Origin of the sequence: Dactylosporangium sp. CS-033363, assembly GCF_050942475.1 — a bacterium.
Taxonomy (GTDB): Bacteria; Actinomycetota; Actinomycetes; order Mycobacteriales; family Micromonosporaceae; genus Dactylosporangium.
On sequence record NZ_CP192032.1, the window covers coordinates 6,879,567 to 7,784,116 of the forward strand.

At 72.6% G+C, this 904,550-nt stretch carries 831 protein-coding genes, 11 tRNA genes, 9 pseudogenes and 1 riboswitch (2 of these 852 cut by a window edge); of the genes and pseudogenes, 374 read left to right on the forward strand and 477 right to left on the reverse strand.

The genetic code is table 11. The features are described 5' to 3' along the window. The 4 genes from ACQPZ4_RS31835 to ACQPZ4_RS31850 form a co-directional block, all read right to left on the reverse strand. On the reverse strand, positions 1-52 hold the 5' portion of the coding sequence (locus tag ACQPZ4_RS31835) for an RICIN domain-containing protein (protein ID WP_433043626.1). 2,276 nt of this gene lie to the left of the window's left edge; only the first 52 of its 2,328 coding nucleotides appear in the window; it begins with the start codon at positions 50-52; its stop codon lies off the left edge, out of view. Position 53: 1 nt separating this feature from the next. After that, entirely contained in the window at positions 54-1,523 is a 1,470-nt protein-coding gene (locus ACQPZ4_RS31840) for an RICIN domain-containing protein (protein ID WP_433043629.1), read from the reverse strand. Continuing rightward, complete coding sequence (locus ACQPZ4_RS31845; protein WP_433043632.1) at positions 1,520-3,013, reverse strand: pectinesterase family protein; 1,494 nt, start codon at positions 3,011-3,013, stop codon at positions 1,520-1,522. Before ACQPZ4_RS31845 ends, ACQPZ4_RS31840 begins: the two co-directional genes overlap by 4 nt. 117 nt (positions 3,014-3,130) lie before the next feature. Continuing rightward, positions 3,131-5,224 (reverse strand): sigma-70 family RNA polymerase sigma factor, encoded by a 2,094-nt coding sequence (locus ACQPZ4_RS31850; RefSeq protein WP_433043635.1) that lies wholly within the window; start codon positions 5,222-5,224, stop codon positions 3,131-3,133. A gap of 182 nt (positions 5,225-5,406) precedes the next feature. Between ACQPZ4_RS31850 and ACQPZ4_RS31855 the strand changes: the two genes are divergently transcribed. Further along, positions 5,407-6,333: a GH25 family lysozyme gene (locus ACQPZ4_RS31855; protein WP_433043638.1), complete on the forward strand. Its 927-nt coding sequence runs from the start codon at positions 5,407-5,409 to the stop codon at positions 6,331-6,333. Here the strand turns inward: ACQPZ4_RS31855 and ACQPZ4_RS31860 are convergent. Continuing rightward, complete coding sequence (locus ACQPZ4_RS31860; protein WP_433043641.1) at positions 6,314-6,706, reverse strand: VOC family protein; 393 nt, start codon at positions 6,704-6,706, stop codon at positions 6,314-6,316. The genes ACQPZ4_RS31855 and ACQPZ4_RS31860 overlap by 20 nt on opposite strands. Next, positions 6,703-7,476 carry an SAM-dependent methyltransferase gene (locus tag ACQPZ4_RS31865; protein ID WP_433043644.1) on the reverse strand — a complete coding sequence of 258 codons (774 nt, stop codon included), beginning with the start codon at positions 7,474-7,476 and terminating at the stop codon, positions 6,703-6,705. Before ACQPZ4_RS31865 ends, ACQPZ4_RS31860 begins: the two co-directional genes overlap by 4 nt. A 133-nt stretch (positions 7,477-7,609) precedes the next feature. Between ACQPZ4_RS31865 and ACQPZ4_RS31870 the strand changes: the two genes are divergently transcribed. Both ACQPZ4_RS31870 and ACQPZ4_RS31875 read left to right on the forward strand, forming a co-directional pair. Beyond that, positions 7,610-8,365, forward strand: a complete 756-nt coding sequence (locus ACQPZ4_RS31870; protein WP_433043647.1) for an ABC transporter ATP-binding protein — start codon at positions 7,610-7,612, stop codon at positions 8,363-8,365. 3 nt (positions 8,366-8,368) lie between these two features. Then, positions 8,369-10,801 (forward strand): ABC transporter permease, encoded by a 2,433-nt coding sequence (locus ACQPZ4_RS31875; RefSeq protein ID WP_433043650.1) that lies wholly within the window; start codon positions 8,369-8,371, stop codon positions 10,799-10,801. On the opposite strand, the gene ACQPZ4_RS31880 is transcribed toward ACQPZ4_RS31875, so the two are convergent. Then, on the reverse strand, positions 10,789-11,298 hold the full coding sequence (locus ACQPZ4_RS31880) for a methyltransferase family protein (protein ID WP_433043653.1): 510 nt from the start codon (positions 11,296-11,298) through the stop codon (positions 10,789-10,791). The genes ACQPZ4_RS31875 and ACQPZ4_RS31880 overlap by 13 nt on opposite strands. 11 nt (positions 11,299-11,309) lie before the next feature. Then, positions 11,310-12,326 carry a LacI family DNA-binding transcriptional regulator gene (locus tag ACQPZ4_RS31885; protein ID WP_433043656.1) on the reverse strand — a complete coding sequence of 339 codons (1,017 nt, stop codon included), beginning with the start codon at positions 12,324-12,326 and terminating at the stop codon, positions 11,310-11,312. Positions 12,327-12,735: 409 nt separating this feature from the next. On the opposite strand from ACQPZ4_RS31885, the gene ACQPZ4_RS31890 reads away from it, so the two are divergent. The 4 genes from ACQPZ4_RS31890 to ACQPZ4_RS31905 all read left to right on the forward strand — a co-directional run bounded on the left by ACQPZ4_RS31890 (position 12,736) and on the right by ACQPZ4_RS31905 (position 16,667). Further along, positions 12,736-13,569, forward strand: a complete 834-nt coding sequence (locus tag ACQPZ4_RS31890) for a polysaccharide deacetylase family protein (protein WP_433066737.1) — start codon at positions 12,736-12,738, stop codon at positions 13,567-13,569. A gap of 67 nt (positions 13,570-13,636) precedes the next feature. Next, positions 13,637-14,515: a hypothetical protein gene (locus ACQPZ4_RS31895; protein ID WP_433043659.1), complete on the forward strand. Its 879-nt coding sequence runs from the start codon at positions 13,637-13,639 to the stop codon at positions 14,513-14,515. Positions 14,516-14,641: 126 nt separating this feature from the next. After that, positions 14,642-15,934, forward strand: coding sequence for a hypothetical protein (locus tag ACQPZ4_RS31900; protein ID WP_433043662.1), 1,293 nt, complete (start codon positions 14,642-14,644; stop codon positions 15,932-15,934). 55 nt (positions 15,935-15,989) lie between these two features. Next, positions 15,990-16,667 carry a hypothetical protein gene (locus tag ACQPZ4_RS31905; protein WP_433043664.1) on the forward strand — a complete coding sequence of 226 codons (678 nt, stop codon included), beginning with the start codon at positions 15,990-15,992 and terminating at the stop codon, positions 16,665-16,667. Here ACQPZ4_RS31905 and ACQPZ4_RS31910 read toward each other — a convergent pair. From ACQPZ4_RS31910 to ACQPZ4_RS31920, 3 genes are read right to left on the reverse strand one after another with little or no spacing between them, the layout of a single operon-like run. Next, complete coding sequence (locus tag ACQPZ4_RS31910) at positions 16,664-18,121, reverse strand: MFS transporter (RefSeq protein ID WP_433043667.1); 1,458 nt, start codon at positions 18,119-18,121, stop codon at positions 16,664-16,666. The two genes, ACQPZ4_RS31905 and ACQPZ4_RS31910, sit on opposite strands and share 4 nt — an antisense overlap. Positions 18,122-18,173: 52 nt before the next feature. After that, positions 18,174-19,211, reverse strand: a complete 1,038-nt coding sequence (locus tag ACQPZ4_RS31915) for a hypothetical protein (protein ID WP_433043670.1) — start codon at positions 19,209-19,211, stop codon at positions 18,174-18,176. Positions 19,212-19,224: 13 nt separating this feature from the next. Beyond that, a complete protein-coding gene (locus tag ACQPZ4_RS31920; protein ID WP_433043672.1) occupies positions 19,225-19,731 on the reverse strand; it encodes a sigma-70 family RNA polymerase sigma factor in 507 nt (168 codons plus the stop codon). A 159-nt stretch (positions 19,732-19,890) separates the two neighbouring features. Between ACQPZ4_RS31920 and ACQPZ4_RS31925 the strand changes: the two genes are divergently transcribed. Beyond that, a complete protein-coding gene (locus ACQPZ4_RS31925; protein WP_433043675.1) occupies positions 19,891-21,153 on the forward strand; it encodes a PKD domain containing protein in 1,263 nt (420 codons plus the stop codon). Here the strand turns inward: ACQPZ4_RS31925 and ACQPZ4_RS31930 are convergent. The 5 genes from ACQPZ4_RS31930 to ACQPZ4_RS31950 all read right to left on the reverse strand — a co-directional run bounded on the left by ACQPZ4_RS31930 (position 21,117) and on the right by ACQPZ4_RS31950 (position 25,020). Then, positions 21,117-22,058, reverse strand: coding sequence for a cation diffusion facilitator family transporter (locus ACQPZ4_RS31930; RefSeq protein ID WP_433043677.1), 942 nt, complete (start codon positions 22,056-22,058; stop codon positions 21,117-21,119). The two genes, ACQPZ4_RS31925 and ACQPZ4_RS31930, sit on opposite strands and share 37 nt — an antisense overlap. Then, entirely contained in the window at positions 22,048-22,815 is a 768-nt protein-coding gene (locus tag ACQPZ4_RS31935; protein ID WP_433043679.1) for a dienelactone hydrolase family protein, read from the reverse strand. The genes ACQPZ4_RS31930 and ACQPZ4_RS31935 overlap by 11 nt, the downstream gene beginning before the upstream one ends. A gap of 97 nt (positions 22,816-22,912) precedes the next feature. After that, complete coding sequence (locus tag ACQPZ4_RS31940; protein ID WP_433043681.1) at positions 22,913-23,341, reverse strand: TIGR03668 family PPOX class F420-dependent oxidoreductase; 429 nt, start codon at positions 23,339-23,341, stop codon at positions 22,913-22,915. Continuing rightward, positions 23,338-24,168 carry an LLM class F420-dependent oxidoreductase gene (locus tag ACQPZ4_RS31945; protein WP_433043684.1) on the reverse strand — a complete coding sequence of 277 codons (831 nt, stop codon included), beginning with the start codon at positions 24,166-24,168 and terminating at the stop codon, positions 23,338-23,340. Before ACQPZ4_RS31945 ends, ACQPZ4_RS31940 begins: the two co-directional genes overlap by 4 nt. A 9-nt stretch (positions 24,169-24,177) precedes the next feature. Beyond that, complete coding sequence (locus tag ACQPZ4_RS31950; RefSeq protein ID WP_433043687.1) at positions 24,178-25,020, reverse strand: phosphotransferase; 843 nt, start codon at positions 25,018-25,020, stop codon at positions 24,178-24,180. Between the two features lie 35 nt (positions 25,021-25,055). Here ACQPZ4_RS31950 and ACQPZ4_RS31955 point away from each other — a divergent pair, with 35 nt between their 5' ends. Further along, positions 25,056-26,357 carry a hypothetical protein gene (locus tag ACQPZ4_RS31955; RefSeq protein ID WP_433043690.1) on the forward strand — a complete coding sequence of 434 codons (1,302 nt, stop codon included), beginning with the start codon at positions 25,056-25,058 and terminating at the stop codon, positions 26,355-26,357. Here the strand turns inward: ACQPZ4_RS31955 and ACQPZ4_RS31960 are convergent. Both ACQPZ4_RS31960 and ACQPZ4_RS31965 read right to left on the reverse strand, forming a co-directional pair. Next, positions 26,354-28,321 carry a putative bifunctional diguanylate cyclase/phosphodiesterase gene (locus tag ACQPZ4_RS31960; protein WP_433043693.1) on the reverse strand — a complete coding sequence of 656 codons (1,968 nt, stop codon included), beginning with the start codon at positions 28,319-28,321 and terminating at the stop codon, positions 26,354-26,356. The genes ACQPZ4_RS31955 and ACQPZ4_RS31960 overlap by 4 nt on opposite strands. A gap of 75 nt (positions 28,322-28,396) precedes the next feature. Continuing rightward, positions 28,397-29,641: a GAF domain-containing sensor histidine kinase gene (locus tag ACQPZ4_RS31965; protein ID WP_433066739.1), complete on the reverse strand. Its 1,245-nt coding sequence runs from the start codon at positions 29,639-29,641 to the stop codon at positions 28,397-28,399. A gap of 105 nt (positions 29,642-29,746) precedes the next feature. Here ACQPZ4_RS31965 and ACQPZ4_RS31970 point away from each other — a divergent pair, with 105 nt between their 5' ends. Beyond that, positions 29,747-30,676, forward strand: a complete 930-nt coding sequence (locus ACQPZ4_RS31970; RefSeq protein ID WP_433043696.1) for a hypothetical protein — start codon at positions 29,747-29,749, stop codon at positions 30,674-30,676. Between the two features lies 1 nt (position 30,677). Here the strand turns inward: ACQPZ4_RS31970 and ACQPZ4_RS31975 are convergent, their stop codons facing one another. From ACQPZ4_RS31975 to ACQPZ4_RS31985, 3 genes are all read right to left on the reverse strand, one after another. Beyond that, positions 30,678-32,099, reverse strand: a complete 1,422-nt coding sequence (locus ACQPZ4_RS31975; RefSeq protein ID WP_433043699.1) for a glycosyl hydrolase — start codon at positions 32,097-32,099, stop codon at positions 30,678-30,680. 215 nt (positions 32,100-32,314) lie between these two features. Continuing rightward, positions 32,315-33,223, reverse strand: coding sequence for an ROK family protein (locus tag ACQPZ4_RS31980; protein WP_433043702.1), 909 nt, complete (start codon positions 33,221-33,223; stop codon positions 32,315-32,317). Next, on the reverse strand, positions 33,220-35,643 hold the full coding sequence (locus tag ACQPZ4_RS31985) for a glycosyl hydrolase 2 galactose-binding domain-containing protein (RefSeq protein WP_433043705.1): 2,424 nt from the start codon (positions 35,641-35,643) through the stop codon (positions 33,220-33,222). Before ACQPZ4_RS31985 ends, ACQPZ4_RS31980 begins: the two co-directional genes overlap by 4 nt. A gap of 188 nt (positions 35,644-35,831) precedes the next feature. Here ACQPZ4_RS31985 and ACQPZ4_RS31990 point away from each other — a divergent pair, with 188 nt between their 5' ends. From ACQPZ4_RS31990 to ACQPZ4_RS32015, 6 genes are all read left to right on the forward strand, one after another. Then, a complete protein-coding gene (locus ACQPZ4_RS31990; RefSeq protein ID WP_433043708.1) occupies positions 35,832-36,854 on the forward strand; it encodes a LacI family DNA-binding transcriptional regulator in 1,023 nt (340 codons plus the stop codon). A 200-nt stretch (positions 36,855-37,054) separates the two neighbouring features. Continuing rightward, positions 37,055-38,353, forward strand: coding sequence for an ABC transporter substrate-binding protein (locus tag ACQPZ4_RS31995; RefSeq protein ID WP_433043711.1), 1,299 nt, complete (start codon positions 37,055-37,057; stop codon positions 38,351-38,353). Between the two features lie 53 nt (positions 38,354-38,406). Continuing rightward, on the forward strand, positions 38,407-39,264 hold the full coding sequence (locus tag ACQPZ4_RS32000) for a carbohydrate ABC transporter permease (RefSeq protein WP_433043714.1): 858 nt from the start codon (positions 38,407-38,409) through the stop codon (positions 39,262-39,264). After that, positions 39,261-40,079 carry a carbohydrate ABC transporter permease gene (locus ACQPZ4_RS32005; RefSeq protein ID WP_433043717.1) on the forward strand — a complete coding sequence of 273 codons (819 nt, stop codon included), beginning with the start codon at positions 39,261-39,263 and terminating at the stop codon, positions 40,077-40,079. Before ACQPZ4_RS32000 ends, ACQPZ4_RS32005 begins: the two co-directional genes overlap by 4 nt. A 36-nt stretch (positions 40,080-40,115) precedes the next feature. After that, a complete protein-coding gene (locus tag ACQPZ4_RS32010) occupies positions 40,116-41,132 on the forward strand; it encodes a LacI family DNA-binding transcriptional regulator (protein WP_433043720.1) in 1,017 nt (338 codons plus the stop codon). 19 nt (positions 41,133-41,151) lie between these two features. Next, positions 41,152-42,165: a LacI family DNA-binding transcriptional regulator gene (locus ACQPZ4_RS32015; protein ID WP_433043723.1), complete on the forward strand. Its 1,014-nt coding sequence runs from the start codon at positions 41,152-41,154 to the stop codon at positions 42,163-42,165. Position 42,166: 1 nt separating this feature from the next. On the opposite strand, the gene ACQPZ4_RS32020 is transcribed toward ACQPZ4_RS32015, so the two are convergent. Continuing rightward, the gene (locus ACQPZ4_RS32020; protein ID WP_433043726.1) at positions 42,167-42,937 is read right to left on the reverse strand and encodes an SDR family NAD(P)-dependent oxidoreductase; all 771 of its coding nucleotides are present in this window, start codon (positions 42,935-42,937) and stop codon (positions 42,167-42,169) included. A gap of 109 nt (positions 42,938-43,046) precedes the next feature. On the opposite strand from ACQPZ4_RS32020, the gene ACQPZ4_RS32025 reads away from it, so the two are divergent. Then, on the forward strand, positions 43,047-44,438 hold the full coding sequence (locus tag ACQPZ4_RS32025; RefSeq protein ID WP_433043728.1) for a lectin: 1,392 nt from the start codon (positions 43,047-43,049) through the stop codon (positions 44,436-44,438). 4 nt (positions 44,439-44,442) lie between these two features. On the opposite strand, the gene ACQPZ4_RS32030 is transcribed toward ACQPZ4_RS32025, so the two are convergent. Beyond that, positions 44,443-46,722, reverse strand: a complete 2,280-nt coding sequence (locus tag ACQPZ4_RS32030) for a putative bifunctional diguanylate cyclase/phosphodiesterase (RefSeq protein WP_433043731.1) — start codon at positions 46,720-46,722, stop codon at positions 44,443-44,445. 65 nt (positions 46,723-46,787) lie between these two features. On the opposite strand from ACQPZ4_RS32030, the gene ACQPZ4_RS32035 reads away from it, so the two are divergent. Further along, positions 46,788-47,561, forward strand: a complete 774-nt coding sequence (locus ACQPZ4_RS32035; protein ID WP_433043734.1) for a hypothetical protein — start codon at positions 46,788-46,790, stop codon at positions 47,559-47,561. A 14-nt stretch (positions 47,562-47,575) separates the two neighbouring features. Beyond that, complete coding sequence (locus ACQPZ4_RS32040; RefSeq protein ID WP_433043737.1) at positions 47,576-48,529, forward strand: sporulation protein; 954 nt, start codon at positions 47,576-47,578, stop codon at positions 48,527-48,529. Here ACQPZ4_RS32040 and ACQPZ4_RS32045 read toward each other — a convergent pair. Both ACQPZ4_RS32045 and ACQPZ4_RS32050 read right to left on the reverse strand, forming a co-directional pair. After that, the gene (locus ACQPZ4_RS32045; protein WP_433043740.1) at positions 48,480-49,466 is read right to left on the reverse strand and encodes an NAD(P)H-dependent flavin oxidoreductase; all 987 of its coding nucleotides are present in this window, start codon (positions 49,464-49,466) and stop codon (positions 48,480-48,482) included. The genes ACQPZ4_RS32040 and ACQPZ4_RS32045 overlap by 50 nt on opposite strands. 1 nt (position 49,467) lies before the next feature. Beyond that, a complete protein-coding gene (locus ACQPZ4_RS32050) occupies positions 49,468-50,256 on the reverse strand; it encodes a methyltransferase domain-containing protein (protein ID WP_433043743.1) in 789 nt (262 codons plus the stop codon). A 120-nt stretch (positions 50,257-50,376) separates the two neighbouring features. Here ACQPZ4_RS32050 and ACQPZ4_RS32055 point away from each other — a divergent pair. Then, a pseudogene (locus ACQPZ4_RS32055) lies at positions 50,377-50,628 on the forward strand (hypothetical protein); the annotation flags it as partial. Between the two features lie 249 nt (positions 50,629-50,877). Here the strand turns inward: ACQPZ4_RS32055 and ACQPZ4_RS32060 are convergent. Both ACQPZ4_RS32060 and ACQPZ4_RS32065 read right to left on the reverse strand, forming a co-directional pair. Continuing rightward, positions 50,878-51,909 (reverse strand): WD40/YVTN/BNR-like repeat-containing protein, encoded by a 1,032-nt coding sequence (locus ACQPZ4_RS32060; protein ID WP_433043746.1) that lies wholly within the window; start codon positions 51,907-51,909, stop codon positions 50,878-50,880. Positions 51,910-51,919: 10 nt separating this feature from the next. After that, positions 51,920-53,452, reverse strand: a complete 1,533-nt coding sequence (locus ACQPZ4_RS32065; protein ID WP_433043749.1) for an alpha-L-arabinofuranosidase B — start codon at positions 53,450-53,452, stop codon at positions 51,920-51,922. Between the two features lie 114 nt (positions 53,453-53,566). Here ACQPZ4_RS32065 and ACQPZ4_RS32070 point away from each other — a divergent pair, with 114 nt between their 5' ends. Both ACQPZ4_RS32070 and ACQPZ4_RS32075 read left to right on the forward strand, forming a co-directional pair. Then, positions 53,567-54,595 (forward strand): NAD(P)H-binding protein, encoded by a 1,029-nt coding sequence (locus ACQPZ4_RS32070; protein ID WP_433043752.1) that lies wholly within the window; start codon positions 53,567-53,569, stop codon positions 54,593-54,595. Beyond that, on the forward strand, positions 54,592-55,299 hold the full coding sequence (locus ACQPZ4_RS32075) for a lysostaphin resistance A-like protein (protein WP_433043755.1): 708 nt from the start codon (positions 54,592-54,594) through the stop codon (positions 55,297-55,299). The genes ACQPZ4_RS32070 and ACQPZ4_RS32075 overlap by 4 nt, the downstream gene beginning before the upstream one ends. Here ACQPZ4_RS32075 and ACQPZ4_RS32080 read toward each other — a convergent pair. From ACQPZ4_RS32080 to ACQPZ4_RS32090, 3 genes are read right to left on the reverse strand one after another with little or no spacing between them, the layout of a single operon-like run. Continuing rightward, positions 55,296-55,784, reverse strand: coding sequence for an SRPBCC family protein (locus tag ACQPZ4_RS32080; protein WP_433043758.1), 489 nt, complete (start codon positions 55,782-55,784; stop codon positions 55,296-55,298). The genes ACQPZ4_RS32075 and ACQPZ4_RS32080 overlap by 4 nt on opposite strands. Beyond that, positions 55,768-56,133 (reverse strand): ArsR/SmtB family transcription factor, encoded by a 366-nt coding sequence (locus tag ACQPZ4_RS32085; protein ID WP_433043761.1) that lies wholly within the window; start codon positions 56,131-56,133, stop codon positions 55,768-55,770. The genes ACQPZ4_RS32080 and ACQPZ4_RS32085 overlap by 17 nt, the downstream gene beginning before the upstream one ends. 31 nt (positions 56,134-56,164) lie before the next feature. Continuing rightward, positions 56,165-56,869, reverse strand: a complete 705-nt coding sequence (locus ACQPZ4_RS32090) for an alpha/beta fold hydrolase (RefSeq protein WP_433043764.1) — start codon at positions 56,867-56,869, stop codon at positions 56,165-56,167. Between the two features lie 54 nt (positions 56,870-56,923). Here ACQPZ4_RS32090 and ACQPZ4_RS32095 point away from each other — a divergent pair, with 54 nt between their 5' ends. The 3 genes from ACQPZ4_RS32095 to ACQPZ4_RS32105 are packed head-to-tail and all read left to right on the forward strand — an operon-like array spanning position 56,924 to position 60,500. Further along, on the forward strand, positions 56,924-58,516 hold the full coding sequence (locus ACQPZ4_RS32095) for an FAD-dependent oxidoreductase (protein ID WP_433066741.1): 1,593 nt from the start codon (positions 56,924-56,926) through the stop codon (positions 58,514-58,516). Beyond that, positions 58,513-59,091: a TetR/AcrR family transcriptional regulator gene (locus ACQPZ4_RS32100; protein WP_433043767.1), complete on the forward strand. Its 579-nt coding sequence runs from the start codon at positions 58,513-58,515 to the stop codon at positions 59,089-59,091. The genes ACQPZ4_RS32095 and ACQPZ4_RS32100 overlap by 4 nt, the downstream gene beginning before the upstream one ends. Continuing rightward, positions 59,088-60,500 (forward strand): flavin-containing monooxygenase, encoded by a 1,413-nt coding sequence (locus tag ACQPZ4_RS32105; RefSeq protein ID WP_433043770.1) that lies wholly within the window; start codon positions 59,088-59,090, stop codon positions 60,498-60,500. Before ACQPZ4_RS32100 ends, ACQPZ4_RS32105 begins: the two co-directional genes overlap by 4 nt. Before the next feature lie 10 nt (positions 60,501-60,510). On the opposite strand, the gene ACQPZ4_RS32110 is transcribed toward ACQPZ4_RS32105, so the two are convergent. Next, entirely contained in the window at positions 60,511-61,125 is a 615-nt protein-coding gene (locus ACQPZ4_RS32110) for an acetoacetate decarboxylase family protein (RefSeq protein ID WP_433043773.1), read from the reverse strand. 19 nt (positions 61,126-61,144) lie between these two features. Then, positions 61,145-61,549 carry a RidA family protein gene (locus tag ACQPZ4_RS32115; protein ID WP_433043776.1) on the reverse strand — a complete coding sequence of 135 codons (405 nt, stop codon included), beginning with the start codon at positions 61,547-61,549 and terminating at the stop codon, positions 61,145-61,147. A 52-nt stretch (positions 61,550-61,601) separates the two neighbouring features. Here ACQPZ4_RS32115 and ACQPZ4_RS32120 point away from each other — a divergent pair, with 52 nt between their 5' ends. Next, positions 61,602-62,615: a helix-turn-helix transcriptional regulator gene (locus tag ACQPZ4_RS32120; RefSeq protein ID WP_433043779.1), complete on the forward strand. Its 1,014-nt coding sequence runs from the start codon at positions 61,602-61,604 to the stop codon at positions 62,613-62,615. Here the strand turns inward: ACQPZ4_RS32120 and ACQPZ4_RS32125 are convergent. Continuing rightward, positions 62,508-62,987, reverse strand: a complete 480-nt coding sequence (locus tag ACQPZ4_RS32125) for a hypothetical protein (RefSeq protein WP_433043782.1) — start codon at positions 62,985-62,987, stop codon at positions 62,508-62,510. The two genes, ACQPZ4_RS32120 and ACQPZ4_RS32125, sit on opposite strands and share 108 nt — an antisense overlap. Positions 62,988-63,048: 61 nt before the next feature. Here ACQPZ4_RS32125 and ACQPZ4_RS32130 point away from each other — a divergent pair, with 61 nt between their 5' ends. After that, complete coding sequence (locus tag ACQPZ4_RS32130; RefSeq protein WP_433043785.1) at positions 63,049-63,750, forward strand: hypothetical protein; 702 nt, start codon at positions 63,049-63,051, stop codon at positions 63,748-63,750. Here the strand turns inward: ACQPZ4_RS32130 and ACQPZ4_RS32135 are convergent. Then, positions 63,734-64,957 carry a D-alanyl-D-alanine carboxypeptidase family protein gene (locus ACQPZ4_RS32135; protein ID WP_433043788.1) on the reverse strand — a complete coding sequence of 408 codons (1,224 nt, stop codon included), beginning with the start codon at positions 64,955-64,957 and terminating at the stop codon, positions 63,734-63,736. The genes ACQPZ4_RS32130 and ACQPZ4_RS32135 overlap by 17 nt on opposite strands. Positions 64,958-65,061: 104 nt before the next feature. Here ACQPZ4_RS32135 and ACQPZ4_RS32140 point away from each other — a divergent pair, with 104 nt between their 5' ends. Together ACQPZ4_RS32140 and ACQPZ4_RS32145 are read left to right on the forward strand one after the other, a co-directional pair. Beyond that, positions 65,062-67,305, forward strand: coding sequence for a putative bifunctional diguanylate cyclase/phosphodiesterase (locus tag ACQPZ4_RS32140; RefSeq protein WP_433043791.1), 2,244 nt, complete (start codon positions 65,062-65,064; stop codon positions 67,303-67,305). A gap of 262 nt (positions 67,306-67,567) precedes the next feature. Then, a complete protein-coding gene (locus ACQPZ4_RS32145; RefSeq protein ID WP_433043794.1) occupies positions 67,568-67,870 on the forward strand; it encodes a hypothetical protein in 303 nt (100 codons plus the stop codon). Between the two features lie 230 nt (positions 67,871-68,100). On the opposite strand, the gene ACQPZ4_RS32150 is transcribed toward ACQPZ4_RS32145, so the two are convergent. Next, positions 68,101-69,450 (reverse strand): chitosanase, encoded by a 1,350-nt coding sequence (locus ACQPZ4_RS32150; protein WP_433043797.1) that lies wholly within the window; start codon positions 69,448-69,450, stop codon positions 68,101-68,103. 231 nt (positions 69,451-69,681) lie between these two features. On the opposite strand from ACQPZ4_RS32150, the gene lysS reads away from it, so the two are divergent. After that, positions 69,682-71,337, forward strand: a complete 1,656-nt coding sequence (lysS, locus tag ACQPZ4_RS32155) for a lysine--tRNA ligase (protein WP_433043800.1) — start codon at positions 69,682-69,684, stop codon at positions 71,335-71,337. Here lysS and ACQPZ4_RS32160 read toward each other — a convergent pair. Together ACQPZ4_RS32160 and ACQPZ4_RS32165 are read right to left on the reverse strand one after the other, a co-directional pair. Further along, a complete protein-coding gene (locus ACQPZ4_RS32160) occupies positions 71,299-72,141 on the reverse strand; it encodes an ornithine cyclodeaminase family protein (protein WP_433043803.1) in 843 nt (280 codons plus the stop codon). The genes lysS and ACQPZ4_RS32160 overlap by 39 nt on opposite strands. Next, positions 72,138-72,311 carry a proline racemase family protein gene (locus ACQPZ4_RS32165; protein ID WP_433043806.1) on the reverse strand — a complete coding sequence of 58 codons (174 nt, stop codon included), beginning with the start codon at positions 72,309-72,311 and terminating at the stop codon, positions 72,138-72,140. The genes ACQPZ4_RS32160 and ACQPZ4_RS32165 overlap by 4 nt, the downstream gene beginning before the upstream one ends. Positions 72,312-72,348: 37 nt before the next feature. On the opposite strand from ACQPZ4_RS32165, the gene ACQPZ4_RS32170 reads away from it, so the two are divergent. Next, positions 72,349-73,233: a UbiA prenyltransferase family protein gene (locus ACQPZ4_RS32170; RefSeq protein WP_433043809.1), complete on the forward strand. Its 885-nt coding sequence runs from the start codon at positions 72,349-72,351 to the stop codon at positions 73,231-73,233. A gap of 11 nt (positions 73,234-73,244) precedes the next feature. Here the strand turns inward: ACQPZ4_RS32170 and ACQPZ4_RS32175 are convergent, their stop codons facing one another. After that, positions 73,245-73,793: a hypothetical protein gene (locus ACQPZ4_RS32175; protein ID WP_433043812.1), complete on the reverse strand. Its 549-nt coding sequence runs from the start codon at positions 73,791-73,793 to the stop codon at positions 73,245-73,247. Between the two features lie 58 nt (positions 73,794-73,851). After that, the gene (locus ACQPZ4_RS32180; RefSeq protein ID WP_433043815.1) at positions 73,852-74,760 is read right to left on the reverse strand and encodes a GNAT family N-acetyltransferase; all 909 of its coding nucleotides are present in this window, start codon (positions 74,758-74,760) and stop codon (positions 73,852-73,854) included. Between the two features lie 192 nt (positions 74,761-74,952). On the opposite strand from ACQPZ4_RS32180, the gene ACQPZ4_RS32185 reads away from it, so the two are divergent. Then, on the forward strand, positions 74,953-75,687 hold the full coding sequence (locus ACQPZ4_RS32185; RefSeq protein WP_433043818.1) for a phosphotransferase enzyme family protein: 735 nt from the start codon (positions 74,953-74,955) through the stop codon (positions 75,685-75,687). Between the two features lie 60 nt (positions 75,688-75,747). On the opposite strand, the gene ACQPZ4_RS32190 is transcribed toward ACQPZ4_RS32185, so the two are convergent. Further along, a complete protein-coding gene (locus tag ACQPZ4_RS32190) occupies positions 75,748-76,527 on the reverse strand; it encodes a winged helix-turn-helix transcriptional regulator (protein ID WP_433066743.1) in 780 nt (259 codons plus the stop codon). 118 nt (positions 76,528-76,645) lie between these two features. On the opposite strand from ACQPZ4_RS32190, the pseudogene ACQPZ4_RS32195 reads away from it, so the two are divergent. Continuing rightward, positions 76,646-77,794 (forward strand): annotated as a pseudogene (locus ACQPZ4_RS32195) (MFS transporter); the annotation flags it as partial. A gap of 384 nt (positions 77,795-78,178) precedes the next feature. Here the strand turns inward: ACQPZ4_RS32195 and ACQPZ4_RS32200 are convergent. Beyond that, complete coding sequence (locus ACQPZ4_RS32200) at positions 78,179-78,388, reverse strand: hypothetical protein (RefSeq protein ID WP_433043821.1); 210 nt, start codon at positions 78,386-78,388, stop codon at positions 78,179-78,181. Between the two features lie 282 nt (positions 78,389-78,670). Between ACQPZ4_RS32200 and ACQPZ4_RS32205 the strand changes: the two genes are divergently transcribed. Next, the gene (locus ACQPZ4_RS32205; RefSeq protein WP_433043824.1) at positions 78,671-79,156 is read left to right on the forward strand and encodes a hypothetical protein; all 486 of its coding nucleotides are present in this window, start codon (positions 78,671-78,673) and stop codon (positions 79,154-79,156) included. Positions 79,157-79,304: 148 nt separating this feature from the next. Here ACQPZ4_RS32205 and ACQPZ4_RS32210 read toward each other — a convergent pair whose 3' ends face one another. Next, complete coding sequence (locus ACQPZ4_RS32210) at positions 79,305-79,553, reverse strand: hypothetical protein (RefSeq protein WP_433043827.1); 249 nt, start codon at positions 79,551-79,553, stop codon at positions 79,305-79,307. A gap of 43 nt (positions 79,554-79,596) precedes the next feature. On the opposite strand from ACQPZ4_RS32210, the gene ACQPZ4_RS32215 reads away from it, so the two are divergent. Next, entirely contained in the window at positions 79,597-79,848 is a 252-nt protein-coding gene (locus tag ACQPZ4_RS32215; protein WP_433043829.1) for a winged helix-turn-helix transcriptional regulator, read from the forward strand. On the opposite strand, the gene ACQPZ4_RS32220 is transcribed toward ACQPZ4_RS32215, so the two are convergent. Continuing rightward, a complete protein-coding gene (locus tag ACQPZ4_RS32220; protein WP_433043832.1) occupies positions 79,845-80,459 on the reverse strand; it encodes an HAD family hydrolase in 615 nt (204 codons plus the stop codon). The two genes, ACQPZ4_RS32215 and ACQPZ4_RS32220, sit on opposite strands and share 4 nt — an antisense overlap. A 46-nt stretch (positions 80,460-80,505) precedes the next feature. Here ACQPZ4_RS32220 and ACQPZ4_RS32225 point away from each other — a divergent pair, with 46 nt between their 5' ends. Then, positions 80,506-81,597, forward strand: coding sequence for an ROK family transcriptional regulator (locus tag ACQPZ4_RS32225; protein WP_433043835.1), 1,092 nt, complete (start codon positions 80,506-80,508; stop codon positions 81,595-81,597). 4 nt (positions 81,598-81,601) lie between these two features. On the opposite strand, the gene ACQPZ4_RS32230 is transcribed toward ACQPZ4_RS32225, so the two are convergent. After that, positions 81,602-82,216 carry an NlpC/P60 family protein gene (locus ACQPZ4_RS32230; RefSeq protein WP_433043838.1) on the reverse strand — a complete coding sequence of 205 codons (615 nt, stop codon included), beginning with the start codon at positions 82,214-82,216 and terminating at the stop codon, positions 81,602-81,604. A gap of 71 nt (positions 82,217-82,287) precedes the next feature. Between ACQPZ4_RS32230 and ACQPZ4_RS32235 the strand changes: the two genes are divergently transcribed. Beyond that, entirely contained in the window at positions 82,288-83,427 is a 1,140-nt protein-coding gene (locus tag ACQPZ4_RS32235; RefSeq protein ID WP_433043841.1) for a trans-sulfuration enzyme family protein, read from the forward strand. Between the two features lie 42 nt (positions 83,428-83,469). Here ACQPZ4_RS32235 and ACQPZ4_RS32240 read toward each other — a convergent pair whose 3' ends face one another. Together ACQPZ4_RS32240 and ACQPZ4_RS32245 are read right to left on the reverse strand one after the other, a co-directional pair. Further along, positions 83,470-84,588, reverse strand: coding sequence for an ankyrin repeat domain-containing protein (locus ACQPZ4_RS32240; protein WP_433043844.1), 1,119 nt, complete (start codon positions 84,586-84,588; stop codon positions 83,470-83,472). A 9-nt stretch (positions 84,589-84,597) separates the two neighbouring features. Then, positions 84,598-85,266 carry a MerR family transcriptional regulator gene (locus ACQPZ4_RS32245; RefSeq protein WP_433043847.1) on the reverse strand — a complete coding sequence of 223 codons (669 nt, stop codon included), beginning with the start codon at positions 85,264-85,266 and terminating at the stop codon, positions 84,598-84,600. 209 nt (positions 85,267-85,475) lie between these two features. Here ACQPZ4_RS32245 and ACQPZ4_RS32250 point away from each other — a divergent pair, with 209 nt between their 5' ends. After that, complete coding sequence (locus tag ACQPZ4_RS32250) at positions 85,476-85,769, forward strand: hypothetical protein (RefSeq protein WP_433043850.1); 294 nt, start codon at positions 85,476-85,478, stop codon at positions 85,767-85,769. Here the strand turns inward: ACQPZ4_RS32250 and ACQPZ4_RS32255 are convergent. Then, positions 85,753-86,100 carry a hypothetical protein gene (locus ACQPZ4_RS32255; protein WP_433043853.1) on the reverse strand — a complete coding sequence of 116 codons (348 nt, stop codon included), beginning with the start codon at positions 86,098-86,100 and terminating at the stop codon, positions 85,753-85,755. The two genes, ACQPZ4_RS32250 and ACQPZ4_RS32255, sit on opposite strands and share 17 nt — an antisense overlap. Beyond that, positions 86,097-86,627 carry a DUF664 domain-containing protein gene (locus ACQPZ4_RS32260; RefSeq protein WP_433043856.1) on the reverse strand — a complete coding sequence of 177 codons (531 nt, stop codon included), beginning with the start codon at positions 86,625-86,627 and terminating at the stop codon, positions 86,097-86,099. Before ACQPZ4_RS32260 ends, ACQPZ4_RS32255 begins: the two co-directional genes overlap by 4 nt. A gap of 53 nt (positions 86,628-86,680) precedes the next feature. On the opposite strand from ACQPZ4_RS32260, the gene ACQPZ4_RS32265 reads away from it, so the two are divergent. Next, entirely contained in the window at positions 86,681-87,607 is a 927-nt protein-coding gene (locus tag ACQPZ4_RS32265) for a helix-turn-helix transcriptional regulator (RefSeq protein ID WP_433043859.1), read from the forward strand. Positions 87,608-87,619: 12 nt separating this feature from the next. Here the strand turns inward: ACQPZ4_RS32265 and ACQPZ4_RS32270 are convergent, their stop codons facing one another. Genes ACQPZ4_RS32270 through ACQPZ4_RS32280 form a run of 3 tightly spaced genes read right to left on the reverse strand, consistent with a single transcriptional unit; the run spans position 87,620 to position 89,048 of the window. Further along, complete coding sequence (locus ACQPZ4_RS32270) at positions 87,620-87,997, reverse strand: nuclear transport factor 2 family protein (protein WP_433043862.1); 378 nt, start codon at positions 87,995-87,997, stop codon at positions 87,620-87,622. Beyond that, positions 87,994-88,548: a hypothetical protein gene (locus ACQPZ4_RS32275; RefSeq protein ID WP_433043865.1), complete on the reverse strand. Its 555-nt coding sequence runs from the start codon at positions 88,546-88,548 to the stop codon at positions 87,994-87,996. Before ACQPZ4_RS32275 ends, ACQPZ4_RS32270 begins: the two co-directional genes overlap by 4 nt. Before the next feature lie 23 nt (positions 88,549-88,571). Continuing rightward, on the reverse strand, positions 88,572-89,048 hold the full coding sequence (locus ACQPZ4_RS32280; protein WP_433043868.1) for a hypothetical protein: 477 nt from the start codon (positions 89,046-89,048) through the stop codon (positions 88,572-88,574). A gap of 176 nt (positions 89,049-89,224) precedes the next feature. On the opposite strand from ACQPZ4_RS32280, the gene ACQPZ4_RS32285 reads away from it, so the two are divergent. Next, positions 89,225-89,968 (forward strand): hypothetical protein, encoded by a 744-nt coding sequence (locus tag ACQPZ4_RS32285; RefSeq protein ID WP_433043871.1) that lies wholly within the window; start codon positions 89,225-89,227, stop codon positions 89,966-89,968. Between the two features lie 32 nt (positions 89,969-90,000). Here ACQPZ4_RS32285 and ACQPZ4_RS32290 read toward each other — a convergent pair whose 3' ends face one another. The 4 genes from ACQPZ4_RS32290 to ACQPZ4_RS32305 form a co-directional block, all read right to left on the reverse strand. Beyond that, positions 90,001-91,944 (reverse strand): Hsp70 family protein, encoded by a 1,944-nt coding sequence (locus ACQPZ4_RS32290; RefSeq protein ID WP_433043874.1) that lies wholly within the window; start codon positions 91,942-91,944, stop codon positions 90,001-90,003. Between the two features lie 127 nt (positions 91,945-92,071). Further along, the gene (locus tag ACQPZ4_RS32295) at positions 92,072-92,362 is read right to left on the reverse strand and encodes a peptidoglycan-binding protein (protein WP_433043877.1); all 291 of its coding nucleotides are present in this window, start codon (positions 92,360-92,362) and stop codon (positions 92,072-92,074) included. Positions 92,363-92,495: 133 nt separating this feature from the next. Beyond that, the gene (locus ACQPZ4_RS32300; protein WP_433043880.1) at positions 92,496-95,144 is read right to left on the reverse strand and encodes a DEAD/DEAH box helicase; all 2,649 of its coding nucleotides are present in this window, start codon (positions 95,142-95,144) and stop codon (positions 92,496-92,498) included. 15 nt (positions 95,145-95,159) lie between these two features. Continuing rightward, complete coding sequence (locus ACQPZ4_RS32305) at positions 95,160-95,969, reverse strand: class I SAM-dependent methyltransferase (protein ID WP_433043883.1); 810 nt, start codon at positions 95,967-95,969, stop codon at positions 95,160-95,162. 130 nt (positions 95,970-96,099) lie between these two features. Here ACQPZ4_RS32305 and ACQPZ4_RS32310 point away from each other — a divergent pair, with 130 nt between their 5' ends. Continuing rightward, positions 96,100-97,275 (forward strand): ROK family protein, encoded by a 1,176-nt coding sequence (locus tag ACQPZ4_RS32310; RefSeq protein ID WP_433043885.1) that lies wholly within the window; start codon positions 96,100-96,102, stop codon positions 97,273-97,275. Positions 97,276-97,279: 4 nt separating this feature from the next. Here ACQPZ4_RS32310 and ACQPZ4_RS32315 read toward each other — a convergent pair whose 3' ends face one another. Beyond that, on the reverse strand, positions 97,280-97,636 hold the full coding sequence (locus ACQPZ4_RS32315; RefSeq protein WP_433043887.1) for a hypothetical protein: 357 nt from the start codon (positions 97,634-97,636) through the stop codon (positions 97,280-97,282). A gap of 170 nt (positions 97,637-97,806) precedes the next feature. On the opposite strand from ACQPZ4_RS32315, the gene ACQPZ4_RS32320 reads away from it, so the two are divergent. Then, positions 97,807-98,589 (forward strand): universal stress protein, encoded by a 783-nt coding sequence (locus ACQPZ4_RS32320; RefSeq protein ID WP_433043890.1) that lies wholly within the window; start codon positions 97,807-97,809, stop codon positions 98,587-98,589. 6 nt (positions 98,590-98,595) lie between these two features. On the opposite strand, the gene ACQPZ4_RS32325 is transcribed toward ACQPZ4_RS32320, so the two are convergent. The 5 genes from ACQPZ4_RS32325 to sthA all read right to left on the reverse strand — a co-directional run bounded on the left by ACQPZ4_RS32325 (position 98,596) and on the right by sthA (position 107,346). Beyond that, positions 98,596-99,855, reverse strand: a complete 1,260-nt coding sequence (locus tag ACQPZ4_RS32325; RefSeq protein ID WP_433043893.1) for an aminotransferase class I/II-fold pyridoxal phosphate-dependent enzyme — start codon at positions 99,853-99,855, stop codon at positions 98,596-98,598. A 20-nt stretch (positions 99,856-99,875) separates the two neighbouring features. Then, positions 99,876-102,935, reverse strand: a complete 3,060-nt coding sequence (locus ACQPZ4_RS32330) for an EAL domain-containing protein (protein WP_433043896.1) — start codon at positions 102,933-102,935, stop codon at positions 99,876-99,878. Between the two features lie 278 nt (positions 102,936-103,213). After that, the gene (locus ACQPZ4_RS32335) at positions 103,214-104,314 is read right to left on the reverse strand and encodes an MFS transporter (protein ID WP_433043899.1); all 1,101 of its coding nucleotides are present in this window, start codon (positions 104,312-104,314) and stop codon (positions 103,214-103,216) included. A gap of 106 nt (positions 104,315-104,420) precedes the next feature. After that, on the reverse strand, positions 104,421-105,923 hold the full coding sequence (locus tag ACQPZ4_RS32340) for an NTF2-like N-terminal transpeptidase domain-containing protein (RefSeq protein WP_433043902.1): 1,503 nt from the start codon (positions 105,921-105,923) through the stop codon (positions 104,421-104,423). A gap of 19 nt (positions 105,924-105,942) precedes the next feature. Then, positions 105,943-107,346: a Si-specific NAD(P)(+) transhydrogenase gene (gene sthA / locus ACQPZ4_RS32345; protein WP_433043905.1), complete on the reverse strand. Its 1,404-nt coding sequence runs from the start codon at positions 107,344-107,346 to the stop codon at positions 105,943-105,945. A 124-nt stretch (positions 107,347-107,470) separates the two neighbouring features. Between sthA and ACQPZ4_RS32350 the strand changes: the two genes are divergently transcribed. Next, the gene (locus ACQPZ4_RS32350; protein ID WP_433066746.1) at positions 107,471-107,881 is read left to right on the forward strand and encodes a type II toxin-antitoxin system PemK/MazF family toxin; all 411 of its coding nucleotides are present in this window, start codon (positions 107,471-107,473) and stop codon (positions 107,879-107,881) included. 5 nt (positions 107,882-107,886) lie between these two features. On the opposite strand, the gene ACQPZ4_RS32355 is transcribed toward ACQPZ4_RS32350, so the two are convergent. Further along, positions 107,887-108,546 carry a hypothetical protein gene (locus ACQPZ4_RS32355; RefSeq protein WP_433043908.1) on the reverse strand — a complete coding sequence of 220 codons (660 nt, stop codon included), beginning with the start codon at positions 108,544-108,546 and terminating at the stop codon, positions 107,887-107,889. A gap of 216 nt (positions 108,547-108,762) precedes the next feature. Here ACQPZ4_RS32355 and ACQPZ4_RS32360 point away from each other — a divergent pair, with 216 nt between their 5' ends. Continuing rightward, positions 108,763-109,113: an STAS domain-containing protein gene (locus ACQPZ4_RS32360; protein WP_433043911.1), complete on the forward strand. Its 351-nt coding sequence runs from the start codon at positions 108,763-108,765 to the stop codon at positions 109,111-109,113. Here the strand turns inward: ACQPZ4_RS32360 and ACQPZ4_RS32365 are convergent. From ACQPZ4_RS32365 to ACQPZ4_RS32375, 3 genes are all read right to left on the reverse strand, one after another. Next, a complete protein-coding gene (locus ACQPZ4_RS32365) occupies positions 109,110-109,796 on the reverse strand; it encodes a DUF3159 domain-containing protein (protein ID WP_433043913.1) in 687 nt (228 codons plus the stop codon). The genes ACQPZ4_RS32360 and ACQPZ4_RS32365 overlap by 4 nt on opposite strands. Before the next feature lie 81 nt (positions 109,797-109,877). Beyond that, positions 109,878-111,077, reverse strand: a complete 1,200-nt coding sequence (locus ACQPZ4_RS32370) for a polysaccharide lyase family 7 protein (protein WP_433043916.1) — start codon at positions 111,075-111,077, stop codon at positions 109,878-109,880. Between the two features lie 200 nt (positions 111,078-111,277). Beyond that, complete coding sequence (locus ACQPZ4_RS32375; protein ID WP_433043919.1) at positions 111,278-112,420, reverse strand: aromatic acid exporter family protein; 1,143 nt, start codon at positions 112,418-112,420, stop codon at positions 111,278-111,280. A 63-nt stretch (positions 112,421-112,483) separates the two neighbouring features. On the opposite strand from ACQPZ4_RS32375, the gene ACQPZ4_RS32380 reads away from it, so the two are divergent. The 5 genes from ACQPZ4_RS32380 (at position 112,484) to ACQPZ4_RS32400 (ending at position 120,209) form a co-directional block, all read left to right on the forward strand. After that, complete coding sequence (locus tag ACQPZ4_RS32380; protein ID WP_433043921.1) at positions 112,484-113,206, forward strand: tyrosine-protein phosphatase; 723 nt, start codon at positions 112,484-112,486, stop codon at positions 113,204-113,206. Between the two features lie 89 nt (positions 113,207-113,295). Further along, positions 113,296-114,189 (forward strand): septum formation family protein, encoded by an 894-nt coding sequence (locus ACQPZ4_RS32385; protein WP_433043924.1) that lies wholly within the window; start codon positions 113,296-113,298, stop codon positions 114,187-114,189. 107 nt (positions 114,190-114,296) lie between these two features. Beyond that, the gene (locus ACQPZ4_RS32390; protein WP_433043927.1) at positions 114,297-115,865 is read left to right on the forward strand and encodes an ABC-F family ATP-binding cassette domain-containing protein; all 1,569 of its coding nucleotides are present in this window, start codon (positions 114,297-114,299) and stop codon (positions 115,863-115,865) included. A 193-nt stretch (positions 115,866-116,058) separates the two neighbouring features. Further along, positions 116,059-118,986, forward strand: coding sequence for a DUF6493 family protein (locus ACQPZ4_RS32395; RefSeq protein ID WP_433043930.1), 2,928 nt, complete (start codon positions 116,059-116,061; stop codon positions 118,984-118,986). After that, entirely contained in the window at positions 118,983-120,209 is a 1,227-nt protein-coding gene (locus ACQPZ4_RS32400) for an SWIM zinc finger family protein (RefSeq protein WP_433043933.1), read from the forward strand. The genes ACQPZ4_RS32395 and ACQPZ4_RS32400 overlap by 4 nt, the downstream gene beginning before the upstream one ends. On the opposite strand, the gene ACQPZ4_RS32405 is transcribed toward ACQPZ4_RS32400, so the two are convergent. The 3 genes from ACQPZ4_RS32405 to ACQPZ4_RS32415 form a co-directional block, all read right to left on the reverse strand. Further along, positions 120,206-120,766 carry a hypothetical protein gene (locus tag ACQPZ4_RS32405; protein WP_433043936.1) on the reverse strand — a complete coding sequence of 187 codons (561 nt, stop codon included), beginning with the start codon at positions 120,764-120,766 and terminating at the stop codon, positions 120,206-120,208. The two genes, ACQPZ4_RS32400 and ACQPZ4_RS32405, sit on opposite strands and share 4 nt — an antisense overlap. A gap of 61 nt (positions 120,767-120,827) precedes the next feature. Then, positions 120,828-121,886 carry an FAD-dependent oxidoreductase gene (locus ACQPZ4_RS32410; protein WP_433043939.1) on the reverse strand — a complete coding sequence of 353 codons (1,059 nt, stop codon included), beginning with the start codon at positions 121,884-121,886 and terminating at the stop codon, positions 120,828-120,830. 18 nt (positions 121,887-121,904) lie between these two features. Further along, positions 121,905-123,848 (reverse strand): hypothetical protein, encoded by a 1,944-nt coding sequence (locus ACQPZ4_RS32415; RefSeq protein ID WP_433043942.1) that lies wholly within the window; start codon positions 123,846-123,848, stop codon positions 121,905-121,907. A 179-nt stretch (positions 123,849-124,027) separates the two neighbouring features. On the opposite strand from ACQPZ4_RS32415, the gene ACQPZ4_RS32420 reads away from it, so the two are divergent. From ACQPZ4_RS32420 to ACQPZ4_RS32430, 3 genes are read left to right on the forward strand one after another with little or no spacing between them, the layout of a single operon-like run. Continuing rightward, positions 124,028-124,996 carry a phosphotransferase gene (locus ACQPZ4_RS32420; RefSeq protein WP_433043945.1) on the forward strand — a complete coding sequence of 323 codons (969 nt, stop codon included), beginning with the start codon at positions 124,028-124,030 and terminating at the stop codon, positions 124,994-124,996. A gap of 47 nt (positions 124,997-125,043) precedes the next feature. After that, positions 125,044-126,807 carry a PAS domain-containing protein gene (locus ACQPZ4_RS32425; protein ID WP_433043948.1) on the forward strand — a complete coding sequence of 588 codons (1,764 nt, stop codon included), beginning with the start codon at positions 125,044-125,046 and terminating at the stop codon, positions 126,805-126,807. After that, positions 126,779-127,378: an O-methyltransferase gene (locus ACQPZ4_RS32430; protein WP_433043951.1), complete on the forward strand. Its 600-nt coding sequence runs from the start codon at positions 126,779-126,781 to the stop codon at positions 127,376-127,378. The genes ACQPZ4_RS32425 and ACQPZ4_RS32430 overlap by 29 nt, the downstream gene beginning before the upstream one ends. Here the strand turns inward: ACQPZ4_RS32430 and ACQPZ4_RS32435 are convergent. The 9 genes from ACQPZ4_RS32435 to ACQPZ4_RS32475 all read right to left on the reverse strand — a co-directional run bounded on the left by ACQPZ4_RS32435 (position 127,362) and on the right by ACQPZ4_RS32475 (position 140,389). Continuing rightward, entirely contained in the window at positions 127,362-127,802 is a 441-nt protein-coding gene (locus tag ACQPZ4_RS32435) for a universal stress protein (RefSeq protein WP_433043954.1), read from the reverse strand. The genes ACQPZ4_RS32430 and ACQPZ4_RS32435 overlap by 17 nt on opposite strands. A 56-nt stretch (positions 127,803-127,858) precedes the next feature. Continuing rightward, a complete protein-coding gene (locus ACQPZ4_RS32440) occupies positions 127,859-129,193 on the reverse strand; it encodes an MFS transporter (RefSeq protein WP_433043957.1) in 1,335 nt (444 codons plus the stop codon). Positions 129,194-129,196: 3 nt separating this feature from the next. After that, complete coding sequence (locus ACQPZ4_RS32445) at positions 129,197-130,459, reverse strand: cytochrome P450 (RefSeq protein WP_433043960.1); 1,263 nt, start codon at positions 130,457-130,459, stop codon at positions 129,197-129,199. 56 nt (positions 130,460-130,515) lie between these two features. Then, on the reverse strand, positions 130,516-131,880 hold the full coding sequence (locus ACQPZ4_RS32450) for a flotillin family protein (protein ID WP_433043963.1): 1,365 nt from the start codon (positions 131,878-131,880) through the stop codon (positions 130,516-130,518). Continuing rightward, on the reverse strand, positions 131,877-132,449 hold the full coding sequence (locus tag ACQPZ4_RS32455) for a hypothetical protein (protein ID WP_433043966.1): 573 nt from the start codon (positions 132,447-132,449) through the stop codon (positions 131,877-131,879). Before ACQPZ4_RS32455 ends, ACQPZ4_RS32450 begins: the two co-directional genes overlap by 4 nt. Positions 132,450-132,555: 106 nt before the next feature. Beyond that, on the reverse strand, positions 132,556-133,746 hold the full coding sequence (locus ACQPZ4_RS32460; protein WP_433043969.1) for a metallophosphoesterase: 1,191 nt from the start codon (positions 133,744-133,746) through the stop codon (positions 132,556-132,558). Positions 133,747-133,808: 62 nt separating this feature from the next. Continuing rightward, complete coding sequence (locus ACQPZ4_RS32465) at positions 133,809-137,948, reverse strand: tetratricopeptide repeat protein (protein WP_433043972.1); 4,140 nt, start codon at positions 137,946-137,948, stop codon at positions 133,809-133,811. Further along, positions 137,945-139,315: a CHAT domain-containing protein gene (locus tag ACQPZ4_RS32470; protein ID WP_433043975.1), complete on the reverse strand. Its 1,371-nt coding sequence runs from the start codon at positions 139,313-139,315 to the stop codon at positions 137,945-137,947. Before ACQPZ4_RS32470 ends, ACQPZ4_RS32465 begins: the two co-directional genes overlap by 4 nt. Before the next feature lie 168 nt (positions 139,316-139,483). Next, entirely contained in the window at positions 139,484-140,389 is a 906-nt protein-coding gene (locus ACQPZ4_RS32475) for a hypothetical protein (protein ID WP_433043978.1), read from the reverse strand. Positions 140,390-140,590: 201 nt separating this feature from the next. On the opposite strand from ACQPZ4_RS32475, the gene ACQPZ4_RS32480 reads away from it, so the two are divergent. After that, on the forward strand, positions 140,591-141,196 hold the full coding sequence (locus tag ACQPZ4_RS32480) for a DUF6518 family protein (protein WP_433043981.1): 606 nt from the start codon (positions 140,591-140,593) through the stop codon (positions 141,194-141,196). A 187-nt stretch (positions 141,197-141,383) separates the two neighbouring features. On the opposite strand, the gene ACQPZ4_RS32485 is transcribed toward ACQPZ4_RS32480, so the two are convergent. Further along, entirely contained in the window at positions 141,384-142,838 is a 1,455-nt protein-coding gene (locus tag ACQPZ4_RS32485) for an MFS transporter (RefSeq protein WP_433043984.1), read from the reverse strand. Between the two features lie 289 nt (positions 142,839-143,127). Here ACQPZ4_RS32485 and ACQPZ4_RS32490 point away from each other — a divergent pair, with 289 nt between their 5' ends. The 3 genes from ACQPZ4_RS32490 to ACQPZ4_RS32500 are packed head-to-tail and all read left to right on the forward strand — an operon-like array spanning position 143,128 to position 147,080. Beyond that, positions 143,128-144,936 (forward strand): discoidin domain-containing protein, encoded by a 1,809-nt coding sequence (locus ACQPZ4_RS32490; protein WP_433043987.1) that lies wholly within the window; start codon positions 143,128-143,130, stop codon positions 144,934-144,936. Positions 144,937-144,981: 45 nt separating this feature from the next. Further along, positions 144,982-145,404, forward strand: a complete 423-nt coding sequence (locus ACQPZ4_RS32495; protein WP_433043990.1) for a MarR family winged helix-turn-helix transcriptional regulator — start codon at positions 144,982-144,984, stop codon at positions 145,402-145,404. Then, entirely contained in the window at positions 145,401-147,080 is a 1,680-nt protein-coding gene (locus tag ACQPZ4_RS32500) for an MFS transporter (protein ID WP_433043993.1), read from the forward strand. The genes ACQPZ4_RS32495 and ACQPZ4_RS32500 overlap by 4 nt, the downstream gene beginning before the upstream one ends. 13 nt (positions 147,081-147,093) lie before the next feature. On the opposite strand, the gene ACQPZ4_RS32505 is transcribed toward ACQPZ4_RS32500, so the two are convergent. The 8 genes from ACQPZ4_RS32505 to ACQPZ4_RS32540 all read right to left on the reverse strand — a co-directional run bounded on the left by ACQPZ4_RS32505 (position 147,094) and on the right by ACQPZ4_RS32540 (position 156,877). After that, the gene (locus ACQPZ4_RS32505; RefSeq protein ID WP_433043996.1) at positions 147,094-148,317 is read right to left on the reverse strand and encodes a DUF4407 domain-containing protein; all 1,224 of its coding nucleotides are present in this window, start codon (positions 148,315-148,317) and stop codon (positions 147,094-147,096) included. Then, a complete protein-coding gene (locus tag ACQPZ4_RS32510; RefSeq protein ID WP_433043999.1) occupies positions 148,307-149,401 on the reverse strand; it encodes a hypothetical protein in 1,095 nt (364 codons plus the stop codon). The genes ACQPZ4_RS32505 and ACQPZ4_RS32510 overlap by 11 nt, the downstream gene beginning before the upstream one ends. 40 nt (positions 149,402-149,441) lie before the next feature. Continuing rightward, a complete protein-coding gene (locus tag ACQPZ4_RS32515) occupies positions 149,442-151,328 on the reverse strand; it encodes a hypothetical protein (protein ID WP_433044001.1) in 1,887 nt (628 codons plus the stop codon). Positions 151,329-151,362: 34 nt separating this feature from the next. Further along, positions 151,363-151,713, reverse strand: coding sequence for a death domain-containing protein (locus ACQPZ4_RS32520; protein WP_433044004.1), 351 nt, complete (start codon positions 151,711-151,713; stop codon positions 151,363-151,365). Between the two features lie 118 nt (positions 151,714-151,831). Then, on the reverse strand, positions 151,832-152,029 hold the full coding sequence (locus ACQPZ4_RS32525) for a ferredoxin (protein WP_433044007.1): 198 nt from the start codon (positions 152,027-152,029) through the stop codon (positions 151,832-151,834). After that, positions 152,026-153,243, reverse strand: a complete 1,218-nt coding sequence (locus ACQPZ4_RS32530) for a cytochrome P450 (protein ID WP_433044010.1) — start codon at positions 153,241-153,243, stop codon at positions 152,026-152,028. The genes ACQPZ4_RS32525 and ACQPZ4_RS32530 overlap by 4 nt, the downstream gene beginning before the upstream one ends. A gap of 54 nt (positions 153,244-153,297) precedes the next feature. Beyond that, positions 153,298-154,584, reverse strand: a complete 1,287-nt coding sequence (locus tag ACQPZ4_RS32535; RefSeq protein WP_433044013.1) for a hypothetical protein — start codon at positions 154,582-154,584, stop codon at positions 153,298-153,300. 76 nt (positions 154,585-154,660) lie between these two features. Further along, on the reverse strand, positions 154,661-156,877 hold the full coding sequence (locus tag ACQPZ4_RS32540; RefSeq protein ID WP_433044016.1) for a choice-of-anchor J domain-containing protein: 2,217 nt from the start codon (positions 156,875-156,877) through the stop codon (positions 154,661-154,663). Positions 156,878-157,347: 470 nt separating this feature from the next. On the opposite strand from ACQPZ4_RS32540, the gene ACQPZ4_RS32545 reads away from it, so the two are divergent. The 4 genes from ACQPZ4_RS32545 to ACQPZ4_RS32560 are packed head-to-tail and all read left to right on the forward strand — an operon-like array spanning position 157,348 to position 159,337. Further along, positions 157,348-157,770 carry an STAS domain-containing protein gene (locus ACQPZ4_RS32545; RefSeq protein ID WP_433044019.1) on the forward strand — a complete coding sequence of 141 codons (423 nt, stop codon included), beginning with the start codon at positions 157,348-157,350 and terminating at the stop codon, positions 157,768-157,770. A gap of 20 nt (positions 157,771-157,790) precedes the next feature. Beyond that, complete coding sequence (locus ACQPZ4_RS32550) at positions 157,791-158,636, forward strand: helix-turn-helix domain-containing protein (RefSeq protein WP_433044022.1); 846 nt, start codon at positions 157,791-157,793, stop codon at positions 158,634-158,636. Further along, on the forward strand, positions 158,633-159,043 hold the full coding sequence (locus ACQPZ4_RS32555) for a VOC family protein (RefSeq protein ID WP_433044025.1): 411 nt from the start codon (positions 158,633-158,635) through the stop codon (positions 159,041-159,043). The genes ACQPZ4_RS32550 and ACQPZ4_RS32555 overlap by 4 nt, the downstream gene beginning before the upstream one ends. Positions 159,044-159,082: 39 nt before the next feature. Continuing rightward, the gene (locus tag ACQPZ4_RS32560) at positions 159,083-159,337 is read left to right on the forward strand and encodes a hypothetical protein (protein ID WP_433044028.1); all 255 of its coding nucleotides are present in this window, start codon (positions 159,083-159,085) and stop codon (positions 159,335-159,337) included. Here the strand turns inward: ACQPZ4_RS32560 and ACQPZ4_RS32565 are convergent. Both ACQPZ4_RS32565 and ACQPZ4_RS32570 read right to left on the reverse strand, forming a co-directional pair. Then, the gene (locus tag ACQPZ4_RS32565) at positions 159,332-160,303 is read right to left on the reverse strand and encodes a glycosyltransferase (protein WP_433044031.1); all 972 of its coding nucleotides are present in this window, start codon (positions 160,301-160,303) and stop codon (positions 159,332-159,334) included. The two genes, ACQPZ4_RS32560 and ACQPZ4_RS32565, sit on opposite strands and share 6 nt — an antisense overlap. 52 nt (positions 160,304-160,355) lie before the next feature. Further along, positions 160,356-160,709 (reverse strand): histone-like nucleoid-structuring protein Lsr2, encoded by a 354-nt coding sequence (locus ACQPZ4_RS32570; RefSeq protein ID WP_433044034.1) that lies wholly within the window; start codon positions 160,707-160,709, stop codon positions 160,356-160,358. A gap of 49 nt (positions 160,710-160,758) precedes the next feature. Between ACQPZ4_RS32570 and ACQPZ4_RS32575 the strand changes: the two genes are divergently transcribed. Continuing rightward, positions 160,759-161,451 carry a DinB family protein gene (locus ACQPZ4_RS32575; protein ID WP_433044037.1) on the forward strand — a complete coding sequence of 231 codons (693 nt, stop codon included), beginning with the start codon at positions 160,759-160,761 and terminating at the stop codon, positions 161,449-161,451. On the opposite strand, the gene ACQPZ4_RS32580 is transcribed toward ACQPZ4_RS32575, so the two are convergent. Then, positions 161,448-162,539 (reverse strand): serine hydrolase domain-containing protein, encoded by a 1,092-nt coding sequence (locus ACQPZ4_RS32580; protein ID WP_433044040.1) that lies wholly within the window; start codon positions 162,537-162,539, stop codon positions 161,448-161,450. The two genes, ACQPZ4_RS32575 and ACQPZ4_RS32580, sit on opposite strands and share 4 nt — an antisense overlap. Before the next feature lie 189 nt (positions 162,540-162,728). Between ACQPZ4_RS32580 and ACQPZ4_RS32585 the strand changes: the two genes are divergently transcribed. Then, positions 162,729-163,304 carry a hypothetical protein gene (locus ACQPZ4_RS32585; protein WP_433044043.1) on the forward strand — a complete coding sequence of 192 codons (576 nt, stop codon included), beginning with the start codon at positions 162,729-162,731 and terminating at the stop codon, positions 163,302-163,304. A gap of 42 nt (positions 163,305-163,346) precedes the next feature. On the opposite strand, the gene ACQPZ4_RS32590 is transcribed toward ACQPZ4_RS32585, so the two are convergent. From ACQPZ4_RS32590 to ACQPZ4_RS32600, 3 genes are read right to left on the reverse strand one after another with little or no spacing between them, the layout of a single operon-like run. Beyond that, positions 163,347-164,177, reverse strand: coding sequence for an ATP-binding cassette domain-containing protein (locus tag ACQPZ4_RS32590; protein WP_433044046.1), 831 nt, complete (start codon positions 164,175-164,177; stop codon positions 163,347-163,349). Continuing rightward, on the reverse strand, positions 164,174-165,205 hold the full coding sequence (locus tag ACQPZ4_RS32595; protein ID WP_433044049.1) for an ABC transporter permease: 1,032 nt from the start codon (positions 165,203-165,205) through the stop codon (positions 164,174-164,176). Before ACQPZ4_RS32595 ends, ACQPZ4_RS32590 begins: the two co-directional genes overlap by 4 nt. Next, positions 165,187-166,251: a substrate-binding domain-containing protein gene (locus ACQPZ4_RS32600; RefSeq protein WP_433044052.1), complete on the reverse strand. Its 1,065-nt coding sequence runs from the start codon at positions 166,249-166,251 to the stop codon at positions 165,187-165,189. Before ACQPZ4_RS32600 ends, ACQPZ4_RS32595 begins: the two co-directional genes overlap by 19 nt. 152 nt (positions 166,252-166,403) lie before the next feature. Here ACQPZ4_RS32600 and ACQPZ4_RS32605 point away from each other — a divergent pair, with 152 nt between their 5' ends. Then, complete coding sequence (locus tag ACQPZ4_RS32605; RefSeq protein ID WP_433044055.1) at positions 166,404-167,441, forward strand: LacI family DNA-binding transcriptional regulator; 1,038 nt, start codon at positions 166,404-166,406, stop codon at positions 167,439-167,441. Here the strand turns inward: ACQPZ4_RS32605 and ACQPZ4_RS32610 are convergent. After that, a complete protein-coding gene (locus tag ACQPZ4_RS32610) occupies positions 167,420-168,265 on the reverse strand; it encodes an aminoglycoside phosphotransferase family protein (protein ID WP_433044058.1) in 846 nt (281 codons plus the stop codon). The two genes, ACQPZ4_RS32605 and ACQPZ4_RS32610, sit on opposite strands and share 22 nt — an antisense overlap. An 85-nt stretch (positions 168,266-168,350) precedes the next feature. On the opposite strand from ACQPZ4_RS32610, the gene ACQPZ4_RS32615 reads away from it, so the two are divergent. The 4 genes from ACQPZ4_RS32615 (at position 168,351) to ACQPZ4_RS32630 (ending at position 175,489) form a co-directional block, all read left to right on the forward strand. Beyond that, a complete protein-coding gene (locus tag ACQPZ4_RS32615) occupies positions 168,351-169,352 on the forward strand; it encodes a WD40 repeat domain-containing protein (RefSeq protein WP_433044061.1) in 1,002 nt (333 codons plus the stop codon). A gap of 198 nt (positions 169,353-169,550) precedes the next feature. Next, positions 169,551-170,747 (forward strand): ThuA domain-containing protein, encoded by a 1,197-nt coding sequence (locus ACQPZ4_RS32620; protein WP_433044064.1) that lies wholly within the window; start codon positions 169,551-169,553, stop codon positions 170,745-170,747. Positions 170,748-170,874: 127 nt separating this feature from the next. Then, positions 170,875-173,055: a cellulose binding domain-containing protein gene (locus tag ACQPZ4_RS32625; RefSeq protein WP_433044067.1), complete on the forward strand. Its 2,181-nt coding sequence runs from the start codon at positions 170,875-170,877 to the stop codon at positions 173,053-173,055. A 187-nt stretch (positions 173,056-173,242) separates the two neighbouring features. Then, positions 173,243-175,489 carry a discoidin domain-containing protein gene (locus ACQPZ4_RS32630; protein ID WP_433044070.1) on the forward strand — a complete coding sequence of 749 codons (2,247 nt, stop codon included), beginning with the start codon at positions 173,243-173,245 and terminating at the stop codon, positions 175,487-175,489. Positions 175,490-175,540: 51 nt separating this feature from the next. Here ACQPZ4_RS32630 and ACQPZ4_RS32635 read toward each other — a convergent pair whose 3' ends face one another. Together ACQPZ4_RS32635 and ACQPZ4_RS32640 are read right to left on the reverse strand one after the other, a co-directional pair. Further along, positions 175,541-177,151 carry a cellulase family glycosylhydrolase gene (locus ACQPZ4_RS32635; RefSeq protein ID WP_433044072.1) on the reverse strand — a complete coding sequence of 537 codons (1,611 nt, stop codon included), beginning with the start codon at positions 177,149-177,151 and terminating at the stop codon, positions 175,541-175,543. 95 nt (positions 177,152-177,246) lie between these two features. Next, positions 177,247-177,909: a hypothetical protein gene (locus ACQPZ4_RS32640; protein ID WP_433044075.1), complete on the reverse strand. Its 663-nt coding sequence runs from the start codon at positions 177,907-177,909 to the stop codon at positions 177,247-177,249. Positions 177,910-178,067: 158 nt separating this feature from the next. On the opposite strand from ACQPZ4_RS32640, the gene ACQPZ4_RS32645 reads away from it, so the two are divergent. After that, positions 178,068-178,484 carry a hypothetical protein gene (locus tag ACQPZ4_RS32645; protein WP_433044077.1) on the forward strand — a complete coding sequence of 139 codons (417 nt, stop codon included), beginning with the start codon at positions 178,068-178,070 and terminating at the stop codon, positions 178,482-178,484. Here ACQPZ4_RS32645 and ACQPZ4_RS32650 read toward each other — a convergent pair. Next, positions 178,481-179,086: a DNA mismatch repair protein MutL gene (locus tag ACQPZ4_RS32650; protein ID WP_433044080.1), complete on the reverse strand. Its 606-nt coding sequence runs from the start codon at positions 179,084-179,086 to the stop codon at positions 178,481-178,483. The two genes, ACQPZ4_RS32645 and ACQPZ4_RS32650, sit on opposite strands and share 4 nt — an antisense overlap. 91 nt (positions 179,087-179,177) lie before the next feature. On the opposite strand from ACQPZ4_RS32650, the gene ACQPZ4_RS32655 reads away from it, so the two are divergent. Together ACQPZ4_RS32655 and ACQPZ4_RS32660 are read left to right on the forward strand one after the other, a co-directional pair. Beyond that, positions 179,178-179,885 (forward strand): response regulator transcription factor, encoded by a 708-nt coding sequence (locus ACQPZ4_RS32655; RefSeq protein ID WP_433044083.1) that lies wholly within the window; start codon positions 179,178-179,180, stop codon positions 179,883-179,885. Next, positions 179,882-181,204, forward strand: coding sequence for a HAMP domain-containing protein (locus tag ACQPZ4_RS32660; protein ID WP_433044086.1), 1,323 nt, complete (start codon positions 179,882-179,884; stop codon positions 181,202-181,204). The genes ACQPZ4_RS32655 and ACQPZ4_RS32660 overlap by 4 nt, the downstream gene beginning before the upstream one ends. Before the next feature lie 7 nt (positions 181,205-181,211). On the opposite strand, the gene ACQPZ4_RS32665 is transcribed toward ACQPZ4_RS32660, so the two are convergent. Beyond that, positions 181,212-184,751, reverse strand: a complete 3,540-nt coding sequence (locus tag ACQPZ4_RS32665) for an AAA family ATPase (protein ID WP_433044089.1) — start codon at positions 184,749-184,751, stop codon at positions 181,212-181,214. A 30-nt stretch (positions 184,752-184,781) separates the two neighbouring features. Next, complete coding sequence (locus ACQPZ4_RS32670) at positions 184,782-185,189, reverse strand: MarR family winged helix-turn-helix transcriptional regulator (RefSeq protein ID WP_433044092.1); 408 nt, start codon at positions 185,187-185,189, stop codon at positions 184,782-184,784. 57 nt (positions 185,190-185,246) lie between these two features. Here ACQPZ4_RS32670 and ACQPZ4_RS32675 point away from each other — a divergent pair, with 57 nt between their 5' ends. Continuing rightward, the gene (locus ACQPZ4_RS32675) at positions 185,247-185,987 is read left to right on the forward strand and encodes an alpha/beta fold hydrolase (protein ID WP_433044095.1); all 741 of its coding nucleotides are present in this window, start codon (positions 185,247-185,249) and stop codon (positions 185,985-185,987) included. Between the two features lie 70 nt (positions 185,988-186,057). Here the strand turns inward: ACQPZ4_RS32675 and mmsB are convergent, their stop codons facing one another. The 3 genes from mmsB to chvE are packed head-to-tail and all read right to left on the reverse strand — an operon-like array spanning position 186,058 to position 190,012. Further along, a complete protein-coding gene (mmsB, locus tag ACQPZ4_RS32680; RefSeq protein WP_433044098.1) occupies positions 186,058-187,281 on the reverse strand; it encodes a multiple monosaccharide ABC transporter permease in 1,224 nt (407 codons plus the stop codon). 7 nt (positions 187,282-187,288) lie between these two features. Further along, positions 187,289-188,821 carry a multiple monosaccharide ABC transporter ATP-binding protein gene (gene mmsA / locus ACQPZ4_RS32685; RefSeq protein WP_433044101.1) on the reverse strand — a complete coding sequence of 511 codons (1,533 nt, stop codon included), beginning with the start codon at positions 188,819-188,821 and terminating at the stop codon, positions 187,289-187,291. A 60-nt stretch (positions 188,822-188,881) separates the two neighbouring features. Then, a complete protein-coding gene (gene chvE, locus ACQPZ4_RS32690) occupies positions 188,882-190,012 on the reverse strand; it encodes a multiple monosaccharide ABC transporter substrate-binding protein (RefSeq protein WP_433044104.1) in 1,131 nt (376 codons plus the stop codon). Between the two features lie 197 nt (positions 190,013-190,209). Here chvE and ACQPZ4_RS32695 point away from each other — a divergent pair, with 197 nt between their 5' ends. The 4 genes from ACQPZ4_RS32695 to ACQPZ4_RS32710 all read left to right on the forward strand — a co-directional run bounded on the left by ACQPZ4_RS32695 (position 190,210) and on the right by ACQPZ4_RS32710 (position 193,885). Next, the gene (locus ACQPZ4_RS32695; RefSeq protein WP_433044107.1) at positions 190,210-191,604 is read left to right on the forward strand and encodes an AMP-binding protein; all 1,395 of its coding nucleotides are present in this window, start codon (positions 190,210-190,212) and stop codon (positions 191,602-191,604) included. Positions 191,605-191,638: 34 nt separating this feature from the next. Beyond that, positions 191,639-192,094 carry a cold-shock protein gene (locus tag ACQPZ4_RS32700; RefSeq protein WP_433044110.1) on the forward strand — a complete coding sequence of 152 codons (456 nt, stop codon included), beginning with the start codon at positions 191,639-191,641 and terminating at the stop codon, positions 192,092-192,094. Between the two features lie 10 nt (positions 192,095-192,104). Beyond that, positions 192,105-193,088 carry an SDR family oxidoreductase gene (locus ACQPZ4_RS32705; protein WP_433044113.1) on the forward strand — a complete coding sequence of 328 codons (984 nt, stop codon included), beginning with the start codon at positions 192,105-192,107 and terminating at the stop codon, positions 193,086-193,088. A gap of 224 nt (positions 193,089-193,312) precedes the next feature. Further along, positions 193,313-193,885: a DinB family protein gene (locus tag ACQPZ4_RS32710; protein ID WP_433044116.1), complete on the forward strand. Its 573-nt coding sequence runs from the start codon at positions 193,313-193,315 to the stop codon at positions 193,883-193,885. On the opposite strand, the gene ACQPZ4_RS32715 is transcribed toward ACQPZ4_RS32710, so the two are convergent. The 3 genes from ACQPZ4_RS32715 to ACQPZ4_RS32725 are packed head-to-tail and all read right to left on the reverse strand — an operon-like array spanning position 193,882 to position 197,184. Beyond that, positions 193,882-194,478 carry a TetR/AcrR family transcriptional regulator gene (locus ACQPZ4_RS32715; RefSeq protein WP_433044119.1) on the reverse strand — a complete coding sequence of 199 codons (597 nt, stop codon included), beginning with the start codon at positions 194,476-194,478 and terminating at the stop codon, positions 193,882-193,884. The two genes, ACQPZ4_RS32710 and ACQPZ4_RS32715, sit on opposite strands and share 4 nt — an antisense overlap. A gap of 13 nt (positions 194,479-194,491) precedes the next feature. Continuing rightward, a complete protein-coding gene (locus ACQPZ4_RS32720) occupies positions 194,492-196,633 on the reverse strand; it encodes a YhgE/Pip family protein (RefSeq protein ID WP_433044122.1) in 2,142 nt (713 codons plus the stop codon). Continuing rightward, positions 196,630-197,184 (reverse strand): ATP-binding cassette domain-containing protein, encoded by a 555-nt coding sequence (locus ACQPZ4_RS32725; protein WP_433044125.1) that lies wholly within the window; start codon positions 197,182-197,184, stop codon positions 196,630-196,632. The genes ACQPZ4_RS32720 and ACQPZ4_RS32725 overlap by 4 nt, the downstream gene beginning before the upstream one ends. Before the next feature lie 100 nt (positions 197,185-197,284). Between ACQPZ4_RS32725 and ACQPZ4_RS32730 the strand changes: the two genes are divergently transcribed. Further along, positions 197,285-197,875, forward strand: a complete 591-nt coding sequence (locus ACQPZ4_RS32730; protein ID WP_433044128.1) for a CopG family transcriptional regulator — start codon at positions 197,285-197,287, stop codon at positions 197,873-197,875. Between the two features lie 347 nt (positions 197,876-198,222). On the opposite strand, the gene ACQPZ4_RS32735 is transcribed toward ACQPZ4_RS32730, so the two are convergent. Together ACQPZ4_RS32735 and ACQPZ4_RS32740 are read right to left on the reverse strand one after the other, a co-directional pair. Next, the gene (locus tag ACQPZ4_RS32735; RefSeq protein ID WP_433044131.1) at positions 198,223-198,507 is read right to left on the reverse strand and encodes a hypothetical protein; all 285 of its coding nucleotides are present in this window, start codon (positions 198,505-198,507) and stop codon (positions 198,223-198,225) included. 372 nt (positions 198,508-198,879) lie between these two features. After that, positions 198,880-199,761, reverse strand: coding sequence for a LysR family transcriptional regulator (locus tag ACQPZ4_RS32740; protein WP_433044134.1), 882 nt, complete (start codon positions 199,759-199,761; stop codon positions 198,880-198,882). An 89-nt stretch (positions 199,762-199,850) separates the two neighbouring features. Here ACQPZ4_RS32740 and ACQPZ4_RS32745 point away from each other — a divergent pair, with 89 nt between their 5' ends. Next, complete coding sequence (locus tag ACQPZ4_RS32745; RefSeq protein WP_433066749.1) at positions 199,851-201,068, forward strand: MFS transporter; 1,218 nt, start codon at positions 199,851-199,853, stop codon at positions 201,066-201,068. Between the two features lie 4 nt (positions 201,069-201,072). Here ACQPZ4_RS32745 and ACQPZ4_RS32750 read toward each other — a convergent pair whose 3' ends face one another. After that, entirely contained in the window at positions 201,073-201,621 is a 549-nt protein-coding gene (locus ACQPZ4_RS32750; RefSeq protein WP_433044137.1) for a DUF305 domain-containing protein, read from the reverse strand. Positions 201,622-202,790: 1,169 nt separating this feature from the next. After that, complete coding sequence (locus tag ACQPZ4_RS32755) at positions 202,791-203,642, reverse strand: aminoglycoside phosphotransferase family protein (RefSeq protein WP_433044140.1); 852 nt, start codon at positions 203,640-203,642, stop codon at positions 202,791-202,793. 19 nt (positions 203,643-203,661) lie between these two features. Between ACQPZ4_RS32755 and ACQPZ4_RS32760 the strand changes: the two genes are divergently transcribed. Beyond that, positions 203,662-204,447 carry a phosphotransferase gene (locus ACQPZ4_RS32760; protein WP_433044143.1) on the forward strand — a complete coding sequence of 262 codons (786 nt, stop codon included), beginning with the start codon at positions 203,662-203,664 and terminating at the stop codon, positions 204,445-204,447. On the opposite strand, the gene ACQPZ4_RS32765 is transcribed toward ACQPZ4_RS32760, so the two are convergent. Both ACQPZ4_RS32765 and ACQPZ4_RS32770 read right to left on the reverse strand, forming a co-directional pair. After that, the gene (locus ACQPZ4_RS32765; protein WP_433044146.1) at positions 204,428-205,429 is read right to left on the reverse strand and encodes a LacI family DNA-binding transcriptional regulator; all 1,002 of its coding nucleotides are present in this window, start codon (positions 205,427-205,429) and stop codon (positions 204,428-204,430) included. The genes ACQPZ4_RS32760 and ACQPZ4_RS32765 overlap by 20 nt on opposite strands. A gap of 114 nt (positions 205,430-205,543) precedes the next feature. Further along, positions 205,544-208,948, reverse strand: a complete 3,405-nt coding sequence (locus ACQPZ4_RS32770) for a galactose-binding domain-containing protein (RefSeq protein ID WP_433044149.1) — start codon at positions 208,946-208,948, stop codon at positions 205,544-205,546. Positions 208,949-209,234: 286 nt separating this feature from the next. Here ACQPZ4_RS32770 and ACQPZ4_RS32775 point away from each other — a divergent pair, with 286 nt between their 5' ends. Beyond that, positions 209,235-210,629 carry a GH1 family beta-glucosidase gene (locus ACQPZ4_RS32775; RefSeq protein WP_433044152.1) on the forward strand — a complete coding sequence of 465 codons (1,395 nt, stop codon included), beginning with the start codon at positions 209,235-209,237 and terminating at the stop codon, positions 210,627-210,629. Between the two features lie 13 nt (positions 210,630-210,642). Here the strand turns inward: ACQPZ4_RS32775 and paaK are convergent, their stop codons facing one another. Further along, positions 210,643-211,941: a phenylacetate--CoA ligase PaaK gene (paaK, locus tag ACQPZ4_RS32780; protein ID WP_433044155.1), complete on the reverse strand. Its 1,299-nt coding sequence runs from the start codon at positions 211,939-211,941 to the stop codon at positions 210,643-210,645. A 94-nt stretch (positions 211,942-212,035) separates the two neighbouring features. Here paaK and ACQPZ4_RS32785 point away from each other — a divergent pair, with 94 nt between their 5' ends. Continuing rightward, positions 212,036-212,227 carry a hypothetical protein gene (locus ACQPZ4_RS32785; RefSeq protein ID WP_433044158.1) on the forward strand — a complete coding sequence of 64 codons (192 nt, stop codon included), beginning with the start codon at positions 212,036-212,038 and terminating at the stop codon, positions 212,225-212,227. On the opposite strand, the gene ACQPZ4_RS32790 is transcribed toward ACQPZ4_RS32785, so the two are convergent. Then, the gene (locus tag ACQPZ4_RS32790) at positions 212,224-212,550 is read right to left on the reverse strand and encodes an STAS domain-containing protein (RefSeq protein ID WP_433044161.1); all 327 of its coding nucleotides are present in this window, start codon (positions 212,548-212,550) and stop codon (positions 212,224-212,226) included. The two genes, ACQPZ4_RS32785 and ACQPZ4_RS32790, sit on opposite strands and share 4 nt — an antisense overlap. A 262-nt stretch (positions 212,551-212,812) precedes the next feature. Then, positions 212,813-212,941 (reverse strand): annotated as a pseudogene (locus ACQPZ4_RS32795) (IS630 family transposase); the annotation flags it as partial. Positions 212,942-213,251: 310 nt separating this feature from the next. Between ACQPZ4_RS32795 and ACQPZ4_RS32800 the strand changes: the two are divergent. Together ACQPZ4_RS32800 and ACQPZ4_RS32805 are read left to right on the forward strand one after the other, a co-directional pair. After that, positions 213,252-213,671 (forward strand): hypothetical protein, encoded by a 420-nt coding sequence (locus ACQPZ4_RS32800; protein WP_433044164.1) that lies wholly within the window; start codon positions 213,252-213,254, stop codon positions 213,669-213,671. 3 nt (positions 213,672-213,674) lie between these two features. Further along, complete coding sequence (locus ACQPZ4_RS32805; RefSeq protein ID WP_433044167.1) at positions 213,675-213,896, forward strand: helix-turn-helix transcriptional regulator; 222 nt, start codon at positions 213,675-213,677, stop codon at positions 213,894-213,896. On the opposite strand, the gene ACQPZ4_RS32810 is transcribed toward ACQPZ4_RS32805, so the two are convergent. Then, positions 213,891-214,331, reverse strand: coding sequence for a DUF309 domain-containing protein (locus ACQPZ4_RS32810; protein WP_433044170.1), 441 nt, complete (start codon positions 214,329-214,331; stop codon positions 213,891-213,893). The genes ACQPZ4_RS32805 and ACQPZ4_RS32810 overlap by 6 nt on opposite strands. 14 nt (positions 214,332-214,345) lie before the next feature. Next, on the reverse strand, positions 214,346-214,915 hold the full coding sequence (locus ACQPZ4_RS32815) for a DUF4352 domain-containing protein (protein ID WP_433044173.1): 570 nt from the start codon (positions 214,913-214,915) through the stop codon (positions 214,346-214,348). Between the two features lie 201 nt (positions 214,916-215,116). Between ACQPZ4_RS32815 and ACQPZ4_RS32820 the strand changes: the two genes are divergently transcribed. From ACQPZ4_RS32820 to ACQPZ4_RS32835, 4 genes are all read left to right on the forward strand, one after another. After that, positions 215,117-215,380, forward strand: a complete 264-nt coding sequence (locus ACQPZ4_RS32820; protein ID WP_395907090.1) for a hypothetical protein — start codon at positions 215,117-215,119, stop codon at positions 215,378-215,380. A gap of 100 nt (positions 215,381-215,480) precedes the next feature. Continuing rightward, a complete protein-coding gene (locus ACQPZ4_RS32825; protein ID WP_433044177.1) occupies positions 215,481-215,741 on the forward strand; it encodes a hypothetical protein in 261 nt (86 codons plus the stop codon). Further along, positions 215,738-216,625 carry an FAD:protein FMN transferase gene (locus ACQPZ4_RS32830; protein WP_433044180.1) on the forward strand — a complete coding sequence of 296 codons (888 nt, stop codon included), beginning with the start codon at positions 215,738-215,740 and terminating at the stop codon, positions 216,623-216,625. Before ACQPZ4_RS32825 ends, ACQPZ4_RS32830 begins: the two co-directional genes overlap by 4 nt. Positions 216,626-216,723: 98 nt before the next feature. Beyond that, positions 216,724-217,152: an LppU/SCO3897 family protein gene (locus ACQPZ4_RS32835; protein ID WP_433044183.1), complete on the forward strand. Its 429-nt coding sequence runs from the start codon at positions 216,724-216,726 to the stop codon at positions 217,150-217,152. Positions 217,153-217,227: 75 nt separating this feature from the next. On the opposite strand, the gene ACQPZ4_RS32840 is transcribed toward ACQPZ4_RS32835, so the two are convergent. Then, complete coding sequence (locus ACQPZ4_RS32840) at positions 217,228-218,019, reverse strand: maleylpyruvate isomerase family mycothiol-dependent enzyme (RefSeq protein WP_433044186.1); 792 nt, start codon at positions 218,017-218,019, stop codon at positions 217,228-217,230. Positions 218,020-218,199: 180 nt separating this feature from the next. On the opposite strand from ACQPZ4_RS32840, the gene ACQPZ4_RS32845 reads away from it, so the two are divergent. Both ACQPZ4_RS32845 and ACQPZ4_RS32850 read left to right on the forward strand, forming a co-directional pair. Further along, positions 218,200-218,919 carry a phosphatase PAP2 family protein gene (locus tag ACQPZ4_RS32845; protein WP_433044189.1) on the forward strand — a complete coding sequence of 240 codons (720 nt, stop codon included), beginning with the start codon at positions 218,200-218,202 and terminating at the stop codon, positions 218,917-218,919. Positions 218,920-218,950: 31 nt separating this feature from the next. Continuing rightward, positions 218,951-219,754, forward strand: coding sequence for a DUF2127 domain-containing protein (locus ACQPZ4_RS32850; RefSeq protein WP_433044192.1), 804 nt, complete (start codon positions 218,951-218,953; stop codon positions 219,752-219,754). A gap of 95 nt (positions 219,755-219,849) precedes the next feature. Here ACQPZ4_RS32850 and ACQPZ4_RS32855 read toward each other — a convergent pair whose 3' ends face one another. Beyond that, the gene (locus tag ACQPZ4_RS32855) at positions 219,850-220,503 is read right to left on the reverse strand and encodes a GntR family transcriptional regulator (protein ID WP_433044195.1); all 654 of its coding nucleotides are present in this window, start codon (positions 220,501-220,503) and stop codon (positions 219,850-219,852) included. Positions 220,504-220,614: 111 nt separating this feature from the next. Further along, positions 220,615-222,234, reverse strand: a complete 1,620-nt coding sequence (locus tag ACQPZ4_RS32860; protein ID WP_433044198.1) for an AMP-binding protein — start codon at positions 222,232-222,234, stop codon at positions 220,615-220,617. Between the two features lie 59 nt (positions 222,235-222,293). Here ACQPZ4_RS32860 and ACQPZ4_RS32865 point away from each other — a divergent pair, with 59 nt between their 5' ends. Continuing rightward, positions 222,294-225,914, forward strand: a complete 3,621-nt coding sequence (locus ACQPZ4_RS32865) for a SpoIIE family protein phosphatase (RefSeq protein ID WP_433044201.1) — start codon at positions 222,294-222,296, stop codon at positions 225,912-225,914. 16 nt (positions 225,915-225,930) lie between these two features. Further along, a complete protein-coding gene (locus ACQPZ4_RS32870) occupies positions 225,931-226,245 on the forward strand; it encodes an antibiotic biosynthesis monooxygenase family protein (RefSeq protein WP_433044204.1) in 315 nt (104 codons plus the stop codon). On the opposite strand, the gene ACQPZ4_RS32875 is transcribed toward ACQPZ4_RS32870, so the two are convergent. From ACQPZ4_RS32875 to ACQPZ4_RS32895, 5 genes are all read right to left on the reverse strand, one after another. Further along, positions 226,242-227,129 (reverse strand): NAD(P)H-binding protein, encoded by an 888-nt coding sequence (locus tag ACQPZ4_RS32875; protein ID WP_433044207.1) that lies wholly within the window; start codon positions 227,127-227,129, stop codon positions 226,242-226,244. The genes ACQPZ4_RS32870 and ACQPZ4_RS32875 overlap by 4 nt on opposite strands. Before the next feature lie 9 nt (positions 227,130-227,138). After that, the gene (locus ACQPZ4_RS32880; RefSeq protein WP_433044210.1) at positions 227,139-227,585 is read right to left on the reverse strand and encodes a GNAT family N-acetyltransferase; all 447 of its coding nucleotides are present in this window, start codon (positions 227,583-227,585) and stop codon (positions 227,139-227,141) included. A 17-nt stretch (positions 227,586-227,602) separates the two neighbouring features. After that, positions 227,603-228,646, reverse strand: coding sequence for a pectinesterase family protein (locus ACQPZ4_RS32885; protein ID WP_433044213.1), 1,044 nt, complete (start codon positions 228,644-228,646; stop codon positions 227,603-227,605). Positions 228,647-228,742: 96 nt separating this feature from the next. Next, positions 228,743-230,794, reverse strand: coding sequence for a methyl-accepting chemotaxis protein (locus ACQPZ4_RS32890; protein WP_433044216.1), 2,052 nt, complete (start codon positions 230,792-230,794; stop codon positions 228,743-228,745). Positions 230,795-230,847: 53 nt separating this feature from the next. After that, positions 230,848-232,092, reverse strand: a complete 1,245-nt coding sequence (locus tag ACQPZ4_RS32895) for a DUF2314 domain-containing protein (protein ID WP_433044219.1) — start codon at positions 232,090-232,092, stop codon at positions 230,848-230,850. A 65-nt stretch (positions 232,093-232,157) separates the two neighbouring features. On the opposite strand from ACQPZ4_RS32895, the gene ACQPZ4_RS32900 reads away from it, so the two are divergent. The 7 genes from ACQPZ4_RS32900 (at position 232,158) to ACQPZ4_RS32930 (ending at position 243,006) form a co-directional block, all read left to right on the forward strand. Continuing rightward, entirely contained in the window at positions 232,158-233,156 is a 999-nt protein-coding gene (locus ACQPZ4_RS32900) for a threonine aldolase family protein (RefSeq protein ID WP_433044222.1), read from the forward strand. Between the two features lie 60 nt (positions 233,157-233,216). Then, on the forward strand, positions 233,217-235,070 hold the full coding sequence (locus ACQPZ4_RS32905; RefSeq protein ID WP_433044225.1) for an Hsp70 family protein: 1,854 nt from the start codon (positions 233,217-233,219) through the stop codon (positions 235,068-235,070). A 219-nt stretch (positions 235,071-235,289) separates the two neighbouring features. Then, positions 235,290-236,141, forward strand: a complete 852-nt coding sequence (locus ACQPZ4_RS32910; protein ID WP_433044228.1) for an alkaline phosphatase family protein — start codon at positions 235,290-235,292, stop codon at positions 236,139-236,141. A 56-nt stretch (positions 236,142-236,197) separates the two neighbouring features. After that, on the forward strand, positions 236,198-238,429 hold the full coding sequence (locus tag ACQPZ4_RS32915) for an MFS transporter (protein WP_433044231.1): 2,232 nt from the start codon (positions 236,198-236,200) through the stop codon (positions 238,427-238,429). Beyond that, entirely contained in the window at positions 238,422-239,408 is a 987-nt protein-coding gene (locus ACQPZ4_RS32920; protein ID WP_433044234.1) for a hypothetical protein, read from the forward strand. Before ACQPZ4_RS32915 ends, ACQPZ4_RS32920 begins: the two co-directional genes overlap by 8 nt. Positions 239,409-239,440: 32 nt before the next feature. Beyond that, complete coding sequence (locus ACQPZ4_RS32925) at positions 239,441-239,830, forward strand: hypothetical protein (RefSeq protein WP_433044237.1); 390 nt, start codon at positions 239,441-239,443, stop codon at positions 239,828-239,830. Between the two features lie 29 nt (positions 239,831-239,859). After that, positions 239,860-243,006, forward strand: coding sequence for an AfsR/SARP family transcriptional regulator (locus tag ACQPZ4_RS32930; RefSeq protein WP_433044240.1), 3,147 nt, complete (start codon positions 239,860-239,862; stop codon positions 243,004-243,006). Here ACQPZ4_RS32930 and ACQPZ4_RS32935 read toward each other — a convergent pair. Then, complete coding sequence (locus ACQPZ4_RS32935) at positions 242,988-243,797, reverse strand: ABC transporter permease (RefSeq protein ID WP_433044243.1); 810 nt, start codon at positions 243,795-243,797, stop codon at positions 242,988-242,990. The two genes, ACQPZ4_RS32930 and ACQPZ4_RS32935, sit on opposite strands and share 19 nt — an antisense overlap. Further along, on the reverse strand, positions 243,794-244,747 hold the full coding sequence (locus ACQPZ4_RS32940) for an ATP-binding cassette domain-containing protein (RefSeq protein WP_433044246.1): 954 nt from the start codon (positions 244,745-244,747) through the stop codon (positions 243,794-243,796). The genes ACQPZ4_RS32935 and ACQPZ4_RS32940 overlap by 4 nt, the downstream gene beginning before the upstream one ends. Before the next feature lie 99 nt (positions 244,748-244,846). Here ACQPZ4_RS32940 and ACQPZ4_RS32945 point away from each other — a divergent pair, with 99 nt between their 5' ends. The 10 genes from ACQPZ4_RS32945 to ACQPZ4_RS32990 all read left to right on the forward strand — a co-directional run bounded on the left by ACQPZ4_RS32945 (position 244,847) and on the right by ACQPZ4_RS32990 (position 259,894). After that, positions 244,847-245,968 (forward strand): magnesium and cobalt transport protein CorA, encoded by a 1,122-nt coding sequence (locus tag ACQPZ4_RS32945; RefSeq protein ID WP_433044249.1) that lies wholly within the window; start codon positions 244,847-244,849, stop codon positions 245,966-245,968. An 18-nt stretch (positions 245,969-245,986) separates the two neighbouring features. Next, on the forward strand, positions 245,987-247,969 hold the full coding sequence (locus ACQPZ4_RS32950; protein WP_433044252.1) for an amino acid transporter: 1,983 nt from the start codon (positions 245,987-245,989) through the stop codon (positions 247,967-247,969). 6 nt (positions 247,970-247,975) lie between these two features. Next, positions 247,976-249,115: a barstar family protein gene (locus ACQPZ4_RS32955; protein ID WP_433044255.1), complete on the forward strand. Its 1,140-nt coding sequence runs from the start codon at positions 247,976-247,978 to the stop codon at positions 249,113-249,115. A gap of 39 nt (positions 249,116-249,154) precedes the next feature. Next, entirely contained in the window at positions 249,155-249,781 is a 627-nt protein-coding gene (locus ACQPZ4_RS32960) for a hypothetical protein (RefSeq protein WP_433044258.1), read from the forward strand. Positions 249,782-249,979: 198 nt separating this feature from the next. Beyond that, complete coding sequence (locus ACQPZ4_RS32965) at positions 249,980-250,576, forward strand: hypothetical protein (protein WP_433044261.1); 597 nt, start codon at positions 249,980-249,982, stop codon at positions 250,574-250,576. A gap of 234 nt (positions 250,577-250,810) precedes the next feature. Continuing rightward, positions 250,811-252,868: a DNA gyrase/topoisomerase IV subunit B gene (locus ACQPZ4_RS32970; protein WP_433044264.1), complete on the forward strand. Its 2,058-nt coding sequence runs from the start codon at positions 250,811-250,813 to the stop codon at positions 252,866-252,868. Positions 252,869-252,892: 24 nt separating this feature from the next. Next, complete coding sequence (locus ACQPZ4_RS32975; protein ID WP_433044267.1) at positions 252,893-255,382, forward strand: DNA gyrase/topoisomerase IV subunit A; 2,490 nt, start codon at positions 252,893-252,895, stop codon at positions 255,380-255,382. 824 nt (positions 255,383-256,206) lie between these two features. Then, on the forward strand, positions 256,207-257,124 hold the full coding sequence (locus ACQPZ4_RS32980; protein ID WP_433044270.1) for a sulfite exporter TauE/SafE family protein: 918 nt from the start codon (positions 256,207-256,209) through the stop codon (positions 257,122-257,124). Positions 257,125-257,142: 18 nt separating this feature from the next. Continuing rightward, positions 257,143-258,777 carry a glucose-6-phosphate isomerase gene (gene pgi, locus ACQPZ4_RS32985; RefSeq protein WP_433044273.1) on the forward strand — a complete coding sequence of 545 codons (1,635 nt, stop codon included), beginning with the start codon at positions 257,143-257,145 and terminating at the stop codon, positions 258,775-258,777. A gap of 538 nt (positions 258,778-259,315) precedes the next feature. Beyond that, positions 259,316-259,894: a hypothetical protein gene (locus tag ACQPZ4_RS32990; protein WP_433044276.1), complete on the forward strand. Its 579-nt coding sequence runs from the start codon at positions 259,316-259,318 to the stop codon at positions 259,892-259,894. Here ACQPZ4_RS32990 and ACQPZ4_RS32995 read toward each other — a convergent pair. The 6 genes from ACQPZ4_RS32995 to ACQPZ4_RS33020 all read right to left on the reverse strand — a co-directional run bounded on the left by ACQPZ4_RS32995 (position 259,891) and on the right by ACQPZ4_RS33020 (position 268,043). Beyond that, on the reverse strand, positions 259,891-260,637 hold the full coding sequence (locus ACQPZ4_RS32995) for a hypothetical protein (protein ID WP_433044279.1): 747 nt from the start codon (positions 260,635-260,637) through the stop codon (positions 259,891-259,893). The two genes, ACQPZ4_RS32990 and ACQPZ4_RS32995, sit on opposite strands and share 4 nt — an antisense overlap. A gap of 61 nt (positions 260,638-260,698) precedes the next feature. Then, complete coding sequence (locus ACQPZ4_RS33000; protein WP_433044282.1) at positions 260,699-261,859, reverse strand: lytic polysaccharide monooxygenase; 1,161 nt, start codon at positions 261,857-261,859, stop codon at positions 260,699-260,701. Positions 261,860-261,995: 136 nt separating this feature from the next. Next, positions 261,996-263,630 (reverse strand): hypothetical protein, encoded by a 1,635-nt coding sequence (locus ACQPZ4_RS33005; protein ID WP_433044285.1) that lies wholly within the window; start codon positions 263,628-263,630, stop codon positions 261,996-261,998. Between the two features lie 80 nt (positions 263,631-263,710). Beyond that, positions 263,711-265,636 carry an ABC transporter ATP-binding protein gene (locus ACQPZ4_RS33010; RefSeq protein WP_433044288.1) on the reverse strand — a complete coding sequence of 642 codons (1,926 nt, stop codon included), beginning with the start codon at positions 265,634-265,636 and terminating at the stop codon, positions 263,711-263,713. 53 nt (positions 265,637-265,689) lie between these two features. Then, positions 265,690-267,426 (reverse strand): ABC transporter ATP-binding protein, encoded by a 1,737-nt coding sequence (locus ACQPZ4_RS33015; protein WP_433044291.1) that lies wholly within the window; start codon positions 267,424-267,426, stop codon positions 265,690-265,692. A 5-nt stretch (positions 267,427-267,431) separates the two neighbouring features. After that, the gene (locus tag ACQPZ4_RS33020) at positions 267,432-268,043 is read right to left on the reverse strand and encodes a TetR/AcrR family transcriptional regulator (protein ID WP_433044294.1); all 612 of its coding nucleotides are present in this window, start codon (positions 268,041-268,043) and stop codon (positions 267,432-267,434) included. A gap of 151 nt (positions 268,044-268,194) precedes the next feature. Between ACQPZ4_RS33020 and ACQPZ4_RS33025 the strand changes: the two genes are divergently transcribed. Both ACQPZ4_RS33025 and ACQPZ4_RS33030 read left to right on the forward strand, forming a co-directional pair. Next, positions 268,195-269,379: a GAF domain-containing sensor histidine kinase gene (locus ACQPZ4_RS33025; RefSeq protein ID WP_433044297.1), complete on the forward strand. Its 1,185-nt coding sequence runs from the start codon at positions 268,195-268,197 to the stop codon at positions 269,377-269,379. Between the two features lie 75 nt (positions 269,380-269,454). After that, positions 269,455-270,261 (forward strand): annotated as a pseudogene (locus tag ACQPZ4_RS33030) (dolichyl-phosphate beta-glucosyltransferase); the annotation flags it as partial. 20 nt (positions 270,262-270,281) lie between these two features. Here the strand turns inward: ACQPZ4_RS33030 and erm are convergent. Further along, positions 270,282-271,061 carry a 23S ribosomal RNA methyltransferase Erm gene (gene erm / locus ACQPZ4_RS33035; protein WP_433044300.1) on the reverse strand — a complete coding sequence of 260 codons (780 nt, stop codon included), beginning with the start codon at positions 271,059-271,061 and terminating at the stop codon, positions 270,282-270,284. A gap of 393 nt (positions 271,062-271,454) precedes the next feature. Next, positions 271,455-272,363: a LysR family transcriptional regulator gene (locus tag ACQPZ4_RS33040; RefSeq protein ID WP_433044303.1), complete on the reverse strand. Its 909-nt coding sequence runs from the start codon at positions 272,361-272,363 to the stop codon at positions 271,455-271,457. A gap of 898 nt (positions 272,364-273,261) precedes the next feature. On the opposite strand from ACQPZ4_RS33040, the gene ACQPZ4_RS33045 reads away from it, so the two are divergent. From ACQPZ4_RS33045 to ACQPZ4_RS33055, 3 genes are read left to right on the forward strand one after another with little or no spacing between them, the layout of a single operon-like run. Then, positions 273,262-273,981 carry an aldo/keto reductase gene (locus ACQPZ4_RS33045; RefSeq protein ID WP_433044306.1) on the forward strand — a complete coding sequence of 240 codons (720 nt, stop codon included), beginning with the start codon at positions 273,262-273,264 and terminating at the stop codon, positions 273,979-273,981. Between the two features lie 54 nt (positions 273,982-274,035). Beyond that, on the forward strand, positions 274,036-275,553 hold the full coding sequence (locus ACQPZ4_RS33050; protein WP_433044309.1) for an MDR family MFS transporter: 1,518 nt from the start codon (positions 274,036-274,038) through the stop codon (positions 275,551-275,553). A gap of 44 nt (positions 275,554-275,597) precedes the next feature. After that, entirely contained in the window at positions 275,598-279,548 is a 3,951-nt protein-coding gene (locus ACQPZ4_RS33055; RefSeq protein ID WP_433044312.1) for a DUF4132 domain-containing protein, read from the forward strand. 373 nt (positions 279,549-279,921) lie between these two features. Here the strand turns inward: ACQPZ4_RS33055 and ACQPZ4_RS33060 are convergent, their stop codons facing one another. Together ACQPZ4_RS33060 and ACQPZ4_RS33065 are read right to left on the reverse strand one after the other, a co-directional pair. Next, positions 279,922-281,859: an ArnT family glycosyltransferase gene (locus ACQPZ4_RS33060; RefSeq protein WP_433044315.1), complete on the reverse strand. Its 1,938-nt coding sequence runs from the start codon at positions 281,857-281,859 to the stop codon at positions 279,922-279,924. A gap of 65 nt (positions 281,860-281,924) precedes the next feature. Beyond that, on the reverse strand, positions 281,925-282,485 hold the full coding sequence (locus tag ACQPZ4_RS33065; protein WP_433044318.1) for a helix-turn-helix domain-containing protein: 561 nt from the start codon (positions 282,483-282,485) through the stop codon (positions 281,925-281,927). A 66-nt stretch (positions 282,486-282,551) separates the two neighbouring features. Between ACQPZ4_RS33065 and ACQPZ4_RS33070 the strand changes: the two genes are divergently transcribed. The 3 genes from ACQPZ4_RS33070 to ACQPZ4_RS33080 are packed head-to-tail and all read left to right on the forward strand — an operon-like array spanning position 282,552 to position 285,640. Continuing rightward, positions 282,552-283,433, forward strand: a complete 882-nt coding sequence (locus ACQPZ4_RS33070; RefSeq protein WP_433044321.1) for an NAD(P)/FAD-dependent oxidoreductase — start codon at positions 282,552-282,554, stop codon at positions 283,431-283,433. Between the two features lie 17 nt (positions 283,434-283,450). Then, complete coding sequence (locus tag ACQPZ4_RS33075) at positions 283,451-284,425, forward strand: DNA polymerase domain-containing protein (RefSeq protein ID WP_433044324.1); 975 nt, start codon at positions 283,451-283,453, stop codon at positions 284,423-284,425. A gap of 9 nt (positions 284,426-284,434) precedes the next feature. Beyond that, complete coding sequence (locus ACQPZ4_RS33080) at positions 284,435-285,640, forward strand: sugar efflux transporter (RefSeq protein WP_433044327.1); 1,206 nt, start codon at positions 284,435-284,437, stop codon at positions 285,638-285,640. Between the two features lies 1 nt (position 285,641). Here the strand turns inward: ACQPZ4_RS33080 and ACQPZ4_RS33085 are convergent, their stop codons facing one another. After that, the gene (locus ACQPZ4_RS33085; protein WP_433044330.1) at positions 285,642-286,205 is read right to left on the reverse strand and encodes a CGNR zinc finger domain-containing protein; all 564 of its coding nucleotides are present in this window, start codon (positions 286,203-286,205) and stop codon (positions 285,642-285,644) included. A gap of 26 nt (positions 286,206-286,231) precedes the next feature. Beyond that, positions 286,232-287,128 (reverse strand): alpha/beta fold hydrolase, encoded by an 897-nt coding sequence (locus tag ACQPZ4_RS33090; protein WP_433044333.1) that lies wholly within the window; start codon positions 287,126-287,128, stop codon positions 286,232-286,234. Positions 287,129-287,164: 36 nt separating this feature from the next. On the opposite strand from ACQPZ4_RS33090, the gene ACQPZ4_RS33095 reads away from it, so the two are divergent. Next, positions 287,165-287,692, forward strand: a complete 528-nt coding sequence (locus tag ACQPZ4_RS33095) for a helix-turn-helix domain-containing protein (RefSeq protein WP_433044336.1) — start codon at positions 287,165-287,167, stop codon at positions 287,690-287,692. On the opposite strand, the gene ACQPZ4_RS33100 is transcribed toward ACQPZ4_RS33095, so the two are convergent. The 6 genes from ACQPZ4_RS33100 to ACQPZ4_RS33125 form a co-directional block, all read right to left on the reverse strand. Further along, entirely contained in the window at positions 287,648-288,442 is a 795-nt protein-coding gene (locus ACQPZ4_RS33100) for an ABC transporter ATP-binding protein (RefSeq protein ID WP_433044343.1), read from the reverse strand. The genes ACQPZ4_RS33095 and ACQPZ4_RS33100 overlap by 45 nt on opposite strands. Further along, a complete protein-coding gene (locus ACQPZ4_RS33105; RefSeq protein WP_433044346.1) occupies positions 288,429-289,190 on the reverse strand; it encodes an ABC transporter permease in 762 nt (253 codons plus the stop codon). The genes ACQPZ4_RS33100 and ACQPZ4_RS33105 overlap by 14 nt, the downstream gene beginning before the upstream one ends. Further along, positions 289,187-289,954 carry an ABC transporter permease gene (locus tag ACQPZ4_RS33110; protein WP_433044349.1) on the reverse strand — a complete coding sequence of 256 codons (768 nt, stop codon included), beginning with the start codon at positions 289,952-289,954 and terminating at the stop codon, positions 289,187-289,189. Before ACQPZ4_RS33110 ends, ACQPZ4_RS33105 begins: the two co-directional genes overlap by 4 nt. After that, positions 289,951-290,901, reverse strand: a complete 951-nt coding sequence (locus ACQPZ4_RS33115) for an ABC transporter substrate-binding protein (RefSeq protein ID WP_433044352.1) — start codon at positions 290,899-290,901, stop codon at positions 289,951-289,953. The genes ACQPZ4_RS33110 and ACQPZ4_RS33115 overlap by 4 nt, the downstream gene beginning before the upstream one ends. A gap of 102 nt (positions 290,902-291,003) precedes the next feature. Further along, positions 291,004-291,762, reverse strand: coding sequence for a DUF1932 domain-containing protein (locus ACQPZ4_RS33120; protein ID WP_433044355.1), 759 nt, complete (start codon positions 291,760-291,762; stop codon positions 291,004-291,006). Next, entirely contained in the window at positions 291,759-292,415 is a 657-nt protein-coding gene (locus tag ACQPZ4_RS33125) for a GntR family transcriptional regulator (RefSeq protein ID WP_433044358.1), read from the reverse strand. The genes ACQPZ4_RS33120 and ACQPZ4_RS33125 overlap by 4 nt, the downstream gene beginning before the upstream one ends. A gap of 116 nt (positions 292,416-292,531) precedes the next feature. Here ACQPZ4_RS33125 and selD point away from each other — a divergent pair, with 116 nt between their 5' ends. Next, complete coding sequence (selD, locus tag ACQPZ4_RS33130) at positions 292,532-293,542, forward strand: selenide, water dikinase SelD (RefSeq protein WP_433044361.1); 1,011 nt, start codon at positions 292,532-292,534, stop codon at positions 293,540-293,542. On the opposite strand, the gene nrfD is transcribed toward selD, so the two are convergent. Genes nrfD through fdh form a run of 3 tightly spaced genes read right to left on the reverse strand, consistent with a single transcriptional unit; the run spans position 293,485 to position 298,465 of the window. After that, positions 293,485-294,468 (reverse strand): NrfD/PsrC family molybdoenzyme membrane anchor subunit, encoded by a 984-nt coding sequence (gene nrfD, locus ACQPZ4_RS33135; RefSeq protein WP_433044364.1) that lies wholly within the window; start codon positions 294,466-294,468, stop codon positions 293,485-293,487. The two genes, selD and nrfD, sit on opposite strands and share 58 nt — an antisense overlap. Further along, positions 294,465-295,214: a 4Fe-4S dicluster domain-containing protein gene (locus ACQPZ4_RS33140; RefSeq protein ID WP_433066752.1), complete on the reverse strand. Its 750-nt coding sequence runs from the start codon at positions 295,212-295,214 to the stop codon at positions 294,465-294,467. The genes nrfD and ACQPZ4_RS33140 overlap by 4 nt, the downstream gene beginning before the upstream one ends. 11 nt (positions 295,215-295,225) lie before the next feature. Then, on the reverse strand, positions 295,226-298,465 hold the full coding sequence (gene fdh, locus ACQPZ4_RS33145) for a formate dehydrogenase (RefSeq protein WP_433044367.1): 3,240 nt from the start codon (positions 298,463-298,465) through the stop codon (positions 295,226-295,228). A 46-nt stretch (positions 298,466-298,511) separates the two neighbouring features. Here fdh and ACQPZ4_RS33150 point away from each other — a divergent pair, with 46 nt between their 5' ends. The 4 genes from ACQPZ4_RS33150 to ACQPZ4_RS33165 are packed head-to-tail and all read left to right on the forward strand — an operon-like array spanning position 298,512 to position 300,387. Continuing rightward, complete coding sequence (locus ACQPZ4_RS33150) at positions 298,512-298,940, forward strand: hypothetical protein (protein ID WP_433044369.1); 429 nt, start codon at positions 298,512-298,514, stop codon at positions 298,938-298,940. Positions 298,941-298,949: 9 nt separating this feature from the next. Next, positions 298,950-299,504 carry a TetR/AcrR family transcriptional regulator gene (locus tag ACQPZ4_RS33155; RefSeq protein ID WP_433044372.1) on the forward strand — a complete coding sequence of 185 codons (555 nt, stop codon included), beginning with the start codon at positions 298,950-298,952 and terminating at the stop codon, positions 299,502-299,504. A gap of 9 nt (positions 299,505-299,513) precedes the next feature. Continuing rightward, the gene (locus tag ACQPZ4_RS33160) at positions 299,514-300,011 is read left to right on the forward strand and encodes a metallophosphoesterase family protein (protein WP_433044375.1); all 498 of its coding nucleotides are present in this window, start codon (positions 299,514-299,516) and stop codon (positions 300,009-300,011) included. Between the two features lie 10 nt (positions 300,012-300,021). Beyond that, on the forward strand, positions 300,022-300,387 hold the full coding sequence (locus ACQPZ4_RS33165; protein ID WP_433044378.1) for a DUF4180 domain-containing protein: 366 nt from the start codon (positions 300,022-300,024) through the stop codon (positions 300,385-300,387). A gap of 21 nt (positions 300,388-300,408) precedes the next feature. Here ACQPZ4_RS33165 and ACQPZ4_RS33170 read toward each other — a convergent pair whose 3' ends face one another. After that, positions 300,409-301,557, reverse strand: coding sequence for an MFS transporter (locus tag ACQPZ4_RS33170; RefSeq protein ID WP_433044381.1), 1,149 nt, complete (start codon positions 301,555-301,557; stop codon positions 300,409-300,411). Between the two features lie 24 nt (positions 301,558-301,581). Here ACQPZ4_RS33170 and ACQPZ4_RS33175 point away from each other — a divergent pair, with 24 nt between their 5' ends. Continuing rightward, on the forward strand, positions 301,582-302,130 hold the full coding sequence (locus ACQPZ4_RS33175) for an ArsR/SmtB family transcription factor (protein ID WP_433044384.1): 549 nt from the start codon (positions 301,582-301,584) through the stop codon (positions 302,128-302,130). Here the strand turns inward: ACQPZ4_RS33175 and ACQPZ4_RS33180 are convergent. From ACQPZ4_RS33180 to ACQPZ4_RS33200, 5 genes are all read right to left on the reverse strand, one after another. Beyond that, the gene (locus ACQPZ4_RS33180; protein WP_433044387.1) at positions 302,075-302,719 is read right to left on the reverse strand and encodes a DUF998 domain-containing protein; all 645 of its coding nucleotides are present in this window, start codon (positions 302,717-302,719) and stop codon (positions 302,075-302,077) included. The genes ACQPZ4_RS33175 and ACQPZ4_RS33180 overlap by 56 nt on opposite strands. A gap of 40 nt (positions 302,720-302,759) precedes the next feature. Beyond that, a complete protein-coding gene (locus ACQPZ4_RS33185) occupies positions 302,760-303,281 on the reverse strand; it encodes a GNAT family N-acetyltransferase (protein ID WP_433044390.1) in 522 nt (173 codons plus the stop codon). Between the two features lie 127 nt (positions 303,282-303,408). Beyond that, a complete protein-coding gene (locus ACQPZ4_RS33190; protein WP_433044393.1) occupies positions 303,409-304,074 on the reverse strand; it encodes a hypothetical protein in 666 nt (221 codons plus the stop codon). 9 nt (positions 304,075-304,083) lie between these two features. Next, positions 304,084-304,494, reverse strand: coding sequence for a VOC family protein (locus ACQPZ4_RS33195; RefSeq protein ID WP_433044396.1), 411 nt, complete (start codon positions 304,492-304,494; stop codon positions 304,084-304,086). A 66-nt stretch (positions 304,495-304,560) separates the two neighbouring features. After that, positions 304,561-304,992 carry a helix-turn-helix transcriptional regulator gene (locus ACQPZ4_RS33200; protein WP_433044399.1) on the reverse strand — a complete coding sequence of 144 codons (432 nt, stop codon included), beginning with the start codon at positions 304,990-304,992 and terminating at the stop codon, positions 304,561-304,563. Between the two features lie 121 nt (positions 304,993-305,113). Here ACQPZ4_RS33200 and ACQPZ4_RS33205 point away from each other — a divergent pair, with 121 nt between their 5' ends. Further along, positions 305,114-306,025 carry a polysaccharide deacetylase family protein gene (locus ACQPZ4_RS33205; RefSeq protein ID WP_433044402.1) on the forward strand — a complete coding sequence of 304 codons (912 nt, stop codon included), beginning with the start codon at positions 305,114-305,116 and terminating at the stop codon, positions 306,023-306,025. Here ACQPZ4_RS33205 and ACQPZ4_RS33210 read toward each other — a convergent pair. The 5 genes from ACQPZ4_RS33210 to ACQPZ4_RS33230 all read right to left on the reverse strand — a co-directional run bounded on the left by ACQPZ4_RS33210 (position 306,022) and on the right by ACQPZ4_RS33230 (position 310,257). Next, on the reverse strand, positions 306,022-306,696 hold the full coding sequence (locus tag ACQPZ4_RS33210; RefSeq protein ID WP_433044405.1) for a GntR family transcriptional regulator: 675 nt from the start codon (positions 306,694-306,696) through the stop codon (positions 306,022-306,024). The genes ACQPZ4_RS33205 and ACQPZ4_RS33210 overlap by 4 nt on opposite strands. Before the next feature lie 23 nt (positions 306,697-306,719). Continuing rightward, positions 306,720-307,856 (reverse strand): sensor histidine kinase, encoded by a 1,137-nt coding sequence (locus tag ACQPZ4_RS33215; RefSeq protein ID WP_433044408.1) that lies wholly within the window; start codon positions 307,854-307,856, stop codon positions 306,720-306,722. Between the two features lie 20 nt (positions 307,857-307,876). Then, positions 307,877-308,599, reverse strand: coding sequence for an ABC transporter permease (locus ACQPZ4_RS33220; protein WP_433044411.1), 723 nt, complete (start codon positions 308,597-308,599; stop codon positions 307,877-307,879). Continuing rightward, positions 308,596-309,489: an ABC transporter ATP-binding protein gene (locus tag ACQPZ4_RS33225; protein WP_433044414.1), complete on the reverse strand. Its 894-nt coding sequence runs from the start codon at positions 309,487-309,489 to the stop codon at positions 308,596-308,598. The genes ACQPZ4_RS33220 and ACQPZ4_RS33225 overlap by 4 nt, the downstream gene beginning before the upstream one ends. Positions 309,490-309,558: 69 nt before the next feature. After that, entirely contained in the window at positions 309,559-310,257 is a 699-nt protein-coding gene (locus ACQPZ4_RS33230; RefSeq protein WP_433044417.1) for a DUF1775 domain-containing protein, read from the reverse strand. Between the two features lie 77 nt (positions 310,258-310,334). Between ACQPZ4_RS33230 and ACQPZ4_RS33235 the strand changes: the two genes are divergently transcribed. Both ACQPZ4_RS33235 and ACQPZ4_RS33240 read left to right on the forward strand, forming a co-directional pair. Continuing rightward, positions 310,335-311,234, forward strand: a complete 900-nt coding sequence (locus ACQPZ4_RS33235; RefSeq protein ID WP_433044420.1) for an aminoglycoside phosphotransferase family protein — start codon at positions 310,335-310,337, stop codon at positions 311,232-311,234. Between the two features lie 112 nt (positions 311,235-311,346). After that, complete coding sequence (locus ACQPZ4_RS33240; protein ID WP_433044423.1) at positions 311,347-313,170, forward strand: hypothetical protein; 1,824 nt, start codon at positions 311,347-311,349, stop codon at positions 313,168-313,170. Between the two features lie 7 nt (positions 313,171-313,177). Here the strand turns inward: ACQPZ4_RS33240 and ACQPZ4_RS33245 are convergent, their stop codons facing one another. Beyond that, positions 313,178-314,278 carry an FAD-dependent oxidoreductase gene (locus tag ACQPZ4_RS33245; RefSeq protein WP_433044426.1) on the reverse strand — a complete coding sequence of 367 codons (1,101 nt, stop codon included), beginning with the start codon at positions 314,276-314,278 and terminating at the stop codon, positions 313,178-313,180. A gap of 75 nt (positions 314,279-314,353) precedes the next feature. Between ACQPZ4_RS33245 and ACQPZ4_RS33250 the strand changes: the two genes are divergently transcribed. The 3 genes from ACQPZ4_RS33250 to ACQPZ4_RS33260 are packed head-to-tail and all read left to right on the forward strand — an operon-like array spanning position 314,354 to position 315,802. Then, on the forward strand, positions 314,354-314,977 hold the full coding sequence (locus ACQPZ4_RS33250; RefSeq protein WP_433044429.1) for a TetR/AcrR family transcriptional regulator: 624 nt from the start codon (positions 314,354-314,356) through the stop codon (positions 314,975-314,977). A 10-nt stretch (positions 314,978-314,987) separates the two neighbouring features. Continuing rightward, positions 314,988-315,617, forward strand: coding sequence for a pyridoxamine 5'-phosphate oxidase family protein (locus ACQPZ4_RS33255; RefSeq protein WP_433044432.1), 630 nt, complete (start codon positions 314,988-314,990; stop codon positions 315,615-315,617). After that, on the forward strand, positions 315,614-315,802 hold the full coding sequence (locus ACQPZ4_RS33260; protein ID WP_433044435.1) for an antitoxin: 189 nt from the start codon (positions 315,614-315,616) through the stop codon (positions 315,800-315,802). The genes ACQPZ4_RS33255 and ACQPZ4_RS33260 overlap by 4 nt, the downstream gene beginning before the upstream one ends. Before the next feature lie 51 nt (positions 315,803-315,853). Here the strand turns inward: ACQPZ4_RS33260 and ACQPZ4_RS33265 are convergent, their stop codons facing one another. Beyond that, positions 315,854-317,218, reverse strand: a complete 1,365-nt coding sequence (locus tag ACQPZ4_RS33265; protein WP_433044438.1) for an MFS transporter — start codon at positions 317,216-317,218, stop codon at positions 315,854-315,856. Between the two features lie 79 nt (positions 317,219-317,297). Between ACQPZ4_RS33265 and ACQPZ4_RS33270 the strand changes: the two genes are divergently transcribed. Beyond that, on the forward strand, positions 317,298-319,826 hold the full coding sequence (locus tag ACQPZ4_RS33270) for an AAA family ATPase (RefSeq protein ID WP_433044441.1): 2,529 nt from the start codon (positions 317,298-317,300) through the stop codon (positions 319,824-319,826). Between the two features lie 542 nt (positions 319,827-320,368). Here the strand turns inward: ACQPZ4_RS33270 and ACQPZ4_RS33275 are convergent. The 8 genes from ACQPZ4_RS33275 to ACQPZ4_RS33310 all read right to left on the reverse strand — a co-directional run bounded on the left by ACQPZ4_RS33275 (position 320,369) and on the right by ACQPZ4_RS33310 (position 330,956). Continuing rightward, on the reverse strand, positions 320,369-322,285 hold the full coding sequence (locus ACQPZ4_RS33275) for a response regulator (RefSeq protein ID WP_433044444.1): 1,917 nt from the start codon (positions 322,283-322,285) through the stop codon (positions 320,369-320,371). Further along, entirely contained in the window at positions 322,267-323,349 is a 1,083-nt protein-coding gene (locus ACQPZ4_RS33280; RefSeq protein ID WP_433044447.1) for a chemotaxis protein CheB, read from the reverse strand. Before ACQPZ4_RS33280 ends, ACQPZ4_RS33275 begins: the two co-directional genes overlap by 19 nt. Next, a complete protein-coding gene (locus ACQPZ4_RS33285) occupies positions 323,346-325,352 on the reverse strand; it encodes a hybrid sensor histidine kinase/response regulator (RefSeq protein ID WP_433044450.1) in 2,007 nt (668 codons plus the stop codon). Before ACQPZ4_RS33285 ends, ACQPZ4_RS33280 begins: the two co-directional genes overlap by 4 nt. Beyond that, positions 325,349-326,824, reverse strand: coding sequence for a methyl-accepting chemotaxis protein (locus tag ACQPZ4_RS33290; RefSeq protein WP_433044453.1), 1,476 nt, complete (start codon positions 326,822-326,824; stop codon positions 325,349-325,351). Before ACQPZ4_RS33290 ends, ACQPZ4_RS33285 begins: the two co-directional genes overlap by 4 nt. An 8-nt stretch (positions 326,825-326,832) precedes the next feature. After that, positions 326,833-327,558, reverse strand: coding sequence for a chemotaxis protein CheW (locus ACQPZ4_RS33295; protein ID WP_433044456.1), 726 nt, complete (start codon positions 327,556-327,558; stop codon positions 326,833-326,835). 38 nt (positions 327,559-327,596) lie between these two features. Continuing rightward, positions 327,597-329,162 (reverse strand): CheR family methyltransferase, encoded by a 1,566-nt coding sequence (locus ACQPZ4_RS33300; protein WP_433044459.1) that lies wholly within the window; start codon positions 329,160-329,162, stop codon positions 327,597-327,599. Further along, positions 329,149-329,568 carry a chemotaxis protein CheW gene (locus tag ACQPZ4_RS33305; RefSeq protein ID WP_433044462.1) on the reverse strand — a complete coding sequence of 140 codons (420 nt, stop codon included), beginning with the start codon at positions 329,566-329,568 and terminating at the stop codon, positions 329,149-329,151. Before ACQPZ4_RS33305 ends, ACQPZ4_RS33300 begins: the two co-directional genes overlap by 14 nt. 182 nt (positions 329,569-329,750) lie before the next feature. Then, positions 329,751-330,956, reverse strand: coding sequence for a hypothetical protein (locus ACQPZ4_RS33310; protein WP_433044465.1), 1,206 nt, complete (start codon positions 330,954-330,956; stop codon positions 329,751-329,753). A 40-nt stretch (positions 330,957-330,996) separates the two neighbouring features. On the opposite strand from ACQPZ4_RS33310, the gene ACQPZ4_RS33315 reads away from it, so the two are divergent. Then, positions 330,997-331,509: an NUDIX hydrolase gene (locus ACQPZ4_RS33315; RefSeq protein WP_433044468.1), complete on the forward strand. Its 513-nt coding sequence runs from the start codon at positions 330,997-330,999 to the stop codon at positions 331,507-331,509. A gap of 1 nt (position 331,510) precedes the next feature. Here ACQPZ4_RS33315 and ACQPZ4_RS33320 read toward each other — a convergent pair whose 3' ends face one another. Beyond that, positions 331,511-332,026: a helix-turn-helix domain-containing protein gene (locus tag ACQPZ4_RS33320; RefSeq protein ID WP_433044471.1), complete on the reverse strand. Its 516-nt coding sequence runs from the start codon at positions 332,024-332,026 to the stop codon at positions 331,511-331,513. A 663-nt stretch (positions 332,027-332,689) separates the two neighbouring features. On the opposite strand from ACQPZ4_RS33320, the gene ACQPZ4_RS33325 reads away from it, so the two are divergent. Next, positions 332,690-333,973 carry a benzoate/H(+) symporter BenE family transporter gene (locus ACQPZ4_RS33325; RefSeq protein WP_433044473.1) on the forward strand — a complete coding sequence of 428 codons (1,284 nt, stop codon included), beginning with the start codon at positions 332,690-332,692 and terminating at the stop codon, positions 333,971-333,973. Between the two features lie 80 nt (positions 333,974-334,053). Then, positions 334,054-334,395, forward strand: a complete 342-nt coding sequence (locus ACQPZ4_RS33330) for a S24 family peptidase (RefSeq protein WP_433044475.1) — start codon at positions 334,054-334,056, stop codon at positions 334,393-334,395. A 10-nt stretch (positions 334,396-334,405) separates the two neighbouring features. On the opposite strand, the gene ACQPZ4_RS33335 is transcribed toward ACQPZ4_RS33330, so the two are convergent. Continuing rightward, entirely contained in the window at positions 334,406-334,918 is a 513-nt protein-coding gene (locus tag ACQPZ4_RS33335) for a MarR family winged helix-turn-helix transcriptional regulator (protein ID WP_433044478.1), read from the reverse strand. A gap of 127 nt (positions 334,919-335,045) precedes the next feature. On the opposite strand from ACQPZ4_RS33335, the gene ACQPZ4_RS33340 reads away from it, so the two are divergent. Continuing rightward, a complete protein-coding gene (locus tag ACQPZ4_RS33340) occupies positions 335,046-335,477 on the forward strand; it encodes a response regulator (protein ID WP_433044481.1) in 432 nt (143 codons plus the stop codon). Here the strand turns inward: ACQPZ4_RS33340 and ACQPZ4_RS33345 are convergent. Genes ACQPZ4_RS33345 through ACQPZ4_RS33355 form a run of 3 tightly spaced genes read right to left on the reverse strand, consistent with a single transcriptional unit; the run spans position 335,464 to position 338,041 of the window. After that, positions 335,464-336,000, reverse strand: a complete 537-nt coding sequence (locus ACQPZ4_RS33345) for a GerMN domain-containing protein (protein ID WP_433044484.1) — start codon at positions 335,998-336,000, stop codon at positions 335,464-335,466. The two genes, ACQPZ4_RS33340 and ACQPZ4_RS33345, sit on opposite strands and share 14 nt — an antisense overlap. A gap of 11 nt (positions 336,001-336,011) precedes the next feature. Beyond that, a complete protein-coding gene (locus ACQPZ4_RS33350) occupies positions 336,012-337,373 on the reverse strand; it encodes an ATP-binding protein (protein ID WP_433044487.1) in 1,362 nt (453 codons plus the stop codon). Further along, on the reverse strand, positions 337,370-338,041 hold the full coding sequence (locus tag ACQPZ4_RS33355; protein ID WP_433044490.1) for a response regulator transcription factor: 672 nt from the start codon (positions 338,039-338,041) through the stop codon (positions 337,370-337,372). The genes ACQPZ4_RS33350 and ACQPZ4_RS33355 overlap by 4 nt, the downstream gene beginning before the upstream one ends. Before the next feature lie 159 nt (positions 338,042-338,200). Between ACQPZ4_RS33355 and ACQPZ4_RS33360 the strand changes: the two genes are divergently transcribed. The 3 genes from ACQPZ4_RS33360 (at position 338,201) to ACQPZ4_RS33370 (ending at position 344,191) form a co-directional block, all read left to right on the forward strand. After that, positions 338,201-338,506 (forward strand): STAS domain-containing protein, encoded by a 306-nt coding sequence (locus ACQPZ4_RS33360; protein ID WP_433044493.1) that lies wholly within the window; start codon positions 338,201-338,203, stop codon positions 338,504-338,506. A gap of 48 nt (positions 338,507-338,554) precedes the next feature. Further along, positions 338,555-342,220 carry a LuxR C-terminal-related transcriptional regulator gene (locus tag ACQPZ4_RS33365; protein ID WP_433044496.1) on the forward strand — a complete coding sequence of 1,222 codons (3,666 nt, stop codon included), beginning with the start codon at positions 338,555-338,557 and terminating at the stop codon, positions 342,218-342,220. A 63-nt stretch (positions 342,221-342,283) separates the two neighbouring features. Beyond that, positions 342,284-344,191, forward strand: a complete 1,908-nt coding sequence (locus ACQPZ4_RS33370) for a potassium transporter Kup (protein ID WP_433044499.1) — start codon at positions 342,284-342,286, stop codon at positions 344,189-344,191. Here ACQPZ4_RS33370 and ACQPZ4_RS33375 read toward each other — a convergent pair. Beyond that, complete coding sequence (locus tag ACQPZ4_RS33375; RefSeq protein WP_433044502.1) at positions 344,174-345,811, reverse strand: sensor histidine kinase; 1,638 nt, start codon at positions 345,809-345,811, stop codon at positions 344,174-344,176. The two genes, ACQPZ4_RS33370 and ACQPZ4_RS33375, sit on opposite strands and share 18 nt — an antisense overlap. Beyond that, the gene (locus ACQPZ4_RS33380) at positions 345,808-346,506 is read right to left on the reverse strand and encodes a response regulator transcription factor (protein WP_433044505.1); all 699 of its coding nucleotides are present in this window, start codon (positions 346,504-346,506) and stop codon (positions 345,808-345,810) included. The genes ACQPZ4_RS33375 and ACQPZ4_RS33380 overlap by 4 nt, the downstream gene beginning before the upstream one ends. A gap of 105 nt (positions 346,507-346,611) precedes the next feature. Here ACQPZ4_RS33380 and asnB point away from each other — a divergent pair, with 105 nt between their 5' ends. Both asnB and ACQPZ4_RS33390 read left to right on the forward strand, forming a co-directional pair. After that, positions 346,612-348,477 (forward strand): asparagine synthase (glutamine-hydrolyzing), encoded by a 1,866-nt coding sequence (asnB, locus tag ACQPZ4_RS33385; RefSeq protein ID WP_433044508.1) that lies wholly within the window; start codon positions 346,612-346,614, stop codon positions 348,475-348,477. 26 nt (positions 348,478-348,503) lie between these two features. After that, entirely contained in the window at positions 348,504-349,487 is a 984-nt protein-coding gene (locus ACQPZ4_RS33390; RefSeq protein WP_433044511.1) for a magnesium transporter CorA family protein, read from the forward strand. Between the two features lie 369 nt (positions 349,488-349,856). Here the strand turns inward: ACQPZ4_RS33390 and ACQPZ4_RS33395 are convergent. Then, positions 349,857-351,110: pseudogene (locus ACQPZ4_RS33395) on the reverse strand (MFS transporter); the annotation flags it as partial. Positions 351,111-351,172: 62 nt separating this feature from the next. Between ACQPZ4_RS33395 and ACQPZ4_RS33400 the strand changes: the two are divergent. Further along, on the forward strand, positions 351,173-351,760 hold the full coding sequence (locus tag ACQPZ4_RS33400; protein WP_433044514.1) for a TetR family transcriptional regulator: 588 nt from the start codon (positions 351,173-351,175) through the stop codon (positions 351,758-351,760). Here ACQPZ4_RS33400 and ACQPZ4_RS33405 read toward each other — a convergent pair. Beyond that, a complete protein-coding gene (locus ACQPZ4_RS33405) occupies positions 351,737-352,723 on the reverse strand; it encodes an ArsR/SmtB family transcription factor (protein WP_433044517.1) in 987 nt (328 codons plus the stop codon). The genes ACQPZ4_RS33400 and ACQPZ4_RS33405 overlap by 24 nt on opposite strands. Positions 352,724-352,821: 98 nt before the next feature. Between ACQPZ4_RS33405 and ACQPZ4_RS33410 the strand changes: the two genes are divergently transcribed. Both ACQPZ4_RS33410 and ACQPZ4_RS33415 read left to right on the forward strand, forming a co-directional pair. Next, positions 352,822-354,063, forward strand: a complete 1,242-nt coding sequence (locus ACQPZ4_RS33410) for an MFS transporter (protein WP_433044520.1) — start codon at positions 352,822-352,824, stop codon at positions 354,061-354,063. Positions 354,064-354,242: 179 nt separating this feature from the next. After that, the gene (locus ACQPZ4_RS33415; protein ID WP_433044523.1) at positions 354,243-355,883 is read left to right on the forward strand and encodes a hypothetical protein; all 1,641 of its coding nucleotides are present in this window, start codon (positions 354,243-354,245) and stop codon (positions 355,881-355,883) included. A gap of 65 nt (positions 355,884-355,948) precedes the next feature. On the opposite strand, the gene ACQPZ4_RS33420 is transcribed toward ACQPZ4_RS33415, so the two are convergent. Beyond that, on the reverse strand, positions 355,949-356,809 hold the full coding sequence (locus tag ACQPZ4_RS33420; RefSeq protein WP_433044525.1) for a ketopantoate reductase family protein: 861 nt from the start codon (positions 356,807-356,809) through the stop codon (positions 355,949-355,951). A 32-nt stretch (positions 356,810-356,841) separates the two neighbouring features. Here ACQPZ4_RS33420 and ACQPZ4_RS33425 point away from each other — a divergent pair, with 32 nt between their 5' ends. Together ACQPZ4_RS33425 and ACQPZ4_RS33430 are read left to right on the forward strand one after the other, a co-directional pair. After that, the gene (locus ACQPZ4_RS33425) at positions 356,842-357,348 is read left to right on the forward strand and encodes an AAA family ATPase (RefSeq protein WP_433044528.1); all 507 of its coding nucleotides are present in this window, start codon (positions 356,842-356,844) and stop codon (positions 357,346-357,348) included. A gap of 43 nt (positions 357,349-357,391) precedes the next feature. After that, a complete protein-coding gene (locus ACQPZ4_RS33430; RefSeq protein ID WP_433044531.1) occupies positions 357,392-357,967 on the forward strand; it encodes a GNAT family N-acetyltransferase in 576 nt (191 codons plus the stop codon). 5 nt (positions 357,968-357,972) lie between these two features. On the opposite strand, the gene ACQPZ4_RS33435 is transcribed toward ACQPZ4_RS33430, so the two are convergent. Further along, entirely contained in the window at positions 357,973-358,749 is a 777-nt protein-coding gene (locus ACQPZ4_RS33435) for an SAM-dependent methyltransferase (protein WP_433044534.1), read from the reverse strand. Beyond that, entirely contained in the window at positions 358,746-359,198 is a 453-nt protein-coding gene (locus tag ACQPZ4_RS33440; protein ID WP_433044537.1) for an Lrp/AsnC family transcriptional regulator, read from the reverse strand. Before ACQPZ4_RS33440 ends, ACQPZ4_RS33435 begins: the two co-directional genes overlap by 4 nt. Before the next feature lie 81 nt (positions 359,199-359,279). On the opposite strand from ACQPZ4_RS33440, the gene ACQPZ4_RS33445 reads away from it, so the two are divergent. Then, entirely contained in the window at positions 359,280-359,858 is a 579-nt protein-coding gene (locus ACQPZ4_RS33445; protein ID WP_433044540.1) for a LysE family translocator, read from the forward strand. Here the strand turns inward: ACQPZ4_RS33445 and ACQPZ4_RS33450 are convergent. The 4 genes from ACQPZ4_RS33450 to ACQPZ4_RS33465 all read right to left on the reverse strand — a co-directional run bounded on the left by ACQPZ4_RS33450 (position 359,848) and on the right by ACQPZ4_RS33465 (position 362,670). Then, entirely contained in the window at positions 359,848-360,321 is a 474-nt protein-coding gene (locus ACQPZ4_RS33450; RefSeq protein ID WP_433044543.1) for a hypothetical protein, read from the reverse strand. The two genes, ACQPZ4_RS33445 and ACQPZ4_RS33450, sit on opposite strands and share 11 nt — an antisense overlap. Next, positions 360,314-361,981 (reverse strand): AMP-binding protein, encoded by a 1,668-nt coding sequence (locus ACQPZ4_RS33455; RefSeq protein ID WP_433044546.1) that lies wholly within the window; start codon positions 361,979-361,981, stop codon positions 360,314-360,316. Before ACQPZ4_RS33455 ends, ACQPZ4_RS33450 begins: the two co-directional genes overlap by 8 nt. A gap of 66 nt (positions 361,982-362,047) precedes the next feature. Further along, a complete protein-coding gene (locus ACQPZ4_RS33460) occupies positions 362,048-362,374 on the reverse strand; it encodes a hypothetical protein (RefSeq protein ID WP_433044549.1) in 327 nt (108 codons plus the stop codon). Positions 362,375-362,376: 2 nt separating this feature from the next. After that, a complete protein-coding gene (locus ACQPZ4_RS33465) occupies positions 362,377-362,670 on the reverse strand; it encodes a hypothetical protein (RefSeq protein ID WP_433044552.1) in 294 nt (97 codons plus the stop codon). 136 nt (positions 362,671-362,806) lie between these two features. Between ACQPZ4_RS33465 and ACQPZ4_RS33470 the strand changes: the two genes are divergently transcribed. After that, a complete protein-coding gene (locus tag ACQPZ4_RS33470; protein WP_433044555.1) occupies positions 362,807-363,982 on the forward strand; it encodes an EAL domain-containing protein in 1,176 nt (391 codons plus the stop codon). On the opposite strand, the gene ACQPZ4_RS33475 is transcribed toward ACQPZ4_RS33470, so the two are convergent. Next, on the reverse strand, positions 363,976-364,701 hold the full coding sequence (locus tag ACQPZ4_RS33475; protein WP_433044558.1) for a dienelactone hydrolase family protein: 726 nt from the start codon (positions 364,699-364,701) through the stop codon (positions 363,976-363,978). The two genes, ACQPZ4_RS33470 and ACQPZ4_RS33475, sit on opposite strands and share 7 nt — an antisense overlap. 56 nt (positions 364,702-364,757) lie before the next feature. On the opposite strand from ACQPZ4_RS33475, the gene ACQPZ4_RS33480 reads away from it, so the two are divergent. Next, positions 364,758-365,318: a helix-turn-helix domain-containing protein gene (locus ACQPZ4_RS33480; RefSeq protein WP_433044561.1), complete on the forward strand. Its 561-nt coding sequence runs from the start codon at positions 364,758-364,760 to the stop codon at positions 365,316-365,318. After that, on the forward strand, positions 365,315-365,830 hold the full coding sequence (locus ACQPZ4_RS33485) for an N-acetyltransferase family protein (protein ID WP_433044564.1): 516 nt from the start codon (positions 365,315-365,317) through the stop codon (positions 365,828-365,830). The genes ACQPZ4_RS33480 and ACQPZ4_RS33485 overlap by 4 nt, the downstream gene beginning before the upstream one ends. On the opposite strand, the gene ACQPZ4_RS33490 is transcribed toward ACQPZ4_RS33485, so the two are convergent. From ACQPZ4_RS33490 to ACQPZ4_RS33510, 5 genes are all read right to left on the reverse strand, one after another. Further along, positions 365,820-366,377: a hypothetical protein gene (locus ACQPZ4_RS33490; RefSeq protein ID WP_433044566.1), complete on the reverse strand. Its 558-nt coding sequence runs from the start codon at positions 366,375-366,377 to the stop codon at positions 365,820-365,822. The two genes, ACQPZ4_RS33485 and ACQPZ4_RS33490, sit on opposite strands and share 11 nt — an antisense overlap. Further along, positions 366,374-367,054: a DUF998 domain-containing protein gene (locus ACQPZ4_RS33495; protein WP_433044569.1), complete on the reverse strand. Its 681-nt coding sequence runs from the start codon at positions 367,052-367,054 to the stop codon at positions 366,374-366,376. The genes ACQPZ4_RS33490 and ACQPZ4_RS33495 overlap by 4 nt, the downstream gene beginning before the upstream one ends. Positions 367,055-367,107: 53 nt before the next feature. Then, positions 367,108-368,028 carry a serine hydrolase domain-containing protein gene (locus ACQPZ4_RS33500; protein ID WP_433044572.1) on the reverse strand — a complete coding sequence of 307 codons (921 nt, stop codon included), beginning with the start codon at positions 368,026-368,028 and terminating at the stop codon, positions 367,108-367,110. A gap of 180 nt (positions 368,029-368,208) precedes the next feature. Continuing rightward, positions 368,209-368,979, reverse strand: a complete 771-nt coding sequence (locus ACQPZ4_RS33505; RefSeq protein ID WP_433044575.1) for a hypothetical protein — start codon at positions 368,977-368,979, stop codon at positions 368,209-368,211. Between the two features lie 83 nt (positions 368,980-369,062). Beyond that, positions 369,063-370,241, reverse strand: coding sequence for an FAD-dependent monooxygenase (locus ACQPZ4_RS33510; RefSeq protein ID WP_433044577.1), 1,179 nt, complete (start codon positions 370,239-370,241; stop codon positions 369,063-369,065). 227 nt (positions 370,242-370,468) lie between these two features. Between ACQPZ4_RS33510 and ACQPZ4_RS33515 the strand changes: the two are divergent. The 4 genes and pseudogenes from ACQPZ4_RS33515 to ACQPZ4_RS33530 form a co-directional block, all read left to right on the forward strand. After that, positions 370,469-371,575: pseudogene (locus tag ACQPZ4_RS33515) on the forward strand (lytic polysaccharide monooxygenase auxiliary activity family 9 protein); the annotation flags it as partial. 138 nt (positions 371,576-371,713) lie between these two features. Then, positions 371,714-372,355 (forward strand): annotated as a pseudogene (locus ACQPZ4_RS33520) (cellulose-binding protein); the annotation flags it as partial. 159 nt (positions 372,356-372,514) lie between these two features. Beyond that, complete coding sequence (locus ACQPZ4_RS33525; protein WP_433044580.1) at positions 372,515-373,018, forward strand: FBP domain-containing protein; 504 nt, start codon at positions 372,515-372,517, stop codon at positions 373,016-373,018. A gap of 51 nt (positions 373,019-373,069) precedes the next feature. Next, a complete protein-coding gene (locus tag ACQPZ4_RS33530) occupies positions 373,070-373,504 on the forward strand; it encodes a hypothetical protein (RefSeq protein ID WP_433044583.1) in 435 nt (144 codons plus the stop codon). Here the strand turns inward: ACQPZ4_RS33530 and ACQPZ4_RS33535 are convergent. The 3 genes from ACQPZ4_RS33535 to ACQPZ4_RS33545 are packed head-to-tail and all read right to left on the reverse strand — an operon-like array spanning position 373,393 to position 375,816. Then, positions 373,393-374,361 carry a helix-turn-helix transcriptional regulator gene (locus ACQPZ4_RS33535; RefSeq protein WP_433044586.1) on the reverse strand — a complete coding sequence of 323 codons (969 nt, stop codon included), beginning with the start codon at positions 374,359-374,361 and terminating at the stop codon, positions 373,393-373,395. The genes ACQPZ4_RS33530 and ACQPZ4_RS33535 overlap by 112 nt on opposite strands. A gap of 3 nt (positions 374,362-374,364) precedes the next feature. Continuing rightward, a complete protein-coding gene (locus tag ACQPZ4_RS33540) occupies positions 374,365-375,258 on the reverse strand; it encodes an SDR family oxidoreductase (protein WP_433044589.1) in 894 nt (297 codons plus the stop codon). 45 nt (positions 375,259-375,303) lie between these two features. Beyond that, positions 375,304-375,816 (reverse strand): YciI family protein, encoded by a 513-nt coding sequence (locus ACQPZ4_RS33545; RefSeq protein ID WP_433044592.1) that lies wholly within the window; start codon positions 375,814-375,816, stop codon positions 375,304-375,306. Between the two features lie 26 nt (positions 375,817-375,842). On the opposite strand from ACQPZ4_RS33545, the gene ACQPZ4_RS33550 reads away from it, so the two are divergent. Next, positions 375,843-376,310, forward strand: a complete 468-nt coding sequence (locus tag ACQPZ4_RS33550) for a hypothetical protein (protein WP_433044595.1) — start codon at positions 375,843-375,845, stop codon at positions 376,308-376,310. A gap of 1,323 nt (positions 376,311-377,633) precedes the next feature. Here the strand turns inward: ACQPZ4_RS33550 and ACQPZ4_RS33555 are convergent. Then, positions 377,634-378,206, reverse strand: coding sequence for a DUF6939 family protein (locus ACQPZ4_RS33555; RefSeq protein WP_433066754.1), 573 nt, complete (start codon positions 378,204-378,206; stop codon positions 377,634-377,636). A 342-nt stretch (positions 378,207-378,548) separates the two neighbouring features. On the opposite strand from ACQPZ4_RS33555, the gene ACQPZ4_RS33560 reads away from it, so the two are divergent. Together ACQPZ4_RS33560 and ACQPZ4_RS33565 are read left to right on the forward strand one after the other, a co-directional pair. After that, positions 378,549-379,004 carry an ATP-binding protein gene (locus ACQPZ4_RS33560; RefSeq protein ID WP_433044598.1) on the forward strand — a complete coding sequence of 152 codons (456 nt, stop codon included), beginning with the start codon at positions 378,549-378,551 and terminating at the stop codon, positions 379,002-379,004. Positions 379,005-379,099: 95 nt separating this feature from the next. Next, entirely contained in the window at positions 379,100-379,423 is a 324-nt protein-coding gene (locus ACQPZ4_RS33565) for an STAS domain-containing protein (RefSeq protein ID WP_433044600.1), read from the forward strand. A gap of 16 nt (positions 379,424-379,439) precedes the next feature. On the opposite strand, the gene ACQPZ4_RS33570 is transcribed toward ACQPZ4_RS33565, so the two are convergent. Continuing rightward, positions 379,440-380,528 carry an ROK family protein gene (locus tag ACQPZ4_RS33570; RefSeq protein ID WP_433044603.1) on the reverse strand — a complete coding sequence of 363 codons (1,089 nt, stop codon included), beginning with the start codon at positions 380,526-380,528 and terminating at the stop codon, positions 379,440-379,442. A 44-nt stretch (positions 380,529-380,572) separates the two neighbouring features. On the opposite strand from ACQPZ4_RS33570, the gene ACQPZ4_RS33575 reads away from it, so the two are divergent. Continuing rightward, entirely contained in the window at positions 380,573-381,811 is a 1,239-nt protein-coding gene (locus tag ACQPZ4_RS33575) for an MFS transporter (RefSeq protein ID WP_433044606.1), read from the forward strand. Here the strand turns inward: ACQPZ4_RS33575 and ACQPZ4_RS33580 are convergent. The 6 genes from ACQPZ4_RS33580 to ACQPZ4_RS33605 form a co-directional block, all read right to left on the reverse strand. Then, the gene (locus ACQPZ4_RS33580; RefSeq protein ID WP_433044609.1) at positions 381,796-382,899 is read right to left on the reverse strand and encodes a hypothetical protein; all 1,104 of its coding nucleotides are present in this window, start codon (positions 382,897-382,899) and stop codon (positions 381,796-381,798) included. The genes ACQPZ4_RS33575 and ACQPZ4_RS33580 overlap by 16 nt on opposite strands. Before the next feature lie 28 nt (positions 382,900-382,927). Beyond that, on the reverse strand, positions 382,928-383,140 hold the full coding sequence (locus ACQPZ4_RS33585) for a hypothetical protein (RefSeq protein ID WP_433044611.1): 213 nt from the start codon (positions 383,138-383,140) through the stop codon (positions 382,928-382,930). Positions 383,141-383,204: 64 nt separating this feature from the next. After that, a complete protein-coding gene (locus tag ACQPZ4_RS33590) occupies positions 383,205-385,340 on the reverse strand; it encodes a heavy metal translocating P-type ATPase (protein WP_433044614.1) in 2,136 nt (711 codons plus the stop codon). Then, positions 385,327-385,464, reverse strand: a complete 138-nt coding sequence (locus tag ACQPZ4_RS33595) for a hypothetical protein (protein ID WP_433044616.1) — start codon at positions 385,462-385,464, stop codon at positions 385,327-385,329. The genes ACQPZ4_RS33590 and ACQPZ4_RS33595 overlap by 14 nt, the downstream gene beginning before the upstream one ends. A 3-nt stretch (positions 385,465-385,467) precedes the next feature. After that, on the reverse strand, positions 385,468-385,671 hold the full coding sequence (locus ACQPZ4_RS33600) for a heavy-metal-associated domain-containing protein (protein WP_433044619.1): 204 nt from the start codon (positions 385,669-385,671) through the stop codon (positions 385,468-385,470). Positions 385,672-385,718: 47 nt separating this feature from the next. Beyond that, positions 385,719-386,576 (reverse strand): AraC family transcriptional regulator, encoded by an 858-nt coding sequence (locus ACQPZ4_RS33605; protein ID WP_433044622.1) that lies wholly within the window; start codon positions 386,574-386,576, stop codon positions 385,719-385,721. A gap of 81 nt (positions 386,577-386,657) precedes the next feature. Between ACQPZ4_RS33605 and ACQPZ4_RS33610 the strand changes: the two genes are divergently transcribed. Continuing rightward, positions 386,658-387,503, forward strand: a complete 846-nt coding sequence (locus tag ACQPZ4_RS33610; RefSeq protein ID WP_433066756.1) for an NADP-dependent oxidoreductase — start codon at positions 386,658-386,660, stop codon at positions 387,501-387,503. Here the strand turns inward: ACQPZ4_RS33610 and ACQPZ4_RS33615 are convergent. Further along, positions 387,493-388,401: an aminoglycoside phosphotransferase family protein gene (locus ACQPZ4_RS33615; RefSeq protein WP_433044625.1), complete on the reverse strand. Its 909-nt coding sequence runs from the start codon at positions 388,399-388,401 to the stop codon at positions 387,493-387,495. The genes ACQPZ4_RS33610 and ACQPZ4_RS33615 overlap by 11 nt on opposite strands. Beyond that, entirely contained in the window at positions 388,398-390,278 is a 1,881-nt protein-coding gene (locus ACQPZ4_RS33620; RefSeq protein WP_433044628.1) for a SpoIIE family protein phosphatase, read from the reverse strand. Before ACQPZ4_RS33620 ends, ACQPZ4_RS33615 begins: the two co-directional genes overlap by 4 nt. A 152-nt stretch (positions 390,279-390,430) precedes the next feature. Between ACQPZ4_RS33620 and ACQPZ4_RS33625 the strand changes: the two genes are divergently transcribed. Together ACQPZ4_RS33625 and ACQPZ4_RS33630 are read left to right on the forward strand one after the other, a co-directional pair. Next, positions 390,431-390,733: a hypothetical protein gene (locus tag ACQPZ4_RS33625; protein WP_433044630.1), complete on the forward strand. Its 303-nt coding sequence runs from the start codon at positions 390,431-390,433 to the stop codon at positions 390,731-390,733. 161 nt (positions 390,734-390,894) lie between these two features. Beyond that, on the forward strand, positions 390,895-391,725 hold the full coding sequence (locus ACQPZ4_RS33630) for a YunG family protein (protein ID WP_433066759.1): 831 nt from the start codon (positions 390,895-390,897) through the stop codon (positions 391,723-391,725). A 125-nt stretch (positions 391,726-391,850) separates the two neighbouring features. On the opposite strand, the gene ACQPZ4_RS33635 is transcribed toward ACQPZ4_RS33630, so the two are convergent. After that, complete coding sequence (locus tag ACQPZ4_RS33635; RefSeq protein ID WP_433044633.1) at positions 391,851-393,050, reverse strand: PQQ-binding-like beta-propeller repeat protein; 1,200 nt, start codon at positions 393,048-393,050, stop codon at positions 391,851-391,853. Between the two features lie 58 nt (positions 393,051-393,108). Here ACQPZ4_RS33635 and ACQPZ4_RS33640 point away from each other — a divergent pair, with 58 nt between their 5' ends. Continuing rightward, complete coding sequence (locus ACQPZ4_RS33640) at positions 393,109-394,554, forward strand: DNA polymerase ligase N-terminal domain-containing protein (RefSeq protein WP_433044636.1); 1,446 nt, start codon at positions 393,109-393,111, stop codon at positions 394,552-394,554. Here ACQPZ4_RS33640 and ACQPZ4_RS33645 read toward each other — a convergent pair. From ACQPZ4_RS33645 to ACQPZ4_RS33660, 4 genes are all read right to left on the reverse strand, one after another. Next, positions 394,549-395,085, reverse strand: a complete 537-nt coding sequence (locus ACQPZ4_RS33645; RefSeq protein WP_433044639.1) for a GNAT family N-acetyltransferase — start codon at positions 395,083-395,085, stop codon at positions 394,549-394,551. The genes ACQPZ4_RS33640 and ACQPZ4_RS33645 overlap by 6 nt on opposite strands. Positions 395,086-395,169: 84 nt before the next feature. Further along, complete coding sequence (locus ACQPZ4_RS33650; RefSeq protein WP_345127949.1) at positions 395,170-395,448, reverse strand: GlsB/YeaQ/YmgE family stress response membrane protein; 279 nt, start codon at positions 395,446-395,448, stop codon at positions 395,170-395,172. A gap of 488 nt (positions 395,449-395,936) precedes the next feature. After that, a complete protein-coding gene (locus tag ACQPZ4_RS33655; protein ID WP_433044642.1) occupies positions 395,937-397,841 on the reverse strand; it encodes an RICIN domain-containing protein in 1,905 nt (634 codons plus the stop codon). Between the two features lie 44 nt (positions 397,842-397,885). Beyond that, a complete protein-coding gene (locus tag ACQPZ4_RS33660) occupies positions 397,886-399,802 on the reverse strand; it encodes a discoidin domain-containing protein (RefSeq protein ID WP_433044645.1) in 1,917 nt (638 codons plus the stop codon). 117 nt (positions 399,803-399,919) lie between these two features. On the opposite strand from ACQPZ4_RS33660, the gene ACQPZ4_RS33665 reads away from it, so the two are divergent. The 5 genes from ACQPZ4_RS33665 to ACQPZ4_RS33685 all read left to right on the forward strand — a co-directional run bounded on the left by ACQPZ4_RS33665 (position 399,920) and on the right by ACQPZ4_RS33685 (position 404,632). Next, positions 399,920-400,171 carry an SCO4848 family membrane protein gene (locus tag ACQPZ4_RS33665; protein WP_433044648.1) on the forward strand — a complete coding sequence of 84 codons (252 nt, stop codon included), beginning with the start codon at positions 399,920-399,922 and terminating at the stop codon, positions 400,169-400,171. A gap of 7 nt (positions 400,172-400,178) precedes the next feature. Further along, entirely contained in the window at positions 400,179-400,730 is a 552-nt protein-coding gene (locus tag ACQPZ4_RS33670; protein ID WP_433044651.1) for a SigE family RNA polymerase sigma factor, read from the forward strand. Continuing rightward, positions 400,727-401,953, forward strand: a complete 1,227-nt coding sequence (locus tag ACQPZ4_RS33675) for a hypothetical protein (protein WP_433044654.1) — start codon at positions 400,727-400,729, stop codon at positions 401,951-401,953. Before ACQPZ4_RS33670 ends, ACQPZ4_RS33675 begins: the two co-directional genes overlap by 4 nt. Before the next feature lie 169 nt (positions 401,954-402,122). Further along, the gene (locus tag ACQPZ4_RS33680) at positions 402,123-403,529 is read left to right on the forward strand and encodes a hypothetical protein (RefSeq protein WP_433044657.1); all 1,407 of its coding nucleotides are present in this window, start codon (positions 402,123-402,125) and stop codon (positions 403,527-403,529) included. Next, positions 403,526-404,632 carry an ARPP-2 domain-containing protein gene (locus tag ACQPZ4_RS33685; RefSeq protein ID WP_433044660.1) on the forward strand — a complete coding sequence of 369 codons (1,107 nt, stop codon included), beginning with the start codon at positions 403,526-403,528 and terminating at the stop codon, positions 404,630-404,632. The genes ACQPZ4_RS33680 and ACQPZ4_RS33685 overlap by 4 nt, the downstream gene beginning before the upstream one ends. A 90-nt stretch (positions 404,633-404,722) precedes the next feature. Here ACQPZ4_RS33685 and ACQPZ4_RS33690 read toward each other — a convergent pair whose 3' ends face one another. From ACQPZ4_RS33690 to ACQPZ4_RS33700, 3 genes are read right to left on the reverse strand one after another with little or no spacing between them, the layout of a single operon-like run. Next, positions 404,723-405,058 carry a hypothetical protein gene (locus ACQPZ4_RS33690; RefSeq protein WP_433044663.1) on the reverse strand — a complete coding sequence of 112 codons (336 nt, stop codon included), beginning with the start codon at positions 405,056-405,058 and terminating at the stop codon, positions 404,723-404,725. A gap of 17 nt (positions 405,059-405,075) precedes the next feature. Continuing rightward, complete coding sequence (locus ACQPZ4_RS33695) at positions 405,076-405,615, reverse strand: DUF4232 domain-containing protein (protein WP_433044666.1); 540 nt, start codon at positions 405,613-405,615, stop codon at positions 405,076-405,078. Then, entirely contained in the window at positions 405,612-406,868 is a 1,257-nt protein-coding gene (locus ACQPZ4_RS33700) for an alpha-hydroxy-acid oxidizing protein (protein WP_433044669.1), read from the reverse strand. The genes ACQPZ4_RS33695 and ACQPZ4_RS33700 overlap by 4 nt, the downstream gene beginning before the upstream one ends. Before the next feature lie 24 nt (positions 406,869-406,892). Between ACQPZ4_RS33700 and ACQPZ4_RS33705 the strand changes: the two genes are divergently transcribed. Beyond that, complete coding sequence (locus ACQPZ4_RS33705) at positions 406,893-407,342, forward strand: hypothetical protein (protein ID WP_433044672.1); 450 nt, start codon at positions 406,893-406,895, stop codon at positions 407,340-407,342. Here ACQPZ4_RS33705 and ACQPZ4_RS33710 read toward each other — a convergent pair. After that, complete coding sequence (locus ACQPZ4_RS33710) at positions 407,335-409,290, reverse strand: GPP34 family phosphoprotein (RefSeq protein ID WP_433044675.1); 1,956 nt, start codon at positions 409,288-409,290, stop codon at positions 407,335-407,337. The two genes, ACQPZ4_RS33705 and ACQPZ4_RS33710, sit on opposite strands and share 8 nt — an antisense overlap. Positions 409,291-409,335: 45 nt before the next feature. Here ACQPZ4_RS33710 and ACQPZ4_RS33715 point away from each other — a divergent pair, with 45 nt between their 5' ends. The 3 genes from ACQPZ4_RS33715 to ACQPZ4_RS33725 are packed head-to-tail and all read left to right on the forward strand — an operon-like array spanning position 409,336 to position 410,735. Next, the gene (locus ACQPZ4_RS33715; RefSeq protein ID WP_433044678.1) at positions 409,336-409,737 is read left to right on the forward strand and encodes an HIT family protein; all 402 of its coding nucleotides are present in this window, start codon (positions 409,336-409,338) and stop codon (positions 409,735-409,737) included. 6 nt (positions 409,738-409,743) lie between these two features. Then, positions 409,744-410,349 carry a hypothetical protein gene (locus ACQPZ4_RS33720; RefSeq protein ID WP_433044681.1) on the forward strand — a complete coding sequence of 202 codons (606 nt, stop codon included), beginning with the start codon at positions 409,744-409,746 and terminating at the stop codon, positions 410,347-410,349. Between the two features lie 11 nt (positions 410,350-410,360). Further along, on the forward strand, positions 410,361-410,735 hold the full coding sequence (locus ACQPZ4_RS33725; RefSeq protein ID WP_433044684.1) for a DUF4240 domain-containing protein: 375 nt from the start codon (positions 410,361-410,363) through the stop codon (positions 410,733-410,735). Between the two features lie 19 nt (positions 410,736-410,754). Here ACQPZ4_RS33725 and ACQPZ4_RS33730 read toward each other — a convergent pair whose 3' ends face one another. The 5 genes from ACQPZ4_RS33730 to ACQPZ4_RS33750 all read right to left on the reverse strand — a co-directional run bounded on the left by ACQPZ4_RS33730 (position 410,755) and on the right by ACQPZ4_RS33750 (position 414,998). Further along, a complete protein-coding gene (locus ACQPZ4_RS33730; protein ID WP_433044686.1) occupies positions 410,755-411,609 on the reverse strand; it encodes an alpha/beta hydrolase family protein in 855 nt (284 codons plus the stop codon). Between the two features lie 105 nt (positions 411,610-411,714). Then, entirely contained in the window at positions 411,715-413,112 is a 1,398-nt protein-coding gene (locus tag ACQPZ4_RS33735; protein ID WP_433044689.1) for a hypothetical protein, read from the reverse strand. Position 413,113: 1 nt separating this feature from the next. Next, positions 413,114-413,776, reverse strand: a complete 663-nt coding sequence (locus ACQPZ4_RS33740) for a zinc ribbon domain-containing protein (RefSeq protein WP_433044692.1) — start codon at positions 413,774-413,776, stop codon at positions 413,114-413,116. Between the two features lie 290 nt (positions 413,777-414,066). Beyond that, the gene (locus ACQPZ4_RS33745; protein ID WP_433044695.1) at positions 414,067-414,825 is read right to left on the reverse strand and encodes an MBL fold metallo-hydrolase; all 759 of its coding nucleotides are present in this window, start codon (positions 414,823-414,825) and stop codon (positions 414,067-414,069) included. 26 nt (positions 414,826-414,851) lie between these two features. Beyond that, complete coding sequence (locus ACQPZ4_RS33750) at positions 414,852-414,998, reverse strand: hypothetical protein (protein WP_433044698.1); 147 nt, start codon at positions 414,996-414,998, stop codon at positions 414,852-414,854. Positions 414,999-415,078: 80 nt separating this feature from the next. Between ACQPZ4_RS33750 and ACQPZ4_RS33755 the strand changes: the two genes are divergently transcribed. Continuing rightward, a complete protein-coding gene (locus tag ACQPZ4_RS33755; protein WP_433044701.1) occupies positions 415,079-416,113 on the forward strand; it encodes an LLM class flavin-dependent oxidoreductase in 1,035 nt (344 codons plus the stop codon). A gap of 106 nt (positions 416,114-416,219) precedes the next feature. Here ACQPZ4_RS33755 and ACQPZ4_RS33760 read toward each other — a convergent pair whose 3' ends face one another. The 3 genes from ACQPZ4_RS33760 to ACQPZ4_RS33770 form a co-directional block, all read right to left on the reverse strand. Beyond that, positions 416,220-416,993 carry a hypothetical protein gene (locus ACQPZ4_RS33760; protein ID WP_433044703.1) on the reverse strand — a complete coding sequence of 258 codons (774 nt, stop codon included), beginning with the start codon at positions 416,991-416,993 and terminating at the stop codon, positions 416,220-416,222. Then, entirely contained in the window at positions 416,990-417,556 is a 567-nt protein-coding gene (locus tag ACQPZ4_RS33765) for an RNA polymerase sigma factor (protein WP_433044706.1), read from the reverse strand. Before ACQPZ4_RS33765 ends, ACQPZ4_RS33760 begins: the two co-directional genes overlap by 4 nt. Before the next feature lie 216 nt (positions 417,557-417,772). Beyond that, the gene (locus ACQPZ4_RS33770; protein WP_433044709.1) at positions 417,773-418,432 is read right to left on the reverse strand and encodes a methyltransferase domain-containing protein; all 660 of its coding nucleotides are present in this window, start codon (positions 418,430-418,432) and stop codon (positions 417,773-417,775) included. Positions 418,433-418,616: 184 nt separating this feature from the next. Between ACQPZ4_RS33770 and ACQPZ4_RS33775 the strand changes: the two genes are divergently transcribed. Continuing rightward, positions 418,617-420,590, forward strand: a complete 1,974-nt coding sequence (locus ACQPZ4_RS33775) for a DUF6541 family protein (RefSeq protein WP_433044711.1) — start codon at positions 418,617-418,619, stop codon at positions 420,588-420,590. A gap of 38 nt (positions 420,591-420,628) precedes the next feature. On the opposite strand, the gene ACQPZ4_RS33780 is transcribed toward ACQPZ4_RS33775, so the two are convergent. Together ACQPZ4_RS33780 and ligA are read right to left on the reverse strand one after the other, a co-directional pair. Further along, the gene (locus tag ACQPZ4_RS33780) at positions 420,629-421,006 is read right to left on the reverse strand and encodes a VOC family protein (RefSeq protein WP_433044713.1); all 378 of its coding nucleotides are present in this window, start codon (positions 421,004-421,006) and stop codon (positions 420,629-420,631) included. A gap of 158 nt (positions 421,007-421,164) precedes the next feature. Continuing rightward, entirely contained in the window at positions 421,165-423,213 is a 2,049-nt protein-coding gene (gene ligA, locus ACQPZ4_RS33785; protein ID WP_433044716.1) for an NAD-dependent DNA ligase LigA, read from the reverse strand. A 73-nt stretch (positions 423,214-423,286) separates the two neighbouring features. Between ligA and ACQPZ4_RS33790 the strand changes: the two genes are divergently transcribed. Both ACQPZ4_RS33790 and ACQPZ4_RS33795 read left to right on the forward strand, forming a co-directional pair. Then, positions 423,287-424,138, forward strand: coding sequence for a tetratricopeptide repeat protein (locus ACQPZ4_RS33790; protein ID WP_433044719.1), 852 nt, complete (start codon positions 423,287-423,289; stop codon positions 424,136-424,138). Between the two features lie 73 nt (positions 424,139-424,211). Further along, a complete protein-coding gene (locus ACQPZ4_RS33795; protein ID WP_433044722.1) occupies positions 424,212-425,312 on the forward strand; it encodes a glycoside hydrolase family 53 protein in 1,101 nt (366 codons plus the stop codon). Here the strand turns inward: ACQPZ4_RS33795 and ACQPZ4_RS33800 are convergent. After that, positions 425,284-425,853 carry a hypothetical protein gene (locus ACQPZ4_RS33800; protein WP_433044725.1) on the reverse strand — a complete coding sequence of 190 codons (570 nt, stop codon included), beginning with the start codon at positions 425,851-425,853 and terminating at the stop codon, positions 425,284-425,286. The two genes, ACQPZ4_RS33795 and ACQPZ4_RS33800, sit on opposite strands and share 29 nt — an antisense overlap. Positions 425,854-425,915: 62 nt before the next feature. Here ACQPZ4_RS33800 and ACQPZ4_RS33805 point away from each other — a divergent pair, with 62 nt between their 5' ends. The 3 genes from ACQPZ4_RS33805 to ACQPZ4_RS33815 all read left to right on the forward strand — a co-directional run bounded on the left by ACQPZ4_RS33805 (position 425,916) and on the right by ACQPZ4_RS33815 (position 428,905). Next, on the forward strand, positions 425,916-427,031 hold the full coding sequence (locus ACQPZ4_RS33805; protein ID WP_433044727.1) for a serpin family protein: 1,116 nt from the start codon (positions 425,916-425,918) through the stop codon (positions 427,029-427,031). Positions 427,032-427,148: 117 nt separating this feature from the next. Continuing rightward, positions 427,149-428,462 carry an O-antigen ligase family protein gene (locus ACQPZ4_RS33810; RefSeq protein ID WP_433044730.1) on the forward strand — a complete coding sequence of 438 codons (1,314 nt, stop codon included), beginning with the start codon at positions 427,149-427,151 and terminating at the stop codon, positions 428,460-428,462. Continuing rightward, positions 428,459-428,905 carry a hypothetical protein gene (locus ACQPZ4_RS33815; protein WP_433044733.1) on the forward strand — a complete coding sequence of 149 codons (447 nt, stop codon included), beginning with the start codon at positions 428,459-428,461 and terminating at the stop codon, positions 428,903-428,905. The genes ACQPZ4_RS33810 and ACQPZ4_RS33815 overlap by 4 nt, the downstream gene beginning before the upstream one ends. Before the next feature lie 53 nt (positions 428,906-428,958). On the opposite strand, the gene ACQPZ4_RS33820 is transcribed toward ACQPZ4_RS33815, so the two are convergent. Next, positions 428,959-429,906 (reverse strand): helix-turn-helix transcriptional regulator, encoded by a 948-nt coding sequence (locus ACQPZ4_RS33820; RefSeq protein WP_433044736.1) that lies wholly within the window; start codon positions 429,904-429,906, stop codon positions 428,959-428,961. A 64-nt stretch (positions 429,907-429,970) separates the two neighbouring features. Here ACQPZ4_RS33820 and ACQPZ4_RS33825 point away from each other — a divergent pair, with 64 nt between their 5' ends. Beyond that, positions 429,971-430,933, forward strand: a complete 963-nt coding sequence (locus ACQPZ4_RS33825; RefSeq protein WP_433044739.1) for an alpha/beta fold hydrolase — start codon at positions 429,971-429,973, stop codon at positions 430,931-430,933. Here the strand turns inward: ACQPZ4_RS33825 and ACQPZ4_RS33830 are convergent. The 7 genes from ACQPZ4_RS33830 to ACQPZ4_RS33860 are packed head-to-tail and all read right to left on the reverse strand — an operon-like array spanning position 430,850 to position 437,986. After that, positions 430,850-431,425 carry a hypothetical protein gene (locus ACQPZ4_RS33830; protein WP_433044741.1) on the reverse strand — a complete coding sequence of 192 codons (576 nt, stop codon included), beginning with the start codon at positions 431,423-431,425 and terminating at the stop codon, positions 430,850-430,852. The genes ACQPZ4_RS33825 and ACQPZ4_RS33830 overlap by 84 nt on opposite strands. 23 nt (positions 431,426-431,448) lie before the next feature. Then, positions 431,449-432,408 (reverse strand): acetylxylan esterase, encoded by a 960-nt coding sequence (locus ACQPZ4_RS33835; protein WP_433044743.1) that lies wholly within the window; start codon positions 432,406-432,408, stop codon positions 431,449-431,451. A 7-nt stretch (positions 432,409-432,415) separates the two neighbouring features. Next, a complete protein-coding gene (locus ACQPZ4_RS33840) occupies positions 432,416-433,246 on the reverse strand; it encodes a carbohydrate ABC transporter permease (RefSeq protein ID WP_433044746.1) in 831 nt (276 codons plus the stop codon). Next, positions 433,236-434,114, reverse strand: coding sequence for a carbohydrate ABC transporter permease (locus ACQPZ4_RS33845; RefSeq protein ID WP_433044749.1), 879 nt, complete (start codon positions 434,112-434,114; stop codon positions 433,236-433,238). Before ACQPZ4_RS33845 ends, ACQPZ4_RS33840 begins: the two co-directional genes overlap by 11 nt. After that, on the reverse strand, positions 434,111-435,370 hold the full coding sequence (locus ACQPZ4_RS33850) for an ABC transporter substrate-binding protein (RefSeq protein ID WP_433044752.1): 1,260 nt from the start codon (positions 435,368-435,370) through the stop codon (positions 434,111-434,113). Before ACQPZ4_RS33850 ends, ACQPZ4_RS33845 begins: the two co-directional genes overlap by 4 nt. Before the next feature lie 13 nt (positions 435,371-435,383). Beyond that, entirely contained in the window at positions 435,384-436,979 is a 1,596-nt protein-coding gene (locus tag ACQPZ4_RS33855) for an FAD-dependent oxidoreductase (RefSeq protein WP_433044754.1), read from the reverse strand. Further along, complete coding sequence (locus ACQPZ4_RS33860) at positions 436,976-437,986, reverse strand: LacI family DNA-binding transcriptional regulator (RefSeq protein ID WP_433044757.1); 1,011 nt, start codon at positions 437,984-437,986, stop codon at positions 436,976-436,978. The genes ACQPZ4_RS33855 and ACQPZ4_RS33860 overlap by 4 nt, the downstream gene beginning before the upstream one ends. Positions 437,987-438,134: 148 nt before the next feature. Between ACQPZ4_RS33860 and ACQPZ4_RS33865 the strand changes: the two genes are divergently transcribed. Continuing rightward, positions 438,135-439,109: a twin-arginine translocation signal domain-containing protein gene (locus ACQPZ4_RS33865; RefSeq protein WP_433044760.1), complete on the forward strand. Its 975-nt coding sequence runs from the start codon at positions 438,135-438,137 to the stop codon at positions 439,107-439,109. On the opposite strand, the gene ACQPZ4_RS33870 is transcribed toward ACQPZ4_RS33865, so the two are convergent. The 5 genes from ACQPZ4_RS33870 to ACQPZ4_RS33890 form a co-directional block, all read right to left on the reverse strand. Then, positions 439,106-440,080: an AraC family transcriptional regulator ligand-binding domain-containing protein gene (locus tag ACQPZ4_RS33870; RefSeq protein WP_433044763.1), complete on the reverse strand. Its 975-nt coding sequence runs from the start codon at positions 440,078-440,080 to the stop codon at positions 439,106-439,108. The two genes, ACQPZ4_RS33865 and ACQPZ4_RS33870, sit on opposite strands and share 4 nt — an antisense overlap. 15 nt (positions 440,081-440,095) lie before the next feature. Next, entirely contained in the window at positions 440,096-440,920 is an 825-nt protein-coding gene (locus ACQPZ4_RS33875; RefSeq protein WP_433044766.1) for an oxidoreductase, read from the reverse strand. A 53-nt stretch (positions 440,921-440,973) separates the two neighbouring features. Next, complete coding sequence (locus tag ACQPZ4_RS33880) at positions 440,974-441,855, reverse strand: class II glutamine amidotransferase (RefSeq protein WP_433044769.1); 882 nt, start codon at positions 441,853-441,855, stop codon at positions 440,974-440,976. Between the two features lie 99 nt (positions 441,856-441,954). After that, positions 441,955-444,264, reverse strand: a complete 2,310-nt coding sequence (locus ACQPZ4_RS33885; RefSeq protein ID WP_433044771.1) for a beta-glucosidase family protein — start codon at positions 444,262-444,264, stop codon at positions 441,955-441,957. Between the two features lie 2 nt (positions 444,265-444,266). Beyond that, the gene (locus ACQPZ4_RS33890; RefSeq protein WP_433044773.1) at positions 444,267-445,283 is read right to left on the reverse strand and encodes a LacI family DNA-binding transcriptional regulator; all 1,017 of its coding nucleotides are present in this window, start codon (positions 445,281-445,283) and stop codon (positions 444,267-444,269) included. A 121-nt stretch (positions 445,284-445,404) separates the two neighbouring features. Between ACQPZ4_RS33890 and ACQPZ4_RS33895 the strand changes: the two genes are divergently transcribed. The 6 genes from ACQPZ4_RS33895 to ACQPZ4_RS33920 all read left to right on the forward strand — a co-directional run bounded on the left by ACQPZ4_RS33895 (position 445,405) and on the right by ACQPZ4_RS33920 (position 452,951). After that, positions 445,405-446,721 (forward strand): ABC transporter substrate-binding protein, encoded by a 1,317-nt coding sequence (locus ACQPZ4_RS33895; protein ID WP_433044775.1) that lies wholly within the window; start codon positions 445,405-445,407, stop codon positions 446,719-446,721. Positions 446,722-446,732: 11 nt separating this feature from the next. Continuing rightward, a complete protein-coding gene (locus tag ACQPZ4_RS33900) occupies positions 446,733-447,710 on the forward strand; it encodes a carbohydrate ABC transporter permease (protein WP_433044778.1) in 978 nt (325 codons plus the stop codon). A gap of 5 nt (positions 447,711-447,715) precedes the next feature. Beyond that, positions 447,716-448,567: a carbohydrate ABC transporter permease gene (locus tag ACQPZ4_RS33905; protein WP_433044781.1), complete on the forward strand. Its 852-nt coding sequence runs from the start codon at positions 447,716-447,718 to the stop codon at positions 448,565-448,567. Between the two features lie 142 nt (positions 448,568-448,709). After that, on the forward strand, positions 448,710-450,080 hold the full coding sequence (locus ACQPZ4_RS33910; RefSeq protein WP_433044784.1) for an endo-1,4-beta-xylanase: 1,371 nt from the start codon (positions 448,710-448,712) through the stop codon (positions 450,078-450,080). 1 nt (position 450,081) lies between these two features. Then, entirely contained in the window at positions 450,082-451,362 is a 1,281-nt protein-coding gene (locus tag ACQPZ4_RS33915) for an extracellular catalytic domain type 1 short-chain-length polyhydroxyalkanoate depolymerase (RefSeq protein ID WP_433044787.1), read from the forward strand. Between the two features lie 47 nt (positions 451,363-451,409). Next, positions 451,410-452,951, forward strand: coding sequence for a PP2C family protein-serine/threonine phosphatase (locus ACQPZ4_RS33920; RefSeq protein WP_433044790.1), 1,542 nt, complete (start codon positions 451,410-451,412; stop codon positions 452,949-452,951). On the opposite strand, the gene ACQPZ4_RS33925 is transcribed toward ACQPZ4_RS33920, so the two are convergent. From ACQPZ4_RS33925 to ACQPZ4_RS33935, 3 genes are all read right to left on the reverse strand, one after another. Next, on the reverse strand, positions 452,919-453,311 hold the full coding sequence (locus ACQPZ4_RS33925; RefSeq protein ID WP_433044793.1) for an ATP-binding protein: 393 nt from the start codon (positions 453,309-453,311) through the stop codon (positions 452,919-452,921). The genes ACQPZ4_RS33920 and ACQPZ4_RS33925 overlap by 33 nt on opposite strands. Then, positions 453,304-453,630, reverse strand: coding sequence for an STAS domain-containing protein (locus ACQPZ4_RS33930; RefSeq protein WP_433044796.1), 327 nt, complete (start codon positions 453,628-453,630; stop codon positions 453,304-453,306). Before ACQPZ4_RS33930 ends, ACQPZ4_RS33925 begins: the two co-directional genes overlap by 8 nt. A gap of 289 nt (positions 453,631-453,919) precedes the next feature. Further along, the gene (locus ACQPZ4_RS33935) at positions 453,920-455,071 is read right to left on the reverse strand and encodes a tetratricopeptide repeat protein (RefSeq protein WP_433044799.1); all 1,152 of its coding nucleotides are present in this window, start codon (positions 455,069-455,071) and stop codon (positions 453,920-453,922) included. A 91-nt stretch (positions 455,072-455,162) separates the two neighbouring features. Between ACQPZ4_RS33935 and ACQPZ4_RS33940 the strand changes: the two genes are divergently transcribed. Next, positions 455,163-455,537 (forward strand): DUF2203 domain-containing protein, encoded by a 375-nt coding sequence (locus ACQPZ4_RS33940; RefSeq protein ID WP_433044802.1) that lies wholly within the window; start codon positions 455,163-455,165, stop codon positions 455,535-455,537. Between the two features lie 30 nt (positions 455,538-455,567). On the opposite strand, the gene ACQPZ4_RS33945 is transcribed toward ACQPZ4_RS33940, so the two are convergent. Beyond that, positions 455,568-456,203 carry a TetR/AcrR family transcriptional regulator gene (locus tag ACQPZ4_RS33945; RefSeq protein ID WP_433044805.1) on the reverse strand — a complete coding sequence of 212 codons (636 nt, stop codon included), beginning with the start codon at positions 456,201-456,203 and terminating at the stop codon, positions 455,568-455,570. Positions 456,204-456,296: 93 nt separating this feature from the next. Here ACQPZ4_RS33945 and ACQPZ4_RS33950 point away from each other — a divergent pair, with 93 nt between their 5' ends. Both ACQPZ4_RS33950 and ACQPZ4_RS33955 read left to right on the forward strand, forming a co-directional pair. Beyond that, positions 456,297-458,456, forward strand: coding sequence for an MMPL family transporter (locus tag ACQPZ4_RS33950; RefSeq protein WP_433044808.1), 2,160 nt, complete (start codon positions 456,297-456,299; stop codon positions 458,454-458,456). A 3-nt stretch (positions 458,457-458,459) separates the two neighbouring features. Next, on the forward strand, positions 458,460-459,638 hold the full coding sequence (locus tag ACQPZ4_RS33955; protein ID WP_433044811.1) for an aromatic ring-hydroxylating oxygenase subunit alpha: 1,179 nt from the start codon (positions 458,460-458,462) through the stop codon (positions 459,636-459,638). Here ACQPZ4_RS33955 and ACQPZ4_RS33960 read toward each other — a convergent pair. The 9 genes from ACQPZ4_RS33960 to ACQPZ4_RS34000 are packed head-to-tail and all read right to left on the reverse strand — an operon-like array spanning position 459,606 to position 468,870. After that, positions 459,606-460,919, reverse strand: a complete 1,314-nt coding sequence (locus tag ACQPZ4_RS33960; protein WP_433044814.1) for a hypothetical protein — start codon at positions 460,917-460,919, stop codon at positions 459,606-459,608. The two genes, ACQPZ4_RS33955 and ACQPZ4_RS33960, sit on opposite strands and share 33 nt — an antisense overlap. Next, a complete protein-coding gene (locus ACQPZ4_RS33965; RefSeq protein WP_433044817.1) occupies positions 460,916-462,169 on the reverse strand; it encodes an ATP-grasp domain-containing protein in 1,254 nt (417 codons plus the stop codon). Before ACQPZ4_RS33965 ends, ACQPZ4_RS33960 begins: the two co-directional genes overlap by 4 nt. Positions 462,170-462,182: 13 nt before the next feature. Further along, positions 462,183-463,397: an MFS transporter gene (locus ACQPZ4_RS33970; RefSeq protein WP_433044820.1), complete on the reverse strand. Its 1,215-nt coding sequence runs from the start codon at positions 463,395-463,397 to the stop codon at positions 462,183-462,185. After that, positions 463,394-464,605, reverse strand: coding sequence for an ATP-grasp domain-containing protein (locus tag ACQPZ4_RS33975; RefSeq protein ID WP_433044823.1), 1,212 nt, complete (start codon positions 464,603-464,605; stop codon positions 463,394-463,396). Before ACQPZ4_RS33975 ends, ACQPZ4_RS33970 begins: the two co-directional genes overlap by 4 nt. Then, entirely contained in the window at positions 464,602-464,916 is a 315-nt protein-coding gene (locus tag ACQPZ4_RS33980) for a hypothetical protein (RefSeq protein ID WP_433044826.1), read from the reverse strand. Before ACQPZ4_RS33980 ends, ACQPZ4_RS33975 begins: the two co-directional genes overlap by 4 nt. After that, positions 464,913-466,187 carry a SidA/IucD/PvdA family monooxygenase gene (locus ACQPZ4_RS33985; RefSeq protein ID WP_433044829.1) on the reverse strand — a complete coding sequence of 425 codons (1,275 nt, stop codon included), beginning with the start codon at positions 466,185-466,187 and terminating at the stop codon, positions 464,913-464,915. Before ACQPZ4_RS33985 ends, ACQPZ4_RS33980 begins: the two co-directional genes overlap by 4 nt. Continuing rightward, complete coding sequence (locus ACQPZ4_RS33990; RefSeq protein ID WP_433044832.1) at positions 466,174-467,163, reverse strand: FAD-dependent oxidoreductase; 990 nt, start codon at positions 467,161-467,163, stop codon at positions 466,174-466,176. The genes ACQPZ4_RS33985 and ACQPZ4_RS33990 overlap by 14 nt, the downstream gene beginning before the upstream one ends. Then, entirely contained in the window at positions 467,163-468,527 is a 1,365-nt protein-coding gene (locus ACQPZ4_RS33995) for a class I tRNA ligase family protein (protein ID WP_433044835.1), read from the reverse strand. Before ACQPZ4_RS33995 ends, ACQPZ4_RS33990 begins: the two co-directional genes overlap by 1 nt. Then, positions 468,520-468,870: a cupin domain-containing protein gene (locus ACQPZ4_RS34000; protein WP_433044838.1), complete on the reverse strand. Its 351-nt coding sequence runs from the start codon at positions 468,868-468,870 to the stop codon at positions 468,520-468,522. The genes ACQPZ4_RS33995 and ACQPZ4_RS34000 overlap by 8 nt, the downstream gene beginning before the upstream one ends. Positions 468,871-469,015: 145 nt before the next feature. Between ACQPZ4_RS34000 and ACQPZ4_RS34005 the strand changes: the two genes are divergently transcribed. Further along, entirely contained in the window at positions 469,016-472,186 is a 3,171-nt protein-coding gene (locus ACQPZ4_RS34005) for a BTAD domain-containing putative transcriptional regulator (RefSeq protein WP_433044841.1), read from the forward strand. Here ACQPZ4_RS34005 and ACQPZ4_RS34010 read toward each other — a convergent pair. Continuing rightward, complete coding sequence (locus tag ACQPZ4_RS34010) at positions 472,161-472,349, reverse strand: hypothetical protein (RefSeq protein ID WP_433044844.1); 189 nt, start codon at positions 472,347-472,349, stop codon at positions 472,161-472,163. The genes ACQPZ4_RS34005 and ACQPZ4_RS34010 overlap by 26 nt on opposite strands. Continuing rightward, positions 472,346-473,203, reverse strand: a complete 858-nt coding sequence (gene sigJ / locus ACQPZ4_RS34015; RefSeq protein WP_433044847.1) for an RNA polymerase sigma factor SigJ — start codon at positions 473,201-473,203, stop codon at positions 472,346-472,348. Before sigJ ends, ACQPZ4_RS34010 begins: the two co-directional genes overlap by 4 nt. 81 nt (positions 473,204-473,284) lie before the next feature. Here sigJ and ACQPZ4_RS34020 point away from each other — a divergent pair, with 81 nt between their 5' ends. Next, a complete protein-coding gene (locus tag ACQPZ4_RS34020; protein WP_433044850.1) occupies positions 473,285-473,728 on the forward strand; it encodes a nuclear transport factor 2 family protein in 444 nt (147 codons plus the stop codon). On the opposite strand, the gene ACQPZ4_RS34025 is transcribed toward ACQPZ4_RS34020, so the two are convergent. Then, entirely contained in the window at positions 473,704-474,258 is a 555-nt protein-coding gene (locus ACQPZ4_RS34025; RefSeq protein ID WP_433044853.1) for a histidine phosphatase family protein, read from the reverse strand. The two genes, ACQPZ4_RS34020 and ACQPZ4_RS34025, sit on opposite strands and share 25 nt — an antisense overlap. A 180-nt stretch (positions 474,259-474,438) precedes the next feature. On the opposite strand from ACQPZ4_RS34025, the gene ACQPZ4_RS34030 reads away from it, so the two are divergent. After that, positions 474,439-474,792, forward strand: a complete 354-nt coding sequence (locus ACQPZ4_RS34030) for a hypothetical protein (RefSeq protein WP_433044856.1) — start codon at positions 474,439-474,441, stop codon at positions 474,790-474,792. On the opposite strand, the gene ACQPZ4_RS34035 is transcribed toward ACQPZ4_RS34030, so the two are convergent. Both ACQPZ4_RS34035 and ACQPZ4_RS34040 read right to left on the reverse strand, forming a co-directional pair. After that, entirely contained in the window at positions 474,781-475,347 is a 567-nt protein-coding gene (locus ACQPZ4_RS34035; RefSeq protein ID WP_433044859.1) for a hypothetical protein, read from the reverse strand. The two genes, ACQPZ4_RS34030 and ACQPZ4_RS34035, sit on opposite strands and share 12 nt — an antisense overlap. A gap of 106 nt (positions 475,348-475,453) precedes the next feature. After that, the gene (locus tag ACQPZ4_RS34040) at positions 475,454-476,881 is read right to left on the reverse strand and encodes a WGR domain-containing protein (protein WP_433044862.1); all 1,428 of its coding nucleotides are present in this window, start codon (positions 476,879-476,881) and stop codon (positions 475,454-475,456) included. Between the two features lie 169 nt (positions 476,882-477,050). Here ACQPZ4_RS34040 and ACQPZ4_RS34045 point away from each other — a divergent pair, with 169 nt between their 5' ends. The 3 genes from ACQPZ4_RS34045 to ACQPZ4_RS34055 are packed head-to-tail and all read left to right on the forward strand — an operon-like array spanning position 477,051 to position 480,631. Further along, positions 477,051-478,781: a GTP-binding protein gene (locus ACQPZ4_RS34045; RefSeq protein WP_433044864.1), complete on the forward strand. Its 1,731-nt coding sequence runs from the start codon at positions 477,051-477,053 to the stop codon at positions 478,779-478,781. Between the two features lie 7 nt (positions 478,782-478,788). Continuing rightward, complete coding sequence (locus ACQPZ4_RS34050) at positions 478,789-479,712, forward strand: DUF389 domain-containing protein (RefSeq protein WP_433044867.1); 924 nt, start codon at positions 478,789-478,791, stop codon at positions 479,710-479,712. Next, the gene (locus ACQPZ4_RS34055; protein WP_433044870.1) at positions 479,705-480,631 is read left to right on the forward strand and encodes a small ribosomal subunit Rsm22 family protein; all 927 of its coding nucleotides are present in this window, start codon (positions 479,705-479,707) and stop codon (positions 480,629-480,631) included. The genes ACQPZ4_RS34050 and ACQPZ4_RS34055 overlap by 8 nt, the downstream gene beginning before the upstream one ends. A gap of 3 nt (positions 480,632-480,634) precedes the next feature. Here the strand turns inward: ACQPZ4_RS34055 and ACQPZ4_RS34060 are convergent, their stop codons facing one another. Then, positions 480,635-482,482: a glycoside hydrolase family 9 protein gene (locus ACQPZ4_RS34060; RefSeq protein WP_433044873.1), complete on the reverse strand. Its 1,848-nt coding sequence runs from the start codon at positions 482,480-482,482 to the stop codon at positions 480,635-480,637. Positions 482,483-482,711: 229 nt separating this feature from the next. Here ACQPZ4_RS34060 and ACQPZ4_RS34065 point away from each other — a divergent pair, with 229 nt between their 5' ends. The 3 genes from ACQPZ4_RS34065 to ACQPZ4_RS34075 are packed head-to-tail and all read left to right on the forward strand — an operon-like array spanning position 482,712 to position 486,261. Beyond that, a complete protein-coding gene (locus ACQPZ4_RS34065) occupies positions 482,712-483,236 on the forward strand; it encodes a PadR family transcriptional regulator (protein WP_433044876.1) in 525 nt (174 codons plus the stop codon). Continuing rightward, the gene (locus tag ACQPZ4_RS34070) at positions 483,233-483,910 is read left to right on the forward strand and encodes an ABC transporter ATP-binding protein (protein ID WP_433044879.1); all 678 of its coding nucleotides are present in this window, start codon (positions 483,233-483,235) and stop codon (positions 483,908-483,910) included. The genes ACQPZ4_RS34065 and ACQPZ4_RS34070 overlap by 4 nt, the downstream gene beginning before the upstream one ends. 17 nt (positions 483,911-483,927) lie before the next feature. Further along, entirely contained in the window at positions 483,928-486,261 is a 2,334-nt protein-coding gene (locus tag ACQPZ4_RS34075) for an FtsX-like permease family protein (protein WP_433044882.1), read from the forward strand. A gap of 14 nt (positions 486,262-486,275) precedes the next feature. On the opposite strand, the gene ACQPZ4_RS34080 is transcribed toward ACQPZ4_RS34075, so the two are convergent. Together ACQPZ4_RS34080 and ACQPZ4_RS34085 are read right to left on the reverse strand one after the other, a co-directional pair. Continuing rightward, a complete protein-coding gene (locus tag ACQPZ4_RS34080) occupies positions 486,276-486,923 on the reverse strand; it encodes a response regulator (protein WP_433044885.1) in 648 nt (215 codons plus the stop codon). Beyond that, positions 486,920-488,872 (reverse strand): histidine kinase, encoded by a 1,953-nt coding sequence (locus ACQPZ4_RS34085; protein ID WP_433044888.1) that lies wholly within the window; start codon positions 488,870-488,872, stop codon positions 486,920-486,922. The genes ACQPZ4_RS34080 and ACQPZ4_RS34085 overlap by 4 nt, the downstream gene beginning before the upstream one ends. Before the next feature lie 109 nt (positions 488,873-488,981). Between ACQPZ4_RS34085 and ACQPZ4_RS34090 the strand changes: the two genes are divergently transcribed. Further along, a complete protein-coding gene (locus ACQPZ4_RS34090; protein ID WP_433044891.1) occupies positions 488,982-489,233 on the forward strand; it encodes a hypothetical protein in 252 nt (83 codons plus the stop codon). Here ACQPZ4_RS34090 and ACQPZ4_RS34095 read toward each other — a convergent pair. Then, a complete protein-coding gene (locus ACQPZ4_RS34095; protein ID WP_433044894.1) occupies positions 489,214-489,804 on the reverse strand; it encodes a hypothetical protein in 591 nt (196 codons plus the stop codon). The two genes, ACQPZ4_RS34090 and ACQPZ4_RS34095, sit on opposite strands and share 20 nt — an antisense overlap. A gap of 81 nt (positions 489,805-489,885) precedes the next feature. Here ACQPZ4_RS34095 and ACQPZ4_RS34100 point away from each other — a divergent pair, with 81 nt between their 5' ends. The 5 genes from ACQPZ4_RS34100 (at position 489,886) to ACQPZ4_RS34120 (ending at position 497,140) form a co-directional block, all read left to right on the forward strand. Then, the gene (locus tag ACQPZ4_RS34100) at positions 489,886-490,731 is read left to right on the forward strand and encodes a hypothetical protein (RefSeq protein ID WP_433044897.1); all 846 of its coding nucleotides are present in this window, start codon (positions 489,886-489,888) and stop codon (positions 490,729-490,731) included. A 5-nt stretch (positions 490,732-490,736) separates the two neighbouring features. Continuing rightward, positions 490,737-493,712, forward strand: coding sequence for a hypothetical protein (locus ACQPZ4_RS34105; RefSeq protein WP_433044900.1), 2,976 nt, complete (start codon positions 490,737-490,739; stop codon positions 493,710-493,712). Further along, the gene (locus tag ACQPZ4_RS34110) at positions 493,709-495,466 is read left to right on the forward strand and encodes a hypothetical protein (protein WP_433044903.1); all 1,758 of its coding nucleotides are present in this window, start codon (positions 493,709-493,711) and stop codon (positions 495,464-495,466) included. Before ACQPZ4_RS34105 ends, ACQPZ4_RS34110 begins: the two co-directional genes overlap by 4 nt. Next, positions 495,447-496,451 carry a hypothetical protein gene (locus ACQPZ4_RS34115; RefSeq protein ID WP_433044906.1) on the forward strand — a complete coding sequence of 335 codons (1,005 nt, stop codon included), beginning with the start codon at positions 495,447-495,449 and terminating at the stop codon, positions 496,449-496,451. Before ACQPZ4_RS34110 ends, ACQPZ4_RS34115 begins: the two co-directional genes overlap by 20 nt. 428 nt (positions 496,452-496,879) lie before the next feature. Continuing rightward, a complete protein-coding gene (locus ACQPZ4_RS34120; RefSeq protein WP_433044909.1) occupies positions 496,880-497,140 on the forward strand; it encodes a DUF4190 domain-containing protein in 261 nt (86 codons plus the stop codon). A gap of 11 nt (positions 497,141-497,151) precedes the next feature. Here ACQPZ4_RS34120 and ACQPZ4_RS34125 read toward each other — a convergent pair whose 3' ends face one another. After that, entirely contained in the window at positions 497,152-497,922 is a 771-nt protein-coding gene (locus tag ACQPZ4_RS34125; RefSeq protein WP_433044912.1) for an SDR family NAD(P)-dependent oxidoreductase, read from the reverse strand. 62 nt (positions 497,923-497,984) lie between these two features. On the opposite strand from ACQPZ4_RS34125, the gene ACQPZ4_RS34130 reads away from it, so the two are divergent. Then, complete coding sequence (locus ACQPZ4_RS34130) at positions 497,985-498,617, forward strand: winged helix-turn-helix transcriptional regulator (RefSeq protein ID WP_433044915.1); 633 nt, start codon at positions 497,985-497,987, stop codon at positions 498,615-498,617. Positions 498,618-498,712: 95 nt separating this feature from the next. Here ACQPZ4_RS34130 and ACQPZ4_RS34135 read toward each other — a convergent pair whose 3' ends face one another. Further along, entirely contained in the window at positions 498,713-498,874 is a 162-nt protein-coding gene (locus ACQPZ4_RS34135) for a hypothetical protein (protein ID WP_433044918.1), read from the reverse strand. Between the two features lie 58 nt (positions 498,875-498,932). Further along, positions 498,933-499,514, reverse strand: coding sequence for a DUF402 domain-containing protein (locus ACQPZ4_RS34140; protein WP_433044921.1), 582 nt, complete (start codon positions 499,512-499,514; stop codon positions 498,933-498,935). An 18-nt stretch (positions 499,515-499,532) separates the two neighbouring features. Between ACQPZ4_RS34140 and ACQPZ4_RS34145 the strand changes: the two genes are divergently transcribed. After that, a complete protein-coding gene (locus tag ACQPZ4_RS34145) occupies positions 499,533-500,420 on the forward strand; it encodes a GIY-YIG nuclease family protein (RefSeq protein ID WP_433044924.1) in 888 nt (295 codons plus the stop codon). Here the strand turns inward: ACQPZ4_RS34145 and ACQPZ4_RS34150 are convergent. From ACQPZ4_RS34150 to ACQPZ4_RS34165, 4 genes are all read right to left on the reverse strand, one after another. Continuing rightward, entirely contained in the window at positions 500,400-501,095 is a 696-nt protein-coding gene (locus ACQPZ4_RS34150; RefSeq protein WP_433044927.1) for an HAD family hydrolase, read from the reverse strand. The two genes, ACQPZ4_RS34145 and ACQPZ4_RS34150, sit on opposite strands and share 21 nt — an antisense overlap. Then, the gene (locus ACQPZ4_RS34155) at positions 501,095-501,727 is read right to left on the reverse strand and encodes a tyrosine-protein phosphatase (protein ID WP_433044930.1); all 633 of its coding nucleotides are present in this window, start codon (positions 501,725-501,727) and stop codon (positions 501,095-501,097) included. The genes ACQPZ4_RS34150 and ACQPZ4_RS34155 overlap by 1 nt, the downstream gene beginning before the upstream one ends. An 18-nt stretch (positions 501,728-501,745) precedes the next feature. Next, a complete protein-coding gene (locus ACQPZ4_RS34160) occupies positions 501,746-502,438 on the reverse strand; it encodes a peptidylprolyl isomerase (protein ID WP_433044933.1) in 693 nt (230 codons plus the stop codon). A gap of 65 nt (positions 502,439-502,503) precedes the next feature. Further along, positions 502,504-505,272 (reverse strand): cellulose binding domain-containing protein, encoded by a 2,769-nt coding sequence (locus tag ACQPZ4_RS34165; protein WP_433044936.1) that lies wholly within the window; start codon positions 505,270-505,272, stop codon positions 502,504-502,506. 109 nt (positions 505,273-505,381) lie between these two features. Between ACQPZ4_RS34165 and ACQPZ4_RS34170 the strand changes: the two genes are divergently transcribed. Further along, entirely contained in the window at positions 505,382-506,428 is a 1,047-nt protein-coding gene (locus ACQPZ4_RS34170; protein WP_433044939.1) for a hypothetical protein, read from the forward strand. Here the strand turns inward: ACQPZ4_RS34170 and ACQPZ4_RS34175 are convergent. Then, positions 506,417-506,767 (reverse strand): DUF1304 domain-containing protein, encoded by a 351-nt coding sequence (locus ACQPZ4_RS34175; protein ID WP_433044942.1) that lies wholly within the window; start codon positions 506,765-506,767, stop codon positions 506,417-506,419. The two genes, ACQPZ4_RS34170 and ACQPZ4_RS34175, sit on opposite strands and share 12 nt — an antisense overlap. A gap of 24 nt (positions 506,768-506,791) precedes the next feature. On the opposite strand from ACQPZ4_RS34175, the gene ACQPZ4_RS34180 reads away from it, so the two are divergent. Continuing rightward, positions 506,792-507,649 carry a phosphotransferase gene (locus ACQPZ4_RS34180; RefSeq protein ID WP_433044945.1) on the forward strand — a complete coding sequence of 286 codons (858 nt, stop codon included), beginning with the start codon at positions 506,792-506,794 and terminating at the stop codon, positions 507,647-507,649. 4 nt (positions 507,650-507,653) lie between these two features. Here ACQPZ4_RS34180 and ACQPZ4_RS34185 read toward each other — a convergent pair whose 3' ends face one another. The 3 genes from ACQPZ4_RS34185 to ACQPZ4_RS34195 all read right to left on the reverse strand — a co-directional run bounded on the left by ACQPZ4_RS34185 (position 507,654) and on the right by ACQPZ4_RS34195 (position 510,474). Next, positions 507,654-507,857, reverse strand: a complete 204-nt coding sequence (locus ACQPZ4_RS34185; protein ID WP_433044948.1) for a hypothetical protein — start codon at positions 507,855-507,857, stop codon at positions 507,654-507,656. Between the two features lie 38 nt (positions 507,858-507,895). Next, positions 507,896-509,587 carry an ABC transporter substrate-binding protein gene (locus ACQPZ4_RS34190; protein WP_433044951.1) on the reverse strand — a complete coding sequence of 564 codons (1,692 nt, stop codon included), beginning with the start codon at positions 509,585-509,587 and terminating at the stop codon, positions 507,896-507,898. A gap of 377 nt (positions 509,588-509,964) precedes the next feature. Further along, positions 509,965-510,474: a TetR/AcrR family transcriptional regulator gene (locus ACQPZ4_RS34195; RefSeq protein ID WP_433066762.1), complete on the reverse strand. Its 510-nt coding sequence runs from the start codon at positions 510,472-510,474 to the stop codon at positions 509,965-509,967. A gap of 656 nt (positions 510,475-511,130) precedes the next feature. Here ACQPZ4_RS34195 and ACQPZ4_RS34200 point away from each other — a divergent pair. Next, on the forward strand, positions 511,131-511,979 hold the full coding sequence (locus tag ACQPZ4_RS34200; RefSeq protein ID WP_433044954.1) for a Vgb family protein: 849 nt from the start codon (positions 511,131-511,133) through the stop codon (positions 511,977-511,979). 250 nt (positions 511,980-512,229) lie between these two features. Here ACQPZ4_RS34200 and ACQPZ4_RS34205 read toward each other — a convergent pair. Further along, positions 512,230-513,096: pseudogene (locus ACQPZ4_RS34205) on the reverse strand (phosphatase PAP2 family protein); the annotation flags it as partial. Between the two features lie 617 nt (positions 513,097-513,713). Between ACQPZ4_RS34205 and ACQPZ4_RS34210 the strand changes: the two are divergent. Then, positions 513,714-514,364 (forward strand): MFS transporter, encoded by a 651-nt coding sequence (locus ACQPZ4_RS34210; RefSeq protein ID WP_433044957.1) that lies wholly within the window; start codon positions 513,714-513,716, stop codon positions 514,362-514,364. Here the strand turns inward: ACQPZ4_RS34210 and ACQPZ4_RS34215 are convergent. The 5 genes from ACQPZ4_RS34215 to ACQPZ4_RS34235 all read right to left on the reverse strand — a co-directional run bounded on the left by ACQPZ4_RS34215 (position 514,338) and on the right by ACQPZ4_RS34235 (position 518,777). After that, on the reverse strand, positions 514,338-515,528 hold the full coding sequence (locus ACQPZ4_RS34215; protein ID WP_433044960.1) for an EAL and HDOD domain-containing protein: 1,191 nt from the start codon (positions 515,526-515,528) through the stop codon (positions 514,338-514,340). The two genes, ACQPZ4_RS34210 and ACQPZ4_RS34215, sit on opposite strands and share 27 nt — an antisense overlap. A gap of 29 nt (positions 515,529-515,557) precedes the next feature. Then, positions 515,558-516,757, reverse strand: a complete 1,200-nt coding sequence (locus ACQPZ4_RS34220) for an EAL and HDOD domain-containing protein (protein WP_433044963.1) — start codon at positions 516,755-516,757, stop codon at positions 515,558-515,560. Between the two features lie 80 nt (positions 516,758-516,837). Further along, on the reverse strand, positions 516,838-517,518 hold the full coding sequence (locus ACQPZ4_RS34225) for a GNAT family N-acetyltransferase (RefSeq protein WP_433044966.1): 681 nt from the start codon (positions 517,516-517,518) through the stop codon (positions 516,838-516,840). A gap of 9 nt (positions 517,519-517,527) precedes the next feature. Continuing rightward, positions 517,528-518,106, reverse strand: coding sequence for a hypothetical protein (locus ACQPZ4_RS34230; RefSeq protein WP_433044969.1), 579 nt, complete (start codon positions 518,104-518,106; stop codon positions 517,528-517,530). Between the two features lie 59 nt (positions 518,107-518,165). After that, the gene (locus tag ACQPZ4_RS34235; protein ID WP_433044972.1) at positions 518,166-518,777 is read right to left on the reverse strand and encodes a hypothetical protein; all 612 of its coding nucleotides are present in this window, start codon (positions 518,775-518,777) and stop codon (positions 518,166-518,168) included. Between the two features lie 56 nt (positions 518,778-518,833). On the opposite strand from ACQPZ4_RS34235, the gene ACQPZ4_RS34240 reads away from it, so the two are divergent. The 5 genes from ACQPZ4_RS34240 to ACQPZ4_RS34260 all read left to right on the forward strand — a co-directional run bounded on the left by ACQPZ4_RS34240 (position 518,834) and on the right by ACQPZ4_RS34260 (position 522,492). Next, positions 518,834-519,019 carry a hypothetical protein gene (locus tag ACQPZ4_RS34240; RefSeq protein WP_433066765.1) on the forward strand — a complete coding sequence of 62 codons (186 nt, stop codon included), beginning with the start codon at positions 518,834-518,836 and terminating at the stop codon, positions 519,017-519,019. Between the two features lie 20 nt (positions 519,020-519,039). After that, entirely contained in the window at positions 519,040-520,266 is a 1,227-nt protein-coding gene (serA, locus tag ACQPZ4_RS34245; RefSeq protein ID WP_433044975.1) for a phosphoglycerate dehydrogenase, read from the forward strand. A gap of 58 nt (positions 520,267-520,324) precedes the next feature. Further along, positions 520,325-520,957, forward strand: coding sequence for an HNH endonuclease family protein (locus tag ACQPZ4_RS34250; protein ID WP_433044978.1), 633 nt, complete (start codon positions 520,325-520,327; stop codon positions 520,955-520,957). Positions 520,958-521,231: 274 nt separating this feature from the next. Then, the gene (locus ACQPZ4_RS34255) at positions 521,232-521,609 is read left to right on the forward strand and encodes a hypothetical protein (protein WP_433067150.1); all 378 of its coding nucleotides are present in this window, start codon (positions 521,232-521,234) and stop codon (positions 521,607-521,609) included. After that, a complete protein-coding gene (locus tag ACQPZ4_RS34260; RefSeq protein WP_433044981.1) occupies positions 521,596-522,492 on the forward strand; it encodes a ribonuclease Z in 897 nt (298 codons plus the stop codon). The genes ACQPZ4_RS34255 and ACQPZ4_RS34260 overlap by 14 nt, the downstream gene beginning before the upstream one ends. A gap of 4 nt (positions 522,493-522,496) precedes the next feature. Here ACQPZ4_RS34260 and ACQPZ4_RS34265 read toward each other — a convergent pair whose 3' ends face one another. Then, entirely contained in the window at positions 522,497-522,790 is a 294-nt protein-coding gene (locus ACQPZ4_RS34265; protein WP_433066767.1) for a DUF4193 domain-containing protein, read from the reverse strand. A gap of 316 nt (positions 522,791-523,106) precedes the next feature. Between ACQPZ4_RS34265 and ACQPZ4_RS34270 the strand changes: the two genes are divergently transcribed. The 3 genes from ACQPZ4_RS34270 to ACQPZ4_RS34280 all read left to right on the forward strand — a co-directional run bounded on the left by ACQPZ4_RS34270 (position 523,107) and on the right by ACQPZ4_RS34280 (position 527,540). Continuing rightward, on the forward strand, positions 523,107-525,530 hold the full coding sequence (locus ACQPZ4_RS34270; RefSeq protein ID WP_433044984.1) for a GcvT family protein: 2,424 nt from the start codon (positions 523,107-523,109) through the stop codon (positions 525,528-525,530). A gap of 107 nt (positions 525,531-525,637) precedes the next feature. Next, a complete protein-coding gene (locus tag ACQPZ4_RS34275; protein WP_433044987.1) occupies positions 525,638-526,519 on the forward strand; it encodes an FG-GAP repeat domain-containing protein in 882 nt (293 codons plus the stop codon). Between the two features lie 169 nt (positions 526,520-526,688). Further along, complete coding sequence (locus ACQPZ4_RS34280; protein WP_433044990.1) at positions 526,689-527,540, forward strand: FG-GAP repeat domain-containing protein; 852 nt, start codon at positions 526,689-526,691, stop codon at positions 527,538-527,540. A gap of 27 nt (positions 527,541-527,567) precedes the next feature. Here ACQPZ4_RS34280 and ACQPZ4_RS34285 read toward each other — a convergent pair whose 3' ends face one another. Next, a complete protein-coding gene (locus tag ACQPZ4_RS34285; RefSeq protein ID WP_433044992.1) occupies positions 527,568-529,265 on the reverse strand; it encodes a VanW family protein in 1,698 nt (565 codons plus the stop codon). Between the two features lie 161 nt (positions 529,266-529,426). Here ACQPZ4_RS34285 and ACQPZ4_RS34290 point away from each other — a divergent pair, with 161 nt between their 5' ends. Then, the gene (locus ACQPZ4_RS34290) at positions 529,427-530,254 is read left to right on the forward strand and encodes an ATP-grasp domain-containing protein (protein WP_433044995.1); all 828 of its coding nucleotides are present in this window, start codon (positions 529,427-529,429) and stop codon (positions 530,252-530,254) included. Next, positions 530,247-530,786 (forward strand): phosphoribosyltransferase family protein, encoded by a 540-nt coding sequence (locus ACQPZ4_RS34295; RefSeq protein ID WP_433044998.1) that lies wholly within the window; start codon positions 530,247-530,249, stop codon positions 530,784-530,786. The genes ACQPZ4_RS34290 and ACQPZ4_RS34295 overlap by 8 nt, the downstream gene beginning before the upstream one ends. Here ACQPZ4_RS34295 and ACQPZ4_RS34300 read toward each other — a convergent pair. Beyond that, complete coding sequence (locus tag ACQPZ4_RS34300; RefSeq protein ID WP_433045001.1) at positions 530,783-531,805, reverse strand: hypothetical protein; 1,023 nt, start codon at positions 531,803-531,805, stop codon at positions 530,783-530,785. The genes ACQPZ4_RS34295 and ACQPZ4_RS34300 overlap by 4 nt on opposite strands. 72 nt (positions 531,806-531,877) lie before the next feature. Here ACQPZ4_RS34300 and ACQPZ4_RS34305 point away from each other — a divergent pair, with 72 nt between their 5' ends. The 3 genes from ACQPZ4_RS34305 (at position 531,878) to ACQPZ4_RS34315 (ending at position 533,919) form a co-directional block, all read left to right on the forward strand. Beyond that, positions 531,878-532,177, forward strand: a complete 300-nt coding sequence (locus ACQPZ4_RS34305; protein ID WP_433045004.1) for a DUF2695 domain-containing protein — start codon at positions 531,878-531,880, stop codon at positions 532,175-532,177. Between the two features lie 72 nt (positions 532,178-532,249). Further along, a complete protein-coding gene (locus ACQPZ4_RS34310) occupies positions 532,250-533,110 on the forward strand; it encodes a heavy metal-binding domain-containing protein (RefSeq protein ID WP_433045007.1) in 861 nt (286 codons plus the stop codon). Then, positions 533,107-533,919, forward strand: coding sequence for a heavy metal-binding domain-containing protein (locus ACQPZ4_RS34315; RefSeq protein ID WP_433045010.1), 813 nt, complete (start codon positions 533,107-533,109; stop codon positions 533,917-533,919). Before ACQPZ4_RS34310 ends, ACQPZ4_RS34315 begins: the two co-directional genes overlap by 4 nt. Positions 533,920-533,930: 11 nt before the next feature. On the opposite strand, the gene ACQPZ4_RS34320 is transcribed toward ACQPZ4_RS34315, so the two are convergent. The 10 genes from ACQPZ4_RS34320 to ACQPZ4_RS34365 all read right to left on the reverse strand — a co-directional run bounded on the left by ACQPZ4_RS34320 (position 533,931) and on the right by ACQPZ4_RS34365 (position 546,330). Continuing rightward, positions 533,931-536,366: a glycoside hydrolase family 2 protein gene (locus tag ACQPZ4_RS34320; RefSeq protein WP_433045013.1), complete on the reverse strand. Its 2,436-nt coding sequence runs from the start codon at positions 536,364-536,366 to the stop codon at positions 533,931-533,933. A gap of 57 nt (positions 536,367-536,423) precedes the next feature. Next, positions 536,424-537,482 carry a LacI family DNA-binding transcriptional regulator gene (locus ACQPZ4_RS34325; protein ID WP_433045016.1) on the reverse strand — a complete coding sequence of 353 codons (1,059 nt, stop codon included), beginning with the start codon at positions 537,480-537,482 and terminating at the stop codon, positions 536,424-536,426. A 20-nt stretch (positions 537,483-537,502) separates the two neighbouring features. Beyond that, positions 537,503-538,312: a carbohydrate ABC transporter permease gene (locus ACQPZ4_RS34330; RefSeq protein WP_433045019.1), complete on the reverse strand. Its 810-nt coding sequence runs from the start codon at positions 538,310-538,312 to the stop codon at positions 537,503-537,505. Beyond that, positions 538,309-539,169: a carbohydrate ABC transporter permease gene (locus ACQPZ4_RS34335; RefSeq protein ID WP_433045022.1), complete on the reverse strand. Its 861-nt coding sequence runs from the start codon at positions 539,167-539,169 to the stop codon at positions 538,309-538,311. The genes ACQPZ4_RS34330 and ACQPZ4_RS34335 overlap by 4 nt, the downstream gene beginning before the upstream one ends. Then, on the reverse strand, positions 539,166-540,449 hold the full coding sequence (locus ACQPZ4_RS34340; protein WP_433045025.1) for an ABC transporter substrate-binding protein: 1,284 nt from the start codon (positions 540,447-540,449) through the stop codon (positions 539,166-539,168). Before ACQPZ4_RS34340 ends, ACQPZ4_RS34335 begins: the two co-directional genes overlap by 4 nt. A gap of 7 nt (positions 540,450-540,456) precedes the next feature. After that, positions 540,457-542,292 carry a cellulase family glycosylhydrolase gene (locus ACQPZ4_RS34345; protein ID WP_433045028.1) on the reverse strand — a complete coding sequence of 612 codons (1,836 nt, stop codon included), beginning with the start codon at positions 542,290-542,292 and terminating at the stop codon, positions 540,457-540,459. Positions 542,293-542,541: 249 nt separating this feature from the next. Then, entirely contained in the window at positions 542,542-542,910 is a 369-nt protein-coding gene (locus ACQPZ4_RS34350; RefSeq protein ID WP_433045031.1) for a hypothetical protein, read from the reverse strand. After that, a complete protein-coding gene (locus ACQPZ4_RS34355) occupies positions 542,895-543,332 on the reverse strand; it encodes a hypothetical protein (protein WP_433045034.1) in 438 nt (145 codons plus the stop codon). Before ACQPZ4_RS34355 ends, ACQPZ4_RS34350 begins: the two co-directional genes overlap by 16 nt. 95 nt (positions 543,333-543,427) lie before the next feature. After that, positions 543,428-545,542 (reverse strand): terpene synthase family protein, encoded by a 2,115-nt coding sequence (locus ACQPZ4_RS34360; RefSeq protein WP_433045037.1) that lies wholly within the window; start codon positions 545,540-545,542, stop codon positions 543,428-543,430. 14 nt (positions 545,543-545,556) lie between these two features. Beyond that, positions 545,557-546,330 carry a hypothetical protein gene (locus ACQPZ4_RS34365; protein WP_433045040.1) on the reverse strand — a complete coding sequence of 258 codons (774 nt, stop codon included), beginning with the start codon at positions 546,328-546,330 and terminating at the stop codon, positions 545,557-545,559. 60 nt (positions 546,331-546,390) lie between these two features. Here ACQPZ4_RS34365 and ACQPZ4_RS34370 point away from each other — a divergent pair, with 60 nt between their 5' ends. Next, positions 546,391-547,446: a hypothetical protein gene (locus tag ACQPZ4_RS34370; RefSeq protein ID WP_433045043.1), complete on the forward strand. Its 1,056-nt coding sequence runs from the start codon at positions 546,391-546,393 to the stop codon at positions 547,444-547,446. Between the two features lie 7 nt (positions 547,447-547,453). On the opposite strand, the gene ispH is transcribed toward ACQPZ4_RS34370, so the two are convergent. The 5 genes from ispH to ACQPZ4_RS34395 form a co-directional block, all read right to left on the reverse strand. Continuing rightward, positions 547,454-548,395 carry a 4-hydroxy-3-methylbut-2-enyl diphosphate reductase gene (ispH, locus tag ACQPZ4_RS34375; protein ID WP_433045046.1) on the reverse strand — a complete coding sequence of 314 codons (942 nt, stop codon included), beginning with the start codon at positions 548,393-548,395 and terminating at the stop codon, positions 547,454-547,456. Then, positions 548,392-549,417, reverse strand: a complete 1,026-nt coding sequence (locus tag ACQPZ4_RS34380) for a family 2 encapsulin nanocompartment cargo protein polyprenyl transferase (protein ID WP_433045049.1) — start codon at positions 549,415-549,417, stop codon at positions 548,392-548,394. The genes ispH and ACQPZ4_RS34380 overlap by 4 nt, the downstream gene beginning before the upstream one ends. A gap of 3 nt (positions 549,418-549,420) precedes the next feature. Next, on the reverse strand, positions 549,421-550,797 hold the full coding sequence (locus ACQPZ4_RS34385) for a family 2B encapsulin nanocompartment shell protein (RefSeq protein ID WP_433045052.1): 1,377 nt from the start codon (positions 550,795-550,797) through the stop codon (positions 549,421-549,423). After that, complete coding sequence (locus tag ACQPZ4_RS34390) at positions 550,787-552,214, reverse strand: family 2B encapsulin nanocompartment shell protein (RefSeq protein ID WP_433045055.1); 1,428 nt, start codon at positions 552,212-552,214, stop codon at positions 550,787-550,789. The genes ACQPZ4_RS34385 and ACQPZ4_RS34390 overlap by 11 nt, the downstream gene beginning before the upstream one ends. Before the next feature lie 227 nt (positions 552,215-552,441). After that, a complete protein-coding gene (locus ACQPZ4_RS34395) occupies positions 552,442-553,059 on the reverse strand; it encodes an L-threonylcarbamoyladenylate synthase (protein WP_433045058.1) in 618 nt (205 codons plus the stop codon). Positions 553,060-553,087: 28 nt separating this feature from the next. On the opposite strand from ACQPZ4_RS34395, the gene ACQPZ4_RS34400 reads away from it, so the two are divergent. Then, positions 553,088-553,444: a nuclear transport factor 2 family protein gene (locus ACQPZ4_RS34400; RefSeq protein WP_433045061.1), complete on the forward strand. Its 357-nt coding sequence runs from the start codon at positions 553,088-553,090 to the stop codon at positions 553,442-553,444. A gap of 11 nt (positions 553,445-553,455) precedes the next feature. Here the strand turns inward: ACQPZ4_RS34400 and ACQPZ4_RS34405 are convergent, their stop codons facing one another. Together ACQPZ4_RS34405 and ACQPZ4_RS34410 are read right to left on the reverse strand one after the other, a co-directional pair. After that, positions 553,456-554,154: a hypothetical protein gene (locus ACQPZ4_RS34405; protein WP_433045064.1), complete on the reverse strand. Its 699-nt coding sequence runs from the start codon at positions 554,152-554,154 to the stop codon at positions 553,456-553,458. Between the two features lie 314 nt (positions 554,155-554,468). Beyond that, the gene (locus ACQPZ4_RS34410) at positions 554,469-555,305 is read right to left on the reverse strand and encodes an NAD(P)H-binding protein (protein WP_433045067.1); all 837 of its coding nucleotides are present in this window, start codon (positions 555,303-555,305) and stop codon (positions 554,469-554,471) included. Between the two features lie 90 nt (positions 555,306-555,395). Between ACQPZ4_RS34410 and ACQPZ4_RS34415 the strand changes: the two genes are divergently transcribed. The 4 genes from ACQPZ4_RS34415 (at position 555,396) to ACQPZ4_RS34430 (ending at position 558,882) form a co-directional block, all read left to right on the forward strand. Beyond that, entirely contained in the window at positions 555,396-555,944 is a 549-nt protein-coding gene (locus tag ACQPZ4_RS34415; protein ID WP_433045070.1) for a TetR/AcrR family transcriptional regulator, read from the forward strand. An 18-nt stretch (positions 555,945-555,962) separates the two neighbouring features. Continuing rightward, positions 555,963-557,249 carry a DUF2252 domain-containing protein gene (locus ACQPZ4_RS34420; RefSeq protein ID WP_433045073.1) on the forward strand — a complete coding sequence of 429 codons (1,287 nt, stop codon included), beginning with the start codon at positions 555,963-555,965 and terminating at the stop codon, positions 557,247-557,249. A 65-nt stretch (positions 557,250-557,314) separates the two neighbouring features. Next, entirely contained in the window at positions 557,315-557,650 is a 336-nt protein-coding gene (locus tag ACQPZ4_RS34425) for a YciI family protein (protein WP_433045076.1), read from the forward strand. An 8-nt stretch (positions 557,651-557,658) separates the two neighbouring features. Next, entirely contained in the window at positions 557,659-558,882 is a 1,224-nt protein-coding gene (locus ACQPZ4_RS34430) for an RNA polymerase sigma factor (protein WP_433066769.1), read from the forward strand. Here the strand turns inward: ACQPZ4_RS34430 and ACQPZ4_RS34435 are convergent. Both ACQPZ4_RS34435 and ACQPZ4_RS34440 read right to left on the reverse strand, forming a co-directional pair. Next, complete coding sequence (locus tag ACQPZ4_RS34435) at positions 558,879-559,286, reverse strand: PLD nuclease N-terminal domain-containing protein (protein WP_433045079.1); 408 nt, start codon at positions 559,284-559,286, stop codon at positions 558,879-558,881. The two genes, ACQPZ4_RS34430 and ACQPZ4_RS34435, sit on opposite strands and share 4 nt — an antisense overlap. Before the next feature lie 45 nt (positions 559,287-559,331). After that, the gene (locus tag ACQPZ4_RS34440) at positions 559,332-559,691 is read right to left on the reverse strand and encodes a hypothetical protein (protein WP_433045082.1); all 360 of its coding nucleotides are present in this window, start codon (positions 559,689-559,691) and stop codon (positions 559,332-559,334) included. Between the two features lie 75 nt (positions 559,692-559,766). Here ACQPZ4_RS34440 and ACQPZ4_RS34445 point away from each other — a divergent pair, with 75 nt between their 5' ends. Then, positions 559,767-560,372: an MBL fold metallo-hydrolase gene (locus ACQPZ4_RS34445; RefSeq protein WP_433045085.1), complete on the forward strand. Its 606-nt coding sequence runs from the start codon at positions 559,767-559,769 to the stop codon at positions 560,370-560,372. A gap of 3 nt (positions 560,373-560,375) precedes the next feature. On the opposite strand, the gene ACQPZ4_RS34450 is transcribed toward ACQPZ4_RS34445, so the two are convergent. Further along, positions 560,376-560,801, reverse strand: coding sequence for a MarR family winged helix-turn-helix transcriptional regulator (locus tag ACQPZ4_RS34450; RefSeq protein ID WP_433045088.1), 426 nt, complete (start codon positions 560,799-560,801; stop codon positions 560,376-560,378). Between the two features lie 38 nt (positions 560,802-560,839). On the opposite strand from ACQPZ4_RS34450, the gene ACQPZ4_RS34455 reads away from it, so the two are divergent. After that, entirely contained in the window at positions 560,840-562,117 is a 1,278-nt protein-coding gene (locus ACQPZ4_RS34455) for an FUSC family protein (RefSeq protein WP_433045091.1), read from the forward strand. Here ACQPZ4_RS34455 and ACQPZ4_RS34460 read toward each other — a convergent pair. Continuing rightward, positions 562,005-562,889: a dihydrodipicolinate synthase family protein gene (locus ACQPZ4_RS34460; protein ID WP_433045094.1), complete on the reverse strand. Its 885-nt coding sequence runs from the start codon at positions 562,887-562,889 to the stop codon at positions 562,005-562,007. The two genes, ACQPZ4_RS34455 and ACQPZ4_RS34460, sit on opposite strands and share 113 nt — an antisense overlap. Before the next feature lie 71 nt (positions 562,890-562,960). Here ACQPZ4_RS34460 and ACQPZ4_RS34465 point away from each other — a divergent pair, with 71 nt between their 5' ends. Further along, the gene (locus tag ACQPZ4_RS34465; protein WP_433045097.1) at positions 562,961-563,824 is read left to right on the forward strand and encodes a LysR family transcriptional regulator; all 864 of its coding nucleotides are present in this window, start codon (positions 562,961-562,963) and stop codon (positions 563,822-563,824) included. Positions 563,825-563,884: 60 nt separating this feature from the next. On the opposite strand, the gene ACQPZ4_RS34470 is transcribed toward ACQPZ4_RS34465, so the two are convergent. The 7 genes from ACQPZ4_RS34470 to ACQPZ4_RS34500 all read right to left on the reverse strand — a co-directional run bounded on the left by ACQPZ4_RS34470 (position 563,885) and on the right by ACQPZ4_RS34500 (position 570,007). After that, a complete protein-coding gene (locus ACQPZ4_RS34470) occupies positions 563,885-564,184 on the reverse strand; it encodes a hypothetical protein (protein ID WP_433045099.1) in 300 nt (99 codons plus the stop codon). Positions 564,185-564,269: 85 nt separating this feature from the next. Next, on the reverse strand, positions 564,270-564,713 hold the full coding sequence (locus ACQPZ4_RS34475) for a hypothetical protein (protein ID WP_433045102.1): 444 nt from the start codon (positions 564,711-564,713) through the stop codon (positions 564,270-564,272). Between the two features lie 101 nt (positions 564,714-564,814). Then, positions 564,815-565,621, reverse strand: a complete 807-nt coding sequence (locus ACQPZ4_RS34480; RefSeq protein ID WP_433045105.1) for a serine hydrolase domain-containing protein — start codon at positions 565,619-565,621, stop codon at positions 564,815-564,817. Positions 565,622-565,631: 10 nt separating this feature from the next. Continuing rightward, on the reverse strand, positions 565,632-567,251 hold the full coding sequence (locus tag ACQPZ4_RS34485) for a chitinase (protein WP_433045108.1): 1,620 nt from the start codon (positions 567,249-567,251) through the stop codon (positions 565,632-565,634). 91 nt (positions 567,252-567,342) lie between these two features. Beyond that, the gene (locus tag ACQPZ4_RS34490) at positions 567,343-568,323 is read right to left on the reverse strand and encodes an N-acetylglucosamine kinase (protein ID WP_433045110.1); all 981 of its coding nucleotides are present in this window, start codon (positions 568,321-568,323) and stop codon (positions 567,343-567,345) included. After that, positions 568,320-569,564, reverse strand: coding sequence for a 6-phospho-beta-glucosidase (locus tag ACQPZ4_RS34495; protein ID WP_433045113.1), 1,245 nt, complete (start codon positions 569,562-569,564; stop codon positions 568,320-568,322). Before ACQPZ4_RS34495 ends, ACQPZ4_RS34490 begins: the two co-directional genes overlap by 4 nt. A gap of 62 nt (positions 569,565-569,626) precedes the next feature. After that, on the reverse strand, positions 569,627-570,007 hold the full coding sequence (locus ACQPZ4_RS34500) for a DUF1992 domain-containing protein (RefSeq protein ID WP_433045116.1): 381 nt from the start codon (positions 570,005-570,007) through the stop codon (positions 569,627-569,629). A gap of 35 nt (positions 570,008-570,042) precedes the next feature. Between ACQPZ4_RS34500 and ACQPZ4_RS34505 the strand changes: the two genes are divergently transcribed. Further along, positions 570,043-570,621 carry a DedA family protein gene (locus ACQPZ4_RS34505; RefSeq protein WP_433045119.1) on the forward strand — a complete coding sequence of 193 codons (579 nt, stop codon included), beginning with the start codon at positions 570,043-570,045 and terminating at the stop codon, positions 570,619-570,621. A gap of 164 nt (positions 570,622-570,785) precedes the next feature. Beyond that, positions 570,786-571,349, forward strand: coding sequence for a chaplin family protein (locus tag ACQPZ4_RS34510; protein ID WP_433045122.1), 564 nt, complete (start codon positions 570,786-570,788; stop codon positions 571,347-571,349). Between the two features lie 129 nt (positions 571,350-571,478). Here the strand turns inward: ACQPZ4_RS34510 and ACQPZ4_RS34515 are convergent, their stop codons facing one another. From ACQPZ4_RS34515 to ACQPZ4_RS34525, 3 genes are all read right to left on the reverse strand, one after another. After that, complete coding sequence (locus ACQPZ4_RS34515) at positions 571,479-572,303, reverse strand: PhzF family phenazine biosynthesis protein (RefSeq protein WP_433045125.1); 825 nt, start codon at positions 572,301-572,303, stop codon at positions 571,479-571,481. A 109-nt stretch (positions 572,304-572,412) separates the two neighbouring features. Beyond that, positions 572,413-572,847 (reverse strand): hypothetical protein, encoded by a 435-nt coding sequence (locus ACQPZ4_RS34520; RefSeq protein ID WP_433045128.1) that lies wholly within the window; start codon positions 572,845-572,847, stop codon positions 572,413-572,415. Positions 572,848-572,974: 127 nt separating this feature from the next. Next, entirely contained in the window at positions 572,975-573,775 is an 801-nt protein-coding gene (locus ACQPZ4_RS34525; protein ID WP_433045131.1) for a hypothetical protein, read from the reverse strand. 53 nt (positions 573,776-573,828) lie between these two features. Here ACQPZ4_RS34525 and ACQPZ4_RS34530 point away from each other — a divergent pair, with 53 nt between their 5' ends. Next, positions 573,829-574,731: a phosphotransferase gene (locus ACQPZ4_RS34530; RefSeq protein WP_433045134.1), complete on the forward strand. Its 903-nt coding sequence runs from the start codon at positions 573,829-573,831 to the stop codon at positions 574,729-574,731. Here ACQPZ4_RS34530 and ACQPZ4_RS34535 read toward each other — a convergent pair. The 4 genes from ACQPZ4_RS34535 to ACQPZ4_RS34550 form a co-directional block, all read right to left on the reverse strand. After that, positions 574,728-575,951, reverse strand: coding sequence for a DUF1501 domain-containing protein (locus ACQPZ4_RS34535; RefSeq protein ID WP_433045137.1), 1,224 nt, complete (start codon positions 575,949-575,951; stop codon positions 574,728-574,730). The two genes, ACQPZ4_RS34530 and ACQPZ4_RS34535, sit on opposite strands and share 4 nt — an antisense overlap. 13 nt (positions 575,952-575,964) lie before the next feature. Further along, a complete protein-coding gene (locus ACQPZ4_RS34540; RefSeq protein ID WP_433045140.1) occupies positions 575,965-577,392 on the reverse strand; it encodes a DUF1800 domain-containing protein in 1,428 nt (475 codons plus the stop codon). Between the two features lie 472 nt (positions 577,393-577,864). Continuing rightward, complete coding sequence (locus ACQPZ4_RS34545; protein ID WP_433045142.1) at positions 577,865-579,769, reverse strand: S8 family serine peptidase; 1,905 nt, start codon at positions 579,767-579,769, stop codon at positions 577,865-577,867. A 165-nt stretch (positions 579,770-579,934) separates the two neighbouring features. Beyond that, positions 579,935-580,915, reverse strand: a complete 981-nt coding sequence (locus tag ACQPZ4_RS34550; RefSeq protein ID WP_433045145.1) for an aldo/keto reductase — start codon at positions 580,913-580,915, stop codon at positions 579,935-579,937. Positions 580,916-580,978: 63 nt separating this feature from the next. Between ACQPZ4_RS34550 and ACQPZ4_RS34555 the strand changes: the two genes are divergently transcribed. Beyond that, positions 580,979-581,920 (forward strand): ArsR/SmtB family transcription factor, encoded by a 942-nt coding sequence (locus tag ACQPZ4_RS34555; RefSeq protein WP_433045148.1) that lies wholly within the window; start codon positions 580,979-580,981, stop codon positions 581,918-581,920. Between the two features lie 44 nt (positions 581,921-581,964). Here ACQPZ4_RS34555 and ACQPZ4_RS34560 read toward each other — a convergent pair whose 3' ends face one another. Next, complete coding sequence (locus tag ACQPZ4_RS34560) at positions 581,965-582,711, reverse strand: alpha/beta fold hydrolase (RefSeq protein ID WP_433045151.1); 747 nt, start codon at positions 582,709-582,711, stop codon at positions 581,965-581,967. A 122-nt stretch (positions 582,712-582,833) separates the two neighbouring features. Beyond that, entirely contained in the window at positions 582,834-583,424 is a 591-nt protein-coding gene (locus ACQPZ4_RS34565; RefSeq protein ID WP_433045154.1) for a TetR family transcriptional regulator, read from the reverse strand. A gap of 97 nt (positions 583,425-583,521) precedes the next feature. Between ACQPZ4_RS34565 and ACQPZ4_RS34570 the strand changes: the two genes are divergently transcribed. Continuing rightward, positions 583,522-585,792, forward strand: a complete 2,271-nt coding sequence (locus ACQPZ4_RS34570; protein ID WP_433045157.1) for a putative bifunctional diguanylate cyclase/phosphodiesterase — start codon at positions 583,522-583,524, stop codon at positions 585,790-585,792. 4 nt (positions 585,793-585,796) lie between these two features. After that, on the forward strand, positions 585,797-587,809 hold the full coding sequence (locus ACQPZ4_RS34575) for a prolyl oligopeptidase family serine peptidase (RefSeq protein ID WP_433045160.1): 2,013 nt from the start codon (positions 585,797-585,799) through the stop codon (positions 587,807-587,809). A gap of 780 nt (positions 587,810-588,589) precedes the next feature. Here ACQPZ4_RS34575 and ACQPZ4_RS34580 read toward each other — a convergent pair. Then, positions 588,590-589,261 carry a hypothetical protein gene (locus tag ACQPZ4_RS34580; protein WP_433045163.1) on the reverse strand — a complete coding sequence of 224 codons (672 nt, stop codon included), beginning with the start codon at positions 589,259-589,261 and terminating at the stop codon, positions 588,590-588,592. Positions 589,262-589,403: 142 nt separating this feature from the next. Here ACQPZ4_RS34580 and ACQPZ4_RS34585 point away from each other — a divergent pair, with 142 nt between their 5' ends. Next, positions 589,404-590,654 (forward strand): MFS transporter, encoded by a 1,251-nt coding sequence (locus ACQPZ4_RS34585; protein WP_433045166.1) that lies wholly within the window; start codon positions 589,404-589,406, stop codon positions 590,652-590,654. A gap of 59 nt (positions 590,655-590,713) precedes the next feature. Here ACQPZ4_RS34585 and ACQPZ4_RS34590 read toward each other — a convergent pair whose 3' ends face one another. Both ACQPZ4_RS34590 and ACQPZ4_RS34595 read right to left on the reverse strand, forming a co-directional pair. Then, positions 590,714-591,064, reverse strand: a complete 351-nt coding sequence (locus tag ACQPZ4_RS34590) for a hypothetical protein (protein ID WP_433045169.1) — start codon at positions 591,062-591,064, stop codon at positions 590,714-590,716. 19 nt (positions 591,065-591,083) lie between these two features. Continuing rightward, on the reverse strand, positions 591,084-592,352 hold the full coding sequence (locus ACQPZ4_RS34595; protein ID WP_433045172.1) for a chorismate-binding protein: 1,269 nt from the start codon (positions 592,350-592,352) through the stop codon (positions 591,084-591,086). Between the two features lie 133 nt (positions 592,353-592,485). On the opposite strand from ACQPZ4_RS34595, the gene ACQPZ4_RS34600 reads away from it, so the two are divergent. Continuing rightward, a complete protein-coding gene (locus ACQPZ4_RS34600; protein ID WP_433045175.1) occupies positions 592,486-592,701 on the forward strand; it encodes a DUF5999 family protein in 216 nt (71 codons plus the stop codon). Between the two features lie 21 nt (positions 592,702-592,722). Here ACQPZ4_RS34600 and gcvP read toward each other — a convergent pair whose 3' ends face one another. After that, the gene (gene gcvP / locus ACQPZ4_RS34605; protein ID WP_433045178.1) at positions 592,723-595,548 is read right to left on the reverse strand and encodes an aminomethyl-transferring glycine dehydrogenase; all 2,826 of its coding nucleotides are present in this window, start codon (positions 595,546-595,548) and stop codon (positions 592,723-592,725) included. Between the two features lie 75 nt (positions 595,549-595,623). Beyond that, positions 595,624-595,724, reverse strand: a riboswitch (glycine riboswitch). Positions 595,725-595,757: 33 nt separating this feature from the next. On the opposite strand from gcvP, the pseudogene ACQPZ4_RS34610 reads away from it, so the two are divergent. The 3 genes and pseudogenes from ACQPZ4_RS34610 to ACQPZ4_RS34620 form a co-directional block, all read left to right on the forward strand. Beyond that, positions 595,758-596,417, forward strand: a pseudogene (locus tag ACQPZ4_RS34610) (nucleotidyltransferase domain-containing protein); the annotation flags it as partial. A 63-nt stretch (positions 596,418-596,480) separates the two neighbouring features. Continuing rightward, on the forward strand, positions 596,481-597,257 hold the full coding sequence (locus ACQPZ4_RS34615; RefSeq protein ID WP_433066772.1) for a nucleotidyltransferase domain-containing protein: 777 nt from the start codon (positions 596,481-596,483) through the stop codon (positions 597,255-597,257). Further along, positions 597,250-597,942 carry a class I SAM-dependent methyltransferase gene (locus ACQPZ4_RS34620; RefSeq protein ID WP_433045181.1) on the forward strand — a complete coding sequence of 231 codons (693 nt, stop codon included), beginning with the start codon at positions 597,250-597,252 and terminating at the stop codon, positions 597,940-597,942. Before ACQPZ4_RS34615 ends, ACQPZ4_RS34620 begins: the two co-directional genes overlap by 8 nt. Here ACQPZ4_RS34620 and ACQPZ4_RS34625 read toward each other — a convergent pair. After that, complete coding sequence (locus tag ACQPZ4_RS34625; protein ID WP_433045184.1) at positions 597,920-601,645, reverse strand: NACHT domain-containing protein; 3,726 nt, start codon at positions 601,643-601,645, stop codon at positions 597,920-597,922. The genes ACQPZ4_RS34620 and ACQPZ4_RS34625 overlap by 23 nt on opposite strands. 17 nt (positions 601,646-601,662) lie before the next feature. Continuing rightward, positions 601,663-602,670 (reverse strand): hypothetical protein, encoded by a 1,008-nt coding sequence (locus tag ACQPZ4_RS34630; RefSeq protein WP_433045187.1) that lies wholly within the window; start codon positions 602,668-602,670, stop codon positions 601,663-601,665. 73 nt (positions 602,671-602,743) lie between these two features. Between ACQPZ4_RS34630 and ACQPZ4_RS34635 the strand changes: the two genes are divergently transcribed. The 12 genes from ACQPZ4_RS34635 to ACQPZ4_RS34690 all read left to right on the forward strand — a co-directional run bounded on the left by ACQPZ4_RS34635 (position 602,744) and on the right by ACQPZ4_RS34690 (position 611,324). After that, positions 602,744-603,340 (forward strand): CDP-alcohol phosphatidyltransferase family protein, encoded by a 597-nt coding sequence (locus ACQPZ4_RS34635; protein ID WP_433045190.1) that lies wholly within the window; start codon positions 602,744-602,746, stop codon positions 603,338-603,340. Next, on the forward strand, positions 603,337-604,182 hold the full coding sequence (locus ACQPZ4_RS34640; RefSeq protein WP_433045193.1) for a DUF881 domain-containing protein: 846 nt from the start codon (positions 603,337-603,339) through the stop codon (positions 604,180-604,182). Before ACQPZ4_RS34635 ends, ACQPZ4_RS34640 begins: the two co-directional genes overlap by 4 nt. Beyond that, positions 604,179-604,511 (forward strand): small basic family protein, encoded by a 333-nt coding sequence (locus tag ACQPZ4_RS34645; protein ID WP_433045196.1) that lies wholly within the window; start codon positions 604,179-604,181, stop codon positions 604,509-604,511. Before ACQPZ4_RS34640 ends, ACQPZ4_RS34645 begins: the two co-directional genes overlap by 4 nt. 33 nt (positions 604,512-604,544) lie before the next feature. Then, entirely contained in the window at positions 604,545-605,207 is a 663-nt protein-coding gene (locus ACQPZ4_RS34650) for a DUF881 domain-containing protein (protein ID WP_433045199.1), read from the forward strand. A gap of 34 nt (positions 605,208-605,241) precedes the next feature. After that, on the forward strand, positions 605,242-605,622 hold the full coding sequence (gcvH, locus tag ACQPZ4_RS34655; protein WP_433045202.1) for a glycine cleavage system protein GcvH: 381 nt from the start codon (positions 605,242-605,244) through the stop codon (positions 605,620-605,622). Positions 605,623-605,766: 144 nt separating this feature from the next. Beyond that, complete coding sequence (odhI, locus tag ACQPZ4_RS34660) at positions 605,767-606,207, forward strand: oxoglutarate dehydrogenase inhibitor Odhl (RefSeq protein WP_350613525.1); 441 nt, start codon at positions 605,767-605,769, stop codon at positions 606,205-606,207. A 73-nt stretch (positions 606,208-606,280) separates the two neighbouring features. Then, positions 606,281-606,928 (forward strand): transcriptional regulator FtsR, encoded by a 648-nt coding sequence (gene ftsR, locus ACQPZ4_RS34665; protein WP_433066775.1) that lies wholly within the window; start codon positions 606,281-606,283, stop codon positions 606,926-606,928. A gap of 161 nt (positions 606,929-607,089) precedes the next feature. Continuing rightward, positions 607,090-607,554 carry a bifunctional nuclease family protein gene (locus ACQPZ4_RS34670; RefSeq protein ID WP_223093836.1) on the forward strand — a complete coding sequence of 155 codons (465 nt, stop codon included), beginning with the start codon at positions 607,090-607,092 and terminating at the stop codon, positions 607,552-607,554. Between the two features lie 669 nt (positions 607,555-608,223). Continuing rightward, complete coding sequence (locus ACQPZ4_RS34675) at positions 608,224-608,856, forward strand: MerR family transcriptional regulator (RefSeq protein ID WP_433066778.1); 633 nt, start codon at positions 608,224-608,226, stop codon at positions 608,854-608,856. 255 nt (positions 608,857-609,111) lie between these two features. Further along, positions 609,112-610,056, forward strand: a complete 945-nt coding sequence (locus tag ACQPZ4_RS34680) for a GlxA family transcriptional regulator (RefSeq protein WP_433045205.1) — start codon at positions 609,112-609,114, stop codon at positions 610,054-610,056. Position 610,057: 1 nt separating this feature from the next. Beyond that, entirely contained in the window at positions 610,058-610,696 is a 639-nt protein-coding gene (locus ACQPZ4_RS34685) for a DJ-1/PfpI family protein (protein WP_433045208.1), read from the forward strand. Positions 610,697-610,706: 10 nt separating this feature from the next. Further along, positions 610,707-611,324 (forward strand): DUF2461 domain-containing protein, encoded by a 618-nt coding sequence (locus ACQPZ4_RS34690; protein ID WP_433045211.1) that lies wholly within the window; start codon positions 610,707-610,709, stop codon positions 611,322-611,324. A gap of 24 nt (positions 611,325-611,348) precedes the next feature. On the opposite strand, the gene ACQPZ4_RS34695 is transcribed toward ACQPZ4_RS34690, so the two are convergent. Beyond that, positions 611,349-612,806: a glycosyltransferase family 4 protein gene (locus ACQPZ4_RS34695; protein WP_433045214.1), complete on the reverse strand. Its 1,458-nt coding sequence runs from the start codon at positions 612,804-612,806 to the stop codon at positions 611,349-611,351. A gap of 25 nt (positions 612,807-612,831) precedes the next feature. Then, on the reverse strand, positions 612,832-614,829 hold the full coding sequence (locus ACQPZ4_RS34700; RefSeq protein ID WP_433045217.1) for an amylo-alpha-1,6-glucosidase: 1,998 nt from the start codon (positions 614,827-614,829) through the stop codon (positions 612,832-612,834). A 242-nt stretch (positions 614,830-615,071) separates the two neighbouring features. On the opposite strand from ACQPZ4_RS34700, the gene glgX reads away from it, so the two are divergent. The 3 genes from glgX to treZ are packed head-to-tail and all read left to right on the forward strand — an operon-like array spanning position 615,072 to position 621,085. Further along, a complete protein-coding gene (gene glgX, locus ACQPZ4_RS34705) occupies positions 615,072-617,177 on the forward strand; it encodes a glycogen debranching protein GlgX (RefSeq protein WP_433045220.1) in 2,106 nt (701 codons plus the stop codon). Continuing rightward, the gene (treY, locus tag ACQPZ4_RS34710) at positions 617,174-619,375 is read left to right on the forward strand and encodes a malto-oligosyltrehalose synthase (protein WP_433045223.1); all 2,202 of its coding nucleotides are present in this window, start codon (positions 617,174-617,176) and stop codon (positions 619,373-619,375) included. Before glgX ends, treY begins: the two co-directional genes overlap by 4 nt. Positions 619,376-619,384: 9 nt before the next feature. Continuing rightward, a complete protein-coding gene (gene treZ, locus ACQPZ4_RS34715; RefSeq protein WP_433045226.1) occupies positions 619,385-621,085 on the forward strand; it encodes a malto-oligosyltrehalose trehalohydrolase in 1,701 nt (566 codons plus the stop codon). A gap of 788 nt (positions 621,086-621,873) precedes the next feature. On the opposite strand, the gene ACQPZ4_RS34720 is transcribed toward treZ, so the two are convergent. Genes ACQPZ4_RS34720 through ACQPZ4_RS34730 form a run of 3 tightly spaced genes read right to left on the reverse strand, consistent with a single transcriptional unit; the run spans position 621,874 to position 623,757 of the window. Beyond that, positions 621,874-622,107: a hypothetical protein gene (locus ACQPZ4_RS34720; protein ID WP_433045229.1), complete on the reverse strand. Its 234-nt coding sequence runs from the start codon at positions 622,105-622,107 to the stop codon at positions 621,874-621,876. Positions 622,108-622,109: 2 nt separating this feature from the next. Continuing rightward, the gene (locus ACQPZ4_RS34725; protein ID WP_433045232.1) at positions 622,110-622,505 is read right to left on the reverse strand and encodes a hypothetical protein; all 396 of its coding nucleotides are present in this window, start codon (positions 622,503-622,505) and stop codon (positions 622,110-622,112) included. A gap of 55 nt (positions 622,506-622,560) precedes the next feature. Beyond that, a complete protein-coding gene (locus ACQPZ4_RS34730) occupies positions 622,561-623,757 on the reverse strand; it encodes an NAD(P)/FAD-dependent oxidoreductase (protein ID WP_433045234.1) in 1,197 nt (398 codons plus the stop codon). Positions 623,758-623,822: 65 nt separating this feature from the next. Between ACQPZ4_RS34730 and ACQPZ4_RS34735 the strand changes: the two genes are divergently transcribed. Next, positions 623,823-624,503, forward strand: coding sequence for a TetR/AcrR family transcriptional regulator (locus ACQPZ4_RS34735; RefSeq protein ID WP_433045237.1), 681 nt, complete (start codon positions 623,823-623,825; stop codon positions 624,501-624,503). A gap of 343 nt (positions 624,504-624,846) precedes the next feature. Here the strand turns inward: ACQPZ4_RS34735 and ACQPZ4_RS34740 are convergent, their stop codons facing one another. Then, entirely contained in the window at positions 624,847-625,707 is an 861-nt protein-coding gene (locus tag ACQPZ4_RS34740) for a WD40 repeat domain-containing protein (protein WP_433045240.1), read from the reverse strand. Positions 625,708-625,807: 100 nt separating this feature from the next. Here ACQPZ4_RS34740 and ACQPZ4_RS34745 point away from each other — a divergent pair, with 100 nt between their 5' ends. Continuing rightward, positions 625,808-626,128 (forward strand): ArsR/SmtB family transcription factor, encoded by a 321-nt coding sequence (locus tag ACQPZ4_RS34745; RefSeq protein ID WP_433045243.1) that lies wholly within the window; start codon positions 625,808-625,810, stop codon positions 626,126-626,128. Positions 626,129-626,135: 7 nt separating this feature from the next. Further along, on the forward strand, positions 626,136-627,008 hold the full coding sequence (locus ACQPZ4_RS34750) for an SRPBCC domain-containing protein (RefSeq protein ID WP_433045246.1): 873 nt from the start codon (positions 626,136-626,138) through the stop codon (positions 627,006-627,008). On the opposite strand, the gene ACQPZ4_RS34755 is transcribed toward ACQPZ4_RS34750, so the two are convergent. Beyond that, complete coding sequence (locus tag ACQPZ4_RS34755; RefSeq protein ID WP_433045249.1) at positions 626,906-629,353, reverse strand: GH116 family glycosyl hydrolase; 2,448 nt, start codon at positions 629,351-629,353, stop codon at positions 626,906-626,908. The genes ACQPZ4_RS34750 and ACQPZ4_RS34755 overlap by 103 nt on opposite strands. An 84-nt stretch (positions 629,354-629,437) precedes the next feature. Here ACQPZ4_RS34755 and ACQPZ4_RS34760 point away from each other — a divergent pair, with 84 nt between their 5' ends. The 10 genes from ACQPZ4_RS34760 to ACQPZ4_RS34805 all read left to right on the forward strand — a co-directional run bounded on the left by ACQPZ4_RS34760 (position 629,438) and on the right by ACQPZ4_RS34805 (position 639,625). Continuing rightward, the gene (locus tag ACQPZ4_RS34760; RefSeq protein WP_433045252.1) at positions 629,438-630,403 is read left to right on the forward strand and encodes a LacI family DNA-binding transcriptional regulator; all 966 of its coding nucleotides are present in this window, start codon (positions 629,438-629,440) and stop codon (positions 630,401-630,403) included. Positions 630,404-630,553: 150 nt separating this feature from the next. Next, entirely contained in the window at positions 630,554-631,876 is a 1,323-nt protein-coding gene (locus tag ACQPZ4_RS34765; RefSeq protein WP_433045255.1) for an ABC transporter substrate-binding protein, read from the forward strand. A gap of 1 nt (position 631,877) precedes the next feature. Then, the gene (locus ACQPZ4_RS34770) at positions 631,878-632,828 is read left to right on the forward strand and encodes a carbohydrate ABC transporter permease (RefSeq protein WP_433045258.1); all 951 of its coding nucleotides are present in this window, start codon (positions 631,878-631,880) and stop codon (positions 632,826-632,828) included. Next, the gene (locus tag ACQPZ4_RS34775) at positions 632,825-633,652 is read left to right on the forward strand and encodes a carbohydrate ABC transporter permease (RefSeq protein ID WP_433045261.1); all 828 of its coding nucleotides are present in this window, start codon (positions 632,825-632,827) and stop codon (positions 633,650-633,652) included. The genes ACQPZ4_RS34770 and ACQPZ4_RS34775 overlap by 4 nt, the downstream gene beginning before the upstream one ends. A gap of 1 nt (position 633,653) precedes the next feature. Then, positions 633,654-634,319: a hypothetical protein gene (locus tag ACQPZ4_RS34780; RefSeq protein ID WP_433045264.1), complete on the forward strand. Its 666-nt coding sequence runs from the start codon at positions 633,654-633,656 to the stop codon at positions 634,317-634,319. Further along, positions 634,316-635,182 (forward strand): alpha/beta hydrolase, encoded by an 867-nt coding sequence (locus ACQPZ4_RS34785; RefSeq protein WP_433045267.1) that lies wholly within the window; start codon positions 634,316-634,318, stop codon positions 635,180-635,182. The genes ACQPZ4_RS34780 and ACQPZ4_RS34785 overlap by 4 nt, the downstream gene beginning before the upstream one ends. Beyond that, positions 635,179-636,147 carry a LacI family DNA-binding transcriptional regulator gene (locus ACQPZ4_RS34790; protein WP_433045270.1) on the forward strand — a complete coding sequence of 323 codons (969 nt, stop codon included), beginning with the start codon at positions 635,179-635,181 and terminating at the stop codon, positions 636,145-636,147. The genes ACQPZ4_RS34785 and ACQPZ4_RS34790 overlap by 4 nt, the downstream gene beginning before the upstream one ends. Next, positions 636,144-637,607, forward strand: a complete 1,464-nt coding sequence (locus ACQPZ4_RS34795) for an FGGY-family carbohydrate kinase (protein ID WP_433045273.1) — start codon at positions 636,144-636,146, stop codon at positions 637,605-637,607. The genes ACQPZ4_RS34790 and ACQPZ4_RS34795 overlap by 4 nt, the downstream gene beginning before the upstream one ends. A 19-nt stretch (positions 637,608-637,626) precedes the next feature. Next, positions 637,627-639,243, forward strand: coding sequence for a fucose isomerase (locus ACQPZ4_RS34800; protein WP_433045276.1), 1,617 nt, complete (start codon positions 637,627-637,629; stop codon positions 639,241-639,243). Positions 639,244-639,250: 7 nt separating this feature from the next. Then, on the forward strand, positions 639,251-639,625 hold the full coding sequence (locus ACQPZ4_RS34805) for a VOC family protein (RefSeq protein ID WP_433045279.1): 375 nt from the start codon (positions 639,251-639,253) through the stop codon (positions 639,623-639,625). 9 nt (positions 639,626-639,634) lie between these two features. On the opposite strand, the gene ACQPZ4_RS34810 is transcribed toward ACQPZ4_RS34805, so the two are convergent. From ACQPZ4_RS34810 to ACQPZ4_RS34845, 8 genes are all read right to left on the reverse strand, one after another. Next, a complete protein-coding gene (locus ACQPZ4_RS34810; protein ID WP_433045282.1) occupies positions 639,635-639,958 on the reverse strand; it encodes a VOC family protein in 324 nt (107 codons plus the stop codon). Continuing rightward, positions 639,955-641,508, reverse strand: a complete 1,554-nt coding sequence (locus tag ACQPZ4_RS34815; protein ID WP_433045285.1) for a class I SAM-dependent methyltransferase — start codon at positions 641,506-641,508, stop codon at positions 639,955-639,957. Before ACQPZ4_RS34815 ends, ACQPZ4_RS34810 begins: the two co-directional genes overlap by 4 nt. After that, positions 641,505-642,416, reverse strand: coding sequence for an aminoglycoside phosphotransferase family protein (locus tag ACQPZ4_RS34820; RefSeq protein ID WP_433045288.1), 912 nt, complete (start codon positions 642,414-642,416; stop codon positions 641,505-641,507). The genes ACQPZ4_RS34815 and ACQPZ4_RS34820 overlap by 4 nt, the downstream gene beginning before the upstream one ends. A 15-nt stretch (positions 642,417-642,431) precedes the next feature. Then, positions 642,432-644,138 carry a 4-alpha-glucanotransferase gene (malQ, locus tag ACQPZ4_RS34825; RefSeq protein ID WP_433045291.1) on the reverse strand — a complete coding sequence of 569 codons (1,707 nt, stop codon included), beginning with the start codon at positions 644,136-644,138 and terminating at the stop codon, positions 642,432-642,434. Between the two features lie 9 nt (positions 644,139-644,147). Next, positions 644,148-644,996: an MEDS domain-containing protein gene (locus ACQPZ4_RS34830; RefSeq protein ID WP_433045294.1), complete on the reverse strand. Its 849-nt coding sequence runs from the start codon at positions 644,994-644,996 to the stop codon at positions 644,148-644,150. A gap of 107 nt (positions 644,997-645,103) precedes the next feature. Continuing rightward, a complete protein-coding gene (ppk2, locus tag ACQPZ4_RS34835; protein ID WP_433045297.1) occupies positions 645,104-645,991 on the reverse strand; it encodes a polyphosphate kinase 2 in 888 nt (295 codons plus the stop codon). A gap of 71 nt (positions 645,992-646,062) precedes the next feature. Next, a complete protein-coding gene (locus ACQPZ4_RS34840) occupies positions 646,063-647,700 on the reverse strand; it encodes a VWA domain-containing protein (protein WP_433045300.1) in 1,638 nt (545 codons plus the stop codon). Beyond that, positions 647,697-648,752, reverse strand: a complete 1,056-nt coding sequence (locus ACQPZ4_RS34845; protein ID WP_433045303.1) for a hypothetical protein — start codon at positions 648,750-648,752, stop codon at positions 647,697-647,699. Before ACQPZ4_RS34845 ends, ACQPZ4_RS34840 begins: the two co-directional genes overlap by 4 nt. A 280-nt stretch (positions 648,753-649,032) precedes the next feature. Between ACQPZ4_RS34845 and ACQPZ4_RS34850 the strand changes: the two genes are divergently transcribed. Beyond that, complete coding sequence (locus tag ACQPZ4_RS34850; RefSeq protein WP_433045306.1) at positions 649,033-650,712, forward strand: substrate-binding domain-containing protein; 1,680 nt, start codon at positions 649,033-649,035, stop codon at positions 650,710-650,712. A 9-nt stretch (positions 650,713-650,721) separates the two neighbouring features. On the opposite strand, the gene ACQPZ4_RS34855 is transcribed toward ACQPZ4_RS34850, so the two are convergent. Next, complete coding sequence (locus tag ACQPZ4_RS34855) at positions 650,722-651,252, reverse strand: hypothetical protein (protein WP_433045309.1); 531 nt, start codon at positions 651,250-651,252, stop codon at positions 650,722-650,724. Between the two features lie 62 nt (positions 651,253-651,314). Here ACQPZ4_RS34855 and ACQPZ4_RS34860 point away from each other — a divergent pair, with 62 nt between their 5' ends. Then, positions 651,315-653,300 (forward strand): TIR-like protein FxsC, encoded by a 1,986-nt coding sequence (locus tag ACQPZ4_RS34860; RefSeq protein WP_433045312.1) that lies wholly within the window; start codon positions 651,315-651,317, stop codon positions 653,298-653,300. Continuing rightward, positions 653,297-654,610 carry an AAA family ATPase gene (locus ACQPZ4_RS34865; RefSeq protein WP_433045315.1) on the forward strand — a complete coding sequence of 438 codons (1,314 nt, stop codon included), beginning with the start codon at positions 653,297-653,299 and terminating at the stop codon, positions 654,608-654,610. Before ACQPZ4_RS34860 ends, ACQPZ4_RS34865 begins: the two co-directional genes overlap by 4 nt. Here the strand turns inward: ACQPZ4_RS34865 and ACQPZ4_RS34870 are convergent. The 6 genes from ACQPZ4_RS34870 to ACQPZ4_RS34895 form a co-directional block, all read right to left on the reverse strand. After that, entirely contained in the window at positions 654,604-655,239 is a 636-nt protein-coding gene (locus ACQPZ4_RS34870; RefSeq protein WP_433045318.1) for a hypothetical protein, read from the reverse strand. The genes ACQPZ4_RS34865 and ACQPZ4_RS34870 overlap by 7 nt on opposite strands. Before the next feature lie 10 nt (positions 655,240-655,249). Further along, positions 655,250-656,977, reverse strand: a complete 1,728-nt coding sequence (locus ACQPZ4_RS34875; RefSeq protein ID WP_433045321.1) for an ABC transporter ATP-binding protein — start codon at positions 656,975-656,977, stop codon at positions 655,250-655,252. Further along, the gene (locus ACQPZ4_RS34880) at positions 656,974-658,563 is read right to left on the reverse strand and encodes an ABC transporter transmembrane domain-containing protein (RefSeq protein WP_433066780.1); all 1,590 of its coding nucleotides are present in this window, start codon (positions 658,561-658,563) and stop codon (positions 656,974-656,976) included. The genes ACQPZ4_RS34875 and ACQPZ4_RS34880 overlap by 4 nt, the downstream gene beginning before the upstream one ends. Before the next feature lie 92 nt (positions 658,564-658,655). After that, positions 658,656-659,234: a hypothetical protein gene (locus tag ACQPZ4_RS34885; protein WP_433045324.1), complete on the reverse strand. Its 579-nt coding sequence runs from the start codon at positions 659,232-659,234 to the stop codon at positions 658,656-658,658. Positions 659,235-659,332: 98 nt separating this feature from the next. After that, complete coding sequence (locus tag ACQPZ4_RS34890) at positions 659,333-660,739, reverse strand: M1 family metallopeptidase (protein ID WP_433045327.1); 1,407 nt, start codon at positions 660,737-660,739, stop codon at positions 659,333-659,335. A 10-nt stretch (positions 660,740-660,749) separates the two neighbouring features. After that, positions 660,750-661,616, reverse strand: coding sequence for a metal ABC transporter substrate-binding protein (locus ACQPZ4_RS34895; protein ID WP_433045330.1), 867 nt, complete (start codon positions 661,614-661,616; stop codon positions 660,750-660,752). Between the two features lie 58 nt (positions 661,617-661,674). Between ACQPZ4_RS34895 and ACQPZ4_RS34900 the strand changes: the two genes are divergently transcribed. Beyond that, positions 661,675-662,049: a VOC family protein gene (locus ACQPZ4_RS34900; protein ID WP_433045333.1), complete on the forward strand. Its 375-nt coding sequence runs from the start codon at positions 661,675-661,677 to the stop codon at positions 662,047-662,049. On the opposite strand, the gene ACQPZ4_RS34905 is transcribed toward ACQPZ4_RS34900, so the two are convergent. From ACQPZ4_RS34905 to ACQPZ4_RS34915, 3 genes are all read right to left on the reverse strand, one after another. Further along, complete coding sequence (locus ACQPZ4_RS34905) at positions 662,050-662,637, reverse strand: TMEM165/GDT1 family protein (protein WP_433045336.1); 588 nt, start codon at positions 662,635-662,637, stop codon at positions 662,050-662,052. It lies immediately after the preceding gene. Positions 662,638-662,910: 273 nt separating this feature from the next. Beyond that, a complete protein-coding gene (serS, locus tag ACQPZ4_RS34910; RefSeq protein WP_433045339.1) occupies positions 662,911-664,197 on the reverse strand; it encodes a serine--tRNA ligase in 1,287 nt (428 codons plus the stop codon). 38 nt (positions 664,198-664,235) lie between these two features. Next, positions 664,236-664,910, reverse strand: a complete 675-nt coding sequence (locus tag ACQPZ4_RS34915) for a TetR/AcrR family transcriptional regulator (protein ID WP_433045342.1) — start codon at positions 664,908-664,910, stop codon at positions 664,236-664,238. Positions 664,911-664,993: 83 nt separating this feature from the next. On the opposite strand from ACQPZ4_RS34915, the gene ACQPZ4_RS34920 reads away from it, so the two are divergent. Next, entirely contained in the window at positions 664,994-666,412 is a 1,419-nt protein-coding gene (locus tag ACQPZ4_RS34920; protein WP_433045345.1) for a DHA2 family efflux MFS transporter permease subunit, read from the forward strand. Here the strand turns inward: ACQPZ4_RS34920 and ACQPZ4_RS34925 are convergent. Together ACQPZ4_RS34925 and ACQPZ4_RS34930 are read right to left on the reverse strand one after the other, a co-directional pair. Further along, the gene (locus tag ACQPZ4_RS34925) at positions 666,357-667,859 is read right to left on the reverse strand and encodes a DHA2 family efflux MFS transporter permease subunit (protein ID WP_433045348.1); all 1,503 of its coding nucleotides are present in this window, start codon (positions 667,857-667,859) and stop codon (positions 666,357-666,359) included. The two genes, ACQPZ4_RS34920 and ACQPZ4_RS34925, sit on opposite strands and share 56 nt — an antisense overlap. An 11-nt stretch (positions 667,860-667,870) precedes the next feature. Then, positions 667,871-669,235, reverse strand: a complete 1,365-nt coding sequence (locus ACQPZ4_RS34930; protein ID WP_433045351.1) for a cytochrome P450 — start codon at positions 669,233-669,235, stop codon at positions 667,871-667,873. A 149-nt stretch (positions 669,236-669,384) separates the two neighbouring features. On the opposite strand from ACQPZ4_RS34930, the gene ACQPZ4_RS34935 reads away from it, so the two are divergent. Beyond that, a complete protein-coding gene (locus ACQPZ4_RS34935; RefSeq protein ID WP_433045354.1) occupies positions 669,385-670,410 on the forward strand; it encodes an adenosine deaminase in 1,026 nt (341 codons plus the stop codon). Here ACQPZ4_RS34935 and ACQPZ4_RS34940 read toward each other — a convergent pair. The 3 genes from ACQPZ4_RS34940 to ACQPZ4_RS34950 all read right to left on the reverse strand — a co-directional run bounded on the left by ACQPZ4_RS34940 (position 670,386) and on the right by ACQPZ4_RS34950 (position 672,487). Beyond that, a complete protein-coding gene (locus tag ACQPZ4_RS34940; RefSeq protein ID WP_433045357.1) occupies positions 670,386-671,078 on the reverse strand; it encodes a class I SAM-dependent methyltransferase in 693 nt (230 codons plus the stop codon). The genes ACQPZ4_RS34935 and ACQPZ4_RS34940 overlap by 25 nt on opposite strands. Next, entirely contained in the window at positions 671,071-672,036 is a 966-nt protein-coding gene (locus ACQPZ4_RS34945) for a hypothetical protein (protein WP_433045360.1), read from the reverse strand. Before ACQPZ4_RS34945 ends, ACQPZ4_RS34940 begins: the two co-directional genes overlap by 8 nt. Before the next feature lie 103 nt (positions 672,037-672,139). Continuing rightward, positions 672,140-672,487 carry a Fur family transcriptional regulator gene (locus ACQPZ4_RS34950; protein WP_433066783.1) on the reverse strand — a complete coding sequence of 116 codons (348 nt, stop codon included), beginning with the start codon at positions 672,485-672,487 and terminating at the stop codon, positions 672,140-672,142. A 240-nt stretch (positions 672,488-672,727) separates the two neighbouring features. Between ACQPZ4_RS34950 and ACQPZ4_RS34955 the strand changes: the two genes are divergently transcribed. Continuing rightward, a complete protein-coding gene (locus ACQPZ4_RS34955) occupies positions 672,728-674,326 on the forward strand; it encodes a DHA2 family efflux MFS transporter permease subunit (RefSeq protein ID WP_433045363.1) in 1,599 nt (532 codons plus the stop codon). Positions 674,327-674,375: 49 nt separating this feature from the next. On the opposite strand, the gene ACQPZ4_RS34960 is transcribed toward ACQPZ4_RS34955, so the two are convergent. The 3 genes from ACQPZ4_RS34960 to ACQPZ4_RS34970 are packed head-to-tail and all read right to left on the reverse strand — an operon-like array spanning position 674,376 to position 676,572. Continuing rightward, positions 674,376-674,729 carry a DUF4406 domain-containing protein gene (locus tag ACQPZ4_RS34960; RefSeq protein ID WP_433045366.1) on the reverse strand — a complete coding sequence of 118 codons (354 nt, stop codon included), beginning with the start codon at positions 674,727-674,729 and terminating at the stop codon, positions 674,376-674,378. Beyond that, on the reverse strand, positions 674,726-675,502 hold the full coding sequence (locus ACQPZ4_RS34965) for a DeoR/GlpR family DNA-binding transcription regulator (protein ID WP_433045369.1): 777 nt from the start codon (positions 675,500-675,502) through the stop codon (positions 674,726-674,728). Before ACQPZ4_RS34965 ends, ACQPZ4_RS34960 begins: the two co-directional genes overlap by 4 nt. A 41-nt stretch (positions 675,503-675,543) precedes the next feature. Further along, positions 675,544-676,572, reverse strand: a complete 1,029-nt coding sequence (locus ACQPZ4_RS34970) for a lysylphosphatidylglycerol synthase transmembrane domain-containing protein (protein ID WP_433045372.1) — start codon at positions 676,570-676,572, stop codon at positions 675,544-675,546. 75 nt (positions 676,573-676,647) lie between these two features. Between ACQPZ4_RS34970 and ACQPZ4_RS34975 the strand changes: the two genes are divergently transcribed. The 9 genes from ACQPZ4_RS34975 to ACQPZ4_RS35015 all read left to right on the forward strand — a co-directional run bounded on the left by ACQPZ4_RS34975 (position 676,648) and on the right by ACQPZ4_RS35015 (position 686,828). Then, a complete protein-coding gene (locus ACQPZ4_RS34975; protein ID WP_433045375.1) occupies positions 676,648-677,388 on the forward strand; it encodes a polyphosphate kinase 2 family protein in 741 nt (246 codons plus the stop codon). 15 nt (positions 677,389-677,403) lie between these two features. Then, positions 677,404-677,904 carry a hemerythrin domain-containing protein gene (locus tag ACQPZ4_RS34980; protein ID WP_433045378.1) on the forward strand — a complete coding sequence of 167 codons (501 nt, stop codon included), beginning with the start codon at positions 677,404-677,406 and terminating at the stop codon, positions 677,902-677,904. Between the two features lie 22 nt (positions 677,905-677,926). Further along, the gene (gene lysX / locus ACQPZ4_RS34985) at positions 677,927-681,199 is read left to right on the forward strand and encodes a bifunctional lysylphosphatidylglycerol synthetase/lysine--tRNA ligase LysX (RefSeq protein ID WP_433045381.1); all 3,273 of its coding nucleotides are present in this window, start codon (positions 677,927-677,929) and stop codon (positions 681,197-681,199) included. 55 nt (positions 681,200-681,254) lie between these two features. Then, positions 681,255-681,992, forward strand: coding sequence for an IclR family transcriptional regulator (locus ACQPZ4_RS34990; protein WP_433045384.1), 738 nt, complete (start codon positions 681,255-681,257; stop codon positions 681,990-681,992). A gap of 41 nt (positions 681,993-682,033) precedes the next feature. After that, entirely contained in the window at positions 682,034-682,516 is a 483-nt protein-coding gene (locus tag ACQPZ4_RS34995; RefSeq protein ID WP_433045387.1) for a cation:proton antiporter regulatory subunit, read from the forward strand. Between the two features lie 4 nt (positions 682,517-682,520). Beyond that, the gene (locus tag ACQPZ4_RS35000; RefSeq protein ID WP_433045390.1) at positions 682,521-683,690 is read left to right on the forward strand and encodes a cation:proton antiporter; all 1,170 of its coding nucleotides are present in this window, start codon (positions 682,521-682,523) and stop codon (positions 683,688-683,690) included. A gap of 115 nt (positions 683,691-683,805) precedes the next feature. Beyond that, the gene (locus ACQPZ4_RS35005) at positions 683,806-684,549 is read left to right on the forward strand and encodes a hypothetical protein (protein ID WP_433045393.1); all 744 of its coding nucleotides are present in this window, start codon (positions 683,806-683,808) and stop codon (positions 684,547-684,549) included. Between the two features lie 123 nt (positions 684,550-684,672). Beyond that, entirely contained in the window at positions 684,673-685,098 is a 426-nt protein-coding gene (locus ACQPZ4_RS35010) for a MarR family winged helix-turn-helix transcriptional regulator (RefSeq protein ID WP_433045405.1), read from the forward strand. Next, positions 685,095-686,828, forward strand: coding sequence for an MFS transporter (locus tag ACQPZ4_RS35015; protein WP_433045408.1), 1,734 nt, complete (start codon positions 685,095-685,097; stop codon positions 686,826-686,828). The genes ACQPZ4_RS35010 and ACQPZ4_RS35015 overlap by 4 nt, the downstream gene beginning before the upstream one ends. Positions 686,829-686,909: 81 nt before the next feature. On the opposite strand, the gene ACQPZ4_RS35020 is transcribed toward ACQPZ4_RS35015, so the two are convergent. The 3 genes from ACQPZ4_RS35020 to ACQPZ4_RS35030 form a co-directional block, all read right to left on the reverse strand. Further along, on the reverse strand, positions 686,910-688,100 hold the full coding sequence (locus tag ACQPZ4_RS35020; protein WP_433066785.1) for an RNA polymerase sigma factor: 1,191 nt from the start codon (positions 688,098-688,100) through the stop codon (positions 686,910-686,912). 73 nt (positions 688,101-688,173) lie between these two features. Beyond that, on the reverse strand, positions 688,174-688,515 hold the full coding sequence (locus ACQPZ4_RS35025; protein ID WP_433045411.1) for a YciI family protein: 342 nt from the start codon (positions 688,513-688,515) through the stop codon (positions 688,174-688,176). A 36-nt stretch (positions 688,516-688,551) separates the two neighbouring features. After that, positions 688,552-689,817: an amino acid permease gene (locus tag ACQPZ4_RS35030; protein ID WP_433045414.1), complete on the reverse strand. Its 1,266-nt coding sequence runs from the start codon at positions 689,815-689,817 to the stop codon at positions 688,552-688,554. A gap of 74 nt (positions 689,818-689,891) precedes the next feature. Between ACQPZ4_RS35030 and ACQPZ4_RS35035 the strand changes: the two genes are divergently transcribed. After that, positions 689,892-690,842, forward strand: coding sequence for a GlxA family transcriptional regulator (locus tag ACQPZ4_RS35035; protein ID WP_433045417.1), 951 nt, complete (start codon positions 689,892-689,894; stop codon positions 690,840-690,842). Here the strand turns inward: ACQPZ4_RS35035 and ACQPZ4_RS35040 are convergent. The 3 genes from ACQPZ4_RS35040 to ACQPZ4_RS35050 all read right to left on the reverse strand — a co-directional run bounded on the left by ACQPZ4_RS35040 (position 690,839) and on the right by ACQPZ4_RS35050 (position 692,692). Beyond that, on the reverse strand, positions 690,839-691,600 hold the full coding sequence (locus ACQPZ4_RS35040) for a methylenetetrahydrofolate reductase (RefSeq protein ID WP_433045420.1): 762 nt from the start codon (positions 691,598-691,600) through the stop codon (positions 690,839-690,841). The two genes, ACQPZ4_RS35035 and ACQPZ4_RS35040, sit on opposite strands and share 4 nt — an antisense overlap. Before the next feature lie 21 nt (positions 691,601-691,621). Further along, complete coding sequence (locus ACQPZ4_RS35045; protein ID WP_433045423.1) at positions 691,622-691,807, reverse strand: hypothetical protein; 186 nt, start codon at positions 691,805-691,807, stop codon at positions 691,622-691,624. A gap of 72 nt (positions 691,808-691,879) precedes the next feature. Beyond that, a complete protein-coding gene (locus ACQPZ4_RS35050) occupies positions 691,880-692,692 on the reverse strand; it encodes a SigB/SigF/SigG family RNA polymerase sigma factor (protein ID WP_433066788.1) in 813 nt (270 codons plus the stop codon). A gap of 382 nt (positions 692,693-693,074) precedes the next feature. Here ACQPZ4_RS35050 and ACQPZ4_RS35055 point away from each other — a divergent pair, with 382 nt between their 5' ends. The 5 genes from ACQPZ4_RS35055 to ACQPZ4_RS35075 all read left to right on the forward strand — a co-directional run bounded on the left by ACQPZ4_RS35055 (position 693,075) and on the right by ACQPZ4_RS35075 (position 699,438). Continuing rightward, positions 693,075-693,836, forward strand: a complete 762-nt coding sequence (locus tag ACQPZ4_RS35055) for an SAM-dependent methyltransferase (RefSeq protein WP_433045426.1) — start codon at positions 693,075-693,077, stop codon at positions 693,834-693,836. A 130-nt stretch (positions 693,837-693,966) separates the two neighbouring features. Then, positions 693,967-695,541 (forward strand): DUF4331 domain-containing protein, encoded by a 1,575-nt coding sequence (locus ACQPZ4_RS35060; RefSeq protein WP_433045429.1) that lies wholly within the window; start codon positions 693,967-693,969, stop codon positions 695,539-695,541. Between the two features lie 33 nt (positions 695,542-695,574). Then, entirely contained in the window at positions 695,575-696,843 is a 1,269-nt protein-coding gene (locus ACQPZ4_RS35065) for a hypothetical protein (RefSeq protein ID WP_433045432.1), read from the forward strand. Continuing rightward, entirely contained in the window at positions 696,840-698,231 is a 1,392-nt protein-coding gene (locus ACQPZ4_RS35070) for a hypothetical protein (protein ID WP_433045435.1), read from the forward strand. Before ACQPZ4_RS35065 ends, ACQPZ4_RS35070 begins: the two co-directional genes overlap by 4 nt. Positions 698,232-698,445: 214 nt before the next feature. Further along, a complete protein-coding gene (locus tag ACQPZ4_RS35075; RefSeq protein ID WP_433045438.1) occupies positions 698,446-699,438 on the forward strand; it encodes a hypothetical protein in 993 nt (330 codons plus the stop codon). Positions 699,439-699,487: 49 nt separating this feature from the next. Here ACQPZ4_RS35075 and ACQPZ4_RS35080 read toward each other — a convergent pair whose 3' ends face one another. Next, complete coding sequence (locus ACQPZ4_RS35080) at positions 699,488-701,722, reverse strand: ATP-dependent Clp protease ATP-binding subunit (protein ID WP_433045441.1); 2,235 nt, start codon at positions 701,720-701,722, stop codon at positions 699,488-699,490. A gap of 192 nt (positions 701,723-701,914) precedes the next feature. Between ACQPZ4_RS35080 and pcaD the strand changes: the two genes are divergently transcribed. Beyond that, positions 701,915-702,682, forward strand: coding sequence for a 3-oxoadipate enol-lactonase (gene pcaD / locus ACQPZ4_RS35085; protein ID WP_433045444.1), 768 nt, complete (start codon positions 701,915-701,917; stop codon positions 702,680-702,682). On the opposite strand, the gene glgA is transcribed toward pcaD, so the two are convergent. Further along, positions 702,667-703,851, reverse strand: coding sequence for a glycogen synthase (gene glgA / locus ACQPZ4_RS35090; protein ID WP_433045447.1), 1,185 nt, complete (start codon positions 703,849-703,851; stop codon positions 702,667-702,669). The genes pcaD and glgA overlap by 16 nt on opposite strands. Before the next feature lie 61 nt (positions 703,852-703,912). Between glgA and glgC the strand changes: the two genes are divergently transcribed. From glgC to glgB, 5 genes are read left to right on the forward strand one after another with little or no spacing between them, the layout of a single operon-like run. Next, positions 703,913-705,148: a glucose-1-phosphate adenylyltransferase gene (gene glgC, locus ACQPZ4_RS35095; protein WP_433045449.1), complete on the forward strand. Its 1,236-nt coding sequence runs from the start codon at positions 703,913-703,915 to the stop codon at positions 705,146-705,148. 42 nt (positions 705,149-705,190) lie between these two features. Then, positions 705,191-707,302 (forward strand): maltotransferase domain-containing protein, encoded by a 2,112-nt coding sequence (locus ACQPZ4_RS35100; RefSeq protein WP_433045453.1) that lies wholly within the window; start codon positions 705,191-705,193, stop codon positions 707,300-707,302. A 41-nt stretch (positions 707,303-707,343) separates the two neighbouring features. After that, positions 707,344-709,044: a maltose alpha-D-glucosyltransferase gene (treS, locus tag ACQPZ4_RS35105; RefSeq protein ID WP_433045456.1), complete on the forward strand. Its 1,701-nt coding sequence runs from the start codon at positions 707,344-707,346 to the stop codon at positions 709,042-709,044. A gap of 7 nt (positions 709,045-709,051) precedes the next feature. Then, the gene (locus ACQPZ4_RS35110) at positions 709,052-710,374 is read left to right on the forward strand and encodes a maltokinase N-terminal cap-like domain-containing protein (RefSeq protein ID WP_433045459.1); all 1,323 of its coding nucleotides are present in this window, start codon (positions 709,052-709,054) and stop codon (positions 710,372-710,374) included. An 8-nt stretch (positions 710,375-710,382) separates the two neighbouring features. Then, entirely contained in the window at positions 710,383-712,491 is a 2,109-nt protein-coding gene (gene glgB / locus ACQPZ4_RS35115) for a 1,4-alpha-glucan branching protein GlgB (RefSeq protein ID WP_433045462.1), read from the forward strand. A 59-nt stretch (positions 712,492-712,550) separates the two neighbouring features. Here glgB and ACQPZ4_RS35120 read toward each other — a convergent pair whose 3' ends face one another. Next, complete coding sequence (locus ACQPZ4_RS35120) at positions 712,551-714,188, reverse strand: hypothetical protein (protein ID WP_433045465.1); 1,638 nt, start codon at positions 714,186-714,188, stop codon at positions 712,551-712,553. Between the two features lie 130 nt (positions 714,189-714,318). On the opposite strand from ACQPZ4_RS35120, the gene ACQPZ4_RS35125 reads away from it, so the two are divergent. Next, on the forward strand, positions 714,319-714,939 hold the full coding sequence (locus ACQPZ4_RS35125; RefSeq protein ID WP_433045468.1) for a hypothetical protein: 621 nt from the start codon (positions 714,319-714,321) through the stop codon (positions 714,937-714,939). On the opposite strand, the gene ACQPZ4_RS35130 is transcribed toward ACQPZ4_RS35125, so the two are convergent. Beyond that, positions 714,903-715,403 (reverse strand): hypothetical protein, encoded by a 501-nt coding sequence (locus tag ACQPZ4_RS35130; RefSeq protein WP_433045471.1) that lies wholly within the window; start codon positions 715,401-715,403, stop codon positions 714,903-714,905. The genes ACQPZ4_RS35125 and ACQPZ4_RS35130 overlap by 37 nt on opposite strands. 25 nt (positions 715,404-715,428) lie before the next feature. On the opposite strand from ACQPZ4_RS35130, the gene ACQPZ4_RS35135 reads away from it, so the two are divergent. Together ACQPZ4_RS35135 and ACQPZ4_RS35140 are read left to right on the forward strand one after the other, a co-directional pair. Then, on the forward strand, positions 715,429-716,250 hold the full coding sequence (locus ACQPZ4_RS35135; RefSeq protein WP_433045474.1) for a serine hydrolase: 822 nt from the start codon (positions 715,429-715,431) through the stop codon (positions 716,248-716,250). Positions 716,251-716,260: 10 nt separating this feature from the next. Next, on the forward strand, positions 716,261-717,088 hold the full coding sequence (locus ACQPZ4_RS35140) for a transglutaminase domain-containing protein (protein ID WP_433045477.1): 828 nt from the start codon (positions 716,261-716,263) through the stop codon (positions 717,086-717,088). A gap of 4 nt (positions 717,089-717,092) precedes the next feature. On the opposite strand, the gene ACQPZ4_RS35145 is transcribed toward ACQPZ4_RS35140, so the two are convergent. Both ACQPZ4_RS35145 and ACQPZ4_RS35150 read right to left on the reverse strand, forming a co-directional pair. Then, positions 717,093-718,406, reverse strand: a complete 1,314-nt coding sequence (locus ACQPZ4_RS35145) for a diguanylate cyclase domain-containing protein (protein ID WP_433045480.1) — start codon at positions 718,404-718,406, stop codon at positions 717,093-717,095. Between the two features lie 24 nt (positions 718,407-718,430). Beyond that, positions 718,431-719,750: an ABC transporter substrate-binding protein gene (locus ACQPZ4_RS35150; protein ID WP_433045483.1), complete on the reverse strand. Its 1,320-nt coding sequence runs from the start codon at positions 719,748-719,750 to the stop codon at positions 718,431-718,433. A 275-nt stretch (positions 719,751-720,025) separates the two neighbouring features. On the opposite strand from ACQPZ4_RS35150, the gene ACQPZ4_RS35155 reads away from it, so the two are divergent. The 5 genes from ACQPZ4_RS35155 to ACQPZ4_RS35175 all read left to right on the forward strand — a co-directional run bounded on the left by ACQPZ4_RS35155 (position 720,026) and on the right by ACQPZ4_RS35175 (position 724,717). Then, on the forward strand, positions 720,026-720,769 hold the full coding sequence (locus ACQPZ4_RS35155) for a C40 family peptidase (protein ID WP_433045486.1): 744 nt from the start codon (positions 720,026-720,028) through the stop codon (positions 720,767-720,769). Between the two features lie 72 nt (positions 720,770-720,841). After that, positions 720,842-722,197, forward strand: coding sequence for a methyl-accepting chemotaxis protein (locus ACQPZ4_RS35160; protein ID WP_433045489.1), 1,356 nt, complete (start codon positions 720,842-720,844; stop codon positions 722,195-722,197). A 33-nt stretch (positions 722,198-722,230) separates the two neighbouring features. Continuing rightward, positions 722,231-723,175 carry a superoxide dismutase gene (locus ACQPZ4_RS35165; RefSeq protein WP_433045492.1) on the forward strand — a complete coding sequence of 315 codons (945 nt, stop codon included), beginning with the start codon at positions 722,231-722,233 and terminating at the stop codon, positions 723,173-723,175. 256 nt (positions 723,176-723,431) lie between these two features. Continuing rightward, a complete protein-coding gene (locus ACQPZ4_RS35170) occupies positions 723,432-724,166 on the forward strand; it encodes a class I SAM-dependent methyltransferase (protein WP_433045495.1) in 735 nt (244 codons plus the stop codon). A gap of 53 nt (positions 724,167-724,219) precedes the next feature. Continuing rightward, on the forward strand, positions 724,220-724,717 hold the full coding sequence (locus ACQPZ4_RS35175) for an LURP-one-related/scramblase family protein (RefSeq protein ID WP_433045498.1): 498 nt from the start codon (positions 724,220-724,222) through the stop codon (positions 724,715-724,717). On the opposite strand, the gene ACQPZ4_RS35180 is transcribed toward ACQPZ4_RS35175, so the two are convergent. The 11 genes from ACQPZ4_RS35180 to ACQPZ4_RS35230 all read right to left on the reverse strand — a co-directional run bounded on the left by ACQPZ4_RS35180 (position 724,714) and on the right by ACQPZ4_RS35230 (position 726,130). Beyond that, positions 724,714-725,091, reverse strand: a complete 378-nt coding sequence (locus ACQPZ4_RS35180; RefSeq protein WP_433045501.1) for a hypothetical protein — start codon at positions 725,089-725,091, stop codon at positions 724,714-724,716. The genes ACQPZ4_RS35175 and ACQPZ4_RS35180 overlap by 4 nt on opposite strands. Before the next feature lie 134 nt (positions 725,092-725,225). Beyond that, positions 725,226-725,299 (reverse strand) — tRNA-Cys (locus ACQPZ4_RS35185). 5 nt (positions 725,300-725,304) lie between these two features. Then, positions 725,305-725,378 (reverse strand) — tRNA-Arg (locus ACQPZ4_RS35190). A 16-nt stretch (positions 725,379-725,394) separates the two neighbouring features. After that, positions 725,395-725,477: transfer RNA gene (locus ACQPZ4_RS35195), tRNA-Tyr, on the reverse strand. Between the two features lie 52 nt (positions 725,478-725,529). Next, a tRNA-Asn gene (locus tag ACQPZ4_RS35200) sits at positions 725,530-725,605 on the reverse strand. Between the two features lie 11 nt (positions 725,606-725,616). After that, a tRNA-Met gene (locus ACQPZ4_RS35205) sits at positions 725,617-725,695 on the reverse strand. Positions 725,696-725,697: 2 nt separating this feature from the next. After that, positions 725,698-725,770 (reverse strand) — tRNA-Lys (locus ACQPZ4_RS35210). 4 nt (positions 725,771-725,774) lie between these two features. Then, positions 725,775-725,848: transfer RNA gene (locus tag ACQPZ4_RS35215), tRNA-Glu, on the reverse strand. 11 nt (positions 725,849-725,859) lie between these two features. Then, positions 725,860-725,932 (reverse strand) — tRNA-Leu (locus ACQPZ4_RS35220). A 14-nt stretch (positions 725,933-725,946) separates the two neighbouring features. Further along, positions 725,947-726,021 (reverse strand) — tRNA-Gly (locus tag ACQPZ4_RS35225). 37 nt (positions 726,022-726,058) lie between these two features. Next, a tRNA-Ala gene (locus tag ACQPZ4_RS35230) sits at positions 726,059-726,130 on the reverse strand. 362 nt (positions 726,131-726,492) lie between these two features. Between ACQPZ4_RS35230 and ACQPZ4_RS35235 the strand changes: the two genes are divergently transcribed. After that, positions 726,493-726,975 (forward strand): HAD domain-containing protein, encoded by a 483-nt coding sequence (locus ACQPZ4_RS35235; protein WP_433045503.1) that lies wholly within the window; start codon positions 726,493-726,495, stop codon positions 726,973-726,975. Between the two features lie 46 nt (positions 726,976-727,021). Next, entirely contained in the window at positions 727,022-728,578 is a 1,557-nt protein-coding gene (locus ACQPZ4_RS35240) for an LLM class flavin-dependent oxidoreductase (RefSeq protein ID WP_433045505.1), read from the forward strand. Here the strand turns inward: ACQPZ4_RS35240 and ACQPZ4_RS35245 are convergent. Continuing rightward, a complete protein-coding gene (locus ACQPZ4_RS35245) occupies positions 728,563-729,474 on the reverse strand; it encodes an SDR family NAD(P)-dependent oxidoreductase (protein ID WP_433045508.1) in 912 nt (303 codons plus the stop codon). The two genes, ACQPZ4_RS35240 and ACQPZ4_RS35245, sit on opposite strands and share 16 nt — an antisense overlap. Continuing rightward, positions 729,471-730,382: an SDR family NAD(P)-dependent oxidoreductase gene (locus ACQPZ4_RS35250; RefSeq protein WP_433045511.1), complete on the reverse strand. Its 912-nt coding sequence runs from the start codon at positions 730,380-730,382 to the stop codon at positions 729,471-729,473. The genes ACQPZ4_RS35245 and ACQPZ4_RS35250 overlap by 4 nt, the downstream gene beginning before the upstream one ends. Positions 730,383-730,482: 100 nt before the next feature. On the opposite strand from ACQPZ4_RS35250, the gene ACQPZ4_RS35255 reads away from it, so the two are divergent. After that, positions 730,483-731,052: a TetR/AcrR family transcriptional regulator gene (locus tag ACQPZ4_RS35255; RefSeq protein ID WP_433045514.1), complete on the forward strand. Its 570-nt coding sequence runs from the start codon at positions 730,483-730,485 to the stop codon at positions 731,050-731,052. Here the strand turns inward: ACQPZ4_RS35255 and ACQPZ4_RS35260 are convergent. Further along, the gene (locus ACQPZ4_RS35260) at positions 731,042-731,617 is read right to left on the reverse strand and encodes a nuclear transport factor 2 family protein (RefSeq protein ID WP_433045517.1); all 576 of its coding nucleotides are present in this window, start codon (positions 731,615-731,617) and stop codon (positions 731,042-731,044) included. The genes ACQPZ4_RS35255 and ACQPZ4_RS35260 overlap by 11 nt on opposite strands. Before the next feature lie 212 nt (positions 731,618-731,829). Here ACQPZ4_RS35260 and ACQPZ4_RS35265 point away from each other — a divergent pair, with 212 nt between their 5' ends. Both ACQPZ4_RS35265 and ACQPZ4_RS35270 read left to right on the forward strand, forming a co-directional pair. Beyond that, the gene (locus ACQPZ4_RS35265; protein WP_433045520.1) at positions 731,830-732,933 is read left to right on the forward strand and encodes a sensor histidine kinase; all 1,104 of its coding nucleotides are present in this window, start codon (positions 731,830-731,832) and stop codon (positions 732,931-732,933) included. Further along, positions 732,930-733,610 carry a response regulator transcription factor gene (locus ACQPZ4_RS35270; RefSeq protein WP_433045523.1) on the forward strand — a complete coding sequence of 227 codons (681 nt, stop codon included), beginning with the start codon at positions 732,930-732,932 and terminating at the stop codon, positions 733,608-733,610. Before ACQPZ4_RS35265 ends, ACQPZ4_RS35270 begins: the two co-directional genes overlap by 4 nt. 97 nt (positions 733,611-733,707) lie before the next feature. On the opposite strand, the gene ACQPZ4_RS35275 is transcribed toward ACQPZ4_RS35270, so the two are convergent. Continuing rightward, complete coding sequence (locus ACQPZ4_RS35275; RefSeq protein WP_433045526.1) at positions 733,708-734,484, reverse strand: ABC transporter permease subunit; 777 nt, start codon at positions 734,482-734,484, stop codon at positions 733,708-733,710. Then, positions 734,481-735,185 carry an ABC transporter ATP-binding protein gene (locus ACQPZ4_RS35280; RefSeq protein WP_433045529.1) on the reverse strand — a complete coding sequence of 235 codons (705 nt, stop codon included), beginning with the start codon at positions 735,183-735,185 and terminating at the stop codon, positions 734,481-734,483. Before ACQPZ4_RS35280 ends, ACQPZ4_RS35275 begins: the two co-directional genes overlap by 4 nt. 111 nt (positions 735,186-735,296) lie before the next feature. On the opposite strand from ACQPZ4_RS35280, the gene ACQPZ4_RS35285 reads away from it, so the two are divergent. Both ACQPZ4_RS35285 and ACQPZ4_RS35290 read left to right on the forward strand, forming a co-directional pair. Next, positions 735,297-735,992 carry a hypothetical protein gene (locus tag ACQPZ4_RS35285; protein WP_433045532.1) on the forward strand — a complete coding sequence of 232 codons (696 nt, stop codon included), beginning with the start codon at positions 735,297-735,299 and terminating at the stop codon, positions 735,990-735,992. A gap of 361 nt (positions 735,993-736,353) precedes the next feature. Continuing rightward, positions 736,354-736,479 carry a hypothetical protein gene (locus ACQPZ4_RS35290; RefSeq protein WP_433045535.1) on the forward strand — a complete coding sequence of 42 codons (126 nt, stop codon included), beginning with the start codon at positions 736,354-736,356 and terminating at the stop codon, positions 736,477-736,479. A gap of 197 nt (positions 736,480-736,676) precedes the next feature. Here the strand turns inward: ACQPZ4_RS35290 and ACQPZ4_RS35295 are convergent, their stop codons facing one another. Then, positions 736,677-737,249 carry a histidine phosphatase family protein gene (locus tag ACQPZ4_RS35295; protein WP_433045538.1) on the reverse strand — a complete coding sequence of 191 codons (573 nt, stop codon included), beginning with the start codon at positions 737,247-737,249 and terminating at the stop codon, positions 736,677-736,679. Between the two features lie 36 nt (positions 737,250-737,285). Here ACQPZ4_RS35295 and ACQPZ4_RS35300 point away from each other — a divergent pair, with 36 nt between their 5' ends. Further along, on the forward strand, positions 737,286-737,966 hold the full coding sequence (locus ACQPZ4_RS35300; RefSeq protein ID WP_433045541.1) for an HAD family hydrolase: 681 nt from the start codon (positions 737,286-737,288) through the stop codon (positions 737,964-737,966). Here the strand turns inward: ACQPZ4_RS35300 and ACQPZ4_RS35305 are convergent. The 3 genes from ACQPZ4_RS35305 to ACQPZ4_RS35315 are packed head-to-tail and all read right to left on the reverse strand — an operon-like array spanning position 737,950 to position 740,659. Further along, on the reverse strand, positions 737,950-738,393 hold the full coding sequence (locus ACQPZ4_RS35305; RefSeq protein ID WP_433045544.1) for an Lrp/AsnC family transcriptional regulator: 444 nt from the start codon (positions 738,391-738,393) through the stop codon (positions 737,950-737,952). The two genes, ACQPZ4_RS35300 and ACQPZ4_RS35305, sit on opposite strands and share 17 nt — an antisense overlap. 29 nt (positions 738,394-738,422) lie before the next feature. Next, positions 738,423-739,559 (reverse strand): acyl-CoA dehydrogenase family protein, encoded by a 1,137-nt coding sequence (locus tag ACQPZ4_RS35310; protein ID WP_433045547.1) that lies wholly within the window; start codon positions 739,557-739,559, stop codon positions 738,423-738,425. Then, positions 739,556-740,659 carry a M24 family metallopeptidase gene (locus ACQPZ4_RS35315; RefSeq protein ID WP_433045550.1) on the reverse strand — a complete coding sequence of 368 codons (1,104 nt, stop codon included), beginning with the start codon at positions 740,657-740,659 and terminating at the stop codon, positions 739,556-739,558. The genes ACQPZ4_RS35310 and ACQPZ4_RS35315 overlap by 4 nt, the downstream gene beginning before the upstream one ends. 173 nt (positions 740,660-740,832) lie before the next feature. Between ACQPZ4_RS35315 and ACQPZ4_RS35320 the strand changes: the two genes are divergently transcribed. After that, positions 740,833-741,780 (forward strand): anti-sigma factor RsbA family regulatory protein, encoded by a 948-nt coding sequence (locus ACQPZ4_RS35320; RefSeq protein ID WP_433045553.1) that lies wholly within the window; start codon positions 740,833-740,835, stop codon positions 741,778-741,780. A 9-nt stretch (positions 741,781-741,789) separates the two neighbouring features. Continuing rightward, positions 741,790-742,698: a 5'-3' exonuclease gene (locus ACQPZ4_RS35325; RefSeq protein WP_433045556.1), complete on the forward strand. Its 909-nt coding sequence runs from the start codon at positions 741,790-741,792 to the stop codon at positions 742,696-742,698. Here the strand turns inward: ACQPZ4_RS35325 and ACQPZ4_RS35330 are convergent. From ACQPZ4_RS35330 to ACQPZ4_RS35340, 3 genes are all read right to left on the reverse strand, one after another. Next, positions 742,690-745,167, reverse strand: a complete 2,478-nt coding sequence (locus ACQPZ4_RS35330) for a glycogen/starch/alpha-glucan phosphorylase (protein WP_433045559.1) — start codon at positions 745,165-745,167, stop codon at positions 742,690-742,692. The genes ACQPZ4_RS35325 and ACQPZ4_RS35330 overlap by 9 nt on opposite strands. A gap of 180 nt (positions 745,168-745,347) precedes the next feature. Further along, complete coding sequence (locus ACQPZ4_RS35335) at positions 745,348-746,211, reverse strand: MHYT domain-containing protein (RefSeq protein ID WP_433045562.1); 864 nt, start codon at positions 746,209-746,211, stop codon at positions 745,348-745,350. A 170-nt stretch (positions 746,212-746,381) separates the two neighbouring features. Next, positions 746,382-749,141 carry a DEAD/DEAH box helicase gene (locus ACQPZ4_RS35340; protein ID WP_433045565.1) on the reverse strand — a complete coding sequence of 920 codons (2,760 nt, stop codon included), beginning with the start codon at positions 749,139-749,141 and terminating at the stop codon, positions 746,382-746,384. 54 nt (positions 749,142-749,195) lie between these two features. Here ACQPZ4_RS35340 and ACQPZ4_RS35345 point away from each other — a divergent pair, with 54 nt between their 5' ends. Beyond that, entirely contained in the window at positions 749,196-749,903 is a 708-nt protein-coding gene (locus ACQPZ4_RS35345; protein ID WP_433045568.1) for an HAD family hydrolase, read from the forward strand. A 125-nt stretch (positions 749,904-750,028) separates the two neighbouring features. Next, a complete protein-coding gene (locus ACQPZ4_RS35350) occupies positions 750,029-750,403 on the forward strand; it encodes an Hsp20 family protein (protein ID WP_433045571.1) in 375 nt (124 codons plus the stop codon). Positions 750,404-750,409: 6 nt separating this feature from the next. On the opposite strand, the gene ACQPZ4_RS35355 is transcribed toward ACQPZ4_RS35350, so the two are convergent. From ACQPZ4_RS35355 to ACQPZ4_RS35380, 6 genes are all read right to left on the reverse strand, one after another. After that, on the reverse strand, positions 750,410-751,285 hold the full coding sequence (locus ACQPZ4_RS35355; RefSeq protein ID WP_433045574.1) for a diacylglycerol kinase: 876 nt from the start codon (positions 751,283-751,285) through the stop codon (positions 750,410-750,412). Between the two features lie 523 nt (positions 751,286-751,808). Then, positions 751,809-752,747: a twin-arginine translocase subunit TatC gene (gene tatC, locus ACQPZ4_RS35360; protein ID WP_433045577.1), complete on the reverse strand. Its 939-nt coding sequence runs from the start codon at positions 752,745-752,747 to the stop codon at positions 751,809-751,811. Between the two features lie 80 nt (positions 752,748-752,827). Further along, the gene (gene tatA / locus ACQPZ4_RS35365) at positions 752,828-753,094 is read right to left on the reverse strand and encodes a Sec-independent protein translocase subunit TatA (protein WP_433045580.1); all 267 of its coding nucleotides are present in this window, start codon (positions 753,092-753,094) and stop codon (positions 752,828-752,830) included. 191 nt (positions 753,095-753,285) lie between these two features. Further along, on the reverse strand, positions 753,286-753,537 hold the full coding sequence (locus ACQPZ4_RS35370) for a hypothetical protein (protein ID WP_433045583.1): 252 nt from the start codon (positions 753,535-753,537) through the stop codon (positions 753,286-753,288). Positions 753,538-753,547: 10 nt separating this feature from the next. Then, positions 753,548-754,465 (reverse strand): helix-turn-helix transcriptional regulator, encoded by a 918-nt coding sequence (locus ACQPZ4_RS35375; RefSeq protein ID WP_433066791.1) that lies wholly within the window; start codon positions 754,463-754,465, stop codon positions 753,548-753,550. A gap of 26 nt (positions 754,466-754,491) precedes the next feature. Then, complete coding sequence (locus ACQPZ4_RS35380) at positions 754,492-755,490, reverse strand: helix-turn-helix transcriptional regulator (RefSeq protein WP_433045586.1); 999 nt, start codon at positions 755,488-755,490, stop codon at positions 754,492-754,494. Between the two features lie 106 nt (positions 755,491-755,596). Here ACQPZ4_RS35380 and ACQPZ4_RS35385 point away from each other — a divergent pair, with 106 nt between their 5' ends. Continuing rightward, the gene (locus ACQPZ4_RS35385; protein WP_433045589.1) at positions 755,597-756,679 is read left to right on the forward strand and encodes a DUF3866 family protein; all 1,083 of its coding nucleotides are present in this window, start codon (positions 755,597-755,599) and stop codon (positions 756,677-756,679) included. 107 nt (positions 756,680-756,786) lie between these two features. Here the strand turns inward: ACQPZ4_RS35385 and ACQPZ4_RS35390 are convergent, their stop codons facing one another. From ACQPZ4_RS35390 to rfbA, 5 genes are read right to left on the reverse strand one after another with little or no spacing between them, the layout of a single operon-like run. Further along, positions 756,787-757,389: a hypothetical protein gene (locus ACQPZ4_RS35390; RefSeq protein ID WP_433045592.1), complete on the reverse strand. Its 603-nt coding sequence runs from the start codon at positions 757,387-757,389 to the stop codon at positions 756,787-756,789. Beyond that, positions 757,386-757,607, reverse strand: a complete 222-nt coding sequence (locus ACQPZ4_RS35395) for a hypothetical protein (protein ID WP_433045595.1) — start codon at positions 757,605-757,607, stop codon at positions 757,386-757,388. The genes ACQPZ4_RS35390 and ACQPZ4_RS35395 overlap by 4 nt, the downstream gene beginning before the upstream one ends. A gap of 37 nt (positions 757,608-757,644) precedes the next feature. Continuing rightward, entirely contained in the window at positions 757,645-759,003 is a 1,359-nt protein-coding gene (gene pafA / locus ACQPZ4_RS35400) for a Pup--protein ligase (RefSeq protein WP_433045598.1), read from the reverse strand. A 35-nt stretch (positions 759,004-759,038) separates the two neighbouring features. Next, positions 759,039-759,638, reverse strand: a complete 600-nt coding sequence (locus ACQPZ4_RS35405) for a dTDP-4-dehydrorhamnose 3,5-epimerase family protein (protein WP_433045601.1) — start codon at positions 759,636-759,638, stop codon at positions 759,039-759,041. Between the two features lie 50 nt (positions 759,639-759,688). Continuing rightward, positions 759,689-760,558: a glucose-1-phosphate thymidylyltransferase RfbA gene (gene rfbA, locus ACQPZ4_RS35410; RefSeq protein ID WP_433045604.1), complete on the reverse strand. Its 870-nt coding sequence runs from the start codon at positions 760,556-760,558 to the stop codon at positions 759,689-759,691. Between the two features lie 74 nt (positions 760,559-760,632). On the opposite strand from rfbA, the gene rfbB reads away from it, so the two are divergent. The 4 genes from rfbB to ACQPZ4_RS35430 all read left to right on the forward strand — a co-directional run bounded on the left by rfbB (position 760,633) and on the right by ACQPZ4_RS35430 (position 763,637). Further along, positions 760,633-761,625, forward strand: coding sequence for a dTDP-glucose 4,6-dehydratase (gene rfbB / locus ACQPZ4_RS35415; RefSeq protein ID WP_433045607.1), 993 nt, complete (start codon positions 760,633-760,635; stop codon positions 761,623-761,625). Positions 761,626-761,738: 113 nt separating this feature from the next. Beyond that, the gene (gene rfbD, locus ACQPZ4_RS35420; protein ID WP_433066794.1) at positions 761,739-762,551 is read left to right on the forward strand and encodes a dTDP-4-dehydrorhamnose reductase; all 813 of its coding nucleotides are present in this window, start codon (positions 761,739-761,741) and stop codon (positions 762,549-762,551) included. Then, positions 762,548-762,949 carry a DUF2304 domain-containing protein gene (locus ACQPZ4_RS35425; RefSeq protein ID WP_433045610.1) on the forward strand — a complete coding sequence of 134 codons (402 nt, stop codon included), beginning with the start codon at positions 762,548-762,550 and terminating at the stop codon, positions 762,947-762,949. Before rfbD ends, ACQPZ4_RS35425 begins: the two co-directional genes overlap by 4 nt. Further along, entirely contained in the window at positions 762,936-763,637 is a 702-nt protein-coding gene (locus ACQPZ4_RS35430) for a glycosyltransferase family 2 protein (protein ID WP_433045613.1), read from the forward strand. The genes ACQPZ4_RS35425 and ACQPZ4_RS35430 overlap by 14 nt, the downstream gene beginning before the upstream one ends. Before the next feature lie 39 nt (positions 763,638-763,676). On the opposite strand, the gene prcA is transcribed toward ACQPZ4_RS35430, so the two are convergent. The 5 genes from prcA to arc all read right to left on the reverse strand — a co-directional run bounded on the left by prcA (position 763,677) and on the right by arc (position 769,220). Beyond that, positions 763,677-764,522, reverse strand: a complete 846-nt coding sequence (gene prcA / locus ACQPZ4_RS35435; protein WP_433045616.1) for a proteasome subunit alpha — start codon at positions 764,520-764,522, stop codon at positions 763,677-763,679. Between the two features lie 46 nt (positions 764,523-764,568). After that, entirely contained in the window at positions 764,569-765,408 is an 840-nt protein-coding gene (prcB, locus tag ACQPZ4_RS35440; protein ID WP_433045619.1) for a proteasome subunit beta, read from the reverse strand. Positions 765,409-765,556: 148 nt separating this feature from the next. Continuing rightward, entirely contained in the window at positions 765,557-765,772 is a 216-nt protein-coding gene (locus tag ACQPZ4_RS35445; RefSeq protein ID WP_033362892.1) for a ubiquitin-like protein Pup, read from the reverse strand. Between the two features lie 47 nt (positions 765,773-765,819). Next, positions 765,820-767,337: a depupylase/deamidase Dop gene (gene dop, locus ACQPZ4_RS35450; RefSeq protein ID WP_433045623.1), complete on the reverse strand. Its 1,518-nt coding sequence runs from the start codon at positions 767,335-767,337 to the stop codon at positions 765,820-765,822. Positions 767,338-767,453: 116 nt separating this feature from the next. Further along, positions 767,454-769,220, reverse strand: a complete 1,767-nt coding sequence (gene arc, locus ACQPZ4_RS35455; RefSeq protein ID WP_433045626.1) for a proteasome ATPase — start codon at positions 769,218-769,220, stop codon at positions 767,454-767,456. Between the two features lie 197 nt (positions 769,221-769,417). Here arc and ACQPZ4_RS35460 point away from each other — a divergent pair, with 197 nt between their 5' ends. Next, complete coding sequence (locus tag ACQPZ4_RS35460; RefSeq protein WP_433045629.1) at positions 769,418-769,720, forward strand: ferredoxin; 303 nt, start codon at positions 769,418-769,420, stop codon at positions 769,718-769,720. 142 nt (positions 769,721-769,862) lie between these two features. On the opposite strand, the gene ACQPZ4_RS35465 is transcribed toward ACQPZ4_RS35460, so the two are convergent. The 3 genes from ACQPZ4_RS35465 to ACQPZ4_RS35475 are packed head-to-tail and all read right to left on the reverse strand — an operon-like array spanning position 769,863 to position 772,610. Next, positions 769,863-770,432, reverse strand: coding sequence for a hypothetical protein (locus ACQPZ4_RS35465; RefSeq protein ID WP_433045632.1), 570 nt, complete (start codon positions 770,430-770,432; stop codon positions 769,863-769,865). Further along, positions 770,410-771,393, reverse strand: coding sequence for a tRNA (adenine-N1)-methyltransferase (locus tag ACQPZ4_RS35470; RefSeq protein ID WP_433066797.1), 984 nt, complete (start codon positions 771,391-771,393; stop codon positions 770,410-770,412). Before ACQPZ4_RS35470 ends, ACQPZ4_RS35465 begins: the two co-directional genes overlap by 23 nt. 2 nt (positions 771,394-771,395) lie before the next feature. Continuing rightward, positions 771,396-772,610 carry a site-2 protease family protein gene (locus tag ACQPZ4_RS35475; RefSeq protein WP_433045635.1) on the reverse strand — a complete coding sequence of 405 codons (1,215 nt, stop codon included), beginning with the start codon at positions 772,608-772,610 and terminating at the stop codon, positions 771,396-771,398. A 71-nt stretch (positions 772,611-772,681) separates the two neighbouring features. Between ACQPZ4_RS35475 and ACQPZ4_RS35480 the strand changes: the two genes are divergently transcribed. The 7 genes from ACQPZ4_RS35480 to ACQPZ4_RS35510 all read left to right on the forward strand — a co-directional run bounded on the left by ACQPZ4_RS35480 (position 772,682) and on the right by ACQPZ4_RS35510 (position 782,839). Further along, complete coding sequence (locus tag ACQPZ4_RS35480; RefSeq protein WP_433045638.1) at positions 772,682-773,530, forward strand: RecB family exonuclease; 849 nt, start codon at positions 772,682-772,684, stop codon at positions 773,528-773,530. Between the two features lie 112 nt (positions 773,531-773,642). Then, positions 773,643-775,085 carry a sensor histidine kinase gene (locus ACQPZ4_RS35485; protein ID WP_433045641.1) on the forward strand — a complete coding sequence of 481 codons (1,443 nt, stop codon included), beginning with the start codon at positions 773,643-773,645 and terminating at the stop codon, positions 775,083-775,085. Beyond that, positions 775,082-775,756, forward strand: coding sequence for a response regulator (locus tag ACQPZ4_RS35490; protein ID WP_433045644.1), 675 nt, complete (start codon positions 775,082-775,084; stop codon positions 775,754-775,756). The genes ACQPZ4_RS35485 and ACQPZ4_RS35490 overlap by 4 nt, the downstream gene beginning before the upstream one ends. Before the next feature lie 90 nt (positions 775,757-775,846). Next, entirely contained in the window at positions 775,847-776,626 is a 780-nt protein-coding gene (locus ACQPZ4_RS35495; protein ID WP_433045647.1) for an ABC transporter ATP-binding protein, read from the forward strand. Positions 776,627-776,631: 5 nt separating this feature from the next. After that, positions 776,632-779,187: an ABC transporter permease gene (locus ACQPZ4_RS35500; RefSeq protein WP_433045650.1), complete on the forward strand. Its 2,556-nt coding sequence runs from the start codon at positions 776,632-776,634 to the stop codon at positions 779,185-779,187. A 338-nt stretch (positions 779,188-779,525) separates the two neighbouring features. Next, entirely contained in the window at positions 779,526-780,281 is a 756-nt protein-coding gene (locus ACQPZ4_RS35505) for an ABC transporter ATP-binding protein (RefSeq protein WP_433045654.1), read from the forward strand. 5 nt (positions 780,282-780,286) lie between these two features. Beyond that, a complete protein-coding gene (locus ACQPZ4_RS35510) occupies positions 780,287-782,839 on the forward strand; it encodes an ABC transporter permease (protein WP_433045657.1) in 2,553 nt (850 codons plus the stop codon). Positions 782,840-782,901: 62 nt separating this feature from the next. Here ACQPZ4_RS35510 and ACQPZ4_RS35515 read toward each other — a convergent pair whose 3' ends face one another. Both ACQPZ4_RS35515 and ACQPZ4_RS35520 read right to left on the reverse strand, forming a co-directional pair. Beyond that, positions 782,902-783,549, reverse strand: coding sequence for an HAD family hydrolase (locus ACQPZ4_RS35515; protein WP_433066800.1), 648 nt, complete (start codon positions 783,547-783,549; stop codon positions 782,902-782,904). A gap of 180 nt (positions 783,550-783,729) precedes the next feature. Next, positions 783,730-784,695 (reverse strand): ketopantoate reductase family protein, encoded by a 966-nt coding sequence (locus tag ACQPZ4_RS35520; RefSeq protein WP_433045660.1) that lies wholly within the window; start codon positions 784,693-784,695, stop codon positions 783,730-783,732. Between the two features lie 475 nt (positions 784,696-785,170). On the opposite strand from ACQPZ4_RS35520, the gene ACQPZ4_RS35525 reads away from it, so the two are divergent. Further along, the gene (locus ACQPZ4_RS35525; RefSeq protein WP_433045663.1) at positions 785,171-785,560 is read left to right on the forward strand and encodes a hypothetical protein; all 390 of its coding nucleotides are present in this window, start codon (positions 785,171-785,173) and stop codon (positions 785,558-785,560) included. On the opposite strand, the gene ACQPZ4_RS35530 is transcribed toward ACQPZ4_RS35525, so the two are convergent. Together ACQPZ4_RS35530 and ACQPZ4_RS35535 are read right to left on the reverse strand one after the other, a co-directional pair. Beyond that, positions 785,557-786,492 (reverse strand): M48 family metalloprotease, encoded by a 936-nt coding sequence (locus tag ACQPZ4_RS35530; RefSeq protein WP_433045666.1) that lies wholly within the window; start codon positions 786,490-786,492, stop codon positions 785,557-785,559. The two genes, ACQPZ4_RS35525 and ACQPZ4_RS35530, sit on opposite strands and share 4 nt — an antisense overlap. Then, a complete protein-coding gene (locus ACQPZ4_RS35535) occupies positions 786,489-786,827 on the reverse strand; it encodes a BlaI/MecI/CopY family transcriptional regulator (protein WP_433045669.1) in 339 nt (112 codons plus the stop codon). The genes ACQPZ4_RS35530 and ACQPZ4_RS35535 overlap by 4 nt, the downstream gene beginning before the upstream one ends. 166 nt (positions 786,828-786,993) lie before the next feature. Here ACQPZ4_RS35535 and ACQPZ4_RS35540 point away from each other — a divergent pair, with 166 nt between their 5' ends. Next, positions 786,994-788,208: a pyridoxal phosphate-dependent aminotransferase gene (locus tag ACQPZ4_RS35540; protein WP_433045672.1), complete on the forward strand. Its 1,215-nt coding sequence runs from the start codon at positions 786,994-786,996 to the stop codon at positions 788,206-788,208. Here the strand turns inward: ACQPZ4_RS35540 and ACQPZ4_RS35545 are convergent, their stop codons facing one another. Beyond that, complete coding sequence (locus tag ACQPZ4_RS35545; RefSeq protein WP_433045675.1) at positions 788,209-789,090, reverse strand: PAC2 family protein; 882 nt, start codon at positions 789,088-789,090, stop codon at positions 788,209-788,211. It abuts the gene before it with no gap. A gap of 147 nt (positions 789,091-789,237) precedes the next feature. Here ACQPZ4_RS35545 and ACQPZ4_RS35550 point away from each other — a divergent pair, with 147 nt between their 5' ends. The 3 genes from ACQPZ4_RS35550 to ACQPZ4_RS35560 all read left to right on the forward strand — a co-directional run bounded on the left by ACQPZ4_RS35550 (position 789,238) and on the right by ACQPZ4_RS35560 (position 795,054). Continuing rightward, positions 789,238-790,869, forward strand: a complete 1,632-nt coding sequence (locus tag ACQPZ4_RS35550) for a hypothetical protein (RefSeq protein WP_433045678.1) — start codon at positions 789,238-789,240, stop codon at positions 790,867-790,869. 10 nt (positions 790,870-790,879) lie between these two features. Continuing rightward, positions 790,880-794,395, forward strand: coding sequence for a methionine synthase (gene metH / locus ACQPZ4_RS35555; protein ID WP_433045681.1), 3,516 nt, complete (start codon positions 790,880-790,882; stop codon positions 794,393-794,395). Between the two features lie 83 nt (positions 794,396-794,478). Continuing rightward, positions 794,479-795,054 (forward strand): hypothetical protein, encoded by a 576-nt coding sequence (locus ACQPZ4_RS35560; protein WP_433045684.1) that lies wholly within the window; start codon positions 794,479-794,481, stop codon positions 795,052-795,054. A 14-nt stretch (positions 795,055-795,068) separates the two neighbouring features. Here ACQPZ4_RS35560 and ACQPZ4_RS35565 read toward each other — a convergent pair whose 3' ends face one another. Then, positions 795,069-796,532 carry a glycoside hydrolase family 76 protein gene (locus tag ACQPZ4_RS35565; RefSeq protein WP_433045687.1) on the reverse strand — a complete coding sequence of 488 codons (1,464 nt, stop codon included), beginning with the start codon at positions 796,530-796,532 and terminating at the stop codon, positions 795,069-795,071. A 140-nt stretch (positions 796,533-796,672) separates the two neighbouring features. Here ACQPZ4_RS35565 and ACQPZ4_RS35570 point away from each other — a divergent pair, with 140 nt between their 5' ends. Further along, a complete protein-coding gene (locus ACQPZ4_RS35570) occupies positions 796,673-797,467 on the forward strand; it encodes a GntR family transcriptional regulator (protein ID WP_433045690.1) in 795 nt (264 codons plus the stop codon). Positions 797,468-797,484: 17 nt separating this feature from the next. Here the strand turns inward: ACQPZ4_RS35570 and mctP are convergent, their stop codons facing one another. The 3 genes from mctP to ACQPZ4_RS35585 form a co-directional block, all read right to left on the reverse strand. After that, entirely contained in the window at positions 797,485-799,143 is a 1,659-nt protein-coding gene (mctP, locus tag ACQPZ4_RS35575) for a monocarboxylate uptake permease MctP (protein ID WP_433045693.1), read from the reverse strand. A 6-nt stretch (positions 799,144-799,149) separates the two neighbouring features. Continuing rightward, positions 799,150-799,368, reverse strand: a complete 219-nt coding sequence (locus tag ACQPZ4_RS35580) for a DUF3311 domain-containing protein (protein WP_433045695.1) — start codon at positions 799,366-799,368, stop codon at positions 799,150-799,152. Positions 799,369-799,478: 110 nt separating this feature from the next. Next, positions 799,479-800,396 (reverse strand): threonine ammonia-lyase, encoded by a 918-nt coding sequence (locus ACQPZ4_RS35585; protein ID WP_433045697.1) that lies wholly within the window; start codon positions 800,394-800,396, stop codon positions 799,479-799,481. A gap of 74 nt (positions 800,397-800,470) precedes the next feature. Here ACQPZ4_RS35585 and ACQPZ4_RS35590 point away from each other — a divergent pair, with 74 nt between their 5' ends. The 3 genes from ACQPZ4_RS35590 (at position 800,471) to ACQPZ4_RS35600 (ending at position 804,014) form a co-directional block, all read left to right on the forward strand. After that, a complete protein-coding gene (locus tag ACQPZ4_RS35590; protein WP_433045700.1) occupies positions 800,471-801,331 on the forward strand; it encodes a LysR family transcriptional regulator in 861 nt (286 codons plus the stop codon). Between the two features lie 164 nt (positions 801,332-801,495). Further along, a complete protein-coding gene (locus ACQPZ4_RS35595; protein ID WP_433045703.1) occupies positions 801,496-803,184 on the forward strand; it encodes a 3-oxoacyl-[acyl-carrier-protein] synthase III C-terminal domain-containing protein in 1,689 nt (562 codons plus the stop codon). Continuing rightward, positions 803,181-804,014, forward strand: a complete 834-nt coding sequence (locus tag ACQPZ4_RS35600; protein ID WP_433045706.1) for a DUF6999 family protein — start codon at positions 803,181-803,183, stop codon at positions 804,012-804,014. Before ACQPZ4_RS35595 ends, ACQPZ4_RS35600 begins: the two co-directional genes overlap by 4 nt. Here the strand turns inward: ACQPZ4_RS35600 and mshC are convergent. Further along, positions 804,011-805,261, reverse strand: a complete 1,251-nt coding sequence (gene mshC / locus ACQPZ4_RS35605; RefSeq protein WP_433045709.1) for a cysteine--1-D-myo-inosityl 2-amino-2-deoxy-alpha-D-glucopyranoside ligase — start codon at positions 805,259-805,261, stop codon at positions 804,011-804,013. The two genes, ACQPZ4_RS35600 and mshC, sit on opposite strands and share 4 nt — an antisense overlap. Before the next feature lie 98 nt (positions 805,262-805,359). On the opposite strand from mshC, the gene ACQPZ4_RS35610 reads away from it, so the two are divergent. Next, a complete protein-coding gene (locus tag ACQPZ4_RS35610) occupies positions 805,360-806,166 on the forward strand; it encodes a MerR family transcriptional regulator (RefSeq protein ID WP_433045712.1) in 807 nt (268 codons plus the stop codon). Between the two features lie 458 nt (positions 806,167-806,624). After that, complete coding sequence (locus ACQPZ4_RS35615; RefSeq protein ID WP_433045715.1) at positions 806,625-806,981, forward strand: VOC family protein; 357 nt, start codon at positions 806,625-806,627, stop codon at positions 806,979-806,981. Between the two features lie 8 nt (positions 806,982-806,989). Here ACQPZ4_RS35615 and ACQPZ4_RS35620 read toward each other — a convergent pair whose 3' ends face one another. The 4 genes from ACQPZ4_RS35620 to ACQPZ4_RS35635 all read right to left on the reverse strand — a co-directional run bounded on the left by ACQPZ4_RS35620 (position 806,990) and on the right by ACQPZ4_RS35635 (position 810,163). Beyond that, positions 806,990-807,721, reverse strand: coding sequence for an SCO1664 family protein (locus ACQPZ4_RS35620; RefSeq protein WP_433066803.1), 732 nt, complete (start codon positions 807,719-807,721; stop codon positions 806,990-806,992). Between the two features lie 76 nt (positions 807,722-807,797). Next, on the reverse strand, positions 807,798-808,361 hold the full coding sequence (locus tag ACQPZ4_RS35625; RefSeq protein ID WP_433045717.1) for a DUF3090 domain-containing protein: 564 nt from the start codon (positions 808,359-808,361) through the stop codon (positions 807,798-807,800). A 51-nt stretch (positions 808,362-808,412) separates the two neighbouring features. Next, positions 808,413-809,117, reverse strand: coding sequence for a histidine phosphatase family protein (locus ACQPZ4_RS35630; protein WP_433045720.1), 705 nt, complete (start codon positions 809,115-809,117; stop codon positions 808,413-808,415). 2 nt (positions 809,118-809,119) lie between these two features. Continuing rightward, on the reverse strand, positions 809,120-810,163 hold the full coding sequence (locus ACQPZ4_RS35635) for an LLM class F420-dependent oxidoreductase (RefSeq protein ID WP_433045723.1): 1,044 nt from the start codon (positions 810,161-810,163) through the stop codon (positions 809,120-809,122). A 115-nt stretch (positions 810,164-810,278) separates the two neighbouring features. Between ACQPZ4_RS35635 and ACQPZ4_RS35640 the strand changes: the two genes are divergently transcribed. From ACQPZ4_RS35640 to ACQPZ4_RS35655, 4 genes are all read left to right on the forward strand, one after another. After that, positions 810,279-811,250: an aldo/keto reductase gene (locus ACQPZ4_RS35640; RefSeq protein ID WP_433045726.1), complete on the forward strand. Its 972-nt coding sequence runs from the start codon at positions 810,279-810,281 to the stop codon at positions 811,248-811,250. Between the two features lie 12 nt (positions 811,251-811,262). Beyond that, on the forward strand, positions 811,263-812,213 hold the full coding sequence (locus tag ACQPZ4_RS35645; RefSeq protein ID WP_433045729.1) for a YncE family protein: 951 nt from the start codon (positions 811,263-811,265) through the stop codon (positions 812,211-812,213). A gap of 12 nt (positions 812,214-812,225) precedes the next feature. Continuing rightward, positions 812,226-812,417, forward strand: a complete 192-nt coding sequence (locus tag ACQPZ4_RS35650) for a DUF5703 family protein (protein WP_433045732.1) — start codon at positions 812,226-812,228, stop codon at positions 812,415-812,417. 94 nt (positions 812,418-812,511) lie between these two features. After that, on the forward strand, positions 812,512-815,022 hold the full coding sequence (locus tag ACQPZ4_RS35655) for an EAL domain-containing protein (RefSeq protein ID WP_433045735.1): 2,511 nt from the start codon (positions 812,512-812,514) through the stop codon (positions 815,020-815,022). Between the two features lie 36 nt (positions 815,023-815,058). Here the strand turns inward: ACQPZ4_RS35655 and ACQPZ4_RS35660 are convergent, their stop codons facing one another. Next, positions 815,059-816,846 carry an Hsp70 family protein gene (locus ACQPZ4_RS35660; RefSeq protein ID WP_433045738.1) on the reverse strand — a complete coding sequence of 596 codons (1,788 nt, stop codon included), beginning with the start codon at positions 816,844-816,846 and terminating at the stop codon, positions 815,059-815,061. Between the two features lie 152 nt (positions 816,847-816,998). Between ACQPZ4_RS35660 and ACQPZ4_RS35665 the strand changes: the two genes are divergently transcribed. The 5 genes from ACQPZ4_RS35665 (at position 816,999) to ACQPZ4_RS35685 (ending at position 821,424) form a co-directional block, all read left to right on the forward strand. Continuing rightward, positions 816,999-818,126, forward strand: coding sequence for a cellulose binding domain-containing protein (locus ACQPZ4_RS35665; protein WP_433045741.1), 1,128 nt, complete (start codon positions 816,999-817,001; stop codon positions 818,124-818,126). Positions 818,127-818,188: 62 nt separating this feature from the next. Further along, complete coding sequence (locus tag ACQPZ4_RS35670; protein WP_433045744.1) at positions 818,189-818,416, forward strand: DivIVA domain-containing protein; 228 nt, start codon at positions 818,189-818,191, stop codon at positions 818,414-818,416. Between the two features lie 39 nt (positions 818,417-818,455). Next, the gene (locus ACQPZ4_RS35675; RefSeq protein WP_433045746.1) at positions 818,456-820,000 is read left to right on the forward strand and encodes a phytoene desaturase family protein; all 1,545 of its coding nucleotides are present in this window, start codon (positions 818,456-818,458) and stop codon (positions 819,998-820,000) included. An 11-nt stretch (positions 820,001-820,011) separates the two neighbouring features. After that, on the forward strand, positions 820,012-820,806 hold the full coding sequence (locus ACQPZ4_RS35680) for a fatty acid desaturase (RefSeq protein ID WP_433045749.1): 795 nt from the start codon (positions 820,012-820,014) through the stop codon (positions 820,804-820,806). An 18-nt stretch (positions 820,807-820,824) separates the two neighbouring features. After that, on the forward strand, positions 820,825-821,424 hold the full coding sequence (locus ACQPZ4_RS35685; protein ID WP_433045752.1) for a TetR/AcrR family transcriptional regulator: 600 nt from the start codon (positions 820,825-820,827) through the stop codon (positions 821,422-821,424). Positions 821,425-821,567: 143 nt separating this feature from the next. On the opposite strand, the gene ACQPZ4_RS35690 is transcribed toward ACQPZ4_RS35685, so the two are convergent. From ACQPZ4_RS35690 to ACQPZ4_RS35740, 11 genes are read right to left on the reverse strand one after another with little or no spacing between them, the layout of a single operon-like run. After that, positions 821,568-823,055: a CoA-acylating methylmalonate-semialdehyde dehydrogenase gene (locus ACQPZ4_RS35690; RefSeq protein WP_433045754.1), complete on the reverse strand. Its 1,488-nt coding sequence runs from the start codon at positions 823,053-823,055 to the stop codon at positions 821,568-821,570. Then, positions 823,052-823,891: an HpcH/HpaI aldolase/citrate lyase family protein gene (locus ACQPZ4_RS35695; RefSeq protein ID WP_433045756.1), complete on the reverse strand. Its 840-nt coding sequence runs from the start codon at positions 823,889-823,891 to the stop codon at positions 823,052-823,054. Before ACQPZ4_RS35695 ends, ACQPZ4_RS35690 begins: the two co-directional genes overlap by 4 nt. Beyond that, positions 823,888-825,357, reverse strand: a complete 1,470-nt coding sequence (locus tag ACQPZ4_RS35700; RefSeq protein ID WP_433045759.1) for a dihydroorotase — start codon at positions 825,355-825,357, stop codon at positions 823,888-823,890. The genes ACQPZ4_RS35695 and ACQPZ4_RS35700 overlap by 4 nt, the downstream gene beginning before the upstream one ends. A gap of 19 nt (positions 825,358-825,376) precedes the next feature. Further along, the gene (locus ACQPZ4_RS35705; protein WP_433045762.1) at positions 825,377-826,756 is read right to left on the reverse strand and encodes an MmgE/PrpD family protein; all 1,380 of its coding nucleotides are present in this window, start codon (positions 826,754-826,756) and stop codon (positions 825,377-825,379) included. Continuing rightward, positions 826,749-827,570: a cyclase family protein gene (locus tag ACQPZ4_RS35710; RefSeq protein ID WP_433045765.1), complete on the reverse strand. Its 822-nt coding sequence runs from the start codon at positions 827,568-827,570 to the stop codon at positions 826,749-826,751. Before ACQPZ4_RS35710 ends, ACQPZ4_RS35705 begins: the two co-directional genes overlap by 8 nt. A 26-nt stretch (positions 827,571-827,596) precedes the next feature. Beyond that, positions 827,597-828,799 carry a CaiB/BaiF CoA transferase family protein gene (locus ACQPZ4_RS35715; protein ID WP_433045767.1) on the reverse strand — a complete coding sequence of 401 codons (1,203 nt, stop codon included), beginning with the start codon at positions 828,797-828,799 and terminating at the stop codon, positions 827,597-827,599. Continuing rightward, positions 828,796-830,220, reverse strand: a complete 1,425-nt coding sequence (locus ACQPZ4_RS35720) for an FAD-dependent oxidoreductase (protein WP_433045770.1) — start codon at positions 830,218-830,220, stop codon at positions 828,796-828,798. Before ACQPZ4_RS35720 ends, ACQPZ4_RS35715 begins: the two co-directional genes overlap by 4 nt. Positions 830,221-830,269: 49 nt before the next feature. Then, positions 830,270-831,391: an ABC transporter substrate-binding protein gene (locus ACQPZ4_RS35725; RefSeq protein ID WP_433045772.1), complete on the reverse strand. Its 1,122-nt coding sequence runs from the start codon at positions 831,389-831,391 to the stop codon at positions 830,270-830,272. A 29-nt stretch (positions 831,392-831,420) separates the two neighbouring features. Beyond that, positions 831,421-832,563: a class I SAM-dependent methyltransferase gene (locus ACQPZ4_RS35730; protein WP_433045775.1), complete on the reverse strand. Its 1,143-nt coding sequence runs from the start codon at positions 832,561-832,563 to the stop codon at positions 831,421-831,423. Continuing rightward, a complete protein-coding gene (locus tag ACQPZ4_RS35735; RefSeq protein WP_433045778.1) occupies positions 832,560-832,757 on the reverse strand; it encodes a hypothetical protein in 198 nt (65 codons plus the stop codon). Before ACQPZ4_RS35735 ends, ACQPZ4_RS35730 begins: the two co-directional genes overlap by 4 nt. Then, a complete protein-coding gene (locus ACQPZ4_RS35740; RefSeq protein WP_433045781.1) occupies positions 832,754-833,563 on the reverse strand; it encodes an acetoacetate decarboxylase family protein in 810 nt (269 codons plus the stop codon). The genes ACQPZ4_RS35735 and ACQPZ4_RS35740 overlap by 4 nt, the downstream gene beginning before the upstream one ends. A 232-nt stretch (positions 833,564-833,795) precedes the next feature. On the opposite strand from ACQPZ4_RS35740, the gene ACQPZ4_RS35745 reads away from it, so the two are divergent. The 6 genes from ACQPZ4_RS35745 (at position 833,796) to ACQPZ4_RS35770 (ending at position 839,232) form a co-directional block, all read left to right on the forward strand. Next, complete coding sequence (locus ACQPZ4_RS35745) at positions 833,796-834,614, forward strand: ABC transporter ATP-binding protein (RefSeq protein WP_433045784.1); 819 nt, start codon at positions 833,796-833,798, stop codon at positions 834,612-834,614. Between the two features lie 11 nt (positions 834,615-834,625). Then, the gene (locus ACQPZ4_RS35750; RefSeq protein ID WP_433045787.1) at positions 834,626-835,483 is read left to right on the forward strand and encodes an ABC transporter permease; all 858 of its coding nucleotides are present in this window, start codon (positions 834,626-834,628) and stop codon (positions 835,481-835,483) included. Further along, positions 835,483-836,271, forward strand: a complete 789-nt coding sequence (locus tag ACQPZ4_RS35755; protein ID WP_433066805.1) for an IclR family transcriptional regulator — start codon at positions 835,483-835,485, stop codon at positions 836,269-836,271. Before ACQPZ4_RS35750 ends, ACQPZ4_RS35755 begins: the two co-directional genes overlap by 1 nt. A gap of 33 nt (positions 836,272-836,304) precedes the next feature. After that, the gene (locus tag ACQPZ4_RS35760) at positions 836,305-837,087 is read left to right on the forward strand and encodes an alpha/beta fold hydrolase (RefSeq protein WP_433045790.1); all 783 of its coding nucleotides are present in this window, start codon (positions 836,305-836,307) and stop codon (positions 837,085-837,087) included. Positions 837,088-837,229: 142 nt separating this feature from the next. Then, positions 837,230-838,372, forward strand: a complete 1,143-nt coding sequence (locus tag ACQPZ4_RS35765; RefSeq protein ID WP_433045793.1) for a phenylacetate--CoA ligase family protein — start codon at positions 837,230-837,232, stop codon at positions 838,370-838,372. After that, positions 838,372-839,232, forward strand: a complete 861-nt coding sequence (locus ACQPZ4_RS35770) for an amidohydrolase family protein (RefSeq protein WP_433045796.1) — start codon at positions 838,372-838,374, stop codon at positions 839,230-839,232. The genes ACQPZ4_RS35765 and ACQPZ4_RS35770 overlap by 1 nt, the downstream gene beginning before the upstream one ends. 24 nt (positions 839,233-839,256) lie before the next feature. Here the strand turns inward: ACQPZ4_RS35770 and ACQPZ4_RS35775 are convergent, their stop codons facing one another. The 6 genes from ACQPZ4_RS35775 to ACQPZ4_RS35800 all read right to left on the reverse strand — a co-directional run bounded on the left by ACQPZ4_RS35775 (position 839,257) and on the right by ACQPZ4_RS35800 (position 847,157). Then, entirely contained in the window at positions 839,257-842,472 is a 3,216-nt protein-coding gene (locus ACQPZ4_RS35775) for a BTAD domain-containing putative transcriptional regulator (RefSeq protein ID WP_433045799.1), read from the reverse strand. Between the two features lie 120 nt (positions 842,473-842,592). Continuing rightward, the gene (locus ACQPZ4_RS35780) at positions 842,593-843,288 is read right to left on the reverse strand and encodes a 2-phosphosulfolactate phosphatase (protein ID WP_433045802.1); all 696 of its coding nucleotides are present in this window, start codon (positions 843,286-843,288) and stop codon (positions 842,593-842,595) included. Positions 843,289-843,338: 50 nt separating this feature from the next. Next, positions 843,339-844,229: an ROK family protein gene (locus tag ACQPZ4_RS35785; protein ID WP_433045805.1), complete on the reverse strand. Its 891-nt coding sequence runs from the start codon at positions 844,227-844,229 to the stop codon at positions 843,339-843,341. Next, positions 844,226-845,365, reverse strand: a complete 1,140-nt coding sequence (locus ACQPZ4_RS35790; RefSeq protein WP_433045808.1) for a sugar ABC transporter permease — start codon at positions 845,363-845,365, stop codon at positions 844,226-844,228. The genes ACQPZ4_RS35785 and ACQPZ4_RS35790 overlap by 4 nt, the downstream gene beginning before the upstream one ends. Then, complete coding sequence (locus tag ACQPZ4_RS35795; protein WP_433045810.1) at positions 845,362-846,081, reverse strand: ATP-binding cassette domain-containing protein; 720 nt, start codon at positions 846,079-846,081, stop codon at positions 845,362-845,364. The genes ACQPZ4_RS35790 and ACQPZ4_RS35795 overlap by 4 nt, the downstream gene beginning before the upstream one ends. After that, positions 846,081-847,157, reverse strand: a complete 1,077-nt coding sequence (locus ACQPZ4_RS35800) for a sugar ABC transporter substrate-binding protein (protein ID WP_433045813.1) — start codon at positions 847,155-847,157, stop codon at positions 846,081-846,083. Before ACQPZ4_RS35800 ends, ACQPZ4_RS35795 begins: the two co-directional genes overlap by 1 nt. Positions 847,158-847,277: 120 nt before the next feature. Here ACQPZ4_RS35800 and ACQPZ4_RS35805 point away from each other — a divergent pair, with 120 nt between their 5' ends. After that, positions 847,278-848,477 carry an ROK family protein gene (locus ACQPZ4_RS35805; RefSeq protein WP_433045816.1) on the forward strand — a complete coding sequence of 400 codons (1,200 nt, stop codon included), beginning with the start codon at positions 847,278-847,280 and terminating at the stop codon, positions 848,475-848,477. Between the two features lie 85 nt (positions 848,478-848,562). Beyond that, positions 848,563-849,024 carry a DUF421 domain-containing protein gene (locus ACQPZ4_RS35810; protein WP_433045819.1) on the forward strand — a complete coding sequence of 154 codons (462 nt, stop codon included), beginning with the start codon at positions 848,563-848,565 and terminating at the stop codon, positions 849,022-849,024. A gap of 3 nt (positions 849,025-849,027) precedes the next feature. Here the strand turns inward: ACQPZ4_RS35810 and ACQPZ4_RS35815 are convergent, their stop codons facing one another. Together ACQPZ4_RS35815 and ACQPZ4_RS35820 are read right to left on the reverse strand one after the other, a co-directional pair. Continuing rightward, a complete protein-coding gene (locus tag ACQPZ4_RS35815; protein ID WP_433045822.1) occupies positions 849,028-850,881 on the reverse strand; it encodes an Hsp70 family protein in 1,854 nt (617 codons plus the stop codon). Positions 850,882-851,149: 268 nt separating this feature from the next. Continuing rightward, complete coding sequence (locus tag ACQPZ4_RS35820) at positions 851,150-851,806, reverse strand: TetR family transcriptional regulator (protein ID WP_433045825.1); 657 nt, start codon at positions 851,804-851,806, stop codon at positions 851,150-851,152. A 23-nt stretch (positions 851,807-851,829) separates the two neighbouring features. On the opposite strand from ACQPZ4_RS35820, the gene ACQPZ4_RS35825 reads away from it, so the two are divergent. Then, positions 851,830-852,255, forward strand: coding sequence for an SRPBCC family protein (locus tag ACQPZ4_RS35825; protein ID WP_433045828.1), 426 nt, complete (start codon positions 851,830-851,832; stop codon positions 852,253-852,255). Positions 852,256-852,496: 241 nt separating this feature from the next. Here the strand turns inward: ACQPZ4_RS35825 and ACQPZ4_RS35830 are convergent, their stop codons facing one another. The 4 genes from ACQPZ4_RS35830 to ACQPZ4_RS35845 form a co-directional block, all read right to left on the reverse strand. Beyond that, positions 852,497-853,573 (reverse strand): serine hydrolase domain-containing protein, encoded by a 1,077-nt coding sequence (locus ACQPZ4_RS35830; RefSeq protein ID WP_433045831.1) that lies wholly within the window; start codon positions 853,571-853,573, stop codon positions 852,497-852,499. 341 nt (positions 853,574-853,914) lie between these two features. Beyond that, positions 853,915-854,634 (reverse strand): hypothetical protein, encoded by a 720-nt coding sequence (locus ACQPZ4_RS35835; RefSeq protein ID WP_433045834.1) that lies wholly within the window; start codon positions 854,632-854,634, stop codon positions 853,915-853,917. Positions 854,635-854,660: 26 nt separating this feature from the next. Continuing rightward, complete coding sequence (locus ACQPZ4_RS35840) at positions 854,661-855,962, reverse strand: M20/M25/M40 family metallo-hydrolase (RefSeq protein WP_433045837.1); 1,302 nt, start codon at positions 855,960-855,962, stop codon at positions 854,661-854,663. An 85-nt stretch (positions 855,963-856,047) separates the two neighbouring features. Continuing rightward, a complete protein-coding gene (locus ACQPZ4_RS35845; protein WP_433045840.1) occupies positions 856,048-856,893 on the reverse strand; it encodes an SGNH/GDSL hydrolase family protein in 846 nt (281 codons plus the stop codon). 91 nt (positions 856,894-856,984) lie between these two features. Here ACQPZ4_RS35845 and ACQPZ4_RS35850 point away from each other — a divergent pair, with 91 nt between their 5' ends. The 7 genes from ACQPZ4_RS35850 (at position 856,985) to ACQPZ4_RS35880 (ending at position 867,177) form a co-directional block, all read left to right on the forward strand. Next, complete coding sequence (locus ACQPZ4_RS35850) at positions 856,985-857,557, forward strand: hemerythrin domain-containing protein (RefSeq protein WP_433045843.1); 573 nt, start codon at positions 856,985-856,987, stop codon at positions 857,555-857,557. A gap of 185 nt (positions 857,558-857,742) precedes the next feature. Continuing rightward, positions 857,743-857,827 (forward strand) — tRNA-Leu (locus tag ACQPZ4_RS35855). Positions 857,828-858,613: 786 nt separating this feature from the next. Beyond that, a complete protein-coding gene (locus tag ACQPZ4_RS35860) occupies positions 858,614-860,611 on the forward strand; it encodes a DUF4153 domain-containing protein (RefSeq protein WP_433045846.1) in 1,998 nt (665 codons plus the stop codon). A gap of 331 nt (positions 860,612-860,942) precedes the next feature. Further along, positions 860,943-862,625 carry a helix-turn-helix domain-containing protein gene (locus tag ACQPZ4_RS35865; protein ID WP_433045849.1) on the forward strand — a complete coding sequence of 561 codons (1,683 nt, stop codon included), beginning with the start codon at positions 860,943-860,945 and terminating at the stop codon, positions 862,623-862,625. A 224-nt stretch (positions 862,626-862,849) separates the two neighbouring features. Continuing rightward, the gene (locus tag ACQPZ4_RS35870; RefSeq protein WP_433045852.1) at positions 862,850-865,159 is read left to right on the forward strand and encodes a baseplate J/gp47 family protein; all 2,310 of its coding nucleotides are present in this window, start codon (positions 862,850-862,852) and stop codon (positions 865,157-865,159) included. A 199-nt stretch (positions 865,160-865,358) separates the two neighbouring features. Next, positions 865,359-865,562: a cold-shock protein gene (locus tag ACQPZ4_RS35875; protein WP_433066808.1), complete on the forward strand. Its 204-nt coding sequence runs from the start codon at positions 865,359-865,361 to the stop codon at positions 865,560-865,562. Positions 865,563-865,866: 304 nt separating this feature from the next. Beyond that, complete coding sequence (locus ACQPZ4_RS35880; RefSeq protein ID WP_433045855.1) at positions 865,867-867,177, forward strand: ricin-type beta-trefoil lectin domain protein; 1,311 nt, start codon at positions 865,867-865,869, stop codon at positions 867,175-867,177. 39 nt (positions 867,178-867,216) lie between these two features. Here ACQPZ4_RS35880 and ACQPZ4_RS35885 read toward each other — a convergent pair whose 3' ends face one another. Continuing rightward, a complete protein-coding gene (locus tag ACQPZ4_RS35885; protein ID WP_433045858.1) occupies positions 867,217-869,985 on the reverse strand; it encodes an FtsX-like permease family protein in 2,769 nt (922 codons plus the stop codon). Between the two features lie 104 nt (positions 869,986-870,089). On the opposite strand from ACQPZ4_RS35885, the gene ACQPZ4_RS35890 reads away from it, so the two are divergent. After that, positions 870,090-870,266, forward strand: coding sequence for a hypothetical protein (locus ACQPZ4_RS35890; RefSeq protein ID WP_433045861.1), 177 nt, complete (start codon positions 870,090-870,092; stop codon positions 870,264-870,266). 47 nt (positions 870,267-870,313) lie between these two features. Here the strand turns inward: ACQPZ4_RS35890 and ACQPZ4_RS35895 are convergent, their stop codons facing one another. From ACQPZ4_RS35895 to ACQPZ4_RS35915, 5 genes are read right to left on the reverse strand one after another with little or no spacing between them, the layout of a single operon-like run. Continuing rightward, entirely contained in the window at positions 870,314-870,739 is a 426-nt protein-coding gene (locus ACQPZ4_RS35895; protein ID WP_433045864.1) for a S26 family signal peptidase, read from the reverse strand. Next, positions 870,736-871,428, reverse strand: a complete 693-nt coding sequence (locus ACQPZ4_RS35900; RefSeq protein ID WP_433045867.1) for an ABC transporter ATP-binding protein — start codon at positions 871,426-871,428, stop codon at positions 870,736-870,738. The genes ACQPZ4_RS35895 and ACQPZ4_RS35900 overlap by 4 nt, the downstream gene beginning before the upstream one ends. After that, positions 871,425-872,177, reverse strand: a complete 753-nt coding sequence (locus ACQPZ4_RS35905) for an AfsR/SARP family transcriptional regulator (protein WP_433045870.1) — start codon at positions 872,175-872,177, stop codon at positions 871,425-871,427. The genes ACQPZ4_RS35900 and ACQPZ4_RS35905 overlap by 4 nt, the downstream gene beginning before the upstream one ends. Then, entirely contained in the window at positions 872,174-874,030 is a 1,857-nt protein-coding gene (locus ACQPZ4_RS35910; protein ID WP_433045873.1) for an ABC transporter ATP-binding protein, read from the reverse strand. Before ACQPZ4_RS35910 ends, ACQPZ4_RS35905 begins: the two co-directional genes overlap by 4 nt. Beyond that, the gene (locus ACQPZ4_RS35915) at positions 874,027-874,527 is read right to left on the reverse strand and encodes a peroxiredoxin family protein (protein WP_433045876.1); all 501 of its coding nucleotides are present in this window, start codon (positions 874,525-874,527) and stop codon (positions 874,027-874,029) included. The genes ACQPZ4_RS35910 and ACQPZ4_RS35915 overlap by 4 nt, the downstream gene beginning before the upstream one ends. 185 nt (positions 874,528-874,712) lie before the next feature. On the opposite strand from ACQPZ4_RS35915, the gene ACQPZ4_RS35920 reads away from it, so the two are divergent. Further along, the gene (locus ACQPZ4_RS35920) at positions 874,713-875,384 is read left to right on the forward strand and encodes an HAD family hydrolase (protein WP_433045879.1); all 672 of its coding nucleotides are present in this window, start codon (positions 874,713-874,715) and stop codon (positions 875,382-875,384) included. An 85-nt stretch (positions 875,385-875,469) separates the two neighbouring features. Here ACQPZ4_RS35920 and ACQPZ4_RS35925 read toward each other — a convergent pair whose 3' ends face one another. Beyond that, the gene (locus tag ACQPZ4_RS35925; RefSeq protein WP_433045882.1) at positions 875,470-875,772 is read right to left on the reverse strand and encodes a hypothetical protein; all 303 of its coding nucleotides are present in this window, start codon (positions 875,770-875,772) and stop codon (positions 875,470-875,472) included. Positions 875,773-875,964: 192 nt separating this feature from the next. On the opposite strand from ACQPZ4_RS35925, the gene ACQPZ4_RS35930 reads away from it, so the two are divergent. The 4 genes from ACQPZ4_RS35930 to ACQPZ4_RS35945 all read left to right on the forward strand — a co-directional run bounded on the left by ACQPZ4_RS35930 (position 875,965) and on the right by ACQPZ4_RS35945 (position 878,487). Beyond that, on the forward strand, positions 875,965-876,297 hold the full coding sequence (locus ACQPZ4_RS35930; RefSeq protein ID WP_433045885.1) for a TfoX/Sxy family protein: 333 nt from the start codon (positions 875,965-875,967) through the stop codon (positions 876,295-876,297). A 112-nt stretch (positions 876,298-876,409) separates the two neighbouring features. After that, on the forward strand, positions 876,410-876,910 hold the full coding sequence (locus tag ACQPZ4_RS35935; protein ID WP_433045888.1) for a SigE family RNA polymerase sigma factor: 501 nt from the start codon (positions 876,410-876,412) through the stop codon (positions 876,908-876,910). Continuing rightward, positions 876,907-877,770 (forward strand): hypothetical protein, encoded by an 864-nt coding sequence (locus ACQPZ4_RS35940; RefSeq protein ID WP_433045891.1) that lies wholly within the window; start codon positions 876,907-876,909, stop codon positions 877,768-877,770. The genes ACQPZ4_RS35935 and ACQPZ4_RS35940 overlap by 4 nt, the downstream gene beginning before the upstream one ends. 75 nt (positions 877,771-877,845) lie before the next feature. After that, positions 877,846-878,487, forward strand: coding sequence for a TetR/AcrR family transcriptional regulator (locus ACQPZ4_RS35945; RefSeq protein WP_433045894.1), 642 nt, complete (start codon positions 877,846-877,848; stop codon positions 878,485-878,487). Here ACQPZ4_RS35945 and ACQPZ4_RS35950 read toward each other — a convergent pair. The 12 genes from ACQPZ4_RS35950 to ACQPZ4_RS36005 form a co-directional block, all read right to left on the reverse strand. Then, entirely contained in the window at positions 878,431-878,919 is a 489-nt protein-coding gene (locus ACQPZ4_RS35950) for a nuclear transport factor 2 family protein (protein ID WP_433045897.1), read from the reverse strand. The two genes, ACQPZ4_RS35945 and ACQPZ4_RS35950, sit on opposite strands and share 57 nt — an antisense overlap. 11 nt (positions 878,920-878,930) lie before the next feature. Beyond that, positions 878,931-879,812 carry an SDR family NAD(P)-dependent oxidoreductase gene (locus ACQPZ4_RS35955; RefSeq protein WP_433045900.1) on the reverse strand — a complete coding sequence of 294 codons (882 nt, stop codon included), beginning with the start codon at positions 879,810-879,812 and terminating at the stop codon, positions 878,931-878,933. Positions 879,813-879,852: 40 nt separating this feature from the next. Then, the gene (locus ACQPZ4_RS35960) at positions 879,853-880,626 is read right to left on the reverse strand and encodes a FadR/GntR family transcriptional regulator (RefSeq protein WP_433045903.1); all 774 of its coding nucleotides are present in this window, start codon (positions 880,624-880,626) and stop codon (positions 879,853-879,855) included. A 59-nt stretch (positions 880,627-880,685) separates the two neighbouring features. Next, a complete protein-coding gene (locus tag ACQPZ4_RS35965) occupies positions 880,686-882,287 on the reverse strand; it encodes a class I adenylate-forming enzyme family protein (protein ID WP_433045906.1) in 1,602 nt (533 codons plus the stop codon). Next, the gene (locus ACQPZ4_RS35970; RefSeq protein ID WP_433045909.1) at positions 882,284-883,078 is read right to left on the reverse strand and encodes a hypothetical protein; all 795 of its coding nucleotides are present in this window, start codon (positions 883,076-883,078) and stop codon (positions 882,284-882,286) included. The genes ACQPZ4_RS35965 and ACQPZ4_RS35970 overlap by 4 nt, the downstream gene beginning before the upstream one ends. 4 nt (positions 883,079-883,082) lie before the next feature. After that, the gene (locus tag ACQPZ4_RS35975; RefSeq protein ID WP_433066810.1) at positions 883,083-884,048 is read right to left on the reverse strand and encodes an LLM class flavin-dependent oxidoreductase; all 966 of its coding nucleotides are present in this window, start codon (positions 884,046-884,048) and stop codon (positions 883,083-883,085) included. Between the two features lie 7 nt (positions 884,049-884,055). Continuing rightward, complete coding sequence (locus ACQPZ4_RS35980) at positions 884,056-885,129, reverse strand: NAD(P)H-binding protein (RefSeq protein WP_433045912.1); 1,074 nt, start codon at positions 885,127-885,129, stop codon at positions 884,056-884,058. Beyond that, complete coding sequence (locus ACQPZ4_RS35985) at positions 885,126-886,148, reverse strand: branched-chain amino acid ABC transporter permease (protein WP_433045915.1); 1,023 nt, start codon at positions 886,146-886,148, stop codon at positions 885,126-885,128. Before ACQPZ4_RS35985 ends, ACQPZ4_RS35980 begins: the two co-directional genes overlap by 4 nt. After that, a complete protein-coding gene (locus tag ACQPZ4_RS35990) occupies positions 886,145-887,020 on the reverse strand; it encodes a branched-chain amino acid ABC transporter permease (protein ID WP_433045918.1) in 876 nt (291 codons plus the stop codon). Before ACQPZ4_RS35990 ends, ACQPZ4_RS35985 begins: the two co-directional genes overlap by 4 nt. Then, the gene (locus tag ACQPZ4_RS35995) at positions 887,017-887,838 is read right to left on the reverse strand and encodes an ABC transporter ATP-binding protein (RefSeq protein WP_433045921.1); all 822 of its coding nucleotides are present in this window, start codon (positions 887,836-887,838) and stop codon (positions 887,017-887,019) included. Before ACQPZ4_RS35995 ends, ACQPZ4_RS35990 begins: the two co-directional genes overlap by 4 nt. Further along, entirely contained in the window at positions 887,825-888,553 is a 729-nt protein-coding gene (locus ACQPZ4_RS36000; protein WP_433045924.1) for an ABC transporter ATP-binding protein, read from the reverse strand. The genes ACQPZ4_RS35995 and ACQPZ4_RS36000 overlap by 14 nt, the downstream gene beginning before the upstream one ends. A gap of 74 nt (positions 888,554-888,627) precedes the next feature. Beyond that, entirely contained in the window at positions 888,628-889,797 is a 1,170-nt protein-coding gene (locus ACQPZ4_RS36005) for an ABC transporter substrate-binding protein (protein ID WP_433045927.1), read from the reverse strand. Between the two features lie 330 nt (positions 889,798-890,127). On the opposite strand from ACQPZ4_RS36005, the gene ACQPZ4_RS36010 reads away from it, so the two are divergent. Beyond that, complete coding sequence (locus tag ACQPZ4_RS36010; protein ID WP_433045930.1) at positions 890,128-890,901, forward strand: alpha/beta fold hydrolase; 774 nt, start codon at positions 890,128-890,130, stop codon at positions 890,899-890,901. After that, positions 890,901-892,100, forward strand: coding sequence for an LLM class flavin-dependent oxidoreductase (locus ACQPZ4_RS36015; protein ID WP_433045932.1), 1,200 nt, complete (start codon positions 890,901-890,903; stop codon positions 892,098-892,100). The genes ACQPZ4_RS36010 and ACQPZ4_RS36015 overlap by 1 nt, the downstream gene beginning before the upstream one ends. A 61-nt stretch (positions 892,101-892,161) precedes the next feature. Here the strand turns inward: ACQPZ4_RS36015 and ACQPZ4_RS36020 are convergent, their stop codons facing one another. Continuing rightward, positions 892,162-892,968, reverse strand: a complete 807-nt coding sequence (locus ACQPZ4_RS36020; protein WP_433045935.1) for a FadR/GntR family transcriptional regulator — start codon at positions 892,966-892,968, stop codon at positions 892,162-892,164. A 152-nt stretch (positions 892,969-893,120) separates the two neighbouring features. Here ACQPZ4_RS36020 and ACQPZ4_RS36025 point away from each other — a divergent pair, with 152 nt between their 5' ends. Further along, on the forward strand, positions 893,121-893,645 hold the full coding sequence (locus ACQPZ4_RS36025; protein ID WP_433045938.1) for a flavin reductase family protein: 525 nt from the start codon (positions 893,121-893,123) through the stop codon (positions 893,643-893,645). Between the two features lie 4 nt (positions 893,646-893,649). On the opposite strand, the gene ACQPZ4_RS36030 is transcribed toward ACQPZ4_RS36025, so the two are convergent. The 12 genes in view from ACQPZ4_RS36030 to ACQPZ4_RS36085 are tightly spaced (at most 51 nt apart) and all read right to left on the reverse strand, a layout consistent with a single transcriptional unit that may run on beyond the window. After that, on the reverse strand, positions 893,650-894,858 hold the full coding sequence (locus ACQPZ4_RS36030; RefSeq protein WP_433045941.1) for a bifunctional 3,4-dihydroxy-2-butanone-4-phosphate synthase/GTP cyclohydrolase II: 1,209 nt from the start codon (positions 894,856-894,858) through the stop codon (positions 893,650-893,652). Next, entirely contained in the window at positions 894,855-895,631 is a 777-nt protein-coding gene (locus ACQPZ4_RS36035; protein ID WP_433045944.1) for an NAD(P)-binding domain-containing protein, read from the reverse strand. Before ACQPZ4_RS36035 ends, ACQPZ4_RS36030 begins: the two co-directional genes overlap by 4 nt. Further along, positions 895,628-896,560, reverse strand: coding sequence for a 3,4-dihydroxy-2-butanone-4-phosphate synthase (locus ACQPZ4_RS36040; RefSeq protein WP_433045947.1), 933 nt, complete (start codon positions 896,558-896,560; stop codon positions 895,628-895,630). The genes ACQPZ4_RS36035 and ACQPZ4_RS36040 overlap by 4 nt, the downstream gene beginning before the upstream one ends. Further along, a complete protein-coding gene (locus tag ACQPZ4_RS36045; RefSeq protein WP_433045950.1) occupies positions 896,557-898,065 on the reverse strand; it encodes a CocE/NonD family hydrolase in 1,509 nt (502 codons plus the stop codon). Before ACQPZ4_RS36045 ends, ACQPZ4_RS36040 begins: the two co-directional genes overlap by 4 nt. A 1-nt stretch (position 898,066) precedes the next feature. After that, positions 898,067-899,047 carry a phosphotriesterase family protein gene (locus tag ACQPZ4_RS36050; RefSeq protein ID WP_433066813.1) on the reverse strand — a complete coding sequence of 327 codons (981 nt, stop codon included), beginning with the start codon at positions 899,045-899,047 and terminating at the stop codon, positions 898,067-898,069. Between the two features lie 21 nt (positions 899,048-899,068). Beyond that, positions 899,069-900,016 (reverse strand): hypothetical protein, encoded by a 948-nt coding sequence (locus ACQPZ4_RS36055; RefSeq protein WP_433045953.1) that lies wholly within the window; start codon positions 900,014-900,016, stop codon positions 899,069-899,071. Continuing rightward, positions 900,016-901,245: a cytochrome P450 gene (locus ACQPZ4_RS36060; RefSeq protein ID WP_433045956.1), complete on the reverse strand. Its 1,230-nt coding sequence runs from the start codon at positions 901,243-901,245 to the stop codon at positions 900,016-900,018. Before ACQPZ4_RS36060 ends, ACQPZ4_RS36055 begins: the two co-directional genes overlap by 1 nt. Before the next feature lie 9 nt (positions 901,246-901,254). After that, a complete protein-coding gene (locus tag ACQPZ4_RS36065) occupies positions 901,255-902,451 on the reverse strand; it encodes an NAD(P)/FAD-dependent oxidoreductase (RefSeq protein ID WP_433045959.1) in 1,197 nt (398 codons plus the stop codon). Beyond that, positions 902,451-902,642: a ferredoxin gene (locus tag ACQPZ4_RS36070; RefSeq protein WP_433045962.1), complete on the reverse strand. Its 192-nt coding sequence runs from the start codon at positions 902,640-902,642 to the stop codon at positions 902,451-902,453. Before ACQPZ4_RS36070 ends, ACQPZ4_RS36065 begins: the two co-directional genes overlap by 1 nt. A 31-nt stretch (positions 902,643-902,673) precedes the next feature. Further along, complete coding sequence (locus ACQPZ4_RS36075) at positions 902,674-903,642, reverse strand: zinc-dependent alcohol dehydrogenase (protein ID WP_433045965.1); 969 nt, start codon at positions 903,640-903,642, stop codon at positions 902,674-902,676. 51 nt (positions 903,643-903,693) lie between these two features. Continuing rightward, positions 903,694-904,125, reverse strand: coding sequence for a Zn-ribbon domain-containing OB-fold protein (locus ACQPZ4_RS36080; RefSeq protein ID WP_433045968.1), 432 nt, complete (start codon positions 904,123-904,125; stop codon positions 903,694-903,696). Next, positions 904,122-904,550: the end of a thiolase C-terminal domain-containing protein gene (locus tag ACQPZ4_RS36085; RefSeq protein WP_433045971.1), read on the reverse strand. Its footprint extends 735 nt past the window's final position; 429 of the gene's 1,164 nt are visible here — the last part of the coding sequence; its start codon lies beyond the right edge, outside the window — the gene reads right to left on this strand; it ends in the stop codon at positions 904,122-904,124. The genes ACQPZ4_RS36080 and ACQPZ4_RS36085 overlap by 4 nt, the downstream gene beginning before the upstream one ends.

The following is a 904,550-nucleotide window of genomic DNA, read 5'->3' on the forward strand; positions in this document are numbered from 1 at the left end:
CTCCGGGGATCGCCACCGCGGCGGCGATCCCGGCCACTCTCCACCGAAACACGTCAGGCCCCGATGTTCGACTGGGGGCCGGAGTACGTCCGGACCAGGTTGGGCACGTCCGCCGCCGAGTCGAGCGTGTACGAGTAGAACGCGTGCGGGTCGAACGCCGAGCCGGACGTCTGCTGCTTGCCGCTGCTGTTCACCACGATCGAACCGGACTGCTTCAGCTGCGCGGTGCTGTCCGGGTAGTACGGGTTGTTCACGTGGTCGAAGTAGCTGTTCTCGAGCACCATCTTGGTCGAGCCGCGCGCGTAGTTGCCGTAGCTGCTCACGTTCTGCAGGTAGTTGTTGTACAGGTGCGCGTACGCGAGGTTGTCGGCGCTCGGGTTGCGCTGGTTCGTGTCGTGGAACCAGTTGTGGTGGATGGTCATCCGCGCGGTGACGTTCTCGGTCCAGCCGATGCCGAACGTCTTGTTGTGGTTGCCGAGCACGTTCCACGACACCGTGACGTTGCTCGTGTCCTTGCGCGAGTCGATGTATCCGTCGTTGATGTTCGTGAACGTGTTGTGGTCGATCCACACGTGGTCGGCGGTGTCCATCTGGATGCCGTCGTAGTCGAAGTCCTTGTCGTCCGGGTCGTCGGAGGCCACCGCGGTGTCGCCGATGGTCAGGTTCCGGATGATGACGTTGCGCACGCCGGCGCCGAGGAAGAACCCGCCGCCCTTGATCCGCCCGTTCTTGCCGACGCCGATGATGGTCTTGTTCGACGTCACCGGGATCTCGTACCCGTACGTCGGCACCGTGATCGTCGCGTTCACCCGCACCACGTAGGCCGAGCTGCTGGTCGCGTACTTGAGCAGGTCCGCGTACGTCGTGACGGTCACGGTCGTCCCGCCGGCGCCGCCGGTCGTGCCCTGCGCGAACCCGTCAGCGGTGTTCGACCAGGTCCTCCCCCCACCGCCACCGGTGGTCGGCCCGGAGGTCGCACCGCTCACGGAGTTGAACGACCACTGCATCCGCGCGACATCCGAGCACGTCTCCTCGACGATCGGATTGTTCCCCGCCGTCGACCCGTCCTTGTCCGAAACGCACAACCCGGTCGCGACCGACTTCACCAGGTACTTCCCCGACGCGGCGGTGGACGCCGTGAACGTCCACAACTGGTTCGCCTTCGTCCCGTCACCGCAGCCGTACTGCTGCAGCTGCGTGCCCGAGGTGGTCGAGGACGACGGCACGTCGATGCACCGCCCACTGTTCACATTGGCCAGGTTGAACTGAGCACCGCGCGCGACCGCCGTCCACTGCTGGTCCTTCGCCGCCGCGTTGCACGCGACCTGGACGAGCAGCGCGCTGTTGTCCAGCGAGGCGCCCACGACGTCGATGCACTTGCCCGAGGCGCCGGACGCCAGGGTATACACCCCGCCGCCGACCGGGGCGGTAGCCGCCTCCGACGGCCAGACGGCGACCGTCAGCACGGTCACGGGAACCACGGCGGCGGCCGCGGCGAGGGCGAACTTCCGTCGAATGTTCACAGCGGGTTCCATCCGTCCGTGCCGGCCAGGTACTTCTGCGGGGTGTAGTTCGCCGCCTGCGCGTCGCTGAGCTGCGGCCGGTTGCTGTTCGTGCCGGCCCCGGCGCCGGTGTTGCGGTACTCCAGGAACCGCGCGTTCTTCCACGAGTTGGTGCTCATGTCCGTCCACGGCTGGCTGGTCCTGATCGTGGCGCTCAGGTTCGACTCCCGGTACAGCACCTGCGCGTCGGCCCGCCACGGCCGGCCGAGCTGGGTCACGTTGTTCGCCGCGCCGGTGATCGTCGACTGGTAGAACAGCAGGCCGTACATCTTCGTGTTCGGCGTGCTGGCCGCGGTGATCGGGCCGCCGGTGGAGCGCTTCTCGTAGATCGAGCAGCCCTGGAACACCGCCGTGCCGCCGCCGAAGATGAAGTCGACGGTCCCCTCGACGTACGAGTTCTTGATCAGCGTGCGCGCGGAGTCGGCCAGGTAGAACGTGTCCTGGTCGCCGAGCAGCCGCACGTTGAGCAGCTGCGAGCGGTCCGCGCTCAGGTTCAGCGCGAGCGCCTGGTCACCGGTGTCCGACGAGTTCTCGTCGAAGTCGTTGGACATCGTCAGGTTGGTCGCGACGAAGTCGTGGCCGTTGACGAACAGCGTGGCGCTGCCCGACGTGCCGTACGTGCCGGCGTTGTGGTTGTTCACGATGACCGTGTTCGACGGGCCGGACCCGAGCCCCTGCAGCGTGATGAAGGGCTTGTTGGCCGGGATGGTGACGATCTCGCGGTACGTGCCGGCCTTGATGGTGATGGTCCGCCGGCTGGTGTTGTTCGCGGGAACGGCGTCGATCGCGGCCTGCACGGTCCGGTACGTGCCCGACCCGTCGGCGGCCACCGTCGGCTTGGTCCCGGTGCCGGTGGTCGGCCCGGAGGTCGCACCGCTCACGGAGTTGAACGACCACTGCATCCGCGCGATGTCCGAACAGGTCTCCTCGACGATCGGATTGTTCCCCGCCGTCGACCCGTCCTTGTCGCTGACGCACAGCCCGGTCGCCACCGACTTCACGAGGTACTTCCCGGAGGCGGCCGAGGAAGCCGTGAACGTCCACAACTGGTTCGTTTTCGTCCCGTCGCCGCAGCCGTACTGCTGCAGCTGGGTGCCCGAGGTGGTCGAAGCGGACGGCACGTCGATGCACCGCCCACTGTTCACATTCGCCAGGTTGAACTGACCACTGCGCGCAACGGCCGTCCACTGCTGATCCCGCGCGGCGGCGTTGCACGCCACCTGGACGAGCAACGCACTGTTGTCGAGGGATGCACCCACGACGTCGATGCACTTGCCCGAGGCGCCGGAGGCCAGGGTGTACACCCCGCCGCCGACCGGGGCGGTAGCCGCCTCCGACGGCCAGACGGTCACGGCGAGGACGGTGGCGGGCACCACGGCCGTGACGGCGGCCGCGGCGATGAAGCGGGGTCGGACGCGCCGGCGGACACCGGCGCCAGGGGGTGGGGGCATGTCGTCCTCATCTCGAGGCGGGGGCAAAGACTGACAGCCCCGTAGATGACGCACCCACCCGGCCGATAACGAGAACCGACGACATTTATCGGCGTCGCTGCAGTACCGGCGAAACTTTCACGACTCCGACATCGAGGCGCCCATGCCGTTGCCGGTGGTCAGGAAGTCGGTGACCGGCAGGGTGCCGTCCGCGCGCCGGGCGCCCTCGGCCACGGCCGGGTCGGTGGAGCGGAACATCGACGCGCTCCAGCTGCCCTCGTCCCACGTGTTGCGGCTGGTGTGCACGCCCGCGCCCATGCTGACCGAGTCGTCGTTGCCGATGGCCACGTTCGCGCGCAGCGTCGCCGGGGTCGCCGCCATGCCGAAGCCGGTGGCGCCGTTGCGGTAGGCGGTGTTGTTGGACAGCCGCAGCTCCGCCGGGTTGCCGCCGTCGGCGAACCCGTCGTGCCCGTTCTCCCAGGCCGCGTTGTGCCGCACGCTGTGGCTCGCGCCGACGACCGGGCTGCCGCCGCCGAACGTGAAGCCGTTGCCGTTGCCGCGCCAGCCGGACACGTTCCAGCGGTTCACGCCGTTGCCGAAGGCCCAGTTGTGCTGGATGTCGATCGGGCCGGCGAACTCGCCGAAGTCGAAGCCGTCGTCGGCGTTGTCGAACGCCCGGCAGCCGCGCACCACGTTGCCGTCCCCGGAGCCGAACTTGATGCCCAGCCCGATCCCGGACTGGCCCTGGTCGGCCGGGTTGTGGTTGGCCCAGAAGTCGCTGTCGAGGACCTGGTTGCCGGTGGTGCCCGCGCCGCGCAGGGTCAGCCCGGACTCGACGTTGTCGTGCAGCGACAGGCGCTGGAACACGTTCTGCTCGCACGACAGGCACACGTACGCGTGGCTGGCCGAGTTCTTGATTTCGAGCCCCTGCACGGTCCAGTAGCTGCCGTGCTGCGTGATCGCCCACTTGTCCGCCGGGATGCGAGCGGCGTCGATGACCGGGCGCTCGTCGCGGTAGGAGCTGAGGGTGATGCGGTGCCCGGCGTCCCCGTCGGTGTCCAGGACGATCGGCGCGGTCGGCCGGTAGGTGCCGCCGCGCAGCGCGATCGTCTGGCCGGGCCGCACCACCGCGGCCGCCTTGTTCAGCGTGGCGAACGGGTGCTCGAGGCTGCCGTCGCCGGCGTCGTCGCCGCCGGGTGCGACGAAGTACCCCGCGAGCACCGGAGCCGGCCCGGCCGCGGCCGCCGAGCCGGAGACCGCGGGCGGCTCGGGTGCGACCGCTCCCCCGGGCCGCGCGGACGCGGCGATGTCCGCCGGGCGGTGCTCGCCCGGCAGCGGCGTCTCGTACACCGCGAAGGCCAGCCCCCCGCCCGCCACCACCACGACCGCGGCAACGGCGGCCGCCTTGGTCTGCACGAAATGCTGTACGAAATGCGGCAGCGTCCCGATCTTGAAGGGGGCGAACACCGGCAGCGCCGCGATCCCCGGCAGCAGCTTCTCCGGGGCGAGCAGGTCGCCCGACAGCGCCGAGCAGCGCCGGCAGTCCCGCACGTGCCGGGTGATCCGCTTGCGCCACAGCGCGTCGGCGGTGCCGTCCCACGCCTTGACCACCTCCCCCAGCTCGGGGCAGCGCGGCGAGGCGTGCAGGGCCCGGACGAGTCCGCGGGCGGAGTCGAGCTGGGCCCGCATGCGCTGGACCCGTACCGCGGCGTGGGTGGGTTTGAGCTTGACCGCCGCCGCCAGTTCGGCCCTGGTCAGCTCGCCCGTCGCCTCCTGCCACCACAGCGCGAGCAGGTGCCGGTCGGCGTCGTCCAGCCACCGGGTCGCCTCGGCCAGCTCCCGCCGCTGCCCGGTCAGCATCAGCCCGGTGAGGCTGCGCTCCTCGAACTCGCCGCCCGGATCGGGCAGCTCCTCCGGTATCTCCCGGGCCGGCGGATGCCGCCGGGTCGCGCCGCGGCGGTGCATCTGGATCTGCCGGTAAGCGATCGCCACCACCCAGGACCGGAACCGGGCCGGCTCCCGCAGCCCCGGCAGCCCCCGCACGACCTGGATCATCGTCTCCTGGACGAGGTCGTCGGCGTCGGCGTGGCGGTGCAGGGCGCGGCCGATGACGTTGGCGACGAGCGGCAGGTGCGCGGCCACGAGCTCCTCGAGCGCGCGCTCGTCCCCGCGCTGTGCGGCCAGGACGAGCGAGGTCGTGTCCCGCACCGGCACGGTCTCACCCTGCGTCACCGCTGTTCCCTCCGACCCGCGGCACCGGCGCCGGCGGTCGGAAAGCCGCCCGGCACCCCTGGCCGAGCCGTATGTTGGCACACCACAACAGGCCTGTAAAGGCGCCGTAACATCGGGTTCAGCGAATGCCCGAAAAGATGTTATCGCTCTCATCCCGGCGGCATCTACAGAGTGCGGGCTCCATGCACACTACGGAGCGTGACAATGCCGCGCTGGACGTCCCGTGGCACGCTGGATGGGTGCCGGAGCGCTGGAGGGTGGTGTGGGACGTCGTGCGGCGGCGGCTCACACGCATGGCCCGCACCCCGCACGAACGGCGTTCGGTCGCGTTTGTGCTGCTCGTGCTCACCGGCGCGATCTGGGGCGTGGCCTCCGCGCCGCCGCTGCTGCGGGTGCCCGGGCCACCGCCGGAGCCGCCGTCCCCCGAGGCCGTGCTGGCGATCGAGCAGGGCCGGCCGGTGGGGTACGAGATCGGCGGTATCGACATCTCCAGCCATGACCACCGCAAGTTCACCGTGCACTGGCCGACCGAGGTGGCCGCCGGGAGCGAGTTCGTCTACATCAAGGCGACCGAGGGGCTGTCCTACGTCAACCCGCACTTCGCGGCCGACTACACGGCGGCCCGCGCGGCCGGGCGGTACGTGGGGGCCTACGTCTACGCGCGGCCGGACAAGGGCGACCCGGTCGGGCAGGCCGAGCACTTCCTGCGCCACGCCCGCTACACCCGCGACGCGCGGACCCTCGTGCCGTTCGTCGACCTGGAGTGGCCCTACGCCGGGGTGAAGTCCGGGCCCTGCTACAACCTGACCCCGGCCCAGATGCGGGCCTGGATCGGCGCGTTCATCGGCCGCATCGAGCGCGAGATCGGCCGCAAGCCGATGATCTACACGAACACCTACTGGTGGAACCCGTGCACCGGCAACGACACCTCCTACGGCGACTACCCGCTCGACATCGCCAACTACACGAAGGGCCCGCCGAAGCTGCCCGCCGGATGGTCGACGTTCGCCCTGTGGCAGTACGTGCCGGGCAACCCCGACGAGGCCCACAGCCACGACCGCGACGTGGTCAACGGCGGCTCCGAGGGCCTCAGATCGCTCGCGTCCTGAAGAGCTTCCAGGTGTACCCGTACGGATCCGTCAACTCGCTGTAGCGCTCGCCCCACGCGGCCTCGACCGGCCCGTGGGTGAGCGTGCAGCCGGCCGCCCGGGCTCGCCCGGTGGCCGCGTCCACGTCGTCGACCTCCAGCCCGACGACCACGCCCAGCCCGCGCGGCCCCCGCTTGACCAGCGCCTCCTGGGCCGCGTCGGCGTACGGCAGCTCGTCGAGCGAGTCGGCCAGCAGCTGCAGCGGCCCGCGGCGCAGCACCACCATGGCGTCGAGGCGGGCGAACACCGCGAACCCGAGCGCCTCGTACAGCCGGGCGGCCGCGTCCACGTCGGGCACCCGCAGGCCGATCCGGACCGGCGGTTCGGCGCTCACGGCTTGCGGGCGACGCCGCCGTACAGGGCCGCCTGCGCGTCGGTGAGCGGGTGGGTCGCGTCCGGCCGCCACTGCAGGATCGGGACCACGCCCGGGTCGACCAGGTCGAGGCCGTCGAAGAAGCGGGTGACCTCGGCCCGGTCGCGCAGCCGGGAGGTGATCCCCTGGGCGCGCATGATCGCGGCGAACCGGCCCCACTCCTCGGGCTCGAAGTCCGCGGTGATGTGCGAGAGCACCAGGTAGCTGCCGCTGGGCAGGGCGGCCATGAGCCGGCGGACGAGCTCGTACGGCTCGTCGTCGTCATCCACGAAGTGCAGGATCGCGAACAGCAGCAGCGCCACCGGCCGGTCGCGGTCGAGGTGCTCCCAGAACTCGCCCTTGATCTCCTGCAGGGTCGCGTCCACGTAGGCGGTGTACCCCTCCGGCGCGCTGGTCAGCAGGGCCCGGGCGTGGGTGAGCACGATCGGGTCGTGGTCGACGTACACGATCCGCGACTCCGGCGCGATGCCCTGCGCGATCTCGTGGACGTTGGGCGAGGTCGGCAGGCCGGTGCCGATGTCGAGGAACTGCCGCACGCCCGCGTCGGCCAGGTACTTCACGGTGCGGGCCAGGAACGCGCGGTTCTGCAGCGGCGCGGTGGCCGCGTTCGGGTTGACCTTCAGCCCGGCCTGGGCCGCGGCCCGGTCGACGGCGAAGTTGTCCTTGCCGCCGAGCAGGTAGTCGTACACCCGCGCGGGGTGGGGTCGGCCGGTGTCGAACGGCGCCGCCATCGTCGAAGCTCCTCCGGTTTTGGTACAGCCTGCTGTACCCGCGTCGGCCAGTGTGCTGCATCGCCCGTCGTCGAAGCGAACCCTAGCGTTTTTCCCAGGGTTCCGGGGGCTCGTACAAACGGAGGGATCGAACATGTCCGTCATGGCTGCGGCGGTGCGCGTGGAGGCGCTGACCCGCACGTACGGCACGGGGACGCAGGCGGTGCACGCCCTCGCCGGCGTCGACGCCGCGTTCGCGCGGGGCACATTCACGGCGGTCATGGGCCCGTCGGGCTCCGGCAAGAGCACGCTGCTGCAGACCGCGGCCGGCCTGGACCGCCCGACGTCGGGCCGGGTCTTCGTCGGCGACACGGAGCTGTCCCGGCTGTCCGAGCGGCGCCTGACGGAGCTGCGCCGGGGCCGGATCGGCTTCGTCTTCCAGGCGTTCAACCTGATCGCCGCGCTGAGCGTGGCCGAGAACATAGAGCTGCCGCTGCGCCTGGCCGGGGTGCGGCCCGACCCGGCGTGGCTGGCCCACGTGGTCGCGCGGGTCGGCCTCGGCGAGCGGCTGCGGCACCGCCCGGCCGAGCTGTCGGGCGGCCAGCAGCAGCGGGTGGCGATCGCCCGGGCCCTGGCCGCCCGCCCCGACGTGGTCTTCTGCGACGAGCCGACGGGCGCGCTGGACACGAACACCGCGGCCGACGTGCTGGCGCTGCTGCGCGGGATCGTCGACGAGCACGGCCAGACGGTGGTGATGGTGACCCACGACCCGGTGGCCGCCTCCTACGCCGACCGCGTCGTCGTCCTCGCCGACGGCCGGATCGTGCGCGACCTGCCCCAGCCGGGCACCGCGCGGATCGCCGCGCTGCTCGCCTCCCTGGACCGGCGCACGCCGGTGCTGGAGGGCTGAGCGATGCGGCGGCTGGCGTTGCAGATGCTGCGCAACCGGCCCGGTTCGGCGATCGCGACGCTGCTCGCGCTCACCGCCGGGGCCGTGATCCTCACCGCGATGGGGGCGCTGGTCGAGTCGGGCCTGCGCTATGCGCCCCCGCCCGGCCGCTATGCCGGCGCGGACCTCGTCGTCGCCCGGCCCGACGTCACCATCACCAGCCGCGACTTCGACGGCGAGGAACAGCGCAGCACGATCGCGCTTCCCGAAGGCGGCACGGTACCGGTGGAGCTGGCTTCGAAGATTCGCGAGCTCCCCGGCGTGGCGTCGGCGGCGGTCGACGACACCGTCCCGGTCCTGGTCGGCGGCTCGATGGTCGAGGGCCACGGATCGCCGGATGTGCGCGCCGACGATGCGCTGGTCGCGGACGCGCGGCTCGGCCTCGCGCCCGGCTCCACCGTGGACGTGGTGGTGGGCGGCGAGCCGCGGCGGTTCCGCGTCGACGGCGTCGTGTCAGGAGCGGCCCCCGCGGTGTACTTCACTGAGGCGCGCATGGCCGCGCTCTCCCCGCACCCCGGCCGCGCGTACGCCATCACCGTCAAGGTCGCGCCCGGCACCTCGGCCGGCAGCCTGATCGATCCGATCGCCAAGCTGGCCGGCCCCGACGCGTCGGTGTACGCCGGCTCCGACGTCGGCCGGGCCCTGCGCTCCGACCACCGCGCCGCCGCCGAGCTGCTGGTCCTCGCCGGTGGGAGCTTCGGCGGGTACGTCGTCATCCTCGTCGTCTTCGTCGTCGCCGGCACCGTCGGCCTGTCCGTCCGCCACCGCCGCCGCGAGCTGGCGTTGCTGCGGGCGATCGCGGCCACCCCCGGCCAGGCCCGCCGCCTGATCATGGCCGAGGCGGGCCTGGCCGGGCTCCTCGCGGTTGCGCTGGGCGTCCCGCTCGGCCTGCTCGCGGCCCGCTGGGTGCGCGGCGAGCTGGTCGGCCGCGGCTTCATCCCGGCGTCGTTCCCGATGGTGCCGGGCGCGATCGGCGCCGCGGCGGTGGCGCTGCTGACGGTCGCGTCGGCGGTCCTCGCGGCGCTGATCGCCGCCCGCCGGATCACCCGCGTCCGCCCCGCCGAGGCGCTGGGCGAGGCCGCGGTCGAACCGGCGCGCGGCGGCCGGGTCCGGCTGATCTCCGGCCTCGTGGTGCTGGCCGGCGCGGCCACCTCGAGCTCCTTCACCGTGGCCGCGACCGGCCAGGCCGCCCTCGCCGGCGCCATCGGCATGCTGTACCTCTTCGTCACCGCCGTCGCCCTGCTCGCCCCCTGGATCAACGGGTACGCCGCCCGGGTCCTGGCCCGGCCGCTGCGCGCGATCTGGGGCACCAGCGGCTACCTGGCCGCCGCCAACCTGCGCGCGAACGCCCGCGGCGCCGCCGCCGTCCTGACCGCGCTGGTGCTGTCCGTCGGCTTCGGCGGCTCGGTGTGGTTCGTGCAGAACAACCTGGAGCGCGGCACGGTGGACCAGAGCCGCGCGGGCCTCGTCGCCGACCGGGCCCTGATCGCCCCGGCGGGCCTGCCCCCGACGGTGGCCGACGAGGTGCGCCGCCTGCCGGGCGTGCGGGCCGCGACCGGCCTGTCCCACACCGCGGTCGTGGTCACCGCGATGGGCGAGCCGGAGGCGGCGCCGGCGCAGGTGGTGGACCCGGCCGGCCTCGCGGAGCTCATGGACCTGCGGGTGACCGAGGGGAGCCTCGACAAGCTGGCGGCGGGCACGGTCGCGGTGTCGTCGCTGCGCGCGGCCACGCAGGGCTGGCACGTCGGCTCACGCGCCGACGTGCGCCTCGGCGACGGTACCCCGCTGACCCTGACCGTCGCCGCGATCTACGACCGCGGCCTGGGCTTCGGCGACCTCACCCTGGCCCGCGCCACGGTCGCCGGCCACACCGCGGCGACCACCGACGAGGCGGTGCTCGTCAAGGGCGACGCGGATCTGACCGCGCTCGCGGCCCGCTACCCGGGCGCCCGGGTCGCCGCCGCCGGCGAGCTCACCGCGAAGGTCGGGCACGACCTCGCCGTCAGCGCCTGGCTCAACCGGCTGCTGATCGGCGTCATGGTCGGCTACGCGGCCCTGGCGGCGGCGAACGTCATGGTCATGGCGGCGCTGTCCCGGCGGCGGGAGCTGGCGCTGCTGCGGCTCGCGGGCGTGACCCGCGGGCAGGCGGCGCGGATGGTGCGCGCCGAGCAGGCCGGGCTCCTGGGTACCGCGCTGCTGCTCGGCGTCGCGATCGCCGCGGTCACGCTGACGGCCGTCGTGCGGGCGCTGACCGGGAGCGCGGTGCCGTACGTGCCGCCGCTGGGCTGGGTCCTCGTCCTCGGCGGGGCGACCGCGCTCGCGCTGGTGACCACGATCCTGCCGATCGGCCGGCTGCTGCGGGCGCCGCTGATGGAGAACATCGGTCAGCGGGAATGAGCGCGCCAGGGCCGCAGCCGGGGCCACCAGCCCGGCACGGCCCGGCAGTACTCCTCGTACTCGGCCCCGAACTGTTCCCGCAGCGCCGGCTGCTCGTACCCGAGCACGAACGCGACCATCGCCGCCCCCATCACCGCGGCGTAGCCGAGCAGGACCGGCTGCCACAGGATCGCCGCCTGGCCGAGGATGGCGGCGACGACCGCGAGGTACATCGGATTGCGCACGAACCGGTAGATGCCGGTCACGACCAGGCGCTCGGGCGCCGCGATCGGGGCCGGCGTCCCCAGCCCGTCGACGACGAACCGGACGAACGCCTGCACCAGGAACACCGTCCCGGCCACCAGCACCAGCACGCCGAGCAGCCGCACCGGCAGCCAGGACCCGAACGGCAGCCGCAGCCGCCACCCGGTCAGCAGCCACGGGCCCAGGCCGGCGACGGTGCCGGGGGCGAGCGCGAAGAACACGGCGGACCCGGTGGCGGCGGCACTCCTGCGCATGGCGGCTCTCCCTACGACACGGCGGCGGTGCTGTGGCGGACGATCAGCTCGGTCGCCAGCTCGACCCGCGGCGTCTCGATGGTCTCGCCGTGGGCCATGCGCAGGACGGTACGCGCGGCCAGCAACCCCATCTCCGCCAGCGGCTGGCGCACCGTGGTCAGCGGCGGCGACGCCCAGCGGCTCTCCGGCAGGTCGTCGAAGCCGATCACCGACACGTCGTCGGGCACCCGCAGGCCGCGCAGGCGGACCGCCTCGTACGCCCCGAACGCCATCTGGTCGCTGGACGCGAAGATCGCCGTCGGCGGCTCCGGCAGCGACAGCAGCGCGGCCGCGCCCGAGCAGCCGGACTCGTGGTAGAAGTCGCCCTGCTGGATCAGGCCGGGGTCCATCTCCAGGCCCGCCGCCGCCAGGGCCGCGCCGTAGCCGTCGAGCCGGGCGCGGCTGCACAGCAGGCGCTTCGGGCCGGCGATGAAGCCGATCCGCCGGTGGCCCAGCGACAGCAGGTGCTCGGTCGCGCGCAGGCCGCCGGCCCAGTTCGTCGCGCCGACCGTCGGTACGTCGATCGTCGGCACGCCGGCCGGGTCGATCACCGCCAGGGGGATGTCGAGGCGGCGCAGCTCGGCGTGCAGCGGCGGGGTGACGTCGGAGGTCACGAAGATGACGCCGTCGGTGGCGCGGGCGCGCAGGTTCTGCAGCCACTGCCGGGCCGAGGCCGGCTTGTCGTGGATCGCGGAGACGACGGTGCCGATCCCGGTGGCGTGCGCGACCTCCTCGACGCCGCGGATGATCTCCACCGCCCACGGGCTGTCGAGGTCGTTGAAGACCAGGTCGATGAGGTTCGCGGCGGGCTTGTTGCGGGCCGTGCGGCGGCGGTACCCGTGCTCGCGCAGGATCGCCTCCACCCGCTCGCGGGTCTGCGGCGAGACGTCGGAGCGCCCGTTGAGCACCCGGGACACCGTTGGCACGGAGACGCCGGCCTCCCGCGCGATCGCGGTGATGGTCACCCTGCCTGCGTCCTCGACGGTCACGAGCTCCCCCTCATCGTTTTCGATATTTTCGCACGCCGGTGTTTTCCGAAACCAACCCCGGAAGTTTCACGACCCGATCAAGCACCCTCGCACGTCGTGGCTGCTGAAGCGGTACAGGCCGGAACGGAAATCTTTGACAGCGCGCGAACGGCCGCCCAATACTGGCGCCATCGATATCCGTCTACTCGGTCCGCCCCAGCCGGGTCACGGCACGCTGCTGCCCTGTTGAGGAGGAAACGCGCGCACATGAGCAACCGCAACCGCATCCTGATCGCCGCCCTCGCGCTCGCCGCGGGGGCCACGTTCGCCGTCGGCGTGGTCGGGGCCACGCCGGCCCGGGCCGCCACCCTGCAACGGGTACGTCGGGCTCACCTTCGACGACGGCCCGTCCAACGACAAGACCCCGGCCATCCTCAACGCCCTGCGCCAGAACGGCCTGCGGGCGACCATGTTCAACGAGGGCCAGTTCGCCGCCTCCGCCCCGGCCCAGGTCCGGGCGCAGGTCAGCGCGGGCATGTGGGTCGGCAACCACAGCTACACCCACCCGCACCTGATCCAGCAGAGCCAGGCCCAGATCGACTCGGAGATCTCCCGGACCCAGCAGGCGATCGCCAACGCCGGCGGCGGCACCCCGCGGCTGTTCCGCCCGCCGTACGGCGAGACGAACGGCACCCTGCAGTCCGTCGAGCAGAAGTACGGCCTGCGCGAGATCATCTGGGACGTCGACTCCCAGGACTGGAACGGCGCGAGCGTGGACGCGATCGTCGCGGCCAACGCCCGGCTCACCAACGGCCAGATCATCCTCATGCACGAGTGGCCGGCCAACACCCTGGCCGCGATCCCGCGCATCGCCCAGGGCCTGGCGAGCCGCAACCTCTGCGCCGGCATGATCTCCCCGTCCACCGGCCGGGCGGTCGCACCCGACGGCGGCGGCACCCCTCCCGGCGGCGGTGGAGGAACCACACCACCACCCCAGGGCGGCTCGTGTACCGCGACGCTCTCGGCCGGCCAGCGCTGGTCCGACCGGTACAACCTCAACGTCACCGTCTCCGGCTCGAACGCGTGGACCGTGACGATGAACGTGCCGAGCCCGGCGAAGATCAGCGCGACGTGGAACGTGAACGCGACCTGGACCAGCTCGCAGGTCATGGTCGGCAAACCGAACGGCAGCGGCAACACGTTCGGCGTCACCATCATGGCCAACGGCAACTGGAACTGGCCGTCCGTCTCCTGCAGCGCGTGACACCATCGACCGGCGGCTTGCAGCGCGGTGCAATCGCGCTGCAAGCCGGCGGTCCTAGCGTGCGCGCATGCGGTCGAAGCTGGTTGCGTGGTACGGCATCGCGCTCGCGATCGCCATCGGGATCTACGGCGGCGGGCTGATCGGCTCGGCGCGGGCCGACGGCTGGGCGGCCGCGTTCGGCGCGATCGGCGCGGTGGGCTGGTTCCGCTCCGCCCGGGGCCGCGCCCGGCCGGCGCTCGCGGGATTCGTCGTCGCCGCCGCGATCCAGGCCGGACTCGGCTCGGGCATCCTGATCCGGTACCTCTGGCAGCACCCCGGCAGCGTTCCGGCCTGGCTGGCGCTCGTGGCGCCGCTGGCGGTCCTGACGATCCCGTTGCGGGCGGGCGGGGTTGAGGGCGGGCACCTGCGGTACCGACGCAGCCTTGGTCTTTGGGTCTTTGCTCTTGCCATCGGCTGGGGACTGCTCGCGCCCGGGCCGCTCGGCGTCGGCATTGCGTTTGTGCTCGGGTTCGCCGCGGCGTTCGCCGTGTGCAGCGTCGCCTTCGAGTCGAATCTGGCCGGGTGGCTGGCCTTTCCCGCCGCACTGGTGCTCGCGTTCACCGGGCCGCTCGGCGCGCAGCCGCTGTGGCTGAGCGTTTTCGGCGAAAGCGAGCAGTGCCGGGTGCTCGACTACGACACGAACCTGCGCAGTTCGCGCGGGAGGTCGTCGACGAACTACGAGTACACGCTCACGTGCGGCCGTTTGGCGACCGGCCGGCACCATGCGGTCGGCTCGATGGTGACGGTCGTGTTCGATCGCACCGGCGTCGTGCGCCCGTCGTTCGCCGCGGACCGCCCGACCGGCGGCGCGGCGCTCTGGCTGTGGATCGGCGTGCTGGTGCCGGTCGCGGCCCTGGGAGCGTTCGCGCTGGGCCGCGCCAAAGTGCACCCGGATCGCCACATATAGCGACGACACGACATACATCAAGTAACGAACTAAGCCGAACGGCCGATCCTGCAACGGTTCCCGGCGATGTCAACATTCATGGCGACAGATGTTCGTTCACGGGGGCTCTGCAGACAGGAGCGCACCGTGCTGGTGGATCGCGTCGTCGTGCCGTTCGAGGGCCGCGGGGCCGGAACCGGGCCGCTGGCCTGGGGACAGCAGCAGGTCTGGGAGGCGATGCTCGACATCGGGTCCTCGCTGCCGATGGGCGGCGTGGTCGCGGTCGAGGACGGGCGCACGGTGGACGATTTCGTGCGCGAGTTGCGGTTCCACATGTCGCGGTACCCGTCGATGCGCACCCTGCTGCGCTTCGGCGACGACGGCGCGGTCACCCAGGAGGTGTTCGGATCCGGCGAGGCGGTGCTCGAGATCCACGAGGCCGCGGACGGTGCGGATCCGGGCGCGGTGGCCGAGGCGCTCGCGGCGCAGTGGCGGGAGCGCAAGTTCGAGTACGACACCGAGTGGCCGCTGCGCATGGGCGTGGTCCGGCGCGGCGGAACGGTCACGCACGTCGTCGCGCTCATGTGCCACATCGCGGCCGACCTCGGCGGCGTCGAGGTGATGATGCGCGACCTGGCTGCGGCCGACCCCGCGCCCTACACGGCGCTCTCGCCGGTGGAACTCGCGCAGGCGCAGCGGGAACCGGCGATGCTGCGGCACACGGCGGCGGCGATGCGGTACTGGGAGAACCAGCTGCGCAGCGTCCCCGTCAGCCTGCTCGGCGACGCCGTCGACCGGGGCGATCCCACGTTCTGCCGCATCTACTGGGAGTCCCGCGCCCTGTACCTCGCGTCGGCCCGGGTCTGCGCGCGCGTCGGGGCCGACCCGGCGTGGGTGCTGCTCGCGGCGATCGCGACCGGGCTGGACAAGGCGGTGCCGGGGCGCGGCCCGTTCGTGGCGCTGGGGATCATCGGCAACCGGTTCCGCCCCGCGCTGCGCGAGGTGGTCAGCCCGCTCACCCAGGACGGCCTGTGCGTGCTCGACGTCGCCGGCACCACGCCCGACGAGGCGATCGCGCGGGCGCGGACGGCGTCGATGAGCGCGTCGAAGTACGCCTACTACGACCCGGCGGCGCGCGAGGAGCTGTTCGAGCGGCTGGCCCGGGACCGGGGGGCGCGGCCGGATCTGCGGGTGCTGTACAACGACCGCCGCTTCGGCCCACCGCCCGCCCCTTCTGACGAGGATCCGCGGGAGGCCCTGCCCCTGACCACCCGGACGGTGGAGCCGGCGACGTTCCTCGGCCCCAAGCTCATGTTCCACGTCGAGGAGGTGCCGGACGTGGTGCGGATGATCGTCGAGGTGGACACGCGGTACCTGTCCCTGCCCGCCGCGCAGCGCCTGCTGGACGAGGCGGAGGCCTTCGGCGTGGCCGCTGCGTAGCTTCTTGGTGGCGTGGCCCTCGTACGCTCGGTGACACGTCGCGGGGGAGGCGGCCATGCAGATCACCGAGGTGAGCGTGCTGGGCGTGCGGTCGGCGGTGGTGGTGCTGCGCCACCGCCGCACGCCGCTGCGGTTCGTGCTCGTGCCCACCATCCACATGGGACGGCCGGAGTACTACCGGCGCATCGCCGCCAGGATCGGCGCCTCGCAGGTCATCGTGGCCGAGACGTACGACGGGCCCAGCTCGACCGGGCTCGCGTACGTCACGGCCATGCGCCTGACCCGCCAGCGCTGCGCGGCCGGCCTGGTGCACCAGAACATCGACTACGCGGCCCTGGGCGTGCCGACCGTGTGGCCGGACGGCAACCTCGTCCGCGGCGGCCGACGCGACCGGCTGCCCATCGTCGGCTGGCTCGACGTGCTGCTGCTCACCCCGGCCCTGACGGTGAGCATGGCCGTCGGCGGCCGGGACACCGTGCTGGGATGGCGCTACGAGGTCAACGACGACGACGAGCCGCGGCTGCGCTTCCTCAACCGGACGCTGCTGATCGAGCGGGACAAGTCGCTCGCGGCGGCGCTGACCAAGCTGCACACCGAGCGCGCGTCCGAGGACATCGAGGTCGCGGTCGTGTACGGCGCCGCGCACATGCCGGCCGTCGTGCGCACCCTCGCCGGGCGGCTGGGCTACCGCCCGTTGCGCGGCGGCGACTGGCTGACCGCGATCCCGTTCTAATGCTCCGGCAGCGCCGCGTCCGCCGTCGAGGCGTGCCGCGGGATGAACACCGCGAGCACTGCCGCCCCGACCGCGGCGCCGGCGCAGATGGCGAACAGGATGCGGTACCCGCCGAGCGACGGCAGTTCATGCCCGGCGAGGGAAATCGTCTGCGCGGCCAGGATCGCCCCGCCGATCGCGCTGGCCAGAGAGCTGCCGACGCTGCGGAACAGCGCGTTGAGCCCGTTCGCGGCGGCCAGCTCGGAGCGCGGCGCGGCGTGGATGATGAGGCCGGGCATGGCCGCGTACGCGATGCCGGTCCCCGCCCCGGAGATGGTGGCCCCGAGCACGACCTGCCACAGCGAGTCGACGAGCACCATCCGGGTGGCGAACCCGGCCGCGATGATGAGCGACCCGACGATGAGCGCCGTGCGCGGCCGCAACCGGGCGGACAGCGGCGAGAGCAGCAGCATCGCGATACCGCCGGGCAGCATGCAGAGTCCCCCGGCGAGCACGGACTGCCCGAACCCGTACCCGGTGGCGGCCGGCGCCTGCACGTACGACGCGGTCCCGATGAGCGTGGCGAACAACGCGAACCCGACGCACAGCGACGCGATGTTCGTGAGCAGCAGCGAGGGCCGCGCGGTCGTGCGCACATCGACCAGAGGCGAGCGCAACCGCAGCTCGACGAGCACGAAAACGAGCAGCAGTACGGCCGCCGCCCCGAGCAGTCCGAGCGTCCACGGGCTGGTCCACCCCCACGAGGCGCCCTGGGCGAGCGGCAGCAGCAGCGCCAGCATGGCCGCCCCGAGCAGCGCGGTCCCGATCAGGTCCATGCGCCCCTTGGCCACGCGCGCCGGTTCCCGCACGAGCAGCACGATCCCGGGCACCGTGAGCAGCCCGCCGCCGACGCAGACCCAGAACAGCACGTGATAGTCGGCGTACTGCGCGATCAGCCCGGCCAGCGGCAACCCGAGCGCCCCGCCGACGCCGAGCATGGCACTGATGAGCGCGATCCCGGCCGGGGCATGCCCCCGGGGCAGCGACACCCCGATGAGACTGATGCTGAGCGGCACGGCGGCCACGGCCAGCCCGACCACGGACCGTCCCACGATCATGGTCGTCAGGTCGTTCGCCAGCGCGCAGATGAGCGATCCGACCACCAGCGCCCCGATGGTCACGAGCAGCATGCGGCGCGTCCCGAACAGGTCCCCGAGCCGCCCGAACGCGGGGACCGCGACCGCCCCGACGAGCAGCGTCGAGGTGAGCAGCCAGGCGACCCCGTCCTGCCCGGCGTTCAGGTCCACGGCCAGCTCGGACAGCACCGGCACCAGCAGCGACTGGGTGAGCGACACCATGAGCGCGGCGGTACCGATGACCAGCACGACGACCAGCTGCCGCCCACTCCAGCCGGCGCGCTCCGGCTCCGTTCCCGGTGCGGCGGACGTCTGCGCGGCGGGCTTGGTGTGGGTCACCGCCAGAGCCTGCCACGAGACGCCCGCCGCGCGGATCGCCGTGCGGCACACCTCACACGCGCGGGCGGTACTCCTCGTAGCCGACGCCGTCGCTGGTGACGCGCATGGAGTCGCCGGCGGTGACGGTGTAGCGGCCGTCGGGCCCGGCCACGGCCTGCGGCGGCAGGTCGACCGGGGCGATCGAGTCCGCGCGCTCGGCCGACCAGAGCACCCCGCCGTCGGTGGTGAACTGCCGCGAGGTCATCCGCGATCCGGCGTACTCCCAGTTCACGGTCAGCACCGCGCGGCGGCCGTCCACGGACTCCCGGGTCACGCTCATCGGCGCCCCGCCCGGCTCCGCTCCGAACGGCCGGGTGACCACCCAGTGCGCACCCCGGTCCTGGCTGACGGCAACTGCCGCCGCCCCGTCGCGGGACCCGAGCAGCCACCACCCGGCCGCGGCCGGCATCCGCACCAGCGCCCGCGCGGCGAACCGCTCGGGCGGCGACGCGAGCGGCCGGGCCGTGCGGGCCGCCGGATCGATCACCGTCGGCATGCACGTCTCCCCGCTCGGCGCGACCGGCCCCTCCAGCGCGAGGAAGTCCGCGCACTGCAGCCACCCGCCGTCCGGTACGGCCGCCACGGGAGCCGGGTCGGCGGTCACCTTCTGCCAGGTCCGCCCGCCGTCGACGCTGATCATGGTGATGTTGACCCCGATCGTCACGGACAGCGTCTCCGGCCCGCGCACCACCAGCGCCGTCCCGACCGACGACGCGCGCACGGTCCAGCTGTCCCCGCCGTCGTCGGACCCGAGCAGCTCGGCGGGGCAGTTCGCGCAGGACTGCACCATCGCGTACAGGTGGTCGGCATCCCCGGTGCTCGCCCAGTGCACGGTGCCGTCCGCCGGCGGCGCGGCGGGCTCAGGCGCGGGCGCCGGGCCGGGCCGTAGCACGGCCACCCCGCCCACCACGGCGAGGACCGCGGCGGCGGAGGCCAGCCCCGCGCGGACCGCCCGCCGCCGGCGCCGCCGCCGCATCCGCCGCTCGATCTCGGCCAGGCCGGGCTGCTCGACCGAGTCCATGAGCTCGTTCGTGAGATCGGTGAAAGACATGTTCGAGGCCTCCTCAGCTGTGGGCGGGATCGGGTTGCAGAACACCGGCGAGCCGGGCGCGGCCGCGGGTCAGACGGGCCTTGATCGTGCCGACCGGGGTGCCCAGCTCCTCGGCGACCTGCTCGACGGTCAGGTCGAACAGGTGGTGCAGCACGATCGCCTCCCGGGTCGGGCGGGGCAGGCTCTGCAGGGCGCGCATGAGGTCGACGCGATCGCCGGTCAGCGCCGGGGCCGGTCCGGGCTCCTTGGGCACGCGGCCCAGCCGCACGAGCCGGTCGAACACCTGCCGCCGCCGCCACCGCTGCCGGGCCGCGTTCAGCGCGACCACCCGCAGCCAGGCCTGCGGATCCTCCAGCGCCGCGAAGCGGGCGGGCCGGTCCATGGCCGCCGCGTACGCCTCCTGCACGGCGTCCTGGGCCCCCGCGAAGTCACCGGTCGCGGCGTACACGGCGGCCACCAGGCGCCGGTAGTGCGCCCGGTACGCCTCGGCCACCGCGGCCCGGGCCTCCTCCTGCGACACTCGCTCCCCTCCCCCGCTCGTCGTCGGTTGTCGACTGACTGAGATGCGCAACCCGCCCCGCACGGTTGCACACCCCGACGCCGAAATATCCGGACCCGCGTGCGCAGGTGTGGCCGAGCGGCGCGTGACTCAGGTCCGGGAAGCGTCGTTGAAGATCGCGTGTCCACGAAGCGCCGCCGCCTGATCGCCATCGTCGTGCTCCTGCTTGCCGTGGCCGGGGCGGGGCCCGCGGCGGCCGGGGTCGGGCAGCGCGGGGTGGTGAGCGAGAAGCCCGCCGCGTGGACGCCCAACGTGCTCGACGGGACGGTCAACGCGATGGCCGTCGTCGGGTCCACCGTTGTCGTCGGCGGGGACTTCACGAAGGTGGCGGACTCGTCGGGCAGCATCAAGTACAAGCGGCGGTATGTCTTCGCCTTTGAGCTCGGAACCGGGCGGGTGCTCGACGCCGCGCCCGACCTGGACGGGCCCGTGGAGGCCCTCGCCGCGGCGCCCGACGGGCATGGGGTCTTCGTCGCCGGCCGGTTTGCGCGGGTGAACGGGCAGGCGCGCACCGGGTTGGTCGAGGTCGACGCCGCCAGCGGCACGACCGTGGCCGGGTTCGGCGCCACGGCCGGAAAGGGACAGATACGTTCGCTCGCGGCGAACGGGGCGTGGCTGTACCTCGGCGGGACCTTCACCAAGATCGGCGGGCTCAACCGGGTCGGGCTCGCGCGGGTCGACGCGTTCACCGGAGCGGCCGACGCCGCGCTCGATCTGAAGCTGGCGCGCCGGGACCGGGGGCTCGTCAAGGTCGAGCGGGTCGCGGTCAGCGGGGACGGGACCAAGCTCGCCGCGGTCGGGGCGTTCGACTCGGCGCAGGGGCAGCGCCGCACCCAGGTCGTCGTGGCCGACCTCGCGCCGGCGCCGCGGCTGGCCGGGTGGTCGAGCGACGCGTACGCGGGGCGGTGCAACACGCTGTACGACAGCTATCTGCGCGGCGTCGACCTCGCGCCCGACGGGACCTGGCTCGCCGTGACCGCGACCGGTGGGATGTCCGGGCCGACCCGGATGTGCGACAGCGTGGCGCGGTTCGAGACCGCGGGGAGCGGCGACCACAAGCCGGTTTGGGTGAACCGTACCGGCGGGAACACGCTCTGGACGGTGGCCATCACCGGGGCGGCGGTCTACGTCGGCGGGCACATGCAGTGGATGGACAACCCGAAGGGGCACAAGAGCAAGGGGCCGGGCGCCGTGGAGCGGCCGGGGATCGCCGCGCTGGACCCGGCCACCGGCGCCGCGCTGGCGTGGAATCCCACGCACAGCCGCGGCGTCGGGGTCGGCGTCCTGGTGCCGTGTGCGGCCGGGCTACTGGTCGGCTCGGACACGGACCGCCTCGGCGGGGAGTATCACGGCAGGATCGGGCTGCTCCCGCCGGCCGGCTGATAGATGTCGGGCTCGACGAAGATGAGCGTGGCGATCGGCACGGCCGCCCGGATGCGGGCCTCGGCGCTGTTGGTCGCCTCCGAGATGGCCTCGGCCACGGTGCCCTCGGCGACCGTCACCTTCACCGCCACCAGCAACTCGTCGGGGCCGAGGTGCATGGTGCGCAGGTGCACGACCCGGTCGAACAGCGGCTCGGCGAGCAGCGACTCGCGGATGCGCGCGATGTTCGCCTTCGACGCCGACTCGCCGACGAGCAGGCTCTTGGTCTCCAGGGCGAGGATCCAGGCGATCGCCACCAGCAGCAGGCCGATGATGAGCGTGCCGATGCCGTCGAAGATCGCGTTGTCGGTGAGCACCGACAGGCCGACGCCGAGCAGGGCCACGACGAGGCCGGTGACCGCGCCGGCGTCCTCGAGCAGGATGGTCGGCAGCTCCGGGGCCTTGGCGTGGCGGATGAACTGCCACCAGGTGCGGTTGCCGCGGGTCTCGTTGGCCGAGCGCGCCGCGGTGAGCAGCGCGTAGCCCTCCAGGCCGATCGCGATGACCAGGATGACCACGGCGACGATCGGGTTCTCGAGGTCCTCCGGGTGCAGGATCTTGTGGTACCCCTCGTACAGCGCGAACAGGCCGCCCAGGCTGAACAGCACGATCGAGACGATGAACGCGTAGATGTACCGCTCACGGGCATAGCCGAACGGGTGCTGCTCGTCCGCGGCCCGCCTGGCCCGGCGCCCGCCGACGAGGAGCAGGGCCTGGTTCGTGGTGTCCGCGAGGGAGTGCACGGCCTCGGCGAGCATCGACGACGAGCCGGTGATGGCCGCGCCGACGCCCTTGCTGACCGCGATGCCCAGGTTGGCCGCGAGCGCCGTCACGACCGCGCGGGTACTGCCGCCCTCAGCCGCCATGGAAGACCTCCTCGAGGAAGGCCTCGAACGCGCGCCAGCTGCGCCGGTCCGCGGCCGCGTGGTACGGGCCCTCGGGGAGGGTGTAGCCGTGCTCGGCCCCCGCGTAAGTGTTGACCTGCCAGTCGAGGTCGGGGCGGGTGCGCAGCTCGGCCTGGAACGCGGCGATCGACTCGTCGGGCACGACCGGGTCGGCGCCGCCGGTGAGGACCAGGACCGGGCCGTTGATCAGGCCGACCTCGGCCGGGTCGTGGGTGACCAGGCGGCCGTGGAAGGACACGGTGCCCGCGAGCGGGGCGCCGGTGCGGGCGAACTCGAGGGAGGCCGAGCCGCCGAAGCAGTACCCGGTGACGACGATCCGGCTCGCGTCGACCTCGGGGTTGGCCGCGAGCACGTCGTAGGCGGCGCGGACCCGGGCGCGCATGAGGGCCAGGTCGCCGTAGTACTTGCCGGCCTCGGCGGCCGCGCCCTCGTGGTCGTCGAAGCGCCGTCCGGTGCCGTAGATGTCGGCGCAGAACGCGAAGTAGCCGAGCTTGGCGAGCATCTGGGCGCGCGCCTTCGGGTACTCCCGCAGGCCCGTCCAGTCGTGCACGATCAGCACGGCGGGCTTGGGTCCGGCCACCGCGGCGTCGTGCACCGAGTAGCCCTCCATCGGGGCGCCGTCGTGCTCGTAGGTCACCACGGTCTCGTCGAGCCGGGCACCGTCGGGGCCGGCGACGGAGTCGACCAGCTGCCGGTGTGCCGCGGAGAAGTCGGTCATGATCCGCACTTTACGGCCCGGCGGTTCACCCGCCGCCAGGTGGCTCGTGCCGTGTGGTGTATTTCGTAGGCCCTATGGCGACAAGGCAACGACATGGCTACAAGAGCGACGGCGAGGCCGCCGCCCACCCGGTCCACCTGGTCACGTCGATCGCCACCAGGCCGCCGCGCAGTGAGAAGGCCGGGTACCGCTGCCGCAGCCGATCCACCGCCATCAGCCCCTCCGGCGCGTCCGGCCGCACGTCCCGCGCGCTGCCGTCGGCGCGGACCCACCACAGCTGCGACCAGTCGTCGTCGTAGTGGTCGACCAGCACCGCCGCCCGCGGGTTGGCGGCCAGGTTGGCCAGCCGCCGCAGCGCCGTGTGCCGCTTGGGCTTGGCGTCCACCCCGTGGTAGATCGTGTCCGCGTCCAGCGCGAACACGATCGGCACCACGTGCGGCCGCCCGTCCGGCGTGGCCGTGGCCAGATGGGCGACCCGGGCCTCGGCGAACCGCCGCCGCGACTCCGTTTCGTCCAGACTCGTCACGAGGCCTCACCGGCGAAGACGGCGATCGCGTGCTCCCACTCGTCCAGCCCCCGCTCCACGGTCGCCCGCGGCCCGGACGGCATCCACCGGTTGGCCCGCACGACGCCGGCGTTGTGCAGCCGCTCCAGCACGGCCGGATCGGCCGGCGCGGACAGCACGTGCACGTCGACCTTCCGCTCGGCCTTCGCCCGCAGCTCCTCGATCCGGTCGAACACGCTCTCGTCGTAGTTGGGGAACCAGGCGTCGCCGAACGCGAGCACCCGGTCGAGCACGGTCGGCCCGGTGCCCCCGACCAGGATCGGCGGGTGCGGGCGCTGCGCCGGCTTGGGCCACGACCAGATGCGGTCGAAGTTCACGTACTTCCCGTGGTACGAAGCCTCCTCCTCGGCCCAGATCGCCTTCATCGCCTCGACCCGCTCGCGCAGGACGCTCATGCGCACCCGCGGGTCGGTGCCGTGGTTGCGCATCTCCTCCCGGTTCCACCCGGCGCCGACCCCGAACTCGAACCGCCCGCCGGAGAGCTGGTCGAGCGAGGCCACCTCCTTCGCGGTGATGATCGGGTCGCGCTGGATGAGCAGGCAGATCCCGCTGCCGACGCGCAGCCGGCCGGTCGCCGCCGCGGCCGCCGTGAGCGCGACGAAGAGGTCGTACGTGTGCCAGTACCGCTGCGGCAGCTCACCCCCCTCGTAGGGGGTCTCCCGCGCGGCCGGGATGTGGGTGTGCTCGGCGAAGAACAGCGCGCTGTGCCCGCGCTCCTCGACCAGGCGGGCGACCGGCCCGGGGGCCATGGCGTTGTGCGTCGGGAAATAGCCGACTCCGAAGTCCATACCCCATTGCTACCCCAGCGCGCGGATGCGTGTGATCGCCCGGGCGAAGTAGGGGTGCGCGACGGGGCGGGTGAGGAAGTCGGCCAGGGAGTACAGGTCCAGGGCCCGGCTCAGCTCGCGCCAGTTCGGCGGCAGCTCACCGCCGCCCGCGGCGAACCCGGCCACGAACGCCTCCGCGAAGCCGTCCGGGCGCGGATCGCGCAGCATGTTGCCGACGTCGAAGAGCGGGCTGCTGCTGTACGCGAACTCCCAGTCGAGCACCGCCGCCACCGTCCCGCCGGGGCCGGCGATCAGGTTCTTCGGGTTGTAGTCGGCGTGCACGAGCTGCCGGGCGCCGGCCAGCACGCGCAGGTCGCCGGTGGCGTCCGCGGCATAGCGCAGCAGGCGGGCCCGCTCGGCCGCGCTCAGGTGACCGTCGGCGTTGCCCTCGCGCAGGCAGCGGTCGACCCACGCGTCGAGACCGGCGGTTGGCTCGGACTCATCCGGTACAAGCGCGGCCTGGAAAAAACCGGGCCCGGGGAACGTGACGGAGCCGATCCGGGCGAGCGTCTCCCCGACGGCGAACGGTTCCAGCGCGATCGGGACGCCCGGGACGAACCGGGACAGCAGCACGCCCGCATCCGGGTCGGCCGCGACCACCTCCGGCACGGGGACGATCCCGGCCAGGCGGGCGGCGAGGGCGGCCTCCTTGGCGCAGGCGTTGGTGCCCCGATAGCGGCGCAGGACGTACCGGTGGCCGCGCTCGGTCCGCAGCAGCTCGTTGAGGTTGCTGTAGCCGCCGGTCAGCTCCCGCCGCTCGACGATCCGTTCGCGGGGCAGCACGCTTCGCAGCCAGGCATCGAGATCACCCACGCGTCCACGCTACGGCCTGTGGCAGGATGACGCCCGTGGCAGAGGCCGTCGACCGGCACGAGCGGCGCCGCCGCCTGGAGCTCGCGGGCGTGTGGGCGGCGCTGCGCGAGGCCGGGATCGAGCCCGCGTTCGGGTCGCTGACCCCGACGTACGACTTCTACGGCAAGGTGCCCAGCGAGCTCACCGGCCTGGTCGTCGACGAGCCGCACGGCACCGGCCGGATGCAGGTCACCGTGGTCGCCGCGCGCCGCCTGGTGCCGCCGGGCGAGGGCGGGCTGTCCGCCGACGGGCACACCTGGACCCGCGACGTCGACATCGAGCACGACCTGACCGCCGCCGACGGCGAACTGCTGTTCGAGGTGACGCTGCTGGAGGGGGCCACCGACTCGTCGGGCGCGGTGTGGGCGCCGCGCCGGCTCGCGCGGGACGAGCAGGCCGTCGTCGACGCGGTGCGGTTGTGGCACGGGTACCGCGACATGCTCCGCGTCACCCCGCCGAAGCCGGCCCCGCAGCGCCGACGCTCCCTGCGCATCCGGGTCGCCGCCGCGCGCCGGGCGGCCGCTTCCTCGCCGCGCGTGCGCCGGCTCAGCATCGGGGCCGACCTGCCGCCGGAGCAGCGTTCCGCGATCGCGCGCGACCTCGGCGCGCTCGACGACGCCCGGCTCGCGTTCAACTTCCCCCGGGACCGCAACGGCCGCTACCTCAAGAGCGCCGTCGTCGCGCTGGCCGGCTACGGGCCCGGGCTGAGCCGGCGCGGCCCCTGGCTGGCGGTGCGGTCGCTCGACGACGAGCTGGTGGTCGGCCTGGAGGGGCTCATCGGCGCCAACCAGGACCACCGCTGGGACCGCCTGCCCTGGCTCTGGACAAGCCAAGAGCCTTCGCTTGTACCGTGGAATCTCCCCGACGCCGCCAGTGCCCGCCCGGTGCTGGACCTGCTCGACCGGTTCGCGATCGGCGAGGCCCTCGCGCGGTGCGGGGTCGAGCTGGACGAGGAGCTGACCGCGCTGCTGGCCGGCTACCCCATCTCCTACGGCCTGGCCCAGCACGCCGAGACGTGGGTGAAGCGGCTGTACGACCAGCTGCAGCTCTGTGCGCCGTGGCGGCTCGCGGCGGCGTACGACGTGCACCAGGACGAGCGCCGCGCGGCGAAGCGGCCCGGCGGGGAGCCGGTCGCGCTGTTCGGGCTGAAGGGCATGAACCAGCAGTCCAAGCCGATGGTGGGCCTCGACACGCACGACGGCGCCCCGCGGCTGAGCATGATCTGGACCGCGAGCAACGTCCGGCTCACCCACGAGCTGTGGCAGTGCCCCGCGGACCTGGAGGCCGAGCTCTTCTAGGCCTCGGCCAGGTCCCGCATGGCGCTCGTGGCGGTGTGGGTGCGCAGCCACTGCTCGATGTCCCCGCCCGGCATGGGGCGGGCGTAGTGGTAGCCCTGCGCGATGTCGCAGCCCAGGCGCAGCAGGGCCGCGGCGTGGGCGGTGCCCTCGACGCCCTCGGCGACGACGGTCATGCCCAGGTTGTGGCCCAGCTCGATCGCGCCGCGGACCAGGATGGCGTCGTCCTGGTCGATGTGCATGTGCTGGACGAAGGTGCGGTCGACCTTGAGCTCGTCGACCGGGAGCTGCTTGAGGTACGCCATCGAGGAGTAGCCGGTGCCGTAGTCGTCGATCGACAGGTGGATGCCGAGGTCGTGCAGCTCCGTGAGGGTCGCGGTGGCCTGGGCCGGGTTGGCCATCACGGCCGACTCGGTGACCTCCAGGCGCAGCAGGCGCGCCGGGACCGCCAGCTCGTCCAGCAGGCCCGTCACGTGCCGGACCAGCTCGGCGTCGAGCAGACAGCGGGGCGAGAGGTTGACCGCGACGGGAATGGCCAGGCCGGCCGCCTGCCAGTCGCGGACCTGCGTGAGGGCGAGCCTCAGGACGTACAACGTGAGGCGGTTGATGAGGCCCGTCGTCTCGGCGACCGGGATGAACTCCGCCGGTGGGATCGCGCCGCGGGTCGGGTGCTTCCAGCGCACCAGGGCCTCGACGCCGCTGAGGCCGTTGTCGTCGAGCCGGACCTTCGGCTGGTAGTGCAGGGTCAGCTGGTCCGTCGCCTCGAGGGCGCGGCGCAGGTCGCCCAGCAACAGCAGGCGGCTGCTGTCGTCGGTGTGCATGCTCGGGCGGTACACCGCGACGCCGTTCTTGGCCTCCTTGGCCACGTACATGGCGATGTCGGCGCAGCGCAGCAGGGCGTCGGCCGAGTGCCCGTCCCCGGGCGCGCCGGCCACCCCGATGCTCGCCTCGACGTCGACCGTCACGTCGCCGAGGATGAAGCTGCGGTGCAGGTCCTGCTGCAGGCGCGCGGCCAGGTCGGCCGCCTCGTCGGTGCGGGTTCCCGGCAGCAGCACCGCGAACTCGTCGCCGGACAGCCGCGCGACGAGATCGCCGGGGCTGCCTTCGCCGCCGGGGCGCAGCGCGCCGGTGCAGCGGGCGGCGACCTGGCGCAGCAGCTCGTCGCCGTACTGGTGGCCGAGGGTGTCGTTGACCTCCTTGAAGCGGTCGAGGTCGAGCATGAGCACGGACACCGCCGCGTCGGGGTCGGCCAGCGCCGCCTCCGCGCGCTTGGCGAACAGGATGCGGTTGGGCAGGCCGGTGAGCGCGTCGTGCAGCGCCTGCCGCTCGTTCTCGGCCGCCTGGCGCAGCAGCCGGCGCTGGTAGCCGGCGGCGACGAGCGCGAAGCCGGTGATGAGCACCAGGCCGACCGCGAAGCCGAGGGTCGTGGTGGTGAACACGATCGACTCGGTGTGGCGCAGTTCGGCCACGGCGTCGGCGGCCTCGGTCGCGTGGGCGGTGTTCGCGGTGCGCACGATGGTGGTGAGCTGATCGAACACCGGGTCGGTGAAGTCGGCGTCGATGCGCGCGACGAGCGCCGCGTCCGCCCCGTCGACCGCGGCGAACAGGCTGTTCATGGCGGCCAGGTACTCGTCGTGCAGCGCCCGGACCCGCTGCGCGAGCGCGCGGTCGCCGGCGTCGCCGCGCGCGGACACGTCGTCGAGCGCCGTGCGCAGGGTCCCGGCGGCCTCGGCGTGGTCGGCGCGCACATCGGGGCCCGGGTCGAGGCGGTAGTGCTGCTCGGCCAGCTGCTCGGCGGCGACGGCGTCGTGCGCGTGCTCGTACGCGGCGGCCAGCGCGGTGGCCCGGGTCACGGTGTCGGCGGCGCGGCGGGTGCGCATGACGCCGACGGTGCTGAGCGCGGCGAGCGCGAGGACGACGACGGTGAGGCCGGCCGCGGTTGCCCGCCGTACCCGGTGCGCGCCCATGCGCGGTCCTCCCCGTCTCGCAGTTGTTCGAGCCGGTACGGATATCGGCAGCTCCGACGCCGACCTGACGTTCGGTCAGGCGCAGTCTTCGGCGGCCGCCTTCAGGGTTACGTTCACCACAGTGCCCGAGTCGGGGCCGGTGCTGCTGGCCACCGCGATGGTGCCGCCGTGCGCGTCGACGATCGCCTTGACGATGGTCAGGCCCACGCCGGAGCCCTGGGTGGACAGTTCGTCCGCGGTGCTGGAGCGGTGGAAGCGGTCGAACACGAACGGCAGGTCCGCCGCCGGGATGCCGACGCCGGTGTCGGTCACGGTCAGCGTCGGCAGCGGCTCCGCGGTCACGCCGACCGTGACCGTGCCGCCCGCCGGGGTGAACTTGAGCGCGTTGAACAGCAGCCGGCTGAGCGCCTGCCCGAGCCGGTGCGCATCCGCGCAGACCGGAGCGGCCGTCTCCAGCCGTTCGACGATCGCGATCTGCTGGAACGCGGCCAGCGGGCGGCTCTCCGCGCTCGTGGCCCGGGCCACCTCGGCCAGGTCGACGGTGCGCAGGTCGAGGGCGAGCCCGTCGCGCTGCTGCAGGCTGCTCACCAGCAACAGGTCCTCCACCAGCCGCAGCAGCCGGTCGGCGTTGCGCTGCATGACGCACAGGAACTGCCGCGCCGTGTCCGGGGACATGTCGTCGCCGTCGAGCAGGAGTTCGAGGTAGCCGCGAATGGACGACAGCGGCGTGCGCAGTTCGTGCCCGACGCTGGCCAGGAACGAGTCCTTCATCCGCTCGAGCTCGCGCAACCGGTCGGCCGCGGTGGTCACGTCGCGCGCGTATCTGCGCAGTTCGAGGTGCGCGGCCGCGTGCCGGGCCAGCGACAGCAGCGCCCGCCGCTGCTGCTCGGACAGGTGGCGCGGCTCGCGGTCGAGCACGCACACGGTCCCGATCGGCAGCCCGGGCCCGTCGGCGGCGCCGTCCCGGTCCTGCAGCACGAGCGGCGCACCCGCGTAGAACCGCACACCCTCGCCGGTAACGAGCGGATTGTCCGCGTACTGCGGATCGGCCACCGTGTCGCCGATCTCGAAGATGCCGGCGTGCTCGATCGCGCGCGCACAGAACGAGAGCTCGCGCGGGGTCTGCGGGGAGCCGTCCCAGCCGGCGCCGGCCTTCGCCCACTGCCGGTCGCCGTCGACCAGGCTGACCATGCCGACGGGGGTGCCGCAGATGTCGGACGCGAGCAGCGCGATGTCGTCGAAGTCCGCCTCGGGCGGCGTGTCGAGCACCGCGGTCGCGTACAGCGCGGCGAGTCGTGCGGCCTCCCGCTCGGCTTCCATCACCTACCCTCCATCACTGCTGATCTTCCCACGGACATTTCTGACATGTCCGAAATATCGCTCGATCGTTGATCCTCAGGAACTGGCTTTGAGGGAGGCGGCGGGATGTACAGACTGCGGGCGGCACTGATCGGCGCCGGGCTCGGCGTGCTCGCGGCCCTGCCGGTCCCCGCCCCGGCCGGCGCCGCCGAGGTGGTGACGTCGGTCGGCACGGTGCCCGGCGCCCACGACATCGCCGTGAACAGCCACGGGACCGTGTTCGTGACCGACCCGCAGCGCCGCCGCATCATGACGATCGGCGCGGACGGCCGGCCGGCGCTGTTCGCCGACCAGATCGCCGGGCCGTCCGGGCTGGCCGTCGACGCGCAGGACAACCTCTACGTGGGCACGAGCGCGGGCCGGGTGCTCCGGTTCGCCCCGGACGGCACCCGGGCCGTGGCCGCCGTCGGCAAGGCCGCGGTCCTGGCCGTGACCGTCGACGACGAGGGCACCGTCTCCTGGGCCGACGCCGCCGCCGTGTGGCGGGTCGCGAACGGCAAGCCCGTCCGGTACGCCCAGGTCGCGCACCCCACCGCGCTCGTCGCCGACCACAACGGCAACCTGTTCGTCGCCACCGGCGCGCAGATCCTCGAACTGACGCCGATCGGCACCCGGCTGACGGTGGCTTCCAGCGGGGCGCGGGCGCTGGCGGTGGACGCCTCGGACACGCTGTACGCGGGCGACGGCTGCACGGTGCGCCGCTTCCCCGCGGGCGACGCTCCCGAGCCGGCGCCGACGCCGGGGCCGTGCACCGGGTCGCTGGTGGCGGCGGCGCCGGGCGTGCTGTACGCCGCCGATGCGCGGACCGGGGCGATCACGCGGATCGCCCCGGCCGTACCGGCGCTCGTGTCGCCCGCGCCGAGCGCCCCGGCCGTTGCGGCGGTAGCGCCCGCCAAGGGGGACGATCCGCGGCCGGCGCTCGTCATCTTCGCCGCGGTTGCCCTGGCCGCGGCGGTGGGCGGATCGCTCGCCCACCGCCGGCGGCTGTCCCGCTAGGCTAGGGCAGCACCCAGTTCTGGTTGGTCTGCCCGTTGCACGCCCAGATCTGGATCTGGGCGCCGTCGGCGCTGCTCTGCCCGGTCACGTCCAGACACCTGCCGGTCTCCGGGTTGACGAGCGTCTGCCCGGCCCGCGACCACTGCTGATGGCCGTTGCCGACGCAGTCCCACAGCTGGACCTTGGTGCCGTTGGCGTTGGTGCCGCCGGCCACGTCCAGGCACTTGCCGAGCGCGCGCAGCGTGCCGTCCGAACCGACCGTCCAGTTCTGCGCGTTCGTGCCGTTGCAGGTGTACAGCTGGATCTTCGTCCCGTTCGCCGTGCCCGACGCGGCGACGTCGAGGCACTTGCCGGCCAGCCCCTTGACCGGCCCGGTTCCGCCCGGGGTGGTGGTGCCGCCGCCGAAGTGGATGTCGCCCCGGTGCAGTACGCGCGGGTCGTAGTACGTCCGCTTGATCGCGTCGTTGGTGTTCCACGCCGGATCGGTCAGCCAGCTGATCCAGACGCTGAAGAACGTCCACCGCGGCTGCGCGGAGATGGTCTCCGGCGTCGGCACGGTGCCCACCTCGGACAGCCCGATCGGCTTGCCGGCGGCGATCCCGAGCATCGCGTTGTACCAGGCCTGCGTCGGCTGCTTGTTCACCCACGCGTCGAGGGTGGCCACGTCCACATAGGACGCTCCCGGCCAGTAGTCGGCCACGTGGCTCTCCCCGCCGGCGACGTCCTTGAGGTTCCAGACCCACACCAGGTTCGACAGCCCTTTGACGCCGGCGAGATAGTCGTGGGTGATCTGGTACAGCTTGCGGCTCCCGTTCGCCCCGGGCCGCCCGCCCCACCAGGACCAGCCCTCGTTCATCTCGTGCTGCGGCCGGAACAGCACCGGGATCCCGTTGTTCTTCAGGTCCTGCAGGTACGGCACCGCCTCGTCGAGCCGCCGCTTGAACGCCGTGTTGAGCGAGCTGCCGTCGGTCACGAGCTCGCTCCACTGCGCGTCGGTGAGCTTCGACTCGATGGCCCCGGTCCCGTAGTCCCAGTGACAGGACTGCCCCACGGTCGGCGGGCACATGTGCCAGACGAGCGCCGGGATGCTCCCGGCCGCCCAGACGGACTTGGCCTGCGCGATGACGGTCGGCCGGGCGTTGATGTCGTTCTGCTCGAACGCGAAGTCCCCGGCCCACTCCCCCGGATACACGCCGGTGATGTCGTGCACCTTCTGCTGCCACGTGTTGGGCGCGGAGCTGGGCCCGTCCTGCTGCCCCGAGATGATCGACCGGCCGGTGATGCTCTGCAGATAGTTCACGACGTCGGCGGCGGTGGCGGTCCCGCCGGCGGTCGGCGGCGCGGCGCTGGCGGGCGCGGCGGCCGTGATGGCGCCGGTAAGCGCGGCGAGCAGGATCGCCGACGCGGCAAAAGCCTTGCGCACGGATACTCCTTCCTCAGTTCGCCGACGCTCTTACTGAACGTCAGCTGAACCGAGTAAGGCAGCTAAAGACAGTTAAGTCAACCGATGTCTGCGGCGGCCGCCGGGGGGCCGCGCTGCGGACTCAGCCCGGCTGCCGCGGCCGCCGGGGGCTTGGCCCGCGCTGCGGACTCAGCCCGGCTGCCGCGGCCGCCGGGGGCTTGGCCCGCGCTGCGGACTCAGCCCGGCGAGAGGGCCAGCGCGGCTGCACCGAACAGCCCGGCATCCCGGCCGAGGACGGCCGGTTCAACGCACAGCCGCTTCAGAAACGCCATGCCACGGCGGCCCTCGAGCGCGCCGCGCAGCGGCGCGAACAGCACGTCCCCGGCCGCCGCCACACCCCCGCCGATGACCACCCGGTCCACGTCGCACAGCGCGGCCGTGGTGAGCAGCCCGGTCGCGAGCGCCTCGGCACCTCGCTCGAAGGCGCACACGGCGACGGCGTCCCCGGCCCGGGCGTCATCGGCGAGTCTCCGGGCATCGGCTCCGGACCAGCCCTGCCCGCGCGCCCAGCGCACCATGGCCGGCCCGCTGGAGAACGTCTCCACGCAGCCGACCGCGCCGCACGGACACGGCTCCCCGCGCGGGTCGACGGTGATGTGCCCGATGTGGCCGGCGTTCCCGGTCGACCCGAGGTGCGGCCGCCCGTCGAGCACGAGCCCGCCGCCGATCCCGGTCGACACGACGACGCCGAGCAACGCCCCCGGCCGGTCTCCCCGCCACCACTCGCCGAGCGCCATGCACTGCGCGTCCCCGGCGAGCAGCACGGGCACCGCCGGCAACCACCCGGCCACGGTGTCCACGATCGGAAAGTCGCGCCAGGCCGGGATGTTCACCGGACTGACGGTGCCGCGCGCCCGGTCGAGCGGCCCGGCCGACCCGATCGCCACGGCGGCGACCTCCGCGGGTTCGGCCATGGTCACAACCCGCCGCAGCACCTCGACCGGTTCGGCCCCGGCGATCGGTTCCTCGGTGCGCGCATGGACAGTCCCGTCCGCGTCGATGACCGCCGCCGCGAACTTCGTGCCCCCGACGTCCACGGCGAGCACCCGCGTCGCGGCCGGTGCGCGTTCGCGCGGGGTCGTCATGGCCGTTGCTCGTTCACGCAGCGCAGCACCGGAAACGCCACGAGCGCGTCCGGATCGAGCGCGGTGTCCGAGTGCACGGTGAACACGGCCGACTCGCCCGGCAGCAGGGTGACGAGCTGGTCGTCCACGGTGGCCGACGGGTGCAGGCGGTCGGGGAACAGGGCCAGGTCGCGCAGGACCGTGCGCGCGGTGATGCGCACCTCGTGGCCGCCGGCGACATCGCTCACCTGTGCGTCGAACGCAGCCGGCGGGAAGGGCACCTGCGGGTCCTCGGCGAAGAAGCGCACCTCCCGCACGTCGTCGAAGGTCGCTTCGAGCACCTGCGCGGGCGAACCGTCCATCCCCGACGGAACCTGCACAACCGATCGCGGTTCCACCGTCACGGCCGTCGACGTCGTGGACACCACGTCGCCGGACAGGTCGCGCAGGGTCAGCGTCAGGGTCGAGGTCCACGGCGCGGCGGTGTCGTTGACGAGCGCCACGCCGTGCTCGTGGAAGGTGAGCAGGCGGGGGGCGTAGGCGCGGCGCAGGGCGTACCAGAGCGGCTTGCGCCGGCGGCCCCCGTCCACCGCCGCCCAGGAGGTCACCGGCCAGCAGTCGTTGAGCTGCCAGACGATCGTGCCCATGCAGTAGGGCATGAGCGCGCGGAACCGCCGGATGCCGAACGCCATCGCGCGGGCCTGGTTGAGCTGGGTCCAGTAGTGCCAGTCGTCGAACGTGGACGGTTGCGGCAGGTGCGCGCCGAGTCCGCTGAGGAGCTTCGCGTTGCCGTCGGTGGCCTTCTGGTGGTGGCGCACGCCGGGCGAGTCCGGGGTGAGCGGCTCGTCGCTGACCGCCGCGCGCAAGGTCGCATACGTTGGCGGGCCCTGGAACCCGAACTCGGCCACGAACCGCGGCGTGTAATCGGCGTAGTGGGTCCAGTCCTTCGAGCCCCAGACCGTCCAGATGTGCACCGTCCCGGTGGACGGATCGTGCACGTCGCGGTCGGGGGCGCCCGAGTACGGGGAGCCGGGCCAGTACGCGCGGGCCGGGTCGAGCTCCGCCACCAGCCGCGGCAGCAGGTCGAAGTAGAAGCCGGCGCCCCAGCTGCGCCCGTCGAGCTCGCCGGGCCAGCCCCAGTGCTGGTGGCCCTCGATGTTCTCGTTGTTGCCGCACCACAGCGCGAGGCTCGGGTGCCCCATGAGCCGGGCGATGTTGTCCCGCGCCTCGGCCTCGACCTCGGCGGTGAACGGCTCCTCCTCCGGGTACGCCGCGCACGCGAACGGGAAGTCCTGCCACACGAGCAGTCCGAGTTCGTCGGCGAGGTCGTAGAACGCGTCGGACTCGTACACCCCGCCGCCCCAGACGCGCAGCAGGTTCGCGCCCGTATCGACCGCCTGCCCGAACCGCTCGGCCAGCTCGGCCGCTCCGGTGCGCGCCGGGAACGTGTCGTCCGGGATCCAGTTGAACCCGCGCACGAACACCGGTTCGCCGTTCACCACCAGCCGGAACGCGTCAGGTTCGAGCTCGACGGTGCGCAGCCCGACCCGGCTCGTGTGCACATCCTCGGCCGCGGTGACCGTCAGCGGGTACAGGTGCTGCTCGCCATGCCCGCGCGGCCACCACAGCCGCGCATCGGGCACGTCCACCCGCAGCGTCGTCTCGGACTGCCCGGCCGCGATCTTGCCCTCGGCGCGCACATCGCCGATCGCCACGCTCACCATGACGGCCGCGGCCGGTTCGCCGTCCTCGCCGGCCCCGGCCGAACCGCTCACCGGCGGCAGTTCGCTCGACCGCGTGCGCGAATGGACAGTTCCGGCGTGCTCGACGACGACCGTGACGTCGGCGCCGTCGCGGCGGACGCTCGGGCGCACCTCGGCGATCCGCGTGCCCGACCAGGAGTGCAGCCCGATCGGCCGCCAGATGCCGGCGGTGACCAGCGTCGGGCCCCAGTCCCAGCCGAAGTTGCACGCCATCTTGCGGATGAACGCGTACGGCTCGTCGTACGGGCCCGGCCGCGCGCCGAGCAGGGCCGCCTGGGTCTCCGCGTACTCGTAGGGCGCGGTGAAGTCGATGACCAGCTCGTTCGCGCCCTCGCGCAGGTGCGGCGTCACGTCGAAGCGATGGCGACGGTGCATGTTGCGCGTCTCGCCCACCCGGTGGCCGTTCAGCGTGATCGCGGCGATCGTGTCGAGGCCGTCGCAGACCAGGTCGATGCGGTCGAAGCCCTCGGGCCGCCACTCGAAGCCGGTCTGGTACCGCCAGTGCGTCCGGCCGATCCACGCGAGCCCGTGCTCGTTGTCGTCGAAGTACGGGTCGTCGATCAACCCGGCGGCGAGCAGGTCGGTGTGCACGCAGCCCGGGACGGTGGCCGCGACGTCCTGCAGGTTGACGTCCCCGGTGGTCGAGACGGTCCAGCCTTCGTGCAGCGAGCGGTACATCGGCGACCCCTGTTATCGTCCTAGTGAACCGAGTAAGCGCGCTCAACGTAGCCAGGCCCCTTCCGGCTGTCAATGCCAACCCGAACCGTGCCAGCAGGCGCGGCGGGCTGGGGTAGCGACAAGACCAGCCGTTGGGGCTAGCATCGCCTGAACCGAGAAAGAGCCCGGGAAGCGCCGAGGGAGCAGAGGTGAAGCGACCGACCATCGCCGACATCGCCCGCGAGGCCGGCGTGTCGAAGGGCGCGGTGTCGTACGCGCTGAACGGCCGCCCGGGCGTCTCCCCCGCCACCAGGGAACGCATCCTCGAGGTGGCCGGCCGGCTGAACTTCCACGCCGACAGCAACGCCCGCGCGCTCGCCGGGGCGCAGGCGCGGGTGGTCGGGCTGACGCTGCAACGCCCGCCGAGCACGCTCGGGGTCGAGCCGTTCTTCATGGAGCTGATCAGCGGCCTCGAACTGGAGCTCTCCCGCCAGTCGTACGCGCTGCTGCTGCAGATGGCCGCCGGCCGCGACGAGGAGCTGGCCTTCTACCGCCGCTGGCACAGCGAGGCCCGCGTCGACGGCGTCCTGGTCTGCGACGTGCGCACCGGCGACCCCCGCGTCGCCGCGCTCGAGGAGCTCGGGCTGCCCGCGATCGTCATCGGGCCGCCGGACGCCAGCGGCTCGCTGCCCAGCGTCTGGTCCGACGACGCGCAGTCGATGGTCGAGGCGGTGGAGTACCTGGCCGCGCTCGGCCACCGCCGCATCGCCCGGGTCGGCGGCATCGCGGAGTTCGCGCACACCGCGATCCGCACCGCCGCGTTCACCGAGGTCTGCACCCGCCTGGGCCTGCGCGAGACGGTCACGGTCGCGGCCGACTACACCGGCGAGTCGGGCGCGCGGGCCACGCGGCGGCTGCTCATCGGCCCCGACCGCCCGACGGCGATCATCTACGACAACGACATCATGGCCGTCGCCGGCCTGACGGTCGCCCACGAGCTCGGCATACCGGTCCCGTCCCAGCTGTCGATCATCGCCTGGGACGACTCGCCCGTCTGCCGGCTGCTCCACCCGCCCCTGACCGCCCTGACCAGGGACATCGGCGCCTACGGCGTGCGCGCCGCCCACCTGCTGCTCGCCGCCATCGCCGGTACGCCGGTCGCCAGCACCCACGGAGAACCCGCCCACCTCAGCCCCCGAGGCAGCACCGCCCGCCTGAACCCGCCCGCCTGAATTCCATACCCGAACGCCCGTTGGCCAAGCGAGGCCGGCGGGCCCACAGGCATGTCCAAATAAGGGTATTTGTCCGAATATAACGGTTCGGTCAAGGGTCTTTACCAGCACATCGAAGCGGTGCCATTCTGCGTCCGCTTCACTAAAACGCTTTAGGCCCGAATGGAGCACACCCCATGTACAGACGAGCGTTCACCCCCATGCTCGCTGCCATACTCGCCGCCACCGCCCTCACGGCGGCCGCGTGCGGCGGCTCGAGCAAGTCCGGAACGTCGGACGAGGCGCTGTCCCCCGCCGACGCCGCCTCGGTCTCCGGCGACATCACCGTGCTGACCAACCGCACCGACCTGGTCACCGACGGCACGATGCAGAAGTACGCCGACCAGTTCAAGCAGCTCTATCCGAAGGTGAACGTCAAGTTCGAGGGCGTCACCGACTACGAGGGCGAAGTCAAGATCCGGATGAACACCGAGAACTACGGTGACGTCCTGCTGATCCCGAACACGGTGTCGACCGAGGACTACCCGAAGTACTTCGCGAGCCTGGGCAGCGCGACCGACGTCGCCGCCAAGTACAGCTTCACGGACAAGGCGAAGGTGGCCGACAAGGTCTACGGCGTGGCCGGGTTCGCCTACGTCAACGGGTTCGTCTACAACAAGGACGTCTGGAACCAGGCCGGCGTCACCAAGTGGCCGACCACGCCCGAGGAGTTCGTGGCCGACCTGCAGCAGATCAAGAGCAAGACCAGCGCGACGCCGTACTACACCAACTACCACGACGGCTGGCCGCTGAGCTCATGGTCCAGCGTGATCGGCTCGGTCAGCTGCGACCCGAAGGCCAACGACAAGCTGCCCACCACCGACCCCTGGGCCGCCGGCAGCGACTTCAACACCGGCGACACGCTGCTCTACGACATCGTGAAGAACAAGCTCTCCGAGGCCGACCCGACCACCACGAACTGGGAGGACTCGAAGGGCGCGATCGCCACCGGCAAGATCGCGACGATGTGGCTCGGCTCGTGGGCGATCGTGCAGATGCAGGACGCGGCCAAGAAGGCGGGCAAGGACCCCAACTCCATCGGGTACATGCCGTTCCCCAAGCAGGTCGGCGGCAAGTTCTGCTCGGTCGTGGCGCCGGACTACCAGTACGCGATCAACAGCCACTCGAAGAACAAGGCGGCCGCCCGCGCCTGGTTCGACTGGTTCATCGACAAGTCCGACGCGGCCGCGGTCAACCAGGCCGTCTCCGCCGTGAAGGGCGCCCCGCTGCCGCCCGCGCTCAAGCCGTTCACCGAGGCCGGCGTGCAGTTCATCGAGCTCTCCCAGGCCGAGTCGGCCAAGCTCACGAAGATCGACAACGCCTCCGAGGTCGGGATCAGCAAGCCCGACTACCGGCAGAAGATCGTCGACACCGCCCGCGGCGCCGCCCCCGGCGACCTCAAGGGCATCTTCGCCGACCTGACCAAGCGCTGGATGGAAGCGGCCAAGACCGTCGGCTGATCCGGAGGCGGGCCGGTGGCACGCCGGCCCGCCCCTCCAGCGAAAGGAAACCCGTGCGAAGGTTCATCCCCTGGATCTACCTGCTCCCAGCTCTGGCGCTGCTGGTCGCGTTCACCTACATCCCCGTCGGCAGCATGGTCGGCTACAGCTTCACGGACTGGGACGGCCTGAGCGACGACCCGGCGTTCGTCGGCGCCGAGAACTACGTGGAGCTGTTCACCCGCCCCGAACTGTTCCAGGTGTTCTTCGTCAGCCTGTACTACCTCGCGGCCGCGGCCGTGCAGATCGCGCTCGCCCTGTACTTCGCGTTCATCCTGAGCTTCAAGCTGCGGCTGCGGAACCTGTTCAAGGGCATCCTGTTCTTCCCGTACCTGATCAACGGGGTCGCGGTGTCGTTCGTGTTCCTGTACTTCTTCCGCCCGCACGGCACCCTCGACTCGGTCCTGGCCATGTTCGGCGCGCACCCGGAGAAGCTCTGGCTGGGCGACCCGGACCTGGTCAACTGGTCGCTGTCCGGGGTCTCGGTGTGGCGGTTCACCGGCCTGACGTTCGTGCTGTTCCTGGGCGCGATCCAGTCGATCCCGGGCGAGCTGTACGAGGCGGCCGAACTCGACGGCGCGAGCCGCTGGCAGATCTTCCGGCACATCGTGGCGCCCGGCATCCGCCCGATCATCAGCCTCAGCGTGATCCTGGCCGTGTCCGGGTCGCTGTCGGTGTTCGAGATCCCGTTCGTGATGACCGGCGGCGCGGGCGAGAGCAAGACCTTCGTGATCCAGACCATCAAGCTCGCCTTCCAGTTCAACAAGACCGGGCTCGCCTCGGCCGCCGCGGTCGTGCTGCTCGTCATCGTGCTGCTGGTCACGTGGTTGCAGCGGCGGCTCGTACCGGATGAAAGGACCGACCTGACGTGAAGCTCGGCGCGTTTCTGCGGTACACCAGCCTCGTCATCGCGTCCGTCGTGGTGCTGCTGCCGCTGGTGACCGTGTTCCTGACCTCGCTCAAGACGCCGCAGGAGATGGCGACGGGCGACACCCTGGCCCTGCCGCACGACTGGCTCAACTTCGACAACTACGCCACGGCGTTCACCAACGGCCGGATGCTCACCGGCTTCGCCAACACCGCGCTCATCCTGCTGGTCTCGGTGGTCGGCACGGTGCTGGCCGGCACCCTCGCCGCGTACGCGCTGGACCGCTTCCACTTCCGGTTCAAGCGCCTGGTCGTCGGGGCGTTCCTGGTCGCCACCCTGGTCCCCGGGGTCACCACCCAGGTGGCGACGTTCCGGGTGATCGACACGCTGGGGCTGTTCGACTCGCGGTGGGCGCCGATCCTGCTGTACATGGGGACGGACATCGTGGCGATCTACATCTTCATGCAGTTCATGCGCGGCATCCCGATCTCGCTCGACGAGGCCGCCCGCCTCGACGGCGCCTCCACGTTCAAGATCTACCGGTCGGTCATCCTGCCGCTGCTCAAGCCCGCGATCGCCACGGTCGTCATCATCAAGGGCATCTTCGTGTACAACGACTTCTACATCCCGTTCCTGTACATGCCCTCGGAGGGGCTGGGGACGATCTCCACGTCGCTGTTCCGCTTCAAGGGCCCGTTCGGCGCGCACTGGGAGACCATCTCGGCGGGCGCGGTCCTGGTCATCCTGCCCACCCTTATCCTGTTCCTGCTGCTCCAGCGCTTCATCTACAACGGCTTCACCAGCGGAGCGACGAAGTGACCAGGCGGAGCACCACGTGACGGGGCAAGGACAACCGTGAAACGCCCGACCATCAGCGACATCGCCGAGGCCGCCGGGGTCTCCATCGGCGCGGTCTCGTTCGCCCTGAACGACCGGCCCGGCGTGTCGGCCCAGACCCGCGAGCGCATCCGGGCCATCGCCGACGAGATGGGCTGGCAGCCCAGCGCCGCCGCGCGCAACCTCTCGGCGGCCCGGGCCGAGGCGATCGGCCTGGTCATCGCCCGGGACGCGGCCACGCTGGGAGTCGAGCCGTTCTACATGAAGTTCATCGCCGGGCTGGAGACCGAGCTGTCCGGGACCGGCACGGCGCTGGTGCTGCAGGTCGTCGGCGACCACGAGCGGGCCATCGAGGCCCTGCGCGGGCTGTGGGCGGCCCGGCGGATCGACGCCACCATCCTCACCGACCTGTGGGTCGACGACAGCCGGGTCGCGGCACTGGAGAAGCTGGGCCTGCCGGGGGTTCTGGTGGGGCATCCGTCGGTACGCCCGGCCGGCTCCACCATCCCCGCCGTGTGGAGCGACGACGCGGCCGCGCTGACCGAGGCCGTCGGCTACCTGGCCGGCATCGGGCACCGGCGCATCGCCCGCGTCGGCGGTCTCGTGTCGCTTTCACACACGCACATCCGCACGGCCGCGTTCCGGGCCGCGGCCCACCAGCACCGCCTGGCCGCGGCCGAGGTGGTCGACACCGACTACACCTGGGAGGCCGGCGCCTGGGCGACCGAGCGCCTGCTGACCGCGGCCGAACCCCCGACGGCCATCATGTTCGACAACGACATCATGGCCACGGCCGGCCTGCACGTGGCCCGCAAGCTGGGCGTCGACGTCCCGGGCCGGCTCTCGATCGTGGCCGGCGACGACTCCCAGCTGTGCGAGATGGCGTACCCCGCGTTGAGTGCACTGGCCCGCGACATCCACGCCTACGGCGCGAACACGGCCCGCATCCTGCTCGGCGGCCTGCCCGGCGACTATCAGGACGCGACCCCTCGCCTGCTGCTGCGCGACAGCATCGCGTCACCGCCACGAAACTGAACCGGTTAGGCTTCGTCCCATGGCGGTGGGGCGGCGGCCGACGATGAGCGACATCGCGCGGCGCGTCGGCGTGTCCCGGGTCGCCGTGTCGTACGCGCTCAACGGGCGTCCCGGCGTCTCCGACGACCTGCGCGAGCGGGTCCGCGAGGTGGCCGAGGAGCTCGGGTTCACCGCGCACCGGGCCGCCGTCGCCCTGCACGGGAGCGCCGCCGCCGACGTCGTCGGGCTCGCGCTGCGCCGGACCTCGGCCGCCCTGCGCAGCGAGGTGTTCCGGCGCCAGTTCATCGCCGGGTTGCAGATGGAGTTGTACGCCCGCAGCTTCGGCCTCGCGCTGCAGTTCGTCGAGCACGTCGACGAGGAGGTCGCCATCTACCGCCGCTGGCACGCCGAGCGCCGGGTCGACGGCGTGGTGCTGTGCGACCTGCGGGTGGACGATCCGCGGCTGCCGGCGGTACGAGAGCTGGATCTTCCGGCGGTGGTGGCCGGCGGCTCCGGCGAGCTGCCCGGCGTGGCCAACCTGTCCACGGACGAGCACGCGGGCGCGGCCAAGGTCGCGGGGCTGCTCGCCGCGCTCGGGCACCGCCGGGTCGCCCGGGTGAGCGGCCCGGCCGGGCTGGCCCACACGGCGGCCCGCACGGCGGCGCTGGCGGCGGTCCTGCCCGGCGTGCAGACCGTGGCCGCCGACTACACCGGCGAGGCGGCCGCGCAGGCGACCCGGCGCATCCTCGCGGGGCGCGACCGGCCGACGGCGATCGTGTACGACAACGACCTCATGGCCCTCGCCGGCCTCGGCGTCGCGGCGGAGATGCACGTCCCCGTCCCGGGCCAGGTGTCGATCCTGGCCTGGGAGGACTCCCCGCTGTGCCAGCTGGTGCACCCGGCCCTGACCGTGCTGCAGCGCAACATCACCGACTACGGCATGCGCACCGCCCGGCTGCTGTTCGAGCTGCTCGACGGCCGCCCCGCGCGCAGCGTCCGCTACGGCAACGCCGCGCTCGTCGTCCGCGACAGCACCGGGCCCGCGCCGGCGTAGGTCAGCGGGACGTCCACCCGCCGTCGATGAGCATCACCTCGCCGGTGACGAGCGAGGCGGCCGGGGAGACCAGGAACAGCACGGCGCCGGCGACCTCCATCGGCTCCCCGAGGCGGTGCAGGGCGGCGATCCGCTCCAGGACCTCGGCGCGGTTGGCCGGCTCGGCCAGGTAGTCGGCGTTGCCCGGAGTCTCCACGAACGTCGGCGCGACCGCGTTGACCGTGATGCCGTGCGGGCCCCACTCGATGGCCAGGCAGCGGGTGAGGTGCGCGATCGCGGCCTTCGTCATGCAGTACACCGCCTCGCCCGGCAACGCGACCGCGCCCGCCTGCGAGCCGAGGTTGACGATCCGGCCGTACCCCTGCCGGATCATGACGCGGCCGGCCGCCTGGCTGGCGAAGAACGTGCCCTTGAGGTTCACCGCCAGGGTGTGGTCGAAGTCGGCCTCGGTGACGTGCTCGGCCGGGTTGCCGGGCGCGATGCCGGCGTTGTTGACCAGGATGTCGAGCCGGCCGAAGCGCTCCACGACGGCGTCGACGGCGGCGCGGATCTGCTCCGGGCTCGCCATGTCCATCTGCAGCGGCAGCACCCGGCGGCCCAGGGCCTCGATCTCGGCGGTCAGGCCGGCGTCGGCGGACGCGTCGCGCAGGCCGATGGCCACGTCGGCGCCCGCGTTGGCCAGGGTCAGGGCGATGGCCCGGCCGATGCCGCGCGCCGCGCCGGTGACGAGGGCGGTCCGGCCCGGGATCTCGAAACTGGGAAAGTCGGTCATCCGGCCAGCGTAGAGCCCTTGCTCGCTTCAGCATGTATTGACATCGATGCGGAAGGAGTCCTAGTGTCGTCCGCACTTACTCGGTTCAGCAGAACTGAAAGGAGTACCAGTGCGCAAGGCCATCGCCGCCGCGGCGATCCTGCTCGCCGCGATCGTCGGCACCCCCGCCCCCGCCCAGGCCTTCCCCGCATCCACCCGTTCGGCGCTCGTGTCGTACCTGTCCGGCATCTCCGGGCAGTACACGATCACCGGGCAGCACAACCGCGAGCCCAACTCCGACCCGACCAAGTGGACCCGGGTCGCCCAGGGCATCACCGGCCAGACGCCGGGGCTCTGGGGCGGTGACTTCCTGTTCGCGAGCTCGGACGTCGGCGCCCGCCAGACGATGGTGTCCGAGGCCATCCGCCAGTGGCAGGGCGGCTCGCTCGTCGCGCTGACCTGGCACATGTGCCCGCCCACGGTCGGCTCGACCTGCGGCTGGGACAGCAACGGGGTGCTCAGCCACCTCTCCGACAGCCAGTGGAGCCAGCTCGTCACCGACGGCTCGGCGCTCAACACGGCGTTCAAGAACCGGCTCAACGAGGCCGTCCCGTACCTGCGGCAGCTGCAGAACGCCGGCGTGCCGGTGCTGTTCCGGCCGGTGCACGAGATGAACGAGGGCTGGTCGTGGTGGGGCGGGCGCCCCGGCGCGAACGGCAGCCGCAAGCTGTTCCAGATCGTCCACGACTACTACGTGGGCCAGGGCCTGTCCAACCTGGTCTGGGTGTGGAACGTCAAGGACGTCAACATGGGCTCGCTGGCCGACTACTGGCCGGGTGCGTCCTATGTGGACGTCGCCACGCTCGACATGTGGGTGAAGCTCGCCCCGAGCGCGAGCGACTACCAGGCCATGCTGAACGTGGCCGGGGGCAAGCCGATCGCCCTGGCCGAGGTCGGGCAGGTGCCGAGCGTGGCGCTGCTCAACGCCCAGCCGCGCTGGACGTACTTCATGGTGTGGGCGGAGTACCTGCAGGACCCGGGGTACAACACGAACGCCAATGTGCAGAACACGTACTTCAACAGCCGCGTGCTCGTGCGCGGCGAGTTCACCGTGCCCGGCGGCAGCACCCCGCCCGCCGGCGGGACGGGCCCGATCAAGGGGCTCGCGGGCAAGTGCCTCGACGTCGCCGCGTCGGGCACGGCGAACGGGACGAAGATCCAGCTGTACACCTGCAACGGCACCGGCGCCCAGAACTGGACGGTGGGCTCCGACGGCACGGTCCGCGCGCTCGGCAAGTGCCTGGACGTGGCCGGCGGCACCAACGCCGACGGCACCAAGGTCCAGCTGTGGGACTGCGCCGGCAACGGCCACCAGCAGTGGACACGCGCCGGGCAGACCCTGGTGAACCCCGAGACCGGCAAGTGCCTCGACGTCACCGGGCAGAACAGCGCCGACGGCACCCAGATCCAGATCTGGACCTGCAACGGCCAGACCAACCAGAACTGGACCCTGCCGGCCTAGCTTCTCAGGCGAACGACGGGGCGCCCGGGGCCACCAGCTCCAGTCCGGCCGCGGGGGCCGGGCGCCCCAGCAGGAACCCCTGGACCCGGTCGCAGCCGAGGTCGCGCAGCAGCGCCGCGTGCTCCTCGGTCTCCACGCCCTCGGCCACGGTGACCAGGCCGAGGCTGCGGGCCAGGTCCACGATCGCGCGGACGAGCGCGGTCTGCCCGGCCACGTCGTCGCGGCTGTGCGGCAGGAACGAGCGGTCGATCTTCAGCACGTCGATGGGCAGGTCGCGCAGGTAGGCCAGCGACGAGTACCCGGTGCCGAAGTCGTCGATGGCGACCCGCACCCCGATCGCGCGCAGCGCCGTGAGGTGCGCGATCGTCTGCTCGGCCTGCGGCCCGGCGCCGACCAGCACGCCCTCGGTGATCTCGATGGTGAGCGCGTCGCCCGGCAGCCCCGAGGCGGCCAGCGCGGCGTGCACCCGGGCCACGAAGTCCGGCTCGGCCAGCTGCCGCGGGGAGACGTTCACGCTCACGCCGACGCCGGTGTCGAGGTACCAGCCGGCGGCGTCCACGCAGGCCCGGTTGAGCACCCAGTCGCCGAGCGCGACGATCAGCCCGCTCGCCTCGGCCGCCGGGATGAACCGGTCGGGGCCGATCGGCGCGGAACCGGGCGGGCACCAGCGCACGAGGGCCTCCACGCCGACGGTACGGTCCCCGTCGAGCGCGACGATCGGCTGGTACCACACCGCCAGCTCGTCCGCGGCCAGGGCGGCCCGCAGCCGCTCGGCGGTCCGGCTGCGCTGCAGCTGCTGGTCGCGCAGCTCCTCGTCGAAGCCGACGACCCGGTCCTTGCCCGCCGCCTTGGCCGCGTACAGGGCCACGTCGGCGTCGGCGAGCACGGTGGTGGCGCTGTACTTCGCGGTGAAGGCGCGGGCACCGGCGGTACCGGAGACGAACAGCTCGGCGCCGCCGACCTCGACCGGGCGGCGCAACTCCGCGAGGAGCCGCTCCCCGCGGGCCAGCAGGTCCGGCTCGGCCACCTGCGGGCACAGCAGCGCGAACTCGTCGCCGCCCAGCCGGGCCAGGGTGTCGCCCGGGCTCAGCAGGCTCTCCAGCCGGCGGGCGACCTCGACCAGCAGCGCGTCGCCGGTCGGGTGGCCGAAGCGGTCGTTGACGTCCTTGAAGCCGTCGAGGTCGAACAGGATCAGGCCGCCGCCGTCGCCGCCGGCCAGCAGCTCGGTGAGCCGGTCGTCGAGCAGCCGCCGGTTGGGCAGGCCGGTGAGGGCGTCGTGCAGGGCGTGGTGGCGCAGCAGGGCCTGCATCTGCGACTGCTGGTGCAGCGCCGCCCGCAGGTCGTGGGCCCGGCGCTGCTCGACCCGCCCGGCGTGGCCGAGCCGGATGACGAGCAGCACGGCGGACAGGGCGGTCGGCACCAGCGGTACCGCCACGTCGACCACCTCCAGCCCCCGCCCGCCGAGCTCGCGCAGCAGCGACCAGCCGGTGGCGACGGGGCCGATGAGCACGACGATGCCGTAGATCACGGTGCCCCACCGCGACGAGGACGGCCGGGCGTCGGCCGGGGGTTGCGCGGCCGAGGGGTGCAGCACCGATGCGCACATGAACACGTAGGTCGCGGACCAGCCGGCCGAGGTGATGCCGGAGCCGGCCCAGGCGCCGCCGAGCGAGGCCGAGACGAAGTACAGCACGTCGGAGGTGAGCAGGCAGGCCGCCCCGCCGAGCAGCAGCAGGTGGGTCGCGCGCAGCGTCCCGGCGGCGACCACCATGCGCACCGCGGTGGCCAGGATCAGCAGGTCCAGGGCGGGGAAGATGGCGATGCTGAAGTCGACCGAGTGCGCGGGCCGGTCGCGGACGAACGGGTCGTACAACAGGACCCAGGTGACGACGACGGCGGTGCACAGCGCCACGCCCGCCTCGGTGAACCCGGCCAGCGCGGAGCCGTAGCGGCGCACGATGGGCTGGCCGAGCATGCCCGCGGCGATCAGCGGGTACATCGCGAAGTACGTGGCGTCGATCCAGCGGATCCCGGCCCCGGTGCCGCCGAGCCCGATCGCGACCGCCCAGGAGAAGTTCGCGGTCGCGGCGCAGGTCATCGCGGCGACCATGCACCACCAGGCCCGCCGCCGGGCGATCCGGTCCGCGCGCAGCTGGCGCACGATGACGACGATGGCCACGATCCCGCCGATCGCGTAGACCAGCTGCCGGGCGAACGAGGGCAGGTACGGAGCCAGAACGGCGGCCGGAAGCCCGCCGGCGATGTACCAGATCCACGCCCGCATGCCATTACTGTCCCGGCCGCCGGGTGCAGCCGCGTTGCCCGGCCGGTGCCTTCTATTGTTCGGCCATGGGGGAATTGTTGTGGTCGTCCGTTCCGGCACCCGTCCGCACCGCGACGCAGACGCGGCTGGGCAGCGCGATCGTCGCCGTCTCCGACGTCGCCGGCGGGTTCTCGGAGGGCGCGGCGGCGCGGCTGAGCCTGGCCGACGGCCGCGACGTGTTCGTCAAGGCCACCGCGCACGAGGCGGTGCGCGACTTCCATCGGCGGGAAGGGGCGATCGCGGCCGGGCTTCCTTCGACGGTACCGTCGCCGCCTCTGCTGTTTTCCTTTGAACACGATGCGTGGGTGGTGCTGGCCTTCGCCTTCGTCACCGCGAGGGCCGCGCGGCCGGCGGACCTGCCGCGGGTCCTGGACGCCGCCACCAAGATGGCGCTCGTGCTGACGCCGGCGCCGCTGCGACCGCCGACCCGGCCCCGGCTGGCCGGCTCCTCGCCGTGGCCGGGCGACACGCTGCTGCACGGCGACCTGTACCTGTTCAACGCGCTCATCGGGCCGTCGCAGGTGTACATCGTGGACTGGGCGCACGCGTGGGTCGGGCCGATCTACGGCGACGTGCTGATGCTCATGGCCGGTTCGCCCGAGGCGGAGTCGCTGTGCGCCGCGAACCCGCTCACCCGGGACCTGCCGCCGTCCGTCATCGACGAGTTTCTCGCTGCCCACGGCGGCTTCCTGATGAACCTGGCCGCGGCCGCCTCGGCCCCCGGTCTGGCCGCGATGGCCGAGTCACTCGGACGGGCGTCGCTGGGCTGGCTTTCACGGAGACCGTACAGTGCTACGTGATAGTGTTGGGTGCCATGGTGTTCAAGAAGATGCTCGCCGCCTTCGGGGTCGGCGGACCGAGTGTCGACACGGTGCTCGACACCCCTGCCGTCCAGCCGGGCGGCTTCATCGACGGCCACGTCCACATCCAAGGCGGGGATCGTGACGCCCGCATCGAACACGTCGTGCTCGCCCTCGCCACGCGCCTGGACAACCGCGCCGGCGCCGAGCTGACCCGCACCTCGGTGGCCGACAACTTCACGGTCGCCGCGGGCGCCACCGAGCGCATCCCGTTCCGCCTGTCGGTGCCGTGGGAGGCCCCGATCACCACGGTCTACGGCCAGCAGCTGCGCGGCATGGTCATGGGCGTCGTCACCTCCCTCGAGGTGTCGGGCGGCCGCGACCAGGGCGACCTCGACCCGGTGTCGATCACCCCGCTCCCCGCGCAGCAGGCGATCCTGGACGCCTTCGCGGAACTGGGCTTCCGCTTCAAGAGCGCCGACGTCGAGCACGGCGTCATCCACGGCGTGCCGCAGCAGCTCCCGATCTACCAGGAGATCGAGTTCTGGCCGCCGCAGCAGTTCGCTGGCCGCATCAACGAGGTCGAGCTCACCTTCGTCACCAACCCGCACGGCGTCGAGGTCATCCTGGAGTTCGACAAGCGCGCCGGCGCCTTCGGCCACGGCGGCCACGACACGTTCAGCCGCTTCAGCATCGGCCACGACCAGGTCGCGGGCACCAACTGGACGCAGGCGGTGGAGGGCTGGATCCGCCAGGCCTCGGACCGCCACTTCTCCTCGATGCAGTCCATGCACGGCGGCTACGGCCACGGCGGCCACGGGTACGGCCACGGCGGCCACCGCGGCGGCGGCATGGGCCTGGGCACCGTGGTGGCCGCGGGCGCCGCGGGCGTGGTCGGCGGCATGGTCGCCGGCGAGATCATCGACGAGGTCTTCTTCGACGACGAGGGCGGCGGGGACTTCGAGTAGCGCTCGCCCGGGCCAGGGCCTCCTCGGCCTCGGCCACGATCCGGGCGACGAGATCGGTGGCCGGGAGGACGTCGGTGATCAGGTCGACGCCCTCCCCCGCCCAGACCGGCAGCGGCGGCACCACACCTCGCTCGACATCCGCCGCGTACGCATCCCGCGCCTCGGCCGCCGCCGCCGGATCGTCGCGGTAGCGGTCCAGATAGGGACTGCCCAGGGTCCGCGCCGCGTACTGCGCCGGCCACTGCGACCCGCGCACGATGTCGAGCACCCGGCTGCGCTCGGTCTCGTCGCCGCGCCCGTCGAGCAGGGCCTTGGTGATCGCCGGGTCGACGAGGGCCTCCGGCGTGGCCTGGAAGCGGGTCCCGATCAGCGCGCCCGCCGCCCCCAGGCACAGCGCCGCCGCCAGCCCGCGCCCGTCGGCGATGCCGCCCGCGGCCAGGACCGGGACCGGCGCGACGAGGTCCACGACCAGCGGTACGAACGGCAGCGTCGACCGCCCCCGCACCGACCCGTGCCCGCCGGCCTCGGTGCCCTGCGCCACGATCGCGTCCGCGCCCAGCTCCAGCGCGCGCCGGGCCTCCTCCAGCGTCGTGACCTGCAGGATCAGCGTGGCACCGGCCGCGCGGACCGGCGGGATGAACGCGCTCGGGTCGCCGAACGAGAACATGATCGCCCGCGCGCCGTGTTCCAGCACCCGCTCCACCGCGCCCGCCCCGACCGCCCAGGTCAGGAAGCCCGCGCCCCACGGCCCGCCCGACGCCGCGACGAGCGGCAGTTCCCGGGCGAGCCAGTCCGGGTCCCCGCCGCCGGCGCCGAGCAGTCCCAGCCCGCCGGCCCTGGTCACGGCACCCGCGAGCGCCCCGCCGGCCGATCCGCCCATGGGAGCAAGCGCGAGCGGATGTGGTACCCCGAGCAGCTCCGTGAACGCCGTTCGCACGTCAGCCCCGCACGGCCGTCGCGAGCATGTGCGAACTGGCGGCGACCAGCGAGCGTTCGGTTGAGTACAAGCGCGCAAGTTCCAGCGCCGCAGTGAACACGGACGCGGCGTGCGGGCCGTCCAGCGCCGCCTCGGCCGCCGTCCACAGTGGACCCTCCACGCCGTGCAGGACCGCGCCGGGCAGCCCGGCGTCCGTGCACTCGGACAGGAGCTCCTCGGGGCGGTGGAAGTACGCATGGGTGAAGCCGAGCTCCGGATCGTTGCGCCCGTCGTGCACAAGCGAGCGGGCCTCGTCGAGCGCTCGCGCATCGAAGCGGCCCGTCGCGGCGAAGTCGAGCGGGCCCGCGAACCGGGCGATGACGGCCGCCGCGAGCACGCCGCCGGGGCGGGTCACCCGGGCCGCCTCGCGCAGGACGGCGACCCGGTCGGCGCGCTCGTGCAGGTGGTACAGCGGCCCGAGCACCAGCACCGCGTCGAACGAACCGTCCGCGAAGGGCAACTCGCGCGCGTCGCCGACCGAGGCCTCGATCGGCGGGTCGCCGGCCCGCGCCTGCTCGACGTGGGCCGGCACCAGGTCGACGAGCCGCACCCGGTGCCCGGCCCGGGTCAGCTCGCGCGCGTACGCCCCGGTGCCGCCGCCCACGTCAAGGACGAAGGCGCCCGGCGGGAGCAGCTCGTGCAGCACTTCGAGGGTTCGCGTCCACTCCAGGCGGGCCTGCGGGCGCCGGTCGAGACGCTCGTCCTCGCGGTACTGCGACGTGTAGTACTGGACGATGTCCTCGGTCGTCATGCCGCCGACCCTAGATCAGCGCAGCCGGGAGGTGCGCGCCATTTCCCCGCCCGATCTGGCGAGGCGTTCGGCGGGGTCGTCGACACGTCCATCGACCTCGCCGTGGGGCGGCTGCAGACCATGCGCGAGCGCCGGGCGTTCCTGCGCAGCACCGAGCAGATCGCCGAGGCGGTGTCCGACCAGTTCGCGCCGCTGATCGCGAAGGAGTGCGGGGACCTGGACGACGGCGAGCGGATCGCCGCGGCGCTGGCCGTGCGGGACCGGCTGACCCTGGCCCGGCTCACCGACGCGGACCTGTTCGCGGCCGACCTCGACGCCGGCTTCCTGCGCCACCACGTCGAGGCGGCGACGGCGCGGGTGCTCGACGCCGCGGGGCTGTCCGACGGGGCGGCCCGGCTGCACCAGGAGCTGCTGCGCGAGGCGTGCCGGACGCTGGACTGGCTCACGCTCGACGGGGCGGGTGCCGCCGCTGGGGCCGCTCGGGGCGGTCCGGCAGCTGCGCTCGGTGCGCGTCGACGGCGACACCGGCGAGGACGCAGGTGCGATCCTCGCCGGTATGCCGTGGTTGCAGGAGCGCTAGCGGAGGCGGGTGAAGCGGTCCTGTTCGTGGTTGCAGGAGCGTTAGCGGAGGCGGGCGATGCGGCCCTGTTCGCCCGAGGCCCAACACACGCCGGCGGCGCAGGCGACCGAGTCGAAGCTGCCGGTGTCGAAGCGGGTCCAGGTGCGGCCGCCGTCGCGGGTCCAGTCGCTGCCGGTCGGGCCGACCGCGTAGGCGGTGTCGTCGTGGCCGTTGCGCCAGGCCGCGCCTGAGCGATATTCGCCGGGTACGGTGCGCGCGACCGTCCAGGTGCGCCCGCCGTCGCGGGTGGTGGCGGCGCCGTCCGGGGCCGTGGTCGGGGCCGCGTAGTCGCCGCCGACCGCGAGGCCGTGGGTGCGGTCGCGGAAGGCCAGGGAGTAGATGCCGGCCGAGGGGCCGGACGGCAGCGGGGTGGTCGCGACGGTCCAGCGGCGGCCGCCGTCGGTACTGTGGAAGACGCGCGAGGACGCGCCGCCGCCCGTGGCGAACCAGGCGTCGCGGCCCGCGGCGACCAGGCAGGTGCCGCTGGCGGCGAAGGCGAACTCGCCGTCCAGGGCGGGCGGCAGGTCGGCGGCGAGCGGGGACCAGTGCCGGCCGCCGTCGTTCGTGGCGAGCAGCTGGAAGTGGCCGTTCACGGGGTCGCCGAGCGCCAGGCCGTGGCGGCGGTCGGAGAACGCGAGGCAGTCGTAGAACGCCGCCGGGTCGGTGTTGCGGTACGTCTCGGTCCAGCTGCGGCCGCCGTCGTCAGTGAGGTACACCCGGGAATCCTCACCATTGCCGATGGACAGGATCGCGGCGTGGTGGGCGTCGAAGGCCTCGATGTCGCGGAACTGCAGCGCTTCGGTGCCGGGCGGGCCGACGGAGCGCCAGGTGCGGCCGCCGTCCGCGGTGCGCACGACGGTGCCCTCCGTGCCCGAGGCCCAGGCGACCCGGTCGCTGACCGCGGACAGGCCGCGCAGCCGGGCGGTGGAGCCGGTGTCGAGCAGCTTCCAGGACGGTGCCTCGGGCCGGCCGAAGCCGCCGGTCGTGGCGACGACGGCCAGCCCGAGGACGATCGCGACGATGCGATTGGTCATATCGATGAACTTAGGGAGTCCAGGCTCCCGAGACAACCCAGCTCACGTCGTCGGACCACAGTGCGGTGGCGTCCCACGTGTGCGAGCCGCCGTTGGTCGCGATGTACAGCAGGTTGTTGTAGTGCCGCACGTACGCGGTCGAGAAGTTGAGCGATCGCAACGACGTACCCTGTCCGTTCTTGCCCGTCTCCGTGCAGAACGTGGCGTCCTGCGCGAACAGTGCGCTGCCGTCGTTCGCCTGCAGCGAGATCTGGTAGTTCTGGTGCCGCAGGTACTGCCCGGACGTGTTCCTCGACTCGAACGAGTAGCACGAGCCGTTGCCCAGCCCCGCGCGCACGATCCACGACGCGTTCGCCTTGTCCGTGGCGGAACTGGACGAACTGACCACCGCGGTGTTCACGGCGGCGCCGGAGTGGCTGATGTACCGCGTCGTGCAGCACGCCGTGGTGGCCCGCAGCGAGATGCTCGAACCGACCGTCAGGCCGCCCGTGCCCGTCCCGGACGTGCTGTAGTTCGCGGCCACGATGTTCGCCTGGACCGAGTTCTCGGTTGCGTCGGACGGATAGCCGGAGGTCATGACGCCCTCGTAGAAGGTGCCAGCGGCGCCGACGCTGTTGTCGCCGCCGATGCCGAGGATGATCGCGCCCTCCTTCTTCATCGGGTTGTACCCGGCCACGTTGGGCCGCGCGCCGTTGTAGAAGGTGCCGAGGCTGCCGGACTGGGCGTTGCCGCCGCGGATCGACCAGTGGTTCGGCTCGCCCTTGACGATCGCGGTCAGGAACCGGTGGCTGATCGTCGGGTCGCCGGAGTTGTTCTTCTGGTTGAAGCCGGAGAACAGGCCGTTCTCCAGGTCGGCCATGATCCACGGGCCGTTGCCGGCGCCGGTGCCCCAGACGTTGTTGCTGCCGAAGTAGATGGCCTCCATGGTGCCGTTGCCGTTGTCGCGGCTGTTGCGCTCGGCGTTGCCGTAGTCGAAGCAGCATCCGCCGTTGTAGTGGGTGCCGTCGAAGATGGCGTACATGCCCTCTGGCTGGTCGCCGGTCGCGACGCCGTTCGTGTTGTTGTTGCGGTAGCCGGTGCCCGGGGCGACGAACACGCCGTACACCTTGTGCCCGCCGATCGTCGCCGGCGCGGCGGTGGCGTTGGCGAGGTTGTCGTAGCCGCCGGCCGCCGGGCCCTGGAAGCCGCCGGGCGGGGCCTGGGTGAGCCGGTTGTTGCGGCCGGACTGATCGTAGATGATCGTGATCAGGCAGGACGTGTTCGCGCAGAAGGCGTCCTGGGTGGCGGCGTTGGCGTAGCTGCCCGCGCTGACCGGCGCGATGTCCTGGGTGGCGTTGTCCGAGGCGCGGCGGACCTGGTACAGCGGGCCGGTGTAGCTGCCGTAGAGGGCGCGGGTGGTGCTGTGGGCGGCGACGCAGGGCGTGCCGCCGGCGGCGTAGATGTCGCACGGCTGCGACGTGGCCGCCTCCGAGGTGCCGGCGTGCACGAGTGCGCCGGTGATGAGCGCGCTCACAAACACGGCCGCACCGATGGCCTTACGCATGGATGAGAACCTCTTCCGTTGGCGGAACGGATACAGGCATCTATGTGAGCGCTCACATGGCCAGATTGTCAAGCACCAGGCATGAACGGTTCACGCGGGTGGTAAGAGAAAGACATGACCTTGACCGTCCTGGTGACCGGCGCCTCCGGGTTCGTCGGGTCGAGACTCGTGCCCCACCTGCTCGCCCGCGGCCACGAGGTGCGGGCGATGACGCGCCGGCCGCAGCAGTACTCCGGGCGGGGCGAACCCGTCGCCGGCGACGTCACCGACCCCGGGAGCCTGCGCGCGGCGCTCGACGGCGTGGACGTCGCGTACTACCTCGTCCACTCGCTCGGCCTGGACGACTTCGTCGAGCGCGACGCGCAGGCCGCGCGCAACTTCGCCGCCGCGGCCGCCGACGCCAAGCTCGAGCGGATCGTCTACCTGGGCGGCCTCGGCGCCGACGGCGACGAGCTCTCCGACCACCTGCGCTCCCGCCGCGAGGTCGAGCAGATCCTGGCGGCCGGCCCGGTCCCGGTGACCACGCTGCGCGCCGCGGTCATCATCGGGCACGGCGGCATCTCGTGGGAGATCACCCGCCAGCTCGTCGACCACCTGCCCGCGCTCATCACGCCGCAGTGGGTGGCCACGCGCACGCAACCGGTCGCCCTGCCGGACATGCTCCGCTACCTGCTCGCCGCCGGCGAGTCGGAGGAGGCGCGCGGCCGCGTGTACGAGGTGGGCGGTCCGGATGTGCTCACGTTCGCGGACATGTTGCAGCGGGTGGCCAAGGCGCGCGGCAAGTACCTGCCGAACGTGACCGTCCCGCTGCTCACCCCCCGCCTGTCGTCCATGTGGCTGTCGCTCGTGACCGACGTGGACATCCCGACCGCGCGCAATCTCGTCGATTCGCTCAGTGCGGAGACGGTCGTGCGTGAGCGTCCGATCAGCGAGCTCGTCCCCGGCCCGGCGGTCGGGTACGACGACGCCGTCCGCCTCGCCCTGGCCGAACGCGCGGCGGAGCTCGCCGAGCGGGAGGCGGAGCGCACGGCGGACGAGGCGACCAGGGCCGCCGAGACCGCCGAGACCGCCCGCCAGGCCGCCCAAGAGGCGGCGCGGCACGCCCAGGACGTGCGCCGTGAGCTGGGCGTGAGCGTCCCGTGAGGGCCCTGCGCGACCTCGCGCGGGCCGCGTTCGTCGATCGGGTGCCGCGCGAGCACGAGGAGACGGCCGCCCTGTTCCGGCGCCGCCGCATCGTGGTGGCGGTGACGCTCGCCGCCGGCGCGATCCTGCTCGGGTGGTCGCTCACGATCGCCCCCGGCGACCCGCTGTTCTACGCCATGACCCTGGCGGTGGCGGCGACCTGGGTGGCCGGCAGCCTGCTCTCGGGCCGATTGCATTTAGGGCGCATCTTGTACCGTGACAAGCTCCGGCGCCCGATCCTGACGCCCATCGCCACCGGGCTGATCGTCGGTGGCGTGTTCGTGCTCGGAGCGCTCATCGTGCAGCACATCCCGCCGTTGCGAGCGTACGCGGGCGAGGTGCTGGACCACGCCCGGTACGGCTCGATCGTGCCCATCACGGTCGTCACGCTGCTCAACGGGCTGGCCGAGGAGGTCTTCTTCCGGGGCGCCCTGTTCGCCGCGATCGGCCGCAGCCATCCCGTGCTCATCTCGACCGTCGTGTACGCGCTCGCGACGATCGCCACGGCCAACCCGATGCTCGTGTTCGCGGCGGCGGTGCTGGGTGCGGTGCTCGGTCTGCAGCGGCGCGCGTCGGGCGGGATCCTGGCGCCGATGCTGACCCACGTCACGTGGTCGATGGTGATGCTGTTCGCGCTGCCCCCGTTGATCGGCACCGCGGCCTAGATCGACGTCGCGACCGTCTCCAGGTGGTCGAGGGAGTCCTGCAGGCCGCTCTCCATGCCGGAGGCGATCACCGCGTCGCGGGTCTCCCGATCGTCATACTCGCACAGCATGGACATGTGCGTTCGCCCGTCGGCCTCGGTCAACGTCACCGTGATCAGGCCGGTGTGCGCGTCCGGGTCGGGCAGGCCTTCGAACACCTCGGTGTTGACCAGGCGGTCGGGGGCGGCGATCTCGCGGTACACGCCGCGGAAGGCGACCTCGAAGCCGCCGGCGTCCATCACGTACCGCCACCCGCCGCCGACCTTCAGGTCGATCTCGGCGCTGACCATCGCGCCCTTCTCGCCCGCCCACCAGCGCTTGACCAACTCCGGGGTGGTGTAGGCGCGCCAGACGAGCTCCTTCGGCGCGTTGAACTCGCGGGTGATGAGGATCTGCAGGTCGGTCGGGAGGGTGACCTTCGCCGTGCCCTTAGTCGTCGTCGGCATCGCTCGTCTCCTTCGTGTCGAGTTCGTCGGTGAGGTCGGTCAGGACGTCGTCCATGAGGTCGAAACGCTCGTTCCAGCGCTGCTCGTACGTGGCGAGCCACTCGTAGATCGGCTTCAGCGGCGCGGGGTTCAGGCGGTAGACGCGCTGCCGCCCCTCCTCGCGGACCCGCACGAGGTCGACCTCGCGCAGCACGCGCAGGTGCTTGGACACCTGGGGCTGCGCGAGCCCGAGCAGGTGCACGAAGTCGTTGACCGGCCGCTCACCCTGGGCGAGCAGGTCGAGAATCTCCCGCCGCCGCGGTTCGGCGACGGCGTTGAACGCATCGGTCGTGGTAGCCGCTCGTGCCATGCGACCAATCATATGCCGATAAGGGAATGCGTCAACCCCGAACGGTCGAACTGATCAGATTCGCGCAGGCGGCCGGGTCGTCGGCGAACGGCAGGTGACCACATCCGCGCAGCCGCACGTGCCGCGCGCTGGGCAGCAACCGCTCGGCCCGGCGCGCCTGGAACGCCGGCAGGATGAGGTCGCGCGGACCCCAGGCGATCGTCACCGGAATGTCCACAAGGGACCCAGCGGCCGCGAAACGGTGGCCGGCGAACGCGTCCCGCGCCGTCTCGAAGCCCGGCCACACCGCCAGGGCCCGCGCGTCGGCGACCCCCGCGACCGGATCGACGCGGGTGGGATGGCCGAAGAACAACCCGAACAGCGCGACCCGCCCCGCGGCCGTGGCGGCCAGCCGCGGCAGGGCGCGATCGGACACCCTCGCGCACGAGCGCGCGGCCGAAACGGACAGCTGGCACCAGCGGCGCGAGACCGGTCCCCAGAAGCCGATCGGCGCGAACGCCGTCACCGACAGCGCGTGCCCGCGGCGGCCGAGTTCGAGGGCCACTCCCCCGCCCATCGAGCTGCCCGCGACGTGGAACGGCGGCGGGACGCGGGCCAGGACGTCGTCGGCCAGGGCCGGTACCGGCGCGCCCGCTTGATCGAGCGCGACGACGTCGAGCCCGGCGAGGCCCGCCAGCAGCGGATCCCAGACCTGGCGGCGGCTCCCCAGGCCGTGCAGCAGCACAAGCGGCGCCATACCCGAGCATCGTACTTGTTGACAGCCTGACAACAAGGGGGCACCGTGACCGCCATGCACTACGACGTCATCGTGGTCGGGTCCGGGTTCGGCGGCAGCGTCAGCGCGCTCCGGCTCACGGAGAAGGGCTACCGCGTCGCCGTGCTGGAGGCCGGGCGCCGGTTCGCCGACGAGGACTTCGCGAAGACGAGCTGGCGGTTGCGCGACTACCTGTTCGCACCGAGCATCGGGTGCCACGGCATTCTGCGCATGACGCTGCTGCCGGACGTGCTCGTGCTGTCCGGCGCGGGCGTGGGGGGCGGATCGCTGGGGTACGCGAACACGCTGTACAAGCCGCCGGACGTGTTCTTCCAGGACCCGCAGTGGGCCGGCATCACCGACTGGAAGGCCGAGCTCGAGCCGCACTACGCGGAGGCGTCGCGCATGCTCGGGGTGGCCGAGAACCCGCGCACGACCGCCGCCGACGAGGTGCTCCGCTCGGTCGCCGCGGACATGGGCGTCGCGCACACGTACCGCCGCACGCCCGTCGGTGTCCTGTTCGGCGAGCGCCCGGGCGAGACGGTGCCCGACCCGTACTTCGGCGGCGCCGGCCCGGCCCGCACCACCTGCACGTTCTGCGGCTCGTGCATGACCGGCTGCCGCGTCGGGGCGAAGAACACGACGGTCAAGAACTACCTGTACCTGGCCGAACGCGCAGGTGCGGAAGTGCACGAACGCACAACCGTCACGCGCATCGTCCCGCGTACCGGCGGCGGCTACACGGTGCACACCAGGGGCAGACGCACCATGGTCGCGCAGGAGGTGATTCTGGCCGCCGGCGCGGTGGGCACCCAGCGCCTCCTGCACCACCTCAAGCGCTCCGGCGACCTGCCGAACCTCTCCCCGCGGCTGGGCGAGCTGAGCCGGACCAACTCCGAGTCGATCCTCGGCCCGCGCTCCCGCCGCCGCGACGCCGACTTCACCGACGGCGTCGCGATCACGTCCTCGATCCACCCGGACGCCGACACGCACATCGAGCCCGTCCGGTACGGCCCCGGCAGCAACCTCCTCGGCCTCATGGCCGCCGTGCTCGTCGGCGACACCGGCCGCACCCCGCGCTGGCTCGCCGGCCTCGGCAAGACGCTCGCGAGCTGGCGCGACTGGCCCCGGCTGTTCTGGGCCCGCCGCTGGTCGCAGCAGACCATCGTCCTGCTCGCCATGCAGCCGAAGGACAACTCGATCACCGTCGGCCCCCGCCGCGGCCCGTTCGGCGGCCGGCGCCTGACCAGCCGCCGCGGGGTCGGAGAGCCGAATCCGGTGTACCTCCCGATCGCCCACGAGGTCGCCCGCCGGGTCGCCGGCAAGATCGACGGTGTCCCTCTCGGCTCGGTGACGGAGCTCGCCGGCCGCCCGGTGACCGGCCACTTCATCGGCGGCGCGGCGATCGGGGCGGACGCGGAGCACGGGGTCATCGACCCGTATCACCGCGTCTTCGGCCACCCCGGCCTGCACGTCGTCGACGGCGCCGCGGTCACCGCCAACCTGGGCGTCAACCCGTCCCTGACCATCACCGCGATGGCCGAACGCGCACTGTCGATGTGGCCACGGTACGGCGAGCAGGACGAAAGGCCACCGCTCGGCGAGCCGTACCGCCGGATCGCGCCATGACCACCATCGCCGAGCGCGGTCGCCGGCTCGAACCCGACAAGCGGCGCGCGCAGATTCTGTCGTGCGCGGTGCGGCTGTTCGGTTCGGGCCCGTACGCGGCGGTGTCCACATCGGACATCGCCGCGGCGGCCGGCGTGGCCCGCGGGCTCATCAACCACTACTTCGGCACCAAGCGCGACCTGTACATCGAGGCGGTCCGCGTGCTCGTCACCATCCCGGCCGTCGCGGTCGAGCAGCTGCCGGACGGCGACCTGCGCACCCGCGTCGACGCGAGCGTCACCTGGTTCCTCGACGTCGTCTCCCGGCACAGCAGCTCATGGCTGGCCGCGGTCGACGCCGGCGACCCGGACGTGCGCCGGGTCCTGGCCGAGGCCGACGAGGTGGCCGCGGCGAGCATCCTGACCGCGCTCGGGCTGGCCGACACCGGCGCCCACCGCGCGATCATGCGCGCGTACTGCGGCCTGGCCAAGGCGACCGCCCGCGAGTGGCTGGAGCGCGACGCCCTCGACCGCGACCGGGCGCACGCCGTGCTCGCGACCACGCTGACGTCGCTCGTGCGCGAGGTGTTCGCATGACCCGGATCGCGGTGATCGGCGCCGGGTTCGGGGGCATCGCCGTGGCGCATCTGCTGCGCGAGGCGGGCTTCGGCGACGTGACCATCTACGAGCGGGCGGACGACGTGGGCGGGGTGTGGCGCGACAACACGTACCCCGGTTGCGCGTGTGACATCCCGGCGCCGCTCTACTCGTTCTCGTTCGCGCTCAACCCCGACTGGTCGCAGCGGTTTCCGCCGCAGGACGAGATTCTCGGGTACCTGCGGCGGTGCGTGGACGCGTTCGGCTTGCGGCCGTCGTTGCGCGTTCGCGCAGCGGTGGACGCCGCGGCGTGGACCGGTACGGCGTGGCGGCTCACGCTCGCCGATGGGAGCACGGCGGAGTACGACATCCTGATCCCGGCGACCGGCCAGCTCTCCCGTCCCGTGGTGCCACCGATCCCCGGCGATTTCGCCGGTCGTACGACGCACACGGCCGCGTGGGACGTCGACGTCACCGGCAAGCGCGTGGGCGTCATCGGGACCGGCGCGAGCGCCATCCAGCTCGTGCCCGCGATCGCCGATGTCGCCGCACACGTCACCGTCTTCCAGCGCAGCGCGCCCTGGACCCTGCCGAAGCCCAATCGCCGGTACGGCCGCGTGCGCCGCGCCCTCAACCGCTCGTTCCCGCCGCTCATGCGCGCCGCCCGCGCCGGAACCTGGCTGCTCACGGTGGTGACCGGGCGCGCGGTCACCGGCCGCCCGATCGCGCGCCGTTTCGTGCGAACGATCGCGAACGGACAGCGCTTCGTGCAGGCGCGCCGGCTGCGGCCGCGGGTGACGCCGGACTCCGCGATGGGCTGCAAGCGGGTGCTGTTCACCAGCGACTGGTACCGCACGCTGCGCAAGTCCACTGTGGACCTCGTCACCGCGGACATCGACCGCCTCACGCCGTCCGGGGTGCACACGACGGACGGCGCTTCGTTCGCATGCGACGTCCTGGTGTACGCGACCGGCTTCGCCGCGACCGAGTTCCTGGTGCCCATGGCCGTGACCGGCAGCGGCGGCCGCCGCCTGGACGACGAGTGGCGCGACGGCGCGTATGCGCATTTGGGCATCGCGGTGCCGGGCTTTCCGAACATGTTCCTCATGTACGGCCCGAACACGAACACCGGCAACACGTCCGTCGTGTACTTCCTCGAGGCGCAGGCGCGCTACATCGTGCAGGCCGTGCGGGCGATCGCCGCCGCCGGCCCGATGCGCGTGCGCGCGGAGGTCGCGGGCGCTTTCGACGCGGAGATGCAGCGACGGCTGGCGACGAGCGTGTGGACAGGCTGCCACAACTGGTACCGCACCGACGCCGGCCGCGTGGTGACGAACTGGCCGGGCATGGCCTCCGAGTACGCCGCCCGCACCGCCCGCCTGTCGCCGGCCGACTACGAACCCGCCTGACGCCGGCCGACTACGAACCCGCCTGACGCCCCGCCCCGAACCGCATCCGGAAGTCGTCGGCGACCAGCGACAGGAACGGCCGCCGGCCCCGCAGGAAGCCGAGCGGCCCGTCCCCGTCGATGTCCCACCGCACACTGGCCGGCCCGCACCGCGCGGTTGCGCGCACCGCCGTCGTCTTGGCCCGTCCGTGCAACTCCTGCGTGCACTTGAACCCGATCGGCACCCGCACCAACGGCCGCGCCCGGGTGATGTCCGCCTGCGCAATCGACTGCGCGGATGCGCGCGAATCGCTCAGCTCGAACGCCGCCAGATCCTTGGGAATCCCCCACAGCTCACGACCCCCGTCCCGCGACTCCGGGCTGTCCACCCAGATGTGCGTGATCGTGACCCGCGACCGCAGCCCCGCCCGCATGAGCACGGCGGCCAGCAGCTCCCGATAGCTGAGGTCCCCGCCCGGCCGATAGTCCACCCACGCGGTCCCGATCAGCGCGCGCGACCCCAGCCGCAGCACCCGTACCGCGCCACGCAGCTCCGGTGGCAGCGCGGGCACGAGCGCCAGCGGCAGCATCCACACGGAGACCACCATCCGGCCGCGCAACGTCCACGGCTCCGGCGGATAGCCCATGGCGGCACTCTACGCCGCGTCAGGAGGCGACGGCGGTACCCTCGAGCTCGACCAGCAGCACCGGAAGCGCCAACCGGCCCACCCCGAGCAGCGTCGACGGCGGAGCGACGCCGGCCGCGGCCAGCCGCGAGCCCAGCGCGCCGTAGTGCTGGAGGAGCAGGTCGACGTCAGTGGTGTACACGTTGAGGCGCACGAGATTCGCAAGCGCCATCCCCGCCGAGTCCAGCACCGCCTCCAGGTTGTCCACGCTCAGCGCGATCTGGGCCGCCATGTCGCCGGGGTGCTGCGGCTCGCCGTCGGCGCTCATCGCCGTCTGCCCGGCGCAGTACAGCGTCCGCGCCGCGCCGGACACGAGTTCGCCCTGGTGGTAGCCAAACGCCGCCGACCACGCCCACGGGTTGACCGGTGTTCGTTGCATCGTCATGGCAGCAAGCCTCGCAGCGAATCACGACACCTCCTGTCGTATATTCCAGACCATGCGCGCCGACCGGCTGGTCTCGCTCGTCCTGCTGCTGCGCCGGCACGGCCGCCTCTCCGCGACCGCCCTGGCCCGCCAGCTGGAGGTGTCGACGCGCACCGTGCTGCGCGACATCGAGGCCCTGTCCGCGGCCGGCGTCCCGGTGTACGCCGAGCGCGGCCGGCACGGCGGATTCGCCCTGCTCCCGGGGTTCCACACCGAGCTCACCGGCCTGAACCACGACGAGGCCCTGGCGCTGCTGGTGGCCGGTTCCCGCCGCGGCGCCCAGGCGTTCGGCCTCGGCGCGCCGCTCGCCTCCGCCATGCGCAAGGTCATCGACGCGCTGCCCGAGGGCCACCGCTCCGACGCCGCCGTCCAGCGCCTGCTCATCGACCCGGAGACCGACCTGCTCGCCCGGCGCCTGGTCCCCGAGGAGATCGCCGACACGGTGGCGTCCGAGGTGCGCCGCGCGGTGCTCGCGGGAAAGAAACTGCGCATCCGGTACGAGGCGGCCGGCCAGACCCCACGCTGGCGCACCGTCGACCCGATCGGCCTGGTCACGGTCCGCGAGCAGGGCTACCTCCTGGCCACCCGGGACGGCGCCGACCGCACGTACCGGCTCGCCCGCATCCTGGCCGCCGAGGTCCTGGACGAGCCCGCCGACCGCCCCGCCGACGTCGACCTCGACCAGGCCTGGCGCGAGCGCAGCACCAGCTTCCGCACCGGCGGCGACCAGGTGGCCGTCACGCTGCTGCTGCACCCGGCGCGCCGCCCCATGCTGACGGGCACCGCCCTGGCCGTCAGGTCCGAGTCGTCGGAGGCCGACGGCCGCGCGCGCCTGGAGGTCACCTTCCAGGACGCCCGCCACGCCGAGTGGGCCCTGTGGCAGCTGGCCGCGAGCGCCGAGGTCCTGTCCCCGCCCTGGCTACGCGCCGTCCTGCACGACCGCGCCGCCGCCATCGCCGCCCGCTACGCGAATCCGCGGGTCCAGCAGAGCCCGGGCGACGACGGCGAGCATCCCACTCCGGCATAGCCCGGCCGCCCCGACCCGAAACTCCTCCCGGTCGTACCACTCGACGAGCTCCACCCCCGCCTGCTCGGCGAGCGCACGGTCAACGGGAAGCTCGGCGTCGTCGTCATAGCACCCGTAGATCTCGTCCGCGGCCCACATCACCCAGTGGAACGGCCCCAGCGAAGGCCCGTCGAGCACCGTCATGAACCGATCCCCGGCCTCCAGCGGCGACACCCCGAGCGACCCGGTCTCCAGCAACGCGGCGAACGTCGGGTCCTCATCCCAGTCCGCGTTGGGAATGACAAGCCCGAGCACGTCCTCCTCATGCTCCCGGCAGGCACAGTCCGGGCGCAGCGGCGGCTTCCAGTCGTCACGCTTGCCGAAGAGACTCACCCGACGATGGTAGGGCGCGAGGAACGCTCAGGTCTGCCCCGCACCGGTCGAGCTAGGGCCCATGACGTCCGCTCCCACCGGCCGCTCCTCGAACCCGTACGCCACCTACGTCGACCTCGACGCGGCGGAGCAGCCCCAGAACGAGTACCCGCCGCCACCGCCGCCGCCACCGCCGGCGTACCTCCCGCCGCCGCCACCCCCGCCGGTGGCCTACTTTCTCCCACCGGAAAAGCCGGAGAAGCCGCCACGGCGCGTCCTGCGCAAGGTCGGCAAGTACGTGGCCCTCGTGGCAACCGCGTTCGCGATCCTGCTCGGCTACGGCGTCGTCCGGGCCTGGTTCGACGAGGGCAAGCAGAAGGAGCAGGCCTGCAGCCAGATCGGCCTCGCCGCCCAGGACCTCGGCGGCACCCACACCCTGCCCAACGGGACGACCCGCAAGCAGGCCGCCACCGTCGAGGAGTGGACCGCCGTGCTCACCAGTGGCGCGCCGATCGACCCCACGGCCGCGGACGAGCAGCTCAAGCAGGACTCGCACAACCGCCGGTTCGCGGGGAGCCTGGCCTTCAACCCGTCGCTCAAGGCGGCCCTCATCGGGATCGCCGATGATGTCGACGGGCTGATCGCCGTGCGGCAGGACACCACCACCCCCGTCGCCGAGCGGGCGCAGCACGCCGTCACGCTCACCGCCAGCCTCGACGGGCACATGCGTGACGCGCAGTCGGCGTGCGGTCAGGCGGTCACCGGGATCATTGATCGACCCTGATCCGGCGGGCGCGGCGGAGCATCACCACGGTACCGCCCGTGCACAGCACCACCAGCCCGCCCAGCAGCACGATCGTCAGCGACAGGGTCCGGGCGGGCGCGGCCGGCCCCTGCGCCCCGGCGGGGCCGGCGGCGGCCGCGAGCGCGCTGGGCGGGGCCGACGGCGGCGGGGCGTGCAGCTTCGCCGCCTCCTCGGGCGTGACGAGGTGGCCGGCGGCGGCGCCCTTCGGCTGTGCGAAGCCCCAGTCCAGCAGCGTCGTTCCCTGTTTCCACGCGCGCACCGGGGCGATCTCGGCGCCCATGATGGTCACCACGAGCCGGCGGTCGCCGCGCTTGGCCGCGCCGACGTACGTGTGGCGGGCCTCGTCGGTGAAGCCCGTCTTGCCGCCGATCGCGCCCTGGTACTCCGTCAGCAGCTTGTTCTCGTTCTGGATCTGGAAGCCCTTCGGGTCCTTCGGCGGCTGGGCGGGCCACTGGAAGGTGAGCATCGTGTCGTACTGCAGGAAAGCCGGCCGATCCATGTTCTCCCGCGCGATGAGGGCCAGGTCGTAGGCGCTGGTGAACTGGTCCGGGGCGTCCAGACCCGACGGGGTGACCGCGTGGGTGTCGTCGGCGCCGAGCCGGTGCGCCTCGGCGTTCATGGCCGCGATCGTGGCCGGCACCCCGCCGTCGCCGCCGCCGACCCGGGCCAGTGCGTTGGCGGTGTCGTTGCCGGACTGCAGCAGCAGCCCGTACCACAGCGTGGAGACCGGGTACTTCCCGCCGACGATCATGCCGACCAGCGACGAGTCGCCGGGCAGGTCGAGGTCGGCCGGGGTCGCCTCGACGATCTGGTTCGGATCGAGCTTGGGCAGTACCGTCGCGGCCAGCAAAAGCTTCTGCACGCTGGCCGGGCGGCGGCGCAGGTGCGGGTTGCAGGCGCCGAGCACCTCGCCGGTGTCGAGGTCGGCGACGACCCACGAGATGGCCGCGGTGGTCGGCGGAGCGGGCGCCCCCGCCGGGGCCGCCAGGCCCGTGGTGGCCATGCCGGGGCCGCCGACGACGGGCGCGGCCGGGTCCCGCTCCGGCGACGGCGGCGTGGGCGGGATGCTCGGGATCGAGGCGTACGGACACGGAACGACAGCGGCCGCCGACGCTTCGAGCAGCGGCATCGGCCCAGCCGTCAGGGACAGGGCCACAGCGGCGACGCCAAGGCGCCAGACTCCCATCGCCAGAGCTTATAAAACCCGAACGGGACTCGTTGTACAGACCGATCACGAGACTGCACCGGAACCGCACTCAGGAACCGGCGTGGCGCACCGAAGTCAAGACCATGCCGGAAAGCGCGATCGAGCAGCACGAGATCGACTATCGGGCCCGCCAGATCAGGCTGGGCACCTGGGTCGCCGTGGGGGTCATCCTCATCGGCGCCGTCCGGGTGCAGCTGGACTGGCACGGCGGTCCGCTGGTCGTCGCGGGCATGCTGCTGGCCGGCGTCTCGCAGGCCGGGCTGGCCCTGCTCCCCTGGCGGCGGTACGTCAATGCCGCCTGGCTGCCCCGCACGCTGTTCTGGTGGTGGATGGCCAACCTCCTGCTGCTGCTCGCGTTCTGCGCCTACGACGCCGAGGCCCTGACCGTCTATCCGGCCGGCGTCATGATCATCCTGGCCTCGACGGCGGCGCTGGCCGAACTGCGCTCGGTGATCACGTTCGGGGCGCTGAGCGTCATCGGGTACACCTGCCTGGTCGTGAGCCGCGACCACCCGGTCAGCGGCACCCTGGCCGCGCTGACCGTCGCGCTCATGGTCGGCGTCACCTGGTTCTGCGCGCAGACGGCGAGCAACCGCCGGCGCCTGGACCGGGCCCGCCGCCGCGCCGAGGGCAAGGTCGAGGCGCTGCTGGAAGCCTCCTCGGATGCGGTACTGGCGATCCGCGACAACGGCGGCGTGACGTACGCGAGCCCGTCCGTGCGCACCGTGACCGGCTACGACCCCGCGTTCATGACCAGCGAGCTGCTCATGGACATCACCCACCCCGACTACCTGGCCACCTCCACCAAGTGGTGGCAGGCGGTCATCGACGGCGGCACCGGCTACACCGCGCGGGCCGAGTCGCGGCTGCGCCGGGCCGACGGCGCCTGGATCTGGGTCGAGGTCATCGGCACCAACCGCACCAGCGAGGCGCCCCTCTACGCGGCGGTCATCAGCATCCGCGACATCACCCACCGCAAGGAGCTCGAGGAGGAGCTGACCCGGCAGGCGTTCGCCGACGCGCTGACCGGCATGCCGAACCGGGCCCTGTTCCGCGACCGCATCGAGCACGCCATCGCCCGCAACCGCCGCTGCGGCGGGCGGATCACCCTGCTGCTGGTCGACCTCGACGACTTCAAGCTGGTCAACGACAGCCTCGGGCACACCGCCGGCGACCAGCTCATCGCCACCACCGCGCTGCGCCTGCACCAGCAGCTGCGGGCCGCCGACACCCTGGCCCGCCTGGGCGGCGACGAGTTCGCGGTCCTGGTCGAGGACGTCTCCGAGGTCGAGGCCATGGACCTCGCCGAGCGCCTGCTGGCCGCGATCCGCCGGCCGCTGCGGCTGGGCAACCGCGACGTGGTCTGCTCGGCCTCGATCGGCGTGGCCACGGCCAAGGCCGGCGACGGCGAGGACGGGCCCGACCCGGGCGAGCTGCTGCGCAACGCCGACCTGGCGATGTACGCGGCCAAGGCGGCGGGCCGCGACCGGTACGCGCTGTTCGACCCGGCCATGTACGCGGGCATCCTGCGCGAGGCCGAGGACCGCGCCGAGCTCGAGCACGCCCTGGCCCGCGACGAGTTCGTGGTGCACTACCAGCCGATCGTGGACCTGCCGACCTCCCGGCTCATCGGCGTCGAGGCGCTGGTGCGCTGGCAGCACCCGGAGCGCGGGCTGCTCGGCCCGATGACGTTCATCCCCCTGGCCGAGTCGACCGGGCTCATCGTGCCGCTGGGCCGCTGGGTGCTGCGCCAGGCCTGCGAGCAGCTGGCCGCCTGGCGCGACGAGTTCCCGGCAGCGGCCGCGATCCGGGTCAACGTGAACCTCTCGGCGCGGCAGTTCCAGCACGAGGGGCTGGTCGAGGAGGTCGCCGGCATCCTCGCCGAGACCGGCGTCGACCCGCACCAGATCGTCCTGGAGATCACCGAGTCGCTGCTCATGCAGGACACCGACACCACGATCGAGACCCTGGACCGGCTCAAGGCCCTGGGCGTCCGGCTGGCGATCGACGACTTCGGCACCGGGTACTCCTCGCTGTCCTACCTCAAGCGCTTCCCGGTCGACATCCTCAAGATCGACCGCTCGTTCGTCGACGGCATCAACGCCGAGCAGGGCGGCGACGCCACGCTGGCCGAGGCGGTCGTGCAGCTGGGCCGGGCGCTGCAACTGCAGACGGTCGCCGAGGGCATCGAGACCGCCGAGCAGTGGTCGACCCTGCAGGACCTCGGCTGCGAGTTCGGGCAGGGCTACCTGTTCGCCCGCCCGGGCGCCGCCGAGTCGATCTCGGAGATCCTCAGCGACGCCCGCGAGCACGAAACCGCCAGCTAGCCCAGTACTACCTCGACCCGCCGGACGCTGGCCTGGGCGAGCGGATCGCCGCCGGGCTGAGGACGCTGACCGCACGGCCCCGCCGGCCGCCCGCGCGATCATCGAGGTCGCCATCGACGCCCGCCGCCTCGGGTACCCCTCGAGATACCGCATGCTCTGCTGGAGCACGCGACGCCCGGCTATCTCGACGACCACGACTGGGACTCACTCGGCGAGGACTGGCTCAAGGACGCTCTGACGTACGCCGCCGCCCCGTGTCGGGGTGCTCGTGGCCCGCTCACAGCTGTGGGCCACGTTCGCTACCGTTGCTGACCCAGATCTGCTGCACACACTGGGGAGGCACCTTGCCGACGCACGCGAACGCGCCGACGATTTCGTCGGTGCCAAGCCTCTCGCGTTCCAGGCGGTCGACCGCGGTGAGCCAGGAGCGCTGAACACCCTGGCTCGCCTGTGGCAACGGGCGAACGAAACGGTTCGCCTTGATCGTTTCCAGCGCTTCGGCCTCGCCGGTGACGGCGAACCCGCGACCGGATTGGACTTCGGTGCCTACGGTGGCGCCGTGTAGCCCACGCGCCGGACCTCAGTAATCGCCCGGGAGGCGAGCTGTTCCACCACGATGCCGCCCGCCCAGTGGGCTGGATCCGAAAGCCGATGAGAGCCGCCAGTCATGCTGGACAAGCGTGTCGAGTCCCGATGAGAGCCGACGAGAACCGGCTCGACCGGCACCGCTTTCCGGTGCCGGTCGAGCCCTGGCGCAGATTTTGAGGGGGTGTGGGTGGAGCGGAGCTCCCCGGCCTAACTGGAAATCGAGAAGCTGTCGCCGTACACCTTCCAGGACAGCGGCGGGTTCAGGTCGAAGTTGCGGTTGTTGAGGAACACCCGCTGGGCCGTGTCGACCCGGCTGGTGTCGCTGTGCGCCTCCTCGGTCCGCATCGCCGCGACCCGGGCGTCGAGGAAGGCGTTGAGGTAGGTCGCCTCGTCGCCGCCCTGGGCCGGGGTCTTGGCCTTGGCCATGGCCGCCTTGCGGATGCCGCCGAAGCTGACCGAGCTGTTGCCGGGGCCGTGCATGACGATCGCGTCGTAGTAGATGAACTGGCCCAGCGCCCGCAGCCCGTCGGCCTTGGCCTGGTTGACGGACGGGTTGAAGTACACCCGATCCCGCTCGTCGTTCTGGGCCTGCTGGAAGGCGGGGTCCGCGGCGGCCGTCTTCCAGTCGCGGGTGAAGTTCGGGTCCAGTCCGGCGTGCGAATCGCTGTTGTTCACGCTGCGCAGCGCCGGCAGGTACTTGGCCAGCACGTTGCCGGGGACCCGCTGGGTGTAGAGCTGGACGAGCTCGAGCATGTCGCCGGTGCCGGAGCAGAAGCCGATGATCCCGGCGGTGTAGCCGCGCCCGTCGCCGATGTCCTCGATGTACTTGTACTGCCCCTTCCAGTCCAGCGACGAGTTCTCCGCCGAGGACACCAGCTGCATCGCGATGTCCTTCTTGCGCGGGTCGGTCAGGTCCTTGCCCGGCGCCGAGGTGGGACTCTTCGTCGGGGTGGCACTGCGCGAGGGCGACGCCGAGGGCGGGGCAGAAGCAGAGACAGAAGCAGAAGGAGCCGATGTTGTACCGCCGGTGCTCGACGGAGTCCCGCTGGGCGTGCTCTCGGTGCCGCTGCCGTACACCTTGAACTCGAACAGCGAATAGCCCCACTGTGTTCCGCGCGCGGTGCCGTAGAGCCGCACGTAGCGCCCGGAACCGGACAGGCCGGTGAGGTCGTCGGTGCCGCCGTTGCCGCTGGTCGTGCTGTAGATGGTGGTCCACGCGTCGCCGTCGGCCGACGTCTCGATCCGGTACGCCTTGCCGTAGGCCGCCTCCCACAGCAGGTTCACGTGGGTGATCCGGCGCGTGGCGCCGAGGTCGACGCGGACCCACTGCGGGTCGGACCCTTCCGCGCTGGCCCACCGCGTGCCGGTGTTGCCGTCGAAGGCGAGGGCGGCGCCGAGCGACGAGGACTCCACCGACGACGAGGCGGCCGGCCGGCCCTGCGAGAGCAGGGTCTCGGTGGCCGCGTCGGCGCCCTGCATGACGACCACGGTCGTCACGGTGCCGGCGGCGAGCAGTGCCGCGGCGCCCAGGCCAGCCAGCCTGAGGGGGTGCTTCACGAGATGCCTCCGTACGAAGTCTGATAGGCAACCTGCCTGCCAGATCGTTCGATCGGGGCGCCTCGATGTCAATCGACCTAAACTTGATTTCATTTCATGTTATGGCTCGCCGCTGGATTCCACCTCTTCACCATATTTGACCGGATTTGTCCATATGCCGCTCTCGGCAAGATCGAGGCGCTGGCGGGGGCCGACTGAAAACGGCTTGGCGCGGTCCGGCAGAATATCGGGGTGACGCACGGTATCGCTGACGACTGGGTAGCCCGCTTCGCCGACGAGGTCATCGCGGCCGCACAGGACCGCGCCCCCGGCAAGCCCATCGTCTGCGCGTCGGGCCTGAGCCCGTCCGGCCCGATCCACCTCGGCAACCTGCGCGAGGTGATGACCCCGCACCTGGTCGTCGACGAGATCCGCCGCCGCGGGCACGACGTCGAGCACATCCTGTCCTGGGACGACTACGACCGCTTCCGCAAGGTCCCGGCCGGTGTCGAGGGCGTCGACGAGTCCTGGGCCGAGCACATCGGCCGGCCGCTGACCGCCGTGCCCGCCCCCGCCGGCAGCCCCTACGGCAGCTGGGCCGAGCACTTCAAGGCGGCCATGGCGGCGTCGCTGGAAGAGCTCGGCGTGCAGTACCGCGGCATCAGCCAGACCGAGATGTACCGCTCCGGCGCCTACACGGAGCAGATCCTGCTCGCGATGCGCGAACGGGCGCACATCGACGGGGTGCTCGGGAAGTACCGGACGAAGATCGCCGCCGAGGAGAACGACGAGGACGGCGAGGGCGCCACCGGCTACTACCCGTACCGGCCGTACTGCTCGGTCTGCAACCGCGACACGACCACCGTGACCGCGTACGACGACGAGACGACCGAGCTGACCTACACCTGCTCCTACGGCCACGGCGCCACCGTGCTGCTCACCGAGCACCGCAACGGCAAGCTGGTGTGGAAGGTCGACTGGCCGATGCGCTGGGCCTACGAGGGCGTGCAGTTCGAGCCGTCCGGCGTCGACCACACCTCCCCCGGCTCGTCCTACGTCGTCGGCTCGCAGCTCGTCGCCGAGATCTTCCACGCCAAGCCGCCGATCGGCCCGATGTACGCGTTCGTCGCCATCGCCGGCCAGGCCAAGATGAGCAGCTCCCGGGGCGGGGTGCCGACCCCGGCCGACGCCCTGCAGATCATGGAGGCGCCGCTGCTGCGCTGGCTGTACAGCCGCCGCCGGCCCAACCAGGCGTTCAAGGTCGCGTTCGACGACGAGATCCAGCGCATCTACGACGAGTGGGACACGCTGGGCCGCAAGGTCGGCGAGGGCACCGCGCCGCCGGCCGACGCCGCCGCCTACCACCGCGCGATCGGCACGGCCGCCGGGCCACTGCCGGTGACGCCGCGGCCGCTGCCGTACCGGATGCTCGCCTCCGTCGCCGACATCACCGTCGGCGACCCGGACCAGATGCTGCGCATCCTCACCGACATCGACCCGGACAACCCGATCGTCCTGCTCGACGACGCCCGGCCGCGGCTGGACTGCGCGGTGCGCTGGGTGACCACCTACGTCCCCGACGAGTCGCGCACCCACGTCCGCAGCGAACCCGACGCGGAGCTGCTGGCCTCCCTCGACGACGAGCAGCGGGCGGCGCTCGCCCTGCTGGCCTCCCGCCTCGGCGCGCAGTGGTCCCTGGAGGGCCTCACCAGCCTCGTGTACGGCGTGCCGAAGATCCGCCTCGGCCTGCCCATGGACACCAAGCCGACGCCGGAGCTGAAGGTGGCGCAGCGGGAGTTCTTCTCGCTGCTGTACCGGCTGCTGGTCTCCCGCGAGTCCGGTCCCCGCCTGCCGACGCTGCTGCTCTCGCTAGGCGCCGACCGGGTGCGCACCCTCGTCGGCGCGTAGCACCGCCTGGGCCACGACGAGGTCCTGCCACGCCATCCCCGACCCCTTGAACAGCACCGGGCCGTCCTTGTTCTTCCGGGGACGGCTCATGGTGACCAGCTCGTCGGCTCTCAGGCCGGCCATGATCACGTCGCCGCACTCGCGCAGGGCGGTCGCGACGTCCTCGACGATCACGGTCGCGCGGTGACAGAGCGCGCCGTCGACCTCGCGCGCGTCCGGCTCGTGGGAGCCGATCGCGATCACCACCGCGTCGTCCTTGACGCGCGCCGAGTCGAACAGCGGCTCCCGGGCCGTCGTCGCGCACACGATCACGTCGGCGGTCGCGATCGACGCCGGCACGCCGGTCCCGCGCCGGGCGATGTCGACGGTGCCGAGCTCGGCGACCGCCTCGAGCGCGGCGCGGTGGCCGAGGCCCTGCGGACCGGCCCCGAAGACGACGGCGTCGAGGCGGGGCTTGAGAAACGGCCGTACCGCCGCGATCGACACCGCCGGGGTACGCAGCGTGGTGAGCGCGGCCCCGTCGAACAGCGCGGCCGGGCGCAGGGTGCCGCCGTCGAACAGGACGTAGACGGCGTTGACCCGCGGGCTGCCGCGGTCGGCGACGGTCACGACCTTCACGCCGGCGTGGGTCGCCGAGGCGGCGGGCATGAGCAGCAGCTCCCCCGCCGGCAGCGCCATCGACGTGCGCGACACGCCGGCCGCCGGGTCGAGGCCCGCGCGCAGGGCGTCCTCGATGGCCTCGATCGCCCGGCGCGGCGGGAGCAGGCGCTCGATGGCGGCCGCGTCGTAGTACGGGATCGTCACCGCAGCACGAATCCCGGCGTGAGCGGATCGTCGGGGTCGACGATGAACGTGTGCTCGCCGGTCGGGTACGCCATGCCGCTGATGACCGGGACGATCGTCGCGCCCGGCCCGCCGGTGGCCACCGCGGTAAACCGCGAGCCGACGCCCGTGTGGAAATCGACCGTCCTCACAGCATCACCACAGCTCACCTGGTGAATTCTAGTGCCCATGACGGGGGTGTTGGATCGTCCGGCCGTTTCGCTCATCGCCGTGTCGAGGCCGTGGTTCTGGCCGGTCTCCTGGGTTCCGGCCTACCTCGGCACCGTGCTCGCCTCGCACACCTGGCTTCCGGATGAGCGCTTTCGCGCACTGCTCGCCCTGCTGGTGCTCGGCCCGCTCATCTGGAGCGCCGTGCTGGCCCAGAACGACCTGCACGACCTGCCGAGCGACCGCCTGAACCCGCGCAAGGCCGATGCGCCGCTCGTCACGGGCAGGGTCTCCGTCTCGCGCCTGCTGCTCTGGTACCGCCTGTCGGCCGTCCTCAGTCTCGCGACCGCCTGGTTCGTCGGCCCCCTGTTCGTCCTCGGGGTGGCGGGAGTGCTCGCGCTCGGGTGGGCGTACAGCGTGCCGCCCCTGCGTTTGAAGACCCGCCCCGGCTGGGACGTGGCGGTGAACGCCCTGGTCGTCGGCGTCGTGTCCCCGGCCGCGGGCTGGGCGGTGTCGCGCGCGCCGTGGGGCTTCCCGTGGCAGTTCGCGCTGATCGGTTTCCTGTTCGCGGCGGCCCTCTACATCCCGACCACGGTGACCGACCTCGCGGCCGACGCGGACGCGGGCTACACGACGTTCGCGGTCCGGTACGGCCGCCGCTTCGCCTTCTGGTGCGGCGTGCTCATCTGGACATGCGCGCTTGCGTTCTCGCTCGGCTGCGCGTTTCTGGACGTTCTGGTGCCGCGCTCGACCCTGGTGCCGCAGCTGTTCATGGCGCCGGTCCTCGTCGCCGCGTACGCCGCCTTGACGTGGCGCCCGTCGATCGTCCGGCTGGCCCTGCTGTCGGTGCTGTTCGGGGTGCCGACAGCAGGATTCGCCCTGGCCTACATCGGCGCCGCCGGTTGAACCGCTCCCCGTCAGAGCGCGTTGAGCAGCGCGATCCACCCGATCAGCGCGGCCGTCACCGCGAGCACGATGAGCAGCGGGAACCACAGCCCGAACCGCAGCGTCCACGGCAGCCGCGCGCCCGGGTAGCGGGCCGCGAACTGCCCCGGCGTCTCGGGATCCGCGTACTCCACCGGCACCCGGATCGCCGTCGTCAGCCGGTCCAGGTCCGGCTTCGGCCACCACTGCGGCACCAGGACGATCGGCGTCGGCTCGCCGCGCGCGGCGATCACCAGCAGGTTGCTCATGACGTGCGGTTCGCCGTTGCGCGTTTTGCCGAGCAGTGCGTGGACGCGCACCGAGTCCGGGCGGTGCACGATCGTGCGCCGGCCCGTCCAGGCCACCGACTCGACCGTGCCGTCGGCTGCTCGGTTCAGCGCGACATTGCGCACATTGAGCAGCGTCAGGACCGCGACCACCGCGACCGGCAGCGCAGCGAGCACGAGCGCGGCGACCAGCGCGCCGGTCCGGACCGGAGTCCCGACCGACGCGCCGGTGCACAACAGTAGGACCGCGCTCACGATCGCGGCGATCGTCAGTGGCTGACGGTGCCGTGGCCGTGAGGGTCGGATCCGCACGCTACTCCCAGGTCATGTCGATCTGGTTCTGGTAGTTGACGTACCCGCCACGCGCGAACGCCCTGGCCATCGGCACGTTGCCGACGTCGGTGCTCGCCCGGATGCGCGGAATGTCGTGGGCCGCCAGGATACGCGTCCCCTCCGCGAGAATGGGATCGATCCAGCCGTGCCCGCGATGCTCGGGCAGCACCCCGATGTACGCGAGGATCGGCCCGTAGTCGTTGCGCGCCGGGAACACGAACCCGACCGGCTCACCACCGGGCAGCGTCGCGACCCGCCACCACTCCTGCGGGCTCGAATAGCGCTCGAGCTCCCCGTGCAGGTGCTCCTCGGCCACCGCGCGCTCGCTCATGCGCGCAAGGTCCGCGCGATGGTGCGCGTCCAAGGTGCCCGCGACGGTCCGGGTCATAAGATCCAAGGCCTCGTCGGTACCGGCAAAGCTCCGGAACACGAGCCGCCCGTCATCCGGCGCGATCGCCGTGCCCGGCCGCCATTCGAGCCGCCGCCGCTCGACGAGCAGGCGGGCGCCGAGCCGCTCAAGCACGGCCATCCGGTGCGGCACCGCATCGTCGTCCCGCCAGTCCGGCGGCACGAACCGCAGGTACTCCGGCGGCGTTTTCCCTTGCGGCACAAGCACATCGAGCGCCGCGCGGACGAGCGCCTCCGCGGCGTCGTCCTGCCCGGGCGCGAAGTCGAGAAAGTCCATCAGGTACGGCTCGGCCGCCCCGGGCCGGGACCACCACCCGGCGCGGGCGACCACCGCGCCGTCACGCTCGGCGATCCAGAGCCACCCGGGCCGCCGGTTGCCGCGCACGAGATCGTCGCCGACCTCGTCGTTCAGTTCGTACGGAAACTGCAGAAAAAGCGGAAGTTCCTCAGCCCCGGCAAGCGGGCGGAAGGTGACGTGCATGTGTGGCTACTCCAATGCGAAGAGCACGGACTGCGGACATGGCCGGCGCCTCCTTCCTGGCGATCACTCGTCGCCGCTGACGTTCATATCGGTTCACTCCGCCGCCCGCAACGCCATTTTCGGCCACGGACCCACGGCGCACGCGCGCAAACGCGCACGCGCGCGGGTTCGATACGCCGTAAGATCCCGTCAATGGGCTGGGACGCACTCGCGCAGTGGGGCGAGGACGCTGCGCGCGTCGAACGGCTCTCCGGGGGCGTGGCCAACGACGTGTGGAGCGTGCGCGTCGACGGCCGGCTGTGCGTCGCTCGCCTGGGGACCAGGAGCGACGCGGACCTCGCCTGGGAGACCGAGCTCCTCGTGTACCTCGATCGCGAGGGCCTGACCGTACCGGCGCCGATCCCCACCAAGGACGGCCGGCGGTTCGTCGACGGCCTGGTCGTGATGACCTACGTGGAGGGCGGCCCGCCGGAGACGAAGGACGACTGGCGCCGCGCGGCCGCCGCGCTGCGCGAGGTGCATCGCCTCACGCGGGACTGGCCGCAGCGCCCCGGCTGGCGATCGTCGGCCGACCTCCTGCACGCCGAGACCGGAACCAGGGTCGACCTGCGAAGGATGCCGCAGGAGGGCGTCGCACGGTGCCGGGCGGCGTGGGCACGCCTCGCCGGGCGGCCGGCCTGTGTCGTGCACGGCGACGCGAACAACCTCGGCAACGTCCGCGTCACCGCCGACCGGGTCGGGCTGATCGACTGGGACGAGTCACACGTCGACGTTCCCGAGCTCGACCTGGTGCTGCCCGGCAACGCCGCCGGACTCGACGACGACGCCTACGACGTTGCCGCCCAGGCGTCGGCGGCGTGGGAGGCCGCCGTCTGCTGGGACGACGACTTCTCCAGGAAACGGCTCGCCGAGGTCCGGCCGATCTGACCACCGACACGCATCACCGAGCGCGTCGATGCGCGCATCACCGAGCGCCGCGTTCGCGCATCACCGAGCGGCCGAATTCCGCAGCAGGTCGAGCATCGCGTCGACCGAGCCCGCCGGATCCGTGATGGGGAACTGCACCGCCCGCACCACCCCGCCCGGATCGAGCAGCAGCGTCAGGCGCTTGAACCGATCCGTACCGGCGACCCGGAACGTGGGCAGCCGCAGCGTCCCCGCCAGCCGGGTGTCCTGATCGGACAGGAGCGGAAACGGCAACCGCGCATGCTCCGCGAACGCCCGCAGCTGGTCCGGCCGCTGCGTGCTCACCCCGCGAACGCGCGCGCCGAGGGCGCGGAACGCCGGCTCGCGCTGCGCGTATGTGAGCGATTCGAGCGTGCAGCCGGTGGCGCCCGGAATGTCGCCCCAGCCCTCCGGGTAGCCTCCGGCACCCGGTGCGAAGGCGCCGGGGAAACAGTACAAAACCGTCCAGTCCTGGTTCGTCATCCCGGGCACGGTCCGGCCCTCGAGCGCGTGGACCCGCCTGGCCTCGGCCTCCGTGCCGATGGCGTCCAGTGAGCCGTCGCCCATCACGTGCCGCGAGCCCCAGTCCTGCAGCGCGACGAGCACGGGCAGCAGGCCCTCGCCCTTGGCCGTGAGGACGTAGTCGTGCCGCGGGGGATGTTGCGAGTACGGCCGCCGCTCCAGAACGCCGTGCTCGACCAGCGTGCCGAGCCGCTCGGTCAGGGCGCGCCGGCTGACGCCGAGGGCGCGGGTGAGCGCGTCGAAGCGCGTGGTGCCACCGGCGATGTCGCGAACGATCAGAAACGTCCACCAGTCGCCCATGACGCCGAGGGCCTGCGCGATCCCGCAGTCCGCATCGGCCAGTTCTTCGTGGCGCACCCATGCATTATAGTGAGTTCCAATCTGGAACGGACTCGCCATCGGCGAACGGGGGTGCGAGATGTTCTGGCGCTGGTGGTCGGCGTTCGCGGCCAGCTCGGCCGGCTCCGCGATCAGTGCGGTCGCGCTGCCGCTGACGGCCCTGACCGTGCTCGATGCGAGCCCGGTCGAGATGGGCCTGGTCGCGGCCGCCGGCTACGCGGCGTGGCTGCTGATCGGCATGCCCGCGGGCGTGCTCGTGCAGCGGCTGCCGTTGCGCGAGACGCAGATCGTCATGGACGTCGTGCGCGCGGTGGCGATCGTGTCCATTCCGGTCGCGTGGTACCTCGATGTGCTCACGATCGCGCAACTCATCGTCGTCGCGCTGCTCGTGAGCCTGGCCACGGTCGTGTTCGGGGTGGCCACCGCGACCTTCCTGCCCGCGATCGTCCCCCGCGAACAGCTGCAGGCGCGCAACTCGCTCAACTCGGCCACCGACGCCGTCGTCCAGCTGGGCGGGCCGTCGGCGGGCGGCCTGCTCGTACAGTCGATCGGCCCGGTGTTCACCCTGTTCGCCGACGCCGTGAGCTATCTCGTCTCGGCGGTGCTCACGCGCACCCTGCCGCCGCGGCGCACCCCCGCGCCGGAGTCCTGGCCGCCGACGCGCCGCATGATCGCCGAGGGCTGGCGCTTCGTGGCCCGCCACCCGGTCATGGGCCCCGGCATGTGGACCGCGACGGCCGTCAACTTCGTGTGCGGCGCGCAGCTGGCCCTGTTCCCGCTCTACCTCGTCCGCGACCTGCACACCCCGCCGGGCCTCGTCGGGTTCCTGCTCGCGGCCGAGGGCGCCGGCTCGCTGGTCGGCGCCGCGCTCGCCGCCCGGTTCAACAACGGCCGCGCCCTCATCGCCGCGTCCCTGGTGGCCGTTCTAGGAGCGGCAACCATCCCCATCGGTACCGGTTATGCCTCCTACGCCACCTTCACGCTCGGCAACGTCGTCTTCGCGGCCGGCGTGTGCGTTCTGAGCGTCACCACGCGCACCTATCGACAGCTGGCGACCCCGCCGTCACTGCTGCCAAGGGTCGCCGCGACCGTTCGTTTCGTGTCGTGGGGCGCCATCCCGGTCGGCGGCGTCCTGGCCGGCTTCCTCGCGGACTTCGCCGGTGCGCGCACAGCCCTGGCGGTGTTCGCCGCGGCCACGGTACTGGCCCCGCTCGCCCTGTTGAGCAGTGCGCGCATCCGCTCAGCTGGTCTGAATGCGCACGACGACCTCGGCGTCGGTGACCTTCTGCACGGAGATGTCGAACCCCTGCGCCTGCGTGCTCCCGTCGACGGGCACACTGACGACGGTCCCGGCGACGTCGAGCTTGACCTGCCCGTTCTCGACCCCGACCAGCTTGACGTCGACCCCGAGCACCGAGGACTCGGCCTCGACCCCGCGGTCGAACGTGACGGTACAGGCGTCGGTGGTGCAGTCGACGTTGTCCGAACTGCAGGCGGAGAGCCCGCCGATCCCGATCACAATGGCGGCAGTGGCCACGGCAAACCTACGAGCCAGCGTCGTAGTCAGAGTCGTCATGCGAACCGAGTCTAGCGACGCCCGGCAAACGGACCCCTAATCCCGGCCCCTCACGCGGCTCCGCATTGCCTTGACGACGAGCCACGCCAGGCCGAGCAGCAGCATCGCACCGCCGACGCGCACCACCACGTGCTCCACCTCACCCCGGAGGAGCGAGGTGCTCACGAACGCCCCACCGAGCACGAGCACCACCACGGTCACGGCGACATAGACCACCGCGGTGAGCACCGGACGCCGACGGGCCATGGCAGGACGGTACCAGCGCCGACGCGTGCCGCTCCACGACGGTGTCCGGGAACAGCCGGAATCCCTCGCCCGAACGGCTGCATTGTCTCCGGGTCGGGCCCGCCCGTGCCCTGCTCACGATCCGGGCCGGGCATGGCGTGCAGGTTCAGGTGCGGGGCCCGGACGCCGTGACGTACCTCCGGCAGATCGTCGAGGAAGTGCGCTACTGCGTCGAGCGGTTCTGGCCGGGCCCTCGTCCCGCTCGACCGCTCATTCCGGCGTCCACAGTGGACCACGACCAGGATGCGCCTCACGTTGTACTGCGAGCACGCCCTCCAACCCGTCCACGTCCTGCGGGCGCGCGCCGACGCCGGTGTCTACGACGTCGAGGTGCCGGGGGAATGGTGGACCCGCGCCGTCCCGCTGCTCAAGCTGACGTCGGTCCTGCTCAAGCCGCTCGTCGGGGTCGGCCTGGCGGACCTCAAGCTCAACCTCGACGACACCCAGTGGAAAGCGGTCGAGGAGCAGGTGGCCCTGGCCAACGAAACCCTGAAGCTCGCCGCCGACGCCGCGGGTCAGTTCACCGCCGACGAGCACACCGGCGGCGAGGAAGGGCAGCAGCCGGTCTTCGCCGAGGGTGCCACGCTGAGAACCCTCCACGCGATGCTGCGCGAGCAGGACATCACCCTCGCCGATCTGCGCAAGGTGGTCCGACCCGACGGCCGCATCCTGTGGGTGCACCAGCAGTTCGTCCAGATCTACGACCGGGGTCTACCCACGATCCCCTGACGCCGCTGAACCGGTGGGCGGCGGCGTGCGTGGGACCGGGGTAGGGCGACACCATCGGTTCAGACGGGGGCCGATGACGCCGCGCCGATGTAGGCCAGGGCGAATCCTGCTGTCGGCACCCCGAACAGCACCGGCAGCAGGGCCTCTCTCATGACGGCCGGTACGGCGGGGCGACGCCCCAGCCCCAGTGCGGGACCGGCGCCGCGTGTGGCGGTTGGGCGCCCGGCTGCGAGTTGCTCACGGCCAGCCGGGTGCCCCACTCCAGGTAGCCCACGAACGCGGCCCGGAACTCGGGGTCCGTGGGCAGGCCGGCCTCGTCGGCGGCGTCCATCATGAGCTCCAGCCAGCGCCGCCGCTGGGGCTCGGTGATCGCGCGGCCCAGGTGTTTGCCCAGCATGTGCGGGTAGCCGCCGCGCTGGTCGGAACCGCGGGTGTTCCTCGTGCATGTGGGCGAAGACTGGGCGCAGGACCTCGTCGGCCTGGACCGTGCGGTAGAAGACGTCGGTGAGGTGCTCGAACGCCGCCTGGTCGGAATACCGTTGTCGCTGGACGTCATCGACCTGGGCACCGACCCGCCGCACGTGGAGTTCGCGCTCACCGAGGAGGGCCGCAGCCTCGCCCCGGTCCTGCAGGCACTCTACGACTGGGGCACCGCGCGCGCCGAGCGAACGGGCGCGGCCATCACGGCCTAAGCCTCGGCGCGCAGCAGACGCGCAAGGTCGGCGAGCGAGTCGAGGCGGATGTCCGCGTCCAGGCCGCGCAGGGCGGCGACCGTGCACCCGGCGGCGCGGCCGGCGTCGATGCCCGGCTGGGAGTCCTCGACCACCAGGCAGTCGCCCGGCTTGACGCCGAGGCGGGCGGCGGCCACGAGGTACGGGTCCGGGTGCGGCTTGCCCCGCGGCGTCTCCTCGACCGTGACCAGCAGCGGCGGCGTGATGCCGGCCGCGCCCAGGCGGGCCGCCGCGAGCTGCTTGTCGGCGCTGGTGACCACGGCCCAGGGCAGGCCGAGCTCGCGCATGGCCGCGAGCAGCTCGTCGGTGCCGGGGGTGGGGACGACGTCGTGCAGGTCGGCGTACTGCAGCTCCATCTGCCGCAGCGCCGCCCGCTCCGCCGCCGGGGGGTCGAGGTCGGGGCGCACGGCGCGGATCGTGGTCAGCGCCGGGTTGCCGTGCATGCGGGGCAGGATGTCCTCGACGCCGACGCCCGCCTCGCCGGCCCACGTGATCCAGGCGCGCTCGACGGCGGCGTCGGAGTCGACGAGGGTGCCGTCCATGTCGAGCAGTACCGCCGCGAAACGTCCCATTGCCGCCCCTCCATGATTTAACTCGCTGTTCGAGTATATTCGACGCATGCGCAATGCCCTAGGGATGCTGCGGTTCGCACATGCGCATCCGGGCGTGACCCGGGCGGAAGCGGCTGCGCGTCTGGGCATGTCGAGCGGTTCCGCGACCGAGATCATGGGGCGGTTGCGCGCGGCCGGACTGCTCGCCGAGGTCGCGGCGCCGAGCGGCGGGCGGGGGCGGCCGACGACGGTGCTCGTACCGCATCCTTCGGGGCCGCTCGTGGCCGTCGTCGAGCTGACGCATGCCGCCTGGCGGGTCACGACCGCGGCGATCGGCGGCGAGCTGGCGCCTGCGCCGCCGCACCGCCACTCGGGTGCGCCGGAAACCGTCCTGCGCGACATCGCCGCGGCGTTGCGCGCTCTGCCGCGCGATCGGCTCGCCGCGGTGGCCGTCTCCGTTCCGGCGACGGTGCGCGGCACGACCGTCGTGCAGGCGGCGACGCTCAAGTGGCGCGACGTCGACCTGTCGGTGCTCGGTCTCGGGCTGCCGCTGACCGTCGGCAACGACGCGGCCCTGGCCGGCGTGGCCGAGGCCCTGCGCGGAGCCGCGCGCGGGCACGCGGTCGCGCTGCACCTCACGGTCGAGGTCGGCGTCGGCGGGGTGGTGCTCATCGACGGCGCGCCGGCCCCGGGAGCGGCCGAATTCGGGCATGTGCCGTTCGGCGATCCGGCGCTGGCGTGTCCATGTGGCGCGTACGGCTGCTGGGACGTGACCGTGGACGGGCGGGCGATGGCGCGTTCACTCGATCGGCCACCGCCCGCCGACCCCCGGCTGTTCGCCGACGAGGTGCTCGCCGCCGCCCGATCCGGGGCTCCGGCCGCTCACGCCGCCGCCGCGTCCGCCGCCGCCGCGCTCGGGCGGGGCGTCGGGGCGCTGCTGAACGCCCTCGACCCGGCGGTGGTGACGCTCGGCGGGCTGGGCGCGGACCTGCTCAAATACCCAAGCTTCTCGGAAGCCGTGCGGCGAGCGGCCATGTCGTGGCGCCGCGCCGAACTCCCGCCGATCCTGCCCGCGGCGCTGGGCTCGGACGGTCCGGCCGTCGGCGCCGCCGAGTCCGCGTTCGCCGGGATTCTGGAGGACCTCGTCGCGCGCCGGTAAACAGTTACGCGACGGCGAGTTGCGCGTCGGTCAGGTGCACGTACGCGACGATCTGCGCATCGCGCGGCAGGTCCTGCAGATGCACGGACACGCCCGTGTGACCGGCGTTCACGACTTGGTCGCCGCCGATGTACAACTCGACATGTCCGCCGTTGTTCGTGAAGACCAGGTCGCCGGGGACCAGGCGGTCGCGGGTGACGCGCTCGCCCACCTTGATCTGGTCGTAGGTGACGCGGGGCAGGCGCACGCCGGCCGCCGACCAGGCCATCATGACCAGACCGGAGCAGTCGAACGTGTCCGGGCCCTCGGTGGCGAACTTGTACGGCTTGCCGACCTGCGCCCTGGCGTACCCGATGGCGGTGGCCGTCTTGCGCGCCCGAATCGCCGCCGCGTCGTCGTGCAGCACGAGCGTCTGGCCGATCCGGATGAGCGTGGACGTGCCGAGATTGTTCAGCCGCTGCAGGTCCTCGACCGTCGTGCCGTTGCGGTGCGCGAGCCCCCAGAGCGTGTCGCCGGGCCGCACCACGATCGTCTGCGGTGCGTCGGCTGCGAACGCCTGCTGCGGTACCGCCGCCAAGGCCAGAGCCAGGAGCACCGCGCTGATCCGTCTATGTCGCATGCAGGCAACATAACGAAGAAACCTCTCGTACGTGGCAAATCGGGCATCCCGGCCGGCCGGATACTGGGGCCATGGAGATCCGCCCGAGCATGACCCGCCTGTTGCATCCGGACATTCCCGCGCGCCCAGGCGGCACGCCGGTGACCACGCCGGTCTATCAAACGAGCACATATGAACTCCCGCGAACGTCCGAGGCTGCTCAGATCGCCGAGGCGGTGGCGCCGGTCGGGTACTACACGCGGTACGGCTCCCCGAACGCCGCCGAGGCCGAGGCCATGCTCGCCGACCTCGACGGCGCCGAGCGCGCGCTGCTCGTCGGCAGCGGGATGGCCGCGGTGAGCGCCGCACTGCTGTCGAACGTGCGCGCCGGCACCCGGATCGTCGCCCAGACCAACCACTACACGGCGGCCCTGACGCTGCTCCGGGACGTGCTGCCGACCTACGGCGTGGAGGTTTCGCTGGTACCGCAGGAGGCCCTGCAGGACGCCGTCGACGACACGACCGACATCGTGTACGCCGAGACGCCGAGCAATCCGGCCATGGTGCTCACGGACCTGGCGGCCGTGCGCGATGCGGCACCGCGCGCCCTGTTCGTCGTGGACAACACCTTCGCCTCGCCGTTCAACACCCGCCCGCTCGACCTCGGCGTGGACCTGGTCGTGCAGTCGGCGACGAAGTACCTCAACGGCCACAGCGACGTCACCGCCGGCGTGCTCACCGGCCGCGGCGAGCTCATCGACCGCGCCTGGGACACCGCGCGCGTGCTCGGACCGACGTGCCATCCGTTCGAGGCCTGGCTGCTGGCGCGCGGACTGCGCACGTTCCCGCTGCGCATGGCCCGCCACAACGCCAACGGCCAGGCGGTCGCCGAGGCCCTGGCCGCGCATCCGGCGGTGACGGCGGTGCACTATCCGGGCCTGCCGAGCCACCCGCAGCACGCGCTCGCGCAACGGCAGATGGCCGGTTTCGGCGGCATGCTGTCGTTCACGGTCGCCTCGGCCGACGCCGCCATGTCGGTCCTGCGCGACACGACACTCGCGCGCAACGCCGTGAGCCTGGGCGGCACGGAAACGCTCATCACGCACCCGGTGAGCCTGCTGTTCACCCACGGCAACACGGCCGGCGGCATCGACCCGGCGATGCTCCGGCTGTCGGTGGGCCTCGAGGAGCCGGAGGACATCATCGCCGACCTGGTGGCCGCGCTCCCCTGAGGTCGGGTGGAACCGCGGCACCGCGAGCGCGACGGCGCGCCGCTACGCCCCCAGCCGCCGGGCCAGGTCGCGCAACGCGGCGGCGCGGGTGTTGTCCACCTTGGACCACTGGGCCAGGTCCCGCAGTCGTCTGGCGACGGCCGCGCGGTCCGGGGTGTGCTCGGCGAGCAGTTCGAGCACCGCCAGGTCGGGGTTGCGCACCGCCCCGGCCGCCGCCTCCAGGCTCGGCCGGGCGCCGCGGGCGAGCAGTTCGCGCGCCAATTCCAGGGTGACCGCATGCGCACCGACGCGCAGGGCGTTCGTGACCGGTACGCCGCGCGCGAGCAGCCATTGCGCGGCCCGCGCACCGCCGCGCTGGACCGCCACGTCGATCGGGGTCAGGCTCGAACCGACCTCCTCGGCGGGGTCGACGCCCAGCGCGGCGAGCCGGTCGAGCAAACGGACGTCGTCGTGCGCGGCGGCGTTGTGCAGGGCCAGGCGGCGCAGGCGCCGATCGGTGCGCACGGCGCCGGACTCGACCGCCGCGCGCCAGTCGAGCACCGCGCTCCGGACGAGCGTGCGCAGTTTGTGCGCGAGGTCGGGATGTCCGTTCGCGTCCAGGTCGTCCACGGCGTCGCGCAGGCTCTCGCCGGTGTCGGGGTCCTCGTCCGACCACGGGTCGCGTTCCAGGGCGAGCTGCGCGAACAGGTCGTCGACGCTGTCCGCGATCCGGCCGGCGCGGTCGCCAGGGCGGATCTCCCAGGCCGGGGGCAGGCCCTGCTGCCAGGCGACGATGCCGTCGCGGCCCGCGTAGACGCGGTCGAGGTACTCGAAGCCGGCGAACGGCAGCCACTCGAGCCGCTCGACGTCGCCGATCTCGCGCTCGTGGTCGATCCAGCCCCACAGGTCGCGATAGCCGTCGCTGTCCGGATGGAACAGCTCGGTGCACGACAGCGGCACGTCGACGCCGCCGAGGTCGGCGCGCAGGTCGTAGTCGAGCCGGCCGCCGAAGGAGGTGCGCCACAAGGAGACGAGCTCATGCGGTACCGGATGCGCGGTTTTGGCTTGAACCTGCGCGAGAACGGCGTCGGTGATGGGCGTTCGCGCATCGAGAATGAGCCGGCCCGCGTAGACGGCGATGCCCGCGTCGCGCGCGATGCGCAGGTCCGCGTCGGTCAACACGTTCGGAGCCTAACCGTTGTCGACCGTGGCCACCGGGGACGCGGCGAGGTTCTCCAGAACCGTGCGGAACGCCTCGGCGAGAAGGTGGATCATGCCGGTGGCCAGGGCGTCCGCGGTGCCTTCGAGGTTGTCCCAGGTGGCGGTGGCCTCCGCGCGCAGGGTGGGTGAGCCGTCGACGAGGCGCTGGCCGGTGGTGCGGACCAGGTCCTCGGCGACGATCCGTAATCGGTCGAGGACCTCGGCCAGAACCTGCAGCGACGGTACGGTGTGCACGCCCGCCCTGTTCAGTTCGACCACGGTGCGCATGAGCCGTGCGCGGACCATCTGCACGCTGCCGTCCTCCGCGTGCGCGAGTACGCCGTGCCGGGCGAGCGCCTGGACCAGGACGGGCTGTTCGCGGCCGATGCGTTGCAGCAACGTGTGCAGCCCGTCGCCGGCCGGTTCCGGGGTGCGCACGCCCAGGATGGCCTCGATGGCCACGAGGTTGTACCCCTGGCGCTGCAACGATTTGATGGCCTCGAGCCGCCGGACGTGGCTGTCGTCGTAGTACGCGGTGCGGCCGCGGCGGACCGGAGCGCCGAGCAGGTTGCGCGTCTGGTGCGCGCGAATGTTCCTCGGCGACATGCCGACCTTGGCGGCCAGCTCCTCCACCGTGTAGCGCGGACTCTCGGCCGTCATGTGCGAAGCGTAGTGTTCCACGTGCGCACCGCGACCCGGCGGTTCGTCCAGGAAAACTCTGCCATCATCGTCTATGGCCAACAGATATCGCCGTGGCTAGAGTTATGCCCTTCAATTCCAACGGTACTGCCGGAATGGTGGTGAACGCGGTGCATCCGATCTGACGACGGCCCCGGCCCGGGGCGTCGCGGAGCCGGAAGGTGCCCGCCGTGAGCAGGACCGACAAGACCCGACCCTGGTGGGTCCAGATGGCCGACGCCCCGATGCGGGCGTGCCGGCCCGTGCACGATCACCGATTTGGGCCGTGCACGCTGCCGGCCGAGATCAGCCCTGTGACCGCAGCGCTCGGCGAGAAGCGCGCGGGTTGTCATTGGGGTGGCACCGCCTCGTACTGGTTCCGCCGCTGTGAGCGTCGCGGCGCCCGCGAATGGAGCGCGTTCTGCCGTGCGGAACGCCGGCGCGAACGGCACGAGGCGCGGCGCGCACTCAGACAGTTCGGTTGAGCAGGCTGCGCCACGAGCCCATGCCGTAGTGGTCGACGTCGCCGGCCATGGACGCCGATTCGCGCAGGTGCGGGGCCGGGTCGATGCCCAGTTCGCGCGCGCGGTCGCACAGCGCCTTGAGCGCCAGCAGCTCGTCGCGGGTGTCGTCGGCCTGGTCGCGCAGGCACAGCAGGATCAGGCGCGCACGGAACTCCTCCGGGGTGCGCCAATCGCGCGGCAGCAGCACCGCCGCGCGGGCGGACGGGTCGCGGGCGAACTGCGCACGAAGCGCCGCTCGCTCGCGGTCGTCGGCCGCCGCGTAGCGCTCGATCCAGGCGAGCGGCGTGCTCATTCGGGCGGGTCCTGGCCGATCAGGCCGTCGATCGCCTCGCGCATGAGGTCGGCGTGGCCGTTGTGGCGCGCGTACTCGTCGTGCAGGTCGATCAGGATCCGGCGCAGGTTGGGGTGTTCGCCGGAGTCGTACGCCGTGTACTCCGCCGGGCGGTTCAGGGCGTCGTTCGAGGACAGGACCGCGCGCATCGCGGTGCGTGAGCGGGCGACGGACGATTGCCACAGGGAGTACAACTGCTGCGGCTGGTCGTTCCTGGCGCTCCGCCAGACCCAGTTGTGGTCCGTGAGCGCCTCCTCGGAGTCGAGGGGCGGGCCGGGCGGGCGGCCGGTGAAGTCGATCGTGTAGCGCTCCTCGACGGCCGCCAGGTGCTTGATCAGGCCGCCCAGGGTCATCGACGAGGGTGGGAACGCGCGGGTCAGGGCCTCGGCGTCCAGGCCGCCGGTCTTCCAGGCGAACGCGGCTCGGGAACGTTCGAGGGCGAACAACAGCAGCTCGGCCTCGCCGGCGTCGGGCTTGGGCTCATCCATGCGCAACACCGTAGGCGGTGTTCCGGACGATCGGCTTCCGGAACAATGAGCGCGTGGATTCGCCGGTCTCGCGTGCGCTGTTGACGCTCGAAATGGTGCAGAACGCGCCCGGAATCACCGCGGCGCGCATCAGCGAACGGCTGGGCGTGAGCGAACGCGCGGCGCGGCGGTACGTGGCCATGTTGCGCGAGGCGGGCATTCCGGTTGAGTCGGAGCGCGGACCGTACGGCGGGTACCGGGTCGGGCGCGGGCTGCGGCCGGCGCCGCTGCTGTTCACGGCGAACGAGGCGCTCGGGCTGGTCATGGCCGTGCTCGGCGGGCAGCGCGACGCCGCCGCCGACGGGGCGCTGGGCAAGCTGTTGCGCGCACTGCCGGAGCCGGTCGCCGCGCCCGCCGCGTCGGTGCTGCAGTCCGCGGCGACGCACCCGGGGCCGCCGGACCGCGCGGATCCGCACATCACCGCCGCGCTCGTGCAGGCCTGCTCGAACCGCCGGCGCATTCGCGTCGCATACCGCTCAGCGTCCGGCTCGGCGTTCGAGACGGACGTCGACCCGTGGTCGGTCGTGGTGCGCCATTCGCGCTGGTACCTCCTGTGCCGCACCCACCCCGCCCGCGCCCGCCGCGCGTACCGCGTCGACCGCATCGGCGCGGTCACCGTCCTCGACACCGTGTTCACCCCGCCGGGCGACCTCGATCCGGTGACGGCGCTCGAGGAGCAGCTCGCCACCGGGTGGGAGTTCGCGGTCGAAGTGCTCGTGGAGGCGCCGCTCGCGGAGGTCGAAGCGCGCATGCCGCGCTCACTCGGCCGGCTGGAGGCGGCGGGCCCGCGACGGTGCCGGCTGCTCGCCTCGACCGGCGATCCCCTCTGGTACGTCCAGCAGCTCGCCGCCTTCCCCGTGCCCATCCGCATCGTGGGCGGGGCCGAGCTCCGGGAGGCCGCGGCGACCGTCGGCAAGCGGCTGTCCGCAGCGGCTTCCTAGCGCGGCCGGCGCTCAGCTGCGCGGGCCCGCGTGGCCGGCGAGGCAGCGCCAGCCGTGGCCCGGTTCGCGCAGCCAGGTCTGGGTCAGCCGGAGCCGGAACGTCTCGGCCGGCCCGCTCCCCCGGCGTACGACGTCGACCGCGACCGCCGTCAGAACCGCCACCGCGTCCGTGGCCACCGCGACGTCCACGTCCTCGAGGGTCTGGCTCAGCCAGGTCAGCTCGCCCGCCGTGTTGCCGGCCAGGTAGGCGGCGCGATCCAGGACCCGGCCGTCGTAGGTGGTCCAGCGCAGGCGCGGGTGCAGCAGCGCCTCCAGCGCGCCGCGGTCCCGGGCGGCCAGGGCGGCGGCGCGCGCGGTCGCGGCCGCCACGACCTCGTCGTGGGTGCTCACATTTCCAGGTCGATGCCCTGGCGCACGTGCGGGCTGTGCGCGGCCGCGGCGGCGAAGGCCTGGACCTCGGCGTTGTCGTCGTGGGTCATCGGGAGCCGGGCGCCGCGCCAGCCGCACTCGCAGCGGGCCTGGTAGAAGTCCTGCTCGCCGGCCGAGGTGAGGCAGACCGACGCGCGGTGGCGCAGTTCGACCGTGTACCGGCCGGCCAGCCACAGCGCCGCGACCCCCGTCGCGGCGAGGGTCAGGCCGGCGAGGGTCCCGCACACCGCCATCGCCACGGCCGGCGGGAACGGCTCGTTGTCGCCGAACTGCAGCCCGAACGCGGCGGCGCAGAACGCGACGAGCCCCACGGGGAGGCGCCGGACGAGCATCGGGCGGGTGCGCAGGTACGGGGCGAGCAGCGCGCCGGCGGCGACTCCTCCGGCCACATAACCGTACAAAAGCGAAGAGCCGTCGGAAAGCCACAGTCCGCGCAGGAAGGCGGCCGCGGCGGCGGGCGGCAGGAGTGCGAGGAGCACGACCGAGTACTCCGAGGGGCGGATCTCGTCCACGCATCGATGATGGCAAAGGGGTGCTACACGGGGTGGGCCTGCGCCCGCAGGACCGATCCGAGGTGGTCGGCCGCGCCGCACAGGGCCTGGATGGCGTCGTCCGCGACGGGGCCCGCCGCGGGCGGGGCGGCGAGCAGTTCGGCGAGGACGCCGAGCGTGGTGGCCACGGCGTCGGCGACCGGGTCGGGGCGGCGGCCGCGCTGCCGGGCCACGGTGTGCTGGACCCAGGCCAGGCGGGCCGTCTGCAGCCGCTCCACCCCGGCGTCGCCGGCCGCGGCGCGGTCCGCCGCCCAGTGCAGGTCGGCGCGGTCCTCCACGTCGAGGGCGGCGAGCGTCTCCAGCGCCTCCTGCCGGTCGACCAGGGCCGCGGTGATGTGCGCGAGGAGATGTGCGCGGCGCCGATCGGGGTCGAGGTCCTGCATGATGTACAGCGGATCCCCGGGAATGCCGAGCACGCCCATGGCGCGCAGCAGGTCGTCGGTGCCGGGCAGATCGTCCATGTGCGCACCCTAGACCGGGACGTGCGGCGCAGGCTGTGACGAATCCGGCAGGCGTAAAAGGTAGGGCCGGTAGGGCGCGGCGGCGGTACCGATTGGTTGCCCTTAGGCTTTGTCGAATTCGCGGCGGCGGATCATCCGGCGACCCGATACATTCCCGTGCATAGGAGGTGGGCACGGTGTCACAGAGTGCGGACGGGGAAGACAACTTAGGCCGGCGCAACGCCTGGCTGTACTACCTGCTGGTCGGGGGTATCGCCATCGTTCTCGTGCCGGTCAACGTGGCCTTGCACGACCAGCTCTGGCCGCAACTGCTGGCTCTCGTCCTGCTTCTGGTCTCGATCGGCGGACTCGTGTACAGCGGCCGCCGGCACAAACCCCGCACGTTCTGGATCCGCCCGGGCGAGTTCGTGGCGCCGCCGTCGTACTTCCGGCTCGCCGTCAACGCCGCCGGCATGCCGCCGATCGTGGGCCTGCTGTGCGGGACGATCTACGACGACGATGACTGGGGCGTGTTCACCTGGATGGTGTTCGCGGTGACGCTGGGCTTCGTCTACCTCGCCGGCTACTACCTCACCGAGCTCATCCGGGGCACCGGGCGCCTGATCCTGCGCCCCGACGGTCTGACGGTCGTCGATGCCACCACCACCCATGACGTACCGTGGGCAGCCATCATGTCCGGCCCCCTCCCCACCGTCTTCGGCGTGGGCCGGCTGGGCATCCTCTGGCCGGAACTCGTCACCAGCCGCGGCGTCGGGCGCAAGAAGAACCTGCAGCGGGTGCAGTTGCAGCTCCAGGCGAGCGCGGTGCACCGCGAGTTCCTGCACGACGCGGTCAACCACTACCTCAACCACCCCGAGGACCGCCTGACCATCGGCACGGCCGCGGGCCTGGAGCACCTGATCGAGGTCTCGCCGGCGTAGGCCCTTCCCGCCTCGGCGTTGCCGGGCGGCGGTCAGCGCTGCTGGCCGCCGCTCGGGACGGCGGTGAACTGCGCGGCGGCGGCCAGAACGGCGGCTTTGCGGGCGTTGAGCGAGGCGAGGTCGGCGACCCGCAGGCGCCCGTCGGCGAGGCGGCGGCCCTGCCAGAACGGCTCGTCCGCGACCGTGACGCCCGCGCGAAGCTTGACGAGCAGCGTCGGGCGGAAGTCGACCCCGCGGCGGCGCACCTCGGCCAGGGCCACCTTCTCCCACAGCAGCACGTGCTGCCGGCCCGCGATGTGGACCGCGAGTCCGGCGTCGCTGAGCAGCATCGCGTTGACCTGCGTGCCCATGGTGCCCAGGCGGACGACGGTCGTCAGGACGTACACGGCGCCGTACGCCCAGATCGGCCCGGCGAGGAACCAGGGCGCGACCTCGCTGTCGGTGATCCCGAAGAGCAGCCCGCCCCCGAGCGTGCCGGCGACGAAGAACACCGCGCCGAGGAGCAACCGCAGCGCGGTGCGGGCGGTCATCGACCCGCGCGTGGTGACGAACTCGGCCGGCCGCCGCATCGACACGTCGTGCCACTGCGGCCACACCGGCGTGACCGGCGCCTGCACCGTGGGCGGGTCCGGCAGCGGCATGGGCGTACCCGGCCCCATCGCCGGCGCGGGCACCGGACTCACGGGCACCGCACTCATCGGCGCACCCGTCGGCGGCTGAGCGAACGGCGCGGGGCTGATCGGAACGGACGGTTGCGGCTGCGCGATCGGCACGCCCGGCGCCGGCGAGACCGGGATGCCCGAAGGTGGCGTGAACTGTCCACCGGGCGTGACCGGAATGCCTGATGGCGGCGTGAACTGCACGCCCGGCGTGGCCTGGAAGCCCGAAGGCGAAGTCGGGTCGGCGGCGGGAGCGTCGACGAGCAGGGCGCCTTCCGCGACGACCATTTCGGGCTGATCCAGTACCGTCGGCGCGATCGTCGTCGCCCGGTGCAGTTCGGTCGCGATGAGGGGCATCCGGGTCGAGCCGCCGACCAGGAACAGGCCGGCGATGGCGGCGCGGGGGACGCGCGCCGCTTTCATCGTCGCGGTGGTGACGTTGACCGTCTGCGCGACCAGGTTGAGCGCCTTGCCCTCCAGCTCGCCGCGCGTCACGTGCAGGTCGCGGTCGACGATCGGCACGATGATGGCGGCCGACGACTCGCGGGACAGCCGCTCCTTGAGCATTCGCGCATCGTCGCGCAACTGGCGGGCGGCGCGGCGGTCGGCGAGGGACTGCGGTGCGACCAGGCGCGACCACTGGTCCGGCGCGCCCGGCCCGACGACGGCGCCGATCAGCTGGACCACCAGGTCGTCGACGTCCACGCCGCCGACGTCGTCGAGGCCGCGGTACGCCAGGGTCTCGAACCCGCCGCCCGCGCGCCGGATGACGGAGGCGTCGAAGGTGCCGGCGCCGAGGTCGTACACGACGACGCAGCCGCCCTCGGCCACCCCGTGCCCGAGCACCCGGGTGAAGTAGGTGCCGGCGGCGACCGGCTCGGGCACCAGGCGCGGCAGCGGCAGGCCCGCGACCCGGGCCGCGTCGAGGAGGACCTGGCGCCGGGCGGAGCCCCACTCGGCCGGGTGGGTCATGACGAGTTCGGCGACGCCGCCCCCGGCCACGTTGTGCGACTCCTGCGCGACCCGCGCGAGGGTCGCCGCGACAACGTGCACGAGCGGAACCGATGCGCCGCCGAGCAGCAGGTCGATCTCGTCGACGTGCCGCTTGGGATTGGGTTCGAACCGGGTGGGATCGAGCCGCGCGCTGTGCACCGCGTCGCGGCCGGTGGACAGCCGGCCCTCGGGCGTCGCGTACACGGCGGACGGCAGCAGCGGCGACCCGTCGAACAGCAGCGGCCGCGTCCTCCCGTCGGGCCACCGCAGGACGGCGACGGTGTTGGAGGTGCCGTAGTCGACCGACAGCGCGTACGAGGTCACGCCTCGGAAACGTAGATTGCGATCAGCCGGAGCGCATCCCGCATTCGGCCGCACTTGAGCAGCCGTCGCACACCGGACACAAGCGTGGCCGCACTTGCGCGGCCGCGCACACCGGACAGCTGCGCGACTAAGCGGCCATGCCCAGCGAGCGCAGGTGGCGGGCCTCCCGGGCGGAGCGGGCCAGGGCCTGCGTCGTGCGCGGGCCGGCCACACCGTCGGGTTCCAGGCCGGCGCGGGTCTGGAAGCGGCGCAGCGCGTGCGGCACCTCGGCCTCGAAGGCGCCCGGACGGACCAGGCCCAGCTCGGCGAGCAGCGCGCGGACCTCGCGCGGGTCGGCGGGCGGCACGGCCTCGTCGGTGGCGTTGACGGTGCCGGCCAGCGCGGCCCCCACGACGGTGAAGATGCGGCGAACGGTCATGCTTCGAGTGTGCGCCGGTCAGGCCTGCGTGACCTCCGGGACAACCCTGTCAACCGACCCTGAAATCGGGTGCCGGAGGTACCGGCCGCACGGCACCGAAGTACCGGTCGCGCGGTACCAGGGTGCCGAAGCCTCAGAGGTCGAGGGCCGCGCGGACCGGGTCGTGGTTCCAGCGGGCCGGGAAGGCCTCGCGCAGGGTCCAGCCGGCCCGCAGCAGGGCCCGCTGCCGTTCCAGGTGCGCCGCGTTGCCGGAAGGGTGCGGTTCGCAGACGTAGCCGATGCCGTCCACCACGAGGTCGACGGTCCAGGTGCCGACGCGGTACCCGGTGTGCACCTCGCGGCCGGTCGGCACGAGCTCGGCGGCCAGGCGGGCGGCCCACGGTACCGGAGCGGGGTCTTCGGCTTTGAGGGACTTCGGCGCCTCGGCGTGGGCCAGGAAGTCGGCGATCAGGCCGGTGCCGGACGTGAGCGAGGTGACCACGATCAGGCGGCGGCGGGCCCGGGTGGTCATGACGTTGAAGAGGTTCGGCTCGGCGGCGAAGCGCTGGCGGGCCGGAGTGTCCCCGTCGACCAGGCCGAGCGAGACGATCACGGTGTCGGCCTCGCCGCCCTGGAAGGCGTGGACGGTGCCGGAGCGCAGGCCGAGGCGCTCGATGTCCTCGGCGGTGAACTCGGCCAGCAGCGCCGATTCGATGGCGTCCGCCTGGGCGCGGAACGGGGTGACGATGCCGATGCTCGAGGTGCCCGATGAGCGTACGAGCTGCACGACCGTGTCCACTTCGGCCTTGTTGACGCCGTCGTGGACGGTGGCGCCGGGGACGCGGACGACGTCGATGGCGTCCATGCGCTCGGCCTCGGGTGTCCGGGTCATGAGCGTCAGCCGGCCGTCGTAGAAGCGGCGGGCGGCGAAGGCGATCAGGTGGGGCGCGCAGCGGTAGTGCTCGCCGAGCCAGGTGACCGGGGCGGCGCCGACCGCCACGTCGTACGCGCTCGAGCGGCGCACGTCGATCCGGTCCGGCAGGCCGTGGCGGGCCAGGGTCGCGGCCACGTCGACATCGGCCACGAACGACACGAAGCGCAGCTGGCTGGGGTCGCCGGCGACGAGCGCGCGGCGGGCCCGGGCGAGCACCGGCGCGGCGCGGATCTGGTCGATGTGCGCCGCCTCGTCCAGGATGACCAGGTCGAACAGGCCGGGCACGGGCGGCAGCAGGTCCTCGACGTCGGCGACGGTGCCGACCCACAGCGGCAGCGCCCGCACCAGGGCCGGGCCGTCCAGCGCGGCCAGGGCCTCCCGGCGGCGGTTGCGCCCGGCGCGCAGGGCGGTGCCGAGCTCGGCCGCGCTCCCCCGGGCCGACTTGCTCCACCGCTCGGCGGCGGCCGCGGCATCGCGCATCGCCGCGCCGATCGTCTCGCGCAGCCGCGCATCGGCGGTGAGCAGCGCCGGCCAGACCGCGGACAGGTCGGTGCCGCCGTTCACCGCGAGCGTCGCCGCGGCCCGGTCGGCCTCGACCGCGTCGAGCAGGGCGGGCAGCCGATCGGAGCCGACGCCCGCGAGCCGCCGGATGCGCCACTCGCGCAGGAAACGCGCATCGAGGAGGTTCCGCGCCTTCGGTACCGGGAAATCGCTCGCGAACACGCGTGGCGCCTCGGCCCGCAGCCCGGCCAGCAGCGGCTCCCACACGGTCATCGAGGCCGCCTTGCGCTCCAGGTCGAGTGCGGCCCCGATGGAGCGTTCCAGCTGCGCGACCGCGTCCGCGGCGGCGCGTATCTCGCCCCGGCGCGCATCGAGCTGCTTCGCGGCGACGCCCTCGGGCCGCCCGGACGAGAGCGACAGCGCGAACCGGTCGCGGCGCTCGGCGTCGCCGAACAGCACCGGTTCGGCGCCCGGGAACCGGCCGAGGAGCCCGGCGAGCACCTCGGCGGCGTGGCTGGCCTGGGTCGCGACGAGCACCGACCCGCCCCGGTACACGGTGTCGAGAGCGGCCGCCACCACCGCGTGGCTCTTGCCGTTCCCGGGCGGTCCGGACACGACGACGATCCGCTCCCGCCGCACCCGCCGCACGACCTCCGACTGCGCGGCGTTGAGCGGCAGCGGCGATCGCACAACCTCGTCAGCGTCCAGAGGAGCAGCGACCGGAGCCCCGTACACCTCCGCCAGCGCGGTCGCTTCGAGTCCCGCCCGCGCCGACCAGGCCCGCAACGTGTCCCGCAGGCCCGGCGTGGCCACATCTCGGGCGACATAGAGCCCCGCGCGCGCCCATCCGAGCAGTTCGCGCGATCCCGGCGCACCCGAGGACACGATCCGATCGGGCTTGAAGCCGGCGGCGCTCGCGGCGGTCTCAACCCATGCGTTGGTACCGACCGTGCCCAGCCAAGCCGCCGCCCCGATCCCGGGCGCCGACTCGAGGACCGCCGCCAGCTCGCGATCCTGCACCAGCGGCGTGACCTCCAGGTCCCCGGCGGGCGCGACCCGGTAGCCGCGCAGCCGCCCGCCGGACCCCTCCAGCCGGACCGGCTCGTACAGCAACGGCAGCCTGATCGCCCGCGCGGCCCCGTCGACCTCGGTGGTGCCGAGCAGCCAGGCCCAGCCCCGCCGCAGGATGCGCTCCTCGCGGTGCAGCTGATCCAGCGCGGCCAGCCGCTGCGCCTGCTTCCCCGCCGGCACCCGGTCCGGGTCGTCGAGCCAGAGCGGCGGCGGCGCCCCCTTGCCGACGTCGAGCACGCGGTCCCTGCCTGCCGGCGCGAGGTCGGCGAGCGCGGCAAGGACGCGGCTGGGCTCCATAGGTGCCCGATTCTTTCACGGTGTGGAGTAGAGGTTCACGCGCGTGTTGACCATCTTCGCCGGTACGAACGCGTTGATCGCCGACAGCGCCGCCCGGGTCCGCACCGGCAGCCCCCGCCGGACCGACCAGTCCGGCCGGGTCAGCGTGTACGTTTCGCGCAGCGTCAGGCCCACGTCCCACCGCTCCGGCTCGCGCGGATCGTCGCACGCCCAGACCAGGTCGGCTGCCATGCGCTGCAACGGCCCGCGCGGCCGCGACACGATCCACGAGCCGTAGGTGTCCAGGGCCAGACGGCAGCCCTGGAAGCCGCGCGCGATCCGGGTCAGCGCCCCGCGCACCTCAGCGGGTTGCAGGTACACCAGCACACCCTCGGCGAGCAGGAAGTACGGCCCGGGCCCGGCCTCCGTCACCGCCGGGATCCACGCCGTGTCGAGCAGCGAGCCCGTGACGGTCGTGCGCCGCTCGGTGTCCGGCAGCAGCGAACGCCGAAACCCGGCGGCGTCCGGCAGGTCCACGAACACCCAGTGCGCGGTGCCGTTGTCCAGCCGATCGGCCCGCGTGCTCAGGCCGGCGCCGAGTTCGACCACCGTCCCGTTCGGACATTCGGCCAGAAACTGCCGGGTCCACTCGTCGTACGAGGACGATCGCAGCACGTGGAACAGCGCCGTCAGGCCCGCGTGCCGCTCGAAGATCCCGAAGTCGTACTCGATCGCATCGACGAGGCGCCGCGCCGTTTCGTCGCCCAGCGTCGCGCGCGCGTGCAGGGTGATGAGCATCGTCTGCTGTACCGCACCGAGATCCGCAACCCGCTTCTGCACAGCCATGGCGTGCAGCCTAGAGGCGGCCGATAACAGAAAGCGTTGGTGGCGTACGTCGCTTTTTGTCGGTTGAGTTGGGTTTATGTCAGCTGTCGGATTGACACCGGCCGGGGCCGACCATACGGTTCGAGCCACCATGACGCACCTCGGCGGATCATCGAAGCTGCTCAGGGCCATGAACGACGCGGCCGCCCTGAGTCACGTGCTGGAACGCGGGCCGTTGACCCGCGGGGAGCTGCGCGACCTCACCGGGCTGTCCAAGCCGACGATCTCCGAGGCGCTGCGGCGGCTGACGGAGGCGCGGCTGGTGAGCGTCGTCGGCTACGTCAGCGCCGGGCCGGGGCCGAACGCCGAGGTCTACGCCGTGAACCCGGACGCCGCCTACGCGGTGGCGCTGTCGGTGCGCGACCAGAAGGACCGCGGCACGCCGACCGTGACGGCGGCGGTGACCGATCTGGCCGGCACGGTGCGCGGGCGGCTGGAGTCGACCGTCGACTTCGCCAGCACCGACACCGTGGCCGCCGTGGCCGACACCGTGGACGAGGTGTGCAAGGAGGCCGGGATCGCGCGCGAACCGGTCGCGCACGTGCAGATCGCGGTCGCCGGGTCGTACGACCAGCGCGGGGACGTCCTGCACCACGTCGAGGTGCCGGGGTGGGGGCGGCCGGGACTGGTCGAGGACCTGCGGCGGCGGCTCGGGGTGCCGGTGGGCGTGGACAACGACGTGAACCTGGCCGCGGTCGCCGAGCGGGCGCACGGGGCGGGCCGCGACGCGGAGAGCTTCGCGCTGCTGTGGCTGGGCGAGGCCGGGCTGGGGCTCGCGATCGACCTCGGCGGGACGCTGCTGCGGGGGGCGCGGGGCGGGGCGGGCGAGATCGGGTACATGCCGATCGGCTCCGGCACCAACTTCCAGAGGCTCGTCGGCGGGCTCGCGGTGCTCGACCTGGCCGCGGAGCAGGGGTTCGCCGCGCCGACGGCGGCGGGGAGCATCGCCGCGGTGATGGCCCGGGCGGCGGAGGACGACGCGGCCGCCCTGAAGGTCGTCAGCACCCTCGCCGGCCGGATCGCGATCGGCCTGTCGGCCGTCGTCGCGGTGCTCGATCCGCCACTGGTCGTGATCGGCGGCGAGGTCGGCCAGGCGGGCGGCGAACTGCTCGGCACCGCCGTGGCCGCCGCGCTGGCCGAGGCCGCGCCGCTGGACACCACGATCGCCACCACCCAGGTCCAGGACGACGCCGCCCTGCTGGGAGCGCAGGAGGCCGGCCGGGCGTCCGTACGCGAGACGCTCCTGGCCGACCTCAGCCGTCCCTGAAGGACTAGTCGTCTTCGGTCTTCTTGGTGCGCCGCTTACGGGTGGCGCGCTTGCGGGGCTTCGGCGCGCCGGACGCCAGCTTGGTGTAGGTCAGCATGTTGGCCAGCCCGATGCCGACCGCGGCGAACAGCACCTGGATCGCGAGCTCCCACCAGCTCCACTGGATCTTCCACACCTTCACGACGGCCTTGTCGTCCAGGTTGACCAGCTCGGCCACCAGCGTGCCCAGCAGCGCGGCGCCGACGCCGATCAGGAACGTGATGAACACGCCGATCGACTGGCGGCCGGGAAGCACGAGCCGCCCGAGGACGCCGATGACCAGGCCGATCGGAATCGCCACCCAGAAGTCGTTGATATGCATGTGGTTCCGAGCTCCCCTCGCGTCCGTCGACACGGGACCGTACACGATCGCTTCGATACCCCTCGCTGCGGTCCGCGCAAACACCTCGGCAAGGGCCCCCATCACCTGAAAAGCACGGTTGCCCCCGGGACAACCGCGAGGGACGGTGGAATCACCAAAGGGGGTGCGTCATGCTGCTGGAACACAGTCCGATCGTGGTCGGCGTGGACGGTTCGGCCGCCTCGCTGGGCGCCGTGCGCTGGGCCGCCGACGAGGCCGCCCGCCAGCAACGGGCTCTGCGGATCGTGCACGCGCTGTCGTGGGAGGGCCCGGCCGACGGGCAGGGGCTCGTCCTGGACGCCGCGGCCGAGGCGAAATCGTGGCAGCCGGGGATCGCCGTGGAGACCATGACCCGGGGCGGCGCGCCGGCGTACGTGCTGCGGGAGCAGTCGCGCACGGCCGCCCTCGTGGTCATCGGCGGCAGCGTCCACGACGGCGGGGTCCTGGACGCGTCCATCGGGGCGCATCTGTCGGGTTTCGCCCACTGCCCGGTCCTGGTCATCAACAACGGCTGGCGCTGGGCCGATCCGCTCGCCGCGCTGCCGGCCAGCGCCCCGGTCGTCGTCGGGGTGGACGGCTCGCCGTCGAGTCAGCGGGCGCTCGCCTTCGGGTACGGCGAGGCCGCCTCCCGCCGGGTGCCGCTCGTCGCCGTGCACGCGGGCCGCGACCGGCGGCACGAGGCGGTCGCGGCCGAGATGGAGCCGTGGCTGCGAAGGCACCCGGAGGTCGAGACGCGCTTCGACAGCCGGGACTCCGGGGTGCTGGAGACCCTGACCGACGCCGCCCGCAACGCGCTGATGCTGGTGGTGGGGGCGCACCGGGTCGGCTGGTACGAGCAGCCCCGCCCGAATCCCGTCACGCAACTGGTGGTGCATCACGCCGCGTCGCCGGTACTGATAACCAGAAGCGTGTGATCGGGATCAGCTGGCGCTGGATTCCCGCGCCTCCTGGAACACATCGGCCGCGGCCAATTCGGAAATGACGGCGTTCAACGCGTCGACCTCGTCGTCGGTATTGGCCGCGGTGACCTGCACCCGGAAGCCGACCTGGTCGCGGGGCACGCCCGGATAGGGCGCGAGGGTCACGAACAGGCCCCGCTGCCACAGCAGCTCGGACACCTCGACGAGGTCGCGGTCCAGCGCGATCGGCAGCTCGATGATGGGCGTGTCGTCGACGTTCGGGGTGAACACGCCGAGCGAGCGCACGTGGTGCAGCACGCGCATCGACATGCGGTACAACTCGGCCCGCAGCTTGTCCCCGCGCTCGGCGTTGACGTCGAATCCGGCGAGGACGGTGGCCAGGGAGGCGGTCGGCGACGGGCCGGAGTAGAGGTAGGGGGCGGCGGAGGCCTTGAGCCGGTTCTTCAGCACGGTGGGCAGCGCCAGGAAGGCCATCAGCGACGAGTACGCCTTGGAGAAGCCGCCGACGAGCACGACGTTGTCGTAGGCCTCGGCGTAGTACCGGATGATGCTGTTCCCGGTGGTGCCGTAGGGGCTGGTCTCGTCCTCGGCGCGGGTGCCGATGACGCCGAAGCCGTGGGCGTCGTCGATGTAGAGCACGGCGCCGTGCGCGCGGCACAGGTCGAGGATGGCCGGCACGTCGGGAATGTTGCCGGTCATGCTGTTGACGCCGTCCATGCAGACCAGGACCGGCCCGCCGGCCGCGGCCGCCTGGGGCAGCAGCGACGCCAGCTCGTCGAGGGAGCGGAACCGGGAGAGGGTGGCGCCCTGGGCGCGGGCGAAGACGCAGCCGTCCCAGATGGTCTTGTGGGCGCGGGCGTCGATGAGCACCGTGCCCTGCCCGGCGAGCACCGGGATCACCGACAGGTGGATCTGCGTGATGGTCGGCAGGACGAGCGCGTCCTCGGCGCCGAGCAGCGCGGCCAGCCGCTCCTCGATCTGGGGGTACAGCGCCGGGTTGCCCAGCATCCGCGACCACGACGGGTGCGTGCCCCAGCGGCGTAACTGCTCCTCGACGGCCCCGATGATCTGCGGCTCGAGGTCGAAGCCGAGGTAGTTGCAGGAGGCCCAGTCGGTCAGCCAGTGGTCGCCGACGCGGATCCGGCGGCCGTCGATCTCGTCGATGACGGCGTCGTAGAAGCGGGTCTCGGAGCGGAGCCGGGCGATGCCGCTGTACCGCGGGTCATGATCGACATCCGTGGCGAGTTGCGAGGCGTGCACTGGTGGTCCTCCGGGGTGTTTCAGGCCGCGGTGCGACCTCCCCGTTGAGGCCCCGACGCATCGTCCGACAACCATTGACTAGCGTCACCGTAGCTCAACGGCTTGCTGAACAAGTACCCCTGACCGTGGTCGCAACCCATGGTCACGAGCAGGTCGCGCTCCGCCGCGGTCTCGATGCCCTCGGCGACGACCTGCAGCTTGAGAATCCGGGCCAGCTGCACGATCATGTCGACCACCGCGTGCTGCTCGGTCGAGGACACCACGGTGTCGATGAAGCTCTTGTCCAGCTTGAGCACGTCGACCGGCAGTCGCCGCAGGTAGGACAGCGACGAGAACCCGGTGCCGAAGTCGTCGATCGCGATGCGCACCCCGGCCTGGCGCAGGGCCGCGAGCTCGGCCGCCACCTCGCCGTCGTCGTGCAGCAGCAGGCTCTCGGTCATCTCCAGCAGCAGGCCGCCGGGCGGCAGGCCGACCCGGTCGATCTCGGCGAGTACCCATGGCGCGAAATCGGGCGAGCGCAGCTGCCGCGCGGAGACGTTCACCGAGACATAGATCTCATCCTCGGGGTACGCGATCCGCCACTGCGCCGCCGCCGTGATCGCGTTGCTCAGGACCCACGCGCCGAGCGGCACGATCAGCCCGCTCTCCTCGGCCACCGAGATGAACTCGTCCGGCGGCACCATGCCCCGCGTCGGATGGTCCCAGCGCACGAGCGCCTCGAAGCCGCGGGTGCGGTCGTCGGCGAGCGTGACGATCGGCTGGAAGTGCAGCAGGAACGCCTTGTCGGCGATGGCCCGGTCCAGGTCGGCGCGCAGCTTGTGGCGCTCGACGACGGCGCTGTGCAGCGAGGACTCGAAGCGCCGCCAGCGGTCCCGGCCCGCGTCCTTGGCCACGTACACCGCGAGGTCGGCGTGGCGCAGCAGCTCCTGGGCGGTGGCGGCCTCGGCGGTGGTGGACACGCCGATGCTGGCGGTCGCGGTCACCGTGCCGTGGGCGAGCTCGAACGGCGCCTTGAAGCTCTGCAGCACCCGCTCGGCCACCCGTTCCACGTCGGCCGAGGTGCCGGCCCGGCGGACCAGGGCCGCGAACTCGTCGCCGCCGAGGCGGGCCACGGTGCCGGCCGCGCCGTAGGAGCCGTCGACGGCCCGCAGCGCCTCGGTGAGCCGCTGCCCGACCGCGACCAGCAGCGCGTCGCCGGCGCCGTGGCCGAAGGTGTCGTTGACGACCTTGAAGTCGTCCAGCTCGACGATGAGCACGCCGACCGTGGCGCCCGTCTCGGCCCCGGACGCGACCGCCTCCTGGACCCGGGTCAGGAACACCTCGCGGTTGGGCAGGCCGGTCAGCGCGTCGAAGGTCGCCCGTTGGTACAGCTCCGCCTGCAACCGGCTCCGCTCGGTCACGTCCCGCAGGGTCACCACGACCCCGCGCACCGTCGGCTCGGCGCGCAGGTCGCGGAAGGCCGCCTCGACCAGCGCCGGCCGCCCGTCGGGCCCGGTCACCTGCAGGTCGGGGCCGGGGCGGTCGCTGTCCGGGCGGCCGTCGACGGGGCGGCGGGGCAGGTCCGGCGGCAGCGTACGGCGCTCGGGGGTCTGCACCGTGCGCGCGTCGGCCAGGCGCCGGCTGACCTCGGCCGCGCTGTCCTCGGCGAACGCGACCGGCAGCGGGGTGCCGACCAGGTCCCACCCGAACAGCGCCCGCGCGGACGGGCTGGCGTAGGTGACCAGGTCGTCCTCGCCCACGATGAGGATGACGTCGGCGGTGTTGAGCACCAGGGTGCGGAAGTACGCCTCGTTGTTGCGCCGGCCGACCTCCTCGCCCAGCGCGATGCGCTCCAGGGCCATCGCGGCCTGGGTGGCGAGGATCTGCGCGACCTCCTGCAGCCCGACGAGCACCACCTCGTCGGCGGCGATGTACAGCGCCCGCTCCGCCGCCCGCCCGTCGGCCAGCGCGAGGGGGCAGCACAGCGTGAACTCGAAGTCGCCCAGCTCGGCGGCGACGGCCGGGTCCAATGTGGACGTGTACGGCATGGCGACCTTCGGCCCGACCGCCGGGCCGATGTCCACGGCGTGGGCGCGCCCGGGCGGCAGCAGCTCGGCGACGGCGTCGCGGACCGTGGCGGTGACCGCCGCGGCGTCGGTGGCCATGAGCAGCGCGGCACCGGCGCTGCGCAGGCGCCGCTCCCGCTGCACGGTGAGCCGTTGCGCGCGCACGGCCCGGCCCAGCCGCAGCAGGACCAGCCCGGACAGCAGCGCGGACACGGCGGCAATGGCGGCGGCGTCGCGCACCCGGCCTCCCCGCATCTCGACGAACAGCACGATCGGAGCGATGAACAGCGACAGCCCGAGCAGCAGCAGCCGGCCCAGGCGCTCGTCGCCGGCGCGCTGGACGCGGGGCTCGGTCAGCTGCCGCATCGAGGGGTGCAGCGCGGCCACGCCCCACAGCACGTAGAACGCGGCCCAGCCGATGTCGGTCGGCCCGCCGGTGGCCCAGCCCTCGCCGGAGAGCTGGTGCAGGCCGTAGCCGACGTCGGAGCTGAGCAGGCCGGCGCCGCCGAGGGCGAGCAGCGCGACGGCGGCGTCGAAGCGCACGGACGCGATGAGCCGCGCCCCCACGAGCAGCACGACGATGTCGGCGAGCGGGTACGCGATGGAGATGGCGCGATCCAGCATGGACAGGTCGGGATTGTCCACATAGGGCCGGATGAGGAAGATGTAGGAGAGCAGGCCGAGGCCGGCCGTCAGGGTGATCGCGTCGAACAGCCCGCTCGGGTCGCGGCGCACCACCCCGAGCCGGTAGAGCCAGACCATGGCGGCGGCGATCAGGACGTACACGGTGAGGTAGAACGCGTCGGCCAGCGAGGGGAACGCCTTGGCGTGCACGCGGGTCAGCACGTCAGCGATGAGGTCCCCGGTGATGAAGCAGGCGACGGCGCCGGCCAGCAGCAGCCACGGCGCCCGGCGGCGGGGCTTGTGCAGGTGTACCCCGAGCAGCATCGCGCCCGCGCTGCCGTAGCCGATCGCGGACCACAGCACGGGGTGGAGTCCGGGCAGCGCGAAGTTGGCGATCACCAGGACCGCCATCGCACCGGCGTAACCCGCCAGCACCCCGCGTGCCGACCCGTTCACCCTCAGCTGTCCCTTGTCTGCGACCACCAGCCCCGACCCGCGCGCTCGCGGCGAGGCAGACGCTACCCAGTTCGCTGCCCGATGAGGAGTACCTGACAGGATCGTTCCGGGTGGCCCGCACGACGCTTTTGACGCCATTTGCGCATTTGGCGAATTAGATGGTACCGATCAATGCTCGTCATATCTACACCGCGCGATGACCCGTTTTACGCTGGGCGACCGATACCGGGGATTCATTCACGCAGTCTTTCGCCGTCATTCGTCCTTCCGGCCAGCGTCACCGACAGCGCGGCGGTCAGCAGGGCCACGCACCAGGGCCCGCCGAGGGCCCAGGCGGCGTACAGCACCATGGCCGACAGCTCGGTCGCGAGGGCCGCGACGGACGTGACGGTGGCCCGCGCGGCCCCGTCGATGACGGCCTGCAGGCGGGCGTCGGCGATGACGAGCACCAGGCGGTACAGCGCGTAGAACCCGGCGACGAGCACGATCCCGGCGGGCCGGTGCAGCGCGGCCGACCCGGCGAGGGCGAGCCCGGCGGCGAGCATCAGCCCGGCCAGCCCCCACCCCGGCAGGCGGCCGGCCCGAGCGGCGAGGGCGGCTCCGGCGGCCCCGCCGAGCGTGATGACGAGCGTGGCCGCGGGGTTCAGCGCCGTCGGTACTCCCCACGCGGCGGTCAGCAGCGGGAAGTACTCCTCGAACGCGTCCAGGCCGGCCAGCGCGGCGAGCACCAGTGCGGCGGTGCGCACGGCCGGGCGCCGGGCCGCCTCGCGCACGCCGTCGCGCAGGGTGGCGAAGTAGCCGAGCTCGTCCTCGTCCTCGTCGTTGCCAGAACCGTTGCGCACCTCGGGCAGGCGCGTGGCGAGCAGGGCGGCGGTCAGGCAGATGGCGACGCTGACCCAGCCGACGAGGGGGTACCCGCCGAGCGGGAACAGCACCGCGGCCGCCACGGCGGCGGGGATCTGCGCGATCAGCCCGGCCGCGGTGATCTGGCCGGAGACGCGCACGTAGCGGCTCTCGTGCCCGGCCGCGAGCAGCCCGTCGTAGAGCAGCGCCTCGAGCGCGCCGCTGGCCAGCGCCCCGCCGAGGCCCCACAGCACGAACCCGGCCGCGAACACCCAGAACGAGGGCAGCGCCGTCCACAGCGCGAAGCCGGCCGCCTGCAGCAGCCCGGCCGCGACCAGGTTGGCCCGGCGGGAGAAGCGGTCGGCGAGCGCCCCGGTGGGCACCTCGGCGACGATCCCGACCGTCGACCAGATCGCGAACAGCAGCGAGATCTCGCCGCCGGACAGGCCCGTGTCGGTGAACAGCAGGGCGTACAGCGGGTACAGCGGCACCGCGTCGGACAGCAGCGCCCAGCCGACCCCGCGGCGGCTCAGGCGGCGGACATCGGCGGGCAGCGGTTCAGGGGCGCGACGTCAACCAAACGGCATGGCCGGGACCCTACTGGATCGCGGCGAGGAACGCGTCCGATATCGGGCCCGCCGCCTCGCTGCCGGCGTCGGTGACGTAGGCGCAGTACGCGATCCCGTTGCGCACGCCCACGCTCAGGTTCGGCGCGCTCAGCGTGCCCGACACCGCCGCGCCCGGCTCGGCCTTGGTGCCGCGGATCAGCACCGGCGGCTGCCACGTGCCCCGCGCGAGGGCAGCGGCGGCCGCGGCATAGCCGAGCGGCGAGGCGACGACGCCGTTCGGGGCGGCGCGGCCGGTGAACGCGTCCGCGCCGAGCTTCCAGTCCGCGCCGGCGCCGAGCCTGGCCGGATCGACGGGCCAGGCCGGACCGGGGATCTCGCCGAGGAAGGCCAGGTTGTACCCCGTGGCGCTCGGCCCGTTCGCGACCGCGAGGACGGCGCCGTCGCTGACCCGCACGGCCACGAGCGCCGAGGGCCTGGCGGTTGCGGCGACGGCGGCGTCGGCGGCCTGCTGCGTCTTGACGTCGATGGTGGTGGCGATCGCGGCGCCGTCCTGCGCGGGGAGGGTGAACAGCGCGTCGCCGGGCTCGTCTCCCATCGGGACGATGGACAGGCCGGGGAGGCCGCGCAGCTGCTGGTCGTACCGGCGCAACAGCCCGGTGAGGCCGGCGACGTCGCCGGCCTTGAGGGCCCCGTGGCTCGCGTCGATGAGCTCCTTCGTGGCGGGGCCGGAGGTGCCGAGCAGGGCCCGGGCGAACGTGCGGGTCATCGGCAGCATGAGCGTGCCCGTGCGGGTGCGCACCCCGGCGGCGCCGTCGAGGTCCGTGGCGATCTGGTCGAAGTCGGTGCGGCGCAGCGTCACCAGGTCGACGAACGCGTCCGGCTTGGCCGCCTGCAGCTTCGCGGGCAGGGCCTGCACGTCGACGTCGACCTTCACCGAGCGGAACACGGCGTCGAGGTGCTGCACGAGGGCGTTGACGTCGGGCACGCGCTGCGGCTCGACCCCGACGTAGACGACGGGCGTCTCGGCGGCGATCGGGCTGTCGTCGGCGGCCACGATCCTGCCCCGCTTGGCGGCGGTGGAGCGGATCGCGAGGTGCTGGCCGTCCTCCAGCTTCGGGTGGACGGTTTCCGGCCCGAAGTACACCTGCCAGCGCTTGCCGAGCATGCGGGCGTGCACGGCGGTGTCGTAGGTCCAGCTCCGGCCGTCCGGCAGGGTCCAGGCCACGCCGACCGGGAGGGTGGCGTCGGCCGCCTCGACCTTGGGCTTGCCGTGCGGGGTCAGGGTGGGCCGGCGCGCGGACAGGTCGCCCTCGGTGCCGGCCAGCAGCTCCTTGGCCGCGGCCGGGTCGAGGGTGCGGCCCTGCGGCGTGAGCAGGGTGCCGACGCCGGCGAAGTCGGCCTTGCGCCAGCCGTCCAGGAACGCCGTGAACCGCTCGTTGACCGCCTTGTCGGCGTCGTCCTCACACCCGGCCAGCGGCGCGACCAGGGTCAGCGCGCCGAGTACCAGGAGAATCCCCCGTAGCCCTCTCACGCGCCGACCCTATCGCCAGCTATGCAGTGAGCCGCGACACGGACCGCATCTTGTTCATCGCGTCAAGCGCGGCAACCTTGTAGGACTCCGCGAGCGTCGGGTAGTTGAAGACCGCGTCGACCAGGTAGTCCACCGTCCCGCCGCAGCCCATCACGGTCTGTCCGATGTGGACGAGCTCGGTGGCGCCGGTGCCGAAGACGTGCACCCCGAGGATCTTGCGGTCCTCCGGCGACACGATGAGCTTCAGCATCCCGTACGAGTCGCCGATGATCTGGCCGCGCGCCAGCTCGCGGTAGCGGGAGATGCCCACCTCGAACGGGATGCTCGCGTCGGTGAGGTCGTCCTCGGTGCGCCCGACGAAGCTGATCTCCGGGATGGTGTAGATGCCGATCGGCTGCACCTGGTCCATGCCGCGCACCGGCTCGTCGCAGGCGTGGTGGGCGGCCAGCCGGCCCTGCTCCATCGACGTCGAGGCGAGCGCCGGGAAGCCGATGATGTCGCCGACCGCGTAGATGTGCGGCACCTCGGTCTGGAAGTGCTGGTCGACCGCGATCCGGCCGCGGTTGTCGTACGTCAGCCCGGCCTTGTCCAGCCCGAGCAGGTCCGCGGCGCCCTGGCGGCCGGCCGAGTACATCACCGTGTCGGCCGCGATCCGCTTGCCGCTGGCCAGGACCGCGACCGCGGTGCGCCCGTGCCGCTCGACGGCGGCGACGGTCTCGCGGAAGCGGAAGGAGACCGACAGGTCCCGCAGGTGGTACTTGAGCGCCTCGATGACCTCCAGGTCGCAGAAGTCGAGCATCCGCTCGCGCCGCTCGACCACGGTGACCTTGGTGCCCAGGGCCGCGAACATCGACGCGTACTCGATGCCGATCACCCCGGCGCCCACCACCACCATCGAGCCGGGCACCTTGTCCAGGTTCAGGATGCCGTCCGAGTCGATGATCGTCACGTCGTCGAAGTCGACGCTGTCCGGCCGGGCCGGCCGGGTCCCCGCCGCAATGATGATCTTCTCGGCGGTGACGTGCGACTCGCGGCCCTGCTCGTCCTCGAGCGCGATCGTGTGCGGGTCGGTGAAGCGGCCCGTGCCCTGCAGCAGCCGCACCCGGTTGCGGGCCAGCTGGCTGCGGATGACCTCGATCTCGCGCCCGATCACGTGCTGCGTCCGGGCCCCGAGGTCGCCGACCGTGATGTCGTCCTTGACCCGGTAGCTCTGCCCGTACATCTCGCGCTGGTTCAGGCCGGTCAGGTACAGGACCGCCTCGCGCAGCGTCTTGCTCGGAATGGTGCCGGTGTTGATGCAGACCCCGCCGATCATGTTCCGGCGTTCCACCACGGCGACCCGGCGGTCGAGCTTGGCCGCGGCGATGGCGGCCTTCTGCCCGCCCGGCCCGGAGCCGAGCACGAGGACATCGAAGTCGTACATGGTCGACAGTGTCCCCGGCGTGCCGGGCAGCGTAAAGGCATGTGCGGTTATGGTCGTCCGCGTGAAACGAATCCTTCAGGCCGTGGCCACTCGACTGGGCCTGCGCCAGCGTCGCTCCCCTTCAATTTCGCACCCGGTTCCGGGGCCGCCCCCGAAGCGCCAGGAGAGCCAGAAGCTGCTCGAGTACTCCCCCAACCTCGACGGGGACGCCGACCCGGGCGAGATCGTGTGGACGTGGGTGCAGTACGAGGAGGACCCCAACCAGGGCAAGGACCGCCCGGTGCTGGTGGTCGGGCGCAAGGGCGCCGACGTGCTCGGCCTGATGCTCTCCAGCCAGCACGACCGGGACGGGCAGCGGAACTGGTTCGCGCTGGGTCCCGGATCGTGGGACCGGGACAAGCGGCCCAGCTGGGTGCGCCTGGACCGCGTGCTGACCGTGCCCGCGCACGGCATCCGGCGCGAGGGCGCGGTCCTGGACAAGGAGCGCTTCGACCGGATCGCGGCCGAGCTGCGCTCCGGCTACGGCTGGTCCTGACTGCTCTATGAACCCTGCGCCACGGGGGTCGGCATCATCCTGCCCAGCTCGTCGCGCATCAGCGTGGCGGCGGCGTCGAAGTCGTCGGCCTTGGTCTCGGCGCCGTCGCGGGTGACCACCAGCCAGGTGCCGTCGGCCTTGGCCGACAGGGTGGCCTTGGGCTGCTGGATGCCCCGCTCGAAGTCGGTGGCCGACGCGGCGGTGAACGTGGCCACGGCCGGCCGGTGGCGGTGCAGGAACCGGTCGGCCACGGAGAGCAACGACTCGCGCGCGTCCGTGTCGGCCGGGATGGGGGTGAGGTCGTACGTGCGGTACGCCCGGGCCGCGATCATCACCCGGATCCGCTCGGCGTGCAGCAGCAGCACCCCGTCGGCGTGGTCCTCGGCGGACAGCCCGACCTGCACGAACCCGCGCACCTCGCGCAGGCCGGCGGCGACGGCGGCGATGGCGGGGGCGAGCTCGAGACGGCTGCCGCTGCCCTCGACCGGGGCCGCCAGGTGGCGCAGCAGCAGCGACCCGACCCCGGCGCTGAGCACGGCGTCGGCCCGATCGGCCTCGGTCAGCCCGAGCAGCCGCGGCGTCTGCCCCTGCTTGTCCCCGCTGGCCAGCAGAAACGACAGTTCGGCGGCGGTCATGCTGAGCTGTTCGGTCGCGGTCCCGTCCATGGCGTGTCATCCCGTCGCGCGTCGCTTGTCGTGGGGTCGGAAGGTTCAACGGCGACGGCGCCCGGGGGTCACGCCCCGGCTCGGGTGCAATCCGACACGCGCTGGTTTCAAAAGTGGCGTGGGATCGCGAGCCCCGGCGACGGGGGCGGTAACATGCCGACGTCCGACCGGAGAGGGACCTCGATTGACGCAGCGTAGCAGGGCATGGGGGCGAACATGACCGACGGCATCGCGACCGGCACCGTCGGTGGTTGCGTGGTGGTCACCCCGTCCGGAGCCCTCGATGTGGCCACTTCACCGGAGCTGCACACGCTGCTGCACCAGACCCTGGACGACGGCGAGACGCGGCTCGTGCTCGACCTGTCGCAGGTCGACTTCATCGACTCCACCGCGCTGCGGGTGCTGGTGTCGATCCACAAGCGGCTGCGCGAGGGCGGCGGGTTCGCGGTGGTCTGCCCGCACGCCCGGATCCGGCGGATCTTCGACCTGACCGCGCTGGACCGGGTGCTGACCCTGACCGACACGGTGGACGAGGCCCTCGCGGCGCTGGCCAAGGCCCCCTCCTAGGCCCGCGGGTGGCGGATGCCGGGATGTCCTTCCGGCAGCGCCCGGCGCAGCACCCACCAGCTCACGGCCAGACAGGCGGCCACGAGCGGCCAGGTGAGGATCGTCTGCGCCGCGGCGAGCGTCAGCGTCCAGCCGGCCGCCCAGAGCGGGATGAACACGACGAGCCTGATGACGTACTGCAGCACCCACACCCAGCTCGCCCGCTGATAGGCCCGCAGCAGGTCCGGGTCGCGCCGCCAGCGGGTCTTCTGCCCCAGCACCGTGCCGACGATCAGCCCGAGGAACGGCCAGCGGACCAGGATGCTGCCGGCCCAGGCGAGCGCGGAGACGGCGTTGGTGAGCACGCGGACGCCGAAGAAGTCCGCGGCGCGCCCGGTGCGCAGCGCCACCAGGGCCCCGGCGCAGACGACCAGCAGACTGAGCACCGTGCCGACGGGCCGCCGCCGCTGCGCGATCCGCCACCCGGCCACCGCGACCCCGGCGGCGATCGCGATGCCCGCGCCCCAGGCGACGGAGCGGCCGCCGGCCAGCCATCCGCCGGCGAAGGCCAGGACCGGCACCGCGGTCTCGACCGCCGACCGCCGGCCGCCGAGCAGGTCGCTCAGCGTCTCCCCGTCCGCCGCGCCGCTCGCACCGGTCTCGCGCACGCCGCCGCCGTCGTCCGCGACCCGCTCGCTCGTCATGCTCCCCCGCCACCCTGTCTCACCCGCGACCGATCGGACGAAGGTTAGCCTGTCCTACGATCGCGGGCGAGACAAGGATGCCTAGCTGTGGCTGACGGTCAGCGCATAGAACTTGACCTTCGCGCCGTTGGTCGTGCTCTCGGACGAGGACTGGTTGTAGGAGCCGGCCTTGAAGTACATCCCGTACTGGTTGAACGACGACGGGATCGGGTAGCTCGTGGTGCTGCCGTTCACGGTGAGCTTGATGGTGTTCCCGCCGCTCACCGCGATCACGTAGCTCCACTTCACCCCGAGCGGCACGTTGCCGACGGTGTGCAGCGTCTGGCCGCCGTCGGGCGAGTTCTCGGTGCCGAGCACGATGTCGCCGTTGGGCCGGTAGTACAGCTCCAGCAGCGGCTTCGTCGACGGCCCGCCGGTGCCGAGGTGGATCTGCCCGACGCACACGTTCTTGGTCACCGACGGGATGCGCAGGGTGGCCGAGAGCTTGTGCGACCCGGCCAGCTTCCAGTCGGCCGCGCTGCCGTTGCTGTTCATCTCGCGCAGCTCGGAGCGCGCGTAGTTGGAGTTCGGCGTGGTGACGCCCTTCTCCGGCGCCCAGAACGTCATCGAGCCGTCGGTCTTGTCGGTGAAGAAGTACGCCGGGTTGACGTACCCGTTCGCCCCCTTGAGCTGCGAGGGCGGGATCTGCGTCGGCGAGCCCGGGCTGCCCGTCGGCAGCTGGAGCTGCCAGATCGACAGGTCGAAGTTCCCGCCGGGCGCGACGTTCGGGTCGAGCCCGGCCGCCGGCGTGGTGGGCGTCGCGGTGCCGCCCGGCAGCGTCCACGCCTGGTTCGCGGCGCCGGTGCAGGTCCAGATCTGCAGCCGCGTGCCGTTGGCGGAACTCTGCCCGGTGGCGTCGAGGCACTTGCCGGAACCGGTGTTGACCAGCGCGCCCCCGTTGACGGTCCACTGCTGCGCGCCGGTCCCGTTGCAGTCGTACAGCTGGATCTTGGCCCCGTTGGCGGTCGAGGCGGCGGTCACGTCGAGGCACTTCCCGAGCGCGCGGACGGTGTTGTCGCTGTTGCCGACCGTCCAGCTCTGCGCGCTCGTACCGTTGCAGTCGTACAGCTGGACGGCAGCCCCGTTGGCGCTCGACGCGGCGGCGATGTCGACACACTTCCCGCCCAGCCCGGTGATGGGCCCTGCGGTGGCGGCGGTGGCGGCGGTGACCCCGAGCACCGTGAGCGCGCCGGCGACGGCGGTGGCGGTGAACGCGATGAGGATCTTCGAACGACGTCGCATGGGCAACCCCCTTGATTGGCAGAGTGGCTGCCAATCAACACCTCCATCGATGTCTTGTCAACGCCGCCCTGGCACCTTAAAGGCCGTCTTCCCAGCCCAGCGCTTTTATAGGCAACTTTATTTAAGGCGAAAAGTCGGGCGCTGGCGCGCCGCGACTTTTCGGACTTATCGCCCGACGGGGTATTCGTCCAGTTCAGCCGTCAGTTCCGCGGCAGCGCATTCGCGTCGATCAACGCCTCGGCGCTCTCACCAGCGATGTCCTGCCGGAGCTGGTCGAGGCGCCCGAGCAGCGACACGGAGTCGAGCGCGGCGAGCGCGGTCGGGAACACCCGGTGCACCCGCTCGACGGCGGCGATGAGCGCGGCGCGCAGCGACGTGTCGTCCACGTCCTGCCCGTCCAGCCGCTGCGCGAGCAGGTCGGCGTGGGCGTTGAGCAGCGCGCGCAGGGTGTCCCGCTTGAGCGCGGGCGGCGGCCCCGGCCGGTCGTACAGCCGGTCGACCGCCAGCGAGATCGCCCGCACCTGCAGCGTCACGCCGACGAGCCAGGCCTGCTCGCGGCGCAGCTGCCGGACCTCCCGGCGCAGCCCCCGCGCGAACACGTTGAGCAGGGTGACCTCCTCGACGCCGGCGACGGCCGCGGTGGCCTCGGCGCCGACCTCGTTGAGCTTGCGCGACTCCTCGATCCACCCGTGCCGCTGCCCGAACTCCAGCAGCCCGCCGGCCGCCGACGTGGTCGAATCCGAGCGGGTCGCGAGCTCGTCCGCGATGGTGCGCAGGACCGTGACCGCGGTCCGGCCCCAGGCGTCCAGGGTCGAACGGATGCGCCCGACGTGGGGCCGCTCGGGGATGACCACCGCGATGGTCAGCCCGACGACCGAGCCGATCGCGACGTCGGTGAAGCGCCACTGGCCGTACCCCTTCGCCACCGGCGCCAGCACCACCACCGCGAGGGTGGCGATGGTGAGCTGGTTGCGGGCGAGCGGCGTGTTGGTGATCTGCCGGGCGACCGCGAGCGCGGCGAAGGCGGCGAGGGCGAGCGACCACCAGGTGAGCCCGAGCAACTGGGTCCAGGCGATGGCGAGCGCGGTGCCGATGAGGTTGGCGAAGAGCAGCTGCAGGCCGGTGGCGATCGAGCCGTACACGCTGGCCTGCAGCGTCAGCACGGCGATCACCGGCGCGAACAGCACGGCCACGTTCTCACCCAGCTGCCGGGCGAGCACCCAGGCGACCGTGGCCGCCGTGGTCGTCTTGGCGATCGTGAGCCAGCTCGGCTTGCTCTGCGGCACGCTGGCCAGCAGCGTTCCGAGCGGCTCGGTGACGACTTCGTGAGGTCTGCGTCGCACGTGGTCGATCCTCTCAACTCCGAGGCTACCTACCGCCACGAACCACGGGTTAGGGTCCAACCCGTGCGGAGCTACGACCACCCCAACCTGTTCAACTTCCGCGATCTCGGCGGGTACCCCACGGCCGACGGCCGCGTCACCCGCTGGCGGCGCCTGTTCCGGTCCGACTCGCTCAGCCGCATCGACCCCGAGGACGCCGCGTCGTTCACGGCGCTCGGCGTGCGCACCGTCATCGACCTGCGCCGGCCGCGCGAGATCGAGCGGGACGGGCGCGTGCACGAGTTCGACGGGCTGCGGTATCACCACCTGCATCCGGTACACGCGGAATGGGAGGTGTCCGCGGAGGCCGACGAGATCAGCGACGCCCGCTGGCTGGCCGACCGCTATCTGGACCTCGCCGAGGACGGGCGGGCCGCGATCGTCGCCGCGGTCGAGGTCATCGCGGACGCGCAGAACGCGCCGGTCGTGGTGCACTGCGTGGCCGGCAAGGACCGGACCGGCGTCGTCTCGGCCGTGACGCTCAGCGCGCTCGGCGTGCCGGACGAGGTGATCGCCGAGGACTACGCGCTGACCCAGGGCGCGACCGACCGCAGCATGCAGTTCCTGCGCGCGCTCAACCCCGAGGTCGCCAAGATGCCGGCGCGGTGGCTGCTGTCGCCGGCCGAGACGATGACGCTCTTCCTGGCCGACCTGCGCTCCCGGCACGGTTCCATTCGCTCGTACCTCGGGCTGTCTCCCACGACCCTCGCCCGCCTCGAGGAGAACCTGTTGGAACGCCCGGCGTGACGGCCGGCTCCACTGTTCGGTTGATTCCGGTTCGGACGGGAAGTTGACATAGTCCCCCTCGCATCATTCGCGGGGGAGGCGAACGAACCATGAAGCGCATCGCGCTGCTCGCAGCATGCGCCGTGGCGCTGCTGCTGGCGACCGCCGGCTGCGGCCCGGTCAAGGCCGGCGACGGCGACCTGGTCGACGACTGGGGCATGCTGGCCGCGGCCAAGGTACCCGAGCCCGAGCCCGGCTGGTGCTGGCTGTCCACCGCCGTCAACGCCCGCGACCTCGACACCGTCGCGGCGACCCGGCAGGCGTGCGACTCCGACCACTCGCTCGAGACGATCACCATCGGGCACTTCACCGGCGACGCGGCCAAGGGCGCGAACCCGCCCACCGGCGAGGCCGTCGCGGCGGCGTGGGGCGAGTGCGTCAAGGCGGCCGACGACTTCCTCGGCGGCGCCTGGGGAACCGGCCGCGTGTACGTCATGGTGAACCCGCCGACCTCCAGCCAGTGGAACGGCGGCGCGCGGTTCTACCGGTGCGACGCCGCCGCCCTGCGCTCCGAGGCCGGCATCCTCGACCTGCGCAAGACCACGCTGAAGGGCACCGTCGCGGCGAGCGGGGAGCTGCGGCTCACCTGCGGCGCATCGGTCGGGATGACGGCGGACTCGTGGGACGACATCACCCCGGCGTCGTGCACGGCGGCGCACGATGTGGAGTTCGTCGGTACCATCACCAGCCCGGCCAAGGACTATCCGGCCGACGGCAACGCGTTCACGGCGGCGTTCGACGGGCTGTGCGAGTCGCAGCTGCTGGCGTACACCGGCATGACCAAATCGACGTACGGGACGCAGCGGTCGCTGTCGTACGGGTACTGGCAGACCGGCGGCAAGACCGAATGGGCGGCCGGCAACCACACGGCCCGCTGCTACGCCGTGATCGACGGCAAGAAGATCAGCAAGTCGATCAAGGGCATCGGCAACGTCCAGGTCTGAGCGTTCCGTGGTACGTTGAAGGCGATGTGATCACCGGACCTTCCCGCGCCCGCGCCTGAGGACCTCGTGCCCGGCGGGCGGAAGCGTCGATCCGACGGTGGTCTGCCTTGTCTCTCGTACCCCTGATCGCTCATGACCTCGTGCGCACGTTCGGCACCCGCCGCGTGCTCGACGGCGTCTCGCTCACCGCCGCCCCCGGCCGCCGCATCGGGCTGATCGGCGAGAACGGCACCGGCAAGTCGACGCTGCTGCGGCTGCTGGCCGGGGCCGACGAGCCCGACGGCGGCACGGTCACGCGCCCGCCCGACCTCGGCTACCTGCACCAGGAGATGCCGTTCGACCCGGCCGCGACCGTCGCCGACGTCGTCGCCGACGCGGTGCGCGAGTCCCGCGCCTGCCTGGCCGCCATGGACGAGGCGCTCGCCGCCGGGCGCCTCGACGACTACGCCGGGCTGCTGGAGCGCGCGCAGGAACTCGACGCCTGGGACGCGGACCGGCGCGCGGAGATCGTGCTCGATGGGTTGGGGCTTTCGGCGGTACCACATGTGCGGCCTCTGGAAACGCTTTCCGGAGGACAGCGGGGCCGGCTCGCGCTCGCGGCCCTGCTCGTGCGCCGCCCGGCCGCGCTGCTGCTGGACGAGCCGACCAACCACCTCGACGACAGCGCCGCGGCGTTCCTCGAGGAGCAGCTGCGCGGCCTGCCCGGCGTGGTCGTGCTGGCCAGCCACGATCGCGCGCTGCTCGACGCGGTCTGCACGGATCTGCTCGACCTCGACCCGGCGGTGGACGGCCCGGTGCGCTTCGGCGGCGGGTACTCCGCGTACCAGGCCGAACGCGCGGCCGAACGCGAGCGCTGGGAACGCCGCTTCGCCGAGGAGCAGGAGGAGCTCGACGAGCTGCGGCACGCCGTCGGGGTGACCGCGCACCAGGTCGCGCACAACCGGCCGAAGCGCGACAACGAGAAGATGAACTACGGCCGCACGGCGGGCCGGGTCGAGGGCCAGATCTCCCGCCGCGTGCGCAACGCCGCGCGCCGCCTCGACACGCTCACGCGCGCGCAGGTGCGCAAACCGCCGCCCGTGCTGCGGTTCCGGGCGGCCGCTCTTGCCGTGGACGGCGACGGACTGCTGGTCTCCCTGCGCGACGTCCGGGTTCCGGGCCGTTTGACCCTCGACCACCTCGACCTCGCGGCCGGCGACCGGCTGCTGGTCACGGGCGCGAACGGCAGCGGGAAGTCCACGCTGCTCGCCGCCATCGCCGGCGCCGTGCCCGCGCCCGGTGTGCGGCGGCGGGCTGGGCTGCGCGTCGGGCTGCTCGCGCAGGACACGACCTTCGATCGCCTCGACCGGACGGCTTCGGAGACCTACGCGGCGGTGCTCGGTGAGGAGCAAGCGGATCTGGTACCGCTGCGGAGCCTCGGCCTGCTCCGCGCCCGTGACGCCGCCAAGCCCGTGGGCGAGCTGTCGGTGGGGCAGCGGCGGCGGCTCGATCTCGCGCTGCTGATCGCGGCGCCGCCGGATCTGCTGCTGCTGGACGAGCCGACGAACCACCTCTCGCCGGCGTTGTGCGACGAGCTGGAGTCGGCGCTCAACACCGGGCCGGGGGCGTTCGTGGTGGCGAGCCATGACCGCTGGCTGCGCGAGCGCTGGCAGGGGCGCACGCTGCACCTGGGCTGAGTTGCTGCTGGACACTGCGCGCGGCTGAGCTGAGTTGCTGCTGGACTCTGCGCGCGGGCTGAGCTGCTCCTGCGAAAAGTGTCGTACCCCGTGGCTAGGGTTGTCTCCGAACGCACCCGATGGTCGCCGGCTTCGGCCACCGGGCCGCGTTTACGCCGGAAGGTGTCGTACCCGGGGTCTAGGCTGGCCGCCGATGGTTCCGATCGACGAGGTCTACCGGCGGCTGCGTGACGTGCCGGAGGACGGCCAGTGGTACCTCATGTCCGTCCTGTGGCAGCTCGACCCCGCCCCGCCCGCGGCCAAGGCGCCGGCGCACCTGCAGCGCGACGTGGAGCGGGTGGTCGAGCACATCGCCGCCCACTGGCCGCAGCGGGCGGAGTTCGCCGGTATCCGCACCCTGGAACGGCTCGGGGAGGTGAAGCTGGACCACGACGAGACCTACGTGCTGGCGATGATCTCGGCGCTGGGCGACCGCTGGGACGCCGACGCCCGACCGGCCGCCATCCGCACCGACGACGAACTGCGCGAGACGCTGCTCTGGCGCGCCTTCGAGATCGAGGGCGGCGGCGAGATCAGCCTGACCAACGTCGACAAGTACAGCCACGACGGCGCCGGCTGGGCCGACACCCTGCGCACCCTGGCCGCCGACGGCACCCTGCCGCGGGCGCGCCTGCTGCACGAGTGCCTGCGCGCGCTGGGCCGGGACTTCAGCGCGTACCGGGCGGGCTTCTTCTCCCAGCTGTACACGTCCCTGACCCCGGCGAAGGAGGAACTCGACCAACCGCGACTGATCCGCCTCCTGGGCGCCCCGATCCCCGCCACGGTCACCTTCGCCGTGCGCCACCTGACCGCCGTCGACAAGGCGGGCGGCCTGGACGACGCGGCGTTCGTCGACGGCGCCGGCCCGGCGCTGACCGTCCCGGCGAAGGGCACCCCGCTGGCCGTGCTCACGCTGCTGACCCGCGTCCGGACCCGCAACCCGGCGCTGACCCCGGGCGTCGCGGAGCTCTACGCCCTCGGCCTGGAGCACCAGCACCGCGACGTGCAGCACCGCGCCCTGACGCTGCTGCGGGCCCTGGACGCCCGCGACCCGGTGGCCGAGCGCCTGGACCTGCTGGAGCCGACGGTCGCCCGCGAGGCCACCACCTGGCTTCAGGCAACGCCCACTCCCGCCGCAGCCAGCCCGTCGCCCGCGGCCGCCAGCCCATCGCCCGCCGCGGCCAGCCCGTCCCCTGCCGCGGCCAGCCCGTCCCCGGTCGCTGCCAACCCGTCGCCGGCCGCGGCCAGCCCGTCCCCGGTCGCTGCCAGCCCGTCCCCGGTCGCTGCCAGCCCGTCCCCGGTCGCTGCCAGCCCGTCGCCGGCCGCGGCCAGCCCGTCCCCGGTCGCTGCCAGCCCGTCGCCGGTCGCTGCTGCCGCGGCAGAAACCCGGACAACGACCACGGCGAACCGGGCGCGATCGCCGGAACCGACGGTCGCGCCACTGGACCCGGTTCGCCGAACTCCGGTCACCGCTGCTGATCCAGGTGCGGCCGGCGCCATCGCGGAAACGGAAGCTGCGGTCCCCATCGCGGCGCCCGGAGCCGTTCCCGTCGCGGCGCCCGCGGCGGCAGCCCCCACCGCGGCGCCCGCGGCTACCGCCCCCATCGCGGCGCCCGCGGCGGCAGCCCCCACCGCGGCGCCCGCGGCTACCGCCCCCATCGCGGCGCCCGCGGCTACCGCCCCCATCGCAACGCCCGGAGCCATTCCCGTCGCGGCGCCCGGGGCGGCGGTCGCCGTCGCGGTGGAGCGGTCCGTCGACGAGCGGGTCGCGGCGTTGCTGGCCGGTGAGACGACGCCGTACGAGATCGAGTTGTTCCTCGCCGATGTCGCCGCCCGGAAGGTCTCCGGTGACCTGCAAGGCCCGGCGCGCAAGGTGCTGCGGCGCGCCGAGAACGGGTCGCTGCGCCATCAGGTCGCCGCGCTCGTGCTCGGCCAGGCGCCCACCGTGCGGGGTGACCTGCTCGCCGAGCGGCTGGCCGAGGTGCACGCGATGGCCGCGGGCAGGGCCGAACCCCGCACACTCCTGGCCACCCCGACCGACGCGGCCGGCTGGATCGCGCCCGAAGTCCTCGTCACGCGGCTCGCGACCGGCCCCGAGCCGCTGCACCACGATCTGGTCGCCGCCCTGCTCCGCATCCACCCCGACGGGCGCGAACGGGCCCTGCGCGCCGCGAGTGACCTCCCGGGCCAGGCCGGTGCCGCCGTGCGCCATGCCCTCGGCGCCGACGGTCTCGACGTCGAGCGTTTCCTGCGGGCGCCCGTCAAGCCGACGACCGCCGCCGTCTGGATTGCCGCCGCCCGGTCCCGTGCGCCGCTCGACGACGATCCGCTGCTCATCGCCGCCGGGCTCGACAAGCCCGGGCAGGGGCCGGCGGCGAGCATTGCGCTGCGCGTGAAGGTACAAGAGCATCAGTACAAGGAAGGCCCGCACACCCGGACCGTGCGCTGGTGCGAGCAGGACCTCGGCCTGCACCGGTGGGCCGCCGACCAGCCCACCGTGGCGTCGTCGAGCCAGCCGGACGGCGGGCCCGACTGGATTCCGTGGGCCGCGCAGATCTGGCCGCACGACGCCGAGGTCTTCTGTGCCTCCGCGCTCGAGGAGATGCTCTGGGCGGCCGGCACCGAGCGGGCCTACGCCGCCTCCGCGACCCTCGACGCGCTCGCCGCGCATCCGGGGCGGATGGGGCCGCTCGCCGCCGGGGTGCTCGTGGCGGGAATGACCACGACCGAGATCGGCCACCGCACAAGGGCCGCCGAGACGTTCGCCGCCCTGGTGCCCGACCGGCTCGACCCCTCGCTCGTCGCGGACGCCATGGTGGCCCTCGCCCACCACGGGACGGCGAGCCGCTGGGCGTCCACGCTCCGCTCGTACCCCGCGAGCGTCACGGTCCTGGCCGGTGCGCTCCCCCGGCTCCCCCGCGACCACCCCGGCCTGCACGCCCTCCTGACCACGCTGCACGAGGAGTCGGTCCGCGCCGGAACACACCCCGCGAACCCCGGACTGCGCGCGTGGCTCGAAGGCTTCAGCGGCAGCACCAAGGCCGCCAGGACCGCCCGAGCGCTGCTCCAGGAACAGCCGTGACCGACGTCGAGCAGACCTACCGCTACCGCCGTCCGTCCACCGTGGACGGCGGCGGGGTCGCGCTGGCCACGAGCGGTGGGCCGAGCCCGCATCCGTACTTCTTCAGCGGCTTCGTCGAGCACGCCGAACCCGTCGCGGCGGCGTTGCTGGCGGTGGCCCGGATCGCCAGGACGCGCTTCTACACGCCGCCCAACGCGGTCGCCGCCGCGATCCGGGCCGCCGATCCCGTGGTGACCGCGGACGCCGACGGCTACCTGCGGTTCGAGTCCCTTTCCGTGTGCTGCGGCGTGTACGGCCGCCTCGACCTCCTGCCCGGCTCGCTCGACGGCGACGTGCGCGCGCACGGTACGACCAATGTGGACGTCAACGCCCCGATGCGCGACGCGCTCTCGGGCATCGGCGGGCTGGACCCGATGCACCTGGCCGTCGGCGACGACGAGCTGCGTGTGACCACCCTGGACGGCGAGGTGGTCGAGCGGCGGGTGCCGCTGCCCGAGCGCTGGGTCCGCAGCCTGGCCGAGGTGCACCTGAGCGCGCGGGCGATGGCGCCGGCCGCGGAGTACCCGGCCGTCGCCGTCCGCCGGTTCCTGCAGTCGCAGGCGCGCGGCCCGCAGCACGGCGACCTCTACGCGGTGCCGGCACCGGGCGGCCCGAAGCTGGCCACGAAGCCGGCCCCGGGCGCGGTGGGCGTCGCGGGACTCGACCGCCTGCGGGTCGTGGAACCGCTGCTGCGCCGGGCGAGCCGGGTGCGGACCTACGGGCGCGGTACCGCCTCCGCCTGGATCCTCGACCTGCCCGGAGCCCGCTTCACGGCCATGCTCAGCCCGTCCCCGAGCCGCGCCTTCTCCGGCGAAGGCGGCATCCTGCAACACGCCCACCACGACGGCGACCGCGGCATCCCGCAACACGCCCACCACGACGGCGACCGCGGCATCCCGCAACACGCCCACCACGACGGCGGCCTCGATCTGGCCGACGGCCGGGTCTTCCGGCGCGTCCTGCCCTTCGGCGTGGACCCCGGCGCCCAGCCCAGGATGCGCGACGCCCGCGAGCTGCCGGTGGAGCTCACCGCCGAGGGCGCCGTGGTCCACAGTGGAGACACCCGCTACGTCGTGCGCGCGACCGCCCAGGGGGAACGCTGCACCTGCCAGTGGTACGCGAAACACGCCCTCGACCGCGGCCCCTGCAAACACATCCTGGCGTACCGCGCGGCCAAAGGTTAGGGCAGCTCCGCGACGTCCCCGGACGCCTCGTCGAACACGTGCACGTGCCGCCCGTCCGGCGGCCGGTGCCGCGGCGTCGCCAGGATCTTGGCGAACCGCGCGATGCCGTCCCGCCACCACGACCCGTCCGGCAGCCCGAACAGCGCCGCGTCGAGGTCCGAGCGCACGGTCACGGTCAGCCCGGTCCAGACCCGGTGCGGCCCGAACGGCGGCGCCCCCCGCTCCGCGGTGGTGTGGACGGTCGTGTTCCGGGACAGCTCGGTGTACCACATCCCGGCCCGGATGATGTCCGCCACCGGCCGCAGATCGGCGTTCGGCGGCGAGGTCACGCTCGCCCCGTGCACGGTCGCCGACAGCGCCCCGCCCCGGTGCAGCACCAGGTCGACCGACGCCGTGTCGGGCGCGAGCCGCAGCAGGTCGGCCGCGGTCCACGCGGCGATCACCAGCGGCCAGTCGGAGCTGGGGTACGCCCCGAAGTACAGCCCGGGGTTCGCCTTGACGGCGCCACCCGCCGACCGTACCCGAGCGCGAAGGACCGGTAACCGATTGTCAGCCACGGCGCAGACTCTGGCAGTCGCGCCCGTCGATGTCCATACCCTCGCACCCTGCCATTGCGAATTAACAGACGGCGAACTCCCGGAACGCATCGTCCGTTCGCAGGAGGCCCGCCAGCTCGTGGACGGCGGCGCGGCCGGCGCGGTTGGCGCCGACGGTGCTGGCCGACGGGCCGTAGCCGACCAGGTGGAGCCGCGGCTCGCGGACCACGCGCGTGCCCTCCATGCGGATGCCGCCGCCCGGTTCGCGCAGGTGCAGCGGCGCCAGGTGCGACAGGGCGGCCCGGAACCCGGTGGCCCAGACGATCGCGTCGAACGGCTCGAACCGCGACCCCCACATCGCGCCCCCCGGAACCAGCCGGTCGAACATCGGGTGCCGCTCCAGGTTCCCCCGGGCCTGCGCCGCCCGCGCCAGGTCCGTCCACCCGAGCCCGGTGACGCTGACGACACTGCGCGGCGGCAGTCCCGCCGAGACGCGGGCGGCGACCTGGGCCACGACCTCCCGCCCGTACTCCTCGGTGAAGTCGCTGTGGAACACCGGCTCGCTGCGCGTCACCCAGTGCGCCGAGGGCAGCTCGGCCAGCACATGGATCGCCGAAGCACCCCCGCCGACGACCAGCACCCGCTGCCCGGCGAACTCCTCGGGCCCCCGGTAGTCGGCGTAGTGCAACTGCCGCCCGGCGAACGACCCGGGATAGAAGGGCACGTACGGCGCCGTCCAGGTCCCGGTCGCGTTGATGACGCCCGAGGCGGTATACGGGCCGACCTGAAAGCCGGATGAAAGCCGCAAAACGGACTCGACGCGGAACGGCCGCACGACGGGCAGCGCGTACAACGCCTCGTAGGAGCGGAAGTACGACGAGACGACCGAGGCCGCCGAGCCGGACGAAGGCGGCGTGAACGGGTACCCAGGAAGATCGAAAATGCGGTGCAAAGCAGCAACGGACAACGAGGGCGACCGGTGCTGCCAGGCGCCGCCCGCTCCCGAAGCAGCGTCCAGCACGACGAAGGACAGGCCGCGCCTGCGCAGCCAGTAGGCGGCCGACAGCCCGGCCTGTCCCGCGCCGATCACCACCACGTCCGTGTCCACGGCGGGTACAACCCCGCCGCGGGCACGGATCATGTCAGCCGGTGACGGACCTTACTTGGTCTTGCCCTTCACCAGAGCCCAGGCCGTGGTGTTGAGGGTGTCCTCGACGCCGATGAAGCCCTCGTCCGGCGTGAGCTCGTCGTCGCCGAAGTCGTAGTCGAAGTCGTCGGCGGTGCCGCCGATGTTGTCGGGGCCGACGCCGAACAGGCCCGGGAAGGCGCCGCCCGCGTCCATGAGGTTGGGCGTGGCGTTGAGCGGGTCGGTGTGGAAGCTGCCGTACAGGTGGCCCGCCTCGTGGCTGATCACGTTGCCCAGCGCCCGGCCGATGAACTTGATCTTGTTGCTGGCCGGGGTGATGTACGTGTTCAGGGAGGCCGCGCCGGTGCGGTCGGAGAGCACGTCGAGCAGTACCAGCGCGGTGTCCTCGGTCGCGTAGTTGCCCGGGTCGATGAACTGGGCGATGCCGATCGTGTCGATGCCCGACTCGGCGATCGTGCCGCCGACGACGATGCGGTGCACGTTGGGCTGCCCGAACGGGTCCGGGTCGTCGCGGCTGTTGAGGATCCGCAGCCCGACGCGCGGGTCGGTGCCGCGCTCCTTCGCGTCGGTCAGGATGTTCTCCCGCACCGTGGCGATGACCTGGTTGATCACCTTGTCCTCGTCGGCCGCGGTGAGCCCCCACCGGCCCAGGAAGCCCTGCAGCGGGCTCAGCTGGCGCACGCCCGGGCCGCCGAAGATGGCGGTGTTGAGCCGCGCGCCGTCGAAGTCCAGGTACAGCGTCTGGGTGGTGCCCTGGTCCAGCGCCTCCGGGCCCGGCCGGTACGCCTCGAGGGTCAGGTCGTACGCGCCGGAGACCCCGCCGGGCTGGACCGTGTAGCGCCCGTCGCGCGGCGCCACGTAGGACACGACCGCGTTGCCGCCGCCGGGCAGCGGCGAGGCGGGCGCGTAGATGAAGCTCGCGTCCTGGTCGGAGCCGAACACGACCTTCCCGTTCGGGTCGCGGACGATCAGCGAGGGGCTGACCCCGGTCACCGAGCCGCCGAGCACGTCGCCGGCGACGAGGTCCACGGCGTAGAAGTCGAGGTCCGGGAAGGCCAGCGACACGGTGATGCCGTACGGGCCCTCCTTGCCGGCCCCGAGCCCGCTGCCCGAGTCGAACGGGTCCGCGGGCAGCACTGTGCCCAGGCCGTACCCGGAGATCATCAGGAAGTAGTCGCCCGAGTCCGGGAACGTGTAGGTCAGCAGGCTGCTGAAGCCCGGCCCGCTGTCGTCGTCGGCCGCGACGAGCACGCCGCTCGCGTCGTACAGCGCCGCCACGGTGTCCAGGTCGCCCGAGGTGGCCGCGGTGATCTGCTGGCCCGCGTGGGCGTGGACCTTGCTGAAGTCGAAGTCGCCGGTGCCGTCCCCGGCGGTGCCGTGCGGGCCGTCGCCGATCGACGCCGTCGTGGCGTACGCGGCGCGGCTGGTGCCCAGGTTGAACTCGAACGACAGCGGGATGGAGCCGTCGTCCTCCGTCGCCGGGCTGACCGTGCTCGGCGTGGGCAGCGCGTCCGGGTCGAGCTGGCCGAGCACGCGGACCTTGTTGTTGAGCTTCTTGCCCGTGCCGAAGCCCTTGATCAGCTCGGCGGTGGCGGGCGTGTCGTTGGCGCCGTTGGTGCCCTTGGGCTCGGCCTCGTCGTGGACGATCGGGTTCGCCGCGGCCAGGCCCTTGTTCTGGGCGAGCTTCTGCTGTGCGCGGCTGGCCGAGGCGGCCTTGGCCCGCTCCGACCAGTAGTACTTGTCGACCTTGCCCGGGTCCGGCAACAGTGCCGTCCACGGGTTCGCGGTGCTGGTCGCGGCGAGCTTGCCGGCCGCCGACTGCTTCGGCACCACCTGGATGCCCGCGGCGAGCTGCCGCTGGATCCCCGCCTGCAGGTCACCGGACGGGGCCTTGGGTGCCGCGCTCGCCGGTGCCTGGGCGACCACCACCGCGACGCCGGCGATCAGGCCGGCCACGGTAATGCTCGCTAGCCTTTTCCTCACTCTGCCTCCCCATTGAGTCAGGCCGTTTCGAGCACGCTATGACCAGCAAGGTCCTCTACACCACCCTTTCTCTCGCAATAATCGCGATCAATGTAAAATGCGATCTTGCCGCAGATGATCGTCAATGTGTGACACACCGGTAGGGTGGACCGGTGCCCGACGTGCCGAGCCCGACCCAGCGGCAATTGACGCCGGCCGACGTAACGGCCCTGCTCCAGGCCCGGTTCGGCCGCACCGCCGTCCACTGTGGACCGCTGTCCGGGGGCACGTTCGCCGCGGTCTGGCACGCGACGCTCGAGGACGGCACCGAGGCCGTGGTGAAGGTCGGCCCGCCGCCCGGGGTGCCGCTGCTGCGCTACGAGCGCGGGGTGATCGCCGCCGAGGCGCGCTACTACCGCCTGGCCGGGGCGGTCGGCGGGGTTCCGGTGCCGCCGGTGCTCGCCGCCGACGACGACCTGGTGCTGGTCGGGCGCCTGCCGGGCCGTCCCCTGTCACTGATGTCAGACAAGCCGGAAACCGCGGCCGTCGTACGGTCCGAGCTCGGTCAAGCCCTGCGACGCCTGCACACCGCGACCGGCCCCCGGTTCGGCTACGACGGCGACGGACGCGCGTCCGGCACCAGCTGGCCGGCGGCGTTCACGGCGATGACCGCGGACCTGCTGGCCGACGGCCGCGACTGGAACGTGGCCCTGCCGGTCACCGAGGCCGAGGTCATGGCGGCGATCGAGCGGCACGCGGCGGTGCTCGGCGAGGTCGATACGCCATCGCTCGTCCACTTCGACCTGTGGGACGGCAACATCCTCGCCGAGGGCGGCCGGCTCACCGGGATGGTCGACGGCGAGCGGTACTTCTGGGGCGACCCGCTCTACGACCTCGTCTCGCCCGCCATCGGCCGGCGGATCGAGGACGAGCCGGAAAACCCGGTGCTCAAGGGCTATTTCGAAACTTCGCCGATGCAATTGACGGATGCCCAGTGCACGAGGCTCAGGCTGTACCGGATGCAGTTCTGCCTGTTGTTGTTGATCGAGATGCCGAGTCGCGCGATGGTGGGCGAAACTGAGCGGGAACGCCGGGAATGGGTCACCCCATGGCTGCTTTCGGAGCTGCGGGACCTGCGCTGAACGATCACTTTGTGATATAGATGACGTCACCTACGGTGAGGATGTCGATGGGCGTGCTGAGCGGAAGGCGACTGCTGGCGGGCTACGCCGTGCTCATGGCGGCATTGGCGGGCGTGCTCGCGATCTGGCCGGGGCTCAACTCGGCCGTCTGGGCGGTGATCGGCCTCGTCTCGGCCGCCGCGATCGGCACCGGCATCGTGCGCGGCCGCCCGCAGCGGCCCGGCCCCTGGTGGGCGCTCGCCGCCGCGCTGCTGGCCATGATGACCGGCGACCTGCTCTACGGGATGGAGCCGACGTCCACCCTGGCCGATGTCGCCTACCTGGCGATGTTCCCGCTGGTCGCGGTGGCGCTGGTCGGCCTGACCCGGACCAGCACCTTCCTCGACGACCGGACCCGCCTGCTCGACCTGCTCGCGCTGGGCACCGCCGCGCTGCTGGCCGCCTGGGTGTTCATCGCCTCGCCGCGGCTGGACGGCGGGATGAGCGCGTCCGACTGGTCCACCCAGGCCGTGTTCACCCTCGGTGACGTGCTGGTCCTGGTGGTCACCGTCCGCCTGGTCACCGCCGCCCCGCGCAACCCGTCGGCGATCCTGCTCGCGGTCGGCGCGGTCGGCATGCTCGTCGGCGACGTCTGGTACGGCGTGGGCAAGGCCGCCCACGACACCATCGGCCCCGGCGGCCCGGCGGACGTCGCCTATGTGCTGCTGTACACCGCGTGGGGCGCCGCCGCGCTGATGCCCTCGATGGCCCGGCTGACCGCCCCGCCGACCGGCCCGGTGCGCGCCGCCCGCGAGCCCGTGCACGGCCTCGGCCTGGTGCTGCTGCTCGCCTGCGTCGCGTTCGCCCCGCTGATCCTCATGGTCCAGGCCCTCACCGGCGGCGTGCACGACGGCCCGATGATCGCCGTCACCTCCGGCATCACGCTGGTGCTGCTCGTGGTCCGGCTCAGCGACGCGGTCAACAAGCACGCCAGCGCCCTGCGCCGCGAGCGGGCCCTGCGCGAGACCGGCACCGTCCTCGTCGGCGCGGCCGACGCCGGCCAGGTCGCGGCCGCGGTGAAGTCCGCCGTCGGCACCCTGCTGCCGGCCGACGCCCCGCACGCGATCGTCGTCGACTTCACCCTCACCGACCTGCTGCCGCTGGGCGAGCTGTCCCAGCCGCGCATCCAGCCGGTCGGCGACATCCCGCCGCTGTGGAGCGCCAAGCTCTCCGAGTGGGACCACGTGCTGGTCTGCCCGCTCGACGCCGGCGTGCTCTACGTGGCGGGCCGCCGCCGCGACCTGCTCACCGCGATCGACGCCGTCTCCGTGGTGGCCGGCCAGGCCGCCCTCGCCCTGGCCCGCATCGGCCTGACCGAGGCCGCGAGCCGCCGCGACAGCGACGCCTACCTGCGCGCCGTCACCGAACACGGCGGCGACGTGGTCCTGGTCCTCGACGACGACCAGCGCATCCGCTACACCAGCCCGTCGGTCGCCGAGGTCCTCGGCATCTGGCCGACCCCGTTCGCCACCCTGCGCGAGATCGTCGCCCCGGAGGACCGCGAACAGGTCGCCCGCACCGTCGAACGCGCCCGCGAGGACGACCGCGACGGCACCCGCGACCAGTGGAGCCTGCGCCGCCCGGACGGCAGCCGCATCCTGCTCGAGGTCATCTTCCGCGACCTGCGCGACGACCGCCTGGTCCGCGGCATGGTCGTCACCCTCCACGACGTGACCGAGGACCGGCGCACCGAGCACGAGCTCCTGCGCCGCGCCTTCACCGACACCCCGGCGGCCCAGAACCGTGACAGCTCCTCCCGCAAGTTCCAGTGACCTGGTCGCCGCGGCCCTGGACCTGGCCGCCCGTACGGAATTCACGCAGTCGTGCCGCCCGGAGCACGGCGAGCTGCTGCGACTGCTGGCCCGCGGCGTAGGGCCGGGCCTGATCGGCGAGACGGGCACCGGCTGCGGCGCCGGCCTGGCCTGGCTGCTGTCGGGCGCGGACCCGGACGCCCGCCTGGTGAGCATCGAGCGCGACCCGTCCCGCGCCCAGGCCGCGGCCGCCCTGTTCAGCGCCGAGCCGCGCGTCGAGGTCCTGCACGGCGACTGGCGCGACCTGCGCGCCCACGGGCCGTTCGACCTGCTGGTGCTCGACGGCGGCGGGCAGGGCAAGGGCGCCGAGCCGCCGCTGGAGCCGGCCGAGTGGCTGCGCCCCGGCGGGCTGATCGCGATGGACGACTTCACGCCGTCGACGAGCTGGCCGCCGATGTACGAGGGCCGCGTCGACGAGCCCCGCCGGCACTGGCTGGACCACCCCGACCTGCGCGCCACCGAGGTCCGCGTGGCGCCGGACGCCGCGGCCGTCCTCGCGACCTACCTGCCCGGGCTCAGGGCACCACGGTGACGGGCCAGCGGCCGGACTTCACCAGGCGGACCGCGAGCGAGCCCACGAACCGGTGGCCGAAGCGGCGGCTCGCGCCCACCACGACCGCGTCCGCGCGCAGCTCCGTGGCGATGCGGACCAGCTCCGAGTAGGGGTCGCCGCGCACGGCCACGAAGTCGGTCGTCACGCCGGTGTGCAGGGCGCCCTCGTGGACCTGGCGGCGCATGTCCTCGATGGACTCGGCGATCGCCTGCTCGACGGCGCCGGCGGCCTCGGCGACCAGGCGGCTCGCGGCCGGGGCCCCGGTCACGTAGACGACGACCAGGCGGGCCCGCTGCCGGCGGGCCAGGCCGGCCGCGTAGGCACCGGCGCGCATGGACGTGTCCGAGCCGTCGACACCGACCACGATCACCTTGGGGCCGTCGGTACCGAGTTCGAACTGCACGGGAACAGGATGCCGTAAGGCTTTGCGTTCGTCGCGCCGGGACTGGCGAAAGTGAACTATCGGCGCAAACCGCGGTCGAACGCGGTGATCACGAGGAACAGGACGCTGCCGCCGAGCATGATCCAGCCCAGCTCGTGCATGCCGGCCGTGGAGGCGCTGCTGCCGTACGACTTGGCGGTGGCGGCCGAGGCGACGATCGAGCCGAGGTAGCCGAAGGTGCGCAGCAGGCCCGCCGACGAGCCGATCCGGTCGGGGTCGGCCTGGAAGTACACCGAGTTCTGCAGGCCCAGGCTGTTGGCGCCCTGCGGGATGCCGAAGACCACGGCCAGCAGGACCAGCATCCAGACCGGGCTGGCGGCGGTCAGGCCCAGCATCAGCGCGCAGGCGGCGACCTGGCCGACCGCGCCGAGCAGGAGCTTGCCGTAGACGCCGTCGCGGCGGCCGACGGTGACCGAGACGCCGATGCCGATCAGGAACATCGGGGCCTGGACCAGGCCGGCGTGCAGCGGCGACAGGCCGTACGACTCCTCGGTCCACTGGGTGAAGCCGTACAGGAACGCGTAGGAGACGACGTAGGCGACGAGGGCCCGGGCGTACGTGGCCACGAGGGGCACGTTGCCGCCCAGCACCCGCAGGTCGATGAACGGCGTCTCGGCCCGCAGCTCCCGCCAGGTGAAGGCGGCGCCGGCGGCGATCGTCACGATCAGGAGGTACCAATGCTGCAGGTTCATGAGAAACAGGAGCAGCGAGAACAGCATCACCGCGAACAGCCCCATGCCCGGCAGGTCGATCTGGGCCAGGCCGCCGCGCCGGCGGGTCTGCTGGCGAGGCAGGCGCAGCAGGCCGAGGGCGACCGCGACGACCGAGAGCGGGATGTTCAGCGCGAGCGTCAGCCGCCAGCCGCCCAGCCCGATCAGCAGGCCGCCGAGCAGCGGGCCGAGCACGGCGATGGTCTGGTTGGCCACGGCCAGGGTGGTGAGCACCCCGGCGGGGCTGTCGCGGCCGGTGCGCTCGGCCTCGCTGTGCAGCAGGGCCATCGCCGCCGGGTACCCCGCGCAGGTGCCGAACCCCAGCAGCACCCGGGCCGCGATGAGCACGCCGAGGTTGGGCGCGACGGCGCCGACGATCCCGGCCACGCCGACCAGGGTGGTGCTGATCAGGAACAGCCGGCGCGGGCCGAACAGGTCGATGAGCCGGCCGACGACCGGCTGGCCGAGCGCGGTGGCCAGGTACAGCGCGGAGACCAGCCAGGCGGTCTGCGACGGCGGCGCCCCGAACGCGGCCCCGATCGGGATGAGCGCGACCGCGACGATGCTGGAGTTGATCGGGTTGAGGATCGAGCCGAGCACCATCGGCGCGATCAGCCGACGGTCGAAGACCTGTTCAGGCATGCGTCAGACGGTCACCGGCAGCGTCTCGAAACCGCGCAGGACCCGGGTGGTACGGCGGGTGGGTGCCCCGTCGAGGCGCAGGTCGGGGTAGCGCTCGAAGAGCATCCGCAACCCGATCTCCCCCTCCAGCCGGGCCAGTGCCGCGCCCAGGCAGTAGTGCACCCCACCCGAGAACGATAGGTGCTCGCGGGCGTTCGCGCGCGTCACGTCGAAGATGTCGGGGTCGGGGAAGACGGCCGGGTCGCGGTTGGCGCCGCCCAGCATGGCCATGACCACGTGCCCGGGCGGGATGTCCGCGCCGCCGAACTCGGTCGCCCGGCGGCAGACCCGCGCGGTGACCTGGACCGGCGAGTCGAAGCGCAGCGTCTCCTCGACCGCGTTGCCCCAGCGCTGCGGCTCGTCGCGGAGCACCGCCAGCTGCTCCGGGTGCCGCATCAGCAGCCAGGCGCCGGTGCCGAGCAGGTTCACCGTGGTCTCGAAGCCGGCCGCGAGCAGCAGCCCGGCCGTGGCCAGCAGCTCGTCCTCGCTCAGGTCGTCCAGCTGCACCAGCTGGCTGAGCAGGTCGTCGCCGGGATGCTTGCGCAGCCGCGCGAAGTGGCCGCGCATCCAGTCGTTGACGTGCCGGATGTTGATTTCCGTGCGCCGGTACGCCGAGAACGGCAGCCCCAGGTCCAGCGTCGGCGCGGCGGCGTTGCCCCAGGCCAGGAACTGCCGGCGCATGTCCAGCGGGACGCCGAGGATCTCGGCGATCACGGTCACCGGCAGCAGCGCGGCATAATCGGCGACGAGGTCGGTGGGCTTGTCGCGCAACAGTTCCGCGCACGTCTGCTCGATCCGCGGCCGCAGCCCCTCGATGGCGCGGGCGGTGAAGACCTTCGAGACCAGCCGGCGGTACCGCGTGTGGTCCGGCGGATCCGTCACGAGCATCGACGGCGGGTCGACCGGTCCGATCGGGGAGCTGCGCCGGCTGAACCGGAACGCGAGCGCGATCGGCGCCGGCAGCGGCCGATCGGTGAACCCGACCCCGAACGCGTCGTGGCGCAGGACCGCCGCCGCCAGCTCGTGGTGCGCGGTCGCCCACATGAGCCGCCCCCGCACGAGCCGCCCGGACTCCCGCACCTGGCGATAAAACGCATAGGGATCCGCTCGTACCGCCGGATCCTCGAAGAATCGCGCCTGCCCGTCGCCCTTGCGCGCGGCGGCCTTGATCCCGGCGCGCATGAACCCGTGCTTGGTCCCCCACCGGACCGCCGTCCCGACCAGCATGGCCCACCCCCTCGCCCGCTTGGTACTCCACGGTACCAAGCGGGCGGGCCCGGGGTCTACTTCGCCTCGATCGCCTCCGGCCGGCTCCCGTTGCCGCTCGCCAGCCCGGCCAGCAGCGCCTTGAGGTCGATCCCGGTCAGGTCGGTGCCCAGCTGCAGGCCCTGGGCCACGTTGGTGGCCACCGACTTGGTGAGCGCCGTGGCGCCCTCGGTGGAGATGACGGTGAGCTGGTCGATCTCGCCGATCGGCGCGCTGGCCGCCCCCACCACCTCCGGCATCACGCGGACGAGCAGGTCGAGGATGGCCGCCTGGCCGTACTCCTCGAACGCCTCGGCCTTGGCCCGCATCGACGCCGCCTCGGCCTGCCCGCGGGCCAGCACGGCGTCGGCCTCGGCCACGCCCTCCAGCCGCACCGCCTCCGCGCCGGCCGCGCGCCGGGCCCGGTCGCCCTCGGCCCGCGCGATCACCGCGTTCTTGGCCGCCTCGGCCTCCTGCTCCACGCGGTACCGCTCGGCGTCGGCGGGCTTGCGCACCTCGGTGTCGAGCTGGCGCTGCTTGAGCTCGGCGTTGCGCTCGGCCGCCTTCTGCTGCTCGGCGAGGACCGCCTGCTGCATCTCGGCCTCGGCGATCGGCCCGGCGCTGGCCGAGCGGGCGTTGGCCGCGTCGATCTCTGCCTGTACCGTCGCGCGCTTCACCGCCAGGTTCCGCTCGGCCTCGGCGATCGCCTCCTCGGCCCGCATCCGCTCCTGCTCCGCGCCCTGCCGGGCCTGGGCCTCGGCGATGGCGGCGGCCCGGTAGACCCGCGCCGCCTCCGGCCGGCCGAGGTCCTCCAGGTAGGTGCCCGCCGTGCGGATGTCCTCGAGCTGGAACACGTCGAGGACCAGGCCCTGGTGGGTGAGGGTGAGCTCGGCCTCCTCGGCGACGTGGGTGGCGAACCCGGCCCGGTCCCGGATGATCTCCTCGATGGTGAGCCGCCCGATGACGCTGCGCAGCGCGCCGGAGAGCACCTGGGCGGTGAAGTCCTCGATGCGGTCCTGCTGGTGCAGGAAGCGCTGGGCGGCCGGGCGGATCATCTCGGCGGTGCCGCCCACCTTCACGATGGCCACCGCCTCGGCGTCGCAGCGGATGCCCTGCTTGCTGACCGCGGCCTTGACCTTGACCGGGAACTCGCGGCTGGAGAGATCCAGGCGGTACAGCCGCTGGACGACCGGCAGCACGAAAACCGACGCGCCCATGACGACCTTCTGGCCGGACAGGTCGGTGGTGAGCGTGCCGTCGGCGCTCTTGACGGCGCGGCCCTTGCGGCCGGTGACGATGAACGCCTCGTTGGGCCCGGCCACGCGGACCCGGGACAGCACGGAGGCGACGAGGAGCACGACGAGGACGGCTAAGCCGCCGACGGCGACCAACAGGGGACTCATGACCCTTCCTCAAGGTTGAGAACGGCCTTCAGCGGCGTCACGAGCACGCTGGAGGGCGTCGGGACGCCGATCACCAGCACCTCGACGCCGAGCGCGAGCGGGCCGTCCGCCCGCGCGTTGAACTTCATCGGCTGCCCGGCGTAGGACAGCCGCACCTGACCGAGCCCGCCCGCCGGGATCTCGCTGATGACGACCCCGGTGGTCCCGACGAGCCCCGCGCTCTCGGGTGTGGCGTCGGTGCGCATCCCGGCGACGGCGGCCACCAGCCGGGCGGCGGCCCAGGCCAGCGGCACCCCGACGACGACGCCGGCCACGCACCCGGCGAGCACGGCGGAGGGGCCGGTGCGGTGGGCCGCCTCGATGGCGATCGCCCCGCCGAACCCGAACCCGCCGAGGAATCCGCTCGTCGCGGGCAGGGTGTAGCTCGGGCTTTGACCCCGCTTCGGAAGCCTTATGCGATGCCCGAAGCGGAGGTGGAAGTGTCCGACGTGGCGGAACCGCAGCGACAGCAACAGCAACAGCAGGCTCAGGCCACCCAGGCCCAAGAAGGCGAGCGTCACGGCGCTCATGTGCCATCCCCGTTGGTCCCGGTGTCAGGGCGCCGGGACCCGCAAGGTTGAAGGTACGCCGGTCCATCAATGCCGGCGTGACCCAATCAGGTGACGCCGGTCACGCTCAGTTCCCGGCGCGCAGCGTGATCTCGGTGATCTCGCTCGGTGCGAACACGCGGAACGGCGGGCCCCAGAATCCGGTGCCCCGGCTGGTGTACAGCTGCGTGCGGTCGCCGTGCCGGGTCAGCCCCTGCACCACCGGCTGGTCGATGCGCACCAGGTAGTGGAACGGCCAGATCTGCCCGCCGTGGGTGTGCCCGGAGATCTGCAGGTCGATCCCGTGCTCCACGGCCGCGTCGATCTGCTTCGGCTGGTGGGCCAGCAGCAGCACCGGCAGGTCCGCGTCGGCGCCGTCGAGGGCGAGCGCGTGGTCGGCCCGGTGCCCTTCGAGGCCGGTGCCGGCGGCGGTGCGGTCGTCGACCCCGGCCACGACGAGCCGGTCGCCGCCCCGCTCGACGACGATGTGCCGGTTGTGCAGGGGCTCCCAGCCGAGGCGCTGCATGTGGTCGAGCCAGCCCTGCGCCTCGCCGAAGTACTCGTGGTTGCCGGTGACGTACACCCGCGCCAGCCCGGCCCGGATGTCGGCCAGCGGGGCCGCCTGCGCGGTGCGCTGCCCCGGCGTGCCGTCGGCGATGTCCCCGGTGTGCGCCACGATGTCGGCGCCGAGCCCGTTGACCACCTCGGTGACGCCCTCGGACCACGCGACCCGGTCGATCGGCCCGTAGTGCGTGTCGGTGAGCTGCACGATCTTCAGCCCGTCGAGCCCGGCGCCCAGCCGCGGGATGCGCACCTCGACGCGGCGCACGCGGGGGACGCGCATGGCCTCGCGGTACCCCCACAGCCCCAGCCCGAGCGCCACCACCGCGGTGAACCCGGCGGCGACCCGCGAGCGCACCGGGTCCTCGACGCCCCCGGCCAGCAGCGCCAGGCGCAGCAGGTCACCGGCGACGGCCCAGACGAAGAGAATCCAGACGGCCCCGAGGACCGTGTCGGCGAGCTTGGCCGCCCAGTCGACGCGGCGCCCGTGCCCGAGGAACATCGTGACGGGGAAGACGACCAGCGCCAGCGCGAAGACGACGGTCCCGGTCACCCGGACCGCGAGCGGCCACTCGTTGCCGGCCATCACGAGCGACCACCAGGGCACCCCGAACAGCAGCCCGAGCACCACGGTCAGGGTCGCGGTGAACGCCAGGGGCCGCAGGAGGGAACGCCGCCTGACGGCAGCGGGGCCGGGAACCGCGTCGGTAGTCGCCATCCGACCATCATGACACGCAGTGCCATCCCGATCCTGAGAGCGGGCTGTGATCCCGGGTGCGGTCAGGTCTCGTACTCGCGCACGACCGCCAGTTTCGCCTCATGCGCCTCGGCCAGCAGCTCGTCCCCCCACTCCCGCAGGGCGGCGACCGACTCGCCGTCCTCCCCGTGCAGCTCGGCGTGGACGCGGATGATCTCGGCCAGCTCGGCCTCGGCCTCCTCCTGGTGCCCGGCGTTGAACAGCATGTTGATGACGCCCGTCCAGGTGAACACCGTCTCCGGATCGTCGTCGCCGTACAGCGCCCGGAACGGCCCCAGCAGCGCGCGCAGCGCGGCCCCGGCCTCCTCCCACCGCTCGCCGGCGGCGACCGCGACGGCCAGGTCCCGGCGGGCCAGCAGCGTCGCCGGGTCCTGCGCGCCGAAGAGCCGCTCCCGGGCCTCGGCCAGGGCCCCGAACTGCTCCTCGGCGCCCTCCCCGTCGCCCAGGTCGATCAGCACGTCGCCCAGCTGCTTGCGCACCGCGAGGGTCACGCCGTGGTCCGGCCCCTCGGTGCGGATCCGGGCGTCGAGCACCTCCCGCAGCTCGGCCGCCGCCTCGTCCAGGCGGCCCAGGGCGACCAGCGTCAGGCACCGCTCCGCGCGCGCGACGAGCGTGCCCGCGTCGTCCGGCGCGAAGGTGCGGGCGCGGCCCTCGGCCACCGCCTGGTACTCCTCCTCCGCCTCGGCGTGCCGGCCCAGGTTGTACCAGACCCAGGCCTGCTCGAAGCGGGCCATCAGCGTCCCGGCCGCCTCGTCGCCGCCGGTCCGCCGGCACGCCGCGACGAGGCCCGGCAGTTCGGCCTCCGCCTCGTCCCACCGGCCGGCCAGGGCCAGCTGCTGGGTCAGGCGGGTCCAGCAGTCCAGGGTGAGCTGGGCGTCCTCGCCGAGCACCCGGCGCTGGACCGGCAGCAGCGCGCGGAACTCGGCCGCCGCCTCCTCGGCCCGCCCCTGGTCGGCGATGGTGGTGGCCAGGTTCTGCCAGGTGGTCAGCATCGAGGGCTCCTCGGCGCCGAGGACCGGCCGGCCGGTCTCGAGCACCGCCCGGTACTCGGGCTCGGCCTCCGCCGCCCGCCCCTCCGCGGCGAGCTGGAACGCCAGGTAGAAGCGGCCGGCCATGTGCAGCAGCGCGCGCTCCCCCGCGGTGTCGCCCGCCCGAGGCGCCTGAGCGGTGTCGCCCGGCTGAGTCCCACCCGCGGTTTCGGTTTCGCCCGGCTCGGGCCCCCACGCCGCGAGCACCGGGCGCCAGGCCTCGGCCGTCGGGATCAGCGTGCTGAGCTCGCCCGCCACGTCGAAGTACGGCCCCTCGCTGTCCGCGCCGAACGCCTCCAGCGCGCGGCCGAGCCACACCTCCGCCCCGGGATCGCCCCGCTCCACGGCGAGCAGGTGCAGCCGGACGGCGGCCAGCGCGAGGTGCCGCGGCGGGCCGGGCCGGTCGGCCACGATCCGGTACTGCCCCTCCGCCCGCTCCACCCGCCCGCCCTGCCGGTGCGCGTCGCCGAGGGTCAGCTCGATGAGAAAGTCCCCGGCGCGGCGGGAGTCGTGCCGGCGCAGCTCACCGACGGCGTCCTCGATCGCGTCGACGGCCGCGGCCGGATCGGCGGCCCCGGCCCGCACCTCGGTCAGTACCCAGGCCAGCCCGCTCTCGACCTCCGGGAACCGGTCCAGGTCGCCGATCAGCGCGCGGTAGGCGGCGATCGCGTCGTCCCAGGCGCCGCGGGCCATGGCGAGCCGGGCCCGAAACGCCCGCCCGGCCACGCCCAGCCAGCCCTCGGACTCGGCTCCGGCCAGGGCCTCGAGGTGGGCCAGGTCGTCCTCGGCGGTCAGCGGCCAGAGCCCCTCGGCCAGGCGGTCCCGCCCGGCCGCCGCGATGCGGTCGAACGCCGGCGCGGCGTGCGGGTAGCGCCAGGCGAGCATCCGGGCCAGCACCGGCAGGTGGCCGACGTCCTCGAACGAGCGGCAGGTGCGGGCCCAGCCGACCGCGAGCGCCTCCGCCTCGGCATCGTCGCCGGGGCCGTCGGCGAGCCGGCACAGCGCCCGCTCGAAGGCGGCGTTCATGCTCCAGCTCTGCTCGTCGCCGAGCCCGGCGAGGATCTGCAGCGCCTGTTGCGGCTCGCCGCCCAGCAGGCGCAGCCAGACCGCGATGCCCTCCCACGCCGCGGCCGCGTCCCCGGCCGCCAGCGTCGCCGCCGCCGCGTCCCGGTCGCCGGCGAGCCCCTCGGCCAGTGCGCGGCGCCACACGGAGAACTCGTTGCGGTGCTCCTCCGGCTCCGCGTCGAGCGCGGCCACCGCGGCCGGTCCGTCGCCGCGCAGGATCTCCAGCCGGGACCGGGTGTTGTGGTACACGCCCGGTTCGGCCTCGGGGTCGATGCGCGTGATGCCCTCGGCCACCAGGTCGAGGTCGCCGGCGTTGGCCCCGGCCGTGGCCAGCCGGTTGCCGTCGGGCACGTACCGGTCGCCCTTGGGGCCGCGCGCGATCGACCACACCACGTCGCGGCTCAGGCCGTACAGGCCGAACAGCGCCGTGATCGAGCTGAAGAGGTTGATCGAGTCCTCGGTGCTCTCGTTCAGCGCGTCGTAGCACTGCAACCAGACGGCGGCCTCGGCGATCCGGGACCGCGGCTCGGCGTCGATGCGGGCGTAGTGCATCGCGATGCGGGCCCGGATGATGTACGGCCACGCCTCCGGCACCTCGGGCATCTCCCGCCGCCACGCCTCGTCCCACACCTCGCGGGCGCGGTCCAGCTGCTGCCGGTCGATCGTCATCGGCGCGGCCGGGACGGAGCAGTTCAGCTGCAGGGCGTCGGCGAGCTCCCACCGGCCGACCTGGCTGAGCTCGCCCAGCCCCTCCGCGGCGCCGAGCAGCTGGGCGGCCGCCTCCAGCTGGTTGACGGTGTAGGCGAGCAGCCCGGCCCGCTCGTACTCCGCCGCCGCCTCCGCGGGCAGCAGCGGCTCCAGGACCTGGGCCCGCAGCCGGCGGGCGGGCAGCTCCAGCGGGTCCGGCTCGGCCGGGGCGGGCTCGGTCAGCAGCGCCAGCGCGGTGTCGATCCCGCGCAGGGCCTCGGCCGGCCGCCCGCGGGCCTGGCCGAGGGCGGCGAGGAAGTAGTGCACGGCCGGGTCGTCGGCGGGGCGGATGCGGGCGGCGCGCTCGGCGTACTCCTGCAGGGTCGCCGCCGGCATCCGGTGCAGGAACTGCGCCAGCCGCCGCTCGATGTCGGCGGTGTCCTCGGCCCTCTCGACGAGGGCCTGGAATCGCAGGAACGACAGCCCGCTGTGGCCGGGGTGGCGGGTCAGGCCGGCGTCGGCGGTCTCGGTCGCCGCCTGGTAGTCGTGCGCGGCCAGGTGCACACAGGCGCCGGCCCGGGTGGTGGCCACCGAGTCGGGCCCCAGCCGCCGGGCCGCCTCGAACGCGGCCCGCGCCCCGTCCAGGTCGTACCGCTGCAGCAGCACCAGGGCGCGCAGGGCGGGCGGGTTCTCGGAGCGGTCCCCGGCCGCCTCGGCCGCGTCGAGCTGGGCGAGGGCCTCCTCGGCCCGGCCCAGCTGCTCGTACAGCCCGGCCAGGCGCAGCCGGATGCCCGCGGCGAGCGGCCCGGGCAGGCCGTCGGCGGCCATCAGGGCGGACAGCGCCCCGTCCAGGTCCCGCCCGCCGAGCAGCCCGTCGCTGCGCAGCACCAGCAGCTCCTGATCGTCCTCGGCCAGACCGCCGGCCGCGTCGAGCAGCGCGGTGGCGGCGGCCGGCTCGTTCAGCGCCAGCCGGGCCCGCACCAGGAAGGCCAGCAGCGCCCGCCGGGTCGGCGCGGGCGTGCCCGGGTCGGCGACGACGGCCGCCCAGTCCGCGTGCTCCAGCAGCTCGACGGCCGGGCGCAGGACCGCCGGGCGCAGGTGCCGGGTGAGCCGGGGCAGGGCCCGCACCACCGCGCCGGGCGAGGTCCGGCCGTGCTCGAGGACGACCCGCAGGGCCTCGTCCCGCTCGCCGGCGGCCAGCAGCGCGTCGACGAGGGCGAGCAGGACGTCGCCGACCGGCTTCTCCTCGGGCTCGGCCAGCGCGCGGCGCAGCGCGTCGGAGGCCTCGCGGTGCCGCCCGTGCCGGCCCAGGGTCCGCCCCAGCGCGACGAGGATCGGCACCACCAGCGGCAGTTCCCCGGCCCCGGGCGACGGCGCGCTCACCGGTCGGCCCTCCTCCAGGCCGCCTTGCCGGGGTCGGGCTGGTCGAGCCGGGCGAGCAGCTGGGCCGCGTCGGCGCGGTCCTCGGTGCCGCCGGGCACGGCGACGCGGGCGCTGCGGCGGCGCGACGGCGGCGCCTTGCGCGGCACCGGCGGAGTCAGCAGCGGGCTGGACTCGCGCAGGTACAGCACCGGCAGCCCGAACCCGCTGCGGTTCGCCTCGTCGGCCATCCCGCCCAGGTACAGCTGCCGCCGGGCCACGTGCATCGCCACCTCGATCGGGTGCCGCGCCACGAGGTTCTCGTAGAAGGCGCGGGCGAACGTGTTGGCCAGCAAGCTCTTGATCTTGAAGTGCATGGCGACCACGGCCGGGATGTTCTTCTGGGCCAGCGACTGGGCCATGCCGGAGATCACGTGGTACTGGTTCGACGAGCTCGTCGCCGACTCGCACGACTGCAGGAACACCAGCCGCAGCGAACTCCCGCTCTCGTTGAGCTGGTTGGCGAGGTCGCGGTCGGCGATCCACTCGGCGGTCGTGTCGTCGCTGGGGAACGCCACCTCGCCGCGGGCCCCGCCGTCCGCGTCGGCGGAATACCGGCCGTGCGAGATCACGTGCACGATGTGCGGGTCGAACTGCTCGACGCTGTTGAGGAACGAAGCCCACGTCGCTTGTACGGCCAGATCCTCGTCCGCCGGGAAGCGAGTCCCGTCGGGGCCGTGCTCCTGGCTGAGCACCCGCAGGTCGATGCGCTCCTCGTCGCCGGCGTCGCGCAGCCGGGTGAGCGTCTCCAGCACCGCCTCGTACTCGATCGGGTCGAGGTTGCTCGGCCCGAGCACGACGAACAGCACCCGCAGCGGCGGCCGCACCTGGATCATCCGCGGCGCCACGGCCAGCGGGAGCTTGCGGGTCAGCATGAACTTGCGGCTCTCGCCGAGGAAGAAGTCGCTGTACGGGTAGTCCCGGTTCAGCGGCACGTAGAGGTACTCCCACGGCCACGAGGCGAGCCACTCGGCCCCCGCCCCGACCTCCAGCACGATGCGCAGCAGCCGGCCCCCGGGCCCGTCCTGCTCGCCCTCGCCCTGGATGGCCTGGCGGAACAGCATCCCGGGCCCGTTGTGCCGCGCGGTGTCCTCGGGCGGCCCGAACAGCGTCACGAACAGGTGCTCGCCGAGCAGCTTGAGCTCGTCCACCTTGCGCAACCGGTTGCTGCGCAACAGGTCCACGAACGCGTTGACGGTCCGCAGCCGCAGGTCGTCGATGTCCAGCGTCCCGGTGATCGACTGACTCGACCCGGCGTGCTGCCACTGCGCCTCGATCCGCCGGTCCGCCCCGACCCGCACCACAAATTCCTCGATCGCCAATTCGCTCATGCGGACACCTCCGCAAGCTCCGGCGCCCGCATGAGGAACCTGAGCCCCCGATGAGCGGCCACTGCGCGTCGCTCCGTACCGCTCATGCGGACACCTCCGCAAGCTCCGGCGCCCGCATGAGGAACCTGAGCCCCCGATGAGCGGCCACTGCGCGTCGCTCCGTACCGCTCATGCATCCCTCACGATCGGCGTCAGGTCGTAGTCGGCCGTCGCCCCGATCGGCGCGCCCTGGGCGAAGAACGTGCGCAGCGCCTCGGGCAGCTGGCGGATCATCGTCTGCAGCCCGGCGGGCAGGAGCATCAGCCGCCGGTACGCCCGCATCGCCGCCACCACCCGCACCTCCTGCGTCGCCCGCGGCACCTGCAGGATCACGATCATCTGAGGCGGGTTCTCGGCGAAGAACTCGGCCCCGTCGAGCCGCCAGAACACCTTCTCCAGCCCCTCGGCGGTGTGGTTCACCTTCGCCTTGGCCATCCGGAACCGGACCGGCACGATGTCGAGGCGCACCGCGGCCCCGATCTGCGCCGCGGCCGCCCCGCCGGCGCTCCCGCCCGGCAGCGGCAGCTCCCCGGTGCGCACCGAGAAGTGCCCGTCCGCGCCCACCCCGACGTTCAGCTCGACCCCGGCCGCGACCAGGGTGTCGAAGCGCCGGTTGGGCAGGATGTCGAAGGCCTTGGGCCGGTTGCGCGGATCGGCCTCGCCGGGACTGAACTCGACCCGGAACTCCAGCCGCGTGAAGCCCCACCCCTTGCGCGGAAACAGCAGCGCGGGCAGCCGCACCCACCAGAACGTGAATCCCTCGTCGAGCGCGGCCCGCCACGCCGCGGAGGTCTTGTCGGCCCCGGGAAGATCCAGAATTGGTACGGGCAATACGTCGGGAAACGCGGCGAATGCGACCTTGTCCTCGGCCATCTCGCGCAGCAGATCGCCGAATTGCCCGTCCTTCGGATCGGTCCCGCGCTCCACGTCACCCAGGTGCCCGGTGAGCGCGTCGACCCGCCGGGCCGCGTCCCGCAGCAGCGTGGCGCGCTCCTCGGTCGGCTCCGCGCTGAACTGGAACTCTCCCCCCACCATGATTCACCAATCAGATCGAGATCCAGATTTGCGATATCCGAGAGGCCGGCTTCGGCAAGATCTGGATATTCTCGCACGCCAATCAAGATCGCGATCAAAATACGTCGGCTATCGGTCGCGCAAATGGCGCGGAAAAGGCAGCGCCCGGAGATTCCGGACGGCGGCTGCGGCGGATTGCCGGCGGCTGGCAGGATCCCGGCCGTGAAGCCAGCCCTCTTGTGCGCCGCCGGCGGGGTCGTCCTCGGCGTGTTGTCGCTGCTGCTCAACACCGTGCTGCCGGGGGACTCCAGCCGCCTGGTGAACTCGGGGGCGGTGTGGGCGGTCGGCGCGTTCGCGGCCGGCGCGGTGCTGCGCACGGGGCGGTGGCGGCTCTGGATCGCCGGCACCGCGGTCCTGGTCGGCGCGGTGGCCGGGTACTACGGCGGGCTCGTCGTGTTCGAGCACCGCCACGTCGGCCCGGACGTGCTCGCCGGGCCGGTCGGATGGTCGGTCGTGGGGCTGGCGGCCGGGCCGGTCTTCGCGACCGCCGGGTCCTGGTGGCGCGACGAGCGGCGGGGGCGGCGGGTCGTCGCCCTGTGCGTGCTCGGCGGCGTGTTCCTGGCCGAGGCCGCCTACCTCGCCGTGAGCGACCGGCCGGCCGGCGAGGCCGCGCTCGTGGCCGCGCTCGGCGTGGCCGTCCCGCTCGCGCTGGGCCGCGGCGCCGCGGAGCGCGCGCTGGCCGTGGTCGCCCTGGTGCCCGCGACCGCCGTCGGGCTGCTGGGCTACCTGGCCCTGGACTCCCTGCTCGACGTCGCCTTCACGCGCTGAGCACACGAAGACGCCGCCCTCCACGCCCTGAGCACACCAAGACGCCGCCTCCACGCGCTGAGCACACGAAGACGTCGCCTTCACGCGCTGAGCACGCGAAGACGCCGCCCTCCACGCGCTGAGCACACGAAGAGCGGCGCCCGGGAAGTCCCGGACGCCGCCCTCGAAAAGCTACTCCTCGAAAAAGTTACTCCTCGATGCGCTTGCCGCCGACGGAGACCGCGGTCAGCGGCGTGGCCACGTGTTCGAGGGACTTGCCCTCCGCGTCCACGCCCAGGACTATCTCGACCACGCCGCCGATGAGCATGACGGCGGCGCCGACGAGGTAGCCGATGAAGAGCTTGCCCGGGTCCGTGCCCTCGCCGATGAGCCAGCCGTAGAAGATCGGGCCGATGGCGCCGAAGCACTGGGCGATGGCGAAGAACACCGCGATCGCCTGGGCCCGGATCTCCAGCGGGAAGATCTCCGAGACGGTCAGGTAGGCCGCGCTCGCGCCCGCCGAGGCGAAGAAGAAGATGACGCACCAGGCGAGCGTCTGGGTGAACGCGTTGAGGATGCCGGCGTCGAACATCCAGGCCGAGATGGCCAGCAGCACGGCCGAGAGGATGTAGGTGCCGGCGATCATCTTGCGCCGGCCGACGGTGTCGAAGAGGTGGCCGAGCAGCAGCGGTCCGGCCAGGTTGCCGACGGCGAAGGCGATCAGGTAGATCGGGGTCTTCTCGGCGTCGACGTGGTAGAACTTCGACAGCACCAGCGTGTAGGTGAAGAAGATCGCGTTGTACAGGAACGACTGCGTGATCATCAGGCTGGCCGACAGCGTCGATCTGGCCGGCAGCCGGGTGAACAACACCTTGATCAGCGCGAGATAGCCGTGGCCCGAGGCGGGCTTGACCTCGATCGCGTGGTTCTCGTCGACCGGGGCCAGGGTCTGGCCGGAGCGCTCGACGTCGTCCTCGATCTGGCGGATTGCCGCCTCGGCCTCCTGTTCGCGGCCGTGCATGATGAGCCAGCGCGGGCTCTCCGGCAGGTGCCGCCGCAGGTTCCAGATCAGCAGACCGATGATCGGGCCGATGAGGAAGCCCAGCCGCCAGGAGATGTTCAGCGAGATGTGGTTGAGCAGCACGTACGTCCCGAGCGTGCCGATGATCGCGCCGCCCCAGTAGGTGCCGTTCACGCCGATGTCGACGCGCCCGCGGTACTTCGCGGGCATCATCTCGTCGATGGCGGAGTTGATCGCGGCGTACTCGCCGCCGATGCCGGCTCCGGCGATGAATCTCGTCAGGTACAGGAAGACCAGCCCGGTGACGTCGTTGCCCCAGGTCAGGGCGGTGAGCGCGTTGCCGGCCAGGTACACCCCGAGGGTGACGATGAAGAGGTTCTTGCGGCCGAGGGCGTCGGACAGGCGGCCGAAGAACAGCGCGCCGAAGACCTCGCCGAGCAGGTAGACGGTGGCGATCGCGCCGACCTGCGTGCTGGAGAGCCCGAGGGTCTCCTGTTTGTTGAGCACCGCTCCGACGGCACTGGCGATCGTGATCTCGAGGCCGTCGAGCACCCAGGCGGTTCCGAGCGCGAGCACCATGCGGGTGTGGAACGGCGCCCACGTCAGGCGGTCGATCCGGGCGGGGATCAGACTTCGGATCACCCCGCCGGTCGGGGCCGATGCGGATTGCGTGTCAGCCAACGTGCACCTCCCAGGCGCCAGTGGACACGAGCACGTGCCCATCTGTGACAGCACGTGCCCGAAGCGTCAGACATCAAAACCCGCCACTTGACGGATTCGGCCGGATGGATGAGGCTGGCATCGAGAGAGCGCTCTCTCATCACCCGCCTGCGACCCCGCCCGCCAGCGCCGGTCCACCGCCTGAACCGGCGCGCCTACCGCGGCGCGGCGGCGGTCAAGGACGCCCCATCCACGTCAGGGAGCAGCCTTGATGTCCGAAACGACCAGACCCTCGGCCCCGGCGCCACTCGACCGGCGGCCAAGCAAGCACCGGCGCGGGCTCCTCGTGAGCGCGCTCTCCGTCGCGGTGCTCCTCGCGGGCTACGCGGCCGTCACGATCGGCTCCGCGAACGCCGCCAGCACGCTGCTGTCGCAGGGCAAGACCACCACCGCGTCGTCGACCGAGAACGCCGGCACGCCCGCCTCGGCCGCCACCGACGGCAACACCGCCACCCGCTGGTCCAGCGCGTTCAGCGACCCCCAGTGGCTTCAGGTCGACCTGGGCCAGAGCGCCACGATCGACCAGGTGGTGCTGAACTGGGAGGCGGCGTACGCCAAGTCCTTCCAGATCCAGACCTCCGCCAACGGTTCCACCTGGACGAACATCTACAGCACGACGACCGGCACCGGCGGCGTGCAGACGCTCGCGGTCTCCGGCACCGGCCGGTACGTGCGGATGAACGGCACGGCCCGCGGTACGGCCTACGGCTACTCGCTCTTCGAGTTCCAGGTCTTCGGCACGATCGGCGGCGGGTCCTGCGGCACGTCGAACTACGCCCAGGGCAAGCCCGCGAGCGCGTCCTCGACGGAGAACGCCGCCAGCCCGGCCTCGGCCGCGTTCGACGGCAACACGAACACCCGCTGGTCCAGCGCGTTCAGCGACCCGCAGTGGCTCCAGGTCGACCTCGGCGCCACGGCGACCATCTGCGGCATCGACCTGAACTGGGAGGCGGCGTACGGCAAGTCGTTCTCCATCCAGACGTCGGCCAACGGCACCGCCTGGACCAGCATCTACAACACCACCACCGGCACGGGCGGGGTCCAGCACCTCACCGTCTCCGGCTCCGGGCGGTACGTGCGGATGTACGGCACGGCCCGCGGCACCGCGTACGGCTACTCGCTCTTCGAGTTCGGCGTGCGGGTCTCGGCCGCCTCGCCGCCCCCGCCGACCAGCAACCCGCCGAGCAGCCCGCCGCCGCCGGACCAGTTCTGGGGCGACACCAGCGGCATCCCGGCCGCGCAGAACGTCGTCATGGTGAAGGTGCTCAACCGCACCAACGGGCGGTACCCGGACAGCCAGGTCTACTGGAGCTTCAACGGGCAGACCCACTCGATCGCCGAGCAGCCCTACCTGGACATGCCGGCCAACAGCGCGGGCCGGATGTACTTCTACGTCGGCCAGCCCAACGGGCAGTACTTCGACTTCATCGAGTTCACCGTGGGCGCCAACGTGTTCAACGGCAACACCACGCGGGTCGACGCGTTCGGCCTGAAGATCGCGATGCGCCTGCACGCCAAGGACGGCTACGACGTGCAGGTCGGCGAGGACTACCAGACGTTCACCGAGACCCGCGAGGCCACCTTCGCGAAGTTCATCGCCGAGGTGCCGCAGCAGTTCAAGGTGCTCGCCCAGTCGCAGGCGCCGTACCGGATCATCGCGCCGGGCAGCGACCCGACGTTCCGCTCCGGCGGCGCGAACCAGAACTACTTCACGGCGTACGCCCAGCAGTTCGGCATCAACGCGCCGACCTCGGACATCTTCGGCTGCGCCGGGGTGCTCGCCAACGACCCGGGCAACTGCGCCGCGCTCAACCGGCACGTGCGCGAGCGGCCGCAGTCGGACTGGTCGACGCCGAGCCTGTACTACCTGGCCGCGCCGGCGAACTACTACGCGAAGTTCTGGCACGACCACGCCATCAACAAGCTCGCGTACGGCTTCCCGTACGACGACTACGCCGGCCAGTCGTCGTTCGTGTCGCACGGCAACCCGCAGTATCTCCTGGTGGCCGTCGGCTTCTAGAGCCCCGATTTCGTCAACCTAGCTTTATCAGGCTATCTTTACTACATGGAGATCGACAGTACCGCCGCCGCGCTGCAGATCGCGGTCGGGCGGCTGGTCCGGCGCCTCCGGCAGACGCATGTCCCTGGTGACTTGACGCTGTCGGAGGCGTCGGTCCTGTCGCGGCTGGACCGCGGCGGACCCACCTCCCCCGGGGAGCTCGCGACCGACGAGCGGGTCAAGCCGCAGGCCATGGGGGCCACGCTGCAGACGATGGAGCAGCGCGGCCTCGTCAGCCGCGCACCCGACCCGCACGACGGGCGCCGGGTGCTCATGACGATCACCGGCGAGGGCCGCCGGCTGCTCACCGACCGCCGCACGCTGAAGACCCAGGCGCTGGCCGAGGCGATCGGCCACCTGAGCGCCGACGAGCAGCGGGCCCTCGTCGAGGCCGCCCGGCTGCTGGACAAGCTGGCGGAGGAGCTGTGACCGCCACCCTGCAGGAGACGAAGCCCGACCGGTACAAGTGGATCGCGCTGTCGAACACCACGCTCGGCATGCTCATGGCCACCATCGACGGCTCGATCGTCATCATCTCGCTGCCCGCCATCTTCCGCGGCATCGGCCTCGATCCCCTGGCGCCCGGCAACATCGGCTACCTGCTGTGGATGATCATGGGCTACCTGCTCGTGTCGGCCGTGCTGGTGGTGGCCCTCGGGCGCCTGGGCGACATGTTCGGCAGAGTCAGGATGTACAACCTCGGCTTCCTGATCTTCGCGATCGCCTCGGTCGCGCTCTCCTTCGACCCGTTCCGCGCCGGGGGCGGAGCGATGTGGCTGATCTGCTGGCGGATCGTGCAGGCGTTCGGCGGCGCCATGCTCACGGCCAACTCGGCCGCCATCCTCACCGACGCGTTCCCGGCCCGCCAGCGCGGCATGGCGCTGGGCATCAACCAGATCACCGCGCTGGCCGGGCAGTTTCTCGGCCTGCTGCTGGGCGGGGTGCTCGCCGCGATCGACTGGCGGGCGGTGTTCTGGGTCAGCGTCCCGGTCGGCGTCGTGGGCACCATCTGGTCCTACCGCAGCCTGCGCGAGACCGGCGAGCGGCACCGGTCCCCGGTCGACTGGCTCGGCAACGTCACGTTCGCCGCGGGCACGCTGCTGATCCTCGCCTCGATGACGTACGGCATCCAGCCCTACGGCGGCCACCCGACCGGCTGGACCAGCCCGAAGGTCCTCGGCGGCATCGGCCTCGGCGTGCTGCTGCTCATCGGCTTCGTCATCGTCGAGTCGCGCATCGCGCACCCGATGTTCCAACTCGGCCTGTTCAAGGTCCGCGCCTTCGCCGCCGGCAACCTGGCCGCCCTGCTGGTCTCCATCGCCCGCGGCGGCATGCAGTTCATGCTCATCATCTGGCTGCAGGGCATCTGGCTGCCGCTGCACGGCTACAAGTTCGAGGACACCCCGCTGTGGGCGGGCATCTTCATGCTCCCGCTGACCGCCGGCTTCCTCATCGCCGGCCCGCTTTCCGGGTACCTCTCCGACCGCTTCGGCGCCCGCCTCTTCTCCACCACGGGCCTGATCCTGGTCGCGGCCGCCTTCCTGGGCCTGCTGCTGATCCCGATCGACTTCCCCTACCCGCTCTTCGCCACCCTGCTGGTGATCAGCGGCCTGGGCCAGGGCATGTTCTCCGCCCCGAACACCTCGGCCATCATGAGCAGCGTCCCGGCCAACCAGCGCGGCGTCGCGTCGGGCATGCGCGCCACGTTCCAGAACGCCGGCACCTCCCTGTCGATCGGCGTGTTCTTCTCACTGATGGTGGTCGGCCTGGCCCGCGCGCTGCCGGAAACCCTGACGACCGGCCTCTCCGCCCAGGGTGTACCGCACGATGTGGCCGCCTCGGTCGCCTCGCTGCCCCCGGTGAGCACCCTGTTCGCGGCGTTCCTGGGCAGCAACCCGGTCGAGCACCTGCTGGCGCCCTTCGGCGTGCTGCCGACCCTGCCGCCGGCCAACGCGACCACGCTGACCGGCCACGAGTTCTTCCCGAACCTCATCGCCCAGCCGTTCCACGACGGCCTGGTCGTCGTCTTCGGCGCGGCCACCCTCATGACGGTGCTGGCCGCGATCGCCTCCGCATCCCGTGGCCGCCACGTGCGCCAGACCTGAAAACGCGCCTCCGCTACGACGACCGCACGCTGACCTGCGGCTTGCTCGATGCCGCCAGCCGGTCGGCAAGCGCTTCGATCTGCTCGTTCAGATCGGCCTCGTGCTGAGCCCGAGCCATCCGGTCCTTCTCCTCCAGCTGCTCATGGTCCCGGCGCTCGCGATACTCCCGGTCCGCGATCTCAACCTGTGTCCGTGCCAGCTCGCGCCGTTCACGCTGGGACTCGCGCAGTTCCTGCAGCCTGGCCGCGAGCTGCAGCTGCCGGCGGTGCAACCTGTCGTAGGTGGTCACGCCTTCCAGGAGCTTGGTCAGCACCGGCAGGGCGTAGAGCAGGATCAACAGCGACCGCAGCAACCACTGCATCGTCAGGACGAACGGACTCGCGCCGGCCAGCCGACCGAGGGCCGCCTCCTCCTCCAGCACGCCGATCCGTGGTCGGGACGCTCGGCGGTCGTCCAGCCGTTCCCGAATCTCGATCGAGATGCGGTCGGCGTAGCTGGCGGCCTCGGCGACTCGCTTCGCATCCAGGTCGGCGAGGATCTTGTTCTGGGCCGTGAGCTGGTCACGCATCTGTGCCACGTCCGGGTCGGTCTGGCTCATCCCCGCGACCTGTCGTTGGATCGCGTCTCGCTGCGCCGCCGCGGCTCGCACTGATTCCTGCAGTACCGGCAGGCTCGTGGCCACCGGCAGGTAGTAGGAGCCGCACTGGGCATCCTTGTTGAGACTGCCGTCGATCGGGTTGCACGCCCGCAGACGAGCGACGTATGTCTCGTCCTGCGCCTCCCGCTGCAGCGCGACCTCCGCATGCAGACTCGGTTGGAACACCCACAACAGCAACGGTTCGGCGACGACCCAGCCGAGCAGCAAGGACAGCAGCAACTGGGGCAGGAGCCCGGTCGACCGGGCCGCCGGAACCCTGCCGCGGGCCGCGCTGCTCATCCAGCTCTGGAAGCTCAGGATGACCAGGCCGAAGAGCATCGCACCCGGGACCGCGATCAGGGCACCGCTGAGTTCGCTGAGCACCACGTACATCGACAGCGCCGCCAGCAGACCCGCGTTCAACACGATGGCGCCTTGGCGGGTGTAGCGGGGCCTCTCCTCCGGGACCCAGTCGAGGATTCGCTCGTCCACACCGGTGAGGCGACGCAACCACAAACCCGGGCCCCGATCCGCCTTCACCGGCCGGTACGGCTCCGGCGGCTCGGCAGGCTCCGAAGTGATGAGCTCGTCAGTCGTCATCTTCCTCCCTCACCACCACGTCGGCCGCCGTCCCCCCGTCGGCTCGGGCATGCGCCGCTGCGGCCTCGGCTGCGAGCAGCGTCCCCGGACTCGTGAGCACTTCCGACATCAAGAGCTTCGGATCGATGTCGACGAAGTCCAGGTGTCCGCGCGCGGCGAGTTGCTTGATGATCTCGACCCGAGTGGTCATGACGTGCCGTTCGTCATCCCGCCGCCGCTCATCGAGCATCTGCCGTTCCTGTCGCTCGGCTCGGCTCAGCTGCACCTCCCGACGCTGACGCAACCGCTCCAGGTCCAGGAGTTGTTCGGCCAACGCCGTCGCGGGGAGCTGACCGGCGGTGTAAGCCATGAGGAGCACCCGCAACGGATCGTCGCCCACGGTCTCCCGGTCCCGCTCGAACTCCTGCCGTTCGAAGCGGTGCCGGGCCTCCGCGAGCGACAGTTCGTGCATGGCCCGCTGGCGCTCGTACTCCAACTCCGTGTTCTCCGACCGCCGCTGGAGCTGTTCGTCCACCTCTTGGCGCTCGGCGAGCAGTTGGAGGTCGCGAAGCTGTTCTCGGCGCCGCTGTTCGAAGTCGGCCAGTTCGAGCGGGACGAGCACCTCGACGCCGGCCACCGACAGGCTCATGCCGTCGACTGCCGGGGGCTTGATCGTCGTGTACGCCATGATCTGCGCGTTGATCCTCCGGCCGGCCTCGTGTACCTCCGCCAACCGGTGCTGCCGCCCGTGCTCGTAGATCCGATGGTGGCTGCGCAGGTAGGTCCGCAGCACTTCCGTCAGGTCGGTGAGCCCACCGCGCACGACGGCCACCGGGTCGACCACCGTGGCGAGAAACGTGACGCGCACCGTGAACTCGCCGCTGTCCGCCGATGCGACGGCCAGGTCGACCGGGACCGGACTCATCCGGCGCATGTCCACGACGGCGACCTGCCGGGCGTCCACGACCACGGGATCGGACGGATGCAGGCCGCTGTTGTCGAGGATGTACTGCCCGGCGGATCGGTAGACCAGCACATGGTGCGCCGCGACGGATGGCAGTTCGTCGACTTCCCGGCGAGGCGTCCGGTACCACCGCGTCCGCATCGGGACGCCCAACGCCCGCTGTTCGACGATCGGGTACGCACTACTCATCGGGACTCTCCAGAATCCTGGTTGCCGGGGAGGAGGAAGGGTCGTGCGCGGTCCGGCCGGACGACGACCTCGTCGCGTAGACCGATTCAAGAAGGTCGACCCGGACCGGCGCTGTGTCGGCGCCTGGATATCGCAACGCGGCAAGCGCGGCGTCCAAGGCCTCCATGCCCCGCCGCCGGAAGCGCGAGTTGGCCACGAGCCCACTCCAGAGATCGGCAACCCGCTCCAGCCGGTCCGGCCGACGGCGCAGCAGGGTGACGACGGCAGGCTCGCCACCCCCGGCCGTTGTCACGGTGAGGACGCGGTGCACCGCATGCAGAGTCAGGTCGGTGAGCCGTTGTTGATCACCGGGGCGGTTGTACCGGCCGAGCGTGTCGATGAGCAGCTTGAGCACGAACGCCGTGCTGGCGTCGTGGGCGATGAGGTTGGCGAAGTGCATGGCGATCGCCTCGCAGCCCTCTTCACCGATCCCCGGGGTCCGGGTCGTCAGCGCCCACAGGCCCGCCGCGGCGTCGGCCGGATAGCGGATTCCCAGCGGGCCGGCGAGAGCGACTGCCGCTGTCTGCTGCCGGCGCCGGTTCTCCGCGCGCGTCCAGTGCCCCACGATCTCGAGCGCATACGGTGCGAGCGCATCGTCATAGCTCATGAGCCCGAGGGTGTGCGCGGCCGCGTACTGAGCGACGGGCCGGTCGTCGGCCGCCGACCACGGATCGAGATACGACACCTCGACCTCTCGCCCCTCGACCTTCATCAACAGCACGAGTCCGGCGGCAACCTGGCGCACGATCTCGTTGCGGTCCCTGTCACCATGGGTCGGATCGCTGTCGATGGCCCGGTCGAGCCAGTCCCTGATGGCATTCCAGTCGGAAACCGACAGGCGGTCCCACAGGTGCCGCAACACCAGCCCGCGATATCTCGGACGCTGGAATATCATCCGACCGCTGACCGGACCGCCGCCAACCCTTTCCAGCGTGGCCAGCGCGTGCCCGGTCGACAGCGCGTGCACGGTCGGCGAAGGTTCGTCAGAACTGTCGCGGGTGAGTCGCCGAAGCTCGGCCAGCGCCGTCTCGAACGTGCGCCGATCCGCGCCGTGCAGGAACGCGATGACCACCATGGCCAGCATGTCCGGCATGGAAGCGTTGCCGAGCCAGGCCGACACCGCAGCCGACTCCGCTCGTCTGACGTCTCGCAGTGCGGCCTCGAATGTCTCGCCGGCGGCGAGACGTTGTGCCACCCTGGTCAGGTCGGTCATGCTGCAGTCGTCGGGCACTGCCTGGAGAACCCGGTCAACGAGGTCATCGGCCGCCGCCGGACCCAGCTTGGCTCGAACCGCCCGCGAAAGGTCCGGACGACCCCACGGCACATGGAAGATCGCCTCCCGGGCTGCCTGCGAAGTCTCCTCCGGCACCAGCGTCACCACGAGGTAGGCCCGGGCTGCGGCGAGCCGTTGCCGAAGCTCGCGCCACGCGACGTCGCTGCCCTGCCCGTCACGCGCGGCGACCCGATTGACGATGACGTAGCCATGGCCCGGCGTGAATCGCCGCGTCGCCAGCTCGCTCGTCGAGATCACCGGCGACAGGGCGAACAGGTCACCGTCGGTTGTGGTGCTGAGCAGTCGGATTGCCCCCGCACGCTTGCCGATTCCCGCGGGTCCCTCGAGCGTGATGACGTGCTCGTGAGCCAGCCGGGCCGCCGCTTCGCGCAGTTGGGGCGGGGAGATGTAGGCCGACAGCGCCGCCGCGATCTCGTCCCGGCTCAGCCGCCCCTGGCCGGTGGCTCCGCGTTCGCTCGCCACCAGTCCGGACACACCCATCGTCGCATGATCGGCGTAGACGGGGCCGTTGAAGTTCAGGATGCTGGTGACGCCGCTCGATGTCATCGGGTTCTCGCGGCCAGGCGGAGGCTCGCGACCACTAGCTCGCGCCCGCGGCGTCGAACAGTGCGACGAGGTCCAATCGCTGGATTCCGGCCAGGGCTTCCCGCAGGCGTCCGAGTTCCCCGCGCTGCTCGACCCAGTCCCAGATCTCGTGCGGTTCGCGACCGCGCTCGAATCGCTTTCGCTGTGCGGTCGGTATGCCGAGCCAGTCGGCCAGATCGGGCCAGTCGGCCGTCAAGCGCGAACAGACCGCGACCCGCAGCGGAGGTTGCTGAGCTTCCGAGGAGGGATCGGCCCGCTCTCGATCAGGACGGTTGTTGAAGACAACACCGAAGGTGCCGTTCGGCGCGTATACGGGTCCTTGGAACTCGTATCTGACCTCGTCCATCGAAAGTATTGTCAGACCGGCGGAGGGTTCCCGCCTCGGCGGTGTCGGCAGTCCTTCCCACGAGACGGGGGACCCTTTCCGGCTGACAACGGTGGCACCATCCGGCGCAAATACCGTCTCACTCCTCGTCGACGGACAGGGCGCCGGACGGGCAGCCGAGCACGGCCGCGCGGACGGCGTCCTCCAGCGAAGGCGGCGGCTCGGCCAGCACCAGCTCGACCACGCCGTCGGACTCGCGCTGGTCGAACACGTCGGGCACGTTGAGCACGCACATGCCCGACGCGACGCAGACCTCGGTGTCGGCGCGGACCTTCACCAGGTCACCGGGACCTCGTCCACCGCCCCGGTGAGCCGGTTCGCGTGGACCTCGATGGCGTCGACCGGCACGGCCAGGCGCAGCGTCGGGAAGCGGCGCAGCAGCGCCGGGAACACCGTGCGCAGCTCCGTGCGGGCCAGGTTCGCCCCGATGCAGACGTGCGCGCCGTGACCGAAGGCCAGGTGCACGTTGGGCTTGCGGTCCACGTCGAACGCGTCCGGCTCGGCGAAGACGGTGTCGTCGCGGTTGGCCGCGTTGCTGGAGATGATGACGGCGTCGCCGCGGGCGATGGTGACGCCGCCGACCTCGACGTCGTCGTGGGCGTACCGCAGCAGCCCCAGCCCGCCCGGCGCGGTGATGCGCAGGATCTCCTCGACCGTCGCCGCGACCTCCGCCTCCGGGTCGGCCAGGAACCGGTCGCGGCGGGCGAGGTCGGCGAGCAGCAGCAGCGTGCCGAGGTCGATGCGGGTCGACGTGGTCTCGTGGCCGGCGAAGATGAGCCCGGCGGCCAGGCGGGCCACCTCGTCGTCGCTCAGCGTGGGGTCCGTCGTCTGCGCGGTGACGAGGTCGGAGATGACGTCCGGCGTGGGGTCCCGCCGCTTCCGCTCGGCCAGCCCCGCCGTGTACTGCCGGAACTCCAGCATCGCCGCCTGCGCGTCGGCCCCGCCGTCGATGCGGCCGACCCGCTCGGACAGATTGCGGAACCGGGCGCGGTCCTCGTACGGGACCCCGAGCAGCTCGCAGATGACGAGCACGGGCAGCGGGAACGACAGGTACTCGCGCAGGTTCACCGGCGCATCGGGTTCGGCGTCGCGCGCGGCCTGCATGTCGTCGAGGCAGCGCGCGGTCAGCTCCTCGATGCGCGTGCCGAGCCGGCGCATCCGGGCGGCCGAGAAGGCCGGCGCGAGCAGGCGGCGCATCCGGGTGTGCTCGCGCTCCTCGGTGTTGAAGTCGCCGGTCGGCCCGTCCTGCAGCGCGGCGTGGGTAATGCGGGACGCGCGCTCCGGGTGCGGATGGGAGCGGCCGAAGCGCTTGTCCCCGAAGATCTGGCGGGCCTCGGCGTACGCGGTGACGAGCCAGGCCGGATCGCCCGCGGGCGTGGTCACCGGGGTGATCGGCGCCTCCCGCCGCAGCACGTCGTAGAGGGGGGCGATCTCGAGGATGTTGGGCCGGTCGAAGGGCAGCCGCGGAGCCGCCTCCGTCACAGCGGTCATGGGGTGACCTCCCGAGCAGTCATCGAGCTAGATCGATGGCGACACTACCACGGGTCACGGCTGCCTGGACCGAACGTAGTCGAGCGAACGGCCGCCCGGCAACCGCACCTCCGGGTCGAGACCCGCCGCCAGCAGATCCGCCACGGTCTCCGCCTCGCCGAACCGGATCCGCTCGTCGAGTTCCTCGCGGAACCCCCGCAGCGGCTCCGGCAGGCCTGATGCCCCGGTCCGCCAGCGATACACCACCCCGGCGCAGCCCGGCGGGATCGGGCCGCCGAGCGCGTGCAGGGCCAGCTCCCGCTCGATCTCCGCGCCGGGGTGCGGCACGGCGAGGGTACCGTCGCGGGCCGCCACCTCATGCCGCTCGCCGCCGCAGTCGACCACGGCCGGGCCCGGGAGGCGCAGGGCGCGCGGGCCGGTGGCGGGCTCGTGCGGTACCAGAGCAGCAGCGACCAGGGGGTGGAGGTCCTCGGCGCCGGCCCGGCCCGCCGTCAGGTCGACCCAGTCGGGCGGGCGGTCCTGCAGCATCACCGGCAGCCGCGGCACGCCCTGCAGCCACGGCGAGCCGAGCGGCTCGCCCCGCAGCCGCGGCCGGTCGGTGTCCAGGCGGTCGAGCACCGGGCGGACCGGCTCGGCGCGCTCGACGGTCAGCCAGACCGCGGTGTGGCCGCGGGCCAGGGCCCAGTCCCGGGCGGTCGCGGCGAGGGTCGGCAGGGCCGGCGTGAACTCGCCGAGGTTCCACCGCAGAAAGGGCTCGAACAGGTGCTCCTGCCGGCCCTCGGTCCACTGGTGGGTGCGCAGGTCGACCTCGAAGCCGCCGGCCGTCCACGCCTCGGCCAGGTGACCGGCCGCGAGCAGCGCGTAGACGTGCTCCGCGTGCGGTCCGCGCCCGCCGCAACGCGTGATCAGGTCGCCCGCGTGCCGCACGTCCCAATACTGCGGCGCGTCGGCGAGCGAGGCGCCCGGCGCGAACTCACCCTCTTTGGCCAGGAAGAGCCTGCTCCGGTACGGCGGGACGCTGCGAATCCCCAGCCCGACCGCCCGCCGCCCGTCCGGGCCGAGCCAGACCGGCAGCGTCAGCTCGTCGCCGCGGCCGCGCAGCCCATGGCTGGTGTAGTTGAGCCGCTGGTGGTGGCGCATGCGGATGGCGTGCCAGCGCAGCAGGTCCGGCGCGAAGTAGGGCAGGCCGGCCGGCGGCAGGTCGGACTCCGTCACCTCGACCGCGATCCCGGCCGCCGCGCAGGCCCCGGCCCAGTCGCCGGCCAGCCGCAGCCGCTCCGCCCGGTCGATCTGCCCGCGGGTCAGCCCGTAGCGCGGAACCACCTGCCAGTACTCGGCCACGGTTCGACGGTACAACGGAAAGCGGCCCCACCGTCCGCAGTGGACGATGGGGCCGCCTGCCGTGCTAGCGCGACCGTCAGGCTCCGCCGCCACCCGGCTGGGTCACGCCGTTCACCACGAGGGTGTACGGCGCGTACTGCTGGACCTGCTCCGTCGGCTCGTCGTAGGCCACGACGGCCACGACCTTCGGGAACAGCGACAGCAGCGCCAGCTGGATCCAGTTGAGCGTGAGGCTGTCCTTGCCGTTGAACTCGAACTGCCAGGCGAACGAGTTCTTCTCGTCGATGCCGATCAGCTTGAGGTTCCAGTTGTTGACCGAAACCGGCTTGATCTGCGTCGGCGACTTGAACGGGGCCAGGCTGGAACCGTCGCTCAGCACGGTGCCGCCGAGCGCGATGTTGTCGATCAGGAGGCCACCCTCGTTCACGCCACCGTCGGAGACGTAGCGGAACGACACCAGGATCGACTTGCCGGCGTACGCCGACAGGTCGAACGCGTGCGGCTCGAAGCCGGTGGTCGTGCCGTTCAGGCCGGGCCCGAGCGGCGCGTCGCCGGTCTTGTCACCGGGGATCGACGTGTACGTGCTGCCGCCGTCGGTCGAGACCTGGACGTAGCCGTAGTCGTACCCCTGCTCGGCGCCGTACTTGGCGTCGAACGTCAGCGTCGCGTTGGTGGCCGGGACGGTCACCGAGAGCACCGCGGAGTTGTCGGTGTTGTTCGCGTTGCCGGAGAACAGCACCGAGTTGCCGGGCCGGTCCGGGTCGTTGTTGACCAGCGTCCAGTTCAGCGGCAGGGTCGGCAGGGTCTTCGCGCCCGTGAACTTCAGGGAGCGCAGATCCTTCCCGGCCAGGGCCTTGCCGTTCTTCTGCAACTGGACGTAGTCCGCACCGTTGGGAGCCGCGCCGGGCTTGTCGTACGCCGAGGCGTTGGCGAAGTTCACCGTGGACCGGACGCTCTTGGACGTGACCTTCTTCTTGTCCGCTCCGAGGACGATCCCCCACTGGGAGTCGCCGACGATCCGGTCGAGCAGGACCGAGCTCTGGAAGTCGTGCAGGACCGTGTAGACGTCCTTGGCCCCCTCCGCCTTGAGGGCGGCGTCGAGGCTCGGGATGCCCTGCAGGTCCGCGTCACGGTGCAGACGCTCGATGATGTCCTGACCGTAGTGGTCGTAGAGGTACAGCATCAGCTGGAACGCGTTGCCGTAGTCGGCGAGCACGCCACTGCCGGTGTTGCCCTCGCCCCAGAGGTTGAGCGAGTTCTGCGGCCCGTTGCAGTCACGCGGGTTGGGGTTGTACGGCGTTTGCACGCTGCCCCAGCCCTGGAAGCAGTTGATGTGACTGTCGTTGCCCTTTTCGTCGATCTTCAGAGCGCCGTTGACGTACCCGGTGAGCACCTGGGCGAAGTCGCTCAGGCCCTCGTTCATCCAGGTGACCTCGTTCGGGTCCGAGTAGTACTCGACCAGGTGCTGCCACTCGTGCGCGAACGTGCCCTCGTAGAGGCGCGGGCGCGTCGGGCGGCTGGTGCACAGGTCCGCCGTCGGCTCGTCGGCCGGGTTGGCACCGGTGCGGTGCGCCCAGTCGAACGCGTCGATGGTCATGACGTTGCGGTCGACCAGCTCGTTGATCTGCGAGGAGAAGAAGCCCGCGATGTACGTCGGGTTCGCCGGGAAGTCGTAGTAGTTGTCGTCCCGGACGTTGTCGACGAGCGTGACCGTCTTCTCGCCGCCACCCGTGTAGACGCCACCGTTGCCGTTGGCGTCCGGCGGCACCAGCGAGTTGCTGCCGTCGCGGTCGGGCGGGGTGGCGAAGGCGGCGGTCTCCTTCGGGTACATGTTGGTGTCGAACTCGTGGATGAAGTCCGCCACCTGAGCGTCCGTGATCGTGGTGGAGTTCGGGATCTGCGCCCGGCAGTCGCCCGCCGGGAACGAGGTGTCCACGGCCACCCAGACCTCGATGTGCTCACCGAAGCCGCGCAGGACGTAGTTCTTGCGGTACAGCGAGCCCTGCGTGTCGTCCGAAGCCAGCCACTGACGCACGGTGCCGACCGGCGGGGTGACCCCCGCGGCGAGCGCTGAGCGCGACTGCGCCTTCGCGTTCGCCTTCTTCGTCGTGTCGACAGCCTTGCCGTCCAACGTGCTGAAGGACTTGCGGGTCATCTCCCGCACGTCGGACACACCCGACGACTTCGCCGGGGCCTTCGCCGGGGCCGCGAGTGCCGAGGTAGCCGGCAGCGCGACGAGCACCGGGATGGCCAAGGCGACGGCCGCGGTCGTGGCCAGGCCTTTTCTTACCATGAAGCCTCCTTTACGACGACACACCGGACCGGGCGGGGTGGCCGCCTGGGCCGGGGCGACGAGTGCGGGATCGTATTGACACCGCACACTATCGTCGCCGTCCATACCGACGGTCGTCGCTTCGTAGGCCGAGGGTCTTCGCAAGGGGTTGCCGGGCTTGCCCACCGTCGCCAAACCGTGATTATCGTCGATGTTTGGCCTCGACCGGCAGTCGCTGAGTACCGTCCGCCCGGCTCGACTGCGGAGCGTGACGACCAGATTGCCGGCGCTCGATTCCGTGACGCGCGAACCGGTCATCGGGTTGCACAGCGGGAGGAATTCGCCCGGAAAACACCCGCCCGGACCACGTCCGCCGCCGGTCAGACGATCACCGATTGCGACGTCCGGTGGTGGTGGGACCGGCCGGACGGATGGGGTTGTCGGCTGGACAGTGGTTCACGCACCGTCACCGCAGACCGTATCGTCGCAGCATGGCAGCCCTGACCCTCGCGGTGGAACGACTCGCTGCCGCCACGGTGCTGTCCTGTCACGGGGCGCTGGTGGCGGCCAGTGCGATGCAACTGGAGACCGCGCTGTCGCAGGCGCTGCTGCGGCCGGAGCTCCGCATCGTCGTCGATCTGGCCGCCGTGGCCGCGATCGACTGCACGGGCGTGATGATGCTGCGCGTGACCGCGGGCATCGCCGCCGAACAGGGCGGCGCGCTGGTCCTGGCCGCGCCGAACGCCCACGTCGTGCACACGCTGCGTGAGTGCGGGTCGCTGCACTCGATCCCGACGTACCGCTCCGTGCAGGCCGCGCTGGACGGCGACGCGACCGCCCTGATCGCCGAGCCGGAGGGCATCCCGGCCCAGACGGCCTGGCCCATGAACCGAGCCGAGCGCCGCAGCGCCTGATCGGGTTTAGCCTGGTCGGCATGGAGTCGGTGCACGTGCGCTGGCGGCCGGCGCCGGCGGTGCGGCCGTACGCGGACTTCTACACCGGCTACGAGCAGCGCGGGCTGCCGCCGGGCCGGCATCGGGGGCTGCCCTCGCCGTACCTGACGCTGGTCATCACCCTCGACGCGCCGCTGCGGATCGTGGCGCACCCCGACCCCGCGTCGCGGCCCGGGCTCTTCGACACCGTCATCGGCGGCCTGCACACCACCCCCGCGATCATCGAGCAGAGCGGCGACGCGGCCGGCATCCAGGTGGCCCTGTCCCCGCTCGGCGCGCGGTCGCTGCTCGGCCTGCCCGCCGGCGAGCTGGCCGGGGCCGACCTCGACGGGGCCGACGTGTTCGGGCCGTTCGCGGCCGAGCTGCGCGAGCGGGCCGCCCTCGCCGCCGGCTGGCCGGCCCGCTTCCGGGTCGTGGACGAGCTGCTCACCCGGCGGGCCAACCCGGACTGGACGCCCGCGCCCGAGGTGGTGTTCGCGTGGCGGCGGCTGTGCGCGTCGGGCGGCGCGGTCGGCCCGGCCGAGCTGGCGGACGAGACCGGGTGGAGCGCGCGGTACCTCAGCCGCCGCTTCGGCATCGAGATCGGCCTCTCGCCGAAGGTCGCCGCGCGGGTGACCCGGTTCGACCGGGCCCGGCGGCTGCTGATCGGCTCGGGCGGCGGGTACCCGCTCGCCGAGCTCGCCGTCACCTGCGGCTACTACGACCAGGCGCACCTCACCCGGGAGTTCGCCGCGCTGGCCGGACTGCCGCCCGGGAAGTGGTGGGCCGCCGAGTTCCGAAACGTGCAATCGCCGGTGGACCTGGCCGGGGCAGACTCGGCGGCATGAGCGATGCCAAGACCCCGCCGCCGAACGTGTGGCCGACCCTGCGCGCGACCGACGCCCGCGCCCTGATGACCTTCCTCGCCGACGCGTTCGGCTTCGTCGAGAGCGCCGCCTACGGCGAGGGCGACGTGATCCACCACGCCGAGATGCTGTGGCCGGAGGGCGGCGGCATCATGCTCGGCAGCGACCGCCAGGACGGCTCGATCTGGGCGCTGCGGCCGGGCACGTTCGGCGCCTACGTGGTCACCGCCGACCCCGACGGGATCTACGAGCGGGCCAAGCGGGCCGGGGCCGAGATCCTCCAGGAGCTGAACGAGACCGACTACGGCTCGCGCGGCTTCTCGGTGCGCGACCCCGAGGGCAACCTGTGGTCCTTCGGCACCTACCCCGGCGAGCCGCTGCCGTCCTGACCGATGTCGAGCCGCGCGGCCCGGCTCCGACCCTGGGGCATGACGAAGTTCCTGCTGCTGCACGGGTTGGGGGCGGCGCCGCCGGCCGAGCTGGGCGGTGAGGTGGTCGACGCCGGTCGCCTCGCGGACCCGAGCCTCACCGTCCGCGTGCACGGCGGCATCGAAAGTGCCTTCCGCTGGTACTGGCTGATCGACGTCGATTCGCTCGAGCGCGCCGTGGAGATCGCGACGGCCGCGGGCGGACCGGTCTCGATCCGCCAGCTGATGACCGATCGCGCCGGACCCGACCTATGAGACCTTGACCAGCTCGCCGAGCAGCCGCTTGAGCTCGGTGAGATGGGTCGGCGGATAGACCCGCCCGGCCGGGTCGACGACGTGGCGCACGCCGCCGAGCAGGCGCCACGCCTCGGCCGCGTGCCCGAGCTGGGCCAGCGCCTGGGCCTCCAGCCAGTCGCAGTACTGCCGGTCGACCCCCACCTCGCGCAGCTGCCGGGCCAGGAACACCACGGCGTCGTCGTGCCCGGCCCCGAGCAGCAGCCGGGCCAGCGCGTCGGTGCCGAGGATCCACTGCCGGGCGCCGGGGGCGGCGTGGCCCCGCAGGCGCTCGAACGCGTCGACCGCGTCCTGGGCCCGGCCGGCGCCGACGTAGCTGCGGCCGAGGTCGAGCAGGGTGGTCGCCAGCAGTTCGGCGTCGGTGACGGTGGCCAGCTCCGCCTCGCCGATGGCGATGTTGCGCACGGCCTTGCGGCGGCGGGTCTCCGGCTCCTCGTACCCGTGGTGGGTCAGCCGCAGCGCCTCGCGGGGCACGGCGGGCCAGACGCCGTCCTGCGGCACGAGCCGCTCGTGGACGCGGCCCTCCCAGTGGACCGCGTCCGGGCGGAACAGGCGCGGGGTGTGCAGGGTGTACGGCAGTTCGTCGTGCGTGTTCTCGATCTGCACCAGGTACGCGGCGGTGCGGGCGCTCGCCAGGATCGCCCGCAGCCGGTCCGGGTCGGCCTCGGCCCGGTCGTCGGCGTCGATGCTGAGGACCCAGCCGGGCCGCCCGGCGGCGGCGACGGCGGCGTTGCGCGCGGCCGCGAAGTCGTCGGTCCACGCCCCGCGGCTGACGGCGGCGCCGTGCGACCGGGCGATGTCGGCCGTGGCGTCGATCGACCCGGTGTCGTGCACGTGGACGGCGTCGACGATCCCGTCGAGCGAGGACAGGCAGCCGGGCAGGTTGGCCGCCTCGTTGCGGACGATCAGCACCGCGACCAGGTTCACCCCCGCCCGATCGGCCCCGGGTGCCCGGCCTTGAGCGCTTTGCGGTGCCCGATCAGCGGCCGGTGGTCGCGTGGTACTGGTCGACGATCTCCTGCTTGATCCGCCCGCGGTCGGAGACCTGGAAGCCGGCGCCCTGGGCCCATTCGCGGATGGCGCGGTTCTGGTCGCGGTCGCCGCGGGTCGTGCCCCGGCCCCGGCCCAGCGCCGCCCGGCCGCCGACGGCGGCACTGCGGCCCACCTTGGTGCCGGCGGAAATGTAGGGCTTGAGCGCGCCGCGCAGTTTCTCGGCGTTCTTCTTGGACAGGTCGATCGAATACTGCACGCCATCGAGGCCGAACGTCACACTCTCATCGGCGGGCTTACCGTCCAGATCGTCGATCAGTTCCTGAATGACACGCTTGGCCATGCGGCCGACCTCCCGTGAGTGAGTTGGGCCAGACGTAGAAACGGTGCCCGTGGAAAACAGTATCGCCAATCAATTGATGTCCCGCCAGATAGCGGGGAAAAATTGTCCATCACCGTTCGTGTCGGCACAATTACCGGTCACCGGTACTAGGGTGGTACGCATGGGCGCACCGCCGCTGGACTGGGGCCGGCTCCTCGTCGCACAGCTGGAGTTCTACTGGGACGCGCACCTGTGGCCCCGGCTGAATGGTCTCGACGACGCCGAATACTTCTGGGAACCGGTCCCCGGCAGCTGGAGCGTGCGGGCCGGCGAGGACGGCCGATTCCGCCCGGACGGCCTCACCACGCAGGAGCAACCCCAGCCGGTGACCACGATCGCGTGGCGGATGATGCACATCGCGGTCGGCTGTTTCGCAATCCGGACAGCCACCTTCTTCCCCGGCCCGGGCGATCCGGCGGACGCCGACATGTTCGATCCGCGCCACGTGCCCGGCGACCTGCCGCACACGGCCGCCGACGGCGTCGCGTTCCTGCACGACAGTTACCGGCAATGGCACGACCACATCGCGGCGCTGGACGACGCGGGGATGCGCACGCCACTGGGACCGAAGGGCGCCTATTTCTCGGCCGATCCGATGGCGGCCCTGATCGTGCACGTGAACCGGGAAACGATGCACCACGGCGGCGAGATCGGCGTCCTGCGCGACCTTTACGGCGCCACTGTCCGGGGAAACGCCGCCTAAACCGGCGGGCAGGCGGCCAGCACCGCCTCGCTGATGGTGTTCTGGGCGGTCGCGGCGGCGATCCGGGGCCCGAGCAGATTCGTCAGGTAGACCATCACCAGGCGCCGGGCCGGATCGGCCCAGGCGACGCAGACATTGCTGCCGTTGTGGCCGAATGCGTCCCCGCTGATGGTCCGGCCCATCGGTCGCGGCCGCAGCGGGTCGAGGCCCGGCCCGCCGAGCTGGAATCCGTTGGACCAGCGGATCGGCAGGCCGATGTGGGCGTCGACGGTGCCGTCGCTGGTCGGGGTCGTCGCGAGGGCAAGGGTCTCCGGCCGCAGCAGCCGCACCCCGCCCAGGTCGCCACCGCGCACCAGCAGGGTGTAGAGCACCGCGAGGTCCCGCGCGGTGGCGGAGACGCCCGCGGCCGGAATGACGGCGCGGCGGACCGCCCGGCGGTTGATGAAGGCGGCGGCCACCTGCGGGCCGGGGCCGCGGCCGCGGATCGGCACGTGCCGGGACCACTGGGCGTCGGGCAGGCCGAGGAACGTGTCGCGCAGGCCCAGCGGCCCCAGGATCTCGGCCTCCAGCAGCTCGCCGACGGTCGCGCCGGTGACGCGGTGGAGGAGCTCGCCGAGCAGGAACCCGAAGCTGATGTACTGGTAGGCGGGCCCCTCCCCCGGCTCGAAGCGCGGGCGGGCCAGCTCCAGGGCGCGCACCGAGGCGTCCCAGTCGGCCATGGCGAGCGCGTCCTGCACGGTGGACCGCGCGACCGGGAGCCCGGAGCGGTGTTGGAGCACGTGGCGTACCGTGATGGCGCCTTTTCCGCGGTTGGCGAACTCCGGCCAGTGCTCGGCGAGGGGGTCGTCGAGGCCGAGGGCGCCGCGCTCGATCAGCCGGTGCACCAGCAGGGCCACGAACGGCTTGCTGACCGAGAAGAGCCAGAACAGCGCGTCGGGCCCGCAGCCGTGCGCCCGGTCCAGCAGCACCGTGCCGTCGCGGACCACCACGAGGTGGGAGGCGCCGCCGCGGCCGCGGGCCAGCTCGGCCGCCCGCTCGAGGCCGGACCGGTCGACGCCCGCGAGGTCCCGCTCGCTCCAGTCCAGCACGCAACCCAACATAGCGACGCCGGCAACTGGACTGCACCCCAAGGTGGCCGATCGCCTGGCAGAAGCCGGTGAATGCTGGCAATAGCCTGGCAAAGACTCCGCCGCGCGCGGGGACGGCCGAAGTCAAGCTCGCCGACGCGGCAAGGGCGATTCGGCGGTACATCACCAGGCACCACGGATGGAGCGAACGTGACCTCGATCAGCGCGATCAGCGGCATTTCGAGCGCGTACAGCGTGCAGTTCTCGGCGACCTCGCGGCGCGAGCGGACCGACAGCGAGAAGGACCCGCTGGAGTCGGTGGCCAAGGCCACGGGCCTGTCGACCGACGAGCTGAAGAGCCAGCTGCGCGACGGCAAGAGCCTCAGCGACATCGCGGACGCGCAGGGCGTCTCGCACGACGACCTGATCGCCGCGATCAAGGCCGGCAAGCCGAGCGACGCGCCGTCGAACCCGGAGGGCGTCTCCGACGACGACATGGCCGAGAAGATCGCTTCCGACAAGGGCGGTCCGCACGGCGGCCCGGGTGGGCCCGGCGGCCCTGGCGGCCCTGGCGGTCCCGGTGGGCCCGGTGGAGGCCCCGGCGGCCCGCAGGGCTTGCAGGACTCCTCGAAGCTGCAGCAACTCAGCACGCTGCTGGACACCGACACCGACGACCTGTCCGAGCTCAGCGCGACCGAGCTGGTCAAGAAGTTCCAGAGCTCCGGCAACCTGGACCAGATCCGCTCGGTGCTCAACAGCGGCGACCTGGTCAACACCTACGCCTGACGGGCGGGGCGCCGAGCGGTCGCCCGGCGCCCCGGATCTGCGTTACCGGCCGGGGGTCTCGGCCAAGGTGGTCGCCCCGGTCATGATGGCCACCGCCTCCGGCATGGTGTGGGTGCCCGGGGTGATGACACCGGCCCCGCGGCCGAGCCGCTGGATGTGGATGCGGTCGGCCACCTCGAACACGTGCGGCATGTTGTGGCTGATCAGGATGACCGGCAGGCCGCGGGCGCGGACCTCGCCGATCATGCGGAGCACCTGGTTCGACTCGCGCACGCCGAGGGCGGCGGTCGGCTCGTCGAGCACGATCACCTTGCTGCCGAACGCGGCCGCGCGGGCCACGGCGACGGCCTGGCGCTGCCCGCCGGAGAGGGTCTCGACCGGCTGGGCCATGTTCTGCAGGGTGCCGATGCCGAGGTCGGCCAGGGCCTGGGCGGCGTCGGCGCGCATGCCCTTCTTGTCGAGCATCCGCAGCACCGAGCCCAGTGGGCCGGGGCGGCGGCGTTCCCTTCCCAGGTACAGGTTGCCGGCGATGTCGAGCGCGGGGGCGACGGCGAGCGTCTGGTACACCGTCTCGATCCCGGCCTCCCGCGCGTCCTGCGGCCGGCGGAAGTGCACCGGCTCCCCGTCGAGGCGGATCTCCCCCGCGTCGGGGACGAGCGCGCCGGTCAGGCACTTGATGAGGGTGGACTTGCCGGCGCCGTTGTCGCCGATGACCGCGAGGACCTCGCCCGGGAACAGGTCGATGTCGACGCCGTCGAGCCCGACCACGCGGCCGAAGGTCTTCACGAGGCCGCGCGCGGAGAGCACCGGAGTCGGGGTCCTCGTGCCGTCAGCCGTCTGGTCCACGGCAACCACGGGAGTTGGTTCGGTCATGCCTTCACCCGCCTGATCCACTGGTCCACGGCGACCGCGGCCAGTACGAGGAGGCCCACGGCGAGCACCCGGTACTGGTCGTCGACCCCCGCGAGGGACAGTCCGCTGCGGAAGGCGCCGACGATGAGCGCGCCGAGCAGCGTGCCGAGCACCGCCCCGCGGCCGCCGAAGAGGCTGGTGCCGCCGATCACGACGGCCGTGATGCTCTCCAGGTTGGCGTCCGCGATCGCGTTGGGGCTCGCCGCGCCGGCCCGGCCGATGAGGATCCAGGCGGTCAGCCCGTAGATCGCCCCGGCCAGGGTGTAGACGCTGAGCAGGACCCGGTCCACGCGGATGCCGGCCAGGCGGGCCGCCTCCTTGTCGTCGCCGACGGCGTAGACGTGCCGGCCCCAGGCGGTGTTGGCCAGGGCGAAGCCGACGGCGCAGTACAGGATCGCGACGAGCACCACGCCGACCGTGATGCGGAAGCGCCCGACGGCGAACGTCTCACCGGTCCAGTTCACGAAGGCGGGCAGGTCGACCTGCTGGACGCTCTGCCCTTTCGAGTACAGCAGCCCGACCGCCGTGAACACGCTCAGCGTGCCGAGCGTGACGATGAACGGCGGGAGCCCGATGCGGGTGACGAGTCCGCCGTTGATCAGGCCGGCGACCACCCCGACGGCGATGCCGACCAGCACCGCCAGTACGCCCGGCAGGCCGTTGCCCTCGGCCAGCTTCGCCGAGAGCATCATGGCCAGGATGGTGACCGCCCCGACCGACAGGTCGATGCCGGCGGTGAGGATGACCAGCGTCTGCCCCACCGCGAGAGCGCCGATGACGGCGACCTGCTGCACCACCAGCGACAGCGAGTTGGGCGAGGCGAAGCGCGGGTTGATGAGCGAGAACACGATCGCCGCGGCGACGAGCACGAGCAGCGGACTGATCGCCGGGTGCCCGTGCAGCACGTGCTGGACGCGCTGCAGGGGCGACTGGCGGCGCAGCGCGAACTGCTCGGCGGCGGTGCTCGCGGTCACTTCTTGCCCCAGCACAGCTCGGTACCCTTGGCCACGTCGATCGAGTCGACGCCGGTCGCGGGCTTGTCGGTGACGAGGGCGACGCCGGTGTCGTAGAAGTCCAGTCCGGCCGTCACCTGCGGCTTCTGCCCGCCGCCCGCGATCTGCTTGATCGCCTTCACGCCGAGCTCGGCCATTTTCAGCGGGTACTGCTGCGACGTGGCATTGATGAGCCCGTCCTTGACCTGCTGCACGCCGTCGCACCCGCCATCGATCGAGACGACGATCGGGTTCTGCACGTTGGCCGCCTTGAGGGCCTTCTGGGCGCCGACGGCCGCGGGCTCGTTGATCGTGTAGACCACGTTGATGCCGGGATTCTTGGTCAGGCAGCGCTCCATCGCGGTGCGCCCGCCGTCCTCCGCGCCGTTCGTGGGCTCGTTGCAGGCGATCGTGTAGGTCCCGCCGGTGTACTTCCCGGTCTTCTCCTCGTCGCCGTTGCGCTTCTTGTCCTTGGCGTCGATCCCCATGCCGGTCAGGAAGCCCTGGTCCCGGTTGTAGTCGACCGACACGATCTTGTCGTTGAACAGGTCGAGCATCGCGATGACGGCGGGCTTGCCCGCGAGGGTGGTGGCGGTCCACTTGCCGATGAGCTCACCGGCCTTGAAGTTGTCGGTGGCGAACGTGATGTCGACGGTGTTCGCCGGGTCGGGCGGGGTGTCCAGGGCGATCACGTAGAGCCCGGCGTCGCGGGCCTTCTTGATCGCCGGGTTGACGCCGGGGCCGTTCGGGGTGATGAGGATGCCGGCGTCGCCGCGGGCGATGGCGTCCTCGATGGCCTGGACCTGCCCGGCCTCGTCGCCGTCGGCCTTGCCCGCGGCGATGGTGATCTTCATGCCTTCGGCCGCGGCGGCCTGCTTGGCGCCGTCCTGCATGGTGACGAAGAACGGGTTCGTCGAGTTCTTGGTGATGAGGGCGACCGAGACGCTTCCATTGCCGCCGCTTCCGGCCTGGTCGTCGCCGCACGCGGCGAGCGGGAGCACCGAGAGGGTCGCGGCGGCGAGCGCGATGAGGGCTCTGCGCATGGTTCCTCCTTTGACAACGATGTCAAACACTCTCGCGAGGCATCATCATGATTGTCAATACAGGCAGCTCCAAGATCTTCGATAACAATTCGGCCACAGACAATGGTCAATGACATCGTTGTCATCGATCGATCCCGGTACGCTGAGCAACCGTGGACGCCCGACCGACCCTCCGCGACGTGGCCCAGCTGGCCGGGGTCAGCCCGAAGACCGTCTCGCGCGTCGTCAACGCCGAGCCGGGGGTCAGCGCCGTCAAGGAGGGGCGGGTGCGGCGGGCAATCGAGCAGCTCGGGTACCGGCCGAACATGACCGCCAGCCGCCTGCGCCGCGCGGACGGGCGCACGGCCGCGATCGCCGCCCTGCTGGAGGACATCGCAAACCCGTTCTCCTCGGCCCTGCACCGCGCCCTCGAGGACGTCGCCCGCGAGCGGGGCGTGCTGATCTTCGCCGGCAGCGTCGAGGAGGACCCCGAGCGCGAGCGGGCCCTGGTCCACGAGTTCGCCCGGCGCCAGGCCGACGGGCTGGTCATGGTGCCGGCGGGCGACGACCAGGCGTACCTGACCCGCGAGATCGACCCCGACACCCCCGTCGTCTTCGTCGACCGCCCCCCGGTGGGCCTGCACGCCGACGCCGTCCTGGCCGACAACGAGGCGGGCGCCGCGGCAGCCGTGCACCACCTGGTCGCCCACGGCCACCGGGACATCGCGTACCTCGGCGACCTGCGCTCGATCGCCACCGCCCGGCAGCGGTTCACCGGCTACCGCGAGGCCCTGGCCGAGCACGGCATCCGCCGCAACGCCGCGCACGTCGCCCACGACCTGCACACCGCGGACGCGGCGGAGACCGCGTTCCTGCGCATGCTCGACGGCCCACGGCCCCCGACGGCGTGCTTCAGCGCGCAGAACCTCGTGACGCTGGGCGCGATCCGGGCCCTGCGGCAGCGCTCACGGCACACCTCGGTGGCGCTCGTCGGGTTCGACGATTTTCCCCTGGCCGACCTGCTGCAACCGGCGGTGACGGTGGTGGCCCAGGACCCGGCGGCGATGGGGCGACTCGCGGCGGAGCTGGTGTTCCGGCGGCTGGACGGCGAGACCTGGGACCCGGCCACGCACGTGGTGGCGACCAGGCTGATCGCGCGCGGCTCGGGCGAGATCCCGGGCCCTGGCCTTCAGGTTTCGGCGAGCACCTGACCGATCGCGTATCTCCCGAGGGCGGCGAAGTACGCGTTGGTGGTGCGGTAGTACGACAGCGCGCCCAGCCCGAACGCGAACGCCGACGCCCGCCCGCGCCGCCAGGTCGCCTCGTCGACGCCGAGGCGCTCGCGGAACGCGGCCCGGGCGGCAGGCCCGAACGCGACCCAGGCCGGAATCAGGTCGGCGGCCGGATCCCCGACCGCGAGGCAGCTCCAGTCGAGCACCACGGCGAGCCGCCCGTCGCGGCCCGCGAGCAGGTTCCCGGCGTGCAGGTCGCCGTGCAGCCACACGGGCCGCCCGGCCCAGTCGGGCGCGGCGCGGTCGGCCTCCCAGACCGCGCTGAGCCGGGCCGGGTCGTAGTCGCCGGCCAGCTGCGCGATCGGCCCGGACACGTCCTTGCCGCGCAGGCTGCCGCCGCGCCCGTCGGCCTCGGCCCGCGGCCCGCCGCTCGTGTCGGCGTCCCACAGCGCGAGGAGGAACCCCGCCAGATCCACGGCGAGCAGGTCGGGCCGGCCGGGGTTGGCGCCGTCGAGCCAGCGGTACACGGCCCACGGGAACGGATAGCCCCGCGCCGCCACCCCGACCGCCACCGGCTCGGGCACCGCGACCGGCAGGCCCGGCCCGAGCACCGGCAGCCAGCGCCGCTCGAGCGCGATCTGGCCGACGGCCCGCTCGTACCGGGGCAGCCGCACGCTGAGCCCCTCGCCGAGCCGGAAGATCGCGTTGTCGGTCCCGTCCGACGCCACCGGCGCCAGAGGGAGCCCGGCCCACTGCGGAAACTGCCCGGCCACCAGCCCTCGCACGAGCTCGACGTCCACCACGGGCCCGATCCTCGCAGCCGGGCCGCCGATCGCGCGCGATTTGTTGACAGCTGGGGGCCACCTCGCGCGGCCTAGGGTGTGAGGCATGGGTGAGATCCTGGCTTGGGCACTCAGTCCCGATGGTCGATATCTGGCGGTGGGGACCGACCCCGGCGACGACTACTACAGCGGCGGCGAACTGCAGATCTGGGAGGTCGCCACCGCGACCCGCAGCAACGTGCTGCGCGGGATTCCGGGCGGGATCAGCTTCATCAGCGACCGGGAGATGCCGGGGCGGCTGCGCTGGCATCCGTCCGGGAAGTACGTCGGGGCGGTCTTCGACACGAACCGGGTCGGGCTGTTCAACCCGTTCGGGCGCAGCCCCACCCCCGTGGGGGCGCTGGACCTGACCGACGGGTGGGGGCGCGGGCCCGGCTGGTGCTTCGCGCCCGGCGGCACCCGGATCGCCGTGTCCTGCTACACCGGCACGACGATCCCGCTGTTCGTGGCGAGCATCTACACCCACGGGTTCGGCACGGTGCGCACGATGGGGCCGCCGAGCGAGGAGCCGTTGGTCGTACCGCTCGAGGAGCTCGACTGGAGCAGCGACGAGAAGCGGATCGCGGGGTTCGGGCAGGAGGTGCACGTCATCGACATGGACACCGAGGAGCTGACGACCAGCTCGTGGACCGCGCCGGCGGCGTTCGCGCCGGACGGGCGGACCCTCGCCCGGGTCGACGGGTCGCTGCTGTCGATCGGCGGCGCCGTCACCGTCGACCTGCTGGGCGCGGCGGCGATGAGCGTGCACTGGAGCCGCGACGGGCGGCGGCTCGTGGTGCTCACCGACGCCGGGGCGGTGATCCTCGAGGCGGACGGGCGGCAGGTGCGCGAGATCCCGGGGCTGCCGATGGTCGCCGGGGCCGCGTTCGACGCCGGCGGGGAGCGGCTGGCGCTGCTCATCGACGAGCGGCTGCAGGTGTGGGGGCCGTCCGGGCTGCTGTACGACGCGGCCGAGCCGGACCTGGTCGGCGTGGAGATCTCCGGTCCGGCGGTGGTCGGGATCGGCGCGGAGGAGCTGCGGTTTCACTTAATTGGCGACTTACTTTAACTATTAGGGTTCTTTACCTTGTGCGGGGCGTCATCGATGCACGATGATGCGACAGAGCGGATCCGCCCATCCCTCTCACCCTCACCCGAAGGACCCCCAACCGTGCGCAGAAAGCTGGGGCTGGCCGCGCTTGCCCTCCTGACGCTGCTGGGGGTGGGCCTCGCGATCCGGCCCGCCCTTGCCGCCACGCCGTTCAAGGTGCTCGCGTTCTATAACGGCACCTGGGACGCCGCCCACATCGACTTCGACAAAGAGGCCAAGGACTGGTTCCCCGCCCAGGGCGCCGCCAACGGCTTCACCTGGGAAGCCACGACCGACTGGAGCCGGCTCAACACCGGCAGCCTCGCGCAGTACAAGGTGATCATGTTCCTGGACGACGCGCCGCCCTCCGCCCAGCGGGCCGCGTTCCAGCAGTACATGCAGAACGGCGGGGCCTTCATGGGCTTCCACGTGAGCGCCTTCACGACCGACCCGAACTCGTGGAGCTGGTACTACAACACGTTCCTGGGCTCCGGGGCGTTCCGGACCAACACGTGGGGGCCGACCCGCATCACGTACAAGGTCGAGGACCGCAACCACCCGTCCATGGCGGGGCTGCCGGCGACGTTCACCTCCGCGGTGTCCGAGTGGTACTCGTGGAGCAACGACCTGCGGCAGAACCCGAACATCGACATCCTCGCCTCGGTCGATCCGAGCAGCTTCCCGGTCGGCACCGACCCCAACCAGTCCTGGTACAGCGGGTACTACCCGATCCTCTGGACCAACCGGAACTACAAGATGCTGTACGCCAACTTCGGCCACAACGGCATGAACTACGACACCAACACGCGCACCTCCTCGACGTTCGAGAGCGCGAACCAGAACCGCTGGATCCTGCAGGGCATCCAGTGGCTGGCCGGGCAGACGTCGACGCCGCCCACGTCGACCCCGCCCACGTCCGCCTCGCCGACGCCGACGGGCGGGCCGATCCAGCCGGGCACGTACTACTCGCTGGTGAACAAGAACAGCGCCAAGTGCGTCGACGCGCGCTCGGCGGGCACGACCAACGGGACGGCGATCCAGCAGTACACCTGCAACGGCACGAACGCGCAGCACTACCGGTTCCAGAGCACGGACTCCGGCTACTACCGGATCGACAACCAGGGCAACCCGGCGGAGTCGCTGGACGTCACCGGCAAGTCGACGGCCGACAACGCGCCGATCCAGCTGTGGTCGTACAGCAGCGGCACCAACCAGCAGTGGCAGCCGGTCGCCGAGGGCGGCGGGTGGTACCACTTCGTCAGCCGGGCCACGGGCAAGTGCCTGGACACCCCGGCCGCCTCGATGGCCGACGGCGTGCAGCTGGTGCAGTACGCCTGCAACGGTACCGGCGCGCAGTCGTTCCGCCTGGGGTAAGCGCTTTCCTGCTGTAAGTTTCACGATCCCGGGACCGTCGCGCACGGTCCCGGGATCGACGACTTTCGAAACGCTCCGCGCCGGGTCTACCGTCCGCCGAAACGGTCCCCGGGAAGAGGAGCGCGAAGTGCGAAGAGCAGTGGCCGCCTCGGCGGCGATCCTGGCGGCCGGTGCCGGAGCCGTCGCGGCGGTGCACATCGCCAGCGCGGCGGCGGCCGGGTGCCGCGTGCAGTACACCGTGACGAACCAATGGCAGGGTGGCTTCGGCGCGAACGTCGACATCACCAACCTCGGCGACGCCATCAGCGGCTGGAACCTGACGTGGACGTTCGCGAGCGGGCAGTCGGTGACGCAGGCCTGGAACGCGACCGTCACCCAGAGCGGGACGGCGGTGCGGGCGGTCGACGCGGGGTACAACGCGGCCATCGCCACGAACGCGACCGTGTCGTTCGGCTTCAACGGCGCGTTCACCGGCACGAACCCGGTTCCGTCGTCGTTCTCCCTCAATGGCGTTGCTTGTAATGGCGGAACCACCACTCCGACCTCGTCGCCGCCGGTCACCACCTCGCCCCCACCTTCAGGAGAAAACGGGCGGCAGATGGAGAAGCTGGACCGCGGCCTGATCTCGGTGCGCTCCGGCAGCGGCAACCTGGTGTCGTGGCGGCTGCTGGGCACGGAGGCGTACGACACGTCCTTCAACGTGTACCGCGGCGGCACCCGCGTCGCGTCGGTCACCAACTCGACGAACTACCTGGACAGCGGCGCGGCCGCCGACGCCTCCTACACGGTGCGCGCGGTCGTCGGCGGCGCCGAGCAGGCGGCCTCCCCGGCGTCGCTGCGCTTCACCGGCGGGGCGTACCTCGACGTGCCGATCCAGAGCCCGGGCTCGATCTACTCGGCCAACGACGCGTCGGTGGGCGATCTCGACGGCGACGGGCAGTACGAGATCGTCCTGAAGTGGGACCCCTCCGACGCCAAGGACAACTCCCAGTCGGGCGTGACCAGCAACGTGTACGTGGACGCGTACAAGCTCAACGGGACCAGGCTGTGGCGGATCAACCTGGGCCGCAACATCCGGGCGGGCGCGCACTACACGCAGTTCCAGGTGTACGACTACGACGGCGACGGCCAGGCCGAGGTCGCCATGAAGACGGCGGACGCCACCGTCGACGGCGCCGGAAGGGTCATCGGCGACGCGAACGCCGACTACCGCAACTCCTCCGGCTACGTGCTGTCCGGCCCGGAGTACCTGACCATGTTCAACGGCCGCACCGGCGCCGCCATGTCGACGGTGAACTACGACCCGCCACGCGGCACGGTCTCCAGCTGGGGCGACTCCTACGGCAACCGGGTCGACCGCTTCCTGGCCGGCACCGCCTACCTCGACGGCAAGCGCCCTTCACTGATCATGGCCCGCGGGTACTACACCCGCTCCGTCATCGCCGCCTGGGACTTCCGCAACGGCGCGCTGACCAAGCGCTGGACGTTCGACAGCAACGCCTCGGGCAACAGCTCCTACGCCGGCCAGGGCAACCACCAGCTGGCCATCGCCGACGTCGACCAGGACGGCAAGGACGAGATCGTGTACGGCGCGATGGCCGTCGACGACAACGGCGGACGGCTCTGGAACACCGGCAACGGCCACGGCGACGCCATGCACGTCGGCGACCTGGACCCGTCCCGCCCCGGCCTCGAGGAGTTCAAGGTCGACGAGGACGGCTCGAAGCCCTCGTCCTACTTCGCCGACGCCCGCACCGGCCAGGTCCTGTGGACCACCCCGGCCAACGGCGACAACGGCCGCGGCGTGTCCGACGACATCTGGTCCGGCAGCCCCGGCGCCGAGTCCTGGTCCGCGGCGGCGGACGGCCTGCGCTCGACGACGGGCGCGGTGGTCTCCTCGCGCAAGCCCGGCTCGACGAACTTCGTCATCTGGTGGGACGCCGACACCACGCGCGAGCTGCTCGACGGCACGCACATCGACAAGTACGGCACGGGCGGCGACACCCGCCTGCTGACCGGCGCCGACGTGCACTCCAACAACGGCACGAAGTCCACCCCGTCCCTGTCCGCCGACCTCTTCGGCGACTGGCGCGAGGAGGTCGTCTGGCCCACGTCGAGCAACACGGCGCTGCGCATCTACAGCACGACGAACCAGACCACGACGAAGTTGTACACCCTGATGCACGACTGCCAGTACCGCGAGGCCATCGCCTGGCAGAACACCGCCTACAACCAGCCCCCGCACCCGTCCTACTTCATCGGCTCCGGCATGGCGACCCCCAAACAGCCGACGATCTACGTCCGCTGACGCCCCGCCCGTTGTCCGGCCCGCCGCCACCGTCCCCGCCAGGACGGTGGCGGCCGGGCCCTTCGGACGCGAAAAATGTCATACCCGCCGCGTAACGTCTGGGCCAGGACGACAGCGACGGAGCTCTTCGGGTTCTTGGCCATCGCGGTGGTGCACGGGGAGGCGGACTTGGCGATAGGGTCTCGGGGTGCGTGAGGAGCCGATCCAGGTGCCCGCCCCGCCCGGTTGGCTGGTCGTGACGGGGACGCCTGCCCCCGAGGCGGTCACCGCGGGCCTGGAGGGCGTGCTGCTCCTCGACGCCGGCGAGTCAGCGGCGGCCGCGCTGGCCGGGGCGCTGGGCCTGCCCGTGGTCGCGCCCGGCGGGCCGGTCGCGGTCTCCCCCGGCGGCACCCTGTTCGCCGCCGACGGCTGGTGGCGGCACACCCCGGGCGGCCGCCGGGTGCCCGCCGGGGCGCGCTGGCCGGCTCCGGCCTGGCAGGCGCTGATCCCCGACCCGGCGCCGTGGCCGCTGACCGCCCGGGCGATCCCGGCGGGGTGGGTGCTGTCGACCGCGCCGGGCCCGCACGACCTGGCCGACTCGGTCGCCGTCGATCCCGACCGGCCGCGGCTCGTCGTCGACGCCACCGTCTCCGGGGCCGCGCTTGCCGCCGCGCTGCGGGCGCTGCCTCCCGCCGTCCGGGACACCGTGGACGTCGTGCCGTTGCGGCCCGGGCAGGGCGCCGGCCGCGCGGTCGCGAGCGCCGCGGCGGCCGAGCTCGGCGAGCCGGTCTGCCTGGTCAACGGGGTGCCGTTGCACACGCCATCCGGGTCCATCGCCGTGTACGCGCTCGACGCCGGCCTCCGTCCCGTCTGGGCCGAGCCCGCCGGCCTGCTGCGGTGCCGGCCGGACGGGCGCGAGGAGGTGCTCGCCTCGGCCCCGCCGCAGCCGGGACTGCGCGCGGTGGGCCCGGCCACGTACGCGCTCGACCTCGGCTGGCTCGTCCGCGTCTCCGGCGGCGGGCTGCACGCCATGCCGACCGGGCCACTGCCCCCGGCCCGGGGCCGCGCCGCACTCCCGACCGGCGAGACCACCCCACCGCCCGCCGCGGGCCGTGCCTCGGTGCCGACCGGAGACACCACCCCACCGCCAGCCACACCGCCCGCCGCGGGCCGTGCCTCGGTGCCGACCGGAGACACCGCCCCTCCGCCGACCGGGGCTTCCGTCAGCGCCGCATCGTCGGTCGCGGGGTCCGCTGCTCGGCCGGTCGGTGCGGCGGCGGAGGTTGTGGACTATCCGATGGTCGCCGACGAGCGCTACCGGGTGGTCGTGGGCACGCCGGGGCTGGACATCAACGACCTGGTCTGGCCCGCGCTGTCGACGCTGTTCACGGCCGCGCTCACCGATGTGCCGGCCGTGGTCGAGCTCGAGGTGGTCGGGGTCGCCACTGCCTGGGGACGCACCGCCGCCGAGGAGCTCGCCGAGCGCCATCCCGGGGCCGGGAACCCGGTCGCCGGGCTCCCGGCCAACGACGACGCGACCGAGCATGGCGCCACGGAGTTCGTTGTCGCCACCGCGGACGGTGCCGGTGCGACGCCCGCCGTCACACACAGCCCCGAGCGGCCCTATGCCCGGGCCGAGGTCCTGCCGCTCGGCGGCGTGACCGCGGAGCTTCCTCTGGTCCCGGCCGCGCGGCCCGAGCCGCAGCGGCGCCGGCGGCTGGCTCTCGTCGGAGCGGCCGCCGCCGTGCTCGTCGCGATCGGTGCCGGCGCCGTTGCGGCCTGGCCCGGCCGGCACGACGAGGTCGAGAGCACCGGGTTCGCCGGCGAGCAGTACACCGGGCCCGGCCTGGACCCGGGCGCCACCAACGCCGGACCGTCCGCCGGCGAGTCCCGCGCCACCGCGTCGGTGCGGCCCAGCCGGTCCGGTGCGCGGGCCACCGGGTCGGCGAGCGCCTCTCCCGCCGGGCCGGCCACCGCGGGCACCCTCGGCGGGCAGCCCTCCGGCGGCGCCAGCCAGCCGCTCGCCCTCGACGGCCTGGTCAACCTCGCCGGCGGGCGCGCCACGCGGGACAGCGGGCACACCCAGGCGTACGGGTCGGGGAATGTCACGGATCCCGACGCCATGACGTACTGGGAGAGCCGGAACAACGCGTTCCCGCAGTGGGTGCAGGTCGACCTCGGCGCGCCGGCCGAGGTGCGGCGGGCGGTGCTGCGGCTGCCGCCGTCGGCCTCGTGGCCCGCGCGGACCCAGCGGGTCGAGATCCTCGGCAGCGGCGATGACAAGACGTTCACCACGCTGGTCGGCGCCGCCACGTACGCGTTCGACAACGGGTCGGGGCAGCGGGTCACGGTGACGCTGCCGGGGACGGCCTGCCGGTACGTGCGGCTCGTGTTCACCGCGAACAGCGCGCAGCCGGCGGGGCAGTTGTCGGCGTTGGAGCTGTACCGGGGATAGAGAGCCCGGGGAGGGGGCCGAAACCCCGCTCCCCGGGCCGAATCCCCCCAGTTACGAGCAGGTGGCGCCGTTGAGCTTGACGCCGGACGGGGCCGGGCTCGACGGGCCGTTCGCGGTGAAGCCGATCGTGGCCGAGGCGCCCGCGGCCAGGGACGGGGCCCAGCTCGGGGCGGCGGCCGTGAACGTGGTGCCGGACTGGGTGACGGTGGCGTTCCAGCCGCTCTGCAGCGTGACGCCGGACGGGACCGTGAACGTGGCGGTCCACGGGTTGACGGCCGCGGTGCCGGTGTTCTTCACCGTCACGCTGGCCTGGAAGCCGCCCTGCCAGGCGTTGTCAATCTTGACCGTGGCCGTGCAGCCGCCGGTGGGGTTCGGGGACTGGGACGCCGAGCGGGACGGGGAGGCCGAGACCGACGCCGACGCCGAGCCGGTCGGGCCCGTGCCGCCGCCGACGGGCGGGATGAGGTACGGCTGCAGGATCGACTGCTTCTGCTGGTTGACAGTCTTCCAGTCGTCGCCCACGATGCCGCCGGTGTCGCCGGAGTTCGGGTTCCAGGACCAGTAGGTGAAGTTCATGCCCGTGACGCCGGTGCCCATGTACGCCATCAGCTTCTGCAGCCACACCACGTCCTGCGGGTTCTGCAGGGTGCTGCCGAACTCTCCCACCAGTACCGGAGCGATGTTCTGCTTCTGCAGGTAGCCCCAGAACTGGTCCCAGATGCCCGGGAGGTTGTTCGGGAAGTTCGGGTCGTCGAACCAGGCCTGGTGGTAGACGGAGTTGCCGTACTCGTGCGCGGAGTACACGAGCTTGTTGGGCTTGTTGAGGCGGACCGGGAACTCGCCGGCCTTGGACAGGTTGCCGCCCCACCAGCCGCACGGCTCGTCGGGGATGTTGTCCCAGGCGTTGGCGTTGCCGCCGCTGGTGCAGCTGACGCCCTCGACGACGATGAGCCAGTTGGGGTTGGCCTCGAGGATCGCGTTGCCGGCCCGCTCGGCGGCCAGGCGCCAGTCGCGGTTCACGTCGCCGCAGCCCCAGCAGGCGCCGGTGCCGTTCGGGTCCGTACCGTCCGCGTGCGGCTCGTTGTGCAGGTCCGCGCCGACGACCGTGGTGTTGCCGGCGTAGTGGCGGGCCAGCATCTGCCAGTTGCTGATCCAGGTCGCCTCGGGGGTGGCCGGGACGTACCAGAGGGCGCTCTGGCCGGCGGAGGTCGGGCGGTGCCGGTCGAGCAGGATGCGCATGCCCTTGCTGCCGGCGTAGTCGACGACCTTGTCCAGGATCTGCAGCGGGGTCAGGCCGACGAGGTCGGGGTTGCTGTACCCGTCGACGCTGTTGGCCTGCGCGCCCGGCTTGAGCGCGTCCTCGGAGAACGGCACCCGGATGGTGTTGTAGCCCAGGCTCGCCATCTGGTCGATGTGGTCCTTCCAGGGCCGCGCCCACAGGCCGTGGAAGGTCTTGTTGTCGGTCTCCATGCCGAACCAGTTGAGGCCGGTGAGGCGCACCTTGGCCCCGGTGGCGTCGACGAGCTGCGCGCCCTGGGTGCTCAGGTACCCCGACCCGGTGCCGCCGGTGGCCGCCGACGCCGTGCTGTTCAGGCTCATCGCGGCGACTGCGCCGACGACGGCCAAGCTGCTGGCCGCGACGGCGGCCCAGAGTCTCCTCATGGGCGAAGTTCTATTGAGACACGTCACATTCCGCACAGCCGCGCGCCGTGAACGAACGCATTCGCGCAGCTCAGCACGGTACAGGAGGCGGAAACTTACACCGCCGGAAGCGCCGCCAGCAGCTTGTTGTGCGCGTCGAGGATCCGCGCGGCGGCGGCCTTGGTGGCGGGGTCGGCGCCGGCGGTACCCTCCGACGTGGCGATCCTGGTCGTGCCGGTCAGATGGTCGCGGAGCACGGCCACGGCCGCGGCCAGGCGCTTGTCGGCGGGCGCGTTGCGGACGTTCGCGAGGTCGTCCTCGAGCACCATGCCGGGCAGGTCGTGCCCGGCGTGCTCGGCCGGGTTCTCGACGCCGCCGCCGTCGGTGAGCGCCTTGCGCAGGACGACCAGCTCGTCGCGGTGCCCGGGACCGGCCGGGCCGACCACGGGTGCGAGCGCGGTGTCGTCCTTGAGCAGCTCGAACAGCGGCAGCGCGCTGTTGTCGAGCGAGATCATGAGCTGGAGGAACGCGAGGTCGGTCCCGTTCAGCGAGCTGGACGCCTGGACCTGGGGTGCGGGCGCCTTCGGTTCGTGCGCGGGGCGGGCCCACAGGACCACGACCGCGAGGGCGGCGACGAGCACGACGACCACGGCGAGGATGCGGCGCCAGAGGTCCCGCTTGGCGACCTCGGCGTCCCCCTCGGCGACAGCCTCGTCAGGCGCGGGCTCCGAGAGCGCCACGCTCGCACCGTTGATGGGGTCCTCGCCATCCAGGGTCACAGGATCGACGGTAAATCCCAGGCCGGGGCCGTTTCTATTAGCTGCGCATTAAGTTGTCCCGATGATTTTCAGCGCGCGCGAATAACGCTTTTAAAGCGGATTTCAGGAATGATCGCCCCGCGGGCCATCGACGGGCGGCCCTGCGCGAGACTGGGCCCGTGAAGCGGCTCCTGCGCGTCCCATTCGTGCTCGTCTTCGCCGCGCTGTGGGGCATCGGCTCCTACGCGCTCGGATTCCAGGTGCTGGCCGACAACGTCTCGGTCGCGCTCGGGGCCGCGTTCACCGGCGGGATCGTGGTGACCGGGACCCTCGGCAGCCTGACGAGCCGGCCGGGGGCGGTCCTGCTCGGGCTGCCGCTGGCCATCGTCGCACTGACGACCGCGGTGTACGCGGCGGGCATCCACCACATGCACACGCTGCCCCGGATGACCATGATCGAGCCCGGGTCCGCGGTGCTGACCACGGCCCGGGTCACGGTGCCGCTGCTGGTCGCCTACACCGTGCTGCTCGCCGGACTGGGCGCGCTCGACGACGCCGCCACCGTGCGCCGCTTCCGCCGGCACATGGCGAGCTAGTTCCCGATTCTCGTGACCTCGCCGTGCGGGCCGCCCTGCCACCAGAGGCAGTCGACCAGGAACGCCGCGCTGCCGTTGCCGGACACGAACTGCACGACGAGCCGGCTGGGCTCGGTCTGCGCCTGCGACACCGAGTAGCCGTCCCGCGGCGTGGCGGTGACCAGCGACACCACCTCGGCGCGGATGCGGACCACGGCATCGCCGCCGTCGGAGCGGAACGACTTGAGATACACGTCGACGCCGTCCGGCCCGGTCGTCACCGTCCAGCCGTCGACCATCCGCGGGGCGGGGGCCGTCGTGCGCTGGGCCGGCGGGGCCGGCGAGGTGCGTGTGGCGCCCGGGGTGCTCGGGTGTGGCGTGAAGGCCGAGCTGGGGTCCTCGATGATGATGGTGCTGGGCGTGGCCGCCGGGACGGACGGTGGCGGGAGGGTCTGCGTCACGGCCTGCCGCCCGCCGCGCCCGTCGTCGGCCGCGACCGGGATCGAGTCCTGGGGCACGGCGGTGCGCAGGACGGGCCGGAGGGCCAGCGACGCCACGCCGATACTGGCCGTGGTCGCAAGACACCACAGCAGCACCGGTACCGCACCACGCTCGACTCCCACCGCCGCATTCTTGCACGCCACCTGGCGAGATCGCCCATCCCGAAGAGCCCGATTGGCCCCGGCCCCCAGGCCAGGCGCTACCGTGTCCGCCATGCCGCTCATCCTGCTGGTCGAGGACGACGTCGCCGTCTCCGGCGCCCTGTCCCGGGCCCTGACCGACGCCGGCCACGTCGTGCGCCCCGTCGGCAACGCCGGCTCGGCGCTGCGGGTCATCGCCACCGACCCGCCGGACCTGGTCATCCTGGACCTGGGCCTGCCGGACATGGACGGCCTCGACGTACTGCGGATGCTGCGCGGCATCTCCAACGCGCCGGTGATCGTGGCCACCGCCCGCCGCTCCGAGCGCGACATCATCCGCCTGCTCGACGCGGGCGCCGACGACTACGTGACCAAGCCGTTCTCGAGCGCCCAGATGTCGGCCCGGATCAATGCGGTCCTGCGCCGCGGCCAGGGCACCCCCGGCCAGGCCCAGCCGCCCGCCGGCGTGACGGTCGGCGGCCTGCACGTGAACCCCCAGCAGCGCTCGGCGACGCTGGACGGGCGGCCGCTGCAGCTGACGAAGAAGGAGTTCGACCTGCTCGCGTACCTCGCGCAGCGGGCCGGCCGGGTGGTGAGCCGCCGCGAGCTGCTGACCGAGGTGTGGCAGCGCCCGGACAGCTCCGGCGAGGACCAGACCATCGACGTGCACGTCTCCTGGCTGCGGCGCAAACTCGGGGAGAGCGCGACGCAGCCGAAGTACCTGCGCACGTTCCGCGGGGTCGGGGTGATGCTCGTCGACCCGGCGCAGCCGCCCGCATGAGATCGGCGTTGATGCGCCTGTCGTTCGCGATCACCACGATGATCGCGCTGGCGTTCCTGGTGCCCCTGGCGTACGTGACCAAGCAGATCGCCCACGACCGCGCCCTCGCCGAGGCCCGCTACCAGGCCGACGCGATGGTCGCCGCGCTGGCCTCGGCCCCCGGCGACCAGTCCGGCGCCCTGGTGCGCGCGGTGGCCACGGTGCCGGCGGGGCAGTCGGGGCGGCTGGCGGTACACCTGGTGGGCGAACCCACGGTCGGCACGAGCCACGCCCTGGCCGCGGACGTCGACCGGGCCGTGCACCAGCGCCGCTCGCTGACCGTGGACGCCCCCGGCGGCATCGCCTACCTGCAGACGGTCGTGCTCGACGGCGACCGGACCGCCGTCGTGGAGGTCTACGTCTCCGACGGCGAACTCTCCGAGGGCGTCAGCGCCGCCTGGCTGGCCCTGGCCGGCCTCGCGGTCGTCCTCGTGGCGGGTTCGACGCTGGTCGCCGACCGCCTGGGCGCCCAGATCGTCGGCGCGACCCGCAAACTCGCCGAGGGCGCCCGCGCGTTCGGGGACGGCGACCTGCACGCCCGGGTCGAGCCGGAGGGCCCCCCGGAGCTCAAGGACGCCGCGCGCAGCTTCAACCGCATGGCCGAGCAGATGGTCGCCTTCGCCGACGCCGAGCGCGAACTGGCCGCCGACCTCTCGCACCGCCTGCGCACCCCGCTGACCGCCCTGCGCCTGGACGCCGACGCGATGCCGCCCGGCCCGATCGGCGAGCGCATGCGCCAGGCCTTCGACGCCCTCGACGACGAGATCGAGCAGATCATCACCCAGGCCCGCCGCTCGGCCGCCGACCGCCAGCCGGAAACCACGGACCTGGTCGAGGTGGTGGCGGACCGCCTGGCCTTCTGGTCGGTCCTGGCCGAGGACCAGAACCGCCCCTGGCGCGTGACCGGCGGCCAGGAACCGGTCTACGTCCCGGCCTCGGAGGCCGACCTGATCTCAGCCGTCGACTGCCTGCTGGGCAACGTCTTCCAGCACACCGGCGAGGGTACGGCCTTCGAGGTCCACGTCTCCGCCCGCGGCCTGTTCGTCGACGACGCGGGCCCCGGCATCGCCGACCCGGAGAACGCCCTCCGCCGCGGCGCAAGCGGCGCCGGCTCAACGGGCCTGGGCCTGGACATCGTCCGCCGCGTCGCCGAGTCGGCGGGCGGCCACATGGTCATCGAACGCAGCCGGGCCCTGCGCGGCGCCCGGATCGCCATCGAACTGGACCCGTTCGCCCCCGAACAACCCCCGCCGAGGCCGGCCCGGCGAATCGTCCGGTGAGCGACCGTCAGAGGCGCAGGCCGTAACGCGCCCGAACCTCGGGCGGCAGCGGCGCGACGGGCTCCTCGACGCCCGCCAGCACCTCCTCGGCCGACTCCGGGAGCCACCAGCTCAACACCCGCCCGTCGCTCAACGCACACGCCAGCCGCCGCCCGCCGTCGAGCCACCGCAAGTCCGTCGCCGTGTCCTGCCGGTACGGGTAGTGCATCGGCAGATCGAACGCCGCCATCGGCGCGCCGTCGGACACCCGCCAGAGCCGGATGGCCGACCCTTCCCGCACGCCGGCGAGGAGACGGCCGGTGGGATGCCAGACGAGCACGGAGATCGCCCGGTCACCGCCGGCGCACTCGGCGACCGTCGCGCCGCTGCGGGTGTCCACGATCTCGACGTCTCCGGATCCGGTGCCGATCGCGAGCAGGTCCCCAGCGGACCAGGCGAGTGAGGCGACCTCCTTCGGGCCGATGGCCTCGCCCATGCTCCCGTCGAGGGTGTCGACGATCCGCGTGCCGGCGTACGGCTCGGCGGTGGCGAGCCGCCTCCCGTCGGGCGCGAAGGCGATGCGTTGCGGCGCATCGGCAAGATCGGCGATGGCGTGCCGGCATGTCCAGTGTTCGGTTTCGAACAGCTCCGCCTTGCTCCGGCTGAGGCGCAGCAGCAGGGACCCGTCGGGCGACCACAACATGCCGCGCCCGTCCGGGTGTGGATGCTCCCGGCGGACGAGCGCCGCGCCTCTCGCCGGGTCCAGGACCACGAAGCCCGAGTCATCCCCCACGGCCAACCGGGCACCGTCCGGCGACCAGGACCCGTGGACACGAAGCTGCGCCAGGCCGAGGTCGGACGCGGGCCGCCCTGGCATGTCGGCGTCGAGATCCATCACGGCGATGCCATCGCCCGCAACGGTGGCGACGCGGCGGAGGTCCGGCGACCACCAGGCGGAACTCAGGTCCAGACGAGGGAGCGCCGTCCACTTTCCCGACGCCATGTGGAACATGCTGACCAGGTGACGGCCGACGACAGCGACCTGCCCGGTCGGGGCCATGACGATCGGCGACATCGCACGAACCGCGCTGTCGCTGCTGGACCGCCACGGCACGGTTTCGCGGCGCATGGGCCCGTCCCCCTCGGCGTCGAGAAGGAAGAGTTCCGCCTGCCCGTCGTGCTTGATGACGTGGACCAGCAACGTGTCCGGCGCAGGCAACCAGGTCACGCCCCCCATCTGCCGCAACTCGCGAGGCCCGGGCAGCCTGACGTGTCGGACGCAGGCACCGTTCGTGACATCCCAGACGCGTACGTCGAACGGCTCGAGCGTGGCCAGTCTCGAACTGTCGGGCGACCATGCCACGATCATCGACCTGTCGTGGTCGACGGTGATCGCCGCCCGGCGGGAACCGTCCGCGGTGTCGATGACCTCGATGGTCCTCGGGCCCGGGACAGCGATCGATGCCGTGTCCGGCGACCAGACCGGCGTATTGCTGAACCGGGGGGTGCCCACCGCGATGCGCTTCGGCGGCGCCTGCGGCTCAGCCGCAGACCAGATGTTCAGGTGGTCCCCGGTGACCTCGGCATAGGCGGACCCGTCCCCGGCGAACCCGATCCCGTTGGTGCCCTCGTAGAACGTGCAGTCGAGGCGATCCACCAGCCGTAGGGAGTCCGTGGTCTGGATCGACATCCATTCCTGACCGTTCACCGCCAGCAGGCGCCCGTCCTGGCTCAGCACGGCGTCGTCGCCGTCGGGGACGAGGTCGCAGCGGAGCAGGCGGCCCTGCGGGGACCAGCGGGACAGCGTGCCGGCCTCGCCGACGACGAGCAGGTCGGTCCCGTCCCAGGCGGCGGTGCGGATCGTGTCGGAGTACGGCGCCGCGGCCAGGTCGACCTCGGGCGGCGACGTCAGGGACCACAGGGTCAGCAGCGCCGGCCCCGCCGGGTCGGCGTCGAGCTCGGTGACGGCCGCCCGGGCCAGGGCGACGGCCTGGTTCCGGTCCTTGCCGGTCAGCTCCAGGGCCGCGGTGGCGGCCGCCACCGCGCGGTAGGCGCCGGTGCGCCGCTCGTACCCGTCCGACTCGGCGATCATCGCGGCCAGGTGGGCCGAGGCGCCGAGGCGGTCCGCGGTCGTGGTCGCCTCGCGCAGGGCGGCGCCGCGCAGGAGGAGGTCCGCCGGGCGGCCGGTGTCGGACCAGCGCGCCGCCGTCGACTCCAGGTCCGCGCGGGCGCGCAGGAGTTCCGTGTGTCCGGCGGCAAGGTCGACCAGGTGGTCCCAGCGGCGCAGGAGGACCTCGTGGACCAGCACCAGGGACTGCCCGGCGTTGGCGTCGATCACGAGGCGGTCGTCGCGCAGGTCCGCCGCGACCGCCCGTTCGGCGTCGCCCAGCTCGCGGGCCGTGGCCGCGCGCAGGGTCAGCCGATGTCCGTCCCAGGCGGTCAGCCGGAGCAGCAGGGCGTCGACCGCGGCGACGCCGTGGCGGTCGGCGGCGGCGCTGTAGACCTCGTCGGCGTGCCGGGCCAGGGAGCCGGCGACCCGCCCCGCCTCCTCGTACGCCGCCCAGGTGACGACGGAACCCGACCGGGGCCAGATCGCCTGCATGAGCTGGTTGACCAGCGGCAGGGCGTCGCCGGCGGTCGCCTCGGCGAGGATCTGTTCCAGCAGGCCGGGCTCGAACCGTACGCCGGCCGCGCGGGCCGAGCGCTCCAGGACCTCCCGCAATCGGGCCGAGCCCAAGGCGTCGACCGGGATCGGCTCGGGGCGTGGCATGCCGGTCGCCTGTTGCAGTTCCTCCAGGTACTCGGGGCGGACGGCCGCGACCAGCCGGACGGTGCGGTCCACGGCGAGCAGGCGCTGCAGGTACTGCCACAGCAGCCGCCCCTCGCCCGCGGCCGCGTCGGTGAACAGCTCCTCGGCCTGGTCGATCGCGAGGACCAGGCGCGACCGGTGGCGGACCTGGCGGAGCGCGGCGAGCAGGCGGTCCGGCTCGGGTCGCCCGGCCGAGGCCTCCTGCCGCAGCGCCGATGCGAGGTCGGCCAGGCCGGTGCGGTCGCTGCCGGCGGCGTCGATCAGGGCCGCCGCCAGGCCGTTGAACGGGTCGGCGCCCGGGCGGATCGGGCCGATGACCGTGCGGGTCCGGGCGAGCCGCGGCAGCAGCCCCGCCTGCAGCAGCGAGGACTTGCCGACGCCGGAGGGGCCGGTGAGCGGTACGGTGCGCCGGGCCACGGAGCCCGCGGGGCCGTCGAGCCGGGCCAGGCAGGCGGCGATGTCGTCGTCGCGGCCGAAGTAGACGGCGGTGCGGTCGGCCGCGTACGCCTCGAGGCCGGGGAACGGGCTCTCGTCGCGGCGCCAGACGACCCGGCGGCGCAGCAGGCCGCGGCGGCCGAGTTCCCAGACCAGGACGGCCACCGCGATGCCCGGCAGCCACCAGCTCGCGGCGGCCGCCAGCCAGCGCAGCGGCGGCCACCAGGAGGCGACGTCGGCGGTGATCAGATTCGTGCCGAGGCCGAGGACCGCCCCTAGGAACAGCGAGGCGAGATCCAGCGATCTTGGCGAATCGGTGCGCACCCGCCCATGGTGCCAACCGCGCGCCCGCGGTCAGCCGAGCAGGCGCTGCAGGAGCCGGTCGAACACCGCCAGCTCGTCGGCGTCCAGCGGGGCGAAGGAGCGCTCCAGCACCTCGTTCAGCAGCTGCTGGCCCTGCTCGCGGATCTCGTCGCCCTTCGCGGTGAGCCGGTGCTTGACCGCGCGGCCCGGGCCCGGGACGCGCTCGATCAGGCCGCGGTCGATCATTCTCGTGGCGAGGGTGCCGAAGGACTGGTCGGTCTGGAAGGTCAGCTGGGCCAGGTCGTGCAGCGAGGCCTCCGGGTTGCGGCGCAGGTGGCGCAGCGCGTCCCACTGGACCAGGCTCACGCCCAGCGGGGCCAGCGCGGCGTTGGCCTCGCGGTGGTGGCGCGCCTGCAGCCGCTTGACCGACAGCCCGATCTCCGAAATCGCCCTCGTCATGCCACCCAGCGTACCTCAGGTTGTTTATATCAACATGCTGATATAAGGTTCCTGAGTATGACCGTCACCTACACCGAGCGCGGCTCCGGCCGCCCCGTGCTGCTGCTGCACGGCGGGGCCGGGCCCGCCTCCGTCGTCGACTTCGCGGAGCGGTTCGCCGCCGAGCATCCGGTCCGGGTCATCACGCCGACGCATCCGGGCTTCGACGGGACCGTGCGGCCGGGCGGGGTCGAGACCGTCCGGGACCTCGCCACCGTCTACAAGGGACTCCTCGACGAGCTGGGACTCGAGGACGTGGCGGTGGTCGGGAACTCGATCGGCGGCTGGATCGCGGCCGAGCTGGCCATCCTCGGGTCGGCCCGGATCACGAAGCTGGTGATCGTGGACGGGGTCGGGATCGAGGTGCCCGGGCACCCGGTCATCGACTTCTTCGGGCTCTCGTTCCCCGAGATCGCCGCGGCCAGCTACTACGACCCGACCGGGCGCGTGATCGATCCGGGCACCATGCCCGAGGCCGCGCGGCGGAACATGGCGGGGAACCGGGAGACGCTCAGGCGATACGCCGGCGACATGGTGGACCCGACGCTGAAGGCCAGGCTGCAGGCAGTACGAACGCCGGCTCTTGTGGTTTGGGGCGACAGCGACCGGATCGCCGATCCCGGCTATGGGCGGGCGTTCGCGGCCGCGATCCCGGACGCCGATTTCGTGCTGCTGGAGCGGACCGGGCACCTGCCGCAGCTGGAGAGCCCGGATGCGCTCATCGGTCCACTGTGGAGGTTCCTGAAAGCGAATGCGTGAGACAGGGGCGGACCGCCGACGCCCCGAAGGCGGTCCACCCCTGCTTTCCCACCAGACACCCGAACAAAGCTCAGCGGGAGCGGCCCGCCCGGCGCTTGGCCCACACGTCGAAGGCGACCGCGGCCAGCAGGACGATGCCCTTGACGAGCATCACGCGCTCCGGGGGCTCGCCGTTCAGGGACATGCCGTTGCTGATCACGGCCATGATCAGGCCGCCCGTGATGGCGCCGACGACCTTGCCGACGCCGCCCTGGACCGCGGCGCCGCCGATGAACGCGGCCGCGATCGCGTCCAGTTCGAAGGCGTTGCCGGCGGTCGGGCCGGCGAGGTTCAGGCGGCCCGCGAAGATGATGCCGGCGATCGCGGACAGGATGCCCATGTTGACGAAGATCCAGAAGGTGACCTGCTTGACCTTGACCCCGGAGAGGCTCGCCGCCTGCAGGTTGCCGCCGACGGCGTAGATGTGCCGGCCGAAGACGGTGCGCTGCGAGATGAGGGTGTACGTCAGCACGAGTACGGCGAGCAGGACCAGTACCCACGGAAGGTTCTTGAACCGGGCCAGCTGCACGATGACGAACATGAGCACCAGCGAGGCGCCGATCAGCTTGGCCCAGAAGACGGGCAGCGAGTCGACGGCCTGGCCGTAGCCGATGCGGCCGCGGCGGGCGCGCCACTGCACGGCGATGATGCCCACCACCGTGCCGATGCCGACCAGCAGGGTGAACAGGTCGGCGCCGCCCAGCGGGCCGAGGCCGACGTTGTTGAGGAAGCCGGGGATGAAGCCGTTGGACAGGGTCCGCACGTCCTCGGCGAACGGGCCGATGCCCTGGTTGCCCAGCGTCGTCATGGTCAGCGCGCGGAAGATGAGCATGCCGGCGAGGGTGACGATGAAGGCCGGGATGCCGAAGTAGGCGATCCAGAAGCCCTGCCAGGCGCCGATCAGCCCGCCGGCCACCAGCGTGACCACGATCGCGAGCGGCCAGGGCATGTCCGCCTTGACCATGAGCACCGCCGACAGCGCGCCGGTGACGGCGACGACCGAGCCCGCGGACAGGTCGATGTGCCCGGCGATGATGATCAGAATCATCCCGATCGCGAGGATCAGGATGTAGGAGTTCTGGATCACCATGTTGGAGATGTTCTGCGGCTCCAGCAGCGAGCCGTCGGTCAGGATCGTGAAGAACACGACGATCGCGGCGAACGCGATGTAGATCCCGCTCTGGCGCAGGTTCACCGAGAACCGCGTCGGGGGCGTGACGGTCGGCTCGACCGCCGGTTCGACCACTGTGGTCATGGACGGGTTACTCCTTGATCCTGGTCATGAGCCGCATCAGCCGCTCCGGGGAGAACTCGGCGCGTTCGACCGCGCCCGTGATGCGCCCGGCCGACAGCGCGTAGATCCGGTCGCAGATGCCGAGCAGCTCGGGCAGCTCGGAGGAGATGACGAGGACCGCCTTGCCCTGGTCGGCGAGCTGGTTGATGATCGTGTAGATCTCGTACTTGGCGCCGACGTCGATGCCGCGGGTCGGCTCGTCCAGGATCAGCACGTCGGGGTCCGTGAAGATCCATTTGGCCAGCACGACCTTCTGCTGGTTGCCGCCGGAGAGCGTGCCCGCGATGGTGCCGACGTTCTTGGCCTTGATGTTGAGGCTGCCGCGGTACCGCTCGGCGACCTCGAACTCGCGGTTGTCGTCGACCCAGCCGCCCCGGGACAGCTTGTTCAGCGCCGCGCCGGAGACGTTGCGCTGGATGTCCTCGATGAGGTTGAGCCCGTAGCGCTTGCGGTCCTCGGTGGCGTAGGCGACGCCGTGGCCGATCGCCTCCTGGACCGAGCGCATCTGGATCGGCTTGCCGTGCTTGTACACCTGGCCGCTGATGTCCACGCCGTAGCTGTGCCCGAACACGCTCATCGCGAGCTCGGTGCGCCCGGCCCCCATCAGCCCGGCCAGCCCGACGATCTCGCCGGCGTGCAGGGTCAGCGAGGCGTCGTCGACGACCTTGCGGCCGTGCTGGGTCGGCGAGTGCACGGTCCAGTGCTCGATCCGCAGCAGCTCCTCGCCGACGTGCGCGGTGTGCGGCGGGAAGCGGTGCTCGAGGTCGCGGCCGACCATGCCGGAGATGATCCGGTCCTCGCTGACCCCGCCCGGCGCGTGCATGTCGAGCGTCTCGATGGTCCGCCCGTCGCGCAGGATCGTGGTGGAGTCGGCGATCGCCTCGATCTCGTTGAGCTTGTGCGAGATGATCACGCACGTCACGCCCTGGTCGCGCAGGCCGCGCAGCAGGCCCAGCAGGTGCGCGGAGTCCTCGTCGTTGAGCGCCGCGGTGGGCTCGTCGAGGATCAGCAGGCGCACCTCCTTGGACAGCGCCTTGGCGATCTCGACCAGCTGCTGCTTGCCGACGCCGATGTCCATGGCCGGGGTGACCGGGTTCTCGCGCAGCCCGACCCGGTCCAGCAGGCGCGCCGCGTCGGCATTGGTGCGGTTCCAGTCGACCAGGCCGCGGCCGACCCGCTCGTTGCCCAGGAAGATGTTCTCCGCGATCGACAGGTACGGGATGAGCGCCAGCTCCTGGTGCACGATCACGATCCCGCGGCGCTCGGAGTCGCGGATGCCGTTGAAGTGGCAGGGCTCGCCCTCGAAGAGGATCTCGCCCTCGTACGAGCCGTGGCCGTACACGCCGGACAGGACCTTCATCAGGGTCGACTTGCCGGCGCCGTTCTCGCCGCAGATGGCGTGGATCTCGCCCCGGCGCACGGTCAGGTTGACGTCGTCCAGGGCCTTCACGCCCGGGAACGTCTTGGTGATGCCCCGCATCTGCAGGAGGGCCTCGGTCATGCTGGATTCTCCTCAAGGGGGCCCGAGTTTCCCAGAAACCCGGGCCCCGGCCAAGCGCTGTTACTTGAGCTTGTCCTCGGTGTAGTAGCCACCGTCGATGAGCACGGACTTGTAGTTGGACTTGTACACCACGACCGGCTCGAGCAGGTAGGACGGGACGACCTTCTTGCCGTTGTCGTAGTCCTTGGTGTTGTTCACCTCGGGCTTGCCGCCCTTGAGCACGGCGTCGCCCATCTTGACCGTGACGTCGGCCAGCTTGCGGGTGTCCTTGTAGATCGTCGCGTACTGCTCACCGGCGATGATCGACTTGACCGACGCGACCTCGGCGTCCTGACCGGTGACGATCGGGTACGCCTGGCCGCCGGTGCCGTAGCCCGCGCTCTTGAGCGCCGACAGGATGCCGATCGACAGGCCGTCGTACGGCGAGAGCACGCCCTGCACCTTGGTGCCGCCGTTGTACGTCTTGGTGATCAGGTCCTCCATGCGCTTCTGGGCCGTCGCCGGGTCCCAGCGCAGGATCGCGACCGTCTTGAAGTCGGTCTGGCCGCTCTTCACCACGAGCGTGCCCTTGTCGATGTACGGCTTGAGGGTCTCCATCGCGCCGTTGAAGAAGAAGGTCGCGTTGTTGTCGTCCGGCGAACCGGCGAACAGCTCGATGTTGAACGGCCCCGTGGCGGTGCCGTCCGAGCCGTCCTCCTTCTTCAGGCCGAGGCCGACCAGCAGCGAGGTGGCCTGCTGCACGCCGACCTTGAAGTTGTCGAAGGTGGCGTAGTAGTCGACGTTGGGCGAGTTGCGGATCAGCCGGTCGTAGGCGATGACCGGGATCTTCTTGTCGGCCGCCTCCTGCAGCTGCGTGGTGATGGCGGTGCCGTCGATCGACGCGATGATGAGCAGCTTCGCGCCCTTGGTGATCTGGTTCTCGATCTGGTTGACCTGCGTCGGAATGTCGTTCTCGGCGTACTGCAGGTCGACCTTGTAGCCGAGCTTCTCCAGGGCGGCCTTGACGTTGTTGCCGTCGGCGATCCAGCGCTCCGAGGACTTGGTCGGCATCGTGACGCCGACCAGAGCTCCGGCGTTGTCGCCGGGCGCGCCGGCCTCCTTGTCGGCGGTCTTCTCCGACGAACCACAGGCGGCGACGCTGAAGGCGACGGCCAGGCCGATCGCGGAAGCGGCGATACGTGCGAACTTCACTTCTCCCCCTCAGGGCAGCGTGCATCGGTCGGCGGGCGGGGCGTCAGGGTGTGAACGCTGCCACCGACTCGGTAACGAAATTGTTGCTGGGGCGTTGCCGCCACAGTGTTAACGCTCACAAAGAGGAGTGTCAAGACGAGCGATCGGATCGTGATCCGGCCGTTTCCACCCTCTGCGCACGTGTGACGATGGTGCCCATGCGCCTGCTGAGCGGACTGCACGAACACGGTACCGACCGTGGACACGCTGTCAATGTGAACGGTCGCGGGCTGTCCGCGGAGCGGTTACGCAACGCCGCCGCCGCGGTCGCCGCCGACGTGCACGGGGCCGCGACCGTGGCCGTCGACGCCACCCCGACGCTCGAGACGGTGGTCGCCGTGACCGGCGCGCTGATGGCCGGCAGCGCGGTCGTGCCGGTGCCCGCCGACGCCGGCGACACCGAGCGCGCGCACATCCTGCGCGACTGCGGCGCGATCGTGACCCTGAGCAACCGGCCCGACCTGTTCCCGGGCGCGGTGCCGGTCGACGTGGCGCGCGAGTCGGGCAACGGCTACCCCGAGCCGGCGGCGGACGTGTGCGCGCTCGTGATGTACACCAGCGGTACCACGGGAAATCCCAAGGGCGTCGAACTGACCCACGGCGCCGTCGAGGCCGGCCTGGACGCGCTCGCCGAGGCGTGGGACTGGACCGCGGACGACCGGCTCGTGCACGGCCTGCCGCTGTTCCACGTGCACGGCCTGATCCTGGGCGTGCTCGGCGCGCTGCGGCACGGCTCGCCGCTCACGCACACCGGCCGCCCCCGCCCGGCCGCGTACGCCGCCGCCCGCGGCACCCTCTACTTCGGCGTGCCCACCGTCTGGTCGCGCATCTGCCAGGAGCCCGCCGCCGCCCGCGCCCTGCGCCCGGCCCGGCTGCTCGTGTCGGGCAGCGCTCCCCTGCCGGCGCCGGTCTTCGAGCGGCTCTACGCGCTCACCGGCCACAAGCCCGTGGAGCGCTACGGCATGACCGAAACGCTCATCACGATCTCCAGCCGCGCCGACGGCGAACGGCGCCCGGGACAGGTCGGCGTACCGGTCACCGGCGTGCGGACGCGCCTGCTGGCCGAGGACGGCACCGAGGCGCCCCGCGACGGCGAGACGATCGGAGAGCTCCTCGTCAAAGGCCCAATGCTCCTTCGCCGGTACCGCGGGCAGCCCGCCGAGGCCGCCCGCACCCCCGACGGCTGGTTCCGCACCGGCGACCTCGCCCGGATCGCGCCCGACGGCTGGCACCGCATCGTCGGGCGGGCCTCCACCGACCTCATCAAGTGCGGCGGCTACCGCATCGGCGCCGGCGAGGTCGAGGACGCGCTGCTGGCCCACCCGGCGGTCCGCGAGGCGGCCGTCATCGGCGTGCCCGACGAGGACCTCGGCGAGGCCGTCACCGCGTTCGTGGTCGCCGACGCGCCCGTCGCCGAGCGGGACCTCATCGACTTCGTGGCCGGTCATCTCAACGCCCACAAGCGGCCGCGAGCCGTGCACTTCGTCGCCGCGCTGCCCCGCAACGCCATGGGCAAGGTGCAGAAGAAGCGGCTGGCGGGTCCTATGCTGTAGGCCTGGACAGGTTTCTGGTGGGTGGTGGTACGCGGTGGAGACGGGCAGGATTCTGCGGTTCGACGAGGTCCGGGGTTACGGGTTCATCGCACCGAACGCGGGCGGCGAGGACGTCTTCGTGCACGCCAACGACTTCGGCGAGCAGCGCCATCTCGTGCACCCCGGGATGCGCGTCGAGTACGAGGTCGAGGAGGGCGAGCGCGGCCTGAAGGTCTCGACCGTGCGCATCCTCGACAGCCCGCCGCCGCGCCGCGAGCACACCCGCACGACGGCCGCGGCGACCGCCCCGTTCACGCCCGTCACCGACCGCGCCGGGGTCCCGGCCGGCGACGACGACGGGCTGTGCGACGTGCTCTCCAGCCGCGAGTTCACCGCCGAGGTCACCGAGCTGCTGATCCAGCACGTGCCGACGCTGACCGGCGCCCAGATCGCCCAGGCCCGCCAGCACCTCGCCGCCTTCGCCCGCTCGCACGGCTGGGTCGAGAGCTAGTCTGTCCCGCGTGAAGGTTCTGTTCATTGGTGGCAGTGGCATCATCAGTTCCGCCTGCTCGCGGCTGGCCGTCGAGCGCGGCATCGACCTCTATGTGCTGAACCGCGGGGCCTCGAAGCAGCGACCCCTGCCCGAATCGGCCACGTTGCTGCAGGCCGACATTCACGACCCCGCGGCGGTACGGGAGGCCATCTCGGGCCTGTCCTTCGACGCGGTCGTGGACTGGGTCGCCTTCACCCCCGACGACGTGCGCGCGGACATCGAGCTGTTCCGCGGCCGCACCGGGCAGTACGTGTTCATCAGTTCCGCCTCGGCCTACCAGACCCCGCCGGCGCGCCTGCCGATCGTGGAGTCCTCGCCGCTGCGGAATCCCTTCTGGCAGTACAGCCGCAACAAGATCGCCTGCGAGGACCTCCTCGTCCAGGTGTACCGCGACAAGGGCTTCCCGGCGACGATCGTGCGTCCTTCGCACACGTACGACCGCACCCTCGTCCCGTTCGACGGCGGCTGGACGGTCCCCGCGCGGATGCGCGCCGGCAAGGAGATCGTCGTGCACGGCGACGGCACCTCCCTGTGGACCCTGACCCACCACGAGGACTTCGCCCGCGCCTTCGTCCCGCTCCTGGGCCACCCCCGCGCCGTCGGCGACACCTTCCAGATCACCGGCGACGACTACCTGACCTGGAACCAGATCGCCGAACAGCTCGCGTCGGCCCTGGGCACCACCGCGAAGATCGTCCACGTCCCGTCGGACGCGATCGCCGCCGCCGACCCGGAGTGGGGCGCCGGGCTGCTGGGCGACAAGGCCCACTCGATGGTCTTCGACAACAGCAAGGTCCGCGCCCTCGTCCCGGACTACGTGGCGACGATCCCGTTCCACCAGGGGGCGCGGGAGATCGCCGCCTGGTTCGACGAGGACCCGTCCCGCCAGACCGTCGACGAGCGCCTCGACAAGGTCATGGACGACCTGGTCGCCCGCTTCCGGATCGCCTAGCCCGGAGCGCCCGACCTCCGCGGCGATCGCCTGACGCAGCCGTCCGGCGATCGCCTCGGCACGGGCCGCCCCAGGAGCGCCGGTCTGACGTCCCCGGCCGCGACCGCCTCGCGCAGCGCCTCGACGCCGGCCCCGGCGGTGGGCGAGAGCAGCACCCGGCTCACCGCCCGCATGACGTCCGGCCGCGTCGCCGGGGCGGGGCCGGGCGTGGGAGGCTGGCGGGCATGACCAAGGAGCACCTGCGCCACTATCTGCAGACCGCCCGGGAGAACCTGGTCTGGAAGATGGAGGGGCTCGGGGAGTACGACGTCCGGCGGCCCATGGTGCCCACCGGCACGAACCTGCTCGGCCTGGTGAAGCACTGCGCGTCCATCGAGTCCGGGTACTTCGGCGTGACGTTCGGGCGGCCCTTCCCCGAGGCGATGCCGTGGCTCGCCGACGACGCCGAGGTCAATCTCGACATGTACGCCACCGCGGACGAGTCGCGGGAGGACATCGTCGGGCTGTACCGCCGGGTCTGGGCCCACGCCGACGCGACCATCGAGGCGCTCGACCTCGAGTCGCGCGGCCGGGTGCCGTGGTGGTCGCCGGACGACCCGGGCGTGACGCTGGGCCAGATCCTCGTGCACGTCATCGCCGACGTCGAGCGGCACTGCGGGCAGGCCGACATCCTGCGCGAGACCATCGACGGCGCCGTCGGGTGGCGGCCGGGCAAGGACAACCTCGCGTTCACCACGGCCGCGGAGTTCAAGGCCTTCCACGATCGGATCGAGCAGGCCGCCCGCGACGCGTCCTAGATGCCGACGCGGGCTCGGATGACCGCGACCAGGGAGTCCTGCACGGACTCCAGGGTGCGGTCCGGCTCGAAGACCAGCCAGTCGACCGCGACCACGAGACACACCCCGAACAGCGCCGCGGCGGCCATGCGGACGTCGAGGCCGGCGTCGAAGTACCCCTCGTCGGCACCGCGGCGCAGGACGTCCGCGATGACGCCGACCGCCTCGTCGCGCAGCAGGTGCAGGGTCTGGTGCCACTCGCGGTTGGTGCGCCACATCTCCGACAGCAGCAGCTGCGCGAAGGAGCGGTGCCGCTGGATGTACGCCAGCTCCGCCCGGATCAGGCCCACCGCCTGCTCCGGCGGGGTGTCGGCGGCGGCCACGGCGGCGCGGAAGTCCGCGGTGAGCAGGCCCACGCCGTGCCGCAGCAGGGCCTCGAACAGCGCGTTCTTCGAGGGGAAGTTGTAGTACACCGTCCCCTTGGCGACCCCGGCCGCGACCGCGATGTCGTCGACCGTGGTGGCCGAGAAGCCGTGCTCGGCGATCAGCTCCATGGCCGCGTCGTACAGGCGCTGCCTGGTGTCGTCGCGGCGGCGGGTGCGACCGTCGGGCACGGCTTGTGGCTCCCTACATGACCAGGTCCGGGTGGAGCTTGGCCGGGGTGAGCCGGCGGCCGCGCCACGCCGCGAGGGTGGTCAGGGCGAAGGCGGCGGCGGCGAACCCGGCCAGGACGAGCGCTCCGGTGACCACCGTACCGCCCGGGCCCCCGTTGACGAGGTGCCGCAGCCCCGACACCACGTACGTCATCGGCAGGAACGGGTGCACCGCCTGCAGGAAGCCCGGCGTGGTCTCGATCGGGTACGTGCCGCCCGACGACGTCAGCTGCAGCATGAGCACCGCGAGTGCGACGAGCCGCCCGGCCGGGCCGAGCCGGGCGCCGAACCACTGGATCAGCGCCGTGAACGCGACCGCGGTCAGGCACAGGAACCCGTACATGCCCAGCGGATGCGCCGGGTGCAGGCCGAGCGCGAAGCGGACCACGAGGAACAGCGCGGTCGCCTGCACCACCCCGATGAGCAGCGCCGGCAGCCAGCCCGCGAGCGCCACCCGCCACGGGGCGGCGCCGGAGACCACGTGGCGGCGGGTCAGCGGGCGCAGCACCATGTAGCTGATCATCGCGCCGACCCACAGGGCCAGGCCGAGGAAGTACGGCGCGAAGCCCGCCCCGTACGTGCTCGCCGGATGCTCCGTCTCGCGGTCCAGCGCCACCGGGTCGCCGAGGACGCCGGCCCGTTCGGCGCGGGTGTCCGGGTCGTACCCGGGGATCTTCCCGGCCCCGTCGGCCAGCCCGTCGGCGAGGCGGGTGGCCCCGGCGCCGAGGTCGGTCAGGCCCGCGGCGAGGCGGTGGCCGCCGTCGGACAGGGTGCCGAGGCCGGTGTCGAGCTGGCGGGCCCCGGACGACAGCCGATACAGCCCGCCGTTGAGGTCCTTCGCCCCGTTCACGGCTTCTCCGGTACCGGTATGCAGCCGGTCCGCCCCGCCCGCCAGCTGGTCGAGGCCGCTCGCGAGCTGGTCGACCTGGGCCCGCGCGGCGGCGACGTCGTCGGCCAGGTGCGGGGCGGCCTGCGCGACCTCGCGGGCCGTCTTCGCCACCGCCTGCATCTGGGTCCGCAGCTGGTCGAGGTCGCCGGTGCCGAGCCGGGTCTGCAGCTGCTGGGCGGCCTTGGCGGCGGCGTCGGCGGCCTGCACCGCGGCCCGGTACTCGGCGCTGTCCGTGATCTGCGGGTACTGCTCCCCCAGCTTCTCCAGATTGGCCCGGGTCGCCGCGGTCTGCTGCGCCGCGGTCTTCGCGAGGCCCGGCAGCGCGTCGAGGTGCTGCAGGATCAGGTCGGCCCCGTCGGCGATGGCGGTGGCGGCGTTCGCGATCAGCTCGGCGTTGTCGCGCAGCACCGGCTCGACCTTGTCGGCGGCGGCGTCGACCTTCCCGGCGAGCAGGCGCCCACCGGCGGCGGCCTGCGCGGTGCCGTCCGCGAGCTGGGCCGCGCCGGCGTCCAGGGCGACCAGCCCGTCGTACAGCTGCTGCGAACCGGCGGTCGCCTGCGCGAGCCCGTCGTCGAGCTGCCCCGCCCCGCCGTGCGCCCGGTCGATGCCGTTGCTGAGGTCCCCGGCCCCGCCCTTGGCGTCGGCCGCGCCGGAGGCCAGCTGGGAGGCGCCGGTCGCGGCCTGCTGGGTCTGGCTCTTGAGGTCGGTGAAGCCGATGAGCATCCGGTCGAAGTAGCCGCGCGCGGCGGTGCTCGACGCGCTGGCCCGCACCTCGGTGAACACGCTGCGGGACAGCTGCCCGGACAGGTAGTTGGTGGCGTCGTCGTTGACCACGCTCAGCTGCCCGCGGGCCGGGTCGCGCTCCGGGTCGGGCGGGGTGACGAGCGAGGCCGAGAAGTCGGCGGGGATGGTGAAGATTATCTGGTACCGCCCGTCCTCCAACCCCCGCCGCGCCTGCTCGGCGGTCGCGGGCTGCCAGCCGAACACGTCGCGGTGCTGCAGCTCGTCGGCGAGGTCCCGGCCGGCGTTGAGAGTACTGCCGTCCTGCGCCGTCGCCGGCTTGTCCGCGTTCACGATGGCGACGGGGATGTGGCGCATGTTGCCGTACGGGTCCCAGAACGCCCACAGGTACAGCGCGCCGTACAACAGCGGAATCAACGCCAGCACGACCAGCGCCGCGATGGTGATCGGCGCGCGGAGGAACCGCCGCAGCTCGAACAGGTTCATGCCGCACGCTCCGTGACCACGACCGCCGGGCCGCTCTCGCGCAGGGTCTTCTCCAGCACCGTTCGCTCCACTTCGGACAGTCCATTGTCGACGTCGTCGACGAGGATGACGCCCGGCTCGCCGACCAGGGCCAGGGCCAGGCACAGCTGATGCGCGCCGAGCCGGTCGAGGTCCCGCCCCAGCGCCTTCGGATCCAGCGGTACGTCCCGCAGGTGCTCCAACGCCTGCCGCCGGCGCCGCCGCAGGTTCCACGAGGCCCGCCCGAGCAGCACCAGCCGCTCCTCGACGTGCTCGGCGACGCTCAGCCCCGGCTCGGGCTCGTTGACCCCGGCCACGAACCCGAGCGCCGCCGGCGCGCTGCGCGTCACGGTGCCCTCGGTCGTGCGGAAGTACCCGGCGAGGGCCAGCAGCAGCGAGGTCCGCCCGCTCCCGGCCGCCCCGTCGAGCGCCACATATTCGCCGGGCTCGACGCGCAGGTCGACGCCCCGGAACACCCACCCGCGCCGCGTGCGCGCCCCGAGCCCCTCGGCGACGAGGACTGCATCCCCCACGACAGCCTCCAAATCTTGTACTGACCAGTCAGTCTAAAAACATGTGGCGCCTCAGCGCTATTCCTTGCGTCACTAACCCCAATGGGGTTACATAAGGGTCATGACAATCGTGCGCGTCGACGTGACGCTTCCCGACGAGTTGGCGGCGGCCCTGGAACACTCCGGCGTGCCCGTCTCGGCCCTGTGCGAGCGCGCCCTGGAACAGGCGGTCCGCCGCGCGAACGCCCTGCGCGCCGGCCCCGTGGACGACGCGGCCCTGCCGCACTGGACCGCCCGCGCCCGCACCGCGCTCCGTCTCGCCGCCGCTCGAACGGATGCCCCCGTGACCACCGCGGACCTGCTGCACGGCCTGCTCACGGAGGGCGCAAACTTGGGCGTACGACTGCTGCCGGCTCTGGGCCTGGACCAGGATTCGCTGCAGGCCGACCTGGCGGCGGCCCCGGCGGCGGAGGACGACACGGCGGGCTGGTCGGGCCCGGCGGCCGCGGCGCTGGAGCTGACCCTGGCCGAGGCGACCCTGCTGGGCCACAACTACGTCGGCGGCGAGCACCTGCTGCTGGGCCTGCTCGCCGAGCCGGACGGCATCGCGGGCCGGATCCTGCGCGGCCGCGGCGCCGACCTGCCGTCCGCCCGCGCGGCGGTCACGACGGCCCTGGCCGGATTCGCCCATGCCCGCGCGACGAGCGCTTGACCCGCTCGCGGGCGCGCTGCTCTACCTGGCGCTGATCCTGCCGCTCCTGCTGCGGTAACGACATGTCGGGCGCTCCGCGCCACGACATGCTCGGATTTATCGCCCGGCGGGCGGCAAGTCGGACAGATCTTTTTTGTTGGTATTTCGCGGCGCCCGGGTAGTCCTCCCCGCATGCCGTTTCCAGCAGGCGGTGGCCTTCAGCCGGCGGGTGCAGGCGGCGCCCGCCGGCCCTCCCCACCGCAGGTTGCGAGCCCGCGCGCGAGGGGTCGTACTCAGCGGGCACAGGTGCCCGCCGACCCACGCCGCCGCGAGGCACGCACCGTGAGCCCGCGCGCGAGGGGTCGTGTTCAGCGGGCGCAGGCGGCGCCCGTCAGTGTGAAAGCGCGCGCCGGCTGGCGGCGCCGCTGGTACACGGCGCTCACCATCGCGAGCGCCCAGCGCATCCGCGCCACGGCCACCTCGGGGTGGTCACCGAACTCCCCTGCCACACACGCCGCGCATCCGCGGCTGCCGAACCGCGCGAAGGACTCCGCGACGGCCCTGCGCACCTCGACCGCGGCCGGCAACTCCGACGACTGCACGCTGGAGACGAACAGCGCCTCGGCGCGCGCGATCGCCAACACGTCGGGCATCTCGCACCTCCCTGGAACGTTCACCCTGCTCACACCGTAGGAAAACGGCGTGCCGAGCCGCATCCGGGACGCACCCCGGCCGGTCCCCGAGGACCGGCCCTGAGCCGACCCTTGAGATCCGCGCGGAACGGATCGGCCCCGGCTGGGCGGGGAGCGCGCACGCCCGGGACCTCTTCCAGTAGAGCACTCAACGTGACTCGATGATCACTCAGGTCGCCTTTCCGACCCCGACCGACCTGCTCTGCGCCGTCACCTGCCCCGTACCCGTCCGTGCCGCGATCACGCGTGACCGGCCGCACCCCGGCCCGGCGCGACGGTGCGCGGCCGGTCGCCGACCAGACCGCCGCCGTCCACCCCGGGGCCGGCGCACGATCACGCGCGGTACGCGTCCACGAGGTCCAGCAGCGCCCGGATCGCCGCGCTCGGGCGCCGGGTCGAAGCGGTGGCGACGGCGAACGTCCAGCGCAGGTCCGTGCCGATCGGGCGGATGCGCAGGCCGGGCCCGTCGGGCGCCGCGAAGCGCGGGATGAGGGCCACCCCGAGACCCTCGCGCACGTACTGCCGGACCGTCGCGATGTCCGCCACCTCCAGGGCGACCCGGCGGCGCAGCCCGGCGGCGGCGAACCCGCGGTCGACCTCGGAGCGGTTGCCGTACCCCGGCGGAGAATCGACGAACGGCTCGTCGGCCAGGTCGGCCAGGGTGAGCGTGTCCCGCCCCGCGAGCGGGTGCGCGGCCGGCAGGACGGCCACGATGGGCTCCGCGGCCAGGGTGCGCACCGACAGCCCGGCGGGCGCCCGGCCCGACAGCGACAGGAAGGCCACGTCGAGCTCCCCGTCGAGCAGGCTCGCGGCCAGCCCCGCCGAGCCGGTCGGGGCCGCCCGCAGGCGCAGGTCCACGCCGGGGTGCTCGGCCCGGTACCGCCCCAGCAGCCCCGGCAGGTCCACGAACCCCACCGAGATCAGCGTCCCGATCCGCAGCGCCCCGCGCAGGCCCCCGCGCACCTCGGCCACGGCGTCCCGCGCGGCCTGGGCGGCGTCGATCGTGGCGCGGGCGGCGGGCAGCAGCGCGGCCCCGGCGTCGGTGAGCTCGACCCGCTGGGAGCTGCGCTCGAAGAGCTTGGCGCCGAGCTCGCGCTCCAGGGCGCGCACGGCGGCGGAGACCCCGGACTGCACGACCCGCAGGCGCTGCGCCGCGCGGGTGAAGTTGCGCTCCTCGGCGACCGTCACGAAGTACACGAGATGCCGCAGCTCCATGGCGAGCATCATCGCATTTGGTGATGGTCGCGAGCACGAAGATTCGTTGGCGGTGCTGATGCCGGCGAGCGACAGTGCACCTCGTGACCATGCTCCTGTCGCGCCCCGCGGCGCCCGAGACCACCCGCAGCCGTCGAATGAGTCATGAACAGGGGTTCTGGGCGATCGCGCTCGCCTTCGCCGTGTCGCTGGCGTTCACCGTCGTGCCGACCCCGCTGTGGGCGCTGTACCAGCGGCACGACGGGTACTCCACGATCGGCGTCACCATCGCCTTCGCCGCCTACGCGTTCGGCGTGATCGTCAGCCTGTTCCTGGCCGGCCACGTCTCGGACTGGCTGGGCCGGCGCCGGGTGCTGCTGCCCGCGGTACTCCTCGAGGCGCTCGCCGCGGTGCTCTTCCTCACCTCGACGTCGTTCACCGTGGTCGTGGTGGCCCGGCTGGTGACCGGCCTCGGCCTCGGCATGATCACCGCGACGGCCACGGCCCAGCTGTCCGAGCTGCACGCCAAGGCCCGCCCGCACGCCGGCCGCGCCCGCGGCGACCTCGTGGCGACGGTGGCCAACCTGGGCGGCTTCGCGTTCGGCCCGGTCGTGTCGGGCCTGCTCGCGCAGTACGTGTCGGCGCCGCTGCGCACCCCGTACCTGGTCTTCCTGGTCCTGCTCCTGCTCGCGGCCCTGGCGGTCGCCCTGGTGCCGGAGACGGTCGCGGTGTCGTCGCGCCGGTACCGCCCGCAGCGCGTCGGCGTCCCCGCGGCCGCCCGTCCCCGCTACTTCGCGGCGGCGACCGGTGCCTTCGCCGCGCTGTCGGTCCTGGGCCTGTTCACGTCGCTGGCGCCCGCGTTCGTGGCCGGCACGCTGCACCACCCGTCCCGTGCCCTCGCGGGTGCCGTGGCCTCGCTGGTCTTCGCCTCCGGCGCGGTCACCCAGGTGCTGCTGCGCCGCCGCTCGATCCGCGGCCAGCTCGCGACCGGCCTGACCCTGATCGTCCTCGGCCTGGCCGCGGTCACGGCCGCCGTGTGGGCCGAGTCCCTGGCCGTCTTCCTGGCCGGCGGCGTGCTGGCCGGCGCCGGGGCGGGCGCGCTGCTCAAGGGCGGGATCTCCACCGTGGTGGACCTGGCCCCGGCCGGCATCCGCGGCGAGGCTCTGGCCGGCCTTTTCCTCGGCGGGTACCTCGGGCTGGCGGTCCCCGTCCTGGGCCTGGGCATCCTGACGCAGCTGGTGAGCGCGCCCGTCGCCCTGCTGGGCTTCGCCGCGGCCATCACCGCGCTGGTGGCGCTCGTCGCGCGCCCGCTCCTGCGCCGGCGGTGAGCCGTCACTTCGGCAGCCGGGCGCTGGCACCTCCCCGGGTGTCGGCGACCTGCCGCGCGAGCGCCTTGACGGTCGGGCTGGTCCCGTTGGCGATCTCGGACCCGGCCAGGTTCTTGAGCTGATCGAGGTGCTCGCGCAGCGTGTCGACGGCCTGCCGCTCGAACTCGGCCCCGCTGTTCTGCTGCAGCGTGGCGAGCCGGTCGGTGTCCACGAGACCGGGCATCTTGTGGCCCTTGTGCGGGTTGTCCTTGGGCAGCCCGGCCTGGTCGGAGAGGGCGCGCAAGCGGGGGAGCTCCTGGTCGTACACGCCGTGCAGCTCCCCCGCGAGCTTCACGAGCTCCTGGTCCTGCGCCTTGTCCCGCACCAGATCGAGCACGGGGATGAGCTGTTCGTCCATCGGGATCATGAGCTCGACCCAGGCCAGGTCGGTCCCCCCGAACTCGGTTTGTTGTGATGGTGGCGCCGCTGCGGGTTCTGCGGCTTCCCCGCATCCGGTCAGCAGCGCGACGATGACGGCGAGCAACACGATCGGCCGTGGCGGCGGTCGTCGCATGATGTGGCCTCCTTGCCGGGGCGTTGTGAGCCTGCGGCCGCGGCGTTCCGGGGCGCCCAGAGCCCCGCGGTGGAACGCCGCAACCGCAAGGTCCCGGTGGCGGGGACCCCAACCCGGTCACCGCCACAACGGCACGTACGGGTCGCCCGGCTCTCGACCGGACGACGCCCCCCGGCGCTGCTGGTCGGCGCGCGTGCCCGCCCAGGCACCGCGAACGCTCGGGCAGCCCCCGCCTGGATGACCGACCCGAACGCCCGACTTTCGCGCAACCACCCGCCGGCGGACCCAGTTCAGCCCCCGTCAGGCCCGCTGACCCGCTGCACTGGCCGCCTTCGGGACAACGCTCGACCTCAGGCACCCGATCCGTTGGAGAGCGCTCTCCGCACCACCAGTCTCGCGGCTCCCGCAGGCCGTGTCAACAGGGAGAACGCGGTCTGGAACGCAATCTTGGGAGAGCGCTCTCCAACCCCCGGTGGTCACGGTTCGGCGGTCCAGGCCGTTGGGACTGCCGGGTCCGTCGTGGTCATCATTCGGTGACACAACTCAGGAATCGACTTTTTTTTTGCGATTTCCCTCCTGGACCACCGAATGTCGACCACAACGAACCCGGCTCCCGAATTTACGGTCTGGACCACCGAACGGTGACCAAAGTCGTCACCGGGACCACGCTAATACATTCCGGTCGCCCCGGCGGCCGGGGACCATCGGACGAGGGCACATATGTGGTGCCCATCGGTCGGGTGGAAAAAGCGCAACCCGGACCGATGGGCAACCGCAGAAGTGCCCTCGTCCGATGGTTCGGCCCGCCTATCGGCGGCCCACAGGGTTGGCGTGGTCCCGGTACGACTCTGGTCAAGGTTCGGTGGTCCAGACCGTAGGGGGCTGCCGGGTCCGTCGTGGTCATCGTTCGGTGGTACAACTCAGGAATTTGCGGTATGTGCGATTGTTCGGTTGTCGGATTCGGTCTGTCTGGGGCCTGGTGGGACAATTTCTTTGTGGGGCAGATGTCATTGTTTGGCCGGGCCGAATTGACAGCGATGCGGGACACGACAAGACGCCGGAACTACTCTCCCACCGTTGAGGCATTCCGTAAGGAGCACAAGCGGCACCGCGATTGGGGACTCGCCCAGCGGCATGCCGAGAAGATGCGGCGCCTGCGGGAAGAGCGATCAGCCGTCCAAGCGGACCTGAGCGAGGGCGTGCGCACCGATGGCGTGCATCTCAGCGGTCCCGGAGACATCGGCGGCGATCGCCGCGCCAATGTTGAGGGCCCATCCTCTCCCCCGCTGCCAAGTGTCGTCGTCGACGTCGAGCCCGGCGCGGAAGACCGCTCTGGCGGGACCGTCGAACACGAGCCAGGCCGCGGCGAGGTCGGTGGCCGGGTCGCCGGCGGTGAGGTCGCCGAAATCCAGGACCGCCGACAGCGAACCGTCCGCCCCGGCAAGGAGATTCGCGGGGTGGAGGTCCCCGTGCACCCAGAGCGGCGGGCCGGCCCAGAACGGTACCGCTGCCAGCTCTTTCCACAATGGACGCAAGTCCAGCGGCACGCGGCCGGAGGCGAACCGGTCCGCCATCGCCGCATCGCGGGTGGACAGGGGGACGCCGCGGACCGGATTCGCGGGTGCGTCCACAGGTGCGGGTCGGTGCAGGGTGGTCAGAAATGCAGCCAGCTGCGCGGCGAAGGACCGGCGGGGCGGCACGGGCAGCGCGGCGACCACGGTGCCGGTGAGCCAGGGCGTGATGCTCCACGGGTACGGGTAGTACTCCGTCGCAGCGCCGGCGCGGACGGGTGCGGGGATCGGTACCGGCAAAGCGAATGTCGGCAGCCAGCGCTGCTCGTGCGTGATCAGCGCCGCCGCCACCCGTCGGCGGGGGACGCGGACGGCCAGGTCAGGGCCCAGCCGGAAGATGGCGTTGTCCCAGCCCATCGCGACCGGCGTCAGAGGGCCGTCGAGGTCTGGGTGCTGGTCGCGGATCAAGGTGTGGACCAGAGCGGCGTCCACGGCGATGTCGGCCTCCACCCGCGTAGCATGCCGGATCGTGGAGCACGATGTGCGCGGAGTCGTCCGGCGCAGCGGGGCCGGGATTGCCGGGGACGTGGTCGAGGCGCTCGGGCGGGGGCTGGACAACACCGCCTACCTGGTCGACAAGGTGTGGGTGGTGCGGTTTCCGGCCGATCCCGAGGCCCTTGACGTGACGCGGGAGGCCCGGCTGCTCAACGAAGTTGCCGACGTGCTGCGGGGGATCGTGGCGGTGCCGGAGGCGGTGTTCGCGGCCGAGGGTGCCCTGGGCTATCGGCTGCTCCCGGGTGTACCGCTCATGCTCCGCCAACCCACGCCCGCCGTCACCGGCACGCTGGCGAAGACCCTGGCCGCGCTGCATGCGCAACCCGTTGCGCGGTTCGCGGGGCTGGTGCCGGTCGACGCCGATCCGCCGCAGCTGTGGCTCGAGGAGACGCGGGAGATGGCGGCCGAGCTCGAGCTGCCCGAGGCGGCGCGGTTCCTCGAGCAGGAGCCGCCGGCGGCCGCCGAGCGGCTGGTGTTCTCGCACAACGATCTCGGGGCCGAGCACGTCCTGATCGCGGACGACGCCGTCACCGGGATCATCGACTGGAGCGACGCCGCCATCTGCGATCCGGCCTACGACTACGGGCTGCTGCTGCGCGATCTCGGGCCCGCGGCGCCCCCGATCCCGCCGGAGCTGCGGGAACGAGCGCTGTTCTACGCGCGGTGCGGGCTGATCGAGGACCTGGCGTACGGCGTGCGCGAGTACGTGGAGAAAAGCCGGAAACAGGCGGGCTGGCTGTTCACGCAGACTGGCGGATGACCAGGTTCGGGTCGAAGATGACCGACTCGACGCGCAGGCCCGGGTCGTCGATGCGGGCCAGCACCAGGCGGGTCGTCTCCGCCGCCATGTCCTCCAGGGGGTGGCGGACCGTGGTCAGCTGCGGGCGGGCGTCCAGGGCCGCGCTGGAGTCGTCGAAGCCGATCACCGCGACGTCCTCCGGGACCCGGCGATCCAAGGACCGCAGGGCCATCAGGGCGCCCTGGGCCATCAGGTCGTTGGCGACGAAGACGCCGTCCAGGCTCGGGTGCTCCTTCATGAGCGTGAGCAGGGCGGTCTCCCCCGACTCGTAGGTGAAGCCGCCCTCCGCCGTGGGGAACCAGGCGTGGCCGTGGCGGGCCAGGGCCTGGCGGAAGCCGGTGAGGCGGTCCTGGGAGGCGGGCACGTGGGCCGGGCCGGTGATCATGCCCAGGCGGGTGCAGCCGCGGCCGAGGAGGTGCTCGGCGGCCAGGGCGCCGCCGGCGTCGTTGGCGAGGTCGACGTACGAGATGGGCACCGGCTGGGCGGGGCGGCCGACCAGCGCGGCGGCGATGCCGGCCTCGTAGAGCTGCTCGGGCAGGGTGTCGTCGGGGTGCAGGGAGAGCACCACGGCGCCGTCGGCCTGGCCCTGGCCGAGGTCGCCGACGAGGCGGGTGCGGGCCTCCTGGGTGCCGACGATCTGCAGGGCCAGCTGGATGCCCTTGGGCCGCAGCACGCTCATGACGCCGCCGACGATGCGGCCGAAGAACGGGTCGGCGAAGAAGCGGCCCATGAACGGGTCGTCGTCGTGGGAGACCGAGTCCGACACGACCAGGGCGACGGTGCCGCTGCGGCGGGTGACCAGGGAGCGGGCGGCGCGGTTGGGCACGTACCCGGTGGCGTCGACGGCCTGCCACACGATCTCGTGCAGCTTCGGGTCGACGTTGCGCACGCCGTTGATGACCCGCGAGACGGTCGCGCGGGAGACACCCGCGGCCTCCGCCACATCCTCCAAGGTCGGTCGCCGTTTCTCGGTCACGCTGCTTTATAGCACGACATACGGAAAGCGCTCTCCAGGCAATCTGCCCAGAGAGCGCTTTCAGCCCAAATCAGGTATCAGTTACGAGCGGTAGACCCCGAACTCCCAGAGCGAGTACCCGTAGGTCGTCGCCCGGGTCTGGCCGTTGATCCGCACGTACCGCGCGTTGCCGTTGACGTTGACGTCGTCGAACCCGCCGTCGCCGGCCGCGGTCGAGTAGATCGTCGTCCAGTTGGCGTTGTCGTCGGACGTCTGGATCTGGTAGCCCTTCGCGTACGCGTCCTCCCAGGCCAGGAAGACCTTGTTGAAGGTCTGCTTGGAACCGAGGTCCACGGTGATCCAGGCGGTGTCGACCCACTCGCTGGCCCAGCGGGTCCCGTAGTTGTTGTCCACCGCGTAGGAGGGCAGCTGCGGGCCGTTGGTGCCGGTCGGCTGGTAGCTCGACGCCGTCGCCGTCTTGTTCAGGGCGAGGTTGGTGCCCGGGATCGAGGGCGCCACCACCTTGAACGAGCGGGTCTCGATGCCGACGTTGCCGAAGCCGTCGAACGCGTACACGTAGATCTTCCACACGCCGAGCTTCTCCGGCGCCGTGACCGTGAACGTCGAGCCGTTCTGGGTGAAGTTCACGTTGCGGAAGCCGGTGCCGCCGGTGATGTACTTGTCGCTGGCCATCATGTTGTACCGGATGGTGTCGCCGTTGGGGTCGCTCGCGGCCACGTTGACCGTGAACTGCCCGCCGGCCGGGACCGCCGTCTGGTTGGAGACCGTCATCGCGGTGATCTGCGGTGCGGTGTTGGCCAGCGGGGTACCGGTGTAGGCCTGCTTGAGCGCCCCGTACCCGAGCCGGCGCCAGCCGCCGCCGTAGGTGTTGAGCCACACGCCGCCGAAGTCGTTCTCCAGGCCGTAGTGGAACTCGGTGGCGCCGAGGGCCACGCCCGGGTGCGACTTGATGGCGTTCCAGCTGGCCGTGTAGCCGTCGCGCTTCTGCAGGTCGGTCGGCTCGTTCGGCACCCCGTTGACGTCGTTGGGCACCTCCCACTCGCCGGACGGCCCCGCCTCGGTGACGATGTACGGCTTGGTGTACCCGCCGTTGATCCAGTCCTGCTTGACGTTGCCGATGGCCCCGTAGGAGTTCACGGCCAGCAGGTCCAGGTGCGGCGCGTTCGCCTTGTAGTAGGGCCAGGCGCCGGTGTAGGCGTCGGTCGAGGTGACCGGGTGGTTCGGGTCGGCGGCGTGGATCGCCACGGCGAGCTCGTCGACGAACTTGGCGTACGCCACGCGGCGGGCCTCGACGTCGGCGGCGGACAGGCCGTGGTCCTGCATGGTGAGGATGACCTCGTTGCCGACGTCCCACATGAGCACGCCCGGGTAGTTCTTCAGGGCGTTGACCCGGTTGACGATCTCGGTCTTGGTGGCGTTCTTGTAGGCGGTGTCGTTGACGTAGTCCGCGCCCTGGTTGAGCCAGTGCCCGACGACCACCTTGATGCCCTGCTGGGCGGCCCGGTTGAGCAGCTCCGGGGTGTTCGCGTCGTCCACGCCCCAGGTGCGGATCGTGTTGACGCCCATGTTCTTCAGGTCGCGCATGTACCCGTCGGCGGCCTGCTGCGGCGGCCCGTAGGTGAGGCCCTTGACCTCCCAGTTCGCGCCGTTGACCTGCAGCTGCCAGTTGCCCTGGCTGCCGGTCACCTTGACCACGCTCGCGCCGGTCGGGGTGGCCGGGTCGGTCATCGCGGCCGGCGCGGTGCCGGTCGCCTTGGCCACCGTCACCGAGTCGACGGACAGGACGCCGCCGGAGGTGGTGTTCGGGGTCGGGGTGGTGAAGCCGGCGATCGCGTTGGGCAGCGAGCCGCCGATCGACAGGTCGAAGCGCAGGTAGAAGCCGTGGTGCACGGCGTTGTTCCAGGCCGTGACGCCGACCTGGCTCTCCCGCACGACCCAGGACTGCTTGCCGTCGAGGTAGAAGCGGATCTCCTCGTCGGTCTTGGTCCGGTCGATGACCTGGGTGTACTCGTGGTAGCCGGTCTGGCAGCCGGTGCAGCTGGCCAGGCCCGAGGAGCGGCCGTTGTACTCGCCGCACACGCCGTCGGGCGCGGTGCCGCAGTGCAGGGTCTGCGACAGCTGGCTGCGGCCGTTGACGTCGGTCATGATGTCGGTCTCGCCGACGCCCGGCCAGTTGTTGAAGTTGCCGCGGTACGCCGCGCCGGTGGCCCGGAAGCCCGGCCAGTACCCGGCCGCGTTGGCGACGTCCGGCTGCTTGACGAGCGCGGTGAACTTCACCATCTCGCCGGCGGCGGCCTGGAAGTCGGTGCGCTGGGTCTCCAGGCGGCCGGAGGTCCAGTTGCCGCCCCCGTCGCGGATGGCCTTGATGTTGAGCTTGCCGGCGCCGTCGAGGTACACGTTGGCCGTGCTGTTGCTCGCGGTTTCGACCTCACCGGTGCCCCAGTTGGCCGCGCCGCCCGGGAACTGGGTGCCCGTGCGCATGAGCCAGTTGGCGGCCGACGGGGACGTGTTCGCGCCGCCGTCGAAGGTGTCCTGCCAGACCGTCGTCCAGTTGGTCGGGTCGGGCGAGGAGGAGGTCGGCGGCGGGGAGCTCGGCGGGTTCGACGTCGTCGAGCCGCCGCCCGCGTAGACCTTGAACTCCCACAGCGAGTAGCCGTAGCCGCCGGGGCGGGCGGTGCCGTACATGCGCACGTAGCGGCCGGTGCCGTTCACCGGGATGGTCTGCGTGCCGCCGGTGCCGGTCGTGGTGGAGTACACGTCGGTCCAGGCCGTGCCGTTGGCCGAGGTCTGGATCTGGAACGCCTTGCCGTAGGCGGCCTCCCACTGCAGGACCACCTGGCAGATCGACTGGGACGAGCCCAGGTCCACCTGGATCCACTGCGGGTCGCTGAACGTGCTGCTCCAGCGGGTGCCGGCGTCACCGTCGAAGGCGTACTGCGGCCCGTTGCCCGCGCCCTCCGAGGACGAGGCCGACGCGGTCTTGCCCTGGGCCACGTTCGCCGTGGTGTTGCAGGCGCCGCCGGTCGGGTTCGTGGTGCCGCCGAGGGTGCCGTAGACCTGGAACTCGTACAGCGAGTACCCGTAGCCGGAGCCGCGCACGGTCCCGTACATCCGGATGTAGCGGCCGCTGCCGGTGACGTTCAGCGTCTGCGTGCCGCCGGCCCCGGTCGTGGTGCTGTAGATGTTCGTCCAGTTCTGGTCGTCGGCCGAGGTCTGGATCTGGAAGGACTTGCCGTAGGCGCCCTCCCAGACGAGCTTGACCTGGCTGATCGTGGCGGTCGCACCGAGGTCGATGCGGATCCACTGCGGGTCGCTCCACTGGCTGCCCCAGCGGGTGCCCGCGTTGCCGTCGTTGACGAAGCTCGCCGCGACGTCGGCGGCCTGCTCCGAGGAGGCGGTGACGGGCTTGCCTTGCGAGATCAGGCTGTCGGCGGCGCGCGCGAACGGCGCGACCACGACGGCTACGGCGGCGACGACGGCGAGCACCAGAGCTATGCGCCATCGCGAGGTGAGCAGTTTCCGCCAAGCGGGGACGGAAGTGTGCGCCGGATGCACGAGGGGGCTCCTTGCGGGGTGTGAGGAGTGCGCCGTGGCGGTTTGGAGAGCGCTCTCCGATTGGAGGCAGTGTTGCCCCGCGCTTTCCGCCATGTCAAGGGTTCGCGACCATCCAGGCACCTTCCGGACCTTGACACTCACCCACAAAGGGTCGCAGTCTGGTCACACATCTTGGAGAGCGCTCTCCAAGTCTTCGACGAGGCACGGGGTGATACGTGTGAGCACGACGGCGGTGCAGGCCACGCAGGGCGCGCTGACCTTTCCTTCGACGTTCTGGTGGGGCGCCGCCACGGCCGCGTACCAGATCGAGGGTTCCGTGGACGCCGACGGCCGCACCCCGTCGATCTGGGACACTTACGCGGCCCAGCCGGGCCGGATCGACGGCGGCGACACGGGCGCCACCTCGACCGGGCACTACCTGCGCTACCGCGAGGACGTGAAGCTCATGGCCGAGCTGGGGCTGTCGGCGTACCGGTTCTCGGTCGCCTGGCCCCGCATCCGCCCGGCCGGCGGCGTCGGCGTGAACGAGGCCGGCCTGGACTTCTACGACCGGCTCGTCGACGAGCTGCTGGCCGCCGGGGTCCGCCCGGTCGCCACGCTCTACCACTGGGACCTGCCGCAGGAGCTGGAGGACCGCGGCGGCTGGACCGCCCGCGACACCGCCCTGCGCTTCGCCGACTACGCGGCCGTGGTCGGGGCGCGGCTCGGCGACCGGGTGGCGCTGTGGAACACCCTGAACGAGCCCTGGTGCTCGGCGTTTCTCGGGTACGGCACCGGCGGCCACGCCCCCGGCCGGCGCGGCCACGTCGGCGCCCTGACCGCCACCCACCACCTGCTGCTGGCCCACGGCCTCGGCGTCCAGGCCCTGCGCGCGGCCGGCGTCGCGGGCCAGGTCTCGGTGGCCCTGAACGCCGGCGCGGTCCGCCCGCTCACCGCCAGCGTGGCCGACGCCGACGCCGCCCGGCGCATCGACGGCCTGCTGAACCGGATCTTCTTCGACCCGATCCTGCTCGGCACGTACCCGGCCGACACCGTCGAGGACACCCGCGAGCTCACCGACTGGCACTTCGTGCGCCCCGGCGACCTGGCCACGATCTCCGCCCCGGTCGACGCGATCTGCGTGAACTACTACCAGCCGGACCTGGTCAGCGCGGCGCCCGAGGGGGTGCTGGACCACGGCACCTGCTACCCGACCGCGCAGGCCGTGCAGTTCCACCCGACGCCGGGCCCGGTGACCCACATGGGCTGGTCGGTGGACCCGACCGGGCTGCGCGACCTGCTGCTGCGCATCCGCCGCGACTACGGCGACCGCCCGCTGTACGTGACCGAGAACGGCGCCGCCTACGACGACCGCCCGGGCCCGGACGGCGGGGTGGAGGACCCGGAGCGCACCGAGTACCTGCGCGGGCACCTCGCCGCGGTGCACGAGGCGATCGCGGCCGGGGTGGACCTGCGCGGCTACTTCGCCTGGTCGCTGCTGGACAACTTCGAGTGGGCGTTCGGGTACAGCCGCCGCTTCGGCCTGATCCGCGTGGACTACGCGACGCTGGAGCGCACCATCAAGGCCAGCGGCCGCTGGTACTCGGAGGCGATCGCCAACAACGGCTTCTAGCGCACGCCTTGTTTCAGCGGTTGTCGATCACCCGGCGCATCTTGCCGGCGGAGCGCTCGACCTCGCCCGGCGCCACGACCTCGACGCGGATCGTGACGCCGATCGAACCCTTGACGTTTCTCTCCAGCGCGATCGCCGCCTCGGCCGCCGACCCCTCCGGCGCGCCGGGGCGGCGTTCCGTGCGTACGGTCAGCACGTCGAGGCGGTCCGCCTTCGACAGCACGCACTGGAAGTGCGGGGCGAGGGCCGGCTCGCGCAGGAGCAGCTCCTCGATCTGCGTCGGGAACACGTTCACCCCGCGGACGATCATCATGTCGTCGGAGCGCCCGGTGATCTTCTCCATCCGGCGCATGGTCCGCGCGGTGCCGGGCAGGAGGCGGGTGAGGTCTCTCGTGCGGTACCGGATGACGGGCATTGCCTCTTTGGACAGCGACGTGAGCACCAGTTCGCCGGGCGTGCCGTCCGGGAGCACCGCGCCGCTGACCGGGTCGACGATCTCCGGGTAGAAGTGGTCCTCCCAGATCGTCAGCCCGTCCTTCGTCTCGGCGCACTCGTTGGCCACGCCGGGCCCCATCACCTCGGACAGCCCGTAGACGTCGACGGCGTGCATGTCGAGGCGCCGCTCGAGCTCGCCGCGCATGTCCTCGGTCCACGGCTCCGCGCCGAGGATGCCGACCTGCAGCGACGACTCGCGCGGCTCCAGGCCCTGCCGCGCCATCTCGTCGACGATCGCGAGCAGGTACGACGGGGTCACCATGATGATGTCCGGCCGGAAGTCGCGGATCAGGGTCACCTGCCGCTCGGTCATGCCGCCGGAGACGGGCACGACGGTGCAGCCGAGGCGCTCGGCCCCGTAGTGCGCGCCCAGGCCGCCGGTGAAGAGGCCGTAGCCGTACGCCACGTGCACCAGGTCCCCGGGCCGCCCGCCGGACGCCCGGATCGACCGGGCCATGAGGTCGGCCCAGGTGTCCACGTCGGCCTTGGTGTACCCGACGACCGTGGCCCGGCCGGTGGTGCCCGACGAGGCGTGGATGCGCGCCACCCGCTCCCGCGGCACGGCGAACATCCCGAACGGATAGTTGGCCCGCAGGTCGGCCTTCGTGGTCATCGGGAACCGCGCCAGGTCGGCCGGCTCTTTCAGGTCCTCCGGGTATACCGCATGAGCCTCGAACGCCGCCCGGTAGTGCGGGACGTGCTCGTAGGCGTGCCGCAGGGTCTTCTTCAGACGATCCAGCTGCACGGCGGCCAGCTCGTCGCGGGAGGCGGTCTCGATCGGGTCCAGGGTGCCCGGGGCGGGGGTGACGTCGCGCACAAGACCATCCTGCACCCGCAGCTCAGCGCCTGCGTGCTCCCGATCACGGTTTATCGAGCTGAGATGATCTTTCTGAATCGATACAGTAGGCGCCATGGAGATGACAGCGACAAGGATGCGGAACCTGATCAGCGACCGGATGCAGGCCGGGCGGGCGCGCCGGAAGCTGCGGCGGGAGATCGCGGCGTACCGGACCCCGGCCGAGCGGCTCGAGCTGGACCTGATCCTGGGCCGGCACACGGAGGAGGAGATCGCCGAGATCGACGCCATCCTGCGCAACACCTAAGGTGTGGCAGCCTCGAGCGAGTCGACGATCGTGAACACCTGATCCAGCCCCGTGATCCGGAAGATGCGGCGGACGCGCTCGTCGGTGCACACCACGGCGAACGCTCCGCCGTTCTCGCGGGCCCGGTTGTACGCCCCGATCAGCACGCCCAGCGACACCGAGTCCATGAACGTGACCGCGGCCAGGTCCACCACGAGCGCCGGCCGCGCATCGAGGGCGGCCGCGACCGCCTTGCGCAACTCGGGCGCGTTGCCAACGTCGAGCTCCCCATCGGCGTGCACGACCGCGTGCCCGTCCGCCGCCGTGTCGATCGTGAACGCCACGCGTAGACGGTACCGCGTTTTCGGCCGCGAAATTTGGGCAGATATGTCGGGCGCTCGGCTAGCGCTCTGACCACGAGCGTTCACGGTGTTGGATGACACGCCGCCCGGCCTCCCAGCCGCGTGGCGTGCGGGGTCTCAAGCTGTCGCGGTGGCAGAGGCGGGAAGGCCGGGCGAGGCTGTGCAGGCTGTGCGAGTGCCGTGCTGGGTGGACGGCCATGTGCTGGTCGGTCTTGGCGACAGGTAGCCGTGCTGCTGGCGGCGATCAGGCCGCCGAGCGGATGGGCCGGCCCTGTCGCCGTTGGCGTTCGGAGCGGATGCGGGCGCGTTCGCGGCGTTGTGCGGCGAGGACGTCGGGGTGGCGGGTGTTGGTGTTGCGCCAGCGTAGGTAGGCATGGATCGCTTTGGTCGAGCGAGCACGACCATCGCCCGCCGCAGCCGGATCGCCGAGCCGGTCCCTCACCTGGTGATTCGCAGCAGCTGCTGACCTTCCTGGTCAGACACCCGGCCGCACACGCACGGGTTCTGCCACCGTCACAGCCTGAACGCAGACACGCCACCCACCCCGGAGGCTGAGCGGCGTGTCATCCAACACCGTGAACGTTCGTGGTCAGCGCACTAGTCCGACATATCCGATTTATACCTTAAATCCGGGCGTGTAAAGCATCCTTGACACCGTGTCGAGTTCGTTTTACCTTCGACTCGTGTCGTTCCAAGAGAAACGCGCCTGGATCTACGCGGCCGTGGCCGTCGTGGTGCCGGTCGCCTACGCGGTGACGCTGCTGCTGCGCGCGCCGCAGAACGGGCTCGCGGCCAGTGACTACGTGGTGCCGCTGCTCGTCGCCGTCGGCGCGTCGATCGTGCTCAACGTCGCCGCCGAGACGGTCGCCGCCGGCCTCGCCCCGCGGGAGGCGCGAACGCGCGACGAGCGGGACCGGGCCATCGGCCGGCTCGGCGAGTACGCCGCGTTCTACGTCATGAGCATCGCCGCGCTCGTCCCCCTGGTGCTGGCGATGCGCGAGGCCCCGTACTTCTGGATCGCCAACTCCCTGTACCTGTCCTTCGCCCTCGCGGCCCTCGTATCGTCGATCGTGAAGATCGTCGCGTACCGGCGGGGGATGTAGCCCGTGGGCAAACCGACCCGCGTCACCAACTCGATCCGCGCCCTGCGCTTCGCCCACGGCGAGATGACCCAGGCCGAACTCGCCGAGCGCATCGGCGTGACCCGCCAGACCGTCAACGCGATCGAGCAGGGCAAGTACTCCCCCACCCTCGAGGCGGCCTTCCAGATCGCGCGGGCCTTCGGCGTCCCCCTGGAGTCGGTCTTCCACTACCCGGACGAGTCATGACCGCAGGCGCGGCGTGCCGATGCCCCCTGCGTCGACGAACTCGACAATGCCACGAACATCGATCCGGTACGGCGGGTGCCCGGCATAGCCCGCCAGCCGCACCGCGGCCCGCTCGAGCAACCGGCGCGCCCCGTCCGCGTTGCCGCGCCTGGCGTGCGTGAGCCCGACGGCAAGCTGAGCGAGTCCGCGCCAGAGTTCGCGCTCCGGCTCCGGCGCGGCTTTCCAGGCTGCTTCGAGTACCTCGTGCGCGTGAAACGGCCGCCCCTCGTCGAGCAGGCGCTGCGCCTGTTCGAGCGCCTCCTCGGGGGTGACGCTGAGGTCGTCGGGCATCGTGGGCACGCCCTCGGCCCCGCGCGGCAGCGGCCGCCCGAGCTCATCCCTGGGCCGCGCATTGCGGGCGCGGCCCTCGACGTCGCGGTCTCGCTGGTGTTCCACGCTCCCAGGCTATTTCACAGGGCGAAGTAGCCGGCGTCGCCGTCGGCGAGGATCGACTTCAGGGCGATCTTGCCGCCCTTTTCGGCGCCCTTGGGCACGTCGAACCAGACGGTGCCGGACGCCTTCTGGCCCGAGGCGATGTCGTTGGCCATCAGGTCCTTGCCGTCGAGCGACAGCGTCGAGTCGATCGCGGTGTTGTCCGCGGTGACGAACTTGAAGGCCGTCGAGTTGATGGAGTACTTGCCCTGCTTGACCTGCAGGCTCACCTTGACGGTGACGAACTGTCCCTGCTTGGGCTTGGAGAATCCGTCGGTCGCTTTGACGTTGGCCTTGAGCTCGCTCAGCGTGATCTCCACGACGGTGGTGTCACCGAGGATGCTCTCCTTCAGCGTGAGCGGTTCGCCGACCTTGACGGTGGCCGGGCCCTTCTTCTCGTCGGCCTGCTGCGCCACAGCACCGCCGCTGCTGCCGGCGTTGCCGCCGGCGCCGGCGCCGGACGACGAGGACGAGGTGCCGGTGGAGCCGCAGGCGATGATGAAGGCTGCGGTGACCGCGAGCGTGCCCACGATGAGCTTGGTACGCATGAAGGGTTGTGCTCCCTGGATGAGTGACGGGGTCTGCCGCTGACGGCGGCTGAGCGACCGTACGGAACGAAGCTCCGTGCTCACCAGAGAGAAACTTGCGGAATCAACCGTTCGTCACATGCAACTGTCCGGTCCGGTGCGGCATTCCGGCTCCGGTGGCCACGACGGTGGTTTTGCTCGATGTCGGGCATGATGTACCGCGTGACGCAATGGGAGTACGCGAGGCTGGAGTACCGGGCCGCGGGCACGCTGGGCACGGACAAGTTCGAGGACTGGGACGCCGTCTTCCACCACCCGGGCGGCGTGCAGCGGTGGGGTACCGATGAGCGCTTCAACGACCTGCGCCACCTGAACCGGGCGGGGGCCGAGGGCTGGCAGGCGTACGACCGGGCCGCCATGATCATTGGTCAGCCGCACCGGCTGCACGCGGTCACGTACTCCCTGCGCCGCGTCGTCGAGCGCTGATTTTCGCTTCGCCTCCCAGCCGGGTGCCAGCGTTCTGCCAAGCCCGGCGGAGCCACCGTGGCAAGACTCCACGGCAACGGCTTGTCCGAGGAGGGCGAAGATGCACCGGCACAACGTACTGCGACGCGCGACCGGCCTCGCCGGCCTATTGGCCGCGCTGGGGGTGGCGGGTTCCCTGGCCGCCGCCGGCGTGGCCCACGCCGCGCGGCTCGAGGAGACCACAGCGGCGGCCGCCCCGACGTCGGCTTCGGCGACGACCAGCGCCCCGCCCGACAACGGCTCCGCGTGGCCCGTCCTGACCGCGGCCCCGTCCTGGGTGACATCGACCTCGGTCCACGCGGTTGCGGCGGCCCCGCGATGACGGCCGCGGTCTCCTGGCCGGCGCTCGGCGTCGAGGCCCGCCTGGTGGTCACGGACCGCGCGGGACTGGCGGCGGCTGAGCACCTGGTCCGACATGAGCTGACGCAGGTCGACGAGGCCTGCGGCGCGGCCCTGACGCGGGATGACGGCCGCCCGGTCGATCTCGACCCGCTGCCGGCCGCGCTGGTCGCGGCGGCGCTGGAAACGGCCCGCGCGACCGGCGGCGCGATCACCCCGGTGCTGGCGGCTCGGTCGGGCCCGGGCGATCTGCCGGCCGTCGAGGCGCCGTGGCCGCCCGGGCCGCTGATCCTGGCGCCGCTGCCCTACGAGAGCGCGCAACCGCCGCGCGAGGCGACGGCTTCCGCGCGGCCGGCGGTGGACCGCGCCGGCGTGCGCATGATCGTGTACCCGACCGCCGACTGGCGGCACATCCGGCTCGCCGGGCGGCGGCTCACGCTGCCGCCCGGCATGCGCCTGGATCTCGGGCCGACGGCGCGGGCGTGGGCCGCCGATCGCTGCGCCCGGCTCGTCGAGGAGCGGTGCGGCGGCGGCATCGGCGCGCTGGTGACCATCGGCGGCGACATCGCGACCGCGGGGCCGGCGCCCGGCGACGGGTGGGACGTGCTCGTGCAGGACCGGCCGGACGAGCCGCGGTCGGCCATCCGCCTGCCCGCGGGCGGCGCACTCGCCACGACGCGGCCGGCCGGGCCCGTGTGGCGCACCGTCACCGTGGCCGCGCGCAGCTGCCGGCACGCGCGGACGTTGAGCGCGAGCGCGGCCGGGCGGGGGCGGGCCGCGTACGACTGGCTGGCCCGCCAAGGTGCGCCCGCGCGGCTCGTCGCCCAGGATCTTGGCGTTCACGCGACGCCCGGTTGGCCCGCTTGAGCCACAAACAGTCGGGATGCGGACAGATGCGGGCGTACGGCACGCGGAGCCGGTAGGCCTGGCCGGGTACCCATCCGGAATCCCTGGAAGGCTCCGCCATGACCACTCCCGAGCAGCCGCTGCAACAACCCGAGCCGCCCCAGGCGCCCCCGTCCGGGCCCGCCGCTCCAGGGGTCGCGCCGGCCACGAAGGGCAAAGGCCGTCAGATCACGATTCTCGTCGGCCTGGTCGTGGTCCTCGGCGTGCTGCTCGGCGCCGCCTGGTTCTTCAACCGGGACGCGGCCCTCAACGCCAACGTCGGGGACTGCCTGCACAACCCGGGCGACGACAAGCTCACGATCGTGAAGTGCGACAGCGCCGACGCGCAGTACTCGGTGCTGGGCAAGGTCTCCGGCAAGACGCAGATCGAGTCGACGAACGGGTTCTCGACCGTGTGCGACCAGTGGCCCGACACGACGGACACGTTCTGGCAGGGCAAGCAGGGCGAGAAGGGCGACGTGCTCTGCCTGAAGGCCGTCGCCAAGTAAACCTCTACCTGAAGGCCGTCGCCAAGCAGACCCGCGGAGGGCCGGACCGCAAGGCCCGGCCCTCCGCGGAACACCTCAGTACCCGGGGAACACCGCGCGCAGGTCGTCCAGCGAGATCGGGCCGGAGATCTGCGCCGTCGACGGGGTGTAGGCCGGCTTGAGGCGGCCCGCCGCCAGGCGCAGCCACGCCTCCAGGGTCAGCGCCAGCTCGCCGTCCGGCGTGGCCGGGGCCGCGCCCAGGGTCACCGGGTCGGCCAGGTGCAGGCCCAGCGTCTCGCCGGTGTCGGTGAGGCGCACGAGCAGGTCGGCGGTGCGGCCGTCGAGGTTGGCCGGCTTGGCGATCCAGCCGAACAGGCCCTCGACGCGGTCGCTGATGAGCGCGGCCGCCTCGGGGGCGAGCTCGGCCTGCGGGTCCAGGGCGGCCCGCACGTCCCAGTCGTGGTAGCCGAACTCGGTGAGCCGCAGCAGCGCCGAGGTGGCCACGTCGACCGGCTCCGGCATCCAGCCGACGTCGACCTTGTGGGACTCGCGCTGCTCGGCGGTGAGCGCCTCGTACGCCTCGACCAGGCGCTGGTTGGCGGCCGGGAACGCCGCCTGGCGCTCCTGCGGGGTCATCGCGTCCCAGCGGGCCCACACGCCCTTGTTGAACTCGAACTCGGGGGCGGGACGGCCCTCGAGCGAGGCCTGTACGGCCTCCAGGTTGATCTCGGCGCCGCTGCCCAGGTGGCTCACGACCTGCGAGACGTCCCACTCGTCGGCCGCCGACGTGCCGGTGAGCTGCTCCGCCGTGAGGCCGGCGACCAGCGCGGACAGGTCGTCGTGGCCCTTGCGCAGGGCGGCGATCGCCTGATCTGCCCGAGTGCTCAATGAAACCCCCTAAAAATTTGAAGCGTAAACAACTCGGTGACGCAGGACACGGGCCGGGTGCACCCGCAGGAATATTGCGCGAGCCGCAACATCAGGTAACGTCGCCTGATGAACACGGGGCCCGTAGTTGGTGAACAACAACACACCACACGGTTAAGGCCCCGAGCCTGGACTGAGTTGTTGCTGGTCCTGGGCCTGTTCCTGGCCTACAAGGTGGGCCGGATGGCGGTCGACGGACGGATCTCGGCGGCCTTCGACGATGCCACGTTCGTGTGGCGCCTCGAACGCGCGCTGCGCCTGCCGGACGAGGCCGGCCTGCAGCACCTGCTGCTCAGCGCCGACGCCCTGGTCCGCGCGGCGAACGTGTTCTACGCCGTCGTGCACTTCCCCGCCACGGTCGCATTCCTGATCTTCATGTACTGGTTCCGGCCCGAACACTACATCCGGTTCCGCCGCATCCTCGCCTGGCTCACCGCGGCGGGGCTCGTCATCCACTTCGCGTTCCCGCTCGCGCCGCCGCGCATGCTCGGCGGCATCGGGCTCATCGACACGGCCGCCGTCTACGGCCCGTCCGTCTACGGGCCGCCGCAGACCGACACGCTGAGCAACCAGTACGCCGCGATGCCCTCTCTGCACGTCGGCTGGGCCCTCGTCGTGGCGGCCGGGCTCATCCACGCCACGAACAGCAGATGGCGCTGGCTGTGGCTCGCGCACCCGGTCCTGACCATGCTCGTCGTCGCCGGCACGGCCAACCACTACTGGCTCGACGGCGTCGTCGCCGCGGTCCTCGTCGGGATCCTGCTCATCGCGACCAGCCGGACCGAGCACGCCTCGCCGAAGGTGCCGATCCAGGTGCGCCGCGAAAGCCCGCAAACCGTCCGAGTTACAAAGCTGACATAAAAGCTGGCGTCCATGCGGTATCAAAGATCGCGTGGACTGGAATCTGCGCACCTGCGCGCGCCGCGGGCACGTGACCTACGCCCCGACCGAGGACGCGCTGCGGGAGAAGCTGCACGCGCCCACCCCGGTCGGCCCGGCCTGGCGCTGCCTGCGCTGCGGCGACTTCGTCATCGGCGAGCCACACCGGACCGGCCCCGCCGAGCGGGCGCCGATCGTGCTGCGCGGGCGGGCCCTGCGCGACGCGCTGATCCTGCGGCTGCTGTCCCTGGAGCGGTTCATCAAGGGCCTGCTCTGCCTCGCCGCCGCCTACGGCGTGTTCCACTTCCGCAACCACCGCGACGGCGTGGAGAAGGCCTTCAACGAGGACCTGCCGCTGCTGCGGCCGTTCATGGACAAGGTCGGCTGGAAGTTCGAGGACTCCGCGATGATCCACACCATCCGGACGGTCATCGAGGCCGAGTCCAAGACGCTGCTCTGGGTCGCGGCCGGCCTCGCCCTCTACGGCAGCCTCCAGCTCGTCGAGGGCGTCGGCCTGTGGATGCTCAAGCGCTGGGGCGAGTACTTCGCCGTCGTGGCGACCTCCCTCGGCCTGCCGATCGAGATCTACGAGCTGACCGAGAAGATCACGTTCACCCGGATCGGCGCGCTGGTCATCAACATCGTCGCCGTGCTGTACATCCTGCTGTCCAAGCGGCTCTTCGGGCTGCGCGGCGGCCACGCGGCCTACGAGGCCGAACGGCACGAGACCAGCTTCATCGAGGTCGAGCTCGCGGCCAACGAGCCGACCCTGCCCAAGGGCCTGCGGACCCCGAAGACCCCGGTGGGCGTCAGGTAGTGAAACAGACAGCAAACTGCCACTGGCGGACCCCGCCACACCCGTCGTATAGTTGAACGCGAGACCGGCATCTTCCCCCGTGGATGCCGGTCTTCTTATTTGCCGGCCCGGATCGTGCGGATCGCGTTCAGGTTGTGCTCGCGGGCGCACGATTCCAGGACAACCGCGTCGTCGGTACCGCTGACAAGCCGCTCCAGCAGCGCGTCGTGCTCGGTCACGGCCGTGGCCAGCCGCAGCGACGGATAGAGCGTCACCAGCACCCGCGACGCGTCGATCCGGTCCCAGATGCCGTCCAGGGACTCGATCACGTACCGGTTGCCGCACGTGCGGTACAACGCCCGATGGAACTGCCGGTGCAGCGACATCACCAGCGCGTGGTCGATCTGCTCGGCCGCCGCGGCCGTGCGCAGCCGCGCGTTGAACCCGCGCGCCTCCTCGACGTCGGCCGGCGTCACCCGGGTCGCCGCCGCCGCGAACGCGAACCCGTCCAGCAGCGCCAGCATCTCGACGAGCTGCTCCCACTCGTCGTCCTGCAGCGTCGCCACCCGGGCGCCGACGTTGCGCTCGAAGTGCACCAGGCCCTCGGCCTCCAGCCGGCGGATCGCCTCGCGCACCGGCACCGGCGACACGTCCAGCTCCCGCGCCAGGCTGCTCAGCACCAGCCGCTTCCCCGGGCCCAACCGGCCGTCGATGATCCGCTCACGGATCTCGCGGTACGCCAGCTCGTGCTTGGACGGAACAGCTTGCACGTGCACATCCCACCCTTGACAGGGGCCACTGCGGCCAAAAATCATATACGTTCTGCCGTTGGTGGTGCGGCTGATGCGAGACGGGGGCGGCCGCACCACCAGCGGCGCGCGTCACGAGTCGTCCATCGTAAGGCCGAGCTCCCGGGCCGACACCTCGCGCATCTCGACCTTGCGCACCTTGCCGGTCACGGTCATCGGGAACTCGTCGACGATCTTGAGGTACCGCGGGATCTTGTAGTGCGCGAGCCGCCCGGCGCAGAACTCGCGGACGGCCCCGGCGGTCAGCGGCTCCGCCCCGTCGCGCAGCCGCACCCAGGCCATGAGCTCCTCGCCGTAGCGCTCGTCCGGCACCCCGATCACCTGCACGTCGACGATGTCCGGGTGGGTGTAGAGGAACTCCTCGACCTCGCGCGGGTACACGTTCTCGCCGCCCCGGATCACCAGGTCCTTGATCCGCCCGACGATGGTGACGTACCCGTCGTCGTCCATCGTCGCCAGGTCGCCCGTGTGCATCCAGCGGGCGGCGTCGACGGCCTCGGCGGTGGCATCGGGCTGGCGCCAGTAGCCGAGCATCACGCTGTACCCCCGCGTGCACAGCTCCCCCGCCTCGCCCCGCGGCACCAGGAGGCCGGTCTGCGGGTCGATGATCTTGACCTCGAGGTGCGGCCCGACCCGGCCGACGGTCGAGACCCGGCGTTCGAGGTCGTCGTCGCGGGCGGTCTGGGTCGACACCGGCGACGTCTCGGTCATCCCGTAGCAGATCGTCACCTCGGTCATGCCCATGTCGGCGATGACCCGCTTCATGACGTGCACCGGGCACGGCGAGCCGGCCATCACCCCGGTGCGCAGCGTCGACACGTCGTAGGAGGCGAAGCCGGGCAGGGCGAGCTCCGCGATGAACATCGTGGGCACGCCGTAGAGGACCGTGCAACGCTCATGCTGTACCGCGGCCAGGGTTTCGGAAGGATCGAACGCGCGCGCCGGGATGACCATGCAGGCCCCGTGGGTGGTCGCGCCCAGATTGCCCATGACCATGCCGAAGCAGTGGTAGAACGGCACCGGCAGGCAGACCCGGTCGGCCTCGGTCCAGCCCTGCGTCTCCGCCACGAAGTAGCCGTTGTTCAGGATGTTGTGGTGGCTGAGAACCGCACCTTTGGGGAAGCCCGTCGTCCCCGAGGTGTACTGGATGTTGATCGGGTCGTCGAACGCGAGCGTGGCCTCGCGCTCCCGCAACGCCGCCTCCGAAGCCTGGTCGCGGCTGAGCGCGTCCCACGAGGGCGTGCCGATGAAGATCACGTCGGCCAGGTCGGGGCGGACGGAGGCGACCATCGCCCGGTAGTCGGAGGTCTTCAGGCGCTCGGCCGAGACCAGCAGGCCCACCCCGGACTGTTCGAGCACGAAGGCCAGCTCATGCGTCCGGTACGCCGGGTTGATGTTCACCAGGATCGCGCCGATCTTGGCCGTGGCGTACTGCAGGATCGTCCACTCGGGACAGTTCGGGGCCCAGATCCCGACCCGGTCCCCCTTGGCCACCCCGCGGGCCAGCAGTCCCCGGGCCACGCCCTCGACCTCGGCCAGGAACTCGCGGTACGTCCAGCGCCGGCCGGTCGGCACGTCCACGAGCGCGTCGGCGCCGGGCACCCGGGCGGCGGTGCGATCGAGGTTGGCGCCGATGGTCTCGCCCAGCATCGGACCGGCGGCGGCTCCGACGGCGTACGACAACACTGTCATGTCCAGCAACGATGCCACCGCGGTGCGGAAAAAGCACCGGCCGGAATAAGCTGGAGCGGATGGGCGACACGGAGGTCAGCCGCGACCTGGCGGCGGTCGACTGGGCGGCGACCCCGCTCGGCCCGCCCGAGTCGTGGCCGCAGAGCCTGAGCTCGGCCGTGCGCATCATGCTCGACTCCCGCTTCGCCATGTGGATGGCGTGGGGGCCGGAGCTCACCTTCCTGTGCAACGACGCCTACCGGCGCGACACGCTGGGCAAGAAGTACCCGTGGGCGCTGGGCCGCCCCGCCCGCGAGGTCTGGGCCGAGGCGTGGGACGAGGCCGGGCCGCGCATCCGCCAGGTCCTCGAGACCGGCCAGGCCACCTGGGACGAGGGGCTGCGGCTGTTCCTCGGGCGCAGCGGGTTCACCGAGGAGACGTACCACACCTTCTCCTACAGCCCCCTGGCCGACGACGACGGCACCGTGGCCGGGATGCTGTGCGTGGTCACCGAGGACACCGACCGGATCATCGCCGAGCGGCGGATGGCCACGCTGCGTGACCTCGGGGCCGGCCTGGACGCCGCCCGCGACGAACCCGGGCAGCTGGCGGCGATCGAGGCGAGCCTCGCCGGACGCCCCGACGACCTGCCCTTCACGCTGTTGTACCTCCACGACGATCTCTCCAGGCAGGCCGCCTCGACGGGCGTGCCCGCCGGCCACCCCTGCGCCGACCCGGCCTTCTGGCCCGTGCCGGAGGCGGGCCCGCTGACCGTCGGCGGGCTCGGCGGGCTGCCCAGCGGCGCCTGGGACGAGCCGCCGACCGACGCCCGGATCGTGCCGCTGCCGTTCGGGTTCCTGGTCGCGGGGCTCAACCGGTACCGGCCCTTCGACGCCGCGTACGCCGGCTTCGTCGACCTCGTGGCCGGCCAGATCGCGGCCCGCCTCGGCACCGCCCGCGCGTTCACGGCCGAGCGCGACCGCGCCGACGGCCTCGCCGAGCTCGACCGGGCCAAGACCGCGTTCTTCACCAACGTCAGCCACGAGTTCCGCACCCCGCTCACCCTGCTGCTCGGCCCGGCCGAGGACGCCCTGGCCGACCAGGCCGAGCCGCTGCCGACCGCCCAGCGCGGCCGCGTCGAGGTGGTCCGGCGCAACGCCGAGCGGATGCTCAAGCTGGTCAACGCGCTGCTGGACTTCTCCCAGCTGGAGTCCGGGCGCCTGGAGCCGCACCGCGAGGCGCTCGACCTGCCCCGGCTCACCGCCGAGCTGGCCGGCATGTTCGCCCCGGCGGCCGAGCGGGCCGGCCTGCGCCTGGAGATCGACTGCCCGCCGCTGCCCCACACGGTCTGGGCCGACCGCGACATGTGGGCCAAGATCGTGGTCAACCTGCTCTCCAACGCGCTGAAGTTCACGTTCACCGGCGCGATCACCGTCCGCCTGGCCCCGTCCGGCGACGACGCCGTCGAGCTGACCGTCACCGACACCGGCACCGGCATCGACCCCGCCGACCAGGCCCGGCTCTTCGACCGCTTCCACCGCGTCCAGGGCGCCAAGGCCCGCAGCCACGAGGGGTCCGGGATCGGCCTGGCCATGGTGGCCGACCTCGCGGGCCTGCACGACGGGGCGGTCGCCGTGCGCAGCGCCCCCGGCGAGGGGTCCACCTTCACGGTGCGCATCCCCAACGGCGCCGGTCCCCTGCTGCCTCCTCAGGATTCTCCGGTACCGCACGTGCGCGCCTACGTCGCGGAGGTCGAACGCTGGGTCGGCGCCCCCGCGACCACCCCGGCCCCCGGCCCCGACCCGGCCGCGCCGCGCGTGCTGGTGGTCGACGACAACGAGGACATGCGCGCCTACGTGCGGCGCATCCTGGCCGCCGACTACCAGGTGCTGGAGGCCGCCGACGGCGTGCAGGCCCTGCGGCTGCTGCGCGCCGACCCGCCGGACCTGGTGCTGACCGACGTCATGATGCCCAACCTCGACGGCTTCGGGCTCATCGGCGCCGTGCGCGCGGGCGGCCCCAGGCACCTGCCGGTCATCGTGCTGTCCGCCCGGGCCGGCGACGAGGCGACCGTCGAGGGACTGGACGCCGGCGCCGACGACTATCTCGTGAAGCCGTTCAGCCCGCGGGAGCTGCGGGCCCGGGTGCGGGCGAACCTGGAGTACGACCGCATTCGCCGTACCAGAGACGAACTCCAACGCAACCGCGAACTGCTGGACCAGGCCCAGCGCCTCGCCTCGGTCGGCTCCTGGGAACTGGACCTGGCCACCGGCGACATCCGCGGCTCCGACGAGTTCCTGCGCCAGTTCGCGGTCACCCAGGAGCAGCTGCTCGACGACCACGGCCGGCAGCTGATCAACAGCCGCGTCCACCCCGACGACCGCCGCCGCGTCGACGAGGCCATCGACGCCGCCGTCGAGGGCGCCCCGCTGGACTACGAGTCCCGCGTGCAGATGGCCGACGGCACCGTCCGCGTCTTCCGCACCATCGGCGAGCTGGAGCGCGACGCCACCGGAAACCCCCTCCGCCTGCGCGGCGCCAACCAGGACATCACCGAGCAGCGCCGCGCCGAACAGGCCGTGGCCACGGCGGCCGCCGCCCAGGAGGCCGCGGCCCGCGAGCACCGCATCGCCGACCAGCTCCAGCGCAGCCTCCTCCCGCCGGTGACGCTGAACCCGGAACACCTGGAGCTGGCCGCCTACTACCGCCCAGGCGTGGCCGGCACCCAGGTCGGCGGCGACTGGTACGACGTCATCGAACTCGGCGCCGACCGCACCGCCCTGGTGATGGGCGACGTGATGGGCCGCGGCGTCCCGGCGGCGGCGGTGATGGGCCAGCTCCGCGCGGCCGTCCGCGCCTATGCCCGCCTGGACCTGCCCCCGGCCGACGTCCTGGAGTACCTCGACGGCGTCGTGCGCGACCTGAGCGAGGACCAGATCGTCACCTGCGTCTACGCCGTCTACGACCCGGGCGAGCGCAGCCTGACGTACGCCAACGCCGGCCACCTGCCGCCGCTGCTCCTCCTGCCGGGCGCCGCACCCCGTCCGCTGACGTCCTCAGGGCCGCCGCTGGGCACGGGCCCGCTGACCCTCACCGAAGAGCGGGTCGAGCTGCCGGTGGGGGCGCTGCTGACGCTGTACACCGACGGCCTGGTCGAACACCGCGACCGCGACCTGGACAGCGGGATCTTCGCGCTGGCCGCCCTGGTCGGCGACCTGACGGGCCCGCTGGCGGACGCCCCGGACCGGCTGGTGGCGCAGCTCCTCCCGGACGGCCCCGACGACGACATCACGCTGCTGATGACGCGGGTGGTGGGCGAGCCGGGCGAGGAGCAGTCGGTGATCCGGCACATCCCGGCGCACGAACGCGCGGTACGGGACGCCCGGCGCCTGGTGGACACGACGTTGCGCCGCTGGAACGCCCCCACGCGCATCGTGGACGACCTGGTGCTGATCGTGAGCGAACTGGCCGCGAACGCGGTCCTGCACGGACGGCCGCCGATCCAGCTGCGGCTGCGCCGGACGCAGACCCACGTGGTGCTGGAACTGCACGACACGGCGCCCTACTTGCCACGCAAGCAACGCCCGACCCCGGACGACGAGCACGGGCGCGGCCTGCAGCTGGTGGCCTCGCTGTGCGACCGCTGGGGCACCAGACCAACAGCGGACGGCAAGGCCGTCTGGTGCATGCGCTCGATCTGAGCCCCGGAGGCAGAGCATGATCGCACGGGTGTGGCGGGGCTGGGCCGCGGACGAGGGGGCGGCCGACGCCTATCAGCGGCACTACGAGACCGAGGTCGGCGAGCATCTCCAACAGGTGCCCGGGTTTCGCGGGGCGCGGCTGCTGCGCGGGCGGGACGGCGGCGAGATCCTGTTCACGTCCATCACGTACTTCGACGGCATGGACGCCGTGCGCGGGTTTGCCGGGGACGATCCCGGGTTGGCCGTCGTCGAGGAGGACGCGCGGCGGGTGCTCAGCCGGTGGGACGAGCGGGTCGCGCACCACGAGGTGGCCGTGGCGATCGGCGGCTAACCCAGGAAGAAGTCGCGCCGCGCGGTCACGTACGACTCGATCGACATCGCCGGGGTGCCGGTGACCTTCTCGACGTCGTGGGTCAGGCGGTCGTAGCGGTTCTCCCGGTGCAGCCGCGCCATCGTCGCCACGTGCTGCTCGGTGTGCGGCGGCAGGCCGGCCTTCGGCAGCACCTCCCGCACCCACCGGTCCAGCGGTACGTCCACATAGGACACCTCGCGGCCCAGGGCCAGCGAGTACTCGGCCGCGGCCTCGTGCATGTCGACGCTGTGCGGGCCGGTCAGTTCGTAGACGTGGCCCACGTGCGGCGCGGGGTCGCGCAGCACCGTGGCGGCCACGCGGGCCACGTCCGTGACGGCGATCGGGGACGTGTGGCCCGCGCCGAACGGGAGCTCCAGGGTGCCCCGGGCGCGGATCGAGGCGCGGGCCAGGGTGGTGTACAGCGGGTTGTCCAGGAACGCCGTCGGCCGCAGGTGTACCGCCGGCAGGCCCGCCCAGTCGAAGACGCGCTCGGCCAGGTAGTGCAGCCGCTGCTGGTCCGACTCGCCGACGCTCGTCGGGGTCATCTGGGAGACGGTCATCTGGGAGATGTCGACCAGGGCGCGCAGGCCGCCGCGATCCGAGACCACGCTGGCCACGACGGCCGCGGCCAGGAGGTGGTCGGGCGAGACGGGCATCGTGAACAGCATGGTGTCGACGCCGTCCAGGGCGGCCGCCACCGTTTCCGGGCGGGTCAGGTCGCCGACGACCAGTTCGGCGCCCGCCGCGTCGAAGTCCGGGTTCGGGCGGTGCAGCATGCCGCGCACGGGCACCCCGGCCGCCCGCAGGTCACGGAGGACGGCCCCACCCACGTCGCCGAGGCCGGCGATCAGTACCAGAGACACCGAGCGGCGCTACCCGGCCGTGCCGGTCGCAAACCGGCGGTCGATCTCCATGAAGCGCTGCGGGCCGTTCAGGGGTGCGAAGCCGGCGCGGGAGTACACCTCGTGGGCGTCGCGGGTCGACAGCAGCAGGCGCGGGATGCCGGCCCGGGTGCAGTCGGCCACGATGCTGTCGATGAGCCAGACGCCGAGCCCGCGGCCGCGGTGGGCGGGCTCGACGTACACGTCGCAGATCCAGGCGAAGGTCGCGCGGTCGGTGATGGCGCGGGCGAAGGCGACCTGGCGGCCGTCGCAGTGAACGGTGTAGGGGACGGAGGCGTCGATCGAGCGGGAGACGGTGTCGAACGCGCGGCCGGCCGCCCAGTACGTGTCCTGCGACAGCCAGCGGTGCACGAGCGCCCGGTCCACGTCGGCGGGGTCGGTGGACAGCAGGTACCCGTCGCGCTCGCGTTCGCTCACGCGGACACGGTAGGGGGTCAGCGGACGGGGTTCCAGGCGTCCGTCCCGCTGAGGTACGCGGCGATCGTCCGGGTGGCCGCCTGCGCGGCGGTCAGCTGCGGGCGGTCGGTGGTGACGGCGGCGCCGGGGCCGCGGTTGTGGTACTCGGCGTAGCGGGCGTCGCGCCAGGGCCAGGTGCCGAAGTCGGTCCACGGGGCGGCGGCGAGGTGGGCGCCGAGGACCGAGTCGCGGATCGTCACCTCGGCGACGGCGGCGGGGTCGTTGCTCGGGTGCCAGGGGCGGCCGAGGAACACCGTGCCGGGCGGGGCGTCGGAGGTCAGGCGGCACTCGCTGAGCAGGAAGCCGTACGGGTTGGACAGCGACGTGCTCGCCGCGGTCACGTAGCCGTTGTTCGTGGCCGAGCCGCGGGTCAGCGAGTGCACGGTGCAGCGGTCGAGCACGGCGGTGGCGCGGCCGAAGATGAAGTCGACGTCGCCCTCGATGTAACACTTGCGCAGGTACACGCGGCTGACGGTGGCGGCGTCGGGGCTGTTGAGGTACAGCGTGTCCTGGTTGCCGAGGAAGCGGCAGTTGTCGAAGACGATCCGGTCGGCCCTCGTCAGCACGGCGACGGCCTGGCGGTTGGCGATCTCCGGGTGGGCGGCCTCGTCGAAGGTGTTGGCGAAGGTCAGGTTGCGGGCGCTGAAGTCGCTGCCCGAGATGGTGACCGACGCGCTGCCCGAGGTGCCCCAGGGCGTGCCGTCCGGTTTCAGGGTGCCGTTGGCGCGGTCGTCGCTGATGACCACGGCCGTCGGGTCGGGGCCCTGGCCGCGGAACACGATGAAGGGCTTGTCGGCCGGGATCACCACCTGGCCCCGGTACTGCCCGGGCTGGATCTTCAGGGTGAAGGGGCCCGCGTTGCCGGAGGGCACCAGGTCGACGGCGGCCTGGATGCTGGTCACGTCGCCGCTGCCGTCGGCGGCCACGGTCAGATAAGGGCCGGGCCAGGCGTAGGCGGGCCGTGCGGTGGCGCCCGCGACGCCGGCCAGCGCGCAGGCGAACAGGACGGATCTGCGGCGCATGAGAACCTCCCCAGGAATGCGCTTTCCCCAGGGACACGGTAGGACCGGTCAGCGAGCCCGGTCAATGGAATCGGGTTGCAGGCCGTGTGCAGGATTTCAGGCGGCGCCGGGGCCGATCAGCGTCTCGATGTACGCGCCGATCCGCGCCACCGCCGCCGGGTCGGGGTCGGCGAACTGCACGCCGAGCTCGTCGCCCTCCTCGGCCTCGATGTGGCGGACCGCCCGGCCGCGCACCCGCACCTCGTCGGCGCCCAGGCGCAGGGTCAGGCCCAGCTCGGCGCCGACCGGCGGGCGCAGGCCGTCCTGGAAGCCGCAGCGCAGGCCGCTCACGGACAGGTCGAGCAGGTCGCCCTCGATCCGCCGGCCCAGGTACTCCACCGCGACCTTGCCCTCCACCGCCGCCCGGCTGTGGCCGCGCCGCTCCAGCCGGTCGGTGACCTGGGCCAGGGTCTCGATGCGGGCGATCGCCTCGCGGACGCTGCCGACGAGCGCCTCGACGGTGGCGCGTTGCCGTACCGCGACATCGCTGAGCGTCGCGGTGACGTCCCCGACCGCGTTCACCCCCTGGCTCATGTCCGTGATCACGCCGGACATGGCGGTGGTGTTGGCCCCGAGCGCGGAGACGGTCTCGGTGATCTCGGTGGTGGAGTCCTTGGTCTTCGAGGCCAGGTTCTTCACCTCGCCGGCCACGACGCTGAAGCCGCGCCCCGCCTCCCCGGCCCGGGCCGCCTCGATGGTGGCGTTCAGCGCGAGCAGGTTGGTCTGCCCGGCGACCCCGGCGATCAGGTTGGCGATCCCGTCGACCCGGCCGAGGCTGGTCGTGACCGCCTCGATGACCCCGCCGGCCTCGGCCGCGCGGTCGACCACGCCCCGGGTGACCCGGTCGGCCGAGGTCGCCTGCTGCTCGATCGCGTCGGCGGCGGCCATCACCGCGTCGGCCTGGAGCATGACGTTGCGCAGCTCGGACAGGACGGCCCCGGAGGTGTCGTCGATGACCTCGCCGGCCCGCCGCCGCACGGTCTGCTCGGCCAGCTGCTGGCGCACGTTCGTGGTCGTCAGCTGCGATTCCTTCGCGGCCCGCTCGTGCTGCAGCCTGAGCTCCTGCTCGTGCATCGCGTCGAGCATGGCGTCGATGGCCCGGCCCAGCTCGGCGATGTCGTCGCTGCCGGTGGGCCGCACCCGCAGCGCCCGGTCGCCCGAGCTGATGATCTCCGCCGTGGTACGCCGCAAAGGCCCGACCCGCCGCCGCAGCGAGGCCCGCAGCAGCCACAGCACGACCACCACGAGCACCAGGGTGACCGCGGCCACGAACGCGAACAGCTTCACCGCGGTGCTGCTGGCGGCGGCGTGGATCGGGCGGGCGGCGACCACCTCGAGCACCACCCGGCCGCCGTTCACGGTGGCGATCGTCGCGTCCATGGCGATGTGCCGGGCACCCGTGACGGCGGTGGCGATCGCGACGGTACCGAGCTGACTCTCCAGCTGCGGCTGGGCCTCGGCCCCGGCGCGGGCCCCGCTCGCCAGGGCCAGCGGCAGGTCGATCGCGGCGGCCAGGCGGGCGACCCGGTCCGCGTCGAGGCGCTTGAGCATGATCATGCCGCCGGCCGGGCTGCCCTCGCCGGTGTTGGGGAAGATGCCGACCCCGCAGAACAGGTACGGCGCGTCGGCCGACACGATCCCGCAGTTCGCGTCGCCCGCCTTGCCGGCCGGGTCGAAGAGCCGCTTGAGGACGGCGGCGTCGCGCAGCTGGGCCGGCGGCTCGCCGTACGCGTCGGCGCCGCTGGTCATCCCCCCGACCCGCAGCGAGCCGTCGGTGCCGACGCCGAGCAGCCCGTCCAGGTCGTTGACCGACTGCTGGGCCCCGGGCGGCAGGTCGGTGACCCAGCCGTCGGCGTCGGAGACCTGCACGTCGTGGAAGAGGTTGTCCCAGCTCGCGTTGGTGACGCCGAACGCACGCAGCAGCTGGGCCTGGCTGTCCAGGCCGATCCGGATGCGGTCCGCGTCCTGGGCCACCTGGCGGGCCTCGAGCCGCTCGAACGCCCCGGTGGTGATCAGCTGCATCACCAGGAACGCCGCGATCAGCCCGGCGAGCGCGGCGGCGACCGGCAGCAGGCGGCGTGTCGTCAGCCGCCGTCCGTCGAGACCCACGCAGTGCTGTTCGGCACCGCGCGGCCGGACCTGAGATCAGCCCGGACCTGAGATCACTCGCCGGCGGGCACCGCGTTCGTCCAGCCGCCCTCGACGATCCCGGCGCCGTCGCTCCACACGCCCCAGTCCACGATCTCCGGTTCGCGGACCATGGTCGGCCGCCCGGTGCGCACGGCCGGGTCGATCTCGGCGTCGGACATGCTCACCCCGTGCAGCCGCCGCGGGTCGGGCCAGGTGGTGACCGTGGACCAGATCAGCTCGGTGGCCTCGCCCCGGGTCAGCCGGTGCTTGACCACGAGGTGCCGCTCCACGCCGAACTCGCCGGCCAGGAACCGCTCGCGGGCCGCGGGCAGGCCGGCCCGGGCGGTCGCCACCGCCTCGTCCGCCTCGTTGCCGGGCTGCACGCCGAACAACTCGGCCGGCACCCGGGCCAGGAACTCCCCGGCCGAGTAGGCGAACCCCTCCGGCGGCCCGACGGTCAGCAGCGCGTCCGGCTCGGGCGCCCCGGGGTCGTCACGGTCGAGCCGGAGCCGCACGACGGCGGCGCGGGCCTGCGCGCCGGGGCCGGGCGGGTTGCCGTACGCGAGGGTGGCGTCGGCGGCGGTGACGGTCAGGTCGTCCGGGACGCGCACGAACGCCGCACCGGCCGCCCGCTCGACCGCCTGGGCCCAGCGCACCACCAGCGCCCGGGCGATCCCGGTGAGCGCGCTCGTCCAGGCCCGGCCCAGCGCCGGCGGCACGTCGAGCAGCTGCAGCTCCGGCAGCCCGAACCGGCCCAGCCCGCGGGTGATCATCGTGAGGCCGCGGTCGCCCTCGAACTGCGGGACGAGGACCCAGGCGCTCAGCGCGGACGTCCCGTCCGGGCGGGGCAGCGAGGCGAGGGCGGCGGCGGGGTCGAGGACCTGCGGGGTGTAGAGGTCGACGAGCGCGCCGCCGGTGTCGGCGGCGATCCCGGCCGCGACCGCGCGGGCGTGCCACTCGTGGGCGGGCGGCCAGCCGGGCCCGAACGCGGCCTGGACGACGACGAGGTGGGTCGCGGTGACCACGGCCCGAAGCGCCTCCGCCGGGCCGCCGAACATCCGCAGGTGCTCGACCGGCAGCGGCGGGGCGTCGGCCACCGGGCTCACGCCGACCTGCATCAGCGGGCCGTCGAGCATCCGGCGGACGGCCTCGCCGAGCGGGCCCTCGATCCGGGCGGCGGCCGCGCTCGCCGCCGCGGCCGGGTCGGCGGGCGGCCGGTCGGTCGCCACGACGTAGGTGGCCACCACGGTCTCGGGCACGCTGAGCACCATCTCCACGGGCGTCATCCTGACGCACCGCGGGCGGGCCGTCGACCGGGCTCGCCGTGGCGTACCGTCGCGTCGTGTTCCTGATCAGCGACAACACGGCCGGCGTGCACCCCGACGTGCTCGCCGCGATCGCCGAGGCCAACGCCGGGCACCTGCCCTCCTACGGGCTCGACCCGGTCACCGCGCGCGCCGAGGCCCTGTTCCGGGCCCACTTCGGCGAGCGGGCGGAGGCGGTCCTGGCCGTCACCGGCACCGCCGCGAACGTGATCGCGCTGGCCGCGCTGGTCCGCCCGTACGAGACGGTGCTCGCCGCGGCCACCGCCCACATCGTGTCCGACGAGTGCGCGGCCCCGGAGCGGTTCCTCGGCGGGCGGCTCACCACCGTGCCCACCCCGGACGGCAAGCTGACCCCGGACCAGGTGGCCGCGTTCGCCCAGTTCGGCGACCCGCCGCACTCCCCGCTGCCCCGGGCCGTGTCGCTCGCCCAGCCCACCGAGCTGGGCACCCTGTACTCCGTGGCCGAGATCCGCGCCCTGGCCGACACGGCGCACGCGCACGGGCTGCGGCTGCACGTCGACGGGGCCCGGCTGGCCAACGCGGCCGCCGCGCTCGGCACCGGCCTGGCCGAGGCGGCCGGGGACGCCGACGTGATCTCCTTCGGCGGCACCAAGAACGGGGCGCTGGCCGCCGACGCCGTGGTCTTCCTCGATCCGCAGCTCGCCGGGCCGCGCAGGCTGCTGCAGAAGCAGGCCATGCAGCTGCTGAGCAAGGGCCGGTTCACGGCGGCGCAGTTCGTGGCGCTGCTCGAGGGAGACTTGTGGCGTACCAATGCGGCCCATGCGAACGCGATGGGGCACCGGATCGCCGAGGCGGTGACGGCGGTGCCCGGCGCCGAGATCGTCCTGCCGGTGCAGACGAACGCGGTGTTCGCCACGCTGCCGCCGCACGACGACCCGCGGCTCGCCCGATTCGGGGCCGGATCGCCGCCAAGGCGCTACATGTCGGCCTTTGACACGACCGATGCGGATATCGCGGCATTCTCCGCCGCCCTTTCCGCGGCGTTCATCCGTTGATCGTCCGACTCGGACGTGCGGCCGATGCCCGGCGGCGGACTGCCTCCATACATTGAGCCGGTGACCTCCGCGGGGCACCGGCTCGGCATCGACATCGGGACCGCCACGACCGTCGCGGCCCTGGCCGGGCCCGACGGCAACGTCCGCACGTTCCGGCTCGACTCCGACCTGCCCGCGACCGGCCCGGTCGAGCCCGAGCCGGTCGCCGCGCTGCTGACCCGGGTCGTCGGGGCGGTCTCCCCCGGCTACGACGGCCCGCTGACCCTGACCCACCCGGCCGCGTGGCGCCCCGACCGCCGCCGGGTCCTGGCCGACGGGGCCCGCCTGGCCGGCCTCGGCGAGCCCGAGCTGGTGCCGGAGCCGATCGCCGCCGCCCGGTACTGCACCGCGATCCTCGGCCACCGCGTCCCCGACGGCGGCTGCCTCGTCGTCTACGACCTCGGCGCCGGCACGTTCGACGTCACCGTGGTCCGCCAGGCCGCCGACGGGTTCACCATCGCCGCCGCGGGCGGGCTGCTCGACGCGGGCGGCCTCGACCTCGACGCGGCCGTCGTCCGGCTGGCCCGCACCCGCACCGGCCCGGTCGAGGCCTGGGACCGGCTGGACCGCCCGCGCATCCCGGAGGAGGCGGCGGCCCGGCTGCGGCTGTGGCACGAGGCCCGGGTGGCCCGCGAGCGGCTCAGCGACTCGCCGACGGCCGAGCTGTACATCCCGTTCGCCGGCCCCGTCACGCTGCACCGCGACGAGTTCGAGATGGCGGCGGCGGCACTTGTGGACCGTACCGTCGAAGGCACCTTGGCCGTGCTGCGCGAGGCCTTCATCTCCCCGCAGGACATCGCCGGGGTCTTCCTGGCCGGCGGCGTGACGCGCATGCCGCTGGTGGCCGGGATGGTGTACCGCGCGCTGCGCCTCGAACCGCTCACCGCCGAGCACCCCGACGTCGCCGTCGCGTGCGGCGCCGTGCGCCCGGCGACCCGCCCCGGCCCGGCCCTCGCGCCGCCGACCGCCGCCCGCCCGCGGCTCAAGCCCGCGCTGTTGCGCACGTTCTCGCCCGGCGGCATCGTGCGCGGCGCCTCCCCGGTCAACGCGATCGCCGTGAGCCCCGACGGCCGGCTGGTCGCCGCGGGCAGCGACGACCGCAAGGTCCGGGTCTGGGACCTCGGCACCGGCCAGGTCCGGCACACGCTGACCGACCACGACGGCCCGGTCCGCGCGGTCGCCTTCTCCCCCGACGGCACCCTGCTCGCCTCGGGCGGCGCCCACCCCCGCAAGCCCGCCCGCGCGGTTCGCGTCTGGCACACCGACGAGGGCCGCCGCCGCAACGTCTTCGACGCCGACGCGGGCGGCCCGTCCGCGCTCGCCTTCCACCCGGCCGGGCGCGTGCTGGCCGCCGCCGGCCTCGACGGCGTGCTGCGCCTCTTCGACCTCATCGACGGCCGCGTCTCCCTGGTCGGCGAGGGCCCGGCGCTGCACGCGGTCGCCTTCAGCCGCGACGGCGCCGCCCTGGCCACCGGCGACGACGGGGGCCGGGTCATGCTGCAGCACCAGTCCGTCACGCCGTTGCGCGGCCACCGGGGCGCGGTCCTGGGCGTGGCGTTCACGGGCTCGCTGCTGGCAAGTGCCGGCGCCGACGGTACCGTCCGGCTCTGGGACGGCTCCGCCGGTCTCGTCCTCGCGGGGCACACCGAGCCGGTGACCTCGGTGACGTTCGACCCCGCGGGGACGCTGCTGGCCAGTGCGGGGCTCGACTCGACGATCCGGCTGTGGGACGCCTCGACCGGGGCGCACCTGCACACGCTGGACGGGCACGACGGGGCGGTGCACGCGCTTGCCTTCACGCCGGACGGCGGAATTCTGACCTCGGCGGGCGCGGACGGCGCGGTCCGGCTGTGGAACCTCGCCGTGCGCACCTGACGCGCGGCGCGGCGCGGTTCCTTTTCACATGCCGCGAAGTCCCGCGTCGGGGCGGCAAAAGTACGCGCACGTCACGGCAGTTCGGGCCGTAACCAGGGCCGTCACGCGCCCCGGAAGTTCACCGCGCGCACGCCTCCCGGAAGACAAACAACCATGATCTTGTATTTGTCGATATACACGATGTGGCGTCATCCCTGCCCATGAAGGGGGAATCAGCACATGTCGATTCGTCGGGTGGTGTTCGCGCTGGCGACCACCGCCCTCGTCGCCACCGGCCTCACCGCCGCGGCGTCGCAGGCCGAGGCCGCCACGAGCGTCCCGCGCTTCGACCACATCGTCCTGGTGATGTTCGAGAACAAGGCGTACTCCCAGATCAGCGGCTCCAGCTCGGCCCCGTACTTCAACTCCCTGGCGAGCCAGGGTGCGAAGTTCACCAAGTCGTACGCGATCACGCACCCGAGCCAGCCGAACTACATCGCGCTGTTCTCGGGCTCCACCCAGGGCGTGAGCAACGACGACTGCCCGAAGAACTTCACCGGCACCAACCTGCAGTCCCAGCTGTCGGGCGCCGGCCTGTCGTTCAAGGGCTACTCGGAGTCGATGCCGTCCAACGGGTACACCGGCTGCTCGAGCGGCACGTACCAGCGCAAGCACAACAGCTGGGTCGACTTCTCCAGCGTGCCCGCGGCGTCGAACCTGACGTACGCGAGCTTCCCGTCGTCGTCGAACTACGCCTCCCTGCCGACGGTCGCCTTCGTCACGCCGAACATGTGCAACGACATGCACGACTGCTCGGTGGGCACCGGCGACAGCTGGCTGAAGAGCAAGCTCGACGCGTACGCGCAGTGGGCCAAGACGCACAACAGCCTGCTGATCGTCACGTTCGACGAGGACAACCGCCTCGCCCTGAACCAGATCTTCACGGTCTTCGTCGGCGCGCACGTCAAGACCGGCTCGTACCCCGAGAAGATCAACCACTACAACGTCCTGCGCACGATCGAGGGCGCGTACGGCCTCCCCGGCATCAACGGCGCGGCCTCCCTCTCCCCGATCACGGACGTCTGGAACTGATCCGCCGCGGGCGCCCTGCCGCACGGGGCGCCCGCACCCCCTTCTGAGAGGCCAGCGTGTACCTGTCCACAGTGGACAAACCGGCCACCGGTCCGGCGGCGGCGGGCTCCCGCAGGTCCCGCATCGCCGTCACGGTGCTCGCCCTCGGCACGGTGAGCCTGATCACCGACATCTCGTCGGAGATGGTGACCGCGATCCTCCCGCTGTACCTCATGCTGGGCCTGCACCTCGGCCCGCTCGGCTACGGCGTGGTCGACGGCCTGTACACGGGCGCGACCGCCCTGCTGCGCGTGGCCGGCGGCTACCTCGCCGACCGCATCCGCCGCCGCAAGGTCGTCGCGCTGGCGGGCTACGGCATCTCGGCCGTGGCCAAACTGGGCCTGCTCGCCGCGGGCTCGTCGGTCCCGCTGCTCAGCGGCGTGATCGTCGCCGACCGCGCGGGCAAGGGCCTGCGCACCGCCCCGCGCGACGCGCTCATCACGCTGTCCACGCCGCCGGACCGCCTGGGCCGCGCCTTCGGCGTGCACCGCGCGATGGACAGCGTGGGCGCGTTCTTGGGCCCGCTGGCCGCGGTGGCGGTGCTGGGCGCGTCGGCCCAGTCGTTCGACGCGGTCTTCGTGACCAGCTTCTGCGTGGCCGCCCTGGGCGTGTTCGTCCTGGCCACGTTCGTCCCGGACCACCGCGGCCCGGCTTGGCTCGCGCCCACCCCGTCGGACGGGCAGTCGCCACCACGCGAGGCCCAGGGCGACCGAGGCGGCGATGAACACCGGGCCGCGGGCGCCGCGGAGACCACCGCGAGCCGCACCGCGACCGTCGCCTCCACCACGCACCAGCACGGGGCGACCACCGCCGACCGATCCGCGGCCACCACCGCGGAGCAGCACGCAGCAACCACCGCGAGCCGAACCGCGACCGTCGCCTCCACCACGCACCAGCACGGGGCGACCACCGCCGACCGATCCGCGGCCACCACCGCGGAGCAGCACGCAGCAACCACCGCGAGCCGAGCCGCGACCGTCGCCACGGACCAGCACGGGACGGTCACCGCGCACCGCCCTGCGGCGACCACCGCGCCGGGGTTCAGCGCAGCCGCCGGGAGGCCACCCGTCGACGGGACGCCGCCGTGCGCCGCGGGGCCGCACGCCGCCGGCCACGCCGAGCACGCGGGCGCCTGCCTGTTCGCCGCTCCGCCGTCACCGCCGTCACCGCCGCCGACCGGCGCCGTCGTGGGCCCGCGCGACGGCGACCCGATCCCGCGCGATGCTCACGACGACCGCGGCGGCAACGGCCCGCGCAACGACCACGCCACCGCGATCATCGACCCGGGCTCGGTCGCAGCGCGCGGCTGGACCGACGATCACTCACCGAGCAAGAACCACCACCTCCAGGACGTCGACCGCACGCCGGGCGGCGACGGGACTCGATCCGCCGCCGACAGGCACGCCGGCGACCGGGCGCGAGCCACCAGCGGGCACGACGACAGCAGCGGGAATGCAGACGGAAACGTAGGCGGGAACGGGAAACCGGCGAAGGGTGTCTCGGTGCGGGCCGCCGACCGCTCGCTCAACGGCGACGGAACCCGCGCCGCCGACGAGACGCACACCGGGGACCAGGCGCGGGCCACCAGCGGGCATGACGACAGCGGCGTGAACGGCAATGAGCGTGTAGGCGGGAACGGGAAGCCGGCGAAGGGTGTGTCGGTCCGGGCGGCTGCCGCGCTGTTGCAGCGGCGGGACTTCCGGCTCGTCGTGCTCGCCGCCACGGTCATGGGGCTGGCCACCATCGGCGACGGGTTCGTGTATCTGGTGCTGCAGCGCCAGCATGACGTGGCCGCCGGGTGGTTTCCGCTGCTCGCGGTCGGGACGAATCTCGCCTATCTCCTCCTCGCGGTGCCGTTGGGGCAGCTTGCCGATCGGGTCGGTCGGGCCAAGGTCTACCTCGGCGGGTTCGGGGCGCTCATCCTCGTGTACCTGCTGCTCGGCGCCGGGCTCAGCGGCACGCCCGCGCTGTGGGTCACGGTGGGGCTGTACGGGACGTTCTATGCGGCCACCGACGGGGTCCTGATGGCCGTGGCCGGGCCGCTGTTGCCCGCGGCGTTGAAGACCACCGGGATCGCGCTGGTGCAGAGTGGGCAGTCGCTGGCATATCTCGGCTCCTCGGTGCTGTTCGGGCTGGCCTGGCAACTCTGGGGGGCCGGGCCGGCGCTCCTCGCCGCCTCCGTCGTCGCCCTCGCCGCCCTCCTCCTCGTAGCCACCATTCTCCTCAGAGGTACGACAAAACATGCGTAAGATCTTGTCGACGTCGATCGTTGCCGCCCTGCTCGCCGGCGGGGCCGGGGTCTACATCCACGAAGCGGCGCATCGCAACGATGCCGAGGCGGCGGCGGCCGAGCAGGTCGACATCACCGGCCCCGGGCAGATCCTGGTGCGCAGTACCGCCGACGGCTCGATGGGGCACGTCGCGCTCGTGGACCCGAAGACCGGGCAGCGCAAGGTTTCCGGCGTCAGCTGCAATCGCGTGTACGCGGCCGCGGGGACGGGGATCTGCCTGCGGCCGGACGGGCCGCTCAGCACGTACCAGATCGCGATCCTGGACCGGAATCTCAAGGAGCGCGACGCCTATCCGATGGTCGGGGTGCCGAACCGGGCCCGGGTCTCCGACGACGGGCGGGTCGTGACGTGGACGGCGTTCGTGACCGGGGACTCGTACAACGGCGGGCAGTTCTCCACGCGCGTCGGGGTGCTCGACGCCGAGTCGGGGGACGTGCTCGCCGACACGCTGGAGACCTATGCGCTCACCCGGGACGGGAAGCCGTACCAGGCGGCCGACGTCAACTACTGGGGCGTCACCGTGGCCAAGGACGACCGCACGTTCTACGCCACGATGTCAACCGCCGGGCATCGGTACCTCGTGCAGGGCGACTTCACCGCCCGCACCGTGCGCACCCTCGCCGAGAACGTCGAGTGTCCGTCGCTGTCGCCCGACGGTACGCGGATCGCGTTCAAGCAGGCGGTGGACGGCGACCCGGTGAAGGGCTGGCGGCCGGCCGTGCTCGACCTGGCCACGCTCCACCCGACGGTGCTGGCCGAGACACGGTCGGTCGACGACCAGATCGCGTGGCTGGACGACCGGACCGTCATGTACGCGCTGCCCCGCGACAGCAATCGCGCCGGAGATCACGCCGATGTGTGGCGCGCGAACGCCGACGGCAGCGGATCGACGAGCGTGCTCGTGGCGGATGCCGAATCGCCCGCGGCGATCCGGTGACAAACGGGCCTACCGGAGAGTAACTTGACCGGATGCGAACGCTGGTGCTGCTCGTCGCGGCCGTGGGGATCCTGCTGGAAGGGCTGCTCATCGGGGTCACGCTGTTCGCGCTCGGTGGGGTGATCGACGCCTACTCGATGTCGCTGGGCGGGGCCGATCCGTCCATGGCGCAGGTCGCTCTGAAGATCCTCGGCGTGGTACTGGCCGTGCTCCTGGTCGTCCTCGCCGCCGGCCTCGCCGCGGCGGCGGCCCGGGACCGGCACGCCCGGCGGATGGCGTTCATCGCCATGGTGTTCCAGTGTCTCGTCGTGGTGATCGCGGGGCTGGCGCTCGGGTGGGCCGTGTTCGCCGGCACCCTGCTGGTGCTGGGGACCCTGATGTACGCGCTGCTCGACGACACACAGCAGACCGCCACCCACTGACGAACCACGGCAGGTGGCATGCTTGCCCGGTGCGGATCACCACCCTGGGCGAGCTGGCCCTCGACGGCCGTCCGGTGCGCGGTGAGCGGCTCGCCGCCGTCGTCCGCGCGCTCGTCGACGCCCGCGGCCGCACCGTCACCCCGGCCGCGCTGGCCGAGGCGGTGTGGGGCGGCGCTCCCCCGGAGGACGCGGCCGGGGCCGTCCACGCGCTGATCGCACGCGCCCGCAAGCTCGGGCTGCCGGTGGCCGCGGTGCCGGGCGGCTACAAGGTGGCCGCCGAGGACGTGGAGCCGGATACGGTACTGGCCAGAGCCCGCCTCGAAGCCGCCCGCCGCACGAAGGACGCCGCGGCCGCCGCCGAGGCCCGCGAGCTGTTCCCCAAGTCCCCCGACCTCGGCGACGACGCCACCGCCACGCTGTTCGCCGACGTCACCGCCGCGCGGGCCGAGGCCGGCGCCGGCCTCGCGGACCTCGAGGCCGACCTGCGGGCGCTGGTCGAGCGCATCCCGCCGCACGAGCCGTCCGCGGCGCTGCTGATGCGGCTGCTCGCCGGGGCCGGGCGGCAGGCCGAGGCGCTCGCCGTGGCCGAGCGGCTGCGGGAGACGCTGGCCGAGCAGTACGGCACGGATCCCTCCCCGGTCGTCGCCGACGCGCACCTGGCCGTCCTGCGCGGCGAGCTGGCCCCGCCGCCGCAGCACCAGCAGCAGGCGGCGCCGCGGCGCAAGAAGCCGCTGCCGCCGGCGTGGCGGCGGGCCACCACCGCGATGGTCGGGCGGGACCGCGACCTGGCCACCATCCAGCGGGCGCTCGGCGAGGGGCCGCTCGTCACCGTGGTGGCCGTCGGCGGGGCCGGCAAGACCCGGATCGCGGCCGAGGTCGCCCGGCGGGCCGCGGACGCCGGCGGGCCGGTGCACGTCGTCGAGCTGGCCGGCGTGCGCGCCGACGCCGAGGTGCTCCCCGCGGTGCTGGCGGTGTCCGAGCCGCCGCTCGGGGCGCCCGAGATCCCGACGACGGCCGAGCGGCTGGCCGAGCTGTCCGGGCTCCTGGTCCTCGACAACTGCGAGCACGTGCTGGCCGGGGCCGCGCAGGCCGTCGCCGAACTGCTCGAGGCCGCGCCCGACGTCGCCGTGCTGGCCACCAGCCGCGCCCCGCTCGGCGTGTACGGCGAGCTCGTCCACCGCCTCCCCACGCTCGACGACGACGCCGCGGTCGCGCTGCTCACCGCCCGCGCCCAGGCGGGCGGGGCGGTGATGGCGGCGGGCACCGGCGGTACAACCGAGCTGTGCCGCCGTTTGGACAACCTGCCGCTCGCGCTGGAGCTGGCGGCGGCCCGGCTGCGGCACATGCCGATCGAGGACGTGCTGGCCGGGCTGGACGACCGGTTCGGGCTGCTCGACGACGCCCTGCGCGGCCTGCCCGACCGGCATGCGAGCCTGTGGGCGATGGTCGACTGGTCCCGCGAGCTGCTCGGCCCCCGGGAGCGCGAGCTGCTGGAACGCCTCGCGGTGATCCCGGCCCCGTTCACCCGCGACGTCGCCGCGGCAGTGTCCGGGCAGACGGAGAACGGCCGGAGCGCCGCCGCCGGGGTGTCCGGGCAGACCGAGACCGGTCTCGCGGTGCGGCTCGCCGCGCTGGTCGAGCAGTCGCTGCTGGTGCTGGAGGACGGCCACCGGTACCGGATGCTGGAGACGGTCCGCGAGTACGGCGAGGCGCGGCTGGCGGCGTCCGGCGGGCGGGATGCGGCGATGGACGGCCTCGTCGCCTGGGCCCGGGCCGAGGCGGTGCGCCTGCACGCCGAGTTCATCGGGCCCGGGCAGCTGGCCGCGTTCGCCCGCTGCGGCGCCGAGCAGGACAACCTGGTGGCGGCGCTGCGCCGGGCCATCGGGCGGGACGAGCCGGCGGCGGTCGACATCGCGGTGCCGCTGTTCCACCTGTGGACGGTGCGCGGCCTGCACGGCGAGGCGAACCCGTGGGCCACGGCGCTGCTGCACGTCGACGATCCGGTGGCCCGCGGGCAGTACCGGCTGGTGGAGACGGCCGACCCGGACCGGCTCACCTGGCTGTGCCTGCTGGGCGGGCTCAACGCGTTCGCGGTCGACGCGCACCGGGTGTTCGTGGTCGCGCGGCGGACGCTCGCCCGGATCACCGCGGCCGGGCTCTCCGGGCGGGTCTCACCGCGCGCGGCGGCGCTCGCGCAGATGCTGCCCGCGCTCGGCGACCAGCACATGGACGAGGCGCTCGTGGCGGCCGGGATGCTCATCGCCCAGCCGGACCCGTACGGGCAGGGCTTCGGGCTGTTCCTGCGCGGCGTGATCCGCGAGAACCGGGGCGAGATCCGCGGGCCGGAGGAGCGCACCGCCGACGCCGAGCGGGCCTACCGGGCCTTCGAGGCGGCCGGGGACCACTGGGGCATGGCGATGGCGGCCCAGATGATCGGCTCGCAGGGCGGCCCGGACAGCGCGGACTGGCTGCGGCGCGGGGCCGGGCACATGGAGCTGCTCGGTGCGGCCGACGACGCGGGCTCGATCCGGGTCCTGCTCGACGCCCAGCTGGCCCAGCAGGGCGACGACGCGGCGGCCGAGCGGCTGGCCGAGGTGGCCCGGATGCAGCCGCCGCTGCCGGCGGCCGGGATGCAGGTGATGGACCCCGCCCAGGCGAACCTCGGGCTGGCCCAGCACGCCTGGCTGCGCGGCCGGGCGCGGGACGCGGTCGCCTACGCCGAGCGCTCGGCCGCGATCGCCGAGGCCATCGACCTGCCGGTGCCGCAGGCCCGGGTGGCGTTCAGCGTCGCCGCGGCCGCGTTCACCCTGCGGGCCCACGGCCGGGACGGGGCCGAGCGGGCCGCGGGGCACCTCGACCGGGTTCGCGAGGACGCGCTGAGCACCCAGGACGTGCCGTCGATGGGCGTGTGGGCGCTGGGCGTGGCCGCGCTGGCGGCGCATCTGGGCGACGTGGACGGGGCGCGGGAGCTGTGGGCGCTGGGCGTGCGGTGCTCGGCCTACCCGGCGCAGTTGTTCGAGCTCGGCGGGGATGCGGTGCTGGACCGGGCACTGGACCGTACACCCGAAGCGCCCTTGGGACCGGAGCCCGGCGAATGGCGGACGCGGCCGATGACCGAGGTCAACGACCGCATCCGCGCACTGTCCGGCGGGCATCTTCAGACCTTGCGGCGGTAGGCCCGCAGCGCCAGCGGCATGAAGATCGCGACGAGCGCCGCCGACCAGCCCAGCGTCCACCACACGTGCACGCCATAGCCGGGGGTGCCCAGGAACAGCCCGCGCATCGCCTCGACCAGGTGGGTGAGCGGGTTGTTGCGCACGAAGCCCTGCATCCAGCTGGGCAGCGTCCCGGTGCCGACGAACACGTTGGAGGCGAAGGTCAGCGGCAGCACGATCAGGAAGCAGATGCCCTGCACGGCGCCGGAGGTGCGGGCCAGCATGCCGATGAGCACCGGCGCCCAGGACAGCGACAGGCCGAACACCACCGCGAGCAGCGCGCCGGCGACCGCGTGCAGCGGGTCGGAGCCGATCCGGAAGCCCAGGATGTAGGCGAACGCGAAGGTCGAGACGGTGACCAGGACGTAGCGGACCACGTCGCCGAGCACCGCGCCGATCAGGGGTGCGGCCCTGGGGATGGGCAGCGACCGGAACCGGTCGAAGATGCCCTTCTCGATGTCGGTGTTGAGGTTCACGCCGATCGAGATGGCGCCCATGGCGATCGTCTGGGCGAGGATGCCCGGCATCACGAACTGCAGGTAGTCGTGGGTGGAGCCGGAGATCGCGCCGCCGAAGATGTACACGAAGATGATCATGAACAGGGCGGGCTGGATGGTGACGTCGATCAGCTGCTCGGGCGTGCGCATGGTCTTGATCAGGCTGCGCTTGGTGAGTTCCAGGGAGTGCCGGATCAGCTTGAACGGCTTCGGGGCGGGGCGGACGGTGCTGAGCGTGCTGGTGAGCGTGGTCATGCCGGGACCTCCACGGGCTTGGACGTGAGCGAGAAGAAGACCTCGTCGAGCGAGGGCAGGTGCAGGGAGAGCTCGGTGACGGCGATGCCCTCGGCGGTGAGCTTGGCGACGGCCTCGGCCATCGCGGCGTCGCCGGAGACGGGCACGGCCAGGACGCCGGCGCGGATCTGGTCGGCCGCGGCGCCGGAGGAGACCATGGTGAGGATCTCGGCCGCGCGGGGCAGGTCGCGCTCGTCGGACGGGCGGACCTCCAGGGTCTGGCCGCCGACGATCCGCTTGAGCCGCTCCGGGGTGTCGTTGGCGATGACCCGGCCGTGGTCGATGACCGTGATCTCGTCGGCCAGGGCCTCGGCCTCCTCCAGGTACTGCGTGGTCAGCAGCACCGTGGACCCCTCGCGGACCAGCGTGCGGACCACGTCCCACATGCCCTCGCGCTTGGCCGGGTCGAGGCCGGTGGTCGGCTCGTCGAGGAAGATCACGTCGGGCCGGCCGACCAGGCTCGCGGCCAGGTCGAGGCGGCGGCGCATGCCCCCGGAGTAGGTCTTGGCCGGGCGGTCGGCCGCGTCGGTCAGGTCGAACCAGGCCAGCAGCTCGGCGGCGCGGGCCCGGGCGCCCTTGCGGCCCAGGTCGAGCAGGCTGCCGAAGAGCACCAGGTTCTGCCGGCCGGTGAGGTCCTCGTCGACCGAGGCGTACTGCCCGGTCAGCCCGATCGAGGCCCGCACCTTCTCGGCCTGGTGGACCACGTCGAACCCGGCGATGCGGGCGCTGCCGCCGTCGGGGCGGATCAGCGTGGACAGGATGCGCACGGCAGTGGTCTTGCCGGCGCCGTTGGGACCGAGCACGCCGTGCACGGTCCCGCGCGGAATGACCAGGTCGACGCCCTGCAGGGCCTTCGTCTGGCCGAAGTGCTTGACGAGGCCCGTCGCCTCGACCATCACATCGTTCGTCATGCCAGGAACTTTGCGCCGGTCCGCCGACACGCCCCCGACACGCGACCGATATCCCCCGACACCGGCCCGACGTGCATTGCGACGGTACCGTGACCGCTCATGAGCGACACCCAGGTCAGTCGGGGCCGCAGGGTCGGCCGGCGGGTCGGGCGGCTGCTGGGCCGTGTGCTGACCGGCATCCAGCCACCCGAGCGGCTGCCGGCCCTCCTGCCGCGCCCGGAGGAGGACGCGGCGATCATGGACTGCGCACTGTACGTGCGCGGCAGCCGCCAGCCGGGCCGCCCCGCCTTCGCCGACGCCTACGCGCTGGCCCGCCGCCGGCGCAACGGGTTCGTCTGGCTCGGCCTGTACGAGCCCAGCTGGTCGCAATTCACCGCGATCGCCGAGGCGGTCGGGGCCGACGAGGCCGTGGTCGACAAGACCCTGGACGTGGAGCGCCGCCCGGCCATCGAGCGGCGCGGCGACGTGACGGTGCTCACCCTGCGCACGGCCCGCTACGTCGAGCACGCCGAGCTGACGGCGACCTCCGAGGTGGTCGACACCGGCGCGGTCACCCTGCTCATCGGCTCGCACTTCGTGGTGTCGGTCCGCCACGGCGGGGCCGGCGCCCTGGCCGACGTCCGCGAGGGGCTGCAGCGCCGGCCGAGCCTGCTGGGCATGGGCCCGTGGTCGGTCGGCTTCGCGGTGATCGAGCGGATGGTCGAGGTCTACCACGACGTGGCGACCCGGGTGGAGCAGGACGTGGAGAAGCTGGAGGAGACCGCGTTCCTGCGCCAGGGCGGCTGCGACGTGCAGCAGATCTACCAGCTCAAGCGGGAGCTGGTGGAGTTCAAGCGGGCGGTGCTGCCGCTGCAGGCCCCGATGCGGCTCATGACGGAGATCACCTCCGAGCTTCCGCCGGGTCTGCGACAGCACTTCGGCGACGTCCTGGCCAGACTCAACCAGGTGGTGGACCGCGTCGGCACGTACAACGAGCTGCTCGACTCGATCCTGCAGGCCAGGCTGGCGCAGGTCGGCCTGGACCAGAACAATGACATGCGCAAGATTGCCGCCTGGGCCGGCCTGGCCGCGGTGCCGACGGCGATCGCCGGGGTCTACGGCATGAACTTCGAGCACATGCCGGGGCTGTCGTGGCGCTGGGGGTTCGGCGCGGTGGTGCTCGTCATGACCGCGGGAATGCTGGTGTTGTACCGCCTGTTCCGCAAGTCCAAATGGCTGTGACGGATTGACTGAGGGGTCATGACCACCGCACCCGAGTACGTCCTGCCGGCCCGGGTCGACAGCCCGGAACCGAAGGAGCGCCCCGGCGGCCCGATCGGGCGCTGGCTGCTGCAGCACCGGGTGGCCCCGGTCGGCCCGGAGAGCGACGAGAGCCACGCCAAGCCGCAGGCCTGGTGGAAGGTGATGTCGCTGACCGGCGTGGACTACTTCTCCACGCTGTCCTACCTGCCCGCCATCGCCGCCCTGGCCGCGGGCGCCCTGTCGCCGCTCGCGACCCTGCTCATCGTCGGGCTGACGCTGCTGGGGATGCTGCCGATGTACCGGCGGGTGGCCCGGGAAAGCCCGCACGGCCAGGGCTCCGTGGCGATGCTGGAGCACCTCCTGCCGTTCTGGCGGGGCAAGATCTTCGTGCTGGTCCTGCTCGGCTTCGTCGCCACCTCGTGGATCATCACGATCACCCTGTCGGCCGCCGACGCCTCGGTGCACGTCAGCGAGAACCCGATGTTCCCGGGCTTCCTGCACGGCCACGAGGTCGTCATGACCATCGTGCTGCTGCTGATCCTGGGCTTCGTGTTCCTGCTCGGCTTCAGTGAGGCGGTCGCCGTGGCGATCCCCCTCGTCGCGGTGTTCCTGCTGCTCAACGCCATCATCGTGGTCGTCGGGTTCGTGGACGTGTTCACCACCGCCGGGGCGCTGTCGGGCTGGACGCACGCGCTGACGAGCGAGCACGGCGGCGGGTTCGGGCTGCTGCTGCCGGCCCTGGTCGCGTTCCCGTCGCTGGTGCTGGGCCTGTCCGGCTTCGAGACCGGCGTCAGCATGATGCCCCTGGTCGCCGCGGACGGCAAGACGGCCGAGGAGCGCCGCGCCGCGCGCCTGGCCAACACGAAGAAGCTGCTCACGGTCGCGGCCGGGATCATGTCGGTGTACCTGATCGCGACCAGCTTCATCACCACCGTGCTCATCCCCGCGAAGGAGTTCGAGGAGGGCGGGGCGGCGTCCGGGCGGGCGCTGGCCTACCTGGCCCATGAGAAGCTCGGCGACGCGTTCGGCACCGTCTACGACATCAGCAGCGTGCTCATCCTGTGGTTCGCGGGCGCGTCGGCGATGGCCGGCCTGATCAACATCATCCCGCGCTACCTGCCCTCCTACGGCATGGCGCCGGAGTGGGGCCGCGCGGTGCGCCCGATCGTGCTGGTGTACACCGCGATCAGCATCATCATCACGATCGCCTTCGGGGCCGACGTCAACGCCCAGGCCGGCGCCTACGCCACGGGCATCCTGGCGATGATGGTCTCCGGGGCCGTGGCCGTGACGATCTCGGCGTTCCGGGCCGGCCAGCGGGTCGCGGGGACCGCGTTCACGGTGCTGACCCTGATCCTGTTGTACGCCCTGGGCGCCAACGTCATCGAGAAGCCCGACGGCATCCTCATCTCGGCCGTCTTCATCGCCGGGATCATCGTCGTGTCGCTGGTGTCGCGGGTCAGCCGCACCACCGAGCTGCGCACCGACGCGATCGAGTTCGACGACACCGCCCGCCGCTTCGTCACCGAGTCGATCGCGCACGACGGGGAGCTCAACATCGTGGCGAACCGGCGGGAGGCCGGGGACAGCGCGGAGTACCAGGGGAAGGAGTCGGAGCAGCGGGGCATCAACCCGGTGCCGGGCCGGGCCGACATCATCTTCATGGAGGTCGAGGTCGTCGACCCGTCACAGTTCTCCGGCACCCTGCGGGTGCGCGGGGTCGAGGTCGGCGAGTACCGGGTGCTGCGCACCGAGAGCCCGGCCGCTCCCAACGCGATCGCCGCCGTGCTGCTCGCCCTGCGGGACGCCACCGGGGTCCGCCCGCACGCATACTTCGAGTGGGCGGAGGGCAGCCCGCTCACCCATCTGTTCCGGTACCTCTTCCTGGGCCGCGGCGACACGGCGCCGGTCGTGCGGGAGATCATCCGCTCGTCCGAGCCGGATCCGGCCAAGCGCCCGGGCATCCACGTCGGGGGGTAGGCCGCCATGCCGGACCCGGGGGCGCGCTGGCAGTTGCTGACCTGGGACGAGGAGGAGTCCGCGCCGGCCGCGTGCCGGGCCGTCGACGGGCTCTTCGCGGGCGCGCCGCCGCCTCCGGCGATCGAGCGGTACACCCTGCTGGGCGTGGTCCCGGCCGGACCCCTGGCCGCCGTCACGCTCGGCACCTGGCTCGGCAACGTGCACGTCGAGGACGCCACCGAGGACCCGGCGACCGCGCCGCTGCTGGTCGACCTGACGGTGCTCGGGGTGCTGCCGTCGAACCTGGCGCCCGGCCTGCTCGACATCGACCTCGAGGGGCGGCTCCACCCGGCCGACCGCGCCATCGCCGACCGCCGCCCGGGCCCCGGCGGGTTCCGGCTCAGCGGCGGCCCCGGCGGCCTGGCCCGGCTCGGCCGCTGCATCGACGTCGGCGGGGTGTTCCGGGAACGCCCGGCGCCGCCCGCCCACGACGTGGTGCTGCGCGGCTGCCGGCCCGGCCCGGTGCTGGCCCTCGCGGCGCGGGCGCAGACCGAGGGGCGCTTCCGGGACACCGGATTCCAGGCCACCGTGTACTGCACGGGCCCGCTCGGCCTCGCCAGCACCCACACCGAGCTGGACGGCCGCGTGGCGCGCAGCGTCGTGTCGGGCGACGGCCTGGTCGACGTCACGCTGGTCGACGCGCTCACCGATCCCCTGCCGGCCGGGGCGGCGGCGATCTGGGCCCTGTGGCAGGCGGGCGGGCCCGGCGAGGCGAACCGGTGGTCCGGCTACGACCGGGAGCTGCGCGACGCCTGGTGCCAGGCCGCGCTCAGCCACCACCGGCAGAGCGGCCCGGACCGCCCGCCCGGCGCCACCGTGCACCTCGACGGGCGGCACGTCACCGACGCCGAGGGCTTCTACTGCGCGCTCGGCGAGGCGGTCAACGGCCCCGGCGGGTACTTCGGCGCCCACCTCGACGCGCTCGAGGACTGCCTGCGCGGCGGTTTCGGCCTGGCCGCGCCGTTCCGCCTGGTCTGGCACGCCGCGGGGGTCGCCCGGGAGCACCTGACCGGCGGCTACGACCGGATGCGGTGGGCGCCCGGCATCACCCTCGACACGCTCGTCGATGTGCTGGAAAACCATGACGTGGACGTCGAGCTGCGCTGATAGGTTGGACCCGACTTCGGGGGAGGCAACCGTATGCGCGTGTCCACGCAGGTCCGGCTGGTGCACTGGTCGATCATCGCCTCGGCGCTGCTCCTGGCGATCGCCGCCGCCCTGTCCTGGGCGGCCCTGGAGAACCTGGCCTCGCTGCACCTGAAGCTGGTCTCCGAGAACCAGGTCGAGCGGGCCCACATCGACATCCTCAACAGCTTCTACACCGCCGGCGCCTCCGCGGTCGTGCTCGCCGTCATCGCGGTCGCGCTGCGCCGGCCGTCGGCCCGGGCCCGGGTCGCCGTGTGGGTGGCGGCCCCGCTCATCGCCCTGACCACGCTGTGCTTCCTGGTCGGCGGGCCGGAGTACGCGGTCGCCCCGACCGGCGAGGAGCCGGCCGAGCTGCGGGCCGAGTACGCGCAGGTCGTCCCCGACTGGTACCTATGGCCGCACGGCGTCGCGGGCGTGCTCGCGGCCGCGCTGCTGATCTTCGCCGCGGTCTTCCTGACCCGCTCGGACCTGCGCGAGCAGTACGTGAACTTCGCCGGATCGACCACCGACGGCTACACCTCGTGGGTCGACCGGACCGGCGGCGCGGCGGCCGACGTCACCCGCGACGAGGCCCGCGGCGCCTCCGGTGAAGGCTCTCGCGATGACGGGGTTGAACGGCGGGGTTAAGGTGTCGCCGTGACGGAGCCCACTCCTCCCTCCGGGCCGACCTCGGGGCCGCGGCCGCCCGCGTGGAACCGGCCGCAGCCTCCCCCTCCCCCGCCGCCCCGCCCGGTTCCGCCGCCGAACGTGCCGATCTCCGGTGAGCTGCTGCCGCCCGGCGGTCCCCCCGGTGGCTTTCCGGGTCCGCCGCGCGGGGGTTATCAGGTGCCGCCCGGGCCGCAGGCGCCGATCGCCAAGCGGATCCCGGACAACCTGCCGTTCGTGGCCAGGCCCAGCGTGTTCAAGCGCGTCCTGGTGCTCGCCCCGATCGGGATCGTGACGCTGCTGATCTTCGCCTGCCCGCTCGGGCTGGCCCTGACCGCCGACAACGACCCCAACTCGACCAGCGGCGACATCGTGGCCCTGGTCGGGATCACCGGCTGCCTGGCCGCGGTGATCGCGGTCGCGTTCGGGCTGCAGATCTTCCTGATCGCCTCCGGCGGGCCGGTGCTCGCGCTGGCCCCCACCGGGCTGTGGATCAAGACCCGGCCGACCCGGGGGCAGGCGATCTGGCTGCCCTGGGAGGGCGTCGAGCAGATCTCGCGGCGGCGCTGGGGCCTGGAGAAGATGCTCGTGGTCAAGCCGCGCGACCCGCGGGTGGCCGGCAGCCTGGGCGCGTTCACGCAGGTCGACTCGGCGATGCTGAAGCTGTTCTACGGCTCCGGGTTCACCGCGACGCTGAACTTCGCGGACCGCTCCGAGGACGAGATCCTGGCGGCGGTGCGGCAGATCAGCAACGGGCGTACCCCCGTGAACATCTGACCCACATCTGACGCCTTCGTATGCGCGCCGTCCGTGCTCTCCGGGCGGCGCGCAGTATCATTCCTGGTCGCGCCCTGGTCACGCGCTTCTCGGTAGCGCCGCGTTTCGGTCGGCCTCGATCCGGAGAACCGGGGCGTCAGGGGCCACATGTCGCCAGGGTGCCGAAAAAGTGTCAGACCCTAGGTCTACGCTCGCGGGCAGCACAGGGGACCAGGACCATTGGAGAGAGCCGAGTTGACCGCACAACCCGAGTCCTTGTACGGGGCAGACAACCTTACGCTCCTCGAAGGCCTCGACGCCGTCCGCAAGCGCCCGGGCATGTACATCGGTTCGACCGACAGCCGCGGCGTCGCCCACCTGTTCAACGAGATCGTGGACAACTGCACCGACGAGGGCATCGCCGGGCACGCCACCCGCGTCGAGGTGACGCTGCACGCCGACGGCTCGGTGCAGGTCGACGACGACGGCCGCGGCATCCCGGTGGACGTGCACGCCAAGACCGGCATGTCCGGCGTCGAGCTGGTGCTGACCCGGCTGCACGCCGGCGGCAAGTTCGGCGGGTCGGGGTACAAGACCTCCGGCGGCCTGCACGGCGTCGGCGCCTCCGCCGTCAACGCGCTGTCGACCCGCTACGACGTGACCGTCCGCCGCGACGGCAAGGTCCACCACATGTCGTTCCAGCACGGCGTGCCGGGCGAGTTCGACGGGCCCAACCCCAACTCGAAGTTCCGCCGGGGCGGCGGGCTGGTGGTGCAGGGCCGGATGAAGCGCGGCTCAGGCACCGGCACCTCGACCCGCTACTGGCACGACCCGCGCTACTTCGAGACCGGCGCCGCGCTGGACCCCGAGGCGGTCCGGGCCAAGCTGCGCAACACCGCGTTCCTCGTGCCGGGCGTCACCTACGTGCTGCGCGACGCCACGCAGGGCTCGATCGAGACCGAGACGTACCACTACCCCAACGGCCTGGCCGACATGGTGGAGTTCCTCGCCCCCAGCGGCGACAAGCCGGTCTGCGGCACGCTGCTCATCAACGGCGAGGGCACCTACAAGGAGAACGCCGCCGACGAGAACGGCGTGATGAAGGCCAACGTCGAGCGGCGGGCCGAGGTCGAGATCGCGCTGCGCTGGGGCACCGGCTACGACCGGGTCGTGGAGTCGTTCAGCAACACCATCCGCAACATGCACGGCGGCACCCACCGGCGCGGCTTCGAGCGCGGCGCGCTGCGGGCGCTGACCGAGGCGATCCGCAACACCCGCGGCCTGCTGCGGCCCAAGGAGGACCTGCCGACCCTCGACGACGTGCTCGAGGGCATGACGGCCGTCATCCACGTGCGCATCCCCGAGCCGCAGTTCACCTCCCAGACCAAGGACGAGCTGTCCACCGCCCCGGTCACCCGGGTCGTGCAGCAGGTCGTCGAGGCGCACATCAAGGCCTGGATCGAGGCCCGCAAGACCAAGGTCGAGGCCCGCACCGTCCTGCAGAAGATCGTCGACGCGGCCCGGGTGCGGCTCACCCAGAAGCAGCAGAAGGACGCCGCCCGGCGCAAGACGGCCCTGGAGGGCGCGTCGATGCCGGCCAAGCTCGTCGACTGCCGCTCCACCGGGGTGCAGCGCAGCGAGCTGTTCATCGTCGAGGGCGACAGCGCGCTGGGCACCGCCCGGATGGCCCGCTCCTCGGAGTACCAGGCGCTGCTGCCGATCCGCGGCAAGATCCTCAACGTGCAGAAGGCCAACATCCAGCAGGTGCTCGACAACGCCGAGTGCTCGGCGATCGTGCAGGTGCTGGGGGCCGGGTCCGGGCGCACGTTCGACCTGGAGTCGATGCGCTACGGCCGCATCCTCATCATGGCCGACGCCGACGTCGACGGCTCGCACATCCGCACCCTGCTCATCACGCTGTTCGCGAAGTACATGCGGCCCGCCATCGCCGACGGCCGGCTCTACGCGGCCGTGCCCCCGCTGCACAAGATCGTCACGAAGGGGCGCAACCCGGAGACGATCTACACGTACACGCAGCAGGAGATGGAGGGCACCGTGGCCCGGCTGGAGAAGGCCGGCAAGCAGGTCGTCACCCCGATCCCCCGGTTCAAGGGCCTGGGCGAGATGGACGCCGACGAGCTGTGGGACACCACGATGAACCCGGCCACGCGGGCGGTGCGGCGCATCACCCTCGACGACGTCGACCGGGCCGAGGAGGTGCTCGAGCTGCTCATGGGCGAGCGGGTCGAGCCGCGCCGCAACTGGCTCATCGACGCCGCGCCCCGGGTCGACCAGCAGACGATCGACGCGTAAAGACGGAGAGGCCGACAGCACACGATGGCAGCACGCAGGAGCAAGGCCGCGGTCAAGGCCGACCTGTCCGCGTTCGACCAGGCCGGGGCGCGGGTCCTGAACAACCCGCTCACCACCGAGGTGGAGGACTCCTACCTGGAGTACGCCTACTCGGTCATCCACTCCCGGGCCCTGCCGGACGCACGGGACGGGCTCAAGCCGGTACACCGGCGGATTCTGTTCTCGATGAGCGAGCAGGGCCACCGCCCGGACCGCGGGCACGTGAAGTCCTCCCGCGTCGTCGGTGACGTGATGGGCAAGTACCACCCGCACGGCGACAGCGCGATCTACGACGCCATGGTGCGCATGGCCCAGGACTTCTCGCTCAACGTGCCGCTCATCGACGGCCACGGCAACTTCGGCTCCCCGGACGACGGGCCGGCGGCGTCGCGGTACACCGAGGCCCGCATGTCCCGCGAGGCGATGCTGCTCGTCGGCGAGCTCGACGAGGGCACGGTCGACTTCCGGCCCAACTACGACGGCTCCCTCGACGAGCCCTCGGTGCTGCCCGCCGCGTTCCCGAACCTGCTGGTCAACGGCTCGTCCGGGATCGCCGTCGGGATGGCGACGAACATGATCCCGCACAACCTGGCCGAGATCGTGGCCGCCACCCGCTGGCTGATCAACCACCCGAACGCGACCCTCGACAAGCTCATGGAGTTCGTCCCCGGGCCCGACCTGCCCACCGGCGGGCTGCTGCTCGGCCTGGACGAGGTCCGCAAGGCCTACGAGACCGGCCGCGGCGTGGTGCGCATGCGCGGCCGGGTCGAGATCGGCCTGCTCGAGGGCAGCCGCGGGCGGCAGGCGATCACGGTGACGGAGCTGCCGTACGGTATCGGCGCCGAAAAGGTCATCGAGAAGATCACCGACGAGGTCAACAAGACCAAGCGCCTGCAGGGCATCGCCGACGTCAAGGACCTCACCGACCGGGAGAACGGCACCCGCCTGGTCGTCGAGTGCAAGGTCGGCGTCAACCCGCAGGCCCTGCTGGCCGACCTCTACCGGCTCACCCCGCTGGAGCAGTCCTTCGGCGTCAACAACCTCGTCCTCGTCGACGGCCGGCCGCAGACGCTCGGGCTCAAGGCGCTGCTGGAGGTGTTCCTGGCCCACCGCTACGAGGTGGTGACCCGGCGCACCGAGTTCCGCCGCAAGAAGCGCCAGGACCGCCTGCACCTCGTTGACGGCCTGCTCATCGCGCTGCTGGACATCGACCAGGTCATCGCCCTGATCCGGGAGAGCGAGAACGCGGCCGCGGCCAAGGCCGGCCTGATGGAGCGGTTCGGGCTCACCGACATCCAGGCCACGTACATCCTCGACACCCCGCTGCGCCGGCTCACCCGCTACGACCGCATCGAGCTGGAGGCCGAGCAGCAGCGCCTCAACGAGGAGATCGCCGCGCTCAGCGAGATCCTCGACGACGAGAAGGTGCTCAAGAAGGTCGTCTCCGACGAGCTCGCCGCCGTCGTCAAGGACCACGGCGCCCCCCGGCGCACCACCCTCATCGACGGCGACCTCAAGGAGGTCCTCGCGGCCTCGGTGCCGGCCGGCCCGCTCGAGGTCACCGACGACCCGTGCCAGGTCCTGCTGTCGGCCACGGGCCTGGTCGCCCGGACCGCGGCCGAGTCGGAGGAGGCCCCGGAGGCCAAGACCAAGGCGGGCCGGGACAAGCACGACGCCGTACGCGCCGTCGTCCACACCACCGCCCGCGGCCAGATCCTCCTCGTCACCAGCCGCGGGCGCGCCTTCAAGGTCGACGTGCTGCCGCTGCCGACGCTGCCCGAGCAGTCCGGCACGGTCTCCCTGCGCGGCGGGATGTCGACCGCGGAGCTGGTGCCGCTGGAGAAGGGCGAGACCGTGGTGGGCCTGGCGCCGCTGGCCGACCGCGAGTCCGGCTCCCCGGGCCTGGCGCTGGGCACCCGCAACGGCCAGGTCAAGATCTGCGCCCCGGAGTGGCCGGTGCGCTCCGACGAGTTCGAGGTCATCGGGCTGCGCGAGGGCGACGAGGTGATCGGCGCCACCTGGCTCGCCGACGGGTCGGAGACCCTCGCGTTCGTGGCCTCGGACGCTTCACTGCTGCGGTTCCCGGCGTCGCTGGTGCGGCCGCAGGGGCTCAAGGGCGGCGGGATGGCGGGGATCAGCCTGGCCGCCGACGTGTCGGCCATCTTCTTCGGCGCCGTGGTGACGAAGGACGCCGAGCACGGGGAGCCGATGGTCGTCACGGCGACCATGGGCAACGCGAAGATGACGCCGTTCCGGCTGTTCCCCGCGAAGGGGCGGGCCACCGGCGGGGTGCGGGCGCAGCGCTTCCTCAAGGGGGAGACGCATCTGGTGCTGGCGTGGATCGGGCCTCGGCCGGTCGCCTCCAACACGAAGGGGGACCCGCGGGATCTGCCGGCGGCGGACTCGCGGCGGGACGGGTCGGGGGCGCAGTTGCGGGCTCCGGAGCTGATCGGGCATCTGGTGGAGCGGGGCTGAGTTCTTCGTTTCGCTTGTGCGGCGCGTCTCCGGGTTTCTGGGGGCGCGCCGTTCGCTGCTTGGTGCTGGGGCGATAAGTCGGGCGCTGGCGCGCCGCGACTTATCGGATTTTTCGCCTGACGGGGTTTATGTCGGGTTTGGTGGGATTCAAAGTGGGCCATGATCGGGGACTTTCCGCCTCCCGCCTTTACGGACTGTTGCTGGCCACTACCTGGGATCCGTGGCCGGCTCAGGCGCGTTCGCGCTGGTCGCTCCGCTCAGGCTGGGCGCCGCTCGGGGGCTGTCGAGACCGGCGCGTGTGGACGGCGGCGACTCCGGGCCGGGGGCGGACAGCGGTGACGCGGGCAGTTGCGGGCAGCGCGGCGAGGCGTGCGGGGCGGCGTGCGCACGGGGCAGCAGGGGGAACGCGGACCGACGCGAGACGGTGAGGTGAGGCAGCGCGGCGACGCATGCGGGCCGGCGCGCGCACGGGGCAGCAGGGGGAACGCGGACCGACGCGAGACGGTGAGGTGAGGCGGCGCGGCGGCGCGGCGGCGCGTGCGGGGCGGCGCGGGGCGGCGCGGGGCGGCGCGGGGCGGCGCGGGGCGGCGCGGGGCGGCGCGGGGCGGCGCGGGGCGGCGCGGGGCGGCGCGGGGCGGCGCGGGGCGGCGCGGGGCGGCGCGGGGCGGCGCGGGGCGGCGCGGGGCGGTGGGGCATTGACGGGGGCCGTTCGGGTGGCGGGACGAGAGGTGGGTCACGCTGGGTGGTCGCCCGCTCGGTGGACTTCTCACTATTGTCGACCTACTTAGTGGACAAAATCGAGATTCGGCGCCAGACTTCGTCGCATGGATCCGTTGCTTGCGTTGGCTGGGCTTGGGGTCGGGGTCATCGTCGGGCTGACGGGGATGGGCGGCGGGGCGCTCATGACGCCGATCCTGGTGCTCTTCTTCGGGGTGCCGCCGCTCGCCGCCGTGTCCAGCGACCTCGCCGCCTCGGCCGTCATGAAGCCGTTCGGAGGCTGGGTGCACGCTCGGCGCGGATCCGTGAACTGGGCGCTGGTGCGGTGGTTGTGCCTGGGCAGCGTGCCCAGTGCGTTCCTCGGGGTACTGCTCATGCGGGCCATCGGCGACGGCGACCGGGTGCAGGACGTGGTGCGGATCTCGCTCGGGGTGGCGCTGCTGCTGGCCGTCGTCGGGCTCGTGGTCAAGACGCTGCGCAAGGACCGGTCCGGGGACGGGCCCGCCGCGGCGATCACCGTGCGGCCGGTGCCCACCGTGCTGCTCGGCGCGGTCGGGGGGCTCGTCGTCGGGATGACGTCGGTCGGGTCGGGGTCGCTGATCATCGTGATCCTGCTGGCGTTGTATCCGGCCCTGCGGCCTCGGGATCTTGTGGGTACCGATCTGGTGCAGGCGATCCCGCTCGTCCTCGCCGCCGCGCTCGGGCATGCGTTCTTCGGGGACCTCAAGCTGGACCTGGCCGCCGCGGTGCTCATCGGGTCGGTGCCCGGCGTGCTGATCGGGGCGCGGCTGTCGTCGCGCGCGCCGGCGGGAGTGGTGCGGGCCGCGCTGATCATCGTGCTGCTGGCGAGTGCGTTGAAGCTGTTCGCGGTACCGACGGGGAGTGTTCTTCTGCTTGTCGGGCTGGCGACCGCTGGGGCCATTGCGGCGGGGGTGGCGCGGCGGGGTCGCTCACAAGATCCGGGCAGCCGCGACGAGACGACCGCGAAAGGGGCAGAATCAGCGAGTGGAGTGTCACCACGCTGACTCGCTAGGAGTTTCCTGATGCCTCGGCTCAACCACCTGCCCGAGTGGGCCGCGCTGGCCAAGCACCGCGCGGAGCTCGGAGAGGTCCACCTGCGCGACCTGTTCGCCGGCGATTCCGACCGGGGCAGCCGGTACTCGCTGCAGGCCGGAGACCTCTATCTCGACTACGGCAAGCATCTGGTCACCGACGAGACGCTGCGCCTGCTGCACGAGCTCGCGGCCGCCCGCGGGGTGTTCGCACTGCGCGACGCCATGTTCAGCGGCGAAAAGATCAACTTCACCGAACATCGCGCGGTACTGCACACCGCGCTGCGCGCCCCCCGCGACGCCGAGATCATCGTGGACGGCGAGAACGTGGTGCCGAAGGTGCACGCGGTGCTCGACCGGATGTCGGCGTTCGCGGACCGGATCCGGTCGGGTGCGTGGACGGGGTACACCGGCGAGCGCATCACGACCGTCGTCAACATCGGCATCGGCGGGTCGGATCTGGGGCCGGCGATGGCGTACGAGGCGCTGCGCGCGTACACCGATCGGGCGCTGAGCTTCAAGTTCGTCTCCAACGTCGACGGCGCCGACCTGCACGAGGCGGTCCGCGACGCCGACCCCGCGAAGACGCTGTTCATCGTGTCGTCCAAGACGTTCACGACGATCGAGACCATCACCAACGCGACCGCCGCGCGGCAGTGGCTGCTCGACGCGCTCGGCGACGACGCGGCGGTGGCCAAGCACTTCGTCGCCGTGTCGACCAACGCCACCGAGGTGGCCAAGTTCGGCATCGACACGACGAACATGTTCGAGTTCTGGGACTGGGTAGGCGGCCGGTACTCCTACGACTCCGCCATCGGCCTCTCGCTCATGATCGCGCTCGGCCCGGACGGGTTCCGCGCGATGCTCTCGGGCTTCCACCAGATGGACGAGCACTTCCGCACCGCGCCGCCGGAGGCCAACGCGCCGCTGCTCCTGGGCCTGCTGGGCATCTGGTACCGCGACTTCCACGACGCGCAGACGCATGCCGTGCTGCCGTACAGCCACTATCTGTCGCGGTTCACGGCGTACCTGCAGCAGCTGGACATGGAGTCCAACGGCAAGTCCGTCGACCACGAGGGGCACCCCGTCGAGTGGGCGACCGGCCCGATCGTGTGGGGGACGCCGGGCACGAACGGGCAGCACGCGTACTACCAGCTGATTCACCAGGGCACCGCGCTCATCCCGGCCGACCTGATCGGGTTCGCGCAGCCGGTCGCCGAGCTGGGCCCGCTGGGCGGCCAGCACGACCTGCTCATGGCGAACCTGTTCGCGCAGGGCCAGGCGCTGGCGTTCGGCAAGACGTCGGAGCAGGTCGCGGCCGAGGGGGTGGCGGAGGCCGAGGTGCCGCACCGCACGTTCCACGGCAACCGCCCGACGACGACGATCCTGGCCGACGAGCTGACGCCGCAGGTGCTGGGGCAGCTGATCGCGCTGTACGAGCACAAGGTCTTCGTCCAGGGCGCGATCTGGGACATCGACTCGTTCGACCAGTGGGGCGTGGAGCTGGGCAAGGTCCTCGCGAAGCGGATCGAGCCGGCGCTGACGTCGCAGAACGCGGACCTGTCGGCGCTGGACTCCTCGACGGCCGGGCTCGTGAGCCGGTACCGGGCGCTGCGCGGACGCTGACCGCACGTCGCCGGCGGCGCGCGACCGGGGGTCCGGTTGCGCGCCGCCGGGCTGCACAAGAGCCGCACAGCACTGCACATCGCCGCACCGCGCAAAGCCGCACCGCGCAAAAGTCGCACCGCGCAAAAGTCGCACCGCGCAAAAGTCGCACCGCGCAAAGCCGCACAGCGCAAAGCCGCACGGGGCAAAAGTCGCACGGCGCAAAAGTCGTATGGCGCAAAAGTCGCTACGGGGCAAAAATCGCACGGGGCAAAGTCGCACGGCGGAAGAGGCGCACGGCGCGAGGTTCGCGTGCCAGGCGACGCACACTGCACGAGAGCCGCATATCGCGATCTTGAGAACCCGAGCGTGACGTATCCCCCGTCGGGCGATAAATCGGATATGTCCGATCACGGAGTGTCGGACATATCCGGCCACGTTCGAGCACCGCCGGCAAACGTTCGAGCACCGCCGCCAAACGTTCGAGCACTGTCAGAGTGTGCTGGGAGCCACGCGCGAGCGAGGGTCGCGGGTGAGATCGCGACGTACGCTCGGTGACGTGATCGAGGACGCGGAGCTGCGCGCGATGAGCGCCGAGGAGCGGGCCGACCTCGCGCGCCGCCTGGCCCAGCTGCAGCCCCGCCTCGCGCGGCGGTCGGTCGCCGCCACCGAGCGGGCCCGGCGGCGGTTCGTCGTCATCATCGGGGTCGCCAGCGTGCTCATGATTCCGTGGATCGTGCTGCTGGCCATAAGGCTGCCGCCGCGGTACACCGCGAGTCACTGGCCCCTGACCTGGGTCGGCTTCGACGTGGCGCTCATGCTGGCGCTGGCGTTCACGGCCTGGTCGGCGCTGCGCCGGCGGCAGGTCGTCGTGCTCGCCGCCCTGGTGAGCGGGACGCTGCTCGCCTGTGACGCCTGGTTCGACATCATGACCGCGTCCGGGCCGGACCGGTGGGTCAGCCTCGCCACCGCGTTCGCGGTCGAGTTGCCGCTGGCCGGGTGGCTGTTCTTCGTCTCCCATCATCTGGTGCGGCTCAGCATGCGCCGGCTCATGGTGCTGTCCGGGCAGTCGCCCGACATCTCCCTGGCCAAGCTGCCCGCGCTCGGGGTGCCGTCCCGGGAGCGGCAGGCCGCCTAGGGGCGGCGGTCCACGGAAACGGCCGCGGCGGCGGTACCGACCTGCAGGTCGTACTTGTCGGCGGCCGTGCCGTAGTCCGTGCCGGTGGCCAGGACCGTGCCGCCCGCCACGTTCTTGGAGACCTTGTCGTCCAGGCGGACCTCGCCGATCGTGCCCTTGTCCGCGAGGGTGACCTGGGCCGGGACGCCGCCGGGGGCGTGCACCGAGAGCTTGCCGACGCCGCCGACCCGGATCGGCATGGTGCCCTCCGGCTTGGGGACGGTCACGTCGAGCTCCTGGACGCCGGCCTTGACCTCGATGCCGGCCAGGCGGCCGCCGGCGAAGTCGACGACCTGGCGCAGGCCGCCGCCGGCGAGGTTCAGGGTCCACTTGACCTTGTCGTTGAGGTACACGTGGATGGTGGCCTGGCCGGCGATCTCGGTGCCGGTGAGGCTCAGGTTCACCGTGTCACCGTTGAGGGCGGCGACGGGTTCGACCTTGCTGCCGGGCAGGGTCGAGGCGCGGTACAGCAGGCCGTCGAGCGGCTCGGCGTGGATGATCACGGATTCGGCGCCGCTGACCACCTCGAGGCTGGCCTGCTGGCGGTTGCCCAGGGCGCCCTCGACGCTGTGCACGGGCTCCTTCGGCGGCGGAGCGGAGTCGCCGCGCTGGGTGACGAGCACGATCGCGCCGAGCACGACGGCGATCGCCGCGAAGCCGATGGCGTAGCGGAGCCAGGGGGCCAGAGCCAGGGGACGGGTCACGGAGGCCTCAACAGATCGGGGCGGCGCCCGCACGGGGGTGCGGACGCCGCGAATCGACGAATCAGGGACTGGAGCAGGTGAGGGCCGGCGCGCTCGACGGGGCGGTGCCGGTCGCGTTGAAGCCGAACGACGTCGTGGCGCCCGGTCCGAGGACCTTGTTCCAGTCGACGTTCGCCACGGCCACGTTGGGCGGCTGCCCGGTCACGGTGCCGTTCCAGGGGGATCCCTCGAAGCCCTGCCCGCCGGTGTACGTCCAGCGGACCGTCCACCCGTTGAGCGTGGACGTCCCGTTGTTCTTCACGGTCACGTTGACCTGGAAGTGCCCGGCCCACGAGCTGGGCTGCAGGGCCCACGTCGCGGTACACCCGGAGCCACCCGGGTTCGGCGAGGACGACACGGAGCGCGAGGGCGACGCGGAGGCGGACGCGGACCGCGAGGGCGAACGCGACACCGAGGGAGACACCGACGGCGACGCCGATGCCGACCGGGACGGGGACGCCGAGCCGCTGGGCCCGCCGCCGCTGCCCTTCACGCCGGTGACCTCGCCGTTGCCGCCGTCGAAGACCACGTCGGAGCAGCTGAAGAAGTTCTCCTGGCTGTCCGAGCGGACCCACTGGATGTACAGGATGTGCCGCCCGGACTTGCCCGTCGGCAGCGTGGTGTTCCAGTAGTAGTAGTTGAGCGCGCCGGGGCCGCCGGACTGCGGCGGGTCGGTGGTGCTCCAGAACGACTCGAGGTCCGACCACTTCAGCGGGCTGGTCGGGTCGAAGCCGTTCTTGGTGATGTACATGTGGAACGTGCCGGGGTGCGCGGCCCAGTTGCTGTACCGCAGCTGGATCGTGGACCCGGCGGTGAGGTGGGTGGTCGGCCAGTCGGTGCGGGCGGCGTTGTAGGCGGCGTACTTGGTGGTCCCGGCGCCGCAGATCTCGCCGTCGTTGATGAAGCCGGTGGTGCGCCCGCCGGCGTCGGAGCGCAGGACGCCGAACCAGTCGTAGAGCGGCTGCTGGCCGCCCTGGGCCACGGCGTCGGCGCACGCCGGGTTGGTCGGGATGATCTGGCCGGTGGACTGCAGGCCGTCGACGTAGCACAGGTACGTGCGGCTGCCGGGGGCCATCGCGACGCCGTGCGCGTGCGCGGCGCCGGGGGCGACCAGGGTGGCCGCGACGAGCGAGGCGGCGGCGACCACGGCCGGCCACAGCGCGCCTCTGGCGATCCTTGCCAAGGGGTACCTCCTCGAGTTCGGGGCGCGGCAGAGTTGCTCGGCTCCCACGAGGTAGGCGCAGTGTGGCCGGGGTCACCACGGGGTGGCAAACCCCATGCGGTGACGACCGTGGATATGGACTTGTGCGCGATGAAACTTACTCGCCGGGCTGTACCACCGTCGTGAAACCGCCGGCGGCGACGAGCACCCGGATCCGCCCGGCGGTCGTCGTGTAGTGCTCGAGCTCCTCCCCCGCCGGGTCGTTGACGCTGACGGTGGCCGGGGCGTCGCCGGGCACGACGACGTCGGCGGCGCGGGTGGACGTGGCGAGGCTGCGCAGCAGGGTCAGGTGGGCGCCGGTGGCCGGGTCGGCCAGGGCCATCGAGTGCATCTCGGCGCCCTCGATGCGCACCGCGGGCTCGGCGATGCGGGCGATCGCGGCCGCCTGCGGGTCGCCGTCGAGGGCCAGCATCGCGAGCAGGCCGTGGATGGTGGACTCGGCGCCGGCGTCGCGGTGGATGATGCCCCGTCCGGGCGGCAGGTCGCGCTGCACGGCGCCGCGGCCCTCGGGCAGCTCGCGGCGCACCGCGCCGGGGCTGTCGGGCAGGTCGATGCCGTCGTAGGTGACGCCGGTGTCCGGGTCGTACATCGGGGCGCCGGCCGGGTTGTTGCCGAAGAACCACGACCCGGCGACGCCGGCCAGGGTGCGCAGCGCGGGCCGGCCGGTGGCGCGGGCGGTGGCCAGCAGCGACTCGAGGCGGGAGTGGGCGCCGTAGGCGAGTTGCACCCCGTCGAGGGTCAGCGCCTCGCGGGCCCCGGGCAGGGCGACCCGCAGGTTCACCGGGCCGCCGGCGACGAGCAGGTGCGGGGTGAACGACGAGGCGTCGGCGAGCGCGGCGTCGCGGGCGGCGAGGTCCCCGCACACCTCGTACACGCGGGCCAGGGCACCGGGGGCGAGCCCGGCCCAGCCGTGCCACTCGGTGCGGGACAGGCCGAAGGGCAGCACGGCCCCGAACGGCCACGTCCAGGGGGTGCCGGTGCGCATGGCGGTGACGGCCTCGGCGAGCTGCTCGGTCACCTTGCGGGCATCCTCGTCGCCCGATTCGCCGGTGTACGCGCACAGCCCCAGCAGCGCCTCGCCCGTCAGATCGGCCCCGTCGGCGATGAGCCAGGCCGGTGTGGGCGTCTCGTCGACGAGGCGCCACTGGCCGTACCGGCGCAACACCTGCCGGCGGACGGCCCCCATCGCGAGGCGCAGCCTGGTGCGCAGGAACGCCGCGAACGGGGGCTCCTCGCCGGCGAAGGCCGCGTAGCCCTCGCCGAGCGCCCAGATCGTGCGGGCCAGCCAGGCCGACTCGCCGCCGTCGGACGGGTCGGGGTGCTCGACCGGGTCGGCGCTGGGGTTGAGCCGCCCGTCGGGCTGCTGCCACAGCACCACGTTGCCGGCCCGGGGGTCGGTGTCGTCGGCGGGCACGGTCTGCAGGTAGGCGAGGCCGCGCAGCAGCTGCCGGGCGGCGGCGCGGCTGGTGTCGGCGCCGGTGGCCCGCCAGTGCCGGGTGTAGACCACGGCGGCGCGGGCGATGTCGTCGGCGTTGAACGCGCCCTGGCCCCACTCCTCGCCGTCCACGAGGCCGCCGCCGACGTTGCGGTAGCCGTCCGGGCCCGCCTCGGCGTAGGTCCAGACGACCTCGACGGCGGGCTCCTCGGCGAGGCGGTAGGTGGTGTGCCCGGCCGTGGCCGGCGGCGCGATGCGGACCCGCAGCGAGTCCAGGTGAGCCAGGTTCGTCAGCACGGGCGGCGCTCTACCCACGCCCGGCACGGCAAACGCCCACCCCCGGGCGGTGCCGGGGGTGGGCGTCCGGGTCAGAACGATCAGTCGACCTCGACGGCCGCGGCCGCGAACTGGGCCGAGTACAGCCGCGCGTACGCGCCGCCGGAGGCCAGCAGGGAGTCGTGCGTGCCCTGCTCGACGATCGACCCGTGCTCCATCACGAGGATGAGGTCGGCGTCGCGGATCGTGGACAGGCGGTGGGCGATGACGAAGCTCGTCCGGCCCGAGCGCAGGGTGCTCATCGCGCGCTGGATGAGCACCTCGGTCCGGGTGTCGACGGAGCTGGTGGCCTCGTCGAGGATGAGGATCGTCGGCTCGGCCAGGAACGCCCGGGCGATGGTGATGAGCTGCTTCTCCCCCGCCGAGACGCCGGCGCCCTCCTCGTCGATGACCGTGTCGTAGCCCTCGGGCAGGGTCCGCACGAACCGGTCGGCGTGCGCCGCCTCGGCCGCGGCCGCGATCGACTCCGGGGTGGAGTGGTCGGCGCCGTAGGCGAGGTTCTCGGCGATGGTGCCCTGGAACAGCCAGGTGTCCTGCAGCACCATGCCGATCTGCTCGCGCAGCTCGTCGCGGGACATCGTGGCGATGTCGACGTCGTCGAGCAGGATCCGCCCGCCGGTCAGGTCGTAGAACCGCATGATCAGGTTGACCAGGGTGGTCTTGCCGGCCCCGGTCGGGCCGACGATCGCCACGGTCTGGCCCGGCTCGACGCTGAGCGACAGGTCCTCGATCAGCGGCTCGTCGTCCTTGTACCGGAACGAGACGTGCTCGAAGGTGACCTTGCCGCGGACCTGCTCGGGACGGGCCGGCACGGCCGGGTCGGGGCTCTGCTCCGGCGCGTCGAGCAGCTGGAAGACCCGCTCGGCGGAGGCGATGCCGGACTGGACCAGGTTCGACATGGCCGCGACCTGGGTCAGCGGCTGGGAGAACTGCCGGCTGTACTGGATGAAGGCCTGCACATCGCCCAGCGTCATCGTCCCCGAGGCGACCCGCAGCCCGCCCACCACCGCGACCAGCACATAGTTGATGTTGCCGATGAACATCATCGCCGGCTGGATCAGGCCCGAGATGAACTGGGCCCGGAACGCGGAGGTGTACAGGGCCTCGTTGTGCTCCGCGAACGTCTCGGCCGCCTCGTGCTGCCGGCCGAAGATCTTCACCACCGAGTGGCCGGTGAACATCTCCTCGATGTGCCCGTTGAGCCGGCCGGTGGTCGCCCACTGCTTCACGAACTCCGGCTGGGCGCGCTTGCCGACCCGGGCCGTGATGAACACCGACAGCGGCACCGTGACCAGCGCGATGATCGCCAGCAGCCACGAGATCCAGAACATCATGCCGAGCACCGCGACGATCGTCAGCACCGACGTGAGCAGCATCGACATCGACTGCTGCAGGGTCATCGCGATGTTGTCGGTGTCGTTCGTGGCCCGGCTGAGCACCTCGCCGCGGGCCTGCTGGTCGAAGTACGACAGCGGCAGCCGGGACAGTTTCGCCTGCACCTGCTCCCGCAGCCGGTACACGGTGCGCTGGACGATGACCGTGGTCAGCCGGGCCTGCAGCAGCCCGAGGATCCAGGCGAAGATGTACACCACGGCGACGCCGAGCAGCACCCGCTCGAGCCGGCCGAAGTCGATGCCCTGGCCGGGCACCAGGTTGCTCATGCCCGACAGCAGGTCGGCGAACGCGTTGTCGCCGCGCGCCCGCAGCGCCTCGATCGCCTGTTCCTTGCTGGTGCCGGCCGGGATCCGCTTGCTGATGATCCCCTCGAAGATCACGTCGGTGGCGTGGCCGAGCAGCCGCGGGCCGAGCGTGGACAGCACGACGCTGGCGATGCCGAAGACCAGGACCGCGACCACGATGAGCCGGTCGGGGGCGAGCATCTTCAGCAGCCGCTTGGCCGAGCCCTTGAAGTCGTTGATCTTCTGCGGGGGGCCGCCGGCCATCATCATCCGGCCGGGGCCGCCCATCGGAGGTCCGCCGGGCCGCGCGCCTCCGCCCGCGCCGCCTGGACGTGGTGCCGTCATGCCGCGGCCTCCTGCTCCGTGAGTTGCGAAAGAACGATTTCGCGGTACGTCTCGTTGTCGTCCATGAGCTGCTGGTGCGTGCCGGTGCCGACGACCCGGCCCTCGTCGAGCACGACGATGCGATCGGCGTCGCGGATGGTGCTGACCCGCTGGGCGACGATCACGACCGTGGCGCCCTCGATCTCGCGCCTGAGCGCCTCGCGCAGCGCCGCGTCGGTGGCGTAGTCCAGGGCCGAGAACGAGTCGTCGAACAGGTAGACCTCGGGCCGCGCGACCAGGGTCCGGGCGATCGCGAGGCGCTGGCGCTGCCCGCCGGAGACGTTCGTGCCGCCCTGCGCGATCGGCGCGGCGAGCTGCTCGGGCATGGCCCGCACGAAGTCGGCCGCCTGCGCGACCTCCAGGGCCCGCCACAGTTCGTCGTCGGTGGCGTCGGGGCGGCCGTAGCGGAGGTTCGTGGCGACGGTACCGGAGAAGAGGTATGGCTTTTGGGGCACCATGCTGACCGTCCGGGCGAGCAGCGCCGGGTCGATCCGCCGCACGTCCACGCCGTCGACGAGGACCGTGCCGCCGGTGGCGTCGAACAGCCGCGGCACGAGGTTGAGCAGCGTCGTTTTTCCCGCGCCGGTACTGCCGATGATGGCCGTCGTCTGCCCGGGATGCGCGACGATGTCCACGTCGGACAGGACCGCCGCCTCGGCCCCCGGATAGTGGAACGACACCCCGCGCAGTTCGAGCTCGCCGTGCTCGCCCAGCACCGTGACCGGCTCGTCCGGGGCGTGCACGCTGGACTCGGTGCCCAGGACCTCCTGGATGCGCTCGGCGCTCACCTCGGCCCGCGGGATCATGACGAACATGAACGTCGCCATCATCACCGACATGAGGATCTGCATGAGGTAGGACAGGAACGCGGTCAGCGCCCCGACCTCCATGCCGCCGGTGTCGATGCGCTTGGCCCCGAACCACAGCACCAGGATGCTGGAGGCGTTCACGACCAGCATGACCGTGGGGAACATCAGCGACATCAGCCGGCCCGCGGCCAGGGACACGTCGCGCAGCTCGCCGTTGGTCTGCGCGAAGCGCTCCTGCTCCCGCTCGTCGCGCACGAACGCGCGGATCACCCGGATGCCGGTGATCTGCTCGCGGATGACCCGGTTGACCAGGTCGATGCGCACCTGCATGAGCCGGAACAGCGGCCGCATCCGCACCACGATGAGCGCGATGATGAGCACCAGGACCGGTACCACGACCAGCAGCAGCCCGGACAGCGGCACGTCCTGCTTCAGCGCCAGGATGATCCCGCCGATGCACATGATCGGCGCCGACACCATGAGCGTGAACGTCAGCAGCACCAGCATCTGGACCTGCTGGATGTCGTTGGTGGTGCGCGTGATCAGCGACGGCGCGCCGAGCTCGCCGACCTCGCGGGCCGACAGGGTCTGGACCTTCGCGAACAGCCCGGCCCGCACGTCGCGGCCGAGCGCCATCGCGGTCCGGGCGCCGAAGAACACCGCCGCGGCCGAGCACACGATCTGCACGAGCGACACGCCGAGCATGAACCCGCCGATGCGCAGGATGTAGCCGGTGTCGCCGGTGATCACGCCGTGGTCGATGATGTCGGCGTTGAGGGTCGGCAGGTAGAGGGTGGCGAGCGTCTGCACCAGCTGCAGCAGCACCACCAGGGTGATCGGCCCGCGGTAGCGGCCGAGGTACGTTCGCAGCAGACGGATCAGCATGTCTCTCAGGCTTCTCCAGTTTCGGATGGGGGCTTGTGCAGACCGTCCAGCAGGACGGCCACGATCTCCTCGGGCGAGAACTCGTCGTGCGGCAGCAGGCCCCGCGTCGAGATCCCGACCAGCGCGAACAGCAGCCCGGCGGTCGTCTCCGGGCTGCGGCGCAGACGGTCGCGGTCCGGTTCGACGATCCGCGCGACGGCCTCGGTGAGCCGGGCCCGGCCCTCCAGCATCGCCGCCATCGGCGACTCGTCGGACGGGAACGGCATGGTGCGGGCGAGCATCATCAGCGGGATCGAGCTCTCGATCCGGCGGATCAGGATCCGTGCGGCGTCGGTGAGCCGCTCACGCAGCGTCTCCTGCGGGTCGATCGCCGACAGGGCCCGCAGCACCGGCCCCGGGTCGAACGCCTGCTTCATGGTGGCGGCCAGCAGCGAGGCCTTGTCGGGGAAGACGCCGAAGATGGTGCCCTCGGCGACGCCCGCCGCCTCCGCGATCTGCCGGGTGGTGACCGCGGCGCCATGGGTCAGCAGCAGCGGCAACGTGGCGGCGATGAGCGCCGCGCGCCGCTCCTCGGGAGCCATGGCGGGCACCCGCCGGCGCCGGGTCTCAGCATTCACGGGGCCACTCTAATGAGCGAGCACTCACTCGTCCACCGGTTTTCACCAACGGCGTAGTTGCAACCACGTGGCAACGCAGCGTGATCGGGCGCGGCTCCCGGGTACAGGAACGATGATCGGAATCGGACCATCCACCGGAGAGAAGGACGCCATGCGCGACGTCGACGAGGAAGCCCGGCTGTCGGCCCTGTACAGCTACGGCGCGCTCGACGCGCCCAGGCCCAGAGCGCTGGACGAGCTCACCCAGCTCGGCTCGTCGGTCTTCGACACCACCATGTCGACCGTGACCCTCGTCGACCGGGAACGGCAGTTCTTCGCCGGCAAGACCGGCGTCGCGCAGGACGAGACCCCGCGCGCCATCTCCTTCTGCGCCGAGACCATCCCGACCCGCCGCACCCTCGTCGTCACCGACGCCCGCGCCGACGCGCACTTCCGCGACTACCCCAACGTCACCGGCGAACCCCACATCCGCTTCTACGCCGGCGCCCCCCTCATCGACGACGACGGCCACGTCCTCGGCGCCTTCTGCGTCAAGGACGACCGGCCCGGCGACCTCGGCCCCCGCCAGCAGGACGCCCTCGAAACCCTCTCCCGGCAGGCCACCGGCCACCTCTCGCTCATGCGCAGCCGGCTCATGCTCGCCGAGCTCGGCGACGAGCTGGCCCGCGCCACGCAGCGCGAGGAGGACCTCGTCGCCACCATCTCGCACGAGCTGCGCACGCCGGTCACCGCCATCCAGGGGTACCTCGAACTGCTCGCCGAGGACGAGCGCCTGCAGGGCTACGGCCGCCTCGTCGAACCCATCTACCGCAACGGACAGCGGCTCGTCGGCATGGTCGATCACCTGCTCACCGGTACCCGCCCCGCCGACGCACCCCTCCTTTTGCACCGCAGCCCCGTCGAACTGCACCTGGTCCTGTCCGCCGCCGTACAGGCCTGCACCGCCCTGGCCGAGCCGCGCGGCGTCGAGGTCGTCGTCGAACCGCAGACCGAGGCCTCCGTCGTCTCCGTCGACCTCGCCCGGCTGACCCAGGCCCTGCAGCAGCTCGTGCGCAACGCGATCCTGTTCACCCCGGCCGGCGGCAAGGTCACCGTCCGCGCCGTCTACGCCCCCGTCCCGGCGATCGAGGTCAGCGACACCGGCGTGGGGATTCCGCCGGACGAGCTGCCGTACGTCTTCCAGCGCTTCTTCCGCGGCCGCCACGCCCGTCGCCAGGCCGTCCCCGGCGTCGGCCTCGGCCTGCACATCGCCCAGGAGGCGGCCGCGGCCCACGGCGGGCGGATCACGCTGAGCTCGGCCGGCGCCGGCACCACCGCGCGCCTCACGCTGCCCTGATCCGCACCCCGGTTGCCAGCGCGCGCCCAGCTTCCCCCCGACGTCGTCACAAGATCGGCCCCGAGTCTTGGAGGCATGGAGATCACCGCGAACGCCCCCGTCCTCGACATCGTCATCCCCGTGTACAACGAGCAGCACACCCTCGAACGCTGCATCCAGACGCTGCACGCGTTCCTGAGCGCCTACGTGCCGTACACCTTCCGGATCACGGTCGCCGACAACGCCTCCACGGACGAGACCCTCGCCGTCGCCACGGCGCTCGCGAGCCGCTTCGAGCACGTGACCGTCCACCACCTCGACCAGAAGGGCCGCGGCCGCGCCCTCTCCGCGGTGTGGCAGCGCTCCGACGCGCAGGTGCTCGCCTACATGGACGTCGACCTGTCCACCGACCTCGGCGGGCTGCTGCCGCTCGTCGCCCCGCTCATCTCCAACCACTCCGACGTCGCCATGGGCTCCCGGCTCGCCCGCGGGTCGCGGGTCGTGCGCGGGCCGAAACGGGAGTTCATCTCCCGCTCGTACAACCGGATCCTGCGCACGGCGCTCGGCGTGCGCTTCTCCGACGCGCAGTGCGGCTTCAAGGCCATCCGCCGCGACGTGGCCCAGCTGGTCCTCCCGCAGGTCCGCGACACCACCTGGTTCTTCGACACCGAACTGCTCGTCATCGCCGAACGCGCCGGCCTGCGCATCCACGAGGTCCCGGTCGACTGGGTGGACGACCCCGACAGCCGCGTCGACATCGTGCGGACGGCCCTCGACGACCTGCGCGGCGTCGCCCGGATGCGCCGCACCCTGCGCGACGGGACGGTGCCGATCGCCGAACTGCGGGCGCGCCTGGGCCGGGGTGCGCTTGCCCCTGACTTGGCCCTGTCACCGCTTGGCGTGTAGCTTTTTTGCACGTTCGCTCATCGCTTGGCGTTGAGCAGGCGGAACAGGGTCAGCCACTGCTCCGGCCACACCAGCCCGACGGGCGTGCGCGGATCGAGGCGGAGCGCCCGGAACGCCGCAGTCACCCGAACCGGCGGGTGCCGAGTCGCGAGCGACGCCAGCAGTGAGCCGCCAACGCCGGAGAAACCCAGACGGACCATCATCTGGTACCGCCTGAGCTCACTCGACCGCACCAAGTCCTCCGGCCGCCGGGTGAGGCGCAGAATCCCCCCGTCGACCCGCGGCACCGGCCGGAACGCGGCCCGCGGCACGTGCCCGGCGAGGTGCCAGTCGAACCCCGGCCACGTCTCGATCGTCAGCCGCGACCAGCGCCCGTAGTCCCCGGTCCGCTTGCGCGCATACTCCAGCTGCGTCAACAGCGTCGCCGACGTCAGCCCCGGCGCGGCCAGGCACCAGCCGACGACCGCCGACGTCAGCGCGTACGGGATGTTGCCCACCACCGCGAACGCTCCCCCCGGCGGCTCCGCACCCAGGAAATCGGCGGTGCGCACGGTCAGCCCGGCGCGGCGCGGCAACGCGCGGGCCATGTCCGGATCGACCTCGTACGCGATCACATGACCGGCCCGGCGCAGCAACTCCTCGGTGAGCCGCCCGCGCCCCGCCCCGACCTCGACCACGAGATCCGATGTTGTGATGTTGGTGGCCTCGACGACCCGGCGCACCGCAACCGGATCAGCCAGAAAATTCTGCCCGTACACCCGCCGGGCACGCGGATGGGCAGCACGAACACGCGACATTGACCAGGTTCCCTGTTCGCTCGCGACGATTGCGGACGCGGAAGGGCCCCGGTACTGCTCTCAGGAAGAATCGGCCTCTACGTGAAGAAGGTCAGCGTCAGGCCTGGCAGACCAGGGCACGACGCCGGAGGCGCAGGCGCGCGGCCGGCATCACGGCCGACGCGAGCAGGGCATGCGTCGTGGTGGTCATGCGAGCAACGTAACACAGCGCGCAACCGCCTTTTCGCCGCGCGGGCGGGCGTTCCCTCGCCATGCCATCGATTCAGCTTTGTCGTCGCGCGCACATCGCGTTTCGTATCCTAGGAAACTAGGATCTGACCTCAGCGCCGGATGCTGATCCGAAGCGGTCTGCACACACGGCTTTCCCGCTTTCGTTGCGGCTTCTCACCTTCGTCATGGCTGGAGCGTGGCGGCGGCCTGATCCAACGCGGTCAACGCCGCCCCGATCGCCGGCCGGGGCGAGGTCGCCAGCCGCCAGACCGCGAACACCCGCCGCACCGCGACCGGGGTGATCGCCACCATCCGCACGCCGTCCGGCACCGCCTCCCGCCCGAGCCGCGGCACGACCGCGATCCCCAGCCCGGCCGCCACGAGCGCAAACTGCGTCGAGTGCTCGGAGGCGGTGTGCGCGACCCGGGGCTCGACGCCGAGTCCACGGAACGTCCCCAGCAGCCAGTCGTGGCAGATCTGCCCCCGGCTCCAGCTGATCCATTCCTCCCCGGCCAACTCCCCGACCTCGACGGAGGGGCGGCCGGAGGCCCAGTGATCAGCGGGTACCGCGACATCGAACCGATCCTCCAGCAGCTCCCGCCGCCCAAGGCCCTCCCCCACCGCCAGCGGATCGGCCGCCCAGTCCTGCACGACGGCCACATCGAGCTCCCCCCGCCGCAGCAGGGGCAACGCCTCATGCGGTTCAAGCTCGGCCAGCCCCACCTCGAGCCCGGCATGCCGCGCCCGCAGCTCCCGCAGCACCTGCGGCAGCAACCCCCGCGCCGCGGTCGCGAACGCCGCCACCCGCAACGGCCCGGCCACAACCCCCCGATGCTCGGCAAGCGAAGCCTCAACCCGCTCGGCGTGCGCAAGCAACTCAGCCGCATGCCCGGCAAGCAACAACCCGGCCGGCGTGAGCCGCAGCCCGCGCCCCTGCCGCTCGGACAGCTCCTGCCCGGTCTCCCGCTCAAGCCGCGCAAGCTGCTGCGACACCGCAGACGTCGTCACATGCAGCACGGCCGCGGCCCCGACCACCGACCCGGTGCTCGCCACCGCGTGCAACACCCGCAGCCGCTCCAAGTTCAGCCCCACAGCGTCACCGACCCCCGCCCTCCCTGACGACGACCTTCAACCTCGCCCACCCCTCGACCGCCACGCCACCCGACTCGCCGACAACGGACCCGCGGACAACCGACCGGAGCGCCGCCCGCCGCACCACGAACGCCGGCGACACCGCACCAACTCGGCCGCCCGGGAACCGACACCGCACCACGCACACCGGCACCACCAGGGCGAGTTCGACGTGCGGGCCCCGCCACCCACGAACGCCGCGACGCCTCGAGCCGCAACCACAGCCACCGTCCAACCGCAGCCACCGTCCAACCGCAGCCCCTGTCCGACCGCAGCCCCTGTCCGACCGCAGCCCCTGTCCGACCGCAGCCCCTGTCCGACCGCAGCCACCGCCCGACCGCAGCCCCTGTCCGACCGCAGCCACCGCCCGACCGCAGCCACCGCCCGACCGCAGCCCCTGTCCGACCGCAGCCACCGCCCAACCGCAGCCACCGCCCAACCGCAGCCCCTGTCCGACCGCAGCCCCTGTCCGACCGCAGCCGCGGCCCGGACCGGCGTTGGGCGCGCTGCCGTGGGGCGCTTCCCACTGCTCGCGGCTGACGTCGCGGAGCGGCGCACTCACGAGCCGGAGGACCTCGCAGACCTGTTCGGTCGTGCCAGCGCCGTGGGGCGCTTTCCACTGCTCGCGGCCGACCGCGCGGAGCGGCGCACTCACGAGCCGGAGGACCTCGCAGACCTGTTCGGTCGTGCCAGCCGCGGTCGAAGACGGCGACGCGATCGTGGACAGGGCGCGGAGCCGAAGGCAGTCGGGCGTCATTGCGTAGAGATGCTACGCGGTGGGTCTTACGAAGTGTCGATTGTGCTTCACGGTTGCTTGCGGGAGCGTTGGCGGTACCAAAGCTGAAGGGGGCATTTGAACATGCTCGATGTGAACCGGATCGGTTTCGGCGCCATGCGACTCACCGGGCCGCCCGCGCATCTGACGCGCGACGAGGCCGTCGCCGTCGCGCGGCGGGCGGTCGACCTCGGGGTGCAGTTCTTCGACACCGCCGACGCCTATGACATGGGGCGGAACGAGGAGCTGCTCGCCGACGCGCTCTACCCGTATCCCGAGGGCGTCATCGTCGCGACCAAGGGCGGGCGGATCTGCGTCGGCGGCGAATGGTTCGACCTGGGACGGCCCGAGTACCTGCGCCAGCAGGCCGAACTGTCGTTGCGCCGGCTGCGGGTGGAGAGCATCGACCTGTACCAGCTGCATCGGATCGACAAGACCGTCCCGCTCGCGGACCAGATCGGGGCGTTGCGGCGGCTCAAGGACGAGGGGAAGGTCCAGCGGGTCGGGCTGTCGGAGGTCACCGTCGCCCAGCTGCGTGCGGCGGAGGAGATCGTCGAGATCGCGAGCGTGCAGAACAGGTACAACATGGAAGACCGAGCCTCCGAGGACGTGCTGAACTACTGCGAGAGCCGCGGCATCGCCTTCGTGCCCTGGCGCCCGGTGGCACCCACGGCGGACAAGGTCGCGGCGCTGGCCTGGCTCCTGCGCCGTTCGCCGGTGATGCTGCCGATCCCGGGTACGTCGTCGATGCGGCACCTAGAGGAGAACATGTCCGCGCTCGAAGCACATCGGACCACGGTCTGATATCCCACAGTCGTACGCGGCACGGCGCGAGGGCGCTCGTCGTAAGGTGTGCCAATGCAGGAGGCCACTTTCACCAAGCGCGCCGGCGTGGGGTTGCGCTCGGAGCGCGGGCCGGTGCTCGGCTCGGTCATGCTGACCACCGGGCTGGTCGCGCTGGACAGCACGATCATCGCCACCGCCGTACCGTCGGTCGTGCGTGACCTCGGCGGCTTCGCGCACTTTCCGTGGCTGTTCTCGATCTACCTGCTGACCGCGGCCGTCACCACGCCGCTGTACGGCAAGCTCGCCGACGTCCTCGGCCGCAAGCCCGTCATGTTCTTCGGCATCGCGGTGTTCCTGGTCGGCTCGGTGCTGTGCGGCGCCGCGTGGAGCATGCTGACGCTGATCATCTTCCGCGCGGTGCAGGGCATCGGCGCGGGCGCGATCCAGCCGATCAGCATGACGATCATCGGCGACCTGTACTCGGTCGAGGAGCGCGCGCGGGTGCAAGGGTACGTCGCCGGCGTGTGGGGCGTGGCCAGCGTCATCGGCCCCACGCTCGGCGGCGTGTTCGCGGACTACCTGTCGTGGCGCTGGATCTTCTTCGTCAACCTGCCGCTGGGCCTGTGGGCGATCTGGATGTTCGCGCGGCACCTGAAGGAGAACGTCGAGCGCCGCCAGCACCGCATCGACTACCTCGGCGCGGCGCTGCTGATCGGCGGCTGCACGCTGCTGATCCTGGGCACCCTCGAGGGCGGCATCACCTGGGCCTGGGTGAGCGCGCCGAGCATCGTCATCTTCGTGCTGGGCGCGGCCATGGTGACCGCGTTCGTGTTCGTCGAGCGGCGCGCGCAGGAGCCCGTGCTGCCGCTGTGGGTCTTCCGCCACCGTACCCTCGTCGGCGGCAACCTCGCCGCGCTCACCGTCGGTGCGATGGTGATCGGCCTGAGCTCGTACGTCCCGAACTTCTCCCAGGGCGTGCTCGGCACCAGCGCCCTGGTCGCCGGGTTCGTGGTCGCGGCGATGACCCTCGGCTGGCCGATCGCGGCGACCTTCTCCGGCCGCATCTACCTGCGCATCGGCTTCCGCAACACGGCGCTGATCGGGGGCGCGATCATCATTGCCGGTACCATAATGTGCGCGTTGCTTTCCGAAAGCACCACGGTCGCCATGATGTCGATCGCCTGCTTCGTCATCGGCGTCGGCCTGGGCCTGTCCTCGGCGCCCGCGCTGGTCGCCGTGCAGTCCGTCGTGGGCTGGGACCGCCGCGGCGTGGTGACCGGCACCAACATGTTCTCGCGCTCCATCGGCAGCGCGATCGGCGGCGCCGTGTTCGGCGCGATCGCGAACACCACGCTCGACCGGCACTTCGCCGCCGCCCCGCCGGACGTCAAGCCCTCCCTCGGCGCCGGCGCCGACGCGACGAGCCTCGTCCTCCGACCGGGCGCCGACGTGCCGGAGCAGGTCGCCGGCTACGTGCGCGCGAGCCTGTACGCGGCCACCCACAACGTCTTCGTCGGCCTCGCGGTCGTCGGCGTGTGCGCCCTCGCCGCGATCATGCTGATCCCGAGGAAGATTGAGCAGCTCCCATGACGTGCGGGCAAAAAATGTCGTAGGTCGTGGCTAGTGTGACGGCCGTGAACGAGGACCTCTTCGCCGCCCCGGCGTCGTGGCGGCACAGCATCCATCCCCGTCGCGGGGGCACTCCGGTCGCCGCCGCACCACTCAAGGATCCACTGCCGCAGGAGCCCACGTTCACCGCACCGCAGGACGCGGCCGGGGCGTGGGCGCAGGTGCGAGGAGTCGACGGACGGTCCCTCGCCGAGCATGTGCTGCTTCGGTACGGTCTGATCTTCGCCCTCCGCGCCTGCCTCACCCTCGCCGCCCTGCACCCCACCGGCCCGATCGTGCGCCGCCTGCTCGCCCGGGTGCGGGAAGCGCTGGCGATCGCCCCGGACGAGACGTACGCCGAGGCCGTGCAGGCCCTGCGCGACGAGCGCGAAACCTCCCTCGAGCACCGCCTCGCGGCGTCGTTCCTGGCGCCCGCGGAGGCCGCCTGGGTCGCGCGGGACGTCGAGGAGGTACCGGCCAAACACCCACTCGCGCCGCTGCTGATGTCGTCGGTGTCCACAGTGGACCAGGCCCGGGCTGTGCTGTCGAAGCTCGCCCCGACGCAGGCGCAGGACCTGCTGGCGGAGCCGGAGACGCTGCACACCCTGGCCGAGGCGATCGGCGACGGCGTCCTGGACGTGTACGCGCAGTACTGGACCGGCCGCTCGGTCGCGTACACGATGGCGGGCGTCGAGGAGTACGTGCGGGACATGGCGGCGGTGCTGCCCTCGATCCCGACCGACCGCGCGTTCCAGACCCTGGTCGACGGGGCCGCACAGCGCGGGGTCCCGGCCGCGATCATGGCGGCGGCCGACCGGTTCCCGGTGCGGGCGATGCGGCTGCTGCAGGCCTCGTCGGCGAAGCCTAGGCTCGCGGACCTGCTGCGGCGGCATGCGGCCAAGCATCCGGAGCTGGCGCCGCCTGGGCTTCGGCCGGCGAACGGCACGGCTTCCACGCCGGGCGCAGGTGGGGGCGCGGCTGCTGGCAAGGAGGCGAACACGGCTGCTGGCAAGGTGGCGAGCGCGACCTCCGGCACCTCGTCCGGCGCGGGGGTGGCGGATGCGGCGGCTACCGGGAAGGTGGCGAGCACGCCGTCCGGCACGGGGGTGGCGAACGTGGCTACCGGCACGGCGTCCGGGACGGGAGTGGCGAGCGCGGCTACCGGCAAGGTGGCGAGCGCGGCTTCCGCCAAGCGCGCGAGTTCTGCGGCCACCAAACGCGGAGGCGCCGTAGCCGGCAAACGGGCGAGCCCCGCTGCGGGGACCGGTCCGGCGACGGGCGCGACCATAGGCGCCACGGCGGGCACGGTGACAAGCGCGAGCGCGGTGGCAGGGACAGCTGCAGACGCGGGCGCGGGAACGAGCACGGGCGCGGGGACCAACGCAGACGCGGGCGCGGGGACGAGCACGGGCGCGGGGACCAACGCAGACGCGGGCACGGGGACGAGCGCGGGCACGGTGGCGGGCACGGGCACGGTGGCGGGCACGGGCACGGGCACGGGGACGAACGCGGGCGCGGGCGCGGGGACGAACGCAGACGCGGGCGCGGTGACGGGTGCAGACGGGAGCGCGGGCACGACCAGCGCGGCGGGCGCGGGCCTGGGCACGGGCTCCGGCGCTGGAGCCGGCGCCGGAGCCGGAGCCGGCTCTGGTGGGCTGTCGACTGGCGCGCTGCCGGCGGTGCTCGTGGACCCGCCGTGGGTCGGGCGCCGCAAGGCCGCCAAGCCGGTCGTCCTCGACCTGCACTGTCCTGACGAACCCGCCGCGTCGTGGCCGCCCGGGGAGCGGGAACGGATCGTCGCCGGGTTGGCGGGCCCCAACCCGTACCGCGACGACGAGGACACCGCCCGGCGACTGCGAACCGGCGAGGGTCGGGTCCGCGACTGGGAGGCCGAATGGTTCTTCCTCACCGCGGACGAGGATCTGGCCCGGCCGCTGCTCGGGGCGTACCGGCCGAACGGCGGCCGCTACAACGCCCCCTGGCTGGACCGAGCGGCGGCGCGGTTCGGCGTCGACGCGTACCCGCTGGTCATGACCGTCACCCGGATGTACCCGGCGGACGGGGCGGCGCTGATGCCGTTCACCAGCCCCGAGATCGCGCTGATGATGGCGGACTGGCTGGCTCGGCTCAAGGCGGCCCGGCGCATCGCCCTCACCTGGCTGCGGGCCCACCCGGCCGAGGCGGCGCGGGCACTGATCCCGGCCGCGCTGGGCAAGGCCGGCGTCCCGCGGCGACAGGCCGGGGCCGCGCTCACCACTCTCGCCGGGGCCGGGCATCGAGAGGCGATACTCGCGGCCGCGGCCGGCTACGGGACGGCGGCGCAGGCGGCCGTCACGGACCTGCTCGACGCCGACCCGCTGCTGGTACTGCCGAGCCGAATCCCGGTCGTCCCGGACTGGGCCGACCCGTCCACGCTCCCACCAGTTCGCCTGCGCGTCGGCGCCGTGGCCCTGCACACCGAAGCCGAGCCGCCACGCCACCCGGACCGGCCGCACGGGGACGCCGAGGCCCTGCACGCCGAGGGCGACCCATCGTCACGCCCACCAGCCCGACCGCACGGCGGCGACGAGGTCGGCCCATCTTCGCTCGGCGCGGAAAGGCTGCGCGGGGGCGCGGGGACGCTGCCTGTTGATGCGGCCGGGCATCTGGTGACGATGCTGATGTTGTCGAAGCCGGGCGATCCGTACGCGGGGATTGAGCACGTGCGGGAGGCGTGCGAGCCGCACGATCTGGCCCGGTTCGGCTGGGAGCTGCTGTGCCGATGGGAGGGGGCCGACGCCCCGCCGGCGGAGAGTTGGGCCATGGACGCGCAGGCGTTCCTGGGCGACGACCGGACCGCTGAGGACCTGGCGGAGGCGGTGAAGCGGTGGCCGTACGAGGGGGCGCACCGGCGGGCCGCGATCGGGCTCGACACGCTCATGCACCTGGGCACCGAGGCGGCGCTGCGCCAGTTGCACGACATCGCGTCCAAGTTCAAGGCCAAGGCGGTGAAGGCCCGGGCCGAGGCGAACCTGACCGAGATCGCCGAGCACCTCGGCCTCACCGCCGACGCGCTCGCCGACCGGCTGGTGCCGCACCTCGACCTCGCCGCCGACGCGACGATGGTGCTCGACTACGGTCCGCGGCGGTTCGTGGGCGGCTTCGACGAGCAGCTCAAGCCGTACGTCACCGACGAGGACGGCACCCGCCGCAAGGACCTTCCGGCCCCCGCCGCCCGCGACGACCCGGACCGGGCCGCCGAGTCCCAGGCCAGGTTCGCCGCCGCGAAGAGGACCGTCCGGAAGGTGGCGACCGAGCAGGTACGCCGCCTCGAGTGGGCCATGGCCGGCGGCCGGCGGTGGGGGGCCGACGAATTCGGCCAGGTGCTCCTGGGACATCCGCTCCTGTGGCAGCTGGCCCGCCGCCTGGTCTGGGTCACCGGCGAGCCGGGCGCACCGGGCACCGCGTTCCGCATCGCCGAGGACCGCACCCTGGCCGACGCCGCCGACGACCCGTTCGCGTTGCCGGTGGGGACCGCGGTGGGGGTGGCGCACCCGGTCGACCTGGACGTGCCGGCCTGGTCGGAGGTGTTCGCCGACTACGGCATCCTGCAGCCGTTCAAGCAGTTGCAGCGCAAGGTGTACCGCCTGGAGCCCGACGAGTCCGCCGCCGTCCGCCTGGCCCGCTTCGACAACCGCCCCGCGCTGACGGTGAAGCTGCTGGGCCTGGAACGCCGGGCCTGGCGCCGATCGGGCATCGAGGGCGCACACCAGGCCCGGATGGAACGCGACCTGCCCGGCGGCCGCCGGCTGATCGTCGACCTCGACCCGGGCATCACCCTGGGCGTCCCCGGCGACCACCCGGAACAACGCCTGCGCGACATCTGGCTCCTCCCGCCCGGCGAACGCGAGTGGACCGACCAGCGGACCGTCCCCTTCGCCGCGCTCGACGCGGCTTCCGCCTCGGAGGTGCTGTCGGACCTGGAATCGTGCCTGTAGAACGCCGCCGGAGCGAACCGTCGAACGCCGCCGCGCGACTGGGCCAAGCGGAAACGGGCCACACGACGCCGCCCGAGCGAACCGTCGAACGCCGCCGCGCGACTGGGCCAAGCGGAGACGGGCCACACGACGCCGCCCGAGCGAACCGTCGAACGCCGCCGCGGGACTGGGCCAAGCGGAGACGGGCCACACGACGCCGCCGAGCCGACCGGCACCCGCCGCGCGAATGTGGGCGAGGGGCGGGCGGGCCCGTCGCGGACGAGCGGCGGCGGGCGGTCGGAGGCGGTCCCGGGATCGGGTGGGGCGGGGACGGGCGGCGCCGCCGAGGCTGGTTGCCCCGGCGGCGCCCTGCGGTGAGGAGGTGAGCCCGCAGTCAGGAGGTGAGCTTGTACACCGTGGTGCTGCCGACGGTCTGGGCGGTGTAGTTCGCCGCTACCCAGGTGGCGATCTCGCTGTTGCCGCCGCCCATGCCGCCGCCTCGGCCGCCTGCCACGTAGTAGGCGACCTGGCCCTTGGCGACCATGTCCTTGAACTGGGCCAGGGTGGGAGCGGGGTCGCTGCCGTCCCAGCCGCCGATGGCGATGACCGACTTGCCGGTCGCGAGCTCCAGCTCGGCCGCCGTCTGGTCGCCGGTCGTTGCCGCTGCCCACTTCGTGGTGGTCGCCTTCAGGAGGGTGCTCAGGTCGCTGCTGCTGCTCGAGCCCCCCATGCCGCCGCCCCCGCCGCCGGCGAAGCCGCCGCCGGCGAAGCCGCCCGTGCCACCCATGCCGCCCATGCCCGAGGAGGTGGGGCCCGAGGTGGGGATGGAGCCGGAGTGGGGCTGGTTCGCGGTCGCCAAGGCCCAGGCCGTGGTGCCGCCGAAGCCGGCCAGCACCGCCGCCAGCACCACGACCACCGTCAGGCGGCGGGTGAAGGACAGGCCGCCACGCGCGGCTGAGGAGCCGCCGGCCGACAAGCCGGCCGAAGAGGTGCCGCCCAGTGCGGCGATCCCCACCGCGGCCGCGCCGCCGACCACGAGGACCGCCCAGCGGAGCCACGGGGTCCAGGACGTGTCGCGGGACAGCAGGACGAAGTCCCACGCGGCGGTGACGAAGACCATCGCGGCCAGGACCAGGCGGGTCGGCAGGGCGGCCCGGGCCCGCCACAGCTCGCGGGACGCGATGGCCACCAGGGCGGCGATCGACGGGGCCAGGGCCACCGTGTAGTACGGGTGGATGGTGCCGGACATGTAGCTGAAGACGATGCCCGTGACCAGGAGCCAGCCGCCCCAGACGATCAGGGCCGCGCGCGTGAGGTCGGTACGCGGGGCGCGGCGGGTGAACCAGAGGCCGGCCACCAGGGCAATGAGGGCTGCCGGGAGGAGCCAGCTGATCTCGGTGCCCATGCTGTCGCCGAACAGGCGGGTGATGCCCGTCGAGCCGCCGAAGCCGACATTCCCGCCGCCGCCTCCGCCGCCGCGGTTGCCGTTGCCGCCCAGGATGCGGCCCAGGCCGTTGTAGCCCAGGGCCAGTTCCAGGAGGCTGTTGTTCGTGGAGCCGCCGATGTACGGGCGGGACGCCGCCGGCCACAGCGCCACCAGGGCCACGAACCAGCCGGCCGAGACGACCAGGGTGGCGCCTGCGGTCAGCAGGTGGAGCAGGCGGCGCGACAGCGTGGTCGGGGCGGCGATCAGGTAGGCCAGGGCGAAGCCGGGCAGTACCAGCAGGCCTTGCAGCATTTTGGTGAGAAACGCGAAGCCCAGCGCCGCCGCGGCCAGGGCCAGCCAGCCGGGGGCGGCCTTCTCCACGGCGCGGGTGGTGCAGTAGGCGCCCGCCACCAGGAGCAGGACCAGCAGGGCGTCCGGGTTGTCGAAGCGGAACATGAGCACGGCCACCGGGGTCACGGCCAGGGCGGCTCCGGCCAGGAGGCCCGCGGCGGCGCCGAAGTGGCGTTTCACCGTGGCGTACAGCAGGGCCACCGCGGCCACGCCCTCCAGGGCCTGCGGGACCAGGAGGCTCCAGCTGTTGAAGCCGAAGACGCGGCCGGACAGGGCCATGATCCACAGGGAGGCGGGCGGCTTGTCGACCGTGATGATGTTGCCGGGGTCCAGGGAGCCGAACAGGAGGGCCTTCCAGCTCTGGGTGCCGGCCTGGACGGCGGCGGCGTAGAAGCTGTTCGCGTAGCCGGAGTCGCCCAGGCGCCAGAGGTACAGCACGCCGGTGAGCACCAGCAGCGCGGCCAGGGCCGGGCGCTGCCACACCGGGCGGGAGACCTGTGTGGCCCGGGGCGCAGGCTCGGTCCGGGACGGTTTGGGCAGCGTCGTGGTGGTCATGTCGCCGACTCTGCGGTCCGCGGCTGTCGCGACCTTGCCAAGGAGCTGTGGGCGAGCTGTGAGGACTACCGGGAGCGGGCCCGGACGTGGACGCGTTCGCCCTGCGGGCCGAAGAGGCTCAGGACCTCGACCGCGTAGTCCGTCGGGTTGCCGAACCAGTGCGGGACGCGCGTGTCGAACTCGACCGCCTCGCCGGTCTGCAGCAGCATGTCGTGCTCGCCGAGGATGAAGCGGAGGCGGCCGGAGAGGACGTACAGCCACTCGTACCCCTCGTGCGTCTGCGGCTCCGGGACGGGGTCGGCCGGGGTACGCGGCGGGAAGATGAGCTTGAAGGCCATCGGGGCGCCGGGGCGCTGGGTCAGCGGGACGTGGGTCACGCCGTGGCGGATCACGGGCTTGGCGTGCACGCGCGGGTCGGCCGTGGGTTCGGCGCCGGCCAGGTAGTCCAGGGTCACGCCGTGGGCGCGGGCCAGCGGCAGCAGCAGCTCCAGGGTCGGGCGGCGGCCGCCGGACTCCAGGCGGGACAGGGTGCTCACCGAGATGCCGGTGTCGGCGGAGAGCGCGGTCAGGGTGACGCCGCGCTGCTCGCGGAGTTGGCGCAGGCGCGGGCCGACGTGGTCGTCCATGCTCCCAGTTTGCCATTTCGGCAAAGGGCTTTGCCAGAAGCGGCTGGGCGGGGCATGGTCGGAGGCATGAGTGAGCGGTACGACGTGATTGTCATCGGGGGCGGCGCGGCCGGGCTGAGCGGGGCGCTGACCCTGGCCCGGGCCCGGCGCAAGGTTCTGGTCATCGACGGCGGGCAGCCCCGCAACGCGCCCGCCGAGGGGGTGCACAACTACCTCGGGCGGGAGAACGTCGCGCCCCGCGAGCTGGTGCGGATCGGGCGGGAGGAGGCCGGCGGCTACGGGGCGCGGTTCGCGGACGGCGAGGTCGTCCGGGCGTACCGGGACGGCGACGATTTCACTGTCGAAACGCGGGACGGTGCTCACCGGGCGCGCCGGCTGCTGGTGACCACCGGCGTGGTCGACGCGCTGCCGGACATCCCGGGGCTGGCGGAGGGCTGGGGGCACTGGGTGCTGCACTGCCCGTACTGCCACGGCTGGGAGGTCCAGGACCAGCCCGTCGGCATCATCGCCACCAGTCCCCTGGCCGCGCACCCGGCGCTGCTGTGGACGCAGTGGACCGACGACCTGGTCCTGTTCACCAACGGGCAGGACGTCCCCGGCGTGCCCGCGAAGGTCAAGGTCGTCGACGGGCTGGTCGCGAGGGTGGAGGAACAGGGCGTACACCTGCAATCCGGCGAAGTCGTCCCCAGGAAAGCCCTGGTGGTGCAGACGACCCTCGCGGCCCGGATGGAAGCAGTACGAGACCTGGGCCTGGAGACGAGCGTCTTCGAGATGCAGGGCCTTCCCGTGGCGACCTACGTCGCGGCCGACCCGATGGGCAAGACCGCCGTGCCGGGCGTGTGGGTGGCCGGGAACCTCGCCGACCCCATGGGCCAGGTCATCGGGGCGGCCGCCGGCGGCATGAAGGCCGGGGCCGCGCTCAACATGGACCTGCTCATGGAGGCCTGAGCCGCTACGGTGTGACGGTGAGCACCGCCGAGGAACGCGACGGGGTCGCACTGACCAACCTCGACCAGCCGATCTTCGAGGGGGCCGGGGCGACCAAGCGCGACCTCGTCGACTACCTCGACGCCGTCCGGGAACGCATCCTGCCGGTACTGCACGATCGCCCCCTCTCCGTCGTGCGGATCATGCGCGGGCAGGAGTCGTTCATGCAGAAGAACGTGCCCAAGTACACGCCGGACTGGGTGCAGACGGTGCACATGTGGGCCGAGACGTCGAAGCGGGACGTGGCCTACGCGCTGTGCGAGGACCGCCGCACGCTGCTGTGGTTCGCCAACCAGCGGGCGGTGGAGTACCACCCGACGCTGGTGACCGCGGCCGACGGCGCGCACATGACGCACATGGTGCTCGACCTCGACCCACCGGAGGGCGGCGACTTCGGGCTGGTCGTGCGGGCCGCGATGCTGATCCGGGCGACGCTCGACGCGGCCGGGCTGGCGGGAGCCGTCAAGACCAGCGGCGCGAAGGGGCTGCACATCTTCGTGCCGATCCGGCCGGCGGCGATGGAGGACGTGGCCGCCGCGACCCGGGCCATCGCCGCGCGCGCCGAGCAGCTCGACCCGGTGCTGGCCACGACCGCGTTCATCCGCGAGGACCGGCACGGCAAGGTGTTCCTCGACGCGACCCGGGTGGGCGGGGCGACGACGGTGGTGTGCGCCTACAGCCCGCGCCTGCGCCCCGGCTGCCCGGTCTCGTTCCCGCTGGGCTGGGACGACCTCGACGGGGTCAGCCCGCGCGACTTCACGATCCGGACCGCGCCGGTACTGCTCGGCGACGCCGATCCGTGGGCCGCGCAGATGCCCGAGCCGCAGGCGATCCCGGCCGACCTGATCGCCGAGGGCCACACCATCCCGGTGGCCCGCGTCCAGGCCATGCACGAGGGCAAGCGGCGGGCCCGGGCCAAGCGCAAGGCGGAGGCCGAACCGAAGGTCGAGTAAGGTGCGGTCGTGGTTTCAGGCGTTAGTACCGAGGCACCGGCCAGCAGCAGCACCCAGCGCGCGCTGATTCCGCTCGGCGTCATCTTCTTCTTCGTCGGCATGTCGGTCGCGGTCGTCGGGCCGTTCCTGGCGCTGTTCCTGACCACCGAGGTGCACGCCAAGCCGGTCATGGTCAGCGCGTTCCTGGTCGCCGGGCCGGTCGCCTCGATGGTGTCCTCGACGCTGCTGGGCCGGCTCTCCGACCGGCGCCCGATCCGCCGCCGGCTGCTGCTCACCGCCGCCCTGGCCGGGTTCGCGGGGATGATCGCGACCGCGTTCATCCGGGAGTACTGGCTGCTGCTCGCCATCACCATGACGCTCACGGCCCTGAGCGGGGCGCTGTTCCCGCAGTCGTTCGCGTACGCCCGCGAGGTGCTCTCCCAGCGCGGCTCGACCCGCGCGGCGATGGCGATCAGCACGCTGCGCATGGTGTTCTCGGTCGCGTGGGTGGCCGGCCCGCCCGTGGCCGCGCTGCTGCTGCAGGTCGGCGGCTTCCGGACGCTGTACCTCACCTCCGCCGCCATGTACCTGCTCGGCGCCGTCGTGGTGTTCCTGCGCCTCGACGAGGTCTCGCCGCCGGCCCACGCCGAGCGGCCCGCGGCGCGCCGAGCGGGACTGATCGTCTGGGCGACGGTGGCCGCGTTCGCCGTCATGCAGGCCGCGGGCGTGCTGAACGTGCAGGCGATGTCGCTGTACCTGAGCCATGTCCTGCACGCGCAGCTGCGCGACGCGGGCCTGATCCTCGGCCTGTGCGCCGCCCTGGAGATCCCGCTGATGCTGGGCTTCGGCGCGCTGTCGACCCGCTATCCCCTGCGCCGCCTGATCATCCTCGGGGCCGGGGTCGGCGTCGTCTACTACGCGCTCGTCGCGCTGGTCACCCACAGCTGGCAGATCGCGGCGCTGCAGATCCTCAACGCGTCCTTCATCGCCGCCGTCCAAGGGCTCGGCATCTCGTACGTCCAGGAGCTCCTGCCCGGCGAGCCCGGCCGCGCGGCGACCCTGGCGGGCAACGCGTTCCCGATCGCCGCGCTGCTGGCCGGGCCGCTGCTCGGGGTCTCGGCCGACCTGGGCTACCGGTACGCGTACGTGTCCGCGGCGATCCTGTGCGCGCTCGGCTTCGTCCTGCTCGTCGCCACCGCCAGGCGCCACCCGGCCGCCCCGGTCCCCGCGGAGTAACTCAGACGGCGACCCGGCGGCGCTGCTTCTTGGCGCGGTTGCCGCAGCTCTCCATCGAGCACCAGCGCCGGCTCCCGGGCCGCGACAGGTCCAGGAACAGCGTGTTGCAGGCCGGGTCGGCGCACTCCCGGATGCGCTCCACCGCCGGGGACGTGACCAGGTCGAGCGCGTCCCGGGCGATGAGCGCGAGGGTGCCGGTGACGGCGTCGTTGGCGTACCACCGCAGCTCGCCCCCCTCCCCCAGGGCCGGGACCGGCACCGAGCGCGAGGCGGCCTGGTTGACCCGCTCGCGCGGCTCCTCGCCCGCGGCCGCCGCGCCGCCCTGAGTCCGGGCGGCGGCGACGAGCGCGAACACGGCCTCGCGCAGCTGCTGCGCGTCGCGGACGATCGGGGCGGGGACGACGCTGCCCGGCGCCGGCAGGACGGGCCCGCACAGGCCGACCCACGCGGCCAGCGACGGCCCGTCGGGCAGCTCCTCGATCGCGTGGTCGGTGCCGCGATGGCGCAGGGTGCGGGTGAAGTCGAGACAGAGGCGGCCGGTACCCAGGCGGAAGGGTTCTGCCATCCGGACACCCTAACCCGAACACCGGTTTAACCGGTACCCCGGACAGCCTCCAGGAGGTCGCGCAGCGCGGCGATGACCGGCCCGGGCTGCTGCACGTGGAGGTACTGATGCGAGGCCCCCGGCACGAAGCGCTGCTCGCCCCGCGGCACCGAGGCCGCGATCGCCGCGTGCAGGTCGCGCACCCCGGCGTGGGCGCGCGCGAGCAGCTCCGGCGGCATGTGCTGGACCCAGAACGGGTTCTCGTCGGCGGCCGTCAGCACGATCAGCGGCACGTCCGGCAGCGGCCCGCCCGCGGCCAGCTCGGCGTAGACCTCGTCCTCCAGGTTGCGCCCCTCGGCCAGGCCGGTGCGCCAGTGCTCGAGGCGGTGCTCCACGAGGGGCGAGCGGACGTCGTCGGGCCACTGGGCGTACAACTGCAGCAGGGCGGCGCGGGAAGCCTCCAGTTGCGCCGGGGTCAGCTCCGGCAGCGCGTCCCAGGTGGGCTTCATCGCCTCGTTGAGCGCGACCACCTCGGCCGGCATGAAGCGCAGGATGTCCTCGTGGCCGGGGTCGAGGAACAGCAGCCCGGCCACGTCGGCCGGGAACAGCTGGGCGAACCGGCGGGCATACACCGCGCCCATCGAGTGCCCGGCGAGCACGTAGGGCCCGGCCACGTCCGCGGCGCGCAGCACCGCGCGCAGCTCCCCGGCCACGGCGGCGGCGGTGCGGGGCAGCGCGATGTCGTCGCTCCAGCCGGTGCCGGCCCGGTCGTAGGCGACGGCCGTGGTCAGCTCGCCGAACGCCCGCAGCAGGTTGTCGTACTCCAGGCCGACCAGCCCCGCGCCCGGCAGCAGCACGACCGGCGGCGCGCCCGCCCCGGCCCGGTACACCGCGATCTTCCGCCCGCCCGCCTCGACGAGCGCTCCCCGTGGCATTGTTCTCATGGATGCGAACATTATCAGGTGTGCGAACATCAGCCAATGGACCCCGTCGAGCTTCTGCTCCACCCGGTGCGGCTGCGGATCGTGCACGCGCTCTCGGGCGGGCGCAGCCTGACCACGCAGCAGTTGTGCGAGCGGATCGCCGACGCCTCCAAGGCCACCGTGTACCGCCACGTCGCCCTGCTCGCCGACGCCGGCATCCTGGAGGAGGCGGGGCAGCAGCGGGTGCGCGGCTTCGTCGAGCGGCACTACCGGCTGCAGCCGGCGCGCGCGGCAGTCAGCGCCGAGCGCGCGGCCTCGGCGACGGTGGACGAGCACCGGCGGGCGTTCGCGGCGTCGATGGCGGCGCTGCTGGCCGAGTACCAGGCGTACCTCGACGACCCCGCCGCCGACCCGGCGCGCGACCAGGTCGGCTACCGCCAGCACGCGGTCTGGCTCACCGACGACGAGCGGGCGGCGCTGATCGAGGGCATGCGGGCCGGGATCGTGCCGCACATGGCGAACGGGCCCGGTCCGGGGCGGTCACAGTACCTGCTGAGCCCGATTCTGTTTCCCCTGCGCGAGTGAGCGGATCCGCCCGTAGATGTGCGTGCGCAGCTCGACGAAGCGCGGGTCGGCGCGGGTGGTGAGCTGGTCGCGCTCCGCCGGCAGGCCCACCGGGAGGTCCTCCAGCACGCGGGTCGGCGACGCCGAGAGGATCACCACGCGCTGACCCAGGTAGACCGACTCGTCGATGTCGTGGGTGACGAACAGCAGCGTCACGCCCGTCGCCCGCCACACCGAGCGGACCAGGTCCTCGAGGTCGGCGCGGGTCTGGGCGTCGACGGCGGCGAACGGCTCGTCCATGAGCAGCACCCGCGGCTGGAACGCGATGGCGCGGGCGATCGCGACCCGCTGCTGCATGCCGCCGGAGAGCTGCCACGGGTAGGCGCGGCCGGCGTCGGCCAGGCCCACCGCGTCCAGGGCGTCGGCCACGAGCCGACGCCGCTCGGCCTTCGGCAGGCGCTTGGCCTTGAGCGGCAGCTCCACGTTGTCGGCGACGCGCAGCCACGGCATGAGGCTGCGGCCGTACTCCTGGAAGACGATGGCCAGGCCGTCGGGCGGGCCGGTGACCTCGGCGCCGCCGACCCGGACCGAGCCGGACGTCGGCGCCAGCAGCCCGCCGAGGCAGCGCAGCAGCGTGGTCTTGCCGCAGCCGGACGGGCCGACGACGCACACGAACTCGCCGGCGCCGACGTGCAGCGTGATGCCGGCCAGGGCCTCGACCCGCCGGCCGTGCCCGTCGTAGGTCTTGGCGAGGGCCTCAACGTCGAGCAAGGGCGTTCCTCCCGTGGTACCAGTGCAGGATGCGCCGCTCGGCCAGCGCGAACAGCGCGGAGAGGGCCACCCCGAGCAGGCCGAGGACGAACACGCCGCTCCACATCTGCGGGATCTGGTACGTCCGCTGGAAGTCGATGATCACGTACCCGAGCCCGTTCGTGGTGCCGAGCAGCTCGCCGATGACCATCATGATGATCGCGATCGACAGCGCCTGGCGGGCCCCGACGACGATCTGCGGGCTGGCCGCGCGCAGCACGAACGCGCGCAGCCGCAGGCCGCCCCGGATGCGGTAGGTGCGGCAGGTGTCGGCGAGCACCTCGTCCGCGCCGCGCACGCCCTCGACGGTGTTGAGCAGGACCGGCCAGATCGCGCCGAAGACGATCACGAGGATCTTGGTGCGGTCGGTGAACCCGGCGAGCAGGATGAGCACGGGCACGAGCATCGGCGGCGGAACCGCCCGCAGGAACTCCAGCACCGGCTCGCTCACCGCCCGCAGGGTCCGGCTGCCGCCGATCGCCAGCCCGAGCGCGACGCCGAGGACGACCGCGAGGCCGTAGCCGGCGACCAGGCGCAGGACGCTCGGCAGCACGTCGGCGCGCAGGCGGTGCGGCGTCCACGTGTCCGGGAACGCGCGCACGATCGTCTCCAGGGGCGGCTGGTAGAAGTCGGTGCTGCCGGCGCTCGCGAACCACCAGGCGGCCAGCAGCACGATCGGCAGCGCCACGGCGAGCAGGAGCCGCTTCACAGGGCGACCTCCCGGCGTACCGACGGATGCCACGCCAGCACCGCCCGCTCGGCGCGCCGGGTGACCAGGTTCGCCGCCACGCCGAGCAGCCCGGCCACGATGACGAGCGCGTACATGACCGCCACCCCGTCGTCGCCGCTGTTGCGGGCCAGGGACAGCTGCTCGCCGAGCCCGTCGGTGCCGCCGATGAACAGCTCGCCGGTGACGGTGAGGACCAGCGCGACGGCCGTCGCCAGCCGGATCCCGGTCATGGCGTACGGCAGCGCCGTCGGCCACACCAGGTGCCTGGCCCGCTGCCAGCGGTTGAGCCGGTACGAGTCGGCGGTCTCGCGGGCCACCGGGTCGACGTCGGCCACGCCGTGCAGGACCTGGATGAGCACCTGCCAGAAGCTCGCGTAGACGACGAGCAGCAGGATCGAGCGCAGCGGGGCGCTGAACAGCACGACGGCCAGGGGCAGCAGCGCCACCGACGGGATGGGGCGCAGGAACTCGACGGTGGAGGCGGTCGCGGCCCGCAGGACCGGGACCGAGCCGATGCCGATGCCGAGCGCGATCCCGGCCACCACGGCGATCGCGAGGCCCAGGAACCAGATCTCGAGGGTGCCGGCGACCGCGCTCCAGAAGGCGGGGCGGGCGGCCTGCCGGGCGAGGGCGGTACACATGGCGCTGAACGGCGGGAAGTGCTGCCGCGGCACGAGTCCGAGCCGCGGCAGCACCTCCAGGAGGACGGCGAATCCCGCCAGACCCAGCGCGCCCTTGATCACGGCAGCAGCTTCGTCGTGTCGACCGGGGCGCTCAGCACGCCGTTGGTGACGAGCAGCTGGTTCATCTTGCCCACCGACGCCGTGTCGACGGTGGCGGCCCACTTCGGCAGCGTCATGGCGCCCGCCGCGTCGGCCTTGATCTGGGTGTACGTCGGGACGGTCTGCCGCACCGCGTCCGCGTGCCCGTCGGCGTAGGCCAGGGACTCCTGCATCGCCTCGGTGAACCGCTTGACGAGGTCCGGGTTCTGGGCGGTGAGCTGGGTCGAGGTGAAGTACGCGGCCACGCACAGCTTCGGGTCGACGTCCGCGTAGGCGCCGAGCGAGCGCCAGCCCTTCGCGAGGGCCGGGGCGAGGAACGGCTCGACGACGAACATCGCCTGCACCCGCCCGGCGTCCAGGGCCGCGCCCATGTCGGGGAACGCGAGCTCGACGAAGTTCACCTTCGCCGGGTCGCCGCCCGCCTTGCGCACGATCTCCTTGACCGACGTGTCGACGATGTTCTTCACGGTGTTCGTCGCGACCGTCTTGCCCTCCAGGTCCTTGGCCGTCCTGATGGCCGGGTCCTTGACGATCAGCTGGCCGAAGTCCTTGGCCGGGTCGCCGGTGGAGTTGACCCCGTTGGCGACCACCTTGATCGGGACCTTCTGCTGGCCGGCGACGAGCAGCGAGACGATGTTGCTGAAGCCGAACTGGTACTGCCCGGAGATGACGCCCGGCACGATCGCGGCGCCGCCCTGGGCCTGCTCCATGGTGAGGTCGATGTTGCGCTTGCTGAAGAAGCCCTGGGCCTTGCCGAGGTAGATGGGGGCGACGTCGACGATCGGGATGACGCCGACCTTCACCTTGTCCGGCGTGCCGGGCCGGCTCGTGGCCGGGGTGGCGTCCGAGCCGCAGGCGGTCAGGACCGCGAGCGCGGCGAGGACGGGGACGAGAACCTTGCTCCGCATGGACTTCCGCCTTTCGGAGGCGAACCTGGGCGGAACGGTAATCTCGCCGACCAGATCGTCGCCGGTTGGCGCGGAAAGCTTCCGGCCAGCGGGAACCGGGGTCTATGCCTCCAGGTCCTTGAGCCAGTCGCGGCTGGCCCGGGCGACGCGGGCCGGGACGCCGAGCCCGTCGAGGAGGTCGGCGGCGGCCTGCATCTCGTGGCCGCGGCGCACCGCGTGGGTGCGCGAGCCGGTCACGAGCCGGTCGAGGGTGGCGGCGTCGGCCTTGATCAGCTCGGCGGCGATGTTGCCGGCCAGCCAGTCGCGCAGGCCGGCCGCCTCGGCCGCTTCGAGGGCCTCGATCGCGGCGGCGGCCAGGCCCTTGTAGAACACGGAGCGCAGCAGCTTGCGGGTGGCGGCCAGGCCGACCGGCCCGTCGAGCACCTCGATCGGCGTGCCGAACGGCCCGAGCAGGTCCGCGAACCGCCGCCCGCCCGGCCCGCTGGCGGTCATCGCGGTGCCGAGCCCCTTCGGCGGCACCGGCGCCATGATCGCCACGTCGGCGACGACCGCCCGCGCGCCGGCGATCCGCTCGGCCGCCTCCTTGACGGCGGGGGCGGCGGTGTTGAGCTCGGCCCAGACGGTCCCGGGGGCGCAGCCGGGCAGCCCCTGTTCGAGCGCGTCGAGCGCGTCGGCGGCGCTGTTGACGCTGAGCACCAGGTCGGCGCCGGCGCAGGCCTCCGCGCCGGTTTTCCCCTGGTGTACTCCCTGTGGCGCGGCGACGCGCGGATCGTACCCGCGCACGGTCGCGCCGGCCGCGACCAGATCGGCCGCGAAGCGTCCGCCGGCCTCGCCCAGGCCGAGCACCGCGATCACGGTCATGGCAGCACCTCGTCCAGGGTTCGCAGGTGGTCGATGACGGACGCGATGTGCTCGCGCATCGCGGCCTCGGCGGCCTTGGGGTCGCGCCGGCGGATGGCCTCGACGATCCGCTCGTGCTGGGGCAGCGAGGTCTGCGGGCGGCCGGGGTGCAGCGAGAGCATGAACTGGTGGCGGACCAGCTGGCCGCGCAGGGTCGCGATGATGCCGTCGGCGGTGCGGTGCCCGGCGATCTCGCGGATGAGCGCGTGCAGGCGGTGGTTGAGGTCGCTGTACCGGTGGAACTCCCCCGCCCCGACCGCCCGGCGCATCAGCAGCGCCACCTCGTCGAGCTCGCTGGCCTGCCCGTCGCTGACCCGCACGGCGGCGCGGGCGGCGACCAGGCCCTCGAGGACCATCCGGACCTCGCTGATCTCGATCGCCTCCTCGATGGAGACCTTGCGGACGTGGGCGCCCTTGTTGCGGCGCATCTCGACCAGGCCGTCGCCGGCGAGCTCCTGCAGGGCGGCGCGGACGGTGAACCGGCTGGCCGCGAACCGCTCGCACAGCTGGGCCTCGACGAGGCGCTCGCCGGGCAGGTACTCGCCGCGCAGGATCGCCGCCCGCAACGCCTCGCGGGCGAGCGCCGCGGGGGCCGGCGGGGACAGCTCGGGCACGGCGGAAGTGTCGCAACGGCGGACGGGGATTGTCAACAATATCGGGTACCAAGGCGGAATCGCTGTTGGGGAAGGACACAGATCGTTGACAATCCCGGCCTCGGCGGGGGCATAGAGTGGTGGGCGTGACGCAGACGACGACGCGGCTCACCGGCTACGCCCATGGCGGCGGCTGTGCGTGCAAGATCCCGCCCGGCGAGCTGGAGGCGGTGGTCGCGGGCCTCATGGGCGGCGGCGCCCCGCAGGGCCCCGGCGAGCTGCTGGTCGGCCTCGACGACGGCGACGACGCGGCGGTCGTGACGATCGCGGACGGCACGGCGATCGTCGCCACCGCCGACTTCTTCACCCCGGTGGTCGACGACGCCTACGACTGGGGGCGGATCGCCGCTGCGAACGCGCTGTCCGACGTCTACGCGATGGGCGGGCGGCCGGTCGTCGCCGTCAACCTCCTCGCCTGGCCGCGCGACCTGCTGCCGATGGAGCTGGCGGCGGAGGTGCTGCGCGGCGGGCTCGACGTGGCCCGTGCGGCCGCGTGCCACGTCGCGGGCGGGCACTCGGTGGACGATCCGGAGCCGAAGTACGGGATGGCGGTCACCGGGCTCGCCGACCCTTCGCGCCTGCTGCGCAACGACGCCGGCGTGGCGGGGGTGCCGCTGACGCTGACCAAGCCGCTGGGGATCGGGGTGCTCAACAGCCGGCACAAGGCCACGGGCGAGCCGTTCCCGCACGCGGTGGCGGCGATGGCCACGCTCAACCGGGACGCCTCGGAGGCCGCCCTGGCCGCGGGGGCGACCTGCGCCACGGACGTGACGGGGTTCGGGCTGCTGGGCCACCTGCACAAGCTGGCCCGCGCCTCGGGCGTGACGGCGGTGATCGACTCGGCTGCGGTGCCGTACCTCGACGGGGCGCGGCAGGCCCTCGCGGACGGGTTCGTGAGCGGCGGGACGCGGCGCAACCTCGACTGGGTGCGGCCGCATCTCGACGCGGGTTCGGTCACCGAGGACGAGCTGCTGCTGCTCGCGGACGCGCAGACCTCGGGCGGGCTGCTGGTCGCCGGGGAGATCCCGGGCTACCCGGTCGTCGGTGAGCTGGTCCCGGCGGCCGGTCCGACGCTCCGCGTGCGCTGACCGGCGGCCTTCTGCGGTTCGACGACGTACTTCGGGTCGCGGGTCGACGCCACGCCCGCCTCGAAGATGCCGAAGCGGGTCGCGAGTGAGCCGGCGAGCAGCGCCGCGCCCGACAGCGCCGAGAGGAACCGGCTGCGGCGGCCCAGCAGCGCACCGGCCGCGCCCGCGAGGTTGAGCCGGCGGGCGGCGCGCAGGAGGCGGCCGGCCCTGCCCGTGCGGTACGGCTCGCTCAGCAGGCCCAGGCCGTGCTCGATGCGGTGGGTCGCGGCGAGTTCCAGGGCGACGCCGCCGACGGCGAGGGCCCGGGCCGGGCCGCCCTCGGACGGCGGGGCGGCGATGAGGCCGACGGCGGCGCCGGAGGCCAGGGCGCTGCCGGCGAACGCGAACGGGAGGTCGTCGCGGGCGGCGTGCCAGGACGGGGCGGCGGTGTCGGCGATCAGCACCGCCGTGTACGTGGCCAGGGCCGGCGCGAGGGCGGCCGCGCCGAGACCGGCCGCGCGTCCGGCGGCGCCGGCGAGGCCGCGCGGGCGGGCCTCGGTGACGGCGGCCAGGCCCGCGGCGCCGCCGATGGCGCTGAGGATCCAGGTGCCCATCGACATCGGCGAGGTCGGCTTGGCCACCCGCAGCATGTGGTGGAAGCGCTCGGGGCGGCCGAGGTCGTTGATCAGGAAGTACGTGCTCACGCCGAGGGCCCCCAGCGCGGCCAGGCGGGCCGCGCGGCGGGTCCTCGGGCGGCCGGTCAGGTCGGCGCCGGCCGCGAGCAGCGAGCTGCCGGCGGCGAGGCCACCCGTGAACAGGTACGCGGGGACGTCGTGGCGCCAGACGGGGGTCTTGACGATCTGCCGGCCGTAGTAGGAGCGGAAGTCGGCCCGCGGGACCTGGACGTCCTCGCCGCCGTGCTCGCGCTTCGGGCGCCGGTCGTTCACGGGCGGCGGCCCAGGAACGAGACGGCGACCGCCGCCGCCATGGTCAGCGCGGCCAGGCCGGCTTGCTTCCACATGCCTGGCAGGTTACGCGTGGTGGCGACCGGGGCGGGCGGCAGGCCGTACACCTCGGGCTCGTCCAGCAGCAGGAAGAACGCGCCCTGCCCGCCCACGCCGTCGGACGGGTCGTGGCCGTAGAGGCGGGCCTCCGGCTTGTCGAGGGCCTCGAGCCGGGCCTCGGCGCGCTCGCGGAGCTCGTCCAGCGGGCCGTACTGGATGGACTGGGTGGGGCAGGCGGTCGCGCAGGCCGGCATCAGGCCGTCGCCGATGCGGTCGTAGCACAGGGTGCACTTCCAGGCCCGGCCGTCGCCCTCGCGGCGGTCGATCACGCCGTACGGGCAGGCCGACACGCAGTACCCGCAGCCGTTGCAGATGTCGGACTGCACGATGACCGTCTCGAACTCGGTGTGCATGAGGGCGCCGGTCGGGCACACGTCGAGGCAGGCGGCGTGCGTGCAGTGCTTGCACACGTCCGACATCATCAGCCACCGCATGTCGCCGGAGTCGTCGGGCGCCGGCTGCTCGATGAACGCCACGTGCCGCCAGGAGTTCGCGTCGAGCTGCCCGGTGTTGTCGAAGGACTGGCCGAGCAGGTCGAGCCCGTCGGCGGGTACCGCGTTCCACTCCTTGCACGCCACCTCGCAGGCCTTGCAGCCGATGCAGACGCTGGTGTCGGTGAAGAAGCCCATGCGCTCGACGGTCACAGGCCCGCCCTCCGGTTGTAGTCCTCGACCAGGGCGCGCAGCGCGGGCCCGCGGGGGCGGCGGCCCGGCCGCACGTCGCAGGTGCCGACCTTGCTCTCCTGGATCAGCACGTTCGGGTCCAGCACGATGCCGATCAGGTCGTTCGCCGAGTCGCCGGTCGTCAGGCCCGAACCGCCCCAGTGGTACGGCAGCCACACCTGATGCACCGCCCGCCCGTCGATGCGCAGCGGGCGCAGCCGCGCGGTGACCATGACCCGCGCCTCGACCGCCGAGCGGCTGGTGATGACGTGCGCCCACCCCATGTGCTCCAGGCCGCGCTCGGCGGCCAGGGCCGGCGACACCTCCAGGAACATCGCGGGCTGCAGCTCGGCGAGGTAGTCCAGGGTGCGGCTCATCCCGCCGGCGGTGTGGTGCTCGGTGAGCCGGCTGGTGGTGAACACGAACGGGAAGACCTCGCTGCGCACCGGGTTCATCGGGTTCTCGGAGCGCTGGTAGCGCTTGCGGGTCGGGTTGGCCTGCTGCTTGTACAGCGGGTTCTCCACCGGCGACTCGCCCGGCTCGTAGTGCGTGGGCAGCGGCCCGTCGACGAGGCCGCTCGGCACGAACAGCCAGCCCTTGCCGTCGCCCTGCATGACGAACGGGTCGTCCCCGGCGATGCCGGCCGGGCCGGCGGTTCCGGGCTCAGGACGGTACGACGGCGGCTTGGTCTTCTCGAAGTCGGGGACGTCCGGGCCGGTCCACTCGCCCTTGGCCTCGTCCCAGGAGACGTAGGCCTTGCGCGCGCTCCAGGGGCGTCCCTGCGGGTCGGCGGAGGCGCGGTTGTAGAGCATGCGGCGGTTCATCGGCCAGGCCCAGCCCCACTCCAGGCCGATCGGGTCGTCCTTCGAGGCGGGTGTACGCCGCGCCGCCCCGTTGACGCCGCCCGCGAAGACGCCGGAGTAGATCCAGCACCCGCACGCGGTGGACCCGTCGTCCTTGAGGTCCATGAAGCCCGACACCACGTCGCCGGTGGACGTGTCGTAGCCGTTGATCTCCCGCAGTACCGACTCGGCCGAGGGCTCGTCGTGCGGACCGTGCGTGGGGTAGTCCCACGCCAGGTCGCGCACGGCCCGGTCGCGCTCCAGTGTGGACTCCGCCAGCCGGGACTTGACCATGCGCCCGAGGTGGTAGAAGAACCACAGCTCGGAGCGGCAGTCGCCCGGCGGGTCGACGGCCTTGTGCCGCCACTGCAGCAGCCGCTGGGTCTGGGTGAACGTGCCCTCCTTCTCCACGTGGGAGGCGGCGGGCAGCAGGAACACCTCGGTCTTGCACTCCTCGGTGACGATCTCGCCGGTCTCGATCTCGGGGGCGTCCCGCCAGAACGTGGCGCTCTCGATCTCGTACAGGTCGCGGACCACGAGCCAGTCCAGCTGGGCCATGCCGAGGCGCTGGGCGCGGCCGTGCGCGGAGCCGACGGCGGGGTTCTGGCCGAGCAGGAAGTACCCCTTGACCTTCCCGTCGAGCATGGACAGGACCTGCTGGTACGTGCCGTGGTCGCCGGTCATCCGGGGCAGGTACCCGTAGCCGTAGTCGTTCTGCGCCGTCGCCGCGTCGCCGAAGTACGCCTTGAGCAGGCTCACCGCGAACGCCCGCGCGTTGCCCCAGAAGCCCTTCTGGCCGGGGTGGCGGATCGCGTCGACCCACGCGTCGAACGTGTCGTGCTTGCCGGCGGTGGGCATCGGCAGGTACCCCGGCAGCAGGTTGAACAGGGTGGGGATGTCGGTCGAGCCCTGGATGCTGGCGTGCCCGCGCAGGGCCATGATGCCGCCGCCGGGCCGGCCCATGTTGCCCAGCAGGAGCTGGATGATCGCGCCGGTGCGGATGTACTGCACCCCGACCGAGTGCTGCGTCCAGCCCACCGAGTACACCAGCGCGGTCGTCCGCTCGCGGCCCGAGTTCTGCGTCCACGCCTCGCAGATGGCCGCGAAGTCCTCGGGCGCGATCCCGCACACGTCCCGCACGACCTCCGGGGTGTACCGCGCGAAGTGCCGCTTCAGGATCTGGTACACGCACCGCGGGTGCTGCAGCGTCTCGTCGCGCCGGGTCTCGGCCGGGATCGGCGGCCCGTGCGACTCGTGCTGCATCCCGCCCGCGGTCTCCCGGGTGGCTTGACCGTGCTCGGACGTGCGGGCATGGCCCTCGTAGCGCCAGGACGACGGGTCGTACGCCTGCTTGTCCGCGTCGAAGCCGGAGAACAGCCCCTCGAGGTCCTCGGTGTCGCGGAAGTCCTCGTTGATGATCGTGGCGGCGTTCGTGTACGCCACGACGTACTCCCGGAAGTCCAGCTCGTTGCTGAGGATGTGGTTGACCACACCCCCGAGCAGCGCGATGTCCGACCCGGCGCGGATCGGCACGAAGCGGTCGGCGACGGCGCTGGTGCGCGTGAACCGGGGGTCGATGTGGATGACCTTCGCCCCGCGGGCCTTGGCCTCCATCACCCACTGGAAGCCGACCGGGTGGGCCTCGGCCATGTTCGAGCCCTGGATCACGATGCAGTCAGCGTTGGCCAGGTCCTGCTGGAAGCCCGTGGCACCGCCGCGACCGAAACTGGTCCCCAGACCGGGGACGGTGGCGGAGTGTCAAATGCGGGCCTGGTTCTCGATCTGCAGCGCCCCGATCGCGGTGAACAGCTTCTTGATCAGGTAGTTCTCTTCGTTGTCCAGCGTCGCCCCGCCGAGGCTCGCGATGCCGAGCGTGCGGTTGAGCGGCCGGCCCTGCTCGTCGGCGTCCTGCCAGGTCTGCTCGCGCGCGGCCACCACCCGGTCGGCGATCATCTCCAGCGCCGTGCCGAGCTCGAGCTCCTCCCACTGCGTGCCGTAGGGCCGCCGGTACTTCACCTTCGTCGCCCGCAGCGGGCTGGTCACCAGGCTCTTGCTGGCCGAGCCCTTGGGGCACAGCCGCCCGCGCGAGATGGGGCTGTCCGGGTCGCCCTCGATCTGGATGACCTTGCCGTCCTTGACGAACACCTTCTGGCCGCAGCCGACGGCGCAGTAGGGGCAGACGGACCGGGCGACCGAGTCGGCCTGGGTGGTGCGGGCGGTGACGGCCTCGGTCCGCGCGGAGCGCACGGCCTCGGCGCGGCCCGTCGGGTCGGGCCCGGTGAGCTGCCGGTAGACCGGCCATCGCCGCAGCCATTCCACGCCCCCGACTCTATGCCACCGCCCCGGGTCTTGCGCACCTCCCCGAGCATGAGCCATAGTTTGTGTACGTCGTATGTTTACAACGTATATCGAGGAGCTGATCATGACCCTGATCGCTGTCGCCGTGCCCGTGGCCTGGCTGCTCTGGCTCGTCGTGACCGAGTGGGTGCCGATGTTCCCGCTCAACGACCTGCGGGCCGGCAACCGCCGCGACCGCGTCCTGGCCGCGTGCGTCAACTACCCGTTCCCGCTGCTCATCGCGGCCGGGGTGGCCCTGCACCGGCCGTGGTCCCTCGCCGTGGCGCTGGTGCTGTGCGCGCTGTGCGTCGCCGGGCACGTGCGCGCCTGGTGGGTGCCGTACTTCGGGCGGGCGACGCGGGGGCAGCGGGAGCAGTACCAGCGGGAGTACGCCCGCACGCTGAAGATCCTGCCGGCCGCGGGGCGCGCCGTCGTCATCGACGTGCAGCACATGGTCGTCGGGGTGCTGACCCTGGCCATGGCCGCCACCACGGCGCTCGCGGCGTTTCTCTAGGGTTGGACCGTGCCTGAACGCCGCCCCGGTCGTCCCCGCCAGCTGCATCCCGAGGACATCCTGGCCGCCGCGGTGTCGGTGATCGACGCCGAGGGCCTCGACGCGCTGACCATGCGGCGGCTGGGGGCGGCGCTGGGGGTGACGGCGATGTCGCTGTACCGCCACTTCGACAGCCGCGACGCCGTGCTCGCGGGCGTCGTGGACGCGCTGGCCGGGACCGTCGAGCTCGTGCCGCACCCGGGGTGGCCGGAGGCGCTGCGCGGCTTCGCCGAGGGGTACCGCGCGATGCTCCTGCGCCACCCCCGCGCGGTCGCCCTGCTGGCCACCCACCCGGTCGACGCCGAGCGCGGCCGGGCGCTGATCGCCCCGCTGCTGACGGCGTTCGCCGCGGACGGCATCGACGACGAGCGGGCCGTGACGATCGTGCAGTCGGTGGCGGTGTTCACCCTCGGCCACGCGCTCGCCCAGGTCGGCGGGGAACCCCCGGATCCCTCGACCGGACCGTACTACGACGCCTGGTTCGACGCCGGCCTGACCGCGCTCGTCCGCGGGTTCTCCTCGTAGCATCGGGTGATGCAGGTGCTGCTGATCGCCGACACGCACGTGCCCCTGCGCGCCCGGACCCTGCCGGCGCCGCTCTGGGCCGCGGTCGACGCGGCCGACGTGGTGATCCACGCCGGCGACTGGGCCGACGTGGCCCTGCTCGACGCGCTGGAGGAGCGGGCGGCGCGGCTCATCGGGGTGTACGGCAACAATGACGGCCCCGGCCTGCGCGCCCGCCTGCCCGAGGTGGCCGAGGCGGAGCTGGGCGGGGTGCGCCTCGCGGTGGTGCACGAGACCGGCGCGGCGAAGGGGCGCGAGGAGCGCTGCGCCGCCCGGTACCCGGACCGCGACCTGCTCGTCTTCGGCCACTCCCACATCCCGTGGGACACCGTCGCCCCGGGCGGGCTGCGGCTGCTCAACCCCGGCTCGCCGACGGACCGGCGGCGGGAGCCGTTCTGCACGTACATGACGGCGACCCTGGACGCCGGCGCGGTAAACGACGTGCAGCTGCACCGCCTGCGCCGGTAGCGTTCCCGGCGTGGATCAGGTGGAGGAGATCGGCGGCGTCCGGGCCTTGGTGCTGGCCGGGGACGGGCCGCGCTACGGGGCCGAGCTCGCCGCGACCGACCTCGTCGGCGACGCGTTCGGGCACGACGTCGACCTGGTCGTGGTACCCGCGGGGCGGCTCGCCGACGACTTCTGGGTGCTGCGGACCGGGGTGGCCGGGGAGATCCTGCAGAAGCTCGTGAACTACCGGCTGCGGCTGGCGGTGCTCGGCGACATCGCGGCGCAGGTCGCGGCGAGCGACGCGCTGCGAGACCTGGTCCGGGAGTCCAACCGGGGCCGGCACGCCTGGTTCCTGGCCGACCGGGCGGCCCTCGCCGACCGCCTCGCCGCCCAGTAGGGCGACCGCCGCGGCCACGGTCTACGCGGTGTGGTTCCTTCCCAGGAGCGCAACCGCCGCGGTACCGGCCAGGAGCGCGGCGGCCGCGGTCTGCACGCGGTAGTCCAAGGTCGCCACCGCGAACCCGCCCAGCAGCAGCGCCGGGCCGGTCGGGACGAACATCAGCGAGTTGGCCGTGGCGGCGGCCCGGCCCAGGCGCTCCTGCGGGACGATCCGCTGGACCGCCGTGATCGCCGCGACCAGCGGCGCCGGCAGCCCCAAGCCCATCAGCACGCAGCCGACCAGCACCAGCCACGTCCACGGCGAGGCGCGGCACAGCGCGCCGGCCGCGACCAGCCCCAGGCCCAACGAGGCGAAGCCGCCCTCCCCGAGGCGCCGCATCAGCGGGCCGGCGAGCAGGCCGCACGCCACCGACCCGAGTCCCTGGGCGGGCGTCAGCACCCCGGCGTAGGCGGGCGGCCGGTGCAGGGCGTCGAGCATTGCGTACGTCGCGCTGCTCGACCAGCTCGAAGCCACCATCGCCGCCGCCGCGGCCAGGATCAGCGCGCGCAGGGTGCGGTCGCGCAGCACCGGGACGGGCTTGTGCGAAGGAACCGCCCCGGCCGGCGCCGGCGGCACGCGGAGCAGCAGGAAGGCCGCGCCCGCCGCCGCGAAGGTCAGCGCGTTCAGCCAGGCCACCGCCGGGCCGCCCAGCCACGTGAACAGGCCCGCGCCGGCCGCGGGGGCGATGAGCTTCATGCCCTCGACGACGGTACGGACGAGGCCGTTGAAATCGCCGCGCAGGTCGGCCGGCACCACCGACGGCAGCAGCGCCGTCTCCGCCGCGGCGATCAGCACGCCGCCCGCACCGACCAGCGTGAGGGCCGCGAACAGCAGCCAGACGTGGCCCGAGGACACCGTGGCCATGACCGCGCCCAGGGCCAGGTTGACCAGCACGAGCAGGCGGCGCCGGTCGACCCGGTCGGCCACCCCGCCGAGCCACGGGCCGAGCAGCAGGGCCAGCCACATGCCGACGTTGACGATGCCGGCCAGGGCGTCGGAGCCGGTCCGCGTCTTCACCCAGATGCCCGCGGCCAGGGCCATCGCGGAGTCGCCGAAGCCCGAGACGAAGACGCCGCCCAGGTACAGCCGCGCGTTGCGGTCGGACAGGACCCGCGCGGTCGCCAGCATACCCCCAAGCATATACTTGGGGGTATGGCCGACGATGTCCTGCGCGCCCTCGCGCACCCCCTGCGGCTGCGGATGCTCAACCTCATGTGGCCGGGCCCGATGTCGGCCGCCGAGCTGGCCCGGGAGCTGGCCATCTCGCACGCCCTGGCCAGTCAGCACCTGCGGAGGCTCGCCGCCGCCGGGCTGGTCGAGCTGGCCGAGGAGCGGACCCTGCGCGGCGGCCACGAGCGGCGGTACCGCACGGTCCACGGCTCCCCGCTCTCCGACCAGCGCGACGGCACGGCGTTCCTGGCCGCGACGCTCGCGCACGGGCTGCGCGAACGGGCCGCCCGCCGCGACCCGGAGCACCCCGGGGTCACGACGGACGGCGAGTTGTGGGTGTCCGAGGAGGACTGGGAGCGGTACCGGACGGGGCTTCAGGCGCTGGGGGACGCGCTGCACGCCTCGGCCCGGCCGGCGCACACCCCGGGAACGGTGCCGGTCGCGGTGACGATGCACGCATTCCGGACAAAAGCGGCTAGCGACACGGCAGCGAGCGGTACAGCCGGATCGACACCACCGCGAGCCACGTGAAGATGACGAGCACTCCGGCGATGAAGCCGACGGTGAAGCCCGGCGCGCCGTTGCCCGAGGCGATCCCGGCGAACGCGAGCAGGAAGACCGTCCCCGACACGCGGGAGTAGAGCGCCAGGCCCGGCGACTGGTGGCGGGCCAGCACCCAGGCCGCCGCCGCCACGCACAGGAAGCCGATCGCGCCGGCCGCGAGGTGCCCGATCCCGTGCCAGCTGACGGTCCCCATCCCGTCCGGGGTACCGGCGGGGAACCCCAGCGCCGGATCGGCGCGCAGGACCCCGGCCGCGAGCATCGACGCCCCGAACACCCCGACCAGCCTGCCCGTCCACGGGCTCTGCGGTACGGCCCGGGAGAGCCCGACGGCCGCGGCCAGCACCATCAGCCCGGTCAGCAGGAAGTTCGTGATCTGGATCCAGCCGAGCGAGCCGTTGCTCAGCAGGCTCCACGAGTGCCGGGTCAGCTCGAAGCCGTCCCGGGTCAGCGCCTGAGCCAGGCTCACCACCACGTAGAAGGGCCCGGCGAGCACGCCGTAGCCGAGCAGCGAGCGGGTCACGCGGTTGGCGCGGATGTCAGCGGAAATCGTCGTCATACCCACACCTCGAACGGCCCGGCCCGGATCCGACATCGCCCTACCAGAAATCTCCGGCGCGGAAGTCGCAGGCCAGGACTCCGCCCGGCGGCAGGGCGGCGACGGGCAGGACATAGGTGCTGTCGTCGTCGTCCGGCGTCGCGACAAACCCCTTCATGCCGACCACCCCGGTCGTACCGCTCCAGCGCTGCCACCCCCGCCGCACGTACAACCCGGCGGCGGCCTCGGAGGCCGAGAGGGCGCCGATGTCGTACCCGGCTCGTATGATGCGTTCGGACTCGTCGAGGACGGCGGCGGCGTAGCCGAGGCGCTGGTGATCGGGGTGGACGGCGACCGCCTCGAGGTAGCCGGCCCGCAGCGGCAGCCCGTCGGCGAGCAGCGAGCGCTGCACGACCGCGGCGTGGGCGACGATCCGCCCGCCGGCCTCGGCCAGGACGTGCAGCCCGCCGAGCGCATGCGCCCAGTCGTGGTCGTCGAACCGCCCCGCGAACGCCGTGTCGAGCATCGCCCGCAGCTGCGCCCGCTCGCCCGCGCTCAGGTCAGCGGTGTGCACGGTCCTCATCGCGCCCCCGCCCGGCCCGGCCGCTCCACCACGGTTCTCATCGCCGCATCCTCGCCTTGCCGCGGTGCTCGCGCACGATCCACGCCGCATCCGGGTCGGCGGGAATCGCGCGCTCCACCCGCGGGCTTCACCGCATCCTCGCCTTGCCGCGGTTCTCGCGCACGATCCAGGCCACGTCCGGGTCGGTCGAGGCCGCGAGTCGCTCGAACACCGGCAGCCCGTTCGCCTTGTCCGCCGCGACGGCCACGCTCCAGGTGTAGCCGAGGGCCTTGCGCAGCGTCCGCACGTCCTCGTTGCGGCGCTCCGACGCGGGCCGGGCCGCCAGCGAAGCCGTCACCGCCGCGCACACGGCGACCGCCCGGGCCGCGGCCGGAGGGGTCTTGAGCAGCCGCGGCTCGCACAGGCCGGCGACCGCCGCCCGCTGCACGAGCGGGTGCGGGTCGCCGGCCCAGTCGTCGGCCAGGTCGAGCAGCCACGGCAGGTCGGCGTCGGCGCGGCGCTGCAGGGCCATGGCGACGCCCTCCCGCACCCGCCAGCGCGGGTCCGTCGCGTGCGCGCGCAGGAGCGCCGGGTCGGTCAGGGCGACGACCCCGCACAGCGCCAGGTACTCCTCGCCATACGTTCCGGCATCGTCGATCAGCGCCGCGGCCCGCTCCGGCGTGGCCACGTCCGCGACCGCCTGGGCGAGTTCCAGGTTGGCCCGCGGCCCCGGCAGCCCGCCGTGTTCGCGCAGGTAGGGGGCCCAGTCGTCGAGGGCACGCAGCACCGCCGCGTACTCCTGCCGGCGCCCCATGCGCAAACCCTAGCCGTACATCTTCGGCTCGACCATCACCAGCCAGTTGCCGCTGTTGTCGCGGAAGACGGCCTCGACGCCGTACGGGCGGTCCTCGGGCTCCTGCACGAACTCGACGCCCTTGGCCTTGAACTCGGCGGCGGTCTTGCGGCAGTCGTCGACCCGCAGGCCGAGGCCGCCCATGCCGCCCTTCTCCAGCTGGCGGCGCACGAACGCGGCCGCCTCGTCGTCCAGCGGCGGGCCCGGGACCATGAGCGTGATCTCCGGCTCCGGGTGGTCGGGGTGCTTGACGGTGACCCAGCGGAACTCACCCATCGTGACGTCCATGCTCGCCTCGAAGCCGAGCACATTGACGTAGAAGTCGCGGGCCTTGTCCTGGTCGAGCACGTACACGGTGACGAGGGAAACGTTCGTAATCATGCCGGCGACGCTACCGCCCGTGTTCGGGGGTGCCTTCTCCAGAATTGCGGGCCCCGGTCCGGATCGTCACCGCGGAGCGCCACGATCCGGACTGGGTGCAAAATTGCGAACCACGCCCGCCATGAACAGCCAGCACCCGGGCACGTGGGGCGCGCCGGCGACGGCCCAGCGGTTGCGGTACACGACGGGGCTCTCGCCGACCAGGCGCGTGAACTTGGCCGAGAACGAGCCCAGGCTCGTGAAGCCGACGGCCATGCACACCTCGGTGACCGTCAGGTTCGCCGAGCGCAGCAGGTCCTGGGCCCGCTCGATGCGCCGGCGGGTGAGATAGCGCATCGGCGTCTCGCCGTAGGTCGCCTCGAAACACCTGATGAAGTGGTACTTCGAGACGCCCGCCACGGCCGCCACCCCGCCGAGGTCCAGCGGCTCCGGGTAGTTGCGGTCGAGGTGATCCCGGGCACGGCGCAGATGGGGCAGCAGGTCCGCCGGCACGGTCACGCCCGTCACAGTACGCGACACGCCCGACAGGCGGGGTGACCTGCGGGGGGAGCCCGGATCGGCCGTTTTCGGGAGGCGCCGGGGGATGCGCCCGCCGCCGCTTCTCCGCTAGCGTGGCCGGGTGCTCGGCAACCAGAGATCTCGATACGTCTTCCCGGCCGCGGCCGCGGTCGTGCTGCTGGGAGTGCTGGTCGGCACCGTCGCGTGCGGCCCGCACAAGAGCGGCAACAGCGCCCAGCCCGGGGCGGCGGCGGGCGGCCACAGCAGCGTCGAGCCGACGCTGTCCGTTGAGCCTCCCGTGGTACCCACCGAGCCCGCATCACCCACGCCCAGCCCGACGAAGGCCAGGCCGACGCCGAGCAAGACCCCCGCGAAGACCGCCGAGGGCGGGTATGCGATCCGCCCGCCCGGCACCGGCCATGGCCCGGCCAGCTCGGCGTCGCGCACGGGCGGCACCACGGTCGCGCTGACCTTCGACGACGGCCCCGACCCGGTCAACACGCCGGCGATCCTGCAGGTGCTGCGCGAGAACGGGGTCAAGGCCACGTTCTGCATGGTCGGCTTCCGGGTCCGCGACCACCCGGAGCTGGTCCGCCAGATCTACGCCGACGGCCACACCCTGTGCAACCACTCGTGGCAGCACCTGATCGACCTGGCCAAGCGCGACCCGTCGTACATCGACTGGGACCTGCGCAAGACCAACGAGGCGATCCGCGCCGCGGTCGGCGCCGACGCCCCGATCAAGTACTTCCGCGCCCCGGGCGGCAACTTCACCCCGGACCTGGTGGCCAAGGCCAAGTCGCTGGGCATGTCCTCGATCTACTGGGACGTCGACCCGCAGGACTGGAACCACAAACCCGACTCCAACGACCAGGCCCACATCCAGCGCGTCATCAGTCAGATCAAGTCCCACGTCCGCCAGGGCTCGATCATCCTGTCCCACGACAACGCCCAGCCGGACACGATCGTGGCGTACCGCCAGCTCATCCCGTGGATGAAGCGCTACTACGCCCTGGAGCGCCTGCCGGTCTAGGCCCCGTCCTGGTTGCTCAGGGCGTCGATCGAGCGCAGGGCCTCGAGCACCGACGCGATGTGCTCGCGCATGGCGTCCTCGGCGGCCTTGGGGTCGCGGTCGCGGATCGCCGCGATCACCGCCTCGTGCTGCGGCAGCGACGTCTGCGGGCGGCCCGGCAGCAGCGAGAGCATGAACTGGTGGCGGACCAGCTGGCCGCGCAGCGTCTCGATGATCCCGTCGGCGGTGCGGTGGCCGGCGATCTCGCGAATGAGCGCGTGCAGGCGGTGGTTCAGGTCGCTGTACCGCCGGTACTCCCCCGCCGTCACCGCCCGCCGCATGAGCAGGCCGATCTCGTCGAGCTCGGTGGCCTGGTCGGCGGAGACGCGCTCGGCGGCGCGGGCGGCGACGAGGCCCTCGAGGACCATCCGGACCTCGGTGATCTCGATCGCCTCCTCCAGGGAGACCTTGCGGACCTGGGCGCCGCGGTTGCGCTGGATCTCGACCAGGCCCTCGGCGGCCAGGTCCTGCAGGGCGATGCGCACGTTGAAGCGGCTGGCGGCCAGGCGGTCGCTGAGCTGGGCCTCGACCAGGCGCTCGCCCGGCAGGTACTGCCCGGCCAGGATCGCCTCCCGCAGCGCGTCGCGCGCCGCGGCCGACCCGGCCCGGTCCGGTTCCTCGCGCGCCGCCACGCCAAGGACCCTATCGCCTGCCGTCAGGCGGACGCGGCGCGCAGGAGGAAGCCGCCGCCGTCGCGGCGGCCGACGGTCAGGGCGCAGCCGGCCGCGTCGAGGCGCTCGCGCAGGCCGCCCAGGCCGTGCCCGCCGGTTCCCTCCGCAGCCGGCTCCTCCGGCATGGCCTGCGGTCCGCGGCCGTCGTCGCTGATCTCGACGGCGCCGCGGTCCAGGCGGATCCAGCAGTGCTTGGCCTCGCTGTGCCGCACGACGTTGGTGACGCCCTCGCGCACGACCCACGCGAACAGCTCCTGCCGCTCCGGGTCGACCGCCTCCCCGGTGACCGGGACGTCGGCCTCGATCCCGGCCGCGTCGAGGGCGCTGCGGGCCGAGGCGAGCTCGGTGGCCAGGGACATCTCGCGGTACCCGGCGACGGCCGCCCGCACGTCGGTCAGCGCCTCGCGGACCAGCCGCTGGATGTCGGCCAGCTCGGCCTCGGCGCGCTCCGGGGCGAGCTGGACCAGCCGCGCCGCCAGCTCGCTCTTGACCGACACGATGGTGAGCGAGTGGCCGAGCAGGTCGTGCATGTCGCGGGCGAACCGGTTGCGCTCGGCCGCGATGGCCAGCCTCGTGATCTCCCCGCGGGCCTCGGCGAGCTGGGCGTTGCGCTGCACGACGCGGGTCACGCCCCACACGGCGAGGGCCGCGACCATGACCGCGAAGAGCAGGTCGATGGTGCCGTCCCAGCCCGGCACGATCTTCGGCAGGAAGCCGGCGGTCAGGGCCGAGGCGAACACGATGCTCCACGCGGCCCGCGGGGGGTAGGTGAAGACCGCGGTGACGCCGATGTACACGAGGGTGGTGAGCCCGGACTCGCCGACCACCAGGGTCAGCACGGCGGCGGTGGCCACCAGCCCGGCGAGGCGGACGGCGGACGCGGTCCGGGAGGGTTCCCGGCCGGCGAACCGGTAGTGCCGGCGGACGACGACGAAGCCGCTCAGGTAGATGGCGCAGAAGCCCAGCGCGGCGGCCATCCCGAGGATCCGTTCCCAGACCTCGGGGCGGTGCCAGGCGTCGAGGATCGGGCCGGCCATGTAGAACAGCCAGACCGCCGCCCAGAGCCAGAAGAACCTTCCGGCTCCCGGCCCCGGGCGGAGGTCGGGCTGTGCTTTCGGCATGGCGAACACGGTAGCCGCTCCTACGCGCGCGCGGTGTCCACGCGGAACCGGCGCAGGGCGATCACGCCCAGCACGACGGTCCAGCCCAGCAGCACCACGATGGCCTGGGTGTCGATGTGACCACCGTCGAGCGGGCTGCGGGCGACCTGCCCGGTCCAGTACGACGGCGTGAACTTGGCGATCACCTGCAGGGCGTGCGGCATCAGGGTCACCGGCACCCACAGGCCGCCGAAGGCCGCCAGCACCAGGTTGAGCAGCGCGGAGACCTGCTGGACGCTGTCGGGCTTGGCGAGGTAGCCCACGACGACCCCGAGCGCGGCGAACGGCAGCGACGACAGCCAGGCGCCGGCGAAGCACAGCACCCACTCGGCCGCGGTGAGCCGCACGTGCAGGCCCAGCGCGCCGATGGCGAACGTCACGATCACCGGCGGGATGCCCATGAGCAGCGACAGGAGGACCTTGTTGAGCACGTACGCGCCGGGCGAGAGCGGGGTCAGCCGCAGGGTCCGGTTCCAGCCGAGGCCGCGCTCGACGGCGATGGTGCCGCCGCTGAACATGGCCGCGGTCATGGCGCCGAAGAGGGCCATACTGACCATGACGTACTTCTTGGCGTCGGGGTCGTTGCCGACCGACACGCCGCCGATGATGACCACGAGCAGGGCCGGCAGCAGGGTGGAGAAGACGACGGCGCGCTTGTTGCGCACCAGGCGGACGGCTTCGAGGCGGAGATAGGTGAGATTCACTGGGCGCTCCCGGCGACGGTCAGGGCGATGAAGGCGTCCTCGAGGTTGCGGCTGGTGACCTCGATGTCGTGCGCGGCGGTGGCGTTGAGCAGGGCGCGCAGGGCGGCGTCGGAGTCGTCGCAGTGCAGCAGCACCGAGTCGCCGCGGGTCTCGACCCGCTCGACGCCGGGCAGCCCGGCCAGGCCCGCCAGGTCGGCGCCGGGGATGGTGGCGCGGATGGTGCGCCCGGACACCGCGGACTTGATCTGCGCGGAGGTACCGTCGGCGATGACCCGCCCGGAGCGCAGCAGCACGATCCGGTCGGCGTAGTCGTCGGCCTCCTCGAGGTAGTGCGTGGCGAACAGCACCGTGCGGCCCTGCGCGGTCTCCTCGCGCATCGAGGCCCAGAACGCGCGGCGGGTCTCCACGTCCATGCCGGTCGTGGGCTCGTCCAGGACCAGCAGGTCGGGGTTGCTGACCAGCGCCATCGCGAAGCGGATGCGCTGCTGCTGGCCGCCGGAGAGCCCGCCGACGCGCTGGCCGGCGAACTCGGCCACGCCGGCGCGCTCGATGACCTCGCCGACGTCGCGGGGGTTGCGCTGCAGGGCGGCGGCGAGGCGTACGGTCTCGCCGGCGGTCAGGTCGGGCAGCAGGCCGCCGGACTGCATGAGCGCGCCGACGGCGCCGCGGGCGATCGCCTTGGTGGGCGGCTCGCCGTAGAGGCTGACGCTGCCGGCGTCCGGGCGGGCCAGCCCGAGCAGCATGTCGATGGTGGTGGACTTGCCGGCCCCGTTCGGCCCGAGCAGCGCGACGACCTCGCCGCGGCGGATCGTGAGATCCAGTCCGTCGACGGCGGTGACCGGCCCGAACCGCTTGGTCAGGCCGGCCAGCTGGACTGCTTCGTTCGTCATGCCCTCAGCATGGGCGCCGATCGACTCCGGTGAGGCTGCATCGCGTCACGCGCGGCCCCATGACGGATGTCATGCGCCGCCCTGGGCATTCTTCCGGCGCCACCGGAAGAACAGCACCGCGAGCAGGCCGACGACCACGACGACGGCCAGCACGATCCACGGGGTGGCCGAGCTGTCGGCCTCGTCGTTGGCGGCGTCGGCGGCGGTGGTGACCGGGGCGGCGGCCGCCGTGGTCGGGACGGCCGCCTCCGACGTCGGGGCGACGGTGGAGACCGCGGAGGTCGGGGCCTGGGCGGCGGGGGCCAGCTTGAGGACCGGGGCCGGGTTGTCGGTGCCGGCCGCGTCGATCCACCGGTCGACCTTGCCGTCGGTGTAGGTGACGAGGGTCTTGAACGCGAGTTCGGTGGCGTCGGCGGGGAGCTTGGCCACCTTCACCGCGTACTCGGCGTCCTTCTTGGTGGCCAGGGCCGTGCCGCTGACCGTGAACCCGTCGGCGTCGGCGGCCAGGGCCCACCCGGACGGGCCGGACGCGAGGCTGACGTCGGCGGGCGCGATGCCGGCCGGGAGGGCGACCTTGACGGAGGCGATGCCGGCCTTGGAGCTCTCGGCCTCGGCGCTGAACGTGATGGTCACGTCGGTGGCGCCGGCCTGCGCCTTGTCGGCCTTGACGGCGACGTGGGCGGAGGCCGGCAGCGCGGTGCCGGCGAGCACGGCGGCACTCACGGCGGCGGTGGCCGCGAGCGTGCCCAGAACACGACGAATCTGCACGGGTCCGGATCCTCCCTGAGACAGCGTTGAATGTAATAGTCGGCGCGCGGACCAACTTAGTTCCTATCCTTGCGCGCATGATCCCCGACGTGGTCCGCCGCAAGGCCCTCGCGGCCGGCGCGCACGACTGGCTGGCGTCCCTGCCCGGCCTGCTGGCGGGCCTGGAGCGGGACTGGGGGCTGACGCTCGGGCGGGTGTACGAGGACGGGACCGAGGCGTTCGTCGTGGCCGCCGACCTCGAGGACGGCACGGAGGCGGTGCTCAAGCTGCTCGTACCCCGGCGCGGCGACCATGCGCGGCACGAGGCGACGGTGCTGCGCCTGGCGGACGGCGACGGGTGCGCGCGGCTGCTGCGGGAGGACGGGTCGCGCTCGGCCCTGTTGCTGGAGCGGCTGGGGGTGTCGTTGTCGGCACTGGACGTACCGTTGCCGCGGCGTTTGGAGCTCTTGACGGATCTGGCGGCGCGCATCTGGCGGCCGGCTCCGGACGCGGGGCTGCCGACGGGGCGGTGGAAGGCGGCATGGCTCGCCGGCTTCATCGCCGCGGCCTGGGAGCGCACCGGCCGGCCGTGCCCGGAGCGGACGGTGGCGCACGCCCTGGACTGCTGCGCGCGGCGGGGCGCGGCCCACGACGACGAGCGGGCGGTGCTGGTGCACGGCGACGTGCACCAGTGGAACGCGCTGCGGGCACCCGGCGGCGGGTTCCGGCTGGTGGACCCGGACGGGCTGCTGGCCGAAGCGGAGTACGACCTGGGCGTGCTCATGCGCGAGGACCCCGAGGAGCTGCTGACGGCGCCCGACCCGCGGGCCCGGTCCCGCTGGCTGGCCGCGCGGACGGGGCGGGACGAGGTCGCGATCTGGGAGTGGGGCAACGCGGAGCGGGTCTCGACGGGGCTGCTGCTGCGGGAGATCGGCCTCGAACCGCTCGGCCGCGACATGCTGGCCGCCGCGAACCGCATCGCGGCCGGCTTCGCCTGATCGGGCGGGTACCCCTTTCGATGGACGTCGACGGGTTCCGGCTACGGGCAGTGATCGGCCACCGCACGATGGAAGAGGTCACCGTCCCCCACCGTCGGGAGCCTCGACGTCGATGCCCGCGAACCGGACGCGGCGGCACGCGGCGCAACGCGCGCTGCGCCGGCACGCCGCCCACCATCTCGAGGCCGGTCCCGGCGACCGGGCCGAGGCGCCCGCGCTGCTCGGCACGGCCGGCGAGCGGGTCGACCCGGCCGCCCTGCTCGACCGCCGCGGCGAGCGGCTGTGGCTGCTCACCGCGCCCGGGCCGGCCGGGCCGCGGCCGCTGCCGTGGCTGCTGCGGGCCGCGTGGCGCCGGGCCGCCGCCGACCCGGCCGCCGCCCAGCGGCCCGTGCACGTGGACCTGGCCAGGCTCGCCGCCGACGGGCCGGTCACGTCCGACATGGTGCTGGCGGCGATCACCGAGCACGAGGCGACCGAGCACGGCTACCTGGTCCTGCTCGACGGGCTCGACGACGCCGGCGGGGCGGTGCGGGCGGCCGTCGCCGGGCTGCCCGGCCCGCTGGAGCACGCGGCCCCCGCCTCCACCGTCGTGACCCTCTCGCACGCCGAGCCCGTGCCCGGGTTCCACATTCCGGCGGTGGTACTGCCCGCCGCCCCCGACCCCACCGCCGCCGGCAAGGGCGGCTGGGACACCCTGGCCGACCGGCTGAAGAGCCAGCGCCCGTGGCCCGCGGGGCTGCTCAGCGAGGCCGTCGACGCCGCGAAGACGGCCACCGAGGAGCAGCGCTGGCGGATCATCGACGACCTGTCGGCGCTGCCCGACCGGCGGCTGCTGTTCCGGGCCGCCCTCGCGGCGGGGGCGTGCGACGACGACGGCGTGCGCCGGGCCGCCCGGATCGAGATCGAGGCGCTCGCCGGGACGGCCCCGGCCGCCCGTGACGCCCGCTGGCTGTCCCGGCTGCTGACCCTGCTGCCGCTGCTCGACGCTGGCGGGCACTGCGAGGACCCGGAGCGTCCGATCCCGACCGGCGACGACGTGCTGCGCCGGATGGCGGCCACCGGCGGCCCCGGCTCGGCCCCGCTGACCCTCCTGGCCCGCCGGGACGCCGAGGCGGCGGTGGCCGCGGCCGAGGCGACCGGCGACCCCCTCGACCTGGAGGCCGTCGCCCGGGCCGCGGACGAGCCGCCGGTGCTGCACCTGATCCTGGCCCGCTGCGCCGAGGACCCGGCGTGGCCGACCGCGCTGGTGCACCGGGCCCAGCTCGACCGGGGCGTGGCCACGGCGCTGCTGGCCGGGCGGGACCACGACAGCACGACCCTGGCCGGGCGGTGGCTGTCGTTCCGGGTGACCCGCGGCACCGCGTACGGCCGCCTCCTCGACGACGTCCTCACCCGCCCGTGGACCTGGCCGCCGCACACCGCGCCGCTGCTGGCCGGCCTCGAACGGGTCCGGCCGCCGGCCACCGAGGCGCCGATCACCCTGGTGGCGCTGCCGGGCGCGGCCGCCGGCGCGATCGCCGCCGCGCTGGTCGTGCTCGCCCTCGGCCGGCTCGGCGCCGACCGCGTGACGCCGCCGGTGGCCACGGTCGCGGTCCTGGCCGGCCTGGCCGTGGCGGGCGCGATGCTGGCCCGCCGGCTGCGGCAGTGGCACTCGGCGCTGCCGGGCGCGGGCGAGACCCCGGCCCCGGTGCGCCGCGAGAACGTCCTCGCCGGGGTGCTGAACCTGGCCGGGCGGCGCCTCGAGCCGGTGCTGCCGGGCCGGTACGTCCTCGACGACCCGCTGCGCCGGGCCTGCATCCGCGGCGGAGTGCCGGAGACCGAGATCGCGCACCTGCTGCGGGCCCTCGCGGTGCGCCACGCCCTCCTCGGCGACACGACGCCCATGGTCCCGGAGCAGACCCCGCACCTCGACGCCCAGCGGGAGCGCCAGGGCTGACCCGGGCTCAGTGGGAGGACACGAGCGTCATCACCCGGGCGCCGGCGTTGCGGGCGGCAAGACCAAGGCGCGTCTTCGGTACCACCAGTGCCGCCGCCCGCCCCGCCCCGCGCACCTTGGCGTCCGTGCGCACCCGGTGCCCGGCCTCGTAGCGGCGCAGCCCGAGCGCGAGGTCCCCGTCCGCGGCGGCGAGGGCGGACGCCAGCGAGTGGGCGCCCGCCATGGCGAGGCTGGAGCCGTCGCCGAACAGCGACACGCACGACGCGGCGTCGCCCGCGAGCGTGATCCGGCCCCGGGTCCAGGCGGGCAGGTGGACGCGGCTGACGCTGTCGAAGTACACGTCGGCGGTGGGCAGCTTGTCGAGCAGCGACGGCACCCGCCAGCCGGCGCCCCGGTAGGCCTCGGCGACGAGCCGGCGGTGCAGGGCGGTGTCGCGGTGGTCGAGCCCGGGGCGGTCCGGGCCGCGGAAGATGAACGCGACGAGGGCCTCGCCGCGGGACGGGTGGATCGACACGACGCGGCCGGGCTCGTTGTAGAGCAGGACGTGCCGCGGGTCGCCGGCCGGCTCGCCGAGGGGCATGGTGGCCACCCACACGCCGAGGTGCTCGACCTTCGCGTCCGGGAAGGCCAGCCGGCGCACCGCCGAGTGCAGCCCGTCCGCGCCCACCACGAGGTCGAAGCGGGCCGGCGCGCCGCGGTCGAAGGTCACGTCGACCCCCGAGGCGTCGGCGTGCAGGGCGGTGATCGAGTCGTCGTAGCGGAAGTCGGCCGCCGATTCGGCCGCCTCGAACAGGGTCGCGGCGAGGTCGGCGCGCGGGATCTCCAGGGCGCCGTCCTCGGTCTGCATGGGCAGGGCCGCGATGGTCCGGCCGGCGCCGTCCACCACCCGCATCCCGTCCGCGTGGGTCGCGCGCTCGCGCAGCGCCGGGAGCACACCCATGGCGCGGGCGACGGGCAGGGCGGGGCCGCGCACGTCGACGGGGTTGCCGCTGGAGCGCTGGCCGGCCGAGCGCTCCACGACGGTGACCCGGAAGCCGTGCCGGGCGAGCCAGTAGGCGGCGGTGGTGCCGGCCACGCCGGCGCCGGAGACGAGAACCGAAGGCGTCATGGGCCGACGATATCCGCACTGAGTGCAAGTTTGCAATGAGTGCCAACTAACATTCGATGCGATATGCTGGCGGGCATGTCGTTGCGGGAGCTGAAGCGTGCGCGGACCCGGCGGGCCCTGGTGGCCGCGGCGACCGACCTGTTCGAGCGCGACGGCTACGAGCAGACGACGGTCGCCGGCATCGCCGCCGCCGCGGAGATCGGGACGCGGACCTTCTTCGGCTACTTCGCGACCAAGGAGGACCTGCTCTTCCCCGAGACGGACGAGCGGGTCCGGGCCGCCCGGGACGCGATCGCCGCGCGCGGGCCGGGCGACACGCCGGCCGAGGTGCTGCTGCGCGCCCTGTCGATCGTGGGCGAGGACGGCGACGACCTGACCGGGCGGCTGGCCGCGCTGCGGATGCGGCTCGTCCTCGAGGTGCCCTCGGTGCGCGGGCGGGCGCTGCAGATCCAGATGGACGTCCAGCAGGAGATCGCCGGGATGCTGGCCGCGGCGTTCCCGGACGAGCTGGACGCGGTGGTCGCGGGCGCGCTCGTCGGCGCGTTCGTCGGGGCCGTGACCGGCGCGCTGCACGCGCTGCTGAACCAGGACGAGCGCGATCCGCGGACGATCCAGCGGGCCGTCGAACGTGCCACAGATGTCGCGCTGCGTCCATGGATCGCACACGATGTGCGACATGTTTCAGCCACGAATGTGTGACCCTGCCCTGATGGGAGGCGATCACGGAGGACACCCGGGTTCGGCGGGCGAGCGGCTGATGCAGGAGCGGGCGGGGACGGTGGAGCGGGCCGAGCGCTTCTACCGCCAGCAGGTCCTGCCCGCGCTCAACGAGCAGATGATCGATTTCGTCGGGCGGCAGGAGATGATGTTCGTGGCCACCGCCGACGCGCTGGGCCACTGCGACAACACGTTCCGGGCCGGGCCGCCGGGCTTCGTGTCCGTGCTGGCGCCGGGGCGGCTGGCCTGGCCGGAGTACCGCGGGAACGGCGTCATGGCCAGCATCGGCAACCTCGTCGAGAACCCGAACGTGGGGCTGCTGTTCGTGGACTTCTTCCGCGACGTGATCGGCCTGCACGTCAACGGCCACGCCACGGTCGCCGACGACGCCGAGATGCGCCGCGACCACCCGCAGCTGCCGTACGACCAGGTGCCCGGCCGGCGCCCGGAGCGCTGGGTGAACGTGTTCGTGGAGGAGGCGTACATCCACTGCGCGAAGCACATCCCGCGGCTGCGCAAGGTGACCGCCGAGGACCGCGCGTGGGGCACGGACGACGTGCGGCGCAAGGGGGGTGACTTCTTCGGCGCGGCGGCCGCCCAGTTGGGTACCGTGGGCCGATGAACAGCTTCTTCGACAAGGTCAAGGACCTCGCGGACCAGCACGACGAGAAGGTCGACCAGGCGCTGGACAAGATCGGCGACGTGGTCGACGACAAGACCGGCAACAAGTACAGCGACCACATCGACAAGGGCGTCGACTTCGCCCAGGAGCACACCGGCGAGGGCGACACCGCCAAGCCGGCCTGATCCCCCGCGCAGGGCCTCGGCACGCGTCGCCGGCCGAGGCCCGCCGAGTTTTCACGAGCGCGGCAGCAGCCTTGCGAGAAAGGCCAGCGCCAGCTCCAGTACCACCAGTGCCACCACGCTCGCCCGGAACCCCTCGGCCACCGTGGCGGCCCGGTAGAACACGATCCCGATGAGCGCCACGCCGAGCGCGTTGCCGGTCTGGTTCACCGTGGCCAGGACGCCGGACGCCGATCCCGTGTGTTCCGCCGGTACGGCCGACAGCGCGAGGGTCGTCAGCGGCCCGAGGGCGAGCCCCATCCCCAGCCCCTCCAGCGCCAGACCGGGCAGCACCCAGGGCAGCGGGCGGTCGGCGGCGAGGGCCAGCGCCCCGAGCCCGGCCGCCATGACCACCCCGCCGACCGCGACCGTCGCCCGCCCGAGCCGCGCCGCGACCCGGTGGGCCTGCCGGGACGTCAGCAGGTACCCGGCGCCGACGGCCGTGAACACCGCGCCGGAGCCGAGCGCCGACAGCCCGCGCCCGGACTGCAGGTACAGCGCGAGCACGAGAAAGAACGACGCCTGCCCCATCCAGAACGCCTGCACGGCGACCAGCCCGGCGGCGAACGCCCGGACCTTGAACAGGGCGGGGTGGACGAGGGGCTCCGGACGGTACCGCTGCAGCAGGATGAAGGCCGAGAACAGCACGGCGGCGAGGGCGAGGCTCCCCCACGTCCAGGCCGGCCAGCCCTGCGCCCGCCCCTGGATCAGCGGCAGCACCAGCGCGACCAGCGCCGCCGTGACGAGCGCGGCCCCGGGCAGGTCGAGCTTCCGGGTCAGCGTCGCCCGCGCCTCCGGCACCCGCCGCAGCAGCACCAGTGCCACCGCCCCGACCGGCAGGTTGATCAGGAAGCAGGCCCGCCAGTCCAGCCCGAACAGGTCGGCCCGGATCAGCACCCCGCCGACGACCTGCCCGAGCACGGCCCCGAGCCCGAGCGTGAGCGCGTACCGCGAGAACGCCCGCGGCTGCGCGGCCGGCGGGATGGCGGTACGCAGGATGGCCAGGGTCTGCGGCATGAGCAGCGCCGCGCCGACGCCCTGCAGCACCCGCCCCGCGATGAGCGCCCCGGCGGTCGGCGCGAGCCCGCACAGCCCGGACGCGGCGGTGAAGACCGCCAGCCCGACGGCGAGGATGCGGCGCCGCCCGTACAGGTCGCCGAGCCGCCCGCCGGTGATCAGCCCGGCCGCGAGCGCCAGCCCGAACCCGGCCACCACCCACTGCAGCGCCGCCGGCCCGGCCCGCAGGTCGACCTGGATCGCCGGCATCGCCACGTTGACGATGAAGAAGTCGAGGGCGGTCAGGAACGTCACGGTGAGCAGGGCGGGCAGCACGGCCCGGGGCGTCCCGACGGCCTGCGCCGGCGTAGCGGTGATCGTCATGCCGGGAACGCTAGGGATTGGCACGCGCGTCGGAATCGGCATCGCTTAGGTATGCGGTACCGGCGGTAGGGTCGAGACCGTGCTGATCGGCCGGTCCCGCGAGCAGGAACGGCTGCGCGCCCTCGCCGAGGCGGCCCGCGACGGGACCGGCGGCGCCCTGGTGCTGCGCGGCGGCCCCGGCATCGGCAAGACCGCCCTGCTCGACTGGGCCGCGGCCGAGTCGCCGGTCCCGGTGCTGCGCGCCTCGGGCGCCGAGTTCGAGGCCGACCTGCCGTTCGCCGGGCTGAGCCAGCTGCTGCGGCCGGTGCTCGACCGCCTCGGCCTGCTCCCCGGTCCGCAGCGGGACGCGCTCGCCGGGGCGTTCGGGCTCGGGCCGGCCGCCGAGGCCGACCGGCTGCTGGTCGGGTTCGCGGTGCTGTCGCTGCTGGCCGAGGCCGGGCCGGTGCTGTGCCTCGTCGACGACGCGCAGTGGCTGGACTCCGTCTCCGCGGACGCGCTCCGCTTCGCCGCGCGGCGGCTCGGGGCCGAGGAGGTGGCGCTGGTCCTCGCCACCCGGCCGCCCGGTCCGGTGCCCGGGGTGCCGGCGCTGGACCTGGACGGGCTGGGCCGCGCCGACGCCGAGCGGCTCCTCGAAGCAGGGCTCGATCAGGCGGTACGAGAGCGGCTCTTGACTGAGGCGGAGGGGAATCCGCTGGCGCTGCTCGAACTGCCCCGGACGGGTTTCGGCGGGGGCGGCGAGCTGTCCGAGCGGCTGCGGGCGGCGTTCCACGGGCAGATCGCCGCGCTGCCGCCGCCGGCACGGGCCGCGCTGCTCGCCGCGGCCGCGTCGGACTCCGGGGAGCTCGCGGTGGTGCTGCGGATCTGCACCGCGGAGGACCTGCGGCCGGCCGAGGAGGCACGGCTCGTCGAGGTGGCGGGCGGGTACGTGCGGTTCCGGCATCCCCTGGTGCGGGCGGCCGCCTATCACGGGGCGTCCCTGGCGGAGCGGGTCGCGGTGCACCGGTCGCTGGCCGGCGTGCTGGACGGGGACCGGCGGGCCTGGCATCTGGCCGCGGCCGCCGCCGGGCCGGACGAGGCGGTGGCCGCCGCACTGGAGGCCACCGCCGGCGGGGCCCGGGCACGCGGCGGGTACGGGGCCGCGGCGGCCGCGCTCGAGCGGGCGGCGGAGCTCAGCGACTCGCCCGGGGCGCAGGCGCGGCGGCTCCTGCTGGCGGCGGAGAACGGGCTGCACGCGGGGGCGCCGCAGGCCGCCGTGCGGCTGGCGGAGCGGGCCGGCGGGCTCGACACCTCGCCGGAGTTCCTGGCGCGGGTCGGCTGGGTGGAGGGGCAGGCCTGGTTCTGGCAGGGCGACTTCCGGACCGCGTACGACCTGATCGCCTACGGGGGCGCGTACCGGCGGGCGCTGCATCCGGCCTGGTACCTGGGCGAGCCCACCCTGGGGGCGTGCCTGGACTCCCTCGACGCCGACCCGCTCTCGGCCTGGCTCGTCTCCGCCGCGCGGGGCCGGCCCGCTCCACTGGCCGAGATCGCCGACCGGCGCACGGCCCTCGCTCCGGCGGTACCGGTGCGGGACCTCGTCGAGGTGTGCGGGTTCGGGTTCGTCGCCGGCCAGGACGCCGCCGCCCACGAGCTGGCCGCCGCGCTGATCGGCCGATGCCGCGGCGAGGGGCTGGCCGGCCTGCTGCCGACGCTGCTGTTCTTCCAGGCCGAGGCCGAGCTGTTCGCGGGGCGCCATCGCGATGCGGCGGTCAGCTGTTCCGAGGGACTGACCCTCGCGCACGACGCCGGGCAGCCGCTGTGGATCAGCCAGTTGTCCGCGGTTCGCGGCGTGCTGGCGGCGCTCTCCGGGGACGAGCGCGAAACCCGGGCGGCGGTGGCCGACGCGCTCGCCGCGGCCGCGCCCGGTTGCCCGCCGGCCGGTTTCGCGTGGGCGCAGTGGGCGCTCGCCCTGCTGGACCTGGGCCTTGGCCGCCCGGAGGCCGCGATTCCCCGCCTGGTGCCGCTGCAGTCCGATCCGTACGCGCACCATGTCGTGGCGTACCGCGCGATCCCGGACCTGGTCGAGGCCGCCGTGCGTTCCGGCGCGCCGTCCACAGCTTCGTTGACGCGGCTCACGGTGTTTGCCGATCGCACCGGGCAGCCGTGGGCGCAGGCCCTGCTGCACCGCTGCCGGGCCCTGCTGAGCGGCGACGAGCACGAGTTCGTGCTGTCGCTGAAGTTGCCGGCCCGGCCGTTCGAAAGGGCGCGAACCTCGCTCTTGTACGGCGAGTGGCTGCGTCGAGCCCGCCGCAAGGCCGACGCCCGGCGGGTGCTGTCGCAGGCCTTGGAGACCTTCGACCGGCTGGCCGCGCACCCTTGGTCGGCACGGGCTCGGACCGAGCTGGCGGCTACGGGGCTCGCGTCTTCGCCGTCCGCACCGGAGCCGGCGGCGGCGCGGCTGACACCGCAGGAGTTGCAGATCGCCCGCCTGGCCGCGCAGGGGCTGTCGAACCGGGACATCGCGGCGCAGCTGTTCCTGAGCCCGAAGACGGTGGCGTACCACTTGTACAAGGCCTACCCGAAACTCGGCGTGACGGCCCGCACCGACCTCGCCGCCCTGCCCCTCTGACGACCGCTGCTCAGACGCTGCCCCTCACGAGTCCCCGGCCGCCCGGGTCCTTTTGCTGCACGCCAACGAAGACCTCAGGCGATGGAGTCTCGCCCTTGGTCGCGTGACCGACGACCTCGTGTCTCCGACATCGGATCGGACGGACGATTCACCCTGCGCCGGGACCGACTCCGCTCGGGATTCCTCTGGCTGTTTCGCTCAGTCCGGCGGTGCCCATCGGCGCATGGAGCTCGCCCGGCGATCGCGCGGACGCCCTGTCGCTCGTGCGGCGTTGGCGACGGTCGTCATGCAGTCCGATCCGCTCAAACGGCTGCGCGACCTGGAGCTCGTCCGCGTCGATCCTGAGACAGCGCCGAAACCGTTCGTTGAGCTGGCCGGACGTTGGTGGTCGCTTCCGCCGGGCCGGTGATTCGCCCAGGCGTGGCGCGCTCACCGATGTGTTCCGGCGCCGGGTCGCGCTTCGTGCAGATCGTCGGGCCGGCGACGGTCTTGAGGGGGTGTGGGTGGAGCGGAGCTCCCCCACCGCTCTTGGGGAACTCAGCTCAGTTCAGGGTGAACGAGAACGTGGCGCCGCGGCCGGGTTCGCTCGTGGCCCAGACCCGGCCGCCGTGGCGGTCGACGATGCGCTGGACCGTGGTCAGGCCGATGCCCGTGCCCGGGTACTCCGAGGCGTCGTGCAACCGCCCGAACGGCCGGAACAGCTCCTCCGCCCGCTCAGCAGGGAACCCAGCCCCGTTGTCGCGCACGAAGAAGGCGTCGTCCGAGCAGCCGATGTCGATGGCCGGGTCCAGCGTGCGCGAGGTGAACTTCCACGCGTTGCCGACGAGGTTCGTGTACACCGCGCGCACCAGATCCCCGTCGCACGCCGCCGTCATGCCGGCGGTGATCGTGACGCGGACCTTGCGGTCGGGGTCGCGCAGGCGGAGTTCGTCGATGACGTCCTCGGCCAGGGCGGACAGGTCGACGGTACGCCGCTCGATCTGCCCCCGGTTCGCCCGCGCCAGTTGCAGCAGGGACTCGATCAGGGCGTTCATGCGGGTCGCGGCGCTGTGGATGCGGGTCAGGTGTTCGGCGGTCTCCGGCGGGGCGTCCTCGGCCAGGAGCTCGCTGTAGCTCAGGATCGTCTGCAGCGGTGAGCGCAGGTCGTGGGAGACCGAGCCGCTGAAGGCCTCCAGCTCGCGGTTGCGCCACTCGAGTTCCTCGACCAGTTCGGCGCGGGCCTCGGCGAAGCGGCGGGCGGCTCGTTCCTCGGCCGCCTCCATCTCGCGGCGGACGAGTTCGTCGCGGATGCGGCGGTTCTGCTCGTGGAGGTTCTGCCGGCGCAGGTGGGTGCGGATGTGGGCGCGCAGGGTGCTGAGGCCGTCGGAGCGGTGGACGTAGTCGTCGGCGCCCGCCGCCAGGCACTCCAGGAGCACGTCGTCCTCGCCGGCGATGATGACCGGCATGTCGCGCAGGCCGGGGACGGCGCGGATGCGGTCGCACAGGTCGCGGCCGTCGATGCCGGGCAGGTGCAGGTCGATGACGGTACAGTCGGCCGGCTGCACGGCGAGCATGGCCAGGGCGTCGTCGGCGCAGCGGGCCAGCACCGCCTCGAAGCCGTCCTCGTGCAGCAGGGCGGTCATCGACTCGAGGTAGCTCGAGTCCGCGTCGACGAGCAGGACGCGCGGCGGGCGGGCGGCGCCGGCGTCGGGGAGCGGGAGGGTGGCAGCGCTTTTTCGCAGTACCGCCGCGAGCTTGGCGATGACGACCGCCAGATCCTCCTGCTTGCGCACGAAGCCGTCCGCGCCCGCCTCCAGGATCTGCAGTTCGGTGCTGTAGTCGTCGGAGGCGGTCAGCAGCAGGCAGGGCACGTTGCGCAGGGCGGCGTCGAGGCGGACGCGGCGGATGACGGTGGCGCCGTCGATGCCGGGCAGCACGCCGTCGACGATGATCGCGTCGGGCGGGCGGACGCCGGCGACCCGCAGGCCCTCCTCGCCGCTGACGGCGACCGCGACGTCGTAGCCGGCGCCCTCCAGCCGCTGGCGCAGGACCTCGCGGAACGTGCGGCTGTCGTCGATGACGAGCACCAGGCTGCGGTCCTGCGCCTCCGGGGCGGAGCGCAGCAGGTCGCGGGCGCGGGCCACGACGACCGCGGCGTCGTACGGCTTGCCCACGTAGTCGTCGGCGCCGGTGCGCAGGCCGCGCAGGCGCTCGTGCACCTCGGCCTCGGTCGACAGCAGCAGCACGACCGCGTCGCCGTGGCGGGGGTCGGCGCGCAGCCGGCGCAGGAGGTCCACGCCGTCGCCGTCCGGCAGGCGTACGTCGAGCACCGCCACGTCGAACCGCTCGTGCGCGATCGCCGCGTCGGCCTCGCCGAGTCCCGAGCACAGCACGGTGCGGAAGCCGCCGTCCTCGAACGCCTCGTGCAGGTCCATCCGCACGGTGAGGCTGTCGTCGACGATCAGGACGTTGTTCGCCACGCCGGCCCCCTCTCCGCGGCGGAACCGCCGGACGAAGCGACCGAGCCCAGCGCCGCCAGCCGCGCGCCGATCTGCTCCGGCGGCAGGCTCTCGGCCGCCCCGCCGAGCGCGACCGCCTCCTTCGGCATCCCGTACACCACGCTGCTCGCGGCGTCCTGCGCGAACGTCAGCCCCCCGGCCCGGCGCAGCGCGAGCAGCCCCTCGGCGCCGTCGCGGCCCATCCCGGTGAGCAGGCACCCGGCCGCGGCGCCGCGCAGGTCGGCGGCGAGCGACTCGAAGAGCGTGTCGACGGAGGGGCGGCACGAGTGCCGGGGCGGGGCCGAGCTCAGGTGCAGGTGCCCGTCCCGGACGAGCAGGTGCAGGTCCGGCGGGGCCATCGTGACCCGGCCGCCGAGCGTGCCGAGGGCCTCACCGCCGCGCGCGTACCGCACGATCTGCCCGGTCTGCTCCGCCAGCCACCCGGTGTACGCCTGGGCGAACGACTCGTTGGCCGACAGGTGCTGCACGTACAGGACGGGGATCGCGAACCCGGCCGGCAGCGCCCGCAGCAGCCGCACGATGGCGCCCGGGCCGCCGGTCGAGGCGCCGATGGCGATCGCCCGGATCGCGGCCGGCGCGGGCAGGACGGCGCGCACCGGCGGGGGCGGCGGGCCGGGCAGCCGCTTGGTGACCACGCGGATGCGGGAGACCACCTTGACCGCGGTGCGCAGCCGCCGGCCCCAGGTCGCGTCGCCCGCGTCACCGCGCGGCTTCTCCAGCACGTCGACGGCCCCGGCCGCGAGCGCGTCGTACGTGGTGAACAGCTCGCGCCGGTCGGCCGAGCAGACGACCAGGATCGGCGTGGGCGCGACGGCCATGATCTGCTCGGTGGCGACCAGCCCGGTCATCACCGGGAGCATGACGTCCATCGTGATGACGTCGGGCCGCAGCCGCCGGCAGAGCTCGACCGCCTGCGCGCCGTCGGTCGCCTCGCCCACGATCTCGAATCCCTCGGCGGGCGTGAGGGCCTCGCGCAGGCAGCCCCGTACCGTCGCGGAATCCTCGACGACGAGCACCCTGATCATGCCGGGGCTCCCGCCAGCTCGCGGATGCGCGCGAGCAGCTCCTCCTGGTCGAAGGCGCTCTTGACCATGTAGGCGGCGGCCCCGGCGTCGGCCCCGCGGCGGCGGTCCTCGGCCGAGGCGCGCGAGCTGACCAGGATCGCGGGGGTGCGGGCGGTCTGCGGGTCGGCCCGGGTCATCTCGACGAACGCGAACCCGTCCAGGCCCGGCATGTCGATGTCGACCAGGAACAGCGCGTAGGGCCGCCGGCGGGCCCGCTCCAGGCCCTCCTCGGCGGAGGCGGCGAGCTCCACGCGGTACCCGGCGGACTCCAGGATCGACCGCTCCAGCATCCGGGTGGTGAGCGAGTCGTCGACGACCAGGATCGGGGGGAGCTCGCTTGCCGCGACCTCCTCGGGCTCGGCGAAGATCTGCGAGCCGCCGGCCGTCGCGGCCGCCGTGGCCAGGCCCGCGGGATCGAGCACGATCCGCGGGTTGCCCTCCGCGTCGATCGAGACCCCGCCGACGACGGGCGCGGCCGGGGCCAGCTCGGGCAGCGGCCGCACGACGAGCGTGCTGGTGCCCAGCAGCCGGTCGGCGCCGACCGCGAAGACGTCGTCGCCGGACGCGAGCACCACCGCGACCGCGCCCGCGGTGGCGTTGCCGTTCGGGGCGCCTGCCGGCAGTACCCGGGAAAGGGGCAGGTAGGTCAGCACCCTGCCGTCGTGGGCCAGGGCGCCCGCCTCCACGGCGGCCGCGGCCTCGACGGCGGCCAGCAGCACGCAGGTGTGCACGGCGTCCAGGGGCAGCGCGGCGAGCATCCCGCCGGCCTGCACGACGAGGCCGGACAGCGAGACGAGGGCGAGCGGGACGACGAGCTCGACGGTGGTGCCGCGGCCGGGCTCGGTGTGCACCGACACGTCCCCGCCGAGGCGCTCGGCGACGTCGCGCACCGCGTCGAGCCCGATGCCCCGCCCGGAGACGCCGGTGACCCGCTCCGACGTGGAGATGCCGCCCTGCATGAGCAGCCGCATCAGCTCCCGCACGTCGGCCTCGGCGCCGGGCGGGACGAGCCCGCGGCGCTCGGCCTGGCGGCGTACCGCGTCCAGGTCGAACCCCCGCCCGTCGTCGCGGCAGCGGAAGGCGGCGAACCGGCCCCGGCGGCGCACGTCGACGCTGACCCGGCCCTGCGCCGCCTTGCCGGCCGCGACCCGCTCGGCCTCGGGCTCCACGCCGTGGCTGACCGCGTTGCGCACGACGTGCAGCAGCGCGTTGCCGGCCTGCGCGAGCACGTGCGGGTCGAGGCGCAGGTCGCCGCCCTGGCTGTCGAACTGCACCTGCTTGCCCTCGGTACTGGCCACGTCGTACACGGCCCGGTGCAGCGTCGAGAGCACCGTGGCCGCCGGCACCAGCCGCAGCCGCTCGGCCCGGCCGCGGATGTCGTCGAGCTCGCGGGCGACCTGCTCGACGGTCTCGGTGAGGCGGCGCCCGAGCGTGGTGAGCTCGGCCGACAGGGCGCCCGCGGCGGGTGCGGAGCGCTCGCCGCGCAGCTGCTCGGCGAGGGTCTCGGCGGCTCGGCGCGCCTTGTCGAGGGCCTCGGTGTGGGCGCGCAGCGGGGCGAAGCGGGCGTGGGCCTCGTCGACGGCCTCGAGGAGATCGTCGACGTCGTTCGTCGTCGCGCGTTCGGGTTCCTTCTCGGATATCTCGGGAATGTCCGGTTGTTCCAGCTGCACGACCATCGCCGCCATGGCGTCCGTGATCCGCAGGAGATCCCCCATGATCGCGGCGGGCGGCTCCGCGTCCCGATACGGCATGAGCAGCTCTTCGAGCGCGTGGGCGGCGTCGGCGAGGCCGGACTGCCGCACCACCCGCGCCGCGCCCTTGAGCGTGTGCGCGTGCCGCAGCAGCCGCGCCACCGGCTCCGTCCCGGCCCCGCCCTGCAGGTCGAGCACCCCCTGCCCCAGGTGGTCGACGAGCTCGCGGGCCTCGATCCGGAAGTACCGCAGCGGATCCTTCTCGCCGGTCATGCGCCGTTGTCCGCCGACACCAGGCGCAGCAGCGTGGTCGACAGGCCCGTCAGATGCTCGGCGGTCTGGCGGGTCTGCACCGCGCTCGACTCGCTCTCCTGCGTCACCCGCGCGGTGTCGGTGACCGCCACGTTGACCTGCTCCACGGCCGTCGTCTGCTGCTTCGTCGACAGCTCGATCTCCCGGGCCGACTCGGTGGTGGTCGCCACCAGGTCGGCGATCTGCTGGAACGAGGCCGTGACGGCGTCGAACTGGCGGGCCCCGGCGTCGACCGCCTTGGCCCCGGTCTCGGTCGCCATCACCGTGGTGTTGACCGCGCCGCGCACGTCGTCGATGAGCGCGCGGATCTCCTTGGCGGATCCGGCGGTACGGTCGGCAAGCTTGCGGATCTCGTCCGCCACCACGGCGAACCGGCGGCCCCACTCCCCCGCCCCCGACGCCTCGATGGTCGCGTTGATGGCCAGGATGTTCGTCTGCTCGGCCAGCTCCGACACGAGGTCCACGACCCCGCCGATCTGCTGCGAGCGCTGCCCGAGCTCCAGCATGTGCTGCACGATCAGGTCGACCTGGCGGCGGATGGCGGCGATCGACGCGCGGGCCTCCTCGATCGTGGAGTCGCCGGAGCCGGCCGCGGTCGCGGTCTCCTCGGCGATCTTCGCCACCCGCTGCGCGCCCTCGGAGATCTGCCGGGAGGTGATCAGCAGCTCCTCGATCGTCGTGGTGATCTCGCTCATCGCGGTCGCCTGCTCCCGGGCGCCGGTCGCCTGCTGGCCGGCCGAGGCCTCCAGCTGGGCGGAGGAGCTGCGGATGTGCCCCACGGTGCCGGCCACGTGGCGCTTGAGGGCCCGGGCCAGCAGCAGCCCCGACACGACGCCGAAGCCGACGGAGAGCACGGCGAGGCCGATCACCACGGCGATGGAGACGGCGGCGCGGTTCGAGGCGGCTTGCTGGGCCGCGCGCAGGTCGCTGTCGAGCAGGGTGGTGAGTGCGGTGATCTGCCGGTCGAGGCTGTCGCGCTGCGGGACGACCGTGGTCTCGAACGCCGCCGAGATCTGCTCGAGGTCCGCCCCCTGCTGGACGCGCTTGCCGATCACCTCCTGCAGCACCTCCTGGTGGCGCTGCTCGCCGGCCACCGCCTGGTCGAGCAGCGCACGCTCCTCGGCGGTGTTGAGCACCTCGCGCACCCGCCCGGCCGCGGCCGTGAACTGGGTGCGGGCGGCGGTGATCTGCTGGGCGTAGCGCGAGTCCCCGGTCAGCAGGTACGCCCGCCCGGCGCTGCTCTTGGCCTCCACCGCGACCCGCAGCTCCTGCGCGGCCGCGAGACCCTTGACGCCGACGTCGATGACCTGGTCCTTGGCCGTCGCCACGGTGCCCAGCGCCCAGACGGTCACCACGCCGGTGATCAGCGTCAGCGCCGCGGTGACGGCGAAGCCCAGTCCGAGCCGCTGCCCGTACGTCCAATCTCGTGCCATGTCCCGCCCTATCGCTCCGCACCGGATCCCGTCACGGCCTCCACCGACGCCCGCACCGCCGCGCGCACCGCGGGCACGTCGACGATGGGCCGGGCGCCGTCGGGCAGCGGGACGATCCCGCGCAGGCATCCGTGCGGCCCGTGCCCGTCGGCCTCCTCGATCAGCGCGTCGCTGGGGACGCGCAGGTGCCCGTCGAGCCCCGCGAAGGCGAGCGCGACGGCGGGCTGGCCGGCCGCGAGCACCAGCCACCGCGCGCCGTCCTCCCCGCCCACGGCCATCGCTGCGGTACCGAGCACCGCCGCCAGGTCGTACACCGGCACGATGGCGCCGCGGAAGCCCGCCACCCCGAGCAGCGCGCCGAGCGGGCCGGGCAGCCGGGTCACCGGCCGGTCGGGGAAGAGACCGGCGGCCTGGGTGAGGCGCAGGGCGTACCGCACGCCGCCGGCCCGGATCGCGAGCAGGTCGTCGTGCCCGGCGACGGCGCTGCGGGGCGGGTCGGCGAACGACCGGTCGAACTCGTCGCGCAGCTCGGCGAGCCGCTTCTCCAGGCGCCCCCGGTCTTTTCTCGCGTCTTGTGGCTCGGCGTCCGGCGGCGCCGCGGTGGTCACGACGTCCTTTTTCCCGGCGTCCGGCGGCGCCGCGGTGGTCACGACGTCCTTTTTCCCGGCGTCCGGCGGCGCCGCGGTGGTCACGACGTCCTTTTTCCCGGCGTCCGGCGGCGCCGCGGTGGTCACGACGTCCTTTTTTCCGGCGTCCGGCGGCGCCGCGGTGGTCACGACACCGCCGCCAGTTCGGCCCGGCACAGCGCGATCAGCGCCCCGCGCCCGAAGCCGCCGCCGAACAGCGCGATGCGTTCCTCGGTTTCCGACCGCAGCAGGTGTACCGCCTGATCCAGCTCCTGCTCCGCCGTCCGCCGGTCCCCGAAGCGCCGGGCGAGCAACCCCAGCCGCAGCCGCGGGATCGCGAACCCCGCGTCGAGCTGCGCGGCGAGGCGATGCTCGCGCTGCGCCTCGTCGTGCCGCTCGTCGCCCTCGTGGCAGTCGCCGAGCAGCTGATGGGCGTCGGCGAACAGCGCGTCGCGCTCCAGCATCCGCCGGCCCAGGTCCGCGGCCCGCCCGGTGTCCCCGAGCGCCGCGAGCAGGCACCCGCGCATCAGCCAGGTCTCGGGCCGGTCGGCCTCGGCCCCGGCGATCGCGTCGAGCACCTCCAGCGCGTCGCCGAACCGCTCCAGCCGCAGCAGGGCGTAGGCCCGTTCCCGCGGCCGCGTCCGGGGCACCGGGGCGGGCTCGGGCGCCGGCCGGGCCCGCTCCGCCCGCTCGTAGTAGAACGTCTCGTGCGAGTGGTGCACGGTGAGCCCCTCCGGCCGCAGCCCGAGCGTGTCGGTGTGGCCGAGGAAGAGGTACCCGCCCGGCGCCAGGCTCCTGGTGATCCGCTCGACCACCGTCCGCGCCGTGTCGGGCGTCAGATACATGAGCAGATTCCGGCAGAACACGATGTCGTACTGCCCGGGCGCGAACACCACCGGATCGTCCCGCGCCACGTTGTGCTCCACGAACCGCACCCGCCCGCGCAGCCGCGAGTCGATCTCGACCCCGTCCCCGGCGGGCCTGAACCACTTCTGCCGCACGCTCTCCGGCGTCTCGCGCAGCGACCAGAGCGAGTAGTGCCCGCCCATCGCCTTGCGCAGCGCCCCCCGGTTCACGTCCAGCCCGACGATCGAGGTCTGCCAGCTCTCGGGCACCCGCGCGGCCGCGACGATGGCGAGGCTGTAGGCCTCCTCGCCGGTGGAGCACCCGACGGACAGCAGCTCGAGCCGCCGCCGCTCCTGGCCGGCCCTCATCCGCGCGGGCAGCGCCACCTCGGCGAGCGCCCGGAACTGCTCGGCGTTGCGGAAGAAGTACGTCTCGTTGACCGTCAGCGCCTCGGCGAGCGCCGCGAGCTCGGCACTCCAGGCCGTGGTGAGCCGGTCGAGGTACCCGCGATCGGTGAGCCCGTGCTGCGTGGCGCGCTGCTGCAGGATCTCGCCGAGCAGCCCGTCCTTCTTCTCGTCGAACGCCATCCCGAGCCGCTCGGCGAGCAGGTGCCGCAGCCGCACCACCGACTCGCGCCGCTCCGGCTCCCGCCCGCCGCGGTCTCGCGCGTCGCGGTCTCGCGCGTCGCGGTCTCGCGCGTCGCGGTCTCGCGCGTCGCGGTCTCTTGTGTCGCGGTCTCTTGTGTCGCGGTCTCTTGTGTCGCGGTCCGGCACCGCGTTGCGCCCCGGCCCTCGTCGCTCGCCGGACGGCATCGCGTTGCGCCAGTCGCGGGGCGGCCGGTCCCCACCGGTCTCACGCGGCGGCACGCGGCACCGCCTCGACATGCAGCAGCGCGGTCTCGGGACTCAGGAACAGCAACGGCCGCCCGTCGAGCACCCCGACCGCCTCGACGAGCGATCCGGCCACCGGCGACGGCTGCGCCGCGGACCGATGAATCGACCGCACCCCGACGACAGGCCCGGTGGCGAGCGCAACGGTACCCCCGGGCGTGTCCACGGTCACGAACCGGCTGGGCTCGGCCCCGGGGTCCCCGACCAGCGCCGCGGTGTCGACCACCGGCACCGCCGCACCCCGGATCACCGCCACCCCGAGCAGCCCGGCCCCGCCCCCGGCCACCGGCTCCACCGGCAACGGCCGCACCGTCTCCACCACCGCCGCCAGCGGCACCGCGCACAACAGCCGACCCACGCCGAAGATGAGCTGATCCTGCATCCGATCACCCGCCCTTGATCACCCGCGCTGGGCACAGGATATGACGGGAAACGCGGCAAATGCTCGGTTTGCGGCAACCCGCCCCCGCCCACGCCTGACAGCCGCCACCCAGCCGGCGGCTGCCACCACCCACGCCGCACCGCGCGACCGCGCCACGGCCGGTTTGAGGTGACCTCGGCAGGTCAAGCGGTCGCCGGGCGCCTCCTCGCGGCGAGGACGAGCGCCGCCGCCTGCACCGCGAGCGTGATGGCGAGGGCCAGCCCGAACGCCGCGTACGTGCCGGCCCTCTCGACCAGCAGCGCCACCGCGAGGCAGAACACCGTGAACCCCACGAGGCCGCCCGGCACGCCCCGCAGCATCCGCACCGCCCCGCCGGCGCCGTCGCGGGCGAGCGCGAACGCGGCCACCACGCTCGTCGCGATCGGGAACGGCGCCAGCACGCCGGTCGCGGCCGGGCCGATCGCCTCGGCGGCCCCGGTCACGGTCAGCACGAGCACGGCGGTCGCGACGGCCCGCGCCGGCAGGTCCCACCACGGCGGCCGCCGCACCACCGGCACCGCGGACTCGGCCGCCGAACCATCCGCCACCGCCACCGCCCCGGCGGACCCGGACGTGCCGTCGATCGCGGCGGACACCAGCGCCGGCGAGGGTTCGCGCGACACCGCAGGCGCCGACGACGACTCGGCCACCGCGACATCAGGCGACGCGCCGGCCACCGCGACATCAGGCGTTGCTCCGGCCACCGCGACATCAGGCGACGCGCCGGCCGACGCGAGATCAGGCGTTGCTCCGGCCACCGCGACATCAGGCGACGCACCGGCCACCGCGACATCAGGCGACGCTCCAGCCACCACGACATCACGCGTTGCTCCAGCCACCGCGACATCAGGCGACGCTCCAGCCACCACGACATCACGCGTTGCTCCAGCCACCGCGACATCAGGCGACGCGCCGGCCGACGCGAGATCAGGCGACGCTCCGGCCGGTGCGTGCTCCGGTGGCGGGAGGGCGCGGGCGGCCAGCCAGGCCGAGGCGAGCACGAGCGGCGCGGCCAGCAGCGGCGGCACCGTGAGCCGGGCCAGCACCACGTCCGCCGCCAGGCACGCCGCCCACGCCAACCCGAGCGCCGAGGGCCACCGCAACCGCCGGGCCGCGCGGCCGAACACGGCGACGAACAGGGCGAGCGAGATCAGCCCGAGCAGCGCGGACCCCGCCGCGCGGGCGCCGAAGGACGGGCCGTGGTCGAGGCAGGTGATGAGCAGGATCGGGCCGGCGACGATCGGCAGGGCGACGAGTACGCCGGAAACCTGGGCGCCCCAGCGCCGTCCGGCGAGCGAGGACGCGACCACCAGCAGCGGCGCGAGCGACAACTTCAGCAACAGCGTCACTTGCCGGAAGCCTACTCGATCAAACGATAGAGTCCCCTGCGTGGATACCGAAGAGCCGCGCCGCCGGCCGGCCGTGCGCATTGTGTGCCTGGACGGGGCACAACGGGTACTGCTGCTGCATTGGAAGGATCCCTTCGACGGCTCGTCGGTGTGGGAGCCGCCCGGCGGGGGCATCGACCCGGGTGAGACGCCGCTGCAGACGGCGCGGCGGGAGCTCGGGGAGGAGACCGGACTGTCCGGCGACGCGGTGGTGGCCGACCGGTTCGTGCAGGTCGAGCGGGACATGACGTGGAACGGCCGGCGCATCGTCGGGCCGGAGCAATTCTTCCTGGCCCGCTTCGCGCAGGAGCGGCCGGAGCTGGTGCGGACCGGGCTGATGCCGGACGAGCAGGACAACCTGCACGGGCACGCGTGGTACGAGCCGGACGCCCTCGACGTGCTCACCGGCGCTCTGCGGCTGCCGGACCGGTTCGAGCCGCCGGAGCTGCGCTCGGTCCTCGCGGCGCTCACCGGCCCCGACGGCCCCGGCCCGTGGGCACTGCCGGCGGCGTGAATCAGCGCGGCGAGCGGATCAGCAGGTTCGCCACCACCTCGTCCGGGCCGGTCGCCTCGTAGCGATGCGGGACGTCGGCCCGGAACGACACGTGCTCCCCCGCCCCCGCCGCGAGGGGAGCGTCCTCGGGGCCGGCGCGGAGCATCCCGCCGTACACCGTGATGTGCTCACTCACGCCGGTCGCGTGCGCCGGTGAATGCTGGATCACGCCCGGCCGCACGCGCATCCAGAACAGCTCGAACGTGGCGCCCGGCTCCTCGAACACCTCCAGGAGCGTCGCGGTCACGGCCGCCCCGCGCACGTCCGCCGCCAGCGCCGGAGGGTCGCCGGGATTCAGGACCAGAGCCGTCAGCGGTACCCCCAGTGCCCCCGCCACCGCGTACAACGTCTCCAGGGTCGGGTTGCGCGTCCCGTGCTCCAGCCCCGACAGCGTCGCCTTGCCGATCCCGGCCGCCCTCGCGAGCGCCGACAGCGAGAGCCCGCGCGCCTCCCGCATCGAGCGCAGCCGCTCCCCCACCGCCACATCCCCCGGAGACCGGCTTGTCCCGCGCGCGCCCATGTGGCTATTGTTGCGTTCCGTTTACGGAACGATCCACCCGACCGGCCACACCGAGCAACCGACGCGCCCACGGCACACGCACGCACGCACGGCACCCACGCACGGCACCACCCACGCACACGCACGGCACACCCACGCACGGCACCACCCACGCACACGCACGCACACGCACGCACGCACACGCACGCACACGCACGCACACGCACGCACACGCACGCACGCACGCACGCACGCACGCGCACGGCACACGCATGCACGGCACGCACGCACGACACACGCACGCACGACACACGCACGCACGCACGCACACGGCACACGCATGCACAGCACGCACGCACGACACACGCACGCACGGGTGACACACGCACGGCACACACGGGCGACGGGCCCACGGGGCGCACGGGCGACGAGCGCACGGCACACGCAGGAGCGACGGGCGCTCGGGCGACACGCACGGCACACGCACGGGCGACGGGCGCACGGGCGCACGGCACACGCACGGGCGACGGGCGACGGGCGACGGGCGACGGGCGACGGGCGACGGGCGACGGCACACGGGCGTGAGCCGGGCGCACCACCGAGGGACGGACCGAGGCACCAACCGAGACAGGGGGAACAGCGATGCGACAGGCGCTGCCGGCGGTGCTCGCCGGGCTGGTGAGTGCGCTCGTCGGGTACGCCAGCTCGTTCACCGTCGTACTGGCCGGCCTCCGCGCCGTCGGGGCGAGTCCCGCCCAGGCGGCCTCGGGACTGCTAGCGGTCTGCGTGGCGATCGGCGTGACGGCGATCGCGCTCGGGTTGCGGTACAAGATGCCGATCTCGATCGCCTGGTCGACTCCCGGCGCGGCCCTGCTCGCCGCGACCGGCACGGTGCCCGGGGGCTGGCCGGCGGCCGTCGGGGCGTTCCTGGTCAGCGCGGCGCTCATGGTCCTCGCGGGGCTGCTGCCGTGGCTCGGCCGGGCCATCGCCGCCATTCCGCGGCCGATCGCCGGCGCCATGCTGGCCGGGGTCATCCTCAGCCTGTGCACCGCGCCGGTACGCGCGATGGTCGACCTGCCCCTGCTCGCCGCCCCGGTCGTGCTGACGTGGGCCGTGCTGTTCCGCTTCGCGCGGCAGTGGGCGGTGCCGGGCGCCCTCGTCGCGGCCGTGGCGGCGATCGCGGTGCACGGCGCGGGCGGCTCGCTCGCCGGCGCCGGGCTGCGGCCCGATCCCGTGCTGACCGTCCCCACCCTGAACCTGTCCGTGGTCGTGAGCATCGCGATCCCGTTGTTCCTGGTCACCATGGCCGCGCAGAACGTGCCGGGGATGGCGGTCATGGCCACGTACGGGTACGCGCCGCCGCTCCGCCCGATCCTCGTCGCCACCGGCGTGGCCAGCGCGCTCGCCGCCCCGTTCGGCGGGCACGCGGTCAACCTGGCCGCGATCACCGCCGCCCTCACCGCCGGGCCCGACACCCACCCCGACCCGCGGCGGCGCTGGATCGCGACGGTGGCCCTCGGCAGCGGGCAGCTCGCGCTCGGCCTCGGCGCCGCGCTCGCCATGGCGCTCGTCCTGCTGTCGCCGCCGATCCTGGTCGTCGCCGTGGCCGGGCTGGCGCTGCTGCCGGCGCTCGGGTCGTCGCTCGCCTCCGCGGTGACCGAGGCGGAGGGGCGCGAGGCGGCGGTCGTCACGTTCGTGGTCACCGCCTCCGGCGCGACCATCCTCGGCATCGGCTCGGCGTTCTGGGGACTCGTCGCGGGCGGGCTGACGTACCTGCTGCTGCGCCGCCGGACCAAGGCGCCCGCCGTGACCGAGGCGCCCGCCGTCACCGAGGCGCCCGCCGTGACCGAGGCGCCCGCCGAGACCGAGCCCGCGCCGGAACAGAAGCCGGAGCCCGAGCCCGAGCCGGAGCCCGCCGCGCGATAGCGAGCGCCGCCGGACGAAGGCGCCCGCCAACCGATAAATGCGTCGCGGGCAAGGCCACAACGCGGCAGCCTGAAGGCACGATGGGGATGCTCGATCTCATGGCCACCCGGGTGGCCGCCGGCGCCACGGTGGAGTTCCGCCCCACCGGCAACTCGATGACGCCGCTCATCCGCAGCCGCGCCCTGGTCACCGTCGCGCCCGCCGAGCCCGCGCGGGTCGAGCCCGGCGACATCGTGCTGGCGAAGGTGGCCGGCACCGTGTACGTGCACCTCGTCTCCGCCGTCGACCACGTCAAGGGCCGGGTGCAGATCAGCAACAACCACGGCCGGGTCAACGGGTGGACGAACCACGCGCGGGTCTACGGGCTGTGCGTCGCGGTGGACGGGGTACCGCGGCCGAAGACAGCCGGCAAGACGCGCTGATGCGGTTTGGTCAGGCCAGGGCGCCGCGCATCGCCTGGGCGCCCTCGACCGGGTCGGCCGAGACCTCCCAGTTGGTCCACCACTCGCGGTCCGGCAGCTCGCCCGAGGCGCGCACGAACGCGTGCAGCACGCCCAGGTCGTGCGCGTCCCCCGAGAGGCCCGCGGCCCGCACGATCGCCTCCAGCTCGCGCCGGCGCGCCTCCATGACGACGCCGACCAGGTCGCGGCCGGCCGGGGTGAGACCGAGCCAGATCGAGCGGCGGTCGTTGTGCCGGTGGAAGCGGTGCACGAGCGACTTGCGCACGAGGCGGTCGCACATCCGGGTCAGCGTCGACGGGGCCACGCCCAGCTCGCGAGCCAGCACCGCGCTGCGCTGGGGGCCGCCGCCGGCGAGCAGGACCAGCGTGCGGTACTGCGGCAGGGTCACGTCCGCCCCGAGCGTCGCGAGGTTGCGGGCGGCGAGCGCGACCATGGCCCGGCTCACCGACAGCAGCGCCTCGACGATCGGTTCGGTCGTTGTCACGGCGCAATCGTTGCATGGACGGCGCGCTGGTGGGGACCGGTCCTGCCCGGCGCGCGGAGTGGATCCGGGAAGCGCACGTGCACTATGGTGATCGCGATTATTGCACTGTTGCAATAAAGAGGAGCCCATGGACCTCGCGCACATCCTGCTCGTCGAGGACGATCCCGGCGACGTGGCGTACACCATCGACGAGTTTCGCGAACACCGGCTGCGCAATCCGCTGACCGTGCTCGGCGACGGGATCGAGGCGATCGAGTACCTCGAGCGCCGCGGCCGGCACGCGCACGCCCCGCGGCCGGACATCCTGCTGCTGGACCTGAACCTGCCGGGGGTCGACGGCCGGGTGGTGCTCGACCGGGTGCACGGCAATCCGGACCTGTCCGGGCTGACGGTCGCGGTACTCACCAGCTCGCCGCTGGAGGAGCGGATGCTGCGCGAGTTCGGGGTACCGGCGGAGTTCTATTTCCGCAAGCCCGTCGACTTCGCGCAGCTGGCCGAGCTGATCCGCAGCCTCGACGGGTTCAGCATCGTGGTGGACCGGGACGTCAGGGTGCGATGAGGCTCCGGTAGTCGGCGTCGGTGAGCAGGTCGCTGGTCAGCGCCCCGTCGCCGCGCGGCACCTCGATCATGCGCCCGTCCTGCGCGAAGCGGACCCCGACGACGTCGGCGCGGGCGGCGAGGGTGCACACGATCTGGCCGTACGCGAGGGTCTCGTCGTTGCGGATCGGGTTGTCGACGGCCAGCCCGACGACCGCGGTGCCGTTGTGCACCTGCACGCCGGTGATGTACGAGGTGCCGGCGAGCGCGCTGTCCAGGTCCGCCGCGCGCTCCTGCGGCGTCGGCCCGGTGACCAGGTCCTCCAGGTGCCGCTGGGGCGAGGGCAGGGCGGAGACGCGCCGGTCGACGGGCACGAGCTGGTTGTCGCGGACGAGGTACAGCCGCTCGAGGAACGCGCCCGGCGAGGGGTTGGCCATCGGGCCCTCGTAGGAGCCGATGGTCACCGACGGCTCGATCGGGCGCGGGTCGCGGTCGGTGGGCACCCCGCAGCCACCGGCGGCCAGCAGGATGGGCAGGAGCCACAAGCCGGGCCTTTTCACCGTACCCCCGGAAGCTCGATCCGGAACCGCGCGCCGCCTCCGGGCCGGTCCAGCGCGTGCACCCGGCCCCCGTGCGCGGTGACGTGCTGCGCGACGAGGGACAGGCCCAGCCCCGTGCCGGTGTCGTTGCCGCGGGCGCCGGCCGAGCGCCCCCGCACGAACCGGTCGAAGATCGTCGCGCGGTCGGCCGGGTTCACGCCCGGGCCGTCGTCGTCGACCTCGATGATCCCGTCGGCCCCGTCGGTCGCCAGCCGCAGCGCCACCGGGCCGCCGCCGTGCGTGACCGCGTTGTCGAGCAGGTTCACGAGCACCTGCTCCAGGCGGCGCCGGTCGACGGTCCAGCGCAGGTCCCCGCCGCCGGCCTCGATGATCGCGGGGTCCAGGCCGCGGCCCTGCACCGCGCGGCGGGCCAACTCGCCGACGTCGACCGGGCTGAGCTGGGCCGGCAGGTCGCCGCGGGACAGTTCGAGCAGGTCGTCGACGAGCTGCTGGAACCGTTCCAGCTCGGCCACGACCAGCCCGGCCGCCATCGCCGTGCGCTCGTCGAGGGAGTCCCGGCGGCGCTCCAGCACGCTCGCCGAGGCGGCCAGGGTCTGCAGCGGTGAGCGCAGCTCGTGGCTGACGTCGGCGGCGAAGCGGCGGTCCTTCTCGATGCGCCGGGACAGCTGGTCGACCATCTCGTTGAACGACGTCGAGAGCGGTTCGAGGTCCGGGTCGGTGGCCGGGTCGAGGCGCGCGCCGAGGTCCCCGGCGCTGATGCCCTGGGCGGCGGCCGCGACCGAGCGCAGGGGGCGCAGGACGTAGCGGGTGGCGTACCAGCCCAGGACCGCCCCCGCCGCGGCGACCGCCGACGCGACCAGGATCAGCACCCATCCGATGGTGCGCAGCGTCTGGTCCAGCTCGCGCAGATAGTCGATCTCGTACACCGCTGTCGCCGGCGTCAGCAGGATGCCCACGATCACGACCGGGGCCCCGTCCACCCGGACCCGCTGGATGCCCTGGCCGTGGTCGGCGACGAGGCGCTGCAGGCTCTGCGGCACCGCGGCCGAGGCGCCGTTGTCGGCGGTGCGCGCGTACCAGTGGCCGAGGTGGAACACGAGCACCCGCCGGTTGCCGCCGGTGTCGAGGCTGCGCAGCATGCCGGAGAAGTCGGGGTGCTCGGTGTTCAGCCCGGCCGCCACGACCCGCGCGTCGAACGTCGCCGACCGTACCGCCTGCCGCTCCCGCCCGCTGATCAGCTCGCCCCGGGTGACCTCGTAGGACACCAGCGCCATCGACGCGGACAGGGTCAGCGCCCCGGCGGCGAACCCGGCCGCCACCCGGGTGCGCAGCCCCAGCCTTCCCCGGATCCGCCTCATCGCTGCAGCTTGTAGCCCATGCCGCGGACGGTCACGAGGTACCGCGGCTGCTTGGAGTCCGTCTCGATCTTCTGCCGCAGCCGCCCCACGTGCACGTCGACCAGCCGCTCGTCGCCGATCTCGTACTCCCACACCCGCTGCAGCAGCTGCTGGCGGCTCAGCACCTGCCCGGCGTGCTCGGCCAGCTCGCACAGCAGCCGGAACTCGGTGCGGGTGACCGCGACCGCCTCGCCGCCGATGCGCACCTCGCCCGCCTCCGGGAGGATCTCCATGTCGCCGAAGACCATGCTGGACATCGCGTGCACCGTGCGCCCCCGCCGGCGCAGCGCCCGCAGCCGGGCCGAGAGCTCCTTCACCGCCACCGGCTTGACCAGGTAGTCGTCCGCCCCGGCCTCGAGCGCGGCCACGATGTCGTGGGTGTCGTCGCGCGCGCTGATCACCACGATGGGCACGTCGTCGCCGCGGCGCAGCTGCCGGATGCACTCGAACCCGTCGACGCCCGGCAGCATCAGGTCGACCAGCACGGTGTCGGCGGGGTCCTCCCGCTGCGCGACCAGTCCCTCCTCCGCGCTTGCCGCACCGCGGACGCTGTACCCCTCGTCCTCCAGCGCCAGCGCCAGCGAGAGCCGGATCCGGTCGTCGTCCTCGATCACCAGCACGCCTGCCATACCAGGCATCATGCCGCCCGCCCGGCCCTTCCGACGAATTGATCCCGCCCTGGTGGCGGCCGGTTTCGCCGAAGTCACACAACCGTCACGCAGCGGGGAAGGTTTCGCCACATGGAAAACGAACGCTGAAGTGGTGAGCCTGACCGACGGGAGACCACCATGATTTCAGGAACGGCCGACCAGGCCACTCCGACGATCGAGATCCTGATCACCGAGGAGCTCGATGCGGCATCGGTACCGCGATTCGCCGCCCTCCTGCACGAGGCCGCCGACCTGAATCCCGCTGATCTCGTGGTGGACCTGCGGGAATGCCCCTTCGTGGACGCGGCGGCGATCGGGATGCTGCTGGACGTACACCGGAGGATGTTCGCCGCGGGTGGCCGGCTCACCCTGCGCGCCCCCGGCCCTCGCGTCACCCGGACGCTCCGCCTGGCCCGCGTGGAGAAGGTCCTCCACGTGCAATAACGCACCCGCCCTTCCGCTGGGCGTTACTCGCGCGTAACACTGAGCGGCATGGTTGTTGCATCGACCGTGCAGAAAGTTCGCCTCCGGGGCCGCGACGACGACCTGGCGGCCCTGCGCGCCGCCGCCTCGGGTCCCGGCGGCGCCCTGGTCCTGACCGGCCCGCCGGGCATCGGCCGCACCGCGCTGCTGTCCGCCTTCGCCCCGGCCGACGCGCTCGTACTGGCGGTCACGGGCTGCCACGCGGAATCGGCGCTGCCGCTGGCCGGGTTGCATCGGCTGTTCGCGGGGGTGCCGTACCCGCCGCATCGGCTCGACCGCCTGTCCGCGGGCTCGCTTACGGGCTCGCTTACGGGCTCGCTTACGGGCTCGCTTGCGGGCGTGGGCGTGGGCTCGGGCGTGGGCTCGGGCGTGGGCTCGGGCGTGGGCTCGGGCGTGGGCTCGGGCGTGGGCTCGGGCGTGGGCTCGGGCGCTGGCTTGGGCGTGGACCGCTTGGCCGCGGGTCTGGCCGTGCTGGCCGTGTTGCGGGATCTGGCCCGTCCGGGGCCGGTGGTCGCGCTGGTCGACGACGCGCACGCCCTCGACCAGGCGTCGCTGGACGCCCTGGCCATGGCCGCGCGGCGGGCCACGGGTTCCCGGGTGCTGGTGGTCCTCGCCCTGCGCGACACGCCCGGCTGCACCGTGGCGGAGACCGCGCTGTCGGGCCTCCCCCGGCGGCAGTTGCTCCCCCTGGATGCCCGCGACAGCCGGTACGTCCTCGGCGACCTCGCCCCCGACCTCGCCGGCGACGTGGCCGGCGTCCTGGCCGCGCGGGCGGGCGGCAACCCGCGGGCGCTGGCGGAGCTGGCCTCGGCCCTGAGCGTGGAACAACGACTGGGCGAGGCTGCACCGCCGTCGACCCCGCCGCGGGACAGCGCCCTGCGCCGGGAGTACCGGGTGCTGCTGCGCACCTTGCCACCGGACACGCGCCGGGTGCTGGTCCTGGCCGCCGCGGCCGCCCGGGAGACCTCCGGCGGGACGACGTGCCCGGCGGCGTTGCTGCTCGCGGCGGGCCACCCGGCAGCCGACCTGGCCCCGGCGGAGCGGGCGGAGCTGGTGCTGGTCGAGGGCGGACGGGTGCGATTCGTGCCGCCGCTGTTCGCCGAAACCGTGTACGCGGAGGCGGGACTGGCGGAGCGCCACGCCGCCCACCACCGCCTGGCCGCCCTGGTCGCCGACCGCCGGACGGCCGCCCTGCACCGCGCGGCGACCGCCACGGGGCCGGACGATGCCTTGGCGGCGGAGCTGGCGGCCACGGCCCTCGACCCCGGCGACACCGTCACGGCGCTCGCCACCGAACCACCCGAACGATCCGCTTCGGCCGCCCTCCGCCAGGCCGCCGCCGCCGTCCGGTCCGTCGAGGTCACCGCCCACGACCCGCAGCCCAACGCGGGAGCCACACCCATCGGGACCGCAAGCCCGCAGGCCGCCGAGGCCGTCCCGGGCAACGCGGCCGGCCCGATCGCCCGAGGCGGGGGCCCGGCGGCGGTTGACACCTGGATGACACCGGGGTCGCATTACGCTGGGCCGGAGACAGTGAGAGCGCTGGAACGGGCAGCGTCACTCACCAGCGATCCCACGCGGGCGGCGGCGTGGACGTTGGGAGCGGCGAGGCTCGCCTGGCGAGGTGGGGAGCCCTACCGGGCAAGGCTCCTGCTGCGGACCGTCTTCTCGCCGGCGGTCCCTCCAGCACTGCACGCCGAACGCGAGCTCCTCCTGGGCGAGGTGGAGCTGCGAACCGGCGCCCACGGCGACGCCGTCCACACCCTGCTGGCGGCGGCCGCGAGGCTCCCCGGCCGCAGGGCCCTGCGCGCCCTCTGGCTGGCCGGCGAGGCACTGGGAGCGTCCGGCCGCCACGACCGCTACGCCGAGGTGGCCGAGCGCGCCCTCGCCCTGCGCAGCGGCCCGACCGCCCCAACCGACGAGATCTGGCCGCCCGCCACAACCGAGGAGGAGGTGCCGTTCGACCGCTTCACCGACCAGACCACCACGCCCGAGCATGACGCCACCCAACCGTCAGGCCCGACCGCCACGCCGACCTATCAGCCCACACGCACCACAACCCGGCCGCGCCGGATGCCGCCGCCCGCCAGCGACGCGGCCGACAACACCGGCCCGCTGCGCCCAACCGCCACGCGCACCGACGAGCCGGCTCGCACCGCCCGCACTCCACGCCGATCCGCGACGCCCGCCAGCGACGCCAACGCGGCCACCGACCAGCCCGGCCACACCGCCGCGCCCGACGACGCGCCCGCCAGCGACCACACCAGCGCCGCCGACCCACCGCGGCCAACCGCCACGGCCACCGGCGGACCGGCTCGCGCCGCCAGCGCCGCCAGCACGACGCGCCGGAATGCGACGACCGCCAGCGACGCCGACTCGGCCGCTGGCCACTCGGGCAACGCCGCCGCGCCCAGCGACGAGCGTCCCGGTGACGGTGCCGGGGCGTTGCGGGCGGCCGCCGCGACCATCGGCGCCGGTCATGAGGAGATGTTGTTCGAGCACTTTGCGGGGATGGCGGCCGGGTACGCCGGAGAGCCCGCCCGCGCCGCCGGGCCCCTGCGGCGGGTGGTCGCGCTCGCCACCCAGGACGAGTCCGCCGATCCACCGGCGTTGGTGCGCGCCGCCTGGGCCGGGATCGTGGCCGGGCGGGACGAGGATGCGCATCGGCTCGCGGTCAGGGCGGCGAGGCTCGCGCGCGGGATCGGGGATCGGGCCACCGAGCCGCTCGCGCACGAAGCGGCCGCCACCGCCGCCCTCGCGCTCGGGGATCTCGATCTCGCCGCCGCCACCGCGGCCGAGGGGGTCAGGCTCGCCGGGGCCACCGGGCAGGACGCCGTGGCCGACAACTGCTGCGGGCTGCTCGCCGTCATCGCCGGGATGCTCGGCGACGCCACCACCTGCCGGCAGTGGATCAGGCGCTGCCGGGCGCGGGCCGGTGGGGACATCGACAGTCAGGCCCGCGCGATGTGTGTGTGGGCGGCCGGGCTGGTCGACGTGGCCGAAGGGCGGCACGGGGACGCCGCCGGGCGGTTGTGGGGGGTCATGCGCACCGCGGTGGGGCGGGGGCATCTGGGAGTACAGGTGCCGGCTATTCCGACGCTCGTGGAGGCGGTCGTGCGGTCCGGGGACCACGGGCCCGCCCGGCAGGTGCTGGCGGCCTATGACGTGTGGGCCGGGAGCACCGGGAACCCGACGTGGCTGGCACTGTCGCAGCGGTGTCACGGGCTGCTCGCGGCCGGGGACGACGAGGCCGATGCGCACTTCCGGGAGGCGCTGCGGCTGCATCTGGCCGGGGACTCCGCATTTCCCGGGGCGCGGACCGAGCTGCTCTACGGGGAGGAGCTTCGGCGGCGGCGCCGGCCGGCCGCGGCGCGGGAGCATCTGCGCAGTGCGCTGGCCACGTTCGAGCAGTACGACGCCGGGCCGTGGGTGCGCCGCGCCGCGGCCGAGCTGCGGGCGGCCGGGGATCATGTCGAACCCGCCGGGACGGCGAACGATCAGGCGCTCACGGCGCAGCAGGCGCGGATCGCGCGGCTGGTCGCGGGCGGGAAGACCAACCGGGAGATCGCCGCGGCGCTGTTCGTCAGCCCGCGGACCGTCGATCACCACCTGCGGAACATCTTCGTGCGGCTCGGCGTGCGGTCGCGCACCGAGCTGGCCCGCGTGATCATCTGAGACGAAATGCGCCGAAGGTACCCCCTTGGGACCCATACTGGGTCGCGAGGGGGTTTCCACGGCGTGAGCGGACGTCAGCAGGGACTCAGCGCGGGGCTGGTCGTCGGCGCGCTCGGGGTCGTCTTCGGCGACATCGGCACGAGCCCGATCTACACGCTGCAGACCGTGTTCAACCCCGACGACCCGCATCCGGTGCCGGTCAGCGACGCCAACGTGTACGGCGTGGTCTCCACGATCTTCTGGTCCGTGATGATCATCGTGACCGTCACGTACATCCTCCTCGCGATGCGGGCCGACAACGACGGCGAGGGCGGCATCATGGCCCTCATCACGCTGCTGCGCCGCCGGGCCGGCCGGGAGGGCCGCAAGACCGCGATGTTCCTGGCCGCGCTGGGCATCTTCGGCGCCTCGCTGTTCTTCGGCGACAGCATGATCACCCCGGCCATCTCGGTGCTGAGCGCGGTCGAGGGCCTCAAGATCGTCCAGCCGTCGCTGGGCGAGTTCGTCGTCCCGATCACCGCGGTCATCATCATCGTGCTGTTCCTCGTGCAGCGGCGCGGTACCGCGGCGGTCGGGCGGATCTTCGGGCCGATCATGATCCTCTGGTTCGTGACCATCGGCGGGTTCGGCATCGCCGGCATCACCCGGCACGCGGCGATCCTCAAGGCCCTCTCGCCGACCTACGCGGTGGAGTTCCTGGCCGGCCACTTCGGCATCGCGTTCTTCTCGCTCGCCGCGATCGTGCTGTCGGTGACGGGGGCCGAGGCGCTGTACGCCGACATGGGCCACTTCGGCCGCCGGGCCATCGCGTTCGGCTGGCTGTGGCTGGTCCTGCCCGCCTGCACGCTGAGCTACCTCGGCCAGGCCGCGCTGGTCCTCGACGACCCGGCCAACGTCGCCGGCCCGTTCTTCCTGCTCGTGCCGTCCTGGCTGCGCCTGCCGCTGGTACTGCTGGCCACCGCGGCCACGGTGATCGCCGCCCAGGCCGTCATCACCGGCGCCTACTCGGTCGCGTCGCAGGCCGCCCAGCTCGGCTACCTGCCGCGGCTGCGGGTCGCGCACACCTCGGCCGAACAGATCGGGCAGATCTACGTGCCCTGGATCAACTGGCTGCTCATGGTCTCCGTGCTCACCCTGGTGTTCGCGTTCCGCGGCTCGGCCGCACTGGCCTACGCCTACGGCATGGCGGTCACGGGCACCATCACGATCGCGACCCTGATGTTCTTCTACGTCGCCCACCGGATCTGGCCGAAGACCCCGGTCTGGCTGCTGTACTGCGGCGGCGGCCTCCTGCTCGCCTTCGACCTGCTCTTCGTCGCGGCGAACCTCACCAAGCTCATCCACGGCGCCTGGCTCCCGCTGCTCATCGCCCTGACCGCGTTCACGGTGATGACCACCTGGCAGAAGGGCCGGGCGATCGTCACCGCGCAGCGCAAGCGCGAGGAGGGTTCGCTGCGCGAGTTCGTCGACCGGCTGCGCACCGACCCGAGCCTGACCCGGGTGGTCCCCGGCACGTCGGTCTTCCTCAACCGCGGCAAGGAGACCACGCCCCTGGCGATGCGGGCCAACGTCGAGCACAACCACGTCCGCCACGTGCACGTGCTGATCCTGTCGATCGAGACCCAGCCGGTACCCCGCGTTCCCGACGAGGAGCGCATCACCGTCGACGAGCTCGGGTACGCCGACGACGGCATCGTCCACGTGACGGTCCGCTTCGGCTACATGGACCCCCAGAACCTCCCGGCCGCCCTGCGCCTGCTCGACCCGGCCCGCACCGAGGGCGAACTGCAACTGGGCCAGGCCTCCTACTTCCTGTCCAAGATCGAGCTGCGCCGCGGCGACGACCCGAGCATGGCCGGCTGGCGCAAGCGGCTGTTCATCGCCACGTCGTACATCACCGCCGACGCCGCCGAGCACTTCGGCCTGCCCCGCGACCGCACCGTCATCATGGGCTCACACATCGACCTGTAGCGGGAACGTCACGCGGAACGTGGAGCCGCGGCCCGGCGTGCTGGTCACGTCGATGGTGCCGGCGTGGTCCAGGACGATCTGCCGGGCGATGGTCAGGCCCAGCCCGCTGCCGCCCGTCTCGCGGTCGCGGGCCGGGTCGGCGCGCCAGAAGCGCTGGAACACGAACGGCAGGTCCTCCGCCGCGATCCCGCATCCCGTGTCCCGCACCTCGAGGATCGCGCGGCCGCCCGCGGGGAAGGCGCGCAGCAGGACCGCCCCGCCCGGGTCGGTGTAGCGCAGCGCGTTGGTGACCAGGTTGCCGAGCACCTGCCGCAGCCGGTCCTGGTCGCCGTGCACCGGCAGCGGACCCGTCGCCTCGGCGGTCAGGCGGACGCGGCCGGCCTCGGCCACGGCCAGGTGGGCCACCCGGCCCGCCTCGACCAGGTCGGCCAGGTCGAAGTCCGTGCGCCGGTACGCCAGGTGGCCCGACTCGGCCAGGGTCAGGTCCTGCAGGTCGTCGAGGATGCGCCGCTGCAGCAGGACCTCCTCGTGCAGGGAGCCGAACAGCTCCCGCGAGGCGGGGACCACGCCGTCCTGCAGGGCCTCCAGGTAGCCGAGCACGTTGGACATCGGGGTGCGCAGTTCGTGGGCGACGCCGGCCAGGAGGCGGCGCTGGGCGGTCTCGGCGCCCTCCAGCGCGGCGGCCATCCGGTTGAAGGAGCGGGACAGCTCGCCGACCTCGTCGCGGCCGGTGGTGCGGACGCGGGTGTCGAGGTGCCCGGCGGCCAGGCGGCGGGAGGCGGCGGTCAGGGAGCGCAGCGGGCGGGCCATGTGCCGGGCGACCAGGGCGGTACCGATCACGGACAGCACCAGCACCGCCCCGATCGACGCGGCCAGGGGGCGGCCGAGCAGGGTCACCGGGTCGTCGTCGACGGCACCGAGGAAGAGCTGCAGGGGCTCGGGGGCGAACGTGTCGACGCGGTCGCCGAACGCCTGGATGAGGCAGGAGATGTGGTTGGACGCGGCGTGGCAGCCGGAGACGGCGGCGAGGTCGGCGTCGCGGGCGTACTGCTGGGTGTCGTCGGCCCGTCGCGTGCAGTCCGGGTTCTGCTCGGTGTTCAGGGCGGGGAACGGCACCCCGTAGGCGTCCGGGCTGACCGGCGGCGGATCGCCGCCGTTGTCGGTCACGCAGCCGGCGTAGACGACGCTGCGGCGGTACCGGGTCAGCTCGTCCAGGATCACCGCGTCGATCTTGCCGCCCGCGCGCTCGGCCGCCGTCGCGTCCAGGGCGAGGGCGGGGCGCGGGTTGATCAGGGTCGGCGGGCTGACGACCGGGCGGGCGGCGCGGTTGGCGAGGGTGTCGGTGTCGACGGTGACCTGCCCGTACAGGTTGACCAGCCGGATCCGCTGCTTGTTGTCGGCGGCGAGCAGGGCCACCCGGTCGGAGACGCCGGCCCAGGTGCCGTGCCGGCGGGCGTAGGCGCGGACGGTCTCGGCGATGTCGGCGACGTGCCGGGTCGCCTCCTGCTGCGTGTGCGCGATCTGCTGGGCCGAGAGCCGCAGGCTCAGCCAGGCCGTCGCGCCCGTCGCCACCACCGCGACGACCAGCGTCAGCAGGAAGACCCGCAGGCGGAAGCTCATGCCTGCTCGGCGAGGCGGTAGCCGCGGCCGTAGACCGTCTGGACGTACCGTGGCGAAATCGGCTCCGCCTCGAGCTTGCGGCGCAGGTTGACGACGTGCGCGTCCACGGTGCGCTCGGACACGTCGCGCTCGAAGCCGAACACCCGGTTGATGATCTCGCCGCGGGTGAAGACGCGGCCGGGGTCGCCGGCGAGCAGCTCCAGGATGCCGAACTCCTTCGCGGTGAGCACCACGGTCTCGCCGGCCACCCGGACCTCGAAGCGGCCGGCGTCGACGACGAGGTCACCGACGGTGAGCACGCGCTGGTGGCCGGGGCTGCCGATGCCGGAGCGGCGCAGCAGGGCGCGGACCCGGGCGGCCAGCTCGCGCGGGCTGACCGGCTTGGTCATGTAGTCGTCGGCGCCGAGGTCCAGGCCGAGCAGCAGGTCGTCCTCGGTGGAGCGGGCGGTGACGAGCAGGATCGCCACGCCGGACTCGGCCCGCAGGATGCGGCACACGTCGAGGCCGTCGACCTGCGGCATCATCACGTCGAGGACGAGCAGGTCCGGCTTGCGGGAGCGGCACTGCTCCAGGGCGGCCCGGCCGTTGTGGACGGTGAGCACGCTGTGCCCGTCGCGCTCGAGGTACAGCCGGATCAGCTCGGCCTGCTTCGGGTCGTCGTCGGCGACCAGGATTCGCGCGCTCATCCCGGCCATTGTGACCCGGCGAATGTGAGGAACCTGCGAGATCGGGTTCGGGTTTCGATCCGGCAACCGGTTCTTCATCGGTTCCCAACAGCGCGGTTCCTACCGTCCACCGGCATGTGTGGTCTTCTGGTGTTGCTCAGCTCCGACGGTACGGCCGACGCCCCCGCCCTCGCCGCCGCCCTCGACCGCCTCCGCCATCGCGGCCCCGACGAGACGGCGCAGGCCGACGCCGGCGGTGCGTGGTTCGGCTTCACGCGCCTGGCCATCGTCGACCGGGCGCACAGCCATCAGCCCTTGCGGTACCAGGGACGCTGGACTGTTGTCTTCAACGGCGAGCTCTACAACTTCCGGCAGCTGCGGGCCGCGCTCATCGCCGAGCACGGCGCGGTCTTCGCCACCGAGGGGGAGGCGGAGGTCCTGGCGGCGGCGTTGCATTACTGGGGGCCGGGCGCGGTCCATCGGCTGCGGGGGATGTTCGCGGCGGTACTGTACGACGCCGCCACCGGAACCCTGCTCGCCCTGCGCGACCCGTTCGGCATCAAGCCCCTGTACTGGCTGCGCGCACCCGAGGGCCTCTACCTGGCCAGCGAGAAGAAGGCGCTGCTGCCCTTCGCCGGCGGGGCGGCCCGGATCGGCACGGCGGCGCTGTCGCACTACCTGACGCTGCAGTACGTCCCGGAGCCCGCGACCCTGCACCCGGCCATCCACCGGCTCCCCGCGGGCCACACGCTGACGTGCCGGGCGGGCGATCCGCCGGTGATCCGCCGGTACTTCGAGCCGGCCCTGCGCCCCGCCCCCCGCCCGGCCGCCGAGGCGGTGGCCGCGATCCGGGACGCCCTGCGCGACAGCGTGCACGCGCACCTGCAGGCCGAGGTGCCGGTCGGGGCGTTCCTGTCCAGCGGCGTGGACTCCAGCGCCGTCGTCGCGCTCGCGCGGGAACGCCACCCGGGGCTGCGCGCGTACACGGCGGGCTTCGACGACCCGCGGTACAGCGAGATCGAGCACGCCGCCGAGACCGCCGCGGCGCTCGGGGTGCCGCTCACCGCCACGCTGGTCCGCGACGACGACGTGATCGAGGCGCTGCCCCGCATCGTGTGGCACCTGGACGATCCGGTCGCCGATCCCGCGATCGTTCCCTTGTACTTCCTGTGCCGCGCCGCCGCCCGCGACGTCACCGTGGTGCTGTCCGGCGAGGGGGCCGACGAGCTGTTCGGCGGCTACGAGATCTATCGCGAGCCGCACGCCCTGGCCCGGGTCGCGGGCCTGCCCGACCCGGTGCGCCGCGGGCTGCGCGCGGTCGCCGGGGTGCTGCCGGAGGGGGTGCGCGGCAAGAGCTTCCTGGAGCGGGCGACGACGCCGATCGGCGAGCGGTACTACGGCAACGCCCGCATCTTCGGCCCGGCGGAGAAGGCGCTGCTGCTGCGCGGCCCGGCCGAGCCGCACACGGCGGTGACGGATCCGCTGTACCGCGCGGCGGCCGGGCTCGACGACGTCAGCGCGATGCAGTACGTCGACCTGCACACCTGGCTGCCCGGCGACATCCTGACCAAGGCCGACCGGATGTCGATGGCGCACTCCCTCGAGCTGCGCGTGCCGTTCCTGGACCGGGCGGTCTGGCAGGTGGCGGCCTCGCTCGGCCCGGAGCTGAAGCTGAGCCCGGAGGCGACCAAGACGGCCCTGCGCGAGGCGGTCCGCGGCCTGCTCCCGGAGGCGGTGGTGACCCGGCGCAAGCTCGGCTTCCCGACCCCGACCCGGGTGTGGCTGCGCGGCCGGATCGGCGAGTGGGCGGGCGACGTGCTGGCCGCGGCCGACGTCGACCACCTCATCGACATCGCGCACGTGCAGCGCCTGCTGGCCGCGCACCGGCGGGGCGGCCCCGACCATTCGCGCAAGGTCTGGACGGTGCTGATGTTCTGTCTCTGGTACCGCCAGCAGGCCGTACCCGCGACCCGCTGTTCATTCGCGGCCACTGGCGGGTGACGTGGCGGGCTGGCATGCTTCGCCGCATGGAGGTCCGGCTGATCCTGCCCGGCGGGGTCACCACGCACACCGAGGACGAGCTGCCGGCGCTGCTGGCCCGCGAGGACGGCATCGTCTGGGTCGACATCGCCACCTGCGACCCGGCCGCGGCCGCCGTGCTCAAGGAGGCGTTCGGCTTCCATCCGCTCGCCCTGCGCGACGCGGCCGTGCGCAACCGGGTCCCGAAGATCCACCCGTACGCCGACCACGTCTTCGTCATCATCCACGCCCCGCACTTCGGCGCGCGCGGCCACGTCCACTATGTCGAGCTCGACCAGTTCATCGGGGCGCGGTACCTCGTGACGGTCCACGGCCCGGTGAACCCCGCGGTCCCGCCCGACGTGCCGCTGCGCCAGACCCGCGACGTGCTGCGCCGCATCGAGGCGGGTCGCTTCTCCCCCGCCACGGCGTTCGAGCTGTCGTACGCGGTCGTCTCGGCCATCAGCCGCCTGCAGGAGACCATGGTCGAGGACGTGACGGCCGAGGTGTGGCGGCTGGAGCAGCGGGTGACGGCGGGCCATCTGGGCAACCCGGAGCAGTTCCTGGAGGAGCTGTTCCAGGCCCGGCACGGCCTGCTGGCGGTCCGCACGATGGCCACGCTGTCCGGCGCGATCTACGGCCGGATGGCCACCCTGCCGCGCGGCCTCACCCCCGACGCCCAGCACCTCATCACGGACGTCGTCGACCAGTTCGGCCGGGTCCGCAGCGTGGCCGACGGCGAGCGGGAGTACCTGCAGGGCGTCATCGAGTACTACAAGGCCCGCACCGACACCAAGATGACCATCGCGGCGGAGCGGCTGGCGGTGATCGCGGCCATCACGCTGCCGATCACGGCGCTCTCGTCGGTCTACGGCATGAACCTCATCGTCAGCGACCACACCCAGACGTCGCACCTGATCGCGGTCCTGCTGCTGATGGCCGTCATGTCGGCGACCCTGCTGGGCTGGGCGAAGCGCCAGGGCTGGTGGTGACCTCGCCGGTCTCGCCCCCACCGGCCTTCGACGACGCCGGCTTGCCCCTCACCGGCTTACCGCTCGCCCACTTAGCCCTCACCCACTTAGCGCTCGCCCACTTACCGCTCGCCCAGTTGGCCCTCACCCACTTAGCCCTCACCGGCTTCGACCTCGGCCGCTGCCGAATGCGCCCGCTCAGCCCTCGCTCGCTTTGACCTCGCCGGCTTCGATCTCGCCGGCGCCGATCTCGCCGGCGCCGATCTCGCCGGCGCCGATCTCGCCGGCGCCGATCTCGCCGGCGCCGATCTCGCCGGCGCCGATCTCGCCGGTTTCGGTGTCGCGCAGCCGCGGCGCGCAGGCGGCCAGCCCGGCCAGGACGAGCACGGCGCCGGCCAGGAACGGGGTGCGCAGGCCGTAGGCGTGGGCGAGGGCACCCGCCCCGAGCGCCCCGGCGGGTGCCGCGCCGAGCCCGACGATGCGGAAGGCGTTGGTGACGCGGCCGAGGTACGCGTCGGGCACGAGCCGCTGCCGCATCGTCGCCCCGAGCGCGTCGACGAGCGTCGAACCGGCCCCGAGCAGCGCGGCGGCGACCAGCGCGACGACCGCGCCGGCGGCCAGGCCGAGCGCGGCGACGCAGAGCGCGGTGGCCCCGACCGCGGCGAGCAGGCACCGGCGCAGCCCGAACCGCCGGGCCAGGGCGCCCGCGCCGAAGCCGCCGGCCACGCCACCGACCGCGAACACGGCGACGAACAGGCCGAACCCGGCGGGCCCGAGCCCCAGCACGCGGGTGGCGAACAGGACGAGGACGGCGAGGATCGCGGCGTACGCGATGCTGATGACCGCCTGCAACAGGCACAACCCGCGCACCGCCGGCGCCGCCCACATGAGCCGCAGCCCCTCGGTCAGGTCCCGCCGAATCCGCGTCGGGGCCGAGCGGTCCGAGGCCGAGCGGTCCGAGGCCGAGCGGTCCGAGGCCGAGCGGTCCGAGGCCGAGCGGTCCGAGGCCGAGCGGTCCGAGGCCGGGCGGTCCGAGGCCGGGCGGTCCGGGGCCGAGCGGTCCGAGGCCGAGCGCTCCGAAGCCGAGCGGTCCGAGGTCGGGGCGCGCAGCAGGGCCAGGCAGGCGGCCGAGGCCAGGAACGTGGCCGCGTCGACGGCGAACGGCGCGACGGCCGCCGCCCCGAACAGCGCCGCGCCGGCCGTCGAGCCGATCAGGGCGTCGGTCACCTGCACCCCGGCGGCGAGGCGGCCGTTGGCGGTGGCGCGCCGTTCAGGGGGTACCACCGCGGGCAGCAATCCGGCGAGGGCCGCGCTCGCGATCGTGTCGCCGCAGGTCAGCACGAAGCCGAGGGCCGCGATGAGGGCGATCGGGGCGAACCCGCACGCCACGGCGGCGGTGAACAGGATCATGACGGCGGCCCGGCCGAGGTCGCTGAACAGGGCGAGCCGGCGGCGGTCGAGGCGGTCGGCGAGGACGCCCGCGAACAGGCCGAACAGCAGCCACGGCAACTGCTCGGCCGCGGTGACGAGCGAGATGGTCCACGGGTCGCCGGTCTGCCCCGCGGCCAGCAGCGGCAGCGCCACCCAGCGCATGCCGTTGCCGAGGGCCGAGGTGACCGCCGCGAGCCAGAGTAGCTTGAACATGAACCAGAGTCTGGTTCAGCTTCCGAGATCGAGTCAAGGGGCGTGCGACAATCGAGGCCGCCATGCAGACGCGGACCGAGCCCCAGCAGCAGCGCAGCCGCGAGAAGCGGGAGCGGGTGCTGGCCGCGGCCGCCGCCCTGCTGCAGGAGGTGCCGTTCGACGAGATCGGCACGCGGGCCATCGCGGACCGGGCGGGGGTGTCGGTCGGGTCGCTGTACCGGTTCTTCCCGGACCGGGACGCGATCTTCTACGCGCTGTCCGAGTCGTGGCTGGACAAGGTGCTCGAGCTGATGGACGCGCAGGTCGCCGCGCCGCCGCCGACGCTTGCCGGGTTCGCGGACCGGATCACCGAGGCGTTCGCGGAGTTCTTCCGCGCCGAGCCCGGCTACCGGCAGGTCTCCCTCGGCGCCCAGGCCCTGCGCATGACGCCGGGCGCGAGCGCGGAGAACGACGAGCAGCTGGCCGCGCGCCTGCACGGGGTGCTGACCGGCCACTACGGCCGGCCCGACGACGGCTCGCTCGGGCGGCGGCTGCTGCTGGCGGTACGGCTGACCGAGTTCATGCTCAACCAGGCGTTCCGCACGGACCCGGCCGGCGACCAGTTCGTGCTCGACGAGCTCAAGACGCTACTGGTCCGGTACCTCGGCTGAGTGTTCTTTCGAGCACAGCGCGTCGCCCAGCGCGGTCCGGTAGTAGAGCACCGAGCGGCCGGACCTTCGGCGCGCGGCCAGCCCGGCGTCGCGCAGGACCCGCAGGTGCCCGCCCGCCGAGCCGAGGGTCTGCCCGGTCAGGGCGACGAGCTGGGTGGTGCTCTTCGGTGCGGCCAGGAGCGTCAGGATGCGGGCGCGGGCGGGACCGATGAGGCGGGCGAGGGCCTCTGGGGGTACGACATCCGGGTCTTGCGCCAGCCAGCCCGTGCACGGATAGACGACCGTGTGCACCGCGCCCGGCTCCTCCCAGCTCACCCAGCCCCGCGCCGCCGTGGTCGGCACGAACAGGAGCCGGCTGCCGGTGACGTCCATCGGCGGGTAGTCATAGGTGTTGATCTGCAGCCGCCCGTCGCCGAGCCAGCGCATCCCGGGCCGCATGCCGTCGAGCACCGCCGCCCAGCCGCCCGTCGACAGCCGGTCGGTGCGGGCCACGATGTCGGCCTCGAACACGCGGCGGATGCGGGGCCAGGCCGGGCGTACCGTGTGCCGCCACACCCAGTCCACCAGCTCCACCGCCCGCTCGACCAGCCCGCCCTGGTTGAGCACCGGCGCGAGCGGCCGCCCGAGCTGTTCGGTGAGGTCGCGCCGGGCCCGCTCGTCGCTCGTGTCGGCGACCCGCGCCAGCTCCTCGGCGAACGTGGGCGCGTCCGAGGGCGGCGGCTTGACCAGGAAGTCGGCGAGCCAGCCGGGCCGGATCGCGTCGCGCAGGAACGGCAGCGCGAACTCGTCGTCGCCCCACCGCGCGCGGAACGCGGGCAGCGCCCCGGTGAGCCAGTCGCGCTGGGCCGGGGAGACGCGGTGCTGGCCGTTGATCGCGGCCAGGCAGCCGACGGTCTCGGCCAGCGGCGACACCACGAACCGGCTGCTCGCGAGGACGTCGGCGTCGATCCACCAGTACCCCATGGTTGCTTGTTTCGCCTCGGTTTGGTTCGCCTCGGTTTGGTTTCGTCTCCTTCCGAAACTCTACGTCCTTGCCGGTGCGGGCCCGCAGACTGCGGATCATGCGCACGTACCGCGAGTTGTTCGCCGCCCGGGAGTTCACCGCCCTGTTCGCCACCGTGTCGGCCCAGGTCGCGGCCCAGACGGTGAGCGGGATCGCGCTGGCGACCCTCGTGTACGGCAGGACCGGCTCCCCGCTGCTGTCCGCGCTGAGCATGTTCGGCGCCTCGTTCGCCCAGGTCATCGGCGCGGCCACGCTGTTGTCGGCGGCGGATCGGCTGCCACCGCGGGCCGCGCTGACCGGCCTGGCCTGCTTCGCCGCCCTGACCACCGCCGCGCTGGCCGTCCCGGACCTCCCGATCGGCGCCGTCCTGGCGGTCGTGCTGGCCCAGGGCCTGTCGGCGTCGATCGGCGGCGGCGTCCGCTTCGGCCTGCTGTCGGAGATCGTCCCCGCCGACGGCTACCTGCTGGGCCGCTCGCTGCTCAACATGTCCGTGGGCGCCATGCAGATCGCGGGCTTCGCCGGCGGCGGCCTGCTCCTCGCGACCGTCTCGCCTTCTCTGGTACTGCTTGTCGGCGCCGCCCTGAACCTGCTGGCCGCCGCGATCGCCCGGTTGGGCCTCTCCCCCCGCCGCCCGAGGTCCGCGGGCCGCGCCTCGATCCGCGCCACCTGGCACGGCAACCGCGAACTGCTCTCCTCCCCGGCGCGACGTGCCGTCTACATTGGACTGTGGGTCCCGAACGGGTTGATCGTGGGCTGCGAGGCGCTGTTCGTCCCGTACTCCCCGGGCGCGGCGGGGGCCCTGTTCGTAGCGGCGGCGCTGGGCATGCTGGCGGGGGATGCGTTCGCGGGGCGCCTGTTGCCGGCTCGGTTGCGCCGCAGGTTCACCACGCCGGTACAGCTCTTGCTCGCGGTCCCGTACCTTGCCTTCGCGCTGACCCTGCCCCTGTGGCCGGCGGTGCTGCTGGTGGCCGTGGCCTCGGTCGGGTACTGCGGAAGCCTCCTGCTGCAGGACCGCCTGGCGGATCTGACGCCGCCTGCTTTGCGCGGCCACTCGCTGGGCTTGCACAGCTCGGGCATGTTCACGATGCAGGCGGTGGGCGCCACGGTGGCCGGCGCGGTGGCCCAGCTGATGCCGCCGGGCCGCGCGATGGCGGTGATGGCGCTGGCCTCGATCACGGTGTCGCTGCTGCTGGCCCGCGCGTTCCGCCGCCCGGATCCTCAGTCACCACCGCCGCCCCGGTCCGCCCCTCTCACTTCGTCGTCGCCCACACCCCAACTTGCGTCACCGACCGCCACTTAGGCCGCTGCAAGTTCCCTGGCGCTTGCGTCACCGACCGAGACTTAGGTCGCTGCAGGTTTCCCCTGGCTTGCGTCACCGATCGAGACTCAGGTCGCAGCAAGTCCCCCGACTTGCGTCACCGACCGCGACTTAAGTTGCAGCAAGTCCTGCTGACTTAGGTTGATGCAAGCCGACTTAGGTTGACGCAAGTCAACCGCCGCCCCAAGCAACGCGAAGGGAGCAGGAACGCCCTCATGCAGATCCGAGGCGTCCTCTACGACACCGGCCGCCACCTCGGCTTCAACTGGCGCCCCCACTTCGACCGCGCCGAAACCCGCCAGGACCTGATCACGATCCGCGACGACCTGCACGCCAACACCGTCAAGCTCTGCGGCCGCGACCTGGACCGCCTCACGATGGCCGCCGAGGACGCCCTCGACCTGGGCCTGGACGTGTGGCTGTCACCCGAGCTGTGGAACCACACCCCGCAGCGCACCCTCGCCTACCTGGCCGAAGCCGCCCGCCGCGCCGAAGCCATCCGCACCGCGGCGGCCGCCACCCGCACGAGCGCCGCCACCCGCACGGAGCCCGCCACCCGCACGGACCCCGCCACCCGCGACGCCGACACCCTCCGCACCGCCGCCGCCCGCGACGCCCAAGCCACTCCCACCGCAGCCACCCGCGACGCCGACACCGCTCGCACCACCGCCAACCGCGACGCCGACACCCTCCGCACCGCAACCACCCGCGACGCCGAAACCACTCCCACCGCCGCGACCCGCGACGCCGACACCCTCCGCACCGCAACCACCCGCGACGCCGAAACCGCCCGCACCGCCGCCAACCGCGACGCCGACACCGCTCGCACCGCAGCCACCCGCGACACCGACACCATCCGCGCGGCGGCCGGCGGGCGCGAGCGCGTCGTGCTCAGCGTCGCCACCGAGGCCTCGTTCTTCCTGCGCGGCATCCTCCCCGGCCGTACCTTCGCCGCCCGCACCAAGAACCCCGCCGCCGCGATCCGAGCCGGCCGCCACGCCGAGCCGCTCGCCGCGTTCCTCGCCGCCGCGGCGGCCACCGCCCGGCGCGAGTTCCAAGGGCCGATCAGCTACGCGTCGCTGCCGTTCGAGCGGGTCGACTGGGGGATGTTCGACTTCGTCGGGGTCGATCACTACCGGTACGTCACGTCCGAACCGCACTACGAGCGCATCCTCGAGCGCTGCCTCCGGCACGGCAAGCCGCTGGTGATCACCGAGTTCGGCATGCGGGCGTACCGGGGCGCCGAGCTCGATCCGGACCTGCTCACCACCGGCCTGATCAGCTGGCCGACCGTTGCCCTGCGCCGGGTTCCGTTCGTCCGGCCCCGCCTGCAAAGAGGCAAGCTCGCTCGGCTGCAAACAGGCAACGCCGCCCGCCTGCAAAGCGACGAGGCCGCCCGCCCGCAAAGCGGCATGGCCGACCGCCCGCAAAGCGGCATGGCCGACCGCCCGCAAAGCGGCAACGCCGACCGCCCACAAACAGGCGAAGCCGACCGACCGCAAAGAGGCAAAGCCGCCCGCCCGCAAGCAGGCGAAGCCGCGCTGCGCGACGAGGCGCTGCAAGCCCGCCGCATCGCCGAAGACCTCGCGATCTTCGAGCGCATGGGTGTCGCCGGGGCGATGGTCACGCAGTTCGACGAGCCGCTGTTCACGCACGACGCCGACCCGCGGTTCGATCTCGACATGAGCGGATTCAGCCTGGTCACCACGCCGCAGCGGAAGAAGAAGGAGGCATTTCACGCGGTCGCTCACCACTACGCAGGCGGTCCAGGTCGGTTGGGCGTTCCGTTTTCTCAACCCTAACACCACCCACCTAACCGATCTCCGCCGCGATCACCCAAAGTAATCAACCGGCCGAGACCCGCGCCCTACGAGCCTAGCTCCGCCACCACCCGCGCCGTCGCCGGGGTCGGGATCCCCAAGGCAGCCCCGGCCCGCAGCACGGCACCCCCGATGGCGTCCAGCTCCAGGGGCCGCCCGGCCTCCGCGTCGCGCAGCATCGAGGACTTCATCGGGGCCGGAATCTGGTCGATCACACCGAGAATCGTCTCCGCGTCGATCTGGCAGCCGTTCGCCCTGGCCACCGCCGTGACCTCCGAGACCATGTCCACCAGGTCGTCGCGGCGCATCTCGCGGGCCTGGCCGACGCTCGCCCTCGCCACCGTCGTGATCAATGCCAGCGGGGCCAGCAGCGATAGCTTGTCCCACAGCAGTTCCGCAACCCCGTCACGCACGGTGACATCCAGGCCCGCGCCCGACAGCCATTCCGAGATCGAAGCAGCGCCGTCGCCGGCGAGCTGCACCAGGCAGAAGTCGGACGTGTGCGAGATCCGGCCCGGGGCCGTGCGGGTGCTCTCCACGCGGATCGAGCCGGCCACCACCCGCGCCGACGGGTACCGCCCGCGCAGCACCTCCATGTGGTCCACGCCGTTGAGCAGTGGCAGAATGAGCTCAGCACCGCCCGCCGGCACGCGTTCCAGCGCGTCCTGCAGCGTCGTCGCCTTCGTCGCGATCACGCACAGGTCGGCCGGCGCGTCCAGGAGCGCGACCGCCCTGGCCGGCACGGTGAAATCCCCGTACCGCACGCTGTGCACCTCGATGCCGCCCGCGTTCAGCCGGGCCGCCGTCTCCGGCCGGGCCACGAACACCACGTCGTGACCGGCCCGCACCAGCAGTGCGCCGACCAATCCCCCGACCCCACCCGGGCCGACGATCGCCACTTGAACCATGCCCAAAAACCTACCCGCACAGGAGACCGAACATGATCCGCAGATTCGTGCTCACCGGAGCACCGGGCGCCGGCAAGACCACCATCGCCGAGGCGCTCAAGGAGCGCGGCTACGCCGTCGTCGACGAGGCCGCCACCCACATCATCGGCACGGTACCCGGCATCGAGCAGGACACTCCGCGCTTCCTGCGCACCATCCTCGAACTGCAGCAACAGCGCGAGCACGAGCAGCGCGCAGAGATCCAGATCCTCGATCGCTCCCCGATCTGCACGCTCGCGCTGGCCGAGTACCTGGGCGCGAAGAGGCCGGAAATGGCGAAGCACAGCCAGTACCAGCGAAGGGTCTTCTTCGTCCGCCTGATGGACTTCATCGTGCCCACCCAGGCCCGCCGGATCGGCCTGGAGGACGCCCGGCGGTTCGAACGCATCCACGCCGACGTCTACCGGCGGCTCGGCTACGAGCTCGTCGAGATCCCGCCCGCCCCGCTGGAGACCAGGGTCGCGCAGGTGATGGCCGGAATCGACGCGCCGGCGCGGTGACCGGGGCGGGCGGCGCGGGCGGGGCAGGAGCTATGTTTCGGGCATGCTCCGCCGCGACGAGATCTTCCCCAGCACCGTGCTCACCACCGACCGGCTCCTGGTGCGCCCGTTCGTGGCCGCCGACGCCCCCGACGTGCACGCCGCCTGGCAGGACGCCGCGTTCATCGACGGCGCGCCGATCGGCTACCCCTACGCCGGGGCCGACCTGCCCACCGCGGCGGTGTGGTGCACCAGCGGGATCGAGCAGCAGCGGCTGGACGGCAAGGGCGTCGGTTTCGCGTTGGTACCGCGCGGCGGCGGCCGCCTGGTCGGGCACGTCCTGCTGTTCGGGGCGGACTGGGAGGCGCGCACCGCCGAGATGCACTACTGGACGGCGCCGTGGGGCCGGGGCCGCGGCTATGCGGCCGAGGGAGCGGCGGTGGTGGCCGGGTGGGCGCTCGCCGAGTGCGGCCTGGAGCGCGTGCACCTCCAGGCGGACACCGCCAACACGGCTTCCCTGCGCACCGCCGAAACCGCCGGATTCCACTTCGAAGGTGTACTGCGCAATCTCACCCCCACCCGCCGCGGCACCCGAGCCGACATGGCGGTCTACAGCCTGATCCCGGCCGACCTGCTGTAGCGGCGCTAGCGGACGCGGGCCACGCCGCCGTAGACGGACACCTGGGCGTCGGTGGCGCGGCGGTCCACCCCGGCGTCGGGGCGCCAGCGGGTCACCACGGTCAGCCCCGGCTCGAGCAGCTCGAGCCCGTCGAAGAAGCCGGCGATCTCCTCCCGCGAGCGCACGCGCATCGCGACCCCGTCACGCGCGTAGACGGCGGCCACCCGCTCCCACGCGGCCGCGTCGAAGTCCCCGGTCAGGTGCGACAGCGCGAGGAAGCTGCCGGCCGGCAGCGCGTCGACGAGGCGGCGCACGATGTCGTACGGCTTGTCCTCGTCCTCCACGAAGTGCAGGATCGCGACGAGCATCAGGGCCACCGGCCGGTCGAGGTCGATGGTGTCCCGCAGCCCGGGGGCGGCCAGGAGCCGGTCGACGTCGCGAAGGTCGGCGTCCACGTACGCGGTGTGCCCCCGCATGAGCGCGCCCGCGTGGGCGAGCACGATGGGGTCGTTGTCGACGTACACGGTCCGCGCGTCGGGGGCGATCTCCTGCGCCACCTCGTGCACGTTGGGCGAGGTCGGGATGCCGGTGCCGATGTCGAGGAACTGCCGCACCCCGTGCTCGGCCGCGAGGTGCTGCACGACCCGGCGCAGGAACCCGCGGTTCTCCCGGGGCGGGACGCGGCTGCTGGGGTTGGCGACCAGCCCGGCCTCGGCCGCGGCCCGGTCGACGGGGAAGTGCTCCCGCCCGCCGAGCAGGTAGTCGTAGACCCGCGCCGGGTGCGGCCGCTCGAACGGGCTCATGCCGGCAGCGGCCGATCGGCGACGACCTGTTTCATGACCAGGGTGGAGTTGAGCCGCTGGATGCCCGGCAGGACCGCGAGCACATCGTCCTCCAACTGCTGGTACGCCGCGAGGTCCGCGGTCACGATCCGCAGCAGGTAGTCGGGGTCGCCGAACAGCCGCTGCGCCTGCACGACGTTGGGAATCCGCGCGACGGCCGCCTCGAACCCGAGCAGCGTCTCGCGGTCCTCCTGCCGCATGGTCACGAACACGAGCGCCTGGAACTTGAGCCCGAGGCTGTCCGCGTCGACGAGTGCACGGTACCCCGTGATGACGCCCTTCTCCTCCAGCTCCCGCAGCCGCCGGTGGCAGGGCGACACGCTGAGCCCGACCCGCCCGGCGAGCTCGGTGACGGTGAGCCGCCCCTCTTCCTGCAGCAGCGCAAGCATCTTCCGGTCAATGGCGTCCACGCGCAAAATCCTTCCACGCGGAGCCTCCGACGGGGAAGAACTTGGCAACACCTTGCGCGTGTACGGCGATATGTTGCGCCCATGCCCGCCACCGCGCTGCTCGCCTTCTGGCTGTTGTCCCTGGCGCTGATCGCCGTCCCCGGCCCGGACTGGGCCTTCGTCCTGGGCGCGCCGCGGGTCGTCCCGGCGGTGGCGGGCCTGGCGGTTGGCTACTCGGCCCTGACGGCGCTGGTAGCGGCCGGCGTCGGCGTGCTGATCTCCCGCTCACCCGCGGCGATGACCACCCTGACCGTGATCGGCGGCGCGTATCTGATCTGGCTGGGCGTGCGGATGCTGCGACAGCGCCGGCACGAGATCGAGCCCCGGGAAACCAAGCGCTTGTTCCTGACCGGCGTCGCCGTCAGCGCCCTCAACCCGAAGGGCCTGCTGCTGTTCGTGGCCCTGCTCCCCCAGTTCAGCGACCGCACCTACCCGTGGCCGGTCTGGCTGCAGCTGGCCGCGCTGGGCCTGACCTTCGTGCTGACCTGCGTCGCGTTCTACCTGGTCCTGGGCGCGATCGCGACCCGCGTGCTCGGCGCCGCCACCTGGGTCACCCGCGCCGCGGGCCTGGCGATGGCGGCGCTCGGCGCGGCGCTGCTCGTGGAGCGCCTCAGCGGCTGACGGTCCCGTCGGGGGCGACGACGAACGGGCGGTACCGCTGCGCCGCCTCCACGATCTCCAGGTCGGTGGCGTCCTCGAGGTCCGGCGGCGGGTAGAAGATGAGGTCCGAGAGCCCCGGGTCGGGCAGGTTGCTCGTCAGCACCCGCAGGTAGTGGTCGGTGTGCGGGTCGGCGGCGCGGACCCGGCGCACGCACTCGGCCAGCTCCTGCTGCGTGATGCCCTCGACCCGCAGCCGGGCGGGCTGCGCGGCCATGGCGATGAGCGCGTCGTAGCCGTCGAAGCCGACCCGGAAGTCGTCGGCGGCGAACGCGTGCCCGGTCCCGGCGTTGAACGCGGCGACCGCGGCGGACACGTCCCCGCCGGTGCGCAGGCCGTCGATGACGGCGTCCGCCGCCGCCTCCAGCGCCGCGATCCGCTCCGCCGGCACCGGCCGCGGGCGCAGCTCCGGGCGCAGCTCAGACATCCCAGAACTCGCCGTCGGGGTGGGCGGCCGGGTCCGGGTGCTTGTCGCGTTCGAGGCCCCGCAGCTCCACCCGCCGGATCTTCCCCGAGATGGTCTTCGGGAGCTCGGCGAACTCGAGCCGCCGGATGCGCTGGAACGGCGACAGGTGCTCGCGGCAGTGGGCGAAGATCGCACGGGCCGTCTCCTCGGTCGGCTCCCAGCCCGCGGCGAGCACCACGTACGCCTTCGGCACGGCCAGGCGCACGGGGTCCGGCGAGGGCACCACCGCGGCCTCCACCACGGCGTCGTGCTCGATCAGGACGCTCTCCAGCTCGAACGGGGAGATGCGGTAGTCGGAGGCCTTGAAGACGTCGTCGGCGCGGCCCACGTAGGTGATGTAGCCGTCCGCGTCGCGGGAGCCGATGTCGCCGGTGTGGTAGTAGCCGCCGGCCATCGCCTCGGCGGTGCGGTCCGGGTCGCCGTGGTAGCCGGTCATCAGGCCCAGCGGGCGGGCGGACAGGTCGAGGCAGATCTCGCCCTCCTGGCCCGGTTCGCCGGTGTTCGGGTCGATCAGGGCGATCGAGTAGCCGGGGACCGGGCGGCCCATCGAGCCCGGCTTGACCGGCTGGCCGGGCGAGTTGGCGATCTGGACCGTCGTCTCGGTCTGGCCGAAGCCGTCGCGGATGGTCACGCCCCAGGCCTTCTGGACCTGCTCGATGACCTCCGGGTTGAGCGGCTCGCCGGCGCCGACGACCAGGCGCGGCGGGGTGGGCAGGGCGGACAGGTCGGACTGGATGAGCATCCGCCAGACGGTCGGCGGGGCGCAGAAGCTCGTCACGCCGCAGCGCTGCATCTGCCGCATCAGGGCGGCGGCGTCGAAGCGGGTGTAGTTGTAGATGAAGACGCAGGCCTGGGCGTTCCACGGGGCGAAGACGTTGCTCCAGGCGTGCTTGGCCCAGCCGGGCGAGGAGATGTTGAGGTGCACGTCGCCGGGCTCGAGGCCGATCCAGTACATCGTGGACAGGTGCCCGACGGGGTACGAGGCGTGGGTGTGCTCCACCAGCTTCGGGCGGGCGGTCGTGCCGGAGGTGAAGTACAGCAGCAGGGTATCGCTCGCGCTCGTCGGCGCGTCCGGGGTGAACGTGGCGTCGTCGGCCAGGGTGTACGGCAGCCAGCCCGCGACCTCGCCGCCCACCGCGATCCGGGTCACGGCCGGGTCGACGCCGTCGAACTTGCCGGCCGCGGCCGCGCCGGCGATCACGTGCTTCGCGCCGCCGCGCAGGACCCGGTCGCGGGCGTCGGCCGGGCCGAGCAGCGGGGTCGCCGGGATGATCACGGCGCCGAGCTTCATCGCGGCCAGGATCGTCTCCCACAGCTCGACCTGGTTGCCGAGCATGAGCACGAGCCGGTCGCCGCGGGCCACGCCCCGGGCCCGCAGCCAGTTGGCCAGGCGGTTGGAGCGGGCGGACATCTCGGCGTACGAGATGCGCTGTTCCTGCCCGTCCTCCTCGACGATCCACAGGGCGGGCGCGTCGTTGCCGGCGGCGACCGTGTCGAACCAGTCCAGGGCCCAGTTGAACTCGCCGAGCGCCGGCCAGCGGAACCGCTCGACGGCCGCGGCGTGGTCCTCCCGCGTGGCGAGCAGCAGGTCCCGGGCCTCTTTGAACAACGCGTACGACATAGGCGCCAGCCTACGTCCGCCGCCTCCCGGCGGAGGAGACCGCCGGGAGGCCGGATGCGTGCTGCGTTACTTGGCCGGCTTCGCGGACCGGGCCGAGGTCCGCTTGGCCGGTTCGGCTTCGGGTTCGCCTCCCTCCATGAGGTGCAGGATGCGCGGGGCGAGGGCGGAGGCCAGCGCCGGGGCGAGGGCCTCGGCGAGGGCCCCGGCGACCGCCTCGGCCATCAGGACCCGCTCGAGCAGCGGGGTGCCCTTGGCCAGCCGCGGCAGCTGCGGCATGGCGGGCACCGCGGCGGCCTGTGGCTGGCCGCGGTTCGCCTCGTTGAGGATGTCGAGGATCAGGTCGTCGATGAGGGCGTCGACCGGCTGGCTGCCGTTCTCGTCGTGCTGCGGCATGCTCAGCGCCGCGAGAGCAGGGCGGCGAGCAGCAGCGGGTTGTCCATCATGCTGTCGCCGTCCTCGTCGCGGCGGCGCATGAGCATCGCCATCATCAGCGGGTGCTCGATGCCCGTCCGGCGGCCGCCGCCGCGGCGGCGGGCGAGCGCGGCGAGCATGATCGGGTGGTCGAGGATGCTCTCGCTCTCCTCGCGGCGGGACATGATGGCGGCGAGCAGCAGCGGGTGGTCGATCCCCATCCCCATGTGCTGCTGGTCCGTCATCGAGTCCTGGCGTTCGCTGGTCGCACTGGTCACAGGAGTCTCCTCGCGTGCTTGCGGTCGGCAGTTACCGGGCAACGGTCGCCGCGCCCCGCATGAGCCGCCGTCACCTGAGGGGCGTGACGTGGGCCCCGTTTGCTTGAGTTCGCGGCGCGCGCGCCGATGTCCGGGCGTGGCGAGACGGCGGAGCGAGGCGGACGAGCGGGTCGCGGCGCTGCTGCGGACCGCGCGCTCCGCCCTGGGCCTGAGCCTGGCGTTCCTGAGCCGCGTCGACGGCGACGTGCAGCACCTGGAGATCGTCGAGGCCGCGGTGCCGCTGCTGTTCCGCGACGGCAGCGAGAAGCCGTGGCACGACTCGATCTGCCGGGCGATCCTGGAGGGCCGGCTGCCGGCCGTCATGCCGGACCTGACCGCGCACCCGGAGGCGATGGCGCTGCCGGCCGCGACGTGGCCGCGCATCCGCAGCTACATCTCGGTCCCGGTGGTGCTCAGCGACGGCACGACCTACGGCACCTTCTGCGCCGCCGGGTTCGGCAAGGACAAGGCGCTCTCCCGGCGCGACCTGGCCCTGATGGAGGTACTGTCCCAGGCCGCCGCCGTCATCGTCGAACCCGAGTTCCGGCGGCGCACCCGGCACGCCGAGATCGAGGGCCGGATCGACCCCGTGGTCGCCGCCGGCGGACCGGCCGTGCTGCTGCAGCCGATCGTCGAGCTCGGCACCGGCCGGCGGATCGGGGCGGAGGCGCTGAGCCGGTTCCCGGGCGCCTGGCAGCGGCCGCCGGACGTGTGCTTCGCCGAGGCGCACGAGGTCGGCTCCGGCGACGAGCTGGAGATCCTGGCGCTGCGGCGGGCGGCCGAGCATCTGCGGGGCGTCGGCGGGTACGTCGCGATGAACGTCTCCCCGAGCACCCTGCTGACCCACGAGTGCCTGGACACCCTGGCCCGGCTGCCGCTGGACCGGATCGTGCTGGAACTCTCGGAGCACCAGCAGGTCGAGGACTACGACCTGCTCAAGGGGGCCCTGGCGCCGCTGCGGGCCGGGGGCATGCGCCTCGCCGTGGACGACGTCGGGGCCGGCTTCTCCTCGCTGCGGCACATCGTGCTCACCCAGCCCGACGTGATCAAGCTGGACCGCAGCATCGTGACGGGCGTGGCCGGCGACGCCGTGCTGCAGGTGCTGGTGCGGTCGCTGACGGGCCTGGCCGCCGGTACCGGCGCGGCGGTGGTCGCCGAGGGCGTGGAGACCGCCGAGGACGCCGCCGTCCTGACCGGGCTCGGCGTGACGTACGGGCAGGGCTGGCATTTCGGCCACGCCGTCGACCCGGTGGAGCTGCGGGAGCGCTACTGAGCGCCGAGGTGCTCGGCGAAGAAGTCCGTGATCCGGCGGCGGGCGTCGGCGGCCGACGGGCCGTGCGGGCCGTAGCGCAGGATCGGCTTGCTGAACCGGACCATGAGCGGGATCGGGTCGCCCGCCGTGACGTGGTCGTTGAGGAAGCCGTGCCCGGCGTCCGGGTACTCCTTGACGTCGTGCGGCACCCCGCACACGGTCAGCGCCGCGTCGAGGCGGTCGGCGGCCCCGCGCAGCGTCAGGTCCCGCCCGCCGAAGCTGCCGACGACCGGGCAGGCGCCGCGCAGGACGTCGGCGGCGTCCCTGGGCACCGTGCCGTAGTTGGCGCTGACGGCGGAGAACCCGCGGCCGGGGGCGAGCAGCAGCGCGAACCCGCCGCCCATGCAGAACCCGATGACCCCGATCCGTCCGGTACAGCGCCCGTCGGCCGCGAGCAGCGCCCGGCTCGCCTCGATGTCGTCGAAGGTCGGCCCGGACCGGCGCCGGATGTCGGCGAAGACGGTGCGCAGGCAGGTCATCGTCCGGCCCCAGAAGAACAGGTCCGGGGCCAGGGCCAGGTACCCCGCGCCGGCCAGCCAGTCGGCCTGCTCCCGGGTGTCGTTGCCCATCCCCATCGCGTCGTGGATGACGATGACGCCGGGGTGCGGGCCGGACGCCGACGGCTCGGCCAGGTACGCCGGCATCGTCCCGTGCCGGCTCGCGACGGAAACCTCGGTCACGGGTGCGATCCTCCCACGCCTTCCGCGCTTCCCGAATATGGGATACCGTCCCGGATATGGGAGACGATCTGGAGGCGCGGCTCGCCGAGCGCCTCGCCGAACTGCGGGCCGAGCGCGGCTGGTCCCTCGACGACCTGGCGAACCGGGCCGAGGTGAGCCGCTCGACGCTGTCCCGCCTGGAGCGCGGCGAGATCAGCCCGACGGCGGCGCTGCTGGGACGGCTCTGCGCGGCGTACGGGATCCCGATGTCCCGGCTCCTCGCCCAGGTCGAGCCGGAGCCGCCGCAGCTCGTGCGGGCCGGGCAGCAGCCGGTGTGGCGGGACCGGGCCACCGGCTTCACCCGCCGCTCGGTCTCCCCGCCGCACCCGGGCCTGCGCGGCGAGGTGGTCGAGGCGGTCCTGGAGCCGGGCGCCGACATCGCCTACGAGCAGCCGCCGGTCGCCGGCCTGGAGCACCACCTGTGGGTCCTCGACGGCGCCCTCGACCTCACCGTCGGCGGCACCGCGCACGCGGTCGGGGCCGGGGACTGCCTGCGGTACCGGCTGTGGGGCCCGTCCCGCTTCGTCAACCCCGGCCCGGCGCCGGTCCGCTACGTCCTGCTGATCGTGCTGCCGTGATCGCCCGGCTGACTCCGGAGGAGTTCCCGGACCACCTCGGCGCCCTGGCCGGGGTCCTGGCCGACGTCGTCGCGCACGGCGCCTCGGTCGGCTTCCGGGACCCGTTCGGGCCGGACGACGCCGCCGCCTGGTGGCGCACCCGGGAGCCGGCGGTGCGCGACGGCACCCTGCAGGTCTGGGTCGCACACTTTCAAGAAGCCGTCGTCGGTACGGTCAGTGTCTCCCTCGAACCGAAGCCGAACGGACGGCACCGGGCCGAGGTGCTCAAGCTCATGGTGCACAGCGGTGCCCGCGGCCGGGGTCTGGGCCGGGCGCTGCTGGCCGCCGCCGAGCGGGCCGCCGCCGGGGCGGGGGCGACCCTGCTGCTGCTCGACACCGCGACCGGCAGCCCGGCCGAGCGCCTGTACGCGACGGCGGGCTGGACCCGGTACGGCATCGTGCCCCGCTACGCCACCGACCCGGCCGGTTCGCTGGAGGACTGCAGCTTCTTCTACAAGGAACTCAGACGCTGACGGGGGTGCGGCGGCGCATGCCCGCCAGCGGCAGCAGGGCCACGAACAGCAGGACCGCCGCGACCGGGATCAGGTCGAGGTTCACCGGGATCATCAGGAACGCGAACAGCGCCGCGATCGGGCTCCAGGCCGGGTTCCGCCCGGCCCGCACGAGCTGGGTCAGCAGGGTGACGAGCCCGATCACGAGCGCGGCCTGCCCGACGATCTGCAGCGGTACCGGCAGGGGTGCGGCGTCGGCGAACGACGGGAACAGGTCGCCGACGATGACCCACAGGAACGCGACCATGCCGGCCAGGGTGCCGACCACCGCGAGGTTGCCGATGAGCCGGTTGCGGAAGTCCCGGAACGGCAGCATCCGCCGCACCCCGACGGCGAGCGCGCCGAGCAGCGCCATGGCCGCGAAGAACATGACGTGCCCGGCGTTCCACATCCAGGCGCCCTTGTCGTGGCGGCCGTCGAGCCCGTCGATGAGGCGCAGCGCGCCGTAGCCGAACAGCAGCACCGGCGCCAGGACGGCGCCGGTGCGCACAATTGAGGTGGAGGTCATGCCACGAGCGTCGTCGCCGGGACGGTTGCGGACATCCGGGCAGAACCCGGACGCGACCCGGAGCTCCGCCGGAGCAGCACCCCCGAGGTGGCGGCGATCCAGCCCCACGCCAGCAGCACGCCGGCGAACAGGGTCAGGGCGCCGGCCTGGCCGCCGGTGAACGCCCACGCGAGGAGCGCGAAGAACGCGACCGCGCAGGCCCGGCCGGTCCACGCCCAGGCCCGCTGCCCGTCGGCGGCGAACCGGCGGGCCAGCACCAGGCACAGCGCCATCATCGAGAAGAAGGACAGGCTGCCCCCGAGGTTGTGCACGATCGCGTGCCAGCTGAACGTGGCCGGGGTGCCAAGGGGGGTACCGACGGGGAAACCGTCGGCCGGGTCCAGCCGGAACACGGCGGCGACCAGCATCCCGGCGCCGATCAGCACCAGGAGCCGCGGGGCCCAGCGCTCCCCGCGCCCGCCGCGCAGGGCGGCCCGGGTGCCGGGGGCGGCGGCGATCGACAGCAGGCCGGTGAGCAGGAACGCGGTGATCTGCATCCAGCCGAGGTCGCCGTTGCTGAGCAGGCTGACCGGGTGCCGGGTGATGTCGTAGCCGGCCCGGGTGGCGGCCTGGGCGATGGCGACCACGGCGAACAGCGGGGCGGCGACGGCACCGGCGGCGAGCGAGTAGCGGGACATGTCGGGGGCTCCTTCGAGGCGTTGGTGAGCTTCTGCCAACGCGTCGAAGTGGGTCAGGCGTTTTCGACAGCCGCGGCGGCGAAGAGTTCGTCGCACCAGGCGGAGAACGGGGCGCGGTCGCCGCGGCGGGGGTGCACGCGGTTGCTGAGGACCAGCAGGCCGTACCCACGGGATGGTTCGAACCAGAGGCGGTTGCCGACGAACCCGGAGGCGCCGTAGCCGTCGGTGCCCGCCCCGCGCCCGCCGATGCCGCGCGCGGGGTGCAGCCACCAGCCCGCCGCGAACCGCTCCCCCGCCGCGTTCTCGGCGAGGCACTCGGGGGCCGGGCCGAATGCCCGCTGCGCGGCGGCGGTGACCAGGTCGAGGGTGCCGAACGCGCCCGCGTGGCCGCCGTGGCCGCCCATGGCGGACGCGTTCTCGTCGTGGACCTCGCCGCTGACGAGGCGGCCGCGCCACGGGCAGTCCTCGGTGGCGACCGCGGGTGCGACCGGTCCGCCGAGCGTCAGGCCGGCGCCGTCGAGCTCGCGTCCGGTGAGGTCTTCGACGAGGGCGCCGAGGATGATGTACCCGAGGTCGCTGTAGACCGGCCCCGGCTCACCGGGCGCGGTGTCGAGGGCGGCGTCGACGATCGCCGGGCCGCGCAGGGTCGCGTAGAAGCGGGCGGTGGCGGGCAGCCCGGCGCGGTGGGCGAGCAGGTCGTCGAGGGTGGCCCGGCCCGCGGCGCGCCCGGCGGCCCGCGGCCACAGCTCGCCGATCGGCCGGTCCCGGGGCAGCCCGAGGGCGAGCACGGCGGGGAGCGTGACGAGGACCTTGGTCAGGCTGGCCAGGTCCCACCAGCAGTCGCGGGTGGCGGGGCGGCCGGTGGTCAGGTCCGCGATGCCGTGCACGACCGAGGCGCGCACGGCGGACCGGTCGAACACGGCGATCGCCACCGCGGGCACGGGGGCGCGGGCGGCCAGGTCGTCGAGCCACACGTCAGCCGCCCGCGGCGTGCAGGGCGCGGGCGGCGGCGGCGTTGCGGCGCCGGCGCTCCACCGCGGCGGCCGGGTCGTCGAGCCGCACGTCAGGCGGCCGCGGTGTGCAGGGCGCGGGCGGCCGCGGCGGCGTTGCGGCGCCGGCACTCCGCATCGGCGGCCGGGTCGTCGAGCCGCACGTCAGGCGGCCGCGGTGTGCAGGGCGCGGGCGGCCCGGATGGCGGAGCGGATCTCCTGCAGGTAGCGGTCGGCGCCGTGCGCCCCGGGCGGCTGCGGGGTGCTCGCGCGGGCCGGGTCGAAGCCGACGGTGTCGATGCCGCAGCGGTACCGCAGCCCGAGGATCCGGATCGCGTCGCAGTGCTGGAACGGCACGTAGATCGGCGTGGTGACGATCAGGATGCGCTCGTCGGCGCGCGGGCAGGCCTGCGCCGCCCAGTGCTCGTAGGTGTCGGCGGTGTTGGCCCGGGGCGCGGCCGGGTCCCGGGGCGGGGCGACGAGCACGGGCACGTCGGCGCCGAACGCGGCGTTGACGCCCACCGCGAGGGCCTCGGCCTCCGTGTCGACGTCGACGACGCCGCGCTCCTCGGGGCCGAGGGGGCGCAGGCTGCCGAGGGCGGCGACCGCGCCGACGCGCCGGGTGGCGGCCAGCCGGGCGGCGTGCTCGGTGCGCTGCAGGCAGGCGCGGGCGAGCCCGCCGAGGATGAGCAGGTGCGCGTACTCGTCGTGCGGCGGCTCGATGCTGTCCGTCAGGCCGAGCCCGCGCGCGGCCTGCAGCGCGGCGGCGGCCAGGCGGGGCGGGAGGTCGACGCGGACGCGGTCCCGCTCGGCCCCGCCGAGGCGGCCGCGGAAGTTCCAGTGCGCGTCGGAGAAGTCGTCCAGCCAGGCGAGCAGGTCAGCGGTCGGCGCGTCCCGCGGCAGGTCGCCGCCGAACGCCGCGACCAGGTCCCGCATCGGCTGCGACCCCGCCCAGCGGTGCAGCCGGGCGGGGAGGGTGCCGGGGTCGAGCCCCGGCGGGCAGTCGGGCAGGTCCGGATTTACAGCGTCTCCCGCAGGTCCGCGTAGATGTCGTAGCCGTGGATCCAGGCTACGTTGTCCGGCAGCGACTGCAGGCGGGCGTTGCGCTCGTCGGCCGGCGGACCGTCGGGCAGCTGGAAGCAGGCCGCGTTGCCGCGCGAGCCCATCTGGATCTTGCGGGTGCGGGCCTTGCGCAGGTGCTCGTACTTCTGCAGCGCCTCGGCCACCGAGAGCCCGTCGGCCGACAGGTAGGTGGCGAGCGCGGCCGCGTCCTCGATGGCCTGGTTGCTGCCCTGCCCGGCGTGCGGGAGCATCGGGTGGGCGGCGTCGCCGAGCAGCGTGACCCGGTCGGTGCTCCACTTGCGCAGCGGCTCGCGGTCGTAGAGGGCCCAGCGGCCGACCTCCTCGACGTTGGACAGCATCGACACGACGGTGTCGTTCCAGCCGTCGAACGCGGCGAGGGCCTCGGCCGGCTCGCTCTTGGACGACCAGGACTCGAGGGTCCACTCGGGGTCAGGCACGTACGCCACGAAGTTGATCAGCTCGCCGCCGCGCACCGGGTAGATGACCAGGTGCCGGCCCGGGCCGAGCATGAAGGTCAGACCCATCGACTCCGAGGTCGGCACCTTCTGCGCCGGGACCAGCCCACGGAAGCAGCTCATCGCCGAGAACACGGCCTCGTCGGGGCCGGCCACGTGATGGCGCACGGCCGAGCGCAGGCCGTCGGCGCCCACGACGATGTCGGCCTCGACCTTGCTGCCGTCGGCGAACTCGATCTCGACGCCGTCCGGGGACTCGTACACGGCGGCGGCGCGCCGGCCGAGCTGCGGGGTGCCGTCGAACGCGTCGAGCAGCACCTGGTGCATGTCGGCGCGGTGGATGCCCAGGAACGGGCCGCCCATGCGCTCGTCGTACCAGTCGCCCATCGGGTGCTCGTAGAAGATCTCGCCGGACTGCCAGTGGTGGAACTGGATGCGCTGCAGGTTGCTGGCCACGTCGCGGGTGGCCCGGCCGATGCCGAGGTCGTCGAGCACGCGCATGCCGTTGCCGCCGAGCGCGATGCCGGCGCCGATCGCGCTGAGCTCGCCCGCCTGGTCGTACACCTCCACCTCGAAGCCCTTGTGCCGCAGGGCGATCGCGGCGGCGAGCCCGCCGATGCCCGATCCGACGATGGCGACGCGCAGCGGTGACGAGCTCATCGAGTACTCCACGTGTACGAGATATCGACAATGGGACAGGGACAAATGGCCCATCGGGCGACGGAAGCCTATCCATCCGCACATGCAGGTTTCCAGCGCCTGGTGATGAATCTTTCACCCCTTTTGCCAGCCCCCGCGTGCGAAACCTGTTTCGAAATTGTCAATCCGCTGGTCAGCCGCCTTCAATCCGACTCAATGGACTGCCCTCGATGAATTGGAAGGTGGGCATGAACCGACGACGAAGGCTCGCGCTGTGGTTCGCCGCGGCCCTGGCCGGAACCGGCGCGGTCGTGGCGATCGCGACCCCGGCGTCCGCGCACGGCGCGATGATGCAGCCGGGCAGCCGCCAGTACCTGTGCTGGAAGGACGGGCTCACGGCCACCGGCCAGATCGTGCCGAAGAACCCGGCCTGCTCGGCGGCGGTCGCGCAGATGGGTCCGAACTCGCTGTACAACTGGTTCGCGATGCTGCGCTCCGACGGGGCCGGGCGCACGTCCGGCTTCATCCCGGACAGCAAGATGTGCAGCGCCGACGCCAAGGTGTACGACTTCTCGGGCTTCGACCTGGTCCGCACCGACTGGCCGCTGACCCACCTGACCGCCGGCGCCACGATGGAGTTCGACTACAGCAACTGGGCGGCCCACCCGGGCACGTTCTCGCTGTACGTCACCAAGGACGGCTTCGACCCGAGCCAGCCGATGACGTGGTCGTCGCTCGAGTCCACGCCGTTCCTGCAGGTGACCAACCCGCCGCAGGTCGGCTCGCCGGGTACCGCCGACGGGCACTACTACTGGTCCGGCAAGCTGCCGGCGGCCAAGTCCGGCCGGCACATCATCTACTCGGTGTGGGCCCGCTCGGACAGCACCGAGACCTTCTACGGCTGCTCCGACGTGACCTTCGACGGCGGCAACGGCCAGGTCACCGGCGTCGGCGACGGCACGGGCGGCTCGACGGGCGGCCCGACCTCGAGCGCACCCACCTCGCGTCCCCCGTCCAGCCCGGCGTCCTCGCCGACCTCTGGCGGTGGCGGCGGGAACGCCGGCTGCTCCGCGACGTACACCGTGACGGGCTCCTGGCAGGGTGGTTTCCAGGCCGACGTGAAGGTCACCAACACCGGTTCCGCCCCGACCTCCTCGTGGAAGGTCGGCTGGAACTACACCGGCGGCCAGACCGTCGCCCAGGGCTGGAACGCCACCGTCACCCAGTCCGGCACCGCGGTCACGGCCGCGAACGTCGCCTGGAACGGCACCGTGCCGGCGGGCGGCAGCACCAACTTCGGGCTGCTCGGCAACGGCACCGCGGGCAGCGCGCCCACGCTGTCGTGCGCGGCGAACGGCGGCACCCCGACCTCGCCGACGGCCTCCGCGTCCCCGTCCCGCTCGACCGGCCCCAGCCCGAGCACCAGTACCAGCCCGGGCGGCGGCACGACGAACTGCGCGGGTGCGGCGTTCTGCGACGGGTTCGAGAGCCAGACCGGCACCGCCGTGTCCGGCGACTGGACCACGTCGTTCGCCAACTGCCAGGGCTCCGGCACCGCCACGGTCGACTCGTCGGTCGCCCACAGCGGCGGCAAGTCGGTGCGCATCAACGGCCAGGGCGGCTACTGCAACCACGTCCTGGTCAAGCCGACCAAGGACCTGAGCGGCCTCGGCTCGGTCTGGTACGGCCGGTTCTACGTCCGCCACACCACCGCCCTGCCCAGCCAGCACGTCGCCTTCGCGGCGCTGAAGGACAACGGCGACGGCGGCAAGGACCTGCGCATGGGCGGCCAGAACGGCGCCCTGCAGTGGAACCGCGAGTCCGACGACGCGACGCTGCCGGCCCAGAGCCCCAACGGCGTGGCGCAGAGCAAGCCGCTGCCCACGAACTCCTGGAACTGCGTGGAGTTCATGGTCGACGGCCGCGGGCTGCTCACGACGTGGCTCAACGGTGCGGCCGTGCCCGGCCTGACCGTGGACGGCACGCCGACGGCGGACATCGACCAGCAGTGGCTGGCCCGCTCCTGGAAGCCGCAGGTGACCGACCTCCGCCTGGGCTGGGAGGCCTACGGCGACGGGGCGGACACGCTCTGGTACGACGACGTGGCCCTGGGCGCCTCGCGCGTCGGCTGCTGATCGAACGAGCGCCCGGCTCGCTGGCGGGCCGGGCGCTCGACTCAAGCGAAAAGTCCGACACTTCGTGATCGGACTTTTCGGACTTATACCCCGACGGCGGATATACCGGATTCCAAATTGCTTTGCCTAAGGGGTTTAGGGAGACGTACGGTCGAGAGCGTGCAACCAGTGACCGAACCCGACCTCCGCGCCGCCTTCGTCAACTGCTCCAAGGGCGAGGCCCAGCGCGCCTACATCCCGCGCGACCTGGCCGAGCGGCCGTGGGACAACCTCGACTTCCTCGGCTGGCGCGATCCCGGCACGCTCGACCGTTCGTACCTCGCCGCGGAGCATCAGGGCCGGCTCGTCGCCGTGTCGCTGCGGGTGGCGCAGCAGCAGCGGCGGTTCCTCGCCCGGGGCATGTGCTCGCTCTGCCTCACCGTGCACCCGGGCAACGGCGTGTCCCTGATGACCGGGCGCCGCTCCGGCAAGGCGGGGCGCAACGGCGACTCCGTGGGCGTGTACCTGTGCACGGATCTGGGGTGCTCGCTGTACATCCGCGGGCTGCGCAAGGCGAACACCGGCGGCCGCCTCGACGAGACGCTCACCGTCGAGGAGCAGGTCGAGCGGCTCCACGGGAAGCTGACCGCCTTCCTCGAGCGCATCGAGGACGCCGCTGAGTAGATCCACAGGTTTCCTCAGCCTGGTCACATCGGGCAGGCGGACCCTGAGAGCATGGCGATCGGGGAAGCATCGACAATCGTGCGCTGGTACGCGTACGCGGGCTGCCTGGCGCTCGTGCCCTTCGTCGTGGCCGGATTCCGGCTGCCCTGGTACGGCACGGCCGTCGTGCTCGGCTCCGCCCTCGCGGCCTGGGCGCTGCTGCTCACACTGATCCGGCCCACCGCGGTGGCGGTTCCGCTGCCGGCGGTGTGGGCGGCGGCCGCGCTCATCACGGTGTACGGCACGAGCGCACTCCTGCTCCACGGGACCGTCAGCGCCGGGGCCCTCGCGGCGGGCGGCTACGGCTGGGCCCTGCTGGTCGCGGCGGCGTCGCATCAGCGCCGGTACAGCGCCGCCGTCCGCTCGGCCGCGCCGGCGAGCAGCGCGCGCAGTTCCGACGGCGCGACGACCTCGGCATCAGGGCCGAGGGCCAGCAGCTGGGTGTAGGCGACGGGAACCGACTCGACCGGCAGCGCGACGGTGACCCAGCCGTCCGCGCCGGGCGGGCCGGCGTCGTCGAGGGCGGCCCGGTACGCGACCGCCTCGACCGCGAACCGCAGCATGCGCACGCCGTGCGGACTCAGCCGCACGGTCACCGTCTCGCGCAGCACGGCCCGCTCGAACTCCGCGGCCCGCAGCGCCCAGAACTCGGGCAGGTCGAACGCCTCGTCGCGCTCGAAGCGCTCCTCGCTGACGTCGCAGTCGCGAATCCGGTCGACGCGATAGGTGCGCGGGCCGGATTCGGCGCGGCCCACGAGGTACCAGATGGCGTTCTTCAACACGAGCCCGAGCGGCTCGACGCCGCGGCGCACGTCGCCCTTGCGGCCGGCATAGGTGAGCGTGACGATCCGGTCCTCCCACACGGCCCGGGCCAGCTCGGCCAGTCCCGGCGGCGGCTCGGCGTCGCGGAACCAGCCCGGCGCGTCGAGGTGGAAGCGCTGCCGGGCCCTGGTTGAGGCCTCCCGCAGCGGCCCGGGCAGCGCCGCGGCCACCTTGAGCTGCGCGGTCGCCAGGGCCTCGCCGAGCCCCATGTCGCGCGCCGGGCCGGGCAGCCCCGACAGGAACAGCGCCTCGGCCTCGGCGGGACTGAGGCCGTTGAGGCGCGTGCGGTACCCGTCGAGGAGCCGGTACCCGCCGGCCCGGCCCTGCTCGGCGTAGACGGGCACCCCCGCCGCCGACAGGGCCAGGACGTCGCGGTAGATCGTGCGCTCGGAGACCTCGAGCTGCGCGGCGAGCTCGGCGGCCGTGCGCGACCCGCCGGACTGCAGGAGCAGTACGATGGAAATCAGCCGCGAGACCCGCACCGGCTAACGGTAGTCCTCGGGCCGGGTGAACCCGTCCGCCTCGTACCGCCAGAAGTCGGGCGAGGTCCCGTCGAGGTCGGTGACGCCGTACTCCTTCGCGAGGTCGGCGCTGGAGAACGACCCGCCGTTGAACCGCGCCTTGTCCGGGTCGGCAGCGAGCGCCGCCACGCCCCGCCCGACGTACACCGGCGACTCCGACACCGCGAAATGCTGATCCTTCTCGATCCCGTCCCGCCACGTCGCCTCGGTGCACGAGTGGTGCTCCAGCATCAACTCGGAGCGCAGGAACCCGGGCGTCACGGAAACGGCCGTCCCGCCGTGCGGCTTGAGCTCCTCGGACAACGCGAACGCCATCCGGTTCGCCGACGCCTTCGCAAGATCATAAAAGAAGGCGACACGGTACCGCCTGTGGTTGTACTCCGCGGTCCCGTCCGTCATCTCGACCACCAGCCCCCCGGGTCGCCGCGTGAGCAGCGGCAACGCCGCGTGACTGGTCACGATGTGGGTGTCGACGGCGAGCCGCAGCAGCCGCAGCCCGCGGTCGAGATCGTCCTCCCAGAGCGCCTTGTCCCACGGAAACATCCCCTCGGCGCCCCAGATATCGTTGACGAGCACATCGAGCCGCCCATGGTCCTTGTCGATCCGCGCGACCACGTCTCTGACCTGGCCGGGCTCCAGGTGATCGGCCTGGATGGCGATGCCGTGCCCTCCGGCGGCATCAACGAGCTCGGCGGTCTCCTCGATGGTTTCCGGCCGCTGGTACTCCGACTGCTGCGCGCGGGTGGTGCGGCCCGTGCAGTACACCGTGGCCCCGAGCACTCCCAGCTGCACGGCGATCTGCCGCCCAGCCCCCCGCGTGGCCCCGGCGACGAGCGCGACTTTCCCGTTGAGTGTCATGGTTGCCACCGTCCCAGCAAACCCTGACAACCCATGTCGGTGTTTCTAATTGCCCGGTCTCCCCCCTTCTCGCCACGGCCGCACGACTCCCCCGGCGAACATCTCCCCCGCGGCGGCGGCATCGGCGGCCTGCACACACGCCCCGACCCCGACGAGATGCCCGTCCTCGAGCGACCGCAGCCGCCCGAGCACAATCAGGTTCGGGTCGGCGCTGTTGACGACGTCTCCCGCCGTCACGAGGAACCGCGGCCCGCCGGGCCCCGCGAACTCCCACATCGACCGCCCGAGCAGATCCTCGAACCGGTAGATCACCACCGACTCGTACACCCCGGCGCGCCAATTGGGTTCCAGCACCGCAAAGTCGTGCGCAGCCTCGTCCGACGGCAGCTCAACGACATGCAGGCTCCCGGTGGCCGCCTCCCCGTCGTCGCTCAAGGTCGGCCCACGCGCATAGAGCTCAGCGGCAAACCCGTCCATGTACGCCCAATGTTCCTCGACCAACCGCTCCCGCAGCAGGCCGGACCCGGGCCGATCGGCGCAGTACACAAAGTAGAGCATCGCGATCAAGGTTAAGCTGAACGTTGATGGACCGAAGCCCCGCCGACAGCCCCCTCGACCTGAACTCCGTCGAGCCGATCGCGGCGGCCCCGGAAGTCCTCATCAACCTGGACGAATCCGCACCCGCGGCTTCCCCGGCTCCCCCGGCTTCCCCGGCTTCCCCGGCTTCTCCGGCGCGCAGGCGAAGCCGAGCGTTGGCGGCGGCTTGGCCTGCCCGCCCGATGATGGGCCGCCGAACGGCCACCGCCCGCGCGCTGGTAATGCTGGCCCTGGCGTTGGCGGTCGGTCTCCCCCGGGCAACCCCACCAACCCCGACCGTCCAGGGCCGCACAGTCCCGCTGCCGAGCTACTGCACCGGCACCCCGATCCCAGGCGGCCGCCTGAACATCGTCCAGAACGACACCTTCATCATCCTGGACGCCACAACGGGCACGGTCATCAATTCCGGCCCCTGCCCCCACGGCACCGGCACCCGGTCGAACACCGGCAACTGACCCCTGCCCCGGACGCACTTCACTTCGCGCGTCGGGAAACTGTCGTACCCCAGGGGCAGAATGCGGGGCATGAAGCTTCGGGCAGCACCCCAACAACGCCGGACTCTCGCGCAGACCCTGTGTCGACCGCCCAACGCAAGCCGGCAACCTCGGGCGGCACGCCCGCCGCCGAGCACATTCCGCCGACCGGACACCCACGCACCCGGCAACGGCCGCCACTGCCTGGCCGCACCCGCAACGGGCCGCCGCAGCCCCGTCCGCGGCGACCGGCCGGTGAAGGTGTCCACGAGCAGAGTCGCCTGAACGCACCCGTCCGCAGTCCCCGCCCCCGGTCCGCAGTCCGCAGTCCGCAGTCCGCAGTCCGCAGTCCGCACGGTTTACAGTCCGCAACGAAAGGACGACCCCACTCCGCACAGTTGCGCGGGCACCTCCTCCACGCGGGCACCTCCTCCACGCGGGCACCTCCTCCACGCGGGCGCCGAGATCCGTGCACCTCCGCGGGATGCGTCCTCCGCGGACATCGGATTGCCGCGCACCGCCACCCATTCGCCGCAGTCCGCCAACGCCACCCGCCGCCGCCCGCCGGTGGCAGTCCACGACGGCCGCTCGCCGCCGACACCGCGCAGTCATGCGAGCGTCGCAATCCCGCAGGCGCCGAGTTCGCACCAGCCGCCACTCGCCGCCGCCCGCCCACGCCGCTCGGCTTGGCTCGCCAGTCGCAGCCCACGACGGCACCTCGCCGCCCACACCGCACTGTTTCGCGAGGGTCGACCTCAGCGCGGGCGCCAGCTCCACGCGGCCATCGCGGCCGGCCGACACCGCTTGCCGCTGCCCGCCCGCGTGTCTCGCCGCGCCCGCCGGTCGCAACTCACGGGTGGTACCGCGACGTCAGACCGCACGCAGGTCTCCGCGCGCCCGGCGTCGTTGCCTGCCAGCGGCCACGCGCGGTTCGCGGTGACGCTGCACGTAGGCGGGCGTGTCCTCCGCGTGGGCGTCCGAGGTCGCTGCCCGGCCACGAACCCGCACGGGACCGAACGCGTCAGAGCGCGCTTCCGGTCCACGAACCTGGGTGCGACTGAGCGTCGGAGATCGCTGCCCGGCCACGAACCCGCGCGAGACCGAACGCGTCAGAGCTCAATGCCGGTCCACGAACCCGGATGCGACTGAGCGTCGGAGATCGCTGCCCGGCCACGAACCCGCGCGAGACCGAACGCGTCAGAGCGCACTCCCGGTCCACGAACCTGGGTGCGGCTGGGGCGTCGGAGGTCGCTGCCGGTCCGCGAAGTTGTGTGCGGACCCGGCGGGCTTGGGGTCAGGGGGCGATCACCCGGCGGGCCACTCGCCCAGGAGGTGTAGGCGGATCAGGGCCGCGTGGGACAAGGGCTTTGACAAGTCGGCGACGTCGCCGTTCGTGGTGTAGTCCAGCAGGGTCAGGGGGCCGGCCACCGCCAAGCGGCGGAGTTGGGCGAGTTCCGGGGTCAGGTTGTGGTCCAGGACGTGGCGGTACGCGGGCAGGTAGATGCGGCGCCGGGCGGATTCGTAGTCCAGGAGGTCCGGGGAGTTCAGGCCGGCCCGGTGGCCTCGGACCTGGCCGTAGCGGTTGGCGGTGCGTTTCAGGCCCGTCATGCGGGTTGCCTGCAGGAGGGTTCGGTCCACGTCCGCGGTGGCGAAGACCTTCAGGGCCTGCCAGATTGCCTCCACCGAGGTGGCCGTTACCCCAGGGCTCAAGGGGACCGGGATGCCGCCGTGGGGATAGAACGGGCTGAAACGCACCCAGGGGTGTGGGCCTCGGGAGGTGACGTCGACGACCGTTGCCGAGGCGGCCGCTGACGCTCGGCTCCCGTGATGCACGACCCGAATCTCCATACCCCGCATCCTGCCCCACAGGTACGACATTTCCCCGCGCGCGACGGCCACCCGACCCGCAAAGCGCGGCCACCGACCCGCGAAGCGATAACCACCCCGACCCGCGAAGCGACAACCACCCCGACCCGCGAAGCGACAGCCACCCGACCCGCAAAAGCGACAACCACCCCGACCCGCAGAGCGGCGGCCACCCGACGGGGAAAGCGGTGGCCACCCGACCCCGCGAAGCGACAGCCACCCGACGGGGAAAGCGACAGCCACCCGACCCGCGAAGCGGCGGCCACCCGGCGGGGAAAGGGGAGCCAAAACACGAGCGCGGTTTTCGCGGTGCGTGTGGTGGGTACGCCGGTGGACGCGAATGAAGGAGGAGATGTGTCGCAGCACGACATGCGCCTGCAGTTCTCGCTCGAACTTCCGCGGGACGCCGCCCTGGTGCGGGAGGCCCGGCGGACCTTGGACGGGGCTCTCGCCGGGGCCGGCGTGACCCAGGAGTGCCGCGACGACATCCGGCTCGCCCTCACCGAGGCGTGCGGGAACGTCGTTTCGCACGCGAGTCTCGCCAGTGACTATCACATCGACGTGACCGTCGAGGGTGGTGAGTGCGTGATCGAGGTCACCGACGACGGGGGCGGATTCGACCCCGCGCGGGTGCCCGCGGTCGAGACGGCGCCGGTGGTCGAGGAGGTCGGGCGGCTCGAGGAAGGCGGGCGTGGGCTGCACGTGCTCGCGGCCGTGGTGGAGAAGCTCGACGTGGTCTCGGTCGAGGACACGGGGACGTTGGTGCGATTCAGCAAACACCTTGCGTGGGAACCGGCTGGACGAGAGTAATCGGCCGTTCGGACGTATGCTTGCCCGAACGAACGGCCGAATGCACATCCTGTGCACGAATCGAACACACACAAACGCGAAGGGGCGGGACGCCGATGCAGGTCACCTCGACAGTCGAGGGGTCGCGCGCCGTGGTCACGGCGAGCGGCGAGCTGGACGTCGCCACCGCCCCGGAGCTGCGGGCCTACCTGCACAAGATTGTGGACGACGGGGCGAGCACGCTCATCGTCGACCTCAGTGACGTCGGGTTTCTCGACTCTACGACGCTCGGGGTGCTGATCAGCGTGCACAAGCGGCTGGCCGAGGCCGGGGGCGTCGTCGAGCTCGTGATCCCGCACGCGCGGCTGCTGCGCATCTTCCAGATCACCGGCCTCGACCGGGTGTTCACCATCCACAGCTCGCTGACGGCCGCCGCGTAACCCCCCAAAAAAAGTACTAAAGCGAAGGCGTGCCGTAGGCGGCGTTCAGCACCTGCATCGCCGCCCCGGCCGCGATCACGTCGGGGCCGAGCGCCGACACGGACACCGACACCGTGAGCCAGTCGGCGCGCGGGACGTCCCGCCGTACCGCCGCCGAAACCGCGTCCACGTAGACTTCCCGGTGCCGCAGCAGGTCGGCGCCGGCCAGCACGACGTGGTCCACGTCCGTCGTCTGCAGCAGGTTGACCACCCCGACGCCGAGCAGCCTGGCCGCCCGCGGCACGTCACCGGCGGCCACGGCCGCGTCGTGCAGGACCTCCAGGCACCCGTGCCGCCCGCACACGCACGGCGGGCCGTCGAACTGCACCACGGTGTGCCCGAACTCCCCGGCGTTGGTGTGCGCGCCCCGGTACGCGGCGCCGCCCAGCCACAGCCCGGCCCCGATGCCGGACTCGACCATGATGAGCACCCCGTCGCGGAAGCCGGCCCCGCGCCGCCACGCCTCGGCGGTCACACCCGCGGTGACGTCCTTGTCCAGGTGTACCGCCACACCCAGCCGAGATTCCGCCAGCGCCCGCAGCGGGACGTCGTGCCAGTGCCGGAGCCGGTGCGCGTCCCGCACGATCCCGTTGGCGTGGTCGAGCGGGCCCACCATGCCGAGCCCCAGCCCGAGAATCCGCGCCGGGTCCACCGGCTCCTGCCGAAGGAGTTCAGCGCGGGCAAGCGAGATCCCTGCCAGCAACTCCTCAGGCGTGAAGTCCGACGGCAGCGGAGCGAGCGCGCCCGCCACGACCGTGCCCAGCAGGTCGGTGAGGACGAGCCGCACGCCGGTACGGGCCACGTGCACCCCGATCGCGTACCGGCTCGCCGCCACGATCCGGTAGACGGTGGCCGGCTTGCCCACGCCCCGGCGGCGGATCCCGGCCGCCTCGATCAGCCCGACGGAGGCCAGCCGGGCGAGCACCTTCGAGACCGCCTGCGGGGTGAGGCCCGTCGCGGCGGCGATCGCGGCGCGGTCGAAGCCGGGGGTCGTGCGGGCGAGGCCGACCACGAGGGCGTCGTTGTACCCGCGCAAGTATCCGAGGCCGGCGCCGGGCGTGTCCATGGCCACACAGTCTATAACGCAACAGCGTTGCTAAACTGTCCCCCGTGCATGACCTGACCCCGGTGCGCCGCTGGACCGCGCTGCTCGCCCTGTCGCTGGGCGGCTTCGGCATCGGCCTGACCGAGTTCGTGGCCATGGGCCTGCTGCCCGACATCTCCCGGGACCTGCTGCCCGGCCTCTGGGCCGAGTCGTCGTCCAAGGCCGTCGCGCACGGCGGCTGGATGATCACCGCGTACGCGCTCGGCGTCGTCGTCGGGGCGCCCACGATCGCCGCGCTGACCGCCCGCCTGCCCCGCAAGACGCTGGTCGTGGCGCTGCTGGCGCTCTTCACGTTCGGTACCGTCGCATCCGCCCTCGCTCCTGGCTTCTGGCTCGTCCTCGTGGCGCGGTTCGTGGCCGCCCTGCCACACGGGGCCTACTTCGGCGCGGCCGGGCTGGTCGCGGCGGCCATCCTCGGCCCCGGCAGCCACGCCAAGGGCTTCGCCGTGGTCCTGGGCGGGCTCACCGCGGCCAACGTGGTCGGCGTCCCGCTCATCACGCGGCTCGGGCAGGCCGCGGGCTGGCGCGTCGCGTACCTCGTGATCGCCGTCATGTTCGCCCTCACCCTCGCGTTCGTCGCGCTCACCGTGCCGCGCCAGCCCGCCGACCCGGCCGGGTCGCCGCGGGCCGAGCTGCGCGCGTTCCGCAGCCCGCAGGTATGGCTGGTCGCGTCGACCGGCGCGCTGGGCTTCGGCGGGTTCTTCGCCATCGACAGCTACATCGCGCCGGTGACCACGCACGTGGCCGGGCTGGGCGAGAGCGCCGTGCCGTGGGTGCTGGTCGCGGTCGGCCTGGGCATGACGGTCGGCAACGCGCTGGGCGGCTGGGCCTCCGACCGCAACCTGCGCCGCAGCGTGCTGAGCGGCTTCGTGGTGTTCATCGTGGCCATGGCGCTGTTCGCGGTGCTGGCCCACAACCGCTACACGCTGTTCGCCGGGGCCTTCATCATCGGCGCCACCGGCCTGTTCCTCGGCCCGGCGATGCAGGCCCGGCTCATCGGGGTGGCGCCGCAGGCCCAGCTCATGGGCGCGGCGGTGAACCAGTCGGCGATGAACATCGCCAACAGCCTGGGCGCGGCGCTGGGCGGGGCGGTGATCGCGGCCGGCTGGGGATACATCGCGCCGAGCTGGGTCGGCGTCGGCCTGGGCGCCCTCGGCCTGGTCCTGGCGGCGGCGAGCTTCGGCCTCGAGGCGCGCAGCCGCGGGCGGGAGAAGGCCGAACGGGAGCTTCAGACGGTCCGGTAGCGCACCCGGCCGGTCGGGCGGAACGGGCCCAGGACCAGCCCGCGGTGGGCGCCGCCGCGGACCGCGAACTGGGTGCCCGGCCGCATCGCGATGCCGTAGATGCGCACGGGCCGGCGCACCTCGTACAGCGGCGAGTACGGCGGCTCGAAGTAGCAGGTGTCGCCCTGCTGCGGCACGTGGTACCAGACGTCGCCGGTCTGCAGGCAGGTGTCGATCTGGGCCTGGATGGCCAGGGTCGCGGCCGGGTTGGGGTCGGTGCGCCACATCTCGACCAGGGCGTGCCGGGCGTGCGGGTCCTGCTTCCAGCGGTTCAGCGTGGCCCGGTCGGTCATGCACCACACGTCGAAGCGCGGCCCGCCCAGCAGCGACGGCATCGCGGCCAGCTGCCCGACCCGGAACCACAGCTCCAGGGCCCGCTTGAGGTTCTGCTCGATGAGCTCGTGCAGCCCGGCGTGGTGCCGCCCGGTGCGCAGCCCGGCCGCGTAGTCCACCGCGGCGGCCGCCGCGGCGGCGTCCTGGTGCAGCCGGTTCACCGCCGACTCGAACTGCGGCGGCACGCCCGTGCGGGTCAGCGCGTGCAGCGCCACCTCGACGTGCTCGCGCACCGGCGTCACGGCCGCCTGCAGCGCGGTGAGGTGCTCGGGCGGGCAGGTGAACACCTCGGCCCAGGCCGGCAGCGGCGCCGGGAGCACGGTGTGCATGGCGATGTCGTACTCCGGGTTCGCCCGCGCCTGGCGCGCCCGCGACACCCAGTCCCCCACCGCGTGCAGCCAGGCCGCCGCCTGGTCGTAGGTGACGGCGGGCACATAGCCGGCGGTGCCCGGCCGGGCGGCGTAGTCGGCGTCGAGGAACGTCTCGCCGAGGGTCTGCAGCACGAACGCGTTCCACGAGGCCAGCAGGTAGCTCGCGGCCGCCGGCGGCGCGCTCCACAGGTTCGGCAGCTGCTCGCGGAGCTGGTCGGCGGCGAGGATCTCGTCGTAGGCGGCGCGGCCGGCCGTGCGCAGCGCCTCGAGGTAGACCGTGTCCCGCTCCCCGGCCAGACCCGCGCGCAGCCGCGTCAGGAAGCTCGGGTGCTGAGGATCGGACACCACCACAAAATAGCGCCTGGGACCAACATCAGCTGGCGCGCGCGGACGGGGTGTCCACCTCCGCGAGCTCGGCCATGTCGACCCCGGCCTGCGCCAACAGCTCCGAAACCCGGCCGATCGTCAAATAGTCGACGACGTTGTCGTGATGAATCAGGCGGTACCACCGCGACCCGCTCGGATGCCGCACCACCTCGACGCGCCAGTCGCCGCCGGGCGTCTGCATCGCGCCGATGACCTTCACCCCGCGAGGCTACTTCGCGCCCTGACCTGCGCAAAGGCGAGATCAACAAGTACAGCGGTGTAATTCAGACGGACCGGAAGGCGCGCAGCCGCAGGCTGTTGGCCACCACGAACACCGAGGACAGCGCCATCGCGGCCCCGGCCAGCATCGGGTTGAGCAGCCCGGCCGCGGCCACCGGCAGCCCGACCACGTTGTACGCGAACGCCCAGAACAGGTTCCCGCGGATGGTCCCGAGCGTCGAGCGGGCCAGCCGGATGGCGTCGACGGCGGCGAGCAGGTCGGGCCGGACCAGGGTGAGGTCCGCGGCCTCGATCGCGGCGTCGGTGCCGGTGCCCATGGCCAGCCCGAGGTCGGCCTGGGCCAGCGCGGCGGCGTCGTTCACGCCGTCGCCGACCATCGCCACGACCCGGCCCCGCGCCTGCAGCTCGCGCACGGCGGCGACCTTGCCCTCGGGCAGCACGCCGGCGATGACCTCGTCGATGCCCACCTCGGCGGCCACGGCCCGGGCGACCTCGGGCGCGTCCCCGGTCAGCAGGACCGGATGCAGCCCAAGACCACGCAGCAGGTGTACCGCCTGTGCGCTGGACGGCTTCACCGAGTCCTCGACCCGCAGCGAACCGCGCACCGCGCCGTCCCACGCGACCAGAATGCCCTCGGCGTCCGTGTCGATGCCGTGCGCGTGCAGCAGGCCGGAGCGCCCGACGAGCACCGTGCGCCCCGCGACCGTGCCCTGCACCCCCAGGCCGGGGACGCTGCGGAAGCCGGTGAGCTCGGGCAGTACACCCGCGGCCTCGAAGGCGGCCCGGGCCACCGCCTGCGCGACCGGGTGCTCCGAGGCGTGCTCCACGGCGCCGGCCAGCCGCAGCACCTCGCCGGCGTCCTCGCCCTCGGCCGGGAGCACGGCGGCCAGCGCGAGGCGGCCGGTGGTCACGGTGCCGGTCTTGTCCAGCACGACGGTGTCGACGCGCCGGGTCTGTTCCAGGATCTCGGGGCCCTTGATGAGCACGCCGAGCTGGGCGCCGCGGCCGGTGCCGACGAGCAGGGCGGTCGGCGTGGCCAGGCCCAGCGCGCACGGGCAGGCGATGATGAGCACGGCGACGGCGGCGGTGAACGCGGCCGTGGTACTGCCGCCGGAGCCCAGCCAGAACCCGAGCGTGGCCACCGCCAGGGCGATCACGACCGGGACGAACACGCCGGAGATCCGGTCGGCGAGGCGCTGCACGGCCGCCTTGCCGCTCTGCGCCTGCCGGACGAGCTCGGCCATCCTGGCGAGCTGGGTGTCGGCGCCGACGCGGGCGGCCCGCACGACCAGGCGGCCGCCGGCGTTGACGGTCGCGCCGGTCACCGCGGCGCCGGGGCCGACCTCGACCGGCACGGACTCGCCGGTGAGCAGGCTCGCGTCGACGGCCGAGCTGCCCTCCTCGACGACGCCGTCGGTGGCGATCTTCTCCCCGGGCCGGACCACGAACCGGTCGCCGGTGCGCAGGGCGGCGATCGGGACCCGCTCCTCGCGGCCGTCGCGCAGGACGGCGACGTCCTTCGCCCCGAGTTCCAGGACCATGCGCAGCGCGGAGCCGGCGCGGCGCTTGGCGCGGGCCTCGAAGTACCGTCCGGCCAGCAGGAACAGGGTCACGCCGGCGGCGGCCTCGAGGTAGATGTCGCCGCTGCCGCCGGTGCGCTCGATGGCGAACGTGAACGGGTGGGTCATGCCGGGCTCGCCGGCGGTACCGAGGAACAGGGCCCAGACGGACCAGCCGTATGCGGCCAGGGTGCCGACCGAGATCAGGGTGTCCATGGTGGCGGCGGCGTGCCGGAGGTTGAGGAAGGCGGCCCGGTGGAACGGCCAGCCGCCGTAGGCCACGACGGGCGTGGCGAGCGCGAGGGAGACCCACTGCCAGTTGGTGAACTGCCAGGCCGGGACCATGGCCAGGAGGATGACGGGCACGCTCAGGGCGGCCGTGACCAGCAGGCGGGTGCCGTCGTCGGCGGGCTTCTCGGCCGCGGCGGCGGTGTAGCCGGTCTGCTCGACGGTGGCGACCAGGTCGGCCCGGGTGACGGTGTCCGCGTACCGGACGCTGGCCGTCTCGGTCGCGTAGTTCACCGACGCGGTGACGCCGTCCATGCGGTTGAGCTTCTTCTCGATCCGCGTGGCGCAGGACGCGCACGTCATCCCGCCGATGTTCAGCTCAATCCGCTGCATCGTGCGTGCTCATTTCGTGCTGTACCGGTGGCGGCGGGTCTTCCGGCCGGACGAGGCGACCGGCGCCGAAGGCGAGTGCGAACACGGCGGCCAGCACGGCGGCGTACAGCGCGAGCCGGCGCATGGCTCAGGCCGCCACCGCGTAGCCGGCCTCGTCGACGGCGGCGCGCACCGCGGCGGGGTCGAGCGGGCGGACACTGGTGACGGTGACGCTGCCGGTGGGCAGGTCGACCCGCACGTCCGAGACGCCGTCCAGGCCCTGGAGCTCCTCGGTCACCGCGTTCACGCAGTGCTGGCAGGTCATCCCGGTCACGCTGTAGATCGTCTCCATGCCCTCATCGTAAACCCCCAGGGGGTATCCCCGGCAAGCGAGACGGGTCACATCTCCTTGCGGAACCGGCCGGGCGCGGTGCCGAAGTGACGCTTGAACGCGGCCGCGAACGCGAACTCCGAGCCGTAGCCGACCCGCCGGGCGACCGCGCGCAGGGGTGCGTCGGACTCGCGCAGCAGGCGGGCGGCGAGCGTGAGGCGCCACCGCGTGAGGTACGACTGCGGCGGTTGCCCGGTCAGCGCGGCGAACCGCCTCGCGAACGGCGCGCGGGACAGCCCGCCCCGCGCGGCGAGGGCGGCGACGGTCCACGGGTGCGCGGGGTCGGCGTGGATGGCGTCCAGCGCGGCGCGCACCGCCGGATCGGCGAGGGCGCCGGGCTCGCCGTCCCGCTCCGACCAGGCCCGCAGGGTGTGCAGGAACAGCAGGTCGAGCAGCGCGGTGACGCCGATCCCGCCCGGGCTGTTCTCCGCCGCGAGTTCGGCGTCCAGCAGTCCGATGACCGTGCGCAGCGTCGGGCCGGCGGCCAGGTGGACGCGGTCGGGCACGGCGCGCAGGAGCGGATGGGTGCGCAGGCCGTTCAGCTCGTACGCGGCACACAGCACCCGCACCGGCCCGTCCTGGGGTTCGCGTTCCGCGCCGTTCGTGCATGGGCGCAGCGGGGTGCCCGGGTCGTCGGCCAGGGCGTGGCCGCGGCCGTCGGTCAGCAGCACCACGTCGCCGGTGTCCAGGTGGAGCGGCGGGCCGTCGCCGGGCAGCAGCCAGCAGTCGCCGCGCACCACGACCTGGATGCCGACCGCACCCGGCACCGCCGCGAACCGCTGCCCCCACGGCGCGCGCCAGGACAGGGCGGTGGCGACCGGCCGCCCGGTGCGCAGCGCCGTCACGGCATCGCTCAGCACGTCCATCGAGACGCGATCGTATGCGTCCGGGACGCGCACGCATGGGCGGCGGCCCCCGCCGGTCATAGGTTGGCCTGCGTGAAGGCGATGCGAATCCATGCGTACGGGGACGCCTCCGTCCTGCGGCTCGACGACGTTCCGGCGCCGGTGCCGGCCGGCGGGGAGGTGCTCGTGCAGGTCGCCGGGACCTCGTTCAACCCGTCCGAGGTCGGGCTGCGCAACGGCTGGCTGCGCGGGGTGGTCGAGCTCGAGCTGCCGTACACGCTGGGCTGGGACCTGGCCGGCACCGTCGCCGGCACCGGCGCGCGGGTGGTGGGGCGGGTCGACGGGGGCGCGGCGGCCGAGTTCGCGGCGGCCGATCCGGCGCTGCTGGTGCCGGCCCCGGCCGCGGTGCCGCTCGAACACGCGGCGGCGCTGCCGGTCGCCGGGGTGACGGCGTGGCAGGCGGTGTTCGAGCACGGCCGGGTCGCGGCCGGGCAGACAGTGCTCGTGAACGGGGGCGGCGGGGGGATCGGCGGCTTCGCGGTACAACTGGCGAAACACGCCGGCGCGCACGTCACGGCGACCGCGAGCCCGCGCAGTGCCGAGGCGGTGCGGGCGCACGGGGCGGACGCGGTGCACGACTACACCCTCGGGCCGCCGTCCGGACGCTTCGACGTCGTGCTGCACCTGGTGCCGGGCGGCGGCGACGCCATGCTCGCGCTGGTGCGGCCCGGCGGGGTGCTCGTGTCGGTGACGGACCGGCTGCCGCCGCCGGCCGTGCACTTCGTGGTGCGCAACGACCCGGCGGACCTGGCCGCGCTCGTGCGGCTCGTCGACGCCGGCGCGGTGCGGCTCGACATCGCGGCGGTGCGGCCCCTCGCCGAGCTGCCGGAGGTGCACCGGGAGGCGGAGGCGGGCCGGCTGCGGGGCAAGACGGTGCTCAGAGTCTGAACCGGCGGTGCAGCAGCGTCGCCACGTCCAGCGCGCGGCTCGCCGGGGACCAGGTGTCGCCCGGGTTCCAGCTCTCGGCGGTCCACACGTCGGACAGCACGGCCTTGACGAAGCCCCACGCGGCCAGGCGTTCGAGGGGCTGGCCGAGCGCGGCCGCGAACCGCTCCAGGCGGGCGGGCACCAGGGCCAGCAGCGCCGGGTCGCGGTCGCCGGGCTCCGGGTTGAAGAGCCAGGAGCCGATCTCGTACCCCGCGTCGCCGCTGACGCCGTGCGGGTCGATCGCCAGCCAGGGCGCCCGGCGGGCGGACAGCACGTTGTCGTGGTGCAGGTCGCCGTGCAGGAGCACGCGCTGCGGGGCCGACGCGGACAGCTCCCGCATCAGCCCGGCGGCGGTGGCGACGAACGCGCGCGGGAGCGGGCCGTCGCCGGGGAACCGCTCGAGGTGCGCGTCGAACGCCCGCGCCTGGCCCGCGACGTCGGGCAGGGCGTCACCCGGCACGTGCAGCTCGCGCATGACGGAGACGACGGCCGCGAGCGCCTCGGCCTCGGGCACGTCCCGGGCCCGCACGCCGGGGTCGGCGCGCTCGATCAGCAGGGCACCGCGCTGCGGTTCCAGCCGCAGCAGGTGTACCGCTCCCCGCCCGCCGAACGCCGCCAGCGCCCTCGACTCCTCGGTGATCGAGTCCGCTTGCGGGACGCCGAGCTTGAGCACGACGGGGTCGCCGGCGGCGGTGACGGCCGGGGCGACGTAGTGGAACGTCAGGTCGAACGGGGCGCCGACGGTGAGGCCCCAGTCCCGCGCGACCGCCTCGATCGCCGTGGGCAGCTCGTCGAGCCAGCGGGAGCCGGCCTCGCCCCAGGCGCCGGTCACGTTGCGGCGGAACGTCTCCGTGATCATGCGTACGGCAGGGCCACCAGGGCCAGGACGTGGCGGGCGGGGCTGCCGGGCGGGGCGAGGAGGGTCAGGGCGGTGTCGCCGGCGCGGTGGCGGGCCGCGATCGCGTGCAGGGCGGCGACGCCGGCGCTGGCCAGGTGGGTCACGCCGGACAGGTCGGCGGTGAGCGGGACGGTGCCGCCGCGGGAGCGGTACAGCAGCTCGTGCCGCAGCCGGTCGGCGGTGGTCGCGTCGATGGGTCCCGACACGGCGAGGACGCCTTCGTTGTCCACAATGGACAGATCCGGGCGCTCCTCCTCGAGGGGCGTGGCCGGTTCGGGGACGGACGCGCCCAGCAGCGCGGCCGGGCGGGAGACGCGGTGGCGGAGCGTGGCGACGGTACCGGCGGCGGACTTGACGAGATCGAGCTCGTCGACCAGCTGCGTGGACAGGGCCAGCCCGCGGCCGCGCTCGGAGATCCGGCGCGGCTCGCGCCAGGCGCCCTGGCCCTCGACCGTGACCTCGGCCGTGCCGACCGGGGTGAGGCGGGCCGAGATCCGCACCGTGCCGTCCTTCGGCGAATGCTCGACCGCGTTGGTGACGAGCTCGCCGACCGCGTGCTGCAGCGCGAACGCGTCCTCGCCGGTGGCCGCGGCCGCCTCCAGCCAGGCGCCGAACGTCTTGCGCAGCGCGCCGAGGCGGGTCAGGTCGGCCGGGATCGTGGTGCGCATCGGCTCGATCGGGGCGGTGCGCTGGGCGGCGAGGAGGGTGATGTCGTCGCGGTACCCGCTGCCGCGCACGAGCAGCTCGACGGTCTGCGTGCAGGCGCGCTCGGCGGGGCTCATGCCGGGCGCGTGCAGGGCCCGGCCGGCGACGGCGTCGGCGGCGACCCGGGCGAGCTCCTCGGCGGCGGCCTCGACCGTGCGGCCGGGGCGCTCGATGATGCCGTCGCTGTACAACAGCAGCACGTCGCCCTCGTCGAGCCGCACGCCGGCGACGGGGAAGTCGCCGCCGGTGCCCAGTGGCGCGGCGCCGGACGGGTTCACGTAGCGCGGCTCGCCCGCGGCGGTGATGACCAGCGGGGGCGGGTGGCCGGCGGTGCAGTACTCGACGGTGCCGCTGCCGGTGTGCAGGACGGCGACGCACACGGTCGCCGCGCGGGCGGCGGGCACCCGGCGGGCGAACCGGTCCGCGGCGGCCAGGGCCTCGGCCGGTCCCGCGCCCTCGTCGAGCCGGTCCTGCAGCACGGCCCGCAGCTGGCCCATGACCCCGGACGCGGTGACCCCGTGGCCGACGACGTCGCCGACGACGAGCGCGAGGGTGCCGTCGGGGCGGGGTACCGCGTCGAACCAGTCCCCGCCCGCCGCGGTCCCGGCCCCGGCGAGCAGGTAGCTGGCCGCGACCCGGGCGTCGGGCAGCAGCGGCAGGCCCCGGGGCAGCAGCGCCTGCTGGAGCGCGTCGACGACGTCGCGGGCCTGCCGGACCTGCTCCTGCATGTCCTCGGCGTGCCGCTCCGCCTCCAGCCGCGCCTCGACGATGCCGGTCACGTCGGTGCCGCCGCCGATCACCCCGCGCACGGAGCCGTCCTCGGCGAGCCACGGCGTGATACTGAAGTCGGCGAACACCTCGCGGACGGCCCCGCCGGGCAGCGTGATGTGGACCCGCCACTGCTGGCCGGTGGCGGGGGTGCCGGTGCGGTACACCTGCTCGTAGAGGTCGACCCAGCCCTGCCCGGCGAGGTCGCTGAGCGCCTCGCGCAACGGCCGCCCGGCGACCTCCCGGTCCCCGAGCAGCAGCCGCGTGACCCGGCTGACGTCGACGATGCGCAGCTCCGGCCCCTCGGCCACGAGCAGGATGAAGGGCGCCTGCTCGACGGCGGAGCGGAGCGGGTCGACCTCCATGACCCCATCCTGTCACGGTCTCAGGGGTGGGCCAGGGCCGTCCCTGATGCGGCCGGGGTGCGCGGACGCCGATGCTTGGCGGTACCCAGCCGGCTCATCGTGTACCCGATCCTGTGGATCCTGATGCCGTCGGAGTTCTAGGGTCGTCGTTCGTGGAGGAACAGCGCTGGGGCCCGGCCGGCCCGTACGAGATCGGCTCGACGACCTGGCCGGGCCTGGCCAAGCTCGCGGAGGAGGCGGGCGAGCTGGTCCAGGTCCTGGCGAAGCTGGTCGGCGCGTCGGGCCGCACGGAGTACTACGACGGCACCGACCTGCGGGCGCGCCTCATCGAGGAGTGCGGCGACGTGATGGCGGCGCTGGCGTTCTTCACCGAGACCAACGCCCTCGGTCCGGCCGTTGCCGCCCGCGCCGATGCAAAGCTGGCGGTCTTCCGCCGGTGGCACGCCGAAGGGTGATCTTGGGCGATATGTCGGGCGCTGGCGCGCCACGACATATCGGATTTATACCCTGACCGGGGATGTAGTCGGATTCGCGGTTTTTACCGGCCTCTGACCTGCGGCGATGCGTTTTTGTCGTACCCCTCGGGCATGATGCGGCCATGTTGCTCCCCCTCCTGATGCGCTCCTGGGGTCCCGAGACATGTGACCCGTCCGACCTCGCCGATTGGCACCCCGGCAACCCCTCCCGCGGCCAGTGCGGCATGACCGCGCTGGTGGTGCGCGAGGTCCTCGGCGGCGACCTGCTCCTGGCCCGCGTCACGGCGAGCGGGCGGCCGGCGGGCTACCACTACTGGAACCGGCTGCCCGACGGCAGCGACCTCGACCTGACCCGCGACCAGTTCCGGCCCGGCGAGGTGGTGGGCCCCGGCGAGATCGCGATACCGCCCGAGGGGCCGCCGAACCGGTGCCGGGGGCAGCACGCGATCCTGCGGCACCGGGTGCTCACCGGCATGGGGCGGCTGCCGGCCGCCGACCCGTCCGGGGAACCCCTGCGGCTCGCGCTGGCGCTGCTGGTCGACCCGGCGGGCGCGGTGCTGCTGCGGCGCCGCTCCCCCGCGGCCGCCTTCGAACCGGGCCAGTGGTCGCTGCCGGTCGCGCGCATCCACCCGGCCGACCCTTCCCTGCCGGACAATGCCTTCGCACGCCGCGGCCTGGCGGAGGAGGCCGCGCGGCGGGCGCTGGCGGAGGAGGCCGGGATCGAGTACACCGACCGCCTCCACCACCACTGGCACGGCACCCTTCCCGACGTGACCGGCCGCGCGCCGCACGTCGAGCTGACGGTGCTGGCCGGGCGGCACGACCTGGGCGACGCGGGGATTCTGGCGGACGACCTGGCGGCGACCGATCTGTCGCCGACGGCCGCGGTGTGCCTGCAGGCGCTGATCAAAAGCAGTCGCGCCAGCCCGGTACGGGCGGAGACGACCGCCCGCCGCCCGGCCCCGGCGTGATGTCGTTTGCGGGGGGCCGCTCGCGGGTGCGTCGGGTGAGGACCGCGGTTTGATGCCCCCCGGCGGGAACGGGTTGGGTTCGGACGGCATCCGGGCGCGCATCGGTCGGCTGGAGGTGGTACAGATCACGGACGTAGGGCGACGAGGCCGGTGTAGTCGTGCACGGCGTACACCCGGCCGCCGGCGACGGTGAGCATGCCCGGGAGGCCGGGCCCGAGCTTCGTCTCACTCAGGCGGTGGCCGTCCTTGGCCGCGAGGACCAGCAGGGCGCTCTGGTCGCCGGCGCTGTGGTGGAGCATGACCATGCCGCCGGCGATGACGGGTGGGTGGACCGGGTCGGTGCCGATCCCGGCGTTCCAGCGGGGCCGGCCGTCGGCGGGGTCCAGGGCGAGGAGGTGGCCGTTGCTCGTGGCGTACACGGTGCCGGGGGACACCGCGACGGTGTCGTAGGCGCGGTCGGCCCGGCACCAGCGGACCTTGCCGTCGGTCAGGGCGCGGGCGCAGAGCTCGTTGCCGGCCGTGTACACCGTGCTGTCGTCGGCCGCGGTCCCCTGCAGGGTGCCCGGGCCGGCCGCGTGCCAGGCCTCGGCGCCGGTGCGGGCGTTCAGGGCGGTGAGGCGCCAGCCCGCGGCCGGTGACTGCTCGGCGGCCGCCGCCGAGGTCCGCGGCACAGCCACGGTCGTCAGGGTCGGCCACAGGACGCGGCCGGCGGTCAGGGTCGGGCGTTCGAAGCCCGCCTCGCCCTCGATGTCGTGCTGCCAGACGCGGTGGCCCGTGGCCGTGTCGTACGCGCCGATCGTCGACACCGCGCACGTGTACCTGCACTGCGAGCCGCTCGTCGTGACCACCAGGCCGCCGGCCGCCCCCGTGTTGTCGCCCGAGTTCGCGCCCGGCAACGCCGCCGACCACCGTACGGCGCCGGACGGGGCATAGGAGCGCAGCTCGCCCTGGCCGAACTCCGCGAAGGTCACCGCGTACACCGCGTGGCCGTCGCTCACCGGCTGGCCGATCCACCAGGACGGCCCCGCGGCAAAGGGCAGGCGCTCGCCGGTCGGGGTCAGCTTGCGCATGGTTGTGGTCTCGGGGACGTACAGGGCGCCGTCCACCACGATCGGGGCCCGGCTCGGTTTGACGCCCAGCGACCAGTCCACCAGTCCCGGCGCACCGGTCAGGCCCGCCCGCGGCTGGTAGCCCGCGTGGGCCGGGCCGCCCTGGACGTCCGGCCAGCCGGAGGCGGCCACCGGCAGGGCGTGCGCCGGGGAGGCGGCGAGGGAAGCAGAGACCAGCAGCAAGGGCAGCACCAAGGGCAGCATCAAGGACCGCATGAACGAAAACCCCCGTAAGTCCGGTTTGTGCCGATTATCCGCGCGCGATACTAGGGGTGTGTCCGAATTGCGGTTCGTGGTGCAACTGCATCGCGCCCGGCGCCTGCATTACGACTTTCGGGTCGAGGTCGACGGGGCGCTCGTGAGCTGGGCCGTGCCCAAGGGGCCCACCCTCGACCCCAAGGTGCGCCGGGCCGCGTTCCACGTCGACGACCATCCCATGGAGTACGTCGCGTTCGAGGGCGTCATCCCCGCCGGCACGTACGGCGGCGGCGACGTGATCGTGTGGGACACCGGCGCCTGGGTGCCGTACAAGGACCCGGACCCCCGCAAGGCCATCGACCGGGGCGAGCTGCACATCGAGCTGTACGGGCAGAAGCTGCGCGGGAAGTTCGTCATCGTGCGCACCCGCGGGGACGAGTGGCTGCTGCTCAAGAAGCGCGACGAGTTCGCCGGCGACGGCTGGGACCCGGCCGAGCACCCGCTGTCGGTCCTCAGTGGACGGTCCAGCGACGAGGTGCGGGCCGACCCCGAGTGGGAGTGGCACTCCGACCTGCCCGCGGACCGCGCCGCCGTCCCCCGCCGGAAACACACCCTCGAGGCGCTCGAGGAGCTCGGGGAGAACGGGACCTGGGAGGTGTACGGCCGGCGGCTGCGGGTCACCAACCTGGGCAAGGAGCTGTTCACCGGGCAGCCGGCGGTGACGAAGCGCGAGCTCTTGCGGTACACCTTCGAAATCGCGCCGATCGTGACGCCCTATCTGGCCGGGCGGGCCCTGAACCTGCACCGGTTCCCGAACGGCGCCGACACGAAGGGGTTCTGGCAGAAGGCGCTGCCCAGCCACGCGCCGGAGTGGCTGCCGCGCTGGCGGGAGCCCGGGTCCGGGACCGAGTATCTCGTCGCCGACGAGCCCGCGGCCCTGGTGTGGGCGGCCAACTACGGCGGGATCGAGTGGCATCCGTGGACGTCCGAAGTGGACCGGCCCGACCTGCCCAGCTACGCGCTCGTCGACCTCGACCCGGGGGACGGCACCAGCTGGGAGGACCTGCTGGTGCTGGCGCGGCTGCACCGTACGGCGTTCGAGCACCTCGGCGTCACCGCCCGGGCCAAGGTCAGCGGGCGGCGCGGGATCCAGATCTGGGTGCCCGTCGACCGGGGGCCGGGGTTCGCCGAGACGCGGGCCTGGGTCGAGGGGCTGTCCCGCTCGATCGGCTCCGTGGTACCCGAGCTGGTGAGCTGGGCCTGGGAGAAGGCGGAGCGCGGCGGCCGGGCGCGGCTCGACTTCACGCAGAACGCGGTCAACAAGACGCTGGTCGCGCCCTACAGCCCGCGGCCCGCCCCGGGCGCCCCGGTCTCGGCGCCGATCGACTGGGACGAGCTCGACGACCCGCAACTGCGCCCGGACGGGTTCACCATCCGGACCATCGGACCGCGCCTGGCCGAGAAGGGCGACCTTTTCGCGGGTGTACTGCACGCGAGCCAGCAACTGCCCCCGCTGCTATGAGTCGGTGCGCAGCCGGGCGTGCAGGTGCTCGTCGTGCCGGCGCCCGTCGCCGTACGTGTACGCCTCGCGCATGACGCCCTCGAGCGGGAACCCCGCGGCCTCGGCGACCCGGCACGAACCGGGATTGCCGACCGCGTGGCACAGCTCGATCCGGTGCAGGCCGACCACGTCGAAGCCGAACCGGGCCGCGGCCCGCACCGACCGGGTGGCGACGCCGCGGCCGCGCGCCGCGGGCACCGTCCAGTAGCCGATCATGCCGTGGTCGAGGGCGCCGTCGACGCGGATCGAGACCGAGCCGAGCACCTGGTCGCCGTCAGCGGCGGCGACCACCCAGCCGACCCGGGCGCCCGCCGACCAGTCCGCGCGGTCCCGCAGCCAGGTCAGGGCATCGTCGTGTACGGGCGGGCTCCACTGCCGCAGCGCCGGATCCGCGAAGGCCGCGGCGATCGCGGGCGCATCGGCGTCGACGGGCGCGCGCAGCACCAGGTCCCCGAGGTCGATCGGCACCACGACGGGCGGAACATCGGCCATGAGCCGGAACTGTACGCGCAGAACACAACGATCCCCGGCCCTTGTGCAAGGCCGGGGATCGTTGAGGTTGTGTGTCGCGGTGCGTTACAGGGCCCGACGGCCACGGCCACTCAGGCCGGCCACCAGGGCCACGCCGACCGCCGCGAGCAGGACCTGGACCAGCAGCTCGCCCCAGTCGACACCCGGGGTGTCGGTGGAGATGCCGATGGCGTTCGCCAGCACGGTGCCCAGCAGCGCCGCGATGACGCCGACGACCATCGTGACCAGGATCGACATGCTCTGCCGGCCGGGAACCACCAGCCGACCCAGCGCACCGACGATCAGACCGACGATGAGCGCCGTGATGATTCCGGTGACAGTCACTGCTCCTCCTCGAAAAGCTCGTTTTCCGATCGATCTATTGATGCCCCACCGGCGGATGGACCAAACACGACATCGATCGGGTGGCTTCACGGCAAAAGGGCGGCGCGCCGGGGGCGGTCTGATGAGACTGGTGGTACCGGAAGCGAAGCATGCGATCGCACAAGCTCACCGGCAGCCAGGTGACCTCCCCCGGTGGCCGCGGGGGACGGCACGACAGGGCGGTATGGCGCCGGCCGCATCCACGGCCCGCGGTCGGCGTCATGCCCGCCCCCTGCCAGCAGACCCACCAAGATCAACGCGAACGTCGATTCCGACATATACTCCGTCGGGCGAAAAATCCGATAAGTCGCGGCGCGCCAGCGCCCGACTTATCGTGATCAACACGCGGCGCGCCGGCGCCCGACTTATCGTGATCAACACCTGGGCGCGGGGCGGGCATGGGAAGGGCCCGGCGCGCACCGAGCGCCGGGCCCTGAGTCGAACAAGAACTACGGCTGAGCGACGAGGCGGAACGTCTGGGCCGGTCCGCCGGTGCACGCCCACTGCTGCATTTGCGCCCCGTCCGCCGTGGAGACGTCCTTCACGTCGAGGCACTTGCCGCTGTTGCGGGCGATGAAGCGGTACGTCCCGTTCCCGTTCGAGACCGCCTGCCACTGCTGGTTCGTGGCGCCGCCGTAGGCCCACAGGTGGACCTGGGCGCCGTCGCCCGTGGCGCCGGTGCCGCCGTTCACGTCCCACGACAGGCCGGTCGCGTAGCGGTTCACGACGTTGTAGTAGCCGCCGCCGACCGAGCGGAACTGCCACTGCTGGTTGGTCGCGGCCGGGCTGCTGCACGCCCACTGCTGCAGCGCCGTGCCGTTGGCGGTGCCCCAGCCGGCGTCGTCCAGGCACTTGTTCGAGTTGTTGTTGATCACCTGGTACCACGCCGTGGTGCTCGGCTGGGAGCCGCCGCCACCGCCCGTGGTGGGCGGGTTCGAGGTCGGGGTCACGGTGCCGCCCGGCCAGGTGAAGGTGGCCATCGCGCCGGCCGGGAGGTTGTAGCCGAACGAGGAGCCGCCGAAGGAGACCTGGAAGTTCTGGGCGCCGCCGGAGTTCACGGCCACGAGCACGATCGAGCCGTCGGGGTTGCGGAAGGCGACGTTCTCGATGCCGCCCTGGCCCTGGTTGGTCGAGTCGATGCGCACCGCGCCCGGCTTGACGAACTTCGAGAGGTGGCCGAGCACGTAGTACTCCGCGTTGTACGTGACGCTGCCGCCGTTCACGGTCACCACGCCCATGCAGTTGGTGCAGGAGCCGATGACCGGGCCGTGGTTCTGGTCGAGGGCCATGTTCCACGTCGTCACGGTCTTGGCCCAGTTGCGGGTCGCGCCGATGGCGAGGTTGCGGCCCTGCCACAGCAGCGAGTCGGCGAACGTGTTGCCCGACTCGGTGCCGGAGCACTCGGTGAAGAAGATGTCCTTGTTCGGGTACGCGTTGTGCACCGTCGTCTGCCCGCTGGGCGTGCCGCCGTAGCAGTGCCAGGCGGTACCGGCGACGTTGTTCCCGGCGCCGGCGAGGACCTGCTGCGGGAACGAGGTGTTGTCCCAGTTGTGGTCCCAGGCGAGGATCTTGGTGCCGGTCCCGGCCGCCGACAGCTTCGGCGCGAGGGAGTTGATGATCCGGGCCTGCTGGTCGGGCTGCATGAACATGCCCGGGTAGCCGGGCGGGGAGAACTGCGGCTCGTTCTGGATGGACAGGTACTGCACCGGGACGCCGGCCGCCTGGTACGCCTGGATCGACTTGACCAGGTAGTCGCCGAACGCGCCCTCGTAGTTGGTCGCGAGCGAGCCGCCGATCAGGTTGCCGTTGGTCTTCATCCAGGCCGGCGCGCTCCACGGCACGCCCATGACCTGGACCTGCGAGTTGAGCGACTTGGCCTGGGTGAGCAGCGGCAGGATGTACGCCTGGTCGTGCGAGACCGAGAACCGCGAGAGGCTCGGGTCGGCCGAGCCGTCGTCGTAGGTGTAGAAGTTCCGCGCGAAGTCCGACGCGCCGAACGGCTGCCGCAGCCAGTTCAGGCCGATCCCGGCGGACGGGCTGAACAGGTTGTTCATGATGGTGTTGCGGGCCGAGGAGTTGTAGATGAGGTAGGCGCTGGAGTCGGTCAGCGAGGCGCCGAAGCCCACCATCGACTGGTACGTGGTGTTCGGGTTCACGCTGATCACGGCGCCGCTGCCGGCGGTACCGAAGGGGATTGCGGCCTTCTGGGTGAGCAGGTTGGCGCGGTCCGGGGTCGTCAGCCAGACGTTCGCCGAGGTGGCGGCGAGCGCGGTGGCGGGCTGGGCGACCAGGTAGGCCACGCCGGCGACGAGCACGGTGGCGGCCGTGCTCATCGCCAGCAGTCGGAGGCGCATGGCGGTGTGCTCCTTGGGTGCGGGGTTTCCGGTGTGGGGGTGGGTCAGCTGTACAGGCGGATGTCGGCGAGGCTCCACCAGTTCCCGGACGCCGCGGTGGAGGTGATCCGCAGGTACCGGGCCTTCGTCGGGCGGATGTCCACATTGGTCAGCTGGCCCACCCCGGTGCCCTGGGCGACCGTCGTCCAGTGGGTGCCGTCGGTGCTGGTGGTCAGCTGCCAGCCGCGGGCGTGGTCGCCGACGCTCGCGCCGCTGTCGATCGCGACGCGGCGGAAGGTGCGCGCCGAGCCGAGGTCGACCTGGAGGTACTGCCCCGGCTCCTGTGCCGCGCCGCTGGACCAGCGGGTCGTGGCGTCCTCGTCGACGGCGAGGGCGGCGTCGGGGCTCGCGGGGTTCGACGACGCCGTCGCGCCCGCGAGGGTGAGCAGCTTGAGCCCGTCGTCGAGCACCTTGCTCTTCGGCCAGGTGAACGTGGCGAGCGAGCCGCCGGGGAGGGTGTAGTCGAACGACTTGCCGCCCACCGCGACCGTGAACGTGCGCGGCGCGTCGTTCTCGTTGTGCGCCACCAGCACCGTGGAGCCGTCCGGGTTGCGGAAGGCCACGTCGGTGACCTCGCCGTTCCAGGCCGGGTTGCCGAAGCTGGTGCTGGCGATGCGGACCGCGCCGGCCTTCACGAACTTGGACAGGTGCCCGATCGTGTAGTACTCGGCGTCGGTGGTCCAGGTGCCGTCCGGCTGCACCGTGATGAGGCCGGTGCAGGTGCCGCAGCCGCCGAGGTGCGGGCCGCCGGTCGAGTCCAGGGCCAGGTTCCAGGTGACGGCCGACTTGGCCCAGTTGCGGGTCACGCCGACGGTGATGGTGCGGGCGTGCCACTTCAGGGTGTCGGTGAAGTACTGCGCCGGGGTGTCGGCGGCGCCGTGCGAGCCCGAGCACTCGGTGAACCAGATGTCCTTGTCCGGGTACGCGTCGTGCAGCGCCGTCATCGCGCTCGGGTCGCCGTAGTAGCAGTGGTACGCCGTGCCCGCGACCCAGCGGGCGGCCGGGTTCTGCAGCAGCTTGTACGGGTAGTCCGCCTCCGGGTCCTGCCCGGGCGGGGTGTTGGCGATGTCGTTGGGGTGGGTGGCCCAGTTGTGGTCGTACCCCATGATCTTCGTGCGCGGGCTGACCAGGCGCAGCAGCGGCCCGAGGATCTCGATCACCTTGCCGGCCTGGGTGGTGTTCAGCCCCATCACCGGCCCGCCGCCCGCGTCGCGGTTCTGCGGCTCGTTCTGCACCGTGATGTAGTCGACGGGCACGCCGGCGGCCGTGTAGGCGAGCACGAAGCGGGTCAGGTAGAACGCGTATGCGGCGTACACCTTCGGGTCGTCCTTGAGCTCGCCGCTCGCGAGGGAGTCACTGGTCTTCATCCAGGCCGGCGGGCTCCACGGCGTCGCCATGACCTTCAGCTGCGGGTTGAGCTTCTTCGCCTCCCGCAGCAGGGGCAGGATCTGCGCCTGGTCGTGCGCGATGCTGAAGCGGGTGAGCAGATAGTCCGTCTGTCCCGGCGGCATGTCGTCGTACGTGTAGTGCTCGGGCTGTGCGGTGAAGTCCGACGCGCCGATGGGCTGGCGCAGGAAGCTCACGCCGACGCCGGAGGCCGGATCGAACAGCGCCTTCATGGCCTCGGCCCGCTTGGCCGGGGAGAGCCGGTAGAGCACGGCGGCGGACGAGTCGGTGATCGACGCGCCGAAGCCGTCCATGCTCTGGTAGGTGCGGCTCGGGTCGACGGTGATCGTCGGCTGCGTGCTCGCGTTGCCGGTGAACGGGACGGCGGCCCGCTCGTGCATGAGCTCGGCCCGGTCGATCGTGGTGACCCACACCCGCGCCGAGGGGGCGGCGCTCGCCTGGGCGGCGGTGGCCCCGGTGAGCCCGGCGGCGACCGAGGCGGTGGCCGCGACCAGAGCTAAAACCCTTCGCTGCATGGCATCTCCGCAATGTAACGAATGAAACAAGAATGTAACGGTGATGCGTCACAGCACAGCATCGGCCCGCACTGATGTCAAGGCGTCCGGGCCGGGGCGCAGGCGCATACTTCCGGGGTGGTTCTCTCGCGGCGCTGGTCGGTCCTGCTCGTGCTCGTCGGCATCTGGAGCTGGGTCATCTGGCCCCGGTTCGCCGTGGCCATCTGGAAGGACGACCGGGCCTTCGACGCCGCCGGCCATCCCACCGCGTTCCTGTGGGTGCACGCGGCGCTGATCGTCGTGTCGCTCACCGCCGGCACGGCCGTCGGCGTGCTCGGCATTCGCGGCTGGCTCGCCGCCCGCGGAACCTTTCGTGGCCCCTCGCAGTAGAAGAGGCATGCGAAGAGCCATCGAGGCGCCCGAGCACGACGTCCGGGCTGACCGTGACTCCCAGTTCCAGGCGTTCATGGGCGGCGCGACACAGCGGCTGTACCGCGTGGCGTACCTGCTCAGCGGGGACGCGGGGGAGGCCGAGGAGCTGACCCAGCACACACTCGTGCGCACGTACACCGCGTGGGACCGGCTGGACGGCGGGGACCCGTACGCGTACGCGCGCAGGATCCTGGTCAACCTGCACAGCGACTGGTGGCGGCGGAGGCGCAAGCGGGAACGGCCCGTGCCCGAGGTGCCCGAACGCACGGCGCCCGGCTCCGATCCGGCCGACGCCGTGCTCGACCGGACCAGCCTGGCCCGCGCGATCCAGCACCTGTCCCGGCGCGAGCGGGCGGTCATCGTGTGCCGCTTCTACCTCGACATGACCGAGCAGCAGACCGCGGCGGAGCTCGGCGTGGCCCTCGGCACGGTCAAGAGCGCCTGCTCGCGGGCACTGCGCAAGCTGCGCGTCGACCCCGATCTCAGCCCGCTCGCACACCACCAGGAGGCGCAGTGATGTACTCGACCGACGACCTGCGCCAGGCCCTGGCCGAGGCGGCCGACGGCCGGACCACCCGGCTCGGCTTCGCCGACGTGAAGCGGGCCGCGAACCGCCGCCGGCCCCGCACCGTGGTGGCCGGCATCGCCATCGCCACGCTCCCCGTCCTCGCCACCGGCGGCGCGCTCGCGCTCGCCCCGGGCGCGCCCGACCTGGCCCCCACGCCCGACGCGCACCCGTCCCCCCTCATGCGGAGCGCCTTCTACGACTCCCCGTCCGCCCCGGCCTCGGCGCCCGCGGCCGGCGACGGCAGCATCCAGCAGTACCCGCCCGACCCCTCGTTCCCGGTGCCGGCGAACGTCCAGCTCATCCACACCGGCGAGCGCTTCGGCTCGCACGAGGAGCTCGTCATGTGGGTGCAGGACGAGGCGAACGGCGTGCAGGGCGGCCTGTTCGACGCCGCGACCGGCCGGCTGCGCACCCTCGGGTACGCGGGCCTGCCCCGCCCCGGCGAGTTCGGCTGGTCCGTGCAGGAGCTCGACGACCGCCAGGGCGGCATCCTCGACTTCGGCGCGTTCGGCGCCGACGACGTCACGGTCAAGGTCAAGGCCCAGGGCAGGACGGCCGAGGCGAAGACCGCGGCGGTCCCCGGCAAGCCGGGCGTGCGCGTGTTCTGGGTGCGCCGCACCGGCGTGCTGGCCGCCCCGACGAGCGCGGTCAACCCCGCGCCGAACGACGCCGTGTTCACCGCGTACGCCGCGGACGGGGCCACGCTCGGCACCACGAAGGAGATCCAGCGCACCGACGACCGGATCAACTTCGAGGACGAGTCCAAGGTCACCGGCGACCGGATGCGCACCGGCATCAGGTTCCCGGACGGCGGGGAGCTGGTCTTCTACTTCGAGGCCAACGCCGCCACGGGCCTGCTGCAGGCCGGCAAGCTCGACGCGGCGGGCAACGTCACGTTCCTCAAGACGCTGACCAACGTGGCCCGCCCGCCGGTCGTGGGCGGCTTCTACCGCGGCATCTTCACCGTCGCCGAGGTCCACGTGCGCGCGGCCATCTATGTCGGCAGCGCGAGCAAGGTCCAGCTGGGCGCCGAGGGCGCGACCGACCGCGGGTCGGCCGCCTGGACCGCGCACCCGGAACTGCGGGTGCTGTGGTGCCGGACGGACAACCAGGTCAACGCCGTCGCCTACGACGACGCCGGCAACGTGGTGGCCGCGACCGACTTCCGCTGACGCCGGTTAACCAGGGGCGGGGGCTTGCCGGTCGGCGGTACATTGGGCCGGCCGGTCGCGGGACTGTCCGCGCGACTTCCGGAACCCGCCTCTGAAGCGATGCTTCGCTGTTCGCACGTCGAACTCCCCGACCGGCGCCATCGTTCCTGCGCGCCGGTTGGGGGAGGCCGTGGAGCTGTCGGAGCTGACCGCGTGTGAGGACGTCGTCATGTTCGTCAACGCCGCCGTCGCCGCGACCGGGCAGCGCGAGTTCTACGGCGACGCCGGCGAGCAGCGCCTGTCGCTGGAGTTCCTGCACGACTACGTGCGCACCAACTACCGCGAGATCTACGCGGCGACCCTCGCGCTCGACATCAACGACGCGAACGCCGCGACCATCGCGCTGGGGCTCCTGCGGACGGCACAGGCGGTACCGTTGCCGCAGCGGAAGCGGGAAGGGGCCCTCGTCGCCGCCCGGCTCGCCCGGATGCCCCCGCAGCGGGTGTACCGCCTGATCGCGGCCCTGCGCGCGGAGGGCATCAACAACCGGCGGACCCGCGCCATCGTGCGGGACTGGGTCGCGGCCCGGCCCGATGTCGCGTTCGACGCGGTGAAGTACCGCCGCGGCCTCACCACCGCCGCCGGCCACGCCCACCTGCGCCTGCCCGCCGAGGTCGGCACCGCGCTGTTCGACTGGCGCCGCCCGGCCCGCTACGAGACCCCGATCCTGGAGAGCTGGCGCAGCGCCCACTACGACGGCCGGGCGCTGTTCGACCTGCCGTACACGGTGGCCGAGGGCCTCGCCTCGACCCGCCGCCGCGACCTCGGCCGGGCCGCCTTCCTGAGCGCGATCGCCCCCCGCCTCACCGAGCTGGAGCGGCTGCGGCTGCAGCGCGCGGGCGCCGCGGTCGACGGCGTCGGCGGGATGGACCTGCGCGCGGTGCCGCTGACCCGGCTGGCCCTGTACGCGCTGGCGCTGCCGCGCCCCGAGCGGGCCCGCCGCCGCGAGGAGCTGACCGACGCCCTGCGCGCGGCCGCCCGCCGGGCCGCCGGACGCCGGGCCGGCACCTGGGGTGACGTGGTCGGGCTGCTCGACGACAGCTACTCGGCGTCGGGCTCGGCGGTGAAGCGGCGCCGGCCCCTCGCCGTGGCGCTCGCCGCGCATTATCTGCTGGAGGCGCTGGCATCGCGGTACCGGACGATCTGGCTCAACCACGAGGGCGACCCGCTGCTCGTGCACCCGGCGGGGGCCACGCCGCTCGGGGAGCGCCTCCTCGACGGGCTCGCCCTGCGGCCCGGCCGCCTCGTGATCGTCTCCGACGGCTGGGACAACGCGCCGCCCGGCCAGGCCGCCGAGGTGCTGCGCGTCTGGCGGCAGCGGCTCGACCCCGGCGGGCAGACGTCGATCGTGCACCTCAACCCGGTGTACGACGCCTTCGAGGTGCGCCGCCTCTCGCCGTTCGTGCCCACGGTCGGCGTGCGCGACGCCGAGGACGCGGCCGTGCTCGTCGAGCTGGCCCGCTTCGCCACCGGGACGGCCACGTTCGCGTCCCTCGCCCTGTTCCTTCAGGATCGCGTCGAGAGGTTCCTGCGATGATCACGGGTCTGCGGACCGGACCCGCCCAGACGTGGGGTGCGGTCCGGCTCGTGCCGCTGCTGCGCGACGAGCCGATCACCGACCTGCGCCTGCACGCCCGGCTGGCCGGTCCCGACCTGTCCATTGTGGACCTCGGTGGCCGCGCGCACTACGTCGCCTACGTCCCGCACGCGTTCGTGGCCACGTGGAGCACGGACGGGACCCCGGCCGCCGCGTACGGCACCCAGCTGCTCGACCCGCGCGAGCCCGGCCTCCCGCGGGTCGCCGGCCTGCGCTTCCGCCGCCGCATGGCCCGCCGCGAGGACCGCACCCGGCTGCGCTTCCTGCCGCTGCACCTGGCCCTGGAGGGCTACCTGGACCTGCAGTTCGGCGGCCCGCCGATCGCCTGGCAGGAGTGGACCCGCGCGGCGGTGACCCGCGGCCTGTCCCCGCGCGTCGAGGAGGCCTACCGCGGCGAGGAGGTCCGCGGCCTGGACGACGCCCTGCGCGTGTTCGAGGTCCACCCGGGCCAGTGCGGGGTCGCGGTGTACCTGGCGGACGCCCTCGCCTCGGTCTTCGCCGTCCCGCACCCGGACGACTACCTGGCCCTGCACCCGACGCTGCTGCACGACTTCTACGGCGAGCTGCTGTACCACTACACCCAGCTCTACCCGGCGGTGGCCGGCTTCGACCAGCCCCTGGACGCCGCCGCCGTGCACACGGTCGACGACCTGCGAGCCGAACTGACCCGGGTCCGCGGCGAGTGGGCGGCGTTCCACAACGAGGTCATGTTCACGGTGCACGCTTCGACGACCCTGCCGGTGTACCGCCTGGGCCGCTTCACCCTGGCCCGTTTCCTCCCGCCGTTCGACCCCGCGACCGACAACCACATCGGCGAAATGATCACGACCCCGGACGGGACGGTGGCGTACCTGAAGACGTTCCGCCTCTCGGCCGCCCAGGCCCGGCGGGGGCACCTGCTGTCCCGGCTGGCCGGGCACGACTGGTCCCTGGACGCGACGGCGGCCTCGCTGGGGACGGACCGGGCGGGGCTGGTGCTGCGGCTGGAGCGGGCCGGCTTCGGCTACCTCCTGCGCCCTGGCGTGGTTCCGGCCCGCTCCTAGTGCCTCCGGGTTCGTTATGTGGATGGGTCAGCGCGATCCGGGCGCGGCCGCGACGGCCGGGCGCGCGGCGCGGGTGCTGCTGACGGCGGTTCAGCGCCGCTCGGGGACGTCCAGCAGGATGTCGGCCAGGGCGCGGTGGACGCGGGACACGCGGGGCGGGGCGGCGTCGACGGTGAGTTCGAGGAGCGGGCCAAGACCCAACTGCGCCGCCGGTACGTCGTGCAGCTCGATCTCCAGCCGCTCGCCGGTCATCCGCCAGCCGCGGACCGCCGACTCCACCCGCTCGCCGATGCCGCTGGAGACCTCGTGCGGCTCCGCCTCCCAGGTGCCGCGTTTGAAGCGCAGCACCGTGCCGGTCTCGCCGGGGCCCTCGGCCAGCGTCAGCGTCATCACGTCATCGATGAATTCGTAGCGTGTGTACGACATCCGCACAATGCGTCACTCTATAGCCACACGCTCACTTCGAGACGGGCCGTAGAGCCGAGATCCAGTGGTACGGGCGGCTTGACCAGTTGGCGGGTGGCGCCCGGGGCCGGGGCGACGTACAGGTACACGCCGCTGACCGGGGGCTTGCTGATGTCGTCGTAGGTGTTGCGCCAGGCGAGCACCGACACCGTGCTCCTGCCCGGCTCCAGGGCGACCGGGTGGGCCGACTGGTTGTGGTGCACACCGGGGACGATCTTGATGTCCTGGACGTCCCTGTCCTTGTCCAGCACGATGACCTCGGGCCGGCCGCTGACCGTCACCGTCGTGCCGCCGCAGTTCGTGACGTGCAGGCTCATCTCGCGGTACCCCATGGCCGCGTCGCCCCGGTCCGCCTCGATCTTGAGCCCGCCGGCCGGGCACCCGACCGGCTCCTCCAGCGCGGAGGGCGACGCCGAAGGCGGAACGCGGGTCGGCAGCGTGTTCTGCGGCTCGGTGCCGGGCTGGGCGCACCCGGCCAGCAGGACCAGCGTGAGCAGCGGGAACCAGCGGATCCTCACGACTCCAGCACCGCCGGCGTCAGATCCGCCAGGGAGGCCACGCCGGCCAGGCCCATCGTCAGGTCCAGCTCCGCGATCACGTTCTCGATCACCTGGCGTACGCCGTCCGCGCCGTCCAGCGCCAGGCCGTACAAATGCGGCCTTCCCAGCAGGCAGGCATCGGCGCCGAGGGCCAGGGCGACGAGCACGTCGGCGCCCGTGCGGATCCCGCTGTCGAAGAGCAGGGTCGGCCCGGCGCCGACGGCGGCCCGGATCGCCACGAGCGCGTCGAGGGCGGCCACGGAGCGGTCGACCTGGCGGCCGCCGTGGTTGGACACCACGATGCCGTCCACGCCGGCGTCGAGGGCGCGGCGCGCGTCGTCGGGGTGCAGGATGCCCTTGAGCAGGATCGGCAGCCGCGTCCGGCCGCGCAGGGTCTCCAGGTGGGCCCAGCTCAGGCCCGGGTTCGAGTAGATGTCCAGGAACGTCTCGACGGCCGCCCGGGGCTCCCGCGCGGTGAGGTTGGCGAGGAAGCCGCCCGGGTGCTCGCGGGCGATCGAGAACAGCGTGCGCAGCGCGCCGAGGGTGACCTCGGGCTTGGCCGCCGGTTGCGCCGCGCGCTCGCGCACGATCTCCATGAACCGCGGATCCGACGTGTACTGCGCGATGCCCTGCCCCCGCGCGAACGGCAGCGAGCCGAGGTTGAGGTCCCGCGGCCGCCACCCGAGCATCGTGGTGTCCAGGGTGACCACGAGGGCGCGGGCCCCGCAGTCCTCGGCCCGCCCGATGAGCGAGTCGACCAGCGGCTCGTCCGTGGACCAGTACAGCTGGTACCAGAACGGCGTGTCGCCCATCGCCTTCGCGGTGCGCTCCATGGGGCTGCAGCCCTGGTTCGAGAAGACGTACGGCACGCCCGCGGCCGCCGCCCCCTGCGCGATGAGCACGTCGCTGTCCCGCCGGATCAGCGCCCCGGCTCCCACGGGCGCGAGCAGCAGCGGCGCCCGCAGGGGCGTGCCGGCCACCTCGGTGCGCAGGTCCCGCTCGGTGCTGCCGGTCAGCATCCGGGGCACGACCCGGCGGCGCGCGAACGCCTCCCGGTTGGCGCGCATGGTGGCGCCCTCGCCGGCTCCCCCGGCCACGTAGGCCCAGGCCCGCGCGGACATCCGGCGGCGCGCCCGCTCCTCCAGCTCGGCGGCGTCGGTGGGCACGGACGGCCGGCGCCCGAGCGCACCCTGCCGGTAGACGACGCCCTGCCGGGCACGGCCGATGTTCACGGACGGCACGGTACCCTTCGGCGGGTGGCCCTGCCGACCCAGGACGAGCTGCGGGACGCGACCTGCGTGGCGTGCCCGGGCCAGTCCCTGCCGCTGGGCGCCTTCGACGTGGCGGAGCGCCCGGGCCCCGGCATCCCGTACTCCCCCGTGCTCGGCCACCGGGTGGACGCCGCGACCGGCACGCCCACCTGTGTGCACCCGTACCGGGTCGCGGTGCCGCCGGGGGCCTACCGCTCGGCGGGCGTCGCGCTGCCGCGGCACGCCGCGCCGCCGGCCGCGCCGACCGGCCCCGACCTCGAGCTGCCGGACGACCCGACGCTCCTCGAAGCGTGGCTGGTCGCCGTGGTCCGGGCCGCCCCGGCCGCCGCGCTCGGCCCCGCGCTGCGCCGCGCGGAGGCGACCGCCCGCACCCGGTTCCCGGACGGCGACGTCGTCACCGCCCTGCGCCGGGTCCTGGCCACCGAGATCAGCTGACCTGCGGGTCGGTGGTCACCTGCACGCTCACCCCGTGCCCCGCCACCGTGCGCACGGCGCGGGCGATCGGGTCCTCGGCGGCGATCCGGCCCAGCAGGAAGCGCGCCTGCACCGCCTGGCGGCCCAGCACCGCCCCGGCCGTCTCGGTCGCCCACAGCAGCACCCCGAGGTCGAGGTCCGGGTCGAGCGCCGGGCCGCGGTCCAGGGCGGCCAGGACCCGCTCGCGCACCTCGGCGTCGAAGCCCGGGCGGACCGACTCGTTGGACGAGTGGTACGTGGACTGCTGCCCGTAGCGCCCCATCAGCCGCCGCCGGGTCGCGACGGTCTCCACGACGTCGGAGCCGAGCTCGGTGAGCCACGTGTCGACGCGCCGGGGCGGGGCGGCGGCGAGGCGGGCGAGCACCGCGTCGAGGTACCGATCCCCCGTCGCCTCCCCCACCACCCGCAGGACGTGCCCGGAGGTGTCGATGCAGCCGGCCCGGCGCAGGTCCATCAGGGTCGCGGCGGCCAGCGCGGCCGGGAACACCCGCAGGTCGGTGCGGCGGCGCTGGTCGCGCGGGGAGAAGCTCACGTCGAACAGGTCGTCGGCCAGCCGCCCCGGCCCGGACAGCGGCCCCATCGGCAGCGGCGTGCCGCGCCGCTGCAGGAGCCCGAACCCGACGAGCAGCTCGACGAGCGCCGGCACCTCGTCCGGGTCCTCCGCCGCCGCGCGCACGGTCCGCGCCACGCCGGCCGGTTCGAGGCGCAGCGGGCGCGACCAGGCGTGCGTGTACTCGGCGCGACCGGCCGCCACCAGCGCCGCCACGACGAAGTCGATCGCGGTCGTCGACTCCGGCCCGTCCGGGTCCTCCTCGAGCAGGCTCACCGCCCGGTCCAGGCCGCCGACCCGCTTGAGCCGCGCCACGTCCAGCCTCGCCTCGGCGCGGGCGGCCGCCGCCACCACGTCGTCGAAGTCCGGGGTGCGCAGGGTCGCCATCAGCAGCCCCGGGTCGGCGAGGAGTTCGACGGCCGGTCGCTCCTCCCCGGGTGTACCGGACGTGCCTCCCGCCAGCCGCGCCACCCGGACCTCCAGGGACGGGTGCGTGTCGAACGGTCCGGGTGAGGACGGGCGCGCCGGGGCGAGGCGCGGGTCGCGCTCGAACCGCAGCAGCACGTCCTGTGGCTCGTACCCCTCCGTGCGGGCCCACCCCGCATAGCTCGCGATGAGCAGCTCCCACGTCGCGCTCAGCGGGCCGAGGTCCTGCAGCGCCGCGGCCAGGGCGTCCGGTCCCGCCACCCGGGCCGCCAGGTCGTCGGCCTCCAGCTCGGTGCGGCGGCGCACGGCGAGGGAGACGGCGGCGTAGGGCGCGGCGTACAGCGCGAGCACGAACCCGGCCGGCCCGGCGTCGGCGATCGTGCGGGTCATGGCCTGCATGCCGCGGTACGTGATGGCGGCCAGGCCCGTGTGCCGGCGCGAGTAGTGGGCCAGCTCGTGGGCCAGCACCGCGCGCACCCGGGCGACCGGCCAGACCAGCAGCAGCGGCGCGCCGACGAGCAGCACCCGCCGCCCGGCGCGCAGGCCCAGCGCGCCGGTGTCCTGCCAGACGGCCGCGTTCACCGCCGCGACGAGCCGGATCTCGTCCGGCGGGCGGGTGCCGGCGAGCTTCGCCAGCTCCCGGGTCTGCGCCCACAGCCCCGGCGCCTGGGTCTCGTCGACCGCCACCCCGTCGCGCGGCGGCGGCTCGCCGGAGCTCAGCAGCGCCGCCGCCCCGGGCACCAGCAGCGCGACGGCGAGCGCGCCGAGGGCCAGGGCGCCCGCCTGCGCGTCGGGCGAGCCGGGGTCGATCAGCAGCAGCCACACCGCGACCCATCCGACCGCGGCCGCGAGCGCGGCGCCGAGCACGTAGAAGCCGGCGAGCATGGCCACCGCCAGCGCCGCCCGCAGTTGGACCAGCACGCCCCCGTCCACGCGCACAGGGTGACACCGCCGCGCCACCAAGTAGGGTACGAAGACATGAGCAGCGTCTTTACGAAGATTCTCGCCGGGGAGCTCCCCGCGCGGTTCGTGTGGCAGGACGACGACGTCGCCGCGTTCCTGAGCATCGCGCCGCTGCGGCCCGGGCACACGCTCGTGGTGCCCCGGCAGGAGGTCGACCAGTGGACCGCGGCGGACCCGGCCCTGTTCGCCAGGTGCACGGCGGTCGCCCAGACGATCGGGCGGGCGGTGCAGCTGGCCTGGGACGCGCCCCGCGTGGGCCTGGTGGTGGCCGGCTTCGAGGTACCACATCTGCACTTCCATGTCTTTCCGACCTGGGGCATGGAGGACTTCGACTTCGGCCGGGTCGACCAGAACCCGGATCCGGCCGCGCTGGACGAGGCCGCGGACAGGATCCGCACGGCGCTCAAGGCCCTGTAGCGGCGCGTGCGGCTCACGTTCGACGGCTGGATCGCCGGGATCGGCACGGCGAGCGGGACCCGGCTCGTGCTCGGGCACTGGCCGCGCTCGCCGTTCGGGCCGGTCAGCGACGTCATGGTGGAGCGCGACGACGGGCACCGGGTGCTGCTCGCGCCGACGCCGGAGCTGGCCGAATTCATCGACGCGACGTACGGGTTCGACGAGGTCCGCATCACGCCCGTCGACGTCGGTCCGGCATGGACGGTCGCGGCCGGGCCGCTGAGCCTGCGCTTCGACGTCGGACGGCGGGGCGGGCTGGGGTGGCTGCTGCGTGCGGTACCGGCGAAGGTGGCGCGGCACCCGAACTGGGTGCGGCTGGTGGACCTGCCGGCGCGGCTGGTGATGCCGGGCGTGCGCACCCACGGCAGCGCGGGCCGGGGGCGCCGGGAGTGGTACGGCGTGCGCGACCTGCACCCGATCACCGGCGCCACCGCCGCGTGGGAGGGGCGGGACCTCGGGCCGCTCACCGGCGTCGAGCCGCCGGTCCGGTTCGGGTTCGGGTCGACACCTCGCCACCCGTCGTTGGCCCGGATCACCACCACCGTCGATGTGCCGGACACCCGGCCGCCCTAGGCTCCCCGCCCGTGACGTTCGACCTCTGGGGCGCGGCCTACCAGATCATGGACGGACGCTGCTCCGGCGACGGGTTCCGCGCGTTCCGGAGCTGGCTCGCCGTCACCCTCGACCGCGACACGTACGAGCGGGTCCTGGCCGAGCCGGACACCCTCGCCGACGTGCCCGCGATCCGGCGCCTGGCCGGTCGCGAGACCCGCGACTGGGCCGCTGACGAGTGGCCGCAGGCTTTCGCTGAAGCGGGCCCGGACGAACCCCCCGCCGGGCAGCCGTGGGACTTCGACGACCCCCGCGAGGTGGCCCGCCGGCTGCCGCGGCTGGGACGGATGTTCCCGCGCATCGGCGAGGTGCACGAGCGCGGGAACGTCCACTGGGCCAACGGTTAGGCCCTGCCGGCGAAGGGCTTCAGCAGGCGTTGCTGCGGAAGTCCGACACCGCGATCCCGGAGAACCCGCAGGTGAACGGGGTGAACCGGGCGTCCTGGCTGACCCACCGCTTGAACCACGAGACCATCGCCCGCGAGGCCGTCGCGTTCGTGGACTGCGGGAAGAAGTGGCTCTGCCCGGTCAGCTCGACGTAGGTCTTCGGGCCGGCCAGGGTGTTGTAGAACGGGATCGAGTGGCTCGACACCGGGGCGATGGTGTCGGACTGGCCGCCCACGATGAGCACCGGCTCGCTCACGTTGTTCCAGGTCTTGTCCGAGTTCCAGGGCGCCAGCGGGACGCCCGCCTTGACCAGCCCGGACGTGTCGGCCGCGAGGGCCTCGAGCGTGCCGCCGCCGCCCATGGAGTGCCCGGCGACGCCGCGGCGGCTGCCGTCGACCTTGCCCCGGACCGCGGTCGGCGACGTGTTCACCGCCCAGTTGAGCGCGGCGAGCAGCTGGTTGCCGCGGCTGGCCGGCTGGTCGTACAGCGTGTTGGTCTCGATGCCGACCACCACGAAGCCCCAGGAGGCCAGGCGCGGCCCGATCCAGGACAGGCTCGACCAGGTGGCGGTGAACCCGGGCGAGACGGCGATCACCGGGTAGCGGCCGGTGGCGGTCGGGTAGTAGACCCGTCCGCCGCCGAACCCGGAGACCGTGCTGGAGATGCTGGCCGAGGTGGTGGCGAAGCTGCCGTTGCCGGTGATGTTCGACGAGGTCGGGGCCTGACCGATCTCGTCGGCGAGCGCCGGGGTCGCGACGGCCGCGACGCCGCCGGCCATGAGGGTGAGAAGGAGCCCGGCCCGCAGGACGAGCCGAATGGCGGGGGTGTTTCGCACCGGTGTCTCCCGATCGACGAGGGATACTTCGATGCGCGTCAGTGTGTCCAGGTCGGGACCGGCTCCGGATCCGTGAAATCGCCAGTCCCTCGGTTTCGCCTTTTCTCAGCCGAGGAGGCCGGCCAGCTGACCTTCCCAGCCCTCGGTGTGGATCGCGCGGCCGGCGAAGCGCTCGCGCAGCACCCGCAGGGCGGGGAGGCGCTGGGCGGCCTTGCGGTACTCCGAGGCGGCCGAGTCCGCGTCCGCGGCGATCCCCTCGACGCGGAAGCCGAGCAGGTCCAGGGCCCGGTTGAGCTGGGCCGCCTGGTCGGTGTCGCGGCAGGTGAACACGTAGGTGGCATGGTCGGGCGCGTTGAGCACCTCGTACACCAGCCGCCCGGACGGGGTCAGGCACAGCAGGAAGGCGAGCACGGCCGGGTCGGTGCGATCGGTCAGCGCCGCGTAGTCGGTGTAGGCGGGCGTCACCGGCTGGTGCGGGAAGACCTGGCGGGGCAGGTGCGGGCCGTTCTCGTAGCCGCCGCCACCCATCGCGCCCAGGCCGAGCAGGCCGAACGCGAGGCCGGGGCCGTAGGTGTCGAACGGGCCGTCGAAGCCGGACACCATCCCGGCGGCGAACATGCCGGGCAGCCCGGGCGCGAACGAGCCCGCGTGCGCGTCGTGGTCGAGCACCGGCGGCCGGGCGGAGTCGCGCCAGGGGCCGGCGCCGGAGCCTGCCCGCTGTACCGACGCGGTCTGTTTGAACCCGAGCCACACCTGCCCCAGCCCGAGCAGCTGCCGGGCACCCGCGACCCGCTCCGGGCGGCAGGCGGCCTCCAGCAGGGCGGGGAACACGGTGGGCTCGACCGCCTCGAGGGCCTCGCGCGGCGCGGCCAGCCCGTCCCGGAGCAGCCCGGCGACCGAGCGCAGCGCGACCGGGCCCAGGCCGGGCAGCAGCGCCGCGAGGAAGTGGCTGGTGCGCCCGCCCGCGGCGGCCGTGCGGGCCTGCAGCAGGTCCAGGAACTCGCTCGTGCGGCGGGCCAGCCGGCCCACGGCGATCGGCGGTCTTCCCGGGACGCTCAGCCCGATGGTGTACCCCGTGCCGTCCGTCGTCACCGCCTGGATGAACGGGTACGGCAGCTTCTCCGCCAGTCCCGCCTCGGGCACGATGACCAGCGCGTCGTCGTACAGCCGCAGCTCGGCCGGGACGCCGTCGACCCAGCCGGGAAAGGCCGTCGCCGTGCCGATCCCGTCGTTCCCGGTGTCGGCGACCCGCGCCTCCGACAGTTCCGCGAGCAGCTGGGTGCGCATCACCCCGAGCCGGCTCAGTTCCAGCCGGGCGCCGTCGGAGAGCAGGAGCTGCACGACGTACGGCTGCGGCTCCCGCACCTCGACGACGTCCCCGGGCGCCACCCGCAGGACGGTCCCCTGCTCGGGCGTCACGACCAGCGCGCCGCCGGCCATCTCGGCCGAGCCGTCGCCCTCGTCGAGCAGCGCCCCGCCGTCGGCGATGAGGCGGTAGCGCATGTCAGGCCGTCGACGTGCCGCACTCGGCGCAGAACATCGCGCCGGGCTGGGTCGGCGTGCCACAGTTGCCGCAGAACCGCTTCTGCTGCTGCGGCGCGGCCGCGAGCGGGGTTCCGCAGTGCTGGCAGAACTTGCCGCCGCCGGTCTCGTTCATGCACGAGGGGCAGCGCCCGACGGCCTGGTCCCGGTAGTTGACGTCCCGCGTCCAGTCCACCTGGTTGATGTGCTCGTGCAGCTGGTTGACCTGGGCCGCGGCCTGCATGCCGGCGATCTCCTGGTCCAGCCGCGGCGCGCAGCTGGTGCACAGCCCGCGCTCGTGGTTCCAGCACACCTGCTGGCAGACCCACTGCCCGCAGCGGTGACACTGGGTGAAGTAGACCTGCATCTCCTCGGCCGCCTTGGCCAGGGCCTTGTCCCGCGTCGACCCGCGCAGCCCGTCGCGCATCCACTGCGCGTCCCAGCCGATCTGCGAGGCCTTGTTGCCGACCTCGCCGCCGAGCAGGTCGCCGCCCATGCGCAGCAGCTTCCCGCCGAACCCGGTCACGGAGTGCTGGAAGGAGGAGCTGTAGCCGTTGCCGCAGCGCATGCAGTTGAACTCGAACTGGTACCCCTCGCGGGTCGAGTGGTCCGAGTAGTTGTTGGTGAACGGCACCATGCCAGACATCGGCGACAAACCCCTTGTTCGAGAGCAACCAGTCTTCCATCTTTTTTGTACCCGCCGCCCGCCATCGGCATGATCGGCAAGTCGGTCATATGACATCGCCTGATCGGCGCCGCCCGTCGCCGCTGACCAGCGCAACCGTCACGCGCCACTGCATGGTTCCAGCAGTGCCGGCGCACAACCACTCGGTCGCCACTGCCAGCGCCTGCCCCCATCAGCTCCTCGGGCGTCGTCATCGCGCGGCCCCGTCCTCGGGCGTGGTCGTCGCGCGGTCCCGTCCTCGGGCGTCGTCGTCACGCGGCCCCGCCGACGTCGATGCGCAGGCCGGGGCGGGCGACGGCGATCGGGCCGGTCCAGCCGGCGTCCGCGGCCGCGCTCAGGAAGGCGGCCGGGTCGCGGCCCGGCCACAGGTGGGTGAGCCACAGCGCGCCCACGCCCGCGCGGGTGGCCGCCGCGGCCGCGTCCCGGGCCGAGCTCAGCCGGCCCAGGTGGCGCGCGGGGACGGCGTCCGCGTAGGTCGCCTCGGCCAGCAGCAGGTCGGCGCCCGCCGCGAGCGTGTCCAGGGCCGGATCGGGGCCCGCGTCGCCGGTGTACGCGACGGTGGCCCCGCCCGCCGCGATGCGCAGGCCGGCGTTGGGCACGAAGTGGGGCAGGGCGGCGGTGCGGATGGTGAACGGCCCGGCGGTCAGGGTCGCGCCCGGCGCGAACGGCCGCAGCGCGTAGGCGCCGTCGACCAGGCCGGGCTCGTCGAGGGCCAGCACGGCATCGAGCGCGCCCTCAGGAGCCAGCAACGGCAGCGGTTGTACCGTTTGAGCCCCGCCCAGCGCCCGCGCCCGCAGCAGCGGGTTGACGTCCGCGCAGTGGTCGGGGTGGCCGTGCGTGACGACGACCGCGCCGATCGCGGCGGCGCCCCAGCCGGCCAGCACCGCCTGCGCGGTGGCGTAGCCGGGGTCGACGAGCAGCACGAAGCCGTCGTGCTCCAGCACGTAGCCGGAGCAGCCCGCTTCCGGCGTGGGGTAGGCACCGGCGCCGCCGATGACGTGCAGCCGCACGTCCGGAGCCTACCCCGCCGGGCGGGTCAGGCGGTGATCGTGGGCCAGGCGAAGGCGAGCAGCGCGCACGCGGCGGCGAGACACGCGAGATTCACGCCACGCACCGGAACGGGCAGCGCGGCCACGACGAGCAGGATGATGGCGATGAGGTAGAGCACGGCCTGAGCCGACATGACAGCCTCCGGGGTGGGGGTTCGGACTGGTCGATGCATACCCCCGGCACCGTCCACATGAAACACTCGAGGAGCGCGCGATGCCCGAAGCCGGTCAGCCCCTGCGCAAGCTGGGCTTTCTCACCATCGGCCTGTTCGACCCCGCCGACCCGGCGGCCGGGCACGAGTCGACGCTGGAGGTGATCGCGCTCGGCGAGCGGCTCGGGTTCGACAGTGCGTGGCTGCGGCATCGCCATCTGCAGTACGGGATCAGCTCGCCCCTCACCGTGATCGCCGCCGCCTCGCAGCGCACCTCGCGGATCGAGCTGGGGACCGCGGTCACGCCGCTGGGGTGGGAGAACCCGCTGCGGCTGGCCGAGGACCTGGCGACCGTGGACCTGCTGTCCGGCGGGCGGCTCAACCCCGGCCTGAGCGTCGGGCCGCCGCTGCAGTGGGAGCACGTGCAGCGCGCCCTGTACCCGGACACGGCCGACGCCGAGGACTTCACGTACACGCGGGTGGAGCGGCTGCTGTCCCTCGTCGGCGGGGAGCCGGCCAGCGACTTCTCCGGCGCCGAGGGCTTCGAGGTCTTCTCGAACCGCGTCGAGCCGCACTCGCCGGGGTTGCGGGGGCGCATGTGGTACGGCGGCGGCAGTCTCCGCTCCTGCCAGTGGGCCGGCGCGCACGGGATGAACCTGCTCACCAGCAGCGTGGTGAAGGCCGAGGACCCGCACGACGCGGCCCCGGACTTCGCGGCCATTCAGCTGGCCCAGGTACGGGCCTTCCGCGCCGCCCACCCCGACGGCGCGCAGGCCCGCGTGTCGCAGGGCCTGGTCGTCATCCCCACCGACAGCGCGACGCCGGCGCAGCGGGAGAAGTACGCGGCGTACGCCGAGCAGCGCACGCCGCGCACGTTCAAGCCGCAGGGCCCGGCGCGGATGATGTTCGCGCCGGACCTGGTGGGGCCGGCGGCGGAGATCGCCGAGCGGTTGCACGCGCACGCCGCGTTCCGGGAGATCGACGAGGTGGCGTTCGCGCTGCCGTTCACCTTCGAGCACGAGGACTACGTGCAGATCCTGACCGACATCGCCACCCACCTGGGCCCGGCCCTCGGCTGGCGGCCGGCCGCCGCGTAGGCCACGGCTCACCGCCTCCAGCGTTCCGGCGCCGGGCAGGACGGCGACTTCGGCACGGTCCGGCACTCGGGCCGGCAGTCCTGGCCGGCGGCGCATCGGCCACGGCTCACCGCCTCCAGGGTTCCGGCGGCGGGCAGGACGGCGACTTCGGCACGGTCCGGCACTCGGGCCGGTAGTCCGGGCGGGCGGCGTCCCAGGCGGCGCGGTAGATCTCGGCGCCGCCGGCGTCGTAGGCGACCAGTTCGGCGTTGCGGTGGACGCCGTCGGCGATCAGGCCGAAGGCGCCGTGCTCGATGCGGGCCGCCGTCGTGCGGCCGTCGCCGTGTTCCAGGACGAGCCTGACGACGCGGTCCGAGACCCGGCCCGCGAGCGTCACCGTGCCGCCGTCGACCTCCGTCGAGCCGCCCAGCAGGCGCTCGACCGGGCCCGGCACGGTCGTCGGGTCGATGAAGCCCTGGGTGTCGAAGCCGCCGCCCCGGCCGGGGTCGTCGACGCGGTCGAAGGAGCAGGAGAGGTAGCCGGTGTGGTTGATGTACAACAGGAACGCCCGCTCGCCGTCCGACCCGGCGACGGCCAGGTCGGGCGGGTCCACCGGCAGCGGCTGGTAGTGGCTGCGGTTCCAGTCCAGGCACGCCGCGGTCGCCTCCTGCAGCTGCGGCAGCGGCTCGTCCGGCCCCATCGCGATGACCGCGGGACCGTGGGCCCGGCCGCCCCAGATGAGCGCGGGGAGCAGCAGCACCAGCACGACCGCGGCGGCCGCGGCCACCACCCAGCGCCACCGGTACGGGGCCGGGAGAGCAGGACGGGTCGCGGCCACGAGGTCGGCGCGCATGCGGGTGGCGGTCGCGACGGGCAGGTCTCGTTCGGCGGGCGGGTTCATGCTTCCTCCTCCTGCAGCAGGGTGCCGAGCCGGGCCCGGGCGCGGCTCACCCGGGAGCGCATCGTGGCCGGGGCGACCCCGACGGCCGCCGCGGCGTCCACATAGGACAGCCCGGACCACAGGCAGAGCGCGACCGCCTCGCGCTGGGCCCGGGGCAGGCGGCGGACCTGGCGCAGGATGGCGCGCATCCGGTGCTCGTCGTCGAGCCGGGCCGCGACCTCGTCGGCGGGGTCGGCCTCGTCGGGTGGGGGCGGTACCCGGTGCAGCAGGGCAAGGCGGCGGCGCAGGGCCCGCCCCTCGCCGCGGGCGGTGTTGCCGGCCACGACGAGCAGCCAGGGCAGCACCGCGCCGCCGGCCGGTTCGACCTCGCCACGGCGGCGCCAGGCGACCAGGAAGGTGGCCTGGGTGACGTCCTCGGCCGCGGCCCAGGAGCCGGTCAGGCGGAAGGCATGGTTGTAGACGGCCCGGGCGTGCCGGTCGAAGAGCCGCCCGAAGGCGTCGCCGTCGCCCTCCCGGCACGACGCCCAGAGCTCACGGTCGGAGGGCTGCAACTGGGTGCTCACACCTGTTCATGTCCGGCACCGCTCCCCGTGTTGCATCGCGGTATTCGTGATGCTATTTCGGACATTTCGGAAATGCCGGGAAGTGCGAGCTTCCGCCACAGCGAGTTCGCCATCGGCGGCGGCGCCGATGGCCCGGTCATGGCGAGGAACAACGCGCGCCGAAACGCGAATCGCCCCGGGGTCGGAAACCCCGGGGCGATGCGAGCGCGAAAGCGATCAGCCGTTGAGCGGCCGCCGGCCGATCGCGATGACCGACTGGCCGAAGGGCGGGCGGAAGCCGCGCTCCATGAACCGGGTCAGCGGCGCGACCGTCGTGTCGTAGAACTTGACCATCGGGCCGGGGCCGGGCATCTGCTTGAGGAGGCAGGTCGACACGTAGTACCCGATGAGGCCCAGCGAGTTCGCGTAGTGCAGCTTCACGACCTCGAGGTTCGCGGCGTCCATGGCCGCGCGCATCGTCTTCTTCGTGTAGCGGCGCACGTGGCCGGTGGCGATGTCGGCCGGGCCCATCGCGAACGGGAAGGCCGGCACCACGTTGATGACGTAGCCGCCCGGGCGGACCAGCGAGCGCATGGTGCGCAGGCCGCCGATGTCGTCGTCGATGTGCTCGAGCACGTTGTACGAGATCGCGGCGCTGTGGTCCGCGCTCACGTCGCTCGGCAGCAGCAGCTCGCGCACGGAGACGCCCGCGTGGTCGGAGAACCGCTCCTTGAGCGCCACGATGCGGCTGTGCTCCGCCTCGGTCAGCGTCATCTTCTCGGTGTGCTCGAGCCACTCCGCGGCGTAGTCACCGAGACCGGCGGACACCTCGATCGGGTGGTCGCCGAGGTAAGGCGTCGCGAACGCCACGAACCACTTGCGATGGTTCTTCGCCATCGCCAGACCCTCGAGCACCTCCGACTGGATGGCCTGGTCTCCGAGGATTGCCGCGTCCGGATTCGGCACTCTGCACCCCTACGTGAATACTGATCATGTCTGGCAGAACTGGCGTAGTGTATCGGCGTTGATAGTCCCCCGCCAGCCCCTGCGGCGCACTTCGAGCGGCAACTATGGTGTCACCGTGAAATTCGGGGAGAAGACCCACGGGGTCCGGGCCGCGGCGCTCGCGCTGCTCACTTATGTCGCGTGCGCCATCCTGGTGCTCCAGCACCTGTGGGCCGATCCACAAGGCCGGATGTTCGCCGACAACGGTCAGGATCAGATCTTCTTCGAGTGGGTGCTGACGCATGCGGCACGCCTCTTCACTCACGGTGACAACCCGTTCTTCACCGATCAACTCAATGCGCCAGCCGGCGTCAATCTCATGGCCAACACTTCCGTTCTCGGACTCGCATTACCGTTGGCTCCGATCACGTTACTGTTCGGTGCGGGCGTCACGTTGGTGCTCATGGACACCATCGCCCTCGCCGGCACCGCGGCCGCGTGGTATTTCATTCTTTCCCGGCATGTTGTCACATCCCGAACGGCCGCGTATGTGGGTGGCCTGTTCTGCGGCTTCGCCCCGTCGATGATCTCGCAGAGCACTGCGCACCCGAACATCGCCGGGCAGTTCCTGATCCCGTTCATCGTCTGGAATGTCCTGCGGCTGCGCGAGCCCGGCCCGGTCTGGCGGCGCGGCCTGGTGCTGGGCGCCGTGGTGCTGTACCAGTGCTTCATCAACGAGGAAGTCCTGTTCCTCACGGCCGTGGCGCTGTTCGTGTTCCTGGTCGCCTACCTGCGCCCGCGGGAGTACCTGCCGGCCGGCCGCTCGGCCCTGCCCGCCCTGCTCGTCGGCGGCGTCGCGGCCGGCGCCCTGCTCGCCGTGCCGCTGTACCACCAGTTCTTCGGCCCGCAGGCGTACCACGGCCTGCCCGATTTCGTGCACGGTTTCAGCAGCGATCTCGCGTCGTTCAAGGAGTTCAGCCGCCGTTCGATTCTCGCTCCCGACGATCTGTCGACGATCGACAAAATGGGCGGCCCGACGGAGGAGAACACGTTCTTCGGCTGGCCCATGATCGGCCTGATGCTCGCCACCACCGTGGCCCTTTGGCGGCACCGCGCGGCCCGTGCCCTGGTCATCACCGCGGCGCTGTTCGCGGTGCTCTCGCTCGGCACGACGATCAAGTACAAGGGCCACGAGACCAGCTGGCACGGCCCCTGGAAGTGGGTCCACGAGCTGCCGCTGTTCGACTCCGTCGTGCCGACCCGGCTGGGCCTGGTGCTGGCCCCGCTCATCGGCGTGCTGCTGGCCATGCTCGTCGACCGCCACGTCATGGGGGCGAAGGCCCTCGACCCGGCGAAGTCCACCGAATCGGACGGATCCGCCGGTACCGCCGGCAGCCCCCACCCCACCGACACGCCAGACGATTCCACCGAAACGGCCGACACCCCCGACGGCGGCACCGGCGGCGGCCGCGCGAAGGTCCCGGCCGGCGTCCTGGTCGCCGAGGAGTCCGCGATGCCGGATTCGCCCGAAGGCGCGGTCGACGTCAAGACGGACATCCGCCGCCCGGACCCCGAGGAGACGACCCGGGCCTCCCGCTGGCTGTGGGCCGTGGCGCTGATCGTCGCCCTGGTCCCGCTGATCCCGACCCCGCAGCCGGCCTCCGAGCGCTCGGCGATCCCGGCCTTCTTCGCCACCGGCAGCTGGCGTGCGGAGATCCCGGAGAACGGCGTGGTGGTGGCCCTGCCGCTGGGCTGGTGGGAGGGCCTCGACGCGATGCGCTGGGGCACCGAGAACAACCTGGAGTTCCGCGTGGCCGGCGGCTACTTCCTCATCCCGAACGAGGACGACCCGGAGAAGTCCGCCGTGTTCAACGCCAAGGTCCGCCCCACCATGGAGCTGATCAACGCCGTGGCCGGCGACGGCACCGTCCCGCAGGTCACGCCCGACCAGGTCGCCCAGGCCAAGGTCGACCTCGCGTACTGGCAGGCCGACGCCCTCGTCCTGCCCGACCAGCACGCCAACAGCGAGGCCGTCCGCCAGACCGCCGACCAGCTCTTCGGCCCGGGCAAGCACGTCGCCGACGTCTGGGTCTGGAAGATCACCCGCTGACGGCCGGGGAGCCCGGGCCGCCCCGGGCTCCCCCCAGGTCAGCCGTTCCAGTCGACGAGCTGCACGATCACGCCGTTGGGGTCGCGCACCTGGAAGGCCCGCTCCCCCCACTCCTCGGTCGTGAGCGGCATGGTGATCGCCACCCCCGCCCCCTCCAGCCGCGCCAGCTCCCCTTCGAGGTCGTCGACCACGAACGCGAGGATCATCCCCGCGGCATGCACGTCCCGCTGCTCCACCGGGAGCGTCGCGAGCCCGCACCGCAGGAAGACGACGTTCAGCCCCACATCGTCCCGGGCCAGCGAGGCGAACCCGTCGGCCGCCAGCTCCTCCCGAAACCCGAAATGCTCCTGCAGAAACCGGCTGGACCCGGCCACGTCCCGCACGTTCAACGACACCGCCGACGCACTGACCCGCACTGCTGACCTCCCGCGACTCGAAAACCCTCTACAGTGTAGAGAGATTCCCCGCGAGCGACAACGCCCCAGGTCAAACACCTGAACCGCGCCCAGCGCGCGCCGCAAGTCAGGCGCGCCCAGCGCGCGCCGCAGGTCAGGCGCCCAGCCCGCGCCGCAGGTCAGGCGCCCAGCGAAGCCAGCAGCTCGGCGAACGTCTCGGCCGGCATGATCTCGATGCCGAGCTCCTCCGCCTTGGCCGCCTTCGAGCCCGCGCCCTCCCCCACGACGACGAGGTCGGTCTTCTTCGACACCGAGCCCGACGACCGCCCGCCCAGCCGCTCCACCGCCTCGTTCCCCTCGTTGCGCGTCAACCCGGGCACGGACCCGGTCACCACCACGGTCATCGGCGACCCGTCCTCCTTCTGCAGCGGCAGCCGCACCCCGTCGTCAGCCGCGCCCCCGGCCGCGTCCGCAGAAGGGGCGCCGGCAGCCGCCCGCGGCCGGAACCCGGGCTCCGCCATGTTGACCCCGCGCGCGGCCAGCCGTTCGATCACCGGCCGCAGCTCGGCCAGCTCCGCCGCGATCGTCACCGCCCGCTCCGGGCCGACCGCCTCGACCTCCTGCAGGTCCAGCGGCGTCGCGGCCACCAGCGCCTCCATCGAGCCGAAGTGCGCGGCCAGCCGGCGGGACATCGAGCGGCCGGTCATCCGCACGCCGAGGCCGGTCAGCACCCGGCCCAGCGGCTGCGCCTTGGAGGCCTGGATGGCGTTGACGAGCTTGGCCGCCGACACCTCGCCCATCCGCTCGAAGGTCATGAGCGTCGGGGCGTCCAGGTCGTAGAGGTCGGCCGGGTCCGTCACGCGCCCGGCGTCGATGAGCATGTCGATGATCTTTCCGCCGAGGCCCTCGATGTCCATGCAGTCGCGGCTCGCGTAGTACGACAGGGCCTCCCGCGCGCCGCAGGCCCGGCCGGTGGTGCAGCGCCAGCGCTTCTGGGTGCGGTCGATCTCGCCGCCGCAGCGGGGGCAGGTGACCGGCGGTTCGAACGGCTCGGCGTCGGCCGGGCGCTCGTCGAGCTTGGCCCCGGTGATCTCGGGGATGACGTCGCCGGCGCGGCGGACGAAGACCGTGTCGCCGGGGCGGACGTTGCGGCGCACCAGGTCGTCGAAGTTGTGCAGGGTGGCCGAGGTGACGATGACGCCGCTGATCTGGACCGGCTCGAGCACGGCCACCGGGGTGATGACGCCGGTACGCCCGATCTGCACCTCGATCGCCTTCAGCCGGGTGGTCCGGGTGTCCGGCGGGAACTTGTACGCGATCCCCCACCGCGGCGCCCGGCTCGACGAACCGGCCTGGTCGCGGTCGGCGGGCTGGTCGGCCTTGATGACGGCGCCGTCGATGCCGTAGCCGAGGGTGGCCCGGTGCTCGTTGAGCTCCTTGACCGCGACCAGGATCTCCTCGATCGTCGCGCAGACCGGCGTCCCGGCGGTGGAGGCGACGCCGAGCCGGTTGAGCTCCGCCATCGCGGCCGAGTGCGGGCCGTCGCCCAGCCCGCGCACGCCGTAGGCGAGGAAGGACATCGGGGCGTCGTACGTGCGGTCCTGCGCCCGCAGCGTGCCCGCCGCGGCGCTGCGCGGGTGGGCGAACGGCGGCTCGCCGGCGGCGGTGCGCATGCCGTTGGCGATCTCGAAGTCGGCCTCGGTCATGAAGACCTCGCCGCGCACCTCGATCGTCACCGGGTCGGTGAGCTTCTCGGGCAGGCCCGCCGCCCGCCGGGCCTGGCCGGTGACGTCCTCGCCGGCCCGCCCGTCGCCGCGGGTGGCCACCTGCACGAGCCGGCCGGACTCGTAGCGGGCGGCGATGGCCAGCCCGTCGATCTTCGGCTCGACGGTGTAGCCGGCCGCCGGGCGGCCGAGCAGCTTGTCGAGGCGGGCCGCCCACCGGCGCAGCGTCTCCTCGTCGAAGACGTTGTCGAGGCTGAGCATCGGCTCGCTGTGCACGACGTCGCCGACCACGCCCTCGCCGGCCGCGACGACCTCGGTCGGGGAGTCCTCGGGCTTCCACTCCGGGTGGGCCGCCTCCGTGGCCGCGACCCGCCGCATGAGCACGTCGTAGTCCGCGTCGTCCATGGCGAGGTCGGGCCCGCTGTAGTACGCGGCCGCGGCGTCCCGGATCCGCTCGATCGCGGCGTGGTACTCGGCGGGGGTTTCGAAGCGCTCATCGACCATGCCAGCAGCCTAGTGAAGGGGTACGACAAAAATCCGCGCCGCGAGATCCAACCGCGTACGACAAAATCGGAACGTGACCGAGGATGACTACGTGGAGCTCGCCCAGCGCATCAACCGCGGCGACCTGATGATCGGCCTGCTCCCCCTCTCCGCCACCGACACCCTGGTCGCCGGCCTGAGTGCGGCGGGCCGGGCCGGCTCCGCCCGCGCCTGGCGCGAGCTGGGCCTGGCCTATCTGGGCACCGACGGCGACCGCCTGCCCCCGGCGCCGTGGTCGCCGCAGCTGCCCTTCGACGACCCCGCCGACCACCCCCGCGGCCGGGCGCTGCGCAGCTTCGCCGAGTCCGCCGCGCTCGGCGACCGCGACGGCGCACTGCTGTTCGCGCAGTGCTGCCGCGAGGCGTCGGTCCCGGCCCAGGAGGCGGCCCGCGCCCTGCTGCGCCCGCACGCCCGGCAGGACCCGGCCGCGGGCTACCAGTACGGCCTGCTGCAGCAGTGGCTCGGCAACCCGGGCGGCGCGATCGAGCACCACCTGCGCGCGGCCGGGCAGGGCGACGCCGACGCCGCCTTCGAGCTGTACGTGCTGTTCTCCACCGGCACCGGCGTGGAGCGCGACGACGCGGAGGCGGCCCGCTGGCTGCGCGCCGCCGCGGAGCTCGGCCAGCCGCGCGCGCTGTACAACATGGGCGCCGCGCACGCGACCGGCAACGGCGCCGCCCTGGACCCCGCCCTCGCCCTGTCGTACTACGAGCGCGCGGCCCAGGCCGGCAACGCGCGCGCCGCGGCCACGCTCGGCGTCATGCACCTCATGGGCGGCGAGGTGCCCCGCGACGAGCGCCGGGCGGCCGAGTGGCTGGACCGGGCCGAGGACATGGGCCACCCGGTCGACGAGTGGCTCGCCCAGCTGGGCTTGCAACGGCCGTGAAAACATTGACGCCCTGCGATCCCTCTCGGAGACTGTGAGCGCTCACACCCCTCCGGACCAGAGGAGCGCTCCAGTGCGAAGAACCGCCTACCTGGCCGCCGTCGCGCTCGGCGCCGCCATCGCCCTCACCGCCGTCGCGCCGGCCGATGCGGCGACCATCGGCATGCGCGGGGCCGACGTGTCGTCGCTGCAGCGCAGCCTGGACCTCGGCGCGCGGTACTACAACGCCTCCGGCACCGCCGCCGACCCCCTCGACATCCTCAAGGGCGCCGGCGTCAACTACGTGCGCCTGCGCGTCTGGAACAACCCGGCGAGCGGCTACAACAACCTCGCCAAGGTCCTCGTCCAGGCCCGCGCGGCCAAGGCCAAGGGCCTGCAGCTGATGATCGACTTCCACTACTCCGACACCTGGGCCGACCCGGGCAAGCAGTACAAGCCGGCCGCGTGGGCCTCGCACGGCATCGGCCAGCTGCAGACCGACGTCTACAACTACACGCTCTCGGTCTGCACCGCCCTCAAGAACCAGGGCACCACGCCCGACAGCGTGCAGATCGGCAACGAGATCAACGTCGGCATGCTGTGGAACGACGGCAAGGTCGTCAACAACGACTTCACGAACCTGAGCCTGCTGCTGAAGTCCGGCTACACCGCGACCAAGGCCTGCAACAGCGGCACCAGTGTCATCATCCACACCGCCGACGCCGACAGCGACGCGCACGCCCGCTGGTTCTACGACGGCATCCGGGCCAAGGGCGTCACCTGGGACATCACCGGCCTGTCGTACTACTGCATGTGGCACGGCACGCTCGCGAACCTGTCGAGCGTCATCAACGACGTGCGCACCCGGTACGGCAAGCCCGTCATCCTGGCCGAGACCGCGTACCCGTTCACGGCGGCCAACGCGGACTCCGAGCCCAACGCGATCGGCGGCTCCGCCCCGTGCTCCGGCTATCCGGCGACGTGGCAGGGCCAGGGCGCCGAGTTCACCGCCGTGCAGAACACCGCCCGCTCGGCCGGCGCCGTGGGCGTCTTCTACTGGGAACCGACGTGGTACGCCGTCCCCGGCAACGGCTGGGACCCGGCGAACATCAACGGTACGGGCGACCAGTGGGACAACATGGCGCTGTTCGACTGGACCGGGCACCTCAATCCGAACGTGTCCTGGAAGCCGTAGCGCTGCGCAGCCAGCTCACGTACGGGTCGTCCGGCCCGAGGTACGACATCCGGTTGATGATCCCGGGCAGCGCGGGCGGCGGCTCGAAGGCCGCCACCGCCTGCCCCTCGGCGACCGCCCGCTCCAGGGCCGCGTTGAGGGCGAGGTGCCGCTCCAGGCCCGGCACGACGACGTCGGACAGCAGCCGGCTCACCTCGGCGCCGTACCCCGGCGCGTCCGCCGCCGTGCGCAGGTTCCAGTCGTCGCTGCCCCGGTGGAAGCCGAACCCGGCCGGCGGCGCCACCCGTCCCCAGACCTGGGCCAGCTCGCCGGCGCCGGTCTCCCGCGCGTACGCCATCCAGTGCCCGGTCGCGGCCCGCACCTCGATCGCGAACGCGACCTGGCCCGGGAACGTGGCGCCCTCGCCGACGAAGTCGATCGCGATCGCCCCGCCATCGGCCTCGCGGCGCCGGTGGTCGCCCGCGAAGCCCAGCGCCCGCAGCCGCGGCGCGACCTGGGCCGCGAGCATCGCCTCGTACGCGGGGCGCACATCCACTGCCATTCGTCCAGCATATGGGGAATCGCGCGGAAATGTCCGTCCAAAGCCTGGGTAGGCTGCGGGGCATGACGACCGCGAACGCGAACGCCCTGACCGCCCGCTGGACGTCCACAGTGGATACAAAGAACACCGCGCTCTCCGGCCCCGGCGTGTACGTCCTGCTGGCCCTCCTCGCCCCGTTCGCCGACGGGCAGGTGCGCGCCGACCTGCTCGCGGTCGCCCCGGAGCCGCTGGAGCTGCCGGAGTCGCCGACCACCCGGATGGCCACCGCCGTGTGGTCGCGCACCGGCGTGCCGCTCACCGACGCGTTCGTGGCCGCCGTCCCGGCCGCGTCGCGCGGGCCGCTGACCGGCGACCCGGGGACCGACCAGCCGGTGCTCGACGCCTGGGCCGACGAGCAGACCGGCGGGGCGATTCCGGCCATGCCGATCCAGGTCGACGAGGACACGCTGATGGTGCTGGCGAGCGCACTGGCCGTACACACGACATGGTCTTCGCCCTTCAGGGACGTCCCCCGATGCCCGCAGGCCGGACCGTGGGCCGGCCGGGACCTGAACGGGCTCCACCGCCGCGATCGCAACATCAAAGCGCTCCGGGTGGCCGACACCGAGGGCGGCCCGATCACGCTGCTCACGGTCGCCGGAGCCGACGACGTCGACGTGGTGCTGGCGCTGAGCGAGCCCGGCCGCCCGGCGAGCGAGGTGCTGCCGGCGGCGATCGGCGGATTGCCCACAGCCTCGCAGGGAGACAACGGCCCCGGGATCAGCGTGCGGGAGATCGAGGCCGCCGACGACGAGCCGGAGCTCCTGGTGGACACCGTGCGGTTCCGGGTCGAGGGCCGCCACGACCTGCTCGAGCAGGCCGGGGTGTTCGGGCTCGCCGCGGCCACCGACCGCGACGAGGGCCACTTCTCCGGCGTCAGCCCGGTGCCGCTCGCCGTCGATCGGGCCCGCCAGGACGCGGTGGCCGAGTTCAGCGCGACGGGGTTCAAGGCGGCCGCGGTCACCGGGCTGTCGATGGTGCTGGCGGGGGCGTTCCGGCCGCAGTACCAGTACAAGAAGAGGCTCGTCAGCGTGACCTTCGACCGGCCGTTCGGGTTCCTCGCCGTGCACCGCGCGACCGGCCTGGTGCTGGTCGCGGGCTGGGTCGAGGAACCCGAACCCGCCGAGCCGGAGCTGTGACCGGACGCCCAACGCTTCGGGAACGCGAAAGGTTCTGTCAGAAAGCCCACCGCCACGCATCGCCCGCGATCGCTATAGTCGGTCGCGACGAACACTCTGACGGGGAGGGTGGTTCTGATGGATTCGCTTGTCCTGCAACGGGTTCAGACTGGTTGGGCGCCGCCCACCCTCGCGCTGCTGGCCGCGGTCACCGCCGGCGTCGTGGCCCAGGGCGGCTTCTACCTTCCGGGCCGCATCCTGGTCACCGCCCTGGCCCTCATCGCGCTGGCCCTGGCCGGGCACCGGTTCGAGCTTCGCCCCCTCTGGCTGGCCGCGGCCGCGATCGCCGCGTGGGCCCTGCTGCGGGCCGTGACCGCCGGCGGCCTGGCCGACGCGGCCGGCATCTGCCTCGCGCTGCTGACCCTGGTCGCCGGGGTCGTCGTGGGCCGCGGCGCCCGCGCGACGGACCTGGCGGCGGGGCTCACCGGCCTCGGCGCGCTGGTCGCGATCACCGCCTGGGCCGGCGTCGCGTGGCGCATCGAGCGCTGGTCGGTCCTCGTCGAGTCCACCCTGTGGCGCGGCGCGTCGGCGCTCACCTACGCCAACGCCGCCGCGGCGATCCTGGCGGCGTGCGCGCTCCTGGCGCTCGCCCTGTGCACGGCCCGGCCTTCCAAGGTCCAGAGCCTGCTCCTGTACCTCACGATCTCCGGCCTCGGCGCCACCCTCAGCCGCGCCGGGGCCCTCGCCTTCGCGCTCGGCACCGCCGTGTTCCTGGTCTTCGGCCCCCGCCGCGCCGCCCTGCGGCACCTGATCCCGGCCGCCCTCGGCGCCGCCGTGGCCACCGCCGCGCTGGTGCCCTCGTTCCCGGCCACCGCGTCGCCGCGGCCGCTCATCGCCCTGGCCGGTCTGGCCGCGGGCGCCGTCATCGCCCTGCTGCACCCCTGGTTCGCGCTGGGACTGTCGGTCCTCGGCGCCCTCCTCGTCGACCGGTCCACATTGGACAAAGTGCTGGACCGCCGGTTCACCCTCGACTCCCGGGGCCGCTCGGGCGCGCTGCACTCGGCCCTGGCGACGGCCCGCGAGCACCCGCTGCTCGGCAGCGGCCCGGGCCAGGCCCGCTACCTCTGGTTCGACTACAAGGGCGACCTGGTGGTGAGCCGCTGGGTGCACAACGAGTACCTGCAGTGGCTCGTCGACCTCGGCGCCGTCGGCCTGGTGGGCCTGCTGGCCCTGATCGCCGCGCTCGCCGTGCTGATGCGCCGCGGCTATGCCCGAAACCCGCTGTGGGCCGGTGCGGTGGCCGCCATCGCCGCGCTCGCCGTGCACAGCGCCTTCGACTTCCTGTGGGAGCTGGCGGTCGTACCGCTCCTCATCGGTGCGCTCACCGGTATGGCCGCCCAGCCCCGCGGCGAAGAACCAGCAGTATCCATCAACGGGGAGGTACCACAGTGAAGCTCAGCAAGTCCCACCTCGGCGCCGGCGCGCTCGCCCTCGGCGCGGTGCTCGCCTTCGCCGTCCCGGCCGGCGCGGCCGTCAACCTGCAGTCCGAGTCCAACGGCACCTCGGCCCTGAAGATCGTCAAGCAGGCCAAGCTCAAGGCCAACGGCGCCGCGACCGTCGTGACACTCAACATCACCTGCCCGAGCGGCGACTACTACGACCTGAACGTCTCCGTCACCCAGACCATCGGCAACAAGACCACCACCGGCACCGGCTACGCCCCGCGGACCGAGTGCACCGGCTACACGCAGAAGGTCAAGGTCCCGGTGACGGTCAGCGGCGGCGGCGCCCCCTTCAAGCAGGGCGACGCCTACGCCGTCGGCAACGCCAACGTGTACGGCTTCGACTACCTCCAGCTGTCCACCGGCCGCGTGATCGTCAACGTCGAGAGCTGACCCACCCCGGGGTCCGGTGTGCCGAGCGCTCCCGGCATACCGGACCACCGGGCTCAGCCGTACCGCTCGGCGAGCGCGCGGCCGATCGCGGCCAGCTGGGCCCGCACGCCGGGCGGGCCGGTGACCTCGACCCATTCGACCAGCCCGGCCAGCTCGCCGGCCAGGGCGTACTCGTTGTAGCCGCGGATCGCGACCCCGATCCGGCCGTCCGCCGTGGCGGCGCCGATGTCGAGCCGGTCACCGAGGATCATCCGGAGCCGGGCCAACCCGTCCGGTGCGCAGGTCGCCTGGATCTCGAGCGGCGTCCGCCGGCGATCGACCTCGTCGGCGATCGCGCGCCAGCTCGCGGCGAGGTCGAAGTCGCCGGGCCGGTGCACGGCATCGCCGGTCAGGCCGAGGGACGTCACGCGGTCGACCCGGAAGGTCCGGCGGCCGGCGGCGGTGCCGGCCACGAGGTACCACCACGGGCCCTTGGCGACGATGCCGAGCGGGTGCACCGTTCGCTCGGTCTCGGCGCCGGTGCCGTCGACGTAGCCGAGCCGCACCTGGACGCCGCGGATCACCGCGTTTTGCAGCTCGTCGAGGAAGCGTTGCGGGCGGGGCTCGACCCGGCTCACCCCCCACCGTTGCGGGTCCACGAGCAGCGCCGACGCGGCCGCCTCGGCCTCGAGACGAAACGGCTCGGGCAGGGCGCGGACGAGCTTGCGCAGCGCCGCCTTCACGGCCGGCGTCGCCGCCGAGGCGGGGCCGGCGACGAGGAACAGGGCCCGGGCCTCGCCCGCGGTCAGCCCGGACAGGTCGGTGCGGGCGCCGCCCACGAGGCGCCAGCCGCCGCCGCGGCCCTGGATGGAGTAGACGGGCACGCCGGCCATCGCCAGGGCGTCGAGGTCGCGGCGGGCGGTGCGCTCGGACACCTCCAGCTCCCGGGCGACGTCCGCGGCGGTCAGCCGCTCGCGCTGTTGCAGCAGCAGGAGGACGGCCATCAGCCGGTCGGCACGCACGCCGGCAAGACTCGCACGGCAAACCGGTCAGGGGGTGGCCTGTTTCGGTCGGCAGGATGCCGGCATGAACGAACCCACCCTCGTCCGCGTCAACGGTGTCCAGCTCGAGGTCTTCGAGGCGGGCCGGGAGCACGCCGGCAACCCCATCGTGCTCTGCCACGGCTGGCCGGAGCACGCCTACTCATGGCGCCACCAGGTGCCGGCCCTGGCCGCGGCCGGCTACCACGTCATCGTCCCGAACCAGCGGGGCTACGGGAACTCGTCGCGCCCGGCCGAGGTGACGGACTACGACATCGAGCACCTGACGGGCGACCTGGTCGCGCTGCTCGACCACTACGGCTACGCGGACGCCACCTTCGTCGGCCACGACTGGGGCGCCTTCGTCGTCTGGGCCACGGCCCTGCTGCACCCGAAGCGGGTCAACGGCCTGGCCGCGCTGAGCCTGCCGTACCAGGAGCGCGGCGCGGCGCCCTGGATCGAGTCGATGGAGGCCGCGCTCGGCCCCGACTTCTACTTCGTCCAGTTCAACCGGCAGCCGGGGGTCGCCGACGCCGTGCTCGACGGGGACCCGGGCCGGTTCCTGCGCAACCTGTTCCGCCGGGACGCGCCGCCGGTCATGTCGATGGTCGAGCTCGCCCGGGCCGGGACGCCCCTGGGCGAGCCCGTCATGAGCGACCGCGAGCTGGCCGTGTTCGTCGCCGCGTTCGAGGCGAGCGGCTTCACGGGCGGCATCAACTGGTACCGCAACCTCGACCGCAACTGGCACCAGCTCGCCGCCGCGGACCCGATCGTCCGGCAGCCCGCCCTCATGATCTACGGCGACCGCGACGCGGTCCTGCGGGCCGAGCGGCTGGCCGAGTTCGTGCCGGACGTGGAGGTGGTCAGCCTGGACTGCGGCCACTGGATCCAGCAGGAGCGGCCGGAGGAGACGAACCGGGCGATCCTAGGCTGGGCGGCGCGACTGCAGCAGCGGCCAGAGCACCGCCAGGTACAGCGCGACGCCGGAGCCGACGCCCGCGACGAGTGAGACCGCCGCGGCACCGGCGCCCGCGAAGTACAGGATGAAGCCCGCGACGGCCAGGAGGGTCATGCCGGTCGCCAGCCAGTGGTACAGCGGCGTGTGCCACACCCGGCCGAGGCCGTAGAAGTGCAGGCCCACCACCAGGGCGACCCAGGCCACGGCGACCTCCGAGCGGTGCAGCACGCCGTTGACGACGAACAGGCCGCCGAAGAGGGCGATCGCCTCGACGAGCACCACCAGCCAGTAGCCGCGGCCCATGAAGGAGGACGACGGGGCCGCGGCTGCGGTGGTGGGGCCGACCCGGCGGCCGGCGCGGAAGGTGGCGATGAGCAGCGCCACGCCGGCCACGACGGCGGCCACCCGCAGGATCACCGGCCAGGGCGCGGTCAGCCCCCCGCTGTTGCCGATGATGAAGCCGGTGCCGAAGCCGATGGCGACGACGGCCCCGATCACGAAGCCGGGCAGGCGGCGCTTTTCAGTCATTTCCCCGTTGGTCACCGGCGCATGCTATCCAACATCATCTACGGCTGCAGTACCCCGGCCAGGAAGCGCAGCCGGGCCGCGTGCTGGACGGTCTCGCCGCCCTCGTGGCCGTTGAAGTGGTACACCTCGATGGACTTGGGGCCGGCGTAGTTGTGGTAGGCGCCGAAGACCGTGGACGGGGGGCAGGTGGTGTCCATCATGGCCACGCTGAACAGGGCGGGGGCGGTGGCGCGCCGGGCGAAGTGGACGGCGTCGAAGTGGGCAAGGGTGTCGAAGACCTGGCCGGTACGGTCCCGGTGCACCTTGAGGTAGCCGGCGACCTCGAGGTACGGGCCGGTGGAGGCCCGTTCGGCGCCGCGGCGCATGTCGCACAGGAACGGGACGTCCGCCGCCACCGCGGCCAGGTCCGGCACCAGCCCGGCGACGGCCAGCGCGAGGCCGCCGCCCTGGCTGACGCCGGTGACCGCGACCCGGGCCGGGTCGACGCCCGCGAACCCGCGAACCGCGTGCACGGCCGCCACCGCGTCCTCGATCACGCGGCGGTAGAAGTGCTTCGCCGGGTCGAGGATGCCCCGCGTCATGAACCCCGGGAACTGCGGGCCGGTCCCCTCCGGCGGAAAGTCCTCGGTGTCGCCGCGCCGCCAGCCGCTGCCCTGCCCCCGCACGTCCACGAACAGGTGCGCATAGCCGGCCGCCGCATAGAGCAGGCAGTCCTCCGGCAGTCCCCGTCCGCCGTTGTACCCCGGAAACTCCACCACGCACGGCAGCGGTCCCTCGGCGGCGGCGGGCAGCACGAGCCAGGCCCGCACCGGCTGGCCGGCGTGGCCGGGGAAGCTCACGTCGTACACCCGCAGCGTTTTCAGGCTTGTGGAAGTTTCGACGAACGAGGCCGCACCGGACGGCGACAGCGAACCCCAGAACGCGTCGAAGTCCGCGGGCTGCGGGGAACTGCTGCGGTAGGACCGGCATTCGTCGAGGGTCAGGTCGGACAGCGGCACGGCGGCGTCAGCCTTTCAGCCCGGTGTGGGCGAGGCCCTCGATGAACTGGCGCTGGGCGATGACGAACACGACCAGGACCGGGATCGCGGTCAGCGTCGCCGCCGACAGCTGCACGTTCCACGCCGGGCCGCCGTACGCGTCGACGAACTGGGTCAGCGCCTGCGGCAGGGTGAACTTCGAGGGGGTGGAGAGGAACACGATCGGTTCAAGGTACAGGTTCCAGCTGTGCAGGAACGTGAAGATCGAGACCGCTCCGAGGGCCGGCCGCGCCAGGGGCAGCGCGATGCGGCGGAACAGGCCGAAGCGGCCGAGCCCGTCGATGCGCCCGGCCTCCTCGAGCTCGGGCGGCAGCGTGATGAAGAACTGCCGCATGATGAACGTGGCCAGGACGCTCGGGGCGCCGAAGATCGGCACCAGGATGAGCGGCCAGTGGGTGTCGATCATGCCCCAGCGCTGGAACATCTGGAACAGCGGCACGATCGTCACCTCGCTGGGCACCAGCAGGCCGGTGAGCACCAGCAGGAACAGCGCGTTCTGGCCGCGGAAGCGGATGCGGGCGAACGCGTACCCGGCCAGCGAGGACACCACGAGCGTGCCGAGGGTGCACACGATCGCGATGTACATGCTGTTGAGGTACTGCTGCGCGAACGGCTGGGCCTCGAACACCTGCTTGTAGGCCGAGAAGTCGACGCTGGTCGGGATGAGCGACGGCGGGAACTTGAACACGTCGTTCACCGGCTTGATCGACGACGTCGCCATCCACCACGTCGGGAACACGAACGGGAGGGCGAGGACGCACAGCAGGCCGTACAGCAGAAGCTTGGTTCTACGACTCATGGAACACCCATCGCTTGCGCAGCTGCCACTGCACGGTGGTCAGGATCAGGACGATGGCGAACAGCACCAGCGACAGGGTGGCGCCGTAGCCGAAGTGGTGGAACTGGAACGCCTGCTGGTAGAGGTAGTAGACGAGCACCGTGGTGGAGGTGCCCGGCCCGCCCTGGGTCAGCACCGCGATCTGGGCGAAGACCTGCAGCGAGCCGACCACCGTGATGATGGACGTGAGCAGGATCGTCGGGCTGATCATCGGTACCGTGATGCTCCGGAACGACCGCCACGCGCTCGCCCCGTCCAGCCGGGCCGCCTCGTACAGCCCGGCCGGCACGCCCTGCAGCGCGGCCAGGAACAGGACCATGTTCAGCCCGACGTTCTTGACCACCTGCACGACGATCACCGAGATCATCGCCGTGGTCTCGCCGCGCAGCCAGTTCGGGCCGTGCACGCCGACGCTGTCGAGGATGCCGTTGACGCCGCCGTTGTCCTGCAGCAGGAACCCCCACACGATCGTCCACGCCACCATGGACACGACGACCGGCGAGAAGAACAGCGTGCGGAACACGATCGTGCCGCGCAGCCGCTGGTTGAGCAGCACGGCCAGCAGCAGGGCGAGGCTCAGGTTGAGCACCAGCAGGCCGGCGGAGAACAGGCCGGTGGCGGCGAGCACCTTCGGCAGGTTCGGGTCGTCGGCCAGCTGGCGGTAGTTGTCCCCGCCGACGAAGTTGAACTCGTCGGCGAGGACGTTCCACTCGTGCAGGCTGTACCAGGCCACCAGCACCAGCGGGACGAGCACGAAGACCACCGTGCCGATCAGCTGGGGCAGGATGAACAGGTAGCCCGCGAGGTTCTCGCGGTGTGCGGATTTCATTTCGCGAGCAGCGGCTTCAGTCCGGAGCAGACGTTGTCGAGCACGCTCTTGACGTTCGCGTCGGGCTTCCACAGCGGGTCCAACGAGGCACGGACGTTCTGGGCGATCTCGGCCGAGCCGGTGTGGCTGGGCTTGACGACGCCGGACGAGATCCCGTCGATGACGACCGACTGCAGCTGCGCGGGCTTGAGCAGCGGGTTGGTCTTCGCCATGGTCTCGGCGTTGAGCTGGCTCTTGCGGGCCGGCGGGAAGTACGCGGCGAGCTTGCCGCTGTTGGCCGGGTTGGTGAAGAAGGTCAGGAAGTCCGCGGCGGTGCCGGCGTGCTTGCTCTTCTTGAGCACCCCGAGGCCGGCCTGGCCGACGACCGAGTACTTGCCCTTCGGGCCGGACGGCAGCGGCACCAGGTCCCAGCCGAACTTGGCGTCCTTGAGCAGCGACGCCCGCGAGATCTGGGTGATCGTCATGGCCGACTGGCCGGCGAAGAAGTCGGCCGCCACGCCCGGGCCGGGCATCGCCTTGTCGGTGAAGACCGCCTTGTGCAGCGCGGTCATCGCGTCGACCATCTCCGGCGCGTTGAACCCGCAGGTCTTGCCGTCGGCGCTCCAGGCCTGCGCGCCCCAGCCGGTCCAGACCGTGGACAGGTTGCTCCAGGTCTTGTAGTCGAAGTCGCGGACCACGACCCCGGCGGTGCCGGTCTTCGCGTTGACCGCGGCGCCCTCGGCGAAGGCCTTGTCCCAGGTCCAGGTGCCGGCGGTGACGAGGTCGGCCGGGTTGTCCTGGCCCGCCTGCTTGAGCAGGTCGGTGTTCACGAACATGCCGAAGGGCGAGGTCGAGAAGGGGTACGCGTACAGCTTCCCGGAGTTCTGCCACAGCTTCGTCGCGGCGGGGGCCAGGTCGTCCGGCTGCTCGATCTTGTCCAGCGGCACCAGCGCGCCCGAGCCGACGAAGTCCGGCGCCGAGTCCTCGAGGATCCAGGCCAGGTCCGGGCCGTTACCGCCGGCGATCTGGGTGGTGAGCGTGGTGGAGTACGACTCGAACGGCAGCGGGTCGAACTTGACCGACACGTTCGGGTGCGCCGTCTTGTACTCGGCGGCGATGTCGTTGAACAGCTTCAGGTGGGCCTCGTTGGCCGACCAGATCGTCATGCGCAGCTCGACGGGGCCGGTGTCCTCGGCGGCGGGGGTGCCGCCGCCACCGTCACCGCAGGCGGCCAGGGCGAGCAGGGAGAGGGCGGCTATCGCGGTACGAATTCTCATTGGGGGCGTCCTTCTAGTAGCCGGCGACGTCGGGCCATTGGCGCTCGACGCCGTCGCGGTCGAGACGGGCTTGGAAGGCGGAGAGCAGATCGGGGGTGTTGCGCACCGCGCGCGGGGTGCACGCGTTGTCGAGGCAGAACGCGGCCAGGGCGCCGGCCGCCTCGCCCGCGTTCCACTCGACGGGGTGGAGCCGGTAGGCCCCGTTGGTGATGTGGGTGGTGCCGATGTTCTTGCCGGCGGGCAGGAGGTTGTCCATCCGGCGCGGGACGAGTGCGCCGAGCGGGATCTGGAAGGGGCTGCAGCCGACGTCGATGTAGTGGTCGCCGCCGGTGGAGGGGTGCAGGTCGATGCGGTACATCCCGACGCCGACCGAGTCCTCGTAGGGCACGGCCCCCTTGTCGCCGCGCACGGCGAGGGCCAGGTCCTGCTCGACGACGGTGTACTCGGCGAGGATGCGCCGGGACTCGCGGATGTAGGGCGCCTGGGCGAGGCCGTCGGCGCTGCCGGTCACGTCGCCGCGCAGCCGCAGCCCGCGGAAGCCGGTGCCGCCGTCGGGGCGGGGTGCCTCGGTCTGCAGCCAGTACAGGACCGAGAAGGCCTGCTCGCGGGCCGCCGCCAGGTGCGCGGCGGGGTCGGCCACGTCGATCACCGGGTGCTCGAAGTAGTCCAGCATCGGCCAGTTGACCAGGCAGATGTCGCTGTCGTAGGCGCCCGGCAGGAACAGGTCGCGGGCCGCGATCCGGCGGAACGTCCACAGGTTGTGGTCGCCGGGGTTGCGGCGCTGGTCGGCGTCGACGGCGAGCGGGTCGTCGCCCGGGTTCGGGTCGAACACCCGCTCGGTCGGCTGCAGCGTGCGCGGGCTCGGGGCCCGGAACGACAGCAGTGGGCCGCCCCAGAACGGCGGGGTGTAGTCGCGCCAGAAGTCGTAGCGGGCCGGGCGGTCGATGGTGTGGTCGCCGTCGACGTGGTCGACCGCGAAGCACACCGAGATCGCCTGCATGTTGCCGGGCTGCGCGGTGGCCGGGGCGCTCGGCTCGCCGGTGTCGGCCTGCGACTCGAAGCCGGTGACGTACTCGGTGCCGGTCAGCGGCAGCAGCTCGCCGGTCTCGGTCGCGTCCAGCACGTAGTCGGCGGTGACGTCGACGGTCTCGCCCGTGTCCCGGTGCCGCAGCGTGACGCCGGTGACCCGGTCGCCGTCGGTGGCCGCCGCCTCCGGCCGGAAGGGCTGCAGGACGACAAGCCGGCCCCCGCTCCGGTACGGCATGAGCATGCCCTCCAGCACCGCCACCGCCACCCGCGGCTCGTGGCAGAGCCGGCTCACGTGCCCCGCCCCCGGGTTGAGGTCGGCCCAGGCCCGGGCGGCCGCCGTCAGCGGATAGTGCCGCCGGTAGTAGTCGCGGATGCCGTCGCGCAGCGCCCGGTAGCTCGCCGTGACGCCGAAGCGCTCGACCCAGGTGTGCTCGTCCGGCGGGACCGCCTGGCTGGTGAGCTGCCCGCCGATCCAGTCGTACTCCTCGGTGAGCACGACCCGCCGCCCCGCCCGGAGCGCGGCCAGCGCGGCCGCCACACCTCCGAGGCCCCCGCCGACGACCAGGACATCAGTTCTCATTTCGCACTTTCTTTCAGGGTGGTTCCGGGGATGAGCCGGCACGGCAGGAGCCGCTGGCGCTTGGTCTTCGTGCCGTCGAGCAGGGCGGTGAGCACCTCCAGGGCCTGGGCGCCCATCTCGCGCCGGGGGATCTCGAAGCCGGTGAAGCGGGTGTCGGTCGGGTCGGTGACGTGCCGGGTGGGCTGGCCGAGGGTGACGATCGACAGGCTGTCCGGCCCGTGCTGCCCGGCCTGGCCGGCCAGGGCCACGCCGTCGCTGTGCTCCTCGGCGAAGACCACCGTGGCGCCGCTCTCCAGCACCGCGCCGAGGTCGTCGGCGGGCAGGTGCAGGCCGGTGACGCCGGCCGCGGCCACCCCGCGATCGAAGCCCGCCTTGCGGTCGGCGTGCGACTCGGGGCCCTCGCCCTGCCCCATGTACAGCAGCCGGGTGTGCCCCAGCTCCGCGGCCCGCCGCACCAGGTCGGCCGTGGCCCCGGCGTAGTCGGCGCCGACCCAGGAGACCGGCCCGCCGGCGTCGTCGCGGCGGCCGACCGAGACGAACGGGAACCCGTCCGCGACCAGCCGGGCCAGCTCCTCCCGGTCGAGCGAGCGGCCGAGCAGGATGCAGCCGTCGGCCAGCCGCAGCCGGTTGCCCTCGTGGAAGATCCGCCGCCGCCCGTCGACGACCGGGGCGCTGGTCAGCAGGAGCAGGTCGCTGCCCAGGGCCTCGGCCCGCTCCTCGATGCCGACCAGGAACGGGTGGTAGAAGTCGCTGTTGCCGGCCGGGAACACCGGCTCGTAGGTGAACACGCCGATGATCCGGTTGTCCCGCGCGGCGAGCCGGCGGGCGATCGGGTCGGCCACGTAGCCGCTGTCGCGGATCGCGCGCAGCACCCGCTCCCGGGTCTCCGGGGCGATCCGCACGTCGCCGTCCGAGCGCCCGTTGAGCACGAGCGACACGGTCGCCTGACTGACCCCGGTCATGCGGGCGATGTCCCGCTGGGTCAGCCGGCGCGGTGTTCCGGTCACGTTGCCATCCGTCCTGCTAATGCGCATTACCACTCGATGGGAGGAGATCCTGACCCCAACGGCGGCGATTCGTCAAGTCCCTGTTTGCCGATGATAATTCGTATTAGCACCTTGACCGGGGTTCGGCGGCAGTCACACACTGCCATCCATGAATCGCCGCCAACTGCTCAAGGGAGCAGCCCTGGCCGGTGGCGCCACCGCCATCGGCGCACTTCAGCTGCCCTCGGCCGGGTCCGCCGCGCCGGCCGGGTTCCCCGACTACCGCTACCTCGGAGTGCCGTTCAACAAGTCGGCGCTGCGCTACAACCCCACCGGCGAGCTGATCTTCCCCTGCATCCGGGGCGTCTACGACAAGATCAGCGGCGGGCTGGGGCGCTACTACCTGTACTACGCCCCGCACGAGAAGCCGGGCGGGATCTGCCTGGCCTACGGCAACTCGCTGGGCGGCCCGTTCACCGAGTACGCGGCCAACCCGATCATCAGCAACGTCTGGTCCGGGCACTACTCGGTCAGCCACGTCTCGTCCCCGCACGTGATCTGGAGCGCCTCGAACAGCAAGTTCTACTGCTACTTCCACGGCGAGAACAACACGACCCGGATGGCCTGGTCGACCGACGGCGTCCACTACACGTACTTCGGGGTCGTGCTGTCCACCTCGATGGTCCCCGGCACCACGGAGACCTCGTACGCGCGGGTCTTCGAGCACACCGTCACGGGCCTCGGCAACAAGTACGTCATGCTGTTCATGGGGGTCACCGGCGGTACCAGAAAGATCTTCTGGGGCTGGTCCTCGGACGCCAAGAGCTGGCAGTTCGATCCGACCCCGCTGGTCTACCCGGGCCCGGACGGCCAGACCGACATCTCGGGCGCGCACCTGCTCAAGCGCAACGGGACGGCCTACGTCGTGTACCACGGCAACGGCGGCAACCAGTTCATCACCGAGGTCGGCAACGCCTTCGACCGCGAGGTGCACCTGGGGGTCTTCCACCCGGCGCTGTCGGGCGCCCCGGACAGCGGCCGCGCGGCGGCGCCGTCCTTCGGCACCGACGGCGGCGTGGAGTACATGTTCTACGAGGCCGGCCAGCGCCTCTCGGCCACGATCGCGGTGGCCCGGGCCGTCTAAGTCCGCAGCTGGTCCGGCGTCCGGCCGGTCCAGGTGTGGAAGGCCCGGTAGAAGGAGTTGGTGTCGTCGTACCCCAGCAGGTACGAGATCTCGCCCGCGCTCATCCGTGACGTGGACAGGTAATGCCTGGCCAGCGCCTCGCGGGTGGTACGCAGGACGGCCTGGAAACTGCCGTCCTCCAGGCGCAGGCGGCGCTGCAGGGTGCGGCTGCTGACCGCGAGCTCGGCGGCGACGGCGTCGACCGTCGCCGCCCCCGCGGGCAGCAGCCGCAGCAGCGCCTGCTGGACCAGCTCGGTCGTGGACGGCGGGGTCTCGAACTCGGCCAGGCGCCGGCGGAGGCCGGGCTCGAAGTACTCCCACATCCGGTCGTTGGCGGTCAGGAACGGCCGCTCGGCGTCGGCCCGGGCGAACGTGACGGCCGGGATCTCGGCGTGCTCGACGGGCGTGCCGAGATACTCCCGGTAGACGTTCCTGGGTGTCACGGGCACGGGCGCGGCGAACCGCACGGGCCGGACGTCCGCGCGGGTGGCGATCCGGGCCAGCGCGACCCAGAAGATCAGCTCCATCAGGACCAGGGCCGCCGGCGCCTCCCCGGCGTCCGGCCAGTGCATCGCGAGCCGCAGCGTGCCGCCGCCCGCGTCGACCTCGAACCGCAGCGGCCCGATCAGCTTCTTGTAGGTCGCGACCCGGTTCGCGGCCACCGCGAGGTTGGGGCTGCAGAACGCCGAGAACAGCGGCGGGTCGAACACCTCCGCGCGGAACGCCTCGCCGATCCGGATCGGCAGCAGCGGGTCGCCGACCACCTCGTCGAGGGTTCGCCAGAAGCGGTAGTACTCGGCGGTGGTCAGCTCGGCCGTCCCGTGGGCGTAGACCGCGACCGGCAGCGCGGCCTTCTGCAGCACCTCCGCCAGATCCACGCCGAGGTCGGCGAGCAGCGCGCGGCCGGACGGCCCGACCGTGAAACGGTCCATCCCACCTCGCCTCGCCTACAGCCTGGCCATGATCGACCGGTCGTAGAGCCGGTCGCCGAGCCACCTCCGCATGGACATCAGCATCTTCGCGTACTTCCCGGCGGCGTAGCGCGTGCGTGGCCGTTTCGCCGCGATCGCACCCGCGATGACGCCGGCGATCACCGCCGGCTCGGTGGCCCCGCCCGCGTACAGGGTCTTCGTGCCGTCGGCCACCTGGCGGGCCATCGCGGCGTACGCCCCGTGCGCGGACCGCTCGAGCAGCGGCCCCATGAGCGCCGCGCCGAACTCGGTGTCGATCAGCCCCGGCTCGATCACGATCACGTCGATGCCGAGCGGCCCGACCTCCAGCCGCAGGCAGTCCGACCACCCCTCCACCGCGTGCTTGGTCGCGTGGTACCAGGCCCCGAGCGGCGTGTAGATCTTCCCGCCCATCGACGACATGTTCACGATCTTCCCGGCCTGGCGCTCCCGCATCCCGGGCAGTACCAGCTGGGTGAGCCTGGCCAGGGCGAACAGGTTGACCTCGAACTGGTGGCGGGCCTCGTCCAGGGTGACGTCCTCGACCGCGCCGAACAGCCCGAACCCGGCGTTGTTGACGAGCACGTCGACCCCGCCGCGCTCCTCGGTGATCCGCTCCACGAGCGCGACGAGGTCCTTGTCGCTCGTGACGTCCACGGCCACCGTGACGGCGCCTCGCTCGGCCAGGTCCGCCATCCGCTCGACCCGCCGGGCCACCGCGTAGACGGTGTACCCCTCACGCAGCAGCCGCTCCGCCGCCGCCTTGCCCATCCCGGAGGAGGCCCCGGTCACCAGCACAGTCTTTCCGTCCGCCGATCGCATGCCTTCGACGCTAGGGAGCCGCGGGGCACCGCTCACTAGCGGAACGCGCCATGTCACCCGCCATTCGCGCCAACGGTGGCGGGGACGGGGAGGCCGGCCTGGGCGGACTGGGGGTTGAAGCGGCCCACCACGTCCATGCCCGGGGTGACGAGCTCGTAGCTGGACTCCGCGATCGGCTGCCAGGCGCCGACCAGGCCGCCCAGCGGCTCCGAGACGACGATCCGGGTGCCCTCGGTGACGCGCTGCAGGACCGGGTTCTCCGGGTACATGGTGCGCAGGGTCTCGACGGCGGTGCTGCAGTACAGCGAACGGCTGTTGCGCTCGCTCGAGTAGCGGAACGACCACAGCCGCTGCCCGTCCGAGGTCGCGACCGTCATCTGCATGGCGTGGTCGATGCCGTAGCGGTGGCCCACCTCCTCGACCCAGCCGACCATGCGCTCGACCGCGCCGACCGGGTCGCGTTCCAGGCCGAAGGTCAGGGCCAGGTAGAACATCAGCTCCGAGTCGGTCGAGCCGCCGATCTCGGGGAACAGCTCCGGGTCGACCGCCAGCATCAGGGTGCGCTTGAGCGTCGGGAAGCCGCGGATGCGGCCGTTGTGCAGCCACAGCCAGCGGCCGTGGCGGAACGGGTGGCAGTTGGTCTGCTGGACGGGCGTGCCGGTGCTGGCCCGGATGTGGGCCAGGAACAGCCCGGAGCGCACCGAGTGGGCCAGCTCCCGCAGGTTGTCGTCGCCCCACGCCGGGCCGGTGCCGCGGAACAGCGTGGGTTCGGCGGGGCCGTCGGGGGTGTACCAGCCCACGCCGAACCCGTCGCCGTTGGTGGTGCCGACGCCGAGACGGGCGTGCATACTCTGGTCGATCAGCGAGTGCTCGGGCTTGTACAGCAGCTCCTCGAGCAGAATCGGCGTGCCCGAGTACGCCAGCCATCGGCACATCACGCACCTCCTCACCCGATCCTCGGACGGCGGAGGGCCACCCCAATCACCCCCTGAGCATGAAGGTCGCGACCCCAATCACCCTCGGAGCATGAGCGATCAGGGCAGCAGCGTGAACGTCGGGTGCAGCCGGCGGGCGGCGCCCACCGTGCGGGGAGCGCCGACCACCGGGACCGGCAGCGCGGTGTGCACGTCGGTGCTGGAGCGGGCCACCAGCAGCTCCACGTCGCCGGGTTCGACGATCCGGCGGCCGTCGCGGCCGGTGTAGGACAGCAGGTCCGCGTGCAGGGTGACGACGAGCGTGCGCGACTCCCCCGGGGCCAGGTCGACCCGCGGGGCGGCGAGCAGCTGGCGGACCGGGCGGGCGACCTGCGCGACGGGGTCGTGCGCGTAGAGCTGCACGACGGTGGAGACCTCGCGGTCCGAGTCGTTGCGCAGCGGTACCGTCAGCTCGATCTCCCCGTCCGTGGCCCACCCGTCCGGCGAGTGCAGCGACACGGTCCCCCACTCGGCGCCGGCATAGGACAGGCCGTGGCCGAACGGGAACAGCGCGCTCGGGTCCACCGTGGACACCTCGCTGCGCCGGCCGAGCGGGGCGGCCAGGTAGGTGCTCGGCTGGGACGAGCCCTCGCCCGGGAAGCCGACCGGGAGCCGGCCCGACGGGTTGACCCGGCCGCTCAGCACGCCGGCCAGGGCGGCGGCGCCCTCCTCGCCGGGGAAGAACGTGCACACCGCGGCGGCCAGGCGCTCGATCTGCCGGGACAGCTCGTAGGGGCGGCCGGCCAGGACCACGAGCACCACGGGGGTACCGGTGGCGAGCAGCGCCTCCAGCAGCTCCTCCTGGCGGCCGGGCAGCCGCAGGTCGCGGGCGTCGCAGCCCTCCCCCGAGGTGCCGGTGCCGAACAGCCCGGCCAGGTCGCCCAGCACCGCGACGCAGACGTCGGCCCGGGCGGCGGTGGCGGCCGCGGCCGCGATGTCCTCGTCGGAGCCGCCGAGGACGGGGCAGCCCTGGGCGTACTCGACCTCGAACTCCGCCCCGAGCGCGTCCACGATGGACGGTGTGTCGACGCCGAGCGGGAGGCCCTCGTGGTGGATGCCGACGTGGCGCGGGAACGAGTAGCAGCCGAACAGCGCGTCGGGCCGGTGCGCGCCGGGGCCGACCACGGCCAGCCGGGCGCCGGGGCGCAGCGGCAGCGCGGACTCGTTGTGCAGCAGCACGATCGAGCGCTCCGCGAGGCGCCGGGCGATGTCGCGGGCCTCGGCGTCGTCCAATGGGGACGGTGCGGCGAGGTAGGCCGGCTCGGCGGCGAAGCCGGGGTCGAGGAGGCCGAGCTCGAACTTCTGGCGCAGCACCCGGGCCACGGCGCGGTCGATCAGCGCCTCGTCGACGTCGCCCGCCTCGAGGGCCTTGAGCAGGGGGCCGCCGTAGCAGTTCACGCCGGGCAGCTCGACGTCGATGCCGGCCCGCAGCGCGTTGGCCGCCGCCGCGGCCCGGTCGGCGGCGACGCCGTGCAGCGACTCGAGGAACGCGATCGCGAAGTAGTCCGACACGACGGTACCGTCGAAGCCCAGACGATCCCGCAGCAGCTCGGTGAGCAGCGTCGGGTCGGCGGCCACCGGCACCCCGTCGATGTCGGTGTAGTTGTTCATCACCGAGCGCGCCCCGGCCCGCAGCGCCATCTCGAACGGCGGCAGCAGCACGTCGGCCAGCTCGCGCGGGCCGATCGAGACCGGGGCGAGGTTGCGCCCGGCCCGGGACGCGGAGTAGCCGACGAAGTGCTTGAGGGTGGCCACCACGCCCGCCGACTGCAGGCCGCGCACGTAGGCGGCGCCGATCGTGCCGACCAGGTGCGGGTCCTCGCCGATGGTCTCCTCGACCCGGCCCCAGCGCAGGTCGCGCACGACGTCGAGGACCGGCGCGAGGCCCTGCTGGATGCCGAGCCGGGCCATGGTCGCGCCGATGTGCGCGGCCATCCGCTCGACGAGGCGCGGGTCGAAGCTCGCGCCCCAGGCGAGGGGCGTCGGGAAGATCGGGGCCTGCCAGGCCGCGAGGCCGGTGAGGCACTCCTCGTGCACGATGGCCGGGATGCCGAACCGGCCGCCGGCGACGATCTGGCGCTGCAGGTCGGCGACGCGGCGGGCGCCGGCGAGGGGCTCGATCGGGGCCGAGCCGTAGAGCCGGGTGATCTGGCCGAGCCCGTGCCGGACCAGCTCGGGCCAGTCGATGGGGTCGGGGGCCTGGTCGTTCTGGTGCGGGGCGACCTGCGGCAGGTCCCCGTCGGCCGCATCGGCGACGTGGAGCCAGGCCCCGTACATCTGCGCCACCTTCTCGCGCAGCGACATTCTCGCCATGAGGTCCGCCACCCGCTCGGCGACCGGCTGGGTGGCGTCCCGCCACGCTTCTGTCACGCTCAACGCTCCGTTTCCAAGACAGCAGTCGACTGGCGCACCACGAGGCGCGTGGCCAGCCGGACGTGGGAGTGCTCCACCGGCTCGCCGTTCATCAACTGGATGAGCAGGTCGATCGCCCGGTGCCCCATCTCGTGGATGGGCTGCTCCACCGTGGTCAGTGAGGGCGAGGCGAGGGCCGCCTCGGGGACGTTGTCGAAGCCGACGACCGAGAGGTCCTCGGGTACCCGCAGCCCCCGCGCGTGGGCGACCTCGATGGCCGCGATGGCCGAGGTGTCGTTCGCGGCGAACAGGGCGGTCGGGCGGCCGGGCCGGTCGAGCAGCCGCCGGGCGGCGGCCGCGGACTCGTCGGCGTCGTAGTTGCCGGGCTGGATGAGCTCCGGGTCGGCGGCGATGCCCGCCTCGGCCAGCTCCTCGCGGTAGCCCTGCTCGCGCAGCTTGGCCGACTCCAGGTCGGGCCGGCCGCCGATGAGGGCGATCCGCCGGTGGCCCAGTTCCAGCAGGTGCCGCACGGCCATCCGGGCCCCGGCGAGGTTGTCGGAGTCCACTGTGGGCAGTCCGGTCGGCCCGGTGTGCGGGTCGACGGCGACCACCGAGTGGCCGAACTCGACGTCCACGACGGTCGGGGTGACGAGCACCGCGCCGTCGACGAGCGTGCCGGACAGCCGTGAAAGGTACCGCTGCTCCCAGCCGGCGTGGTCCGAGGTGCGCCCGCCGGCCGAGTAGACGACCAGCTCGTACCCGGTGCCCTTGATCGCCTTGGCGGCGCCCTTGAGCAGCTCCGTGGAGAACGGCTCGAGGTCGGCCACCAGGATGCCGATCACGTTGGTCTTGTGGTTGCGCAGGCTCTGCGCGACCAGGCTCGCCTCGTAGCCCATTTCGCGGATGACCGCCTGGACGTGGGCGCTCGTCGCCGCGGACACGCCGTAGCGGGCGTTGAGGACCTTGGACACCGTCGCGACCGAGACGCCGGCGGTGGCCGCGACGTCGCGAATCGTGACTCGGGAACTGGGCTTCACGAGGGCACAATAACGTCCGATAACGTTATCGACAACGATTGACAACGCTCGTAACAAAGGCGCAGACTCCGTGTCCATCGAGGGCCGAGCCCCTGAAGCTCGCCCACGCCCCCGTCAGGAGATGATCAATTTGAACGTCCGCCTGAGCACCCCACGGAGGCTGGCCGCGATCGCCATCGCGCTGTCGATGGCGCTCCCCTCCCTGACCGCATGCGGAGACGACAGCAGTGACGCACCGGCCGACGCCAACGCCCCGGTGACCCTCACCTGGTGGCACAACGCCAACCAGGAACCGGGCCAGGGTGTCTGGCAGTCCATCGCCGACCAATACCACAAGGACCACCCGAACGTGACGTTCAAGGTCGAGCCGGCCCAGAACGAGGCGCTCAAAACGAAGATCTCGGTGGCGCTGCAGTCACCGAACCCGCCCAGCATCTTCCAGCAGTGGGGCGGCGGCGCCCTGGCCACGCAGGTCGAGTCCGGCAAGATCATGGACATGACCGACCTGGTCAAGCCGTGGATCGGTGAGCTCGGCGCGGCCGCAACCGGCTGGCAGGTCGAGGGCAAGCAGTACGGCATCCCCTACGACCTGCACGTGGTCGGCTTCTGGTACCGCAAGGACCTCTTCGAGCAGGCCGGCATCGCCGCCGCGCCGAAGACGATGGCCGAGCTCAACGACGCCGTCACCAAGCTCAAGGCCAAGGGCATCACGCCGATCTCGATCGGCAGCAAGGACAAGTGGCCCGACGCGTTCTGGTGGTCCTACTTCGCGATCCGTGAATGTTCCACGGACACGGTCAAGGCGACGGTCAAGAACCTCAAGATGGACGACCCGTGCTGGGTCAAGGCCGGCGAGGACCTCAAGGCCTTCCTGGACACCAAGCCGTTCCAGGACGCGTTCCTGGGCACCCCGGCCCAGCAGGGCGCCGGCAGCTCGGCCGGTCTGGTCGCCAACGGCAAGGCCGCGATGGAGCTGCAGGGCGACTGGGAGCTGCCCACGATGATCCCGCTGACCGAGGACAAGCAGTTCGCCTCGAAGCTCAGCTGGTTCCCGTTCCCGACGATCGAGGGCGGCAAGGGCACCCCGGGCACCGCGCTCGGCGGCGGCGACGGCTTCTCCTGCGCGGTGAAGGCCGGGCCGGCGTGCGCGGACTTCCTGAAGTACGTGGCGAGCACCGACGTGCAGACCAAGCTGGTGCAGACGAACACGGCGACGCTGCCGTCGAACCCCAAGGCCATCTCGGCGATCCAGGACCCGTCGCTCAAGACGGTCCAGGAGTACCTCAACAGCGCACCGTACATCCAGGTGTACTTCGACCAGGCGCTGCCGACCAGCGTGGGCCAGGCCCTCAACGACGCCGTCGCCGACTTCTTCGCCGGCAAGGGCAGTCCGCAGGGCATCGTCGACGCCTTCACCAAGGCCGTCGCCAACAAGTAAAGAGCAGGGGCATGACGCAAACGAGTGGTACTGCCGTGGCGGCGGCACCCTCGGCCCGGGCCGGTCGCACCTCGCGACCGGCCCGCCGGCCGGGCGGGAGCCGGGCCAAGCGGCTCGAGCTGACGCTGCTGCTGTCCCCGGCACTGATCCTGTTCATCGGGTTCGTGCTGCTGCCGATCGCGGCGTCGGTCTACTACAGCTTCTACAAGTGGACCGGATTCAGCCCGCGGACCTGGTTCGGCTTCGGCAACTACGCCCGGATCCTCGACGACGAGGTCTTCCGGCAGTCGCTCTGGCACAACATCATCATCGCGGTGCTGTCGGTGGCCATCCAGCTGCCGCTGGCGATCGGCATCGCGCTGATGCTCAACGGCAAGATCCGGGGCCGGGCGGTGCTGCGCCTCATCGTGTTCGCGCCCTACGTGCTCTCCGAGGCCATCACCGCCGTCGTGTGGCTGCTCATGCTGCAGCCGGACGGCCTCGTCGACCAGATCTTCAAGGCGGTCGGGGCCGGCGGGCTCATCCAGGACTGGCTCGCCGACGGGGACCTGGTGCTCTACACCCTGTTCGTCGTCATCACCTGGAAGTACCTGGGCTTCGGCATCATCCTGCTGCTGGCCGGCCTGCAGAGCATCCCGGCCGAGCTCAAGGAGGCGGCCGCGACCGACGGCGCGAGCAGCTGGCAGACCACGCGCAGCATCGTCCTGCCGCTGCTCGGCCCGACCATCCGGATCTGGATCTTCCTGTCCGTCATCGGCTCGCTGCAGCTGTTCGACCTGGTCTGGATCATGACGCTGGGCGGCCCCGCGAGCGCCTCCAGCACCATGGCCACCTACCTGCTCGACCGGGGCTTCACCCGCTACGAGTTCGGCTACGGCAGCGCCGTGTCCGTCGTGCTGTTCATCGTGTGCTTCGTCTTCGCGCTGATCTACCAGCGTTTCGCTCTGCGCCGCGACACCCAGGGCGCCCTGACCCGGATCGTGGAGTGAGCGCCATGACCGCGCCGAAAGCCGTGACCGCGCCGCGGTCGCTGTCGCTGGGCACGCCGTTTCGCTACCTGACCATCCTGCTCGTCGTCGGGGTCACACTGGTCCCGCTGGTGTTCACGGTCCTCGGCGGCTTCCGCACCAACGCCCAGCTCAACAACGCGCCGGCCGGCTGGCCGAGCCCGTGGGTGCTGAGCAACTTCTCCGAGGTGCTGTCCTCGCCGGTGTTCTGGCGGGCGATGGGCAACAGCGCGTTCATCGCGGTGATCGCGACGGCCCTGGCGGTCGCGGCCGGCGCGATGGCGGCGTTCGCCCTGTCGCGCTACCAGTTCAAGGGCCGCGAGGGCGTCTACACGCTGTTCACCATCGGCCTGCTGTTCCCGGTGTCGGCCGCGGCGCTGCCGCTGTATCTGCTGCTGCGCCAGCTGGGCCTGCTGGAGCAGCCGCTCGGGGTGGCCCTGCCGGAGGCGGCGTTCTCGCTGCCGATCACCATCGTCATCCTGCGCCCGTTCATGCACGCCATCCCCGGCGAGCTGGAGGACGCGGCGGCGATGGACGGGGCCGGCCGGCTGGGGTTCTTCTGGCGGATCCTGCTGCCGCTGAGCCGCCCGGCGCTGACCACGGTGGCCATCCTGGCCTTCGTGACGAGCTGGAACGCGTACCTGCTGCCGGTGCTCGTGCTGTCGGACCCGTCCGACTTCACGCTGCCGCTGGGGGTCGCGGCGTTCCAGTCGCAGTACGCCCAGGACACCGCGCGCATCCTGGCCTACACGGCGGCCTCGATGATCCCCGCGATCGGATTCTTCGTGTTCGCCGAGCGGCGGATCGTGGGCGGCTTAACGGGTTCAGTAAAAGGCTGAAAGATAGGCCGTTGTAAGTTTCAGGAATTGCATTTTCGATACCGGCCACGACCTGGTCAGACTCTTTGTTGCGATTGTTTTCCGCGCATTTTCCGGAAATGCTGAAGCGGTCATTCGCAACTGCCCGGAGGGTCTTACCGCCATGAGAAGAACAAGGACGCGGATCGCGGTCGTGCTGGCCGGCACGGCCGCGATCGCCACCGCCGTCGGCCTGGCGAGCGTCGCCCAGGCCGCCACCACATTGGGCGCGTCGGCCGCGGACAAGGGCCGGTACTTCGGCACCGCCGTGGCCAACTACAAGCTCAGCGACGCCACCTACAGCGGCATTCTCGACCGTGAGTTCAACATGATCACGCCCGAGAACGAGATGAAGTGGGACGCCACCGAGCCCAGCCAGGGCCAGTTCAGCTACGGCAGCGCCGACGCGATCGTGGCGCACGCCAACGCGCACGGCCAGCGGATGCGCGGGCACGCGCTGGCCTGGCACTCGCAGCAGCCGGGGTGGGCGCAGAACATGTCCGGCACGGCGCTGCGCAACGCCATGGTCAACCACATCACCAACGTCGCCACCCACTACAAGGGCAAGATCTACGCCTGGGACGTGGTGAACGAGGCCTTCGCCGACGGCGGGGGCGGCGGCCGGCGCGACTCCAACCTGCAGCGCACCGGCAACGACTGGATCGAGGTCGCGTTCCAGACCGCGCGGGCCGCCGACCCGGGCGCGAAGCTCTGCTACAACGACTACAACACCGACGGCGTCAACGCGAAGAGCACGGCCGTGTACAACATGGTCAAGGACTTCAAGTCCCGCGGCGTGCCGATCGACTGCGTCGGCTTCCAGTCGCACATCAACTCCGGCTCCCCGCTGACCTCGGACTACCAGGCCAACCTGCAGCGCTTCGCCGACCTCGGCGTCGACGTGCAGATCACCGAGCTGGACATCGCCTACTCCGGCACCCAGCAGGCCGCCGCCTACGCCAGCGTCACCAAGGCCTGCCTGGCCGTGGCCCGCTGCACCGGCATCACCGTGTGGGGCATCCGGGACAGCGACTCGTGGCGGGCCAGCGACAACCCGCTGCTGTTCGACAACAACGGCAACAAGAAGGCCGCGTACACGTCCACATTGGACGCGCTGAACGGCGGCTCGACGAGCTCGCCGCCGCCGGTCTCCACCTCGCCGTCGCGCTCCACGTCGCCGTCCCCGTCCACCTCGCCCTCCAACCCGGGCGGCGGCGGCCAGGGCTGCACGGCGACCACGTCGGTCAACCAGTGGCAGGGCGGGTTCGTGGTCACCGTGCGCGTCACGGCCGGCTCGACCATCAACGGCTGGACGGTGGGGCTCGCGCTGCCCTCCGGTACGACCGTCACGAACTCCTGGAACGTCGCGCGCTCCGGCAACACCTGGAGCAACGTGTCGTACAACGGGCACGTGAACGCCGGGCAGTACACCGAGTTCGGCTTCCAGGGCACCGGCACCGCGGGCACCCTGACCCCGACCTGCTCGGGGAGCTGACATGCGCCGGCTGCTCGCCGTCGCGGCCGGGCTCGCCCTGGCCCTCGCCGGCGTCTTCGTGATCGCCCAGCCCGCCCAGGCGGCCACGCTGACCGAGGTCACCAACTTCGGCAGCAACCCGTCGGGGCTGCGGATGCACCTCTTCGTGCCCGACAACGTGCAGGCCAAGCCGCCGATCCTGGTGGCCGTGCACTACTGCACCGGCTCGGGGCCGGCGTTCTACTCCGGCACCGAGTTCGCCTCGCTCGCCTCCCAGTACGGCTTCATCGTCGTCTACCCGTCGGCCACCCGCAGCGGCAGCTGCTTCGACGTCTCGTCGCCGCAGGCGCTGACCCGCGGCGGCGGCAGCGACCCGGTCGGCATCATGTCGATGGTCACCTACACCGAGCAGCACTACAACGGCGACCCGGGCCGGGTGTACGTCACCGGCGCCTCGTCCGGCGGGATGATGACCAACGTCCTGCTCGGCGACTACCCCGACGTGTTCAAGGCCGGGGCGGCGTTCATGGGGGTGCCCTTCGGCTGCTTCGCCACCACCGACGGCTCGTCCTGGAACAGCCAGTGCTCCGGCGGGCAGCGCATCTACACCCCGCAGGTGTGGGGCGACATGGTGCGCAACGCCTACCCGGGCTACAGCGGGCCGCGGCCGCGCATGCAGGTCTGGCACGGCACGACCGACACCACCCTCGCCTACCCGAACTTCGGCGAGGAGATCAAGCAGTGGACCAACGTGCTCGGCGTCAGCCAGACGCCGGCGCTGACGGACACCCCGCGCTCGGGCTGGACCCGCACCCGGTACGGCAGCGCGAGCACCGCCCCGCCGGTCGAGGGCATCAGCATCAGCGGCGTCGGGCACTCCCTGCCGCTCGCCGGTCAGGCGGCCATGGCGATCGAGTTCATGGGCCTCAACACCCAGGGACCCACCCCGCGGCCGTCGTCGTCCTCGCCCACCCCGCGCCCGTCGACCTCCTCCGCCTCGCCCACGCCGGGTGGCGGAACGGGCGGCGGCTGCACGGCGACCAGCTCGGTGAACCAGTGGCAGGGCGGCTTCGTGGTGACCGTCCGGGTCACCGCCGGGTCGGCCGCCGTCAACGGCTGGACGGTCGGGCTCGCCCTTCCGTCGGGCGCGACCGTCACGAACTCCTGGAACGTGACCCGGTCGGGCAACAGCTGGAGCAACGTGTCGTACAACGGGCACGTGAACGCCGGTCAGTACACCGAGTTCGGCTTCCAGGGCACCGGCACGGCCGGCACCCTGACCCCGACGTGCTCGGCTAGCTGACCATCCGCACGACCGCCGCGCTCGCCCGGTGCCGTTAGGCTGCGGGTATGGCAGACGAGGCCGACGCGATCGCGGCGGTCGTGCAGGAGATCCTCGCCGTCGTCCCGGCGGGCTGCACGTGGCTGCGACCCGTCCGCGACCCGGACGGCGAGGTCGCCGACTTCGTCGTCGGCGCGACCAGCGAGCGCAGCGACGACCTCTACGGCCGCGGCACGGCCCGCGTCGGGAAACTGCTGACCCGGCTGTACCCCACGGTCGAGGGCGGCCCGCTGTGGAAGCTCTACCTGCGGGTCCTGGCCACCGGCGAGCCCGCGACCATGGACGACTTCCACTACTCGCAGGAGTCGGCCGGGTACGCCGCCGACTCGAGCTTCGGGATCAGCGTGCACCGGGTCCTCGGCGGCCTGCTCGTGTGGTGGGAGCGGGTCGACGAGGCCCGCCGCCGCCTCGACCGGACCGAGTCGCTGGGGAGTCTGGGCTGGTCGGAGTACAACCTGATGACCGGGCAGATGGAGTGGTCGCCGGGGCTGTACCGGATCTTCGGGCGCGACCCGCGGCTCGGGCCGCTGACCCGGGCCGAGCAGTCCGCCGCCGTCGTGCCGGAGGACCTGCCGATCGCCGAGTTCTCCTGGCAGACCCTGGACAGCGGGGCGACCGCCGACGTGACCGTGCGCTTCCGGGTCGGCGACGCCGTCAAGCACCTGCGGGTCCTCTCCGACCTGGCCCGCGACGCCGGCGGGGCGCCGCTGAAGATCTACGCCGTCATCCAGGACGTGTCGGCCCGCGAGCACACCCGCACCGCCATCGAGCGGCTCAGCGACCAGCTGCACACGCGGGAGATGACGGCCGTGGCCGAGCACCGCCTGGCCGCGCAGCTGCAGCAGCTGATCCAGCCGGTGCCGCGGGAGCCCTTCCCCCTCAACGGCCTGCGCGCGACGGTCGGCTACCTGCCGGCGGAGAGCGCGCTGCGGGTGGGCGGCGACTGGTACCACGCGCAGACCCTCCCCGAGGGCAAGGTCATCCTCGCCGTGGGCGACGTGGCCGGGCACGGCCTGGATGCCGCCAACGGCATGGCCCACCTGCGGTTCGCCCTCGTCGCCTGGCTGTCGATCGGCCTGCGCGAGCCGGGCACGCTGCTGGGGCACATGAACCGGCTGTGCGTGCAGCTGCGGCTCACCGGGACCGCGCTGATCGGCCTCTACGACCCGGCCACGCACCTGCTCACCTGGGCCCGGGCCGGGCACATGCCGCCGCTGCTGGCCCGCTCCGGCTCCGCGGCCGAGCTGCCGATCCAGCCGGGGCTGCTGCTCGGCGCGGCCACCGACGCCGGCTATCCGGCCGTCGTGACCCCGCTGTCCCCCGGCGACGTGGTGCTCCTGTACACCGACGGGCTGGTCGAGCGCCGCGCCATGGACCTGGGCACGCACCTGGACTGGGTCAAGGCGGCGCTGTCGGCGGCCACCGAGCCGGGCATCGCCGACCCGCTGCCGGGGCTGCGCCGCCTGCTGCGCCGGCCCAGCCCGGACGACGACACCTGCACGCTGGCGGTGCAGGTGTCAGAGGAGACCGAGCTGGAGCCGGACGACTGAGCCGCGCGACCCGGCGAACCCGGCCACGTGGTCGCAGACCATCTCGACGATGGCCAGCCCGCGCCCGCGCACCGCGTCGGCCGCGGGCATGCTCGACCCGAAGGTGAGCACCGGCCCCTGGTCGAGCACGTCGCAGAAGACCTGGCCGGACTCGGACCAGAGCTGGACCTCGCCGCCCTCCTCGGTGTACTGCAGCGTGTTGGTCGCCAGCTCGTTCACCGCCAGGGTCAGCAGGTCGGCCCGGTCGCGGGACAGGCCGAGCGCGAGCGCCCGGGCCGTCACGAACGCCCGGACCGCGGCCAGGTCCGAGACCAGCGCGTAGCCGATCACCTCGCCCGGCGCCGCCGGATGCTCAACCATCGCGGACCCCGTCCTGCGGGCTGAGCAGGCCGCCGACGCCCGTGATGTCCAGGACGTGCGCGACCATGCCCGCGGCGCCGACGACACTGAGCCGCCCGCCGCGATCCTGGGCCGCCCGGTAGGCCGTGACCAGCGCGTGGACGCCGCTGGAGTCCAGGAACGTCACCCCGCCCAGGTCCACCACGACCACCGGCGCCGTATCCACCGCACCCATGAGGACTGCCATGCACTCCTCGCGCGCGGCAAGGTCGCATTCGCCGGACAACGTCACCGCCGCCCGCCGCCCGTCGACCGCTGTCACCGCCTCGAACCGCGCCATCCGACCGCGGCCCCTCTCTCGCCCGGTTTCGACCGCCTCAGACATTCTGGCATCCATATGGCGCGTTGACCGCCGCGGATGGCGCAAGTGACCCGGACGCGTTCGTCCGAGGGGATCATCCGCCCCGCCGACCGGCTCGGAACGGGACAAAACCGACCGAATTCCGCGCGAACTTTATTCCAAATCCTGCACGCTCCGCACGCTCAAACATACGCACCGTCACTCGATCGGATATATCCGCCGCGCGCAATTCTGGAACGCCGATGGTCGCCAATTCCCGAATGCGATTTCAGGCGCTGTCGCGGGCGGCCGCGAGGTGCAGGCGGGCCAGCGTCAGGGCCTCCTCGTCGCGGGGCTCGGCCCGGGACAGGGCGGCGACCACGCGCTCGTGCCAGGTGACGGCGTAGGAGGGGGCGCCCGCCTCGTCGAAGGCCTCGGCCACCTCGGCCAGGTAGCGCACGGTCTCCGGCGCGTCGGGTCCGTCGCGCTCGGCCAGGTAGTGCAGGAGGCGCTCGTACACCTCCTGGGCGGCGGCCTCGTCGCCCGCGGCCAGGTGGGCCTCGGCGAGGTCGTCCAGAGCCTCGTCGGGGTCGCCCTCGGGCCGGTCGTGGTGGTGCGGCTCGAACAGCGGCACGGCCCGCTCCGGATGCCGGCCGCGCAGGTACACCCGGGCCAGGGTGTCGCGGGCGGCGCGGGTCTCCGGCGCGTCGTGGCCGTGCCGCATCTCGTGCCACTGCAGGGACGCCTCGTACTGCGCGATCGCCGCCCCCAGGGTGCCGGTGCGCTCGTAGAGGTCGGCGAGGCGCTCGAGCGTGGCGAGCACCAGCGGCGCGCCGGGGCCGAAGAGGCGTTCGAGGCTCTCGATCGCGCGGTGGTACTGCCGCTGCGCGCCCAGCAGGCTGCGGTAGGACCGCAGGGCGCCGCGGTGCAGGCTCGCGTAGCGGATGGTGTCGCGCTCGTAGACCTCGGCCAGGGCGAGCCGCAGGCCGACCGTGCGCCGGTGGTCGGGGCCGGGCCCGCGCACGGCGTCGGGGATGGCCCGGCGCAGGAGGTGCCGGGCGGCCGGGAAGTCGCCGCCGCGCTCGTGGGCCTGGGCCAGCCGCAGCCGGGCGTGGGCGGTGACCGCGTGCCGCGGGCCCGCCGCGCGCACGGCGTGGGCCAGCACCGCCTCGGCCGCGGCCGGGTCCCGCCAGGCGTGCGCGAGGGCGACCCGGGTCTCCAGGACGTCGGCCTCGGGCGCGCCGCCGCGGGTCTGCTCGTCGAGGATCGCCGCGAGGTGCTCCGCGGCCGCGGTCCGGTGGGCGTCGAGCTCGGCCAGCCGCTCGGCGAGGGCGTACCGCTCGGCGAGCGTCGGCTCCGCGGCCAGCGCGGTCTCCAGGGCCGGGCCCAGACGCTCCCGCTCCTCACCGGTGCCCGCCTCCCAGGCCGCGATCAGGTCCACGATCGGAGGCTACTCCGACGGGAGGAGCGGGGGCCGATCTTCGCTGGCCCCGGTGCTTGGGCAGGGGAGGTGCGGTGGCATGGTGTGCGCCATGCTGTTCACCGTCCCGGAGGCCCGTGCTGAGCTGGCCCGGATCCGTCCGAAGCTCGATCAGCTCGTCGCCGTCCGGGCCGATGCCGCCGAGCTGGCCGCCTCGCTCGCCCCCGGCGGCCCGCCGACCGCACTCGGCGGGATGCCCGAGCTCAAGGCGGCCGAGGCGCTGCTGGACGAGCTCATCACGGCCGTGCAGGAGACCGGGGCGCACCTCAAGGGGCTGGCGCCGCTGCTGGTGGACTTCCCGGCCGAGCTGGACGGGGTCGACGTGCTGCTGTGCTGGCTGGAGGGCGACGCCGGCCTGACCTGGTACCACCGCATCGACCTGGGCTTCGCCGGCCGCCGCCCGCTCGCCACCGAGGCCGCGGCCTGAACACAGGCGGCCTAAACAAAAGCCAGCCTTTCAGCGGGACATGATGCCGTCGACCACCATGTCCAGGGCCCGGTCGATCGCCGCCGCCTGGTCCTCCGGGGGCATCCGCCGCATCGGGCCGTCCAGCAGCAGGTCGGCCATCCCGTGCACGGTGGCCCAGGCGGCCATGCCGAGGAACGGGCGCCGGGCCGGCTCGATCAGGCCCAGCTCCACCAGCTCGTCCAGGATCGACATCACCATCCGGAACGGCACGGTCTCCATCGGGTCGGCGCCGTGCTTGCCCACCATCGGCGCCGAGCGCTGGAACGCGGTGCGGAACAGCCCCGGCTTCTCCAGCGCGAACTTGATGTAGCCGGCCCCCAGCGCGCGCATCCGGGCCCGCAGCCGGGCCGCCGGGTCGCCGCCGGCCGGAGCCTCCTTGAGCTCCTCCTCCATGCGCTCGGCCAGCTCGCCCAGCGCGCAGTCCTTCACCGCGTGCATGAGGTCCTCGCGCGAGCTGAAGTGCCGGTACGCCGCCGTGGCGGAGACGCCGATCTGGCGCGCCGCCTCGCGCAGCACCACGGCCTCGGGGCCGCCGGAGCGGGCAAGCTCCAGCGCCGCGCCGGTCAGCGCGTTCGCGAGGTCGCCGTGGTGGTACGAGTGGCGGCTGATTTTGCTGGTGGACACCCTCTCATCCTGCCGGATGTTGACACCGTTAACACCTTGTGCAATGTTGACACCGTTAAGTTTACGCCGTCAACATCCCTTGGGGGAGAGCAGATGTTGTACCGGTACGGCTCCTTCATCCACCGCCGCGCCCGGCTGGTCCTCATCGTGTCGCTGCTGCTGCTGATCGGCGCCGGGGTCGCCGGCGCCGGCGCGTTCGGCAAGCTGCAGGGCGGCGGCTTCGACGACCCGGCCTCGGACTCCTCGCGGGCCCAGCGGCTCATCGACGAGCAGTTCGGCGGCCGGCCGAACCTGATCCTGCTCGCCCACGCCGACGGCGGGACCGTCGACGGGAGCGACGCCGCGGCCGCCGGCAAGGATCTCACCGCCGCGCTCGGGCGGGAGGCGGGCGTGCGGGACGTCGTGTCGTACTGGACGACCGGCCTGCCCGACCTGCGCTCCGCCGACGGCACCGACGCGCTGGTCCTCGCGCACGTCGACGGGACCGAGACCGAGCGGCGGGAGCGGGCCGCCGAGCTCATCGACCGCTACGCCGTGGACGCCGGCCCCCTCACCGTGGCCGCGGGCGGCGAGGCGGCCGTGAACGTCGACGTCAACACCCAGGTCGGGCGCAGCCTGGCGATCGCCGAGGCGATCGCGGTACCGCTGACGCTCCTGCTCCTGATCATCGTCTTCGGGTCGCTGGTGTCGGCGCTGCTCCCGCTCGCGGTCGGCGGCGTGGCCATCGCCGGGACGTTCGCCGAGCTCGCCGCGCTCGGCTCGATCACCGACGTCTCGCTCTACGCCGTCAACCTGACCACGGCGCTGGGCCTCGGCCTCGGCATCGACTACGCGCTGCTCATGGTGAGCCGGTTCCGCGAGCAGCTGGGGTCCGACACGCCCGTGCCGGAGGCCCTGGCCGCCACCGTCGCGACGGCCGGACGCACCATCCTCTTCGCGGCCGCCACGGTCGCCACCGCGCTCACCGCCCTCATGGTCTTCCCGTTGTACTTCCTGCGCTCCTTCGCCTACGCCGGCATCGGCGTGGTCCTCATCGCCGCGTTCGGCGCCCTGGTGGTCCTGCCCGCGCTCCTGGCCGTCCTCGGCCGCCGGGTCGACGCGGGCCGGGTGCCGTGGCGGCGCCGGGCGAGCGCCGGCCCGGCCGCCGACTCCCAGTTCTGGGGACGGCTCGCGGGCGCCGTCATGCGCCGCCCGGCACTCGCCGCGCTCCCGGTCGTCGCCGGCCTGCTCCTCGCCGCGAGCCCGCTGCTGAACGTCTCGTTCGGCACCCCGGACGAGGGCGTGCTGCGCCCCGGCAGCGACGGGCGGGTGGTGGCCGACCGGCTCGCCACCGGCTTCGCCAGCAACCAGCAGGCGAGCGTCGACGTGGTCCTGGAGGGCGCCGTCGGCCGCGACGCCGTCGCGAGCTACGCCGCGTCACTGTCCACACTGGAGCATGCGGGCGCGGTCACCAGCAGCGCGGGCACGTTCGTCGATGGAGCCAAAACAGACAACGGCAATCCTGCGCTCAGCCGGCCCGGGGCCGAGCATCTCGTGCTGGCCAGCAGGCTGGCGGCCAAGTCGGACGACGGCCGGGCGCTGGTCCGCGCCGTGCGGGAGGCGCCCTCCCCCGTCGCCGCGTACGTCGGCGGCACCGACGCGCGGCTCATCGACACCACGCACGCGATCGGCTCCCGGCTGCCGCTGGGCGTCGCGGTCGTCGTGCTGGCCACGTTCGCGCTGCTGTTCCTGTTCACCGGCAGCGTCGTACAACCGCTGCGGGCCCTGTTCCTCAACGTGCTCGGGCTGTCGGCGACCATGGGCGTGCTCACCTGGATCTTCCAGGACGGGCACCTGGCCTCCTGGCTGCGGTTCACGCCGCGGCCGATGGACACCGCGATGACCGTCCTGCTGTTCGTCATCGTCTTCGGCCTGTCGATGGACTACGAGGTGTTCCTCATCGGCCGGATCGCCGAGCTGCACGCGCGCGGCCTGTCCACCGAGGAGGCGGTCCGCTCCGGCCTGGCCCGCACCGGCCGGATCGTCTCGGCGGCGGCCGCCCTGCTGGCCGTCACCTTCTTCGCCTTCGGCACCAGCTCGGTCAGCTTCCTGCAGATGTTCGGCCTCGGCTGCGGCCTGGCCATCATCGTCGACGCCACCCTCATCCGCGGGATCCTGGTCCCGGCCATCGTGCGCGGCCTCGGCCGGCTCAACTGGTGGTCGCCCGGCCCGCTCCGGCGCATTTACACCAGGGTGGCGCTGCGCGAGGCTTGATGGATGACGCAACCGCACGCGGCGCCGCTCGACCCGGCCGGGGTCGAGCCGGCGCTGCGGCCGTTCGGGTCCAGCCGGACCCTGCCGGCCGCCGCGTACCTGGACCCGGCCGTCCTCGCCTGGGAGCGCCGCCACCTGTTCGCCGGCTCCTGGATGTGCCTGGGCCGCCTCGACGAGCTGTCGGAGGGCTGCAACCAGCGCGCGGTCACCGCCGGCGACGTCGGGGTGCTGCTCACCTTCGACGGCACCGGCGACGGCGGCGTCCGCGCGTTCGCCAACGTCTGCCGGCACCGGGGGCACGAGGTCCTGGCGAGCGGCGAGAGCGCGCGGCGGGCGTCGGCCGTCTGCCCGTACCACGGCTGGGCCTTCCGCCTCGACGGCTCGCTCGCCACCGCCCCGCACATGGCCGGGGTGGCCAACTTCGACCCGGCCGAGCTGGGCCTGGTCGAGCTGCCGGCGACCGCCTGGCACGGCTGGGTCCTCGTCAACGCGGGGCACCCGGCGCCGCCCGCCGAGCAGTACACGGGCGCGCTCGACGGGCTGCTCGCGCCGTACCGTCCGGAGACCCTGCACCTACGGGCCCGGCACGACTACGAGGTGCGGGCCAACTGGAAGGCGATCGTCGAGAACTACCAGGAGTGCTACCACTGCCCGCTGATCCACCCGGAGCTGTGCAAGGTGTCCCCGCCGACGTCCGGCGACAACTGGGTGCTGCCCGGCGCCTGGGTCGGCGGCACCATGGACCTGCGCGAGCACGCCGAGACGATGTCGTTCGACGGCCGCGGCACCGGCGTGTGGATCGACGGCGCGCCCCGGCGGACCATCCTCTACGTGGCGCTGTTCCCGAACCTGCTGATCAGCGCGCACCCGGACTACATCATGACCCACCGGCTCACCCCGCTCGCCCCCGACCGGACCGCGATCGAGTGCAGCTGGTACTTCCCGGACGGCATCGACGACCCGGCGTACGCGGTCGACTTCTGGGACCTGACCAACCGGCAGGACTGGGCCGCCACCGAGTCGGTGCAGCGCGGGCTGAGCTCCCCGCACTACGTCCCCGGGCCGCTGGCGGACAACGAGGACGCCGTGTACCAGTGGATCGCCCTCGTCGCCGCCGCCTACCTCGACCCGGTGGCCGCCATCGCCCGGTCAGTCCTCGTGGAACACGCAGCCGGTCAGTGACCCGCCGGCCACCACGGCCCCGGCGTCGGTGCCCGGCACGGCCCGCACGTAGGTGCCGGCGTAGCCGCGGCCGGTCAGGAACGCGCCCCACACGGCGACCCACGGCCGCAGCGTGCCGTCGGGCTCCGGGACGAGCTCCGGCACCGGGACGACCCGGCGCTGGAGCACGTACGGCCCGCCCTCGGCCGCGCGCAGCTCCCGGTCCCACGCGTCCGGCTCGGTGCGCCAGCCGGCCACGAAGCCCGTACCCCCGTGGAGCATGGTCGCCTTGAGCACCAGCCGCTCCCGGTCCCGCCGCGCATAGGCGAGCAGCTCCTCCCGCTCGCCGTCGACCGTGACCGCGCCGGGGCGCAGCATCCGGGTCCACGGCAGCACCCGGTCGACCACGGCCAGCTCGGCCGCGCCGAACCGGTCCCGGTGCCGCTCGTCGGAGAGCAGCGCCAGGGCCGCCTTGCTGCCGTAGAGCTCCGAGGCGATCGGGGTGAACATCGCCACCTCGCCCCGGGCCGCCGCGGCCAGCAGCGGGTCCAGCAGCGCCGGGCCCTCGGGGCGCAGCAGGTCCTCCATGAGGAACAGCCGGTACACCACGTCGACCCGCCGCCCGCCCAGGAACACGGCGCCGTCGCGGCACTCGACCTGGCCCGCGTGCCCGACCAGCGCGTCGATGCCGTAGTCGGCGAGCCGGGCCGCGGTCTTGCGCAGCATCGGCTCCAGCTCGGGGTAGCTGTCCGGCCAGTCCACGATCGCCACCACCGAGCCGGCACCGGCCTCGGCGCGCAGGGTCTCGCCCAGCAGGGCCATCGTGTCGGCGTAGCCCAGCCCCTGCGCCGCCGCGAACTCGGCGAAGTGCGGGCTGTCCAGGTACGCCGCGTTGAGGATCGAGTTCTCCAGTCCCCCGACGGCGCCGCTCACGTTGAGCTCGAGGAGCTTGAAGCCGTCGGCGGCGCGGTACAGGTCGGCCCGCGACAGCGTCGCCGCCTGCCCGGCGGCCGTGCGCGCCGCGTCGACCTGCGCGCCCTGCGCCCCGACCTCGGCGGCGAACGCGCCCGCGTCGCCGCCGAACAGCCGTTCCGGCAGGCCGGTCAGCAGGCCGTGCAGCGTGCGCAGGTCGGCGTCGAGGCCCTCCCGCTCGGCCCGGGTCAGGAACAGCGGCCGGGCCAGGTGCCCGTTGCGGTAGATGGCGTCGTGCAGGCCGGTGGCGCGGATCGCCTTGGCCAGCTCCTCGTGCGGCATCCGGCCGGCGGCCACCGCCGCCAGGTAGGCCTCGGTGACGGCGTTCACGCGTCCTCCCGCTCGATCTCGATCCGGCTCTCGATGGCCTTGATGCGCTGGTAGTCGGCCTCGATCTGGTCCGGGTCGGGGCCGGCCAGGATCACCCAGGCCAGGTAGGTGACCAGGTCGTCGGTGGCCGGCACCAGGTCGCCGGTGCCGTGCGGGAAGTGCTTGTCGACGAACGTCGGCAGCGCGTCGACGCCGGCGAAGATGTCGCCGTTGCGCCAGATGCCGGCGGCCGGGGACGAGATGAAGACGGCCGAGAGGTGCTGGCGCAGCTCGTAGCCGGGCTTGAACTCGCCGCGCAGCCGGTGCGCGACCGTCCGGGCGATCTGACTGTCCCCAGTGGACATCCGGGTGATCATCTGGTGGCCGCCGCCGGCCGGGCGGGCCGCCGTCTCCATCAGCCGCGGGCCGTGCTTGGTGAGCATGACCTCGCTGTGCCCCGGGCCGTTGCGCACGCCGAGCGCGTCGAGCACGGCGAACACGTAGGGCGCCACCTCGGCCACGTCCGGGTCGTCGGGCGCCAGGAACTGGACCCGCTCGTAGATGCCGATCCGGTCGTCGCGGCGGTGCTTGGCGTAGCGGCACACGTCGACGAGGCCGTGCCGGCCGTCCACCGAGTAGGTGTCGACGAGGAACTCGGTGCCCTCCCCGAACTCCTGCACCAGCACGGCGTCGTTGCGCACGCCGGTGTGGTTGATCTTGCCCAGGATGCGGTCGAAGATCGGGTGCCAGTCCTCGCCGGGCAGGATCAGGTGCACGTCGTCGGTCGCCCCGGACTTCGGCGGCTTGACCACGAACCGCTCCCCCGCCAGGCCCTGCTCGGCGATCCACGCCTCGATCGCGTCCCGGTCGGCCGAGCAGAACTGGCGCAGGTGCGGCAGCCCGGCCCGGGCGAGGGCCTGGGCCATGTGCCACTTGTCGCGGCGGTCGAGTGTGGACGCCAGCTCGTTGCCGGTGCCGGGGCACAGGACCGCGGTGAGCGCGTCGCACAGCTCCACGCCCATCTCGCTGCCGGCGACGAGCCACTGTGGACGGTACCGCCGCAGCTCCTCCGCAAGTTCTTCGACGGTCCGGTCGCCGAGCACGTGCACCGCGGCGAAGTTCTCCGGGTGCCAGGTGTCGTGCACCGCGTCGACGGCGTGGCCGGCCATCATCACCGCGATCGGCTCGAGCCCCTCGGCCCGGAAGGCCCCGGCGTACTCGTGCCCGGTCGACACCGGCTCCACGATGACCGCGTATCGCTTGTCCTCCATGGAATTCCCCTTCTCAGGACTCGTGGGCGGCGCCGACCCGGCGCATCCCGGACCAGGCCGCGGCCAGCCCGGCCAGGCTGATCAGGCCGAAGACCCACCACACCGGCGGGCCGAGGGCGAGCCACAGCGCGACGCCGCAGACCGGCCCGAGGACCGTGCCGAGGCCGTACATCGCCTGGGCCGCGCCCTGGTAGCGGCTCAGCAGCTCCTCGGGCGCGGCGAGGGCCGGGAACGCGAACATCGTCGGCCCGCCGATCAGCTCGGCCAGCGACCACACCACGGTGCCGGCGACGAACCACACGACGCCCCATTCGAAGCCGTACAGCGAGTGCCCGATCGCCAGCAGCAGGAACCCGGTCGCGGCGACGTAGCGGGGCGGGCGGCGCTGGGTCACCTTGGTCATCAGCAGCTCGAACGCGACCACCATGAAGCCGTTGAGCGACAGCATGGCCGCGTACCAGCCGGTGGCGAGGCCCGCCGAGCGCATCGCGAGCGGCAGGACGGCGACGTACTGGACGTACACGAAGACGTTCAGGAACATCGCCAGCAGGAAGAGCGTGTAGCGCCGGTCCCGCAGCACCGGCAGGTAGCCGCCCCGGTCCTGGCCCTCCGGCGCGTGCTCGCCGTGCCCGCGCGGGAACAGGAACACGGCGAGGACCGCGAACGCCGCCGTGGACGCCGCCTCGACCCAGTAGAGCAGGTCGTAGGAGACGGCCACGAGCAGCGCCCCGAGCAGCGGAGCGGTGGTGGCGCCGATGTTCTGCACCAGGCGGTACACCGCGAAGATCATCACGCGGCGGTGCTTGGCGGTGTGCGTGGCCAGCATCGCCGAGGCGGCCGGGCGGAACAGCTGGGTCGTCGCCCCGACCAGCGCCACGACCACGAGCACGGCCGCGTACCGGTGCAGGTAGAGCACGGTGGGCAGCAGCACGGCCGAGCCCGCCATGGACAGCAGCGTGGTCGGGCGCGGCCCGAGCCGGTCGCCGAGCGCGCCGCCGGCCAGCAGCCCCACGACCAGCCCGGCCCCGTAGACGCCCAGCGCCCAGCCGGCCTGGGCCGAGGAGAAGCCGCGGTGGGTGAGGAACAGCACGAGGTACGCCTGGAAGAACGTCCCCAGCTGGTTGACGAGCACGCCGGCGAGCAGGGCCCGCACCGGCGCCGGGGTGGCCCGCAGCGTGGCGAGCACCCCCGCGCCGTCCTCGGGTGCCTTGACGGCGGTGTCGGTCATGTCGTCACCCGCAGGGCGCCCGCGGCGGCGTCCAGCGCGGCCGTGACCTCGCCGGCGGTGGGGGCCACGGCGGTGACGTAGCCGAGCCGGCCCATGGTGGTGCCCTTCGGCGGCGGCGAGGCCACGGTGCCCGGCCCGGCCACCAGCACCGTCCGGTCGACCGCCTCCGGCAGCGGCTCGTCCGCGAAGCCGATCGTGGCGATCACGGTGTCGTCCTGCTCGGCGTAGAGGAACCGCACCCCGGCCACGAGGGCTCTCGTGGTGCTCACCTCCGGCGCGATGCCGCAGCAGGCCGCGGCGGCCGCGAGCCCGGGGGCGACGCCGCTCGCCCGGCCGCCGATGTAGGGGATCAGGTCGCCGCCCAGCCGGGCGTTGACCTCGATGACGACCGGCCCGGCGGCGGTGAGCCGCAGCTCGGTGTGCGTGACGCCGTCGGTGAACCCGAGGGCGTCATGGGTCTGCCGCAGTACCGTCAGCACGGCCGGATCCCGCAGCAGCGGGTCGGACGCGCCGACCAGGTGGCCGAGCTCCTCGAAGTAGGGCGGATAGCCCAGCTCCTTGCGGGCCAGCACCATCGGCGTCACCTCGCCCCGGTGCACGACCGCGTCGACCGAGATCTCCGGGCCGTCCGCGTAGCGCTCGACGAGCACCGACACGTCGTAGGCGGGCGCGCCCGGCACGGTGGTGTCGCGGGCGAACGCGAAGTTGGCCGCCAGCTCCTCGGGGGTGTCGACGCGCACGACGCCGAGGCTGGCCGCGAGGGCCCGCGGCTTGAGCACCACCGGGTAGCCGATCCGCTCCGCGGTGGCCAGGGCCTCCTCGACCGAGGCGACGAGCACCGACTCCGGCTGGGCGACCCCGGCCGCGGCGAGCGCGGTGCGGGTCAGGTGCTTGTCGCGGCAGGCGGCGACGGCGGTCTCCCCGGGGCCCGGCAGGCCGAGCGCGTCGGCGAGCCGGGCCACCGGCAGCACGAACGCCTCGTCCCAGCACAGCACGCCGGCCACGTCGCCGGCGTCCTTGGCCGCGACCGCCAGCGCGTCGACGTCGCTCAGGTCGGCCACCCGGGTCGAGCCCGCGAGGTACGGCACCTCCCACGTCGGCGCGGCCGGGCTGACGAGGTGGATGCGGTAGCGGGGGCTGATCTCCTCGAGCAGGTACCGGCGATAGTCCTTGTGCCCGGTGCCGACGAGCAGGACGAGCGGATTCATGCCGGCACCTCCTCGATCCGGGAGACGCCGGCCGAGCCGTCGGCCCGCCGCCACTGCTCGGTGAGCCGCAGGCGGCCGTCGGCGAGCCGGTCGGGGGTGCTCACGCAGGTGCCGGCGACCACCGCTCCGTCGGCCATGACCTGGCAGTACGCCGCGCTGATGACGCCGTCGGCGGTGCTGGTGCCGACCAGCCGGCCGGTGCGTACCGGGCCGCCCTCGAACTCGGCCCAGACCAGCTCGCCCCGCTGGTGGTAGTGGCCCCGCGCACCATTTGGATGCTCCGGCTGCACGATCAATCCTTCGTAGCTCATGCGATCCACCGGACCGGGCAGAGCTCGTCGATGACGCCGAACACGGCCCGCCCGGCCATCGCGTTGATGACGGTCGCGGCCCGCACCGGCAGCAGGGTGAGGTTGGCGTCGGGGACGCCGTGGCTGTACCGCGCCCGGTTCAGCACGAAGATCCGGTGCCCGTTCATGCCCTTCCAGCGCAGCGAGTAGTCGGGCTCGATGAGCATGTCGCCGTCGTCGTCGTACTCGACCCGCTCGGCCAGGTCGTCGTCGAACGGCACGGGGCTGGCCTCGCGCCCGACGGCCACGATGACGTGCCGGGCCCGGTGCTCCTCCCGCCCGCCGGGGGTCTCGCAGCGCATCACCAGGCCGGCGCCGTCCGGCTCGACCGCCACGACGTCGCGGCCCGGGTACAGCACGGCCGGGAACCGGTCCAGGTCGAGCATCCGGTCGTAGTTGGCCTGGTACAGCACCCGCAGCGCGCCGGGGGTGAGCGCGTCGCCGGTCGGGCCCTGCTCGACCACGAGCCGGCGCCGGGTGCCCCGGCTGAGCTGCTGCAGGAACTGCTGGTGGGCCGGGCGGTAGAACTCGTTGGCCACCGGCGAGTCGTCGATGGTCTGGAACCACTGGCGGCGGCCGAGCCAGCGCACGTCGGTGAAGCCGGCGTGGATGAGCTTCAGCACGCACTCGAGGCCGGTCTGCCCGCCGCCGACGACGGCGATCGGGGCGTCGAGGTCGCCGCGCAGGCCGTCCATCCGCCGGCCGAGGTCGTCGGCGATGAACGCGGCGCCCTCGGGCAGGCCGCTCATCCACTCCGGCCGGGTGGCCCGGGTGCCGACGCCGATCGACAGGTGGTGCGCGCGGGCCACGGGACGCCCGCCGGCGTACAGCTCGAAGCCGTCGTCGGTGTACGTCACCCGCTCGATCGAGGTGTTGTAGTGGATGCCCTCGATCCGGCGGGCGGCCCAGGTGAGGTAGCGGACGTACTCCAGCCGCGGGATGGTGTCGAACTGGGCGTTGAGCAGCGCGAACAGCCGGCCCGAGGTGACCAGGTAGTTCATGAAGGTCAGCCGGTGCTGCGGGTCGACCAGCGACACCAGGTCCTTCATCCACGAGGTCTGCATCCGCACGCCGGGGCTGAGCAGCGCCGGGTGCCAGGCCGGGCCGGGCTGGTTGTCGAAGAGCGCGATCGGGCCGAGGTCCGCGGCCGGGAACAGCGCGGCGAGGCTGAGATTGGCCGGTCCGGCCCCGATCCCGGCCACGTGGTAGGTGGGCAGATCATTGCTGTGCACGGGTTTCCTCCTGGGTGTGGTGGTCTGCACAGAGAGCGAGGATGCGTTCGGCGGCCAGGGTGCTGGCCGCGAGCGCGGTCTTGGCGGCGCCGCCGGAGCCGCCGGTGAAGGCGAGGACCCGGCCGCCGGTGCCGGGCACGTCGCGCAGGCGCAGCACGGGCGGGTCGGCGTAGCAGTCGGTGGCGTCGGCCCGGCGCACCGGCGGGCCGAGCCGCAGCCCGGGCAGCCGGCGGCGCAGCATCCGGGCCACGTCGGCGGGCGGGGCGGCCGGCGGCGCGCCGGGCGCCACGCCCCACTCCTCCCCCGCGACGCCGGCCAGCAGCAGGTCGCCGCCGAGCGGGATGCCGTAGAGCGGGCCGTCGGAGAAGATCGGCGGCAGCGGGCTGCGGCAGCGGTGCACGGTGTAGCGGATCGCCTTGACCCGCAGCCCGAGGGTGTCCAGCCCGGCCTTGGCCAGCAGCGCGGGCGTCCAGGCGCCGGCCGCGTAGACCAGCACGTCGGGCTCGGCGGCCAGCCGGTGCGTGACCGTGACCCGCGGGTGCCCGGCCAGGTCGGCCAGCACCGCGGCCCGCAGCGCCGCCGGGTCGATCCGCCCGCCGCTGTCGTCGCGGACCGCGCTCGTGCCGGGCGCGAGGGACGCCCAGCCGAGCGCGGCCAGCTCCCGCTCGCCGATGATCCGCGCGTCGAGGCCGGTCAGCGCGGCCTCGTCGGCCGGGCCGACGATCACCGACGGCAGCGGCCGGAAGTCCGCCCAGCGCCGCAGCACCGGGTCGGCGGTCAGCTCGGCCAGGCTGGCCACGGCGAGGGCCCGCTGCTCGGCGTGCGGCTCCCAGCCGCGCACCGCCCCGCCGGAGGCGCCGGTCGCGTCGCGCAGCCCGGGCGGGCCGGTCGCGAGGGCCACGTCGGTCCCGGCCCGCGCGAGGCGCCACGCGAGCAGGGAGCCGGCGATCCCGGCGCCGACGATGCCGACCCTCATCAGCGCCGGCCGGTGAGCACGGCCCGTAACGTCGCCGCGTCCGGGCTGCCCGCGGCGAGCAGGCTCAGCAGGGCGCGGGCGGCGAGCGGGGCGTCGAAGCCGGTGTAGCGCAGCGCCAGCTCGCCGCGCTGCCGCTCGGCCGCGAGCAGCTCGGGCGGCATGGCGTCGGCGTGCGTGGCCCCGTCCAGCAGCGGGCGCACGTACGCCGCGAACGCCTCGAAGGTCTCCCGGGTGAAGTCGCTGCCGACCCGGTCGGGCCGGTTGAAGGCCAGGAACAGCCGCACGATCCCGGGGTCGGCCTCGGCGAGCAGGTCGTTGGCCCACACGGCGTGGTTGCGGCTGGTCGAGAACTTGAAGCCGTCGAGGGTGAAGAACCGGTTGACGACGCTCATCCCGGCCAGGCGCCCCAGGTCGACGCCGGCCGTGGCGAGCAGGGCGGGCCACATGATGCCGTAGAAGTACGCGTTGTCGATGCCGTAGAAGTTCCACATGCCGCGGACCCTGCGCCGCCACACGTCGGCGAAGGCGGCGGCGTCCTCGGCCACGCCCGGCCGCAGGGCGTGGGCCACGCCGCGGACGAAGTTCAGGCAGACCTCGACGTACACGTCCAGGCGCAGCCCCTCGATCGGGCCGCTGCCGGCGACGCCCCAGTCGGTGGGGTACGCGGCCGGGATGGCGGGCAGCGGGCGCGCGAGGGCGGTGTCGATCAGCGCCCGCACGTCGACCGGCAGCTCGGCGCGCAGCCACAGCGACTGCAGCGCCGCGCGGTGCGCCTCCAGGTCGAGCACGGGCACGGTGGCGGTGAACGGGACGGGGGCGCCGCCGCAGCGGGCGCAGCGGACCTCGACCATGGTCTGGGCGGAGGTGAACCCGCCGCAGCCCTCGCAGCCGCCGCCGCAGGCCTCGTGCCCGCAGGCGCCGCACAGGCCCTCGACGTAGGAGTGGTGCAGGGTCCGCGCGCAGCCGGCGCAGCGGTGCAGCTCCAGCTCGCGCAGCGGCAGCGCGCCGCGCTCGACCAGCTGGGCGGCCATGGTGGCCATCGCCGGGGCGTACCCGGGGGCGCGCGGGTCGACGAAGGCGTCGTACTCGATGCGGGCCCGCCGGAACGCCTCCACGATGTCGTCGCGGTAGCCGTCGACCATCTTGTCCACGTCGACGCCGTCGAGCTCGGCGCGGGTCAGCACGTAGTTCTGGTGCACGTCGACGCCGGCCATGGCCAGCACGTGCTCGCCGCGGGCCCGGGCCGCGCGGGCGGCGAAGTCGGCGGCCAGGTACGGCCCGGAGAGGTGCCCCACGTGCAGCGGCCCGTTGGCGGTGGGCGGCGGGATGGAGACGACGTCGACGAGCGGCTCCTGCTCAGCCATTGACGGCCTCCTTCTCGTACCAGTACGCGCTGAAAATCACGAGTGGCTCGGAATCGCGCCGGTTGTGAATGACGTGCCGTTCGCCGGATTCGAGCAGGAACGCGTCACCGGTGGCGACCTCGACCGGTTCGCGGCCGTCGACCTCCACCGCGGCGTCCCCGCGCACGACGATCGACAGCTCCAGCTCCGGATGCTGGTCGGCCGGGCTGATCCCGCCGGCCGGCACCCGGTACCACATGGCGCGGAACGGCATCGCGCCCACGCCCTCGTAGCCGTCCCACCGGAACACGTCCACGTCGCCGACGGGGCGGTTCTCGCCCCGGCCCAGTTGATAGGTCCGCATGGCGCCTGAGTGTTCTGCCCGCCGCCTGCGCACCGGTTGCGGCGGCCTGCGGTGCGCACTTGCGGTTCACTTGCGGTCGCGTTCCGTCATCGCGGTTCGCTTCCGGCGCCGTTCCGAAATTGCGGGAGAGCGATAGTGTTCGATCGTGCAGTTTCGATTACTCGGCGCGGTCGAAGCGGACATCGCCGGTCGCCCGATCAAGCTGGGCTGGCGCCAGGAGCGCTGTCTGCTGGCGTTGCTGCTGCTGGAGAACGGCCGCCCGATCCACAACGAGCGGCTGGCCGAGCTGATCTGGGAGGGCGAGCCGCCGCCGGACCCGCGGGCGGCGCTGCAGGTGGTCGTGGCCCGGCTGCGCGGGCACCTCAACGCGGCCGACGCGGCCGGGCACGGGGTGCGGCTGGTGACGAAGGGCGACAGCTACGCCCTGGAGGTCGCCCCCGAGCAGGTCGACGTGGCCCGGTTCAAGATGCTGGTGCAGCGGGCCCGCACCTCCGACCACCCCGACCGGGCGGCCGCGTTCCTGCGCACAGCCCTGCGGCTGTGGCGCGGGCCGGCCCTCGCGGACGTGGCCGGGCCGTGGCTGCGCCGGCGGGTCACCGACCCGCTCGACGAGCTGCGCCTGGCCGCCACCGAGGAGCTCATGGACGTGGAGCTGGCCGCGGGCCGCCACCACGAGCGGATCGCCGAGCTGACCCAGCTGGTGGCCGAGCACCCGCTGCGGGAGCGGCTGCGCGGCCAGCTCATGGTCGCCCTGCACCGGGAGGGCCGCCGGGTGGCCGCGCTCGACTCCTACGAGCAGCTGCGCCGGACCCTGCGCGACTCGTTCGGCCTGGAGCCCGGCGAGCAGCTGCGCGAGCTGCACGGCCGGATCCTGCGGGCCGACCTGCACGCCGTCGAGGTGCCGCGGGAGCCAGTGGCACCGGTGGCGGTACCGCAGCCGCCCATGCCCACCGCGCCCCGCCCGCCGACCCCGGCCGAGCTGCCCGCCGACGTGGCGGGATTCGTCGGGCGGGACGACGAGCTGGGCAGGCTCGACGCGATGCTGCCCGAGGCGGCCGGCGGCGGAGGGCCGGTCGTGGTGACGGCGATCGCGGGCACGGCCGGGGTCGGCAAGACCGCGCTCGCCGTGCACTGGGCGCACCGGGTCGCGGGGCGGTTCCCGGACGGGCAGCTGTACGTGAACCTGCACGGGTACGCCTCGCGCGACCGCCCGGTGCCGCCGATCGAGGCGCTGGGCGGGCTGCTGCGCTCGCTCGGGGTGCGCGAGGACCGGGTGCCGGACGACGTGGGTGCGGCCTCGGCGCTGTACCGCTCGATGCTCGCCACCCGCCGCGTGCTGCTGTTCCTCGACAACGCCCGGTCGGTCGATCAGGTGCGCCCGCTGCTGCCCGGCGGCCAGGGCTGCCTGGTCGTGGTCACCAGCCGGGACCGGCTCACCGGCCTCGTCGCGCACGACGGGGCCCGCCGGCTCACCCTCGACATCCTGCCCCCGGAGCAGGCCCGGGCGCTGCTGTCGGACATGCTCGGCGCGGACCGGGTCGCGGCCGAGCCCGACGCGGCCGACGAGCTCGCCGAGGCGTGCGCGTACCTGCCGCTCGCCCTGCGGATCAGCGCCGCCGACCTGATCAACCACCCGCACCGCGGGATCGCCGCGCACGTGGCCCAGCTGCGCGCGGCCGACCCGCTGACCGCCCTCGCCGTGGACGGGGAGCGGGCGGTGCACAGTGCCCTTGAGGTGTCGTACCGCTCGGTCCCCGCCGACGCCCAGCGCCTGTTCCGCCTGCTCGGGCTGGCCCCCGGCAACGACTGCACCGCGGCCGCCGCCGGGGCCCTGGCCGGGCTGCCGGGCGCGGAGGCGGCGGCGCTGCTGGACCGGCTCGCGGCCGCGCACCTGGTGGTCGAGTCGGCGCCGGACCGCTTCACGTTCCACGACCTGCTGCGCTCCTACGCCCGCGCCCGGGCGACCGCCGACGACCCGGCCGACGAGCGGGCGACGGCGCTGGGGCGGATCTACGACTGGTACCTCGGCACCCTCGACGCCGCCGCCTCCCAGCTGTACCCGCAGCTGGTCCGGCTGCCGTACACGGGCACGGCCCCGCGGTTCTGCGGCACCGCCCAGGCCCGGACCTGGCTGGAGGCCGAGCGGCAGAACCTGGTCTCGATGGTCCGCAACGCGGTCGCCGACGCCCAGCCGGAGATGGCGTGGCGGCTGGCCGACGCGATGCGCGGCTTCCTGTCCCAGGGCGGGCACCTGTTCGCCTGGCTCGCGGTGTGCCGGGCCGGGCTGGCCGCGGCCGAGGTGTACGCCGACGTGAACGGCCAGGCCGCCATGCACATCGGCCTCGCGCACGCCAACCAGTGGCTGTGCCGGCACGACGAGGCGGTCGAGTCGCTGCGCTGCGCCGTGCGCCTGGCCGAGGCGGGCGGCTGGATCGAGGGCATGGCCTGCGCCCGCAACAACCTCGGCATCTTCTACGACGAGCTGGGCCGCCCGGCCGACGCCCTGGAGCAGCACACGGCGGCGATCGCGCTGGCCCGCGAGCACGGCTCGACCCGGCTGCTGGTCGCCTTCCTGGACTCGCTCGGCCACCACCACCACGTGACCGGCCGGCTGACCGAGGCGACGGAGTGCTTCGACGAGAGCCTGCGGATGGCGCTGACCCTCGGCGAGGCCTCGCGCACCACCGCCTACCTGCTGGAATCCCTGGCCGGCACCTACCAGGCGATGGGCCGCTTCGCCGACGCCCTGGCGCTCGCCGAGCGGGCCCTGGGCCTGTGCCGCGACGTCGGCAACCGGCTGCACGAGACGACGATCCTGTCGCTGCTCGCCACGATCCAGGCCGACCTGGGCCGCCGGGAACGCGCCCTCGAACTCGCCACGGCGGCGGTCGACACGGCGCGGGATCTAGAGGGCAGCTATGGTACCGCCCAAGCGCTGATCGCCCTCGCGCAAGCCATGCGGGGCATGGGCCGGCCGGAGCGCGCGACGGAGCTCTACGGCGAGGCGTGCACGCTGCTGGCCGACGTGGGCACGGCGTACCACCGGGCGGCCGCCTCGATCGGCCTGGCGGGGGCGCTGCACGACCTGGACCGGCTGGACGCCGCCCTGGAGCACGCCCGGGCGGCGCTGCTGCTGACGGAGCGGGGCGGGTACCGGCTGCTGCGCGCGCACGCCCTGGCCACGATCGCCGAGATCCAGCTCAGCCGCGGCGACCGCGTGCGCGCGCTGTTGGCGGCCCGCCGGGCCCGCGAGGCGCACGCCGCCGTCGAGGCGCGGATGGCCGTCTTCTTTACCGATTCGTTCTCTGGGCAATGATCATCAGCGCGGCCCCGGCGATCGCCGCGATGACGCCGAGGAATATGTAGACGGCCGTCAGTGCCCAGTTCGTGGTCTCGTGGCCGATCTCGACCCGCACCCCGATGCCGAACAGCGCGGCCACCACCAGCAGGCCGATCCCGGTCGGCCGCGCCCACGTCATCCCAGGCTTCCCCTTCTCCAGGTGCGCAGCTTCTCCGGGTTGCGCACGGCCCAGATCCGGGTGATGCGGTCGGCGGAGATCTCGAACGCCATCACGGTCGACGTCTCGTTGTCAAGCTCCGCGACCAGCCCCGGCTGCCCGTTCACCATCCGCTCGTGCAGCACCAGCCCGGCCAGCCGCATGATCTCGGCCAGCCCCTCGGCGATCCGCTCGGCCCCGGTGATCGGCTCCAGCGCGGCCGGCACGATCCCGCCGCCGTCGGACACCGCCATCGCCTGCGGATCGAGCAGCCCGACGAGCGCCGCGATGTCCCGGGCGGCCCACGCCCGCGCGAACGCCCGCACCACGCCCGCCCGCCGCTGCCGCGACTCGGTCCCCACCCGGGCGTCCCGAATCCGCCGCCGCGCGGAGGTGGCCAGCTGCCGGCACGCTCCCGGCGTCCGCCCGACGATCTCGGCCACCTCGGCGAACGAGTACCGGAACACGTCATGCAGGACGAACGCCACCCGCTCGGCGGGCGTCATGTTCTCCAGCACCACGAGAAACGCCATGTTCACCGACTCGTCCAGGGTGACCCTGTCGGCGGGATCCCCGTCCTGGTTTTGTGGAGGCAGCGGTTCCGGAATCCACTCCCCCACGTACCGCTCCCGCCGCACCCGCGCCGACCCGAGCAGGTCCAGACAGATCCGGCTGGTCACGGTCGTCAGCCACGCGCCGGGCACCAGAATCTCGTCGCGTTGTTCTTGCTCGAGCGCATACCACCGCGCGTACGCCTCCTGCACCACGTCCTCGGCATCGGCCAGCGACCCGAGCAGCCGGTACGCGACGTTGAGCAACTGCCGTCGTTCCTCCATGACCCCTCTGACGATCCGTCCCCTGGAAATGTCAGCCGGCCGCGGCATACTTGGCTTTTGCCCGCTTTTAGGGGGTACATCGTGTCACTGGCCGACCGCTTCGAGATCGAGTCCCTCCGCAGCGAATTCAACGACGCCGGCGTCACCGGCGACCCCGACCGCATGGCCGCCCTCTTCACCGACCGCGGCATCTGGCGCATCCCGGCCGCCAACGTGCACTTCACCGGCCACGCCGAGATCCGCGAGGGCCTGACTCGTCTTCGCGACCTGTGGGACTTCTTCGTCCAGGAGGCCCACTCGGGCACGATCGAGCTGGACGGCCACCAGGCCACGGGCCGCACGTACGTCCACGAGCTGGGCCGCTTCCGCGACGGCACCTCCTTCACCATCCACGGCGTCTACCACGACCGCTACGAGCACACCGCGGACGGCTGGAAGTTCGCCGAGCGCGTGAACGAGGTCCTGTACAGCGACGACACCCCGCTGCCCGGCAAGCCCGGTCAGCCGCCGGCGGTCGTGCCGTAGCGGTACTCCCAACCGTGCTCCTGCCAGGTGAAGCTATCGGCAACGAGGTCGCGGACACTCCGGCCGGTGGTGACGTGTTCGAGGGCCCGGTAGGTGGCCAGGTGGCCGATCACCATGACGCGCCGCTCCGCCCACCGGCTCGGCAGGTCCTGGAGGACGGCGGCCGCTCTGTTGATTGCCTGGGTGTGGCTCTCACCGTTGGGGTACGGCCGGTCCACGTACTCCAGGCGATCCCGCTTCACCGCGTCCCCGGCCGTCCCGTTGCGATCGCCGAAGTCGCATTCGCGCAGGCGCCAGTCGTACAGGACGGGGATGCCGCTGCCCCCGAACGCGAGCTCGGCCGTCTCGGCGGCCCGCCGCAGGTCGGAACAGAACACCGCGGCGATCCCGTCGTTCCGCCGCCGCTCCCCCATCGCGACGGCGTTGCGGCGGCCCCGCTCACTGAGCCGGCCGGGCAGCCACCCGGTCGCGATGCCGCGCTCGTTGTCCTCGGTCAGCGCATGCGTCTCGTACACCACCTCGATCGACACCGTTCGACCCTACCGCCGGCGCCATGGCAACGCCTGACGGTCGACGTGCGATCGTTTCGTACGCTCGGCGTGTGGTCGGTCGGTGCACTGCTCCTGACCATGATCGCCAACGCCGTCACGCGGCGGCTCCACCGCGCCCGCTCAGCCGCCAGGTCATAGCCACTCCACTGCCTTCTGCCGTTGCCGCGCCGGGTGGTGGTTAACCGCTCGACACGCCAGTTGATCGTGATGCACGCTGCTCGGCACACCGGTGCCTGCATTCGTGGGTTGAGGGGAGGGCCGGTCACCGAAGCGAAGATCGCGGCCGGGCAACTCCGGGACCTGTTCCACCGACTCCACGACGAGTTGCCGGCCGTCCTGCCGCTGGAACACTTCAGGACCCTGCCGGAAAACCATGTCCGGTACATGCCGCCCGGCGCAGATCCCCAGGATTACCCGCTGGTGCCGAACCACGACTTGACGCCCGCGATGGAGCAATACCGTCATCATCGTCCGACTGCGTTGCAAGGTTTGAACAGCTGCTCAGACGGATGAGTCCAGGTGCCAGGTGCCGTCGACTCGCCGATAGAAGTCGCGGGTGAGCCGATGGTCGCCGGTTGGCCAGACACGGTCGATGAGTTGGCCGAGCTGCGCACGCCCAGCCGGACTGCTCGCCGGGCAACAGGCGAGGATGTCTCTGGTGGGCGCGACGGCCAGCATGGAGCGCTCGCCGAATTGCGACTCGAACGAGTCCCACGGCTCCTGCAGGAACATGACGCTGACCTCGAAGTTGCCGTCGAGCAGTACCGGCCTGATGTCGTGGTATTCGGGCGTGCGAAGCTGCCGCCGGCCGACATACGCGGCGAGGTTCCGGACGGCCTGCTCGTGCAGTTCGTCCACGGTGAGCGCCACGCCGTCCAGCTCGTCCTCGGACACGAAACGCAGCCCAGCGTCGACTTCGACCACATACGTGGTGACCAGCGAGCCGACGAAGGGGCGGCTGACCAGCGCGAGACCCAACTCCGATCCCAGCTCGGAGCCGCCGCGCGGCATCACGGCCTTGGCATACGGGAGGACCGAGCTCAGGTCCAGCAGGTCTTTCGAGTCCACGCCATGATCGTACGCAGCTGACCGCCGTGAACTGCCAGATGGCGGCAGTTCCCCGGGGGCGGCGCCAACGCTCGGGAGCGGGCGCCGGCCCCAGAGGAACGCCGGCTCAGACGAGCTTGCGGATGTCGCCGAAGGCCCGGTAGAACCCGCCCCGCGAAGCCTCGCGCACGTCGGAGACCACGTAGCGCGCGCCCGGCTCGCGGATGCCCTTCGGGAACTGGACCTGCCAGTCCTGGTGGTAGCCCTCGCTCACCACCCGGATCCGCAGGCGGCTGCCCTCCTGCACGCACTCCACCACGACGCCGTCGCCGGGGGCCGCGTCGTGGGTGACCTCGACCGTCGTGGACGGGGCGACGCTGCGCATCGCGGTCGGCGCCTTCACGTCGACGTACTCCGGCACCACGCCCTGCTCCGCCGCGCGCACCGCTGTTTCGGAGGCGTCGATGCAGGTCAGGGAGCCGTCCGTGGTGACGATGTAGAGCTTCTCGTCGTGGTACTGCATCGAGTAGGCGCTGCCGCAGCCCGTGCCGAGCTTCCACAGGCGGGTGCCGTCGGCGGCGAAGCAGTAGACCGAGGAGCGGTAGTCGCCGGCGAAGACGTAGCGGCCGTCGGGGGCCGCGGCGCAGGAGAAGATGGTGGCGTCGCAGCGGAAGGTCACGCCGGGGCGGCCGTCCTTGTGGAACTGCAGGACCGAGTTGGAGGACATGCCGGCGTAGACGGAGTCGGACTCCTGCCAGCCGAACAGCACGGCGCCGTTGGTGGGCTGGTTCCACAGTTCGTCGCCGGTGCGCCAGTCGTAGCTGGTCACGCCGCGGCTGTGGCCGTGGTGGACGGCGGTGGCGTCGCAGCGGACCATCCAGCCGGAGGCGCCGTGGCCCTGGCGGCGCCAGAGGAACTCGTCCTCGTGGTCGATGCTGCACACGCCGCCCTTGGCGTCGGACACGCCGAGGATGCCGTCGTGGATGTCGAGCCAGTAGATGTCGATGTCGGGGGCGATCGCGTAGGCCAGCCGCGGGACCTTGCCGGACAGATCGTAGACGTTGCCGTCGTCGCAGCCGGCGTAGATCCAGGCGTCGTCGGCCACGATGCACTTGACGCCGTCGGGGAGCTGGAACTGGCGCTCCACCGTGGCGTCGTGGCGCAGGACCGTGATCGTGCCCTTCTCGTTGCCGACCATGCACACGTCGTCGTCGATGAAGATGCCGAAGGCGGGCGCGCCCGAGCGGTACTTCCACAGCACCGGCGCGGTCTTGGCGGTCGAGCTCTGGCTGACGATCTGGCGGCGGGTCACCGACCGGGGCGCGCGGCCGCCCTGCACCGCCGGGGCGTAGCCCTTGCGGACCTTCTCGCCGATCTTCTTCGTGGCGTCGGCCTGGGCCTTGGCCGCATCGGAATACGTCGTGGTCTTGGACTGGCCCGAGTCGCCGATGCGCCCGTAGCGGATCGTCATCTGGTTGCCGTCGAGGATGACCTCGTAGAACTTGTGTGCGCTCCCGGAGTCCTCGGACAGTTCCAGATACGTCGTCTGCGCCATCGACCCGAACCTCTCTCACGTCCAACAGATGGCGACAAAATAGCAAGGGGGTACGACAGAAACGCGGTACAGTCGCGTCGTCAGGTCCAGTGAGCACGAGGAGGAGCCATGCGCCAGCGCGTCACGTCCCGGCCGCAGCCCACCTCGCCTCCGAAGGACCTGACCCGTTTTGAGCATCCTCAATCTCGGCATCGTCGCGCACGTCGACGCCGGTAAGACCAGCCTGACCGAGCGCCTCCTGTTCGACGCCGGCGCCATCGAGCGCCTCGGCAGCGTCGACGCGGGCAGCACCCAGACCGACTCGCTGGAGCAGGAGCGCCGCCGCGGGATCACGATCAAGACCGCCGTGGCCACGTTCCGGCTCGGCGCGCTGACCGTGAACCTGATCGACACGCCCGGCCACCCGGACTTCATCGCCGAGGTGGAGCGGGCCCTGCGCGTGCTCGACGGGGCGATCCTCGTCGTCTCGGCCGTCGAGGGCGTGCAGGCACAGACCCGCATCCTCCTGCGTACCCTGCAACGACTCCGCGTCCCGACGCTCGTCTTCGTCAACAAGACCGACCGCATGGGCGCCGACCCCGACCGCGTGATCCAGCAAATCGGACCGAAAGCCATCCCGATGTGGCGCGACCACGAGGAGGCCCTCGCCGAGTGCGACGACGGCGCCATGGCCGCCTACCTGGACAACCGGAGGATCGACACCGCCGGGCTCACCCGCGAAGCGAAGATCATGCCGGCCTACAAGGGCTCGGCGATCACCGGTGAGGGCATCGCCGAACTCACGCGGGCGGTGCAAGACCAGCTGCCGGCGGCGAAGACAGAGGATCACCGAACGTTGCAAGCCACCGTGTTCAAGATCGACCGCGACGGAGCCGCCTACGTCAGGGTGCACGACGGCGTCATCAGCGCCCGCCAAAGAATAGGCGACGACAAGGTCACCGCGATCGACGACGGGCACCGCACCAGCATTCGAGCCGGCGAGATCGGCCGCGTGTACGGCCTGAAAGCCGTAAGAATCGGCGACACCATCGGCGCCGGCGTCACGCAACCAGCGGTGTTCGCCCCGCCCACGCTGGAGGCCACGGTGGAGCCGAAGGACCCCGCCCGCCGCACCGACCTGCACCGCGCCCTGCAGCGCCTCGCCGACCAGGACCCGCTCATCGACCTGCGCATGGACGAGGAGCGCAACGAGCTGAAGATCAAGCTGTACGGCGAGGTCCAGCGCGAGGTCATCCGCGACACGCTCGCCGAGGAGTACGACCTGGCCGTCACGTTCGGCGAGACCGTCACCCTGCACCTGGAGCGCCCCGCCGGCCGGGCCCGCGCCGGCGCCGTCCTCGGCAAGGACGGCAACCCGCACATGGCGACCCTGGAGCTGGAGCTCGCGCCCGGCCAGGGCCTCGAGGTCGCGGTGCAGGTGCCGGTCGAGCACATCCCGATGTACGTCTACAAGACCGCCGCCAGCTTCCAGGACGCCATCACCCGGTACTGCCGCGACTCCTTCACCCGCGGCGGCCTGCACGGCTGGGACGTGGCGGACGTGGCGGTCACCGTGACCCGCTGCGGCTACTCGGCGCCGAACAGCACCGCCGCCGACTACCGCCGCCTGGTTCCCGAGCTGCTGTCCAAAGCACTGGCCGCCGCCGGTACCGTCCTGTGCGAACCCGTCCACCGCTTCGCCATCGAGGGCCCGGCCGACGCGCTCACCGCCACCCTCGGCGCCCTGCCCCGCTTCGGCGCGGTCCCCGACGTGCCCGGCAGCGCGCGGGGCCGGTTCACCCTCGGCGGCACGATCGCCGCGAAACGCCTGCCCGAACTGGAGCGCGCCCTGCCCGGCCTGACCCACGGCGAGGGCACGGTGGAGACGGGCTTCGAGGGGTACCGGACGGTATCAGGATAATGATCCGATGCTGCACCTGAGAGTGATCAGCCCACCCGAGGACACCGAGCGGGTTCTGGGGCTGCTGACGGCTGAGGCCGGGGCGACGAACGTGGTCGTCCTGGCCGGGGCGGCCCGCGAGCCGGCCGGGGATCTCGTGCTCGCCGACGTGGTCCGCGAGGCGGGCACCCCGATCCTCTCCGGGCTGCGCAAGCTCGGCATCCACGAGCACGGCTCGATCGCCATCGAGACCGTCGACGCCGCGCTGTCGCGCAACGCCCAGCGGGCCGCGGACGCCGCGCCCGGGCTGTCCGGCGACGCGGTCGTGTGGGACGAGATCGAGCACAAGACCGGCGAGGAGACCGAGATCTCGGGCACGTTCCTGGCCCTGCTCGCCGTCGCCACGATCATCGCCGGCATCGGGGTGCTGCTCGACCAGCCGATCCTGATCGTCGGAGCGATGGTCGTCGGGCCCGAGTACGGCCCCCTCGCGTCGCTGAGCGTCGGGATCGTGCGCCGCCGCGCGCGCTCGATCCGCCGGTCGCTGCTCGCGCTCGGGGTCGGCTTCCCGGTGGGCATCGTGGTGACCATCCTGACCACGTGGGGCCTCGACGCGCTGGGCCTGGTCGACAAGGAGATGCTGCTGCGGGAGCGGCCGCTGACCGACTTCATCTGGCGGCCCGACGCGCTGTCCTGGGTGGTCGGGTTCTTCGCCGGCGTCGCCGGGATGCTGTCGCTGACCTCGGCCAAGGCCGGGCCGCTGATCGGCGTGCTGATCTCGGTCACCACCGTGCCGGCCGCGGCGAACATCGCGGTCGCGCTGGCCTACGGGGTGCCGCACGAGGCCGGCGGCTCGGCGCTGCAGCTGCTCATCAACCTGGCCGCGATCGTGGTGGCCGGGGTGGCCACGCTGCTGGTCCTGCGGTGGTTGTGGCGGCTGCGCCGTGGCTGACCTGCGCGAGGCGCTCGACGCGCTGCTCGCCGACGTCCCGCCGGCCCGGCTCACGGAGTCGGTGCGGCGGCTCATCGAGGACTACCGCAGCGGCCGCCCCGCGGACGAGCCGCTGATCCGCACCATGGTCGACGCGACGGCGTATGCGGCCTACCGCATGCCGGCCACGCACGCCGCCGTCCTCGCCGCCCTCGGGCAGCTGCCGCCGATCGAGCCGCGCAGTCAGGTGGACCTCGGCGGCGGTACCGGCGCGGCGGTCTGGGCGGCCCGCGAGCTCTACGGCCCCATCGAGGCGACGGTGCTGGACCAGGTGCCGGAGGCGCTGAAGCTCGGCGCGCGCATCGCGAAGGACCAGGACATCGCGTGGCAGGAGTGGCGGCTGGGCGAGCCGGTGCCCGCCGCCGATCTGGTCACCGTGTCCTACGTGCTGACCGAGCTGGACGAGGCGGCCCAGCAGGCGCTGGTGGCCGAGGCGGCCGCCGCCGCGCGGCTTGCCGTGGTGCTGATCGAGCCGGGGACGCCTCCTGGGTACCGAAGAATGCTCACCGCCCGCGACCAGCTCATCGCGGCCGGATGGCACGTCGCCGCGCCCTGCCCGCACCAGCTGGCGTGCGGGATGACCGGCCGGGACTGGTGCCACTTCGCGGCCCGGGTCAACCGCTCCGCGCTGCACCGGCGGCTCAAGGACGCGAGCCTCGGGTACGAGGACGAGAAGTACACCTTCGTGGCGGCGCTTCGAACGAAGGACGGCGCACCGGGGCGCATCGTCCGTCATCCCGCGTTTCGCAAGGGGCTCGTCACGCTGCAGGTATGCCAGAAGGACACGAGCGTCGGGCCGGCGCTCGTGTCCAAGAGGGAGGGTCCGCTCTACAAGGCGGCCCGCGACGCGGAGTGGGGCGACCCGTGGCCGCCCCACTAGCGATTACGTCTGGTCCGCGGCGAAGGTCGAGACCCAGGCCAGGGACGCGTTCCAGTTGATGGTCAGCTCGTTCGTCGACCACGACTTGATGTCGTCCATGTAGCACAGCTGCGGCTTGCAGCCCTTGAGCGCGGCGCTCGCGACCTCGTCCTGCAGCTGCGAGTTGGGGCCGCCGGCGAGGGTGCCGCGCGGCGGGTTCGGCAGCTTCGGGTCGAGCTGGTGGGCGTACCAGCGGCTGTGCTGGTTCTTCGAGGCCTTCTCGCCGTAGCCGGTCACGTAGGACTGGTTCAGCGCGTTGCGGCCCAGGACGTAGTCCAGCCCGGACAGCACGCCGTCGCGGTACTTCGCCTTGCCCGTCAGGTCGAACGCGGTGCCCACGACGGCCAGGTTGTTGAGGATCTGGCTGTTGGAGGCCCAGTCGTAGCCGGCCGCGGGCGCGTACGGCTGGCCGTACGCCTGACCGTCCATGGTCTTGAGGTAGCGGTCCGCCCCGTCGACGACGGACTGGCGCACCCGGTCGCGGTCGGCCAGCTTGTTGTCGACGGTGGCCAGGTCCAGGCGGCCCAGCGCGGCGGTGGCCCGCCAGTCGAACGGCGCCGCGAAGACGTCGGACTTGTGCATCGGCGAGCTGGTCACCGCGGTCGCGTACTGCTTCTGACCGGTGGTGATGTACAGCTCGGCCGCGGCCCAGTAGAACTCGTCGCTGACGTCGGAGTCCCCGTAGGCGCCGCCGCCGGTGGAGTCGGAGTCCGGCGCGTACACCATCGGGTGCGCCTTGGCCGCGGCGTACGCGGTCTCGGCCACCTTGAGCAGCTTCTTCGAGTAGTCCTTGTCGTACGGCTCGAAGACCCGCGCGCCCTGCGCGGCCGCCGCGGCCAGGTTCAGCGTGGCGGCGGTCGACGGGGCGTGCAGCTGGCGCTGCTGGGTGTCGGCGGCCGGGTCGGTCGGCAGCCCGGTCCAGGCGGCGTCGGTCACCTTGTGGTGCGCCATGCCGGCCAGCGGCTCACCGGCCGGGACCTGCATCTTCGTCAGGAAGTCCAGCTCCCAGCGGGCCTCGGACAGCACGTCCGGGGTCTTCCCGCCGTGCTCGGGCAGGCGCAGGCCGCGGGCCTCGGCCGCCTTGGGCGAGCGCTCGTAGCTGCTCATCAGCTGGGCGACCGAGATGCCGCCGTTGACGACGTACTTGCCCTGGTCGCCGGCGTCGTACCAGCCGCCGGTGACGTCCAGGGTGTAGTTGCAGCCGGTGCCCGGCTGGCACGGCACCTTGGTGTCGCCGGCGCCCGGGGTGTCGGCGGTGTGGCCGGCCTTGCGGCCGTAGCCCGGCGCGATCGCGTCGTCGATGGCGATGCCGCTGCGCTGCGGGTAGTAGAACGACAGCGCGTCGATGCTGAGCTGGCGGTACGCCTTCGGATCGAGGTCGAACGGGAGGCTCGCCTTGCCGTCGACCTCGAGCGTGTACGTGTGGCCGGTGCCGCGGTACGAGCTGAAGTCCACGACGTGCGTCTGCTGGCCGGAGCTGGCGTCCATGCCCCGGGGCTCCGACTCGCCGGAGGCGACGACCTTGCCGGCGTTGTCCTTGAGCTGCCACGGCAGCGGCTGGGCCGAGTCGGAGATGACGGTGGCCCGCTTGGGGCCGTCCGGCAGGTAGCCGACCTGGTTCACGCGGACCGGGGTGTCCGGGATGTGGTCGGGGGTGGCCGGGAACGCGTAGGCGCTGTCGGCGCTGGCGCCGGGCAGTCCGCCGTCGCGGCTCGAGAACACGATGGGCAGCGCGACGGCCGGGATGGCGACGATCGCGGCCACAGCGGCCAGGCGGGCGCGGCGGGACTGCATGAAGGCGGGCAGGCGCACAGGGCTCCTTCCGGTCGGGTGATTCGGCGGGTGGTGCGGCGAACCTAGCTACCGACAAGCCGCCCGAATCGGACAAACGGCGCCCGTGTGGCCCCGGTCACAGCCAGGGCCGCCCGATGGCACAAACGGTGGTCCGGATGGACTCGTACGTTTGCGCGTCCTCCCTGCTCAGAACGCTCTACGCGGTAGGTATACACAGCATGTATACGTGTCGTGTAGAGTCCTCGGCATGTCCATCGGTCAAGCGTTCTTAGGCCTCCTCGAGGCCCGCCCGCGGCACGGGTACGACCTGAAGCGGGCCTACGACGAGCGCTTCGGAGCCGACCGCCCGCTCGCCTACGGGCAGGTCTACGCGACCCTCTCCCGGCTGCTGAAGCACGGCCTCGTGAGCGTCGACGGCGTCGAGTCGGGCGAGGGGCCGGAGCGCAAGCGCTACGCGATCACCGACGCCGGGGTCGCCGACGTCGAGCGCTGGCTGGCACAGGCGGAGAAGCCCGAGCCGTACCTGCAGAGCACCCTCTACATGAAGGTCGTGCTCGCCCTGATCAGCGGCCGCCCGGCCGCCGAGGTGCTCGACACCCAGCGCGCCGAGCACCTGCGGCTGATGCGCGAGCTGACCCGCCGCAAGGCCGCCGGCGACCTGGCCGAGCAGCTCATCTGCGACCACGCGCTGTTCCACCTCGAGGCCGACCTGCGCTGGCTGGAGCTCACCACCGCGCGCCTCGACGACCTGGCAAAGGAGATCCAGCGATGACCGCACTGCTGGCGGCCGAGGACCTGCACAAGGCGTTCGGGACCACCAAGGCCCTGGACGGGGCCTCGATGTCCGTCGCGGCCGGCGAGATCGTGGCCGTCATGGGCCCCTCGGGCTCGGGCAAGTCGACGCTGCTGCACTGCCTGGCCGCGATCATCCAGCCCGACGCCGGCCGGGTGATGTACCGCGACCAGGAGCTCTCCGCGATGTCCGACGCCCGCCGCAGCGCCCTGCGCCGCAGCGAGTTCGGCTTCGTGTTCCAGTTCGGGCAGCTGGTGCCCGAGCTGACCTGCCTGGAGAACGTCGCCCTGCCGCTGCGGCTGGACGGCGTGCGGCGCCGCGACGCCGAGCAGCGCGCGCAGGAGTGGCTCGACCGGCTGGAGATCGACGACGTGGCGGGCAAGCGCCCGGGCGAGGTCTCCGGCGGCCAGGGCCAGCGCGTCGCCGTGGCCCGCTCGCTGGTCACCGGGGCCCGCGTGGTCTTCGCCGACGAGCCGACCGGCGCCCTGGACTCGCTCAACGGCGAGCGCGTGATGAAGCTGTTCACCGCGGCCGCCCGCGACAGCGGCGCCGCCGTCGTGCTCGTCACCCACGAGCCGCGCGTGGCCGCCTACTCCGACCGCGAGATCGTCGTGCGCGACGGCCACGCCCTGGACCTGGAGCGGGCCCAGTGACCTCGCCCCGTCCCCACGTGCGCGCCGGGCGCCTGCGCCGCTGGTCGTCCGAGGTCGGCCTCGGCGCCCGCCTGGCCCTGAGCGGCGGCCGGGAGGGCCTGGTCCGCACGGCGCTGACGGCCCTCGGCGTCGGGCTGGGGGTGGCGGTACTGCTCCTGTCCGTCTCCATCCCCGGCATCCTCGACGGCCGCCACCAGCGCACCGACGGGCGCGACGACCAGCACATCGGCGCCGCCGAACAACCGGCGAGCGACTCCTCGGTCCTCATGATGACGATCTTCAGCTCGTACCACGACCGCTCCGTCAACGGCCGCTTCCTGCGCCCCGAGGGAGCGCACCCGATCGTGCCCCCGGGCGTGACGGCGCTGCCGCCGGACGGCTCCATCGTCGTCTCCCCGGCCCTCGCCGACCTGCTCGCCTCGCCCGAGGGCGCGCTGCTGCGCGAGCGGTTCCCGCAGCCGATCGCCGGCACCATCGGCAAGCAAGGTCTTTCGGGCCCGAACGAGCTGTACTTCTACGGCACCCGCGGCGACCTGGCCGAGGGCGACCCCGGGATCGTGCGGCTCACCTACTACGGCTCGAAGGTCAACACCAACCCGCTGTCGCCGATCCTGCTGCTGCTCGTGGTCGTCATGTTCGTGGTGCTGCTCATGCCGGTGGCCATGTTCGTCGCCGCCGCCACCCGCTTCGGCGGCGAGCAGCGCGACCGGCGCCTGGCCGCGGTCCGCCTGGTCGGCGCCGACACCTGGATGACCCGCCGGGTCGCGGCCGGCGAGGCGGTGCTCAGCGCCGCGCTCGGGGTGCTGATCGGCTTCGGGCTCTACTTCGGCGGGCGGCCCTTCGCCGAGCGCTTCGAACTGCACGGCCTGAGCGTGTACGCCGCTGACATCCGGCCCGCCCCGCTGCTCGCTGTGGCGATCGCACTCGCGGTACCGGTGGCGGCTCTGCTCATGACGCTCTTCGCCCTTCGGCGGGTGGTCGTCGAGCCCCTCGGGATCGTGCGCAAGGCGACGGCGCGGGCCAAGCGGCGGATCTGGTGGCGGCTGCTGCCCCTGGTCGCCGGCGCGGCGCTGCTCGTGCCGCTGTTCAGCACGGACAAGACCGAGCAGTTCAACGTGTGGCAGGCGGCGTTCGGCATCATCCTGCTGCTGCTCGGCCTGGCCACCCTGCTGCCGTGGCTGTTCGACCGGCTCGTGGGGCGGCTCGGCTCGGGCGGCCCGGTCTCGTGGCAGATCGCGATCCGCCGGCTGCAGCTCTCGCACGACAGCGCGCTGCGCGCCGTGAACGCCGTCGCGGTCGCCGCGGCCGGGACGATCGCGCTGCAGATGCTCTTCTCCGCCGCGCAAGCCGAGAACACCGTGCGCAGCCCGGCCGACCTGAGCCAGGCCCGCGCGGTCGTGCAGACCCAGCTCGGCCGCTTCACCACGGCGCACGACCAGGCGGGCATCGAGGCGGTGCTGCGCGGCACGCACGGGGTGACGAGCGTGCAGTCGTACCGCAACGACTACGGCAAGCCCGCCGGCGGGACCGACGACCAGTACCTCGAGGTGGTCGTGGCCGACTGCGCGACGCTGAGCCTGCTGGCGGAGCTGCCCTCGTGCGCCGACGGCGACGCATTCGCGGTCGACCCGAAGTCCTACTCCCAGCCCGGCATGTCCGGCGCCGTGGACGCGACGGCCCTGGGCGGCAAGGAGATCGTCCTCAGCTCGTCGTCCTTCACCGCGCCGTCCCGGCTGCAGCCGGTCAAGGAGAAGCGCGACCCGTACGGTTCGTGGCACGAGGGCCTGCTGCTCACCCCGTCCGCGGCGCCGCCGGTGCCGGCCGACGCGAACTTCACCTCGTTCGTGCGCTTCGACCCGGCCGGCCTGGACGCCAACGAGTACGTCCGCAACGCGGCCATGCGGCTCGGCCCGACCGTGAACGTCAGCATCCTCAACGCGATGAACGTCGACCAGACGTTCGCGAGCATCCGCCGCGGCCTGTTCGCGGGGGCCACGGTCGTGCTCGTGCTGGTCGGCCTGAGCCTGCTGGTGAGCACCCTGGAACAGCTGCGCGAGCGGCGCCGGACCCTGGCCGCGCTGGCCGCGTTCGGCACCAAGCGCGACACGGTGGCCTGGTCGATCCTGTGGCAGACCGCGCTGCCGGTGGCCCTGGGCCTGGTTGCCGCGTCGATCCTGGGCCTGGCCCTGGGCGCGGTCCTGCTGCAGATCGTGGCGGTCGACGTCCGGCTGGACTGGGCGGGCGTGGGCGTGGTGAGCGGCATCGCGGGCGGCGTGGTCCTGCTGGTCACCCTGGCCAGCCTGCCGCCGCTGTTCCGGCTGATGCGGCCGGAGGGGCTGCGCTTCGAGTGATCCCGGCCCACCGTTCAGCGGGCCGACAGGTACGCCAGGACGGCCTTGACCCGGCGGTGCTCCTCCGCCGCCGGGAACAGGCCGAGCTTGGTGAACACGCCGTTGACGTGCGTCTCGACGGTGCGCAGGCCGAGGTACAGCCGCTCGCCGATGGCGCCGTTGGACAGCCCCTCGGCCATCAGCGCCAGCACGTCCCGCTCCCGGTCGGTGAGCCGGTCCAGCGGCGCCACCTTCTGGGGGCGGCCGATCAGGCGGGCCACGACGGCCGGGTCGATCGCGCTGCCGCCGGCGGCGACCCGGTGCACCGCCGCGAGGAAGTCGTCGATCTCGATGACCCGGTCCTTGAGCAGGTACCCGAGGCCGGACGGCTGCTCCTGGAACAGGTCGACGGCCCGCTCGGCCTCGACGTACTGGGACAGCAGGACGACCGCAGTCCCAGGAAGGCTCCGGCGGATCTCGCGGACGGCCACGATCCCGTCGTCGCTGTGGGTCGGCGGCATCCGCACGTCGGCGACGACCAGGCCCGGCTCGTGCCGCAGGGCCGCCGCGACGAGGTCGGGGCCGGTGCCGACCGCGGCGACCACGTCGAACCCGGCGTCGCCGAGGATGGCCACGACCCCGGAGCGCAGCAGGACCGCGTCGTCGGCCACGATCGCCCTCATCGCTGCTCCGGCAGGATCGCGGTCAGGACGGTGCCCTGGCCTGGTGGACTGTGCACGGTGAACGTGCCGGCGCACGCCTCGACCCGGTCGCGCAGGCCGCGCAGGCCCTCGCCGGTCCCGGTGGCGCCGCCGGGCCCGTCGTCGGCGACCGTCACGGTGACGGCGCCCGGGCCGGCGGCGGCGCGCACGACGACGGTCGCGCCGGGCGCGTGCTTGCGGGCGTTGGCCACCCCCTCGCAGGCCACGAACCAGGCGGTCGCCTCGCCGATCGGGTCGAACCGCCCGCCGAGGGCCAGCTCCACCTCGACCTCGCCGGGCCGGGCCAGGTCGGCGAGCGCGGCGCCGAGGCCGCTGGTGGCCAGGGCCGGGGGCAGGATGCCGTGCACGAGCGCGCGGATGTCGCCGACCGCGGCGTGCAGCTGCCCGACGGTGAACGTGAGCAGCTCGTCGACCGGCGCCGTCCGCTCGATGCGGCGGCGGGCCGACTGGACGTGCACCGCCAGCCCGACGAGCCGCTGCTGGGCGCCGTCGTGCAGGTCGCGCTCGATCCGGCGGCGCTCGGCGTCGGCGGTGGCGACCAGGCGGGCGCGGGAGGCGCGCACCTCGGCGAGCCGGACCAGCAGCTCGGCCTGCACCCGCGCGTGCTCCAGCACCACGGCGGCGGCGCGGGTGACGGCGGCGAGCAGGAACGGGTCCGCCGGCGCGTGGACGAGCACGGCGACGACCTCGCCGCGCGGCCCGACCTCGGTGACCGTGGCGCCGTCCGGTTCCGGGAGCACCGCGGGGTTGCCGTCCGGGTCGACCAGGCCCTCGGAGGCGCGCAACGGGAAGTACACGAGAAGGGAAGGATCGCGCAGGGCACGGCGCAGGGCCTCGACGGCGCCGGCCGGGTCCACGCGCTCGTGCCCGACCCGGCGCGCGAGGTCGCGCATGATGGCGGCCCCGCTGTGCGCGCGGCGGGCGAAGGCGCGGTCGATGAGGTCCTGGCTCAGGTCCCGCAGCGGCCGCAGCAGCAGCGCCACCACGAAGGCGGCCGCCGCCGCTCCCGCGTTCGTGCCGGTCAGGGTGCCGGCCACGACCGCCAGCGCCCCATAGACGGCGAGCGCGGCGACGGTCATCAGGCCGTACACGAGGGTGCGGTTGATGAGCCGGTCGAGGTCGTAGAGGCGGTACCGGAAGATCCCGAACCCGATCCCGGTCAGCAGCGCCAGCGCACCCAGCGGCCGCGCCTGCACCAGCCCCGTGACGTTGGCGGCCAGGTTGACGACGAGCCCGACCGCCGCCCCGTACGCGCACCACAGAATCTGCCACCGCACCGCACCCCGCTCGCGGCGGGCCCGCACGACGAGCACGACCAGCGCCCCGACGATCGCGACGACCCCGAGCACGAGCCCGCCCACGAACACGGCGCTCCCGACCCGGGCGAGCGGTGTGTCCGGCGACGGAACGCCATCGAGCGCGAGCCACGGCCCCCGAAACGGCCAGGCGAGCACCGGCAGCACGACCCCGAGCAGCGCGAACGATGCCGCTGCGAGCCAGCGGACCGGCCGCGCCGCCCGATCGCGCCGGTCGTCCGGGAACAGCGTCAGCTGCACGGCCGCGACCGGCAGCACCACGGCGACGAGGCAGGCCTGCAGGTACGCCGCGATCTCCCCGTGCGGCAGCGGCTGGTGACCGGGCTGCGGGCGGTACGCGGCGAGGACCCACGGCACGGCCGCGCCGGTGATCCCGCGGCAGACGGCGATGGCCAGGAACAGCCACCCGACCCGGCTGCCCGGATGCCGGGTGACCACGAACGCCCCGAGCAGCCCGGTGCTGAGCGCGACCGCCCAGCTGGTCGGGGCGTCCCCGCCGAACACGGGCAGCCCCGCGCGCACCGTCACGACCACCCCGAGCGCGGTGGTCGCGGCGCTCGCGGCGAAGCAGACCCAGGCCGCCGTCCTCCTCATGCCGGGCATCGTCCCACCGCCGGCCGCACTTGTACTCCGGGCGCACACGGATCTGTTCCGGGGCGCTCGTGCCGAGGCTGAAGTCCACACCTTGTTGAGGAGGACTCAGATGTTCGCCATCCTGCCCATCGTCGGCGGCGTACTGCTCGGCCGCTTCGCCCCGCGCGGCATCGCCATCGCGGTCCAGGTCGTGCTGTGGGCCGTTGCCGCCGCAATGCTGACCGCCACCGCGCCGGACCACGGCGGCTCGTACAGCGACGCCTGGCTCGTCGTCCCGGCCCTGGCCGTCGTGTCGGCCCTGACCCTGCTCGCGGGCCTGTGGCTGCGCCGCCGGGCCGCTCTCAGCCGATCCGGCGCCTGACCCACGCTGTGACGCGCCGCGCGGACTCCTCGGGCGGCGCGTCGTCGGTGCGCACCACCGTCTCGATCGTCTCGCGCAGGTACTTCGCGAACGCGAGATGCCGCTCGATGTTGCGCTCCCGCCAGGGTGGCCTGGCCTCGAGCCGCTCGGTGCGCACGCCGTCGGCACAGTCGAGGACGGCGAAGTGGATGTCGGTGGTCCAGCGCCGCCCCGCCAGCCCGTCGAGCTGCTCGGGGGTGAAGGGCGCCAGCAGTACCGTGTGGCGCCCGCTCTGGGCCGCGCCGTGGGCCACGCTGAGCCAGGCGTCGCGCAGGGCGGGCCAGTCGACCTCGCCGAACTCGCAGGCGCGCTCGAACGGCCCGATGAGCCAGTCCCCGTCGAACACCAGGCACTCGGGGAGCTGCCGTACCAGGTGCGGGAAGACCGTCGTCTTGCCCGACCCGGAGGCGCCGGTGACGACGAGGAGCGGCAGCCGGCGGGCGGGCTCGGTGTTGCCGCAGTCGGGACAGACCGCCAGGTCCCCCTCCGGCGCCATCGCGATGGGGTCGTCGCAGCGCTGGCAGTAGTGCACGACTGCGACCCTATCGCGGGAGCCTGTTGGATCGAGGTCAGAAGGCTGGCGCGGGCGGGGGGCGCGTGCTCGGATCGGGCCATGGCCGACGCGGGCACGGATGCGCCACCCGGCACCACCCGAATCTCGAGTGAGGGCACGTTCCTCAGCACGACGGCGGCATCGCGGCACATCGCGGCGCTCTGGTTCTTCCGGGAGCTGGACTGTCTCGTCGACATGGCGCGGCTGGTGGCGCTCGACTTCGTCCGCCGACCCCAGCTCTACGTCGCCGTGGGCGAGGAGGTGCCGGCGGCGCTGGCGCGGCTGCGGGCGCGGTACGGGACCGACGAGGCGGTGCCGGACGCCGGGCAGCGGGCGGAGGTCTTCCGGGCCGTGTTCGGCGAGCGGGACACCGGCGACTTCGCGCGGCTGCGGGACGCGCTCGTCGCCGCGGCGGCCGCGTTCGCCGAGCGGGTCTTCGACACCGGCGAGGAGATGCTGCGCGAGCGGGTGCGGACCGCGCACCGGCCGTTCAAGGAGTACCTGACCGGGCTGGCCGGCAGCTCGCTGCGGTGGAGCACCGAGGTCACGCTGACCGGTGCCACGCGGTCCCTGGCCTATCCGATCCTGCGCGATCCCGGCGTGTGCGCGGTGTTCGGGGTGGCGGTGCCGCCCGGGCCGCAGTGGCCGTTCACCGAGGACGCGAACGCCGACAAGCTCGTCGAGGAGATCTCGAACCGCCTGGCCGACGGGGGGCCGGCCGTGACGCGGGCGGAGGTCAGCAGCCGGCAGCGGGCCGCGCTGCGCGGGGCCGAGGCGCTCATCGCCGTCCTCGGTTTCAGCGAGGACGGCGGCGACCTCGACGCCCTCATCACCACCTGCTACACGTGGGGCTCGGCCCTGGCCGCCGCCGTCCCGCCCGCGACGGCGCCGGCGTTCACCGGCTGAACGCCATGGCCGAGGACGGGCAGACCCCGCTGTTCGACTTCATGATGGTCCGTGCGCCGGCGAGCCCGGGCGACGCGGTGCTGGCCCGGCACTACATCTTCAACGACTTCCTGATGCCGGACCAGCCGATGAAGACCAACGTGCCGAAGAAGCCGGGGCTCGCCGACGTGTCCGCGGTGGCCGGCCTCGTGTTCAAGCTGGTGAGCGCGGCGCCCGGCGACGACCCGTACGCGGATCTGCTCGCGGAGCTGGTCCGGTTCATGCCGGCCTGGACGTTCGACCGGCAGGCGGCGCCGGACGCGCAGCAGTTGACGCTGGAGGTGCTGGAGCACAACCGGTTCCTGCGGCGCGACGTGCGGTACCACCTGATCCCGGAGCAGCTGACGGACGTCGCCGCGGACCTCGTGCCGGCGCTGGTCCGGGCCCTGGACGCGCTCGACGCCGGGCGGACCCGCTTCGACCGGGGCCGGCTGGTCGCGCGGCTGGAGAAGATCTTCAACGGGGCCCTGGTCGCCGTCGTGTTCGACCAGGGCGGCCACCAGCAGGCGTACCGGCAGGCCCGCTGGGCGTTGTTCGACGCGCTCTACCTGCTGTTCGTGCTGCGCCGGTGGGTCCCGGTCAACCTCGAGCGGATCCTCGCCGGGCTGCGGGGCCTGCACGCGATCGAGGCGCTCGCCGTCGACCAGCTCTACGCCCGGGTGCTCGCGGGCAAGGCGGCCCCGGCCGAGGTGTTCCTGCTCGGCCGGATCGCGCCGCGGTACCCCGGGCTGCGCGACTGGGACGGCAGGTCGCCCGCGGCCGGCTTCCCGCTCGTCGCGGACGGCGCGGACCTGGCCGAGCTGCTCGCCGCGACGCCGGTGATCCATCCGATCTTCGCCCGGCTGCACCGGTACCTGCGGCCGTTCAACGACATCAAGCCGATCGGCGTCGGCGACCTCAAGGTGGTCCGCCAGACCCTCACCGCGTACCGGCCCGGCGAGATCTCGCACATCCACAACGTGCTCAAGGGCGAGACCAGGCTGCGCGACCACCGGAAGCTGGAGAAGGTGGAGGACGTCTTCTCGTTCACCGGCACCGAGAGCGCGGAGCGGACCAGCGAGTCGCAGTCGACCGAGCGGTTCGAGGTCAAGCAGGAGGCGGAGGGCGTGGTCCGCACCACGCTCGGGGTGACCGCCAACGCGAACCTCAGCTACAGCAACGACGCCGCGCACATCACGGCGAGCGCCGGCGCCGGGTTCGCGTACAACCGCAACACCGAGGACCACACCAAGCTCGCCCAGAGCTTCGCCCGGGACGTCGTCGCCAAGGCGGTCAGCCGGATCGAGTCGCGGGCCACGACCACCCGCTCGGTGACCCGGCTGACGGAGACCGAGGAGACCAACAGCCAGAACTTCAACAACGTCAAGGGCGACGGCCACATCTCGGGCATGTACCGGTGGATCGACAAGGAGTACACCGCCCAGCTCTACAACTACGGCAAGCGGCTGATGTTCGAGTTCCAGGTGCCGGAGCCGGCCGCCTTCTGGATCGCGGCGCGGCTGGAGTCGCACACCGTCGAGCTGGACGTGCCGCAGCTGCCGGCGAAGCCGAAGCCGGACCGGCCCGAGCTCGGCTTCACCTGGCAACAGGTCGACGAGCCGCTGCTCGTGAAGCTGCGCGGGCGGTACGAGGGCCTGCGCGACGTGACGTTCCCGGCCCGCACGCGGGTCGTCGTCCTGCGCGACGTGGACTCCCGGGAGCGGCAGTTCGCCGAGCAGGGCATCGACAAGCCCAACTACTCGCACTCGTACAACTGCCAGGTCGACCGGGCCGCCGGCTACGAGATCACCGAGGTGGTGCGCACCGGCTACGCCGAGTTCTACCACCGCGCCAGCGAGGCCAACCCGAACCGGTTGGGCATCTACCTCAACGACCGGCTGATCCACAGCGACGCCGGGTACCCGTACACCTACGACCTCAACGGCAACGGGCCGCCCGCGGAGCCGATCGTCTTCAGCGAGGACGACCTGCCGCTGCGGTTCGACTTCAGCGGCCCGCAGCACATCAACCTGTACCGCCTGCAGCTCACCCTGCACCTCGGGCTCACCGCCGAGGCCCTGCAACGGTTCCAGCTCATGGTGCACGGGGTCGTGCTGGCCGCCGAGGAGAAGCGGCTGGAGGCGGCCAACCAGGAGCGGGAGGCGGCGTACCGCTCGGCCGTCGAGGAGTACCACGGCCGGCTGGCGGAGCTGGAGCACCTGCTCGTCCGGGACGTGATCAGGGGCGGGGCCGAGGCGGCCAACCGGGCGGTCATGGACGAGGAGGTCAAGAAGCACTGCCTCACCATGCTGACCAAGGAGTTCGACACCGTGCCGGGCGACGACCGGCTGGCCGACCGGGACGCGATGGGCCGCGTCGAGGTCCGCACCAGGCCGACCCGGTTCGAGATCACGGGGATCGACACGGACAGGACGGCCGCCGGGTTCGTGCCGGCCGATCGCCAGGTGTGGTACCCGGCGGCGGACCTGGAGGCGGCCCGGGACAAGGGCCCGGCCGTGCAGTTCCTGGAGCAGTCCTTCGAGTGGTCGCGCATGTCGTACCTGTTCTACCCGTACTTCTGGGCGGCCCGGCCGCGCTGGCTGGAGCTGATGAGCCGGTCCGACGAGGCCGACCCGAACTTCACCGCGTTCCTGCGCTCCGGCATGGCCCGGGTGCTGCTGGCCGTCACGCCCGGCTACGAGGGCGCCGTGCTGCACTACCTCGCCACCGGCGACGTGTGGAACGGCGGCCCGTCGCCGGTGATCGGCGATCCGCTGTTCGTGCCGCTGCACGCCGAGATCCGGGAGCAGACCGACGACCGGCTGGGCGGCACGGCCGAGGGCGAGCCGTGGACCTACGTCGTGCCGACCTCGCTGGTGTACCTGCACGGCAGCCAGGACCAGCTGCCGGACCTGGTGGCCGAGCGGGCGGCCCGGGCCGGATCGGCGGCGGCACCCGGATGACGCTGCTGATCCGCGTCGACCCCGGCGTCGCGACGCCAGCCGATCCGGGCCCGGCCCTTCCGGGGGCGGCCCTTCCGGGGGCGGACGAGGAACCGAAGCCCGAGCTCACCCCGGCCGAGCGGGACATCGTCGCGGCGTACCGCCTGCTGTGCGCCGGCTACGAGCGCCGGCTCGACGCGATCCGGCCGCGGCGGACGGGCCCGGTGCGGCTGCCGGACTTCCCCGCGGTGTACCCCACGCTGCCGGGCGCCCCCGCCCAGTCCGGCCGGCCGGCGCGGGAGCCGGTCGACCTGCCGCCGGTGCCGCTCGACGGCACCCTCCTGGGCAGCCTCTGCTTCGTCTACGCGGTGCACGGCTGGGCCGCGATCGAGGCGGTGCAGCAGGCCGTGCTCGACGCGTACCTGCGGGCGGTCAAGGCGCGCGGGCCGGCGGACGTCGAGCAGCTCGCGAGCCGGTTCTTCGCCGCCACCCGCGACCTGCTCGCCCGGCTGGTCCACCAGACCCTGGCCGAGCTGGAAGCGAGGGCGGCCGCCGTGGTCACGGCCGGTCTCGCGGTGAGCCGGACGAAGATCGAGGAGGCGTGCCGGCAGCTCGGCGTCGAGGTCCTCGAGCTCGACGAGCCGGCCCCGCCCTACACCGGGCCGCCCGGCACCACGACGACCAGCCGGTACGTCTTCGCCAGCCGTGAGCTGTCCATCGCCGTCCACCGGCAGCTGGTCACGATCGCCCGGCAGATGTCGGTCCTCGGCACCCTGCTCGGCTACCAGCGGGGCATGGAGCGGCGGGGCGACGCACCGCGGTCCGGGCCGGCGCGGGCCAACTATCTCGAGAGCATCGAGGTGCTCAAGCGCAACGCCAAGCAGACCGATCTGATCGTCGAGTCGCTGCGCAAGGCGGACGTCTTCACCGAGCGGTGCCCGCTCGCGCTGCTCGCGCTGAGCATGGTCGGCCGTTTCACGACCCGGCTCGACATGGAGGACCGGCTGGGCTCGGTGCTCGCCCAGCTGCGCGAGTCGGCCGCGCAGCTGACCCGGATCCGCATGGGAGAGCGGGTCGGCACCCTGACCGCCGGTGCGGCGGGCGCCGCGGACCTGGACCTGACCGGCGGACCCGAGCGGGCCGTGCTGCGCGCCGCGCTCAAGGCGGTCGGCGAGGACCGCCGCTGGACCCCGATGCTGCACGAGCCGACCTGGGACGCGCTGATCCGCACGGGTGACGTGCCGCCCGGCGGCTTCGGCTACGTGGTCGCGCAGCAGTACCGCGCCGCCCTCATCGAGCACCGCATCGCCGCCGAGGCCGAGGCGGCCGCCGACCGCCGGCTGATGGGCGGCGTGCAGCGGGTCGCGGCCGCGCTCTCCCTCGCCGGGTTGGTCCTGGCGCCCTTCGGCGGGGTCGCCGTCATCGCGGCCCTCGGGACGGGCGTGGGCCTCACGGCGGCCGCGGTGAGCGTGGCCGCCGTCGTCGCCGGGGTCGCCGAGCTGGCCGACGAGCTGGGCACCGCGCGGGTGGCCGTCGACGTCGGCCTCACCGGGCCGGACCCGGTGGCGTTCGAGCACCTCGCCGAGCTCGGCGCCCGGGCGCGGTTCGTGCACGAGATGACCGGCGCCTTGGCCGAGCAGATCGGCGAGACGGTGCTGCTGGAGCTGGTCGGCAAGGTGCTGCCGGTGGTCAAGCTGGCCTGGACCGGGTACGGCTACTGCCAGGATCTGCAGACCCTGCTCGGCGGGGAAGCCGATGAGCCCGCCCCCCGCTAAGCCGCCCGGGGCCGGGCTCACGCCCCACCAGACCGCCGTCGACGCCGAGCTGCGCCGGCTGCGGGCCACGCTGCGCGAGCTGCGGGTCACCCCGCCGGCGAGCGTCCCGCCGTCGCCCGCGGTGCTGCGTCCGGGACTGGCCGGTGCGGTCCTGCGCCGCTGGACCACGGCCGCCAACGGGATCGACGCCACGCTCGCCGCGGTGCTGCGCTTCCCCGGCGACCTCGTCGAGCAGCTGCGCGCGATCGGCGTCCCGGCGGCCAAGCTCGGCAAGCGCGGCCTCTTCGGCGTGGTCGACGTCCTGGAACGCTGGGCGAGCGACCCGGCGGTGCGGTTCGCGCGGTACAGCCCCACGAGGCTCGCGGCCGTGCGGCGCCGGAACAAGCTGATCGGGTACCTTGTCCAGCACGTGCTGATCAGCCACGAGGAGGTCCGTGCCCGCCTCATGCTGAGCGCCGCGCTCGCCGCCGGGGCCGTCGACGAGCTCGTCCGGACCGGCAAGGCGGTCCTGAGGAACGGGCGCGGCACGAACGTCGCGGTGCCGAAGGGCCGGCTCGGCCCGCCGCGGCAGGGCATCAACGTCGAGACCTGGGACGGAACCCGCTGGCTCGGGTTCTGGGACACCATCTGGGCCGCCGAGCACCTGCCCGACGGCGCGACGGAGCGGTGGGGCTGGCACTGGGCGCAGCGCGCGGAGATGAAGAAGGCCGAGCCGGACAGCTCCCAGCTGCGCGACGAGGCCCGCCGCCTGCGCGAGGCGAAGGCGGTACGCTGGACCGACGCGGAGACGGGGGAGCTGGTGACGGCCGACCCGGCGCGCATCTTCCCCACCGCCGCGGACGAGTCGAAGGCGCTGCTCGTCGGCCGGCTGGAGCGGGCGCGCGCCGTGCCGGTGAGCCGGATCAGCACCGGCGCCGGGCTCATCTACGACGTCCGCCTCGACATGCCCTGGCTCGAGGCGATCTACGACCTGCTCAAGGACTAGCCCGCCGCGGTGGCAGGCAGTAGTGCACGGGCCGGCCTTGGCCATGCCGGACGGACACGACCGCGACGGTGGCGCCGAACCGCACGATCGGCCCGGCCCGGGCGACGCCGACGAGCGTGACGCCGGACACGACCGGATCGCAGCGGCCCGTCGGCGCACACGAACACCCGCCGCCGCGACTGCAGCGCGACGAACGCCGAGCCGAGCCGGACCGCGTCCGCGCCCGCCGGACCCGGCCGGCGTACCGCGCGGCGCCCTGGACGAGGTCGACCAGGTCCAGTTCCCGGGTGGGCTCCGGCCGGCTGAGCGCGCCCGGCGCTTGTCCGCCGGTCGGGTGGCAATCTCCCACGACCTGTGGACAGCCGCCGGGCGCGAAGGTGGCGATGATCGATGGCGGCAGGCAGGTTCAGGTTCGCGAAGAGGGTTCGATGCACGACACTCGTACTCCACCGGCGCGGTCGGACCGCGTCTCCGGGACGGCGGTCGCCGGGCTCGTGCTCGGGATTCTGAGTGTCTGCGGGGCCTTCATGCGGCTGCCGCTGTGGGTGCTCGCGCTGATCTTCTCGATGGTCGGGCTCAGCGTCTGCCGCCGGCACGGCTTCATGGGGCGGGGCATGGCGGCGGCCGGGCTGGTGCTCGGCTTCGTCTCCCTCGGCCTCATGATCCTGATCGGCATCGCCCGCGGCTGACCCGTGCGGCGTCAGTCCACCAGGGCGCCGGCCGAGAGGTTGACCACCGCGCCCGTCATGGCGGCGGCGCGGTCCGAGGCCAGGAACGCCGCCGTCTCCGCGATCTCGGCCAGGGTGGGCAGGCGCTTCAGCAGCGTGGTCGGGGCCAGGCCGGACTCCAGGAAGTCCTGCACCGTACCGTCGCCGGCGGCCGGTTTGAACAGCTCGCCCGTATAGGAACCCGCCGCCGGGGCGTCGATGACCGCGTGCGGGCGGATGGTCACCACGCGGATGCCGGACGGGGCCAGCTCCACCGCCAGCAGCCGGGCGAACGCCTCCTTGCCCGCCGCGCTCACGCCGTGGCCCAGGATGCCGCCGATCGCCAGTTTGGCGCCCGGCTCCGACAGGGTCAGGATCACGCCGGTGCGGCCCATGTGCCGGGCGACCGCCTTGCTCGTGATGAACAGCGTGCGCAGGAAGCCGTCGATCGGGCGCATGAACTCCTCCAGCGCGAGGCCGGCCAGCGGGGTGCCCTGGTCGTGCGGGACGCTCACGGCGTTCAGCGCGATGTCGATCCCGCCGGCCTTGGCCGCCACCGCCGCCGCGTGCCGTTCCACCGCGGCCTGGTCGAAGACGTCCACCTGGGCCGTCTCGGCCCCGATGTCGCGCGCCACCGCGTCGAGCCGGGCCTGGGTGCGGCCGGCGAGGAACACCCGGGCGCCCTCCCGGGCGAAGACCCGCGCGACGGCGCCCCCGATCGCGCCGCCGCCGCCGTAGATCACTGCACTCTTCCCCTTCAACATGCGGCAAATGCTAACCAGAGTTAGTTGCAAAAAACAACTGCCTGCTGTGGTACTTTATGATCGTGCCCACCAGCCGCAGCTACCGGGACTCGTGCGGGGTCGCGCGGGCGCTGGACGTCGTCGGGGAGCGCTGGGCGCTGCTCGTGGTGCGCGAGCTGCTCCTGACGCCGCAGCGGTTCTCGGAGCTGCGGCACGCGCTGCCCGGCGTCAGCTCGAACCTGCTCGCCGACCGCCTCCGCGAGCTCGAGCAGCACGGCGTGGTGCACCGCCCCGACGGCGGCCGCTACGACCTGACCGACCGGGGCCGCAGGCTCGAACCGATCGTGGTGGCCCTCGGCGACTGGGGCATCGACGCGCCCCACCCCGCGGAGCCCGCCTCCCTCAGCGCCACCTCGGTCCTGCTCTTCCTGCGCGGCCACGCCCGGCCCGACCCCGCGGCGCCGCCGGCCACGTGCCGCCTGGACCTGGACGGCCGCGCCTGGACCGTCCGCCTGCATGAGGGCCGCATCGAGATCGAGCCCGGCGAACCCCCGACGGCCGACGCCGCCCTGCGCACCGACCCCGGCACGCTCAGCTCACTGCTCCAGGACCCATCGACCCTCGCCGCCGCCTGCGCCAGAGGCACCGCCGCGATTGTCGGCGACCGGGCGGCCATCGACCGCCTGCTGCACGCGGTCACCGACAACACGGCCTGAGAAGGACAGCAGAACGCGGCGGCCGTCCCGGAACAAATCCAGGGACGCCGCCGCGGGGCGGGTTCGTGCGACGGGAGGGGAGAAACGGAAAAGGGTCAGCCGACCACGCGCGTGAAGAAGTCGCCGAAGCCGGTGCCCAGCTGGGCGATGAGCGCGCCGATGCCGCGGGCCACGCGGGCCGCCGCGTCCGGGCGGAAGGCCACGAACCAGATGAGGAAGATGACCACCGCGTACTGCAGAGTCTTTTTGAGCGTCATTGACCTTTGCCCCGTGCATATCAATGGTGCAGAGACCACCAAACTAACCCGATCGGGGCTAGATGGTGGTCGAATGCGGTAACTGCGGCACGGGCCAGGCCGGGTCGGGGCGGAAGTCGCACCAGGTGCCGTCGAACGGGAACCGGCCCGCCTCGGCCGCGGCGGCGACCCGTCGGCCCTCGGCGCGAATCGCCGAAGCCTCCGAAGTGGACCAGAAGCCGGGGCGGTCCGTCGAGGCTGCGAACGTGTCCTCGTCCTTCCACCGCCAGCTCCGGTCCGGGTCGACGACGACGTCGAGGTGGTGGTCGACGACGTCGATGCCGTTCGGGTGACGGGCGATGACGGCCTCGAGGTTGACGTACCAGCCGAGAAAACGCCGCTCGCGGAAGAACCACCAGACCGAGTGGGCCGCGCCCGGCGGGTGCAGGATCAGCACGTCGCGGTCGGCCCAGGTGCGGCGCTCCAGCGGGGCGGCACCGTACTGCTCGATCGTCGGCGCCCCCTGCACGAGCGGGCCGACCCGGCAGGCGAAGCCCGCGCCGGCCGGGAGCCAGACCCGCAGGCCGTGCTCGTCGTCGGCGACCGGGTGCACGGCCTGGGCCCAGCTCACGTGCGGGCCCCGGAAGTAGCGGCGCAGCATCTGGACCATACTACGGAGATGCTCGCCGCCGTTCGCCGTCTGCCGCCGACGGCCGGGGTGTACCGGTTCCGCGACGGCGACGGGAAGGTGCTCTACATCGGGCGGGCCACCTCGCTGCGCTCGCGGGTGGCGTCGTACTGGTCGGACCTGCGCGACCGGCCCCGCCTGCGCCGGATGGTCCCGCTCATCGCGGCCGTCGAGGCGGTGGCCTGCGACTCGGTGCACGAGGCGGCCTGGCTGGAGCGCAACCTGCTCGGCCGGCGCAAGCCGCGCTGGAACCGGGCCCGCGACGGCCAGGAGTCGACCGTCCACATCGGACTCGAGAGCGGTCCCCGCACGCCCGGGCTCCGGATTTTGTACACCCCGAAGCCCGGCTGCTTCGGCCCGTACCTCGGCGGCCTGCGCGCCCGCAACGCCGTCTCCGCGCTGCACCGCATCCGGCCCCTCGCCTACACCGGGGCGGGGCTGACCGGCGCCGAGCGAGACATGGCCCAGGCCCGCGGCGTGACCCCCGGCGACCGCGAGCAGCTGGTCGCCTCGATCACCGCGATCCTGGGCCGCGATCCGGTGGAGCTCGACCGGGCCCGGACGGACCTGATCGCCCTGCGCGAGCGCGCCGCCGGGAACCTGTCGTTCGAGCTGGCCGCCGAGATCCACGAGGAGATCGCCGCGCTCGACTGGATCGCCAGCCCGCAGCGCACCGCGACGCTCGAACCGGCGGAGCTGCGGGCGGCCGGCTTCGCCGAGGGCGTCCTGGTGCTGTTCCGGGTCCGCGCGGGCCGGCTCGACGAGTGGACCCAGCGCGCCTCGACGCCCGAGCGGGCCCGGAAGTACCTCGCGGAGACGCCGGCCGAGTGGCGCCCGTTCGCGCAGCGCAACGCCGAGCTAGCGGCCGGTCTCCAGTAGCGCGGGTAGGTCGGTGAGGTCGTCGACGGCGTCCGGCGGGGTGAACGAGTCCGGGTCGTCGCGGTGGGCGGCCGCCCCCGGATAGCCCGCGTTCGTCACCAGTACCGGCCGCATGCCCGTGTCCCGGGCGCCCTGGTGCTCCCGGCTCCCGCCGTCGCCGACGTACCAGCACTCCCCCGGCGCGACGCCGAGGCGTTCGGCGATCGTGGCGTACAACCGCGGGGAGGGTTTGCGGGCGCGCTCCTGCCACGAGAAGACGGTCGCGTCGATGAGCGGCGCGTAGGCGGTGCCGTCCCAGCCCTGGCACAGCTCGGCCCCGCAGTCGCTGAGCACGCCGAGGCGCAGGCCCCGCCCGCGCAGCCCGGCCAGCACGCCGAGCACGCCGGGGCGGGGGCGCCAGAGCGGTACCGAACCCTGGTGATGTGCGGCGACGGCGGCATCGAGGCGGGCCCCGGACGGCTCCTCCCCGCAGCGGCGGGCCATCTCGGCCAGGGTCGCGCGGGTGTCGCCGTGCCGTCCCGTGATGCGCTCGGTGAACGAGGACGCCATCGCCGTCCAGAACGCCTCGGGCGGCACCCCGAGCGCGGCCGCGGTCGCGAAGGCGGCGTCGCGCCGGCCGGCCTCCACGCCCGGGTCGGTGAGGGTACCGAAGAAATCGAAGACGACCGCGCGCATCAGGCGACGAGCCGGTCCCGCACGGCGCCGAGCTGCTCGCCGGTGACGCCGTTGGCCCGCAGGTAGGGCTCGACGCCGCCGAACACCTCGTCGACCCGGGCGAGGGCGGCGAGGATCGTGGGCGCCTCGCAGTCGCCCGAGAACGCGTAGTCCGCGGCGATGTGCTCGTCCGGCACGCCCGCGAGCCGCAGCAGCACCGCGACGACGATCCCGGTCCGGTCCTTGCCGGCCGCACAGTGCACGAGCACCGCCCCGGGCGGCGCGTCGGCGACGGCGGCGACCACGGCCGCGACGCGCCCGCCGTTGCCGATGACGCTCGCCCGGTACACCTCGGCCAGTGGCGCCAGGTCCGCCAGGTCGCGGGCCGGGTCGTCGTCGGGGTCGACGAGCGGCAGCAGCCGGACCATCTCGTGGCCGGCGAGCGGGCTGGGGAACTGCGCGGCCTCGTCGATCCCGCGCAGGTCGACGATCCGGCTGACCCCGTGCGCGTGCAGCGCGACGACCCCGTCGGCGGTGAGCCGGTTCAGCGAGTCGGAGCGCACCAGCGCGCGCTCGCGCAGCGCGCCCCCCTCGGCGGTCGGCAGCCCGCCGAGGTCGCGGGCGTTGCGGCAGTCGGGCCAGTGCAGCAGCATGGCCGCCACCCTAGCGTCCTAGGCGTAGGTGACGGTCACCGTCTGCAGGACGATCTCGATCTTCGGCGGGCCGCCCCCGGCGCCGTTGGGGTCCTCGGCGGTCAGGCCGCCCGCGGCGACCCGGTCGACGATGTCCAGGCCCTTGGTCACCGTGCCGAGCATCGAGTAGTCCGGGCCGATCTGCGGGTTGTCCTTGTAGTTGAAGAAGAACTGGCTGCCGTTGGTACCCGGACCCGCGTTCGCCAGCGCGACCGTCCCCCGGCTGTAGGGCGCGCCGGTGTTCTCGGTCTCGTAGCGGTACGCGGGGCCGCCGGTGCCGTTGCCCGCCGGGTCGCCGCACTGCAGCACCCAGATGCCCTCGGTGGTGAGCCGGTGGCACTTCGTGTTGTCGAAGAAGTGCTTGCCGGCCAGGTACGCGAAGCTCCCCGTCGCGCACGGCGCCTTCACCCCGTCCAGGGCGATCTCGATGTCGCCGAGGTTCGTCGCGATGCGCATGGTCGCCTTCGCGGCCTTCGGGGTGGCCGGCGGCACGCCGACGTCCTTGGCCGACGGGTCACCGGTCGTCGGGGTGTAGACGCAGCCTTCCGGAACAGCAGCCGCCGATCCCCCTTGTGCCAGCGGCCGTCCGGCCCCCTGGCTGAAGTTGATCGTCTTCGAGGAGCAGCCGGCGAGCAGCACAAGAGCGGTAACGGTCAGGAGTCGGAGCTTCACCGGCCCACCCTATGACAAACGAACGCGCCGGTCCCCGAGGGAACCGGCGCGTCACAACCAGCAGATCAGCTCACCGAGCAGCTGGTGCCGTTCAGCGTGAACGCCGCAGGCTTGGCGTTCGTGCTGTTGTTCCAGCTCGCCAGGAACCCGAACTCCACGCTGCCGCCGTTCGCGGCGATGGTCTTCGTGTAGTCGGCGTTGGTGACGGTCACGTTCGCCCCGGACTGGGCGTTGACGCCGCCCCACATCTGGCTGATGACCTGGCCGTTGGCGTAGGTCCACTTCAGCGTCCAGCCGTTGACCGCGGTGGACGAGCCGTTCGTGATCTTCACCGCGCCCTGGAAGCCGCCGCCCCACTGGCCGGTCACGCTGTACGCCACGTTGCACGCACCCGCCGGCACGGAGACCGACGGCGAGGTCGAGCGGGACGGAGACGTGGACGTGGACGGCGAGCGGGACGCGGACGCCGACGCGGACGGTGACGCCGAACGCGAGCCGGACGCCGAGGGCGACACGGAGTACGACGGCTGCGGTCCGGTGCGGTCGCCGTAGATGATGCCGCGGCCGTTGGTGCCGATGTAGACCCGCCCGAAGATGCGCGGGTCGCCGGTGATCGCCTCGCCGATGTTGCCGTACTGGTGCGCGTCGTCGTTCACCCGCAGCCAGCTCGCCCCGGCGTCGTCGGACCGGAACACGCCCTTCTTGGCATCGACGGTACCCACGAGGAAGACCGCCGCGTTGGTCCGGCCCGGCGCCGCCTTGCCGAAGCCGACGTTGAGCCCCGCGGTCGCGCTCGTCAGCTTGGTGAAGGAGGTGCCGGCGTTGGTGGAGCGGTAGACGCCGGTGTCGCCGGCCAGCCAGACCTCGCCGGCCGCCCCGGGCACCGCCTTGAACTTCGCCGTCGTCGGCAGGCCGGTGGCCGCGGTGGTGAAGCTGGCCCCGCCGTTCGTGCTCACGTAGAAGGAGCCGCCGCTGTACCCGTAGAAGGTGTTCGGGTTCACCCGGTCCGACTCGACGATCGCATTCTGCGGGATGCCGGTCGCCTGCGTCCAGCTGTTGCCGTAGCCGACGGAGTAGACCACGGCGCTGTTCTTGGGCGCCCACAGGAACCGGGAGCCGTCGGCGCTCGCCGCGATCGTGCCGCCCTCGTTGATGCCGCCCGGCTCGCTGCCCTGGAACCAGTTCGCGCCGCCGTCGGTGGAGAACGCGGCGTGGCTGTCGTTGGGCCGGTCCGAGTCGGTGAAGTTGCCCGCGCGCACCATGACGCTCGGGTTCAGCTCGGCGTAGTCGAGGCTCGTGGTCGAGGTGAAGATCGGCTGCTTGAACATCGTGGCCGGCACCGCGTCGAGGCTGGTGTGCCGGAAGCCGCCGATGTCGCCGAGGGCCGAGATCAGCGGGGCGCCGGTCGGCGGGCTGATCAGGTCCAGGACCGCGGTCTCCTCCAGGCCCGGGGCCATCGGCTTGATGGTGATCTGGCCGCCGCTGTCCCACAGGTTCAGGTCGGTGCTGCCGTAGATGGTGGCGCCGGTGCCGTACATGAAGCGGCTGGAGTTGAACGGGTCGATCTCGACCGCCTCGTTCATCCAGCCGAGCTTCGGGGTCACCTCGGGCGGCTGCGGGTTCGTGCCGAAGTCGAGCCACGGGGAGCGACTGATGTCCATCTTGTACCGGAAGCTGCGATTCGGGTAGCTCGTCCAGTCCCAGATCCGGGTCCAGGTCGCGCCCCCGTCGGTGCTGCGGAAGAAGATGGCGTCCGGCCACCACGACACCTGGGTCGCCACCATGAGCGTGTTCGGGTGCTGGCGGTCGATGGTCAGGCCGCTGTAGCCGAAGTAGTCATCGGAGCTCGAGGACGGGATCGGGCTGATCTGCGTCCAGGCGCCGGTCGCGGTGTTGTACTTCCACACGTCGCCCTTGCCGCCGTCGTACGGGCCGCCGGTGTCGCTCGTCGCGAGGTACAGGAAGCCGCCGGACGTGTCCAGGACGCCCTTGTGCGCGATGTAGCCGGTCGGCTGCCCGGCCAGGCGGGACCAGGTGGTGCCGCCGTCGGTGCTGCGGTACACGGTGTTCTGCTTGTCCGCGACGCCGACGTAGATGGTCTGTGTGGTGCTGCCCGCGGAGCCGGTGCGCTTGTCGAACGTGACCCAGACGATGCCCTGGTTGTCGGTCAGGTACCCGTTGGTGTCGTTGGGGTCCTGCACATAGTTGCCGGGGTTCGGGAACGCGGTGACCTTGGACCACGTGGCGCCCGAGTCGGTGCTGCGCCACAGGCCGTTGCCGCTCGGCGCACCGAGGTACAGGATCGAGTTCTTGTTGGGGTCGATGGCCAGGCGCTCGCCCATGCCGCGGCCGGGCATGTTCCCGCCGAGCTTGAACGGCAGCTGGCTGACGGCCCAGGTGGCGCCCTTGTCGGAGCTGCGCAGAATCGCGCCGTTGTTCGGGTCCCAGGAGTTGGTGTACATGCCGGCGGCCACGTACACCTTGTTCGGGTCGACGGAGTCCGTCGCCAGGCTGACGACGCCGTTGTAGCCCCAGTTGTCCTGCCCGACCCAGTCGAGCAGCGGGACCCAGCGGTTGGTGGCGGTGTCGAGGCGGTACGCGCCGCCGATGTCGGTGCGCGCGTAGACCAGCCCCTGCTGCGACTGGTTGAAGATGATGCCCGGCACGAAGCCGCCACCCTCGATCTGCACGTTCTTGAACGCGTACGGGTCGGCGGCAGCGGCGTCGGCGGGCCGCACGGCGGTCTGGACGGCGACGCCGATGGCCGCGACCGCCACGGCCGCCACGGCCGCGGCGCCGATGCGTCTCGATCTGTTCCGGCTACTCATTGGCATGCGCGGATCGTGTTGGGCGTCACCTTTCCGGGTCAACGCCGCCCAGGTCACGGGCAGGTCAAGCGCTTCGACAGGATGAAACTCTCACGCGGTTGCTAGGTTGGCCGGGATGAAGAACGCCCGCCCGCTGATCGCCCTCGCCGTGGCCCTGGCCGCCGGGGGCGTCCTGCTGACGACGGTCCATCGATCCCCGTCGCCGCCGGCCGCCGCCCCGGCCGCCGAGCAGGCCTTCACCGGCAAGCAGGGCTCGATCGGCGCGAAGCTCCCCGACGGGGCCGACTACACGCCCCTGTTCTACGCCGACGTTTCCATCTCCGCCGGTACCGCCCCCACGCCCGACGACACCGCCGACCGCCTCATGCTGCGCTCCCCCGCGGGCGACGTCGAGCTGCGCCGGCTGGACAAGGGCCGCTACGCGCAGTTCCTCGGCTTCGCGGCCGCCGACGGCGTCCTGTACTGGGCGGAGTCCTCGGCGCTCGCCGACGGCGCGTACGAGACCCGGCTGTGGCGCGCCCCGCTGGACGGCTCGGCCGCGCCCACCACGCTGACCGCGGACACGGGCGCGGCGGTGTTCTTCGACTCGGAGTACGACCTCGTCATCGCCGACGGCAAGGTCCACTGGGTGGCGGCCGCGCCCGACGACGACAACCGCACCGAACTGCGCAGCGTGGCCGTGACCGGCGGCCCGGTGACCACGGTGCCGTTCACGGGCCGCTTCCGGCACACGACGTGGCCGTGGCTGGTCTCGGTCGACGACGGTGCCCCGCTCACCCTGGCCAACCCGCTGACCGGCGAGCAGCGGGTGGTGACGAAGGCCGCCGCGGAGTCGGTGGTGTGCACGCCGGCCTGGTGCCGCTCGATGGTGACCGCGGCCGGCGACCGCTTCCTGTTCGACGCCCGCCACCCCGACGGCACCGACCGCCGCCGCATCCCGGGCGACCTGGTGGCCATCACCGTCGACACCGCGATCGCGGGCCGCTACGAGATCTTCACGACGTACCGCGACGACCGCACCGCGCTGGTCGCCTACGACCTGCAGACCGCCAAGCTGCTCACCCTGACCGTCAACACCGGCGTCTCGGCCACCCGCGCCGGCGTGGTCTGGTGGCAGGACGGCGCGACCTGGAAGTCCATCGACCTCCGCTCAGGCAAGTAGCACCGCGGCCAGGGCGAGCGCTCCTGGCAGTGCCTGCACGAGCAGGATGCGGCGGCTGGCGGTGGCGGCGCCGTAGATTCCGGCCACGATCACGCAGATCAGGAAGAAGACCTGGAACGCGAGGTTGTCCGCGACGAGCCCGTAGACCAGCCCGGCGACCAGGAAGCCGTTGTACAGTCCCTGGTTCGCCGCGAGCGCCTTGCTGGCCTCCGCGAACTCCGCGGTGGTCCCGAACGCCGCCCTGGTCCGCGGCGCGGTCCACAGGAACATCTCCAGCACCAGGAAGTACAGGTGCAGCAGCGCCACGATCCCGACGAGCACATCAGCGACGACCTTCACGGCGGTGAGCGTACCCTCGCTCAGGTGACGCTCGTTGCCTGGCTCGACGAGCGCCTGGCCTCCGCCGGACGGCGTCGCACGGGCGAGCTGACCGTTGCGCGGGTCCGCCCATGGGGCACCGTGCTGCGCGCCGAGACCGATCGGGGCACGGTCTGGCTCAAGCTGCCCGGGCCCACGACGGCCTTCGAGATTTCGTTGTACCCGCTGCTGCACCGCATCGCCCCGCAGCACGTCCTCGCCCCGATCGCGGCCGATCCGGCGCTCGGCCGGCTGCTGCTGCCCGACGGCGGGCCGACCCTGCGCGAGCGGGCCGGCGAGTTCGCGAAGGTCCTGCCCCGCTATGCCGAGCTGCAGCGCGCGCTCGCACCCGCGGCCGGCGAGCTGCGGGCCGCCGGCGTGACCGACATGCGGCCGGAGCTCTTGCCCCGGCTCCTCGAGGAACAGACGATCGCTGTTGTACCGCCTGTGCGCCGGGCCTGGTTCGCGGAGGTCGCCGCCGCGCTGGCCGAGTCGAAGGTGCCGGCGAGCATCGACCACGCCGACCTGCACCCGGGCAACGTCTTCGCGGACGGACACCGCTGCTACGACTGGGGCGACAGCGTCCTGGGCCACCCGTTCGGTTCCATGCTGGTCGCGCTGCGCGGGGCCGTGGACGATCGGGCCCGCGATGCGTACCTGGAGGTCTTCACCGACCTCGCGCCGCGGGCCGAGCTGCTGGCGGACCTGCGCCACGCCCGGATCGCGGGGAACCTGATCCGGGCGTTGACGTGGCACCGGGCGCTCGCGCCCGACCCCGGGTACGGAAGGGGAACGGCGATCGGGGACGGACCGGCGGTACACCTGCGGCAGTTGTGCTCGGATGCACCGTGGGACTGTCCGTGACCGGTTACCGCTCCTCGTCGACCTGGGTGTTCTCGGTGTCCCGGTCGTGGTCGTGGGCGTGGCCCGTGAGGCCGTCGACGATGGCGTCCACGGGCTGGCCGATGTAGTCGAACGCCGGGACGGCGATCTCCTCGGCCTCGTCGCGGATGGTGTCGAGGTCCACGGCGTCGTCGACCCGCGGGACCCCGTTGCGTCCTGTTGCTGGCATGCGTATCGCTTATCCGCAGGCGGTGCCGGTCAAACCTGTCAGGGGGAAACGCCGAGCGCGGTGGCGTCCCAGGTGCCGTAGTACTGGTTCACGAACACGTTCGTCAGGCGCGGGTTGCGGTAGTTGAGCACCTGGTCGTACACCAGGGGAAGCATCGAGGCGTTGTCCATGACCTCGGCGTTGACCTGCTGCCAGATCCCGGCCGCGCGGACCGGGTCGGTGACCGTGCGCGCGTTGTCGAGCTGCTGGTTGATCAGCGGGTCGTCGAGCTCGGCGTAGTTGTTGTTGCCGCTGGGCAGGATCTGGCGGCCGTCGATCAGCGTGGGGTAGAAGCCGTAGCCGGTCGGGAAGTCCGCGGACCAGGCCGACAGCATGATGCCGAAGCCCTTGTTGTGGACGTTGTCCGGGCTGCCGACGACCGACCGGGCGTACAGCGACGGGTCCGACGACTCGATCCTGGCGGTGATGCCGACCTGGCCGAGCGCGGCCTGCACGGCCTCCGCGGTCTTCAGCGACCGGGGGCTGTTGGTGGTGGCGATGACGGTCGGGAAGCCGTCCGGCTTGCCGCACTGGGCGAGCTCGTCCTTGGCCTTGTCGGTCTGCGGCTTGCCGGACTTCGTCTGGTACGGGTCCAGGCCCTCGTCGTACCCCGGGATGCCGGGCGGCAGCATGCCCCCGGCGATCTGCCCGCCGCCGCGCGCCGTCTGCACCGCGCCCTTGTCCACGGCGTACTGCACCGCGCGCCGGCAGTGCACGTCGTCGAACGGCGCGACCTTGGTGCTCATCGCGGCGTACTGCACGAACCCGGTCGTCGGCTCGTCGGAGTGCGCCTTGAGCGTCGGGTCGAGCAGCACCTTGGCCTGGCTCGCGGACTGCACGCCGCCCTGCCCGGCGTCGGCGTCCAGGGTCCCGTCGAACAGCTGCTGGTCGATCTCGGTCGGGTCGGTACCGATGGTCATCTCGATCCGGTCCGGCAGCGCCTTGCGCACCGGGTCGCTCGCCGCGTCCCAGGCGTCGTTGCGCACCCAGACGACCTTCTTCCCGGCGTCGATGCTCTCGAACTTGTACGGCCCCGACGCGACGGGCTTGTCGCCGTAGCGCTCCCCCGTGTCCTTGTCCTGCGGCACCGGCGCGGCAACCCCCATCGCCAGCAGGTACGGGAAGTCGGCAAACGGCTCGGCCAGATGGAACACGATCGTCTTGTCGTCGGGCGTGGTGATCGACTTCAGATCCTCGCCCTTCTGGTACGGGCCGGCGTAGTTCTGACCCTGGTCGAGCTGGTCGATCAGATACGTAGGTCCGCCGGAGAGCACGTCCTGAGCGAAAAGCCGTTCGATGCCGTACTTCACGTCCTGCGCCCGGATCGCCGCGCCGCCCTCGAACGTGAGGCCGTCGCGGAGCTTGAACGTGTACGTCAGCCCGTCGCTGGAGATGGTGGGCTGCTCTTTCGCCAGGTCGGGGACGAGCGCGGTGGTGCCGGGCTCGGCGGTGGGCGTGAGCAGGGTCCGCACGTAGAGGCGCTGCAGGTTGTACACGGCGTTGATGTACGACCGGGTCGGGTCCCACGAGTCGACGTCGTTGGCGGAGGCGAGCTCGAGCGTCCCCCCGGCCGTGCCGGACGGGTTCACGACGGCGGTGAGGCCGGCGTTGAAGCCCTGTGCGGCGGTGCCTTCGCCGGTGTCGTCGCTCTTCCCGGCACAGCCCCCGGCCACGAGGACGAGAGCCACCATTCCGACACGCAATGTACGCCTCATGTTACTTAGGGTAGTTTTCACTGCGCCCTGGCGTGCCCGGTCCCCGGGTCCCGTCGTTGTTCGGGCGCGCTTGCGGCTTTTGGTGGTTTTGCCGTTTTCGTTGACACCTGGATGACACCGGCGATTTGCCAGACTCAACGGCGAGCCAGAGAAGTGGGATCGCCCCCCCGTTCAGAGGTTCCGAGTGCCGGCTCGGGCCGCGGGATGAGGGGCGGCGCCAGGTCTCACGGGCCGACCGGGCCGGATGCCGGGCCAGGCCGGGCCGGGGCCGCGTCGGGCCGGGTCGGGCAGGGGCCGCGTCGGGCCGGGGCCGAGCCGAGCCGGGCCAGGGCGGCGTCTGGGCCGGGTCGCGGTCAGCGTGCCTGGTCGGCGGCGAGGTCGGCCCAGCGGTCGGGATTGGAGGGATGCCGGAGGAGGAGCTCTTCGAAGTAGACGGGCGCGGTGGCAGCGACGAGCAGCTCCCGGTGATCGACGGGCGCGGCCAGCTCACCTCGGTCGAGCGCACGCGTGACGATCGGCGCGCAGCGCTCGAAGCGGTCGAGCCAGAAGGCGCGCAGCGCATCGGCGGCGGCCGGCGAGCGGAACGACGCGGCGATGAGCGCGGTCGTGATCGGCGACCCACCGGTGAGTGCGGCATGCACCTCGCGGTTGACGGCCCGCAGGTCGCCACGCAGGGACCCGGTGTCGGGCGGCTGCCAGTCGTCGGTGGCGGCCGCGGCGAGAACGTCGGCGAGGAGACCGCCGACGTCGGCCCAGCGCCGGTACACGGTCGCGCGGTGCACACCGGACCGCTCCGCGACCGCGTCCACGGTGACCGCGTCGTAGCCGGACTCGACGAGCAGGTCCGCGACGGCCGCCAGCACCCGGCGGCGCACCTCGGCACTGCGCCCGCCCGGCCGCCGCCTCGCGCCACCAGCCCCGCCCGTCGCACCAGCCCCGCCCGCCACACCGGCACCGCCAGCCACACCAGCACCGCCAGCCACACCAGACGCACCAGACGCACCAGACGCACCAGACGCACCAGACGCACCGGCCACATCCAAACCGCCCGCCGCGCCAACACTGCCCGCCACCCCAGCACCGTCGACCACACCAGCACCGCTCGCCGCGCCAGCACCGTCGACCACATCAGCACCGCCCACCGCACCAGCACCGGCCACCACGGCAGAACCACGCGCCGCATTCGAAACACCGGTCACGTCAGCACCGCCCGCCACACCAGCACCATCCGCCACGTCAGCACCGGCCACCGCGGCAGGATCGCCAGCCGCATCAGTTCCGCGCGCTGCATCCGAACCGCCGGTCGCGGCAGAACCGCCTGCCGCTCCGATAGCGCCGGCCGCGGCGGTCTCGCCTGCGGCGGCGCGGTCGGCGGGTGCATTCTCGGGCTGGTCGGGGGTGGTGGCGCCATGCGGTGCGGAGTCGCGGAGTGGGGCGGCGTCGGTTGCGGGGGTCGGGGCGTCCATGCCAGGATCATATCGCGACGATTGTCGCGTTAACGATCGGGCAGGGAGGCGACATGCAGGAGTTTGCGGTCGGTGGGGACACGAGCGGGCCGTACGGGATTGTGGTGGGGCCGGACGGGAACCTCTGGTGCACGCTCGTCCACTCCGGGCAGATCGCGCGGCTCACCCCCGCCGGTGACGTGACGCTGTTCGACCTCGACAATCCCGGAGCCGGGCCGTCGGTGATCGTGAGCGGGCCGGACGGGGCGCTCTGGTTCAGCCGGTTCCAGGACGGGCGGATCGGGCGGATCACCGTCAACGGGGAGCTCTCGTCCTTCGCGATCCCGTCGCCGTACGGGCTTGCCGTGCAGGGTGGGCAGCTCTGGACCACCGAGCTCAACGCCGATCGGGTCTGGCGGGTCGGGCTCGACGGGACCGCCGCCGCCATCGAGCTTTCCACGTCCGGCGGGATGCCCTCCATGCTGGCCGCCGGGGAGGACGGGGCGCTCTGGTGCACGCTCAACCAGGGCAACGCCATCGCCCGGGTCGATACCGGCGCCGTGTACCCCCTGCCTACGGAGGCAGCGGCGCCCGTCGGGATCTGTGCCGGCGGGGACGGGGCGGCCTGGTTCGTCGAGATCGGGGCCGGGCAGGTCGGGCGGATCACCGGCGCCGGGAAGATCGACGAGTTTCCGCTGCCCGATCGCGGGGCCCGGCCGCATGCCATCGTGGCCGATCCCGCGGGAGGGTGCTGGTTCACCGAGTGGGCCGGGAACCGGGTCGGGCACATCAGCGGGGACGGTGGGACGATCGAGACGTACGAGCTGCCGACGCCCCGGTCCGAGCCGCACGGGCTTGCCGTCACCCCCGACGGGAACGTCTGGGTGGCGCTCGAGATCGGGCAGGTGGTGCGCCTCAGGTGATGCGCTGCGTGGTCTGGTCCCCAGGGCCACCGAGCCGCACGGTGGCATCCTCCGCGCGGGCCTGACCCGGCAGCGGCTCGGTCACCTCATCACCGGACGAGAGCCGCTGGGGCACCGTGTCCTCCTCAGCACCAGGCCAGGACTGAGGCGGCCGGCGGGTCATGGCCGGAGCCGGAGGAGCATCCGGCCGCCGAACCGGCGCGGCGGCGACCGGCGCCGGCTCGTCATCCGAAGGATCCGCCGGAACCCACTGCGGCACCACCCGGTGCGCCGTGGCCAGCACGCCCGCGATCACCAGGCCCGCGGTGCCGGTGATGCCCAGGGCGCCCCCCGCGTACGCGACGAACAGGCGCCGACGGCTCAGATCGTCCACCGCCCGCGCGATCACGTCGTCCGTCAGGCGCAGCGCGATCAGGGCCCCGACCAGCAGCCCGACCGAGACCAGCGCCAGGAACACCGTCGTGTACAGGTTCGCCGTGCCGTACGTGACGCCCCCGTGGCGGCGCTGGAAGATGACGATGAACAGGCTTGCCGCCGCGGCCCAGGCGCCCACCACCAGCAGGGCCGCCACCGCGTCGCTCGGGCGGTGCCAGCCGGCCGAGAGGGTGGCCACGCCGACCAGGGACGCGATGACCGCGCCGGCCAGCGCTACCGGGCCGCGGGTCTTCGGCGGTACCACGAGAATCAGGGCCACCACCACGGACGCGGCGACGGTCGTGTGGCCGCTCGGGAGGCTGTTGCCGGCGGCCACGCGGTCCACGTCGACGCCGAGGTGGGGCCGGTAGATGAGGGCCTTGAAGACCTGGGTGGTCGCGTTCGAGCCGCCGACGAGCAGCACCGCGCCGACGGCCAGGGCCAGCTTGCGGCGGGCCAGGGCGATGAAGCCGATCGCGACGGTGGCGACGGCTACGGACAGTACCGAAATGGTGCTCAGCGTGTCGTGCACGAGGCCCCAGACGTGCGTCTGGCCGATGCTGTTGCCGGTCAGCGCCACGTAGTCCAGGCGCTGGCCGTGCTCGCTGTGCACGAAGAACCGCCAGACCGCCACGAAACCGGCCGCCTGCGCGGCGCCCGCGACGAGGAGCCACGCGGCGAGCCCGAAAGGCCACCCACGCATGGCCAGCAAGATAGTCCAATCCCGCCAGTTTTGCGCCTCTGGCGATAATTCTTGCCCCCGCGGCGCCCGATGCGATCAGCTGCACGGCATGCGTTCCACCCCGTACTGGCCCGTCATCAGCCACCCCGTGCTGCGGCGGGTGCTGCCGGGCATCGCGATCTCCGCGCTCGGGGACGGCATGTCGCTCGTGGCGATCAGCTGGCTGGCCCTCGAACTGGCGCCGGACGGCAGCCGCGGCAGCTGGGTGGCGGCGGCGGTCGTGGCCTACTCGCTGCCCGCCGCGCTCGGTGGGGCGCTGTTCGGGCGGTTCCTGCGCCACCGGCCCGGCGCGCAGCTGGCCGGGTGGAACGCGATCCTGCGCGCGGGCGGTCTGGCCGCGATCGTCCTCGTGCACTCGCTCAACAGCCTGACCCCCGTCTTGTACGTCCTGTTCCTCGCCCTCTCCTCGCTCCTCGCCGCCTGGGGCTCGGCCGGGCGGTACACGCTGATCGCCGAGAACCCTCCCGCCCGAGCACCACCTGGCCGCGAACGGTCTGCTCGGCGTCCTCGGCGAGGCGGCCACGATCGCCGGGCCGCCGCTCGCCGGGCTGCTCATCGGCTGGACCGACCCCGCCGTCGTGCTCGCGATCGACGCGGCCAGCTTCGCGGTGCTCGCACTGACGTACCGCTGGGCAGTCGGCGCAAAGGGCCCGGAGCCCGCGACGACACCGAAGGCCAGGACTCTGTCCGGGCTCCTCGTCGTCTCGTTCGTGTTCTTCCTGGTGTTCGGGCCGTTCTACGTGGCGCTGCCGCTGCACGTCGCCGACGACCTGCACGCCTCGGCGACCCTGCTCGGCCTGTACTACACCGCGTTCGGCATCGGCGCCGTCGTCGGCGGCCTGGCCACGGCGTATCTGCGCCGCCTGCCCCAGTGGCCGGCGACGATCGGGATCATCCTCGCGTTCGGGCTGACCGTCCTGCCGCTCGGCCTCGGGGCGCCCGCGGCGGTGTCGCTGCCGATGTTCGGGCTGGCGGGGCTGTGCTGGGCACCGTACGTACCGATGGCGATGGCGCTGTTTCAGCGAACGACGCCGGCCGATCGGCTGCCGCAGGTGCTCGCGACGTTCGGGTCGATCACGGTCATCGCGGTGCCGCTGGGCACCGCCGCCGGAGGTCCCCTGGTCACCGCCCTCGGCGCCGAGCACACGCTGCTGCTCAGCGCGATCGCCATGGTGACGCTGGGCCTGGCGGCAGCAATTGGACTACTGCAAAGACGGCTCCGACAGTGAGCCGTTGGTCCAGCTGAGCGCGGCCAGGAGGTCGCCGTGCAGGTCGGCCGGGCCGCCGCGCTGGTAGGTGCGCACGTCGCGCAGCACGTCGCCGAGGTCGCCGGTGCCGTGCACGACCGCCTCCGCGACCTCGGGGGTGAGCGGCAGCTGGTCGGTCAGCGCGCCGACCGGCCCGCCGATCAGGTCGCCGATGGCCGAGAGCAGGCCGACCGTGAAGGCCGTCGGGCCGGCACCGGCGCCGCGGCGCTCGGCCACCGTCTGGCACATGCGGGCCCGCACGACCGCGTCGGTCAGGATCGACTCGTCGCCGTCGGCGAGGTCGGCGACCATCATGAGCGTCGCCCACTGGCGGACCTGGGGGACTCCCAGCAGTACGACCGCCTGGAAAATCGACGAGACGGGCTGCTTGAGGCCGTTGGACGCGGCGTTCACCCCGCGCAGGATGCGCACCGCGAGGGCCGGGTCGCGCTCGATGGTCGCCACCGCGCGGTCCAGGTCGACGTCCTCGGCGGCCAGCTCGGTCAGCAGCCGCACCCGGGCCAGCCGGGTCGGGTTCAGGGCCTGGGTGGTGACCAGGTGCGGGCGGCTCAGCGCGTGGCCCTGGAACAGCTGGAAGCCGTGCCGGACGGCCAGGTCCAGCAGCTCCGGGGTCTCGATGCGCTGGGCGATCAGGCGGATCCGCGGGATGCGCCGGCACTGGTCGATCAGGCCGCGGATCCGCTGCCGGTCGCCGGCCAGCATGTCGATCTTCACGTAGTGCACGTGCGGCAGCAGGCGGGCACCGGCCGCGTCGCCGGTGTACCCGTCGATGGCGAGGCGGTGGCCGGACTCGGTCAGGGCGGCCGCGGCGGCCACCACGTCGTCGTCGACGTCGACCCCGGGCAGGATCTCCAGCCCGACGGTGCCCGGCTCGAACGGCAGCGGCAGCTCGCCGACCAGGAACTCGCGGGTCAGGTTGATGAAGCAGCGCTTGTCGCCGACGAGCTCCTCGATGCCGAAGGCGGTGAACGCCTCGACGATCACCTGGCTGGTCGCGGCGCTGTCGCGGGCCGCGGCCTCCATGGCGTGCGGGCTGTCGCGGAACAGCAGCTCGTAGGCGGCGACGTGGCCCTGGGCGTCGTACAGCGCCTGACGGCCGATGTGCACGGGGCTGGTGCTGTCCACATTCCTCCATCGGCCGGTGCGGCCGGGATTCAAGAGCCGGGGCGGGCCCGCGGGGCGATGATCTGCCCGGTGTACGCCACCGCGTCCAGATAGGCCCGCGCCGTGTCCTCCACCGGCAGCGGCGCCGCGAGCAGCATCGGCAGGTCGGACGCCTCGTACGCGGCGACCAGGGACAGCAGCTCGCCCAGCGGCCCGGTCCCCTCGACCAGCGCCTCGGTCACGTCGTGGCTCAGCGACAGGCGCACGGCCAGGTCGGCGGCGGGCTGGCCGAGCAGCTCGGCGACGGCCGAGATCAGCCCGACCGTGAACGCGGCCTCGGGCGGCAGGTCCATCCGCCCGGCGATGTTCTGGCACATCCGGGCCCGGGTCACGGCGGCCGACAGCTGGTGCGTGCCGGGGTCGTCGAGATCGCTGACGAGCATCAGGGTGGCCCAGTCGCGCAGCCGGTCGACGCCGAGCAGCAGCACCGCCTCGTGCACCGAGGACACCTTGACCGGCAGGCCGAGCGAGTCGGCGTTGGCGGCCGCCATGAGCCGCAGGGACAGCGCCGGGTCGCTGGTCACCAGGCCGACGACCCGGGCGAGCGGAATGCTCGGGCCGACGAGCAGGCTCAGCAGCTCGACCCGGGCGAGCCGCGACGGCGAGAGGGCGGCGGCGCTGACGACCTGGGGGCGCCCCAGGAAGTACCCCTGGAAATAGTCGAACCCGAGCGCCCGCGCGAGGTCGAGCTGCTCCGGGGTCTCCAGCCGTTCGGCGACGAGCTTCACGCCGGCGTACTTCCGGCAGCGCTCCACGGTCGCCACGAGGTCCTCGGCCGGCGTCTCCAGCACGTCGATCTTCACGTACGCGGCGAGCTCAAGCAGCGGCTCGTGGCCGAGGCCGAAGACGTAGTCGTCCAGCGCGATGCGGTACCCCTGCCGGACCAGGTCGGCGACCGCGTCCACGACCTCGTCGTCGATCTCGACGGTCTCCAGGATCTCGAGCACCACCTGCTCGGCGTCGAACGGCAGCGGCAGGTCGCCGACGAGGAACTCGCGGGTCAGGTTCACGAAGCACAGCCCGCGCCCGCACAGCGGCTCGATGCCGATCTCGGTGAAGGCGGTGATGAGGACCCGGCTCGTGGCGTACGCGCCGCGCTCATCGGCCTCGATCGCCCCCGCGTCGCCGCGGAAGAGCAGCTCGTACCCGTGCACGTCGCCGTGCCGGGAGAAGATCGGCTGTCGGCCCACGTGCACGGCACCGGAACGGGGGAACATACCGCACTCATCGACCCGCCCGGCGCCGATCTGCGGTTTTTCGCGCCGCCTCGTTACGCGTTCCCGGCCAGCGCATGGATCTTCCAGCCGAGGTCCGGGAAGCCCGACGCGACGGCGACATGGGCGCTCGCGGTGTTCGCCGGGTCGTGCAGATATATCGGTACCGCCCGTGCCTGCACGATCCGCCTGGCCGCCCTGGTCACGAGCCGCCGCGCGAGTCCCCGGCCGCGGGCGCGCTCCTCGGTGCCGACCGAGATCTCGACGCCGGTCGGGTCGTGCGGCTTGAGCCCGACGCCGGCCAGGTACGCCCCGGTGCCCGGCTCCCGCGCGATGAGCACGTCGCCCGGGAACGGCCGCAGCCAGTCGGGGATGCCGGGCCCGTCGGACGGCTCCCACTCCCCCGCGTCCTCCATCGCCGCCGGCGCCTCGCTCCACCGGAACACGCCGGTGAAGAAGACCTGCTCGGGCCGCCCGACCAGGCCCGGCAGCCGCGCGGCCAGGGTCGCTTCGAGGTCGCCCGGCGCGGTGGCCGCCACGAGTTCCGCGACCGCGTCGACGCTGCCGGGCGGGACGGACAGCACGCCGTTGCCGGCGGCGTCGCTCACCCCGAGGGCCCGCTGCTCGCCGCCGTCCCACCGGGGCTGCTCCCGCCGCGGGCTGCCGACGACGGTCAGGCCGGTCCGGGCGGTCGAGGGCCAGCTGCCCAGCCAGGCCCGAAGAAATCGATCAAGCACTCGGGAATCCTACGGTTGCGCGCGGTACTGCGCGCTCAGCACCTCGGCCACGCGCTTGGTCCAGTCGGCCGGGCCGTCGACGGTCCAGTTCTCGCCGAGGGCCATGAACAGCGGACCGGGGTTGCCGGCCTCGGCGGACCACTGCGCCTCGACGTCGCTGTGCGCCGGGTAGACACCGACCCCGACGACCTGCCCGCCCGCCGTGCAGCGGCCCCGCTCGGTGGCCTTGCCCGGGGCCGACACGGCCTCGTAGCCGGAGCAGGGCAGCCCGCGCCGCTCCAGGTAGTCCACGAGCGCGTGCGGGGAGCTGAAGGTCTGCGGCGCGTCGGCGGCCTCGGCCGGCTCGTGGCCGATGCGGGTGACGAGCACGGCGAGCACCCCGCCGGCGACGAGGACCCCGGCGGCCAGCGCGGCGACCCAGGCGGTCGGAATCCGGTGGATCGGGTGCTGCTTCGGCGGGGGCGGCGGCAGCGGCAGGGTGGCGTCGCTGGGTGCGTCGGCTCTGACCTGCTGCACCGCCAGTGCCGCCGCGATCCGTTCCGGCGTCGGCAGGGGCTGGGTGTCGTGGTCGAGGGACTGCTCGGTCACGCGTGCAAATTACCCCGGCCCGTTCGCGGACTGCGCCCGACCGAACGGTCAGATCTGACTCAGCGTCGTAAGGGCGACACGTCGGGGAGGCGCACCGCGATCTCTTCGCCGAGGCCGGCCCCGCCCAGCAGCTCCAGATCGTCGCCGCTCCAGAACTTGCCCGGGTCGTACCAATTCGCGCGGCGTTTGCGTTCCAGCAGCCCCATGTCCTCGTACGTGACAGCCACCACCTCGGCGCAGTACGCGGTCTCCAGGCTGCCGCCGGCCGGCTGGCGCAGGTTCGGCAGCCGGCCCTTGAACCAGCGCCCGGCGAGGCGCGCGGTGGACGGGAACGGGGTGCCGTCCAGGCGGGCGACGGTCCGCAGCGCGGCGTCCTCCATCGCCGCCCCGGCCTCGGGGAACAGCTGCCGGAGCCAGGCGCGCTGGCCGTACCGGCGGCCCCAGACGAGGACCGCGTCGCGCAGGTCGTGCAGCTGGACCCCGCGCTGCCTGGTGCCGGTCCACATGTCGGGCAGCGAGCGCCCCAGCTCGGCGTGCCACATCAGCGGCGGCATGTCCTCGAGCACGATCGCCATGCCGACGTGGTTGACCGGGCTGTTGGTGAGCGTCTGGATGGCGCGATCGGCGGTGCTGCGGCCGCGGAACACCCACAGGTCACCCGTGCGTGTCATGCGCACGGCCTCATCGAGATCCACCATCACCCGGACTACCCTAGGGCCTCATGCGGATGAAGTGGTGGAAGGTCGTCGGGCTCGCCGGTGTGGTCGGCGTGGCGGCGACGGGAGTGCTGGTCGCGCGGGCCGAGCGGCAGCGCCGGGCGTACACCCCGGAGGAGATCCGGGACAAGCTGCGCACACGGCACGCCGTCGCACAGGTCGGGACGAGTCGCGGCTCACGTACCAGTGGCAACTGAGGTCACCTAGGGTAGGGAGTGTGCTGCCACTGACATCCCAGGCCGACCCGGTGAGGGTCCTGTTCCTCGAAAACATCCACCCGGTCGCGGTCGAGCGGATGCGCTCCGAGGGGTACGAGGTCGACACCGCCGGGCACGCGCTCGACGAGGACGAGCTGATCTCCCGGCTCGACGGGGTCCACCTGCTGGGCATCCGCTCCAAGACCCAGGTCACCGCCAACGTCCTGGCCTCCGCCCCGAGCCTGCGGGCGATCGGCGCCTTCTGCATCGGCACCGACCAGATCGACCTGCGCGCCGCCGCCGAGACCGGCATCGCCGTGTTCAACGCGCCCTTCTCCAACACCCGCAGCGTGGTGGAGCTGGCCATCGCCGAGATCATCGCGCTGACCCGCCGGCTCACCGAGAAGAACGCCGACATGCACAACGGCGTGTGGAACAAGGAGGCGGCGGGCTCCCACGAGGTCCGCGGCCGGTCCATCGGCATCGTCGGCTACGGCAACATCGGCACGCAGCTGTCGGTGCTCTGCGAGAACCTCGGTCTGCGGGTGTACTTCTACGACACCTCGGAACGGCTCGCCCTCGGCAACGCGGTGCGCTGCAACTCCCTCGACGAGCTGCTGGAGGTGTCCGACATCGTCACCCTGCACGTCGACGGCCGCCCGGGCAACAGCGGCTTCTTCGGCGAGGAGCAGTTCGCCCGGATGCGCCCGCGGAGCATCTTCCTGAACCTGAGCCGCGGCTTCGTCATCGACCACGACGCCCTGCGCCGGCACCTCGACAACGGCCACCTCGCGGGCGCCGCGGTCGACGTGTTCCCGAAGGAGCCCAAGGCCAAGGGCGACGAGTTCGTCTCCGCCCTGCGCGGGCTGCCCAACGTGATCCTCACCCCGCACATCGGCGGCTCGACCGAGGAGGCGCAGTCCGACATCGGCTCCTTCGTGGCCGAGAAGCTGCACAAGTACGTGGCCGAGGGCTCCACGACGCTGAGCGTCAACCTGCCGTCGCTGAACCTGCAGCAGGCCCCGGAGACGCACCGCATCGCGCTGCTGCACCACAACGTCCCGGGCGTGCTGGCCGACGTGAACAGCATCTTCGCCGGCCACAAGGTCAACGTGGAGGGCCAGATCCTGGCCACCCGCGGCGAGTACGGCTACCTGCTCACCGACATCGCGGCCGTCTACCCGCAGGACATCCTCACCCAGCTGGCCGGCATGGCCACCACTGTTCAGCTGCGCGTCCTCAGCTAGCAATTGATTAAAGTGAATATCTAGGGCAGCGTGCTCCCTGACACCGAAGGGAGCACGCATGCTCAGGGTTGTTCGCGCGGCCGCCGTGGTCGCCGCCGTCACCGCGGGGTCCGTCGTGGCGCTCGCCGCCCCGGCCGGGGCCACCCCTCCCGGCATCCCGTCCAAGGCCACCGCCCAGTCCCAGCTCAACGGCCTGACCGTGGCCACCGAGGGCTCGATGAGCGGCTACAGCCGCGACAAGTTCCCGCACTGGATCACCATCTCCGGCTCCTGCGACACCCGAGAGACCGTCCTCAAGCGCGACGGCACCTCGGTGGTCACGAGCAGCTCCTGCGCAGCGACCTCGGGCCGCTGGTACAGCCCGTACGACGGCGCCACCTGGACCGCTTCGGGCGACGTCGACATCGACCACGTCGTCCCGCTGGCCGAGGCCTGGCGCTCGGGCGCCTCGTCGTGGACGACGGCCCAGCGCCAGTCCTTCGCCAACGACCTGAGCCACCCCCAGCTGATCGCGGTGACCGACAACGTCAACCAGTCCAAGGGCGACCAGGACCCCTCCACCTGGCAGCCGCCGCTGACGTCGTACCGCTGCACCTACGCCCGCATGTGGATCTCGGTGAAGTCCACCTACAAGCTGAAGCTCCAGTCGTCGGAGAAGACCGCCCTCCAGTCGATGCTCAACGCCTGCTGACGAGGCCGCACAGGCGGCGCACCCCGTCTCGACCTCCGCCCACCCGGCACGCAACACCTCGCGGGCGGCGGCGGTCGCGAGGGGTGCGCCGCCACGCAACACCGCGGCGGCGAAACGCAGCATCGTCTCCTCGCTGTAGCGCTCCGCGAGGTACCGCGCGGCGAGGTCGGCGTCGAGCCGTGCCGCGGGCGGCGAGCCACTGACCGCGACCGAGTCTGCCCGACGCAGCGCTGTCCCCCCGCCCCGGTCACGGATGGTGCAAGCGTGCGGCGGCGTGGACGAGGTGCTGCAGGACCAGCCGCACCGGACGGTCGTGCGGGTCGGCGACACCGTGCGGCGGCCGGTGCAGCCGTGGAGCCCGTCGGTCCACGCACTGCTGGGCCACCTGGAGGCGATGAGCTCCTACCGGCACCCCGGGCCGGCCGACCGGCGCCGGCGAATCGCCGTCTTCGCGAAGGCCTACGGGATCGCACCGGACGGGCTCGAGGAGCAGGTGGTCGCCCAGCAGGAGCTGGTCCGGCGCGGGTGCTCCGGCCGGCCGCGGAGGGACGGCAGCCGCAACAAGACTGGGTCGCGGCTGGCCGCGACCGGGAAAATGCCGGCGCGGATCGCGTGGAGCCGCCGGTACAGTCGGCGAAATGTCGCACCGTGAGCTTGTCGTGCTCGGCACCGCCAGTCAGGTGCCGACCAAGCTGCGCAACCACAACGGGTATTTCCTGAGCTGGGACGGCGAGGGCATCCTCTTCGACCCGGGCGACGGCACCCAGCGCCAGATGGCCCACGCCGGCGTCGCGGCCAGTGACATCACCCGGATCTGCCTCACGCACTTCCACGGCGACCACTGCCTCGGCCTGCCGGGGGTGATCCAGCGCATCTCCCTGGACGGCTCGCAACACGACGTGCAGGCGCACTTCCCGGCGTCCGGGGAGGTGTACTTCGACCGCCTCAGGTACGCGGCGCCCTACTACGACACCGCGACGATCACCAAGCGCCCGGTCGCGGGCGAGGGGCTGCTCGCGGACACCGGCACAATGCGCATCGAGGCGTACCGGCTCGATCACGGGATCGAGGCCTACGGCTATCGCCTCGTCGAACCCGACGGGCGGCGGATGCTCCCGGAGCGGCTGCGGGAGCACGGCATCGCCGGACCGGACATCGCCGCGCTGCAGCGGGCCGGGTCGTTGGGCGGGGTGCGGCTGGAGGACGTGAGCGAGCCCAGGCGGGGGCAGCGCTTCGCGTTCGTGATGGACACGCGGCTGTGTGCGGGCGTGCGGACGCTCGCCGAGGGCGCCGACGTGCTCGTGATCGAGTCGACGTACCTCGCCGAGGACGAGGACCTGGCCGTCGCGCACGGGCACCTGACCGCCGGGCAGGCGGCGCGGGTGGCCGCGGAGGGCGGGGTGCGCACGCTCGTGCTCACCCACTTCTCGCAGCGCTACGACGACCCGTCACGCTTCCGGCGGGAGGCGGAAGCGGTCTTCGACGGGGAGGTTGTCGTCGCCGAGGATCTGACTCGCGTCAAGATCCGCGGCTGACACATCAATCACATTCGGTGCAGATCGGCGCGCCGTTCTTCTCCCGCGACAGCTGACTGCGGTGGTGGACCAGGAAGCAGCTGGAGCAGCGGAACTCGTCGCCCCGCATCGGTACGACGGGAACGGTCAGCTCCTCGTCGGTCAGCTCCGCGCCGGGCAGCTCGAAACCGGCCTCGTTCTCGTCCACGTCGACGACGGCCGACTGGCCGTTGCTCCGCCGCGCGGTGAGCTCCTCCAGGCTGTCCTCGGCGAGGTCCGCTCCGACCGGGTTGCGTGGGGCGTCGTAGTCGGTGCTGATGGCCATGGCGTTCACCCTCTCATGGTGACTTGGTTGTGTAACGAACGCCGCCGGCCTCGGATGTGTTCCCGACCGACATGAATGAATCCAGAAGTGTCCCAGCTCACGCCGGTTCACGCGGATCCGGTCCCGATTTGGTCCACTGTGGACATATCAACAGCGGCAGCGCCAACGAGGCTACCTCGCCGGGTCGCCCGTGCGGGGACTTTTGGCATTCTCGGCCCAGATGTCGCCGGGCCGTTCGAAAAGCCCCAGGTCAGGACGGTGGGCTGGCCGATTGGAGGAACGCGGCGGTGTCGGCCGTTACAGTGCTGCCATGAACGTTCCGGAGCGCGCGCGTGTGGTGGTCGTGGGTGGTGGGGTCATCGGGACGTCGGTGGCGTACCACCTGGCGAAGGCCGGGATCACCGACGTCCTGCTGCTGGAGCGCGACCGGCTCACCGCCGGCACCACCTGGCACGCGGCCGGGCTGATCGTGACGTTCGGCTCGCTGTCGGAGACCTCGACCCGGATGCGACAGTACACCCGCGACCTGTACGCGAGCCTGGAGGACGAGACCGGCCTGTCCACCGGGCTGCGCCAGTGCGGGTTCATCGAGCTGGCGGCGGACGAGGGGCGGCTGGAGGAGTACCGCCGCGTCGCCGCCTTCAACCGCCACCTGGGCGTCGACGTGCACGAGATCTCCCCCGCCGAGGTCAAGGGGCTGTTCCCGCTCGCCCGCACCGACGACGTCCTGGCCGGGTTCTACGTCGCCGAGGACGGCCGGGCCAACCCGGTCGACGTCACGATGTCCCTCGCCAAGGGCGCCCGGCAGCGCGGGGTGAAGATCCTGGAAGGGGTACCGGTCACCGGCACCCTCCGCCGCCGCGACACGGTCACCGGGGTGCGCACCCCCTTCGGCGACATCGAGGCGGAGGTCGTCGTCAACTGCGCCGGCATGTGGGCCCGCCAGGTCGCGGAGGAGGCCGGGGTGAGCGTGCCGCTGCAGGCGGCCGAGCACTACTACCTCATCACCGAGCCCATCGACGGCGTCCGCGCCGACCTGCCCGTGCTCGAGGACCCGGGATCATATGGGTACTTCCGGGAGGAGACCGGCGGCCTCATGGTCGGGCTGTTCGAGGGCGCGGCCGCCCCGTGGAGCGTCGACCGGGTCCCCGACGGCTTCTCGTTCGGCACCCTCCCGCCCGACTGGGACCGCATGGCGCCCTACCTGGAGCGGGCGATGGCCCGGATCCCGGTCACCGCGACCGCCGGCGTGCGGACCTTCTTCTGCGGCCCGGAGAGCTTCACGCCCGACCTCGCGCCGGTCTTCGGCGAGTCCCCGGAGCTGCGCAACTACTTCGTCGCGGCCGGGCTGAACTCGATCGGCATCCTCACCGGCGGCGGCATCGGGCAGGCCCTGGCCACCTGGATCGCCGACGGGCGCCCGGACATCGACGTGACCGGCATGCACATCGACCGCCTGCAGCCCTACCAGCGCAACCGGGAATACCGCGCCGCCCGTACCGTCGAAGCCCTGGGTCAGGTCTACGCCTGTCACTTCCCCGGCAAGGCGCTGACGACGGGGCGCGACGCCCGCCGCTCGCCCCTGCACGACGCGGTGGCCGCGCACAAGCCGTTCCGCCGGGACGTCTCCGGCTGGGAGATGCCCGACGTGTACGGCTTCGACGCCCCCTTCGAACCCTCGTGGGACCGCCCGGCGTGGTTCCCGCAGTGGGCCGCCGAGCACCGCGCGGCCCGCGAGGACGCGGTCCTCATGGACATGTCCTTCATGGCCAAGTTCCTGGTCCAGGGGCGCGACGCGGCCGCCGCCCTGGAGGAGCTCTCGGCCGGCCGGGTCGCCAACCCGGGCACCGTCACCTACACCCAGTGGCTCAACGAGGGCGGCACCATCGAGGCCGACCTGACCGTCACCCAGCTCGGCGAGGAGCGGTTCTGGGTGGTCGCCTCCGACACCGCGCACCGCCACGCGTTCACCCGGCTGCGCCGCCACCTCGACGGCCGGCTCGCCTTCGCCACCGACGTCACCTCCGGCTGGGCCCAGCTCAACGTCCAGGGCCCGCGGTCCCGGGAGATCCTGCAGTCCGCGGCCGGCACCGAGATCGCGCTGCCGTTCCGCGGGGCGGCCGAGCTGGAGATCGGCTTCGCACGGGTGCTGTGCCTGCGCATCACCTACGTCGGGGAGCTGGGCTACGAGCTCTACATCCCGGCGGAGCAGGCGGTGCACGTCCACGACCGCCTGGTCGCCGCCGGGGCCGGGCACGGCCTGCGCCACGCCGGGCTCAAGGCCCTCGCGAGCCTGCGGATGGAGAAGGGGTACCGCGACTACGGCCACGACATCGACAACACCGACGACGTCCTCTCGGCCGGCCTCGGGTTCGCCGTGGACCTGGACAAGGGCGACTTCATCGGCCGGGACGCCGTCGTGGCGCTCAAGGCCCGCGGCCCGCTGACCCGGCGGCTCGTGCAGGTGCTCGTCACCGACCCGAAGGCGCTGCTGCACCACGCCGAGGTGGTCCGGCGCGACGGGCGCGACGTCGGGTACGTGCGGGCCGCCTCCTACGGGCACACCCTCGGCGGCGCGGTCGGGCTGGCGATGCTCGACGCCGGGGCCGAACCGCTCGACCAGGCCTGGCTCGACGCGGCCCCGCTGACCGTCGAGGTGGCCGGCACCAGCTACCCGGCCCGGGCCTCGCTGCGCCCCTTGTACGACCCGGCGAGCGCGCGCGTGCGCGTTTGACACGGTTGACAGGAACGCGACCGGTACGTTGCTTTCAGTTATTGCGCGCCTACTCTCGGTGATGTTGAGGTCGTAACCGACGATCCACCGACACGGGGAGCAGGGACATGAAGATCCGACAGCTGGGCATCGCCGCCGCCGCCGCGGGCATCGGGCTGGCCACGTCGCTCACGCTCGCGGCGCCGGCCACGGCCGCGGCCTCCGACGGCGCGTTCACCGTCGCCGGCGTGCAGGACTGGGACCACGACGGCCACCAGGACATCGTGGTGCGCGAGAACGGCACCGGCGACCTGTACCTCTACCCCGGCCGCTCGGTCCGCGGGTACAGCACGATCCCGCGCGTGAAGATCGGCAACGGGTGGAACGGGTTCACCTTCGGCGGCGTCACCGACTGGGACAAGGACGGCCACCAGGACATCCTCGCGGTCGAGAACGGGACCGGCGACCTGTACCTCTACCCCGGCCAGTCCCGGCGCGGCTACTCGTCCATCCCGCGCGTGAAGATCGGCAACGGCTGGCACGGGTTCACGATCCTCGGGCTCGGCGACTGGGACAAGGACGGCCACCAGGACATCGTCGCGCGCAGCGAGTCCACCGGCGACCTGTACGTCTACCCCGGCCAGTCCAAGCGCGCCTACTCCTCGATCGACCGGGTCCAGATCGGCAACGGCTGGACGGGGCACACCGTGGCCGGGATCGCGGACTGGGACAAGGACGGCAACGCCGACATCGTGACCCGCGAGGACGCGACCGGCGCCCTGTGGCTGTACCCGGGCCAGTCCAAGCGCGGCTACTCGACGGAGCAGCGCGTGCAGATCGGCAACGGCTGGACCGGCTACACCTTCGCGGGCCTGGCCGACTGGGACGGTGACGGCCACGCCGACATCGTGACCCGCAACGACAGCACGCGGGACCTGTGGCTGTACCCCGGCCAGTCCAAGCGCGGCTACTCGACCGTCGAGCCGGCGAAGATCGGCAACGGCTGGTAGGCCGCCAGAAAGCCACACAATTCGAAAATGTTACCCAGCGTGGCGAAATGCATACATCCTGTGTGGTGGGCGGTGCCGACTCGGGCCGCCCACCGCGGGCCGTCAACAGCGGCCCGCGCCTCACGCGGACGCAACCGGCGCCCGCGTCTCACGGGGGAGCAGCAAAGACATGCGGATCAGCAGACTCGGCCTGGCGGCGGTCGCACTGGGGCTGGCGGCCGCGACGGCCGGCGGCGCACCTGCGTCGGCGTCGGGCACGTACTCGTTCGCGGGCGCCGCGGACTGGGACAACGACGGCAACCAGGACATCGTGGCCCGCGACCCCTCAGGCGACCTCTGGCTCTTCCCGGGCCAGTCGGTGCGCGCCGTCGCCGACGTGGCGCCGGTGCAGATCGGCAGCGGCTGGAACGGCTACACGTTCACCGGGATCGCCGACTGGGACAAGGACGGCAACCAGGACCTGATCGCGCGCAACGTCGCCGGCGACCTGCTGCTGTTCCCGGGCGAGGCCAAGCGCGGCGTGTCGACGCAGGCACCGGCGCAGATCGGGCTCGGCTGGAACGGGTACACCTTCGCGGGCATCGCCGACTGGGACAAGGACGGCAACGCCGACATCCTCGCCCGCGCCCTCAACGGCGACATGTGGCTGTTCCCGGGCGAGTCCAAGCGGACCTACAGCACCGCCACCCCGGTGAAGATCGGCACCGGCTGGTTCGGCTACGACTTCGCCGGCATCGCCGACTGGGACAACGACGGCAACCAGGACATCATCGTGCGCGGCACGACCGGTGACCTGAGCCTGTTCCCGGGCCAGTCGACCCGCGGGGTCTCCACCGAGACGCCGGCGCTCATCGGCACCGGCTGGAACGGCTACGACTTCGCCGGCGCGACCGACTGGGACAAGGACGGCAACGCCGACCTCGTGGCCCGCAAGACGAACAACGACCTGTGGGTGTTCCCGGGCGACGCGACCCGCGGGGTGAGCGGCCAGGACCCGGTGCAGATCGGCAGCGGCTGGTAGCGCATCCCGGACTCCGGCGAACAGGAGTCAGGCCGGCGCCGGGCCGCACACGAAGCGCGGCTCGGCGTCGTAGCGCCAGGTGAAGCGCTCGCGCCGCACCTCCTGCCCGTCCCGGCTGAACACCCGGTACGCCTCCTGCGTGAACCCCTCCGCGCCGGACGTCGGGTTGCAGTCGGACTCCTGCAGGTACTCCGTCTTCGGCTGCACGAGCTTGGTCTTCGGGGCATAGACGGTACTGATGTCGAAGCGTTTGGTCCCGTAGAGCGTGACCGTGATCGAATCGTCCCCGGTCGCGGTGTCGATCAGGATGCCGCTCGGCCCGTCGTTGCGCACCCGCAGGTCCAGCGAGGGGAACACGACCGTCGCCTCGATCACGGCCGGGTAGCGGTCGAAGTAGTAGCTGTGCGGGTGGTGCTCGACGTCCTCCAGCCCGGCCAGGTAGGCGGCGTTGAACAGCGTCGTCGCGACCTGCGACACCCCGCCGCCGGAGCTGTTCTTGATCTTCCCGTCCTCGATGCCCGGGGCGTCGACGTAGCCCTTCGCGTGCGTGCGCGCCCCCACCCGCCCGTTGAGCGAGAACGTCTCCCCCGGCTTGATCAGCATGCCCCGCAGCGCCTCGGCCATCGTGCGGATGTTCACCACCCGCGGCTGCCCCGGCTCGAAATGCGTGGTGAACGTGCCGATCGGCGTGCTCACGCCCATGTTTGCCAAAGCAGCAGCGGTGGTACCGGCGGCAGCCGGCACCATCGGCACCTGCACCCGGCGCGGGGTCGCCGTCGAGCGCAACGCGTCGAGCAGGCGCGGCGCGGCCAGGTCGACCTGGCTGCCCTCGGCCTCGGCGCGCACCACCGGGCGGCCGTCGACGATCTCGAAGCGGGCGTCGGCCGCCGGGATCTCGACGCGGGCGAAGGCGGCCGCGGCGGACTTGCGCAGGGCAGCGGCGTCGAGCGCGGGCACGATCCGCCCGTCCGGGCCGGACTCCAGGTGCAGCGCGGCCGCGATGCCGGTCGTCGGTACCGTGACGTCGCCTCTGGGCGTGGCCAGCACGAGCGGCGCGGCCACCGCGGGCGTCGCGAGCCCGGCGACGAGCCGGTCCACGTCCGCCTTCGTGTCGTGCGGCACCAGGTCCACCACCGGGAACTCGAGCACCTGGCGGCGCAGCCAGCCCGCCTCGGTCAGCCGCGCGGCCTGGGCGCGATCGAGACCGCGGCCCTGCTCGGGGTACACCGGAAGCGGGCGCAACCCGTCGAACCGCACGGCCGGCAGCACCGGGGCATCGCCCTGCGCGCCGAGGTGGTCCATGAGCGCGGCGAAGAGGCGGTCCGCGTCGACGCGCACGACCGGCTCGACGTCGGCGTGGCCGAACGGGATCGGCCTGGCCGCGCCCGCCCGCTCGACGGTCGCCGCCACGTCGAGGGTCAGCCCCACGGCCGCCGGGTCCAGCACGGCCGCCTCGGTGCCGACCTTGACCGCGACCGGCTGGTGCAGCCGGCCCGCGACCGCCGCCTGGAGCGCCGCCGCGGCGTCCTCGCGGGACCGCCCGCCGATGTCGACGCCGAGCACGTGCACGCCGCGGTTGACGGCGTGCGCGTACGCCCGCAGCGCCGCGAACCCCGGCAGCACGACGAGCAGCGTGACGGCGATCACCAGCCGCCGCCGGCGGACGGCACGGCGGCGGCGCACCAGCGGCGGGACCACGGGCCGCGCCCGGAGCTCGGTAGCCATGGTGATACCGTGCCCGATTTGTACCCTAAGCTGCCAAAGGTCGGCCTTGATGTCCCCGAAAGTGTCACCGTCTGTGCCCGTCCGTGATCCCGCCGGAGGGCGTTGTGCCGTCTCCGGGCTCCGGCAACGACACTGACGACGCTCGCTGGCAGGATGTATGGGTGCGTCAGTTCCGGACCCTGGCAATGCGGGTGCGCTCGCCCGAGGCGAGCGCGGCGCTGACGCATGCCGCCGAGCGCATGGGCCTGCCGGTGGCGCAGCTCCCGGGCGACCCGGCCGAGGTCGACGGCCTGCACTCCGCCGACGGGGTCGCCTGGCGCGCGGCCGGCGGCTACCTCACCACCCTGATCGCCGGCGGCGCCGACGTGTGCCTGTCGGGCGCGTCCCCGACCTGGTTCGCCGCGCTGCCCAAGGACGTGACGGGCCGTGACATCCGGCTCGTGAGCGTCGGCGAGGCGCCGGACTTCGTCGGCCCCCGCCCGGCCGTGGCCAAGCTCGCCGACGAGAAGCACCCCGCGTTCTCCGCGGCCTGGGTCCGCAACGCCGACGACCTGCGCAACCGCCTGCGCACCGCCCGCCTCCCGGCCGACTCGACGCTCATCATCATGGACCACTGGCTGGACCTGGCCTCGGAGTACCGCGTCTTCACCATCGGCCGCCAGCCCGTCGCCTGGTCCCCGTACCTCGTCGAGGGCGAGGAGTGGAGCCCGTCCCTGCGCATGCACCGCGCCTCCTGGCACGACGAGGCCGCCGCGTTCGTCGCGCTCATGCTGGCCGACCTCCCCGAGCAGGACGTCCCGCCGACCGCGGTCATCGACGTGGGCCGCACGGAGACCGGCGAGTTCGCCGTCCTCGAGGTCAACAACGTGTGGAGCTCCGGCCTGTACAGCTGCGACCCCGACGGCGTCCTGCGCGCCGTCCTGGCCGCGAACGACCCCGACTGCGACCCCCGCTGGCGCTGGCAGCCGGCCCCGGCCCTCGGTGCCTGACCTCCGCGCCCGCCTGCGCGTCGGCTTCCACTGGCGCGGCGGCCCAGACGTGGCGTTCGCGGACATCACGGAGTGGTGGCGCGATCCGGCGGTACTGCGGGAGCTCCCACCGGCCGTGGCCGCCCTCGTCCCCGGGGAGCCCACGGTGGTCCTGGGCCCGGCGTCCCGCGGGACGCTGCTCGGCGCACTGGTCGCGGCGCACCTGGGCGTGGGGCTGGTCGAGGTCCGCAAGAACGACCGGGTGGCCCTGCACTCGAGCTTCTACGCGCACCGGACCCTGCCCGAGGTGTACCACGAGGGCGGCGCGGTCCTGTCCTTCCGCCGCGCCCTGGTCCGCCCCGCCGATCGCGTGCTGTGCGTCGACGACTGGATCGAGAGCGGCGCCCAGGCCCTGGCCATCCACGACATGGTCACGGAGATCGGCGCCACCTGGCTGGGCCTGGCGTGCGTGGTCGACGACCTGGGGGACCGCGCGGACGTCCGCTCGCTGTTGGGCCTGCGCGCGCTGATGACGGCCACCGACCTGTACTAGACGATCATCCACCGCCGCCGCCGAGGCGCCCGAATCCCGTGCCGCGCAAGCACTCCACGCGCCTTGGCGTGATCGGAGGCGGTACACCCGGGCGTGATCAGCATCAGGTGCGCGAGCGACTCCTCGATGGTGACCACGCGCCCGGCGGAGACGGCGGCATCGAGCCGCGCCCGCACCAGATCCCGCACCTCACGCCGATGCTGCGGCTCCCGATAGGCCAGCGTCACCAGCGCGAACAACGCCGCGTCGCAGACCCAGTCCTCGACCCCGAACGCGAGATCGAGCAGCACCTGACGGCGTGCGGCATGATGGAGCATCCCGAGACAGACCCAGGGCCCCAGCAGCCGGTACCAGTACGTCGGCGTCGACCGCGCCAGGTTCTTCCACCGCTGCGTATCGGGCGGGCCGGGCAGATGCGCGAGCAGCCCGAGCAGCTCGTCGAGCGCGAGCTCCCCGAGCGGCGCCGCCTGCAGGTACCCGGACAGCAGCGACGGCCACGTCTCCTCCCCGACGGCGTGCAGCGCGGCGACCGCTTCGGCGGACGGCTCGCCCACAGCCGGGACGGGTCTGACGCCGTCGTACCGCCAGATCGCGTACTTCCCGGGCCGCCGCACCGGGACGCGGATGTCGGGCTCGGGAAACGCCCGGGTCTCCACCTCGACGTCGCCGACGACCTTGCGGGCCGCGACGAGGGCGGACGGCGGCTCGGCGGCGGACTGCACGATCCGCCGCACGTCGACGGTCTCCCCCTGCGCGCGCTGAGCGGCGATCTGGTTGGCCGCGAGGCAGATCGACTCGCCGGGCATGGGCACCCAGTTGAGCCACGGCTTCGTCGACCCGGCCATCGCGAACACCACTTCGGTCATCCCACACGGATGCGGATCGTCGACGATGGCCACGAGATCGGCCACATCCCCGCTGCTGCGGAACCGCAGCCCGCGCCGAGCCGCCTCCCGATGCGGAAACTTCCGATCCTTGGCCAGCCGCCGCAATTCCTCGTCGACATCCTCCGTGATCATGGCGCGGAGAATAGTCCTCCCCCACCACGAGATCCCATGTGGGCGCCGGCGATGTGGTGGGACCATCGGGTGGTGGGCAACTCGCCGGAGAAGGCGCGGCGCAGGCAGCTCCGCGACGCGTACAAGAACGCGGACCGCGCGGCCGGTGCGGCGCTCATGCCGCTGGACGCGGCGCAACTGCAGAGCCTCGTCGAGTTCGTGGACGGGCGACTCGCGGCGGAGGGCTGTGACCACAGCACCCGGCACGCCGAGCGGTGGGCTCGCGACCACGGGGTCGAGTGGGACGCGTTGCGGGGCGGGCTTGCGGAGTTCGGCGGGTACTGCGACTGCGAGGTCGTCCTGAACTGCGGCCCGGAGGAGGTCTTCGGGTAGCGGCGCCCGGCCAGGCGGCACGTGGCGATGGACGGTTGCCCGACTCGGGCGTGATCGAGTCCAATAGATCCCGTGACCGGGAGTCGGGACGTGGGCGGGTTCGCCGCGCTGCGTGCCGTCGGGTTCGAGCCCGTCCGGCCGGTGAGCGGCACGGCCGTGTTCCTCGTCGGCCCCGGGTTCGCCACCTGCCGGAACCGGACGCTGAAGGTTCCCGAGACCGATGACATCTCCGTGCAGTTCGAGCGGCACATTCGCCGGGTTGCGCTGGACCGGATGCGGCGGCAGTGCGTCGAGGCCGGCGGGGACGGGGTCATCGGCGTCGAGCTCGCGGTCCGGCCGTTTCTCGACGGGGCCGGGGCGGACGGCGACGAGACCCTCGAGTTCGTGGCCACCGGGACCGCGGTGCGCCTGGCCGGGGTGGCGCGGCGGCGGCTGAAGGAGAAGCCGTTCACGGCCGGGGTCAGTGCGGCCGAGCTCGCCAAGCTGCTCCAGGCCGCGTGGATGCCCGTGGCCGTGGTGCTCGGCGTCGGCGTCAAGGTGGTGCACGACCGGGCCACCGAGCTCGAACAGTCCTCCGTCGACAACGTGGAGCTCAGCACGGCCACCAAGCTGGTGCGCGCGACCCGGGCCGCGGCGCGGGATGCGCTCGGGCGGGACGCGGGGCTGGCCGGGGCGCACACGGTGATCGAGCACGCGGCGAGCCTCAAGGTGTACGAGGAAGCCTGCGAAGTCCCCCGCCGGCAGGACAGCTTCGTCGCGACCGCCCGCGGGGTCGAGATCGAGCCGGTGGACCGGATCGCCGTGGCGACCATGACCGGGACCGCGCTCGTGCGGTTGCGCAGGCCGATCGGGGCCGTCGGCGCGCGGCCGCTGTCGATGATGCGGCTGGATCGGGATCGTCGGACCGCTGTGAACTGGAGGCAGGCGCCATGACGCTCGACCCGGCTGAACTCGGGGTGCCGCAGGACGCGATCGATCGGCTTGCCGAGCTGAAGCCCGACCGGGCCGGGAAGATCTTCACGTCGGACCTGACCGTGAACGAGTTCCTGCTCGTGAAGCAGGCCGGGTTCACGCCGCTCGGACTGGTGCTCGGCACGTCCGTGTACCACTGCGGCTTCCAGTTTCGCGGCTGGTCCCGCAACGCGGAGCTCGACGTGCTCTCCCAGGCCATGTACCACGCCCGCGAGCTGGCCATGGCCCGCATGCAGGCGGAGGCGGCGCTGCTCGGCGCGGACGGGATCGTCGCGGTCCGCCTCGAGGTCGACTTCAAGGAGTGGGGCAACGACACCGCGGAGTTCCTGGCCGTCGGTACCGCCGTCAAGGCCGACCCGGACACGCACTGGAAGCCCAAGACGAAGCGCCCCTTCACGTCCGACCTGTCCGGGCAGGACTTCTGGACGCTGCTCCAGGCCGGCTACGCCCCGCTCGGCATGGTCATGGGCGTGTGCGTGTACCACGTGGCGCACCGCACGTTCGGCAACGTGCTGGCCAGCATGGGCCGCAACGTCGAGCTGCCGCAGTTCACGCAGGCGCTCTACGAGGCCCGCGAGCTCGCGATGGCCCGCATGCAGCACGAGGCCGAGCAGCTCGGCGCCGAGGGCATCGTCGGCGTCGACCTGACGCAGCGCAACCACTCGTGGGGCTCGCACACCACCGAGTTCTTCGCCATCGGCACGGCAGTACGCCCACTGCGCGCCGACCACACGATCCCGACGCCCCAGCTGGTGCTACCCCTGGACTGAGCCCGCGCGGGCTAAGCGAAAACGACGAGGTCGTTGGCGCTGCGCAGCACCGGAGCAGAGGACCACACCGCCGCGTCGGTGTTGGTCGTGCCGAGGACGTGCAGCGTCACCGACTCGCCCGGGAGCAGGGTCACCAGCTGGCGGTCGACCGTGGCCGCCGGGTCCACCCGGTCCGGGAACAGCGCCAGATCCCGGACCAGCGTCTCCGCCGTCAGGTGAAGGTCGACGCCGCCGGGCACCGCCGTCGTCCTCACCGAAACCTTAGCGGCGGGGTACGACAATTCCGCGTCCTCGCCGGAGAACCAGAACGCCCGATCACCGCCGTCGCCGTCCGCGACCAACAGCTGCGAAGTGGAGGAAGAGGAGGGGGAGGAGGAAGAGGACGAGGAAGACGCCGACGCAGCCAAAGAAGCCGGCAGCGCGATCGTCGAAGCGCCGCCCGCCGGGACGTCCAGCGTGAGCGTCACGTCCGCCACCACAGCGCCGTCGAAGGTGACGCGACGCACGGCAACCGTGGTGCTCCAGGGCGACGGCGTGTCGTTCACCGCGACCAGAGCCAGGCCACCGTCGCGCGGCTGGAAGGTGAGGAGGCGCTCGGCGTACACCCGGCGAAGGGCGAACCACAAGGGCTTGCGCCGGCCGTCGCCGTCGATCGCCGACCACGACGTCACGGGCCAGTTGTCGTTGAGCTGCCAGACGATGGTGCCCATGCACAGGGGCTTGAGCGACCGGAAGTGCTCGATGCCGAACGCGATCGCGCGGGACTGGTTGAGCTGCGTGGCCCAGAGCCAGTCGTCGAAGCCGGTCGGCGCCGGGAAGTGCCCCTCCAGCCCGCGGGCCAGCTTGTCGTTGCCGCCCAGCGCCTTCTGGTGGTGGGCCACGCCCGGGGACTGCGGGGTCAGCGGGTCGTCCGAGACCGAACGGCGCAGCGTCGCGAAGGCGGGCGGGGCCTGGAACCCGAACTCGGCCACGAACCTGGGCCGGTACGTCGCGTAGTGCCGGTAGTCGTGCGTGTTCCACACGTCCCAGATGTGCATCGTGCCGTGCGCCGGGTCGTTCGGGTGCAGCGCGGGGTCGCCGGAGTACGGGCTGCCCGGCCAGTACGGCCGGGTCGGGTCCAGCTCGTGCACGATCGACGGCAGCACCCGCAGGTAGAAGCCCTCGCCCCAGGTCCGGCCCTCGAGCTCGGCGGGCCAGCCCCAGTCGTGGTACCCCCAGATGTTCTCGTTGTTCCCGACCCACATGACCAGGCTCGGGTGCGGCATCAGGCGCACCACCTGCTCGCGCGCCTCGGCCGCCACCTCGGCGCCGATCGGGTCCTCCTCCGGGTAGGCCGCGCACGCGAAGGGGAAGTCCTGCCCGACGAGCACGCCGAGCTCGTCGGCGATCTCGTAGAAGTCGTCGCTCTCGTACCGCCCGCCGCCCCACACCCGCAGGTAGTTCACGCCGGCCTCGACGCCCTGGGTGATCCGCTCCCGGTAGCGCGCCCGGTCCACGCGCGTCACGAACGCGTCGTCCGGGATCCAGTTCACGCCGCGCACGAACACCGGCTCCCCGTTGACGCGCAGCACGAACCGCGACCCGTCGGCGTCGGCGGCCGTGTCGAGCTCGACGGTGCGGAACCCGATCCGCCGCTCCCACACGTCGCCGGCGACGGAGACGCGCAGGTCGTAGAGCCGGGCGGCGCCGTACCCGCGCGGCCACCACAGCTCGGCGTCCGGCACCTCGACGACGACCGACGCCGAGACCTCACCGGCCGGCACCTCGACTTCAGCGGCGACACCGCCCACCGAGACGCCCAGGGCCACAGCATCCTGGGCGGCGCGCTCCAGCGACACCAGCACCTCGACCCGGCCGGTGGTGCCGTCGAGGGAGACGATCGGCCGCACCGAGGCAAGCCGGGCCACCGACCAGGAGTGCAGACCGATCGGCTGCCAGATCCCCGCCGTCACCACGGTCGGGCCCCAGTCCCAGCCGAAGTTGCACGCCATCTTCCGGATGTACTGAAACGGTTCAGGATAGGCGTTCGGCCGCACCCCGAGCGCGTCGCGCACCCGCTCCGCGTAGTCGTAGGCGGAGTCGAACCGCACCGTCAGCTCGTTGCCGGCCGGTCGCAGGAGCGAGGAGACGTCCCACCGGTACCCGCGGTGCTGGTTCGCCGTCCGCCCGACCTCGACCCCGTTCAGCGTCACCGTCGCGACCGTGTCCAGCCCGTCGGCGACGAGGTCCACGCGCTGACCGGCAACCGCATCGAAGGTCGTGGAGTACACCCAGGGGGTCTTCCCGATCCAGTGCAGCTCCTCCTCGTTCGCGTCCAGGAACGGGTCGGGAATCGCGCCGGCGGCGAGGAGGTCGGTGTGCACGCACCCCGGCACCTCGGCGGGGAACGGGCCCATTGCCAACGAGCGGACGGTCCAGCCCGAGTGGAGCGGACGCAGTTCGGACATCGTGGTGCTCCCCGACAGGCTACTGAACCGGATAAGTTCCTGCGACTGCACCCTAGCTCATCGCTTGGGCGGGCGGGTGGACTGCCGGGTGGTCAGCGTCCCGGGCGGCAGCACGAGCCGCGTCTCGCCGCCCCCGCCGATGGCCGTGAGCAGGGCGCGCGCGGTCAGCTCGGCCTGCAGCGCGGGCACCTGCACGACCGCCGTGATCTCCGGCACCGTGATCTGGCACAGGTCGGAGTCGTCCCAGGCGACGACCGAGAAGTCGTCCGGGACCGAAAGTCCCATCTCGTGCGCGACCTTGAGCGAGGCGGCGGCCATGACGTCGTTGTCGAAGACCAGCGCGGTCGGCGGCTCGGCCAGGCTCAGCAGCTCGCGGGTGGCGCGCATGCCGTCGGCGGCGCCGTAGTTCGTGTACACCGCGCGGTAGTCGACGCCGCCGACCGCCGCGGCCGCTGAGGTGTAGGCCGCGTCGCGCTGGACCGTGTGCAGCAGTTCGGCCGGGCCCGCGACGCGGAAGACCGTGCGGTGCCGCAGCGCCCGCAGGTAGCTCACGATCGCGTGCGCGGTCCCGGCCGTGTCGGCGTCGACCGAGCTGAGCCCGGCCAGGTCGAAGCCGTCGAGCCCGGAGTCGCCGCCGCCGATCACCGCGGCCGGAAGCCCGATCTCGCGCAGGGCGGCCGGGCGCGGGTCCCCGTGCCGCAGGTCGGTCAGGATCACGCCGTCGACGTGCCGGCCGCGGTACCACCGGCGGTACACGTCGAGCGTATCGGCGAAATCGTCGACCAGGTGCAGCACGAGGGCCACGTCGTTGCGGTTGAGCTCGGCCTCGACGCCGCTGAGCATCTGGGTGAAGAAGGAGTCGACGACCATCACCCGCGGCGGGCGGACGAGCACCAGGCCGACCGCGTTGGCCCGGGCCGTGCCGAGCGAGCGGGCGGCGATGTTCGGCGCCCAGCCCAGCTCGTGCGCGGCCGCGAGCACCCGGGCCCGGGTCTGCTCGGAGACGCCGGGGCGGCCGTTGAGGGCGTAGGACACGGCGGCCTCGGACACGCCGGCGTGCACGGCGACCTGCCGGATCGTCACCCGCCCGCCCTGCTGCTCACCCGAAGCTGTCATTGATCGGCACCCTACAACAATTACTTCGTCGCCCCGGCGGTGAAGCCGTTGTAGATGAACCGCTGCAGCGCCAGGAACACGACGAGGGTCGGGATGATGACGAGGATGACGCCGGCCGAGATGACCTCCCACTGCGCGCCGAACGGCCCCTTGAACCGGAACAGCGACGTGGAGATGACGCCCAGGTCCTGCGACGGCATGTACAGGAACGGAATGTAGAACTCGTTGTAGATGGCGATGCCCTTGATGATGACGACGGTGGCGATCGCCGGTTTGAGCAGCGGCAGGATGATCCGCCGGTAGATGGTGAACGCGCCCGCGCCCTCCAGCGCCGCCGCCTCGTCGAGTTCGGTCGGAATGGAGCGCAGGAACTGCCGGAAGATGTAGATCGAGATGATGTCGGTGCCCAGGAACAGCGCGATCGCCGACCAGCGCGTGTCGTACAGCTGCAGCGTGTCGACCACCTTGAACGTCGCCACCTGCGTCGTCACGCCCGGCACCAGTGTGGCGAGCATGAACAGCGCGATGACGAGCGTGCGCAGGCGGAACCGGAACCGGTCGATCGCATAGGCGGCCATCGACCCGATCAGCACCGTGCCGGCCAGCGACACGACCAGGATGATCGCGGTGTTCACGAACCCGCGCAGCATGTGGCCGTCGTTGAACGCGACCGCATAGTTGTGCAGGTTGAACCAGTCGTGCGGCGGGTCGAACGGGCCTGACGTGGCGAACTCCTGATGCGTCTTCAGCGAGGCAAAGACCAGAACCAGAGGCGGCAGCAGTACCACCAGTGCCGCCCCGATCAGCGAGAGGTGCTTGAGCGCTCTCACGACAGCGTCACCTTCTCGTCCGGCGCGATCCGGCGCTGCAGCCAGGTCACGATCAGGATGATGACGAGCAGCACGACGGCCATCGCGGAGGCGAGCCCGAACTTGTAGTACTTGAACGCCATGTTCACGGTCTGAATGACGAACGTCTCGCTCTCGTTGGCGCCGCCGGTCATGATGAACGGAATCTCGAACACCGACAGCGAGCCCGAGACGGCCAGGATGAACGAGAGCCCGACGACGGGGCGGATACCCGGCAGGATGATCCAGCGGAACTGGGCCCACCGGCCGGCGCCGTCCAGCTCGGCCGCTTCGTACAAGTGCGGCGGTATCGACTGGATCGCGCCCAGGAACAGCACGAAGTTCAGCCCGAGATAGCGCCAGACCGAGGTGCCGGCGAGCGAGTAGTTCACCACCGCCGGGTCGCCGAGCCACTGCTGTGACGCGCCGCCGAGCCCGACCGCGCCCAGCGCCGAGTCGAGGGTGCCGCCGGGCTGGAAGAAGAACAGGAAGATCATGCCGATGGCGACGCCGTTGATGAGGTACGGGAAGAAGATGAAGCCCTTGTACACGTTGCGGAACCAGGTGCTGAAGCTGAGCACGGCCGCGAAGTACAGCGCGAGCAGGATCTGCACGACGGACCCGGCGACGTAGTACAGGCTCACCTTCAGCACCCCGAACAGCTCCGGGCGGGTGAAGATCTCCACGTAGTTGGCCGGCCCCACGAACTCCTTCGTGGGGCTGAGGCCGTCCCAGTCGGTGACGCTGTACCAGAACATGTTCGCCACCGGGATGTAGGTGAACACGATCAGGAAGAGCAGCGGCACCGACAGGAACGCGTACGGGGTGAGCCTCCTCATCCGAGCTTGGCCCGGGCCGCCGACCACTTCTTGTTGAGGTCGGCGAAGATCTGGTCCTTGGTCTGGTTCTTGGCCCCGCGGGCGGCGTCGACGATGCCCTGGCGGTACTTGCCGTCGTAGAGCGCGATCTCGGCCGCGTTGCCGATCTTGTCGGCCCGGCCCTCCTTGCCCTTCGGCGCCGGGTTCAGCTCCAGCAGCTCGGTCTTGGCCGCGGTCAGGTCGGCCAGGGTCGACGGCATCGCCGCGCTCTTGAGCGTCGAGACGCCGCCCTGGTCCGTGGCGTAGTTCGACTCGTCGGTGAACCAGTCGATCCAGGCCCGCGCCGTCGCCTTGTTCTTCGAGTTGATGTTGATGGCGTTCTTGTAGTCGCCGCCGATCACCGAGTAGAACTTGCCGTTCGTCTGGTGCGGGAACGGCCAGTACCCGATGTCGTCCTTGCTCGTCGCCGCCTGCTGCATCTGCACGATCGACCACGACCCGAGCACCATCGTGGCGATCTTGCCGGTGCCGAGCAGCCCCTTGGACTGCTCCCAGTTCGTGGTGGCCGGGTCCGGCTCGGTGAGCCCGCCCTTGACCGCGTCGTAGAGCAGCGAGTCGAGGATGCAGTGCTCCTTGCCGGCCGCCCACGGCGCGTCGTCGTCGGCGAGCTTCGTGGCCGCGTCCGGGTCGCCGCTGATCGCGCCGCGGGCGCCCTCCCACTGCCCGAGCGGCCAGCCGTCCTTGTAGTTGGTGTACAGGGGGATCGCGCCGGTCTTGTCCTTGATCGCCTTGAGCGCGGCCAGGAACTCCTCGGGCGTCTTGGGCGGCTCGGTGATCCCGGCCTGCGCCCACACCTTCTTGTTGAGCACGTACCCCTGCGCGTTGCCGGTGATCGACAGCCCGTAGACCTTGCCGTCGAACGTCTGCTCGGTGCGCACGAAGCGGTACTTGTCCTGCAGCTCGTCGACGGTACCCAGGGGCTCGAAGAACGACTTGAGCTGGTCGGCGTTGACGGAGTTCGGGATGAGCAGCACGTCGCCGTAGTTCTTGGTGTTCATGCGGACCCGGACCTCGCCCTCGTAGTCCGTGATCGCCTCGAACTTGACGGTCGTGCCGGGGTACTTGGCCTCGAACTTCTTCTTGTAGTCCTGGAACACGGTGTTGACGATGTCGGTGCGCTGGGTCAGCACGGTGATCTCGCCGCCGATCTTGCCGTCGCCGGACCCCTTGTCGCTGCCGCCGCAGGCGGTCAGGCCGGTCAGCGCGAGGCCCAGCACGAGCAGGCCGATTGCCTTCCTCATGGCTCCACTACTCCGCTCGAAGGTTGTCGATGTCGAAGGTGCCGCCGCCGGAGAACCAGAGGTAGACCACCCGCACGTCGGCCAGGGCGGTGCCGTCGCAGGACATGGCGGTCGCGAGGTCGATGGAGACGGTGGTGGTCGTGTCCGGGTTCACCCAGCCGAACGTGGACTGGCACCAGGTCCACGCGTCGCCGGTCTGCACCGCGATGCTCGTCGAGGTGCCCGCCGCGGCCGTGCGCAGCTCGTACTTCAGGCTTGCCTTGCCCGACAGATCGAGCTTGGCCGGCAGCGGCGCGATCCCGAACCAGCCGCCGTCGATTGATGCCACTTGGAGGCCGGCTGCCCCCTGCGGGTGGAACTCGCCGGTCTGCGCCACGGTTCCCGCGTTGACCTGCCAAGAGCCAGGAGCGAAGCCGTCGGTACCGTCCTCGAAGCCGGCGATCAGCAGCGGATCTCCCGGCCGGGGCCGGACGGTGACGTCGATCCGCGCCGTGTTGGACGTGCGGCCGGCCTCGTCCTTGATGGTGTACGTCGTGGAGGCGCGACCCTGGAAGCCCGCCGCCGGCGTGAACGTGACCGCGCCGGTGCCCGCGTTCAACGCGAACGTGCCGCCCGGGGTGGTGGTGGACTCGAGCCGGATGCTGGAGGGCCTGACCCGCGTCCGGTAGGCGATGTCGTTCGCCGCCGGCTGCAGGGTGACCGCCTCGTCCCGCAGCGTCTGCGCCGTGTCGTCGTCGGCCACGGGCGGGCGCGACCGCTGACCGTGCCGCAGTTCGTCAGCGGCGTTTCCGATGGTGGTGCAGACTGGGTCAGGCCTTTTTTCTGCGCAGTACACCGTGAAGCCGTCGTAGTCCGGATAGTTGGTGCCGTCGTCCTGGACTCCGGCGAGGATCCAGTAGAGGAAGCCGTCGAGGTTGTCGCGGACGGCCTCGTCGAGCCACGCCTTGTAGACCACGTTGCGGGTCGCCTTGTCCTTGATCCCGAACTCGCCGAGCATCACCGGCTTGTGCACCCGCGCGGCAATCTGGGCGTGCGTGCGGATCCACTGGGTGCCCCAGGCGGCGTCCTTGCCCCAGCCGTCCGGGTACAGGTGGAACGAGGCCAGATCGACGCCCGGCAACGCGGCCAGCGCGGCCGAGTCGACGCCGTCGGCGCAGTTGGTCGTCCAGTCGGAGCCGGCGCGGTCGGTGCACAGGAACCCCTCGTCCCCGACCCCGACCAGGTGGTGCCGGTCGACGCCGTGGATGAAGCGGGTCATGTCGTCGGCCCACGACACGAGCGTCCGATCGGTGCAGCCCGCCGACCGCGGCAGCTGCCCGGACCCACCACAGCGCGGCTCGTTCGCGAGCTCCCACGCCAGAACCGTCGGATCGTTCTTGTACTGCACGCCGGTCAGCGAGTTGGTCCGGTTCAGCACGTGCGCGACCCACTCCTGGTACCAGCCCCGGACCACGGGATCGGTGTAGAAGTCGTCGTGGTACTGCCCGCCCCGCCACTTGACGTACTGGTCCATCCCGCCGAAGTCGCTCCAGTTGTTCGTGAGCGGAATGACGAGCCGGATGCCTTTGTCGTGCGCGGCCTTGAGCACGTAGTCGAGCCGCTGCAGCCCGTCGGGCCCGTCGTTGGCCACGGGCTTCGTGCCGTCAAAACTCAGGAACGACACCCCGTTCTGCCCCGACTCCATGAAGCCCCAGGTGCGCACCACGTTGAACCCGGCCGCCGCCGCGTCCCCGAGCACGTCGGCGGCCATCGCGCGCGACTGGTAGTGCAGGTAGTAGTTGTTGGTCCCGGCAAACCGGAACGCCTTCCCGTCGAGCCGCAGATCGTCCCCTTGCCGCGTCACGAACCCTTTGTCGCTCGTGGCTTCTTGAGCCGAAGCGGTGCCGCCGGAGGCCAGGACGCTGACCGCGGCAACGGCAAGCGCAAGCAGTCTTCGGTACATCGGTGGCCAACCTTTCCGAGGGGAGGGCGGGCGCCCACGGAGTTGCAACGTAGTCAGCACCGTGCATGCGTCAACGAGCCCGCGGCCGCCCCGCAGATCAGCCCCGGGATCGCCCCGAAACTTCCACCGACCACCCGCGCCATTAACCGCTTAACCAGCCCGACGATACGAGCCCCACAGGAGGCAGTCAAGAACTCCGATCCCCCGCCGACTGCGATCGGTTACCCGCTTCAGCTTCGGGTGGTGGTCTCCGGCAGCGCGGTGCTCAGCGCCCTGGCCCGCACGGCGCTCCCACCGCAGCGCGCGGCGGTGCTGGGCGAGTGCCTGGTTGGAGTCCGCCCCATCGTCTGTCACGGGAACGGCGAGATGGGCCGGGAACGCGTCGGGGGCCTCGGCGAACGCGACCCGGGCCGCCTCCACCACCTCCCGGCCGAACAGGAGCCGCGTGACCCCACCGGCCAGGGCGCCGACGCCGTACTCGACCGCCGCCTGCTGCTTCCAGCTCAGCCCCTGCCGCACGGCGTCGACCCGCCCGGTCTGGATCGTCCCGACCAGGCCCTGCGCCGGGCCCCCGTCACCGCGGCGCCGTGTGCGACCTGCTTGGCCACCGCCTTCGCGGCCTGCTTCCCGGCCTGCTTGGCCGCCTGCCGCCCGGCACTCTTGGCCCCGGCGGCCGCGGCCCCCACGCCGGGAATGAGCGCGATCCCCACGTCGGCCACGATCGCCGCCGCGGCCACGACCCCGCCGGCGGTGGTGATGGCGGCCACGTACTGCCGCTCCAGCACCTGAATCACCTCGGCCGGCGACGCATCGGGATTCCGCCGCCGAGCCCGCAGCACGAACTTCCGGGCGATCGCATGCCGAACGCCGACCGCCCGGGCAATCTCCCGGCCGGCGTCGGCGTCGGCCAGCTCGACCTCGAACGTGCTGTCGTCCGTCACGCGTCGATTGGAACGGAACCGAACCTGGAACGACATACCCGACCGGCCGAACCCGCCTCCGCCGCCCGTCCTTCCAACCGACCACAATGGAGCGGTCAGGCCGACGGCAGCGAACCCGTCGGCTGGAGGGTGCGCCGGAGCCAGTGCGTCGGCGCCGGGGACACTCCCCCGCCTCGCAGGGTCGACTCCTTGTAGCGGTCCGTGTCCTGGTGCCACTTCAGCACGCCCGCCAGCCAGTTCTCCAGCTCCCGCGCGTACCGGGACAGCGACTCCCGCGCCGCCGCGTTCAGGGTGAAGTGGTCGGCCACCAGCGGCAGCTCGGTCCGGGCGATGTGTTCGAACTGCCGCATGCGCTCGTCCATCAGGTCGCGGACGATCGACGCCGCCGTGTCGCGGTCCACGGACAGGAAGTGCTGGACCACCAGGACGATGTTGTGGACCTCGCCGTCGAATTCCACCTCCTTCTGGTACGAGTACAAGTCGTTCACAAAGCACGCGTGATCAGCAGCGGCGTTGTTCAGGTTCTGCAGCGGGCGGGAGTCGAACAGCGCGGCGGGCAGGTCGTGTTCGTGGGCCAGGCGGGACAGGCTCATCGTGAGGTCCGAGCCGAACGTCCGGCGGCGCATCTCGATGTAGTCCACCGGGTCCGGGATGCGGCGCTGGCGGTTGTTGTCCAGCTCCCACAGCCAGCTCGTCAGCATCGACTCGATCGCGGCGCGGAACCGCGCCGCGCCCGCGGCGCTCATGGCGGGCGGCCACAGCGCGGCCAGGCCCGCCTCGACCGGGTTGGCGGGAACCACGGGCGCGCCGTCCATGATCTGCGAGAGGCGCGCGACAAGCAGGCGGGCGGCGGCCGGGTCGGGTATCTGCGGGAAGTAGTCGTCGGCGTAGGTGCCCCAGCTCAGCCAGCGCGTCCCCAGCACCAGGGCGTCCGCGCTGCCGTCCGGGTCCAGGCCCGCGGCGCACACCGCGAGGTCGATGCCGGCCAGGCTCTCGCGGGTCCAGACCATGGTGAAGAAGCCGACCTGCTCCGACCAGTCCAGGACGTCCCGCCGGGCCAGGTCGAGGTGGCGGTTCTGGCGCACCTGGAACGGCATGTACAGCGCGGGGATCGGCAGGTGGCCGGCCGGCGCCGGAGCAAGCGCCACGCGGCGCAGGCGGGAGTGCCAGCCGAGGCGCGCGGCCGACGTGCCGAGGCCGAGCGGGCCGCCGAGCTGCGTGGAGCGGGCGCCGCTGTTCATGTAGCGGCTGGAGCGCATGTGCCACTCGTGGCCGCCGGCCTGCCAGTCCTGCAGGCCCTGCGCGTACTTGAGCACCCGCGCCTGTTCCGCCGGGTCCAGCGCGAAATCGAGCAACAGCGCGGGCAGCTCCGTCACAACAGTGTGCTCGAACTGCTGCAGGCGCGAGGTCAGCAGGTCGTTGGTGGCCTCCGCCGCGCGTTGCGGGGGGTAGCCCAGGAAGCGCTCCAGCACGAGCACGCAGTTGGCGAGCTCGCCCTCCTCCTGCGTCTCCCGCTGGTACGAGAACAGGTCGTTGCGCAAGTGCACACCGTCCGCGAACGTGTCGCGCAGGACGTGCAGGGGGCGGCTGGCGGCGACCCGCGCGGGGACCTCGGCGCCGGTGGCGTGCTCGACCAGGTTCGCCGACCACGGGGCGCCGCCGACCTTGCGGCGCATCTCGATGTACTCGATCGGGTTCGACACCCGCCCCGCGTTGATGTTGGCCAGTTCCCACAGCGACTCGTCCAGCAGGTTGCGCGTGCTCTCCGCGAACCGCTCCCGCCAGTCGGACGACATCGCCGGTACCGTCCGCGCCCACAACTCGGCCAGGCCCGCCTCGACCGGATTCGTGGGAGCCGGCGCCTCCGCCGAAAGGAACAGCCGCAAGCGGTCCAGGTACGCGCGGGCGCCGGCGAAGTCCTGGGTGCGCTTGTAGACCTCGAGGAAGTGGTCGTCGAAGAAGAACACCCACACGTACCAGTCGGTGACCAGGTCCAGCTCCGCCGGGTCGCACTCCGGATGCGTGTACGCGCACAACAGCGCATAGTCGTGCGCGTCGAAGTCGGTCCCGTCCCACACGCCGGAGCCCTCGAGCATGCCCATCGCCCGGGCCCACGCCTTGGAGTGGGTGCGGGCGGTCTCCAGCGCCGGGTTCAGCCGCGCCGGGTACGGCGTGTAGAACTCCGGCAGCTGGAACGGTTGCGCAGTCACGAAAACCAGACTCCCTAGGATGCCGCGCCGTCGTCGACGACGCTGGAGAAGACCTCGACGGTGACGCTCTCGCCGCGCTGGAACGGGTACTCCAGCTCGTACACGGCGAAGAGCATGAGCGCGGACATGGCCGAGAGCATGGCGACGATCGCGAGGTACTCGCCGCTGCCCTTCACCCCGAACATGAGCGCGTTGGCCAGCGTGAGCACGTCGCCGACGATCAGGGCCAGCCACATGACCTTCGGCAGCCCGGCGCCGGCGGCGGCCAGCCGGGCGTCGCGGTTGACGACGAGCTCGCGCAGGGTGGCCCGGGCCTCGGCCTGCCGCGCGGCCGCCGCGTCGTCGCCGTCGACGACCGGCAGGTCGACGCTGTGCCACAACTGCGCGATGACGCCGCTGCCGGCCTTGCCGACCGGGTGCCCGGCGGCCATCGCCGGCCATTCCTGCTGTTCGACGATCTGGGTGTACCGCGCGAGCTGCGCATGCATCGCGGCGTTCCCGGCCGCGGGCAGGGTCTCGGCGTACCGGTCCAGGTCGACGACCGCGCGGGCCTCGGCGCGGCTGCTGTTCTGCGCCGCGTCGCCCGCCTCCCAGACGCTCACGATCACGAACGTCATGAGGATCGCGTACAGCACCCCGATGATCGCGAACGCGATGCCCGCGACGTCGTTGTTCTCCTGCCGGTCCGCGACCGGCACCCAGCGCTGCACCGCGAGCCCGAGCACCACGGCCACGGCGACCGCGACGGCCACCACGACCAGCCCGCCGACCAGGATCTGCCCGTTCACGAGGCACCCCGGGATATGGTGACATCGCGCAAAAGCCGCAAATCGACCATAGGGGATTTCATGCTGCGACCCTTAGCCGCCGCGCTCCTCCTCGCGCCGACACCGGCCCCGTCCGCGACCGTCCTGCCGCCCGGGCTGGTCTGGGTCGACCAGGCACCGGGCACGACCGGCTCGACGCTGCACGCGGTCGACGCGCAAGGACAGGAGCAGAAGACCCGCATCCGGTACGCCCTGAACGCGATCGCCTGCACGCCCGACGGCCTCATCACCGGCCTGGCCACGGAGCTGGACGGCAAGCGCCTGCCCCAGGCCCCGCACCTGGTCCGGGTCAGCACCGCCGGCGCCGTCGAGGACCTCGGCCCCGCCCCGGACCGCGCCGCCCTCGCCAAGGGGTACGGCGCCGCCGCCGTCGGTGACCACCTGCTGGTGAGCACCGGCGACAGGCTGGTCGGCATCGGCGGACCGGGCACGTACGCCCTGCCGGAGCTCCCGTACACCGGCGACTGGGCCACCGACCCGCGCACCGGCGAGCTCGTCTCGGTCCTGGCCGTCGACGACGTGGCCCGGGTCGTCCGGCTGCGCTGGGACGCCGGCACCGGAGTCTCCGCCGTCGACCTGGAGCCGGTCCCGACGCTACCGCCCAGCTCCGCATACGGCGGCGTGGCGGTCCTCGCCGACGGCTCCATCGCGGCGATCCTCAACCGCGACGCGGGCCCCGGCGCCGGCCCGAGGACCGGCCGGAAACCCATGTCGAGCGCCCTGTTCCGGATCACCGGCGGCAAGGCGGAGCAACTCGCCGACCTGGGCGCGGTGACCTCATCGGACGCCGCAACCTGCCCCGTACAAGCACCGCCGGCAACGACGGCCCCGACAACGGCAGCGCCGACGCCCTCGCACAGGCCGACGCCAAAACCAAAGCCCGTCAAGGCACCGATCGAGTCCCCGGCACCGATCCCGAGCCTGTCACGGGCACAGCACCGAATCCCGGAGCCGGTGGTGCTGGCCGCCGCGTTGGAGACCAGGCACAAGGTCGGCACCCGGTACATCCCCGTGGCCGGCGCGATCATGGTCGCCGCCGTCGCCGTCTCCAGGCTGGTGCGGCGCGGGCGGCGATAGTGCGGGCTCATGGCCGTACCAGAGGAGGAAGGGAGAACTGGAGGCGCTCCTCGGCGACCCGGCGCTCCTCGACCACCACCGGCCCGCGCGCCCGGAGCGCGTCGAGCACCTCGTCGACGAGCCGCGGCGGCGCCGACGCGCCCGCCGACAGCCCGACCACCCGCACCCCCGCCAGCCACTCGTCGCGCAGCGCCGACGCGTCCTCGATCAGGTAGGCCGCGGTGCCGAGCCGCCGGGCCAGCTCCACCAGCCGCTGCGAGTTCGACGAGTTCGCCGACCCGACGACCAGCACGACGCCGGCGTCGCGGGCGATCGCCTTCACCGCCTCCTGCCGGTTCGTGGTCGCGTAGCAGATGTCGTCGGAGCCGGGCCCGCGCAGGTCCGGGAACCGGGCCCGCAGCGCGTCCACCACGCCCGCGACCTCGTCGGCGGCGAGGGTGGTCTGGGTCAGGTACGACACCCGGCGCGGATCCTCCACCGCCAGCGCGGCCACGTCGCCGGCGTCGGCCACCAGCACGGTCCGCGACGGCGCCTCGCCGAGGGTGCCCTCGACCTCCTCGTGGCCCGCGTGCCCGACGAGCACGACGGTGTCGCCGCGGGCCGCGAACCGGCGCGCCTCGGCGTGCACCTTGGTCACGAGCGGGCAGGTGGCGTCGACGACGAGCAGGCCGCGACGGCCGGCCTCGGCGCGTACCGACGGAGCGACACCGTGGGCGGAGAACACGACCGTGGCGCCGTCCGGCACCTCCGCGAGCTCCTCCACGAAGACCGCGCCGCGGGCCTCGAGGCCGGCGACCACGTGCGCGTTGTGCACGATCTGCTTGCGCACGTAGACCGGGTGCGGCCACTGCTGCAGGGCCCGCTCGACGATCTCGACGGCCCGCTCGACGCCCGCGCAGAACGAGCGCGGCGCGGCGAGCAGCACCGTCGTCGGCGCCGCCCGATTCACCGGTCGCGCCGCACGGCCAGGCCGGCGAGGGCGACGAGCTCGGCCTCGGCCCGCGGCTCGGGCTCGGCGGCGGCGAGCGCCTCCACGGCCCGCCCCAGCAGCTCGTCGGCGTGGGCCTGGGCCCACAGCCGCGCGCCGGCCGCCTCGACGAGGGCCGCCTCGCCGGCGAGGTCCTCGGGCGCCGGGCCGTGATACGTGGCCGCCAGTTCCGACCCGGCAGCGGTACCGCCGGTCAGCGCGGCCACCACCGGCAGCGACTTCTTGCGGCTGCGCAGGTCGGAGTGGACGGGCTTGCCGGTGACCGCGGGGTCGCCCCAGATGCCGAGCAGGTCGTCGGCGAACTGGAACGCGAGCCCCAGGTCCTCGCCGAACTGGGCCAGCCGCAGCACCTGGGCCGGGCGGCCGCCGCCGAACAGCGCCCCGACCGCGCACGCGCAGCCGAGCAGGGCGCCGGTCTTGGCCGAGGCCATCCGCAGGCACTCGTCGACGCCGACGTCGTCGCGCCGCTCGAAGTCGAGGTCGGCGCTCTGCCCGTCGAGGAGGCGCTGCACGGCGGCGGCGAGCATGCCGCCGGCCCGGGTCGCGGCGGGGCTGCCGCCGGCCGCGAGCACGTCCATCGCGAGCGCGAGCAGCGCGTCGCCGGCGAGGATGGCGGCGCTGGTGCCGAAGACGCTCCAGGCGGTGGCCCGGTGCCGGCGGGTCACGTCGCCGTCCATCACGTCGTCGTGCAGCAGCGAGAAGTTGTGCACGAGCTCGACGGCGACCGCCCCGGACACGGCGTCGAGGTCGGTGCCGCCGGCCGCGAGGGCCCCGCCGAAGACCAGGGCCGGGCGCAGCGCCTTCCCGGCGTCGGCGCGGACCGGCACGCCGTCGGGGTCCCACCAGCCGAGGTGGTACCCCGCGATGTGCCGCATCGAGGACGGCAGCGAGTCGACGGCGGCGCGCAGGGCCGGATCGACCAGCCGCCGGGCCTCGGCCAGCTGCACCTTCGCGGTGCGCGGTGCTGCGATGACGGCGACCACGGCCTAGCCTCCGATCTCGACGTGCTCGAGGACTCCCAGCGCGTCCGGCACGAGGACGGCGGCGGAGTAGTAGGTGCTCACGAGGTACGCGATCAGGCCGCGCTCGTCGATGCCCATGAACCGCGCGTTCAGCCCCGGCTCGACCTCGTCGGGCAGGCCGGTCTGGCGCAGCCCGACGACGCCCTGGTCGTCCTCGCCGGTGCGCATGGCGATGATGGAGCTGGTGCCGCGCTCCGAGATCGGGATCTTGTCGCACGGCAGCAGCGGGACGCCCCGCCACGAGGTGAAGGGCCTGCTCTGGTACTGCACCGGCGGCGGGTACAGGCCGCGCTGGTTGCACTGCCGGCCGAAGGCCGCGATCGCCTTCGGGTGCGCGAGCAGCACCCGGGTCTTGCGCCGCCGCGAGAGCAGGTCGTCGAGGTCGTCCGGGGTCGGCGGGCCGCTGCGGGTGGAGATGCGCTGGCGCGGGTCGGCGTTGTGCAGCAGGCCGAAGTCGCGGCTGGTGACCAGTTCCTGCTCCTGGCGCTCGCGCAGCGCCTCGATGGTGAGCCGCAGCTGCTGCTCGGTCTGGTCCATCGGCTCGTTGAACAGGTCGGCGACGCGGGTGTGGACGCGCAGCACGGTCTGGGCCACGCTGAGCTCGTACTCGCGCGGCGCGAGCTCGTAGTCGACGAACGTGCCGGGCAGCACGGGCTCGCCGTCGTGGCCGGCGGCGACGTCGATGGCCGCCTCGCCGTGCCTGTTCTGCTTCTGACCTGCTTTTTCCTGATATTTCGCGATGTACCCGCCGAGCGGCGTCTGGTCGCGCAGCCGGTCGATCTCGTGCGCCCGCAGCGCCAGCAGCGTCGCCGGGGTGCTGGTGCGCACCGTGAACGGCCACGCGTGGTGCGCGCCCGCGAAGACCCCGTCGCCGAAGAAGTCGCCGTCGGTGAGCACGCCGAGCAGGGCGTCGTCGCCGTACTCGCCCGGCCCGAGCTTGCGGACCCGGCCGCGCACGACGAGGTACACCCGGTCGGCCGGCTCCCCCGCCCGCACGACGGTCTCGTCCGGGCCGAGCTCGAGCTGCTCGAACCGCTCGGCGAGGGCGCTGAGCACCGACTCGTCCTCGAACTCGCGCAGCGGCGGCAGTTCGCGCAGCTCCTGCGGGACGACCCGGATGGCCGCGCCGGTGTTGGTGAACGTGACCCGGCCGTCGCCGAGCGCGTAGGTGAGCCGCCGGTTGACCCGGTACGCGCCGCCGTGCGCCTCGACCCAGGGCAGCGCGGTGAGCAGCCAGCGGGGTGAGACGCCCTGATTCTGCGGTACCGACTTGGTGGTCGTGGAAAGCGTTCGCGCGGCTTTCGGAGATAGGCTCAGCCGCGACTCCTCGTCAGTTTTCACGGCCGATTTCCACGTTTTCAAGAATGGCCAGCGCATCCGGTACGAGCACCGCCGTGGAATAGTACGCGCTGACCAGATACGAAATGATCGCCTGTTCGCTGATGCCCATGAACCGCACGGAGAGGCCGGGCTCGTACTCGTCCGGAAGGCCGGTCTGGTGCAGGCCGATGACGCCCTGGTTCTGCTCGCCGGTGCGCATGAGCATGATCGAGGTGGTGCGGGTGTCGCTGATGCCGATCTTGTTGGACGGGAAGATCGGCACGCCGCGCCAGGCCGGCATCTGGTGGCCGCCGACGTCGACGCCGGCCGGGTACACGCCGCGGCGGCTGCACTCACGCCCGAACGCGGCGATCGCACGCGGGTGGGCCAGGAAGCAGGACGGCTCCTTCCACACCATCGACAGCAGCTCGTCCATGTCGTCCGGGCCGGGCGCGCCGGCGCGGGTGTAGACGCGCTGGGACAGGTCGGCGTTGTGCAGCAGGCCGAAGTCGGCGTTGTTGACCAGCTCGTGCTCCTGGCGCTCGCGCAGCGCCTCGATGGTCAGCCGCAGCTGCTGCTCGACCTGGTCCATCGGCTTGTTGTAGAGGTCGGCGACCCGGGAGTGCACGCGCAGGACGGTCTGGGCGACGCTGAGCTCGTACTCGCGCGGGGTCGGCTCGTAGTCGACGAACGTGCCGGGCAGCACGGGCTCGCCGTCGTGGCCGGCGGAGAGCTCGATCGCCGCCTCGCCGTGCTGGTTGGCCGCCTTCCGCGGCTGGTTCTGCAGCGTGCGGATGTGCTCGCGCAGGGAGTCGGCCTGCCCGTTCATCTGCAGCAGCGCCTGGCGGTTCAGGGTCAGCACGGTGCAGCCGGTCAGCGCCTTGGCCGTGAACTCGTACTGGGTCAGGCCGAGGTCGGTGAGGATCTCCGAGCCGAAGTGGTCGCCGTCGGCCAGCACGCCCAGGACGGTCTCCTCGCCGTACTCGCCGGCGCCGATCTTGTTGATCTTTCCGTGCGCGATCAGGAACACCCGGTCGGCGGGCTGGCCGCGGCTGACGATGACGTCCCCGGCCGCGAACTCCTGCTGCACGAACCGGTCGGCCAGCGAGCGCAGCGCATTGAGGTCGTCGAACCCGCGCAGCGGCGGCAGCTCGCCCAGCTCGGCCGGGATGACCTGGACCTGGGAGCCGGTGGAGACGAACGTGACCCGCCCGTCGCCGACGGCGTAGGACAGCCGCCGGTTCACCCGGTACGCGCCGCCGCCCGCCTGCACCCACGGCAGCAGCTTGAGCAGCCAGCGGGAGGTGATCTCCTGCATCTGCGGCACGGACTTGGTCGTGGTGGCGAGGTTCCGCGCGGCGGCGGTGCTGAGGCTGAGCCGGCGCTGATCGGCCTCGCCCGGCTGCGCATTTCCGGTGATGGATTCCAGCACGGTCATTGTCTGTTTTCCAATCCGTTTTCGGGCAGGGGGCATCGACGACGTAATTCGGGAATGGGCTTTCCGCCGGCCGCGTCGGGTGTCAGCGGCCGCAATGATGTCAAGTATGCCGGGGTGGCCCATCCGAACGGGCGACAAACCCGAAACGGCGGGCTATTTTTGCGCTCCGGCTACCGGGTGAATTGCTGCTGCGCCCGGCTTTGCGGGCTTTGCAACTGTCGGGTTTGTTACTCGAAGCGCGTCGGGTCGCCGGCGCCCACGCGCAGGATCTCCGGCTCGTCCTCGGAGAGGTCCACGACCGTGGTCGGCTCGGTGCCGCACTCCCCGTCGACGACCGCGTCGAGCTGGTGGTCGAGGGTCTCCTTGATCTCCCAGCCCTGGGTCATCGGCTCGTCCTGGCCCGGCAGCAGCAGCGTGCTGGACAGCAGCGGCTCGCCGAGCTCGGCCAGCAGCGCCTGGGTGACCGTGTGGTCCGGGATGCGCACGCCGACGGTGCGCTTCTTGGGGTGCAGCAGCCGGCGCGGCACCTCGGGGCTGGCCGGCAGGATGAACGTGTAGCTGCCCGGGGTGACCGCCTTGACCAGCCGGAACACCGAGTTGGAGATCTGCACGAACTGCCCCAGCTGGGCGAAGTCGCGGCACATGAGGGTGAAGTGGTGCCGGTCGTCGAGGCGGCGGATCTCCCGGATCTTGGCCAGGCCGGGGTGGCTGCCGAGCTGGCAGCCCAGCGCGTAGCAGGAGTCCGTCGGGTACGCGATCAGGCCGTCCGCGCGCAGCAGCGTCACGATCTGCTGCAGCAGCCGCGGCTGCGGGTTGTCCGGGTGCACGTCGAAGTACCTCGCCACAGCCCCAGCCTACGTGTAGGAATAGCGCATGACGGATCTGGAGGCGGTGACCGGCTGGGTCGAGGGCTACGTCCGGGCGTGGAACAGCAACGACCCGGCGGGCATCGCGGAGCTCTTCGCCGAGGACGCCGCGTACTACGGCGCCCCCTACGCCGACCCGTGGCGCGGCCGCGACGCGATCGTGGCCCAGTGGCTGCTGCACCGCGACCAGCGCGGCGAGACGGCGTTCAGCTGGTTCCCGGTCACGGTGAGCCCGGACCTGAGCGTCGTGCAGGGCGTGACGACGTACCCGCACGCCACGTACAGCAACCTGTGGCTCATCCGCCTCGACACGGTCGGCCAGTGCCGCGAGTTCACCGAGTGGTGGATGGAGCACGCCGGCTAGCAGGGCGCCGTTCAGAAGGGCAGGGCGTCGTCCCGGGGCGGGTTGAGCCGCCGCCACACCACGACCACGAACCAGGCGAGCAGCCCCAGCATGAGCATGCGCAGCGACACGAACACGATCGCCGTGTGATTGGCCGCGATCGCGTCGGCCACGAACGCCAGCCGCTCGGTGGGCCGCACCTCGTCCCGGGCCGCCTCGGCGAAGAGATACACGACGAGTGGAATGAGCGCCAACCGCCAGCCGAGGTACGTCCAGTGCCGCAGGACGGTCCGCCGGTCCCTGCCGAGCCGGTCGGCCACCCGCCCGACCACCCCGAACCAGACCGCGAACATCAGCAGCGTCACCCACAGCGCGATCCCGACGGCCGACCCGACCCGGTCCACGAGCGCGAACACCGCCTGCGCGGCCGGCTCCTGCATCGACCCGGCCTCGGTCGCGTACTCCCCCAGCACCGCATCCTCGCGCCGCAGCACGAGCACGTCGACCACCAGCAGCACCAGGTGCAGCACGGTGACCGTGAGCATGACCCAGGTGAACGCCCGCAGCGCCACCGGCGGCCGGTCCTCGATGACGTCGTCGTACTCCGCGAACTCGGCGATCTCGGGCTCGAACAGCTCCGGCTCCTGCCGCGTCTGCTCGGGAATCCGCGCCCCCTCGGGCAGCCAGTCGGGCGCCTCCCCGTCCCCGGCCACGGGCTCGAGCTCAGGCAACCGATCGGGCCACCGAACCGCGCCGTCACCCCCGCCGACGAGCGCCGCGACGAACTCCGCCGAGGGCACGCCGCCGTGGCGCAGACAGAGGCATCGACCGTTGGTGTCGTGCCCGGGGGCACCGCACTTCACGCAAACCATCGACACAAGGCCAGCAGCGTAGTCGGCGAACATGTCCACCGCGTGCCCCGGAACGGCCGAACCACCCGGCTGTTCGGCTCGGATTCACCGCTTTGACCTCTGCGTTTCACCTCGCACTCCACCCTTCGCGGTCCGGCGGTCACCCTGCGCTCACCCACGTTCCACCGGCCCTTCTACTCCCGCACCGCCTCCCGGACGGCCGCGAGCGCGGCAACCGGCCGCCGTCCCAGCAGTGCCTCCAGCTCCCCGGTCGGCGAGCCCGCCCACCCGGACCGGATGCACGCGTACAGCGCCAGCAACTGCTCGACCACCGGCGCCGGCCAGCCCCGGGCCACCCACCGCTCCCGGAAGTCCGGCTCCGGCTCCGGCGCGTAGGCCACCCCGGCCAGCGCGGCCAGCTCGGACCAGCCGACGGTGTCCGGGCCGGTCAGCTCGTACGTGCGCCCGTCGTGCTCAGGGCCGCCCGCCAGCACCCGCGCCGTCGCCTCGGCCAGGTCCGCCGTCGACGCCACCGCCAGCCGGGCGTCGCCCGCCGGTGCGGTCAGCACGCCGTCGCGGCGGGCGGCCAGCACGTCGCGGGCCAGCGCCGCCGCCAGGCCGAAGCCGACCCGCACCAGCGTCCACCGCACCGCCAGGCCGCGCACGAAGGACTCCGTCCCTGCGTAGTCGGCGGTCGACGGCAGGGTGTTGCGCGCGAGATCCGGCCAGCTCGTCACGACCACCCGAGCGGCGCCCGCCTCCACCGCGGCCGCGATCGCGCCGCGCAGCTGCGGGCCGCGGACCTCCGGGGCCGCGCCGAGGTACGTGCCGTTGATCAGGACCGTCGACGCGCCCGCGAAGGCGGACGGCAGGGTCCCGGCGCGCGCGAAGTCGCCGTGACGGGCCGGAACACCCAGGTCGGCGGCGCGTGCCGGGTCGCGGACGCTGACCGCCACATCCGGGGTCAGGGCGAGCAGGTGCGTGGTGACGAGGCGGCCGAATGCGCCGTTCGCGCCGGTCAGGATAATCATCGGGACGACCCTCCCCAGGGCAAGCGGGGCAGCCGCCCCGGTTATGACCGCGACGATAGCGGGGCGCGCGCCCCGTTTCAAGGGGTGCCGATGCCTCGTGCCGATGCCGTGCGGAACCGGCAGCGGGTCCTGTCCGCGGCCCGGGACGCCTTCGCCGAGCTCGGGCCGGGGGTCAGCCTGGACGATGTGGCGCGGCGGGCCGGGGTCGGGCCGGGGACCGTGCACCGGCACTTCCCGACCAAGGACGCGCTGTTCGCGGCCGTCATCGCGGATCGGCTGCAGGAGCTGGCCGCGGCCGGGGCGGAGCTCGCCGGCGCCGAGGAGCCCGGGCCGGCGTTCTTCGGGTTCTTCCGGCGGCTCGCCGCCGAGGCCGCGCAGAACCTGGCGCTGTCGGCCGCGCTGACCGAACCGGCCGCGACCGGGGAGGCGATCCGCGAGGCGGGGCGCGACCTGGAGTCCGCGATCGCGGTGCTCCTCAAGCAAGCGCAGGAGGCTCGTGCGGTACGAGACGATCTGACGACGGCCGAGTTGCATGCGGTGATCGCGGGGGCCGTCGTCATGGAGCAGCGGCTGCCCGGACCGTCCAAGGGGCGGGGACTCCAGCTGGTCCTCGACGGGTTGGCCGACAGGGGAGCGTAGGAACGCTATCGTCGGGCGATGGATCGCGCCGATGGCCTGACCGACGTGCTCGTGGCGGAGTTCGGGGAGCTGATGGCGCTCGACCCGGCCGCGTTCCGGCGGAAGTTCCGCAAGATGGCGGCGTCGCCGTTCGCGTTCTACCGGGGCAGCGCGTGCGTGTTCTATGCCGACGTACAAGGGACGCCCGACGCGTTCCTCGACGAGCGCACGGCGCGGGTGTGGATTCACGGGGACCTGCACGCCGAGAACTTCGGGACGTACATGAACTCGGCCGGGGTGCTGGTGTTCAACGTCAACGACTTCGACGAGGCCTACGTCGGGCCGTTCACCTGGGACCTGAAGCGGTTCGCGGCGAGCGTGGCCCTCATCGGGTACGAGAAGGCGCTCTCCGACACGGACATCGGCGAGCTCGTCTCCGGCTATGCGGCGGCGTACGTGGCGGAGCTGCGCGGGATCGCCGGCGGCGGGGCGATCGGGTCGCTCACCCTCGACACGACCGACGGGGTGCTGCACGACGTGCTCCAGCGGGCCCGCCTGCGCACCCGGGTCGCGCTGCTGGAGGCGCAGACGGCCATCGAGGAGTACGACCGGCGCTTCACGATGGCTGACGGGGTGTACACCGTGGAGGAAGGCCTGCGCGAGGAGGTGCTCGCGGCGTTCGCCGAGTACCTGCCGACGATGCCGGCGTGGGACGCGTCGCGGCCGGAGCAGTACCGGATCAAGGATGTCGTGCTGCGCAAGGGCGTCGGGATCGGCTCGGCCGGCCTGCCCAGCTACAACCTGCTGCTCGAGGGGCACACGCAGGCGCTGGAGAACGACGTCATCCTGTACATGAAGCAGGGCCAGACGCCGGCGGTGTCGCGCTGGATCACCGACCCGCGGGTCCGCTCGTACTTCCGCCACCAGGGGCACCGCACGAGCGAGTCGCAGCGGGCCCTGCAGGCGCACGCGGACGCCTGGGCCGGGCACACGGAACTGCGCGGGGTCGGGCAGATGGTCGCGGAGGTGTCGCCGTACGCGAGCGACCTCGACTGGAGCGACGTGAACGAGCCGGACGAGCTGCGCAGCGTGATGGCGTACCTCGGCCGCGCGACCGCCCGGATGCACTCCGTGGCCGACGACGAGTCCGCGCACGACCTCGTCGACTTCTCCACCGAGGACGCGATCGTGGCGGCGATCGGGCGCGACGAGGCCGGATTCGCCGACGAGCTGGTGCAATTCGCCCACCGGTACGGTGCGGTCGCCCGCCGCGACCACCAGATCTTCGTCGACCTGTTCCGGAACGGAAAATTTCCGCTGGGCTGAGTGTCCGGATGTCCGGTCCCCGTTCGTCATCTGCACGACGCACAGATCAGAGAGGACACCACCTGATGCAGTACATGATGTTCGTCTGCAGCGACAGCGAGCCCGACACGGACACCGCGCCCGAGCCCGACATCGACGTCTGGGTCGACACGAACGACAAGTCCGGCCGCCGCCTGCAGGGCTCGGTCCTGGCGCCCCCGACCGCGGCGACGACCGTGCGGGTGCGCAACGGGGAGCTGCTCGTGACCGACGGGCCGTTCGCCGAGACCAAGGAGGTCATCTTCGGCTTCGACCTGCTGGAGTGCGCCGACCTGGACGAGGCGATCGAGGTGGCCCGCACGCACCCGATGGCGCGCGGCGGCCGCATCGAGATCCGGCCGCTCGTCGAACTGGAGCGGTGATCGTCGCAATGGACATCGCCTCGGCCGTCACGACGGGGGCGGCCGAGGCGTACCCGCGTATCGTCGGCGCGCTCATCCGCATGACGGGAGACTGGGACTTGGCCGAGGACTGTGCGCAGGAGGCCATGGCCAGCGCGCTGCAGCGGTGGCCGTCCACGGGCGTGCCCGACAACCCGGCGGCGTGGCTGATGACCACGGCCCGCAACCGGGCCATCGACGTGCTGCGCCGGGCCGCCGTGGAGCGCACCAAGCTGCAGGAAGCCGCCGTGCTCGCCGAACCGGAACCGGGCGGGACGCCCGACGGGTTCCCCGACGACCGGCTGCGGCTGATCTTCACCTGCTGCCATCCGGCGCTGCCCCTGGAGGCCCGGGTGGCGCTGACGCTGCGCACGATCTGCGGGGTGCGCACCGCCGACATCGCCCGCGTGTTCCTGACCACCGAGGCGGCGATGACCCGCCGGCTGACCCGCGCCAAGACGAAGATCGCGCAGGCCGGCATCCCGTACCGCGTCCCCCAGGGCCCCGCGCTGGCCGAGCGGCTGCCGGGGGTGCTCGGCGTGCTGTACGTGCTGTTCACCAACGGCTACAACCCCGACGGGGAACCGGCCTTCGCCGACGAGGCGATCCGGCTGGCCCGGCTTCTGCGCACGCTGCTGCCGTCCGTGACCCCGGCCCCGGAGGTGCTCTCGGAGGTCTCCGGGCTGCTCGCGCTGTTCCTGTTCCAGCACTCGCGGCGGGCCGCCCGCCGCGCCCCGGACGGCCGGCTGCTCACCCTGGAGCAGCAGGACCGCACGCTGTGGGACCGCGACGCGATCGCCGAGGGCCGGGCGCTGCTCGACGGGCTGGGCGACGGCCCGTACGCGCTGCAGGCCCGCATCGCCGCCTTCCACGCCACCGACGGCGGCACCGACTGGTCCGGCATCGCGGCCTGCTACGACCTGCTGTGGAAGCGCCAGCCGACGGCGGTGATCGCGCTGAACCGCGCGGTCGCCCACGGGTACGCGCACGGCCCCGAGGCCGGCCTCGAACTCCTGGCCGCGGCGCGGGCCGGCGGTGCCCTGGACGGCTACCCGCACGCGGTCGCGGCCGAGGCCGAGTTCACCGCCCGCGCCGGCGACCACGCGCGGGCGGCGGCCCTGTTCCGCGAGGCCGCCGCGCTCACCCACAGCCCGGCCGAGCGCGCCGCACTCCTGGAGCGCGCTTCGCTTTTGGAGAACGCTGAGGAGCGTTAAGCCTTGCCGTCCTCGCGACGGCGGAGCTCCTCCTCGCGGCGGCGCAGGTCCGCCTCCCACTTGGAGAACATCTCCTCGTCGGCGCGGCGGTTCTTGGCGAGGTCGCGCAGGAAGGCCGGATCGTCGTCCGGGGCCAGGTCCCGCCGCGCCCGCGGCCGCTGGTCCTCCGGGAAGCCTGCGCCGGGGCGCCACTGCGCGCCGGCGCCCGCCCGCGCGGGCTGCTGCGGGCGCCCGGCGACGAACCAGGCGATCCACCCGACCGGCGAGAACAGCAGGATGATGAAGACCCACGCGACCTTGGGCAGGTTGCGCACCAGGTACTCGTCCGTCGACAGGCAGTCGATCACGGCCCACACGAGCATGACGAGGTCGATGAGGAACAGGAGTCCATAGAGGCGAACCACGCCGGACATCGTGCCGGAACCGGCCCCGGCTGTCCGCCCCGTGACCTACTTGTAATGGACGGTGATCAGCCCGGGATCGGTGACCAACAGCGCGTGCCTGCCGGCCTCCAGGCGCGGCTTCGCCGGGGTGGTCCGGATCCCGTGCGCGGCGTGCAGTTCGATCCGCCCGGCACCGAGCCGGGCCCGCACGTCGGACCAGCGCTCGACCGGGAACTTCAGCGCCTCGTCGGCCAGCACCAGGTCGAACGGGATGCCGCGCTCGTCGCGCAGCGGGAACGCCACGAGCGTGCGCTCGGTGGCCAGCGGGGCGAGGGCGTGCATGCGCAGCGCGTCGCGGCGGGTCGTGCGCAGCTCGCCGGTGCGGGTGACGACCGTGTCGCGCAGGGGCCGCAGCGGGCGGAGCACCCGATAGGCGTACCGGCCGACCTGAACGTCATCCCGCCGCGTGGCGCGGCGCCGCGGCGCATAGGCTTGGGACCCATGGTGCGCATCGAACGGCTGGTCACGTCGGGCACGTTCTCGCTCGACGGTGAGACCTTTGACGTCGACAACAACGTCTGGATCGTCGGCGACGACGAGGAGGCGATCGTCATCGACGCCGCCCACGACGCCACCGCGATCGTGGACGCGCTGGGCGGTCGCCGCGCCGTCGCGATCGTGTGCACCCATGGTCATGACGACCACATCGATGCCGCACCCGAGGTCGCGCTGCGCACCGGCGCGCCGATCCTGCTGCACCCGGACGATCTGCCGCTGTGGCACATGAAGCACCCCGCTCTCGAACCGACAACGCACCTTACCGACGGGCAGCAGATCGGGGTAGCCGGTACCGCGCTGGACGTGCTGCACACCCCCGGCCACAGCCCGGGCGCGGTCTGCCTGCACCTGGCCTCGGAGGGCGTGGTCTTCTCCGGCGACACGCTGTTCGAGGGCGGGCCGGGCGCGACCGGCCGGTCGTTCTCGGACAAGCCGACGATCCTGCGCTCGATCGCCGAGCGGCTGATGACGCTGCCGGCGGACACCGTCGTGCACACCGGCCACGGCCCGGACACGACGATCGGCGCCGAGCGGGACAACGTCAAGTAGGGCTTATTCGGCGAGCCGCTCGATGATCGCGGCGGCGCGCAGCAGCGCGTCGCGCTCCCCCGGGCCGAGCGACGCCATCTCCGCCGCCAGCCACTCGTCGCGCTGCCGCATGTCCTCGCGCAGCGCCGCCCGGCCCGGGTCGGTGATGGCGAAGACCCGCTGCCGCTTGTCGGCCAGGTGCTCGAGCCGCTCGATGTGCCCGTCGCCCTCGAGCTCGGCGAGCACCCGCGTCACCGACTGCGGCTGCAACCGGTCCGCCGCCGCGAGCGCGCCCGCCGCCATCGGCCCCTTGCGCGCCAGGTGCCCCAGCATGCTGATCTTCGTCAGGCTGAGCCCGTCGGCGGCGCGTTCGAGCTGCAGCCGGCGCCCCAGCCGCTGCGTCGCCCGCCGGACCGCCCGGGCGAGGCTGAGATCGGGATCCGCGTCCATGGTTGCGCTCACGGTACCGCGACTGCGATATTCAGCAGGTGCGTAATATCCGGGCCGCGCTCGCCGGTTTCGCCCCGCTGCTGGCGACGGTCGTCACGCTCATCCCGCTCACCCACCAGACCGGGATCGTCGTCCTCGGGGCCGCGGTCGCCATGATGGCGGGACGGGCGCAAGGTCATCAAGGACCGATGCGCCTTCTCCTGGTACCGGTGGGAGCCCTCGTCATCGCCACGTTCGCGGTGCTCTTCCACGCCGCGCACGCGTACGGCGACGCGTTCTTCGTCCTCACCGTGGCCGCCGCCACCGCCGCGCGCGCGTTCGGCCCCGCCGCGGGCCGCCTCGGCCGCGCCCTGGTCCTCCCGCTCATCGGCATGCTGATCGCCCCGGTCAACCCGGGCGGCGACCCGCTGCGCACGTTGGCGTGGGCGACGCTCGCGGTGTTCACGGCCGAGGTGTACGTGCTGGTGGCGCGGAGATTGTGGGGTACCGACGCGGCATCGGAACTGCCGGGCACCGCCGCCGCGAAGGTGCACGTGTGGCGGGGCGTGCAGTCCGCGCTCGCCCTGACGCTGGCGTTCGCGATCGGCCAGACCGTGTTCGGCGAGCACTGGGCGTGGACGGTGATCAGCGCCTACACGGTCGGGGCGGCGGCCCGTTCGCGCGGGGACGCCCTGCTCAAGGGGGTGCACCGCACGCTCGGGGCGCTCGGCGGCACCCTGGCCGCGACCGGCCTGGCCGTGGCCGTCGGGCCGCACCGGCCCGTTGCGGTCGTGCTCCTGCTGCTCGTCCTGGCCGGCGGCTTCTACCTGCGCCAGTTCGGGTACGCGTGGTGGGCGGCGAGCGTGACCGCTTCGCTCGCGTTGCTGTACTCCCTCGTGGGCGTCGGTGACACGGTCTCATTGCTCGGTACCCGCTTGGTGGCCGTGGTCGTCGGCGCCTTGTGCGCGATCCTGCCCGCGATGTTCATCTCGCCCATCCGCACCGGCGCGGTGCTGCGCAAACGGACGGCCGAATGCCTGCGCACGATTCGCGACGGGGACTACGCACTGGCCGTACGACAGCTGGATGTTCTGCGCACTTCGGCTGCTCCCTTGTTCGCCGTGCGCAGGTTCGTCCCGCGCCGCGAGTTGCTGTGGGTGGACGGGCTGCTGGCTTTGTCGCCCGATTTGCAGCTTTTGTCGGAAGCGGACGACCCGGCGGCGCTCAAGCGTGTGCGGCAAGCCCTCGGTCCCATCGCGGACGATCTGCGAGCAGCAGTGCACGGTCCCGCGCGGCCGGGCTCGCCGGCAGCAGCGGCAGGCGCACCGCCGGCGTAGGGATCCGCCCCTGCGCGTGCAGCACGGCCTTGACCACGGCCGGATTCGGCTCCGCGAACAGCGCCTCGGACAGCTCGGCGAGCCGCGGCCCGAGGTCTCGCGCGGTTGCCGTGTCCCCGTCGCGCCACGCCTTGTGCAGCTGCACGAACGCACTCGTGCAGATGTGCGCGCTCGCGAGGATCCCGCCGTGCGCCCCGATCGCCAGCAGCGGCGAGATGACCGCGTCGTCGCCCCCGAGAATGGCGAAGTCCTTGGGCACGTCGGCGAGCAGCGCGACCGTGCCGCCCGTGATCGCCCCGTCGGACAGCTTCATGCCGTCGACGCCCGGGATCGCCGCCAGCTCGAGCAGCGCTTCCGTCGAAAGGGCCTGCCCCGTCCGGTACGGCACGTGGTACGCGATCACCGGCCCGTTCGCCGCCTTGGTGATTTTTCGAAAGTGCGCGAGCACCCCCGCCTCCCCCGGCCGCGTGTAGGGCGGCACGACCACCATCGCCACAACGCCCGCGGGCAGCGCGGCGACCTCGGCCTCGGTGGCGGCGGTGGAGTTCGAGCCGACCCCGACGATGAGCGGCAGGTCACGCAGGACCGCAACGACCTCCTTGCGCTCCTCCGCCGTCAGCGTGGCCGGCTCCCCCGTGGTCCCGAGCGCGACGACCCCGGCCGCCCCCTCGGCGAGCACGTCTTCGGCGAGGGTGCGGAGTGACACCGGGTTGACACCTTGGTTGGGGGAGAATGGGGTGACGAGCGGGACGAAGACACCGGACAGCTCCATGGCTTCCAGCCTGCGGGTTGCGAAGCGCCAGAACCAGTTCACGTTGGTACGTTCGAGCGTAAGCTGAGCTGATGCTCGACGTACGGCGGCTGCGCTTGCTCCGTGACCTCGCCCAGCACGGAACGATCGCCGCCGTGGCCGCCGCCCACACCTACACCCCGTCAGCCGTCTCCCAACAACTGGCCGCCCTGGAACGCGAGGCCGGCGTGGCCCTGCTGGAACGCACCGGCCGCCGGGTAGCCCTGACCCCGGCGGGCCGCACCCTGGTCACCCACGCCGAGGAGGTCCTGGCCGCACTGGAACGCGCATCGGCCGCCCTGGCCGCGGGCCGCGACGGCCTGACGGGCCCCCTGCGCATCGGCGCCTTCCCGACGGCGATGCGCACCCTGCTCCCGCCGGCCCTGGTGGCCCTGTCCGAGGCCCACCCGCGCTTGGAACTGTCCGTCCACGAGTTGGACCCGGCCGCGGTACCGGCGCTGCTGCGCGACGGCACCCTGGACGTGGCGCTGGTCCACGACTACGACCTGGTCCCGATCGAGCCGGACCCGGCTTTGCGCACCCTGCCGCTGCTGGACGAGACCATCTTCGTGGCGGCCCTGACCGGCCGACGCCTTGGCGAGTGCCGCGACGAGCCGTGGATCCTGGCCAGCCCGGGAACCCTGTGCCACACCATGACCGTGCGCGCGTGCGAGGCGGCGGGCTTCTCCCCGCGCGTACGCCACCACGCTGACGACTTCGTCACCGTGCTGACGTTCGTCGCCGCCGGCCAGGGCGTGGCCCTGATCCCGGAGCTGGCCGCCACGGACGTGCCGGCGGGCGTCGTCCTGACCCCGCTGGACACCCGCCGCCGCACCAGATTGGCGTTCCGAGCCGGCGCAGCCGAACACCCGGCCGTGACCGCCTTCGCCGACGCCCTGGGCATCACCCGCGCTTGAAGCCCCGCCCGGTGCAGCTGCCCGCCCCTTCACCGAGCGCCGCGACCACCGACTCGCGGCTCATCCCCGAACCGCAGCGGCCCCAGCGGATCGAGCGCCCGCTGCGCACGCTCGTCGTCGGGTTTGACCTTCCGCGGCCCGCTGCCCGGCCGCGTCGGTGGCGATCGGCCCGAGCCGGACATCGTCCTCGGCAAGGTCGACGGCGGCCGGGAGGGGTTGCTGCAGCGCCGTCCACCAGTCGCCGAAGTCGCGGGCGACCAGCAGCACCCGAACGACCTGGTCATCGTCGAGGCGGTACAGAGCAGTAAGCAGCCCCGCAAGGTCCCCGTAGACATCGGCGTCGTCGACGACGATCAGCACCGGACCATCCCACCCCGCGGCCAGCTCGACGGCGGCCGCGCCACTCCCCGCGCGCGCCCAGCCGACCGCCCACGGCCGCCGCCCGTCAGCCTGCAAAGCGCGGCCGATCTCCACGGCCAGCCGGGTCTTGCCCGACCCCGGGTCCGCCGCTGAGCAGCCACACCCGGCCCGGTTGCCGGTCGGCGGCCCACTTGTGCACCGCGGCCACGTACCGGCGGCGGCGCACCTCGAACGGCACCACCGCCAGCCAGGGGGCCAGCAGGTACCAGACGCTGTCCGGCGTACCCTGTCCGCCCGGACCCGGGCCGGGTCCCGCCGTGAACAGCTCGTCCCAGCGCCGCTGCCGCGCGAGGCGTTCGGTGCGGCGGTCCCAGGCCAGCCCGGCCGGGAAGCCGACCAGCGCCCCGGCCGCCGCGACGGAGACCCCGATCGCCGGGTTGTGGATGTAGTTCGTCCCCGACGCCGCCCCGCCGGCCGCGGCCAGTCCGGTCAACGCGCCGGCCGCCCGTCCCCACCAGTGCCGCGCCACCTCGCACGCCTCCCGAAACCGCCGCCGGATGCCCCAGGCTCAGGATTTCGCAGTCGTGCAACCAACGTCGATCCGCCGATCGTGTGGCGCGTTCCGGGTGGCTAGCCGCGGTGCTCCTCGAGGACGGCATCCGACAGGACCGGCCACACCTCGGCCGCCCACGTGTCGAAGTCGCGGTCGGTCAGGCAGGCGAGGGCCAGGCCGGCGGAAGGGTCGACCCACAGGAAGGTGCCCGACTTGCCGAAGTGCCCGAACGTCCGCGGCGAGTTCTGCGAACCCGTCCAGTGCGGCGACTTGTGGTCCCGCAGCTCGAACCCCAGCCCCCAGTCGTTCGGGTCCTGCCGCCCGAACCCCGGCAAGACGCCCGTGACGCCCGGGTACTGCACCGACACGGCCTCCGGCATGAGCTCCGGCACGAGGGACGGGTCGAGCAGCTCCTGCCCCAGCAGCGCCAGATCCGAGACGGGCCCGCGAGCACCCGCGGCCGGCGAGCCGGTGAGGGTGGTGCCGCCCATGCCCAGGGGGCGCAGCACCGACTCCGTCATCAGCTCGGGGAACGTGCCCCCCGTCCGGGTCAGGACGAAGTCGGCGAGGAGTTCGAAGCCGCGGTTCGAGTAGATGCGCTTGCGGCCCGGCTGGGCCAGGATCTGGTCGTTGTCGAACGCCACGCCCGACGTGTGGGCGAGCAGGTGGCGGACCGTGGCGCCCTCCGGGCCGGCCGGTTCGTCCAGCAGGACGTCGCCGCGGTCGACGGCGACGAGGACGGTCAGGGCGGTGAGCAGCTTCGTGACCGACGCCCACGGGAGGGCGGTGTCCGGGCCGTGGCGGTCGCGGACACCCTTGGGGTCCACGACCGCCACGGCGGCGGTCGGCACGGGCCAGCTGGTCACCTGTTCAAGTGCGCTCACCCGTTGAAAGCTACGGCAAGGTGTTCAGGTACGGGCGCTGGGCGTTCTGGAACTCCCAGTTGTAGTACTTGTCCCAGTTGATCGACCAGGTCATCAGGCCGCGGAACGCCGGCGAGGTGCCGCCGCGCAGGGTGTAGCCGCCGCAGCCGGAGCCGGTGACCAGGCAGGTCACGGCGGACTGGACAACCGCGTTGGAGACGTAGCCGTTGCCGGCGCTGACCGCGGCGGGGACGCCGAAGGCGATCTGGTCGGGGCGCAGGCCGGGGAAGGTCTGGCCGGTGTTGGCGACCGGGAAGCCGGCCTTCATCATGTCGGTCATCGCGATGTGGAAGTCGGCGCCGCCCATCGTGTGGTACTGGTTGTCCAGCCCCCAGATCGGGCCCGAGTTGTAGTCCTGGACGTGCAGGATGGTCAGGAAGTCGCGGACGGCGTGGATGACCGGCAGGTACGAGCCGGCGCGGTTGTCGCCCTGGGTGGTGCCGCCGTAGAACTGGTAGCCGAGCTGGACGAAGAAGGTCTCCGGGGCCATGGTGAGCACGAACTTGGTGCCGTACTTGGCCTTCAGGGACTTCAGGGCGCTGATGAGGTTCACGACCACCGGCGTCGTGGGGTTGCGGAAGTCGCTGTCGCCGGCGTTGAGGTACAGCGAGTGGCCCTCGAAGTCGATGTCCAGGCCGTCGAGGCCCCAGCGGTCGATGATGGCGCTGACCGAGTTCACGAACGCGTCGCGGGCGGCGGTCGTGGTCAGCTGGACCTGGCCGTTCTGGCCGCCGATGGAGATGAGGACCTTCTTGCCCTGGGCCTGCTTGGCCTTGATCGCGGCGAGGAACTCGGCGTCGGACTCGACGTTCGGGCACTCGGCCGCCGAGCAGCGGTTGAACCGGATGTCACCCGAGGTGACGCTGGTCGGCTCGCCGAAGGCCAGGTCGATGACGTCCCAGGCGGCGGGGATGTCGGCCATCCGGATGTAGCCGGAGCCATTCGCGAAGGACGCGTGGTTGTACCCGATGAGCGCATGCTTCGGGATGCCCGTCACCGGCGTCGTGGGACTGGTCGACGGGGACTTCGACGGCGAGGCGGACGGCGAGGCGGAGGCGCTGCGCGAGGGAGACGGCGAAGAAGTCGTCGGTGGGGTCGTGGTCGGCGGGGTGCCGGGCCCGTCCAGGGCGATGTCGTCCGCCTGGTACGCGCCGGTGCCGTACCAGCCGTGCAGGTACACCTGGATGGAGGTCTGCCCGGCGGTGGTGGTGAACGGGACGGTGAGCTTGGTGTAGGCCGAGGCGCCGGGCGTCCACGTGGACGCGCCGCCGGTCACCCCGATGTAGACGTAGCTGCCGCGGACCCAGCCGGACAGCGTGTACGCGGTGTTCGGCTGCACGGTGACGGTCTGCGTGCACTGCGCGGTGTCGGACGTGGTGGCGTTGCCGTTGAGGGCGTACGAGCCGGAGTGCACGGGCGTGCTCACGACGCCCGAGCCGGAGCCGGTGCACGACCAGCCCGACAGGTTGCCGCTCTCGAAGCCGGGGTTGGACAGCAGGTTGGCCGCGTACGCGTTGGTGGCCACGAACAGGCCGGTGACCAGGAGCGTTGCGGCGCCGAGGACGAGCGCTGCGCGCTTGGCAGGCTTCATGGGCGGACCTCCATCGACGGTGGTCGCCATTATTAGGTTTGTTAACTGTTCATGTCCAGCGTTCTTAACCCGGCCTTCATCAAAAGCGATCTCAGACGGCCGAGCGGACCGCGTCCTCCACGCCCGCCGGGCACTGCCCGCCGTGCAGCGCGTCCAGTGCGAGCAGCGCCGCCCCGGCGACCGGTGGCGAGGCCAGCACGGTCACCGTCGCGAGCGGTGACAGCGCGGCCAGCCGGCGCAGGAGGTCCTCGTGCAGCTGTGGATGCCGGGCGGTCAGCACCGAACCGCCCAGGACGATCGTGTACGCCGAGCCGAGCAGACCCAGCCGCGCGGCGCACACCCGCACCAGCGCCTCGATCTCGTCCGCCTGCCGCCGGATGAGCCGCCCGGCCAGGTCGTCCCCGGCCGCCGCCACGGTGAACACCAGCTCGCACAGCTCGTCCATCCGCGACCGGTCCACCTCCCCGAGATGCAGCGCGACGGCGGCCGCCTCCACGGAGTCCAGCCCGAAGTGCGCGCGGACGGCGGCCTCGAGGGCGGTGGCCGGCCCGCGCCCGTCCTCGGACCGCACCGCGTGGTACAGGGCCAGCGCCGCCAGATGATGCCCGCCGCCCCAGTCCCCGGACAGCTGCCCCAGCGCCGGGAACCGCGCCGTCGCCCCGTCGGCGCGGCGACCGGCGGCGTTGATGCCCGCCCCGCAGACCACGCCGACGGTGTCCGGGGTGGCCGCGCCCGCCCGCAGCAGCGCGAACAGGTCGTTGTCGACGGTCGTGGCGGAGGCCAGGGCCAGCGCCGACACCTCGGTGGTGAGCCGCGAGACCTCGACCGGCAGGTCGGCGCCCGCGGTGTACACGGACAGCTGCGACAGCTCGATCCCGGCCGGCAGCGACGCCTCGGTCCGGGCCCGCGACACGAGGGCGGCGATGCGGGCGAGGGCCTCGTCGAACGGTACGGCGTGCGGCGAGATCGTCCCGCCCGAGACGCGGGCCAGGACGCGGCCGTCGGAGTCGCCGAGCACCACGTCGGTCTTCGAGTTGCCGCCGTCGGCCGCGGCGTAGAGGCGGGCGGTCATGCGGACAGCCAGGGCAGGTGCGCGCGGTTGGCGGCGAGCAGGTCGTCGGTGAGCCGCTCGGCCTTGTCGTGCTGGCGCACGAGCGGGTGGCTGAGCAGCGCCCGGTACACCCGGTCCCGGCCGCCCTTGATGGCCGCCTCGACGGCCAGCTCCTCGTAGGCGGAGACGCCCGCGACGAGCCCGGCGAGCTCGGGGCGCAGCGGCGGCGCGGGGACCGGCTCGGCCCCGTTCGCGCCGACCCGGCAGGTGGCCTCGATGACGGCGTCGTCGGACAGGAACGGCAGGAAGCCGCGGTTGCGCACGTTGACGGCGTGGATGCCGCCGTCGTCGTGCTGCAGCGACGCGATCAGGCCGGCGGCCGCCTCGGAGTAGAAGGCGCCGCCGCGCTGGCCGAGCAGCTCCGGCTTCTTGTCCAGGGCCGGGTCGGCGTACATCCGCAGCAGTTCCCGCTCGATCTCGGCGACCTTCTGGCCGCGGGTCGGCTGGTCGCGCTCCTCGGCGACGACCTCGTCGTGGCTGTAGAAGTACCGCAGGTAGTACGACGGCACGACGCCGAGGCTGCGCACGATCGCGGGCGGGATCTGCACGCCGGCCGCGATCTCGTCGAGGCCGGTCTCGAGCAGGCCGGGCAGCCGGTCGACGCCGTCGACGTAGGCGGCCCGCTCCCAGGTGAGGTGGTTGAGCCCGACGTGGTCGAGGACGACGGCGGCCGGGTCGACGCCGAGCGCGGCGGCCCAGCGGCGCTGGAAGCCGATGGCCACGTTGCACAGCCCGGCGGCGCGGTGGCCGTCGTCGAGCAGGGCGCGGGTGACGATGCCGACGGGGTTGGTGAAGTTGACGATCCACGCGCCGGGGTCGGCCCGGCGGGCGATGTCGAGCACCACCGGCACCGTGCGCAGCGCCTTGGCGAACCCGCCGGCGCCGGTGGTCTCCTGCCCGACGCAGTCGCAGGCGAGCGGGAAGGTCTCGTCGCTGATGCGGGCCTGCTGGCCGCCGACGCGCAACTGGATGACCACAGTGGACGCGCCGGCCAGGGCATCGTCCACATTGGACGTCCAGCGCAGCGTCGCGGCGGAGCCGTGGGTGCGCAGGATGCGCTGGGCGAAGGCGCCGACGGTGGCGAGCCGGTCGGCGGCCGGGTCGAGCAGCACGATCTCGGAGGCGAAGGGCGCGAGGCGGGCGAAGCCGTCCACCAGCTCCGGGGTGTAGGTGGACCCGCCCCCGACTACCGCGATCTTCATGCCTCTAGCCTCCCTTGATCCTACTAATAGGAAGACTAACTAACAGTAAAAGCCGGCCGACGTCAACGCGTCGCACGCCACTGCGCCACGATCGCGTCGGCGTCCAGGGGCCGCAGGACGGTCGCCGGGCCCTCGATCAGGCCCCGCTTGGCGCGCTCGATGCGCACGTTCAGGTCGGCCACGGCCCGGCGCAGCGACTCCTCGGTGCGGAACTTCGCCAGTTCCCCGTCGAAGTCCTCGACCTCGCGGCGCAGGCGCAGCGTGGGCGGGATGCCCCCGGGCAGGCCCTCCCGGCGGGCCAGGTCGCGAATCCACCAGTCCTCGTCGTACAGCTCGCCGTGGTCGGGCAGCGGCTTGCCCGCCAGGGGCAGGTCGTCGAACTCGCCGCGCTCCTGCGCCTCGCGGATCTGCCGGTCGATGTGCGATTCATACCAGCTGGTCATTGCCCTTGAGTGTACCCGTGGCAGGATCTTGATCGATGGAGCAGTTCGAGCGGTACGGGTACCCGGCGCTGGCCCTCCTCGTGCTCCTGGAGGGCGTCGGCATCCCGGCTCCCGCGGTCACCGCCGTGGTCGCCGCGTCGGCCCTCGCCGCGCACGGGGGGCACCTGTCGCTGCCGGTCGTCGCCGTGGTCACCCTGCTCGCCGCGACCGGCGGGGACAACCTGGGCTACCTGCTGGGCCGCCGCGCGGGCCGCCCGGCGCTGCTGCGCTTCGGCCGCCGGGTGCGGCTCACCGAGGAGCGCCTGGAGCGGGCGGAGCGGTTCATCGCCACCCGCGGGAAGAACATCATCGTGCTGGCCCGGTTCGTCGACGGGCTGCGCCAGACCAACGGGCTGATCGCGGGGGCGACGGCGCTGCCCTGGCGGCAGTACGCACCCCGGGACGCGGCCGGCGGCGTCCTGTGGACGGCACTGTGGGTGACCGTCGGCGCCGTGGCCGGGAACAACATCGAACAGCTTCGGCGGTACCAGCTGTGGATCCTGGCCGCCGCCGCCCTTGCCGCGCTCGCGTTGGCCGCGCGCCACCTGTTCAAACGTCACCGCGGCCACAAGTAACCGATCGGGCCAAGCAGGCGCGCCGAGAAAGACTACGTTATGTCACCGCACGGGTGCATTGCGTGACCAAGATTTCCGAAATATCCGTCCCGAGCTCGCATTTCGGGTTAGGTGGACATCGCGACGGACGTTCCCCGTCGATCACTCGTCGAAAGGTCGTCATCATGAAACGCTGGCTCATCCGGTCGGTGCAGGTCGCCGCGCTGGCAATGGGTGGCCTCGCGCTCACCGGGACCGCCGCCCACGCCGACAGCTGGAACAGCGGGCCCAATGTTGGTTTCTTCAACGGGAACCAGAGCTCCACCACCATCCAGACGCCCGTCAACATCTGCGGCAACTCGCTGGCGATCATCGGATTCGCGAGCGCGAACTGCAACGGCGGCGCCTACGCCGTCAACGGCGGCGGCTCGTACAGCGGCGCGGGCTACAACGGCCGCCGCAACGGCGACGGCGGCGCGAACGCGCTCGGCGTGAGCAACAACCGCCACCGTCACCACCACCACCGCAACGGCAACGGCGGCGCGAACGCGGCGTCCTACGACGACCGCGGCGACTACGGCCGCGGCAACGGTGGCGGCGGCGCGTACGCCTACAACAACGACGGTGACCACAACACCGGCTGGAACATCGGGATCGGCAACGGCAACCAGTCGTCGTTCACCTACCAGGCGCCGATCAACGTGTCCTGCAACTCGACCGCCCTGATCGGCTTCGCGTCGAGCTGCTGAACCACCCGGCGTGACGGGGCACCGCCTGCCCCGTAGCCACGTAGAGCGTTGACCGGTGGACCCGGGAGGCAGCCCCCTCCCGTACGACATCGGTCAACGCTCTTTGGTGTTTCTAGGCCAGTTGGTTTTCTAGGCCAGGGCGACCGCGCGGCCGGTGACCCGCACGCCCGCGGTCACGTCGGCGTCGAGGCCCACGTGCAGCAGGCTGGGGCGGCCCAGGTCGGCGCCCTGGTGGATGGTCAGGTCGGCGGGCAGCGCGACCAGGCCGAGCTCGCGCAGGTAGCCGCCCAGGGCCGCGGCCGCCGCGCCGGTCGCCGGGTCCTCCCAGACCCCGCCGGGCGGGAACGGGTTGCGGGCGTGCAGCACCGTCGCCGACTCGCGCCACACGACGGCGACCGTGGTCCAGTCCTGCTCGGCCATCAGCGCGGCGAGGGCGGGCTCGTCGTAGTCCAGGGCGGCCAGCCGCGCCCGGTCCCGCAGGGCGACGATCGGGTGCCACGCGCCGGCGAACGCGGCCCGCAGCGGCAGGTCAGGATCAAGATCCCCCGTCGTGTACCGCAATGTGCCCAGCAGCCGCGCCGCCGTCTCAGCGGAGATGGCGCGGGTCGCGGGCGCGACGGTCGTCAGGGTGGCGGTGCCGCCGGCGGTGTCGACGCGGATCTCGCCGACGGGCGCCTGCAGGCGGATCGGGCCGGGGCCGAACCGCTCGGCGTAGGCGACCGCGGTGGCGATCGTCGCGTGGCCGCAGAACGGCACCTCGGCGCGGGGGCTGAAGTAGCGCACGGCCGCGGCCCGGTCCCCGGACGGCGTCAGGAACGCGGTCTCGGAGTAGCCGACCTCGGCCGCGACGCGCTGCAGGTCGGCGTCGGGCAGGCCGGTCGCGTCGAGCACGACCCCGGCCGGGTTGCCGCCGGCGGGGTCGTCGGTGAACGCGGCGTAGCGCAGAATCTCCATGCACCTGACGCTAGGCCGCCCGCGGACGGGCCGCGCATGCCAATCGGCCGGCGCTGGCATGGTCGCCGGCGCCGGCCGATCGGATTTCGCAGGGATGGTGCGGAAAGGCTTACTTGTCCGCGACGCCCAGGTGGCCCTCGCCGCCGCCCGAGTGGAACTCGGTGCCCTCGGCGAACGCGCCGTCGAAGCGCTGCTGCAGGGCGTCGAGCTCGCCGAACTCGGCGGAGTGCGACTGCTCGCTGCCCTCGGCCGCGAAGACGTGGTCGTCCTCGGACGCGTCGTGGCTGTAGTTGGTGAAGTTGTCCGACTCGTAGTGCACGGCGGCCGGCTGGTCGTACTCGACGTGCTGACCGGTCGAGAAGTCCGTCGACTCCTGCGCGTGGTGGTCGTTCTCGTACACGCCGAACTGCGACTGCGCGTCGTGCTCCGAGCCGTGCGCCTGGTGCAGCTGGTCGAGGGCGTCGTGCTCCTGGCCGGCCGAGTACTGCCCGTAGTCCACGTCGTGGCCGGAGTCGCCACCGTCGTAGCTGTCGATGTCGCTCATGGAGCGTTCCCCCTCATTACTGTCAGAGTGCGATAGGGCCGACGTTACGGACTGTGCGGCGTTCCGGAATCCCCCGAACGTGCCACAGGTCACATCCTGTCAGCCGCCCGGCGGGGGACATCCGGCCTCACGTGCCCGTATTCAAGTCCGGCTGTGTCTGGGTGAGGGTCCGCGTGAGGCGCTTGGGGTCGTCGGCGTAGAAGCGGACGGTGTGCACGACGTGACGGCCCGCACGGCCCAGGTCGACCTCGGCGGGCGGCTCGACCCGCACGGCCGCGTTGGTGGTGCCCAGCGTCGAGAAGGACAGCGTCCCGTCCTCGACCTCGACGGTGTCCTTGTGGCTGCCGCGGATGGTGGTGGCGACCGGTTCGAGGCGCTCGGCGACCACGTCGACCTGCGTGAACACCAGGTACCGCAGCCGCAGCCGCCCCTCGGTCAGGGTGTGCGGCCGGGTGTACGCCGAGCAGGCGAGACCGGCGAGCCAGATCGTGCCGTACACGCCGAGGATCGCGAGCGTCCATTCGAGCCACGGCCAGGGCACGAGCACGTGCACCACCCACAGCTCGACGAGCGACACGGCGCACATCCCGACCAGGAACGGCAGCAGGTTGCCGGCGTAGGTGACGACGAGCTCGCCCGGCCCGGCCTCCCGCCGCCGCGCGATCCCGCGCCCGAGGGCGGCGAACACCCGCAGCTCGTGGCGCATGAGCCGGGCGACGATCGGCGGCACGACGGCGTCGAGCGCGGCCCGCAGCCGCTCCCCGCGCGGGTGCCGGCGGGCGGCGAGCGCGGCCCGGCCGGCGATCAGCGCCCCGACGGCCGCCTCGATGACGCCCAGGAGCACACCCGCGTCCCGCAGGCCGAGGGCCCCGGTGAGCACGAGCGGCACCTCGGCGACGATCAGCAGCCACGGCAGCCAGCGCCACATCGACCGAGTTTAAACCAGTGCCGCGCCGCCGGGGGCTCTGCGAGGATCGGGCCATGGTGCTGGCATCGGGGGTACGCATCGGCTGGTCCGACCTGCCCGACAAGGTCCGGGCGGCCGTGGAGGACCTGCTCGGCGGGCCGGTCGTGGCCGCGCGGTCGCAGGCGGGCGGGTTCTCGCCGGGCACCGCGGACCGGGTCGTCACCGCGGCCGGCCGGCGCGCGTTCGTGAAGGCGGTCGGGACGTCGCTCAATCCGGAGAGCCCGGGCCTGCACCGGACCGAGGCGGCGGTGGTCGCGAAGCTGCCGGCCGGGCTGCCGACCCCGGCGCTGCTCGGCGTGTACGACGACGGCGACTGGATCGCGCTCGCCTTCGAGGACGTCGAGGGCCGCCACCCGCACACCCCGTGGCAGCACCCCGAGATCGAGGCCGCGCTGGCGGCGTTGGCGGCACTGGACGTACAGGTGCAGGGTCTTCCTCGCCTGTATGACGAGACCGCCGAGGACTTCACCGGCTGGCGCAACCTCGCCGCCGACCCGCCCGCGGCGCCCGACCCGTGGGTGGCCGGGCACCTGGACCTGCTCGTGGAGCTCTCGGCGCACGGGCACGCGGCGATGGCCGGCGACGCGCTCGTGCACGGCGACATCCGCGCGGACAACCTGCTGGTCCGCCCGGACGGGTCGGTGCTGCTCGTCGACTGGCCGTTCGGGTGCGCGGGGCCGGCGTGGTTCGACGCGCTGAGCCTGGTCCTCAACGTCCGCCTGTACGGCGGGCACGTCCCCGACTCGGTCATCCACGCGCCGGGCGACGACCTGACCGGGTGCGTCGCCGGGCTGGCCGGGATGTTCGCCGACCGGGCCCGCCGCCCCGACCCGCCCGGCCTGCCGACGCTGCGCAAGTTCCAGCAGGACCAGGCGGACGTGATGCTGGTGTGGTTGCGGGAGCGCCTCGGCTTCTAGCGTGTGTTCACGACGTTCAGCGGAGCGTTGGTGGCCGCGTTCGGGAAGACGTCGGCGAGGTTGGCCAGGCCGCAGCGGCGCTGCAGGATCTCGGCGATGACGGTGCGGTAGTCGGTGGTCGAGGCCAGGTCGCCGGCGGCGAGGGCGGCCGGGGCGAGGGTCGGCCACGCGCCGTGCACCTTGCCGCCGCGCACGCCGCCGCCGAGCAGCAGCATCGCGTTGCCGTTGCCGTGGTCGACGCCGCGGGAGCCGTTCTCGGCCACCCGCCGCCCGAACTCGCTGAGCGTCACCAGCGTCACCCGCGCGAACGCCGGCCCCAGGTCGGTCGCGAACGCCTCGAGGGCGAGGGCGAGCTCGGTGAGGTGGTCGAACATCCGCTGGCCCTTGACCGCCGTGCCGAGCGTCTCGTGCATGTCCCAGTCGCCGAAGTCGACGGTCGCCGCCATCAGGCCGACGTTGGCCTTCACGAGCCGGGCCACGTCCTTGAGCGCGTTGCCGAGGGCGGTGGCCGGATACGTGGCGCCCGGCGTGTACGCGGGCAGCGCGCCCACGGTCCCGAGGGTCTGCCCGACGGCCCGGGCCGGCCCGGCGAGCAGCTCGGGGGCGCCGTCCCAGAGCTTGGCGAGGGTACCGGCCATCGGGGTCTTCGCATCCTCCCCGTTGAGCTTGAACCCGTCGACGGTCAGCATGCTCACCGACGGCGTCGGCCCGGCGAACAGCCGCGCGGGCGCGCTGGTCCCCATGGCCACGCCCGCCATCGGGTACGAGGCCCCGGCGACCCCGAGCATCCGGTCCAGCCACCCGGTCCGGATCGACGTCCCGGCCGCGGCCCGCTCCATGTCCTCCATCGCCTGGAAGTGCGACCGCGACGGGTTCGGCTGCCCGACGGCGTGCACGGCCCCGAACGTCCCCGCCGCCCAGCGGGCCTTCAGCGGCGCGAACGCCGGGTTGAGCCCGAACACCCCGTCCCCGGCGATGACCGACGCCTTCGGCACCGCGATCGTCGGCCGCGCCGCGTAGTAGTCCGGGTCCCCGATCGGCACGATCGCCGACAGCCCGTCGAACCCGCCCCGCAGCGACAGCACGACGACGGTGTCCCCGGCGTACGGCGTCCCGGCGAACGCGAGCCGCGTCGACAGCCCCTCGCCGATGAGCCCGGTGAGCGCGGCCCCGGCCCCGATCGTGAGCACGCCCCGGCGGGAGATGCAGCAGTCCATCATGGTGTGGTTCCTCCTACCGGTACAGGAAATACGGCGAGTCGAGGATGAGCGCGATCAGGTGCGGCAGCCGTCCGGCGCAGGCGGGGTCGGTCGCCTTGAGCGGAGCGTTGCTCGCCTTGCCGAGAAACCCGAGCAGCGCCGCGCTGTGGGCCGGCGCCAGTGGCTGCCCGACGAGCCTCGTGGCGAGCAGGTCGACGAACGCCCCGTGCGTGGCGGGGAGCTTCGGCACCAGGTACGCGAGCATCGACGCGGGCCGGGCCAGCTGCTTCGGGTACCAGCCGGCGGCGAGGTTCAGGTGCGCGTTCCACCGGATCAGCAGCCCCGAGGGAGCGGCCCAGGCGGCGGCGACGTCCGGGTACCCGTTGGGCGGCGCCCACCGCAGCGGCGCATGGCCCATGTCGTACAGGTAGTAGTAGAGGCCGCGGACGCTCTCCAGGTCGGCCGTGGGCCCGATCCCGAGCACGCGCACCGTCGCCGCCACGTCCTCGAGCGGCGTCCGCACCTTCGCCCCGCTCGCGGCCGCGAACTCGGGGCTGGTGAACAGCGCCCGCAGCACCGGCACGATCGCCGTCCTGTTGTCGAGGTACACCTTGGCGAGCTTGGTGACGAGCGTCGCCGGTGGCTCGTCGGCCACGAACCGCACACAGAGCTTGCGCGCGATCCGTTCCGCGGTGGCGGGGTGCATCGCGAGCATGTCCGCGTACGCTCCGGCGGCCGCCTCGCCACCGCCGGCGGTCGCGTTCTCGTGCCGCCATCCCAGGATCGTCACGGCCCCGGTGGCATGCTGGTTGGCGGCGAACTTGTAGAGCCCGGTGGCGTTGTCGACGGTCAACCCGGTCAACAGGCGAGCGGCGTCCTTGACGTCGGCTTCGGAGTACACGAGCCCGACCGTGTGCAGTTCGAGCAGCTCCCGCGCGTAGTTCTCGTTCGGCTTGGCCTTGGTCGAGAACCGATTGTCCAAATAGGACAACATCGCGGGCGACGTCATGCTCGCCTTGAGCATGTCGGAGAACTTCCCGAGCGCGTGCTTGCGGATGAGCGCGTCATAGGCGGCCCGGCTGTCCCACACGTCGCTGGACGGGCAGGTGACGTTGAGATGGTTGGACCAGAAGTCGACCATGAGCTCGAACAGCTGCCGCTTGCTCCAGATCGCCCTGGCCACGGCGGCGGTGCCGAGCTGCTGCATGACGTCCCAGGCCCCGGACTTGAGCGTGCCGGCCTTCACCATCGCCCGGACGCCCGCGATGTCCTTACCGATGAGGGTGTACTTCGCGAGCACCGCATTGCACGCCGCATCGTCAATGCTGCCGGGGTTGAGCTGCCGCTCCAGCCACGCGGCGGCGCCGAGCTTGCGGAGCTCGGCCTCGGCCTCGACGGTGGGCCCGTAGGTGGCGCGCCGGAGCAGATGCAACACCGGATCAGCGGGAGTGAAGGCGGTCACGTCGTTCTGCTTCGGCTTCGGCGGTGTCGCCTTGACCCTTGGCCCCGTCGCACTCCACCGCCGCACCCTTCCGGCAACTGCGAGGTTCGGGTTCACGGCCGAGTTCGCGGGTGGCCGGCTGGCACCATGGCGCCATGAGGAACCGGCGTCGCGACGTGCGTGCGGGGGCTGGTGGCCTTACCCGCCGGCGTGGGCGCGCTGTTTCTGGCGGCCTTGAGCACGGCGACGGGCGGCGACACCCCTCCAGCACCGCCGCGACGAGATGGCCGCGTTGCGCGAGACGACGGGCGGCCGCGGCCATGCGGCACTGGTCGCGCTGCCGACCTGCGGGCAAGTCCGGCTGGCAGCGGCACACGCGTGCGGACCCACGCTGATCAGGGTGTTCGACAACGTCGACACCGCGGCACCGGCCGTCCCCCGTGGAACGACCGGTGCCGGGTGTGCGGTGGTGCTCGGTGTTGCCAGGTGAGGCCTAGTACCAGCCCGCCGTCGACCAGTCGTCGGCGCTCCAGTAGTGGCCGCTCCAGTAGTGGCCCGACCAGTAGTGGCCCGTCCAGTACTGCTCCGACCACTCCGGGTCGCTCCACGAGCCGGTGCCCGTCCACGGGGTGCCGGCCCACGTGGCCGCCGACCAGGTGCGGGACGTGTACGGCGGGACCCAGCGCTGGTTGTCCTGGTCCAGGCAGTCCCACAGCTGCAGCTGCACGCCGTTCGTGGAACTCCAGTCGGTCACGTCCAGGCAGCGGTTCGCGCCGACGTTGATGAGCTGGCGGGACGAGGTGACCTTCCACTGCTGCGCCGCGGTGCCGTTGCAGTCGTAGAGCTGGATCTTCGTGCCGTTCTGGTTCGCGGCGGCGGTCACGTCCATGCACTTGCCGAGGGCTCGGACCGTGCCGTCGGACTGCAGCTGCCAGTACTGGGCCGGCGTGTTGTTGCAGTCGTACAGCTGGATCGGGGTGCCGTTGGTGTTCATCCGGTTCTGCACGTCGATGCATTTACCGGCGAGGCCCGCGATCTGGCCGGTGCCGCCCGAGCCGCCGTCGCCCGTCCAGGTGTCGCCGGCCATGCGGTAGCCCATCCAGACGCCGCCGTTCCAGGACTGCTTCTGGCCCGCCAGCGACGCCCAGGCGGCGTTGTTGAAGGGGCCGAAGATGGTCCGCTCGCCCGTCAGAGCCACGCCGTCCACCGTCAGGTGGTTGCCGCCGCGCGCGGTCTCGACCGAGCCGGTGCCGGTGCCCTTCGCGTACGCCTGCGTGGTGTTCGGGGTGCCCAGCGCGGCCGAGGCGGCCACGTTGAGCTCCTTGTAGCCCTTGCCGGCGCCCGTGGTCAGGGCCGTGGCGCCGTTCACCAGCAGGGCCTTCACCTGGTCCGCGGTCAGGCTCGGGCGCTGCTGCAGGAGCAGGGCCGCCGCCGAGGAGACGACCGCGGCCGCCTGGGAGGTGCCGGAGCCCTTGAAGCCGGTGTCGCCGACGCGGGCGTTGGGGTAGGTCTGGTCGACGTACGAGCCGACGTCCCGCAGCGACACGATCGACTCGCCGGGGGCGAGGACGTCGACCTTGCGGGAGGCGGTCGAGCCGTTGGTGAACGTGGCCAGCTCGTCGTCGCCGGTCGTGGTGGTCTGCTTGGTCGTCGACGCGCCGACGGCGACGACGAACGGGTCCATCGCCGGGTTGGTCAGCACCTGGGTGGTGCTGCCGTCGTTGCCGGCCGCGATGACGACCACGATGCCGGCCTGCCAGGCCTGCTCGACGGCGTACATCAGCGGGTCGACGCTCTGCGCGGACATGCCCGCCGTGCCGTACGAGAGGTTGATGACCCGGATCGGGTTGGCCGGATCGTAGTTGCGGTTCTGCACGACCCAGTCGATCGCCGCGATCATCTGCGTGACGTCGGCGGCGCCGGTCGCGGTGCCGACCTTGACCGAGGTCACTTTGGCCTTGGGGGCCAGCCCGACGGTACCGCCGGCGCTGTCGGTGCCGACCATGATGCCCGCCATGTGCGTGCCGTGGCCGAAGGTGTCCAGGTAGCGCAGCTGCGCCGACTGCGACTCGAACGACAGGTCCGGGCCGTTGACGACCTGACCGGCCGGCAGCCCCGTGACGGGCGCGATGCCGGTGTCGATGAGCGCGATCCCGACGCCCTGCCCGGTCAGCGACGCCGCCGAGCCGGTGTCGGCCCGCACGATCGACCGGACGCTCTTCAGCGTGGTACCGGCCGTCGCCGGCCACTCGTCGGCCAGGAATCCCCCGCCGGCGTGCTTCGTGGCGGACCCGTCGCCGGGCAGCGCCGCCGCGGCCGGCGCGGTGACCCCGAGGGCCCCGATCGCCGCCGCCACAGCCGCCGCGCCCCAGCGCCGGCCCGCTTTCGGTTTCTCCATCAACCATCTCCCCATCCGTGGAGCACGGAACGCATCCGAGAGATCACGATGGGCTGCCCACCACGCAAAGTCACTAGCCCGCGACGACTTCGCACCGTTCGCCCGACAGGATTTCCTCAGCCCTGTCAGACCCCCGGCGACCTGCGCAGACAAAACACCCGACACCTACCAGGCCCAGGCTTCCGGCCCCGGCCCGCCGTTGCCCACAGGCGGGAACAGCTCGTTCAGCCGCGCCACAGCGTCATCGTCGAGCGTCACTTCAAGAGCCTGCGCCGGTACCGCCAGCTGCTCCGGAACCCGCGGCCCCACGATCGGCGCCGTCACCCCCGGCCGCCCCAGCAGCCACGCCAGCGCCACGGCGGCGGGGTGCAGGCCGAGCTCGTCGCAGAACGTCTCGTACCGTTGCAGCTGTTCGAAATGCTCGGCCACCCGCGCCGCCGCGTGCGTCGTCGTCCGCCCGGCCGCGCCCTCGCGGTGCTTGCGCACGGCGCCCGACAGCAGCCCCTGCGCGAGCGGCGACCAGGGCAGCAGCCCGATCCCGAGGGCCTGCGCCGCCGGCACCACCTCCAGCTCCACCGCCCGCGTCAGCAGGCTGTACTTGAGCTGCTCCGACACGAGCCCCAGCGAGTGCCGCCGCATCGCCGCCGCCTGCGCGCCCGCGAGGTGCCAGCCGGCGAAGTTGGAGCTGCCGACGTACAACACCTTGCCCTGCGCGACCAGACGGTCCATCGCCTGCCAGATCTCCTCCCACGGAGTACCCCGGTCGACGTGGTGCATCTGATAGAGGTCGATGCGATCCGTGCCCAGCCGCGCCAGCGACGCCTCGCACGCGGCGACGATGTGCCGCGCCGACAACCCGCGGTCGTTCGGCCCGTCCCCCATCGGCTGGTACACCTTGGTGGCGAGCACCACCTCGTCGCGCCGCCCCGTCTTGGCCAACCACGACCCGATGTACGTCTCCGCCGTCCCCTCGTAGTCCCGCGCCCCGTACATGTCGGCCGTGTCGACGAAGTTGATGCCCGCGGCCAGCCCCGCGTCGAGGATCGCGTGGCTGTCGTCCTCGCCGAGTTGCCAGCCGAAGTTCATCGTGCCCAGGCAGAGCCGCGACACCTTCAATCCCGAGCGCCCCAGGTTCGTGTACTGCATGCCACGACGCTATGACCGCGATTACCCTTCGCCGAAGCCGTTCGACCGTGCTCGAATGGAACCGTGAAGCGCCTCGAGCTCGTCCCCGCCGACCTCCTCCGGCTGCGCTTCGCCCACTCCCCGATGGCCGAGGTCGTGACGAGCGCCCTCGCGGCCCGCAACGGCGCCCGCTCGGATGTCTGGCCCTACGCCCGCTGGCGCACCCGCCTCGACCGGCGCACCGACGAGCTGGACGTCTTCTGGCGGATCGTGTCGGCCCCGCGCGGCGGCATCGCGGACTTCCTGACCCCGGTACCGCGCACCGCCCGCCCCACCCTCGAAGCCGAACTCGCCGACATCGCGGCCACCGACCCGGACCGCGTGGCGGCGGAACTGGACGCGTGCGGCATCGAGGTCGACGACCCCGCCGCCCTCCTGCCGCCGCTGGTCATGCAGATCCGCCGGTACTTCACGCTCGCCCTCGCCGACCTCTGGCCCCGGCTGCGCGCGGCCGCGGACAACGAGATCGCCCACCGCCTGAACACCGCCGCCTTCCCGGGCCCGGAGCGCCTCCTGGACGGCCTGCACCCGCGGATGCGCTGGAACCCCGACGCCCTGCAGCTGGACTACCTCAAGGACGGCGAGTCCCGGCCGTGGTCCCTGGACGGCCACCCGCTGTTCCTGCTGCCGACCGCCTTCACCACCAAGGCCTGGATCATGGACTCGACCGCCGGGCGAGCCCTGTGGTACCCGCCGCGGGCCGCGGGCGCGGTCTTCGCCGCCGCTCCCCCGCCGCCCGCTCCCCTCGCAGCGCTGCTGGGCGCGACGAGGGCAGCGGTCCTGACCTTGCTGACGACGCCGTCGAGCACCGGGGACGTGGCGGAGCGCCTCGGCCTGGCCCCGGCCACGGCGTCGCACCACCTCACCGCGCTGCGGGACGCCGGCCTGATCGTGGGCGCCCGCTCGGGCCGCAGGCTGCACTATCGGCACACGGATCTCGGCGAGCGCCTCAACTCGATGGGCTGACGCTTTTCAAGCACGGCTCACGCCGTCTACCGCGTCCTAGGAAACTAGGCCAGGACCTCCCGGAGCCGCTTCGCGAAGGGCGCGGGCTCCTCGATGTAGCCGGTGTGCCCGCCGGGGAACTCCTCCACAGAGGTGCCCAGCCGCGCCGCCAGCGCGCGGGCCGCCCGGGCCGGGAACTGCTCGCCCGACGCGTCCCCCACCGCCACCACCACGCGCCCGGCCAGCGCGTCGAGGTCCGGCACGATCGCGGTGTACCGCCGAAGCTCGCCCTCGATCCAGAACCCCACGTTGCCGGCCATCCGGTCGAGCATCGCCACGATGTCGGCCGGCAACGCCTGGCGGGGCGGCAGCGGCGGCTGGGACCCGAGCCCGGTCACCTCGCCGAAGCGCTCCATCGCCGCCGCGGCCCCGTGTTCCCGGTACACCGCGACGACCTCCTCGAACCCGGCCCGGACCGCGGCGCCGTCCTCGACCAGCGCCGCGAGCGGCGGCTCGTGCGCGACGAGCCGCCGCACCTTCTCCGGGTAGCGAGCCGCCAGCCCGAGCCCGACGATCGCCCCGGAGCTGCTGCCGAACACGTCGGCCTGCCCCTCGATGAGCGCCGCCGCGTCCTCGACGTCCCGGTCGTAGTCGCCGCCGCCCTCGTCGCCGGCGCTGCGGCTGAACCCGCGCCGGTCGTACGCGATGAGCGTCCGTTCCGGCAGTGCAAGCCGGAAGAAGGTGGCCGCGTCGCCCGTGCCGCCAGGGATGAGCAGCAGCGCCGGACCGGACCCCGTGACTTCTACGTGCATTTGCCCCTCCTTATTGCGATAAGTCCGACACTCCGTGATCAGACTTATCGGACTTTTCGCCTGACAGGCGATAAATGCGTATATGTCGCGGCGCGCCAGCGCCCGACATATGTCGGACAAGTTCAGAACTCAGCAAGGTGCCGGAGCGCCTCGAGCACCAGCGGCTGCAACGGCACCGGCGGATCGGCATGCAGCCACCGGTGTGTCGCCGCGTCGCAGGCCGCCGCCACCGCCCCGCCCACCACGTCCGGCATGAGCGACGACACGGGCAGGCCCAGCCGCTCCGCGATCGCCGCCGACAGCGACTCCTGCATCGCCGCCCGCACGCGCAGGTACTCCCCGTGCATGGCCGGATTCGCCAGCACCATCCGCAGCCCCGCGAACCAGACCCGGTCCGGCACGTGGTCCGGGACCGCGCCGCCCGCGAACTCCTCCAGCATCGTGGCCTCGATCGCCGCGCGCAGGGGCTCGTCCGGGGGCCGGGCCCGCAGCGCCTCGCCCGCGCGGTGGGCGCGGTCCACGGCCAGGGCGCAGATCGCCTCGGCCTTGGAGGAGAAGTAGTTGTTGAACGTCCGCGGCGAGACGCCCACCTCGGCCGCGATGTCCTCGACCAGCACGCCGTCGAAGCCGCGCTCGACGGTCAGGCGCAGCGCGGCCAGGGCCAGGGCGCGGCGCGTCGCCTGCTTCTTGCGCTCGCGCAGACCCGGTTCCATGCCCCCAAGCGTAGCAACAAATGCGCGACACGCAAGATTGCGCGGTACGCAAAAAAGAAACGTTAAGCTCCGGGACTTTCGCGCCGATCAAGGGCTCATGGTGCGGGACCGGCTATGGATGGGCCTGCTCGGGATCGGTTTCACGGCCTCCGCGCTGTGGGCGTTCGACGTGCTCCCCGGGCTGGCGTTTCCGCTTGTCGGCGGGCTGACGGCGGTGGCCTGGGCGGCCGGGCCGCGGCTGCACGACGTGCGGCCCCGAAGGCCTTGGCGGCTGCTCACCGCCGCCGCCCTGTTCTTCCTGGTCGGGATCGTCGTGCGGGCGCTCGTGATCACCCGGCCGTACCCGCTGGGGCAGCTCGGCGACGCGTTCTCCATCTGCGGGTTCGGGCTGTTCATCGCCGGGATGCTCGTGTTCCTCAACCGCTGGGGGATCAACCGGCACGCGCTGCTCGACGGGCTGATCGTGTGCATCGGCGCGGCGATCACCTCGGCTCTGCTGTTCGTACTCCCCGCGATCGCCATCTCCGGCCGCCCGGCGCTCGTGAGCGTGCTGGCCGGCGGGTACCCGATCCTCGACATCATCCTGCTGCTGCTCGGGGTGAACATGGCGTTCACCACCGCGGTCCGGCAGCGCTCGTTCCAGTTCCTCGGCGCCATGATCCTGCTGATCTTCGCGGGGGACCTCGGGTACGCGATCATCGGCCGGCACGGCGACCTCACCGGATCGCGCCTGCTCGACCTGCCGTTCCTGCTCGGGTTCACGATCAGCGGGGCGGCGGCGCTGCACCCGACGGCCAAGGCGCTCGCCCAGGCCACCCCGCTGCCGATCCAGGCCTGGTCGCCGGCCCGGATGCTCATCATCGGGCCGGCGGTGGCGGCTCCGTTCCTGCTGACGGTACTGCTGCCGCACGAAACCCCCCTCTCCCGCTGGATCCTCGGTGCCGGTGGTGCCGCGATCGTCGCCCTGCTGCTGGTGCGGGCCTCGGACGCGGTGCAGAGCCATGCCGCCGCCCAGCGCCGCTTCGAGCATCAGGCCACCCACGACCCGCTCACCGGGCTGCCGAACCGGCGCCTGCTGCAGCTCATGGTCGAGCGCCGCCTCGCCGAGCGCGGGACCGGCGACGTGTGGATGTTCTACCTCGACCTGGACGGGTTCAAGCTGGTCAACGACTCGTGGGGGCACCCGGCCGGGGACCGGCTCATCGTCGAGGTCGGCGCGCGGCTGCGGCACGCGCTGCCCGCCGAGGCGACCGTGGCCCGGGTCGGCGGCGACGAGTTCGTGATCGTGCAGCGCTGCACCGAGCCCGAGGCGATGGCCGGCGCGCGGCGGATCATGGAGTGCGTCGAGCGGCCGCTGCTGGTCGTCGGCGGCGGCGAGGGACCGACGGCCGAGGTCGTCATCGGGGCGTCGATGGGGATCGTGCGCGCCGACCGGCACGACACGGCCGAGGCGCTCATGCGCGACGCCGACACCGCGATGTACCAGGCGAAGGAGCAGGGCCGCAACCGCTGGACGGTGTTCGACGCCTCGATGCGCGACGCGGTGCGCGAGCGGGTCGAGATCGAGGTGGCGCTGCGGGCGGCCGTGGCGCAGGAGCAGCTGGCCATCGCGTACCAGCCGATCGTCGACCTCACCGACGGGCTCGGCACCCGCACGGTCGGCGCCGAGGCCCTCGTGCGCTGGGAGCACCCGGTGCGCGGCTGGATCGGCCCGAACATGTTCATCGCCGTGGCCGAGGACGCCAACCTGATCTCCGCGCTCGGCGCCTGGGTGCTGCGCGAGTCCGTGCTGCAGCTGGCCCGCTGGCGCGAGAAGGGCGTCGTCGACGAGGACTTCTGGATGTCGGTGAACGTCTCCCCCCGCCAGCTCGGCGACGCCGCCTTCCCCGACCGGGTGGCGGCGATCCTGACCCAGGCCCGGGTGCCCGCCCGCAACCTGGTGCTGGAGATCACCGAGTCGGTCATGGTCGAGGGCGGCGAGCTCACCGAGCGGCTCCTGCTGCGGCTGCGCGAGCTCGGGGTGCGCATCTCCGTCGACGACTTCGGCACCGGCTTCTCGGCGCTCGGGTACCTGCGCCGCCATCCCGTCACCGGGGTGAAGATCGACCGCTCGTTCGTCGGCGGCCTCGGCACCAGCACCGAGGACGAGGAGATCGTGCGGGCCGTGGTCGCCATGAGCAGCGCGCTGAGCCTCGCCGTGGTCGCCGAGGGCGTGGAGACGACGGCGCAGCGGGACGTGCTGGTGGCGCTGAAGGTACCGCTGGCGCAGGGGTGGCTGTGGGGCAAGGCGGTGCCGGCGAGCACGTTCGCCGGCCGGCTCCGCTCCCGCGAACGGGTGGGCGAACCGGTCGGCGGTCGGTCAGACTGATCCGATGCCTGACGATTTCCTGTGGCTCGAGGACGTGCTCGGCGACCGCGCGCTGGACTGGGTCCGCGAGCGCAACGCCGCGACGACCGCGGAACTGACGGGCGGCGAGCGGTTCACCGAGCTGTACGACGGCATCCGCGCCGTCCTCGACGCCGACGACCGCATCCCGATGATCGCCTGGCACGGCGAGCGCGTGTACAACCTGTGGAAGGACGGCACGCACAAGCGCGGGCTGTGGCGGCGCACGACGCTCGAGTCGTACCGGAGCGAGACCCCGGACTGGGAGACCGTCCTGGACCTCGACACCCTCGCCGACGCCGAGGGTGAGAACTGGGTCTGGCAGGGCGCCACCTACCTGCGCAGCGGCCCGCTCGCCGGCGAGCACCGCTGCCTCGTCGCCCTCTCCCGCGGCGGCGCCGACGCGTCCGTGGTGCGCGAGTTCGACCTCGACACCCTGGAGTTCGTCAAGGACGGCTTCACCTTGCCGGAGGCCAAGAGCAGCGTCTCCTGGATCGACGCCGACTCGGTTTTCGTCGGTACCGACACCGGGCCCGACTCGATGACCTCCTCCGGCTATCCGCGGCAGGTCCGCGCGTGGCGCCGCGGCACCCCCGTCGCCGACGCACCCGTCGTGTTCGCGGGCTCCCCCGACGACGTGTCAGTTCGCGCGACGGCGGACCCGAGCGTGCCGTTCCGCCGCGCGATCGTGCGCCAGGCGACCGATTTCTTCAACGCGCGCCGGTACCTCCTGATCGGCGACGATCTCACCGAGCTCGACGTCCCCGAGGACGCCGGCGTCGACGTCCACCGCGAGTGGCTGCTGATCCGGGTCCGCACCGACTGGCAGGCCGGCGGCGCCACCCACCCCGCGGGCACCCTGCTGATCACGCCGTTGGACGCGTACCTGGCCGGCGACCGTTCGCTGACGGTGCTGTTCACGCCCGACCCGCACACGTCGCTGAGCTACGCCGAGTGGACCCGCGAGGGCCTGATCCTGGTCCTCCTGGCGGACGTGCGGAGCCGGCTGGAGCTCCTGTCCTATGTGGACGGTTCGTGGGAGCGCAGCGTGCTGGGCAGCGAACTGGGCCAGACGGACGTGTGGCACACGAACAAGGACAGGGACGAGCAGTACCTGCTGCTGTCCTCGGGCTTCACGCTGCCCCCGACCCTGCGCCACGGCGTGCTCGGCTCGACCCCGCCTTCGATCCTGAAACAGGGCCCGTCGTACTTCGAGTCGGACGGCATCGAGACCCGCCAGTTCTTCGCCACCTCCGCCGACGGCACCCAGATCCCGTACTTCGTCGTAGGCCGCCCGGACACGGGCCCCGCCCCCACCCTGCTCTCGGGCTACGGCGGCTTCGAGGTCTCCCGCGTCCCGTCGTACAACTCGATCGTGGGCCGCGGCTGGCTCGCCCGCGGCGGCACGTACGTCGTGGCCAACATCCGGGGCGGCGGAGAGTATGGACCGGCCTGGCACCGAGCCGCCCTGCGCGACAAGCGCCCCCGCGCCTACGAGGACTTCGCCGCGGTAGCCGCCGACCTGGTGGAACGCGGCATCACCACCCGAGCCCAGCTGGGCGCCGAGGGCGGCTCGAACGGCGGCCTGCTGATGGGCGTCATGCTGACCCGCTATCCCGAACTCTTCGGCGCCCTGGTCTGCGCCGTCCCCCTCCTCGACATGCGCCGCTACCACCTGCTGCTGGCGGGCGCGTCCTGGATCGCGGAGTACGGCGACCCCGACAACCCCGACGACTGGGCATACTTGTCCCTGTTCTCCCCGTACCAGAACGTCAGCCCGGGCGTCCCGTACCCCCCGACCCTGATCACCACCTCGACGCGCGACGACCGGGTCCACCCCGGCCACGCGCGCAAGATGGTCGCGTTGCTGCGCGAACACGGCAAAGACGTCACGTACTACGAAAACATCGAGGGCGGCCACGGCGGCGCCGCGGACAACACGCAGATGGCCTTCAAGTGGGCCCTCGCGTTCGAGTTCCTGTGGAGGACCCTCGCCTAGTCTCCAAAGGCAGGCGGGGGAGCTTCGCTCCACCCACACCCCCTCAAGACCGCACCCGCTCCCGCGGCCGGCGGAACGTCAATCCGGCCCGGCTCCTGCACGTGGCCTGCCCGGCACGCAGCGGGGCTGGGCCAGCGCCGTCGCCGGCCGCGGGGTTCGGGCGGCGAGCCCGGCGCACACTGCTGCAGGTGGGCTTCCGTGGCGCTTTCGTCGCCACCGCAGCCCTCGCGCCGTCCTTGCCGACTGCGGCCGCCGCCGCTGAACCGGCCACCGCTGAACCGGCCACCGCTGGACCGGCCCACCGCTGGACCGGCCCGCTGCTGAACCCGCCGCCGCTGAACCCGCCACCACTGGACCCGCCGCTGCCGGACCTGCCGCCGCCGGACCTGCCGCCGCCGGACCTGCCGCCGCTGAACCGGCCACCACTGGACCCGCCGCCGCTGAGCGGCGGTTGCCGGAGCGACGGCTGCGGATGGACCGGCAGCTGGACCGCCGGTTGCTGCTGCAACGGAGCGGGGGTCAGGTCCTCGGGTTACGAGGTGGCGGCGGGTTACGTGAGCTACGGCCTTCCGCGTGAGCTGTGGCCGCGGATTCGGGCGGCCGGGCGTTGCACGGACGCCGACCTCGTGGGTCGCCGCCATAAGCGCCAAGCTGCGGATTCAGGCGCACACTGCTGCCGGTCGGTGGTGGCCCCGGGCTCTGTTTTGCTGACCTGAGTTTATCCGACGCCACCTAATCGATCTCGCCTCGGTGACCGGAGCGTCACGCCTCAAGTACCGCTCAGTGACGAGCGTAGTCCCGGCGCAGCGACACCTCGAAAGCATGCTCCTCCGGCCCCGGGTCGAGGTGGAACGACGCGAACAGCGTGCACGACAGCGGCGCGTCCGGCGTCGTGATCCGGTGCGCCGTCACGTGCGGTGAGTCCCAGTGCACCCGCGGCAGGTTCTCGCTCCGCCCGAAGCACCCGTCCAGCTCCGCCCGCGTCAACCCAGGTCCGGCGAAGCGCAGCTCGACCGACCCCAGCCCCGCCCGCTCGTTCATGTGCAGCCGCAGCCACGCGGTCCCCGGCGGCGCCGGGTGCACGAAGAGCCGCCCCAGGTCGTCCACCGTCGGCGCCGGCAGGCCCAGCAACGCCGCCACCTCGGCCGCGTGCTCGGTCGTCACCCCGCAGATCCGCCGCGCCCAGGTCCCCAGCAGGTCCGTCGTCACCGGCCGCGCCACGAGGTCCAGCAGATGATTCGGTACCGGCGGCCGCCGCCACACCCGCGGCCAGTCGTCGAGGTCCGCGTGCTCCGCCCCGTCGACGATGAGCGTGTACAGCGGTTCCGCCGGGAAGTCGTTGACCCGCACGGTCAGGGTCCGGCCGTCGACCTCGGCGTGGTACGGGAACTCGCCGTCGCCCGAGTGCTCCCACGCGATCGGTCGCTCGGTCAGGGCGGTCGGTTCGGTCATGGCGGTCCTCTGAAGGGCAAAGCAGACCCCGATGTACGGCAAAGCAGACCCCGACAGCGTAGGTGGTGAGTGCAAACGCACAGTTGAGGGCGTCACAGTCCGCCCCGCAAGTCACCCCCGGGTCGATAGCGTCGATGTTGCTATGCGCCGCTACCTCATGTGGAGCGTCGGGCTCCTCGCGTACATCGTCGCCGTCTTCCACCGTTCGAGCCTCGGCGTGGCCGGGGTCGAGGCCGCCGATCGTCTCGGCGTCGGTACCGCCCTGCTGTCCATGCTCTCGGTGGCCCAGCTCGCCGTGTACGCCGGCATGCAGATCCCGGTCGGCGTGCTGCTGGACCGGTTCGGCTCCCGGCGCCTGCTCGTCGCCGGCGGCACCCTGATGCTCGCGGGCCAGCTGGTCTTCGCCTTCGCCGGTGACGTGGGCACGGCCATCGCCGCCCGCGTCCTGATCGGCATCGGTGACGCGATGACGTTCATCAGCGTCCTGCGCATCGTCGCGCTGTGGTTCCCGCCCCGCAAGAACCCCCTCATGGTCCAGCTGACGGGCATGGTCGGGCAGCTCGGCGCTCTTTCTTCTGCGGTACCGCTGGTGCTCCTGCTCCGCCACACCGGCTGGACGGCGACGTTCCTGGCCGCGGCCGGCCTCGGCGCCGTATCGGTCCTGCTCGTCGTGCTGACCCTGCGCGACCGTCCCGACCCGGACGAGGAGCCGGCCCCGGCGGCGAAGCGCGAGCTCGGCCTGCGCCACTCCTGGTCGCACCCCGGCACCCGGCTGGGCCTGTGGACGCACTTCGTCACCGGCTTCCCCGGCGGCGTGTTCGCGCTGCTGTGGGGGTACCCGTTCCTGACCCAGGGCGAGGGCCTGGCCCCCGACACCGCCGCGCTGCTGCTCTCCCTGCTCACCGTCGGCGGCATCGTGCTCGGCCCGCTGGTCGGCCACTTCTGCGGGCGGCTGCCGTACCATCGCTCGACCTTGGTCCTGGCCATCGTCGGCGCCTCCGCGGCGGCCTGGACCGTCGTGCTGCTGTGGCCCGGCCGAGCCCCGCTGTGGGTGCTGACCGCCCTGATCGTCGTGCTGACCACGAGCGGCCCCGGCTCCATGATCGGCTTCGACTACGCCCGCTCGTTCAACCCGGCCACCCGCATCGGCGGCGCCACCGGCATCGTCAACGTGGGCAGCTTCGTCGCCTCGATCGTCCTGATCGTCGCCATCGGCGTGCTGCTGGACGTGCAGACCCCGCCGGGCGCGGAGCATCCGTCGCTGGGCGCCTTCCGGTGGGCCTTCGCCGTGCAGTACCTGCTGTGGGCCCTCGGAGCCGTGCAGGTGTACCGCTACCGCCGCAACACCCGCCGCCATCTCGTCGCCGAGGACCTGGCCCTCACCGCCGCGTAGCCGCAGCCAGCACCAGGTCGCCGCCTACGACAACCTTGCACCGCGACCACCGCTAGCGATCACCCGGACAGGTCGGGTCGCCACGCGTCGAGGGCCGCCGCGACGCGATCGAGGGCCGCCTCGAACGCCTCATTGCCGAGCCGCCCGGCGCGCCGCTCGGCCCATGCCGCGGCGAGTTCGTCCTCGAGCACGACGAGGTCGCCGATCCGGCGGGCGAACGCGATCGCCCGCGCGGTCACCACGCCGGCGGGCTCGTGGTTGGGCCGCTTGTCGTCGGCCGGAACGGCGAGGTGACACCGCGCCTCGGCGGCGATGGCCCGGCCCGCCGCCTCGATCATGCGGACCGTCGTACGCTCGTCGTGCAGGACCTCGTCGAGCAGTCCGAGCATCCGGCTGTTGAGCGGCGGCATGGCCCGAGCATAGAAGCAGTCAGCGGCCGCGCAGTGCCCGCTTGATCGGTCCGGTCTTCGCGGCGGCCTCGGCGACCTCGGCGGCCGGGTCGCTGTCCCAGACGATGCCGCCGCCGGCCCACAGGTGCGCGCGCCCGTCGGCGACCGCGACCGTGCGGATCGTCAGGCCGAGGTCGATCTCGATCTCGCCGCGCGGGCCGTGGCCGATCCAGCCGATGGCGCCCATGCTCGGGCCGCGGCCGGCCGGTTCGAGGCGGGTGGCGACCTCGATCGCGGCGCGCTTCGGGGCGCCGGTCACCGAGCCGCCGGGCCAGACCGCGGCGAGCAGGTCGGCCAGGCCGACGCCCGGGGCGAGCCGGGCGCTCACCGTCGACTCGGCCTGCCACAGGCCGGACCAGCGGCGCAGCGCGAACAGCTCGTCGACGCGGACCGAGCCGACCTCCGCCACGCGGCCGAGGTCGTTGCGCTCGAGGTCGACGATCATGACGTGCTCGGCGCGCTCCTTGGCCGAGGCCAGGAGTTCCGTGCGGCCGGCGGCCGTGGCCGGGCGGGTGCCCTTGATCGGGCGGGTCACCGCGCGGCCGCCGGTCACCGCGACCAGGGTCTCCGGGGAGGCGGTCGCGACCCACCAGCGCTCGCCGCGCAGGACGCCGCCGTAGCGCGCGCCCGGCAGCGCCGCGACGCGGGTGAGGGCCGAAGCAGGGTCGCCGTACAGCGGCGCGCTGGCGTGGCCGACCAGGTTCACCACGTACACGTCGCCGCGGGCGATCGCCGCGCGCACGCCGTCGACCGCGGCCGCGTGCTCGGCCTCGGTCCAACTCGGCGTCCACGGGCCGAGATACATTCCGCCCGATTTATCCGACACACCTGAAATGTCGCTTCCAGCGAATGGCGAACTGAACGTGAGGCTTTCACGCGTCGCACGCGTTGTCCGCGGCCACCCGGACGGGCCGCGGGAGGCTGGGGGTGAGTCGTGGGAGTACGCCACGGCGACCAGATCGGGCACGGAGGGTGCCGGCGAGGGTGTTACCCAGGGTGGCGACAGCAGGACCGAAATCCCACACATGAACGAATTGGTGACCGTGGGTGACGCCGAGATGTCCGTTATTTGTACGCCGTGCGACGCCGCGAACCCGGAAAGTAATTGAAGTGGGTCTCCGCCGTCGCGGGCGTACCATTCAAGCCGGGAGCGCTCCCAGATACGTCCGCGACACGCCGCGGGTAGCCCGGGTGGGTGAAGATCCACAGTCCCGAGCCCGTACCCGACAACCGGTCCTAGTGTGCTCATACAAAGGGTGGATTATCCCCAAGTTGTGCCGTCACATGTTCGGAATAGTGTCGTTGGCCGTAGTAGCGTGCATCACTGGTCATGTGAACAACCACACAGGCCTCAACTGAACCTCTCAAATCGGAGACCCCCGATGCTCTGCCAGCACCAGCCCCCCTGTCCGACCGCCGAAGACAGCGATCGCGAGGCCGCACGGACCGCGGCCAGCCACCCCGAGCAAGGCTGGAGCCTGCTCTGCAACGGCGTGATCGTCTTCGAGGACACCGGCGAGCTTCTGCCCGATTGCTCCGTGATCGAGCCGCACCGCGGCCCGGCACCGCACTCCCTCGTCGGCGCCGGACCCCGGTAACCCTGCGTAGCTACGCAGGCATCACTCTTCGTAAGCAGAGGTGGGGGGACACGCACACACCAGGTTGCGGTCCCCGTAGCTGTCGTCGATCCGGCGGACCGGCGGCCAGTACTTCGCCTCGCGCGCCGAGGCGCTCGGGTACGCCGCCACCGACCGCGGGTAGGCGTGCTCCCAGGCATCGGCCGTGACCACCGCCGCCGTGTGCGGCGCGTTCACGAGCGGGTTGTCACCGGCGGGCCACTCGCCCGCCGCGACCTGGTCGATCTCCCCCTTGATCGCGATCATCGCGTCGCAGAAGCGGTCCAGCTCCCCCAGGTCCTCGCTCTCGGTCGGCTCGACCATGAGGGTGCCGGCGACCGGGAACGACATCGTCGGGGCGTGGAAGCCGTAGTCGATGAGCCGCTTGGCCACGTCGGCCACCGTCACGCCACTGACCCGGGTGATCCCCCGCAGGTCCAGGATGCACTCGTGGGCCACGAGGTGCTCCGCGCCGCTGTAGAGCACCGGGTAGTGCTCGCGCAGCCGGGCCGCCACGTAGTTCGCCGCCAGCACCGCCGTCGCCGTCGCGCGGGTCAGGCCGTCCGGGCCCATCAGCCGCAGGTACGCCCACGGGATCGGCAGGATCCCGGCCGAGCCGAACGGGGCCGCCGACACCGGGCCGACCGGCGCCGACTCGGCCAGGAACGGGTGCGAGGGCAGGTACTTCGCCAGGTGCGCCCGCACCGCCACCGGCCCGACGCCCGGGCCGCCGCCGCCGTGCGGGATGCAGAACGTCTTGTGCAGGTTCAGGTGCGACACGTCCGCGCCGAACTTGCCGGGCTTGGCGAAGCCGAGCAGCGCGTTGAGGTTCGCGCCGTCGACGTAGACCTGCCCGCCGGCCTCGTGGACCTTGCCGCACAGCTCCGCGATCGCGGTCTCGTAGACGCCGTGCGTCGACGGGTAGGTCACCATGATCGCCGCGAGCCGGTCGCGGTGCTGCTCGATCTTGCGGTCCAGGTCGGCGAGGTCGACGTTGCCGAGCTCGTCGCAGGCCACCACCGCGACCCGCATGCCGGCCATGACCGCGCTCGCCGCGTTGGTGCCGTGGGCGCTCGACGGGATCAGGCACATGTCGCGGTCCGTGTCACCGCGATCCATGTGGTACCCCCTGATCGCCAGCAACCCCGCCAGCTCCCCCTGCGAACCGGCGTTGGGCTGCAGGCTCACGGCGTCGTACCCGGTCACCTCGGCCAGCCAGCGCTCGAGGTCGTCGATCAGCCGGCGGTACCCCTGGGTCTGCCCGACCGGCGCGAACGGGTGCACGTCGGCGAACTCGGGCCAGGTGATCGGCTCCATCTCGGCCGTCGCGTTGAGCTTCATGGTGCAGGAGCCCAGCGGGATCATGCCGCGGTCGAGCGCGTAGTCCTTGTCCGAGAGCCTGCGCAGGTACCGCAGCATCGCCGTCTCGGAGCGGTGGCTGGAGAACACGGGGTGCGTGAGGTACGCCGACGCGCGGCGCAGTTCCGCCGGCACGGCGTCGGCGGTGTCGAGCTCGGTGACGTCGGCGTGCGCCAGACCGAACGCGGCGAGCACGTCGCGCAGATGGCCGAAGGTGGTCGTCTCGTCGCAGGCGATGCCGATCCGGTCGGCGTCGACGCGCCGGAGGTTGATCCCGCGCTCCGCGGCGGCGGCGACGATTCGATCGGCCTCAGCCGGTACCAGAGCGGAAACCGTGTCGAAGAAGGCACCGTGCTCGACGGTGATCCCGCCCGCGCGCAGCCCCGCGGCCAGGCGGGCGGCCATGTCGTGGGTGCGCGCCGCGATCTCCCGCAGCCCGTCGGGGCCGTGGTAGACCGCGTACATGCTGGACATGACGGCGAGCAGCACCTGCGCGGTGCAGATGTTGCTGGTCGCCTTCTCGCGGCGGATGTGCTGCTCGCGGGTCTGCAGCGCGAGGCGGTAGGCCGGGGCGCCGCCCGCGTCCTTGGACACGCCGACGAGCCGGCCGGGCAGGGTGCGCTCCAGGCCCTGGCGGACCGAGATGTAGCCGGCGTGCGGGCCGCCGAAGCCCATCGGCACGCCGAGGCGCTGGGCGCTGCCGACGGCGACGTCCGCGCCGATCGCGCCCGGCTCGCGCAGCACGCACAGCGCCAGCAGGTCGGCGGCGACGGTGACGATCGCGCCCCGCTCGTGGGCCTCGGCGACGATCGCCTCGTGGTCGCGGACCGCGCCCGACGCGCCCGGGTACTGCAGGTGCAGCCCGAACAAGGCCTCCGGAAGCTCATCGGTGCCCAGGTCGAGCACGCGCACCTCGATGCCGAGCGGCTCGGCCCGGGTCCGGATCACGGCGAGCGTCTGCGGCAGCACGTCGGCGTCCACGACGTACACGTCGGCCTTGACCTTGGACGAGCGCCGCGCGAGCGTCATCGCCTCCGCGGCCGCGGTCGCCTCGTCCAGCAGCGACGCACCGGCGACGGGCAGCCCGGTCAGGTCGGCCACGACGGTCTGGAAGTTCAGCAGCGCCTCGAGGCGCCCCTGAGAGATCTCCGGCTGGTACGGCGTGTAGGCCGTGTACCACGAAGGGTCCTCGAGCACGTTGCGCACGATCACGGGCGGGGTGTGCGTCCCGTAGTACCCGACGCCGATCATCGACACGAGCGGCCGGTTCGCCGACGCGAGCGCCCGCAGCTCGGCGAGCACCTCGGCCTCGGACGCGGCCGGCGGAAGGTCGAGCGGCTGGTGCCACCGGATCGAGCCGGGGATGGCGGCGCTCATGAGCTCCTCGACCGTCTCGTACCCGACGGTCTTGAGCATGCGGGCCTGCTCGTCGGCGCTGGGGCCGATGTGCCGCGCGGCAAAATTGGACATAGCCACACTCTCTGGGTCGCGGACAGGGGCGGACGGATGCGCGTCCTCCCCCTCTGTCGCTTACTCCAGAGGTGCCAACCCGATGCGGTCCTTTGTGCCTGAGAGGTTCCGGGGAGGATTTGCCCCTTCGGCGCCGCTGCCGCGTGACACGCAGCGATCTCTCCCGCACGGGTATTGCCGGCACACCTACCCTACCAACTGTGCAGGACTTGACCATCGTGGCGAAGCACACGATCTACTCCGCGATCGTCGGCTCCCGCGCGTACGGCCTGGCCGGCCCGGGTTCCGACACCGATCGCAGGGGCGTGTTCCAGACCCCGACGGCCGCGTTCTGGTCCTTGGACAAGCCTCCCACACACGTGGAGGGCCCGCTTCCCGAGCAGTTCTCGTGGGAGGTCGAGCGCGCCTGCACCCTGGCCCTGGCGGCCAACCCGACCGTGTGGGAGTGCCTGTCCTCGCCGCTGGTCGAGCACCTCACGGACGCGGGCCGGGCGCTGCTGGACCTGCGCCCGGCGTTCCTGTCCCGCCGCGCCGCCCGCACGTACGGCGACTACGCCCGCAACCAGCTCGACCGCCTGACCGCCGCCCGCAACCGCACCGGCGAGGTCAACTGGAAGCAGGCCATGCACATGATCCGCCTCCTGCGCGCGGGCGCCCACGTCCTGCGCACGGGCGAGGTCCTGGTGGACGTGTCCGCGCTCCGGGACGACCTGCTGGCCATCCGCCGCGGGGAGCTCGGCTGGGCGGAGTTCGAGACCCTGGCTGCTTCGCTGAGCGCCGGCCTGCGGGCGGCCGAGGCGGCGTCCCGCCTGCCGGAGGACCCGGACCGCGCGGCGGTCGACCGCTTCCTGACCGCCCTGCGTGGCGGCACGGCGACGGTGGCCGCCGCTCCTGCCCCTGCTGCTGCTGTCCCCGTTGCCGTTCCGGAGGGCATCCCGGCGTGGGCGGGCGAGGTGGCCGACGAGCACCCGTACCCGCTGGCGTTCGCCACGGTGAGCGGCGCCCACCTGTACGGCTTCGCGTCGGTGGACTCGGACCTGGACCTGCGGGCGTGCCACATCCTGCCGCTGCACGAGGTGGTCGGCGTGGACACCGGCCCGGAAACGGTCCAGATCGACGGCATGCGGGAGGGCATGGAGCTGGACGTAGTGAGCCAGGAGCTGGCGAAGTTCATCCGACTCCTGCTCCGCCCGAACGGCTACGTCCTGGAGCAGCTGCTGTCGCCGCTGGTGGTCCGCACGTCACCGCTGCACGACGAGCTGAAGTCCCTGGCCGCCGACTGCCTGACCGCTGGGCATGCCCGCCACTACCTGGGCTTCGCGACCACCCAATGGCAGCTGTACGCGAAGACCGCCGAACTGAAACCGGCCCTGTACACGCTGCGGGTCCTGCACACCGGCATCCACCTGATGCGGACCGGCCACCTGGAGGCGGACCTGCGCGTGCTGAACACCCTCCCGTACGTCCCCGACCTGATCGAGGCGAAGCGGGCGGGCGAACACGACGCCCTGCCGCCGTCCCTGGTCTCGCCGGAGCGTCTGGCCGCGGACGTGGAACGCCTGACCGCGCAGCTGGAGGCGGCGCGGGACGCGTCTCACCTGCCCGAAGCTCCCTCGGCCGGCCCGGCCCTGAACGACCTGCTGATCCGCGTACGGCTGGCCAGGACCGCCGCCGAACTCCTCACCCATGCGGAGCCGCTCGATGCCTGACTCCCCGGACCCCACCGTGCCAGAGCCCACCGCGCTGGACGACGACGGGCTGGACGACGACGGGCTGGACCCAAGCGGGCCGGACCGAGCCCGGACCGGGCGGGCCGAGACGATCGCCGCCTTCCACGCCGGGCTGGACGGCCCGTTGTGGCGGGTGGCCGGTTGGGGCAGCGAGGAGCTGCAGCACGTGCGGTTCGAGGCGCTGACCCGCACCGCCGGCTATGCGGGCGGCACCGTCCTCGACTGGGGCTGCGGCCCCGGCGACCTGTACTTCCACCTCCGCGCCATGCACCTCCCGCTGACCTACACCGGCGTCGACCTGGACCCGCGGATGGTCGCCCTGGCCGAGTCCCGCGGCGTCCCCGGGGTGTCGCTGCTCCCTCCGAGCCAGGCCCCCGGCGGAAGCTACGACTACGTCTTCGCCAGCGGGATCTTCCAGTTCGCCGACCCGGCAGATCCCCTCTACTACCTCAGCACGTTAGAACAGGCGTACGACATTTCCCGCCGAGCCGTGGCCGTCACCTTCCTCAGCGCCCAGCGCCCCGCGGAGGCCCGCGCGCCCGACGAGCTGTACGCCGACCCGGCCGTCCTGGCCCGCTTCGCCGCAGCCCTCACCGACCGCTGGCGGATCGACCACAGCTACCACCCGAACGGCGGCGACTTCACGCTTGCGCTGTTCCGCTAGGGCCGAGATCCCGCCACAGCCACTCCAGGTCACCGTGCAGGTCGGGGTCGGACGAGGACGGCTCCGCGGCGAGGCCGAGCCGGCGCCGGATGCCGGGGCGGTCGTCCTCGGCCAGCTCCAGAAACTCGACGAAGGTCCGCGCGACGCCATGCCGGCGGGCCGCCCGGAGCAGCACGGCGATCACCGGCGGGCCGACCGCGCCGGCGACCTCGAACGCCATCCAGTTGTCGTCGGTCCACGCCTGTGGATCCACGACGAGCCGGGCCAGCGCGCGACGTTCGACGGCCGAGCCGGCGCCGGCCCCGAGCAGGGCCGCCCCGGTGCGCGGGAGGCGGTCGACGAGGCGCAACAGCTCCAGCCACGTCTCCTCGGGCAGCGCGGCCAGCCGTTCGGGCGCACCGGCGACCCCGGCGATCGTCCGGTCGACGGCGCCGAGGTCCCGGCCGGCCTGCGCGAGGATGAGCGCGTACTCCACCGCAGCATCGAGTGCGGCCCCGTCGAGGGCCAGGTCGGGCGGGTTCGGCCAGGCATTGCCGTGCCGCGCGGCGCGCAGGAGGGCCCCCGCGACCGGCGACCGCATCGGCAGGTCCCGCCGGGAGAACACCCCCAGCTGGTTGATCAGCCAGAGTGGGTCCATGGCCGCCGTCATGCCGATCAGCGTGCCGGCATCGACCGACGGCAGGCGCTCGAGCTCGGAGAACGCGCCCGGAGGCTCCCAGGCCTGCGGCAGGGCCTGAGAACCGGCGAGCAGGACGGCATCGGCCAGCGCCGCGTTGGGCACGACGTCCAGCAGCGCCGGCAGCACGCCGCCCTCGCGCATGTCCAAAGCCAGGCGCTCCCAGTGGGTGTCGAACCCGGTGGAGTCCAGGAAGTCCAGGGCCCGGCGCATCATGCCGTGGCCGCCCGGTTCCGAGCGGCCGACCAAGTACGTGGCCAGCCCCGCGGTCAGGTCGTCGGCCAGCCCGACCGCGACCACCGCCGCCTCGTACACCGCGTCCCGCGCCACCTCCGGCCCGCCGTACTCGACCCCGGAAGCCGGGTGGAACTCGACGGTCGCGCCGTTGCGGGTGCCGTGGATGACGCCGGCCAGGCCGACCAGGGACTTCGACGGGAACCAGGAGCGCCACAGCGAGGTGAGCCGCGCCCAGTCCGACGTCGCGTCGTCGGAGGGCGTGTCCGCCACGGCGATCCCGCCGAGGACCGCGCTGAGCACGACGAGATTCAGGCTGTACACCGAAAGGGAACCCAGCATCGGCAGGGCCGGATATGGCGCCCGCGCAGCACCCTCGGTGAACCAGCGCGGCGGGGCGGCGTGCAGGGCCAGGAACAGCTGCCGCTCCACCACGGCGTGCAGCGCAGACGTGAAGTCCGCCGGGGCGAGCGAGGCCGCCGCGAGCCGGTGCGGCAGCCACTCCCGCAGCATCTGGGCGACCAGCGGGCGGTGGTGCAGCGCCTCGAAGGACAGCGCGGCACAGCAGGCGTCGCCCGGGTCGGCGAGCTTGGCGGAGAGGTCGGCGGCCAGCAGGGGGCTCGTGCGGTACACGTGAATCTGGGAAGCCAGGAGCACGATCCGGCGCAGGATCAGGTCCGCGGTGAGGAACTCGCCGAAGGTGGTGTGCAGGAACTCGAACGAGGCCGCCGCGCCGCGGGAGGAGTCGTCGGGGTCGCCGGAGCGGCTGCGGGACTCGTGGATGAAGAAGAAGCTGCCCAGCAGCGTGTCCGCCGGGCTCAACGTGCCGCCCTCGACGAGCCGGAACGATCCGTGGTACTCCAGGTCGGCGCCCAGGTCGGCGCGGCTGATGTGCACCGCGCGGCGGTTGAACATGCCCAGCGCGGCCACGCCGAGGCGGTCGAGTTCGCGGTCGAGGGCGGCGCGCCGCTCGGCGTCGGCAAGAGCGGACCAGGCCGCGGCGGCCGCGTCGCCCTTCGTCAGCTCGCGCTCGATGAAGCGGGAGAGCAGGCTGTGGTACAGCGACGTGCGATCGAGCGCCGCGTCGCCGAGCTGGTTGGCCTGCGAGTCGTAGATGGCCAGCAGCAGCAGGAGCAGCGGCTGGCCGGCCAGGTCGCGCAGGCCCGGGTCGGCGGGCGGGGTGAACGGGCGCACGCCGGTGCGCTCGTAGTAGCCGGCGTTGAGGGCGTTCCAGTCGCGGGCCCAGGTGCGCTGCCGGTCCGGGTCGAACTCGGCCAGCCGCAGCACCGCGGTGCCGGGCGGGACGGCGGCCTTGTCGATGAGCGTCACGCGGCTGGTGACGAGGACCCGCACCGGGCGGTCCAGGGCGAGCTCGCGGCGCTGGAAGGCGTGCACCTGCTGCAGGTAGTCGGCGAAGACCTGGCCGTTGGACTGCAGCAGCTCGTCGTACCCGTCGAGGATGACGAGCATCGGCTGCCCGGCGAGGGCGCGGCCCAGCTCGGCCCAGTTCACGGCGCGGCCGGAGTCGAGCCGGATCTGCTCCTCGATCTGGGTCTGGACCGGCGTGCCGGGGGTGACGTCGCGCAGCTTGAGCCGCACGACGTGGTACCCGCCCGCCGGCAGCCGGGCCGCGAGCACCTCGGTGAGCAGCGACTTGCCCGAGCCGGGATGGCCGAGCACGAGCAGCGGGGCGGTGATGCTGTACGGCGAGTCGAGCGCCCGCACCACCGCCGCGGCCACGTCGTCGCGGTGCGTCAGCCCCGCCCACAGCCGCTCGTCCTCGAGGCTGATGCGGGTGTCGGGGTACCGCAGCTCGCGGTAGGCCTGCGGGACGAACGCGTCGATGCGGGCCGGGTAGCGCAGGGCCGCCTCGCCGGGCCGGGGCACGAACGCGTCGACGATGACCGGTTCCGCCGCCTGCCGCTCGTGGGCGACGGCGAGCGCGTCGACGACGTCGGCGAAGGCCTCGGGGACCGCCCCGCCGGGGGCGAGCGCGGCGGCGAGGCGGTGCAGGCCGACGTCGACGCCCTCCACCGCGGCGAGGACCCGCCCGAGCCGGGAGTCGATGGCGGCGGTCTCCGCCACCACCAGGGCCTGGGTCTTGGCGTGCTCGTAGGCGGCGGCCCAGGTGAAGAAGTCGTGGCTGGCCAGCATGAGGTCGAGGTACTGCGCGTAGTAGTGCCGCATCGCCAGGCCGGGCAGCGCGTCGCAGCCGGCCAGGAACTGGTCGCGCCGCCAGTCGTCCCACGCCGGCCAGGCGGCGCTCTCCCGGACGCGGGCGGCGAGGCGGAAGCGCATGCCGCTGTACATCGCCCGCCGCTGCTCGTCCTCGTCGGCGAAGCGCGCGGTGGGATGGGGCAGCGAGACCGGGGGCAGCCCGGCGTACGCGTCCTCGCCGGTCCAGCGCTGGGCGCCCGAGCCGCGGGTGATGAGCGAGTCGTCGATCTCGGCCGCGCGCAGCAGCTCGCCGAGCTCGTCGTCGGCCGCGGCCCAGAACGCCGTGTGGGTGATCAGCAGGTGCGCGGCCGCGAGCGACTCCGAGCGGTCGAGGAAGCGCTCACCGCGCCGGGCGACGCGCCGCGCGAGGTCGCCGGCCAGCCGCACGACGTCGCTCTTCAGATCGAACAGACTCAGCAGTGGTACCGCCAGATGCCCGAGCACCACCGGCGACAGCGCGAGGCTCGCGGTGATCAGTCCGTCCGCCGCGGCCAGCAGCGCCGGGGGCTCGTCGGCGACCATCCGGCGGACGTCCGCGTACGTGATCGCGGTGACCGGCTTCGATCTGGGAGGCATCCGCCGAACCTATCCGGTCAGGGGCGGCAGCGGGCCGAGTTGGGGTCGACCATGAGCAGGGAGGAGTCCACCGCCTCGAAGTCGGTGCCCTTGAGGGTCTTCAGGGCGTCGAGCTGGGTGTTGTTCCACTTCGGGTCGTCGGTCCCGGAGAAGTACCAGGGCGAGCCGTTGTCGGCCAGGATCGCGCCGTAGGTCTTCAGGGCCTGCGCGACCGCGCGCGCCTGGGGCGGGAACTTCGAGATGTCGACCGAGGACTTCAGGCGGAAGCGGGCGCCCATCGGGGGCAGCGCCGCGTCGGCCGCGTCGCTGGCGGCGTGGCGGGCCGGCCAGATGTACGACTTGCGGGTCTTCGGGGCGGTGAAGCGGATCGCGTGGTCGACCTTGCCGGCCGCGGCCTCGTCGGCGCGGGGCAGGCCCGGCAGGATCGGCAGGCCGGCGGCGTCGGCCGAGGTCCAGCCGGACTTGCGCAGGGCGTTGCCGCGCAGGTCGTACACGGCGCCGGAGCCCGCCTTCCAGGTGCCGTCGGCGTTCGGGTGGGCGTCGTAGAGCTCGTACGCCTTGCAGCCGGCCGGGTCGTGCAGGATCACGTGGCGGTCGCCGTCCGCGTCGGCGCCGCCCTCGACCTTGGCGTTCCTCGGGACCGGGTAGGGGCCGGGGTCGCTCTCGCCGGCGTAGGAGAACGTCACCTTCACCTTGGCCTGGCCGGCCGGGATCGTGGTCACCGGGATGCCGTAGCCGTTGCCGAAGTCGGGGTGGGTCTTGGTGGCGGCGCCGATGCTCGCGACCCAGGCGGCGGAGTCGCGGCTGACCGGGAGCTTGGAGACGTCGGCGTGCCACACGTTGTCGGCGGGGAAGATCGTGCAGGGGGCCGGCTTGGACGGCGAGGGCGACGGCGACCCGGGGGCCGCGCCGAGCCCGCCCTCCGCAACCGGAAGAGCTGAAGGCGCAGTGGCGGTGGGAGGAGCGGCCGAATGCGAGCAGCCCGCCAGTACCAATGCCAGAAACACGGCAATCGTCCGCCTCATGCCGCGGGACGCTACCCGGCCCGGCCTGAGCGCCTCCACCAGGTCACCCGGGAGGGCTGTTAGCATTCCCGGCGTGGCAGACCGGGCCGGTCTCGGGCCGGTGCTCACCGTCCCGAACCTCATCAGCTTCATGCGCCTGCTCGGCGTGCCGTTGTTCCTGTACCTCTTCCTCGCCACCGACGCCACCGGCTGGGCCGTCGCCGTGCTCGTCATCGGCGGGCTGAGCGACTGGGTCGACGGGTTCGCGGCGCGGCGGCTCAAGCAGGTCAGCCGGCTCGGGGAGCTGCTGGACCCGCTCGCCGACCGGCTGTACATCCTGGCCACCCTGTTCGCGCTGACGTTCAAGGACGTCGTGCCCTGGTGGTTCACCATCGCGCTGATCGCCCGCGAGGCCGTGATGGTGCTGGTCCTCGTCGTGCTGCGGATCCTCGGGCACGGGCCGCCGCCGGTGCACTACGTCGGCAAGACCGCGACCGCCGTGCTGCTCATGGGCTTCCCGATGATGCTGCTGGCGCACTTCGCCGAGTCGACCCGCTCCTGGTCGCAGCCCAGCGGCTGGGCGCTGCTGTGGTGGGGCATCGTGCTGTACTGGGTCGCCGCCGTGTTCTACGTCATCCAGGCCACGGTGCACGTCCGCGCGGGGCGGGCGGCGGCCGTCCGCCCGTCGTGACCTCGCCGCGCCGCGACGACCTGCTCGGCGAGCTGTTCCGCAACCCGCTCGACCCCGGGTACGCGGCCGCCGCCGCCCGCCGCGGGGACGCTCCACCGCCGAGGTCGGGCCGGTGGCTCACGGCCGTCGCGATGCTCGCCATCGGGTTTCTGCTGGCCGTCGCGTACCACCAGGTGGTGCAGGACGCGCCCGGCACCACGAAGGCCCGCGACGACCTGGTCGCCGACGTGCGGGCGCGCCAGCAGACCGCCGACGACCTGCAGCGGCGCGCCGCCGAGCTGCGGGCCCAGGTCGACCAGGCCCGCGACGACGCGCTCGCGGACGGGGACAGCGCCTCCCGGCTGCGCGACCTCGCCGCCGGCACGGGCACCGGGAAGGTGACCGGGGACGGGGTCGCGGTCCGCATCGTCGACGCGCCGGCGCAGGTGGACCCGGTGACAGGCCGTACCCAGGAGGAGAACTTGGGTCTTGTCCTGGACCGGGACCTGCAGGACATCGCCAACGGGCTGTGGGAGGCGGGCGCCGAGGCCATCGCGGTCAACGGGCAGCGGCTCACCGCCACCGGCACGATCCGGGCCGCGGGCGGGGTGATCCTCGTCGACTTCCGGCCGGTCACGAGCCCCTACGAGGTGACCGCGATCGGGCCGCCGGACCTCGCCGGCACGTTCGGGGACTCGGCGACGGCGAAGCGGTTCAAGCGGTACGTCGACGAATATCGCATGCAGTTCAGCGTCAAGAAGCGGGCGAACCTGACCCTCGCCGGGGCCGCGGAGCCGCCGCTGAAGTACGCCAGTCCAGTTCCCGTCCCGTCGTCGAGCCCCTCTGGAGGTCCCACCCGATGATCGCCGTGATCGCCCTGGCCATCGGGGTTGCCGCCGGCATCTTCCTCGAGCCCTCCGTGCCGCTCGGGCTGCAGCCGTACCTGCCGATCGCCGTCGTCGCCGCGCTCGACGCCCTGTTCGGCGGGGTCCGCGCCCGCCTCGACGGCATCTTCGACGACAAGCAGTTCGTCATCTCGTTCGTGTCGAACGTGCTGGTCGCCGCGCTGATCGTGTACCTCGGCGACAAGCTCGGGGTCGGCGCGATGCTGTCCACCGGGGTCGTGGTCGTGCTCGGGGTGCGCATCTTCGGCAACGTGGCGGCCATCCGCCGGCACCTGTTCCGGGCCTGAGCCGTGGGGAAGTCCGGGAACCTCGTCATCGCCGTGCTGCTGGCGCTGCTCGGTTTCGCCGTCGCCGTGCAGTTCAAGGCCAACGAGACCGACGCCGCGCTGTCCTCGGCGCGGCCGGAGGACCTCGTGCGGATCCTCTCCGACCTCGACGCCCAGCAGGACCGGCTGCGCGGCGAGATCGGCGACCTCGAGGACACCCAGCGGCAGCTGGACTCGGGCGCGCAGGGGCGCGACGCGGCCCTGGCCGAGGCCCGCAAGCGCGCCGACGAGCTGGGCATTCTCGCCGGTACGGTCGCCGCCGAGGGTCCCGGTTTGCAGATCGACCTCATGGCGGGGTCCGAGGCCATAAAATCCGAAACCGTGCTCGACGCGATCGAGGAGCTGCGCGGGGCCGGGGCCGAGGCCATGCAGATCGGCGGGGCCGGCGGTCCCGCGGTGCGCATCGTCGCGTCGACGTACTTCGTGGACGCGCCGTCGGGCGGCCGGCTCGTGGTCGACGGGACGGCGATCGGCGCACCATATACGATCACCGTCATCGGAGGCCCGGACACCATGCGGACGGCGCTGAACATCCCGGGAGGGGTCGTGGACAGCGTCCGCCAGCACGGCGGTACGGTCTCTGTGCGCGAAATGGATCCCGTGCGCGTGAGCGCGTTGCACAATGCCGGTGCGCTCAAGTACGCCAAGCCCGCCTGAACAGTTGCACCGACCGACCGAAGAAGGACTTGACGTGATTCCCGAGGATCTGCGGTACACCGCCGAACACGAATGGCTCGCGCCCGCCGGCGAGGGCACGTTCCGGGTCGGCATCACCCACTACGCGCAGGACTCGCTGGGCGACATCGTCTTCGTCCAGCTGCCCGAGGTCGGCGCCGCGTTCGACAGCGGCGGCTCGCTCGGCGAGGTCGAGTCGACCAAGAGCGTCTCGGAGATCTACGCCCCCGTCGCCGGCCAGGTCACGGCCGTGAACCCGGCGCTCGAGGGCTCGCCCGAACTCATCAACTCCGATCCGTACGGCGACGGCTGGCTGGTGGAGATCCAGGCCACCGACCCGGCGGCCGTCGACGCGCTGCTGGACGCCAAGGCCTACGAGGCGCTCACCGCCGCCTGATTGCTCGTTTTTGTAGTACGCCCGTACCGCGCGTCCGGTTGACCGGCGATTTCGCGCGTGACTAGGCTCGCTCAGTCAACCGTATGCGCGTACCGGCTTCCGATGCATCCGGCTGACCCCGACATACGACCGTGAGGTGGTTCGATGACGCGCCCAGACGACGAGTTTCCCCCGCTCGACGTCACGTCCACGCTCAACCTTGGCGCCATTGAGGATGCCATCGAGGGGCCGGACAACGACATGGTGCCCACCCGCATGTCGGGTTCCCTGCCGCCGGGCACGGCGCTGCTCGCGGTGCGCCGCGGCCCCAACGCGGGCGCGCGCTTCCTGCTCGATCACGACGTGACGACGAGCGGCCGGCACCCGGACAGCGACATCTTCCTCGACGACGTGACGGTCTCGCGCCGCCACGCCGAGTTCCACCGCGAGGGCGGCACCTTCACCGTCCGCGACGTCGGCAGCCTCAACGGCACCTACGTCAACCGCGAACGCGTCGAGGCGGCCACGCTGAGCAACGGCGACGAGGTCCAGATCGGCAAGTTCCGCCTCGTGTTCGTCGCAGGACCGCGCCCCGACGAGAGCTGAGGCGATGACGGCGTCGGCGGCCGCCTGGAACAACAACACCCCGGGTGACGACCTCACCCGGGGTGAGCGTCTCATGAGCATCGGCGAGGTCCTCGCGCACCTGCGCGGCGACTTCCCCGACATCACCATCTCCAAGCTGCGCTTCCTGGAGACCGAGGGCCTGGTCGAGCCGCGCCGCACGCCGGCCGGCTACCGCAAGTACACGTGGACCGACGTGGCCCGGCTCCGCTACGTGCTCACCGCCCAGCGCGACCAGTACCTGCCGCTGCGGGTGATCCGCGAGCACCTGGCCACGATGCGCGAGCCGCTCACCGAGGTTTCCTCGTCGGTACCGTCCGAGGCCCCCTCCGAGCTCCGCCTGACCCGCGACGAGCTGCTCAACAAGTCGGGGGTGGACGAGGCGCTCCTGCGGGCCCTCGAGGACCACGGCCTGCTCAAGTCCCGCCCCGGCGCCGGGTTCGACGCCGACGCCCTGGAGGTGGCCACCGCCGCCGCCCGCCTGGCCGAATACGGCGTGGAGCCCCGCCACCTGCGCGCCTACCGGGCCGCCGCCGACCGCGAAATCGGCCTCTTCAGCCAGCTCGTCACCCCGTTGACCAGGCAGAACGGCCCAGCGGGACGGGCCCGGGCGGCCGACACGGTGCACGAGCTCGCGGCGCTCACCCAGCGGGTGCATGCCGCTCTGGTACGGGCCGGCCTCCGCGAAATCCTCGGCAAGTAGCTCCCCCATCGGGGCAAAAATTGGGTGAACGGGACATTTCCGGCACCACGGATCCGGGGCGATCTTCACCACTCGGCACATCACAGCGGCATCGCGAGTGGCACGACTCCCGTGGAGTCCGTGTAACGTGCAGGGAGAGGCAAGTCGACACGGAGGCGGCAGTGCGAGAGCTGAATGTGGTCGGAGTTCGCGTGGAGCTGCCAACCAATCAGCCCATCGTGTTGCTCAAGGAGGTCGACGGCGACCGCTACCTGCCGATCTGGATCGGCGCGGTAGAGGCCACCGCGATCGCTTACGAGCAGCAGGGCGTGAAGCCGGCCCGACCCCTGACCCACGATCTGATGCGCGACATGCTCGCGGCCCTGAAGGCCCCGCTGCATGCCGTCGAGATCGTGGAGATGCGCGACAACATCTTCTACGCCGAACTCGTGATCGGCGACAACGTGCGGGTCTCCGCCCGGCCGAGCGACTCGATCGCCCTGGCCTTGCGGGTGGGCGCCCCGATCCGCTGCGCCGACCAGGTCCTGACCGAGGCCGCCATCGTCATCCCGGACGAGCAGGAGGACGAGGTCGAGAAGTTCCGCGAGTTCCTGGAGCAGGTCCGCCCGGAGGACTTCGCGGGCTGACCGCTCGCACGACCCCTGCGGTCAGCGGTTCCACTTCGGTTTTGCAGCTCCACTTCGATCGAGGCCAGGCTCCTGCTCAGGCGGGGCGCCTGGCCTCGCTTCAGCTGCGACCGCCCCGCACGGTTGCCGGGCTCCTGGCCCGCTTCGGCCGCGTCCTCCCCGGATCGCGCTCCTTCTCCCGTCGTGCTCTTCTTTTCGTCCTGCTCTTCTTTCGTCTTGCTCACTTTCGGGCCGCGCAGGCGCCGGGTCTCGGCCTGGACGGGGCAGAGACCGGACGGGTGATCGCGGGTGAGTCCTGGGCCCACCGGGAGGTAACAAATCGGGCACACGCCCGTGTGACACCCCGCGAAACGCCTGCGCAGTTCGGTGAAGACGCTTGCCTTCCGAGATCCGGCAGGTAGCGTCGGTGATGGGTCAACCGCAGCGTCGGCAAGCCGTCGCCGACGGTGAACACGACACGGCGGATGGACGCGCGCAAGGTTTCGCACACTGACACGCGGCGTGTCGCGGCGTTACCTCCCCGCAGACCCTCAAGGTGCGCTATAGGGTTGCGGGTGTTGACGCTGGAGGTGGGTCGCAATGCAACAGCCGCCCGATCCCGGGATACCCGGCCATGCCCCTGAGCACGGACAGGTGAACCCGCACATGGATCACCGTACGGCCGCCGCCATGACCGACCACCACGCGCACCCCGACGACACCGGCAGCGCCCCGGACCGAGTCTCCGGGCCCGCCGGCAGCACCTCCGGGCTCGCCGGGAGCGTCGCGGATGCCGAGGACGTCGGGTACCGCGGACCCACCGCCTGCCACGCCGCCGGCATCAGCTACCGCCAGCTCGACTACTGGGCCCGCACCGGCCTGGTCGTCCCCTCCGTGCGCGACGCGAGCGGCTCGGGCAGCCAGCGCCTGTACTCCTTCCGCGACATCGTCGTGCTCAAGGTCGTCAAGCGCCTCCTCGACGCCGGGGTCTCCCTGCAGAACATCCGCAAGGCCATCGACACGCTGCGCTCCCGCGGCGTCGGCGACCTGGCCGGGATCACCCTCATCTCCGACGGCACCACGGTGTACGAGTGCCGCTCGCCCGAAGAGGTCGTCGACCTGCTCCAGGGCGGCCAGGGCGTGTTCGGCATCGCCATCTCCGGCGCCTTCAAGGAGATCGAGGGCACCCTGTCGCACCTGCCCGCCGAGGCCGCCACGACCGGCGAGGAACTCCCCGCCCCACCGGCGACCGGCAGCGCAGGCGAACCCTTCCCGGCCGGCGACGAGCTCGCCATGCGCCGCGCCCGCCGCCGCGCCGGCTGACCGCTCAACCGGACACCGCTCCGAGCACCCGCAAACGCTCCGCCCGCGACCCGCCAGCCCACGGCCGGCGGGTCGTGGCATGTTCCGGGCCTCCCGCACCGCCATCGCCATCAGCCTGGTCATTCGGTCACCCTCCGTTCGGGCCTGAGGACAACCTAGAACAGGGGTACGACATTTTTTCGGCCGCCGCCCGTGGCACGAAAGGTGGGAAGGACGTCGTTGCTGCCGCCGTAGAACGCGACCAGGATCGAGGGTGTGGCAGCACAACGCGTGGTGATCGCGATCTTCGACGGCGTGCAGAGCCTCGACGTCACCGGCCCGCTCGAGGTGTTGGCCGGCGCCAACGTGGGAGCCGGCAGCGATCAGTACCAAATCTGGATCGGCGGCATCGATGGGCGGCCCGTGCGGACGTCCAGCGGCCTGCAGATCCTCCCCGACGGCCCGCTGGCCGCGGCCCGACCAGCCGACCTGCTCATCGTGCCCGGCGGCGATGGCACCCGCACGACCGATCCGAGGCTCGTCGCGTGGCTGCGCGAGCGCGGGCCCGAAGCGAAGCGCCTCGCCGCCGTCTGTACCGGCGCGTTCCTGCTCGCCGAGGCCGGTCTCCTCGACGGCCGCCAGGTCACCACCCACTGGGACAAGTGCGCCACCCTGGCGCGCCGGTTCCCCAGCGTCAGCGTCGACGCGGAGCCGATCTTCGTGCGGGACGGCAACATCTGGACGTCCGCCGGGGTGACCGCCGGCATCGACCTCGCGCTCGCGCTGGTCGAGGAGGACTGCGGGCGCGACGTCGCGCTCGGCATCGCCCGGCATCTCGTGATGTTCCTGCGCCGGCCGGGCGGGCAGCGGCAGTACAGCGTCCAGCTCGCGGCCCAGGTCGCCGCCCGGGACCCGCTGCGCGAGGTGCAGCGGTACGCGGCCGAGCACCCCGGCGCCGACCTGTCCGTGCCCGCCCTCGCGGCGCGCGCGAACCTGTCGCCGCGGCAGTTCAGCCGGGCGTTCGCGGCCGAGGTCGGCACGCCGCCGGGCCGATACGTCGACCTGGTGCGGCTCGAGGCCGCCCGCCGGCTGCTCGAAGAAGGCCCCTCCGGTGTGGAGGAGGTGGCCCGCACCTGCGGCTACGGCACGCCGGAGGCCATGCGCCGCGCATTCCTACGTGAGCTGGGCGTCGGCCCGGCCGACTATCGGGAGCGTTTCTGACATGCAGATCAGCCTCGTCCTGTACCCCCAGATGACCGCCCTGGACATCATCGGACCCTACGAGGTGCTGTCCCGTCTGCCTGGAGCGTCGGTCACCTTCGTCGGTTCCGGTTCCGGCCCAGTCTCGACCGACACCGGCCTGCTGTCACTCGGTCCAAAGACTGATTTCTCCGAGGCCGCCCCGCCCGACGTGGTCGTCGTCCCCGGCGGTCCCGACGTCGCGGCACAGTTCGCCGACGCCGAGCTGCGAGCATGGCTGCAAAGCGTCGACGGACAGGCGACGTGGATGGCGTCGGTGTGCACCGGCTCGCTCATCCTCGCCGCCGCCGGGCTGCTGCGCGGGCGGACAGCGACGTCGCACTGGCTCGTCGCCGACCGGCTGCGCGAGTTCGGGGCCGAGCCGTCGCCCGACCGGGTGGTCATCGACGGCAGGTACGCGACCGCGGCCGGGGTCTCCGCCGGCATCGACCTGGGACTCACCCTGGCCGCGAGGATCGCCGGGCCGCCGGTCGCGCAGGGGATTCAGCTGGCCATCGAGTACGACCCGCAGCCCCCGTTCAACGCCGGCTCACCGCAATCGGCCCCGCAGGAGATCGTCGAGTTCCTGCGCACCAACAGACAGCTCGTGGTCAGGTCGTAAGCTCCAGGACGTGACGTTCCAAGGCTGGCCGGTCGAGGCGCTCGAGTTCTACGACGGACTCGAGGCGGACAACTCGAAGACGTACTGGACCGCGCACAAGGAAACCTACGAGGACAAGGTCCGCGCCCCGATGACCGAGCTGCTCGCCGAGCTCGAGCCGGAGTTCGGCCCGGCCAAGATCTTCCGCCCGTACCGGGACGTGCGGTTCAGCGCCGACAAGTCGCCGTACAAGACGTCCTGCGCGGCGTCCTTCGAGCGCGGCGGCTACCTGCAGCTCACCGCGCAGGGGCTGGCGGCCGGGGCGGGCGCGTACATGATGGACTCACCCCGCCTGGCCCGCTTCCGCCAGGCGGTCGCCGACGACTCGTCCGGCGCGGCGCTCACCCGCATCATCGCCGACCTGGCCGCGCACGGCTGGTCGGTCACGTCCCACGAGCAGCTCAAGACGGTCCCGCGCGGGTTCGACAAGGAGCATCCCCGCGCCGATCTGCTGCGGCACAAGGGCCTGATCGCCTGGCACCAGTTCCCGCTGAAGCCCTGGCTCGGCACCGCCAAGGCCCGCACCCACGTCCAGCAGTTCCTGCGCGGCTGCCGCCCCCTCCAGGAATGGCTCGCGACCCACGCTTAAAAAGCAACGCCGAGAAACAACCCCTCAGCGGCGCTCGACCGCGGCCATCACCACGTCGAAGGGCGCAGCCGCGGCACGGGCGGCGGCGTCCCGATCGGCGGCCTCCCGAGCGGCCGGCTGGTCCGGCCAGAACCCGCCCTCGGCGGCCAGAGCCGCCCGCGCGGCGTCGGCCCCGGCCTGCCAGGCCGCCTCCTCGGCGGCGGCCCGCACCAGGCTGGCGGGCCGCTCCCCCACGGGCACCCGCGGCGGATCGGCCAGGAGATTCCCCGGCGGCACGAACACGACGGGAAGCCCGCTGCCGAGCACGGTGGCCCGCCGGCGCGCCTCGAAGGCCGGCGCCTCGTCGACCGCGGCCCCGTACACGGCGGCGGTCCGAGCGGCCGTCGCATGCCACGAGTGCCGCTCGCGCGCCATGGCGCGGGCCCGGGTGGCGAGGGTCTGCGCGAACATCGGGTCCTGCAGCAGCGCCCCGACGGCGTCGGCCAGCCCGTCCGGATCGCCGGCCGGGAACCGGATGCCGGTCACCCCGTGCTCGACGATCGAGGCGAGCCCACCGGTCGAGGCCACCACGAGCGCGGCACCGGAGGCGGCGGCCTCCAGGGCCACGGTCCCGGTCGGCTCGTACCGGCTCGGCATCACGAAGGCGTCGGCGGCGGCCAGCACCGCGGCGAGCGTCGGCCGGTCGAGGGTGCCGGGGAAGGAGACGGCCCGGTGCAGCTTGAGCCGCCGCGCCTCCTCGATGAGGAACGGCCGGTACGGCCCGTCCCCCGCGACGACCGCGCGGGTCCCGGGGTGCCGCTCCCGGATCGCCGGCATCGCCTCGAGCAGATCCTGCACGCCCTTCTCGGCGACCAGCCGCCCGGCGTAGACCAGCAGCGGCCCCTCCCCGGCGAAGCGGAGCCGGGCCTGGAGCACGGCCCGCGGCTCGGCGGTCCAGATGTCGGGGTCGATCCCGCTCGGCACCACGTCGACCCGCTCGGCGGGGACGTCGAAGAGGTGCTGGACCTCCCAGCGCAGGTACTCGGTCGGCACGATCACCCGGCAGGCCTCGGAGCCCAGCCACCACTCGACGGAGTGCACGGACCGGCTCTGCTCGCCCTCCAGGTAGCCCTGGTGGCGGCCGGCCTCGGTGGTCTGCAGCGAGGCCACGAACGGGATGCCGAAGTGCTCCTTGAGGGTGACCGCGGCGTGCGTGACGAGCCAGCCGTGCGCGTGGATCACGTCGTAGCCCTCGGCGGGCGCGGTGCGGATGGCCGCGTCGGCGAGGAGGTGATTGACCGCCATGGTGTCGCCGAGATCGGCGTCACCGCCGACGGAGACGAACGGCGCGGCCCGGACCACCCGGACACCCTCGACGGAGACCGGAGCACCGTGCCGTGTCACCACGGTGATCTCGTGGCCGGCGGCGACCAGAGCCGACGCGAGCGAGGCCGTTCGTCCGTCACTCGAAGGGAAGTCCCAGGCGATCATCAATACGCGCATAGCGGATACCTCTCGTCGCCGACTGTCACCGTAGCGCGTTCCGACGCTTCCGCGGACCGGCTTCGCGGGCCAATTTCACTTTTCCCGATGTACCCGGGCGTGCACCTTGCACATTGCAGTTTTGCCTGATCACCGTGCGGGCGTGCAGCAGTGCGGCGACGGAACGGGCCGAGAACGGCGCGCCCGTCGGGCGGTACGGCGCGTCACCCTCCGCGATCTCGCTCACCGAGCCGAGGCCGCACTCACCCAAATGTCCCTCGATCGCGACGGGCAGCGCGTCCACCGGCCGGCCGGCGGCACACAACGCGTCGACGTACGGCCCGAGCCACCACGGCCACACCGTCCCCTGGTGATATGCCGTGTCCCGGGCGACGACACCGCCCCGGTGGGCACCAAGGTACCCGTATTCACTCGGGGCAAGCGTGCGGAGTCCCAGCGGCGTGAGCAGGCTCTCCCCGACGGCGCGCAGCACGTCGTCGCGCAGGCGGGTCTCGTCGGCGGCCGGGGCGTACGGGAGGCTGAACGCGAGCAGCTGGTTGGGCCGCAGTACCGAGTCGTCGTGCACGCCGGAGCCGCCCTTGGGGTAGGGCGCGGGTCCCGCGTCGACCACGTCGTAGAGCCAGCCGTCGGGGGCGCGGAAGCGCTTCACGAACTGGGCCCGGACCGCGTCGCGGCGGGTGTGCACGACCGAGGCGTCGCGGCCGCAGCGCTCGCGCAGCGCGGCGACGGCGCCGAGGGCGTTGGCCCACAAGGCGTTGAGCTCGACCGGCTTGCCGTCGCGGGGGGTCACCGGGCCGCGGGGCAGCCGGGTGTTCATCCACGTGCGGCCGGCGTGCGCGGCGTCGAGGGCGAGCAGGCCGTCGAGCGGGTCGACGGTCACGCCGTCGCGGGTGCCTTTCGTGTACGCCGCGATCACCGACTCCACCGCCGGCAGCAGTTCCGCCCCGAGGTCCCCGTCGCCGGTGTGCGCGATGTGCCGGTCGACGGCATGCACGTACCAGAGCGGCCCGTCGCAGTCCCCCAGGCCCTCGCCGCGCATGCGGGTGGCGAGGTCGGCGTGCGCGCGCAGCAGCCGGGCACCCTCCGCGGCGCGTCCGGTGTGCAGGAAGAGGCCCTCGTAGGCGGTCATCGTGTCGCGCAGGTAGCTGCCGAACCAGGGGTAGCCGGCGATCACGTCGGGGGTGCCGTCCCGGTCGACGATGAACGCGTCGGCGGCCAGCGTGAGCAGGCGCTCGGCGGTGGTCTTGACCCCGGCCTGGCGGATCAGCTTGCGGGCCCGGCGGCGGGCCGCCTCGACGATCGCCGGGCCGTCGGGCAGCGGGGTCTCGTCGGCGACGTCGGAACGGGCGGTCACGGTGAGCGTGTCGCCGGCGCGCAGGCCGGCGGCGAAGGTGCCGGCGGCCCACAGGTCCTCGAGGGGGTTGAGCCCGCGGGCGGCCTCCTCGCGGTGGTAGGCGTCGAGGTACCACTCGCCGGTCGGCGCGAACCCGGGCCCGTCGAGCCGGAGCACGTCCTCGACGACCAGCTCGCCGTCGGTGGCGAACCGCTCGCCGTCGGCGTCGCGCCAGGTGCACAGCGCGCTGAGGGTCAGCCGGACCTGCGCGCCGGGGGGCGCCGCGACGAGGCGGTGCACGACGGCCACAGCATTGCGCCCGTACGGCATCGCGACCTCACGCTCGAGGACGTATTCGCCGAATCGCCAGCGCCAGCGGGGTACACCATCGAGGATTTCGAAGGATTCGAGGTGGTGATGTCCCGTGGGATCGAGCGCGCCGGAGCCCCACTCGTGCACCGCGAGCCGGTGCTCGGTCCCGCCGGGCAGCCGCAGCACGGGGTCCAGGGCGGCCAGGGCGACCTGACGGGAGGGGGTGACGAGCAGGGCGTGGTACCGGCGCGTGCGCAGCCCCGCGATCGTGCCGGTCGCGTATCCCCCGAGACCGTCGGTGATCAGCCATTCCGCTTCGAATCCCGCCGGGGTGGTGCAGGCATGCGGGCCGAAGGTCATCACCGAACCGGGGGGCATGTGCCCAACTATGATCCGATCCCCCTTGTTTCAAACGCACGCCACGGCTGAATTTGCCGGAGATTCATCCCGCGACCGTGTCGGAAATCCGACGCGCCGCCGAGCACGATTCATTATTGGGCGGGCGGGGCATATGGCAGCCAGCTTCGCGCGTACCCGTGCGTGAACTTTCGACGCACGTAACACTGTGGCAACGAGGGCGCCGTTGTACGGCGGTGCCGAGTAAAGAGGCAGGAGCAAGCATGCAGGTCTGGCCGGGCAACCGGTACCCGTTGGGTGCGACCTATGACGGGCAGGGCACCAACTTCGCGATCTTCAGCGAGGTCGCCAGGTCGGTCGAGCTGTGCCTCTTCGACGAGCACGACAACGAGGAGCGGATCAAGCTCGTCGAGGTCGACGCGTTCGTCTGGCACGCCTACCTGCCGGGGGTCGAGCCGGGGCAGCGGTACGGGTTCCGCGTCGACGGCCCCTACGACCCGGAGCGCGGGCTGCGCTGCAACCCGAACAAGCTGCTGCTGGACCCCTACGCCAAGGCCATCGACGGCGACATCAGCTGGGACCCGGCGGTGTACGGCTACGACTTCAACGACCCGGAGCGCATGTCGGAGGCCGACTCGGCGCAGTTCATGCCCAAGGCCGTCGTCGTGAACCCGTACTTCGACTGGGGCAACGACGCCGCGCCGCGCGTGCCGTACCACCACACCGTGGTCTACGAGGCCCACGTGCGCGGGCTCACGATGCGCCACCCGGACGTGCCCGAGGAGCTGCGCGGCACCTACGCCGGCATCGGCCACCCCGCGATCATCGAGCACCTCAAGCGCCTCGGCATCACCGCGGTGGAGCTGCTGCCGGTGCACCACTTCGTGCACGACCAGCGGCTGGTGGAGCTCGGCCTGTCGAACTACTGGGGCTACAACACCATCGGCTTCTTCGCCCCGTACCACGGCTACGCCCGCCGGCACCGCGGCCAGCAGGTGCAGGAGTTCCGCGGCATGGTCAAGGCCCTGCACGCGGCCGGCATCGAGGTCATCCTCGACGTCGTCTACAACCACACGGCCGAGGGCAACCACCTCGGGCCGACGCTGAGCTTCCGGGGCATCGACAACGGGCACTACTACAAGCTCGAGGACGACGACAACCGGTACTACACGGACTACACCGGCACCGGCAACAGCTTCAACGTGCGCAACCCGCACTCGCTGCAGCTGGTGATGGACTCCCTGCGGTACTGGGTGACGGAGATGCGCGTCGACGGCTTCCGCTTCGACCTCGCCTCGACCCTGGCCCGCGAGTTCTACGACGTCGACCGGCTCTCCACGTTCTTCGAGGTCGTGCAGCAGGACCCGGTGGTCAACCAGGTGAAGCTGATCGCCGAGCCGTGGGACGTCGGCCCCGGCGGCTACCAGGTCGGCAACTTCCCGCCGCTGTGGACGGAGTGGAACGGCCGGTTCCGCGACACGGTGCGCGACTTCTGGCGCGGGGAGCCCGCCACGCTGGGCGAGTTCGCCTCCCGGATCACCGGCTCGGCCGACCTGTACCAGGACGACGGGCGCCTGCCGTTCGCCAGCATCAACTTCGTCACGTGCCACGACGGCTTCACGCTCAACGACCTCGTCTCGTACAACGACAAGCACAACGAGGACAACACCGAGGACAACCGCGACGGGGAGAGCCACAACCGCTCCTGGAACTGCGGCACGGAGGGGCCGACCGACGATCCGGCGATCAACTCGCTGCGGGCCAAGCAGCGGCGCAACTTCCTCACCACGCTGATGCTGTCGCAGGGCGTGCCGATGATCTGCGCCGGCGACGAGCTCGGGCGGAGCCAGGGCGGCAACAACAACGCGTACTGCCAGGACAACGACATCAGCTGGGTCGACTGGGACAACGTCGACGAGCAGCTGCTCGCCTTCGCCCGCGGCCTCGCGCTGTTCCGCGAGCGGCACCGGGTGTTCCGCCGCCGCCGGTTCTTCACCGGCCGGCCGGTCGCGCGGGCCGAGGGTACGCCGATCCCGGACGTCGCCTGGTTCGCCACCGACGGGCGGGCGATGACCGAGGAGGACTGGGACAACCACTTCGGCAAGGCGCTCATGCTCTTCGTCAACGGCGAGAGCATCACCGAGCGCGGCTCGCACGGCGAGCGGCACGTCGACGACTCGTTCCTGCTGTGCTTCAACGCGCACTACGAGCCGCTGGAGTTCGTCGTTCCGTCCCAGGAGTACGGCAAGGAGTGGGAACTGGTGATCGCCACCGCGACGGGCCCGGCCCGCGACGGCGTCAGCTACACCGCCGGCGGCACGATCACGGTCCCGGACCGCTCCCTGGTCGTGCTGGACCGCACGGTATGAGCATTCCCACGGGGACCTACCGGGTGCAGGTGCGCCCGGACTTCGACCTCGACACCACGGCCGGCCTCGCGGGATACCTGCACAGCCTCGGCGCCAGCCACCTGTACTCCGCGCCGATCCTGGCCGCGACGCCGGGCTCGCCGCACGGGTACGACGTGGTCGACCCCCGCGTCGTGAACCCGGAGCTCGGCGGCGCGCCCGCCCTGGACCGGCTCGTGGGAGCGCTCCGGCACGAGGGCCTCGGCCTGGTCGTCGACATCGTGCCGAACCACATGGGCCTGTTCCAGCCCGCGGCCAACCCGATGTGGTGGGACGTGCTCGAGCACGGGCGCGGCAGCGCGTTCGCGGACTGGTTCGACATCGACTGGGACGCGGGCCCGCTCGTCGTGCCCGTCCTCGGCTCCCCCTCGACGGACGACTTGAAGATCGAGAACGGCCTGCTCCGGTACTACGAGCACCGCTTCCCGATCGCGCCCGGCACCGGCGACGGCAGCCCGCAGGAGGTCCACGAGCGGCAGCACTACCGGCTCGTGTACTGGCGGGAGGGCAACGAGCGGCTCAACTACCGGCGGTTCTTCGCGGTCACGGAGCTGGCCGGGGTGCGCCAGGAGGACCCGGTGGTCTTCGACGCCACGCACGCCGAGATCCTGCGCTGGGTCCGCGAGGGGCTCGCCGACGGCATCCGGGTCGACCACCCCGACGGGCTGCGCGACCCGGGCGGCTACCTGGCCCGGCTGCGCTCGCAGGCGCCGGACGCGTGGCTGCTGGTCGAGAAGATCCTGGAGCGGGGCGAGCCGATGCCGCCCTGGCCGGTCGACGGCACCACGGGGTACGAGGCCCTGGCTGAGGTGTGCGGCCTGTTCATCGACCCCGATTTTTCGAACATTGCCGACAAGTCGTGGGCCGACGAGGCGTACGAGCAGAAGCTCGATGTCACCAAGCGCTTGTTCGGCGCCGAGCTCAACCGTCTCGCCCGCTTGGGAGGCGACAAGGCGGCACTGTCCGAATTGGCGGCAAATTTCGGCGTTTATCGGACGTATCTCCCGTACGGCGTGGAAAACCTCGAGGAAGCGAGCGCGCGGGCCGGCGCGCAGGACATCGCACGGCTCAAGGACCCGGACGACGAGCTCGCCCAGCGGTTCCAGCAGCTCACCGGCGCCGTGATGGCGAAGGGCGTCGAGGACACAGCGATGTACCGATGGAACCGGCTCGTCGCACTGAACGAGGTCGGCGGCGATCCCAGCCGCGTCGGCGTCGAACCCGGCGAGTTCCACGCGGCCCAGATCCGCCGGCTGCGGGAATGGCCGAACACCATGACCACCCTGTCGACGCACGACACGAAGCGCGGCGAGGACGTGCGGGCCCGCCTCGCCGTCCTCAGCGAGCTCCCCGCCGACTGGGCCGCCGCCGTGCGGGACTGGCGCCGCACCGCGCCCCTGGCCGACGACTCCTTCGAGGCGCTGTTCTGGCAGACGATCGTCGGAGCCTGGCCGATCGAGGAAGAGCGGCTGCGGCGGTACTTCGAAAAAGCCGCCCGCGAGGCGAACCGCTCGACCTCCTGGGACGAGCCGGACGAGGCGTTCGAGGCCGCCGTCAACGCCAACCTGGAGCGGGTCTTCCACAACGCGGACCTGCGCCGCTCGGTGCGGGAGTTCGCGGCCCGGATCACCCCCTTCGGCTGGAGCAACGCGCTCGGCCAGAAGCTCGTCCAGCTGACGATGCCGGGCGTGCCGGACGTGTACCAGGGCACCGAGCTCTGGGAGAACTCCCTCGTCGACCCCGACAACCGCCGCCCCGTCGACTTCGCCGAGCGCCTCGACCTGCTCGCCGCCCTCGACTCGGCCGCCGCGGCCGGCCGGCCGCTCCCGCCGGTCGACGTCTCCGGCGCGGCCAAGCTGCTCGTGGTCAGCCGCGCGCTGCGGCTGCGCCGGGACCGCCCCGAGCTGTTCGGCGGCTACGAGCCCGTCGTCGCCGCCGGCCCGGCGGCGAACCACGTCGTCGCGTTCGACCGCGGCGGCGCGCTGACCGTCGCCACCCGCCTCCCGGTCGGCCTGGCCGCGGCCGGCGGCTGGCGCGAGACGGAACTGCAGCTCCCGCCGGGCGACTGGACCGACGCCCTCACCGGGCGCGGCGCCGCGTCCCCGGCCCTGGGCGACATGCTCGCCTCGTACCCCGTCGCGCTGCTGGTGAAGGGCTGACCGACTGCCATGGAGTTCCGGGTCTGGGCGCCTTCCGCGCGCCGTGTCGTGCTGCACAGCGGTACCGCCGCCATCCCCATGACCGCCGACGGGCAGTGGTGGACGGCGCAGGACCCGTCGGCCGGCCACGGCACCGATTACGGCTTCGAGCTCGACGAGGAGAACAAGGTCCTGCCCGACCCGCGCTCCAGATGGCAGCCGGAGGGCGTGCACAGCCGCAGCCGCGTGTACGACCACGACCAGTACGCGTGGTCCGACACCGCCTGGACGGGACGGCAGCTGGCGGGCAGCGTCATCTACGAGCTGCACATCGGCACCTTCACCCCGTCCGGCACCTTCGACGGCGCGATCGAGCGGCTGCAGTACTTGAAGGACCTGGGCGTCGACCTGATCGAGCTGCTCCCGGTGAACACCTTCAACGGCGAGCACAACTGGGGCTACGACGGCGTGGGCTGGCACGCCGTCCAGGAGACCTACGGCGGCCCCGACGGCCTGAAGCGCTTCGTGGACGCGGCCCACCAGGCCGGCCTGGGCGTCATCATCGACGCCGTCTACAACCACTTCGGCCCGTCCGGCGCGTACACCCCGCAGTTCGGCCCGTACCTCTCGGCGGGCGCGAACACCTGGGGCCGCTCCCTCAACCTCGACGAGCCCGACAGCGGCGAGGTCCGCCGCTTCATCATCGACAGCGCCCTGCAGTGGCTGCGCGACTACCACTGCGACGGCCTGCGCCTGGACGCCGTGCACGCCCTGGTCGACCGGGGCGCCACCCACCTGCTGGAGGACCTGGCGGCGGAGGTCGACGCCCTGTCCGCCGCGGCAGGCCGCCCCCTGACCCTGATCGCCGAGTCGGACCTCAACGACCCGAAGCTGATCACGCCTCGCGAGGCCGGCGGCTACGGCCTGCACGCCCAGTGGGACGACGACGTCCACCACGCCCTGCACGCCATGCTGACCGGCGAGCGCCAGGGCTACTACGGCGACTTCGGCAGCCAGGAGTGCTTCAAAACGGTCTGGGAGTCCGCCTTCTTCCACGCCGGCACCTGGTCCACCTTCCGCCGCCGCATCCACGGCCGCGCGGTCGACCGCGCGCGCATTCCGGGGTACCGCTTCGTGGTCTGCCTGCAGAACCACGACCAGATCGGCAACCGCGCGATCGGCGACCGCCTGACCGCCACCCTGTCCCCCGGCCTGCTGCGGGTGGGCGCGACGCTGCTGCTGACGTCCCCGTTCACCCCGATGCTCTTCATGGGCGAGGAGTTCGGCGCCCGTACCCCGTGGCAGTTCTTCACCAGCCACCCGGAACCGGCCCTGGCGGCCGCGGTGGCGAAGGGCCGCCGCGCGGAGTTCGCCGCCCACGGCTGGCCGGAGGGCGACGTGCCGGACCCGCAGGACCCGGAGACCTTCTCCCGCTCCCACCTGGACTGGGCGGGCCTGGACCAGGACATGCTGGGCCTGTACCGCCGGCTGATCGCCCTGCGCAAATCCTTGCCGGACCTGTCGGACCCGCGCCTGGACCGAGTCCACGTCATCCACGACGACGGCGTCCTGCTGATCCGCCGCGGCGCTCATACCGTGGTGGCGAATTTGACCGCCGATCCGCGGACCGTTCCTTTGCGGTCGGAATGCGTGTTGTTCGCCACCGACGACGCGGTGCTGTTGCAGTCTGATCTGCTGACGCTTCCCGGGGAGTCTGCCGCGATCCTGTAGTTCCGTCCGCCGTCGCCCACGGATCCGGCCCGAACGGCCGCGGGATCCGTTCGCCCGTCGCGTCCGACTGGCGGCGATGAGGGCCCGCGAGTGGACATCATTGCGGTACGCCGGCGGAATCACCGCGAGCGGCAGCACCTCACCAGTCGAACGCGACCGCGCCGACTCGGGATGCGTCCAGTGCCGCGGACGATTTCTCCTCCTGGACCACCGAACGTCGACCACCGCGAACCCGGCTCCCGAATTACGGTCTGGACCACCGAACGGTAACCAAAGTCGTCACCGGGAGCACGCTGATACATTCCGGCCGCCCCGGCGGCCGGGGACCATCGGACGAGGGCACATATGTGGTGCCCATCGGTCCGGCTTAAGCTTTTCCACCGGACCGATGGGCAACCGCGCAGTGCCCTCGTCCGATGGTTCGGCCCGCCTGTCGGCGGCCCACAGGGTTGGCGTGGTCCCGGTGACGACTTTGGTCAAGGTTCGGTGGTCCAGACCGTTGGGGGCTGCCGGGTTCGTCGTGGTCATCATTCGGTGGTACAACTCAGGGATTTTCGCTTTATCTGGAATCGTTTGAGGTTGATGGGGACCGGTGGGACAATTGTTGGGTGGGGCAGATGTCATTGTTTGGCCGGGCCGAATTGACAGCGATGCGGGACACGACAAGACGCCGGAACTATTCCCCTACCGTCGAGGCATTTCGCACAGAACACAAGCGGCACCGCGATTGGGGCCTCGCCCGGCGGCACGCCGTGAAGCTCCGCCAACTGCGCGACGGCAAGGAAGCGTCACCCGAACAGCGGCTCGATGGTCAACTCGCCGCCGGGGCGGACCAGCACGACGAGCGTCACCCCGTCGAGCGAGAAGACAGCCCGAGCCGCGGCGGGAATCGCGAGACGCTCCCCCCGCTCCAAATCGACGGCGGCAGCAGTGTCGTAGCGCCCGTCAGCGACGAGCAGCAGAGCGCACGGCCGGTCGGAACGCCCCACGCGGTACAGGCCGGTGTCGTCACGAGCGATCACCGTCAGCCCGCCGCCCGGCCGGGAAACCGACGTGATCGCGGGCAGCGAAGGGCCCGCGAGCGGCCGCCGCCCCAGCCGCTCCCCCGTCGCCGCGGCTCACCGGTGCACGCCGGTCGGGCCGGCGGCCGCGATGACCGTCCGGCCGCCGCCACGTCGAGGACCTCGGCCGGGTCGGCGACCGGCGGTAGCTCCACGCCCGCGGTCAGGTCGAAGCGGCGCGGGCCCGCCAGCCCGGCGGCCAGCAAGAACGTGCGGCCGTCCGGCAGGGGGACCGCGGCGCGGGCCATGGCCGGCCAGGTGCCGCGCTGGGTTTTCGTGCGGGCGTCGAACAGGGGGCCGGACGGGGTGGGCAGCACGGCGATCCAGGCGGCCGTCGGGGTCACGGCGTTGAACCGCACGTCGGCGGCGGTGCTGTGCGGCCGGCTCTTGTCACGAAATGTCGGGCATCGTTCCTCAGCCCGACATTTCGGACTTATCGCCTGTCGGGTCATAAGTCCGAAAAGTCGCGGCGCGAAGCGCCCGACTTTTCGCAAAACCCCACAAAGCCGACAGTGGCGGGGTAAGCCCGGCGAGTACGGCCAGGAACCGGCTCACGTCGGCCGGATCGCGGGCGATCGCCGGGTACAGCCGCGACCCGAACCGCTCCGGCCCGAACCCGGCCGCCGCCGTCGTCAGCCGGTACATCGCCCGCCGCCGCCGATCCCGCCCGCGGTGGTAGGCGGCGAGCGTCCGGGCCGGCGGGGCGGCCCCGCCGAGACCCGCGACCAGCGCGGCGGCGAGGGCGTCGGCGTCGCGCAGGGCGTTGCCGATGCCCTGGCCGGTGATCGGGTCCATGACCAGCCCGGCGTCCCCGGCGAGGGCCCACCCCGGCCCGTACGGCACGCGGAAGGCGTTCGGCAGGTCCACCGTCGCCCGGACCGGTTCGTGCGCGGCCAGGCGGGCCCCGGCGAGCCGGTCGCCGAAGCTCGCCAGGAAGCCGCGCTCCCGCACCTCGGCGAAGCGCTCGCGGGGCACGGACAGGAAGGCGACGGCCAGTCCGTCGTTGGTCGGCCACAGCGAGGTGAGGCGGTCACGGCCCGGGTACACCTCGCCGCCCGTCAGCCCGAGCCCCTCGACGTACCCGTAGAAGGCCGCGGTCATGGCGGGCCGGGCGCGGTACTCGCGAGCGCCGGCCAGCCGGGCCACCGTGGAGTGCTTGCCGTCGGCCCCGACCACCAGGCTCGCCGCGACCGACCGGGCCCCGCCGCGCTTGAACGCCCCGTCGATGCCGGTCACCCGGCCGCCGGTCCAGCGCAGCGCGGAGACGGCGAACCCCTCCCAGACCTCGGCCCCCGCGGCCCGGGCGGCGTCGACCAGCAGCGCGTCGAACACCGTGCGGCGCGGGCTCAGCACACCGTCCGGGCCCGGGTACGCCCCGTCGAGCACCGCCGCCGGATGCGCGAACCTGGCCGTGCGAACCATGGGCGCACCGGCGGCCAGCAGCGGCTCCAGCAGTCCCCACCGCCGCAGCAACGCCACCCCGGGCGGCTGCACCTGGTGCGTGGAGAGCGTGTCGCTCGGGAACCGCGCCCGGTCCACGGCGAGCACCCGCAGCCCGGCCCGCGCCAGCAGCAGGGCCGTGGCCGCCCCGGCCGGACGGCTGCCGACCACGATGACGTCGTACCGCAGTGTTTTGATACACCGTAACGTAACAGCGTCACGATATGCTGGCAAGCATGGGACGCCCACGCGAACACGGCGCCGACACGCGCGCGGCCCTCCTGGCCGCCGCCGGCGAACTCGTGCACGCCGAGGGCCCGGCCGCGGTCTCGGTCCGCCGCGTCGCCGACGCGGTCGGCACCACCACCCGCGCCGTGTACAGCCTCTTCGGCGACAAGGAGGGCCTGCTGCGCGCCCTGTCCCTGGACGTGGCGGAGACCATGCGCCGCCACCACGAGGCCGTGCCGCAGCTGCCCGACCCGCTGGACGAACTGCCCCTGCTGATCGCCGGCTTCCGATCCGCCGCCCGCGAGAAGCGCCAGCTCTACGACCTGTTCATGGCCCAGGTCCGAGCCGACGCGGACGTCGACGACCCCGTGTTCCGCCTGGTGTACGCGAGCTTCGACCGCGTCCTGTCCACCATCCGCCGCTGCCTGGCCCTGGACCTGTTCCCCGGCCGCGACGAGTTCACCGTCGGCCGCCACCTCCTGGCCCTGGTCCACGGCCTGGCGTCGCTGGAACTGCGCGGCGTCCTGGGCGACGACGAGACGGCCCGGCTGCTCTGGACCCAGGCCACCACGACAACGCTCGACGCCCTGCGGCGCCCCTTTGTAACCAAATTTCTTCTCCTGGACCACCGAATGACGACCACCGCGGACCCGGCAGCCCCCGAAACGGTCCAGACCACCGAACGGTGACCAGAGTCGTTACCGGGACCACGCTCATACATTCCGGTCGCCCCGGCGGCCGGGGACCATCGGACGAGGGCACATATGTGGTGCCCATCGGTCCGGCTTCACGCTTTTCCACCGGACCGATGGGCAACCGCGCAGTGCCCTCGGCCGATGGTTCGGCCTGCCTGTCGGCGGCCCACAGGGTTAAGTGGGCCCGGCCCGACGCTGGAACTATTCTCCTACCGTCGAGGCATTTCGCACAGAACACAAGCGGCACCGCGATTGGGGCCTCGCCCGGCGGCACGCCGAGAAGCTCCGCCAACTGCGCGAGGCCAAGGAAGCGTCAAACAAAGCGTCAAACGAAGCGTCACCCGAACAGCGGCTCGAGGGTCAGCTCGCCGCCGGGGTGGACCAGCACCACCAGGATCTCCCCGTCGAGCGAGAAGACGGCCCGGGCGAGCCCGGGAACGGCGATGCGCTCCCCCCGCTCCAGGTCGACGGCGACCGCCGTGTCGTAGCGCCCCTCGGCGACGAGCAGCAAGGCGCACGGCCGGTCGAGCCGCCCCACGAAACATCCGGCGAGACGAGCGGGCGACGGCACCGGAATCGGCGCGCCGGAGAGCTCGCCGGTGTGCGGGTCCCACCGGTGCACGGCACCGTCCCAGTCGCACCCGACCAGCATCTCGCGGCCCGTCGGCGCCAGGGCCAGGCCGCCCAGCGACGACGCCACGGTCTGCTGCGGCGGCAGCACCGGATCCCCGGTCGCCGAGTCCCAGCGGTACAGCCCGGTGTCGTCGCAGGCGATCACCGTCATCCCGCCGCCCGGCCGCGAGACGGACGTGATCGCGCGCAGGGAAGGGCCGACGAGCGGCCGCCGCCCCAGTCGCTCCCCCGTCGCCGCGTCCCATCGGTGCACGCCGGTCGGACCGGCCCCGGCGATCACCGTCCCCGCCACCGCCACGTCCAGCACCTCCGCCGGGTCGAGCACCGGCGGTAGCTCCGCACCCGCGTCCAGGTCGAAGCGGCGCGGACCAGCGACGCCGGAAGCCAGCAGCAATGTGCGACCCCCGGGCAGAGACACCGCCGCGCGGACCATCGCCGGCCAGGAGCCGCGCTGGGTCTTCGTGCGGGCGTCGAACAGGGGGCCGGACGGGGCCAGCAGGGGGCCGTCCGGGGTGGGGACGACGGCGATCCAGGCGGCCATCGGGGTCGCGGCGTTGAACCGCACGGCGGTGCTCCTTGACGGCGGGCGGGCCCGCCTGCTTAAGTAACCGAGAGGTTAGATAACCACTTGGTTAGGTACGGATGTGAGTACTGATCGGCTGAGTATGACCTTTGCGGCGCTGGCTGACCCGACCCGGCGGGCCATTCTCGCGAGGCTGAGTGCCGGGGAGGCGAGCGTCAAAGAACTGTCCGCGCCGTTTGCGATGAGTGGGCCGGCCGTGTCGAAGCATCTGCGGGTGCTCGAACAGGCCGGGCTCATCTCGCGGGGGCGGGACGCGCAGTGGCGGCCGTGCCGGCTCGAGGCGGGGCCGCTCAAGGAGGTGGCGGCGTTCGCCGAGGAGTACCGGCGGTTCTGGGACGCCAGTTACGCACGCCTGGACGCATACCTGCAACTGGTACAGGACGGGATGACGGATGAACAGTGAGCTTGGCGTGACCGATTTCGAGCTCGACGGCGAGGCCGGGGTGCGCATCACGCGCGTCGTGGCGGCGCCCGCGGAGCTGGTGTTCGAGGTGCACACGAGTGCGCGGCACCTGCGGCACTGGATGCTCGGGCCGCCCGGGTGGACGATGGACGTCTGCGAGGTCGACCTGCGGCCGGGCGGGCCGTTCCGCTACGTCTGGCACTCCGAGACCGGCGACGAGCTGACCATCGCCGGGACGTACGAGGAGGTCGAGCGGCCCACGCGGATCGTGTCGACCGAGGCGTGGGCCGGGGACTGGCCCGCGACCCGCAACACGCTGACGTTCACGGACCTGGGCGGGCGGACGCGGATCACCACGCACATCGCGTACGTGTCGGCCGAGGCGCGGGACAACGCGGTGCGCAGCGGGATGCGGGAGGGGCTCGACGCCGGGTACGCGAACCTCGACGCGTACCTCGCCGGGCAGTTCACCATGCGGCTCGAGCTGGTGCCGGTCCCGGTCGCCGACGTGGCCGCGGCGAAGGAGTTCTACGCCGAGAAGCTCGGGTTCGCCGTCGACCACGACATCGAGACGCCGGACGGGTCGCGGATCGTGCAGCTGACCCCGCCCGGGTCGGCGTGCTCGATCCTGCTCTCCCGCGGCCTGCCCGGGCTGGACCAGGCGCCGGGCGTCGTGCGCGGGCTGCACCTCGTCGTCGACGACGTCCGCAAGGTCCGCGAGGTGCTGCTCAAACGGGGGGTCGAGGCCGGCGAGGTGATGGACATGGGCGGGATTCTCTACGTGCCGCTCGCCGACCCCGACGGGAACTCGTGGATGCTGCAGGAGATCCCGCCGTCCATGCCGACCTCGAGCGAGCCCCAGGACGTGCCGGCGACGTAGGGGTACCGGCCGGGGCGCGCACCAGCCGTGCGCGTCCCGGCCGTCGCGTCGAAGCGGACCCCGGTCCACGCGGTCAGCAGCGACCAGCCGGCCATCGCGCGCACGTAGTGGTCGCCGCACTCGATCTCGTTGAACGGGTTGCGCCGGGTGCCGTCGTAGCGGTCCCGCACGCCCCGCACGATCGCCAGGCCCTCCTCGTCGAGGCCCTCGTAGAAGCAGTGCGCGGCCACCTGGTACTCCACGCCGGTCCACACCTCGTCGCAGTAGCGCAGCGGGACGGCGGGGCGCCCGCCGTGCGGCCAGGAGCAGACCACGAGGCCGGTCTCGTCGCCGTCGGCGAAGGCCCGATAGCCGTGCGGTTCGAAGTGCGTCCGGAGGTTGTACCGCACGATCGCCCGCAAAGCCGACCGCACCCGCTCGACGGGCAGCAGGTGGCCGAGCCCGAGCTCGTGCGCCCACCACTGCCCGAGCAGCTGGTCGGAGAGGCAGCCCGCGCCGAAGTCGTACGCCTCCCCCGTGCTCGGCTGCGCGTAGAACTCGCCGTTCCACAGCAGCTCGTCGTACGCCTTCGCGGCCCGCTCGAACGTGGCGCCCCAGTCGCCCTCGACGCCCAGCAGCGCCGCCATCTCCTGCATCGCGCGGAGCACGGCGAGCCACAGCGCACCGACGAACATGTTGGGACCGTGCAGCGCGATGTCATACGTGACCGGCTGCTCGCCGCGGAGGACGCCGTCGCCAGTGAAATCCCATTTGTCCGAGATATGCGACATAAGGGCCACAAGCGGCTGCCACTGTACCCCCAGCCAGTCGAGCCCGGCACCGTCCAGCACGCTGCGGTAGGTCTTCAGGACCGCGCCGAGCATGCCGTCCAAGGCCGGAGCAGCAGGCCCGCCGATCGCGACTCCGTGCAGCTGCGGGAGGTACAACGGCAGCACAACCCGGTGCGGGATCGAGCCGTCGGGCGCCTGGACGAGGAACTCGGTCTCGCGCATGTCCCGCCCGACCGACGGGAAGAGCCGGGCCAGGGCCTGCTCGTAGTTGAGCACGTGGTTGCAGTTGAGCGGGCAGGAGCCGCCCGCGTCGCCGTTCCAGTTGCGGGTCGAGGCGCCCAGCGCCCCCTCGAACGCGAACGTGCGCCCGTCCGCGGTGCGGAAGACGCTCGGCGAGCGCACCAGGGTCGGCTGCGCCGCGATCGTCGCCCGCAGCGGCTCCGGCAGGTCGCTGCCCGCCACGGCGTCGGCCCACGCGCGGGAGGCGGCGTCGAGCCGGTCCCGGTCGGCCAGGTACGCGTCGAGCACGTCGAGCGCGCCGCCGAACCGGGTCGCGTAGTGGTTGCCGACCCAGAAGCGCGACTGGCCGTACACCTGCTGGGGTCCGAAGCGGTCGAAGTCGGCGTAGCGGTTCGGGAACCACCACGCGTGCACCACGTCGATGGTCGTCGACTCCCCCGGGGCGAGCGCGAACGCGGCGGCCAGGCCGGCGTCCCAGGTGTGCCCGGCCGGGCTCGGGCCGCTCGGCGCGCGCATCGGGGACGCGCCGGGGCCGAGCGCCGCCCGCAGCGAGGCGTCCGACCAGTCGCCGAGCTGGGTCGGCGCCACCAGTCGCAGCGTCTCCACGAACCGCAGCAGCGCCTCGGTGTCATGGGCACGGGGCAGCACCGCGGCCGGCGCGTCGGTCCACAGCAGCAGCTCCCCGGCGGCCGGGTCGTCCTCGGCCAGCGCCGGATGGTCCATGAGCACGCCGGTCTGCCCCGGCCGGCGCAGCACCCGGTTGACGTTGCCGCCGTACCCGGCGCCGCGGGTCCCGGCGATCGGCGTGACGCCGTCCCAGCCGGCCGCGTTCTGCAGCGCGCCGAGCAGGAAGCCGTGCCGGAACTCGGCGCTGTCGTTGCGGACCGTGAACCGGTAGCGCACCAGCGGCAGCCCGCTCGCCTCGGCGTCGAGCGGCACGAACGGCGTGTGCGCCTCCAGAGCCACCGCGACCGGCAGCGCGGGGTCGCGATAGGTCACGGTCGCGAACGGGTACGCCGCCTCGAACGTCGTGTCCGCGACGAACGGCCAGCGCCAGCGCCGGTCGGCGTCGGGCACGTCGGCGTCGGAGACGTTCGGGGCCGGGTCCGGGTGCGGGGCGATCGGCGCGGCCCGCAGCAGGCGCACCACGTCGTCCGGCGGCTCCAGGGACGACACGCGCAGCGCGAAGAAGGAGTCGGGCAGCAGGCCGGCGTGGTTGGGCGGGCCGTTGAGCTGCCACTGCCGCAGCGCACCGTCGCCGCACAGCGCCACGTGCCCGGTGCCGAGCCCGCCGAGCGGGAACGCCACCGCGCGCCGCGCGTCTCCGGTGAACACACGAGCCTCCAGGGGTTTGAAATCGATTTCACGGAAAGTAGATCCTTGCCCCGCGGCTGTCAAGACGTCTTAAAGTCAAGCGCTATGGCCACGATCTACGAGGTAGCGGCGCTCGCCGGCGTCTCACCCGCGACCGTCTCGCGGGTCTTCAACGGCAACACGGTCTCGCCCGAGAAGCAGCGGGCCGTGCGCGACGCCGCCGCCAAGCTGGCCTTCACGCCCAACAAGACCGCCCGCCGGCTGCGCAAGCAGAGCTCCGAGGTGGTCGCCCTGCTCATCCCCGACATCGAGAACCCGTTCTTCACCGCCCTGGCCCGCGGGGTGGAGGACCGGGCCCAGGAGTCGGGCTTCTCCGTGGTGCTGTGCAACACCGACGACGACCCCGGCAAGGAGCTGCGCTACCTGGAGATCGCCGCGTCCGAGCAGATGGCCGGCGTCATCCTGGCGCCCGCCTCCGACGAGGCCGACCTGGGTTCGATCGCCTCGCTCGGCCGGCCCGTCGTGGCCGTGGACCGCACCACGCCCTACCCGGTCGACGCGGTCAAGGTCGACAACCGGGCGGCCGGCATCGCGGCCACGACGGCGCTGTTCGACGCCGGGTACCGCCGCATCGCCTGCATCGCCGGCCCGGTCGGGATCGAGGCGACCGAGGACCGGTTCCTGGGCTGGCGGCAGGTGATGACCGCCCGCCGGGCCGCGGTGCCCGAGCCGTTCCTGCAGCACGCCAACTTCCGCGCCGACGGCGGGCACGCGGCCATGCGGCGGCTGCTGGACCTGCCCGAACCCCCCGACGCGGTGCTGACTACGAACAACCTCATGGGCGTGGGCGCGCTGCAGGCGATCGTCGAGAACGGCGTCGACCCGGCCAGGTTCGGCCTGGCCGTCGTCGGCGAGCTGCCGTTCATGTTCCTGACCCCGCCGGCCGTGGTGCAGGTCCGGCTCCCGGCCCGCCACCTGGGCACGACCGCGGCCACGATGCTCCTCGAGCGCATCGGCGGGGACGCCCAGCCGCCCCGCACCATCGTCCTGCGCGCCGAGCTGGCGCCCTGAGCTGCAATCGATACCACACGGCAAATTTCCTGATCAGGGCTTACATGACCGGCGTGCGGAGGGGTTCTTGACGAAATCGATTTCTTGGACTTCACTGTGCCCACCGCACCGCCTCCCAACCTCACCTCAATCCGAGAGGGACGCAGGCTCATGAACACCCCGTTACGCAAGCTCGCGCTGCTCTGCGCGACCGCCGCGCTCGCGGTATCACCCTTGGCGGGCTGCTCGAACGACGACTCCGGCGCATCGTCCGGCGACGGCAAGTCGCTGGACATCGTCTACTGGAACTACGGGCCGGCCGCCGAGTCCGGCAACAAGGCCACGGCCGACGCCTTCATGGCCGCCCACGCCGGCACCAAGGTGACGCTCACCCCCGTCACCGGCGAGAACTGGGGCACCTACTACGCCAACGTCGCCACGCTCATCGCCTCCGGCAAGCGGCCCGACGTCATGGTCATCTCCGGCGAGGGCGCCCAGTTCGTGCACGCCAACAACCTGGTGCTGCCGATCAACAAGTACCTGGACAAGGACGCCGAGGCGAAGACCCTCACGGGCGACATCGCCAAGGGCCTCATCGACGGCTTCACGGTCAAGGGCGACGTCGTCACGCTGACCTACGGCTGGAACGACATGGTCGTCTACTACAACACCGACGTGTTCAAGGCGGCCGGCGTGGAGCCGCCGAAGGCCGACTGGACCTGGTCGGACTTCGAGGCCACGGCCAAGAAGCTCACCGCCGACACCAACGGCGACGGCAAGCCCGACCGCTACGGCTTCACCTGGGCCAGCAACGAGATCTTCCCCGGCATCATGCCCTGGGTGGCCAACGCCGGCGGCAACCTCACCAGCGACGACGTGTGCAAGGCGACGGCCGACACCCCGCAGGTCAACAAGGCCGTGTCGTTCCTGGAGAACCTCATCAAGGAGAACGTCGCCCCGGCCCCGATGCCGATGAGCGACGTGTTCACCCGCTTCCAGAACGGCCAGGTCGCCATGTTCGGCGCCGGGCGCTGGCCCATCGCCACGTTCCTGCCGGCCGGCTTCAAGGCCTTCGACATCCAGCTGTACCCGAAGGGCGACACCTACAAGACGGTCTTCGGCGGCGCCGGGTACCCGATCCTCAAGTCGTCCAAGAACCCGGACCTCGCCTGGGAGTACCAGAAGTTCACGGTCAGCGAGGACATCGAGAAGCAGTACGTGGGCACGCCCGACAAGCCCGGCGACTCGATCCCCTCGCGGCGCTCGCTCGCCCAGACCATCTCCAAGGTCGGCGTCCCGCCCAAGAACTCCGACCTCTACTACGACAGCATCGACAAGTACCCGACGCTCGTGCCGTACCCGGCGCCGGCGAAGTACAGCGCGTTCGAGTCGACCACCCTGCGCCACCTGCAGCTCATCTTCGCCGGCGAGGTCAGCGTGGCCGACGGCCTCAAGAACATGCAGGGCGAGCTGAGCAGCATCGTGACCTGCTGAGATGGCGAGCCTGATGACCCACGGCACCACCCCTCCGGCCGCGGTCGCCCCCGACCCCGGCCGGGGGGTCCCCCGCCGCCGGCGCCGCGACGGGCTCGCCGCGCTGGCCTTCCTGTCCCCGTCGATCGTGACGTTCCTGGTCTTCGTGCTCGCCCCGACGGCGGGCGTGCTGTACCTGAGCTTCTTCGACTGGAACCTGCTCAGCGACGGCGAGTTCGTCGGCCTCGACAACTTCGACCGGCTGGCCCACGACGAGCGGCTGCTCGGCGTGTACGGCTCCACCGCCTACATGGCCGTGGCCATCCTCGCCATCAACGTGGTGGTCGGCCTGCTGCTCGCGGTGCTGCTCGAAACGCGCATGCCCCGCTGGGTGCGCGGCTTCTTCCGGCTGTCCTACCTGTTCCCGTTCGTGGTGTCGGCCTCCGCCGTCGCGCTGATCTGGCGCTTCCTGCTCAACAAGGACCTCGGCCTGGTCAACTGGGCCCTGGGCCTGGCCGGCGTGGACCGCATCGACTGGCTGGGGTCCTCGGACTTCGCGCCGGTCTCGGTGATCCTGGTCAACTCGTGGAAGACGATCGGCTTCTCGATTCTCGTGTACATCGCGGGCCTGCAGGCCATCCCGGACGCGCTCAAGGAGGCGGCGATCGTCGACGGGGCCAACGCCTGGACCCGGTTCTGGCGCATCACGTTCCCGATGCTGTCCCCGACGATCTTCTTCCTGGTCGTCATCAACACCATCAACTCGTTCCAGATCTTCGCCGAGCCGCGGGTGCTCACCCAGGGCGGTCCCGGCGACGCGAGCCGGACGATCGTCGAGTACCTCTACGACCGCGCGTTCGGCGACTTCGACCTCGGCTACGCCTCCGCCATCGGCATCACCTTCATGCTGGTCCTGATCGTGCTCACGGCGATCCAGTTCCGGCTCTCGAGAAGATGGACGTTCTACGATTGAGCCGCATCCTCGCCCGGCTGGCGACGTTCGCGATCCTGATCGTCGCCGCCCTCGCCATCTCGGCGCCGTTCCTCTGGATCTTCCGGGGCGCGTTCTCGGCCTCGGACGCGGAGCTCTACCGGCTGCCGCCCACGTTCGACCCGGACAACGTGACGGGCGCGAACTTCGGCAAGGTCACCGACCAGGTGCCGTACTTCCGGTTCTTCCTCAACTCGATCGTCGTGTCCACCACGATCACGGTCGCGCAGCTCATCACCTGCTCGACGGCCGGCTACGCGTTCGCCCGGCTGCGGTTCCGGGGCAAGGGGGTGCTCTTCGCCGTGGTCATCGGCTCGCTCATGATCCCGATCCAGGTGACGATCGTGCCGCTGTTCCTGGTCATGTCGAAGCTGCAGCTGACCAACACGCTGTGGGCGCTGATCCTGCCCGGCATCTTCAGCGCGTTCGGCATCTTCCTGCTCCGCCAGCACTTCCTCGCGCTGCCCTACGAGCTGGAGGAGGCGGCCAAGCTCGACGGCGCCGGGCACTTCCGGACGTTCGCCCGGGTCATCCTGCCGCTGTCCGGCCCGTCGATCGCCACCCTCGGCATCCTGTGCTTCACGTACTGGTGGAACGACCTCCTCCTGCCGCTGGTCATGATCAGCGACACCGACCGGCAGACCCTCCCCGTGGGCCTGGTCCTGCTGGCCGGCCGGTTCTCCACCGGCTCCCTGGGCACCATCGCGGCCGGCATCGCCATGGCCATCGTGCCCGTGCTGGTCGTGTTCATCGTCGCCCAGCGGTACATCGTGCAATCGATCGCCTCCAGTGGATTGAAGCTCTGACATGGAAAACCTGACCCTGCCCGCGCTGACCTGGTCCGGCGCGACCGCGTTCTGGCACGAGCTGCCCCGCACCCTCACCGCCGGGCTGGTCTGCGTGCTGTCGGCCGCCCCGCTGGCCGCCGCCCTGCTGACCGGCGCACCCCGGGCTCTGGCCTTCGCCGCCGTCCTGCCGATCGCGCTGACCCTCACCGGCCTGGCCGCCTTCACCGCCCCGATCGCCCGCGGCGACGGGACCACCCTCGCGGCGCTGTCCCGGGTCGACCCGGTCCTGGCCCTGCTCCTCTCGGCCGCCGGCCTGGCGCTGCTCGCCCCCTGGGGCGTCGTACCGGCCGCGGCCGTCCTCCTCGTCGGGCCCTACGCGCTCGCATACGGTGCGGTTCGAGGCAGGCGCGGCCTGGCGGCGGCGCGCGGCGGGGTCATCCTCGCCGCGTACCGCCCCGCCTGGGCCCTCACCCTGACCGCCCTCACCGTGCTGGGCGCCTTCGCGGCCGCGGCCTCGGCCGGGGTCCTCGCCCTGGTGGTCGCGCCGCTGCTGCTGACCATCGCGGCCCGCCAGACCACCGCCCTGCTGACCGAGATCGACGCCCTCCAAACCGGCGCGGCCCGGACCGGCGCGGCCCGGACCGGCGCGGCCCGGACCGGCGCGGCTCAGGGCGGCGCGCGGTGATCCCCGAACCGCTGACCGCCCACCTGCCCGACGGTCCGCTCTCCGTCGCCTTGGTCCGCTCCATCGACGACCGCCTGCGCGCCGCGAACCCACCGCCGGCACCGACCACGCGCCCGGCGGTCGTCACCACGGCCGGCGTGCAACTGCGCGTGCACGGCGGCGGCGAGGCGTGCGTGCTGTGGATCCACGGCGGCGGGATGTTCCTGGGCGCGGCCGAGTACGAGGACGCCTTCTGCTGCGACCTCGCCGACCAGCTCGGCGCCGCCGTGGTGGCCGTCGACTACCGGCTCGCCCCCGAGCACCCGCACCCCGCGCCGCTGGACGACTGCCGGGCCGCGCTCGCCTGGTGCGCCGAGCGGTACCGGCGGGTCGTCGTGGCCGGGCGCAGTGCCGGGGGCGGGCTCGCCGCCGCGCTCTGCCTGCTCAACCGGGACCAGAACGGCCCGCACATCGCGGCCGCGCACCTCTGGTATCCCATGCTCGACGACCGGCACGAGACGCCGAGCGCCCGGGAGCTCGCCGACGCGCCCGTGTGGAACCGGCGGCTCTCCGAGCTGGCGTGGGCCGCGTACCTCGGCGGCGAACCGGCCGATCGGTACGCCGCTCCCGCGCGGGCCACCGACCTCGCCGGGCTGCCGCCCACGTACCTCGACTGCGGCGACCGCGACCTGTTCCGCGACGAGACCGCGGACTACGCGCGGCGGCTCGAGGCACAGGGAGTACAAACGCGGCGGTTCGAAATCGAGGGTGGCGTGCACGCCTTCGAGCTGTTCGACCCCGCCGCCGCCATCAGCGTGCAGACCGAGGCGCGGCGGCTCGAGGCGCTGCGGCGGTCGCTGGGCGAGGACTTCCGCACGTGGTGACGATCTACGAGGTGGCGGCCAAGGCCGGCGTCTCCCCCGCCACCGTCAGCCGGGTCCTCAACGGGGCCCGGGTCTCCGCCGAGTCCGAGCGGCTCGTGCGGGCCGCCGCCACCGAGCTCGACTTCACGCCGAACCGGACCGCCCGGCGGCTGCGCGGGCAGCGCTCGGCGGTGATCGGCCTGATCATCCCCGACATCGAGAACCCGTTCTTCACCGCGCTCGCGCGTGGGGTGGAGAACCGGGCCCGGGCCGCCGGGTACTCGGTCGTGCTGTGCAACACCGACGAGGACCCGGAGCGGGAGGCCACGTACATCGACATCGCGCTCGCCGAGCACATGGCGGGCGTGATCCTCGCGCCGGCCGACGACGCCAGCGACGTGAGCCGGCTCGTGGCCAGCCGCCGGCCCGTCGTCGCCGTCGACCGCAGCCTGGCCCGCGCCGACGTGGACGCGGTCACCGTCGACAACCGGGCCGGCGGGCGCTCGGCCGCGGAGTCGCTGTTCGCGGCCGGCTTCACGCGGGTCGCCTGCATCACCGGACCCAGCTCGGTCGAGACCGCGCAGCTGCGGATGGCGGGCTGGCGGCAGGCGGCGGCCCGGCACGCGGGCCCGGCGTACCTGGAGGACCTGCTGCGGTACGCCGACTACCGCGTCGACGGCGGCCGGCAGGCGATGGCCGAGCTGCTCGCGCTGCCCGAGCCCCCGGACGCGGCCGTGGTGGCCAACAACCTCATGGCCGCGGGCGCCCTCGACGCGCTGCACGACGCCGGGCTCGCGCCGCCCGGGTTCGGCCTGGCCGTCTTCGGCGACCTGCCGTTCGCGTCGTTCGGCCGGCGCGGCATCCGCGTCGTCGACGTCCCGGCCCGCGAGCTCGGCGAGACGGCGGCGACGCTGCTGCTGGAGCGCATCGGCGGGGATGCCGGGCCCGCGAAGACCGTCGTCCTGCGCACGAGGGAGCAGACGTGAGCGTGTTTCTGGGCGTCGACATCGGTACCTCCAGCAGCAAGGCCGTCCTCGTCGACGCGCACGGCACCGTGGTGCGCTCGGCGGTGCGCACGCACGCCGTGCAGCGCCCGCGGCCGGGGCACGTCGAGATGGACGGCGCGGTCTGGTGGGACGAGTTCGTGTCCCTGGCCGAGGAGCTCACGGCCGGCGTCACCGTCGCCGCCGTCGGGGTCAGCGGGATGGGCCCGTGCGCGCTGCTGACCGACGCGGACGGGGTTCCGCTGCGCCCGGCCATCCTGTACGGCGTCGACACCCGCGCCACCGCCGAGATCGCCGCACTGACCGAGCGGCTCGGCGGGCCGGACGCGATCCGCGCGCGCTGCGGCTCGGCGCTGTCGTCCCAGGCCGTCGGGCCCAAGCTCGCCTGGGTCGCCGGGCACGAACCGGGGGTCTTCGAGCGGGCCCGAAGACTGTTCATGCCGGCTTCGTGGTTGCAGTACCGGCTGACCGGCTCCTATGTTCTGGACCTCCACTCGGCGAGCCAGTGCACGCCGCTGTTCGACACGCACGCGCTCGCGTGGCACGGGCCCTGGGCGGGGCTGATCGCGCCCGGCCTGGAGCTGCCGGCGCTGGTCTGGCCCGGCGACGTGGCCGGCACCACCACGCACGCGATCGGCGGCATCCCGGCGGGCACCCCGGTCGTCGCCGGCACCATCGACGCCTGGACCGAGGCGGTCAGCGTCGGCGCCCAGCGGCCCGGCGACCTCATGCTGATGTACGGCACCACGATGTTCCTCATCGCGACCGTCGAGGAGGCGCTGACGAGCCCGGTCATGTGGGGTACCGTCGGCGCCTTCCCCGGCACCCGCAACCTGGCCGGCGGGATGGCCACCTCCGGCGCCGTGACCGCGTGGCTGTCCGAGCTCACCGGGGCCGGCTACCCGCAGCTGCTGGCCGAGGCGGAGGCGTCCGGGCCGGGCGCGCGGGGGCTGCTGATGCTGCCGTACCTGGCCGGGGAGCGCACCCCGATCCAGGACCCCGACGCGCGCGGCGTGATCGCCGGGCTGACCCTGTCGCACACCCGCGGCGACCTGTACCGGGCCGCGCTGGAGGCGACCGCGCTCGGCGTGCGGCACAACGTGGCCGCCCTGCGCGAGGCGGGCGCGGACATCCGGCGGGTGGTCGCGGTCGGCGGCGGCACCCAGGGCGGGCTGTGGACCCGGATCGTCTCCTCCGTCACCGGCCTGGCCCAGGTGATCCCGCGGGAGACGGTCGGCGCCTCGTACGGGGCCGCCTACCTGGCCGCCGCGGCGCTCTCGCCAGTGGACATCGACGCCTGGAACCCGCCCGCCGCGATCGTCGAGCCGGACCCGTCGGCGCGGGACGGCTACGGCGAGCTCTACGCGTTGTACCGCGACCTGTACCCGGCCACCAGCACCATCGCCCACACGCTCGCGGCCCGCCAGCGGCTGCTCGCGTGACGTCTCCCGGAGGACCCCTATGAGCACCTACACCCTCCCCGCCGCACCCACCCGCCCGGCCGCCGAGCCGAACACCGCGTACCTCGTCGCCAGCGGCGACCTGCGCCCCGCCGCCAACCGCGCCGGCTGGCCGACCCAGGTCGCGATGGAGGCCGGCCTGACCGCCGCGCTCGCCGAGCTGGGCTGGTCGGTTCGGCGGGCGCACGAGGGCTTCATCTCCAGCCAGCGGATGGGCCTGGAGGTGTTCAAGACGATCCCGCCGGACGCGCCGCTGATCGTGGCCGAGGCGGTCTGGCAGTACTCCCACCACATCCTGGCCGGGCTGCGCACCCACCGCGGCCCGATCCTCACCGTGGCCAACTTCGCCGGCGACTGGCCCGGGCTGGTCGGGCTGCTGGGCGTGAACGCCGGGATGGCGAAGATGGGCACGCCGTACTCCACGCTGTGGTCGGTCGACTTCACCGACGACTGGTTCAAGGCGGGCCTGCGCTCCTGGGTGACGACCGGTTCGGTCACGCACGACACGTCCCACGTGCGGGATCTTCCTTCGTTGGTACCGTCTGAAGAGGTTTCCCTGGGCCGCGCGCTCGCCGGACAGCTGCTGGCCGACAAGGCCATCATCGGCGTGTTCGACGAGGGCTGCATGGGGATGTACAACGCGATCATCGACGACGAGCTGCTCAACCCGATCGGCATCTACAAGGAGCGGCTCTCGCAGAGCGCGCTGTGGGCCGAGATGCAGCGGGTCCCGGACGCCGAGGCGGACGCGGTCGGCGCGTGGCTCGTCGCCAAGGGCATGACGTTCCGGCTCGGCACCGACGAGGCGACCGAGCTGACGGACGCCCAGCTGCGGTGGCAGTACAAGATGTACGTCGCCGCCCTGCGCATCAGCGACGACTTCGGGCTCGACGCGGTCGGCATCCAGTACCAGCAGGGCCTGAAGGACATCTGCCCGGCCTCGGACCTCGCCGAGGGCCTGCTCAACAACGCCGACCGCCCGCCGGTCACCTCGCGCGACGGGGCCCGGGTGCTGTGGGACGGCGCCCCGCTGCCGCACTTCAACGAGGCCGACGAGGGCGTGGCCGTCGACGCGCTCGTCACCAACCGGATCTGGACCGCGATGGGCCTGGACCCGGCGACGACGCTGCACGACGTGCGGTGGGGCGAGGACTACGACGGCACCTTCGTGTGGGTCTGGGAGATCTCCGGCTCGGTCCCGGCGTCGCACTTCGCCACCGGCTACGCGGAGGCCGAGGGCTGGCGGCAGGACCCGGTGTACTTCCCGCTCGGCGGCTCCACCATCAAGGGCATCTGCAAGCCGGGCGAGGTCGTCTGGAGCCGCGTCTTCGTCCAGGGCGGCAAGCTGCACGCCGACCTGGGCCGCGCCTCGGCCGTGTCGCTGCCCGACGAGGAGTCCGAGCGCCGCTCGAAGGCGACGACGCCCGCGTGGCCGATCATGCACGCGGTCCTGCACGGCGTGACCCGCGACCAGTTCATGGCGAGGCACAAGGCGAACCACCTCAACGTCGCCTACGCCCCGGACGCCGCGACGGCGGACAAGGCCCTCCTGGTGAAGGCCGCCCTCCTGGCCGAGCTGGGCGTCGAGGTCCACCTGTGCGGGAATGTGTCGATATGATCATCGAATGACGTCGGTCAAGCAGTTCCAGGTCACCTTCGACTGCGCGGACCCCGAGCGCCTCGCCCGCTTCTGGTGCGAGGTCCTCGGGTACGTCGTCGAGCCGGACGACACCACCGCCTGCGTCGACCCGACGGGGGTCGGCCCGCGCCTCTACTTCCAGCAGGTCCCCGAGGGCAAGGCCGTCAAGAACCGGGTCCACCTGGACGTGCGCGTCGGAACCGGTCTCGTCGGCGCCGAACGCCTCGCCGTCCTGGAGTCCGAGTCCGCCCGGCTGGTCGCCCTGGGCGCGGTGCGCGGCGAACTGCTGATCGCCGACGGCGTCAACGAGTCGTGCCAGAACATGCGGGACATCGAGGGCAACGAGTTCTGCCTCGACTGAGGCGCCGCCTCAGCGCGGGTCGTCGAGTTCGATCAGCTCCAGCAGGTTGCCCTCGCTGTCCTTGAACCAGGCGGCCCGCCCCACCGGCGTCGGCGCGAGCTGCTCGAACTCGACCCCGCGCCCGCGCAGCTCGGCCACCGCCACGTCGAGGTCGCCCACCACGAAGCAGACGATGCAGTGCCGGGCGGCCCCGGCATCGGCCGCGGTGAAGACCACGAAGAGCGACTCCCCGCTGCGGTACAGCAACGAGTCCGGCAGCTCCTGCTCGGGCTCGAGCCCCAGCCGGGTCCGGTACCACTCCCGCACCCGCCCCAGGTCAGCGGCGGGAATCATGGGCCGCATCGATCGCGCACGCAACATCCCGCGCGACTACCCGTCAGCAGCCCCGATATGCGGCCCCTTATGCGGCCCCGATATGCGGCCCCGATATGCGGATCGGCATACCACCGCCGGTGCACCCACGGCTCGACCAGCAGCACCCCGGCCGCGGCCAGCACGGCACACCCGGCGACGGGCCACGCCGGTGCGGTCCACGCGGCGACGATCCCCGCCGCGACGGTGAGCCACGGCCGGATGAGGGTCAGCGGCCCCAGCCCGAGCAGGATGAGGAACGTGGCCGGCCGGCGGGGCAGCGTGAAGTACCCGGCGAGCGTCGCCAGCACCGCGATCGCGAACGGCCCGAGCACCCACAGCATCGCGATCCCGGCCCGGGTGAGCTGGCCGTACCGCGCGGCCGGATCGGACGCGGCGGCCAGCACGGCCCCGAGCACCAGGGCGAGCCCGCCGAGCACGGCCGCACCCGCCGCGAGCCCCCGCCGCATCGCCACGACGTAATAGGCCCGCTTCCGGATCAGCCCGCTGCGCCCCGTCGCCGCCCGATGCCCCGCCAGCGCACCGTCGACGAGCGCGAGAAGCGCAAGCGTCACCGGTACCGCGAAGCCGGCGCTCACCACGGCCGGCGCGCCGGCGCGGTCTCCCCGACCAGGTGGCGCGCCTCCCGCCCGAGCGCCGCCCGCACCGCCGGCCAGTGCTCGGGCCGCACGCCGAGGATCGGCCGCACGGACGCGCAGAACGGGTTGCTGTGCCGCATCGGCCGGTACAGCATCGGCACCGGCCCCCGCCGCCGACCGCGCCGCGCTCATGAGCTCATGATCGGAGTGCGCCCGCCGCGCCGACGCGACCCCGTCGTGCCGGCCCAGCGGCTCACGCATCCGCGCCCGATGGAACATCCACGCGTCCACCGGAGCCAGCCGGGTGGCCGCGATGTCGAAGTGGCAGTAGGCCCTGACCCCGGTGCCGGCCTGGGCCCGGAAGAACGCGCCCAGCTCCTCGCCCCGCAGGTGGTGCAGGACGCCGCTGGAGATGTACACCGTCGCGGTGTCCTTGAGGTCGAACGCGTCGCCGAGCACGAACCGGCACTCGAGCCCTTCCGCCGCGGCGAGCCGGCGCGCCTCGCCGATGAGCGCGGCGTTGAAGTCGACCCCGCACAGCTCCGCGTCGATGGTGTTGGCCGCGAGGGTCCCGGTGGCCGCGAGCCACCGGATCGCGTAGCCGATCCCGCACCCCACGTCGACCACCCGCGCCCGCTCGCCCGGCCGCGTGACGGCCCGCAGTACCGGCACCAGCAACTCGGCCAGCTGGTCGGCGATGCGCAGCTCCTCGTTGAGCCGCTGCAGCTCGGTGTGCGTCCGCACGAGGATCCGGTCCACCGCCGCGGCGTCGAGCACGCCGTCGTGGTGCGGAAGCCGCCGGACGATCCGCGCGCCCCGCCGATCCCCGGCCGCGCGCAGCGCCGCGAGGACGGCATCCCGGTGGACGGGCAGCGCCGCCCCGGACGCCAGGTCGTGCCGCACGATGAGATCGGAGATCTCCAGGACGGTCACGCCGGGCCGACGAGCCGCTGCAGGGCCGCGTGGGCCGGTGGGCCCCAGGTGGGCTTGCCGCCGGGTTCGCCCTTGTCGCCCGCGTCGCCGATGAGGATGCCGCTCAGCGCCCGCGTCACCGCGCACCCCCGCGCGCGGCGCAGCATGGCGTCGTCCACGCCCGGACCGTAGGCCGCGTGGAAGGCGTCCATAGTGTCGCCGGACAGCAGCAGCCACGCCGAGGCCAGGTCGTAGGCGGGATCGCCGGCGCACAGGTCGCCGAAGTCGATGATCCCGCCGATCGTGCCGTCCGTGGTGAGCACGTTCGCCGGGTGCAGGTCCGCGTGCAGCCACATCGCCGGGCCGGTCCACGGCGGCGCGGCCACCGCGTCGGCCCAGACCGCGCGGACGGCGTCCGGGTCCTTGACGAGCCCCCGCTCGACGGCCTCGGCCAGCCCGCTCTCGACTCCGTCGGCCAGCTCCGCCAGTGGCCCGCCCCGCCCGCGCCCCGGCGGTGCCTCCTCCGGGGCCGGCTGGTGCAGGGCCGTCAGGAACGACGCCAAGGCAAGGGCGGCATCCGGGTACCGCGTGACCGGCGCCTGATCCGCCGGCGCGCCCGGCACCCAGGTCGTGATGATCCACGGGCGGGGGAAGCGGTCCGACGGCTCGCCCATCCGCTGCGGGACGGGAACCGGCAGCGGCAGCGCGGGGGCCAGCGCCGGGACCCACACGTACTCCTTGTACAGCAGCGCCTCCGCGAACGCGGTCGCCCACGGCAGGCGGACGGCCAGGTCGTCGCCGAGGCGCCACAGCTGGTTGTCCCAGCCGCGGGCACCGAAGCGCACCGGGCGGCCGGCCAGGTCGGGGTGCTGCTCGCGGACCAGGGCGTGAACGAGGTCGGCGGTGATGTCGAGCTCGGCGTGGGTCACGCCGAGCAACACTAGTCAGGTCTGCCCGTCCAGGAGGTCCGCGATCTGCAGCATGCGCGGGTCGGCGGTCAGCTCCTCCAGCTTGAGCGGCAGCGGGATGCGCCAGTTCGGGTACTGCTGCGACGTCCCCGGCAGGTTCGGCTGGCGGGGTTCGCCCAGGACGTCGTACGGCGACGCCAGCAGGATCCGGCACGGCGTGCGGGTCAGCAGCCGGTGCATCGCGACCACCAGCTCGGCGTCCGTGCTCTCCCGCGTGGCCAGGCCCTCGGCCGAGAGCAGGTCCAGCAGGGCGAGGCGGTCCTGGGTCGCCGCCGCCTCCTCCTCGGGGACCGTGCGGGTCAGGACGCCGGCCTCGGCGCGGGCGCGGATGTGTTCGCCGGTCAGGAAGCCCGTCGCGGTCGGCAGGTCGTGGGTGGAGATGCTCGCCATGGCGTTCGCGGGCCATCGGGCCGGCGGGATGAAGCGGCCGTCGTCGTCGCGGGTGAACCACAGGACCGCGGAGCCGAGGATGTTGCGGGCCTGCAGGGTCTCGGTGACGATCGGCTCCACGGTGCCGAGGTCCTCGCCGACCACGACCGCGCCGGCGCGGACCGCCTCCTCGATCAGGACGCCCAGCATGGCCTCGGGGTCGTAGTGCACGTAGGCGCCCTGCGCGGCGCCGTGCTCCGGCGGGATCCACCACAGCCGCCACAGGCCGGCCACGTGGTCGACGCGCAGGCCGCCGGCGTGCTCGAAGATGCCGCGCAGCAGCGCGCGGTACGCCTCGTAGTCCGTCGCCGCCAGCCGGTCCGGGCTCCACGTGGCGAGGCCCCAGTCCTGGCCCTGCTGGTTGAACGCGTCCGGCGGGGCGCCGACCTTGGCCCCCGGCGCGAGGACGTCCTGCAGGGTCCAGGCGTCCGCGCCGCCGGGGTCGATGCCGACGGCCAGGTCGTGCACGATGCCGACGGCCATGCCCGCGGCGGCCGCGTTGGCGGTGGCGAGCTGCTCGGCGCAGCGGCGCTGGAGCCAGACGTGGAAGGCGGCGCGCTGCGGGTCGGCGGCGGCGTACGCGGCCGGGCCCGGGCGGCGCAGCTCCTCCGGCCAGCCGCGCCAGTCCACGCCGTGCACCTCGGCCAGCGCCGTGTAGGTGGCGAAGTCGCGCAGGGCCGGGTCGATGTCCGAATTATCCGACCAATCCGCAAAAAGCGCCTGAAGCGCCGCACGCTTCGCGCGCCACACAGCGTCGTAGTCGATCAGGTCCAAGGTCGGAGGGCGCAGGGCGTCGACAGCAGCACGAAGATCAGCAGAACCGTTCTTGTACTCCGGGAGATCCTCGACACGCAGATACACCGGATTCACGAAGCGGCGCGACGACGGCGAATACGGCGACGACGGCATCGGATCGACCGGCGCCACCGCGTGCAACGGATTGACCAGGATCGCCCCGGCGCCGGTCAGCGAGGCCCAGCGCGCGAACGCGGCCAGGTCCGCGAAGTCCCCGACGCCCCAGGATCCGGCGGAGCGCACGCCGTACAGCTGGATCATCCATCCCCACGTGCGCGGGACCTCGGGCAGCGCGATCGGCGCCGCCACCGGGGTGTGGCCGGCCGTGCGCGGCTCGAGCAGCGCCATGACCGCCCGCACGACGTCGGGGTCGATGTCGACGCGGCGGTGGCCGGCCGTCTCGTACCAGGTGGCCACGCCCCGGGCCGCGGCCTGCGCCGCCAGCGAATCTTCAGACACGCGGCAGTCTTACCCCACGGGGGCGTCGGCGACACGATCGCGCAGCACCAGGCTCGGCACCTGCTCGGCCCCGACGAGCTGCAGCGCCTGCCGGACGCCGCGCGAGCAGCGCACGACGGTGCGGTGGTACGGGCGGGAGGCCGCGAAGCGCACGATGTGCCCGGCCCCGGCCGCGTCGACGAAGCTCAGCTCGCTGGCGTCGAGCATGACCACCGAGTCGGCGCCGGCGACGAGTTCGAGGATCGAGGGCAGCGACTCGGTGTTGGACGCGTCGAGCTCGCCGGTGAGGCGCAGGTGGGCGCCCCAGCCGCCGAGCGTGAAGCCCAGCAGCGGGCCCGGGTGGACGGCGCCGATGCGGGCGAGCAGCTCCTTGCCGAAGCGGCGGCGGTCGTACAGGCACAGGCCGGTGACGCGCGGGTCGCCGAAGAAGCGGTTCACCTGGTGCTCGTAGGCGAACAGGTCAGCCGGGGTCCAGGCGGGCCGGTCGGTCCAGCGCATCTCGCCGGCCAGGGAGATCGCGGGCCAGTCGCCGCCGAGCGTGTCGCCGGCGAGGCGGCCGAGCAGGTCGAGCATGTCCGCGACGCCGAACAGCGGGCCGCCGAACAGGGGGCCACCCAGGGAACCGCTCATACCGGTGCCGAAGCGCAGGGTGGTGAACTGCCCGGGCGCGGCACCGCTCACGGCGGTGCCGAGCGCCCGCTCCAGGTCACCCGAGTCGGTGTCCAGGAAGATCACAACGCGGTGACCTGCGGTGACAGCGCGTTGCGCGAAGCCCGTCAGCAGCTCGCGGATCTCGTCGTCACTTGAGTAAGCGAGCGTGACGTGCCTGCCGAACAACGCCGCCCCAAGCTCCCGCACGGGGAACACATTACGACGTGAATAAGCGTGTCGAAATTGCCTGACGGATGAATGCCCGACTTGTATTACTCAACCCTGCGGCGCGTCGCTACTCAACGAAAGAATCGTCAGAGCCGCGGCGCGTCGTCGGCCTTGTCGTCGGCCAGCGCGGCCGGGCCGATGATCAGCGGGTCGGGGGTGCCGACGAGCTCGACGTCCTTGTTGTCGTACGAGAACCGGGTCAGCACGTGCCGCATCGCCTCGAGCCGGGCCCGCTTCTTGTCGTTGCTCTTCACGACCGTCCACGGCGCGTCGGCGGTGTCGGTGTAGAAGAACATCGCCTCCTTGGCCTCCGTGTAGTCGTCCCATTTGTCCAGGGAGGCGAGGTCCATCGGGGACAGCTTCCACTGCCGGACCGGGTCGACCTGGCGGATCAGGAACCGGGTGCGCTGCTCGTTCTTCGATACCGAGAACCAGAACTTCACCAGCTTGATCCCGGAGCGCACGAGCATCCGCTCCAGCTCGGGGGCCTGGCGCATGAACTCCAGGTACTCCGCCCGGTTGCAGAAGCCCATGACCCGCTCGACGCCGGCCCGGTTATACCAGGACCGGTCGAACAGGGCGATCTCCCCGGCCGCGGGCAGGTGCTGGACGTAGCGCTGGAAGTACCACTGCGTCGACTCGCGCTCGCTGGGCTTCTCCAGCGCGACGACCCGGGCCCCGCGCGGGTTGAGGTGCTCCATGAAGCGCTTGATCGTGCCGCCCTTGCCGGCCGCGTCGCGCCCCTCGAAGAGCACGACCAGCCGCTCGCCGCGCTCCTTGATCGTGTTCTGCAGCTTCAGCAGCTCGATCTGCAGCAGGCGCTTGGTGCGGTCGTACTCGTCGCGCGTGATCCGCTCGTCGTAGGGGTAGTCCTCCCGCCAGGTGTCGACGGGCTGACCGTCCTTGCGCAGCAGCACCGGATCGTCGTCATCGTCGTCCTCGACGAGGTAGTCGTCGAGCGAGAGTTCCGTCATCCCTTCGTGGTACCCCAAGCCCCGGCATTTGACCACTGCCGGGGCTTGAACAGCGCCTTACAAGATCACGCTCACTGGTACCCGCGGATCTCCTTGAACGCCCCCGGCAGCGATCCCGTCCGGGCATCGAACGTCTTGCCTCCGGTCAGGTCCGCGATCTGCTGCATCTCGGCGACGTTGCCCTCGCCGAACAGGATCGTGAACACCGGCACCTTGGCCAGCTGCGGCACCCGCGCCTTGAACGCGTCGAGCCGGGACCCGGCCGTGACCTCGCCGTCGGTCAGCAGGACGATCGAGGTGAACCGGTCGGGGTCCTCCTTCGCGAGGGCCGCGGCCTGGTCGAAGGCGACGAACAGCGCGTCGTAGATCGCGGTGTCCCCGCTGACCTTGAGCCCGCCGGCGTACCCGCGGATCTGGTCGAGCGTCGGCTGGAAGTTGCCCTCGGGGATGTCGAACCGGCTGACCTGCCCGGGCTTGGTGCTGAACGGGATCATGAGCACCTGCTCGCGGCCGTTGAACCGGGTGAACTGCCCCGACAGGCTGCTGTCGGCGCCGGTCAGACCGGTCAGCGCGCTCTTGAGCCCCTCGATCCGCTCGCCCTTCATCGAGCCGGACAGGTCCAGCACGTAGATGGTCCGGGCGGGCTTGCGCAGCGCGTCGCCGAAGGCCCCGATGAGCGCGTTGGCCGCCTCCAGCTTGCCGGGGAACGGCAGCTCGGGCAGGGACCCGCCGCCCTTCGGGCCGAAGTCCGGAGCCAGCTGCAGATTCGGTACCGCCGGTCGCCGCCACGTCTTCGCCATGATCTCCTTCTGCACGCTGGGACGGCGCAGATAGTCGGCGATGGCGGCGTAGTTCGTCTTGGTCTGCTCGTTGACCCCGGCCAGCAGGGTCAGCGGATAGTCGGCGGTGACGACGCCGTCGGACGGGTACACGACGGTGAGCTTCTCCGGCAGCTTCCCGGAGGCGTTGAGCGACAGCAGGACGGACTCGTAGTTCACCAGGCCGTCGACGGCGTGGTCGTTCTTCTCGGCCGCGTTCTTGGCGAACGAGTCGGCGAGCCAGCCCGACGAGCCCGAGGTGAGGTTCTGCCCGGCGAAGAAGGCCCGCAGCCGCGGGGTGAGCGGGGCGATCTGCTCGGCGTTGAGCGCGGCGCCGGTGCCGGACAGGGCCGCGGCCACCCCGACGAGCGCGGAGAAGCCGGAGTTGGAGCTGGCCGGGTTGGTCATGCCGTAGGTGAACTTGTGCTCGCCGGCCGCCACCGCGATCTCCGACCAGGTCGGCCGGTGGTCGGTCCAGCCCAGCTGCTTGGCCACCGACTCGCGCAGGCCCAGCACGACCGGGGAGGTCGCGACCTTGGTGGCGGTGCCGATCTTGTCGCCGGCGCCTGGGTGCAGCTGGAGGTACCGGTTGCTGGCGAACCAGATCGCGTCGAAGTTCTTGGCCGCGTTGCCCGACACGACGTTCTCGACGCCGTCGAGCGTGCCGGTGGCCTGCAGCTTCACCTCGACCCCGGTCGCCGCCTTGGCCGCGTCCAGGATCGGCTGCAGGTCGGTGAGCTCGCTGGAGGCGAGCACGCGCAGGGTGCCGGAGCCCTTGAGGTAGGGCCCCTCGGTCTCGCCGGGCTTGGCCGCGGTGCCGGCGCCGTCGGAGCCGGTGCACGCGCCGAGCAGGAACGTTGCCGCCACCAGGGCGACCGCGAACCGCCTCATGCCATCTTCTCCTCGAGCTTGGTCAGCAGGTCGTGCTGGGTCTGGTAGTCGGGGTCGGGCACGGCGCCGGCGATCGAGTCCGGCAGCGCCGCGTCGCCCGGGCGGACCTTGGCGAACACGGGCGCGGTGAGGGTGCTGTCGGCGGTGCGGAAGCCGTGCTTGGCCGCGAGCCGCTGCAGGTCGTGATCGGTGGCGAGCAGGTTGGCGACCGTGAGCCCGGCCGGGGTGAGCGGGACGACGGTGTGCTCGCACACGAGGGTCGGCGTGGGGTACAGCAGCGTCTGCCCGTTGCTCAGGCCCTGGTTGACGGCGTGGTCGACGAACTGGGCCTCGTAGATGAGCACCATCGGCGCGAAGTCGGTCCCGCGGCGCAGGTAGCTCTCGAAGGGCTCCTCGCTGGTGGTGTCGACGGCGCCCTGGTCGGTGAAGAGCTTGGCCGTGGCGTTCAGGTCGCCGCCGGTGACCTGGTTGAGCAGCGTGGCGTACATGGCGGCGGAGTTGGAGTCCTCGGGCCGGGTGGTGGCCACGAGCACGTTCTGGGCCACCGGCCGGGTGGTGTTGCCCGGGATGTCGGTCCACTTGAGGTTGCGCCGGTTGGCGTCGACGAGCGCCTTGAGGTCGAGCCGCCAGACGTTCGCGGAGTCGCGGCCCGCGAGCTTGGCGCTCTGCAGCAGGTCGACGATCGGCTGGAAGGTCGCGATCGCCAGGGGCGAGGAGAACACGACCACGCTCGCCCCGGCGGGCTTCGCGTGCTGCTCGATCTCCTGCGCCGCGGCCTTGCTGCTGGGGAACGCGAAGTCGTAGCCGCCGGTGCGCGAGGGCATCTGCCGGGACCCGACCCCGTCGGCCCGCACCGACCAGCCGTGCCTGGCCAGGGCGGCCTTGACCTCGGGGTCGGCGAAGTACGCCAGCTTCTCCGAGCCGACGATCGCGGTGAGCTGCTTGGTGTCGCCCGATCCGCCCGCGGCGCCGCGGCCGAGCAGGTGCCCGGCGACGGCGCCGATGACGACCAGCACGACCACCAGGACGATCAGGGGTCCGGTCCGCTTCACGGCCCCGATTGTGCCCTATCGAGGCAAGCACCTTCCGTCAATGTCCTGTTGGTGGCGTGTTTACTTCGTCCACTGTGGATGGTGGCCCGACCTGGTGTCGGACATGCGACGCCGCTTCCGTCCGCGTGCCGGTTGCGTCACCGTGCGTCGCGCCACCGCCCTGAACTGCGGGGAATGCACCATCCGAACGGCCGAGCCTGCGCGCCGACCGGCTGACCGGCGGCAGAATCCGTTCCGCTCGATGTCATACTTGCCCGCGGCCAGGGGGAGGGTGGCGAAAATGGGTAGGCATCAGGCGGGAAGCCGCTCGGTGGGGGCGATCCTGCGCGTCGTCGGGCTCGTGCTCGCCGTGGGCCTCGTCGCGGGCGCCGGCTGGTACGCCCTGCACCGCGAGAACGGCTCCCAGGACGGCGCGAGCTGCGCGACCACCCTGCGGGTCATCACCGCCTCCTCGTTCACCACCGTCGTCTCGGCCGCCGGGCGCGAGCTGCGCACCGGCCCGGACTGCGTGCTGCTGGACGTCACCACCGCCGACGGGCGCCCCGCGGCCGGGCAGCTCAGCCAGCTCAGCGCCGACGTGTGGATCCCCGACGACGCCGCCTGGGCCACCATCGCCCCGCCCGGGCTGCTGGTCGCCACCGACAAGGACAACCCGGCCAAGCGGGACACCGGAGCCGGCGAGACCCTCGCGACCAGCCCGATCTACATGGTCACCGACGGCCCGACCGCGAACAAGATCAAGGCCGGCGAGGGCGGCGGCTGGCTGTCCCTGGCCGGGCTGCTGGACAACAAGAACTCCGGCGTGCGGCTCGTCGTGCGCGACCCCTCGCTGTCCGGCGACGGCCTGGTCGCGGCCGGGGCCGTGGGCGAGGCGGTCTGGCTCAAGCAGGGCATGGACGCCTCCTCACTGGCGCTGAACAGCACGCTCGCGGCGACCCGCACCGTCAACCACGACCTGGCCGCGACGCCGGACGTGGCCGGCGAGGTGGGGCTCGTGCCGGAGTACGCGCTGCTGCCGATCATGAACCTCGCGCAGAACCGGACCTATCTCGCCGGGGCGGACAATACGGCGCTCATGCGGTACACCTGGCTGCCCTCGGCTTCTGCGGCTCGGGACCCCGAGCGCGTGGCGGCGCTGCAGAAGCTGCTCGCCGCCTTCAAGTCGGCCGCCGTGCGCGACGCGATGAACGTGGCCGGCCTGCGCGCCCCCGGCGGCCCGCGGCCGAAGTTCGAGGGCGGCGACACGCTGCCGGAGCCCACCGCGAAGCCGTTCGACGTGCTGCAGGCCCACCACGTCCAGCACGTCTTCGCCACCTGGGACCCCGAGGACCGGCGCAGCAACCTGCTCATCGCGGTGGACATCGCGGGCGCGACCACGGGCTCGGGCGGCTCGACGCCGAGCGGCGGCCCGGCCGGCAAGCAACCGCCGATCGAGGTCCTCAAGGCCGGCTGCCGCGTCGTGGGCGACCTGATGCCGGTCGGCTCCCGGCTCGGCCTGTGGGAGATCAGCCCCGGCCAGCCCGGCGGGTACCGCAAGCTGCTGCCCACCGACCGCCTCGACGACACCTCCCGGGCCGCCTTCACCCGCTCGGTCAGCACCCTGACCACGCACAAGGCGGGCGCGGGCCTGCTGGACACGATCGTCGCGGGGTACCAGTCGGTGCGCGACGACTGGCACGACGACATGTTCAACCAGGTCTTCATCCTGACCGACGACGCCAACAAGGACAGCGCGAACGCCCAGGCCGTGGCCACGATGGTGCAGAAGCTCAAGGACCTGCAGGACGAGGAGCGCCCGGTCACGATCAGCATCGTCGTGCTGGGCAAGAAGGACGCCGCCGACCGGCTCAAGGCGGCCCTGGCCACGCTCGGCGCCGGCACGTACGTCGACAACGCCCAGAGCGCCGAGGACGTCCAGGCCGCCTTCATCCACGTCGTGGCGGGCGGCCTGCACGAGTAGCTGTTTTTCCTAAAGCTCGAGCGGCGCCGTGAAGGAGAACGCCGCGTCGAGGTGCGCGGCGAGCGCCGGCCCGCCCCACCGGGCAAGGTTCGCGTGGAACGCGACCAGGTCCCGGTGCACCCCGCGGAGCAGCGAGGCCAGGTGCGCCGGCTCCAGCTCGATGCGCGGCCCGGCGAACGGCGGCTTGTTGTCCGGCGACCCGATGTCCTCCCACACCGTGATCGTCCGCTCCTCGAACGACAGTTGCGGGGTCGGATCGTGCCCGAGCCAGGGCGACCGGCGCTCCCGCACGTCCGTGACCCACTCCCGCCAGTCCTCGAGCCCGCAGCAGCACCCCGGCACCACCTCGGTCACACCGTCGGTGAGGATCAGCCCGCCGCAGACGATCAGATGCTCGGCGGCCACCAGTTCCCCGGGAGCCGACTTGTTGTAGTCGGCCACGATCGCCACGAACTGCCCGATCTCCTCGTCGCCGCAGCTCCCGTCGAGCGTGAGCCAGGACTCGCGCGTCTCGACGACCGCCCGCAGCGTCACGCTCACGAGCCGATTCTGCGTCCCGGCGGGCGCTGTTGTCACGTGCCCGGCCCTCGTACCGTTGACGTGTGGAGCAGGCGCCGTACTTCTTCATCAGCTACGCCACCGACGGCGGCGGCCTCGACGACGACCTGGTCCGGCGGTTCTTCGCCGACCTGAGCGAGGAGGTCCGGGTCCGCACGGGGCTGTCGAGCCGGGCCGGCGTGGGCTTCCTCGACGCCGATACGCTGCGGGTCGGCGCGACCTGGACGACGGAGCTCTTCACCGCCCTGTCGACGTCCCGGACGTTTCTGGCCCTGGTGTCCCCGCGCTATGTGCACTCCGAGTGGTGCGGCCGCGAGTGGTCGCTCTTCGCCGAGCGCACCGCCCGCCATCAGCCGGAGACCCCTGCCCCCGGTGCCGCGTTGATCCCGGTGCTCTGGACCCCGCCGAGGGACTTGCCGCCGGTCGTCGCCGAGCGCCAGCTCTTCACGGACGAGTTCAGCGAGTCGTACCGGCGCGGCGGCATGCGGCAGCTGATGCGCCTGCAGCGGAACCGGGACGAGTACGTGGCGTTCGTGAGCGCACTCGCCGAGCACATCATCGAGGTGGCCACGGCCGACCCGGTTCCGGCGGCCGCCGTGCGGGACTGGGAGACGGTCCGCAGCGCCTTCGTGCCCGGCACGCGGGTGTCGACGCCGCGCGATGCGCAGGCGGTCGTCGAGGCCGTGTTCGCGGCGGCCGGCCGGTCGCCGGACTCGGCCTGGATCTGCCGGGGGCCGCGGACGACCGCGCGCGACCTGCGCGGGCTGCGTGAGCGTATGCCACCCGACCGGCCCTGCTACCTGGTCTACGAGGGCGACCTCACCCCGGACGCGGAGCACCAGCTCGACCTGCTGCGGGTGGGCGGCCGGCCGGTGGTGACCGTGCCGGTACGGGCGCTGCGCGCGGCGCTCGCCGACGGGCGGGAGGCGACCTACCTCAACGAGCTGGAGCGCACCTACGGCAGCCGGGACAACCTGTTCGACACCAAGAACGCCCTCACCGACGAGCGGTTCCTGTTCGGCCGGGACGCCCTGCTCAACACGATCGGCAGCGCGCTCAAGCGGGACGAGCACGTCCTGGTGACCGGGCTGCGGAAGGTCGGCAAGACGAGCCTGCTCAACGTGCTGCGCCAGCACCTCGTCGACCAGCCGGTCTGCACCGTCGACCTGCAACGCTTCGACCGCCACCACGACGACTGGCCGGTCGAGCTCTTCCACCTGATGCTCAAGTCGTTCGACCGCTGGGGCGCGGCCGAGCGGGGGCACTGGCCGTTCACCCCGGCCCGGCCCGGCACGGTGACCGAGCTGGAGGCCGAGCTCGAGCGCCGGATCGAGCACCTGGGCACGCCGGTACGGATGACCGTGATCCTGGACGAGCTGGAGCGGGTGTTCCCGGGGCCGGGCGAGACGCACGCGGCCCGCCAGTGGATCCGGGCCGCGGGCGCGCTGCGGGTGCTCGCCCAGGGCGACCGCCGGCACGTCGCCCTCGTCGGCGCCGACCTGCGGCCGGTGGTGACCCGGGAGAACCTGCTCGGCCCGGCCGGCACCAACCCCTGGTTCAGCTTCCTGCAGGAGCGGCCGCTGCCGCTGCTGGACCGGACCGCCCTCGACGACATGGTCCACTCGCTCGCCGGCGAGATGGGCGTGGACAGCGTCGACGGGGCGTTCACCGACGAGCTCTTCCAGCTCTCCGGCGGGCACCCGTCGCTCGCCCGGACGCTCGCGGGCGAGGCCTACCGGCGGCGCGCCGTCGCCACCCGCCTGTCCGGCCGGGACCTGCGCCTGGCGCTCGACCGGCTGGACGACAACGACGAGGTCGGGTACTTCCTGCGCAACAACCTCTGGCAGCTGACGACCGGCGCGGAACAGCGGGTCCTGCTGGCGCTGGCCAGGGTGACGGCGGGGGCGCCGCCGGGTCGTGCCGCGGAGCGGGGCGCCGCCGAGGCGGCCCTGCACGCCCAGGGCATGCTCGACGGCGACCGCATCCGGATCGGGCTGCTGGACCGCTGGCTCCGCGACGGTGCGGCATGAACCCGCTGCTGTCGCCGGACCTGTTCGTCGGGCGGGACGACCAGCTCGGCCAGGTCGGCTCCCTGCTGCGGCAGGGCCGCTCGACCCTGCTGATCGGCGGCCGCCGGGCCGGCAAGACCACCCTCGTGCGGCACCTGTCCGCCGACGGCGTGCAGCGCAACCTGATCCGCACCGACGCCGCCGGCTGGGACCTCACCACCGAGGCCACCGCCCTCGGGGCCCTGCGCGGCGCCCTGGAGCACCGGCCGGAGACCGCGCACGGGCGGGCCAGCCGCAACGAGGTGCTCGACGGGCTGGCCGGGATCCGCCCGGTGGCCCTGGTCATCGACGAGGCCGACCGGCTGCTGCAGACCGGATGGGGCCCGGGCTTCTACTCGTTCCTACGCTGGCTCGACGACACCCACCTGCGCACCGACATCTCGCTGCTGCTGGTCGGCGGGCCGGCGCTGGTCCTGTTCCGCGACCCCGACGACCGGGGCTCCCCGCCGCTGAACACCGCCGAGGTGCGCTACCTCGACCCGCTGCGCGGCGAGGCGGTGGAGTACCTGAGCGACCTCGCCGCCGAGCCGGCCCACGAGCGCGTCCTCGACCTGGCCGGCGGCCACGCCTGGCTCACCACCCGCCTGCTCGCCGAGGTCTGGGAGGGCCAGTCCCTGGACGACGCGGCCGACATCGTCTTCGACCGCGCGCTGTCCACGTTCCGCTCGTGGCGCCAGCAGCTCGGGCCCGACGGCATGTCCATGCTCGACGGCTTCCCGGCCGAGGGGCTCTCGCGGGCGGCCGCCAAGTCGCCCCCGTGGTCGCGGCACCGGCAGGCGGCCCGGCTGGCCCGGTGCGTCGGCGCGCTGCGCCTCGACGGCGAGCGCCTGCTGCCGGGCCCGCGGATGTTCTTCGACTGGCTGGCCCACCACAGCGCGGCGGACGTGGTGTGGGACATCGCGATCTCGTACGCGTCGGAGGACGAGGCCCTCGCCCGCCAGCTGCACGCCCAGCTCCGCACGAGCTTCAGCGTGTTCTTCGCGCCGGAGACCGGCGGGCAGCTGTGGGGCACCGACCTCGAGCACGTCCTGCCCAACACGTACGGCGCGCAGAGCCGGTACGTGCTCGTGCTGTCGACGCCCGCGTACGTCGCGAAGTACTGGACGCGGCTGGAGTACGACTCGGTCGCCCAACGCCATCCGGACCGGATCCTGCTGCTGGACATGGGGCAGCTGCCCGCCGACCTGCCCGCCGGGCTCGTGCGCCGGGGGTCGAGCCCGGCCGAGCTGGTCGGGCTCGTGGACGCGCTGCGGGCCAAGCTCGCTCAGTGATCGCGGGGCTGGACCTCGGTCACGGTGATCTCCTTGAGCCACTCGCCGTCGGGGCGCTCGTGCTGCCGCATGTGCTCGGCCTGGACGGCGCCGATCGGGCCCTTCTCCGGGAAGCGGGTGGCGTCGTACGTGACGATCGTGGCCGGGCCCGAGTCCAGCCACGACGACGGGTCGAGGCCGTACGCGTCCATGGCCGCGAACACGCCGCCGCCGCTGGAGTCGACCAGGGGGTACTCGTCCTCGAACGGCAGCGGGTCGCCGATCGCCATGCCCGCGGTCATGCTCGCGTGCTGCACGAAGACGTGCCGCAGGAGCTCGCCGGCGCGGGCGACGGTCAGCCAGTACGAGCCGGAGACCGTCTCCGCGCCCGCCCCGACGACCGTGCCGAGGGCCCGCGACGCGGCGACGATCAGGTCGGGGTCGCTGGAGAGGATCATCGAGGTGTCGAGCAGGTACCCCTTGCCGCTGCCGCCGCCGAGCAGCATCTCGAACTCGCCGGGGTCGATGTCGGCGTCCTCGACGCGCTCGACGCGCTCGCCGATCTCGAACTCGCCGGTGTGCCGCAGCAACTCCTCCAGCAGCGCGTCGGGGTCGGCGGTGGCGACGACGTACCCACAGTGCAAGCCCATGCGCAGCACCCTAGTGCGCGGGCCGCCGCTGCGCCGTCCCGTGCCACTGCCGCCAGAGCCGGGCGTACGGGCCGTCGCGGGCGATCAGCTCGTCGTGCGGGCCGAGCTCGATGATCCGCCCGGCGTCCATGACCGCGATCCGGTCCGCGTCGTGGGCGGTCTGCAGGCGGTGGGCGATGGCGATGACCGTACGGTTGTGCAGCACCGCCGCCAGCGCCCGTTCCGCCGCGCGCGCCGCCCGCGGGTCGAGCAGGGCGGTCGCCTCGTCGAGGATCACCGTGTGCGGGTCGGCGAGCAGCACCCGGGCGAGCGCGAGCTGCTGGGCCTGGGCGCCGGTCGGCGGGTGCGCGCCGAGGTCGGCGCCGAGGTCCAGGGCCCAGTCGGCGCCGACCGTGCGCAGCGCCGCGGCCAGCCGCTCGTCGGGGGCGGGCACGATCAGGTTGTCCCGGACCGTCTCCCGGAACACGTGGTGCTCCTGCGTCACCAGCACGACCTGCCGGCGCAGCACGTCCGGCGGCAGCCCGGCCACGGCGGCCCCGCCGACGGTGACCGTGCCGGTGCGCGGCCGGTCGACGCCCGCGAGGAGCCGGCCCAGGGTGGACTTGCCGGCGCCGGAGAGCCCGACGACGGCCAGCCGCTCGCCGGGCTGGACGGTGAGGTCGACCTCGTGCAGGACGTCCGGGCCGCCGGGGTACGCGTAGCTGACCCCGCGCACCTCGATGCGATCCCCGTCGGGGCGGGCGGTGGGGTCGGCGGGCACAGGCGGTACAACCGCGAGCCCTTCGACCCGGGCGAAGGAGGCACTGCTGCTCTGCAGCTGCTCGAGCCAGATCAGGATGGCGTCCATCGGCCCGATCAGCTGCCGCAGGTAGAGCGTGGCCGCCACGACGGTCCCGAGCGAGGCGCGATCGCCGAGGTAGAGCAGCCCGCCGAGGAGCAGCACGAGCACGACGGGAACGTTGTAGGACCCCTCGGCCGCCGGGAAGTAGACCGACCGCAGCCGCAGCGTCGCCAGGCGGCTGCGCCGGGTGCGTCCGATCGCGGCCCGTCCCGCCGCGAGCCGGGATTCCTGCAGACGAAAGGCTTCGACGGTACGGGCACCCGCGGCCGTCGCCGCCAGTTCCTCGGCGAGCTGCGAGTTGGCCGCGCCCTCCTCGAGGTACGCGGTGCGGGCCCGGCGCAGGTACCAGCGCCCGGTGACCGCGATGCCGGACAGCCCGAGCAGCCCGGCCACCCCGAGCAGCGGGTCGAGCACCAGCACGGCCGCGACCAGGAACAGCGCCTGCGACCCGGCCAGGAACACGGCCGGCAGCACGTCGCGCAGCGTCCCGGCGACCGCGTCGACGTCGGTCGTCCCGCGCGCGGCCAGGTCCCCGGCCGGCACCCGCTCGACGACGGAGGCGGGCAGGTCGAGCGCCCGCCGCAGGAACGTGACGCGGATCCGGGCGGCGGTGCGCTCGCCGAAGCGGTACCCGAGCAGCAGCGCCGACCGCGCGAGCAGCGTCTGCGCCAGGGCACACCCGACGACGCCGGCGGCGAGCAGGTCGATCCGCGCGGCGGCCCGCGGCCCGGCGACCGCGTCGATCATCCAGCCGAGCAGGTACGGCGCCCCGAGCGCGGCCACGGCGGCCAGCACGTTGAGCAGCAGCAGCCCGGACGCGGCCCACTTGTCGGCCGCGATCAGCCGCCCGGCGGCCCTGGCCACCTGGCGCCCGTCCGCGATCGGCAGCGCGGTCACGCCGTCTCCTGGAAGGTGCGGCTGACCAGGTCGCGGTACCCCGGCTCGCGCTCCAGCAGCTCGCGGTGCGTCCCGGTGGCGGCGACCCGGCCGTCGACGAGCCAGTGCACGAGGTCGGCGCGATCGAGCAGTACCGGCGAGGTGGTCGAAATCAGCGTCCCCCGCCCGGCCCGCGCGGTGGCGAGGCGCTCGGCGATGGCCGCCTCGGTGTGCGCGTCGACGGCGGACGTCGGATCGGCCGCGAGCAGCATCTCCGGGTCGGCGGCGAGCGCCCGGGCGAGCCGCACCCGCTGCCGCTGCCCGCCGGACAGGTTGCGCCCGTCGCGCTCGACGGGGTGCTCGAGCCCGCCGATGTCGGTGGCGACGGCGGCGCCGATGGCGCTCTGGACGGCCTCGCCGCCGGCGCTTCCCGCGACCACCTCCCGCAATGTCCCGGCGAACAGGTCCGCGTCGTGATCGGCCACCAGAATCCGCGCTCGTACCGCCCGCTTGCCGACGGAGTCGATCCGGTACGGGCCCCAGGTGGCGCCGGTCGGCCCGTACCGCCCGAGCCGATCGATGACCGCGGCCGCGTCCCAGGGCCGGGCCGACACCAGCATGGTGAGCTGCCCGGGCTCGGCGACCACCCCGGACTCGGGGTCGCGCAGCGCCGCCGGCCCGATCGGCGCGGCGCCGTCTCCGGCCTCCTCGACGGGCAGCCTGAGAAACGCGATGATCCGCCGCGCGGCGATGACCCCGCGGCTGACGTCGGCGGCGCTGAAGATGAGCATCCAGGTGGGTACGACGAGGATGGCGACGTACCCGTAGACCGCGACCAGCTCCCCGACCGTCAGGTCGCCGCGCACGGCGAGCCGAGCCGCGAGCCAGGTCACGGCCCCGAGAAAGATCGCCGGCAGCCCGTCCCCGAGCGCGCTGATCCAGCTGAGCGGGCCGCCGAGCCGATAGCCCTCGACCTTGACGCTTTCCGACTGTTCGGTGTACCGCCTGAGCTGCTGCTCCTTCCCGCCGAGCCCATTGAGCACCTTGAGCCCCCCGAGCACGTCGACGAGCCGCGCCGCGAGCCGGCCCTGTTGTTCGCGATACTCGCCACCGGCACTGTTGAGCCGCTGGAGCAACGGTCCGAGCACGACCCCGAGGACCAGGACGCCGGCCGCCACGACCAGCGTGATCATCACGGAGACCTGACTCAGCAGGGTCAGGACCACGGCGTAGGCGACGACGGCCCCGACCCCTGGCCCGGTGACCGTGAGCGCGCGGGCGACCAGCCAGACGTCCCCGATGCCGATGGTGACGACCTCACCGGCGGTGACGCTGCGCGGAAGGGCTGCGCCGAGTTCCACGCCGTGTTCCATCACCGCGTCAGCCGTTCGCAGAGCCCCGTCCAGGCGGATCTTCGTCATGGTCCGGTGCCGGAGGATGCCCAGCACGGCGTTGGTCAGGCCGACGACGAGGATCGCGGCGGACCAGGCGATGAGGGGGCCGGCCTGTTTCGGGCGCAGGCCCCGGTCAATCGCCTGCGAGATCAGGTACGGCGTGACGGCCAGGCTGATCATCCAGAGCGAGCTCCAGAGGGCGCCGAGCGCGATGCGCCACCGCTGCTGCCAGGCCAGCCATCCCAGATACCGTCCGGGCCCCCGTGTCCGCACCCGCTCATCATCGCCGATGCGTCACCCGGTTTTCACAGGCCTTCCACCTGCCGGACCCCCGCCTCCGCACCCGGCCGCACCGGATCAGGCAGCGTGCCGGGATCGATGAGCCTGTTATACCGGGAAACGGACTCGACGAGCTCGGGCTCATGCCTGGTGAGGCGCTCGAACAATTCCTCCAGCCCGCTCAGGAAGGCGTCGCCGCCACGGAGCTCACGCTCACCCCGAACGTGGTCCCGCACGGCCAGCCAGGTCGCGATCATGCGGAAGCGGAAGTTTTCCAGCAAGCCCTGATCGACACCACCGTGCCGGATCATGTACGTCAAGTCGTGGTAATAGAGGCAGATCTCGTAGGCCTCGGTCCGGAGCGGCTCGGGCAGGCGGCTGAACCCGAGATCACTCGGGTACGTTCCGATCTCGTTCCGGAGATTGATCTCGCGATTGATGAAGCCATTGCTTCGCAGTTGCAGGAAGTGTTCGAGAATGACGGGAAGTTGATTTGACGCCTTCATCAATGTGGCCTGGTACCGCTGCGACAGGGTGGATATCGCGAAGGCGGCGAGCGAAAGCGCAAGGGCGGCCACGTTGATCACGGCCGATGGAACGTCCATACCTCGAAGATGCAGCACGGGATCGCGGAATGCACCGGCCGATGGGCCGGACGGCGCTCGGCGACGTCGGCGGCTTCGCCCCCGGGAACCGGCGCGGTTCAGGAGGGGGTGGTCGGGGAGTCGAGCCAGGCGTTGATCAGGCCCGTGAAGTCGCGGCCCGTCTGCTTGCTCACGAAGGCGACGAAGTCCGCGCGGTTGCGGGCCGTGCCCGTGTTCGAGGCCGCCCACGCCCGCCCCAAGGCGAAGAACCGCTCGTCCCCCAGCGCCTTGTGCAGCTGGCGCAGCATCAGGGCCGGGCACACGTACACGTTGTTCTCGGCAAAACTGTCCGCCCGTGGGCTGCCCGGCGGGCCCAGCCGCTTGCGCAGGTCCGCGTCCGACGCCCGGGCCGACTGCTCCCAGCGGGTCAGGGCCGCCGCGTCGCCGTCGGTTCGGTAGAGCTGCTCGACGTAGCTCGCCCAGCCCTCGTTCAGCCAGACGTCCTGCCAGGTCGCGGGGCCCACCGCGTCGCCGAACCACTGGTGGGCCAGTTCGTGGGTCAGGACGGCGGTGGCGCTCGCGGCGTCCTGGACGGTGTCGGCGCCGACGGTCATCATCTGCTGGGTCTCCATGGCCGACCGCGACGGTACGAGCACCACGCCCGTCGACGCGAACGGGTACGGGCCGAAGCGGGCTTCCAGCCACTGGACGTACACGGGAAGCCTTCGAAGGGCGTCCAGGCGCACCTCGCCGTCCGACGGGCGCGTCCACAGCGTGATCGGCAGGTTGTGCGGGCCGGTCAGGGTGGTCTTCGTGTACTGGCCGACGGCCAGGGTGGTCAGGTAGGAGGCGACCGGAACCGCCGACGTGTACCGGTAGGTGCCGTCCGCGGCAGGGCCGGGGGTGCCGCTCGCGATCGCGGACCAGCCCGGCGGGACGGTCACCGCGATGTCGTAGAGGGCCTTGTCGGAGGGCTGGTCGTTGGCCGGGTACCAGGTGCTCGCGCCGTAGGGCTCCTGCATGGTCCACAGGCTGCCGTCGGCGGTCACCGTCAGGCCGAGGGGCTCGACGTCGCCGCGGTGGGAGGGCATCGGGACGGTGGCCGGGGTTCCGCTGTACCCGACCACGAGCGTCGTCACCGCCCCCGCGCCGACGGCCTTGTCGACCACCAGATCGCCGTCGGTGATGTGCGCCGGGGCGGGGGTGCCGTCGACGGTCGTGGAGCTCAGCGAGTACGCCGGGGAGAAGTCGAGGCGCAGGGAGGACACCGCGCTGACGGCCCGGATGCGGATGGTCGCCGTGCCGGTGAGCGTGCGGGGCTGGGGTGCCCAGCTCAGGGCCAGGTCGTAGTGCAGGACGTCGAGGGCCGGGTTGCCGTACGCCGGGTAGAGCGGGTCCGCCACGGGCGCCGACGTGCCGTCGCGGTTGGAGCGGTCCTCCATGACGACGGACGGCGCTGCGGTCTTGTCAGGCGTGCACCCGGCCAGGAGCAGCACGGTGACCGTCGTTGCCAGGGCGCGTCGCACCGGAACCAGGTTAACCGCAGTCCAGCGCGGTCCGGAGGGTCGCCAGGTTGGTGCGCATGACGGTGAAGTAGGTCGCGCCGTCCTCGACGCCCTCGATCGGGTCGAGCACCGCGGCCTTGGCGCCGATCTCGCGGGCCACGGTCTCCGACAGCTTCGGGCTGACCAGCGACTCGAAGAAGATCGTGGTCACGCCGCGCTCCTTGGCCAGCCGGGCCACGTCGCGCACCCGCTGCGGGCCGGGCTCCTCGTCCGGGTTCAGGCCGGTCACCGGCACCTGCGTCAGCCCATAGCGCGCGGCGAGATAGCCGAACGCCTCATGACTCGTCACGACGTCATGCCTCACACAGCTTTTCAGGCCTTGGGTGTACTCCCTGTCGAGCGCCACCAGCCGCTCCCCCAGCCCCGCCGCCCGCCGGCGGAACTCGCTCGCGTGCGCCGGATCGGCCTGCGCCAGGCGGGTGGCGACCCGGTCGGCGATCGCCGCCAGCCGCAGCGGGTCGAGCCAGACGTGCGGGTCGGCGTCCTGCAGCGAGGCGACGGTGCCCACGTCGAGCGACTTGCCCTTGCTCTGCAGGTCGGCGCCCTCGTCGACGGCGGGCTGGAAGCCGCGCAGGTACAGCACGAGGTCCGCGTCCTCCAGTGCCGCCAGCTGGCTCGGCTGCAGCTCCAGGTCGTGCGGCTCGGCCCCGGCCCGGGTGAGGTTCTCGACCCCGACGTGCTCGCCGCCGATCTCCTGGGCGACGAACTGCAGCGGGTAGAACCCGGCCACGACGTGCACGCGCCCGTCCTCGGCCGGCGGCTCGAACGCGCACCCGGCCAGGCTCCCGGCCGCGGACAGCAGGGCCGCCGCCAGGATCGCCGCCGCCCGCACTCGCATGCGGCAAGTCTCCCCGGTGATGACAACCATTGTCAAAAACGCATGAGAGACTCGGGTCATGCTGACCGACGCCGCCGCCATCGCGTTCGTACCGTCCACCGACCTCGATCGGTCCCGCGCCTTCTACGGTTCCGTGCTGGGCCTGAGGCTCACCGAGCAGACCCCGTTCGCGTGCGTGTTCCAGGCGGGCCCGACCATGCTGCGCGTGACGAAGGTCGAGCAGCTCTCGGCGCAGCCGTTCACCGTGCTCGGCTGGTCGGTCCCGGACCTGCGGGCCACGCTGGCCGGGCTGGTGGCGGCGGGCGTGGCGGTCACCCGGTACGACGGCATGCCCCAGGACGACCAGGGCGTCTGGGCCACGCCGGGCGGGGACCTGATCGCCTGGTTCCCCGACCCGGACGGCAACAACCTGTCGCTGACCCAGTTCGCCTGACTACAGCAGTTCGCGCAGCGCCTCGATGAGCAGCCAGACGCCGAAGACCACGAAGAGGACCGAGGCGCCGTAGCGGATCGCCCGCTCGGGCAGGTGCCGGCCCAGCTGCCGCCCGACGACGATGGCGAGGGCGTCCGCGGCCACCATGCCGACGGTCGAGCCGATCCAGGTGCCGAGCCAGCCGTGCTGCGTGGCCAGGGTGATGGTGGCGAGCATGGTCTTGTCGCCGAGCTCGGCGAGGAAGAACGACACCCCGACCGCGATGATCGCCGAGCGCGTGGTGCGTTCGGCCTTGCCCTTCTCCTCCTCGGTGAGCCTGTCGCCGCGCAGCGTCCAGGCCCCGAACGCGAAGAACGCGAGCGCCGCCACGAGCGAGATCCAGCCGGTGGGGAGGGCGGCCCCGAGCCCGTACCCGACGGCGACCGACACGAGATGCACGACCGCGGTCGCGATGGTGATCCCGATGAGCACCGGCACCATCCGGAACCGCGTGGCGAACGTCAGCGCCATCAGCTGGGACTTGTCGCCCAGTTCGGCCACGAAGATGACGCCGAAGCTGATGGCCAGGGCGGCGAGGAACGCGCTCAAGGTAGAACCCTTCCCGGATCAGACCGGGAGGCGAGGAGTGGACGACCCCGACCCGGCCGTCCAGCTCGAAATGCACAGCTGACAGCGAGTCGAAAGTCTCGTCCGCTTCCAAAGGAAGCCGCCGCGGCCGGGAAGCGCAAGCGCCGCCAGTATGTCGACCGGGCAGTTGAGGACTACTCCCCTTCGTTCACCCGCCAGCCTACCCGATCCCGGCTGTCCGGCACGACGTGATCAACAGCACGCCGTACCGGAGCAGCCTGGAAAAACCGGGTTCTAGCGCTTCGCGGGCTTGGTGATGCGGTCGGTGCCGACCTTGTCGCGCAGCACCTCGGGGATCAGGACCGAGCCGTCCGGCTGCTGGAACTGCTCCAGGATCGCGGGCAGCAGCCGGCTCGTGGCCAGGGCCGAGCCGTTCAGCGTGTGCACGAAGCGGTTGTTCTTCGAGCCCGGCACCCGGTAGCGGATGCCGGCGCGGCGGGCCTGGTAGTCGCCGGCCCAGGAGACCGACGAGATCTCCTTGTACTTGTCCATGCTCGGCATCCAGACCTCGATGTCGAGGGTCTTGCGCATCGAGGCGCTCGCGTCGCCGGCCGCCAGCAGGGAGCGGCGGAAGTGCAGGCCCAGGTCGCTGACCATGCCCTCGGCGTAGTCGACCATCTCCTCCAGGGTCTTCTCGCCGTCCTCGGGGGCGGTGAACTGGAAGATCTCGACCTTGTTGAACTGGTTGCCGCGCACGGTGCCGCGCTCGTCGGAGTGGGAGCCGGCGCGCTCGTCGCGGTAGCAGGGGGTGTAGGCGTACACCCGGTGCGGGAGGGCGTCGGTATCGAAGATCTCGTTCTGGAAGGCGCCCAGGATCGCCGTCTCCGAGGTGGGCAGCAGGAACTTGCCGCGCTCGCCCTCGCCGACGGCGATGTGGAAGACCTCGTCGTAGAACTTCGGGAACTGGCCCGCGGCGTAGCCGGCCGAGTCGAGCAGCAGGTGCGGCGGGAGCATGAACTGGTAGCCGGCCGCGAAGTGCCGGTCGATGAACCAGTTGATCAGGGCCCACTCGAGGCGGGCGCCCCAGCCGGTGTAGATCCAGGAGCCGGAGCCGCCGAGCTTGGTGCCGCGCTCGAAGTCGACCAGGCCGAGCTCGGTGGACAGCTGCACGTGGTCGCGCAGGTTGTCGATCTTCGGTACCTCGCCGAAGACCTTGATCACCTGGTTGCCCTCCTTGCCGCCGGCGACCACGTCGTCGGCGGGGAGGTTGGGCAGGACGCTCATCGCGGTGTCGAGGTCGCGCTGGGTCTGCGCCAGGCGCTCCTCGAGCTCCTGCAGCGCCGCCTTGGCGTCGCGGGTGGTCTCGATGGTCTGGCCGGCCGCCTTGGCCGCGGCGAAGGCGCGCGCCTCCTCCTTGCGCCGGGCCCGCTCGGCGTCGATCTCGCCGATCAGCTCGCGGCGCTGCTTGTCCAGCTCGGCGATCGCACTCAGCGAGCGGGACACCTCGGACGGATCGAGCCTCTTGGACAGCCCGGCCTCGACCGAGGCCCGGTCCTTGCGAATCAACTCGATGTCGAGCATGCCGCCGCGCACCTTCCAGCAGTGAACAATAGGGATGCTCAGGATGCTACCGGGCGGCCCGCAGCCATTTTCTCCACCGCGCCCATCAGCAACGCAATCCCGAAGTCGTAGTACCGGTCCAGGTCGGGCAGGCTTTGGTAGGTGTCGGCCAGCCGGACCATCTGCGGGTAGCGCTCGGCCGAGAGGCTCTGCAGCTGGATCCGCTGCGTGCGCAGCCAGTCGCCGACCTGGTCCGGGGGCACGAACATCGGGCAGCCGGGCTGGGCCTGCACCAGGCCGATGGCCGAGTGCAGCAGGTAGGAGGCGACCCAGTACCCCTCCTCCAGGCTGAATCCCGCCTGCTCCAGCAGCGCCAGGGAGTCGTTCGTGGCGCGCGTGAAGCTTTCCACGTCCTTCTTGTCCACGGCGTGCAGCAGGTCGGGCAGGCAGGGGTGGGCGCGCATGGCCCGGACGAGCGCCTCGATCATCGCGCGCAGCTGCACCGGCCAGGGGTCCGCCGTCTCGCGGTCGGCCCGCACCTCGCTCAGCACGTGGTCGACGAGCCCCAGCAGCAGCTCGTCCTTGTTCTTGAAGTGCCAGTACAGCGCCATCGGGGTGACGCCCAGCTCGGTGGCCAGGCGCCGGATGGTGATCGCGTCCAGGCCCTCGCTGTCGCCGATGAGCAGGGCCCGGTCGGCGACGGCGGTGCGGGAAAGGGAGGTCTTCGGCGGCACTTGACAACTGTACAACGTATGGGTTCTCCTCTACAACGTACATGTACGACGTACAGGTACACCGTATAGGGGGAGCTTTCATCATGAGAAATCGCTGGCTGGCCCTGGTCGCCGTGGCCCTGGGCACCTTCATGACGTACCTCGACAACAACGTCGTCAACGTGGCGCTGCCGTCCATCCAGAGCGACCTGCACCTGAGCATCTCGGGCCTGGAGTGGATCGCGAGCGCGTACATCCTGGTCTTCGCCGGCCTGCTGCTGGTCGGCGGCCGCGTCGCCGACGTGTTCGGCATGCGGCCGATGTTCTTCGCCGGGCTCGGCATCTTCACCGCCGCCTCCATCGCCGCGGGCCTGGCCGGCAGCCAGGAGATGCTGATCGGGGCCCGGGCGGTGCAGGGCGTCGGCGCGGCGCTGCTGACCCCGACCGCGCTCGCGCTGCTCACCGAGCTGTTCCCGGACCCGAAGGAGCGGGGCGCGGCGATCGGCATCTGGGGCGGCGTCGGCGCCCTGGCCCTGGCCATCGGGCCGCTGACCGGCGGGTACCTGAGCCAGCACGCGTCCTGGGGCTGGATCTTCCTGATCAACGCCCCGATCGGCCTGGCCACCGCGATCCTGGCCGCGCTGTCGATCCCCGCCTCCACCAGGAAGGCCACCAACCGCAGCCTCGACCTGCCCGGGCTGGCCACCAGCGCCCTGGCCCTGTTCGCGCTCACGTACGGCCTCATCGAGGGCGAGTCGCGCGGCTGGACCTCCGGCGTCATCCTCGCCTCGTTCGCCCTGGCCGCGTTCGCCGCGATCGGCTTCGTGGTCATCGAGCGGCGTACCGAGCACCCGATGGTCGACCTGAACTTCTTCCGGCTGCGGGTGTTCAGCGGCGGCCTGGCCACCATGGGCCTGTGGGCGTTCGGCGTCTTCGGGATCTACTTCTTCACCGCGATCTTCCTGCAGAACGTGCTCGGCTTCTCCCCGACCGAGGCGGGCTCGGCCTTCATCCCGATGGCGCTGCTCATGGCCGTCATGGCCACCCTCGCGCCGCGGCTGGAGGCCCGCTTCGGCGCCGGTCGGACCGTCGCGGCCGGGATGGCGCTGATGGCGGCCGGCGTCGGCGGCCTGGCGACGGTCGGCGAGGGTTCGGGGTACACCGATCTCCTGCCCTGGTTCCTGGTCTTCGGCCTCGGCGGCGGCCTGCTGGTGCCCCTGAACAACGTGGTCCTGAGCGCGCTGCCGCAGGCCCGGGCCGGGATCGCCTCGGGCATGCTCAACGTCTCCCGCGAGGTGTTCGGCCTGCTCGGCATCACGATCCTGGGCGCGATCCTGTCCAACCGGGAGAACGCGGCGACCGGTGCGCCGCTGCACCGCTTCCTCGACGGGTACCAGTTCGCGCTCGTCATCGCCGCCGCGCTCGTCGCCGCCGGGGTGCCGATCGCCCTGGTCGCGCTGCGCCGGCTCAGGACTCCGGAGACGACGGCAACGACCGAGACGCCGGAACTGCAGCCGGCGTAGCGGCGGCCGGCGGTTCGCAGACCGCGCAGTGCGAGAAATTGGGAACGTCGGCCGGCTTGCGATTGCTGATCGTGACCGCGGCCAGCAGGCCCGCCACGACGCAGAGCACGGCGCAGATGAGCACGGCCCGGTGGAAGCCGGCCGACAGCAGATCGGGCGAGGCGTACGCCGCGCTGGTGATCCCCGCTGCGGCCGGCAGCACCGCGACGGCGACCAGGCCGGCGGCGCGGGCCACGTCGTTGTTCACCGCGGAGGCCATCCCGGCGTGGGTCTCCGGCGCGGCCGACAGCGCGGTCGAGGTCAGCGGGGCCACCGTGATGGCAAGACCCAGGCCCAGCACCAGTACCGCGGGCAGGACCTCGGTCAGATAGGCCCCGCCGGCGTCGATGCGGGTGTACAGCGCCATCCCCACCCCGGCGACGATCGGGCCGGCGCTCATCTGCAGCCGCGGCCCGATCCGCGCCGCCAGCGCGCCGGAGCGGGAGGACAGCAGCAGCATCACGATCGTCACCGGCAGCAGCGAGACGCCGGCCTCCAGGGGCGAGTACCCGGCCACCTGCTGCAGCTGGATCGGCAGGAGGAACAGGGCCCCGCCGAGTGCGCCGTACACGATGAAGGTCACGACGTTGGTCGCCGAGAACTGGGCCGAGCGGAACAGCTCCAGGGGCAGCATCGGGTGGGCCAGGCGGGTCTGGCGCCAGAGGAACCCGGCGATGAACAGGGCCCCGGTGAGCAGGGCGGCCAGCACCTGCCAGCTCCCCCAGCCCAGGGCCTGGCCCTCGATCAGGCCGTAGGTGACGCCGATCAGCCCGACGGTGACGAGCCCGCCGGAGAACAGGTCGACGTGGCCGCTGGCCTGCTCGTCGCGCGACTCCGGGACGTGCCGCCAGGTGAGGAACACGACGGCCGCCGCGATCGGCACGTTGATGGCGAAGATCAGCCGCCACGAGTCCGCGCCGAGGCCGACCAGCCAGCCGCCGAGGAACGGCCCGATCGCCGTCGCCACGCCGCCGAGGCCGGACCAGGCGCCGATCGCCTTGCTGCGGTCCTCGGCCCGGAACGACGCCTGCAGGATCGCGAGGCTGCCCGGCGTGAGCAGCGCCGCGCCGATGCCCTGCAGGGCCCGGGCGGCGACCAGCAGCCAGCCGCTCGGCGCCACGCCGCACAGCACCGAGGCGGCGGCGAACCACACCACGCCGACGGTGAAGACGCGCCGCCGGCCGTACCGGTCGCCCAGGGCCCCGGCCAGCAGGAGCAGGCCGGCCAGCGTCAGCGTGTACGCGGTGACGACCCACTGCAGCACCTGCAGGCCGGTGCCGAACGAGCGCCCGATCGCCGGCAGCGCGATGTTGACGACCGTCGCGTCGATCGCCGCGATGCCGGAGCCGAGGATCGTGGCAGTGAGCACCCACCGTCCGGCGGGGCTGGAGTACGCGAGGCCGCTCATGGTTGTCGAACCTACTTGCGCAGCCCCTTCACGCGCACCTTGAACGACATCGCGGGACCGGGTGTCGGTGCGGTCTTCGTCACCAGGGTGTAGTCCGGCGACTCGAGCTCCAGGTCGAGCCTGTGGAACAGCCGGGCCATCGCCAGGGCCATCTGCACGTCGGCGAAGCTCTTGCCGAGGCAGGTGTGCGGCCCGCGGCCGTACGGCGAGTACGCCCCCGGCTGCAGGTGCTCGGCCCGCGGCTTCTCGAAGCGCGTGATGTCGAACTTCGCGGGCTCGGCGAAGTACTCCTCCATGAAGTGCGGGACGGTCGTGCCGATGTACACCATCTCGCCCTCCTTGATCGCGTGCCCGGCGAACTCGAAGTCGCGGGTGGCGGTGCGGATCAGGGTCACCGCGACCGGGTACAGCCGCATGGTCTCCATCAGCGCGTACCGCGTCGCCGGCAGCTTGCGCACGTCGTCCTCGGTCACCGGCCCGCCGCCGTCGAACAGCGCGTCGGCCTCGGCCCGGATCCGCGCGAGGACCTCGGGGTGCTTGAGCACCGCGTAGACGAACGCCGCCGTGGTGTTCGCGACCGTGTCCAGCCCCGCCACATAGGGCCCGGTCAGGGTCATCACCAGGTCCTCGGCCGGCACCACGCCGGGCCGGTTCAGGTGGGCGTCGATGAGGTCCTCGACGAGGTTGCGCTCGGCCTCCGGGGTCTGCCCGTGGCGCGCCTTCAGGTCCGCGGCCATCTTGTCGCCGAGCTCGAAGACACGAGCCTTGGCCTTCTGGTACTTCGGGTTCCTGAGCAGAATCCGCGGGCGCTGCTTGGTGACGAGGACATTCAGCACGTACAACGTCAGCAGCCGGATGTCGGGCACGTACTCGCGGGGCGCGCTGCCGGTGAGCAGCTCGCCCAGTTGCTCGGTGACCAGGTACTGCATGCCCTGCACCACCGGCACCGCGCTGCCGGGCTTCCAGTCCCGCTCGAGCACCCGGTCGGTGATCTCCAGCAGCTCGGGCACGCGGCCCTTGATGGCGTCGCGGGAGTACCCGCGGCGCATCAGCTCGCGCAGCTCCTTGTGGCTCTCGCCGTCCTCGCCGGTGATCGTGCGGGTCGCGCCGTACTCGTCGACCATGCCCTGCCAGAACTCCTTGGAGCGCAGGCACTCCCGGCCCTCGCGCGAGTTCATGAAGTCGGCCGCGGCCGCTCCCGCCAGCACCGTGTACGTCCGGCCCAGCAGCTTCATCCGGAAGACCGGCCCGTGCTCGCGGTACGCCTTCACCAGGAAGGCGCACGGGTCCTTGCCCATCTCGAGCGCGCTGCCGAAAATCGGCACGCCCTTCACCGTCGGCGTCGGCCTGGCCGGCGCCGCATTCGTGATCGTCATATTGTCCCGCCCCCTTGTCCGATGATCAGGCTATCGAACACGATCGTTTTAGGGTGCCCCGCGCGTTACTGGTTGGTGACGAACGGCTACCCAACCCGTTCAGCCCCCGCGCGATTGCCGGTCATGTGTCCTTGTTACGGTCGTTTTTCATGCGGGATCTCACTGCTTTCGTCGCCGGCCTGCCGAAGGTCGAGCTGCACGTGCACCACGTCGGTTCGGCCGCCCCCGCGACGGTCGCCCGCCTGGCCGAGCGCCACGCCGGCAGCACCCCGGTCCCGGCCGACCCGCTGCTGCTCGCCGAATACTTCACGTTCACGGACTTCGCGCACTTCATCGAGGTGTACCTCTCCGTCGTCGACCTGATCCGCGACGCCGAGGACGTGGCCACGCTGACGTACGACATCGGGGCGGGCCTGGCCGCGCAGAACGTGCGGTACGCCGAGCTGACCCTGACCCCGTACTCGTCGATCACGCGCGGCATCCCGGCCGAGGCGTACTGCGAGGCCGTCGAGGACGCCCGCGCCCGCGTCGCCCGCGACCACGGCACCGAACTGCGCTGGTGCTTCGACATCCCGGGCGAGGCCGGCCTCCCATCGGCCGACGTGACCCTGGAGACGGCGCTGAAGCACCGCCCCGACGGCCTGGTGAGCTTCGGCCTCGGCGGCCCGGAGCGCGGCGTCCCCCGCGAGCAGTTCGCCCCCCACTTCGCCCAGGCCCGCGCGGCCGGCCTGCGCAGCGTGCCGCACGCCGGCGAGTCGACCGGCCCCGAGACCGTCTGGGACGCCCTGCGCCACCTGGGCGCCGAGCGCATCGGCCACGGCATCGCCTCCGCGTCCGACCCGCTGCTGATGGCCCACCTGGCCGAGCACGACATCGCCCTGGAGGTCTGCCCGACCTCGAACGTCTGCACCCACTCGGTCCCGTCGCTGGCCGAACACCCGCTGCCGGCCCTGATCGCCGCCGGCGTCCCGGTCACCATCAACTCCGACGACCCGCCGATGTTCTCCACGACCCTGAACCAGGAGTACCTGGTCGCTGCGGCCCTGCTGAACCTGGACGAGCACGGCGTCGCCCACCTGGCCCGCCAGGGCGTGCGCTACTCGTTCCTGGACGAGCCCCGCAAGGCTTCGCTGCTGGCCGAGATCGACGCCTACACCGAGGCGGCCACGAAGTAGGTCCGCCCTCCGTCCCCTGTGAGACGTCCGTAGTTGGCGGCCGGCGACCCGGCGAGCTCCCACGTGACCGCCGTCCACCCGGCGCGCGCGAAGAGCCCCCGCGGGTCGTCGGTGCAGAACCCGGCCGCGCCCGGCACCCGCAGCAGCCCGGTGCCGAACACGTCGGCCAGGAACCGCCCGCCGCCGCCCGACAGCCCGGCCGCCCGCGCGAGCACCCTGTCCACCGCGTCCGGGCTCAGGTGGAACAGCAGCCCCTCGGCCACCCACAGCACCGGCGCACCCTCGTCCAGCCCGGGAATACTCCAGTCCGCCGTGCCGAGGTCGGCCGCCACCTCGCGCCGCCCGCAGACCGGCTCTTGGGGGATGCGGGCCCGCTTGTCGCCGAGCGCGCCGGGCCGGTCGACCTCGAAGACGACGGTGGCCGGGTCGAGCGGCAGCCGCCACGCCCGGGTGTCCAGGCCGGCCCCGAGCAGCACGACCTGCGGCGCCGCGGCGGCGAGGACGGCGTCGTCGAAGTAGCGCGTCCGCACCGGAAGATACGGGTTCTCCGCCCCGGCGCCGGTCCCGGCGGCCAGGTCCGCGGCCCACGGGTCGTCGAACAGCCGGTCGCCGCGCGCCGACTCCCGCGCCCGCGCCGCCGCCGTCCAGCGCGCGGACGGATCAGCCATGGGGGCGCACCCGCTGCAGTTGCACCCCGAAACCGTAGACGCCGAAATGGGCGACGCCGGCCAGGTACATCCGCAGGCCCGCCGACGGGTGGTAGACCCGGCCGCCGTCGAGCAGTTCGCGGGCCAGGTCCGCCCAGCGCACGAACGTCCAGTCCTGGAACTCGTAGTCGTGCCGCACGCGGGACTCGATGATCGCGTTGAGCTCCGCCCTCGTCAGGCCGAGGGTCACGACCGCGGCCAGGGCGCAGTTGAGGATGTCGGCCTCGAGGAAGACGGCCAGGAACCGCGCCTGGGCGGCGGTGGCCTCCGCCTCGGACAGGCCGAGCTCCTCGCGCAGCATCCGGCGCGCCCAGTGCCCGACGACCTCGGTCGGGGCGAGGTTCAGGTCCTCCTCGCCGAGCCGCTCCTCGATCGAGACGGACCAGGCCTCCTTGTAGTGGAAGACCTTCGTGCTGCGCTGGGTGAGCAGCACGTGCCCGTCGACGGTGGCGACCACGGCGTGCAGGCAGAACGAGTGCGCGAAGCCGACGCTGCCCCGGGTGACCAGCGCCCGCACGAACGCCCGGCGGTCGTCCTCGTGCTTGGCCACGTTGGTGGCGAAGTACGCGGTCTCGGCGTACTTGTTCGCGGCCACGGTCAGGTCCAGCTCGGGCCGGTCGGAGAACGCGGTCGGGTCGGCACACAGCTGATAGCTCGTGCCGGTCCGCACCTCCCGCGCGTGGTCCGTCGCCAGCCAGCGGCGAAACGGCGCGGCGAGCTCGCGGCTCATCCGGTACGGCGCCGGCCGCTGCTTGACGGTGATCTCCTCCGCGCGCCAGCCGCCGGGCTTCGGGCAGTACTGCAGCACGAGCTGGCTGCCCCAGGCGATCCGGCCGGGCGGAAAGACCGGGCGGAGGATGCGGTACAGCCGGTTGGGCAGGGCCAGCAGGCGGTAGCGCAGGGTGGGGATCTCGTCCACGGTGACTCCGGCGGTCCGGCGACGATCCTGACCGCCGGTGCGTGGCGGCACGCACAGCGTAGTCGGGAGCGCCAATGTGCCGGAGCCGGGTGCGGGCGGGGCCTCAGTGCTTGCAGGTGCCGCAGGTGCCGAAGATCTCCAGGGTGTGGCTCACGTCGGTGAAGCCGTGCTCCTCGCCGATGCGGTCGGCCCAGCGTTCGACCGCCGGGCCCAGGACCTCGACCGTGCGGCCGCAGCCGCGGCAGACGAGGTGGTGGTGATGGCGGTCACTGCAGCGGCGGTAACGAGTGTCACTGCCGGGGACCTGCATCACGTCGATCTCGTTGGTCTCGGCGAGGAGTTGCAGGGTGCGGTACACGGTCGTGAGGCCCACGTTCGCGCCGCGCTCGCGCAGCATGACGTGCAGCTCCTGGGCGCTGTAGAAGCCGTCGACGGAGCCCAGCAGCGACATCACGGCGTCGCGCTGCCTGGTGTTGCGGCGGACGGGGTGCGTCTCCAGGTCGTGGGCGTGGTCGTTCACCCGTCGAGCTTAGCGTAGCCTTATTCGGTTGGGCCTCCCCCGGAAAGATGCCCGTCAGCCTGCGGCGTAAGCAGGGGATCTCGGTCGCGGGCCGAAACCTGGGCCGCGTAGGCTGACGCCGAAACCAAACACTTGTACGTGTGATTCGCACACGCTGGGGGGAGCAAGGAAGTGGCCCAGGGAGCAACGGTCGCCTCAGGGGGAGGCGCGCCGGCGGCGCCTGACAAGCTCGATGCCGCCGTATTCAAGATCGCGGGCGTGGTCGTGCTCGGCGCGATCATGTCGATCCTCGACGTGACGGTCGTCAGCGTGGCGATCCCGACGTTCATGGACAAGTTCGACGCCACCTACGCCAAGGTCGCGTGGACCATGACCGGCTACACGCTGGCGCTGGCCACGGTGATCCCGCTGTCCGGGTGGGCGGCGGACCGGTTCGGCACCAAACGGCTGTACATGCTCGCCCTGTTCCTGTTCACCGTGGGCTCCGGGCTGTGCGCCACCGCCGACTCGATCAACCAGCTGATCGGCTACCGGGTGCTGCAGGGCCTCGGCGGCGGCATGCTGATGCCGATCGGCATGACGATCATGACCCGGGCGGCCGGGCCGCAGCGGATCGGTCGGCTCATGGCCGTCCTCGGTATTCCGATGCTGCTGGGCCCGATCGGCGGCCCGATCCTCGGCGGCTGGCTGATCGACGTGGCGAGCTGGCACTGGATCTTCCTGATCAACCTGCCGATCGGCCTCGTCGCGCTGGTCTACGCGCAGTTCGCGCTGCCGAAGGACCACACCGAGCCGTCGGAGTCGTTCGACTTCCTCGGCATGCTGATGCTCTCGCCGGGTCTGGCGCTGTTCCTCTTCGGCGTGTCGTCGCTGCCGGAAGAGAAGACGATGAGCTCGAACAAGGTGTGGATCCCGATGCTGATCGGGGCCGTGCTGGTGATCAGCTTCATCGTGTACTCGTTCAAGCCGAAGCACCCGCTGCTCGACCTGCGGCTGTTCAAGAACCGCAACCTGTCGGTGGCCTCGCTCTCGCTGTTCGTGTTCATCATCGCGTTCATGGGCGCCGGCCTGCTCTTCCCGAGCTACTGGCTGCAGGTGCGCGGCGAGTCGACGCTGGACGCGGGCCTGCTCATGGCCCCGCAGGGCATCGGCGCGATGCTGACCATGCCGATCGCCGGCATGCTGGCCGACAAGCTGCCCGTCGGGCGGACGGTGCCGTTCGCGATGGCGCTCATCGCCGTCGGGTTCTTCTCGTTCACCCAGGTCGAGCCGGACACGTCGTTCCTGCTGCTGGAGGGCTCGCTGTTCGTGATGGGCCTGGGCATGGGCGGCACGATGATGCCGATCATGACCTCGGCGCTGAAGACGTTGACCGGCAAGGACGTCGCCCGCGGCTCCACGCTGGTGAACATCCTGCAGCAGATCGGCGGCTCGGTCGGCGGTGCGGTCATGTCGGTCATCCTGACCAGCAAGACCAGCGACGCCCCGAAGGTGCCCGGCACGACGAACCCGGCGACGGGTGAGCCGCTGAGCATCACCGACCTGGCCGTCATCTCGCACTCGAACCCGGACATCGCCAAGATGCCGGGCGGCCCGGGCCTGATCGACCAGGGCCTGCACTTCCTGTCGGACTCGTTCGCGACGACGTTCTGGGTCGGCTTCATCCTGGTGCTGTGCACGTTCATCCCGATCGCCTTCCTGCCGCGCAAGAAGGAGGTCTCGCACCTGAACGACGACCAGGCCGAGGCCGCGCCAGTGATGATCCACTAGGCAAGCGCACGCAAAGGGGAGCCGGCGAGTCCGGCTCCCCTTTTTGTTGTCACGCCGCCGGTACGTCGCCGAGCGCGGCGAAGACCCGCTTGCCCTCGGCCCGGGCCTGCGCCACCATCTCGTCCGCGCCCGCGGAGGGCCCGCCGATGCGCAGGACCGCGTCGCAGCGCTCCAGCAGCCGGGACGAGATCGGGTGGAAGATCTCGTCGAACACCGGGTCGCCGACGCCCCCGGAGCCGGCCCGCTCGATGAGCGGCAGCGCCAGGGCCTCCCCCGTCACCGGCAGGTGCCCGGCCCGGAAGAGTTCGACGGCGGCATCGTGCATGGCGTCGACGTTGGCCCGCAGCCGGGCCGGGTCGTCGCCGGTGCCGGAGCGGTACGGGCCGGCCACGAGAATCATCATGCGGAAGCTCCTTCAGCGAGGACGAGGGACACGCCGGCCTCACGGACGGCGTCAAGGACCGGCGAAGCAGGAGAACCGTCGGTGACGAACGTGTCGACGGCGGACAGCGGCGCCACCCGGGCGAAGGCCTGGACGCCCAGCTTGGTGTGGTCGGCCACCACGACGGTCCGCCCGGCCCGGCGCAGCGCGGCCCGCTTCACCGCCGCGTCGTCGAGGTCGAACTCCGACCAGCCGAGGTCGGGATGCACCGCCCCGATCGACATCACGAACGTGTCGAAGCGCAGCTGATCGAGGGCGCTCAGCGCGAGCGGCCCGACCAGGCTGCGCTCCCCCGCCCGCGACTCCCCGCCGATGACGAGCAGCCTGATGCCGGGCTGATCCGCCAGCCGTACCGCGGCCTGCAGGCTCAGCACCGCCACCGTCAGCGGCGCCCGGGCGATCAGGTGCGGGGCCAGCTCGGCGGTGGTCGTCCCGGCGTCGAGCAGCACGGTGCCACCCGGCTCGATGAGCTCCGCCGCGGCCCGGCCCAGCCGCGCCTTGGCCGCCGACGACCAGCGCTCCCGCACCGCGAACCCGGCCGCCTCGGCCGGCACGTCGAGCGCGACCGCCCCGCCCCGGACCCGCCGCACGAGCCCCTGCTCCTGCAGCTGGTCGAGGTCGCGGCGCACGGTCATCTCGGACACCCCGAGCCGCTCGGCGAGCTCAGCGAGGCCGAGGCGGCCGCTGCCGCGGACGAGGCGCAGGGTCAGGTCGAGCCGATCCGGTACGGGCACAAAACCGAATCTAACAGCGATCTAACAGATCTCACAAGAACCTAACGCCGACCGGCGAGCAACGGCGGCTGCACCGGCGGCGCGTCGGGAAGCTTCGGGCCGCGCAGGGTCGCGTAGGTCAGCAGGCCGAGCGGGATGATGATCCAGCAGGACAGCAGCCGGTACACGAGCATCGCCGCCGCCGCCGGCCCGTGCCCGGCCCCCGCCGAGACCAGCCCGGCCAGCAGCGCCACCTCCACCACGCCGATGCCCCCGGGGCTGAGCGGCACCTGCCGCACGAGCTGCACCGTGAGGTACACCGTGGCCAGCCGCACCAGGCTCACGTCGATGTCGAACGCGGCGGCCGTCGCGGCCAGGCAGGCGAAGTCCAGGCCCCAGTTGACGGTCGCGTGCACGAGCGAGAGCACCCACGAGCGCTTCGGCAGCCCGTGCAGGTCGTCCCACGTGCGCCGCACGGCCGCCTTCGACCGGGCCACCCAGCCGCCGGCAACAACGAAATCCTCGTCCAGGTCGGGCGGTGGGACCGGATGGCGGGGCGAGAGCAGGAAGTCGAGGCCGAAGGTCAGGCCGGCGATCACGAGCATCGCGATGACGACGATGAGGGTGTCGGTGTTGCCGGTGGCGCCGCCGCGCGGGATGAGCACCACCGCGCCGTACATGAGCAGCAGCGCGACCCCGGACAGCACGCCGGACAGCACCGCCACGGCCCCCGCGGTGCGCCTGGTCGCCCCGGCCGTGCGGAACTGGCGGAACGCGAACCCGGCCGACACCGCGGACCCCGCGGGCAGGCTGAAGGAGATGGCCGAGCGCGTGAACGTGACGGCGATCGCCCGCGGTACCGACATCGCCACCCCGAACCCCGCCAGCAACCGCCGCTGCTGGAGCGCGAAGTGCCGCAGGGACGTCAGCTCGGCGACCGCGGCGAGCACCAGCCACCACGGCTTGGCCGAGCGCAGCACGTCGGCCGTCTGACTCAGGTCCGGCAGGTTCTTGCGCAGCGTGATCCCGGCGACGGCCAGCACCAGCAGCAGGCCGGAGACCCGCAGCACGGTCCTGCGTCGCTTGCTCACGAGATCACCATCCCACTGTGAGGGTGCAGAAGCCCTGAAGTGTGCAACGAAACACTGCGTGGCAATCTGGTGGTCATGAAGCGGCTGTCCCAGGTCGACCAGGACGACACCCTGCCGAAGGCCGAGGCCCTGGAGCGCCTCGAGGCGGCCCAGGAGCGGCTGCTGCGCCTGCGGCTGACCCTCGGCGGGCAGATCGGCGAGCACAAGCTCGGCCCGCCGCTGTGCGTGGTGTTCGAGGGCTGGGACGCCTCCGGCAAGGGCGGCAGCATCAAGCGCCTCGTCGACCACCTCGACCCCAGGCACGTGCGCGTGTCGCAGTTCGCCGCGCCGACCTTCGACGAGAAGCGGCACCACTTCCTGTGGCGGTTCTGGCCCGTGCTGCCCGGCTGGGGCGGGATGACGGTGCTGGACCGCTCCTGGTACGGCCGGGTGCTGGTCGAGCGCGTCGAGGGCTTCGCCACCGAGGACCAGTGGCGGCGCGCGTACGACGAGATCGTCGAGTTCGAGCGCACGCTGACCGCCGAGGGCATGATCCTCGTCAAGATCTGGATGCACATCTCCAGCAAGGAGCAGCTGCGCCGGTTCAACAGCCGGGCGGACGACCCGCTGCGGCAGTGGAAGCTGACCGACGAGGACTGGCGCAACCGCAAGAAGCGGCCGCAGTACAAGGAGGCGGTCGAGGAGATGCTCGCCCGCACCGACCATCCGACGGCCCCGTGGCACGTCGTGGCGGCCGACGACAAGCCCACCGCACGCGTGCGGGTGGTCGAGATCGTGTGCCAGGCGATCGAACACGGTTTGAAAACCGCTGGGTGAGGTGATGAGGTCGGCATGGACGACATCACCGCGCTCATCCTGGACGACCACGCCGCCTTCCGCCGGGGCTTCGCGCGCCTCGACGACACCGAGGGCGAGGAGCAGCTCGCCGCGGTCTGGGACGCGCTCGCGCTGCACCTGGAGATCCACGCCGAGGCCGAGGAGCGGATCCTGTACCCGCACCTGCTGCGCCAGCACACCGAGGAGGCCGAGGAGGAGACCGACGACGCGATCCGCGACCACAACAAGATCCGCGACGCGATCGATGCGGCCAAGGAGCACACCGCCGGCTCCGAGGCGTGGTGGAAGGCGGTCTGGGACGCCCGCAAGGAGAACAGCGAGCACCTGACCGAGGAGGAGGACGAGGTCCTGCCCGACTTCCGCAAGCACGCGAAGATGGAGCTGCGCATCGAGCTCGGCGAGCAGTGGCTGACCTTCTACGGCGAGCACCCCAGCGGCAAGGGCCTGACGTTCCGCGACAAGGACCCCGAGCGGTTCATTCAGGAGAACAGCTGACCGGTCAGGGCATGATGTCCGGGTGAAGCGTGCGCGTATCCCGGACTGGTTCGCCGGCGGGCTGATGGTCGTGGCGGTCCTGTGTGCCGTCGCCGCGGTCAGCGTGGCGCTCGGCGCCCGGGTCCACCCGGTCCGGGCCAGCATCGACGCGCTGCTCGTGCCCGCGCCCGCCAACGTCGGCTACGCGGCCTTCCTGGTCACCCTCGCGGCCGGCGTGCACAACCGCAAGCGGATCACGTTCTGGCTGCTCGGCATCATCTTCGCGGTCCAGGGCCTGTACGACGTGTTCGTCCTGTCGGACCTGGGCGAGCGCGGCGAGGAGGCGCACGAGCTGCACCTGCCCTTCCACGGGATGACCGCGGCGGCGGTGAACCTCGCGGTGACCCTGGTGCTGCTGGCGGTGCTGTGGTTCGCGCGGTCGCAGTTCGACGCCAAGGTCCAGCCGGCCAGCCTGCCCAAGGCCCTGGCGACGCTGGTGATCCTGCTGGCCGCGTTCACGGTCGTCGGGTGGGGCCTGGTGGAGCTGTTCCCGGGCTCGCTGGGGCACGGCGTGCAGCGGCTGCTGTACAGCGGCAGGATCGTCCTGGGCGGCGCGTTCGGCTTCGACGTGGGCCGGCACGGGCGCGCGCCCGGCTGGGTCAACCTGGTGCTCGGCGTGTTCGGCGCGATCGCGCTGTTCGCCGCCCTGTTCGCGCTGCTGCGCTCGCAGCGGATGATCGCCTCGCTGGACGAGGACGAGGAGCGCACGGTGCGCCGGCTGCTGGCCGAGCACGGCGAGCGGGACTCGCTGGGGTACTTCGCGACCCGCCGCGACAAGGAGGTCATCGTCTCGCCGTCGGGGCGCTCGGCGATCACCTACCGCGTGGTCTTCGGCGTCTCGCTCGCCAGCGGCGACCCGCTCGGCGACCCCGACTCCTGGCCGCCGGCGATCGAGGCGTGGCTGAAGGAGGCCCGGGAGTACGCCTGGACGCCCGCCGTGATGGGCGCGAGCGAGGAGGGCGCGACCGCGTACGCGCGCGGCGGCCTGCGCGTGATCGAGCTGGGCGACGAGGCGATCCTGCACGTGCGCGACTTCGACCTCGACGCGCCGCGGCTGCGCCAGGTCCGCCAGGCGGTGCACCGGGTCGAGCGGGCCGGGTACACCGTGCGCATCCGGCGGCACGCCGACATCCCGGCCGAGGAGATGGACCGGATCATCGAGCTGGCCGGGGCCTGGCGCGACACCGAGACCGAGCGCGGCTTCTCGATGGCCCTGGGGCGCCTGGGCGACCCGAACGACGGCCGGTGCGTGCTCGTCGAGGCGCACGACGCGGCCGGGCGCGAGGTGGCGCTGCTGTCGTTCACGCCGTGGGGGGCGGGCGGGCTGTCGCTGGACCTCATGCGCCGCGACCGGCAGTCCGACAACGGCCTGATCGAGACCATGGTGGCCACCCTCATGCGGGAGGCGCCGCGGATCGGCGTGCACCGGGTGTCGCTGAACTTCGCGGTGTTCCGGGCGGTGTTCGAGGAGGGCGCGCGGATCGGCGCCGGGCCGGTGCTGCGGCTGTGGCGGGCGCTGCTGCTGCTCGCCTCGCGCTGGTTCCAGCTGGAGTCGCTGTACCGCTCGAACGTGAAGTACAACCCGCAGTGGCTGCCCCGGTTCCTGTGCTTCGAGGACGTGCGGGACCTGGCCAAGGTCGGGCTCGCCTCCGGCGTGGCGGAGGGCTTCGTGGTCGTACCGTCCCTGCGCACCCTGTTGCGCCGGGGCAAGGCGACGCCGTTCGCCGAGGACCGCCGCGAGCTGGTGCTGAGCGAGTCCGAGCTGGCCGCCGCGCTGGCGCCCGCGCCGATGGCGGCCCACCGCAGGCGGCCGGAGCAGGTGCGCATCCGCATCGCCAAGCTCGACGTGCTGCGGGCCTCGGGGATCGAGCCGTACCCGCCCGGCTTCGCCCGCACCCACAGCGTGACCCAGATCCGGGCCGCCCACCCGGAGCCGGGCCCGGACACGCGCACCGGCGACCGGGTCGCGCTGGCGGGGCGGGTGGTGCGGCTGCGCGACCACGGCGCGCTGTGCTTCGCCACCCTGCGGGACTGGACCGGCGACCTGCAGGTGGTGCTGACGGGGATGCCCGGCTTCGCCGCCACCGTCGACCTCGGCGACCACGTCGGCGTCACCGGCGAGGTCGGCACCACCCGGCGCGGCGAGCTGTCGGTGTTCGCCGACGCGTGGGAGCTGACCGCGAAGTGCCTGCAGCCGTTGCCGGACAAGCACAAGGGCATGGCCGACCCGGAGACGATGGTCCGCCGCCGGCACGTCGACCTCATCGTCAACCAGCCCGCCCGGGACATGGTGCGCACCCGCTCGGCGGTGTCGTTCGCGCTGCGCCGGGTGCTGCACGGGCACGCCTACGTCGAGGTCGAGACGCCGGTGCTGCAGCCGATCCACGGCGGGGCCAACGCGCGGCCGTTCGTGACCCACAGCAACGCCTACGACATGCGGCTGTACCTGCGGATCGCGCCGGAGCTGTACCTCAAGCGGCTGGCCGTGGGCGGCGTCGAGCGGGTCTTCGAGATCGGCCGCAACTTCCGCAACGAGGGCGTCGACGCGACCCACAACCCCGAGTTCACGATGCTGGAGGCCTACGAGGCGTACGGCGACTACACCACCATGCGCGGCCTGGTCCGCGAGCTGATCCTGGCGGCCGCCGGCGACGAGCCGGTGCTGCGCCGGGAGTTCCGCGGCGAGCAGCGGGTGGTCGACCTGCGCGAGGAGTGGCCGGTGGTGCCGGTCTACACGGCGGTTTCGGAGGCCGCCGGCACCCCGGTGACGCCGGATTCGTCCGTACCCGAACTGCGCGACCTGGCCGACAAGCTCGCCGTGCACTGGCTCGAGGCGTGGACCCACGGGCAGCTGGTGCTGGAGCTGTACGAGCACCTGGTCGAGGGCAGCACGGTACGGCCGACGTTCTACACCGACTTCCCGGTCGACGTCTCCCCGCTGACCCGCCAGCACCGCGCGGACCCGCGCCTCGCCGAGCGCTGGGACCTGGTGGCGTTCGGGATGGAGCTCGGCACGGCGTACACGGAGCTCGTCGACCCGGTCGAGCTGCGGGCCCGGCTGACCGCGCAGTCGCTGCGGGCGGCGGCGGGCGACCCGGAGGCGATGGAACTCGACGAGGACTTCCTCGAAGCGTTCGAGTTCGCCATGCCGCCCAGCGGCGGGCTCGGGCTCGGCGTCGACCGCCTCGTCATGCTGCTGACCGGCCGGACGATCCGGGAGACCCTTCCGTTTCCGCTTGTCAAGCCCGAGCGCTAGACTGGAATGGTTAAAGATTGTTTAGCAGCAAGCATCGAAGGGGAACACAGGCCGAATGGCCGATGAGAGCCCCACGCTGGACCTCCTCGAACGGCTGGCGGCCGCGTCCGACCGGATGACGATCGACGCGCTCAGCCGGCAGATCGGGCTGCCCGAGCCGCTCCTGCGCCTGCGGCTGGCCAAACTCGTGGCCCGCGGCTGGGTCGACGCCGACGCCGAGGGCATGTCCTACGCGATCGGCGTGGCCGCGCTGCGGCCGATCAGCGCGTACCTCTCCGCCGACCGCACCGCCCGGCTGGCCGGGCCGATCCTCAACCGGCTGCGCGACCAGCTCGACGAGACGATCCGGCTGGTCCGCCTGGACGGCCCCGAGGTCGTGTGCCTGGCCTCGCGCGAGGCCCCCGACGACACCGCCGGGCCGATGGTCGGGCGGCGCTTCCCGGCGATCACCGCGGCCAGCGGGCGGGCCATCCTCGCCGCCCGGGACCCGGCCGAGGTCGAGGCGATCATCACCGCCGGGGTCGAGGCGATCACCAGCGACTCGGTGGTCGAGCGGGCCGAGCTCTACGCCGCCCTGGCCGACTGCCGCGAGCGCGGGGTCGCCTACGAGCGCGGCGAGCTCGTGCCGGGCGTGGGCTGCCTCGCCGCGGCCGTGCACGTGGACGGCCTGCCGGTCACCGACGCGATCAGTTGCGGCGTGCCCCTCGCGCGGCTGACCCCGGACCACGCCGACGACATCGCGGCGGGCCTGCGCCGCGCGGCCGACGAGATCGCCATCGCCCTTCTCGGCTGAATCCGGCATTTGCGGAGCTTCTTCGCTTTTAGCATGGCGCTATGGACGTCGAGCGGATCGACCTGCCCGGGATCGGGACGAGCCACGTGGTCAGGACCGCGCGCGGCCGGCGGATCGGCATCGTGTCGCACCGCAGCGGCCGGCGGGACCTCGTGGTGTACGACAAGGCCGACCCGGACACCAGCGTCGTCTCCGTGGCCCTCAACGCCGACGAGGCGAACGCCCTGGCGGAGTACCTCGGCACCGCCAGGATCGTGGAGCACCTCGCCGAGATGCAGCGCCAGGTCGCCGGGCTGGTCACCGAGCAGCTGGTGATCGCCCCGGGCTCGCCCTACGCCGGGCGGACGCTCGGCGACACCAGGGCCCGCACCCGCACCGGCGCGTCGATCGTGGCGGTGGTGCGCGGCGACGAGGTGATCGCCAGCCCGCGGCCGGACTTCGGGCTGCGGGCCCAGGACCTGATCGTCACGGTCGGCACCGCGGCCGGGGTGGACGGCGTCGCCGCGCTGCTCACCGACGGGTAGCGCCGTGCCGCACGACACGATCCTGGTCGAACTCGGCGCCGTCATCCTCGCCCTCGGGCTGCTCGGCGCCGTGTCGCTGCGGTTCTCGATCTCGCCGATCCCGCTGTACCTGATCGCCGGGCTGGCCTTCGGGGCCGGCGGGGTGCTGCCGCTGAGCACCAGCACGGAGTTCATCTCCGCCGGGGCCAAGATCGGCGTGATCCTGCTGCTGTTCACGCTCGGCCTGGAGTACACCGCGCCGGAGCTCGTCGGCACCCTGCGCTCCTCGGCCCCGGCCGGCCTGGCCGACCTCGTGCTCAACGCGGCGCCCGGGGTGGCGGCGGCGCTCATCCTGGGCTGGGGCCCGGTGGCCGCGGTCGCGCTCGGCGGGGTCACCTACGTGACGTCGTCCGGGATCACCGCCAAGGTCCTCGGCGACCTGGGCTGGCTCGGCAACCGCGAGACCCCGGCGGTGCTGTCGCTGCTGGTCTTCGAGGACCTCATGATGGCCCTCTACCTGCCGATCCTGACCGCCCTGCTGGCCGGCGTGGGGCTGCTGGGCGGGACCGCGGCCATCGCGCTCGCCGTCGCCGCGATCAGCTTCGTGCTGCTCGTCGCGCTGCGCTTCGGCGGGATCGTGGAGCGCTTCGTGGCCAGCGACAGCGACGAGGTGCTCCTGCTCAAAGTGCTCGGTCTGACGGTACTGGTGGCCGGCGCCGCCGAGCTGCTGCAGGTCTCCGCCGCGGTCGGGGCGTTCCTGGTCGGCATCGCGCTGTCCGGCCCGCTCGCGCACACGGCGCGGCAGCTGCTGACCCCGCTGCGGGACCTGTTCGCGGCGGTGTTCTTCGTCTTCTTCGGCCTGCAGACCGACCCGCGGGCGCTGCCGCCGGTGCTCGGCGTGGCCGCGCTGCTCGCCTTCGCCGGGATCGTCACCAAGCTCGCCACCGGCTGGTACGCCGCGCGCCGGGCCGGGGTCGCGCTGACCGGCCGGGTGCGGGCCGGGGCGGCGCTGCTCCCCCGCGGCGAGTTCAACATCGTCATCGCGGGCCTGGCCGTGGCGGCCGGCAGCCACCCGAAGCTCGGCCCGCTCGCCGCCGCATATGTGCTGATCCTGGCCGTACTGGGCCCGATCGCCGCGCGGGCCGCCGAGCCCATCGCCCGCGGGCTGAACCGGCGGCGCCGAACGGCCGTCTAAGTCTGCCCGAAATGTGGAATTTAGCTCATCTGCCGGGTTTGCCGGAGTTCACCGTGTTCGACTTCCGTCGGAGGTGCCACGGCAGCGCAGCCGTGGCGGACGACGGGGGATCACCATGTTCAAGCACAACCGGATGCTGCCCGCCATCGGCGCGGCCACGCTCCTGGCGACGCTCATCGGCGCACCCGCGAACGCGGCGGGCACCGGCCACGGCCCGGGATCGGGCAACGGCACGGGCGGCGGGGGCGCCACGTTCAGCCAGCCCAAGCACAACACCAAGGGCGGCCACGGCAACGCGAACGCGATGCCGTGCCGGGAGATGACCGTCGACGGCGGCTTCGAGACGCCGAAGCTCGGCGGCAAGGACTGGATGCAGTTCGACGAGCAGGACGTGCCCGGCTGGCGCACCGACGACCCGGACGGCAAGATCGAGATCTGGGGCGGCAGCAACATGGGCGTCATGGCCCGCTTCGGCAAGCAGTTCGCCGAGATCAACGCGACCGGCAACGGCAACTCGATCTACCAGGACATGAAGACCAAGCCGAACACGAAGATCTACTGGTCGTTCTGGATCCGGGCCCGGGACAGCTCCGACGGCAAGGACGTGGACGCGACGTCGATCCACTTCGGGCGCACCCCGCGCAACGACACGAGCGTCCTCGGGGTCGGGTCGCAGTTCGCGTACTCGAACTCCTCGGACGACGTGCGGTGGAAGCGGCTCTACGGCTGGTACAAGACCGGCCCGGGCCAGACCTCGACCCGCGTCACGCTGACGGCGGACGAGACCGCGGCGACCGACGAGGGCTACGGCAACCTCGTCGACGGCCTGACGATCACGGAAAGCCCCGACTGCATGTAAGCAACATCACCCTTTCGGGACGCCGGTCGATACTCATCGACCGGCGTCTTTCTTTGTCAAGACCGGGTGAACTTGGTCGCACCGCATAAGCCACTTCTATAAGTACGTGATACGAATTGAGCCATGCCCGCAGCTCGAACCGCATTGGATCCTGCGCGCCTGACGGTCGCCGTCGAGCGCACCTTCAGCCTCCTGCGGCAGGGCAACCCACCGAACGACATCAGTCTCACGGCCGCCTCGACGCTGCGGCGCCTGGAGCGCGAAGGACCGCGGCGGCTCACCGAGCTCGCCACCGCGGAGGGCGTGACCCAGCCCGCCATGACCCAGCTCGTGCAGCGCCTGGAGCGGGAGGGGCTGGCCGACCGGGCCGCCGACCCCGCCGACGGGCGGGCCGTGCTGGTCAGGATCACCCGGGCCGGGTCCGAGCTGCTCGTGCGCCGCCGATCGGTGCGCGCCGGAGCCCTCGAAGCCCTGCTGGCCCACGTATCCGAAGACGACCAGGCGCTGATTGCGGCCGCGCTGCCGGCGCTGGAGAGGCTCGCGAAGTGACCGACACCCTTGAAGCGCCCGGGGGCCGCACGTCAGGGTTCCGGGGAGCGCTGTCGGGTGGCAAGGACCACCCGCACTACAAGTGGGTGGCGCTGTCGAACACCACCCTCGGCATGCTCATCGCCACCATCAACTCCTCGATCGTGCTCATCTCGCTGCCGGCGATCTTCAACGGCATCCACCTCAACCCGCTCGCCCCGGGCAACGTGTCCTACCTGCTGTGGATGCTCATGGGCTACATGCTCGTCAGCGCCGTGCTCGTGGTCACGCTCGGGCGCCTCGGCGACATGTACGGCCGGGTGCGCATCTACAACCTCGGCTTCGCGCTGTTCACGATCACCTCGATCGCCCTGTCGCTCGACCCGTTCGACGGCGGCGGCGGCGCGCTGTGGCTGATCGGCTGGCGCGTCCTGCAGGCGGTCGGCGGCGCGATGCTGATGGCCAACTCGGCCGCGATCCTCACCGACGCCTTCCCGGCCGCCCAGCGCGGCATGGCCCTGGGCGTCAACATCGTGGCCGGCATCGCGGGCTCGTTCATCGGCCTGGTCCTCGGCGGCCTGCTCGCGGAGTGGAACTGGCGGGCCATCTTCTGGGTCAACGTGCCGATCGGCGTCATCGGGACCATCTGGGCGTACCGCAGCCTGCACGACACGGGCCTGCGCCGCCCCGGCCGGATCGACTGGTGGGGCAACCTCACGTTCGCCGTCGGGCTGACCGCCGTGCTGGCCGGCATCACGTACGGCATCCAGCCCTACGGCGGGCACAGCCAGGGCTGGACCAACCCGTGGGTGCTCGCGGGGCTGATCGGCGGCGTCGCCGTGCTGGGCGTCTTCACCTGGATCGAGCGGCACGTGGCCGAGCCGATGTTCCCGCTCGGCCTGTTCAAGATCCGGGCCTTCGCGTACGGCAACATCGCCGGCCTGCTCGCCGCCATCGCCCGCGGCGGCCTGCAGTTCATGCTCATCATCTGGCTGCAGGGCATCTGGCTGCCGCTGCACGGCTACACCTACGAGTCGACCCCGCTCTGGGCCGGCATCTACCTGCTGCCGCTCACCGTCGGCTTCCTCGCCGCCGGCCCGATCGCCGGGCACCTCTCGGACAAGTACGGCCCCCGGATCTTCGCGGCCGTCGGCCTGGTCGTCATGGCGCTGTCCTTCGGCGGCCTGCTGATCCTGCCGACCGACTTCGCGTACTGGGCCTTCGCGCTGCTGGTCTTCCTCAACGGCCTCGGCGGCGGCCTGTTCGCGGCCCCGAACACCTCGCTGATCATGTCCAGCGTCCCGGCCCACCTGCGCGGCGCCGCGTCGGGCATGCGGGCCACGTTCCAGAACGCCGGCATGGTGCTCTCGATCGGCGTGTTCTTCTCGCTGATGATCGCCGGCCTGTCCAGCAACCTGCCGGACTCGCTCAACAGCGGCCTGACCTCCCAGGGCGTCCCGTCCGGCGCGGCGGCCACGATCGCCTCGCTGCCGCCGGTCGGCACGCTGTTCGCCGCGTTCCTGGGCTTCAACCCGATCCAGTCCCTGCTCGGGCCGCAGTTGCTCGGCACGCTGCCGAAGGCCAACGCCGACACCTTGACGGGCCGGGAGTTCTTCCCGCACCTGGTGTCCGGCCCCTTCCACGACGGACTGGTCATCGTGTTCTGGCTGGCGATCGCGATGGCCCTCATCGGGGCCGTGGCGTCGCTGGTGAAGCCGGCCAAGCACGAGATCGAGCCGGCCGCGCAGTAGCTCGTCCCGAAAGCTCCCTCCTGTGGGAAATGGCGCCGCCCGGTTACAGCCACGGGCCTGGCGGCGCCACGGGCGGGCCGATCACCCCGGGGAGTGGGGTGTTCGGCCCGTCCGTTTCCGTTGCTCCTCCAGAAACGCCCGCTCGACCGCGTTGTCGCAGCGGGCCAGGGCCTCGGCGTAGGCGTCCGCGGCGGCGCCGGTCTCGCCCAGCCGCATGAGCAGGCCGGCGCGCGCGGCCGGCAGGTAGTGGTAGGCCGCCAGGCGCGGATCGGCGGCCAGCTCGTCGAGGATGGCCAGGCCCGCGGCCGGGCCGCGCACCATGGCCACCACGACGGCGCGGTTCAGGGCGACGACCGGGGTGGGCCAGGCGGCCAGCAGCAGGTCGTAGACGGCCAGGAGCTGGCGCCAGTCGGTGTCGGCGTAGCTGGGCGCCTCGGTGTAGAGGGCGGCGATGGTCGCCTGCAGCGCGAAGCGGCCCGGGCGGCCGCCGGTGAGGGCGCGCCGGACCAGGGCCAGGCCCTCCTCGATCTGCCGGGCGTCCCAGCGGGTACGGTCCTGGGCCTCCAGCAGCACCAGCCGCCCGCCGGCGCCGGTGCGGGTGGCCCGGCGGGCGTCGTGCAGCAGCATCAGGGCGAGCAGGCCGTGCGCCTCGCGCTCGTCCGGCATCAGCGCGCCGAGGGTCCGGGCCAGATCCAGGGCGCGCTCGACGAGGTCGGGGCGCAGCAGGGCGTCGCCGGTCGGGGCCGCGTGGCCGGTGGTGAACACCAGGTGCACGACGGTGAGGACGGCATCCAGGCGCTCGGGCAGCTCGGCGCCCTCCGGCACCCGGTACGGGATGCGGGCCGCGGCGATCTTCTTCTTCGCCCTGGTGACCCGGGCGGCCATGGTGGGCTCGCTGACCAGGAAGGCGCGGGCGATCTCGGCGGTGGTGAGGCCGCACACCAGCCGCAGCGTCAGCGCGAGCTGGGCCTCCCGGGCCAGCGCGGGGTGGCAGCAGGTGAAGATCAGGCGCAGGCGGTCGTCGGGGATCTCGGATGAGTCGGAGATGTCCGGAACATCCGGAACCACCAGCAGCGGCAGCTTGCTGCGCAGGGTGGCGGCCCGGCGGTGCGCGTTCAGGGCCCGGCGCTGCGCGGCCGTGGTCAGCCAGGCGCCGGGGTTGTTCGGCACACCTTGCCGCAGCCAGGCGTCGAGGGCCGAGACGTACGCGTCCTGCACGCACTCCTCGGCCAGGTCCAGGTCGCGGGCGACGCGCACCGTCGCGGCGAGCACGCGGGCCCACTCGCGGCGGTGCGCGTCGGCGATCGCCGACCGGACGTCCGATGGTTCCGGAGGCAACGGACCCCTACTCGAAGGTCATCACCGGGCGGACCTCGACGCCGCCGAAGCGGGCCGGGCACAGCTTGGAGATCTCCAGCGCGTGGTCGAGATCCTTGGCGTCGATGAGGTAGTAGCCGCCGAGCACCTCCTTGGTCTCCACGAACGGGCCGTCGGTGACGACGTCGTCGCGGATCGAGGTGGCGGTGTTGGTGTCCTGCAGCGCGTTGCCGCCGACCAGGGTGCCGCCGAGCTCGCCGACCTGCTCGGCGAAGCGGTTGTGGGCGTCCATGACCTCCTGGAACACCTGCGGTGGGGCCGACGCGTAGCTCGCCTCGTCCTCGTAGATCAGGATCAGGTACTGGGCCATCGAGGTCTCCGTCTCATTGAGTTCGTACTGACACTCCTACGTCAATCGGGCCTCGACCGAATCGACAACGCGGGCGGATTTTTTCTTCCGGGTGTACACGAGTGCGCCGGCCGCGATGACGAGCGTGCCGAGGACGTACCAGCCGGTGACGACCATCAGGCCGACTGAGGACACGAGCGCGATCACGGCGAGCACCCGGGCCCGGCCCTCGAGCAGCTTCACCGCGGCGGCGGAGCCCACGAGGTACACCAGGACGAAACAGCCGCTCGTGAGCAGGACGAGGGCCCTGGTGCCGGTGCCGGTCGCGGCCACCACGACCAGCGACACGGCGCCGAGCGCGGCCACGACGAGCAGGCTGCGGCGGGGCACGGCGCCCGGGGCCGCCCCCCGGCCCAGCCACGCGGGCAGCGCGCCGTCGCGGCCCAGGGCGGCGCCGAGCTTGGCCGCCCCGGCGTAGTAGGCGTTCATCGTGCCGAGCGTGAGCAGCACGGCGGCCGCGGCGGCGATGACCCGCACCTGCCCGCCGACCCCGATGGCGAGCAGCTCGGCGAGGGGCGCTCCCCCGCCGTGGGCGTCGGCGGTGAGCCCGGGGCCGAGGACGAGCACGCTGGCGGCGGCGATCCCGAGGTACAGCACGGCGACCACGACCAGCGCGATGCCGGTGGCCCGGGGCAGGTCACGGCCGGGCCGGACGAAGTCGGCGGCGAGCGACGTGACCGCCTCCCAGCCGGCGAAGCCCCAGACGAGCACGGCGACCGCGGGCCCGATCGCCCACCAGCCGTGCGGCGCGAACGGGTGCAGGTTGGCCAGGTTCGCGTGCGGCAGCGCGGTGGCGGTGGCGGTGACCAGCAGCGCGATGAGCAGCGCGGCCAGGCCGAGCTGCAGGCGGCCGGAGACGCGCACGCCGCCCAGGTTGCCGGCGGTGACGGCGAGCATGAGCAGCCCGGCGGTGACCAGCGTGGTGCGGGTCCCGCCGCCGAGCGCGGCCGCCACGTAGGCGCCGCCGAACAGCGCCGCGGCCGGGGCGCCGACCGGGATCGCGAAGTAGAACGACCAGCCGACGACGGCCGCGGCCCGGTGCCCGAACGCCCGCCGCGCGTAGGTGGCGACCCCGCCCGAGTCCGGATAGCGGGCGCCGAGCGCGGCGAAGGTGGCGGCCAGCGGCACCGAGAGCACCACGAGCACGCCCCAGGCGATCAGCGACGCGGGCCCGGCGGTCTGGGCGGCGAGGGCGGGCAGGGCGATCACGCCGGTGCCGAGCACGGCCCCGATGGACAGGGCGGCCCCCTGCGGAACGGTCATCACAAGCAAGATTCTTCGGCGGTACGGGCGGCCGATCCAGTGGCAGGAATGCCGTTCTGCGCTAGATTTCTGCCATGACGCATGTGGTGGGCGTGGCCGTCACCGACGACATGCCGGTCTTCGAGCTGGCCGTGCCGTGCGAGGTGTTCGGCATCGACCGGGCCGACCTGGCCGACCCCTGGTACGAGCTGCGGTTCGCGGCCGCCAGCCCCGGCCGCCACCCGGCCCGCTCCGGCCTGTCCATCGAGGCGCCGCACCCGCTGTCGTCGCTCGCCGACGCCGACACGGTGATCCTCCCGGCGTTCGCGCGGGCCCGGCAGGTCGAGCCGCCGGACGACCTCGTCGCCGTGGTGCGGGAGGCGCACGCCCGGGGCAAGCGGATCGTGGCCATCTGCACCGGCGCGTACGTGCTGGCCGCGGCCGGCCTGCTCGACGGCCGCCGGGCCACCACGCACTGGATGAACGCGTTCGACTTCGCCCAGCGCTACCCGCGGGTCACCTTCGACCCGGACGTGCTCTACACCGAGGACGGCACCATCTTCACCTCGGCCGGCACCGGCGCGGCGATCGACCTGTGCCTGCACCTGGTCCGCCTGGACCACGGCGCGGCGGTGGCCAACGAGGTCGCCCGGCGCATGGTCGTGCCGCCGCACCGCGACGGCGGGCAGTCCCAGTTCGCCACGCCCCCGCCGCGCCCGCGCACCCCGGACACCCTGGGCGGCGCGCTGGACTGGGCCCGGCGCCGCCTCGACCAGCCGCTGACCGTGGCCGACCTGGCCCGCGAGGCCCGGCTCAGCCCGCGCACGTTCGCCCGCCGGTTCCGCGAGAGCGTGGGGACGAGCCCGCTGCAGTGGCTGGTCGGCCAGCGGGTCCGGCTGGCCCAGGAACTCCTCGAAACGACCGATGCGTCCATCGAGCTGATCGCCCACCGGACCGGCTTCGGCACTCCGGCCAACCTGCGCATCCACTTCGCCCGCCAGACCAGCGTGACGCCGACGACGTACCGGCAGGTCTTCCACCGTTAGCGTTCGAGCGTCAGCGCGACCTCGCGGTAGCGGGAGACGGTCACCAGGTGCACGCCGTCGAACGCGCCCGACGCGCGCAGCGCGGCCACCTGGGCGCAGGCGGCCTCGACGCCGGCCCGCGGATCGGCGGCCACCCGGTCGATCAGGGACTCCGGGATGTCGATGTCGGGGATGCTGGCGGCCAGGCGGCGGGCCATGCCGGCGCTGGCCAGCACGAGCACACCGGCGTACACCTTCTGCTGGAGGTTCTGCTCCTCACGCCAGCGCAGGAGCGTGTCGTTGTCGAAGCACATCTGGGCGAAGACGAAGTCCGCCTCGCGCTTCCAGGCCGGGACCTTGCGCAGGCCGGCCGCGACCCCGATGCGCGGCGGGGAGAAGCCGTCGCGCTCCCCCATCGCGCGGGCCTCGGCGATCATCGTGCGGACCGTGAGCTCGCTCGCGCGGCCGCCCGCGGTCGGCTGGTCGCCGTGCACGAACAGGAACTCGGTCACGCCGTACGCCGCCGCAGTCAGCAGGTCGCGGTGGAAGCCCAGCAGGTTGCGGTCGCGGGAGTTGAGGCAGGCGATGCTCCGCCCGCCCATCGCCGCCACCTCGTGGGCCACGGCGACGCTGGAGACCGTGGCCCGGCCGATGTGGTTGTCGGGGATGAGGAACGCGTGGGCGACCGGGGCCAGCACGCCGATTTGATGCCGGACGTGGCGCAGGTCCGGGCGGGTCGGCGGTTCGATCTCGCAGACGACCTCGAATTCGCTCCCCATGGCGCTATTCCAGCACGTCGCTCAGCACGGGATCAGCTCGGTGCGCCGGACCCGGACCCGGGTGCCGTCGGTCAGCGTCACCTCGACCCGGCCCACCATGTCGGTGTCGCCGAAGGCGTAGATCTCCTTGCCGTCGTGCTCCGCCAGCTCCGCGTGGCTCGGCCGTAACACCCACTTGAGTTCACGCGATTTGCCCGATTTGCCCATGATGTCAGGATAAAAGCCCGAGCCCGGCCCGCGCCCGAAGACGCGGACCGGGCTACCCCCAGGTGGAAAGAATCAGTCCTCGCGGGTCAGCTGGTCCCGCAGCGCCTTGAGGGCGCCGGCCAGCAGCCGCGAGACGTGCATCTGCGAGATCCCCAGCTCGGCGGCGATCTGCGACTGGGTCAGGTTGCCGTGGAAGCGCATCGCGATGATCTTCTGCTCGCGCGCCGGCAGCTTGGCCAGCAGCGGGCGCAGCGCCTCGCGGTTCTCCACGTTGCGCATGTCCGGGTCGTCCCCGCCGAGCAGGTCGCCGAGGCCGTTCGCGCCGCCGTCGCCGCCGTCGCCCACGGGCGCGTCGAGGGAGAGCGCGCGGTACGCCTGCCCGCAGTCCAGGCCCTCGATGACCTCCTCCTCGCTGACGCCGAGGCGGCCCGCGAGGTCGGCCACGGTCGGCGAGCGGCCGAGGTCCTGGGCCAGGTCACCGGAGATCTTGGAGATCTCCAGGCGCAGCTCCTGCAGCCGGCGGGGGACGCGCACGTCCCAGCCCTTGTCGCGGAAGTGCCGCTTGAGCTCGCCGACGATCATCGGGATGGCGTAGCTGGTGAACGCCGCGCCGCGGGTCGGGTCGAAGCCGTCGACGGACTTGATGAGGCCGAGGTTCGCCACCTGGACGAGGTCCTCGAGCTGCTCGCCGCGGTTGCGGAAGCGGCGGGCGAGGTACTCGGCCAGCGGGATGTACAGCTCGATCAGGCGGGCCCGCACCCTGGCCCGGTCGGTGCCGGCGGGCAGGTCGCCCAGCAGGGACAACAGCGCCTTGGCCTGGGCGTCGGTCTCGCGGTTGGCCCGCGTGCCGTGCTGCTGGGGCTGCGTCTGGGTCTGGGGCTGCATCTGGGGCTGGGTGGCGGCGTTCGCGTGCTGTTCGACGGCGATGCTCATGGCTGATGGCCTTTCATTGCTGGTACCGCACGACCGGGCGCCACGGGAAGCGTTCGCGTTTCGGTGGCGTTCAGGCGGGAAACCCTGCTGATGGCAGACTTCGGCGCCTGGGGAGAAACTCCGGTCGAGTGACGCTGGGCGCCCATGTCTAGAGCGCCGGCGCAGACCTCCGGCGTCGCCACGCTCCGGGGAGCCGCCCTTGTCTGGACGGGCCCGGCCGCACGGGGATATACGTCACCCGGCGGGGTGGGACGTCTCCCACCTTACAAGAACTTGCCGGAGGGCAAAAGTCACGGGCCGCATTCGCTCCCGCGAGGCCACTAGTGTGGCGGCCATGACGATCGATGCCACGGTCCCGAACGTCGCCCGCATGTACGACTACTACCTCGGCGGGTACCACAACTTCGCCGTGGACCGGGAGGCCGCGGAGAAGATCCTGGCGATCTTCCCCGACACGCCGGCGGCCGCGCACGGCAACCGGCGGTTCATGCAGCGGGCGGTGCGGCACCTGGCCCGCGAGGCCGGCATCCGCCAGTTCCTCGACATCGGCGCCGGGCTGCCGACCCAGGGCAACGTGCACGAGCAGACCGACGGCCGGGTGACGTACGTCGACAACGACCCGGTCGCCGTGGCGCAGGCCCGGACCCTGGTCGACGGCGAGGAACGGATCTCGGTCGCCCTGGCGGACCTGCGCGAGCCCGAGACGCTGCTGGCCGACCCGCACGTGGCCGGGCACCTCGACCTCGGCGAGCCGGTCGCCGTGCTGCTGGTGTCGATCCTGCACTTCGTGCCCGACGAGGCCGGCCCGTGGGACGTCATCGCCCGCCTGCGCGACGCCGTCGCCCCCGGCAGCGCCCTGGTCGTGTCCCACCTGACCCTCGACGGCGTCGACGCGGCCCCGGCGCAGCAGGGCACCCAGGTGTACCGCCGCTCCAACGCGCCGATCGTCCCGCGCACGCACGCCGAGATCGAGCGCTTCTTCGACGGCTTCGACCTGGTCGACCCGGGCCTGGTGTGGATCGGGCAGTGGCACCCGGTCGAGGGCGAGGACGCCACCTCCCACGGCTACGGCGGCGTCGGGATCAAGGCTTCGTAGCCGGCACCCCGCCGGACGGGTGGCTGACCGCAACGCGACAGCGGCCCATCCCCCGCACGCATCGACGCGAACCCCTTCCGCACGGCGGTCCGACAGCCCGGACCGCCACGGATGTGGGAGGACCACGCAGATGCGTTTCGCAACCGTCCTGCGGGCCGGCGCCGCCACGGCGGTGGCGGCCGGCGTCGCGCTGGCCGGCCTGGGACCGGTGTCCTCGGCCGCGTCGAGCCACCGGGAGGCGCCGCTCATCGCGGCCGACCCGTCGGTCGACAACACCGATCTCTACGCCTTCGTCAGCCCCGAGCGGGCCGGCTACGTCACGTTCATCGCCAACTGGCAGCCGTTCGAGGACCCCGACGGCGGGCCGAACTTCTACCCCTTCGCCACCGACGCCACCTACCTCATCAACGTCGACAGCGACGGCGACGCCAAGCCCGACGCGATCTTCCGCTGGACGTTCCAGAACGTCGACAAGCGCGGCAAGAACACGTTCCTGTACGCCAACGGGCCCGTCACCTCGCTCGACGACGAGAACCTGCTGTTCCGCCAGACGTACACGCTCGAGTCGTCGTTCCATGGCGAGCCGTTCAAGACCCGCGTCACCGGCGCGCCGGTCGCCCCGTCGCGGGTCGGCCAGGCCACCATGCCCGACTACGCCAAGCTGCGCGCCGAGGCCGACAAGCGCCTGCCGGGCGGCTGGAACACGTTCGCCGGCCAGGCCGACGACCCGTTCTTCCTCGACCTGCGGGTGTTCGACCTCCTCTACGGCGGCGATCTGAGCGAGGTGGGGCGGGACACGCTCAAGGGGTACAACGTCAACACCATCGCCCTGCAGGTGCCCTTCACCGACGTCGCGCTCAAGGGCGACCCGAAGCGCAATCCGGTGATCGGCATCTGGAGCACCACCGAGCGGACCAAGACGCGCGTCACCGGCGGCGACATCCGCACGGCCGAGCGGGTCCAGGTGTCCCGGCTGGGCAACCCGCTCGTCAACGAGGTCGTGATCCCGGCCGAGCTCAAGGACGCGTTCAACGCGATCGGCCCGGACAAGGACGCCGGCATCCCCGCCGTCGTGCAGCGGGTCACGGATCCGGAACTGCCGAAGCTCATCGAGGGCATCTACAAGGTCCCGGCCCCGGCGACGCCCCGCAACGACCTCACCGAGATCTTCCTGACCGGCATCACCACCAAGGCCGGCGGCCCGATCAAGGCCGACCTGAACTCGCAGCTCAACAACGCGGACGTCGGCGCGGCGAACTTCCGCCCGGCGGAGATGCTGCGGCTCAACCTCGGCGTCCCGGTCACCGCGCAGCCGAACCGGCTGGGCGTGCTCGGCGGGGACCTGCAGGGCTTCCCCAACGGCCGGCGGCTCACCGACGACGTCGTGGACATCTCGGTGCAGGCGGTCGAGGGGGCGGCGGCGACCGGCAAGCTCGTCGACGCCCTGGCCACCGGCGACAAGGTGGACGTGAACGACAACGCGTTCGGCGACAGGTTCCCGTACGTGGCGCTGCCGAACTTTACCAAAAACGCGGCCGCGTCCGCGCCTGCCGCGTCGCCGTCGACGGTGACCATCGTGCCGTCCGCGGCGCAGTCCGGCGACGGGATGACCGCCGTGACCGTCGGCGCCTCGGCCCTCGCGGCCGGGCTCGGCGCGACCCTGTTCGTCGGCTGGTGGCGGCGGCGCCGCTCGCCGCTGTCCTGAGCGGCTGAGGAGGCGATCGCCGTGCGAGTTCGCATGATCGTGACCGTGGTGCTGGCCGCCGCGCTGCTGTTCGGGCTGGGGGCGGTGGCCGGGCGCACCGGCGGTACGACGGAAACCGCCCTTGGCTCGTCCGACCGGCCCTCGGCGGGACTTCCCGCGGCGATCGCCGCCCATCAGGACCGCCTGCGCCGCGTGCCGGGCGACTGGACCACCTGGGCCGCGCTGGGCTCCGCGTATCTGGAGCAGGCGCGGGCCACGGCCGACCCGTCCTTCTACCCGAAGGCCGAGGGCGCGCTGCGCAAGTCCCTGGAGGTGCGGGCCGGCAACGCGCTCGCCCTCGCCGGCCTGGGCGCCCTGGCCAACGCCCGGCATGATTTCACCGCGGCGCGGACCCTCGCGCAACAGGCCCTGGCCGCCGACCCCTATTCGGACACCGCCTACGGGGTGCTCGCCGACGCGGAGACGCAGCTCGGGCACCCCGCTGAGGCCACGGATGCGGTACAGCACATGCTCGACCTGAGGCCCGGCCTGGCCTCCTACACCAGGGCGTCGTACGACCTGGAGCAGCACGGCCGGCGCACCGACGCGATCGACCTGATGCGCCAGGCCCTGTCCCTGGCCACCGAGCCCGCCGACCTCGCCTTCTGCCACCAGCACCTGGCCGCCCTGGCCTGGGCGGCGGGCGACGTGGCCACGGCGACCTCGGAGGTCACGCTGGGCCTGGCCGCGGACGCGACCGTCGCGGGCCTGTGGCAGCTCAAGTCCCGCGTGGACGCGGCCGCCGGGCACCTCGACCTGGCCCTGGCCGACCTGGACAAGGTCGTGGCCCGCACCCCGACGGTCGACGCGCTGGTCGACCAGGCCCGCATGCTGACCGCCGCGGGCCGCGACCCCTCGCCCGCGCTCCGGCTGGCGGAGGCGGCGCACAAGCTGTTCGAGGCCAACGGCGGCACCGACGACCTGGGCGCCGCGTCGCTGGCCATGGCGGCCGGCCGCCCCGCGGAGGCGGTGCAGCTGTCCCTGCGCGAGTGGGACCGCCGCCAGTTCGCCGAGGTCGCGGACGCGGTGGCGTGGAGCCTGCACGCCGCCGGGCGGTCGGCCGAGGCGCTGCCGTACGTGCAGCAGGCCGAGGCCCTCGGCCGGCTCGACCCGGCGGTGGCCTTCCACCACGGGATGATCGCGCTGGGCACCGGCGACCGGGTCACGGCCCGGCTGCAGCTGCAGCTGGCGCTGTCCCTGAACCCGCACTTCTCCCCGGTGGACGCCCCGGTGGCGGCCTCGACCCTGGCAGGTCTGTCGTGAAGTGGTTGCTGTTCCTCGCCGCGTTCGCGGGCGTCCTGCTGCTGCCGGGCACCGCGTCCGCGCACCCGCTGGGCAACTTCTCGGTGAACCAGCTGGCGGCGCTGTCGTTCACGCCGTCCCGGGTCGACGTGGCGGTCACGGTGGACTTCGCCGAGCTGCCCACCCTGCAGGAGACCCTGGCGGCTCCCGCCGAGTGCGACGCGTTCAACGCCGCGTTCGCGGTGCGGGTCTCCGGTGCGCCGCTGGCCTTCTCGGTCGTCTCCTCCTCGCTGGTGTACTCCGAGGGCTCCGGCGGCCTGCGCACCAGCCGCCTGTCCTGCGGGTTGTCGGCGCCGGCCGCGCTGACCTCGGCGGTGCCCGTTTCGGTGGTGTCGCGGTACCGGGACGACCGGGTCGGGTGGCGCGAGCTGACGGCCACCGCCGCGGGGGTGCACCTGTCGGGGTCGTCGCTGCCCACCGCCTCGGCGACGGACGGGCTGCGGTCGTACCCCGACGATCTGCTGAGCTCGCCGCCCGACGTGCGCAGTGCCTCGTTCACGGTGGAGCCCGGCGGGTCGACCGACGCCACCGCCGCCGGTCCGGCCGGTGGGGGGCCGTCCTGGCTCGCGCGGGCCGATTCGGTGCTGCGCGGGCTGGTGGGTTCGCGGGGGCTCACGCCGTGGGTCGGGTTCCTGGCGGTACTGCTGGCGCTGGTCCTCGGTGGCGCGCACGCGGCGCTGCCGGGGCACGGGAAGACGGTGATGGCGGCGTACCTGGCCGGGCGGCGGGGCCGTCCGCGCGACGCCCTGGCCGTGGGCGCGACGGTGACGCTGACCCACACCGGGGGCGTACTGGTGCTGGGCCTGCTGCTGACCACGGCGGCCGGGCTGGCGGGCGAGCGCGTCCTGGCCTGGCTGGGCGTGGTCTCCGGGGTCCTGGTGGCCGCGGTGGGCCTGGGGATGCTGCGCGCCCGGCGGCGCCCGGGCGTCGACGCGGGCCACTCCCACGGGCATTCCCACGGGCCGGGCCATCACCACTCGGACCACCACCACTCGGACCACCATCATCATCACTCCCATGCTCCGGACCGTCCGAGCCGGTGGGCGCTCGTCGGCATGGGCGTGGCCGGCGGCCTGGTCCCGAGCCCGTCCGCGCTGGTGGTCCTGCTGGGCGCGATCGGCCTGGGCCGGACGTGGTTCGGGGTGCTGCTGGTCCTCGCGTACGGTGCGGGCATGGCCGCCGTCCTCACCGCCGCCGGCCTGCTCCTGATCCGGATCCGCGACCGCTGGCGGTGGCCGGCCCGCCTCAAGCTGAGCCCCCGCCTGACCGCGTGGGCCCCCAACGGCACCGCCGCCCTGGTCCTCCTGGTCGGCTCGGCCCTGGCGATCCGCTCCCTGGTGACCCTCTAGCCACCGGGACGGGGCAGGCGCCGCGGGCGGCGGAGCGGTATTGTGGGCTCGGGCAGCGCGCCTGCCCGAGCCTTACCTGCCGCCCACGCCGGCCGGTCCCGAGGCCAAGAGTCCCCGACTCAGCGCACCGATTCGGTCAGCGCCCCACGCTGCCCGGCGGGAGACGATGCCGGTCCGATCGGTGCGAGCGTGGGTCGACGCCGGAGGACTCGAGATGGCCGACAACCCGCAGGACCCCACCCCGCCCGACGCCACGGATCCCACTCCCCCGCCCTCGCGGGGGCGGCCGAAGTCCCGGTCCGGGCGGGATCGGGCGCGCCGGCGAGCCGTCCGGGCGCACGCCGCACAGGCCGGGGTCGCCTACTCCATCGCCGCCCGGCAACTGGCCGCCGCCGCCCTGGCGCCGGGCGAGACGCTCGCCAACACCGGCCGCACCGTCTATCCGGCCGCGCTGTCCCACGGGCGCTGGACCATCGTCGGCCGCGAGGCCCGCACCGCCGAGGCCAAGCTCGACGCGGCCCGGATCGCGGCGCGGATTCCGACCGGGCGGGCCCGGCACCTCACCGACCGGTTCCCCGCGGGGGAGGTCGCGGGGCGGGTGTTCTACGGCGGCGAGTACCGGGCGGAGCTGCTGGCGATGGTGTACCTGGCGGTGGCCCACGAGAGCCCCGGCCTGGTCCCCGCCCCCCTCGACCTGGCGTGGACGGCCGAGCTGGGCGAGGAGACCGCGGTCGACATCACCTGCGCCGACCTGGACCGGGCCGCCCGCGCGCTGCTGGCCGACGGGGCCGCGGCGCGCTGGCACCGGATCGACGCCGCCCTGGCCGCGGCCCAGTATCACGCGGAACCGGCCACCCGGTACGCGGCCGACCTGCTGACCCTCGCCCACCGGCGGCTCAGCACCCCGACCGAGAACCACTCCGGCGACCCGATGGTGCAGCCCGCCCCGTGGCAGGGCGTGCGGCAGACCCTCGACGCGCTCCTGGTCGTCTCCGAGGACGGGCACGCCCCGGGCACGAGGATCCGCAGGCCCGGGCAGACGCCGCACCGGGAGGGCACCGTCCTCGGCGCGCACTGGTCCGCCTCGGGCGCCCCGGCCGCCTACGACATCGCCTTCGACGACGACCAGGCCACGCGGCAGGTCCAGCCGTCCGACGTGGTGGTGCTGCCCGGCCAGGAGTCCGGCGCGGCCGCGCTGACCTACTGACCCGTTCCGCTGCCCGGGCCGCACGTCGGCCCGGGCAGCCGGAGCGCCGTCAGGCGGGGACCCGGGCCGGGGCCACGGTGAACGTGAGCTGCGAACCGGCGGCGTCGACGGTGATCTCGTCCCCCGGGTTCAGGGTTGCGTTCAGGAGGCGGGTGGACAGCTCCGTCTCCAGTTCGCGCTGGACGGCGCGGCGCAGCGGCCGGGCGCCCAGCGCCGGATCCGAGCCCGCCGTCGCCAGACACTCCCGGGCCGCGGCCGTCACCGAGAGCGTGATGCCTCGCGAGTCCAGCTCCAGCGTGACCCGCAGCAGGTGGTGCTCGACGATCCGCAGGAGTTGCTCGGCGGTCAGCGGGTGGAAGACCAGGACGTCGTCGATGCGGTTGAGGAACTCGGGCCGGAAGTGGCGCTGCAGGTCGCGGGCGAACACCGCCGAGGCCGGGCCCGAGGTGAAGCCGGCCGGGGTGGTCGCGGTGCCGAGGTTGGTGGTCAGGATCAGGACCGCGTGGCGGAAGTCGGCCCGGCGGCCCTGGGCGTCGGTGAGGTGGCCGTCCTCCAGGATCTGCAGCAGGGCGTTGAAGACGTCCGGGTGGGCCTTCTCGATCTCGTCGAAGAGGATCACCGAGAACGGGCGGCGGCGGATGCGTTCGGTGAGCTGGCCGCCGTCGTCGTGGCCGACGTACCCCGGAGGTGCGCCGATCAGGCGGGCCACCGTGTGGTGGTCGTGGTACTCCGACATGTCCAGCTGGACCAGCGCCTCCTCCGTGCCGAACAGGTGCTCGGCCAGGGCCTTGGCCAGGGAGGACTTCCCGACGCCGGAGGGGCCCGCGAAGATGAACGACGCCGTCGGGCGCCTCGGGTCGGCGAGGCCCGTGCGGGCCCGGCGGATCGCCGAGGCCACCGACCGCACGGCGTGGACCTGGCCCACCACCCGCTCGTGCAGGGCGTCCTCCAGGGCCAGCAGCCGGGTGGCCTCGTCGGCGCTCAGCGCGCCCACCGGAATCCCCGTCCAGGCGGCCAGGACCTGCGCGATGCGGTCGCGGTCGACCAGCGAGACGCCGGCCAGGGCCGCCCGGGCGCCGGACTCGTCCAGCAGGTCGATGGCCTTGTCCGGGAGGCGGCGGCCGGGGACGTACCGGTCGGCCAGCTTCACCGCCGCGGTCAGCGCCTCGTCCGTGTACGCCACGCCGTGGTGCGACTCGTAGCCCGCCCGCAGGCCGCGGAGGATCGCGATCGACTCCGGCACCGTCGGGGGCTCGATCACCACCTGCTGGAAGCGGCGGTCCAGCGCGCCGTCGCGGCTGATGTAGCGGCGGTACTCGTCCGTGGTCGTGGCGCCGATGGTCTGCAGCTCGCCGCGGGCCAGCAGCGGCTTGAGCAGGGCCGCGGCGTCGATCGCACCCTCGGCGGCACCGGCGCCGACCAGGGTGTGGATCTCGTCGATGAAGACGATGACGTCGCCGCGGGTGCGGATCTCCTTGATGACCTTGCGGAGCCGCTCCTCGAAGTCGCCCCGGTACCGCGAGCCCGCCACCAGGCCGCCCAGGTCCAGCGAGTACACGCTGCGGCCGGCCAGCGCGGGCGGCACCGTGCCCGCCACGATCCGCTGGGCCAGGCCCTCGACGACGGCGGTCTTGCCCACGCCCGGCTCGCCGGTGAGGATCGGGTTGTTCTTGCGCCGGCAGGTGAGGATCTGCACGACCCGCTCGATCTCGGTGTCGCGGCCGATCACCGGGTCGAGGGCGCCGTTGCGGGCGTCGGCGGTCAGGTCGTGGCCGAACTGGTCCAGCGTCGGGCTGGCGGCCCGGTCCGACGGCGGGGACGAGGACGCGAACGGCGGCCCGGCCGAGGGGTGGCCGGTCAGGGCGTCCATGATCTGGGCGCGCAGGGCGTTGGGCGAGCCGCCGAGGCGGACCAGGATCTGCGCGGCCGTGCCCTCGCCCTCGCGGACCAGGCCCAGCAGCACGTGCTCGGTGCAGACGTGGTTGTGCCCGAGCCGCAGCGCCTCGCGCAGGGCCAGCTCCAGGACCTTCTTGGCCCGGGGCGTGAACGGGATGTGCGCGACCGGGGCGCTCGGGCCGAGCCCGACGATCTCCTCGACCTCGGCCCGGGCCTTCTCCAGCGTGATGCCGAGGGCGCGCAGCGCGGCGCCGCCGACGCCGTCGGGCTCCATGAGCAGGCCGAGCAGCAGGTGCTCGGTGCCGAGGTAGTTGTGGTTGAGGGTGCGGGCGGACTCCTGGGCCAGCACGACGGCGCGGCGGGCGGTGTCCGTGAAGCGCTCGAACATGGGGCATCGACGCCTTCCGGCGGGCCACGACGATCGCACCCGCCATCGCAGAAGCAGTGAAGGAGGATGCGCTGAGTCGAAGCCTCTTGGCCGCAAGGCACAGGTAGGCGCGAGCTACCTGAGAACGACAATAACGCCACAGCGCGGCCCGGGGGTTCTGCTGAGAGCGAAGCGAGGTGGTACAAGGATCTCGTGACGGCAACGACGCTGTTCCAACGCACCGCGGGCCCGCTCGGCGCGCCCTTCCTGCTGCTCGGCGGGTCGCTGGGCAGCAACCTGGACATGTGGCGGCCGCAGCTGACGCGCTTCGGGGCCCGGCTGCGGGTGGTGCGCTTCGACCACCGCGGGCACGGCGGGTCGCCGGTGCCGGCCGGGCCGTACGCGATCGAGGAGCTCGGCCGGGACGTGCTGGCGCTGCTCGACCGGCTGGGGATCGAGCGGGCCTCGTACTGCGGCCTCTCCCTCGGCGGCATGGTCGGCATGTGGCTCGCGGCGCACGCCCCGGAGCGCATCGAGCGCCTGGTGCTCATCTGCACCTCGGCCCACCTGCCCCCGGCCGACGGCTGGCTGGAGCGGGCACACCAGGTGCGCACCGTCGGGATGCAGCCGGTCGCCGACGCGGTCCTCGGCCGCTGGTTCACCCCGCTGTACCGGGCCGCGCTGCCGGCCCGGGTGGCGCCGTACCGGGCGATGATCGCCGCCTGCCCGGCCGAGGGCTACGCGGGCGGGTGCGAGGCGATCGCCGCCATGGACCTGCGCGACGACCTACCGCGGATCGCCGCCCCGACGCTGGTGATCGCCGGGGCGGACGATCCCGCCACGCCACCCGAGCACGGCGAGCTGATCCACGCGCGGGTGCGCGACAGCCGGCTCGTGGTGGTACCGAATGCGGCCCATCTGGCGAATGTGGAACAACCTGACGTGATCAGTCAGCTCATCGAAGATCACGTCACCGACTGATAGACGGCGTGCGTCCGGTCGGCGATCGCGGCCCACGAGAAGTGGTCCACGGCCCGCTGCCGCCCGGCCCGCCCGAACGCGGCCGCCCGCGCCGGGTCCTCCAGCAGCGCGGTCATCGCCTCGGCCAGGTCGGCCTCGAACCTCGCGGCGTCCAGCGGGGTGCCGGAGCCGTCGGCGACCTGCTCGATCGGGACCAGCAGCCCCGTCTCGCGGTCGGCCACGACCTCGGGGATGCCGCCGGTCGCGGTGGCCACGACCGCCGTCTGGCAGGCCATCGCCTCGAGGTTGACGATCCCCATCGGCTCGTAGATGGACGGGCACACGAACAGCGTCGCGTGCGTGAGCACCTGGATGACCTCGCGCTTGGGCAGCATCTCCTGCACCCAGACGACCCCGGACCGGCTCGCCTTGAGCTCGTCGGCCAGCGCGGTCACCTCGGCCGCGATCTCGGGCGTGTCCGGGGCGCCCGCCAGCAGCACCAGCTGGACGTCCGGCGGCAGGTCGCGGGCCGCCCGCAGCAGGTACGGCAGGCCCTTCTGCCGCGTGATCCGCCCGACGTAGACCACGCTCGGCCTGTCCAGGGAGATCCCGAGGCGCTCCAGCACATCGGTGGAGGCGTCCGGTGCGTACTGCGCGGTGTCGATGCCGTTGTAGACGACGTGCACCTTGTCGGGGTCCACGTCGGGGTAGGCGCGCAGGACGTCGGCCTTCATGCCGGCCGACACGGCGATGACGGCGTCGGCCGCCTCGATCGCGGTCCGCTCGCACCAGGACGAGAGCGCGTAGCCGCCGCCGAGCTGCTCGGCCTTCCACGGCCGCAGCGGCTCCAGGCTGTGCGTGGTCACCACGTGCGGCACGCCGTGCAGCAGCTTCGCCACGTGCCCGGCCAGGTTGGCGTACCAGGTGTGGCTGTGCACGAGATCCGCGCCCGCGCACCCGGCGGCCATCTCCAGGTCGACGCCCATGGTCCGCAGGGCGGCATTGGCCCCGGCGAGCCCGGCCGGGTCGGCGTACCCGATCACGCCGGCCTCGCTGCGGGGCGCGCCGAAACAGTGCACCCGCACATCGAGGGGCAGGTTGCGAAGCTCGCGGGCGAGATACTCCAGATGCACGCCCGCGCCGCCGTAGACGTCCGGCGGGTACTCTCGAGTCAGCAGGTCTACACGCACACCCAAACACTAATTGCTGTTCGTCTGGCGCAACACGCCGGACACGTTTAGCGTCTGGCCCATGGCTGCCAAGAACGTCCTCGCGATCGTCCTCGCCGGTGGTGAGGGCAAGCGGCTCATGCCCTTGACCACGGATCGCGCCAAGCCCGCGGTGCCGTTCGGCGGCATCTACCGCCTGATCGACTTCGTGCTGTCCAACCTGGCCAACGGCGGCTATCTCAAGATGGTCGTGCTGACCCAGTACAAGTCGCACTCGCTGGACCGGCACGTGACCAAGACCTGGCGGATGTCAACGCTGCTGGGCAACTACGTGACGCCGGTGCCCGCGCAGCAGCGCCTGGGCCCGCGCTGGTTCGCCGGCTCCGCGGACGCGATCTACCAGAGCCTGAACCTCATCAACGACGAGAAGCCCGACTACGTCATCGTCTTCGGCGCGGACCACATCTACCGGATGGACCCGGAGCAGATGGTGCGCCAGCACATCGAGTCGGGCGCGGCCGCCACGGTCGCCGGCATCCGCCAGCCGCTGTCGACGGCCGACCAGTTCGGCGTGATCGAGGTCGGCGAGGGCGGCCGGCAGATCAGCGCGTTCCGGGAGAAGCCCAAGGACGCGATCGGCCTGCCCGACGCGCCGGACGAGATCTACGCGTCCATGGGCAACTACGTGTTCACCACCGACGCGCTCATCGACGCGGTGAGCCGCGACGCGCAGGACGCGTCCAGCAAGCACGACATGGGCGGCAACATCATCCCGTACTTCGTGGAGAAGAACGACGCCGCCGTGTACGACTTCAGCACCAACATCGTGCCGGGCAGCTCGGAACGCGACCGCGGCTACTGGCGCGACGTCGGCACGCTGGACTCGTACTACGAGGCCAACATGGATCTCATCGCGGTGCAGCCGGTCTTCAACCTGTACAACTTCGACTGGCCGATCTTCACGGGCAACACGCCGTGGCCGCCGGCCAAGTTCGTGCACGGCTGGGGCGAGCGGGTCGGCCGCGCGATCGGCTCGATGATCTCCCCCGGCGCCGTGATCTCCGGCTCGCTGGTGGAGAACTCGGTCGTCTCCCCCAACGTGAAGGTCCACTCGTGGGCGCACGTCGAGGGCTCGGTGCTCATGGAGGGCGTCGACATCGGCCGGCACGCCGTGGTGCGCAACGCCATCCTGGACAAGAACGTGATCGTCCCCGAGGGCGCCGAGATCGGCGTGGACCTGGAACGGGACCGGCAGCGGTTCACCGTTTCGGACGGCGGGATCGTGGTCGTCGGAAAGGGACAACGGGTCGAGCCGTAGCTTCCCCTGCAGCAACCCCGACAATTCGATACGGTGAGGATCATGGGCAATCCCCCTGAGGCGCTCAAGACGGAAATCGCGACCACCCAGCCGACCGAGACGGAGATCGCCCTGTCCGAGGAGCCGGTGCAGCCCCAGGAGACGGCCGAGTCCCCGGCGGCGTTCTTCCACGCACCGGCGGTCGGGGTCGGGCAGCGCTTCCCCATCGAGCAGGTGACCCCGCAGATCGAGGGCGGTCGCTTCGCGGCCAAGGCCGTCGTCGGCGAGGCGGTGCCGGTCTCCGCGGTGTCCTACCGCGAGGGCCACGCCATGATGGGCACGAACGTGGTGCTCATCGCCCCCGACGGCACCGAGCGGCCGTTCAACCGGCTCGCCCCCGGCCCGGTCGGCACCGACTCGTGGCTCGGGCAGATCCGCCCGGACGCCGTCGGCGCGTGGACGTTCGCGGTCGAGGCGTTCAGCGACCCGTACCTCACCTGGCACAGCGCGGTCTCCAAGAAGATCGCGGCCGGGCAGGGCCTGGAGGACCTCGCCAACGACCTGGCCGAGGGCGCGACGCTGCTGCGCGAGGCGGCCGAGGGCATGCCGGAGCCGGACCGGGGCCGGGTCCTCGGCGCGGCCGGCGCCCTGGACGACGCCGACATCCCGCTGTTCGCGCGGGTCTCGCCGGCCCTGGGCGTCACCGACGTGCTGTGGCGGCACCCGCTGCGCCAGCAGGTGACCCGGGGCGAGGCGCTGCCGCTGTGGTGCGACCGGGAGCGGGCGCTGTTCTCCGCCTGGTACGAGTTCTTCCCGCGCTCCGAGGGCGCCGTCGTCGACGAGCGCGGCAAGCCGGTCAAGCACGGCACATTCGCCAGCGCCACCCCGCGGCTGGCCCAGGTGGCGGCGATGGGCTTCGACGTGGTGTACCTCCCGCCGATCCACCCGATCGGCAAGGTCAACCGCAAGGGTCCGAACAACACGCTGGTCGCCGGCCCCGAGGACATCGGCTCGCCGTGGGCGATCGGGGCGGCCGAGGGCGGCCACGACGCGATCCACCCGGACCTCGGCACCCTGGCCGACTTCCGGGCCTTCATCGCCGCCGCACGCGAGGCCGGCGTGGAGATCGCCATGGACCTGGCGCTGCAGTGCGCGCCGGACCACCCGTGGGTCACCGAGCACCCGGAGTGGTTCACCACCCGGGCCGACGGCAGCATCGCCTACGCCGAGAACCCGCCGAAGAAGTACCAGGACATCTACCCGCTGAACTTCGACAACGACCCGGAGGGCATCCGGGCCGAGATCCTGCGGGTCGTCCTGCACTGGGTCGAGCAGGGCGTCAAGATCTTCCGGGTCGACAACCCGCACACCAAGCCGGTCGGCTTCTGGCACTGGATCATCGGCGAGGTCAAGGCCGCCGACCCCGACGTGCTGTTCCTGGCCGAGGCGTTCACCCGCCCCGCGATGATGCACGGGCTGGGCAAGATCGGCTTCACCCAGTCGTACACCTACTTCACCTGGCGCGTGCTGGGCTGGGAGATCCGGGAGTACGTCGAGCAGCTGATCGCCGCCGCGGACTACATGCGGCCGAACTTCTGGCCCAACACCCCCGACATCCTGCCGGAGCACCTGCAGCACGGCGGCCCGCCGATGTTCAAGATCCGGGCCGTGCTGGCCGCGCTGCTCAGCCCCTCGTGGGGCATGTACGCGGGCTTCGAGCTCTTCGAGCACCTGCCCCGGCCGGGCGCCGAGGAGTACCTGGACAACGAGAAGTTCCAGCTGCGCCCCCGCGACTGGGAGGCGGCCGAGCGCAACGGCGAGTCCCTCGCGCCGTACCTGCGCCGGCTCAACACGGTGCGCCGCGAGCACAGGGCGCTGCAGCGGCTGCGCAACACGGTGTTCCACGGCATCGACAACGAGCAGGTCCTGTGCTGGTCCAAGCGGGACCCGGAGAGCGACGACACGGTGCTGGTGATCGTGTCGCTGGATTCACACAACGTGCAGTGGGGTAACACGACGTTGGACATGCCCGCGCTGGGTTTCGACTGGCACGAGCGGTTCACGGTGCGCGACGAGATCACCGGCGCGACGTTCGACTGGGGACAGCACAACGCCGTCCGGCTCGACCCCTACTACGAGCCGGCGCACGTGTTCACGGTGCATCGCCACCGGTGAGCCATCACCGGTGACGACGGGCAGTAAGAGGTAGGTACAGCATGAGCGACGCAGTCGAGCACCCGTCCTCCAGCGACTTCGGCCAAGCGCGGGTCATGGCCGCGGACGAGGGCTGGTTCCAGCGGGCCGTCTTCTACGAGGTCCTGGTCCGGGCCTTCGCCGACTCCAACGCCGACGGGTCCGGGGACCTCAAGGGACTCATCGGCCAGCTCGACTATCTGCAATGGCTCGGGGTGGACTGCCTCTGGCTGCCGCCGTTCTACGACTCGCCGCTGCGCGACGGCGGGTACGACATCCGGGACTTCTACAAGGTCCTGCCCGAGTTCGGCACGGTCGAGGACTTCGTCGACCTGCTCGACGCGGCCCACAAGCGCGGCATCCGGGTCATCACCGACCTGGTCATGAACCACACCTCGGACTCCCACCAGTGGTTCCAGGAGTCCCGGCGCGACCCCGACGGCCCGTACGGCGACTACTACGTGTGGTCCGACACCGACAAGGCCTACGGCGACGCCCGGATCATCTTCGTGGACACCGAGGAGTCCAACTGGACCTTCGACCCGGTGCGGCGGCAGTTCTTCTGGCACCGCTTCTTCTCCCACCAGCCGGACCTCAACTACGCCAACCCCGAGGTCCAGCGCGAGATGATCGACACGCTGCGGTTCTGGCTGGACCTGGGCATCGACGGCTTCCGGCTCGACGCGGTGCCGTACCTCTTCGAGGCCGAGGGCACCAACTGCGAGAACCTGCCGGAGACGCACGAGTTCCTGCGCCGCTGCCGCAAGGTCATCGACGACGAGTTCCCCGGCCGGGTCCTGCTCGCCGAGGCCAACCAGTGGCCGGCCGACGTCGTGGAGTACTTCGGCGACGGCGACGAGTGCCACATGGCGTTCCACTTCCCGCTCATGCCGCGCCTGTTCATGGCGGTGCGGCGCGAGTCACGCTTCCCGATCTCGGAGATCCTGGCCCACACCCCGCAGATCCCCGGCAACTGCCAGTGGGGCATCTTCCTGCGCAACCACGACGAGCTGACCCTGGAGATGGTCACCGACGAGGACCGCGACTACATGTACGCGGAGTACGCCAAGGACCCGCGCATGCGCGCCAACGTCGGCATCCGCCGCCGCCTCGCCCCGCTGCTGGAGAACGACCGCAACCAGATCGAGCTGTTCACCGCGCTGCTGCTGTCGCTGCCCGGCTCGCCGGTGCTGTACTACGGCGACGAGATCGGCATGGGCGACAACATCTGGCTCGGCGACCGCGACGGCGTGCGCACCCCGATGCAGTGGACCCCGGACCGCAACGCCGGCTTCTCCCAGGCCAACCCGGGGCGGCTCTACCTGCCGGCGATCCAGGACCACGTCTACGGCTACCAGTCGGTCAACGTCGAGGCGCAGAAGGAGAGCTCCACCTCGCTGCTCAACTGGACCCGCACGATGCTGCAGGTCCGCCGCCGCCACGACGCCTTCGCCGCCGGGGAGTTCCGCGAGCTGGGCGGGTCCAACCCGTCGGTCCTCGCCTTCGTGCGCGTCCACGGCGACGACGTCGTGCTGTGCGTGAACAACCTGTCCCGCTTCCCGCAGCCGATCGAGCTGAACCTGCAGAACTGGGCGGGGTACACGCCGATCGAGCTCACGGGCCACGTCCAGTTCCCGAACGTCGGTCAGCTGCCCTACCTGCTGACCCTGCCGGGGCACGGTTTCTACTGGTTCCAGCTGAGCGCGCCGGTAGAGCAGAGCTAGGAGAGCCATGACTTCTCTGCCGTACACGGACTGGCTGCCGCATCAGCGGTGGTACGCGGGGCGCACGCGCACCCTCACCCACGTCGAGCCGGCCGCCGTCACCCACCTGCCCGACGAGCTCGACCACGTGCTGCTCGACGCGCACTACGAGGACGGCGGCTCGGAGCGCTACCAGGTCTTCGTGGGCTGGAACCTCGACGTGGCCGCGGAGCTGTCCGCGGCCGCCCTCATCGGCGCCGACGGCGACCGCACCGCCTCCGACGCCCTCTACGACGAGCACTCGGCCCAGCGCATCCTGGCCCTCATCGACACCGGCGCGGTCGTCGACGGGGTCCGGTTCGTGCCCGAGCCGGGGGTCGCCCTGCCGGTCGACGCGCCCGCCCGCATCAGCGGCGCCGAACAGAGCAACACCAGCGTCGTGTTCGACAGCGCGGCGATCCTCAAGACCTTCCGCCGGGTCACCCCGGGCATCAACCCCGACCTCGAGCTCAACCGCGTCCTCGCCCGGGCCGGGTGCCCGAACGTGGCCCGGCTGCTCGGCGCGATCGAGAGCGACGACCTGGCCCTGGCCATGGTGACCGAGTACGCGCAGAACTCCGCCGAGGGCTGGGCGATGGCCACCACCAGCACCCGCGACCTCTACGCCGAGCACGATCTCAAGCCCGAGGAGGTCGGCGGCGACTTCGCCGGCGAATCCGCCCGGCTGGGCGAGGCGGTCGCGCACGTGCACCGTACCCTCGCGGAGGAACTCGGCACCCAGAGCGCGCCGCCGCCCGTGGAGGCGATGCTGGCCCGCCTGGACACGGCCCTGCGCGTGGTGCCCGACCTGCAGCCGCTCGCCGGCGACATCGCGGCGCTGTTCCAGAAGGCCGGCGAGGACCCCGTCGCCACCCAGCGCATCCACGGCGACCTGCACCTCGGCCAGGTCCTGCGGACCCCGGAGTCGTGGCTGCTGATCGACTTCGAGGGCGAGCCCGGGGTGGCGGTGGAAGAGCGAAGGAAGCCGGATTCGGTACTGCGTGACGTGGCGGGCATGCTGCGCTCGTACGAGTACGCCGCGAACCAGCTGCTGCTCGGCCAGGAGGACGACGAGGAGCTCGCCCGCCGGGCCCGGCAGTGGGTCGACCGTAACCGGGACGCCTTCTGCGACGGCTATGCTGCCGCCGCCGGATACGACCCGCGGGAGGAGCGCGCCCTGCTGCGCGCCTACGAGCTGGACAAGGCCGTGTACGAGAGCGCGTACGAGGCGCGGTTCCGCCCCGGCTGGCTGCGGATCCCCCTGCAGTCGATCGAGCGCATCGTGAACGGTTCGGACCTGACGACAAGGTGAGCACCCCTATGAATCTCGACGACCTGATCGCCGGGCGGTCCCACGACCCGCACGGCATCCTCGGCGCACACGCGAACGGCGACATGACCGTGGTGCGCGCGCTGCGCCGCGGGGCCGGTGACGTGGCGGTGGTCGCCGACGGCGAGCGGTACCCGATGAGCCAGGTGCACGGCGAGGGCGTGTTCGAGGTCCAGGTGCCCGGCGCCCTCACCGACTACCGCATCGACGCCGACGGCACGCTGAGCGACGACCCGTACCGGCACCTGCCCACCCTCGGCGACCTCGACCTGCACCTCATCCAGGAGGGCCGGCACGAGCGGCTGTGGAGCGTCCTCGGCGCCCAGGTGCGCGAGGACGGCGTCGCGTTCGCGGTCTGGGCCCCCAACGCCCGCGGCGTGCGCGTCGTCGGCGACTTCACCGGCTGGGGCCCGCACGACGGCCTGCCGATGCGCTCGCTCGGCGGCAGCGGCGTGTGGGAGCTGTACGTGCCGGGCGTGACCGCCGGGCAGAAGTACAAGTTCCGGCTCCTGACCCCGGACAACGACTGGGTGGAGAAGGCCGACCCGCTCGCCCAGCACACCGAGACCCCGCCCGCCACGGCCAGCGTCGTGTACCGGTCGCAGTACGACTGGAAGGACGGCGACTGGATCGCCGCGCGGGCCGGGCGGCGCACCCACGAGGAGCCGGTGAGCATCTACGAGGTGCACCTGGGCTCGTGGCGGCCCGGCCTGACCTACACCGAGCTCGCCGACCAGCTCACGGAGTACGTCAAGGACATGGGCTTCACGCACGTGGAGTTCCTGCCCGTGATGGAGCACCCGTTCGGCGGCTCGTGGGGCTACCAGGTCACCGGCTACTACGCCCCGACCGCGCGCTTCGGCTCCCCGGACGAGTTCCGCCACCTCGTGGACCGCCTGCACCAGGCCGACATCGGCGTCATCCTCGACTGGGTGCCCGCGCACTTCCCCAAGGACGCCTGGGCCCTGGCCCGCTTCGACGGGACGCCGCTGTACGAGCACGGCGACTGGCGCCGCGGCGAGCACCCGGACTGGGGCACGCTCATCTTCGACTTCGGCCGCAAGGAGGTGCGCAACTTCCTGGTCGCCAACGCGCTGTACTGGTGCGAGGAGTTCCACGCCGACGCGCTGCGGGTCGACGCCGTGGCCTCGATGCTGTACCTGGACTACTCGCGCGAGCACGGGCAGTGGGCGCCGAACCAGTACGGCGGCCGGGAGAACCTCGACGCGATCTCCTTCCTGCAGGAGGCGAACGCGACCGTCTACAAGCACCACCCCGGCATCATGATGATCGCCGAGGAGTCGACGGCCTGGCTCGGCGTCACCCGCCCCACCGACTCCGGCGGCCTCGGCTTCGGCTTCAAGTGGAACATGGGCTGGATGCACGACACGCTGACGTACGTCGGCAAGGACCCGATCTACCGCCAGTACCACCACAACCAGATGACGTTCGCGACCGTCTACGCGTGGAGCGAGAACTACGTCCTGCCGATCAGCCACGACGAGGTCGTGCACGGCAAGGGCTCCCTGGTCGGCAAGATGCCCGGCGACCTGTGGAAGAAGGTCGCCAACGCGCGCGCCCTGCTGGCCTACATGTGGTCGTTCCCGGGCAAGCAGCTGCTCTTCATGGGCTGTGAGCTCGCCGACGAGCAGGAGTGGAGCGAGGAGCGCGGCCTGGACTGGGGCCTCGTCCAGGACCCGATGCGCGGCGGCCTGCAGCGCCTGGTGCGCGACCTCAACGCCGTGTACAAGCACACCCCGGCCCTGTGGACCCAGGACACGACGCCGGACGGCTTCCGCTGGATCAACAACGAGGACGCGGGCGGCAACTGCTTCTCGTACCTGCGCTGGGGCGGCGACGGCTCGGTCGTGGCCGTGGTGGTGAACTTCGCCGCCCACCCGCACGAGGGCTACCGCCTCGGCCTGCCGTTCACCGGCCGCTGGACGGAGATCCTCAACACGGACGCCTCCGTGTACGGCGGCTCGGACGTGGGCAACATGGGCGCCGTGGAGGCGACGGGCGAGCCGCACAACGGGCTGCCGGCGTCGGCCGTCCTGCGGGTGCCCCCGCTCGGCGCGCTGTGGTTGAAGCTGGGCTGACCTCGGTTGTCATGAGCGCGGTCCAGGAGCAGCCCTCCTGGACCGCGGCTGTCTCCGGCTCAGGGCCGTTGGTGGCGCGGCAGGTGCTCGAGGATGTTGTGGTCGTACACGAGAATCGTCCACCGCTGCAGGTCGACCTGCTGGATCGGCGGGCCCAGGCGGATCACCACGCCGCTGAGGGTGCCGTAGTGCTCCAGCTCGCGGTCAACGATCACGAAGCGGGCGTCGTGGCGGCGAGGGTCGAACCACTCGGCGCGTGACTCCCAGTGGAAGGCGCGCGGGACCTGGTCGACGATGGGGGCGACCCGGACCCGGCCGTCGGTGGCGACCGTGACGGTATGCGAGGCCCAGTACGCGCCGACGCCGTAGTGCAGGTCGTGGGCCTCCAGCCAGGCCGCCGCCGCCGCGGCCTCCGGCGGGGCCGGCTTCGCGATCGCCACCTGCACCGCGAACGCGGTGAGCAGCACCGTGGCCAGGGCGCCGGCCACGGCGCGGACCGCCACGCGGGTGCTGAACAGCGCCCCGAGCCGGTCGCCGAACACCCGGCCCGCCAGCACCGCGCCGAACGGCAGCACCGCCACGACCTGGCGCGCGCTGGCCATGTCCGCCGCCTGCGTCGAGGCCACGAACGCCGCCAGGTTGACCGTGATCGCCGCCGCCAGCCACTGCCCCGTGCGGTCCTCCGCGAGCCGCCGCCGCAGCAGGCCCGCCACCGTGATCGCCAGGGCGGCCGGCGCGGCGAGCATCAGCAGCAGCTTCACCGCCCCCGCGGCGTAGTTCACCGACGTCACGAAGGCCTCGTCGCCGCCGAGGTACGGGAAGTACGCGCCCCAGTCGACCGCCACCGTGCGGGCCAGCATCCGCAGGTGGTCGGGCACGTCGGCCCACGTCGTGAACTCGGCGATCGGCGGATGCACCTGGTACCCGCCGAACCGCCCGATCAGCGCCACCGCCGCGTGCGCGATCGCCGCCGACGACACCGCCGCCACCAGCAGGTGCAGGTCCACGACCCGCGACGAGCTCCCGCGAACGGCCCGGAACGCGCTCACCACCGCCAGCGGCAGCGCGCCGATGTACATCGCGAGCGGATCGCCCATCTGCGCCACGACCAGCAGGGCCGTCACCACCGCCGGCCACCGGCGCCCCAGCACGCCCCGGTGGTCGATCAGCAGGGCGGCGACGAGCAGCGGCACGCCCGTACCGGTGTGGTCGGGCGTGTTCAGGACGATCGACCAGCCGGCGTGCGGCTCCGGGACCAGCATCGCGGCCACCACGAGCGCCGCCCGGCCCCACGCGGCCGCGCCCGTCGCCGAACCCCGGGCCGCCAGCGCCGCGAAGACGATCAGCAGCACGTACGTCGAGGCCGCCGCGACGTGCACGACGTCGGGGTTCAGGCCGTAGACGAGTTCGATCAGGGAGTACTGGAGCAGCTCGGTCGGAAAGAACGAGACGTCGCTGAGGGACCAGCCCGACAACAGGACGTTGCCGTGCAGGATGTCCGCGGCCTGCAGCGCGTTGGCCGCGCCGTCGGCGTTGGTGGCGTTGGCGCGGGCGATGCGCAGGTAGCCCAGCAGCAGCACCGCCACGGCGCTCGCGAGCAGGCCCCAGACGACGAACGGGCTGCGCGCACGCGCGGGTGGTGGGACGGGTCCGGCGGTCCGCTGACGGGGAATGGTCACCGTGGGCGTCGGGCTCACCCGGGCAATTCTGGGGTACGCCCGCTGTCGTCCATCGGTCAGGTCCGATCACCGACAGTTGCCGCCGCGGGGCAACCTTCCGCTGTTTCCACGACGTCTTACCCGCAGCGCGACTACACTGCGTAGTGCCATGCGTACCAAGCTCGCGATCATCCTGGTCGCCGCCGTGGCCGTCATCGGGGTCGCGGCGGTGGCGGCGCGACAGGCCGTGGGGCTGCCGCCGCCGATCGACCCGTCCGCATCGCCGTCGATGGAGCCGCCGTCGGCCTATCCGTCGCCGGTGGTGTCCGGGCCCGGGTCGCAGGCGGTGGACTGTTCGACGATTCCGCGGTACGACACCGGAATCCTCCCCGCCGACTCGGGCGGCGAGTTCGTGCCCTACGGCGCCAACACCGTGACCCGGTGCGACACCGCCTTCGAGACGCCGTCACCCACCACGGCGCCGCCGGAGGTGCTCACCCGGGACCTCGAGAGCTTCACGCAGCTGCTCAACAGCCTGCCCGCGCCCGAGACCAACCAGGCCTGCCTGCGCATCGCGTTCCCGACGCAGCTGAGCTTCGTGATCACGTTCGAGCCGCGCACGCAGCGCCGGCCGCTCGTCATCGTCGTGGACCGCAACTGCGCGGCCCTGGTCGTCTCCGACTACACCGCGACGCGCGTGCGCTCCTACGCCACGCTCGACCCGATGCCGATCTTCGAGCAGCTCTACCAGGCTCAGTCCGCCTCGCCCTCGATCGGCACGACCCGGTAGTCTCCGTCCGGCGCGGAGTGCTCAGGCGCCGGCCGCTCGGCCGTGTGCGAGTGGACCCGCGACCCCGACGGCCCGCGCCGGGAGATGACCTGAAAAGCCACAAGCCGAACAGGCCGCTCCGGTACCGCGAACCGCCCCGTCCCCCACCGCACCCACAGCGCCTCGCGCCCCGCCGCCGCCTCCGCCGCGAGCTTGTCGAGCGTCCGCCGCCGGTCGGCGTGGTCGACCTCGACGACGAGCGGCGCCGCCGAGGGCCGGGCGATCCCGACGTCGACGACCGAGAACTGCTGCTCGTACGGCGGGGGCAGCGGCACCACGCTCGCCGCCCGCCGGTACGCCCGCCAGCCCTCCCCCACCGCCCAGTCGACGGTCGCGGCGATGAGCAGCTCGGTGACCTCGTCGGTGCCGCGGTCGGCGAACACCAGCCGGTCCAGGTGAGCCCGCAGCGCCTCGGCAACGTCCATGGCTGGAAACCCTAGACTCCGGCTGGTGGCCCTTCCCAGCGTCACGCGCATCCGCCGCGCGTACACCCGCCTCACGACCCGCGCGGGCGGCGACTGGCACGCCCGGATCACCCGCGGCGCCACGGTCGTCGTCGCGCGGGATGACGAGCGGGCCGTCAAGGGGTACAGCATCCAGAAGCTCTTCCTCGCCGCCGCCCTGCTGGCCAAGTCCGACCGCGGCGAGCTCGACCTGGCGCGCCGCCTCACGCTCGGCCGCACCGACATCCTCGGCGGCAGCGGCCTGTACCACCTCCAGCCCGTCCACGGCGACCAGCTCACCGTCGCCGGCGTCCTCACGGCCCTGCTGCTGGTCTCGGACAACACCGCCGTGCGCCTGTGCGGCCGCCTCGTCCCCGCCCCGGAGATCAACGAGATCCTCGCCTCGCTGGGGTTCGCCCGCACCCGCGTCGCGCCCACCGCCGACCCGGCCCGCTTCCTCCTCGGCGACACCACCGCCCGCGAGACCCACGACCTGCTCACCCGCCTGGCCACGGGCAGCCTGCTGAGCACGGCGAGCAGCGCGTTCCTGCTGAGCGTCCTGCGCTCGCCGTCCGGCTATCACGATGGTGTACGCCACGATCTCCCCGGCCCCGCCCGCACCCGGGTCGCGACGAAGCACGGCGCCGACCACGATGCGCGCGGCGCGGCCCGGCACGAGGCGGGCATCGTGTTCGCCGAGGACGGCACCCCCGCCCTGATCTACAGCCTCTTCGCCGACGCCCTGCCCGCCGCCGACGACTACGGCCCAACCCACCCGGCCGTCACCGCCCACGCCGCGTTAGGGCGGATCCTCATCGAAAGTTGCTAGGTTCGGAGCTATGTTGCAGCGGTACCGCGAGCAGTCGCGCTTCAGCGACCCCGGCCCGTTCGGGGACCTCCTCGACGGCCTGCCCGACGGGCTCCCCGAGCTCATGGCCACCGTCCGCAACGTGGTGGTGCATTACCGGGCCTCGGGGATCGCGTTCGACGGGTCGCGGCTGGCGGAGATCGACTCGCGGTGGGTGTCGCGGATGCTCGAGCGGGACCAGGAGCGGTTTCCCGGGCCGCTTGCCGCGCAACGGCCGGTGGCGGAGCGGGTGCTCGGGTGCTGCCGGGACTTCACGCTGCTCACGGTGGCGGCGCTGCGGCAGCGGCAGGTTCCGGCGCGCAGCCGGGTCGGGTTCTCGCCGTACTTCGCCGACGACTGGAACTACGACCACGTCGTGGCCGAGTACTGGAACGGCCGGCGCTGGGTGCTCGCCGACGCGCAGCTGGAGCCGGAGGACTATCCGTTCGACACGGCCGACGTGCCGCAGTTCATCACGGCGGCGCAGGCGTGGACGGCGCACCGGCGGGGGCTGATCGACGCGGACCGGTACGGGGTCGATCCGGCGCTGCCGTTCCGCGGGCACCAGTTCCTGCTCGACTCGGTGCTGCTCGAGGTCGCGCACCGGCAGTGCGACGAGGCGCTGCTGTGGGACCAGTGGGGCGCGATCACCGACCGGACCGCGGACGAGCTGGCCGAGCTGCTGCTGTCCGCCGACCGCGGGGACCTCGACGCGGAGCGGACGCTGGCCAAGCGGTACGAGACCGATCCCTCGCTGCGCCTGGCCAACCGCGTGCACTGCATGTCCCCCAGCGGCTTCGACGGCTGGGTCTCGATCTGAGGCGCTAGAACACCACGCGGCCCTTGCCGCCGGTCTTGGCGGCGTACATGGCCTGGTCGGCGTCGTGCATGAGGGCGTCGATCGGGACCTCGCCGTCCCACAGGCTCACGCCGATGCTCGCGCGCGGGGTGATGACGCAGTCGGGGCGGAACACGGCCGGCTCCTGCAGGTCGGTGCAGAGCCGGTCGGCGACGAGGTAGACGTCCTCGGCCGAGGCGACCCCGTCGAGCAGGACGGCGAACTCGTCGCCGCCGAGGCGGGCCACGGTGTCGGCGGGGCGCACGCCCGCCACGAGCCGCTCGGCGACGACGGTGAGCAGGAAGTCGCCGGCGTTGTGGCCGTAGGCGTCGTTGACCTGTTTGAAGCCGTCGAGGTCGACGATGAGCACGGCCACCGGCAGCCCCTGTACGGCATTCGGCCGGGCATCCCCGATCCGCTCGCGCAGCAGGGCGCGGTTGGCCAGGCCGGTGAGCCCGTCATGGGAGGCCCGGTGGTGGACCTCCTCGAACGCGGCCCGCAGCACGCCGAGGGTCTCGTTCAGGGAGCGGCCCATCTGGCCGACCTCGTCGCCGCGGTCGAGCTCGACGCGGCGGCTCAGGTCGCCGCGGGCGACGCGGGCCAGGACGTCGACGACCTCGCGCAGCGGCCGGGAGATGGCCCGGGCGGTGAGCACGGCGAGCAGGATCGCGGTCAGGGCGCCGGCGGCGAGCAGCCCGGCGGTGATCTGGGTGTTGCGGATGCCGTTGGCCTTGGCCCGCCGGGCGCCGTCGGCGACGGCCTCGACGAGCTGGTCGAGGAAGGCGTTGGCGCGGTCCTTCACGGCGCGGGCGATGGCCTCGGAGCGCACCAGCACGACGGTCGCGGCCTTCTGCCGGTCGCCGGCGTCGGCGGCGTCGAGGGCGGCCTGGCGGGCGGTGCGCCACATGGTGATGGTGGCCGCGAACGCCTTGAGGCCGGAGCGCTCGCTCTGCGGCAGGGCGATGGCGCGCAGCTCCGCGATGCGGGCGTCGATGTCGCGGTCGGAGTCGACGATGACCTCGGCGTAGGTGTCGCGGTAGAAGCCGGGGTCGGACAGGATGTAGGCGAGCACGGCCTCGAGCTGGGCGCCGACGGCGGAGCGCACGGTGGTCATGCGGTCCAGGGCAACGACGTTGACGCGGTACTCGCGGTCCTGCTCGGCGACGAGCCGGCGCAGGTTGAGCAGGCCGACGACGCCGGACGCGGTGAAGATCGCGGTGACGACCAGGGACACGCTGACGATCTTGGTGGCGATCCGCAGATCCGCCACCCGCCGCCGCGCGCGTCTCAACACCTTCACGTCATCGGCACCCGGAGCACGCGATCAAGCCGGCCAGCCGGTCTCGATGCGGTGCAGGACGGTAGCGGTGTCCGCGCCGTTGATCCAGTCGGTCATGCCGGCCCAGAACGTGCCGGCGCCGACGGCGGCCGGCATCTGGTCGGAGCCGTCGAAGCGGAAGGTGACCCCGGGGTCGGCGAGCAGGCCGGCGGCGAGCTGCTCGATCGGGGTCGTGAGCACGTCCCGGTCGAGGCCATTGTTGGGGCTGACGATGCCGGCGGTGCGGGCCCGGCGGTCGGCGAAGTCGGGCGTCGTGAGGTACAGGCGCAGGGTCTGCACTTCGGGCCGGTCCGTGAACGCCCCCGCGAAGACTCCGGCCCCCAGCACGGGCCTTCCGGCGGCGGGGTCGATCGGCGGCAGGTAGAAGGCGTAGAGGTCGCCGTCCTCGGCGATGGTCGCGTTGGCGGGCCAGAAGCTGGTGTAGAACGACGCCTGGCGGTGCAGCGCGCACTGGCGTTGCAGGATCGGCAGGCCGCTGTCCTGGTACGCGGTGGTGGCGATGGACCCGACGCCGCCGAAGCCGCCGTTGACGTACTTCGGGTTGCGCAGGATCGCGCCCGCCTTGTCCAGGGCGGCGGCGACCCGCGGGTCGTCGAACGGGATGCGGTGCTCGACCCACTGGTCGTAGACGTCGGGGCCGGCGGTGCGCAGCAGGGTGTCCTCGAGCCAGTCGGTGGCGGGCCAGCCGGTGGCGCCGCCGGACTCGATGCCGGCGCACCACGGCTTCACCCCGGTGGCGGCGATGCGGTCGCTGAGGGCGAGCAGGGCGGCCCAGGTCTGCGGGACGGCGTAGCCGCGCTCGGCGAAGTACTTCGGGGAGTACCACACGAGGCTCTTGACGTTGCCGTCCAGCGGGGTGCCGTAGAGGACGCCGTCGACGGTGCCGTAGCGCTTCCAGTCGGCCGGGTAGTACTTGTCGACGCTCGCGGCGACGGCCTCGGGCGCGGCCTTCAGGCGACCGGTGCGGGCCATGGCGGCGAGCAGGCCCGGCTGCGGGAAGAGCGCGACGTCGGGGGCGCGCCCGGCGGCCGCCTCGCCGGCCAGGGCGGTCTCGAAGTCGTCCCGGCCGGTGTAGTCGACCGTGATGCCGGTGCAGGTCTGGAACGTCTCCCAGGCCTTGACGAGCTTGTCGGCCTCGACGCCGCGGATCGAGGAGCTGACCGTGACCGTGGTCCCCCGATGGCCCTGGAACTGGGCGAACGCGCCGCAGGCGGGGTCGGCGGCGGGGCTGCCGGCGTCGGTGCCGGCGCAGGCGGCCAGCAGCGCGGCGGCCGCGACCACGGCGGCCGCTCGCGGAAACCCCATGAAGGCAGCATATGCGTGCAAATCGCCCGGAAACCTTTGACGCCCGAACGGCCGAAAAAGGTTGTCCGGTCGGTACGGACATATCGGTCGATACCCGCCCATCAGTGGGTGAGATAGGTGGTGAGGAATGTCACGACTGTTCGTGACCGCGCCGCAACCGGCCTAGCGTCGCCAACGGCCCCACCCGGGGCCGGTCTACCGCAATGTCCGTTTAGCCCGGTACTTCGGGTCAGCTCCGGCCACCACGGCGGAACCTCCACCCGAGACACGCGAGAGTGCACCGGGCCGTCGCTGGAGCCGAACTGAACGCACGCCAGCCGCTGCACCGCATTGCAGCAGGCACCGCAGCCCTTGCCCTGTCCGCCGTCTGGCTCGGCCCCTCCGCCGCCGCGGCCCAACCCGCACCGTCGTCGCAGACGGAGCAGACCGAGGCGGCCCCGGCCGGCTCGCCCGCTCCGACGCTCGCCGAGCAGGAGCGCCTGCTCGCCGCCTACGAGCGCGCCGACCGTGCCCACCGCGAGACCTTCGTCAAGCTCGCCGCCTCGCAACGCGACGCCGCGACGCCACCGCCGCCGCCCGCGCCGGTCGTGACGAAAACGCCCGCCAAGACGACCTCTACGAAGAAGTCCACGTCGTCGTCTTCGTCCAAGAAATCGACAACCACGACGTCGAACGTGGCTCCCCCGTCCGGGGCCGCCGGCACCGTGGTGAACTTCGCGCTCGCCCAGGTCGGCAAGCCGTACGTGTACGCCGCGTCCGGCCCCGGCTCGTACGACTGCAGCGGCCTGGTGATGGCCGCGTACGCCAAGGTCGGCATCAAGCTGCCGCACCAGAGCGAGCAGATCGCCGCCCGCGGCCGTCAGGTGCCCGCGGGTCAGTGGATGCCGGGGGACGTCATCCACACCTCGGGCCACGTCGCCATCTACCTGGGCGGCGGCAAGATGGTCGAGGCCGCGAACCCGTCGGCGGGCATCCGGGTGGCACCGGTCCGCGGCGGCACCGCCTACCGCTTCCTGTAGGCGCTCTCCCCGATCGCGCCCGGCCGGGCATTTCTTCTCAGAAGCGTGCCCGGCCGGACCGATCAGCCCGATATGAGCGGATTGCGCAGGCCCGCGCTCCTCGCGCCGGTCCTGTGGCTGTCCGACCGGATGCGCACGGGTTCCCGGTTGGCGGTTGTCCTGCTGGTACCGCTCGTGCCCGCCCTGGCCACCCCGTTCGCGACCGGCGAGCGCGGCCCCGGGCTCGCCGTCACCGCCGGGTGCACGCTCCTGGCCGCCTGGTTCGCCCTGGCCGTGCGGTGGGGCACCCGCCGCGACGCCCGCCTCGCCGCCGCCGCGATCACCGCGAGCGCCGAGGGCGAGCTCTCCCCCGCCGCGCTCCCGGCCGGGCGGGACGAGTTCGGGGATGTCGGCCGTACCCTCGACGGCGCCCGGCACCGCCTGGCCGAGCGCGACGAGCGGCAGCGCCGGGCCCGCCACGTCCGCGAGGAACAACTGCACGCGAGCTTCGAGCAGCAGCGCGAGGGCCAGCGCCGGCTGCGGGAGCAGGCCCAGGACATCGTCGACGAGTCGGTCGGGGCGATCACCGCCGAGCTCGAGGACGTGGTCGCCCAGGTCGGCGAGGTCCGGCTGGCCGCGCGCACCATCGAGGAGCGGGTCGGCGCCGCCGACCGGGCCACCGCGTCCGTGGTCGAGCGGGCCGGGGAGGCCGAGCGGGTCGTGGAAGCGCTCGGCGAGAGCCTGCGCCAGGTCGAGGGCACCACCCAGCTCATCGCCGGCATCGCGGCGCAGACCCGGCTGCTGGCGCTCAACGCGACGATCGAGGCGGCAAGGGCCGGGGCGGCCGGGCGCGGCTTCACCGTCGTGGCCAACGAGGTCAAGGAGCTGGCCGGCAGCACCGCCGAGTCGACCGAGCGGATCGCGGCGGTCCTGGCCGAGCTGGAGCGCAACGCGGCGCAGATGGCCGGCACGATCCGGGCCATGGTGGCCGGGGTCGGCGGGATCGGCGAGGCGACCGCCGTGCTGCACACCGTCGCCGACGACCAGCACGCGACCGTCGAGCGGCTCACCGGCCGGGTCGGCGAGACCCGCGAGCGCATCCACGCCATGTCGGCGCTGACCGAGCGGCTGGAGCGGCGCAACGCCGAGCGGATCGCCACCTCGGGCCCGGTGCGCCTCGGCGTCGACGGCGGCTCGGCGTTCGTGACCGCGCGCATGCTCGACCTCAGCACCGGCGGGCTGCGGTGCGAGGCGGCGGATGCGGTACCCGTACAACCCGGCGACACCGTGATCGTCGAGCTCGACGTGGCGGGCGCGCCGGTGCGGGCCCACGCCCAGATCATGCACGTCGTGCACCGCGACGACCTGACCGAGGTGCGGGTGCAGTTCCTGCGGCCGCCGGACGGCGTCGTCGAGCGCATTCGAAGGTTCATCGTCGGCGCGGCCTGAACCGTTCCCAGCTCGCGGGGGTATCTACTAGACATGACCGTATATCGACGAGTGACCGTCGTGCTGACCCTGGCCGCCGCGATCACGGCCACGCTGCTGGCCGGCCCGGCCGCGGCGAACGCCTCGGGAGCGGACCGCCCGCTGCCGACGACCCTGAACCTGCCCGCCGGGTTCCAGCCGGAGGGGATCGCGATCGGGCCCGGCCCGTTCGCCTACTTCGGCTCCCGCGCCGACGGGCGGATCTACCGCGTCAACCTCGTCAGCGGGGCCGGCGCCCAGCTCAGCCCGGCGGTCGGCACCGCCTCGCTGGGCATGAAGACCGACGGCCGCGGCCGGCTCTTCGTGGCCGGCGGGGGCGGCGGCGACGCCCGCGTCGTGGACACCCGCGGCGGCAAGGTGCTCGCCTCCTACAAGTTCACGACGGACACCACGTTCGTCAACGACGTGATCCTGCTCGACGGCGCCGCGTACTTCACCGACTCGCGGCAGGCCGTGCTGTACAAGGTGAGCACCGGCCGGCGCGGCGAGCTGCCGAAGTCGTTCAGCACGCTCGCCCTCACCGGCGACTTCGTGCTCACGCCCGGCGTCAACAACCTCAACGGCATCGCCGCCACGCCCGACGGCCGGGCGCTGATCGCGGTGCAGTCCAACACCGGCTTGCTGTTCCGCATCGACCCGCGCACCGGCGCGACCAGGCGCATCGACACCGGCGACCGCACGTTCGTCAACGGCGACGGGCTGTGGCTCTCCGGGCGCACCCTCTACGTCGTGCAGAACCGCGACAACAAGGTCGTCGCGGTCGAGCTCAACCGGGCCGGCACGACGGGCCGGGTGCGGGCCGAGCGCACCGACCCGCGCTTCGACGTGCCGACGACGATCGCGCAGTTCGGGCACCGGCTGTACCTGCCCAACGCCCGCTTCACCACGCCCCCGGCGGCGGACACGGTCTACACGGCCAACGCCATCGCCGCGTTCTGATCTGTGCCGCCGCCGCTTCTCGCGGCGGCGGCTTTTTCAGGTCAGCTGCGGGTACACCAGCCGGACGTCCAGGGCCAGGGCCGCCTTCGCCTGCTGGGCCGCCGCCGCCGGCCTTCAGGATCGGCGCGAACGCGCGCACCATCCGCAGCGTGCCGACGATGACCTCCCGAGACGATGCCGTCACGCCAGGGCGCGCGATTCGTGCCCGTCCTCGCCCGTCCGCCCGGTTTCTGCCATCCATGAGATCGTTGACAACGTGGCTGAGGGCAGGCAGTTCGGGGAAGTGGCCGACGTCTACGAGGACGCGCGGCCCGGGTACGCACCGGAAATGGCGGACACGATCGCGGCCTATCACGGCCGCGACCCGCAGGACGTGCTGGAGATCGGCGCCGGCACCGGCAAGGGCACCGCGATCCTGGCCGCTCTCGGCGGACGGCTCACCTGCGTCGAGCCCGACCCGCGGATGGCGGCCCTGCTGCGCTCGTCGTACCCGGCCGCGCACGTGATCGTCGCGCCGTTCGAGGACGCGGCCGCCGGCCCGGCCGACGTCGTCGGGTGCGCGCTCGCCTGGCACTGGCTGGACCCGGCCCGCCGCAACCGCCTCGCGTTCGACGCCCTGCGGCCCGGCGGCACGCTCGCCGTCTTCGGCCACCGCTACGACTACGCCGACCCCGCGCACCAGAAGGCGTTCGACCGGGCCTTCAGTTCGGTCGACGAGACCCCTTTTCTGGTACGGCCCGATGACTGGGTCCACCACGACGTCCTCGACTCGGGGCTGTGGACCGACGTGCGCGACATCCAGTCGAGCCGGACGGTACCGATGAAGGCTGCTGAATATCTGCGCCTCGTGCGCACCTTCGGCCCGTTCCGCGCCAAGCCCCCCGCCTTGCAGGAGCACCTCCTCGAACTCCTGACCGCGACCCTGGCCGACCTCGGCGGCGGCACGGTCCTGAACCTGCGGGGCTTCCTCGTGCTGGCTCGCCGGGCGTGACCGGCTTTTTGCTCGCCGGGCGTGACTGGCGTCCTGGGCGGACAATTGACGGCATGTATGTCATCAAGGAGCGCTTCTTCGACATCGGGGACGACTTCGACGTCACCGACGACCACGGGCGCAAGGTCCTGCACGTCGACGGCAAGGTGCTGAGCCTGCGGGACAAGCTCGTCATCGAGGACCCGTCCGGCAACGAGGTCGCCTCCGTGCATCGCAAGCTCATCGCGCTGCGCCCGACGTACCAGATCGAAATCGGCGGCGAGGAGGCGGGCGAGGTCCGCAAGAAGCTCTTCACGCCGTTCCGCGAGAAGTTCACCATCGACGTGCCGGGCCCGGACGACCTCACGATGTCCGGCGACCTCTTCGACCACGAGTTCACGGTGGAACGCGGCGACCGCGAGGTGGCCACGGTCTCGAAGCGCTGGCTGAGCATCCGCGACAGCTACGCCATCAACATCGCCGACGGCGAGAACCACCTGTTGATCCTCTGCGCCGTCCTCGCCCTCGAACTCGCCATCCAGCGCGAGAAGAAAGAGGACGACAAGGACTAGAGCTCCGTCGCCTCCAGGCGGCGGCAGTGGGCGCGGAGGATCTGCAGGGCCCGTTCGCTGACGGTGAGGCCGGCCCGCTCGACGTAGGCGAAGTCCGCGCCCGGGTCGGCCCCCGGCACCAGCCGCACCAGCTCCGGCGGCGCGGTGCCCGGCTCGACGAAGCTGTCCTCCCGGAAGTACCCGGCCGCGGGCGCCGTGGAGAACCCGGTCAGCCCGGCCGCGGTCAGCTCGGCCACGAGGGCCGGGCTCGCCACGATCTCGGTCAAGCGGGCGGCGAGGCCGTCGGGCAGCCAGGAGAGCTCGACGGTCAGCACGCCGTCCCGGTCCTCGCAGAGGTCCCAGGCCGGGTCGGGGTCGAGCTGAAAGCGCGCCATCGGCGCAGCATACGCAAGGTCGCAGGCCCCGGTGTCGATCCGGGCACTCCGCCCTTATGAGGGGCGGCCGAGCAGCCGACGCTCCGCCTGCGGGGCAATGGATCCACAGTGGATGGCACAACGCGGTGCGGGAGAGGCCGCAGCCGGATTCGAACCGGCATGTCGCGATTTGCAGTCGCGCCCCTTGAACCTGCTCGGGCATACGGCCCTGCGTGCCTCCGGCTGGACTCGAACCAGCGACCTCCGGTTTCGGAAACCGGCACTCTCGTCCGCTGAGCTACGAAGGCAAGATGAGGGGAAACGTGCGGGCGGAGGGATTCGAACCCCCTCAGCGCGTGGCAACTGGTTTACAGCCAGCCCCGACTCTCCAACGTCGGCGCGCCCGCGAGGACGGGACCGGCCGGCCCCCGTGGTCCGGGCCGATCCCGTCGGTGGGTGTGGCTCCGATGCCCGGATTCGAACCGGGACCTGGACGGGTAACAGCCGTCTGCCCTGCCGGTTGGGCGACATCGGAACGGAGATACGTGGACGCAGGGGCGGGATTCGAACCCGCGCTTTCTGGCTTATGAGACCAGCGAGGACGACCGAACTCCTCCACCCTGCAAGTGCGCCGCCGGGGACTTGAACCCCGAACAAGCCGGTTAAGAGCCGGCTGCTCTACCAGTTGAGCTAGCGGCACGTCGAAGCGCGGACGGGACTCGAACCCGCAACGTTCCGGAGTGAAAATCCGGTGACTCTCCCATTCGTCCACCGCGCCACACACATGCGTGCCCCCGGCGCGATTCGAACGCGCACCGTCGACGTCCTCAACGTCGTGCCTCTGCCGTTGGGCTACGAGGGCTCACAAAACACACGAGCGGCAGCCGGGATTCGAACCCGGGGCCTCCGCCATGGCGAGGCGGCGCTCTGGCCGGACTGAGCTACAACCGCGTGGAGGCGCCCCGAAAATCCCCCCGGGGGCGCCCCGTGGACCTGAGCGGATTCGAACCGCTGACCCTCGGTCTGCCAGACCGATGCGCTACCACTGCGCCACAAGCCCATGGACCGCCGGCGAGAAACAAAGCCCGCGGCCAAAAGAATGCGTGTGCCATCCACTGTGGAATTGTCAAAGAACACAAAGAAAAACCGCCCTGTCCCCATTGGGGAGGGCGGCGGAGGCGTCGCTAGCGAAGTGCTAGCCGCTCCACCGACCGAAGGCATAACCGCCGCGCATACAGGCATGACCGCAGGCAAGGAGAACATTGGCCCGCTTGGCTTCGAGTGCCCGGCGCCGCATCATGGTCATCCCCTTCCCGCTCGGTGTCTTCTCGGTGCTGATGAATACCTTACGCATTCCCCGGGAGGCGCACAATGCATTTATCGCGACTTTCACGAGCGGCCCGCGCGGGGTACCTTCGCCGCATGGGCGATCCGCCGGTGTGGCTGCTCGACGTCGACGGCGTCATCAACGTGAAGCGGCCCGGCTGGGGTGCGGCGCCGTTTCAGGGCCGCGCGTACGCCCTCGGCGCCGAGTGGAAGCTGCGCTGGGCCCCCGCCCTCGTCCAGCGCATCCGGGACCTGCACGGCGACGGCGTGGCCGAGGTGCGCTGGTGCTCGACCTGGTGCGCGTGGCCGGGCGAGGTCGAGCGGCTGTTCAAGATGCCGGGCCTGGACCGCGCGTTCGGCGAGGTGCCGGACTTCTCGGTGGCCAAGCTCGCCGCGGCGCGGGCCGTGCTGCACGGCGGGCGGCGGCTGGTGTGGACCGACGACGTCGAGGTGCCCGAGCCGGGCCCGCTCTTCGACGAGCTCACCGCCGACGGCCGCGCCCTGCTGATCCGCCCCGATCCGCGCCGCGGGCTGACGCCCGCCCACCTCGACGCCATAGCGGAATACTGCCAAGCGTGAGAGGCGACACTTTGTCCGTGAACCTTCTGTGTGAAATATTATCTGCATGACCGACTATGGCCACGATCTGCGCTTCGGGACGTTCCTGCCGGCCGAGGCCGCCGACGCCGCCGAGGCGCTGCGGCTCGCGGTGCGCACCGAGGAGCTCGGCCTGGACATGACGAGCCTCCAGGACCACCCGTACCAGGGGCGCTTCCTCGACACCTGGACCCAATTGTCGGTGATCGCCGCCCACACCGAGCGGATCTCGGTGTTCCCCAACGTGGCGAACCTGCCGCTGCGCCCGCCGGCCGTGCTCGCCCGCGCGGCGGCCAGCCTGGACCTGCTCAGCGGCGGCCGGGTCGAGCTGGGCCTCGGCGCCGGCGGGTTCTGGGACGCGATCGAGGCGATGGGCGCCCCGCGGCGCACGCCCGGCGAGTCGCTCAAGGCCCTCGAGGAGGCGATCGCGGTCATCCGCGCGCTGTGGAGCGACGAGCGCTCGGTGCGCGTCGACGGGGAGTACTACCATCTCAAGGGCGCCCACCCCGGCCCCGGCACCGCGCACGACATCGGCATCTGGGTCGGCGCGTACAAGCCGCGCGCGCTCGCCGTCATCGGCCGCCTCGCCGACGGCTGGCTGCCCAGCTCGCCCTACGTCGCCCCCGAGCTGCTCGCGGAGTCGAACCGGCGCATCGACGAGGCCGCCGAGCAGGCCGGGCGGCGGCCGGAGGACATCCGCAGGCTGTACAACATCGCCGGTTCCTTCCGCGGTGACGGCCGTGAATTCCTGCAGGGCCCGCCCAAGGTGTGGGTGGAGCAGCTCGCCGAGCTCGCGGTGAGCGAGGGCATGAGCGGCTTCGTCTACATGGTCCGCGCGGGCGGCGACAGCGACCTGGAGCGCTTCGCCACCGAGGTGGTGCCGGCGGTGCGCGAGCTGGTCACGGCCGAGCGCACGCACCCTGAAACGCCAACCGCCGCAGTTGTACCGCCTGAGCCCGCATCGGCAGTGCTGGTTCGCGAGCACAACGCCACCCTCGCCACCCCGACGCCGGACGACGGCACGCGGCTGTCGGGCACGAGCCTGTGGGACGAGTCCGAGCGCCCGACGGGCCCGGCGAGCGATCTCGCCGTGCAGTACAGCGGCAGGCAGCGGGCGTCGGGGCAGCACCTGGTGGACGTACACAACCATCTGCGCGAGGAGTTGCAGCAGCTGCGCGACCTCGTGGACCAGGTCGCCTCGGGCGCGCTGGACCTGGGCCGGGCGCGCTCGATGATCAACACGATGGCGATGCGGCAGAACAACTGGACGCTGGGCACGTACTGCGAGAGCTACTGCCGCGTGGTCACCACCCACCACACCATCGAGGACCTGAGCCTGTTCCCGCGCCTGCGGGCGGCCGACCCCCGGCTCGTGCCGGTCGTCGACCGCCTGGAGGCGGAGCACCACGTCATCGCCGACGTGCTGGAGCGGGTGGACCAGGCCCTCGTGGCGATGGTGACCAGGCCGGAGGGCGTCAAGCAGGTGCGCGAGGCGGTCGACCTGCTCACCGACACCCTCCTGTCGCACCTGTCGTACGAGGAGCGCGAGCTGATCGAGCCGCTGAGCGCCTACAACGTGATGTGAGTGGCGGCGACCGAGACGTCCCACAGCCGGCTCGCGGCCTCGGGGTCGAGCGCGTACGCCGCGACCCCGGTCCGCGTCCCCGGCTGGTTGGGCGCGGCCTCGGCGCAGTCGTCGTAGTACTTCCCGCCGACGTCCGCGACGGTCGGCGACCCGGCCAGCAGCGCCGAGGTCGCCGCCCCCTGCTCGGGGGTCTTCCACCGGATGGGCACCCCACCGTTGGCCGCGGTCGCGGTCCGCACGAGCTCGTCGACGTCGATGTGCCGCTGCAGGTTGGTGTGGATGCCGCCCGGGTTCAGGGCGTTGACCCGGATCCCGTCGCCGCTCCAGCGCCGGTCGGCCTCGACGGCGAAGAGCACGTTGGCCGTCTTCGACTGCCCGTAGGCAAGCCACGGCTCGTACTCGCGCCGCTCGAAGTGGATGTCCTCGAACACCACCGGCGACCGCAGATGCGCGGCCGAACTGACGGCGACGACCCGCGCCCCGCCGGCCTGCCGCAGGCTCGGCAGCAGCCGCGCGGCGAGCGCGAAGTGCCCGAGGTGGTTCGTCGCAAACTGCGATTCCCACCCTTCTCCGGTACGGCTGAGCGGCGACGCCATGACGCCCGCGTTGTTCACGAGGATGTGCAGCGGCCCCTCCCACGCCTCGGCGAACGCCCGGACCGACGCCTGGTCGGCCAGGTCGAGCGGCATGACCTGGGCCTTGATCTCCTGGGCGAACTCCTGGGCGGCCGCGGTGTTGCGCACGGCCAGGGTCACCTCGGCGCCCGCGTTCGCGAGTGCCCGGGCCGTCTCGACCCCGATGCCCGAGCCGCCGCCGGTGACGACCGCCCGCTTCCCGCTCAGGTCGGCCCCGGCCAGGACCTCGCTCGCGGTGGACTCGAATCCGAACTCGCTCATCGCTGAACCTCCTTCACGCTGATGTCCCACAGCCGCGCGGCAGCGTCCGGGTCGAGCGCGTACGCCTCGACCCCGGTGCGCGTGCCGGGCAGGTGCGGCCCGGCCTCGTTGCAGTCCTCGAAGTACCTGCCGCCCACTCCGTCCAGCAGCGGCGAGGCGGCGAGCAGCACGGACGTGGCCGCCCCCTGCTCGGTGGTCTTGAACTCCGGGTTCGGGTTGCCGGTCGCTTCGCGCAGGCGCTGGAGTTCGGCCTGGTCGACGTACCGCTGCAGGTTCGTCCTGATGGAACCCGGGTGCAGTGCGTTGACGAACACCCCGTCACCGGACCATCGGCGGGTGGCCTCGACGGCGAAGAGAATGTTGGCCGTCTTGGACTGCCCGTAGGCGGACCAGGCCTCGTACTCCCGCCGCTCGAAGTGGATGTCGTCGAACACCACGGGCGAGAACTGATGCCCGCTGGACGACACCGACACGACCCGGGCACCGCCGGCCGCGCGCAGCGCCGGCAACAGCCCCGTCGCGAGGGCGAAGTGCCCGTAGTGGTTGGTCGCGAACTGCAGCTCCCAGCCTTCGACCGACCGCCCGAGCGGCCGCGCCATCACGCCGGCGTTGTTCACGAGGATGTGCAGCGGCCCTTCCCAGGCCTCGCCGAACTTCCGCACGGAAGCCTGGTCGGCCAGGTCCAGCGGCATCGTCCGCGCCTGGATCTCGGCGGCGAACGCCTCGGCGGCCGCGGTGTCGCGCACCGCGAGGGTCACCTCGGCCCCGGCCCCGGCGAGGGCGCGGGCGGTCTCGACCCCGATCCCGGACGCCCCACCGGTCACGATGGCGCGCTTGCCGCTGAGGTCGACGCCGGCGATCACCTCGCGGGCGGCGGACGTCTTGCTGAACGGAGTGCTGATGGACATGATCGTCTCCTTCGGCGGTACCATCTGAAGCGGAGGAGCCTCCAGATGTCCTCCACGCTAACCGGAGGCGCCTCCGATTGCCTCGCCTTTGGAGTGTGACGTGACCCACGCTGCCCGCCCCCTGCGCGCCGACGCCCGCCGCAACCGCGAGCGACTGCTGGAGGCCGCGCTGGTCGCCTTCTCCAAGGACCCGACGGACGAGGTCACCCTGGAGCGCGTGGCCCGCGACGCCGGGGTCGGGATCGGCACGCTGTACCGCCACTTCCCCACGCGCGAAGCGCTGATCGAAGAGGTCTACCGCGCGGAGCTCACCCGCCTCTGCGAGTCCGCGCCCCGGCTGCTTGCCGAGCTGCCGCCGGATGCGGCCCTGCGCACGTGGATGGACGGGTTCATCGACTACTCGGCGACCAAACGCGGCCTGGCGGAGGCGCTGCGCACGGTGATCGCCGCGGGCGGGCAGCCCTTCGCGCAGAGCCGGACGATGATGGAGGCCGCGCTGGGCGACCTGCTGAAGGCGGCCGAGTCCGCCGGCATCCGCCAGGACGTGGAGCCTTACGACGTGCTGGTCGCGATGAGCGCCATCTCGCTGTGGGTCTCGGAACCGGACCGCCGCGAACAGGCCGGCCGCGTGCTGGACCTGCTGATGGACGGCCTCCGCTTCACCCCCTGACCGCCGGACCGGTGCGGTGCGGCCGGCGCGGATCGGCGAGCGGGACGATGCGCCGATCGCCCACACGGGTCAGCGCCGCCACCGGGCCGGTGAGGGCACCGACCAGGCGGGCCAGCGCCGGGCGGCGCCGGCCACGCAGCAGCCGAGGACCGATCTCGGACATGACGGCGGTCAGGGCGGGCAGCGGGCGTCCGAACAGCGTCAACTCGCGGATGTGACTCGACGCGTCGAGCCGCAGCAGTTGCGCCTCCTCGACGAACTGCCGGCCGGCGCGCGCGTGGAAGAACAGCGCCCACGTGCGATCGGCACCCACCTGGGTGTGGAAGCGGATGTCGCTGATCGTCTCGAACGCCGCCGCCAGCATCGCGGTGACCTGTTCGGGCCCGTGGAAGCGGAACTGCTCGGTGAGCGGTGAGATGACTTCGATACCGGCGGCGAACAGGTGCCCGGCGGCGTCCGCGTCGCCGCGCTCCGCGGCGTCACGCCAGGCCGCGATCGTCGCCTCGGGGGTGGTCGTCGCCTCGGGGGTGGTCGTCGACGAGGGTGCGGGACGCTCTTCGGTCATGACATCAGCCTGACCGCCGTCGCCCCGGCCGTCGTCCGCCCCTGGACGACATCGGCATACGGAGATTGACGTAGCTGGAGGTCTGGTCGGGCGCCGGTGTCCGCCTTCGCCCGGCGGCGTACACCGGCGCTCCCGACGTACTCCTGATGCTGTACTGCAGAGTCAACCGTGCGCGGATGTGCGGCGGACGGAGGCGCGCATAGCATCGCCGGGTGGACGTGTCGCCGTGGCTGCGGTCGGACCGCTGGCTGCCGATCAAGCTGGCCGCCATCCAGCTGGTCGCCGTCTACGCTGCCACCCGCCGGCCCAGCGACCGTCTCGACCTCGACGGCGTCGCGGTACTGCTCCTCCTGGCTGGCCCGCTGCTGCTGTTCGCCCGCCGCCGGGCGCCGCTGCTGGTACTGGCCGGGAATCTTGTGGCCTCGGCGCTCTACTACTCGCTCGGCTACCGGTTCGCGCCGGTGGTCATCAGTCTCGCGGCCGCCATCATCTCGATGGTGAACCAGCCGGGCCGGCGCCTGCAGGCCTGGGTGGCGACCGGCGCGGGGCTCGCCGGGTACCTCGTGCTCAGCCGGGCGGTGCACCGGCAGGACGGCCCGGGCCTGGTGGCGGTCGTGGCGATCGCCGCGGTTCTGGCGCTGGTCCTGGCCGCCGGGGAGGCGATCCGGGTCAGCGCGCGGCGGCGGCGGGAGATCGAGCAGGTGGCGGTCTCCGAGGAGCGGCTGCGCGCCGCCCGCGACCTGCACGACGTGCTGGCGCACCAGGTTTCGCTGGTGACCGTCCACGCGAACCTGGCCTTGCGGGCGTTGGACCGCGACCCGGAGCGGGTCCGCACGTCGCTGAGCGCGATCAAGGAGGTCAGCAAGGGGACCATGGTGGACCTGCGGGCGGTTCTGGCAGCGTTGCGCGGCGATGAGGAGCCGCCGCGGCAGCCCGCGCCCGGGCTGGCTCAGCTCGACGAGTTGTGCACCCGGTCCGACCTGGCCGGGCTGCGGGTGGAGGCCGTCGTGGTGGGAGTACCGCTGCCACTGCCCACGGCGGTCGACCTGGCCGCGTACCGGATCATCCAGGAGGCCGTCACGAACGTGCGCCGGCATTCGTCGGCGCGCACGGCCACGGTCACGCTCGACTTCGGCGCCGACGCGCTCGACGTCGAGGTGGCCGACGATGGCCGGTCGAGCCAGGTCAGCGAGGGTGCCGGGGTGGCCGGCATGCGGGAGCGCGCGTTGACGGTGGGTGGCTCGTTCGAGATTGCCGCGCACGGTACCGGCGGGGTGCGCATCCACGCCCGCCTGCCGTACCGGGAGAACGCATGAACCAGGCCCACACGATCCGGGTGCTGCTGGCCGACGACCAGGCGATGATGCGGGCCGGGCTGCGGGCGCTGCTGGAGGACAGTGCCGACATCACCGTTGTGGGCGAGGCCGGCGACGGTCGCGAAGCGGTGCGGCAGGCGGGGATCCTGCGGCCGGCCGTGGTCGTGATGGACGTCCGGATGCCGGCGATGGACGGCATCGAGGCGACCCGCGCGATCATGACGGATCGGCGGCTGGCCGGCGTCCGGGTGCTGATCGTCACCACGTTCGAGCTGGACGAGTACATCTTCGCGGCCCTCCGGGCCGGGGCGAGCGGCTTCGTGGTCAAGGACAACGAGCCGGAGGATCTCATCCGGGCGGTCCGGGCGGTGGCGGCCGGCGCGTCGATGCTCGCGCCGAGCGTGACGAACCGGGTGGTCCACGAGTTCGCCAGCCGGGCCAAGGAGTTGCCGCCGGCGTCCGCGCTGGACCGGCTGACCGATCGCGAGCGGGAGGTGATGGCCCTCGCCGCGCAGGGGCTCAGCAACGACCAGATCGCGCTGCGGCTGTACGTCAGCGTCGCCACGGTGAAGACGCACATCTCCCGGCTGATGCTGAAGCTGGACGCCCGGGACCGGGCGCAGGTGGTGGTGACCGCCTACGAGACCGGTCTCGTGCGTCCAGGCTGGATGACTTAAGGACCTTGTCAGAAGTCGAGTCCGTGGCCCAGCCACGTTGCCGGGTCCCGGACGCGAATCGTCGCGGAGTTGCGGACGAAGACTTCTGGCAAGGTCCTCAGGAGACGTCTCGCCGGGCGAAGACGACGCCGGCGACGGCGACCGCGACGGCCAGGTAGGCGAGGGTGGCCGCGAACGCCGGCCAGTAGCCGACGGTGTCGGTGCCGCCGGCCATCACCACCCCGGCGAGCAGGCCGGGCAGCCAGTGCGGCGCGTCGGACCAGACGGTCGCGGCGATGTTCTCGGCCATGAAGAACCAGCCGAGCATCACCGCGACGGCCAGGACGGTCGAGCGCAGCAGCACGCCGAAGGCCAACCCGAACGCGCCGTACAGCGCGCAGGCCACCAGCGCGGAGACGTACCCCGCGGCGGCGTGGCCGAGGCCGGCACCGGTGAACCAGGCGTCGACGGGAAGCCCGCGGGCCAGCATCGCGACGGTGGCCGAAGCGACGCTGAGCAGCAACGCGGCCAGCAGCGCGGCCGTCATCGCGACGAGCAGCGCGCCGAGCTTGCCGGCGAGTACGGCGATCCGGTCCGGTTGCCGGGTCAGCAGCATGCGGATGGTGCCCCAGGTGTACTCGGTGGTCACCGAACTCAGGAACAGCACCAGGATCACCAGCCCGACCAGCCGGGACGCGTTCCCGAAGCCGGCCGTCAGGCCGTCGGCCGCGACGAGCCGCGCGATCGACACCTCCCGCGGCCCGGCCGTCTCGGTTGCCGTGGCGACGCTGAGGATGCTGACCAGCACGGTGAAGCCGAAGAGCGCGCCGAGCGAGCCCCACAGCAGCCGGGGCCGGCGCAGCTTGAGCAGTTCGGCGCGGACGGCCCGGATCATGACGGTTCCCCCTCCAGGATGCGGAAGTAGCGCTCTTCGATGTCGCCGTCGCCCATGACGCCCTCGAAGCGCCGCCGGCCCTGGTTGATGACGATCAGCCAGTCGCACACCTGCTGCACCTCGTTGAGCAGATGGGAGGTGACCAGCACGGTACGGCCGTCCTCGCAGATCGACCGGATGATGCCGCGCATGTCGCGGATGCCTGACGGGTCGAGCCCGTTCGTCGGCTCGTCGAGCACGACCAGGGCGGGGTCGCCGAGCAGCGCCGCGGCGATCCCGAGCCGCTGCCGCATACCCAGCGAATAGGTCCGGTAGGCGTCGGCAGCCCGGTCGGCCAACCCGAGCCGCTCCAGGACGATCGGCACGCGGGCCCGGTCGATGCCGGCGAGCGTCGCGTACACGGCGAGATTGCGGGCGCCCGACAGGCCGGGGTAGAACGCCGGCCCCTCGACCAGCGCACCGACCGACGGCAGGTAGGCCGCCGGCGTGGCGATCGGCCGGCCGATGACCGTGCCGGTGCCGCCGTCCGGGCGGACCAGGCCGAGCAGCATGCGCAGAATGGTGGTCTTGCCGGCGCCGTTCGGCCCGATCAGCCCGGCGACCGTGCCCGCCGGGATCTCGAAGTCGAGCCGGTCCACGACGGCGCGCGAGCCGTACCGCTTGGTCAGGCCGCGCACCGCGACAGCTGGTGGTGTGTCCATGGCCCACATCGTCACGGCCGGACCGGGTGCCGGTCGTCCACCGGCGGATGGCTTCCGCGATACCGCAGCGGGTTGACGCGCACCGCCGGTTCGCCCGCCACGCTGAGCGGCATGAGACGGACCGTGGGACTGCTCGGGTTGGGCTGGCTGGTGCTGTTCGCGATCGGCGGGCCCGTGTTGCAGGGCCGGCCACCGGGCTTCGACATGCCGGCGGCGGAGCTGCGGGCCCAGTTCCAGCAGCACGCCACGCGGTACCTGGCGGGCGACTTCATCGCCGGCGCGGGTTTCTGCCTGCTGCTGGTGCCGTTCGCCGCGTTCCTGCCCGACGCGCTGGGCGTCGTGGCGCGGACCGGCTGGGCACGGCTGGCCAGCAGCAGCGCGGTCGGCCTGACCGCCGCCGGCGGCGCCGTGACGTCGTTCCTGGACGCCATCGCGATCGCCCACGGCGGCCCGCAGTTGGACGACGCAACCCTGTCGATGCTGCTCTACGCCAACAGTGCCGGCATCGCCTTCCTCGGCCTGCCGGCCGCGACGTTCGCCACAGCCGCCGGCGCGCTGGCATGGCTCGCCGGCCGCCGGGGCCTGGCGATGTTCGGCTGGCTGGCCGCCACCCTCCTGCTGGCGGGCGCGGCATTCCCGCTCGGCGCGGCCGACGGCCCGCTCTGGACGATCAGATTCGCCGGCTTCGTGGTCCTTGCCGCCTTCGTCGCCGCCACCTCGATCACGCTGCTCGGGCCGCGGCGAGCCGACCCGGGACCCGTGGAGTTGTTCCACGAATCTGCCACAGCCGAGGACCGGCCGGCTTGACGCCGAGGGTCGGCCAACCATTCATCTGACGCACGCCGCCGGGCGCCCGCAGTTCCTGCACTGCAAGCTCGACTACGCTCATCGAGCATGGCGGCCTTCGACCCGAACTCGGATCTCGGCGGTGACGTCGCGTACCGCCTGCTGGCCAACACTCCGGTAACCCTGTTCTGGCGCCGGCGCCTGCTCGACGAGACCACGGCCTGGCTCACCGAACACGGCTACCAGGTAACCACCGTGGACGCCGCCGACTGGTCGGCCGAAGGGGACATGCACCGGGCCGTCGGCGCCGGGCGCGGCGCAGATCGTCCTCGACATCCCGGCCGACCACTCGCGCAGCGCCGCCCTCATCGGCCGACGACTCATGTGCCTGGTCCAGAGCAACGACCCGAACATCACCATCGAACCGGTCGGCGCTACCCTCGTCGGCTGGAACGACGCCGAGTGGCCCAACGCCCACCGCGGCCGCACTCCGGCGTCGTCCGGCTGACGCGGCACCTTGACTCGCGGCGGTTTCAGAGCCGTGGGCGGCGTCTGCTTGAGCGAAGCGACTAGGTAGTGGTCCTAAAAGCCTCCGCGAACCGCCCAAATCATTGCTTTTCCCCTTTTAGAGAAAAATCTTTAGGCTTTTCGCCTTTCCGGCTCGTCCTCGTAGGACTGGCGGCCGTCAGCAGACACTCGACGCAGCTAGATCGGCGGGGCGTTCCAGAGGCGCAGCGCCGGAGCGTCGTGCTCGTGGCCGAGTACGGAAACGGTCGCCGTGCCCAGGGTCAGGTGTGCCCCGAAGGCGACCGGCTGCTCCAGCCACCGGGCGGCCAGAGCGCGCGAAGCATGCCCGTGACTCGCCACCGCCACATCACCCAACGCCAGCATCGGGCGGAGCTTCGTGATGAACCGGTCCAGCCGGTCGGTGACCTGCGAGGGCGACTCCCCCTCCGGGCAGCCGTCGGTCCAAAGATCCCAGTCCGGCGCCTCCGCCTTGATCTGAGGTGAGGTCAGCCCCTCGTACGTGCCGTAGTCCCACTCCGCGATGTCGTTGTCCAGCTCGGTGACGACCAGGCCGGCGAGCTCCGCCGTACGGCGGGCGCGCTTGCGGGGGCTGCTGATGACCGCCACAAAAGCGCGGTTCGCCAAGGCGCGGGCCAGCGACTTGGCCCCCTCCTCCCCCGCGGAGGTCAGTTCGAGGTCGGTGGTGGAGGTGTGCCGGCCGTTCGCGCTCCACTCGGTCTGCCCGTGCCGTATGACCACGATCTCGCCCATCTCCACATTGTGCCGGTTCCGGCTACGCTGCACCGCGTGGACGGGGTTCTGGTGCTCTGGGATGTGGACCACACGCTGGTCGACGTGGACGGGCTGGGGCGGGAGGCGTACGACCTGGCCTTCGCGCGGCGCTTCGGGGTGGCCCCGGCGCATCAGCCGCCGATGGCTGGGCGGACCGATCGGGCCATCGCGATCGACATGTTGCGGCTCAACCGGGTTCCGGTGAACGAGGCCAACCTGGAAGACCTGCGCAACGGGGCCGAGGTGGCGATGGACGAGCTCGCCCACCTGCTGCCGACGCGAGGGCGGGCGCTGCCGGGGGCCGTCGAGGCGGTCGGGGCGATCCACGGGCGCACGGTGCAATCCCTGCTCACCGGCAACGTGCGGCACATTGCCGAGGTGAAGGTGGGCCCGTTCGGGTTCGCCGAATACCTGGACCTTGACGTCGGCGCGTACGGGTGGAGCCACGAGGTCCGCGCGGAGTTGGTGAAGATCGCCCGGGACAACGTGCGCGGGCGGCGCCTCGCAAGAACAGTGCTCGTCGGTGACACGCCCGAGGACGTGCTCGCCGCGCTGACCAGTGGGGTCGGCGTGGTGGGTGTGGCGACCGGGCGGTACACGAGAACGGAGCTCGAAACCGCGGGAGCTCACGTCGCCCTGGACGATCTCACCGACACCGAGGCGGTGCAGGAGGCGATCGTCAGGGCCGCGCGTTAGGCCGGTGCTCGTAGGGCGTCGAGAGCACCACGGTCGTGCGGGTCGTGACGTTCGCGGCGGAGCGGATCTCCTGCAGCAACCGCTCCAGGGCGAGCGGGTTCTCGACGCGGACGAGGAGCATGTAGAAGTCCTCGCCCGCGACCGAGTAGCAGCTCTCGATCTGCGGGAGCTTGGCCAGGCGGTCCGGGGCGTCGTCGGGCTGCGACGGGTCCAGCGGGCGGATCGCGACGAAGGCGGTCAGGGACAGGCCGAGGGCGTCGTGGTCGACCGTCGCGGTGTAGCCCTTGATGACGCCGCGCTGTTCCAGGCGGCGCACCCGCTGGTGCACGGCCGACACCGACAGGCCGACGCGCTCGGCCAGGTCGGTGTAGGACAGGCGGCCGTCGGCGGCCAGGGCCGCGACGATCGCGCGATCGGTCTCTTCCACGCACGCACCCTAACGTGCCGGGCAAACCATTACAGCGATCGGGAGATCACCAGGCGCTGGATCTGGTTGGTGCCCTCGAAGATCTGCAGGACCTTGGCCTCGCGCATGTACCGCTCCACCGGGTGGTCGCAGACGTAGCCGGCGCCGCCGAGGACCTGGACGGCGTCGGTGGTGACGCGCATGGCGGTGTCGGTGCAGAACAGCTTGGCCTTGGCCGCCTCGGCGGTGTGCGGGCGGCCGGCGTCGCGCAGCCGGGCGGCGTGCAGGTACAGGGCGCGGCCCGCGGCGATCTGGGTGGCCATGTCGGCGAGCATGAAGCCGACGCCCTGGAACTCGGCGATGGGCCGGCCGAACTGCTCGCGCTCGCGGGCGTACCCCGCCGCGTAGTCCATGGCCGCCTGGGCCAGGCCGATGGCGCAGGCGGCGATGCCGAGCCGGCCGCCGTCCAGCGCGCTCAGGGCGATCTTGAAGCCGCGGCCGTCCTCGCCGATGAGGCGGTCGGGCGGGACGACGGCGCCGTCGAAGACGACCTGGGCCACCGTCGAGGAGCGCAGGCCCATGGTCTTCTCCGGGGCCTGGGCCTCGATGCCGGGGGTGGCGGCGTCGGCCAGGAGGCAGGAGATGCCGGCGGGGCCCGGGCCTCCGGTGCGGACGAAGACGTTGTAGAAGTCGGCCTGGCCGGCGTGGGTGATCCAGGCCTTGGTACCCGAGACCACGTAGCCGTCGTGCGCGAGCGAGGCCCGGGTCGAGAGCGCGGCGGCGTCGGAGCCGCTGTGCGGCTCGGAGAGGCAGTAGGCGCCCAGCAGCTCGCCGCCCAGCATGTCGGGGAGCAGCTGTTTGCGCTGGGTGTCGGTGCCGAACGCGGCCAGCGGGTAGCAGGCCAGGCTGTGCACGGAGACGCCCTCGGCCACGGCGAGCCAGCGGGCCGCGAGCTCCTCGAGGACCTGCAGGTACAGCTCGTACGGCACCCCGCCCCCGCCGTGCTCCTCCGGGTAGGGCAGGCCGAGCAGTCCGGCCCGGCCCAGGACCTTGAACAGCTCGCGGGGGAAGCGGCGCCCGGCCTCGTACTCGTCGACGCGCGGGGCCAGCTCGCCGCCGGCGATCTCGCGGACGAGGCCGATCAGGGCTTCGCCCTCTTCGGAGAGGAAGGGCCGGTCGACGGTCACAGGATCACCAGCTCCGTGTCGATGGTGTTGAGCCGCTCCACGCCGGCGCCGGTGCACACGACGATGTCCTCGATCCGCGCCCCGTGCCGGCCGGCCAGGTAGATGCCGGGCTCGATCGAGAACGCCATGCCGGGCTCGAGCGGGGTCGCGTTGCCCGCCACGATGTACGGGTCCTCGTGCCCGTCCAGGCCGATCCCGTGCCCGGTGCGGTGCAGGAACGCCTCGCCGTACCCCGCGGCGGCGATCAGGTCCCGCGCGGCCGCGTCGACGGACTCGGCGGTGACCCCGGGGCGCACGGCCGCGACCGCCGCCCGCTGGGCCTCGTGCAGTACCGCGAAATATCCGGCGAACTCGGCGGGCGGTTCGCCGACGCAGTACATGCGGGTGGAGTCGGAGCAGTAGCCGTCGGGCATCGCCCCGCCGATGTCCACGACCACGGGCTCCCCCGGCCGGATCACCCGGTCGGAGACGCCGTGGTGCGGGCTGGCCCCGTTCGGGCCGGCGGCGACGATGGTGAACTCGACGGTGGCGTGGCCGGCCTCGCGGATGCCGGCCGCGATGTCGGCGGCCACCTCGGCCTCGGTGCGCCCGGGCCGCAGCCACTCCGCCATCCGGCCGTGCACCGCGTCGATGGCCTGCCCGGCCCGGCGCAGCGCGTCGATCTCGGCCGGGCTCTTGCGCAGGCGCAGGCCGCGCAGGACCGCACCGGCCAGGGCCTGGGTGGCGTCGGGCAGCGCGTCGCGCAGGGCGAGCACCTGCTCGGCCCACATGCGGTCGCCCAGGCCGACGGTCTTGGCGCGGCCGCCGAGCAGGTCCTGGACGATGCCGTACGGGTCGGTGCCGTCCGCGTGGTCGATCAGCCGGACGCCGACCGACTCGGCGGGTGAGGCCTCGGCGGCGGGGCGCTCCAGGCGCGGGACGATGAGGACGGCGTCGCCGTCGGCGGGCAGGACGAGCAGGGTGAGCCGCTCGAGGGCGTGCGCGTCGTAGCCGGTCAGGTAGCGCAGGTCGGCGCTCGGGCCGATGAGCAGGGCGTCGAGCCCGGCCTCGGCCGCGGCGCGCCGGGCGGCGGCCAGCCGGTCGGGGGAATACAGCTCCACTCCGACAGCTTAACGTTCGTTTGGTTTTTCGTGGGACCCGCGGGGTTGCTGAGCACCCTGCGATACCAACGGATAGGTGATTGATCTCGGTTCGTGGCGTAGTCTGTGCACGAAGCTTGAGTAATAAGGCCAGAACTCCGCTGCTGCCGAACCGAGACGAGCCTCGAACCTCCATGAGCCGCCCCATGGTGCCGACGCCCAGCGACCGGGTTGCCGACCCGTTCGTGCACGAGGCGCTGCTGTACGAGGGCGTGGTCGGGTTTCTCGACGGCACCATGAAGTTCATCTACGAGGGGTTCTCCCTCGACGAGCCGACGGTCGTCGCCGCGCCGCTGACCAACATCAACCTGCTGCGGGAGCGGCTGGGGGCGTTCGCCGAGGGCGTGGCGTTCCTGGACATGGCCGAGGCGGGGCGCAACCCGGGCCGGATCATCCCCTGGGTGCTGTGCCGGTTCATGGACGAGCACCCCGGCCGCCGGGTCCGCATCGTCGGGCAGTCGGTCTGGCCGGAGCGCACCGCCGAGGAGTACCCCGGCTGCGTCCAGCACGAGGCGATGGTCAACGTGGCGCTGGCCGGGCGCGAGGCGACCCTGCTGTGCCCGTACGACCTGGCCCGGCTCGACCAGAAGCGCATCGACGACGCCCAGCGCACCCACCCGGTCATGGTCGACGACAACGGCCGCTACCCGTCGGGCACCTACGACCCGCACGGCGCCGCCGAGACCTGGAACGTGCCGCTGTCCGAGCCGCCGGCCGGGGCGACCACGCTGCGCTTCGAGCTGGAGAGCCTGGTCGAGGTCCGCCGCCGGGTGGCCGAGGTGGGCCTGGACGCCGACCTGGTGCCGGACCGGATCGTGGACCTGCAGAGCGCCGTCAACGAGCTGGCCACCAACAGCATCCAGCACGGCGGCGGTTCCGGGACGCTGCGCACGTGGTACGACGAGGAGCGGGTGGTCTGCGAGGTCCGCGACTTCGGCCACGCCACCAACCCGATGATCGGCCGGCTGCGCCCGCCGCACGGCCGGGGCCGCGGGCTGGTGATGGTGCATTTCCTGGCCGACCTCGTGCAGCGACACACCAGCACGACGGGAACCGCGACCCGCATCCACGTGCTGCGCTAACCTGCACCGATGGACCGCCCCCTGCTGCTGATCGACTCGGCCAGCCTGTACTTCCGCGCGTTCTTCGGCGTGCCCGAGGCCGCCGCGAAGGCGCCCGACGGCACCCCGGTCAACGCCGTGCGCGGCTTCCTCGACATGCTCTCCACGCTCATCAAGGGCCGCAGGCCGGACCGCATGGTCTGCTGCCTCGACGAGAGCTGGCGGCCGGCGTGGCGGGTCGCGCTGCTGCCGTCGTACAAGGCGCACCGGCTCACCCCGGCCGGCGGCGAGGAGGTGCCCGACGCGCTGTCCACGCAGGTGCCGATCATCCTGGAGTTCCTGACCGCGCTCGGCATCACCGCGGTCGGCGCGGCCGACTTCGAGGCCGACGACGTGATCGGCACCCTGGCGTTCCGCGAGCCCGGCCCGGTCGAGGTGGCCACCGGCGACCGCGACCTGTTCCAGGTCATCGACGACGAGAAGCCGGTGCGCGTCCTGTACTGCGGCCGCGGCGTCGCCAAGCTCGAGGTCCTCGACAACGCGGCGCTGCACGCGAAGTACGGCGTGCCGGCGGCCGGGTACGCGGACCTCGCGGCCCTGCGCGGCGACCCCAGCGACGGCCTGCCCGGGGTCGCGGGCGTCGGCGAGAAGACCGCGGCCCGGCTCGTGGACCGCTACGGCGACCTGGACGGCATCCTGGCCGCCCTCGACGACCCGAAGTCGGGCTTCGCGCCGGGGCTGCGGGCCAAGCTGGAGGCCGGCCGCGAGTACCTGGGCAAGTCGCGGGAGGTGGTGGCGGTCTCCCGCGCGGTGCCGCTGCCGGAGCTCGCCACGAAGCTGCCCACCGCGCCGGCCGACCCCGACGGCCTGATCAAGCTGGCCGAGCGCTGGGGTCTGGCCGGCGCCACCAAGCGGATCGTGGACACCATCTCAGCCTGAGACGCGCACCGGCTCCACGCGCCAGATGCGGTCGCAGTAGTCGCGCACGGTCCGGTCGGAGGAGAAGAACCCGCACCGGGCCGCGTTGAGCACCGACATCCGCGCCCACCCGTCCTGGTCCCGCCACGCCTGCTCGACCCGCTCCTGCGCGTCGAGGTAGGCGCGGTAGTCGGCCAGGGCGAGGTACTCGTCGTGGTGCAGGATCAGGTCCAGCGCCGGCGCGAACAGCGACCGGTCGCCCTTGGCGAACACGCCGCTCGCGATCGCGTCGATGGCCGCGCGCAGTTCGGGGTCGTTTTCGTAGTACGAGCGCGGGTTGTAGCTCTTTCGCGCCTCGGCGGCCTCGCCGGCGTCCAGGCCGAACAGGAAGAAGTTCTCCGCCCCGACCCGGTCGCGAATCTCGATGTTGGCCCCGTCGAGCGTGCCGACGGTGACCGCGCCGTTGAGGGCGAGCTTCATGTTGCCCGTGCCCGACGCCTCCTTGCCGGCCAGGGAGATCTGCTCGGACAGGTCGGCCGCCGGGATGATGACCTGGGCGCGGCTCACGTTGTAGTCGGGCTGCAGCACGACCTTGAGCCGGCGGGAGACCACCGGGTCGGTGTTGACCGCCTCGGCGACCGCGTTGACCAGCCGGATCAGCAGCTTCATCGAGTGGTAGCCGGGCGCCGCCTTGCCGCCGAAGAGCACGGTGCGCGGCACCACGTCGAGGTCGGGGTTGTCGCGCAGGCGGTTGAACAGCGTGATGACGTGCAAGAGCTTCAAGTGCTGCCGCTTGTACTCGTGGAAGCGCTTGATCATCACGTCGCACAGCGCACCGGGGTCGAGCACCACCCCCGTCGACTTCTCGACCAGTGCCGCGAGGCCCGCCTTGTTGGCCCGTTTCACCGCCCGCCAGCGCTCCAGGAACGCCGGGTCGTCGGCGGCCGGCACGAGGCCCTCCAGCCGGTCCAGGTCGGTGATCCAGCCCTCGTCCCCGAGCCGCTCGGTGATCAGGTCCGACAGCCGCGGGTTGGCCATCCGCACGAACCGGCGCGGGGTGACGCCGTTGGTGACGTTGTGGAACTTCTGCGGCCACAGCTCGGCGAAGTCGTGCAGGGTGGTCTCGGCCAGCAGCTTGGTGTGCAGCTCGGCGACGCCGTTGACGGCGCTGGAGGCGACGACGGCCAGGTGGGCCATCCGGACCCGCTTCTCCGGCTCCTCCTGGATGATCGAGAGCCGGCGGACGCGCCCGGCGTCGCCGGGGTACGTCGCCTCGACCTCCTGCAGGAAGAAGTAGTTGATCGCGTAGATGATCTCCATGTGCCGGGGCAGGAGCCGCTCCAGCAGCGCCACCGGCCAGGTCTCCAGGGCCTCGGGCAGCAGCGTGTGGCACGTGTAGTTGAACGTGCGCCGGGTGATCGACCAGGCCAGGTCCCAGTCCAGCTTGTACTCGTCGACGAGCAGGCGCATGAGCTCGGTGACGGCCATGACCGGGTGGGTGTCGTTGAGCTGGATGACGACCTTGGCCGGGAACGACTCCCAGCCCTCGTTGCGCAGCCGGTAGCGGCGGATGATGTCGCGCAGCGAGCAGGCGACGAGGAAGTACTGCTGCTTCAGCCGCAGCTCCCGGCCCTGCTCGGTGCTGTCGTCGGGGTAGAGGACCTTGGAGATGTTCTCCGCCCGCACGATGTCCTCGACCGCCTCCTTGTACTGCCCGGCGCCGAAGCGGGACAGGTCGAAGGACTCGCGGCTGGCCCGGGCCTGCCAGAGCCGGATGATGTTCACGGTCTGGGTGCCGAAGCCGGGCACGAGCATGTGGCTGGGCTCGCCCCGCACGATCTCCCCCGGCGTCCACTGCCGGCGCAGCCCGCTCGGGTCGTCGGGGGCCGGCACGGTGCTGCCGTAGAAGCCGACCCGCTGGCGGTCGTCGGGGGCCGCGAACTCCCAGGGGTTGCCGTAGAACGTCCAGTCGTCGGGCCGCTCGACCTGGGCGCCGTCGCGGAAGCCCTGCTTGAAGATGCCGAACTCGTACCGGATGCCGTAGCCGACCGCCGGGATGTCCAGCGTGGCCATGGAGTCCAGCAGGCACGCGGCCAGCCGCCCGAGCCCGCCGTTGCCCAGGCCCGGCTCGACGTCGTAGCTCTCCAGGTCCTCGAGGCTGGTCCCGAGCTCGGCCGCGATCGGGCGCACGAAGCGCTCGGTGTCGGTGTAGAGCAGGTTCTGCCGCAGCTGCCGGCCGAGCAGGTACTCGGCGGACAGGTAGTACACGAACCGCGGGTTGGCCGCGTAGTGGGCGGCGGCGGTGCGGGCGTAGCGCTCGACGAGCCGGTCCCGGACGGTCAGCGCGAGCGTGTGGTAGCCGTCGGAGCCGCTGGCGGACTCCAGGGTGGTGCCGCGCTGGAAGTACAGGTTGCTCAGCAGGTCCCGCTCGAAGTCCTCGAGCGTGTTGCCGACGGTGCGCATGCTGGGGCGGGGCCGGGCATCGGTCACCGGACCAGTATCGCGCCCGCGGCGCCCGGCTCGCCGGAGTTCACCGACCTTTCATCACGACCCGGCACTGTTGTCCGATTAATCCGACACTCCCGGAAATGCATTCCGGAGGTCTACGGAAAGCAACGGCCGGCCCACTTTCCGGGGCCGGCCGCAGTGTCACAAAATTGTCAAAAAGAATCAGCGGCCGCGTTGTCGGCGGGCGTCGGCAATACCATTCGCGGCGCGCGCCGCGAATGCGCGCCCGGGGGGCGTCTCACCGCCGGCGGTCGCCGCGCCGGGCACCGGGCCGCCGCCGAAGATCGGGCCGGCGTCGGCGCGCAGGGCCTGGCCCTCGGCGATCTTGCGCCGGACCGCCTCCGCCTCGGCCTGCTCGCGCTCGGACGGCACCGCCATCACCGCGCTGGCCAGGGCGATGACCACGACCAGCACGAACAGCACGATCGGGGCCAGGAACCAGTTGACGTCCACGCCCGGCACGTTGTCGGTGCTGTGGGCCAGGTGGACCTGCATGCCGTACATGCCGGTGTAGTGCATGGAGCAGACGGCCACGCCCATCACGACGGCCGCGGCGCCCGTGGCGAGCATCCCGCGCACGACGATGGTGAACCACAGGGCCACGGTGGCGGCGACGATGGCGATCGCGTAGGAGGCCACAACGTAGCTGCTCTTGTAGTCGAAGCTGCCGTTGATGTTCATCGCCTTCATGCCCGTGTAGTGCATGAAGGCGACCGAGACACCCGTGATCGGGCCGCCGACGAACACCTTCCACAGCTTGCGCTCGCCCAGGCCCACGATGAACAGGCCGATGCCGACGGTGATCACCGCGATGAAGAAGCTCGCGACCGTGATCGGCACGTCGAAGCGCAGCGGGCTGTCCGTCACGCTGAAGCCGACCATGGCCATGAAGTGCATGACCCAGATCCCGGTCCCGCCGATCGACCACGCGGCCAGCACGAGCAGCCAGGCGCGGCGGCGCTTGTCGGTCGCGATCCGGGCCCGCGCCGTGCTCACCAGACCGAGCAGGGAGCCCAGGAATGACATGGCAAAGGCGAAGATCGGCGTGATGGCGCCGTATGTGAAATGGTGCAATTGACCCACGGGATGTCCTCCGTCCAGGGCACGCGCGCGCGGGCTGCACGGCGGACCGGCCAGAGCATCATTACGGATCCGAACGTTTTTTGCGAATCCGCATCATGTGCAATTCCAAAAGTTCATCCCATGACGGAGTAGGCGAGCACACCGCGGGTCACCGCGGTCATCGCCTGGCGCGCCGTGCGGCGCACGCCCTCCGGCGCCCCGGTCGCCTCGGCGAGCTGCCCGAGCAGGTCGAGCACCTGCCGTGACCAGCGCACGAAGTCGCCGGCGGGCATGTCGCCCTCCAGGCCGTGCACGCTGCCGAGCACCTTGGTCAGCGACTCGCCGCGGGCCCAGCGGTACATGGGCCACACGAAGCCCAGGTCCAGCTCGCGGGTCAGCTGCAGGCCCCGCGAGTCCTCGTCGTCGCGCAGGTCCGCCCACAGCTTGAGGGTGGTGTCGATGGCGTCGGTGACCTCGCCGCGCGGCACCGAGGCCCGGTCCTCCGACTCGCGCCGCGCCTCGTAGACCAGGACGCTGGCCGCCGCGGCCAGCTCGGCCGGGCCGAGCTTGTCCCACACCCCGCGGCGCAGGCACTCGGCCACCAGCAGGTCGGTCTCGGACCAGATCCGGGCCAGCATCCGGCCCGCGTCGGTGACCTCGCTGGTCTCGGACAGGTAGCCGCGGTCGGTGAGCAGCCCGCAGACCCGGTCGAAGGTGCGCGCCAGGGAGCCGGTGCGGCTGGCCACCTTGCCGCGCAGGCCCTCGGTGTCGCGCTCCAGGCGGTGCCGGCGCTCGGCCCAGCGGGCGTGCTCCTCGCGGTCGGGGCAGCGGTGGCAGGGGTGCCGGCGCAGCGACGCGCGCAGCGACTCCAGCTCGTGGTCGTCGGTGGCCGCACTGTTGCGGGAGCGGCCGGGGCGGCCCCGCTCGCGCTCCTCCGGAGCGAAGTCGACCCGGCGCAGCTGCGCCGCGAGGTCGCGGCGGTCCTGGGCCGAGCGGTAGTTGAACTGCCGCGGCACCCGGACCCGGCCGATCGGCTCGACGGGCGTGGTGAAGTCGGCGCCCGAGATCCGCCCGGCCCAGCGGTCCTCGGTGAGCACCAGCGGGCGCGGCTCGCCGAAGCCGCCCGTGCCGGGGTCGATGACGATGGCGAGGCCGGAGCGCCGTCCGGCGGGCACCCGGATCACGTCGCCGGAGCGCAGCCGCTCCAGGGACTCCAGGGCGGCCGCGCGGCGCTGCTGCACGCCCTGGCGCGCGATGGCCTTCTCGCGGTCGGCGATCGCGACCCGGATCGAGAAGTACTGCTCGAAGTCGCCGAGATGGCAGGTCATCTCGCCGGCGTAGGTGGTCATGGTCTCGACGTTGCGCTGCACCTGCCGGGCCAGGCCCACGACCGAGCGGTCGGCCTGGAACTGCGCGAACGAGCTCTCGAGCAGCTCGCGCGCGGCCGCGAAGCCGACGCTGCTGACGAGGTTGACCGCCATGTTGTACGACGGGCGGAAGCTGGACTTCAGCGGGTACGTGCGGGTGGAGGCGAGCCCGGCGACGTGGCGGGGGTCGATCTCGGGGGCCCACACCACGACGGCGTGGCCCTCCACGTCGATGCCGCGGCGCCCGGCCCGGCCGGTGAGCTGCGTGTACTCCCCCGGCGTCAGGTCGACGTGCGCCTCCCCGTTGAACTTGACCAGCCGCTCGAGCACCACGCACCGGGCCGGCATGTTGATGCCCAGGGCCAGCGTCTCGGTGGCGAACACGGCCTTGACCAGCCCGCGCACGAACAGCTCCTCGACGACCTCCTTGAACGCGGGCAGCATCCCGGCGTGGTGCGCGGCGAGGCCCCGCTCGAGGCCGTCGAGCCACTCCCAGTAGCCGAGGACCTGCAGATCCTCGTTCGGGATGTGCTTGGTGCGCTCCTCGACGATGGTGCGGATCTCGGACCGCTCGTCGGGGCCGGTGAGCCGCAGCCCGGCGGCGAGGCACTGCTGCACGGCGGCGTCGCAGCCGGCCCGGGAGAAGATGAACAGGATCGCGGGCAGCAGGCCCTCGCGGTCGAGGCGCTCGACGATCTCCTGGCGGTAGGGGCCGGTCCAGCGGCCGCGCTTGCCCCGGCGCAGGTCCCCGCCGGCCAGCTCCACCCGGCGCAGCATCTCGCGGTGGTAGCGCAGCAGCTCCGGGTGCACGTCGTGCTTCTGGGCCGCCTCGGCGTCGTGGAACAGGTCGAACATCCGCTTGCCGACGAGCATGTGCTGCCACAGCGGGACCGGCCGGTGCTCGCTGACCACGACGCTGGTCTCGCCGCGCACGGTCACCAGCCAGTCGGCGAACTCCTCGGCGTTGGACACCGTCGCCGACAGCGAGACCAGGGTCACCGACTCCGGCAGGTGGATGATCACCTCTTCCCACACGGCGCCGCGGAACCGGTCGGCGAGGTAGTGCACCTCGTCCATGACCACGTAGGACAGGCCCTGCAGGGTGGCCGAGCCGGCGTACAGCATGTTGCGCAGCACCTCGGTGGTCATCACCACCACGGGCGCGTCGCCGTTGATCGCGTTGTCGCCGGTGAGCAGCCCGACCCGCTCGGCGCCGTACCGCCCGACCAGGTCGTTGTACTTCTGGTTGGACAGCGCCTTGATCGGCGTGGTGTAGAAGCACTTGCGCCCCTGCCGCAGGGCCAGGTGCACCGCGAACTCGCCGACGACGGTCTTGCCGGCGCCGGTCGGGGCGCACACGAGCACGCCCGTGCCGCGCTCGAGGGCCGCGCAGGCCTCGGCCTGGAACGGGTCGAGGGCGAAATCCAGCTCGTCGGCGAACTCGGTGAGCGCCGGCCTCTCGGCCCGCTGCCGGGCGGCCTCGTAGCGGTCTGCGGGGCTGGCTTCGAACTCCTCGGTACCGCTCACGCTCCCAAGGCTAGGCGACGAAGCCCAGGATCCGCTCCTAGGTATCGTGCTGGCGTGCCGCAAAGCGATGAGTCAGACCCGTCCCGACGGCCGATCGAGGCGGTGCTGCTGGACTTCCACGGGACGCTTGCGCAGGTCGAGGACCCGGTCCGGTGGGTGACGCTCGCCGCCGAGAGCATCGGGATCAGCCTCGAACGCGGCAAGGCTACGGTGCTCGCCGACCGGCTCACCACGGCCGGGCGCGCCGGCGGCCCGAAGCCGCACCGGGTGCCGGCCCACCTGGCCGAGGTCTGGGCCGACCGGGACCTGTCGGCGGACGCGCACCGGGCCAGCTTCACCGGCCTCGCCGCGACCGTCGACGAGGATCTCGCCACGGCGCTGTACGACCGGCTGCTGCTCGCCGACGGCTGGCAGCTCTACGCCGACACGGTCCCCACGCTGCAGGCCCTGCGCGCGGCCGGGGTGCCGGTGGCGGTGGTCAGCAACATCGGCTTCGACCTGCGGGCCCTCGCCGCCGACCTGGGCTTCGCCGACCTCGTCGACGAGTTCGTGCTGTCCTACGAGGTCGGCCGGATCAAGCCCGACCCGGCGATCTTCTGGAAGGCGTGCGCGGCCCTGCGCGTCGACCCGGAGCGGGCGCTCATGGTCGGCGACACCCCGGCGGACGCGGGGGCCGCCGCGGCGGGCTGCACGGTGCTCGTCCTTCCGGAGAGTGAACCGGGCAAGGTGCACGGTCTGGGAGGAATCCTCCGGCTCGTGTGAGGCCGCGGTTGGAAACGCGTTCCGCAGGGAAAACAGTGTCGCAACATCGGCTCTGTGCTTGTCGCGCCGTGCTCTCACGGCGAGAGTGCAGGCAACGACACGAATTCTTGCTGCGGAGGTACGTCATGCCGTTGAACCGCTGGGACCCCACGAGCGCCCTCGCCCGCATGGAGCAGGACATGGGCAACGCCGCACAGCACGCGCACCACGCCTCGGTGAGCACCGCCACCGAGGGCGACGACCTCGTCATCACCGTCGACGGCATCGACCCCTCGGACGTCGACGTCCAGGTCGGCGGCGGCCGCCTCACGATCAAGGGCCAGAGCGGCGGCAGTACGTCCGAGAGCCACGACGCCGGCGGCGCGCACTTCTCGTCGAGCTCCTCCAGCTCGTCCTCGTTCAGCCGCAGCTTCTCGATCCCGGACGGCGTCGAGCAGTCCGACGTGTCGACCGAGCCCGCGGGCAACGGCGTGAAGGTGCGCATCCGCAACGCCGCCTGATTTCGGTTACCCGAGCAGTGTGAGTGCTCCGGGTACACACGTGATGGTCACGGGGAGTGGGCAGATCCGCTCCCCGTCGGCGTATGCGGTGACCCCCTCGGCGGCGAGTTGCACGGTGCGCACCCGGTGCGTGCTGACCCGCCGGTCCTGCACGTGGGTGCCCTTGAGCACCTTGGGCCGCAGCCGCATGAGCGTGAGCCGGCTCAGCGGCTCGGCCACGACGACGTCGAGCAGCCCGTCGGTCGGGTCGGCGCCGGGCACGATCCGGAACCCCCCGCCATAACTCTCCGTGTTGCCCACCGCGACCAGCACGGAGTCGAAGGTCGTCTCGGCGCCGTCCAGGCTCATCGTGTACCGCCTGGGCTTCAGCGCCAGCAGCTCCTCCACGATCGCCCGGTTGTACCGCTGCGGCCCTTTCGGCCAGCGCATCCGGTTGGCCCGCTCGTTGACGAACGCGTCGAACCCGGCCGCGAGCACCGCCCCGAACCAGGCCGTCGTCCCGTCGCCGCCCTCGAGCCGCGCCAGGTCGATCGCGCGCGTGCGGCCGGCCCGGATCGCGGCGGCGGCCTCGAGCGGGTCGGCGGGCAGTCCCAGCCGTACCGCGAAGTCGTTCCCGGTCCCGCCCGGCACGATCCCGAACGGCACCCCGGTGCCGGCGACGGCCTGCAGCCCGAGGTGCACGGTCCCGTCCCCGCCCATGGCCACGAGCGCGTCACACCGCCGCACGGCTTCCCGGGCCTGTTCGCGGGCCTCCTGCTGGCTGCCGGCGGCGAGCACCTCGACGGTCGCTCCCCCGGCGGCGAGGCGCTCTTCGACCGCGGGGAGGAGCGAAGCCCGCCTGCCCTTGCCGGCGGTGGGGTTGGCGAGCAACGCGATGTTCACGGCCGAGACTGTAAACGTTCAGCGGCCCCGGTTCCTACGGCCGCCCGTTTTCAGCAGATATGTCCGACACTCCGTGATCGGACATATCCGATTTATACCCTGACAGACGGTGACGGGGTATAAATCCGAAAAGTCGTGGCGCGCCAGCGCCCGACTTTTCGGACCCGAACGACCACGGCGCCCCCCGCGTGTGCCAGCCGAGGGTCTGCCTGGGCCGGCCGTCGAGCTCAGCCGCGACCGCGGCGAGGTGTTCGCGGCTGTGCCCGGCGAGGTCGGTGCCTCAGCCCGCTGCTGCGCGGCGAACGGCCGATAGCTGCCGTCCGGGCCGGCGTTGCGGGCCAGTTCCCGGCAGACCGCCGACGCCGGCCGGCCCAGCCCCGCGGCGATCGCCGCCGCCCCCTCCGCACACCCTGCCAAACGAGCCCACCCGACTTTTCGGATCCGAACGACCACGGCGCGGACCGAACGACCACGGCGCCCCCCGCGTGTGCGAGAGGCGCCGTGACGTGCGAAGACAGACGGTTTACGTGATGTCGTCGAAGCGGCGGTCCAGCGGCTGCGGCCGGTCCACCGAGCTCGGCGCCGCGACCGGAGTCGGGGCGTCGACCGGGTCGTACCCGTCGATCGGGCTGGCCGCCTCGACCGGTTCGACCTCGTAGTCGTCGAGCGAGGACGCCTCGTCGTCGCCGATGCCGGCGAACGAGGGCCGGTTGCGGCCCCGGCGCTTGTCGTTGACCAGCGCGAAGATGACCGCCCCGAAGTACAGGACGGACATGCACAGCGCCAGGAACGTCATGCCGAACGGGTCGGCGGTCGGCGTGGCCACGGCGGCGAAGACGAAGAAGACGAAGACCGCGATCCGCCACCAGCCCAGCAGCCGCTTGCCCGTGGCGATGCCGGCGATGTTGGCCAGCATGATGCCGAGCGGGAACTCGAACGCGACGCCGAAGACCAGCATCATGCCGGTGACGAAGTCGACGTAGGACATCGCCTCGAGCATGATGTCCGTCGACGGTGGCATGAAGTTGATCAGGAACTCGAGGCCCTTCGAGACCACGATGAACGCGAGCACCGCGCCGGCCGCGAAGAGCGGGGCGGCCAGGCCGGCGAACACGTAGGCCCACTTGCGCTCGTTGCGGTGCATGCCGGGGGCGATGAACGCCCACAGCTGGTACATCCAGAACGGCGACGAGACGATCAGGCCCGTGTACAGCGAGACCTTCAGCGTCAGCAGCAGCGGGTCGGTCACCTTGAGGGCGACGAACGAGCACTTGTAGCCGGGCGGAAGGACCCCGTTGTTCTCCTTGAGCGCGGTCGCCTTCGAGAGGTCGCAGTACGGCTCCTGCAGGATCTGCAGGACGTGCTTCGACAGCAGGTAACCGATGATCATGCCGATCACGATCGCGATCGAGGCACGGAACAGCCGGGTACGGAGCTCCCGCAGATGCTCCAAGAGGGTCATGGAGCCATCTGCGGCACGCTCGAAGTTCGACGGCGCCTTCTCACGCCGCCGTGCGAGAAGACTCACGACCGGAGCGCGCCTCAGCGCTCGCGAGCGTGGTCAACGGGATCGACGCGGGGCGACGGCGACGCCTGGTTGTCGGCGATCTCCCCCCGCAGCGGCTCCCGGCCGTTCTGCGCCTCGGCCTTGGCGTCGACGTCGTCGTCCGCCAGGCCCTTCGTCTCGGCCTTGATGATCCGCATCGAGCGGCCGAGCGAGCGCGCCGCGTCAGGCAGGCGCTTCGCGCCGAACAGCAGGATCAGCACGACCACCAGGACGATGATGTGCCACGGCCTAACTGCACCCATATGAAGCCACCTCACTGTATTCAGAGCTGCCTCACCATCCTACTGACCAGCGGAGGGTGAGGGCAGGGGCCGGGGGTTAGCTGGAGGGGTCCGGCCGTTGAAGTCCTGACGAGTGTTGACGGTGCTTCGCCCGATCGTCAACCATCCGTCCGGACAAAGGTGCGGTTTGCCCGGTTAATCCGGCAGGATTGTTAACTGTTCTCAACCGCGCGCTTGGCTGCCTGCTGCTCGGCCATGGCCTCGAGCTGCGGCAACATCTGCTCGACGGTCTGCTGGAGGGCGGCGAGCCGGGGCTCGACCCGCGTCTGGCCGTCGACGAGGCGCGCCTGCATGCCCCGGGCCGCGTGGTCGAACGCGCGCAGCCGGCTCATCACACTGAGCGCCACCACGACCAGGATGACCAGCGCGATCAGGACGAGAGCACCCGAGATCCACCACAGCACGAGACCGACCTTAATGCACATACGCGGCAAGCGCCGCGTGAGCCTCGGCCGCCACGGCCGATGCCAGCTCTTCGGGGGCCACCACGGTCACCTCGGCCCCCAGCCGCAGCACCAGCCGCCGGGCCCAGTCGAGGTCCGAGGCGCGCAGCGAGACGGTCCAGTGCTCGCCCGGGCCGCGCTCGACGGTCTCGCACGGGTACTGCTCGGTGATCCACCGCGCCCCTCGCCCGACGCGCAGCGTCACCAGCGGCAGGTCCGGGGTCGGCGTGAACAGCGTGCCGGTGCGCGTGTCGGTCGGCCGGGCCTGGTGCGGCACCTGCGCGGGCTCGTCGAGCTCGGTGGAGGCGTCGATCCGGTCGACCCGGAACAGGCGCACCGCCTCGGCCCGGCGGCACCACGCCTCCAGGTACGCCCACCGGCCCACCACGAGCATCCGCATCGGATCGACGACGCGCTCGGTCGTCTCGTCCCGGGTCGCCGTGTAGTACGTGATCCGCAGCGCCCGCCGCCGGTCCACCGCCCCGCGCAGCTCCTCCAGGCGGTCGGAGGCGCCGGGCTGGCGTACCGCCACGGGGGCGTCGGCGAGATCCCCGGCCGCGTGCTCGATCTTCGCCAGCGCGCGGTGGACGCCGTCGCCGGCGGTCACGCCCGGCGTCTCGGCGAGCATGCGCAGGGCCACGATGAGCGCGAGCGCCTCGTCGGGCGTGAGGCGCAGCGGGCGGCCGATCCCGGCGTCGTACGTCAGCGTCACCGTGTCGGCCGCGAAGGCCATGTCGATCAGGTCGCCCGGCCCGTACCCCGGCAGCCCGCACATCCACAGCAGCTCGAGGTCCTCGCGCAGCTGCCGTTCCGTGATGCCGTGCGCGGCCGCCGCCTCGGCGAGCGTGACGCCGGGGCGGGCCTGCAGGTACGGCACCAGGTTCAGCATCCGCCCCAGGCGGTCCGCCGAGGTCGTCACGCCGGCACCCCGAGCTGCGACCCGGCCGGCTCGTAGGCGGCGGCGATGGCCCGCAGCCGGCGCACGACCTCGTCGCGCACCTCGGGCGGGTCCAGGACGAGCAGGTCCGCGCCGTACCCCACCAGCCAGCCCGCGAACAGCTCGTGGTCCGAGTAGCTCAGCGTCAGCCGGTCGCCCTCGGGCGAGGGCACGCACTGCTCGGCCCAGCGGCGTACACCCGCGGCCTTCCCGGGTTTGGCGAGCACCGTGGCCCGGCCGAGGCGCTCGACGGGCCCGCTGAACCCCGCGACCTTGGCGATCAGGTCGGTCTTCGGGGGCTCGTAGGCGCCCCGCCGGCCGATCCGCCGCACGCCGCTGACGATCCGGGACAGCCGGAAGCAGCGCTCGGCGTCGCGGTCGAGGTCGTGGCCCACGACGTACCACCGGCCCCGCCAGCACACCACGCCCCAGGGCTGCAGCCGGCGGACCCCGGCGCCGTCGCGCTCGGGCACCTCGTAGGAGAAGCTGACCGCCTGCCGGTCCCGCACGGCCGCGGTGAGCGGCTCGAACGCCGGGTCGACGGTGACCACCGCCTCGACGCCGAGGGTGGCGTGCGGGTCGACGTCGATGCCGCCGGCGCGCAGCTTGGCCAGGCCCGAGGACGCGGCCGCGGCCAGCCCGGTCTGCTGCCACAGCCGCGCGGCGATGCCGACGGCGGCCGCCTCGTCCGGGGCGAGCGGGATGTCGGGCAGCGCGTACTCCCGGCGGGCGATCCGGTAGCCCTGCTCGTTGTCGAAGATGCTCGCGGTGCCCATCTCCAGCGGCACGCCGAGCTCGCGCAGCTCCGACTTGTCCCGCTCGAACTTGCGCTGGAACGCCTCGTGGTCGCGCTCGTCGTTGGGGTCGTGCTCGTAGCCGGGGACGATCGCGGCGATCTGCTCGGCGGTCAGGAAACGGCGCGTAGCGAGCAGGCAGATCACCAGATTCACCAGGCGCTCGGTTCGAGTCCGCGACACGCAAGCGAACCTACCAGCCCGAACGCCTGTCCTGCGCCATCCACACGGTCGGCGTTCACACCGTCACCGCGACAGCGCGCTGTGTCGCTGCGTTACTGTGTGCGCCGTGATCCGCTGGCGCTGGGGAACCGTCATCGAGGCCCGCCGCGAGTGGCGCGGCAGCCTGGAGCTCGACGTCGCCGTCGAGAAGCGAAGAGCCGAAGATCCCGCTTCGGTACGCGCACTGGCCTACCCCGCGCTCGTCGGCGTCCCCCGCGCGGGCGACCGGGTGCTGCTGAACCTGAACGCGCTCGCCCTGGGCCTCGGCACCGGCGGCTACGCGCTGGTCGTGGCGCTGCCGGACCGGCTCCCGGACGACGTGGACGTGCCGGGCCACGTGGTCAAGGCGCGGTACACCCCGTTGCAGGCGATCGTCCTGGCCGCCGACGAGGAGGCCTCTCCCCTGCGGTCCGCGCTGGTCGACGCGGTCGACCTGGGCGGCATGCCGGTGGTCGTGGCCGACCTGCACTCCGCGCTCCCGGCGGTCGTGGCGGGCGCGCTGGCGCAGCGCCCGGACGCGCGCGTCGCGTACGTCATGACCGACGGCGGCGCCCTGCCCGCCTGGTTCTCCCGCACGCTGGACGGCCTGGCCCCGCTGCTGGCCGGCACGGTGACCACGGGCCAGTCCTTCGGCGGCGACCTGGAGTCCACGAACGTGCACAGCGGCCTGCTGGCGGCGCGGCACGGCCTGCGGGCGGACCTGGCGGTCGTCACGCAGGGGCCGGGCAACCTCGGTACCGGTACCAGCTGGGGCTTCTCGGGCGTCGCGGCCGGCGAGGCGGTGAACGCCGTGCACGCCCTGGGCGGCCGCGCGGTGGCGGCTCCCCGCATCTCCGACGCCGACCCGCGCCCCCGGCACCGCGGCGTCTCCCACCACAGCCTGACGGCGTTCGGCCGGGTGGCGCTGGCCCCGGCCTCGCTCGTGATGCCGTCGGACCTGCCCGCTCCCCTGTCCGGCGAGGTGCGGGCGGCGCTGTCCGCGCTGTGCCCCCCGCACTCGCTGGTGGAGGTCCCGTCGGTGGATCTCGCCGGCCCGCTGGACGAGCTGCCGGTGCGGCTGTCGACGATGGGCCGCGGGCTCGCCGAGGACACGGCGTACTTCCTGTCGGCCGCCGCGGCCGGGCGTTACGCCGCTTCTCTAGGGGCCTGACCCGATATGTCGGGCATCGTGCCTCAGCCCGACATATCGGATTTATACCCTGTCGGGCGATACATGGGATATGTCGTGGCGCGTCAGCGCCCGACATATCGTCAAGATCAGGCTTTCGCGAGGGCCGCGTTGGCGACCGAGCGCAGCTGCGACAGGTGGTCCGCGTCCGGGGCGGCCGCCACGACCAGGTAGACCGCCACGATCGCCTTCCCGCGCCGGGTCAGCATCGTCTTGGACTTGTCGCTCAGCGCGGCCTCCCCCACCCCGCCGACGGCCTCGAGGGAGGCGATCGTCGTCCAGAGCTTCTGCGCCTGGGCAGCGTCGGTGAAGGTCAGCGCGACCACCGTGACCTGGTCGCCGGCCGGGCTGCCGAAGGGGCACATCCGGGCGCGGGCGTTGAGGCCGAGGGTCTGGACCGCCTGGCCGTACTGCGCGACCGCCGCCGCCCCGTCGCCCTGGCTGGGCTGCACGGCGAGGCCGGTGGACTGCTGGACCTGGCCGGCGGCGATGAGGCCCTGGCAGCCGTCGGAGTTGACGACCGGGGGCAGGCTCGGGGACGCCAGCGGCTGGCGGGAGGCCTCGGCGTTGCCGGTCGGGCCGGCCGGGAGCGGGCTGCGCCTGGGGCCGTCGTCGGTGCAGGCGGAAAGCGACAGCGACAGCGCGAGGCAGGCGGCCGGGATCACGAGGGCCCGGGCCAGGCGAGGGATCATGCGTAGATCACGATCAGCGTGAAGAACGCGATGACCGCGATGAGCACCAGGGCGAGCAGCCAGGTGGGGTACTTCGGCCCGACCGTCCGGTTGCGCTCGACCTCGTCGCGGATGCGCTGGAGGCGGCGGCCGAACCGGTTCGAGGCCGGGCGGTCCGGGTTGAAGTCGGCCTGCAGCTTCTTCGGCCTCGGGGGCGGCTGATCGGGCAACTGGTCCATAGCCCGGCCAGCCTAGCCCCCGAAGGTCGAGAAAACGTCACATGCTGGCGATGAGGCGGTCGACGCGCTCGTCGTACGCGCGGAACGGGTCCTTGCACAGCACCGTGCGCTGCGCCTGGTCGTTCAGCTTGAGGTGCACCCAGTCGACGGTGAAGTCGCGGCGGCGCTCCTGGGCGTGGCGGATGAACTCGCCGCGCAGGCGGGCCCGGGTGGTCTGCGGCGGGGTCTCCTTGGCCTCGAAGATGTCGAGGTCGGTGGCGACCCGGTCGACCGAGCCGCGCTTCTCCAGCAGCCCGTAGAGGCCCCGGCCGCGGCGCAGGTCGTGGTAGGCGAGGTCCATCTGCGCCACCCGCGGGTGCGACAGCGGCAGATCGTGCTTGGCCTGGTACCGCTCGATGAGCCCGAGCTTGGTCACCCAGTCGACCTCGCGCTCGACCTCCTTGTGGTTGCCGGACTCGACCGCGCCGAGCACCCGGCCCCACAGGTCCATGACCCGCTTGGTGGCCGCGTCGGCGCCGCGGCGGTCGAGGAACTCGGTGGCCTTGTCGTAGTACTCCTGCTGGATCTCCAGCGCCGAGATCTCCTTGCCGCTGGCGAGGCGGACCTTGCGGCGGCCGGTGATGTCGTGCGACACCTCGCGGATGGCCCGGATCGGGTTCTCCAGCGACAGGTCGCGCATCGCCACGCCGGCCTCGATCATCCGCAGCACGATGTCGGCCGTGCCGACCTTGAGCAGCGTGGTGACCTCGTTCATGTTCGAGTCGCCGACGATGACGTGCAGGCGGCGGTAGCGCTCGGCGTCGGCGTGCGGCTCGTCGCGGGTGTTGATGATCGGGCGGGACCGGGTGGTCGCGGACGACACGCCCTCCCAGATGTGCTCGGCGCGCTGGGACAGGCAGTACACGGCGCCGCGCGGGGTCTGCAGCACCTTGCCGGCCCCGCAGATGAGCTGGCGGGTGACCAGGAACGGGATCAGGATGTCGGCGAGACGGCCGAACTCGCCGTGCCGGCTGACGAGGTAGTTCTCGTGGCAGCCGTAGGAGTTGCCGGCGGAGTCGGTGTTGTTCTTGAACAGGTAGATCTCACCGGCGATGCCCTCGTCGTGCAGGCGGCGCTCGGCGTCGACCAGCAGGCCCTCGAGGATGCGCTCACCGGCGCGGTCGTGGACCACCAGGTCGGGCACGGAGTCGCACTCGGGCGTGGCGTATTCCGGGTGGGAGCCCACGTCGAGGTAGAGGCGCGCGCCGTTGCGCAGGAAGACGTTGCTGGAACGGCCCCACGACACGACGCGCCGGAACAGGTAGCGGGCGACCTCGTCCGGCGACAGGCGGCGCTGCCCCCGGTAGGTACACGTGACCCCGTATTCGGTCTCAAGGCCGAAAATTCGCCGGTCCATGTACAGACATTAGCCGTCTGAACGCCGATTCGAACCTATTGGGAGCGGAGACTTTCGGTATACCTCTGACAGGTGGCGTAGTCCGGCAGCCCCCCGGCTTCGCGGGTCCGGGCCAGCGACGGCGCCGCCGCGTCCCGGGCCGACAGCAGCGGCTCGTCGGCCGGCCACGCGATGGCCAGTTCGGGGTCCAGCGGGTGCACCGCGTGCTCGCCCGTCGGGTTGTACGTCTCCGAGACCATGTACGTGAGCGTCGCGTCGTCGGTCAGCGAGCAGAAGCCGTGGCCGAGGCCCTCGGAGAGGTACACCGCGCGCCGGTCGACGTCGTCGAGCTGCACGCCCTCCCAGCGGCCGAATGTCGGGGATCCGACCCGCAGGTCCACCACCACGTCGAGCACGGCCCCGCGCACGCAGGTGATGTACTTCGCCTGCCCCGGCGGCACGTCCGCGAAGTGCACGCCGCGCACCACCCCGCGGGCCGAGACCGAGAGGTTGGTCTGGCGCACCTGCAGCGGGTGCCCGATCTCCGCGGCCAGGTGGTCGACGCGGAAAACCTCGGTGAACAGGCCCCGGGGGTCCCCGTGCTGGACGGGGGTGATCTCCCAGGCGCCGCCGATCGAGAGCTGTCGGATCTTCACGTGATCGCTCCGTAGCGTGTCGGTCGTGGTGCGGAAGTCCTAGATCAAGTTCAATTCTGCCAGTCGAGCAGATTCAGCAGGTACTCCCCGTACCCGCTCTTGCGCAGCGGCTCGGCCAGCTCGCGGAGCCGGTCGTCGCCGATCAGGCCGGCCCGCCAGCAGACCTCCTCGACGCAGCCGATCTTGAAGCCCTGCCGCTCCTCGATGACGCGCACGAACTCGGCGGCCTGCACCATCGTGTTGAACGTGCCCGTGTCCAGCCAGGCGGTACCGCGATCGAGGACCGCGACGTGCAGTTCACCCCGTTCGAGGTAGGCCGCGTTCACCGCCGTGATCTCCAGCTCGCCCCGGTCGCTGGGCTTGAGGTCGCGGGCGATCTGCACGACGCGGTTGTCGTAGAAGTACAGGCCCGGAACCGCATAGCGCGACTTCGGCCGCAGCGGCTTCTCCTCGATCGACAGCACCCGGCCGTCGGCGGCGAACTCCACCACGCCGTAGTCCTGCGGGTTGGAGACCGGGTAGGCGAACACGCGCCCGCCCTGCACGTCGGTGTTGTCCGACAGCCGGGCGCCCAGCGCGCCGCCGTGGAAGATGTTGTCGCCCAGCACCAGCGCCACCGTGTCGTCGCCGATGAAGTCGGCGCCGATGATGAACGCCTGGGCCAGGCCCTCGGGGCGGGGCTGCGCGGCGTACTGGATCGCGAGCCCCCACTGGGAGCCGTCACCGAGCAACCGGACGAACTGGTCCTGATCCTCCGGCGTCGTGATCACCAGGATCTCGTGAATGCCCGCCATCACCAGCGTGGTGAGCGGGTAGTAGATCATCGGCTTGTCGAAGACGGGCATCAGCTGCTTCGACACGGCCTTGGTCAAGGGCCACAGACGTGAGCCGGTCCCACCGGCGAGGATGATGCCGCGCACCCGGCCACCGTACGGGACGCTCCCCGCCGGGGTCGACCCGGCCGAAATCGGTGTTGGACTAGACTCACGATCCCGTGAGAATCCTCGTCACCGGCGGTGCCGGTTTTATCGGCTCGCATTACGTGCGCACCCTGCTGACCGGCGGATATCCCGCATTCGCCGGCGCGGACGTGACCGTTCTGGACAAGCTCACCTATTCGGGTAACCGGGCGAATCTCGCCCCGGTCGAACACGATTCCGCCCTCACGTTCGTGGAGGGCGACATCTGCGACAGCGGACTCGTGGCGGAACTCATGCCGGGCCACGACGCGGTGGTGCACTTCGCCGCCGAGAGCCACGTGGACCGCTCCATTCTCGGCGCCGGCCCGTTCGTGACCACCAACGTGCTGGGCACCCAGGTGCTGCTCGACGCGGCCCGCGCGGCCGGGGTCGGGCGGTTCCTGCACGTGTCCACCGACGAGGTGTACGGCTCGATCCAGGAGGGGTCCTGGACCGAGGAGTGGCCGCTCGCGCCGAACTCGCCGTACTCGGCCTCGAAGGCGGGCTCGGACCTGCTGGCGCTGGCCTACCACCGCACGCACGGGATGGAGGTCGTGGTCACCCGCTGCTCGAACAACTACGGCCACTACCAGTTCCCCGAAAAGGTGATTCCGCTCTTCGTCACCAATCTGATCGACGGCGGCACGGTCCCGCTGTACGGCGACGGCGGCAACATCCGCGACTGGCTGCACGTGTCGGATCACTGCCACGGCATCCAGCTCGCCCTGGAGAAGGGCCGGCCGGGCGAGGTCTACAACATCGGCGGCGGCCGCGAGCTGACCAACCGGGAGCTGACCGAGGTGCTGCTGGCCGCGACCGGGCGGGACTGGGACTCGTCGGTCCGCTACGTCGAGGACCGCAAGGGCCACGATCGCCGGTACTCCCTGTCGCACGACAAGATCGCGAACGAGCTCGGGTACGCGCCGCAGGTCACGTTCGAGCAGGGCATCGCCGAGACGGTCGCCTGGTACCAGGGCAACCGCTCCTGGTGGGAGCCGCTCAAGACGCGCGCGGCGCTCGGGTCATGACCGGTCCGGAGCGCAGCGGAGGGGCCGGGCATCAGGGGCTCAGTCCACAGGCCGCGCGGCTGGAGCGAAGCGGAGGACGCGCGGTCCGCTTTCTCGTCACCGGTGCCGGCGGGATGTTGGGCCGGGACCTGCTGGCCGTGCTCGACGGCCGGGACGTGACCGCGGCGAGCCGGGCGGAGCTGGACATCACCGACGCCGCCAAGGTCCGCTCGCTGGTCGAGGGGCACGACGTGGTGCTCAACGCCGCCGCCTGGACCGACGTCGACGCCGCGGAGGCCGACGAGGCCGCCGCGACCGCGGTCAACGGGGCCGGCGTGGCCGCGCTGGCCGCCGGGTGCGCCGCCGCCGGGGCGCGGCTGGTGCACGTCTCCACCGACTACGTGTTCCACGGCGACGCCACCGAGCCCTACGCCGAGGACGCCCCGACGAACCCGATCAACGCCTACGGCCGCGGCAAGCTGGCCGGCGAGCGGGCGGTGCTCGGCACGCTGCCCGCGACCGGGTACGTGGTGCGCACCGCCTGGCTCTACGGGGCGACCGGCAAGAACTTCGTGCGCACGATGCTGCGCCTGGCCGGCGAGCGGGACTTCGTGGACGTCGTCGACGATCAGGCCGGGCAGCCGACGTGGTCGCGCGACCTGGCCGAGCGCCTGGTGGCCCTGGCCGAGTCGGGCGCACCCGCCGGGATCTACCACGGCACGGCGAGCGGCCGGACCACGTGGCACGGCCTGGCGCAGGCGGTGTTCACCGAGGCCGGGCACGATCCGGACCGGGTGCGCCGGACCACGAGCGAGGCGTTCGTGCGCCCGGCGAAGCGGCCCGCGTTCAGCGTCCTCGGCCACGAGCGGTGGGCCGCCGCCGGGATGTCACCGATGCGGGACTGGCGTGCCATGCTGCATGACATGTTGTCCGGAGATGCCCGGTGAAGCTCACGATCGTCACCGGCCTGACCGCGCTGGCGGTGCTGGCCTTCATGGTCGAGCTGCTGCGGCGGCGGCAGTTGCAGGAGAAGTACGCGATTCTCTGGCTGGTCGTCAGCATCGTCATGCTGCCGCTGGCCTTCTTCCCGTTCATCACCGACAAGACGGCGAAGCTGCTGGGCATCGCCTCCGGCGTGAGCCTGGTGCTGTTCCTCGGCATCGTCTTCCTGCTGCTGGTCACCGTGCACCTGAGCTGGGAGGTCAGCCGGCTGGAGGAGGAGACCCGGACGCTCGCGGAGGACCTGGCGCTGTTGCGCAGCGAGCTGGGGCGCCCGCGCCCGCAGGACGAGATCCCGCACGAGACGATCACTGCTCAGGAAACGGCTCTCGATGATCAACGGTAAGAAGGTCCTGATCATCATCCCGGCCTGGAACGAGTCGGGATCGATCGCCGAGGTCGTCCGGGAGGTGCGCGGCGAGCTGCCGACGGTCGACATCATCGTGGTCGACGACGGCTCCGGCGACGACACCGCGATCAAGGCGGCCGAGGCGGGCGCGATCGTCGCCAAGCTGCCGTTCAACCTCGGCGTCGGCGGGGCCATGCGCACCGGGTACCGCTACGCCCGCGACCACGGCTACGACGTGGCGATCCAGGTCGACGCGGACGGCCAGCACGACCCGCGCTACATCCCGAAACTCGTCGACGCGCTGGACGAGCACGATCTGGTGATCGGGGCGCGGTTCGCGGGCGAGGGCGGATACAGCGTCAAGGGTCCCCGCAAATGGGCGATGAAAATGCTGTCGTCGGTACTGTCCAGGCTCTCCCGCACCAAGCTCACCGACACGACGTCGGGGCACCGCGCGTGCAACCGGCGCACGATCGAGTTCTTCGCGCACTGGTACCCTGCGGAGTACCTCGGCGACACGATCGAGGTGCTCGTGCGGCTCGCCCGCAACGGGTACAAGATCACCCAGATCCCGGTGGCGATGCGCCCCCGGATGGCGGGCACCCCCAGCAACTCCCCCGTCAAGGCGACCATCTATCTCGGCCGCGCCTTCGTCGTCCTGCTGCTCGCCATGATCCGCGCATAGCGAAGGGCGGGGCCGCAGCGGCCCCGCCCTCCGAAAGCGTTACTCGTCCTCGGACTTCGGCTCGTCGGACTTCGGCTCGTCGGCCGGGGGCTCGGTGCCGCCGGAGGCGTTGTCGGCCGGAGTGCTCGGCGAGGCCGGCGGCTGCGGCTTGTCCTCCAGGCCCTCCTCGACGTCGGTCACGGCCGAGGCGTCCTCGAGGATCGCGGTCAGGGCGAGGCCGGTGAGCCGGCGGAAGGTGCGCCCGGGCCGGTTGCGGTCCAGGACCGCGACCTCCAGCTGGTGGGCCGCCAGCTGGCGCGGCTGGCCGTTCTCCCCGCCGACGCTCCCCAGACCCTCGACGGCCAGCTTCAGGGCCTCAGCGAGCGTCTGGTCGGGCCGCAGGCGGCTTTTCACGGCGGTGGCGATGGCGTCGGACTGCCCGCCCATGGTCACCATGCCCTGCTCGTCCTGGACCGAGCCGTCATAGGTGATCCGGTACAGCTCGTCGTCCTCCGCCGTCCCGCCCGCCTCGGCGACGCAGATCTCGACCTCGTAGGGCTTCTGCTCCTGGGTGAAGATCGCGCCGAGGTTGCGGGCGTAGAAGTTGGCGATCTGCCGGCCGGTCACGTCGCCGCGGGCGTAGGAGTAGCCGTGCAGGTCGGCCAGGCGGACCCCGGCCGAGCGCAGCGCCTCGAACTCGGGGTAGCGGCCCACGGCGGCGAACCCGATCCGGTCGTAGATCTCGCTGACCTTGTGCAGCGCGGTCGAGAGGTTCTCGGCCACGAACAGCACGCCGCCCTCGTAGCTGAGCACCATGACGCTGCGACCACGGGCGATGCCCTTGCGCGCGTACTCCGAGCGGTCCCGCATGATCTGCTCGGGCGAGGCGTAGAACTGCATGGCCACGGTGGCGGGTTCTCCTTCGGCTTCGGGGTTGGCAGCGGGCTGAGGTTCAGATGCCGGGGTTGTCGCGGCGCTCGGCGATGATCTCCTCGGCGACGGCCCTGGTCTCGTCGTCGCTGAGCCGCCGGGTGCCCTCGACCGTCGCGGTCATGATCACCGGGAAGATGTTGCGCAGCAGGTCCGGGCCGCCGGTCGCGGTGTCGTCGTCTGCGGCGTCGTAGAGCGCCTCGATCGCGAGCTTCGCGGCCTGCTCGGTGGTCACCCCGGGCCGGTAGCGCTTCTTGAGCGAGGACTTGGCGAACAGCGAGCCGGAGCCGATCGAGTCGTAGCCGCGCTCCTCGTACACGCCGCCCGCGACGTCGAAGCTGAAGATGCGCCCGGCCTTGTCGACGCTCTTGGCGTCCACGTCGAAGCCGGCGAACAGCGGCACCACGGCCAGGCCCTGCATCGCGGCGCCGAGGTTGTTGCGCACCATGCTGGCCAGCCGGTTGGCCTTGCCCTCCAGGGAGAGCATGCTGCTCTCGATCTTCTCGTAGTGCTCCAGCTCGACCTGGAAGAGCCGGATCATCTCCAGGCCGAAGCCCGCGGTGCCGGCCATGCCGACCAGCGAGTACGCGTCGGCGGCGAAGACCTTCTCGATGTCGCGCTGGGCGATGAGGTTGCCCATGGTGGCCCGCCGGTCGCCGCCCATGAGGACGCCGTCGGCGCAGGTGATCGCGACGATCGTGGTGGCGTGGGCGCTCACGTCGGCCGCCATCCCCGGCGGGAGCGGCCGCCGGCCCGGGAGCATCTCCGGCGCCACGCTCGACAGGAACTCAGTGAAGGACGAGGTCCCCGCGGCGTGGAACGCGGCGGGCGTGCGCCCTGAGTGGTCAAGACCCGACGGCAACGGAGCCCCTCCTCTGGTAGCAGTGTGGTGATCGACTGTAGTGCCCAACAATACGCCGCGACAGAGCCGGAAAGCGGCGCGCCACAAAGCTGTGGGCGAACACGCACCGCCCGCCCGGCAGGACCGGACGGGCGGCGGCGTGGTGCGGCTACTGGCCGCCCTTTTGCACGTATCCGCGGACGAATTCTTCGGCGTTCTCCTCGAGCACCGAGTCGATCTCGTCGAGGAGGTCGTCGACGTCCTCGCCCAGCTGCTCGACCCGCTCGGCTGTCTCCGGGTTGACCTCGGGCGCGGCGACGTCTTCCTCTTCGTCGCGCCGGGACTTTCCGGACTGGGACTGCCCGCCCGTATCCCTAGTAGCCATGCCTCATCCTCCTCGGGGGGACCACCAAACCAACCGCTGCATCGAACTTACCCGGAAGTGATCGCTTCCAGCAGATCCTTCGCACTCGGGCACTTGTCGAACAGCGCGCCGACGTGTTTCTTCGTCCCCCGCTCGGGCTCCATCATCGGAACCCGCACCAGGGACTCCCGGCCCACATCGAAGATGACGGAGTCCCAGCTGGCCGCCACCACCTCGGCGGGGTACTTGGCCAGGCAGCGGCCGCGGAAGTAGGCGCGGGTGTCGTCCGGCGGCTCGACGATCGCCCGCTGCACCTCCTCCTCGGTGAACAGCGTGGCCATCGACCCGCGGGCGACGAGCCGCTGGTACAGGCCCTTCTCGGGGCGCACGTCGGAGTACTGCAGATCGACCAGCTGCAGCTTGTGCGAGGACCAGCCGAGCGACTCGCGCTCCCGGTAGCCCTCCAGCAGCCGCAGCTTGGCCACCCAGTCCAGCTCGCCGGCGCACAGCATCGGGTCGCGCCCGAGCTTGTCCAGCGCGTCCTCCCAGCGGTCGAGCACGTCGAGGGTGATCTCGTCGGCGTCGTCGCCCTCGCGGCCCTCGACGAAGGCCCGGGCCCGCTCGTAGAACGCCCACTGGATGTCCAGCGCGGTGAGCCGGCGCCCGTCGCGCATGCGGATGAGGTGCTTGAGCGTCGGGTCGTGGCTGACGTTCTTGAGCTCGGTGACCGGGTCGGCGATGCCCAGGTCGCCGGCGAGCGACTTGTCCTCGATCATCGCGAGGATCAGCGACGTCGTGCCCACCTTGAGGTACGTCGAGATCTCCGACAGGTTCGCGTCGCCGATGATCACGTGCAGGCGGCGGTACTTGTCGGCGTCGGCGTGCGGCTCGTCGCGGGTGTTGATGATCGGCCGCTTCAGGGTCGTCTCCAGCCCGACCTCGACCTCGAAGAAGTCGGCGCGCTGGGAGATCTGGAAGCCCGGGCCCGAGCCGTCCTGGCCGATGCCGACCCGCCCGGCGCCGCAGACGATCTGCCGCGTCACGAAGAACGGGGTCAGATGCATGACGATGTCGGCGAAGGGCGTCTGGCGGCGCATCAGGTAGTTCTCGTGCGCGCCGTAGCTCGCGCCCTTGTTGTCGGTGTTGTTCTTGTACAGGTGGATCGGCAGCGTCCCCGGAATGCTCGCCGCGCGCCGGGACGCCTCGGCCATCACCCGCTCGCCGGCCTTGTCCCACAGCACGATGTCCCGCGGGTTGGTCACCTCGGGCGTGGAGTACTCGGGGTGGGCGTGGTCGACGTACAGCCGCGCGCCGTTGGTCAGTATCACGTTGGCGAGGCCGAGGTCCTCGTCGGCCAGCGCCTCGGCGGGGTCGTAGAGGGCACCCGAATAGGTGAACCCGCGGGCGTCGCGCAGCGGCGACTCCTCCTCGTAGTCCCACCGGGCCCGGCCGTTCTTGGAGAGCTCGGGCCGCGCCCCGTAGGCGTTGACCACCTGGGAGGACGTGACCATCGGGTTCGCACCCGGCTGGCCGGGCACGGACACGCCGTACTCGACCTCGGTGCCCATCACGCGCCGCACACTCATGAGACAACCCTAGTCGTATCGTCGGCCACCCGGCTCGCTCGGACGGGCCAGTTTGCCTGCAAGCTTAAGCGGGCGGTGACCAATTGGTCACCGCCCGCTCGTCGCTCGATCAACATTTACAGGTATTGGCCGGTGTTGGTCGCCGTCTCGATGGAACGGCCGGCCTCGGCGCCCTTGCCGCCGGAGACGAGCGTGCGGATGTACACGATCCGCTCGCCCTTCTTGCCGGAGATCCGGGCCCAGTCGTCGGGGTTGGTGGTGTTGGGCAGGTCCTCGTTCTCGCGGAACTCGTCGACGCACGAGTCCAGCAGGTGTTGCAGGCGGACGCCCTTCTGGCCGTTGGACAGGAAGTCCTTGATCGCCATCTTCTTGGCCCGGTCGACGATGTTCTGGATCATCGCGCCCGAGTTGAAGTCCTTGAAGTACAGGACCTCCTTGTCGCCGTTGGCGTAGGTCACCTCGAGGAAGCGGTTCTCCTCGGTCTCGGAGTACATCCGCAGCACAACCGCGTCGATCATGGCCGCGACCGTCGCGTCCTTCGAGTCACCGTGCTCGGTGACGTCGTCCTTGTGCAACGGCACGTCGGTCAGGATGTACTTCGAGAAGATGTCCTTGGCCGCCTCGGCGTCCGGCCGCTCGATCTTGATCTTCACGTCGAGCCGGCCGGGGCGCAGGATGGCCGGGTCGATCATGTCTTCCCGGTTCGATGCGCCGATGACGATGACGTTCTCCAGGCCCTCCACGCCGTCGATCTCGCTGAGCAGTTGGGGGACGATCGTGTTCTCCACGTCGGAGGAGACGCCGGAGCCGCGGGTGCGGAACACGGAGTCCATCTCGTCGAAGAACACGATGACGGGCGTACCCTCGCCGGCCTTCTCGCGGGCCCGCTGGAAGATCAGCCGGATGTGCCGCTCGGTCTCGCCGACGTACTTGTTGAGCAGCTCGGGACCCTTGATGTTGAGGAAGTAGCTGGTCTGCCGCTCCTCGCCGCGCCGCTCGGCGATCTTCTTCGCCAGCGAGTTGGCCACCGCCTTCGCGATGAGGGTCTTGCCGCAGCCGGGCGGGCCGTAGAGCAGCACGCCCTTCGGCGGGCGCAGCTTGTGCTCCCGGAAGAGCTCGGCGTGCAGGAAGGGCAGCTCCACCGCGTCGCGGATCTGCTCGATCTGCGGAGAAAGTCCACCGATGTCCTCGTAGTCGACGTCGGGCACCTCCTCCAGGACCAGCTCCTCGACCTCGCTCTTCGGGATGCGCTCGTACGCGTACGCCGAGCGCGGCTCGATCATGAGCGAGTCACCGGCGCGCAGCGGCGCGTCGGCGATGGTGTGCGCCAGGTGGACGATCCGTTCCTCGTCGGCGTGTGAGACGACGAGGGCCCGGTCACCACCCTCGAGGACCTCCTTCAACATGACGACCTCGCCGACCCGCTCGTAGCCGAGCGCGTCGACGATGTTCAGGGCGTCGTTGAGCAGGACCTCCTGGCCTCGGCGCAGCTCCTCGGTCTCGATGGCCGGGGAGACTGCCACGCGCAGCTTGCGCCCGCCGGTGAAGACGTCGACAGTGCCGTCGTCATGGCGGGCGAGGAAGACGCCGTAGCCGCTCGGCGGTTGCGCCAGGCGGTCGACCTCCTCCTTCAGCGTCACGATCTGGGCTCGGGCCTCCTTGAGGGTGGCCACGAGCCGCTCGTTGTTTTCGGTCAGCCGGGCAATCTGCGCCTGTGCTGCGGCGAGCCGCTCCTCGAGCTGTCGCACGTGTCGCGGTGTCTCCGTCAGCTTGCGCCGCACCAGGGCGAGTTCCTCCTGAAGAAACGCGACCTGCGTGGAGAGATCGTGGGCGTCCTTCTCCCATCGTGCGGCGCGCGTCTCCGCGTCGTCGCTGCGTGCCACGTCCCACCTCCCCGGGGGCTTTGAACGTTGTGCTCTAACACTAACTGCTGATCGGCGGTTCAGGCCCCCTCGAACACGTGCGCCACAGGGTGTTTACAAATCCGGGATGCTCGAAGGGCCCTCTCCAGTACCCTTTCCGGCCCGCTGCGGCGTGTGTCACGGCCCCCTGCACGGTTTCGGCCCCGTCGGGTAGCGTCATGGTGGTGAGCGTGGAGACTACCCAGGACAATCTGCAGGTGTGGGTCGACCAGGACCTGTGCACCGGCGACGGGCTCTGCGTGCAGTACGCCCCCGAGGTCTTCGAGTTCGACGTGGACGGGCTGGCGTACGTGAAGGGCCCCGACGGGGAGCTGCAGCTGGCACCCGGCAGCCGGGTCGGCGTGCCCTCCCACCTGCGGCTCGAGGTCATCGACGCGGCCAAGGAGTGCCCCGGCGACTGCATCCACGTGCGCCGCGAGTCCGACGACGCGCCGGTCGCGGGCCCCGACGCCGAGGACTGACCTCACCCGATTTGCCCGTGAATGAATCCCCGCGTGAATTTCGGATCGCGGGGATTCACCTGGTCGCCCGCCCGGGCTCGAACCGGCCGGCCGATGGCGATCAGCGCATCGGACGACCGGTCCCAGAGCATCGGGTGACCGGTCAGAGCATCGGCTTGCCGACCAGCGAGCTCACCAGGCGGGCGAACTCCTCGAGCCGGGCGATCTGACCCGCCCCGCCGTCGTCGAGGGTCTTGCCGAAGCGCAGCGCGTCGTGGCGGATCACCGAGCCGGCCTCCTCGGCCGCCACGTTGGCCTCGTCCAGCGACGTGAGCAGCAGATACACGTCCACGCTGTCGACCCGGTGGCTGCCGTTGGGGTTGCGGCTGATGCGCCGCCGGCAGCCGACCTCGGTCACCGCCGAGAGGGCCACCACCCGCAGCGAGGACGTCATCGAGCCCGGCGGGGCCTCCTCCGGCGGGATGTCCTCGCCGTGCCACAGGATCAGCCGGTTGCCGTCGCAGACGACGACCTCCTGCCAGACCCCGTTCACGTCGTTGACGAACCGCTCCAGGGTGAAGCCCAGCACGCTCTGCCCGCGCAGCACGCCGGCCATGGCATCGAGCGCGATGTCCGGATCGCGCAGGTATGCCCGGGCCGCCGACTCCAGGTCCGGGTACGGTGACCAGTCCGGAAAGACCGCGGGTAGGTCACTGAAGCTCGGTCGGCTCATGCCCTTCGGCCTCCTCGTCTGCCCGTGCGGCCGCGGCGGCCGCCAACCGCCGTGCCGCGTACGCCTCGGCCCCCTTGCTCGGTTTGCGCCGGCGCGGCGGCGCGGTGACGCCCGGAGCGAGCTTCCGGGCGCTGACCAGGAACGCCGTGTGCGCGATCATGCGGTGGTCGGGCCGGACGGCCAGACCCTCCGCGTGCCAGTCGCGCACCAGGCTCTCCCACGCACGAGGTTCGGTGTAGCCACCATCCTCGCGCAAGGCCTCCACCAATTCCGACAATTGGGGCGTTGTCGCCACATAGCCGATGAACACCCCGCCGGGGATCAGCGCCCGCGACACGAGCGGAAGGATCTCCCACGGGGTGAGCATGTCTAGGATTATCCGATCAAACCCGGCGTCTTCGCAGCCGGCCACGTCACCGACCCGCAAGGTCCACCCGGGCTGCGGTCCGAGGAAGGCCTCGACGTTGCGCCGGGCGATCGCCGCGAAGTCCTCCCGCATCTCGTACGACGTCACGCTGCCCTCCGGGCCAACCGCCCGCAGGAGTGAGCAGGTCAGCGCGCCGGAGCCGGCCCCCGCCTCGAGGACCCGGGCGCCCGGGAAGATGTCGCCCATGGCCACGATCTGGGCCGCGTCCTTGGGGTAGATCACCTGCGCGCCGCGCGGCATGGACAGCACGTAATCGCTCAGGAGCGGACGCAACGCCAGGTAGCCGGTGCCGCCGATGCTCACCACGCTCCCGTCGGGTGCGCCGATGAGCTCGTCGTGGGCGAGTCGCCCGCGGTGGGTGTGGAACTCCTTGCCCGGCTCCAGCACGATGGTGTGCATCCGGCCCTTGGGGTCGGTGAGCTGGACCCGGTCGCCGGGGACGAAGGGGCCCCTCCGGACCGCGGCGCGGCCGGGACCGTGGTCAGTTCCAGCCGCGCGAGCTGCTGCGGTCGGGGTCTGGGCGGGGCTTTCCACGGTCACGTGCTGTTCCTCCGGACGGTCGGCCTGCGCGGCCGCCGGTTCGGGGCCACCAGGGAGACGAGCTCGGCGCCGCGCAGGACGCCGTGCACATCCTCGCCTGTGACCACCAGGTACTCGCCGCCCGGGTCGTCCCTGATCGCCGCGAGCAGGTCGGCGCCCCGCAGATCGCCGACGAGCACGTGCTCGGGGTCGATGCGCCGGGTGACGTCGCCGAGCGGCACCCAGGGCCTTCGCTCCGCCGGTACCGCCCGGGCCGACGCCCCGTGCACGAAGCCCTGGAGGCTGCCGTTGGAGTCGACGACCGCGACCACCGGCCGGCGCTCGCCCTCGCCGAGGGCCGCGATCCGGTCGGCCTCCGACAGCGGGGTGCTCGCGGTGAGGGCGACGATCGGGTGGGCGAGCTCGCGGGCGCTGAACGGCGGCAGGTTGCCGACCACCTTCGCGTGCCGGATCGCCTGGCCCGCCCCGACCCACATGGTCAGCGCCACGAGCAGCGTGAACAGCACCCCGAAGTACCCCTTGACCAGGGGCGAGAAGAGCAGCAGGACGGCCACGGCGGCGGTCGCGAGGGCCAGCAGCCGGCCGACCCAGCCGGCCACGATCCGCCCGGTGTTGGGGTCGCCGGTCAGCTTCCAGACCAGCGCCTGCAGGGCCCGGCCGCCGTCCAGCGGCAGCCCCGGCAGCGCGTTGAACACGGCCACGACGATGTTGGACAGGGCGAGCTGGAACGCGAACGTCTCCGCGATGCCGCCCGGGGGCAGGATCGCGGCGGCGCCGGCGGCCAGCAGCCCCAGCACGAGCGAGACGACCGGTCCGGCCAGCGAGACGTACAGCTCGACGCCCGGCCGCGGCGCCTCCCGCTCCATCTCGGTGTAGCCGCCCAGCATCTCCAGCGTGATGCCCCGCACACCGATGCCGCTGTGCCGGCTGGTGACCGCGTGCCCGAGCTCGTGCAGCAGCACCGAGACCAGCAGGCAGACCACGAACCCGAAGCCGACGGCCAGCCCGGTGGTCAGCGTCAGCTGCTCCGACCGGCTCGAGAGGTACTGGCCATACGTGATCGTGATCAGGGCGGCGAGCAGCAGCCAGGAGGGCGCCAGGGAGATCGGGACGCCGGCGATCCGGCCCAGCGGGATGCCCGATCCCCGCTCCCGGGGCTGCTGACGGGCAGCCGGCGACGCCGGCGCGGATGCCGTGCGGTGTTCGTCCATTGCCCCCGATGCTACGGGTTCGGCGGTTCGTGGCGAGTTTTCTGTCGTACCCCCCGTTTAACCTCTTGGGCATGACGGTGCCTGTTACCTCCGCCCTGCCCACCCTGTCGCCGTCGCGCGCCGCGGACTTCAAGACGTGTCCCCTGCTGTACCGCTTCCGCAGCATCGACCGCCTGCCCGAGCGGCCGACCCCGGACCAGGCCCGCGGCACCCTGGTCCACGCCGTGCTCGAGGTGCTCTTCGACGCCCCGGCCGGCGAGCGCACCCCGGACCGCGCCGCCGAGCTGGCCGCGCCGCAGTGGGCCCGGCTGGTCGAGGAGGAGCCGGAGCTCGCCGCGATCTTCACCGGGACGCCGCTCACGCTGGACGAGTTCCTGCACGAGGCGCGGGAACTCCTCGGGGGCTACTTCGCGCTGGAGGACCCGAACCGGCTGGAGCCCGCCGACCGGGAGGCCTACGTGGAGGCGCAGGTGGACGGGCGGCTGACGATCCGCGGCATCATCGACCGCCTGGACGTCTCCCCCGCCGGCGACATCCGGGTGGTCGACTACAAAACGGGCGGGGCGCCCCGCGAGGCCTTCGAGGCCCGGGCGATGTTCCAGCTCAAGTTCTACGCCCTTGTTCTGTGGAAGACCCGAGGCGTGGTGCCCCGGGTGCTGCGGCTGATGTACCTGCGGGATCGCGAGGTGTGCGACTTCGCCCCGGACGCGGACGACCTGGAGCGGTTCGAGCGGACGCTGCTGGCTTTGTGGCAGGCGATCGCGGCGGCCACGGCGGCGAAGGACTTCCGGCCGAAGCCTTCCCGGTTGTGTGCCTGGTGCGCGCATCAGGCGCTGTGCCCGGCCTACGGCGGGACGCCGCCGGAGTTTCCGGTGGCGGGGGATGCTGGGACGGGTGAGGTCGTCGTTGAGCGCGACTGAGTGAGGTGGTTGGGCCAGGGGGGCCGGGGGGCCGGGGGGGCCGGGGGCAGGGTGGAAGAACACAGGCCAACGAGACCCCGTCCTGGCGCGAGGTCTGCAACGAGACCCCGTCGTGGACGAGGCGGCCCACGTGATCCCGTCGTGCGCGTGGCGTGGCGTGGCGGGTGGTGATCTGCGTCTCACGGCGGGCGGGATCGGCCTCGGCGGGGTGCCGGGGCGTTCTCAGGGGTCGGTCTTGGCGGGGTTGCGGCGTCATCCTCGGCGCTTCGGGGCTCCTCCCTGGGGAGGAGGGCGAGTAGCACGCGGCGATGAACGCCGATCGCCTCGCAGCCGATACCGTCGAGACATGGGCCGCGTGCGGGAGTTGCTGGGGCGGCGGGGGAACCCGCTCGCCCAGGACGTCGCTCTCGCCGTGCTGCTCCTGGGGATCAGCACGGCGCTCGAGTCGCTCGCGCAGCGGGCGTTCGGGGTGGCCGACCTGCCGGCGCAGCTGGTGTACGACGGCATCGGCATGGTCGCCGTGGCGCTGCGGCGGCGGTGGCTGTGGCTCGCCGTCGGCTGGACCTCGCTGCACATTCTGGTGCCGTTCGCCGGGCGGTGGGAGCTCGTCGACGGCGGGCTCGGGATCATTGTCGTCACCTATACCGCGGCCGCGTATCTGCCGGTGCGAATCGCGACCCTGGCCGCCGTTGTCATGTGGGTGCCCGGGATGACCATGGCGCTCGTGGTCGGGCGGACCGGGGCCAGTGCGTTCTATCCCGACGCGAAAATCTTCTTTGCCTTCAATGCGATGAGTGCGCTCGTGTGTTTCACCATCGGGCGGACGGTGGCCACCCGGCGGGCGTATATCGCGGCGCTGGAGGATCGGGCGCGGACCGCCGAGAATACGCAGCGGGCGCTGACCGAGAAAGCGGTCGCCGAGGAGCGGCGGCGGATCGCCCGGGAACTGCACGACGTCGTCGCGCACCACGTCAGCGTCATGGGAGTGCTGGCCACCGGGTCGCGGCGGATGTTGTCGCGGGACCCGCACGCGGCCGATGAGGCGCTGGCGACCATCGAGGAGACCGGGCGTACGGCGCTGCGGGAGATGCGGCGCCTGCTCAGCGTGCTGCGGACCGAGACCGAGCCCGCCGGGGAGCTCGCGCCGCAGCCGGGACTGGCCGGCATCGAGGGGCTCGTCGAGCAGATCCGCGAGGCGGGGCTGCCGGCGAAACTGCGGGTCGACGGGGAGCCCGGGATGCTCGATCCCGGTGTTTCGCTCACGCTCTATCGCATTGTGCAGGAGGCGCTCACCAATGCGCTCAAGCACGCGGGGGCGGCCACCGTCGAGGTGCGGCTCACCTTTACGCCGTCCGATGTGACCGTGGAGATCTGCGATACCGGGCGCGGGCCGCAGATCGGCACGGCGGCGGTCGGGCACGGATTGCTCGGCATGCGGGAACGCGTGATGTTGTACGGCGGAACCCTGCGCACCGGGCCGCGCCCCGGTGGCGGATATCGTGTGCATGCTCGTATTCCGATCGAGGTACCGGCAGAAAGGCAGTTGGCGAGTTGACGTCAGCACGACCGATCCGGCTGTTGCTCGCCGACGACCAGCCGCTGTTGCGCACCGGGTTCCGGATGGTGCTCGGGGGCGAGCCCGACCTGGACATCGTGGCCGAGGCCGGGGACGGGGTCGAGGCCGTCGAGCTGGCCCGGCGCCTGCTGCCCGACGTGGTGCTCATGGACATCCGGATGCCCCGGATGGACGGGGTGGCGGCGACCCGCGCGATCGTCGACGCCAAGCTGCCGGTCCGGGTGCTCATCCTGACCACGTTCGACCTGGACGAGTACGTCGTCGGGGCGCTGCGGGCCGGGGCCAGCGGGTTCCTGGCCAAGGACGTGCCGGCCGACGACCTGGTCATCGCCATCCGCACCGTGGCCGCCGGGGAGGCCGTGGTCGCCCCGCGGATCCTCAAGCGGCTGCTGGACAAGTTCGCCGACACGCTGCCCGATCCGGCCGCCGAAGCCCCTCAAGACCTGCGGGTGCTGACCGATCGGGAACGTGAGGTGCTCGTACAGCTCGCCAAGGGGCTGTCCAACGCCGAGATCGCGCGTGCACTCTCCGTGAGCGAGACGACCGTCAAGACGCATGTCGGGCATGTGCTCACGAAGCTCGGCCTCCGCGACCGGGTGCAGGCCGTCGTCCTCGCGTACGAGACGGGACTGGTCCGGCCCGGGTCCTGAGCTCGTCCTCGGGGACGAGGGAACGCATCGGCCGCGGTCTTAGCGTGAAGTGGACAAGCCAGTGGCACCACTTCACGAGGGGGACTGAGCGTGACCACGAACGTCACGACCCAGGGCGGCATCGCCGCTCGCGCGGCCGACGTCTGGAAGGTCTACGGCAGCGGCGAGGCGCAGGTCATCGCGCTGCACGGGGTGAGCGTCGAACTCGAGCGCGGGCATTTCACCGCGATCATGGGCCCGTCGGGGTCGGGTAAGTCGACGCTGATGCACACGCTCGCGGGCCTGGACACCGTCAACCGCGGCGACATCTTCATCGGCGACACCCGGCTCACCGGGATGTCCGACAAGGATCTCACCAACCTGCGCCGCACCAAGGTCGGCTTCATCTTCCAGCAGTTCAACCTGCTGCCCACGCTGACGGCGGAGGAGAACATCCTGCTGCCGCTGTCGATCGCGGGCCGCAAGCCGGACTCCGCGTGGTACGACACCGTGATCAAGACGGTCGGGCTCGGCGACCGGCTCGGGCACCGGCCCAGCCAGCTCTCCGGCGGCCAGCAGCAGCGCGTCGCCTGCGCCCGCGCGCTGGTCTCCCGGCCCGAGGTCATCTTCGCCGACGAGCCCACCGGCAACCTCGACTCCCGCTCGGGCGCCGAGGTGCTGTCGTTCCTGCGCAACTCCGTGCGCGAGTTCGGCCAGACGATCGTCATGGTCACCCACGACCCGAACGCGGCCTCCTACGCCGACCGGGTCATCTTCCTCGCCGACGGCAAGATCGTGGACGAGCTGCGCGACCCCACCGCCGAGGCCGTCCTCGACAAGCTCAAGGGCCTGGACAGTGCGGGCGGCCGCCTGGCCGGCGAGGTGGTCTGACCGCCATGCTCAAGGCGACCCTGAAGAGCCTGCTCGCGCGCAAGCTGCGGCTGACGCTGTCGACCCTCGCGGTCGTGCTGTCGGTCATGTTCGTGTCCGGCTCGCTCGTGCTCACCGACACGCTCGGGCGCACCTTCGACAACCTGTTCGCCAACATCTACACGTACACCGACGTGCAGGTCTCGGCCAAGCCCGCGGTCGACACCTCGCAGGGCGGCGGCCAGGACACCAACACGCCGTTCCCGGCCTCGACGGTGGAGAAGGTCGCGGCCATGCCCGGCGTGGGCAAGGCGACCGGCCAGGTCTTCCTCAACGGGGCCCAGCCGGTCGGCAAGAACGGCAAGATCGTGCTCAACCAGACCGGCCAGCAGTTCGGGGCCAACTGGACGGGCGAGGACGACCTCGTGCACCTGCTGTCCGGCCGCGGCCCGCAGGCCGACGACGAGGTCGTCATCAACAACGGCCTGGCCAAGACCGCGAACCTCAAGCTCGGCGAGAAGATCGACGTGATCACCCGCGACCAGCAGCGGGGCTCCTACACGATCGTGGGGCTGCTGCAGTACGCCGGCGGGCGGGACTCCATGGCCGGCGAGAGCGCCGTCTTCTTCACCACCGACAAGGCCCAGGTGTCGATGCTCGGCAAGACCGGGCAGTTCAACGTCATCGACGTGCGGGCGGCGTCCGGGGTCAGCGACGACCAGCTGCGCGACACCGTCAAGGCCGGCCTCGGCGACCAGTTCGTGGTGCAGACCGGCAAGCAGCTCTCCGAGGAGTCCAGCAAGGGCATCAAGGACATCCTCAAGTACTTCAACTACATCCTGCTCGGCTTCGGCGCCGTGGCGCTGCTGGTCGGCGTGTTCCTGATCCTCAACACGTTCTCGATCATCGTGGCCCAGCGCACGCAGGAGCTGGCGCTGCTGCGGGCGATGGGGGCGGCGCGGGGGCAGGTGCTGCGGTCGGTACTGCTGGAGGCCCTGCTCATCGGCGTTGTCGGCTCGCTGTTCGGGTTCCTGGTCGGCCTGGGGCTGGGGGCGCTGGGCGCGCAGGCGTTCGTGAGCCTCGCCGACGGCGCGCAGGTCGCGGGCCTGGGGTTCCCGATCTCGGCGATCATCGCGTCGTTCGCGATCGGCATCGGCGTCACGATCCTCGCCGCTCTGATGCCGGCCGTGAAGGCGTCGCGGGTCGCGCCGATCGCCGCGATGCGCGAGTCGGCCGCCCCCGACCGGCCGCTGACCCGGCTCACCGTCTCCGGCGCGGTCATCACCGCCCTGGCCGGCGGCGCGCTGGTCTGGGGCCTGACCGGGGCCGGCGGCGCCACCCTGGCGCTGGTCTTCGGCGGCGTGCTCGGCGTGCTCATCGGCGTCGCGCTGCTCACCCCGATCATCTCCAAGCCGGTGGTGGCCGGGATCGGCGCCGCGCTGTCCTGGTCGATCCCGGGCAAGCTCGGGCGGCGCAACTCCTCGCGCAACCCGCGCCGCACGGCGATCACGGCCGGCGCGGTCATGGTCGGCATCGCGATCGTGACGGCGATCAGCACCATCTTCACGTCGCTGTCCACGGCGCTGGGCGACACGATCGACCAGGACCTCGCGGCCGACGTCGTCGTGCTCGGCCAGCAGACCAGCGAGATCCCGCCGGTCATCACCCCGGAGCAGCTGCAGCAGATCAAGGACCTCCCCGACGTGAGTACGACCGCCGCGTTCACCGCCGACGCGGTGACCGTGAACGGCGAGCAGCAGTTCGTCACGTCGTACCTCGACCCGGCCGCGGTCGCCACCGTGCTCAAGCTCAAGGCGAACGAGGGGCGCATCGACCGGCTCGGCGCGGGCGAGTTCATCGTGGACCGCAGGACCGCCGACGACCGCAAGCTCAAGGTGGGCGACACGATCGCGGTCACGTTCGCCAAGGGCCAGCAGAAGACGCTCACGCTGGTCGGCATCTCCGACCCGACGAACGTCGCCGGCGGCATCGTGGTGGACTACGCCGACGCGGAGGCGGGCTTCACCTTCCCGCAGCCCTGGCAGGCGTTCATCACGATCAAGGACGGCGCGTCCGTGACCGCGGTCAAGGACCAGGTCAACGAGGTGCTCAAGGACAACCCGAAGGTCCAGGCGTACACCAAGGACGAGTACATCAGTACCAATCAGCAGGGCTTCGACTCGATCCTGGTGATCGTGCAGGTGCTGCTGCTGATCGCGCTGTTCATCTCGGTCCTGGGGGTGATCAATACGCTGCTGCTGTCGGTCATCGAGCGGACCCGGGAACTGGGGATGCTGCGGGCCGTGGGGCTGCGCCGCGGGCAGACCTGGCGGATGGTGACGACGGAGTCCATCGTCATCACGGTCTTCGGCACGCTGCTCGGCCTGGTCGTCGGCGCGGGGCTGGGGGCGGCGATCGTCACGGCGCTCAAGGACGTCCTCGGGTTCGGCGCGGTCACCCTGCCGTGGGCGCTCATGGTGGTGTACTTCATCGCCTCGATCGTCGTCGGCGGGATCGCGGGCCTCATCCCGTCGGTACGGGCGGTCCGGCTCAACATCCTGGGCGCCATCGCGTACGAGTAGCGGGCGCCTCGCGCACCACGGGCCGCGGTCACCTCGGGTGGCCGCGGCCCTCGCGTTGCGGGCGCCGTCGCGGGACGAGCAGCAGGGGCCTGGAGCACCATCGGCCGCGGTCACCCTCGGGGTGGCCGCGGCCCTCGCGTTCTGGGCGTCTGAGAAAGCTGTGATCCCGGCGTCGGGGTTGTCCCTGAGCCGGGCTAGGGGACGCTCCCCGAACCGCCCCGGCCCCGCGTCCGGGCTGCTCCCCCAGCGCAATATCCGTGGCCGGTGGTACCTGCGGACGGACGATTCCCCGCCCTTTGGCCAAGACGATGAGGGCACACCATTCACCAGGGGGAATCATGACTGCATCGGTTGCGACGCGCACCGAGGTGGCCGCGCGGGCGGTCGACGTGTGGAAGGTCTACGGCTCCGGAGAGGCGCAGGTCAACGCGCTCGCCGGGGTCTCGGTAGAGCTGGAGAAGGGCCACTTCACCGCGATCATGGGCCCGTCGGGCTCGGGCAAGTCCACGCTCATGCACTGCCTCGCCGGCCTCGACGCGGTGACCCGCGGGCAGGTCTACGTCGGCGACACGAAGATCACCGACATGTCGGACCGCGGCCTGACCAACCTGCGCCGCAACAAGGTCGGCTTCATCTTCCAGCAGTTCAACCTGCTGCCGACGCTGACCGCCGAGGAGAACATCCTGCTGCCGCTGTCGATCGGCGGGCGCAAGGCCGACCCGGCCTGGTACAACACCGTCATCGACACGGTCGGCCTGCGCGACCGGCTCTCGCACCGCCCGAGCCAGCTCTCCGGCGGCCAGCAGCAGCGCGTCGCCTGCGCCCGCGCCCTCGTGTCCCGGCCCGAGGTCATCTTCGCCGACGAGCCCACCGGCAACCTCGACTCCCGCTCCGGCGCCGAGGTGCTGTCGTTCCTGCGCAACTCGGTCCGCGACTTCGGCCAGACGATCGTCATGGTCACCCACGACCCGAACGCGGCCTCCTACGCCGACCGCGTGGTGTTCCTCGCCGACGGCCACATCGTCGACGAGCTCCACGCGCCGACCGCCGACGCCGTCCTCGACCGGCTCAAGCGCCTCGACAAGGTGGCCTGACCGCCATGCTGAAGGCCACCCTCAAGAGCCTGCTGTCGCGCAAGCTGCGGCTGGTGCTCTCCGGGCTCGCGGTCGTGCTCGGGGTCATGTTCGTGTCGGGCGCGTTCGTGCTCACCGACACCCTCGGCCGCTCGTTCGACAGCCTCTTCTCCTCGGTGTACTCCGGGATCGACGTGCAGGTCACGAAGAAGTCGGAGCTGGCCGCGGCCGACTTCGACGGACCCGAGGGCGCCCCTCCGACGATCGCGGCGGCCGAGGTCGACAAGATCAAGGCGGTGCCGGGCGTCGCCGGGGTGACCGCCCAGGCCTCCGCCGACGGCGCGCGCGTGGTCGGCACCAACGGCAAGGTCGTCACCAGCTTCGGCCCGCCCCGCATCGGCGAGAACTGGGTCGGCGAGAACGACATGCTCAAGCTGCGCGAGGGCCGCGCCCCGAGCGCCGACAACGAGATCGTGGTCAACGCCGGCCTCGCCACGGCGGCCGGGATCAAGGTCGGCGACGACGTCGGGGTGCTCACCCTGCAGCCCAAGAAGACGTTCAAGCTCGTGGGCATCTTCGGGTACACGGGCGATCGGGACTCTCTGGGCGGGGCCCAGGAGGTCATGTTCACCACCCCGGTCGCGCAGGAGCTGATGCTGGGCCAGCCGGGCGTCTTCAGCAGCGTCGACGTCAAGGCCGCCGACGGGGTCACCGACGACCAGCTGCGGGACCGGATCGCGGCCGCGGTCGGCGACGGCTACAAGGTCCAGACCAACGCGCAGATGCAGGCGGCCACCAGCAAGTCCTTCAAGGAAGGGCTCGGCTTCTTCAACAACATCCTGATCGGGTTCGCCGGGGTGGCGCTGTTCGTCGGCACCTTCCTGATCCTCAACACGTTCTCGATCATCGTCGCGCAGCGCACCCGGGAGCTGGCCCTCATGCGGGCCCTCGGCGGCAGCCGCGGCCAGACGCTCGGCTCGGTGCTCATCGAGGCGGTCGCGATCGGCCTGGTGGCCTCGGTGCTGGGTCTCGCCGCCGGCGTCGGCGTCGGGGTGCTGCTGGCCTGGCTCTTCGGCAACCTCACCGGCGTCGCCCTGGCCTCGGTCGGCGTCCCGGCGACCGCCGTCATCAGCTCGTTCGTGGTGGGCCTGGTCGTGACGGTCGTGGCGGCGGTACTGCCCGCGCTCCGAGCCAGCCGCATCCCGCCCATCGCCGCGCTGCAGGAGGTGGCCACGCCCGACCGGCCGCTGACCAAGCTCACCGTCAGCGGGGCGTTCGTCGGGGCGGCCGGCGGCACGCTGCTGGGCCTCGGCCTGGCCGGCAAGGGCAGCGGCAACACGACGCTGTGGCTGATCCTCGGCGGCGTCCTGATCACGTTCATCGGCATCGCGCTGCTCACCCCGCTGCTGGCCCGGCCGGTGGTCGGGCTGCTCGGCCGGCTGTTCTCCTGGTCGGTCCCGGGCAAGCTGGGCCGGCTGAACTCGGGCCGCAACCCGCGCCGCACGGCGATCACCGCGGCCGCGCTGATGGTCGGGCTGGCCCTGATCACCGGCGTGAACGTCATCCTCGCCTCGGCCAAGTCGAGCCTGAACGAGCAGGCCGCCAAGGACGTGACGGTCGACCTGATCATCTCCGGGGACGGCGACCAGAACGGCCCGGCGACGTTCGACGCGGCCGTGATGACCGCCGCCGCGAAGATTCCGGGCGTGACCGCGGCCTCGCCGGAGTACTGGGAGTACGGTCAGATCGGCACCGACCGCCGCTCGGTCTCCGCGGTGCCGGACGCGGCCGCCTGGGCCTCGATGTTCAAGCTCACGCCGCAGGCCGGCGCGCTGCAGTTCACCGGCAAGGACCAGGCGATCGTCGACCCGGACACGGCCAAGGACCGCGGCCTCACCGTCGGGCAGAGCGTGGACATGCGCTTCACCCGCGGCGAGGTCCACCACGTGACGATCGTCGGCATCTACGCCAAGAGCAACGTGGCCAACGGCTTCGTCGTGTCGGACAACGTGATCCCGGACTTCCGCGTCCAGCAGCCGGCGTGGGGGTACCTCAAGGTCGCCCCCGGCACGTCGGTCGCGAGCGTCCAGCAGCAGGTCGACACCCTGCTCAAGGACAACCCGGAGGTCTCGGTGGCCAACCGCGCCGAGTACGTGGCGGCCCAGTCGGCCCAGTTCGACCAGCTGCTCACGATGATCCAGATCCTGCTGGCGCTCGCGATCCTCATCGCGGTCCTCGGCATCGTCAACACCCTGGCCCTGTCGGTGCTGGAGCGGACCCGCGAGCTGGGCCTGCTGCGCGCGATCGGCATGCGCCGGGCCCAGACGATGCGGATGGTCACCGTCGAGGCGGTCGTCATCTCGGTCTTCGGCGCCCTGCTCGGCCTGGCCGTCGGCGTCGGCCTCGGCTCGGCGGTGGTCCGGGCGCTCAAGGACGAGGGCTTCACCCAGATGGCGTTCCCGTGGACCCAGATGGCGACGTACCTCGTGCTGGCCGCCCTGGTCGGCGTGGTCGCCGCGGTGCTCCCGTCGATCCGCGCCGCCCGGGTGAACGTCCTGCAGGCGATCGCGCACGACTGACGGTTCTGTCGGGTTTTTTATCGGGGGTGGACGCCCGCGGCCGCTGTGGCTGCGGGCGTCCTTTATTGCACCAGTTTCCGCAGGTAGTCCACGTCGACGTCGAGCAGCGAGCCGACCAGCGTGACACCCTCCGGATCCAGTTCGACCTCGCACGGTACGGCCAGCACGGCGCACCCCGCCGCCCGCGCGCTCTTGATCCCGTTCGGCGAGTCCTCGACCGCGACGCAGTTGCGCGCCTCGGCCCCGACCATGGCGGCGGCGGTGAGATAGGGCATCGGGTGCGGCTTGGTCTGGTCGACCTCGTCCCCGGCCACGACGGCGTCGAAGTGCTCGGCCCCGATGGTCAGCAGCGCCACGTCGACCAGGTGCCGGTGCGTGGCCGTGACGAGCGCCAGGGGTACACCGGCGGCCTTGAGCGCGCCGAGCAGCTCCCTGGCCCCGGGCTGCCACGGCACACCGCCGTGCAGCAGCTCCTTGACCCGCTCCTCCAGCCACACGACGCTGGAGTCGGTGGCCTCCTTGGTGAGCGGCAGGCCGAGGTCCTCGTGCAGGATGCGCATCGACTCGGCCATGTTGGTGCCGACCATGTCCCGCCGAGCCTGCGCGGAGAGCGGGCGACCGTGGTGGGCGGCGAGCTCGTTGAGGCCGACCTCCCAGATCTTCTCGCTGTCCACGAGGGTTCCGTCCATGTCGAAGAGGACCGCCTGCATCACCACGCTGTGGATCCTGCCAAGGGTCGGGTGCTTTTCACGGGTCCTGGGCCTTGCACGTGCGCAAACTCACGGGGTTGCGGGTCACGAAAAGTCGGGCGCTGGCGCGCCGCGACTCTTCGGACATATACCCTGACGGGGGATGCGCGGCGTTCATGGGGTTCTGCCCGATCCCGCGGTCTAGCGTGTCGCGGCGTCGATCGCGGCCTTGAGCTCGGCCGGGGTCATGCTGCCGGGCCCGTCACCGCGGTGCGCGGCCGCCACGACCAGGCGCCGCGCCGTCTCGTTCGCCGGCGCCGGCACGCCGTGCAGCCGGGCCAGCAGCACGATCTCGCCGTTGAGATAGTCGGCCTCCACGGCCCCGGTACCGCGGGCCAGGCTCTGCCACGTCGACCCGCCCCCGCGCGTCTCCCCCGCCACCGGCACGAGCTGCAGAATGTCCCCGCGGCGCGCCTTGTCCTCGGCGTCGCTGGCGTACCCGATGCCGGCCGCGTCCAGCACCGCCCGCCCCTCGGCCCCGAGCACGGCCGCGACCTCGTCGACCCCGTCGGCCTTGCCGCACAGCGCCTCGGCCGCGTTGCCGAGGTTCTTGAGCAGCTTCGCGTACTTGCTGCGCATGATGTCGTCGCGCGCCTCGGACACGAACCCGGCCTTGGTCAGCCGCGCCGCGATCTCCCGCGCCGTCTCGTCGGTCCCGCCCGGAACGCGCCCGATGTCGAGAATCCCGGGCACCGGCGCGCACTGGGCGACGACCACGCCGGGCTCGAGGTGGGCGGAGGGGAGCATGACGCAGATGCCGTACACGTCGGGGAAGAGGCGCAGGGCGGCCCGCTCGTTGGCGACCCCGTTCTGCAGGCACACCACGGGCACGTCGCGCGGCAGCTGCTCGAGCACGCCCTGAGTGTCGTTGCTCTTCACGGCGAGCACGGCGACGTCGCCGGGGCGCCAGCCGACCTCCCCCGGCGTGGCGTACGCGGGCAGCCGGTGCACCGAGTCGCCGCTCGCCTGGCGCAGCAGCAGCCCGTCGCGGCGGATGGCCTCGAGATGCGCACCGCGGGCGACGAGCGCCACGTCCGCCCCGGACCCGGCCAGCCGGCCCGCGACGACCCCACCGACGGCACCCGCTCCAATGATCACGAATCGCACGCCCCCGACGGTACCGCTCGCCGCCGCACCCGGCCCCGCTCGTGTCCCCGGCCGCCGCAGCCTCGCCGACCGGCGCGTCCGGCGTCTCTCCCTCCGGCGGCGGGACCGGCTCGGCGGTCTGTTCCGGCCGTTCCTCGTGGTGTCTCACCGCGGCGTTTTCAAGGCAATGCGCCGGACCGATGGGCACCACACATGTGTGCCCCTCGCCCGATGGTTCCCGGCCGCCTGCGGCGACCGGACGGTATCAGCGTGGTCCCGGCCTGACTTTGGTTGCCGTTCGGTGGTCCAGGAAGGGAAATTTGTCCGGAGTGGCCTTCGAAACGGGCAGATCCCCCGTCGGGGTATAAGTCCGAAAAGTCGCGGCGCGCCAGCGCCCGACTTTTCGAGATCACGTACTAGCGCGACTCGTACACCCGACCGCGCCTGGCACGAAAGGGGGATTGGATCTACGAGGCTGGTTAGTAGTGTTCCCGGCATGACGGAATATGGCGAGTTCGAGATGGGGCACGAGTCCGGCGAGCTGGAGCAGTTGCACCAGGCGTCCGGCAGCGAGCAGGACTTCCAGTCGCAGTTCGGGGTGTACGAGGCCGACCACAACGCGGCGGAGTCGACGGACTTCGAGACCGGGCGGCATGTGGAGATGACCGGGGCCGACGGGTCGCACTTCGAGTCGACCGACTTCACGAACTACTCGCACGACAGCGAGGAGTCCGATCACGTGTTCGCGGCGCAAGGGAGTGAGTCGGTGCACAGTGCCGAGTTCTCCGAGCTCGACGCGCTGCGGGCGCAGTTCGAGTCCAATTTCGCGCAGGGTACGCAGATCAGTACCGGCGGCGAGCCCGGGCTCTCGATCGCGGGCAACTAGACGACCACGAAGCGCTCCAGGACGGCCAGGAACGGGGGCACGGTCGTCGACGCGCCGCACAGGGAGGCGATCGCGGCCCGGTGCAGGCGCGGCAGCGGGCGGGGCGGGTCCAGCAGGCGGTGCATGCGTTCCAGCGCGTCGCCGCCGTGCAGGGACAGGTCCGGGGCGGGGCCGCGCGCGCCGGCCAGGGCGGCCAGGGCCCGGGCCAGGTCCAGCCGGGGGGCGGTCCTGGCCGCGGTGTCGTCGGCGCACAGCTCCACCAGGCGGTCCACCTGCCGCGCGCCCAGGCGGAAGCACCGGGCCCACGGGAAGGCCTGGGCCAGCATCCGCATCCAGCGGGTGGCCTCGAAGTGGCGGCCCTCGTGGTGGCCGCGCTCGTGGGCGAGCACGGCCGACAACTCGGCGGCGGCCAGGCGGTCCACGGCCGCGGTGGTGATCACGATGTCGGCGGGGCGGCCCGGCAGCCGCAGGCCGGGGACCAGATACGCGGCCGGCTCCGGGTAGGCGATCACGGTCGCGCCGGGGACCGGCTGTTCGGGCGGAGCGGCTCGCAGCAGCAGCCTGAGGCGGCTGCGGAGGGTGCGATCGCTCGTGTACTGCCGGCCGGCCCCCAGCCCCACGCGCGCTCCCAGCAGCAGCAGGGCGGCCAGGCCGGCCAGCGCGATCGCCCGGGCGCCGTGGTCGTCGTGGCGGCCCGCCAGCGCGTCGAGGCACAGGTGCCAGGCGCCGGTGGCGAGGTCGTGGGCGCACTGCCAGTACAACAGCAGGCTCATCCCGGCCAGCAGCGCCGAGGACAGGATGGCCGCGGTCAGGGCCAGCCACGCCGCCACGCCGAGGCGAGGGGCGCGGGACACCCAGCCCGCCGCCGCCAGCCGGGGGGCTCCGGCCAGGGCCAGGACGGCTCCGAAGGCGACCAGCAGCAGGGGGCTCACCGGCCGGCGATCCGGCGCTCGTAGGTGCTCAGGGCGGCCCGCAGCGCCGCCGCCTCGTCCAGGGTCATGCGGCCGACGAAGTGGGTCAGGGCCTCGACGCGGTCGCCGCTGTCGACGAGGACCTCGTGCATGGTCTGGGCCACGTACTGGTCGCGGGTCAGCGCCGGGCTGTAGCGGTAGGCGCGGCCGGCCGGCTCGCGGGTCAGCCAGCCCTTGCGGTACAGCGTGTCCAGGACCGTCATGACCGTGGTGTAGGCGAGCTCGCGGTGCCAGGTGAGCTCGGTCAGCGCCTCCCGGACGGTGGTCGGCCGCTCGCGGCGCCACAGCAGCTCCATGAGTGCCGCTTCCAGATCCCCGAACCCCTGCACCAAGCCCTCCCCCGGCTCGCCGCCCAACTATCGCGAATCGTACAGAGGGCCGCACGAGAGCGAAGTCGGCCGCCGGGCCACATCCTGGGAAGTGGCTACCAGAGGGTTCGGCCGGGAGTCGTAGGGTGCCTGCATGCAGGTGACTCAGTCCGCGAAGCTGGCCAACGTCTGTTACGACATCCGCGGACCGGTCATGGCCGCGGCCAAACGCATGGAGGCCGACGGCCACCACATCCTGAAGCTCAACATCGGCAACCCGGCGCCGTTCGGCTTCGAGGCGCCGGAGGAGATCCTGCAGGACGTCATCCTGAACCTGCCGGCCGCGCACGGGTACGGCGACTCCAAGGGCCTGCTGTCGGCCCGCCGGGCGGTCGTGCAGTACTACCAGCAGAAGGACGTGGGCGGCGTCGACATCGAGGACGTGTTCCTCGGCAACGGCGTGTCCGAGCTGATCGTGATGGCCCTGCAGGCGCTGCTGGACAACGGGGACGAGGTGCTCATCCCCTCCCCCGACTACCCGCTGTGGACGGCGTCGGTGTCACTGTGCGGCGGCAAGCCGGTGCACTACGTGTGTGACGAGTCCAACGAGTGGATGCCCGACGTCGAGGACCTCGCGGCGAAGGTGACGCCGCGCACCAAGGCGATCGTGGTCATCAACCCGAACAACCCGACCGGCGCGGTGTACAACCGGCAGATGCTGGAGCGGATCGCCGAGGTGGCCCGCCGGCACGACCTGATCGTGTTCTCCGACGAGATCTACGACAAGATCCTGTTCGACGGCGCCGAGCACGTGTCGACCGCGGCCGTCGCGCCGGACCTGTTCACGATCACGTTCAACGGGCTGTCCAAGGCGTACCGGGTGGCCGGCTTCCGCACCGGCTGGATGGTCCTGGCCGGGCCGAAGGCGCACGCCACCAGCTACATCGAGGGCCTGGACATCCTGGCGAACATGCGGCTGTGCCCGAACGTGCCGACGCAGCACGCGGTGCAGACGGCGCTCGGCGGGTACCAGTCGATCAATGATCTGATCCTGCCGGGCGGGCGCCTGCTGGAGCAGCGCGACGTGGCGTGGAAGATGCTCAACGAGATCCCGGGCGTGTCGTGCGTGAAGCCGCAGGGGGCCCTCTACATGTTCCCGCGGCTGGACCCCGAGGTGCACCCGATCAAGGACGACCTGCGCTTCGCCCTGGACTTCCTCAAGGCGGAGAAGGTCCTGGTCGTGCAGGGCACCGGGTTCAACTGGCACCAGCCGGACCACTTCCGCATCGTCACGCTGCCGCGCGTGGCGGACCTGGAGGACGCGGTGACCCGGCTGGGCCGTTTCCTGAGCACGTACGTGCAGGACTGACTACCAGGCGCCCGTCGCGGACGGCCCGGCCTGGCCTCCGCGGCGGCGCAGGTACTTCTCGAACTCCTGCGCGATCTCGTCGCCGGACAGCGGCTGCAGCCCCGCGTCGCCGGAGCGGTCCTCCAGCTCCCGCACGTACTCGGCCAGCTCCGGGTCCTGCTCGGCGGCCTGCTTGAGCCGCTCCTCCCACTCCGCGGACTCCTTGGCCAGGTCGCCGGTCGGCACCGGCAGGTCCAGGATCTCCTCGAGGCGGTGCAGCAGCGCCAGCGTCGCCTTCGGGCACGGCGGGTTGTTCGCGTAGTGCGGCACGTGCACCCAGAACGACACCGCCTCCAGGTCGGCGCGCACGCAGGCGTCGTGCAGGATGCCCACGATGCCGGTGGGGCCCTCGTAGCGGGTCGGGATCAGGCCCAGCCGCTCGATGGTCTCCGACGAGGCGCCGGACGGGGCCGAGCCGCTCACCGGCAGGGGCCGCGTGTACGGCACGTCGGCGAGCAGGGCCCCCAGCAGCACGACCCGGCTGACCTCGAGCGAGTGGCAGACCTCCAGGACCTGCTCGCAGAAGGTCCGCCAGCGCATGCTGGGCTCGATGCCGCGGATGAGCACGATGTCGCGCTCGGCGTCGGGCGGGCTCGCCACCGCGAAGCGGGTCGTCGGCCACTCGATGCGCCTGGTCTCGCCCTCGGACATGACCACCGTCGGCCGGTTGACCTGGAAGTCGTAGAAGTCCTCGGGGTCCAGCGAGGCGATGGTCTCCGCGCCCCACTCCTGCTCGAGATGCTCGACGACGGCGGTCGACGCGTCGGCAGCGTCGTTCCACCCTTCGAACGCGGCAATCGCGACAGGGGAGCGCAACACGGGCAGGCCGTCGAACTCGGTCACGCGTCCCAGACTACGTGGACGCCCGCGGATTGGCTTGCGGGCCGCGCGGAGGGACCCAGATGAGAATGGATACCCAAAGCGACGAGGCCGGGGTGAGATGTCACGCCCAGTGACAGGCGACTCAAGATCTCCCGATAGCATCCGGGAATGCGAAACGGACGCAGGTCCTGGCTGCTCGCCTTCACGGCGTTCTTCGTCGTCTTCGGGGCCTGGTGCTTCGCCGCACCCTTCGACGGCCCGGCCGACGAGGTCCAGCACACCATCCGGGCCGCCGGGGTCGCCTCCTTCGACCCGGGGCAGATCTTCGCCCGGCCGACGACCGTCCCGGATGCCTTCCTGAAGGACGGGATGGGCGCCTACCAGCGCGTTCCCGCCGGGATGGACGCCCACGCGGTGTGCTTCGGGTTCAAGCCCAACGTGTCCGCGGCCTGCGCCGAGGGGCTCCGGGGCGGCCCCGTCGAGGAGGTGCCGACCAGCGCCGGGCGGTACAACCCGCTGTACTACTTCGCGGTGGGGGTACCGCTGCGGCTCTGGCCCAACTGGGGCGGGCTCGTCGTGGCCCGGCTGATCAGCTCCGCGATCTGCGCCGCGCTGCTGGCCTCCGCGTTCGTGTCGCTGCTGCGGTGGAGCCGGTTCGGGCTCGCTGCCGCCGCCCTGCTCGGGGTGGCCACCCCGATGCTGGCCCACCTGGCCGGCGGCGTGAACCCCAACTCGGTGGAGATCGCGGCCGGGATCGCGTTCTTCGCCGCCGGCATCCCGTTACTGCTCGAACCGCCCGACCTGGCCCGCAAGAAACCGCTGATCACGCTGCTGGGGATCAGCGCCGTGCTGCTGCTGACCCTGCGCTCGGCCGGCCCGGCGTGGTTCGCGTTCGCCTTCTTCGCGCTCGCGGTGCCCGTGCGGTGGAAGTGGCTGCGGGAGTACTGGCGGCTGCTGCGCGTCAAGCTCTGGACCGCCGGCGTCGTGCTGGCCGCGGTGCTCTCGGCCGCCTGGATCGTCGGGATGAAGACCGGCGAGCTGGTGCCGCCGCCGCCCGGCCTGTACTCGTACAAGACCGGCGAGGCCATCGCGATCTACGTGAACAGCTGGTGGGTGTACATCGAGGGCATGATCGGCGTGGCCGGCTGGTTCGACGTGCTCATGTGGGCCCCGTTCTACGTCGTCTGGGCGCTGCTGGTCGGCGGCCTGGTCTTCCTGGGCGGGATCTTCGGCGACTGGACCACCCGCTGGCGGTACCTGGTCATCCTGCTCGGCGGCGTCGCGCTGCCCGGCATGCTGCAGGTGAGCCAGGCCAACATGACCGGTTTCATCATCAACGGGCGGTACATGCTGCCGCTGCTGGCCGGGCTGCCCCTGCTGGCCGCGTGGACCCTCGAACGCCGGCTGTTCACCGCGGACCACGTGCGGTCGCTGACCCGCACGATGGTCGTCTTCCTGCTGCCGATCCACCTCGTGCTGCTCGTCTGGGCGATGGTGCGCTGGCAGCGCGGCCTGCCCAACAACGCCGGGGTCGGCTGGTTCAACCCGCTGGTCGGCGAGTGGCACCCGCCGACCGGCTCGGTCACCCCGTTGCTGATCATGGTGATCGGGCTCGTGTTCGTCGCCGCCGTCTTCTGGCGGGTACCGCACGAGGAGGCGCCGGCCGTCGAGCCGGCCCCCAAAAGTGACGCCGGCAGTGACGGTCTGAGCTCGGAGGTTCCCAGCCAGCGGGAGCTGCGTTCCGATACGTGGCGGGAATCGCGCAAGCCCGAGGCAGATTCGGCGCCCGGGGCCCGATAGCCTTTGGGGTATGCCGGATCTCCTCAAGACGCTCGCTGAGCGGGTGCTCCTCGCCGATGGCGCGATGGGCACCATGCTGCAGGCGGCCGAACTGACCCTCGACGACTTCGAGGGCCACGAGGGCTGCAACGAGGTGCTCAACGTGACCCGCCCCGACGTCGTGCGGGGGGTCCACGAGGAGTACTTCGCGGCCGGATCCGACGCGGTCGAGACCAACACGTTCGGGGCCAACCTCGCCAACCTCGGCGAGTACGGGATCGAGTCGCGCATCCGCGAGCTGTCCCAGGCCGGCGCCCGGCTGGCCCGCGAGGCGGCCGACGCGCACAGTACGCCGGACCGGCCCCGCTTCGTGCTCGGCTCGATCGGCCCCGGTACCAAGCTGCCGACCCTCGGGCACGCGCCGTTCGACGCGCTGCGCGACGCCTACTTCGACAACGCGGCCGGGCTCATCGAGGGCGGCGCCGACGCGCTGATCATCGAGACCTGCCAGGACCTGCTGCAGACCAAGTCGGCGATCATCGGCGCCCAGCGCGCGTTCACCGCCACCGGCATCACGGTGCCGATCATCTGCCACGTCACCGTCGAGACGACCGGCACCATGCTGCTCGGCTCCGAGATCGGCGCCGCGCTCACCGCCCTGGAGCCGCTCGGCATCGACCTCATCGGGCTCAACTGCGCGACCGGGCCCGCCGAGATGAGCGAGCATCTGCGGTACCTCGCCCAGCACGCCCGGATCCCCGTGTCGGTCATGCCGAACGCGGGCCTGCCCCAGCTGACCGCGAACGGCGCCTACTACCCGCTGACGCCGGACGAGCTCGCCGAGGCGCTGCAGCGCTTCGTGCTCGACTACGGCGCGGGGCTCGTCGGGGGCTGCTGCGGTACGACGCCGGCGCACATCAACGCGGTCGCCCGCAAGCTCGGCGCCCAGCACCCGGTCGGGCGCACCCCGCAGCTCGAGCCGGGCATCGCCAGCATCTACCACCACGTGCCGTTCCACCAGGACGCCAGCGTGCTCATGGTCGGCGAGCGGACCAACGCCAACGGCTCCAAGGCCTTCCGCGAGGCGATGCTCGCCGGGGACTACCAGACCTGCGTGGAGATCGCCCGCCAGCAGGCCCGCGACGGCTCGCACATGCTCGACCTCAACGTCGACTACGTCGGCCGCGACGGCGCCCAGGACATGCGCGAGCTGGCCGGCCGGTTCGCCACCGCCTCCACCCTGCCGATCATGCTCGACTCGACCGAGCCCGAGGTCATCGCGGCCGGCCTGGAGATGCTCGGCGGGCGCTGCATCGTCAACTCGGTCAACTTCGAGGACGGCGACGGCCCCGGCTCCCGCTACGCGCGGATGATGCCGCTGGTCAAGGAGCACGGCGCGGCCGTCGTGGCGCTGACCATCGACGAGGAGGGCCAGGCCCGCACCGCCGAGTGGAAGGTCCGGGTCGCGGCCCGGCTCATCGACGACCTCACCGGCCGGTGGGGCATGCACGTCTCCGACATCCTCGTGGACTGCCTGACCTTCCCGATCACCACCGGCCAGGAGGAGGTCCGCCGGGACGGCATCGAGACGATCGAGGCGATCCGGGAGATCACCCGGCTGTACCCCGGCATCAACTTCACGCTGGGCATCTCCAACGTGTCGTTCGGCATCAACCCCGCGGCCCGCCAGGTGCTCAACTCGGTCTTCCTGCACGAGTGCCAGGAGGCCGGGCTGACCAGCGCGATCGTGCACGCCTCGAAGATCCTGCCGATGAGCCGGATCCCGGAGGAGCAGCGCCAGGTCGCGCTCGACCTCGTGTACGACCGCCGCCGCGAGGGCTACGACCCGCTGCAGAGGTTCATCGAGCTGTTCGAGGGCGTCGACGTCGCCTCCGCCCGCGCCTCCCGCGCCGAGGAGCTCGCCGCGCTGCCGCTGGACGAGCGGCTCAAGCGGCGGATCATCGACGGCGAGCGCAACGGCCTCGAGGCCGACCTGGACGAGGCCCTGACCGGGCAGTCCGCGCTGTCGATCATCAACGACACGCTGCTGGACGGCATGAAGACCGTCGGCGAGCTGTTCGGCTCCGGCCAGATGCAGCTGCCGTTCGTGCTGCAGTCCGCCGAGGTCATGAAGACCGCCGTGGCCTACCTCGAACCGCACATGGAGAAGTCCGAGGACGACGCCGGCAAGGGCCGCATCGTGCTGGCCACCGTCAAGGGCGACGTCCACGACATCGGCAAGAACCTCGTCGACATCATCCTGTCCAACAACGGGTACGAGGTCGTCAACATCGGCATCAAGCAGCCGATCTCCGCGATCATCGAGGCCGCCGAGGAGAAACAGGCCGACGCGATCGGCATGTCCGGCCTCCTCGTCAAGTCCACGGTGATCATGAAGGAGAACCTGGAGGAGATGAACGCCCGCGGGGTCGCCGAGCGCTGGCCGGTCCTGCTCGGCGGGGCCGCCCTCACCCGCGCCTACGTCGAGGACGACCTCAACGCGATCTACCACGGCGACGTGCACTACGCCCGCGACGCCTTCGAGGGCCTCTCCCTCATGGACCGCGTCATGACGGCCAAGCGCGGCGGCGCCCCGGTGATCGACCCCGAGCGGGAGGCGGCGCTGGCCGCCCGCCGCGAGCGCCGCGCCCGCACCGTCGAGGTCCGCGAGGACCTGCCGGCCCTGGACGACGCCTCGGTGAAGTCGGACATCGCCTACGACGTGCCGGTGCCGGCCGCGCCGTTCTACGGCACCCGCGTCGTCAAGGGGATCCAGCTCGCCGAGTACGCGGCCCTGCTCGACGAGCGGGCCACCTTCCTCGGCCAGTGGGGCCTGCGCGGCACCCGCGGCGGCAGCGGCGGCCCCTCCTACGAGGAGCTCGTCGAGACCGAGGGCCGGCCCCGGCTGCGGTACTGGATGGACCGCCTCGCCTCCGACCGGGTCCTCGAAGCGGCGGTCGTCTACGGGTACTTCCCGTGCTACTCGGAGGGCAACGACCTCGTCGTGCTCGACGAGAACGGCCACGCCGAGCAGGCCCGCTTCTCCTTCCCGCGCCAGCGCCGCGACCGCCGCCTGTGCATCGCCGACTTCTTCAAGCCGCGCGACTCCGGCGAGCTCGACGTCATCGGCATGCAGCTCGTCACCGTGGGCCAGCCGGTCTCGGACTACACCGCGAAGCTGTTCGCCGAGAACGCCTACCGCGACTACCTCGAGGTGCACGGCCTGTCCGTGCAGCTGACCGAGGCCCTCGCGGAGTACTGGCACCGCCGCGTCCGCGAGGAGCTCGTCCTGCCCGACGGCCGGCCGATGGTCGACGAGGACCCCAAGGACCTCGACGGCCTGCTGCGCACCGACTTCCGCGGCTGCCGGTACAGCTTCGGCTACCCGGCCTGCCCCGACCTGGAGGACCGCGCCAAGACGGTGGCCCTGCTCCGCCCGGACCGCATCGGCGTCTCCCTGTCGGAGGAGTTCCAGCTGGTTCCGGAGCAGGCCACGGACGCGATCATCGTGCACCACCCGGACGCGTCGTACTTCAACGCCAAGTAACTTTCGCAGGCCCGTCCTTGGTGGCGGCGGTGGCCGACGCATCCGCGTTGACCCCGCCGCCGCCGTGTTCCTACCGTCCGCGCATGATGCTGCGCACCGCCGTCGCCGCTCTTGTGTTCGGGGCCGGTATTGCTGTCGCCCCGGCCTCCGCCCACGCCGCCCCGGCGTTCACCATCAGCGACTCGTTCGAGGACACCGCGTCGAGCGCCGCCGCGGACCGCTGGTTCCCCGACGGCGCCGGCCCCGGCGTCCGCCACAGCTACCTGCAGCCCTACGACCCGCCGTCGGCGAACACCGGGACGCAGTTCGCGCACCTCTCCTCCACGGGCACCGAGACCTGGGTCTCGATCGGCCGCTCGGTGCGGATCCCGGCGACGTACCCGCGCTGCACCGCCCGCATGGCCGTCGACACGATCTGGGGCGACAAGGCACACGCCGAGGTCTGGTACCAGATCGAGGTCATCGACGCCGCGACCTGGACCTACATCACGACCAAGGCCGCGATCGGCAACGAGCACGACGGCGGGTACCACAACCTCACCTCCCCCGGGTTCGCCGCCGGCGGCCGCACCGTGTTCATCCGGCTGGTCATGACCTCGCTCTACTCCAGCGTGTCCTGGGTGAACGTGGACGACCTCTACGTCCTGTGCACCGCCTAGGGATCGCCCTGGGATCAGGGCGCGGCGTTGAGCAGGTCCAGGGCGCTGTGCTGGCAGCTGTGGCTGGTGACGGTGCGGGGGCCGGCCCAGTGGCTGCCGTACGCGTCGATGGTGTCCCGGTCGTTGGCGTAGGCGCTGTCGGCGTTGCGCTTCAGGTAGGTGTTGTAGACGCCGCCGGCGACCGTGTTCAGGGCGCCGAGGCCGCGCACCGCGGCGCCCTTGAACGACGAGCCGTCGTCGGAGCAGGTGCTGCTCTCGTTCGGCTCGCGCAGGATGCCGTTCGGGGACAGGTACGTGCTCGTGGTCAGCGCGTCGCCGATGCGCCGCGCGGTGGCCAGGGCGGCCGCGTCGCCGGTGAGGCGGTTGAGCTGGACCAGCGCGTTGATCAGGACGCCCTGGTTGTACGTCCAGGTCACGTTGCCGTTGTTGCGGCAGGTGCTCAGGTTGATGCCGTCGTTGACGAGGTTCTGGCCGTTGAGCATGCCCGTCGTCTGGAACCAGGCCCAGCCGGCCTGGGCCCGCGCCCGGTACACGGTGTCGCCCGCGATGCGCTTGGACAGGGCCGCGTTGAGCTGGATGTACAGGCTGTTCTCGATGGCGTTCTTGACGGTGCGGTCGGTCTTCCACCACACACCGCCGCCGCAGCGGGTGTCCCAGTAGGCGAACATGTGGTCGGCGCCGGCCCGGGCCGTGTTGAGGTAGCGGCTGTCGCCGGTCAGGTCGTAGGCGTCGACCCAGGCGAGCGCCCACCAGCCGGTGTCGTCGAGGTACTCGTTGCGGAACTGCCCGAGCCGCGAGTTCAGCTGCTTGTCGTAGGTGGTGGCGATCGCGTACCGGTAGCTGCCCATCCCGGACCGGCGGGCGTTGTCGATGATCGCGGTGAGCGCGTTCGCGCTGGTCCACCAGGCCTCGTTGCCGAAGAGCCCGGTCCCGGTGTTGTACTGCATCATCAGCGCCGTCGCCGCCGCCGTGCGCCGGTCCCAGGCGTTCCAGGTGCTGCGCGCCCACGCCGAGCAGACGAGCTCGGGCCGGTCCCCCGCCTTGCCGCACGCGCGCAGCGCCCCGACGCCGTTGGTGGCCCAGTTGTCGACGTTGTACTGCCGGGTCCGCACGCTCGTGCCGCCGGCCGCGACGACGCTGTCGCCGATGCGGCTGTCGACCCAGGTCCGGCCCCCGTCGAAGGAGCGGTCCAGCCAGATCTCGTCGCCGGCCTGGCCGCCGTCGAGGGCGCCCCAGATCATCGCGTCGGTGTCGTTGACGTGGATCGTGAACCGGCGCCCGTACAGCGACGCGCTGACCGACGCCCGGTCCGTGGGGGCGAGCGCGGTGTCGCGGCCGTCGCAGTACTTGTTGCAGATGTTGGCGGCGGCCAATGCGGCTTGGTCGGCCGCTTTGTCGTCGGCATGCGCTTTCGGGGCGGGCGCGGCGAGCACGCCGGCCGCGACGAGCACAGGAATGACCAACAGGCGCAGGGACACAGTTCCCTCCCGGGGAGCACGTGGCCCGGACCGCCATCCGGTCTTGCGAGCGAGAATCCGCCTCCGTCGACGGTTCTGTCAAGGGTTGACGTTTGTCGATACATATTGCATTGATCGTCCTAGGAGGCTAGGTTTTGGCCATGACGATCAATCCGGGGGCGGCGGAGTTTCCGCATCGGCAGATCGGGGCGCAGATCCGCGCGCAGATCCAGCGCGGCGACTGGGCGCCCGGCGAGCGGCTGCCGTCGATCCCGGCCCTCGCCGCGCAGTACGGGGTGGCCAAGCAGACCGTCCAGCGCACGATCGACCAGCTGCGCATCGAGGGCCTGCTGATCACCCGGCCCGGCTCGGGGACGTTCGTGCGCGGCACCAAGCGGCGGATGAACCGGCTGTCCCGCGGCCGGTACGGCTCCCAGCGCGGCTACCACGCCGAGCTCGCGGCACGGTACCGGCAGCATCTCATGATCGTCGCGCAACTGCCCGCGCCGGCCGAGGTGGCCGAGGCGTTCGGGCTCGACCCGGGCGCCCCGCTGCTCGTGCGCCGGCACCTGGTGCGCACCGGCGACTCCCCCGTCGAGGTCGGCGCCTCCTGGTTCCGGCCCAACGACGTGCGCGGGACGTCGATCGAGCGGCCGGACGTGTTCGACCGCCCGCTGTACCAGGAGGTCGAGGAGGAGCTGGGCCGCCGCTACGCCGCCGCGCGGGACCAGGTCAGCGCCCGGCTGCCCTCGCGCGAGGAGGCCGAGCTGCTGCAGATCCGGCCCGACACCCCGGTGCTGGTCATGCTGCACGTGGCCTACGACGAGGACCACAAGGTCATCGAGGTCGCGCAGGCCGCGTGGCCCGGGCCGATGACGCAGCTGACCGAGGAGTACCGCATCCCGGCGCCGAGGCCCGGGCTGCCTGACGACGAGCCCGGGCTGGCGCTGGGGTAGACCTCAGGTGGTACGGGTCAGGTGATCGGGTCCGGGGCCGCGGTGGTGGCCGGGGCCGGGGACGTCGGGGTGTCGGAGACGCGCGGGTCGCCCTCGTCGGCGAAGTAGTCGTCGCGGGTCGTGTCGTCGCCGCCGTCCGGGGTGGAGGCGGCCCGCAGGATCAGCGTCGCGATGGCCGCGACCACCAGGTTGACCAGGACGGCGACGAAGCCGACGTAGATGGTCTTCTTGGTGTCGAAGCCCCACTCGCTGAGCGGGAACGCGGAGCCGGCGAAGTGCCGCTTCGTGGTCGGGTTGACCACCTGGTACAGCATCCACAGCCCCAGCCCCATGCCGGCGACCCAGCCCGCGATCAGCGCGCCGCGGTGGAACCAGCGGGTGAACAGGCCCAGGGCCACGGCCGGCAGCGTCTGCAGGATGATCACGCCGCCGATGAGCTGCAGGTCGATGGAGAACTGCGGGTCGATGAAGACCACGAACAGCAGCGCCCCGAACTTGACCAGCAGGCTCATCACCTTCGACGCCGTGGCCTCCTGGGCCGGGGTGGCGTCGCGCTTGAAGTACTCGCGGTAGATGTTGCGGGTGAACAGGTTCGCCGCCGCGATGGACATGATGGCCGCCGGGACCAGCGCGCCGATGCCGACCGCGGCGTAGGCGACGCCCGCGAACCAGTCCGGGAAGATCTTGTCGAACAGCAGCGGCACCACGGTGTTGTTGTCGTTGGTGCCGTTGGGGTTCTTCAGCGGCACCACGCCCGCGGCGATCGCGGCGAAGCCGAGCAGCGCGATCAGGCCGAGCAGGAAGCTGTACGCCGGCAGCGCCGACATGTTCCGCTTGATCACGTCCCGGTTCCGGCTGGCGAGCACGCCGGTGATGCTGTGCGGGTACAGGAACAGGGCGAGCGCCGAGCCCAGGGCCAGCGTGAAGTACTGGACCTGGTTGTCGGCGTTGAGCAGGATGCCGTCGGTGGCCGCCGGTGTCTTGTCGAACTTGGCGTCGGCCGCGTCGAAGATCGAGCCCCAGCCGCCGAGCTTGGACGGCAGGTAGAAGACCGCGACCAGGATGACGACGTAGATCAGGATGTCCTTGACGAACGCGATGAGCGCCGGGGCGCGCAGGCCGCTGGAGTACGTGTAGGCGGCCAGGATCGCGAAGGCGATGATGATCGGCAGGTGCCGGGCCAGGGTGCCGGCGCCGGTCACGCCCATCGTCTTGAGCACCGACTCGATGCCGACGAGCTGCAGCGCGATGTACGGCATGGTCGCCACGATCCCGGTGATGGCGATGACCAGGGCCAGGGTCGGCGACTGGAACCGGGCCCGGACGAAGTCGGCCGGGGTGACGAAGCCGTGCCGGTGCGACACCGACCAGAGCCGGGCCAGGGCCAGGAACACCAGCGGATAGATGATGATCGTGTACGGCACGGCGAAGAAGCCGGCCGCGCCCGAGGCGAACAGCAGGGCGGGCACGGCGACGAAGGTGTACGCGGTGTACAGGTCGCCGCCGACCAGGAACCAGGTGATCCAGCCGCCGAAGTTGCGCCCGCCCAGGCCCCACTCGTCGAGGTGGGCCAGGTTGTCGGGACGGCGCCAGCGGGCCGCGACGAAGCCCATCGCGCTGACCGCCAGGAACAGGATGACGAAGACGACGATCTCGGTGACATGGTCACGCCACATGGCCGGTCACCTCTTCTTCGTCAGCTGGTAGACGAGCGTGGTGACGCTGACGCCGACGATGATGAAGGCCAGCTGCAGCCAGTAGAACCGGGGGAAGCCGAGGATGCGGGGTCCGTCGGCGTTGAACAGGAAGGTCAGCAGCGGCAGCACGATGGGGATGAGCAGCAGCCAGTTCCACGGGCTGCGGTCAGTCGCCGGCGCGCTGCGCTCTTCAGGACCGGTCATGGCGACCTCTCCTTCGAACCGGGGGTGTCGTAGTGATCGACGTAACCTGATCCCCGCCGTGCGCCGGGTCCCGAATGCCCGGAAATCGGCGAACGGTACGAACGATGCGCCTAACGGGCAAGCTCCAATTCGGTGGCGTTGGCCCCCGTGACCACGACGGCCACCGATGCCCCCATGAGGTCCGGGCGGGCCAGCACGCCGGCGAGGGCCGCCGCGCCCGCGCCCTCGGCCTGGGTGCAGGCCCGGCGGGCCAGCAGGCGGCGGGCCTCGTCGATCGCGTCGTCGCCGACCAGCACGAACTCGGCCAGGTGGGCGCGCATGAGCTCCTGCGGGGCGGCGAAGCCCCGGCCCGTGGCGAGCCCGTCGACGCGGGTGGTGTTGCCGCGGTGCACCAGGGTGCCGGACCGCCACGAGTCGTGCGCGGCCGGCGCGGCCTGCGACTGGACCCCGATCACCCGGCAGCCGGGAGCCAGGGCGGCGGCGACCAGGCAGGCGGCCGCCGCGCCCGTGCCCGAGCCGACCGGGACCACGATGGTGTCGAGCTCGGGGTGGCGTTCGAGGAGCTCGGCGTACACCGTGGCGACCCCGGCGATCAGGGCGGGCTCGTCGCCGGGGCTGACCAGCCGGCCGGGCAGGGTGCGGGCGTGGGCCTCGGCGTCGCCCATGTTCGCGCCGTGCCGGATGACGGTCGCGCCGAGCGCCTCGACCGCGCGGACCTTGAGCTCGGCGGCGTGCTCGGGCATGACGACGGTGGCCTTGCGGCCGTACTCGCGGGCCGCGTACGCGATGGCGCGCGCGTGGTTGCCGGTGGAGTAGGTGACGACCTCCTCGCCGAGATCGTCGAGGCCGGCGAGCAGGTTCAGCGCGCCGCGGACCTTGAAGGCGCCGGTGGGCTGGGCGTTCTCGTGCTTGACCACGACCCGGCGGCCGGCGGCGTCGTCGAGCAGCGGGTAGGACCAGGACGGGGTGGGCGGCAGGTGGCCGGCGAGGGTCCGGCGGGCCTGGAGCACGTCGCGCATCGTGAGCATGGACGGAGCATCTCGCGGTACGAACGATTGGTCCAATGCTTGTAAATCATGAAACCTATAGACACGATTGATGAATGCTGGATCTGACGCGGTTGCGGGTGCTGGTGGCGGTGGCGCGGCACGGGACGGTCACGGCGGCGGCCGAGGCGCTGCACTATGCGCAGCCGTCGGTCAGCCACCACCTGGCCCGCCTCGAGGTGGAGACCGGGGCGCAGCTCGTGCAGCGGGTCGGGCGCGGGGTGCGGCTGACGCCGGCCGGGATGCTGCTGGCCGAGCGGGGCGAGGAGATCCTGGGCCGGCTCGCGGCCGCCGAGGAGGAGCTCGCCGAGCACAGCGGGCTGCGGGCGGGACGGGTGCGGCTGGCGGCCTTCCCGTCGGCCCTGGGTTCGTTCGTACCGCTCGCCGCCGCCCGGTTCACGCAGGACCATCCGGACGTGGAGCTGCAGTTCGTGGAGGCCGAGCCGCCCTCGGCGCTGCAGCTGCTGCGCTCCGGCGACGCCGACCTGGCCGTGGTGTTCGACTACGGGACGGCTTCGGAGCCGGATGCGGTACGGCTGACACCCCTGTTCACCGAGGGCCTGCACCTCGTGACGCAGCCCGGCCGGGAGGGGAAGCTTGTTGATTTCGCGAAGGCGCGCTGGATCGCGGGGTGCGAGCGGTGCCGGGAGAGCCTGGTCCACCGGTGCGCGGCGGCGGGGTTCACGCCGGACATCGCGTTCACCACCGACGACTACGTGGCGGTGCAGGCGCTGGTCGCGGCGGGGCTGGGGGTGACGATCCTGCCGGATCTGGCGCTGCGGGCGCACCGCTCGCCGGCGGTGGCGACGGTGCCGCTGGAGGGTGGCGGGCGGCGGGTGAGTGTGGCGGCGTACGGTACACCCCCGGACCCGCCGGCCACGGCGCGCCTGCTGGAGTTCCTACGGACCGTGACGTGAAAACGCGCAGCGTGGCCGGGAAAACGTGAATTTATCTCATAGGTGTAGTGTCAAAAGCCGGAACACCCACACGACGCACACACCCGACATAGGTACCCCGACTCACGCGGCCTGAGTCGCCGAGCGGATCCGCCGGGGCCGGTCGACCGGGCTGAATGGTCCTCATGGGACAGACGTCAGCGGTGTACATCACGGGGTGCGGTGCCTACCTGCCGGGCGCGCCGGTCGGCAACGATGAGATCGCGGCGCACCTGGGCGGAACCGACCCGGCCACGGCCCGGCGCCGCGCGCGGGTGCTCGCGGCGAACGGCATCCGGCAGCGCCACTACGCGACCGGGACGGGGGCGAGCAACGAGGAACTGGCCGCGGAGGCGGTCGGCCGGGCGGTGAAGGACGCCGGCCTGGCGATGGACGAGATCGGCATGCTCGCCACCGGTACCACGATGGGCGACCAGCTCGTGCCGGGCTTCGCCGCCATGGTCCACGGCCGCGTCGGCGGCGGCCCGATGGAGCTGCTCAGCGCCGGCGGCGTGTGCGCGTCGGGGCTGGCCGCGCTGAAGTCCGCCGCGGCCGCCGTCGCGCTCGGCGAGCACGCGCGGGCCGCGGTGGTCGGCTCGGAGCTGGTCAGCCGGGTCCTGGCCGAGCCGCGCTTCGCCGCCGGCGGCCGCACGACCGCGGACGCGGAGTTCCTGCGCTGGACGCTGTCGGACGGCGCGGGCGCGGTGGTGCTGAGCGACCAGCCCCGGGCGGACCGGCCGAGCCTGCGGGTCGAGTGGGTGCGCAGCGTGTCGTACGCGCACGAGCGGCCCGCCTGCATGCGGGCCGGCGAGGGCTGGCTCGACGCGCCGTCCGCGGCCGCCGCCGAGGCCGCGGGGCTGCTGCGGCTGCGCCAGGACGTCGCGGCGCTGCCCTCGCTCGTGCGCCTCGGCGTCCAGCAGGCGCGCGAGCTGGTCGATCTCAGCACGATCGATCACGCGCTGATCCACTGGTCGGCGGAGACCTTCCGAAACCGGATATTTCAGGAAATTCCGGATTTGTCGGGAATCGCCTTCAGCAACCTCGCGACCTGCGGAAACACCGGCGCGGCCAGCATCTTCGTGATGCTCGAAGAGGCGTGGCGCACGCAGCGGTTCCAGCCCGGCGAGCGGATCCTGCTCGCGGTACCCGAATCCGGGCGGTTCACCATGGCGTTCGCGCTGCTCACCTGCGTCGCGCCGAACCAGCTGCTCAGCGACCTGGCCACCGTCTGGAGCGAGTTCGAGGAGCGCCTCGCCCGGGTGCCGATCGTGCGGCGGATCGAGGACGGCACCGCCACCGTCCAGGACTACCGCACGCTGCTGCTGCACCTCCGCCAGCAGGTCGTCGAGGGCGGCCGCTGGATCTCCCGGGCCGCCTCCAACTTCTCGGCCGAGCGCTTCGAGCTGCGCAGCGCCGCGATCCTGCACGCCGCCGAGGAGCACCGGGACTTCCTGCTCCTCGAACGCGACCACGCCGCGGCCGGCGGGACCGGCATCCGGGACGGCCGCAAGAACGCGGGCTCCGAGGCGCTGTCGGCGTTCATCCTGCAGCAGGCCTCGCAGCCCGATCCCGTCGACCTGCTCGGGGCGATGTTCGTGATCGAGGGGCTCGGCACCGCCAAGGCGCTCGGGTGGGCGCGCATGCTGCAGGACCGGCTGGGGCTGGGCGAGGGCCAGGTGTCGTTTCTGCGGTACCACGGGGAGCACGACGCCGAGCACGTCGGCGAGCTGCACAAGCTCCTCGCGGTCACCCGGCCCGGCGACGTCGACGCGATCGTGCGCACGGCTCGGATCACCGCCCGGCTGTACGCGCTGCAACTCGAGGAAATCGGATGAGCTCCGCCGACGACGGCATCTGGGACGAGCTCGCCGCCCGCGAGCCGATCGACCCGGCGACGCTGCGGCTCGTGCTCGCCGACCAGCGGTCGTGGTCGCGGCAGTGGGTGTACCCGGTGCTGCGCCCGATCGGCAACGCGCTCGTCGCGATCATCCGGGTGGTCCGGCGGTTCGTGCCGATGCGGCTCACCGCGCACGGGCTCATGGACGCGCTCTGCGTGTGGTTCCTGCGCCGCTTCGTCAGCCCGGCCGCGGGTGAGCTGCTGATCCGGCACTTCATCATCGAGACCAACCTGCTGGCGTTCATCGCGCGCAACACGGGAGCGCACGAAGTGACGCTCCGGCCGCGGTCCATCAGGGAGCTCGGCAACCGCGCCGTCATCGAGCACGACCTCAACGTCTTCAAGGTGCTGCAAGACCACGGGGCATTGCACAAGCCGCTGGACACCACGATGCTCACCGTCGGCCCCATCGACGCCGAGCCACGCACCCGCCGGATCGTCAGGCTCGACATCCAGTCGGCGCTGTGCCTGATGAACATCCCGTTCGCGCTGTGCTTGAGCGCGGCGGAGTACCGGCGGGCCGTACACTCGCTGCGCCTCGACACGCACCTGCTCGCGGTGCTCGCCGACCTGACCGGCGACCCGGTGTTCCGGACCTGGGCACCGGCGGGGGTCGCGCTGCGGGTCGACAGCCGCCTGGAGGTCCCGCGGGCCGTCTACGAGCACGCGGTCATCTGCGAGTACGCCCACGAGCGGCTGCTGCGGAGCCCTTCGAGGCCGGCCACCGTCCGACAGGTGGCCGGAATCGAAGAACCCGTCGCGGTCTAGAGCTTGATACCCAGCAGCGCGTCGACCGCGGTGGCCATGATGGCCGGGGCCTCGCGGTCGTCGCCGGCGTCGGCGAGCGTCGCGTCCACCCAGGCGTCGACGGCGGCCAGCGCACCGGGCGCGTCGAGGTCGTCGGCGAGCCGCTCGCGCAGCTGGGCGACGAGCTCCGCGCCCGACGGGCCGATGCCCGCCCGGGCCGCCTCCCGCCACCGCGACAGGCGCTGCTGGCCGGCCTTGAGCACGTCGTCGGTCCACATCCGGTCGTTGCGGTAGTGGTCGGCGAGGAGGGAGAGGCGTACCGCCATCGGATCGATCCCGTCCCCGCGCAGGCGCGAGACGAAGACCAGGTTGCCCTTGCTCTTCGACATCTTCTCGCCGTCGAGCCCGATCATGCCGGCGTGCACGTAGTGGGTCGCGAACGGCGCCTTGCCCGACAGCGCCTCGGCGTGCGCGGCGGAGCACTCGTGGTGCGGGAACAGCAGGTCGTTGCCGCCGCCCTGGACGTCGATGGTGTCGCCGAGCAGGCTCTGCGCGATCACCGTGCACTCGATGTGCCACCCGGGCCGCCCGGGCCCGAGCTCGCCCCCGTTCCAGGCCGGCTCGCCGTCGCGGGCCCCGCGCCACAGCAGCGGGTCGAGCGGGTCGCGCTTCCCGGGCCGCTGCGGGTCGCCCCCGCGCTCGGCGGCCAGCCGGAGCATCTCGGTCCTGGAAAGATTGGATTCGGTACCGAACGCCGGCGCCGTGGCCACCGAGAAGTACACGTCGCCGGTACCGTCCTCGAGCGTGTACGCATGGCCCGAGGCGATGAGCGCGGCCACCTTCCGGGCGATCTGCGGGATGGACTCCACCGCCCCGACGTACCGCTTCGGCGGCACGATCCGCAGCGCCTCCATGTCCTCCCGGAACAGCGCCGTCTCCCGCATCGCCAGCACCACCCAGTCCTCGCCGTCCCGGGTGGCCCGCTCCAGCAGCGGATCGTCGACGTCGGTCACGTTCTGGACGTAGTCCACGTCGTGCCCGCCGTCCCGCCACACCCGGTTGGCCAGGTCGAACGCGATCATCGTGGCCGCATGCCCCAGGTGCGTGGCGTCGTACGGCGTGATCCCGCAGACGTACATCGTCGCGGGCCGCCCATCGAGCTCCACGGGTGCGATCTCCCGGCGCGCCGAGTCGAACAGGGCGAGCGGCGCGACGCCGGCGGCGGGGCGGGGCAGCGTCGGCAGCACCGGTGCGATCCAGGAGTCCATGACCAACAGCGTATCCGCGCGCGGGCCGCCCGCGCGGTGTGACGATCGTTGCCTTGTGCGCTTGCACTTCCCCCAGCTGGAAGGGTTTCACTGACCTCATGACGACGGCCGTCCAGATCGGCGAGTTCTCCCGGCTGTGCCACCTGTCCGCGAAGACCCTGCGCTACTACCACGACATCGGCCTGCTCGTCCCGGCGGACGTGGACCCGGACACCGGCCACCGCCGCTACGAGCCGTCCCAGGTAGGCGACGCCCACCTGATCCGCCGCCTGCGCGGCCTCGACATGCCCCTCGCCGAGATCCGCACCGTCCTGGCCGCCCCGGGCTCCCGCGCCGACGCCCTGACCAGGCACCTGGACCGCATGGAGGCGGAGCTGGCCCGCACCCGGGACGTGGTCGCCTCCCTGCGCCGCCTGCTGGACGCCACCCCACCGATCACCGTGTTGTACCGCAGCCACGCCCCGGTTCCCGCCCTGCACATCGCGGGCCGGGTCGCCCGCGAGGGCGTGGCCGCCTGGTGCGGGTCGAGCTTCGGCGAGCTGTTCGGCACCCTGGCCGCGTTGGGCGCGGATCCGGCGGGGCCGGCGGGCTGCACGTACTCGACGGAGTTCTTCGAACAGGACGAGGGCGAGGTGGTCGCCTTCGTGCCGGTCCTGCCGGGCGCGCTGGACGGCGAGCTGGACGGCGACGCCCGCGCCATGGTCCTGCCGGGCCGCCGCTACGCCGTCGCCGTCCACGCGGGCCCCTTCAGCGACTGCGACCTCACCTACGGCGCCCTGGGTGCCCACGTCGCCGAGCACGACAAGGCCCTCCCGGAGCCGATCGTCGAGCAGTACCTGGTAGGCCCGCAACACACCGACGACCCGGACCGCTACCGCACCGAGGTCTGCTGGCCGGTCGCGTGAAGCAGCAGCAGCACGCTCCTCACGCACCCACCGCAACTTGGCCGCATGCCGCTGAGCAAGCCCCCAGTCCCGATGCCGCTTGTGCTCGACCCGAAACGCCTCATTCCGCGCCGAGTAATTCCGCCGCCGGGTGCAGTCCCGCATAGAAGCCAATTCCGCCCGGCCAAACAACGACATCTGCCCCACACAAGAATTATCCACCGGGTCAAAGAAGCAGGCCAAACAAACGACCAGACAATCGCAAATGAAGCAATTTCCCACCTGGACCACCGAATGACGACCACGACGAACCCGGCTCCCGAACTACGGTCCGGACCACCGAACGGTAACCAAAGTCGTCACCGGGACCACGCCAATACATTCCGGTCGCCGCAGGCGGCCGGGGACCATCGGCCGAGGGCACATATGTGGTGCCCATCGGTCGGGTGGAAAAGCGCTGGACCACAGAAAGAGGAGTCATGCCGGACATCAAACTCGCCAACGTCACCGTCGATTGCAGTGGGAACGCCGCGGAGCTCGCCGGGTTCTACGCGCAATTGCTGGACCGAGAGGTGGACCCGGGGGCGTCGCCCTACTTCGCCACTGCGGGACGCACCGCCGGGCTGCAGCCGGTGCTCATGTTCATCCAGGTGCCGGACCGTACGCCGGGGAAGAACAGCGTCCATCTCGACCTGCACACCGAGGACATTCCGGCCGCCGTGGAGAAGGCGACCGGGCTCGGGGCCAAGCACGTCGGGGATTTCGACGAGTACGGGGCGACCTGGACGACGATGCAGGACCCCGAGGGGAACCTGTTCGACATCGGCAAGAGCTGAGGTAACCGCTAGATCGGGGGCCACGGAATAGCGTGGCGGTCCTCGTCGGGCGCGGGGAACTTGCGGGTCTGCAGCAGGGCGTCGATGCGGACCCAGATCATCGCGACCTCGGCCGGGGTCAGGTGCTCGGAGAAGACCTCGGCGAGGCCTGCGGAGTACTGCGCGCGCAGTTTTTCCAGCACTTCGATGCCCTCGTCCGGGATGGGCTCGCCGGCCCAGCCCCAGATGATGGTGCGGAGCTTGTCCTCGGCGTGGAAGCAGATGCCGTGGTCGACGCCGTGGACCGCGCCGTCCACGGTGTCGATCACGTGGCCGCCCTTGCGGTCGGCGTTGTTCGCCACCGCGTCGAAGATGGCGATGCGGGCCAGGCGCGGGTCGTCGGCGTGGGCCAGGACGAAGGGGCGGCCGCGCTCGTCGCGGGCCTGCATGATGCGGCGCCAGTCGCGGGGGACCTTGTTGGCCGGGACGAAGCCGAGCAGCAGGTCGTCGCTCTGGAGTTCGTCGTCGATCCAGAGCTGGCACATGCCGGGGCCGAGCGGGCCGTCGCGCAGGAGGGTGGGCGGGACGATGCCCCAGCCGGTGGCCTCGGAGAGCAGCCACGCGGCGTACTCGCGGCCGGCGAGGGTGCCGTCCGGGAAGTCCCAGAGCGGGCGCTCGCCGCTGATCGGCTTGTAGACGCAGCGGGCCACCGTGTCGCCGAGGGTGATCACGCAGCGGAGGGTGGCGTTGGAGGCGTCCATGAGCCGGCCCTCGAGCTCCAGCTCGCCGTGGCGCAGCAGTTCCAGCGCCTCGTCCTCGGGCAGGGCCGGCACCGGTCTACCGTCGGTAGCCGTTGTGCCGCGGGCACAGGTGCCCGCGCGCGTCGAGGGGCTGGCCGCACAGCGGGCACGGCGGGCGGCCCGAGGCCACGACCCGCTTGGCCCGCTCGATGAACGCCTTGGTGGCCGCCGGGGTGAGCCGGACCCGCAGGCGGTCCCGGTCGGCGGTGGCCAGCTCGTCGTCCTCGTCGTCCTCGGGTTCCTCGGTCTCCTCGTCGCCGACCGCGATCGCCTCGATGATCACCGTGGCGGTGTCGACGTCGAACTGCAGGCCGAGGGTGCCGACCCGGAACTCCTCGTCGAGCGGCGTGTCGAGGGGCTCGTTGTCGGCCGTCTCGACGACGGTCTCGGCGGTGAGGTCGACGCCGAAGCGGCGGTGCGCCTCCTGCAGCAGCTCCTCGAGCTTCTCGGCCAGCAGGGAGACCTGCACCTTTTCCAGGGCGACGCTGATCAGCCGGCCGCCGCCGCGCGCCTGCAAGAAGAAGGTCCGCTCCCCCGGCGCACCTACGGTGCCGGCAACGAACCGCTCCGGCGGCTCGAATGCATACACGTGGTGGCTCATGCTTGAAACTCTATCCAGTCGGCGCGGCATTCGCCGCAGGCGGGCACAAGATCACACCGAACCGCCCGAACCGCCCCCGACGGCGGCATCCGAGGACGGTTCGCCCTCGGTCTTCTCGGGAGGCTGGAACCCGGACAGATCCCCGCCCGTGTCGTTCAGGCGAAGGACGAACGATCGCAGCGGCGTGTACCGGATGACGGTCACCGAAGCCGGCTCGACCGCGATCCGCTGGAACAGGTCGAGGTGCATGCCGAGCGCGTCCGCCACGATCGCCTTGATGATGTCGCCGTGGCTGCACGCCAGCCAGACCGCCTCCGGGCCGTGGGAGGCGGCGATGCGCGCGTCCCAGGACCGGATCGCGGCGATCGAGCGGGCCGACATGGCCGCCATCGACTCGCCGTCCTCGCCCGGGAAGACGGCCGCCGACGGATGCGCCTGCACCGTCGACCAGAGCGGCTCCTTGGCCAGCTCCTTGAGCGGCCGCCCGGTCCAGTCGCCGTAGCGGCACTCGACGATGCCCTCGTCCTCGACGACGTCGGTCACGTCGGGCAGCGCCAGGGCCAGGGTCTCCCGGCAGCGCGGCAGCGGGCTGCTGACCACGGCGGCCAGGGGCAGCTTGGCCGCGGCGAGCCGCTCGCCGACGGCCACGGCCTGCCCGCGCCCGACCTCGTCGAGGGCGACCGGCTGGTGCCCGGCGAGCACCCCGGTCGCGTTGGTGGTGGTACGTCCGTGCCTGAGCAAGAGAACCGTGGTCACGTCTACAGGCCCGCCTTCTCCCACGCATCGGCGAGCTGGCGGATCACGCCGATCGAGTAGTCGGCGTCGCCGAACACGATCGTGGAGATCTCCGTCACCCCGGCCTCCTTGTACGCCAGCAGCCGCTCCGCGACGCGCTCGACCGGGCCGAGCAGCGAGGTCCGGTCGATGAACTCCAACGGTACGGCGGCCGCGGCGTCCCGGTGCCGCTTGGCGAGGTACAGGTCCTGGACCTCCTTGGCCGCGTCCCCGTAGCCCATCCGCGTGGCGAGGGCGTTGTAGAAGTTCTGCTCCCGCGAGCCCATGCCGCCGACGTAGAGCGCCGCGTAGGTTCGCACCAGCTCGGCGCACATCGCGACGTCGTCGCCGAACACCACCGGTACCGAAGCGGCAACTTCGAAACCGTCCAAGGTCTTGCCGGCCTTGGCCCGGCCCGCGGCGATCGAGCCGAGCGACTCGCTCGCGAACTCCGGGGAGAAGAAGATGGCCAGCCAGCCGTCGGCCACCTCGCCCGCGAGCTCCAGGTTCTTGGGGCCGACCGCGGCGAGGTAGACCGGGACGTGGTCGCGCACGGGGTGCAGGATCAGCTTGAGCGCCTTGCCGGGGCCGTCGGGCAGGGGCAGGGTGTAGAACTCGCCGTCGTACTCCACGACCTTGCGGGTCAGCGCCAGGTTCACGATGTCGATGTACTCGCGGGTGCGCTTGAGCGGCTTGGCGAAGCGCACGCCGTGCCAGCCCTCGGAGACCTGCGGGCCCGACACGCCGAGGCCGAGGCGGAACCGGCCGTTCGACAGCTTGTCGATCGTGGCGGCGGTCATGGCGGTCATGGCGGGGGTGCGGGCGGGGATCTGGAAGACCGCGGAGCCCAGCTCGATCCGCTCGGTCTGCCCGGCGATCCAGGCGAGCATGCTCGGCGCGTCGCTGCCGTACGCCTCCGCCACCCATACGCAGGAGAAACCCAGCCGGTCCGCCTCCTGGGCGACCGCCAGGTGGCCGGCCGGATCATTCCACGACGACAGGTAGCCGAGGTTCAACGCAAGCCGCACAACTGCCTCCCAGGGATTTCCCGCGCGACCCTGCACGGGCGGACCCAGGGTAGCCTGTGCCGCTGACGGGCCCGCCTACGCTACGAAGCCGCCATCCGGCCGTATCGTTCCATGCATGCAGCAGCGACCGCTCGGCCGTAGCGGGCTGGCGGTATCCCGGCTGGCCCTCGGCACCATGACGTGGGGCCGGGACACCGACGCCGACGACGCCGCGGCCCAGCTCAAGACGTTCCGCGACGCCGGCGGGACGCTGCTGGACACCGCGGACGTCTACGCCGACGGCGAGGCCGAGTCCGTCATCGGGGCCCTGGTCGGCCGCCTGGTGCCGCGCGAGGAGCTGGTCATCGCCACCAAGGCGGGGCTGCGCCCGGGCATGGCCCGCCGCCGCGACGGCTCCCGCGGGCATCTCCTGTCCGCCCTGGACACGTCCCTGCAGCGGCTCGGGACGGACCACGTGGACCTGTGGCAGGTGCACGGGTACGACCCCGACACGCCCCTGGAGGAGACGCTCTCGGCGATCGACACCGCGGTGAGCACCGGCCGGGCCCGCTACGCCGGCGTGTCCAACTACTCCGGCTGGCAGAGCGCCCGCGCCGCGACCTGGCAGGCGGCCTGGCCCGGGCGGGCCCCGCTGGTCTCCACCCAGGTCGAGTACTCCCTGCTGGAGCGCGGCATCGAGCGCGAGGTCGTGCCCGCCTGCCAGGCGCTGGGGATCGGCATCCTGCCCTGGTCGCCGCTGGGCCGCGGGGTGCTGACCGGCAAGTACCGCACCGGCGTGCCGGCCGACTCGCGGGCCGCGTCGCCGCACTTCGAGCGGTTCGTCGCGCCGTACCTCGACGACCGCTGCGCCGGGATCGTGGAGGCGGTCGCCACCGCGGCCGGCGGGCTCGGCGTGTCGCCGCTGGAGGTCGCGCTGGCCTGGGTCCGCGACCGGCCGGGCGTGGTCGCGCCGGTGCTCGGCGCCCGGACCGTCGGGCAGCTGCTCGGCGCGCTGCAGACCGAGGAGATCGTGCTGCCGCGGGAGATCCGGATGGCCCTGGACGACGTCTCGGCGCCCACCTCGGGCTATCCGGAGCGGCAAACGTAATCTTGGGCCACCATGCTGCGCCGACTGCTTCCGCTGGCCGGCGTGCTGCTGCTCACCGCGTGTGACGCCGGCGCGCCCGTCAGCCACCCCGACGCCACCATGCCCACCCCGACCTGGGCGCCGGCCCCTTCCACGGCACCCGCCGGGACCACGACACCGGTCCCCGCGCGGCCGCTCGGCATCGCCGCCGGCTCCAGGATCGCCGTCATTACGGACACTGCGGCACTTGTACTGCCTGAGCCCGGCCCGTCCCCCGTCGCCGGCCCGCCGAGGAGCGTGGTGGCGGTGGGTGACACGTTCCGCGTGGTCGCCGGGGCGTCCGTGCACACCCTGCCGGGCGGCCCGACCTGGAGCTTGCCGGGCGAGGGCGGGGCGATCGCGGTACCCGGGGACGCCGATTGGACCGCCGTCGCGCTGCCGGACCGCGGCGATGTGATCATCCTCTCCCCCACCGGCGAGCCGCTGCGCACGATCCACACCGGCGGCCGGCCGAGCGCGCTCGCCGCCGACGCGAAGCGGATCGCGGTCCTCGACGCCGGCGAGTCCTCGATCACCACGTTCGACGCCGCGACCGGCGCGCGGCAGGAGGCGCTGCGGGCCGGCGACGGGGCCGTCGCGGTCGCGGCCGTCGGCGGCGGGCGGTTCGCGGTGATCGACGCCCGCGACGGGGAGCTGCTGGTGTTCGACGCGGGGCCGCTGATCCTGCGCCAGCGGTACCCGGTGCCGGGCGGGGCGTGGGCGGCCGCGTACGACACCACCCGGGGCGTGCTGTGGGTCACCCTCACGCAGCGCAACGAGGTGGTCGGGTACCACCTCGGCGGGGGGACGCCGCGGGAGGTGGGGCGGCATCAGACGGTACGGCTGCCGCTTGCCCTGGCTGTTGATCCCGCGACCGGAGCGCTGGCCGTCGCCGGGACGGACCACACCGGGGCGGAAGGGCTGGTGCAGCGCATCGCGGCGTAGCAGTATCGGGACATGGACTACGAGTACGTGCCGCTGCGGTTACCGTCGAATGTCGACCGGATGACCGCTAACGCACAGCTGACGATCCAGGCCGAGTACGGCGGCTGGGAGCTCGCGCGGGTCCGGCTCTACGCCGACGGCACGCGCCAGGTGATGCTCCGCCGCCGGGTGACCAACGAGACCCTTCCGGGGCTCAGCACGTAGCCCTATATTGAACTTCGGCGTTCCAGATCGGCTCGACGCAACGTAACGTCGTCGATGCTTGCTGCATTGTGCGCGGTGCGCCAGACTCAGCCTCGTGCTGCTGGTCTCGGTCACGCTCAGCGCCGCCGCGCTGGCCGCGGCTCTCGCCGGGATCATCCCCGCGGGGCTCGCGCTCGCCGTCGCGGGGCTCGTCGCCGCCGCGCGGGCCGCGACCCTCCTGCTGCGCCGCGACGGCGCCGCCTGCTGGCACCGCCCGGTCAGCGCCGGTCTCGGCTTCTGCGGCGTGTCGACCGCCGCCGCCGGCCTCGCCGCCTGGCTCGCCCCGCACGCCATGCTCACCGACGTGCCGCTGCCCGCCGAGCTGCCCCTGATCGGCCTGTTCTTCGTGGCCGGCACCCTGCTCATCGGCCTGTTCCACCTGCCCGGCCAGGCCGCGACGTACATCGGCCGCGTCCGCCGCCTGCTCGACGGCGCGGGCATCGGCGTCATCCTGTTCTTCATCGCCTGGCTCGTGGTCTTCGAGGCCGCCGGCCTCAAGGGCGCCGCCCTCACCGCCGTGCTGGTCGCGAGCGTCGCGGTGGGCTCGGCGGTGGTCGGCACCATGCGCGCCGCCCCGATCCAGCCGGGCGCGATCCTGCGCGGCGCCGGCATCCTCGTCATGATCATCGCCCAGACCGCGCTGATCCTGATCCTCGACTACCACCTGGACCCGGCCTGGCTGCTGGTGACCGGCGTCCCGCTGGTGGCCGGCCCGCTGCTGGCCGGCCGGGAGCTGCCGCCGGGCCAGCCGGAGCCGCCCGCCGCCGCGACCACGGACGGGAGTTTCGCGCGGTACCCGCTGCTGGCCCTCCCCCTCGCCGGCGCCCTCGTCGCGGCCGCCTACCACCTGGTCGTGACCGGCCACTTCGACCCCGTCTCGGCCGTCCTGGCGATCGTCGGCGTCGTCATCATCGCCGTGCGGGAGGCCCTGGCGGTCGCCGACGTCCGCCAGTACGCGCGGCGGCTGGCCGAGCGCGAGGCCCGCTTCCGCGCCCTGGTCGCAGGTTCGGCGGACGTGACCATGATGCTCGACGACACCCTCGTCGTGCGCTGGCAGTCTCCCGCCGCCGCCCGCCGCCTCGGCCTGGCCGACGCGGACGTGCTGGGCCGCCCGCTGCTCGACCGCGTCCACCCCGACGAGACCGACGCCGTCGAGGCCGCCCTGACGTCGGGCGACACGCTGATCGAGGCCCGCTTCGGCGACGGCTTCGGCGTGTGGCGCGAGACGGAGTGGAGCGTGAGCGACCAGCGCGCCGACCCGTCCGTACGCGCCGTCGTCGTGCACGTCCGCGACATCAGCCAGCGCCGCCAGCTCGAGCACGCCCTCGCCCAGGCCGCGCGCAGCGACCACCTCACCGGCCTGGCCAACCGCACCGAACTGCGCCGCCTGCTCGCCGACCGCACCACCCCGTGCGTGCTCGTGGTGCTGGGCCTGGACGGCCTGACGAGCGTCAACCAGCTGCGGGGCCACGAGGTCGGCGACGCGGTCCTCGTCGAGGCCGCCCGCCGCCTCCGCTCCGCCCTCGCCCCGGGGGAGATCGCGGCGAGGCTGACCAGCGACCAGTTCGCGGTCCTCACGGCGGGCGGCGCCGTCCACGCCCAGATGACCGCGAGCCGGCTGCTGACGCTGCTGTCGGACCCGTACCCGGTGCTGGGCGTCTCCTCCCACCTGTCGGCGTCGGCGGGCCTGGCCGAGCACGCCCCGGACGACACCGACGCGCTGAGCCGGGCGGAGCTGGCCCTGCAACGCGCCCGCCAGCTGGGCCCGGCGCAGCCCCCGCAGTGGTACGACGAGGCCACCGCCACCCTGCTGCGCCGCCGCCTGACCATCGAGCAGGACCTCCCGGGCGCCCTGACCCGCGGCGAGCTCGACCTGCTCTTCCAGCCGGTGGTGGAGCTCCCCTCGGGCCGCGTCGCGGGCATCGAGGCCCGCCCCCGCTGGCGCCGCGCGGGCCTCGGCGCGGTCCCGGACGCCGAGTTCCTGCCGGTCGCCGACCAGCTGGGCCTGCACCACGAACTGGGCACCTGGCTCCTGGCCGCCGCGGGCCGCCAGCTCTCGAACTTCGCCGCGGTCCCGGGCCCGCCGCTGTGGCTCGCGCTGACCGTGTCCCCGGCCCTGCTGGCGGCGGACGGCTTCGTGGATCTCCTGGCCGCGACCGGCTTCCCCCCGTCGCGCCTGGTCGTGCAGTTCACCGTGCCGGAACCCCCGCTGCCGGACCTGGTGGACCGCCTGACGGCCGTGCGCACCCTGGGCGCGCGGGTGGCCCTCGACGGCTTCGGCGTGCAGGCGACGTCGCTGAGCCTGCTGCGGCGGCTGCCCCTGGATCTCGTACGGGTCGATCGCCGCACCTTCGCGGGAGCGGAGACGGCGGTGGTGGCCGCGGTGGTGAACCTGGCGCGCCAGCTGGGGGTGGAGGTGGCGGTGAACGACGTGCGCGACGACGAGGAACTGACCACGATCACGGCGGCGGGCTGCCGGCTGGCCCAGGGCGCCCGGTTCTTCACCGCCTCCGTGCCGGAGCGCCTGGAGGCCTACCTCGACACCCAGCGCACGGCGAGGAACTGACGCGCCGGTATCCGGGCCGCGGCGCCGGCCGGGCCGTCAGGTCACGGACGCGGTCAGCTTCGGCAGGGCCGAGCGGGTGACGGTGATCAGCCGGGTGCGGAGGTCCTGGAGTTCGGCCGGGGTCCAGCCCTTGTTGTCGGTGCGGTTCACGGTGAGGTTCAGCTGCCAGATCAGGTTGTGGTCGCGCAGGCCCAGGATCAGGGTCAGGTCCGAGGCGGCGCGCTTGGAGGAGTCCTTCGCGCGGTAGATGACGGCCTCGTCGGCCAGGCCGGGGATCGGTTCGGGGGTGTCGTTGACCCGGGCGTCGGCGGCGACCATGGTCCCGTAGTCGGCGCGGGTCAGCTGCTCGTCGGGGCGCAGGGTGGCGGCGACCGTGATGCGGGCGACGACCGCGCCTTTCAGGCCGCTGCGGGCGGTGCGGCAGGAGGCCGAGCCGAGCTGGCCCGTCAGGTTGCGGGAGGGCTTCGGGGCCTCCTCCTCCCGGTCGTAGACGGCCCGCAACGGGGTCAGGTCGAGGGACTCGCACAGGTCGTCGGGGGCCTTGGTGAAGTCGTAGCGGGGTGGCGCGGTGCTGGCGAGGGTCTCCGGGTCGTCGGATTCGTTGGTGGACAGGGTCTTGTACGTCGCGAACGCGGCGAAGGCGACCACCGCGACGACCGCCGCCGTCAGCAGCACACCGCGGCGCCGGGGACGGGGCGGCGGCAGCGGAGCAGGGGCCGGGGCCGGCCGGGGCGGCAGCGGAGCAGGGGCCGGGCGGGGCGGCGGCGGGGCCTGCGCGGGCGTGGGGAGTTGCGTCAGCTGCGGCAGGCGGACGGCGCCCTCGGCCACCACCAGCTCCGGCTGCTCGGCCACGATCGGGGCCAGGCCCAGGGTCTCGTGCAGCATCGTGGCCACCAGCGGGGTGCGGCTCGCGCCGCCGACCAGGAACAGGCCGGCCACGTCCGCGGGGCGTACGCCCTCGGCCAGCAGCAGGGCGCGGGTCATCGCCATGGTCGGGTGCAGGATCGGGCGGGCCAGGTCCTGCAGTTGCTCGCGGCCGAGGGGCGCCTCGCGGTCCGGGGCGGGCAGGTGCACCACGGTGGCGCTCGCGCGGGACAGCATCTCCTTGGCCGAGCGGACGTCGTCCCAGAGGCGGCGGCGATCGGCGGGGTTCGTCCACAGCGTGCCGTACAGCTGCTGCAGGAAGCCGACGACGGCCGCGTCGATGTCGAGGCCGCCGACGTCGCCGAGGCCCTCGGAGGCGACCTGGCGGAAGCCGTCGGGGGTGCGGCGCAACAGGGTCACGTCGCAGGTGCCGGCGCCGAGGTCGTAGATCAGCAGGTGGGCGCCGGGCGGGAGGGCGGTGCCGTGCGGGCCGGTGAAGGAGGCGGCCGCGGCGAGCGGTTCGGCGACGAGCTCGACGGCGGTCAGCCCGGCGCGGGTCGCGGCCTCGCGCAGGACGGCGCGGCGGGACGATCCCCAGTCGGCGGGGTGGGTCAGCACGGCGTCGCGGACCGGGCCGAGCGGGCCCAGGACGCGGTTCGCCTCGGCCAGGACGCGGCTCAGGACGGCGGCGACGAGGTCGGCGACCGGGACGCCGGCCGCCCCGAGCAGCACCGTGCGCTCGTCGATCCGGCGTTTCGGGTTGGGCTCCAGGCAGTGCGGGGCGCTGCGGGCGAGGTGGGCGGCGTCGCGGCCGGTGTACAGGCGGCCGTCGTCGCCGAGCAGCACCGCCGAGGGGAGCAGGGGCGATCCGTCGAAGATCAGCTGCTGGGTGCGGCCGTCCGGGCGGTGCAGGACGGCGACGGTGGTGGAGGTGCCGAAGTCGATGCCCAGCCGCGTCATGGATCGGGAGTGTAGGACGTGGGGTACGGCCGGTAATTTTCACGCGTTTGCGCCGGGTTCAGCGGGTCTGTGACGGCACACATTGACCGGGGTGTCGAAGCGCATCGACAGTTGCCACTGGAAGCGAGGTCCTCAGGAAAGGTCGTGCCGCCATGCGAAGTCGTACGCTCGTGATCGGGGTCGTGGTCGCCGCCGGGGCGGCCGGGGCCGTGGCCGTGGCCCTGCCCGCGTCCGCGGCGGCGGGGTGCCGGGTCGGGTACCAGATCAGCAGTCAGTGGCCGGGCGGGTTCGGGGCAAACGTGACGCTCACGAACCTCGGGGATCCGATCTCCAGCTGGACGGTGGTGTGGTCGTACGCGTCCGGGCAGACCGTCACGCAGGCCTGGAACGCCACCGTCACGCAGAGCGGGTCGACCGTGACGGCGAAGAACGCGGGGTACAACGGATCCGTCGGCACTGGGGCGAGCGCGTCGTTCGGCTTCAACGGGTCGTGGACCGGCACCAACCCGGTGCCCACGAGCTTCACGCTCAACGGGGTGAGCTGCACGGGCACCGTGACGAACTCACCGACGCCGACCCGCACACCCGCGAGCCCGACGCCGACGCCGACCTCCGGCACGCCGGGCGGGGTGCCGTCCGACGCGGCCTGGGTGGCGACGGGGGCGTGGGACCAGTGGACGAACAACGGGTACACCGTGATCAACGACGTCTGGGGCGGCGGCGCGGGCCCGCAGACGATCTGGGCGCGCACCGGCATGAACTGGGGCGTCGTGGCCGAGCACCCGCGCACCAGCGGCGTGAAGTCCTACCCGCACACCGGCAAGACGCTCAACCGGAACCTCAGCACGCTGTCGTCGGTGCGCTCGACGTTCAACGTGTCCGTGCCGGGCGACGGCGACTGGGAGACCGCGTACGACATCTGGGCGAACAACAATGCCTACGAGGTCATGATCTGGACCAACCAGCACGGCGCGGTCGGCCCGATCGCCGAGTCGTACGACTCGAACGGCGCCGTGCCCAACGCCCGCAACGTGAGCGCCGGCGGGCACACCTGGAACGTGTACCGCGGCTCGAACGGCGCCAACGCGGTCTTCTCGTTCGTGCGTACCGCGAACACGAACTCCGGCACCGTCGACGTGCTCGCGGTGCTGAACTGGCTGCGCACCAACGGCTGGTGGGGCGACGTCACCGTCGGCCAGGTCCAGTTCGGGTTCGAGCTCAGCGGCACCGCGGGCCGGTCGAACTTCGTCTGCAACAGCTTCACGCTCGACTACAGCTGACCTGCGGCGGTGATCGAGGTGCATGAGTGTGCACGGCCCGCGGGAAGGAGCACACTCCAGGTATGACGCAGTTCACGACCGGGTTCCGCGGCTACGACCGGGCCGCGGTCGACGAGTTCGTCCAGCGGGCCAACGACGACATCGCCTCCGACGATCCGGGGCGCGTGTCCCGGGCCAAGGCCGACGCCCAGGCCGTCTCCTTCAAGGTGGTGCTGCGCGGGTACAACCAGCAGGAGGTCGACCACTACCTGCGCCGCATCGCCAAGGGCCGCCCTGACGACCGCCCCTGACGCCTTGCCACGAAGCCACCACCGCCGTACGTTGAACGTATGTTCAGAACGGACGTTCAGAACACGCTGTTCGACGTCGCGGTGGTCGGCGGGGGGCTCGCGGGGCTCGCCACGGCGATGCGGCTGCAGGCGCAGGGGCGGTCCACGTGCGTGCTCGAGGCGCACGGCCACGCCGGCGGGTGCGCCGGGTACTACCGGCGCCGCGGGTTCGCGTTCGACGTCGGGGCGACCACGCTGGTCGACTTCGAGCCCGGCGGGGTCGGGGCCGAACTGTTCGCCGCGACCGGCATGCCCGCGCCGGCGGTCGAGCGGCTGCCCGGGTACGTCGCGTGGCTGCCCGACCGCACCGTCGTGCTGCACCGGGACCAGGCGCGGTGGCGGGACGAGCGGCTGCGGCGGCTCGGCGACAGCCCGGCCCACCGCGCGTTCTGGGGACAGCTCGACCGGCTCGCCGACGTGTTCTGGGGGGCCAGCCGGGCCGGCGTCAGGATGCCCATGCGCACCCTCGGCGACGTCGTCCACAATGGACGAACCCTGCGGGTGCGCGACCTGCCGCTGGCCCGGCACGTCGGCGGTACGCTGGGTGGGGCGCTGCGCCGGCACGGGCTGCGCGACGACGATCCGCTCGTCGGGCTGCTCTCGATGCTCGTCGAGGACACCGTGCACAGCACGGTCGACCGGGCGCCGCTCATCAACGCGGCGCTCGGCATCACGATCCGCGGGGCCGGGCTCAGCCGGGCCGCCGGGGGCATGCGCGGCTTCTGGCAGGCCCTGGTGCGGCACTACAAGAGCAAGGGCGGCCGCTTGTACTGCGGGTGGCGCGCCACCGGCATCGCCGGTCGCGCCGGGGACTTCGCCGTGCACGGGCCCCGCGGCACCGTGCGGGCCCGGCAGGTGGTCAGCGCGCTGCCGGTCGAGACCACCGCGGCGCTGAGCGAGGTGCCGGGGGTGCGGGCGGCGCTCGAACCGTTCGTGCGCCGCGATGCCGGCGAGCAGGGCGGGGCGGTCGTGGTGTTTCTCGGTGTGCCCGAGGACGAGGTCGAGGGCCGGTCGTTCACCCACCACCAGCTGCTGCGCTCCTACCGCGAGCCGCTCGGCGACGGCAACAACATGTTCGTGTCGGTCTCCTCCCCCGGCGACCTCGCGAGCGCCCCGGCCGGGCACCGCGCGGTCATGCTCTCCACCCACACCGAGCTGGCCGGCTGGGAGGACCTCGACGAGGCCGGGCACGCCGAGCGCCGCGACAAGCTCGCCGCGCTCATGATCGAGGAGGCCCGCCGGGTGTACCCGCGGCTGGCCGAACGACCCGTCGTCCGCGAGGTCGGCACGCCGCGCGAGTACGCCCGCTACACCTCGCGCCCGCGCGGGGCCGTCGGCGGGGTGCGGCAGAGCCCGGCCAACGCCAACCAGCACGCCGTGCCGCACGACCTGGGGGTGCCCGGCTTCTGGCTGGCCGGCGACTCGACCTGGCCGGGGCTCGGCACCGTCGCCTGCGTCCTCTCCAGCCGCATCGTCGCCGACGGCGCCCTGCGCCGGCACCGGAAAGCCGAGCGGGCCCGGCGCCACGTCCGGAGGGCGGCATGAAGGACAGCGGCGTGAGACGGCCCGACGTCGGGCCGGAGCTGCTGGTCACGAGCCGGCGGCAGCGGGTCAAGGCGCTCGCCCGCCCGGCCGCCGGGATCGCGCTGTACGCCGTCGTCGGCTGGGCCGCCGCGGACCGTCCCGCGCTGTGGCTGCTCGCGCCGGTCGTGGTCTTCGGGGTGTTCGTCGCGGTCGTCACCGTCACCCACGACGTCGTGCACCGCGCGATCGGGCTGGGCCCGGGCGGTACCGAATGGGCGCTGTTCTTCTGTGGTCTGGTCCTGCTCGAGAGCGGCCACGCCTATCGGGCCACCCACCTGCAGCACCACCGGCGCTTCCCGCGCGACGACGACCCCGAGGGCTACCCGGCCAGGATCTCCGCGCTCGGTGCGGTGCTCTACGGGCCGGTGTTCCTGGCCCGGCTGTGGTGGTGGGCGTTCCGCCGCGAGCGGGGCCGGCGGGGCTGGCTGCTCGCCGAGGCGGCCGCGCTGCCGATCGCCACGGCGGCCGGGGTGCTGCTGTGGCCGCGGACGCCGGCGGTGCTCGCGTACGTGGTCATGGCCGTGGCCGGCAGCTGGGTGTACCCGCTGCTGACCGTCCACCTGCCGCACGACCAGCACGGCGACTCGCCGCTGACGCAGACGCGCACGCTGCGGGGACGGGTCGTGCCGGCCGTGTTCCTGGAGCTGACGTACCACCTGGAGCACCACCTGTACCCGCAGGTGCCGAGCCACCACCTGGCCGAACTGAGCCGCCGCCTCGACCCGTTCCTGGCCGCCAACGGGGTGCGGCCCCGGCGCGTGCCGTGACGGCTAGTCTCGGAGCCGATGAATCGCAAGGCCGAGGCCCAGGACCGCATCCTGCGCGCCGCCATCGACACGCTCGCCGCGCAGGGCTTCGCGGCCACGACGGCGCGGGCGATCGCGGTCAGCGGCGGGTTCGCGCCCGGGGTCATCTACTACCACTTCGAGGACCTCGACGATCTGTTCCTGGCCGCGATCCGGTGGACCAGCGAGCGCCGGATGGAGCGCTACGCCGAGGTCATGGGCGCGGCCGCCGACCTGCCGGCGATGCTGGCGGGGCTGCGCGAGCTGTACCGGGAGGACGTCGCGACCGGGCACATCGCCGCGGTGCAGGAGCTCACCGCCGGGGCGAGGGCGAACCAGCGGCTCGCGGCGGGGGTGCGGGCCGAGATCGCGCGGTGGGAGGAGTACGCCGAGACGCTGCTGCGCCGGCTGACCGCGGGCACACCGCTGGAGGAGCTGATCCCGGCCCGCGCCGCGGCGACCGCCGTCATGGCCTTCTATCTCGGCCTGGAGATGCTCACGCAGCTCGACGGCGACCGCGAACGCGGCGAGGCGCTGTTCGCGGCCGCCGAGCCCCTCGCGGCGCTGCTCGGGGCGTTCTTGCCGGAGGCCAGGGCCTGACGAGCGGCGTCAGGCGTCGACCGGGAAGGCCGACGCCAGGCCGCAGTGTCCGGACGCCAGGGCCTGACGAGCGGCGTCAGGCGTCGACCGGGAAGGCCGGCGCCAGGCCGCAGTGTCCGGACGCCAGGGCCTGACCGGCGGCGTCAGGTGTTGACCGGGAAGCCCAGCGCCAGGCCGCGGTGCTCGGGGTCGCTCCACCGGGTGGTGATGACCTTCGCGCGGGTGAAGAAGTGCACGCCCTCCGTGCCGTGGGCGTGGACGTCGCCGAAGAGCGAGGACTTCCAGCCGCCGAAGGAGTAGTAGGCCATCGGGACCGGGACGGGGACGTTCACGCCGACCATGCCGACCTGGATCTCGCGGCAGAAGCGCCGGGCCGCGCCGCCGTCCTCCGTGAAGATGGCGGTGCCGTTGCCGTACGGGTTGGCGTTGATCAGCGCCACGCCCTCCTCGTACGTGTCGACCCGGACCACGGACAGGACCGGGCCGAAGATCTCCTCGGTGTAGACCGACATGCCGGGCTGCACGCCGTCGAGGAGGGTCGGGCCCACGAAGAAGCCCGCGCCGTCCGCGTCGTACGTCGCGTCGCGGCCGTCCACGACCACGCGGGCGCCCGCCTCGGCGCCGGCCGCGATCGCGTCCGTCACGCGGGACTGGGCCGCGGCCGAGACCAGGGGGCCCATGTCGCAGGCGCGGCGGCCGTCGCCGGTGCGCAGGGTGCGGGCCCGGGTCGCGATGCGCTCGACCAGGGAGTCGGCCACGTCGCCGACCGCGACGACCACCGAGATGGCCATGCAGCGCTGGCCCGCCGAGCCGAAGCCGGCGTTGACGGCCTGGTCGGCCGCGAGGTCCAGGTCGGCGTCGGGCAGGACCAGCATGTGGTTCTTGGCGCCGCCCAGGGCCTGGACGCGCTTGCCGCGGCGGCTGGCGGTCTCGTGGACGTACGAGGCGATGGGGGTGGAGCCGACGAACGACACGGCGGCGATGTCGGGGTGCTCCAGGAGGGCGTCGACGGCCTCCTTGGCCCCGTTGACGACGTTGAAGACGCCGTCGGGCAGGCCGGCCTCCTGCCAGAGCCGGGCCATCCACAGGGCGGCCGACGGGACCTTCTCGCTGGGCTTGAGCACGACGGTGTTCCCGGCCGCGATGGCGATCGGGAAGAACCACATGGGCACCATCGCCGGGAAGTTGAACGGGCTGATGATCGCGACCGGGCCGAGCGGCTGGCGGACCGAGTGCACATCGACGTTGGTCGAGGCGTTCTCGGTGAAGCCGCCCTTGAGCAGGTGGGGCATGCCGCAGGCGAACTCGACGACCTCGCGGCCGCGGGCGACCTCGCCGCGGGCGTCGTCGAGGACCTTGCCGTGCTCGGCGGTGATGATGGCGGCCAGTTCGTCGCCGCGCTCGTTGAGCAGCTCGCGGAAGCGGAACAGCACCGTGGTCCGGCGGGCCAGGGAGGTCTCGCTCCACTCGGCGAACGCGGCGGTCGCGGCCTTCACGGCGGTGTCGACGACGGCGGCGTCGGCGAGGCCCACGCGCGCGGCCTCGGCGCCGGTGGCCGGGTCGGTCACGGGGCCGGTGGGGCCGGTCGGCGCCACCTCGGCGCCGGAGATCCAGTGCGGAACGACGGTCATGATGCGCGACTCCCACTGAGGCGACGGGTGATCAGGTTGTGGACGGCGAGGGTGCGTTCCGCGCCGCGGATCATGGCGGGGTCGACCATCCGGCCGGAGGCGGTGACGGCGACGGCGCGCCCCCCGGCCCCGGCGGCGGCCAGGCTGTCCAGCAGCGCCTGGGCGGCGGCGACCTCCTCGGGCGAGGGCGCGAACCCGGTGAGGATCGGTTCGACCTGCTTCGGGTGTACCGCGGTGCGCCCGAGAAATCCCATCGCCCGCCCGGCCCGGCAGGAGGCGACGAGCCCCTCGGCGTCCGCGAGGTCCGTCCAGGCCGACATCATCGGCGCGGGCAGGCCGGCGGCCCGGGCGGCGACGACCACCCGCGAGCGGGCCCAGACCAGGCCCTCGTCGGACGTGACGCCGAGGTCGCTGCGCAGGTCGGCCTCGCCCAGCGCGAGCGCGGCGACCTGCGGGGCGCGGGCGATGGCAAAAGCGGCCTCGATCCCGGCGGCCGACTCCAGCAACGCGTGCACGGGCGCGGCGACGACCCGCTCGACGTCGGCCGGCGACTCGACCTTGGGGACGCGGACCGAGTGCAGGCCGGGGAGGCCGGACAGCACGGCGAGGTCCGCCGATGAGCCGCCGTTGACCCGCACCGAGATCCGGGCCCGGTCCGCAACGGCGAGCGACGCAAGCCAGGCTGCCACCGCCGCGCGGGCGGTGTCCTTGCCGGCGGCCGGCACGGCGTCCTCGAGGTCGAGGATCACCACGTCCGCCGGGCCGGCCAGCGCCTTGTCGAACAGCGCCGGCCGGTCCCCGGGGACGTAGAGGGCGACCAGGTCGGGCGTGGTCACGCCTGACCCGTCGGGCGGTGCAGGTACTCGCCGCGCGGCTCGCCGGTCACGACGCCGTCGGTGAGCACCCGCATGCCGCGCACGAACGTGTCGGTGACGGCCGCGGTCAGCTCGAAGCCCTCGAACGGGGTGTACTCCTGGGCCGAGAGCGAGTCGGCGGCCCGGATGGTCCACGGGCGGTCGTCGTCGACGAGGCACAGGTCGGCGTCGAAGCCCTCCTTGAGCGCGCCCTTGGTCGGCAGGCCGAAGCGCTGGGCCGGGGTCCACGCGGTGAGGGCGGCGATCTTGTCCCAGCCCAGGCCGCGCTTGCGGCCCTCGGTGACGAGCGCCGGCAGCAGGTACTCCGCGCCGCCGAACCCGGACTTGGCCAGGAACACGTCGTCGCGGTCCGAGCCGAACTTCTGCTCGTCGCGGCAGCAGGCGTGGTCGGAGACGACCCAGTCCAGCTCGCCGGCGAGCAGGTGCTCCCACAGCGCCTCGACGTCCTCGCGCGGGCGCAGCGGCGGGTTGACCTTGCCGCCGATGCCGGACGCGGTGTGGATGTCGGCGACCAGGTGGCCGATGGTGACCTCGCGGCGGAAGTCGATGTGCGGGAACGTCCTGGCCATGAGCAGCGCGGCCTCGACGGCCTTGGCCGAGCTCAGGTGCAGCAGGTTGATCTTCGGCAGGCCGGTCTCGTGGGCCAGGTACGCGGCGATCGAGATGGCCAGGCCCTCGGAGTGCGGCGGGCGGGACGCGGAGTACGCCTCCAGGCCGGTGAGCGTGCCGTCCTCCTCCACCAGCTTGGTGTAGGCGGCCATGATCTCGGCGGTCTCGCAGTGCAGGCTGAGCGAGATCGCCTCGGCCTTGTCCGGGAACTGCTCGCGGGCCTTCTGGATGCCGCGCATCACGAACTCGAAGTGCGCGATGTCGTAGCGCTCGCCCTCGGGGCTCATCAGGAACTTCGCCTGGTCCGACGAGCGGCCGTGCAGGCCGTGGCTGCCGTAGAACATGAAGATCTTGAACGAGGTGACGCCGTGCCGCTCGACGAGCATCGGGATCTCGTCGATGTGCTCCTTGGTGATCGGCGCGAGGTGGAACGCGTAGTCGATGAACGCGTTGCCCTGCGACAGGCCGAGCACCTCGGGGAAGACCTCGGCGTAGGGGCCGCCCTTGTTCATGTAGTACTGGCCGGTGCGCATGTAGTTCAGGCCGGTGGTGACGCCGCCCTGGGCCGCCGCCCGGCTCTCCACGTCGGTGTCGACGTTGAGCGGGTTGTAGATGCCCCAGTGCTGGTGGGCGTCGACGACGCCGGGGAAGGCGAGCTTGCCGCCGCCGTCGATCACCTCGGCGGCGTCGGCGGTGTCGAGGCCGGCCGCCACCGCGACGATCTTGCCGCCGGCGATGCCGATGTCCGCCGGAAGGGGCTCGGGGCTGTCGTGGGTGACCACCCGGACGTTGCTGACGATCAAGTCGTAGTGGGTCATGGAGCGTGTCCTTCCGAGATTACGGGTGGAGCAGGGTGCGCACGTCGGCGAGCGTGTCGAGGGCGAGCACGGCGGCCCGCAGCCGCTCGTGTCCGGGCGCGTTGTCGGCGAACTTGCGGCCGATCTCGTCGTCGGTCAGCCGCCAGGCGTCCCCGCCCCGGTTGGCGAGGACCTCGACGGTCTCCGTGCGGCCGTCCCGCAGCCGGGCGGTCAGCACGGCCGGGAACTGGTGCGGGAAGATCGCGTCGCAGCGCGGGTCGGCCACGACGCTCACCTTCGCCATCAACTCGCGGCGGGCCGGGTCGGTCGCGAGCTCGTCGGTGTAGTCCTCCAGGGCCGCGCCGAGGCCGCCGCCGCCGAACAGGCCGACGGTGACCGCGTAGGGGGCGGAGAACTGGGCCTGGTACCCGGTGACCGGAGCCCGCTTGACGTCGATCGGCTCCCCGATCGTGCGGATCACCGGACCGGGCACGCCGACCTGGATCGACTCGACGTCCCCCGGGTGTACGCCCCGCCGGCGCAACTCGGCCGCCGCGTCGACGGTGGTGTGGGTGAAGTGGTTGGCCGGGTACGGCTTGAAGAAGATGCCGGGGACCGACCACCGCTCCCCCAGCCCGTCGGTGATCTGCGCGGCGTCGAACCGGCCGTGCAGGAACGCCTGGAAGAAGCCGAACCGGCCCTCCAGGGCGGTCGGCGGCCCGGTGAGCCCGCGGCGGGTCAGGTCGGCGGCGGTGACGGCGCTGTGCGCGGCCCAGCCGCAGTGCATCCGCTTCACGGTGCCGCCGGTGCGGTTGGCCTCGATGATGCCGGAGGCCATGGAGGCGGCGACGCCGAGCGAGGACTGGATGCCGTCGGCGTCCAGGCCGTGCAGCATGGCCGCCGCGACCGCGCCGCCGAGGGCGCCGCAGATCGAGGTGGCGTGCTGGCCGTGCTCGAAGAAGGTCGAGTTGCCGGCCTCCTGGTCGTAGCCCGCCATGCCGATGCGCACGCAGGTCTCCAGGCCGACCGCGACCGCGGCGACCATGGCGGCCCCGGAGGCGCCGACGGCCTCGGCCGCGGCCAGGGCGGCGGGGACGACGCCGGCGCTCGGGTGCAGTACGGACGGCAGGTGCGTGTCGTCGTAGTCCAGGGAGTGCGCGAGGGTGCCGTTGACGAGGGCGGCGAGCGCGGCCGGGACGCGCTCCGGCACGCCGATGGCGGTCGCCTCGGGGCGGCCGCCCTGGTCGGCGACGTAGCCGATGACGGCCCGGCTGGACTCGAGGTCCCGGGCGCGCAGGGCGAGGCCGAGGGTGTCGAGGACCCGCATCCGGGTGCTGGCGACGACGTCGGCGGGCAGCCGGGTCACGTCCGTGTCCGCCGCCAGTTCGGCGATGCGGCGGGACAGCGTCGGTTCAGCCACGGGAGACCACCGCCAGGGGGCGCACGGGGGAACCGGTGGCGCCGTAGAGCTTCAGCGGCGACAGGACGAACGTGAAGCGGTGCACGCCGGCGGCGGCGAGGTCGTCCAGCACCATCGTCTCGATGATGTAGATGCCGCGCTCCACCAGCAGAACGCGGTGCGCGGGGAGCAGGCCGTGGCCGGCGCCGGGCTTGAGGCACTCGAACGCGATCGTGTCCGCCCCGACGGCGTGCGGGCGGTGGTCGGCGAGCCAGACGGCGCCGTCCTCGCTGACCCCCGGTACCCCCGTGGTCTTGCCGACGAAGGTGGCGTAGTCCTCGAAGTGCCGGCCCCAGCCGCTGCGGACCAGCACGACGTCGCCCTCGTCGATGGTGACGCCCTGCACCTTGGCGGTCAGCTCCAGGTTGGCCGGGGTGATCTCGTAGCCGCCGTCGAGGCCCTCCGGGGAGCCCAGCGCGGCCGGGACGTCGAGCAGCACGCCGGGGCGCACGATCGGGGCGATGGTGTGCGCGCCGAGCGCGTCGAAGCGCCCGCCGAGCGACGCCTCGCGGGCGTCGGAGCCGTCGGCCAGCCGGTTGTCCTGGCTGACGTGGGCGAGCGCGTCGATGTGGGTGCCGACGTGCGTGCCCATCGAGATCATGTCGTTGGCGGCCGAGCCGCCGTCGTCGCGGACCATGTCGCCGTGCCGGCGGGGCAGTGCGTGCCAGTACGGCGGGTGGTTCGGCGACTGCGGCATGCCGATGCGCAGCGTGCGGCCGAGGTCGTGGATCTCGACGCCGGCGCTGACCGCGGCGATCAGCGGGTCGACGGTCACGGGTGCTCCTCGCTGTTCAAGAATGGTCATGCGACTACCTGCCGATCCCGCAGCTTCGCGATCCGGTCGGGGTCGTAGCCGAGGTCGGCCAGGACGGTCTCGGTGTCGGCGCCGAGCGCGCGCCCGGTGAAGCGGATCGCTCCGGGCGAGGCCGACATCCGCCACATCACGTTGTGCATGAGCACCGGGCCGAGCTCGGCGTCGTCGACCTCGGTGAGCATGCCGGTGGCCCGCACGTGCTCGTCCTCGACGAGGTCGCGCGCGGAGTAGATGGGGGCGACGGCCGCGCCGGCCTCGGTGAAGGCCTTGACCACCTCGGCGCGGTCGCGCTCGCGGACCCAGCCGCCGACGTACTCGTCGATCTCGTCGGCGTGCCCGGCCCGGCCGCGGCCGGAGGCGAACCACGGCTCGGCGATGACCTCGGGGTGCCCGACGAGGTGCATGACCCGCTCGGCGATCGACTGGGCGCTGGAGGAGACGGCGACCCAGTGCCCGTCGCGCGTCTCGTACGTGTTGCGGGGCGCGTTGTTGGTCGAGCGGTTGCCGTGCCGGGTCTCGACGGTGCCGAGCTGCTGATAGGCGGTGGGGCCGGGGCCGACCGCGGTGGTCAGCGGGCTGAGCAGGTCCAGGTCGATCACCTGGCCCGCCCCGGTGCGCTCGCGGTGCAGCAGCGCCATCGCGATCGCCGAGGAGGCGGCGACCCCGCAGATGCTGTCGGCCAGGCCGAACGCGGGCAGCGTGGGCGGCCCGTCGGCCGGGCCGGTGAGGTGCGCGAAGCCGCTCATCGCCTCGACGAGCGTGCCGAAGCCGGCGCGCTGGGCGTAGGGGCCGGTCTGCCCGAAGCCGGTGATCCGGGCGATGACGAGGCGCGGGTTGCGGGCCAGCAGGACGTCGGGCCCCAGGCCCCACTGCTCCAGCGTGCCGGGGCGGAAGTTCTCCACGAGGACGTCTGCGGTCTCGATGAGCTCGAGCAGTACCAGTGCGCCCTCTGGTTCTTTGATGTTCAGAGCGACCGCGCGTTTGTTGCGCGAGATCTCCTTCCACCACAGGGCGACGCCGTCCTTGCTGGGGCCGTGGCCGCGCATGCCGTCGCCCTTGACCGGGTGCTCGATCTTGATGACGTCGGCGCCGTAGTCGCCGAGGATCTGGCAGGCGAGCGGCCCGGCGAGGATGGTGGACAGGTCGATCACCCGCAGGCCGGCGAGCGGGCCGGTGCCGGCCGCGCTCACCACGTGAGGATCCCGGTGCCGAGGAGCCGCCCGAAGGTCATGGCCGGGGTGGCGAGCATGCCGCCGCAGAAGGCGTTGCCCATGAACGCGGCCGAGCCGAGCAGCTCGCCGAGGGCGTAGAGGCCGGGGACGGCGGTGCCGTCGGGGCGGATCACGCGCAGGTCGCCGTCGACGGCCAGGCCGGCCGTGGAGGTGATCGACATGCCCTGCACGCGGATCGCGTAGAACGGCCCCTCGGCCACCGGCAGCGGCCGGAACCGCCGGCCGAGCGGGTCGTCGCCGTCCAGGTTCGCGTTGTACTCCGCGACGGTGGCGGCCAGGTTCCCGGCGTCGACGCCCGCCGACTTGGCCAGCGTGGCCAGGTCGTCGGCGACGTGGAACATCGGGTGGTGCCCGGCGCGGGACCGGATGTCCTCGGCGCTCCAGCCGGGGATCATCGGCGGCGCCTCGGCGAGGATGCGCTCGTCGAACACGATGTACCGGCGCAGGTCCGTCTGGGCGAGCAGGGCGTGCTCGCGCACGTCGACGCTGGGCTCGTCCTCGGCCACGAACCGCCGGCCCTCGACGTTGACGTAGAGCTCCCACGGCATGCGCATCTCGGGCCAGTGCACGGGCCGGCACAGCACCGGCGCCGGGATCTCCTCCGAATCGAGGACCGAGCCGAACGAGCACAGGTACTTGTCGTGGTTGCGCGTGTACCCGCCCGCCTCGACGCCGAGCTTGTGCCCGGCGCCCCGCGCGAAGCGGTAGGAGGCGTCGGCGTACGCGGGGACGCCGTTGAACTGCTGGAACAGCGCGGGATCGGCGTTGTAGCCGCCGGTGGCGAGCACGACGTTGGCGCCGAGGTGCTCCTCGCCGTCCGCGGTCCGCACGCCCCGCACGCGGCCGCCCTCGGCCTGCGGGTCCTGCACGAGGCCGACGACCTCGGTGCCGAACCGGGCGCTGACGACGCCGTTGTCGATCAGCTCCCGGAACGGCCCGCGGACCGCCGCGAGAATCGAGCGGCCCAGGTCGGGGCCCCAGTAGTACCGGTCCTGGCTGTAGTGCTCGTGGTTCTGGCCGCGGACCGGGTGCTCGGGCAGCACGGGCATGCCGAGGTCGTCGAGCAGCCAGTCGACGGTGGTGGCCGCGTTGGACACCGCCAGCCAGACCAGGGTCCGGTCGGCGGTGTCCTTGCTGATCCGGACGATGTCGGCGAGGTGCTCCTCGGGGGTGTCCCCGATGCCCTTGGCCCGCTGCAGCCGGGTGCCGGCCGCGCTGAGCTGGCCGGTGGCCAGGTGCAGGGCTCCGCCCTCCTCGGGCGCGGCGTCGATGACCAGCACGCGGGCGCCGCCGCGGGCGGCGAAGATCGCGGTGGTCATGCCGCCGGCTCCCGCGCCGACGACGATGACGTCCCAGCGTGCGTCTGGGCTGGATTGCATCGGGGACTCCCTAGTTTCGAGCGACGGTCGGACGACGATCGAGCGGCGGTCAGCCGGCGATCTTGTAGTCCTTCGCGTCCTTGATCACGGCGTCGTGGTCGAAGGTGTTGATGTCCTTGATCAGCGACCCGTCGAAGACGTCGGCCACGTTCGGCTCCTTCTTCACCTGGCCGGTGGACAGGGCCCAGGTGGCGGCCTTCTTCAGCTGGGCGTCGCTGAGCTCGCCCCACTGCGGCCACGCCGACGGGTCGTCGGTCTGCGGGGTCGAGGTGGTCATCCACGCCTTGAGCAGGGTCACCAGCTCGGCCCGGCGCTTGGCCGTGTCACCGCCGGAACCGGCCAGCTCGGGGAAGGTCTTCAGGCCCATGTCGACCGCGGCCTCGGGGTTGAGCCGCGCGAACATCAGGCCCTTGTACGCCGCCCGCGTGTACTTCACCGCGAGGTCCTTGTCCTTGCCCTGCAGGGTCTTGGCGCTGACGGTGAACGAGATGCTCGGCATGCCGTCGAACAGGGCCGGGTTGGTGAGGTAGCTGAACTTCATGCCGATCTGCTCCAGCTGCGAGAACAGCTCGGCGTAGAGCGCGATCGCGTCGACCTGGCCGCTGTCCAGCGCCGCCTTGGCCTGGGTGCCCTGGCCGACCGGCAGGATCTTGACGTCCTTGTCCGGGTCGATGCCGTTCTCGTGCAGGAACGAGCGGGTGAACAGGTTCGAGCCCGACGCGAGCGAGATGACGCCGATCTTCTTGCCCTTGAGGTCGGCCGGCGAGCTGATGCCCTTGCCCTCGGGGACGCCGATCTTCCACGGGAACGAGGTGTTGATCGAGCCGATGGTGCGGACCGGCACGCCCTGCTCGACCGCGGCCATGGTCGAGGCGACCTCGGCGTTGGTGGCGAGCGCGTCGCCGGAGGCGATGACCTGCAGGGCGGCCGAGGAGCCGTTGGCCGTCTTGAGGTTGGCCTCGAGCCCCTCCTCCTTGAAGTAGCCCATCTGCTTGGGCACCGCGTACAGCGCGATCTGCGTCGAGCCCGGCACGGTCGCCGTGGTGACGTAGTTGACCGAGGTCAGGCCCTGGGCGTTGGTGCTGCCGGTGTCGGAGGAGCCGCCGCAGGCGGAGGCGGCGAGCGCCAATGCCGCCAGCGTGGCGGTCAGCGCGAGTGGACGACGAAACATGGGTCTCCCTTGATGGGCGGGGTTGGGGATCAGCGACGCGCGACGATCAGGCCGATGCGGCCCGCGGACGACTGGCCGGTCACCAGACGGCGGCCGGTGGGGATGAGCTCGCGGGTGACCTGGTCGGGCTCGAAGCCGGCGCGGACCGCCATGGCCTCGAGGTCGAGCGTCCGGACGGTGCTCCAGAACGGCTCGTTGTTGTTCGTGGTGTCCCACTCGACGAGGAACTGTGCGAAGGGGTCCATCGTCGTGAACGGCGGATACTCCGCGTGGATCATCAGGCCGCCGGGCTTCAGCAGCCGGAAGCTCTCGGTGAGGATGTTCTGCACGGCCTTGGTGCTGGTCTCGTGCAGCAGGATGTGCGACACGACGAGGTCGAAGCTGCCGGCCGCGAAGCCGGTCGCCTCCGCGTCGCGCTGGGAGAAGTGCACCGGCAGCCCGAACGAGGCGGCCCGCGCGTGGGCGTAGCGCAGCATCGGCGCGGCGACGTCGATCGCGTGCACCTCGGCCGACGGATAGCGCTCGGCATAGGGCAGCGTGCTGTGCCCGACCGAGCAGCCCATGTCGAGGATGGATTCCGGCTGCAGTTCCGGATGGTGTACGTCCAGCCAGTGCTCGATCACCGAGCGGCCCTTGTCGTCGTTGGCCGCGCCGAGCTGTCCGGCCGCGTAGATGTAGACGCCGCGGTCGTACAGCGCGCCGGCGGTGAGGTCGTCCGGCCCGTGCTCGCGGTAGTAGCCGGTGGGCATGCAGTGGATGTCGACCGTCTGCAGGTACGCCGGAATCGCCACGGACGGGTCGAGGGTCAGCGAGCCGAAGCTGCCGAGCAGGGAGCCGGCCACGTCGGTCAGGCGGGTGAACTGGCGCGCGGTGCTCTCCGCGACCAGGCCCCACATCTGCTCCTGGCCGGAGCGGCGCAGGGCGCTCCACATCTGGGTCGCCGGGTCCCCGGCCATCAGCTCGCCGATGACGTGCCGGCTGGTCGGGGCGGCGCCGTGCGCGCGGGCGTAGGCGGGGGCGATCTCGGTCTCGTACCGCTGACGGATACGGCCCGCCACGTCGTACGCGAGGCGGCTCTTGAGGTCCCAGATCTCCTGCTGCCGGTACGCCTCGGTCACGTCCGGCACGGCGAGGACGTCGTGCACCAATTGTCCGTCGGCGAGCCTGTTCATCGGATCTCCTTGGTGAGCTCGTCGACGAGGCGGCTGACGGCGGTCGAGGCGGTGTCCGGGTCCCGGCCCTCCAGCTCGGCGACCCGGCGCTGCAGCGCGCCGACCTCCTGGCCGAGCACGACGAGCGCGGCGAGCAGGCGGTCGGTGTGGGCGTCGCCGAGGTACACGGGCCGCTTGCCGCGGACGGTCTTCACGCCCGGTCCGCGGTGTAGTCGTGCAGGATCTCGGCGTTCGTGTCGGTGGTCCAGCCCTGCTTGAAGGCGTAGGCCGCGAACGGCTCGACGTCCCTCAGCGGGCCGAGCTCCTCGTTGACCGCGTCGTGGATCTTGAGGTGCGGGGTGCCCCGGAAGACCTCGCCGGTGCGCACGTCCGACAGCCGCAGCCCGAGCAGGGCGGTGCGGGTCGGGATGGCGGGCGACGGCGAGGGCTGGTGCGAGAGCAGGAAACCCCGGTTGCCGTACGCCGGCATCTCCGACGCCTCGATCGCCTCGGTGATCTCGATGCCCACGTCGAGCACCGGCGCGCCGAGCCGGCTGACCGAGCCGGAGAGCCTGGTGCCGGGGCCGATGGGGCTCATGGCCGGGTTGTACGGGTTGATGTGGGTACGCCGGACTTCGCCGATCTTCTTGCCCCAGCCCATGACGGTGCCGAAGCCCATCGACCAGTCCTCGGTCACCCAGATGAAGGCGCTGAACCGGCCCGGCTCGCCCCGGTGCGTGGCGTAGAAGCCGACGATCCCCTCGCCGTACTGCGTGCGGCGCGGCGCGGTGAACGCCTGGTCGGGCTCCTCGGCGCTGACCTTGACCATGTCGGCCACGAACGCGAACCCGACCCCGTCCTCGACCGGCTCGAGCCCGTCCGGGAGGTACCGGCGGGCGAGGTCGGCGCCGGCGCGGAACAGCACGCGGATGGCGTCCGAGCCGATGTGGTGCGGCGGTGGTTCGACGAGGCTGGCGGCTCCCGTGGGCGAGAGCGGGTTGGTGAACCCACGCAGTTGCATTGGGGCTCCACTTCGTTCCGCTGAAAGAAACGCTGTTTCTCCTGTGAGGCCAGACGCTAGACACGCCGGAACCGCCCCGTCAAGGGGTGGCCAATGGCTTTACTCAGCCGAAACAGAGATCGAAGAAAGCCCGGCCGGAGTCTTGACGAGGTCCGATAGCGGTGCCTAGCGTTTCGCAAAGCGGGAAGTCGTACCGCTGAGATGAACGATCCCCCCGAACGAAGGACAGCCGGTGACGTCAGCAGCCAAGGTGGTCCCCGCGACCGACGGCGATCTGGACTCGCGCTGGATCGAGGCCGTGGGCCTCGACAAGGTCTACCGACCGCGCAAGTCCGCGCCCACCCACGCCCTCTCGGACATCTCGTTCGCCGCCAAGCGCGGCGAGTTCGTCTCGATCGTCGGCCCCTCGGGCTGCGGCAAGACGACCCTGCTGAAGATCCTGGCGGGCCTGATCCCCTACACCGAGGGCGACACCCGCATCGCCGGGCACCGCGTCAGCGGCCCCGACAAGGGGGTCGGCATGGTGTTCCAGGCGGCGACCCTGCTGCCCTGGCGCACCATCCTCGAGAACGTCATGGTGCCGGTCGAGATCCAGAAGCTGGACCGCAAGAAGCACGAGGCCCGCGCCCGCGAGCTGCTCGAGCTGGTCGGCCTGCAGGGCTTCGAGAACAAGTACCCGGGCGAGCTCTCCGGCGGCATGCAGCAGCGGGCCGGCATCTGCCGCGCGCTCGTGCACGACCCCGCGGTGCTGCTGCTCGACGAGCCCTTCGGCGCGCTCGACGCGATGACCCGCGAATACATGAACCTCGAACTGCTGCGCATCTGGCAGGAGAGCCGCAAGACGGCCATCCTCGTCACGCACTCGATCCCCGAGGCCGTGTTCCTCTCGGACCGGGTCATCGTGATGACGCCGCGCCCCGGCCGGATCGCCGAGATCATCGACATCGACCTGCCCCGCCCGCGCGAGCTGCGGATGATGGCCTCCGACGATGCCGGGGTCTACGTCGAGCGGATCCGCGCGTATTTCAACAGTGCCGGCGTCATCGACTGAGGACGGAAATCATGACCACGCAGACCGTCGTCCCGCCCACAGCGGAGCAGCGCCAGTCCCCCACCCCGCCGAAGCGCCGCAGCCTGATCCCGGACCTGCACGAGCGCCCCGAGTTCGCGCTCGTCCCGCTCGTGTTCGTCGTCGTGATCGCCGCCTGGGAGTTCATCCCGGGCTGGCTCGGCGTCGACGAGTTCGTGCTGCCCCGCCCCAGCCAGATCGTCGAGATCTTCTTCCAGCAGCTCGGCGAGGCCGCGTTCTGGCACAACCTCTGGGTCACCGTCCAGGAGGCCGGCCTCGGGTTCGTGATCGCGGTGGTGGTCGCGGTCCTGATCGGCACCGCGGTCGCCCAGATCACGCTGCTCGAACGGACCGTGCTGCCGTACATCGTGGCCTTCCAGTCGGTGCCGAAGGTCGCCCTGGCCCCGATGTTCGTCGTCTGGTTCGGCTTCGGCCTGGCCTCGAAGATCGTGATGGCGACGATCATCGCCTTCTTCCCGATCCTCATCAACGTGATCGCCGGGCTCAAGTCCGCCGACAACGACAAGATCGAGATGCTGACCTCGTTCGGCGCCTCGCGGTTCCAGGTGTTCCGGATGGCCAGGTTCCCCAGCGCCCTGCCCTACATCTTCGCCGGCCTGCAGAGCGGCGTGGTGTTCTCGATTCTGGGCGCCATCGTCGGTGAGTACATCGGCGCCCAGGAGGGCCTCGGCTACCAATTGATGCAGGCCAACTACCGCTTCGACATCCCGGCGATGTTCGCGGTGCTCATCGTGCTCTCCATCATGGGCATGATCGCCCATGGCGTCGTCAAGCTGTGCCAGCGTAAATTCGTCTTCTGGTCCGGCGATGAGAGCAAGCGGGGGACGTGATGTCGCTAGCGGAGGTCCAGTCGACGCGGGAACCGACCTCGGGGCTCGAGCGGGTGCTCAAGGTGATCTACGCCGTGTCGGCGGCCGGCTCCGCGGGCATCGGGGTCTCGGCCCTGGCCCGGGAGATCGACCAGCCCAAGGCGGTCGCCCACCGGCTGCTCAAGGGCCTGGCGGCCGACGGATTCCTCGCTTTCGACGACGCGACCAAGTGCTACCGGCTCGGGACCGGGGCGCTCGCGATCGGCATGGCGGCGCTGCGCCAGACCAACGTGCAGCAGACCGCCCGGCCGGTCCTGGAGCGCCTGGTCCGCGAGACCCAGGAGACCGCGACGCTCTCGCTCAAGCAGGGCGACAGCCGCATCTACGTCGACCAGGCGCTCTCCCCGCAGGAGATCCGGATGTCGGTGACCATGGGCGTCGCCTACCCGCTGCACGCGGGGGCGTCGTCCAAGGCGATCCTCGCGGCCATGCCCGACGGCGAGATCGACGGCTACCTGGCCTCGCACTCCCTCAACCTGCTGACCTCGGCCACCATCGCCGGCCGGCACGAGCTGCTGCAGGAGATCGTGCAGATCCGCGAGCGGGGCTACGCGATCAGCGCCGGTGAGCGCGACGCGGGCGCGGCCAGCGTCGCCGCCGCCGTGCTCGGCGTGGCCGGCGCGGTCCTCGGCTCGATCTCGGTCTGCGGGCCGGTCGGCCGCTTCGAGGCCACCGACATCCAGCGCCTCGGCGGCCTGGTCCGGGCGGGCGCGCAGGAAGTGTCGCGCGCCGTCGGCCACCTCGCCTGACCTTTTCGCTCTGCATTTCTGAAAGGCTTTTCGATGCACCGTGCCTATTTCCAGACGGCGCAGGGGCAGATCCACGCCCGCGTCGGCGGCGACTCCGGCCCCAACGTCGTGCTGCTGCACGAGAGCCCGCTCTCCTCGTTCGTCTACGACGACGTGATTCCGCTGCTCGAATCGCGCTACCGCGTGCTGGCCCCGGACACGCTCGGCTACGGCATGTCCGACGCCCCGCCGCGGCGCCTGGACATTCCCGGGTACGCCGAGCCGGTCGTCGACCTGCTCCGCTCGCTCGACGGGCCCGCGGTCGTCGTCGGCTCGCACACCGGCGCCAGCATCGCCATCGAGGCCGCGCACCAGGCCCCGGAGCTGGTGTCCGGGCTGGTGCTGCTGGGGATCGCGACGTACACGCCGGAGCAGCAGCGCGACCGCCGGGAGAACTGGGCGCCGGACGAGCCGGTGACCGAGGAGGCCACGCACCTGCTGTCGGCGTGGCAGCGGTACCAGGGGCTCTGGCGCGGTTGCGACCTGGAGACCCGGCAGCGGGCGGTGTGGACGATGCTCGGCTCGCTGTCGCGCTACCACTGGGCGTACAACTCGGCCTTCGAGTACGACCCGCTCACCCCGCTCTCGCAGGTCACGTGCCCGGTGCTGTGCGTCGCCGCGGACGGGGAGTTCCTGGAGGAGGGCACCCGGCGGGCGGCTGCCGATCTGGGCCTGCCCTACGAGGTCGTGCCCGACTGCATCGGGCAGATTCCGGTCCGGCAGCCCAAGGTCTGTGCCGACCTGATCGAACGGTTCGTTTCCAGTGCCGTTGCGTGAGACTCAGGACGCCGCGCTGCGTTCGACGGTCGCCCGGCTCGCGATCAGTCACCCGTTTTATCGGGATTTTTGGTCTCAGGTCGACCTTTCGCGCGTTCGGTGCATTGACGATCTTCCACTGCTGCCGCTGACGACCAAGGCGATGTTCACGGCTGACCCGGAGGCGTTCCGATTGGAGGCCGACGGGTCGCCCGAGCGGCAGCTGTGGGACGTGGCCTACACGTCCGGGTCGACGTCCGCGCCGGCGCCGATCTACCAGTCGGCGTACGACTTCCACGCGATCCTCTTCGCGCAGGTGCGGATGGCCGAGATCCGCGGGATGCGCGGCGACGACCGGATCGCCAACCTGTACCCGCTCACGCCGCAGCCGCACGGCGCCTGGACCCGGGCCAACCACGCGGCGGCCGTGCTCGGGGCGACCGTCGTGTGCGGGATGAGCGGGGCGAGCCCGTGGTTCGACGTGACCCGCCGGCTGCCCGAGGTCGCCGATCTCCTGGTCGCCACCCGGCCGACGGTGCTGTGGGGCGTGCCGAGCTACGTGCGCCGGGTCGTCGACGAGGTTCTCCGGCGCGGCGGCACGCTGCCGGACGTGCGCATGCTCGCGATCAGCGGGGAGGCCGTCACCCCGGCGATGGCCGCGCAGCTCGCCGGGCTCCTGGCCGCCGCCGGCGCCCCGGACGTCGTGATCTCCAACAGCCTGGGGGCGTCGGAGCTGCAGTACGGGCTGGTCGAGTGCGTGGCGGGGGCGGGGTTCCACAATCCGGTACCGGAGCTGCTGCACCTCGACGCGGTGGACGAGGACGGCCTGCCGGTGCCGCCTGGCTCGCCGGGCGCGTTCGTGATGACCCACCTCGGGCGGCAGGGGACGGTGCTGGTCCGGTATCTGCTCGGCGACCGCGTCGAGGTGGACCACGGCCCGTGCCCGCACTGCGGCCGGCTCGGCGGGCGGGTGGTCGCGCACCACGGGCGCTCGGGCCGCTCACTGAAGATCAAGGGCCAGCTCGTGGACACCACGGTGCTGGAGTCCACGATCGCCGCCGTTCCCGGCGTGTCCGATCATCGCAGCGTTGTTCGTCGTTGTGACCCGGCTGATCCGCTCTCCGGCGACGAGCTTGTCGTGCAGGTCGCGCCATTGTCGGGATTTGACGCCGCCCGCGTGGCGGCCGCGGTCAAGCTCGCCACCCGCGTCACGCCCGCCGTCGAGGTCACCACGGCCGATTCCCTCTTTCCACCCGACGAGCGGATGAAGCCGCGCCGGTTCGTCGACGAGCGCTCGGAGTCCTGATGAGTACGCCCGCGATCGACATCGTCTGCAACCTGTTCACGCCCGAGGTCGTCGCCTCCCGCCCGGCCTGGAACCGGCAGTTCCTGGGCGGCAAGGTCAACGCCTCCGAGGCGACGCTCGCCGGCCTCACCGTGCGGCAGCACCTCGACGCGCTGGACGCCGCGAACGTCGAGCACGCCCTGCTGATCGCCCCGAAGATGGGCCGCGAGGGCCTGTCCGAGTCGTGGCGGCTGGACCCGATGCGGGTCGTCGACGTGGTCCAGGCCCACCCCGGCCGGTTCAGCGGCCTGGTCGGCATCGACCCCTACGAGGGCATGAAGGGCGTGCGCGAGCTCGAGCGCATGGTCCGCGACTACGGCATGGTCGGCGCGCACATCTACCCGCACTGGTTCGAGCTGGCCCCGGACCACGCGCGCTACTACCCGTTCTACGCCAAGTGCGCCGAGCTGGGCGTACCGGTGCAGATGCAGGTCGGGCACTGCCTGCGGTACAGCCACGACCACCCGCTCCCGTCGGTCGGCCGCCCCATCCTCCTGGACACCCTGGCCTGCCACTTCCCCGAACTGAAGATCATCGGCATCCACGTCGGCTGGCCGTGGACGGAGGAGATGATCGCGGTCTCCTACAAGCACCCGAACGTGTACATCGGCATCGACGCGTACGCCCCGAAGCACCTCGACCCGAAGCTGGTGAACTACCTCAACGGCTGGGGCGCCGACAAGGTCATGTTCGGCACCGACTTCCCGGTCATCCCGCACGCCCGCGCCCGCACCGAGATCGCCGAGTGGAACCTGCGCCCGGAGTCGGAGGCCAAGCTGATGCGCGAGAACGCGCTGAAGGTCTACAACCTGCCGCTCTGACCTGGGCACCTCGCCGCCCGGCCGTCACGGTGCCGGGTTCAGCCGCAATGCGGCGCTGACCCGGCCGGCGTCGGGGAGGCCCAGGTCGGTGTAGACGGTCAGGGCGTGCCGCCACGCGCGCCGGGCGCCGGGCCGGTCGCCGGCCGCGGCGCGCAGGCCGGCCAGGCCCTCGTGGGCCACGGCCTCCTGCAGGCGCTCTCCGGTCTCCGTCGCCAGGGCCAGGGCCTCGGCGTAGCGGTCCCGTGCCGCGTCCGGCTCGCCGGCCGCGGCCAGGGCGGCGCCCAGCCCGTTGAGCGCGTCGATCTCGCGGGCGCGGGCGCCGATCTCGCGGAACAGGGCCAGTGCGCGCCGGTCGTGCCCGACCGCCTCGCCGGAGCGGCCCAGGACGAGCAGGGCGCGGGCCAGGTGGTGCAGCGCGTCGGCCTGTCCCGCCGGGTAGCCGATGCCGGCGCAGATCGCGTAGGCCTGCTCGTGGCACTCGAGGGCCCGGTCGGCGGCGCCGGTCTCCTGGCGCAGCAGGCCCAGCGTGTCCAGCGCGTAGGCCTCGCCGTGCCGGGCGCCGAGCTCGCGCAGCAGCACGAGGGCCCGGTCGAGGCCCTCGGCCGCGGCCTCGAGGTCGCCGAACTGCCGGTTGCCGATGCTGATGTGGACGAGCTGGATCGCCTCGCCGAGCCGGTGCCCGGCCGCCCGGAACGTCTCGAGGGCGGCGTACTGGTGCTCCCGGGCGCTCTCGTAGTCGCCGAGGCGCCAGGCGGCGTTGCCGATCAGCTCCTGGCTGCGCCCCACACCGGCGGCGTCACCGGCCGCCCGGAACCGGTCCAGCGCCTCGCGGTGCAGCTCGACGGCGTCGGCGAAGCGGCCGAGCCGCAGGTACACGACGCCGAGATGGTTCAGCGCCGTGGCCTCGGCGGTGGGGTCGCCGAGCTCGCGGGCGGCCGCGCGGGCCCGGGCGTGCAGGTCCTGCGCCTCGGTGTAGTAGCCGAGGTCGAGGTACCGCTGCAGGGTCTTCGCGATGGTGATCGTCTCGGCGGGACGGCCGTGCGCGGCGAGCGCGACGGCGTTGGCCCGCTCGCGGTCCAGCCAGGCCCGGGCGGCGACGACGTGCTCGAACAGGCCGGCCGCCGCGCCCTCCGACTCCCCGGGCAGCACGGTCGCGACGGCGGCCTCCGACTCCCCGGGCAGCACGGTCGCGACGGCGGCCGAGGCCGTGTGCGCGTAGTACTCGATGAGCCGGCCGAGGGCCGCGACCCGCACGTCGTCGGAGTCCTCCTCGGCACAGCGCTCGGCGGCGTAGGCGTGCAGCACGTCGTGCATCGTGAACCGGCCGGGCTCGGGCTCGGTGAGCAGGTGCGCGCCGGTCAGCTCGGCGAGCAGCGGCGCGACCGCCGCCTCGCCGTGACCCGCGAGCCGGGCCGCGCCGGCCGCGCCGAGGTCGGGGCCGGGATGCCGGCCGAGCAGCCGCAGCAGCCGGGCGGCGGCCGGGGTCAGCTGCCGGTACGAGCAGTCGAGCACGGCGCGCACGTCGGTGCCGGGCTCGTCGCCGCGCAGCGCGTCGAGGCGGCCGGCCAGTTCGGCGGCGAGACTCGCCAGCGGCAGGCCCGGCCTGGTCGCGGCCCGCGCGGCGGCCACGGCGAGGGCGAGCGGCAGCCGGGCGCACCGCTCGACGATCGCGTCGACCGCCGCGGCCTCCGCCCGGACCCGCTGCGCGCCCAACCGGCGGGTCAGCAGCGCGCGGGCCTCGTCGGCGGGGAGCAGATCCAGCAGGACCGGCCGGGCCCCCTCGGCCGCGACCAGCCCGGCGAGGCGGTGGCGGCTGGTGACGAGCGCGACGCAGCCGGGCGCGGCCGGGAGCAGCGGGCGGACCTGGTCCGCGTCCCGGGCGTTGTCGAGCAGGACGAGCATCCGCCGTCCGGACAGCAGCGTCCGGTACTGCGCGGCCCGCGCCTCGAGACCGCCCGGCACCCGTCCCGGCGGCAGGCCCAGCGCGGTCAGGAAGCCGTGCAGCGCCTCGGCGGCGGTGACCGCGTCGCCGGTGGGATGGAAGCCGCGAAGGTTGACGTAGAGCTGCCCGTCCGGGAACCGGGCCCGGACCCGGTGCCCCCAGTGCACGGCGAGGGTCGTCTTGCCCACGCCGGCCGTGCCCGACACCACGATGACGGCCGCCGACCCGAGCCGGTCCAGCGCCGCGACGGCCTCCCCGCGCCCGGCGAACGCCTGCAGGTCGACCGGCAGCTGGGCCGGCGCCGGTCGGGCGGGCGGGGCGGTCGGCGGGGCTGCGTGCGGTACAACAGCGGGCTCCTGGCGCAAAACGCGCCGATGGGCGGCCGTCAGGCCGGGGCCCGGGTCGACGCCGAGCTCCGCGACGAGCCGCTGCCGGATGTCCCCGAAGACCGCGAGCGCATCGGCCTGGCGCCCCTCGGCCGCCAGCGCCGCGATGAGCCACGCATGCAGCGGCTCGTGCAGGGGGTGTGCGGCGGCGAGCTCGCGCAGGGCGGGCAGGCAGCGGTGGGCCTGCCCGGCGGCGAGGGCGAGCTCGGCGTGGCGCAGCGCCACCCGCACCCGCTCGTCCACGACGGTGGTGACGAGCGGGTGGTCGCGCAGCTGCGGCACGTCCTCCAGCGGGGCGCCCCGCCACTGCCGGGCGGCCCGCTCCAGCAGCTCGAGGGCCCGCTCGGGCGGCGCGGTCGCGGCCGACCGGGCGTCCCGCCGGAACGCGCCGAGGTCGAGGCGGTCCTCGGCCACGTCGAGCCGGTAGCCGCCCGGCGTGCGATGGATGGCCGGGTCCCCGTCCCGCCCGCCGGGCCGCAGCGCCGACCGCAGCCGGGACAGGTGCGTGTGCAGCGCGCCCGCGGCGTGCGCCGGCCGGCCGCCGTCGTGCAGCAGTTCGAGGAGGTCGGCCAGCGGTACCGCCGCGTTGGCCGACAGCGCGAGCCGCCCGAGCACCGCCCGCCGGGCCCCGCGCCCTACCGGCACCGCCTCGCCGCCGCGCTGCACGACCAGCGGCCCGAGCACCCCGATCCGCACCGGCGCGGCGGCGTCGCCGGCCGGTCCCCCGGCCGGCAGCCCCAGCACCTCCGCGAGCGCCTGGGCCGACCCGCGGTGCGGCCGGCGGGTGCGCCCCTGCTCGAGGTCGCGGATCGCGGCCACGCTGAGCCCGACCCGCTCGGCCAGCTCCCGCTGGCTGAGGCCGGCCGCCACGCGGTGCCGCCGCAGCCGCGCGCCGAAGTCCTCGCCACCCATACGGGCAGGGTACGGGTTTCAACTGCAAGATCACGGAAAGGCCGACCCGTGATGATCGATCGGCACCGCCCTGGACGGGTGCCGCGGCCGATCACGGGGCGGCCGCGGCACCCCCGCTCGCTACCCCGGATTCCGGCCCGGCTGCACCTGCCTGAGCACGACGTGGCCCGGCGCGAGCTCCCCGACCATGGCGAACTCGCAGCGGTCGACCTCGCAGCAGAACCCGAGGTCGCCGGACAGGTCGACGCGCTCCGCCTCGGGCCGCCCGGCGTGGGAACGGGCCTGCTCGGCGGCCCCGGCCATGATCCCCGCGACCAGGTCGGCCGGCTCCGGCGCGGACCCGGCGAGCAGCTCGCCCAGGTACCGCGCACACGCCCAGTCCTCGGCGCTCCGCCCGGTGCACAGCAGCGTCCACGGCGTGCCGGGGTGGTTGTGCGCGATCCACCGCGCGGTGGCGCCGACGTTGACCGCCGACACGGCGAGCAGCGCCGCCGGGTCCGGGCACCGGGCCAGGCCGCGCGTGCCGTTCGAGGTCGCCTGGATCAGCCGCCGCCCGTCGAGCCGCGCCGTCGACAGCTCCAGCGGCGAGTTGCCGAAGTCGAAGTCCGCGGGCTTGAGCCCCCTGGTCTCCCCGACCAGCAGCCGCTCGGGGTACCGCCGCCGCAGCTCGCGACCGGCCTCGACCGACGGCGCGCAGGCGATCTCGGCCACGCCCCGCTCGAAGGCCACCGCGGCCGTCGTGAACGCCCGGATGACATCGATGACGACCACGACCCGCCCGGCCGGGATGTCCGCGTCCATACCCACGATCGACATGACTCCCGATCGTTCGCCACATCGTGCCGGCCGACAAGGCAGTTTCGCGGTCAGGCGGGGGTGGCGAGGGCCAGGGCCATGGCGAGGGCGCCGACCAGCGGCGCGTCGTCGGCGAAGGTGGCGGCCCGCAGGTCCGGCGGGAACGGGACCGAGCGGGTGAGGGCGGTCGCGATCCGCGGGAGGATGTGCCCGGCCGCGCCCATCAGACCGCCGCCGATGACGACCCGCTCCGGGTCGAACGTGACACACAGATTCGCGATGGTACGGGAAAGCGTGTCCACGGCGCCGTCGAGCAGGGCGGCGACCGGGGGAACGCGGCGCTGGCTGAACAGCTCGGCGGCGGTCACCGGGCGGCCCAGCAGCGCCGAGCCGCGGCGGGCCAGGGCGCTGCCGGAGACGGACTCCTCCAGCGGGGCGTGGCCGTCGGCGAACGCCGGGGCGTCGGCGGAGTCGCGGAGGTAGGCGATCTCGCCCGCCGCGCCGTGGGCGCCGGGCAGGACCCGGCCGCCGGCCACGAGCGCGGCGGCCAGGCCGGTGCCGAGGTTGACGTACAGGCCGACGTCGACGCCGCGCAGGGCGCCCCAGCGCAGTTCGGCGGCGGCGCCGGCGTTGACGTCGTTGTCGATCGCGACCGGGGTGGCGCCGAACTCGGTGCGCAGGAGTTCGGGGAGGGGCAGGCCGTCCCAGCCGGGGACGTTCGGGGCCAGGCGGATGACGTCGTCGCGCAGCACGCCGAAGGTCGAGACGCCCACCGCCGCCGGGGTGCCGATCAGTTCCCGGGCGGCGATCAGGGTGCGTTCGACGACCTTCAACGCACCCTGGGTACCCCGCGTCGGCAGCCGGGTCGTGCTGCGCGGGCGGGCGTCGAGGGCGTCGGCGGCCGCGGTACCCAGGGCGACCTTCGTGCCGCCGAAGTCGATGGCCAGGACCTCGGGCTTCACCGGGGCCGGCCGCGGCGGGCGAGGGAGTCGATCGCCACGGCGACGGCCAGGACCACGGCGGTGACCATGTAGCGCACCGAGGAGTCGACGTTGAGCAGCAGCATGCCGTTGGTGATGGACTGGATCACGAGGATGCCCAGCAGCGCGGCGAAGGCGCGGCCGCGGCCGCCGAACAGCGACGTGCCGCCGATGACCGCCGCGGCGATCGCCATGAGCAGGGTGTCGCTGCCGCCGGAGCTCTGGTTGACGGCGGCGAGGCGGCTGGCGGCCAGGATCCCGCCGAACGCGGCGAGGGTGGACGCGGCCATGAAGGCCAGCAGGCGGATCCGCGTGACGTTGATGCCGGCCCGGCGCGCGGCCTCGGCGTTGCCGCCGACCGCGTACATGTGGCGGCCGAAGACGGTGTGCCGCAGGACCAGATCCAGGCCCACGACGAGCGTGCCGAAGAGCACCAGCAGCAGCGGTACTCCACGATCGGCCGACAGCACCAGCACCGCTCCGGCGAGGGCGGCGGCGAGCGCGGTGAGCCGCACCGCGAGCCACCGGCCGGAGGTGACCGGCAGGTCGGCGGCGCGGCGCAGCCTCCTTTCGACCATCGAGCCGGCGGTCCAGCCCGCGACGACGAGCGCGGCCAGCAGCCAGCCGGCCCACGGCGGCAGCCAGGTGTCGCTGAGCCGGGCGAGCAGGCCCTCGAACGGCAGGTTGATGGTGCCGCCGCGGCCCAGCAGGTACAGCATCAGCCCCTGCCAGCCGATCAGGCCGGCGAGCGTGACCACGAAGGAGGGCATGCCCAGCTTGGTGAACATCCAGCCGTGCAGCAGGCCGATCAGCGCGGCGCCGGCGAGGGCGGCGGCGACCGCGAGCAGCGGGGGCCAGCCGTGGTGCACGTACAGGATGGTCATGGCCACGGCGCTCAGGCCGCTGACCGAGCCGGCCGACAGGTCGATCTCGCCGAGCAGGATCACCATGATGACGCCGAGCGAGATGGTGCCCGTGGCCGCCATCTGCAGGGCCAGGTTGGTGAGGTTCTCCGCGGACAGGAAGCGATCGTTGAGCGAGCCGAACACGGCGGCGATGACGACCAGGCCGCCGACGACCGGCCACGCCCCGAGGTCGGTGCGGAGCAGCCCCTTCACGCGGCACCTCCGGTGATCGCGGCGACGACGGTCTCGGGGGTGACGTCCGCCGTGCGGAACTCGCCCGCGTTGCGGCCCAGCCGGAGCACGGCGATCCGGTCGCTGACCGCCCGGACGTCGGCGAGGTTGTGGGAGATGACCAGCACCGCCAAACCCCGGTCGCGCAGGCGCCGGATCAGGTCGAGCACCTGGGCCGTCTGCTCGACGCCGAGGGCGGCGGTCGGCTCGTCGAGGATGACGACGCGCGGCTCGCCGATGAGGGCGCGGGCGATGGCGACGGACTGGCGCTGGCCGCCGGAGAGCGCGGCGACGGGCACCCGGATGTCGCGGATGCGAACGTCCAATGAGGACAGCAGGTCGCGGGCCGCGCGTTCCATCCGGATGTGGCTGAGCACGCTCCAGCGGCGCCGTTCCGCGCCGAGGAACAGGTTGCCGACGACGTCGAGGTTCTCGCAGAGCGCGAGATCCTGGTGGACGGTCGACACGCCGAGCCGCTGCGCGTCGTGCGGGCCGGCGATGCGGACCGGGTGCCCGTCCTGCTCGATCACGCCGCCGTCCGCGGTGACGACGCCGGACAGCACCTTGACGAGGCTCGACTTGCCGGCGCCGTTGTCGCCGACCAGGGCCACCACCTCGCCGGGCGGCAGGTCCAGGCTCACCCCGTCCAGAGCCTGGACCGCACCGTACCGCTTGCTGATGTTCGAAGCGGTCAGCACTACTGGATTCCCGCCTTGGTGCACGCCGGTACGACGGGGCCGGTGCAGATCTCCGCCGCCTTGTAGAACCCGTCCTTGACGATCGTGTCCTTGATCCGGTCCGCGGTGACCGCGATCGGGTCGAGCAGGAACGCCGGGATGTCGGCCGTGCCGTTGGCGACCTTCGTGGGCGCGGCCGGCTTCTCGCCCTTGGCCAGCGCGACCGCCAGCACGGCGGACTGCTCGGCCTCCGCGCGGATGTCGAGATAGATGGTCATGTACTGCTCGCCGGTCAGGATCCGCTGCACCGCCGCGAGTTCCGCGTCCTGGCCGGTGATCGGCGGCAGCGCCGGATAGCCGGCCCGCTTCATCGCCGCGATCGCGCCGCCGGCCATGCCGTCGTTGGCCGACAGCACCCCGATGACGGTGTCCCGGCCGAGCGCGGTGATGGCCTGCTCCATCTCCTGCTGGGCCTTGTCGGGGCTCCAGTCGGGGGTGTCGAACTCGCGGCCGATCTGGACCTTGCCGTCCAGGACCTTGTGCGCGCCGGTCTTGTAGTCGGCCGAGCTGGGGTCGGTCGGGGCGCCGTTGATCATGACGATCTTGCCCTTGTCCGTCGTGCCGGCCTTGGTGAGCGCGTCCAGGAGGGCCTGGCCCTGCATCTCGCCGACCCGCACGTTGTTGAAGGAGACGTAGTACTCGTAGCTGATCTCGGAGATCAGCCGGTCGTACGCGATGACCGGGACCTTCTTCTGCTTGGCCTGGTTGACCAGCGAGGCCACCGCACTGGCGTCCACGGCGTCGAGCACCAGCACGTCGGCGCCCTGGGCCAGCGCGGCCTCGACCTGCTGCTGCTGCTTCGCGGCGTCCTGGTCGGCGTTGGCGTAGAGCAGCTTGCAATCCGCGCACAGGGCCTTCACCTTGGCCTCGAACAGCGGCCGGTCGAACGCCTCGTAGCGGGTCGTCTTGGACTCCGGCAGGAACAGCGCGATCGTCGGCGCGTCCCCGCCGCCGGACTTGCCGCCGGTGCTGCCGCCACACCCGCTGACGATGGTGGCCGCGACGGCCACGACTGCGACGAACCATCTTGCGTTCACGGAGGGCACCTTTCCTCGGAGGTACTGCGAGCATGTTCGACCACCCGCCCGGCATTTGGCAATGTCCTTTACGAAATTGATGAAGGACCCTTCCGAAGTTGATATGGCAGGCTGGTGCGCGTGCAGATCACGACCACCGCCAGCACGACCAGCGTGTTGCGGGTGATGAACGAGCGCGCCGTCTTCGCCGAGACCTTCCGGCTGGGCAAGGTGTCGCGCCCGGAGCTCGCCCAGCACACCGGCCTGTCCAAGCCGACCGTGGCCGTGGCGCTCACCAACCTCGAGCGCGCCGGGCTGCTGCGCCGGGTCGGCACCCGCGCCGGCGCCGCGGGCCGCTCGGCGATGCTGTACGAGGTGCGGCCCGAGGCGGGCTGGGTCCTCGCCGTCGACGTCGGGCGCTCCTACGTCCGCGTCGGCCTGGCCGACCTGGTCGGCACGATCGTGGCGCGCAAGGACGAGCCGTCGCGGGGTACCCGCGCCCGGGACCTCGTCGTGCAGCTCACCCGCCTCGCCGAGGAGCTCGCCGGCCGGGCCGGCATCACCCGCGACGACATCACGCTCGCCGTGTTCGGCACCCCCGGCATCCACGACAAGGCCACCGGCGCCCTGCACCTGGCGCCCAACCTCCCCGGCTGGGACCGCCGCGGCAGCGTCAAGCGGCTCGCGGGCATCGCCGGTGCGACGTACGTGGTGGAGAACGACGTCGACCTGGCCGCGGTGGGCGAGGCGACCTACGGTCTCGGCCGGGGCGTCCGGCACTTCGTCTACGTCTCCATCGGCACCGGTACCGGCATGGGCATCATCATCGACGGCCGCCTGTACCGCGGCTTCCGGGGCGCGGCCGGCGAGATCGGCTACCTGCCGATCGGCGAGGGCGACCCGCTGCTCGAGAAGCCCGCCGCCCGCCCGCGCGGCATGTTCGAGTCGGTGGCCTCCGCCGACGGCATCGTGGGCGTGGCCAGGCGGCTCGGCCTGCCCGACGCGCTCACCGCGAAGGACGTCTTCGACGCCGCCCGCGCCGGCGACGAGACCGCCCGGCTGGCCGTGTCCCGCGAGGTCGACCACGTCAGCCACGCCCTGGCCGGCATCACCGCCGTGCTCGACCCGGAGCTGGTGGTCCTCGGCGGCGGCGTCGGCAGCCAGCTCGGCGACCTGTTCACCGGCCCGCTCACCGAACGGCTGCGCACGCTCGTCGCGCTGCGGCCGCCCCGGATCGAGGTCTCCACCCTCGGGCCCGACGCCGTCCTGCTGGGCGCGCTCGCCATCGGCCTCGCCGAGGCCCGCACCCTGGTCCTGGACCGCACCGCGCCGGCCCGCTGAGTTTGTTGGTGCCGCTGTGGGTGTGCGTCTTTTGCTCCCACCGCCGGCGCGGTTCAGGTCCCGGCCGGTGGGTAGGCGGCGCCGTATGGCCGTGGGTCTCGGAGCGCTCGGCGACGCCGCCGTGGCGGCGGGGAAGGCGCTGGCGCTCTTCGTCGTCGCCGCGGTCGCGTTGCGGCTCTCGCAGCGGCGGACGCTGGCCGGCCTCGCCCCGTTCGACTGGGTGGTGGCGGCCGCGGTGGGTGCGATCATCGGCCGTACGGCGACCGCCCGCGACACCGCCTGGACCACCGGAGCGGCGGCCCTGCTGGCGCTGCTCGCCGCGCACGGCGTCGTCGCGCGGCTGCGGTTCGCCGCGCCGTTGCGCCGGCTGATCGACCCGCCGCTGCAGGTCCTGGTCCGGGACGGGCGCGTCGACCACCGGGCGCTGCGCCGCTGCGGTCTCACCGCCGAAGATCTCGACGCCGCCCTGCGCAGCCACGGTCACGCCGACGTGAGCACGGTCCGGCTGGCCGTCTTCGAGGCACCGGGCGGGATCTCGGTGCTCTGACCTCTACGCGCAGGCGATGTTCGCGATGGCGTAGTTGTCGCTGCTCAGGACCACGAGCTCGGTGCGGTCGGGGTAGAACGGCAGCGTCGTACGGTCGCCGGTCCACGGCTGGCCGCTGCGGTCGTAGGTGACGACCCAGATCTCGCCCGGGCGGGCCTTGAACGGGCTCAGGTGCCGCGACTCGCCCATGTGGCCGTAGTCGTAGGTCATCTCGAACGTGTCGCACGGGCCGTCGATGCGGTCCGCGGCGCTCGTGCCCGAGGCCGAGCTGTCGCCGGGTCCCTGCTCGCGCTGGGACCGGATCTCCGAGTAGCCGTCGGCGTCGCTCAGCTTCGTGGGCGGCCACTCGCACCCCTTGAACACCCAGCTGCCCGTGTCGCTGTGGGTGCTCTCCTTCGCCTTGGCCATCGAGTGGTGCTGCTCGCACGCCGTCACCTTCGCGGCCGCCTCCGCCCGCTGGTCGTCGGCGGATGCGGCGGGAGCGCCCTGGCCCGGCGTGGGGCTCTGGCTCTGCCCGTTGTCCGTCGGCTTGCCCTGCCACGGCTCGGTGATGATCAGGACCGTGGCCAGCGCGATCACGATCACCGCGGCGGCGGTCAGCACCCAGCGGAGCGGGAAGGCGGCCTGGCGGCTCTGGGCGGCGGGCACCACTGACACCGGTGCGACGGGTGGGGCCGAGATCGGCAGGGCCGGCATCTCGACCGACACCGGCATGGCGGGCGGTGCTGAGACCGGGCCCGTCATGGGGGCCGTCATCGGACCCGTCACGGGGCCCGTCGCCGGGGTCGTCACGGTCGCCAGGTGGTAGTGCAGGGTGCCCCCGGCCACGATGAGCTCGGGCTGCTCGATCACGGTCGGCGCGACGCCGAGGGCCTGATGCAGCAGCGTGGGCGCCAGGGACATCCGGCTGGAGCCGCCGACCAGGAACACCGCGGCGACGTCGGCAGGCCCGATGCCCGCGTTGCGCACGGCCAGCCGGGTCGTGGTCACGGTCCGCTCCAGCAGCGGCCCGGCCAGGTGGTCGAGCTGCTCCCGGCCGAGGACCGCCTCCACCTCGAGGATCGGCACGAAGATCGTGGCCATGGCGGTACGCGACAGCGCCTCCTTCCCGGCCCGCACGTCGTCCCAGAACGCCCGGGACGCCCGCCGGTCGGCCGGGAGCTGCGGTGCGGTCAGCCGCTGCCAGGCGTCGGGCCGGCCCGCCCCGTAGGTCGCCCCGAGATGGGCCACGATCGCCGCGTCGATGTCGAGCCCGCCCGCGTCGTTGAGCCCCTCCTCCGCGAGCACCTCGAACCCGCCGGCGGTACGCCGCACGACCGAGGCGTCGAAGGTCCCGGCCCCGAAGTCGTACACCACCAGGCAGCGGCCCGGCGCCACCTCGTTCCGCATGGCGTACACGTAGAACGAGGCCGCCGAGACCGGCTCGGCCACCAATCCCGCCGGCGGCAGCCCGGCCCTCGCCGCGGCGTCGAGCAGCACCTGCCGCCGCCGCCCGCCCCAGCCCGCGGGATGGGTGAGCACGGCCCGGTCGACCGCCGCCCCGGCGACCCGCACCGCCTCGCCGTGCACCCGGCGCAGTACCGCGGCGATCGCGTCGACGACAGGCACCGCCCGGTCGCCGAGCAGCAGCTCACCCTCGTCGATGCGGGACTTCGGGTGCCCCTCGAACCACTCCGGCCGGCTCCGCGAGGCCTGCACGGCGTCGCGGCCCACGATCAGCTCGCCGCTCGCCGCGAGGCACACCGCCGAGGGCAGCAGCGGCGTCTCCCCGAACAACAGCGGCGTGGCCCGCCCGTCGTTCAGCCCGACCACCGCGACCGTCGAGGAGGTGCCGAAGTCGATACCCAGCGTCACCATGGCCGGCTCACACCACCCGTACTCAGCACGTTCCCACCCTACGGCTCGCACCCGATTCGACCCGGCGCGTCACCATACGCAGCCGCGGTGTATCGAGCACATCGGGAAAACGCCCTACCCCCTGCCGCCGACCGCGCGGGGCCGGGCCTAGGAACTTCGGCCGACGGCAGCGGGCCGTCCGGGCTGAGTCTTCGCGGCCTCGGGTCCTCGCCGCCGCCGGTCCTCGCCGCCGCCGGTCCTCGCCGCCGCCGGTCCTCGCCGCCGCTGTTCAGCCCCGCCGCTCGCCGCCGCCGGCGTTTTCGCCCCGCTGCTCGCCGCCGCCGGCATTTTCGCCCCGCTGCTCGCCGCGGCCGGCGTTTTCGTCCCGCTGCTCGCCGCCGGCGGACTCGATGTCGTACATGCGGACGAACAGCTGGTACGCCTCGTCGACCTCGGCCGGTGGGGCGCCGGCGAGCAGGTCGAGCAGCAGGCCGCGGGAGGCCGCGACGCCCAGGCGCAGGGCGGCGCGGTCGGGCTCCAGGCCCATCTGCCGCGCCACCGCCGACGCGTCGTCCAGCCAGGTCGTGGTCAGGCCCTCCAGCAGCGGGCCGGTGTCCTTCGCGCCGCGGGCGGCCAGCGCGAACACCTCGAAGAACAGCCGCACGAACGGGCGCAGCTGCGGGCTGGACACCTGCCGCCACAGCCCGGTCATCACGTCGCGCGGGTCGCCCCCGGCCAGGTCCGCCATCGACGCGCGCTGCTGGGCCTCGATCGCCGTGACGATGGCGGCCAGGAGCCCCTCGCGGGAGCCGAAGTGGTACAGCAGCATGCGGTGGCTCGTCCCGGCGCTCGCCGCGATCTCCCGGAGGCTGCGGTCGGCGAGGCCGTCGCGGGCGACCGCCTCGATGACCCGGGCCAGCAGCGCGTCCCGCGACTCTCGTTCCATGTACCAAATGGTACAGTGGGCGCATGCTTCGAGAACACAGCACCCTCGTCGACGCCGCGCCGGCTGTGGTCTGGCGCCTGACCACCGATGTCGAGCGGTGGCCCACCTTCATGCCCACGGTGCAGGCGGTGACCCCGCTCGATCCCCCGCCGTCGCAGGTCGGCGGGTCCGCCCGGGTGAAGCAGCCCGGCCAGTCCGCGGCCGTGTGGACGGTGACCCGGTTCGAGCCGATGACCGAGTTCACCTGGGAGACCCGGCGGATGGGAATGCGCATGGTCGGCCGGCACCGCCTCGCACCCGAGGCCGGCGGCACCCGCAACACGCTGTCCATCGAGGTCCACGGGGCCGGGGCCGGGCTGTTCGCGGTGCTCTTCGGTGGCCTGATCGCCCGGGTCCTGCGGCAGGAGAACGAGGCCTTCCAACGCGCCGCCGGCCAGGTCGCGGCCTGATCGACCGGCGACCGACCGCCGCCGCGAGGCCGGCGCAGCCACCGCGAGGCCGGCCCAGCCACCGCGAGGCCGGCGCAGCCGCCGCGAGGCCGGGATCAGCAGGGCCGCGGCGGCGGCGAGCAGCACCCCGAGCGGCGGCAGGATGTCCGGCACCCCGCCGCCGCCCACTTCAGCCGGCGTGTCCAGTCACATCGGCATCGCCATGCCCTCAGCGAACGCCGGTCGCCGGCACGGAACCGGGTCAAACGGCGCGCCCGGCGAACACCGCGGCCACGAGTCGCTGCGTCACCTGCTGGAACGGCACGGCCAGGGTCATCTCGGCGTCGTCGACGTAGTTCAGCGCCGCCGTCAGGGTCGTGGCCGCGTCGGGCGTGCTGTACATCAGCGCGGCGTGCCCGGCGGTACCGCCGTTGTGGGTGATGAGCTTCCCGCCGCCCGGCGCGTCCTGGACGAACACGCCGAGGCCGTAGCCGACCTTCGCCTCCGGCGCGCACATCTCGGCCACCAGCGGCGCCGGCAGCAGGCGCCCGTCCAGCAGCGCGGCGATGAACGTCTGCAGGTCGGCGGTGGTCGAGATCAGGTCGCCGCCGCTGGAGATCCACGAGGGGTCGTGCCGGGTGACGTCGATGGTCCGGCCGTCGTACCGGTAGTACCCGTGCGCGTGCGGCTCCGCGATCTCCGGCCCGCTCGGCGCCAGCGTTCCCGACAGCCCGAGGGGCTCGACGATCCGGCCCCGCAGCTCCTCGGCGTACGGGTTGCCGGTGAGCCGCTCGATGAGCAGCCGGAGCAGCACGTAGTTGGTGTTCGCGTAACTCCAGTCGGTGCCCGGCGCGAACCGGGCGGGCCTGGCCAGCGCGAACCGCACGAGCTCCTCCGGCGCGTGGGCCTGGAACCGGCTCTCCGCCCACGCGCGGCCCTGCGACAGCGGGTTCGGCATCCCCGTCACGACGGTGCCGTCCTCGTAGTACTCGCCGGTGAAGTTGAAGATGCCGCTCGTGTGCTGCAGCAGCATCCGAACCGTGATCCGCTCGTCGAGGCCGAACTCCGGCAGGTGGGCGGCGACCGCGTCGTCCAGGCCGGCCCGCCCCTCGCCGACGAGCTGCAGCACGATCGCCGCGGTGAAGGTCTTCGTGTTGCTCCCGATCCGGTGGTACCCGTCGAGCGTGGGCCTGATCTCGCCGCCCAGCTCGCTCGCCCCGGCGGTGCCGGACCACTCGCCCCGCGCGTCGCGCACCCGCAGCTGTACCCCGATGAAGCCCGAACCGACGCACTCGTCGATGATCTGCTGCAACTCGTCCCGCTCAATGTTCTGTGTCATGCGAGCAACGGTGCCGGTCAGCGCTGTCACGCCCCTGACAGCATGCGGACACGCCCGGCCGCCGCACGTCACCCGCGTGGCGGCGCCGCGCCGTCGACGGGCCGGCGGGCGGCTCAGCCACAGGCGGACAGCCCACCGCCAGTCGTGCGGACAACGCCGGACCACGCCGACAAGCAGCGCCGCGGGCACCGGCAGCAGACACATCACCGAGCCGTGGGCGAGCAACGCCACGGCGACCGCGGCGCGGCGAGGCCCCGGACGCACACCGGCCCCGGACCGCGGTGGGCTGCCCCCGGAGGAGGGCGGCGCAGCGGGCCGGGGCCGTCAGGCGAGTGCGCGCGTCAGCGCCGGTCGGCGGCCTCGTCGGCCGTGGCCGCCGGGGCGGCCTCCTCCTCGTCGTCTTCCTCGTCGTCCTCGGGGAGGTCGTCCTCCAGGTCGGCGAAGGCGTGCTCGTCGAGGCGGTCCACCACGCGGTCGGCGGCGGCGAGGGCGAACGGGCCGGCGCCGTCGTTGTCCTCGTAGGTCTCCGGGTCGAGCGGGGTCTCGACCTCGGCCACGATCACCACGCCGTCGAGGGACTCGAGCTCCGGGATGTCCAGGGCGCCCAGCGAGCCGTCGCCCGCCTGCATGAGCTCCAGGACGGCCTCGCCGACGGTCTCGACCGCGGCGCTGTCGCCGTCGCCGGGGTTGGCGCGGCGGGCCGCCTCGGCCACGGCGAGCAGGGCGCCGACGCTCGGGATGCGGTAGTCGCGGCGCTGGCGGACCGAGATCACCCGCGGGTGCGGGTCCTCGGCGTCGGCGCCGTCCACGATGCCGACGCCGAACTGGCGGTCGGCCTCCTCCGGGTCGATCGCCTCGACGTCCCACGGGGTGACCTCGCCGAACTCGTCGAGCAGCAGCTCGTCGTAGCTGTTGGAGGCGTTGTTGAGCTCCACATAGGCGCGCCACACCTCGTCGTCGTCGGCCCGCCCGTTGGCGGCCTTGACCGCGGCAAGGTGCTCGCGGGCCGCCGCGATCACGCGCTCGAGCGCGGCGTCAAGCTCCGCGTGCCGGTCGGTCATGATGGGATCCCCCTGATGAAGATGAATTAGGACTGCTGCAGGAACCGGTCGAGCACTCGCACGCCGAACTGTAGTCCCTCCACGGGTACGCGCTCGTCAATGCCGTGGAACAACGCGCCGAAGTTCAGGTCGGCCGGCAGGCGCACCGGGGAGAAGCCGAAGCAGCGAATGCCCAGCTTGGCGAACTGCTTGGCATCGGTACCCCCACTGAGCATGTACGGCACCGCGATCGCCCCTGGGTCCTCCGCCCGCAGCGCCGAGGACATGGCCGCCACCAGCGCTCCGTCGAACGTGGTCTCGATCGCGGGCTGGCGGTGGATGTACTCGAGCTCGATGTCCGGCCCGACGATCCGGCGCAGCTCCTCCTCGAACAGTTCGGACTGCCCGGGCAGCGTCCGGCAGTCGATCGTCGCGGAGGCCCGCCCGGGGATCACGTTGTCCTTGTACCCCGCGGCGAGCCGGGTCGGGTTCGCCGTGTTCCGCAGCGTCGCACCGATGATCATCGCGATCGGCCCGATCTTGCCGACGGCCTGCTCGGGGTCGTCGAGGTCGAGCTCGATGCCGAGGATCTGCGACACCTGCTCCAGGAACGCCCGCACGGTCGGCGTGAGCACCACCGGGAAGCGGTGCGTGCCGACCCGCGCGACCGCCTCGGCCAGCGCCGTCACCGCGTTGTCGTCGTTGATCATCGAGCCGTGCCCGGGCCGGCCCTTGGCGTGCAGGCGCAGCCAGTCGATGCCCTTCTGCGCGGTCTCGATGAGGTAGAGCCGCTGGTCGCCGCCCACGCTGACGCTGAACCCGCCGACCTCGCCGATCGCCTCGGTGACCCCCTCGAAGTGCTCCGGGTGCCGCTCGACCAGGTACTGCGCCCCGTACGTGCTCCCCGCCTCCTCGTCGGCGACGAACGCCAGCACCACGTCGCGGGGAGGCTTGCGGCCCTCGCGCTTCATCTGCCGTACGAGCGCCAGGACCATCGCGTCGAAGTCCTTCATGTCGACGGCGCCCCGGCCCCAGAGGTAGCCGTCCTTGACCTCGCCGCCGAAGGGGTCGACCGACCATTCCGACGCATCAGCCGGTACCACATCCAGATGGCCGTGGATCAACAGCGCTTCCCGCCCCGGGTCCGCGCCCTCGAACCTGGCCACGACGCTGGCCCGGCCCGGCTCGCTCTCGTAGATCTCCGGCTGGAACCCGACCTCGGCGAGCTTCTCCGCCACGTACTCCGCGGCGACCCGTTCCCCGGCGCTCGTGTCGAGGTCACCGGTGTTGGTGGTGTCGATGCGGATCAGGTCCCGGCAGATTTCGATGACCTCGTCGGTGGCGTCCATGAGGAAGTCATATCAGGCGCCACCGACAGTTTTGGCGGTGGTCCGGCGACGACTACCGAGTGTCGCCGCCGGATCACCCTGCGAATCACCAGCCGAAGCCGGCCGCGTACGTTATGGAGGCCAGGACCGTCTGCCCGGCCGCATTCGGATGGAAGTAGTCCCAGGTCGAGACCTGTGACAGGACGAACTGGTAGCCGAAGACCGCCCCGCCGTCGTACTTGCAGTTCGCCCCGTAGGCGGCGCAGGCTGAGGCCAGCTGTGCGTTGAAGTCGACGACCCGCTGCCGCACCCGGTCGCGCCGGGCGGTGTCGGCGGACGACGTCGACGAGGGGTTGGCGAGCATCGACTGGCAGACGCCGAAGAGCGACCAGACGGTACGAGCGGATCCGTTGGCACTTCCCACCTGCCAGAGCCGCTTCAGGTCGGGAATGCTCACCAGCAGGATCTTGGCGTTCGGCAGCCCGGCCTTCAGCGTGCCCAGCGCGGAGTCGAGCGACGCCCGGAACGCGGCGACACTGGTCATCGACGCCTCCGAGCTGGTGCAGGCGTCGTTGGCCCCGATCAGGATCGTGACGTAGGCCGCGCCCTGGCTCACCGCGGTGCCGGCCTGCCCGGGCATGTCGGCGACCTTGGCCCCCGACTTGGCATCGTTGAAGTTCTTGCCGTTGATCGCCGGATTCACCGCCCGGATGCGCAGGTAGTGGCTGTTCACGGCGGAGTCGGAACCGGTACTGAAGGATCGGCTCGGGCAGTCGACATACCAGCCGCAGGCGTTGAACCCGCGGGAGATCGAGTCGCCCATCGAGGCGATGGAGCCGGGCGGCGGGCCCGGAGCCGCGGCGGCCGGGACGGCGGTCCCCAGCTGCGCGGCGAACATCACGGCGGCGGTGAGTGCGGCGAGGGTGGCGGCTCCTCGCCAGGTCAGTGCCATGGCGGCCCCTTTTATTGATAGATGTGCATGCGATGGTACTGGCGGGTAACCGGCCGTTTCAAGACTTCAGCGCCCGGGTAACCGCCTGCCCGTGAGCGGACTGCCACCCTTGCCACCCATCGACGGCGACGCGACCGGCCGCAGCATGATCGACCTGCTCGACGAGGAACACGAGCAGCTCGACCGCCTGTGCGCCCGCGCCGAGACCGAACCCGCAGCCTCCGACGTCCTGGTGGCGACCCTCGCGCGCCACTTGTCGGCCGAGGAGCAATACCTCTATCCAGCTGTTTCGTCGGTACTGCCGGCAGGCGCCACCATCGCCTCCCGCGAACTGGCCGCCGACGCAGAACTCCTGGTGGCCCTGCGCCGCCTGCACACCAACGCCGATCGCTCGTCGTTGCGGACGGTCACCGAACACGTGCGCGAGCACACCCACCGCACCGCCGGGGAGCTGTTCCCGGCCCTGCGCTCGCGGTGCACCGAGGAGCAACTCGTACGCCTGGGCAACCGCGTGGAGATCGCTCGCTCGGCCGCGCCCACCCGCCCCCACCCCGGCACCCCGTCCACCCCGCCGCTGAACAAACTCGTGGACCCGGCCCTGGGCGTCGTGGACAAGGTCATGGACGCGCTGACCCGCCGTACAACCTGGGAAGAAGATCTTTAAAACCCGACGTTTATCGATCACCGAACCCTGGGTAAACCCCTCGCAGACGCGCAGCGGCCGGCTCCCCCCTCCGGCCGCTGCGGCGCGTCGACCCCCCGATTTCTCAAGATCGGCGGGGACCGTGTAACGTATCGCGTGGCCGTTGGGCACGGGGTCTTCGGACGCCGAGTACAATGGTCCAGCCGGTCGAAGTGGCGGAATGGCAGACGCGCTAGCTTGAGGTGCTAGTGCCCTTTATCGGGCGTGGGGGTTCAAGTCCCCCCTTCGACACAAACCCGCACGCGCAGATATTTTGCGCAAATGGGTCACGCCGGTTCGAGCGTGCGCTCCATCTTCGTGCAGAGCACGACGACTTCCTGCCGTTTTAGGTGTTCGGCGAGCTGCCGACCGGACGGATCCCCGCTGCGCGCCGGGATCATGTCCCGCAGGAGCTCGATGAGCCCGTCTTCGCGGACGTAGCCGGTAGCGGTGCGCCATACCCCGCCTGGCCGACGATCCGGCAGAGAGCTGCTGCACCTCGGGCCCGGCTGCCGTCTCCATCACCACCCACGTGACGAGGACCAGCTACCCGAACTGCGCCGCCGGCACCGATCCGGCCCGGCGCCCCGGCTGCCTCCCCCGCAACAGCACCCGCCTCCCAGGAGATCAGCACCCGCGCCCTGTTGCAGCGCTTCACCCTGCCCGCCTCACAGCGGAGCATCGTCGGGCTGGTGGCGCACACCGCCGGTTCTCCGCGTTGGACCGCCCGGCGCCCCGTCCCGGGAAGCCACATTTTCGCAGGTGGACGGTGGTTCAACGTCCCACCGTCCCAAGTGTGCGCCACGGGCTGGTCCGCGGCCGCGCGGCCATGCCACGATCCCTGCCGCCGGGCCATGCAGGGAAATCCGGTCCGGACCAAAGCGCCAGTTGGCGCCACGCCCATCATCTCCGCCCTGCCGTCTTACGCGCCGTCACAATTTGTGACAACCCGCCGAACTGGGCGAATCGGCGGGACGGCGACGGACGGTGAGCACGGGCGTGGTCCGGCAACTGTCCACCGACACGTGGAGCTACCCAATGACCGACGCCGTACCCGACGAAGTCGATCCGACCGTTCAACCGCCCGTGGCCGTGCCGTATCTGCTGGCGATGCCCGACGGCGACGGCCGGCCGCAGCCGGCCGCCTGGCCCGGCACCTCCGCGGGGCAGACGACGTGGGCGATTCCGGTGACGGTTCCCGCGGGAACCCCGGGATTCGCCGTGTTCGTGCCGCTGGTCCCGGGCGCGGCGGCGGCCAAGCCTGTCGAGGGCATGACGGCTGCGCCCGTTGAGCCCGAGCCGGTCACGCCCGTTGTGGTCACGGCCGCCGCGCCTGTTGAGGACCTGCCCGACTACGAGCTCGACGAAGACAAGAAAGACGACGAGGAAGACGACGAGGAGACTGTCGCACCGCCGCTGGTGCAGCAGCAGTCGGGAACACCGCCGGCTGACGCGCCCTTCCCGCCGAATCCTGGGATGCCCCCGTTCGGGCCCTATCAGACCGTTCCGCGGCTCATGCCGCCGCCACGACCGCTGCCACCCGGGTTCCTGGAAGCACGTTGGCCCGGGCCGAGGCCCGCGAGCGGCTGGCGCGTACCGGTCGCCGTGCTCGCCGGTGGACTCGTCGCTGCGATCGTCCTGCCCGGCATGCGGGTCGGCGTCGGCTGGTTCCTCGGCGGGTTCGCGCTCGTCGCCGCGGTCATCGCCGGCATCTGGCCGGCCGCCGTCGCGCTGCCGAAGGCCGATCGTGCGATGCGGGCGGTCTGGGCCGGCTCCGCGGTCGTCCTGCTGTCGGTGCTGGCGTTCCGCAACGCCTGGTGGCTCGTCACGTTCTGTGTGCTGGGAGCGCTCGGCTGCGCCGCGTTGGCCATCGTCGGCGGCCATCGCGTCCGCTCCATAATGTTCAGCCTCGTGGCGGCGCCGTTCGCGGCCCTGCGCGGCATCCCGTGGGTGGCCAAGCACCTCAGTGTCACCGGTGACCGGCACGGCAAGCCCCGCCGCACCCAGCGCGTCGTCTGGTCGGTCATCATCACGGCCCTGTTCGTGCTGGTCTTCGGCGCGCTGCTCTCCTCCGCCGACGCCGCGTTCTCGCAGGTACTCTCCGCCGTCATCCCAACGGTCAGCGCCGGCCGCGTGTTCCTGTTCGTCCTGTGCGCGCTGATCGCCGTCGCGGCCGTCTACACCGTTGCCGCGCCGCCGGACCTGTCCACCATCGACAAGCCGGGCACCGCTCGGCTGGGCCGCCTGGAGTGGGGGCTGCCGATCGGGGCACTGGTCCTGCTGTACAGCGGCTTCGTCGTCGTGCAGGCCACCGTCCTGTTCGGCGGCCGGCACCACGTACTGCAGACCGCCGGCCTCACCTACGCCGAATACGCCCGCAGCGGCTTCTGGCAGCTGGCGACCGTCACCGTGCTGACGATCGCCGTGCTGGGCGGCGTGACCCGCTGGGCCGGCCGCGAGGACCGAGCCGACCGCATCCTGCTACGCACGCTGCTCGGCCTGCTCTCGTCGCTGAGCATCGTGATCGTGGTGTCGGCGCTGTCCCGCATGTACGCCTACCAGAAGGTTTACAGCTTCACCGGCGAGCGCATCTTCGTGATGGCATTCGAACTGCTCCTCGGCACCGTGTTCATCATGATCATGGCGGCCGGCATCCGGTGGCGCGGCGCCTGGATTCCGTCGACGGTCGTCGGTCTCTCGGTCGTCATGCTGCTCACCCTCGCGGTGCTCAACCCGGAGGACTACGCGGCCCGCCGCAACATCGCGCGCTACCAGGAGACCGGCAAGATCGACGCCTGGTACCTGCGCGCCCTGTCCGCCGACGCCACCCCGGCCCTGTCGACCCTCCCGGACCTGGTCCGCCGCTGCACGCTGAGCTGGATCGTCGACGACCTGGCCGAGCCGGACCCGTGGTACGGCTGGAACCTCGGCCGCGAACACGCCCGCGACGCCCTGGGCCGCGTGGGCGCGTCCGGCATCGGTGGCTCGAGCGACTGCCAACGGGCCGACCAGTTCGACCTTCCGAAGACACGCTGACGCGCCACGACTCGCTCAGCGGGCTGACGTCAACCGTGTAGGAGCCGATCCGGTCGTAGAGGTCCCCGGCAAAGTCGGCCACTTCGGGATGGGCGGTGACCGGATGCCCCCGTTTCGCACCCGCTCACCGTCGCCGTTGGCTCGGACCGCCGCTCCCCCAGCGGTCCGGGCCACCGTGCTGGCAGTCTGTCTGCCCCGTGGTACGGGCGCCAGGTGCCGGGACCGATCTGGGACGGAGAGACGGCGGAGACGGGTTGACCTGCGGGGATGTCGCGGTCTTGGGACGGCCGCTAGGATACGGCCCGCCCCGACACCTGGAGAGATGACGGCGATGCCGCACCGTCCCGGCGAGCTTGCCGCGCTGCTGACCGCGCTGAAGGACCGCAGCGGGCTCAGCTATGCCCGCATCGGGCAGAAGACCAACCTGAGCAAGTCGACGGTGCACCGGTTCGTCGCCGGGGCGGCAGTGCCGCAGGACTTCGGCACGGTGGAGCGGATCGCCATGGCGTGCGGGGCGGACCGTGACGAGCTCGACCGGCTCTATCCGCTGTGGGCCGCTGCCCCGCGACAAGACCCGGCCGCCACCGCAGAACCCGCCGCCACCGCAGAACCCGCCGCCACCGCAGAACCCGCCGCCACCGCAGAACCCGCCGCCTCGCCGAAGGCCGCCGTTGCGCCGGTGCCGCGGCGCCTCGCCCTGTACGCCGGGCTGGCCGCCGCGCTGCTGGTGCTGGCGGGTGCGGTCGCGGGGGTGTGGTGGCGGGGCAGGGAAGAACGGCCGCAGACCGTGCCGTCGAGCGCGACCCCGCAGTGGATCAGCGGTCCGAGCTGGACGCTGCCCGCGCGACCGGTCCCGCCGGAGTACTTCGGGGTGACGATCAACAGCGCCACCGGGCACATGCCGGGGTTCACCACCGGCGCGGTGCGCCTGTGGGACAGCGAGACGAGCTGGTCGCGGGTGAACCCGGCGCGGGAACGGTTCGACTGGACAATCCTGGACCGGCTCGTCGCAGGGGCCGCCGCCGCCAGGCTGCCGGTGCTCTACACGATGGGCGGCACACCGGCCTGGGCGGCGCCCAACGGCAAGCGGTCGGTCTACCCGGACAACGCGAAGTCGTCGCCGCCGGACGACCTGGCGGTGTGGGACGCGTACGTCAGGGCGCTGGTCGGCCGGTACAAGGGCCGCATCGCCGCGTACGAGCTGTGGGTGCTCGCCAACGACGCCCGGATGTACACCGGCAGCGTCGAAACCCTGGTCGAGATGACCCGCCGGGGCAACGCGATCATCCGCGCCACCGATCCCGACGCCACCGTGGTCTGCCCGGGCATGGGCAACCTGTGGAATGCCGAGGGCCAGCAGGTGCTGCGGGAGTTCGCCCGGCTCGGCGGCTACGAGTACTGCGACGCTGCCGCCGTCAAGCTGTACCAGCGCTCGCCGGAGGACCCGCCGGAGACGATGCTGGAGCTGACCACGCAGATCGACCGGCTCTTCCACGAGGCGGGCCTGCACCCGCCGCTGTGGAACACCGGCACGACCTACGAAATCCCGCTGGAGGGCCAGCTCGACCGGGCCCGCGCCCGCGACTACGCCGTCCGCTTCTACCTCGTCGGGCTGCTCGCCCGGACCACGAACCTGAACCGCATGTACTTCTACAACTGGGGCGGCACGAAGATCCCCATCGTGCTGCAGGCCGACGAGGGCGAGCCGACCGAGGCCGCCCTCGCCGTGCAGCAGTTGCAGCGCTGGCTCGCCGGCGCGCAGATCCGCTCCTGCGGCCACGGCGAGCCCGCCGGCCTGCCCCCGTACGCGTGGCAGTGCGAGTTCATCGTGCCGACCCCGGCCGGCGACCGGCGCGCCGTCATCCGCTGGACCCACACCGGATCGGCACGCATGCATGCCGAGGCCACGGCGGAGGCCCTGCTCCGACTCGACGGCACGACGGAGCCCCTGGCCGGCGGCGCTGAGCTCACCCTGACCGAAACCCCCGTCATGATCCGCTACAGCGACCTGTGACATTGGCCCACAACCCGCCAACGACAAGGTGGTCGGGGCGCGCCCCCGCCATCACGTTCCCACCAGCCAACGGCGACATCGTCCCGTCGATCCGGTTGGCTCTTCGTCGATGGGTGCGGTCCTGGCGTCCCGGTGTTGTCGTTCGAACGGGCGGCGCCCGGAGACGGGTGCCGATCCGATAATGCGGTGACCGTCCGAACATCGACGACTACCGGAGGTGCGTGTTGACCGCGTCGCTACCGAATCTCGATCGGCTGCCGGAGAAGGTGTACGTGGAGCTGCTCGCGCTGCTGGGCGTCACCCGGCGACCGCCGGCCGCGGCCGCCGCCGACCTCGTGTTCACCCGGGTCGGCACGGGCGACGGGCCCGTCACGATCCCGGCCGGTACCCGGGTCGGGGCGGCCGGTGGCCGCGAACCCGTCGTGTTCGCCACCGCCGCGCCGGCGACGATCGAGCCGGGCCAGACCGCGGTCACCGTGCGCGCCTGTCACGGGGTGGCGGTCGACGGCGACCTGGTGGGCGAGGGCACCGGTGTTCCCGGGCAGGTCCTGCGGGCCGCCGGGGCGCCCATCGTGCGCACCTTCGCGCCCGACGACGTGCTGCTCGGGGTGGCCATGCCGGCGGCGGCCGTCCGCGGGCCGGCGGTCCGCGAGTTCCGCGGGGTCGCCTACGAGCTGTGGCGGCCGGTGGAGGCGTTCACCGGCGCCGGCCGGGAGTACCTGCTGGATCGGGTCGCGGGCACGGTCACCTTCGGCCCGGCGGCGGACGCGGTGCCACCGGCGCGGGCGCAGATCCGGATGTGGTACTGGACCGGGGGCGGGCTCACCGGCAACGTCGCCGCCAACACCCTGACCGTGCTGCGCGACCGGATCCCCGGGGTGAGCGTCACCAACCCGGCGCCGGCCCGCGGCGGGCAGGGACTGGAAAGCGCGGCGGCGGCCCTGAGCCGGGCGCCGTACGAGTCGTTCGCACCGCGGCGCGCCGTCTCCGCCCGCGACTTCCGGGCGCTCGCCGCCCGGTTGGACGGCATCGGCCGGGCGGACGCCTGCTCGGCCGGGCCGCCGGGCGGGATCGAGGCGGTGCTCGTGCCGGACGTGGCTGCGCAGGACCGGCCGGGCTGGCGGTTGCCGGTCGAGGTGCTCACCGGCCGGGAGGCGGCCGACGTGCTCGAAGCGGCCCGGCGCGACCTGGACGGCCGGCGGTCGCTGGCCACGAGCCTGCACACCGGCTGGGCGCGGTACAAACCGGTGTCGGTCCGCGGCCGGGTGGTCGTCGCGGCCGGTGAGGACCCGGACGCGGTCCGCGCCCGCGTCCACGAGCACCTGTTCCAGGCGATCAGCCCGCTGCCGACCCCGGGCAGCCCCGACGGCTGGCCGTTGGGCGAGCCGCTGCGGGCGGCCGACGTCGCCGGTGTCGTGGCGCGGGCCGCGCCCGCCGGGTCACGGGTGGAGGAGTTGCGGTTCGTGGTGCCGGACGCGCCCGACGGCCGGATCCGGACCCTCGCCGGCTGCCCGGCCGAGCCCGGGGCCTGGTTCACCGGCAGCGGCGAGGTGGTGTTCCGGTCCGCCAACGGCGGGGCGGGGTGGGAGGCGGCCGGCCGGTTCCCCGGCGAGGAGGTACGCCGGGTGGTGCCGGCAGCGGACCGGTCGGTCGCGGTCGTCACCGCCACCGGCGACGGGCACGCCCGGGTGTACCTGTCGGCAGATCTCGGCGAGCGGTGGGCGGGACCGATCGAGCTGGAAGCCGCGGTGACCGCGGCGGCGTGGGTGGATCGCGGCGCGGCGGCCGTGCTGTTGCTGGCCACCGATGCGGGCCTCTACGAACTGTCCGCGCAGCCGGGCGCGGTGCCGATGCAGGTGGTCGTCGATCCGGCCGACGCGGACCGCGGCTTCTCCGCCATCTCGGCGTTCGTCTCCGCCGATGGTGTCACCGGGGTCGCCGTCGCGGCGCAGGCACGTCAGGGTGTGTACCTGTCGACGGCGGGCGGCCGGGCCGGCACCTTCACCCCGGCCGGATTGTCCGATGTGGACGTCCGGACGCTGGCCGTGCAGCAGGACGGAGCCGCCACGGTGCTGTGGGCGGGCATCGCCGAGGCGGACCCCCGCCGTCCCGGGGCGGGCGCGCAGCGGGCCCGGCTGTTCGAGGCCGCCGTCACCTGGCAGGCCGTGTCCAGCGGCTGGACCGGCGGCACCTGCTGGGACCTGGCCTTCGACGGCCCGACCGCGCTGGCCGCCTCGCAGAACGGGGGTGTGCTCCGGTTGGCGACCGGTGCGGCCGGTCCGAACTGGCTGCCGGCGGACATCAACTGCGGCCTGCCGTTGCGCGACCGCACCCGGTTCGCCCCGGTCGAGGCGGTCACCGTGTCCGCCGGCGTGGTGCTGGCCGGCACCGGCCTCGGCGTCCACCTGCGGACCGCCGCCGACCGGTGGGTGTCCGCCGCCGGCCGGGAGAACCGCGAGACGGTGACGATCCCGCCGGCCTGGCTGCTGTGCTCCGGCGAACACGACGTGACGGTGGTGCGCGACACCGCCTGACCGGGACCGGGGCGCAGTGCCTGCCGGGTCCCGCGGCGGCGATAACAGGCCGCTGGACATAGTCCACGAGGCGGCTGGTGTCACGCAGGCTACCGTGGGACGACGTCGACCCCGGGAGCAGGGTAAGGTCTGTCTCGGGTGGGAGTTCATCGTCGGCGATTGGCGAGGAACGGGTTCCCACCGCTATCAGGAGGAACGTGTGGCTAGCGGTACCGTCAAGTGGTTCAACTCCGAAAAGGGCTTCGGCTTCATCCAGCAGGATGACGGAGGCGCGGACGTTTTCGTTCACTACTCTGCCATCGCCAGCAGTGGATACCGCGAGCTCGCGGAGGGTCAGAAGGTTGAATACGAGGTGACCCAGGGGCAGAAGGGTCCGCAGGCGGAGAACGTCCGCGGCGTCTGACCGGTCCCCCGGCAAGCACCACACAGCATGTAGGAGCGCCCGCACAGGTTCTGTGCGGGCGCTCCCGCTGTCTCCGCCGTTCCATTGATCATGGCCGCCAGCAGCATTCTCGCCTCTTGCGCGAGTTCGTCGCTTGGCATGGCAGGTCATTGACAAGAAAGTTTCGAGTCACTCACCATAGTGAGAGCGCTCTCACGTCCGCCGCGTGGGGGCTCGAACAGGCGTTCCGCCAATCGCACCAGCTCCGCCCCTACTCGAGAAGGGCGCATTCGCTGTGGGAATCCAACAAGAACGCACACCCCCCGTGCACCGTGTCCGGCGCCTCATGGTCCTCCTCACCGCGGCCGTCACCGCACTCGTCGGCATGGTGGTCGTCCAGCAGCAGCCCGCACATGCCGCGTGGAACCTCGTGTGGGCCGACGAGTTCAACGGGTCCGGCGCGCCCAGCAGCGCCAACTGGAACTACAACGTCGGCAACGGCCTCAACCCCGGCCTCAATGCCTTCGACGGCTGGGGCAACGGCGAGTGGGAGTGGTACCGCCCCGAAAACTGCACCCAGTCCGGCGGCAACCTCGTGATGCGCGCCAACTGGAACACCACGCCCCTCACGGTCAACGGCCGCAACTTCTACCAGACGTCGTGCCGCATGACGACGGACACGAAGCGGTCCTTCCAGTACGGCCGGATCGAGGCGCGCATGGCGCTGCCGACCGCCACCGGCTCCTGGCCGGCGTTCTGGATGCTCGGTGACGCGTGCGACGAGACGTCCACGGGCGCGTACAACCCGGCGCAGACCTACTACGACCGCCTGCCCACCAACTGGGCCAGTTGCGGCGAGGTCGACATCATGGAACACGCGAACGCGAACGCGACCGTCACGAACAACATCTTCTGGGATCTGCGGACCGGCGTGTTCCCGTGGACGGCGGGTCAGAACGCCAACTACGTCGCGAACCCCGCCGTCAACAACGCCGCGGCCTTCCACGTCTATGCGATCGAGTGGACGGCCGCGCAGATCCGCTGGTACGTCGACAACGTGCAGACGCACGTGATCGACACGACACCGGCGACCCTGGAGGAGTTCCGCAAGCCGTTCCACGTCATCTTCAACCTGGCGCTGGGCGGCTCGTACCCCGGGCAGAACCCCGTGCAGGGCCAGTTCCCGCTCACCGCATCGATCGACTACGTGCGCTACTACCAGGACGGCGGCGGCACGCCGGGCGGCTCGGCGACGCAGATCAACGGGCCGGGCGGCAAGTGCGTGGACGTGGCCGGCAACGACACGGGCGGCAACGGCGCGGCCGTGCAGCTGTGGACGTGCCAGGGGTCCGCTGTCTCGCAGGACCAGCAGTGGACCTGGAACGGCCAGACCCTGCGGACGCTGGGCCGGTGCCTCGATGTCACCGGCGCGGGCACGGCCAACGGCACGAAGGTGCAGCTCTGGGACTGCAACGGCAGCGGCGCACAGACCTGGGTCCAGGAAGGGAACCGGTTGCGCAACCCCAACTCCAACCGGTGCCTGGACTCCCCGTCAGGCGCGACCGCGGATGGCACGCGACTGCAGATCTGGGACTGCAACGGTACGGGCGCACAGTACTTCGTGAAGGCCGCGTGACGGTCAGGGCGCGGGAGCGGACCGGCTCCCGCGCCCTGGTCACTCCTCGGCCAGCAGGCGTGCGGTCGGCAGCCGGCGCAGCGACCGTACCGGCAGGATCGCCGCCGCCACCGCCAGCACCGTGCCGGCCAGCGCGGCGGCCGCGGCGATCGTGTACGAGACCGTGCTCAGCTCGGAGCTCAGCAGCGCGGCGGTGCCCAGCGCGAGGCCAGACCCGGTCGTCGCGCCGAGGACGCCGATGGCGAGCGCCTCGTACGCGGCCAGCCGGGCCAGCGGGGCGTCCGCCCAGCCGACGGCGCCGAGCAGCGCGAACTCGGCCGACCGTTCGCGGATGTTGACGTACAGCACGTCCGCCACCGTGGCCGCGCCGAGCAGCGTGGTCAGGGCGGCCGCGATGTAGTCGGTGCTCTGGACCTGCACGGTGATCGCGTCGCCCAGGACGGTACCGGAGACGCTGCCCCGGAATGTCAGGTTGATGATCATCAGCAGGGTCAGCGAGGCGATGCCGAGGGCGAGGCTCACGGCGCCGAGGACGGTCCGGCCGGGCGCGCGCAGCACGTTGCCCAGCGCCAGGCCCGAGACGCGGCGGGGCACCCGGCCGCGGCGGACCAGGGCGACCGCCGGGCGGACCGCCGCGCCCGGGTCGGCCCGGGTCGCCCGCCACGCCGGTGGCAGCGCCGCCAGCGCGCTCAGCAGCAGCGCGGCCGGGACCGAGAGCAGGGCGTAGTCGGCGCCGAGGGGCACGCCGAGCACGCGGGACAGCGTCAGCGCCAGGATGGTGCCGAGCAGTCCGGCCACCGCGCCGACGGTCACCGACTCGCCGATGACCAGCGCGAACAGCCGCCAGCGGGCCCAGCCGAGGCAGGCCAGCACGCCGAGTTCCGTGGCCCGGGTCCGTACCGCCGCGCTCGCCGCGTTGCCGACCGCCAGCGCGCACGCGACCAGGACCAGGATCGCCAGTACCAGCGACTTTCGGTCCACGGCGGCCACGATCGTGGTCGCGACGCCCAGCCGCAGCCAGTTCTCGCGGACCGCCATGGCGGGCCGGCCGTACTTCCCGGCCGGGAGCTGCACCGAGACCCCGGCCGCCGACGACCCGGCGACGACGTCGACCCGCAGCCCGGTGCTCAGGTGGATCTGGTCGGCGACGGCGCGCACCCGCTCCTGCGAGTACGCGTCGATGCCCACGTCGCCGGCGACCCGTACGCGCACCATCGAGATCGGCGCGTCGCCGTTCACCCCGTGCGCGGCGTCGACGTCGGTGTACGGGTCGCGCTGCAGCCTGGGCAGCGCCGACAGCGTGGTGAGCAGGTGCGGGCGCTGCCCGAGCGGCCCGGCGAAGTCCGTTGTCGGCTGCAGCACCCGGTCGCCGAGGGCCTGCCGCGCCGCCGGGTCGGCCGCCGTCGCCTCGGCCCCCGCGTACAGGTCGAAGGGCGACCGGGACAGTTCCGGGCCGAGCCGCACCTTGGCGGGGTCGTAGACGCCGACGCCCCGCAGGAAGGTCCGGTCCTTGTCCGACTCGTCGACGCCGTGCCGGACAAGGCTGCGGACCGGGTCGTCGGCGAGGCCCACCGGCAGGGGCCGGCCATCCGGGTAGGCGTGCGGAACCTTGCCCCATTCGCTGCCGTTGTACGGCACCACGCTCGCGGTCCGGCCGGGGCCCGTCAGCGTCATGGCGCTGGTCGTCCACCAGTCGCCGATGTCGGAGGTCCCGAGCCGCGGCGTCTCGGGGCTGTGCTCGGCGGCCGGGTGCGCGATCGCGTCGAGCAGCGTCGGGTACACCTCCTGTGCCGTGTACGTGCGCGAGGCCAGCGCGGTGGCGGGCATGGTCTCGTAGTAGGGCACGGCATTGTCGAGCCGCATCCCGGCGCCGGTCTTGTCGGCCGCGTCGCCGCCGAGGCGCGCGATCTCGACGTGCAGCTGCTGGTCGAGGTCGAGGCGGCCGGAGGCGAGGACCGGGATGCCGGCGGACTGGTCGGACTCGGGCAGGTACGCCCCGGAGGTCACCGCACCGTCGAGCCCGTCGAGCTTCGCCTCCTGCTCGGGGTCGACCGCGGCCAGCAGCAGCGGCACCGGGAACAGCAGCTGGACCTGCGCCCGCCCGACCGAGTTGGCGCTCGACGCCGGGTCGCGCGACCAGCAGCGGGCCTGCGTGCGGTCCTGCGGCGCGAGCGGTTTGACGTTCTCGAAATAGCCGGTCTGGTGCTCGCACACGGTGGTCACGCCGCCCGGGCCGTGTTCGTGGATCTCCGGCATCTTCGGGAAGGTGCCGTCCGTGTACATCTTGCCGATGACCACCGGATCGCCGGGGATGTACTCCAGGTTGTTCGGCGTGACGTAGAGGTACTGCGAACCGTCGGGGATGCTGCTCAGCCCGCTGTCGCCGACGGCGGTCGGCCGCAGCCGCAGCACCTGGCGGGCGTCCGCGGCGCCACCGGCGTACTCGGTGAGGTCGACGGTGATCTGCGCCGTCTGCATCACGTACCCGACCATCGCGACCGGCGCCGCCACCGACACACCTTGGATGTCGAGGATGCGCCGCCACTGCGCGGTGCTGATCCCGCCGTACGTCGAGCTGACCCGGTCCGTGCTGATCAACCCGTCGTCGTCGCCGGCGGCGGGCGGCCGGACCAGAATGTCGTACATCGACCGGAAGTTGTCGTTGACGGTACCGGTGACGCGCACCTGCGATCCGCGCGAGGCCGACGCCAGCAGGGCGAAGCTCGCCACGGCGACAGCGACGGCCGCGATGGTGGCGACCAGCCGGCCACGGCGGAAACGCAGCTGCGCGCGGATGAGCGAGATCAACGGACCCTCCTGAGGGGAGCGAAACGGTAACGAATCGTTAGCCCGGTTCCGCAGACTCCGACCAGCCAGCGGCACTCGGCCGGTGGACAGCGGAGGGAACCTTCATGGTCAACAAACTCAGGGCGGCCGGCGACCGGATGCTCGGCGCGCTGCTGCCGAAGCAGACCGCCCACGCGTACTACTGCTGGAAGAACTACTCCGCGTCGGCCTGCGGCGGCGCGGCCGAGGAGTGCTGCCACTACCCGGAGAACAACAACATCACGTACTGCTGGTGCCTCTGATCGCATAAACGTCACGCCCCGGGCCGGCTTCCGGTTCCGGGGCGTGTTCATGCCAGCCGCCCGGCCATCACGCCGACGACGTCGGTGACCGCGGCGAAGCCCCAGTGCCGCGAGTCCGCGCTGGCCCACGGATGGTCGCCGATCACGACGACCCGGCCCGCCGGCACCAGGTCGCCCGCGTGCCCGCCGACCACGGCCAGCACCGAGTCCGGTACCGGATCGCCCGCGAGGGCCGCGACCCGCTTGACGATCAGGTCGCCGCCGAGGTCGCGCTGGCCGGCGACGGGGTGCAGCACGACGATCCGCCCGGTGCGCAGCCGCCGGGTCCGCAGCACCAGCAGGCGGCTGCCGGACGGCAGCGTCGGCTCCATGCTCGGGCCGGCGACGGTGACGACGAGCAACTGCCGGCGGGCCGCCACCAGGGCACCGGCCACGACCACCACCGCCGCGGCGGCCCACGCCGCTGCCGTCACCGGGCCACCAGCCGGCCGTCGAGCATGTCGACCACCCGTTCGCACCGGTCCGCGATGGCGGCGTCGTGCGTGCTGAGCACGATCGTGATGTGGTGCCGCTCGCGCAGGCCGAGCAGCAGCTCCAGGATCGCACCGCCGGTGTGCGAGTCGAGGTTGCCGGTCGGCTCGTCGGCCAGCAGCAGGCGCGGGCGCGTGATGAGCGCGCGGGCGATCGCCACCCGCTGCTGCTGCCCGCCCGACAGCCGCGACGGCAGCGCGCCTTCCCGGCCGGCCAGGCCGACCGCGGCGAGCAGCTCACGGGCCCGTTCGGCGCGGTCGAAGCCCAGGTTGCGGTAGGGCAGCACCGGGACGAGCACGTTGTCGAGGGCGGTCAGCGCCGGCAGCAGGTGGAAGCGCTGAAAGACAAAGCCGACCCCGCGCCGGTACTCGGCCAGCCGGCTCCTGCTCGCCGCGGTGAGCTCCTGGCCGTCGACCGCGATCGAGCCCGAATCGGCCCGCTCGATCGCGCCGATCAGGTGCAGCAGCGTCGACTTGCCGGAGCCGGACGGCCCGGTGAGCGCCGTCAGACCACCCGGCTCCAAGGTCAGGCTCACCCCGTCGACGGCGGCGAGTCGCTCCCCGTTGCCGAGCAGGAAGGTCTTCACCACGTCGCGCAGGACGACGCCCGCCCCGTCCGTCCCCGCCGTCACGACGGGTACCCGATGGACGCGGCGAGGCGGCGCAGGCGGCCGCACGGCTCGACGCCGAGCTCGCGGCTGAGGATCGTCCGGCAGCTCTCGTACGAGGCGATCGCCTCCAGCGGCCGCTCCATCCGGATGAGCGCCAGCATGTGCAGCTCGCGGAGCCGGTCCCGGAACGGGTGTTCGTCCAGCAGCGAGCCCAGCTGGTGCAGCACCTCCCGGTGCCGGCCCAGGGCGATCTCGAACTCGGCGCGATCCTCCGCGGCGGCGAGCCACCGGTCGGCGAGGCGGGCCGCCGCGGCCCGGATCGCGGGTGCGGTGACGTCGGCGAACGCCGGCCCGCGCCACAGGGCCAGGGCGGCGGTGAGCAGCCGTACCGCGCCCGCGGGGTCTTCGGGCGCCCGCGCGGCGGCGTCGGACACCAGGCTGTCGAAGCCGTCGAGGTCGGAGCGCAGCGCCGCTCCGCTCAGCAGGTACCCCGGGGACCGGGTGACCAGGACCTCGGCCGGGCTGGCACACCCGGCCTCGGCGAGGGCCTTGCGCAGCGCGGAGACGTGCCCCTGCACCTTCGTGACCGCGGTCGTCGGCGGATCCTCGGGCCAGAGCACGTCGATGAGATGCTCGACGGTGAGCAGGCGGCCCTCGGCGAGCAGGAGCGCGGCGAGCACGGCCCGCTGCTTCGGGCCGCCCAGCGCGACCGGCCGGCCGTCGACGGCGGCCTCCAGCGGCCCGAGCACCTCGATCCGGATGTCGTTCATGTCTCTCCCCGTTGCGTCGTGGCAGCGTCCGCGAAACCCTCGGCCTGCAACCGGAACAGCTCCGCGTAGAGGCCGCCGGCGCCGATGAGCGCATCGTGGTCACCCTGCTCGGCGATGCGGCCGCCGTCGAGCACCACGATGTGGTCGGCCCGGCGCAGGGTGTTGAGTCGGTGCGAGATGAGCAGGCTGGTCCGCCCCGCCCGCAGTCGCCGCAGGGTCCGGTGCAGCTCGGCCTCGGCCCGCGCGTCCAGGCCTGACGAGGGCTCGTCGAGGATCAGCAGGTCGGCATCGGTGCGGATGAGCGCCCGGGCGATCGCGACCCGCTGCCACTGCCCGCCGGAGAGCAGCACGCCGGCCGGGTCGGCCGGCCCGGGACGCCGCCGGAAGGTGCGGCTGAGCATCGTGTCGTAGCCGTCGGGCAGGGCGGTCAGCGTGTCGTGCACGCCGGCCCGCCCGGCCGCGACGGGCACGGCGGCCGGGTCGGCGGCCGCGCGGCGCAAGGCGCCGAGGGCGATGTTGTCGTGCGCGGACAGCTCGTAGGAGACGAAGTCCTGGAAGACGGTGGCGATCCGGGCCCGCAGCTCGGCGACGTCGAGCTCGGCGACGTCGACGCCGTCCCAGATGATCCGGCCGCGGGTCGGCTCGTACAGGCGGCACAGCAGCTTGACGATCGTGGACTTCCCGGCGCCGTTGAGCCCGATCAGCGCCGTCGAGCGCCCCGGTGGCAGGGTCAGGCTCAGGTCGTGGAGTACGAACGGCTGCTCTTCACCGTAGCGGAACCACACGTGCTCGAACCGGATGCCGCGTTCGGGGCCCGGCGACTGCCGCGGCGCGACCGCCGCCGGAGGCTCGGCCGGAGCCGTCCGGCGGGCCGGCACGATCGCCAGGTAGTGCTCGAACAGCACCAGCGCGGCGTCGGCCGTGGCGATCTGGGTCACCGTGCTCGCCACCGTCGCCTGCACCGCGCCCAGCGCGGCGACGAGCACCGCCAGGTCGCCGACGCGCCCGTCGCCGGAGGCGAGGCGGATGACGGTGACGGCCAGCACCACCGCCGAGACCGCCGCGGTGAGCAGCGACAACGCGCCGTCCACGCGTGCGGTCGCGAGGTCGACCCGGCGCTCCGCCCGCTGCACGTCGCCCAGTTCGGTCAGCATCCGGGCGCGGAAGTACTGCCCGAGGCCGAACAGCCGGATCTCCTTCGCGGCCCGCAGGTCCAGCAGCAGGCCGGCGTAGAACGCCTGGCGGCGCTGGCGCGGGCTGTTGCCGGCGGTGGTGTCGGCCCGCATCCGGCTCAGCCGCAGCTGCGCCGCGAGCGTCGGCCCGGTCGAGGCGGCGACCAGGGCGGCGGCAAGCGGCGACAGCGCGACCAGCGAGGCGAGGAACCCGCTCAGCGTGATGGTCGCCTGCACCACCGCGAGCAGTGAGTTCGTGAGCAGCACCGGGCCCGACTGGCTGGACTGCCGGGCGAGCTGGACCCGGTCGTGGAAGGCCGGGCTCTCCAGCTCCGCCAGCCCCGGCGGGCGGACCACGGCCGCGAACAGTTCGGCCTGGGTGTGCAGGGCGACCTTCCGGGTCACCTCCTGGTCGAGGTACCGGGCCAGGTGCTGCATCACCGCGCCCGCCGCGCCGAGGACACCGAGGGCGGTGGCCTGCAGGACCAGGCGGCGCCCACCGCCGGCCCCGACCAGCCCGTCGATCAGCGCCTTCGCGAGCCAGGCGGCGGCCACCGGAACCAGGCCGGCCGCGACGGCGACGAGCAGCCGCAGCCAGGCCGTGAACGGCGCGGCCCGATGGTACGTGCGCAGCGCCCCGGCGAGCGCCGCCCCTCGCCGCTGCAGGGTACGGCGGCTCATCGGGCGACGAGGCGCAGACAGTCTTCGAAGGTGCCCTTGGCGGCGACCCGCCCGTCGGGGTCGACGAGCGCGTAGCTCGGCGTCGCCTTGGCCCCGAAGGCGCTCACGACCGCACCGCCCGGCGCCTCGGCGATGACCGTCCCGACCCGGCCGAGCGCCTCGGCGAGCCCGTTGGGGTCGGTGCCGCCGTACATCGTCAGGACGGGTACCGCGACGATCCCGGCCGCCGCCAGCCGCTCCTGCCGCCCGGCGAGCTCGGCCGCCTCCAGCACGCACGGCCGGCACGTGGTCGAGAAGAATCCGACGAGCGTCCGCCGGCCGATGAGGGCCGGCTCCGCCAGTGGTACCTCCGCGCCGACCGAGATCTCGATCAGCTCCCGCGCCGGCCCGGCGGACCCGGCGCGCTCCTCGTACGTCCGCAGCCGCCGGATGACGGCGGTGGTGAGCAACAGGTCGAGCACGACAAGCACGGTGAGCACGATGACGGCGGCCCCCATGATCGACACATTACCCACCGGTCATCTCCGTCCCACGCCATGCGCAGGCCACCACGATCAACCGGGCCCCCGCTCCGGACTCCGACACTCCATTGATTTCCATCTAATGTCAAGACGCAAAAAAAGTGTCGCCCCCGGCCCCGGCGGCAGGCCCCCGGCCGGCCGGCTCGTACTAGGCTTGCGGCGTGATTCGGGCCGTCATCGTGGACGTCGACGACACGCTGTGCCTCACCCAGGCCGCCTCGTTCGCGCTGGAGAACGAGGTTCTGGCGCAGATGGGCCGGCCGCCGATGCCGCTCGGCCTGCATCTGGCCACCTGGGGCGAGCCGCTGATGGAAGCCGTGCTCAAGCGGTCACCCGGCATCGATCTGGCCCGGTTCGCCGTGCTCTATCAGCGGGCTCTGGAGCAGCACGTCGCCGACGGGCGCCTGGACGTGATTCCCCCGGAGAACCTGCGTGCGCTGGACGATTTCGTGCTCGGTGGACGCTCCGTGCTGCTGCTGACGTCCCGCACCGAGGACGAGGTGCGGCACATGCTGGAGCCGGACCATGTCCTGGCCGAGCGCGTCAGCGGCGTCTATCACGCGGGCAACACCCGTTTCCGCAAGCCGGATCCGCGGGCATTCGACGAGCTGCTGGCCACGACCGGCATACCGCCGGCGCAGTGCGTCTACGTGGGGGACTCCCCCGGGGACGCACTGGCGGCCGGCGGTGCCGGCATGCGCTTCGTCGCCTGCCTGCAGAGCGGCGTGCGCAAGGCGGCGGATTTCGATCACCGCCACGTCGACGCCTTCATCGACACCTTCCCCGAGATCGTCGATGTCGTTCTGCGGCTCGATCACGGTGGACCGTCGTGAACGTCAGCCGCTCATAGCTCACCGCTCAGCCACCCGCCCTACCGGTCAGCGCACACGGCGTGCACGCGCGGACCGACAGCCGGGATCACGCCGTGAGGTCGACGAGCGCCAGGACCGGCTCGGCGCTCGCCGGCACGTCGCCGCCGCAGGCCCGGCCGCCGTACCGCAGGAAGCGGCGCCCGCTGCCGCCGATCGGCACCCAGGCCGCCGCATCCCGGCAGGCGTCCAGCCGCCACCGCCCGCCGAGCGTCAGGCCACCGAGGTCGAGGGCGCTGACGTGCAGACCGTCAACGGCGAGCAGGTCGTTGCCGAGGTGTACGGCGCCGGGGCCCGCGCTGAAGGTGCCGGAGTCGACGCTCGCCTGCCGGGACCGTGCCGCGCGCGTCAAGCCGGTACACCTTCGTCGTGGTGTTGCGGTCCTGCACGGCACCGGAAGCCCGCTCGCGCTTCCGGCGATCTCGTACGACTGCAGCGAACCCAAGCAGGCGCGGACGATCCGTGGCGGCCGTCGCGCTCCTCACCGCCGGCCGTCGCGAAGTTCGTCCCGCGTGAGGACACCGCCTGGTGCGACACTGTGGGCGTGGCCTACGACGAGGACCTCGCCAACCGCATCCGGGAGATCGTGCAGGGCGAACCGGCCCTGACGGAGCAGCGCATGTTCGGCGGCCTGGCGTTCCTGATCAACGGCAACATGGCGGTGGCCGCCAGCGGCCAGGGCGGCCTGCTCCTGCGGGTCGACCCCGCCGACACCCCGACGCTCGTGCGACGGCCCGAGGCGACCCGCTTCGAGATGCGCGGCCGGGAGATGGACGGCTGGCTGCGGATAGACCCGACGGGCCTGACCACCACACGCGGGCTCAAGTCCTGGGTGTCCCGGGGCGTCAGCTACGCCCGGTCCCTACCGGCCAAGTGACGCCTCCGGTGCCGTCCGTGCACCCCTGAACCACGCCCGCTGGGTCGAAACGTCAGGATCCATGACAACCATTTCGCGGCCCGGCGTTGTTGACCGGCCAGGGAGGTGGCCGGTGGAGGATTTCGAGGCGTACGTCAGCGTGGCGTGGCCGCGGTTGCTGCGCTCGGCGTGGCTGCTCACGCACGACTGGCACCGGGCGGAGGACCTGGTCCAGACGGTGCTGGCCCGCGGGTACGGGCGCTGGCCGCGGATCAAGGACGGCGCGCCCGACGCGTACTTTCGCGCGATGCTCGCCAGCACGTATCTGAGCTGGTGGCGGCGGCGCTGGCGGGGCGAACTGCCCACGGAACAGCTGCCGGAACACTCGGCGGGCGGCGGCGAGCTCGAGGGGGTCGAGCTGCGCCACCTGCTGGCCGGGGCCCTCTCGCGGCTGCCGCGGCAGCAGCGCGCCGTCCTGATGCTGCGGTTCCACGGCGACTTCACCGAGGCCGACACGGCCCGGGTCCTGGGCCTGAACATCGGCACCGTCAAGTCCCACACATCGCGCGCCCTGGCGGCGTTGCGCCACGACCCGCAGCTGCGGGCACTGCTGAGCGAGGGAGTGGACCGATGAGCGACGAGGAGGTCACCGACCTGTTCGAAAGGGCGGTTGCCACGGTACCGCCGGAGCTCCTGCCGCCACCGCACGCCGCGATCCGGCGCCGGGCGCGCAACCGCCGGGTGGCCGCCTGGAGCGCGGCGACGGCGGCCGTCGTCCTGGTGGTCGTCGCCGGATACGCGGTCGCGCGGCCAGGTCAGGAGTCCGTGGCGCCCCAGCCGGCCGCGTCGAAGGCACCGGCGGCGGTGCCGGGCGTGCCGTGGCTCGGCGCGCGGATCGACCGGGCCGGCACCCGGATCACGGTGTACGCGGCGCCGCAGCTCGGCAAGTGCGTCGAAGGGGATCCCGCCCAGGACGACCTGGTGGCCGAGGACGACAAGATCACCATCTCCCTCGGCGGCGCGTACACCGACTGCGCCGATGACCTGCAGGTGACGGCCCGGACGTTCGAGCTGCAGCAGCCGGTCGGCACCCGGTTCCTGAAGGACGGCCGCAGCCCGTACGGGCAGCCCTTCGTCTTCCCCGACACGGACCTGCCGGACCTCGCGGCCGGCGGGTGGAGCGAGGGGACCCCGGTGTGGCGCGGCTCCGGCGACGCCGCCCTCACGCTCCGGTTCGCCCGGCCCGGCGGGCCGGACCTGCGCCTGCTGGCGGAACGGTGGCAGCCGGAGCCCGACGGCACGACCAAGGAACCCGATCACAGCCTGTGGGTGACGAACGTCAACCGGGTCGACGTGTACAACGGTGCCGACACCCAGAGCGCCAGCTGGTTCTCCTCCGACGCCCAGGGCGTGCACTTCACGCTGGAGGTGTCCGCCACGGCGGTCGGCAAGGCCGAGTTCGACGCGATGGTGCGCGGCTTCGCCTGGAGCTGACCGCCGGCGCTCGCGGTGGCGACCCGCACGCATCGGGGGGTCGCCACCGCTTGCAATCATTTATACAATAGCGCGATGACCACGGTGCGGCGCGAGGACATTCTGCTGGTGGCCGCGCGCCTCTTCGCGCACAACGGGGTCGCGAGCAGCACGGTGCGCGAGATCGCCGACGCGGCCGGGCTCATGTCCGGCAGCCTGTACCACCACTTCGACTCCAAGGCGGCCATGGTCGAGGCCATCGTCATGGCGTTCCTGCACGACCTGCAGGGCCGGTACGCCGCCGCCGTCCGCGCCGCCGCCGGGGACCCGCGCGAGTGCCTGGGCGCACTGATCCGCGCGTCGTTCGCGGCGGTCGACGCGCATCCGTACGCGACCGAGATCTACCAGAACGACCGCGCGTTCCTGCGCGCGCTGCCGAGCCACGGGCGCCTGCGGGCGGTCGCCCTCGACGTGCAGCAGACCTGGCTCGACGTCCTCGCCGCCGGGATCGCCGGCGGGCGCTTCCGCGGGGACGTGCCGCCGGCGGTGCTGTACCGCCTGATCCGCGACGCCGTCTGGCGCTCGGTGCACGGGTTCACCCCCACGCCCGGGTACTCGCGGGCCCGGCTGGCCGCCGACTGCACCGCGATCTTCCTGGACGGCATCGCCCCCGCGCGGCCGTCACCACGCCCGTCCGTCGTCGGGGCGGCCGGCGCGGGCGATCAGCGCGTACCGTGACGCGAACCCGGCATCCGGCGGAACCCCGTCCTCGGCCGCGGCGAGCAGCGCCCGGGACGCGAACAGCCAGCGCCCGTCGCGCAGCACCAGCGTGTCGGCATAGCGCCCCCAGAGGTGCACTGTGTCGTGGTTCAAACGCCGCCGATGGTACGCGTACACGTACGAATCGGCCCGCGCGTGCTCGCTGCCGGCCACGGTGACGCGCACGTTGGACAGATGGTGACTGGTGGCCAGGTTGTCGTCGAGCGAGCGGAACATGCGGGCCAGTTCGGCGCGCCCGCGGTACACCCGGCCGTGTCCATGGTCGAAGACGGCGTTCCCGGTGAACAGCTCGAGGACGTCGGCCTGGCGGTTGGCGTCGACGAGGTCGCAGTAGTCGAACAGCACCCGGGTGACCGCCGCCTCGGCCACCAGCCGCTCGAGCTCGTCCATGGCGCCGGCGGTCATTGCACGGCCGGCGGTCGCGCGGCGTTGACGTCCGGGTCCTCCAGGTACTGCACCAGCAGCGGCTGGTTCGTCCACCGCGCCGGCGTGCGCAGCCACCCCCCGGCCGCGAGCGTCCCCCCGTCGGCGTTGACGGTGTCCCCGACGATCCAGGTGTTCAGCGGCGAGGCCAGGAAGACCACGATCGAGGCCACGTCGGCCGGCTCGCCGTACCGCCCGGCCGGCACCCAGGTGTGCGCCAGCCGCGCGTACTCCTCCGGCAGCTCGTACCGCCCCACCTGATGCGCCCGCGTCTTGTCCACGGCCACGGCGTTCACGAGGATCCCGTGCCGCGCCAGGTCCACGGCCAGGCTGCGGGTGAACCCGTCGACGCCCCGCTTGAAGGCGGCGTACACGGCGAGGGCCGGGGCGGCGCGGGCCCCCTCGACCGAGGAGAAGTTCACGATCCGGCCCCACCCCTGGCGCTTCATGGCCGGCACGAACGCCTTGGTCGCCCGGAAGACGTGCAGCAGGTTCACCTCGTACAGCGCCTGCCACACCTCCTCGGCCCCGTCCTCGTGCGGCCCGGCCGAGGCGAGGTGCTCGCCGAGCCCGTTGACCAGCACGTCGACCCGCTGGTGCCGCTCGAATGCCGCGCTCGCCAACGCTTCCATGCCCTCGGCGGTACGCAGGTCGCCGGCGACGGTCAGCGCCACCCGCCCGGTCTCGGCGCGCACCCGCGCCGCCACGGCCGCCAGCCGGTCGGCGTCGATGTCGGCGACGACGACCTCACAGCCGGCGGCGGCCAGCATGCAGGCGGCCTCGCCACAGATCGCCCCGCCGCCCCCGGTGAGCACGGCGACCCGCCCGGCCATCAAGTCAGGCGCGAACCCTAACCCCATCCCTGAAGGCTAATCTTTAATACGTTAGAGGGGAAGCGCCTCAGCCGGTCCAGGAGGACTGGCGGGGCGGGGAGGCCGCGACCGGCCGGTCCACGTCGTCGCCCAGGGCGTACAGCAGCGTCGACTCCAGGTGCACCCGGGCCTGCTGCTGCACCCGGTCCACCTCGCCGTCCTCGATGGAGGCCAGGATCCGGTCGTGCGCCCGGATGCCGCTCATCCGCCGGGTCGCGTCCGGGAACTCGCCGTGCAGGCTCGCGTCGCGGGCCCAGGCCTCCTCGCGGGTCGACCACAGCGACTCCAGCGCCCCGATGACGAGGATCATCGTCTCGTTGCCGCAGAGCGCGACCAGTTGCTCGTGGAACCGGCGGGAGGTCCGGGTGAACTCCACGTCGTCGTCGACCGCGGCCACCACCTCCTCGTGCACCGCCCGCAGGACCGGCAGGACCTCCTCGTTGCGGTCGGCGCGGGCCGCGCACAGGCCGGCGCACACCGGTTCGATGCTCTTGATGGCGTCGCGCAGGTCGGTCATCGGCACGCCGCGGGTCTGCAGGACCAGGCCCACGGAGTAGGCCGCGTTGCCGACCCGCGGGGCGTGCACGAGCGCGCCGCCCAGGTTGCCGCGGCGCACGGTGATGAGCCCCTCGGCCTCCAGGATCCGCAGCGCCTCGCGCAGCGACGGACGGCTCACGTTGAACTCCGCGAGCAGGTCCTCCTGGCGCGGCAGGCCGTCGCCGTCCTTCAGGCGGCCGGTGATGATCCGGTCCCGCAGGGTATCGGCGACCATCTCCGCGAGCCGGGGCTGATGTATCTGCACGTGCGAACCTCCGCCGATCGTCCGCCGGGTGGGAGCCCGGCGGCATTGTCGCAAAGATGCTACCTTTTGACCTCGGCCATCCTCCGCTTCAGGTCCTCGCGCAGCGCCGCCTTGGCCAGCTTGCCGCCGTCGGACACGGGCAGCTCGGACACCACGATGAGGTGCTCCGGCCACCACTCCTTGCTCACCCCCCGCTGCCGCAGGTGGGCGAGGATGCCGGCCAGGTCAAGAGCCTCGAACCCCGGCTTCGGTACCGCGTACACGCACACCCGTTCGCCGAAGACCTCGTCCGGCATGGCCACCGCGGCGCACCGCACGAGCCCGGGGTGGCTGACCACCTCCTCCTCCACCGCGGCCGCGCTGATGTTCTTGCCGCCGCGGATGATGAAGTCCGAGGTGCGCCCGACCACCCGCAGGTAGTCCTCCTCGTCGATGGTGACCAGGTCCCCCATGAGCATCCAGCCGTCCTCGGTGTAGAGCTGCTCGTTGGCGGCGGGGTCGCCGTAGTACCCCAGCGAGGACTGGATGCCGATCGACGCCGGCCGGCCGGGGCCGTCGTGCCGGCCCATCTCGCGGCCGTCCAGGTCGAACAGGCGCACCTCGGCCTCGGGGATGAGCCGGCCGCCGGTGGTCAGGCGCCGCTCGGCGGGGTCGCGGACGGTGGTGTAGCTCTGCACGCCGGTCTCGTTGGAGCCGTACATGTTCAGCATGAGACAGCCGGCCCGCCGCTCGAACTCCTCGGCCTTGTGCACCGGCACGGCCTCGCCGCCGGTGAACATGACGCGCAGGGCGCTCAGGTCGTAGGCGTCGAAATCGGGGTCGCCGAGCAGCATGACGAACTGCGTGGAGACGCACATGAAGCAGGTGACCCGCTCCTGCTCCAGCATCCGCAGCGTGGCCGCGACGTTGAACCGGGGCAGCACCACGCTGGGCGCGCCGAGCAGGGTGGGCGTGAAGTGCGCGGTCCACAGGCCGAAGCCGAACGGCGCCGGGACCACGCTCATGCAGACCTCGCCGGTGGTGAGCTCGCCGGCGTCGACGGCGTACTCGTGGTACTTGATCCAGCGCCGCTCGTCGTGGGCCACGCACTTGGGCAGCCCGGTCGTGCCGGACGTGGAGTTGAGCAGGGCCAGGCTGCCGCTGGGCGCGTGGTGCCCGGCGACCCGGCGCTCGGCCGCGGCCACGGCGTCGGCCGGCCCCGCCGCGAGGACCGGCCCGTCGGGGACCGGCACGATGTCGTAGGCGCAGGCGTACGTCTCCAGGGCCGGCAGCTCCGCCCGCAGCTCGGCGAACAGGTCCCGGGTGTCGGTCTCCCCCATCGCCGGCGCGGTCAGCAGCGCCCGGGCCCCGCTGCGGCCCAGCAGGTGGGTCAGCTCCCGCCGTCCACTGCGCGCGCCGATGCCGGTGGCCACCAGCCCGGCCCGCAGGCAGGCGTTCAGCGCGACGTGCACGGCCGCCCCGTCCGGCAGCCAGACGCCGATCCGGTCGCCGGGCCGCAGGCCGAGGTCGAGCAGGTGCGCGGCCAGCAGCGAGATGTAGCCGTCGTAGGCGGTCCAGCTCAGCCGGCCGGCCGGCTCGACCACCGCCCAGCCGCCGGGCCTGGTCGCGGCCCAGTGCCGGATGGCGTCGTCGAGGGTGTCCCAGCGGGGTACGTCAGTCATCGCGAACCTTCTTGTCGTACCGGATCGAACCAGTCCCAGTCCCACGGCGCGATGGCCCGCAGCACGCCGTCCAGCAACGGCTCCTCGGCCTCCGGATGCGGCCCGGCCGGCAGCTCGGACCGGAACTCCAGCGGGTCGGCGTCGAGGTAGGCCAGCAGGATCCGGAACCGCCCCGGCTCCAGACCGGGCCGCTGGTCGAACGTGGTGCTGCCGGCCGCGGCGCCCCAGCCGGCGTCGAGCGTCGTGCTCTGGCTGGCGAACGTCCACACGCCGGCCACCCCGGGCGCCTCCAGCAGCCGCGGCACGCCCTCGCGGTCCAGCCACGCGAACCGCTCGTGGGCGGCGGCGCCGTGCGGGTCGGCCAGCCGGGTCACCCGCACGTACACCCCGCGGTTGGGCCGGAACGGCAGCGCCGCGGGCGACACGAGCACGCGCGGGCCGGCGTACCCCTTGACCGGGGTGAACGAGCCCATCATGAGCCGGCGGGCGAGCACGGTGTCCGGCCGGCGGCCCCACTGGTACGACCGCTCGGCCAGCTCCTGCCAGGCCCGGAAGCTCTCCTCGGCGGGGTCGCGGAACCAGTACATGTTCAGGTACTGCAGCGCGTCCAGCGGCGAACCGGCCGGCGGGCCGGCGCAGTCCGGCGGGCGGACCCAGCGCTCGCCGTGCAGGACACCCGGGAGGGCGAGGTTCTCGGGGCGGTGGTCGAGCTGATGCCACGCGTTGTAGGCGCGGTGCTGGGCCGGGTCCGGGACCTCGGTGAACGAGAAGAACGCCTTGCGCGACTGCACGGTCTCAGACCTCCGCCAGCGCCGGCCGGACCGCGGCGAACAGCAGCTCCAGGTGGCGCTCGACCAGGTCGTCGGGCATGGCGCCGACGGCCCCCCAGCAGTAGGCGTGCCGGACCGGCAGGCCCGCGGTGCGGCGGGCGATCTCGCGGGCGGCGTCGGCCGGGGCGAGGACGGTGAGCCCGGGCAGCCCCTTGCCGGACCGGACCCGCGCCCGCAGGTCCTCCACGGTCAGCGGGGCGGCGGTGCGGCCCTCGGCGGCGGCCTTGCCCTGCCGGTAGGTGTTCGCCTGGTGCGCGAAGTGCGGCAGGATGCGCTCGGTGGCCGCCTCCGGGTCGTCGGCCACGACGATGTCGAGCAGCCCGCCCATCCGCGCGGTGCCGGGGTCGTGGCCGCCCTCGAGCAGGCCCTGGCGGTACACGGGAAGCAGGCTCGGGTCGAGGGCCAGCAGTCCCACGCCCAGCCGCCCGGCCCGGCGCGCGCCCTGGGGACCCTGGTAGCCCAGCCAGAGCGGCACCGGGTCCTGCACCGGCGGCGGGCTGACGGTCTCCAGCGCGGCCCGCACCCGGCGGACGGCCTCGTCGGTGAGCCCGAAGCGGCGGTCGAAGTCGGCACCGAACGCCTCGTACTCCTGCCGCGCCCACCCGGCCCCGAAGCCCAGTTCCAGCCGGCCGCCGCTGAGCGCGTCGACCACGGCGGCCTCCTCGGCCACGTGCAGCGGGTGGCGCAGGGCGCCGAGGATGATCCCGGTGCCGATGCGGATCCGGGTGGTCCGGGCGGCCAGCGCGGCCGCCAGGACGAGGGGCTGCGGGAGGTACCCGTCGGCGAAGAAGTGGTGCTCGGTCAGCCAGACCGAGCCGGCGCCCAGCGCCTCGGCGGCGCGCACGTGGTCGAGCCAGCGCGCGTAGTGCTCGGGCCACGGCCGCCGCCACGGCTCCGGGTTGCGCAGGTCCAGCAGGATGCCGAGCTCCATGGTCACCTCAACCCCCGGAAGGGATCAGTCGGGCCCCGGCCATCGCCCGCAGCTTGGCGGCGAACGTGTCGAGGCTGTCGCGGAAGCCGCCGAACCCGTGCGCGCGCAGCTTGAGCGTGCTCACGTAGGCGTTGTGGTCGCGGCGGACGTGCCCGTCGAACACCGGCCAGGAGACGAGGTCGGCCATGACCGGGTTGGCCAGGCCGTGCCGGGCCGCCATCGCCCGCCAGAGGTCCGCGTGCCCGGGCATCGTCTCGGCCAGCCGCTGCGGGCGGGCCGGGCCGACCGCCATCCCGAAGTGCGCGGCCACGACCGGCCACAGCGACTCCCAGTTGCTGGCGTCGCCGTTGGAGACGTTGAAGATCTCGTTGCCGGGGTCGGGCCGGCTCAGCGCCCAGTCGACGACCTCGCCCACGAGGTGGTTGTCGACCAGCTGCCAGACCTCGTGCTCGTTGGTCCCGGGGAAGTGCAGGTCCCGGCCGAGCTCGCGGGACACGGCGGCGTAGACGGCGGCCGAGCCCAGGATGTTGATGTTGCAGCGCTCGGCCACGCCGACGACGGCGGTCGGGCGCAGGATCGTCCACGTCCAGCCGGAGCCGGGCTGCCGGGCCCGCAGCAGGTCCTCCTGGGCCCAGTAGAAGTTGGTCAGGGCCGGGCGCGGGTCGCTCTCCCGGGCGGGCAGGCGGAAGCGGCCGAGCGTGGTGCCGTACGCCTTCGTGCCCTGCAGCACCACCACGTGCCGCAGCCCCGGCGCGGCCGCGGCGAGCACGTCGAGCAGCCCGGCCAGCATGGCCCGGTTGCGCTCCACGTGGGCCTCGGTGCCCCAGCCGGCGACCACGTCGGCGTCGTCGGCGACCGCCGCGTACACCAGCCGGTCCACGCCGGCCAGGTGCGGCGCCAGGGCCCGCACCTGCTCCGGCCGGGTCAGGTCGACCGGCCGGTGCGCGATGTTCGGCGCGGCGATCGGCGCCCGCCGCCCGAGGGCCAGCACGCGCGTGCCGCCGCCGGCCACGTGCTCCAGGTAGCCCCGCCCGACGATCCCGGTCGCCCCGGCGACGGCCACGGTCCCGGCGACCGTCACGGCGTGCTCCCCCGCCGCCGGGCGGCGAGCTTCGACCACGCGTCGCGGCCCAGCCCGGCCAGGCCGGCCGGCGCGCCCACGATGAAGACGACGACCAGGACGGCGTAGGCGATGACGCCGTACTTCGCGCCGTTGAGCGAGGCCTGCTGCGACCCGAGCGCGGCGGACACCAGGTCCTGCATCCAGAACGGCAGCGCGGTGAAGATGGCCGCCCCGATCGCCGCGCCCCAGGCGCTGTCCAGGCCGCCGACCATCACCATCGCCAGGTACTGCATGGCGATCGTCAGCGTGAACTGGTCGCTGCCCACCTGCCCGGTCAGGTACGCCGTCAGCGCACCCTGCACGCCGAACAGGAACGCCGTGACCGCGAACGTCATCATCTTGTAGCCGGTGACCGGGACGGCCAGGGTGCCGGCGATCGCCTCCTGGTCCCGCATGAGGCGCAGCGCCCGGCCCGTCCGCCCGGAGCCGATGAGCCCGGTGAGCGCGATGGTGGCGAGCACGAAGGCACAGAGCAACCACGCCCATTGGTACTGCACGCCGACCGTCGTGCCGAACACCGGCGGCAACGTGAAGCCGACGACCCCGGCGCCGGGCGTGCGCTGCTGGTACTGGTCGACGGCGAAGACGACCACGAAGTGCACGCTGATGGTGCCCAGGCCCAGCGCGAGCCCCCGCAGCCGGATCGCCGGCAGCGCCACGACCAGCCCGAGCACGGCCGAGACCAGGCCGCCGATCAGCAGGCACAGCGGGAACGGCAGCCCGGCCCGGTCGCACCACACCGCGGTGAACGCGCCCGCGGCCAGGAACCCGGCGCTGCCGACCGAGACGAGCCCGGTGGTGCCCATGAGCAGGTTCATGGCCAGCGCGCCGATGCAGGTGAGCAGGAACGTGTTGTACAGGAAGATGCTGTAGTCGAGCTGCGTGTAGTTCACGAACCCGGTGACCGCCACCAGCACCAGCGCGAGCAGGGCGGCGCCGCGCAGGGAGAAGTACCAGGGCCGGGGTCTGGTCGTCATACCTTCAGCACTTCCTTCGTCCCGAAGATGCCCTGGGGCAGCGCGAGCAGGAGCACGAGCAGGATGGTGTACGTGACGACGTTGACGTACTGGCCGCCGAGGTACACCGTGATGAAGCCCTGCACCACGCCGATCGCCAGGCCGCCGGCGATCGCGCCCTCGAAGCTGTCGAGGCCGCCGAGGACCATGGCCGGCACGGCGACCAGGGCCATGCCGCTCATCGAGCTGTCCACGACCGCCGAGCTGCCGTAGAGCACGCCCGCGACGGCGGCGAGCGCGCCGCCGGCGATCCAGGCGCCGACGTACACCCGCCGCACCTGGATGCCGCCCTGCGAGGCCAGCACCGGGTCCTGCCCGGCCGCCCGCACCTGCACGCCGAGGCGCGTGTACCGCAGCACGACGATGAACAGCGCCGACAGCACGAGGCCGACCAGCCCGACGATGGCCGAGGCCCAGCCCACCCGCACGCCGAGGAGCCCGAACGCGCCGCGCGGCATGCCCGGGATCGCGATGGTGTAGGTCGGGGACTTGAAGATGAGCGACAGGAACGCGTCCAGGCCGACCCCGAGCACCAGGGTGGCCACGAACGCGACCCAGTGCGGCTGGCCGACGGTGCGGGAGAGGATCACGAGGTACAGCAGCGCCGCCACGACCCCGGCGGCCCCGATCGACACGGCGAGGCCGAGCAGGAACGGCCCGGTGCGGTGCAGCTCCCAGTCGGCCAGCAGGAAGGCGGCCAGCAGCATGAACTGGCCGTGGGCGAGGTTGAACGCGCCGGTGGTGCGGTAGATGAGCACCATGCCGAGCGCGATCAGGGCGTAGGTGGCGCCGAGCGGCAGCCCGCCGACGATCGCCAGCAGCACGCTGTTCACTGCGCTGTCTCCCCTCGGGTCGCGGGCGGGGTGGCCGTCGCCCCGACGAGGCTGGCCCGGAACTCGGCCGAGTCGAGGACCTCCCGCGCCGGGCCGTCCGCGATGACCTGGCCGGCCTGCAGGCCGAGGACCCGGGTGGCGGTCTCGCGCACCAGGTCCATGTGGTGCTCGACCATGAGGATCGTGATGCCGCCGCGCTCCATGAGCCGGCGCAGCACATCGGCCATCGCCGCGTGCTCGGCGCGCCCCAGGCCGGAGGTCGGCTCGTCGAGCAGCAGCAGCGTCGGCCGGCCCATCAGCGCCCGGGCGATGTCGACGAGCTTGCGCTGCCCGTACGCGATCCCCTGCGCGGGCGCGCCGGCGAGCTCGGACAGGCCGAGAAAGTCGAGGTACGAGCGGGCCTGCTCCTCCCGGGCGCGCTCGCTGCGGGCCACCTTGCCCCACCGCGCGAGCTGGGCCAGTACGCCGTAGTCGCGGCCCCCGAACCCGCCGGCGAGCACGTTGTCCAGCACCGTGAGCCGCTCCACGAGCGGCGGGTGCTGGAAGCTGCGCCCGATGCCGAGCACGGCGCGGCGGGCGGCCGGCATGGTGTGCAGAGCCTTGCCGCCGTACCGGATGGCGCCGCTGCTCTGCCGCCGGACCAGCCCGGAGACGGCGTTGAGCAGCGTGCTCTTGCCGGCCCCGTTCGGCCCCACGACGGCGACCAGCTCCCCCGGCGGTACGACCGTGCTGACCTCCGACAGCGCCCGCACCCCGCCGAACGTGACGGTGAGCCGGTCCACCTCGAACCTGCCGGGCCCGCCCTCAGGTGCCGACATAGCCCGCCACCAGGACCTCGTTGCCGATGAAGTCCGCGCTGGGCCCGGCCGCCAGCACGTGGCCGGACTTGAGCAGCACGCAGTGCTGGGCCACCTCGAGCGTCCGCCCGGTGCTCTCGTCGACCAGCAGCACCGCGCTCCCGGCGGCGGCGATCCGCTGCACGGCGGCGAACAGCGGCTCGTGCAGGCTGGGGTGCAGCCCGAGCGTCATCTCGTCGACGATGAGCAGCTTCGGATCGGCCATGAGCGCCCGCCCGATGGCCAGCATCTGCTGCTGCCCGCCGCTCAGCCGCCCGGCGAGCCGCCGCCGGTCGCGCGCGAGGTCCGGGAACAGCTCGAACACCAGCGCCTCGACGGCCGCCCGCCGCTCGCCCTTCACCAGCCGCGCGCCGAGCGCCTCGAGGTTGTCGTGCACCGAGAGGTTGGGGAAGATCTTCCGCCGCTCCGGCACCGCGAACACGCCGAGCCCGCACACCTGGTGCGGCTCGCGGCCGGTGATGTCGCGGCCCTGGAAGCGCACCGAGCCCTTGACCACCCGGGCCCCCTCGGCGCGCAGGAACCCGCTGATCCCGCGGACCGTGGTCGACTTGCCCGCCCCGGCCGCGCCGAGCACGGCGACGATCTGCGACGGCTCCACCGAGAACGACACGTCCTGGACGCCGACCGCACCGGTGCGGTACCGCACGGTCAGGTCGGTGACCTCCAGCAGGGGCATGGGCAACCTCGTTCGGTTTCGTGGAAGCCGGCGGCGGCCGCCCCGGGGTGAGCGGCCGCCGTCGCGCATCGGTCCTACTTGACGACGGAGATGGGCTGGCCGAGCGGCGCCGACTTCTGCGCGGTCTTGTCCCAGGCGTAGAACTGCACGTCGTGCAGCAGCACGTGGCTGTCGGCGGTGAAGCCGCTGGTGCCGAAGGACAGGTCGCCGGGCGGCGGGGTCAGCGTGGTCACCTTGGCCATGGCGGCCGGCAGCGACGTGCCGTCGCAGTTCGCGCCGCAGGCTTCGAGGCCGGCCTTGAGCGCGTACGCCAGCATGTAGCCCTTGGAGAAGTACACCCCGGCCTTGGCCGCGTCCAGGTGGCCGTACTTGTCGGCCGCGGTCCAGGACGGGTCGCCGTCGACGGGGACCTTCCACTCGCGGGGGCCCCGGTAGTCGCCGCCGGAGTCGGCCGTCTTCTTGAGCGTGGCGTCGTCGTTGGCCGCGGTACCGCCGAAGACCGCGCCCTTGTAGCCCGCGTCCGTCAGCGCGGCGATCTCGATGGCGGTGTTCGTGGTGCTGTCGTTGATCATCATGGCGTCCGGCCGGTCCTGCATGATCTTGCCGGCCTGGCTGGTGAACGACGAGATGGTCGGCTCGTTCTTGAGGTAGTTGCTGATCCGCCCGCCGCCCGCCTCGACCAGCGTCTTGAGCTGGTCGGCGTACGCGACGGAGGTCGCCGAGTTGTTGACGACGATGGCGATGTTCTTGCCCTGCAGCGTGCCGAGCTCGGCCTGGATCGCGTTGGCGTAGGCCTTGGCGGCGGCCTGGCTGCTGATGGTCGCGCTGTAGTAGTACGGCTTGGGCGGGCTGGCCTGCCCGTCGTCGTTCGGCACGGCGAGCGTCGTGATGCCGGCCCCGCCGAGCACGCCGGCCACGCCCGCGAGCTCGGTCGAGGCGGTGCTGACGAGAATCGCGACGGGCGCCTGCCCGACGGCCTGCCGCGCGGCGACCTGCGCCCCCTGCGCGGTGGACTGGGCGTCGATCGGGCTGTTCAGCGCGATCTTCCTGCCGTTGACGCCGCCGGCGTCGTTGATCGCCGAGACGGCGGTCTGGAACCCGCCGACCCCGGCCGAGACGAACGGCGCGTAGGCGCCCGAGATGTCGGCGAAGAGGCTCACCGCGTAGGTGCCGCCCCCGCCACCGCCGCTGCCGCCGCCCGCCGCGTTGTTGCCGCACGCCCCGAGCCCCGCGGCGCAGAGCACCGCGCCGATGAGAGCCAGTCCACGACGGTGACTTGGCCTGTGTAGTCCGCGCAACGTTGCGCCTCCATCCGAGTCGCCGCACGTGATCACGGTCACGCGCAGCCTAGTCCGAGGTCGAACCGATGACAACAATCATTTACCTGAAACAATCATTGAGCCTTTGCGATGGCTTCCCGCCCACCCTCGGGCCGCCGACCGCCGTGGAGGCCCACCATACGGCGTCCTGGTCTTTTCTTACAATGATTGCATTGTCATGACTCTTGGTTCGGCGTAGCGTGGCCACCGATCCGGCGCCGACGGGGAGCCCTCACCGAATTGGATGTGGCCTGTATGCGTGACACGAGCAGCGGACTGGACGTCGACGTCTCCGGCAGCGGCCCGGATCTCGTGCTGCTGCACGGTTTGGACGGGATGCTGTTCGCGGAGCCGTTCGCCAAGGCGCTCGCCGAGCGCTTCACCGTCCACGTGCCCGCGCTGCCGGGCTGGTCCGGCCCGCGCGACCCGCGGTACCGCAGCGTCGACGACCTCGCCTACGCGGTGCTCGACGCGATCGAGGCGATCGGCCGCCCGGTCCACCTGGTCGGCTGCTCCATCGGCGGCTGGCTGGCGGCCGAGACCGCCACCAAGACGTGCGCCGGGCTGGCGTCGGTGACCCTGGTCGCCCCGCTGGGCGTGCGCCGGGCCGAGCCGACCGAGCGCTCCTACCTCGACCTGTACGCCAGCGCGCCGGCCGCGGTCACCGCCGCCATGTACGGGCCGGACGGCACCGCGCCCGACCTGTCCGCGTTCTCCCCGGCCCAGTTCCTGCGGCTGGCCGAGGCGCACGAGGCGGTCGCGTTCTACGCGTGGGAGCCGTACCTGCACAATCCGGCGCTGCCGGGCCGGCTGCACCGCATCACCGTCCCCGTGCTGCTGGTCGCCGGGGCCGCGGACGGGCTCATCCTGCGGCCCGACCACTTCGACCTGTTCGCCGCCGCGGTGGGCGGCCCGTGCCGCACCGAGGTGATCCCGGGGGCCGGGCACCGGGTCGAGGAGCAGGCGCCGCAACGACTGGCCGAGCTCATCACGGAGTTCGCCGCCCCGACGACCGCGGAGGACAACTGATGTTTCGCGCCTGGACCTTCACCGAGATGCCGTACCCGTACCTGCCGCCGGAGGAGACCTACGAGTCGCTGCGGGTGAGCTTCCCGAGCTCCGTCTACGACCCCGAGGTCGGCTACCAGCTGTACAAGACCTACCTGGACCTGTACTGCGCGGCCGACGAGCTCGGGCTCGACATCATGCTCAACGAGCACCACGCGACCGCCACGTGCGTGGTGCCGGCCGTGCCGCTGACCCTCGCCATGCTCGCCCGCGACACCAGGCGCGCCCGGCTGCTGGCCCTGGGCAACCCGATCGCCAACCGCAACACGCCGGTCCGCGTCGCCGAGGAGATGGCGATGATCGACGTCGTGTCGCACGGGCGGCTCGAGGTCGGGTTCGTGCGCGGGGTGCCGTACGAGATCTCGCCCGGCAACGTGCGCCCGGTGGAGATGAAGGAGCGCTTCTGGGAGGGCGTCGACCTGATCCTGAAGGCGTGGCAGACGCACGACGGCCCGTTCAGCTGGGAGGGCCAGCACTACCACCACCGCCAGGTCAACGTCTGGCCGCGGGTGTACCAGGACCCGCACCCCCCGGTCTGGGTCGCCACCCAGAGCGCCGGCACCGCGCGGGAGACGGCCGACCGCGACTTCACCTGCGGCACCATCCTGGCCGGCGTGGACGGCACCCTCGACATCTTCCGCGCCTACCGCGAGCGCGCCGCCCAGCTCGGCCGGCCGGAGACCCCGCCGGAGCGCCTGGGCTACGTCGGGCTGGTCTTCGTCGGCGACAGCGACGAGGAGGGCTACGCGGGAGCCAACAAGCTTCGGTGGTACCTCGAGAACAACAAGATCTCGTCCCAGTTCATGAACGTCCCGGGGTACATCGACGCCAAGGTCCGCGGCCGGATCCTGCAGAACGAGGCGACCGGCAAGCAGCTCACCACCCCGATCGAGCACCTGATCCACGCCCCGCTGCAGGACCTGCTCGACGGCGGCTACATCTTCGCCGGCAGCCCCGAGACGGTGTTCCAGCAGCTGAAGCGCTTCTACGGCGCGGTCGGCGGCTTCGGCCACTTCATCATGATGGTCCAGAGCGGCACGATGGGCTTCGATCTGGTACACCGCAGCATGGAACTGTTCGCCACCGAGGTGCTGCCCCGCTTCCGCGAGACGGTCTACGGCACCGAGACCCCGCTCGAGCCGGCCGGCACCAGGTCGTAAAGCTGGTCCTGTCGGGTGGCCCGGGCGCGTCCCGGGCCACACTCGTGTGGCGCCCTGATCCTCAGGCCGGAAGTCCGGGCGAGGCGGGACCGCCCTGGCCGTGCATCGCGGAGGCGTCGACGCGGCGGCCGGCGTCCTCCGGGCGGAGGTGGAAGCGGGCCGGGTCGAAGTGCGACTCGGTGAGCCGGACCGCCAGGGGCACGTCGCCGTCGGCGATCGCCTCGACGATCTGCACGTGCTGCTCGTGGTTCTTCAGCCGGTGGTCGCGGTCGGGGAAGCTGCCGCTGCGGCTGACCTTCTCGGCCCACTGGTTCACGTCGACGAGCCACAGGGACTCCAGGGAGCCGGCCAGCACCCGCATCGTCTCGTTGCCGCTGAGCTCGACCAGGCTCGAGTGGAACTCCGACGTGTACCGCACGAACTCCATCGGCTCGTCGATCGCCTTCTTGGCGCTGGCGTTGCAGCGGCGCAACTGCGGCACCACCTTGCGGGCCCGGTCGCGGCGGGCGGCACACAGGCCGGCCGACGTCGCCTCCAGCTGGCCCATCGCCACGCCGACGTCGTCGAGGGTCACGCCGCGCGACTCCAGGACGAGCGCGATCGCATACGCCACGTGCCGGGCCTCCGGGCGGTGCACGACCGCCCCGCCCACGTTGCCGCGGCGGACCGTGATGAGCCCCTCGGCCTCGAGGATGCGCATGGCCTCGCGGATCGACGGCCGGCTGACGCCGAACTCGGCGACGATGGCGTCCTGGTTGGGCAGCAGCTCCCCGTCGCGCCACTCGCCGTCGAGTATGCGCTGCCGGATGACGCCGGCGACCATCTCGCCGAGCTTGGGCTGCCGCAGCTGTCCACGAACGTCCGCCATCTTGTCCCGATCACTGAAGGGTGAATCATCACTATCACTGATAGTACACACCAGCCCGGCCCCCGCACTGCCCCGTGCGCGTTCTTGCCCGGGTTTCGCTGGAGGTCTATCATATAAACGATTAGAGAAAAGGGCGAGCATCGGAGGTCCGCATGACGGCGACGACCGGCGGAGGGCTGTCCGGCGACGCGTTCCGGGAGGCGATGGCCGAGGTCTGCGGGCCGGTGACGGTCGTGACGGCGATGGAGGACGGCCGCCCGCACGGCACGACCGTGAGCGCCTTCACCTCGCTGTCCCTCGACCCGCCCCTGGTGACGGTCGCGCTGGATCGCCGGTCCGACCTGCTCGCCATGGTCACCCGCACCGGGTCGCTGGCCGTCAACGTGCTCGGCGCCCACCAGGAGGCGGTGGCCCGGCGGTTCGCGCGCAAGGGCGACGACAAGTTCGACGGCATCGCCTGGGAGCCGCACCACGGCCTGCCCCTGCTGCCGGGCACCGTCGTCTGGCTGGGCTGCACCGTGCTGCCGTTCATGGACGGCGGCGACCACGTGATCGTCGTGGCCCGGGTCGACCGGGTCCGCACCATGCCCGGCCGGCCGCTGCTGTACCACCGCCGCCAGTTCGGCACCCACGTGACCCTCCGCGGCGACATGGTCACCAGCACGCCCGCGCCGTAGCGGCCTAGGCAAGGTCGTGCCCCATCCGGGCCGCCTTCGTGGCCAGGTAGCCGGCCCGCTCCGGGCGGGGCGGCACCACCAGCGGCACCCGCTGCACGACCTCGAGCCCGAAGCCGTCCAGCCCGGCCCGCTTGGCCGGGTTGTTGGTGAGCAGCCGCAACCGCCGCAGCCCCAGATCCCGCAGGATGGCCGCCCCGATGCCGTAGTCCCGGGCGTCGGCGGGCAGCCCCAGGGCCAGGTTGGCGTCGACGGTGTCGTATCCGGCGTCCTGCAGCTGGTACGCCTGGAGCTTGTGGTTCAGCCCGATCCCCCGCCCCTCGTGCCCGCGCAGGTAGACCACCGCGCCGTGCCCGGCGCGGGCGATCAGGTCCATCGCCGCGTGCAGCTGCTCGCCGCAGTCGCAGCGCCGGGAGGTGAAGACGTCCCCGGTCAGGCACTCGGAGTGCATGCGGACCAGCGCGGCCTCCTGGGCCGCCGGCTCGCCGCGGACCAGCGCCACGCTCTGCACGCCGTCCACCAGCGACTCGTACCCGTAGATCTCCCAGATCCCGTGGTCGGTCGGCAGCCGGGTCACCGCCACGCGGCGGACGAGCGTCTCACTGCGGCGGCGGTACGCAATCAGGTCGGCGATGCTCGTGATGAGCAGCCCGAACCGCGCGGCGAACCGGCGCAGGTCGCCGAGCCGCATCATCGTGCCGTCGTCGTGCATGATCTCGCAGATGACGCCGGCGGGCGTGCGGCCGGCCATCCGGGCCAGGTCGACCGAGGCCTCGGTGTGCCCGGCCCGGACCAGCACGCCGCCCGGCACGGCCCGCAGCGTGAACACGTGCCCGGGGCGGCGGAAGTCGCCGGCCTGGGCGAGGGGGTCGACGGCCCGGCGGATGGTGGCGGCCCGGTCGGACGCGCCGATGCCGGGCCGGCCGGGCGCGTCCAGGTCGATCGAGACGCCGAAGTGGGTCTCGGCGGGCCCGACGGCGGCCGGGTCCATGGCGCCGATGCCGAGGTGGTCGAGCCGGCCGCCCTCCAGCGACAGGCAGACCAGCCCGCGACCGTGGGTGACCATGAAGTTGATCGCCTCCGGGGTGGCCAGGTCCCCGGCCAGGACCAGGTCGCCCTCGTTCTCCCGGTCCTCGTCGTCGACGACGATCACCAGCTCGCCGCGGCCGACGGCGGCCACGACCTCCTCGATCGGAGCAAACCCTCGGCCGCTCACGGCGCCAGCGCCTCGCGGCCCGCGCGGAGCCGGTCCAGGAGGCCGGCGTTGAGGTCGACGACCGGCAGCGCGCCGACCTGCGAGCGCAGCAGGTCGACGTCCTTGGCCAGCAGGTCGATCGACGGGTTGAGGAAGTTGTCGCCCATCCAGCTGCCGCCCGAGCTCGTGTGCAGCACGTCGCGCAGCCGCTGCGGGCTCATCCCCGCGGCCCGGGCCAGCAGCATCATCTCGGCGTACGAGGCCGCGGTGTACGCGGCCGAGACGTTGTTCAGCAGCTTGGCCAGGGTCGGCTGGCCGAACTCGGCGAACGGCACCCTGGAGGTGCCCAGGTCGGCCAGGAGCTCGTCGTCGCGCGCGTCGTGCCGCCCGGCGAGCATGAGCGTCAGGCCGCCGGTCCGGGCCGCCGCGTCGCCGCCGGAGACCGGCAGCTCGATCAGGCGCCAGGCCCGGTCGTCGTAGCGGCCGAGCCCGCGGGCGTAGGCGAGGTCGAGGGTGGTGGCGACCAGGACGCCGGCGCCCTCGGCCACCGGCAGGTCGCGCAGCGCCTGCAGGACCGCCTCGGCCTGCTCGGTGAGGCGCACGACGATGAGCACGTGGGCGACCCGCTCCCACGGCACGGCCTCCAGTGCGTCCGCCGCGTCGAGTCCGGTTCGCGCGTGCCACTCCGCGCGCCGCGCCTCCGCCAGGTCGACGCCGAGCACCGCGCGCCCCTGGGCCACGAGCCGCTCCGCCATGGCGATGCCGATGTTGCCGAGTCCGATGACAACGTTCACGAGCTGACCTTCCAGGAATCGGCCGCCGCGAGATCGGCGGCGACGAGAGCGGCCACGTGCGGCAGCGCCGCCACAGTGCCGGAATCGGCATCAGGAGCAGAACCGGAGGCCAGCACGACGGCGCCGCGCCCGCGGGCGTGCAGCGCGTCGAGGGCCGACTCCAGGGCGTCCCGGCCCGGGCCGGGGACGCGCAGCGTGTGGCCGGCCGGGTCGTACGGCAGCACGCAGACCTCGAACGTGCCGTGCCGCCGATGCCCGTCCAGCGCGGTCACGAACAGGTCGAGCCCGGTGTGGGCCAGCCGCACGATCCGGTGCCCGGGCCACGGCGACGACCACCCCTCGGCCAGCCGCTGGGCCCGCAGCACGTCGGCCACGTCCAGCGCCACGGTGCCGTGGCACCGGGCGAACCGGGCGAGCTCGTCCGCGCGGGCCATCTCCCCGTCCGCGTCCAGCACTCCGGCCAGCGCGACCCCGGGCCCGAGCCCGGCCCGGGCGACCAGGTGCTGCAGCGCCTCGCTCAGCCCGTACCCCGCGATGTCCCCGCTCTCGTCGATCGCGTTGGGCAGCACGTGCCCGGGCGTGCGGAGCTGGTCGCGGGTGGTCGCCGGGTCGAGGATCGTCCGGATGGTGCGGGCGCGGTCGGCCGCCGAGACGCCGGTGGTGACGCCGGCGCGGGCGTCGACGGCGACGAGCACCCCCTCCTGCAACGGCCCGGCCCCGTGCTGACGCCCGATCTGCAGGTGCCCGAGCCGGCTGCGCGGCGCACCCGCGTAGACGATCCCCCGGCACCGGGTGACCAGGAAGTTGACCGCCTCCGGGGCGATCGAACGCCCGGCGTACCCGGCGATGCCCAGGTTCCCGATCGGGTCCACGACCACGACCGGCTCCCCCGCCCGCAGGTGGGCCACGGCCGCGTCGAGTGCGCTCACGCCGTCACCGGCACGGTGAGCGTCGATCCGGGTCCGATGTGGACGGTCGTCACACCCCGGCGCGGCGCGGGGGGCCGGTCGTCGGTGACCCAGCGGCGGTACCGCGGCCAGGACGTGTGCGACAGCAGCAAGCCGATCCGCGAACCGGCCGCGAACCGCCACGCCAGCGGCCCGACGGCCACCGTCACCCCGGCGCCGTCCGGCGTCAGGGCCGCCCCGTCGGCGACCAGCAGCACCCGCCCGTCGGTGCGCCGCTCGACCAGCCGCGCGACCCACCGGGTGCCGGGCGCGGCGTCGGTGTCGAGCGCGCAGGTCACGTCGCCGGTCACGTCGAGCGGCGCGGCCAGCGGCGCCCCGAACCACGCGAGCACGTCGCCGCGATCCAGCAGCGCCCGCTGGTCGCGCGGCCCGGCGTTGGCGGCCACCTCCAGCCCCGGCAGGAACGTGTTCCCGCCGATGGTCGGCACCGGGTCGGCCTCGTCGTAGATCAGCGTGCGGGCGCCCGTCCCGCCGGCCTCCCCGGCCAGCGCGCCGCTGCCGGTGAGGTGCCAGCGCCGCGGCTCGGCCGGCGGCGGAAACCGCGGCCCCGACTCCCATCCGGCGCCGCCCCGGAACCAGTGCGCGCCCCGCCCGGGAGCGCCGGACAGGCATCGGTCGAACCAGTCGAGCTGCCGGTCGGTCAGCCCGGCCCCGGAGGCGGCCGGCCCGAAGTCGTGCTCCGGGAACACGCCCGGGTTGCCGCCACCGTGCGGCCAGGGCCCGACGACCAGGGACTGAGCGGCGGCGGCGACGGTACCGCGCAGAAACACGTCGTACCACCCGCCGATCACCAGCGCCGGGACCGCGACGGCGGCGACGGGCGCGCACTGCGCGTCGAGCGCGGCCCAGGCAGTACACCTGCGGGCATCGGAAAGCCAGTCGTCGAGCCACTCCAGCGGGGCCCCGAACGGCTCCGGCGCCGGCCCGTGCTCGTGCAGCAGCTCGGCCAGCCGCTCCGGCGGCACGACCGGGGCCAGGTGCCGCAGCGCCCAGTAGACCAGGAAGCCCCACTCCAGCGCGGTGCCGCCGCCGAACCAGTCCCGGACCGGCCGGGCGCCCGAGAACATCGGCGCGATCGCCAGCAGGCCCGGCGGGCGGCGGGCGGCCGTCTGCCACTGCAGGAACGCGGAGTAGGACCGCCCGAACATCCCGAGCCGCCCGTCCGACCACGGCTGGGCCGCGATCCAGGCGAGGGTGTCGACCCCGTCGCCGGCCTCGTGCACGAACGGGGTGAACGCGCCGCCCGAGGAGAACCGGCCGCGGCAGTCCTGGGTGACGACCGCGTACCCGCGGCGGACCGCCCGCACCGTGTCCAGCGCGCCGTCGCGGATGGCGGGGGCGCCCTTGTCGTAGGGCACGCGCTGCAGCAGCGCCGGGAACGGCCCGTCGCCGTCCGGCAGCTGCACGTCGGCGCACAGGGTCGTCCCGTCCGACATCGGGACCGGCACGTCGAAGGTGACCCGCATGTCAGTACGCCGGCCCGGCCTCGAGGATCCGCCGGGGCGTGCTGACGGTCATGGCCTCGAGGTCCACTTCGGACACCCCGCGCTCGCGCAGCAGCGGCACCACGTCCAGCGGCACGTGGGTCATCCGCCAGTCCGGCATCGGCGCCATCCGCGGGCTGGCGAGGTCGTTGCGGTCGTTGTGCAGGATCGAGTCGTGGGACAGCACGATCCGGTCGGCGTACCCGCGCTCGCACAGCCGGAAGATGGTGTCGACGCGCTCGGGCAGGCCGGCCCAGCCGGGCAGGTACAGGCCGAAGCGGTCGTGCCCGGTGACGGAGCCGGCGTCCATCAGCTCCATGAGGTAGTCGAGGTCGGTGGTGTCGCCGCTGTGCCCGATGACCACCCGGCGCAGGTCGACGCCCTCGGCCCGGAACAGCCGCTGCTGGTCCAGGCCGTTGCGCTCGAGCGGCTGGGTGTGGGTGGTGATCGGGGCGCCGGTCTCGCGGTGGGCCCGGGCCGCGGCCCGCAGGATCCGCTCGTTGTTGGGGGTGACGCCCTCGAGGTCGGTGGCGACCTTGATGATCTGGGCGCGGATGCCGGAGTCGCCGATGCCCCGGGTGATGTCGCGGACGAACATCTCGGTGAGGATGTCGCGGTCGCCGGGGCCGCGCAGGCTGCGCCGCATGATCATGTTGGGCAGGTAGTCGAACGTGTAGATGCCGGTGGCCACCACGATGTGCATGTCGACGCGCTCGTTGACCTCACGCACGAAGTCCATGTCGCGGCCGTGGAAGAAGGCCGTGCAGTCCACGATCGTGCGCACGCCGGCGTCGGCCGCGGCCTGCAGGCCGGTGACGGCCCGGGCCAGCGCGGAGGGGCGGTCCGGCTGCCAGCTCAGGTCCGGGTAGTCCTTGGAGAACTCCGTGTCGCGGAAGATGACGTGCTCGTGCATCAGCGTGAAGCCGAGCTGCGACCCGTCGACCGGGCCGCGGACCGTGAACACCTCGCTCAATGGATGCCCCTCTCAGACCCGTGCGAACTTCTGGAACGTCAGCGCGCCCGGCGGGACGGCGCCGCGGTGCCCGAGCACCGTGTTGGTGACGTGGGCGATGTAGATCGAGCCCTCGTCGTCGACCCAGACGCCGTGCGGCGCCAGGATCGCGTCGGGCCGCGACAGGTCCGCGACCGACCAGCGCAGCACCGGGTTGCCCTCCGGGTCCAGAATGGACAGCCGGCCGGGCACGTACTCGGCGACCGGGCCGGTCTTGTGCGACACCTCGCCCGCGTGCCAGGACAGCTCGACGACGTAGGTGAGCCCGGCGGCGTCCACGAACAGGTCCTGGGGGCGCTGGACGTCGGTCCAGGCGCCGAGGAAGCCGCCGCCGGCGTCGAAGATCTGCAGCCGCTCGTTCTGCCGGTCGGCCACGAACACCCGGCCGTCGTCGTGCGCCCAGATGCCGTGCGGGGTGCGGAACTGCCCCGGCCCGCTGCCGGGCTCGCCCCAGGACTGCAGCAGCTCGCCGTCGCCGCTGAAGCGGTGGACGCGGGTGTTGCCGTAGCCGTCGGACACGTAGACCTGGCCGGACGGGGCGAGCCCCGCGTTGGTCGGCCGGTTGTAGGGGGCGGCGTCGCTGGTGGTGCCCTGCGGGCCGTACCACTGCAGCAGCTCGCCCTCGACCGAGTAGCGGCCGACCGAGCTGCCGAGGTCGTCGACGAGGTACAGGTGCCCGTCGCGGCCGAAGTACATGCCGTGCGTGCGGTAGCTGAACCGGCCCTCGCCCCAGGAGCCCAGGAACGTGCCGTCGCGGTCGTAGACGATGACCGGGTGCTCGCCGCGGGCGTAGAGGTACACGCGGCCCTGGTTGTCGCAGGCGACCCCGGCGACGTCGTCGTGGACCCAGCCGGCGGGCAGCCGCTCCCAGCCCTCGACCAGCTCGTAGCGCAGCGCCCCGCTGCCGAACCGGGCGGCCATCAGCGCTCCACCGGCACGGTCACGGGCAGCTCGTTCCAGCCCCACTGGAAGTACGACGGCAGCCGCACGGCCTCGTCCGCCTGGACCTCGAACTCCGGGACCCGGCGCAGGAACTCCTCGACCAGGATGGCCCCCTCCAGCAGGGCCAGGTGGTAGCCGGTGCAGAACTGGTTGCCCCAGGCGAAGTTGACCCACCGCTTGATCTCGCGGTTCCAGCGGAACTCTTCGGCGTCCGGGCCGTACTCGCGCTCGTCGCGGGCGGCCGACGGGATGAGGAAGATGACCCGCTGCCCGACCGCCATCGGCCGCCCGCCGATCGTGGTGTCGCGCTGGACGGTGCGGGCGAACCACTGGGCCGGCCCGCACAGCCGCACCATCTCCCGGAACGCGACCGGCGCGTTCGCGGGCAGGTCGGCCCGGACCGCGGCCAGCTGCTCGGGCCGCTTGGCCAGCTCCCACAGCCCGTGCGCGACGACCTTCGGCACGGTCTCCGAGCCGCCGATCATCACCACGCTGAGCGTCTGGGCGATCTCGGTGTCGTTCAGCCGGCGCCCGTCGAGCTCGAGGTTCAGCAGGCCGTCGACGAGCGGGAAGCCGCCGTCGGCGCCCTCCTTGCGGCGGGTGCGCACGATGCCCTCGATGAGCTCGGCGATCGGGCGGTACCGGTTGATGGTCCGCGGCGCCTGCGGGTCGGCGTCGGTGAGCGAGCCGGCGTTGACGGTGTCCAGGACGTACTTGGCCTCGGAGAGCGGCAGCCGGAACAGGTGGCACTGCACCGCCCCGGCGACGATCCCGGCGTAGTGCTGGGTCAGGTCGAAGCGGCCGCGCGGCAGGAGCAGGTCGAGCCGCTCGTTGGCCTGCTCCCGGATGAAGTCGGCGAGCCGCTTGACGGCCCCGGCGCGCAGCGGCCCGACGTGCGCCTGGCGCAGCAGCTCGTGGACGGGCGGGCCGAAGGTGGAGTACGGCGGGATCGGCTCGCCGGTCGTCGGGTAGTGCACGACCCCGTTGTTGTGCTTGCGCAGCACGCCCGGGTCCGGCAGCGTCCCGTCGGTCGGGACGAACGTGCCGTCGGTGACCGACAGCATCTCGAGCACGTCGTCGAAGCGGGCCAGGGCGAACATGTCGTACTCGGGCAGGTAGCAGATCGGGTCGTGCTCGCGCAGGTGCCGGTAGAACGGCAGCGGGTCGGCCATGACCTCGGGGGAGAACGGGTCGTACACGGGCAACACGGCAACCTCTCAATCGAACTGCGGGGCCGCGGCGCGCCACGGCGTCTCCGCCTGGAGCAGACCGCGGGCCTTCACGATGCTGCGGGGGCTGTCGAGCGCGGCCACGGCGACCAGCCGCTCGCCCCGCCGGTACAGCGCGGTGAACCGCCCGTCGCCGGCCTGGCCGGGGACGGTGCGGACCTCGTCGTAGGCCGCGGTGGAGCCGACGATCTGCAGCTTGCGGCCGAACTGGTCGGACCACACCCAGGGCACCGGGGTGTACGGCACCCGCCCGGCCGGGTCGTCGCCGGCCAGCAGGCGCCGGGCGGCGTGGCGGCCCTGGCGGATCGCGTTGTCCCAGTGCTCGACCCGGCGCAGCTCGCCGAAGCGGCGGTTGGGCCACACCGCGACGTCGCCGGCGGCCACGATCCCGGGCGCGGCCAGGCAGGTCTCGTCGCACACGACGCCGTCCTCCACGGTGAGCCCGGAGCCGGCCAGCCACCCGGTCACCGGCCGGGCGCCGACGGCCAGCACGAGCACGTCGGCGGCGACGGTGGTGCCGTCGCTCAGCCGGGCCCGCTCGACCCGGCGGCCGCCCTCGACCCCGGTGACGGTGGTGCCGAGGCGCAGATCGACGCCGTGGTCGCGCTGCACCGCGGCCAGCCTGCCCCCGACCTCGGGGCCGAGGGCGCGCTCCATCGGCGCGGCCAGGCCCTCGACGACGGTCACGGCCAGGCCCCGGGCCCGGGCGGCCGAGGCGACCTCGGCGCCGATGAACCCTCCGCCGACGATGCAGACCCGGCCGGGGCCGGACGCGAGCTCAGCAGCCAGGGCGAGGCTCTGGTCAAGATCACGCAGCAGGTGTACTCCCAGCAGCCCGTCCGCCCCGCGCAGCGCCGGCCGGACGGGCTCGGCCCCGGTGGCCACGACGATCCCGTCGAAGTCCTCGGTCGCCCCGCCCGCCTCGACGGTTCGCGGGCCGGCCTGGAGCCGGGTGACCGGCATGCCGAGCCGCCAGTCCGCGTCGGCCGCGGTGTCCAGCGGCAGCGTGGCCCGCGGCGCCGCCCAGTCCCCGGTGAGCAGCTCCTTGGACAGCGGCGGCCGGTCGTACGGCGGGCGCTCCTCCGCCCCGAACACCACCAGCTCGCCCGTGAAGCCCGCCCGGCGCAGCTCCTTGGCCGCCTCCAGCCCGGCCAGGGACGCGCCCACGACCGCGATGCGGCGCATCAGCCCTCGATCGTGATGGCCCGCTTCGGGCAGGACGCCGCGGCCAGCTCGACCTTGGGCCGCAGCGCCTCGCCCGGCTCCGCCAGCAGGAGGTCGAGCTCGTCGTCGTCGTTGAGCGCGAACGTCTCCGGCGCCTCGGCCACGCAGTTGCCGTTGCCGTCGCAGAGGTTCCAGTCGACATTGACCTTCATGTGCGCTTCCCGTTTCCTGTCTGGTTCCGGTTCAGGGTGTGGTCAGGACGATCTTGAGCTGGCCCTTGGCCGGGCGGTCGGCGAGCTCGAAGGCCCGCTGCAGCTCGTCCATCGCCAGCACGTGGGTGACGTACGTGGCGGCCAGGTCCGGGTGGCGCTCCAGGTGCGCCGCCGCGCCGGTCAGCGCGGCCCGCTTCTCCCGCGTGTAGCCGGCGCACAGCGTCGCGTTCTTGCGCAGCAGCTGCTCCATCGGCAGCGGGTACACCGGGTCGTCGGGGATGCCGAAGTAGAGCACCCGGCCCCGGTCGGCGACCGCGGCGACGGCGTCGGTGAGCGTGCCGACCTGGTGCCCGACCGCCTCCACGACCACGTCCGGGCGCGCGGCGGCCGGCGCCAGCCCGGCCACCCAGCGGGCGGTCGAGGCGGTCACCACGTCGTCGAGCCCGAACGCGGCGGCGAGGTCGCTGCGGTCGACCCGGTCGACCCCGGCCACCCGGCGCGCCCCGCCGGCCTTGAGCACGTGGGCGAAGAGCATGCCGATCGGCCCGAGCCCGAGCACGGTGGCGTCGCGGCCCGCGAACGCCGGCAGGTGCTCGCCGACGGCCGCCACCACGCACGCCAGGGGCTGCAGCACGATGGCCGCGGCCGGGTCGAGGTGCCCGGCGTACGGCAGCAGCCCGGCCCCCTCCACGACGGCGTACTCGGCGGCGGCGTTGCGGGCCGGCGCCCAGCCGACCACGCGGGCCCCGACCGGCAGCGTCCCGTCCCGGCTGACCACGACCTCGCCGGCCACCTCGTGCAGCGGGAACCCGGCCCCGGGGGCCGTGCCGTGGGGCGTGGCCGCGAACGCGCCGTTGCGGAACGCGGGGAGGTCACTGCCGCAGATGCCGGCCGCCAGGACCCGCAGCAGCACGTGCCCGTCCGGCACGTCCGGCTCGTCCGGGGTGGGCACGTCGACGCGCGCGCAGGCGGCCGGTCCGGTGATCGTGTATGCCCACATGCGCGGACCTCCCGTGCCGTCCCGTCGTGCCGGGCCAGTCAATCATATAAATCATGAAAGTGTTAGAGGAGAAACCGGGCGCCAGTACACCAGCGTCACGCCGTCCACCGGCTCGAACACCGCGGCCATCTCGGCCCCGATCGCGGGCACGGCGAAGCCGCCGGCGAGCCGCCCCACGAACCGCACCCGCGGGTCGGCCGCGGCCGCCACGATGACGACGGTGTACGGCACCTCGGCCTCGAACCCGGCGAGCATCGCCCGCCCGATCGTCGTGTGGCTGTAGAGCCGCCCGCGTCCGCCGAGCGGCCGCCAGTCGAACGCGAGTCCGGCACAGTCCGGGCAGGCCATCCGGGGCGGCCAGACGTTGCGGGAGCAGGCGGCACAGGCGGGCACCAACAGCTCACCGCGGGCGGTTCCGGCCCAGAACGGCGCGAAGTCCACGTAGTCCGGGTCCGGCAGTGGCCGGGACGGCGGCCGCGTCATGCGCCCGGTCCTCTCAGCACGGCCAGGGCCCCGTCGCCGAGGTCGCCCCAGCCGGTCACGGCGATCTGCCCGGCCCGGGCCAGCTGCCGCTCCCCCGCCTGACCCCGCAGCTGGCGCACCGCCTCGACGATGTGGTTCATCCCGGCCAGGTGGCCCTCGGACAGCAGCCCGCCGTGGGTGTTGACCGGCAGGCTCCCGTCCCGCCCGATGGCGCCGCTCGCCACGAACGGGCCGCCCTCGCCGCGGGCGCAGAACCCGGCCTCCTCGAGCTGCTGGATCACCTCGAAGGTGAAGCAGTCGTAGATCATGGCGGCGTCCATCTCGGCCGGCGTGGTGCCGGCCATCCGGAACGCCGCCGGGGCGGCCCGGGACAGGCCGATGGCGAACCAGTCGGGCCGGTTGGAGATGTCGTCGCCGGAGTCCGG

Coding starts and splice junctions, on each gene's coding strand:
- ACQPZ4_RS36065 (WP_433045959.1), bottom strand. CDS start 902,451: ATGCGCCGCATCGCGGTCGTGGGCGCGTCCCTGGCCGGGCTGGAGGCG.
- ACQPZ4_RS35130 (WP_433045471.1), bottom strand. CDS start 715,403: ATGGACGTTGCCGAGGCGCTGCGGGCTCACCTGGACCGGCTGGTGTTC.
- ACQPZ4_RS35740 (WP_433045781.1), bottom strand. CDS start 833,563: ATGCAACTGCGTGGGTTCACCAACCCGCTCTCGCCCACGGGAGCCGCC.
- ACQPZ4_RS31870 (WP_433043647.1), top strand. CDS start 7,610: ATGTCCGTCATGGCTGCGGCGGTGCGCGTGGAGGCGCTGACCCGCACG.
- ACQPZ4_RS35590 (WP_433045700.1), top strand. CDS start 800,471: ATGCTGGATCTGACGCGGTTGCGGGTGCTGGTGGCGGTGGCGCGGCAC.
- ACQPZ4_RS34080 (WP_433044885.1), bottom strand. CDS start 486,923: ATGAGGGCGATCGTGGCCGACGACGCGGTCCTGCTGCGCTCCGGGGTC.
- ACQPZ4_RS35245 (WP_433045508.1), bottom strand. CDS start 729,474: ATGAGCGAGTTCGGATTCGAGTCCACCGCGAGCGAGGTCCTGGCCGGG.
- ACQPZ4_RS33970 (WP_433044820.1), bottom strand. CDS start 463,397: ATGACCGACACCGCCGTCAAGGCACCCGAGGACGGCGCGGGGGTGCTC.
- ACQPZ4_RS34530 (WP_433045134.1), top strand. CDS start 573,829: ATGGTGCTGGCATCGGGGGTACGCATCGGCTGGTCCGACCTGCCCGAC.
- ACQPZ4_RS34070 (WP_433044879.1), top strand. CDS start 483,233: ATGACCGCACTGCTGGCGGCCGAGGACCTGCACAAGGCGTTCGGGACC.
- ACQPZ4_RS33545 (WP_433044592.1), bottom strand. CDS start 375,816: ATGCTCTACTTTGTGTACTGCGCCGATCGGCCCGGGTCCGGCCTGCTG.
- ACQPZ4_RS33400 (WP_433044514.1), top strand. CDS start 351,173: ATGCAGACGCGGACCGAGCCCCAGCAGCAGCGCAGCCGCGAGAAGCGG.
- ACQPZ4_RS32060 (WP_433043746.1), bottom strand. CDS start 51,909: ATGACCAATCGCATCGTCGCGATCGTCCTCGGGCTGGCCGTCGTCGCC.
- ACQPZ4_RS34430 (WP_433066769.1), top strand. CDS start 557,659: ATGGACATCGCCTCGGCCGTCACGACGGGGGCGGCCGAGGCGTACCCG.
- ACQPZ4_RS33260 (WP_433044435.1), top strand. CDS start 315,614: ATGAACAGCTTCTTCGACAAGGTCAAGGACCTCGCGGACCAGCACGAC.
- ACQPZ4_RS34050 (WP_433044867.1), top strand. CDS start 478,789: ATGCTGCACCTGAGAGTGATCAGCCCACCCGAGGACACCGAGCGGGTT.
- treZ (WP_433045226.1), top strand. CDS start 619,385: ATGGAGTTCCGGGTCTGGGCGCCTTCCGCGCGCCGTGTCGTGCTGCAC.
- ACQPZ4_RS34090 (WP_433044891.1), top strand. CDS start 488,982: ATGTTCGCCATCCTGCCCATCGTCGGCGGCGTACTGCTCGGCCGCTTC.
- ACQPZ4_RS31945 (WP_433043684.1), bottom strand. CDS start 24,168: ATGGACTTCGGAGTCGGCTATTTCCCGACGCACAACGCCATGGCCCCC.
- ACQPZ4_RS31875 (WP_433043650.1), top strand. CDS start 8,369: ATGCGGCGGCTGGCGTTGCAGATGCTGCGCAACCGGCCCGGTTCGGCG.
- mctP (WP_433045693.1), bottom strand. CDS start 799,143: ATGTGGCGTGACCATGTCACCGAGATCGTCGTCTTCGTCATCCTGTTC.
- ACQPZ4_RS32445 (WP_433043960.1), bottom strand. CDS start 130,459: ATGCTGGTCGGGACGGCGGTCCGGTGGGGGACCAAGCACGGGTTCATG.
- ACQPZ4_RS32425 (WP_433043948.1), top strand. CDS start 125,044: ATGGGCGTGCTGAGCGGAAGGCGACTGCTGGCGGGCTACGCCGTGCTC.
- ACQPZ4_RS34260 (WP_433044981.1), top strand. CDS start 521,596: ATGTCGCACCGTGAGCTTGTCGTGCTCGGCACCGCCAGTCAGGTGCCG.
- ACQPZ4_RS32035 (WP_433043734.1), top strand. CDS start 46,788: ATGGGGGAATTGTTGTGGTCGTCCGTTCCGGCACCCGTCCGCACCGCG.
- ACQPZ4_RS33325 (WP_433044473.1), top strand. CDS start 332,690: ATGCGACAGGCGCTGCCGGCGGTGCTCGCCGGGCTGGTGAGTGCGCTC.
- mmsB (WP_433044098.1), bottom strand. CDS start 187,281: ATGACCACAGTGGTCGAACCGGCGGTCGAGCCGACCGTCACGCCCCCG.
- ACQPZ4_RS33445 (WP_433044540.1), top strand. CDS start 359,280: ATGCCCGCCACCGCGCTGCTCGCCTTCTGGCTGTTGTCCCTGGCGCTG.
- ACQPZ4_RS31935 (WP_433043679.1), bottom strand. CDS start 22,815: ATGACCGACTTCTCCGCGGCACACCGGCAGCTGGTCGACTCCGTCGCC.
- ACQPZ4_RS35430 (WP_433045613.1), top strand. CDS start 762,936: ATGATCAACGGTAAGAAGGTCCTGATCATCATCCCGGCCTGGAACGAG.
- ACQPZ4_RS35985 (WP_433045915.1), bottom strand. CDS start 886,148: ATGACGACCAGACCCCGGCCCTGGTACTTCTCCCTGCGCGGCGCCGCC.
- ACQPZ4_RS33910 (WP_433044784.1), top strand. CDS start 448,710: ATGAGAAGAACAAGGACGCGGATCGCGGTCGTGCTGGCCGGCACGGCC.
- ACQPZ4_RS33615 (WP_433044625.1), bottom strand. CDS start 388,401: ATGATCACGGAGACGTTCCGCCGCAACGTGACCGGCGCCTGGGGCGAG.
- ACQPZ4_RS33330 (WP_433044475.1), top strand. CDS start 334,054: ATGGGGATGCTCGATCTCATGGCCACCCGGGTGGCCGCCGGCGCCACG.
- ACQPZ4_RS35515 (WP_433066800.1), bottom strand. CDS start 783,549: ATGCAGGCGGTCCTCTTCGACATGGACGGAACCCTCGTGGACAGCGAG.
- ACQPZ4_RS35060 (WP_433045429.1), top strand. CDS start 693,967: ATGCGTTTCGCAACCGTCCTGCGGGCCGGCGCCGCCACGGCGGTGGCG.
- ACQPZ4_RS32980 (WP_433044270.1), top strand. CDS start 256,207: ATGGATCCGTTGCTTGCGTTGGCTGGGCTTGGGGTCGGGGTCATCGTC.
- ACQPZ4_RS34810 (WP_433045282.1), bottom strand. CDS start 639,958: ATGATTCCCGCCGCTGACCTGGGGCGGGTGCGGGAGTGGTACCGGACC.
- tatC (WP_433045577.1), bottom strand. CDS start 752,747: ATGACCCTCTTGGAGCATCTGCGGGAGCTCCGTACCCGGCTGTTCCGT.
- ACQPZ4_RS33305 (WP_433044462.1), bottom strand. CDS start 329,568: ATGCAGGATCAGCTCATCTTCGGCGTGGGTCGGCTGTTGTGCGCGGTG.
- ACQPZ4_RS33800 (WP_433044725.1), bottom strand. CDS start 425,853: ATGGCAGTGGATGTGCGCCCCGCGTACGAGGCGATGCTCGCGGCCCAG.
- ACQPZ4_RS34925 (WP_433045348.1), bottom strand. CDS start 667,859: ATGAGCGGCCTCGCGTACTCCAGCCCCGCCGGACGGTGGGTGCTCACT.
- ACQPZ4_RS33360 (WP_433044493.1), top strand. CDS start 338,201: ATGATTTCAGGAACGGCCGACCAGGCCACTCCGACGATCGAGATCCTG.
- ACQPZ4_RS33015 (WP_433044291.1), bottom strand. CDS start 267,426: ATGCTGATCCGTCTGCTGCGAACGTACCTCGGCCGCTACCGCGGGCCG.
- ACQPZ4_RS32735 (WP_433044131.1), bottom strand. CDS start 198,507: ATGCCCGACGTGTTGGCGATCGCGCGCGCCGAGGCGCTGTTCGTCTCC.
- ACQPZ4_RS33480 (WP_433044561.1), top strand. CDS start 364,758: ATGGGAGACGATCTGGAGGCGCGGCTCGCCGAGCGCCTCGCCGAACTG.
- mmsA (WP_433044101.1), bottom strand. CDS start 188,821: ATGACCGAGGCCCTCCTGCAGATGCGGGGCATCACCAAGACGTTCCCG.
- ACQPZ4_RS35890 (WP_433045861.1), top strand. CDS start 870,090: ATGGTCAACAAACTCAGGGCGGCCGGCGACCGGATGCTCGGCGCGCTG.
- ACQPZ4_RS34285 (WP_433044992.1), bottom strand. CDS start 529,265: ATGGCTACCGAGCTCCGGGCGCGGCCCGTGGTCCCGCCGCTGGTGCGC.
- ACQPZ4_RS33240 (WP_433044423.1), top strand. CDS start 311,347: ATGCCCGCGAACCGGACGCGGCGGCACGCGGCGCAACGCGCGCTGCGC.
- ACQPZ4_RS32660 (WP_433044086.1), top strand. CDS start 179,882: ATGAGATCGGCGTTGATGCGCCTGTCGTTCGCGATCACCACGATGATC.
- ACQPZ4_RS35500 (WP_433045650.1), top strand. CDS start 776,632: ATGCTCAAGGCGACCCTGAAGAGCCTGCTCGCGCGCAAGCTGCGGCTG.
- ACQPZ4_RS33050 (WP_433044309.1), top strand. CDS start 274,036: ATGCAGGAGGCCACTTTCACCAAGCGCGCCGGCGTGGGGTTGCGCTCG.
- ACQPZ4_RS33645 (WP_433044639.1), bottom strand. CDS start 395,085: ATGGCCGATGTTCCGCCCGTCGTGGTGCCGATCGACCTCGGGGACCTG.
- ACQPZ4_RS35280 (WP_433045529.1), bottom strand. CDS start 735,185: ATGGACACACCACCAGCTGTCGCGGTGCGCGGCCTGACCAAGCGGTAC.
- ACQPZ4_RS32615 (WP_433044061.1), top strand. CDS start 168,351: ATGGGTGAGATCCTGGCTTGGGCACTCAGTCCCGATGGTCGATATCTG.
- ACQPZ4_RS32530 (WP_433044010.1), bottom strand. CDS start 153,243: ATGACCGCTGTGACGGAGGCGGCTCCGCGGCTGCCCTTCGACCGGCCC.
- ACQPZ4_RS34520 (WP_433045128.1), bottom strand. CDS start 572,847: ATGAGCGACATCGACAGCTACGACGGTGGCGACTCCGGCCACGACGTG.
- ACQPZ4_RS32870 (WP_433044204.1), top strand. CDS start 225,931: ATGATCGCACGGGTGTGGCGGGGCTGGGCCGCGGACGAGGGGGCGGCC.
- ACQPZ4_RS33190 (WP_433044393.1), bottom strand. CDS start 304,074: ATGGGGCGCCGGCAGGAGTACGCGGCGGTGCTGCGTGCCCTCGACGAC.
- ACQPZ4_RS32440 (WP_433043957.1), bottom strand. CDS start 129,193: ATGCCTGAACAGGTCTTCGACCGTCGGCTGATCGCGCCGATGGTGCTC.
- ACQPZ4_RS34100 (WP_433044897.1), top strand. CDS start 489,886: ATGGCCGACGCGGGCACGGATGCGCCACCCGGCACCACCCGAATCTCG.
- ACQPZ4_RS35030 (WP_433045414.1), bottom strand. CDS start 689,817: ATGACCGTTCCGCAGGGGGCCGCCCTGTCCATCGGGGCCGTGCTCGGC.
- ACQPZ4_RS33805 (WP_433044727.1), top strand. CDS start 425,916: ATGACGACCGCGAACGCGAACGCCCTGACCGCCCGCTGGACGTCCACA.
- ACQPZ4_RS35610 (WP_433045712.1), top strand. CDS start 805,360: ATGACGACGGCCGTCCAGATCGGCGAGTTCTCCCGGCTGTGCCACCTG.
- ACQPZ4_RS33365 (WP_433044496.1), top strand. CDS start 338,555: ATGGTTGTTGCATCGACCGTGCAGAAAGTTCGCCTCCGGGGCCGCGAC.
- ACQPZ4_RS35270 (WP_433045523.1), top strand. CDS start 732,930: ATGAACCAGGCCCACACGATCCGGGTGCTGCTGGCCGACGACCAGGCG.
- ACQPZ4_RS32080 (WP_433043758.1), bottom strand. CDS start 55,784: ATGCCGACGACGACTAAGGGCACGGCGAAGGTCACCCTCCCGACCGAC.
- ACQPZ4_RS34885 (WP_433045324.1), bottom strand. CDS start 659,234: ATGGACGTTCCATCGGCCGTGATCAACGTGGCCGCCCTTGCGCTTTCG.
- treS (WP_433045456.1), top strand. CDS start 707,344: ATGAGCGACGCAGTCGAGCACCCGTCCTCCAGCGACTTCGGCCAAGCG.
- ACQPZ4_RS34950 (WP_433066783.1), bottom strand. CDS start 672,487: ATGTCGCTGCTGGGCTCCGTCGACGGCTTCTACAGCGCCCAGGAGCTG.
- ACQPZ4_RS35165 (WP_433045492.1), top strand. CDS start 722,231: ATGACCGTATATCGACGAGTGACCGTCGTGCTGACCCTGGCCGCCGCG.
- ACQPZ4_RS33605 (WP_433044622.1), bottom strand. CDS start 386,576: ATGGACGTGCTGAGCGATGCCGTGACGGCGCTGCGCACCGGGCGGCCG.
- ACQPZ4_RS35140 (WP_433045477.1), top strand. CDS start 716,261: ATGTTGCAGCGGTACCGCGAGCAGTCGCGCTTCAGCGACCCCGGCCCG.
- ACQPZ4_RS33455 (WP_433044546.1), bottom strand. CDS start 361,981: ATGTCGTACGCGTTGTTCAAAGAGGCCCGGGACCTGCTGCTCGCCACG.
- ACQPZ4_RS35965 (WP_433045906.1), bottom strand. CDS start 882,287: ATGACTGACGTACCCCGCTGGGACACCCTCGACGACGCCATCCGGCAC.
- ACQPZ4_RS32475 (WP_433043978.1), bottom strand. CDS start 140,389: ATGGTGGGGGGAGAGTTCCAGTTCAGCGCGGAGCCGACCGAGGAGCGC.
- ACQPZ4_RS35915 (WP_433045876.1), bottom strand. CDS start 874,527: ATGGGGGCCGCCGTCATCGTGCTCACCGTGCTTGTCGTGCTCGACCTG.
- ACQPZ4_RS32300 (WP_433043880.1), bottom strand. CDS start 95,144: ATGGAGCCCAGCCGCGTCCTTGCCGCGCTCGCCGACCTCGCGCCGGCA.
- ACQPZ4_RS33980 (WP_433044826.1), bottom strand. CDS start 464,916: ATGAGCTACGAAGGATTGATCGTGCAGCCGGAGCATCCAAATGGTGCG.
- ACQPZ4_RS32510 (WP_433043999.1), bottom strand. CDS start 149,401: ATGCGGACGCGGTGGTACCGGACGCCTCGCCGGGAAGTCGACGAACTG.
- ACQPZ4_RS34460 (WP_433045094.1), bottom strand. CDS start 562,889: ATGGAGCTGTCCGGTGTCTTCGTCCCGCTCGTCACCCCATTCTCCCCC.
- ACQPZ4_RS34865 (WP_433045315.1), top strand. CDS start 653,297: ATGAACCCGCTGCTGTCGCCGGACCTGTTCGTCGGGCGGGACGACCAG.
- ACQPZ4_RS34535 (WP_433045137.1), bottom strand. CDS start 575,951: ATGATGGACTGCTGCATCTCCCGCCGGGGCGTGCTCACGATCGGGGCC.
- ACQPZ4_RS35600 (WP_433045706.1), top strand. CDS start 803,181: ATGAGCTCCGCCGACGACGGCATCTGGGACGAGCTCGCCGCCCGCGAG.
- ACQPZ4_RS34505 (WP_433045119.1), top strand. CDS start 570,043: ATGGAGCAGTTCGAGCGGTACGGGTACCCGGCGCTGGCCCTCCTCGTG.
- ACQPZ4_RS35535 (WP_433045669.1), bottom strand. CDS start 786,827: ATGGAGCTGCTGTGGCGCCGCGAGCGGCCGACCACCGTCCGGGAGGCG.
- ACQPZ4_RS34700 (WP_433045217.1), bottom strand. CDS start 614,829: ATGCCCCCCGGTTCGGTGATGACCTTCGGCCCGCATGCCTGCACCACC.
- ACQPZ4_RS33140 (WP_433066752.1), bottom strand. CDS start 295,214: ATGGGCTTCTTCACCGACACCAGCGTCTGCATCGGCTGCAAGGCCTGC.
- ACQPZ4_RS33995 (WP_433044835.1), bottom strand. CDS start 468,527: ATGGCTGAGCAGGAGCCGCTCGTCGACGTCGTCTCCATCCCGCCGCCC.
- ACQPZ4_RS33375 (WP_433044502.1), bottom strand. CDS start 345,811: ATGAGCTTCCGCCTGCGGGTCTTCCTGCTGACGCTGGTCGTCGCGGTG.
- ACQPZ4_RS34325 (WP_433045016.1), bottom strand. CDS start 537,482: ATGACAGCTTCGGGTGAGCAGCAGGGCGGGCGGGTGACGATCCGGCAG.
- ACQPZ4_RS35725 (WP_433045772.1), bottom strand. CDS start 831,391: ATGTTTCGTCGTCCACTCGCGCTGACCGCCACGCTGGCGGCATTGGCG.
- ACQPZ4_RS35760 (WP_433045790.1), top strand. CDS start 836,305: ATGCACCGTGCCTATTTCCAGACGGCGCAGGGGCAGATCCACGCCCGC.
- ACQPZ4_RS33285 (WP_433044450.1), bottom strand. CDS start 325,352: ATGACCGGCGAGAAGGATCCGCTGCGGTACTTCCGGATCGAGGCCCGC.
- ACQPZ4_RS33195 (WP_433044396.1), bottom strand. CDS start 304,494: ATGATTACGAACGTTTCCCTCGTCACCGTGTACGTGCTCGACCAGGAC.
- ACQPZ4_RS35820 (WP_433045825.1), bottom strand. CDS start 851,806: ATGGAACGAGAGTCGCGGGACGCGCTGCTGGCCCGGGTCATCGAGGCG.
- ACQPZ4_RS35835 (WP_433045834.1), bottom strand. CDS start 854,634: ATGACCGACCGGCACGCGGAGCTTGACGCCGCGCTCGAGCGCGTGATC.
- ACQPZ4_RS34850 (WP_433045306.1), top strand. CDS start 649,033: ATGGGTAGGCATCAGGCGGGAAGCCGCTCGGTGGGGGCGATCCTGCGC.
- ACQPZ4_RS33570 (WP_433044603.1), bottom strand. CDS start 380,528: ATGGACACGCCCGGCGCCGGCCTCGGATACTTGCGCGGGTACAACGAC.
- ACQPZ4_RS34930 (WP_433045351.1), bottom strand. CDS start 669,235: ATGACGATCACGAATGCGGCGCCGGCCAGGCCGACGCCGACGGTGAAG.
- ACQPZ4_RS33025 (WP_433044297.1), top strand. CDS start 268,195: ATGCGCGACGTCGACGAGGAAGCCCGGCTGTCGGCCCTGTACAGCTAC.
- ACQPZ4_RS35465 (WP_433045632.1), bottom strand. CDS start 770,432: ATGAGCCGACCGAGCTTCAGTGACCTACCCGCGGTCTTTCCGGACTGG.
- ACQPZ4_RS33850 (WP_433044752.1), bottom strand. CDS start 435,370: ATGAGAATTCGTACCGCGATAGCCGCCCTCTCCCTGCTCGCCCTGGCC.
- ACQPZ4_RS33875 (WP_433044766.1), bottom strand. CDS start 440,920: ATGCGATCGGCGGACGGAAAGACTGTGCTGGTGACCGGGGCCTCCTCC.
- ACQPZ4_RS32200 (WP_433043821.1), bottom strand. CDS start 78,388: ATGGCCCGTCGGCGTCCGGTGCTCACCGCGGTGGTCTATGTCGCCGTG.
- ACQPZ4_RS34490 (WP_433045110.1), bottom strand. CDS start 568,323: ATGACCGCCCGCCTCTACGCCGCGGCCGACGGCGGCAACTCGAAGACC.
- ACQPZ4_RS33845 (WP_433044749.1), bottom strand. CDS start 434,114: ATGAAATCCGCACACCGCGAGAACCTCGCGGGCTACCTGTTCATCCTG.
- ACQPZ4_RS32470 (WP_433043975.1), bottom strand. CDS start 139,315: ATGAGCGAATTGGCGATCGAGGAATTTGTGGTGCGGGTCGGGGCGGAC.
- ACQPZ4_RS32720 (WP_433044122.1), bottom strand. CDS start 196,633: ATGAACCTGTTCGAGCTGCGGCGGTTCCTCCGCGCGCCGATCACCATC.
- ACQPZ4_RS33265 (WP_433044438.1), bottom strand. CDS start 317,218: ATGACGATCACCGCTACGCCGGCGCAGGCCGTCGGGACGCCCCGGGCC.
- ACQPZ4_RS33915 (WP_433044787.1), top strand. CDS start 450,082: ATGCGCCGGCTGCTCGCCGTCGCGGCCGGGCTCGCCCTGGCCCTCGCC.
- ACQPZ4_RS33690 (WP_433044663.1), bottom strand. CDS start 405,058: ATGTCGTACACACGCTACGAATTCATCGATGACGTGATGACGCTGACG.
- ACQPZ4_RS35625 (WP_433045717.1), bottom strand. CDS start 808,361: ATGAGCCACCACGTGTATGCATTCGAGCCGCCGGAGCGGTTCGTTGCC.
- ACQPZ4_RS33085 (WP_433044330.1), bottom strand. CDS start 286,205: ATGGCAGAACCCTTCCGCCTGGGTACCGGCCGCCTCTGTCTCGACTTC.
- ACQPZ4_RS33435 (WP_433044534.1), bottom strand. CDS start 358,749: ATGAGCCCGTTCGAGCGGCCGCACCCGGCGCGGGTCTACGACTACCTG.
- ACQPZ4_RS31855 (WP_433043638.1), top strand. CDS start 5,407: ATGCACACTACGGAGCGTGACAATGCCGCGCTGGACGTCCCGTGGCAC.
- ACQPZ4_RS32975 (WP_433044267.1), top strand. CDS start 252,893: ATGGCAGCACGCAGGAGCAAGGCCGCGGTCAAGGCCGACCTGTCCGCG.
- ACQPZ4_RS35830 (WP_433045831.1), bottom strand. CDS start 853,573: ATGACACAGAACATTGAGCGGGACGAGTTGCAGCAGATCATCGACGAG.
- ACQPZ4_RS34010 (WP_433044844.1), bottom strand. CDS start 472,349: ATGACGTGGGCGCGGCCGACCGGGATCGGCCTGCTGGTGGTGGCCGCG.
- ACQPZ4_RS33070 (WP_433044321.1), top strand. CDS start 282,552: ATGAGTGAGCGGTACGACGTGATTGTCATCGGGGGCGGCGCGGCCGGG.
- ACQPZ4_RS34600 (WP_433045175.1), top strand. CDS start 592,486: ATGCTCTGCCAGCACCAGCCCCCCTGTCCGACCGCCGAAGACAGCGAT.
- ACQPZ4_RS34155 (WP_433044930.1), bottom strand. CDS start 501,727: ATGCTGCTGCACTGGCCCGACTGCCGCAACGCCCGCGACCTCGGCGGG.
- ACQPZ4_RS34115 (WP_433044906.1), top strand. CDS start 495,447: ATGAGCCCGCCCCCCGCTAAGCCGCCCGGGGCCGGGCTCACGCCCCAC.
- ACQPZ4_RS34745 (WP_433045243.1), top strand. CDS start 625,808: ATGACCTTTGCGGCGCTGGCTGACCCGACCCGGCGGGCCATTCTCGCG.
- ACQPZ4_RS35595 (WP_433045703.1), top strand. CDS start 801,496: ATGGGACAGACGTCAGCGGTGTACATCACGGGGTGCGGTGCCTACCTG.
- ACQPZ4_RS31865 (WP_433043644.1), bottom strand. CDS start 7,476: ATGGCGGCGCCGTTCGACACCGGCCGACCCCACCCCGCGCGGGTGTAC.
- ACQPZ4_RS35080 (WP_433045441.1), bottom strand. CDS start 701,722: ATGTTCGAGCGCTTCACGGACACCGCCCGCCGCGCCGTCGTGCTGGCC.
- ACQPZ4_RS32460 (WP_433043969.1), bottom strand. CDS start 133,746: ATGGCGACTACCGACGCGGTTCCCGGCCCCGCTGCCGTCAGGCGGCGT.
- ACQPZ4_RS32115 (WP_433043776.1), bottom strand. CDS start 61,549: ATGACGATGCAACGAACACCGGTCAACCCGTGGGCGTGGTCGGCGGCG.
- ACQPZ4_RS35525 (WP_433045663.1), top strand. CDS start 785,171: ATGACGGAATATGGCGAGTTCGAGATGGGGCACGAGTCCGGCGAGCTG.
- ACQPZ4_RS32670 (WP_433044092.1), bottom strand. CDS start 185,189: ATGACGAGGGCGATTTCGGAGATCGGGCTGTCGGTCAAGCGGCTGCAG.
- ACQPZ4_RS34870 (WP_433045318.1), bottom strand. CDS start 655,239: ATGGGCTTGCACTGTGGGTACGTCGTCGCCACCGCCGACCCCGACGCG.
- ACQPZ4_RS35475 (WP_433045635.1), bottom strand. CDS start 772,610: ATGGACGAACACCGCACGGCATCCGCGCCGGCGTCGCCGGCTGCCCGT.
- ACQPZ4_RS32740 (WP_433044134.1), bottom strand. CDS start 199,761: ATGGAGCTGCGGCATCTCGTGTACTTCGTGACGGTCGCCGAGGAGCGC.
- ACQPZ4_RS34515 (WP_433045125.1), bottom strand. CDS start 572,303: ATGGAGATTCTGCGCTACGCCGCGTTCACCGACGACCCCGCCGGCGGC.
- ACQPZ4_RS35325 (WP_433045556.1), top strand. CDS start 741,790: ATGGACCGCCCCCTGCTGCTGATCGACTCGGCCAGCCTGTACTTCCGC.
- ACQPZ4_RS32170 (WP_433043809.1), top strand. CDS start 72,349: ATGACGGGGGTGTTGGATCGTCCGGCCGTTTCGCTCATCGCCGTGTCG.
- ACQPZ4_RS34545 (WP_433045142.1), bottom strand. CDS start 579,769: ATGGAGAAACCGAAAGCGGGCCGGCGCTGGGGCGCGGCGGCTGTGGCG.
- ACQPZ4_RS33530 (WP_433044583.1), top strand. CDS start 373,070: ATGGCGATCGGGGAAGCATCGACAATCGTGCGCTGGTACGCGTACGCG.
- ACQPZ4_RS32590 (WP_433044046.1), bottom strand. CDS start 164,177: ATGACCGAACCAACTCCCGTGGTTGCCGTGGACCAGACGGCTGACGGC.
- ACQPZ4_RS33660 (WP_433044645.1), bottom strand. CDS start 399,802: ATGCAGCGAAGGGTTTTAGCTCTGGTCGCGGCCACCGCCTCGGTCGCC.
- ACQPZ4_RS33635 (WP_433044633.1), bottom strand. CDS start 393,050: ATGCGGTCCTTGATGCTGCCCTTGGTGCTGCCCTTGCTGCTGGTCTCT.
- ACQPZ4_RS31845 (WP_433043632.1), bottom strand. CDS start 3,013: ATGCCCCCACCCCCTGGCGCCGGTGTCCGCCGGCGCGTCCGACCCCGC.
- ACQPZ4_RS35865 (WP_433045849.1), top strand. CDS start 860,943: ATGCCGCACCGTCCCGGCGAGCTTGCCGCGCTGCTGACCGCGCTGAAG.
- ACQPZ4_RS34110 (WP_433044903.1), top strand. CDS start 493,709: ATGACGCTGCTGATCCGCGTCGACCCCGGCGTCGCGACGCCAGCCGAT.
- ACQPZ4_RS34580 (WP_433045163.1), bottom strand. CDS start 589,261: ATGACCGAACCGACCGCCCTGACCGAGCGACCGATCGCGTGGGAGCAC.
- ACQPZ4_RS33340 (WP_433044481.1), top strand. CDS start 335,046: ATGGACCTCGCGCACATCCTGCTCGTCGAGGACGATCCCGGCGACGTG.
- ACQPZ4_RS35640 (WP_433045726.1), top strand. CDS start 810,279: ATGCAGCAGCGACCGCTCGGCCGTAGCGGGCTGGCGGTATCCCGGCTG.
- ACQPZ4_RS35180 (WP_433045501.1), bottom strand. CDS start 725,091: ATGGCGCGCTTTCAGCTCGACCCCGACCCGGCCTGGGACCTCTGCGAG.
- ACQPZ4_RS34645 (WP_433045196.1), top strand. CDS start 604,179: ATGATCGCCGTGATCGCCCTGGCCATCGGGGTTGCCGCCGGCATCTTC.
- ACQPZ4_RS32190 (WP_433066743.1), bottom strand. CDS start 76,527: ATGGGCGACTGGTGGACGTTTCTGATCGTTCGCGACATCGCCGGTGGC.
- ACQPZ4_RS32140 (WP_433043791.1), top strand. CDS start 65,062: ATGCCGGAAAGCGCGATCGAGCAGCACGAGATCGACTATCGGGCCCGC.
- ACQPZ4_RS33355 (WP_433044490.1), bottom strand. CDS start 338,041: ATGGCAGGCGTGCTGGTGATCGAGGACGACGACCGGATCCGGCTCTCG.
- ACQPZ4_RS34240 (WP_433066765.1), top strand. CDS start 518,834: ATGAAGTGGTGGAAGGTCGTCGGGCTCGCCGGTGTGGTCGGCGTGGCG.
- ACQPZ4_RS33495 (WP_433044569.1), bottom strand. CDS start 367,054: ATGTCCCGCTACTCGCTCGCCGCCGGTGCCGTCGCCGCCCCGCTGTTC.
- ACQPZ4_RS32260 (WP_433043856.1), bottom strand. CDS start 86,627: ATGGATGAGCCCAAGCCCGACGCCGGCGAGGCCGAGCTGCTGTTGTTC.
- treY (WP_433045223.1), top strand. CDS start 617,174: ATGAGCATTCCCACGGGGACCTACCGGGTGCAGGTGCGCCCGGACTTC.
- ACQPZ4_RS35685 (WP_433045752.1), top strand. CDS start 820,825: ATGAATCGCAAGGCCGAGGCCCAGGACCGCATCCTGCGCGCCGCCATC.
- ACQPZ4_RS35260 (WP_433045517.1), bottom strand. CDS start 731,617: ATGACCGAAGAGCGTCCCGCACCCTCGTCGACGACCACCCCCGAGGCG.
- ACQPZ4_RS32280 (WP_433043868.1), bottom strand. CDS start 89,048: ATGGACGATCTGCCCGGCACCGACGACCTGCTGCGCGCCATGGGCGTG.
- ACQPZ4_RS34770 (WP_433045258.1), top strand. CDS start 631,878: ATGGCGAGCCTGATGACCCACGGCACCACCCCTCCGGCCGCGGTCGCC.
- ACQPZ4_RS35025 (WP_433045411.1), bottom strand. CDS start 688,515: ATGGCCCAGTACCTGATCCTGATCTACGAGGACGAGGCGAGCTACGCG.
- ACQPZ4_RS34185 (WP_433044948.1), bottom strand. CDS start 507,857: ATGCCAGCAACAGGACGCAACGGGGTCCCGCGGGTCGACGACGCCGTG.
- ACQPZ4_RS34760 (WP_433045252.1), top strand. CDS start 629,438: ATGGCCACGATCTACGAGGTAGCGGCGCTCGCCGGCGTCTCACCCGCG.
- ACQPZ4_RS34570 (WP_433045157.1), top strand. CDS start 583,522: ATGGTGCGGGACCGGCTATGGATGGGCCTGCTCGGGATCGGTTTCACG.
- ACQPZ4_RS33490 (WP_433044566.1), bottom strand. CDS start 366,377: ATGACCTCCACCTCAATTGTGCGCACCGGCGCCGTCCTGGCGCCGGTG.
- ACQPZ4_RS32710 (WP_433044116.1), top strand. CDS start 193,313: ATGACCAAGGAGCACCTGCGCCACTATCTGCAGACCGCCCGGGAGAAC.
- gcvP (WP_433045178.1), bottom strand. CDS start 595,548: ATGTCCAATTTTGCCGCGCGGCACATCGGCCCCAGCGCCGACGAGCAG.
- ACQPZ4_RS35755 (WP_433066805.1), top strand. CDS start 835,483: ATGTCGCTAGCGGAGGTCCAGTCGACGCGGGAACCGACCTCGGGGCTC.
- ACQPZ4_RS33225 (WP_433044414.1), bottom strand. CDS start 309,489: ATGACGAACGAAGCAGTCCAGCTGGCCGGCCTGACCAAGCGGTTCGGG.
- ACQPZ4_RS35910 (WP_433045873.1), bottom strand. CDS start 874,030: ATGAGCCGCCGTACCCTGCAGCGGCGAGGGGCGGCGCTCGCCGGGGCG.
- ACQPZ4_RS33810 (WP_433044730.1), top strand. CDS start 427,149: ATGGATTCGCTTGTCCTGCAACGGGTTCAGACTGGTTGGGCGCCGCCC.
- ACQPZ4_RS33760 (WP_433044703.1), bottom strand. CDS start 416,993: ATGAACCCGCCCGCCGAACGAGACCTGCCCGTCGCGACCGCCACCCGC.
- ACQPZ4_RS35295 (WP_433045538.1), bottom strand. CDS start 737,249: ATGGGCGAGATCGTGGTCATACGGCACGGGCAGACCGAGTGGAGCGCG.
- ACQPZ4_RS34140 (WP_433044921.1), bottom strand. CDS start 499,514: ATGCTGCGCCGCTACTTCCGGGGCCCGCACGTGAGCTGGGCCCAGGCC.
- ACQPZ4_RS33065 (WP_433044318.1), bottom strand. CDS start 282,485: ATGGACGACCACGTCGGCCCGCGCCTGCGCCAACTCCGCGAGCAGCGC.
- ACQPZ4_RS33555 (WP_433066754.1), bottom strand. CDS start 378,206: ATGTCGTACCTGTGGGGCAGGATGCGGGGTATGGAGATTCGGGTCGTG.
- ACQPZ4_RS31880 (WP_433043653.1), bottom strand. CDS start 11,298: ATGCGCAGGAGTGCCGCCGCCACCGGGTCCGCCGTGTTCTTCGCGCTC.
- ACQPZ4_RS35670 (WP_433045744.1), top strand. CDS start 818,189: ATGACGCAGTTCACGACCGGGTTCCGCGGCTACGACCGGGCCGCGGTC.
- ACQPZ4_RS32560 (WP_433044028.1), top strand. CDS start 159,083: ATGACGAAGTTCCTGCTGCTGCACGGGTTGGGGGCGGCGCCGCCGGCC.
- ACQPZ4_RS34065 (WP_433044876.1), top strand. CDS start 482,712: ATGTCCATCGGTCAAGCGTTCTTAGGCCTCCTCGAGGCCCGCCCGCGG.
- ACQPZ4_RS32935 (WP_433044243.1), bottom strand. CDS start 243,797: ATGACCACGCTCACCAGCACGCTCAGCACCGTCCGCCCCGCCCCGAAG.
- ACQPZ4_RS33905 (WP_433044781.1), top strand. CDS start 447,716: ATGACCGCGCCGAAAGCCGTGACCGCGCCGCGGTCGCTGTCGCTGGGC.
- ACQPZ4_RS33750 (WP_433044698.1), bottom strand. CDS start 414,998: ATGTCGGCTCAGGCCGTGCTCTACCTCATCGCCATCATCCTGCTCGTC.
- ACQPZ4_RS35950 (WP_433045897.1), bottom strand. CDS start 878,919: ATGGACGAGCTCGAGCGGCTGGTGGCCGAGGCGGCGGTCACCCGGGTG.
- ACQPZ4_RS34685 (WP_433045208.1), top strand. CDS start 610,058: ATGCAGATCAGCCTCGTCCTGTACCCCCAGATGACCGCCCTGGACATC.
- ACQPZ4_RS36055 (WP_433045953.1), bottom strand. CDS start 900,016: ATGGCCGCCCGGTTCGGCAGCGGGGCGCTGCGCTACGAGCTGGTCGAG.
- ACQPZ4_RS34040 (WP_433044862.1), bottom strand. CDS start 476,881: ATGGCGCAGACGACGTATCTGGAACTGTCCGAGGACTCCGGGAGCGCA.
- ACQPZ4_RS35770 (WP_433045796.1), top strand. CDS start 838,372: ATGAGTACGCCCGCGATCGACATCGTCTGCAACCTGTTCACGCCCGAG.
- ACQPZ4_RS35335 (WP_433045562.1), bottom strand. CDS start 746,211: ATGTCATTCCTGGGCTCCCTGCTCGGTCTGGTGAGCACGGCGCGGGCC.
- ACQPZ4_RS32570 (WP_433044034.1), bottom strand. CDS start 160,709: ATGGCCAAGCGTGTCATTCAGGAACTGATCGACGATCTGGACGGTAAG.
- ACQPZ4_RS33870 (WP_433044763.1), bottom strand. CDS start 440,080: ATGGACCGTTTCACGGTCGGGCCGTCCGGCCGCGCGCTGCTCGCCGAC.
- ACQPZ4_RS33460 (WP_433044549.1), bottom strand. CDS start 362,374: ATGCCGCAGCACGACGAGAACGGCAGCCAGCCGGTCGACGCCCTCATC.
- ACQPZ4_RS34150 (WP_433044927.1), bottom strand. CDS start 501,095: ATGCGCGCGGTCGTCTTCGATTTCTTCGGTACCCTCACCGACCCGGGC.
- ACQPZ4_RS33250 (WP_433044429.1), top strand. CDS start 314,354: ATGTCGTTGCGGGAGCTGAAGCGTGCGCGGACCCGGCGGGCCCTGGTG.
- ACQPZ4_RS34510 (WP_433045122.1), top strand. CDS start 570,786: ATGAAACGCTGGCTCATCCGGTCGGTGCAGGTCGCCGCGCTGGCAATG.
- ACQPZ4_RS35975 (WP_433066810.1), bottom strand. CDS start 884,048: ATGGAGCTCGGCATCCTGCTGGACCTGCGCAACCCGGAGCCGTGGCGG.
- ACQPZ4_RS34485 (WP_433045108.1), bottom strand. CDS start 567,251: ATGAAGCCTGCCAAGCGCGCAGCGCTCGTCCTCGGCGCCGCAACGCTC.
- ACQPZ4_RS35810 (WP_433045819.1), top strand. CDS start 848,563: ATGGCCGTGGGTCTCGGAGCGCTCGGCGACGCCGCCGTGGCGGCGGGG.
- glgB (WP_433045462.1), top strand. CDS start 710,383: ATGAATCTCGACGACCTGATCGCCGGGCGGTCCCACGACCCGCACGGC.
- ACQPZ4_RS33510 (WP_433044577.1), bottom strand. CDS start 370,241: ATGAGCTCGTCACCGCTGCGCGTCGCCATCGTCGGATCGGGCATCGGC.
- ACQPZ4_RS34445 (WP_433045085.1), top strand. CDS start 559,767: ATGGTGCGCATCGAACGGCTGGTCACGTCGGGCACGTTCTCGCTCGAC.
- ACQPZ4_RS32100 (WP_433043767.1), top strand. CDS start 58,513: ATGACCACCATCGCCGAGCGCGGTCGCCGGCTCGAACCCGACAAGCGG.
- ACQPZ4_RS34465 (WP_433045097.1), top strand. CDS start 562,961: ATGCTCGACGTACGGCGGCTGCGCTTGCTCCGTGACCTCGCCCAGCAC.
- ACQPZ4_RS33120 (WP_433044355.1), bottom strand. CDS start 291,762: ATGACCGTGATCGCGGTGCTCGGCCTGGGCGAGGCCGGCGGACGCTTC.
- ACQPZ4_RS34085 (WP_433044888.1), bottom strand. CDS start 488,872: ATGAGGAGGACGGCGGCCTGGGTCTGCTTCGCCGCGAGCGCCGCGACC.
- ACQPZ4_RS31960 (WP_433043693.1), bottom strand. CDS start 28,321: ATGGGCGCGCACCGGGTACGGCGGGCAACCGCGGCCGGCCTCACCGTC.
- ACQPZ4_RS34590 (WP_433045169.1), bottom strand. CDS start 591,064: ATGCCGCCGCTCAACAGCCGGATGCTCGGACTGCTCGACGAGGTCCTG.
- ACQPZ4_RS32785 (WP_433044158.1), top strand. CDS start 212,036: ATGGAGATGACAGCGACAAGGATGCGGAACCTGATCAGCGACCGGATG.
- ACQPZ4_RS34800 (WP_433045276.1), top strand. CDS start 637,627: ATGAGCACCTACACCCTCCCCGCCGCACCCACCCGCCCGGCCGCCGAG.
- glgC (WP_433045449.1), top strand. CDS start 703,913: ATGGCTGCCAAGAACGTCCTCGCGATCGTCCTCGCCGGTGGTGAGGGC.
- ACQPZ4_RS33390 (WP_433044511.1), top strand. CDS start 348,504: ATGGAGGTCCGGCTGATCCTGCCCGGCGGGGTCACCACGCACACCGAG.
- sigJ (WP_433044847.1), bottom strand. CDS start 473,203: ATGGAGGAACGACGGCAGTTGCTCAACGTCGCGTACCGGCTGCTCGGG.
- ACQPZ4_RS32730 (WP_433044128.1), top strand. CDS start 197,285: ATGACAATCGTGCGCGTCGACGTGACGCTTCCCGACGAGTTGGCGGCG.
- ACQPZ4_RS35660 (WP_433045738.1), bottom strand. CDS start 816,846: ATGACGCGGCTGGGCATCGACTTCGGCACCTCCACCACCGTCGCCGTC.
- ACQPZ4_RS33505 (WP_433044575.1), bottom strand. CDS start 368,979: ATGCGGGACCTGGTCGCGGCGTTCGGCGGCGACCTGCCGCGGGACGCG.
- ACQPZ4_RS32395 (WP_433043930.1), top strand. CDS start 116,059: ATGGTTCCGATCGACGAGGTCTACCGGCGGCTGCGTGACGTGCCGGAG.
- ACQPZ4_RS34975 (WP_433045375.1), top strand. CDS start 676,648: ATGAAGCGGCTGTCCCAGGTCGACCAGGACGACACCCTGCCGAAGGCC.
- ACQPZ4_RS32600 (WP_433044052.1), bottom strand. CDS start 166,251: ATGCGCAGAGCCCTCATCGCGCTCGCCGCCGCGACCCTCTCGGTGCTC.
- ACQPZ4_RS33115 (WP_433044352.1), bottom strand. CDS start 290,901: ATGCGGAGCAAGGTTCTCGTCCCCGTCCTCGCCGCGCTCGCGGTCCTG.
- ACQPZ4_RS34235 (WP_433044972.1), bottom strand. CDS start 518,777: ATGACACGCACGGGTGACCTGTGGGTGTTCCGCGGCCGCAGCACCGCC.
- ACQPZ4_RS34805 (WP_433045279.1), top strand. CDS start 639,251: ATGACGTCGGTCAAGCAGTTCCAGGTCACCTTCGACTGCGCGGACCCC.
- ACQPZ4_RS34990 (WP_433045384.1), top strand. CDS start 681,255: ATGGCCGATGAGAGCCCCACGCTGGACCTCCTCGAACGGCTGGCGGCC.
- ACQPZ4_RS33825 (WP_433044739.1), top strand. CDS start 429,971: ATGAACGAACCCACCCTCGTCCGCGTCAACGGTGTCCAGCTCGAGGTC.
- ACQPZ4_RS33425 (WP_433044528.1), top strand. CDS start 356,842: ATGATCCGCAGATTCGTGCTCACCGGAGCACCGGGCGCCGGCAAGACC.
- ACQPZ4_RS32495 (WP_433043990.1), top strand. CDS start 144,982: ATGGAGATCGACAGTACCGCCGCCGCGCTGCAGATCGCGGTCGGGCGG.
- asnB (WP_433044508.1), top strand. CDS start 346,612: ATGTGTGGTCTTCTGGTGTTGCTCAGCTCCGACGGTACGGCCGACGCC.
- ACQPZ4_RS34410 (WP_433045067.1), bottom strand. CDS start 555,305: ATGATTATCCTGACCGGCGCGAACGGCGCATTCGGCCGCCTCGTCACC.
- ACQPZ4_RS33380 (WP_433044505.1), bottom strand. CDS start 346,506: ATGGCCGGGATGAGCGCGCGAATCCTGGTCGCCGACGACGACCCGAAG.
- ACQPZ4_RS31965 (WP_433066739.1), bottom strand. CDS start 29,641: ATGGAAGCCGAGCGGGAGGCCGCACGACTCGCCGCGCTGTACGCGACC.
- ACQPZ4_RS34620 (WP_433045181.1), top strand. CDS start 597,250: ATGCCTGACTCCCCGGACCCCACCGTGCCAGAGCCCACCGCGCTGGAC.
- ACQPZ4_RS33170 (WP_433044381.1), bottom strand. CDS start 301,557: ATGCTGGCGACCGCGCGGGTCCTGTCCGACCGCAACGCGCGGCTGTAC.
- ACQPZ4_RS33925 (WP_433044793.1), bottom strand. CDS start 453,311: ATGGTTGAGCATCCGGCGGCGCCGGGCGAGGTGATCGGCTACGCGCTG.
- ACQPZ4_RS34960 (WP_433045366.1), bottom strand. CDS start 674,729: ATGATGATTCTCGTGGCCGGCCCGTACCGCTCCGGCACCGGCGACGAC.
- ACQPZ4_RS33895 (WP_433044775.1), top strand. CDS start 445,405: ATGATCAATTTGAACGTCCGCCTGAGCACCCCACGGAGGCTGGCCGCG.
- ACQPZ4_RS32370 (WP_433043916.1), bottom strand. CDS start 111,077: ATGCGACGTCGTTCGAAGATCCTCATCGCGTTCACCGCCACCGCCGTC.
- ACQPZ4_RS36015 (WP_433045932.1), top strand. CDS start 890,901: ATGTTTCGCGCCTGGACCTTCACCGAGATGCCGTACCCGTACCTGCCG.
- ACQPZ4_RS32885 (WP_433044213.1), bottom strand. CDS start 228,646: ATGCGCCGCAGATCCGTCCTGTTCGCCTGCGCGCTGGCCGGCGTCGCG.
- ACQPZ4_RS35445 (WP_033362892.1), bottom strand. CDS start 765,772: ATGGCTACTAGGGATACGGGCGGGCAGTCCCAGTCCGGAAAGTCCCGG.
- ACQPZ4_RS32830 (WP_433044180.1), top strand. CDS start 215,738: ATGACGGCCGCGGTCTCCTGGCCGGCGCTCGGCGTCGAGGCCCGCCTG.
- ACQPZ4_RS35765 (WP_433045793.1), top strand. CDS start 837,230: ATGTTCACGGCTGACCCGGAGGCGTTCCGATTGGAGGCCGACGGGTCG.
- ACQPZ4_RS33160 (WP_433044375.1), top strand. CDS start 299,514: ATGCAGGTGCTGCTGATCGCCGACACGCACGTGCCCCTGCGCGCCCGG.
- ACQPZ4_RS33920 (WP_433044790.1), top strand. CDS start 451,410: ATGGCAGACGAGGCCGACGCGATCGCGGCGGTCGTGCAGGAGATCCTC.
- ACQPZ4_RS35615 (WP_433045715.1), top strand. CDS start 806,625: ATGCCGGACATCAAACTCGCCAACGTCACCGTCGATTGCAGTGGGAAC.
- ACQPZ4_RS32315 (WP_433043887.1), bottom strand. CDS start 97,636: ATGCATATCAACGACTTCTGGGTGGCGATTCCGATCGGCCTGGTCATC.
- ACQPZ4_RS35040 (WP_433045420.1), bottom strand. CDS start 691,600: ATGGGGAGCGAATTCGAGGTCGTCTGCGAGATCGAACCGCCGACCCGC.
- ACQPZ4_RS32355 (WP_433043908.1), bottom strand. CDS start 108,546: ATGGACGGGACCGCGACCGAACAGCTCAGCATGACCGCCGCCGAACTG.
- ppk2 (WP_433045297.1), bottom strand. CDS start 645,991: ATGACGGAACTCTCGCTCGACGACTACCTCGTCGAGGACGACGATGAC.
- ACQPZ4_RS35940 (WP_433045891.1), top strand. CDS start 876,907: ATGAGCGACGAGGAGGTCACCGACCTGTTCGAAAGGGCGGTTGCCACG.
- ACQPZ4_RS33095 (WP_433044336.1), top strand. CDS start 287,165: ATGGACCCCGTCGAGCTTCTGCTCCACCCGGTGCGGCTGCGGATCGTG.
- ACQPZ4_RS33600 (WP_433044619.1), bottom strand. CDS start 385,671: ATGGAGACGATCTACAGCGTGACCGGGATGACCTGCCAGCACTGCGTG.
- ACQPZ4_RS34575 (WP_433045160.1), top strand. CDS start 585,797: ATGCCTGACGATTTCCTGTGGCTCGAGGACGTGCTCGGCGACCGCGCG.
- ACQPZ4_RS34920 (WP_433045345.1), top strand. CDS start 664,994: ATGAGAAATCGCTGGCTGGCCCTGGTCGCCGTGGCCCTGGGCACCTTC.
- ACQPZ4_RS31905 (WP_433043664.1), top strand. CDS start 15,990: ATGCAGATCACCGAGGTGAGCGTGCTGGGCGTGCGGTCGGCGGTGGTG.
- ACQPZ4_RS33620 (WP_433044628.1), bottom strand. CDS start 390,278: ATGGAGGTCGACCCGCTCCGCTCCGCCGTCGAGCAGGCGCCCTTCATC.
- ACQPZ4_RS35860 (WP_433045846.1), top strand. CDS start 858,614: ATGACCGACGCCGTACCCGACGAAGTCGATCCGACCGTTCAACCGCCC.
- ACQPZ4_RS34335 (WP_433045022.1), bottom strand. CDS start 539,169: ATGAGGAGGCTCACCCCGTACGCGTTCCTGTCGGTGCCGCTGCTCTTC.
- ACQPZ4_RS33430 (WP_433044531.1), top strand. CDS start 357,392: ATGCTCCGCCGCGACGAGATCTTCCCCAGCACCGTGCTCACCACCGAC.
- ACQPZ4_RS35845 (WP_433045840.1), bottom strand. CDS start 856,893: ATGGCACTGACCTGGCGAGGAGCCGCCACCCTCGCCGCACTCACCGCC.
- ACQPZ4_RS35150 (WP_433045483.1), bottom strand. CDS start 719,750: ATGGGGTTTCCGCGAGCGGCCGCCGTGGTCGCGGCCGCCGCGCTGCTG.
- ACQPZ4_RS33245 (WP_433044426.1), bottom strand. CDS start 314,278: ATGACGCCTTCGGTTCTCGTCTCCGGCGCCGGCGTGGCCGGCACCACC.
- ACQPZ4_RS32815 (WP_433044173.1), bottom strand. CDS start 214,915: ATGCGTACCAAGCTCATCGTGGGCACGCTCGCGGTCACCGCAGCCTTC.
- ACQPZ4_RS32180 (WP_433043815.1), bottom strand. CDS start 74,760: ATGCACGTCACCTTCCGCCCGCTTGCCGGGGCTGAGGAACTTCCGCTT.
- ACQPZ4_RS33450 (WP_433044543.1), bottom strand. CDS start 360,321: ATGTCTGAGCTGCGCCCGGAGCTGCGCCCGCGGCCGGTGCCGGCGGAG.
- ACQPZ4_RS34190 (WP_433044951.1), bottom strand. CDS start 509,587: ATGGTGGCTCTCGTCCTCGTGGCCGGGGGCTGTGCCGGGAAGAGCGAC.
- ACQPZ4_RS34425 (WP_433045076.1), top strand. CDS start 557,315: ATGCAGTACATGATGTTCGTCTGCAGCGACAGCGAGCCCGACACGGAC.
- ACQPZ4_RS35160 (WP_433045489.1), top strand. CDS start 720,842: ATGAGCGGATTGCGCAGGCCCGCGCTCCTCGCGCCGGTCCTGTGGCTG.
- ACQPZ4_RS35675 (WP_433045746.1), top strand. CDS start 818,456: ATGTTCAGAACGGACGTTCAGAACACGCTGTTCGACGTCGCGGTGGTC.
- ACQPZ4_RS35550 (WP_433045678.1), top strand. CDS start 789,238: ATGCGAAACGGACGCAGGTCCTGGCTGCTCGCCTTCACGGCGTTCTTC.
- ACQPZ4_RS33410 (WP_433044520.1), top strand. CDS start 352,822: ATGCGCACGTACCGCGAGTTGTTCGCCGCCCGGGAGTTCACCGCCCTG.
- ACQPZ4_RS35125 (WP_433045468.1), top strand. CDS start 714,319: ATGCGTACCAAGCTCGCGATCATCCTGGTCGCCGCCGTGGCCGTCATC.
- ACQPZ4_RS36010 (WP_433045930.1), top strand. CDS start 890,128: ATGCGTGACACGAGCAGCGGACTGGACGTCGACGTCTCCGGCAGCGGC.
- ACQPZ4_RS35100 (WP_433045453.1), top strand. CDS start 705,191: ATGGGCAATCCCCCTGAGGCGCTCAAGACGGAAATCGCGACCACCCAG.
- ACQPZ4_RS31980 (WP_433043702.1), bottom strand. CDS start 33,223: ATGACGACCCCGCGCGAACGCGCACCGGCCGCGACGCGGGTGCTCGCC.
- ACQPZ4_RS36070 (WP_433045962.1), bottom strand. CDS start 902,642: ATGAAGGTCAATGTCGACTGGAACCTCTGCGACGGCAACGGCAACTGC.
- dop (WP_433045623.1), bottom strand. CDS start 767,337: ATGAGTGTGCGGCGCGTGATGGGCACCGAGGTCGAGTACGGCGTGTCC.
- ACQPZ4_RS35665 (WP_433045741.1), top strand. CDS start 816,999: ATGCGAAGTCGTACGCTCGTGATCGGGGTCGTGGTCGCCGCCGGGGCG.
- ACQPZ4_RS36075 (WP_433045965.1), bottom strand. CDS start 903,642: ATGTGGGCATACACGATCACCGGACCGGCCGCCTGCGCGCGCGTCGAC.
- ACQPZ4_RS32130 (WP_433043785.1), top strand. CDS start 63,049: ATGACGTCCGCTCCCACCGGCCGCTCCTCGAACCCGTACGCCACCTAC.
- ACQPZ4_RS35510 (WP_433045657.1), top strand. CDS start 780,287: ATGCTGAAGGCCACCCTCAAGAGCCTGCTGTCGCGCAAGCTGCGGCTG.
- ACQPZ4_RS31995 (WP_433043711.1), top strand. CDS start 37,055: ATGCTCGCTGCCATACTCGCCGCCACCGCCCTCACGGCGGCCGCGTGC.
- ACQPZ4_RS35460 (WP_433045629.1), top strand. CDS start 769,418: ATGGTGGTGAGCGTGGAGACTACCCAGGACAATCTGCAGGTGTGGGTC.
- sthA (WP_433043905.1), bottom strand. CDS start 107,346: ATGTACGACTTCGATGTCCTCGTGCTCGGCTCCGGGCCGGGCGGGCAG.
- ACQPZ4_RS33010 (WP_433044288.1), bottom strand. CDS start 265,636: ATGGGCGGCCCCGGCCGGATGATGATGGCCGGCGGCCCCCCGCAGAAG.
- ACQPZ4_RS35815 (WP_433045822.1), bottom strand. CDS start 850,881: ATGGTGACGCTGGGTATCGACTTCGGCACCTCCTCGACGGTCGCGGTG.
- ACQPZ4_RS32185 (WP_433043818.1), top strand. CDS start 74,953: ATGGGCTGGGACGCACTCGCGCAGTGGGGCGAGGACGCTGCGCGCGTC.
- ACQPZ4_RS35505 (WP_433045654.1), top strand. CDS start 779,526: ATGACTGCATCGGTTGCGACGCGCACCGAGGTGGCCGCGCGGGCGGTC.
- ACQPZ4_RS32835 (WP_433044183.1), top strand. CDS start 216,724: ATGACCACTCCCGAGCAGCCGCTGCAACAACCCGAGCCGCCCCAGGCG.
- ACQPZ4_RS32635 (WP_433044072.1), bottom strand. CDS start 177,151: ATGAGGAGACTCTGGGCCGCCGTCGCGGCCAGCAGCTTGGCCGTCGTC.
- pafA (WP_433045598.1), bottom strand. CDS start 759,003: ATGGACCGGCGAATTTTCGGCCTTGAGACCGAATACGGGGTCACGTGT.
- ACQPZ4_RS32555 (WP_433044025.1), top strand. CDS start 158,633: ATGAGCGATGCCAAGACCCCGCCGCCGAACGTGTGGCCGACCCTGCGC.
- ligA (WP_433044716.1), bottom strand. CDS start 423,213: ATGGTCGATGAGCGCTTCGAAACCCCCGCCGAGTACCACGCCGCGATC.
- ACQPZ4_RS34280 (WP_433044990.1), top strand. CDS start 526,689: ATGCGGATCAGCAGACTCGGCCTGGCGGCGGTCGCACTGGGGCTGGCG.
- ACQPZ4_RS34145 (WP_433044924.1), top strand. CDS start 499,533: ATGCTCGCCGCCGTTCGCCGTCTGCCGCCGACGGCCGGGGTGTACCGG.
- ACQPZ4_RS32745 (WP_433066749.1), top strand. CDS start 199,851: ATGCTCCTGTCGCGCCCCGCGGCGCCCGAGACCACCCGCAGCCGTCGA.
- ACQPZ4_RS33965 (WP_433044817.1), bottom strand. CDS start 462,169: ATGGAGGACAAGCGATACGCGGTCATCGTGGAGCCGGTGTCGACCGGG.
- ACQPZ4_RS33185 (WP_433044390.1), bottom strand. CDS start 303,281: ATGAGGACCGTGCACACCGCTGACCTGAGCGCGGGCGAGCGGGCGCAG.
- ACQPZ4_RS34940 (WP_433045357.1), bottom strand. CDS start 671,078: ATGGCTGATCCGTCCGCGCGCTGGACGGCGGCGGCGCGGGCGCGGGAG.
- ACQPZ4_RS33180 (WP_433044387.1), bottom strand. CDS start 302,719: ATGACGACGATTTCCGCTGACATCCGCGCCAACCGCGTGACCCGCTCG.
- ACQPZ4_RS34935 (WP_433045354.1), top strand. CDS start 669,385: ATGCGGGATCTCACTGCTTTCGTCGCCGGCCTGCCGAAGGTCGAGCTG.
- ACQPZ4_RS36080 (WP_433045968.1), bottom strand. CDS start 904,125: ATGACGCGGCCGCCGTCCCGGCCACTGCCGGACCCGGACTACGTGGAC.
- pgi (WP_433044273.1), top strand. CDS start 257,143: ATGCCTCGGCTCAACCACCTGCCCGAGTGGGCCGCGCTGGCCAAGCAC.
- ACQPZ4_RS33150 (WP_433044369.1), top strand. CDS start 298,512: ATGACCCTGATCGCTGTCGCCGTGCCCGTGGCCTGGCTGCTCTGGCTC.
- ACQPZ4_RS34980 (WP_433045378.1), top strand. CDS start 677,404: ATGGACGACATCACCGCGCTCATCCTGGACGACCACGCCGCCTTCCGC.
- ACQPZ4_RS35375 (WP_433066791.1), bottom strand. CDS start 754,465: ATGCTGAACCTGGTGCCGTACCTGCAGGCCCGCCCCGGCGTCACGCTC.
- ACQPZ4_RS35645 (WP_433045729.1), top strand. CDS start 811,263: ATGCTGCGCCGACTGCTTCCGCTGGCCGGCGTGCTGCTGCTCACCGCG.
- ACQPZ4_RS34630 (WP_433045187.1), bottom strand. CDS start 602,670: ATGAGGCGGACGATTGCCGTGTTTCTGGCATTGGTACTGGCGGGCTGC.
- ACQPZ4_RS33540 (WP_433044589.1), bottom strand. CDS start 375,258: ATGACACTCAACGGGAAAGTCGCGCTCGTCGCCGGGGCCACGCGGGGG.
- ACQPZ4_RS34275 (WP_433044987.1), top strand. CDS start 525,638: ATGAAGATCCGACAGCTGGGCATCGCCGCCGCCGCCGCGGGCATCGGG.
- ACQPZ4_RS33670 (WP_433044651.1), top strand. CDS start 400,179: ATGCGAAGAGCCATCGAGGCGCCCGAGCACGACGTCCGGGCTGACCGT.
- ACQPZ4_RS35480 (WP_433045638.1), top strand. CDS start 772,682: ATGACGGTGCCTGTTACCTCCGCCCTGCCCACCCTGTCGCCGTCGCGC.
- ACQPZ4_RS33255 (WP_433044432.1), top strand. CDS start 314,988: ATGGGAGGCGATCACGGAGGACACCCGGGTTCGGCGGGCGAGCGGCTG.
- ACQPZ4_RS32505 (WP_433043996.1), bottom strand. CDS start 148,317: ATGACGACTGACGAGCTCATCACTTCGGAGCCTGCCGAGCCGCCGGAG.
- ACQPZ4_RS32105 (WP_433043770.1), top strand. CDS start 59,088: ATGACCCGGATCGCGGTGATCGGCGCCGGGTTCGGGGGCATCGCCGTG.
- ACQPZ4_RS34320 (WP_433045013.1), bottom strand. CDS start 536,366: ATGTCCGAACTGCGTCCGCTCCACTCGGGCTGGACCGTCCGCTCGTTG.
- ACQPZ4_RS33290 (WP_433044453.1), bottom strand. CDS start 326,824: ATGGCACGAGATTGGACGTACGGGCAGCGGCTCGGACTGGGCTTCGCC.
- ACQPZ4_RS35650 (WP_433045732.1), top strand. CDS start 812,226: ATGGACTACGAGTACGTGCCGCTGCGGTTACCGTCGAATGTCGACCGG.
- ACQPZ4_RS36045 (WP_433045950.1), bottom strand. CDS start 898,065: ATGCGGGTCACCTTCGACGTGCCGGTCCCGATGTCGGACGGGACGACC.
- ACQPZ4_RS32070 (WP_433043752.1), top strand. CDS start 53,567: ATGACCTTGACCGTCCTGGTGACCGGCGCCTCCGGGTTCGTCGGGTCG.
- ACQPZ4_RS32255 (WP_433043853.1), bottom strand. CDS start 86,100: ATGAGCACGCCGCTCGCCTGGATCGAGCGCTACGCGGCGGCCGACGAC.
- rfbD (WP_433066794.1), top strand. CDS start 761,739: ATGTTGGGCCGGGACCTGCTGGCCGTGCTCGACGGCCGGGACGTGACC.
- ACQPZ4_RS32065 (WP_433043749.1), bottom strand. CDS start 53,452: ATGCGTAAGGCCATCGGTGCGGCCGTGTTTGTGAGCGCGCTCATCACC.
- ACQPZ4_RS35065 (WP_433045432.1), top strand. CDS start 695,575: ATGATCGTGACCGTGGTGCTGGCCGCCGCGCTGCTGTTCGGGCTGGGG.
- ACQPZ4_RS34695 (WP_433045214.1), bottom strand. CDS start 612,806: ATGCGCGTATTGATGATCGCCTGGGACTTCCCTTCGAGTGACGGACGA.
- ACQPZ4_RS33940 (WP_433044802.1), top strand. CDS start 455,163: ATGCTGTTCACCGTCCCGGAGGCCCGTGCTGAGCTGGCCCGGATCCGT.
- ACQPZ4_RS35780 (WP_433045802.1), bottom strand. CDS start 843,288: ATGTCGATCGTGGGTATGGACGCGGACATCCCGGCCGGGCGGGTCGTG.
- ACQPZ4_RS32095 (WP_433066741.1), top strand. CDS start 56,924: ATGCACTACGACGTCATCGTGGTCGGGTCCGGGTTCGGCGGCAGCGTC.
- ACQPZ4_RS35110 (WP_433045459.1), top strand. CDS start 709,052: ATGACTTCTCTGCCGTACACGGACTGGCTGCCGCATCAGCGGTGGTAC.
- ACQPZ4_RS34500 (WP_433045116.1), bottom strand. CDS start 570,007: ATGACCAGCTGGTATGAATCGCACATCGACCGGCAGATCCGCGAGGCG.
- ACQPZ4_RS31970 (WP_433043696.1), top strand. CDS start 29,747: ATGTACAGACTGCGGGCGGCACTGATCGGCGCCGGGCTCGGCGTGCTC.
- ACQPZ4_RS33175 (WP_433044384.1), top strand. CDS start 301,582: ATGGCCGACGATGTCCTGCGCGCCCTCGCGCACCCCCTGCGGCTGCGG.
- ACQPZ4_RS33090 (WP_433044333.1), bottom strand. CDS start 287,128: ATGAGAACAATGCCACGGGGAGCGCTCGTCGAGGCGGGCGGGCGGAAG.
- ACQPZ4_RS35945 (WP_433045894.1), top strand. CDS start 877,846: ATGACCACGGTGCGGCGCGAGGACATTCTGCTGGTGGCCGCGCGCCTC.
- ACQPZ4_RS32245 (WP_433043847.1), bottom strand. CDS start 85,266: ATGACGGCCGAGAGTCCGCGCTACACGGTGGAGGAGCTGGCCGCCAAG.
- mshC (WP_433045709.1), bottom strand. CDS start 805,261: ATGGACTCCTGGATCGCACCGGTGCTGCCGACGCTGCCCCGCCCCGCC.
- ACQPZ4_RS32945 (WP_433044249.1), top strand. CDS start 244,847: ATGAGCGACACCCAGGTCAGTCGGGGCCGCAGGGTCGGCCGGCGGGTC.
- ACQPZ4_RS32695 (WP_433044107.1), top strand. CDS start 190,210: ATGCGCCTGCTGAGCGGACTGCACGAACACGGTACCGACCGTGGACAC.
- odhI (WP_350613525.1), top strand. CDS start 605,767: ATGACGCGCCCAGACGACGAGTTTCCCCCGCTCGACGTCACGTCCACG.
- ACQPZ4_RS34550 (WP_433045145.1), bottom strand. CDS start 580,915: ATGCAGTACACGAACCTGGGGCGCTCGGGATTGAAGGTGTCGCGGCTC.
- ACQPZ4_RS34560 (WP_433045151.1), bottom strand. CDS start 582,711: ATGCACGTAGAAGTCACGGGGTCCGGTCCGGCGCTGCTGCTCATCCCT.
- ACQPZ4_RS33685 (WP_433044660.1), top strand. CDS start 403,526: ATGATCACGGGTCTGCGGACCGGACCCGCCCAGACGTGGGGTGCGGTC.
- ACQPZ4_RS32365 (WP_433043913.1), bottom strand. CDS start 109,796: ATGACGAGCGAGCGGGTCGCGGACGACGGCGGCGGCGTGCGCGAGACC.
- ACQPZ4_RS32090 (WP_433043764.1), bottom strand. CDS start 56,869: ATGGCGCCGCTTGTGCTGCTGCACGGCCTGGGGAGCCGCCGCCAGGTC.
- ACQPZ4_RS33215 (WP_433044408.1), bottom strand. CDS start 307,856: ATGCCGAAAGCACAGCCCGACCTCCGCCCGGGGCCGGGAGCCGGAAGG.
- ACQPZ4_RS32135 (WP_433043788.1), bottom strand. CDS start 64,957: ATGGGAGTCTGGCGCCTTGGCGTCGCCGCTGTGGCCCTGTCCCTGACG.
- ACQPZ4_RS34270 (WP_433044984.1), top strand. CDS start 523,107: ATGAACGTTCCGGAGCGCGCGCGTGTGGTGGTCGTGGGTGGTGGGGTC.
- ACQPZ4_RS32040 (WP_433043737.1), top strand. CDS start 47,576: ATGGTGTTCAAGAAGATGCTCGCCGCCTTCGGGGTCGGCGGACCGAGT.
- ACQPZ4_RS31930 (WP_433043677.1), bottom strand. CDS start 22,058: ATGGCGGCTGAGGGCGGCAGTACCCGCGCGGTCGTGACGGCGCTCGCG.
- ACQPZ4_RS33655 (WP_433044642.1), bottom strand. CDS start 397,841: ATGCGCCTCCGACTGCTGGCGATGAGCACGGCCGCCACCGTGCTCGTC.
- ACQPZ4_RS34400 (WP_433045061.1), top strand. CDS start 553,088: ATGACGGATCTGGAGGCGGTGACCGGCTGGGTCGAGGGCTACGTCCGG.
- ACQPZ4_RS34300 (WP_433045001.1), bottom strand. CDS start 531,805: ATGATCACGGAGGATGTCGACGAGGAATTGCGGCGGCTGGCCAAGGAT.
- ACQPZ4_RS33610 (WP_433066756.1), top strand. CDS start 386,658: ATGCGAATCCATGCGTACGGGGACGCCTCCGTCCTGCGGCTCGACGAC.
- ACQPZ4_RS33735 (WP_433044689.1), bottom strand. CDS start 413,112: ATGCGCTACCGCCTCATCGCCGACGGCGGGGCGCTGCTCGACGAGGGC.
- ACQPZ4_RS33550 (WP_433044595.1), top strand. CDS start 375,843: ATGGACCGAAGCCCCGCCGACAGCCCCCTCGACCTGAACTCCGTCGAG.
- ftsR (WP_433066775.1), top strand. CDS start 606,281: ATGAGCATCGGCGAGGTCCTCGCGCACCTGCGCGGCGACTTCCCCGAC.
- ACQPZ4_RS33955 (WP_433044811.1), top strand. CDS start 458,460: ATGACGCAACCGCACGCGGCGCCGCTCGACCCGGCCGGGGTCGAGCCG.
- ACQPZ4_RS35290 (WP_433045535.1), top strand. CDS start 736,354: ATGTGCCTGGTCCAGAGCAACGACCCGAACATCACCATCGAACCGGTC.
- ACQPZ4_RS32305 (WP_433043883.1), bottom strand. CDS start 95,969: ATGGCTGTGCAGAAGCGGGTTGCGGATCTCGGTGCGGTACAGCAGACG.
- ACQPZ4_RS35840 (WP_433045837.1), bottom strand. CDS start 855,962: ATGGACGCCACCGACGAGGTCATCGAAATCTGCCGGGACCTGATCCGC.
- ACQPZ4_RS32750 (WP_433044137.1), bottom strand. CDS start 201,621: ATGCGACGACCGCCGCCACGGCCGATCGTGTTGCTCGCCGTCATCGTC.
- ACQPZ4_RS33405 (WP_433044517.1), bottom strand. CDS start 352,723: ATGGGGTACTGGTGGATCGACGCCGACGTCCTCGCGAGCAGCCGGTTC.
- ACQPZ4_RS34735 (WP_433045237.1), top strand. CDS start 623,823: ATGGGACGCCCACGCGAACACGGCGCCGACACGCGCGCGGCCCTCCTG.
- ACQPZ4_RS35035 (WP_433045417.1), top strand. CDS start 689,892: ATGACGCATGTGGTGGGCGTGGCCGTCACCGACGACATGCCGGTCTTC.
- ACQPZ4_RS35395 (WP_433045595.1), bottom strand. CDS start 757,607: ATGGACCAGTTGCCCGATCAGCCGCCCCCGAGGCCGAAGAAGCTGCAG.
- ACQPZ4_RS33565 (WP_433044600.1), top strand. CDS start 379,100: ATGCAGGTCACCTCGACAGTCGAGGGGTCGCGCGCCGTGGTCACGGCG.
- glgX (WP_433045220.1), top strand. CDS start 615,072: ATGCAGGTCTGGCCGGGCAACCGGTACCCGTTGGGTGCGACCTATGAC.
- ACQPZ4_RS34120 (WP_433044909.1), top strand. CDS start 496,880: ATGCACGACACTCGTACTCCACCGGCGCGGTCGGACCGCGTCTCCGGG.
- ACQPZ4_RS33280 (WP_433044447.1), bottom strand. CDS start 323,349: ATGATCAGGGTGCTCGTCGTCGAGGATTCCGCGACGGTACGGGGCTGC.
- ACQPZ4_RS36000 (WP_433045924.1), bottom strand. CDS start 888,553: ATGCCCCTGCTGGAGGTCACCGACCTGACCGTGCGGTACCGCACCGGT.
- ACQPZ4_RS32205 (WP_433043824.1), top strand. CDS start 78,671: ATGCGCCTCACGTTGTACTGCGAGCACGCCCTCCAACCCGTCCACGTC.
- ACQPZ4_RS35825 (WP_433045828.1), top strand. CDS start 851,830: ATGCTTCGAGAACACAGCACCCTCGTCGACGCCGCGCCGGCTGTGGTC.
- ACQPZ4_RS33590 (WP_433044614.1), bottom strand. CDS start 385,340: ATGCAGCGGATTGAGCTGAACATCGGCGGGATGACGTGCGCGTCCTGC.
- ACQPZ4_RS35055 (WP_433045426.1), top strand. CDS start 693,075: ATGACGATCGATGCCACGGTCCCGAACGTCGCCCGCATGTACGACTAC.
- ACQPZ4_RS33420 (WP_433044525.1), bottom strand. CDS start 356,809: ATGGTTCAAGTGGCGATCGTCGGCCCGGGTGGGGTCGGGGGATTGGTC.
- ACQPZ4_RS34105 (WP_433044900.1), top strand. CDS start 490,737: ATGGCCGAGGACGGGCAGACCCCGCTGTTCGACTTCATGATGGTCCGT.
- ACQPZ4_RS35240 (WP_433045505.1), top strand. CDS start 727,022: ATGACCGACTATGGCCACGATCTGCGCTTCGGGACGTTCCTGCCGGCC.
- ACQPZ4_RS35585 (WP_433045697.1), bottom strand. CDS start 800,396: ATGCTCACGATGCGCGACGTGCTCCAGGCCCGCCGGACCCTCGCCGGC.
- ACQPZ4_RS32545 (WP_433044019.1), top strand. CDS start 157,348: ATGGCAGCCCTGACCCTCGCGGTGGAACGACTCGCTGCCGCCACGGTG.
- ACQPZ4_RS35620 (WP_433066803.1), bottom strand. CDS start 807,721: ATGGACGCCTCCAACGCCACCCTCCGCTGCGTGATCACCCTCGGCGAC.
- ACQPZ4_RS33755 (WP_433044701.1), top strand. CDS start 415,079: ATGCCCGAAGCCGGTCAGCCCCTGCGCAAGCTGGGCTTTCTCACCATC.
- ACQPZ4_RS35250 (WP_433045511.1), bottom strand. CDS start 730,382: ATGTCCATCAGCACTCCGTTCAGCAAGACGTCCGCCGCCCGCGAGGTG.
- ACQPZ4_RS35235 (WP_433045503.1), top strand. CDS start 726,493: ATGGGCGATCCGCCGGTGTGGCTGCTCGACGTCGACGGCGTCATCAAC.
- ACQPZ4_RS35995 (WP_433045921.1), bottom strand. CDS start 887,838: ATGTCGGCACCTGAGGGCGGGCCCGGCAGGTTCGAGGTGGACCGGCTC.
- ACQPZ4_RS33900 (WP_433044778.1), top strand. CDS start 446,733: ATGACGCAAACGAGTGGTACTGCCGTGGCGGCGGCACCCTCGGCCCGG.
- ACQPZ4_RS34995 (WP_433045387.1), top strand. CDS start 682,034: ATGGACGTCGAGCGGATCGACCTGCCCGGGATCGGGACGAGCCACGTG.
- ACQPZ4_RS35050 (WP_433066788.1), bottom strand. CDS start 692,692: ATGCAGCCCCAGACCCAGACGCAGCCCCAGCAGCACGGCACGCGGGCC.
- ACQPZ4_RS32230 (WP_433043838.1), bottom strand. CDS start 82,216: ATGCGACATAGACGGATCAGCGCGGTGCTCCTGGCTCTGGCCTTGGCG.
- ACQPZ4_RS36020 (WP_433045935.1), bottom strand. CDS start 892,968: ATGGCGGACGTTCGTGGACAGCTGCGGCAGCCCAAGCTCGGCGAGATG.
- ACQPZ4_RS35010 (WP_433045405.1), top strand. CDS start 684,673: ATGCCCGCAGCTCGAACCGCATTGGATCCTGCGCGCCTGACGGTCGCC.
- ACQPZ4_RS33595 (WP_433044616.1), bottom strand. CDS start 385,464: ATGCGCCGGCTCGCGCTGTACGCCGCCGTGCTGGCCGCCGTGTTCGCA.
- ACQPZ4_RS34125 (WP_433044912.1), bottom strand. CDS start 497,922: ATGTTGAAGGGGAAGAGTGCAGTGATCTACGGCGGCGGCGGCGCGATC.
- ACQPZ4_RS34000 (WP_433044838.1), bottom strand. CDS start 468,870: ATGCGGACCTATCAACTGGGCCGGGGCGAGAACCGCCCCGTCGGCGAC.
- ACQPZ4_RS32385 (WP_433043924.1), top strand. CDS start 113,296: ATGAAGCGCATCGCGCTGCTCGCAGCATGCGCCGTGGCGCTGCTGCTG.
- ACQPZ4_RS34780 (WP_433045264.1), top strand. CDS start 633,654: ATGGAAAACCTGACCCTGCCCGCGCTGACCTGGTCCGGCGCGACCGCG.
- ACQPZ4_RS36025 (WP_433045938.1), top strand. CDS start 893,121: ATGACGGCGACGACCGGCGGAGGGCTGTCCGGCGACGCGTTCCGGGAG.
- ACQPZ4_RS33930 (WP_433044796.1), bottom strand. CDS start 453,630: ATGGCGCGGTTCGAGGCGGTGACAGCGGTCGACGGGCGGCGGGCGGCG.
- ACQPZ4_RS32825 (WP_433044177.1), top strand. CDS start 215,481: ATGCACCGGCACAACGTACTGCGACGCGCGACCGGCCTCGCCGGCCTA.
- erm (WP_433044300.1), bottom strand. CDS start 271,061: ATGTCGCGTGTTCGTGCTGCCCATCCGCGTGCCCGGCGGGTGTACGGG.
- ACQPZ4_RS34595 (WP_433045172.1), bottom strand. CDS start 592,352: ATGAGCACACTAGGACCGGTTGTCGGGTACGGGCTCGGGACTGTGGAT.
- ACQPZ4_RS35690 (WP_433045754.1), bottom strand. CDS start 823,055: ATGACCGTCGTTCCGCACTGGATCTCCGGCGCCGAGGTGGCGCCGACC.
- ACQPZ4_RS34625 (WP_433045184.1), bottom strand. CDS start 601,645: ATGCCTCCCAGATCGAAGCCGGTCACCGCGATCACGTACGCGGACGTC.
- ACQPZ4_RS32085 (WP_433043761.1), bottom strand. CDS start 56,133: ATGGCACGAGCGGCTACCACGACCGATGCGTTCAACGCCGTCGCCGAA.
- ACQPZ4_RS31985 (WP_433043705.1), bottom strand. CDS start 35,643: ATGTACCGCTCGCTGCACGAAGGCTGGACCGTCTCGACCACCGGGGAC.
- ACQPZ4_RS32910 (WP_433044228.1), top strand. CDS start 235,290: ATGTCGATTCGTCGGGTGGTGTTCGCGCTGGCGACCACCGCCCTCGTC.
- ACQPZ4_RS34840 (WP_433045300.1), bottom strand. CDS start 647,700: ATGAGGCGGTTCGCGGTCGCCCTGGTGGCGGCAACGTTCCTGCTCGGC.
- ACQPZ4_RS32925 (WP_433044237.1), top strand. CDS start 239,441: ATGCGAACGCTGGTGCTGCTCGTCGCGGCCGTGGGGATCCTGCTGGAA.
- ACQPZ4_RS32220 (WP_433043832.1), bottom strand. CDS start 80,459: ATGGGACGTTTCGCGGCGGTACTGCTCGACATGGACGGCACCCTCGTC.
- ACQPZ4_RS32920 (WP_433044234.1), top strand. CDS start 238,422: ATGCGTAAGATCTTGTCGACGTCGATCGTTGCCGCCCTGCTCGCCGGC.
- ACQPZ4_RS34525 (WP_433045131.1), bottom strand. CDS start 573,775: ATGTGGCGCTGGCTGCCGTGGCTGCTGATCGTCGCCGAGGTGCCGCTC.
- ACQPZ4_RS34895 (WP_433045330.1), bottom strand. CDS start 661,616: ATGCGAGTGCGGGCGGCGGCGATCCTGGCGGCGGCCCTGCTGTCCGCG.
- ACQPZ4_RS32950 (WP_433044252.1), top strand. CDS start 245,987: ATGACCACCGCACCCGAGTACGTCCTGCCGGCCCGGGTCGACAGCCCG.
- ACQPZ4_RS34585 (WP_433045166.1), top strand. CDS start 589,404: ATGCGCCGCTACCTCATGTGGAGCGTCGGGCTCCTCGCGTACATCGTC.
- ACQPZ4_RS31915 (WP_433043670.1), bottom strand. CDS start 19,211: ATGTCTTTCACCGATCTCACGAACGAGCTCATGGACTCGGTCGAGCAG.
- ACQPZ4_RS33990 (WP_433044832.1), bottom strand. CDS start 467,163: ATGAGGGTCGGCATCGTCGGCGCCGGGATCGCCGGCTCCCTGCTCGCG.
- ACQPZ4_RS33060 (WP_433044315.1), bottom strand. CDS start 281,859: ATGACCACCACGACGCTGCCCAAACCGTCCCGGACCGAGCCTGCGCCC.
- ACQPZ4_RS35720 (WP_433045770.1), bottom strand. CDS start 830,220: ATGCAATCCAGCCCAGACGCACGCTGGGACGTCATCGTCGTCGGCGCG.
- ACQPZ4_RS32120 (WP_433043779.1), top strand. CDS start 61,602: ATGCGCGCCGACCGGCTGGTCTCGCTCGTCCTGCTGCTGCGCCGGCAC.
- ACQPZ4_RS33630 (WP_433066759.1), top strand. CDS start 390,895: ATGCGCTCCTGGGGTCCCGAGACATGTGACCCGTCCGACCTCGCCGAT.
- ACQPZ4_RS33950 (WP_433044808.1), top strand. CDS start 456,297: ATGTTGTACCGGTACGGCTCCTTCATCCACCGCCGCGCCCGGCTGGTC.
- ACQPZ4_RS33975 (WP_433044823.1), bottom strand. CDS start 464,605: ATGAATCCGCTCGTCCTGCTCGTCGGCACCGGGCACAAGGACTATCGC.
- ACQPZ4_RS32955 (WP_433044255.1), top strand. CDS start 247,976: ATGCCGGACCCGGGGGCGCGCTGGCAGTTGCTGACCTGGGACGAGGAG.
- ACQPZ4_RS35175 (WP_433045498.1), top strand. CDS start 724,220: ATGTATGTCATCAAGGAGCGCTTCTTCGACATCGGGGACGACTTCGAC.
- ACQPZ4_RS34340 (WP_433045025.1), bottom strand. CDS start 540,449: ATGAGGAAGGCAATCGGCCTGCTCGTGCTGGGCCTCGCGCTGACCGGC.
- ACQPZ4_RS35275 (WP_433045526.1), bottom strand. CDS start 734,484: ATGATCCGGGCCGTCCGCGCCGAACTGCTCAAGCTGCGCCGGCCCCGG.
- ACQPZ4_RS34675 (WP_433066778.1), top strand. CDS start 608,224: ATGACCGACCACCACGCGCACCCCGACGACACCGGCAGCGCCCCGGAC.
- ACQPZ4_RS32550 (WP_433044022.1), top strand. CDS start 157,791: ATGGAGTCGGTGCACGTGCGCTGGCGGCCGGCGCCGGCGGTGCGGCCG.
- ACQPZ4_RS32410 (WP_433043939.1), bottom strand. CDS start 121,886: ATGATCCGTGCCCGCGGCGGGGTTGTACCCGCCGTGGACACGGACGTG.
- ACQPZ4_RS32675 (WP_433044095.1), top strand. CDS start 185,247: ATGACCGTCACCTACACCGAGCGCGGCTCCGGCCGCCCCGTGCTGCTG.
- ACQPZ4_RS32210 (WP_433043827.1), bottom strand. CDS start 79,553: ATGCTGGGCAAACACCTGGGCCGCGCGATCACCGAGCCCCAGCGGCGG.
- ACQPZ4_RS35540 (WP_433045672.1), top strand. CDS start 786,994: ATGCAGGTGACTCAGTCCGCGAAGCTGGCCAACGTCTGTTACGACATC.
- ACQPZ4_RS34565 (WP_433045154.1), bottom strand. CDS start 583,424: ATGGAACCGGGTCTGCGCGAGCGCAAGAAGCAGGCGACGCGCCGCGCC.
- ACQPZ4_RS32030 (WP_433043731.1), bottom strand. CDS start 46,722: ATGCGGGCGTGGATCTGGTACATCGCCGGCGGGCTTCCGGCCGCCGTT.
- ACQPZ4_RS32860 (WP_433044198.1), bottom strand. CDS start 222,234: ATGACAGTGTTGTCGTACGCCGTCGGAGCCGCCGCCGGTCCGATGCTG.
- tatA (WP_433045580.1), bottom strand. CDS start 753,094: ATGGGTGCAGTTAGGCCGTGGCACATCATCGTCCTGGTGGTCGTGCTG.
- ACQPZ4_RS34415 (WP_433045070.1), top strand. CDS start 555,396: ATGCCTCGTGCCGATGCCGTGCGGAACCGGCAGCGGGTCCTGTCCGCG.
- ACQPZ4_RS34170 (WP_433044939.1), top strand. CDS start 505,382: ATGAAGAACGCCCGCCCGCTGATCGCCCTCGCCGTGGCCCTGGCCGCC.
- ACQPZ4_RS32110 (WP_433043773.1), bottom strand. CDS start 61,125: ATGGGCTATCCGCCGGAGCCGTGGACGTTGCGCGGCCGGATGGTGGTC.
- ACQPZ4_RS32050 (WP_433043743.1), bottom strand. CDS start 50,256: ATGACGACCGAGGACATCGTCCAGTACTACACGTCGCAGTACCGCGAG.
- ACQPZ4_RS32655 (WP_433044083.1), top strand. CDS start 179,178: ATGCCGCTCATCCTGCTGGTCGAGGACGACGTCGCCGTCTCCGGCGCC.
- ACQPZ4_RS32235 (WP_433043841.1), top strand. CDS start 82,288: ATGGAGATCCGCCCGAGCATGACCCGCCTGTTGCATCCGGACATTCCC.
- ACQPZ4_RS35285 (WP_433045532.1), top strand. CDS start 735,297: ATGAGACGGACCGTGGGACTGCTCGGGTTGGGCTGGCTGGTGCTGTTC.
- ACQPZ4_RS32450 (WP_433043963.1), bottom strand. CDS start 131,880: ATGAGTCCCCTGTTGGTCGCCGTCGGCGGCTTAGCCGTCCTCGTCGTG.
- ACQPZ4_RS33740 (WP_433044692.1), bottom strand. CDS start 413,776: ATGTCTGGCATGGTGCCGTTCACCAACAACTACTCGGACCACTCGACC.
- ACQPZ4_RS35560 (WP_433045684.1), top strand. CDS start 794,479: ATGATGCTGCGCACCGCCGTCGCCGCTCTTGTGTTCGGGGCCGGTATT.
- ACQPZ4_RS32360 (WP_433043911.1), top strand. CDS start 108,763: ATGACCGACGGCATCGCGACCGGCACCGTCGGTGGTTGCGTGGTGGTC.
- metH (WP_433045681.1), top strand. CDS start 790,880: ATGCCGGATCTCCTCAAGACGCTCGCTGAGCGGGTGCTCCTCGCCGAT.
- ACQPZ4_RS32490 (WP_433043987.1), top strand. CDS start 143,128: ATGTCCGAAACGACCAGACCCTCGGCCCCGGCGCCACTCGACCGGCGG.
- ACQPZ4_RS32020 (WP_433043726.1), bottom strand. CDS start 42,937: ATGACCGACTTTCCCAGTTTCGAGATCCCGGGCCGGACCGCCCTCGTC.
- ACQPZ4_RS32320 (WP_433043890.1), top strand. CDS start 97,807: ATGCTGCTGGAACACAGTCCGATCGTGGTCGGCGTGGACGGTTCGGCC.
- ACQPZ4_RS32515 (WP_433044001.1), bottom strand. CDS start 151,328: ATGACATCGAGCGGCGTCACCAGCATCCTGAACTTCAACGGCCCCGTC.
- ACQPZ4_RS32520 (WP_433044004.1), bottom strand. CDS start 151,713: ATGGACGAGGTCAGATACGAGTTCCAAGGACCCGTATACGCGCCGAAC.
- ACQPZ4_RS32330 (WP_433043896.1), bottom strand. CDS start 102,935: ATGGCGGTCCTGGTGATCGCCAACTTCGCGCTGCCCGGACTCCACCCC.
- ACQPZ4_RS35580 (WP_433045695.1), bottom strand. CDS start 799,368: ATGACCGGTCCTGAAGAGCGCAGCGCGCCGGCGACTGACCGCAGCCCG.
- ACQPZ4_RS31895 (WP_433043659.1), top strand. CDS start 13,637: ATGCGGTCGAAGCTGGTTGCGTGGTACGGCATCGCGCTCGCGATCGCC.
- ACQPZ4_RS35390 (WP_433045592.1), bottom strand. CDS start 757,389: ATGATCCCTCGCCTGGCCCGGGCCCTCGTGATCCCGGCCGCCTGCCTC.
- ACQPZ4_RS34390 (WP_433045055.1), bottom strand. CDS start 552,214: ATGACCGTGCTGGAATCCATCACCGGAAATGCGCAGCCGGGCGAGGCC.
- ACQPZ4_RS34900 (WP_433045333.1), top strand. CDS start 661,675: ATGCTGACCGACGCCGCCGCCATCGCGTTCGTACCGTCCACCGACCTC.
- ACQPZ4_RS32310 (WP_433043885.1), top strand. CDS start 96,100: ATGACGCACCTCGGCGGATCATCGAAGCTGCTCAGGGCCATGAACGAC.
- ACQPZ4_RS32225 (WP_433043835.1), top strand. CDS start 80,506: ATGCGCAATGCCCTAGGGATGCTGCGGTTCGCACATGCGCATCCGGGC.
- ACQPZ4_RS34200 (WP_433044954.1), top strand. CDS start 511,131: ATGCAGGAGTTTGCGGTCGGTGGGGACACGAGCGGGCCGTACGGGATT.
- ACQPZ4_RS34450 (WP_433045088.1), bottom strand. CDS start 560,801: ATGGACGCGGATCCCGATCTCAGCCTCGCCCGGGCGGTCCGGCGGGCG.
- ACQPZ4_RS33350 (WP_433044487.1), bottom strand. CDS start 337,373: ATGAGGCGGATCCGGGGAAGGCTGGGGCTGCGCACCCGGGTGGCGGCC.
- ACQPZ4_RS34370 (WP_433045043.1), top strand. CDS start 546,391: ATGCTGCGACCCTTAGCCGCCGCGCTCCTCCTCGCGCCGACACCGGCC.
- ACQPZ4_RS34495 (WP_433045113.1), bottom strand. CDS start 569,564: ATGAAGATCGCGGTAGTCGGGGGCGGGTCCACCTACACCCCGGAGCTG.
- ACQPZ4_RS32015 (WP_433043723.1), top strand. CDS start 41,152: ATGGCGGTGGGGCGGCGGCCGACGATGAGCGACATCGCGCGGCGCGTC.
- serS (WP_433045339.1), bottom strand. CDS start 664,197: ATGCTCGACATCGAGTTGATTCGCAAGGACCGGGCCTCGGTCGAGGCC.
- ACQPZ4_RS32295 (WP_433043877.1), bottom strand. CDS start 92,362: ATGACCGTTCGCCGCATCTTCACCGTCGTGGGGGCCGCGCTGGCCGGC.
- ACQPZ4_RS35005 (WP_433045393.1), top strand. CDS start 683,806: ATGTTCAAGCACAACCGGATGCTGCCCGCCATCGGCGCGGCCACGCTC.
- ACQPZ4_RS33045 (WP_433044306.1), top strand. CDS start 273,262: ATGCTCGATGTGAACCGGATCGGTTTCGGCGCCATGCGACTCACCGGG.
- ACQPZ4_RS35045 (WP_433045423.1), bottom strand. CDS start 691,807: ATGGGCAAATCGGGCAAATCGCGTGAACTCAAGTGGGTGTTACGGCCG.
- ACQPZ4_RS35905 (WP_433045870.1), bottom strand. CDS start 872,177: ATGAACGACATCCGGATCGAGGTGCTCGGGCCGCTGGAGGCCGCCGTC.
- ACQPZ4_RS33840 (WP_433044746.1), bottom strand. CDS start 433,246: ATGAGTCGTAGAACCAAGCTTCTGCTGTACGGCCTGCTGTGCGTCCTC.
- ACQPZ4_RS34135 (WP_433044918.1), bottom strand. CDS start 498,874: ATGACGCTCAAAAAGACTCTGCAGTACGCGGTGGTCATCTTCCTCATC.
- ACQPZ4_RS34250 (WP_433044978.1), top strand. CDS start 520,325: ATGCTCAGGGTTGTTCGCGCGGCCGCCGTGGTCGCCGCCGTCACCGCG.
- ACQPZ4_RS35955 (WP_433045900.1), bottom strand. CDS start 879,812: ATGGGGTTAGGGTTCGCGCCTGACTTGATGGCCGGGCGGGTCGCCGTG.
- ACQPZ4_RS33715 (WP_433044678.1), top strand. CDS start 409,336: ATGAGCAGCGTCTTTACGAAGATTCTCGCCGGGGAGCTCCCCGCGCGG.
- ACQPZ4_RS32940 (WP_433044246.1), bottom strand. CDS start 244,747: ATGACGAACGATGTGATGGTCGAGGCGACGGGCCTCGTCAAGCACTTC.
- ACQPZ4_RS35700 (WP_433045759.1), bottom strand. CDS start 825,357: ATGACCCACTACGACTTGATCGTCAGCAACGTCCGGGTGGTCACCCAC.
- ACQPZ4_RS35350 (WP_433045571.1), top strand. CDS start 750,029: ATGCCGTTGAACCGCTGGGACCCCACGAGCGCCCTCGCCCGCATGGAG.
- ACQPZ4_RS32540 (WP_433044016.1), bottom strand. CDS start 156,877: ATGGTAAGAAAAGGCCTGGCCACGACCGCGGCCGTCGCCTTGGCCATC.
- ACQPZ4_RS33770 (WP_433044709.1), bottom strand. CDS start 418,432: ATGGCGAAGAACCATCGCAAGTGGTTCGTGGCGTTCGCGACGCCTTAC.
- ACQPZ4_RS33865 (WP_433044760.1), top strand. CDS start 438,135: ATGAATCGCCGCCAACTGCTCAAGGGAGCAGCCCTGGCCGGTGGCGCC.
- ACQPZ4_RS35570 (WP_433045690.1), top strand. CDS start 796,673: ATGACGATCAATCCGGGGGCGGCGGAGTTTCCGCATCGGCAGATCGGG.
- ACQPZ4_RS33855 (WP_433044754.1), bottom strand. CDS start 436,979: ATGAGAACTGATGTCCTGGTCGTCGGCGGGGGCCTCGGAGGTGTGGCG.
- ACQPZ4_RS33880 (WP_433044769.1), bottom strand. CDS start 441,855: ATGTGCCGATGGCTGGCGTACTCGGGCACGCCGATTCTGCTCGAGGAG.
- ACQPZ4_RS33235 (WP_433044420.1), top strand. CDS start 310,335: ATGATCCCCGACGTGGTCCGCCGCAAGGCCCTCGCGGCCGGCGCGCAC.
- ACQPZ4_RS32865 (WP_433044201.1), top strand. CDS start 222,294: ATGGGCGACACGGAGGTCAGCCGCGACCTGGCGGCGGTCGACTGGGCG.
- ACQPZ4_RS35775 (WP_433045799.1), bottom strand. CDS start 842,472: ATGGGTGGCGAGGACTTCGGCGCGCGGCTGCGGCGGCACCGCGTGGCG.
- ACQPZ4_RS34420 (WP_433045073.1), top strand. CDS start 555,963: ATGGATCGCGCCGATGGCCTGACCGACGTGCTCGTGGCGGAGTTCGGG.
- ACQPZ4_RS35750 (WP_433045787.1), top strand. CDS start 834,626: ATGACCACGCAGACCGTCGTCCCGCCCACAGCGGAGCAGCGCCAGTCC.
- ACQPZ4_RS32455 (WP_433043966.1), bottom strand. CDS start 132,449: ATGAGCGCCGTGACGCTCGCCTTCTTGGGCCTGGGTGGCCTGAGCCTG.
- ACQPZ4_RS34165 (WP_433044936.1), bottom strand. CDS start 505,272: ATGCCAATGAGTAGCCGGAACAGATCGAGACGCATCGGCGCCGCGGCC.
- ACQPZ4_RS35320 (WP_433045553.1), top strand. CDS start 740,833: ATGAGCCGCCCCATGGTGCCGACGCCCAGCGACCGGGTTGCCGACCCG.
- ACQPZ4_RS34765 (WP_433045255.1), top strand. CDS start 630,554: ATGAACACCCCGTTACGCAAGCTCGCGCTGCTCTGCGCGACCGCCGCG.
- ACQPZ4_RS35730 (WP_433045775.1), bottom strand. CDS start 832,563: ATGAACAGGCTCGCCGACGGACAATTGGTGCACGACGTCCTCGCCGTG.
- ACQPZ4_RS35075 (WP_433045438.1), top strand. CDS start 698,446: ATGGCCGACAACCCGCAGGACCCCACCCCGCCCGACGCCACGGATCCC.
- ACQPZ4_RS34315 (WP_433045010.1), top strand. CDS start 533,107: ATGACGCTCGACCCGGCTGAACTCGGGGTGCCGCAGGACGCGATCGAT.